Here is a 712,838-nt window from a genome sequence, read left to right as displayed (position 1 = left end):
TGCCGGGGCGGCAGGGTTTGTCGACGCCCACGGTCGAGTTGCGGACGATCTGGACCGTGTGGGGTTCTTCGGTCGGGATCGACAGGGTTCCGACGACGGGAAGCCAGCCGCTGTCGCCGATGCGGTACTCGGCGGCGTACTCGACTTCGACGGTGATGGTCTTCGTCCCGACCGTCGTGTAGCGGTGGCTGGTCGGGGTCTTGGAGAACTCCGCGAGTCCGAGGGCAGCCCACGAGGATCCACCGGTCCGGGTGGTGGTCGTGTCGCCGTCGCCGTAGTCGAAGGTGAATCCGACGGGGATGAAGTTCACCTCCGCGACCTGGCCGAGGAGGGTGCCGGTGCGGGTGTGGCCGGAAGCAGCTGCGATGACGTTGGTGTGGAGCCCGCGGACACCCCAGGCGGCGGGCTCGGTCGTGACGGTGGGTGCGGCGGGGGCGAAGCTGGCGACGTCGCGGATCGTGACGGGGGCCGCCGGTGCTGCTTCGAGGTCGGTGCCGAGGTCGCCGGGGGTGAAGGTGTAACACTCGTCCGGCCGCATGAGGCTGCAGACCGTCCGCTCACCGTTGGGCCCGTCGGTCACCCCGGGTGGCAACTCGGCCGAGCCGCCGCCACCGCCGCCTCCGCCTGTCCCGCCGCCGGAACCACCGCCTCCACCCGAACCGGGCTGCTCGATGCTTCCACCGATGTCGACCGAGCCATTGCCGATGCCAAGCGCCAGCCATTACTCCATTGATTGTCATCGCTGCAGCCGCTAGCGGCCGCTTGCTGTACAGGAGCAGCGACGAGCATCAGCCCTGCCAGCGCGAACAGAGCCAACCAGCGTTGTTCCTCAGTCTTGCGCATGACGTCCCCCTCGTGCACTGCATCGTGTTCGATGAGGACAAAAGCGGATTGGCCAGCTGTCACCTGGGCCGATGTTCACTGACCAGGTTCGCGTCCGCGGGACGGTCCGGTGCGACCACTGAGTTGCCGTTGCTATCGAGAACATCCACTGGGGTGAGATCCATACACGCCGTTCCAATCGCAATCACCCCAGCCGCGTCGGGCTGGGCGTACCAATCTGAAACAGAGGTGGCGACGAGCGTCGGTGCGCCCACAAGTGTCTTTCCCGCAGTAGCGAGTTCGATGAGGCTGCCGTGCTCGAACTCGGCCAACTGGTCTCCGACGATGACGTCGATTCGATCAACGTCGACACCCCCTTCGACGAGGATCGTGTTCGAGATCCGCATGAACTCCTGATAGGTCTCCGTCACCGCAGCCAGTGCCTGTTCCTCGTTCTCGAAGACCGGCGGAGTGCTGCTCGGAGGGGGAGCCGGTTCGACTTCCGTGCACGCGGTGAGCGCGAGGAGTCCCACCGCCAGTGCGAGTGTGGAGAAGGTTCGAGGTGAGGAGATCGTTGACATCCCTCGACGCTACGGGCGGTCGAAGAGGCCGCCCGGGTTATCCACAGTGCAGATATGCCTACACCGACATATGTCGCGCATGAGGCCGTTGTGCCAGCGCGGTGCGCTGGCGTGAGCGCACCCCAGGGTAGGTGAGCGCGGGTCTCCGGAGGGGCGCGCTCACGTGAGGGACCCGCGCTCGCGTCAGCGCACCGCGCTGGCGTCAGGCCCAGGCCCAGGCGCCAGGGTCAGGAGCGGCCGAGCCACCAGGCGGGGGAGGCGGCGATGACCGTGCGGGCCGCGGCGTCGATGTCGTCGAGGTCGCCGGATCGGAGCCACTCCTCGATCGCCGCGACGGTGCCGGCGCCGGCGTAGGCCACGAGCATGCGCACGTGTCGCTCGGGCGTGATGCCGTCCTCGCGGGGTGGGGCGATGTGCGGGTGCCGGTCGAGGTGGTGCGCGAGCGCCTGCTCGATCCGCTCGGTGAGCGCGTCGCGCAGGGGTCCGATGAGCCGGGGGTGCATGGCGTTGCGGTAGATCGTCGCGTGCTCGGCGACGTGACGCAGGAGGTCGCGTTCGGACTCGTCGAAGACGCTCAGCGTCGAGTCGCTGTGCGCCGGCAGATCGGCGTGCGCCTGGAGCGTCTCATCCAGTTCCTCGCCGAGCACGTCGGCGAGCAGGTGGACGGGCGTCGCGGCGTGACGGTAGAAGGTGTCGCGGGTGATCCCCGCCACCCGGGACACTTCCGCAACGGTCACCTGATCGATGCGCTTCGCCGCCGCGAGGGTGTGGATCGCGTCGCGAAGGGCACTGCGGGTTCGTGCCTGACGAGGGTCCATGCGTTCACTCTAGTGAGGCCCGACCAGTCGGCTCGTGCCGCCAAGTTGCACCCCGGCTCGGAGAGTGCAATACTGCACTTCGTGATGCAGAGTGCAACTTCGACGAATCGGCTGTCCGACCGGATGGCCGCCACCGCCGCGCGCCTGACGACCGTGTCGCGTCGACTCACGGCCGCACAGGGGCTCAACGGCTTCACGATCGAGGAACTCTGCGAGGAGGTCGGCGTCTCGCGTCGCACCTTCTTCAACTACTTCCCGAGCAAGGAGGACGCCGTCCTCGGCATCGACGAGACCGAGGAGACCGAGCGGTTCGCCACCGAGTTCCTCGCCCTCGGCTCGCGGGGGTGGCGCGCCGTGCTCGACGACTTCATGCTCATCGCGGCCGGCCATGCGGAGCGGTCCGGGTTCGGTCTGGCCGAGCACGTCGACTTCCACGCCGCCCTCGAGCGCGAACCGAAGTTGCTGGTCCGGTTCATGGGCCTCAACCGTGAGCGCGAGCAACTGCTCGTCGAGCTCATCGCCGTGCGGGAAGGCGTCCCGGCAGACGACCCGCGTGCCCGCGCCTGCGCCGACCTCTTCGGGATGGCGATCAAGACGACGATGGCGCGCGTCTTCGGCAGCGGCGTCGCCGACATCGGCCAGGGCGGGGAGTTCGACATCGTCGGCTCCATCCGCGACTGCCTCGCGACGTATCGCAGCCATCCTCGAGCCCGACGACCCCGAATCCGCCGACGCCGGACCCACCGCCGCCGCGCCTCAGCATCCCCCACACGAACCCCACTCCCCGAAAGGACCTCCAGTGACCGCCGCCACCGCCGCACCCACCGAGGGCCCGATGCTGCTCACCAAGCGCCGCATCTGGATCATCTTCGCCGCCCTCATCGCGGGCATGCTGCTCTCCAGCCTCGACCAGACGATCGTCTCCACCGCCATGCCGACGATCGTCGGACAGCTGGGCGGCGTCGACCACCAGGTCTGGCTCACCACCGCCTACCTCCTGGCGACCACGATCGTCATGCCCGTCTACGGCAAGTTCGGTGACGTCCTCGGTCGTCGTCGCCTCTTCCTCGTCGCGATCGCCCTGTTCACGATCGCCTCCGTCGGTTGTGCGTTCGCGGGTGACTTCACGCAGCTCATCGTCTGGCGAGCCGTCCAGGGCCTCGGTGGCGGTGGCCTCATGATCCTGTCGCAGGCGATCATCGCCGACATCGTGCCCGCCTCCGAGCGCGGCAAGTACCTCGGCCCGCTCGGCGCCGTCTTCGGTCTCTCCGCCGTCGGTGGCCCGCTCCTCGGTGGCTTCTTCGTCGACCACCTCACCTGGCAGTGGGCGTTCTACATCAACATCCCGGTCGGCATCGCGGCCTTCGCGATCGCGTTCTTCACGCTGAAGCTGCCGAACAAGAAGGCGACCGCGCCGATCGACCTCCTCGGCGTGATCTTCCTCTCGGCGTTCACCACCTGCCTCATCTTCTTCACCGACTTCGGTGGCGACGCCGCGCACGGTTGGGGTGCCATCGAGACCTGGATGTTCGGCATCGGCATGCTGCTCGCCGCGCTGCTCTTCGTCATCACCGAGGCGCGCGCCAAGGACCCGATCATCCCGCTGTCGCTCTTCAAGAACCCGACGTTCATCAACGCGACCGCGATCGGCCTCACCCTCGGCCTCGGCATGTTCTCGGCGATCGGCTTCGTGCCGACGTTCCTCCAGATGTCGTCCGGCACCTCGGCAGCCGCATCGGGCCTGCTCATGATCCCGATGATGGTCGGCCTCATCGGTACCTCGATCGTCTCGGGGAACCTGATCACCAGGACCGGTCGCTACCGGATGTTCCCGGTCATCGGCACGCTCGTCACCGCCGCCTCGATGGTCGCGTTCACGACGCTCACGGCGGACACCCCGATCTGGCTGATCTGCGTCTTCCTGTTCTTCTTCGGCGCCGGTCTCGGCCTGATCATGCAGGTCGTCGTGCTCGTCGCCCAGAACTCGGTGGACGCGTCGATGGTCGGAACCGCGACCAGCACGAACAACTACTTCCGCGAGGTCGGTGCGTCGCTCGGTGTCGCCGTGTTCGGCACGATCTTCACCACGCGCCTCACGGCCAACCTGAAGGACGTGTTCGCGAGTTCGGGTGCCAGCGCGGGGGACGCTTCCAATGCGGCGGCGACGATCGACCCGCAGACGCTCAGCCAGCTTCCGCCGGGCATCCGCGACGGTGTCGTGACCGCCTATGCCGACGCTCTCGCCCCGGTGTTCTGGTACCTGCTGCCGTTCATCGGCGCGGCCTTCCTGCTGTCGTTGTTCCTCAAGCAGATCCCGCTGTCCGACGTCGCCGGGCTCGTCGCCCGCGGCGAGGCGGTCGGCGGGGACGAGGCGGAGTCGCTCGAGGCCGCAGCGCGCGGCAAGGTGCCTGCCTCGACCACCGGGGCACCCGCGTTCGACCGGGCCTCGGGTGGCGACGGTGAACTGGCGGACGCTGATCGCGAGCAGTCGCCGCGGTAGGACTCGGCCGCTGCCTGACGCCGGCCCTGGGACACGTCGTCCCGGGGCCGGCGTCGTCATGCTGAGGGCTGCCTGAAACTATCTGACATGTGACTGATAGATGCGTATGCTGGGGGTGCTCGCCAGAGCCGGTGAGCAGAACGGAGCGGCATCATGTCGAATGCATCAATCCAGGGCCGGTTCGCCGGCAAGGTCGCGATCGTCACCGGGGGCGTGTCCGGCATCGGGGCGAAGATCACCGAACGGCTGGTCGCCGAGGGCGCCTCGGTCGTCGTCGCGGACATCAATGCCGAGCTCATCGCGCGTGCCGCCGAGACCTTCGGCGATCGCGTGTGGGGTCGGCGCACCGACGTGACCGACGAGGCTGACTTCTCCGCGCTGGTCGCCGAGACCGTCGAACGCTTCGGCACGCTCGACACGCTCTTCAACGTCGCCGGTGGATCGCGCGCCGGGACGATCACCGACATCTCCTTCGAGGACTGGGACTTCACGGTCCGACTGAACCTCTACAGCGCCTTCAACGGCACCCGGCTCGCCGCCCGTCAGTTCCTCGCCGAGGGCAAGGCCGGGTCGATCGTCAACATCGCTTCGCTCAACTCGCTCGTCCCCATGCACTTCGGCGTCGGCTACACGGCGTCGAAGGCCGGCGCGGTCATGTTGACCAAGCAGGCGGCGCTCGAGCTCGGTGAGCATGGCATCCGGGTGAACGCCGTGTCGCCGGGTCTCGTCGCGACGCCGTTGACGAAGTCGCTGACCGACATCCCCGGTGTGCAGGCCGCGTACGACGAGCGCATCCCGCTCCGACGTGCGGCTGCGCCGGAGGAGATCGCCGCAGCCGCCCTGTTCCTCGCGAGCGACGACGCGTCGTACATCTCGGGCGACAATCTCGTCGTCGACGGTGCCTGGCAGACCACCGGCTATCCGGACCTGCGACCGTTCATGAGCTGATCAGGTGGGGCCGACGGCTAGCCCTTCGGCGAGACGACCTTGATGCGGGAGTGACCCGAGGGGCCGCCGGTCGACTCGATGTGGGTCTTGAACGCCTCGAGCGCCCCACGGACGACCCGTCCGGCGAGCCCGAGCGCCGCAGCGGTCCGCTCCACCGCGGACACCGGCTTCCAGTGCACCGTGACGTCCACGCGGGTCTGCTGCTTGTCGATCGCGTCGAAGGTGGCGTCGCCACTGAACCAGACGTCGCCCTCGATGGTGCGCCAGACCAGACGCTCCTCGGGGAGCTGCTCCAGGATCTCGACGAGGAACTGCCGCGAGAGCTTGCTGATCGCGACGGTCCAGCGACTGTAGACCTCGCCGGTCAGCTTCACCTCGCGCACAGCCGGCAAGAACTCCGGGTACGACTCGAAGTCGACCCACTGCTTGTAGACGGCGGCGATGGGGAGGTCGACGATGATGCTGTGCTGGACGGTCGAGACCCCGTCCTCCGCCGTACGGGTTCGCTTCGCCGTCTCTTCGTCCCCGGGCTCGAACGATCCGTCGTCGGGGGCGGAGTCGGTGCTTCCTCGTCGCTTCATTTGTCCTTCTTGTCCTTGTTCTTGCCGTTGTTGCCGTTGTTGCCGTTGTTCCCGTTGTTCCCGGAATCGTCCCCGCCTCCGTCGTCTTCGACCGGTGCAGCGGGTTCGGCCGGCGCGACCGAACTGGGTTCCGGGGTCGGCGTCGGGGTCTCGACCGCGGGGGAGAGGTCGGCGCGGACGAGCGCGATCGCCGCACGGATGTCCGCGGCTCGGGTCGCCGAAACGGTCCCAGCCGCCTCAGCAGCGGCCAGCTGCGCCTCGAGCGCGTCGAGAGCCGCGAGCGCACCCGCAGTGTCGCCGTCGGCGGCTGCGTTCGCGACCACGAGTACACGACTCTGCAGGTCGCGGCCGGTGTTCGCGTCGAGGTCTGCAGCCGGTCCGGCGCAGCCACTCAGGAGGGCGACGACGACCAACGGTGCTGCGAACAGCCGGAGCCCTCGGTTCCAGGAGTTCCTCATGGCGTCACCTCCCGCAGGAGTTCGTCCAGATGCGTCGACAACGGTTCGGGCAGGGTGGGCAGCGTCGGGGCAGGCGGCTGTGCCTGGGACACGATGAACCAGACGACGGCGACCGCGATCACCAGCAGCACGGCCGCGAGGATCAGCCAGCGTCGAAGGCGCCGCGGCTGGTGCGCTGCGGCCGGTCGCCGTGCACCACCGTCGAGACGTCGCTCCGAGCGGCGAGTGCCGTCGAGCACCGCGGTCGGGCCGGTCTCGGCGCGCGCGCCTGTCATCGGCTCGAACGGCGTCGTCGAGACGAGCGGCTCGGTCGCTGCCGTCGGTGCCGGGTCGGCGGTCGTCGTCATCGCAGGTGCCGAGGTCGCCACGGTCACATCCGCCGGGTCGAGCACGGGGTCCATCGCGCGGACGGTCGTCGCGACGTCGAGGGCGGTGGGGCGTTGCGCCGGATCGGCGGCGGTCATCGCGGTGAGCAGCGACTTCCACTGGTAGCCGAGCTCGCCGGGGATCGTCGGCGACGCGTTGAGGCGTGCCATGAGCGACTCGTGCGTGGTGGTCTGCGGGTAGGCGCGGCGACCGGTCAGGGCTTCGAGGAGGACGAGTCCGAGGGCGTACACGTCGGCCGGAGGGGCCGGATCCGCTCCACGGACGAGCTCAGGACTGAGGTAGGCGACCGTGCCCATCAGTGAGCCCGGCGCGGTCATGCGGGTGCTGTCGATGAGGTAGGCGATGCCGAAGTCGGCGAGCTTCGCGCGGTACTCCTGGTGGGGCAGGATCGTCGGTCGCAGCAGCACGTTGGACGGCTTGATGTCTCGATGGACGACCCGCGCCGCGTGCACCGTGTGGAGCGCCTCCGCGAGGTCGACGGCCATCGCGGCGACCTCGGACGACGGAAGCGGCGACCGAGCGATGCGTTGGGACAGCGTCGGGCCGTCGACGTGCTCCATGACGAGGTAGGAGCCGTCACCGGCCACGACCCTGGCGTCGAACAGGGTGACGAGGGCCGGGTGGTTCAGCGACGCGAGCAGACGCGTCTCCGAGGCGGTCCTGGCGCCGTCGGTCGCATCGGTCGTTCCCGGGCGGAACAGCTTGACCGCCACCTTGCGCCCGAGCACCTCGTCGGTCGCCAGATGGACGGTCGCCATCCCGCCGGCACCGATCGGTCGCTCGAGTCGATACCGACCGTCCAGCAGTTCGCCGCTCTGGGACGGCGCGGTAGCGGGTTCGGTCATGGGTGGTGCGGCCGGTCCGGTCGTCAGAGGACGGGGCCGTCGTTGTCGGTCGTGCTGCGGCGGGTGACGCGTTCGCCGCTACCGGGGTCCACTGCGGAGCGCGTGGTCGAGGAGACCTGTCGGCGGCGGAGCACGAGGACGAGCGAGATGAGGAACACCACGGCGCCGGCGGCCATGAGGATGTACCCGATGAGCGTGAGGTCCACAGCGGGGACGTCGACGTTCACGGCGAAGGCGAGGATGGCGCCGATGACGATCAGGGCGATTCCGGTTCCGAGACCCATGAGTAGCTCCTCTTCTGGACGACCGTGAGTTCGAGCGGATCGCTCAAGGGGTGTTCACGGACGACTCAGCCTATTATTGAGTCAATCACGGTTGAGTCAACGGGGGTTGTGTCGGTGGAGTCGCTGGCGGTAAGGGCGTCCAAGTTCGCCGCGCTCGCGGAGCCGGCACGGCTGCGCATCGTGGACCTCCTGGCGCTCGGTGACCTCTCACCGACCGAGATCCAGCTCGCCCTCGGGATGGGGTCGAACCTCGTCTCCCATCACCTGAGCGTCCTCCAGCGAGCGGGGATCCTCTCGCGGTCGCGATCCGAGTCCGATGGACGCCGCAACTACGTGCGGCTCGTCCCGGGGGCGTTCGACCGCCTCGCGCCCGAACCGATCAGCGCCCCGGCGCGGGTCGTCTTCGTCTGCACGGCGAACTCGGCGCGGTCGCAGATGGCGGAGGCGCTCTGGCAGGACCGCAGCGACGTCCCCGTCGCATCCGCGGGCAGCCGGCCGGCGAGCGAGGTCAACCCGGGCGCCGTCCGGGCGGCGGCACGCCATGGCGTCCGGATCCGCCCGAGCGTTCCACGCGCGACGGCGGAGGTCCTCCGGCACGGCGACTTCGTCATCACCGTGTGCAACCGGGCGCACGAGGAGCTCGGCGGGCTGGACGACCTGCACTGGTCGATCCCCGACCCTGCCGCGCCCGCGACCGACGAGGCGTTCGACGAAGCGTTCCGGGACATCCGCCTGCGCGTCGACGAGTTCGTCAGCCGGCTGGCACCGGTCGCCGGATAGGACCGGGGCGCCCGGCGGTGGCAGCTGGTCGCGGCACCGACCTCATCCGGCGTCGGGCAGGAGTTCCGGGCACTCGCCGCCGGGGACGGTGGCCAACTCGAAGTGCCAGATCTCGTTCGCGTAGGTCTGGCAGAGGCCGTAGTCGGCGCCGTGCTCGATGAGCCAGTAGTCGGCGTCCGTCGCACCGATGTCGACGGCCGCCCCGCGCGTGTGCGAGGAGCCGTCGGGCGTCGCGACGTACTGCCGCGCGGCCGCCTCACTGCCGTACTGGAGGATCGCCTCGTCGAGCAGGTGCTGCTGGTACGCCGTGCTCCGCCATCCGGAGCTCACGTACAGCGCGATGTCGTCCTGCGCTGCTGCGTCGGTCGCCTGCTGGACGGCCTCCAGGAGGTCCGCATCGAGGTTCGCGATGGCCGGGAGATCGGTGTCGTAGGCCGAGTACCGGTTCTCCTCCAACACGCCGTCGTCGGTTCCGAACGCGCCATCCGTCGTGGTCGTGGTTCCGGCACCCGCGTCTCCGGACGGTCGCTCGGTCAGCGCGGTGATCCCGCGGGTGATGGTCGGCGCGACGCCCGTGCACGCGACCAGGGCGATCGCGGCGGTGAGGGCGACGGCCGTGGCGGCGAGGATGACGACGGCTCGGTTGGAGCCTCGGCGGGCGACGGTGCTCCGTCGGCCCGGGTGCCGGTGCGGCTGCTGCTGGTGCTGGATGCCGTGCTGCATGGTTCCTCCTCGGTCGGTCGTCGGTGTTCGGCACGCGACGACCAGGCCCCAGTCCAGCTCGACGGCGGTTGCGCGGGCGTCGGACGATCACCAGACGGTTCCGAAACACGGTGCCGCCTACGATCGACACGACGCCCATCGCGGGCGCCGGAGCGACGCCTTCGACGCGTCATCCGTCCCGAACACCGGAGGTCCCATGCGTGTCCTGATCGCCGAGGACGAGCAGTACCTCGCCGAGAGCATCCTCGAGGGCCTGCAGCACGAGGGGCTCGCCGCCGACCTCGTGTTCGACGGCGACACCGCGCTCGAGCGGCTCGCCGTCAACGCCTACGACGTCGTGGTGCTCGACCGCGACCTCCCTGGCACGCACGGCGACGACGTCTGTCGCTGGATCATCGCCCAGGAACTGCCCTGCCGGGTGCTCATGCTCACCGCGGCCGCCGACCTCGACGACAAGGAGAGCGGCTTCGAGATCGGCGCCGACGACTACCTGACCAAGCCGTTCGAGCTGCGCGAGCTCGTCCTCCGGCTCCGTTCACTGGCGCGTCGACCCAAAGCGTCGCTCCCACCCGTCCTCGAGTACGCCGGTGTGCGGCTCGACCCGTTCCGCCGCGAGGTGTACCGCAACGGCCGGTACGTGCGTCTGGCGAAGAAGCAGTTCGCGGTGCTGGAGATCCTGCTCGCGGCCAAGGGTGGCGTCGTGAGTGCCGAAGAGCTCCTCGAGCGCGCCTGGGACGAGCACGCCGACCCGTTCACGAACGCCGTGCGGGTGACGATGTCCACGCTCCGGAAGGTGCTCGGCGAGCCGTGGATCATCCACACCGTGCCGGCCGTCGGCTACCGGGTCCTGCCGCCAGGTGAGGCTCCCGCCGAGACGAGCGGCGCGGACGCCGACGACGAGGACGACGAGGTGGGCGCATGACCGCCGCTCCGGCCGTCGGTGACGACGCCCGGCCGACGTGGATGACCGCCCGCGTCAAACTCACCGCGACCTATGCCGCCTTCACCGTCGTGACGGGACTCATCGCGCTCATCGTCATCAACGTCATCATCTGGCGGTTCCCCAGCTATCCGCTCGCGCCCGCCGCCGACAGTCGACAGATCTCCGCCATCACCCGCGGCGAGATCCGCGATTCGCTCATCAACTACTCGATGCTCGCACTCATCGCGATGGCCGTGATCGGCACCGGCGTCGGCTGGATCGTCGCCGGACGGGTCCTGCGGCCGCTGCGGGACCTCAACGCGGCCGTGCGCGCGGCGGCGGAGGGCTCGCTCGACCACCGCATCGCGATGACCGGTCGCCGCGACGAGTTCCGCGAGCTCGCCGACCGCTTCGACGACATGCTGGCACGCCTCGAGCAGTCGTTCCTGACGCAGAAGCGGTTCGCGGCCAACGCCTCGCACGAACTGCGGACACCGCTCGCGACGATGAAGATGCTCATCGAGGTCGCCCAGGCCGACCCGGAGGGCCGCGACGTCGACCGCGCGTTGCGACGGCTGCACGAGACGAACGAGCGGGGGATCGCGATCGTCGAGGCGCTCCTGCAGCTGAACCAGCTCGATCGCCGACCGCTCGTGACCTCGCCCGTCGACCTGGCGGCGGTGGCTCGCGACGCGTCGCAGCTCATCTCGCCGGAGGCCGCGGACGCCGGGGTCACGATCTCGTCGACCCTCCGGAGCGCATCCGTGCGCGGCAACCGCGTGCTCCTCCAGCAACTGTTGACGAACCTGCTGTCGAACGCCGTGCGCTACAACAGCGGCGCGGACGGTTGGGTCTCGGTGTGGGTCGGACCCGACCCGCAGGCGCCGGGACGCGCCGTCGTCGTGGTCAGCAACTCGGGGCCGCTGCTCGACGAGGCTGAGGTGGCGCGGTTCGTGGAGCCGTTCGACCGGCGGGACGCCCGGATGGCGCGGGCTGCCGGTCCTGATCGGGGGAACGGTCTCGGGCTGACCCTGGGGGCCCGCATCGTGGAGCTGCACGGCGGGTCGCTGCGGCTCGCCCCGCTGCCGGCGGGTGGACTCGAAGTGACGGTGCTGTTGCCGGCTCACGACGCCGACCCGGCCGGAGCCTGACCGCGGAACGACAGGACACGGAACGACGGAACGGCCGACCGATCACAGGATCGGTCGGCCGTTCCGGCTGGTGCGGAGGTCACTGCACGGCGCAGGCCCTGGCCTCATCGAACAGGTCCTCCGGCAGGTCCCACACCCCGTTCGCATCCGGGTCCGGGACGTCGAACCCCTGGTCGCGCAGGCACTGGGCGCGGAGCCGGAGCTCGTCGGAGATCTCGGCCTTGCTGGGCTGATCGGGGTTCGCGGGCGGCGGGCCGAGTTCCTCGGCGCAGGCGTCGTAGGCCGTGTTCATCGCCTCGCCACCGTCGAGGGTGATCGCGGTGCCGGGTTCCGGGTCCTCGACGTCGAACCCCTGGTCGCGCAGGCAGCCGGCGAGGGAGATGGTGTAGTCGTCGAACGCCTCGGCGTAGGAGTCGGCGGTCGACGGCGATCCACCGCCCGACGGTGCTTCCGCGGATCCGGAGCAGGCGGTGAGCCCCAGCATGAGGGCGAGGACGGGGACGGCGAAGCCGATGGCTGTGGGTCGGCGCATGGGTGGTCCTTTCTGACGGGCGACCGGTGTCGGTCACCCAGCCATCCCATCAACCGGCCTGTTCCGTCCTCGTCTCCCGATCACCAGACGTTCCCAACACCCACCCCTGCCCGCGAACTGTCACAAACCGCTAGTCCCGCCCCTCCGGACTAGCAGCAAGTGACAGTTCGCGGGCAGGGGAGGGTCAGTTCATGCGTGTGACGATCCAGACGATCAGCGTTCCGACGATGAACGCGATGGGGATCCATGTGCCGGATCGTCGCAACCTGCGGCCGGGCGGAGCGACGCCCGGCGGCGGGGTGAGCAGTCCGATCGCGGGTGGGCCGGCCTGAGCGCCGGGTGCCAGCGGGTGCTCCGGAGCTCCGGACGTCTGCGGCTGCAAGCGGTCGTCCCGCCACCGAGCCCACTGGTCCAATTTCGTCATCAGCGCGTCGACGATGCTGAACAGCCAGGCCCAGGTGTCGGGATCGAGGGTCGACACCTCCCGTTTCGTGTAGAGGAACAGCCAGTCGTCGATGATCTCCACGTCGAGCTCGGCGGCGTGGTCGATGAACCTCGCCATGATGTCCGGCGTGAACAGGTAGAGCGCGTCGCGTTCGTAGCCTTCGGGGCAGTAGAGCGTGAAGTGCCGGTCGAAGTCCCCTTCCAGGGAGAGCCGCTGGGCCCGTTGGAACGCTGCCGGGAGGTTCGAGCCGAACCCGTTGTTGCCGATCGCATCGAGCACGATGTTCGGCAGGGGGACGTCGAGCTTCACCGCGACGTATCCCCAGTGGTGGGTCGTCGAACTCTTCCCGTGACGGACCGTGTACCGGTAGTTGCCGAACTCCACGGCGCGGGCACGACCACCCCGCAGCACGTCGGTCGACTGCCGCGACGATCCGATCCCGAAGATCATGCCGGGGAACGGAGGGTGGCTGAGGTCTGCGGTGTAGGTCATCCCGTTGGCCGCGGCGAACTGGGAGAGACGGAAGCGCTTGATGCGCCTCGTCCGCCAGGAGAGGACCGCGACCACTGCGACGGCGGCGGCCGCGAGGAGTCCGATCCCGAGCAGCGGTGTCGGGCCGGAGCCGCCCCGTGAGGGCGTGGGCAGCGTCCCCAACAGGACGAACCCGCCGACGGTGACCACGACGATCCCCGCGATCAGGCCGATGAGCAGCCGGGCGGACGGCGCGCGATGGTACGAGGGCGCCTTCGCCATGGCGTCACGGTCGATGGGGTCGATGAGCGCTCGGGTGTCGATCGTGCCGTCCATCCCCTCACGCTACCTGCCCGCGAACTGTCACCAACTGCTGGTCCGGGCGGCTCGGACTAGCAGCAAGTGACAGTTCGCGGGCAGGGGGAGGGGTTACATCGAACGGCGGAGCCAGCTTTCGACACCGGAGACATGGACCGTGACCAGCGCGCGGGTGAGTTCGGTGTCGCGCTTCTCGAGGGCGTCGACGATCGCGTGGTGCTCCTGCAGGGTGCGGGCGACGGCCTTCTCCTCGGTGAGGCCGCGCCAGATGCGGGCCCGGACCGTCTTGCTGCCGAGCGCGGCGAGCAGACTCGCGAGGTAGGCGTTGCCGCTCAGCTCGATCACGCGGGCGTGGAACTGCAGGTCGTGCGCGACGAGGTCCTCGACCGTCGTGGACTCGTCGACCTCATCGACCATGCTGCGCAGCTCGGCGATCCGCTCGTCGTCGAGGTGCTGGATCGCCATCACCGACGCGGAGGGTTCGAGGATGCGGCGCACCTCGAACATCTCGATGAGGGAGGCGTCGGCGTGCATGTCGATGACGAACGACATCGCCTCGTGCAGCAGGCTCGGCTCCAGCGTCGTGACGTAGGTGCCGTCGCCGCGACGGACGTCGAGCACGCGGATCAGCTCCAGCGCCTTCACCGCCTCGCGGAGGGAACTGCGGGAGAGCCCCAGGGTCTCGCTGAGCTCCTTCTCCGGAGGGAGGCGCTGGCCGGGTGTGAGGTCGCCGGCGACGATCATCGCCTGGATCCGCGCGATCGCCTCGTCCGTGACTGCCATGCGACCCCCTGCTCGAGCGAGACGGTCACGTGGAACACCGCCTCGCGCCATGATACATCCGACGTTTCCGCGGGCCGCACCCCGACCAGGCTCCACGCACCGCCGACATCGGGCACCTTGTGTTACGTCAGGTTGAGCGCCCTCTCGCGGCCCGTCCGATCACTCCCTACTGTTGCTGCAACCCGACGTCCCGGTGCGCCCCGACCGCTCCGACAGCGGATGTCGGCACGCTCCACCACCCCCTGCACCGTCCCGCACCCCACCGTCATCTGGAGTCCCCATGCGTCGTCGATCGCGCCTCGCGCTGTCTCTTGTCACCCTGGCCGTCGTGGCCGGCCTGGCCACCGGTTGTTCGCTCAAGCAGTCCTCGTCCAGCGAGTCGACGAGCGGCGCCGCTGCCAGCTCGGCCGCCTCAGACGTGGACGTCCCCTCGCTCAAGGGCAAGACCGTCGGCGTCGCCGCCAAGGACGTCGTCCGCGACTTCGGCCGCCTCACCTACCAGGGTGTGCAGGACCGCCTGGAGGAGCTCGGCGCCAAGGTCGTCGCCACCCAGGCCGACGCACAGGACGACAAGCACCTGGCCAACGTCGAGAACCTCGTCTCACAGAAGGTCGACGCGATCGTCGTCATCCTCGGCGACGCGACCACGCTCGCCCCGGCGCTGCAGCAGGCGAAGGACGCCGACATCCCGGTCTTCACGATCGACCACGCCAGCGAGAACTCGGTGAACAACATCGGTTCCGACAACTGGCAGATCGGCTCCACCCTCGCCCGCACCCTCGCCGAGGACATCGGCGGGAAGGGCAAGGTGCTCGTCTTCAACGGCTTCTACGACGTCACCCCCTGCCAGATCCGCTACGACGAGTTCAAGCTCGTGCTGAAGAACTACCCGAACATCGAGATCATCGAGCCCGAGCTGCAGGACATCTACGAGGGCACCATCGAGGACGCCAAGCAGAAGACGAACGATGCGCTCACCCGCTACCCCAAGGGCGAGATCTCGGCCGTGTGGTCGTGCTGGGACCTCCCGGCGATCGGTGCCTCCCAGGCCATCGACGCGGCGGGCCGCGACGAGATCAAGGTCTACGGCGTCGACGCCGAGCCCGGAGCGCTCGACCTCATCCAGGACCCCGACTCGGTGTACCAGTTCACGGTCGCGCAGCAGCCGACCCTGTTCGGGACGACGAGCGCGAACAACGTCGCCCTGTACCTCGGGGGCAAGCAGGACGAGGTGCCGCTGAGCACCTACCTCGACGCCGTGTTCATCGACAAGGCGAACGTCGCCGACGAGCGCAAGCGACTCGGCCTGGAATGACGCACGACACCTCGATCGACGGTCAGGCCGCCCAGCGCTCGCTGGGCGGTCGGCCCGGTGCCGCCACGGCCGAAGCCTCGGCTCCCGCCGTGAGTATGCGTGGCATCGCGAAGGACTTCGGCGGCGTCCGGGTGCTGGACGACGTCGACCTCGAGGTGCACCCCGGCGAGGTCGTCGCGCTCGTCGGCGAGAACGGCGCGGGCAAGTCGACGCTCATCAAGATCCTCACCGGCCTCTACACGGCGAGCGAGGGCACCATCGAGATCGACGGTGAACCGGTCGTCATCCGCAACCCGGGCGACGCCGAACGCCTCGGTGTCCGCGTCATCCACCAGGACCGCCACCTGGCCGGTCGCCTCACGGTCGCGGAGCAGCTGTTCCTCGGCTCGCGCTCCGCGTTCCTCACCGGCCGGCAGCTCGACCGGCGCGCCGAGCGGGAGCTGCTCGACCTCGTCGGGCTGGACGTGCCGGGCAAGACCCTCGTCGACGAGCTGAGTGTCGCCGAGCAGCAACTCCTGCAGCTCGCGATCGCGACGATCACGCGCCCACGGGTCCTCGTGCTCGACGAACCCACCGCACCGCTCGCCGCCGGCGACGTCGAGCGGCTGTTCCGCACCGTCCGGACCCTGCAGAGCCAGGGCGTCGCCGTCATCTACATCTCCCACTACCTGCAGGAGGTGCGCGACATCGCGTCCCGCGTCGTGGTCCTCCGGAACGGTGAACGCGTCGGTGCCCTCGACCTCGCCGATCCCGACGCGACCCTCGACGCCATCGTCCAGCTCATGGTGGGGCGGAGCGTCGAGGAGTTCGGCGACCGCGAACGGATCGTCGCCGACGCCGTCGCCGAACCGGTCCTCGCGATCGACGGCCTGACGGTCGCGGAACGGCTGCACGGCGTCTCGATCGCCGTCCGTCCGGGCGAGATCGTGGGCGTCACGGGGCTCGTCGGATCGGGCCTCGAGGAACTGGCCGACGCGGTCACCGGGCTCCGGGCGCACGGCGGAACCGTGCGGCTCGGCCGGGCGACGATCCGCTCGCCGCGCGCCTTCGTCCGGGCGGGTGGGGCGTACGTGCCGGCGAACCGCCACCGGGACGGCATCCTGAACCGTCAGTCCGTCCGCGAGAACCTCACGCTCGCCGCGCTCGACCGCATCACCGGGCTCGGCGGGATCCTGCGTGGTCGACGCGAGCGGGAGATCGCCGCCGACCTCGTCACGAGGCTCGACGTCCGGCCCGCGAACGACACCGCGGTGGCCGGGAGCCTCTCCGGCGGCAACCAGCAGAAGGTCGTGCTCGGTCGATGGCTCGCGGCCGGGTCGACGGTGTTCGTGCTCGACCAGCCGACCTCCGGCGTCGACATCGGGTCGCGTCAACAGATCTACGCGGAGATCGACGCGCTCGTCGCGCAGGGCGCCGGCGTCCTGCTCGTGAGCGTCGACCTCGAGGAACTGATCGGCCTCGCCGACCGCGTCCTCGTGCTGTACCGCGGGACGATCCGGACCGAGCTGCCCCGATCGCAGGCGACCGCCGACACGATCCTCGCCTGGTCGACGGGCGCCGCCGAGGTCGCGTCAACGCCGCCGGCCCCCTCGGTCCCGCCGGTCCCTGAGCTTGTCGAAGGGCCCACGTCGTCGACGCAGGCTGATCCCCCGAGGTCTGCCCCGTCGGCAGACCCTGGAGGCGGCACACTGCCCACCCGAGGAGCTTCCGCATGACCGCCCTCTCCGCTCCACCCGTCGCGCCCGGCCAGGCGCCGTCGGCCGCAGCCGAGTCCGCGACCAAACGTCGTCGCCCGGTCTCCCGGCTGGGACTCATCGGCTACGCGATCGTCGTCATCGAGGTCGTCGTCTTCGCGGTCGCCTCGCCCGGCTTCCTCGACCCGGCCAACCTCGCGACGATCCTCACCCAGTCGGCGGTCTACGCGATCGCGGCCTTCGGACTGTCCATCGTCGTCGTCACGGGCGGTGAGGACGTCGTCCGCGGCGGCATCGACCTCTCCATCGGCGCCGTCCTCGGCTTCTCCGGTGCCCTCGTCGCGGTGCTCCTGCAGGCCGAGCTCGGTCTGCCGCTCGCGCTGCTCATCGGGCTCGGAGCCACGGCGGTCATCGGGCTCGTGAACGGTCTCGTCGTCGTCGCCGGGATCCGCCCGCTCCTCGTCACCCTCGCGATGATGAGCATCGTCACGAGTCTCACGATCGTCATCACGAACAACGTGAAGGTGCCGGTCTCCGACGCCGGGCTGGTCTGGTTGCGGAGTGGACACGTCGTCGGTGTCCCTGCGGCGGTCGTCGTGCTGCTCCTCGTCTTCGCGGTCGCCGCCTTCGCCACCGGGCGCACCAGCTGGGGCGTGAAGAACGCCGCGGTCGGGCAGAATCCGACGGCCGCCCGGGTGGCCGGGATCGACGTCAACCGCCACATCGTCGTCAGCTACGTGCTCGCGGCGGTCCTCGCCGGGATCGCGGGCGTCCTCATGACCAGTCGGTTGTCCGCTGCCCTGCCGGGGATCGGCGAGCAGTCGCTCATCGACATCCTCCTCGCGACGTTCCTGTCCATCGCGTTCTCCCGTCGGCTCGTCGTCACGATCACGGGGACCCTGTTCAGTGCCGTGTTCGTCGCGATCCTCACCAACGGCTTCAGTCAGCTCGGCGTCCCGAGCCAGTGGATCGGCATCACCAAGGGTGTGCTGATCCTGCTGGTCCTCGCGGTCGCCGCGATCCGCGAACGGAGCGTCAAGCGATGAGTGTCGACACGCGCACGCAGTCCTCCGCCACCACCGGCGTCTCCGTCCCGAAGGCCGGGTCGGCTGGAACGGGAGGCGGCGATGACCAGCGTCCCGGCGGCCCGCTCTCGAGGCTGACGGTCCGTGGCCTCGGTGCCGCGGTGCCGCAGGCGCTCGCCCCCGCCGTGCTGGCCGTGCTGCTCATCGTGTTCGCGGTGCTGTCGCCGTCGTTCCTGACCGCCGACAACCTGCTCGGGGTGCTCAACCAGAACGCGCTCCTCCTGCTCGCGGCCGTCGCGATGACGGTCGTCGTCCGCGCAGGCGGCATCGACCTCTCGATCGGTGTCGCCATCGACCTCGCGGCGCTCACCGCGTCGGCGCTCCTGGCCGACGACTACGTGGCCTGGGTGGCGATCGTCGGCGGTCTGGTCGTCGGCCTGCTCGTCGGGGCCGTGAACGCGTTCCTCATCGTGGTGCTGCGCATCCGACCGTTCCTCGCGACGCTGAGCGTCTGGTTCATCGGTGGTGGCGTGCAGCAGGTCGCGACCGACGGCGGGTCGCCCATCTACCTGTCGCGGAGCAGTGTGCCGGACGAGTTCGCGTGGCTGGGTGCCGGAACCGTACTCGGTGTCGCGGCGCCGATCGTCGTCGCCGTGCTCGTGCTGATCATCGTCTGGGCTGCGCTCGAACGGAGTCGCTGGGGTCGGGTGCTGACCGCGGCGGGTGAGCAGCCGACGGCGACCCGGATCTCCGGTCGGCTGGCGGGGACGTCGATGGCGACGGCGTTCATCTTCGCTGCCGGGATCGCGGCCATCGCCGGGCTGATCCTGGCCTCGCGGAGCCAGGGCTTCGTCGCGAACAGCGGGCAGCTCTACGTGCTGGACTCCATCGGTGCGGTGTTCATCGGGACGACGCTGAGTCGGACGGGGCGGCCGAACCTCTTCGGGACGCTCGTCGGCGTGCTCATCTTCGCGCTGCTGACGAACGGGATGAACCTCATCGGGCTGTCCTTCTACTGGCAGGGTCTCGCCCGCGGTGTCGTGCTCATCCTGATCCTGCTGCTCGGTGTCCTCCTGGCGCGCGACCGCGCCCGCAAACCCCTCACGTGACGTCCATCCGAGTCTGGTGGTGCGGTTGCGCCAGCGCGGTGCGCTGACGCGAGGAGGAGTGACTCGGCGCGAGCGCGCCCCGCACGCGTGAGCGCGGGCCTCTGGAGACCCGCGCTCACGCCCATGCCCCGCGGTGACGTCAGCGCACCGCGCTGGCGTCACCCGAGGGAACGGATCAGACCCGGAGGTCGAGCCAGGCGACCTGCTCCGGGGTCAGCTTCAGGGAGAGGGCGTCGGTCGACGAACGGGTCTCCTCGATGGACCGCGGCCCGATGAGGGCGAAGGTCGGGAAGTCCTGCGCCAGGACGTACGCCAGGGCGATCGCCGTCGGCGCGACCCCCAGCTCCGAGCCGAGCTGACGCGCACGGGCCAGCCGCTCGAAGTTGTCGTCGCTGTAGTAGCAGCGCACGAGGTCCGGGTCCGACAGGTCCTCGGGCTCGGCACGCCCGGTGAAGAAGCCGCGCGCTTGCGACGACCACGGCAGCAGCGGCGTCTTCGTCTCCTCGAGCCACGCCCGGCTCGTCGGATCCGTCACCTCCACGCACCCGGCCCACGGCACGTCGAGTGCGCGAGCGAGACCGAAGTGGTTGCTCAGCGCCGCGAACCCCCGCTTCCCGTTGGCCGCCGCATAGGCGTTCGCCTCCTCGAACCGGTCGATCGTCCAGTTGGAGCCACCGAACGCACGGATGCGACCGGCCTCGGCGTGCTCGTTCAGCACGTCGACGAACTCGCCCACCGGCACCTCCACGTTGTCGCGGTGCATGAGGTACAGGTCGAGGTGGTCGGTGCCGAGACGGTCGAGGCTCTCGAACAGCTGCCGGGAGATCGACTCCGGGTCGCAGAACGGTGTGTGCGCACCCTTGCCGATCACCACGACGTCGTCGCGGAGACCCCGGTTGGCGAGCCAGCGTCCGAGCAGCTGCTCCTGGAGCCCGTCGCCGTACAGCCAGGCCGTGTCGAAGGCGTTGCCGCCGCGCTCGAAGAAGTCGTCGAACATCGCCGACGCGTGCGACAGGGTCTGCTGGTTGTCGACACCCATCACGAGCCGCGAGATGTCGTGGTCGATGCCCGCGATGCGACCGGTCGGCATCGGGAGCTCGGCGCGCACGGCGAGCGGCCGGCCGGAACCGGTCGGGATGTCGGTGTCGATCGACTCGAACGGGTACTCGAGGCCGATCGCCTCACGCCACCGGTCGAGGGTCGCGAGGTTGCCGAGCGAGTCCGCCCAACGCATCTGCGGCGCCTGGCCCGCGTCGGCGAACGTCGCGACCGCATCGGCCTGGATCGCGTACTGCGGCGCCCCGGGGATGTGGATCGACTCGGTGCCCGAGATGGTGCGGACCTCGATCGTCGAACCGTCCTCGACCGACGGCAGCCACGGGTCCGACACGATGATCTGCCCGGTGGACCCCGTGACGACCACGCGGTTGTCGTCCTGCAGGCGGACGCCGCTCGTGACGTGCGCCGTGATGCCCGACGGGAAGACGAGCGAGGCGCTGGCCCACTCGTCGACGCCGGTCGAACCGATGGTGCCGTTCCCGGTGACCTCCGTCGGGTCGGCGAACGGCGCACCCACGGCGGCACCCGGCGATGAGCCGCGAGATGGAGACGGGGTAGCCGCCGACGTCGAGGATGCCGCCGCCCGCCAGCTCCGGGTTCATGAGTCGGTGGTCGGCGGGCAGGTCTGCGGCGAACGCGAACGACGCCTCGATGTGCTGGACGTCGCCGATGGCACCCGACGACACGAGCTCGACGAGCTTCGCGGTCTGCGGGTGGAAGCGGTACATGAACGCCTCGGCGAGGTACACGCCGGCACGGCGGGCGGCCTCGATCGCGAGCATCGCGCCCGCCCGGTTCACCGAGAGCGGCTTCTCGCTGACGATGTGCTTGCCGGCCTCGGCCGCTTCGATCACCAGCCGGACGTGCTCCGTGTGCGGGGTCGCGATGTACACCGCGTCGACGTCGGGGTCGGCCAGCAACTCGGCGACCGAGCCGTACCCGCGGACGGGAGCCGTGCCGTCGCCGAAGCGCTCGCCGAACTCTTCGGCACGCGACGCGTCACGACTGGCGACGGCGGCGAGTCGACCGGTGCGACTGGCGTGCAGCTCGGTCGCGAACCGTTCGGCGATCGTTCCTGGGCCGATGATTCCCCAAGCGACGTGTTCCATATGGTGGTGCTCCTCAACGTTGATCGGCGGTGCGATGGTCTGTGGTGAACGTCACCGTGAACGTTCACGGTGTGAGCGTATCAGTACGATGTGACCATGACCAGGCCCCGCGACGATCACGCTCCGGCGCGAGCGACGATCATCGACGTCGCCCGGGTCGCCGGTGTCTCGCGCCAGACCGTGACCCGCGCACTCAACGGGATGCGCGACGTCAGCGACGCCACCAGGCAACGGGTCGTCGAGGTCGCGGCTTCGCTCAACTACCGTCCGAACCGCGCCGCGCAGCACCTGGTGAGCGGCCGGACCACGACGCTCGGACTGGTCGTCGACGACCTGCGGAACCCCTACTACCCGGAGCTCGCGGCCGCCCTCGTGCAGCAGGCGGCAGAGCGCGGATGGACCGTGTTGGTCGCCGAGGTCGGGGGAGCGGCGAACGCATCGGGCGACCGACCCGCCGCCGCGGATCGCGGACCGGACCTCCCCGACGCGGAACGTGCGCAGCTCGCCGAACTCGCGCGGCAGGTCGATGCGGTCGTCGGGCGCAACGGCGCCGACCACGGAGCACTCCAGGGCGCCTTCGCCACCATCCCGTTCGTCTCCCTCGGCGACCATCGGTCAGACGAGTCCGAGGCAGGATCGAACCCGTCCGGCGCCGAGCCGACGCTGCAGGTGGCGGGCGTCGACATCGACTTCGAGGACGGCATCCGACAGGCGCTCGCACACTTCGTCGCGACCGGGCGCCGGTCCATCGCGATGATCGACGCCTCGGCGGAACCGTCCGGACGACGTCTCGCGTACCGAGCGTTCCTCGAGGAGCACGGCTTGCCGTGGTCGGAGGCGTCGGAGACCTGGGCGGAGGACACCCACCAGGGCGGGGTGTCGGCCGCCCTGCGGTGCCGGGCCGCGATGCCCGACGTCGACGCCGTGCTCGTCTTCAACGACGTCATGGCCGTCGGCGTGCTCAAGGGACTCGCCCGTGCCGGGGTCGGCGTGCCGGAGGACGTCGCCGTCATCGGCATCGACGGACTCGACCTCGGTCGCTTCGTCACCCCTGAGCTCACGAGCGTGGCCGTCGACAAGGGCGACATCGCACGGCACAGTCTCGAACTGCTCGACGGCATGATGTCCGGCACGCTCCCGCTCTCGGGGCCGTCCGTCCGACGCTCGGTGGGTGTCTCACTCGTCATCCGCGAGTCCGCCTGACCCGCTCCGCCTGAGCCACTCCACCCGGAGCCGCACCGGCCCCGTCGTCCGGACGGGCGCGGAGGACACGGCAGACTGGTCCCATGTCTGAACTCCTCGCCCTCTGTCGCGTCGAAGCCCTCCAGGTGGACGACGGGTCGATCGGTGTCACCGCGATCGACAAGCGCCCGGTCGACGAGCCACTGCACGTGCGGCCGATGGGGCTGTACGGCGACGTGCAGGCCGATCGCAAACACCACGGCGGTCTGACGAAGGCGCTCTACGCCTACGCCGAGGAGGACGCGCGGTTCTGGGAGGGTGAGCTCGGTCGGGAGATCACGCCGGGGCTGTTCGGCGAGAACCTCCGCACGCAGGGGCTCGACGTGAACGGTGCCGAGATCGGTGAACGCTGGCGGATCGGCGACACCCTCGTCGTCGAGGTGACCTGCCCGCGCACCCCGTGCGGCACCTTCCAGCGGCGCCTGGGCGAGCCGCGGTGGGTGAAGCGCTTCGCCGACGCCGCGCGGCCCGGTGCCTACCTCAAGGTGGTCAAGAGCGGGACGGTGCAGGCGGGCGACCCGATCGAGATCGTCCGACAGCCCGGCCATGGCGTCACCATCGCCTCCTGGTTCGCCGCGGCGGACGAGGCGCAGGCCGTCACCCTCGAGCAGTCGGAGCAGTCCGGCGCCGTGGTGCTGGCGCCCGAGATCCACGAGTCGATCAAGCAGCTCCGCCGCAAGCGGACCGTCTGAGCCCTGCCGTCGCGTCCGCACACCTGTGCGACCGCTGAGTGCAAGCCCCGGCCGGAACAGTCCGGAAGCGGACGCTGTTGCATACCATGGAGCCGAAGACCGGAGCACGCGGGGACCCCGCACGGTGCTCGGCACGAAGGAGGAGTCACGATGAGTGCAGCAGACGAGCAGAGCACGACGACCGAGCGCGCGGTGCTGGCCGGCGGATGCTTCTGGGGCATGGAAGACCTCGTCCGGAAGATGCCGGGCGTGAAGTCGACCCGCGTGGGCTACAGCGGTGGCGACGTCGCCAACGCCACCTACCGCAACCACGGCACCCACGCGGAGGCCCTCGAGGTCGTCTTCGACCCGAGCAAGCTGTCCTTCCGCGAGCTCCTGGAGTTCTTCTTCCAGATCCACGACCCGTCGACGAAGAACCGCCAGGGCAACGACGTCGGCCTGAGCTACCGCTCGGCGATCTTCTACACCTCGCCCGAGCAGGAGCGCGTCGCCCGCGACACGATCGCCGACGTCGACGCCTCAGGGCTCTGGCCCGGCAAGGTCGTCACCGAGGTCGAGCCGGTGTCCGAGTTCTGGGAGGCCGAGCCGGAGCACCAGGACTACCTGGAGCGCATCCCGTGGGGCTACACCTGCCACTTCGTGCGCCCGGGCTGGAAGCTCCCGCGCCGCGCCGAGGTCGCGGAGCAGGCCACCGCGTAAGCACGTCCACAGCGCCCGGCACCTCGGTGTCGGGCGCTGTGCTGTGCGTGGACCGGCAGGCTCAGACGCCGTCGGCGCGCGAGGAGTTGACGGCGTCGGAGGCCAGTCGTGGCGCGAACCGCGGGTCGAACTGCAGCGGTGGATCGTCGGGTGATGCCAGTGACGGTTTCCCGAGGCGGACCCACTCGAGGTACTGGAGGTAGGGGTCGGACCCGGCGTCGACCGGCGCATCGACGATGCGCTTGCGTCCCCACGGCCACTTCCACCCCACGATCAGCATCCTACGGACGGTTCCTGAAGATCCGCGGACCATCGCGCCACGATCTCGCAACGATGGCGTCGAGGCGTGCTCGTTTCGTCTGATGGATACGGAGTTGTCCATCGGCCGTCGGTGCTGTCATGATGAAGCACGGCGGAGATAGCTAGACAATCGAGATACTTCGAAGGGTTGTCCGGACCCGGTCACTGCACCTGCCGAGAGAGGTCGTTCCATGGGCTCCGCCGGCAGCGAGACGTCTGAACTCCGCCGAGCCTGGGTGGAGCAGCTCACGGCCGACCGCTTCGGCGTCTTCGTGGGGGATCGGCGAATCGGGTTCATCGACGTGGACTGGCCGCTGCACGTCGCCCTCCGCGGGGCCGACTACGAGACGGCGGTCGAAATCGATCGGGCGATCCGGTTCGACCAGGCGCTGCGAGCGGTCCTCGGCGACTGAGTCGCCTCCGGTGTCCGGCGACTATGATCGCAGCACGGTTCGGGTGGACGGTTCGCCGGGCGGCACCCGGTCGGACCTGCGAGACGGAGGGAGAGTGACATGACCGACTCCTTCAGTGCCGAGCCCTGGGCGTCCGGCCTCCCGGTCCTCGAGCTGCCGATGTTCCCGCTCGGCTCTGTGCTGTTCCCGCACATGCCGCTCGCCCTGCGGCTCTTCGAGGAGCGCTACCTGACCATGCTCGCCCACCTGCTCGAGGCCGAGGACCCGGCGTTCGGCGTGGTGCTCATCGAGCGCGGGCGCGAGACGGGAGGCGGTGAGCACCGCTTCCGGACGGGGACCGTGGCGGAGATCGTCGAGGTCGACGGCGGCGAGGGCTTCGTGGCGGTGATCGCCGAGGGCGGTCAGCGCTTCGAGGTGACCGACTGGCTGCCGGACGACCCGTACCCACGCGCCGAGATCCGCACGCTCGACGACCTGGAGTGGGACGAGCGCTGGGAGCAGCTGCGGGACGAGACCGAGGCGGCGGTGCGGCGTTCGCTGGCCGTGGCCAGCGAGTTCAGCGAGCAGCAGTGGGCCTCGGTCGTGGAGCTCGCCGACGACCCGCTGGAGTCGTCGTGGCAGCTCGCGGGCATCGCCCCGGTGAGCGAGATCGACCAGATGCGGTTCCTCTCGGCCGGTTCGCTGGAAGAGCTGTTGGTCGGTGTGCGCGATCGCGCCACCGAGGCCGGCGAAGCGTTCATCGCGGGCGGCATCGCCGACGCGGACGACGAGGACTGGGACATCCTCGGCGGCTGAGCCCCGACGTCCGCACCTCGACAGGCTCGGTGACCGGCAGTGCTCGGTGCCACCGGGTGCGCTCGGACACCGGAAGCCCGCCTCCCGCTCCGCCGGTCGCCGAGCCTCGGCCCCTCCGCCGGTCACTGAGCCTGTCGAAGTGCCCTTGCGCATTCGTGGAAACGCTTTACTATTTCCTATAGGATCTTTTTTGACCGGGAGCACCAGCCCCGAGCAGTCCCTGAGCGCAATGGAGCATCATGACGGATACGACCGCGACCGCGTCGACCCCCCGATGGACCGCCGACACCTGGCCCATCGCCACCTGCCTGCACGGCATCCCACCCGTCGACCGCAACGGCGTCTCCCTGCACGACGCGGAACCCGAAGCCTGGGACGACCTCTTCGCGCAGGTCGCCGGCGTCGGGTTCACCCTCGCCGAACTGCCCGACAGCCACGTCCGGCCCGCCGACCTCGAACCGTCCCGTCGCGACGAGTTCCTCGCCATCGCGAAGTCGCACGGCGTCGGCGTCCCGTCCGTCCACCTGCAGCGGCAGAGCGTGATCATGCCGGGCCACGAGGAGCGCAACCTCGAGTACGCGCACCGCACGATCGACGCCGCCGCCGAGTGGGGGATGCAGGTCTTCTCCACCGGCCTGCACCAGCCCTTCAGCGAGGCGCAGCGCAAGGCGCTGTGGTTCTGGACCGCGCAGGGCCCGAAGGACCCCGACGACCCCGAGGTCTGGAACGCCGCCGTCAGCCGCATCCGCGAGCTCGGCAAGCACGCGGCCGACGTCGGGCCTGCCGCTCGCACTCGAGCTCTACGAGGACACCTACCTCGGCACCGCCGACAGCGCGGTCCGGTTCGTGGAGGAGGTCGGGCTCGACAACGTCGGTCTGAACCCCGACGTCGCGAACCTCATCCGCCTGCACCGCCCGGTGGAGGACTGGCGCGAGCTGTTCGCCAAGACCCTGCCGTACGCCAACTACATGCACGTGAAGAACTACACCCGCGACGAGGCGGCCGACGGCAGCTGGGCGACGTCCGTGCCCTCCACCATGGAGGCCGGGCTCATCAACTACCGCCAGGTCTTCCGCGACGCCGTCGAGCTCGGCTTCAACGGCATCATCCTGGCCGAGCACTACGGCGGCGACAGCCTCGGCATGTGCTCCACCAACCAGAAGTACATCAGGACCCTGCTGCCGCAGGCCTGATCCAGACGACCACAGGAGAGCTTCATCATGACCACACACACCATCGCCGTCGTCGGATCGGGGTACATGGGCGGCGGCATCGCCCAGGTGCTCGCGCTGTCCGGCGCCACCGTCCGCATCGCCGACATCTCCGAGGAGATCGCGCGCAAGAACTACGACCGCCTCATCGCCGAGGCCGAGCAGTTCGTCGCCGACGGACTCTTCCCCGCCGACGCCGTGGAGCGGATCCGCGCCAACGTCTCGCCCGCAGCGTCCATCGAGGAGGCCGTCACCGGAGCCGACTTCATCGAGGAGGCCGTCCCCGAGAAGATCGAGATCAAGCACGAGACCCTCCGTCGCATCAGCGCCGCGGCCTCGCCCGACGCCATCATCGGCTCGAACACCTCGACCATCCTCATCGGTTCGCTCGCCGAGGCCGTCACCAACCCGGAGCGGTTCCTCGGCGTCCACTTCTCGAACCCGGCCCCGTTCATCCCCGGCGTCGAACTCATCCCGCACGAGACCACCGCCGATGCGGCGATCGCCACCGTCGAGGAGATCGTCGCAGCGACCGGCAAGGAGACCGCCCGCGTCAAGGACGCGACGGGCTTCGTGCTCAACCGCCTGCAGTACGCGCTGTTCCACGAGGCGACGCAGCTCGTCGAGGAGGGCGTCGCGACGCCCGAGGACATCGACACGATCGTCCGCACCACCTTCGGCTTCCGGCTCCCCGTCTTCGGTCCCTTCGCGATCGCCGACATGGCCGGACTCGACGTGTACTCGTTCTGCTACGCCTCGCTCCAGACCCGGTGGCCCGAGCGGTTCGCCACGCCGGACTCCCTCAAGGAGCTCGTCGACGCCGGCAAGTTCGGCACCAAGTCGGGTGCCGGCTACCTCGACGTCCCGGCCGACCGCACGCCCGAGCTGATCGCCTACCGCAACAAGGCCTACGTCGCGATCAAGCAGCTCATGGACGAGCTCGGCCCCGCGCCCATCAACTGAGCGCGGCGCCGACCGAGCGCACCGTCCGGCTCGATCGGACACCGACTTCACCACTCCCACGCAGAAAGGCCGGCCATGACCGCCACCAGCTTCCCCGAATCCAAGACCGTCGTCCTCACCGGTGCAGCCTCCCCGCGCGGCATCGGTCGCGCCTCCGCCCACCACCTCGCCGAACTCGGCTGGAACATCGGGATCATCGACCTCGACGAGGCTGCGGCGCAGGCGGTCGCCGCCGAGATCGCGGAGCAGCACGGGGTGCAGGCGGCCGGCGCCGGCGCGAACGTCGCCGACGAGGCGCAGGTGCGTGCCGCGTTCGACGCACTCGAGGCCGCCCTCCCACAGCTCGTCGCCCTCGTGAACCTCGCGGGCGTCGCCTCACCGGTGCCCTACCTCGAGGTGAGCGCCGACGAGTGGAAGCGCGTCATCGACATCAACCTCAACGGCGTCCACTACACGACCCGCCGTGCGGTGGAGTCGATGGTGTCGAACGGCGTCGGTCGGGTCGTCAGCCTGTCGTCCGTCTCCGCCCAGCGCGGCGGCGGCACCTTCAGCAAGACGGCCTACTCGGCGGCGAAGGCCGGCGTGATCGGCTTCACCCGCAGCGTCGCCCGTGAGCTCGGCCACGACGGCATCACGGTCAACGCCATCTCGCCCGGACCCATCGACACCGACATCATGGGCGGCACCCTCACCGAGGAGCGCAAGACGGCCATGGCCGCCGACGGCGTCCTGCCCCGCATCGGCACCCCACGCGACATCGCCGCCGCCATCGCCTACCTCATCAGTGAGGACGCCGGCTTCGTCACCGGTCAGACGCTGAACGTCGACGGCGGCCTCTACATGCACTGATCCACCACACGCACCACGAGCGAACGGAGCAGCACCATGCAGCACCTCACCGGTCAGTGGACCAAATCCCGGTTGATCTTCCTCGGTCTCGGCGTCGTCTTCGTCGGCATCGGCCTCTGGATGATCATCCCCTCGATGGTCTCCTGACCACCGCCAGCAGCAGCAGTAGCACCAGCAGCACCCACCCGCACCAGTCATCTCAAAGGAGAGTGTCTTGTCCACACCCAATCCGCCGGCGATCGGATCGACCAACGATCCGGCGCTGAAGTCGGCGATCCGCAAGGCGTCGAAGCACCTCATGCCGATGCTCGTCATCCTGTACTTCGTCGCGTTCCTGGACCGCACGAACGTCGGCTTCGCCGAGGAGGCGCTCAGCGTCGACCGCGGCATCTCGAACGGTGCCTTCGCCCTCGGCGCCGGCATCTTCTTCATCGGCTACGCGATCTTCGAGATCCCGAGCAACCTGCTGCTGAAGAAGTTCGGCGCCCGGTTCTGGCTCGCCCGCATCGCGGTGACCTGGGGCATCGTCGCCGCCGCTGTTCGCCTTCACGACGAACGACACGATGTTCATCGTCCTGCGCTTCCTGCTCGGCGTGACCGAGGCCGGGCTCTTCCCCGGCGTCATCATGTTCCTGTCGGAGTGGTTCCCGAACAAGGTCCGTGTCCAGATGTTCTCGATCTTCTACCTGGCGCAGCCGTTCTCGCAGATGCTCGGCGCCCCGCTGAGTGGTGGCCTCATCAGCTTCGGCGACGCCCTGACCCCGTGGCACGGCTGGCAGGTGATGTTCTTCGCCGAGGGCATGCTCGCGGTCCTGGCCGGCTTCGCAGCGCTCTACTTCCTCACCAACTCGCCACAACAGGCGAAATGGCTGGACCAACAGGAGAAGGACTCGCTGACGGCCGCGATGGAACGCGAGGACACCGTGCGGCAGTCGGACGGCCCGACCGGTATCGCGAAGGCGATGACGAGTTGGAAGGTGTGGTACTTCACCATCATCTACTTCTGCCTGCAGATCGCGGTGTACGGCACGACGTTCTACCTGCCGCAGCAGGTCTCGAACCTCATCGGTCAGGACGTCGGCTGGCAGGTCGGCCTCGTGGCGGCCATCCCGTGGCTCGTCGGCCTCTTCGCCTGCTACTACGTGGGACGGAACGCGAACACCGTCGTCCGTCGGCGCACCTGGGGCACGTGGTTCTACATCTCGACCGGCGTCTTCATCCTGGCCTCGGCCTGGGCGGGCGCGAACAACCAGCCCATCCTCGGCATCCTGTTCATCACGATCGCCGTGGCGAGCTTCCTCTCGGTCGGGCCGATCACGTGGGCCTACCCGACGGCGTTCCTCACCGGAACGGCTGCAGCGGCGGGCATCGGCCTCATCAACTCGCTCGGTAACCTCGGCGGCTTCGTGGCACCGATCATGCGCACCGGGATCAACGAGAGCGTGCCGACCGACAGCGGCGTGTGGGGTGTGGTCTCGCTCGGGGTGTTCGCCTTCCTCGCGGCCGCGATGCTCTACTGCACCCGGTTCTTCCGTGGGGCGAAGGCGGACGAGCTGCTCGAGACGACGGCGAACCGCACGGCGCACTAGTCACGACCGCAACACCCGGACGGGGTCGATCGCTCAGGCGGTCGGCCCCGTTCTGCCCTTCGACAGGCTCAGGGACCGGAGGAGGGCGGCTCAGGGACCGGAGGAGGGCGGCTCGGGGACCGGCGGACTCGGTCCCTGAGCCTGTCGAAGGGTGGGTGCCTGGCCCGGCGCCTGTCAGACTCCGGTCCCTGAGCCTGTCGAAGGGCGGCTCAGTGCTCGGCGTCGCTGCGGGCGCGGGTGCGCACGAGCTCGATGTGCGAGCGCATGGCCGCCGCGGCGGTCTCGGGGCCGTCGGAGAACGCGTCGAGGATGGCTCGGTGTTCGACGACCGCCTGGTCGGCGTCGGTGACGCCCGTCTCGACCGTCTGGCGCATGCGGTGCACGCGGGTGGAGATGCCCTCGGACATGTCGAGGAGGAACGGGTTGCGGGTGCCCTCGAAGATGAGGTGGTGGAAGTTCCAGTCGACCGCGAAGTACTCGCGGAGGAGTGCGACGGGGATCTCGCCGGCCGACGCCGCGGCGCGCACCCTGGCGGTCATCTCGACGTGCTGAGCGAGGGCGACCTCGAGGGCCGGGACGAGCTCGTCGGCGTGGGCGGCGGCCAGCGCGGTGGCGCCGCTCTCGAGCACGATGCGGGCGTCGAACAGCGACTCGAGCTGGTCGTCGGCGAGCGGCGGTGCCACCCGGTAGCCCTTGTGGGTGACCCGGGTGACGAGCCCGGTGCGCTCCAGCTGGACGAGCGCCTCGCGGACCGGCGTCGGCGAGACGTCGAGGTCGCGGGCGATGGCGTCGATCGACAGGCGGGCACCCGGTTCGATACCGGAGCTCAGGAGCATGTCGAGCACCAGCTCGTAGACGCGGTCGCGCAGACCGCGGCGTTCGAGCGAGGAGGAGGCGCCGAGCGGGAAGACGGCATCAACCACGGCAGCCTCCGAAGGGTGTGCTCGAGGCGTCGTCACGGAGGGGAACCTCCGGTCGAGCGGCCGCGATGATCGTCGAGGACCAGTTTACGGGGCCTCCAGGCGTCATCGCGGCAGGTCGGAGCCCGCGCGGTCGAGGCCGGCCACCTCGTCGAGCACCAGCGAGAGGGCTGCCGGATCGTGGGCGAAGCGGCCGAGGAAGACCCCGTCGACCGCGTCGCCGATCGTGGTCAGCAGGCCGGGTCCGGCGCTCCCGCCGTAGATGACGGCCGAGGAGGTGTCGATGTGCCCGGCCGCGGCGAGCGCGTCGAGGTGGCCGCGCAGCCGGAGGCACACCGTGCGGATGTGGGCTGGACTCGCGGCCTCGGTGGCGCCGATGGCCCAGTGTGGTTCGTAGGCGACGATGACGCGGCCCACGATCCCGGCGGCGACCGCCCCTGCCAGGGCGTCGTCGAGCTGTGCGACGCACTCCGCGGCCGCCACCTCGGCGTCTCCGTGCTCCGCCTCGCCGATGCACAGCACCGGCGCGAGACCGTTGCGGAGCGCGGCGGTCGTCTTCGCGCGGACGACGTCGGGCGTCTCACCGAACAGTCGGCGCCGCTCCGCGTGCCCGACCTCGACGACCTCGCAGCCGACCTCGCGGAGCTCGGCGCCGCTCACCTCGCCGGTGAACGCCCCGGTGTCCTCGGTCGCGAGGTCCTGAGCGCCCACGGACGCGACGCCGCGGAGCCGCTCGACCGCGCCGGTCACCGAGAGGTATCCGGGGATGACGAACAGCTCCGCCGCGCCGGATCGGAGTGCGTGGTGCTCGGCCGACACCCCCGCGACGACCGAGCACCAGTCGAGCGTCTGCGCGTGCCCGAAGTACATCTTCAGGCTCACGCCGACGAGTCTGGGACGTCCTGACATCAGGACGCTTCGTACGCGCTGATCTCCTGCACCTTGTCGTTCGACGCGCTCGAGGCGTCGAACTCGTAGGTGAGCCACTCGCGCACGTTGCGGCGGGCGAGTTCGATGCCGACGACGCGCTGGCCCATGCAGAGCACCTGGGCGTCGTTCGAGAGCACCCCGCGTTCGACGGAGAAGCCGTCGTGCGCGGTGACGGCTCGGATGCCCTGGACCTTGTTGGCCGCGATCGCGACGCCGAGGCCCGTGCCGCAGATGAGCAGCGCGCGGTCGGCCTCGCCGCGGGCGACGATCTCGGCCGCGGTCACCGCGACGGTCGGGTAGTTGGTGTGGCCGTCGGCGTCGACCCCGACATCGACCACGGAGGCGACCAGGTCGCTCGCCTCGAGGTCGCGCTTGAGGATCTCCTTGTAGTCGTAACCGGCGTCATCGGAGCCGATGACGATTCGCCAGGTGCGGGTCATGGTGTGCCTTTCGTTGCTGGAGCGGGTGGCCCTTCGACAAGCTCAGGGACCGGGGTGTCGCTTCGGGGGATCGGGCGTCAGTGCTCGGCGAGGAGGGTGCCGACGCGCTCGACGATGAGGGCGAGGGAGACGGCCCCGGGGTCCTCGACGCCGACGGCCTTCGAGCCGTGCGAGCGGGCGCGACCCATGCCGGGCATGAGACCGGCCGTGTCGTGGGCCGCGGTGGTGGCCGCTGCCGCCGCCGTGGTCCACGCGGTGGAGAGGTCCTCGCCGGCGGCGACGCGTTCTGCGAGCGTGTCGGCGAACGGGACCAGGGCGTCGACGAGCGTCTTGTCGCCGACGGAGGCCTTGCCGTAGCGCATGACGGCGTCCTTCGCTGCGGTCACGCCCTCGCTCACGGCGGTGGCGGTCGGGCGTTCGGCGTCGCCGAGGCGCTCGCCGAGGGTGCGGAGCATGACGCCCCACAGAGCGCCCGAGGTGCCACCGGCGCGGTCGGACCAGGCGTCGCCCGAGCGGTCGAGCAGCGTCGCGACGCCGGCACCGGCCTCACGCAGGCGCTCGGCCTCGGCGGCGGCAGCGGTCGCCCCGCGGTCCATGCCGATGCCGTGGTCGCCGTCGCCGACGATGGCGTCGAGGCGTCCCAGCTCGTCAGCGTGCTCCGCGAGGAGCTCCTGGATCGCGGAGATCGCGTCGGCCACGACGGCTGCCGACTCCTGCGACTCGGGCGAGGCGTCCGGCACGACGAAGGCGACGTCCTCGGTGTCGTCGGCGGCGACGGTCTCGAGCGCGCCGGAGTCGACGGCGCCCGTGCGGAACGCGGGCGTGTCCGCAGCGGCACTCCACAGTCGCTCCAGCTCCTCGTCCACCCAGAGCAGGGTGAGCGAGACGCCGGCCATGTCGAAGCTCGTGCAGAACTCACCGACCTGCGGATCGACGAGGGTGATCCCGGCGTCCTCCAGTAGGGAGGCGATGCGGTCGTAGACGACGAACAACTCCTCCGACTTCACGGAGCCGAGGCCGTTGAGGATCGGGACGACGCGTGCGCCGTTCGGCGTGACGCCGTCCGGGATCTCGGCCTCGTTCAGGAGGTGGTGCACGAACAACTCCGCCAACCCGTCGGCGGAGGGGATGTCGGTCTCGTCGATACCGGGCTCGCCGTGGATGCCGAGCCCGACGGCCATCCGTCCCTCCGGCACGGAGAACAACGGCTCGTCGGCACCGGGCAGCGTGCACCCGGAGAACGCGACGCCCATCGAACGGGTCCGGGCGTTGGCGAGGATCGCCACGCGCTCGACGTCGTCGATGGAGTACCCACCCGATGCCGCACCGCCAGCGACCTTGAAGACGGTGAGGTCGCCCGCGATCCCGCGCCGCTTCTCGAGTTCGGTGGGCGGGGCGCTGAAGATGTCGTCGGTCACGGTGACGGTGCGGCAGTCGATGCCGTCGGCCTTCACGGCGTCCTGCGCCGCGGTGAAGTGCAGGACGTCACCGGCGTAGTTGCCGTAGCTGAGGAGGACGCCCCGTCCCTGCTCGCTCGCGCGGACGACGCTCTCCACCTGGTGTGCGGACGGCGACGCGAAGAGGTTGCCCATGGCCGCACCGTGGGCGAGTCCCGGTCCGACGAGGCCGGCGAAGGCGGGGTAGTGCCCGGAGCCGCCACCGATCACGAGGGCGACCTCCGGTTCCGCGGACCTCGTGGAGCGCGACACCCCGCCGGAGACCTTGCGTACCCAGCGTCCGTTGGCGCGGACGAAGCCGTCCACCATCTCGTCCGCGAAGTCGGCCGGTCGGTTCCAGAGCCTGGTCATCTGCATCTCCTCGTCATCGAGTCCGTCGATCCGGCGCAAGCCGGCACATCGCGATAATCCTATAGGATATTGGAACCGACCGGAACCCTGGACTGCGCACAACTCAGGACGCCACGGGCGGGTCGGCGCCCTCGGGCGGCAGCCGGAGGCGACGCGCCGGGGGCACCTGAGTTGTGAACGTGTGACACGAGGGACGCACGTCGCCGGCGTCCCGACGGCTGAACCTGCCGAGGCTGGAGTGGGGGAGACTCAGCCCCGGCAGGTTCGGCGATCGGGACGCCGGCCATCAGGGGCGCGTGACGGTGGACCCCGTGTGCGTGGCTTCGACGCGTTCTGCACGACGTGCGGCGAGGAGCGAGGGCGTGATCGCGAAGGTGATGCTCGACGACCGGCGCGGCGCGGTCGCCCGCAGGAAGCCGAGCCGCTCGGCGAGGGCGATGGACCTGGTGTTCTCCGGCTCGATGACGGCTGTGACGGTCTTCGCCCCGAGCTCGCGGAAGGCCAGGTCGATCATCGCCTCCGAGGCCTCGCTCGCGAGACCGCGTCCGCCGACGGCGGGGTCGAGGACCCATCCGATCTCGACCGAGCGCTCGGCGGGGTGGACCTCCCGGAGATGCAGGGAGACATCGCCGACGAGCCGCCCGTCGTGCTCCACGGCCAGGGCGAGGAAGTCGCCCGACTGCCAGAGGCGGTGGTGCCCGACGCGGTGCCGCAGGTGCTCACGGGACGCCTCGCGGTCGCGGACCGGCCACGGCAGGTGCTCGACGACCGCCGGTGTGGACTGGATGCGGTACCAGGCCTCGGCGTCCTCCAACCGGTGGCGACGCAGGACGAGACGGTCGGTGCTGATCGGGTGCGCGTCGACGGGAGCCTCGATCCGCGGCCCGCGGAGGAATCGAGGACGTGAGACACCTGCCGGGAACAGGGGACGCAGAGCACGGACGGCGGCGGCGAGGCCGCTCCGGATCCGGTCCGCAGGCTCGGCCGTCGCTCCGGCCGTCCGACGACGGCGGGGGGCGAACGACGTGCCCAGGGGCTCTGCTCGGGTCATGCCCTCCACGGTAGGCACCGCACCCATGGGCTCGGCCTGAAAAGATATGAGGCCTCTATGAATCGCCCGTCGCTCCCCGCGCCTCGCAGCTCGACGACGGATAATCGACCCATGCCCTCCGACCTGCCAACGCAGATCGTCGACTCGGGGCGCCGCCGGGCGGTCCTCGCCAAGCTACCGCGGATGTACCGGGCCGACGGTTCACCCATCCGCGTCCTCCTCGTCGACGACGAAGCGGTCCTGACCGACCTCGTGAGCCTGGCCCTCGGCTACGAGGGGTGGGTCGTGGACGTCGCCACCAACGGTCGCGAGGCCGTCCAGCGCTACCGCACGGAACGTCCGGACGTCGTGGTCCTCGACATCATGCTGCCCGACATGGACGGGCTGAGCGTCCTGCGCCAGCTCCGCAGCTTCTCGCAGGGGGAGCCGGAATCGGGCACCCCGACCCTGTTCCTCACCGCTCGCGACTCGGTGGACGACCGCATCATGGGACTCACCGCCGGCGGCGACGACTACATGACGAAGCCGTTCTCGCTGGAGGAGCTCGTGGCCCGTCTCCGCGGTCTCCTCCGCCGCACCGCGCACGTCGTGTCCGACGACGACTCCCGCATCACGATCGGCGGGCTCTTCCTCGACGAGCGCAGCTACGAGGTCAGCCGCGACGGCGAGCCGGTGGCGCTCACCACGACCGAGTTCGAACTGCTGCGCTACTTCATGCGCAATCCGAAGCGCGTGCTGAGTCGTGCCCAGATCCTCGACCGCGTGTGGAACTACGACTTCGCCGGCAAGGCCAGCATCGTCGACCTCTACGTCTCCTACCTCCGCAAGAAGATCGACGCCGACCGTGCGCCGATGATCCACACCGTCCGCGGTGTCGGATACGTGCTGCGGCCGGTCGAATGAGCACCGCATCGGTTCCGACTGCGGGCGTGCCGACGCCTCGGGCGGACCGGCGGCACCCGTGGACGCTTCAGCGACGGTTGGTGACGGGCATCGCGGCGGTCATCGCAGCGGTCCTCGCGGTGTCGGGCATCCTGACGATCGTCACGGTCGAAGGGTCGGTCACCGCCGTCGTCGACACCCAGCTCACCGGGTCGATGGAGGCCTTCGAGCACTCCGTGGTGAAGTTCCACGATCAGCAGGCCGGTGCCGGAGCGGTGGTGGACCCCGATGCCACGCGCGGTGAGCCCGGCTACGTCAAGCCGTTCGTGGACTACGTCGGCCACGGGCCCGGCACGCTCATCGCGCTCGTCGCGGACGGTGGGGTCGTCGACTCCGCGCGTTTCACCCAGTCCAACGCGACGGCGCTCGACGTGCGGACGAAGGCGCTCATCGAGGAGGCCGTCGCGGTCGACAGCTCCGAGCGACAGAACATCGAGCTGGGGTCGCTCGGCGGGTACCGGCTCGAGTTCCTCGACCACGGCGACGGCGAGACCCTCGTGGCCGGCGTCTCGCTCGCCACCCCGCGTGCCGCCGTGCAGCAGGAGGCGATCGTCATCGCGATCCTCGCCGTGCTCGCGCTCGCGGTCACCATCGTCGGGGCGATCATCGTGGTCCGCCTCGGGCTCCGACCGTTGTCCCGCGTGGCCGCCGCCGCCGAGGAGGTGTCCACCCTGCAACTCGAGCGTGGCGACACCGGGATCGACGTGCGGGTCGATCAGGCCGACACGGATCCCCGGACGGAGATCGGCAAGGTGGGCGAGGCGCTCAACGGCCTCATCGACCACGTCGACCGCGCACTCGCCGTCCGAGCCGCGACCGACAAGCGCATGCGCCGGTTCGTCACCGACGCGAGCCACGAACTCCGGACGCCGCTCGCTGCGATCCAGGGCTACGCCGAGCTCACCCGCCAGGACAGCGAGAGCCTCCCGCCCATGACGGAGCACGCGCTCGCCCGCATCGAGTCGGAGGCGACCCGGATGAGTTCGCTCGTCAGCGAGTTGCTCCTGTTGGCGCGTCTCGACGAGGGCCAGGACCTGCACCTCGACGACGTCGACCTGAGCGACCTCGTCGCCGCCGCCGTGAGCGACGCGGCCGTCTCGGCACCGGCGCACCACTGGTCGGTCGACGTGCCGGAGCGCGCGATCATCGTGCGCGGCGACCGCGAGCGCCTCCACCAGCTCGTCGTGAACCTGCTGTCGAACGCCGCCGTGCACACCCCGGCCGGCACCTCCGTGGTCACCCGCATCAGCGCACCGAAGAGTCCCGACGAGCCGCAGCGCGCCTCGCTGACGATCGCCGACGACGGACCCGGCATCGACGAGGCCTTCCTCCCCGAACTCTTCGACCGGTTCGCCCGGGCCGACTCGTCGCGCTCGCGTGCCGCCGGCAGCACGGGCCTCGGCCTGGCGATCGCGCTGTCCATCGCCGAGGGCCACGAGGGCTCGATCGAGGTCGCCTCGTCGTCCGCCGGCACCACGTTCACGGTGACGCTGCCGTGGTCGGGCCCGTCCGAGGAGCACCCCGCGGTCCGGCCGGCGGCCGACGCCACCGGGACGCGGCCGGAGGCGGTCACCTCGACGCGAGGCTGACGGCCCGTCCTGTCGTCGAGCCGCACCCGGTCGCCGAGCGCCACCCGGTCACCGAGCGCCATCCGGTCACCGAGCTTGTCGAGGTGCCCTTCGACAAGCTCAGGGACCGGAAGGGGTGGCTCAGGGACCGGAAGGGGTGGCTCAGGGACCGGAAGGGGTGGCTCAGGGATCGGAAGGGGTGGCTCAGGGGGCCGACCGGCGGAGGGCGATGAGCTGCTCCGCCGAGTGCGCGAGGTGCGCGCGGAGCTCCGCCTCGCCGTGGTCGCCGCTGAGCGCGTGGACGAGTCGGTCGTGCTGGTCGATGAGTTCCTCGGGCGGGAGGACGCTCCGGAGCTGCACCATGAACAGGCCGAGCTCGGCGAGCAGGCCAGCGTGCGCCTCGCTCAGTCGAGGGCTCCGGGCCGCGGCGACGATCGCGTGGTGCAGCTCGGCGTGCGCGACCTCGATGGCGCGGTGATCGCCGGGTCGGTCGAGGCAGATGCGTCGGAGGCTGTCGTTCGCCGCGATGATCGAGGCCGGTGGGCGCGACGACGGTTCCGCACGCGTTCGCAGCAGCCGGACCGCCTCGGCCTCGATCGCCGTCCGGTACTCCATGAGGGCGAGCACGTCCGCATCGCTGAACGACCGCACCCGGGCGCCGCGGTAGGCCTCGAACGTGACCAGGCGCTCCGCCGCGAGCGCCTGGAGCGCCGCTCGGACGGTGTGCCGGTTGACGCCGAACCGGGCGGTGAGGGCGGTCTCCCGCAACGGCTCGTCCGCGCCGAGCCGTCCGTCGAGGATGTCCTCCCGCAGCGCGTCCGCGACGGCGTCGACCGCGGTCATCGGGCGACCTCGCGACGGTCGATGCGCTTCGGTACGACGAGGATCGCGAGTCCGATCACGAGCAGCGCGGCACCGATGACGGTGGACGGCCCGAAGGACTCTCCGAGGAGCAGGATGCCGAGGAGCGTCGCCGTCAATGGTTCGAAGAGCGTGAGCGTCGCGACCCGAGACGCGGGCAACCCGCCGAGTGCGTAGCCGAACAGCAGGTACCCCGCCACCGTGTTCACGAGCGCGAGCCACGCGACCGCGAGGGCGCCGGGCACGGTGAGGATCCAAGCGGTCTCGGTGGCGAGGAGGATCGGCACCGAGACGAGCGCCGCTCCGCCGAAGAGCGCCGCCATGGTGCCGAGCGGCGTCCACCCGTGCTCGATGAGCGCCTTGCTGCAGAGCGTGTACAGGGCGTAGGAGGCTCCGGCTCCGATGGACGCGAGCAACCCGTCCACCGAGACGGTCCCGATCCCGCCGCCCGTCACCCCGGACAGGACGGCGACGCCGGCTGCGGCGACGATCGTGGCCAGGAACCAGCGGCCGCTCGGGCGCCGTCGGTGGATCGCCCATTCGAGGAGGCCGGTGATGGCGGGTGCGGAGCCGAGCGCGGTGAGGGTCCCGATCGCGACACCGTTGCGCTCCACGCCGAGGAAGAAGAACGGCTGGTACGCGGTGACGCCGATCGTGCCGACGACGACGGCGACGACCAGCGCGGGCCTCCCGAGTTCCGCTGCGCGGGTCCGAGGTGGAGTGGACCTCGAGCGGCGGGCGAATACCGCCCACACGAGGACGAGGAGCGCTCCGCCGAAGACGATGCGTGCAGCGCCGAACGCGACCGATCCCACCTCGATCGGTAGGAGCGCGTGAGCCGTGCCCGTCGTCCCGAAGCACACGGCGGCGAGGATCGCGGCGGCGACGGGCAGGCGCCCCGCGGCAGTGCTGGTGCCGGTCGTCTGGGTTTCGGTCGGCGAACGGGTCATGGGGACAGCCTGCCGCAGGATTGTGTAACAATCAACGGCTGTCCGGGATGTCCGGGACACACGCCACGACGCCCGCCCGCTCGAGGAGCGGACGGGCGTCGGGCGGGAGATCGGGTCAGCCGGCGTAGCCGCTGCTGATCACCGACACCCCGAGCAGCAGGGCTGCACCGGCTGCGACGATCAGGGCGAGCGCCAGCATGGTACCGGAGATGATGACGGCGGTGAGGGCGAAGCCCTTCGACTTCGGCTTGCGGGCGAGCGCGATGATGCCGAGCACGAGCGAGGCGATCGGCAGGAGCACGAACGACGGGGCCACGACCGCGGCGATCGACAGGGCGAACGCGATGATCGACAGCGTCTGGGTCGAGCTCTCGCGGTCGGCGGTCGTCGCAGCAGGAACGGGTGCGAGGGGCAGCGGGGCCGTCGGCTGAGTCGGCGCGACCTCCTGCACGGGCGTGGCCTGGGTGAGGGGCTCGGGGCCGAACGCTTCGGTCGGGGCGTCTGCCAGGGTCACGTCCTCGGCGGGCGAGATCGTGGGGGACTCGGTGGTGGCTGAGGCGGACATGAGGTGGGGTTCCTTCCTCCGCGGTGCGGAGCTTCTCCGCGGTGTGCGGAGCTGATCGGTTGATGGTTCCAGCCTCCTCGGATCGCCGCCGGGGCGCGTCGCCCGCGCGCCCGATCTCCCGTCCTCCCGCGGGATGATCCTGCGCGTCCGGTCCATGGGTCTGCGGTGCCGCGCCCGTCGGTACCACTGTTTCGGCTGACCCTCGGAAACGGGACACCGGGCTTCCGCGGGCGACCGATGTGCGTTTATCCTGACGCCCATGACCCGCCGCATCGGAGCCGCTGTGCTCGCCCTGCTCGGAGCCTCCGCGCTCGCCCTCACCGCAGCCGTCCCGGCGGCCTCCGCCGCGACCACCTCGAGCTGGGCGACGTGGCCCACGTTCTCCGGTGCATCGGGGTCGTACCAGGGCACGATGACCCTGGCCGGTCAGCCCGCCCTCACCGCGGCGTTGACGAGCGACTCGGTCGGCGGCGGTGGCGTCGGCGTCATCTCGGGCGCCTCGACCTGGCTGGCGGCGTCGACCCCGGTCGGTGCGAAGTACGGCAGCAGCCGCGATCAGCCCTACCTGAACCTCCGGCCGAAGGCGAACAACGCGGCGTCGCCCTCGACCACGACCTACTCCTTCGCGACGCCGACGCCGCCGTCCGGCTGGACGTTCGTCCTCGGCGACATCGACGCCGACCAGGTCACCGTGACGGCGATCGGCCCCGACGGCGCGGCGCTCACCCCTGACGAGCTCGGGTTCAACGGTGGCTTCAACTACTGCGCTCCCGGTCTGGCCGGCAAGCCGTCCTGCACCGGTTCCGCGACGGACGTCCCCACCTGGGACCCGGCGACGCAGGTGCTCCGCGGCAACGACGCCGCCGCGGACACCGCCGGCGCGGCGGGGTGGTTCGAGCCCTCCGCCCCGATCTCCAGCCTCACCTTCTCCTTCCAGCAGCGCCTCGGGCGCGCCCGTCTACCAGGCGTGGTTCGCGTCGATCGCGCGTGACGTGACCGGCACCGTGACCGACCAGACCACCGGCCCGCTGGACGGCGTCGGCGTCCGCCTCATCGACCGCGACGGTCGGGTGGTGGCGTCGACCACGACCGCCGGTGGCGGCGCCTACACCTTCGCCGGCTACTTCGCGACCGACGGCTACACGGTGCAGCTCGTCCCGCCGACCGGCAAGATCGCCGACGGTCCCGCACGAGCCGCCGCGGACCTCACGGACGCCGACGCCGTCGCGGACTTCACCGTCCGGGACATCGTGCCCGTCGCCGTGTCCGGCACCGCGCTCGACACGGACGGTATGCCGATCGTCGGAGCCACGGTCACGATCGACGGCGCGGGCAGCGTCACCACCGACACCGACGGGAACTACCTCTTCGACACCGTGCCGGTCGGCGAGCACACGGTCGTCATCACGCCGCCCGCGGGTTACGCGGTGCAGAGCCCGCCGAACGTCTTCACGGTCCCGGTCGGGAGCGAGACACCCATCACCGAGCAGGACTTCGTGCTCGTCGCGAATCCCAGTCTCGGCGGGGTGATCACGTCCGGTGGAGTCGGTGTGGCCGGTGTCACCGTGAGCGTCGACGGTCCGAACGGGGTCGAGAGCGCCGTCACGGCCGCCGACGGTTCTTACCGCTTCCCGCTCCTGCCCGCTGGCTCCTACGAGGTCTCGGTCGTCGCCCCGGAGGGGTACGTCGTCTCCGGAGCCGCAACCCGGGCGGAGGAGCTCGCCGGCGCCGATCTGGACGCGGTCGACTTCGAGCTCGCTCGGCTCGGCACCGTCATCGGCGACGTCCGGACGGACACCGACGCCCCCGTGCCCGCAGCGACGGTCACGGTGACGACGCCGGGCGGCCCGGTCGCCCTGACCACGACGGCCGAGGGCTCCTACGGGCTCGCCGACCTGGCGCCGGGCAGCTACGAGGTCACGCTGACCGTCCCGGCCGGGTATTCGGTGCCCGCGGGTGGTGCCACGACGGCCACCGTCGTGGTCGGTACGGACGGCGCGGTCCAGACGGTGCCCACCTTCGTGCTCGTCGCCGACGAGGTCGCTCCGGTGCCGCCCGTCCCAACGGCGACGCCGAGCGACCCCGCCGTTCCGAGCAACCCCGCCGTTCCCAGCAACGCGGGTCGTCTGCCCTCGACCGGCGCGGACGCGATGCCGTGGATCGTCGCTGCCGGAGCGCTCTTCGTGCTCGGTGCCGCCGGTGTCGTCACCGCGGCCGTCCTGCGTCGTCGACGCGCGAATCGGGACGAGCTGTCCGGCGAATGACCATTTGAACGACCCCTCGGGGATGGGAGGGCGCGGCTCGTCCGTAGACTTGGGCGAGCCGCGCCCCACCCAGGAGTGCGGATCGCACTGCTGAACGGGGATCCGTGGACATCATCGGGTGGGTGAACGACGCCGCGACGGCGCTGCCCGATCCGCTGATCTGGCTCCTCGGGCTCCTGTTCGCGACCGCCGAATCCGGCCTGTGGCTCGGCCTCGTCGTCCCCGGTGAACCGGTGGTGCTCCTCCTCGCGGCCATGCTCGACTCCGCCCCCGGTGCCCTCGTGCTGTTCCTCGCGGTCGCCCTCGGCGGGTCGCTCGGGGACCAGCTCGGCTACCTCGTCGGTCGTCGTTCCGGTGGTCGCCTCCGTGACTCGGCCATCGTCCGGCGTCTCGGCGTCCACGGCTGGGACCGCGCGGTCGAGGCGCTCGAGCGGCGCGGGGCCCAGGCCGTCTTCCTCACGAGGCTCGTCCCCGTGCTCCGATGCCTGACACCGACCGCCGCCGGGGTCGCCCGCGTGCCCTACCGGTCGTTCCTCGCGGCATCGCTGCTGGGCTCCCTCCTCTGGTCCGCCGTCTACGTCGGGGTCGGCTCCCTCGTCCGCGCCACGCTCGACACGGTCCGCCAGTACCTCGGCGCCACCGGCTGGGTGCTGCTGTTCGCGCTCGTCGTGGTGGTCACGGTGGTCGCGATCGCCCGATTCCGCCGCGGTGCCGCGATCCCCGGCGACGAGGCGATGATCCCGGTGACCCTGCACGAGAAGACGCCGCTCGCGCGCCTCCGGACGCAGCTGTTCTCCGACGACGACTGGAAGAACCTGCCGAACGCGATCACGGCGGGACGTATCGTCCTGCTCCCGGTGTTCGCCGCCCTCGTGATCACCGGCTCCTACTGGGCTGCGCTCGTCGTCGGTGCGGTGGTGTTCCTGAGCGACGTCGCCGACGGACAGATCGCGCGCCGCATGGGCACGGTCTCAGCGCTCGGCACCTGGCTCGACGGGGTCGCCGACCGCCTGACCGTGGTCGTGGTCGCCGCATCGTTCGCCATCGCGCAGATCATCCCGTGGCAGGTGTTCGTGGTCATGATCGTCCCCGACCTCCTGCTCGCGTTCGTCGCCGTCGTCGCGTTCCGCGGGACGCCGGAGGTGCCGGTGAGCATCGCCGGCAAGATCCGGACGGTGTTCCTCTTCGTCGGCTTCTTCGCGCTGCTCATCGGCCTCGCGCTCGGCGGCGGGGATCCTGCGTCGGCGCTCTACCGGGTCTTCGGCGGGGTCGGCTTCGTCGCGATCCTCCTCGGACTCCTCGGCCACTTCGTCGCGGCGACCCAGTATGCGCGACGCATGGTCGTCACCTGGCAGCGACAGGGCGTCCGCGCGGCCCGCTGACCATGACGCCGACCGTCGTCGGAGGTCGCCGCCGGATGGCACACGGCCACGGCGCAGGCGGTGTCGTTTAGGCTCGGAGCATGCCAGTCGACTATCCGGACCTCGTCATCTTCGACTGCGACGGGACGCTCGTCGACACGGAACGCATCTCCGTCCGGGTGAACCTCCAGCTGCTCAACGAGGTCGGCGGCGACTACACCGAGGCCGAGGTGCGGGAGCTCTTCGTCGGCGCCTCGCTCGAGACCTACGCGACGCTCGTCGAGCAGCGGCTCGGGAAGCCGCTCGAGGCCGACTGGATCCAGCGCTGGAGCGACATGTTCCGCGGCATCTGCGAACGTGAGCTCGAGGCGGTCGACGGGGTCGTCGACGCGCTCGACGGCATCGCTGCGACCGGGGTGCCGCTGTGCGTCGCCTCGAACGGGATGCTGCACGACGTCGTCCGCAACCTCGGGCAGGTGGGCATCCACGACCGCTTCGACGGGCGCATCTTCAGCGCGACCGACGTCGCCGTCGGCAAGCCCGCACCCGACCTCTTCCTGCATGCCGCCGCCGACTTCGACACGGCCCCCGAGCGGTGCGCGGTCATCGAGGACAGCGTCGTCGGCGTCCTGGCTGCCCGCGCGGCCGGCATGACGGTCTACGCCTACGCCGGCGGCATGACGCCCGCCGAGCGCCTCATCGGCGACGGCACCCACGTCTTCGACGACATGCGCCTGCTGCCCGACCTCATCCGCGACACCTGGGCGACCTCCGCGGCACGCTAGCCGCACCGCACTAGCTGCGACTGCGGAGCTCGGGGAAGCCGTCCTCATCGTCGGGGACGGCCTGCGCCGCGACCGTCGGCGCCGGTGCCGCGTCGGATCGGCTCGACGTCCGGACCGAGGCGTCCTGCTCCTCGGCGCGACGTCGGGTGCGTTCGCCACCGCGCTTGACGGCACGGTCGAACAGCTGTGGGCCGGTCGTCGCCAGGCGCCTCCAGGGGAGGGTGCCCTCGATCTCGATCTGCAGGGAGAAGCTCAGCAGGGTGCGGATGACGACGATGATCGCGAGGACGAGTGCGTCGGTCAGCGAGGGCGTCGACGTGACCGTCTTCACGAGGTCGGCGGCCACGAGGATCTCCAGCCCGAGCAGGATGACCGAGCCGATCGTCTCCCGCAGCATCCGGAAGGCCCGTGCGCCGTCGCGCGTGCTCCACCACAGGCGGGCCGAGAGGGTGACGGCGATCACGAAGCCCACGACCATCGCCCCGACACCGGCGACCTCGAAGACGATGGTGACCAGCTCGAAGAAGTCCATCCCTCCATCATCCTCGCCCGCCCGCTGGACCGGAAGCCGGGCCGACCCGCTAGGGTGGTCGCGAGTGACACGGGGTGCCGATCCCACGACGATCGGCTGAGAACACACCCGTCGAACCTGATCTCGTTAGTCCGAGCGAAGGGATGTCGCGAATGAGCATTCGCACACCGCAGCAGTCTGCCCACCCGTCCACCGACGACTCGTCCGTCGGCGAGTTCGCGAGCGCGTCCGGGGACCTCCTCGACCGCCTGCGCGAGCGCACGCCGCTCGTCCAATCGATCACGAACGCCGTGGTGACGAACTTCACCGCGAACGTCCTGCTCGCCATCGGCGCCGCCCCGGCGATGACCGACATCCCCACCGAGGCCGGACCGTTCGCCCGCATCGCCTCCGGCGTGCTCCTCAACCTCGGGACGCCGCAGGCTGAGCAGCGCGAGGCCATGGTCGAGGCCGCCACCGCCGCGAACGAGGCCGGCACCCCATGGGTGCTCGACCCCGTCGCCGTCGGCTTCCTGCCGGTGCGGACGGCGCTCGCCGCCGAACTCCTCGCCCTCCGGCCGACGATCGTCCGCGGCAACGCCAGCGAGATCATCGCGCTCGCCGGACTGGGCGCCGGCGGTCGCGGGGTCGACAGCACCGACTCGGTCGACAGCGCGATCGAGGCGGCCACCGCGATCGCCCGCACCTCGGGTGCCGTCGTCGCGATCTCCGGCCCGACGGACGTCATCACCGACGGTGAGCGCATCGTCCGCTGCTCGAACGGGCACGCCTGGCTCACCCTCGTGACGGGCGGTGGCTGTGCCCTCGGTGCCGTGCTCGCCGCCTTCGCCTCACTCGACGACGACCGGCTGCTGACGACGGTCGCGGCGACCACCGCGTACACGGTCGCCGCGCAGCTGGCGGCCGCGGAGAGCCGTGGCCCCGGCTCCTTCGCTCCCGCCTTCCTCGACCACCTCCACCTCCTCGACGCCGACACCGTCCGCAGCCTGGCGGTGATCGCGTGAGCGCCTCGACCACCGCGGACCGGGTCCTCGCGGCCCGTTCGCACGCCGAGCTCGTGCGCCGCGGCATCGCCACCTACCTCGTCACGGATGCTTCGGCCAGCGGGGATCGCGGTGTCCTCGACGTCGTGCGCCGGGCCGTCGACGGCGGGGTGACCGCGGTCCAGCTGCGGGAGAAGACCGCGTCGGCGCGAGCGCTGTTCGACCTGACCGTGCGTGCGGCGGAGGTCGTCGCCGGGCGGGCGCTGCTCCTCGTCGACGACCGGGTGGACGTGTTCCTCGCCGCCCGTTCCGCCGGTGCCGTCGTCCACGGCGTCCACGTGGGTCAGAGCGATCTCCCGGTCGACGCCGTGCGTCGCATCGTGGGGCAGGCCGCCGTCGTGGGACTGACGGCGAACACCCCGGCGCACCTCGACGCGGTCGCAGCGCTGCCTCCCGGGACCGTCGACTACCTGGGCGTCGGCGTCATCCGCCCGACGACGACCAAGCCGGACCACCCGGAGCCGCTGGGCGTGGAGGGGTTCGCCGCGATCGCCGCCGCGACCCCGCTCCCGTGCGTCGCGATCGGTGGGGTGTCACTGGAGGACACGGTCGAGCTCCACGCTGCCGGTGCCGCTGGTCTCGCCGTCGTCTCCGCCATCTGCGCCGCCGACGATCCGGCGGCCGCCGCCCGGGCGTTCCGCAGCGCCTGGACCGAGGTCTCGGCATGAGCGCCGTGGAACAGACGACGACGCCGGAGTCGTCGAGCGTCGGACCGGGTGCGCGGTCGACGACCCGTCACGATCCGGGACACACCCCGGGTGCTGAGCATCGCCGGGACCGACCCGACCGGTGGTGCCGGGATCCAGGCCGACCTCAAGAGCATCGCCGCGAACGGCGGATACGGCATGGCGGTCGTCACCGCGCTCGTCGCGCAGAACACCCGGGGCGTCCGATCCGTGCACACCCCGCCCGTCGGGTTCCTCCGCGAGCAGTTGGACGCGGTCGCGGACGACGTGGTGATCGACGCGGTCAAGATCGGGATGCTGGGCGACGTCGCGATCATCGACACCGTGTCGACCTGGCTGCAGGAGACCGTGACCGGACCCGTCGTCCTCGACCCGGTGATGGTGGCGACGAGCGGCGACCGTCTCCTCCACCGCGACGCCGAAGCGGCCATGCGCGCGCTCCTGCCGCACGTCGACCTCGTGACCCCGAACCTGCCGGAGCTCGCCGTCCTCGCGGACGAACCGGTGGCGACGAGCTGGGCCGACGCACTCGCCCAGGCGGAGCGGGTCTCGGCGCAGGCGGGCGTGATCGTGCTCGTGAAGGGCGGGCACCTGACGGGGACGACCGCGTGCCCGGATGCGCTCGTCGACGCCACCGGTGGTCTGGGCGACGACCGATCACTCGTCGAGTTCGACGGTCTTCGAGTCGACACAGCGGAACACCCACGGAACCGGGTGCTCCCTGTCGAGCGCGATGGCCACCCTCGTCGTCCGTTCGGGATCCTGGACCGAGGCCCTCGGCGAGGCGAAGGCGTGGCTCACGTCGAGCCTCCGGCACGGGGATTCGCTCGAGGTCGGCTCGGGCAACGGCCCGATCAGTCACTTCGCCGAGCTGTGGGCGTCGGCCGGGATGACCTCGGGTCGGCAGGACGGCGCCGGCATCCTCACGGGCTGGTGGGAGGACATCGCCGAGCTGCGGGACCGGATCGACCACCTGCCGTTCGTGACGACGCTCGCGGACGGCACCCTCGATCCGGCCCGGTTCGCCTGGTACCTGCAGCAGGACGCGATCTACCTGCGGGCCTACTCGCGGGTCCTCGCGCGAGCGAGTGCACTGGCGCCGACGGCCGAGGAGCAGGTGTTCTGGGCGACCGGCGCGGCGGGCTCCATCGAGGCCGAGATGGAGCTGCACCGCACCTGGCTCAGCACGTATGCCGTCGGCGGTATGGACGTGGAACCGTCGGCGACGACCACGGCGTACCTCGACCACCTGCACGCGGCGACGGTCGACGGCGACTACGGGCGGGTGGTCGCCGCCGTGTTGCCCTGCTACTGGATCTATCAGGATCTCGGTGAACGGCTCGTCGGCGCATCGCACGCGGAGCACCCGTTCGCGGCGTGGCTCGACACGTACGCCGACCCCGCCTTCGCGACGGCGAACGCCCGGGCGATCGAGATCGTCGCCGGGGCGGCGGCTCGTGCGGACGAGGCCGGCCGGGAGACGATGCGACGGGCGTTCCTGGCCTCGGCCGCGCACGAGGAGGCGTTCTTCGCCGAGCCGATACGATGAAGGCCGGATCCGCCGCCGCGGTCCCGGACCACGACGAGAGGCCCCTGATGCTGACGAGCAACGAGTACTTCGACGGCAAGGTGAAGTCGATCGGCTTCACCACGAACGAGCCCGGTGCGGAGTCGGCCAGCGTCGGAGTGATGGAGCCGGGGGAGTACACCTTCACCACGGGCAAGGCCGAGGAGATGTCCGTGATCTCCGGCAAGCTCCGCGTGCTGCTGCCGAACACGAGTGCCTGGCAGGACTTCGGGCCCGACGCGCAGTTCAGTGTCCCGGGGAGCAGCAGCTTCCAGGTCGAGGTCGAGGTCACCACCGCGTACCTCTGCCGCTACCTCAACATCTGAACGTTGGTCACTGAGCTTGTCGAAGTGTCGACAGGCTCAGGGACCGGTCGGGGTGCGCCCGTCGACCGGCTCAGGGACCGGTTCGGTTCGTCCGAGCGTCCCGGCTCAGGACCGGTCGACGACCTCGAGTGTGAGGACGACGGTCGAATCGTCTGAGCTGTTCGTCAGCGTCACCGTCGTGCTCCCGACCTCGAGCGGCTGCAGACCGGGGTTGAACGACGCGCCGCCGCGGGATCCGCCCGGTACGTACTCCGCGATCGACGGATCCTCGATCTCAGCGGACCACACGGTCGGATCGACGGCGACGAGGTCCACCACGTTGTCGAGGCCGACGGTGACGGTGCGGCCGTCCTGATCGACGAGCTGCACGATGACGGGTGCGATCACGCCGGCCTCGCTCGCGGAGCTCTGACCGGAGGGCGAGTCCGCGCCACCGGTGCAGGCACTCGTGCCGAGCACGGCGCCGACGATCGCGATCACGGTCAGCCCACGGGTCGCACGGCGCATGGCGGTCCTCTCTCGACGTGACCTCACCCTACCGCCGGGCGACGGTGGACCTCAGGACCGCAGGGCCAGCGCGTCGGCGGCGGCGCTGAGCCGACCGTCCTCCATGACGAGCACCTGGTCCATGCGGTCGAGGTGGCTCCGATCGTGGGTGACCAGCAGCGTCGCGGCGCCCGAGGTCGCGGTGAGTTCGAGGATGAGCTCGATGATCGCGGACCCGCGCTCGTGGTCGAGTGCACTGGTCGGCTCATCCACGACGAGGGCGTCGGGCTCGTTCATGAGGGCGCGCGCGATGTTGACCCGCTGCCGCTGACCGCCGGAGAGCTGATGCGGCCGCTTGCCGGCCTGGTCGGCGAGCCCGACGGCGGCGAGCAGCATCGCGGCCCGCTCGCGGGTGCGCGTCCGGTCGGCCCGCGACGCGCGGCCGCCGAGCGTCCCGAGGACGCACAGCTGCTCGAGGGCCGTGAGCGACGGCAGCAGGTTGGCCTGCTGGAACACGATGCCGAGCCTCGTGCGGCGGAAGTCGGTGGCCGCACGGCGGTCGAGGGAGGTGACGTCGACCCCGGCCACTTCCACGAGGCCGCTGTCGGGCCGGATGAGGCCGGCCGCGACGGCGAGCACGCTCGACTTCCCGGAGCCCGAGGGCCCGGTGAGCGCGGTCACGGTCCCGGCCGGGACGGTGAGGGTCGCGTGGTCGACGGCGGTGACGCGGTGGTCGCCGTCGGGGAAGGTGAGGGTGACGTCGGTGAGCGAGATCATGCGGTGACTCCGATGGTGACGAGGGTGGGTGCGAGGAAGGATGCGGGGAGGGCGTGCGCGGTCACCGGTTGCCGCCGAGCGCGGTCAACGGGTCGGCCGAGAGGATGGACCGCAGGGCGAACGCCGCGCCGATCAGGCCGAGGGCGATCATGATCACCCCGGGCACGAGCGTCGTCAGTGGGCTGAGCACGAAGGGCAGCGCCGTGCCAGCCGCGGAACCGAGTGCGGCGGTGATGCCGATGCCGAGTCCCGACGCCGAGGACGAGGAGGACGAGCGCCTGGCCGAGTGCATCGAGCGACAGCCGACGGGTCGTCGCGCCCAGTGCTTTGAGGATCGCCACGTCGCCCGCGCGCTGCATGGTCCACACCGTGAAGAAGGCTCCGATGACGAGCGCGGAGATCCCGAACAGCATGGCGACCATGAGGAGGAGCGATCCGATCTCGGAGCGGAACGATCCGATCGCGAGCAGGGACGACAGGACGTCCTTCGACACCGTGCCGGTGGCCTGCTCCGCTCCCGTCACCGCATCGGCGCTCGGGTTCCCGGTGATGGCGAGCGCGGTCGCTCCGTCGCCGGGGGACCCTTGCGCGGCCTGTAGCGACCGCCACTCCGACAGGCTCGTCCAGACGACCGGCGTGTGGCTGTACCACTGGTCGTCGACGACCGATCCGACCTCGAGTTCGCTGCCACCGATCGAGACGGTGTCGCCTCGGGAGACGTGGAGGGCCTCCGCGGCGGTCCGACTCAGGCGGGCGGTCCCGTCGGCGGGCACCTCGGCGGCGCGACCCGGGACGGCGTCACCGCTGATCCCGAACAGTGCCACGGAGGTGCGCGCATCGTCCGTGGTCATCCGCGTCTGGCTGATGCCGAGCTCCTGGACACCGTCCACCCCGGGGACCGCAGCCCACGTGGTGGCCGCGTCCGCGTCGATCGCGGAGTCGGCGAACGTCGCCTGCTCGCCGTCGGCCGGGGCCGCGAGGACGATGCTCGACGCACCCAGCCCGGTGATCGCCGAGATGTTCTGGTTCGCCAGCCCTGCGGTGAGGCCGCTGAGGAATCCGACGAGCAGGGTGATGAGGGCGACGACCGCCCCGATCAGCACGAAGCGACCGGTGGCGAAGCGCATGTCGCGCCAGGCGACGAACATGGGGACTCCTTGTCAGCCGCCCGACGGCGTCTCCGTGGTGCGGCAGGATTCCAGCCTCGCCGCGTCGCCGACGCCGGGCATCGTCGGACGGGACGGTCCTCCGGCGCGGTCAGGTGGAGGCGACGTTCCACCTTTCTGATGATTCGCGAGGACGATCCCCGCCGTACGCTGGGCGGATGAAGCACTCGGCACTCAGCCCCGTGTTCACCGGCCTGCAGCTCGGCCTCCACGGCCTCGTCACCGCACTCATCGTGCTCGTGATCGCGCGATCCGTCTCGGTCGGTGGCCAGGCGGCCCTCGCGGCGATCGTCCTCGCCGTCGTCATGCTGCTCACCTACGCCGCTGGCGCGATCCTCGGCGGTCGGGTCCGCCGTGCGGTGGCCGTCAGCGGCACCACCGATCGCGACGCTGCTCCTGTCGGCGTGCGTCGAGGTCGGGTGTCCGTCCTCGTCTGGCTGGTGCTGCTCAGCGTCGAGTGGGTGGTCCTCGTCCTCCTCAGCCCGGATGCCGCCTACCTGGTCTTCCCGTTGTTCTTCCTCTATCTGCACCTCCTCCCCAGGGCCGTCGCGGTGCCCGCCGTCGTGATCGCCACCATCGCCGCGGTCGTGGCGATCGGTCTGCACAGCCGGCTTCAGCGTCGGGGGAGTCGTCGGCCCGCTCGTCGGTGCGGCCGTGGCCGTCGCGATCGGACTCGGCTACGAGGCGCTGGCCCGGGAGGCGGCCGAGCGGGAGCGACTCATCGCCGAGCTCGTCGCAGCACGCGAGGAGCTCGCCGAGCGGGGTCGGCAGGCGGGCAAGCTGGCGGAGCGCGAGCGCCTCGCCGCCGACCTCCACGACACGGTCGCCCAGGCCCTGTCGAGCATCCAACTGCTCCTGCACGCGGCCGAACGCTCCGCCGTCGAGCAGCCGGGCACGGAGCAGCTGCGTTCGCACATCGGTCTGGCGCGGGAGGCCGCGGCGACGGCCCTCGCCGAGACGCGCAGCCTCATCGACGAGCTGAGCCCGCCGGCGTTGGTCGGCGCGACGATCGCGGACGCGCTCGGTCGGCTCGCCGAGACGACGACCGCCCAGAGCGGCACGCCGGTCTCCACGACGGTCACCGGCGATGCGTTCGTCCTCGGCACGCCGGTGACGACCGCGCTCCTCCGGGCCGCGCAGAGCAGTCTCGCGAACGTCGTCCGGCATGCCGGAGCGAGCCGGGCGGACGTCACCCTCACCTACCTCGACGAGGAGGTCATCCTCGACATCGACGACGACGGGGTGGGGTTCGATGCGGCGAGCGTCGCCGAGCGCACTGCGGGCGGTTCGTTCGGCATGATGTCCATGCGCCGTCGCATCACCGAACTGGGTGGCGAGGTCGAGGTGCGCAGCGCGCCGGGCGCCGGCACGACCATCACCGTGCGGTTCGCGGCACCAGGAGCGGAGGGGGACGTCCATGCGTGACGATGCGACGGATGCCGGGGAGCCGCCGGTCATCCGGGTCGTGGTGGCGGACGACCACCCGATCGTCCGAGCCGGACTCCTCGCGGTGCTCGCGCCGATCGCCGACATCGAGGTGGTCGGGACCGCGTCGACCGCAGCCGAGGCCGTCGCCGCCGCACCCGGCGCCGACCTCGTCCTCATGGACCTGAGCTTCGGCGACGGTCCGACGGGGATCGATGCGACGAGGGAGATCGCGTCGCTGCCGGGCGGTCCGTCGGTCCTCGTGCTGACGAACTACGACTCCGACGCCGACATCCTCGGCGCGATCGAAGCCGGAGCCGCGGGGTATCTGTTGAAGGACGCCGCCCCGGAGGACCTCATCGACGGCATCCGCTCGGCGGCCGGCGGGAACTCGGTGCTCGGGCCGGCCGTGGCGACCCGGCTGGTCGCTCGGGTGAGCGCACCGCAACAGGCGCTGAGCGCGCGCGAGATCGAGGTGCTCGCGCGGGCGGCCGAGGGGCTCACCAACCTGGAGATCGCCGGGCGACTGCACGTCGGGGAGACGACGGTGAAGTCGCACCTCGCCCACATCTACACGAAGCTCGACGTGTCGAACCGCTCGGCGGCGATCGCCGCGGCCCAGCGTGCCGGTCTCTTCCGCACCCGGTGAGCGCCCTTCGACAGGCTCAGGGACCGGTTCACCCGGTCACTGAGCCCCACCCCGGTCACTGAGCCTGTCGAAGTGTCGAAGAACGACGGCCCGGAGCTACGCCCCCTTGACCTGCTCGTACGCCGCGAGCGCAGCCTGTCTCGTCTCGCCGAGGTCGACGATCGGCTCGGGGTAGTCGGGCGTGCCGAACTCGGGCACCCACCGCTTGATGTACGCGTCGTCGGCGTCGAAGCGTTCGCGCTGCCGTTCCGGGTTGAAGATCCGGAAGTAGGGCGAGGCGTCGAAGCCGCTGCCGGCCACCCACTGCCAGTTGAAGGGGTTGGACGCCGGGTCGGCGTCGACGAGCGTGTCCCAGAACCAGTCCTCGCCGAGCTTCCAGTGGATGAGCAGGTTCTTGGTGAGGAAGGATGCCGTCACCATCCGGATCCGGTTGTGCATGGTGCCCGTCGCCCAGAGCTCCCGCATGCCGGCGTCGACGAGCGGGATCCCGGTCCTCCCGGCGGTCCAGGCGTCGAAGGCGTCCTGGTCGACGTCCGGCCAGGGGAACCGGTCGAAGGCCTGACGCCAGTTGCGCGTCGCGAGGTCGGGGAAGGCGAAGAGGCAATGGTAGGCGAAGTCGCGCCAGCCGAGTTCTTTGAGGAAGGTGGCGCCGTCGTCGCCGAGATGCCGGCGGCCGTCGCGGGCGGCGTGCCAGATCTGCGGCGAGCTGATCTCGCCGAACCGGAGGTGCGGGGAGAGCCCGGAGGTCGACGGCTGGGCCGGGAAGTCTCGGTCCTCCGCGTAGCCCGTGACGCCGTCGTCGAGGAACTCGGCGAGCCGCGCGTCGGCGCCGGCCTCACCGGGCGTCCACTGCTCCCGGAGTCCGGCCGCCCAGTCCGGCTTCGTCGGGAGCAGGTTCCAGGAGCCGAGCTCGTCGCCCGAGGGCGGTTCGGCCATGGCGGTCAGTGCGGTCGGCGCGGGGAGGGGGTGTCTCGGCGGGTTCGCCGCGTGCCGCTGCAGCGAGGCCTTCCAGAACGGGGTGAACACCGAATACGGCTGCCCCTGTCCGGTGACGATCTCCCACGGCTCAGCGAGGAGGTTCGCGGCGAAGCTGCGAGCGTCGAGCCCGGCCTCCTTCAGCTCCGACTTGATCCCGGCGTCGATCTCGCGCTCGGCCGCGCCGTAGCGACGGTTCCACAGGACGGCGCCGGCGCCGATCGAGTGGGCGAGTTCGGGCACGATGGTCGCCGCGCTCCCGGACCGCAGGAGGAGCGTGCCGCCGAGACCGCGGATGTCGTCGCCGAGCGCCTCGAGGCTGTGGTGCAACCACCAGCGGGACGCGCCGCCGAGCGGTCGCAGCGCTTCGCTGTCGTCGAGGACGAACAGGCAGAGGATCGGCGCGTCGAGCTCGACCGCTGCGTGCAGCGCGGGGTTGTCGGCCAGGCGGAGGTCGTCGCGGAACCATACGATCGTCGGGGCAGCAGCCATCCCGTCAGCCTACGCGGACGATCCGTCTGCTCCGCAGGGTTGACCGGACCCGCCCGTTCCGGTCATCGTGCCGTCCCGGTCACTGAGCCATCCTCCGGTCACCGTGCCATCCTCCGGTCACTGAGCCATCCTCCGGTCACTGAGCCATCCTTCCGGTCACTGAGCTTGTCGAAGTGCCCACGGGGAGGCGCCGCCCTTCGACAGGCTCAGGGTCCGTGGATGGGTGCTCAGGGACCGTGTTCCCCGTTCCCGTGCCCACTCAGCTCAGCGCGGCCTCGCGGTCGAGCAACGACCGCTTGACGTCGAGTCCCCACGCGAACCCGCCGAGCGTCCCGTCGGTCCGGAGGACACGGTGGCACGGGACGAACAGGGCGGGCGCGTTCGTCGCGCAGGCGCTCGCCGCAGCGCGGACCGCCGACGGCCGACCGCTCGCCGCGGCGAACTCCGTGTACGTCACCGGGTGTCCTGCGGCGATCGTCCGCAGCACCGTCCAGGCGTGCGTGCGGAACGGGCCACCGAACTGGGCGACCGGTACGAGGTCGATCGCCGCCAGGTCGCCGTCGTAGTACGCCCGGACGGCGTCCATCGCCGCGATCGTCCCCGCCACCGTCTCGCGGGGGCGGTCGGCTGGCCGGATCCGTTCGAGCATGACGCCGATGTCGTCGGACCACCCTGAGGAGAGCACCGCTCCGTCCTCCCGCGCGAGGATCGTGAAGGGGCCGTCCGGGGTGTCGACGGTCTGGCTGGTCGCGGTGAGCTGCGCGCCGGACGCCCGGCCGTCACCGCGGCGGGCGCTCGTGCTGGAGATGATGGTGGTCATGCTGCTGGACCTTTCTCGAGGGCTGAGGGTGCGGCGGACGGCGCCGGTGTGGAGGCCGCCTTCCACAGGTGGAGGCAGAGGTAGGAGCGCCACGGGGCGAAGGCGTCCGCTTCCGCAGTGAGGGTGCGGGCGTCGGACGGCAAGCCGAGTCGGCCCGCACCCGTGCGGACGGCGACGTCGCCGGGCAGGAAGGCGTCGGGGTTGCCGAGCACCCGCATGCTGACGTAGTCGGCCGTCCAGGGGCCGATCCCCTTCATGGCGAGCAGGCGCGTCCGGAGCTCGTCGCGGTCGTCGCCGAAGCCGATCGTGAGTTCACCGGACACGAGTGCCCGCGCGACGCCGAGCAGGCTGTCGATCCGCGCTCGGGGCCCGACGAGGGCGGCCTCCCCGCCGTTCGCGATCTGCGTCGCCGTCGGGAAGAGCCGGTGCAGTCCGTGTCGTTCGGGGACCGTCGTGCTCACCTCGTCCGCGAGACGGCGGAGCTGGGTGCGCGCCGCGGCCACGGTGATCTGCTGGCCGACCATCGCCCGGACCAGCATCTCCTCCGGATCGACCGCCCCGGGGAGTCGGATGCCGGGTGTGGCCGCGACCGAGGCGGCGAGACGCGGGTCCGTCGCGAGGACGGCGTCGGCCGACGTCGGGTCGGCGTCGAGGTCGAAGAGCCGACGGACCCGCGAGACGAGCACCGGCAGGTCGGCGAGGTCCGTCACCTCGGCGGTGAGTCGGAGGTCGTCGCCGAGCTGTCGCACCTCGAACCACGCCGTGCCGCCGGGGAGGGCGAGGAGCCGGGCGTAGTGGTCGGGCCCCGCGAGCTCGACGCCGTCCACCGCCCGTGGCGCGAGCCAGGCGAAGACGCCCGCCGCGTCGAACGGGCGGCGGAACGGCAGGGACAGGGTGATCGAGCCGGAGGCGTGTTCGCCGACCGTCCGGTGTTTCGCGCGCAGCTCACCGGGGGTGAGCTCGAACACCTCCCGCATCGTGTCGTTGAACTGCCGGATGCTCGAGAACCCGGCGGCGAAGGCGATGTCACCGAAGGGGAGGTCGGTGCCGGTCAGCAGCTGTCGAGCACCCTGCGCGCGGTGGGCCCGCGCCAGGGCGAGTGGACCCGCGCCCAGCTCGGCGCTGAGGATCCGCGTCAGATGCCGGCTCGAGTACCCGAGGCGCGAGGCGAGTCCCGGGGACGCCCTCCCGTTCGACGACGCCGTCGGCGATGAGGCGCATGCTGCGCGCGGCGACGTCGTTGCCGAGGTTCCAGGCGGGCGTGCCCGGGACCGCTTCAGGCAGGCACCGCTTGCATGCGCGGAAACCGGCCTCGTGCGCCGCGGCGCTCGTCGCGTAGAAGGTGACGTTCTCCGGCTTCGGGGTCCGAGCCGGGCAGGACGGCCGGCAGTAGATCCCCGTGGAGCTCACGGCCGTGATGAACTGCCCGTCGAAGCGCTGGTCGCGGGCTTGGATCGCGCGGTAGCGTTCGGCGAAGTCCATGCTCCGGGTGTCGTCCATGATCCGAGTCTGACATGCGCCACCGGGTCCGACGAGCGGAAATCGGACACGACAGTGGGGGCCGTGCGCGCCGGATCAGTCGGCGCGGCTCACGCTCCGCGGAGCTTGTCGCTGAGCGCCGCGAGGGTCGCCATCTCCTGTGGGCTGAGCGACGTGGTCACGCGTTCGGCGATCGTCGCACCGTGGGCGATGGCGACCGCGCGGTAGACGTCGTAGCCCGCGTCGGTCATGCGGACGAGGGTGCCGCGGCCGTCGTCCGGGTCGGGGCATTTGCCGACCAGTCCGCGCGCGACGAGTCGATCGACCAGGCGACTGATGCTCGGCTGCGAGAGCAGCACGCTCGAGTTGAGGTCGCGCAGACGGATGCGACGATCGGGCTCCCGCGACATCGTGTGCAGGACGTCGTACTCGTTGAGCGAGATGCCGTGGCTCGGGAAGTCGTGCGAGATGTGGCGCATCACGTCGACCTGCGCGCGGAACAGTGACTCCCACGCGGCGATCGCGAGTCGCCTCTCGTCCATACCCGCTCCCGCTGCCGTCCGACGATCCACCACCTGAATCTATCCTGCACGGCCGTCGAGCGGTGCGTCGAGGTGGGGTGGTTGCGCTCCGTATCGTCTCCGGACATGACGAGAGCCGGTCGCAGAGGCTACGACCGGCTCTCTTTCCCTTGCACCAAGAGTGTCCTGCAATCACATTCCGTCAGCTGCCACAGCAAAACAACTAACGTTCCAAAACCATATAACGGATCGGTAACGAGCGGTAGTTATCAGAACGTTATTTTTACTGGGAGTTGTCCGAGTGCGCTACACCGGCGGAGCGCGAGCGCATGGAGGCCGATGGTGCCACTTCCCCACGTGTGTTTATTATGTTACGCTCTGAAATACCACCCGACCACACGTTACCGAGACGAGACCCCCATGTCCACACCGCACCGGCCCCGACGCCGGATCGTCACCGCCCACGCGGGCGCCATCGTCGCGCTCGCCGCGCTGCTGACCGGCACGGTCGCTTCGCCCGCGACAGCGGCCGGCACCCCGGCAACGGCACCGACGGACCCCGCGCCCGTCGAGGAGCCCACCGACGACAGTCCGGTCGACACCGACGAGCCCTCCTCGGGCAGCGACCCCGACGACACGTCGCCGACGACCCCGCCGACGTGAGCCCACCGCCACCCCCGACGCCGAGGCCCCGAACGCCGACCTCGCGCTGCAGATCGCGCTCGCGGGCGTCGCCACCGGCACCGCCCCGTTCGACGCGGACGACGCCCCCGGCCACGACAGCAGCGCGACGAACGACGTCGTCCGCACGCACGACACGGTCACCTACCGCGTCGAGGTCCAGCTCGACGGAGCCGCAGCCGGCGACCTCGTGACCGTTCGCCAGACCCTCCCCGACGGCCTGCGCTGGCCGATCGTCACCGCGCTCCCCGCCTACTGCGGAGCCGGGTCGACCGTCAGCGACGACCGACGCGTCCTCGATTGCGTCATCGGCGGCGTCCTGCCGAACTCCGTCACCACCTACGACCTCATCGCCACGGCAGACAGCATGCCGAACGGTTCCGTGCTCACCTCCCCGGCGGGAGCACTCAGCGCGGCCGCGAACGACGTGGCCTCCGGCGCCCTCGCCGAGGACGCGACGGAGGTTCCCGCGACGACCGCGAGCAGCGGTCCGCGAGTGAACCTCGGGGTGCGGACGGCAACGATCGTCAGCGCCGTGACCCAGGACGATGTGCCCGGGTTCCGCATCCACTACGACGCCTACCTCGACCTCGCCGGGTACAACGCCGCGGGTGGACTCGGTGCACGCGGGCAGTCGAACGTGGTCGATGACGTCACCTTCGTGATCGACCTCGATGATGTCAGCCCGAACGCCAGACTCTCGAACCAGACGGCTTGTGCGGCGGGCGCCGGTGAAGCGCGCGTCTTCCCGGGCGCCAGAGGCGGCGGCGAGAACGCCGTGACCGACTCCGGCGCCTGGACGTGTCGCGTCGACCCGGACGACCCGCGTCGGATCCACGTGACCATCTCCGGCGCGGACCTCAGCGCCGACCACATCCCCACCAAGACCGCGAACGGCGCAGCCATCCCGCTCCGCGGCTACCTCGCGCTCGGCCGCTTCGGCGTGTTCGTGCCTCGAGACGATGTGCCCGCGAACGGCTCGATCACCACCCGCCTCCTGGTCCGCGACCTCCTGGCGACGGGCCGAGACGCCGATGGACAGCAGATCGCAAACGCGGACGAGCCGCTCGACGACAACCGGACGAGCGCGAGTCTCCTCCGCCGTCCCGACGGAGGCCATGGCACTCGCTACATCGACGACACCAATGCGCTCATCCCGGTCCCCGGGCAGTTCCTGCCGGGCACGGGCGACGGCGTCGTCGTACCCGGACAGCAGTACCGTGCCCTCTCGATGTTCAACAACCGAGGCGGCACGGAGTTCACCGGACAGGTGTTCTGCCAGGCCTTCGACACGAAGACGCAGCATGCAGCCGTCGGACCCGACGGCGTTCCCGCTCGAGGGCACGCCTCGACGCCGCTGATCATCGAGTACGGCACACGATCGACCGTCGACGTGGCCGCTGACGACGCCACCCGGTGGCGTCAGATGACCGACACCACGTGCGGTGACGCCGACGACGACTGGACCACCGACCCCTCGTCGATCGCGGTGGAGGACATCACCAAGATCCGCTATCGCAGCGCGTCCGGCGTCATCCCGATCGGTGCCTCGCTCATGGCATCGCTCACACTCGTGATGAACGACGGTGTCCCCGCCGGCACCTTCCTCGCTGAGAGCTACTCGCTGTACAGCCCGGAGCAATACCCCGACGACGTCGACTACAGCACGTGGTACGCGAAGGACGGCTGGTTCCACAACAAGTACGACGCTGCGAAGGACGACAACGCGAACTACCCTCGCGGCGACCGGCTCATCGCCGCCAACGCCGTGATCGGCATCGGGAAGCGGGCGATCGAACCGGCCGTGGAACCCGGTTCACCGGCCCAGCTGCTCGCGGGTGACCGCGTGCGCTTCGAGGTCACGCCCCAGATCACGAGCGTGCCCGGCCAGGGGAACGCCGCACGTGACGTCGTCGTCGTCGACCGACTGCCCGCCGGGCTCGTCTACGACCCGACGGAGGTGTCGCACGTGCCCGACTCGGTCGAACTCGCCGAGGACGGCACCACCCTCCTCACCTGGAGGCTCGGGCAGGTCGAGCGCGGCGCCGAGCCCGTCATCCGGTACTGGGCGACGTCGGATGCGACGCTCATCGGCGACCTGGTCAACCAGGTGGTCGTCGCGAGCCCGGACGACCCGGGTTCGCTCGAGGAGGTCCCCGAGGACGCCACGACGCAGGACGCGCACCACGGGCGCCAGACCGTGTCGCTCCGTGCGCCCGGTGGGCTCCGCGTGCAGAAGAGCGTCGAACAGCGCGTCATCGAGTCCGGCGACCGGATCGACTACCGCCTCGCCTACGCCAACATGAACGCCACCGGTGCTCAGGAGGACGTCGCCCTGGTGGACGTGCTCCCGTTCGTCGGCGACAACCGTGGATCATCCGCGGCCGGCGTCCTGGCCGACGAGATCGAGGCCGCCGACGGCGACCGGGTGCTCTACACCGCCGCCGACCCGGCCGCAGTGCAGGCCGCGTCCGCCATCGACGGCACGGACACCTCCCGGGAGCTTCCGGACGGGTTCGACTGGTGCACCTCCGACGACTTCGGTGCGGAGGCGTGTCCCGAATCGCTCGCCGACGTCACCGCGTTCCGCGTGGAGGTCGCCGAACTCGACGCCCTCGAACGTCACGAGATCGCCGTCGAGCTCACGACGGACGGCGCGGTGTCCGGTGCGGAGTACCGGAACGACGCCACGGTGCGCTCGGCGTCGCAGACCCTCGGAGCCCGGTCGCCGCTCGTGGCGACGACCGTCGTCTCCACGTCGATCGGCGAGCGCCTCTGGTGGGACCGTGACGGTGACGGACTCGACGACGACGGTGCCGACGGACAGCCCGGCGACGGCGTGGCCGGTGTGCCACTCCGGCTGGACGGCGTCGACAAGCACGGTGCCACCGTCTCCGAGGAGACCGAGACGGACGCCGACGGCCGATACCGCTTCAGCGGGCTCGTGTCGGGTGCGTACACCATCAGTGTCGACCTGCCTGAGGGCGCGGAGATCACCGGCTTCCGCGTCGGTGACGACGGCCTCGTCAACTCGGCGCTCGATCCGCAGTCGTCCACCATGGAGGACATCGTCGTGGTCGACCCGTCGCCGACCGGCGCGGACGCGGTCGACCTCACCTGGAACGGCGGCATCGTCGAGGTGGAGCTGCCCGTGAGCCCGCCGGTGACCGATCCCGAGGAACCGACGGACCCGTCCGTCCCCTCGGAGCCGACGCCGACGCCGTCCGGGACGCCGCAGGCGACCCCGGAACGTCTGTCCGGTACGCAGGGTCCGCTGGCCACGACCGGCGTGCTCTGGCTCGACCAGGCGATGATCGCCGCGATGCTCCTGCTCGTGATCGGCGGGGCGGCACTCCTCGTCGTGCGTGCGCGTCGCGCCCGCAGTGACGCCGAGGAGTCGAGCGGCTGAGTCGAGGAGCCACCGCACATCGAGCGCGCACGATCCCGGATCGGGACCGTGCGCGCTCGTGTCAGTCCTGGGAGCCGCTCGGGACGACGTCGATCACGCGGACGGTGATGGACGGTGCACCCTCGTCGGTGGACGAGGGGAGCCGCTCCGCGATGGCGCGATGGACCGCCTGCGCGACGGCAGGGGAGGCCGCCTCAGCTGCCACGGAGATGTTGGCGTGGACGGTCAGGACGCCTCGGACGCGCTTGACGCTCACCCGTGCCTGCTGGTCGGGCGAGCCGAGCAGTGCGCCGACACCCTCCTTCGCGGCCCGGAGCAGTGTGGGCTCGACGGCGGTCAACCCGTCGACGCCCGGTATCGCCAGGATCACGTCGTCGAGCGAACTCGCGAGCGTTCCGAGGTCGTCGTCCGTCTCCGTCAGGTCATGCATCGTCCCCCACCTCTCCGATCTCGTCGGCCTCGAAGTGCAGGTCGTCGACGACGATGTCGAGACCTGCCACGACGAGGTCCGTGTGTTGCCGGAGGCTGGCGGCGACCTCCTCGCGGAACAACGCAACCGTGTCGGCGACCGACTTCCCCCAACCGATGCTCACCGTGACGTGGAGCATGATCGGTTCACCGACCACGGTGACGTCGCCCTCGAGCACGCAGCGCCCCACGAGCACGCCCGGGGTGCGGTCGCCGGCACCGCGGACCAGCCCGCGGACCGTGCCCTCCGTGATGACGAGCGCCGCGGCGTCGTCGGACGCGGCGAACGGGATGTCGCGTCCGGCCTTCGCCTCACGGCCGATGTTCTCCATGATCCCGCGGATCCAGTCCTGGTCGAGTGCGGTGACCGCCGCCTCGTCCGCCTCCCGCAATGGCGTGGCGAGCGAGCGGACCCGTCGCAGGGACCGGAGGATCCGCTGGCATTCGGGCGAGTCGTCGATCGACGGGTCGGCCGGCAGCATGTCGCGTTCGAGGTAGTCCGTGAGGGCGTCGATGCCGTGCGCGCAACCGCCCGGCCCGCCCGGTCCGGAGCCCGGAATTTCGGTGTTCATCGCCACCCCTCCATGTCCTTGACCAGTGTCGCCCGAGCCCGTGCGAGACTCCCTCGGACGCTGGCGACGCTCTGCCCCAGCTGTTCGGCGATCTCCTCGTACGAGTATCCGCCGATCTCGCGGAGCACCCAAGCCTGGTGCTGTCCGTGCGGCAGTCTGTCGAGCGCTGCTGACAGTGCTCCCAGCTGCGACGACGCTTCGGCTCGCCGTTCGGGACCGTCGCGCTCCGGGGCCTCGATGATGGCGTCGTCGGTCGACTCGGTGTCCTTGCGCTGCCGCATGAGGTCGATCGCCCGGCGGCTGACGATGCGCATCAGCCAGCTCTTCACCATCGCGCCGTCCTCGAGCGTGTCGATCCGCTTCCAGGCCGAGATGAGCGCCTCCTGGACGACGTCGTCGCCGTCCGCCGAGGATCGCGTGAGTCGCACGGCGTACGCCTTCATCATCCTGCCGTAGCGCGTGATGAGCACCTGGAACGCGCGGGTGTCGCCGTCGACGCACCGTTCGACGAGGGTCCGGTCGGTCGCCTGCTCGAGGAGGCCGCCCGACGTGCGCACTGGATCGACACCCACCGCCTGCCGCCTCTCTGTGCCGGCCGAGACAACTTCCGGCGGTTTCGTCACACCCGACCGTGACATCTGCGAGCCGGGCTCCGTCTCACTACTGTAGGCACAGAGCGGCGATCCATGTGAACGCCCCAGCACCACGATCGCACCACGATCGCATCACCACCGAGGAGACCGCACGATGAAGACCCCCAAACTCCGGTTGCCCGGGTTCTCCTCCACCCCGGAGGAGCGCGAGGCCAGGCGCGCCAAGCACCAGGAGGCCAAGCAGGAGCGCGCGGCGAAGGCCGCAGCCTCCTCGCCACCGTCGGCCGCCGTGGTCGCGGCCCTCCAGCCCTCGGCTCCGAGCGTGCGCATCAACGCGTTCCGCATCGGCCTCGTCGGGGGTATCGGCGTGCTCGTCGCGCTCGTGATCGGCAGCATCGTCACCCAGCTCAGCACCACCCTGATCTACGTCGGCGTCGCACTGTTCATCGCGCTCGGCCTGGACCCGCTCGTCTCCTGGCTCGAGCAGAAGCTGCCGCGCGGCCTCGCCATCGCCGTCGTCTTCCTCGCCGTGATCGGCGCGTTCGTCGGCATCATCTTCGCCATCGTGCCGCTGCTCGTGACGCAGATCTCGAACTTCGTGAGCGATTACCCCCGGATCTCGCAGCAGTTCCTGAACAGCGACTTCGTCGCGTGGGTGCAGAACACGATCGGGAACACCCTCGACATCGACTCGGCGCTCAACGACGCGTTCTCCTTCCTCAAGGACCCCAACAACCTGTTGAACATCGGTGGCGGCATCGTCGCGGTCGGTGCGGGCGTCGCATCGGGCATCACCGGCTCGATCATCGTCCTCATCCTGACCCTGTACTTCCTCGCGTCGCTGCGCTCGATGAAGGCCGTCACGTACCGCTTCCTCCCCGCCTACCGCCGCGAGGGCTTCGCGCAGGTGCTCGAGGAGATCACGCAGGCCGTCGGACGCTACGTCGTCGGACAGGTCGGGCTCGCGCTGGTCAACGGTGTGCTGAGCTTCATCTTCCTCAGCATCATCGGAGCGCCCTTCCCGCCGCTGCTCGCCCTGCTGGCGTTCATCGGGTCGATGATCCCGCTCGTCGGAACGCTGAGCGCCTCGATCGTGAACAGCGCGCTCTGCCTCTTCGTCTCGCCGGTCACCGCGCTCATCGCGATCATCTACTACCTGATCTACATGCAGATCGAGGCGTACGTCCTGAGCCCGCGCATCATGAACAAGGCGGTCGCCGTCCCCGGCGCCCTCGTCGTCATCGCGGCCTTCGGTGGCGGTGCCCTCGGCGGCATCCTCGGCGCCCTCGTCGCGATCCCGGTCGCCGCATCGATCATCATCATCGTGCAGAAGGTCGTCTTCCCGAGCCAGGACTCCAAGGTGGTACCGGAGAACAAACTCGGTGACGCCGAGACGGCGGCCGTCGGCACGAGCGCGGCGGCGAAGTGATGGCGGCCACGTCGTTCCCGGTCCTCGCGGCCGGCGCCCTGCTGCTGTCGGGTACCGCGGGCGTCGTCGCGCAGTCCGCTCGGGCCGCGGTCGACCTCGACATCCCGACGATCAGCGTGACGCCGTACCAGGCGATCGGCATCCCGATCGCCCTCGTCGGCGCCTTCTTCCTGGCGGTGGGGACCCAGCTCCAGTCCCGGGGCGTCGGGAAGGTCGAGGCGGCCTCGTCGGCGTTCGGGCTGAAGCAGCTCCCGCAGCTGCTCGGTCGCCCGTCCTGGCTCATCGGCACCCTGCTGCTCGGCCTGGCCATCGTCTTCCAGCTCGTCGCGCTGGCCTTCGCACCGCTCATCGTCGTGCAGCCGCTCGGGGCGATCGCCCTCGTGATCACGGCACTGTTGAACGCCAGGGTCACCCGGGTCAAGATCACCAAGGAGCAGACCCGCGCGATGGTGCTGTGCGTCGCCGGCATCGGCCTCTTCGTGATCGTCGCCGCGCTCTACGCGGTGGAGGAGCCGATCCGTCAGCCGCAGCTCATCATCATCCTCATCATGCTCGCGGTCGTGACTCTGGCGCTCGCCGGCGCGTACGCGCTGTGGCGCCGGAAGCTGCACACGGTGTTCTACGTGGTCGCGGCAGGCGTCCTGTACGGGTTCGTCGTGACCCTCGCGAAGGTCGTCATCAACCGGGTCATCACGCAGAACTTCGAGGGTCTCACCGTCGTCGGCATCATCGCATTGCTCGTCGCCGCCGGGGTGGGTGGGTTCTTCGTCCAGAAGGCCCACCAGAGCGGACAGCCGGACCTGGTGGTCGCGGGCCTCACCGTCGTCGACCCACTCGTCGCCGTCGGCATCGGCATCGTCGTGCTCGGTGAGGCGGCCAGTGCGCCCTGGTTCGCGCTCGTGCTCTTCGTCGTCGCCGGTGCGATCGCCGTCTTCGGCGTGTGGAAGCTCGCGATGCGCCCGGTCCCGGCACCGGGCGAGAAGCCGAAGAAGCCGCGCGTCATCTGACGCAGGACGTCCGACGGGCCCGGCGAGTGGAACACCCGCTCACCGGGCCCGTCGTCTCGTCGGTGGGGCCGCCGAACCGGCTTAGAACAGGTCGGGCGACGGGGTGCTGGCGTAGCGGATGGAGACGTCCGCGTGGCGGTCGAAGCGGTAGCCGACACCGCGCACGGTGCGGACGATGTCCTCGTAGCGGCCGAGCTTGGCGCGCAGGCGACGCACGTGGACGTCGATGGTCCGCTCGTTCGGGACCTCTTCGTCGTCGCCGGCGCGCCACAGCGATGAGATGAGCTCCGCGCGCTCGATCGTGCGTCCTTCGCGGAGGACGAGGTACTGGAGGAGCTCGAACTCCTTGTACGTGAGCGGCGCAGCTTCATTGTCGAGGACGAGGCGCTTCCGGGAGATGTCGACGACGACACCGGCGTGCGCGCGGTCCTGCTCCTCCTCGTCGACCTCGTCGCGGTGGGCCGCGAGTGCCGAGGGGTCCTGGAGGGCGAGCCGGACGACGTCGAGGTCGCGTCCGCCGGCACCGCGAGGGGCAAGGGCGACGGCCGCGTGCGTCTCGGCCTCCGGAGCGAACTGGGCCGTCAGGGCCTTGATGGCCTCGACGATCTCACCGAGGCTCGTGCCGGCGGCGGCCGCCTTCGCCTCGTCGAGGCCGACGTAGAGGACGAACCCTCGGGCTTCGGGGCCGGCCGGAACGGCGCGGACGTGCGGGGTCGCGGCCCGAGGCGCATCCTCGACGGCGGTGAGCTGGCGGGTGGGGCGGGTGGTCTGAACGGCTGCAAGAGACATGAGTGCGAGGTCCTCGGGAGTGATGATGCTACGACGGATCGTGCGCGGTGCGCTCGGGGTGATCCCGCCTGCCGGTGGGCAGTTGCGGTCCCGCGATCCGGGAAGTGGCGCGTCGGCCGGGTACGGACGGGGTACGTCCGGGAGTCGGCTCACCTGGTGGGGGAGCGGCGGACTCGGAGGTGCTGGGAGCAGTGGAGCGGATCCGTGTGGATCGCTACCGGTGCTGGAGGAGTCGGATCAGCGACACATTCGACAGCACATGACAGCGCGGCCGGGCATCATCATGCCGGCGTTCCCAGGGGCCTCGAAGGAGGTCGGGGTGGGCGCGTTGGTCGTCATAGTCCGCAATACAACAGGAATCCCCCGGATCCTGTCAAGTGCGAGCGGAAGATGACGTTCTGTTACTCGGGGATTGTCAGCTGGCGGCACAACTGAGATGAGGCGGATCGTCGTCCATCGCGGGGATGGACGACGATCCGCCTCATGTCGGCGGGAGCAGGGGTCAGACGACGCCGTAGAGGCGGTCGCCGGCGTCGCCGAGCCCGGGGACGATGTACCCGTTCTCGTCGAGCTTCTCGTCGAGGGCGCCCAGGACGATGGTGACGTCCTTGCCGGCCGTCTCGGCCTCGAGGCGCTCGAGACCCTCGGGGGCGGCGAGCAGGCAGATGGCGGTGACGTGCATCGCGCCACGCTTGAAGAGGAAGTCGATGGCCGCCGCGAGCGAGCCACCGGTCGCGAGCATCGGGTCGAGCACGAAGCACTGGCGGTCGGACAGGTCGTCGGGGAGACGCTCCGCGTACGTGGTGGGTTCGAGGGTCTCCTCGTTGCGCACCATGCCGAGGAAGCCGACCTCGGCGGTGGGGAGCAGCTTCACCATGCCCTCGAGCATGCCGAGGCCGGCCCGCAGGATCGGGACCACGAGCGGACGCGGCTCGCTGATCTTGACGCCGACCGTCTCGGTGACGGGCGTCTGGATCGTGATCTCCTCGACCGTGACGCCGCGCGTCGCCTCGTAGGCGAGCAGCGTGACGAGCTCCTCGGTGAGGGCACGGAACACCGGTGACGGTGTCGTCTTGTCGCGGAGCACCGTGAGCTTGTGGGTGATGAGGGGGTGGTCGGCTACGTGCACTCGCATACGATCAATCTAGTCGCTCGCGCGGCGACCAGGATTTCGGGGAGATGACGGATGCACGCACCGGCCGAGTTCGCCGTGTGGATGGACCTCGCCATCGCCGAGGCCGAGGCGGCACTGGCCAGTGACGACGTCCCGGTGGGCGCGGTGCTCGTCGCCCCGGACGGCACGGTCGTCTCCGTCGGGCGCAACGAGCGCGAGCTGCACACCGATCCGACCGCCCACGCCGAGGTGGTCGCCATCCGCGCCGCCGCGGCCGCGCTGGCCGACTGGCACCTCACGGAGCTGACGCTCGTCGTCACGCTCGAACCCTGCGTCATGTGCGCCGGCGCGATCCTCGCCGCCCGGATCCCGCGGGTCGTCTTCGGGGCCTGGGACGAGAAGGCCGGTGCGGTCGGTTCCGTCTACGACGTCCTGCGCGACCGGCGCCTGCAGCACCGTGTCGAGGTCTACGCGGGCGTGGAGGCCGAGCGCTGCTCGACGCTCCTCACCGACTTCTTCCGGGGCGCGGGCGGCGTCGGAGCCCCCTGAGGGCGCACACGGCCCCGGAGGTCCCCGCGCCTCGACAGGATCGGTGACCGGATGCGGCTGCTCCCAGCACTTCCGGAGCCCGTTGTCGGCGGGTGATGGCAGGATCGCAGGATGCAACCCGGCGTGATCCTCGACATCATCCTCGTCGTCGTCCTGATCGGCTTCCTGATCCGCGGGTGGCGTGCGGGGCTCCTCGGGAGCCTCGGCGGGCTCGTCGGGCTGGCGGCCGGTGGGGTCGGCGCCTTCTTCGCGATCCCGCTCGTCGCCTCGTGGGTGCCGGACGCGGCCTGGCGTGGCTGGGCGGCGGTCGCGGCGGCGGTGGTCGTCCTCGCCGTCGGCTACACGATCGGTGCGTTCATCGGCGGGGCCATCGGCTCCGTCGTCCGCAAGACCCCGCTGCGCGGTCTGGAACGCCTGCTCGGTGCCGCCCTCAACCTCGTCGTCACCGCGCTCGTCCTCGTGACCGCGGCCCTCGGTGTCGGATCCCTCGGCATCCCGCTGCTCGCCCAGGCGGTCGGGTCGTCCGCGGTGATCGGCACGATCGACCGCGTCACGCCCGTGCAGGTGAAGAGCACGCTCGCGCAGCTCCGCTCCACGGTGGTCGACGGTGGGGCCCAACGCGTCATCGAGGCCTTCGGTGGAACCGCGGACGTGCCCGCCGCCCCGCAGCTCGACACCTCGACGCCGGCGCTGCAGACGGCCTCCGCGTCCGTGGTGCGCATCAGCGGCACCGCCGAGTCCTGCTCGCGGAGCCTCACCGGAAGCGGCTTCGTCTTCGCCGACGACCTGGTCATGACGAACGCGCACGTCCTCGCCGGCGTGACGAACCCGGTCGTCGAGGTCCCGGGGGCCATGCCCAGGGAAGGACGGATCGTCTACTTCGACCCGGTCGACGACCTCGCCGTCATCCGCGTCGACGACCTCGGCGCCCGATCGCTGCCGCTCGCACCGAATCCGGCGCCCGGTTCGAACGCCGTCGTCGCCGGGTATCCGTTCGGTGGCCCGTACACGGCCGGTGGCGCGCAGGTCATCGTGGTGGGGCCGAGCCTCGTCGCCGACATCAGCGGGAACAACCCGACGAGCCGTCAGGTCGTGACGCTGTCCGGGACGGTGCAGCCGGGCAACTCCGGTGGCCCGCTCCTCACCGAGTCCGGTGAGGTGGCGGGCGTGATCTTCGCCCGCGACGCGAACTCCGCGCCGGTCGGGTACGCGCTCGCGATGGACGAGGTCCTGCCCGTCGTCGCGCTCGCCGGGTCACTGCAGTCCGCGGTCCCGTCGGGCGCCTGCCTCGCCGACTGACCCGGCCGGGCACGTGCCGCCGAGCATGCAGGTGCTTAGACTCGCAGGGTGAGTGAAACGATCAGCCTGCCCAGCATCGCCATCCTCGGAGCCGGTTCGATGGGAGGGGCCGTCCTCCGCGGTCTCGTCCAGCCGGGTGTCGAGGTCGACGGTGGCATCACGGTGACGAACCGGACCATCGCCAAGGCGGAGGCTCTCGCCGAGCTGCCAGGCGTCACCTCGATCGCCCTCGAGCAGGACGCCGACGGCAACCGTCGGGCGGCAGCCGCGGCGAAGATCGTCCTGATCGGCGTGAAGCCCTACCTGGTCGCCGACCTCCTCGCCGAGATCGCCGACGCGTTGCAGCCGGGCACGATCGTCGTGAGCCTTGCGGCCGGCATCCGCGGTGCGGCGTTCGAGGCCGCCCTGCCGGAGTCGGTGTCGGTCCTCCGCTCCATGCCGAACACCCCGTCCTACGTCGGGCTCGGCGTCACCGGGCTCGCGCCGGGTACCCGGTCGAGCGAGGACGACCTCGCCGTCGTCACCGCGCTCTTCGAGACCGTCGGCCAGGTGGTCGTCATCCCCGAATCGAAGATCGACGCCCTCAGCGCCATCTCCGGTTCCGGTCCGGCGTACGTCTACTACCTCATCGAGGAACTGACCCGCACGGCGATCGGCCTCGGATTCACCCCCGAGCAGGCGTCCGTGATGGTCAACGGAACCTTCCGCGGCGCGACGGAACTCCTCGCGACGACGGGGGAGAGCGCCGAGCAGCTGCGGATCAACGTCACGAGCCCCAAGGGGACGACGGAGCAGGCGCTCGCCGTGCTCGCCGAGGCGGGCTTCAGCGAGACGTTCGACCGCGCCGCGGCAGCCGCCATCGCACGCGCCGAGGAGCTGTCGGCGTCCTGACCCGACGGCGACCCGATCAGTCGAAGGACCGCACGAAGCAGTCGAGGCCGGGTCTGTCGTCCCAGGAAGCGACCGCCACGAAGCCGGACCGCCGGTAGAGCGCGATCGCGGCGGAGCGCCAGTGCCACACGGAGAGACGCACGGCGTCGTCGCCCCGCAGTCGCGAGACGGTCGTCGCGGCCTCGAGCAGGGTTGCGGCCACGCCCCGGCGACGAGCGTCGGGGGCGACCCAGAGTCGCTTGAGCTCCGGCGACGGGCCGTCCGTCAGGACGACGCAGCCGAGCACCCGGTCGTCCTCGACGGCCAGGAGGATCTCGTCGGAGGCGAAGGCGGTGCTCGGGTCGGCGATCTCGACCCGGTAGCGGTCGGGGAGGGCGATCGTCGGAGTGGGCTCGTCCGGACGCGGCGCTCGGCCGAGGAGTTTCTCGTGCTCGGTCCGGCGGTGGTACTCCTCGAGGAGCTCGGCGAATCGCTCGCGACGATGAGCCGGAGCATCCGCCCACCGTTCCACGACGATCATGCGTGGCTCGTCTCGTCGAGCCCGAGGACGAGCAGCAGTCGGTCCAGCGCGGCGAGCTGGGCCGCGGCGTCGTAGTGGTCGTCGTCGGCCGTGCTCAGGGTGCTGACGCCCTCGATGAATCCGACGACGACGGTGGCCGTCGCGGCGACCTCGGCCTCGGTGAGCTCGGGGCGGATCTCGGCCACGAGGCGGCGGGTGCGCGCGACGAACACGCCATGACCCGCACGGTGCCGTTCGGCCAGCACCTCGTCGTCGAGCGCCGCCGCGAGGTAGCCGAGCCAGACCCGGGCCTCCTGGCGCGTCTCGTCGGTGAGGGACAGGGCCTGCCGGAGGACGGCGCGCAGAGCGTCACGCGGGGTCTCGGCTGCGGCTTCGAGCGCCTCGGTCCGCGCCGCCGTCCGCTCGTGGAGCAGGTCGCGAGCGTGCAGCAGGAGCGCGCGCTTGTCGGGGAAGCGATGCAGGACGAGGCCCGTCGTGCACCCGGCCCGCTCCGCGACCGCGCGGAGGGTCAACCCGTGCGGGCCGTGCTCGCCCAGGACCTCCCAGACCGCGTGCGAGATCCGCGCCTGGGCCGTCTGGGTCCTTGGTTCTTGCCATGTCGTGATCACCTCGGAACCGATGTTACCGTAATGCTTGTTACGGAATGACTGGAGGACACGCATGACGATCAGGATCAGCCGGGTGGCCTGGGACGACGAGGCGGGAACCGCGCTGCGGGCCGCCCAACGCCGCGAACTCGATGCGCGGTACGGAAGCGACGATCACGAACCCGGGACACCGCCGACCGCAGCCGACATCACGCTCTTCCTGCTCGCCAGCGACGTCGACGACACCCCGCTCGGCTGCGGCGGCCTGCGGATGCTCGGCGCGGACCGGGCTGAGATCAAACGCATGTTCGTCGTGCAGCAGGCCCGGGGGACCGGCGTCGCCACCGCGCTCCTGCGGGCACTGGAGGACGAAGCGCGGTCGCTCGGTCTCGCAGAGCTCCTCCTCGAGACCGGCACGGAGCAGCCGGACGCGATGCGCTTCTACGAGCGCGAGGGGTACCACCCGATCGAGGCGTTCGGGCCGTACGTCGACGAGCCGCAGTCGCGCTGCTACGCGCGTAGCCTCACCTGAGGAGGCTTCAGCCCTCGAGTGAGGCGAAGCGTTCGATGTCGGCCGACGTGCCGGAGACGATGATGAGGTCGTGGTTCGACACGACGGTGTCGGCGGTCGCGTAGGTGAAGGGCTTCCCCGGTGACTTCACCCCGACGACCGTGATCCGGTACTTCGTCCGGACGCCCGACTCCGTCAGGTTCAGCCCGCGGATGGGCTTCGGCGGGTACATCTTGACGAGCGCGAAGTCGTCGTCGAACTGGATGAAGTCGAGCATGCGGCCCGACACGAGGTGCGCGACGCGTTCGCCGGCCTCGCGCTCGGGGTAGATGACGTGGCTCGCCCCCACCCGGGCGAGGATCTTGCCGTGCGACTGCGAGACGGCCTTGGCCCAGATCTGCGGGATCTTGAGGTCGACGAGGTTGGCGGTGATGAGCACGCTCGCCTCGATGGAGGATCCGACCGCGACGACCGCGACCGAGAAGTCCTGCGCGCCGATCTGCCGGAGCGCCTCGATGTTCTTCGCGTCGGCCTGCACGGTGTGCGTGACCCGGTCGGACCACTTCTGCACGAGGTCGGAGTTGTCGTCGATCGCGAGCACCTCGCGGTCGAGTCGGTCGAGTTCGCCGGCGCAGGCCGCACCGAACCGACCGAGTCCGATGACGAGGACCGGGGCGTCGTGCTTGATGCGGTCAACCAACGATGGGCCTCTCTTCGGGTCGTTTGAACAGCTGGCCGCTCTGACTCGCGGCCACGGCTGCAGCGAGTGTCACTGTACCAACGCGGCCCAGGAACATGGTGACGGCGAGGACGTACACCCCGGCGTCGGGCAGGTCCGCGACGAGGCCGGTGCTCAGCCCGACGGTCGCGAAGGCGGAGATGACGTCGAACAGCACGTGGTCGAGCGGAGCCTTCGTCATCTGCAGGATGACGATCGTCGACAGGGCGACGATCGTCGCACCCCAGAGGACGACGCTCACCGCGACGCGGAGCACGTCCTGCGGGATCCGGCGGCGGAAGACCTCCACGCCCTCGCGTCCGCGGGCCTCGGCGAACGCCGCCAGGAACAGGACGGCGAGCGTCGTGACCTTGATCCCGCCGGCGGTCGAGGCGGAACCACCGCCGATGAACATGAGCATGTCGGCGACGAGCAGGGTCGAGCCGTTGAGGTCGCCGATGTCCACGGTGGAGAAGCCGCCCGACCGCGTCATGGCCGACAGGAAGAACCCCTGGAAGATCGTGTCCCAGAGGTTCCACTTGTTCCAGGTCTCGGGGTTGTTGAACTCGAGCAGGATGAAGGCGAGCGCCCCGGCGAAGAACAGGATGATCGTCGTGACGAGCGTGAGCTTGACGTGCAGCGACCAGCGGCTCGGCCGACGGAAGTTGCGGCTCAGTGCGTAGATGACCGGGAAGCCGATGCTGCCGAGGAAGACCCCGAGCATGAGGATGCTGAGGAACCAGTAGTCGTTCTCGAAGGCCGCGAGCCCCTCGGCGTTCGGCGTGAAGCCGGTGTTGGTGAAGGCCATGGCCGCGTAGTAGACGCTGTTCCAGGCGGCGTCCCAGGGGTTGATGCCGTCGAGCAGCATGCGCGGGAAGAGCAGGACCGCCAGGGCCGCCTCGATCACGAGGGCGCTGACGGCGACGGTGACGAGCAGGTTGCCGATCTCCCCGAGGCGGACCGCCTGACCCTCGGCGACGGGGCCGTGGTGCGACCGCAGGGGGTTCGTGTCGCTCGCCGCCATGAGCTTCTGGCGGAGCCCGAGTCGTCGGGCGATCACGAACCCGAGGATCGAGGCCAGGGTCAGGACGCCGAGCGCGCCGATCTGGACGCCGATGAACACGAGCACGTGACCGAAGAGCGACCAGTGCGTGGCCATGTCGACGGTCGAGAGCCCGGTGACGCAGATGACGGAGACGGCGGTGAAGAGGGCGTCGGCGATCGGGGTCACCTGGCGGTCGGCGCTCGCGATGGGGAGCGAGAACAGCATCGTGAAGACGAAGATCAGGAAGCTGAACACGAGGATGGCGAACCGCGAGGTCGACTTCGCGGCGAAGTCGCTGACGGCCTCCCTGACCCTCGCGAGTCCGTGACGGACGGTGATCGAGGGACGACGCCCCATGGCATTGCCGCTCATCTGACCCCTCAACACCTCAGGACTGCGCCGGAGGCAATGGTACTCCGTGCGCTCCATCACTATCGTTGGAGCATGGCCGACATTTTCGACGTGATCGCTGACACCACCAGGCGGGACATCCTCGCGCTGCTGCTCGAACGGCACGGTGGCACCGGGACGAGCGTCTCCGAGATCGTCGCGCAGCTCGGCCTCAGCCAGCCGACGGTGTCCAAGCACCTCAAGGTCCTGCGCGAAGCAGAGCTCGTGGAGGTGCGCGAGGAGGGCCAGCACCGCTACTACAGCCTGGACTCGGCGCCGCTCGAGGACGTGGAGGACTGGCTCATCCCGTTCCTCAGCGTCGACTACCAGGACGACGGTGTCGATTTCGCGGCGCTGTCACTCCCGGACCAGGCCAAGGCGGTCGCCGGATCGGTCGGCAAGGTCGCTGCGGACGTGACCCACGCGGTGCAGTCGGTCACGAAGAAGCTCCGCCCGTAGCCCGGCCCCCATACCGTTCACACAGGGGATGTACAGGGCGGGCGTCGGCCCTCTAGAGTTGCCATGCGGCGTTCCGGTCCTCGGGGCGCCGTTCAAGCGGGTTTCCAGAGGCGCAGGAGGGGTTCGATGACGCAGGACACTGCCGACGTCCGCTTCCTCACCGTGGCCGAAGTCGCCGAGATGATGCGGGTGTCCAAGATGACCGTGTATCGCCTGGTGCATTCGGGGGAGCTCCCGGCCATCCGGTTCGGGAAGTCGTTCCGAGTGCCGGAGACCGCCGTCGACGCCGTCCGGCAGCGCCCGGTCGCCGACGTCGGCTGAGGCGTTTCCCGCTCCTAGCAGCCTGCAGGCGTACGGCGTGTGAACGACGCGCGCTGCAATCGGCTAGACTGGCAACAAGACTTGTTCTCTTCGGTCGCGATCCCTGCGGCCAAGCCCCCCAATTCTGTGAGGTAAATCCGTGGGTTCTGTTATCAAGAAGCGCCGCAAGCGTATGGCGAAGAAGAAGCACCGCAAGCTGCTTCGCAAGACCCGTCACCAGCGCCGCAACAAGAAGTAGCCGGCTGCTCCGTTCGGAGCGCCTGACGACTCTTCGTCCACCGGAAGCGCCTGCCCATTGGGGTACGGCGCTTTCTGGCGTTGTCGAGGTGATCGTCTCGTTGGTCGGTCAGAGCGTGTGGTCTCCGCGGGTCGAGCGGCGTCGAGGTTCCTCCACAGGCGAGGCCGGACGGGACTGATCCACAGCGCGTCGCGGCACGCGGTCCGTCGCCCCGAGATCGTCGGCGGTCCTTCGTAGGTTCGTCGCATGACCCGCGATCTCCCGCCAACCGTCCACCGCAACCGACGCGAGCTCGCGTACCGGGTGCCGTTCGTCGTCGAACGAGACGACGCACCTCGCTATCGACTCCGGAACGTCGGTGACGAAGCCGTCCACTGGGTCGTGCTGCGCCTGATCGGACCCGGACTCCTCGCTCCACTGGAACCGTGTCGCCTGACGCCGGGGAGCGCCCTGGAATTCGAGGTGTTGGGCACCGAGCTGGCCCGCGCGACCAGCGTGCAGGTGTCCTGGTTCCGTCCCGGTGGCCACCAGTACCTCTGGCGGGTCACCTTCTGATGGACGCCGGCGGGTGGAGGGGAGTGGTCTCCGGCGGGCGGGTCAGCGTTCCTGGTCGCGGCGAGCGGCCAGCAGATCGCGTGCCGTCAGCTTGTGCGCCCGCCCCGGGTACATGTCGGCGTTGAGGCCCGTGATGAACGGGGCCGGGTCGAGGTCGAGCGCGGTACTCAGCCGGACGAGCGTCTCCACGCTCGGGTGCACCTGCCCTCGCTCGATCTTGCCGATGTTCGTCCAGTGCATCCCGGCCAGCACGCCCAGGTCCTCGAGGGTCAGCTGTCGCTCGTTGCGCGCGGCACGCAGCCGCTCGCCGAGGATCGTCGCGGCTTCCGAATGTGTAGGCATCACACAATGACAACGGACCTCGACCGGCGCATGCCAGAGTGTCTGAGCCCGGCGAATTCGACACGCATGGTTCTCAACCCTGGGTTCATCGGCATCATCATTCCGGCATCGTGTCAGATGTCTCGGTGAAACACCACACGTGTCGGTTCCTTGGACGTGCTCCGACCTCGGGCACCCCGTACAGTTGAGGAGGTGTCCACTCTGCACGTCACGCTCATCGGCAAGCCCGGCTGTCACCTCTGCGACGACGCCCGTGCCGTGATCGACGAGGTGGTCGCAGGCCTCCCGTCCGACGGCCCGACGATCGAACGCGAGGAGCTCTCGATCCTCGACGATCCCGCGCTCCACGACCGCCACTGGGAGGAGATCCCCGTCGTCCTCATCGACGGTAGGGTCCACAACTACTGGCGCATCGACCCCGACCGCCTGCGGTCCGCGTTGCTCGCCGACTGATCCGCACGTCCATCCATCCACATCGACCCTTGGGGGCCCAGTGACCATCCGCCACATCGTCAGTTGGAAGCTGGCAGCAACGGACGACGCCGAGCGCGACGCGGCGTTCGCCACCATGCAGTCCGAACTCGAGGCACTCGCCGGGTTCATGCCGGACGACATCGAGCACCTCCAGGTCGGACGCAACATCGCCTACCCCGAGAGCAACTGGGACGTCGTGCTGGTCGGCGACTACCCGAGCCTCGAAGCCCTGGAGCGGTACCAGGTCCACCCGGAGCACGTCCGCGTGGTGCAGATCGTCCGTCAGCTCGTGGTCGAGCGCTCCGCGGTCGACTTCCAGCTCGACTGAGCCCGGCACCCGCAGGGCTCAGGCCATGACGCCGACGGCGACGGTGCCGTCGAGTTCGTCCTCGCGGACGATCGACGCCGTGAGGCCCGCCGCCCGCATGAGCGCGGCGGTCTCGGGGGCCTGACGTTCGCTCGTCTCGATCAGGAGGGAACCGGTCGGCGCGAGCCAGTCCGGGGCCTGCGCGATGATCCGACGCTGCACGTCGAGCCCGTCGGCACCGCCGTCGAGCGCGATCACGGCCTCGTGCTCCCGAGCCTCCGGGGGCATCGTCGCCATCGACGCTGTCGGGACGTAGGGTGCGTTCGCGAGCAGGAGGTCGACGCGCCCCGCGAGCGACCGGGGCAGCCCGTCGAACAGGTCTCCGGGCAGGGCATGCCCACCGAGTGGCTCGAGGTTGCGCCGTGCGCACTCCACCGCGGCGAGGTCGATGTCCGACGCCCAGACGTCGATCGGGCCGGGTGCCTCGGTGAGGAGGGCACTCCCGACAGCCGCGGCACCGCAGCAGAGCTCGACGACCACCGAACCGTTCCGGAGGCGCGGGAGGGCGGCGTCGACCAGGAGCTCGGTCCGTCGCCGCGGCACGAAGACCCCGTCCTCGACGACCACCCGGCGTCCTCGGAACGCGACCCAGCCGAGGACGTGTTCGAGCGGCCGGCCGGCGACCCGTGCCGCGACCATCCGTTCGAGTCGATCCGGATCATCCGACTCGGCGAGGAGCAGCGCCGCCTCGTCCTCGGCGAAGACGCACCCCGCCGCACGAAGGCGCAGGACCACGGATCCGGCGGTCGCGTTCATCTGGCTCACCCCTCGCTCACGTGCGAGGACGCCGCACGGCCGGTGCGAGTCAGGCTACCGTCGCGTCCTGGCACGCACCAGAGCGGTGGTCAGAGCTGTTCTGCGGCGGCGAGCACGCCGGGCAGCCAGGCGAGCGCGACGTCCTTCTTGCGCTCGAACCCGCCGTCGTCGTGCAGACCGAACTCACCGAAGCGGGTCGCGCCGTGCTCGGTGAGGATGGCGTCGAGCAGCGAGCTGCCCTGGTTGTACGTGTCCTCGTAGCTGCTGTCGCCCAGCCCGAAGATGGCGTACCGGAGCCCGTCGAGCTCGACGTCGGACTCCTCGAGCGCCTCGTAGAAGATCTGGCCGGTCTCACCGAGGAGGCCGTCGCCGTACGTCGACGTGATGAAGATGTGGATCTCGTCGGTCGACAGCTCCGCGGGGTCGACGTCGCCGAGGTCGGCGACGCGCCACTGGTGCTGCGAGCCGATGGCCTTGCCGATGTCGCCGGCGAGGCGTTCGGCGTTGCCGGATTCGGTCCCGTACAGGATGACGATCTGCATGGCGTCCTTCTTGCGGGGTTACGGGGCGAGGCGGGTCGGGCCGCGGAACAGGTAGGTGACCTCGCGGATGGAGGTCTCGTGCAGCATGAGCATGAGCACGCGGGCGAGGCCCATGCCGAAGCCGCCGTGCGCCGGGACGCCGTAGCGGAAGAAGTCGAGGTAGAACTCGAGTTCCTCGGGCTCCAGGCCCTTCTCCTTGGCCTGCTCGACGAGGACGTCGACGCGGTGCTCGCGCTGCGCGCCCGTGGAGATCTCGACGCCGTTGTAGATGAGGTCGTAGCTGTTGGTGAGCGAGCCGTCCTCGGCGTTGCGCATGTGGTAGAACGGCCGGATGCTCGACGCGTAGTCGGTCAGGAAGACGAAGTCGTGACCGAAGGTCTCCTTGACGTAGGCCGCGATCTGACGCTCGCCCTCGGGGTCCATGTCGTCGTCGGCGCGGGGGATCTCGTAGCCGCGCTCGGCGACGATGCGCTTGGCCTCGGCCAGCGGGATGCGCGGGAACGGACGCGACGGGACCTCGAGCTCGATGCCGAAGAGCTCGGAGATCTGCTCGCCGTGCTTGTCCTTGACCGCCGTGAAGCCGGCGACGAGGAGCTCCTCGTGCAGCTGCATGACGTCCTCGTGGGACTCGATCCAGCTGATCTCGGCGTCGACGCTCGTGAACTCGGTCGCGTGTCGGCTGGTGAACGACGGGTCGGCGCGGAATGCGGGTCCGACCTCGAACACCTTGCCGAAGCCGGCGGACTGCGCCATCTGCTTGAAGAACTGCGGGGACTGCGCGAGGTACGCCTTGCCCTCGAAGTAGTCGACCTCGAAGAGCTCGGCGCGCGACTCGCTCGCGCTCGCCATGAGCTTCGGGGTGTGGATCTCGATGAAGTCGTTGTCGATCCAGTACTGACGCAGTGCGTGCTCGAACGTCGTCTGGATGCGGAAGATCAGGGCCTGCTTCGGCTGGCGCAGGTCGAGGAAACGCCAGTCGAGCCGCTTGTCGAGCGAGGAGTCCGCAGCGATCGGCGTCTCGGGGTTGGCGGCGGTGACGACCTCGAGCGTGGCGACCTTGACCTCGATGCCGCCGAGCTTGACGCGCTCGTCGTGCTTGAGCTCGCCGGTGACGGTGATGAAGGAGCCGTGCGCGAGGGCGGAGATGGCCTCGGTGGTGGCGAGGCGCTCGGCGGAGCCCTCGACCTCCGGGTCGACCTCGCGGACAGCCGGGTTCACCAGCTGGACGGCGCCGCTCTCGTCGCGGAGGACGACGAACTGCACCTTCTTCTGGTCGCGGACGGTCTCGACCCATCCGGAGACGGTGACGGGACCGTCGGACAGGGCGGCCAGGTTCTTCACAACGACGCGTTCACTCACCCCGACAGCTTAGCCGTCGCTCGTGGCTCGGACCTGGACGGAGGTCACGGTGAATCCGCAGCTTGGGGAAACGTACACTTGGAGGGTGGTAGCCGACCAGATCCATCTCGTGCGTCACGGCGAGGTGCACAATCCTTCTCGTGTGCTCTACGGTCGACTCCCCGCATTCCGACTGTCGGAGCTCGGCGAGCGCATGGCGCAGGCCGCCGCAGACGACCTCGTGAGCCGTGATCGCACGGTGGGCGCGCTCTACGCGTCCCCGCTGCAGCGCACCCAGGAGTCCGCAGCGCCGGTCGCCGCCGCGTTCGGGCTCGCCGTCGTCGCCGAGCCGCGCGTGATCGAACCGTTCAACGAGTTCGAGGGCAAGCGCATGAGCCGCGCCCTGAAGAACCCGCTCAACTGGTCCAAGCTCCGCAACCCGTCCCGTCCGAGCTGGGGCGAGCCGTACGCGTCGATCGTCAACCGCATGACCGCGGCCGTCGAGGACGCCTGGCGGGCGACGCCGTCGGGCGACGTCGTCATCGTCAGCCACCAGCTGCCGATCTGGATGCTGCACAGCTCCGTCGTCGGGGCGCCGTATCGTCACGACCCGCGGAAGCGACGGTGCGCCCTGTCGAGCATCACCACCTTCGAGCGGACCGAGCAGGGCTTCCTCGAGGTCGGCTACGTCGATCCGGCGGCCCGTCTGTCGTCCGGCGCGACCGATGTCGGGGCCGTCTGATGGCCCGCCGATCGAGGACGTCCGCCGTCGCCGCCGTGCTGGCCGTCGGGGCACTCCTGCTCACGGCGTGCGGGAGCGACCCGCTCGCCGAGCAGTACCGCGAGGGCAGCAGCAAGGGGTACGTCGCGGGCGACGGCAGCGTGACCGAGGTCGCGCTCGACGACCGCGGTGAGTCGATCAGCTTCTCGGGCGTCGGCGAGGACGGCGAGCAGATCTCCTCCGCCGACCACGCGGGCCAGGTCCTCGTCGTGAACTTCTGGTACGCCGCCTGCGCCCCCTGCCGCGCGGAGGCGAAGGACCTGCAGGCGCTCAACGAGGCCTACACCGACAAGGGTGCCACCTTCATCGGCGTCAACGTCCGCGACACCGCCGACACCGCGAAGGCGTTCAACGGCACCTTCGGCATCACCTACCCCTCCATCCTCGACGTCGACAGCGGGGAGGCGAAGCTCGCCTTCACGGGCAGTGTCCCGCCGAACGCGGTGCCGACCACCATCGTCCTCGACGCCGAAGGTCGGGTCGCCGCACGCATCCTCGGGCAGCTGCAGGACCGCACCATCCTCGACACCCTCATCCGCGACACGATCGCCGAGAGCGCCCCAGAGTGAGCCCCGGCGAGCTCGTCTACGGCGGCCAGCTCCTCGTGGCGATCCCGATCGCCATCGCGGCCGGTCTGCTGTCCTTCCTCTCGCCGTGCGTCCTGCCACTCGTCCCCGGCTACCTCGGATACGTCGGCGGCATGACGACGGTCGAGGAGGGGCGCTCCGGTGCGGGTCGCCGGCGCGTGCTGCTCGGCGTCAGCCTCTTCATCCTCGGCTTCACCGTCGTGTTCGTGGCGATCGCGGCGTTCGTCGGAACGATCGGCGCCTGGTTCGTCGAGTGGGAGGGCGTCATCACCCGCGTCCTCGGCGCCGTCGTCATCCTCATGGGGCTCATCTTCATCGGACAGTTCTCGCGGCTGCAGCGCACGGTGCGCACCAGCTGGGCACCCGCCACCGGCCTCGCCGGCGCGCCACTGCTCGGCTTCGTCTTCGCCATCGGCTGGACGCCCTGCCTCGGCCCGACCCTCACCGCGATCAGCGCGCTCTCCCTCTCGGGCGGCTCCGCCTGGCGCGGGGCCCTCCTCGGGCTGTTCTACTGCCTCGGTCTCGGCATCCCCTTCCTGCTCGTCGCGCTCGGACTCGGTTGGGTCACGGGGTCGTTGGCGTTCCTCAAACGGCACATCCGCACGATCAACATCATCGGCGGCGTGCTCCTCATCGTGATCGGTGTGTTGATGGTGTCTGGTCTCTGGTCCGCTTGGATGTACTCGTTGCAGGGGGTGATGAGCGGCCTTGTCACGCCCCTCTGATCACATCGATTCCGCCGCACCGGCTCCGGCCGACGGCATCAACCAGCCGAAGCTCGGGTTCGTGGGTTGGCTCCGCTTCTTCTGGCGTCAGCTCACGAGCATGCGCACGGCGCTCTTCCTGCTGCTGCTCCTCGCCATCGCCGCGGTGCCCGGTTCGCTCGTCCCGCAACGGTCGAGCGACCCGAACGGCGTCACCCAGTACTTCACCGACAACCCGGACCTCGCGCCCATCCTCGACAAGGTGCAGGCGTTCGACGTCTACAGCTCGGCCTGGTTCTCCGCGATCTACCTGCTGCTGTTCATCTCGCTCATCGGCTGCGTGATCCCGCGGACGAAGCACCACTGGCTCGCCCTGCGCTCCCGCCCGCCGCGGACGCCCGCGCGCCTGTCGCGGCTCTCCGCGTTCGAGCGTCGCAGCGACGACAGCGGCGCGACCGCCACCGAGCTCATCGACGACGCGACGAAGCAGTTGAAGCGCCAGGGCTACCGCGTCGAACGCTACGACGCCGAGGGGTCCGCATCGGTGTCCGCCGAGCGCGGCTTCCTCCGCGAGACCGGCAACCTCGTCTTCCACTCGGCACTCGTCGGCATCCTCGTGACGGTCGGTTTCGGCGGCGGTTTCGGCTTCTCCGGTCAGCGCGTGCTCGTCGAGGGTCAGACCTTCGTCAACACCCTGCTCGACTACGACTCGTTCAACCCCGGCCGCTTCTTCAACGAGTCGGAGCTGGCCCCCTACAAGTTGACGCTCGACGAGTTCGGCGTCACCTACGAGACCGAGAACCTCGACGCGTACGGGCAGGCGATCGACTACCGCGCGAAGGTCACGACGACCTCGCCCGGCGGGAAGCCGCAGGACGCGACGATCAAGGTCAACGATCCGCTCCGGTTCGAGGGCACCGACGTCTACCTGCTCGGCAACGGTTACGCGCCGACGATCACCGTCCGCGATCCCGAGGGCAAGGTCGTGTTCAGCGACTCCATCCCGTTCCTGCCGCAGGACGCCCAGCTCACCTCGCTCGGCATCGTCAAGGTCCCGGACGGCCTGGCGGAGCAGCTCGGCATGATCGGGTTCTTCTACCCGACGCAGGCCGCGTCCAAGCCGCCGTTCTTCTCGTCCTACCCCGACCTCGCCTACCCGGTGCTGACGCTCAACGTCTACTCCGGCGACCTCGGGATCAACGCCGGTGCTCCGAAGTCGGTCTACGCGCTCGACGTCGACGACATGAAGCAGCTCACGGGCGGCGACACCGGCGTCGAGTCGATCGAACTCACGCCCGGCCAGATCACCGACCTGCCGAACGGACTCGGCACGGTGTCCTTCGACAACGTCGCCGCCAACCCGTCGACCGAGAACTACGCCGGCTCCGTCAAGCGGTTCGCCTCGTTCGACGTCCACCACGACCCGACCCAGCTGTGGGTGCTCGCGTTCGCCATCCTCGCCCTGTCCGGCCTCATCACCTCACTCTTCGTCGCCAGACGCCGCGTCTGGGTGAAGGCCGTGACCGGGAGCGACGGCACCGTCTCCCTCGAATACGCCGGGCTCGCCCGCGGCGAGGACCCCGGCCTCGAAGCGGCCGTCGCGGCGATCGCCGAAGCGCACAGTCCAACGCCTGTCCCGTCCGAACCCGAAGGTAGAATCACCCCGTGACCCTCGTCGAAATCTCGAACCTCTGCCTCTGGTCGGCCGTCGCCGTCTACGCGCTGGCGTTCATCGCCTTCACGTTCGACCTCGCGCGCCGCAGCGCCGAGGTCACCGCGGCGATCGACGCGGCCGAGCGGGCCGAGCTGGAACGGTCGGCAGCCGCCGAGGAACGCGTCGGTGCACTCGCCTCCGCCGCGGCGCGGACCGCCGCACCGATCGTCACGAGCGACGGTGTCCCGCGCAAGACCCGCCGTCCCTCGGACGAGCCCGAGCAGCAGGCGTCGCGCAAGTCGCCGAGCCTCCGGGTCGGGGTCTCGCTCACCGTCATCGCCTTCCTCCTCCACCTCGTCGCGGACGTGACGCGCGGTATCGCCGCCGGTCGTGTCCCGTGGGCGAACATGTACGAGTTCGCGATGACGGGCACGCTGCTCATCGTCGCGGTGTTCCTCGTGGTCATCGCGCGCGTGGACCTCCGGTTCCTCGGCAGCTTCGTGATCGGCCTCGTGACCGTGCTCCTCGGCCTCGCGACCGCGAACTTCTACGTCGAGGTCGTCCCGCTGCCGCCGGCGCTGCAGTCGGCGTGGCTCGTCATCCACGTGTTCGTCGCGAGCCTCGGCACGGCGTTCTTCGCCATCGGCTTCGCGTTGAGCGTCGTGCAGCTCCTGCAGGGGCGTCGCGAGCGACGGCTCGGGCTCGTGCAGCCCACCCAGAGCTCCGGGCGTCTCCGCTTCCTGCTCACCCTCCCGAACGCGGAGCGCCTCGAGAACCTCGCCTACCGCGTCAACATCATCGGCTTCATCTTCTGGACGTTCACGCTCATGGCCGGTGCCATCTGGGCTGAGCGCGCCTGGGGTCGGTACTGGGGCTGGGACACCAAAGAGGTGTGGACCTTCATCATCTGGGTGATCTTCGCCGGGTACATCCATGCCAGGGCGACGCGCGGCTGGCGCGGATCACGCGCGGCCACGCTCGCCATCATCGGCTTCAGCGCCGTGATGTTCAACTTCGTCGTGGTCAACGTGTTCTTCAAGGGTCTGCACGCCTACAGCGGCCTGTAAGCCCCTGCGCCGGCCCTCAGCCGAGCAACGCGTGCGTGCGGCGGAGCCGGTCGAGCCACCAGGCGGTCCGCTCCGGTGACGCCGTGAAGTGCTCGAGGAGATCGACGTCCACCTCGACGCGCCGAACGGCGATGCCGCCGTCCACGGGATCGAGCGGTGCGGTCGTCACGTCGCCGCCGAGGAGCGCGGTGGTGGCGAGCCCGCAGTCGTAGTCGAGTTCCGGCAGGGCCGCCGCGAGGTGGGCACCCATGGAGATGCCGACGGAGGTGTCCAGCGCGCTCGAGACGACGATCGGCAGGCCGGCCTCGCCCGCGATGCGGAGCGCGGCGTGCACGCCGCCGAGCGGCTGCGCCTTCACGACGAGCAGGTCGGCGGCGCCGGCGCGAGCCACGGCGAGGGGGTCCTCGGCTTTGCGGACGCTCTCGTCCGCCGCGATGGCGACGTCCAGGGAGGAGACCCGTTCACGGATCTCGGCGAGTTCCGCGACGGTCGCGCAGGGTTGCTCGACGTACTCGAGGTCGAAGGGTTCGAGAGCGCGGATGGCGTGTTCGGCCTCGTCGACGTTCCAGTTGGTGTTGGCGTCCACGCGGAGTCGACCCTCGGGTCCGATGGCCCGCCGGACGGCGGCGACGCGCGCGACGTCGTCGGCGAGCACCTGCCCGCGCTCGGCCACCTTCACCTTCGCGGTCCGGCAGCCCGGGAAGCGGGAGAGGATCGACGGCACGTCCGCCGCGTCCACGGCCGGGACCGTCGCGTTCACGAGGATGCGATCCCGGTGGAGGGGTGGGAGGTCCGACCAGCCGAAGTCGATGGCGGCCCGCAGCCACGCGGCCGACTCCTGGTCGTCGTACTCGACGAAGGGGGAGAACTCCGTCCACCCGGCGGGCCCGCGGAAGAGGACGGCCTCGCGGGTGTCGATGCCCCGGAACCGGACGCGGAGGGGGATGGAGACCACGCGGGCGGTGGCGAGGACGTCGTCGAGGTTCGCTTGCATGACCCCATCCTGCACCCGGACGTCGGAAGCCGTCGCGGGACGCCCGTGACACAATCGATCCCGTGCCGCTGTTCTCCCGACGCAAGCCGACGCCAGGCGATCGGCGAAGCGTGCCCGCGGACGAACCCGCCGCCTTCTCGGTGCCCGAGCCGATCTTCGAGCCGAGCCCCGAGGCCGAGGTGCTCCCGGTGGTCGAGGAAGCGCCCGGCGGATCCTCCGACGAGCCGCGCGATCCGAACGCCCCGCCGATCCCCGGAGCGCCGCCGGCAGCCGTGTCCTCGAGCGCGCCAGCGCCTGCCGCCCCGGAGCGCACGCCCGAGGAACTGGAGGCGGAGACCGCAAGGTTCCGTCGTCCGGGGTCCCGAGGACGACGGACGCCACGGCAGCCCGCATCACGGAAGCCGTCGTCGCGCCGTCAACGGAAGGCGGCGGCACGCGCGGCCGCCTCGCAACCCGAGTCCGCGGCGATCCCGGCCGACGGCGGCGAGCGGAGTCCGGCGGCCCACCCGCCTGCCGGCGGTGCGTCCCCGACCGGGCGGGACGAGCTCGGCGCGCGGAGTCGGGGTGTCGTCGCCTCCTTCTCGCCGCTCGCCCTGCTCGGCGCGGTGGTGGCCGTCACCCTCTTCACCGTCCTGCTGGCCGTGAGCTACCGGCCCGGCGAGGGTGCCTGGGCCATCCTCGTGGCGTTCGTCCTCGTCGTCGTCGTGCAGATCGTGCTGCTCATCGGGAGTGTCATCGTCATCCGCCGGAAGGTGCGGCGCCGCTGGGGTGTGCTGGCGCTGGTGCTCATCCTCGTCGTCAACCCCGTCACGGCGATGGCGGTCGGCGGTCTCTCCACGGATCGGGCCGGGAATGGTGCCTCCGCCGGTGGCAGCGGCGACGAGGAGCACGACCCGATCTGGGACACCTACCCGGGATCCGCCTACGTCGACGCGAAGGAGACCCTCGACGGGCCGAGCTACGAGGACTTCGTCGGGACGTCCGACGAGATGCTCGCGGAGATCCGGACGGCCCTGACCGCCGAGTTCGGCTTCGACTGGGTGGAGCGACAGCCCGCCGAGACGGAGGTCGATCAGAACGGGTACGGCGGGGACTCCATGCTCTTCGAGTACACGGCACCGGTGTGGCAGACGACGACGACCGTGCGCACCTTCGAGGAGAAGTCGCGGGTCGTCGAGCTGATCCGGCAGGTGCTGCTCCGGTACGGCATCGCGAACCTCGACATGCAGAACGCACCGTCCTCCTGGCGTGAGCCGGGCGAGCTCACCGAGCGGTACGGCGGTGAGACCCTCGACACTCAGGCACTGTGGGACCTGCACACCTACAACGCCATCACGGGGGCCGGCGACTTCCGGACGAGCATCGTCGACCTCACGCTCGACTCGGCCGGCACGGTCGCGAAGGACCGCGAGTTCGACGTCGACTACTACGACATGGCGGCGGAGGGCATCGAGCTGCACCTCGACTCGTATGCGCTCCTGAAGGAGGCGGACCGCGCCGACTACCTGGAGGCGCTCAAGCCCTATGCGGACCTCGACAAGCCGAAGTAGTGCCTAGGCTGGACGCATGAGCGATCGAGTGTCCGAACTGTTCGACCCGGAGATCTGGGACGTCGTACCGGGGTTCGAGGACCTCACCGATCTGACGTACCACGTCGCGCGCGAGGGCGGCTTCGTGCGCATCGCGTTCGACCGCCCCGAGGTGCGCAACGCCTTCCGCCCGCACACCGTCGACGAGCTGTACCGCGCGCTCGACCACGCTCGCCAGAGCCCGACGGTCGGAGTGGTGCTGCTCACCGGCAACGGTCCGAGCGCGAAGGACGGCGGCTGGGCGTTCTGCTCGGGCGGCGACCAGCGCATCCGTGGTCGCGACGGCTACCGGTACGCGAGCGACGACGCCGCGGACGACGAGACGGCGAGCGGCATCGACGCCGCGCGCAACGGTCGCCTGCACATCCTCGAGGTCCAGCGCCTCATCCGCTTCATGCCGAAGGTCGTCATCAACCTCGTTCCCGGATGGTCCGCGGGCGGTGGGCACTCCCTCGGCGTCGTGTGCGACCTGTCGATCGCGAGTCGGGAACACGCGCGGTTCAAGCAGACCGACGCCGACGTCGGTTCCTTCGACGCGGGGTACGGGAGCGCGTACTTCGCCAAGCAGGTGGGTCAGAAGTTCGCCCGCGAGGTGTTCTTCCTCGCCCAGGAGTACGACGCGGAGCGCGCGCTGCAGGCGGGCGCGATCAACGCGGTCGTCCCGCACGCCGAGCTCGAGCAGACGGGCGTCGCCTGGGCCCGCACCATCCTCGGCAAGTCACCGACCGCCATCCGCATGCTGAAGTTCGCCTTCAACGCCGTCGACGACGGTCTCGTCGGCCAGCAGGTCTTCGCGGGCGAGGCCACCCGCCTCGCCTACGGCACCGACGAGGCGGTGGAGGGGCGCGACGCCTTCCTGGAGAAGCGCAAGCCGGACTGGGCTCCGTTCCCCTGGCAGTTCTGAGCTGCCTGACCGCGAGGAGTCGGCGGAGCGCCGACGCACCCGGCGTACGCTGAATCCATGACCCGTCAGCTGCTCCCCGTCGACGCGTCCGCCTCGGCGATGCTCGCAGCCCTGGAGACGGCGCTCGACGGCTCCGGACCCGCGGTCCTCCCGATGCAACCCGGATCGTCCGCGGCACCGGCCGTGGTCGACGACCGGGTGGCCCTCGTGATCGAGACGTCCGGCTCGACGGGCGTGCCGAAGCGGGTCGCCCTCTCGGCTGAGGCCCTCCTGGCCAGCGCGGCGGGTTCCGCGGTGGCTCTGGGTGGCCCTGAGGCCCATCGCCGTTCGTCCCAGTGGATCCTGGCGCTCCCGACGCACTACATCGCCGGCGTCAACGTGCTACTCCGGTCGATCGTCGCCGGGACCAGGCCGCTCGAGGCACCGACAGGGTCGTTCGACGCCCGGGCGTTCTGCGGACTCGTCGAGCGGCTCGACGCCGATGCCGGATTCGCTGCCCTCGTACCGGCACAACTGCGCATGCTCGTCGACGCCGCCGAGACGAGCACCTCCGTGCGTGACGCGCTCGCCGGACTCGCCGGGCTGCTCGTCGGGGGACAGGCCACCCCCGCTCCGCTGCTCGAGCGGTCCGCGGCGCTCGGCATCCGCGTCGTGCGGAGTTACGGCTCGAGCGAGACCTCCGGCGGCTGTCTGTACGACGGCGTGCCGTTCGCCGGTGTCGAACCCCGGCTGGTGAACGGGGAGCTCCTCATCGCCGGACCGGTCCTTGCCGAGGGCTACCTCGGCGAACCGGACCGCACGGCGACCGCCTTCCCGGACGACGGCGGCCGCCGGTGGTACCGCACCGGCGACACCGCCGAGCTCGTCGACGGCGTCGTCCGGGTGACCGGGCGGGCCGACAACGTGATCATCAGCGGCGGGGTGAACATCTCCCTCGACCGGGTGCAAGCGGTCGTCCGGTCGGTGCCGGGGCTGGCCGAGGCCGTCGTCGTCGCCGTCCCCGACGAGCGGTTCGGCCAGGCGTCCGTGATCGTGACGGGGGTCGGGACCCCCTTGGACCAGCGCCCGGACGACGCGCTGCTGCAGACCGCCCGAGACGCCGTCGCGGAGGCGCTCGGCCGCCCGGCGCGCCCCGCCCGACTGGTCCGTCTGGCCGAGCTGCCGCTGCTCGCGAGCGGCAAACCCGACCTCGTCGCACTCCGCTCACGACTGGGTTGAGCCCGTCCTCCGCGTGACCGCGAGGGCCGGTTTGCAGGCGGTTGTCGCATAGGGCATGCTCTCCCATGCGTGTCGACGAGCGACCGCAGCCGGGGGACGACGACAGGTGACAACGGGGACCGACACGGGCGCTGCGCCCACGAGGCCGACCACGGCGTTCCGCGCCGACATCCAGGGGATGCGGGCGCTCGCCGTGACCGCGGTGATCCTCGCCCACGCGACCGGCTGGCCGGCCGGCGGCTTCGTGGGCGTGGACGTGTTCTTCGTGATCTCCGGCTTCCTCATCACCGGGTTGCTCCTGCGCGAGCACGAGCGTTCCGGACGCATCTCCCTGCCGGCCTTCTTCGGGCGGCGGATCAAGCGGATCCTGCCCGCGTCGCTCGTCGTCCTGGCCGCGACCGTCGCGCTGGCGTCGTGGCTGTTCAACGCCCCGCGGGCGCTCGCGACCTGGTGGGACGCGGTGTCGGCCGCACTGCTCGTCTCGAACTGGCGTTTCGAGGCGTCGGGCACCGACTACTTCCACGCGACGGACGCCGCGTCACCGCTGCAGCACTTCTGGTCCCTCTCGATCGAGGAGCAGTTCTACCTCGTGTGGCCGGTGCTGCTCGTCGTCCTGCTCGCCGTCGCGGCCCGCGGAGCCAGACCCGTGCTGCGCTCGCGCCTCGTCGTCGGTGGCGTCCTCGTCGTCCTCATCGCGGCCTCGTTCGCCGTCGCCGTGTGGCAGTCCGGGGCGGCCCCGCAGGCCGCCTACTTCGCGACCGGCGCGCGGGTCTGGGAGCTGGGGGCCGGCGCACTCCTGGCCGTGTCCGCGCCGCTCCTCGGCCGGCTGCCGCTGGCGCTCCGGGTGGTCGCCGGATGGGCGGGGCTCGTCGGCATCGTCGCATCCGCGCTGCTCATCACCGGGTCGATCGGGTTCCCCGGCCCCTGGGCGGTCGCCCCCGTCGCCGCCGCGATGCTGCTCATCGCCGCCGGGACCGGAGCCGGCCCGGCGTACCCGCGCTGGATGTTCCCGCTCGCGAACCCGCTGAGCCGTGGCGTCGGAGCGATCTCCTACTCGCTCTACCTCTGGCACCTCCCGATCCTCGTGTTCGTACCGATGCTCGTCCCCGACACCGCCCTCAGCACGGTCCCGGGGATGCTCGGGCTCATCCTCGGGGTCTCGGTGCTCTCCTTCCTGCTCATCGAACAGCCGTTGCACCGCACGCCACTCGTGGGTTCCTTCCACGGCGACCGCGACGCCAGGGACGCCGCCTGGGCCGCCTGGCGCGAGCGGTTCGCCTCCCAGTTCCTCTACTCGGCGGTCGGACTCGTGATCGTCGCCGGGCTCGCGGTGATCGCCATCGGCCCCGCGCTCCGCATGCCGGTGACCACCGGGGGACCGGCGGCCGTCGCGGCACCGGCCGGAGACCCGCTCCAGGGCATCGCCGCCGAGCTGCAACTCGCGAGCCAGGCCTCCGCGTGGCCCGACAACCTCTCGCCGAGCCTCGACGACGCGATCCGCGCGACCTCGAGCACCAACCCCGCCCGGGCCTGTTTCGACCTGGGTTCGACGCCCGACGACGGTTCGTGCACCTGGGGCGATGCGTCCGCGCCGAAGCACGTCTACCTCGTCGGCGACTCGACCGCGCTCGCCTACGCGCCGGCGTTCCGCGCGATCGCGGATCAGAGCGGTGGGGCGGTGCGGATCACCACCATCGGCCTCTACGGGTGCCGCTTCACGCAGGACCTCATCCAGAACAGCGGCGCCGGGGTCATGGACGACTGCCCGACGCGCAAGCACGACATCGCCGAACGCATCGCCGCGGACCAGCCCGACCTCGTGATCGTCTCGAACGCGTTCGCCGCAGGCCGCACCACCGACGGCCGATCGCTCGACACGACGTCGATGGTCGCGTCGGCGCTCGCCGAGACGGCGGGGTATCAGGTCCCCGGCCGCGTCGTGTTCCTCGCGCCGCCGCCGCTCGGTGCGGATCTCGGTTCCTGCTACTCGCGGGTGTCCAGTCCGCAGGACTGCGCCGTCGGCGTCGACGCCGCCTGGAACGACTTCGCCGCGGCGACCGAGTCGGCGGCGGGAGCAGCCGGGGAACGCTTCGTCTCGTCGCTCCCGTTCAGCTGCGCGGATGGCGTCTGCCCGGCGTTCGCCGGGACGACGCCGACGAAGTACGACAGCGTGCACCTCACCCCGGCGTTCGCCGAGCACATCGCTCCGGCGATCCTCCAGACGCTCCAGGTCGCCGGGGCCCTGTGACGCCGTCCGCCCCGAGGCTCCGCGGGTAGACTCGCCGTCGTGGCACATGGAGCACGGCCGGCAGCGCCGAAACAGCAGAAGACGTCCGCACCGCGCAGCACGGCGGGTCGTGGCGCGAACGGTGGACGATCCGGCAACCCCGCACGCGGTGGCGGTCGCAAGGTCCCGCTCGCGAAGCCGGCGACCTTCGGCGACTGGGTCGGTGCGGCCCGGATCCGCACGCTGCCGATGGCCGTCGCCCCCGTGCTCATCGGCACCGGTGCCGCGACGATCATCGCGGGCCCCGGCGTCTACCACCCGGTCCGCGCGCTGCTCTGCCTCGTCGTCGCGCTCGCGCTGCAGATCGGCGTCAACTACGCCAACGACTACTCCGACGGCATCCGCGGAACGGACGACCTGCGGGTCGGCCCGAGCCGACTGACCGGTTCCGGCGCGGCGAAGCCCAAGACGGTCCTGACCGTCGCGCTCGTGTTCTTCGGTATCGCGGCGGTGGCCGGCATCGTCCTCACGATCCTCACCCAGTTCTGGTGGCTGCTCCTCGTCGGGGCGGTCGCGATCGTCGCCGCCTGGTTCTACACGGGCGGGAAGCGTCCCTACGGGTACTTCGCGCTCGGCGAGGTCTTCGTCTTCGTGTTCTTCGGCCTCGTCGCCACGCTCGGCACGACCTTCGTCCAGGTCGGGACCGTGAACCAGGAGGCATGGTTCGGCGCGATCGGCGCGGGCCTCATCGCCTGCGCGGCGCTCGTCGTCAACAACCTCCGCGACCTCGAACAGGACAAGGCGGTCGGGAAGCGCACCCTGTCGACGTTCATCGGCCGGATCGCGTCGAAGGTGCTCTACTGCGTCCTGCTGCTCGTGCCGTTCGGCATCGCCGCGTTCCTCGCGCTGTTCTACCCGATCGCCTGGTTCACCATGTTCGCGCTGCTCGCCGCCATCCCGGCGTGCGTGATCGTGCTGTTCTCCACGACGGCCAGGGAGCAGATCCTGGTGCTCAAGCTGACGGGGCTCGTGCAGCTAGCGTTCGGGGTGATCCTCGGTCTGGCGTTCTTCTACACGCCCGGCATCGCCGGCTGACGACGCTTCCGGTGCCGCCGCGCTCGCATCGAGCGCCGCGTCCTCGGAGTCCTCATCGTCGTGCGGCGTCGGCTTGTCGCCGTGCCGACGGGCGTAGAGCTCCTGCGCGACGGTCTCCCGCGGGGTGCGCAGGAAGATGTAGGACACGCAGAGTCCGATGATCGCGGCGATGATCGCGGCGACCCAGGGCTGCAGACCCGTGAGGAAGACGAGGAGCAGGAGCGGCACCACGAACGCCAACAGGCGGAGGATGGTGTACCGGACGGCGGCGGGAACGCGTTTCACCAGACAAGTCTAGGCGTCCCGCCTGAAGGCAACCCCAGGTAATCACGTCACCTGGCGTTTACGATGGAGACATGGTTCGTCTCTGGATCGGCCTCGCCGTCGCGGCAGTCGTCTTCATCGTGTATTCGGTGGTTGACTGCGCCACGATGCCGCGCGACCGCGTCCGAGGGATCAGCAAGACCTCGTGGATCATCGCCATCCTCCTCCTGCCGGTCATCGGCGGAGTCCTCTGGTGGATCATCGGCCGGGTTCGCGCTCCGAAGGCCGTGCCCCGCGGCTCAGCGCCGGACGACGACCCCGACTTCCTCAAGAAGCTCGACGCCGACCGTGCGCAGACGAAGCGCATCCGCGACCTCGAGGACGAGCTCAACCGCTTCGACGACGAGTCGGGCGACAGCCCGGATGCGACGACGCACGACGACCCCACCCCGGGATCCGACACGCCCGACGACGGTTCCGGCCGCAGACCGCCTGGCGCCCCGAGCGCCTCGTGAACCCGTCCGCCGCTCCCGAGCCCGTCGGCTCGGCTCCCTCGTCGAGCCCGGCCAGCGCGTCCGCGTGGGCACTCCTCGACGCGCTCGTCGCCGTGGGTGTCTCCGACGTCGTCGTCTGCCCAGGTTCCCGGTCGCAGGCGCTCGCGCTCGCCGCTGCCGAGCTGGCGGCCTCCGGACGGATCACCCTGCATGTGCGCATCGACGAGCGGGTCGCCGGCTTCCTCGCCTTGGGCCTCGGCGTCGAGACCGACCGTCCGGCCGTCGTGATCACGACCTCGGGGACGGCGACCGCGAACCTGCATCCGGCGGTCCTCGAAGCGCATCACTCGCGCGTGCCGCTCATCGTCCTCACCGCCGACCGGCCGGCCGAGGCGCACGGCATCCGGGCGAACCAGACGACGAAGCAGGACGACCTCTACGGGTTCGCCGCGCGCCTCGCCGTGGTCGTCGAGGCCCCGACCGGTGCCGACGGTGAGCAGGACGCCGCCCGCGATCTCGCCCAGCGGGCGTACCGCGCCGCGACGGACGTCCTCGATCCGGGCCCGGTGCACCTGAACCTCGCCTTCCGGGAGCCGCTCTCGGGTGGCTTCGACCCGGTCGTCGCCGGGGCGACCCCCGACGTCCCGGTCGAGACGGACGCCACCGCGGAAGCACCGCTCTACCCGGGGCGACCGCATCTCGTCCTCGAGCGCGGACCCAGGACCCTCGTCGTCGCCGGGCACCATGCCGGCCCGGCCGCCGAGCAGCTCGCGGCGGACGGCGGATGGCCGCTGATCGCGGAGGTGTCGAGCGGATCCCGGTTCGGGCGGAACGTCATCGCCGCCTACCGGGAGCTGCTCCGCGAGGACGATTACCGCGAGGCCGTCGAGCGCGTCGTCGTCTTCGGCCACCCGACCCTCAGTCGCGAGGTCCCGCTCCTGCTCCAGCAGCCGCAGGTCGAGACGATCGTCGTCGCCCCGGCCGGAGCCGAGGTCTACAACCCCGGACGACGGGCCGACCGGATCGTGTCCTCCGTCTCCGTCGAGGCGGGGCCCGCGGATCGCGCTTGGCTCGGAGCCTGGGTCGTCGGATCCCGAGAACGGGTGGTGGACCCCTCGCCTGCAGCCCCCGATCTCGACGGGCTGCACTCGACGACTCCCGCCGAGCGGCTGGCCTCCGTCCGGGCCGAGCTCGACGCCGTCCGCCTCCCGGTCACCCGCGAGGTCCTCGTCGACGCGGTCTGGCGTGCCACCTGGCCGCACGACCGCCTCGTCGTCGGCGCGTCGAGGCTCATCCGCGTGGCCGACGGTCTCGTCCCCGGCCGCAAGATCAGCGTGCACGCCAACCGCGGACTCGCGGGTATCGACGGCACCATCGCCACCGCCACGGGGATCGCGCTGGCGAGCCAGGCCGACGGAGGCCCAGGTGTGACGCGGGTGCTCCTCGGCGACCTCGCCTTCCTCCACGACGTCGGCGCGATGCTCCTGGACGACGGCGTCGCGCCGCGTCTCCAGGTGATCGTCGGCAACGACGGGGGCGGCACCATCTTCGACGCGCTCGAGGTCGCCCAGAGTGCCCCTGGAGCGCTCTTCGACCGCGTCCAGTACACGCCACAGCACGTCCGGCTGGAGTCGCTCGCGACCGCCTACGGGTGGGAGTACCGCTCGGCCCGCACGCGCACGGAACTCGACCAGGCGTTCACCGCGCCGGTGACCGGTCCCGTCCTCATCGAGGTCCCGCTGCCGCGAGCCTGACCCGCCGGTCCTGCCAGGGGTCGACTTCCGAAGCGACCTGCAGCCAGAATGGGCGGATGACGGCATCGAAGCACGCATCGACCTGGACGGCACCACCCCGAGACACGCTGCGCGTGGGGGAGGGGTTCAGCCTCGCCGACGTCGATCCCTCATCGACGCCGGGCTTCGACGGTGACAAGCAGCAGGGCCGGGTCGAGCTCGACGCAGGGGTGCCCGCGCTGTCCGAGCTGCAGGAGCGACTCTTCGCGGCGAGCACGCAGGGAGCCCCGGAAGCGGTGCTCCTCGTCCTGCAGGCGATGGACACGGCGGGCAAGGGTGGCATCGTCAAGCACGTCGTCGGCTCGGTCGACCCGCAGGGCGTGCACCACCACGCCTTCAAGAAGCCCACGGAGGAGGAGCGCTCCCACGACTTCCTCTGGCGGGTTGAGCCGCACCTGCCGAAGCCCGGTCAGATCGGCGTCTTCGACCGTTCGCACTACGAGGACGTCCTCATCGGTCGGGTGCGTCAGCTCGCCGAGCCGGACGAGATCGAGCGTCGGTACGGGGCGATCAACGACTTCGAGGCGGGCATCGTCGCGAGCGGGACCCGCATCGTCAAGGTGATGCTGCAGATCAGCGCCGACGAGCAGAAGGAACGGCTCGCCGACCGGCTCGCGCGTCCGGACAAGCACTGGAAGTACAACCCGGGCGATGTGGACGAACGCGAGCTGTGGCCGGCCTATCAGGACGCCTACCAGGTGGCGTTCGAGCGGACGAGCACCGAGGCCGCCCCCTGGTTCGTCGTGCCGGCGGACCGCAAGTGGTACGCGCGCATCGCGGTCCAACGGCTGCTGCTCGACGCCCTCGAGGACATCGATCCGCAGTGGCCGGCGGCCGACTACGACATCGCCGTCGAGCAGGCACGACTCGCGGCGAGCTGAGCCGAGGTTCCTCGGCTCAGCCGAAGGCTTCCACGATCGGACGGAACTTCATCTTCGTCTCGACGAGCTCCGTCGCAGCGTCCGAGTCGGCGACGATGCCACAGCCGGCGTAGGCGGTGATGTCACCGTCCGGCGCGATCTGCGCACAGCGGAGGGCCACCGCCCACTCGCCGTCACCCGAGGCGTCCACCCACCCGACCGGACCGGCGTAGCGACCGCGGTCGAACGGTTCCAGCTCGCGGATGAGGGCGACGGCGTCGCGCGTCGGGGTCCCGGCGACGGCGGCCGTCGGGTGCAGGCCGTCCATGAGGTCGAGCGAGGACGAGCCGTCCGAGAGCCGACCGTCGATGTCGGTCGCGAGGTGCCAGAGGTTCGGCAGTTTGAGGGTGAACGGGGCCTCGCTGCGGCGCAACTGGGGGCTGTGTGCCTGCAGGGCGGTCAGCACCGACTGCACGGCGAACTGGTGCTCACCCTGGTCCTTCGCGCTCGTCATGAGTGCGACGGCCTGGTCGTGGTCGCTCTCGGCGTCGGGACCACGCGAGATCGTGCCGGCGAGGACGCGTGCCGAGACGGCACCCCGATCCACTCGGACGAGCGTCTCCGGGCTCGAGCCGATGAAGCCGTCGACCGCGTAGGTCCAGCAGTCGGGGTAGCCGAGGGCGAGGTCGTGGAGCACCCGGCGGCGGTCCGCTTCCGCGGGGAGGTGCCCGGCCAGGTCGCGTGCGAGCACGACCTTGCTCAGGCCGCCGGCCTGGATGCGGGCGATGGCGCGCTCGGCCGAGTCGAGGTAGCCGTCGCGGCTCTGCACACCGGGGGTCAGCTGGATGCGGTACTCGGGCCCGTAGGCCGTGGTCACGGGATCGACGTCCTCGGCGCCGTCGCCGAGGGAGACCCGCGTGATGAAGCTCGCGTCGGGGTACCGGCCGATGATCGTGCGCGGCACGATGAGGACGCTCGTCGCGGAGGACTCGTCGTCGAAGGCGAACGTGCCGAACGCGACCAGGCCGGTCCCGGGCCGTCGTACCTCGTCCGTCACCACTGCTGCGGCGCAGACGTCCCGCCAGGCCGCCGCGGCACGCGTGAACCGGTCGGGGCCCGAGAACTCCAGGCGGAGCGCCTCACCAAGTCCGACCAGCCCGTGTCCCTTCCGCACCCAGAGGAGCGGCGAGGTCTGGTCGGCGAACGGGAGGAGCTGGCGCGGGTCGTCGATGGCGACGGTCTGGGCGACCAGTGACGAGGTCAGGGGAATGGTCACCGTTCAACCCTACGCCCGCGCAGGAGGGGTCCCTCCCCGCCGCAGCCCGACTGGCGGAGGGTCGGTCACCGCCTCGTCGGCGGGCCGTTCACCGGCCGGGCGTCCCGATCGTCTGCAACCCGGTGACCCCGAGCAGTGCGAGTTTCGCCGCGTCCTCGGTGCCCGGTGCCGCCGTGTACACGACGATGCGCAGGTCGCCGCCCGGCGTGGACAGGACGTCGCAGTCGACGGTGATCGGTCCGACCGGCGTCCGCGTGACCGTCTTCCGGCTCGCCCGGTGCTCCGCGACCCTGGCCTCCGCCCAGCGCCGTTCGAACTCGGGTGACACCGATCGCAGCCGGGCCACGAGTCGTGCGAGCTCGTCGTCCCGCGGGTAGCGCCCGACCGCCGCCCGGAGGTCTGCGGCGAGGTCGCTCGCGAACTCCTCCTCGTGCTGCTCGTCGAAGTCCGTGCCGTCGTGCCCCGCGGTGAAGTGCCGCCACACCAGGTTGCGATCGTCACCGACGAGGGCGGAGGGATCGCCGTTCACCGCGGCCCACAGCGGGTTCCAGAGCAGGATGTCGTGAGCGGCGGAGAAGACCGCCAGCGGCACGTCGCCGAGCCGGTCGACGATGCGCTGCACGCCCGGACCGATGTGCCGCGGGACGACCCCGGGCGGTGGTGGCGCGGCTCCGGCGACCCGGTAGAGGTGGTCGCGCTCCTGATCCGTCAGTCGCAGTGCGACCGCGAGGGCCCGCAGCAGTTGCGGCGAGGGATTCCGGGCGCGGCCCTGCTCGAGCCTGACGATGTAGTCCACGCTGATGCCGGCGAGGGCCGAGAGCTCCTCGCGGCGCAGGCCGGCCGTCCGTCTTCCTGGGCCGGCGGGGAGACCGACCTCGGCAGGGGAGACCCGTTCGCGCCAGGCCCGGAGCACACCGGCGAATTCGTCCATCCGGCCATTGTGCCCCCGGTGTCGGTCCGCATCCTGGTACTGCCGGTCCCCCTGTCGACCGGGGCCTGGCGGACCGACCATGCCGGGCGGAGCATGGACCCATGACCACCACACTCATCACCGGGGCCAACAAGAGCCTCGGACTCGAAACCGCACGCCGACTGATCGACGCCGGCCACACCGTCTACGCCGGCATGCGCGACCTGGGCCGCGGCGATGCCGTCGCCGCGCTCGGCGCCCACCCCGTCCAGCTCGACGTCACCGACCAGGCGAGCGTCGACGCGGCGCTCGCAGCGCTCCCGGAGCTCGACGTGCTCGTCAACAACGCCGGCGTGCTCGGTACGTCCTTCGGTGTGGACGACCTCACCCCGGAGTCGATGCAGGACGTCCTCGACACGAACGTCGTCGGTGTCGTCCGCGTCACCCAGGCTGCGTTGCCCCTCCTGCGCCGTTCGTCCCGACCCGTCATCGTGAACGTCGCCTCGGGAGTGGGATGGCCGCGCTTCCTCACCTCCGAGGGGGCCGACGAGTTCGCGGTGCCGACGATCCCGTACGCCGCGTCGAAGGCGGCCGTCATCACGCTCACCGTGCAGTACGCGAAGAACCTGCCCGGGTTCCGGGTGAACGTGAGCGACCCGGGCTACACCGCGACCGACTTCAACGGACACGGAGGCCATCAGACGGTGACCGAGGGGACGGACGCGACCGTCGCGCTCGCCCTGCTCGGTCCGGACGGTCCCACCGGCGAGTTCCACAACCGGCACGGACGCATCGACTACTGAGCGCGAGCCTGGGAGCCGTGCTCGGACGGCCGGCTCCCAGCGGCGCGGACGTAGGATGGACGGGTGAACCGCGCCGACCTCTCCAAGCAGCCCGAGCAGGTCTCGGCCATGTTCGACGACGTCTCGACGAAGTACGACCGCATGAACGCGGTCCTCTCCGTCGGGAACGACGCCCTGTGGCGCATCGCGACCACTCGTGCGGTCGGTCCGGCCGCCGGTGAGCGCATCCTCGACCTCGCGGCCGGCACGGGCACGTCCTCCGCGGCGCTGGCACGCAACGGTGCGCAGGTCGTGGCCGCCGACTTCTCGCCCGGCATGATCGCCGTGGGTCGCGACAAGTACGCCGACCGCTCCGACATCCAGTTCGTCGAGGCCGACGCGACCGACCTCCCCTTCGCCGACGAGGAGTTCGACGCGACGACGATCTCCTTCGGCCTCCGCAACGTCGTCCGCCCGAAGGACGCCCTCGCCGAGATGCTCCGGGTCACGAAGCCCGGCGGCCGGATCGTCATCTGCGAGTTCTCCACGCCGACCCTCGCCCCGATGCGCGCCGCCTACAACCTCTACCTCGAGCGCGTGATGCCGCTCGTCGCCGGCGTCGCATCGTCGAACGCCGAGGCGTACACCTACCTCAACGACTCGATCCGCGCCTGGCCGAGCCAGCCGGAGCTGGCCGCCTGGCTGCGTGAAGCGGGCTACGAGCACGTCGCCTACCGCAACCTCACCGGCGGGATCGTCGCCCTGCACCGCGGACTCAAGCCGGCCTGAGTCTCGTCACCGTCGGGGTTCGTCTCGGCATTCTCGAGGGGTGGAACCTGTTGATCCCGTCACTTCCCGCGAGTCGGCGCGACTGATTCCGTAGCCCGGTCCCGAACGGGAGCATTGACACACGGGTGCGCCCGGCCCTACCGTTCCGTCATGACAGCACAGGACACGGCCCGCGGGTCGCAGCCGGCATCACCCACCGGCGGCAAGGGTCTCGCCACCGGCACCCTCGGCCTCTTCGGCTCCGTGATCATCGGCTTGGCGTCGACCGCGCCGGTGTACTCGCTCGTCGCGACGCTCGGGTTCGTCGTGCTCGCCGTGGGTGCCCAGGCGCCGATCGCCTTCATCGTCGCCTTCATCCCGATGCTGTTCATCGCGTTCGCCTACCGCGAGCTGAACCGCGACGTACCGGACTGCGGCACGACCTTCACCTGGGCGACGAAGGCCTTCGGCCCGGTCACGGGCTGGATCGGCGGGTGGGGCGTCGCGCTCGCCGGCATCGTGGTGCTCGCGAACCTCGCACAGATCGCGGGGCAGTACCTGTGGTTGCTCATCGGTGACGGCTCCCTCGCCTCGAACGTCCCGCTCGTCACCGCGACCGGTGTCGTGTTCATCGCCCTCATGACGTGGGTGTCGTACCGCGGCATCGAGCTGGGGGAGCGGATCCAGAACATCCTCCTCGCGGTCCAGTACCTCGCACTCGTGCTGTTCGCCGTGTTCGCCTTCATCGGAGCGTCGAACGGCACCGCGCCCGACGCGACGCCGATCTCGCTCGACTGGTTCAACCCGTTCGCGTTCACCGATTACCACGGCTTCATCGAGGCGGTGCTGCTCGCACTCTTCATCTACTGGGGTTGGGACACCTGCCTCGCCCTGAACGAGGAGACGAAGGACCCGCAGAAGATCCCGGGCCGCGCGGCGGTCATCTCCACGGTCATCCTGCTGGTCACCTACGTCACCGTCACGGTCGCCGCCATGGTCTACGCCGGACTCGGGACCACGGGCACCGGCCTCGCCAACGAGGACAACGCGAACGACATCTTCCTGGCGCTGAAGGACCTCGTGCTCGGACCGTGGGCGTGGATCCTGGTCGTCGCCGTGCTCATCTCGGCGGTGTCGTCGACGCAGACGACGATCCTCCCGACGGCGCGCGGCACGCTCGCGATGGCTGCCTACAAGGCGCTGCCGAAACGGTTCGCGACCGTCCACCCGACCTTCAAGACGCCGTCCTTCTCGACGCTCGTCATGGGCATCGTCGCGATCGTCTACTACGTCGGCATGACGCTCGTGAGCGAGAACATCCTCGCGGACTCGATCCTCTCCCTCGGACTCGCGATCGCCTTCTACTACGGCATCACCGGGTACGCGTGCGTCTGGTACTTCCGGAAGGTGCTCTTCCGCTCCGCGCAGGACTTCTTCTTCAAGGGCCTCTTCCCGCTCCTCGGGGCGCTCATGCTCACCTTCGCCTTCGTGCAGAGCTGCATCGACATGTTCGACGTCGACTACGGCTACACGGTCCTGTTCGGCGTCGGCGGCACGTTCGTCATCGGCGTCGGTTCGCTGGCCTTCGGTTTCGTGCTCATGCTGCTCTGGTACAGCCGGAAGTCCTCGCGGCCCTTCTTCCGCGGGGAGAGCCTCAACCGCGACACCGAGGTCCTCGTGCCCGACGAGCCGATCGAGTACGGCCGCTCCGTCGACGGCGGTCTCGCCTGACCTCCGGTCCCTGAGCCTCCTCCGGTCCCTGAGCCACCCCTTCCGGTCCCTGAGCCTCCCCCTTCCGGTCCCTGAGCCTGTCGAAGGGCGCATCTCCCGGGGCCGTCCAGGCGGGCCGGGCATACTGGTGGGATGTTGGACACCCTGCCAGGCGGCCCGTGGATCTGGGGCGTCGCGATCGTCGGTCTCGTGCTCGTCGTCATCCTCCTGAACGCCAGGCGGGCGAAGTCCGCGTTCGCGAAGCCGTACGAGCGCTACGACACCACCGAGATCCCGCCGGACACCCCGGGTACCCGTGAGTTCATCGTGCGAGACGACGCGACCGGTGCGCGGCTCCAGTTCGTGGCGTCCGGGCCGTCGGCCAGGATCGCCCTCGTCGTCGTGCCGCCGAAACACCTCGGGACCGGCGTCGAAGCGGGCCTCTTCCGCGCCGCGTTGCCGACCGCCCAGGGTGTCGACGCCTGGACCTGGCCGCCGCTCAACACCGACGGATACTCGATGCTGCTCGACCTCGCGCACGAGTTCCCGCATCTGGCGTTCTACGACGCCGAGGGCGTGCGACTCCGCTGAACCGAGTCATGTGGTCCGACCACAGCTGCCAATCGCCTGATCGCGCCCGTGGATTCCGGTCCTCCGGCACAGGTGACGGGCTGCCCCGGCTAGGCTAGAGCTGTGAATCCCAGCGCGACCCGCCGTGTCAGCAACCTGGCCAGCCAGGCCGGGCTTGCCGAACGCATGTTCGCGACCGGTGCAGACCGCAAGCTCGCCAAGACCATCGACGACGGCGTGGCCCGCCTCGAGATCGGTCTGGAGGAGCAGCTCGGGTTCACCGACGACCTCGTCGACGTCACCGCGCGCTATCTGCTCGAGGCCGGCGGCAAGCGGGTCCGCCCGCTGCTCACCATGCTCATCGCCCAGCTCGGCGACGGCATCACCGACAACGTCCTGCGGGCGGCCGAGGCGATCGAGATCACCCACCTCGGCTCGCTGTACCACGACGACGTCATGGACGACGCCGACAAGCGTCGCGGCGTCCCCAGCGCCCACCAGGTGTTCGGCAACAACACCGCCATCCTCACCGGCGACCTGCTGTTCGCCCGTGCCAGCCAGATCATGGCCGACCTCGGCGAGCGGGCGATCCGGATCCAGGCCGCCACGTTCGAGCGCCTCGTGCTGGGGCAGCTGCACGAGACCACCGGCCCTCGCGAGGGTCAGGACGAGGTCGAGCACTACATCCAGGTCCTCGCCGACAAGACCGGGTCGCTCATCGCCGCCGCGGCCCGGAGCGGCGTCATCTTCTCCAACGCCCCCGAGGTGTACGAGAGCGCGGTCGTCGAGTTCGGCGAGAAGGTCGGCATCGCCTTCCAGCTCATCGACGACGTCATCGACCTGTCGCCGCAACCCGAGGAGACCGGCAAGGTCCCCGGCACCGACCTGCGGGCCGGCGTCGTCACCCTCCCCATGCTCTACCTGCGCCGCGAGGCGGTCGCCGACCCCGAAGCCGCGGCCCTCGTCGCCCGTCTCGACGCCGAGGTCACGGAGACGGACCACGACCCCGTCCGGTTCGCCGCGCTCGTCGCCACCCTGCGCGACCACGCCGTGACCGCGCGGACCTTCGCCGAGGCGCGGCAGTGGGCCGACGAGGCGATCGCGGCACTGGCACCGCTGCCCGACGGCTCGGTCAAGAAGGCGCTCGTGCACTTCGCGAAGGCGATCGTCGACCGAAGGAGTTGATGGCGGCGCCGCTCCACCGGAGCGGCACGGCATCCCAGACGCGCATGCATGACGGCCGGAGCGCTCAACCGGCCGCACCCGGAACCCCGCACGGGGACACGAAAGGAACCACCGTGACCAAGCTCAGGCTGGCCATCGTCGGCGCAGGACCCGCAGGCATCTACGCGGCGGACATCCTCCTGAAGGCGGAACGGAAGTTCGACGTCTCCATCGACCTCTTCGAGCAGCTGCCGGCCCCGTACGGCCTGGTCCGCTACGGCGTCGCGCCCGACCACCCGCGTATCAAGGGGATCATCAACGCGCTCCGCGACGTCCTCGACCGAGGCGACATCCGGATCTTCGGCAACGTCCGCTTCGGCGTCGACATCACGCTCGACGACCTCAAGCACCACTACAACGCCGTGATCTTCTCCACGGGCGCCGTCGAGGACGCCCCGCTCGACATCCCGGGCATCGACCTCGACGGGTCGTACGGCGCCGCCGAGTTCGTGAGCTGGTTCGACGGACACCCCGACGTCCCCCGCACCTGGCCGCTCGAGGCGGAGTCGATCGCCGTGATCGGCAACGGCAACGTCGCGCTCGACGTCGCACGTATGCTCGCGAAGCACCCGGAGGACCTGCTCCCGACCGAGATCCCGGCCAACGTCCACGAGGGGCTGCAGCAGTCGCCCGTGACCGACGTGCACGTCTTCGGGCGTCGCGGGCCCGCGCAGGTGAAGTTCACGCCGCTGGAGCTCCGCGAGCTCGGGGAACTCAACGACGTCGACATGATCCTGGCCGACGAGGACTTCGACTACGACGAGGCGTCGAAGGCGGCGGTGGCGAGCAACAAGCAGGTCATGGTCATCGACCGCGTCCTGCAGCAGTGGCGCAAGCGCGAGACCGGCCAGGCCTCGCGCCGACTGCACCTGCACTTCTACGCGAAGCCGCTCGAAGTCGTCGACGACGGTTCCGGCAAGGTCGCCGCCTTCCGGTACGAGCGGACGAGACCAGACGGTCAGGGCGGGGTCGAGGGCACGGGTGAGATCCGCGAGGTCCCGATCCAGGCGCTCTACCGCGCGGTGGGGTACTTCGGAAGCCCGCTGCCCGGCGTGCCCTTCGACTCGCGGCACGGCGTCATCCCCAACCACGAGGGCAAGGTCCTCCACCCCGAGAGCAACGAGCGCGTCCCGGGCGTCTACGCGACCGGGTGGATCAAGCGTGGTCCGGTCGGCCTCATCGGCCACACGAAGTCGGACGCGATGGAGACCATCAGTCACGTCATCAACGATCAGGCGGACTGGTGGGCGCCCGCGGAACCCGAGGAGGAGGCCGTCGTCGCGCTGCTCGAGTCGCGTGGCGTCGCCTACACGGACCTCGAGGGCTGGCACCTCCTCGACCAGCACGAGATCGCGCTCGGTGAACCACAGGGTCGTGCCCGCATCAAGGTGGTGCCGCGCGAGGAGATGGTGGCGATCTCGCGGGCGCAGTCGTCGGATGACGGGACACCGTCCGCCTGAGTCGCACCGGCGACGGTCGCAATCCGGCCGATCGCCGCGAGTCAAGCCGCTTCACGGAACCCGGTTTCGGCGCGAGTCGGTCACTATGCTGGACGGATGACCGACCCCAACGCGCCCCAGAACGTCCCGTCGGAGCAGCCGACGTCCGTACCGCCGTCCGAGCCGCCGGCATTCGTCGCCGACGGCCAGCAGCAGCAACAGCAGCAGCCGCGCTACGGCGAGATGCACCCGGACCCCGTGCAGCAGCAGTGGGACCAGACGGGCCAGCAGACCCCGGCTCCGCAGCAGGGTGGCCAGTGGGGTCAGCCGCAGACGGGTGAGCAGGCGGGCCAGTGGGGTCAGCCGCAGCAGGGCCAGTACGGCCAGCCGCAGCACCCGGGCCAGCCGCAGCACACCGGCCAGTACGGCCAGGACACCGGCCAGTACGGCCAGCCGCAGCAGACCGGTCAGTACGGAGCCCCCCAGGGTCAGTACGGTCAGCCGCAGCAGGGCCAGTACGGTCAGCCGCAGCAGTACGCGCAGGCTCCGAAGGCGCCGAACCCCCGTGCACGCGAGACGCGTCTCGCCCTCGTGTCGGTCGGGATCGCAGCGGGTATCGCCGCGGCCGTCGCCCTGGTGAGCCTCATCGGGTCGTTCTTCAGCATCTCGGAGTTCTACCCCATCGGCGACGTCCTGTTGAGCTTCGGCGCGAACCTCGTCAACATCGCCCTCTGGGGTGCGGGAGCAGCTCTCATCCTCATCATGGTCCGTCCGCTCACCCGGGTCCGCACCGCCCGAGACCTGATCCAGTCGGTGGGCATCGCCGCGGCCGTCGGCACCGGCGTCATGCTGCTCATCGTGCTCATCGTCACCATCGTGCGCGGCGTCGTCGAGCAGTACGGCACGCCGGCGTTCTTCGTCAACCAGGGCTTCCTCTCGCCGATCCTCTACGGGATCACCCTCGCCGGCTTCCTCACGATCGGCGCCGTGCTCGTGACGCGGTTCGTCGCACCCGAGGGCCTCGCCGACGCTCCGCGCGAGCAGCACAGTGGTCAGCAGCACGGTCAGCAGTTCCAGCAGGGTCAGCATGAGCAGCAGGGGCAGCACCAGCAGGGTCAGCACGACCAGGGCTCGCAAGCAGCACGGTCAGGCGCAGCAGCCCTACGGACAGCAGCCGCAGGCTCCGCAGCAGCACAACCCGTACCAGCAGTAGTCGGAGGTCGGGTGGTCGGCGCGGGAGCCCGACCATCCGACCACCGATCACCGGGCGCGGTAACGTGACGGTATGGCCGGATCTCGAGGGTGGACCGCCGACATCCTCGGCGAGGGCTTCCAGCAGCGCACGCTGAACCTCGAACCGGATGACGAGGGCGAGGTCGTCGCGACCCTCGTCCGCTACCGGATGCCGCCCCTCGAACAGCTGGGCGAGTTCCTCCTGCCCGACGTCGCGGACGGTATCGACGTCCTCTACGTCCACGGCTGGTCCGACTACTTCTTCCAACGTCACCTCGCGCGATTCTGGGCCAGGCTCGGTGCGCGGTTCTACGCGCTCGACCTGCGCAAGTACGGCCGGAGTCTCCGTCCGCACCAGACGCCGGGATACGTCGACGACCTCCGCACCTACGACGAGGACATCGAGGCCGCGCTCGCGGTGATGGGGCACGGCTCCGAGGAGCATGCCGCCGGGCGGCGGACCCGGCGCCGACTCGTCCTCCTCGGCCACTCGACCGGCGGGCTCACCCTGAGTCTCTGGACGGCCAGGAACCAGGATCGCGTCGCCGGTCTCGTCCTGAACAGTCCGTGGCTCGAATTCCAGGCGAGACAGCTCGGGCGGCTCGCGATCGCCCCGCTCGTCCAAGCCGGATCGCGGATCGACCCACGTGCGCAGCTCCCTGTCGTCGACCTCGGGTTCTACACCCGCTCCGTGTCGAGCACGATGGACGGCGCCTGGGACTACGACTTCGCCTGGCGTCCGCTCCACGGCTTCCCGTTGCATCCGGGATGGTTGAACGCGATCCTGCGAGGGCATCGGCTCGTCGACGCGGGCCTGCAGCTGCGTGTGCCGGCACTCACGCTGCTGTCGGCGCGGAGTGTCCTGCTGCCGCGGTGGAACGACGCGATGATGCGCAGTGACACGGCGCTCGACGTCGACGCGGTCGCGGAACGCGCACTCGATCTCGGCGAGACCGTCACGATCGTGCGCCTCGACGGCGCCTTGCACGACGTCTTCCTGTCCGAGGAGCCCGTCCGACAGCGTGCGTTCGAGCAGATCGTCGCGTGGGGACGTGGCTACCTCACGAAGCCGCCGACCGTCGACCGCTAGCGTTCAGCGGGCGGGAGGCGCCGTCGCGAGCCCATCGGACGCCGCGGATCCGGTCGCCCGGCGGCGAGCCAGTCGGCGTAGCTGTGATTCGCGCCGATCGCGCACCAACACGGGACACCGACCTCCTGGCCGGCGCGCGAGGTCCGGAAGAGTTCGAGATGCGACCCGTCCGCGGGTCTCTGGTGATCCACTGCTCCACTCCAACCATCGAGCCCGCTCGTGCGGGTGCTCCGGTGAAGAGAGTGGTGCGGGGGCCGATCATGACGCGATCGAGGTGATCGACCGCGTCCGGCCCGCTAGCGGTAGTTGACGAACTGGAGGTCGATGTCGAGGTCGGCACCCTTGAGCAGCGCCATGGTGGCCTGGAGATCGTCACGGCTCTTCGACGAGACGCGGAGCTCGTCGCCCTGGATCTGCGACTTGACCGACTTCGGGCCCTCGTCGCGGATGAGCTTGTTGGCCTTCTTCGCGATCTCCTGGCTGATGCCCTCCTTGAGGGTCGCCTCGATCCGGTACTCCTTGCCGCTCGCGAACGGGTCGCCGACCTCGAGGCTCTTGAGCGAGATGCCGCGCTTGATGAGCTTGGACTCGAAGACGTCGAGGATCGCCTTCACGCGCTCCTCGGTGTTGGCCTTCATGAGGATCTTCTCGCCGCTCCAGGCGATCGAGGCACCGACGTTCTTGAAGTCGTACCGCTGCTCGACCTCCTTGTGCGCCTGGTTGAGGGCGTTGTCCGCCTCCATCTTGTCGACCTTGCTCACGACGTCAAACGATGAATCTGCCATGTGGACCATGGTAGCGCCGGTGTCGCTCAGGCAGGTGTGGTTGGGTGGGTGCGATGCGCAGCCCGGTGAAGCAGGACCAGCGGACCATCGTCGGACGACGAGGGGCGCTCGCCGGAGCGACCCTGGCGATCGGTGTGCTCGTGTTGAGCGGTTGCGCTCCCGAGCCGGACCCCGTCCCGTATGCGGTCCCCGTCGAGCTCCCGCCGAAGAGCGACGCCCCTGACGGCGGTGTCGCGAACGTCGACCTCGCCGACTCCCAGTGGATCACCGAGGTCGCCGAGGCGAGTGGCATCCCCGAGCGCGCCCTGCGTTCCTATGCCGGTGCCGCCATCCGCAAGGCCGAGCTGACGCCGGAGTGCGGTATCGGCTGGACGACGATCGCGGCCGTCGGGTTCGCCGAGAGCGACCACGGTCGCCACGACGGCTCGAAGCTCGGCGAGGACGGTGTCGTGACGCCGCCGATCTTCGGTGTGCCACTGAAGGGTGGCGAGACCGAGGAGATCACCGACACCGACCAGGGGGTCATCGACGGCGACCCGGTCCACGACCGTGCCGTCGGGCCGTTCCAGTTCATCCCGCAGTCGTGGGAGAACTGGGGGACCGACGCGAGCGGTGACGGCGTGCTCGACCCGCAGAACCTCGACGACGCGGCGATGGCGGCCGCGAACTACCTCTGCCGGGCGAGCGACTACGACATGCGGACGGAGGACGGCTGGCTGAGCGGGATCCGGGCGTACAACTCGTCACCCGAGTACCTTCGCCGGGTCGCCGCCGCGGCGAACGAGTACGCCGAGGCCGTGCCGTCCGACGAGCGCTGAGCGGCCCGGTGACGGATGCCGATGCTGATTTCGCGTCCGGCGGTCTGACGGCTATATTGGTCAAGCGCTTTCGGTTGGCTGTTCGAAAGTCGGTCGGGCGCGCTTGGCGAGTTACCCTAGCGGCCAAAGGGATCTGACTGTAAATCAGACGGCTCAGCCTTCGGGGGTTCGAATCCCTCACTCGCCACGGACAAATCGCCTCATCCTCGGATGGGGCGATTTTTCGTTGTGCTGGCGAGCGTCTGGCGGGAACCCCCGCCGGTCCCTGAGCTGCGCCGCCCTGAGCCTGTCGAAGCGTCGCAGTGCCCACGGAGAACCCCACGAACCCGGACATGCCTCCTCCGGTCCCTGAGCAACCCTCTCCGGTCCCTGAGCTTGTCGAAGGGCGCACGGAGAACCCCGCGAATCCGGCACGCCTCTCCCGGTCCCTGAGCCTGTCGAAGGGCACACGGAGAACACCGCCAATCCGGCCGACCTTCACCGGTCCCTGAGCTTGTCGAAGGGCACACGAGCAGACTTCCACAACCGAGCACGACTCAGCATCTGGAATGTCAGTGGTCCATGGTGGACTTGTTCCATGACCGAGACCACCGCCTCCGCAGTTCGAGCTGGCGACGAGTACGCCGCGCGCCTCGCGGAGTTCTCGGATCACTACGCGGACATCCAGCGTCGCCGCGCGGCTCTGGACGCCGAGGAGGCTCGCCTACTCGCCCGTTCTGCTGCCTACGCGGACGCCTTCGCAGATGCCACCGTCCCGGCGATCTTCCCGCCCGCGGAGCGGCAGGCGCTCTCCCGCCGGTCGACCTGTGCAGCCCTCGCGATGGCGACGCGCACGCCCGAGCGGACCGTTCAGCGGGCGACGAACGGCGCCGAGCGTCTCGTGAACGAAGCACCTGCCGTGCTTGCCTCGCTCGAGGCCGGCCGCATCTCGGCGCGGCACGCGCAGACGATCATCGACCAACTCAGTGATGTGCCGGCTGCAGGGCGGGCGGCGTTCCTGGAGGCGGTGTTGCCGGCCGCGGAGCAGCTGACCAACGCGAACCTCCGGAGGCGCGCCCGCGTCCTGCGCGAGCGCCTCCACCCCGAGTCCATCACCGCGCGCGCAACCCGCTCCGAGGCGGACCGCCGGGTCGGAGTTCGAACCCGCAGCGGACGGCATGGCGTGGGTGCACCTGTTCACCACGGCGCCGATCGCGCAGGGCATCATCGAGCGCGTCGAAGCCGCCGCGGCCGAGTCACGCGCAGCTGGCGACACCCGCACCTGCGCACAACTCCAGGCCGACGCCCTCGCAGCCCTCGCCCTCACCGGCGTCACGCCGGAAGACGTCATGTCGAGCCCGGTGCTCCCGCACCCGATCGAGGTCCAGGAGCACATCAAGCCGACGGTGCAGATCACGGTCCCGGCGCTCAGCATGGCCGGTGTGAGCGATGCCCCGGCGACGCTCGACGGCTACGGCCCGATCGACCCGGAGACCGCGGCCCGCATCGCGGTGAACGCGCCCAGCTTTACCCGGATCCTCGTCCAACCGGAAACCGGCGCGGTCTTGTCGGTCGGGCGCGGCCAGTACCGCGTTCCGGCCGACCTCCAGCGCGCGGTGCGCCTCCGAGACGGCACCTGTCGGGCGCCCGGTTGCGGTCGACGCGCCAGGGCTTGTGACCTCGACCATTCGGTCGCCTGGGAAGACGGCGGCACGACGGATGTCGGCAATCTCGCCTGCCTGTGTCGACATCACCACAGGCTGAAGCACCTCCCCGGCTGGGACCTCGACCACGGGCCCGGCGGGGCCCTCGACTGGACGACACCCGACGGGAAACACCATCGAACCGAACCGGATCCCGCACCGTTCTGACCAGGTTCGGTCCCTGAGCCTGTCGAAGGGGGTGGGTCCTCGTGGGCACTTCGACAAGCTCAGTGACCGGGAGGGGTATGCCCGGAACGAGGAGGCTTCCTCGTGGGCACTTCGACAGGCTCAGTGACCGGGAGAGGCGTGCCCGGGAGGCACCGGTCCCTGAGCTTGTCGAAGGGCACTCGGGTTGCGCTGCCTCGGTGAGCGGGGAGAGGTGTGCCCGGAACGCTTCGGTCCCTGAGCCTGTCGAAGGGTGCTCGGGTTGCGCCGCCTCGGCCCGCGGAGGAGGTGTGCCCGGGTTCGCTCCGGTCCCTGAGCTGCAGCGCACTGAGGCGGTCGACGTGTCGAAGGGCAGGAGGGGCCGCCATAGGGTGGTGGGGTGACCGGACACGAAGAACTCCTCCAGATCGCCACCGACATCGCCGCAGAGGCCGGCGAACTGATCCTGCGCCGACGCCGGGAGGGCGTCGAGATCGCGGCGAGCAAGTCGTCGGTCGAGGACGTCGTGACCCGAGCCGACCGCGAGTCCGAGCAGTTCATCCGCGACCGCCTCCTCGCTGCACGACCGGACGACGGATTCCTCGGCGAGGAGACCGGCAAGGAAGGCGGCGCGACGGGGACCTCCGGCCTGACCTGGGTCGTCGACCCCATCGACGGCACCGTCAACTACCTCTACGACATCCCCGCGTACGCCGTCAGCATCGGGGTCGTCGAAGGTGAACCGGACCCGGCCACCTGGACCGCCCTCGCCGGGGCTGTGGTGAACCCGGTCCTGGGTGAGCACTACACCGCCTCCCGCGGCGGTGGAGCACGACTGAACGGCCGCGCCCTCGAGGTCAACCGAGGCGTGGCACCGAACGTGGCGCTGCTCGGCACGGGCTTCTCCTACACCGCCTCGCGTCGCATGGAGCAGGCAGCCGTGCTCGGCGCCCTCCTCGGGACCTTCCGCGACGTCCGGCGGATCGGCTCCGCCGCACTCGACCTCTGCAGCGTCGCCTCCGGCCGCCTCGACGCCTACTACGAGAGCGGCCTGAAGCCGTGGGACCAGGTCGCGGGCGCGCTCATCGCTGCCGAGGCGGGCGCGACGGTCGCCGGCTTCGACGGTGCTCCGGCCACCACGCAGCTCATCATGGCCGCCGATGCACCGCTGCTCGCGGTCCTCGAACGGCTCCTCGTCGAGCAGGGCTTCGCGACGCCGATCGGGTGACACTCCATGCGCGCCGCCGCCGCTCGCGGTAGCGCTCCGGTGGCGACTCGTTCATAAGAGAACTCTCATATGGCCTCTGACCAGGTCTTTATCGGATAAAACCGATCACTGCCATGGCTTTTTCAGCCTCCCGTTGCTAGCATTTATGCATTCGTTACCTTCGCGTTCCCCCGCGCGGACGGACGTCGAGATCTTCCTGCTAGCCCATTGAAAGGCCCCCGCCCCCTTGTCACGCCATGCAAGCCCTGAGGACACCCCTGTGCTTCCCGACCCTCAGGACCCGCAGAACACGTCTGTCGAGAACAGCGCTGCACCCGTGCAGACGCCGCCGCTCAGCCGCCGTGAACTCCGCGAACGTGAGCGTCAGGCGGCGGCCGCCCTGGAGCACCAGGAGTCCGTGCTGCAGGAGCCGACGCATGAGGCCAGCGCCGACCAGGAGGAGACGGCCGCGGCCATCGACCCGGTCGACCAGATGATCGCCGAGGCGATCGACGCCGTGCACACCACCGACGTCGCCGACATCGCGCCGGTCGAGGCAGAGCCGCTCATCGCCGAACCGGCCGTGGCTTCCGACACCGCTCAGGCCACCGAGTCCATCACGGTGACGGTCGACGCCTCCACCGTCGACGCTCCCCGTGCACGCCGCGCAGCTGCACCGAAGCCGGCCTCGAAGCCCCGCGCATCGTCCCGTCCGTCCGCCGCACCGGCGTCGCCCCGCCCGACGACCATCGCGCGCAAGCGTCGCATCACCACCAAGATCTTCGCGGGTGCCGCGATGGGCTTCGTCGCCCTCATGGCCGTGGCCACCTCGGTGCCCGCCAACGCGCTGCTCACCGCTGAAGACGTCGCGACGTCGGTGGCCGAGGCCTCGCAGGCCGAGCTCGGCGACGGCAACGGGCTGAGCAACCAGGCGTCGCAGTCGCTCGACAGCGAGGGATCGGCTGAGCTGACCTTCACCCGCGACGACTACACGACGAGCACCGTCGAGGAAGCCGCCGCCGCAATGGGCATCCGCCCCGCGAACACCTTCACGAACAACCCGAACGGGACCATCCAGTGGCCGTTCGCGGTCGGTGTCACCATCGGTGACCGCTTCGGTGCCCGCGACTGCGCCGGCTGCTCGAGCGACCACCACGGCCAGGACTTCAACCCCGGCAACGGTGCGCCCATCCAGGTCATCGCCGACGGCGTCGTCCGCCACGTCGAAGACGGCGAAGGCTCGCTCGGCGTCAACGTCATCGTCGACCACACCATCAACGGCCGCCTCGTCTCGAGCGTCTACGCGCACATGCAGCACGGCTCGGTCCGCGTCGTCGAGGGGCAGGCGATCAAGGTCGGCACCATCCTCGGCCTCACCGGCAGCACGGGCATGTCCACCGGCCCGCACCTCCACTTCGAGATCCGACTCGACGGCGTCACCTGGGTCGACCCGCTCGAGTGGCTCTACGCGAACGTCGACTGACGCCACGGAACCCAATGAATTGACTGCCTCGCCCGACTCCGGGCGGGGCAGTCGTGTTTCACCCCGAGGGCGGGTGCCCTTCGACAGGCTCAGGGACCGGTGTTGTGGCTCAGGGGCCGGTGTTGTGAGCTCAGGGGCCGGTGTCGGGGCTCGGGGGCCGGGGCACGGAACGACGAAGGCCCGCCCGGCTGATGCCGGACGGGCCTTCGTGACGGTGTCTGAGGGTTACTGACCCTGCTCCTGGTACTTCGCCTCGGTGGCGGCCTTCTGCGGCTTCCACCACGACTCGTTGTCGCGGTACCAGGCGATCGTGTCGGCGAGGCCGGCCTCGAAGTCGCTGAACGCCGGGGTCCAGCCGAGCTCCGTGCGCAGCTTCGACGAGTCGATCGCGTAGCGGAGGTCATGGCCGGGACGGTCGTTCACGTGGTCGTAGGCGTCCGCCGGCTGACCGAGCTGGGTGAGGATGAGCTCGACGACGTCCTTGTTGTTCTTCTCGCCATCGGCACCGATGAGGTACGTCTCGCCGATGACCCCCTTGTCGAGGATCGTGAGGACGGCGGACGAGTGGTCGTTCGCGTGGATCCAGTCGCGCACGTTCTCGCCCGTGCCGTACAGCTTCGGGCGCTCGCCGCCGAGCACGTTCGTGATCTGGCGCGGGATGAACTTCTCCACGTGCTGGTACGGACCGTAGTTGTTGGAGCAGTTCGAGATCGTCGCCTTGACGCCGAAGGACCGCACCCACGCGCGGACGAGGAGGTCGCTGCCGGCCTTCGTGGAGGAGTACGGGCTCGACGGGTTGTACGGCGTCTGCTCGGTGAAGCGCTCCGGGTCGTCGAGCTCGAGGTCGCCGTAGACCTCGTCGGTCGAGATGTGGTGGAACCGCGTGCCGTGCTTGCGAGCCGCCTCGAGCAGCGTGTACGTGCCGATGATGTTCGTGTCGAGGAACGGGCGCGGGTCGTGCAGGGAGTTGTCGTTGTGCGACTCCGCCGCGTAGTGCACGACGGCGTCGTGACGGGCGAAGAGCTCGTCGACGAGCGTCGCGTCCTGGATGTCGCCGACGACGAGCTCGAAACGATCGGCCGGGAGGCCGTCGAGTGAGGCGCGGTTGCCCGCGTAGGTCATCTTGTCGAGGACGGTCACCGAGTGATCGGTGTTGTTCAGGACGTAGTGGACGAAGTTCGAGCCGATGAATCCGGCGCCGCCGGTAACGAGAAGTCTGGACACGGTAGACGAGTCTACCCGGCGGTCCCTGGATACCGCGGGGGAATCCGGCCGTCGCTCAGTGACCGGGCAGGATGCGGCGCAGCAGGTTCGTGTTCGCGAGGTCGAGCAGTTCGTCGCCGCGGCCCGACATGACCGTCCGGAGCGCGTACAGGGTGAACCCCTTCATCTGCTCGGCGGTGATCGTCGGCGGGATCGACAGCTCCTGCCTCGCCGTCACGACGTCGACGAGCGCCGGACCGTCGTGATCGAAGGCCCGACGGATGGCGCCCTCCAACTCGCTCGCCCGCTCGACGCGTTCGCCGTGGATCCCCATGCCCTCCGCCACACGCGAGAAGTCGGGGTTCACAAGGTCGGTGCCGAAGTTGACGAACCCGGCGGCCTTCATCTCCAGCTCCACGAAGTTGAGCGAGGAGTTGTTGATGACGATGATCTTCACGGGCAGCTTGTTCTGGGTGAGCGAGATGAGTTCGCCGAGCAGCATGGTGAGTCCGCCGTCGCCCGCGAGCGCGATGACCTGGCGGCCGGGGTGGGACGCCTGGGCTCCGAGACCGTGGGAGACGGCGTTCGCCATGCTGCCGTGGCTGAACGAGCCGATGAGTCGGCGCCGCCCGTTCATGGTGAGGTAGCGCGACGCCCAGACGACGGGGGAGCCGACGTCGGGGATGAACACGGCGTCGTCCGTCGCCAGCTGGTCGACGACCTTCGCGAGGTACTGCGGGTGGATCGCCTGGCCGTCGTGGTCCGCGGTCGCGAGGTCGTCGAGGCCCTTCCGCGAGCTGCGGTAGTGCTTGAGCGACTCCTCCAGGTGCTTGCGGTGCGTCTTGCGCTCGAGCTTCGGCAGCAGCGCCTCGAGCGTGTCCCGGACGGTCCCGACGAGCGGCAGGTCGACCGGGTGCCGCCGGCCGATCTGCTCACCGCGGATGTCGACCTGGATGACGGTCGCGTGCTCGGGGAAGAACTGCGGATAGGGGAAGTCGGTGCCCAGCATGAGGAGGACGTCGCACGAGAGCATGGCGTGGTAGCCGCTGGCGAATCCGAGGAGGCCGGTCATGCCGACGTCGAACGGGTTGTCGTACTCGACGTGCTCCTTGCCGCGCAGGGCGTGGACGATGGGGGCGCCGAGCGCGTCCGCGGTCGCGATGAGCTGCTCGTGCGCTCCGGCGACTCCGGCTCCGGCAAGGATGGTGACCCGCTTGCCGCCGTTGAGCAGGCGAGCGGCCTCGTCGAGTTCGTGCTCCGACGGCAGGATCCGGGGTCGCGTCGCCCGGATGGCGGCGACGTGCTCCGAGACCGCGTGCTGGAGCATGACGTCGCCCGGGACGACCACGACGGCCACGCCGCGGCGCTCGACCGCGGTGCGCATCGCGATCTCGAGCACCCGCGGCAGTTGCTCCGGCTGGGAGACGAGTTCCACGTAGACGCTGCACTCACGGAACAGCTCCTGCGGGTGGGTCTCCTGGAAGTAGGTGGTCCCGATCTCGGAGCTCGGGATGTGGGCGGCGATCGCGAGCACCGGTACCCGTGAGCGGTTCGCGTCGAAGAGGCCGTTGATGAGGTGCAGGTTGCCGGGGCCGCAGCTCGCCGCGACGACCGCCAGCTCGCCGGTCAGCTCCGCTTCCGCCGCCGCGGCGAAGGCGGCCGCCTCCTCGTGGCGCACGTGCACCCAGTCGATGCCGCCGGAGGAGCGGAGAGCATCGGTGAAGCCGTTCAGGGAGTCGCCGGGGAGGCCGTAGACGCGTTGTACACCGCTGGCCTGGAGGGTGGCGACGACGGTTTCAGCGACAGTGGACATGGGTGCTCCTCGCAGCAGACGACTCGGCCCGGGTTCCCCGGCCCTCTCCATGGTCCTCGTCGCGGTTCGGGGCCCGCAAGGGAGCATCGGGGTCTTGCAGACGCCTACCAGGTGCGCTAGCCGTTCTCAACACTCCGACACGAATCCGCCTGAACGACGAACGCCTTGTAACGTGGTTGCTGGAACAGCCTGCCGAGAACACGGTGGCGCGGCCAACATCGACTGCACCGTGAAGGGGGCGGCCGTGAGCGACTCCCTGCACCGACCGCCGGCACACGCCGGATCGATCACCGATCCAGCTGCGATGTTCACCGAGCACACCGAGACGGTCGTCACCGGCGTCAGCCTGTCGAACGGGCGTTACAGCATCGGTGAGCAGCTCGGCTCCGGCGGGTCCGCCAACGTCTACCGCGCACGCGACGAGCTGCTCTCGCGCCCCGTCGCCGTGAAGCTCTTCCGCGACGAGGCCGCGACCGCGAACGACCGGCTGCGTCAGGAGCGGGAGATCCGTCTGCTCGGGGAACTCCGCCACCCGGGCCTCGTCGAGCTCTACGACTCCGGTTCCGTCGTCCACCGCGGCGTCGAGCACCGGTTCCTCGTCATGGAGTACATCCCGGGCGCCACGCTCACCGACAAGCTGCAGGCCGGCCCGATGCTCCCGCGTGACGCAGCCGCCCTCGGTGCGCAGGTCGCCGACGCGCTGTCCTTCATCCACACGCGGTCGATCGTGCACCGCGACATCAAGCCCGACAACATGCTCTTCAGCGACATCGCCGCGTTCGGCCACGCGAACCTCGTGAAGCTGTCCGACTTCGGGATCGCGCACTTCGTGGGCGGGTCGCGCCTCACGAACACCGAGGCCATCTCCGGCACGGCGTCCTACCTCTCGCCCGAGCAGGCGCTCGGCGACACCGTCGGCACCGAGACGGACATCTACTCGCTCGGCCTCGTCCTGCTCGAGGCCGTCACCGGTCGCCGGGAGTTCGACGGCGGTCTCGTCGAGGCCGCCATCGCACGCCTGCACCGTGACCCGGTGATCCCGCCCGAGCTCCCCGCCGCCTGGCACCCGCTGCTGCGGTCGATGACCGCCCGCAAGCCGGAGGACCGACCCGCCGCCCACGAGGTCGCAGCCAGCCTGCGCGAGATCTGGTCCGAGTCGCGCGTCCGCCGGGTCCGCCGGGTGCGTGCGCGCCTCGGTCTCGTCGTCGACCAGGGCGTCGACCCGCGGATCGCATTGCTCCTCGCCGCCGCGACGGCCGCCGCGGGGCTCGCCATCGGTGTCGCGATCGGCATCTTCGCGTTCTGATCGGCCCATTACCACGTTTCGTCCGGAACCGGGGAAGTCATCCGGCCGGTGTACCGTCTCAACAACGATCGATCCCTTCGAGTGAAAGGGCGCCATGACGCTCTCGACCCCCTATCCGCTCGGCGTCACCCTTCGGGGCGATGGTGCGAACGTCGCCATCTACTCGGAGACCGCCGACGCCGTCACCGTGTGCATCTTCCCCGAGGGCGGGGAGGAGCAGCAGACGCGCCTCGAACAGCGCACCGGCCACGTGTTCCACGGGCTGGTCGAGGGCCTCGTCCCCGGGACGCGGTACGGCATCCGCGTCGACGGCCCCTGGGACCCGGCGAACGGTCTCCGCCACAACCCGGCGAAGGTGCTGCTCGACCCGCACGCGACGGCGGTCACGGGGCGCTACGACCTCGGCCAGGCGCAGTTCAGCCACCGCCTCGACGCTCCGGAGACGATGGACGACACCGACTCCGCAGGCCACGTCGCGCTCGGTGTGGTCACCGACCCGTCCTCGTTCGACTGGGACGCCGACGGCCAGGACGTCGCTCCGCGCATCCCGCTCGCCGAGACGATCGTGTACGAGGTCCACGTGAAGGGCTTCACCAAGCAGCTCGCCGAGGTGCCCGAGGAGATCCGCGGCACCTACGCCGGCCTCGCCCACCCGGCGGCCATCCGCTACCTCACCGACCTCGGCGTGACCGCGGTCGAACTCCTCCCGGTGCACCAGTTCGTGCAGGACAGCCACCTCGAGGAGAAGGGGCTCCGCAACTACTGGGGCTACAACTCCATCGGCTTCTTCGCCCCGCACGGCGAGTACGCGGCCGCCGGCGACAGCGGTGGGCAGGTCGACGAGTTCAAGGCCATGGTCAAGGCGATGCACGCCGCCGGCCTCGAGGTCATCCTCGACGTCGTCTACAACCACACGGCCGAGGGCAACCACATGGGCCCGACCCTGTCGTTCAAGGGCATCGACAACGCGGCCTACTACCGTCTCGTCGACGAGGACCGCGAGCACTACTTCGACACCACGGGCACGGGCAACAGCGTCAACGTCGGCCACCCGGCGGCGCTCGGCCTCATCATGGACTCCCTGCGCTACTGGGTGACCGAGATGCACGTCGACGGCTTCCGCTTCGACCTGGCGACGACGCTGACCCGCCAGGACGGTTCCGCCGAGATCCACAGTGCGTTCCTCTCGCTCATCGAGCAGGACCCGGTGCTCGCCCCGATCAAGATGATCGCCGAGCCGTGGGACACCGCCGGCTACCAGGTCGGTGGCTTCCCCGCGAGCTGGTCCGAGTGGAACGGGAAGTTCCGCGACGACGTGCGCGACTTCTGGAACGGCGCCGACAGCGTGCTCGGCACCATGTCGCAGCGCGTCCTCGGCAGCCCCGACGTCTACGAGGCGTCCCGACGCTCGCCGCTGTCCAGCGTCAACTTCGTCACCGCGCACGACGGCTTCACCCTCGCCGACCTCACGGCGTACTCGACGAAGCACAACGCGGCGAACGGCGAGGACAACAACGACGGCGAGAGCGACAACCGCTCCAGCAACAACGGTGCGGAGGGTCCGACGGACGACCCCGCCGTGAACGCGCGCCGCGACCGTCAGCGTCGCAACTTCCTCGCGACGGTCCTGCTGTCGGCCGGTGTCCCGATGATCCTCGGCGGCGACGAGATCGCCCGCACCCAGGGCGGCAACAACAACGCCTACTGCCAGGACAACGAGGTGTCGTGGTTCGACTGGGAGCACGCCGACCACGACCTCCTCGGCTTCACGAAGCGCCTGATCGCCCTGCGCCTCGCCGAGCCGGCCCTGCGACCCGACTGGTTCCGCCAGGGTCCGGGCTCCAAAGCAGACGACCGGGTCTTCATCACCCGGTCCGACGACGAGCCCTTCGCCGACGAGGACTGGGACAACCCGGACGCCCGCTCGATCACCTTCGTGTTCCGTCACGCCGGATCGGCGTCGTTCGCCCTGCTGCTCAACGCGGCCGAGAACGGCGTGGAGTTCAGCCTGCCGAAGGCTCCCGGCCTGCCATGGGCGCTCGTCGAATCGAGTGACCCGGAGCAGATGCTCGCCGAGGGGTCGACGACGGTGATCGTGCAGGGGACCTCCTTCACCCTCCTGCGATCGGGGGTCGCATCATGACCACCGTGTCCGGCGGCGGGCCACAGCGTTCCACCGTGCCCGTCTCGACCTACCGTCTCCAGCTGACCGCGGACTTCCGACTCCAGGACGCCGCGGCGCTCGTCGACTACCTCCAGGCCCTCGGTGCCGACTGGGTCTACCTGTCGCCGATCCTCCGCGCGGAACCCGGATCCACCCACGGCTACGACGTCGTCGACCACACCGAGGTCGACCCGGAGCGCGGCGGTGCCGACGGGCTCACGGCGCTCGCCGAGGCAGCCCACGCCGCAGGCCTCGGCGTCCTCATCGACACCGTTCCGAACCACATGGGCGTCGCGACACCGGTGGAGAACGCCTGGTGGTGGGACCTGCTCCAGCACGGTCGGGACGCAGAGCACGCGGCCGCGTTCGACGTCGACTGGGAGGCCGGCGACGGTCGGATCCGGGTGCCGATCCTCGGCGACGACGAGGACGGCCGAAGTGCGCTCGACGACCTCGGCATCGAGGACGGCGAACTGCGCTACTTCGACCACCGACTGCCGATCGCCCCCGGGACGGCCGACGACGACGCGAGCCCGCGCGAGGTGCACGACCGCCAGCACTACGAACTGGTGAACTGGCGCCGCGCCGACAGCGAGCTGAACTACCGACGGTTCTTCGCCGTCAACACGCTCGCAGCGATCCGGGTCGAGGACCCGGCGGTCTTCGACGGCTCGCACGTCGAGATCGGTCGTTGGTTCGACGACGGCCTCGCCGACGGGATCCGCGTGGACCACCCGGACGGGCTCCTCGACCCCGGTGCCTACCTCGACCGACTGTCCGAGCGCATCGGTGGAGCACCCATCTGGGTGGAGAAGATCCTCGAGGGCGAAGAGGACCTGCCGGCCGAGTGGGCCACGCTCGGCACCACCGGCTACGACGCCCTGGGCGACGTCGACCGGGTGCTCGTCGACCCGGACGGCCTGCCGACACTCGGTCAACTCGCGGGGGTCGAGCTGACGCGCGACGCCTGGGACGACCTCGTGCACACCACGAAGCGCGGCATCGCCGACGGGATCCTCGGTTCCGAGGTGCGACGCCTTGCACGGCTCGTGCCCGAGGTCCCGGACGCCGTGGACGCCCTCGCCGAGATCCTGACCGCGTTCCCCGTCTACCGCTCCTACCTGCCGCTCGGCGACGAGTACCTGGACGCCGCACTCGACGAGGCGGAGACCCGTCGGCCGGAGCTCGCAGACGCCTTCGCCGCGCTTGGCTCCGCGCCTGCGCAACTCGACCGATCCGCTCGCCGCGCGGTTCCAGCAGACCTCGGGCATGGTGATGGCGAAGGGCGTCGAGGACACCGCGTTCTACCGCTACACGGCGCTCACCTCGCTGACCGAGGTCGGTGGCGACCCCGCCGAGACCGACATCAGCGTCGCCGAGTTCCACCACCGCCAGGCACGGCGGCAGGCGGAGTGGCCGTCCTCGATGACGACGCTCAGCACGCACGACACGAAGCGCAGCGAAGACGTCCGCGCCCGTATCGACGCCCTGAGTGAGGTCGCGGACCGGTGGGCGGAGCACGCCGTCGCCCTCCACACCTCGAACGGCTTCCCCGACCGGCAGCTCGAGCAGCTGGTCTGGCAGGCGGCCGTCGGTGCGTGGCCGATCGAGCGCGAGCGACTGCACGCCTACGTCGAGAAGGCCGCCCGTGAGGCAGGCGACTCGACCACGTGGACCGCACCGGACGAGACGTTCGAAGCCGCCCTGCATGCAGCGGTCGACGGACTGTACGACAGCCGTCGTGCGAACGCCGCGCTGCTCGACGCCGTCGCGGACGTCGAGGCGGCCGGATGGACGAACAGTCTGGTCGCCAAGGCGATCCAGCTCACGATGCCGGGCGTGCCGGACGTGTACCAGGGCAGCGAGCTCTGGGACCGATCGCTCGTGGACCCCGACAACCGTCGCCCGGTCGACTACGCCGAGCGTCGCGCGGTGCTGGCCCGTCTCGACGAGGGCTGGCTGCCGCCGGTCGACGCCGACGGAGCCGCGAAGCTCCTCGTGACCAGCCGGCTCCTCCGCCTGCGACGGGAGCACCCGTCGCGGTTCGCCGAGTACACCCCCATCGGGGCGGACGGACCGGCCGCCGACCACGTCGTCGCGTTCTCACGCGGTGGCGTCACCACGGTCGCGACCCGGCTCTCGCTCCGGCTCGCGGAGCACGGTGGATGGAAGTCGACCACGGTCACCCTGCCGGAGGGCCGGCTCGTCGACGTGCTGACCGGCCGTGAGCTGCAGGGCGGCGAGGTCCGTCTCGCGGCGCTGCTGGAGCAGTATCCCGTCGCCGTCCTGACGCGGCCCGACGATGCGGCCGAGGCCGCGAGCGAGGAGTGAGCACGATGACGACCAGCACCACGAGTCCGGCTGACGGGTTCCGTGTCTGGGCACCCGAGGCCCAGCGCGTCGACCTCGTCCTGGACGGTGAGCAGCACCCGATGGACCGCGACGTCGCCGAGGGATGGTGGATCGCGCTCGACGGTGCCGAGCCCCGCGCGGCGGTCGTCGACAGCGACTACCGCTATCTCGTCGACGGTGAGGGTCCGTTCGCCGATCCGCGCTCGCGTCGGCAGCCGGAGGGCGTCCACGGCCCGTCACGCGTCGTCGCATCCGACCCCGTGCCGTGCGACGGGACCGGCTGGCGGGGTCGCTCCCTCATCGGTGCCGTGCTCTACGAACTCCACATCGGCACCTTCACCGAGGCGGCCACCTTCGACGGGGCGATCGAACGCCTCGACGAGCTGGTCGAGCTGGGCGTCGACGCCGTCGAGGTCCTGCCGGTCAACGCGTTCAACGGCGTCTGGAACTGGGGCTACGACGGCGTCTTCTGGTCGGCTGTCCACGAGGCCTACGGCGGACCGGACGGCTACCGTCGCTTCGTCGCCGCGTGCCATGAGCGCGGGCTCGCCGTCATCCAGGACGTCGTGTACAACCACCTCGGCCCCTCCGGCAACGTCCTGCCGCGCTTCGGTCCGTACCTCGCGGACGGCGCCGGCAACACCTGGGGCGACAGCCTCAACCTCGACGGGCCGGACTCCGACGAGGTGCGTCGGTACATCATCGACAGCGCGCTGCTGTGGTTCGAGGAGTACGGGGTGGACGGCCTTCGCCTCGACGCCGTACACGCCCTGCACGACACCCGTGCGATCCACCTCCTCGAGGAACTCGACGCCGCGGTGGATGCGCTCAGCGCCGACCTCGACCGACCGTTCACGCTCATCGCCGAGTCGGATCTGAACGACCCGAAGCTCATCACGCCCCGGGGGCCCGGCGGTGCCGGCGGGTACGGTCTCGACGCGCAGTGGAGCGACGACTTCCACCACGCACTGCACGTGGCGCTCACCGGCGAGGTGTCCGGCTACTACGCCGACTTCGCGCCGCTCGGTGCGCTCGGCAAGGTCATGGAGGAGGGGTTCTTCCACAACGGCACCTGGTCGAGCTTCCGCAAGCGCCACCACGGCCGCCGCATCGACCTCGAACGGACGCCGAGCTGGCGGCTTGTCGTCTCCGACCAGAACCACGACCAGATCGGGAACCGCGCGACGGGCGACCGGCTGGCCGCGACCCTCGACGACGGGCAGCTCGCCATCGCCGCCGCCGTCACGCTGCTCGGACCGTTCACCCCGATGCTGTTCATGGGGGAGGAGTGGGCCGCCTCGACGCCCTGGCAGTTCTTCACCTCGCACCCGGAGCCCGAGCTCGGTGAGGCGACGGCGAAGGGCCGGATCGCCGAGTTCGCCCGGATGGGTTGGAACGAGGCCGACGTGCCGGATCCCCAGGATCCCGAGACCTACCGTCGGTCGGTGCTCGACTGGTCGGAGCGGTCCCGTGGGCGGCACGCGACGCTGCTGACCTGGTACCGACGGGTGATCGAGCTGCGGCGGACGGTCCCGGCGTTCACCGATCCGGCGTTCGCCGACACGACCGCGATCGTCGACGAGGCGACCGGCTCGTTCGTCCTGCGTCGTGGCTCTGCGATGCTCGCGGTGAACTTCGGGACGGAACCGGTGGAGCTCACCCAGCGGGTCGGTGAGCTGCTCGACAGCTTCGGCGAGGTCGTCACGACGGAGGGGTCACTGCGGCTCGGAGCGCACTCCGTCGCCATCCTGCACCACTGACCTGCCTGCCCTCGGGCCAGCGCGGTGCGCTGACGCGAGCGCGGGTCTACGGCGTGAGCGCGCCCCTCCGGAGGGGCGCGCTCACGCGCACGCCCCGCGGCGGGGCCGATTCCGGCGCGCTCGCGTCAGCGCACCGCGCCGACGCCGGAACGCCCGCGGTCACGTCGGCGCACCGCGCTGGCGCACCGGCCAGCGGAGTGTCTCAGCCGACGGGCAGGGTCGACGGCGTCGTGAACCAGACCGTCGTGTCGCCGTGGATGGTCCTGCCGTCGAAGGGTCCGCTCGCGACGAGCACGGCCGAGTCCGCGAGCGACGAGGGCACGGCGATGTCGTCGGCACCGGTGTTCGCGACGACCGTGACCGCACCGTTCGTCAGCGCGAGGATGGTGTCGGGAGCCCCTTCGATCCAGGCGATCGAGCCGAGTCCCAGCGTGTGCTCGCGGCGCAGGCGGAGCAGCGTGCGGTACAGCTCCAGCGTCGAACCGGGGATGCCGGCCTGTGCGTCGCGCGAGTAGTCGTTCCAGTCGTCGGGCTGCGGCAGCCAGGACGCACCGGTCGTGTTGAAGCCGTACGCGGGGTGGCCGGCCTCCCACGGGATCGGCACGCGGCAGCCGTCGCGGCCGTACCGCTCGTGGTTCGTGCGGAACCACGTCGGGTCCTGTCGGGCGTCATCCGGCAGGTCGATGACCTCGGGGAGCCCGAGCTCCTCGCCCTGGTAGAGGTACGCCCCACCGGGCAGGCTCAGCATGAGGGCGGTCGCCGCCCTGGCCCGCTGCAGCCCGAGCGCCCGATCCGGCTGGCCGGGGGTGTTCGGACCGACGCCGTAGCCCTGGGGGTTCTCCTCCGTGAGCGCGAGGCGGGACGCGTGCCGGACGACGTCGTGGTTGGACAGCACCCACGTGCTCGGAGCGCCGACCTGCGCGAACGCCCGCAGCGACTCGCCGATGACGACGGCCTTGAGCGTCGGCGGCGTTCCACGGGGTCTCGAGGTACGGGAAGTTGAACGCCTGCTGCATCTCGTCGGGGCGCACCCACAGGGCCATCTTGTCGAGCGGGTCGACCCAGGCCTCGGCGCACAGCACACGGTCGCCGTCGTACGTCTCCAGGAGCTCGTGCCAGTCGCGGTAGATCTCGTGCACGCCGTCCTGACCCCAGTACGGCGCGGTCTCCGGCCACGAGGCGGGCCCGGTGCTGATGCCGGGTTCGAGTGCGACGCCCGCCGAGGCGCCACCCATGCTGCCGCCCTCGGCCGGTGGGGTGTAGTCGGGCAGGCCGTCGGCCTTGATCATGCCGTGCGCCACGTCGACGCGGAACCCGTCGACGCCGCGGTCGAGCCAGAACCGGAGGATGTCGCGGAACTGCTCGCGGACCCACGGGTTCGTCCAGTCGAAGTCGGGCTGCGAGGAGTCGAAGATGTGCAGGTACCACTGGCCAGGCGTGCCGTCGGCCTCGGTGACCCGCGTCCAGGCCGGACCGCCGAAGACGGACTCCCAGTTGTTGGGGGCGATCTCGCCGTGCTCGCCCTTGCCGTCGCGGAACATGTACCGGGCGCGCTCCGCCGAGCCGGGCCCGGCCGCGAGGGCCTCCTGGAACCAGCGGTGGGCGCTCGAGGAGTGGTTGGGGACGAGGTCGACGATGACGCGGATGCCGGCAGCGTGCGCGGCGGCGGTCATCGCGTCGAAGTCGGCGAGCGTGCCGAAGATGGGGTCGACGTCGCAATAATCGGCGACGTCGTAGCCGGCGTCCTTCTGCGGGCTCGTCATGAAGGGGGACAGCCAGATGGCGTCGACGCCGAGCTCCTGCAGGGCGCCGAGGCGGGAGGTGATCCCGGGCAGGTCGCCGAGGCCGTCGCCGTTCGCGTCCGCGAAGGATCGCGGGTAGATCTGGTAGATGACGGCGGAGCGCCACCACTCCGAACCGGGGGTGGAGCCTCCTGCGGGGGAGGCGTGCTGAGCTGCGGTCGCCGACGTGGTCGGGAGGGCGGAGTCCATGTCGCTACCCTAGGCCATTCACGGGGCCCGTCGCCGCTCGTGGACTGGCCAGCGCGGTGCGCTGACACGAGTGCGATGCATGGCGGCGAGCGCGGCGCTCCAGAGGGGTGCGGTCGCGCTGGCACCCCGCGCTCACGTCGGTTCGGTCACACGGGAGCCACGTCGATTCGGACCGGATTCCCGGCCACCGACCCGCCCGCCCTGCTTAGAGTGGGGACATGACCACGGAATCGGACGGCTCGGCCCGCAGCACGGCGAAGCGCGTCGCCGCGCAGGCGGGAGGCATCGCCGGATCAGCGGCCCGGACGACGCGTGGCATCATCCGTCGGAATCCGACCGCGAACCGGGTCTACCGGGCGGGCGTCGGTGTCGTCGGCGGTGGCACCGTGGCCCTCGGCGTGGCCCTGATCCCGCTTCCCGGACCGGGAGCATTGATCGCCGTCGGCGGGCTCGCCGTCCTCGCCTCGGAGTTCGAGGGTGCGAAGCAGGCCAGCACGAAGGCGAACGCCGCAGCCAAGAAGGGCGTCGCCGTCGCGAAGGACCTTCGGGCGAAGCGTCAGGCCAAGCAGGCTGCGAAGGCTGCCCAGGAGCACTGAACCTGCGGCGCACGGCGCCGACCGACGCGCGGGTACGGTGGACCGGTGGGGACATCGGCGAAGGGGAGTGGTGCGCGTCGGCCCGCACAACGCAAGACCGCTGCGCCCGGACGACGCACGACCAGCGCCACCCGCTCGACGCGGAAGCCGCGGTCCCGACCGTCCGGCGCGCGCAACGGCTCCCGGCGCCCCGTCGCACCGACACGCCGGAACCGGCGGTCGAGCATCCGCGTGGGATGGCTCGTCGCCGGCGGAGCGGTCGCGATCGTCGGTCTCGCCGTCATCGTGGCAGCGGTCGTCTGGGGACCGGAGCTCATCAGTCGGGCGGAAGCACGGGACTCGACCCTCGGAACCGCGCCACATGCTGCCGTCGAGGGACCGGGCATCCCCGCCGCGGGCTCGGCTGGAACAGCGCCGGCGGCCGTCACCGACCGGGTGGACCGTGCCTGGGCGACGGCCACGGCGCTCCGCCTCGGCATCCCCGAGCGGGCGATGGTCGCCTACGCCGGTGCGGCGCTCGCCGTCGCGGAGACGCAGCCGGGCTGCGGGATCGCCTGGAACACGCTGGCCGCGCTCGGCAGCGTCGAGTCCGGCCACGGCACGATCTTCGGCGGTGCGCTCGACGACGCCGGGCGGGCCGTTCCACCCATCGTCGGCCCGGCGCTCACCGGCACCGAGTTCGATGCCGTCACCGACACGGACCGCGGCGCCTTCGACGGTGACGCCAGATGGGATCGTGCGGTCGGGCCGATGCAGTTCATCCCGTCGACCTGGCAGCGGTGGGGCGCGGACGGGAACGGCGACGGCGTCGCGGACCCGCAACAGATCGACGACGCGGCGCTCGCCGCAGCGCACTACCTGTGCCACGGTGGCCGGGACCTCCGCATCGAGGCCGATTGGATCGCGGCGATCGGCTCGTACAACGGGGCCGCGTCGTACCTGCAGAAGGTCGTCCACGCCGCGGACACCTTCGCCGCGAACTGATCCCGATCCGGTGTACGAAGCACCCCTCGCGGGATGCTAGTCTCTACTGGTGCCATTTCCGCGTGAGCGGTCTGGTTCGCGCTCCGATAGCTCAGTGGTAGAGCACTTCCTTGGTAAGGAAGAGGTCGCGGGTTCAAGTCCCGCTCGGGGCTCGTTCTCTCCGTCACTGCTCTCGCCGGCATACGGAGAGACGTGGCAGGGTAGCTCAGTTGGTGAGAGCGCACGACTCATAATCGTGAGGTCGAGAGTTCGAATCTCTCTCCTGCTACCAGATCAGCTGTTCAAGAGAGAAGCACCGGAGATTTCTCCGGTGCTTCTCTGTTTTGCCGCAGCGTTCGCTGAATCGCGCACGACTGCGAGTAGCGCTTGAAGCCGGTCAGCGACGCCCCGTGCCGGGGTCGCATGGTCGATAGGCGTTGTGGACTCACCTGGAAACTCCATCGTCTCGGGATCAGGGTCACGGATTGTGATCGCTCACATCGTGATGTCGACCCTGGCGCATGCAGACCTGGTCCGTCAAGAGCGAGGAGCTGTGCGAGTCGACCCGGTGACGAGATGCTCGGACGGGCGGCGACCTCGGTCACCGCACGGTCACGGCTTCGAGATCTCCTCGGGGTCGGGCCCGCGGCCTGCTCGAAGCAAGACCCCGACGAGCATCGCGGTGCCGATCAGGAGACTCACGCCGGTCAGCACGACACCGATCCCGACGACCGAGGTCCCCGGTCCGTCATAGCCCTCGAGCACCGCCGTGCCGGGGTCGTCCGCGCGGTAGATCACCGTGACGACGTCGCCGACGGCGGGTTTGCCGTCGAGGGGCCAGTCCGCCCAGACCCGCTGTGGCGAACCGTCGGGTGCCAGATAGTCGGTCCTGAACCGGTGGTGAGATGCCTTCCGGCCGTCGTCGACCTCGGTGACCGTCCCACTCGTCCGCTCCCCGTTCTGCAACAGGTCGCTGTCGGCAGCCATCATGAAGGAGCCGACGACCACGGCCACCGGACCGGCCAACAGCATCAGGACGATCGCCGCCGTCTGGAACACCCTGCTGTGCAGGAAGCCCCGTGTGTCGCCCGCCGCGCGCTTGCTTGCCATCACCAGTGCGCCACCGTCCCGATTCGAAGCTCCTGCATCAGTGGTTCCCGGTGAGGGAAAGACTCAGCATGATGATGGCGGGCACGATCAGGCCGATCGCGACGCCACCGGCCGCCGCCCAGAGCCCGATGCTGACATGGGGGCTCATGCGAGGACGCAGACCGAGTTCTTCGCCGATCTCCTTGATCCGCGCGCGTTCGTTCTCGGGGCTGAACGCGATCTCGAACCCGCCGGGAGAGGTCCCGAGCATGATGACCCTGCCGTACCGGACACGGCCGGACTGCCAGGAGAACGACCAGGAGAGGCGCGGCACGAAGCCGGAGACACCAGCCGACCAGCTCATCCGCTTGACCGTGTCGGTGATGCTGAACCGCCGCCGTCGCTCATCGACCCGCACGGTGTAGGTGATGCTGTCGGACACCTCGTTCAGCTGGAGGACGTTCCACCAGCGGGCGTCCGCGAGGTCGTATCCGACCTGGAACCCGTCGGGGAGGCTGGTGACGGTGAATGGGGTGTTCTGCAGCTCGGCGTCCACGGCCCACTGATAGTCCTGTAGCACGCCCGTCGGCGCAACGTCGGTTCCACTCACGGACTCAGTATGGCAACGCGGCGAGAGTGCGCGACGATCGTCGGATGGGCAGTGCTCCCCATCGCACACTGACCTCGAACTGCTATCGCTCCCAGATGCGACGGTAGCCGGGCATGAAGGCGATCATCGCCGCGAGCAGGGTGCCGAGGTTGAGCAGTGGCAGAGCTGGACCGATGGTCCAGGGCGAGTCGGCGTAGACCCCCATCAGCATGACCATCCAGGCGCCGATGTTGCCGAGGATGAGCACGATGATGAAGGTCACCGCGGTCGCTCCCGCTCGCGACGAGACCCGCTTGCCCGCGAGGGTCGGCGCGGTGCAGATCGTGCCGACGATCACGACGATGAGTATCAGGAACGCACTCGCGAACAGGATCGAGGCGGCCTCCGGGTCGCCGTCGTCGTCGCGATCGGCGAATCCCGCGAGGAAGAAGAACAGGTTGAAGGACTCAGGGTCCTCATCCGTCTTCGTCTGGCTCGCGTAGGGGACGAACAGCGAGAGGATGAGGGCGATCTCGAGCAGCAGCATCGGGACCGAGATCAGGATCGACTCGATGCCCGCCACGCGCTCCTCGAGCCGGGTGCGCGCCGCCTGGGCGGCGACCGACTCGGTGGCGGTCGCTGGTCCCTGCTTCGCTGGTTCCACTCATCGTTGATCCCCCGGATCGGGAGCCGGGCTCGAACAGGCCCGGCTCGGTTGCCATGACGACGGAGCCCGGCTCGCATCCCGGGCCTCCGACATCGACATGGTAGCCGCGATGGAACGCTACGGCCGCGCGAGGATCAGGGTGATGAGCGCGGCGTCGGACGGAACCGTGGGGTCGAGACCGGTGAGCTCGGTGAACCGCTGCAGGCGTTTCAGGAGGGTGTTGCGATGGACGAAGAGTCGGGAAGCCGTGTCGCCGATCGATCCGGAAGACAGGTAGGCACGAACCGTGTCGACGATGGCACTCCGTTTCCCCGCCGAGAGTGCGTCGAGTCGGCTCGTGAGTTCACGACGAGCGATCGGCCAGGCCTCGCCGAGGCCCTCCTCGACGAGCATCGGCCAGTGGGTGAGCAGCGTCGCGGCGTTCTGCGGCTCCGTCACCTCGTCGGCCAGACGGCGGGCGATCTGCCAGCCGACGCCGAGGCCCGCCAGTCCGTCGATGGTGGGCGACAGGCCCGCCGGCGCGGATTGTAGCCGGGCCTCGGGCGGCGTCCGCGGCCCGGATCGCTCGACGATGAGGAACTGCGTGCCGTCGATCACGTGCAGGTCGGCACCTGCCACGTGTTCCTTCGCCCAGCGTCGGAAGGCGTCCGCGAAGCGCGGGGCGGCCACGAGGACCCGATACCGGCCGAGGACCGGCAGGCCGAGCGCCGACGCCAGGTGTGCGAGCTGCGTCGGGTCGCTCGTCTCGCCGACGAGGAGGCGCCGGAGCAATGAGGCCCGTTCGAGCTCCAACTGCCGGTTCATCGACACGAGCTCGTCGATGTAGGCGGCCTGGATGTGGCTGGTGTGGACCTCGACCGCCTCCCAGACCGTGGCCACCTCCTCGGAGAGCGCGAGGACCTCGTCCGCATCCGCCTCGTCGCGGAGCACCTCCCAGAGGAACCGGAAGTCCATCCGGACTGCCCGCAGGAGCGAGTCCAGTGCGAGGCCCTGTTGTGCGCGATGCCTCCCGACCCGCTCGGAGACAGCGCTCAGCGTGCCGCGGACGTCGTCGCCCGCGAGCATCCGCATGAGGAGGTCCAGGACCTCGCGGGCGGTGCGGGAGAGCTCGTCGTCCGTCACCGTCGCCACTGCGTACCCAGGGAGTCGGCGCACCTCTTGCGCGTACTCCTCGGCGATCTTGGACAGGCGGCCGCGGCATCGGTCGGCGACGTCGCGGAGCGCTGTGGTGTGCATATGCACACATTAGAGGGCCCAAGACGATGCAGGGTGGCATTGCGACCGGGCGAGCGCCTTCGGAGTATTGAAGCGCAGGTCCCCATCCCGACTTCCGGAGGCACTCATGACGCAACGCTCATCCCCGCGCTCCACCGCTCCCGTCCACGTCAGCTCGAAGGACGCGCGGCGCATCGCCGGGGCTGCGTTCGTCGGCACGGCGCTCGAGTGGTACGACTACTTCCTCTTCGGCACTGCAGCAGCCCTCGTCTTCAACCGCCTGTTCTTCACGGACCTCGACGCGACCGCAGCGACGCTCGCCGCGTTCGCCACCTTCGGCGTCGGATTCGCAGCACGCCCCATCGGTGCGTTCGTGTTCGGGATCATCGGCGACCGGTTCGGCCGTCGCCCGGCGCTGCTGGTGACGATCGTCATGATCGGCGTCGCGACCGGCCTCATCGGTGTACTCCCCGACTACCTCGCCGTCGGAGTGGCGGCGCCCGTCATGCTCGCGATCCTCCGGCTCGTGCAGGGTCTGGCCGTCGGCGGGGAGTGGGGCGGCGCGGTCACCATCGCCGTGGAACACGCGCCCATCGAGAAGCGTGCACGGTACGCGGCACTCGTGCAGATCGGTTCGCCAGTGGGAACCCTGCTCTCCTCCAGTGCTTTCGCGCTCGTCCTCCTCCTGCCGGCCGAGGCGTTCGACGCCTGGGGATGGCGCCTGCCGTTCCTCGGCGCGTTCCCGTTGCTCGCCGTAGCCCTCTACATCCGGTTCAAGGTCGAGGAGTCGCCGGTCTTCACGCAGCTCGTCCAACAGGAGGAGCGGGTCAAGGTCCCGGCGTTGCAGGTGTTCACGAAGGCCTGGGGTCGCCTGCTCGTCGCCATCGCGGCCGCCCTCCTCGGCGTCGGCGGGTTCTATCTGATGACCACCTTCGTCGTCAGCTACGGCTCGAACACCCTCGGCGTGGACCGCGGGGTGATGGTCAATGCGACGCTCGTCGCCGCCGTGCTGCAGATCCCGATGACGATCTTCTCGGGGCGGCTCGCCGAACGGTTCGGTCCCGGGCGCATGACCCTGTTCGGTGCGCTCCTCACCGCCGCAGCCGCCTTCCCGCTCTTCTGGCTCATCGACACGCAGAACCCGATCGGGATCATCGCCGCAGTGAGTATCGGTATCCTCCTGATCACCCTCGCGTACGCCGTCACCGGCGCTTTGCTCACCGATCTGTTCCCGCCGCACCTCCGGTACAGCGGTGTCGCGCTGGGCTACAACCTCGCCGGCGCCATCAGTGGTTTCCTGCCGCTCATCGCCACGGCGTTCCTCGCGTCCAGCGGCAACCAGTCCTGGTCCGCTGCGCTCCTGCTCGTCGCCGTATCCCTCATCACCGCGGTCGGCGGTCTCATCGGAGAGCGTCTCCGGATCCGAGACGCCGTCGTCACCGCCGACACCGAAAGGTCACCCGCATGACACTCGACAACGCCACCCGTGAACGCATCCTCGCCGAGGTGGATGCCGGGTTCGACGCACAGCTCGCCTTCACGCAGGAACTCGTCCGCCACCCCTCGCTCCGAACGGAGGAGAGCAGCGCGCAGGACCTCATGTTCGCGGCGATGCAGGATCGCGGCCTCGAGATGGACCGTTGGGAGCTGGACGTCGACGACATCGCGTCGCATGAGGGCGCCGGCATCATCGACGTCTCCTACGACGACGTGGACAACGTCGTCGGCACCTACCACCCCGCGTCGGAAGCCGGCCGCTCCCTCATCCTGAACGGTCACATCGACGTCGTCCCCACGGGTCCGGAGAGCGAATGGGCGACGTCCCCGTGGGACTCGCGGATCGACGGGGACTGGCTGACCGGGCGGGGTAGCGGGGATATGAAGGCCGGTCTCGTCGCCAACCTGTTCGCTTTCGACGCCATCCGTCGGGCGGGGCTCAGCCCAGCCGGCCGCATCCACTTCCAGTCCGTCGTGGAGGAGGAGTGCACCGGGAACGGGTCGCTGGCCGCACTGCAGCGCGGGTACACGGCTGAGGCCGTCGTCATCCCCGAGCCCGAGGAGGACATGCTCGTCCGCGCCAACGTCGGCGTCATCTGGTTCCGGCTCCGAGTGTCTGGCAAACCCACCCACCCTCGCGAGATGTCCTCCGGCTTCAACGCCATCGACGCCGCTCACCACGTCGTGGGTCGGCTGCGGGAGCTCGAGGACCGGTGGAATGCGCAGAAGGACTCGCACCGGTACTTCGAGGATCTCGAACACCCCATCAACTTCAACCTCGGCAAGATCGCCGGTGGAGACTGGGCATCCAGTGTCCCCGCCTGGTGCGAGGTCGACTTGCGCGTGGCACTGTACCCGGGGGTGACCGCCGAAGACGCGTGGACGGAGATCACCGACCACCTGGCCACGGTCGTCGACGACGAGCATGGGCACCCGATCACCGCCAGGACCACCCGCAACGGCTTCTTCGCCGAGGGGTACGTCCTCGACGAGGGCAGCGACGCCGAGAACGTCCTCCGGGGCACGCACCGCGAGGTGTTCGGCGACGAGTTGCGCACCTTCACGACCCCCGGCTACCTGGACGGCCGGGTCTTCACCCAGTACGCCGGGATCCCCGCGCTGGTGTACGGCCCGATCTCGGAGGCAATCCACGGGTACGACGAACGCGTGAGCATCGAGTCGGTCCGCCGCATCACCAAGTCCATCGCGCTGTTCATCGCCGAGTGGTGCGGGATCACGGAGGCGCGGGCCGAGTCCGATCCCGGACGTTCGCACTCCTCGTGACGGAACCCGAACGTCGGTCCTGAGCGCCGCCCGCATCAGCTGCGCGGGCGGCGCTCAGGCGGCATCCAGGTCTGCCGGAGTCGATCCTCCCGCAGGGCGGGGCAGTGCTCCGGCGTCGGGTGGAGGGTGATGTCGATGACCGCTTCCAAGCGGGCGCGTGCTGCTTCGAGGTCGGCCATCTGCGCGGTGATGCGGTCGCGTTCGGTCCGGAGCAGCTCGAGCGACTCCGGCGTCGCGACTCCCGCATCGACGCAGGGGAGCAGCTGGACGATCGTGCGGCTCGGCAGGCCGGCCGCGAAGAGCTGCTGCACGAGCTCGACGCGTTCCACCGCCGCTCGTTCATAGGTCCGCTGGCCACTCGTCGTGCGGGTGGCGGTGAGCAGCCCCTGCTCCTCGTAGTAGCGGAGCGAGCGGACGCTCACCCCGGTCCGAGCCGCGAGATCTCCGATGCGCATCGATCTTCCGTTCCTGGCTTGCACCTGACATTGATGTGAGGTCTTAGCCTAACCAGGCTGCTGCGGGATCGACCCGCACGCGGAAGGGAATCATGGACATCGCAGGATCCGTCGCACTCGTCACCGGCTCGAACCGGGGCATCGGACGCCGGTTCGTCGTGCAGCTGCTCGAGCGCGGCGCCTCGAAGGTGTACGCGACCGCGCGGCGCCCGGAACTCGTCGACATCCCGGGCGTGGAGGTGCTGCAGCTCGACATCACCGATCAGGCGTCCGTCGCTGCGGCGGCCGAGATCGCGACCGACGTCACGTTGCTCGTCAACAACGCCGGGATCGCCACGCAGGGCTCGATGCTGACCGACGACCTCGCGAACGCTCGGCGCGAGATGGACACGCACTACTGGGGCAACCTCGCCATGGTGCGTGCGTTCGCGCCGGTGATCGAGGCGAACGGTGGAGGGACGATCGTCAACGTGCTCTCCGCCCTGAGCTGGTTCGCGCACCCCGGCTCCGGCGGATACGCCGCGGCCAAGGCGGCGGAGTGGAACATGACGAACGCGGTCCGTCTGGAACTCGCCTCGAAGGGCATCACGGTGCAGGGGCTCCACCTCGGGGCCGCCGACACCGACATCATGGCCGGCTACGACGGCCCCATGGTCGACCCCGCGGACGTCGCACGGGCGAGCCTCGACGGCGTCGCAGACGGCGCTTCCGAGGTCGTCGTCGACGAGTGGAGCGCCATGGTCAAGGCCTCGCTCGCCCACGACCCTGACGCGTTCTACGCGCAGTTCGCCTGAGCATCGAGCCTGGGCGCTGTGCACGAGACGTGCACGGTGCAGAATGGAGGAAGCCCCCGAGCAGTTACGGTCTGCTCGGGGGCTTCCTCATGCCGGCGTGGGCTACCGCGCGGCCGCGACGAGGTCGGCGATGCGCTGGCCTCGGGCGTTCGCCTCGGCGACGAGCGTCGTGACCTGGTCCTGGGTCAGGCCGGTGACCTGGCCGTACGCCTTCGTGTTGGCGGCGATGGAGAACCCCTGCCCGCCGCTGGTGGAGGTGTACATCGTGCCGAACGTCTCGGTGACGAGCGCGATGGTGCCGCCTGGCACGCTGATGATCTTGGGCATGTCTGACTCCTTGAGTGGTTGGACCGGGTCCTCGCCGTTCAGGCGAGCGTTGATGAACGGATACGGATCGGTGGTGACGCCGATGTCGGCGTTGTTCCACGTGCCGTCCGCGGTGAAGGTGATGGTGAGGTGCAGATGGGCTCCGCTGGAAGCGGATCCGGTGTTCCCGACGACGCCGACGGGTTCACCGCGGACGATCGCCGCGCCGACCTGATGCGGTGAGGCGGCCGCCAGGTGCGAGTAGCCCGAGTACATGCCGTCGGGGTGGGCGATGACCAGGACGTTGCCCAGGGCCGCGTTCCACCGGTTGGCGGAGACGACGCCCGGCTGCGACCGCCGGGATCGCGGCTCCGGCGCCGGGCTGGTAGTCCAGCCCGCGGTGCGGTTGGGTCCGCCCGCCGGCCATCGATCCCCAGCCGTCGGCGAGGTCGATCTGAGCGAACGGGTGCTGATACTTGAGAACCATGAGGCTCCTTTCGTGGTGCCGATGGGGATGCCCCCGAGCAGTTACGGTCTGCTCGGGGGCATCGGGTGGGGCGTCCTCGGCTCAGAAGCCGATCTTGGTGCCCGGGTAGACGGCCCAGAACGCGTTCCACTGACGCAGTGGTCAGCTGGGACGCGTACTTGTCGCGCAGCGCCGTGTTGCTCGGGTTGGTGGGCGAGATGCCGTAGACCTGCACGTGAGCGGTGATCGCTCCGTCCACGTCCATGTTGCCCGCGAGCTTCACGGCCTTGCCGTCCGGGTACACGAGGGCGATCGCGAGGGTGCTCCGCGTTCTCCTTCTGGTAGTCGCGGACGATCGATGCGTTCTTCGTAGCTGCCATGTCGTCGATTTCTTCCTGAGTCGGGGCGGTCGGTCCGCCGGTGTTGCCTGGGTCGTCGCCGTTGAGGCGATCGTTGATGAACTGGATCGGATCGGTGTGATCGATCCAGTGGGAGCCTCCGCCCGTCGCGCCGGACTGGTTGAGCCCGATGGTGAGGTGGAGGTGGGCGCCTTCGGAGTACTCGCCGGTGTCACCGATTCCTCCGAGGATCTGCCCTCGCGTGACGGCGGTGCCGATGGCGAGCGGGGACTGCTGGTACATGTGGCAGTACCCCGAGAACGCGCCGTCCGGAGTGCGCCAGGACGACAAGCCATGCCGAGCCCGCCGCTCCGGTAGTTCTCGACGACGGTTCCGGCTGCGACCGCGGGAATCGGCGTGCCCTCCGGGAAGCCGTTGAAGTCGGCACCCCGATGGTTTGAGCCGCCGGCTCGTGGAGCGTTGTACCCGTCGCTGCTGTCGTAGTGACTGAGGTCATACGGGTATTGGTACTTCAAAACCATGAGCCCTCCTTTCTGTTGATGGAGGAAGTGTCCTCCGACATTCGAACGTGTGTTCGAGTAGAGACTCTACGACGATCTCGTCGTCTTGTCCAGTTCATCTTGCCGATTCATCCATGAAATTCTTTCTTCAGTGGCAGATTCAGCGTCTGAATCGAGTCGAGCGTGGCGGGGAGTGGATCCTGCGCTCAGCCTCGTCAGGAAGCCGTTCACGCCGGGGATCGCCATGATCCGGGCCAGTGCTGCGGCGATCGCCGCCGTCGTGGCCACGGCTGCCGCCGCCCAGGCGTAGACGTCGTCCGGGAGGAGTTCCCGGATCGCCTCCAGGAGCTGTGGCGCGATGATGCTCGCGGTCGTGATGCAGGCCACCGAGCTCAGGATCACGGCCGCGGTCGTCTGGATCACGGTGCGGATGATCCGCTGTGCCGGAAACGGGACGGGCGGTGGGTCGGTGGTGTGGGCGGTGGTTCCGGTGAGGTCCGGTGTTCGGTCATGGTGCCTCCTCAGGCGTCGTGGGTGGTGGTGGACGACCCGGATGGTTTCCAGAAGTTGTCTCATCTGGCATCATTCAGGTCGGAGGTGACACTATAGAGCGCATGAGGCAGGTTTTCTGCCGTTCGCGACAGGGTTTCTGGCTACGATCGGAACGTGAACGCAGCAGAGGCGATGGTCAATCAGGCGTTGGCGGACGAACTCGTCGCCGCCTACAAGCGGCGACGCATGAATCAGCGCGCCCTGGCTGAGGCGACGGGGATGAGTCCGACGACGCTGCAACGTGTCCTCGCCGGTCGCAGCGAGATCAGTGGCCCGACCTTCGTCACGCTCTGCGCGGCGACCGGCGCCGATCCGGTGCGCCTCCTGGCCGACGCCCTGCAAGCCGTCGGGGGGATGAGTCGGATCGAGGCCGAACTGCAGGCGAGCGACGACGAGCGTGTGGCTCCGGTGTCGGACACCACTGCTACGAATGACGAGCTGGATCGCAGACGCCGGCAGAGGGAAGCTGCGTCGTGGACGACGGAGCAGTTGGAGGGGGAACGTGGGGCGGCAATCACCGATGGAGAACTGGAGCAACCCGAGCCGGAAGCCCCGTGAGCGTGGGCGCGCCTACGACCCGTATGCGCACGCGGAGGAGCTCGGTCTCGCGGTGATCTTCCGGCCCCTGCGGGTGTCCCACGAGCGCTGGCTGCCGTCCGCGCACACGATCGTCATCCAGGAGTCGCTCCGGTCCGTCCACCGGCGGAACGCCCTCGCCCACGGCATCGCGCACTGCGTGCTCGGCCACGAGGACGACCGACCGAAGCACGAGGTGCAGGCCGACCGCTTCGCCGCGTCGAACCTCATCGACCTCGACGAGTTCCGGGCCATCGCGCGTTGGGCACCGGACCTCGAGCATCTCGTCGCCGAACTCGGCGTCACGAAGCGCCTGGCCCGGGCGTTCGTCGCGCAGCATGCGGATCTGTCCCGGCACGCCGGCCTCGCGTAGCGGCGCGCGCATACTGGGACCATGACCGACGAAGCCGCACCGGACCCGACGCCTGCGGCAGCCGTGGACGACGACCTCCTGGAGTCGACGATGCTCGACCTGCTGGGGAAGCGGGCCGCGACCTCGTCCATCTGTCCGTCCGACGTCGCACGAGCGGTCGGTGGCGACGACTGGCGAGCGCTGATGGACGACACCCGCCGGGTCGCCTGGCGCTTGGTCGACGAAGGCCGGGTGCGGATCACGCAGGGCGACGAGGCGGTCGACCGCGCGACGGTCCGCGGACCCATCCGGATCCGATGGGCGAAGGACGCCGTCGACGAGCAGTGAGCCCCGTGTCGCGGTGAAGGCCGGAAGACCTCGGTCCGACGCCGGTTAGGCTTGAGACATGACCATCGCCCTCATCCGTCACGGACAGACCGCCTGGAACTTCGAACGACGGCTGCAGGGCACGACGGACATCCCCCTGAACGACACCGGGCGGGAGCAGGCGGCCACGGTCGCCCCTCGGCTCACCGGCACCTGGGACGTCGTCGTCAGCTCCCCACTGGGGCGCGCACGCGAGACCGCGCAGATCATCGCGGACGCGCTCGGACTCGAACTCGGCCCCACCTACCCCGACGTCGTCGAGCGCCACTACGGCGACGCCGAGGGCGCGACGGCGCAGATGGTCCTCGAGAACTGGCCAGACCACCAGTACCCGAACCTCGAGACCGAGGAGTCGGTCATCGAACGCGGACTCCGCGGCATCGACGCCATCGCACGCGACTTCCCCGGGCAGAACGTCCTCGTCGTGAGCCACGGCACGCTCATCCGCCTCACGCTCAGCCACCTCTCCGGTACGACGGTCCCGCCGCTGGAGAACTGCTCCGTGTCGGTCATCGAGGCGACCGACACCGGTTGGTCGCTCCTGGACGCCGGTACCGCTCGCACGACGCCCTCGCTCGAGACGGCGCTGTCCGGCTCCAGCGCGCAGTGAGCGGGAGCGACTCGACCGGCCGTCCGGTCCGCTCCCCGTCGGGCATCGCCTGGCTCATCGGCATCGGACTGACCGCCGGATTCCTCTCCGGGCTGTTCGGGGTCGGCGGCGGCATCCTCATCGTCCCCGCCGTCGTCTTCCTGCTCGGCTTCGGCCAGCGGCTCGCCGCGGGGACCTCACTCGCCGCGATCGTCCCGACCTCGCTCGTCGGCGTCGTGTCCTACGCGGTGAACGGGACCGTCGACTGGGTGGCGGCGATCCTCCTGGCGATCGGTGCGATCGGCGGGGCACAACTCGGCAGCTACCTCCTCTCCAAGCTCCCCAAGAAGGCGCTCCAGTGGGGCTTCATCGGCTTCCTGCTCGTCGTGGTGGTCTCGCTGTTCCTCATCGTCCCGTCCCGCACGGCCGAGATCGATCTGCACGTCGGCTCGATCATCGGCCTCATCGTGCTCGGCTTCCTGACCGGTGTCCTGTCGGGGCTGCTCGGCATCGGCGGCGGGGTCGTCGTCGTGCCGATGCTCATCCTGCTGTTCGGCGCGAGCGACCTCATCGCCAAGGGCACCTCGCTGCTCATGATGGTGCCGACCGCGATCTCCGGCACCATCGGCAACGTCCGGCGAGGCAACGTCGACCTGACGGCCGCAGCGATCATCGGTGTCGCCGCCTGCACGACCACCGCCCTCGGCGCCATCGTCGCGTCGGTCGTCCCGCCGTTCGTCGGCAACCTGCTCTTCGCGGCGTTCCTCGTGGTCATCGCCATCCGCATGGTGTTCCAGGCGCTCAAGCGCTCCTGACAGGCCGCTGCCGGTCCGTCCGTGCCCGGTCGGCGAGCCAGGGCAGCGGGTAGGCTGGAGGGCGTGTCAGTGAACCCAGAGCTCGCCGGTCGGGTCTTCCCGCCCGTCGCCCCGTACCTGGTCGGACGCGAGAAGATCCGCGAGTTCTCGCGGGCCGTCTTCGCGACGAACCCGATCAACCTCGACCCGGAGGCGGCCCGCGCCGCAGGATACGCCGACGTCGTGGCGCCGCCCACCTTCGCCGTCGTCGTCCAGGAGCACACGCTCCAGCAACTGCTCGCCGCACCCGACGCGGGTATCGACTTCAGCCGGGTGGTCCACGGCGACCAGCGTTTCGTGCACCACCGACCGATCGTCGCCGGCGACGAGCTCACCGCGCAGCTGACCGTCACCGCGGTGAAGTCCCTGGGTGGCCACTCGATGGTGACGTGCGACTCGGTCATGACCGATGCCGCCGGCGAGCCCGTGGTCACCGCGACCTCGACGCTCGTGGTGCGAGGAGACGAAGGATGAGCGACGTGCAGCAGACCCCGACCATGCCGGCTGTCGGCGACGTCGTCGCGGAGCGGACCGTCCACCTGACGCGCGACGCCCTCGTGCGGTACGCCGGCGCCTCCGGAGACTTCAACCCCATCCACTACCGCGACGATGTCGCGGCCTCCGTCGGGCTGCCGGGCGTGCTCGCCCACGGCATGCTGACGATGGGGATCGCGGCCCAGCCGGTGGTCGACTGGATCGGCGACCCCGGTCGGGTGCTCGAGTACCAGGTGCGGTTCACCCGACCGGTCGTCGTCGACCCCGAGACCGGCGCCGACCTCCAGATCGTCGCCAAGGTCGGCAAGATCGACGAGGAAGCCCGCACCGCGCGCGTCGACCTCACCGTCACCTACGCCGAGCAGACGGTGCTCGGCAAGGCGCAGCTCGTCGTCAGCTTCGCCTGACCCGGAGGACCATGAACGACGCCATCCGTCTGAGCGAGCTCACCACCCTCGGGGTGGGCGGGCCCGCCGCAGCCTTCGCGGAGTGCACGAGCGAGGCAGCGCTGATCGAGGCCGTGCTCGACGTCTGGAACACCGACCAGCCGTGGCTGTTGCTCGGCGGCGGGTCGAACCTGCTGATCGGCGACGAGCCCGTCGACGCGACCGTCATCCGGGCGGCCAACCGCGGCATCGAACGCCTCGACGCGCCGTCCGGCCGTGTCCGCCTGCGGGTGCAGGCCGGTGAGGACTGGGACGCGCTCGTCGCCTTCACCGTGGAGCACGGCTGGGCGGGCATCGAGGCGCTCTCCGGCATCCCGGGATCCTGCGGGGCGGCCCCCGTCCAGAACATCGGCGCCTACGGGCAGGAGATCGTGTCGTCGCTCGTCGCCGTCGACCTGCTCGACGAGGAGTCGCAGACCGTCGAGCGCGTTCCCGCCACGGAGCTCGGTCTCGGGTACCGGACGTCGGTCTTGAAGCGCCACGGTGGCGGAGAGCCCGAGCGCTCCGGCGTGGTCGTGGCGATCATCATCGACCTCGACGACGTCGGCGCCGACGGCCTGGCCGCACCGATCGCCTATCAGCAGCTCGCCTTCGCGCTCGGCGTGGAGGTCGGCGAGCAGGTCCGCCTGGCCCAGGTGCGCACGACGGTGCTCGCGCTCCGGACGTCGAAGGGTATGGTGCTCGATCCCGACGACCCCGACACCGCCAGCGCCGGGTCGTTCTTCACGAACCCGATCGTGTCGGAGCACGTCGCCCGCTCGCTCCCCGGCGATGCTCCCTGGTGGCCCGTCGACCCGCCGGCCGACGACGACACCGAGTACGTCTTCCCGCTCGGCGAGGTCGTCAACCCGCCCCGTCCGGCCCCGACCGAGCGCCTCGCGAAGCTCTCGGCCGCCTGGCTGATCGAGCGGGCCGGCGTCCGTCGCGGGTTCGCACTCCCCGGATCGCACGCTGCGGTCTCCACGAAGCACACGCTCGCCCTGACGAACCGTGGCGGGGCGACCGCCACCGAGATCGCCGAGCTCGCGCGATTCGTGCAGGCGCGCGTCCACGCCGAATTCGGCGTCCTCCTGCAGCCCGAGCCCGTCGTGGTCGGCGTCACGATCTGACGCTGATGCGAGGTCCGCTCGCCCGGGGACGAGCGAGCGGACCTCGGGTCAGGATGCGAACAGGCGCTGGAGGCGCTGGACGCCCTCGAGGAGCTGGTCGTCGCCGAGCGCGTAGCTGAAGCGCAGGTAGCCGGACGGCCCGAACGCCTCGCCGGGCACTGCCGCGACCTCGGCCTGGTCGAGCATGAGGTCGGCGAGTTCGAGCGACGTCGTGGGCGTCACCCCGCCGAACGTCCGGCCGAGCAGCGCCGTGACGTCGGGGTAGACGTAGAAGGCGCCCTGCGGGGTCGGCGTCTCGAAGCCGTCGATCTTGTTGAGCTCACCGACGATGAGCTTGCGGCGGCGGTCGAACGCCTCACGCATCGCCTCAGCGGCATCCTGCGGACCGGTGAGGGCCGCGATCGCCGCGCGCTGCGCGATGTTGTTCACGTTGCCGGAGAGGTGCGACTGGAGGTTGCCGAGCGCCTTGATCGCGTCCGCCGGGCCGACGGTCCACCCCACGCGCCAGCCCGTCATCGCGTACGTCTTGGCCACGCCGTTGACGAGGAGCGTCTGCTCGGCGAGCTCGGGCACCGCTTCGACGATCGACGTCGCGCGGACGCCGTCGTAGGTGAGGTTCTGGTAGATCTCGTCGGTGATGACCCAGATGCCGTGCTCGAGCGCCCACTCGCCGATCGCCTTCGTCTGCTCGGGGGAGTAGACGGACCCGGTCGGGTTCGAGGGGGAGACGAACAGGAGGACCTTGGTGCGCGGGGTGCGCGCCGCCTCGAGCTGCTCGACGGTGACCTGGTAGTTCTGCGAGGCGTCGGCGAAGACGTCGACCGCGACACCGTCGGCGAGCGCGATGGCCTCGGGGTAGGTGGTCCAGAAGGGCGTCGGCACGATGACCTCGTCGCCCGGGTTCAGGAGGACCTGGAACGCCTCGTACACCGACTGCTTGCCGCCGTTGGTGACGATGACCCGGCTCGGGTCGACCTCGAGACCGGAGTCGCGGAGCGTCTTCTCCGCGATGGCGGCGCGGAGGTCCGGCAGGCCGGCCGCTGGGGTGTACCGGTGCGCCTTCGGGTCGCGGGCGGCGACGAGCGCCGCTTCGACGATGTGCTCGGGCGTCGGGAAGTCCGGCTCGCCCGCCGCGTAGGAGATCACGGGTCGGCCTTGCGCCTGCAGCGCCTTCGCCTTCGCGTCCACCTTCAGCGTGGCGGACTCGGCGATCGCTGAGATCTTCGTGGACAGGCGGGGCGTGGGAGTCGATTCAGGCACGAGTCCGAGCGTACCGAACCCGGCATCGAGAGGACAGTGTGTGTCCGACCTCGCGTGCAGCGAGGTGAGGCACCTCGTCGCCCGGTCCACCGGGGAACGACGACGTGCCTCACCTCGGTCCTCATGCGGGGTCGACGAGGTACCGCGTGTACGCCGGGACGGTGAGGAAGGTCGGGAACTCGTCCCTGAGCGCGACCTCGCGGAACAGCTCGGCGGCGTCGTCGAAGCGGTCGTCCGCGGTGCGGGGCAGCGAGGCGAGGAGCTCGTCGAGGAGGTCCTCGACCCGCTCACGGGTGATCGGACGGCCGTCGTCGGTCGCGACGTCCTGGTGGATCCACTGCCAGACCTGCGATCGACTGATCTCCGCCGTGGCCGCGTCCTCCATCAGTCCGTCGATGGCCGCGGCGCCGATCCCGCGGAGCCAGGAGTCGAGGTAGCGGACGGCGATCGACACGTTGTCGCGGAGACCGGCGTCCGTGACCGCGCGACCGATGCGGACGTCGAGGAGCTGCGACGGTGTCACCGACACGTCCTCCCGCAGGCGGTCGAGCTGGTTCGGACGATCACCGAGGACCGCGTCGAACTCGGCCCTGGCGGTCTCGATGAGGTCCGGGTGCGCCACCCAGGTCCCGTCGAAGCCGTCGCCCGCCTCGCGGCGCTTGTCGGCTGAGACCTTCTCGATCGCGCGCGCCGTCGCCTCCGGATCGCGCCGGTTCGGGATGAACGCGGACATCCCGCCGATCGCGTGCGCACCGCGGCGGTGGCACGTCTGCACGAGGAGCTCGGTGTAGGCGCGCATGAACGGCACCGTCATCGTCACCTCGCTGCGGTCGGGCAGGACGAACCGGGCACCGCGCCCCCGGTAGTTCTTGATGATCGAGAAGATGTAGTCCCACCGACCGGCGTTGAGGCCGGCGCAGTGGTCGCGGAGCGCGTACAGGATCTCGTCCATCTCGAACGCCGCCGGGAGCGTCTCGATGAGCACGGTGGCGCGGATCGTGCCGTGGTCGAGACCCAGGCGTTCCTCGGTGAACGTGAAGACGTCGTCCCAGAGCTGCGCCTCCTCGCTCGACTCCAACTTCGGGAGGTAGAAGTAGGGCCCGCGGCCGGCGTCGATGAGCGGTCGGGCGTTGTGGAAGACGTAGAGGCCGTAGTCGACGAGGCTCCCGGAGGCCGCCATCGCCGCCCCGGAGCGGTCGATGAACCGCAGGTGCTTCTCCACGAGGTGCCAGCCGCGCGGGCGCATGACGATCGTCGGCGTCTCCGTCGCGGTGACGCGGTACACCTTCCCCGCCTCGTTCGTGAACGTCAGCTCGCCGCGGACGGCGTCACGCAGCGAGAGCTGACCACCGATGACGTTGGCCCACGTCGGGCTCGTCGCGTCCTCCTGGTCGGCGAGCCAGACGTTCGCGCCGGAGTTGAGGGCGTTGATCGTCATCTTCGGATCGGTGGGGCCGGTGATCTCGACCCGGCGGTCCTCGAGACCGGGCCCGGCGCCGGCGACCCGCCAGGAGCGGTCCTCCCGGATCGCCGCGGTGTCGTCGCGGAACCGCGGGTCGCGGCCGTTCCCGATCTCGAAGCGTCGGCGCATGCGCTCGGCGAGGCGGTCGTGCCGCGCACCCGCGAACCGCTGGTGCAGGTCCGCGAGGAAGGCGAGGGCGTCCGGGGTGAGGATCTCCTCGTACCGGTCACCGAGACGACCGACGACCTCGATGGCGGGGCCGGTGCGCTGCGTGGGCACCGGCCCGGTGGTGGGTGTGGACGGGGAAGCGAGCAGGGTGTTCATGGGGTGACTCCGTTTCGGATGGTCGTGCGTCGGATGGGTCCTTCGAGCGGTCCCTGAGCTTGTCGAAGGGCGGGGCTGGTGTGGATCAGTGGAACTGTTGTTCCTCGGTCGATCCGGCGAGGGCGAGGGTGGCGCTGCCGGGGTTGAGGGCGGTCGCGACCAGGTCGAAGTAGCCGGTACCGACTTCCCGCTGGTGCTTGGTGGCGGTGTAGCCGCTGGCCTCTGCGGCGAACTCGGCTTCCTGGAGGTCGACGTAGGCGCTCATCGCCCGCTCCCGGTAGTCGCTCGCCAGGGTGAACATCGAGTGGTTCAGCGCGTGGAAGCCGGCGAGGGTGATGAACTGGAACGCGTATCCCATGGCGGCGAGCTCGCGCTGGAAGGACGCGATCTGCGCATCGTCGAGGTGCGACTTCCAGTTGAACGACGGCGAGCAGTTGTAGGCGAGCAGCTTGCCCGGGAACCGCTCGTGGACGGCCTCGGCGAACCGCCGGGCGAGGTCGAGGTCGGGTTCCGCGGACTCGACCCAGAGCAGGTCGGCGTACTCCGCGTAGGCGAGGCCGCGCGCGAGCACCGGACCGATGCCGTTCTCCACCTCGTAGAAGCCCTCCGGGGTCCGGTTCCCGTTCAGGAACGGCAGATCGCGCTCGTCGATGTCGCTCGTGAGGAGCGTGGCGGCCAGCGCATCGGTGCGGGCGATGACGATGGTCGGGACACCGGCGACGTCCGCCGCCAGCCGGGCCGCATTGAGGGTCCGGATGTGCTGGCCCGTCGGCACCAGCACCTTGCCGCCCATGTGGCCGCACTTCTTCTCAGCCGCGAGCTGGTCCTCCCAGTGGACGCCCGCGGCGCCGGCCTGGATCATGCCGGCCATGAGTTCGTAGGCGTTGAGCGGTCCACCGAAGCCGGCTTCGGCGTCGGCGACGATCGGCGCGAGCCAGTCGATCGCCTCGGGTCCCGGCGTCTCCCCGACGGCTCGCTCGGCGAAGTCGATCTGCTCGGCCCGGAGCAGCGCGTTGTTGATCCGCCGGACGACCGCCGGAACCGAGTTCGCCGGGTAGAGGCTCTGATCGGGGTAGGTCTGCCCGGAGAGGTTCGCGTCGGCGGCGACCTGCCAGCCGGAGAGGTAGATCGCCTGCAGGCCAGCCCGGACCTGCTGCACGGCCTGGTTGCCGGTCAGCGCGCCGAGGGCAGGCACCCACTCCTCGGTGTGGAGGAGGTTCCACAGGCGCTCCGCCCCTCGGCGGGCGAGCGTCGGCTCCTCCCGGACACCGCCGCGCAGGCGGACGACGTCCTCAGCGGTGTAGTCGCGGCGGACCCCGTCCCAGCGCGGGTCGGTGTCCCACTCGCGCTGCAGTTCCTCGGCCGTCTGCGTCTGGTCGCCGGCGCGGAGGGGCGTGCGGTGGTCGGTCGGTCGGGTGGCTTCGTTGCTCACGATGACTCCTGTGGTGTCGAGGTCGGTGGGGCGGGTCGTGCTGTGGGAACGATCCTGCGCTCGCCGCAACCCCGACGGACGTCATCCGTGGACAGAAGAACGGCCGACCTTCTGTTTGCCGGAACAACCGGCGCGTGTGAGCATGATCACCATGACCAGCACCGCCGCTGCTCCACCCGCCTCCGCCACCCCTGGTGACGGACCTGCTCCGCACGCGGACGCCCTCGTCCTCGGTCGCCGGATCCGCGATGCCCGGTCCCGTGCGGGCCTCACCCTCGACGACCTCGCGCAGGCGATCGACCGCGCACCGTCGCAGGCGTCGGCGATCGAGAACGGGCATCGGGAGCCGAGCCTCGTCGATGCTCCGCGTCATCGCCGCGGCCCTCGGCACCACCGTCGACGACCTCCTCCGTGACGAACCGCCGAGCGACCGGGCCGCGCTCGAGATCGCCGTCGAGCGTGCCCAGCGGGGGCCCGTCTTCTCCGCCCTCGGGATCGCGCCCATCCGCGTCTCGAAAGGGACAGCGGACGAGACGCTGCGCACCGTGCTGGCGCTGCACGACGAGGTCGCCCGCCTGCATCGGGAGCGAGCGGCGACACCCGAGGAGGCGCGCCGGGCCAACGCGGTCCTCCGGGCGGACATGCGCGCGGCCGACAACCACTTCCCCGAGCTCGAGGCCGTCGCGAAAGGACTGCTCGACGCCGTCGGCTACACCGGAGGGCCGGTCTCGCACCAGACGGTCGCGGAGATGGCACAGCACCTCGGGTTCTCGCTCCACTACGTCGGCGACCTGCCGCACTCGACGCGCTCGGTCACCGACCGGCGCAACGGTCGGATCTACCTGCCGACCGAACCCTCGATGTCCCGTGATTCGCGTTCCCCCATCCTCCAGGCGTTCGCCAGTCACCTGTGCGGACACGAGGAGCCGGGAAACTACGCGGACTTTCTGCGGCAGCGCGTCGAGACCAACTACCTGACGGCGGCCATCCTGCTGCCCGAGCGCGACGCCGTGCGCGTCCTCGGTGAGGCGAAACAGCTCCGGCGCATCTCGATGGAGGACCTGCGCGACGCGTTCGCGGTGTCGTACGAGACCGCCGCGCACCGCTTCACCAACCTCGCGACGAGGCACCTCGGGCTCCCGGTGCACTTCATGAAGGTGCACGAGTCGGGGACGATCATCAAGGCGTACGAGAACGACGGGGTGACGTTCCCGTCCGACGTCCTCGGAGCAGTGGAGGGCTCGCTCGTCTGCCGCAACTGGACGGCCAGGACCGTCTTCGACGTCGAGGACCGCTTCAGCCCCTGGTATCAGTACACCGACATGGACACCGGCACCTTCTGGTGCACCTCGCGGATCGAGAAGGCCAAGGAGGGCGAGTACTCGGTCAGCGTCGGCGTCCCGTTCGCGCACGTGAAGTGGTTCCGCGGACGCGAGACGCCGCATCGGTCGACCTCGAACTGCCCCGACGAGCGATGCTGTCGTCGGGCGTCGCCGGCGCTCGCCGAACGGTGGGAGGGGAAGGCCTGGCCGGCGGCGCGGACGCCGACGAGTCTGCTGGCCGCGCTGCCGACCGGATCCTTCCCGGGGGTCGACTCCGTCGAGGTGTACGAGTTCCTCGAGTCGCACGCGCCACGGGCGGACTGAGGTGAGGCACCTCGTCGCCCGACGTGGTGTCGAGCGACGAGGTGCCTCACCTCAGCGTGATCAGCTCGCGAGGCGCGGGTAGTCCGTGTAGCCCTCGGCGCCCGGGCCGTAGAAGGTGGCCGGGTTCGGGGTGTTCTCCTCGTGCTCGCCCGCCCAACGCTCGACGAGGTCGGGGTTCGCGATGGCGAGACGCCCGACGGCGACGGCGTCGGCGTGCGCGTGCTCGACGAGGGCGATCGCCTCGTCGCGCGTCGTGACGGTGCCGAAGCCGCTGTTGACGATGAGCTTGCCGCCGAAGTGACCGCGCAGGTCCTGGACGAGCGCGCCGGCCGGGTCCTCGTGGAGGATGCTGACGTAGGCGAGGCCGAGCGGTGCCAGGGCGTCGAGCAGTGCCTCGTAGGTCGCGCGGACGTCGGCCTCGTCGGTCTCCGCCGTGTCACCGGCGCCGTTCATCGGGGAGATGCGGATGCCGACGCGCGCTGCACCGACCGCCTCGGCGACGGCGCTGACGACCTCGGCGACGTACGACGCGCGGGCCTCCGGGCTGCCTCCGGCGCGGTCGTCGCGCACGTTGGAGACGGGGGAGAGGAACTGGTGCAGCAGGTAGCCGTTCGCGGCGTGGAGTTCGACGCCGTCGAGGCCTGCCTCGATCGCGTTGCGGGCGGCCTGGACGAACTCCTCGCGGACCGTGTCGAGCTCCTCGGTGCTCAGCGCGTGCGGGACGGGGTACGGCTGGGCGCCCGCCGGCGTCCGGACCTCGCCGGCGATGGCGATCGCGCTCGGCGCGACGATGCGGTCGGTGCCCGTGATGTCGGTGTGCGAGACGCGGCCGCCGTTCATGAGCTGCATGACGATGAGCCCGCCCGCTCCGTGCACGGCCTTCGCGACGCCACGCCAACCCTCGACCTGCTCGGGGGTGACGATGCCGGGCTGGCCCGGGTAGGAGCGCGACTCGGCGCTCGGGTAGGTGCCCTCCGTGATGATGAGCCCGAGTCCTGCGCGCTGGCTGTAGTGCTCGGCGACGAGGTCGCCGGGGACGCCGTCGGCTCCGGACCGCATGCGGGTGAGCGGGGCCATGACGACGCGGTTGGCGAGTTCGAGGTCGCCGAGTCGGACGGGCGCGAAGAGATCCATACGGGTGATGCCTTTCGTGGGGGATGCGGCTCGCGGAGGACGCGGCCTCCGGACGCAACCCGGCTGCGGCCGTCGATATTCCGATGATGCTTCTGGACCTTGTGCATCTGGAATACTTCTTGCTAGGCTCACGGTGTGGTCGTCGGGCTCTGTCCCCGCAGCTCGCGACGAGCACGACCCGGTGTCGACGAATCCGAGGGGGAGGCGTCGGCACCGGGAACCCTGCCAGGATACGAAGATGCCCGCCCCCAGATTCGGCCTCGTCTCCGATCTCCGTCGTCCGGAGTCCGGTGAACGCGCCGAGCGCGTCACCTTCGTCGAGTTGTTCTTCGACCTCGTCTTCGTCTTCGCGCTCACCCAGCTGAGCAAGCTCATCGCCGACGACCAGAGCGTCACCGCCGCGCTCGAGTCGATCGTCCTCATCCTGGCGCTCTGGTGGTCCTGGGTGTCCACGAGCTGGGTGACGAACTGGCTCGACCCGGAACGGCTCGCGGTGCGACTCGCGCTCATCGGCTTCGGCCTGTTGGCGTTCGTCGCGGCGGTGTCGGTGTCGGCGTCGTTCACCGACCGCGCGCTGGCGTTCGCCGTCGCCTACGTCGTGCTCCAGCTCATCCGGACGCTGTTCATGGTCGTGGCGACCTGGCGGCACGACCGCGACGTGGCCCTGAGCTTCGCACGCGTCCTCGTCTGGACCGCGTTCGCCGCGGTCTTCTGGATCGCCGGCGCGCTGGTGCCGGCCGACTGGCAACTGGCGTTCTGGATCTGCGCCGTCGCCATCGAGTACGGCGGCGGGGCCCTCGGATTCCGGCTGCCGGGTGTGCGGACCTCGGAGGTCGAGAGCTGGGAGCTCTCCGGTGCGCACCTCTCGGAGCGGGCGTCGCTCTTCATCATCATCGCGATCGGCGAGTCGCTGCTCGTCACCGGGTTCGCGTTCGTCGAGCTCGAGACGTCGGTCGCCGCCGTCGTCGGGATGCTGAGTGCCTTCGTCTCCGCGGTCGCGCTGTGGTGGTTGTACTTCCACCGCACGGAGGCGGCGGGACGCCGAGCGGTCGAGGCCGCCGAGGAGGAGGCCGACCGCGCCGACGGTGACGAGGGTCGTCCCGGTCGACGGGGGCCGGGACGTCTCGGACGCATCGCGCGCGACGGATACAGCTACGCCCACGTCGTGATCGTCGCCGGGATCGTGCTCGTCTCGGTGGGGGACAAGGAGATCCTCGACCGACCGGCCGACGCCGTCGAACTCGCCGGGGGCGTCGTGATCCTCGGCGGCCCGGTCCTCTACCTCCTCGGGCTGTCGCTGTTCCGGTTCGTCGTCGACCGCGCCGTTCCACTCGCGCCGGTCATCGGCCTCGCGATGCTCGCTGGCTGCGCGGTCGCCGCGTTCCTCGTGCCGCAGCTCGGGGAACTCGTCCTCGGGTGTCTCTGCACGCTGGTGCTCGTCCTCGCCGCGATCGCCGACACGGTCCTCCCGGACCGGCGGGTCACTGCGGAGCGTCGCCAGGCTTGATCTGGGCGCCCTCGCGGTGCGGCCCCGTGTCGTAGCGGGCACCGCCCCGGTCGCTCGGCTGCGCCGCGAGCCAGATGAAGAAGAACCAGCCGAAGATCGGGACCAGGTTGATGAGCTGCCACCAGCCGCTGTGGTCCGTGTCGTGCATGCGACGGGCGTTCAGCGACAGCCCCGGGATGATCGTCGCGAGGCCCCAGATCCCGGACAGGACGCTCTGGACACCCCATGCGGGTCCTTCGGTGACCTGACCCTCCCAGAAACCGGCCGTCACCCCGGTCGCGACGTCGACACCGCGTCCGATCACCAGGAGCGCGGTGACGATGACGGCGTGGACGACCACCCACCACCAGAACTCGCTCCGGCTGGCCCGCCCGGTGAAGATCGGATACCGCTTCCAGAAGCGGAGGAACGCCTGGCATCGGGCCGGCGCCCGGGAGTGGGCTGTCATCCGCGAACGCGGGGCGGGATCCGGTCGGTCGTCCTCACGGTTCGTCTCCGCCGCCTGTCGGCGGTCGGCGGCGTGTTCGTCGTGCGCTGCTCATCGGTCCCCCTGGGTCGAGTCGTCGTGCGTTCGAAGCGAGCAACCCTACGCGAGCGCGCTCCGAGAGCGCAGGCCGAGGATGGGCCTGAGCCGGCGCCGGCGCAGGCCTGCCGCTGGTTTTACAGCCGGGCGACCGTGCCGTACACTGGATGGAGGTAGTTGAAATCTGCCATGATTTTCTGCGCCTGTTTTCACCCGTGTGGTGAGGCAACGCTCAGGAGGTCAGGGTAGCTTCGACCCCTCCGGTGCGTCAGCACTGAAGGGCGGTGGCTCAATTGGTAGAGCAGCGGTCTCCAAAACCGCAGGTTGCAGGTTCAAGTCCTGTCCGCCCTGCGAGTCGGTGCGTATGCACCGGCACACGAAAGGTGTAACGAGTGGCCCCGAAGAGTACCGACACGCCCGGCGAGGACGTCGTCGTCAAGGCGAAGGCGGACCGTGCCGAACGGCGCGGCTTCTTCTCGGGCATCGTCCTGTTCCTGAAGCAGGTCTTCGCGGAACTCAAGAAGGTCGTCACGCCGACGCGGAAGGAACTCCTCAGCTACACGGCTGTGGTGCTCGTCTTCGTCTGCATCATGATGGCGCTCGTCTACGGCATCGACTTCGTCTTCGCCTGGGTCGTCACGCTGGTGTTCGGTACCGCGAGCTAGTTCCGCTCAGGTTCCGGTGCTCCGGTCCGGCACCCGGGTTCCACAATCACAGACGGCGACGCAGTCGTCACGCGCCAGGATCTGGCGCCGCGGTCGGGGATCACCCACGATCCGCACAACAGAAACGGAATGGAAATCAGTGTCTGAGCGAAACTCGAACGACGTCGACTGGGCAACCGCTGCCGAGCAGTCCTCGGAGGACGACGAGGCCCAGGAGGGCAACGTGCTCTCGGCCGACGAGCACTCCGTCGACCCCGCTGAGCACAACGCCGTCCACGTCGAGGAGACCGGCGACACCGAGGTCGACCTCGACGCCGTGCTCGACGCGATGGCCGAGGCCGTCGACCCCGAGGCCGACGCCGTCGTCGACGACGCCCTCGAGCTCGACGAGGCAGCCGAGGTCGAAGCCGCAGCAGAGGCCATCGCCGAAGAAGAGGCAGACCCCACCGACGCCGACGCCGAGCCCGCCGAGGAGTCCGAGGAAGACCCCTACGACGCGTTCCGCAAGGAACTCCGCTTCCTGCCCGGCAAGTGGTACGTCATCCACTCCTACGCCGGTTTCGAGCGCAAGGTGAAGGCCAACATCGAGCAGCGCAAGTCGACGCTCGAGGTCGCGGACTACATCTACCAGGTCGAGGTCCCCATGGAAGACGTGGTCGAGATCAAGAACGGCCAGCGCAAGATGGTCACCCGCGTCCGCATCCCCGGCTACGTGCTCGTCCGCATGGACCTCAACGAGGACAGCTGGTCGGTCGTCCGCCACACGCCTGGCGTCACCGGCTTCGTCGGCAACGCGCACAACCCCACGCCGCTCCGCTTCGAAGAGTCCTTCAACATGTTGAAGTCGCTCGTCGAGGTCAAGGAGACCGCGCCCGTCAAGGGCTCCGGCACCAAGGGCAGCGCCACGCAGCAGCGTGTCATCCCCGCCGAGGTCGACTTCGAGATCGGCGAGACCATCACGATCAAGGAAGGCTCGTTCGCGGGCCTCCCCGGCTCCATCAGCGAGATCAAGCCCGAGAGCGGCAAGCTCACGGTGCTCGTCTCCCTCTTCGAGCGCGAGACGCCGGTCGAGCTCAGCTTCGACCAGGTCACCAAGCTCTAAGCCACACGGCTCCACAGTCCACCGCCGCCCGACGGGCGCGCGGGAGAGCGCACATCATCCGATGGCGTTCGAACCCCAGAAGAAGGAAGAAACATGGCACCGAAGAAGAAGGTCACGGGTCTCATCAAGCTGCAGATCCAGGCCGGCGCCGCAAACCCTGCTCCCCCCATCGGCCCCGCCCTTGGTCAGCACGGCGTCAACATCATGGAGTTCTGCAAGGCGTACAACGCGGCCACCGAGTCGCAGCGCGGCAACGTCATCCCCGTCGAGATCACCGTCTACGAGGACCGTTCGTTCACCTTCATCCTGAAGACCCCGCCCGCAGCGGAGCTCATCAAGAAGGCCGCCGGCGTCGCCAAGGGCTCCGGTACCCCGCACACCGTCAAGGTCGCGAAGCTCACCAAGGAGCAGGTCCGTCAGATCGCCGAGCAGAAGGCTCCCGACCTGAACTCGAACGACATCGACGCAGCCGCGAAGATCATCGCCGGCACCGCCCGCTCCATGGGCATCACGGTCGAGGGCTAGTCCTTCCGACCCGCACGGGGTGAGCCGTCCAGGCCACACCCTCGCACCTTTCTTTTTCACTCGTGGCAGCGCCGGCCAGGCGCAGATGACCACATTTCTCATAGGAGAACACACATGGCACAGAAGTCGAAGGCCTACCGGGCCGCAGCCGAGAAGATCGAGGCTGACAAGTTCTACACCCCGAACGAGGCCGTCGCCCTCGCCAAGGAGACCGGTTCCGCCAAGTTCAACAGCACCGTCGAGGTCGCCCTCAAGCTCGGTGTCGACCCGCGCAAGGCGGACCAGATGGTCCGCGGCACGGTCATCCTCCCGCACGGCACGGGCAAGACCGCCCGCGTCATCGTCTTCGCGACGGGCCCGGCAGCAGAGGCCGCGATCGCGGCCGGTGCTGACGAGGTCGGCGGCGACGAGCTCATCGCGAAGGTCGCCGAGGGCTACACCTCGTTCGACTCCGCGGTCTCCACCCCGGAGCTCATGGGTAAGGTCGGTCGTCTCGGTAAGGTCCTCGGTCCCCGTGGCCTCATGCCGAACCCCAAGACCGGCACCGTGACGCCGGACGTGGCCAAGGCCGTGTCCGACATCAAGGGCGGCAAGATCGAGTTCCGCGTCGACAAGCACTCCAACGTGCACTTCGTCGTCGGCAAGGCCTCGTTCGACGCATCGCAGCTCGAGGAGAACATCAACACCGCGCTCGAGGAGATCCTCCGCCTCAAGCCGTCCTCCTCGAAGGGCCGTTACATCCAGAAGGGCGCCGTGTCGACCACGTTCGGCCCCGGCATCCCGCTGGACGTCAACTCCATCTAGTCTCACCAGTACGAAGGCCCGGTCGCGTCACGCGACCGGGCCTTCGTCGTCCGGCGGGGTGGCGTCGTACGATGCAGGGATGGTCTCCACCCGCACCGCCACGGCCGACGACGCCGCCACCCTCGCCACGCTCGCCGCAGCGACCTTCGCCCTCGCCTGCCCACCCGGCACCGCGCAGGAGCACATCGACGCGTTCATCGCCGAGCACTTCACCCTCGACCGGTTCACCGGCTACCTGGCCGATCCCGGACGCGCGCTCCGGCTCCTCGTCGACGACGATGACGGCACGGCCATCGGCTACACGATGCTCGTCTTCGGTGATCCGATCGACCCCGACGTGCTCGCCGCGGTCACGCACCGCCCGACGGCGGAACTCAGCAAGCTGTACGTGCTCCCCGCGAGCCACGGTGCCGGCGGAGCGCGCACGCTCATGGAGGCGACGCTCGACGACGCCCGGTCCCGAGGCGTCGACGTCGGTGTGGCTCGGGGTGAACCAGCAGAACGCCAGGGCGATCCGGTTCTACGGCAAGAGCGGCTTCGCGGTCGTGGGGACGAAGACGTTCCTCGTCGGGCCCGAGCGGCACGACGACTTCGTCATGGAGCAGGTCTTCGGGGACGCACTTCGACAGGCTCAGTGACCGGGGTGGGCCTCCGGTTCCTGAGCTCGTCGAAGGGCGGTCCTCCGGTCCCTGAGCCTGTCGAGGGCGCCCACCGGTCCCTGAGCTTGTCGAAGGGCGGCAGCCTCAGCCGTCGGCGACCTTGAGGACGATCTTGCCGCGTGAGTGTCCGCCCTCGAGGAGCACGTGGGCCTGCCGGACGGCGTCGAGGTCGAACACCTGGTCGACGAACACCCGGACGTCCCCGGACTCCAGCAGCCTGACTGATGGTGTCGAGTGTGGCGCCGTCGGGTGCCACGGTGAACCGCGTCGCGCGGACGCCCGCGGCCCGGGCCTCCTCCTCGAGCGTCGGCCAGGAACCGGTCGGCGCATTGATGATGAGCCCGCCGGGGCGGAGGACCCGCAGGGAACGCGACCCCGTGTCCTCCACGGTGTTGCCCACGAGGTCGATCACGACGTCGACCTGGTCGACGACGTCCTCGAACCGGTGCAACTCGTGGTCGACCGCCTGATGGGCGCCGAGTTCGCGCAGCCAACCGACGTTGCGACCGGAGCCGGTGGCGATCACCCGCGCGCCGAAGTAGGTGGCGAACTGCACGGCGAAGTGCCCGACACCGCCGCTCCCGGCGTGGATGAGGATGCGCTGCCCCTCGTGCGCCTTCGCGACGTCGACGACCATGCCCCACGCGGTCAGCGCGGCGAGAGGGACCCCGGCTGCCTCGACGTGCGACAGCGTCGTCGGCTTCCGCGTCAGGCTCAGGGAGGACACCGCGACGTACTCGGCGTAGCTGCCGCCCGTCCGCGGGAAGCTCGTCATGCCGTAGACCTCGTCGCCGGGCAGGAGGCCGGCAGCTGCGAAGGGTGACTCGACCACGATGCCGCTGAAGTCGTACCCGAGGACGGCCGGCATCGCCGTGATGGCGGAGGAGACGCCCCGGCCCGCGCGGGTCTTGGCGTCGACCGGGTTCACGCCGGCCGCGACGACCTTCACGAGGAACTCCGCCATGACCGGACGCGGTGTCGGTACGGTCTCCATCCGGAGGACCTCAGGGCTGCCGACGGCGTCGATCACCGCGGCTCGCATGGTCTCCGGTGCCGGCTTCACCGCGTCCGCGGTTGTCGCCAGAGACCAGGAGTGTCCGACTCCTTGACGCATCGAGTACTCCTTCGTCGTTCATCCCCCGAAAGCTCCACCCGGCGGAGGTCGGCTCGGCGACGAGTCTCGCTCCGGTGCGTGGTCCGGCTCTGTTCTCATCAAAGCCGTCGAATGAGTCGGCGCTGTTACGGGGGTGTCAATTGGCTGGAAACGATTCCCTCTCTTCGGGGGACACGGCGGCCCGGCTGTCGCCCGATCGTCGGGCGCGTGCTTCCGATACAGTGGCGCAATGCGCGCACTGTTCGGAGTCATCAGGATCATCGCGGGTGGGGTGATCATCGCCGCCATCGTCGGCCAGTTCGTCTACACCCTGTCCTTCGGTGATGCGCCCGACGACTTCTTCGTCAACTTCTTCAGCTACTTCACGATCCTGTCGAACGCGCTGAGTGCGATCGTCCTGTTGGTCGGCGCCGGGTTCTGCTTCCGGCTGCGACGCGATCCGGCCTGGTACAACCTGGTCCTCGGCTGCGTCGTGACCTACATGGCGACCACCGGCGTCGTCTACAACCTGCTGCTGCGCGGCATCGCCCTCGACCAGGGGCACACCCTCGGCTGGTCGAACGAGGTGTTGCACCTCATCGCACCGATCTACCTGGTGCTCGTCTGGATCGTGACGCCCGGCAAGTCCCGCCTGGAATGGCGTCAGGTGTGGGCGATCATCGCGTTCCCGCTCGTCTGGACCGTCTACACGATGATCCGCGGATCGATCGTCGGCTGGTACCCGTACCCGTTCCTCAACCCGGCGCAGCCCGGCGGCTGGGGAGCCGTCGTCGTCTACATGATCGCCATCGCCGGGTTCATCGGCCTGATGGGCTGCGCCGTCATCGCGTTGAGCCGGACGAGGCTCATCCGCGGATGACGGGGGCCACATCAGACCAGCGGGTCTCTCGCCCGTCGGCCGTCCGTCGGCGCCGATCCGTCGCCCTCGGGTTCGCGATCATCGGTGGCGTGCTCGTCGTGGTCGCCACGATCATGATCTGGGCCGCACGACTCAGCCTCGGCAAGAACAGCTACGTGAGCGGCCTCGGTGCCACCGGCGAGGTGACGGCTCCGGTCTTCAACGCGGCACTGCTCATGGTCGCGGTCGGTGGTCTCAGCATCGCTGTGGCGCTGCAGCGAGTCGTCCCGTCCCGCGAGCCCGGTCAGCGCCGCACGAGGGTTGGACTGCTGCTCATCCCCTGGCTGCTCGTGGGACTGTCGAGCCTGTGCTTCCTCGTGGCGTCCCGGGTGACCTGCACCTACGAGTGCCCGATCCCGTCGAATCCGCTGTTCACGCTCCAGGACGCGGTGCACATCTCCTTCGCCGTGCTGGGCTTCGCCCTCGCCTGCCTGGCGATGATCGGGTCGGCCCTCGGATCGCGGCTGCGCGCCGTCCGGCGGCTGTCCTGGTTCGCCGGGTCCGCCGTCGCGGTGGTCGCGGGGCTCGGCGGCCTGCTCTCGCTCGCCGAGGTCGGGCAGCAGGTCGGCAGTTGGCTGGAGTTCGCGGCGATGACCATCGCCCTGTTCTGGCTCGTCGGGTACGGCCTGGCGGAGGTCCTCGCCGTCGGGAAGGCGGACGACGTCGGACGCCCTGGTTCCGCAGCTGGAGGACGCGCGTCAGGTCGACGCGGCGTCGAGCGCCCGGGGCTGAGTCATCGCGTCGATCGCCGGTGCGGACAGGGCGTCGCGCAGCACCATGATCGCCGCTCCCAACACCCCGGCCTCCTCGCCGGCCGTCGAGGTGACGATGCCGAGGTGTCCGGTGGCGAGCGGCATCGACCGGCGGTAGACCACCTCGCGGACACCGGTGAGGAGATGTTCACCCGCCCGGGTCATCGTCCCGCCGAGCACGATCACCGAGGGGTTCAGGAGGTTCACCACGACACTGAGCACCTCACCGATCTCCCGGCCGGCCTGCCGCGTGGTCTCGATGGCCGTACGGTCGCCCGCGCGGATGAGTGCTGCGACGTCGCGACTGCTGACGGCGTCGATCCCGCGGGCGCGGAGCTCGGTCGCGATCGCCGGCCCGCTCGCGATGGCCTCGAGGTCGCGCTCGTCGTCCGCAGCGCGCGGGGAGTCTCGGCCGACGGGGACCTGGACGTGCCCGATGTCGCCGGCCGCACCGAGTGCCCCGCGCTGCAGCTCGCCACCCGCGATGATGCCGGCACCGATACCCGTGGACACCTTCACGTAGACGAGGTCGTCGGTGTCCGGCCAGGAGATCGCGTGCTCGCCGAGCGCGAGGACGTTGACGTCGTTGTCGACGAGGACCGGGACGTCGATGGTCCGACGGATGTAGGCGGGGACGTCGAAACGGTCCCAGCCCGGCATGATCGGCGGGTTCGTCGGCCGTCCGGTCGAGTGCTCGACCGGCCCCGGAAGCCCGATCCCGATCCCGATGACCGGGGGCGCGACCGGCTGGGGTGTGGCCCAGGTCTGCGGAGCGGCCAGCAGGGCCGACGCCGCTTCGACCACCCAGTCGAGGACGGGCTCGGGTCCTGCGGCGATCTGCAGCTCCGCGCGGCTCGTCGCGAGGATCGCTCCGGCCAGGTCGGTGACGGCCACCGTCCCGTGCGTCGCCCCCAGGTCGACGGCGACGACGACGCGCGCGAGCGGGTTGAACGCGATCCGTGCGGGCGGGCGACCACCCGAGGAGGCTGCCTCTCCAGCGGGACGGAGCAGGTCTGCGGCCACGAGGGCGTCGATCCGGAGGGAGACGGTGGAGCGGGCCAGGCCGGTCAGGGCGCACAACTCCGACTTCGTGCGTGCCTCACCGCCGCGGAAGAGTTGGAAGAGGTCGCCGGCGCCCGGTGCTCCGGGGGAGGGGCGTAGCGGCTCGGTCATGGCGACAGTCAACCACCTCGGCCGACTTCTGTCGACTTGTCGTCAGAAGTCGGCGCTCAGCAGGGGTTCCCGGAGCGGCCGAGTGACGGGCGCGGGCTCCGGGAGGACCGGGCGCCGGGCGGCTGGATTGGTGCGGTGGTACAGCTCGTCGATGAGCGCGTTCGCGAGGCCGACCAGCTTCGCGATCTCGGCGTCGTCGCGCTCGACCCACCGACAGAGCGGTTCGTCGTCGATGGGGACGAAGTCCTTGTGCTCCTCCCAGACCACGAGCGTCCGCTCCGCGCCGATCACGTACTGCTGCCACCACACCTGACGCAGGTAGTTGCGGGGGATCGAGCGCCAGGACTTCGTCGTGGTCTTGATCTCCGCGAGCACGACGGCCCCGCGCTCGGTCACGGCGATGCCGTCGGGGGTGGCGAGGTGGCGGTGTTCGACCTCGGCCCGGAAGAGCGCCGACGAGGGGTTGATCCCGTGCGTCGCGGCGACCCACCGGGCGATCTCCGGCTCGCGGGCGCGACCGTGGTCGGTGAAGGCGTTGCCGGAGAAGCCCGTCCCGCCGAGCTTCGCGTCGGCCGCCCGCTGGATCGAGGCCGGGGTCGAGAGGGTGGCGACGTCGGTCGCGGTGATCCCGCGCGAACGAGCCCGCAACCACGAGATGCGGTCGCTGGAGTCAGCGACGATCCGGGAGAGCAGAGCTGAGTTCACCTCTCCATTGTCCCCCACGCTTCCGACTCCTGCGGTATTCGTCGCCGGGGGAGCGGCGACCGGTGGGAGACTTTTGTTTGACCACCGACAGAAGTGTGGTTAGCCTGGATCTCGCAGCAGCGGCTGCCTGACACCATCATCATTGAGGAGCATCGTGTCGACTTCCCAACTCTCTGTCCAGCTCTACTCGGTACGGGAGCCGCTCACCGCGGATCGTGCCGCAGCGCTGCAGCGCCTGACCGAGATCGGTTTCCGCCAGGCCGAGCCGTTCGGCTTCGGTCCCGGCGTCAGCCTGCAGGACATCCACGATGCCGGCCTCGCCACCCCGAGCGCGCACGGCAAGGTCATCGCCGACGACATCGACCTGTCGGCGGCCTTCGGCGCGGCGGCGGAGCAGGGCGTGCAGGTCCTCATCGACCCAGCCATCGCCGAAGAGCGCTTCGCCACGGCGGAGACGGTCGCTTCGATCGCCGACGAGCTGAACGCCGCGGCGGCGGTCGCCGCCGGTCACGGGGTCCAGGTGGGCTACCACAACCACTGGTGGGAGCTCGAGGGCGACGTCGCGGGCACCAGCCCGCTCGAGCACCTCGCCGCGCTCACCGACCCGGCCGTCGTGTTCGAGGTCGACACCTACTGGGTCGAGGTCGGCGGACGCCGCGCGGTCGACGTCCTCGGTGCGATCGGCGATCGTGTGCGCTTCATCCACGTCAAGGACGGCGACGCCTCACGCGACACGCTGAAGCAGCTGCCCGCGGGCGCCGGGGTCGTCCCGGTGCTCGACATCCTCGCCGCGGCACCGCAGGCCCTCCGCGTCGTCGAGTTCGACGCGTTCGACGGCGACATCTTCCAGGGGCTCGAGCAGAGCTTCACGTACCTCACCACGAACGGAGTCCAGGCATGAGCAACAGCACCGGAACGGTCGGTGTCGGCCTCATCGGCGCCGGCGTCATCAGCGACCAGTACCTCAGCAATATGGTCACCTTCCCCGACCTCGACGTCCGGTTCGTCGCGGACCTCGACCTCGAGCGGGCGAAGACGCAGGCCGAGAAGTACGGGGTGCCCGGCCACGGCTCGGTCGCCGAACTCCTGGCCGACCCCGAGATCGAGATCGTCGTCAACCTGACGATCCCGAAGGTCCACGTCGAGGTCGCCATGCAGATCCTCGACGCCGGTAAGCACGTGTGGAGCGAGAAGCCCTTCGCGCTCGACCGTGAGAGCGGGCAGGCCCTGCTGGCCGCCGCGAAGGAGAAGGGGCTCCGCGTCGCCACGGCTCCGGACACCTTCCTCGGCGCCGGTATCCAATCCGCCCGCCGACTCGTCGAGGCCGGTGGCATCGGCCAGCCCCTCACCGCGCTGACCCTCATGCAGAGCCCCGGCCCGGAGTCGTGGCACCCGAACCCCGACTTCCTGTTCCAGGACGGCGCCGGTCCGCTCTTCGACATCGGCCCGTACTACATCACGGCGCTCGTGCAGCTGTTCGGTCCGATCGCCCGCGTCACCGCGCTGGCTTCGCAGGCCTTCCCGCAGCGGACGATCGGATCCGGCCCGCGCGCCGGTCAGTCGTTCGATGTGACGGTGCCGACGCACGTGAGCGCCCTCTTCGAGTTCGAGAGCGGCCAGCTCGCGCAGAGCGTCTTCAGCTTCGACTCCAAGCTCGGCCGCACGCAGTTCGAGGTCGCCGGCTCGACCGGCACGCTCGTCGTCCCCGACCCGAACACCTTCGAGGGCGACCTGCTCGTCTACGGCGGTGGCGAGGAGCCCGAGTCGATCCCGTCGACCGGTCCGACGCAGGGTCGCGGAACCGGGGTGGTCGAGCTCGCCCAGGCGATCCGCGCCGGTCGTCCCGAGCGCGCCTCCGGTGAGCTCGCCTACCACGTGCTCGACGTCATGGTCTCGACGGCCGAGTCGGGCCTGAGCCGTACCTCGGTCGACGTCGTCAGCACCGTGGAGCTCGCTCCCGCGCTGCCGGAGTCGTGGACCCCGGCGGACGGCACCTTCGGAGCATGACCGTGGCCGGTCCCGGTATCGCGGTGGTGGGCGGTGGCTTCATGGCCACCGTCCACAGCCGGGCGGCCCGCGCTGCGGGTGCCCGGCTGGTCGGTGTCGTCGCCTCGACACCCGAACGCTCGCGGGAGGTCGCCGCGAGCCTCGGGTTCGAGCGTGGATACGGCTCGCTCGACGAGCTGCTGGCCGACCCCTCGGTCGACGTGGTGCACGTCTGCACGCCGAACGCGCTCCACGCCGAGCAGGCACTCGCGGCCATCGCGGCGGGCAAGCACGTCGTCTGTGAGAAACCCCTCGCGACCGACGCCGCGACCGCCGAGCGTCTCGTCGCCGCCGCGGCCGAGGCCGGTGTCGTCGGCACGGTGCCGTTCGTGTACCGCTTCCACCCGCTCGTCCGGGAGGCCCGGGCGCGTGTCGCCGCCGGTGACCTCGGGACCCTGCTCACGATCAGCGGGTCCTACCTCCAGGACTGGTTGCTCGCGCAGGCCGACGACAACTGGCGGGTCGACTCGGCGGCCGGGGGCCGTTCGCGCGCCTTCGCCGACATCGGTTCGCACCTCGTCGACCTCCTCGAGTTCATCACCGGCGCGCGCATCACGGAGCTCAGTTCGACGGTCCGCACCTTCTTCGCCGAACGCGCGAACACCCCGGAGGTCACGACCGAGGACGCGGCCGCGGTCGTGATCCGGCTCGAGGGCGGCGCCATCGGCACGCTGCTCGTCTCGCAGGTCGCGCCCGGTCGGAAGAACCGGCTGCACCTCGAGGTCGCCGGGACGGAGCTCAGCATCGGTTTCGACCAGGAAGCGCCGGAGACGCTCTGGCTCGGCCGTCGGTCGGGGACGCAGGTGTTGCCTCGCGACGCCGACCAGCTGCACCCGGACGCCGCACGCCTGTCCATCGTCCCCTCGGGGCACCCGATGGGCTACCAGGACGCCTTCAACGCGTTCGTGGCCGACAGCTACGCGGCGATGGCCGGGCAGTCGCCGGACGGCTTGCCCGTCTTCGCCGACGGACTCCGCACCGCGCGCATCACCGAGGCCGTCCTCGACGCGGCCGAAACCGGCCGCTGGGAAGCGATCGCCACCTCCACCGACGACGAGCAGAGGATCACCGCATGACCGACACCACCGACAAGCAGTACGCCAGCCGCCTCCCGGTGACCCTGTTCACCGGACAGTGGGCGGATCTCCCCTTCGAAGAGGTCGCCCGCCTCGCCGCCTCCTGGGGCTACGACGGCCTCGAGATCGCGGCCTCGGGCGACCACCTCGACCTGAAGCGCGCGGATGAGGACGACGCCTACCTGCAGTCCCGCCTCGACATCCTCGACCGGCACGGCCTCGAGGTCTTCGCGATCTCGAACCACCTCACCGGCCAGGCCGTGTGCGACGACCCGATCGACTTCCGCCACCAGGCGATCGTGCGCGACTACACCTGGGGCGACGGCGACGCGGAGGGGGTGCGCCAGCGGGCGGCCGAGGACATGAAGCGGTCCGCACGGGTCGCGCGCAAGCTCGGCGTCGACACGGTCGTCGGTTTCACGGGGTCGAAGATCTGGCAGTACTCCGCGATGTTCCCGCCGGTGCCGGCCTCCGTCATCGACGCCGGGTACGAGGACTTCGCGACCCGCTGGAACCCGATCCTCGACGTCTTCGACGCCGAAGGTGTCCGCTTCGCACACGAGGTGCACCCGTCCGAGATCGCCTACGACTACTGGACGAGTGTCCGGACCCTCGAGGCGATCGACCACCGCCCGGCGTTCGGTTTCAACTGGGACCCGTCGCACATGATGTGGCAGGGCGTCGACCCGGTCGGGTTCATCGTCGAGTTCGCGAACCGGATCTACCACGTCGACTGCAAGGACACCCGGATCCGGCCGGCCACCGGTCACGCCGGCATCGTCGGCTCGCACCTGCCCTGGGGCGACCCGCGACGCGGCTGGGACTTCGTGTCGACCGGTCACGGCGACGTGCCGTGGGAGGACGCCTTCCGTGCCCTCTCGAGCATCGGCTACGCCGGGCCGATCTCGATCGAGTGGGAGGACGCCGGCATGGACCGCCTGCACGGAGCCGAGGAGGCCGTCGGATACATCCGGAACCTGCTCTGGAAGCTGCCCGAGCAGTCCTTCGACGCGGCGTTCAGCACCCAGTAGCCCCGGACCCTGAACTGCTTCTCCGGTCCCTGAGCTGCTCTTCGGTCCCTGAGCCGCCTCTTCGGTCCCTGAGCCTGTCGAAGGGCTACAACGCCTTCGCCGCCGCGACGAGCACCTGGTTGAGCGTGGGCGCGCCGGTCGCGCGGAACACCTCGGTGCCGTCGTCGGCCGTGATGATGACCGTCGGGGTGGAGCGGATGCCGTCGGCCTCCGCCTCCGCCGAACGGAAGGCGACGTCGCGCTCCTCGACGACGGCACCGGCCACGAGCGCCGGGACCTCGGCCAGGACGGCGCGAGCCTGCATGCAGGGGGCGCAGAACGCGGAGGTGTACAGGGTGAGCTTCACGTCTCGTCCAACGCGACCCGGCGGTCGACCATTCCGCTTCGGTCGCCCGATCCTGGGGGAGTTGTCAATCGTCCACGCGATCGCGGGTTGATGGACCAGGATGGGCGTCATGAGAATCGCAGTGACGGGAGGCTCGGGCAAGCTCGGGCGAACAGTGGTCGGCCATCTTCGGGAGCACGGTCACCTGGTGATCAACCTCGACCAGGCGGGAGAGCGCGGTGACGGTTTCGTCCGCATCGACCTGCGTGACGCGGGCCAGGTGTTCGACGCCCTCACCGGTGTCGACGAGCAGGCGCCCGACGGGTTCGACGCGGTCGTCCACCTGAGCGCCATCCCCGCGCCGGGGCTCTCGACGAACACGGCGACCTTCCAGAACAACATCCTCAGCACCTACAACGTGTTCAACGCCGCCATCAAGGCCGGCATCACGAACATCGTCACGGCGTCGAGCGAGACCGTCCTCGGGCTGCCGTTCGACACCCCGCCGCCCTACATCCCCGTCGACGAGGCCTACGCCGCCCGACCCGAGTCGACGTACTCGCTCTCGAAGCACCTCGAGGAGCAGCTGGCGATCGAACTCACGCGGTGGCACCCCGAGCTCAAGATCATCGCCCTCCGCTTCTCCAACGTGATGGACGAGGCCGACTACGCGGCGTTCCCGTCGTTCGACGCCGACGCCACCCTCCGCAAGTGGAACCTCTGGGGCTACATCGACGGCCGTGACGGCGCGCAGGCCGTGCGGCTCGCGCTCGAGCACCAGGCCACCGGGTTCGACCGGTTCATCATCGCTGCGGCCGACACGGTCATGTCGCGCGACAACGTCGAGCTCGTCGCGGAGGTCTTCCCGGACGTGCCCGTCAACGGCGACATCGCCGGCAACGGGACGCTGCTCTCGATCGACCACGCCCGCGAGGTCCTCGGGTACGACCCGAAGCACAGCTGGCGCTGACCCGTTCTCAGGAGTTCCTCGGCGCGTCGCTCGCTCGCGAGCCCGGCGCTCCGGGGGACTCCTGAGAAAGGGACTTCAGAGGGCGCCGTTGAGCTTCGCGAGGAGTTCGGCGAGCCGCCGCACCTCGGCCTCGTCCCAGGACGAGAGCTGCTGGTAGAGCATCGCCTGGTCGCTGGCCCGTCGTCGACTCCATCCGGCGCTCGCCCTCGGCGGTCGCGACGACGAGGCTGGCTCGACCGTCCTCGGGGTCCGGGGTCCTCGTGACGAGGCCGAGCTCCTCCAGCTGGTGGATGAGGCGGCTCACCGCGCTCTTGTCCGTCGCGAGCATCTCGGCCAGGGCACCGGCGCGGATCGCTCCGGAGCGCGAGACCATGCTGAGCAGCTTGTAGCCGGCCGGCTGGAGTCCGGGGGAGATCCGCTCGGCGCGGTCGCGGATGCCGTTGCGGATGCGGTTGATGAGCAGCGCGAACTGCTCCTCCACGGCACCGATCGCGAGGTCGTGCGCGGTGCCGGCCGCTGCGTCGTCGGCAGCGGCCGGCCCGGCCTGGGCGTCGTGATCGATGGACATCGTTCGCATTGTACGGACTAGCGGCCGTGGCGGGGGCTGTGTGCCTCGGCCTCCGAGCCGCTGTCGGCGTCGGCGGTCTCGTCCCGTCCTCGCTCGAGTCGGGTGTCCGCCTCGCCACCGATCATGGCCTCGGCCACGTCGAGCGCACCGGTCGCGAACGACTGGGTCGACGTGGACGCGGTGGCCGTCGTGACGGAACCGGTGGCCGCGCCGACGAGGGCCGGCTCTCCGGTGCCCTGCTCGGCCATGCGCTGCACGGCGTTCTTCGAACCGAGCTTCTTGTTCGGCAGGAAGATCACGGCGATGATCGTCAGGATCGCGAGTGGTGCGGCGACGAGGAAGATGTCGGCGACCGCGTCACCGTAGACGGATTCGATGATGGTCCGCACCGACTCGGGCAGCGTGCTCACCTTGGGGATCGTGCCGCTCGAGAGCGTCTCGGCGATCTTGGCGCCGGGAGCACCGAGGGCGACGATGGCCGCCTGCAGGTCGTCCTGTCGGTCGGAGAGCATGTCGGTGACCTTCGTCGCGAGCACGGAGCCCATGACCGAGACGCCGATCGTGCCGCCGAGGCTGCGGAAGAACGCGACACCCGCGCTCGCCGTCCCCAGCTGCTGCGGCAGGACGTCGTTCTGGACCACGAGCACGAGGTTCTGCATGACCATGCCGACACCGGCGCCGAGGACGAACATGTACACGGAGACGAGCAGGTAGTTCGAGTCGTAGTGGATCGTGCTCATGAGGAACAGGCCGACGGTGAGGAGGATCGAGCCGACGATGAGGTACGGCTTCCAGTGGCCGAAGCGGGAGATGAACTGCCCGACCACGATGGAGGCGATCAGGAGGCCGCCGATCATCGGGAGCGTCAGCAGGCCCGACTCCGTCGGTGTCGCTCCACGCGCCAGCTGCATGTACTGGCTGAGGAACACCGAGGTGCCGAACATCGCCACACCCACCGAGATGCTCGCGACGACCGCGAGGGTGAAGGTGCGGTTCTTGAACAGCGACATCGGGATGATCGGCTCGTCGACCTTGATCTCGACGATGACCGCGGCGGCGAGCAGGAGGACGGAGATGCCCACCATGACGAGCGTCGTGAAGCTCGCCCACTCGAACTGCGTCCCGGCCAGGGTGACCCAGATGAGCAGCAGCGAGACGCCGCCGGCGATGAGGGCTGCGCCCAGGTAGTCGATCTTGACCTTGCCGACGTTCCGCTTCGGGAGGTGGAGCGTGCGCTGCAGGAGGAAGATCGCGGCGATCGCGAAGGGGACACCGACGAAGAAGTTCCAGCGCCAGCCGAGCGAGTCGGTGAGGAGGCCGCCGAAGAGCGGGCCGCCGACCGTGCCGACCGCCATGACCGCGCCGAAGAGGCCCATGTACCGGCCACGCTCACGCGGGCTGATGATGTCGGCCATGATGATCTGGCTGAGCGCCGTGAGACCACCGGCGCCGAGGCCCTGCAGGACGCGGAAGCCGATGAGCGTGCCGGTGTCCTGCGAGAAGCCCGCGAGCGCCGAGCCGAGGACGAAGATCCCGAGCGCCAGCTGGATGAGCAGCTTGCGGTTGAAGAGGTCGGCGAACTTGCCCCAGATGGGCGTCGAGACGGTGGTGGCGAGCAACGTGGCCGTGACGACCCAGGTGAACGCCGTCTGGTCGCCGTTCAGGTCGGAGATGATCCGGGGGAGGGAGGTCGAGACGACGGTTCCGGCGAGGATCGACACGAACATGCCGAGGAGGAGGCCGGAGAGGGCCTCGAGCACCTGGCGATGCGTCATGCCGTTGTCCGCGCGAGCGGGCGTGGCGGGTGTTGAAGTGGTGTGTGACATGGGCTCCGCGATCGTGATGACGTCAGCTAGTTGATATGCGTCAACTATATGAGAAGTAGTTGATCAGTGTCAACCAATCACGACGACGGGGTATTCCCGTGGCCCTTCGACAGGGAGTAGGTGGCTCGGGGAGCGGATGTGAGCCGCTCCCCGAGCCTGCCGAGTGGCCGATCAGCGCCGAGTCGTGACGTCCTTGAGCTTCCCGTTCGCGATGTGGAGACGACGCTCGGCGCGCTTGGCGACCGCGGTGTCGTGCGTCACCACGACGACCGTGAGCCCGCGGTCGCGCCACAGGCCCTCGAGGAGGTCCATGATCTCGTCGCGGGTCTCCTCGTCGAGGTTGCCGGTCGGTTCGTCGGCGAGCAGCACCTCGGGCTCCTTGACGAGCGCACGGGCGATCGCCACCCGCTGCTGCTGCCCGCCGGACAACTCGGCGGGGAGGTGCGAACCCCGCTCCGCGAGTCCGACGGACGCGAGCGCCGCCCGAGCCCTGGTCTCGCGTTCGGCCCGAGGGGTCCCGATCGGGACCAGGGCCATCTCGACGTTCTCCTGTGCCGTCAGCGTCGGGATGAGGTTGAACCCCTGGAACACGAAGCCGATCTCCGTGGCGCGGATCCTGCCGAGCTTCGTCTCGCTGAGCGTCGAGAGGTCGTCGCCGGCGAGGGAGATGCTGCCGGCGGTCGGTCGGTCCAGCGCGCCGAGCATCTGGAGGAGCGTCGACTTGCCGCCGCCGGTCGGACCTTGGATGGCGACGAGCTGTCCGTCGGGGATGTCGAGGTCGACGCCGTCGAGCGCCGTGACCGAGCGCTTCGCCTGGCGGTACTGCTTGGTGAGGCCGGTGATCGTGTACATGGGGTCCTTCGTTCTGCTGGTCGGAGTGAGAAGTGGGACCGCCGGGTGGTCGCGGGGGAGACGACCACCCGGCGGCGTCTGGTGCGTCGCCTAGGCGACGGAGCGGAGCGCCTCGGCCGGACGCAGCCGTGAGGCGCGCCACCCGCCGATGGCACCCGCGAGCAGCCCGCCGAGGATGGCGATCCCGACGGCGATGACGATGATCCACGCGGTCACGGGAGCCTGGAGGACGATGTCGGTGGTGGTCGCGGCCGCAGCGCCCGGGGCGCCGCCGAACCCACCGGCCGTTCCCGCCGCCGCGTCCGCCGGCATGCCCGCGGCGCCGCCGGGTCCGCCGAGTCCGCCACCGGCCGAGGTCGTCGCCGCCGCGCTGAGCGTCGGGGCGACGAGGTTCACGACGAGGATGCCGACGAGGCCGACCGCGACACCGACGGCGCCGCCGATGAGTGACTGCACGACGGACTCACCCGCGACCTGGCCGACGATGCGCCGGTCGCTCCAGCCGATCGCCTTGAGCGTGCCGAACTCGCGGGTGCGGCGCGTGACGCCGGAGATCGTGAACAGGATCGCGATGAGGAACGCGGCGGCGAGCACGATGAGCGACAGCCAGGTGCCGAGGTTGGACACGAGCGTCGACGCCGAGGCGAGCGAGCCGGACACGGTGGACGCGAGGTCCTCCTGGGTGCTCACGGTCGCGTCGGGCAGTGCCGCCTCGATGTCCGTCTGCACCTGCGTGATGTCGGTCGACGAGGCGGCCTGCACGTACACGTCGCTGACCTGGCCGTCGAGTCCGGCGAGCGTCTGCGCGACGTCGAGGGGGATGTAGACGTTCGAGGCGGTCGTGGCGTCGGCTCCGGAGGCGGTCACCGTGCCGACCACGCTGAACGTGGTGCCCGCGATGTCGATCGTGTCGCCGGTGGCGATCCCCGCCTCGGTCGCGTAGGAGGCGTCGAGGACGGCGACGTCCGTGCCCGCGTCGTCGGCTGCGAGCGAGCGTCCGTCGCTGAGGGTGACGGCCGAGAGCGGACCGACGGCGTCGCCCGAGGGGTCGAGACCGAGGACCGTGAAGGAGTCGACGCCGAAGGAGCTCCCGCCTGCGCCGTCCGGACCGCCCTGCGGCGGGGTCGCGCCGGTCGCGTCACCGCCGGGCACGCCTGCCGTCCCGTCGGATCCCTGCGCCTGCGAGAAGTCGGGCAGCTCGCCCGTGAAGGTCGTGTTCGTGAGCGACAGGGTGGCTGCGGCGGCCTCGACGTTGGCGACGTCGGTGATCGTGCCGAGCGCCGTCGCGTCGAAGGTCGACGTGCCGCGCGCCGCCTCGAGCCGCGACTGGTTGACGGTCGTCGTGCCGTCGCTCGTCGACCCGTCGCCCGAGCCGAAGTCGAAGTTCTGGCCGGGGCCGCCGCCCTCCGTCGGCGCTTCGGCGGCTTGACTGACGGTGATGTCCGTTCCGACCCCGTAGACGGATTCCAGCACCGACGCCTGCGCCGTCTTCACACCGGCTGCGACCGAGTTGACGATGATCACGAGGGCGATGGCGAGCGCCATCCCGATGGCGATGATGATGGTCTGTTTCCGACGACCGACGAGTTCCCGCCGGAGATACGTTCCGAACATGTCTGTGTTTCCTTCTGCTCTGGTGCACGTGCCGGCGTCCCCGTTGCGCGACGCCGACGATCCGCACGTCGCGGATGACTTGGACCGGACGCTACGGAGGCCCGCTTGGCCTGCGCCTCGGCGACGCTATGAATCGGCCCAGGTCGATGTGGGCGCCTCGCCGGCTCGGGGAGGGCACAGCATCCGTCTGGTCGGTTCATAGACAGCTCATAGGGCGGAGGCGAATACTGAACGCGTGAACATCCCGACCCAGGCGCCCGGTGCCGCGCGAAGCGCACTCAAACGGGCCGACGGCACCGCCGTCCGTGTGCTCGTCGTCGACGACGAGGCGACGCTCACGGACCTCCTGCAGATGGCCCTGCGCTACGAGGGCTGGGAGATCCGGACCGCCGCCGACGGCCGCGAGGCCCTCACGATCGCCCGCGACTTCCGCCCGGACGCCATCGTGCTCGACATCATGCTGCCCGACCTGGACGGCCTGCAGGTGCTGAACCGCCTGCGGACCTCGGGGAGCGACGTCCCCGTCCTGTTCCTCACCGCCAAGGACTCGCTCGACGACCGCATCGCGGGCCTCACCGCCGGCGGCGACGACTACGTGACCAAGCCCTTCAGCCTCGAGGAGGTCGTCGCCCGGCTGCGCGGGCTCATCCGCCGCTCGACCCTGCTGGCCGCCGACGAGTCCGGCCCGGACATCGTGGTCGGCGACCTCGTGCTGAACGAGGACAGCCACGAGGTGACGCGCGACGGCGAGCCCATCGAACTCACCGCGACCGAGTTCGAGTTGCTGCGGTTCCTCATGCGGAACCCGCGCCGGGTGCTGAGCAAGGCCCAGATCCTCGACCGGGTGTGGAGCTACGACTTCGGCGGTCGTGCGAGCGTCGTCGAGATCTACATCTCCTACCTGCGGAAGAAGATCGACGCCGGGCGCGAGCCCATGATCCACACCGTGCGCGGCGCCGGCTACATGTTGAAGATCCCGACGGTCGGTTCGTGACCACGAGCGCCCCCGTCACCGACCCGGCAGCGACGACCACCGACTCCACCCACCCCAAGCGCGCTCCGTGGACGCTCCGTCGACGCCTCATGGTCGTCGTCGTCGGGCTCCTCGCCCTCGGCAGCGCCGTCGTCGGTGTCGCGAGCGCGGTGGCGGTGAGCGGCCTCCTCACCGAGGGCGTCGACAACCAGCTCACGAAGGCCGCCGAGCGGATCGTCGACTACGGTCGCAACGGTCAACTCCCCACGCCGGAGTCCATCCCCGACGCCGCGATCCCGGACGGCTACGGCGGTGGCTCGGGCACGCGCGAGCCGCCCGCCTTCATCGGCGCTCCGGGCCTCGGCCCCGGCGCACTCGGGGCGATCGTCGTCGACGGCACCATCGTCAGCGCCGGATACCTCAACGCCGACGGCAGCACGGTCCCGTGCACCGAGAGTCAGGACGCCATGATCCTCACGGTGTCGGCCGGTGACCGACCGTCGACCATCAACCTCGGGGAGCACCTCGGCGACTACCGCGTCGTCGCCGTCACCGACGCGAGCGGCGCGACGAGGATCATCGGGCTGCCGCTCGCCGAGGTCGCGTCGACGGTCATGCAGCTCGTCACCCTCATCGCGATCATGAGCGTCGTGGTCCTGCTGCTCGCCGGGCTGGCCGCGTTCGCGATCGTGCGGTACTCGCTCCGCCCGCTCGACCGGGTCGTCGCGACGGCCGCGGTCGTCGCCGAACTGCCCCTCGACCGCGGTGAGGTGGCGCTCGCCGTCCGGGTACCGGAGTCGGACACCGACCCGCGCACCGAGGTCGGACGCGTCGGATCGGCGATCAACCGCATGCTCGGGCACGTCTCGTCCGCGCTGAACGCCCGGCAGGCGAGCGAGAACAAGGTGCGCCGGTTCGTCTCGGACGCGAGCCACGAGCTCCGGACCCCGCTGGCGTCCATCGCCGGATACTCGGAACTCGCCGCCCGGAAGTCGGACGCGCTGCCGGAGGACGTCACCCACTCCCTCGGCCGGATCCGCTCCGAGGCCGGTCGCATGACCACGATCGTCGAGGACCTGCTGCTGCTGGCGCGGTTGGACGAGGGACGCGAACTCGCGAAGCGCCCCGTCGACCTCACCGAACTCGTCATCCACACCGTCGGCGACGCCCATGTCGCCGGGCCGGACCACGTGTTCGAACTGGACTTCCCCGAGGAGCCCGTCCTCGTCACGGGTGATGCGTCCCGACTGCAACAGGTGATCGTCAACCTACTCGCCAACGCGCGGACCCACACGCCCGCCGGGACGACCGTGCGGACGGGGCTGGCGGTCGAGAGCGGTCCTGCGGGCGAGATCGCCGTGCTGACCGTGTCGGACGACGGCCCCGGCATCGACCCTGCGCTGCAGCCCAACCTCTTCGAGCGCTTCGTCCGCGGTGACGACTCCCGCTCCCGGGCCACCGGGAGCACCGGCCTCGGGCTCGCGATCGTGCACGCCGTCGTGGCCGCGCACCACGGCACGGTCAGGTGCGAGAGCACACCAGGACGGACGGTGTTCCGCGTCGAGCTACCGGCCGTCGCCACCCCGGACGTCCTCGTCCCGACGGCGGAGTGATCCGTGCGGCCGGGTAGCGTGGTCCCCATGTGGGTCAAGGTGTGCGGTCTGTCCGAGGCGTCCGACGTCGCTGCGGCGGTGGACGCCGGAGTCGACGCGATCGGATTCGTCTTCGCGCCGGGGTCGCCCCGGACCATCGAGCCCGAACGCGTCGCCTCGCTGCTCGCCGACGTCCCCGAGTCGGTGCTCACGGTCGGCGTCTTCCGGCGCCAGTCGGTCGAGGAGGTCTCGCGGATCGCCGGTGCTGCCGGGGTGCAGGCCGTCCAGCTCCACGGTGACGAACCACCCGAGGCGTTCCAGGAGCTGCAGGCGATGGGATGGCGGACGCTCCGGGCGACCTCGGCGGTGCACTACGCCTCCGAGAACGCCGCCGAGCGCGCCGCCTACGCCGAGGAGCTGCTGCTCCTCGATGCACCTGACCCGGGAGCCGGGAAGACCTTCGACACGATCGCCCTGGTGGCGAACCCACCCACCCGCACCTGGATCCTCGCCGGCGGTCTCACGCCGGAGAACGTCCAGGGCCTCATCGCGGAACTCCGGCCCTGGGGGGTCGACGTGTCCAGCGGGGTCGAGTCCTCGCGCGGGGTGAAGTCGCCGGAGCTCATCCGCTCGTTCGTGCACGCCGCCCGCACCGCCCGGGCCGTCTGAGCGTCTGCGGGACACCCGCTGGTCCGGGGTGCGACCCGCGCGCTACATTCGTCGGATGAGGCGGTCGGTCGACCGCGATGACGACAAGGAGCGCCACCACCGTGATCGACACCATCCTGCTCGCCGCTGACGACAACGGTCGTGCCGCCATCGAGTTCATGAACGCCCCCGCCAACGTCTTCGGCGGCATCATCGGCTACGCCCTGTTCGTCGCCTCCGTCTGGGGGATGTTCGAGAAGTCGGGCCGCTCCGGCTGGACCGCGATCATCCCGATCTACAACTGGTACGTCGTCGTGAAGCTCGCCGGCTTCACGGGTGCGGCGACCATCCTCTACTTCATCCCGCTCGTGAACATCGTGTTCGGGTGGATCGTCGGATGGCACATCGGCAAGCAGTTCGACAAGAGCACGGTGTTCCGGATCTTCGGACTCGTCCTGTTCCAGCTGATCGGGTTCTTCATCCTCAGCTACGGTTCGGACCGCTACCTGGGCAAGCAGGCCGACCGCGCCTAGCCGGCGGTCACCTGGGCCGGACGCTCACCGGGACGGCCACGCCCACGGCGGCGTCGACAGCAGGCCCTGATCCTCGACGGTCGTCTCGCCGAGTCGCTTCACCAGCCGGTGCTCATGCACCTCGCCGGCCTCGAGCATGGCCTCGATGAGTGGGCGGGCGTGGGAGACGACCACGAGCTGTGTGTCGGCGCTCGCCGCGGTGATGAGCCGAGCGAGCTGGGGGAGGAGGTCGCCGTGCAGGCTCGTCTCCGGCTCGTTCAGCACCATGAGCTCGGGCGGGCGCGGAGTGAGGAGCGCCGCGACGAGCAGCAGGTAGCGGAGCGTGCCGTCGGACAGCTCGCCGGCCGAGAGCGGACGGAGCATCCCGGGCTGTTCGAGCTCCAGTCGGAACACCCCGTCGTCGGCGCGCACGCGCAGCACGCTGCCGGGGAACGCGTCGTCGACGGCGGCGTCGAGCCGGTCCCGACCGCCGGACTCGATGATCGTCTGCACCGCGGCGGCGAGGTCCGCGCCGTCGTGGCCGAGGACCGGCGTCCTCGTGCCGACCTGTGGCGCACGTGCGGGGGCGTCGCGGTCGGTCCGGAACTGGTCGTAGAACCGCCAGCCGCGCACCTGGCCGCGCACGCGGAGGACCTCGGGCGTCGCGTCGGCGTCCGAGAACTCGGTGAGGATGCTCTCCGAGGTGCCGAGCGTTCGACCGATCGGACGCCACGACCCGTCGCGGACCCGGACCGCCGGACCGTGCCGGTCGACGAGCAGGCTGCTCGGTTTGGCCAGTGCGCCGGCGAAGATCTGCTCCCGCTTGATCTCGGGGTCGCGGCCGAACAGCGTCGTGGACGGCTGCGGGATCCCGAGGTCGACGAGATACCCCAGCGTGTCCGTCGCGAACCCGAGTCGCAGGCTGATCGGACCCGTGCGGCGCGTGCCCTGGACCGGGACGGAACCGTCGACCATGGCTCGACTCACGTGCTCGGGGCCGGCCCAGAGCGTCGAGGAGAGCCCGCCGTCGCGCGCGAGGGATCCGACGACATCGCCGTCGCCCGCACTCGCGAGGAGTCGGAGTGCCCGGTAGAGGTTGGACTTGCCGGTGCCGTTCGCGCCGGTCACGACGTCGAGGCCGTGCAGCGGCAGCACGGTGTCTCGGATGGACCGGTAGCCGGAGATGGCGAGCGTCTGGATCATGGCTCCATGGTGCCGGTCGCCTCGGACATCCGGACGGGCGGTCGTGAGCGCCCGGTGCACGCCTGTCGGAACGGGGCCGGGGGTGTGTTATGGTTGTCGAAACCAAAGACCGCCGGTCACTGTCGCGTGCAAACGAGACAGTCGAAGGTTCTCATGACGAGACGTCCAGCGCAGGTGTATGAAGATCTGATCGAGGCTCGCCTCTCCCCAGCTCCGTGCGCTTGCGCCGGAGCTTTTTTCATGCCCGAACCCTTCGCCGGCCCGGCGGTTGGTGTGTGCGGCCTCCGCTGCATGCATTCAAGATTCGAAAAGGAGTGGCCATGGCGAACAAGGAAGCCTCGGTTGCCGAACTCACGGAGAAGTTCCAGAGCTCGACTGCCGTTCTGCTGACCGAGTACCGCGGCCTCACTGTTGCTCAGCTCAAGAACCTGCGCAAGAGCATCAGTGCGGACGCAACCTACGCCGTGGTGAAGAACACGCTGACCAAGATCGCGGCGAACAACGCCGGCATCTCGTCGTTCGACGACGAGCTCGCCGGTCCGTCCGCGATCGCATTCGTGCACGGTGACCCGGTCACCGTCGCGAAGGCTCTTCGTGACTTCGCCAAGGCAAACCCTCTCCTCGTGGTCAAGGGCGGTTACTTCGACGGTAACCCGCTGACCGCTGAAGAAGTCGGCAAGCTCGCCGACCTCGAGTCCCGTGAAGTGCTGCTGGCAAAGCTTGCCGGCGCCGTCAAGGCCTCGCTGTTCGGAGCTGCCTACCTCTTCAACGCACCGCTCTCGAAGGCCGTTCGCACGGTCGAGGCGCTGCGCGAGAAGCAGGAGTCCGCGGCCGAGTAATTCGGTTCCGCGAACAATCAACCCCGTACCTGTCCGCCGCGTGATGCGGTTGCAGGGCATGAAACAAGGAGAACAATCATGGCAAAGCTGTCAAACGAAGAACTGATCAACGCGTTCAAGGAGCTCACGCTCATCGAGCTCAGCGAGTTCGTCAAGCTGTTCGAGGAGACCTTCGAGGTCACCGCTGCTGCTCCCGTCGCCGTCGCCGGCCCGGCTGCTGCTGGCGCTGCTGTCGAAGAGGTCGAAGAGAAGACCGACTTCGACGTCATCCTCGAGGCTGCTGGCGACAAGAAGATCCAGGTCATCAAGACGGTCCGCGAGCTCACCTCGCTCGGCCTCGGCGAGGCCAAGGCTCTCGTCGACGGCGCTCCGGCTGCCGTCCTCGAAGGCGCCAACAAGGAAGCCGCTGACAAGGCGAAGGAAGCCCTCGAGGCTGCCGGCGCCACCGTCACGCTCAAGTAGTCGGTCCCCTGCGGGGGACAACCACTGGGCTGGCGACCGACTCCGGTCGGTCGCCGCTGACGATCGCGGATCTTCTTGAGACGAGTGCTGCACGCACTCGGCAGAGACATCCGTGATCGGAGGGCATCGCCCCCGATTCGTTCGGGAGCGGTGCCCTCCGTCAGTTAACCGGAGGGCCTGCGATTCGTCGCGTCACTCCACACGGACGCGGATGCTCTGCACCCGTCGACGACGTTCGTCGACGGTTCACGCAGGTATCCGCGTCGTCGTCCCGCTCCGTGTGAGCGTGGGCCGTCGGTGCGGTGCCCGAATCGGGAGAACCCACCACCATGAACACCCACGCACGCTGGCGTGCAACCATCACCTGGATCCGAGCCCAGCTCGCATCCGCCTTCACCGAGTCGGAACGGGCGAGCGACGCCCACCCGCCCGATCCGCGGGTCAGCCAGTCCTTCACCACCTGGATGCGCTGACCGGTTCACAATTCAGGTCCGCCTGGGCGAGTCCCGCCCTGCGGGAGGCTCCCGGTGCCGACGCGCCGGGAGCCTCCTGAATGGTGATCACCGGACTGCGTGTGCAAATGCATAGCCTGGCTATGTATACTGGATGGATCATGACCGAGAACCGTACGCATTCACCCCTGCACACCATCCTCGGCGACCTCATCACGGCATCGCACCGGCTCACCCGCCTTGCCGCCCAGGCCACCGGATCCTCCGAATCGCCCGCCGTCTGGCGCACGCTCTCCGTGCTCACCACGGTCGGCCCCGTCCGGGTCGGCGAACTGGCCCGCCAGAGCCGGGTGTCCCAACCCACGATGACGAAGCTCGTGCAGAGCCTCGACGAGCGCGACTGGATCAAGCGGATCGCCGACGTCGACGACCACCGCGCGTGGCTCATCGCCATCGCCCCCAAGGGGACGGCCGCCCTCCTCGCCTGGCGCGACGAGCTCACCGACGCCCTGGAGCCGGCCTTCACCGACCTCGAGGACGACGACCTCGCCGCGATCGCCAGGACCGTCGAGATCATCCAGGCCCGCGTGGCCGTCGAGGTCGCCTCGGAGCTGACGGCATGAGCGCCGACACCAGCGCACGCACGTCCTCCGTGCCCACGCCCACGGCGTCGAGCCACGGCCACGGCGCCGGCCACAGTGCCGGCCTCGGCGGCATCCTGCACCAGCCGAAGGCCGTCTGGGCGGTCGCCTTCGCGAGCGTCATCGCCTTCATGGGCATCGGCCTCGTCGACCCGATCCTCCCCGCGATCGCCGAAGACCTCCAGGCGACGCCGACCCAGGCCGAGATGCTCTTCACGAGCTACCTGCTCGTCACCGGCGTGGCCATGCTCTTCACGAGCTGGCTGTCGAGCCGGATCGGTGCCAAACGCACGCTCCTCATCGGACTCGCACTCGTCGTCCTGTTCGCCCTCCTCGCGGGCCTGTCCGACTCCGTCGGAGCCGTCATCGGCTTCCGGGCCGGCTGGGGCCTCGGCAACGCGCTCTTCATCTCGACGGCACTCGCCACCATCGTCGGTGCTGCAGCGGGCGGCCGCGCCAACGCGATCATCCTGTACGAAGCGGCACTCGGGCTCGGCATCGCGATCGGTCCGCTCCTCGGTGGTCTCCTCGGCGGCATCGGCTGGAAGTGGCCGTTCTTCGGCACCGCGACGCTCATGGCCGTCGGGTTCATCGCGATCGTCACCCTGCTGAAGACCGAGGGGCCGAAGCCCGCGCCGCTCAAGCTGTCCGCGCCGTTCAAGGCGCTGGCGATCCCGTCGCTCGGCATCCTCGCGGCAGCAGCCCTGTTCTACAACATCGGCTTCTTCACCCTCCTCGCGTACTCGCCGTTCCCGCTCGGCCTCGATGCGATGGGTCTCGGGTTCACCTTCTTCGGGTGGGGTGTCGCGCTGGCGATCACGAGCGTGTTCGTCGCACCGCTGCTCACGGCTCGGATGCGTCGCACCTCCGTGATCAAGCTGGTCCTGCCGTTGCTGGCGCTGGACCTCGTCGCGGCCGGACTCCTCGTGCAGTCCACCACCGGCCTCATCGTCTGCATCGTCGTCGGCGGACTCCTGCTCGGCGTCATGAACACGGTGCTGACCGAGTCGGTCATGGAGGCGACGGACCTGCCGAGCAACGTCGCATCCTCGGCGTACTCGTCCGTACGGTTCCTCGGTGGGGCCATCGCGCCGCCGGCCGCCGCGGAGATCGCGAAGCTCCTCTCGCCCGCCGCACCGTACTACGTGGCCGCCGGCTCGCTCATCGTCGCGGTCCTCATCGTCGTCCTCGGACGCAAGCACCTCGCCCGCGTCGACGGTCCGGTGGAGAGCGAACTCGACGAGGCCATCGCGATCACCGCAGCCGACGCGAGCTGATCCGACCGGTCACCGCGCCCCACTGACGCGAGCGCTCCCCTCCGGGGGCCCGCGCTCACGTCAGTGGGGCGCGCTCGCGTCCGCGCACCGCGCTGGGAGCGCAGCCGGGGTGTCTACTCGGCGGACTCGGGGCGCGTCGTGGTCTGTCGGATCACCAGACGGGTCGGCCAGCGCACCTCGGAGACGGTGCTGCCCGGCTCCCCGGAGTCCGGGGCCTGCGCGCGTTGCTCGTCCTCCAGGTCTTGGAGGAGGATCTCGACGGCATGCCGCCCCTGCGCGCGGGGCTCCTGCTCGAAGGTGGTGAGCGCGAACATCTCCGCGTAGGAGTGCCCGTCGATCCCGATGACCGACAGCTCCGCCGGAACGGTGATCCCGAGGCGTCGTGCGGCGATGATGATGCCGATCGCCACCTCGTCCGTCGAGGCGAACACCGCCGTCGGGCGGATCCTCGCGTCCCGCAGCAACTGCGCCGCGGCCTCGTACCCGCCCGGCAACGAGTGGACCGCGGGCAGGACGTGCACGGCCGAGGTGAGCCCTGCATCCTCCATCGCCGCGAGGTAGCCGGCCAGGCGCCTGCCGTGCACGGTGTCCGTCTGCAGTTCGGCGTCGTGACCGGTGATGTGGGCGATGCGCGTGTGCCCGAGCGTCATGAGGTGCTCCGTCGCCTCGCGGCCGAGCGCCTGGTCGTCGATGTTGATGGAGTGGGCCCCGCGGATGTTGCCGCCGATCGACACGAGTGGACGGGGGTTGGCGAGCAGGCGCGCGATCTCGTCCTGCGAGGCCTCGATCCCGATCGAGATCATGCCGTCGAAGCGCTTGTTCGTGAGGTACGAGTCGAAGATGCGGTCGCGTTCCGGGGAGTCGGGCGGCAGATGGTGGAGCGTCAGGTCGTAGCCCCGCGCACGGAGTGCCCCCTCGGCGCCCTCGAGGACCTCCCCGAAGTACCAGCGGTTGAGGAACGAGGTGAGGACGCCGATGGCCAGCGTGCGTCCGGTGGACAGGCTCGCGGCGATGGGCGAGGCGACGTACCCGATCGTGGCCGCGGCCTGCACGACCCGTTCCCGGGTCTCGGCCGACACGTATCCGCGCCCGGTGAGCGCTCGCGAGGCCGTCGCTTTCGAGACGCCGGCGAGGGCCGCGACATCGCTGATGGCACCACTCATGCCGACTCCCTCCGTTGGGTAGCACCACCATAGCGAATCTGGAACAGACCTGGAACTGCAGACTGGAACTGATCCATAACATCTGGAACACGAATGGACCGCCCGGCCGCATGATTTCGGTGGGAGCGCTCTCACTGTCTATTTCGTTATGTTCTCGTGCTTGCATCCTGTCGCCGGGTGAAGTACTTTGACGCATGGAAACGGTTCCGCATCCGGGCCGATTCCGCACCAGTGCATCATCGGAACGGCTCGACCCTGGAGACGTTCGAACCTGCAGCACTCAATGAGGAGGACACAGATGAGTTTCATTCGGACCCGCCGGACGGCCCTGCCGCTGGCCGTCCTGGCCGTCGCGGGCGTCGCGCTCACCGCTTGTTCAGGCGGATCGGGCAGCAGCGGCGGTGGCGACGACGACAAGACCGTCACCATCTACGGGACGATCGCCGACACCGAGGCGAAGCTGCTCGAGGAGAGCTGGGCCGACTTCGAGAAGGACAGCGGCATCACGATCAAGTACGAGTCCTCCAAGGAGTTCGAGTCGCAGATCGGTATCCGCGCCCAGGGCGGTAACCCGCCCGACCTCGCGATCTTCCCGCAGCCCGGCCTCCTGGCCGACCTCGCCAAGCGCGACTACCTGAAGCCCGCGCCCGACAGCGTCAAGGCGAACATCGAGAAGTACTGGTCGAAGGACTGGGCCGCCTACGGCACCGTCAACGACACCGTCTACGGCGCGCCGCTCATGGCGAGCGTCAAGGGCCTCGTCTGGTACCAGCCGGCCAAGTTCAAGGAATGGGGCGTCGAGGTCCCGAAGACCTGGGACGAGCTGCTCACGCTGACCAAGACGATCCAGGAGAAGACGGGTGCAGCACCCTGGTGCGCCGGCTTCGGCTCCGGCGACGCCTCGGGCTGGCCCGGCACCGACTGGATCGAAGACCTCGTCCTGCGCCAGCAGGGCCCGGACGTCTACGACGACTGGGTGGCCAACAAGGTCAAGTTCACCGACCCGAAGATCAAGGAAGCGTTCGACTCGGTCGGCGAGATCCTCAAGAACCCGGAGTACGTGAACGCGAGCTTCGGCGACGTGTCCTCGATCAACTCGACCGAGTTCGGTGACGTCGCTCCGGCGCTCGCCTCCGGCGCCTGCGCACTGCACCACCAGGCATCGTTCTTCTCCGGCTTCCTCGAGGACGCCGGCGCGACCGTCGCCCCCGACGGTGACGTGTGGGCCTTCGTGACCCCCGGCATCAAGGAGGGCGAGACCGCTGTCACCGGTGGTGGCGAGATCGTCGGCGCGTTCAGCGACGACGAGAGCACCGTCAAGGTCCAGGAGTACCTCTCGAGCCCTGAGTGGGCGAACAAGCGGGTCAAGCTCGGCGGCGTCATCTCGGCCAACAACGGCCTCGACCCGGCGAACGCCTCGACCCCGATCCTCAGCCAGGCGATCGAGATCCTGCAGGACGAGAAGACCACGTTCCGCTTCGACGCCTCCGACCTGATGCCCGGTGCCGTCGGCGCCGGAACCTTCTGGAAGGGCCTCGTGAACTGGATCAACGGCGACGAGACCGACCAGGTCCTCAAGGACATCGAAGCCGGCTGGCCCTCCAGCGAGTAATCGATATCCGGAACTGCTGCTCATGAGCGGAAGCGCCGGAGGGTGATCACCCTCCGGCGCTTCCGCCTCGGCAGTGGAACCCCCTAGGGTTCACTCAGGGTCCAACGCCGTACTCGAAAGGCCAGCTATGTCAGGTTTCCTCAACTGGTTGGGCGGACTGCCACCGCTCGCCCAGATCCCGATCGTCGTCATCGCCTTCGGCGCGGTGGTGGCCCTCCTCCTCTTCTTCGTGGACATCGCGCCACGCAAGGGCACCCTCTACACGGTCATCCGTCTGGCGTTCTGCGTCCTGGTGCCCGTCATCGTCGTCCTCTTCTTCGGCTCGTTCCTGTGGGCCGCGGCTGTCGCAGCCGTCCTGGGTGGCGTGCTCTTCCTCCTCGACTACCGCTCCAAGAAGGGCGTCGGGTACCTCGTCCAGCTCGTCGGCTTCCTCGCACCGGCGTTCCTGCTGCTGCTGATCGGCCTGATCCTGCCGTCGATCAACACGACGATCGCCGCATTCATGTCGGCGTCCGGCAAGAACTTCGTCGGGCTGAACAACTTCATCTGGCTGTTCACGCAGCCGAGCGCGATCCGCACCGTGATCAACACGATCATCTGGGTGCTGCTCGTCCCGGCGCTGTCGACGGCCTTCGGCCTCGCCTACGCGGTGTTCATCGACAAGTCCCGCGGTGAGAAGTACTTCAAGATCCTCGTCTTCATGCCGATGGCGATCTCCTTCGTCGGCGCATCCATCATCTGGCGCTTCATCTACGCCTACCGTGAGGCCGGCGCGACCCAGATCGGTCTGCTCAACCAGATCGTCGTGTGGTTCGGCGGCACCCCGGTGCAGTGGTTGCAGAACGAGCCGTGGAACACGCTGTTCCTCATCGTCGTGCTCATCTGGGTGCAGACCGGGTTCGCGATGGTCGTCCTGTCCGCCGCGATCAAGGGTGTCCCCACCGAGCAGATCGAGGCCGCCGAGCTCGACGGCACGAACGGCTGGCAGCGCTTCACCAACGTCATCGTCCCCGGCATCCGCTCCTCGCTGGTCGTCGTCGTCACGACGATCTCCATCGCGTCGCTGAAGGTCTTCGACATCGTCCGCACCATGACCGCCGGCAACAACGGCACCTCGGTCATCGCGAACGAGATGTACACCCAGTTCAAGAACTTCGAGAACGGCCGGAGTGCGGCGTTCGCCGTGATCCTGTTCATCCTCGTGCTGCCGATCGTCATCTACAACGCACGGCAGATCAAGAAGCAGAGGGAGATCCGATGAGTGCTGTGCAGCCGATCGAACTACCGATCGACGAGTCCACGAAGGACCAGCTCGCGAAGGGTGAACGCGGCATCGAGGCTGCGAGCCGACGGACGAAGAAGCGGCTCACGAGCCGTGGCGCGACCATCGCGGCCGTCGTCATCGCCGTGCTGTGGACGATCCCGACCTTCGGTCTCTTCGTCTCCTCGTTCCGGCCTGAGCAGCAGGTGAAGACCACCGGTTGGTGGACGATCTTCTCCGACTTCCAGGTCACCATCGACAACTACGTGCAGGTGCTGCAGGCCGGCAACTCGACGCTGAACCTCGCGGGCTCGTGGGTCAACTCGATCGCCATCGCGGTCCCGGCGACCCTGATCCCGCTGGTGGTGGCGAGCCTCGCGGCGTACGCGTTCGCGTGGATCGACTTCCGCGGCAAGAACTTCCTGTTCATCCTCGTGTTCGCGCTGCAGGTGGTGCCGATCCAGATGGCGCTCGTCCCGCTGCTGTCGACCTTCTCCCGTGGCCTGAACATCTTCGGTCTGCAGGTCGGCGAGGGACTGGACGCGAGCGGCACCTTCGCCCAGGTGTGGATCGCCCACACCATGTTCGCGCTGCCGCTGGCGATCTTCCTGCTGCACAACTTCGTCGCGGAGATCCCCGGCGAGGTCATCGAGGCGGCACGCGTGGACGGCGCGGGTCACGGTCAGATCTTCTTCCGGATCGTGCTGCCGCTGACCATGCCCGCCATCGCGTCGTTCGCGATCTTCCAGTTCCTGTGGGTGTGGAACGACCTGCTGGTCGCGCTCATCTTCGCGGACGGCGAGGTCGCACCGATCACGAAGCTGCTGGCGGAGATCACGGGTACGCGTGGCAACGAGTGGCACCTGCTCACGGCCGGCGCGTTCATCTCGATCCTCGTCCCGCTCGTCGTGTTCTTCGCGCTGCAGCGGTACTTCGTCCGCGGGCTCCTGGCCGGTTCGACGAAGGGCTGACCCGACGCCGCGGTTCGATCCTCCGATCGACAGCGTCGTCGGTGCGCGAACGCCCCGGGAGCTCACGCTCCCGGGGCGTCCGTGCGTCTGCCGGTCGTTCGTTCTCCTGGTCCCGATGGCCCTTTCTCAGGAGAGTTGCGGTGCGTCGTGTCGGCGTGCGCCCGGCGCGCCGGGGGAGTCCTGAGAAAGGGACGAAGCTGAATTCCGGCGGACGAATGACGGGGATGGTCCTTTCTCAGGAGAGTTGCGGTGCGTCGTGCCGGAGTGCGCCCGGCGCGCCGGGGGAGTCCTGAGAAAGGGACGGAGTGCAGGCTGGCAGGTGCGAGGGTGATCGGATCCGCTCAGCGGGGCCTCGGACGGCCCTGCGCGAGCGCTGCGCGGACCGCTCCGATGACCGCGTACCAGTCGTCCATCACCATGCGATAGGTGAAACGGAGCGAGCGATAGCCGCGGATCGCCAACTGGGCGTCGCGCCAGCGGTCCTGTTCATGGGCGTCGGGCGTGTCGTGGAACGCACGTCCATCCCACTCGACCACCAGCCAGTCCGTCGATCAGCTCGTCGACGCGTCCGACACCCGGGATGTCGACCTGGTGTCGACCGACGATCCCAGCGCGTTCGAGGCGGATGCGACCGATGCTCTCGAGGAAACTCTCGCATCCCGACTCCAGCCGAGGGAGTCTGCGCCTGCGCGCGTGCGGGAGTTCGTCCAGCCACGCGCGGAGCGCCCGCCCGCGGTGGGGTTCTCGGTGCAGGACGGAGTCCAAGATCGCGCCGGCGACGTCAGGGTGCTGGCAGGTGACGATCTGACGAACGGCCGACTCGCGGCTCACCACGAGGAGCGGCGCGATCGAATCGCCCCGAGGGACCACTGGTTGATCGTCGTCCCAGTGCAGGACCGCGTCGTCCCGGTCCTGCGCGGGCGGATGGCACCGGCGGTCGCCAGCATCGCGGAGGCGCCCCGCGTTCGACGGGACAGCGACGTGTATGCGCTGGTCTTCCGGTGTGGCCCAGCCGAACCAGGCGGCCGCCGAGATGCACGCGAGTCTCCCGCCGACCCGAACGGCTTGGACGATCTCCGGGGGCGCACCGGGGTCCGCGTACCAGCCTCGTTTCACCCTGATCAGCTCGGCCATCTCGACCGCGAGTCGGAGCGACCGTTTGGAATGACCGCGAGCCCGAAGCTGGTGCACCGTGGCGACACCGTACGCCGGGCGGAAGGCGTAGGTTCCTCCTGTCATCGGTCGATCGTCCACCCGGTGTCGCCGGACCGCCGAGCCACGCTGCTGATTTGGGGATGATCCGCCCCGCAGTGGACCTGGGGAGCGGACTCGCGGCGGTGACCCTTTCTCAGGACAGTTGCGGCGGGTCGGGGAGCGGGCGAGGCGACGCGCCAGCGGACTCCTGAGAAAGGACACGGAGCGGGAAGCAGACGGGGACGGGGACAAGGGCGGGGAGGACGGTGGGCGGGGATAGGGTGGCGGGATGAGCATGCACGGCGGACGGGGCGGGCCACGCGGCGGTGCACCCGGGGGCGGCGGGCCTCGAGCGGGCAGCCGCGTCAGCGGTGGCGACATGGCGGCGCAGAAGGCGCTCAACGCCGAGGCACCGAGGATCCCGAACCTCGGCAAGCGCATCGTCGCGCTGTTCGTGCCCTTCCGCGCCAAGATCATCCTCACGATGGTGCTCGTCGTCATCGGTGCCGCCCTCGCGGTGCTCCCTCCGCTGCTGGTCAAGCAGGCGTTCGACGTCGGCCTGTTCCCGACCGACGGTGGCAGCCCGAACCTCGTCGCCCTCGCGGAGATCGTCGGCGTGATGGTGGCGCTGTTCATCATCGCCGCCCTGCTCGGCGTCTGGCAGACCTACCTCACGGCGACCGTCGGCAACAGTGTCATGGGTGCCCTGCGCATCAAGCTGTTCTCGCAATTGCAGGCGATGGAACTGAGCTTCTTCACCCGCACGAAGACGGGCATCATCCAGTCGCGCCTCCAGAACGACGTCGGCGGCGTCGCGAACGTCCTCACCAACACCGTGTCGAGCGTGCTCGGCAACACCGTGACGGTCATCTCCGCGCTCGTCGCGATGCTCATCCTCAACTGGCAACTGACGATCGTCGCCCTCATCCTCATGCCGATCCTCGTGATCGCGCAGCGCCGCGTCGGTCAGGTCCGGGCACGGATCGCGACGAAGACGCAGGAGTCGCTGTCGGAGATGACCGCGATCACCCAGGAGGCCCTGAGCGTCTCCGGCGTGCTCCTCGCGAAGAGCTTCAACCGCCAGGACACCGAGGTCGAGCGCTACAGCGCCGAGAACCGCACCCAGATCCGCCTCCAGGTCAGCCAGGCGATGAGCGGCCAGTGGTTCTTCGCGATGGTGAACATCTTCCTGTCGTCCATCCCCGCGATCGTCTACCTGGTGGCCGGCTGGCTCATCACCGGTGGGGCGGTGGACGTCACCGCCGGCTCGATCGTGGCCTTCACCACCATCCAGGCCCGCCTGCTGTTCCCGCTCATGGGCGTCATGCGCGTCGCCCTCGACCTGCAGACCTCCGGCGCCCTCTTCGCGCGGATCTTCGAGTACCTCGACCTCAAGCCCGCGATCGCCGACCGCCCCGGCGCCGCACCGCTCCCGAGCGTCGCACCGCAGATCCGCTTCGACGACGTCACCTTCCGCTACGCCGACGCCCAGGACGACTCGACACCCACCCTCGACGGCGTCTCCTTCACGATCGAACCCGGACAGTTCGCCGCGTTCGTCGGACCGTCGGGAGCAGGCAAGACGACCATCTCCTACCTCATCCCGCGCTTCCAGGAGGTCTCGGGCGGACGGGTCATGGTGGCGGGCGCAGACGTCCGCGACGTCACGCAGGAGTCCCTCGTCTCCCGCATCGGCATCGTCAGTCAGGAGACCTACCTCTTCCACGCGACGATCGCCGAGAACCTCCGCTACGCGAAGCCCGACGCGACCCTCGAGGAGCTCGAGACCGCCTGCCGCGCGGCGAACATCCACGAGACGATCGCTCGCTTCGAGGACGGCTACGACACGCTCGTCGGGGAGCGCGGCTACCGCTTGTCCGGCGGCGAGAAGCAGCGCATCGCCATCGCGCGCGTGCTCTTGAAGGATCCGGAGGTGCTCATCCTCGACGAGGCGACGAGCGCCCTCGACACGATCTCCGAACGGGTCGTCCAGGTCGCCCTCGATGACGCGACCCGCGGACGCACCACGGTGTCGATCGCGCACCGCCTGTCGACCATCGTGCACGCCGACGTCATCTTCGTGCTCGACCGCGGGCGCATCGTGGAGCGCGGCACCCACCAGGAACTGCTCGCCGCCGGCGGCGTGTACGCGACCCTCTACGCCCAGCAGGCCGTCACCGTCTGAGCAGGACGTCGCGTCGGGTCGGGCACGTCGACGACGCGCTGACGTGTGTAGGCCTGACGGCGCAGTCCGGCCGGCGAAGAATCGCGGCCCAGCCATTGTGGGCGCGCGGCACGGGTGGCTAGAGTGAGCGCCATCGTGACCCCCGAAGGAGGGGGTGACCGCGCACCGCCGGATCGAGTAGGGGACTCGTCGATGACCGCAGCTGTGGACGCACCATCCGGATCCTCGCCAGACGGCACCGCGCCGACGGGCCCGATCAGACCCGCCGATCCCAGCCGGCACCCTCCTCGGCCGCCAGGTCCCGCGGGTTCGGTCGCGGACGGTTCGGTCGCCCCGGCTTCAGCATCCAGTCGAAGCTGCTCGTCATGCTGCTGCTCGTCAGCGTGGGAGCGTCGATCGTGACCGGGATCGTCGGGTACCTGTCCGGCAGTGACTCGCTGCGCCAGGCGTCGTTCGAGCGGCTGACCGAGGTCCGGGAGTCCCGCGCCCGTGAGATCACGAACTACTACGACCAGACGCGCGACTCGCTCGTCGTCTACACCCGCGGCACCACGGTGGTCGACGCGATGAACGGCTTCCACGACGCCTTCCACGAGTTGGAGGAGCAGCCGGTGGACCCGGCGCGCGCGTCGACGGTGACGTCGTTCTACGAGGACACGTTCGCTCCGGAGCTCGCCGAACGCACCGGAGACGAGGCGGACCCGGCTGCGTTCATCCCGACGAACCCGGCCGAGACCTACCTGCAGTCGGTGTACACGCCGGGCGACCTCGACTACGACACCGCCATCACCGTCGACGACGCCGGTGACGGGAGCGCCTGGTCGTCCGTGCACGCGCAGTACCACGACTACTTCCGCGAGATCATCGACCGTTTCGGGTACGAGGACGCCCTGCTCATCGATGACGAGGGCGACGTCGTCTACAGCGCCTACAAGGGTCCGGACCTCGGTACGAACGTCCTGACCGGCCCCTACAAGGGCGGGGTGCTCGAGGACGGCTTCACCGCGGCGCTCCGGTCGAACGCGATCGACTACGTGGGCATCACCGACTTCGAGCGCTACCAGCCGTCGCTCAACGTCCCGACGCAGTGGATCTTCTCACCGGTCGGCGAGAACGGTCGGGTCGACGGGGTGATGGCGCTGCAGGTCCCGATCGAGGCGATCAACGACATCATGACCGGCTCCGGCCAGTGGGAGCAGGACGGCCTGGGGGAGACCGGTGAGACGTACCTCGCCGGGCCCGATCAACTCATGCGCTCGACCTCCCGTCTGCTGATCGAGGATCCGAAGGCGTACGAGCGGGCCGCGGTCGCCGCCGGCACACCGCCGGAGACCGCCGCGCGTGCCGTTGCCGTCGCGGGGACGATCCAGATCCAACCGACCCGCACCGTCTCGGTCGAGCGTGCGCTCGCGGGCGAGACCGGCACCACCATCGGGCGCGGCTACCTCGGTGAGGAGAACCTCACGGCGTACACCCCGGTCGACATCGACGGGCTCCAGTGGGTGCTCGTCGCCCGGGTCGACGCCGCCGAGGCCTTCGCGCCGGTGACCGACTTCACCCGCAACCTCGTCATCTCGGTGCTCGCCATCGTGGTCGTGGTGTCGTTGCTCTCCCTGCTCCTGGCGCAGGTGTTCGCCCGGCCGGTGCGGGCACTCGTCGGCGCGGTGCGGCGGGTGGCCGGTGGCGACTACAGCGTCGAGGTGCCGAACACCCGACGCGACGAGTTCGGTGACCTGGGCACGGCCTTCAACGACATGAGCCGCAGCCTGAGACTCAAGCAGGAGCTCATCGAGGAGCAGCGAGCGGAGAACGAGAAGCTGCTGCTCACCCTCATGCCGGCGTCGGTCGCCAAGCGCTACAAGGACGGTGAGGAGACGATCTCCGAGGTCCACCAGGACGTGTCCGTCATCTTCGCCGACCTCGTCGGGTTCGACGACCTGACCCGCGGCCTCGATCCGGAGCGGGAGCTGTCGATGCTCAACGCGCTGGTCCGCAGCTTCGACGAGGCGGCCGAGCGGCTCGGGATCGAGCAGGTGCGGACGCTGCGGGAGGGGTATCTCGCGAGCTGCGGGCTGATCGTCCCACGTGTCGACAACGTGCGTCGGACCCTCGACTTCGCGCTCGAGATGCGCACGATCGTCGAACGCTTCAATGCGCAGCACCAGGCGAACCTCACCCTGCGGGTCGGCGTGGACGCCGGTGTCGTGACGAGCGGCCTCGTCGGCCGGACGAGCCTCGCCTACGACATGTGGGGCGACGCGGTCAGTCTCGCCAACCAGGTGCAGTCGGTCTCCGGGACGGCCGGCATCTTCGTCAGTCAGCGGGTCCGCGACCGCATGCAGGACACCGTCGCCTTCGAGGCCGCCGGCACCGTGGAGACGCGCGGCGGTCCGCAGGCCGTCTGGCAGGTCGTCTCGGGGCCGAAGTCATGACGCAGGTGTGGCAGGAGGCGTGGTTCCCCTGGGCCGTGGCGCTGGCCGTCGGCGTCCCCGTGCTGCTCATCGTCCTGACCGAGGTGCTCGGTGCGCTCAACCGCCGGAAGCACGCTGCGGCGAAACCGATCCGTCTGCTGCGCAACTACGTGGTGCCGGTCGGCGCGGTGTTCGCGCTCCTCGTGTTCGCCACGGCGCGGGCGGACGACAGCACCTGGGTGCGGATCGTCGGCACCCTCCTCGGGTTCCTCGTGATCCTGCTCATCCTCTCCGCCTTCAACGTCGCCCTGTTCGCGAACGCCGAGGAGGGGTCGTGGCGCGACCGGATCCCGTCGATCTTCGTGGACCTCGCCCGGCTGGCCCTCATCCTCATCAGCCTCGCGATCCTGTTCTCCTGGGTGTGGGGAGCCGACATCGGCGGCCTCGTCACCGCGCTCGGCGTGACGTCGATCGTGATCGGCCTCGCCCTGCAGAACGCGGTCGGCGGGGTCATCTCGGGACTGCTGCTGCTGTTCGAGCAGCCGTTCCGGCTCGGCGACTGGCTCGACACCGGAAGCGTCCGCGGTCGCGTGGTCGAGGTGAACTGGCGTGCGGTCCACCTCGACACCGGCAACGGCATCCAGATCGTGCCGAACTCCTCGCTCGCGGGGGCGTCGTTCACGAACCTCAGCCAACCGGTCGGTGCGTACACCGCGAGCGTCGAGGTGACCTTCTCGACCGACGACCCGCCGGACGACGTGCTCCGGCTGCTCCGCGAGGTCGGATCGGGCCTGCCGATGCTCGAGCCGGGGGACGTGGTGTCCGCGTCCTACCTCGGCGCAGCGCGGTTCTCCGTCACCCTGCCCGTGTCCGGGCCCTCCACCGCCGACGCCGCCGTCGCCCTGTTCCGCGCCTGGCTCTGGTACGCCTCGCGGCGCCGCGGTCTCGCGCTCGACGGCGACGGCTCCGACCCGGTCGCGACGCCGGAGCGCTTGCGGAGTGCCATCGCCGAATTGGCGCCGACCCTCCACGCGCGGGAGGAGGACTACGACGAGCTCGCCCGGACGTGCACACTCGAGCGGTACGGGCCGGGGGAGACCATCCAGCAGGCGGGCACGATCCCCGGCGCGATGCGGTTCCTCGTCGAGGGTGGCGTCCATCTCGCCGTGCCGACGACGGACGGGCTCATCACCTTCCAACGACTCGGCGTCGGCGACTTCATCGGCCAGACGGCGCTGACGAGGGAGGTCGCCATGGCCGCCGCGATCGCCGACGGCACGACCCTGGTCCTGCGGATGCCGCTGTCCACCATCGACCAGCTCGTTCGCAGTAAGCCCCGCCTGGCTCAGGAGATCGGTGCCTCGATCGACAACAAGCACCGGCAGGCACAGGCGGCGCTCGCCGAGGCGGGGATCGTCCGCGGTACGATCGGCCGGTAGCCAGCAGCCGTCCCCAGCCGAGCGAGGAACCGATGCCGAACCCCGATGGACCGTCCGGGTCGCGGCCGTCGCCTGTCGGCGATTCCGTGACCGAGCGGATCCGCAACGCGATCTACGACGGGACGCTCGCCTCGGGCGAGCTGCTCATCGAGGAGGAGCTCCGGGAGTGGCTCGACGCGCCGACGGACGCGATCGCCGCAGCACTCCGGGAACTCGAGCGCGTCGGACTGGTCGAGACGGCACCGCAGCGGCACACCCGGGTCGCGCAGCCACGGGCCGAGGACCGGACAGCCGTCCTGCAGACCCTCGGAGCGCTCGTCAGCGGCGTCGTCCGGGTCACCGTCCCGACGTTGACCGCTGGGCAACGGGCCGAGCTCCTGGCGTTCGTCGAGCACACGATGACGACGGTGACGGCGGAGGACGCGGATGCGCACGGCCGCTGCGTCTGGGGGCTCGTGGACCGGTTCCTGAAGCACTGCGAGAACCCGGTCCTCGTCACGGCGACGAAGGACGTGATCGGCGCCCTGATCTACCGCGTCGCGGCGACGCGGTCGGCCGAGACGGTGGACTGGTCGGATCTGCGCGTCGGGTACCCGCACCTCCGCTCCGCGATCGCCTCGGGCGACGCCGTCGGCGCGGAGCTCGCGATCGAGCACGTCTTCCGGCTCCAGGTCCCGCTCCACGACCTGGAGGTGCACTGAGCGACGGCGACATGCTGACCTCGGGGCTGTCGCCGGTGGGACGCGGGGCAATAGTCTGCTGATGGCGCGGTGCTCGCCAGAGCTCCGCGTCCACGTCGTCACCTCGAGCGAGAAGAGCCCAGATGTCCTCCCCGGAAGTCCCACCCTCCGTCGAACCGACCACCGCGTCGCAACTCCTCGCAGAGCTGGCCGGCACCTTCCTGCTGGTCTTCGGTCTCGTCGGGACGGCGACCTTCTCCGCGTTCTTCGGCGAGGAGACCTCCAACCCCCTGGGCGTCGGTTTCCTCGGGGTGGCGATCGCCCTCGGCCTCTCGGTGACCATCGCCGCCTACGCGTTCGGCCCTATCTCCGGCGGGCACTTCAACCCGGCGGTGACGCTCGGGCTCGCCGCCGCCGGTCGGTTCCCCTGGCGTGCGACGTGGACGTTCATCCTCGCGCAGCTCGTCGGAGCGTTCCTCGGCGCACTCGCGGTGTTCGGCCTCGCGGCCGGCGGCCCGGCAGGCTTCCTCGACAAGGCCGTCGCGAGCGGCTTCGTCTCGAACGGCTTCGGTGAGCTCTCGCCCGGCGGATTCGGACTCGTCTCGGCGATCGTGATCGAGGTCGTCATCACCGCACTCTTCCTCTACGTCATCCTCGGCGTCACGCACACGCGGGCCGCCGCGGGCTTCGCGCCGATCGCCATCGGCGGCACGCTCACGCTGTTCCTGTTGATCGCGATCCCGATCGACAACGGCTCGATCAACCCGGCGCGCTCCATCGCGACCGCCATCTTCGGCGGGGCCGACTGGCTCGCGCAGGTCTGGGTGTTCATCGTGTTCCCGATCATCGGCGCGCTGATCGCCGGATTCAGCTACCGGATCCTGTTCGAGGGGACCCGCCCGGTGGGTTCCCGACCGGTCGCGAACCGCAGCTGAGTCGTCCGAGCGTCGCCCGCACCCCGTCCGCCCTGGTGGACGGGGTGCGTCGTTTCGGGCCGGCACCCCGCGAACGCGGGCAACCCGCATTGGGGGACGCGCTTTCCACGGGCACCGAGCATGCTTGAGGTTCGAGCGCCGGAACCTTGGAGGGGCGATGACGATGACCGAACGCGACGCCCCCACGACCGCGTGGGTGGGTCCGCTGCAGGACGGCGGCAGCATGCCCGATGCGCCGCTCCCTCCGGACGTCGCCTGGGAGCTCCTCCGGGAGGCGCTCGTCGAGGACTTCATCGACGACCTCCCGCGTCCGGTCCGGACGGCGGAACTCGCCGCGCGGCTCCATGTGAGCCGAGCGTCCCTCATGACCAACATCCGTCGTGGCAATGTCGTCGCGAACCGTCGCGCCGGCCGCTGGGAGATCGACACCGTCGCGAGCCGCACCTATCTGCGGTCGGCCATCCTCAGCCTGGGTGAACGTCGTCGTGCGCTGAGCGGTGTCGATGAAGACCGCTCCGCGACCGTGCAACTGACGCTCAGCGGACGCGCGTCAGAAGTCCTCTCGGACCTCATGCAGGACACGCACCTGTCCGCTCCCGAACTCGTGGCCATCGCGCTCGACCGGTTCCGGAGCAACCCCGTCGACGCCGGCGTCGACGGGCACTGATCGACCCGGAATGACGATCGAGCGCTGACCGGCGCAGACACGAACGGCCGGGCGCCCATCGGGACCCGGCCGTCTCGCGTTTCGAGCCGGGGACTACTCGTTGCCGACGGCCTTGTCCGCCGCGTCGCGGGCGCCGTCGATCTGCTCGTCGAACTTGCCGCCGGTGACCTTCTTGGCCGCGTCGGCCACGCTGCCGAGGAGCTTGTCGCTGATGTCCTCGGCCTGTTCGCTCTTCAGCGCGTCCTTGACCTTGTTGTCCTTCAGGAATTCCTGAGCCTTCTTGGTGATGTCGTCGAGTGCCATTCGTCGCTCCTGTTCATCGGGCCCGTTCGGGCGTCGGGATCATTCTTCGCCGTCAGCCGGTGTTCTGGCTAGCCCCTTGTCGGAGCCCGCAGCGTCGCCCGGGCGGTCGACGGGAGGGGTCAGCCGGCGAGGTCGACCGGCCCGCCCCGGTCGTCGAGCATGCGGGTCATGAGCTCGATCTCCGCCTGCTGGCTCGCGATGACCGCGCGCGTGAAGGCCAGCGCGGTCGCGTTCGTGGTCCGCGGCTGCAGCGCCTCGGCCATCTCGACCGCGCCCTGGTGGTGGGCGATCATCAGCGTGAGGAACACCCGCTCCGCCTGGAGTCCGGACGCCGCCGTCAGCTGGTCGATCTGGGCGGGGGTGGCGAGGCCCGGCATCGGGTCGCCCGGGGTGTGGGTGGACCCCGGGGTCGCCGTGTCACCGCCGTGCGCATGGCCGCTCGCGCCCGTGAGCGTGGGGAGCGTCATCCACGTCATGTCCGGCTGCCGTGAACCCTGCGGCAGGTTCCACTGGACGAGCCAGTCGTACAGCTGGCCCGACTGCTGCGCCTGGGTGGTCGCGATGTCGTACGCGAGGGTGCGCACGTCGACCGCGTCCGTCCGGTCGCGGATGATCATGGCGAGCTCCACGCCCTGGTTGTGGTGCACCTGCATGTCGCGCGAGAAGCCCGCCTCGGCGCTCGTCGTGGTGGGTGTCGGGTCGGCGAGGGTGCTCAGTCGACCGACCGAGAAGCCGATCGCCGCGGCGACCATGATCGCGATGACGGCCATCGCGGCGATGACGATGCGCGTCCGGCTGGAACCGTCGGGGGAGCCTTGCGCCTCCCAGGCGGCGAGTTCCTCGTCGGTCACGCCGCCGTCGGCCGGTTCACCGGTCGCCGGTGCGTCGGGTGTGCTCGCCGGGGTCAACGGATCAGACCTTGCCGGGACCGTCGATCGCGCCGGTGCAGGCCGCGCCGGGTTCCGGGACGTTGTTGCTCTTCCAGAACTCCTCGAAGAAGTCGGCGATGCGCGCGTCACTCGCGTTGTTGACCTGCAGCTGGGAGTTCCAGCCGCTCAGCACGATCGGCGAGGGGAGGTCGGACTTCGGCGACAGGACGACGTACGTGGTGGGGAGCAGCTCCTTGAGCTTCGTGAGCTCCGCGTCGCTGAGGGACGGGTCGTAGGTGACCCAGATCGCGCCGTGCTCGAGGGAGTGGACCGCGTTCTCGTTGGTCTGCTCCTCGGTGTAGATGCCGCAGTTCAGCCAGTACTGGTTGTGCGGGCCACCGGCCGGCGGGTTCTGCGGGTAGTCGACCGTGCCCTCGACGTGCTCCGAGGTGTTCTGGAACAGCTCCACGCCCGCGATGTCCTGGCCGGTGCCGGTGCCACCGCCGGGGTAGCTGGCGTTCTTCGGCAGGGTGAGGACGACGCTCGTGATGAGGACCGCGATGACGGCCACACCGCCCACGACACCGGCCCAGATCCCGATGCGGCGGTTGCGGTTCTTCCGCTTCTGCGCCTGCTTGAACGCGGCTACCTTGGCCTGACGCTGGGCTTCGCGCTCCTGCTTCACGCTCTGCTGCTTGACGGCGGGCGGGACGGGGGTGTTCTTGGGGCGATCTGCTGCAGGGGTCACGGGGGCCTCTCGAAAAAGTTGTATGCGTAACTATCGAACCAGATCGTGCTTCCGGGGGCCGTTCCGGCGCCTGACGATGCGCAGTCGATTCTCAGGCTCATCCAAGCAGACAGCCGGTGAATCCAAGAGTTAGCCTCGTCTAACAAATGTAGCTCGGTCTTGCTAACATGGCCGACGTGACCAGTGACCTCGCCGCTCCGACGACCCGCGCGCCCCGCGGACCACGACTCCTGTTCCTCCTCGGGCCCGCCTTCGTGGCGGCGATCGCCTACGTCGATCCCGGGAACGTCGCGGCCAACCTCACGGCGGGAGCCCAGTACGGCTACCTGCTCGTCTGGGTGCTCGTCGCCGCGAACGCGATGGCCGTGCTCGTCCAGTACCTCTCCGCCAAGCTCGGCCTCGTCACCGGGCAGAGCCTGCCCGAGCTGCTCGGCTCGCGACTGCGCACCGGGCCGCGTCGGCTCTACTGGGTGCAGGCGGAGCTCGTCGCCGCCGCGACCGACCTCGCCGAAGTGATCGGCGGCGCCGTGGCGCTGTACCTGCTGTTCGGGATCCCGCTCGTGCTCGGCGGCGTCATCGTCGGGGTCTTCTCGATCGTGCTCCTCGCCGTGCAGAACTGGTACGGCCAGCGGCATTTCGAGTTCGCGATCCTGACGCTCCTCGCCGTCATCGCCGTCGGCTTCCTCGCCGGTCTGTTCGTCAGTCCCGTCGACTGGGGTGCCGCGGCCGGTGGCCTGGTGCCGCGGTTCGAGGGCACGGCGACGGTCCTGCTCGCCGCGAGCATGCTCGGCGCGACGGTCATGCCGCACGCGATCTACCTCCACTCCTCGCTCAGTCGGGACCGGCACGGCGTCCAGACGAGCGACGGTGCCATCCGTCGGCTCATCGTGGCGACCCGCTGGGACGTCGCGGCGGCACTCGTCCTCGCCGGAGCGGTGAACATCGCGATGCTGCTGCTCGCGGCCGCGTCGCTCGGCGGTGTCGAGGGGACGGACTCGATCGAGGGGGCGCACGCGGCGATCACCGCTGCGCTCGGGCCGGTCATCGGCGTGATCTTCGCCATCGGCCTGCTCGCCTCGGGGCTCGCCTCGACCTCGGTGGGCGCCTACGCGGGAGCGGCGATCATGGGAGGGCTCCTCAAGGTGCGCATCCCGTTGCTCGCCCGACGCGTGATCACCCTCATCCCGGCACTCGTCATCCTGGCTGCGGGCATCGACCCGACCACCGCGCTCGTGCTCAGCCAGGTGTTCCTCAGCCTCGGCATCCCCTTCGCGCTCATCCCGCTCGTGCGCTACACGGGCGACCGGCGGATCATGGGTGTCCACGTCGACCAGCTCGCCACCCGCGTGTTCGCCTGGATCGTGGTCGCGCTCATCGTCACGCTGAACGTCGCGCTCATCGTGCTGACGTTCTTCGGGTGATCAGCCCGGCGGTTCGCTCGCCGGAACATCGGCGAACGGAGATGCCGGCGATCAGGCGACGACCGTCACCCAGACGGCGTCGGCGGCGAGGCGACCGAGCGTGAGGCGGGTGCCGGTGGCGGTGAGCCGGAGTTCCAGTTCGCCCGCGAACGCACGGTGGTCGTCCACGCTGAGTTCGGTGTCGAGGACGATGCCGAGGGTGCTCAGATGGCGGAGGGTCTCCGGGTCGGCGTCCGAGATGCGGCACACCGTCAGTGGGCTGTCGGACGGCGCCTCGTTCAACCGGACCGCGTCCGGGCGGTGCGGCGTGCCGTCGGCAGAGGGGATCGGGTCGCCGTGCGGATCGCGGATCGGGTGGCCGAGCGCGGCGTCGATGCGCTCGATCATCGTGTCGCTCGCCGCGTGCTCGAGGATCTCCGCCTCGTCGTGGACCTCGTCCCAGCCGTAGCCGAGCATCTCGACGAGGAAGGTCTCGATGAGCCGGTGCCGCCGCACCATCGCGACCGCGTGCGCCTGCCCGGCGGGGGTGAGCTCGATGCTGCCGTAGGGCTCGTGCACGACGAGTCCCTGGGCGGCGAGTCGCTTCACGGCGTCGGAGGCGGTCGCGGGACGGACACCCATGCGATCCGCGAGCAGCTTGACGGTGGCCGACTCGTCGGCCCACTCGGAGGTCGTCCAGATCGTCTTGAGGTAGTCCTGGGAGACGGCGGAGAGGCCGGAGACGGTCATGCCTCCAGTCTAGGGAGCGCGGTGCGCGTCCATCATGCGTCCGTCGGCAGGCCACCGGGTGTTCACGCCCGCCTGGCAGAATGGGCACCGGCACCCCCGAACAGGGCACCCGACTGCTACGGTCGAGTCCTCGCACCCGCGAACACCGATCCATCCGACGAGAAGGGCCACGCGATGTCCCAGGCGCTGCGCACCTCGACCGCACGGCTCGGATCCGGCGCGCGTGCCACGCTCGAACTCGTCGCCGCGGCCATGGCGGGCGAAGGCCACCTGGAGGCACCCGGGGCGGACGGGACACCCCGTCGTCGCCCGGTCGAGCTCGCGCTGCGCCGGCTCCCGGCGCTCGTCGCGGTGCTGCTGCTCGCCGCGGTCGTGCTCACGGTCATCGGTGTCCTCATGGTGCTGACCCTCGCCGTCCGGCTGGTGTCCTCGGCTGTCTCGGCACTCGGTCCGCGGCAGCGACTCGTCGCGATCCACTGACGTCGGATCGGCCCCGTCATCCGGCTGCGTTCCCTGCACTCGCCGGGTAGGGTGGTCAGCATGCGTCTCCGCCTGTCGTGTTCCTGCTGTCCCCGCTGAACCGTCCCTGCCCGGGATGCCGCCTCAGCCGCCCCAGCCATCCGGTGACGCACGCGAGAGTCGTGCGGTGACGCACCACAGGAACAGATTGCAGACATGAACTACGCAGACTCCGTCCTCGATCTCATCGGGAACACGCCCCTCGTCAAGCTCAACCGGGTCACCGAGGGCATCGCGGCCACCGTGCTCGTCAAGGTCGAGTACCTCAACCCGGGCGGCTCCTCGAAGGACCGCATCGCGACGCGCATCATCGACGCCGCCGAGGCGTCGGGCGACCTCAAGCCGGGCGGCACGATCGTCGAGCCCACCTCCGGCAACACCGGCGTCGGCCTCGCCCTCGTCGCCCAGCAGCGCGGGTACCGCTGCGTGTTCGTCCTGCCCGACAAGGTCGGCGAGGACAAGCGGAACGTGCTCACCGCCTACGGTGCGGAGATCGTCGTCACGCCCACCTCCGTCGCTCCCGACAGCCCCGACTCGTACTACAGCGTGTCCGACCGCCTCACCGCCGAGATCCCGGGCGCGTTCAAGCCCAACCAGTACGCGAACCCGAACGGGCCGCGCAGCCACTACGAGTCGACCGGTCCCGAGATCTGGCGCGACACCGAGGGCGAGATCACCCACTTCGTCGCGGGCGTCGGCACCGGAGGCACCATCTCCGGGACGGGCAAGTACCTCAAGGAGGTCTCCGAGGGCGGCGTGCGCATCATCGGCGCAGACCCGGAGGGCTCCGTCTACTCGGGCGGCACCGGGCGTCCATACCTCGTCGAGGGCGTCGGCGAGGACTTCTGGCCGACCGCGTACGACCCCTCCATCCCCGACGAGATCATCGCCGTCACCGACGCCGAGTCGTTCGCGATGACACGTCGCCTCGCCCGTGAGGAGGGACTGCTCGTGGGCGGCTCCAGCGGCATGGCGGTCCAGGCGGCCCTCGTCGCGGCGCGCGACCTCCCGGCGTCGGCCGTGGTCGTCGTCCTCCTGCCCGACGGCGGGCGCGGCTACCTCGGCAAGATCTTCAACGACTCCTGGCTGCAGTCCTACGGCTTCAGCGAGGTCGCCGACGACCGCACGGTGGGCGACATCCTCCGTGGCAAGGGCTCGGAGATGCCGGACCTCGTGCACGTGCACCCGAGCGACACCGTCCGCGACGTCGTCGACATCATGACCGAGTACGGCGTCTCGCAGCTCCCGGTGCTGAGCGCCGAGCCGCCCGTGGTGATGGGCGAGGTCGTCGGTGCGATCGACGAGGCCAGCCTCATGGACGCCGTCTTCAGCGGCGCGGCCAAGATGAACGACGCCGCGAGCGCGTTCGTCGGCGACCCGCTGCCGCTCATCGGTCTCGGTGAGTCCATCCCGGCGGCGCGCGCGGCGCTCGGTTCCGCCCCGGCGTTCCTCGTCACCGACGGCGGCAAGCCGATCGGCGTCATCACGCGGCACGACCTCCTCACCTACCTGGCGGGTTGAGCGTGGGCGGCATGCAGGTCGTGTGGGCGGAGTCCGGGCGATGTCCCGACCGCGCCCGACCCCGGTGACCGGGCCAGTCCGACCGGTCGCCCACCCCGACACCTCCCCGAATCCTGAACCGAAAGAGTCACCCATGAGCAAGCACGACCACGGCTTCGCCACCCGCAGCATCCACGCCGGACAGGAGTTCGACCCCACCACCGGGGCGATCATCCCGCCGATCTACCAGACGTCGACCTTCGTCCAGGACGGCGTCGGCGGGCTCCGCGGCGGCTACGAGTACAGCCGCTCCGCCAACCCGACCCGCACGGCGCTCGAGACGCAGCTCGCCGCGCTCGAGGGTGCGAAGCACGGCTTCTCCTTCGCCTCCGGCCTCGCCGCCGAGGACGCGCTCATCCGCACGGCCCTCCGCCCCGGCGACCACATCGTCATCGGCAACGACGTCTACGGCGGCACCTACCGGCTGATCAACCGGGTGCACGGCGCCTGGGGCATCGAGCACACGGTCGTGGACCTCGGCGACCTCGCGGCCGTCGAAGCGGCGATCATCCCGGGCCGCACGAAGCTGCTGTGGGTCGAGACGCCGAGCAACCCGCTCATGAAGATCAGCGACATCGCGGCACTCGCGGCCCTCGCGCACCGCCACGAGGTGCTCTCCGTCGTGGACAACACCTTCGCCTCGCCGGCGCTGCAGCAGCCGCTCTCGCTCGGGGCCGACATCGTCGTGCACTCGACGACCAAGTACCTCGGCGGTCACTCCGACGTCCTCGGTGGCGCCATCATCATGAACGACGACGAGCTCGCCGAGCAGCTCGGCTTCGTGCAGTTCGCCGCCGGCGCGGTCTCGGCCCCGCTCGACGCGTGGCTCACGACCCGCGGCATCAAGACCCTCGCGGTGCGCATGCGCCAGCACAGCGCGAACGCGCAGGCGATCGCGGAGTTCCTCGACGGCCACGCCGCCGTCGAGCGCGTCTACTACCCGGGCCTCGAGAGCCACCCCGGTCACGAGCTCGCCGCCCGCCAGATGTCCGGGTTCGGCGGCATGCTGTCGCTCGCGCTCGTCGGTGGCCCGGCTGCAGCCACGCGCCTCGTCGAGAAGACGAAACTCTTCGCGCTCGCCGAGTCGCTCGGCGGCGTCGAGTCGCTCATCGGCCTGCCGGCGCAGATGACGCACGCCTCGGTGAAGGGCACGGAGCTGGCGGTCCCCGAGAACGTCGTCCGGCTGTCGGTCGGCATCGAGGACGTCGCCGACCTCATCGCCGACCTCGACCGCGCGCTCGCGAAGGTCCTGAAGGCGAGCGCCAAGCACTAGCGGGCGGTCCCGGCTCGTTCGCAATTCAGGAAGGCTGCGGCGCGTCCTGCGCCGAACCCGTCGATCGGCGACGGCGCGCCGGGCACGTCCTGAATGGTGAACGGGCAGGGGTTCGTCAGCGCTTGACCTCAAGTCACGTTGAGGTTCTAGGCTCGGAATCGTGACCACAGCGACGACCCCCGAGCCCGTGACCGGAGCCGACCCGACGCCCCGCGACCGTGGGATCTTCAGCCGCCGGTTCGTCCTCGTCACCATCGGTGCGTGCGCGCTCGTGTTCCTCGGCGCCTTCGAGTCCCTCGCCGTCACGACGATCATGCCGCTCGTGAGCGGGGAACTCGGCGGCGAGCAGCTCTACGCGCTCGCCTTCGCCGGCCCGCTCGCGGTCAGTGTCATCGGCATGGTCGCGGCGGGCTCGGTCGCCGACCGCATCGGTCCGGTCCAGCCGCTGCTCGCGTCAGTCGTCCTGTTCCTCATCGGTCTCCTCCTGGCCGGAACCGCGACCACCATGTGGGCCGTCGTCGCCGGACGCCTCGTCCAGAGCCTCGGTTCGGGAGCGATGACCGTCGCCCTGTACGTCCTCGTCGCCCGCATCTACCCACCGGCCCTGCACCCGCGGATCTTCGCCGGGTTCGCAGCCGCCTGGGTGGTCCCCTCCCTGATCGGGCCGTTCCTCGCCGGGGTGGTCGCCGAGCGGTTCAGCTGGCACTGGGTCTTCCTCGGGGTCGTCGGCCTCGTGGTCGTCGCGACGCTCCTCCTCCTGCCGGCCCTCCGGATGCTGCGCGCCTCCGCAACCGAACGCGCGGAGCGGCAGGCCGCCGAGGAGGAGTCGGCGAAGGAGAGCGGCGAGGTGGCCACCGTCGCGCGCACGGGCGCGGAGCTGCGTCGACTCGGGTGGGCGGTGCTCGTCGCGGCGGCGGTCCTCGCGGTCAACCTCTCGACGGAGTTCTCGGGATGGACCGCCTGGGCGCTCCCGGTCGTCGGTGCCGTGGTCGCGATCCTCGCCCTCCGCCCCCTGATTCCGCTCGGCACGCTCACCGCACGCCGCGGGCTCCCGACGGTCATCCTGGTGCGCGGACTGACCTCCGCCGCGTTCTTCGGCGCCGAGGTGTACGTGCCGTACCTGCTGACCCGCGAGCACGGGCTCACGCCGGCGCTCGCCGGACTCGCGCTCACCGGTGGGGCGATCGCGTGGTCGCTGTCGTCCTGGTTGCAGGGGCGCCTCGGGGACCGGCTGTCGAATGCGAACGCCGTGCAGATCGGGTCGTCACTCGTCACGGTCGCCGTCGCGATCGCCCTGTCCGCCGCCCTCGTCGGCCTGCCGCCGGTGGTGCCGATCGTCGCCTGGGTGGTGAGCGGCGGCGGCATGGGCCTCATGTTCCCGCGCCTCAGCGTCATGACGCTCGCCTACTCCGACGAGCGCTCGCAGGGGTTCAACAGCGCGGCGATGTCGATCGGCGACGCGATCGGCGGTGCTCTCGCCCTCGCGGCGACCGGGCTGGCGTTCACGGCACTCGACGGCTCCCGTGTGTTCGCCGGGCTGGGCTGGATCGCTCCCGGCGGGGTCGCGTTCGCCGGATGCTTCGCGATCGCGCTGGTCGCCGGTGTCGTGGCGGTCGTCGTCGCGCGTCGGGTGAGCCGACCAGCGGAGCCAGGCGCGACCGGGTGAGCCGAGACGCCGTCGCCTGGGTAGTGCTGCGGTGCGTGGGGGGTAGCGTCGCCCACGCATCGCTGCAGTGTCCAGGCGGCGGCCCCGAGGTGGAGAACCAGGGCATCGGGTATGGTTGATGCAGATATTCCTGGGGTGCGCACCAGGGTGCTCGCGCAGATGAGGAGTGGGATGCAGGACCCGACGACCACTCGCCCGGAGTGGCCCCCTCGCCGACCGCCGGTCTGGCCGCATCTCGTCGCACTCGTGATCGTCGCGGCGACGCTGGTCGTCGGCCTGGTGGTGTATCCGTCTGCTCCTGATCCGATGCCGGTGCACTTCGACGCCGCACTCCAGCCGGACGCCTGGTCGGACAAGCGTCTCGGCGGGTTCCTGCTCCCGGTCATCATCGGGGCCGCGGTCGTGGCGATCTTCTGGATCGTCGCCGCCTGCCTACCGCTCGCCGGCACGACCCGATCGGATGTCGACCCCCACCCACCGACCACTGCATCGACGTGGTCCACGCAACTGTCGCCTCGTCCGGAGGTGACGGCTGCCACGCTGGACGCCACCGGGCGACTGCTGGGGGATCTGACGATCGCGACCGCCGCGCTCATCGCCGTCGTCGCACTCACCACCTGGCTCGGCGTGCCCGCGTGGATGGCGCCCTGGCTGCTCCCGGTGCTGATGGCGGCGTTCTTCGGATCACTCGCCGTGTCGTGCGTCCGGGTGTTCCGGGCGCAGCGCGGGCTCGCCTGAGGGTGCCCGCGTGCACGAGGGGTGCGGAAGCCGCGTACCCTTGATGCGTACGTCTCGGCTCGTCCCCCCAGTGACCCGCTCCTCGTGTCTCGGAGCCGGACTGCAGAAGGACTCTCTTGAGCGACGAATGCAAACACGGTTTCGACAACGGACTCTGCGCGACCTGCTTCCCGCCGCCGCCCCGCGAGGTGCCGGTCGCTGAACCACCCGCTCCCAAGGTCCGTCGGTCGACGGTCGCTCCCTCGCTCCGCGAGCCGGCCCCGACCCGCGTGCGGACCGCGGCCACCACGAAGACGGTGACGAAGGCGGCGGCAGCGCTGCCCGTGGTGCGCGTCGGCGAGCAGCGGCTGTACCACGTCACCCACATCCGCAATCTCGAGCGCATCCTCGAGACCGGTAGCATCCTGCCGGTGGCCTCCCCGGCGCTCCCCGACGGGCCGGTCGTCGACATCGCCGCCGCGAGCCACCGCGAAGCGCGACGCACGATGGTGCTCGCCGGCACCGACGACCTCACGCCGGCCGACTTCGTCCCGTTCTTCCTGACCCCGGACGCCGACCTCTGGGCGGGCATCCGCGCGGGCGAGCACGACGTCCGTCTGTCCGCCGAGGCGTTCGCGTCATCGGTCAACGACTACGTCGTGCTCGTCACCACGATCGACGGCGCAGCCGTGCACCCGGGCGAGTTCGACGCCGACACCGGCCGGCCCTCCCGCGCGCGGGTCGTGGTCGCCGACGGTGACGCCTCCCACGTGCTCACGAGCATCGGCGCGAACGCGATGACCGCCGACCGCATGGTGCAGCGCTTCGCGACCGACGAGGACCCCGCGGCCCTCCGACGCGCCGAGGTGCTCGTCGCCGACGCCGTGCCGTTCGACCGCGTCACCGTGATCGGTGTCGCGACGGTCAACGTCCGCGAGCACGTCAAGCGACTCGTCGCCGGCGCCGGCCACCGCACCAAGGTCGCCGCCTACACGCCGTGGTTCCAGGAGCACGTCGCCGACTAGCAGCTGTCTCGCGTTCACAACTCCTGCTGGACGGCACCGGAACCCGGCTGCCGGCACCGTGTCAGGCCGCCTTGCCGCCCTCAGCAGGAGTTGTGCGCGGGAACGAGTGCGCACCTCGGCTGTGTGGAGGTGAACGCGTCCCCTTCCGAGGACACCAGGCTCAGGGCGTGCTGCTGTCCGCAACTCCTGCTGCATGGCCCCAGGGCCACTGAGTCGGACGCTGCACACCCCGATCGGGGCGAGCTGCAGGAGTTGTGCCCCGGTGAACGCCCCGGGGGAGGAGACGGACTGGCGAGTCAGGCGCGCGGCGGCGTGCTCTCGCGGAGGAGGACCGTCGCGCCGACGGGCTCCGTCGTCGTGCTGTCCGTCGCCGGGTCAAGCGCCAGCCGCACGGCGTGCTCACCGACCGCCTCGAGCGGCACGGCGACCGTGGTGAGCGCCGGGGTGACGTCGCGGGAGGTCGCGATGTCGTCGTAGCCGGCGACCGCGAGGTCCTCGGGAAGGCGGAGTCCGGCCGCGCGGAACGCCGACATCGCCCCGATCGCCATCACGTCGTTGACGGCGAAGACCAGGTCGACGTCGTCGAGTCCCAGCTGCAGGAGCTCGGCGGCGCCCTGGCGCCCGCCGTCGCGGGTGAACTCGGCCCGGACGATCCTCGACGGATGGATCGCGATGCCGTGCTCGGCCAAACCCTCCGCGAACCCGCTCACGCGCTCGCGGGAGGTGAGCAGGCGGTCGTCGCCGGCGATGACGGCGAACCGGCGGTACCCGGCACCGACGAGTTCCCGGGCCAGCTCGCGGGCACCGGTCGCGTTGCCGAGCTGCACCGTGGCGAACGGGAGCGTCCGCTGCGAGACGAGGACGACGCGTCCGCCCGTCGACTCGTAGGCCGCGAGCTCATCCGACAGCCGGTGCTCCGACGCGACCCCGTCCCAGCGACTGCCCGTCAGGATGATGGCGCGTGGCCGCTGCCCGCGGAGCACCCGCACGAGTTCGAGTTCGCGCTCGTGGTCGCGGTGCGTGACGGCCATGGTCGTGGCGATGCGCTGCTCGTCGGCCGCGCGGATGGCCCCGGCCGCGATGGACGAGAAGTACGGGTCGGCGATGTCGCTCACGAGCAGCGAGATCGTCGACGACAGCCCCTTCGCGACCGCCTGGGCCGACAGGTTCGGCGTGTAGTTCAGCCGGAGCGCGGCGTCGAGGACCCGCCGACGGAACGTCTCGTTGACCGTCCGGGTGCTCCCGTTGAGCGCGCGCGACGCGGTGGCGAGGGAGACCCCCGCCTCACGGGCGACGTCGTGCAGCGTCGGTGGGACCGGCGTCGCCCGGTGCTCGTCGACCGACATGGCGCTCCTTCGTACTGGCGGCTGCTGAGACACACTCTGCCACAGGGCGGCCGCGGCGATCAGGGGTGGTGGATCGCGTCGTCGTCGTGGTCGAGGTGCGGGACGACCGTCGCCTGGAACGCGTCGACGGTGCGATCCACCACCTGCTGGAACGGGCTGTCCCAGATGTCCTGGTTGAAGAGCTCGACCTCGATGTCGCCGGTGTACCCCGCCGCCTCGACGGCACGGGTGAGCGAGCCGAAGTCGACGACGCCGTCGCCCGGATAGTGCCGGGAGAGGAGGACGTCCGCGGCGAGCGGCGTCGCCCAGTCGCACGCCTGGTAGCTGGAGATCCGACCGGTCGCGCCCGCGCGGGCGATCTGCTCGAGCACCTGCGGGTCCCACCAGATGTGGAAGGTGTCGACGACCACTCCGACGGCCTCCGGAGCGAACTGCTCGGCGATGTCGAGGGCCTGACCGAGCGTCGAGACGACCGCGCGGTCCGAGGCGTACATCGGATGCAACGGCTCGATGGCGAGCTGCACGCCGGACTCGAGCGCGTGGTCGGTGAGTTCACCGATCGCGTCTCGGACGAGTTCGCGGGCGCCGATGAGGTCACGGGATCCGGCCGGGAGGCCGCCGACCACGAGGACGAGGGCCGGGGCGCCCAGGGCGGCGGCCTCGTCGATCGCGGTCCGGTTGTCGTCGATCGACGTCCGGCGAGCCGGCCCCTCGGGCATGGTGAAGAAGCCACCACGGCACAGGCTCGAGACACGCAGGCCGCTGTCCGTGAGGAGGCTCGCCGAGGCGGCGACGCCGTACTCCTGCACCGGCTCGCGCCAGGCGCCGAAGCTCGTGACACCGGCCGCCGTGACGGCTGCGACCGCCTCCGGGAGGGTGGCGTACTTGATCGTGGCCTGGTTGACCGAGAGTCGCGGGTGCGGGGTGAGTGCTGGCCGCTCGCCGGTCCCTGAGCTTGTCCCGCCGGTCCCTCGGCTTGTCCCGCCGGTCCCTGAGCCTGTCGAAGGGCGGTGGTGCTCATCGGGCTCCTCCCGCAGTGGTCAGCGTGCCGACGACACCGGCCGTGCGCAGCAGGCCCGTCCAGCGCTCGGCGGCGAGCTCCGGGTGCTCGAGTGCGCCGGCCGCGTCGGCGAGGCGCACGATCTCCGACAGGTGCGGCAGGCTCCGGGCCGCGTGCAAGCCGCCGACCATCGAGAACGCCGGCTGGTGGCCGTTCAACCAGCTGAGGAAGGCGATGCCCGTCTTGTAGTAGTAGGTCGGCGCGGCGAAGATCTGCCGCGACAGGGCCTCGGTCGGTCGGAGGATCCGCTCGTAGGCGGCCGGGTCGCCGGCGTCGAGCGCCTGGATCGCGGCGGACGCGGCCGGAGCGATCGCGGTGAACGCGCCGAGCAGGGCGTCGGAGTGTCCGACCGCGTCTCCGGCGATGAGGTCGACGTAGTTGAAGTCGTCCCCGGTGAACATCGTCGTGCCGGCCGGGAGGCGACGTCGGACGGCGATCTCCGCGTCGGCGTCGAGGAGGCTCATCTTGACCCCGGCGACGTGGTCGACGTGGTCGGTCATGATGCGCAGCAGGGTGTCCGAGGCCTCGGCGACGTCGCTGGAGCCGAAGTAGCCCTCCAGGCTCGGGTCGAACGCCGTGCCGAGCCAGTGCAGGACCACGGGCGACTGCGCGGCCGACAGGACCCGGTCGTAGACGCGACGGTAGTCGTCGGCGGACTGCGCGGCCCTCGCCAGGTGTCGGCTGGCCATGAGCACGGTCCCGGCGCCCGCGTCCTCGGCGAACGCGAGTTGTTCGAGGTAGGCGTCGGCGACCGCGTCGAGCGAGACGGTCTCGTCGGCGAGGTGGTCGGTGTTGACGCCGACGACGAGCGCGCCGCCGACGGAGGCGGCCTCGGCGGCGCTCCGGGTGATCAGCTCGCGCGTGGCGGCGGTGTCGAGCCCCATGTTCCGCTGGGCGGTGTCCATCGCGTCCGCGACGCCGAGGCCGTACGACCACACGTGGTGGCGGTAGGCGAGCGTCGCGTCCCAGTCGAGCTCGGCGGGCGCGCCCGGCACGTTGTCGCCCCAGGCCGTCGGGACGACGTGCGCCGCGGCGTAGGCGGTGCGGCTCGTCAGGGGAGTGGTCGGGCGCTCGGCCACGACGGGCTCGCGGAGCTCCAGCGCGGTGACCGTGCCGTCGGTCGAGAGCAGCGGGACGGACGTCATCGTGCGACCGAGGCCTCGAGCGACGCCAGCTCCTCGTCCGCGCCGGCGGTGTCGCCCGCGCTTCCGAGCGTCACCTCGGGCAGGTCGAGGCGGCGGCCGGTGCGCGAGCTCTCGAGGCCGAGCTCCGCGAGCAGGACGCCGCGCGCGCCGGCGAGCAGGTCGTACTCGTAGGGGCCGTCCTCGACGACGTGGCGGAGGAACTCCTCCCACTGCGTCTTGAAGCCGTTCTCGAACACGTCGTTCGTCGGCACGTCCTGCCAGTCGCCCGCGTAGTCGTGGTCGTCGGCGAGGTCGGGGTTCCACACCGGCTTCGGGGTGACGTTCCGCGGCTGCACCTTGCAGCCGAAGAGGCCGGCGACGGCGGAGCCATGCGTGCCGTCGACCTGGAACTGCACGAGCTCGTCGCGGTCGACGCGCACCGTCCAGCTGGAGTTGAGCTGGGCGATCACGCCGCCCTCGAGCTCGAAGACCCCGTAGGCGGCGTCGTCGGCGGTGGCCGCGTAGGCCTCGCCCCGCTCGTCGAAGCGCTCGGGGATGTGCGTCGTCGCCTTCGCATACACCGACTCGACCCGACCGAAGAGGTTCTCGAGCACGTAGCTCCAGTGCGGGAACATGTCGACGACGATGCCGCCGCCGTCCTCGGCCCGGTAGTTCCAGCTCGGGCGCTGCGCCGGCTGCCAGTCGCCCTCGAACACCCAGTAGCCGAACTCGCCACGGACGGAGAGGATCCGACCGAAGAAGCCCGAGTCGATGAGGCGCTTGAGCTTGCGCAGCCCCGGCAGGTAGAGCTTGTCGTGCACGACGCCGTTCTTCACGCCCGCCTCGGCGGCGAGGCGTGCGAGTTCCAGCGCCTCCTCGAAGGTCTCCGCCGTCGGCTTCTCGGTGTAGATGGTCTTGCCGGCCGCGATCGCCTTGCGCAGCGCGGTGGCGCGGGCCTTCGTGACGAGGAAGTCGGCGTAGATGTCCCAGCGGGGGTCGGCGAGGACCGCGTCGAGGTCGGTCGAGGTGTGCTCGATGCCATGACGCGTGGCGAGCTCGTCGAGGGTCGCCTGGTTGCGGCCGACGAGGATCAACTCGATCTGGCGTCGGGTGCCGTCGGACAGCTGCACACCGCCCTGCTCCTGGATGGCCAGCAGCGAGCGCACGAGGTGCTGCCGGTAGCCCATGCGCCCGGTGGCGCCGTTGACGATGATCCCGATGGTCTGCTCTGACACGGTGGCTCTTCCTCTGGTTCGTGTTCCGGTCCCGGCGGCCGCGGGCCATCCGGAAAGCGTTTACCGGGTCACTGTAGAACGGCGCGCGCGGTCAAGGCAAGCGTTCGAACCGATTCGGTCGCAGGTGATCACAGATCGGACACGGATGCGGATTGAATCGTTGCATCGTCCGACGGGGCCGTGATAGAACTTGATGCAGCTCAGCCGGGAAACGCTTTCCGGGAAGTCATCAACGACGATCGACAAGGAGGTCCGACGTGGTCCGTGCAACTCCAGGAGCGCCCAGGACGACACTCGCGAGGGGTGTTCGGTGAGCGCGCTCGGCGAGCTCCGCAAGCTCAGCGCCGGCAAGCGCCCGCAGACGGCGGCCGAGAAGGCCTTCATCAAGAAGGACAACCGCCGCGACAACAAGGCCGCCTACCTGTTCCTCCTCCCGTGGCTCATCGGACTCGCCGTCATCACCGTCGGTCCGATGGTCGCCTCGCTCGCGCTGTCCTTCACGAAGTACAACCTGCTGCAGGCGCCGAAGTTCATCGGCCTCGACAACTTCATCCGCATGATGGGCGATGAGCGGCTCCACAACTCGCTCGGTGTCACGTTCGTGTACGTCTTCGTGTCGGTGCCGCTCCAGCTCGCCGCGGCACTGGCCCTGGCCGCCCTGCTCGACCGCGGTCTCCGTGGCCTCGCGATCTACCGGTCCGTGTACTACCTGCCGTCGCTCCTCGGCTCCTCCGTCGCCATCGCGGTGCTGTGGAAGCAGGTGTTCGGCGGCGAAGGCCTCGTGAACCAGTTCATCGCGATCTTCGGGATCGAGGGACGCAGCTGGATCGCCGACCCGTCGACCGCCCTCTCCACGCTCATCACGCTCAACGTGTGGACCTTCGGCGCACCGATGGTGATCTTCCTCGCCGGTCTCCGCCAGATCCCCGTCATGTACCACGAGGCGGCGCAGATGGACGGCGCGACGAAGTGGCAGCGCTTCACCAAGATCACCCTGCCGCTGCTCACCCCGATCATCTTCTTCAACCTCGTGCTGCAGATCATCCACGCGTTCCAGGCCTTCACGCAGGCCTTCATCGTGTCGGGCGGAACGGGCGGCCCGGCCGACTCGACGCTCTTCTACACGCTGTACCTCTACAACCGCGGCTTCTCGAACTTCGACATGGGCTACGCCTCGGCCATGGCCTGGTTCCTGCTCCTCATCATCGGAGTCTTCACCGCGATCAACTTCTGGGCCTCGAAATACTGGGTGAACTACGATGACTGACACGCTGACCACACGGTCCATCACGACGGACAGCAAGAACCGCAGTCGCGAGGCCAAGGAAGCCGAACGCCAGTACCGCCGCGCTCGTGGGTGGTCGCCCTGGAAGTCGGTCCTGAAGCACATCGGCCTGATCCTCGTCGGCTTCATCATGCTCTACCCGGTGATCTGGCTCGTCGTCTCCTCGCTCCGCCCGACGGAGGAGATCTTCCGGAACCCCGGCATCGTCCTCGACAGCTTCGAGGTGAGCAACTACAGCGAGGGCTGGAACACCCTCTCCGAGCCGTTCCACGTGTTCCTGCTGAACTCCGTGCTCATCGTCCTCGGCTGCATCGTCGGCAACCTCGTGTCCTGCTCGATGGCCGCCTACGCCTTCGCCCGGCTGAAGTTCAGCGGCAAGCGCTGGTGGTTCGCGGCGATGCTCATGACGCTCATGCTGCCGATCCACGTCATCATCGTGCCGCAGTACATCATGTTCTCCCAGCTCGGCTTCGTGAACACGTACCTGCCGCTGATCCTGCCGAAGATCCTCGCCACCGACGCGTTCTTCGTCTTCCTCATGGTGCAGTTCATCCGCGGCATCCCGAAGGAACTCGACGAGGCGGCCCGCATCGACGGCTGCGGTCACGCCCGCATCTTCGGGGTCATCATCCTGCCGCTCATGGTGCCGGCGCTCGCGACGACCGCCATCTTCACCTTCATCTGGACCTGGAACGACTTCTTCAGTCAGCTCCTGTACCTGACGAAACCGGAGATGTACACGGTGCCGCTCGCCCTCCGGGCGTTCATGGACGCGCAATCCTCCACCTCGTGGGGGCCGATGTTCGCCATGAGTGTCGTCTCGCTCCTGCCGATCTTCCTCGTCTTCCTGTTCGGTCAGCGGTTCCTGTTGAAGGGCATCGCGACGACCGGCGGCAAGTGAGGCCCGACCCACCGACCAGCACCACCGAAGCACCCGCACCAGACCACCAGCACCAGACCCAGCACCACCGGATCCAGCAGCTCCGGATCCGGATCGATCGATTCGAAAGGGAACAGCATGAGCATCAGCAAGCACGGCAGAGCCGCCGGCTTCATCGCGACGGGAGCCGTCGCGGCCCTCCTCCTCGCCGGCTGCAGCGCCGGGGGCGACGCCGCCACCGAACTGTCCGACGAGCCCGTCACCCTCCGCTTCACCTGGTGGGGCAACGACGCCCGTACGGCGGCCACCCAGGAGGTCATCGCGGCCTTCGAGAAGGAGTATCCGAACATCACCATCGAGCCGCAGTTCACGGACTGGGCCGGCTACTGGGACAAGCTCGCCACCGAGACGGCGGCGAACGACACCCCCGACATCATCCAGATGGACGAGAAGTACATCGCCACCTACGGCGACCGGGGCGCGCTCCTCGACCTGAACACGGTCACCGACCAGCTCGACCTCGGCGACTTCCCCAAGGAGACGCTGACGTCCGGCACGGTCAACGACTCGCTCTACGGCGTCCCCTCGGGCATCACGAGCTACTCCTTCGTCGTGAACCCCGACCTCCTCGCCTCGGCCGGCATCGAGATGCCCGACGACGAGACCTGGACGTGGGACGACTTCACCGAGCTGAGCGAGCAGGTCTCGGCAGCCGGTGGCGGATCGATCTACGGCTTCCAGCCCTTCGGCTTCGAGGACGGCGGCCTGAACAACTGGGCCCGTCAGCACGGCGACGAGCTGTACAACGACAAGGGCGAGGTGTCCATCAAGCCGGAGACCCTGTCCTCCTGGTGGACCTACCTCCTCGACCTCGTGAACGCGGGAGCGACGCCGTCGCCCTCCGCGATCATCGAGAAGCAGGCCGGTGGGCTCGCCGAGTCCTTCACCGCGACCAACTCGGCCGCGTTCGCCCCCTGGTGGAACAGCCAGCTGACGGCCCTGACCGAGGCGAGCGGGTCGCCGCTCGAGCTCCTGCGGGTGCCGACGGTGGACGGCGGCGCCGATGGTTCCGCGTACTACAAGCCGTCGATGTACTGGTCGGCGTCCGCCCGGACCGAGCACCCCGCCGAGGCTGCGCTGTTCATCGACTTCCTCGCCAACAGCGAGACCGCGGCCGACTCGCTCCTCACCGAGCGCGGCGTCCCGGCCAACACGAAGATCCGCGAATACATCACGCCGAAGCTGGCCGAGACCGACCAGGCGGTCGTCGAGTTCCTCGACGGGCTCGCCGACGACATCGGTGAGCCGCCGACCGTCACGCCTGCCGGTGGCAGCGCGATCGAGGCGCTCGTCAAGCAGTACACCGAGCAGGTCCTCTTCGGGAAGAACACGCCCGACCAGGCCGCCGAGGGGTTCATCAAGGACCTCAAGGCCGCCGTCGCAGCCGGCTGATCCTGCCACAGCCCTTCGACAGGCTCAGGGAACCGACGTTCGGTCCCTGAGCCTGTCGATCGGCAGCTCCACCACCGCTTCATCCGAGGGGATCCCGTGACCACCGACCACCGCCCCCGTCCGACCGGTCTCGCGCTGACGCACGAGGTCGGTTCGGCCATCACCGTGCACCTCGACGGGATCGACATCCTGCGGTACACCTACCGTCCGGACACGGTCCAGCGCGAGTCGCCGAAGCCGTATCTCCACCCGGTGCGGACCGCCGGCGGAGCACTCGTGACGCTGGCCAGACCGCACGACCACGTCTGGCACACCGGGATCGCCTGGGCCCTCCCGCACGTCGGCGACGACAACTTCTGGGGCGGCCCGACCTTCACCGGGACCGCCTACGAACAACTCGCGAACAACGGTCGCTCCGAGCACGTCGCGGTCACGGACGCCCGTGCCGACCCGGGCGAGGTGCGGTTCGCGCACACGCTCAGCGTGGATCACGGAGGACGGTCGGCACCTCGTCGACGAGGAGCGCGCGCTCACCGTGCGACCGGCCGCCGGCGACTGGACGCTGACCTTCGAGACCCGGATGCGCAACGTCTCCGGCCGGGACCTGTCGATCGGATCGCCCACGACGAAGGGGCGGGAGAACGCCGGCTACGGCGGGCTCTTCTGGCGCGGCCCGCGATCCTTCACCGGCGGCACCCTGCACACCCCCGACGGGAGCGGCGGTGAGGAGCTCCGCGGCACCCGCCACGCGTGGATGGGGTTCACCGGCCTCCACGACGGAACGGCCGCGGCGTCGAGCATCGTCATCGTCGACGACGTGCGGAACCCCGCGCACCCGCCGCAGTGGTTCGCGCGCACCGAGGAGTTCGCCGGCCTCTGCCCGGCCCCGTTCTTCAGCGAGGAGCTGCCCTTCGGAGCCGACGAGACCCTCGAGTTCCGCTACGCCGTCGTCGTCGCCGACGGTGCAGCCGGGGACGGCCGGGCCGCGGCGCTCGCCGCATCAGGTCGAGACGCGCTCGAACGGTCGCGTTCGGGCCGTGCCGATCACCACGACAGCGCGCCGACCACAGCGCCCGCCGCACCGACCCGGAAGGACCCACACGCATGACCACGACCCGCGAACGCTACGCCCTCATCGGCACCGGACACCGCTCGCAGATGTACCTCGACGCCATCGTCGGCCCGCACGCCGACGTCGCCGAGCTCGTCGCCTGGAGCGACAGCAACCCCGGCCGGCTCGACCACTACGAGGCGGTCCTCGCCGAGCAGGGTGTCGCGCTGCCGGCTCGATACGGCCCTGACGACGTCGAGCGGCTCATCGCCGAGCAGCGCGTCGACCGGGTGATCGTGACGACCCCCGACTTCACGCACGCCGAGATCGTCTCGCGCGCGCTCCTCGCCGGTGCCGACGTCGTCGTCGAGAAGCCGCTCACCATCGACCGTGAGGGCGTCGAGCGCATTGCAGCGGCCGTCGCCGAGAGCGGCCGGAACGTCGTGACGACCTTCAACTACCGCTACAGCCCGCGGAACTCGGAGCTGCGCCGCATCGTGCAGGACGGTGGGATCGGACGGGTGACGAGCGTGCACTTCGAGTGGGTGCTCGACACCGTGCACGGCGCCGACTACTTCCGTCGCTGGCACCGCGAGAAGGAGCACTCCGGCGGGCTCCTCATCCACAAGGCGTCGCATCACTTCGACCTCGTCAACTGGTGGATCGGGGCTCGGCCGGCCTCCGTCTACGCCACCGGAGGACTCCGCTTCTACGGTGACGCCAACGCGGCCGAGCGCGGGCTCGCGGGGCGTCCCGGGCGTGGATCGGTGCCGGACGACGCCGAGGCGGCGGCTCGCGGGCGCTCGAACGACCCGTTCGCCCTCGACCTCCGTGACGACCCGCGGCTCGAGTCGCTCTACCTGCGGGCCGAGCAGCACGACGGGTACCTGCGCGACCGCGACGTCTTCTCGCCCGGGATCGACATCGAGGACAACCTGTCCGTCCTCGTCGAGTACGACGGTGGCGCCTCGCTCAGCTACTCCCTGAACGCCCACGCGCCGTGGGAGGGGTATCGCGTCGCCATCAACGGGACGGAGGGCAGGGTCGAGCTCGAGGTCGTGGAGCGCGCCGCCGTGCTCGTGGGGGCCGACGGGCGCGTCGTCCTCGACCCGAGCCTGAGCGGCGACGGCGAGACCGCGGACGGCGCCGCGTCCGTCGCGCCGGTGCGCTCGCGCGGGGAACGCCTCGTGCTGCAACGCCACTGGGAGGAGGCCCGCGAGATCGAGATCCCCGAGGGCGTCGGCGGACACGGCGGCGGCGACGCGTTCCTGCTGCGGCACCTGTTCGACCGCGTCACCGAGGACGAACTGGGACGGCCCGCCGGCTACGACGACGGCGTGCGGGCGATCTCGGTCGGCATCGCCGGGAACGAGTCGCTGCTGACCGGGCGTCCGGTCGCGACGATCGCGCCGTGAGCTCCGGCCCGGAGGCCGGCACCGGCGCTGACGCGGACGTCGGGTCGACCCCGGCCGCTGAGCCGGTGACCGAGCCCGCCCAGATCACCGAGTCCGTCCCGGCCGGTGAGACTGTTCCGGTCGCTGAGCCCGTCCCGGTCGCCGAGCCTGTCCCGGTCACCGAGCCTGTCGAGGTGCGGTCCCGGACAGGGTCGGTCCCGGCCCCGGATGCTGCCTTGCGGGACGGTCCCGTACCGGTCGGCGTCCCGGTCGCTAGCCACGTCCCGGTCGTGGACCATGTCCCGGTCACCGAGCCCGTCGAGGTGCGGTCCCGACCGGTCACACCTCCACCTGCGCGCGACCCCGATCTGCGGGCGCTCGCCGCCCGGTTCCGCGAGTCGATCCGGGGCATCAGAGTAACCCGGGCAGACCGGATCGCTCGGCGCCACGCGCACGCGCCTCGCCGAGGTCCTCGGTGTCCTCCCGCGACCGGCGCAGCCCGAGCCGCCCGAGGAGCTCGGCAGCTGGACCCGCGACGGCGTCGACGGGGTCGAACTCCGCTGGTCGACCGGGTTCGGCGCGTCGACGTCGGCGTGGCTCCTGCGGCCGGCCGGCGAGACCGGCGTGCTCCCGGGTGCGCTGGCCCTGCACGACCACGGTGGGTTCACGCGCGTCGGGCGGGAGAAACTCGCTGACGGACCCGATGGTGTCCCTGCCACCTCGGCCGTCACGCGCGAGGAGTTGCAGGCGTTCCGCGACCGCTACTACGGAGGCCGCGCCGTCGCGTCCGACCTCGCGCGCGACGGGTTCGCCGTGCTCGTCCACGATGCGTTCGGGTGGGGCTCCCGGCGGATCCCGGACGAGGCCGTCGCCGAACGCTTCCATCGGACCGTCGACCTGCAGCTCGCCGGTCGTCGGGCCGCGTCGGTGCAGCGCGGGGATGGAGGCCGCGGCGGTGTCGCCCGGGCAGCGGTCCGAGCTCCTCGCGGCGGCCAACGAGCCGCAGCTCGCGAAGGAGCTGGGCGTCCTGGGCACCTCGCTCGCCGGTCTCGTCCTCCGCGACGACCTCATCGCGCTCGACCAGCTGGCGGCCGCGCCCGGGGTCCGTTCCGGAGCCGTCGCGTGCTTCGGTCTCTCCGGTGGCGGTGCCCGGGCCGTTCTGCTCGCAGCCATGGACGACCGGATCCGTGCTGCCGGCGTGGTCGCGATGATGTCGACGTTCGACGGTGTGCTCGACGGGCACGCCGATCAGCACTCGTGGTCGTTCCTCTCACCGGGGCTGTCGCGGGTCGGTGACTGGCCGGAGCTCGCATCCCTGCGCCCCCGCTTGCCGCTGCTCGTCCAGTACGCCGAGCGCGACGAGCTCTTCGAGCCGGCGGGCATGCGTGAAGCGCACGCGATCCTCACGGAGCGGTACCGGTCCGGTGGCGAGCGCTCGGCCTACACGGGCACCTTCCACGACGAACCGCACAGTTGGTCGGCACCGATGCAGGCCGAGCTGCGCGCCTGGCTCGCCGCCGCCCTCGCCTGACTCGCCCTGGTATTCGTCCCCAACTCAGGAGACGTCCGGTGTGTCGTGCCCGGGCTGGAGCGGCACGCCGGGGGAGTCCTGAGTTGGGGACGGTGGTCACGGTGTTCGCAATTCAGGACGGGTGCGGCGTGTCGGGCCCGGGGCGGGTGCTGTGGCGCACGGCGCGCCGGGTGCGTCCTGAGTTGTGAACGTGGGCGTGGGTGTGGAGTCGGTCGGGGTGTCCCCAATCTCAGGAGACGTCGTCGCGGTCGTGTCGGGCCGCTGGGCTGTGCGGCGGCGCGCCGGGGGAGTCCTGAGTTGGGGACGGTGGGTTGATCGGTGTTCGCAATTCAGGGACGGGTTGCGGCTGTGTTGCGGGCGCTCGGGAGCGGGTGCTGGTGGTCGCGGTGGCGCGCCGGGTGCGTCCTGAGTTGTGAACGGGGTGGGTGTGGTTGGTCGGGGTGTCCCCAACTCAGGAGACCTCGGGTGTGTCGTGCCCGGGCTGCGGCGGCGCGCCGGGGGAGTCCTGAGTTGGGGACGGACCGGACGGTGGTCAGGCGCGGGCTGCGGCGGGGAGCTCGAGGACGCCGTCGACGCGGCGGGGGAGACGGAGCGGGTTCGCCTCGTGCAGGGCCTCGGGGAGCACACGCTCGGGTGCGTCCTGGTAGACGATCGGACGTTGGAAGCGGCGCACCGCCGACGCACCCACCGAGGTGTGGAGCGAGGTCGTCGCCGGCCACGGTCCGCCGTGGTGCTGCGCCCAGCCGACCGCGACACCCGTCGGCCAGCCACCGAAGAGCACCCGGCCGGCGATCGGCTCGAGCCGTGACACGAGACCGGTGACGTCCTCACCGGGCGCCGCGTGCACGGTCGCCGTGAGCGCGCCACCGACCTCGGCCAGGACCGCGTGCAGCTCGGCGTCGTCGGCGACCTCGATGACGAGCGTCGCCGGCCCGAAGATCTCCTCGAGCAGGACGTCGGGCGCGTCGAGCACCGTCGCGGCGGTGGTCGCGAGGACGGTCGGAACGCCGGAATCCGCAGCCGCCGTCTCGCCGCCGAGGAGCGTCCGCACCCCGGGATGGCCGGCGGCGCGAGCGGTGCCCGCGGCATACGCCTCGGCGATGCCCGGCGTGAGCATGCGCCCGGCGACGGTGTCCGCCGCGGCCTGCGCGACGAGCTCGGCGAACCCGCTGCCGCTCGGCACGAGGACGAGACCGGGGTTCGTGCAGAACTGCCCCACACCGAGCGTGAACGACGCCGCCAGCCCACGCGCGAGGTCCGCCGCCGCCTCGCCCTGCAGTGCGGCCGCGGTGATGACGACCGGGTTCGTGCTGCCGAGCTCGCCGTAGAACGGGATCGGGGCCGGCCGCTGCGACGCCAGGTCGAACAGTGCGCGCCCGCCGGCGAGTGAGCCCGTGAACCCGACCGCGGTGATCGCCGGATGCTGCACGAGGGCGGTGCCCTGCTCGCGACCCTCGACGAGCGCGAACGTGCCGTCCGGGGCGCCGGCCGAGCGCAACGCCTCGACCACGATCGCCGCGGTCAGCCGGGAGAGTCGCGGGTGGGCGGAGTGCGCTTTGACGATGACCGGACATCCGGCCGCCAGCGCCGACGCCGTGTCGCCGCCGGCGACCGAGAACGCGAACGGGAAGTTCGACGCGCTGAAGACCGCCACCGGTCCCGTCGGCCGGAGCATCCGTCGCAGCTCCGGCTTGGGCGGGGTGGCGGAGGCGTCAGCGTGGTCGATGACGACCTCGAGGAAGGCCCCGTCGCGGAGGACGGCGGCGAACAGTCGCAGCTGGCCCGTCGTCCGCGCGACCTCGCCCGTGAGGCGCGTGGTTCCGAGGTGGGACTCCTCGTCGGCGAGTGCGACGAGCTCGTCGACCCGGGCGTCGAGGGCGTCGGCGACGGCCTCGAGCCAGGCGGCCCGGGTCGAGGGCACCGTGGATGCGAGCTCGGAGGAGGCCGCGGCTGCTGCCGCGCCGACGTCGTCGACGGTCGGAACGGCGGCACGTCCCGCGCCGGACGCGGCGTCGCCAGCGTGACCTGCGGGCGTGACGGTGCCGCCGCCGGGGCCCACGCTGCTGCTGCTGCTGCGTGCTCGTTGCCGTTGCCGCGGCCGTCGGTACCGTTGTCGTTGCCGTCGTTGCCGTCGTTGCCGTCCGTCGCCGTCGTTGCCGTCGGTGTCGTCGATACGGCCGCCGACGCCGTTCGGGTCGTCGGTGCGCGCCCTGGCGGGGGTGGTGTGGTCGATCGTGCCGGTGCTGTGGTCGGTGTCGTGCATGGTGATGGCTCCTCGAGGATGCGGATGCGACAGGTGATGATTTGGGCGTCTGGTCGGCCGGCGGGCCGGGCGGCGGACGGGGTCAGTGCGCGACGGCAGTGGTCTCCGCGGCCCGGTCGCGGATCACGAAGCCGAGGCCGGGTCGCTGCTCGACCTGCACCCGGCCCTCGGCGATGGTGACCGGCCCGGGCGGGTCGATGGCGCCGATCGCGACGAAGCCCGCGTCCTCGACGTCCTCGACCTCGGTGCGCTGCGGGAGGGCGAGGGCGAGCTGTCCGGAGAGGTCGGGGAGCAGGTGCGGCGCGAGCGTCAGCCCGGCGTCGTCGACGAGCGCGGCGATCGCGAGGAAGGGGGTGATGCCGCCGACGCGGACCACGTTCGGTTGCAGGACGTCGGCGACGCCACGGTCGACGAGGTCGCGGAACCGGTGGATCGTGTGCACGTTCTCGCCCAGAGCGATCGGGATGTCGGTCGCCTGACGCAGCCGTTCGTATCCCGCGGTGTCGTCGGAGCGCAGCGGCTCCTCGATCCAGGCCGGGTCGACGACACCGAGCCGTTCCAGGGACGAGACCGCTTGGTCGACGTCCCAGCGCTGGTTCGCGTCGATCATGAGCCGGCGGTCCGGTCCGAGCAGTTCGCGCACCATCGTCACGCGGTCGACGTCCTCGGCGAGGTCGGGCTTGCCGACCTTGATCTTGACGGCGTCGTAGCCCGCCGCGATCCACCGCTCGACCTGCGCGGCGAGCGAGGCGGCGTCGAGGTGGAGGTTCACGCCGCTGCCGTACGCCCGGACCGTGTCGCGTCGACGGCCGAGGAGGTCGGAGAGCCCGAGCCCGGCCCGTCGTCCACGGAGGTCCCAGAGCGCGGTGTCGAGCCCGGCGAGCGCGATCGTCGTGATCCCGCCGCCACCGGCCTCGTGCAGATGCGCCCACAACCGGGGCCACAGCGCTTCGGGGTCGGTCGTCGATCCGACGGCGGCGGCGGAGATGTCGTCGTCGAGCAACGCCCGGACGGCCGTGGCTCCGATGGTCGGCGTCCACGTGAAGCCCGACCCGGTCGCCCCCTCGTCGTCGACGACGTCCACGCGGATGAGATGCAGCCACGGGGCTTCGGGCACCCAGGGGCGCGGCATGGCGAACCGGCCGAGCGAGGTGGTGATGGAGGCGATCCCGGGCATCGTCAGCGCCCTGCGGCCAGCGTCGCGTGCTCGGCGACGAGGTCGGCACCGGTCGCGAGGAGTGCCTCCAGGCGGTCGGTCTGCTCGGGGGTCGGATCGACGAAGGGCGACCGCACGGAACCGACCGGCAGGCCGCCGAGCCGGACGCCGGCCTTGATGAGCGACACGGCGAAGCCGGGGGTCTCGTCGCGGAGGGCGACCAGCGGCCGGTAGAACTCGCGGAGCAGGCGCTCGCGCAGCGGTTCGTCGTGCTCGGTGTACGCGCGGTAGAACAGCGTCGCGAGCTCGGGCAGCATGGCGAAGACGGCCGAGGAGTAGAGCGGGATGCCGATGCCGCGGTAGGCGGCCTGCGTGAGCTCGGCGGTGAGGAGGCCGTTGAAGAAGGCGAAGTCATCGCGTCCCTCCTCGTGCACCGCCAGCACGATGTCCTGGGCGGCCGCGACGTCGCCGACGCCGTCCTTGAAACCGACGACCTGCGGGTTGCGGGCGAGGTGGCGCATCGTCGCCGTCGTGTACCGGGCGTTGTTCCGGTGGTAGACGATCGCCGGGAGGCTCGTCGCCGAGAGGACGTCCTCGACGTACGCCTGCAGACCGGCCGCCGGCCCGGAGACGAGGTACGGCGGCATGAGCAGGATCGCGTCGGCTCCCGCCTCTTCGGCGGCCACCGCGAGTTCCTTGGCGGTCGCCACGCCTCCTCCGGCGCCACCGATGACCGGGACGGCGCCGTCGACGACCTCGACGGTCCGCCGGACGACGCGGGCGGCCTCCGACGGCGACATCGCGTGCAGCTCGCCGGTGCCGCAGGCGGGGAACACCCCACCGGGCCGGTGTTCGAGTCGCGACTCGAGGTGGGTGCCGAGGAGCCCAAGGTCGACCTCGCCCGCGGCGTCGAAGGGGGTGATCGGGAAGTACAGGACGCCGTCGAAGGCGAGCGGTGCTGGCATGGTGGAGGTCCTCGTCATCGTGGGGCTGGGGCTGGAACAGGAGTGGTGGCCGGCCGGCCGGTGTCGGCGGCGAGCAGATCGGTGAGCCGGGCCGCCTCGGCGGGGCTGAGTGCGGATCGCCAGTCGTGCTCCGGGCGCCACCCGAGGTGGGCGGTGGCCTTCGCGCTGCTGAAGGCGGCGGCTCGGTCGACGAGTCCGTCGGCGAATCCGGCGGTGCTCGGGACCTGCGCGGGCAGCAGGGTGGACAGGGGTGCGAGGGCCAGGGCGTCGTCGGCGCCGACGAAGTACACCTCGCCGGAGTGTCGGGCTTCGGCACGATCGATCCAGGCGGCGACGAACCGGCCGGCGTCACGCGCGTCCACGTAGTTGTAGAGGGAGACGGCCGCGAGTGCGGGATCGGCGAGCCGGTCGACGATGGTGTGCCCCTGCTGCGTCGGCGCGCCCTCCCACTCCTCCGGGGAGACGACGAAGCACGGCCGGAACGCACCGGTCACGACGGCGTCGCCGTGGGCTCGGGCGAGCATCGCGACCGTCGACTCGATCGCGACCTTCGACAGCGCGTAGGCGTTCCACGGGGCGACCCGGTGCTCCTCGGTGATGGGGAGCGCCTCGGGCGTCCACCCGTGCGGGGCGCCGTAGCCGATGACGGTCGGGCTGCTCGCGGCCAGCAGCCTGGTCGCCCCGGCGGCGATCCCGGCGGTGAGGGCGGTGAAGGCGAGCGTCTGGTTGGTCGCCAGGATGACGTGCTCCGGCGCGCTGAACGGCACCGCGATCGCCGCCAGGTGCACCACGGCGTCGGGCCGCAGGGTGGCGAAGAGCTCGTGGGTCGCATCGTGGTCGAGGAGGTCTGCGGTCCGGCCCTCGACACCGGGGAGTCCGGGGTCGGTCCGATCGACGGAGACGACCTCGTGGCCTGCTTGGGCGAGGGCGCTCGCGACGCTCCGCCCGAGTCGTCCTGCACCGCCGGTGACGATGATGCGCATCGGTGTCCTCTCTGACCACGTCCGGGTCGACCGGGTCGACCACGCAAACCGGGAAACCGGTTTCTCGGAGCGAGCCTATAGGATGATTGAGAACGGCACCACCCGTGACGAGTTGAACGAGGACGTATGAGCAACCGGTTCCCCAGTGCTGGCCCGACGCCGACGATCTCGGACGTCGCCGTGGAGGCGGGCGTCTCGAAGGCCACCGTGTCGCGGGTGCTCAACGGGAAGGCGACCGTCGACGCGGCGATCGCCGACCGCGTCCTCGCCGCGGTGGACGCCCTCGGCTACCGCCCGAGCATGCTGGCCCGAAGCCTGTCGCTCGGCCGCACGAACACCATCGGGGTCGTCGTGCCCGACCTCGAGAACCCGATGTTCCAGGAGATCCTGCGCGGGGTCACCCGGGCCGCGGCGGCCGACGGCTACCGCGTCCTCGTGACCGACACCGAGGAGGACCCGACCGACGAGGCGGCGGCGGCCCGCGAAGCCCGTCGTCGCTGCGACGCGATCGTCCTCTGCTCACCCCGTCTGGCCGAGCCGGAGCTTCGAGCGCTGCTCGCCGAACTCCACCCGGTCGTGCTCGTCAACCGCGAGCTCGCCGACTCGCCCGTGCCGTCGGTGTCCATCGACTACGCCAGCGGCATGGAGCAGGTGCTCGCCGAGCTGCACGCGCTCGGGCACCGGCGCATCCTGTACCTCGCGGGTCCCACCGCGAGTCAGGGCGATCGCCTCCGACGGGTCGGCATCGCCCGCGCGCGCTCGGACCACGACGACCTCTCCGTCGACATCGTGACGGCCGGATCAGCGCTGGTGGACGGCGCGGCGGTCGTCGACACGGTGGTGCAGCACGACGCGACCGCCGTCGTCGCCTTCAACGACCTCGTCGCCCTCGGGCTCGTCTCGGCGCTCCGCGGTGCCGGTGTGTCCGTCCCCTCGGCGCTCAGTGTGGTCGGCTTCGACGACATCCCGTTCGCGGCGTTCGCGGTGCCGGCGCTCAGCACGGTGTCCGTCCCGCGACGCGAGCTCGGCGCCGAGGCGTGGACCAGACTGCGCGACACGATCGGCGGTGCGGAGGGTGGACACCCGCTCGTCTTCCGGCCCCGGTTCGTCGCCCGGGAGAGCGCCGCCGCCCGCCCGGCCGCGAGTCCGCCCGTCTGGCGTGGAACCGACCACCCCATTTCACCGGAGCTGACCGCCCGGCTCGGCGACCGCGAGGTCCTCGTCCTCCACGACGGCAGCGGCCTCGAACCGACCGACGCCCCGCGACCGTTCGCACACCCCGTCACGTCGCTCGGCGGGACCGTCGTCACGGAATCCGCTCCCGAGGACCACCCCCACCATGTCGGACTCTCGATGGCCGTCGCCGACGTCGACGGCGTCTCCTACTGGGGCGGTCGCACCTACGTCGCCGGGCAGGGGTCGACGATGCTCGACAACCACGGTGTCCAGCGCGTCACCGAGACCGAGGTGGACGCCGGTGTGCTGCGTCAGTCGCTCGACTGGATCGGACGCGACGGGACGACGCAGCTGAGGGAGTCGCGCCGCACGGTCGTCGAGGAGTTCGCCGTGCCCGCACCCGGCGTCGGGAGCGGGAGGTCGGCGCTCCGCGTCGCCGTCTCCAGCGTCCTCCAGACGACGGGATCGACGGTGACGATCGGATCGCCGGCCACGAACGGCCGCGAAGGTGCCGGCTACGGCGGATGGTTCTGGCGGTTGCCCGCGGACGCCCACCGGTCCGTCCTCAGCGCTGACGGACCGGGGGAGTCGACCGCGCACGGCTCGCGTGCGGCCTGGGTCGCCTTCGTCCTCGACGCCGACGGGAGCGCTGACACACAGACGGGCGACACCACCGAGCCCGCCCCGACGCCGCCTCGACGCCCCACCACGGTCCTGTTCCGACAGCCCGCAGCGAACGCCTTCCCCTGGTTCGTCCGTGCGGCCGAGTACCCGGGTATCGGGGTCTCGCTCGCCGCCACCAGCCGCACCACCATCACCGCCGACACCCCGCTCGTCACCGGTCTGGAGGCGGTCGTCGTCGACGGCGCTCTGGACGCGCAGCAGGCGGACGCCATCCACCGTGCGCTCCTCACCGCCGAGGAACGCAGCACCGAACCGCGCAGTATTGAACCGCGCAGCACAGGGAGTGACGCATGACCAGCACCGACCACGCCACCGCCACCACCGCCCCGACCGTCGTGGTCGTCGGGATCCACGGCCATGGCGCCAGTCACGTGGCGGCAGCCAGGGCGCTCGCCGCGACCGGCGCGATCCGCCTCGTCGGACTCGTCGATCGGACCTTCACCGAGGAGGACCGCGCTGCCGGGGACGCGCCGCTCCGCGACTCGCTCGAGGAGTGCTTCGCCGCCGGGCGGGTGGACGTGGTCATCCTCTCGACCCCGATCCACACGCACCTGGACCTCGCCGTCGCCGCCCTCGAGCACGGCGCCGACGTCCTGCTCGAGAAGCCCCCGGTGACCTCGAACGACGAACTCGACCGGCTGCAGGCCACCGCCGCCCGGACCGGCGGGCTCGTGCAGGTCGGGTTCCAGAGCCTCGGATCGCACGCGATCGGCGAGATCGCGGACGTCGTCGCCGGCGGGGAGATCGGGGCCGTGACAGCACTCGAGGCGAGAGGCACCTGGGTCCGCACCGTCGGCTACTGGACGCGTGCCGCGTGGTCGGGCAGGCGCACGCTCGACGGCACACCCGTCGTGGACGGCGTCGTCACCAACCCCTTCGCGCACGCGGTCCAGACCATGCTCCGACTCGGCGGCACGACCGACCGCGCGGCGATCGCCACCATCGACCTCGACCAGTACCGGGCGAACGACATCGAGGCCGATGACACCTCGGTCGTCCGCATCACCCCACAGCGCGGTCCGATCATGACCGCGGCGCTCACCCTGTGCGCGCAGGAGACGACCGACCCGGTGGTCACGGTCCACGGAGAGCTCGGCTCGATCCGGTTCCACTACACACGCGACGAGGTCGAGCTGGTCGTCGACGGCGTCACCCTGCGACGCTGGACGACGGGCCGGACCGACCTGCTCCCCGACCTCCTCCGCGCGCGCGAGGCGGTCCGGGCTGGTGAGGATGCCGCACTCGTCAGCTCCCTGGCCGACGCGTCCGCCTTCACCGCCGTCCTCGACGCGGTCCGGTCGGCCCCAGCGCCACACCGCATCCCCGCTGATCTCGTCGAGTGGCTCGGGGCGGGCGACGAGCGCCGCCCCGTCATTCCGAGGATCGAGGAGCTCGTCGCGGAAGCGGCCGCCACCGGCAGCACCTTCGCCGAGCTCGGGACCGATTGGGCCCGGCGATGAACCACGAGCGGCCCGGTCCGGACGAGGACGACCGCCGTCGCAAACACGCCCGACTCGCGTCGCTCCTGGAGGCCCGCGGAGCAGGCACGATCGTGCTGCGGTCCGCCGCAGCGGTCAGCTGGTACCTCGACGGCTCGCGCGTCCACGTGAGCCTCGCGGCCGACCCGATCGTCGCGGTCGTGGTCTCGCCGGGCGACGCGTGGCTCGTCGCGACCTCCAACGAGGTGGACCGGCTGCAGGCCGAGGAGCTGCCCGACATCCGCGTTCGGACGGTGCCGTGGCACACGCCGATCGACGCGGTGCTGCCGAGTGGGGACGGGGTGCTGCAGGAGGCGGACGTCGCCGCCGAGCTGCGCGCCGCACGTGCGTCGCTCCTCCCGGCCGAACTCGCGCGCTTCCGTTCGCTCGGGCGGGAGACGACGTCGGCGCTCGAGACGCTCGTCGACGAGCTCGACCCCGCCCGGACGGAACGCGCGGTCGCTGCGGACCTCGCCGGGCGCCTCGTCGCAGCCGGGATCGACCCGCTCGTCCTCCTCGTCGCCGGGGAGGGCAGACTCGCCCACCGGCACCCGCTGCCGACCGAGGGGCGACTCGGTTCCCGGGCGATGCTCGTCGCCTGCGGCCGCCGCGACGGGCTCATCGTGAACCTCACGCGGTGGTTCGACGAGGGCGGCACCCCGGCGGAGCCGTTCGCCACGGACATGCAGCGCATCCGCGCCGTCGAACGCGCCTATCTCGACGCCACCGTGCCAGGTGCTTCGCTCGCCGACATCCTCCGCACGGGGAGTGCGGCGTACGCCGAGCAGGGCTTCGACGCCGACGAGTGGACGAGGCACCATCAGGGCGGTGCGGCCGGCTACGCGGGACGCGATCCGCGCGCCACGCCTGAGGCGACCGACGTCGTCCAGCTCTGGCAAGCCTTCGCCTGGAACCCGACCGCCCCCGGCGTGAAGGTCGAGGACACCGTCGTGGTCACGCCGGACGGTGTCGAGGTGCTGACGACGAGCACGGCCTCGACCCACCCGACCCCGTCCACCGTGGGAGGCTGAAGACATGACCCGGCACATCGTGATCGCACCGGACTCGTTCAAGGGCACGGCGACCGCCGCGGAGGTCGCCGAGGCGATCGCCGACGGGTGGCGGACCATTCGGCCCGACGATCTCCTGCACTCGCTCCCCATGGCCGACGGCGGCGAGGGCACGCTCGACGCCTTCGCGGCCGCCGTGCCCGGGGCGCGTCGGCACCCGATCACGGTCACCGGCCCGGTCGGCGACCCGGTGGACGCCGAGTGGCTCGAGCTGCCCGACGGTTCGGCGGTCGTGGAGCTCGCCCAGACGAGCGGGCTGACCCTGCTCGACCCCCTGCAGCCGTTCGCGGCGCACACCGTCGGCTTCGGTGAGGCCATCGCGGCCGCCCTGGACCACGGTGCGCGACGCCTCCTGCTCGCGATCGGCGGAAGCTCCAGCACGGACGGTGGAGCCGGGCTGCTCACCGCGCTCGGAGCGCGGCTGGTGGACGCCGACGGTGGACCGGTGGCGCCCGGCAACGCCGGACTCGCGACGCTCCGCGACATCGACACCGCCGGACTCCGCGCGCTGCCGCCGGACGGCGCGGTCATCCTCAGCGACGTGACCAACCCGCTGCTCGGCGACCGCGGTGCCGCTGCGGTCTTCGGCCCGCAGAAGGGCGCGACCACCGCCGACGTCGCGGTCCTCGACACCAACCTGGCCCGGTTCGTGAGCCGCGCTGCGGAGGTTTTCGGGACGGACCGTGCGGAACGCGCCGCGGCCGAACCCGGTGCCGGTGCCGCGGGCGGTGCGGGCTACGGCCTCCTGCTGTGGGGCGCCACCGCCACTTCGGGCGCGCGCGGTGTCGGCGAGGCGATCGCCCTCCCGGAAGCGGCCGCGACGGCGTCGATCGTGATCACGGGCGAGGGCCGCTTCGACGACCAGACGGCCGACGGCAAGGTCGCCTCCTGGGTCGCCGGGCTCGCGGCGGACCGGACCATGCTCGTCGCCGGGGCGATCCAGGCGCCCACCGAGGGGATCTTCCTCGCGGCGGCATCGCTCACGGCGCTGGCCGGCGGTGTCGAGGCGGCGATGGCCGAACCGCTCGTCCACCTGCGTGCGGCAGGGGCGGCACTGGCCACCCAGTACCGCCCCTGATCACGTCACGTCGGCGGCGACGTACGGTCATGCGGTGACGTCGATGAGGACCTTCCCGACCGTGTCGTCCTCGACGGCGGCGTGGGCCGCAGCCGTCTCAGCGAGCGGGAACACCGTCAGCGCCAGACCGTGGTCTTCGCCGACGGCGAGCGCGCCGTCCTCGATCGCGGCGGTGATGTCCTCAGCGGCGGCGTGGAGCGCGGCGTCGCCGACCGTGTAGAGCAGCATGAACTGGAGCCGCGTGTTGAGCCCCATGTGCGGACGGATGTCGAGCGTGACCTGGTCACCGCCGTTGTTGGCGTAGCTGACGACCGTGCCGCGCGGGGCGAGGACCGCCTGGTCGAGGGGGAGGTTCTGCGCGATCGCGACCTCCACGACGAGGTCGACGCCGTCGGGTGCCACCTCGCGGATCGCCGCGGCGGTGTCGCCCTCGCGGTAGTTCACGACGTGGTGCGCTCCCGCGGCGGTCGCGAGGCGGGCCTTCTCGTCGCTGCTGATGGTGGTGATGACCGTCGCGCCGGCCCAGCGGGCGAGCTGGATCGCGGCGTTGCCGACGGCGCCGGCACCACCCTGGACGAGGACCGTCCGGCCGTCGAGGGCACCGGGGGAGAGCCGGGCCGGGCCGTCCTGCGCGACGGTGAGGGCGCGGTGCGCGGTCATCGCGGGGACACCGAGGCTGGCACCGAGTTCGAATGACGCGGCGTCGGGCAGGGGGACCACACGGGAGACGGGCTGCACCGTGAACTCCTGGGCCGTGCCCAGCGGGCTCTCGTGCGCCGCGAGGTACACCCAGACGCGGTCGCCGACGGCGAAGGTGGTTGTGGACACCGCGTCGCCGGCGGCCGGGCCGACCGCGTCGATCACGCCGGCGCCGTCGAGGTTCGGGACGACCTCGGGGAAGGGCATGCCACCCGAGGGGCCGCCGCCGCGCCTGGTCTTCCAGTCGGTCGGGTTGACGCCGGAGAACGCGAGCTTGATGCGGACCTCGCCGGGGCCGGGCTCGGGGAGCTCGCGCTCGACGAGGTGGAGGACGGACGGGTCACCGTTGGTGGAGTAGACGATCGATCGCATACCGGGGCCAACGTCTCCGCCGCGCGGAAGATTCCGCGGTGGCACTTCGACAGGCTCAGTGACCGGGAGGGGTTCGCTCAGTGACCGGGAGGGTTCGGCCCACCGACCGGGGAGGGGATACCCGTTCCCTGAGCTTGTCGAAGGGCCCCCGGGGTGACGTTGCGTCTCGGGAGGCTTCTGCGTGTGGCACTTCGACAGGCTCAGTGACCGGGAGGGTTCGGCTCACTGACCGGGGGGTTCGCTCAGTGACCGGGTGGTGCTCGGTGACGGGGGAAGGGATGCCCGTTCCCTGAGCTTGTCGAAGGGCCCCCGGGGAGCGTTGTAGGTCGGGAGGCTCCGGTGTGTGGCACTTCGACAGGCTCAGTGACCGGCGACCGGTGCCGCCTCAGGCTCGGGCGGCGTACTGCTCCCGCGCGATCCCGGACGCGTCCGCAGCGAGAGCGTCCGCCTGGTCGGTGCCGTCGCCGGCCCCCACTGCAGCCCACGCCGGGCGAGTGCCGCTGAGCGCCCAGGCCGCCTGCACCGCGGCGCCGTCGGCGACGTACTCCCCGGGTGCCGGCACGACGACCGGCACGCCGAAGACCTCGCGAGCGATCGCCTGCACCGCCGGGTTCTGCGCCGCACCACCGATGAGGAGCACGCGCTCCGCCGTGACGCCCTGCGCGAGCACCGCGTCGAGGCCGTCGGCGAGTCCGCAGAGCAGCCCCTCGATCGCCGCTCGGGCGAGGCCCTCGCGCGTCGTCGACTCCAGGGTCATGCCGAAGAGGGTCGCCGTCGCGTCCGGCCGGTTCGGGGTGCGCTCGCCCTCGAAGTACGGCTGGAGCACGAGTCCCCGTGCCCCGGCCGGGGCCTCGAGCGCGAGTCGACCGAGTTCCGTGTGGTCGACGCCGAGCAGCGCGGCCACCGCGTCGAGGATCCGGGCGGCGTTGAGTGTCGCGATGAGCGGCAGGAACGCGCCGTCGGCCGAGGCGAACCCGGCGACGGTGCCCGAGCTGTCGCGGACCACGGCCGGCGTCACGGCGAACACCGTCCCGCTCGTGCCGATCGACACGACGACGTCGCCGGCCGTCGCCCCGAGCCCGAGGGCGGCTCCCGCGTTGTCGCCGGCACCCGCCCCGATGACGGTGTCCGGCCCGATGAGGCCGCCGTCGACACCGGTCCCTGTGGACTCCTCCGGCGCGAGCACGCGCGGCAGGATCGCATCGTGGCCGAGCGCTGCGACGAGCAGCTCGCGGTCGTACTCGCCGTCGGTGGGGGACCAGTACCCGGTGCCGGAGGCGTCGGAGCGGTCGGTCGTCAGCTCGGCGAGGTCCGCGCCGAGCGGGCTCTCGTCGGCCGGACCGAAGCCGCGCAGACGCCACGTCAGCCAGTCGTGGGGGAGTGCGACGGCGGCGACCTCGGCGGCGTTCCCGGGTTCGGCGTCGCGCAGCCAGCGCAGCTTCGTGATCGTGAAGGAGGCGACGGGGACGCACCCGGTCCGCTGGGCGAGTTCCGCAGCGCCGAACTCCGTGATGAGGTCCGTCGCGGCCTGCGCGCTCCGGGTGTCGTTCCAGAGGAGTGCCGGACGGATGACGCGTCCGTCGACGTCGAGCGCGACCATGCCGTGCTGCTGGGCCGCGACCGACACCGCGGCGACATCGGCCAACCCGCCGGCGGCGGCGGCCGCCTCCTGCAGCGCCTGCCACCACGCGGCCGGGTCGACCTCGGTGCCGGCGGGGTGCGCCGCGCGTCCTTCGCGGACGAGCGCTCCGGTCTCGGCGTCGCGGATGACGACCTTGCAGCTCTGGGTGGACGAATCGATGCCGGCGACGAGCGTCATCGCTCTCCCTGTTCTCGGTGGTGGGCGGTCGGGTGACCGCCGGGTCTGCTGTGGGGTGGAACGCGGAACGGCGTTCCGCCCCCGATCCTCTCGGATCAGGAGACGGAACGCCAGGTTCGCGGGTGTCGGTTAGCGCGCACCCATGAGGTGGTCGACCGCCAGCTGCTGCAGGCGGACGAACCCGAAGCCCTTGCCGCCGAAGTAGGCGTCGGCGTCGAAGTCCTCGTACGACGAGCGGTCGGCGAGCAACTGCTCGACGGTCTCGCCGGGGTTGAGCGTCGGCTCGCGCAGCTCGGGCACGCGGGCGGCGGCCAGCGCCTCCTGCACCTCGGGGTCGGCGCGGAACGCCTCGGCGCGCTCCTTGAGCAGCAGGTACATGCGCATGTTGGCGGCTGCGGAGTCCCACACGCCCGTGATGTCCTCGGTGCGGCTCGGCTTGTAGTCGAAGTGACGCGGGCCGTCGTACGCGGGGCCGCCGTTCACGCCACCGTGCTCGAGGAGGTCGACGAGCGAGAACGCGTTCTGCAGGTCGCCGTGACCGAAGACGAGGTCCTGGTCGTACTTGATGCCCCGCTGGCCGTTGAGGTCGATGTGGTAGAGCTTGCCCTGGTAGAGCGCCTGGGCGATGCCGGCGGTGAAGTTGAGGCCCGCCATCTGCTCGTGGCCGACCTCGGGGTTGATGCCGACGAGCTCCGGGCGCTCGAGGGTCTCGATGAACGCCATCGCGTGGCCGAGCGTCGGGAGCAGGATGTCGCCGCGGGGCTCGTTGGGCTTCGGCTCGATCGCGAAGCGGATGTCGTAACCCTTGTCGGTCACGTAGTCGCCGAGGAGGTTGACGGCCTCGCGGTAGCGCTCGAGGGCCGCCTGCACGTCCTTCGCGGAGTCGTACTCGGCGCCCTCGCGGCCGCCCCACATGACGAAGGTCTTGGCGCCGAGTTCGGCGGCGAGGTCGAGGTTGCGGAGCACCTTGCGGAGGGCGAAGCGGCGGACGGCGCGGTCGTTCGAGGTGAAGCCGCCGTCCTTGAAGACGGGCGCGCTGAACAGGTTGGTGGTCACCATCGGCACGATGACGCCGGTGTCGGCGAGCGCCTGCTTGAGACGGTCGATCTGCTTCTGGCGTTCGGCGTCGGTCGAACCGAAGGCGAAGAGGTCGTCGTCGTGGAAGGTGAGGCCGTAGGCGCCGAGGTCGTTCAGGCGGGTGACGGCCTCGACCACGTCGAGGTCGGGGCGGGTGGGGCCACCGAACGGGTCGGTCCCGTTGTAGCCGATCGTCCAGAGGCCGAAGGAGAACCGATCGGCTTTGGTGGGGGTGAGGCTCATGCGTGCAGTCCTTCAACGTCGTTGGTGAGCGGATGATTTGTTGTTAACCACAACTTATGGTCGAGACTAGCAGATCGTCGGCCGCGCGTCACCGGTCGAGTGTCGCGAAATATTTCGTTAGCATGGGCAGAACTTCTCGCTGCAGAGACGGCCGTCCGGCCCGACGGAGCGGGATCGGAGGACTCGGATGAGCGACGACCCCGCGGCGCAGACCGCTGGACCCGGTGCCGGTGGCGGGCGCGCGACCCTGTCGCGCATCGCCAGGGAGGCCTCCGTGTCGGTGTCGACCGCCTCGAAGGTGCTCAACGGGCGACCGGGGGTGTCGCCGGACACCCGGGAGATCGTCGAGCGACTCCTGGACCGCCACGGCTACAGTCGCCGCGGTGCCGAGCTCGCGCAAGGTTCGCTCATCGAGCTCGTCTTCGAGTACATCGACAGCTCCTGGTCGCTCGAGATCATCCGCGGTGTCGAGAAGGTCGCGCGTCAGCACGGCATGAGCGTCACCCTCACCGAGACGGGCGCCCGGCGTTCGACCGGCGAGGGTTGGGTCGAGAGCATCATCTCGCGGAAGCCGGTCGGGGTCATCCTCGTGTTCTCGGACATCGACCCGGCGTACCGGCGCCAGCTCCACACGCGCAACATCCCGGTCGTCGTGGTCGACCCGGCGGGGGACCCTGGCCCGGAGGTCGCCGCCATCGGCTCCACGAACTGGTCCGGCGGGATGGCCGCGACGCGCCACCTCATCGAGCTCGGACACCGCAGGATCGGGCTGATCTCGGGTCCGCAGGACCTCATGTGTTCGCGGGCGCGGGTCTCGGGCTACCGGTCCGCGCTCGAGGAGGCCGGGATCCCGCTCGACGAGACCATCCTGCGCCGCGGGGAGTTCATCCCGGAGGCCGGACGCGTCCTGGCGCTCGAACTGCTGCAGCTCGAGGACCGACCGACTGCGATCTTCGCCGGCAACGACATGCAGGCGTTCGGCGTCTACGAGGCGGCGCGCTCGCTCGGGATCTCGATCCCGGAGCAGCTGTCGGTCGTCGGGTACGACGACGTCCCGCCGGCCAAGTGGGTCGGCCCGGCCCTCACGACCATCCGGCAGCCGCTCATCGAGATGGCCGAGGAGGCGACCCGCCTGGTGCTGAAGCTCCGGTCCGAGACGGTCGACAACATCCGCCTCGACCTCGCCACCTCCCTCGTCGTCCGGGGTTCGACCGCAGCCCCGCCCACCCCGTAGCCCGCGAACTGTCACTCGCTGCTAGTCCCGAGCGGCGGGGACTGTGTCGGAGTGACAGTTCGCGGGCAGGGGTGGGGTGGGTGGGTGCGGCGCGTGCGAAAAGTTTCCAATGCGGGAGAGGGAAGTTGCGGGGAGACAGGCGGCGGGGCTAGCTTCAGGGCACCGCAGCGAAGCGATCCGGAACCCCGGGGCCGCAGCTGCGCGAGCAGCTCGGGAGCGTTGCACATGGCGGGAAGCGGACGGCCGGAACTCCGGGTCGCGATGATCGGATACGGCTTCATGGGAGCCGCACACTCGCAGGCCTGGCGCACCGCACCGCGCTTCTTCGACCTCGACGCGGAACCGGTCATGGCGACGATCGTCGGCCGCAACGCCGAGGCACTCGAGGCGGCCCGCGTGAAGTTCGGCTGGGAGTCGGCCTCGACGGACTGGCGGAGCGTCATCGCCGACCCGTCCATCGACATCGTCGACGTCTGCACGCCCGGCTCCTCGCACGTCGAGATCGCGATCGCCGCCCTCGAAGCCGGCAAGCACGTCCTCTGCGAGAAGCCGCTCGCCAACAGCGTCGAGGAGGCGGAGCTGATGGTCGCCGCGGCCGAGGCGGCGAGGGCCCGCGGCGTCCGCTCCATGGTCGGCTTCAGCTACCGTCGCGTGCCCGCCATCGGCTACGCCCGCCAGCTCATCGCGGAGGGCGCGCTCGGGGACGTCCGCCAGATCCGCGCGCTCTACCTCCAGGACTGGCTGAGCGACGCCGAGGGTCCGATGACCTGGCGCCTCGACAAGGACCAGGCCGGTTCCGGCTCGCTCGGCGACATCGGCGCGCACGCCATCGACCTCGTGCAGCACCTGACCGGTGCCCGACTCGACACCGTCAGCGGGACGCTCGCCACCTTCGTCACCGAGCGACCGCTCCTCGGCGAGACCGTCGGCCTGAGCGGGACCGCCTCGGAGGAACGCGGCGCGGTCACCGTCGACGACGCCGCCTGGTTCACCGCGAAGCTCACGGGCGGACTCGCGGACGGCGCCATCGGCGCCTTCGAAGCCACCCGCTACGCGACCGGCCGGAAGAACGCGCTCCGCATCGAGCTGAGCGGCTCCCGCGGAGCCATCGCCTTCGACCTCGAGCGGATGAACGAGCTCGAGGTGTACGACGCCACCGCTCCCGCCGGCAAGCAGGGCTTCACGCGCATCGTCGTCACCGAGCCGGAGCACCCGTACATGGCCGCCTGGTGGCCGACCGGCCACGGCATCGGCTACGAGCACCCGTTCTCGCACCAGGTGCGGGACCTCGTCCAGGCCATCACCGGCGGCACCGATCCCGAACCGTCCTTCGCCGAAGGCCTGCAGGTCCAGCGGGTCCTGCGCGCCGTCGAGTCGAGCGCCGCGAACGGCAGCGCCTGGACGCCCACCGACTGACCCGACCCCATCGCACCATCAGCAGCAGCACCCACCAAGGAGAGAACGCAATGACGCTTCGTACTTCATCCCGCCGTCGGACCCGACTGGCCGCAGTCGCCCTCGGCGTCTCGGCCCTCATGCTCGGCGCGACCGCCTGCTCCAGCGGCGGTGGCGCCCCGAGTGGCAGCGCCACCCTCTGGGGCCTCACCGGCACCGACGAGGACACCGTCCTCGGCCCGTCGCTCAAGGAGTGGAACGGCGCCAACGCCGACGGCCAGGTCGCCGCGACCTACTTCCAGAACGACGCTTACAAGACCAAGATCCGCACGGCCGTCGGCGCGGGCAGCGCCCCGACCATCATCTACAGCTGGGCGGGCGGCACCCTGAACTCCTACGTGGACGCCGGCAAGGTCGCCGACATCACCTCGGAGACCGCGGACGCCAAGGGCAAGTTCCTCGAGTCCGTCTGGAACCAGGGCGTCATCGACGACAAGGTCTACGCGGTGCCGATGAACGCCACCACGCCGATCATGTTCTATTACAACAAGGACGTCCTGAAGGCCGCCGGCGTCGAGGTCCCGACGAACTTCGACGAGATCATCGACGCCATCCCCAAGCTCAAGGCCGCAGGCGTGGCCCCGTTCTCGCTCGCCGGTGCGTCCAAGTGGCCGTCGCTCATGTGGGAGGAGTACCTCGTCGACCGCGTCGCCGGCCCCGAGGCCTTCAACAAGATCATGGCCGGTGAGGCCGACGCGTGGAGCGACCCCGGCATCATCGAGGCGAACGAGAAGATCCAGGAGCTCGTGAAGGCCGGCGCGTTCGTCGACGGCTACGCCTCGGTCACCGCCGACAGCAACGCCGACGTCGCCCTGCTCTACACGGGCAAGGCCGCGATGATGCTCCAGGGCGCCTGGGTCATGACGACCTTCAAGCAGCAGGCGGCCGAGTTCGCCGAGAAGGGGCTCGGCTACACGACCTTCCCCGCCGTCACCGGTGGCAAGGGCGACCCGTCGAACATCGTCGGCAACCCGTCCGGGTACTTCTCCATCTCCGCCTCGGCGACGAAGGAGCAGAAGGCCAGCGCGCTGAAGTACCTCACCGAGGGCGTCTTCGACAAGGGCTACATCGACCGCATGGTCGAGGCCGGTCAGGTGCCGCCGATCACGGGTATCGACGACCAGATCGCGGACGCCGGCGGCGACTTCGGCACGACCGTCTACGACCTGACGAAGAACGCCAAGAACTTCCAGATGTCGTGGGACCAGGCGCTCCCGCCCGCACAGGCGACCGCGCTGCTGACGAACCTCGACCAGCTGTTCAACCTGCAGATCACCCCGCAGGAGTTCTCCGACAACATGAACAAGACGATCGGACAGTGATCTCCCGATGACCGTCACCCGTCCATTGAACGGGGCCCGAGGGGCCGGTGCGGCAGCGATGCGCCGCCGCACCGGCCCCAGCGGCTGGATGGTCGCGCCGGCGCTGGGCTTCTTCCTCGTCTTCGCGATCATCCCGCTCATCGTCGCCCTGTACCTGAGCTTCACCCGCTGGGACGCGATCACCGACCCCGCGTGGGTCGGCCTCGACAACTGGGCTTCCGTCCTCGTCGACCCGGTCGCGATCGACGCCCTCGTCCTGACCCTCAAGGTCATCGTGATCTCCTGGATCGTCCAGACCCCGATCAGCCTGCTGCTCGGGACCTGGACCGCCGGCAAGCAGCGCAACCGGGCCGTCCTCGGCGCGATCTTCTTCCTGCCGCTGCTGCTGTCGTCGGCGGCGACGGCCATCGCGTTCAAGGCGATCCTCGACCCGAACTTCGGCCTGTCGGCGTCGCTCGGCATCCCGTTCCTCAAGCAGGACTGGCTCGGCAACCAGCAGCTCGTGCTCTTCGTCGTGATCTTCATCATCGCGTGGCAGTTCGTGCCCTTCCACACGCTCCTGTTCCAGGGTGGCGTGCGGCAGATCCCGGCGTCCCTCTACGAGGCGGCCGAGATCGACGGGGCCGGGACGGTCAAGCAGTTCTTCCACATCACGCTCCCGCAGCTGCGGTACACGCTCGTGACGTCGTCCACGCTCATGATCATCGGTTCGCTCACCTACTTCGACGTGATCTTCGTGCTCACCGGCGGCGTTCCGAGCGCCGGCACCCGCATCCTCCCGATCCTCATGTACGTGACGGGCTTCTCCGCGAGTCAGTTCGGGCAGGCGAGCGTCATGGCGATCATCCTGGCCGTCATCGGTCTCGCCATCGCCCTGCTGCTCACCAAGCTGAGCGGCTTCGCCAAGATGGACAGTCAGCAGGAGGGCCTCTGATGTCAGCGACGAACCCACTCACGAAGCCCGGCGCGCTCCCGACGGGCAGCCTCGACACGGTCAGCGTCTCGACCGCCGGGTCCAAGCGCGGACGCCCCGGCGAGCACGAGACGCGAGGCAAGCGCCCCCGCGGTGCCCGCCGCAAACCGAACATCCTCGGCGGGATCGGCGCCTGGATCTGGCTGCTCATCATCGTGCTGCCGATCTACTACATCGTCATCACGAGCGTGCGCCCGCAGGCCGGGTTCTTCTCGAGCAACCAGCTCATCCCGCCCACCGACCCGACCCTCGACGGTTACGCCCTCGTGCTGCAGAGCGACTTCTTCCTGTACCTCGGCAACAGCGTCATCATCACCGTCGCGAGCGTCGCCGTCACCGTGTTCGTCTGCCTCATGGCGTCGTACGCGATCGTGCGCACCAACTCCCGGTTCACGCGGGGAGCGTTCTCGTTCTTCCTGCTCGGCCTCGCGATCCCGCTGCAGGCGACGATCATCCCGCTGTTCTACATGCTCAGCAAGGCGGGGCTCTACGACACCCTCCTGGCGCTGATCCTGCCGTCGATCGGCTTCGCGGTGCCCGTCACCGTGCTCATCCTGTCGAACTTCATCCGCGACATCCCCAAGGAGCTGTTCGAGTCGATGACCGTCGACGGGGCGTCGAGCTGGCGGACCCTCGTCTCCCTCGTCCTCCCGCTCGCCCGGCCGGCGATCGTCACCGTCGCGCTCTACAACGCGCTCAACGTGTGGAACGGCTTCCTGTTCCCACTCGTGCTCACGCAGTCGCCGAGCAACCGGGTGCTGCCGTTGTCGCTGTGGACGTTCCAAGGGTCGTTCAGCGTGAACGTGCCGGCCGTGCTCGCCGCCGTGGTGCTGTCGACCCTGCCGATCTTCATCCTGTACCTGTTCGGCCGACGCCAGCTGATCAGCGGCATGACCGCCGGCTTCAGCAAGTAGTGCCGGTCGCGACCCGACCGGACGACCCGAACCATCCCCTGAGAGGAACACATGACTGACAAGCAGGCGCTCGTGGTGCGAGGCGGCTGGGACGGGCACATGCCCGTCGAGACGACCGCGGCCTTCATCCCCTTCCTGGAGGCGAACGGGTTCACCGTCCGCGTCGAGGACGGGACCACCGTCTACACGGACACCGACTACCTCGACACGGTCGACCTCATCGTGCAGATCAACACGATGAACACCATCGAGCCGGAGGAGTTCGCCGGCCTGCAACGCGCCGTCCTGAACGGGACGGGCATGGCCGGTTGGCACGGCGGGATCGCGGACTCGTACCGCAACAACGCCGACTACCTCCACATGATCGGTGGCCAGTTCGCGCACCACGCCGGCAAGGACCCGGCCGAGCGGACGGGGGAGCAGTCCGACAACTACATCCCCTACACCGTCCACATCACCGAGTACGGCCGGACGCACCCCATCACCGAGGGCATCGAGGACTTCGACCTCGTCACCGAGCAGTACTGGGTGCTGAGCGACGAGTACAACGACGTCCTCGCGACGACGACGCAGGAGGTGCGGCCCTGGGACGCATGGAACCGTCCCGTCACGGCGCCCGCCATCTGGACGCGGCAGTGGGGGAAGGGTCAGGATCTTCGTGTCCGCTCCCGGCCACCGCATCGAGATCGTCGAGGACCCGAACGTCCGCACCATCATCGAAAGGGGCCTGCTGTGGGCAGCACGCTGAACGGGATCGTCGAAGACCGGTGCCGAGAACGCCGGCCGCGCCATGATCGAAAGGGGCCTGCTGTGGGCAGCACGCTGAACGGAGTGTCCGAGACCACCGGAGGGTCCGTCCTCCGGGTCGGCGTCATCGGCGTCGGCAACATCTCGAAGCAGTACTTCGCCGAGTTCCCGAAGCTGCCGAACCTCGAGCTCGTCGTCGTCGCGGACCTCGACCTCGCCCGCGCCGCTGAGGTCGCCGCCGAACAGGGCGTGCGGTCGTCGAGCGTCGACGAGCTGCTCGCCGACCCCGAGGTCGACGTCGTCCTGAACCTGACCATCCCGGCCGCGCACGCCGAGGTCGCGCTCCGAGCCCTCGAGGCCGGCAAGCACGTCTACGGGGAGAAGCCGCTCGCGCTGTCGACCGCCGAGGCGCGACCGGTGCTCGAGCTCGCGGCGGCGAAGGGCCTCCGCGTCGGCAGCGCGCCGGACACCGTCCTCGGGTCGGGCGTCCAGACGGCGCTCGCCGTGCTCGACAGCGGCGCCATCGGTCGGCCGATCGCCGCGGCGGTCGCCTGGAGCGCCCCGGGACACGAGCTGTGGCACCCGGCCCCCGCGTTCTACTACCAGCCGGGTGGCGGGCCGCTCCTCGACATGGGGCCGTACTACCTGACGAGCCTCGTGTCGTTCTTCGGTCCCGTCGTGCGGGTGTCGGGGGCGGTCGCGCGGTCGGATCGTGAGCGGTCGGTCGCGACGGGAGCGCTGGCCGGGACGCCGATCCCGGTGCACGAGGAGGTCGACACGCACGTCACCGCGATCCTCGAGCACGCGAACGGGGTGGTCTCGACCGTGACGGTCTCGTTCGAGGTGTGGGCGAGCCGCGTGCCGCTCTTCGAGGTCTACGGGACGGGCGGGACGGTCGCCGTGCCCGACCCGAACCGGTTCTCGGACCCGGTGGAGATCGCGACGGCCGACGACCGCACCTGGCGTGCCGTCCCCGACAGCGCCGGCTTCGTCGACGCCGGGCGCGGCGTGGGCCTGTCGGACCTGGCCGAGGCGATCGAGCAGGACCGACCGCATCGGGCCTCGGGCGACCTCGCGTTCCACGTGTTGGAGATCATGGAGGCGATCATCGTCGCCGGTCGTGAGCACCGCGTCGTGGAACTGACCAGTACCGTCCCCCGCCCGGCACCGGTGCTGCAGCCCGCGACCGTCGCCTGAGTTCCTCCCCTGCCCGCGAACTGTCACTCGGCGCTGGTCCGGGCGGCTGGAACTGTGCCGAAGTGACAGTTCGCGGGCAGGGGTGGGACCGGTCGGTGTGCGAGGATGGGCTGATCCGAGCACACATTTGGGGGAATGATGTCGTTCACACGAGCACACCGACGTCCGGTCGTCACCGTCCTGGCGATCGCAGCAGCACTGGCGTTGGCCGGATGCTCGGGCGGCGCGGGAGCATCGACGCCCGCACCGACCGAGACCGTGACCACGACGGCCACGCCGACACCGTCGCCGACGCCCACCGGTCCCGACCTCGCCGATCCCGCGTCCTGGATCGTGTCGTTCACCGGGCTCGGCCCGATCGAGGTCGGCGCGCCGATCGAAGGCACGGCGTCGTTCATGACCGCCTTCACCGTCGCGACGCAGGAGGCCTGCCCGTGGGTGACCGCCTACGCCGCCGACGGGCTGCCCTCCGTCTGGCTCCCCGATCCGCAGAGCACCGGCGTCGTGAACCAGATCGTCCTGCAGGCGTGGGGCGGGCCCGCGTCTGCGGCGGTCGCAGCCTCGCCGACGACCGCTGAGGGCGTGGGCGTCGGATCGACCCTCGAGGAACTCCGGGCCGCCTACCCGGCGCTCACCGAGCAGCAGGGCAAGTACGCCGTCTTCTACGCCGTCACCGACGACGCCGGACACTGGATCAACTTCTCCGTGACCGACGACCTCGTCGACGGCATCGTCGTCCGCGACGAAGCGAAGATCGACAGCGAGTACTGCGGCTGATCCGCCTCAGCGGGCGACCGGGACGACCCGGACGTCCCTGAGCGCGCCGTCTTCAACCCGAGCGGTCATCATCGTGCACTCCGGTTGACGACGGCGGTCCGTCGGCGACCCGGGGTTGAGCAGACGCAGACCGGCGGGGGAGACCGAGTCCCACGGGATGTGGCTGTGCCCGAAGACCAGGACGTCGGTGTCGGGGAAGGCCTCGTCGGCCCGTCGCTCGCGACCGGTCGCCGCCCCGGTCTCGTGGACGACGGCGAACCGCAGCCCGTCGAGCTCGAAGCGCGCGACCTCGGGAAGACGCGCGCGGAGGCCGGGGCCGTCGTTGTTGCCGAAGACGCCGACGAGGCGGGCGGCGCGGGCTTCGAGGGCGTCGAGGGTCGCCTCGTCGACCCAGTCACCCGCGTGGACGACGACGTCCGCTGCGTCGACGGCGGCCCAGACCGCGTCCGGCAGGACCTTCGCCCGCTTCGGCAGGTGGGTGTCGGCGAGGAGGAGCAGCGAGGTCGGCATGTTCCCACGGAAGCGGATCGCGCCGACGCCGTCAACCGGGTGGTGCTCCCGCGCCCGTCGACCCGCTCGGGACCGGCGCTGGTCGAGCGGCGCCTTCGCAGGCTCAGGGACCGGACCGGACCGGCGCCAGGGACAGGACCAGGCTCGGGGACCGGGCCGCGGACCGCCGTTCACGGACACTCCCGCAGAGTGGGCGACTAGGGTGATCCCATGCCCGCAACCGACCTTCGTTTCTCCGGGAGGATCGCCGGCTACGGCACCACGGGCGGCGTCCGCATCGTCCTCGGGCTCTGGTCCACGTCCCCGTTCGGCTCCTTCGCCGACGCGATGATCGAGGACTCCCGCGGCAAACGCCTGCTGCTCGCGCCGACGCAGGAGATCGCCGACTTCATCTCCACCACGTACACCTTCGACGACGTCGAGATCGGCACCGTCGGCTGGACGCGCCTGCCGACGGGGCTCCGCTTCGTGGGCGGTCCGCTCGACACGACCCTCCGCATCGGTGGGAGCTCGCCGCTCGGTCGTGCGCTCCGGGTCGTCCCCAAACCCGTGGCCGTGAACCCCGTCTGGCTGCAGACCATCGACCCCCTCGCCCGCGTGCTCCAACCCGGCGCCCGGACGGCGGGCTCCGCCGGCAACGGTCGACGCGAGTACTACGGCGTGACCGGCGCTCGCCGCATCACCGCCGCCACCGCGAGCTGGTCCGGTGCGGACCTCGGCACCCTCGCCCGACTCGACCCGCCCGTGCGCTTCGGCTTCGGCTCCGCGCCGGCCGACCCGCACCTCGTCGACATCGTCACCACGGTCCGCCAGCCGGCGTGAGCGGCTCCGGGGTCGCGCGGCTCACCCGCTAGCCGGTGCCGGCGTCGTGGCAGGAGGAGATCCGCTCGGTGGCAGGACGTTCCTCAGCCGGACGTCCTGCTGCGGTGCCGATCTCCTGCTGCCGTGCCGCTGGGTGTTCAGCCTCGGCGGACCATCCAGACGTCGACCTCGTCCTCGCGTTCGAGCGTGAAGCCGTGGCGCTCGTAGAGGCGGCGGGCCGGGCTGCCCTGCAGCACGTTGAGACGGAACGGGCGCGGATCGCCGTCATCGGACAGGAGCCGCGAGAGCACCGCGGTGCCGAGGCCAGCGCCCTGGTGCTCGGGCGCCAGATAGAAGTGCTCCACCCACCGCTCGCCGGCTTCCGGACGGAGGGCGACCAGCCCGGCCGTGACGCCGTCGACCTCGATCACCGAGGTGTGCTCCGGGCGATATCCGTCGAGGAAGCGCTGGCGCACGCGGGTCTCGTCGTAGCGACCGAGGCGCTCGAGGTCGGGCCGCATGACGACGGCGCGCAACTCGGCCATCCAGGTCGAGTCGTCGATGGTGGCGGGGCGGAGTGTCCAGGCGGCGGGCATCCGTCCAGTCAACCATCCACGGCCGGTGGCGGGTGAACCGGCGCGTGCCCGGATAGGGAACACTGGAGGGATCGAGCAGAGGGTGTGCGTGTGAGCGAGTCGACAGCGGTCGGGGCGGGTCCGGCGGGCGGATCCGGCATGGGGAGCGGACTCGACTCGGTGCGCCGTCGCAACCTCGGGCGGATCGTCGAGCTCGTGCACCAGGGCGGGGTGCAGTCGCGGTCGGCGCTCACGAGGACGACCGGCCTCAACCGGTCCACGGTCGCCGCGCTCGTCACGGAACTCGCCTCGATCGGCATCGTCACGGAGTCGGTCCCGGTCGGCGGACAGGGTGTCGGCAGGCCGTCGCCACTCGTTTCAGCCGGCCCGCGAGCCGTCGCCTTCGCGGCGAACCCGGAACTCGACGCGATCACGGTGGCGGCCGTGCGACTCGGCGGCGAGGTCCTCGAGCGCGTGCGTCGCGAGGTCGACACGACACCGACGGCGGCCGAGGCGACGGCGATCATCGCGGAGTTGGTCGAGGAACTCGCCGACCGCCTGCCCGACGAAGCGCGCGGTGGCGGCGGGATCGGGCTCGCGATCCCCGGTCTCGTCCGGGACGCCGACGGGGTCGTCCGGCTCGCACCGCACCTCGGGTGGGTCGACGAGCCCTTGGTCGAACGGCTGCGTGCCGCGACCGGTCGAGCGGTGTTCGCGGCCAACGACGCGAGTCTCGGCGCTCGGGCGGAGCGGACCTTCGGGGCGGGCCGCGGCATCGACGACCTCGTCTACCTGAACGGTGGCGCGAGCGGTATCGGTGGTGGCATCATCGCCGGTGGCCGACCCGTCGGTGGTGCGCGCGGGTACGCGGGGGAGTTCGGTCACACCTCGGCGACGGCCGCCGGCAACGCGCTCGAAGACGCCGTCCGACGCAGTGAGCTGCTCCACGTCGCCGGCCTCGCCGCCGGGGACGACGCGGTCCTCGAAGCGGCGCTCGCCGAGGGCATCGCGGCCGATCCGGCTGGGGCGATGCGGGAGGAGGTCGTCCGGCAGGCCAGGACGCTCGGGCGGGCGCTCGCCGGGACGGTGAACATCCTCGACCCCGAACTCGTCGTCCTCGGTGGGCATCTCGGGATCGTGCTCGAACTGGCATCGGAGGAGTTGCACGACGCGGTCCGTGAGCGGGCGCTCGTCCCGCCGTTCGAGGACGTCACGATCGTGCGTGCGGCACTCGGCCAGGACCTCCTGCTCATCGGTGCCGCGGAACTCGCCTTCGATCGACTCATCGCGGACCCCGCCGCCTGGTGATCGTCGCCCTCGGGTGCTGTCGGCCTGGTGGTCAGCGCGGTGCGCTGGCGTGAGACGTGGTCACCCGGCGTCAGCGCGGTGCGCTGACGCGAGCATCGCCCGAATCGGCGTGGGCGCGGGGCGTGGACGTCGAGCGCGGGTCTCCGGAGGGTAGCGCTCACGCGTGTGACCCGCGCTCACGTCAGCGCACCGCGCTGGCGCCACCACCACACACGACCACGAGGGGTCAGAAGGCCGGGCGACCCGTCGACTTCCGCACGATGAGCTCCGGCTCGATCGTTCCGCGGTACCCGACGGCGTCGACCTCGAGGTTGCCGAGCAATCGCGCGACACAACGACGCCCCAGCTCGTCGAAGTCCTGCCGCACCGTCGTGAGCGGCGGCCAGAAGTGCGGTGCTTCCGGGATGTCGTCGAACCCCACGATCGACACGTCCCGGGGCACGTCGTACCCCTCGTCGCGGATCGCGTGGATGAGGCCGAGCGCCATCTGGTCGTTCGACGAGAAGATCGCCGTGAAGTCGCGCACCCGCATGAGTTCGATCCCGGCGCGATACCCGAAGTCGGCGGTCCAGTCACCGAGGATCGGCGCGGTCGTCGGCACGTCCTGCGCGCTCATCTCGGCGAGGAACCCGTGCATGCGCGCCTCCGCCTCGATCCAGTCCTGCGGGCCGGCGAGGTGGTAGATGTTCCGATGCCCGAGCTCGATGAGGTGCCGCGTCGCCAATCGTCCACCGGCGACCTGGTCGACGCCGATCGAGTGGTCGTCGAGGTCGCCGCCGGACTGCACCGCGATGAACGGCACCCGCACCTGCAGCTCCTCGATCGCCCGGAACACCCGGACCTGCGGCGCGATGACCACGATGCCGTCGACCGACTGCGCGAGCAGATGCTCGACGGCGGCGACGATCGACGCGTCGGAGACGTCGGGCAGGTTCGCCGTGCTGACGAGGTATCCGGCGTCCTTGCTCGCGTTCTCGATCGCCTGGATCATGCTCGCCGGACCGTACTGCGACCGCTGGCTCGCGAGCACGCCGATGGTCCGCGACCGACTCGTCACGAGTGCCCTGGCCGCCCGGTTCGGACGGTAGTTGACCTCGTCCATGACGGCGAGGACCCGGTCGCGGGTGGAGTCGCGGATGCTCGGGTGGTTGTTGAGCACTCGTGAGACCGTCTGGTGGGAGACCCCGGCCAGGCGCGCGACATCACGGATATTGGGGGCTCGCCCCCGTTCGGCGTCGTCGCTCACGGATTCCTCGGACCTCGATGTGCACGGTCACATTTCGTGCTGCACCCATTATGCACACGCCTCAGGCCCCCGACGGATCGGGTCCCCCAGGGTGCGTGGAGCCACGGAGGGGTCCGCGACGGTACCGTTGGGGGATGGATACCGAAAGCGTCGCCCGCGTCATCGAAGCCACCGACTTCTCGGGCGTCGTGCTCGTCAAGCGCGGTGACGAGACGCTCTTCGAGGCCGCCCGAGGCCTCGCCTCGCGGGAGCGCGACGAGCCCATCACGCTCGACACCCGCTTCGACACGGCGTCCATCACGAAGCTCTTCACCGCCGCCGCCGTGCTCCAGCAGGTCGACGCCGGACACATCGACCTCGACGAGTCGATCCACGAGTACGTCGACCTCGACGGCACCACCATCCGCCGCGACGTCCAGCTGCTCCACCTGCTCACCCACACCTCCGGCATCGCCGACGACGCCGACGAGACCGCCGGCGAGAGCTACGACGACCTCTGGGCCGAGCGCCCGGCCTCGTCGATCCGCGAGACCGCCGACCTCCTGCCGCTCTTCGCCGACAAGGAGCCGCTCGCGGCCCCTGGCGAAGAGGCGAACTACGTCAACGCGGGCTACGTGCTGCTCGGGCTCGCGCTCGAGGGCGTGACGGGGCTGCCCTACCGCCAGCTCATCGAGCAGCAGGTGTTCGCGCTGCTCGGCATGGACCACTCGGGCTTCGTCGACCGCCGGACGGGCGAGCCCGGCCTGGCCGAGGGCGGCGACGTCGACGACGACGGCGTCTGGCACTCGAACGCCGACGCCTTCCCGCCGCTCGGCGGCCCGGACGCCGGTGCGCAGTCCACCGCGGCCGACCTCATCACCTTCCTGCGCGCCGCCCGCGACGCGAAGATCCTCACCGCCGAGCTGACCGAGGAGTTCACCTCCCCGCAGATCGAGGTCGACGAGGAGATCTCCTACGGCTTCGGCTTCGAGTTCGACGTCGACGAGGACGGCCAGGTGCGATCGATGTACCTCGACGGTGTCAACCCCGGCGCGAGCGGCATCGTGCGCACCTACTTCGGCCCGACGGCCGCCGACGCCATCGACGTCGTCGTGCTGTCGAACTCCGAGGACGGCGCGTGGGACGTCATCCGCGCGATCGACGCCGAACTCTAGGCGTCCACTGGGATCGCCCGGGCACATCCCCGGGTTCCGGCCACGCCGATCGAGGCGTACCTGCGCCCCCGGCACGTGCCCGCACGGGCCCACTGAGAGCGCGACCATGCCCCGACAGTCGCCGGTTATGAAAATGAGACCCATCCCGACTTGACATCAGGTGGAGGTCTGGGGCTATCGTGTGACACACAATGTGAACGGTCACATTCGGAGTGACGAGGAAGTCGACGTGGGAACGAAGCGCAATGGAGCGAGCAGGTCGGCGATGAGCCGCCTCCCGATCCACGGCACCGATCGATCCGACCACAGCTCCCTCTCGGCCCGGCTCTCCGCCGGCCACCTCTCCCTGCACCCTCGCCGGCACCACGACGAGGCGTCCGCACCCGCACCCGCGAACGCCACGTAGCCGACGAGCGGCCTCGATGAGCTGGACACATCGAAGCCGACAGACCTGCGCATGACAATGACGTCCAAGCAACTCCCTAGGGAAGGAACCACACAGTGAAGAAGAGAATGCTCCTCGCCACGCTGGCCGCAGGCACGATGGTCGTGTCGCTCGCCGGCTGCTCCGGCGGCGCAAGCGGCGGATCGGGCGGCGGCGAAGGCGACGGCAAGCTCGTCGGCGTCGCGATGCCCACCAAGAGCTCCGAGCGCTGGATCCAGGACGGCAACGCCGTCAAGGAGCAGCTGGAGAAGGAGGGCTTCAAGGTCGACCTGCAGTACGCCGAGGACGACATCCCCACCCAGGTCTCGCAGATCGAGAACATGATCACCAAGGGCGCCTCCGTCCTGATCATCGCCTCGATCGACGGCACCACGCTCACGAGCGTGCTCCAGGAGGCCAAGGACGGCGACATCCCCGTCATCGCCTACGACCGCCTGATCCGCGACAGCGAGAACGTCGACTACTACGCGTCGTTCGACAACTACAAGGTCGGCGTGCAGCAGGCCAACTCGGTCCTCAACGGCCTCGGCCTCGTCGACCTCGAGGGCAAGCCCACCGAGGGCGCACCCGCCGGTCCGTTCAACATCGAGATGTTCGCCGGCTCGCCCGACGACAACAACGCCACGTTCTTCTGGGACGGCGCTCAGGACACCCTGAAGCCGTTCATCGACGCGGGCACCCTCAAGGTCGCCAGCGGCCAGACCTCCTTCGAGCAGGCTGCAACGCTCCGTTGGGACGGTGAGACCGCGCAGAAGCGCATGGAGAACATCCTCACGTCGACCTACTCCGACGGCAGCAAGGTCAACGCGGTCCTGTCGCCCTACGACGGCATCTCGCGAGGCATCATCTCGGCGCTGACCGACGCCGGCTACTCGGTGGGCGACGGCTGGCCCGTCATCTCCGGCCAGGACGCCGAGCTCGACTCGGTCAAGGCCATCGAGTCCGGCGAGCAGTACGCGACCATCTTCAAGGACACCCGCCAGCTGGCGAGCGAAGCCGTCAAGATGGCCGTCGCCGTGCTGAACGGTGAGAAGCCCGAGGTCAACAACACCGAGGACTACGACAACGGCAAGAAGGTCGTCCCGTCCTTCCTCCTCGAGTCGCAGATCGTCGTCAAGGACAACATCCAGGAGGTCCTCGTGGACTCCGGTTACTGGACCGAAGACGAGATCAAGGGCTAGTCAGTCCTGCAACACCCCTTTCGACAGGCTCAGGGAACGGAATCACTTCCGATCCCTGAGCCTGTCGGAGGGCCCGGTTCAACGACGATCACCTGTAAGGAGACACGGTGTCAGGCGAGACCACGAGCATCCTCGAGATGCGCAACATCATCAAGACCTTCCCCGGCGTCAAGGCCCTCTCGAACGTCACGCTCGATGTGCAGCGCGGTACCGTGCACGCCATCTGCGGTGAGAACGGCGCCGGCAAGTCGACGCTCATGAAGGTGTTGTCCGGCGTCTACCCGTTCGGCACCTACGAGGGCGACATCGTCTTCGAGGGCGAGACGATGGAGTTCAAGGACATCCGCGACTCGGAGTCCAAGGGCATCGTCATCATCCACCAGGAGCTGGCCCTCAGCCCCTACCTCTCCATCGCGGAGAACATCTTCCTCAACAACGAGCTGAAGGGGCCGCTCGGCCTCATCGACTGGAACCGCACCAACCAGGAGGCGGCAGCACTGCTCGCCCGGGTCGGCCTGCGGGAGAACCCGACGACCAAGATCCTCGAGATCGGCGTCGGCAAGCAGCAGCTCGTCGAGATCGCGAAGGCCCTCTCGAAGCGCGTGAAGCTCCTCATCCTCGACGAGCCGACCGCCGCACTGAACGACGAGGACTCCGACCACCTGCTCGACCTGATCCTGCACCTCAAGGAGCAGGGCATCACGTCGATCATCATCAGCCACAAGCTCAACGAGATCAAGAAGGTCGCCGACACCGTCACGGTCATCCGCGACGGCAAGACCATCGAGACGATCGTGAAGAACGACGTCACCGAAGAGCGCATCATCAAGGACATGGTCGGCCGCGACCTCGAGCACCGCTACCCGGACCACACGCCGAACATCGGCGAGGAGATCCTGCGCGTCGAGGACTGGACCGCCCACCACCCGCAGGACCCGACCCGCGTGATGGTGGACGCCGTCAACCTCAACGTCCGCGCCGGTGAGATCGTCGGCATCGCCGGCCTCATGGGCGCCGGGCGCACCGAGTTCGCGATGAGCCTGTTCGGTCAGTCGTACGGCAGCCGCATCAGCGGCAAGGTCTTCAAGAACGGCACCGAGATCCGCACCCGCACGGTGTCGGAGGCGATCGACAACGGCCTCGCGTACGCCACGGAGGACCGCAAGTACTACGGCCTCAACCTCATCGAGGACATCAAGCGGAACATCTCGATGGCCTCGCTGAAGAAGCTCGAACGCGGCGGACTCGTCAACGACAACGAGGAGTACAAGGTCGCCGAGGAGTACCGGAAGAGCATGAACATCAAGGCTCCGAACGTGCTCGCGAAGACCGGGAAGCTCTCGGGCGGCAACCAGCAGAAGGTCGTCCTCTCGAAGTGGATCTACTCCGACCCCGACGTCCTCATCCTCGATGAGCCCACCCGTGGCATCGACGTCGGTGCGAAGTACGAGATCTACACGATCATCAACCGCCTCGCCGCCGAGGGGAAGGGCGTCATCGTCATCTCCTCCGAGCTCCCCGAGCTCATCGGCATCTGCGACCGCATCTACGCCCTCAGCGAGGGCCGCATCACCGGCGAACTGCCGATCGAGGAAGCGAACCCCGAAGCGCTCCTCAAACTCATGACCATGGAGAAGCCCCGCTGACGCGGGCGCGGACGGATCGAAGGAGAACCGCAATGTCCGATCTGGACACCAAACCCACCGTCCCGGCAGGCGACGGCACCGCCGCCGGCGGCCTCGTCAACCCGGCCACCAACCGCTTCACGAGCTGGCTGACCCACATCCTCAGCGACCTCGGCAAGAACGGCATCTTCATCGCCCTCCTGCTCGTCGTCGTGTTCTTCGCCGTCATCACCGACGGCATCCTGCTGCGGCCGCAGAACATCTCCAACCTGATCGTGCAGAACGGGTACATCCTCGTCCTCGCGATCGGCATGGTGATGGTCATCATCGCCGGCCACATCGACCTGTCGGTCGGTTCCGTCGCGGCCTTCGTCGGTGCGGTCTCCGGTGTGTTCGCCGTGCAGATGCAGATGCCGTGGTGGATCGCGATCATCCTGTCGCTCGCCATCGGCGCGCTCGTCGGTGTCTGGCAGGGCTTCTGGATCGCCTACGTCGGGATCCCGGCGTTCATCGTGACGCTGGCCGGCATGCTCATCTTCCGCGGCCTCGCGCTCGTGGTGCTCGGCAACGCCAACATCGGTTCCTTCCCGGCGGAGTACCGCGCGCTCGGCAACGGCTTCCTGAACGACGTGTTCGGTGACTTCCCGATCGACCCGCTGACGCTCGGCATCGGCGTCATCGCCGTCGTCGGCCTCGTCGTGCAGCAGGTCCGCACGCGCCTCGGCCGTCAGAAGTACGGCCAGGACACCGAGCCGTTCCCGTGGTTCGTCGCCAAGCTCGTCCTCATCATCGCGGGCATCGGCTTCTTCGTGTACGCCCTCGCCGCGTACAAGGGCATCCCGGTCACGCTCATCGTGCTGGCCGTCCTCGTGCTCGTCTACGGCATCGTCATGAACCGCTCGGTCTTCGGCCGCCACATCTACGCGATCGGTGGCAACCGTCACGCCGCGGAGCTGTCCGGCATCAAGACCCGCAAGGTCGACTTCTTCCTGTTCGTCAACATGGGCTTCCTCGCGGCGCTCGCGGGCCTCATCTTCACGGCCCGCCTGAACCTCGCCGGTCCGAAGGCCGGTGACGGCTTCGAACTCGAGGCGATCTCCGCGGCCTTCATCGGTGGAGCCGCGGTGCAGGGTGGCGTCGGTACCATCGGCGGCGCGATCATCGGTGGTCTCATCATCGGTGTGCTGAACAACGGTATGTCGATCATCGGCCTCGGCATCGAGTGGCAGCAGGCCGTCAAGGGCCTCGTGCTGCTGCTGGCCGTCGCGTTCGACGTCTACAACAAGCGCCGCAGCGGCGGACGCTGATCCCGAGGTCCGCGACCGCGGAACCCGGATCGATCCGACGCATGGACATCCACCACGGAGGCGAGAGCACCGGCGACCTGGCCGGTGCCCTCGCCTCCGTGCGTGGTGGCGATGCGACCGCTGAGCGCGACTCCTCGTCGGTCCCGCCGGCGGCGCTCGCGATCCTGCGGGACGGCCGGCCGCTGCTCGAGGTGCCCTTCGGTACGGTGCACGCCGTGCTCGGACCGGTGCCGGTCCTCCGGCACCTGATCGCGCGGTTGTCCGGGACGTCCACCGGACCGCGCGGCGCGGCCAGGGTGTCCGGTTCCGAGACGGTGCTCGTCGACGGCAGGCCGGCGCGGTTGTCGTCCCGGGCCGCGTCGAGTGCCTCCGGGGTGGCCGTCGTGACGGCCGGGCAGGCCATCAGCTGGTCGCAGACCATCGGTGAGAACGTGCTGCTCGGGTCCGAGCGTGGGGTGGGACTGCGGGAGGCGGTCATGCGGCTCCTCCGAGGACCGCTCGCCGACCGGACGTCCTTGAGGCAGAGCGATGCCGAGCGGATCCACCGCGCCCTGGGCGTCGTCGGGCTCGACCGGTCACCCGCGGACTCCGCCGGTGCCCTGTCGGTCGTGGAGCGTCGGCTCGTGGAGCTCGCCAGGGCGGTCGCCGCGGAGGCGTCGCTCATCGTGATCGACGACAGCGGCCCCGCACTCCGAGCGGACGAGGTCGAGCGTTGGCAGCAGGCGATGGTCGAGGTGGCCCGAGCTCCTCGAACCGCCGACCCCGCACCCGGTGTCCTGCTCGCGACCGGGGCCGTGACCGGGCTGGCGAGCGTCGCATCGGCCGCGACCGTGATCGCCGTCGGTGGTGACCCGTCGCCCCCGATCCGGCTGTCGGCCGTGCACGGTGAACGCGAGGTGCTCGCGGCGTTGGCCGCCGGGGTGGGCGGCGTCGACGCGTTCCGTCCGGTTGCCGGCGGATCATCGACGTCGGACGGTGCCTCGGTGATCGCATCGTCGGTGACGGCTGCCGGCCTCACCGTCGAACACTGGACCGCGAGCCACCCGGCGGACCCTGAGCGGATCGTCGTCGACGACCTGTCCTTCGCCTGCGCGCCGGGGGAGGTGCTCGGGCTGTTCGGTCCGCCCGACTCCGGTGCCGGGGAGGTGCTGTTGAGCGTCTTCGGCCGGTCGTACGGCGCACGGACCCGTGGTTCGGTGGCGCTCGACGGTGCGGCGGTCGACGTCTCGACGACGGATCTGGCGCGCGCCGCGGGGGTCCTCTACACGACGGAGCACCCGATCCGCTTCGACCTCTCCTTCCTCGGCGGGGTACCGTCGAGCGTCTCCCCGGACGCCCTCACGAGGATGGTCCGGCTCGGTGTGGCCGACCCGCGGCGCGACTACCGGGCGACCACCGTGCCGAGCGGCCTGGTCGCCGCGCTCCCCGGCGTGCACCGCGGGCCGGACGCCGACCAGTTCACCGAGTCGCTCCGGATCATCGCGGACACGCGGGCGCGCGCCGTGCTGCTCGCCGAACCGTTCGGTCGGGCGGGCGCCCCCGGCTCCGAGGACGGACGTCGGCGGGCTGAGCGGTACGCCCTGATCCGATCGCTCGCGGCGTCCGGCCGGGCGGTCGTCGTCTCGAGCGAGGACCCTGCGGCGCTCGCGGCCGTCTGCGACCGGGTCGTCGCCGTCCGCGCGGGCCGGATCGTGGGGACCGTGGGCGCTGCTGAGGCGCCGGATTCCGAGCCGCTCGACACCCGCGCCGTCATCGAGGCGATGGGCGGTCTCGCATGAGTCGAAATCGCATCGCCCTGTCCATGGCCACGGCAATATACAACGTTGTACACTGGAGCGCGGCCCAGCCCTGATCCACCCGGCCGAGCATCCGCCCCCACCCGCTTGCACCACAGCATCGCGAATCAACCGAGCACCAGATCGACGAAGGAGTCCCACCGGTGAACACCGAGCAGAACCCGGCCGCCAGCGCCCCCGAGCAGGCGACAGCCACGCACGCAGAGACCTACACGATCGGTGTCGACTTCGGCACGCTGTCCGGCCGAGCCGTCGTCGTGCGTGTGTCCGACGGTGCCGAACTCGGGTCGGCGGTGCTCGACTACCCGCACGCCGTCATGGACCGTGAGCTCGCCTCGACCGGCGCCGCGCTGCCGCCCGACTGGGCGCTGCAGGTGCCGGCCGACTACGTCGCCGTCATGCAATCCGCTGTGCCGCGCGCCGTCGAGGCCGCCGGGATCGACCCCGCCGCCGTCATCGGCATCGGCACCGACTTCACCGCCTGCACCATGGTCCCCGTCATCGCCGACGGGACGCCGCTCAACGAGCTGCCCGAGTACGCCGACCGCCCGCACGCCTACGTGAAGCTGTGGAAGCACCACTCCGCGCAGCCGCAGGCGGACCGCATCAACGAGCTCGCCGCCGAGCGGGGCGAGTCCTGGCTGCCGCGGTACGGCGGCCTCATCTCGAGCGAGTGGGAGTTCGCCAAGGGACTCCAGCTCCTCGAGGAGGACCCCGAACTCTACGAGCGCATGGACCACTGGGTCGAGGCGGCCGACTGGATCATCTGGCAGCTCACCGGCACCTACGTGCGGAACGCCTGCACCGCCGGCTACAAGGGCATCTACCAGGACGGTGCCTACCCGAGCCACGAGTTCCTCGCGGCCCTCAACCCCGCGTTCGAGCGGTTCGCCGACGACAAGGTCGCCCACGAGATCGGTGAACTGGGCGCCGCCGCCGGCACCCTGTCGGCCGAAGCCGCTGCGTGGACCGGTCTCCGCGAGGGCATCGCGGTCGCGGTCGGGAACGTCGACGCGCACGTCGCAGCACCCGCGGCGCAGGCCGTCTCGCCCGGCCAGATGGTCGCGATCATGGGCACCTCCACCTGCCACGTCATGAACGGCGACGTCCTCCGCGAGGTCCCGGGCATGTGCGGCGTCGTCGACGGCGGCATCATCGCCGGCCTCTACGGCTACGAGGCCGGGCAGTCGGGCGTCGGCGACATCTTCGCCTGGTACGTCGCGAACCAGGTCCCCGCCCGGTACACCGAGGAGGCTGCGGCGCGTGGTGTCAGCATCCACGAGTACCTCACCTCGCTCATCCAGGACCAGCCCGTCGGCGCGCACGGGCTCGTCGCCCTCGACTGGCACTCGGGCAACCGCTCGGTCCTCGTCGACCACGAGCTCTCCGGCACGGTCCTCGGCCTGACACTCACGACCCGCACCGAGGAGGTCTACCGCGCATTGTTCGAGGCGACCGCGTTCGGCACCCGGAAGATCGTCGAGACGTTCAACGCCTCGGGCGTCCCCGTCACCGAGTTCATCGTCGCCGGCGGTCTGCAGCGGAACCCCTTCCTCATGCAGACGTACTCCGACATCCTGCGCCTGCCGATCTCGATCACCGCGAGCGACCAGGGGCCGGCGCTCGGCTCGGCCATCCACGCCGCCGTCGCCGCGGGTGCCTACCCGGACGTCCCGGCCGCCAGTGCCGCGATGGGCAAGGTGAACCGCGCCGTCTACACGCCGAACGAGGCCGCGGCCGACGCGTACGACCTGCTCTACGCGGAGTACGCGACGCTCCACGACTACTTCGGTCGTGGCGCCAACGACGTCATGAAGCGCCTGAAGCGCATCCGCCGAGCCGCCCTCGGTGGCGGCGTCGACAGCCTGCCGACCGACACCGAGACCACCGCCCTCGAAGGAGCAACCGCGTGAACACCTACTCGCCCGAGATCGAGGTCGCGATCGCGCGCGTCCGGTCCGACGTCGCCAAGCTGCACGGGGAGCTCGTCCGGTACGGGCTCGTCATCTGGACCGGCGGCAACGTCTCCGGGCGGGTGCCGGGAGCCGACCTCTTCGTCATCAAGCCCTCCGGCGTCGACTACGACGACCTCGCGCCCGAGAACATGATCCTCTGCGACCTCGACGGCAACGTCATCCCGGGCACGCCCGGTGCTGAGCGGTCGCCGTCGAGCGACACCGCGGCACACGCATACGTCTACCGGCATATGCCCGAGGTCGGCGGCGTCGTGCACACCCACTCCACCTACGCGGTGGCCTGGGCGGCACGCGCCGAGCCCATCCCGTGCGTCATCACGGCGATGGCCGACGAGTTCGGCGGGGAGGTCCCGATCGGTCCGTTCTCGATCATCGGCGACGACTCGATCGGACGCGGCATCGTCGAGACGCTCACCGGTCACCGGTCGCGCGCGGTGCTCATGCAGAACCACGGTCCGTTCACGATCGGGAAGGACGCCCGCGACGCCGTGAAGGCCGCGGTCATGGTCGAGGACGTCGCCCGCACCGTGCACATCTCGCGTCAGCTCGGCGAGCCGAAGCCCATGCCGACCGAGGCGATCGACGCCCTCTTCGACCGCTACCAGAACGTCTACGGCCAGGCGCCGCAGGGCGCGCTCTAACCCGACTGACCTCCGGTCCGATCCCGGTCCCTGCGCTTGTCGCAGGGCCACCCCACCACGGTCCCGCCCTTCGACAGGCTCAGGGACCGAAACGACCTCAAGAAAGAACCCACCCATGCCGAAGCCCACCACCACGCTCGACCACTACACCGTCTGGTTCCTCACCGGCAGCCAGAACCTCTACGGCGAGGAGACCCTCCGTCAGGTCGCCGAGCAGTCCCAGGCCATCGCCGCCGAGCTCGGCGCCGCCGCCGACGTCCCCGTGCGGATCGAGTGGAAGCCCGTCCTCAAGGACTCCGAGTCGATCCGTCGCGCGATGCTCGACGCGAACGCCGACGACAGCGTCATCGGTCTCGTCACCTGGATGCACACCTTCAGCCCGGCCAAGATGTGGATCGCCGGGCTCGACGCGCTGCAGAAGCCGCTGCTCCACCTCCACACGCAGGCGAACGTCGAGCTGCCGTGGTCGGAGATCGACTTCGACTTCATGAACCTCAACCAGGCCGCGCACGGCGACCGCGAGTTCGGGTACATCCAGACGCGTCTGGGCGTCGCCCGCAAGACGGTCGTCGGCCACGTCTCCGACCCGCGCGTTCAGCGTGAGGTCGGCACCTGGCAGCGCGCCGCTGCGGGTTGGGCGGCCACGCACGAGCTCAAGCTCGCGCGCTTCGGCGACAACATGCGCTACGTCGCCGTCACCGAGGGCGACAAGACCGAGGCCGAGCTGCGCTTCGGCGTGCAGGTCAACACGTGGAGCGTCAACGAGCTGGCCGAGGCCGTGCACGCGTCGACGGACGCCGACATCGACGCGCTCGTCGCCGAGTACGAGGAGCTGTACGACGTCGTCCCCGAGCTGCGCAAGGGTGGCGAGCGGCACGAGTCGCTCCGCTACGGTGCCGCGATCGAGCTGGGCCTGCGCTCCTTCCTCGAGGCCGGCGACTTCGCCGCGTTCACGACGAGCTTCGAAGACCTCGGTGAGCTGCGTCAGCTGCCGGGCCTCGCCGTCCAGCGCCTCATGGCCGACGGCTACGGCTTCGGTGCGGAGGGCGACTGGAAGACCGCCGTCCTCGTGCGCGCCGCGTCCGTCATGGGTGCCGGCCTCCCCGGTGGCGCGTCGCTCATGGAGGACTACACGTACCACATGGAGCCCGGCAACGAGCTCATCCTCGGGGCGCACATGCTCGAGGTCAGCCCGACGCTCTCTTCGGCTCGTGCCACCCTCGAGGTGCACCCGCTCGGCATCGGCGGCAAGGAGGACCCGGTGCGCCTGGTCTTCACGGCCGACTCCGGCCCCGCCGTGGTCGTCGCGATGAGCGACATGCGCGACCGCTTCCGGCTGACGGCGAACGTCGTCGAGGTCGTCCAGCCCATCGAGGCCCTGCCGAAGCTGCCCGTCGGGCGCGCCGTGTGGAAGCCGGCTCCGGACTTCGCGACGTCTGCCGCCGCTTGGCTGACCGCCGGTGCCGCGCACCACACCGTCATGTCGACCGCCGTGGGGGTCGAGGTGTTCGCCGACTTCGCGGAGATCGCCAAGACCGAGCTCCTCGTGATCGACGAGTCGACCACCACGCGCGACTTCCAGCGCGAGGTGCGCTGGAACAACGCGTACTACCGCCTCGCCCAGGGGTTCTAGCCCCGGGACGATCCGATCGAGACGGCCTCCCGCCCACCGGCGGGAGGCCGTCTCGCGTCGTGGTGTCGTCGATCGTGCGGTGCGACGACGGCGCTTGCTAGCCTGGGGCGACGTGCCGGGGGTGGTGCGCTGAGCGACGGGGGTCGACCGATGACGGATGTGTTCACGCAGACGGAGCAGCACGAGCCGGGCGATGAGGGGACGGCCGAGCCGACGAGGCTCGGGTGGAAGCTCGCGATCGGTGGGACCGTCCTCGTCGCCGGCGTCGGAGCGGTCCTCGCGATCGTCGCAGCGACCGGCGGGTTCACCGCCGCCGACCCAGCGGCCGCCGAGCGGGCGATGGAACGGTGCATCGAGGAGCAGTCGAGCCGCATCGTCGACGCCGGCGACCGCACCCCGGCCGAGGCCGCCGCCGAGGGATGTGCGCTCGATGCCGAGTCGGACACCTTCCTCGACGAGTACGGCGACTGACCCGGATCGGTTCGGGAGCGTTCGAGCGCGCTACCGGAGCCCGATGATCGTGCCGACGACGAACAGCCCGAGCGCGCTCCACATGAGGATGTCGTCGACGCTCATCCGGACGCTGAGGCGCCGACCACGGGTGCTGACGCGGCCGGCCGCCGCGGTCGAGGCCGACTCGTCCGTCTTGGCGCTTCGCCGGTCACCTCGGGTCTCCCGCCACCGTGCCCAGCGTTCGACGCGGTCGTCCACGGCGTCGACAGCGGCGGCGATGTCCTGCCAATCGTCGACCTTCGTCGTGACGAGATCGTCGCTGGTCACGAGCAGGAGCCAGTCGTCGACGATCTCCACGTCGAAGCCGCGCACGTGGTCGAGCAGTCGCGCCATCACGTCGGGCGTGAACAGATAGAGGGCATCGGCCTCGTAGCCGACCGGGCAGTACAGCTGGAAGTGGCGGTCGAACCCGCCCTCGAGGCTGAGCCGCTGCGCATCGGCCGGGGCGCCGGCGCCAGTCATCCCTCGGCGGCGGCCGTCCTGGGCGCGGAGCAGGATGTGGGGGAGGGCGACGGGCATCCGGAGTGCGCAGTAGCCACCGAAGGGGGCCGCGAGGTTCTTGCGGTTGCCGATGACCTCGTAGTCGGCGATCTCGATGCCGCGCGGCTCCCGGCTCCGGAGGACTCGGTGGAGGTTCACCGACCCGCGGCTCCGCCAGGGCATGTCGCGCTGGAGGGCGATGGGACCGACGCGGTAGTCGAACCCGTTGGCCTCGGCGAAGCTGGCGAGGCGGAGGTGTGTGCGTCGCATGGTCCTACGCGACCAGACCCGGATCGTCATGCGGACGAGGATCACGGCGAGGAGGATCATGACCACCACGAGCGTGCCCATGCCGAAGGCGATCCCTCCCGCGTTCCTGCCGCCTTGAGCGTAGGCGAGCAGGCCGACCAGGCCGAAGAAGAAGATGCCGAACAGTCCGCCGATCGCGCCGAGGGTGGTGGTGAGCCGTCGGACTCGCCCGATGCGATCGCGGGCGCCGGGGTCCTCCCTGACGAAGGCTCGCCACTGCTCGTGAACCTCGTGTCGGGGAAGCGGCCGGGTGAGCGCACTCATGTCGAGTGGTTCGGGAAGCGCCTGCACGCCCTCCAGCCTAGTTCCGCGTCGAGGCGCGGCCGGCTCAGTCGGGGGCGTCCGTCGGAGCCTCGTACCCGACCGGCAGCTCGGGGACGGTGCTCGAGCCAGTGTGGAACGCGGTGACCGCGAGGAGCGTCGGTGTCGGCGCTTCCGCAGAGCGGCCCGCCTCATCGACGACGTCGGGGACGAGCCCGATCGTCAGCCGATCGGTCGTGACCGGTTCGAACACGTGCACCCTCGAGACGCCGACGGAACCGGCTTCGACGAGCGTGCGGCCGTCCGGTGTCCGGACCTCGTGGCGGTCGATCAGCTGCCCGGCGGTGAGGTCCTCGTGCAGCCGGAGGTGATCGATGGTGACCGGCTCCGCGAACGTGACGGTGACCGTCGACCCGTCGGCGGTCAGGGTTCCCGGGATCGGCCGCGCGAAGCGGCGGTCGCGCTCCGCGGCCCAGGCGGTCACGCGTTCCACATCGGCGTCGGGGAGGAGCCCGCGGGTGTCGGGTGGGAGGTTGAGGAGCAGGTTCGCGCCGAGTCCGACGGACCGGTAGAAGATCGCGAGCAGATGCTCCATCGACTTCGGCTCGTCGTCCGGGTGCCAGAACCAGCCGCGGCGGATCGAGACGTCGCACTCCGGCGGCAGGTACAGGGCCTCCTCGAACCGGCTGGTGACGACGGTGTAGTTGCTGAAGTCGGTGTGGTCGACGACGTACCGCACCGGGTCTTCGGCGAGACCGTTCTCGTTACCCACCCAGCGGATCGTCGGGGCGCCCATGTTGAACACCATCGCCTGCGGCTGGAGTCGTTCGATGATGGCGGTGATGCCGGGCCAGTCGTAGGTGTACCCCTCGGACCCGGCGCCGTCGAACCACAGCTCGACGAGCTCGCCGTAGTTCGTGCACAGTTCGGTGAGCTGCCGGGCGTACACCTCGGCGTAGCGCGCCTCGTCGGCGTACTCGGGAGCGTGGCGATCCCACGGCGAGAGGTACAGCCCCAGTCCGAGACCCGCTTCGCGACAGGCTGCTGCGAGCTCGGCCACGATGTCGCCGTGGCCGTCCCGCCACGGTGAGGATGCGACGCTGTAGTCGGTCGTCGTGGTCGGCCAGAGACAGAACCCGTCGTGATGCTTCGCGGTGAGGATGACGTATCCGGCGCCGATCGAGGCCGCGACGCGCACCCACTGCCGCACATCGAGGTCGCTCGGATCGAAGCTCGAGGCGGGCAGGGTGCCGTCGCTCCATTCCTTGCCGGCGAAGGTGTTGACCCCGAAGTGGAAGAACACGCCGAAGCCGTCCTGTTGCCAACGCAACTGGCCCTCGGTCGGGACGGGACGATGCTCGTGGTGGTGCGGCTGTCGACTCACTTGACTCCTCCTGCTGCGACGCCTCGGTGGAACCATCGTTGCAGCACGATGAACACCACGAGGACGGGGACGACGGCGATGATGGATCCGGCCATCACGACCCTGGGGTCGAACCCGAACGACGACGCCGAAAGTCGTGCGAGTCCGAGCGAGACGGTGAACGACGACTCGCTCCGCAGGACGAGGAGCGGCCAGAGGAAGTCGTCCCACGCGGTGATGAACGAGTTGACGACGACGACCAGCATCGCGCCGATGGACGACGGCAGGAACAGGGCGGTGAACCGCTGCCACTCCGAGGCTCCGTCGAGGAACGCGGCGTCTTCGATCTCGTCGGGCACCGCCGTGAATGAGGCCCGCATGATGAGGACGTTCATCGCGGAGACCGCACCGGGGAGCCACGCGCCGACGAGGGTGTCGAGCAGACCGAGCTCCTGGGTCATGAGGAAGAGCGACACCATGATCGACTCGAACGGCACGACCATCGACACGATCAGCACGGTGAAGGTGACCCGCCGCCCGCGCCAGCCGCGTCGGGAGAGCATGTACCCGGCTGCGGTCGGCAGCACCACCTGGGAGGCGATGGTGAGCGCGCAGACGATCGCGCTGTTCGTCAGGTAGGCGTCCATCGGGATCTGCCGGAAGATCGTGACGTAGGCGTCGAACGTCGGCAGCTGTGGGAACAGGGTGGCGTCGCGCCCGAAGAGTGCTTCGCCGGAGCCCTTGAGCGACGACAGGAACTGCCACAGCAGCGGGCCGACGGAGATGACGAGGACGAGGAGCAGGAGCGCGTACCGCACCGGTGTCGTCCTCGACCAGCGCCGACGCCGACGCCGCAGGAGCGGTCGTGCGGGCGACTGCTCGATGCGCGCGCTCATGCGTCCCGCTCCCCGCCGAAGCGCTGCGCCAGCACGGCGAACACCGCGGTGAGGGCGAAGAGTGCCACGCTCGCGGCCGCACCGTAGCCCGCGTTCCCGGTGATCGGGTCGAGCGCTGCGTCGCGGATGAAGAAGGGGAGTGTCCGTGCCTCGCCTCCCGGACCACCGGTGGCGCCGCCGAGCAGGTAGACCTCGCTGAACACGCGGAGCGACCCGATGCCGGCGAGGAGCCCGACGAGGAGCATCGTGAGGCGGGTGCCCGGCACCGTGATGGTGAGGAACCGTCGCGTCGGGCCGGCGCCGTCGAGCTCGGCCGCCTCGTACAACTCGCGAGGGATGTTCGAGAGCGCCGCCAGGTAGAAGATCAGGTACCACCCGAGCCCACGCCACACCGTGAGGGCGATGGCGCTGAGCAGGATGAGCGACCCCTCGGAGAGGAACGGCACCGCCTGCTGGATGAGACCGACCCGCTGGAGCACCGTGTTGACGGGCCCCTGTTCACCGAGGAGGTTCTGCCAGACCAGCCCGACCGCGACCACGGACGCCACGATCGGAGCCGCGTAGGCGGAGCGGAAGAACCCCATCCCGGGGAGTCGGGTGTGGACGAGCTGCGCGAGCAGCAACGGGAGGACGACCAGCAGGGGGACGGCGATGATCGCGTACAGCACACTGTTGCCGGTCGCGGACCAGAACGCGGGGTCCTGCAGGATCGAGCGGTAGTTGTCGAGGCCGACGAACGCTCCACCCATGCCGAGCGGGGAGGTGTCGGTGAACGACAGCGCGATGGTCCCGACGAAGGGCCCGACGCTCCAGATCGTGATCATGAGCAGCGCGGGTGCGCACCACAGCAGCGGCACCCAGGGCGGTCGATAACGCGCCGCGCCGTTCAGGTGGATCGCGGTCGTCATCGAGCGTCGGCTCCGATGACCCGGTTGGCCGCGTCCTGGGCGGCCTGGAGTGCCTCACGCGGCGCCTTCTTCCCGGTGAGCGCCAGCTGGAGCTCGGCGTTGACCGCGTTCGCGACCGCGTCGCTCCACTGCACGATGGTGACGATCTCCGCTTCGTCGGCGAGGTCGACGGCGAGACGGTTCGCCTCGTCGATGGGTGCGGTACCGGTGATGTCCGTGAGCTTCGGGATGCCGAGCGACTCGGTGGTGCTCGGGAAGTTCTGGATGCGTGGGTCGCTGATGAAGCGGCTCTGCTGCTCGGCGGCGAGGAGGAACCGCGCGAACGCGATGGCGGTGGCCGGGTTGGTGCTCGTGCTCGGGACACCGATGGTCTGCACCTCGGCGATCGCGGTGCCGCGGCGGTCGAGGAGGGACGAGACGCCCACGTGCTCGTACACGCCCGGGTTGCCCTCCTGCACGTACCGGAGCGACGAGGCGTTCGGTGAGCCCCAGACGGTCGCGCCCTGGGTGAACAGGGCGGTGGGCTCGTCGTCGGACGCGATCGAGTCCTTCGGGATGCCGCCGGCCAGCGCGAGTCGCGTCATGCGCTCGGTCCACTCCTGCACGGCCGGATCGTCGGCGAAGACGAACGCCGAACCGTCGTCGGCGATGACCTCGGCCTCCTGCAGCTGCCACTCGAGCGGGAGTCGCAGACCGAGACTCGCGGAGAAGGCACTGAACTCGCCGTTCGACCGTTCGGCGACCTGATCGGCCGCGTCGAAGAGTTCCTCGAAGGTGGTCGGCGGCTGCTCCGGGTCGAGCCCGGCGCGCTGCATGAGCTCGGTGTTGTACGTCTGGAGGCCGATGAGGCCCCAGTACCAGGGGAGCACGTAGTGGTGGTCGTCGCCGGGGAGGACCAGGCTGTCCCACAGGCTCGGGATGAAGTCGTCGCCGATGCCCGGTGACGCGGCGTCGAGGTCGGCGAGGAAGCCCTGTTCGCGGAGCCCGCCGGCGGTGGCGAGCGGCATGTTCACGACGTCTGCCAGCGAGCACGCCTGCGCGTCCGCGACGAGCCGGGTGGCGAAGCTGCCGTCGCCAGGGTCGTCCTCCCAGGTGACGGTCGTGCCGGGGTAGGCGGCCTCGAAGTCCTCGATGAGTTCGGTGAAGTACTCGGAGAACGAGGCCTTCAGTGCGGTGGTCTGGAAGGTGATCTCGCCGGACGGCGTCGCGTCGACCGGCGTGCCAGCGGCGAACTCGTCTGCGATCGCGCAGCGACCGACACGCTCGCCCCCGGCGTCGCTCGTGCACGCGGAGAGCACGGCCAGCGTGGCGGCTGCAGCGGCGATCGACAGGGTTCGTTGGTGCTTCATGGGGGCTCTCCTCGTCCGCGGACGGGTTCGTCAACCGTCCTTGCATATCGAGGATAAGCATGAGGTATGTGATATGCAAGCCCTGTGTACAAAAGCCTCATGAGGGCTGCTTGTGGAGTGCACTCAGCCGTCCAGTCGACGGAACCCCATGGTCATGGCCGGATATCGGTGGCCCATGGCCGGGAATCCCTCGGCAGGGTTCGCAGCACCCGTCAGAATGAGGGCATGACCGAACAACGCGCCGTCCTCGATGCCACCGTCAGCTTCCTGAACGGCGGCGGTCTCGCCGTCGAGGACTTCCGTCTCGACCTGCCGCCCGCCATCGCGCAGGCGAAGGGGAAGGCGCAGCAGCAGGAGGTCGGTCGGCTGCTCGTCACGCACCTCGGTCTCGCGATGGTCGGCGAGATCCGCATCACCAAGCTCGAGATCGTGCGCGAGCAGCACAAGGGCTCCCGCGGGATCCTGGCGGCGGCAGCGGCAGCCGGACTCGAGATCCCGGACGCCGCAGCGCATGCGGACACCGTGCGCCCCCGTCCGGAGGGCGCGCTCGTCGAACTCAGCCACCCGATCCGTGCCGGCCTCCGCACCTACCCGGGGCTGCCGGAGCCGGTGATCCGTCCGTTCCTCACGCGTGAGGACTCGCGCCCGAAGTACGCCGAGGGCACCGAGTTCGCGATGGACATCATCGAGATGGTGGGCAACACCGGCACCTACCTCGACAGCCCGTACCACCGCTACGCCGGCGGCGGCGACCTCGCGAGCCTGACGCTCGAGCAGCTCGTCGACCTCCCGGCCGAGGTGTTCCACCTCCAGGACTCCACCGAACGCGGCATCGGCGCGAACGTCTTCCTCGAGCGCGAGCTGCGCGGGACCGCCGTCCTCCTGCACACCGGTTGGGACCGCCACTTCGCGACCGAGGCCTACACGAAGGACGCTCCCTACCTCGCCGAGGACGGGGTGCGGTACCTCGTCGAGCAGGGCGTGGTGCTGGTCGGCATCGACTCCATCAACATCGACGACACCGAGCCGGGATCCGGTGGCGCGCGTCCGGCCCACTCGCTGCTCCTCGAAGCCGGGATCCAGGTGGTCGAGCACCTCACCGGCCTCGAGCAGCTCCCCGCGAGCGGCGCCGCCTTCACCGCGACGCCGCCGCTCGTCGAGGACTTCGCGACCTTCCCCGTCCGCGCCTTCGCGCGACTGCCCTAGGCGCGGTCGGAAGACCGTCCTCGCGGTGCCGTCGGCGCGCTGAGGACGGTCCCGATCACTCCTCGATCTCGGCCCGCAGCAGTGCCGCATCGGTGTGCTGCTCCAAGCGCTCGTGCGCGTCCGCGAGTTCGGCCGTGACCGTCGTCCAGTCGGGCGAGCCGGCAGGCAGGCGTCCGCGAGCCGAACGGAACAGGTCGACGGCACCGGCGTGGTCGTCGACGGCGACCCGCGACCTCGCCGCGAACACCTCGGCCACCGCCGCGCCGTTCTCGTCGCCGGCGGCCACGAACCCCGCAGCGGCGAGCCGAGCCGTCGCCGTCGCGTCGTCGGCGCGTCCGAGCGCACCGAGCGAGCGGGCCTCCGAATCGGTGATGTCGGCCACGAGCCACGCGGCCTCGTGCGCCGAGGCGATGTCACGAGCCTCCGAGTAGAGCGGCAGCCCGGTGTCGTCGCCGAAGGCCGCCCGTGCGCTCGCCGCACGCTGGAGTGCCTGGACGAGGAGCTGCGGGTCGCCCAGCCGGCGAGCGGCGGCGAGGGCCTGGTCGATGACCTCGATCGCGTCGTCGTCCTCGAACTGGACGAGGAGCGTGCTCAACCCGAAGCCGGTGCGGATGACCACCTGGTCGTTCCCGACGGACGCGGCGTCGTCGATCGCTGCGCGCCACACGCCGTACGCCATGCCGTGTTCGCCGATCATGCGCGCGGCCTCGCCCATGTTGGCGAGCAGGTCCGCGAGCTCACCCGGCGCGGCGTGCTCGCGCTTCGCCTGGTAGACCTCGTCGTAGTGCTCGAGCGCCGTGGCGGCATCGCCCGCGAACTGGAGGTACCGCGCGAGTTGGAGGGTGAGCGAGTCGAGGTCGTCGTACTCCGCCCGCTTCGCGTGGGTGATCGCCAGCTGCATGCGGGCCGCGGCCTCGCGGTCACGGTCGGCGTCGCTCAGGAGGGCCGCCGAGAGGGAGCACGCCTGGATGATGCCGAGCCGGTTGCCGAGGAGTGTCTGGAGGGCGACGAGTTCGTCGGCGAGCGCGACCCCTTCGGCGAAGGCCCCGGCCCCGCCGAGCATCCGGGTGCGGAGCGTCAGCGCGGGGAGGCGGACCGACGCCCGCTGCCCGGGCTCGAGGAGTGGGTCGAGAAGCTCTGCCGCCTCCTCGATCCGGCCGGTCACGGCGAAGAGGTGCGCGTGCAGGAGACGGGCCGGCGGGCCTGCCTCGCCCGGGTCGTCGACCGCGGCGGCGAGCACGGCCTCACCGGCGAGCCGGTCGGCGATCCCCATGAACCGTTCCGCGGACTCCTGCTCGGTCTGCGCTCCCGCGAGCTCGAACGCATGGCGCGCGGTGACGACGAGCGTGTGGATGAGCCGGTCCGCGTCGACGGGGACGAGACGGGCGTCGTCGAGCTCGGCGAGCAGGAGGGTGAGCCGGTCCTCGGTCGCCGTGCCGAGGAGGGCCACGCCGAAGCGGGCCTCGACGTCGGCGACCGCGATGCGTCCTGCCGCACGGAGCGCGGTGTCGCGGTCGGCCCAGGCCGCCGCTCGCGCGGTCGTCGTCACCCTCGATGACCGCTGCCTGCGCGATCGCGCCGAGGAGCCCGGCGCGGAGGTTCTCGTCGGGATCCGCGTCGTCCGCGAGGAGCGCGAGGCCCTGCTCGGCGGCGACGATCGCACCGCGTGGGTCGGCGCTCTGCAGGAGCGCGGAGGTCCGTTCGCGCCACTCGGCGGCCGTGGTCGCCGGTTCCGGCTCGGCGACCGGGGCTGCGAACCCCTCGACCGACAGCGGGAGGTCCCAGTGTTCCGTCGCGAGTGCCCGCGCGGCCTCGAGCCGCTCGGTGCGGAAGCCGTTGCCGTTGCGTTCGTCGAAGGCACGGGTCAGGTGCTCGGCGGCTGCCCAGGCGCGCGCCGCGACCGCGCTGACGGTCCAGTCGGCGGCGTCGGTCGACTCGGTGCCGAGGTACCGGGCAAGGTCCGGGGCGTCGGCACCGCGGACGGGCAGATCACCGTGACCGGCTCGGGCGACGGCATCCAGCAGGACGCCGACCGCGATGAGCCCGTCGGCGTGCCCGGACAGGTTGATGGGGTCGTTGACGAGGGCCGGCAGGTGGCGTTCGAGCATCGCCAGGCCGCGCGCCTCGTTGCCCGTGACGGCGCAGAACACGAGGTGGTCGGCGATGATGCCGAACCCGTCGGCGTTGGAACGGGCGACCCGGTAGCTGCGCTGGTGCGCCGCCTTGGCATCGTCGAACCGGCCGGCGCGGAGGTAGGGGAGGAGCGCCTGTGCCTCGCTCGTCTCCGGCTCCTCGCCACAGCTCATGCGGTTCTCGAACATCTCGTCGTAGATCCGGATCGCGTCGTCGTCGTGCCCGCGGAGCTGGTGGAACCAGGCGTCCTCATTGCGCACGCACGCTTCGCAGTGGCTGTAGCGGTCGTCCTCGATGGTCGAGCGGCGTTCCAGGAACGCGGCGGCCTCGTCGAGGCGACCGGTCACCGTCGCGATGTGGAACTGCGACTGCACCACGCCGCTCATCGTGGCGCCCGCTGCCGCGTACCTCGCCCGCATGTCCTCGTGCATCGCCTCGATCTGCGCGAGCGAGAACGTCGGGTTCGTCGACAGCCGGCCGGCCATCCACTTGTACTGGAACAGCAGGTCGCAGCCGTCGACCGTGATCGGGAAGCGCTCCGGGTCCGCGTCGTGCTTGCCGACGCACCAGCCGAAGGAGCTGAACATGGCGTCGGTGTCGCCCGTCATGTGTGCCGACTGGGTCAACCGCATGCGGGTCGCGTACGCGGCCTCCTCGTCGCCGGCGGCCTCAGCTCGCCGGAGTGCCTCGTCGAGCAGGGCGCGCTCGGCGGGACCACACGGCAGGGTGTCGGCCTCCTCGAGGAGGTCCTGGACGCTCGCGTCGGGGTCGATGTCGTTCACAGGGGTGTCGGTGGTGTCGGTCATCGGAGTTCCTTGTCGTCGAGACCGACACTGAGGCCGATCAGGTCGGTCATGGCTGCGTCGAGCATGCGGCGGTCGCGTGCTTCGAGGGGGCGGTGCCCGGCGAGGAGCGCCTGGACGTAGAGCAGTTGGATGCTGCGCTCGAACACGAGGTCGTCGTCGAGGGTCGCCAAGCGGCGGACGAGCGCCGCGTTCCAGTTGAGGCAGAGCCGGGCTGCAGTGTCGGCCTCAGTGCCTCCCGGGCCGGCGTCGGCGAGGAAGGAGTCGACGGCCCCGACGACCTGCGACCAGATACCCGGCGCGACCGAGGCGGCCCGGTGCCGCTCGAGCCGTCGGAGCACGGACGGGTCGGCGACGTACAGCGCGGCGAGGTCGTCCGGCCGGTACCGGCGCACCGAGACCCGGCACTCGACCTCGGCGAGCACGCGGCTGGCGCGGTCCTCGAGTGCCGTCGTCGCGGCGAGGTCGTCCAGGTGCGGCGGCTCGAGGTTGTCGAGCTCGTCGGCGACCGTCACCCGTTCGACCCGAACGCCGTCGATCAGGTGGGGCAGCCGCTCCAGGATCTCCTGGTCGTACACGTACCCGCCGTTGACGATCGGTGAGGCCGGATCGACGACCGCGGCGATCTGACGGAACTCGTCGCGGGATGCCGTGTACCGGATGACGCCGGTCTGCGACAGATGTTCGTCGATGGTCATCGTGCCGGCGGAGGTCTCGATCGGGAGCCACCGGACGACGGCGCTCGCGAGGTCGTCGTCGTGGGCGGCGATCGCCTTGATGCCGAGCTGGTGGACGCCGATGAACTCCTGGAGTCGGTGCGGCCGCTGGCGGGCGAGGTCGAGGATCCACCGTCGCAGGGTTGCTCCGATGGCCTCGCGGGTGAACTCCAACGCGTCGTCCTGCACGAGCTGCTCGCGCGACGCCGTCGGGCGGAGCCCCGTCGTGTCGACGATGCAGCGGACGAAGAACGCCCACTCGGGCAGCAGGTCGTCGATCTGTTCGCTCAGCAGCATGCCGCCGAGGTAGACCCGGCTCGCCTGCCGGGCGCCCGGCGGAGGCGGCGAGGGGAGGACGAAGGCGGTGCCTCGGGTGCCGGTGCCGGGCACCACGATCTCGACGGCGTCGAACGGGCGCGTCCCGAGGAGGTCCTCCCCGAACGCCAGGAGCGCCTCGCGAGTGGTCGCCTCAGCCGTCCGGAACACCGGGTCGACGTTGATGCGCACCGGGTGGTCGGGTGCGGAGGGGTCGACCACCTCGACGTCGAGGTCGAGGAACCGTCCGAAGGTGGTGGCGAGGCCGAGCACCGTGCCGTGCCCGAGCAGACTGCCGTCGTGCAGTGGGCCGTCGATGCGCGGGTCGAGTACGACCTCCGAGCCGATCGGCATGGCGGCGGTCGTGGCGTCGTCGAGTTCGCGGATCGTGAAGGTGCCGTCGGCGTCGCCGATCCACTCGATGGCCGGACCGCCACGAGCCGAGCGGCTGCGGACGGTGATGGTGTCGGCGACCATGAAGCAGCTCAGCAGACCGATGCCGAACCGGCCGAGGTAGTCGCCGCGCTGGAGTTCGTCGAGGTCGCCGCGCTTGGAGCTGCGGCCGACCGTCGCCAGCAGCTCGGCGGCCTCGTCGCGGGTGAGCCCGACACCGTCGTCGCGGAATCGGAACGGCGTACCCGCCTCCGAGCCGGACGGTGGCACGTGCGGGGTGATGAGGAGTCTGCCGGGAGGCGCCGTCGGGTCGTCGGCGCGACGGGCTGCGACGGCGTCGCGTCCGTTCTGCAGGAGCTCGCGGAGGTAGACGCGCGGTCCCGAGTAGATGTGGCGGCTGAGCAGGTCGACGACTCCGCGGAGATCGACCTGGAACGGCAGCGGGGCTCGGGAGTGGTCTGGCATGGCTCTCTTCCGTCGGCGGCTACGGGGCCTGCATCGGGGGTGCATGCAGGGTGGATCGGGCTCCGGACAGGCGGCCCGCGACCGGTTCGCCTGCAGCCGGATCAGCCTAGCGAACGTCGTGAAACGGATGCTGGGCGGTCGCCTGAGGGTCGTCGAGGCGACGCTGCTCCCCAGGGGCTGTGGAGCGAGGTCGACGCCGATCGGTCGTCCGGGGGTGTCGCGAAAACGCGTCCCCGGCTGCTAGCCTTGACGCCGCTTCTCGAATCGATTCGACATCGATTCGGACCACTCCTCCCACCCCCGCACCTCGCTAGGAATCCGTTCACCAGTGCACACCGCAGGAATCACCGTCGTCCACCCCGGGGACTCGCTCTCGGGCAGGCAGCGCCTCGTCTACATCCTCGTGCTCGGCGCGCTCACCGCGCTCGGGCCGTTCACCATCGACCTCTACCTGCCGGCGTTCCCGATCCTCGAACAGGACCTCGACGTCCCGGTCAGCCTCATCCAGCTCACCCTCACCGGGACCACGATCGGCTTCGCGGTGGGTCAGCTCTTCATGGGGCCCTGGAGCGACAAGGTCGGCAGGCGTCTCCCGCTCATCCTCGCGACGAGCATCCACATCCTGGCCTCGGTCGGCGCCGCGTTCGCGCCCGACATCGGGTGGCTCATGGTGTTCCGCGTGCTGCAGGGTGCCGGTGCGGCGGCCGGTGGTGTCGTCGCGATGGCGATGGTCCGCGACCTCTTCGGCGGGAAGCCGCTCGTGCGGATGCTGTCGCGACTCGCGCTCGTGAACGGGCTCGCGCCGATCGCCGCTCCCGTCATCGGGTCGCAGCTCCTCCTCGTCCTCGACTGGCGCGGACTCTTCGTGTTCCTCGCCGCCTACGGGCTGTTCGTCGTCATCGCGGTGTCGCTCTGGATCGTCGAGACCCTGCCGCCCGCGCGGCGTCGCGACGCCGGGCACAGCACCGTCCGCGACCGCTACCGCTCGGTGTTCAGCGACCGCGTGTTCGTCGGTGTCGCCCTCATCGGTGGCATGAGCTTCTCGGGCCTGTTCGCCTACCTCTCGAGCTCGTCGTTCCTCTTCCAGGAGGTCTACGACTTCGACGCACAGGAGTACGGTCTCCTGTTCGCGGTGAACTCGCTCGGCATCGTCGCCGGGGTGCAGATCTCGTCGCGCCTCATGCGCTGGTACGGGCCGCAGTGGATCCTCGCGTGCACGACCATCGTGCAGCTCATCTCCGCAGTGACGATCGTCGCGCTGACGATGGCCGACGTCGGGCTGTTCGGTGTGCTGGTGCCGCTGTTCTTCTTCATCCTGTCGTGTGGCTTCGGCTTCCCGGCGGTGCAGGTGCTCGCCCTCGCGAACCACGGGCACGAGGCCGGGACGGCGGCGTCGCTCCTCGGGGCGCTCAACTTCGGGCTTGCGGGACTCATCTCGCCCATCGTCGGTGTGCTCGGGATCGGTACCGCGATCCCCATGGGTGCCGTGATGGCCGCGACCTCGGTCGTGTCGGTGTGTGCGCTCTGGTTCATCGTGCAGCCGAAGAAGGTCCCGGCCCTCGCCGGCTGACCTGGTGGCTCGCGCCGTCAGGTCACCGGTCCACGCCGTCGAGGTACGTCCACGCGCCGGTGTCCTTCGAGAACCGACTCCGTTCGTGCTGGCTCCCCGCCGAGCCCCGCACGCCGGGAACCTTGTGGTGCGCGACGAACTCGACCATCCCCTCGGTGTCGAGCAGCCCACCGCGGGAGGTCGCGACGATGTCGAGCCGGTACCAGCGGAGTGAGTCGTCCAACTCGAGCGACGCCGGCCTGGTCGACGGATGCCAGGTGCGCAGCAGGTACTCCGCGTCACCGACCGCGAAGGCCGAGAACCGCGACCGCATGAGCGCCTCCGCGGTGGCCGCCGACGACTCACCTCGGTGCAGGCGCCCGCAGCAGGCGCCGTACGTCTCGCCGGACAGGCAGGGGCACCGCGCGTCGTCGGCGAGGGGAGCGGTGCGGGCGTCGTGGGTCACTGCTCCAGTATCGCCCGCCAGGCCCGCAGCTCGTGCTCGTCGGCCGTCGGTCGCCAGCGCATATCCGGCGGCGTATCGGCGCGGCGATCAACGCGTCATCCTCCTGGCGCAAGCCCACGCGTGAGGCATACCCGACACGGCATGATGGGACGATGACGGCACCCGACGACCACGACGACCCAGCAGCTGCACCGGCTCCCGAGGTGCACGAGGCGGTCTCGCCAGCTCTCGACGAGTCGGGTGCGCTCGCGATGGATCCGGACCCGGCGTCGATCCGGCCCGATCCGAAGCTCGCTGCGAAGGTCTCCCGGCGGTGGCCGTTGATCAGCGGCGCGATCGCCGTGGTCCTCGTCCTCCTGCTCGGCGTGCTGCTCTTCCAGCGCGGCCCGAACGCCCCGTTCGGGTTCGACGAGGAGTGGATGCAGGAGGTCCTCGAGGAGCGGTCGCCGTGGCTCGTCCAGGCTGCGCTCGTCATGAACTGGCTCGGCGGCGGGGTCGTCGCGATCTTCGTCGTGCCGCTGCTCGGGATCGCCGTCCTCCTGCTGCTTCGCCGACCGTGGGCCGCCCTGTACTTCGCGATCGTCTCCGCCCTGAGCGCCGGAGCGGTGCAGATCATCAAGAACATCGTCGGTCGATCGCGGCCCGAGGACATCCTCGTCCACGCGGACTTCGGTTCGTTCCCCTCGGGGCACAGTGCGAACGCGGCGACCATCGCCGTCGCGTTCGGGATCATCTTCCCGCGGGTCTGGGTGTGGTTGATCGGTGTCGCCTACACGCTGCTGATGATGCTGTCGCGGACCTATCTCGGCGCCCACTGGGTGAGCGACACGATCGGTGGGCTGCTGCTCGGTGCCGGTGTCGCGCTCATCATCGCGGTGCCGTTGCTGCACCGGATGTCGACCGAACCGAAGAAACGGGTCCCGCTGACCGACGGCTGACCGAGTGGACGCCCGGCGCTTGATGCCGGTCGTCCAGCGCTCGTCGTTCGTGTTCCGTCCTGACGCCAGCGCGGTGCGCTGACCCCAGACCGCCCGGATGGGCGTGAGCGCGGGTCCACCGCGTGGGCGCGCCCCTCCGGAGGCCCGCGCTCACGCCACAGACCCGCGCTCGCGTCAGCGCACCGCGCTGGCGGCCACGACACCCCGTGCCGGCGGAGCGGTAGTCTGCTGACAGCCGGGAGCCGGCCGGGGGAGGAGACGCGTGTCGATCACGATGCACGACGTCGCCGCACGCGCGGGCGTCTCGATCAAGACCGTCTCGAACGTCGTCAACGACTACCCGCACGTGAGCGACGCGACCCGCTCCAAGGTCGAGCGCGCGATCGCCGAGCTCGGCTACCGCCCCAACCTCTCGGCCCGGAGCCTCCGCTCCGGCCGGTCCGGCGTGATCAGCCTCATCATCCCCGACCTCCGCAACGCCTACTTCGCGGAGCTCGCGGACGCGGTCATGCGTCAGGCTCGTGCGCGCGGGCTCTCGGTGCTCATCGAGCAGGTGGCCGGCGGTCGCGACGTCGAGCTCGAGATCCTCCGCGGGCCGCGCATGCAGCTCGTCGACGGCATCCTCTACAGCCCGCTCAGCCTCGACCGCGACGACAGCGCGCTCCTCCCGGACGGGCCCATGGTGATCCTCGGCGAGCAACTGTTCGACGGCGACCGCGACCACGTGACGATGGCCAACGTCGACGGCGCCCGCGCGGCGACCGAACACCTGCTCGCGCAGGGCAGACGCCGCATCGTCGCACTCGGCACCGACCCGCACGACACCCTGGGGCCGGCCGCCCTCCGTCTCCAGGGGTATCGCGAGGCGCTCGAAGCCGCGGGCATCCCGGCCGATCCCGCCTACGTCAGCACCGTCGTCAGCTGGCACCGCAGCGACGGGGCGAACGCGATGCGCGAGGTCATCGCCGCGGGCCTGCCGTTCGACGGCGTCGTCGCCTTCAACGATGCGATGGCCCTCGGTGCCATGCGCGTCCTCCAGGACGCCGGGCTCCGCATCCCCGACGACGTCGCGATCATCGGCTTCGACGACCTGGACGAGACGCGCTACGCCCTCCCGACCCTGTCCACGGTCGACATCGGCCGGGAGGAGATCGCCGAGCGCGCCGTCGAGCTCCTGATCGAGCGGATCGCCGCACCCGGGCAGCCGGAGGCACCGCGCGCGATCGTCAGCGGCTTCCGCGTCGTCCCGAGGGAGTCCACCGGCTCCGTGATCGCCCACACGCCCGGATCCAGGGCCGCTCCTTCAACGTTGTAGAGTGCGTACAGGGCGGCCGGGCATGCCGCCGCCGAGGAGGATCATGGCGACCACCCTGCACGACGTGGCGAAGCTCGCCGGGGTGTCCGCCAAGACCGTCTCGAACGTCGTCAACGACTACCCGCACATCAAGCAGGCGACCAAGGAGCGGGTGCTCGCGGCGATCGCCGAGCTCGGCTACCGCCCGAACCTCTCCGCACGCGGGCTCCGCTCCGGCCGGTCCGGCGTCATCAGCCTGATCATCCCCGACCTCCGGAACTCCTACTTCGCCGAGCTCGCCGACGCCGTCATGCACGCCGCCGACGCAGCGTCGGCCTGTACGGTGCTGATCGAGCTGAGCGGCGGCGACCGGGCAGCGCGAGGCCGAGCTCGTTGCGCGGCGCACGGACTCCGCTGCGGTCGACGGTGTCCTCTACAGCGCGCTCCACCTCGGCGACGAGGACCTCGCCGTCGTGGAGGAGGTGCACACATCCCGATGGTGCTCCTCGGTGAGCGCATGTTCAACGCCCCGAACGACCACGTGACGATGCGCAACACCGAGGGAGTCGCGTGCCGCGACGGAGCATCTGATCGCGCTCGGTCGGACGACGGATCGTCGCCTTCGGAGCGCACCGCGCGCGACGATCGATCGGTTCGGCCAGTCTGCGTCTCGCCGGGTATCGAGCCGCGCTGGAGGCTGCCGGCATGGTGTTCGATCCGGCGCTCGTCCGCGAGGTCCCGGTCTGGGGTCGCTTCGACGGAGCGGTCGCGATGCGCGCGATGCTCGACGAGGGTGTCGCGTTCGACGGCATCGTCGCGTTCAACGACGCCCTGGCGCTCGGAGCCATGCGCGTCCTGAGCGAACGAGGCGTCGCGCATGCCCGATGAGGTCGCGGTCATCGGCTTCGACGACATCGACGAGGGTCGGTACTCCCTGCCGTCGCTGTCGACGATCGCGCCGGGGCGGGAGCAGATCGCCCGAGACCGCCGTGGATCGCTGCTCGTCGAGCGGATCGCCGGCGGGAGTCGATGATCGTGCCACCCCGTCGCGTGCTACGCGGACTTCGAACTGGTGCGACGTGAGTCGACCGCGTCCTCGCCTGTCGGCGCCGATTCCCCATCTCCAGATTCGTGTCTTGACAGCCGCCGGATCGGCGCACGAGCATCATGCTTCTACAACGTTTACCTTCAACGTTGTAGAAACCTGGACGACGACGTCCCCGGAGAGGACCCACGCCGTGACCGAGCAGGCGAAGGACAAGAAACTCGCCGCCGAGGTCGCGAAGGACATCTTCGGCACCGACGAGGCGTGGAAGATCGGCATCGAGCAGGGTGCGCTGTTCCCGACGTACAAGCCGATCCTGGAGTCCGACTACTTCACGAACCTCGAGTACCCGTTCTTCGGTGGTCAGCAGATCAACAAGGACGTCTTCCTCGCCGCGGCGGCCGGCTACAGCGGCTTCACGTTCAGTCCGTTCCAGAACTACGCGTTCGACCAGTTGACCGAGCAGCAGTACGCGATGGTCCAGGGCGAGAAGACCGCCGACGAGGCGCTCGACGACCTCCAGGCGAGCCTCGAGAAGTACGCCACCGAGCAGGGCTTCACCTCGAAGTAGCCCGCCGGGGCGGCCGCGACGCCGCCCCGCACGTCCTCCGTCACCGGGGCGGCGCAGTCGCCGCCCCGGTGGTCCCCACGACTCGAAAGCAGCATCATGGCACTCACCACCGGATCGGCCTGGCGGCCGACGCGTCGGCTCGCACCTCTTCCTCCTCGCCCTCGTCATCTACTTCATCCTCCCGCTGTGGTGGTTGATCGTCGCCGCCACGAAGGACACCTCGGGACTCTTCACCGGCTCGGGTGGGCCCCTGTGGTTCGACGGCGAGTTCAACTTCTTCGACAACCTCGCGGAGCTCTCGACCCACCAGGGCGGCATCTACTGGCGCTGGCTCGGCAACTCGTTCCTGTACGCCTTCTCCGGCGGTATCGGCGCGACGATCCTGGCGGTGCTCGCGGGCTACGGGTTCGCGAAGTACCGGTTCCGTGGCCGGACGGTGTTCTTCAACCTGCTGCTCGGTGCCGTCATGGTCCCGCTCACGGCCCTCGTCATCCCGACGTTCGTCCTCCTCAGCCAGGTCGGTCTGGTCAACACGGTCTGGGCCGTGATCCTGCCGTCGCTGCTCAGCCCGTTCGGCGTCTACCTCATGCGCATCTACACCCAGGACGCCATCCCGGACGAGATCCTCGACGCCGCGCGGGTCGACGGCGCAGGGGAGCTGCGGACGTTCTTCCAGGTCGCGCTCCCGCTGCTGCGACCGGCGATCGTCACGGTGCTGCTGCTCTCGATCGTCGGCACGTGGAACAACTTCTTCCTGCCGCTGGCGGTGCTCAGCGACCCGAACCTGCTTCCCGTGACGGTCGGACTGAACAACTGGACGGCGCTGTCGAACGCGGGTGCCGGCGGCGAGCAGGTGTGGAACCTCATCGTCACCGGGGCGTTCATCTCGATCGTGCCGCTCATCATCGCCTTCCTCTCCCTGCAGCGGTACTGGCAGGGCGGGCTCTCCCTCGGCAGCGTGAAGTGAGCCGCTCCACAGACGCGCCGCCGCGGCGTCGCCCCGACCGGGCACTCCACGACATCATCGACACCACGACCGCTCACGCAACGCACGAACGACCAGCACTGCACGCCACGGCCGACTCCGGCCCGAACGAAGGACACCTCCCGTCATGACCACCGCACGCATCGCCATCGACCCGAACGTCACGGTCGCCCCCGTCAACCGCCGGATCTTCGGCTCGTTCGTGGAGCACCTGGGCCGCTGCGTCTACGACGGCATCTACGAGCCCGGCCACCCCACCGCCGACGCCGACGGCTTCCGCGGCGATGTGGTGGACCTCGTCACGGAGCTCGGTACGAGCACCATCCGCTACCCCGGCGGCAACTTCGTCTCCGGCTACCGCTGGGAGGACGGCGTCGGGCCGCGCGAGAACCGCCCCGTGCGCCGCGACCTGGCCTGGCACTCGCTCGAGACCAACCAGGTCGGCGTCGACGAGTTCGCCAAGTGGTGCAAGCTCACCGGCAGCGAGATGATGATGGCCGTCAACCTCGGCACGCGCGGGGTGCTCGAAGCGCTCGACCTCCTCGAGTACACGAACCACCCGAGCGGCACGGCGCTGTCCGACCAGCGGATCGCGAACGGCGCACCCGAGCCCTACGGCATCAGCATGTGGTGTCTCGGCAACGAGATGGACGGGCCGTGGCAGGTCGGCGCCATGTCGGCCGACGACTACGGCAAGCTGGCCGCCCGGACCGCGTCGGCGATGAAGATGGTCGACCCGAAGCTCGAACTCGTCGTCTGCGGATCGTCGAGTTCCTCGATGCCGACCTTCGGCGACTGGGAGCGCACCGTCCTCGAGCACAGCTTCGACTCGGTGGACTACATCTCCTGCCACGCGTACTACCAGGAGCGCGACGGCGACCTCGGGTCGTTCCTCGCCTCGTCGCTCAACATGGAGTACTTCATCCGCACGGTCGTCGCGGCCGCCGACCACGTGCAGCACAAGCGTCACTCCGACAAGCAGATCCAGCTCTCGTTCGACGAGTGGAACGTCTGGTACCTCGACGAGTGGAACGCGATCGAGGGCACGATCGAGGAGTGGGCCTACGCGCCCCGCCTCATCGAGGACGTCTACTCGGTCGCCGACGCGGTCGTGTTCGGCAACCTGCTGATGACGCTCCTCAAGCACAGCGACCGCGTCGGTTCCGCGAGCCTCGCGCAGCTCGTGAACGTCATCGCCCCGATCATGACCGAGCCGGGCGGCGGAGCCTGGCGGCAGACGACGTTCTTCCCGTTCTCGGTCACCAGCCGGCTCGCGTCGGGTGTCGTGCTCGCGCCGCGCATCGAGGTCGGCAGCTACACCACGAAGGTCCACGGTGACGCACCGCTCGTCGACTCGGTCGCGACGTACGACGCCGAGGCCGGGACCGCGGCCGTGTTCCTCGTGAACCGTCACCAGGACGAGGCGATCACGGTGACCGTCGACGTCTCGGCGCTCGGCGTGGGTTCGATCGTCGAGGCGAACGGCATCCACGACGAGGACGTCTACGCGAAGAACACGATCGACGACCGCGAGCGCGTCGGCCTCATCGCGAACGAGAGCGCGTCGCTCGCCGACGGCACCCTCACGATCACGCTCCCGCCCGTGTCGTGGACGGCGGTCGCACTCGGCGCCTGAGTCGGGAAGCGGGAAGCGGGCTGCGGGAAGCGGGCTGCGAGTCAGGGGTCTCGACGTTCGCAACTCAGGACGATCGCGGCGGGTCTGCCGCGCTCGCGGCGATCGCGGGACGGCGCGCCGGACCCGTCCTGAGTGATGCACGTACTCGGCGTCGGCGGTGGGTGGGGGAATCCCACCCACCGCCGACGTCGTGCGGCCCTACAATCGGCACATGACGGCACGGGGCTCCTACGCGAAAGGTGTTGCGCGCCGCGAGGAGATCCTGCGCGTCGCGCTCGCGGTGTTCGCGCGCGAGGGGTATCGCGGCACGTCGCTCCGTGAGGTCGCGCGTGAGGTCGGCGTCAGCCTGCCGGGGCTCATGCACTACTTCGAATCCAAGGAGCACCTGTTCGCGGCGATCCTGCGGGAGCGCGACGCCGTCGACTACGAGGAGTTCGCCGCGGCCGGCTCCCAGGACGCGATCGAGGGTCTGGTCGCCGTCATGCGCCACAACAGCGATGTCCCGGGCCTCGTCGAGTTGTACCTGACGATGGCGGCCGCCGCCGGTGATGCGGAGCACCCGGTGCGCGGGTTCTTCGTCGATCACGTCACGGCGGTGCGCCGGAGCATCGCCGACGTCGTCCGTGATCGCCAGGCTTCCGGGCGGGTCGCCGCGGGCATCGATCCCGAGCACGTGGCGCGCGTCATGGTCGCCCTCGCCGACGGGCTGCAGGTGCAGTGGACGCTCGACCCCTCCGTCGACATGGCCGGTGACCTCGAGCGCGCCTGGGCTCTCCTCGTCGGTGACGCCGGCGCGGTGCGCTGACCCGAGCGCGGGTCTGTGGGGCCCGGCGCGGTGCGGTGACGCGAGCGCTGGGGAATCGGCGTGGGTGCGCCCCGGGCGCGTGGGCGCGACCCTCCGGAGACCCGCGCTCACGCGGCTGGGGTGCGCTCGCGTCAGCGCACCGCGCTGGCAGCAGCCACACCGACAGGTTTCGTGAAAACCTATTGACCACTCGGGTTTCGCGCCTATACTCAAAGCCGTGCAGTGATCGGTTTCCCGATCCTGCCGGGACAGCACCACCCGCGGGCCAGAGCCGGTCCGCAGCTCAGCGTTGAGAGGAACTCGGATGTCCAACCCACCCCGCCGCCCCAAACCCACCGGCCAGCGTGCCTCGAGCGGCCCCTACGTCAGCCTCGTCACCGGCCCGTCGGGACCGACGGAACGAGCATCGAAGCGGGTCGTCACCACCATGGCGCTCGCCCAGTTCGGCCTGTTCGTGGCCCTGCTCGCCCCGGTCACCGTGAGCCTGGCCCTCAAGACGCAGCAGCTCGTCCCCGGTGACCAGGCGGCGGTCGTCAACGGCAACGTCCTCTCCATCGCCGCCCTGTTCGCCCTCGTCGCGAACCCGGTGATCGGCCGCCTGTCCGACATCACGCTCTCGCGCTTCGGTCGCCGCCGCCCGTGGATGTTCCTCGGCGCCATCGGCTTCGTCGCCTCGCTCACGATCGTCGCGTTCGCTCCGAACGTCCCGGTCCTCATCGCCGGTTGGTGCCTCGCACAACTCACCGGCAACGCCATCCTCGGCCCGCTGCTCGCGACCATCGCCGACCAGGTCCCGCCGGAACAGCGCGGGAGTGTCTCCGCGAACGTCGGCGTCATGCAGAACGTCGGCATCCTCGCGGCGGCCTTCGTGGCCAGCTGGTTCGTCACCGACATGCTGCTCCTCTTCGTCGCTCCGGCCGTCTTCGCACTCATCACCGTGTGGCTGTACTGCTTCGTCCTGCCCGACCGCGCGATCACCACCCGTCCGGACGTCGGCGGATGGAAGGGTCTGCTCTTCACCTTCTGGGTGAACCCGCTCAAGCACCCGGACTTCGGCTGGGTCTGGCTCTCACGGTTCCTCCTGACGCTCGCCTCGTTCCTCTTCGTCGCGTTCCGCCTGTTCTTCCTGCAGGAGGAGGTCGGGCTGTCGCAGCAGGGCGCCGTCGACACCCTGACCATGGGTGTGCTGATCTACACGATCGCGCTCGTCATCACCGCGAAGCTCGGCGGTTGGCTGTCGGACCGGATGCTCAACCGCAAGGTGTTCGTCATCGGGTCGACGGCGGTGTTCGCGGTCGGACTCATCCTGCTCGCCCACACCACGACGGTGCCCATGTTCTACGTCGTCGAGGCGATCATGGGGGCGGCGTACGGCGTGTACGTCGCGGTGGACACCGCCCTCGTCGTGGACGTCCTGCCGAACCCGGACGACGCGGCGAAGGACCTCGGTGTCCTCAACATCGCGAACGCCCTGCCGCAGTCGCTCGCCGGCGCGGTGGGCGCGTTCCTCCTCGGACTCGGCGCGGTCGGCAACAACTACACGGCCCTGTTCTGGGGCGCCGGGGTGATCGCCGTGCTCGGCGCGCTGACGATCCTGCCGGTCCGACACCGCATGACCCGGAACGCCGACGGGACGATCACCGGATCGATCGCGACCCGTGGGTGACCCCGGTCACGCCTCCCGCACCCCGATCACCAGCTCCACTCCATCACCCAGCGACGCCAAGGACGGCGTCAGAACGGACGGCAACACCATGACCGCACCAGCGCTCTCCGTGCAGCTCTACAGCATCAAGGAGCACCTCGACCAGGGCCTCGACGACGCCCTCGCCCGGCTCGCCGGCATGGGCCTGCGCGAGGTCGAAGCCTTCGACTTCGTCTCCCGCGCGCCCGAGCTCCGCGAGGCCTTCGACCGCCACGGTCTCGCCGCCCGCACCGGGCACGCGACCCTCCTCTCCGACGAGATCCGCTTCGGCGACCAGGTCATGCCGGTCGCCCCACCGGAGGAGGTGTTCGCGGCAGCGAAGGCCCTCGGCCTCGAGATCGTCATCGACGCGTTCGTGAGCCCCGACCGCTGGCTCGACGAAGCCGCCGTCGCCGACACGGCCGTCCCGCCTGAACGCCGCAGCGGAGCGCGCCGCCGACCACGGTCTCCGCGTCGGCTACCACAACCACTCCCAGGAGTTCGTCGCATCGTTCGGCGGACGCAGCGCGTTCGAGGTCTTCGCCGACCAGCTGCGTGACGACGTCGCCCTCGAGGTCGACCTGTTCTGGGCGGCGACCGCCGGCCAGGACGTCCCCGCGCTGCTCGGCCGCCTCGGCGACCGCGTCCAGGCGCTCCACGTCAAGGACGGCCTGCTGCCCGCCGACCCGTTCGCACCGGGCGCCGCCCCCTTCGTGCCGACGAGTCTCGACCAGCGACCGTTCGGGCAGGGCGAGGTCCCGCTGCGTGAGTCCCTCGCCGCAGCGCCCTCGGCGCGGTTCGCGATCATCGAGTTCGACCACTACGGCGCCGGCGACATCTTCGACGGCATCCAGGCGAGCGTCGACGCGCTCGTCGCCGAACAGCTCGTCTCGACCGAAGCGGCGGTCCGCTGATGGCCGCGGCAGCGCAGGGCACGACGGCACGCGCACCGCAGGGCAGCGGCCCGGTCGGCGTCGGGTTCATCGGCACCGGCATGATCAGCGACACCTACCTCGAGCACCTCACCGCGTTCCCCGACGTCCGCGTCGTGATCCTCGGCGACCTCGACGTCGACCGCGCGAAGGCCCAGGCCGAGAAGTGGGGCGTCGGCGAGTGGGGGACCGCCGACGACGTCCTCGCGCACCCGGACGTCGAGCTCGTCGTGAACCTCACGATCCCCGCCGTCCACGCGCAGGTCGCCTCGCAGGTGCTCGCCGCCGGGAAGCACGTGTGGACGGAGAAGCCGATCAGCGTCGACCGTGCGAGCGGGCTCGCGCTCCTCGAGCAGGCCGACGCCGCAGGACTCCTCGTGGGCATCGCGCCGGACACGGTGCTCGGCCCGGGCGTCCAGTCCGCGCGTCGCGCCATCGCCCGCGGAGACATCGGTCAGCCGCTCACCGCCCAGACCGTCATGCAGTACGCCGGCCCGGACATCTTCCACCCGAACCCGGAGTTCCTGTTCGCGAAGGGTGGCGGGCCGCTGTTCGACATGGGGCCGTACTACCTGACGACGCTCGTGCAGGTGTTCGGTTCGGTCGCCTCGGTGTCGGCGGCCGGCTCCCGTGGGCGTGCGACGCGGACGATCCAGCAGGGCGACCGCGTCGGCACCGAGTTCGCCGTCGAGGTGCCGACGCACGTCAGCGCCATCGCCCGCTTCGTGGACGGCGGCGTGAGCCAGAGCGTCTTCAGCTTCGAGTCGCCGCTCGCGAAGATGGGCGTCGTCGAGATCACCGGCACCGAGGGGACGCTCGTGATCCCCGACCCGAACATGTTCACGGGCGAGGTGCGGATCACCCGCGCCGCTCCCATCGAGCGGATGCAGCAGGACCCGGAGTGGGAGGTCGTGCCGACCGAGGGTGTCCTCGCCGGCCGCGGGACCGGGGTCCTCGACCTCGCCCGGGCGATCCGTTCCGGCGGCACACCGCTCGCCTCGGGCGCCCTCGGCTACCACGTGCTCGACACGCTCGTCTCGATCGACGAGTCCGTGGTGTCCGGCCAGACCGTCGACGTGGCGAGCCGGGTCGCGCCGGTCCCGCTCGTCGCCGAGGACTGGGACCCGTTCGCCGCGACGCTCTGAGCGCTGTGAGCCGAGCGGGGCACCGCAGAACAGAACCGAGCAGCATCGGAGCAGGCTGAGCAAGCCCCCGGTGGTGTCCGTCGCCCCACGTACGCTGAGGCGATGGACACCACCGGCCGGAGCGCCGCCGAGCACCCCGATGAAGCGACCCCTCGCCGGCGATGGATCCTCACCGGCCAGCTCGGCCCGGCGTTCGACGACGGCGGACCGATCCTGCTCATCGAATCGAAGTCCACCTTCACGAAGCGACCGATGCACCGGGCGAAGGCGCACCTCTTCCTCTCGGCCATCCGACATCGTGCGGCGGAACTCGGCGACCGGGCGGAGTTCCACCAGGTCGACCGCTACGAGGAGGTCGTCGAGGTCGGCGCCGACCTCGAGGTGATCGACCCACCCTCGTGGACGGCTCGGCGCTTCGTCCGCGAGCGCGGCCTCCGGGTGCTCCCGAGCCGCGGCTTCGTGACCTCGGAGCCGGACTTCGCGGCCTGGGCGTCGACGCGGGACGGCAAGCGGCTCCTCCTGGAGGACTTCTACCGCACGGTGCGGGAGCGGACCGGGATCCTCATGCGCGGCGACCAGCCGGAGGGTGGCCGCTGGAACTACGACCACGACAACCGGAACCCGCCGCCGAAGGGTGCCGCCCGGCTCGGTCTGCCCGAACCGCTCTGGCCCGAGGAGGACGACATCGACGCGGAGGTCCGGGAGGACCTCGACCGGTGGCAGCGCGACGGACTGGTCCAGCTGGTCGGTGATGACGGGCCCCGACGCTTCGCGGCCACGGCGGCCGAGGCGGAGGCGGCGCTCGCGGACTTCATCGAGACGAGGCTCGGCGACTTCGGCCCGTTCGAGGACGCCATGCTCGGCGGTGACTGGACGATGGCGCACTCCCTGCTGAGCGCGCCGCTCAACCTCGGCCTGCTCGACCCGCGCGACGCCGTCGAGACCGTGGTCGCCGAGTACCACGCCGGTCGCGCACCGCTGTCGAGTGTCGAGGGCTTCACCCGCCAGATCATCGGCTGGCGCGACTACGTCTGGCATCTCTACTGGCACCTCGGCGAGCCGTACCGGACGAGTCACAACGCCCTCGGAGCACACGAGCCGCTCCCGCGCCAGTTCCGCGAACTCGACGCCACCGCCATCCAGTCCAACTGTCTCCGCGAGACGATCGACGGGATGCGTCGCCACGGTTGGGCGCATCACATCCAGCGGCTCATGGTGCTCGGCAACTGGGCCCTGCAGCACGGGTACGACCCGGTCGCACTCAACGACTGGTTCATCGACATGTTCGTCGACGGCACCCCCTGGGTGATGCCCGCGAACGTCATCGGCATGTCGCAGCACGCGGACGGCGGCATCGTCGCGACGAAGCCCTACGCCTCGGGCGGTGCGTACATCGACAAGATGTCCGACTACTGCGGTGGGTGCGTCTTCAATCCCAAGGTGCGGCTGGGCGAGGACGCCTGCCCGTTCACCGCCGGGTACTGGGCCTTCCTCGACCGCGTGGAACCGCGCATCCGGCACAACACCCGTATGGCGCAACCGCTGGCCGGGATGCGCCGACTGTCCGACCTGCGCGCCGTCGTCGACCAGGAGCACACCCGCGAACAGTGGTGATCGGAGCAGTCGTCCAGCCCTCGCGCGACCCCTCGACCGGTGGGGAACGCGTCGCTAGGCTCGGCACATGACGCCCAGTGATGCAGCATCCGACCCGCAGATCGCCGCACTCCAGGCTGCCGCCGCCCAAGCCCAGGCCGAGCTCGAAGCCGCCCAGGCGCAGGCGGCACTCGCCGCAGCCAAAGTGAAGGCGGCCGAGGCGGCAGCGGCGCTCGCCGGGGCCGGGATCACCGCGTCGGGCGGGGCCACCGGAGCGGCGTCACCGGTCGAGCCGGTGGACCCCGGTTCCGCGAGTGATGCGCCGGCCGCCGAGGCCCCAGCCGACGTCCCAACCGACGACGCGGTCGGTACCGACACCAGCACCGCCGGCACTGGCACTGCCGACACCAGCAGCTCCGACGAGCTCAGCGCCGACACCATCGGTCCGGGCCCGCTCGGCCTCGACGACGTGCTGAAGATCCGCGACGGCTACCTCGTGCACGGCCCGGCGCTCGAGATGGGCGCCCTGGTCAACGGGGAACCGCTGCCGGGGGTGCAGGTCCGCATCCCGCTCAGTGTCATGAACCGGCACGGACTCGTCGCCGGCGCCACCGGAACCGGGAAGACCCGCACGCTCCAGGGCCTCGTCGAGCAGCTCTCGGCCGCCGGCGTCCCCGTGTTCGCCGCGGACATCAAGGGTGACCTCTCGGGCATCGCGACCCCGGGGGAGTCGAACGAGAAGCTCCTCGACCGCACCCGCGGCATCGGCCAGGACTGGACGCCGGCCGCCACCCCGACGGAGTACTTCGCGCTCGGCGGCGTCGGCAAGGGCGTCCCGATCCGCGCCACCATCGCCGCCTTCGGCCCGCTGCTGCTGAGCAAGGTCCTCGGCCTCAACGCCACGCAGGAGTCCAGCCTCGGTCTCGTCTTCCACTACGCCGACAAGGCGGGCCTGCCGCTCCTCGACCTGAGCGACCTGCGCGCGGTCCTCACCTACCTCGCGAGCGACGACGGCAAGGGTGAGCTGCAGGAGCTCGGCGGGCTGTCGGGCGCCACCGTCGGGGTGATCCTGCGGGAGCTCATCACCTTCGCCGACCAGGGCGCCGACGTCTTCTTCGGCGAACCCGAGATCGACACCGCCGACTTCATCCGCCTCGACCCGAGCGGGAAGGGCATCGTCAGTCTGCTCGAGGTGCCGGGCGTCCAGAACCAGCCGGCCCTCTACTCGACGTTCCTCATGTGGTTGCTCGCCGACCTCTTCAACACCCTCCCCGAGGTGGGCGACCCCGAGAAGCCGAAGCTCGTGTTCTTCTTCGACGAGGCGCACCTGCTGTTCCGCGACGCGTCGAAGGACTTCCTCGCGCAGATCACGCAGACGGTCCGGCTCATCCGGTCGAAGGGTGTCGGCATCTTCTTCGTCACGCAGACGCCGAAGGACGTCCCGGGCGAGGTGCTCGCGCAGCTCGGTTCGCGCGTCCAGCACGCCCTCCGCGCCTTCACCCCGGACGACGCGAAGGCGCTCAAAGCGACGGTGTCGACCTACCCGACCTCCGGCTACGAGCTCGGCGAGGTCCTCACCTCCCTCGGCACCGGTGAAGCGGTCGTCACCGTGATGAACGAGAAAGGGGCGCCGTCGCCGGTCGCGTGGACGAGACTGCGGGCGCCGCAGGGACTCATGTCGCCCAGTGCCGACACCGCGATCGACGCGGCGATCGCGGCGTCACCGTTGCTCGCGCGGTACGGAACGCCCGTCGACCGTGAGTCGGCGAGGGAGATCCTGACGGCGAAGCTCGAGGAGGCGAACCAGGCCGCGCTCGCCGCCGAGGCCGAACTCGAGCGGCAGCGCATCGCGGCGGAACTCGCGAAGCAGCAGGCCGCCGCCGACAAGGCCCAGGCCGCGGCGCAGAAGCAGGCCGACGCCGAGTACGAACGGTTGCTCCGGAAGACCGCCGGCACGACCCGCCGGACGTCGACGAGATCGTCGTCGACGTCCTCGAAGAGTCCGCTCGAGGAGATCCTCGGGTCGAAGGCGACACGGTCGATCCTCACCGGCGTCGTCGAGGGCATCTTCGGGACGCGTCGCCGCCGCTGAGCTGCCGCTCCGGTCTTGAAGCGGTCTCCCGTTCCCCTGAGCGGTCGTCCCTGCGGTCCCGCTGAGCGGTTTCCCGGTCCCTGAGCGGTCTCCCGGTCCCTTGAGCGGTTCCCCGGTCCCTGAGCTTGTCGAAGGGCGCGAACCTACCGGAGGCCGTCCTCGGCGAGGCGACCGAGCTCGACGGTGGCGAGGGCGTCGTCGAGCAACCCGTCCTGCAGCGACCACACGGCGGACAGCGCGGAGCGCGCGACCACCCACTCGAGGAGCGCGGTTCGCGACAGGCCGAGCGATCGACTCACCAGCCCCACCCGCTCGGTGAACAGCTGCGGGTTCCGCGCCGTCGCGGGATCGGGGTTGCTGAACAGCGCTGTGGCGTCGAAGGCGCGGTGGCCGACGATGCCCTTGGGATCGATCGCCCGCCAGTCGCCGGGTGCGAACTCGAGCACGTTCAGGTGGTGGAGGTCGCCGTGCAGCACGACGACGTCGGCGGGCGTCGTGGTGTCGAGCAGCCGACCGGCGAGCTCCCGCCCACGCTCGAGGAACGCGGCGCTCGCCGGATCGCCGAGGAGGGTGCCGAGGGCGGATGCGTCGTCGGCGAGCAGCTCGCGGAACCACCGGCGGAGCGTGGGGAGTTCGGCGATGACATCACCGGCATCGGTCGGCGCCGGGGTGGGGATCGCCGCGTGCAGGGTGGCGAGCACGGAGCACAGGATCGCGACGGCTCCGAGGTCGTCACCTGCGCGGGTCAGTGAGGCGAGATCACGGCCGCCCGTCGCGCGTTCCAGGACGATCGCGTGGTCATCGCCCGCGAACACCGCTGCACACCCGGCGCCGTCCCACGCCGCGAGCAGCTGACCGCCGAGTGCTTCTTCCTCGACGAGCGGAACCTTGAGCATCGCCGGTCGTCCGTGGTGCGTCACGGGGAGCAGCCGGCTCGACGGCGTCACGATGAGCTCGCCGTCGGGCACGAGTCGCCATTGCTCGACGGCCGCGTCGATGCCCCCTGGTCGCCATGTCACGGGACTCAGCCTAGGCAACCCGGTCAGACCGGTGCCTGCGCGTCGCGTCCCTCGGTCGGTCCCCGGGGCGGTCGCTGGGTCGCGCCTCGATCGGTCCCTGAGCTTGTCGAAGGGCATGGACACCGCCCTTCGACAGGCTCAGGGACCGGGGAGGGCGGGCTTCAGGCCGGGGAGGTGGGCTTCAGGGACCGGGAGGGTGGGGCTCAGGGACCGGGGAACGCCGGTTAGGCTGGCGCGGTGACCGACATCCGCGCGTACCGACCGTCCGACCGCGCCGCCGTGGCGGCGATCTGCATCCGAACGGGCGACTCGGGGGCGGACGCGACCGGACAGTTCAGCACGGACGACCTCCTGCCCGACATCTACGCCTTGCCTTATGTCGAGCACGAGCCCGAGTTGGCGCTGCTCGTCGACGCCGGTGCCGGCCCGATCGGGTACATCCTGGGCACGGCGGACACGACCGCCTTCGACCGCTGGTTCATCGAGCGCTGGTGGCCGACCGTCGAGGGGAAGTACGCGGCGGCCGCGGCCTCCGGTGCCGCGTCGGAGGGCGAACGCGGCATCGTCCGATCCGCGACCGATCGCGGCGGGCTGGCCCCGGAACTCCTCGCGCAGTACCCGGCGCATCTGCACATCGACCTGCTGCCGGAGACGCAGGGGATGGGTGTCGGCAGACGGCTCATCGACGCGTTCTGCGAGCTCCTCGCGGAGCGCGGTGTCCCGGGCGTGCACCTCGGCGTCGGCGTCTCGAACACCGGGGCGCAGCAGTTCTACCAGCGGACGGGCTTCACCCGGGTGGACGGCGACCCCGGGGCCCACTGGTACGCGAAGGCGCTCTGACCCGAGAGGCATCCGCCCCGAGTCGGATCCCGTGCGGTGCGACGTCACCATCGCGCTCCATCGCGGTGGCCGGGGCAGGCCGACTCAGCGAGAACAGTTCGGCTAGAGCAGTTCGGCGCGCGCCCAGCGCAGACGCTCGAGCGGGGTGAGCAGGTCGGGGTGGTCCTCGCGGAGGTCGTCGAGCGAGACCGGCTGGCGGGGTCGCTCCACCGGGCCGTCGTAGGCGGCGACGACGGCCGCGATGCTGTCCGTGCTCCATCGGTTGCTCCGCATGCGCAGGAGTGGGCGGTTCTCCGAGTCACAGACGAAGAACTGCGAGCTCGCTTGCAGCCCCCGACCTCGGAACTCGAAGAGCAGGCTGCGGCCGATCGCCTCCCGCGGAACGAACCGTTGCCGCCCGACGATGGGCTGCTCGATGAACCCGTCATGACACACGACGATGCGTTGGCGTCGAGACAGGACGGCGACGCCGAGCAGCACGACCATGCCGATGATGCCGAGCGTGATGACCCACGTGCGCTCGATGCTCGGGGTCGGGCCGACGAGCCAGAGTGAGACGCCCCACACGGGGAGGACGACGATTGCGGCGCTCAGGACGGCGCTCCAGAGCACGCGCGGATGCGGTCTGACCGTCACCGGTTCATCACCCCGTCGCACCACGCACTCACCCCCGCAGATCATCGTGGCCTGCTTTCAGTGGGTGGACAATCCGCCATCTGGGGGACAAGTAGGACGAATACCCCACTCTTCGAGCCGGTCCGACCGGTTGCGCCGATACGCTTGACTTCTCGGCGTCCTGCGATGTGCAATATATTGCATGCCCGCTCCCGCTCAAGCCAACCCGCAGCGCCGAGCGCTCCTCCGCGACGACGTCTATCAGTCGCTCCGCAACGCGATCGTCGACGGGACGTTCACCCCGGGCGAGAAACTCGTCGACACCGAACTCGAACGCTGGCTCGGCGTGAGCCGCACGCCCATCCGCGAGGCCGTCCTGCGTCTCGCCCGGAGTGGGCTCGTCATTGCGAAACCCGGACGGTCGACCGTCGTCGCCCCGCTCGACAGCCGGGCGACGTTGCAGGCTCAGGCGGTCGCCGCCGCCATGCACGAACTCGCCGTCCGTGAGGCGGTGCCGCACCTGAGCGCGGCCGACCTCGATCGCATGCGCGCGGCGAACCGTGACTTCGCAGCCGCGCTGCAACGTGACGATGCCGACGCCGCGCTCGCAGCGGACGACGCCTTCCATGCCGTGGCCGTGGACGTCGCCGGGAATCCGTTCATCCGTGATGCGCTCGAGGCGGTCACGCCGTTGCTGCGCCGGATCGAACGGCTGCGGTTCTCCTCGGTCGCCGCACGCGGGTCGATCGCGCAGCACGACGCCGTCATCGAGCGCTGTGCGGCGGGGGACGTCGATGCGGCGGCCGCGCTCGTCCGAGGCAACTGGACGACCCTCGCCGACCTCGTCCTCGCCCACCTCGACGAGGACTGAGCAGCGCCCACCACCCGCCCCGTTCCCCGACATTCCGCCGCACCACCGAGACCCAGGAGCCACCACATGTCCCTCAGCGACTTCTCCCGCTACCCGCTCACCTTCGGACCGAGTCCCGTCCACGAACTCAACCGCCTCACCGCCCACCTCGGTGGCGCGACGATCTGGGCCAAGCGCGAGGACGTCAACAGCGGTCTCGCCTATGGCGGCAACAAGACCCGCAAGCTGGAGTACCTCATCCCCGACGCGATCGCGCAGGGTGCCGACACGCTCGTGTCGATCGGCGGCTACCAGTCCAACCACACGCGTCAGGTCGCGGCGGTCGCGGCGAAGCTCGGGATGCAGGCCGTCCTCGTGCAGGAGAACTGGGTGGACTGGCCCGACTCCGTGAACGACCGGGTCGGCAACATCATGCTGTCGCGGATCATGGGGGCCGAGGTTCGCCTCGATCCCGCTGGCTTCGGCATCGGCTTCAAGTCGAGCTGGGAACGTGCCCTCGACGATGTGCGCGAACGCGGCGGCACCCCGTACGCGATCCCGGCCGGGGCGTCGGACCACCGGCTCGGTGGTCTGGGGTTCGCGAACTGGGCCGCGGAGGTCGAGCAGCAGGAGCGTGAACTCGGCGTGTTCTTCGACACGATCGTCGTGTGCAGCGTCACCGGGTCCACGCACGCCGGCATGATCGCCGGGTTCGCCGGCCAGGACCGACCGCGCCGGGTGATCGGCATCGACGCGTCGGCGAAGATCCAGGAGACCCGCGACCAGGTCGCGCGCATCGCCCGCAACACGGCGGAGCTCATCGGCCTCGAACGCGAGCTCCGCGACGACGAGATCACGGTGTTGGAGGGGTGGGCCGGCGACCTCTACGGGATCCCGGTCGAGTCGACGATGGAGGCGATCCGCCTGACCGGTCGGCTCGAGGGCGTCATCATCGACCCGGTCTACGAGGGGAAGTCGATGGCGGGACTCATCGACCTCGTGACGAGCGGTGACATCCCGGCGTCCAGCAACGTCCTCTATGCACACCTCGGTGGGCAGCCGGCGATCAACGCGTACAGCGCCCTCTTCCGCGACTGAGTCCGTGCCCGGTGTCCCGCCCGAGCGGGGTGCCGGCGCGGTGCGCTGAGCTGAGGTGTCGGAAACCGGCGCCAGCGCGGTGCGCTGACGCGAACCCGAGGGAACCGGTGTGAGCGCGGGTCAGGCGACCGAGCGCGCCCCTCCGGAGACCCGCGCCCACGTCGCTGACCCGCGCTCGCGCCAGCGCACCGCGCTGACCCACTACCAGGGTCGATGGTCGTGGTCCAGGGGCGGGCGGTCGCGAGCTGCGGTGCGAGACTTGGACCTCCACGACGCGAGGAGGTCGCATGCGCGCACCGATGGAACCCCGACACCAGACGCGGATCGCATGATCCGTCTGCAGTCCACCGCCTGGCCCACCAGCGGCACCTCCCTCGACCTCGGCGCCCTGCACGACGCGGCGTCAGGTGCGTTGGCGAGTATCGAGTCGCGTCTGGCGTTCACCTCCACAGCCGTGCGACTCGTCGGTCCGCTCGAGCAGCACACCGCCGGGCGGGTCTTCGCGGGACTCGGCGCGATCGCCGCGGTCGACGTCACACTCGCTCGGGTCGTCGAACCGCACCTCGACGCGCTCGCCATCCTGCATCAGGCCGACCTCGAACCGCCGGCCGTCTCCACCTGGGGGGTGTTCGCGGCCGAGGCGCCCGGGCTGCGTCTCGACGCGACCCTGGTCGACGACGCCTGGCAGCTGACCGGTACCAAGCCGTGGTGCTCCCTCGCGTCCCACCTGAGCGACGCCCTCGTCACCGCCCACACCGCGCCGGGGGAGCGGCGGCTGTTCGCCGTCGCACTCACCGACCCCGGGGTCACGACCGACGACAGCGCGTGGCTCGCCCGCGGACTGCCGCTCGTCCCGAGTGGCCCGGTCGGCTTCGACGGGGTCCCCGCTTCACCGGTCGGCGACGACGGGTGGTACCTGCGACGCCCCGGCTTCTCCTGGGGCGGGATCGGCGTCGCCGCCTGCTGGTGGGGCGGCGCGGTCACGCTCGTCGACCGCCTGCTCGCCGCGGCACGCACGCGACCCGACGCCGACCTCCTCCTCCGCACGCTCGGCGCCGCGGCCATCGACCTCTCGATCGCCGAGCAGGCGATCGCCGATGCGGCCCAGGCCATCGAGCACGGCCACGCCGACGACGCGGCCGGCCCGCGCCTCGCCCAGCGTGTGCGGTCGACGGTCCGCGGCCGGGTCGACGCCATCCGCGCCGGGGTGCTCGGAGCGCTCGGCCCCGGCCCACTCACCTCCGAGCCCGCCTACCTCGCGCGGATGTCCGACCTCGAGCTCTACGTCCAGCAGGACCACGGCGACCGCGACCTCGCGCGCTACGGCCGCATGCTGGTGGAGGCCGACTGATGCCCGCCTTCGACCACCGCGACCCCGGCACGTCGGCAGCCGCCTGGGCGACTCGCTTGCACGAGCTCGACCTGCCCGTCTGGGACGGCTGGCGGCACGCCACGGGCGTCGTCGTCCTGTCGCCGCACCCCGACGACGAGTCGCTCGGAGCCGGCGGGCTGATCGCGGCCGCCGCAGCCGCCGGGATCCCGGTCGAGGTCCTCCTCGTGACCCTCGGCGAGGGATCGCACCCCGACTCACCGACCACCACGCCCGAGGAACTCGCCCCGCGCCGGGAGGCCGAGTTCATCGATGCCGTCGGTCGTCTCCACCCGACGGTCCGGTACGACGTCCTGCACATCCCGGACGGCGGCCTCGACGCCGAACGCGCGGGCATCGCGGAGCGACTGCGTGCAGCCGTCGCCACCGCCGGATCGCGACCGCTCATCGTCGCCCCCTGGCGCGGCGACGGGCACCGCGACCACCGGATCGCGGGCGAACTCGCCACGGCCCTCGCGACCGAGCTCGACCTCGCGCTCGTGGAGTTCCCCATCTGGCTCTGGCACTGGGCCGACACCGACGACGCGACCCTGCCATGGGTCGAGGCGCGGATCGTCCCGCTCGACGCGGCGGCGCACGGGGCGAAGATCGCCGCGATGGACGCCTACCCCTCGCAGACGGAGCCCCTCTCGGACGCACCGGGCGACGAGGCGATCGTCGACCACCACCACCTGCAGCACTATGCACGCCGGTTCGAGGTGCTGTTCCCGAACGGACGTGCGCTGGACCTTGAGCCCGGACAGCGACCCGGATGCAGGTGCGGCGGCGGACACCGACACCGACCCCGCCGGCACCGATGCCGTGACGGCTGCGACGGCCGATGCGACCTCGCGCTCGAAGGAGTCGTTCGAGGACCACTACCGCGACCACCCCGACGGCTGGGACTTCGGGTCCTGGTACGAGGAGCGCAAACGTCGGGTCCTCCTCGCCGCCCTGCCTCGCCAGCGCTACGGCTCGGTGCTCGAACTCGGATGCGCGACGGGTGTGCTCACCGAGCGGCTCGCGGACCGCAGCGACGACGTGCTCGGTGTCGACATCGCCGAAGCACCCCTCGAGATCGCCCGTCGACGGGTGCCCGCCGCCCGGTTCGAACGCGGCACGCTCCCCGACGACTGGCCGAGTGGTGCCTTCGACCTCGTGGTGATGTCGGAGGTCGGCTACTACCTGTCGGCGACCGACCTCGACCGGGTGATCGACCGCCTCCTCGGCTCGCTCACGCCCGGCGGGAGCATCGTCGCGTGTCACTGGCGGCACCCGGACGACCACGCCACGACCTCGGCCGAGTTCGTCCATCGCCGGTTGCTCGAACGCTGGCCCGGCCGTCGGTCGATCCAGCACGTCGAGGACGACTTCCTGCTCGACGTCCTCGTGCCTGCCGATGAGGCGAGCATCGCCGCGGTGGACGGTCTGACGGGCTGATGCTGCGACGGATCGATGCCGTCGTGCCCGCGCACGACGAGGAGGAGCTGATCGGGGCATGCCTCGACGCGCTGCTCGTCGCGCGTGCCGCCGTGCTGCGTCTCCGTCCCGAGCTGCAGGTGGGGATCGTCGTGGTGCTCGACGACTGTCGCGACGACACGGCGCGGATCGTCCGGGAGCGGTTGGCGGGCTTCGATCCTGACGAGATGGTCACCGTCGTCATCGACGAGCGCAGTGTCGGCGCTGGCCCGGCGGGCCGGTGTCGCGGCCACTGTGGGATCAGGTGCTGCGGGATCAGGCGCTGCCGACGTCTCAGAACGGTGGATCGCCAACACCGACGCCGACTCGCGCGTTCCGGAGGACTGGTTCTCCGTGCACGCCGATGCCTTCGACGACGGTGTCGACGTCCTCCTGGGGACCGTCCGCCCCGACTTCACGGACTTCTCCGAGGACGACGTGGAGCGGTGGTCGCTGACCCACCCGCCCGGACATCTGCCGGGCAACGTGCACGGGGCCAATCTGGGTGTCCGGGCCGATCGGCTCGACGAACTCGGCGGCTTCCGTGAGCTGGCCGAGCATGAGGACGTCGAGCTCGTCGAGCGTGCCCGGGCGGCGGGTCTCCGGGTCGTGCCGACGCCGGATGCGCCCGTCGAGACCTCGGGTCGGCGACGTGGCCGGACCCCGGGTGGCTACGCCGCGTTCCTCGCCGAGACCTACCCGCGATCCTGACGATCCCGCGCGTCTGAACCCCCGGCCCGCGTCGACGGATCAGGTCCGTCCGACTGCGGGTCGACGATGACCTCGGTGACCTCGCCGACGTCGAGCACCGGGTACCGGGAGACGGCCCCGACCTTCTCCTCGCTCGCGAGCACGTAGACGTCGGTGCTGCGCTCGGCGAGGGCGCGCTTCGTCGCGGCGTCGTCGAGGTCGCCGGTGGTGAGGCCGTGTTCGGGATGGAAGCCCGTGACGCCGAGGAAGCAGGCGTCGGCGCTCAGGTGACGGATGGCTTCAGCGGCGAGGGCGCCGCCCGCGACCATCGAGTGACGTCCGAGTTCGCCCCCGATCATGATGACGCGCGCCGGCGAGTGCTCCGCCACGGCGAGGGCGACCGCCGGGCTCGGGGTGATGACGGTGAGGGTCGGATCGTCCGGGAGGAGTCGCGCGAGCGCGAGCGCGGTGGTGCCGGCGTCGATGATGATGGTGCTGCCCGGTCGGATCCGCTCGGCGGCGATGCGGGCGACGCGCTCCTTGCTCGCCGTCCCGAGGGACAGTCGATCCCGGAACGGGCGGTCGGCCGCGGGGACCGGGAGCGCGCCGCCGTAGACGCGGACGCAGAGGCCGGCTTCGGCCAGCTCGCGGAGGTCTCGGCGGATCGAGTCCTCCGAGAGTCCGAGCGCAGCGGCGGCGTCCTTCGCGACGATCCGGCCGTCGCGGTCGAGGAGGTCGAGCAGGTGTGATCGTCGTTGTGCGCTCAGCATGCGTGCTCCTTCATGATCTTGCACGATCGTGCACGGTTAACGCTACAGTGCTGGACATGACAACGCCACTCCTCATCCTCATCGCCGGCCCCTACCGCTCCGGGACCGGCGGTGATCCCGACGCCATCGCCCGCAACCTGGAACGACTCGAAGCCGCAGCGGCGCCCATCTACGCGCTCGGTCACGTCCCGATGATCGGGGAGTGGGTCGCGCTGCCGATCCTGCGTGGGATCGACACCGCGTCGGGCGACGGCGACGTCATGTACGAGACGGCGAGGCGGTTGCTCCAGCACTGCGACGCCGTGCTCCGGTTGCCGGGGGAGTCGTCCGGTGCCGACACCGACGTCGCGATCGCCCGTGAGCGCGGGATCCCCGTGTACACCGACCTCTCGGAGATCCCGGCGCTCGAGGGCTGAGGTCGCTTGCCCGCGGCGTCCCGGCGCTCCGGCTAGGCTGACGCGCGTGCTCGACGACCTCCGGATCCGCCGCTACCGCGACACCGATGCGCGGGCGACCAGGTCGATCTTCGAGCGCGCGGTGCGGGTGACCGCTGCCGCCGACTACACGGCCGAGCAGCTCGCCGCCTGGGTGCCGGAGGACCGGGCAGACACCGTGCTGGACGACTGGGCCGCCCGACGTGCCGCGGTGACGACGTGGGTGGCCGAGCTCGACGACTCGGTGGTCGGATTCACCGACCTGGACGTCGAGACCGGCTACCTCGACATGCTGTTCGTCGATCCGGACGCGGGACGACGCGGCGTCGGGTCCGCGCTCATCCGTCAGGTGCTCGACGAAGCCCGGGCGGTGGGGCTCCGGGAGGTGACCGTGCAGGCGAGTCGGACGGCGCAGCCGGTGTTCGAGCGCCACGGCTTCGTCGTGGTCCGCGAGCAGCGGGTCGAGCGTCGCGGGGTGCTCATCGAGAACGCGGTGATGCGGATACCCCTGGACGCCTCGGCGGGGTGATGCTCCCGGGACGGTCTGCGCACCAGGCGGGGTGTCGCCAGCGCGGTGCGCCGACCCGAGCGCAGTGGTGTGGGTGCCGGCGCGGTGCGCCGACGTGAGGTCGCTGCAATCGGCGTGAGCGCGGGTCATGGACGTGGGCGCGGCCCTCTGGAGACCCGCGCTCACGCGTGTGACCCGCGCTCACGTCAGCGCACCGCGCTGGCAGTCCGTCAGGCGTCGGCGAGTTGGGCGTCGGCACGCTCCGGGGAACCGGCTGCGAGGCCACGGTCGATGGCACGTCGCGAGCCGAGCCAGAGCAGGACCCCGACCAGGAAGACGATGACCTCCGTCACGGTGAGCGACCAGACGATGCCACCGAGTCCGAACCACAGGTTGCCGAGGAGGACGATCGGGACGAACAGCACGCCCTGGGTGACGGCCATGACCGCCGCGGGGAGTGCTCGACCGGTCGCTTGGAAGAGCGAGGTGATGAGCCCGGTGAACCCGTTGGCGATCATCGCGGTGAGCTGGGCGACGAGGATCGTGACGCCGAGACCGAGGACGGCGGGATCGGCGATGAACGCGGAGACGATCGGCTCACGCAGGACGAAGACGACGCCGGCGAAGAGGACCGAGATCCCACCGACCGCGAGTGCCGAGGCACGGAGAGCGGACCGGAGGCGCGCGCCGTCGCCCTTGCCGAACGCGTAGGCGAGCAGCGGGAGCACGCCGAAGGTGACGCCCATGACCAGGAACTCGGGCACCTGGGCGATCCGGACCGCGACGCCCATGGCCGCGAGTGGGGCGTCTCCGTAGGCCGCGGCCAACGTGTTCAACACGAGCGCGGTGACGATGAGGAACCCCGACTGCAGGAGCGTGCTGACGCCGACACCGAGGACCGGCTTGAGGATGGTCGGCGACAGCGTGAACCAGCGCGGTGCCAGGCTGACGTGCTCGCTGTTGCGCTGCAACCACGCCACGAAGTAGACGAGGACACCGAGGTTCGCCAGACCCATCGCGAGCGCTGCACCGGCGACGCCCCAGCCGAACCCGAGGATGAAGACGAGATCGAGGACGAGGTTCGCCACCGCCGACGCGATGAGGGCGATCATCACCTGACGGGCGGCACCCTCGGCCCGCACGAGCTGTTCCAGACAGAACGCGGTCGCCATGACGGGGACGAACGCGAGCATGACACCGATGAACGCCGAGGTCGCCGGGGCGGTGACCGCGTCCGCCCCGAGCAGTGACACGAGTGGGCCGAGGAACACGAGGCCGATCCCGCCCAGGACGGCGCCCGTCAGGAACGCGCCCCAGACGGAGAAGGAAGCGGCCCGTTTGATGTCCCCGGCCTGTGCCGGGTCGTGTTCGGAGGCGCCCAGGAGTCTGGAGATGAGCGCGCCGCCGCCGACGCCGAACAGGTCGCCGATGGCCATGATCAGTCCGAGGATCGGGGCTCCGAGCGTGATCGCGGCGAGCAGGGTGGTGTCGTGCAGCGAGCCGACGACGCCCGCGTTGATGAGGTTGTAGACGGCGCTGACGACGAGGGCCGCCGCCATCGGGACGCACAGGTGGATCAGTGCCCGGATGATCGGGGCGGTCGCGAGGTACCAGCGGTTGCTGCCGATCGTGTCCGCTGCGGTCGGGGGTGCGGTGTCGGTCGATGGCGCGGTGGCCGTCGATGGTGCGGTGCCGCTGGGGACGGGCGTTCCGGTTGTGGGATCGGTGTGGTGTTCGGGGTGCATGGCAGGCTCCGTTTCGGGCAGGTTCCGGGCGCGACGATGAGCGCCGGCGCGGCGAAGGTTCGGTGATGGGGTGGTCGTCCGGCGCGGCCTGAGCGGACGGGCTCAGCAGGCGTTCGGGCGCGACGGACAGCGCCGTCGTGGCGTTCGCGGTCGCCATCGTGTTCGGCGGTCGGTGAGTGACGCGGCGAGTGGTCTCGGCGCGTGGTCAGGGAGCTCGGGTTCCCCGAGCGGTGATCAGCGGGTCGGCTGTGGCAGGTGCGCCGTGAGCTTCGTGAGCAGAGCGTGCAGGGTGTCGCGTTCGCTCCGGTCCAACGGGGTGAGGATGACGTCGTCGGCCTCGGCCATCGCGGTCTCGAACCCGGCGATGAGGTCGGTGCCGAGCGGGGTGGCGTAGACGCGCTTGGTGCGTGCGTTGCCGTCCTCCGTGCGGCGTTCGACGAGGTCCCGACGTTCGAGTCCCTGCAGGAGGCTCGAGACGCTGGCTGCGCTCGTCCGGCTCACCTCGGCGATGTCGCGTTGGCTCGATCCTGGATGCCGGACGAGGTGGCCGAGGACGAAGGCCTGTTCGTGACTGAGCTCGCGGGCTCGGATCCAGTCCTCGCCGGCCTTGCGCTGTGCCCACCCGATCCAGCGGACCAGTTCGAGTGTGCTGCTGAGGGTGGGTGTCTCGTCGTCCATGGTTAGAACGCTAACGCTTTGAGTTCTAACTGTCAACCATCGAATGATCGATCCGCTCAGCGCGGTGCGCTGACGTGAGATGTGCGGACTCGGTGCCAGCGCGGTGCGCTGGCACGAAACCGACCAGTTCGGCGTGGGCGCGGGTCGTAGCCCTGAGCGCGCCCCTCCGGAGACCCGCGCTCACGCGTGTGACCCGCGCTCACGTCAGCGCACCGCGCTGGCGCCACGGGGACACGTCGCCGGGGTGCTCCGGAAACGCAGAACGCCCCTCGCGGCGGGCGAGGGCGTTCTGGTGAAGCTGGCGGAGAATGGGGGATTCGAACCCCCGAGGGCGTTAACCCAACACGCTTTCCAAGCGTGCGCCATAGGCCACTAGGCGAATTCTCCATGGCTGTTTGTGAAAAACGGCCAGATAGCAGCATACCTGGTTCCCGGACCGCCGCGCGCCACCCGGCCCCGCCGCCGCGCTCCGAGCCCGGCCGAGCACGAACGCCCGCGGTCGGAGACACCGGCACGGAGCGCCGCTCGCGTCAGCTCGCGGCAGGCGGCCGCCAGTCCACCCGTTGATCACGCCGCAGCACGAGCGACCGGGGGAGGACTGCCGCGAGGACGCGTTCGAGCGGCTGACTCGCCGACCGCAGGGCCGCCTTCGCCTCAGCCAACGCCGCGTCGACCGAACCGGCGCTCGCCGCACCACCAGCCGGGACGCCTCGCGCGCCCCACTCGGCGCTAGCTCTCCCGCTCGACCGCCGCCACGAGTCGGTCGACGGCCGGCGACTCGATCCGGAACTGCCCGCGCAGCCGCGACGCGAACCCGCGTGGTGACTCCGCCGACGTCACGGGGAAGCCGAGGTCGCGGGCGGTGTCGAGGAACTCCGCCCAGGCCCAGCCCGCCGAGGTCCCCTCGGCGAGTGCACGCCGACGCCCGGCCGCACGCCGGAGACCCCGGGCGATCGACGGGGTGGCGAGCAGCACCAGCACGCCGAGCAGGATCGCGAGCGGGACGAGGGCCGCGGTGAAGGCCCCACCGGACTGGGTCGAGGTCGGTCCGCCGAGCGCGTCCGCGGTGGGGGTGGGCGTCGACGCCGCGGTCGGAGCCGGACGGCTGTCGGGACTCACCGATCCGCTGCCGGGCGTCGCCGTGCTCGCGTCGCTGAACTGCGTCACGACCCCACGGCTGGCCGTCGGCTCGAACGGCACCCAGCCCACACCCTCGAAGTACAGCTCCGGCCAGGCGTGCAACTGGTCCGAGGTGACGATGTAGGTGTCGCGGTTCGCCGGGGTGTTGTCGATCGTCGTGCCCGGCAGGTACCCGATGGCGATGCGCGCGGGGATGCCGAGGACGCGCGACATCACGGCCATCGCGGACGAGAAGTGGATGCAGTAGCCGGCCTTGCGCTCCAGGAACGTCGCGATGACCTCGGCTCCGCTGCCGTCGAAGCCCTCCTCGACGGGTGCCGACTCCGAGTACTCGAAGGTGCTGCGGAAGTAGCGCTGCAGGGCGATCGCGCGGTCGTAGTCGGTGGAGGCGGTCGCCGTGACGTCCGCAGCGGTGTCACGGATGATCTGCGGCAGGTCGTCGGGCAGCTCGAGGTACGGGGCGGCTGACGCCGGGTCGGCGACCGGCGGGACGTCGCGCATCTGCTGTGCGGTCGGCAGGATCGCGGTGCTCGTCGCCGTGTACGTCTGCCCGCGGGTGGATCCACGCTCCGCCATCGCCGTCAGCCCGGCGGCCTCGAACCGCCAGTCGCCGCGGAGCCCGTCGACCTTCTGCGTCGGGTACGGCAGCGGGAGCCACGGGCTCGACAGCGAGTCCACCGTGACCGTCGTCTCGAAGGTCTCCACCGGGATCGCCTCGCTGAGCCCGGCCGGCGCGGGGAAGGCGTCGAGCGTGTTGCCGTCGTTGTAGCCCGAATTGTCCGGTCCCCAGACCGTACCCGTGAAGTCGCTGAGGTCGGTGACCTTGAGGTAGGGGGCGTCGTCGGCGGTGGTCGTGTACTCGAGCGCGGTCGTGTTCGCGGGGCGCCGCAGACTCTGGCCGAGCGAGATGAGCGGGTTGATGCCGTTCACGAACGGACCGCTGCCACGGGCGCCGGCGGTCACGTCCCGGACGGCGAGGTCGGGGAGCGCCGCCGGCGTGAGGAGGGCGACGACCACCGCGACGGCACTGACCAGGACGGCCGGGCCGAGGCCTCCGAAGCGACCGGCACCGGTCATCGCCGACGGGCCGGCGCCGCGTCCATCGCCGGCGGCCCGGGCCGAGGCGAGGGCTCGCAGCAACTCGCGGCGCCGGACGTCCTCACGGAGCAGCCAGAGGAAGGAGAGTGCGACGAACGCGAACACCCACGGATCGAGGGGGAACGACACGGCGACGGTCGGCCCGGCGTACACGGCGAAGACCAGGACGGCCGCGAGCACCGGTGCGTGGCGGCCGAGCACGAGCCAGGCGACCGCCAGCGCGACGAGGCCGCCGCCGGCGGCCATGACGAAGACCACGCCAGCGTCGGTGTCGAGCGGGGCCGAGCCGTCGTGGAAGGTCTGGAACCCGGCGTCACGCAACCGTTCGAAGGCGCCGAGCGTCGTCGGGGTCGGGACGATGCCGATGATCGCCGTCTCACTGGCGAAGAACAGCGTGATCGTCAGCAGCCATGCGATGCCGGCGCCGAGCCACACGAACACCGCCGGCAGTCTCGTGCGCCGGAGGAGGATCGCCGTGGCGAGGACGATCGCGATGACGAGGTTCGTGACGAACCACCAGTCGAGCGCGTCGAGCACCCGCCCGAATCCGAGGCCACCCGTCGCGAGGAGGAGGAAGGCGGCGAGGCCCAGACGCAGGTCGCCGACGTTCGCGGTGTCGCGTGGGTCGTCCCGGCGCCCGCCGGCGCTTCCCGACCACGACCCGCCGCTGGTTCCGCCACGGGACGGGCGTCGGGGGTTCGACGAGCCGGCACCAGGACGGACGCCCGAGGGCACCCCTCCGCGAGACGGCACACGGCCACGGGCGGCGGCCGCCGCGCGGCGTTCCTCAGCGACGGACATACGCACCTCCGGCACCCCGGCGGCCGCCCTGGCCGCCCCGACCACCACGGCCGGCCGACTGCGGAGCCAGCGTGGTGGTCGCCGGACCGCTCGTGCCGGACCACAGCGCCTGGAACGATGCGCCGCGCTCGCCGACGTGGCAGCGCCAGCCCGCGGACTCCAGGAGCTCGATGGACCGACGCCGCGCGCCGGCCGGGAGGAGTGCGACGGGGAGTGGTGACAGGTGCGCGACCGCGGTCAGCTCGCCGAGGTCGCCCTCCTCGACGTCGCCGAGGATCGCGATGACCGGTTGCGACCGGCGCGCGGCGATGACGGGTGAGAGGTCGAGGAACCGATCGGGCCGGACCGACGGACGCAGGAGGGCCAGGTCGAGCAGGGCGGCGTCGAGGTCGTCCTCCTCGAGGTGCTGTCCGCCGCGGGCGAGTGCGTCGCCCATGTCGCCCACCGGACTGGACCGCAGTCCACCAGCCGCGGATCTCGCACTGATCTCGCGTGAGAGCTCCTCGGTGCCGGCACCGACCAGGTTGACGCGGTAGTCGGCGTCGACGAGGTGGGCGGTGATCGAGGCCGCCAGCGACACGGCCTGCTCGAACGCCGGCAGGTACGACGGATCGTCGTCGGGCCAGGCCCAGTGGGCTGCGGCGGTGTCGAGGAGGACGGTCGCCTCGGGGTCGTTGCGCTGCTCCTCCTGCCGCACCATCAGCTCACCGTGGTGCGCGCTCGCCCGCCAGTGCAGTCGGCGGATCGCGTCCCCCGGCAGGTAGGGACGGGCGATGATGTCGTCCTCGCCGGCGCCGACGTGCAGCGACGACGGGCGCGTGGAACCGTCGCGGCTGGCCGTGAGTGCGGGGATCTCCGGCAGGACCACGACCTCCGGCAGGACGACGACCGCATGCGTCCCGCCCACGTCGCGACGACGGACGACGAGTCCGAACGGGTCGCTCACGGTCAGCCCGAGCGGGCCGAGGTCGTGTTCTCCTCGACGCAGCGCCGTCACGGTGTACTCGGCCGTCCGACGGCGCGATCCGATGCCCGCGACGCCGGTACTCGGCAGGGTCCCCTCGGCGCTGCCGGCGAGCCCGGCCGGCACGCGGTCCTTCCACTCCGTGTGGACGTGGGGGAGCGCGCTCGTCTCGGCGATCGTGACCTCGACGGAGATCCGGCCGCCGACCGCGACGAGGTCGGGCCGGGTGGTGCGATCGACCCGGAGCGACGGTCGCTCGAGGTAGACCGCGCCGAAGCTGGCGGCGACGAGCGCGACGAGCAGGCCGGCCGCTGCGAGCAACTCCGGCGAGCCGATCCCGCGCGCGAAGATCAGGCACACGCCGGCCGCGATGAGCACGCCGACCGCGCGTCTCGTCAACGGCACGCGACGCTTCATGGGCTCAGGACCTCCGGTGCCGGATCACGGCGATCCGGCGGTCGCGGTGCGGGGCCATCGGATCAGGACCTCAGCTCGGTGCGACCGGAGTGCGGCACGGGTGTCCGCTCCAGCAGCTCGACGAGCACCTCGGAGACCGCCTGGACGCCCGAGCGGTCGTGGGCGCTCACCGCGCGGCGGGTGGGGATGAGCCGGTGGGCGAGGACCGGTGCGAGCAGCTGGTCGATGTCGTCGGGGAGGACGAACTCGCGGCCGTCGAGCGCGGCGAGCACCTTGGCCGCGCGGACGAGCTGCAGGGTGGCGCGCGGGCTCGCGCCGAGCCGGAGTTCGGGGTGCACGCGGGTCGCCTGCACGAGCGAGACGCAGTACTGCTCGACGATCGGCGACACGAAGACACCGCGGGCCCAGGCGATGAGGCGCTCGACGTCGCCGCGTGAGGCGACCGGTCCGATGGTGTCGAGCGGGTTGACCGTGTCACGCTGGCGGAGCATCGCGAGTTCCGCTGACGCGTCGGGGTATCCCATCGAGATACGCGCCATGAACCGGTCGCGTTGGGCCTCCGGCAGGGCGTAGGTGCCCTCCATCTCGAGCGGGTTCTGCGTGGCGACGACCGTGAACGGCGACGGGAGGGCGTGCGTCTCGCCGTCGACCGTGACCTGACGCTCCTCCATCGATTCGAGCAGCGCCGACTGGGTCTTCGGCGAGGAGCGGTTGATCTCGTCGGCGATGACGATGTTCGCGAACACCGCTCCGGGCTTGAACTCGAACTCGCGGTCGACCTGGTTGAAGATCGAGACGCCGGTGACGTCCGACGGGAGCAGATCGGGCGTGAACTGGATGCGGCGGACGGTACTGCCGACGGAAGCGGCGAGGGCCTTCGCGAGGACCGTCTTGCCGACGCCGGGGACGTCCTCGATGAGCAGGTGACCCTCGGCGAGCATCACGATGAGGGCCATCCGGGCAGCGAACGGCTTGCCGTCGAGGACGCGCTCGACGTTGTCGAGGATGCGCTCGGCCAGTACCTGGAACTCCTCGGCGTTCAGCGCTGGCTTCAGCTCGGCGACGGTGTCCCGCGGGGCGCGGCTGGTGTTGCTCTGCTCGGTCATGGTCGGCTCCTGCGGTCGTGGTCGAGCATGCGCTTGAACAGCAGCGCGACGATGGTGGCGAGGCCGATCGTGATGAGGGTCGGGGCGAGCGCTCCGAGGAACTGCATCCAGAGGTAGTTGTCGGTCGGGCCGCTGTCGCCGACGAACCCGCGGTAGAGCAGGGTGAACGACTGCCACAGCCCCACACCGCCGCCGAGCGTGAGGACGACACCGACGATCCAGAGGACCCGTTCCCAGACGACGGCGCGGACCCGGTGGGCCTCGGCGGCGTCGAGGTACTCGTCGTACCGCTCCTGGTCGAGCTGGGTCTGCTGCGCGTCGGGACCCGCCACCCCAGGCTGATCGGCGACCGCCGCGGTGTCGCCGGTCCGGGCTTCGAACGGGTGGACGCGACGGTCGGTCTGCGAGGGCATGCCGCGGGACGGCTGGGCGCGCGGGCCGTCGTCGAACCGGTCGTCGGTCGGCGGGCGGACGGGGCGACCGTCGGTGGGCGGCTGGATGAGCTGCGGGGCGATCTCCTCGAGCGAGGCGAGGTGGCTGCGGCGGCCGGTGTCGGAGGCGTTCGGGCGCGTGCGCTCGTCGGTGTGTCCGCGCTGGAACGCGGGGTCGTAGCGTTGGTCCATCATCGGCCTCCGTCGCGCTGCGTACATCGTCCGGGCCGGAACCCGTTGCCCGATCCTAGGACTGATAACGAACAGGTAACACCCCTGGACGTGTCGCCCACAGGAACTCCATATGTGCGCCAGGTTGCGCGCACACGGTGCCGGTGCGGGTCAGGGAACTCTTCGGAGCCGTCGTGCGCATCGGTTGTGTGGACCCGAGCACTGAGCACGTACCCGGTCGGTGAGACGTCTTCCGGTCCCTGAAACCCTCTCCGGTCCCTGAAACCCTCTCCGGTCCCTGAGCTTGTCGAAGGGTGGGGTGTCCGGTCCCTAGCTCCGGTCCCGTTGCCAGGCCCTCTCCGGTCCCTGAGCTTGTCGAAGGGCGGGGTGTCCCGTGTGCACTTCGACAGGCTCAGTGACCGGTGTTCGTTGCCCGTCCCGTTCCGGTCCCTGAGCTTGTCGAAGGGTGGGGTGTTCCGGAGACGACGACAGGCCCGGGAACGGGGTCCGTTCGCCGAGCCCGTCGAGGTACCGGACCTACAGCGCCGCGAGCGCCTCGCGGATCGGGGTCTCGCCGCCGATGACCTCGAACTGCGTGCGGGACGCCGCGCCCGACTCGATGAGCGCGAACAGCACGGCGGCGACGTCGGCGCGTGGGATCGAGCCGCGGTCGGTGGTCGTCGCGGCGGTGATCGTGCCGGTCGGGGCGTCGTCCGTCAGGCCGCCCGGACGGACGATCGTCCAGTCGAGGTCGCGCCCGCGGAGGTCGGCGTCGGCCTCGGACTTCGCCCGCAGGTAGACCTGGAACACGTCGTCCGACTCCGGGTCGAAGTCGTCGGTGCTCATCGCCGACACCATGAGGTAGCGGGGGACCTTGGCGAGCTCGGCCGCCTCGGCGAGGAGGATGGCGCCGTCGCGGTCGAGGGTGAGCTTGCGGTCGGCGCCGCTGTTCGGGCCGGCTCCCGCCGCGAACACGACGACGTCGGCTCCGGCGAGTTCGTCGGCGAGTTCGGCTGCCGAGGAGTGCTCGAGGTCGAGGACGATGGCGCGGGAGCCGATGCCCTGGAGTTCGCCGACCTGTTCGGGGTTGCGGATGATGCCGGCGGGGGAGTGTCCTGCTTCGGCGAGCAGTCGCTGCAGGTGCAGGGCGATCTGTCCGTGTCCTCCGGCGATGACGACGTCGGTCATGTGAGTCCTCTCGTTCGATGCGGTCCCGATCGGTGCGCCGTCCGTTCGTGGGGACGGCGGTCGACCGGTGGTCTGGGTCCAGTGGTCCCAGATCCGCCAGTCAACGCCTCAACCGGGGCGTACGCAACCCGGTCGCGGCTCGGGTACACTAGGTGACGGCTCCCCGCGTGGCGCCATCCAGGCCAACTCCCCCAGGGCGGAAACGCAGCAAGGGTAACCGGGCTCTGGCGGGTGCGCGGGGAGTCTTTTCGTGCCCGCGGTGCCTGCGGTGCCGTCTCCGGCCCGGCACGATCGGCCCGCCCGCGCCGCAGCAGGACATCCGCCCCACAGCAGGACATCCGGCGCCGCTTCCTCCTGCTCTCGCGCCGATCTCCTGCGCTCGCGCCCGTCCGCCAGACACCCTGCGCCCGTCCGCCAGAGCACCACGACATTGTGCGCTTACCCAGCCCCCGCAGAGCCCGCCCCCGTAGGCTGGAAACCGTGGCGCGAAGCATTTACATCATCTCTGCCGAAGGACACTCCGGGAAGTCGACGGTGGCCCTCGGGGTCCTCGACACCCTGAGCCATCAGATCGAGCGGATCGGGGTGTTCCGCCCCATCGCACGGTCCACGACGAAACCCGACTACGTGCTTCAGCTGCTGCTCGAGCACGACGGCGTCGACCTCGCCTACGAGGACTGCATCGGCGTCAGCTACGACGACGTGCACACCGATCCCGAGGCGGCGCTCTCGCGCATCGTCCAGCGGTACAAGCACATCGAGGCGCAGTGCGACGCGGTCGTCATCCTCGGCTCCGACTACACCGACGTCGGCAGCCCGACGGAGCTCGGCTACAACGCGCGGATCGCCACCAACCTCGGCGCGCCCGTCCTCCTCGTGCTCGGCGGCCGCGCCGGTCAGGGTGCGGGGGAGCAGCTCGGCCAGTCCGTCGCCCGCACACCCGACGACATGCGCAACATCGCCGAACTCGCCCTGGGTGAGCTCGCCGACGCCCACGCCCAGCTGCTCGCCGTCGTCGCGAACCGCGCCGATCCCGACAAGCTCCTCGAGATCACCGCCGCGATCAGCGACGCCATCCACCCGAACGGTTCCGCGAACGGTTCCGTCGTCGCCCCGGCCGGCCACGCCGCCGGTGCCGCGATGGTCCCCGTCTGGGCCATCCCCGAAGACACCTTCCTCATCGCCCCGACCATGGACAGCATCCTCGAGGCCGTCGACGGCACCCTCGTGAAGGGCAGCGAGGAGCTGCTCACGCGCGAGGCGCTCGGCGTCGTCGTGGCGGGCATGTCCATGGTGAACGTGCTCCCGCGCATCACCGAGGGATCCGTCATCGTGATCCCGGCAGACCGCACGGAGGTGCTGCTCGCCGCGCTCATGGCCAACGCCTCCGGCACGTTCCCGTCGATCGCGGGCATCGTGCTCAACGGTGGGTTCCCGCTGCCCGAGGTCGTGGAGGAGCTCATCTCCGGTCTCGGCGAGATCCCGCCGATCGTCAGCACCGACCTCGGCACCTACGACACCGCGGTCCGCGTCATGAACACCCGTGGCCGTCTCGCCGCCGACTCGCAGCGCAAGTACGACACCGCGCTCGCGCTGTTCGAGCAGAACGTCGACGCACCGCTCCTGCTCGAGCTGCTCAACGTGGCGCGCGCCGACGTCGTGACGCCCCTCATGTTCGAGTACGGCCTGCTGGAGCGCGCGCGGTCGAACCGCAAGCACATCGTGCTGCCGGAGGGCGACGACGACCGCATCCTCCGCGCGGCCGGCACCCTGCTCGCCCGTGAGGTCGCCGACCTCACCATCCTCGGTGAGGAGATCGAGGTGCGCTCGCGGGCCATCGAGCTCGGCATCGACCTCAGCAAGGCGACCATCGTCAGCCCCTTCGACGCGGTGCTGCGCCTCAAGTTCGCCGAGGAGTACGCCAGGTTGCGGGCCCACAAGGGCGTCACGATCGACATGGCGAGCGACGCCGTCACCGACGTCTCCTACTTCGGCACGATGATGGTGCACCTCGGGCTCGCCGACGGCATGGTCTCGGGCGCCGCCCACACGACGGCGCACACCATCCGGCCGTCGTTCGAGATCATCAAGACGAAGCCCGGTGTCTCCGTGGTGTCGAGCGTGTTCCTCATGGCGCTCGCCGACCGCGTGCTCGTCTACGGCGACTGCGCGGTGAACCCCGACCCGACCGACGCCCAGCTCGCCGACATCGCGATCTCCTCGGCCGAGACGGCGGAGCAGTTCGGGATCGAGCAGCGCATCGCGATGCTGTCGTACTCCACCGGTGACTCCGGTGCGGGCGCCGACGTCGAGAAGGTCCGCTCAGCGACCCGGCAGGTGCGCGAGCGTCGGCCCGACCTCCTCGTCGAGGGGCCGATCCAGTACGACGCCGCTGCCGATGCCGCGGTCGCCGCGACGAAGATGCCCGACTCGCAGGTCGCCGGCCGCGCGACGGTGTTCATCTTCCCCGACCTCAACACCGGCAACAACACGTACAAGGCGGTGCAGCGTTCCGCTGGCGCCGTCGCGATCGGTCCGGTGCTGCAGGGGCTCAACAAGCCGATCAACGACCTGTCGCGCGGCGCGCTCGTGCAGGACATCGTCAACACCGTCGCGATCACCGCCATCCAGGCGCAGGAACAGGAATAGGTCCAGACACACATGCCCACCGTCCTCGTGGTGAACTCCGGTTCCTCGTCGTTCAAGTACCAGCTCATCGATGTCGAGACGGAGCGGACGCTCGCCAGCGGACTCGTCGAACGCATCGGCGACGCGACGGGTGCCGCCGAGCACCGGTCCTACCTCCCGGACGCCGCGGGTGCGACGACGCCGCCCATCGAGGAGCGCTGGGTCATCGAGCGTGAGATCCCCGACCACACGGCCGGGTTCCGGGTCATGCTCGACGCGTTCGCCGAGCACGGGCCGTCACTCGACGAGCACGCGCCGATCGCGGTCGGCCACCGGGTGGTGCACGGTGGGAAGCGCTTCTTCGAGCCGACCGTGGTCACGGACCTCGTGAAGATCAACATCGAGGACATCTCCGAGCTCGCGCCGCTGCACAACCCGGCGAACCTGCAGGGCATCAACGCGGCGCAGGTCGCGTTCCCCGACGTCCCGCACGTGGCGGTGTTCGACACGGCGTTCCACCAGACCATCCCGGCCGCGGCGTACACGTACGCGATCGACGCGGAGCTCGCCGCGAAGCACCGCGTCCGTCGGTACGGCTTCCACGGCACCTCGCACAAGTTCGTGTCGGAGGCGGCTGCGGCCTTCCTCGACCGCCCGCTCGGTGAGCTGAAGCAGATCGTCTTCCACCTCGGCAACGGTGCGTCGGCGTGCGCGATCGACGGCGGCCGCTCGGTCGACACCTCGATGGGCATGACGCCCCTCGAAGGACTCGTCATGGGCACGCGCTCCGGCGACCTCGACCCCGCGGTGCTGTTCCACCTGCATCGCAAGGCGGGGCTCGGGTTCGACGAGCTCGACACGCTGCTCAACCGCCGCAGTGGTCTGCTGGGGCTGTCGGGTACCGGAGACATGCGCGACGTCACCGAGTCCGCGTCGAAGGGCGACGAAGCGGCGCAGCTCGCGCTCGACGTGACCGTCCACCGCCTGCGGCACTACCTCGGGGCGTACCTCGCGGTCCTCGGTGGTCTCGACGTGGTGGTGTTCACCGCCGGTGTCGGTGAGAACGCACCGCTGATCCGTGCGGGTGCGGTGCAGGGGCTCGAGGGGCTCGGCATCATCCTCGACGAGGACCGCAACGCCGAGCGTGCGCGTGGCATCCGGGTGATCTCGACGGACGATTCCCCCGTGACCGTCCTCGTCGTCCCCACGAACGAGGAACTCGAGATCGCCCGCCAGACGGTCGCCGCCCTGGCGTAGCTGTGAGTCGCCGACCCTTCGGTCCCTGAGCACCTCTGCCGGTCCCTGAGCACCTCTGCCGGTCCCTGAGCTTGTCGAAGGGTCCACGGGCGACCTGTTCGATCGGCGGATTTCGCGCGCGCACTTCGACAGGCTCAGTGACCGAAGTCGTCCTGAGTACCTCTGCCGGTCCCTGAGCACCTCTGCCGGTCCCTGAGCTTGTCGAAGGGCCCACGGGCGACCCTCGCTCCGATGTCCCCTGTGCGGAGGACAAAAGAATGAGTGGTTCCCCCTATTAACTTTCCCTGAGAATCCGCTTAGTCTCAGAAAACCAACAGGTACGTCGCGCCTGTCGGACCCCTAGACGAAAGTACTCACCTCAGTGAATTTGAAGACGTCACGCCGCACTGCGGCTCTCGCCACCGGCCTCGCAGTTGTCGCCGGATCCACCCTCCTCATCGCCGGACCCGCGTCCGCAGCGGAGATCCAGGTCACCGCAGACCAGATCGCTCCGAACGAGACGAACTACGCCGGCTGGCACGAGGGTGTCGCCACGCCTGGTGCCCCGGCCGTCCTGAGCGACGCCGGTCTCACCATGACCGGTGACTCGCAGATCATCTACGGCTTCAACAACGACGGCGGTGTCCCGGTCGCTGCTGGCGGCTTCCTCGAGGCAGCGGCGAGCATCAGCTACGCGTCTGTCGAAGACGACCTGTACTTCCAGATCCCCGTTTTCGCCGACGGCACTTCCGACACCTTCACAACGCTGCGTCCTGTGGCGCCGGGCGTCGACGAACCTCGGTGGCGACTGGGTCGTCAGCCAGGAACGTTCCGGGTCTCGCGACCGACGCGACCTACACGCCTGCAGAGCTCAGCGAAGCGCTCGGCGACTTCAACCTGCTCGCGTTCGGTGTCTTCGCCAACGCCGGCACGGTCGACACGCTGCAGTCGGTGACCTTCGGTGCTGACACGTACAACTTCGCCGCTCCGGTCGTCGCTCCGGTCTTCGACCCGGCGGTCTCCGTCGACCCCGACACGATCTACTTCTCCGACGTCCGCCCCGGCGGCGCCGGCTTCAGCGTGACCGTCACGGGCTTCACCCCGGGCGACACCCTGTCGTTCGCGGTGACCGACCCGAACGGTGAGATCTTCGGTTCCGCCGACGGCGCCAACACGGTCATCGCCGACGAGACCGGTGGCTTCGCAGCTGTCGGGCCTCACCCTGCAGGGCGAGGGTATCCAGGTCGGTACCTACACGTTCACCGTGACCGACACCGCTGGTAACGCCCGCGCTGACTCCATCGCCGTCATCGCCGACCCGGTCGCCGCTGGCGCCCCGGCCGTCCCGACGCTGGCTGACACCGGCTCGGACTCGGGTGTCCTCGTCGGTGGCGCTGCCGCGCTGCTGCTCCTCGGTGCTGCCGGCATGCTGTTCGCAGCTGCTCGCCGCAAGGGCGCGCAGGTCACGGCCTAGTCTCACCCTGCGAAGCCCCGTCCTCGACTCCGGTCGAGGGCGGGGCTTCGTGCTGTCGTAGGGGTGCTGACACGTCGACAGGCTCAGTGACCGATAGCCCCCGTTCCCTGAGCTTGTCGAAGGGAAAGGTTTCTCGTGTGCATTTCGACAGGCTCAATGACCGGGCTCCGTTCCGGCACTTCCTCGGTCCCCGGTGCTTCCCCGGTCCCGAGCGCTCCCCGGTCCCTGAGCTTGTCGAAGGGCCCACGGGAGACTTCCTGGCTCGACCCCGGCGGGGGAGGAAGGCGGAGCGGCAGCTCCATTGCTGCACTCCGCCCGGTCGCATGTGCCGGGACCGCTTGGCCCAGGCCATGCGCGCCGGCCATTTGCGCGTTCGGGTAACGAAAATGACCGGAACCCATACTTCGGAGCACTCCGCAGACCGGTTTGGGTCGGAATCGACGCCCGGGTCCGGCCCCGGAGTGCGATGGTGTCGTCAGGCAGCGCGCAGCCTCGGCTTGCCGCCGCGTCGTGGAATGCGATGCGGATCGATATGCGCGGGCGGGATGAACCAGGGCACGTGGTCGCGCACGAGGACCTCCCATCCGTCGTTGTGGATGCGATGGTGATGGAAGCTGCACAACAGGATGCCGTTGGACAGGTCGGTCGGTCCGCCTCGTGACCACCAGACGAGGTGATGGGCCTCGGTATACGACGGTGGATGGGTACAGCCGGTCCAGGCGCAGCCGCCATCGCGCTCGGCGAGGGCCATCTTCTGCCCCTTGGTGAACAATCGTGTGCCAACTCCGAGGTCGAGCACCTGCGACGGCCCGCCGAGCACCATCGGGATGATCCGGCCATCGGCCGCCATGCACCGTGCGGTGCCGGCGGAGATCGGTTCGGAGACGCCGTCGATGTAGGCCTTGCCGTCGGACCACTGGCCGTCGTCGGCCAGATCGGGTTCGTCCATGCGGATGATGAGGGAGACGGGCGCGAGTTCCATGACCGCCGACTCGCAACCCGCGGCGTGACGGAAGACCCCGACGAGGGCTTCCACCCGGCGTTCGTCCATCGTGCGGGTGTCTGGCATCTCTGCGGCCGGAACGTAGGCGTCGTCGAGGGGATCCGCGGAGGGCAGCTCACTGCTGGTTGCTGCCGCCGCGGCCGTTTCATCGGAGGGATCGACGAACCGGACCTGCCGCAGCTGCTTGCCGACGACGGCGTCCATCGTCGCGCGGACCCATCCCGCCGCCTCGGGTGCGAGGAAGGCGCGGAGCTCGGTCATGCCGTCGGGGAGTTCGCGGAGGGTGCAGCGCTGCTGCTTCCGGAGCGCGATCTCCCGTGGCACAGGGCCGTCTTGGTCGAGGCTGGTGCGGACGAGCTTGGCGAGGCTGCTGACCTCGGCGAGCGGCGCACCGTCGCAGTGCTCGATGCCGGCGCTGACGGCACGGTGGATGCGTTCGTCGTCGACACCGGAGCCCACCAACCGCAGCTCGCGCAGCAGGATGCCCGCGCCCTCGACGCTGAGTGCGGACCGGACGAAGCCGGATGGGGTGGTCGCCTCGTCGTGGTCGACCGTGCACGTCGGGTTGTCACCCTCGGACAGCGGCACGCAGGGGGCGTCAGTGGCGAGCCGGGGTTCGATGGCGGCGGCGATCTCGGGGCGGTCGCACTCGATGACGTCGCCGGTGAGGGCGAGCTTGGGGGTGATCGCCTGGGCGACCGAGGTGATCGTGGCGGCGCGTCCGCGAGGGATGCGCCACCGCTCCGAGAGCATGACGGCCGGCGTCGCATACCCGTGGCTGCGGGCCAACGGGTCGTGGCCGACGATGCCGCCTCGGGAACGCTCCGACACCGAGCCCATGACGCGCGCGGCCAGGACCTCGACCACGTGCTGCACGGCACCCAGCTGGTCGAGGACGCGGACCACGCCCGCGTCGTTCATGCCGGCGAGCTGCTCGATGGCGTCGTCGCCTGGTCGGATCGGGTCGAGCGCGCCCGACCACGTGCGGAGGAGCTCGGACACCGTCTCGCTCAGCGTGCCCAAGGGGTCGGTGGAGACCGGACCGAGGGGAACGCGTGGGCTGCTGGACATGGGACCATCCAAACATGAGCCACTGACATTCGAACGCCGACCGATTCTGCGCGCTGATCTGGGATATTTAGCCAACATCTGTTGCGCGCGAGTGCCTCTCCGGGCCCTGCGAGCGGTGAGGGACTTCTCGCGTGGCCCGCGTACACTCGCCATATGCGCCCCCTCTCCGTCCGCGAGCGCGACCTCCTGGTCGCCATGGTCGCCCGTGGTACGGAGGACGGTGTTGATCGGGTCGATCGCCGCCTCCGATCGGGAACGGTGGGCGGGACAACTCGCAGACATCTCGGTGCACGGGACGTGCGGTTGCGGCAGCTGTCCCTCGATCGACCTTGTCCCTGAGAGCGACGACCGGCCCTCCACGGCGCGACAGACCGTCCTCGAAGCGAGTACCTCGACCGCGAGCCTGCTCCTCTATCATCGAGGGCGACCGTCCGACGTACCTGGAACTCGCCCCGTGGGGCGATGAGCCGATCACCGAGTTCCCGCTGGTGGCAGACGTCGAGTTCTGAGGTCGCACCTCGACGGGGGTCGCCACCCTTCGACAAGCTCAGGGACCGGGAAAGGTACTCAGGGACCGGGAGGGGTGCTCGGGGACCGGGAAGGGTGCTCGGGACCGGGTGGGTGCGCAGGGATCGGGAGGGGTGCTCGGGGACCGGGAGAGGTGCTCGGGCCGGGAGCGCGGTCGGGAGGGGTGCTCGGGGACCGGGAGCGGTGCCGGGACGGTGCGAGAGACCGGAGCGTTCGCATCCGTCTCGATCCGGTTCGGTCCCTGAGCTTGTCGAAGGGCACCACCGCCCGCTCAGTCCCGCGTGCCGAACAGCCCTTCGCCGTGCTTCGTCAGCACCTCGTACGCGTCGGCGTAGTTGTCCGGCAGCGGGGCTCCCGGTTCGTACTTCGCGAGGAGGATCCCGATGAGTCCGAGGGCCGGCGGCGTGAGTGGTCGCTTGCGGTCCTTGTCCTTGTCGGCGCGGGCGTTCGCCTCGGGGTTCGGCGGCACGTAGGCGGGCGTCACCGTCGGCCACAGCACCGGTTGCCGCGGTGAGGTGAGGTTCACGGCGTTGAAGATGCTCGTGGCGGTGCGGTCGCGTTCGGTCAGCGGGTCGAGTCCGTGCAGCTCGGCGAGGGTCTTCATGAGTGAGCCGTGATGCATCTCCTCGTTGATGACGCTGCCGGCCTTCGTGTACGCGGAGATGACGATGGTCGGCACCCGCAGGCCGAGGCGGTCGAAGGTGAAGCCCATCTCGCCCGCCTCCGGCTCGCCCGACGGCGGGGTCGCCTTGGGTGGTGCGACGTGGTCGTAGATGCCGCCGTGTTCGTCGAAGGTGACGAGCATGACCGTGTTCATCGCGTTCGAGCCGGTGGTCGACGCCCCGTGCTTGATCGCCGTGTAGACCTCGCCGAGGAGTTGCTCGCCGGCGCGCATGTCGGAGTAGGCGGAGTCGAGCTCCGGGTCGACGTCGTCCCGGCTCGGGTTGTCGGGACGGACGACCGGCGGGTGCATGTCGTTGTGGTCGAACACCATGCGTGGTTCGACGAAGGCGTAGTCGGGCAGGTCGCCGTTCGCCGCGTCCTCGTGGAACTGCTCCATGCTGCGGAAGTTGCTCTTCCAGTACTCGCTCGATCGACGGTGCGCTCAGGAGACCGGTGAGGGACACGACCTGTTGGGCGTCGTAGTAGACGCGCCAGGTCTTGCCGGCCTCCTCGAGCCGGTTGAACACGGTGGGGACGGCCGGTGCGCTCAGCCACTTGCCGATGCCGTCGCCCTCGATGTTGGTGACGTAACCGTGGGAGGTGCTCGCGTGGAAGAAGGAGCGGTTGCAGAAGGTCTGGGAGGGGACCGCCGCGTACCAGTGGTCGTAGACGCCGAAGTTCTTGGCGAGCGTGGACAGCACCGGCAGCATCTCGGGGGAGAAGCCGCCCATCACGGTGGAGTACTCCTCGGGCGTCGGCTTGCGTCCGCGGGCGAGCGTCGAGTTGACGATGTAGTCCTTGACGAAGCCGTCGTTCTTGGGCGAGGAGGTGTCGGCCGGGAGGTTCCACGGTGGCTGCAGCGGATTGCGGAGGTCGCCGTTGCTCTCGGGGTCGATGGTGCCGAAGAGCTGCGTGTTGACGTGCGGGTAGAACTCGCCGGGGTCCGGGTCGGGTTGCGCCATGATCTGGTCGGTGGGGCCCGTGTAGACGTGGGCGGGGACGGCTTCGCCGGACTCGCCGGGGTTGCTGTAGTCGCCCTGGGCGAGGCCGTCGAAGGTCTGGCCGGCCGGTTCGCCACCCGCTGGGTACAGCCATCCGAGCATGTGGTCGAAGGAGCGGTTCTCGAACATCACGACGACGACGTGGTCGAAGCCCGGTTCGCTGCGCTTGGGGAGCGGCGTGAAGCCGTAGTCCTCCTGCGGGTTGGACGCGGTGGCGGCTGCGATCCCGCCGGCGACGGCACCGCCCGCTGCCAGCCCGGCGACGCCGAAGCCTGCGGCGCGGAAGAAGTCGCGGCGGGAGGCGGGGCGTTTGGGGCGGGGCATCGACGAATCACGCGCCGCGGCAGACCCAGATGCATCGTCGAAAGTCGAGTCGGTGCCTTCGTGGTGTGTCGTCATTCGAGCCTCCTGGTGGGCGTTGCGCGGAACACTAAAGGGGTCGCCAGCCTGTTGTCCAGCGTAGGCGCGGACACACATCAATGCGGTGCGAAGACCCATTCCGAAAACGCAGTAGTCGAGAGCCATGCCCCTGTCAGTCGGCAAGGTGGCTGTTGAAACAGACTCTTTGGTGTGGAGAAGGGAGCCAGCCAGCTTCATACACCCGGCCCATGCAGGCACCTAGCTATGCAACGGTCTCAAAACTCGATTCCGGGGTGATTCGAGGCATCATGACTCAGCGCTGTGACTGCGATCAAGGGGAAAATGCTCCAGATTAGAAGTTCTCCCTTCGATGCTTGATTATGCGGTATCGATAGCCAATACTTAGACGTTGGGGGAGACGCGCTCACGTATGGTCGTCGCCCAACGCGGTTCACCGAGATTCATTCCAGCTCTGATGTTGGAAACATTAGTGCTAGCTCCTGTGAGCTAGGTTTATGCGAGCGGGGGCTCAAATGTCCAAGACTAAATCCACCAGCGAGTATGCTGTCGAGTCATTCACTGAAGAAGACTACGACAAAGCTTCGGGCTTGGGAGATTTTCTCGACCTTGTGAAGGTGGGGTCCGCCCGAAGAATTACACTCCAGCGACTTTTGCGCTTGAACGGTAACGTCAAACGCGGCAAGGTGGTCAACGATCAGATCAACGCGGCGCTCGAGTCTCGCGGACTCATCTCAATCCCGACTGTTGAAACCGCGGACTACTACGGGACAATCGATGTCGTAGACAGGCGGGATGTCGATCAGGGCAACACCACTATTGGGTGGCCGGTCTCCTCGCTCGTGGAGGACGCGCGGAGCTCGTTCCTCGAAGCAGAACGACACTCTTGCCCGCGCCGAAACTCTGATGGCGATGCATGACTACTCTCAGCTGCCTGTCATCAGCGAGGATGGGAAGCAGCTGATCGGTTCCGTCACCTGGCGCTCGATCGCACACGCGCGGGGGCGCAAAGGAGCGACTGCCGGTTTGGCAGATGCTCTGCATCTCGGGGTCCGAGTAGCTGGGTCGTCTGAGTCAATAATGAACCTCATCCCTTCAATCGTGTCAGACGACTTCATCTATTACGCTGACCCAAATGGCTTGATCGTCGGAATTGTGACATCGACAGATCTTGCCGTGAATTTTGAGAAGACGACTGGTCTGTTTATTTTGATTGGCGAGATCGAGAATCGTTTGCGCAGGATTCTCGATAACTTGTCGGCGCCAACTCTAATGAAAGTAGTTCGAGGGAACCGCCCAGGGACTCCGGGTGCAGCGCTGCTAACTTTTGGTGAGTATATCCTGGTTCTCAAAGACAAGGAGAACTGGAAATCCCTGGGTTTGACCTTGGATCAAGATGCGTGTCTCATAAATCTTGAGGCGGTTAGGCAGGCGCGAAATGCTCTCATGCATTTCAGGCCCGCGACTGATGACGGCCATGCACTATCCGTCCGTCAGTGCCTGAGCTGGGTCCGAATTGCGGAGATGGATGTAGCGATGTGATCGCAAGAGGATTGTGAATTGGCTAGAGTGCACTAGATCGCGCCGCGCGGTTTTTTCGTTCCTTCCCCACCGATTGTGCGGGTTTCAGGTATAGATCGTGCGGGCTAGATGCCTGTGCCGTCGACGTCGCTTCTAGGTGACTCCCAGTGCAGGAACCGTTCTGGTGGTTGACATGAGCGCCGCGGTGGTCTTGTATTCGGCGGCGGCGGCGGCGCGCTCGAGCAGAGTCCTGCGCCGCGATACGTGTACTTACAGACCACAGAATTGTGCGAATGAGGCGCAGTGCGGGTTGGTGGCGTCAACGTAGTCTCCGGCCTGACGATGGCAGGCAGCGAATCCGTGAGCGTGATCCAGCCGGTTCAGCCTATGGCCAGGGCAGGCATCCCCAGGAAGAGTAAGATTCTCAACAGGATCGCCCAGCTAGGACTCCGGGTCTGCCACATGACGATCGGCTTGGAGGCGACGATTGCCCGGGGCGATAGCGCCTTTGGCTGGTGCGGCGTCGAATTTACCGACGCACCTTGAATGCTCGTCTGACCGCCGAAAGCTGGATTAGTAGCACCGTCGAGCTCCGCCATGATTTCGCCGAGGAGAGCCCCCCAACGGTCCGAGGTGAGCAGAGCTAGCAGGAGAATCGACTGGGACACCCATCGAGCGCTCCTGCAAGAGCACTGAGGCTGATCGCGCGGATGTTACGCAAGGCGACAAGGGTGATGTTCCCTGTGGCGCGGGATACGCAAACGATGAAGATCATGCAGCCGCCAAGGGCGCTCAAGGCGAAGGATACGGTGACGACTCCTGAGAAGAGCATCGAACTGACCCACGGGGCCAGCGCCGCGAACACCGCCCCCGCGGAAGCCCCCATGATGGCGTTCAGCAGTATCGAGCGAGTGGCGCGCTTGAGTCTGAGTTCGCGATCTGGCGCACGACCGACCCAGCCCTGCATGAAGTTTGGAACCGATTGCAGGACCGTCAACGTCATCCGCTGCAGTCGCTCGATCGAGGCAAAAACCGCGACCGATTGCGGAGAGACAATGCTGACAAGGGTGATGGGGAGAGCGATGTAGAGGGCGCTGACCGCACGTCCCGAGAGGGCGACCATCTGGAGGCGGATAGCGATGAGGATCCGACCTCCGCGAACAGCTCGGAAATCACCGAACCTCACTCGCGTCAGCAGGAGCGCCAGAACCGGTGACGCGAGGGATGGAATGAGGATCGCTAATCCATAGACCAACAGCGGTGCACCGAGGCTGATTGCCACGGTTGCGATGATCACCGCGATGATTCGAGGCAAGGAGTCCGTGATCATGATCTTCGAGGGCGAACCTGTCCCGACGAAGAACCAGGACGCGGTCAGCCCAACTCCGGCTGCTCCGACTGCGACAAGAGCCGCGGCGCTCTCGTAGCCTGGCGCCAGCAGCACCGAAACAACTGCAGCGATTGGTCCTATGACGACAAAGGCAACGCCTTTCGTTGCAAGCGAGGTCGCCAAGATCTGGCGCTGATTCGCCGCTCGTGCTCGTGCCACCCTCTGCGGTCCATTGAGCCCCCATCCCAATTCGACGAGGACGCCGCCGGCTGCACCGACCGATTGAGCGATCGCTACTGCTGCCCATGCGAGGGCTCCGAAGTTGGAAGTGATCGCGGGTAGCGCGATCAGTGGGCTGATCGCGCCAAGCATCGGGAGAACGAGAAACCCGAAGAGTCGACGGAACGTCTTCGCGTTCATCGGACCTTGTCTTCCGGCAGATGACGTGTCCGTGCGAACCTCATTGCCCGCCTTCTGTCCGCCGGAAGGATGACACCACCCGCTCGCAGACTTCGCGGAAGGGCTCACGGTTGGCCTCAATCGTGAAGAGGTCGAGCGCCTTGTGCCGCGCACGAGAGCCCAGCTCCCGGCGAACGAGAGGATCAGCCAATTTCTCCAACGCGTTGGCAAGGGCAGGCACTGACGACGGTTCCACCGTCAGGCCGCCGGATCCCACTGCCCAGGTCATGGGTTCGATGTCGCTCACGATGACCGCGCGACCGGCGAGCATGGCGTCCATCAACTTCGCCGGGAGCTGACCATGGGCGTATCCGTCGTCTTTGCTCGGGATCACCACGATGTCCGCGTTCTCGACCAGCGCGAGGCCCTCATCGAAGGAGGTCATTCCGACCCACTGTTCCCAGGGCCGAGCGTCCTCGGGTGCTTCGTCGGTGAGCTTGAGCGTGATGCCAAGATCCTGACGGTTCGCGACCGCCTCACGCAGGATGTCGACGCCCTTGTGCTTCCGATTCGTTCCGACGAATGCGATGGAGGGCTTGGAACTGGTGTGCGGTGCTCCGAAGCCGCGGTCGTCGCGAACATGGGGAACGACGGGCCCGCCGTAAATGGCTTGGAGGACCGGATTGCTCACGATGGTGTCCGCCTGCAGTGCGAGCCGCTTCAGCTCCGTGTTCTTGCGCACGGCGCTGAACTTCAGGATGCCCTTCGCGAAGCGGCGCAGCGGGCGCCGCCACGACAGCGCGGCTTCGAGATCCGGGTCGTCGACATCGAGGAGGAGTGGCCGTTGTGCGGCGCGCGCGAGCCGTCTTGCGCGCCCGAAGGACGTCTCCACCGGCTTGACTGCGAGGACCAGGTCGGCAGCCTCGACAGCCGCAAGGAGTTCGGGATCATCCTCGTCGACCGTGCGACAGTTCGCGGCGAAGTCTCCGCCGCGCAGTGGACCCCAGATCTCGCCGCCACGTGGCGCGAACACCTCGGTCTCCCAGCCGTTGGCCCGCATCAGCAGCCACAGGCAGTAGGTGCGACCAAGCGAGTTCGACGTGATGTCGGGGGTGAAGATCGCGATTCTCATCGACGCTCCTCGCAGAAGTCGTTCGATCGCCATCAGAACCGCAAGCCAACTGTCGAGGACGGCTGAGGCGTACTCGACCCTGACTTCGCAGGATCACAACGAGGTAGAAGTACGCCGCGATGAACAGTCCGACGGCTATGTAACCGGGTCAGCCTGTGCACGCGAAGGCTGCTCGCGATCATTGCATAGGCGATGATTCGCACGTAGCCGAACGTCAGGCGGGCGATTCGGTACAGCGCGGTAGGCAGATCTCGCCGAATCGGCGAGCATCTGACGAGTTCGATGTATGAGGAGCTACGACGACCAGCGGCGACGACGCCCTCTTGGCGAGCAGGCATGGCCACGACGATGCGGTCGTCGCGGGTTGTCTTGCCGGCGTTCCTGGACTGAGCGATTCTGCCGTCGGACGATCGCCCTCCTTCGCATGGCGGAGAGCGCATAGAGGCCGGCAGCAATGGGCACTACTCTGATACAGGACCTCGGTTCCGACCGCGCTTCCGCGCCGAACGGAGCCGCTGAGATAGTCAGCGTAGGCTCCACCGGCGAACGATCACGCCGAAGGTCTGGAGCAGCACGGAGCTGGCCGGCATCACCGCGACGACTGCCACGCATCACGACCACCTGCTACGGCACGTCCACGATGCTGCGTGTCGTCGGCCTGAGGTATGCAGCAGCCAGCCGACGATCGGGATGAACGCGATCCGCTGAACGCTATGGACTAGAAGAAATCCTAAGAGAGCCGACGACGCACGGCCGACGTCCACGGCCGTGCCCGCAGAACGAGCACGATACTCGAGGCTGGCGCCGCAGCGCTGCAGACGCTGGACCTTGGCGGAGGATGTTGAAACTGTCGACGTTACGCTGGTCCTGCAGCGATATCGTGAGTCCGACATCGAGCCCGCGGCGGTGCGTACTGTCTGTCACGTGGGGAGCATGATCGCGATGGCGCATGATGCATCGCGTTCACGAGTCGCGAGCCGGAACGTACGACAGACGTGCGCGTCACTCGCAGATGCGTGATACCGGAGCGAAGTTGGTACCGAGGTACCGCGAGCTACGCCGCGGATACTCAGATGCGATTCGCCACTCTCGATGAGAGCGGCGAAATTGTGTGAACTGAGCGATCGGCACACATCGATATCGTGTTGCCGTAGATCGAGAGCGTCAGGGCCATCCGACGCCGTAGTTCCGGAGGCCGGCGACGGTGCTGACGATCAGGACGGGCATCGGCGAGCAGCAAGCCTCGTCAACTACTCCGGATCGGAGCCGCGGACATTCCCGCCGCCTCGCACAAGAAGCGAGGTGAAAACGCCGTGCTCGGGCGTAGACGACTCATCGGAGCACCTGCCGCGCGGCACTCCGTCAGCACACAGTGGGCTTCGACAGTGACCCTGCGTGCGCCATCAGCATGTGCACAGCCGAGGCGCGCCGACGAGTCGCGCGCAGAACGCGCATGGCGTTGCACGCGTCACGAGTCCCTCGCGAACAGCCAGTCGTCCGCTGCCAGTCGGCCGTCGACATTGGAGAGACCGTCCAGAATGACTTGGCGCGGGTCGGCGTGAACCGGATTGCGTCGGCGATGGCGCCAGCCAGCCTGATGCGACGTGGCCTCCGGCGAGAGCATGCGATGTCCGTGATTCTCGAGCCAGTCTGCAATGCCGGTTTCCGTGCTCGCGACGATCTCGGTGCCGACGCTGAGGCCCTCGACGATCGGGAGACCGATCTGCTCTTTCCAGTTGGTGAAGGGTTGCGACAGCAGGACGGCGACGTCAGCATGGCGCTGCGCCTCGAAGATGACGTCACGGGTGGGGTCGATGATGACCGTCGTGCGCGGTGCGGTCTGCGCCCAGTGGAGCACCTCCGCCTCGAGCGGCCCCTTGCCGAGGATCTGCAGTTCGGCGTTCGGCGACGACGCCAACACGTCCGACCAGCTGTCCATGAGCTGCCGGATGCCCTTCCGCTCGTCGAGTGCACCCACGAACAGCACCTTCGAGGCCGGCTCGTCGCTGTCGACGGTGAGCGCGGACGGGTGGGCCGTCGGCAGGCCCCAGATCAAGGTCGTCTCCGGTGGACGACGCTTCATCCGGGCGCCGAGCAGGGCTTCGTAGTTCGTCTCCGCGTCGGCGGTGCCGAAGACGACGCGAGTCAGCGATCGGTAGCAGAATCCAACCGTCAGACGCAGCAGGGCCCGGGTGACGGCGACTGGCAGATGCGTGCTCGCAGCGACCTTCCGCGGCAGGTCGGCGTTCTCGATCGCGTAGGTCACGAGCTGCGTCGGCTGCCGATGAAACATTCGGCCGATACGCGCTGCCGCCGAGAGAACCAGGTTCTGCGGCAGTGCGCTCGGAGCGTAGGGTTCGACGATCTCCAGCCTCGAGTAGGTGCCCTTGAGGACCAATGCCGCGATGTGCACGAAGGACGTCTGTTCGACCCGGACTCCCGCAGGAGCTCGCGTCATGTCGAAGTCGTACATCGGCTTCTGATAGAAGAAGTCGCCCGGCGCGCTGTCGTGCAGCCGCTCGAGGTGCGTCGTTCGCGCGCCGCGGTAATACCGGGCGATGGGTTTCTGGGTCATCGGGGCCAAGCGTCCTTCGTCACACGTTCGAAAGCAGGCTGTTCCGTCTGGCGCAGACCGTCTCGATACGCCAGCCAGATGTCACCACCGAAGCGGAATCGGCCTGCGGCGACGCGTTTGCCCACACGCAGCGTCGCGCGGATGACGGACGCCAGGAGGAAGCGCGGCTGACGCGCAGCGACACGGCCGAGTCCATACGCCGAGTAGAGCTGGACTCGGTCGCCGGCGATGCTGTGCGACGACGAGACCGCATGAGCGACGGTCGCGTCGGGTGCGATCGCAACCCCGAAACCCGCGGCGCGGGCGCGGTAGCCGAACTCCACGTCCTCCCAGTACATGAAGAAGGTCTCGTCCAGCAGGCCGATCGTCTCCAGAAGTCGTCGGGAGACCAGGACGCACGCCCAGGTCACGAAGTCGGGGCTCGTCGACCCCGCCGTTTCGTCGATCCGCAATGGGAACCCGATGGCCGGGCCGAGCGCCTGGAGCGAGCCGTCCTCATTGAGAATCGCAGGGCCGACGATCCCCACACTCGCATCGCGTTCGAACTTCGCCAGCATCGCGGACAACGCCCCCTCGTGCAGCCGAGCATCGTTGTTGATGACGAGCGCGAAGTCTGCGCCAGCGTCGAGGGCGTAGCGCAGACCGACGTTGACTCCGGCGGAGAAACCGCCGTTCTCCGACCGTTCGAGCAAGACGTGATCCGGAGCGTCCGACGTGTCGAGCGCTTGCCGAAGCGTGCCGTCCGCCTCGTTGTCGACGATGACGATCTGGTTCAGGCCGCCGTCCTGTGCGAGCGAGGCGATGCACGCGCTCGTGTTCGCGGCGTCGCGCCAGTTCAGGACGACCGCGGCAATCGACGGTTGGGGCGAGGAGACCGCTTCAGGACGATCCATCAACGCTCTCGCAACACGTTCGAGACGATCTCGGCCGTCCGGTCCCAGCTGTAGGTCGCCGCGAGCGCGTGCCGCACGGGGTCGTCCGACAATGGCGCGTTCCATCGCGTTCGCCCAGGCCAGGTCGTCGTGCGCGTCACCGACCGGGAACCCCTGTCCGCTCGAGATCTCGGCGATCGACTCGCAGCCCTCCCAGAAGATCACCGGGGTTCCGCACGCGATGCTCTCGACCGCCGGAAGCCCGAAGCCCTCGACCAGCGACGGGAAGACGGTGGCGACCGCGCCGCGGTAGAGGTCGGCGAGCTCCGGGTCGGTCAGCCCGCTCCGCACCTCCACGCGGTCGGCCACACCGAGTTCGGCTGCACGACGCTCGGCGCCCTCACGGTCGTTCATGACGACGACGAGCTTCGCTTCGGGAACACGAGCCAAGGCGCGGAACACCACATCGACGTTCTTGTGCGCCCGCAGGTTGCCGACGTAGAGGAAATAGGGGGCGGAGTCTTGAGCAGCTGATGAACCGTCCGGGTGGAACGCCTCCGACAGTCCGTTGCCAGCGTTGACCACTCGGACGCGATCGTCGTCGACCCACTCCTCGATCGCGCGCTTCGACGTCTCCGACACGGTCAGCACCAGTCTGTTCCTGCGGATGATCGGGCGCAGGACAGCCGAATAGTGCGCGAGGTACACGGCACGACGATTGGTCGTCGGATGCAGATGGATCAGATCGTGGACGGTCACCACCTGTGGTGAGCGTGCGAGGAATCCGTTGTAGCCGGGGGAGTAGATCGTCTCGCCGCCGGGTGTCCGGCGCACGCGAAGGAAGTCCTGCGGATCGGACGGCTTGCCGCCCACCTCGAGCGGCGACCACTCGACGCTCAACCGCGGGAGTACCTCGGACGCATAACGACCGATGCCGTGGACGCCGCTCCACCTGGTGTCGGCAAGGATCATGAGGCGAGGGTCCGATCGGTTCCGTCAGTGCGGGCGGAATGACCGACCCAGTCCGGTGAGCTTGGTGGCGAAGGCAGCGGAGCCGAACAGTGCGTTGACGCGCTCCTGAGCCGGTGCCATGTCGACGAGGAGGGCGCGCTCGACCGCCTCGCGCAGCGTCGCGTCGTCGAGCGCATCGACGACGACACCGCCGTCGATGGCGAGCACGCTCTCGGACGCGCCACCTTCGGACAACACGAGCGCGGGCGTACCGAGTGCCATCGCCTCGACGGGCATGATGCCGAAGTCCTCGACGGCCGCGAACACCAGGAGCGACGCCGCCTGGTAGAGCGCGAAGAGCAGCTCGTCGCTCGGCCTCGTCATGATGATGACCGGCACCGTCGCGGCGTCTGCGAGTGCTTGCAACTCGGCGTGCTGCGGTCCAGCGCCCGCGAGCACGACCGGCAGCCCGGCGAGTTCGCCGGCGCGGATGGCGACGTCGAGTCGTTTGTAGTCGACGAAGCGGGAGGCGCCGAGGATGTACTCGGACGGCAGCGTCGAGAACAGGTAGGCGTCCTCGGCGCTCAGGCGGTCAGCCCAGGACGGCACGCTCTGGAGGTACTCGACGCGGACCGGCGGATGGATGACCTCGGCCTCGACGCCCCACGAGCGTTCCATCCGCTGGCGGATGTAGTCGCTGTTGGCGGCGAACGTCGCGCCGTCCTGCGCGCGCTTGCGGTCGACTCGACGGAGTGCGGGGGCGAGTGCGCGGGCAGCGAGGTTCCCGCCACGGACGTCCAGCTCGGGGGCCCAGAGGTATCGGGCAGGCGTGTGGACGTACACGAACCGCTGCGGTCCGTCGGCAGGCTGTCGTCCGCCGGCGTGATGCGCGAACGCGTGCGAGCTGATGAGGACGAAGTCGGCGGCGGAGACGTCGGTCCTGGCCCAGGTGGTCGGCATGAACGGCAGCGCGGCCGCTTTGCTCTTCCGCAGGGGTGTGCGGGCGATCCAGGATTCGCTCACGGTGTGGCCGGGGAAGCGGTCGGGCGCGTTGCTCCACAGGCAGTGGATGTCGGCGTCGGGATAGGCGGCGGCCATCGCATCGACGACGTTCTCGGAGCCGCCGTGCCGCTCGATCCACTCGTGGATGATGAGCCCCGCCATCAGTGGGCTTCCTTACCCGGAGCGACGACGGCCCGGATCGTCCGCCAGAGGATGACGACGTCGCCCATGAGCGACCAGTTCTCGACGTAGTACAGGTCCAGCCGGATCGCGTCCTCCCAGCTGAGCGCCGAGCGACCGCTGACCTGCCAGAGGCCCGTCATGCCGGGCTGCACGATGAGGCGGCGCTTGGCCGCGGAGTCGTAGAGTGCGACCTCGCCCTCACGCTGCGGGCGCGGGCCGACCAGGCTCATGTCGCCGCGGAAGACGTTGATGAGCTGGGGGAACTCGTCGAGCGAGAACTTCCGCAGGGTGGCGCCGACGCGGGTCAGGCGCGGGTCGTTCTGCACCTTGAACAGCGGGCGGTCGCTCGTGCCCTGCTGGGCGAGCAGCGCGGCGAGTTCAGCGTCGGCGTTCACCCGCATCGAGCGGAACTTGAGCATGTTGAACGGCTCGCCGTTGAGCCCGACCCGCTCCTGGCGGTACAGCACCGGTCCGGGGCTGGTGAACTTCACGAGGAGAGCGACGACAAGGAGGATCGGCGAGGCGACGAGCAGGATCGCACCGGAACCGAGGATGTCGAAGAACCGCTTCGAGAACCGCTTCCGGCCCTCGTAACGCGGGGTCTCCACGTGGATGAGTGGCAGGCCGGCCACCGGGCGGGTGTGGATGCGGGGGCCACCGATGTCGGTGAGGCTCGGCGCGACGATGAGGTGCTGACGGCCCGGCTCGAGACTCCAGCTGAGCTGCCGGACCCGTACCGGCGTGAGCTCGTCGGAACTCGTGATGATGACCGTGTCCGCACCGGTCGCTTCGAGTGCCTGCAGCACGGTGTCGACGGTGCCGGAGACCGGGATCGTCGTCGACCCGAGCGTGCCGCCGACCTTGCCCGTCGGAACGCAGGCGCCGACGACGCGGTAACCGGAGTCCGTCGAGCGACCCAGCTCGGCGGCGATGTGCTCCGCGGAGTCGGCCGACCCGACGAGGAGCACCAGCGAGGAGTACTTGCCCCGCGCGCGCTGCACCGACAGCCACTGCCGCCACATCCAGCGCGACAGGAGGAGCACGAGGATGCCGAGCGGGAACGCGAGGAGGAAGTACCCGCGGGCGAGGTCGAGCTTGAAGAGGAAGGCGACGATCGCGACGAGACCGAACAGTCGGATGCTCGCGTCGGCGATGAGCTTGTACTCGGCGTTGCCGTTGCCGACGATGCGAGCCTCTCGGGTGCCGAACACGCGGAGGGTGACCATCCACGCGCCGATCAGGACGAGCGAGATGATCGTGTAGTTCACCGCGACGGACATTCGATTGGAGAATCCGACGTTCGTCGTCTCCTGGTCGAAGTCGAACCAGACCAGTTGCGTCCCGAAGACCACCCAGATCAGCACCAGCGCATCCGTCAAGCGCGAGACGGTTCGCGTACACACGCCGCCAGTCGCGCACGACGACGGGCAGGTGGGGCGGGGGCAGTGCTCGCGGGCGTCGTTGGCAGCGGCACGGAAGGCTGCGACAACATGCGGTCTCCGTGGTGGAACACGTAATTACTACTGATGACGAGGGGCGAACGGCGGCGGTTCGATACGCGACTGTATCGGTGTTGTTGACACTAGCGGTCGGAGATGGCCGACATCTGTCCCCTTTTTGGCGGTTGTGACCCATTTGGGCCGCAATCGCGACAAATGTAGGGAAAACCCTACTGCGCACCAGACGTCGGGCCAGCGACCTCAGGACTGGAACTGCTCCCCACGAGACGCCGCCGTCGGGTGAGCTGAAGAGCGTGTCGCCCACCCAGAGCCAACTGACCCCCTCGGCCGAGGTGAGCGCGGCCGGTGCGGTGAGATCGGCCTCCGCGACACACCCGACACTCTCCGGCGCGGACGTGGCGGTCAGCGTCGTGCCGGGCACGCGGAGGACCCCGAGGCCCGCGCAACCGGTGACTCCACGGGCGGCGAACAGGATCTGTTCCGGCTGCAGCTCCACGGCATGGATGCCGGCGAACGGAATCGCCGTCCATGAGCCGTTCGACGCATCCCACTCGGCGAGGACTGCGGAGCAGGCCGTCACCGTGCGGGTTTCATCTGCCGCGAGCGCCTCGATGGCCGGGCACGCGTGCCGCGACCGGCTGGCCCGCCATGACGACGGCGCTCGAGCCGTCCGGCGCGACCGGTGTCTGGTACGCGACGGTCGAGAGCAACTCGGGCGTGGACGTCCCACGTGTCGCCGGCGTCGGCCGACGAGTATCCGCCGACCGTGCACTCCGGCCCGGCTGAACCGACGAGTTGCACCTCGTCCTCGCTCGTCGCCGTGAGGGCGTAGACGACGCGGAGGTCGAACGCCTGGGCGGTCGGGATCGCCGCCCAGGTGACGCCCGCGTCCTCGCTGCGCTCGACGACGGCGGGAGCCTCGCAGGTGCCTTGCGTCGCGCGCCAGAGGACCGTGGCGCTTCCCGGCAGCGATGAAGCGGTCGGTCGGCTCGGCGGCAGCGGGCTCCTCGGTCGACCTCCGGTGAGGCGGTGGCCGACGGTGTACCACCGAACGTCGGAATCGGGCGCTGCGTCGGCGTCGTCAGAGCTGCGGCCGTTGGCCGTGAGCGCGAGCCCGACGAGGACGACGTCGGCGACGAGGAAGAGCGCCAAGTCCGATGAGTCGCCAAGCGTCCGGCGTTTGGAGCCGAGTCGATCCCGGAACGTCTCCTTGCGATCGCCCGCGCGATACGTCGACCTGCTCTGCTTCGAGGTGTCACGCTCGGTCGCCCGCCTGAGCGAGTCGATCCGCGATGACGGAGACGTGGTCGTGGATCTGGTCGCCAACGCGCGCGTAGGTGGCCGCGCTCCGGCGGTAGGGGTCTTCGATGTCGTCGTCCTCCGGGTCCTCCGGCGGCGGAACGGAGCCACGCTGCGCGGCGACCTCGTCGACGAGCGTCCACGGGTCGGAGACGACGAGGAGCCTCCGCGACGAGCCTCGCGAACTGCGGCACGGTGAACGTGACGCGCGAGGCTCGGGGGAGGAGCCGTGCCACGACGCTGCGGTGCTCGCGGGTCGCCGTCAGGATCAAGTCGGCATCGGCCACGAGGTCGCGGTCGAGCGGTGTGGGGACGTGGCCCTCCGGTGATCCGCCGAACCGGCGCGACTGCTCGACGACCTCGTGAGGCATCTCGAGGCCCTGGCCGACGCCCGTCCCCGCGCTCGACACGGCGATCGGCCGGCCACCCGCGGTGACGCCGGCGGCCGCGAGCCGCGCGGTGAGGATCTGCGCACCGAGCGCCGAGCGGCAGATGTTCCCCGTGCAGACGAAGAGGACCGAGAACGGCCGAGTCGTGGGTTCCAGAGGAACCGGTCACTTCTTCACATCCTCGGCGTAGCCGTACCCGGCCCCGTAGCCGTAGCGGGCGTACCCGTAGGCGTCAGGGCCCTTGGTCGGCACCATGGTCATGACGAGTCCGGCGACCGAGGCGTTCACATGCGCCAGCGATTCGAGCGCACCCTTCAGCTGGTTCTTGTGGGTGCGGCCGGCTGCGACGACGACGAGCGCTCCACCGGTGTGACGGGCGAGGAGTGCACCGTCGGTGACCGGCAGGAGCGGCGGTGCGTCGATGAGGACGTAGTCGAACTGCTGCTCGAGGCCGCGGATCAGCTTCTGCATCGTCGACGGAACCGAGCAGCTCGCTCGGGTTCGGCGGCACGGCACCGGCGGGGAGGATCTGCAGCAGGCCGCGTCCCCACTGCTGCATCGTGTCGTCGAGGGTGGCGCGACGGATGAGGACGTCGCTGAGGCCGACCGCGCCCTCGATGTCGAAGTAGTTCGCGAGCTTGGGGCGGCGGAGGTCCGCGTCGATCAGGACGACCTTGTGGCCGGCGTCCGACAGCGCGATCGCCAGGTTCGCCGCCGTCGTGCTCTTGCCCTCGCTCTGGATGGACGACGTGATGACGTAGCTGCGTGGCTGGTCGGTCACGTCGAGGAACTGCAGGTTCGTCCGGAGGCTGCGGAACGACTCGGCGCGCGGGCTCTTCGGGTCGGCCTGCACGATGAGCGGACGCTGCTTCGCCTTCGGATCCCAGGCGATGCCGCCCATGAGCGGGATGTCCGTGACGCCCTCGACGTCGCGCTCGTTGCGGATGCGAGTGTCGAGCGTCTCCTTCAGCACGGCGAACCCGACACCGATCGCGAGGCCGACGAGGAGGCCGAGAGCGATGTTGAGGGGGACGTTCGGGCTCACCGGGGCGTTCGGGACGTCGGCCTGCTGCACGCAGGGTGAGCTTGACCGGGCTGGACGCGCCGTCCTCCGGGGTCTCGATCTTCGACACCACAGCCGTGAGGCTCTCCGCGGTGGTGTTCGCGATCTCAGCGGCGAGCACAGGGTCGGGGCTCATCGCCGTGATCTCGATGAGCGTCGTGTCGAGCGGCGCGGAAGCGGTGACCTGCTGTGGCGAGCTGCGCCCGCCGTGATGTTGAGTTCGCAGCGGTGCCGATCGACCGGGAGCAGCACGATCGGGGTGCTGACGAGGTCGGCGTAGGTCTTCACCCGCTGCTGTGTGAAGGCGTTGCCCTGGGCCAGTTCCTGCACGTTGTCGCTGGACTGCGTCGAGACGAACACCTTGGCCGACGAGCTGTACTCGGGCGTCTTGACGAGCGAGTAGGTCGCCGCCAGTCGCGACCCCGAGCGAGCGCGAGCGCGACGATCAGCACCCAGTACTTGCGAAGGACACGGAGATAGTCACGAAGCTCCACGCGGTGGCATCCGATCAGTCAGAGGGGAGAGCATGGCACCTCGGATCGGAGGCGGCCCCGAAGAGGGGGTTGTGAGCCATGGTGCCACAAACCGTCAGCTGTTCCCGAGCGTCGTGATCGAGCGAGTCGACGCGTGGCGTAGCTTTGCGACCGTGACGGACGACCTGGGAACCCCTTCGAGCACGGACACGCGACGCGCCAGGACGCGGCTGACCATCGCGCTCATCGGGCTCGCGGCCGCGGCGCTCCTGGCCGCGACCATGCGAGCCGGCGTGCAGCTCCCGCAGCCGTTCGACGCCCTCGGCGGCTACCTGCTCGTGTGGGTCCCGCTCCTCGGTGCGGTGCTGCTCGCCCGGTTCGCCGTCTCGTCGCCTCGCGGAAGCGCGCCCGTGCTCGGCCTCGCCTTCCGACCGATCGACCTGCTCTGGGGGCTGGCCGCGGGGCTCCTCCTCCGCATCGTCGTCAGTGTCCTCGAGGTGGTCGTCTACGGCTCATTGCCGGCGACGGCCGGCGGCGGAGCGCCGACCGGGAGTGCGCTCATCGTGATCTCGTTCATCGTCGCCGTGCTTGCGGCCACGGTGATCGCCCCCGTCGTGGAGGAGCTGTTCTTCCGAGGACTGCTGTTGCGATCGGTGCGCGGCAGTCTGCCCGGCCGGGCCGCTTGGATCGCCGTCGTGATCTCGGCAGCGCTGTTCGCGTCGCTCCACCTCGTGGTCGCCAGCGGGCCGTCGGAAGCACTCGTCACCGGTGTCGGGACGTTCCTCGTCGGGCTCGGAACCGGCACCGCCGCAGTGCTCACCGGGCGTCTCGGTCCGGCCATCGTGACGCACATCGTCTTCAACGCCTCGCGTCCTCGTGCTCGGTGTGACCGCCGTGACCGGTGGAACAGGCGTCGTGATTGAATAGCGCCCATGCCGTCCCCATCCGACGACCGTCGTTCATCTTCCGGCGGTCGCCCCGCCGCCCGACGGTCCGAGGGCTCGAGCCGCACTGACGGTGCCCGCCGGAGATCGAGCGCCAGTTCGCGGGCCCGTCGTCGGGAGGGCGCGCGTGACGAACGCCTGAAGGTGCGCCGTCGCAGGACGCTGCTCATCGTCGGTGGTCTCGTCCTCGTCATCGTCGCCGCCGTGGCTTGGATCGGCGTGCGCGCCTTCCTCGCCAAGGGCGAGCTCGAGGCGGCGGTCCCGTTGGCGCAGACGGTTCGCGAGCAGGTCGTCGCCGACGATCCCGGTTGCGGCCGGCAAGACCGCACGCGAGCTGGCTGCGCATGCGCGATCGGCCGCCGGCCTCACGAGTGATCCGATCTGGCGAGCCGCCGAGATCGTCCCGTGGGTGGGACCGAACCTCACCGCCGTCCGCGAGCTGGCCGGGGCGACCGAAGACGTCGCGGTCGGCGCCATCACGCCGCTCGTGAACCTCGCAGGGTCGCTGCGCCCGGAACTGTTCAAGCCCGTCGACGGCGCGGTGCCGCTGCAGCCGATCGTCGACGCACAGGAGGACGTGCGCAAGGCTGATGACGCTCTGGAAGGTGCCGCCAAGCGAGTGCGGACGATCGACGAAGGCCCGCTCATCAGCCAGGTCCGCGGCGCGGTCGACCAGTTGCGGCCCGTCCTCACCGAGACCGCCGACACGGTGGACGCGGCGAGACGCGCGATCGACCTGATGCCGGCCATGCTCGGTGCCGACGGGCCGCGCACCTACCTCGTGATGTTCCAGAACCCCGCCGAGCCGCGCGCGAGTGGCGGCAACCCGGGCGCGCTCGCGCTCATCGGCACCGACGGCGGACGGATCTCGTTGCTGCAGCAGGCGTCCACCGCCGACTTCCCGCGGTTCCCGGAGCCGGTGTTGCCGCTCGCCGAGCGACACGGCCGGCATCTACGGGAACATCACCGGTCGATGGTCATGCAGAACGTCACGCTGACGCCCCGGTTCCAGGAATCGGCCCAGCTGGCCTCCGAGATGTGGCTCGAGCGGTTCGGAACCCGGGTCGACGGTGTGCTCAGCATCGACCCGGTCGCCCTCGGCTACCTGCTCGACGCGACCGGCCCGATCGCCGCTCGCGACCGGCGACGAGCTGACCTCGGCGAACGCAGCTGCCGCTGCTGCTCAACGAGGTGTACATCCGGTACCCGGCCGGTCCCGATCAGGACGCGTTCTTCGCTGCGGCGTCGGGTGCGGTCTTCGACCGGATCGCCTCCGGGAACTTCGATCCGACCGCGTTCATCGGTGCGCTTGCGAAAGCCGGTTCGGAACGACGGGTGTTGATCTGGAATGCGGCCGAGACGGAACAGGCCCTGCTGGACGGGACGACGCTGACAGACCTGCTGCCGACCGCGGCCCAGGCTCCCAACGCGTTCGGCGTGTACATCAACGACGCCACCGGCAGCAAGATGGGCTACTACCTCGACGTGCAGACGGCTGTCGGGACGGCGCAGTGCGGCTCCGACGGGAGACTCCTCGGCCTGCGATTGACCCTGACGAACACCGCACCTGCTGACGCGGCGACGACGCTCAACGACTACATCACCGGGCCAGGGCCAGTACGGCGTGACCCAAGGGCAGCTTCCGGTTCCGGGTGATCGTCTATGCGCCCCCCGGGTCCATGCCGGGCGGCGTCGAGCGCGATGGGGTCAGTGCTCCCATCGCAGCCGGCGACCGACGGTGAGTTCCCGATCACGCAGTTCGCGATCGAACTCGCGCCTGGCGAGAGCACGACCGTCGACCTCGGTGTGACGGCGTATGACGCATCAGGAACGCCCGGAAGTCGTGGCTACGCCGAAAGTTCATCTCTCTGAAACACAACAGGCGTCCATTAACTGTGAATTTGCTCTACAGTAAGGACTGTTGTCGCTCTTGACCCGTTTTCGGGGGGTGTCGGGGAGGCACGATCTACTTCCGCCGCGACGACGACAGCGTCAAGGCGGTCGGCTACAGCACTGTCATCGCACCAGCACACCTGCAACAGCCTTCAAGGGGACACTCATGATCAAGAAAATCACCGCGATCTTCGCGCTGGTCCTCGCGGGCCTGTTCATCGCGCCTGTCGCAGCCAACGCCTTCTACGCTCCCGACGGATCCGTCACGGTCAGTGGCACGATCACGCCGGGCGGCACCAGCACGGTCGCCTTCACCGCCGGATCCTTCCAGCCCGGCGAGACGGTCTCGTTCACGCTGACCGGTGAGAACGCCTCGGGCGCCACCCTCGCCGCGGTCGACACGAAGTCGCTCCAGAAGACGGCTTCCGGCACGGGCGCCGTCAACCTCAACGTGACGCTCCCGAGCAACGCGACCGGCACGTACACGGTCACGGCCACCGGCCTCACCTCGGCTCGTCACCGTGCAACGCGACCCTCACGGTCACCGCTGCTGGCTCGGGCGGCTCGGGCGGCAACGACAACGACCTCGCTGACACCGGCTTCGGCGCTCCGGCGTTCGTCGTCTGGGGTGCAGCCGGCGCAGTCGCCCTCGGCGCAGCGCTCATCGCGGTCCTCGTCATGGTTCGTCGCCAGCGCGCTTCGCTCGCGGCCTAGTCACACCGCGGCTCACGCCGCACACGAAACGGCGGCCGGTGCTTCTGCACCGGCCGCCGTTTCGTCGTTCCCGAACCCTACGCGTCGTCGCTCGGGTGGTCGGGGTCCTCCTCCTGGTTGAAGTTCGAGGCGTCGGGGTCGTGACCGACCGCGAGGCCGTCCTCGCTGTTGGGGATGGTCTGGTTCTCGCCCAGGCCGCCCGGCTTCGGCGTTCCCTCGCTGCTGTTCTGGTCGGTGTCGTTCGTGTCGTTCGTCATGGGGACAGGTTAAGAGGTACGCGAGCGCGCGTGAGCAGGCTTGACAGGGTGCGCGGGCGGCGGTTCTGGGCCCTTCGACAGGCTCAGGGACCGGGAGGAGGGCTCAGGGACCGAGGCTATCTTGCGGAAAACGGATAGGCCGGGACATACCTCCCTTCCGGGGGACAGGTGGTGCGGCAATACAGTTCCAGCAGCCTGGGTCCGGTCGTCGGATCCTCCACGACCGAAACGAGCATCATGGCCACGACCGCTGGTACCAAGACCGCCCCCACGCCGATCGTCATCTCCTTCTGGCTGTGGGTCGTCTCCGCCGTCCTCTCCGTCATCTCCGGCGTCACCGCCGCGATGTCGGCCGGAACCGTCGCCGAGGCCGCAGCCGAACAGTCGGCCTCGGGAGGCGTGCTCTCCTCGAGCGTGCTCCTGATCTCGACCGCCGTCGGCGCGTTCATCGTCGGCGCACTCCACGTGCTGTTCGCCTTCTTCATGCTCCGGGGTCGCAACTGGGCTCGGATCGTCCTCACCGTGGTCGGCATCCTCTCCGTCCTCGGCTCGATCACCGGGCTGATCGCCCTCAACCCGCTCTCCTTCATCTTCGTCATCGTGACCATCGTCGCGATCGTCCAGATGTACGTGCCGGCAGCACGCGAGTACTTCGCCGCGAACAAGCGATGAGCGACCACTCCGCTGCACCGGCGGAGACCGCCCCGCGCCCGGGCTCGCGCCAGGAACGGGCCGAAGCCCGCCGCGCCGAGGCGCGCCTGCCCTACGCCCCCTCGCCTGACACCCGGTGGGGTACCCCGACCGCGCTGGTGACCTTCGTCGCGATCATCGCGCTCCTCGTCGTCGTCGAACTCGCGCGGACCTTCGGCGTCCTGTCCGGCGAGGTCGGCACGATGATCATGTGGATCATCTTCGACGGCGGCATCCTCGTCGCCCTCGCGATCGTCTGCCGCACCTGGGGAAGCGGGTCCTGGGCGAAGGACTTCGGACTCCGCTTCCGCTGGTTCGACGTGTTCATCGGGCTCGGTTCCGCCGTCGGCATCCAGCTGATCGGCGGCATGATCGGCCAGTTCGTCATCGCCCTCACCGGCGAGACACCCAAGTCGAACATCGCCCCGCCGTCGCCAGAGCTCGTCTGGGTACTGGTGAACACCGTGTTCGTCACCGCGATCGTCGCGCCGTTCTGCGAGGAAGCGCTCTTCCGCGGGCTCCTGCTCCGCGGGTTCCGGAACACGATCCTCCGCGGACGGACGACGAACGGCGTGCGCCGAGGTGCGGCGACGCCCTCGACCGCCCGACGTCGCACAGCGGCCATCGTCTCGGTGGGAGCGAGCGCACTGATCTTCGCCATCGTCCACCTCTATGAGGGCTGGGGCAGCCCGGTCACCATGGTGACGCTCGGACTCACCATCCTCGTGCTCGGCACGGTGAACGGTGTCTACGCCGCGACGACCCGACGCCTCGGACCGGGCATCTGGACGCACGTGTGGTTCAACACCTTCACGGTGCTGCTGACGCTGGCACGCAGCGGCAGCTGAACCCGGGCGCCGGTCCCTGGGCGAAGCGGGGAGCCCGTGGGCCCTTCGACAGGCTCAGGGACCGGCGGGGGCTCAGGGAGCCGCGGAGGCTCAGGGACCGGCGGAGGCTCAGGGACCGGCGGAGGCTCAGGGACCGGCGGGGACCGAGGGGTCAGGAGCGCGGCGGGGCGGACGCGGCGCTCGTAGGCGGCGTCGGCCGCGAGGACCGCGCGCACGCGGGCCAGGTCGAACTTCGGCTTGCGATCGAAGTCGTAGATGCCGTTCTGCTCCTGGAACGTGTCGGTGAGCTGCGTGTAGCAGTAGCCGAACATGTTCTCGTCGTCGGTCAGCACCCGGACGAGCCCCGCGAAGCGCTCGTGGAACTCCTCGACCGACGCCACCCGCGCACCATAGCCCCAGGAGTCACCGCCGGTGTCTGCGGCGGCGAGCTCCGCGTTCCACCAGATGCCGCCGAACTCCGACACGAAGAACGGCTGCCCCTCGTACGGCAAGGAGATGGTGCGTCCGTCCTCGAGGTTCGTGAACGGCTCACCGTCCGCGATCCCGCCCTGCTCGACGGCGAACGCCGCCGGGTCCTGCTCGTAGGAGTGCGCGTCCCACACGTCCGTCTCCCGCACCCGGTGCGCGTAGCCCGAGGCGTCGATCACCGGGCGACTCGGGTCGATCGAGCTTCGTCGCGAGGAACATGCCGCGCGTGACGTCGTCGAGGACGGTCACGCGGTCGTGCAGGGTCTGGTGCGTCTCGTTCAACGGGCACCAGCCGATGATCGACGGATGGTTGACGTCGCGCTCCAACGCCTCGACCCACTGCGTGATGAACGACGCCGTCGGACCCTGGTTGTGACCGACCGTGCCCGCACCCGACACGCCCCAGTCGCCGAACTCGCCCCACACCAGGTACCCGAGCCGGTCCGCGTGATAGAGGTACCGCTCCTCGAACACCTTCTGGTGGAGCCGCGCACCGTTGAATCCGGCGTCCATCCCGAGCGTGATGTCGGCCACGAGCGCGTCGTCGTCCGGCGCGGTCATGAGCGAGGACGGCCAGTACCCCTGGTCGAGCACGAGCCGCTGGAAGACGTGCTCGCCGTTGATCAGCACCGCGGTGCCGTCGATCGCGACACTGCGCAGCCCGGCGTAGCTCGAGACGCGGTCGGTGACGTCGCCCGCACCATCGCGGATCTCGATGTCGAGGGTATAGAGGAACGGGTCGGCGGGACTCCAGAGCCGCTGCTGGTCCGCCGGGACCTCGAGCCGCACCGACGGCGACATCGTCGAGCCGAGCTGCGCGGTCTCGCTCGCGACGACGACACCGTCGGCGGACAGGGTCACCGTCGCGGTCGCACCGGCGGCGTTGCGACTGGGGATGAGCGTGCAGTCGAAGCGCGCGGCGTCCGCATCGGGGACCACGGTGAACCGCCGCAGGTGCAGCTCGTCGACGGCCTCCACCCAGACCGTCTGCCAGATCCCCGTCGTGCGGGTGTAGTAGCAGTCGGTGTTGCCGTACCAGGTCGCCTGCTTCCCACCGGCCTTCGGCTCGTGACGGGTGTCGCGGGCGCGCACCACGATCTCCAGTTCCTGGCCCGGCTCGACCGCGCCGAGCGGCACGCGGATCGGCGTGAAGCCACCCCGATGCCGCATCGCCTCGACCCCGTCGACCCACACGGTCGTGTCGTGGTCGACGGCACCGAAGTGCAGCACGCCGTGCTTCCCCTGCCAGCCGGCCGGCACCGTGAACCGCGTGCGGTACCAGACGGCCTCCATGAAGTCGGTGTGCTCCACGCCCGACGCGGCCGACTCCGGCGCGAACGGGACGAGGATGCGGTCGGTCAGTTCGCGGCCGAGGAGCCCGCGCTCGAGCCCGCTGTCGCCAGCGTCGATCTCGAACTCCCACAGGCCGTTGAGATTGACCCAGCCGTCACGGACGAGCTGCGGCCGGGGGTACTCCGGGCGCGGCTGCGGCGTGGAGTCGGCGCGGCCGCTCGGCAGCGGGGCGGGGAAGAGGAGAGGGTGCGTCATGGGTGTCGTTCCGATGCGTCGTGATGGGTGGAGGTGTCGTCGGGCCCTTCGACAGGCTCAGGGACCGGGGGTGGGGCTCAGAGACCGAGGGCGGTTAGGCCCTTCGACAGGCTCAGGGACCGGGAGTGGGCTCAGGGACCGAGGGGGCGTGAGCCTGTCGAAGGGCGGGGGAGTTGCTACCGGGCGTCGTCGACGGCCTTCGTCAGCTCGGCGACGAAGGCTTCGGCGGCCTCCTTGGGCGTCGTCTTGCCGAACTGGACGTCCTGGTTGTAGCGGCCGAGGATCTTCTCGCTGTCGCCACCACCGACGGGCGTGATCGCCGGCGGGGTGCCGGACTCCTCGCGCGCGGCGTCGACCACGCCGGCCACGATGCGGTCCGTCGGCGTCAGGTCGGGGTCGATCGCCTTCTGGAAGTCCGGGTTCGCGGGCATGCCGCGCTCGGTGCCGAACAGCTTCGCGACCTCGGTGTCCGTCGTGAGGAAGTCCACCAGCAACGCCGCCTCAGCGGGGTGCTCGGACTTCGACGAGACCGACCAGTACATCGACGGCTTCAGGTACTGGAATCCCTGCGGACGAGTCCTTCGCTCGCCGGGAACGGCAGCAGGTCGAGCTGGTGGTCGGGTGCAGCGGCCTGGAAGGCGGTGAGCACCGACGACGGCTGGAAGGTCATCGCGACCTTGCCCGTACTCATGTCCATGAGGTCGATCGCCACACCGTTGCCCTCGGCCAGCTGCGAGGCGCTCGGGGCCGCGCCGCTCTCGATCTGGTCGAGCGCGTACTGCCAGTAGCTCTCCACGACCTCGGGCTTCAGGATGACCTTGCCGTCCTTGTCGTAGATGTCGTTGCCGTGCTGCCGGGCCCACAGGGTGAGGGTCGGCATGTCGCCGCCGAAGGGGGACATCCCGTGGACGGCACCGCCCGAGGCCTCGGTCACCTGCAGGGCGACCTCGTTGAGCTCGTCCCAGGTCCAGGTCGTCGCGTCGGGCAGCTGGATCCCGTACTGCTCGAAGATGGACCGGTTGACCATGAGGCCGACGGTGCCGACGCCGATCGGCACGCCGTACAGCTCGTCCTTCACCTTGCCCTGGTCGAGCACCTCGGCGCTGAGGTCGGAGGTGTCGAGGAACTCGTCGAGAGCACCGAGGTCGGCGAGGGCACCGCGCTGGGCGTACGAGGCGAGGTAGAGCTGGTCGAACTGCATGACGTCGGGGGCGTCTCCGCCGGCGACCGTGGTGGCGAGCTTGTCCCAGTAGCCGCCCCACTCGGTGGACTGACCCTTCACGGTGATGTTCGGGTACTTCTTCTCGAAGAGGTCGATGGCCGCGCGGGTGCGCTCGTCGCGGGCCGTGGCACCCCACCAGTTGAAGGTGATGGTGACGTCCTCGTCGCTGAGCGCGGCGTCGCCGTTCCCACCGCCGACGGCGCAGCCGCTGAGGGCGAGCGCCGAGATGGCGGTTGCGGCTGCGAAGCCGAGGAGGCGGGACCGGGATCGTGGTTGGCGTTGCATGATGCTCCTTTGCATGGGGTGGATGGGGTGGGAGGGGCTCAGCTCGCGGCGGTGATCGCCGTGCGGAGTTCGTCGATGTAGGCCTTCGCGGCCTCGGCCGTGGTCTTCCTGCCGAACTGGACGTCCTGGTTGTACCGGGCGAGCATGGACTCCGCGTCCTCGGCACCGACCGGCGTGATGCCGGGTGCGTCGCCCGACAGTGCGGTCGCGGACTCGATCGCATCGGCGACGATCTGATCGCCGGGCGTGAGGTCCGGCGCGACCGCCTCCTGGAAGGTGGGTGTGGCCGGCATGCCGCGCTCCGTGCCGAACAGCTTGGCGACCGCCGGCTCCGAGGTCAGGAAGTCGATGAGCAGCGCCGCCTCAGCAGGGTGCTCGGACTGCGACGAGACCGTCCAGTACATGGACGGGCGGACGTACATGTAGCCGTCCGTCGCGTCCGCATCCGCCGGGATGGGGACGAGGTCGAAGGCGCTGTCGGGCGCGGCGGCCTGGTACGCGGTGACGAGCGCCGACGGTGCGAAGGTGAACGCGGTCTTCCCCGTCGCGATGTCGGACAGGTCGAGCGCGGAACCGGCCTGCTCAGCCAGTTGCGATGCCGTCGGTGCGGCACCGCTGTCGATCTGCGCGAGCGCGTAGTCCCAGTAGTCGGTGAGGACCGACTCCTCGAGGATGAGCTCGCCCTCGGTGTCGTAGACGTCGTTGCCGTGCTGCCTGGCCCACAGGGTGAGCGTCGGCATGTCCCCGCCGAAGGGGGTGATGCCGTGCACCGCGCCACCGGATGCCTCCGTCACGGCGAGTGCCGTCGCCGTGAGGTCGTCCCACGTCCACGTCGTCGGATCGGGGAGGTCGACGCCGTACTGCGCGAGGACGCTCGTGTTCACGAGGACGCCCGTCGACCCCACGCCGGCCGGGACGCCGTGCAGCTTGCCGTCGACCCTGCCCTGATCGAGGAGCGGCTCCGGGAACTCCGAGGTGTCGAGGACGTCGGCGTACTCGTCGACGTCGGCGAGTGCTCCGCGCTGCGCGTAGGAGGAGAGGTGCGTCTGGTCGAACTGCATCACGTCGGGTGCGTTGCCGCCGGCGGCGGTCGTGGCGAGCTTGTCCCAATACCCACCCCACTCGGTGGACTGGGGCTTCACCGTGATGTTCGGGTACTGCTCCTCGAAGAGGTCGATCGCAGCGCGCGTGCGCTCATCGCGCGCACTCGCTCCCCACCACGCGAACGAGATGGTGACGTCCTCGTCGCTGAGGGACGCGTCGCCGTTCCCGCCGCCCACGGCACAGCCGGTGAGGGCGAGCGCGGAGACGGCGGTGGCGGCCGTGAAGCCGAGGATGCGGGACCGGGGGCGTGGGTGGCGTCGCATGGTTCTCCTTCGGGAGGGATGGAACGGGATGAGGATGGCCCTTCGACAAGCTCAGGGACCGGGTTGTGGCTCAGGGCCGGTTCGACAGGCTCAGGGGACCAAGTGCAGCTCGGGGGCTACTTGCCTCCGGTGGTCGCGATGCCTCGCAGGAGGAACCGCTGACCGAACAGGAAGGCGAGGAACACCGGCAGCAGGGTGACGACGCTCATGGCGAAGAGGGCGCCGTAGTCCGATTGCGACTGGGTGTCGACGAACGAGCGGAGGGCGACCGACGACGTGTACTTGTCGGGGTCGGTCACGAAGATCAGCTGGCCGAAGAAGTCGTTCCACGTCCAGATGAAGGTGAAGATCGCCGTCGTCGCGAGGGCCGGGGTCATGAGCGGGAGCATGATCTGCACGAAGATCCGCAGGTGCCCGGCTCCGTCGATGCGCGCCGCCTCGTCGAGCTCCCGGGGGATGCCGCGGATGAACTGCACCATGAGGAAGATGAAGAACGCGTCCGTCGCGAGGAACTTCGGCACGATGAGCGGCAGGTAGGTGTTGATCCAGTCGAGCTGGGCGAAGATGACGTACTGCGGGATGATCAGCACGTGGATCGGCAGCATCATCGTGAGCAGCATCGCCGCGAAGGCGAAGCGCTTGAACCGGAACCGCAGCCGGGCGAAGCCGTACGCGGCGAGTGAGCAGGTGAGCAGGTTGCCGATGATCGAGCCGACGACCACGATCGCCGAGTTCGCCAGGTAGCTGCCGAACGGCTGCGCCAGAGCGTTCCAGCCGTTCGTGTAGTTCGACGCCTCGAAGGTGTCGAGCACGAGGCCCGGGTTGTCGAAGATGTACCCGTTCGGGCGGAGTGACGACACCACCATCCACAGCACGGGGTACAGCATCAGCAGCCCGAGCAGGATCAGCAGCGCGTGCTTGCCGATGCTCGAGATCCGCTGTCGGCGCAGGAGCTTGGCGCGCTGAGCGTCGCCCCGCTCGCGACGGGCGGCCGCATCGGGCGAGAGGCCGTCCTCGGACGAGGGGCGGGTCTTGAGGTCAGTCATCGTAGAACACCCAATACTTCGAGGCCCAGAAGTTGATGGCCGTGGCGGCGGCGATGATGATGAGCAGGAGCCACGCGATCGCCGACGCGTACCCCATCTGGAAGCTGCCGAAGCCCTTCTGGTACAGGTAGAGCGTGATGAACAGCGTCGAGTCGGACGGCCCGCCCGATCCGTTCGACACCACGTAGGCCTGCGTGAACGACTGGAACGCGCCGATGATGCCGAGCACGAGGTTGAAGAAGATGATCGGGCTGAGCAGCGGCAGCGTGATCGACCGGAACTGCGTCCACCGGCCGGCACCGTCCGTCGACGCCGCCTCGTAGTACTGCCGCGGGATCTGGCGGAGCCCGGCGAGGAAGATCACCATCGGAGCACCGAACGTCCACACGTGCAGGATGATCAGCGTCGACAGCGCGGTGTCGGGTTCCGAGATCCAACCGGGGCCCTGGATACCGAAGACGGCGAGCAGGGCGTTGACGAGGCCGCTCGAACCGAAGACGAGGCGCCAGAGGACGGCGATCGCGACGCTGCCGCCGAGCAGTGACGGCAGGTACAGCACCGACCGGTAGAACGAGAGTCCGCGCAGGCCGCGGTCCAGGAGGACCGCGATCGCCAGGGCGACCATGAGCTGCAACGGCACCGAGACCAGGACGTAGGTGATCGTCACCCCGAGGGACTGGTGCAGGCGGGGGTCCTCGACCATCCGCTGCGCATTCTCCAGCCCGGTGAAGTTCGGGTTCTGGAGGAGGTTGTAGTCGGTGAACGACAGGTAGAGCGAGACGAGGACCGGCCCGAGCGTGATGACGAGGAAGCCGATGATCCAGGGGCCGAGGAAGAGGAGCGCCGCGCGGTTGTCGCGGAACTCGGAGGCGTCGCGATGCTTGATCGCCCCCTTCGGCGTCCGCAGCGCGCGCAGCTCGTTGAGCGCGCTCATGTGGCGGCTCGGGTGATGGGTGGTGGGCTCTCGAACATGCTGCGCATCTCCTTCGACTCGCTGCGACCGTGCTGACAGGGAGACACGCTAACCGCTTGTGCTACGTAGCACAAGACGGATTTGGAAATCGGTTTCCGTTGGTATCCGGCGGTCGTGGAGTCGGTACGCTTGCGTCAGTACCGACGCACGGTGGAGCGCGCGCGACCGACGGGGAGGCACGGATGGCAGTGACCGCACGGGATGTCGCGCAGGCGGCCGGCGTCTCCCAGCGCACGGTGTCGGACGTCGTGAACCTGCCGGGACGGGTCGGTGCCGAGACCCGCAAGCGCGTGCAGGCGGTCATCGACGAGCTCGGCTATCGGCCCAATCCGCACGCGAGAGGACTCCGGAACAACCGCAGCGGACTCATCGCCCTCGTCGTCCCCGAGCTCGACGTTCCGTACTTCTCCGACCTCGCCCGCTGCCTCATCCCCGAACTCACGAAGCGCTCGCTCACCCTCGTCGTCGACCAGACGAACGGCGACCCGGAACGCGAGCGCGCCGTGCTCACCGGGGGAGCGGTGTCCTCGACCTTCGACGGCGTGCTGCTCAACGCGCTCAACCTCACGGCCGCCGACGTCGAAGCAGCCGCCGCGACCCAGCCGATCGTCCTGCTCGGCGAGCGCGACTACGGCGCGAGCGCGGACCACGTCGCCATCGACGGGACCGAGGCGGCCTACATGGCGACCAGGCACCTGATCGAACGGGGATGCACGCGCATCGGCGCCATCGGTCGGCAGGCCCATTCCACGGGCACCGCGAAGCAGCGCGTGGACGGGTTCACGAGGGCGATGCACGAGGCCGGACTCGACCCGAACCGGTATATGGCCGAAGGGGAATACGATCGCGCGAGCGGAGCGGCGGTCATGGGTGCGCATGCTCGACGCCGGCGATCCTCCCGACGGCGTGTTCTGCTTCAACGACCTCATGGCGCTGGGCGCGATGCGTGCCGCGTGGGATCGCGGTGTCGACATCCCGCGCGACCTGGCGGTGGTCGGCTTCGACGACATCGAGGACGGCCGGTACGCGATGCGGTCACTGACGACGGTCGCGCCCGACAAGGAGGCCATCGCCCGCGAGGCCGTCGCGATGCTGGTCGAACGCGTGGCCGGGCACGTCGGGCCGGGGCGGCGGGTGCGCGCCGGGCTTCGAACTCGATCGTGCGGGAGTCCTCGGCCGGGTGACGCGGCGCGACTCGCTACGGCGACGACCGCGCACGTCGCCGTTCGTTCCGAGCGCGTTCGAGGTGCCGCCTGCACGACCCGGTCCACGGCGACGTCCAGCTCGTGGCACGGCATCGGTGACGATCGGGCTCCGATGTAGTACGTTGGACGCCGAGGTAGACGCCGCCGAGCAGTCCGAGGCTGAATGTCGAGGTGACCGTCGTGGTGCCACGTCGTCGAGGTCGGTGTCGATGACCGAGTTCGGCGGGTCGAAGCCGATGCGTTCGCCGAGTAGGCGTAGTGTGATCGTGTACCCGGCCGGGATCCGTGTAGACGACTGGTGTACGAGGCGACGCAGCCCGACGGCAGTTCGGATTGAAGGTGCAACTCGAGAACGTCGGCGCCGGCACGACGTGGCCGCGGTGAAGCTGCCCGTCCCGAGATTCGGGATCGGCCCATGCCGCGTCGACCGGCGCCGGTGCGGGGTGCGCGAGGAGGCGTCCCATCGCGACGGCGATGCACCGTCGCGGCGGTCCGGCGGTGCCACGGGAGGACACGGCCGCCGTCCTCGACCCCGCTGTCGCATCATCGGCCGCGCAGGATCGTCAGTGCCCCTCGCCGAGCGCGAGTGCTGACGCAGCGCGCCGAACCACGCGCCGACGAGACCGATCAGGATCGCGCCCGCAGCCGCCCACACGGCGAACTCGATGCTCGCGCCGGTGCGGGGGAGCGTGGTGATCGGGCCGGGCGAGACCGACACGTCGTCGCCGATGCCCTCGGCCGTGACCGTGAGGGCGACCGAGGCGTCCACCACGGCTGCACCGGACGGCATCCGGACGTCGAACTTCAGCCACCACGCCTCCGAGCTGCGCATCGAGAGGACCGCGCGCTCCACGCCGTCGACGGGCACCGCCATCTCGTCGAACAGGTGGGTGACGGTGCCGACGCAGCCGGCCGCGGTCCAGCGGACGGAGCAGGCGTCGACCACCATGACGAGCCCGAGCTCCGACGAGCCGGAGCCGACCATGGACACGTCGATGGAGCCCGGTGTGGCTTCGGGCTTGGTGCTGATGCCCACCTCCCAAGGCGTCGACCGACCCGGGGTGAGGGACCGCATGGCCGACGGGTCGCCGATCGAGGTGAGGACGACCGCCTCACCGGCGATGACGTCGACCATCGGCTCGGCGTGCGCGGGAGCGGCGCCGCCGATCGCGAGGCCGGCTCCGAGGAGGAGGGCGACCGGTGAGCAGCGGAGCGCGGCGTGGCGGGCCGGTCGTGGTCCGGTCGCCTTCGGTGCCGGCCGTGGAGGATCGGTGTCGGGAAGCAGCACGACCGTCTCCGCCGGTCCCTCCCGAGCCACCTGGCGGGCGCTTGCGGTCGGAGCGCGGCCAGAACGCCCACATGACGAGGGCCGAACAGCTGAGCGTCAGTCCGGCCAGGACCCACGGGTTGGACAGCCACACGACGAGGTACGCGAGCCCGGGCACCGAGGCGAGCACGATGCGGACCGTCGAGACGGTGTACGGCTCGGGGTCCTCCGACAGGTTCGCGTCGCCCTGCATGGTGATCGTCCGCTGTGGTCCTGCGGTGTCGACACCGGCGGTCACCGAGGTGACGCGGTGGGTGACCGGCAGCTGACCAGCGCGATCCACCGTCACCACATCGCCGACCGTGATGTCGGACGCGGGGATCTCGCGGACGAGCGCGAGTGAGCCGGTGGGGATCGTCGGGCTCATGGAACCGGTCTTGAACATGATGAGGGTGATGTTGAAGCAGGTCGCGAGGATGACGAGCACGATGCAGACCACCCCGCCGACGGCGGCGAGGTTCAGCAGGGTGCTGCCGACGATCGACGCCACCGAGCGGCGGGGGTGCTGCCGCTCGGTGGCGTCGATCGCTTCCGTGGAGGGTCGGGTCACGGTGCTCCGATCAGGAACTGGAGGTGCTGGTGATCTGCCACGTCGCCGACGCCGTCCCGCCCTGGAAGCTGGAGGCGGTGCCGGCCTTCACCCGCACGTCGAAGCAGAAGCGCACGGTGGAGTTGCCCGCCGCGGTGAGCGCGCCGGTCGCGGTCGGCGGAGCCGTGCCCGTCGAGAGCGACGCGGTGTACGCGGGGACGGTCGCCGAGGTGAACGCGGCGGCGTTGCACGCCGTGCCCGCCGCCGTCGTGACCACGCGGTACTCGAGCTGCGGCAGGAGGGTGCCCGTCGCCGCCGAGACTGCCGACAGCGCCGCCGTCCCGCCGATGTTCGTCGCAGCGGTCGTGCGGATGTCGATGTAGGCGAACTGGGAGAGCCCTGGCGACATGGCGGTGGCGTTGAACACCAGCGTGGCCGGGTTCGCCGCCTCGTGCGCCGCCCAGGTCGACGACGAGGTCTGCGACTCCACGGCGAAGGTGCTCGCCGCGAAGGTCGCCGTTCCGAACTCGTCGTCGCTCCAGGCCGCGAGGGTGAGCGAGGTCCCGACGCCCAGCACGAGCGCTGCCGCGAGGGCCGCTCTGGCCTTCGTGTAGCGCGACGTGCTCCGTCGTTCATCGGTGCGGTGGTGTCTCCCCGCCGCCGGGGTGTGCCGTCCCATGATCGCCGTCCCGCCGCGGGTTACGGCAGCGGGGTGGTGGACTCGGCCGCGAACTCCCAGACGACGGTGCCGCTCGGCGACGACTGCGGGAGGCTCGCCGCCGGGGTGACCTCGAAGCAGAGGAACACCGGCGTGGTGACGGCACCGAGCGTGAAGATGTCCGCGGCCGTGCTCGACGTCGTGGCGGCATCCGTCACGAGCGGGTCGCCGGCGGCGAAGCTCGCGGCGTCGCAGCCGAAGGTGGTGGTCTCCACGACGGAGTAGCTGAGCGAGGAGGCGATGGCGGCTCCGCTCGTGGCGGTGATGTCGACCGTGCCGGCGTACGTCGACGCGGCGGTCAGCTGGACGGCGAAGCCGGCGTAGACAGGCTCCTCGGGTGCCAGGTTGTCGGCCTCCACCGCGAAGGTGAGCGGGGCGGCCGCAGCCTCGGTCGGGTGCTCGGTGAACGCGGTGCCGTCCGTGCTGCCCTCGATGCCGAACCCACCACCGGCGAAGATCCCGGTCGCGAACTCGGAGTCGTTCCAGGCAGCGAGCGTGATGGCCGCACCGACGCCGAGCACCAGGCCGCCGGCGAGGATCGCCTTCGCCCGCTTGCTGCGCTGGCCGCGGACGGGCGCGTCGGTGCCGGTGGCCGCTGAGGCCTCGGTGCTGGTGTCGATGGTCATGGAAGCCCCCTGGAGTCCGCCGGTGACGGCTCGCGTCACCACAGGTGTCGGGCGTGCGGAGACGGCCTCCGCGCGTCTCACGACACCCTCAGGACGATAGGCAGCAGGCTGACGGTTGTAACCAGTAGTGGGGTACTGGGATCGCCGGACGCTACCGAGAAAACTGCTGAACCGCGCTGCGTCGCCCGCTCCGGGGGTCAGGCCTGACGCTGCGAGGACTGCGCGACGAGGCGGCCGAGGTCGCGCCGTCTCCCCGCGCCCAGCTTCGTCCGCGCTTGGAGCACGTGCGACTCGACGGTGCGGACGCTGAGGAAGAGCCGCGTCGCGATCTCCTGGTTGCTCAGTCCTTGCGCGATGAGCAGGGCGACCTCCAGCTCCCGCCGGGTGAGCGCGCTCAAGTCGGCCCCGGCGGTCTCCTGGCCGGTGTCCGTCTGCCCGCGGGAGAGGTAGGCCAGGGGAGCGTGTGTCGAGGGCGGCTCCACTGGGACGGTGCGCTCGACCGGCACCGTCTCCTCGGTCGTTCTCCGCCCGGTAGGTGGAGAACACCGGCGACGGATGACGCGAGCGGGGTCCGTCGGGCCTCCGCATCCGCAGCGGCGCCTGGCGTGGGACCCACGAGTTCGGCGGCCCGCTCCGCGCAACGGCGGGCGTGCTGCAGTCGCCCCTGGGCCTCGTGGAGCCGTTCTGCGAGCAGATGGGCCCCGATCGCCCGATGCCGCGCTCCGACCTCCTCGAGCGAACAGGCGGCCTCCTCGGCGCGGCTCGCGTCGCCGGCGGCGCCGGCCTCGAGGAGCAGCATGAGCGACGCCTGCAGGGGCGTGAGCTCCTGCGATCGGGCGTCCACGACCCAGGACAGGGTCTCGGACAGGTCGGCGCCGGCCGCGGCGGCCAGGCTCGCGGAGTAGATCCGCTGGGTCAGCGGCTTCCGGATGTCCTGCGCGAGCCGACGCAGGTGATCCCGGGCGTCCATGACGCGACCGCCTGCCATCAGCAGACCGAAGTCGGCGATGTCCGCCAGGTAGGAGAGGACCGTGGAGGCGGCGATGAGGCGTTCGTCCTCGGCAGCTCGCCGTTCCGTCGCCTCCTCGAGCTCGCCGGTCTGAGCGAGAGCGCCGACGAGGAGGAGCGCGGTCTGCGTGTGCACCTCGGGCGGAACGGTCGAGTCGAGGAGCCGCTCGACGACCCGGAGGTCGGCCACGGTGCGGTCCGGGCGGCCGTCGAAGAACGCCAACTGGGCTCCGAGGATCCCGACGATGCACTGGTCCGTCGTCGCCAGGCGCCCGGTCCCGCGCTCGGCACGAGCGACGAACTCGTCGATGTAGCGCGCGAAGCCGGCCCAGGAGAGTCCGGTGAGCAGGCGGATGGTGCCGGCCGACAGGACGTACATGGCGCTCGCGTCGCGCAGGGCGTGCGACAACGGCCGCGCGGCGCTGTAGGGCACCGACCGGTAGACGGCGTCACCCAGCTGGAGCAGCTCCCGCAGCTCGGACGGTGGCAGCCTGAGGCCGAGCCTGGTCACGAGCGCAGCGGCGGCATACAGTCGCGAGGACTGCGCGGCGTCGACGTCGCGCAGGACCTTCCAGAAGACGGCATCGCTCTCGGTCGGACTCCTGCCGATCCTGGTCGCGCCAGGTCTCGACCATCAGGATCCGCTGGGACAGCACGCGGCTGTGCTCCTCCTGCTCCGTCAGCTCCTGCGCGCAGGTGCGTTCGGACCAGCGGTCGAGGGTCGCCCGCCAACTCAAGACCTCCGCCTGCATGTCCTCGTCGGAATCGGCCGCGGGATCGACCTCGAGGACCCGCTGAGCCCCGTCACCGTCGCCCAGCATGGCGAGCGACCGTGACCACTGGAGCGCCGCTGCCACGGACGGGCGCCAGGTGTACGCGCGTTCGGCGAGCAGACGACCGTCCTCGGCGAGGCCGGAGACGTTCGCGACGTGCGCCGCCTCGAGGAAGGTGCGGGCCATCGTGAGGGACTCGAACCCCTCGTCCAGCTCGGTGTGCGGAGCCGTCAGCCAGTACCGGCCGAGGATGAAGGACTCGTTCGGCGTGAGACGGGCACCGCCACGCAGGTCCGAGATGAGCGTCCGCTGGACGCGGTCGTGGCGGTGCAGTCGTCCGCTGTGGCGCCACTCCGCGAGTGCCGACCACGCGTGCAGTTCGTCGGCGACGATGCGGTCCTGGCCTGAGCCGTCGTGCCGCGCGAGTCCGAGCCGGAGGAGCGCGTGCAACTGGTGCTCGCCGAGCAGGCGGATCGCGCGCGAGTAGGGGACCGGGCCGAGCTTCGCCAGCATGACCAGCGCGTAGCGACCCTCGTCCTCGAGCCGGGAGAGCTGGGGTTCCGTGAGGTCGTGCACTCGCGGTGAGACCCCCGCGACCCCGAGCGAGAGGATGCTGCGCGGCAGGTAGAACTCCCCACCCGTCTCGAGCGCGTCCTTGGTGAGCTCATGCACGAGTCGCGGAGAGCCGTTGCTCAACCGCACGATGACGGCCTTGGCCATGTCGTCGAGGACCGCGTCGTCGGCGGCTTCGTCCACCATCGCCGAGGCTTCGAACCCGTCGAGCGCCGGGAGGTCGATCCGTGTGAGCGACCCGGTCCGCCAGACGGCGAGGAGCCGATCGGCGGACTCGTCGCCGCGCCCCTGCAGTCCGGCGAGCTCCTGTTCCAGCGTCACCAGGGCGACCTGCTCACGCGACCGCGAGAGTTCGATGATGTCGGCGAGGCTCGCCGGGTGGAGGTTCGCCCCGTCGTCGACGATGAAGACGGCACCGCTCGGTACCGTGCGCCAGTCGCTCAGCGTGTGCGAGGCGTCCCGTGACGCACCCGACACGTGGATGACCGGGCGTCCGTCCTCGTGCATCCGACGTCCGATCGCGTCCGCGGTGAAGGTCTTGCCGTAGCCGTGTGGTCCGACGAGGAGCGTGCTGGTCCGGTTCGCGATGAGCGCCGTCATCCGGGCGATCGCGGCCGCTCGACCGCTCGGTTGGGCGGGAGCGCGGGTGGCGGATTGGCGGAACTCGCCGGAGCGACGGGTGGGCGACGCGGCGGACCGCGCGCCGCCACTGAACCGATGCGCACCCGGGTTCATGGGATGACCTGCTCGGCCGACCTCGGATGTGGCTTTCGCTCCACTGCCGTCGCAACCGGTTCTTCCATATCGCAGCCCCCTCAAGCTCCGTCAGGACGACGGGATCCGCATCACTAGGGACGCTGCGAATACTCCGTCGGATGCCCCATTATCCGTAATCCCTGAGTGCTCCCGCAGCCCTAAGAGAGCGTTCTCAGTAGAAACTACGCACCCCAGTCGGGGGTAAACCCCCGGCCAGTGCGGGTTATCTCTCAACCGTCATCGATGACATGGCACGGATGGAACCGACTGCACTGGAGCCCCGCCACCGATGATGCGTCGGAGGGTCTCCGGGACCGATCGAAACCCGGCGTCGCGCGGCGCCGCATCGCACTGCGGAGGCCAGTACCGGTTTTCCATCCGGCACTACGGAGGTTGGGGTCCCTCCTCTGGGGGACAGGGAAGCCCGCCCATAGATTGGCCGGGATCGACGCCAGTCGCGGGTTCGCCCGTGCACCGAAGAAAGGGTTCCACCGTGGGGGAACAGCAGCGAAGCATCCTCGGCCGAGGCCGTGCGTGGAAGGTCGCGGCCATGGCCGTGGTCGGCACGGTCATCGCCATGGGATCGACGACGGCGGCCACAGCGGCCCCGACCGATGTCTCCGACGGCTTCGGCCGGTTCCTCGGAGGCCAGGCGGCCGGGATCAACCTCGACGCCCTCGCCGCGGTCGCCGGTGCCCGCGCCGAGAACCCGAGTGGTGTCCACCCCGTCGCCGCGAACCCGCTGTCGGCCGAGGTGCTCAACACCCTCGGCGTCGACCTCGGCAGCTCGCTCCAACTGTTCGGTGCCAATGGCGTCATCGAGCTCGGTGCCGTCGCTCAGTACGGGTCCGCCGCCGACAACGGCGACGCGATCGCCGGCTCAGGCGCGGTCACCGACCAGGGTGGCGTCTCGATCGGTGGACCCGATGCTCCGCCGGCGGACGCCGAACTCGACCTGACCGGTCTGCTCGGCCGGGTCGGGACGCCCACCGGCGGGATCCTCAGCGACCTCTCCCTCAGCCTCGGCGCCCTCGCCTCCACGATCTCGCAGACGGGCGGCGCCACGGCTGTTCCCGACTACCAGATCTCCGGTGCGACGCTCACGCTCCAGAGCCCGCTCGTGCAGAACGTCGGGACGCAGGTGACGGGCCTCCTCCCGCCGCTGCAGACCACGCTCAACGGGCTGACGTCGGCGCTCAACACGGCGCTGAACGCGAACCTCATCGGCGTGCTCCGAGTGGCTGCGACGGGGACGGTCACCCCGCCGAACCTGTCGACCGTGGTCAACACGATCCTCACCACCCAGGCGTCGCAGTCGGCGGCGACCGGTGTCTCCGTCAACCTGCTCACCGGCGCGGTGACCGTCGATCTCGCGACCCTGCTCGCGAACGACCCGAACCTGCCGGACCTGAACGACCTGCCGCCGAACACCTCGCTGCTGTCCGGCCCGATCGGTGCCGCCATCGCCGCAGCCATCACCTCAGCGGTGACCGCACAGGTCACGGCCGTGTCCGCCGGCCTGCAGGCGGCCGTGAACAATACGCGTATCCAGGTCACCGGCAACGTCACGACGAACGTCGTCGTCACGCAGGTCCCGGTCATCTCCCTGTCGCTCGACTCGACGCTCGGCGCCGTCCAGAACGGCACTGCCGCCTTCACCTCGGCCGGGCTCCTCCCGAACGTGCTGAACCCGATCCTCGCGACCCTCGGACTCACGCTGGACGGCGTGGTCAACCTCGTCCTCAACCTCGTCAAGGGCGTCGTCGGAACCGCGTTCACCGGTCTGAACACGCTCAACACCGGTCTCAACGGGATCACCGGCGGCCTGGCGGCGAACGTCGTCGGCCCCATCCTGAACATCGTGCGGCTCGTCGCCGACGTGACCGCCAACGTGCAACCGGCCACCGGCGACCTCGGGGCGGGATCGGCGACCGTCCGAGCCGTGCAGATCTCCCTCGTCCCGGCGATCTCGCTCGCGACGGTCAACCTCGCGTCGTCCTCGGTGCGCGGCACGCTCGTCGTCTACGACACGGCCATCACCGCCACGCCCGCGACGGTCAACCCCGGCCAGTCCACCGTGATCGACGGCACCGGCTTCGCGGCGAACGAGCAGGTCACCATCACCGCGCCCGGCCTCGACCCGGTCACCACGACGTCGGACGCCGCCGGTGTGATCAGCCAGAGCGTCGCGATCCCCGCCGGCTTCACCCCGGCGACCCTGACGTTCACCGCCACCGGTGCGACCTCCGCCACCCCGGCCACCACCGACCTCGTCGTCGCCCCCTTCGTGACCGCCATCACCGCCGACCCGGCGACGATCGCTCCGGGCGGCAGCACCACGATCACCGGCACCGGGTTCCTGCCCGGCGAGTCGGTGTCGATCACCGTCCCCGGCCTCACCGACCCGATCGTCACCACCGCGACGGGTACCGGCACGATCTCCACGAGCCTCACGCTCCCGGCGGACTTCCCGCTCGGCCCCGTGACGGTCACGGCGACCGGTGCCTCCTCGGCCAGCCCCGCGACCACGACGGTCACCGTCGAGGCGACGCAGTACGTCACCGCCATCACCGCCGACCCGGCCAGTGTCGTCGCCGGTGGGACCACGACGATCACCGGCACCGGCTTCGCCTCGGGCGAGACCGTCGCCGTCTCGATCCCCGGCGTCGACCCGGTCACCACGACGGCCACCGGAACCGGCACGATCTCGGTCGAGCTCGACGTCCCGGCGGACTACGCCGCAGGCCCGGTCGTCGTGACCGCGCTCGGCGAGACGTCCGACACCCCGGCCACGACCAACCTCACCGTGGTCTACGAGACCTCGATCGTCGCCGTCCCGGCCACGGTCGCGGGTGGCACGACCACGATCATCAACGGCGCCGGCTTCGCGCCCGGCGAGGACGTCGTCGTGACGTTCCCCGGCCTCGAGCCGATCACCGTCACCGCCACGGCACTCGGCGCGATCGGCACCCCCGTCGCGGTCCCGCAGAACTTCGCGGTCGGTGACGTCACGGTCACCGCCCTCGGCGCCGTGTCCGCGACCGAAGCGACCACCGTCGTCACCGTCACCGCGACGGTCTACGACACCGCCATCACGCTCGACCCGACGTCGCTCATCCCTGGGAACACCACGACCGTCACCGGCACCGGCTACCTGCCCGGCGAGACGGTCACCGTCGGCTACCCGGGCGGCACCCCGGTGACCGTCGAGGCGGACGGCGACGGCGGCTTCACCGTCGACCTGCCCGTCCCCGACGGCACGCCGGCCGGCACGCTCGTCGTCACCGCGACCGGCGAGACCTCCGCAACCCCGGCGACCGCCGACCTCGAGGTGCTGCCGTACGACACGGCCATCACCGCCGACCCGGCCTCGCTCCTCCCCGGCAACTCGACCACGATCACCGGCACCGGCTTCGCCGCGAACGAGTCGGTCTCCGTCTCCTACCCGGACGGCACGCCCGTCGTCGTGACGGCTGACGGCGATGGCGGCTTCACGGCGGTCCTGCCGATCCCCTCCGGCACGCCCGCCGGCCAGCTCACGGTCACCGCCACCGGCGCGGTCTCCGCCACGCCGGCCGAGACGGTCATCACCGTCGAGGCGTACGACACCGCGATCGCGCTCGACCCACAGACCGTCGCCCCTGGCGGCAGCACGGTCGTCACCGGCTCGGGCTTCGTCCCTCAGGAGACCGTCACGATCACCATCCCCGGCCTCGCCACGCCCGTGACGACCACGGCGAACGGCGACGGTGAGATCACGGTCAGTGTCACGCTCCCCGCGGACTTCCCGCTCGGCGACGTCACGGTCACCGCCACCGGCGCCGTCTCGGCCACCCCAGCCACGGCGACGCTCACCGTCGAGGCGACGACCTACGTCACGGCCATCACGGTCGACCCGACGACCGTCGTCGCGGGGGAGAGCACGCTCGTCACCGGTACCGGCTTCGAGCCCGACGAGACCGTCACGGTCTCCATCCCCGGCGCGCCCGCGGTCACCACGCAGGCGTCGGCGACCGGAACCATCTCCGTGTCGCTCCCGGTTCCGGCGGACTACGCGGAGGGCACGGTCGTCGTGACCGCCCTCGGTGAGGTCTCCGAGACCCCGGCCACCACGAACCTCGCGGTCGACGTCGTCTACACCCCGACGATCACCGCCGACCCGGCCACGGTCCCTGGCGGCACCAGCACCGAGATCTCAGGCTCCGGCTTCGCGCCGAGCGAGAGCGTCACGGTCACCTTCCCGGGCCTCGACCCGATCACCGTCACGTCGAACGCAGCGGGCGAGATCACGACCACCATCGACGTCCCGCAGGACTTCGCGGTCGGTCCGGTCACGGTCACGGCCCTCGGCGTCGTCTCCGCGACCGAGGCGACGACCACGGTCACGGTCGAGGCGACGGTCTACGACACGGCGATCACCGCGGACCCCGACACGCTCCTCCCCGGCGGCAGCACCACCGTCACCGGAACGGGCTTCCTGCCCGGCGAGTCCGTCTCCGTCTCCATCCCCGGCGGCACGCCCGTCGTGGTGGAGGCCGGCCCGGACGGCGACATCACCGCCATCCTGCCGATCCTGCCCGGCACCCCCGCCGGCCCCGTCGTCGTGACGGCCGTCGGAGCGGTGTCGGCCACGCCTGCCACTGCGACGATCACCGTCGAGGCGTTCGAGACGACGCTCACGGCCACGCCGTCGACGCTGAACCCCGGTGACTCGACGATCCTGTCCGGCACCGGCTACGTCGCGAACGAGTCGGTGACCATCTCGGCGCCCGGCTTCGACGACGTCGTGACCACGGCGAACGGGCTCGGCGAGATCAGCCAGGTGGTCGCCTTCCCCGCGGACTTCGTCCCCGCGACCGTGACGTTCACGGCCACGGGCGCCCTGTCGCTCACGCCGGCGCAGACCTCGGTCCTCGTCGAAGCGGTCGTGTACGACACGGCGATCACGGTGGACCCGACGACGGCCAACCCGGGTGGAACCACCACCGTCACGGGCACCGGCTTCGCGCCGAACGAGACCGTCACCATCACGATCCCGGGCGGCGACCCCGTCACGGTGACGACGAACGGCGACGGCGACTTCACGCAGCCCGTGACGATCCCGGTGGGAACACCCGCGGGTCCGCTGACGATCACCGCGACCGGTGACACGTCGAACACGCCCGCCGACGCCGACGTGACCGTGGTGCCCTACGAGACCGCGATCACCGCGGACCCGGACACGCTGCTCCCCGGCACCTCGACGACGATCACCGGTACCGGGTTCGCACCGAACGAGTCCGTCTCGGTCTCCATCCCCGGTGGCACACCGGTCGTCGTGACGGCGAACGGCGACGGCGGCTTCACCGCCGCCCTGCCGATCCCGTCGGGCACCACCGCAGGGGAGCTCATCGTCACGGCGACCGGTGCCCTCTCGGCGACCGACGCGACGACCACCGTCACGGTGCTCGCCTACGAGACGGCGATCGCCCTCGATCCCGCGACCATCGCGCCGGGTGGCAGCACGACCGTCACCGGTGCGGGCTTCGCCCCGAACGAGAGCGTGAGTGTCACGGTCCCGGGCATCGTCGACCCGTTCCCGACCACGGCGAACGCCGACGGCGAGATCTCCGTGAGCGTCACGCTCCCCGCGGACTTCCCGATCGGTGACGTCACGGTCACCGCCACCGGTACCGTCTCGGCGACCCCCGCCACGGCGACGCTCACCGTCGAGGCCACGACCTACGTCACCGCCATCACCGCCGACCCGACCACCGTCGTCGCGGGTGCCAGCACCCTCGTCACCGGCACCGGCTTCGCACCGACCGAGAGCGTCACGGTCTCGATCCCCGGCGCCGACCCGGTGACCACCACGGCGACGGCGACCGGCACCATCTCCGTGTCGCTGCCCGTGCCGGCCGACTACGCCGAGGGCACGGTCGTCGTGACCGCGCTCGGTGCGACGTCCGACACCCCTGCGACGACGAACCTCACGGTCGACGTGGTCTACACGCCGACGATCACTGCCGACCCGGCGACGGTCCCCGGCGGCACCTCGACGGAGATCACGGGCACCGGTTTCGCGCCGACCGAGAGCGTCACGGTCACCTTCCCCGGCCTCGCGCCGGTGACGGTCACCTCGAACGCCGACGGTGAGATCACCACGACGTTCGCCGTCCCGCAGGGCTTCGCGACCGGTCCGGTCACGGTCACCGCACTCGGCGTCGTCTCGGCGACCGAGGCGACCACCACCGTCACGGTCGAGGCCACGGTCTACGACACGGCGATCACCCTCACACCGGACACGGTGAACCCGGGCCAGACCACCACGGTCACCGGTACCGGCTTCCAGCCGAACGAGTCGGTCAGCGTCTCGATCCCCGGCGGCGACCCCGTCGTGGTGACGGCCGACGGCGACGGCGGCTTCACCGCGACCCTGCCGGTGCCGCCCGGAACGCCCGCCGGGCCGGTCACGGTGACCGCGGTCGGCGAGACCTCGGCGACGCCCGCCGAGGCGGAGCTCACGGTCGAGGCCTACGAGACGGCGATCACCGCCGACCCGAGCACGGTCGCGGCCGGCGGAGCGACGCTCGTCACGGGCACCGGTTTCGCGCCGAACGAGTCCGTCACGGTCACGGTGCCCGGTGGCACGGCCGTCCCTGCGACCACGAACGGTGCCGGCGAGTTCTCGGTCGGGATCACGGTCCCGGCGAACGCGCCCGTCGGCCCGCTGGTCGTCACGGCGGAGGGAGCGGTGTCGCAGACGCCGGCCACCGCGACCGTCACGGTCACCGCCATCGTGTTCTCGCCCGTCATCACCGCCTCCCCGGACGCGCTGATCGCCGGCAACACGACGGTCATCACCGGATCGGGCTTCGCAGCCAACGAGACGGTCACGGTGTCGATCCCCGGCGCCCCGGTCGTCACGCAGGTGACGAACGTCGGCGGCGGCTTCACGGTGACCCTGCCGGTCCCCGACGGCTACGCACTCGGCGACGTCACGGTGACGGCACTCGGTGCAGCATCGGACGAGCCGGCGACGACGATCATCGAGATCCTCGCGTACGACACGGCCATCACGGTCGACCCGTCCTCGGCGCTGCCGGGTGAGACGGTCACGGTCGACGGGACGGGCTTCGCCGGTGGCGAGACGGTCACGGTGTCCATCCCGGGCGCACCGTCCGTCACCGTGGTGACGAACCCTGACGGTTCCTTCACCGTGGACCTGCCGATCCCGGACGACTACACGCCCGGACCGGTCACGGTGACCGCCGAGGGCGATGTCTCCGAGACGCCGGCCGAGGCTGACGTCACCATCGAGGACGGAGCGGTCGACGTCGACACCGACGCAGCTGCGGTCGATGTGGATGCTGCTGCTGACGTGGACGCCGACGTGGACGTCGATGCCGCCGCTGATGTCGATGCCGCCGCTGATGTGGATGCTGCTGCAGACGTGGATGCTGCGGCTGACGTGGATGCTGCTGCTGATGTGGATGCTGCCGCTGACGTGGACGCTGCGGCTGACGTGGACGCTGCTGCTGACGTGGATGCTGCGGCTGACGTGGATGCTGCGGCTGACGTGGACGCTGCTGCTGACACGGACGCTGCTGCCGACGTGGATGCTGCGGCTGACACGGACGCTGCGGCCGATGTGGACGCTGCGGCTGACGTGGACGCTGCTGCTGACGTGGACGCTGCGGCTGACACGGACGCTGCTGCTGACGTGGACGCTGCGGCTGACACGGATGCTGCGGCTGACGTGGACGCTGCGGCTGACACGGATGCTGCGGCCGATGTGGATGCTGCCGCTGACGTCGACGCTGCGGCTGACGTGGACGCTGCTGCCGACGTGGACGCTGCTGCCGACGTGGACGCTGCGGCTGACGTGGACGCTGCGGCTGACGTGGACGCTGCTGCCGACACGGATGCTGCGGCCGACGTGGATGCTGCTGCTGACGCGGATGCTGCCGCTGACGTGGACGCTGCTGCCGACACGGATGCTGCTGCTGACGTGGACGCTGCTGCCGACACGGATGCTGCTGCTGACGTGGATGCTGCTGCCGACACGGATGCTGCTGCTGACGTGGACGCTGCTGCCGACACGGACGCTGCTGCCGATGTGGATGCTGCGGCTGACACGGATGCTGCGGCTGATGTGGATGCTGCTGCTGACACGGATGCTGCCGACCGATGCTGGATGCTGCGGCTGATGTGGACGCTGCTGCCGACACGGATGCTGCCGCCGACACGGATGCTGCGGCTGATGTGGATGCTGCTGCTGACACGGATGCTGCTGCTGACGTGGATGCTGCTGCCGACACGGATGCTGCCGCCGACACGGATGCCGCCGCTGACACTGACGCTGCGGCCGATGTGGATGCTGCGGCTGACGTCGATGCTGCTGCCGACACTGACGCCGCTGCCGACACCGATGTTGCAGCTGACGTGGACGCTGCTGCCGACACCGCCGCTGACGCCGATGGCGACACCGACGCCGGCGACGAGCGTCAGGCGACCGTCAAGTACTCGACGATCGTCCGCGACACGGGTGTGATCCAGGAGGTCTACGCCACCGGCTTCGAGCCCGGCGAGACCATCTCGGCCACGGTCTTCTCGACGCCGTTCGCACTGACGCCCGTCATCGCAGACGCCTCCGGTAACGCCACGTTCACCTTCCCGATCGACTCGTCGCTCGAGCTGGGTGCCCACCGCGTGGAACTCTCCGGATCCGTGACCGGCGCCCTGCCGCTCGATCGTGAGGCCACCGCCTTCACGGTCACCGCGGTGGCCGCCACCGCACCGGGGTCACGCCCCGGTCTGCCGAGCACCGGCTTCGACGGCCTGTGGCTCGGGGGGCTCGGCGCCATGATGCTCCTCCTCGGAGGCGCCTTCGTGGCCACGCGACGGGCGCGTATGGAGTGACCTCGCCGAGCAGGCCGTGCCGCATTCGGGTCGGCACGGCCTGCTCCTTCTCCCGCGGAGACACCGCCGAACCGGTGCCCCGCGGTTTCATCACCACCCAGCACCAAGGAGGAACCGTGACTCCGATCACACGCACACCCGTCGGGGGTCGTTCTGACACCCTTCGACAAGCTCAGGGACCGGAAGGGGCTCAGGGACCGGAAGGGGCTCAGGGACCGGAAGGGGCTCAGGGACCGGAAGGGGCTCGAGGGAACCGGACGGCGATCAGGCACCGGCGCCCGGTCGGCAGGACCGGGGAGCGGGATCGTCTCGGGACGAAGCCGCCCCGCCGAAGCGGGCCGCGCGCATCGCCGCCGCGGTCTCGATCGCCCTCGTCGGCGTCTACGTCGCGGGCACCCTCGTCATCGTCTCACCGACCACACCCGTCCGTGGTGCCGTCGTCGCCGCAGCCGGCCCGTACTTCACGCAGAAGTGGAACGTCTTCGCGCCGAGCATCATGAAGACGAACATCACCTTCTCCGTCCAGGCCCAGTGGCGCGACGCCGACGGGACGCTCGTGAAGTCCGACTGGGTCAACGTGACGAAGCTCGAGCAGCAGGCCGTCCCCGGCCACGCCGAGCCGTCGCGCATCCAGAAGTCCTCGTGGAACGCGATGCTCGCCTACAACGCCCGCTACCTCGCGCTCGACGCCCAGCAGCGCGAGATCGTCCGCGACACCTTCATCCAGCGAGCCGACGGTGGCGGGTATCGCGCCCAGTCGGCCGAGTCGCTCATCGCCGACCTCGACGCCGTCAGCACGACGCCGGGCTCGGGGCAGGGCGACGTCGTCCGGTTCCTCCGCTACGACTACATGCTCAAGGAGTACGCGACCGCGTTCTCCACGGCGTACTTCGACCAGGACGTCGAGCGCGTCCGGTGGCGGATCGACCGCACCCGCCCGAACGACTTCGAGAACCGCTTCTCCGAGGAGCAGCAGTTCGACGACACCGCCGTCACCTTCGGCTGGCGGCACGTCGACGACGTCATCGACCCGGAGACCCTCGCCGTCTACCGCGACGTCGTCACCCGCTACGGAGGTGCACGATGAACGCCGTCCGCGCATCGTTCGACCGGTTCGCCGGCTGGGTCACGGGTGCCAAGCACGCCGGCTACAGCCTCTCCGCCCTGCGGATCCTCTACGGTGTCGCGATCGTCAGCTTCCTGTTCACGAGCCTCGCCGACCGCCACTACCTCTGGGGCGTCGCGTCGAAGTGGGTCGACCCGGAGGCGAACCGTCGCGCGTGGTTCCCGCTGTTCGAGCTCGTCTTCACGAAGGACAGCGCCTTCGTCTTCGACCTCGCCTACGGGGTGCTCATCGTGCTCGGGCTGCTCTTCCTCGTCGGCTGGCAGACCCGGTTCGTCACGCCAGTCCTGCTCGTGTTCTGGGTGGGGCTCGCGACCAACAGCACGGTGCTGACCAATGGCGGCGACACGATCATCCGCATCACGCTGCTGTTCCTGGTGTTCGCGGACCTGTCGCGTCACTGGTCGGTCGACGCGTGGCTCACCAAGCGGCGGGGGCGAGCGCTGCGGCCGATCCTGCGCGGTCGGTTCGCGATCCCGGCCTGGCTCGCGAACGCCGCCAACAACACCGCGGTCCTCCTCTGCGCGTACCAGATCATGCTCGTCTACGTGAACTCCGGCATCTACAAGCTCATGGGTCCCGAGTGGCGGGAGGGCACGGCGTTCTACTACTCGCTCGTCCTCGACGTGTTCCGGCCGTTCCCGGCGCTGAGCGACCTCGCCTGGCAGGTCGGTCCGTTCGTCTGGGTCGCCACGTTCCTGTCGGTCTGGGTGCAGCTGCTGTTCCCGGTGCTGATCCTGTGGCGGCCGACGCGGATCCTCGCGCTCGGCTTCACGATCCTGATGCACCTCGGCATCGGCCTCTTCCTCGGGCTGTGGCCGTTCTCGCTCGCGATGATCGCCCTCGACCTGCTCTTCGTCCGCGACCGCAGTTGGGTCGCCGTCGGTCGGTGGGCGTCGCACGCCGGGGGAGTGCTCCGCCAGCTGCTGCCGGAGCGCCAGAGGACCGAAAGACCCGTCACGACGTCGGCCGGTTCGCCGTCGTGACCACAGCCGTCTCGCGCGTTCGGGTGCGAGACGAACCGGCGGTCGGCGCCACGGTTGCGCCGACCGCCACCCGTTCCATCCCAGCCGGCGCGGGCGTCGCGGAACCCGTCATCCCATGTCCATCGCCCACGACCTAGGCTGGAGCGATGGTGGATGCGGTCGTCGTCGGCAGCGGGCCGAATGGTCTCGCCGCTGCAGTGACCCTCGCGCGCGCCGGCCTCGAGGTCGAGGTGCATGAGGCAGCCGACACCATCGGCGGCGGTCTGCGCACGCAGGAGCTGACCGAACCGGGCTTCCGTCACGACGTCTGCTCGGCGATCCACCCGATGGTCCTGACCTCACCGTTCTTCCGAGCGTGGAAGGCGACGGAGCGCGTCGACTACCTGATCCCGGAGGCCTCCTACGGGCACCCGCTCGACCGCGGCCGCGCCGGCATCGCCTACCGCGACCTCGACCGGACGGTGGGCACGCTCGGCGTCGACGGCATCGCGTGGCGGGAGCTGCTGCAGCCCGTCGTCGACCGCATGGAGGCCGTGACCGAGTTCACGCTGAACCCGCTGCTGCCCATCCCGAAGCGGCTGTTCGACGTCGTCCCGTTCGGCCTCCGGGTGCTCGAACAGGGATCCCCGGCCTGGCTGCGCCGCTTCGAGGGCACGGTCGCGCCCGGCATGCTCACGGGGGTCATGGCGCACACGATCACGAGGCTCCCCGGGCTCCCGGCGGCGGGCGCCGGACTCGTCCTCGCCGCGAACGCGCACGCCGACGGCTGGCCGCTGCCCATCGGCGGAGCGCAGTCGCTCGCCGACGCCATGGTGGCCGACCTCGAGGCGCACGGCGGCCGCGTCGTCACCGGACACCGGGTCACCGCCGTCTCGGATCTGCCCCTGTCCGCAGCGGTCCTGTTCGACACCAGCCCGCGGGACATGGTCGCGGCGGTCGGGTCCCGGCTCCCCACCGACTACGTCCGTGCGCTCGATCGGTTCCGCTACGGCAACGCCGTCTTCAAGCTGGACCTCGCGGTCTCGGAGCCGATCCCGTGGACCAACCGGGCACTGCTCGACGCCCCCACCGTGCACCTCGGTGGGACAGCCGAGGAGATCGCCGCCTCCGAGAACGCGGTGGCCGCGGGTCGCCATCCGGATCGACCGTACGTGCTGCTGTCGCAGCCCTCGCTGTTCGACGCGAGTCGCGCGCCGGTGGGGAAGCACACGGTGTGGGCGTACTGCCACGTGCCGAAGGGGTCCCGGGTGGACATGTCGGAGGCGATCATCGACCAGATCGAGCGGTTCGCGCCGGGCTTCCGCGACACGATCATCGCGCAGGCGGGCCGCGACACCGTCGTCGTCGAACGCGAGAACCCCAACGACATCGGTGGCGACATCTCCGGGGGCGAGCCGTCGCTGCGTCAGCTGCTGCGGCGCCCGGTGGTGCGTCGCGAACCGTGGCGGACGCCCGCGGCCGGGGTGTACCTCTGCTCGAGCTCGGCCGCGCCGGGGATGGGCGTGCACGGGATGGCGGGGTTCCTGGCGGCGGAGTCCGCCCTGCGGCACACCTTCCGCCTGCCGGTCCCGTCCCTCGCGCCCTGACCCGCTGCCGACCCGCCCACCGGACCGGTCGCTGAGCGACCTCCCTGATCGGTCACTGAGCGACCTCCCTGATCGGTCACTGAGCGACCTCCCTGATCGGTCACTGAGCCTGTCGAAGTGCGCCCTTCGACAAGCTCAGGGACCGGTGCAGACTGGTTGCGCCCTTCGACAAGCTCAGGGACCGGGGATGGTTGCGCCCTTCGACAAGCTCAGGGACCGGAAAAGACGTGGATCTGTGTTTCTCTGTGTTTGTGTGATACTTTCTTCGCACTGCAAGCCTGCAACACCGGAAACGAAGGTCAAGGACGACGCATGTACGCGACGGAGCGGCACGAGCACATCACCAGCCGGGTGAAGACGAGCGGACGGGTCTCCGTCGCCGACGTCTCCCGCGAGCTGGGCGTCACCGCTGAGACGATCCGCCGCGACCTCGACCAGCTCGAAACCTCCGGCGTCCTGCGCCGCGTCCACGGCGGCGCCGTCTCCGCAGCACGTGCCTCCGTCGCCGAGGCCAGCCTCGCCGATCGCCAGGGCCAGCGGAGCGACGCGAAGGCCACGATCGCCCGTGCGGCCCTCCGGCTCATCCCGGCCACGTTCAGTGGCTCGATCGTCATCGACGCCGGCACGACCACAGCCCACCTCGCCGACCTCCTCGTCACCTGGCGCCCGGCCACCGCCGGCCAGACGCTCACGGTCATCACCAACTCCGTGCCGATCGCCGCGACGCTCCACCACTGCGACCACGTCGAACTGCACCTCCTCGGCGGCCGCGTCCGTGGCATCACGAGCGCGGCGGTCGGCAGCACGACCGTCGACGAGCTCGGCCGCTTCCGTCCCGACATCGCCTTCGTCGGCGCCAACGGGGTCAGCGCCGACTTCGGCCTCAGCACGCCCGACGAACTCGAGGGCGCCGTGAAGTCGGCGATCGTCCGCGGTTCGCGACGGGCCGTCGTCCTCGCCGACGCCGCCAAGCTCGGTGAGGAAGCGCTCATCCGCTTCGCCGCCCTCGACGAGATCGACACCGTCATCACCGACGAGGTCGTTCCGACGACGCTCGGGGACGCCCTCGAGGCTGCGGGTGTCGAGGTGGTCGTCGCATGATCATCACCCTGACCGCCAACCCCTCGCTCGACCACACGGTGGAGCTCCCCGGCATCGTCGAGCGCGGCGAGGTCCTCCGCGCACTCGCCAGCCGGGAGCAGCCGGGCGGCAAGGGCGTCAACGTCTCGCGGGCGATCGCCGCCGCCGAGTTGGCGACCATCGCCGTCCTCCCCGGCGAATCGACCGACCCGATGATCGAGTCGCTCCGCGCGCAGGGCATCGACGTCCTCGCCGTCCCGACCGGGCAGCCCGTGCGCCGCAACATCACGCTGACCGAGCCCGACGGCACCACCACCAAGATCAACGAGCCGGGTCCGCTCCTCACCGAGGACGACGCTGCACGCCTCGTCGACGCGACCGCCCGTGCCGCCGCGAGTGCCGAGTGGCTCGTCATCGCCGGTTCGCTGCCACCCGGGCTGCCGGCCGACTTCTACGCACGGATCGTCCGGGCCGCTCGCGCCCTCACCGACGGCACTCGCCCGCTCGTCGCCGTCGACAGCTCGGGGGAGCCGCTCGCCGCCCTCCTCGCCGCCTTCGCCGTCACCGGGGAACGCGTCGACCTCATCAAGCCGAACGGTGCCGAACTCGCCGAACTCACCGGCACCGCGTCCGGCGACGAGATCGAGGCGGACCCGGCGCTCGCCGCGTCCGTCGCCGCCACGCTCATCGGCACCACGGACCGACCCGGCCCGGTCGCCGCCGTCCTCGTCACGCTCGGCTCCCGAGGAGCCGTCCTCGTGGAGGGTGACACCGCCTGGTCGGCCCGGGCCCCGAAGATCGTCGCGCGCAGCACCGTCGGTGCGGGGGACTCCTCCCTCGCCGGCTACCTGATCGCCCGAACCGCAGGTCACGCACCTGCAGCACGCCTCGCGCAGGCCGTCGCCCACGGAGCCGCAGCCGCGGCACTCCCGGGCAGCGACGTGCCGGCGCTCAGCGGGACGGACGCCGCCGCCATCGACGTCGCCCAGCTCCCGCAGCGGATCCCCTCCGCCCCCTGACCGCACCCCGGTCCCTGACCGCCCACCCCGGTCCCTGACCGCCCACCCCGGTCCCTGAGCTTGTCGAAGGGCCGCCCCGACCACCCGAAGCACCAGCATCCGTTTCGAAGGAGAACCCAGATGTCCACCCCACTCATCACCCCAGGGCTCGTCGCCCTCGACGCCGACCTCGGCACCGATCGCGCGGGTGTCATCCGCGCGCTCGCCGAGCTCGTCGTCCGCGCCGGCCGTGCCACCGACACCGAGGCCCTCTTCGCCGACGCCTGGGCGCGGGAGAGCAAGACCGACACCGGCATCCCCGGCGGCATCGCGATCCCGCACTGCCGTTCGGCCGCCGTCACCGAGCCGACGCTCGCGATGGCCCGCGTCTCGCCGCTCGTCGACTTCGGCTCCGACGACGGCCCGGCCGACCTCCTCTTCTTCATCGCGGCTCCGGACGGCGCCGACCAGGCGCACCTCGCCCTCCTGTCGAAGCTCGCCCGCTCGCTCATCAAGCCCGAGTTCGTGACCTCGCTGCGTGAGGCGCCCGACGCCGCCGCGGTGGTCGCCCTCGTCGATGGTGCACTCAGCGATGCACCCAAGCCGGCGTCGGCTCCCGCAGCCGAGCGCGCCGCGACGGCTCCCGTCGAGGCCGGCGACCAGGCCGCACGGCCCGTGCTCATCGCGGTCACCTCGTGTGCAACGGGCATCGCCCACACCTACATGGCGGCCGACTCGCTCGCCGCCACCGCCAAGCGCCTCGGTGTCGAGCTGCACGTCGAGACGCAGGGCGCCTCCGGTGCGACCCCGCTGCCCGCCGACGTCGTCGCGAAGGCGCAGGCGGTCATCTTCGCCGTCGACGTGGACGTCCGCGACGTCACCCGCTTCGCCGGCAAGCCCGTCATCAAGGCTCCCGTGAAGCGCGGCATCGACGCCCCGGAACAGCTCATCAACGACGCGGTCGCCGCGATCTCGAACCCGAACGCCCCGCGGGTCGCCGCAGCGGCCGGTGACGCCTCCGCGTCGACGTCGGACAAGAAGGACGCCAACGTCGGTCAGTCGATCAAGCGCTGGCTGCTCACCGGCGTCAGCTACATGATCCCGTTCGTCGCGGGTGGCGGTCTGCTCATCGCCCTCGGCTTCCTCCTCGGTGGATACAACATCACCGAGAACGCCGGCAAGATCATCGTCGAGAACAGCCTCGCGAACCTCCCGGCGGGCGGCCTCGGCACCTACCTGGGTGCGGTCGCGTTCTCGATCGGTGCCGCGTCGATGGGCTTCCTCGTCCCGGCCCTCGCGGGCTTCATCGCCTTCGCGATCGCCGACCGACCGGGCATCGCGCCCGGGTTCGTCGCCGGCGCCGTCGCCCTCCTCATGAGCGCCGGCTTCCTCGGCGGACTCGTCGGTGGTCTGCTCGCCGGTGGTGTCGCCTACGGCCTCGGCCGACTCAACGTGCCCCGCTGGTTGCGCGGCCTGATGCCCGTCGTGATCATCCCGCTCCTCGGATCGATCGTCGCCTCCGGCCTCATGATCCTCGTCCTCGGCGGCCCGATCGCCGCGCTCATGAACGGCCTCAACTCGTGGCTGTCCGGTCTCACCGGCGTCTCCGCCATCCTGCTCGGGGTCATCCTCGGCACGATGATGGCGTTCGACCTCGGCGGTCCGGTCAACAAGGTCGCGTACTCGTTCGCCGTCGCCGGTCTCGGTGCGGGAACGCTCGCCAACCAGGCACCGTGGCAGATCATGGCCGCCGTGATGGCCGCCGGCATGGTGCCGCCGCTCGCGATGGCACTCGCCTCGACCGTCCTCAGCCGTCGTTCGTTCACCGCGGTCGAGCGGGAGAACGGTAAGGCAGCCTGGCTGCTCGGCGCCGCGTTCATCAGCGAGGGTGCGATCCCGTTCGCCGCGGCCGACCTGTTCCGCGTCATCCCGGCGTCGATCCTCGGTGGTGCCGCCACCGGTGCGCTCATCATGGCGACCGGCGTCACCTCGCAGGCACCGCACGGTGGCATCTTCGTGTTCTTCGCCATCGGCAACATCGGGATGTTCATCCTGTCGGTCGCCGTCGGCACGGTCATCACCGCCGTCGCCGTCATCCTGCTCAAGCGGTTCGCCCGTCGTCGTCCGGTGGACGGCGCCGACACGGCGGCCCCCGCGGTCGCCACCGAGCCCGCGACCGTCTGATCCGTACCCGTCCGATCCACAGCCTGACCTGATCCACTGGTCCGGCCGGCACCAACCGAACCGCAGAAGGAGCATCATCATGGCCGAACGCCAAGCCACCATCGCCAGCCGCGTCGGGCTGCACGCCCGCCCCGCCAAGCTCTTCATCGAGACGGTCAAGCGCCAGCCGGTGCCCGTCACGATCGAGCTGGGCGACTCGGGCCCGCTCGACGCCTCGAGCATCCTCACGATCATGAGCCTCGGCGCCACCAACGGCGACGTCGTCACCCTCCGCGCTGAGGGCGAGGGTGCCGACGAGGCGCTCGCCGAGCTCGCCGGTCTCCTCGAGACGGACCTCGACGCCGAGTAGTCACCCCGCACCACGAAGCCCCGCCGCCCGAGTCATCTCGGACGGCGGGGCTTCCTCGTGGGCCCTTCGACAGGCTCAGGGAGCGTGGGAACCGTTCCGGTCACTGAGCTTGTCGAAGTGTCCTCGGGGAACCGTTCGTGTCGGGTGGGTTGTCGTGGCCTTCGAAGGCTCGGGAGCGTGGAACCGTTCCGGTCACTGAGCTTGTCGAAGTGTCCTCGGGGAACCGCGCGTCTGCCGACACGCGACGAACCCCGCCACCCGCGACGACGGGTGACGGGGTTCATCAGCAGTGACCTACTCTGCGGAGCGGCGGCGACGCGCGAGCAGCACCGACGCGAAGCCGACGAGGCCGAGGAGCAGCGCGACGAGCCCGATGCTCGACACGTCCACACCCGTGCGCGACAGCGAGTCGGCGCCGGTGGCCGAACCGCCCGAGGGCGAGCTCGTGCCGTCACCACCGCCGACCGCGCCGCCGCCGGAGCCCGTGCCGGGACCGGTCCCGGGGTTCGTCCCCGGGTCGGTGCCGGGATCGGTCCCCGGGTCCACCGCGGCGGCGAGCACCGTCACCGGCGTGGACGTCGTCTCGACCGGTGCGAAGCCCTCCGCCGAGACCGTGACCCGCACCGCGAGCGCGGCACCAGCACTGCCGGTGGGCGGCGTGAACGTCGCCGTGTCGGCTCCGTCCACGACCTCGTCGTCGAGCAGCCACGCGTAGACGACGGCCGCGTCCTCCGGGTCCACGACGACTGCCGCGGTCGTCGGCACGCCCTCGCGGGCCACGCTCGACAGCGTCGCGGTCGCGACCGCCGTCCGGGCGAAGGTGATGGTCGTCGACTGCGTGGTCACACCGTCAGCCGCCGTCACCGTGATGACGACACCGTCGGTCGCGTCAGCCGCAGCGCGAGCGTCAGCCGCCGGTGCCGCTTCGAGCGGCTCGATCGTCACCGTCGCGTCGCGGTCGGCCGGGATGGCGTCGACCACCGGGTCGGCGGACCCGGCGAGCGGCACCTCGTACTCGAGGACGCCTGCGTCGAAGCCCTCGACCGGCGTGCCGTTCACCCGCAGCGCGGCGAGGCTCGCCTCGGTCGCGACCGACGGTGCGAGCGCGTAGATCTCGACCTCCGAGACGACCAGGTGGGTGTTCGCGTACGCCGTCATCACGATGCGCACCGCACTCGTCGTGACGCCACCGAGGTCGACGTCGACGACCGGAGCCGTCCCATCGGTCGGGACCGGCACGGCGACCGCCCCACCCGGAGCGTCGATCCACGCGCCGTCGGCGTCGCGGACCTGCACGGTCAGTGCACTCGGCCAGCTGTTGGTGCTCCCGTCCTTGTAGGCGTAGAAGGTGACGTGCTCGATCGTGTGCTCACCGCCGAGCTCGTAGCTCAGCGTGTCGCTCGCCGGCTTGTTCGACGAACGCCAGTTCGACCAGCCCTTGTCGTTCCGCACACCGTTCTTCGTGTTGCTCGCGGGATAGCCGGACTCGGTGGACGTCGCGCTCGCGACGGTCGTGGCGTCCGGTGCGATGTTCCGCTCACCGGGCGCCGTGACGATGATCGACAGGAGTGCGTCGATCGGTGCCGCGGCCGGGTCGTTCGAGGCAGCCGTGCCGCGCACCTGCACCACACCGGTGTCGGCGAGGTCGGCGTCGTCGAGGGTGCTGAAGTCCCAGGTGACGGGCGTGTCGAAGCGGTTGACACTCGCACCGATCTGCGCCGGGACCGTGGTCGGTGCCGCAGCGATGACGGCGCTTGCCGGGGACCCCGCGGCGACCGTCAGGGAGACCGGCTCGGTGGTCGTGAAGCCACCGATGTCGACGGTGGCCTGCGCGGTGAACGCCGCACCCCAGCCGTCGGTGCCGGAACCGTTCACGACGATCGTGCCCGGCGTGTTCCAGTCCACGGCCGAGGTGTCCCAGGTGACCGGCACCGGCGCGCCCTGGACCGCGCCGTACAGCGGCACCACGGTCGCGGGCAGCGCCGCCGGAACACCGGCGACGGTCTGCACCGTGACCGGCTGCACGCCCGTGAGGGCGGTGTCGACGAAGTTCCAGGTCTGGTTCGCGCCGTTGTTCGACTGGTAGACGCCGACGGCGGCGCCCGTCGTGGTGGACTGCCCGCCGACCTCGAGGGCCTGGCTGGTCCCGACGTTCACGAGGCTCCAGTCGGAGCCGTTGGTCGTCGTCGGGATCCACTGCAGCGATGGGTCGGCCGCAGCCTGTTCCCGCGTCGCAGCGACGAGCGAGGTGCCGGCGGAGTTCGCGGAGAGGAGTGCCCCGGACGAGCTGCGGACGGCGTAGCGGTCGGTGTTCGTGCCGCCGCCCGAGAGTCGCTCGGCGGTCCACACCTGTGCGGCACCGGTCGTGGCGTCGGAGGCACGCGGGGTGATCGTGCCGGCCGGGACGGTCCCGGTCGTGGCTGCGGCGGTGAACGCCTTCGCGCTCTGCTTGCCGACGAGCTGGTAGGCGTGTCCGTCCTGGAACGGCGCCGCGTCGGCTGCGACACCGGTCGCACCGTCGACGAGGAAGGTGGTGACCGACTTCGCCGGGACCGTGAGCGTCGCCTGCTTGGTCACCGGGTCGATCGACACGGCGTCGCCCTGCACGAGTGCGTTGGCGGTGACGTCGTCCGCGGGGGACTCCGTCGTCACGATCGGCGTGACCGTCGCGCCGGGAGCGATGTCCGCGAACTTCGACAGGTCGATGGTGATCGTCCGAGCCGAGGTCGACGGGTTGGCGTGCACGAGGGTCGCACCGGTGCCGTCGGCACGGAGCGCCGTGGTGGTCTGCGCGTCGGTGGACGGGATGAGGTGGTCACCGGGCTGCACGTAGTGGGTGAAGTTGCGGAGCGTGTTGTACTTCGCGTTCGTCTTCACGGAGCAGCTCGGGTCGGCGTCGCCGTCGGCGATGCGTCGCTCGGAGTCGCCCTCGGCGTTGCAGTCGAAGTCGATGAGGACGCTGCCCCAGTTGAGCTTCTCGACCTTCTCCATGTTGTAGAGGTCCTCGACGGGCTGCCAGAGCACCCACGCGGTCGGCTCCAGGTTGCGGAGGTCGTCGATGAGGTGCGTCGCCATACCGATGCCGTTGTCGATGTTCGTGAGGTTGTGCTTGCCGCTGGAGTCCCAGTTGCCCTCGACCTCGCTCATCCACAGCGGCTTGCCGGCGGTCTTCGCGATGTCGCGCGCGACGACGCTGCCGCCCTGGCCGTAGCTGTGGACGTTGAGCTGCGTGACGAGGTCCTTGGCGGTCTGCGACCAGCCGTTCCAGTTCGTCGCGAAGATGCCGGGGTTGGTCTCGTCCATGGCCGCGATGACGGCTTCGGTCGAGGTGCCCTCGGCGGCGAGGCGCTCGGCGAGGGCCTTGATGACGGTGTCCTGCATGGCCGGGCCGATGTGCGCACCCTCCTGGCGTCCGCCCTTCGGCCAACCGGTGGCCTCGTCGATCTGGGTGCCCCAGTAGTTCGTGTTCGGCTCGTTGAAGGGGTCGATGGTGTCGAAGTCGATGCCCGTGTCGGCCTCGAGGTGGTCGACGACGGTGGTGAGGTACGCGACGAAGTCGTCGACGCTCTCCGGCTTCAGCTGCTCGTCGGCGGCGTTGAAGTTGCCCGACGCGTAGCCGCTCTCGGTCATGAAGTACGGCGGGGAGTTGCTGAACGCCTCCCACTTGGTGATCTTGTCCTTGAGCGCCGTGAGCCACCAGCGCTGGGTCTCGTCGGCGTCGAAGTCGTAGGAGGCCGGGTCGTCGGCGTCCCAGGCGGCGGCGTAGCGGTCGCGGTCGGCGTAGTCGGAGGTGATGGGGCCGTCGGCGTCGCTCGCGGCGAGGTCCGGGTTCCACCAGCCGTCGACCGCGCCGCCGGCCCGCAGGTAGGGCGGGACGTCGCTCGCGTTGCCGCCACCGATGTTGTAGCGCGCGATGTTGAGGTTGAGGCCGTCCTCGCCGAACACCTTGTCGAACAGGTCCTGGCGGACGTCCGCGGGGTAGTCGCCGGTCGCGTTGGCGAACCAGACGAGGCTCGTGCCCCAGCCCTCGAACGCCTCGTTCTGGTAGGCCGGGTTGGGGGTGATGGTGAGGGGCGTGCTCTCCGCGGCGGCCGCAGGTGCGGCGTCCACGGTGGCGAGTGCTGGTGCGATCGCGGCGATGCCGAGGGCGACGGCGACGGTCGCTCCGATCGTTCGTCGGCGGACTGGTGACGGCAGTGTCATCGGTGGTTCCTTCGTTGGAGGCCGTGGTGCAGGGGATGTTCACGTGAACATTCAGCGGCGTCGAACCACCGTGTTCACGTCAACATTTCCGACGAGTATGGGCGACCCCTCGCTCGGGTGTCAAGGCGGGCCCGGTCACTGCGGCCCCATTCCGGTCCGTTCCGGTCACTGAGGCCCCTGGACCCCTACGCCGGTCACTGGGCCCCTACGCCGGTCACTGGGCCCCTACGCCGGTCACTGAGCCTGTCGAAGTGCGGGCGTGGGCATTTCGACAGGCTCAATGACCGGGGATTCGTTCGCCGAGCTGGTCGAGGTGTCGCCGTGGGCATTTCGACAGGCTCAATGACCGCGTGGAGTGTCTCGCTCGCCTCAGCGCGCGGGCGGGGGAGCCGTGCTCGCGCGGACGACGAGGGACGTCGGCGTGAGGGGCTCGGTGGAGAGCTGCGGGCCCTCCTCGATCTCGCGGAGGAGCGTGGTGATCGCCCGGCGTCCGATCTCGTCGAAGTCCTGGTGCACCGTCGTGAGCGGCGGCCAGAACGAGTCCGATTCCGGGGTGTCGTCGAAGCCGACGACGCTGATCGACTCCGGCACGGCACGCCCGCGCTCGTGCAGGGCGCGGAGGAGTCCGAGCGCCATCTGGTCGTTCGAGGCGAACACGGCCGTGATCTCCGGGCGCTCGGCGATCTCGAGGCCGATCTCGTACCCCGAGGTCGTCGACCAGTCGCCACGGAACGCGGGCGGCGGCGTGATGCCGGCCTCGCGCAGCGTGTCGGCCCAGCTCTGCTCGCGACGAGCCGCCGAGTACGAGGTGCGGGGGCCGGCGATGTGCCAGACGCCCTGGTGTCCGAGGTCGAGGAGGTGCTGAGTGGCGAGCGCCGCGCCCTGCGCCTGGTCGTTGTCGACGACCGGGTAGTCGGTGCGTGCCGCGGAGTCGATGACGACGACCGGGAGACCTGCGGGCAGTTCGACGTCGGCGCCGTCGACGATGTGCGACTCGATGACGATGATGAGGCCGTCGACGTCCTGCTCGCGGAGGCTGTCGAGTGCGACCGCGACGTCGCGTTGCGTCGGGTACTCGACGGGGACGACCGTGACCGAGTAGCCGGCCCGTGCGGCCTGGACCGTGATCGCGTCGAGGGTGCGCATGTTGCCGTAGGAGGAGAGCGTGAACATCGTGATCCCGATGCTGCGGGTTCGCCCGGATCGCAGGGCGCGAGCGGCCTTGTTCGGGCGGTAGCCGAGCTCGTTCATGGCCTCCAGCACGCGGTCGCGGGTGCCGTCGTCGACGTTGGTCAGCCCGTTCGCGACGCGGGAGACGGTCTGGGAGGAGACGCCGGCGTGCGCCGCGACGTCCGCCATCGACGGTGCTCGCCTGGCGCGGCCAGGCGCTCTCCGGGTGGTGTCCGTCATGGTCTCCCTATCGTCGCATCCATCCTTGCATGTTGACGTGAACATGCTATGGTACCGATCAGATGTTGACGTAAACATCCACCGCGATCCCACCCCCGCACGGCTCCACCGCACGACGGTTCCGCCCGAATCCCAGCAAGGAAGCTGCCCATGACCACCACGACCGCTCGCACCGGCCGGCCACCAGCGGTCCGTGTCCACCGACGCGACCGCCGGGATTGGAAGGGCTGGGCGTTCATCGCCCCCTTCATGATCGTCTTCGCGCTGATGATCATCGCGCCGCTCGTCTATGCGCTCTACCTCAGCTTCTTCCAGGAGAAGCTCATCGGCGGCAACGCCTTCGTCGGTTTCGAGAACTACGCCCAGGTGCTCCAGGACCCGAAGTTCTGGGAGCCGTTCGGTCGCGTCGCACTGTTCTTCGTCGTGCAGGTGCCGATCATGCTCGCCCTGTCGCTCACCGCCGCGCTCGCGCTCGACAGCGCGAGGCTCCACGGCGCCGCCTTCTTCCGCATCGCGCTCTTCCTGCCGTACGCCGTCCCGGGCGTCGTCGCGGCGCTCATCTGGGGCTTCATCTACGGCGACCAGTTCGGTCTCGCCGGCAGCTTCAACGACCTCGTCGGTGCCCAGATCCTCGAGCCGTTCAGCTCCCAGGCCGTCCTCGCCTCCATCGGCAACATCGTGACGTGGGAGTTCATGGGCTACAACATGCTCATCTTCTACGCCGCCCTCCGCGTCGTGCCCGGTGAGATCTACGAGGCGGCCGAGATCGACGGGGCCGGACAGTTCCGCACCGTCTTCAGCATCAAGATCCCCGCCCTCCGCGGAGCGCTCGTCATCGCGACGATCTTCTCCGTCATCGGGTCCTTCCAGCTCTTCAACGAGCCGAACCTGCTGAAGAACCTCGCGCCCAACGTGATCACGAGCAACTTCACCCCGAACATGTACGCCTACAACCTGTCCTTCGCCGGCCAGCAGTTCAACCTCGCGGCGACGGTCGCGATCATCATGGGCGTCATCACCGCCGTCATCGCCTACGTCGTGCAGGTGCGCGGCTCCCGACAGGAGAACAGCTGATGGCCACCGTCTCGAACCCGACCGTCCGCCCGCAGACCGTGTCGACCCGGACCGCCCGCAACCCGCGCGCCTTCGACCGGCCCACCCGGAAGCGCCACGACCCGCGCCGCAAGCGCTCGATCGTCCTCACGATCGTCATGGCCGTCTTCCTCATCTACTCGGTCGTCCCGATCCTGTGGCTCGTCATCAACGCGACGAAGTCCCAGCCCGACCTCTTCACCTCCTTCGGCCTCTGGTTCGGCGACGGCGGGTTCAACCTCTGGCAGAACATCGTCGACACGCTCACCTACCGCGACGGGCAGTTCGTCGGCTGGTTCGGCAACACACTGCTCTACGTGGTGGTCGGTGCCGGTGGGGCGACGCTCCTCGCGACGATCGGCGGCTACGGCCTCGCCAAGTTCCGGTTCCCCGGCAAGCGCGCCGTGTTCGCGATCATCCTCGGCTCCATCGCGGTGCCGGGCACGGCCCTCGCCGTCCCGACCTTCCTGATGTTCAGCCAGCTCGGCCTCACGAACACGCCGTGGGCGGTCATCCTGCCCTCGCTCGTCAGTCCCTTCGGCCTGTACCTCATCTGGACGTACGCGGTGGACGCGGTCCCGACCGAGCTGCTCGAGGCCGCCCGCATGGACGGCGCGGGGGAGTTCCGCACCTTCTTCACGATCTCGCTGCGACTCCTCGGCCCCGGCATCGTCACGGTGCTCCTCTTCGCGATCGTCGCGACCTGGAACAACTACTTCCTGCCGCTCATCATGCTGTCGGAGCCGACCTGGTATCCGCTCACCGTCGGCCTCAGCCAGTGGAGCGCCCAGGCCACCGGTGTCGCCGCGCAGCCGATCTTCAACCTCGTGATCACCGGATCGCTCCTGACCATCGTCCCGATCGTCATCGCGTTCCTCTTCCTGCAGCGCTTCTGGCAGTCCGGCCTGAGTGCCGGCAGCGTCAAGGGCTGATCCCCGCCGTTCCCAACCCGCACCACCCGCATCACCTCCTCCTCCCAACGCAGTGAAAGGAAACACCCATGAAGCGCATCTCACCGTCTCGCACGGTTCTGCGCCGCGCGGCCACGGCGGCCGTCGCGTCCGCGATGATCGGAGCCTCGCTCGTCGCCTGCTCGTCCGGCGGCGGCAGCACCGCCTCTGGCGACGCCAAGGACATCGAGTCCGCCCTCGAAGCCGGTGGCGAGATCACCTACTGGTCCTGGACGCCCTCCGCCGAGGCGCAGGTCGCCGCGTTCGAGAAGGCCTACCCCAAGGTCAAGGTCAACCTCGTCAACGCCGGCACCAACACCACCGAGTACACGAAGCTGCAGAACGCGATCAAGGCCGGTAAGGGTGCCCCCGACGTCGCGCAGGTCGAGTACTACGCCATCCCGCAGTTCGCGCTCAGCGACTCCCTCGTCGACCTCAACGCCTACGGCTTCGGCGACCTGAAGGACGACTACAGCCCCGGCCCGTGGAGCTCCGTCAACATCGGCGACGGCCTCTACGCCCTCCCGCAGGACTCCGGCCCCATGGCCATGTTCTACAACAAGACGGTGTTCGACCAGTACGGCATCGCCGTGCCGACCACCTGGGACGAGTACATCGCGGCAGCCGCACAGCTGCACACGGCCGACCCGTCGAAGTACATCACCAACGACTCCGGTGACTCCGGCTTCGCGACCAGCATGATCTGGCAGGCCGGTGGACGTCCGTTCACCGCCGACGGCACCAAGGTGAGCGTCAACCTCGCCGACGAGGGCTCCAAGAAGTGGGCCGACACCTGGAACCAGCTCGTCGAGGGCGACCTCCTCTCCGAGGTCCCGGGATGGAGTGACGACTGGTACAAGTCGCTCGGCAACGGCAGCATCGCGACGCTCATCACGGGCGCCTGGATGCCCGGTGTGCTCGAGTCGTCCGTCGCCGAGGCCTCCGGTCAGTGGCGCGTCGCACCGATCCCGACCTACGACGGCAAGCCCGCCAACGCCGAGAACGGTGGCGGTGGCCAGGTCGTGCTGAAGCAGAGCAAGAACCCGGCGCTCGCCGCGGGCTTCCTCAAGTGGCTGAACAACGACGAGGACAGCGTCAAGGTCTTCCTCGACAACGGCGGCTTCCCGGCGACGACCGCCGACCTCAACTCCGACGAGTTCCTCTCCGCAGCTCCCGAGTACTTCGGTGGCCAGAAGATCAACGAGGTCCTCGTGCAGGGCGCGAAGGACGTGTCGACCGGTTGGCAGTACCTGCCGTACCAGGTCTACGCGAACAGCATCTTCGCCGACACCGTCGGACAGTCCTACGCGAACAAGGCCGACCTGAACGACGGTCTCGCCGACTGGCAGAAGCAGCTCGTCGAGTACGGCAACACGCAGGGCTTCACGGTCACCGAGAAGTAGTCGAACGGCACCTGTAGCACCAGCACCATCGACCGCGGCCGGTCGGAGGGTCCTCCGGGATCCGCTCCGGCCGGCCGTGGTCGCTCCATCCGCACCCCTTCATCACGGAGCCCCAGCATGCCCACCTTCTCCATCGGCGACGACGACTTCCTGCTCGACGGTCAGCCGTTCCGGATCATCTCCGGAGCCCTCCACTACTTCCGGGTGCACCCCGAGCAGTGGGCGGACCGCATCGCGAAGGCGAAGCTCATGGGCCTCAACACCATCGAGACCTACGTCGCGTGGAACCAGCACAGCCCCGAGCGCGGCGTGTTCGACACCACGGGCGTGAACGACCTCGAACGCTTCCTCGGCCTCGTCGCCGACGCCGGCATGTACGCGATCGTGCGTCCCGGCCCCTACATCTGCGCCGAGTGGGACAACGGCGGCCTCCCCGGCTGGCTGCTGCACGACCCCGAGCTCGGCCTCCGTCGCAGCGAACCGCGCTACCTGGCCGCCGTCCGCGAGTACTTCGAGGCGCTGTTGCCGATCGTCGCCCCGCTGCAGATCGACCGCGGCGGTCCCGTCATCCTCGTGCAGGTCGAGAACGAGTACGGCGCCTACGGCGACGACCACGCCTACCTCCGCACGCTGACCGACTGGACCCGCGAGCTCGGCATCACCGTGCCGCTGACGACCGTCGACCAGCCCACGGCCCAGATGCTCGAGGACGGCAGCATCCCCGAACTCCACAAGACCGGCTCCTTCGGCAGCCGCTCGCTCGAACGCCTCGCGACCCTGCGTGAGCACCAGCCGACCGGGCCGCTCATGTGCTCCGAGTTCTGGGACGGCTGGTTCGACCACTGGGGCGAGCACCACCACACGACGCCCATCGCCGAGACGGCGGCGGACCTCGACGCCCTCCTCGCTGCCGGCGCGTCCGTGAACATCTACATGTTCCACGGCGGCACGAACTTCGGGTTCACCGGTGGCGCGAACGACAAGGGCCAGTACCGCTCGCACGTCACCTCCTACGACTACGACGCGCCCCTCGACGAGGCCGGCCACCCGACGGAGAAGTTCTTCGCCTTCCGCGACGTGATCGCGAAGTACGCCGAGGTGCCGACGGAGATCCCACCGGCGGCGACGGACGCCCCGGCGTTCACCGCGTCCTTCGAGCAGGAGGTCCCGTTCGCGGACGTGGCCGACGAGATCGCGCCGCTCCAGGCGTTCGACCGGATCCCGACGATGGACGAACTCGGAGCGTTCAGCGGTCTGGCGCGCTACCGGGCGTCGCTCGGTGGACGCGGCGGGGTGCTCCGGTTCGCCGAGGTGCGCGACCGCGTGGTCGTCTCCGTCGACGGCGTGCCGGTCGGTGCACTCACCCGCGAGTTCAAGGAGCGGTCCATCGTCATCCCGGCGGGTGAGACGCTCGAACTCCTCCTCGAGAACCAGGGCCGCGTCAACTACGGCAAGCGCCTGGGGGAGCCGAAGGGGATCATCGGGCCCGTGTCGCTCGACGGCGTGGAACTCACGTCGTGGGGCATCGCGCCCGTGGCCCTCGACCGGCTCGACGCCGTCGTCGACGCCGCAGCCACGCGCACGTCCGGCGCCACGATCAGCGGTGCCGGGCCGGTCCTCCTCACCGCCACCGTCACGCTCGACGCGCCCACCGACCTGTTCCTCGACACCGCAGCCTGGGGCAAGGGGCTCGTCTGGGTGAACGGCTTCCTGCTCGGCCGCTACTGGTCGCGGGGGCCGCAGCACACGCTGTACGTCCCCGGCGGCCAGCTCCGTGCCGGGGAGAACCGCTTCACGGTGTTCGAGTTCCATGCGCTCACGACGCCGACGCTCTCCTTCCTCGCCCGCCCCTCGCTCGGCCCGACCGAGTTCTAGCCGCCCACGATCCGGTCGGCGTCGCCCGCACAGACGCGGCGCCGACCGCACCACCCGGTCCCTGACCTTGTCGAAGGGTCACAGGTCCGCTCCCCGCCCTTCGACAGGCTCAGGGACCGATCCAAACGCCAGCACCTCACACCCCGGTCCCTGACCTCAACCCCGGTCCCTGAGCTTGTCGAAGGGCCGCAGCACCTGAGCACCACCTCCGCAGCACCCCACGATGACGTGAAAGGACGCCGCAGCATGCGACGAGCGACGAGACGACCCGACCGATCGACACCGGATGGAGGTGCCGCCGTCCTGCGGCGGGGTGGTCTCGCCGCAGGCCTCCTGACGGTCGCCATCGTCGGCACCACCGCCCTGACGGCCGGGAGCGCGGCCGCTGCCGAGGCGCCCGCGGCGACCCTGCTCAGCTGGGGCGACCCCGCGGCTCCCGCGGAGCTCGTCGGCACCCCGGTCACCGGTGTCGCCGCCGGTCTCGGCCACGCCGTCGCGCTCGGTGCGGACGGCACCGTGCTCGCGTGGGGCGCCGACGGCTTCGGTCAGGCGACCGTCCCGAGCCTCACGGGGACGATCACCCAGGTCGCGGCCGGCACGAACCACTCGCTCGCGCTCGCCGCCGACGGCACCGTCACCGCCTGGGGCCGCGACGCCGACGGCCAGGCCACGGTCCCGGCAGGACTCGACCGGGTCCTCCGCATCGCCGCCGGCGGACCGAACTCGGCCGCCGTCCGCGCCGACGGCACGCTCGCGCTCTGGGGTGACGACGCGTTCGGACAGAACGACCTCCCGACCGCGCTCGACGGTGCACGCGTGACCGACGTCGCGATCGGATCCGGCTTCACCGTCGCCCTCACCGACGACGGTGACGTCGTCCCCTGGGGTCGGAGCGACGCCGGGCAGCTCGAGCTCCCGACGGCGCTCGCCGACGAGGACGTCGTGCAGCTCGCCGCCGGCACCGACCACGCGCTCGCCCTCGCCGACGACGGCACCGTCCTCGCCTGGGGTGCGGACGGCTCCGGCCAGACCGAGGTGCCGGCGTCCCTCGACGGGGTCGACGTCGTCCGTGTCTTCGCGGGTCCGTACCTGTCCGGGGCGATCGCCGCCGACGGATCGGTCACCGTCTGGGGTGCCGACGACGCCCGTTCGGCACTGCCCGACGGTCTGCTCGCGGCCGGTGTCGCGCTCGGCGAGACGGGTGCCGTCGCCGCGGCCGGTGCAGTCCCCGTCGCCGGTGGCACGAACGGCGGCCCGGGCAACACCGTCGACTCCCTGCCCGGCGGCACCGATCCCGGAACCGGGCCGGGCGGCGAGCCCGGGGCGGACCCGGGGGCCGGTCAGCCGGGCTCGGGCACGAATGCGGGCGGTGCCGGTGGGCTCGCCGTGTCGGGTGTCTCGATCGCCGCCGCGGTGATCGTGGCTGCGGTGCTCCTGCTCGCGGGTGCACTGCTCATCCTCCGCCGTCGTCGGGTCGGGGCCTCGAGCGCCGCCGAGGACGCCTCCTCCAGCGGCGGTGTCGGGCGCAGTGGCGTCGCGGGCGCGGTCGTCCTCGCGCTCGGGCTCTCCGGCGCCCTCGTCACGGCGGACGCACCACGCGCCGAGGCTGCACCGAGCTACCCGAGCCCGACGGTCGACGAACTCGTCGCCAACGACTTCGTCCTCTACTTCGCGAACGCCGGCAGCACGGTGACCGACGCGGTCTCCGCCGGCGACCACATCGGGCTGTACCAGTCACGCACCGACCAGTCCTACGGGGTCGACGCCGCCACCGGCGCGTCCTGGGGATTCGTCGCCGACGCGAACAGCAACCCGACGGCGAACAGCTCCTCCGGGACCGAGAAGACCGCCTCCCTCCGGTACGACGCACCGCCCGCGGGCAGCTCCCTCCCGACGCGGTCGGTCGACTACGCCTTCGACCTCCCGGCCGGCGAGTACGAGGTCACCCTCGGGTTCAACCTGCCGAGCGGCTGGGCGGCACGACCGCTCGACCTCCGGGCCGAGGGCGAGACGCTCGCCCAGGTGACCGCGCCAGCCGGCGCGCTCCTCGAGCAGCAGCTCACCGTGAGCGTCGACGACGGCACCCTCGACCTCGAGGTCCACAGCCCGGCGGGTCGGACCAACACCTACACCGACCCCGCGGTGAACTACCTCGTCATCCGAGCGCCGCACACGGCGTCCACCGAGGTGCTCGCGGCGAAGATCCGAGCCGTCACGCTCGACGAGGGGCAGCGCGCCGGCTACGTCGCCGACTCGCTCGCCGTCCTCGACGCGGCGATCGCCGACGCCCAGGCGCTCGTGGACGCCGGGTCGACCGACACCGCGGCACTCACCGCCGCCTACGACGCGCTCGGTGCCGCACGCACCGCACTCCGGCCGATCGTCACCTACGACTCGTTCCGCCCGGGCCAGGCCTGGGTCGACGACCAGGGCAACCCGATCCAGGCGCACGGCGGGCAGGTCGTGCCGTCGACGGACGCCGACGGCCAGCCGATCTACTACTGGTACGGCGAAGACCGGTGGAACGGCTACGCGAGCAGCCGCGGGGTGCACGTGTACTCCTCGCGCGACCTCTACAACTGGACCGACGAAGGTCTGGCGTTGCAGGCCCTGTCGACCGCCGACCAGCTCACGACCGATCCGGCCGCAGCCGAGCTGTACGCCGACTACACGGCCCGGCAACGCGCGGCGGTCGTCCGCGACCTCCTGACGGTCCCGAGCGACCCGGCCGTCCCCGCAGCGATCCTCGAGCGGCCGAAGGTCATGTACAACGCCGCAACCGAACAGTGGGTCATGTGGATCCACACCGACGGCCCGAGCGCGACGTCCGACGCGCAGTACGCGAAGGCGACCGCCGGCGTCGCGGTCTCCGACTCACCGACCGGCCCGTTCCGCTACGTGGACAGCTACCGCCTGAACGTCGCGCCCGAGGGCGAGCCCAACTACCAGCCCGACAGCCCCGGCATGGCCCGCGACATGAACCTCTTCACCGACGTCGACGGCACCGGCTACATCATCTACGCGAGCGAGGAGAACCTGACCCTCTTCATCTCCAAGCTGTCGTCGAACTTCATGTTCCTGTCGGCACCCGTCGACCGCGCCGTGAAGGGCGAGGACTTCACCCGCACCTACATCGGTGGGCAGCGCGAGGCCCCGGCGGTGTTCGTCTACGACGGCACGTACTACCTCATCACCTCGGGCGCGACCGGCTGGAACCCCAACCCGGCCAAGTACGCCACCGCCGACTCGATGCTGGGGGAGTGGACCGACCACGGTAACCCGGTGAGCGGCTCCGGTGCGTCGACGACCCACGGCAGCCAGAGCACGTCCGTGATCCCCATCGACGCGGCCGCCGGCAAGTTCATCTACATGGGTGACCGCTGGACGCCGTCCGACCTCCGCAACGCGCCGGCCGTCTGGCTCCCGCTCGAGTTCGGCGACGACGGATCCCTGTCCCTGAAGTGGTACGACGAGTGGACGCTCGCGGACCTCGAGGGGAAGGGCAAGGTCGCGGTCGACGTCGACGTGCCGACGACCGTCCGACTCGGCGATGCGAGCACCCTGCCGAGCGAGGCGCAGGTCACGGAGGGCGGCACGACGACCACCCGGACGATCACCTGGGACACCGCTGCGCTCGCCGTCCCCGGTCCGGTCTCGCTCACCGGCGCGGTCGAGGGCGTGTCCCGCCCGGTGACCCGGCAGGTGACGGTCGTCCCGAAGGACCTCGTCTACCTCGTCGACGCCGGGGGATCGGCGTCGCCCGAGTACGACGCGATCCGCTCGGTGGCGGACGCCGACGGCACCCTGCTCAACTCGACGTCCGACCGGACGCTCGGGGCCGACGCGGCCACCGGCGCGAACTGGGGCGTCGTCGGCGCGGAGACGGGCACGACCGACGGGCCGTTCTCGGAGTCGCTCCGCTACGTCGCGAGTTCCGCGACCGACCGCACCCTGGAGTACGCGTTCGACTCCCTCGACGCGGGGAGCTACGACGTGTACGTCGGGCTGTACGACCCGTGGTCGCAGTGGGCGGACAACCGGCGCGCGGACATCGGGGCGAACGGTGCGACGCTGCTCAGCGCGCAACCGATCACCGGCACTCCGACGGTGGCGACGCTGTCGTCCGTGCAGCCGGACGCGGACGGCCGCCTGTCGATCACCCTCGATCCGGTCGGTTCGGGCGGCGGCACCGACGTGCAGCTCTCCTGGATCATGATCGTCCGACGCTGACTCCACGTCCCCTCGCCCGTGCCCGGGCGAGGGGACGAACGTCCGCCATCCGGCCACGGGGCGGTTCAGCGGGGCGGTTCCTCCCACTGGAAGGTGTGGATGATCGCGTCGACGAGCGTCACGAGCACCTCGACCGTCGACGGCGGGAGGCGTTCGTCGCCGACCCGGCCGAGCACCGTCGCGCTGACGATGAGCGCGAGCTCGCGTTCGCGTTCCGGCGAGACCGGGATGAAGTAGTCGACTCGGATGAGGTCGGCGGTCGTGCCGGCTTCGTCGGTCTGTTCCCGGCGCACCCGGAGGTGGCGGGTCACGGGCAGCTCGCCGATGAGGTCGGCGCGGCGTTCGGAGCGATCAGCGCCTCCCTCCGCCGACGCCCATCCGGTGGGGAGCCCGCCGGATGCGTACTCCGACCGTTCCTCGGCACCGGGCCGTGCGATCACGATGTTCGCCGGGATGATGGCGCCGGCACGAGGGGCGACCGGCAGCAGGATGTCGACGCCGCCGCTCGCGACGGTTCGACCGCGGAGTGATCGCAACTGTTGACGGAGGACGGGGCGGAGCTTGGCGAGGGCGGCCCGTCCGGCGGTGGGTCCGTCGTCCGGAACCAGTCTGGCGACGGCGGCCTCCACGCTCTCCGAAGCAGCCAGATACCCCCAACCGGCCGGGAGGACGAACCGGTAGCGACGAGCAACGCTCACGAGACCACCCCGCGGTGACGAGCGGCCGAGCGCTCGGCGAGGTACGCGAACCCCTGGCCGACGATCATGCACCCGATGCCGATCCAGACCGCCGTGCTGAGGTCGTGCGGCCATGCGGCGTCGAGCGGGCGTGCGTCCGCGACCCGCAGGCAGATGAGGATCGCCGCCAGCTGCAGGCCACTGATCACGCTTGCGAACGCTTGAGCCGTGCGTCGGTGTCGAGCCCACCAGGACAACTCGATCGAGGCCACGAGGAACAGGACGGGCACGACCAGGTACCAGACCGGCGACGGCGTCCAGGGGACGGACCCCGCGCTGGAGAACGCGAGCGGCACGACGCAGCCGACGAGCCAGCCGACGATCGTCAGGCCGAGGACGGCGAGGGCGAGCTGTGTCCGCCGCGGAACCGCTCGGACGCCCGCACCGCTCGGATGGGAGGGTCGCGTCGAACTCACGAGTCGACGACCTGCTCGTCGACCTGCAACGCCCGTGCCAGCGCATCGAACTCGGGCCGCAGGCGCTCCATCAACCCGAGGTCGAAGTCGGCGTAGTACATCGACACCCAGCAGGTGGGGAGGGTCCAGCCGTACGAGCGCACTGCGGAGAGCGTCCGGTCGGCGTTCCGCTGGTGCATGATCGCCGTGATGCCCTCGCCGAGGTGGGGCGACACGAACGGTTCGACGACCGGTGGGCCCTCGAGACCCGGGGTGTCGAGCTGCATGAACTGCTCGAGACTCCGGTACGTCCCCACGCGGCTGTCGTGCACCTCGATGCGGGCGATGCGCGCCGGGCGGCTGAGGTCCGGGGCGTAGGCGACCGTCCAATGAGCGCCGACGCTGTCCCGGCTCCTCGACATCTCGATGAGGTCGTCGCGGAGCGCGGCTCGTTTCACGAAGGCGAACCCTGACCGGCGTGCGACACGCTTCGCCGCGGCGTCCGCCCAGCCCCGCGGGTCGGTGAACCCCTCGTAGGGCCAGGCGTGCGGAACCCAGATCCAGCGGTCGAGGTCGACGCCGTCGAGGCGGACGGTGATCACGGACGGGGTCGGCGCGGTCATCCCTGACCGTCCGTGCCCGTGCCCGTGCCAGTGCCGGTGTCCGGCACGGTCGGGTTCGCCGGGCCGTAGGTCTGACCGCCGGGGACGACCGGCGAGGAGCCCGGCAGGGTGAGCGGGTACGGGCTGACCGTCGGCGGCGGCTGTACACCGGTCCCATTGCCGCCACCACCGAACACGGTCGACGGCGTGCCGAAGTCGGGCACCAACGGGTCGAGGCGGTACTCGTCCGGCGGCACGTACTGCGAGTCGCCGGGGTGCCATCCCTCCTGGTGGGCGTTCGGCGCCTGGTCGTTCGGGGTGAGGTCGGGCAGCAGGGACGGCGTTCCCGCGGTGATGTTCTGACCTGCCTCCAGCCCGACCGAGGCGAAGATGTCCACCTGGTTGTCGAGGTAGAACTCGACGGCGGCCTTCTGCGTCTCGCCACCACGCCCGGCGGCGTCGATGAAGCGGTTGGTGGTCGGCGTCGTGCCGGAGATGCGGGGCGCGCCGGCGAGCGAGCCTGGCCCGGTCGCCGGCAGGTCCATGTTCCGCAGCACCTTCGCGATCGGGCCCTTGAGGAACTTCGAGAAGGGCAGCAACCCGATCGCGTCCCACATGAGCTGGTTCTCCAAGCCCTTCTCGCCCGACAGCATCGCACCGCCCGTCATCAGGCCCATGAGGGCGGCGATGCCCACACCGGCAGCGGCGACGACCCCGACGGCGGCGACGACGGCGGCCGGAAGCGCGATACCGGCGGTACCGATCGTCGCGAGGACGAGGCCGACGATCGCGACGACGGCGACGACTCCGACGATGACCATGCCGACCACCGAGAGGACGTCGTAGAGGCCCTTCCCCCAGTCGTCCCACCAGGTGTCGTTCATGCCGTCGCCGTCGACGGCCGTGGTGATCATCGAGGCGGCGGTGCGTCCGGCGTTCTCGGCGCGGATCTGGGCGTTCTCGAGGTCCACCTGGGCCTGCCCCTGCGCGATGCGGGCCTCTTCCAGTCGATACCAGGCGGTGTCGGAGGCGGCCCTCGTCTCCGCGGCGTCGGTGGCAGCCGGATCGTGGGCCGCCGTGTCCGCGGCCTCCCACTTCGTCAGGTAGTCGCTGTTCGCGCTCGCGTGCTCGGTCTCCGCGGCCTCCGCCGCGGCGATCGCGTCGCGCTCGGTCTGCTGGGCTGCCTCGAGCTCGTCGGCGTAGAACGTGAGCGCCTCGTGGACCGCGCGGTAGCGGGGCTCCGTGAGCGCGATGTTCTCCCCGAGGTACTGCGCGTTGTCGTGGTACTCGATGACCGCGATGCTCGTCTGTTCGCCCAGTTCCAGCGACTGCAGCTGCGAGGAGGCCTCGACGATGGTGTCGGCGATCCCGCCGTAGGTGGTCGCCCAGGTGCGGATGGAACCGGGGTCGCCGGGGATCGGGCTCATCCTTCGTCTCCGTCTCCGCCGGCGGCTGCGGCCTGGTCGGCCTCCCAGCCTTCGAAGTGGTCGGCGATCGCCGTGCCCATCCCGTTCAGGGTGGTGATCGCCTCCGAGAACTCCGAGCGCCTGGTGTCCCAGCCGCTCGAGAACTCCTGGAGGGTCCGGGCGAGGAGCTCGTGGGGGATCACGTCGGCGGCCGACGCGGTGTGCTTCTCCGCGGCGTCGAACTCGCTCTGGATGACGGTGAGGTTGGCTGTCGTGTCCCTGATGAGGGCCGTGTCGACCGTGAACTGTTCCATCTGGTCCTCTCTGGTGGCGCTGACCATTCTAGGAAGCGACGGGGACGGCCTCGATGGGGAGAACTCCCCACCGTGCGGGGCCGACCGGTCCTGCCGGGAAGCCGGCTCCGATGTCGGGGGCGACGGCTACCATTGGTGGGTGGTCACAGCTCTGTATCGCCGGTATCGGCCCGAGACGTTCGCCGACTTGATCGGTCAGGCGCAGGTGACCGATCCCCTCATGACGGCCCTGCGCACCAACCGCGTCAACCACGCGTACCTGTTCAGCGGTCCACGCGGTTGCGGCAAGACGACGTCCGCTCGCATCCTCGCCCGCTGCCTCAACTGCGCCGAGGGCCCGACCGACACCCCGTGCGGCGTCTGCGCGAGCTGCGTCGACCTCTCCCGCGACGGCTCCGGCTCGCTCGACGTCGTCGAGATCGACGCGGCCAGCCACAACGGTGTCGACGACGCCCGCGACCTCCGCGAGCGCGCGATCTTCGCGCCCGCGCGCGACCGCTACAAGATCTTCATCCTCGACGAGGCGCACATGGTCACCCCGCAGGGGTTCAACGCCCTGCTGAAGATCGTCGAGGAGCCGCCGGAGCACGTGAAGTTCATCTTCGCGACGACCGAGCCCGACAAGGTGATCGGCACGATCCGCTCCCGCACCCACCACTACCCCTTCCGGCTCATCCCGCCGGCGCAGATGCTCGACTACGTCCAGCAGCTGTGCGAGAGCGAGCACGTGGGTGTCGAGGCCGGCGTGCTGCCGCTCGTCGTCCGGGCCGGTGGCGGTTCCGCCCGCGACACGCTGTCCCTGCTCGACCAGCTGATGGCCGGCTCCGAGGGCGACTCCGTCGACTACGAGCGCGCGGTCGCCCTGCTCGGCTACACCCACACGGCCCTGCTCGACGAAGTGGTCGACGCCCTGGCCGCCCGCGACTCCGGTGCCGCCTTCAGCACCGTCGACCGCGTCATCCAGACCGGCCAAGACCCACGCCGCTTCGTCGACGACCTGCTCGAGCGACTCCGCGACCTCATCGTCGTGGCCGCCACGGGCGAGAACGCGGCGGCGGTCCTCCGCGGGCTCCCGCAGGACGAACTCGACAAGATGCTCGCCCAGGCGCGGGCGTTCGGCATCGCCGAGCTGTCCCGCACGGCCGACGTCGTGAACGAGGCGCTCACCCAGATGACGGGCGCGACGTCGCCCCGGCTCCACCTCGAGCTCATGATGGCGCGCATCCTCGTGCCCGCAGCCGACGACTCCGCTCGTGGTGCATTGGCCCGGGTGGAGCGGCTCGAGCGTCGCATCGGCGTCGAGGGTGCTGCCGCCGAGGGCGGCCAGGCCGCGGTCTCGGCGCAGCCCGCGGCCTCGACGCAGCCCGTGGTCGCCGACCGCGCTGCAGCCTCTGCCGGCGCTCCGGTCTCTGCCGGTGCTGTCCCCGCGAGCACGGCGGCGAGCTCCACCCCTGCTCCCGCCCCGGCCGCTGCCTCGACAGCATCCGCGGCCCCCGACCGTCGACCGGCGCAGGAACCTGACCACGCGCAGACCGCCGCACCGACCCCCGCCGCCCCTCGGGTCGGCCCGGTCACCCTGCAGCACATCCGCGACGCCTGGCCCGAGATCGTGGCGCGCGTCGAGAAGGCCGACCGCAAGGCCTGGATGATCGTCGTCAACACCCAGGTCGGCGGGTACTCGGACGACGACGTCCTCACGCTCGTCTTCGCGAACAACAGCGACCTCAACGACTTCAAGGCACGTCACGCCCCCGGCACCGGTGTCGCTGAGGTCCTGCGCACGGCGGTCCTCGACGTCCTCGGCGTGCGGGTGAAGTACCTCGCCAAGGTCGCCGGTGCCGACGAGCCGCCGGCACCGCGGGCAACTGCGCCCGCCACCGGCGCTCCGTCGTCGGACTCGTCCGCCTGGTCGACCCCGAGCCTGCCGCAGACCGTCCCCGCCCCCGCAGCCCCGTCGTCGTCAGACAGCAGCGGCGGGTCGGGAGCCCGCTCGTCGTGGCCCACCGTCGCTCCCGCCGGCGGCGAGCCCACCTCCGCTGCGCCGGCCGACGCCGAGCCGTCAGCTCGCTGCGTCATCGCCCGCTACCCCGGCGGCTCGTGCGGTCGCCGCCCCCGAGCCCGTCGAGGAGCAGACCTCCGTCTCCGCCTCCTCGTGGGCGACGGTCGCGCCGCCGGCCGACGAGCCCGAGCCGGTCGACGGACCCGACTCGTCTTCGGTGTCTGCCCCGGCGACCCGCCCGTCCTCGGTCCCTGAACCTGTCGAAGGGCCCACGTCGTCTGCTGCGACTGCCTCGTCGACCCAGCCGTCCCCGGCCCCTGAGCCTGTCGAAGGGCCCACGTCATCGCCCGCGCCCGCTTCGTCGACGCAGCCGTCTCCGGTCCCTGAGCCTGTCGAAGGGCCCACGTCCGCGTCCGAGCCTGCCTCGTCGACGCAGCCGTCTCCGGTCCCTGAGCCTGTCGAAGGGCAGCCCGGGCGACCCACCGCATCCGGAGCCCCCGGGACGCCGGCCGGCTCACCCGCGCAGCGGCAGCCGTCGACCCCGCCGCGCCAGCAGGCACCCGCCCGAGGCCCGTCCAACGGCGACGCGCTCGGCTCGCGCACCGTCACGTGGGACGTCGTCTCGATCCCGTCCGACGACGACGCACCGCCGCCGGACGACGAGCCGCCCTACCCCGACCCGTTCGAGTCGTCGGCCCCTGCTCCATCCCCAGCGGCCGTCGCGCCATCCGCAGCTCCTGCAGGCTCCCCGCAGGCCGCACCGCCTGCGGCCCCGGTCGCCGAGCAGCGCCCGCAGCCCCCGGTCCGGATGCGCCAGGCGCCCCCGGTGCCGACGTCCCACCCCGCGGGCGACAACCGGTACGGCGAGAGCGTCGTCCGCGAGCTTCTCGGCGCCACATTCATCGAGGAGCAGCCGCACGAGCCGCGCTCCGGAGGGCGGTAGGCCATGTACGAGGGAATCGTCCAAGATCTGATCGACGAGTTCGGGCGGCTGCCCGGTATCGGTCCGAAGTCGGCGCAGCGCATCGCGTTCCACATCCTCCAGACGGAGTCGTTCGACGTGTCGAAGCTCGCCGAGCTGCTCACCGTCGTCCGCGAGAAGGTCAAGTTCTGTGAGATCTGCGGCAACATCTCCGAGCAGAACCTCTGCAGCGTGTGCCGCGACCCGCGTCGCAACCCGGCCCTGATCTGCGTCGTCGAAGAACCGAAGGACGTCGTCGCCATCGAGCGCACGCGTGAGTTCCGCGGCTTCTACCACGTGCTCGGCGGCGCCATCAGCCCGATCGACGGTGTCGGTCCCGACGACCTGAACATCCGTCGTCTCATGCAGCGCCTCGCCGACGGCACCGTCACCGAAGTCATCATCGCGACCGACCCGAACCTCGAGGGGGAGGCGACCGCCACCTACCTCAGTCGGCTGCTCCTCCCGATGGGCATCCGCATCACGCGCCTCGCCTCCGGCCTCCCCGTCGGCGGCGACCTCGAGTACGCCGACGAGGTCACCCTCGGTCGTGCCTTCGAGGGTCGCACCGTCGTCAGCGGCTGACACCCCGCCCCGTCGTCCGCCCCTCCACCCCTTTTTTGCCATCGGTCCTTTCTCAGGAGTCGGCCGGTGTGTCGCGGCTGGTGGGTTGCGCCGTGCCGACGGACTCCTGAGTTAGGGCAGCTGTGCCGCCGTCAGGCTCGGGTCTGCTTGCCGGGCGAGGGGTCTGCGTCCGGTCGGTCCCTTTCTCAGGAGTCGGCCGGTGTGTCGCGGCTGGTGGGTTCCGCCGTGCCGAGGGACTCCTGAGTTGGGGCAGCCGGGCGCGCCTCAGGCGTCGGCGGAGGGCGCCGGCCACTCGGCGACCACCGGCCGGGCCGACAGCTGTCGGCCGATCGCGGAGAAGCCGAGCTTGCGGGCGACGGCGCGTGAGCCGGGGTTCGTGTCGGCGGCCCGCCACTGGGGGAGGAGTCCGGCCGCGAGGGCGTGTTCGACCGCGGTCGAGGCGAGCCGGGTCGCGAGACCGGTCCCGCGAGCCTCCGGGGCGGTCAACGCGGTCACGTGCGCGACGCCCAACGGCCACGACCGGTAGCCGGCGACGGCGAGGACCCGTCCGTGCTCGCGCACCGAGAACAGCGGCGAGGTGATGCCGAAGATCCCGCTCTCCGAGGCTTCGTCGTCGCCCACCTTCGACAGCAGCGACTCGATGGCGGGGTCACTCGCCTTGCTCGCCACGACGTCGATCTCCTCGGCCGGTCGGAACCGCCCGGGCAGCAGGTAGTCGAGGGTCGCCGGCCCGAGCACCTCGGCGACCTGCACCCGCGAGCGGAGGAACTCGACCGTTCCGACGCTCCTCGGTGACTCGTCCTCGATGGCGAGCCGCCTGGCGGTGTCCTCGTCGGGCACGATCGCCAGGGCGCTGCCGTCGATCTCGACGACGCCGATCCATCCGGGCGGGCACGCCATCGAGCCGGCGTTCACGACGACGGCGACCCGGCCGGCGGAGAACCGCGCGGTCGGCGAGGCGAGCCCCTGCCAGAGGCGTCGCACCGTCGCGAGCACCCGCGCGTCTTCCTGCTGCATAGGCCAACCCTACCGAGGCCCACCCGTCTCCCCACCGCAGGAGATCGGCCCGACAGCAGGACCGGACGGGCCGAAGCGTCCTGCTGCGGGGCGGATCTCCTGCCCCGGAGCGGGTGAGGGTGCCCTTCGTCACATGAACGGCGCGGAATGCCCGGATGGGTAGGATGATCGCTGGGCCGCTCGTGCCCGCACCGACTTCCCCAGGAGATCCGATGGCATTGATCGTGCAGAAGTTCGGCGGGTCCTCCGTCGCGGACGCCGAGAGCATCAAGCGCGTGGCGAAGCGCATCGTGGAGACCCGCAAGGCGGGCAACGAGGTCGTCGTCGCCGTCTCGGCGATGGGCGACACGACCGACGAACTGCTCGACCTCGCCCACGAGGTGACGCCCATCCCGGCGCCCCGCGAACTCGACATGCTGCTGTCCAGCGGCGAGCGCATCTCGATGGCGCTCCTCGCGATGGCGATCAGCAGCATGGGCTACGTCGCACGCTCCTTCACCGGCAGCCAGGCCGGCATGATCACCGACGCCCAGCACGGCGCCGCGCGCATCGTCGACGTCACCCCCGTGCGCCTGCGCGAGGCCCTCGACGACGGCGCCATCGTCATCGTCGCCGGCTTCCAGGGCTTCAACCGCGACACCCGCGACATCACCACGCTCGGTCGCGGCGGCTCCGACACCACGGCCGTCGCGCTCGCCGCAGCCCTCGACGCCGACGTCTGCGAGATCTACACCGACGTCGACGGCATCTTCACCTCCGACCCCCGCGTCGTCCCGAAAGCCCGGAAGATCGACCGCATCTCCAGCGAGGAGATGCTGGAGCTCGCGGCCTCGGGCGCCAAGGTCCTCTACATCCGCGCCGTCGAGTACGCACGCCGCCACGGCGTGACGCTCCACGTCCGGTCGTCCTTCAACAACAACGAAGGCACGCTCGTCCTCAACGACGCGAGCCGCAACAACCCAGGAGCAGGTGAGGCACCCATGGAGCAGCCCATCGTCGCCGGAGTCGCGACCGACCTCAGCGAAGCCAAGATCACCGTCGTCGGTGTCCCCGACCTGCCGGGCAAGGCGGCGGAGATCTTCACGATCGTCGCGAAGTCGGGCGGCAACGTCGACATGATCGTCCAGAACGTGTCGACCGCCGTCTCCGGCGTCACCGACATCTCGTTCACCCTGCCGAAGCCCGAGGCGCAGCAGGTCCTCCGCGCGCTCGCGGCCGAGCAGGAGCGGGTGGGCTTCTCGGCCATCCAGCACGACGACCAGATCGGCAAGCTCGCCCTCGTCGGGGCCGGCATGCGCACGAACACCGGCGTCTCGGCGAAGCTCTTCGAGGCGCTGAGCGCAGCGGGCATCAACATCGAGATGATCTCCACCAGCGAGATCCGCATCTCGGTCGTGACGCGTGCCGACACCCTCAACAAGGCCGCCAACGTGGTCCACTCCGCGTTCGGTCTCGACGGCGAGGACGAAGCCGTCGTCCACGGCGGCACCGGCCGCTGAGCAGGCTCGTCCACAGGCTCCGGAACCAAGCCGACCACGGACCGACGGGCGGGATCCCGCCGATCCTGATGCAAGATGGTTCACAACAACCCCCTGAAACCAGAGGAATCCCCATGAGCAACGGTGTACGTGTCGGTGTCGTCGGAGCGACCGGTCAGGTCGGCAAGGTCATGCGCCGCCTGCTGGAGGAACGCGAGTTCCCGATCAGCGAGATCCGCTTCTTCGCGACGGCTCGCTCGGCGGGCACGACGCTCCCGTTCCGTGGCCAGGACATCGTGGTCGAGGACGTCGAGACGGCCGACCCGAGCGGCATCGACATCGCCCTGTTCTCGGCCGGTGCCACCGGCTCCCGTACGCAGGCTCCGCGGTTCGCGGCTGCCGGTGCGCTCGTCATCGACAACTCGAGCGCGTGGCGGATGGACCCCGAGGTCCCGCTCGTCGTCAGCGAGGTGAACCCGCACGCCATCAAGGACGCGGTCAAGGGCATCGTCGCGAACCCCAACTGCACGACCATGGCGGCCATGCCGGTCCTCAAGGTCCTCGACGCCGAGGCCGGGCTCACCCGCCTCATCGTCAACACCTACCAGGCCGTCTCCGGTTCCGGGCTCGCCGGTGCGGCTGAACTCGCCGGCCAGATCGAGGCCGCGGTCGCCCAGGGCGACCTCACCCGACTCGTCCACGACGGTTCGGCGATCGACTTCCCGGCCCCCGAGAAGTACGTCGCCCCGATCGCCTTCGACGTCATCCCGCTCGCCGGTTCGATCGTCGACGACGGACTGGGCGAGACCGACGAGGAGAAGAAGCTCCGCAACGAGAGCCGGAAGATCCTCGAGCTCCCCGAGCTGCTCGTGTCGGGCACCTGCGTGCGCGTGCCCGTGTTCACGGGCCACTCGCTGTCGATCAACGCCGAGTTCTCGCGCGACCTGTCGCCGGAACGCGCGATCGAACTGCTCAGCGACGCCCCGGGCGTCCAGCTGTCGGACGTGCCGACGCCGCTCGAGGCCGCCGGTGCAGACCCGTCGTTCGTGGGGCGCATCCGTCCGGACCAGAGCGCGCCGGCCGGCAAGGGTCTCGCCCTGTTCATCTCGAACGACAACCTCCGCAAGGGCGCCGCCCTCAACGCGGTGCAGATCGCCGAGATCGTCGCCGCCGAGCTGCTCGCACAGCCCGCCGCGGTCTGACCGGCCCTCCCTCCACCCGATCGGGGACGACGACATGGCCCGCCAGCGACCACGCCTGCGCCGACGGTGGTTGGCCGCGTTCATCGCGGCGGCCATCGCCGTCACCGCGGTGATCACCGTGAGCGGTCTGCGTGCCGACGTCCAGCAGACGACGGTCGCCCGCGCCGACACCTCCGGCTCCGAGGTCGCCGTCGGACCGCTCGTCGCGTTCTACGGCGACTCGTACACGAAGGGCTCGGCAGCGTCGTCGCCCGCCGCGCGCTGGTCTTCGCTCGTCGCGAAGGCTGAAGGCTGGACGGAGTACAACGCCGGCTACCCGGGTCTCGGCTTCGTCCGCAAGCGCGACAAGGTCGGTGACGTCACGGCCGACGTCATCGCGCAGCACCCCGAGGTCCTCATCGTCGCGCTCGGCATCAACGACAACTTCGAGTGGACCGGCAACGAGCAGGCGATCCAGGAGGCGATCCTGCCGGAGTTCCAACGGCTGCGTGACGGGCTGCCCGGCACCCGCATCATCGTGGTGGAGCCCTGGTGGTACACCGCTGAGCGACCGGCGTCCGTCGAACAGATCATCGGATGGGTGCACGACGCCGCCGACACCATCGGGGCCGACTACATCTCCGGGGCGTCGCACTGGCTGGACGAGGACCCGGCGACGTGGATCTCCGCCGACGGCCTCCACCCGAGCGACGCCGGGTATGCGCACCTCGCGCAGCGCATGCTCGAGGAGCTCGACGCCCTCACCCCCGCGCTCCCCGGACGCTGAGTCCGGCGGTCACCGCAGGCGGCCCGAAGTGTCTCGACATCGAGCGATCTCACGGCACGCGATCAGCGACAGCACGCGGGTGGAGAGCTCGGGCCTCGCCGCGACTAGACTGCTCTGGTGACCGAAACCATCGACGTAGCCCTCATTGGTGGTGGCATCATGAGCGCCACGCTCGCCGCCCTCATCCACCAGGTGCAGCCTGACTGGAAGGTCGAGGTGTACGAGCGCCTGAGCGACGTCGCACTCGAGAGCTCCAACCCGTGGAACAACGCCGGGACGGGCCACGCCGCGCTGTGCGAGCTCAACTACATGCCGCAGGACGCCCACGGCCAGGTCGACCCGGCGAAGGCCATCGGCATCAACGAGCAGTTCCAGCTCAGCCGCCAGTTCTGGTCCCACCTCGTCGAGGAGGGCCTGCTCGGCGCACCCGACACCTTCATCAACCCGACCCCGCACATGACCTTCGTGCGCGGCGAGAAGGACGTCGAATACCTGCGGAAGCGCTACGAGGCGCTGAAGGATCAGCCGCTCTTCGCCGGCATCGAGTTCTCGGAGGACCCGGCCGTCATCGCCGAGTGGGCTCCACTCCTCATCAACCGTCGTGCCGTCGGCGAACGCATCGCGGCCACCCGGATCACCGCGGGCACCGACGTCGACTTCGGTTCGCTCACGCACAAGCTCTTCGGTGCAGCACCGAACACGCACGTCCGCACCAACCACGAGGTCCGGTCGCTCAAGCGGCTGAAGGACGGCACATGGCGCATCCGTGGCCGCCAGACCCTCGGTCGTTCACCGATGGAGATCAACGCCCGCTTCGTCTTCGTCGGTGCCGGCGGATGGGCGCTCAAGCTGTTGCAGAAGTCCGGCATCCCCGAGATCAAGGGCTACGGCGTCTTCCCCATCGGCGGGCAGTTCCTCCGCACCGACAACCCCGCGGTGGTCTCGAAGCACCAGGCCAAGGTCTACAGCCAGGCCTCGGTCGGTGCCCCGCCGATGTCGGTCCCGCACCTCGACACCCGCGTCGTCGACGGTCAGGCGAGCCTCCTCTTCGGCCCGTACGCGACGTTCAGCCCGAAGTTCCTCAAGCGCGGATCGATGCTCGACCTCGTCACCCAGGTGCGCCCGCACAACCTCCTCCCGATGCTGGCGGTCGCGAAGGACAACCCGAGTCTCATCACGTACCTCGTCGGGCAGCTCCTGCAGTCCCGGAAGCAGAAGATGGACAGCCTCCGCGAGTTCCTGCCGACGGCGAAGGACGAGGACTGGTACCTCATCGAGGCCGGGCAGCGCGCCCAGGTGATGAAGAAGGACAAGGCCAAGGGCGGCGTCCTGCAGTTCGGCACCGAGGTCATCACGGGTGCGGACGGCACGATCGCGGGACTGCTCGGCGCTTCTCCCGGCGCGTCGACGGCCGTACCGATCATGCTCGACGTCCTGCGCAAGTGCTTCCCCGACCGGATGACCGCGTGGGAGCCGAGGCTCCGCGAGATGATCCCGACCTACGGTTCGACGCTGAACGACGTCCCCGCGACGGCCGCGAAGGTCCTCGAGAGCACCGCCGAGGCCCTCGACATCTCGCTGTAGCCGCCCCACGGGCGCTCGCCCGGTCCGTCGTCGGATGCGACAGGTGAAGCTTGGGACCCTAAGCTTGCCTGGTGGCGAAACTGTACTTCCGATACGGGGCGATGAACTCCGGCAAGAGCACCGCTTTGCTCCAGGCGGCGTTCAACTACGAGGAGCGCGGCCACCGCGTCCTCCTCGCCAAGCCGTCCCTCGACACGAAGGGCGACGCCGCCATCGTCAGTCGCCTCGGCGTGACCCGCGACGCCGACTTCCTGCTCGGTCCTGACGACGACGCCGTCCGGGTGTTCGCGGAGCACCGTCGCCGGGTCGTGCAGGAGACCGGCCAGGACGTCAGCTGCCTGCTCGTCGACGAGGCCCAGTTCCTCCACGGGGAGCAGGTCGACGACCTCCTGCGCATCGCGTTGCTCGAGGGCATCCCGGTGCTCGCCTACGGCATCCGGACCGACTTCCAGACCGTCGCGTTCCCCGGGAGCCGGCGTCTCCTCGAAGTCGCCCACAGCCTCGAAGAACTCAAGACGATCTGCCGGTGCGGTCGGAAGGCGATCTTCAACGGCCGCCGGTTCGGCGACACCTTCGTGTTCGACGGCGACCAGGTCGCCATCGACGGCACCACCGTCACCTACGAATCGCTCTGCGGCGTCTGCTACCTGCAGGAGTCCGGCGGTCGACTGTCCAGCACACCCACCGTTCGTCCCATCAGCGAAGGATCACACGCATGAAGCTCTCCGTCATCGGCTGCGGCTACCTCGGGGCCGTGCACGCGGCCGCCATGGCGTCGATCGGGCACGAGGTCGTCGGTATCGACGTCGACCCGGCCAAGATCGAGGCGCTCGCCGCCGGACGCTCGCCGATCTTCGAGCCCGGTCTGCCGGAGCTGCTGCTGGCCGGCGTCGAGTCGGGCCGCCTGCGCTTCAGCACGGACATGGCCGACGCGGCCGGGGCGACCATGCACTTCGTCGCAGTCGGTACGCCGCAGAAGGCCGGCTCCAACGCGGCCGACCTGCGCTACGTGGACGCTGCGGTGACGGCCCTCCTGCCGCACCTGTCGGCTGGTGACGTCGTCGTCGGCAAGTCGACCGTCCCCGTCGGCACCGCTGCGCGCCTTGCGGAACTCGTCGCCCCCACCGGCGCCGTGCTCGCCTGGAACCCGGAGTTCCTGCGGGAAGGCTTCGCCGTGCAGGACACCATCGCGCCCGACCGACTCGTGTACGGGCTGCCGCCGGCTCCGGAGGACGCCGCCGTCGCGCGAGCCGCCTTCGACGAGGTCTACGCCCAGGCGCTCTCGACCGGCACGCCGCTCGTCGCCACCGGCTACTCGACCGCGGAGCTCGTGAAGGTCGCGGCGAACGCGTTCCTCGCCACGAAGATCTCCTTCATCAACGCGATGGCGGAGATCGCCGAGGTCACCGACGCCGACGTCACGGAGCTCGCCGACGCGATCGGCTACGACGCCCGGATCGGCCGCCGCTTCCTCAACGCCGGTGTCGGGTTCGGCGGCGGATGCCTGCCGAAGGACATCCGGGCCTTCACCGCTCGTGCCGAGGAGCTCGGTCGTGGCGAGTCGGTGGCGTTCCTCAAGGAGGTCGACGCGATCAACCTGCGTCGCCGTCAGCGCGTCATCGACCTCGTCGTCGAGGAGCTCGGCGGGAGCGCCTACCGGAAGCGGGTCGCGGTGCTCGGGCTCGCCTTCAAGCCCGACAGCGACGACGTCCGCGACTCGCCGGCCCTCGACGTCGCCGTCGGCCTCAACGGCCTGGGTGCGGAGGTGCTCGCCTTCGATCCGGAAGCGGTCCCCAACGCGCGTCGACTCCACCCGCAGCTGACGTTCGCAGACTCGGCCGAGCAGGCCGTGACGGACGCGGACATCGTCGTCGTCGTGACCGAGTGGAAGGCGTTCCGCGCCCTGGACCCCTCGGCCGTCGCCGAGTTGACCGCGGGCAAGACGATCGTGGACGGACGCAACTGCCTCGACGTGGACGCCTGGCGGGGCGCCGGGTGGCGTTACGTCGGTCTCGGTCGCCCGTGACCGGCGACGAGTAGCCGGACGACGAGCACGATCGTCGCGCCGAGCAGCCCTCCGGCCGCATTGGCGTAGACGTCGGCGATCGTCGCGACGCGCTCGGGGAGCAGGGTCTGTCCGAGTTCGATCGCGACCGAGAACAGGGTCGTCGTCAGCGGTGCGATCCACCAGAGCCGCAGGGGCAGCTCCAGGGCGAGCAGGGCGCCGAGTGGGATGAACAGCACGACGTTCGCGGCCGATTCGACGAAGCGGTAGTCGAACCAGTCCGGCGCGCCCGCGGCCTGTAATCGGTCGAGGATCGCGAGCAGCGTCGTGCGGCCGTCGGCGTCGACGGGCGTGGGCCAGAACGCGATGCCGAGCATGACGCACAGGCAGAGCAGCAGCAGGATCCCGATCACGATGCGCGGCGTGCGGGTCATCTGCGGTGCGGCTCCAGATCGGTCGACGAGCGTGCTGACGGCATCCCGCAATCGTAGGCCATGAGTGGCCGTGGAGCCCGGTTGTCGCGTGCGCCGTCCACCCCTGAAAGGGGGCGTGCACCGACCCTCGGAGGCCGTCATCCGGCGGTTAGGCTGTGCCTACCCGAACAAGGAGCACTCTTGGCTGACCCACGCCCGGCGACGGCCGGCATCCGCCTGCCCGGCCATCGGCGTTCGCGTCTGTGGTGGATCGCACTCGCCGTCCTCCTCGTCGTCCTCGCGCTCGGAGCCTGGCTCGGCGTCCGGGCGTCCCTGGCGAAGAACGCGCTCGAAGCCGCCCAGTCGGAGGCGAAGTCGCTCCAGTCGGCCGTACTCAAGGGTGACGCGAGCGGCACCGAGGCAACGCAGCGTGCCCTCACGAAGCACACCGGCGAGGCGGTGTCGCTGACGAGTGATCCCATCTGGCGGGCGGCCGAGGCGGTCCCGTTCCTCGGCGTGAACTTCTCCGCGGTGCGACAGGCTGCCGCTGCGACCGACGACGTCGCGGTCGATGTCGTGCCGAAGGTCGTCGAGATCGCCGATCAGGTCAACCTGTCGTCCCTGCTCCCCGGGGACGGCTCGATCGCGACGGAGCCGCTCCGCGCCGTCGCGCCGACCGTGGCCGACGCGGCTGCAGCGGCTGACGCCATCGCCGGGCGCGTGGACACGATCGGCACGGACGGTGCGCTGCCGGTGGTCGCCGACGCCGTCGAGAAGCTCACCCGCACGATCACCGGTGCGTCCACGATGCTCGACACCGCGGCGCGGGCCACGGCGCTCCTGCCGGACATGGCGGGTGGGGCCGGGCCTCGGAACATCATGGTGATGATCCAGAACAACGCGGAGCTGCGCTCGAGTGGCGGCATCGCCGGGGCGGTGGCCCTCATCCACGCGGAGAACGGCGTCATCTCCTTCGTCGGCACCCGGGGGAGCGACGACTTCTCCGGATTCCCCGCCCCCGTGCTGCCGCTCACCCCGTTCGAGCAGAACGTCTACACCGACAACCTCGGCCGGTACATCCAGGACACCAACCTCACGGTCGACTTCAGTCGCACCGGGGAGCTCGCCGCAGCCATGGGGACCCAGGTGTTCGGCGTGCCCATCGACACCGTGGTCGCCGTCGACCCCTACGTCCTCGCGCACCTGCTGGAGGCGACCGGACCCGTCGCCCTCCCGGACGGCACCGAGCTCACCGCCGACAACGCGGCGAAGACGCTGCTGAGCGACGTCTACGCCCGGTTCCCGGACCGGCTCGTGCAGGACGCGTTCTTCGCCGCGGTCTCGGGTGCGGTGTTCGAGGGCATGATCTCCCGCTCGCCCGACCCCGGCGCCCTCGTCCAGGCCCTGTCCGAGTCCGGCGCGGAGAACCGTCTCCACGTCTGGAGTGCGGTCCCCGCCGAACAGGCGTTGATCGCCCAGACGAGCCTCGCCGGGATCCCGCCGACGACCGACGACGCGGCGGTCTACACCGGGGTCTACCTCGAGGACCTGACCCGCGCGAAGATGGACTACTACCTGGAGACGAACGTCGACATCCGCGACGCCCGGTGCACGAAGCACGGCGCCGAATACGTCGTCGCCGTCACCCTGACGTCCACCGCGCCGGCGGATGCCGCGACCTCCCTGCCGGACTACGTGACCGCGGGCGGGCGTTTCGGCACCCCCGCGGGAGACATCGCGACGCGCGTCGTGATCCACGGTCCGCTGGGCGCAACCCTGCTCGGTGCGAGCGACGGCGAGGACCTGCCGGTCAAGGCCGTGACCGACCCGAACGGTCGTCTCTACGCCCAGACCGACGTGACCCTCACTCCGGGGGCGACAACGGAACTCGTCTTCACGGTGCTCGCTCCGAAGGCCTCCGACGTACCCCCAAACCTGGTCACAACCCCCGGAATCACGGGCAAAACGACCATTTCAGCCTTCCCTCGGTGCGGCTCCTGACATAGCATGACAACACCTCAGGAAGCCACGCACCCGAATTCGTGACCCTGGGGAACCTCGCGCGGACGCCCACCCGAAATCGGCGGACGCAGGGGGTATTCGACGTTCCTTGGGGATATCAACATGAAGCGCACCCTTGCCCTAGCATCGCTCTGCCTCCTGGCAGTCTTCGCGGCCCCGACCGCCGCGAGTGCAGCGACCGACTCGTCCACCTACGGCCCTGCCGGCTGTGCGACCCTCACACCGGTGTCGGTGACCCAGGGGGAGTCGACCGTCTTCCGCTGCGACGGCACCTTCGATCCCGGCACTCCGGTGACGGTCACCGTCGCCGGGCCCGGCTGCAGCATTCCCGCTGCGAAGCCCAACACCGCCGGCGCGACCGAGCAGGCCGCCGAGCAGAGCGCCGTGCCGACGTCCGGCACGTTCAACACCGACGCCGCCCGTGCGTTCGCGGTGACGATCGAGACCAGCAAGACCGCCTCCGGCACCTGCATGGTCACGGCGACCCAGGGCGCGACCACCGAGAGCGCCTCGTTCCAGGTCTCGGAGCGCGAGTTCGCCTCGACCGGCTTCGACGGTGGAGCCCTGCCGTGGATCGGCGGAGGCCTCCTCGTCGTGGGTGCCGGCGTCATCGGTGCGATGGCGATCCGTCGCCGCAAGACGGCCTGATCCGTCAGCCGGGATCCGTGGTCCGAGCGGTCGTCCGCTCGGACCACGGCCTGACCGGAGGGCATCTCACCCTCCTGGGCTTCGGCGTGGCACGGTCCTCGCCCGGCTTGGCGTCAGGCGGACAGGTCGTACCCCCAAAGGTGGTCACATCCGCGGAATTCCGCGGTTTTCCAGCCCTGGCGAGATGGCGGCTGCCCTAGCATGATGACGGCCATGGAGGCCACGAGTGATCAGCGCTCGGCTCCAGGCCCTGTCCGCATGTCGCATCACGCAGCGCATGCGCCATCCGCACACCAAGGGGCCCGCATATGAAACGAACTCTCTCCGCCGCCGCACTCGTCCTCCTCGCCGTCGTCGCGCTGCCCACCGCAGCCAACGCGCTCGAGGGCGACAGCTACGGTCCTGGCAGCTGCAACTCGATCACGCCGGCGAGCGTCGCGCGCGGCGCGGCGGTCTCGTACTCGTGCTCGGACTTCTGGGCGGCGAACCAGACGGTGTCGATCACCATCGAGTCCTCCGCAGCCGGTGTCTCCGCTCGCACGCTGTCGACCGTCGCGGGCGAGACCGGCGACATCCAGGTCTCCATCGACACGGCTGCTGACCCCGCAGGCACCTACACGCTGACCGCGACCCAGGGTGCCGTGACCGACTCGTCCGACTTCACCGTCCTGGACCCCGCGGACGCCGCTGCGGCCGCCGCATCGGCCTCCGACCCGTCTGCCGGGGGCAACGCCCTCGCCGACACCGGGTTCGCCGGAACCGCCCTCCCGTGGGTGGCCGGAGGGCTCCTCGCCGTCGGTGCTGCCGCGCTCGGTACCGTGGTCGTGCGTCGCCGCCAGCAGGCGTGAGATCACGGATCGGCCGGGCGGCGATGGCGGCGCCCGGCTGATCCGGTCCGGGATCCACCGATTCCAGGAAGTGGCGAACAGCCGCTGAAAAATCGGCTATCCTAGACAAGGCCTTCGGGCCATCGGGGTGTGGCGCAGTTTGGTAGCGCGCTTCGTTCGGGACGAAGAGGTCGTGGGTTCAAATCCCGCTACCCCGACAGTACAAGCCCGGCAGATACGCAAGTATCCGCCGGGCTTCTCTGTTTCCCGGGTTGGCGGTCCGCTGGGCTGGCGGGTTGCACATCCCGCTACCCCGACAGTACAAGCCCGGTCAGACGAGAAATCGTCTGACCGGGCTTCTCTGTTTCTCCGGGGTAGAGTCCCGGTCCGCTGAGCCTGTCGAAGGGCAGCCCGGTCGACAAGTCGTCGACCGGGCTGCTCAGTCCCGGCGGAGGGTCGGTCAGTGACCGGCGGAGGGTGCTCAGTGACCGGCGGAGGGTGCTCAGTGACCCGCGGCGGGTGCTCAGTGACCCGCGGCAGGCGCTCGGTACCGGCGGAGGGTGCTCGGGCCGGAGAGTCTCGGTCCCTGAGCCTGTCGAAGGGCAGTCGGGCCCGGTCAGACCACCGTGCGGCGGGGGAGGAGCGTCACGAGCGACGCTTCCGGCCGGCAGGCGAAGCGCACGGGCGCGTAGATGGACGTCCCGACACCCGCCGACACGTTCAGGTACGCCGAGCGGAGGGCATGACGCCAGACGCTGAGCCCCTTCACCTGCTTGCGAGGGATGTCGCAGTTCGTCACGAGTGCCCCGTAGCCCGGCACGCAGACCTGGCCACCGTGGGTGTGCCCCGCGAAGATGAACTGCGCACCCTGCGTCACGAACGCGTCGAGCACCCGCCGATACGGAGCGTGCATCACGCCCACCGTCACCGTGTGCGCCAGCGACGGGTCGTCGGTCTCCAACGTCTCGGCGTCCAGTCGCTCGTCGATGAGCGCCGTCAGCGTGTCCAGGCGGTCGAAGTGCTTGTGCGGGTCGTCGACGCCGAACAGGTCGAGGCGGGTCCCGCCGGACCGAGATCTCACCGACCGCGTTGTTGAGGTCGATCCAGCCGAGTTCGTCCATGAAGAACCGCTCGAGCGCAGCCCGTGTCGAGGGTCGTCGGGGAGACGTGCTTCGAGGAGGTCTGCGTGAAGTACTTGAACGGGTTCTTCGCGGTCGGGCCGTAGTAGTCGTTCGAGCCGTGCACGAACGCCCCCGGAACACCGGCGAACACCGAGAGCGCAGCCCGGATCCCGTCGATGCCCTGCTCATGCCCCAGATTGTCGCCCGTGTTGATCACGACGTCCGGCCGGAGATCGGCCAGCGACCGCAGCCAGGCCTGCTTCCGGCGCTGCCAGGGGGCCATGTGGAGGTCGGACAGGTGCAGCACGGTGATCGGCTCGGCGTCGGGTGGGAGGACCGGAGCGGTCACCCTGCGGAGCGTGAAGGCGTTGCGCTCGATCACCGACGCGTACCCGAAGGTGAGGGCCCCGAGGCCTGCCACGACGGCCGCTGCCGTTCCGAGTCTGCCGCCCGTGCTCTTGGGTGCCGCCATCGATCGTCTCCTCCTCGGTCGTCGAGTGGTGTCGACCGTCCCCCGAGCGTACCCGGTGCCCCCTCCGAAGACGCCCGGAGCCGAACCCCGCGGAGACGACGGAGGGCCCGATCGAATACCGATCGGGCCCTCCGTGCTGGCGTCAGGACGCTAACAGCTGGTCTTGGAGACCGTCACCGTCACCTTGCCGTCCTTGCGCGCCGCGGTTCCTGCAGGCGGATCGACGCCGGTCACCTTCGGTGTCGCTGGCAGCGGGATCGACCGCACACTTCTGACCCACGTTCGTGAATCCGGCACCCTGGAGGGCCGCCTTCGCTGCGTCGAAGTTGCCGGCTCCGCTGACATCGGGGATGACGCCCAAGAGTCCGTTGCTCGTGTAGACCGTGACGATGGAGCCCTTCGGCACCGTGCCCGACGGGTTGGTGCTGGCGGCCTGGCCTGCCGGCAGCGCAGAGTCGCCGGCGCCACCGTTCTCGAAGCCGAAGCCGGCGTCCTCGAGGAGCTTCTGCGCTTCCTCGATCGTCTTCCCGGCCACGTCGGGCACCTGGACCGACTGGCCGTTGATGAGCGACGGGTCGGGGTCGCCGAACGCGTCGCCGCCGAACTTCGCGTTGGCGGTCGCCATGACCCGCGGCCAGATCTTGTGACGGATCGTCGCAGCCTGCGCCGGCGTCGAAGTAGGTCCGACGGAGGTTGACGTGGCCCGTCGCGTTGAAGACGCCGACGACGGTCGCCGCCTTCGTGCTCGCGCCGCTCATCCAGGTCGCTTCGTTGTTGTCGGTGGTGCCCGTCTTGCCGATGAGCGGGATACCGTCGCCGATGCGGGACGAGCTCGTCGTACCGCCGTTGAAGGTCGCCTGGAGCGCGACGTTCGCCGTCGCGGCGACGTTCGCCTCGAGGCCCTGGCGGCAGTTCGCCGGAGGGACGGGGATCTCGGTGCCGTCGGGCTTCACGACGCGGTCGATCGCGATCGGGTCGCAGGTGATACCGCCGGAGGCGAAGGTCGCGAAGGCCGTCGCCATGCTGAGCGGAGCGACCTCGTTGGTGCCGAGGACGGTCGCCGGGAGACTGCAGCAGCGGGCCGCCGTCGGCGCGGTGCACACCCATCGACTCGGCCGTCTTGCGGATGCCGCAGAGGTCGAGCTGCTTCGCCATCGCGATGAAGCCGGTGTTGATGGACTGCTTCGTCGACTGGAGCGCGGTGTACTGGCCACCGTTGCCGCCCTCGTCGTTGCCGGGGTTCCAGTCGGAACCGGCGTAGACCGTGCCGCCGTCGGCACACGAGTCCTTGAACGTGCCCCACGGGGACCGTTTCCGGCCGTCGACGCCCTCGTTCAGGCCGTGCCCCTCTTTGAGCCATTCGGCGAGTGTGAAGGTCTTGTACGTCGATCCGGGTTGGAAGCCGGTCGATCCGCCGTAGTCGACGTCGGTGTTGTAGTTGACCGCGGAGTAGTTCGCGCCGGTGGCCAGGACGTCGGGGTCGTTCGAGTAGTCCTTGTTCTGGGCCATCGCGAGGATGCGGCCCGTACCGGGCTGGACCGTGACCGAGACCGCGCCGATGTCGAGCTGGTCGCTCACCCGCGGGATGAGCTCGTCGATCGCCGTCTGCGCGGCGTACTGGACGTCGAGGTCGAGCGTCGTGAACACGCTGTAGCCACCACGGTTGAATGCCGCCCAACGCTCGTCCTCGGTGGCACCGAAGATCGGGTTGTTCTGGAACACCCGTGTGACGTAGTCGCAGAAGTACCCCGCGCCGGGGCTGACGTTGACGGCCGTCTGGCAACCCGTGCTCGCCGGGTTGATCGTGGGCGTGATCGCCGTCGCGATCGCGACGTCGTACTGCTCCTGGGTGATCTTGCCCTCCTTGATCATCTGATCGAGGACGTAGTTCCGCCGGTCGAGGGTGAGCGCGTACCCGTTCGCCGCGCCGTTCGTCTCGCTCTCGGGACGGTCGAGACGCAGCGTCTCCGGGTTGTTCACGATCGCCATCAGCGCGGCGGCCTGCTCGAGGTTGAGGTTGGCGGCGGAGGTCGCGAAGTAGTAGTTGGCTGCGGCCTCGATGCCGTAGGTGCGGCCGCCGAAGCCGGCGATGTTGAGGTAGCCGCGGAGGATGTCCTGCTTGCCGTAGCGCTTCTCGAGGCCGATGGCCATGCGCATCTCCTTGAGCTTGCGCTCCGGGGTCGCCTTCGTCGCCTCTTCGTACGCGGCCTTCATCTTGGCCTCGTCGGTGATGGCCTCGGCCTTCTGCACGAGCACGTTCTTCACGTACTGCTGGGTGATGGACGAACCACCCTGCAGGTCGCGGCCCGTCGCGCTGATCGCGACGGCTCGGATCGTGCCGGTGAGGTCGACACCGCCGTGCTCGTAGAAGCGCGGGTCCTCAGCGGAGACCGCCGCGTCCTTGACGAACTGGTTGATCTGGTCCCAGCCGACCTCGATGCGGTTCTGCTGGTAGAAGGACGCGAGCAGCTGTGGGTTACCGGCGCTGTCGGTCGCGTAGATGTTGGACTTCTGCGCCAGCTCGTCGAGGGCCAGGTAGTCGGGCAGACCGTCGAACACGTTGATCGTGCTGTTGGTCGCCATCCCCGTGACGGCGAGGGCCGGGGTGACCGTGGCGGTGACGAGGACACCCGCGGCGACGCTCAGGCCGAGAAAGCCGAGGAAGCCGCCGAGCACACCGGTGGCCGTGCGATGTTGTTGAGGCATGGATCGATGCTAAGCGACAATCCTGAAAAAGGCCCGCTCAGCGCCGCGTTGAAACCGGATCGTTGCCGCCGCGCGATCACCTGCGGCTGCCGGTCGACGAAGCGTCCGGCAGCCGCATCCGATCATCCGGGCGAGCCGTTCCCGTTCCCGTTCCCGGCGCCGCCGCCGTTCCCGTTGCCGTTCCCCGGGGCGGCAGGCCCGCCGTCCTCGCCGGTCCCATCGGTGTCCCCGCCGTCACCCGGAGCCGGTGTCGGCGCCTCGCTCGGTGCCTGCGTGGGGTCGGCCGTGGGCGTCGGGGCAGGTGTCGAGTCCTCGCCGCTGCTGCCGGAACCGTCGCCCTGCAGCGTGGCGCGATCGGCCTCGGGGAAGTCGCCGCCCGGGTACTTGGCGAGCGCGGCCGACATGACCGCCGGCCAGATGTAGTGCCGCATGGACGCCACCTGGGTGCCGCCGATGTAGGTGTCGCGGAGGTTGACGTGTCCGCTGACGTTGAAGGTGCCGACGACCGTCGCGACCGTCGTGCTCGCGCCGCTCATCCAGGTCGCCTCGGCGTTGTCCGTGGTCCCGGTCTTGCCGATCAGCTCACCGACCCCGTCGGTGCGGGCGCCCGAGGCGGACGCGGTACCGCTCGACACGACGCCCTGGAGGACGTCGTCGGCCGCGGCCGCCACCTTCGCATCGACGGATTGACGGCAGTTCGCGGAGGGGACCTCGGCGGTGGAGCCGTCGGGCTTCGTGATCGAGTCGATCGCGATCGGGTCGCACGTCTTGCCGCCGGCGGCGAGCGTCGCGAAGGCGGTCGCCATGCTCAGCGGAGCGACCTCGTTCGTGCCGAGCACGGTCGCGGGGGAGTTGTTCAGTGGTGCGCCGTCGGCACGGTGCACGCCCATCGACTCAGCGGTCTTGCTGATGTCGCAGAGGTCGAGCTCCTGCGCCATCGCGATGAACGCGGTGTTGATCGACTGCTGCGTGGCGCGTCTCACGGTGTAGGACCCCGATTCGCCCTCGTCGTTCCGCGGACTCCAGCCGGCCTCCGCCTGCTCCGTCCCACCCGGGACGCAACTGTTGGTGAAGGTGCCCCAGTCGGATCTGCGGTTCGCGTTGATCGACTCGTTGACGCCCTTGCCCGACTTCAGCCAGTCCGTGAGGGTGAAGATCTTGTACGTCGACCCGGGCTGGAAGCCCGCCGAGCCGCCGTAGGCCTGATCGGTGTTGTAGTTGATCGCGCTGTAGTTGGAGCCCGTCGCGAGGACGTCGGGATCCTGCGAGTAGTCCTTGTTCTGGGCCATGGCGAGGATCCGCCCGCTCCCCGGCTGCACGCTCACCGAAACGGCACCGAGGTCGAGTTCCGTGGTCGTCTTCGGGACGTACTCGTCGATCGCCGCCTGCGAGGCGCTCTGGAGGTCGAGGTCGAGGGTCGTGAAGACGCTGTACCCGCCGCGCTTGAAGTTCGTCCACCGTTCGTCCTGTGTGGCGCCGAAGATCTCGTTGTTCTGCAGCACGTTCGTCACGTAATCACAGAAGTAGGCGGACGACCCGGCCGCGGAACAGCCGGTGACGGGAGGCACGATCGTCGGCGTGATCGGGATCGCCACCGCGGCGTCGTGCTGCTCCTGGGAGATCTTCTGCTCCTTGAGCATCTGGTCGAGGACGTAGTCCCGTCGCGTCTTCGTCAGGGCGTAGCCGTTCGCCGCGCCGTTGTCGGCGCTGTCGGGCTTGTCGATCCTGAGGTTCTCGGGGTTGTTGACGATCGCGAGCAGCGTCGCCGCCTGCTCCAGCGTGAGGTTCGCCGCCGTGGTGTTGAAGTAGTAGTTGGACGCGGCCTCGATCCCGTAGACGCGTCCGCCGAAGCCGGAGATGTTGAGGTACCCGCGGAGGATGTCCTCCTTGCCGTAGGTCTTCTCGAGACCGATCGCGAGTCGCATCTCCTTGAGCTTGCGCTCCGGGGTCGTCGCGGTCGCCTCCTCGTAGGCCGCGTCGCTCTCCGCCTTGTCGGGGATCGCCTCGGCCTTCTGCACCAGGACGTTCTTCACGTACTGCTGCGTGATGGAGGAGCCACCCTGCGTCGAGCCGCCGGCGGCGTTGTTGACGACCGCTCGGACGGTGCCCGCGAGGTCGATGCCACCGTGGTCGAAGAAGCGGGGGTCCTCGGCCGAGACCGCGGCGTCCTTCGCGAACTGGGAGATCTGGTCCCAGCTGTCCTCGATCCGGTTCTGGTCGTAGAAGGAGGCGAGGAGCACCGGGTTGCCGGCGGAGTCCTTGGCGTAGATGCTCGACTTCTGGGCGAGCGAGTCGAGCTGGAGGTAGTCGGGGAGGCCGTCGAAGACGGAGATGCCCGTGGAGGTGGCGAGACCGGTCATCGCGATGGCAGGGGTGACCGCGGCGGTGGCGAGCACACCGGCGGCGACGCTCAAGCCGACGAAGCCGAGGACGCTCTGCGCGACCGTCTTCGCGGGGGTACGTGGTTCAGGCATAGGATCGAAGGTAAGCGGGGAAACTGTGAGCGAGCTTCACTTGGGGCTCGCCATGAAGATCCCCTGCGCCTCCGCCTCTCCGTGCGGAGCGCCCGATCGAGGAGAGACATGACCCGCTGGGAGTACCTCACCACGCCGTTGATGATCCACAACACGGCTGCCATCCTGAACAACTGGGGCGGGGAGGGTTGGGAGCTCGTCCAGGTCGTCACCGGTCCGGAGGGTGGGCTCGTCGCCTACCTCAAGCGCCCCATCGCCGACTGACCCGACGTCCCGGAGGAACCCCCATGTCCCAGATCGCCGACCGACTCGCCGAGCTCGGTATCACCCTGCCCACCGTCGTCCCGCCCGTCGCCGCCTACATCCCCGCGGTGGTCTCCGGCGAGCACGTCTTCACCTCGGGCCAGCTGCCCATGACCGACGGCAAGCTCCCCGCCACCGGCAAGGTGGGTGAGGGCGACGGACTCGTCTCGCCTGCGGACGCCAAGACCTACGCCCGGACGTGCGCCCTCAACGCGCTCGCCGCGGTGGAGAGCCAGATCGGTTCGCTCGACCGCGTCACCCGCATCGTGAAGGTCGTCGGCTTCGTCGCCTCCGACCCGGCGTTCACCGGCCAGCCCGGCGTCATCAACGGTGCGTCAGAGGTCCTCGGCGAGATCTTCGGCGACCTCGGCGTGCACGCCAGATCCGCCGTCGGCGTCGCCGTGCTCCCGCTCGACTCGCCCGTCGAGGTGGAGCTCATCGTCGAGTTCGCGTAGCGCCTCCCCGCGCCACATGCACGAGAGCCGGACGGAATGACTGATTCCGTCCGGCTCTCGTGCTTGGAGCATCGGGTTACGTGCTCTTGACCATCTTGTCGGTGATGATCTGCATGACCGTGGTGTCGGCGAGCGTCGTGGTGTCGCCCACCTCGCGGCCCTCGGCCACGTCGCGCAGGAGACGGCGCATGATCTTGCCCGAGCGCGTCTTCGGCAGTTCGTTCACGAGGTAGACCTCGCGTGGGCGGGCGATCGGACCGATCTGTTCGCCGACCCAGCTGCGGAGCGCCCCGGTGATGTCCGCGAGTCCGGACGCCTGCTCGAGGTGGGACTCCTTGATGATGACGAAGGCGACGACCGCCTGCCCGGTGGTCTCGTCGGCCGCACCGACCACGGCGGACTCGGCCACCATCTCGTTGGCGACGAGCGCCGACTCGATCTCAGCGGTCGAGAGTCGGTGCCCGGAGACGTTCATGACGTCGTCGACGCGGCCGAGCAGCCAGACGTCGCGGTCCGAGTCGAGTCGGGCGCCGTCGCCGGCGAAGTAGAACGGGCCGCCCTCGACGTCCCAGAACTTCTCCCAGTAGGTCTCCTTGAACCGCTCGGGGTCGCCCCAGATGCCGCGGAGCATCGACGGCCAGGGCTCGGTCACGACGAGGAGTCCGCCGCCGCCGGCGCCGACCGCGTCACCGGCGTCGTCGACGACGTCGATGGCGATGCCCGGGATCGGGACCTGCGCGCTACCGGGCTTCGTCGACGTGACACCGGGAAGGGCCGACACCATGATCGCCCCGGTCTCCGTCTGCCACCAGGTGTCGACGATCGGCGCGACCTTGTTGCCGATGATCTTGCGGTACCACATCCACGCCTCGGGGTTGATGGGCTCACCCACCGAGCCGAGCAGGCGGAGTGACGACAGGTCGAACTGCTTCGGGATCTTCCGCCCGAGCTTCATGAAGGAGCGGATCGCCGTCGGAGCCGTGTAGAAGATGCTCACGCCGTACTTCTCGATGATCTCCCACCAGCGTCCCGGGTGCGGGGCGTCCGGCGTGCCCTCGTAGAGCACCTGCGTCGCGCCGTTCGCGAGGGGTCCGTAGGTGACGTAGCTGTGACCGGTGATCCAGCCGATGTCGGCCGTGCACCAGTACACGTCGGTCTCGGGGTGCAGGTCGAAGACGTTCTTGTGGGTGAACGCCGTCTGCGTCAGGTAGCCACCCGAGGTGTGCAGGATGCCCTTCGGCTTCCCGGTGGTGCCGGAGGTGTAGAGGATGAAGAGCGGCTGCTCGGCGGGGAACGGCTGCGCGTCGTGCTCGGGTTCGGCGTCGGCGATGGCCTCGTGCCACCAGAGGTCGCGTCCGGCCGTCCAGTCGACCTCGTTCTCGCCGCGACGGACGACGAGCACATGGTCAACGGTCGCCTGCTCGGGCAGCTCGCCGCGGCTCGCGAGCGCCGCGTCGACGGCGGGCTTGAGTGCGGAGACCTTGCCCTTGCGGTAGCCGCCGTCGGCGGTGATGACGAGCTTGGCCTCCGCGTCGTCGATGCGGGAGCGCAGGCTGTCCGCGCTGAACCCGCCGAAGACGACCGAGTGGACCGCGCCGATGCGCGCGACGGCGAGCATCGAGACGATCGCCTCCGGGATCATCGGCAGGTAGATGGCGACCCGGTCGCCGGCTTCGACGCCGAGGCTGGTGAACAGGTTGGCCGCGCGCTTGACCTCTGCCGTGAGCTCGGCGTAGGTGATCGTGCGGGTGTCGCCGGGCTCGCCCTCCCAGTGGAGGGCGACGCGGTCGCCGTTGCCGGCCTCGACGTGCCGGTCGAGGCAGTTGTACGCGACGTTCAGCTCGCCGTCGTCGAACCAGGTCGCGAAGGGTGGGTTCGACCAGTCGAGGGTCTTCGTGAACGGCTTGCTCCACGTGAGCAGCTCGCGGGACTGCTCGGCCCAGAAGGCGAGCCGGTCACTCGACGCCCGCTCGTAGAGCTCGGCGCTGGCGATCGCCTGCGCGGCGAACTCCTCCGACGGTGGGAATCGTCGGTCTTCGTGCAGCAGGCTGTCGATCTGAGTGCTCATCGTGTGTGTCTCGCTCCCTTGCGAATCCGCGTTCCTGACTCGACCTGCCGAGGCGGGTCGAGTCCGTGCCATGCACGAGCGTAGCGCGTTCTCGGTTGCGGATTTGTCACTCATCCGAACAAACTCGTGGGGCCAGTCTGTGAATGATCTGGGCATGGTAGGGAAACCACTCGATCTGGGGTCGTCTGAGTGCTTGTGTTCCCCGTTCACTGGCGTACACTTGGACCCGGCCGAATACACATTCGTGCATGCAGTGCCAGCGATTCCCCCCAATCCGGCACTGTAGAGGCGGCACCCATTCCCCCCAATGGGTGCCGCCTTCTTCTGTCTCCGGCGTCGGCTGCAGGCGGCCGCTGGTGAGTATTCGAATATTGCTTATAGTTCTGCCACTATCAGCTCTATGCTTCTGAGATGACCGATCTCTTCCTGGCCGTCGTCGTCGACATCGTCGGTTCCCGCCGTCTCGACGATCGCACCCGCGCTCAGCGTGCGATCCAGGACGTCTTCCTCCAGGTGGAGGCCACCTGGCCCGCCGAGCAGCCGCTGCGTCCCACGGTCGGCGACGAGTTCCAGGTCGTGTACGCGGACGTCGCGACCGCACTGCGGGCCACCACCCTCGCGCGACTCCTGTTCCCTGCGGAGGTCGACTGCCGGTTCGGCCTCGGCTGGGGCGAGGTCACGGACATCGACGCCGGGCAGGACGCGCATCATCCAGGACGGTTCCGCCTGGTGGCGGGCCCGAGCCGCCATCGACGAGGCGCATCGGCGGGAGGACAAACGTCAGCCGTACCTGCGATCGTGGTTCGAGGGCGAATCGCCCCAGGACGGAGACGCCATCGTGAACGCACTCCTCACCCTGCGCGACCACACGATCGATCAGATGCGGAACCCCCGACAGCGACAGCTCGCCGCGGGTGCGCTCCTCGGCCGATCGCAGGAGTCGATGGCGGCCGAGGTCGGCATCTCGCAGTCCGCGGTGTCGCAGAACCTGCAACGATCGGGCGGTGCCGCGCTCGTCTCGGCCCTCGACCTGCTCGCCGGAGCGCCGACTCGATGATCACGGCCGTCCTGCTGCTCATGATCGGGGTCGCCGACATCTGTCGTGGACTGATCCGGGGCCCGCGCTGGTCGCCGGCGATCGGGCTGGTGGTGGTCTGGCTGTTCGCCGTGCTGGGCCTCGGGCTCGACTGGTGGTGGCCGACGCTGACCGGCCTCGTCGCCCTCGGGTGGATCGTGACCATGCCGTCCTCGGACACCTCGCGACCGCGCGGACTCTGGCCCGTGCTGCTGCTCGGTCTCCTCGTCGTCGCCTCCACGCTCGTGTTCGGGGCGGGCGGGACGGCCGACAGCGCCGCAGCGCAGGTCTACGCGGGCTTCGACCTCGGCGTGCTGCAGGAGGTGCCCCTGGCCCTCGCCGTCGCAGCCGGGTCGACCCTCGTCTTCCTCACGCGGAGCAGCAACCTCATCGTGCGGGCGTCGCTGCGCCGCGCGCGTGAGGACGATGAGCCGCAACCGGCCGCGGCACCCGCCTCCGCCTGGACGGTCAGGATCCGCGGTCGAGAGTTGGGGAGCGTCGAGCAGGGCGGCACGCCGCTGCGTCCGACGACGCAGCTGCTCGGTGGCCGACTCATCGGCCCGCTCGAACGGGTCTTCATCGTCGTCCTCGCGCTGAGTGGTACCGGCATGGTGATCGCCGCCCTCGTCGCGGCCAAGGGGATCGTGCGCTTCCCGGAGATCTCCGAGGATCGCGGTGTCGGCGGCAAGGCTGAGGAGTTCCTCGTCGGCAGCTTCACGAGCTGGGCGATCGCCGCTGCTGCGGTGCTCTACCTCTGGGTGATCGCGGCCGGGTGAGGCGCCACGGGGTCCCGCGTCGGTTCACGAGGGACCCCGTGGCTCATCGCTGCTCGAGGAACGCCGCGAGCTGCTCCTGATCGGGGTACGACGCCTGGGCGCCGGCCCCGGTCGCCGCGTAGCTGCCGACGGTCGAGGCGAATCGAGCCGCGTCGACGAGCTCGTCTCCGGCAGCGAGTCGCAGCGCGAGGGCGCCCATGAACGCGTCGCCGCAGCCGGTGGTGTCGACGGCGTCCACCGTCGGCGACGGAACCGACGTCGGGTCGGCCTCGCCGTCGATCACGACACTGCCTGCGGCCCCGGTCGTGACGACGGCTCGTCGGATGCCGTGGCTGCGCAGTGCCGTGGCGGTCGCCTCCCACCCGGCCTCCTCCGGGTCGACCCCTGCGAGGTCGGCCGCCTCGTGCTCGTTCACGAGGAGGACGCCGGTCGCCTGGAGGAGCTCCTCCGGCACCGGACCGTAGGGGGAGAGGTTGAGGAGCACGAGCGCGCCGGCCGCGGCGCCCCGCCGGGCCGTCTCGAGCACGGTGTCGATCGGCACCTCGAGGCACAGGCAGACGACACCGGCACCGTCGAGCGCCGTCCACGCCTCGCCGATCCGATCCGGCGTGAGGGTGCCGTTCGCCCCGGGCGACACGATGATCGTGTTCTCCCCGGCGTCGTCGACGGTGATGACCGCGGTGCCCGTCGCGACGTCGTCACGTCGGGCGATCCGGGTGACGTCGACCCCGGAGCTCGAGAGCGACTCGAGCAGGAGGGACCCGTGCGCGTCGTCGCCGACCGCGCCGACCATGGTGACGTCGCCGCCGAGTCTGCCCGCGGCGACCGCCTGGTTGGCGCCCTTGCCGCCGGGGATGACGGCGAGTTCGGATCCCGTGAGCGTCTCCCCGGGCTGCGGGAAGCGGGCCGTGCGGACGACGAGGTCCGCGTTCAAGGACCCGACGACGACGATGCGTGGACTCTGCATGGTGACCTTCCTAGGCTGCCGAGGCGGTCTCGGCCGGACGGACCTCGGCGCCCGCGGGCTTCGGGATGAGGAACGACACCAGCAGGGCGACCGCGGTGATGCCCGCGCCGACCAGCATGGCACTCGTGTACCCGGCCGTCGACGTCCCTCCGGCGGGTGCGACGGCGATCTGGACGGCGGGGAGGACGACGAAGCTGAGGCCGGCGCCCAGGTTGAAGGCGCCCGCGTTCAGTCCGGGCAGGAAGCCCGGGTTCTCCTTCGGCGACAGGACGATGCCCAGCCCGTTGAGCATGATGTTGCCGATGCCCGCGTAGGTCGCACCGATGAGGACGGTCGTCGCGATGAGCACGGGGAGCGAGTGCACACCGACGAGCGCCATGATGACGATCGAGACGATGCTGCCGATGAGGCCGATGCGGAGCACGTTCAGGTAGCCGAGCGTGGGCGCGAGACGACCGGCGAACGGGCCGACGAGCCAGCCGACGAGGGCGTACGGCGTCAGGAACGCGAGGGAGGCGAGGTCGGCCTCCATGCTGAAGCCCGCGTCGGCGTTCTGGGCGATCGAGGTGACGAGGCCGTTGGCGACGGCGAAGACACCGGTCATCGTGAGCAGCGTCGTGAGCAGGAGCGCCCAGGTGCTGCGCTGGCGGAGGTACTTCGTGGCCACCAGCGGTTCGGCGACGCGGTTCTCGACGGTCCAGAAGATCGCGAACGCGACGAGGGCGAGGACGATGAACCCGCCGACGAGCAACCAGTTCGCCGCCGCGAGCTTGCCGGCCTCGTTGAACGCGGTGAGCAGGGCGGCGATCGACACGACGAGCGGGAGCACGCCCCACCAGTCCATCCTCGTGCCCTTCGAGGGCTGCGAGTTCGCGGCCCACAGGACGACGAAGACGATCGCGACGGCTGCGACGACGGCCATGGTCCAGAAGACGGACCGGAAGCCGTGGTTCGTGACGAGCCAGCCGCCGGCGAGGGCGTCGATCCCGGCGATGCCGCCGTTGACCGCGGTGATGAGGCCCATCATGGCGCCGTACCGCTTCGGGTCGGTGACCTCGGCGCGCAGCATGAGCAGGGTGATGGGCACGACCGGCCCGGACACGCCCTGGATGATGCGGCCGACGAACAGCATCTCGACGTTCACGGCGAGGGCTGCGACGACGGTGCCGACGAGCATGATGACGAGCATGCCCGGTCAGGACACGCTTCCGGCCGATGATGTCGCTGAGGCGGGGGAGGAAGACGGAGAACAGTGCGGCGGTGGTGAAGAACATCGTCTGCGAGAGGCCGATGGTGGCGTCGTCGGTCTGCAGTTCGCGCGCCATGCTGACGAGCGCGGGGCTCAGCATGCTGGCGTTCAACTGGAACGCGACGCAGGCGGCGAGCAACGCCGTCATGAGGGCGCCGATGCGGACGGCGGGCTTCGTGGAGTTCAGGAGGTCGCTCACAGCTCGATCTCCCCGATGTTCTCGAGGGCGTCGGTGACGAGGCCCCAGAAGCGTGCGTGGTCGAGCTCGGTCGCGGCCCAGGTGCTGCAGTCGTCCGGAGCCGGGCTGCGGAAGTCGGCGACCGTCATGCCGAGGGTGAGCGTGCCCGTGAGTTCGATGTCGATCGGCACCTTGACGGTCCGCACGATCGTCGGGTCGATCACGTAGGCGACCGCGCACGGGTCGTGCACGGGCGGGCTGTCGAAGCCCTGCGCGTCCTTGTAGGTGGTGCCGAAGAACTCGAGCAGCTCCTCGACGAAGCGCGCCGGGCCGGTGCCGATCGCGGCGATCCGCTCGACGACCTCCGGGGTGGCGAGGGCCTGGTGCGTGAGGTCGAGGCCGACCATGACGACGGGCCAGCTCTCGTTGAAGACGATGTGCGCGGCCTCGGGGTCGATCTTGATGTTGAACTCGGCCACCGCCGACCAGTTGCCGACGTGGTAGCCGCCGCCCATGAGGACGACCTCCTTGACGCGCTCCACGATGCGCGGCTCCTTGCGGGCTGCGAGGGCGATGTTCGTCAGGCCGCCGGTCGGGACGAGGGTGATCTCGCCCGGCTCGTGCGACATGACGAGGTCGATGATGAGGTCGATGGCGTGCCGGTCGTCGAGGGCGATCGCCGGTTCGGGGAGGACGGGGCCGTCCATGCCCGATTCGCCGTGGATGTCCGGCGCGTTCTCGAGCGGGCGCACGAGCGGGCGGTCGGCACCGGCGGCGAACGGCACGTCGGTGATCCCGGCGATGCGGGCGACGGCGAGGGCGTTCCGGGTGACCTTCGGGAGCGTCTGGTTGCCGACGACGGTCGTGACGGCGAGCAGCTCGATCTCGGGGTTGCCGTGTGCCAGGAGGATCGCGATCGCGTCGTCGTGGCCTGGGTCGCAGTCGAGGATGATCTTGCGGGGCATGGTTCTCCACATCGTTGGGGTGCTGGGGGAAGCGGGCGACACGGCACGTAAAGCGCTTCAGGTCCGCCGGGAGCAGCCTACGTCAAGCGCTTTAGGTTCGCCAAACCGGGTCGTTCGGCCCAGGGTTCCGCGGCCCCGATACGATCGACGGGTGCCCCTCGAACCGAACGATCCCCAGCCACGCGCCGCCCGTCGCGTCACGGCGGCGATGGTGGCGGAGCGGGCCGGGACGTCGGTCGCGACCGTGTCGCTCGTCGCCAACGGCAAGGATGCCGGGCACGTCTCGGCACAGAACGCCGAACGGGTGCGCCAGGCGATCGCGGAGCTCGGCTACGTCGCCGACCACGCCGCGCGGGCGCTCGCGAGCGGGTCCAGCAACCTGGTCGTCTTCGTGACGCCGGATGCGTCGAACCCCTATTTCGGTGCGGTGATCCGCGGGCTCCGGGCCGGCCTCGGCGACGCGTACCAGTTGCTCGTGTCGGTGACCGGGGAGGGCGACGTGCCGACGGCGGCGGCGCTCGGCCGACTCGCGGCCCTCCGACCGGCCGGGGTCGTGGTCGACGCGCCGAGCGAGGCCTTCCTGGACGAGCTCCGGCTCGACACCGCGCTCGTGTTGCTCGACGCACCCCGCCTCCCGACGACGACGGCGGAGGCAGCGTCCGGTGCCGTCGTCACCGACCGACGCGCCGTCTCCGTCGACTTCGACCTCCTCGGCGGTGTCCGAGCACTCCTCGACCACCTCCACGTCCTGGGTCACCGGCAGCTCGGGTACCTCGGTGGGCGCACGGCGACGGACACGTTCCTCCTGCGTCGACTGCTGCTCGAGCGCGAGGCCGCCGTGCGCGGGATGCGGGTGCACGCGGACGATCGCGCGGAGAGCATCATCGACCTCGAAGCGGCGGCCGCGGCGTTCGTCGACAGCTGGCCGCGGTGGCGCGACGCCGGGGTGACCGCGCTGGTCTGCGCGACCGACACGCATGCGTACGGGGTGCTGCAGTCGGCGCGGGCGATGGGCATGCCGGTGCCGGGGGAGCTCGCGGTGGTCGGGTTCGACGACCTGGCGTCGTCGGTGGTGAGCGACCCGCCGTTGACGAGCGTGCGGTTGCCCGGTGAGGCGCTCGGTCGCGCGGGCGCCGAGCAACTCCTCGCCCGGATCGAGGGCCGGACGGTGGCACCCGCCCCGGTGATCGCTGCGGACCTCGTCATCCGCGCCTCGACGATCGGTCGCTGAGGCGCACGGAGGTTCGCCGACGACGCTCCACAAGCGAGGCCGGTCGCGTGAGCTTGCGAGGTCCGCGCCTCCGCGCCTCGGGGTTCGAGCCAGGGCTTCTACGCTCGCCGCATGTCCGATCGCTTCGTCGTCTCCGTCCCACCCGATGCCGCCTCTCCTGATTCTCCGGAAGCGACGGTCGACGCCGAACCCGCTGGTGCAGCCGAGTCGCGCGGGGTCACGGCGCTCGCCGACTTCGGGGCTCTTGCTCCCTACCTCGCCGATCCGGGGGTCACCGACCTCTTCGTCAACGGTTCGTCCGGCCTCTGGCTCGACCACGGTGCCGGGCTCGTCCGCGAGGCGGGGTGGCGCTCCGATGAGGCGACCATCCGAGCGCTCGCGGTGCGCCTGGTGGCGAGAGGCGGGCGGCATGTCGACGAGGCGACCCCGTGCGTCGACGTGCGTCTGCAGGACGGGGTGCGGGTGCACGTGGTCCTCCCGCCGGTGTCGACCCGGGGGACGTTGCTGTCCATCCGGGTGCCGCGGGACGAGGCGCTGGGGTTCGATGCGCTGCAGGCCGCCGGGATGTTCCCGGCGGCGGTCGCCGAGCTGCTGCGCGACGCCGTCGCCGCCCGGACGAACATCCTCATCACCGGTGCGGGTGGCTCCGGGAAGACGACGCTGCTCGGCGCCCTGCTGGGCCTCGCCTCGCCCGCCGAGCGGCTCGTCGTGATCGAGGACGTCGCGGAGCTGCGGATCCTCCACCCGCATGTCGTCGCCCTCCAGTCGCGCCAGGCCAACCTGGAGGGGGCCGGCGGCATCGACCTCGAACGCCTCCTGCGCGAGGCCCTCCGCATGCGTCCCGACCGGCTCGTCCTCGGCGAGTGCCGGGGGCCCGAGGTGCGCGAGCTGCTGTCGGCGCTCAACACCGGGCACGACGGTGGTGCCGGCACCCTCCACGCGAACTCCGTGACCGACGTGCCCGCCCGTTTGGAGGCGCTCGGTGCGCTCGCCGGCATGAGTCAGGAGGCCGTCGCCCGTCAGGCGACGAGCGCGATCGGACTCATCGTGCACCTGGCACGGCTCCCGGTCGGCCGGCAGGTGGTCGCGGTCGGCCGCCTCCTGATCGACGAACACGATCGCCTCTCCGTCGAGGAGTTGCCGTGACCCGGCTACGGGTCCTGCGGCGGGTGCTCGCGGCGCTTCCCGGCGCGGCCCCACCCGATGACGACGGCCCGGCACGCGTGGCGCGCACCACCCGTCGTCTGGCCGTGCTGCTGGGTGCCGGCGTCGCACCCGGCAGTGCCTGGAGGCATCTCGCCCTGGAAGCGGACGCCGATGCGCGGACGCGATCAGCCAGCGGTGTCCGTCGGCCTCGCGACGGATGAACCGGACGACGAAGCCGGCCCGACGAGCGATCATCGGGCCGACGCGGCGGTGCTGTCAGCGGTGGCCGATGCTGCAGCGCACGGCGGCGACCTGCCGGCGGCGATCGCCGCCATCGCTGATCAGGAGACGGGTGCTGGCGCGCGCACAGCCTGGGCGGGCCTGGCCGCCGCTTGGCAGGTCGCTGCGATCAGCGGCGCGCCACTCGGCGTCTGTCTGCGCGACCTCGCCGGGTCGCTGCGCGAGTTGGACCGCATCGGTCGCGACGTCGGCACGGCGCTCGCCGGACCGTCCGCGACGGCGAGGCTGGTGCTCTGGTTGCCGCTCGTCGCCGTCCTCCTCGGGATGGCCCTCGGCTTCGACACGCTGCGGACGCTCTTCGCGACGCCTCCTGGGCTCTGCTGTCTCGCGGCCGGCGTGGCGTTCCTCGTCGTCGGTGCGCGCTGGAGTTCGGCGCTCAGTGCACGGGCGGCCAGGCGCGACCCCGCACCGGGGTTGTCGCTCGACCTCGTCGCGGTGGCGATGGCGGGTGGGGGAGCGGCGCCGGCGGCCCGGTCGATCGTCGAGGAGGCGTGCGAGCGGTTCGCCGTCCCCTACGACGGTGCCACGATCACGAGCGTCCTCGCCCTGTCGGCCAGGGCGGGCATCCCCGCCGGTGAGCTGCTGCGCAGCGAGGCGGAGCAGCAGCGTGATCAGGCGCGGTCCGACGGTGAGCGGGCAGCCGCGATCCTCGCGACCCGCCTCATGATCCCGCTCGGGGTCTGCATCCTGCCGGCCTTCCTCCTCGTCGGTGTGGCTCCGCTCCTCCTCAGCGTCGTCACGTCGACGACGCTCGGCTTCTGACGAACTGTTCGCCGCCGACCCGCCTTGCTGCAGTGGCGTTGACTGCTTCAGTCGCGGGAGCGTGGCAGTGCGCGCCAGCAGCGTGCACCGACGAGCACGGCGACGGCGATGATCACGATCGGCACGAGGATCCACGCGACGTCGCCGGACCAGCCGACGCCGATGCCGTCTTCGTTGGCGAAGGCGAGCACGTCGACGAAGAAGAACCGTGCGTGCGCTTCATCGAGTGTCGACTGCTCGACCACCGCGAGCATCCCGAGGGTGAACAGGGCGAACGAGAACCAGTAGGCGAGGATCGCGACACCGCCCCAGATGACCCCGATCGACCAGGTCGGTCGCAAGCGGGCCGGGTCGTCGGCGTAGCGGGCGGCCAGAGCGCGTGGTGAGCCGAGGTCGGCCACGGCGATCGTCATCGGTCGCTGATCGACCGAGAGCTCGTCCCGGAGTGAACGGATGATCGAACGGCGTTCCCGCCCCGTGACCACGGCCTCGAGGTGCCAGTCGAGGCGCTGCAGGTACGAGTCGCGTCGCCAGCGGTCCGCGACGCTCAGTCCGCGTGCAGCGCGCTCGGCGAGCAGGTCGTCCGGGGTGGGGTGCTTCTGGTCGATCATGCTGATGCTCCTTCAGGGTCGATTCCTCGTTCGGCGATGTCGGTCATCGCCCTCCAGCGGGCGATGGCGTCGAGCCTCGCCGCGTCTCCTCGTTCGGTGATCGCGTAGTACTTCCGTGCTGGGCCGCCCGAGGAGGCGACCCGACGCGCGGTCACCAGTCCGTCGCGTTCGAACCGGCTGAGGACCGGGTAGACGACCCCGGTCGCCAGATCGGCCAGGCCGAGGGCTCGGAGCCGCTCGACGAGCTCGTATCCGTAGGTCTCGCCGCGGTGCACGGTGGACAGGATGAGCATCGGCAACACGCCTCGGAGGAGTTGCGAGTCGCGCGCCGCCAGCTGTTCATCCATGACTATTACTCAAGCATGAATAGCGGTTCGGTGCAAGGCGAGTTCGCTCCACAACCGGCCTGTCGACCCGGCCCGTCGCCGACGTCGGATCCGCCCGCGCGTCGTTGGACGCGGTCGCCGAACATGGAGGTGTTCGTGCCACGAGCGCAGCACTCCGGTGCGGGGAAGGAACATCATGATCACGATCGGTCGTCGAGTCGAGCAGCGTGTCACGCGCGAGGTGCGGCGCGTCCTGCAGGACGAACGGGGGTCCGCCACGGCGGAGTACGCGGTGGCCACGATGGCGGCCGTCGGGTTCGCCGGACTCCTCGTCGCCATCCTTCGCGGAGACGAGGTGCGGGGCATCCTCACCGACCTCATCCGACGAGCCCTGACGGCGAACGGTTGAGCCGTGCGGCTGAAGGTACCGACGTGCCGTTCGGAGGACGGCGCGGTGACGGCGGAGTTCGCGGTCGTCGTCCCGGCCGTCGTCCTCGTGCTGGCGATGGGGCTCTCCGCGGTGCAGGTCGGGCTGACCCAGCTCCGTGCGACCGACGCCGCGGCGGACGCAGCACGGAGCCTGGGGCGAGGCGACGACGCCGGGACCGCGGCGGGTCGGGTCGCGCGCGTCCTGCCGGGGGCCACCATGACGAGTGGCGTGGAGGGCGACCTCGTCTGCGTGCGCGTCGACGCCGTCGGCGGATCCGGCCTGGCCGGCGTCGTCCCGGTGTCGGCATCCTCGTGCGCCATGGGCGGCGGCCGATGAGCGTGAGGTGGCGCCGCCTGGTCCTCCGCGCGGCGCGAGATCCTGCGCGACGAGACCGGAGCCGGGTCGGTTCTGGCGGCAGGCATCCTCGGGGCGCTGGTCGCCGTCCTCCTGGCGACGCTGCCCGTCGTGACGCTGTTCGCCGCTCATCAGCGAGCGGCCAACGCGGCCGACGCAGCCGCGTTGGCGGCAGCCGACACCGCGTCCGGTCGTCTCCCAGGCTTCCCCTGCGAAACTGCTCGCATGGTCGCGGCGCGCAATGCGGCGTCGCTCGGCACCTGCAGTGTGGAGGGCGTCACCGTCCTCGTCGACGCCACTGTCGACACGGCCTTCGGCGCCATCACGGTCGCCGCGAGAGCCGGACCTCCTCCGGAGGCGTCCGGCGCCGTCGTCGGGGTGCCCGCGACCGCCACCTATTAAGAGGTAGCGGTGCGATCGGTCAGCCCTGACCGGAGTCGGTCGTGAAGACCGCCTCCAGGAAGCGGTAGTCGACGGCGCTCGGGGCACCGGAGTCGTCGTACTCCTCGCCGGTCGTCCGGGCGTACCGGTAGACCTTGCCGGCGGTGCCGCTCGGCACGTCGACGGTGGGCGTCGGTGATCCGTGGTCGCTGAGTCGGGCGCTGATCGTCTTGCCCTCCAGTGGACCGTCGGTCAACTTCACGGTGTAGTTCGTCTGGGTACTCATGGCAGACATTCTGCTCCGAACGCCGCAGAACGCAAGGGGATGGACACGCGCGTGGCCGCCCCACGATTGGACAAGCCTGCTGTGCACGTGTGTATGGTGTGCCTGATGGAAGGAGCCTCGTGGCAGGCAAGAAACTCGTGATCGTAGAGTCACCGACCAAGATGAAGTCGATCGCCGGATATCTCGGTGACGACTACGAGGTGCTGTCCTCGGTCGGTCACATCCGCGACCTCATCGAGCCGAAGAACCTTCCCGCCGAGCTCAAGAAGGGCTCGCTCGGCAAGTTCTCGGTCGACGTCGACAACGGCTTCGAGCCGTACTACGTCGTCTCCGACGCGAAGAAGAAGACCGTCGCGGACCTCAAGCGCGCACTCAAGAACGCCGACGAACTCCTCCTCGCGACTGATGAGGACCGCGAAGGCGAGGCCATCGCGTGGCACCTCCTGCAGGTCCTGCAGCCCAAGGTCCCCGTCAGCCGCATGGTCTTCCACGAGATCACCAAGGACGCCATCCTCGCCGCGAAGGACAAGACGCGGCCCCTCGACACCGACCTCGTCGACGCCCAGGAGACCCGCCGCATCCTCGACCGCCTCTACGGGTACGAGATCTCGCCCGTGCTCTGGCGCAAGGTCGGCCCCGGGCTGAGCGCCGGACGCGTGCAGTCCGCCGCCACCCGACTCGTCGTCGACCGGGAGCGCGAGCGCCTCGCCTTCCGCGCCGCCTCCTACTGGGACGTCATCGCCCGCTTCCTCCCCGAAGCCGACGCCACCGGAGCGCCCTTCACCGCACGTCTCGTCCGGCTCGACGGCGACCGCGTCGCCACCGGCCGCGACTTCGACGACCTCGGACAGCTCAAGGGCAGTGCCGTCCCGCTCGACGAACAGCGGGCCACGGCGCTCGCCGCAGCACTCGAGCAGTCGAAGGCGACCGTCCTCTCCGTCGAGTCCAAGCCGTACTCCCGCCGGCCGGCGGCTCCCTTCACGACCTCCACGCTCCAGCAGGAGGCCGGGCGCAAGCTCCGGTTCTCCGCTCGCCAGACGATGAGTGTCGCGCAGTCGCTGTACGAGAACGGCTACATCACGTACATGCGTACCGACTCGCCGTCGCTGAGCAAGCAGGCGATCGACGCGGCCCGGAAGCAGGCTGCTGCCCTCTACGGTGCCGAGACGGTGCCCGACAAGCCGCGCCTCTACAGCGGCAAGAGCAAGAACGCGCAGGAGGCGCACGAGGCGATCCGTCCCTCGGGCGACACCTTCCGCACGCCGTCCTCGCTCTCCTCGACGCTCCGCGGCAACGACTTCAAGCTGTACGACCTGATCTGGAAGCGCACCGTCGCAAGCCAGATGGCCGACGCGAAGGGCTCCACGGCGACGATCACGCTCGAGTCGAAGACCGACGTCGGCCGCGCCGAGTTCACCGCGTCCGGCACCGTCATCACCTTCCGCGGCTTCCTCGCCGCCTACGAAGAGGGCCAGGACGAGGACCGCAACTCCCAGGACGACGCGTCCGAGGCGAAGCTGCCGCCCCTCACCGAAGGCCAGCAGCTCGGCATCGAGGACCCGGAGGCGAAGGGGCACGAGACCTCGCCGCCCCCGCGCTACACCGAAGCCAGCCTGGTGAAGCGGCTCGAGGAGCTCGGCATCGGCCGACCGTCCACGTTCGCATCGATCATCTCCACGATCATCGATCGCGGCTACGTGACGCAGCGCGGCCAGGCGCTCATCCCCAGCTGGGTGGCGTTCAGCGTCGTCCGTCTCCTGGAGGAGTACTTCGAGGAGCTCGTCGAGTACGACTTCACCGCGGAGATGGAGAACGACCTCGACCGGATCGCCGGCGGCTCGGTCGACCGCGTCGACTGGCTCAAGGGCTTCTACTTCGGCGACGATTCGGGTCGCGGCCTGCGTCAGGTCATCGACAACCTCGGCGACATCGACGCCCGCCGCATCAACTCGATCGTCATCGACGACGGGGTCACGCTCCGCATCGGCAAGTACGGCCCGTACCTCGAGGTCACGCCCGACGGTCCGCCGCCGGCCGAGGGAGAGGAAGCCCCGACGCCGCGTCGGGTCAACCTGCCCGAGGACCTCGCGCCCGACGAGCTGACGCCCGCGAAGGCGCACGAGCTCATCGACGCACCCGTCGTCGGCGATCGCGTCATCGGCGTGAACCCGACGACCGGCAAGGAGATCGTCGCGAAGGACGGACGCTTCGGCCCGTACATCACCGAGGTCGACCCGGAGCCCGAGGCGGAGCTCTCCGTCGACACGGCGACCGGCGAGGTGACCGAGCCTGCTGCGGGTGCCAAGAAGAAGGCCCCCGCCAAGAAGAAGGCGGCGGCCGAGAAGCCCCGCACCGCGTCGCTCTTCAAGTCGATGGACCTCGCGACCATCGACCTCGAGACCGCGCTCAAGCTCCTCGACCTGCCGCGCGTCGTCGGTGCCGATCCTGAGTCGGGCGAGGAGATCCTCGCGCAGAACGGTCGCTACGGTCCGTACCTGAAGAAGGGCACCGACACCCGGTCGCTCACCTCCGAGGACGACATCTTCGCGGTCGACCTCGCCGGTGCCGTCGAGCTGTTCGCACAGCCCAAGTACGGAGCCCGGAAGGCGTCGAGCGCCCTCAAGGAGTTCGAGGCCGACCCCGAGAGCGGGAAGCCGATCAAGATCAAGGACGGCCGCTTCGGCGCCTACGTGACGGACGGCGTGACCAACGCGACGATCCCTCGTGGCGAGGAGGTCGAGGACGTCGACTTCGAGCGAGCGGTCCAGCTCCTGGCGGACAAGCGTGCGAAGGGCCCGGCGAAGCCGAAGGCCGGTCGCAAGGCTCCCGCGAAGAAGGCACCCGCGAAGAAGGCTCCGGCCAAGAAGACCGCCGCCGCGAAGACGGGGACCGCCAAGACGGCGGCCACGAAGTCCGCGACGGCCACGTCGACCGCCCGTTCGGAAGCGGCGAAGAAGGCTGCCGCGACCCGCGCCGCGAACAAGGCGGCTGCGGCGAAGGCCGACGCCGTCACGTGAGCGAGGGAGGACGCCCTCGGGGCCTGTTCATCACCCTCGAGGGCGGCGACGGTGTCGGGAAGTCGACGCAGGCGCGACTCCTGAGCGACTGGTTCGAGCAGCAGGGGCGGACGGTCGTCCGGACCCGCGAGCCGGGCGGCAGTGAGCTCGGTGTCGAGATCCGCGAGATCGTGCTTGCATCACCGAGGCGACATCAGCCCGCGTGCCGAGGCCCTGCTCTACGCGGCGGACCGCGCACACCACATCGCCACCGTGGTGCGCCCGGCCCTCGCGAGGGGCGAGGTCGTCCTGCAGGACCGGTACCTCGACTCGTCGGTCGCCTATCAGGGCAGCGGACGCGTGCTCGACGCCGAGCAGATCCGCAGCATCTCGCTCTGGGCCGCCGAGGACCTCCTGCCCGACGTCACCGTCCTCCTCGACCTGGACGTCGCGGTCGCCCGTGGTCGTCTCGACAACGCCAACAAGCGGTTCGACCGGCTCGAGGCCGAGGCGCAGGACTTCCACACCCGGGTGCGGGAGTCGTTCCTCGCCCTCGCGGCCGCGGAGCCCGAGCGGTTCCTCGTCGTCGACGCCGCGCTCCCGCCCGAGCGACTGGCCGCCGACATCCAGGCCCGCATCGCGCCGCTCCTCTGAGCGCACACCCTCCCGCTCCCTGAGCGCACACCCTTCCGGTCCCTGAGCCTGTCGAAGGGCACACCCTTCCGGTCCCTGAGCCCACACCGTTCCGGCCCCTGAGCCCACATCCTCCCGGTCCCTGAGCCTGTCGAAGGGCACCCCGCCGGCTCAGGTCGGTACCGCCCGGTATCGTAGAGGCATGGCTTCCTGGACCGACTTGACGGGTCAACGCGACGCGATCGAGCTCCTCCAGTCGGCGTCGGACCCGGTCACGCCCAAGGGCCTCACCCACGCCTGGCTCATCACCGGGCCGCCCGGTTCCGGCCGGTCGACCCTCGCCTACGCGTTCGCCGCCGCGCTCCTCAGCCGCGAGCCCGGGGGCGACGACGTCACCCGTCGTCAGGTGGAGGCGCGCACCCACCCCGACCTCTCCGCGCTGAGCACCGATCGCGTCATCATCACGATCGACGAGGTCCGCGACCTCGTCCGGAACGCCTACCGCGCGCCGTCCGTCGGTCGCTTCCGCGTCATGGTCGTCGAGGACGCCGACCGCATGACCGAGCGCACGTCCAACCTGCTGCTGAAGTCGCTCGAGGAACCGCCGAGCAGCACGATCTGGGTGCTGTGCGCGCCGAGCGAGGCCGACCTGTTGCCCACCATCCGGTCGCGCGTCCGCTCGGTCCGCCTCGGCGTCCCCACCATCGACGACGTCGCCGAGCTGCTGGAACGGCGCGACGGTGTGGCACCTGAACTCGCCGAACGCGCCGCTCGCGAGGCGCAGAGCCACGTCGGCATGGCTCACCGTCTCGCGACCGACCCCGGCGCTCGGCAGCGCCGTGAGTCCACGCTCCGTGCCGTGCTCGACATCAGGAGCGCGGGGCAGGCTGTCGTCACCGCTGGCCGCCTCCTGGAGCTGGCGGGCGACGACGCGAAGGCGTACACCTCGCTCCGCGACGAGGCCGAGCGGGAGAGCACCCTGCGCTCACTCGGCGTCGAGCCCGGTCAGTCGGTCCCGCCGGCCCTCCGCTCGCAGGTCCGGGCGATGGAGGAGGACCAGAAGCGGCGCGCCACCCGCAGCCTGCGCGACGGGCTCGACCGGATCATGGTCGACCTGCTCTCGCTGTACCGCGACATCGTGCTCCTGCAGCTGGGGCACGACGCCACGATCATCAACCGTGAATTGCGTCCGGAACTCGAGGAAGCCGCTCGCCGGACGACGCCTGCGGTTACGATCGAAACCTTGGAGGCGATCTCCGTCGCCCGCACACGAATCGAAGGGAACGTCGCCCCGGCGCTGGCCTTGGAGGCCATGCTCGTGTCGGCGGTCCGGTAGGGAGCCTCTGTGACTTCGCCCAGGCAGCAGCCGTCGGACTCGACGGGATCGACCGGTGCACCCCGTCGCAGGGGTCCCGGTGCGCGCCGTACGGCGCGGGTCGCCCTGGTGGCCGGTCTCGCGGTCGCGGCGCTCACCCTGAGCGGGTGCGTGACGGCCTTCCTGCCGCCGAAGGCCGCCGAGCCGACGACGTCGTCCTCCTCGCCGGCGACGAGCGACGTCGACGCCGAGCTGAAGCCCTTCTACGAGCAGAAGCTCGACTGGAAGACCAGCGGCTGTGCCGACGGCTTCGAGTGCGCCACGGCGAAGGCGCCCATCGACTGGGACAACCCCTCGGACGGCGAACTCTCCCTGGCGCTCGTGCGTCACCAGGCGACGAACGGCAAGCCGATCGGCTCGCTCTTCATGAACCCCGGCGGTCCGGGTGGTTCCGGCTACAGCCTCGTCGCCGACAGCCTCGATTTCGCGGTCGACAAGGACCTCCAGGAGAACTTCGACGTCGTCGGCTTCGATCCCCGCGGTGTCGGCAAGTCGACGCCGGTGACCTGCCTGACCGACTCGGAGATGGACGCGTACCTGTACGACGTGACGCCGGGCAAGCGCGGCTCCGACGAGTGGATCGCCGCGAACGAGAAGGCCGCCAAGGACTTCGGCGACGCGTGTGCGGAGGAGACGGGCAAGATGCTCGAGTTCGTCGACACGCAGAGCGCTGCGAAGGACCTCGACATGCTGCGCGCTGCCGTCGGCGACAAGCAGCTCTACTACCTCGGCTACTCGTACGGCACGTTCCTCGGCGCGACCTACGCGGAGCTCTTCCCGAAGAACGTCGGGCGCCTCGTGCTCGACGGTGCGATCGACCCGTCGACGTCGAACTTCGAGGTCGTCAAGGAGCAGGCCAAGGGCTTCGAGAGTGCTCTGCGTGCCTACCTCGAGGACTGCATGACGGGCAAGGACTGCCCGTTCAGTGGCTCGGTCGACAGCGCGATGACCGAGATCAAGACGCTCCTCGACGAGGTCGACGCGAACCCGATCCCCGGCGACGACGGACGAGAGCTGGGCGGCAACACCCTGCTCACGGCGATCATCTACCCGCTGTACCAGGCCGATGCCTGGCCGTACCTCAGCCAGATGTTCGACGAGGTCATGCAGGGCGGGACCGACATCGCGTTCCAGTTCGCCGACGGCTACAACGGTCGCAACGAGTCCGGCAAGTACGCCGACAACCAGACCGAGGCCTTCAACGCGATCAACTGCCTCGACTACAGCTACGACGACGACAAGACGAAGATGGCCGACGAGGCGAAGCAGCTGGAGGAGGCGGCTCCCGTGATCGGCGAGTACATGGCCTACGGCGACACGTTCTGCGCCAACTGGCCGTACCAGACGCGGACCGAGCGTGGGGAGATCCACGCGAAGGGTGCTGCGCCGATCCTCGTCGTCGGGACGACGAACGACCCGGCCACGCCGTACGTCTGGGCGCAGAACCTCGCGGAGCAGCTCGACAAGGGTCAGCTGATCACCTACAAGGGTGAGGGTCACACCGGCTACAACAAGGGCAGCGACTGCGTGAACCAGGCGGTCGACCAGTACCTCATCGACGGCACGGTGCCGTCGAAGGACCCGATGTGCAGTTGACGGCGGGATCCTGATGACCATGACGGCGCCGGCTGAACTCGGGCTCCGCGAGCGGAAGCGGCTCGCGACGCGTCGGGCGATCCAGCACGCGGTGCTGACGCTCGCGAGTGAGCAGGGGCTCGAGAACGTGACGGTCGAGGAGGTGAGCCGTCGGGCGGAGGTCTCGCCGCGGACCTTCTTCAACTACTTCGGGACGAAGGAGGAGGCGCTGATCGGCGACATCCCGCTGATCCCCGACGGCGACGCCCTGCACGCCTTCCTCACCGCCGGGCCCGCCACCGACGTGCTCACCGATCTGGGGGAGCTCCTGGCCCGGACCGTCGGTGACGCCGACGAGGACGTCGAGATCCACCATCTCCGCAAGGACGTGCTGCGCGACCACCCGCACCTGCTGGGTGCGCGGATCGCGAGCATGCGCGGCTTCGAGGAGGGCCTCTACAAGGTCGTCGAGCGTCGGGTGCTGAACGACGACCCGACGCTCGCGGAGGACGCCGAGGCACTGTTCGACCGCTGCTGGATGGTGACGATGGTGGGCTTCGCCGGCCTGCGTCATGCCTGGCGCTGCTGGGCCGATGCGCCGACCCCCGGGTCCCTCGCCGAGCGGATCCGTCGTTCTTTCGCCGAGCTGTACACGACGGTCCAAAAGCTGCGCTAACATGGATACTCGTGCGCCGGGCGACCAGCGCACGCGCCGCCCTAGCTCAGTCGGCAGAGCATCTCACTCGTAATGAGAAGGTCAAGGGTTCGATTCCCTTGGGCGGCTCCACCAGCATCACCCGGCCGTTGCCCTGGAAACCCCAGGTCAGCGGCTATTTTTTTGCCCCGACCCGGCCGCACACGTCTCCTGACTTTGGTCGTCAGGTGTGGTTTTCGGCCCGATTGACAGCAACGCTGACAGCAACGGCTGACAGCAACGCCCGCGGACGCCGACGAACCGCGGCGCACGACAGCGGTCAGTCGAGGCTTGGACCCCGGTCGTTGAGCGCAGCGTTCATCGCTGTGGAGGCGCTCTTCAGCGTCGCTGGTGCGACGTGCGAGTAGATGTCGGAGGTGATCGCCATGTTCGAGTGTCCAAGGATCTCCATGACGACTCGCATCGGCACGCCCTGCGAGAGGAGCAGGGATGCGCAGGTGTGGCGCATGTCGTGAAAACGGATGCGGCGGATGCTCGCGGCGGCGATGTCCTTGTCGAAGGTTCGGCGCAGGTTGCTGGGCTCGATCGGTGTGCCGATCTTTGTCGTGAAGACCAGCCCGGTGTCGTCCCATGCTGGTCCTGCGGCCCGGCGGTCGCCATCTTGGATCGCCAGTCGCCGTTTCAGTGCATCGGCGGCGAGATCGGGCAGGGGGAGTGTTCGTCTTGAGCGCTTTGTCTTGGTTGGGCCGATACTCATGCCCTGCCCGGCGCCGGCACGATGTGCTGTCTGGCGAACGCGGAGCTCTGTACGTTCAGCGTTGACGTCCACCCAACGAAGGCCCAGGAGTTCACCTCTTCGCATGCCGAGGGTAAGCGCCAGGGCATAGATCTCGGCGAACTGTGAGTCACGACTGGAGTCGAGGAAGGTCGAGGCGTCCTCTGCAGTCCATGGCTCGACTTCGGTGTCCTCGAGTTTCGGCGCTCGGACGAGCGAGGCGACGTTGCGAGATATGTGTTGTTCTCTGGCTGCTTCGCTCGAGGATGCTCCGAAGCACAGCGTGCGCGAGCCGGACGGTGTGCGCGGATACACCGGTGCGGGCGATGGCAGTGTGCATCTCGCGCACGTGCGCTGGCGTGATCTGCTCCAGCTTCTTCGTCCCGAGAGTGGGCAGAATGTGCTTCCCAAGTATCCATTCGTAGTTGGCTCGTGTCGTCGGTCGGAGCGCTGTCGGAGCGACGTGTTGCATCCAGTGGGCAGCGTACGTCTGCATCGTCCAGCCTGACACCGCTGTCGGCACTCCGCTGTCCGTCTGCGTGATGAGGTCGCGGACCTTGGCTGCGACCTCTGCCTTGGTGCGCCCGTAGACCTGTCGACGCTTTTGAGATCCGTCCGGCGCCAGCACGTAGGTGGCTCCAGTCCATCTTCCGTCCGAGCGCTTGTAGATCGACCCCTCGCCATTGGCGCGCTGGCTCAATCTCCATCCTCGCCAGCGAGCTGACGAGCGAAACGATGAAGTGCTGAGACGGGGATGCGCCTGGCTCGCCCGATCTTGACACTCGACAACTGGCCCAACCTCATCAGGTCATACACCGTGGAGCGGCCCACTCCGAGTGATTCTGCTGCCTCTTCCGCGGTGAGCATGAGCTTGTCGATTGCCATAGGGATCCGTTCAGTCGTTGGGCGCCTGAATGCGCACCCTTTGACTGGTCTTGCCTATGAACTCCGTAAGCGGCGGACTCCGGCGGATTGCTCGTCGGCCGGTTCTCAAGTTGAGTCGAAGTCTTCGAGAGACGGTTCAGCTTGGGAAGCTGAAATTACCAACTGTCGGCTAACTGTTGCTCACTGGGGCCCACTTCCGTGTGTTTCCGCGAGAGCATGTCACATAGTGAGCCGTGGTTTGCTCGAATGCACACGTCGACGTCTCAGATAGCGGCGTCGGGACGGCTGCGAGGCGAATCGGGTCACTTCCTCGCAGCCGCGCCGACGTCGACGCTGAGGGAGCTGCGTCGGCGCAGACTTCGGGCGTGCCTGCCCCAGCAAGGATAGGGACACCGGTCGGCCCCGGTTTAGGGGCTTGGCTCGCAGACGAGCGCGGGGTTTCGCCTGGCGTCGCCTTCGTCGGTATCGCTAGACAGTCGTAACACCTCCTTGCGCAGCCGGTGCAGCAGGCCTACGCTCGCCGGGACTGGTGCAGTGGTGGGCCAGCGTGGATTCGGGTTCTGCGTATGACACGCTGCTCTGGTCTCGGGGCGGCGCGATTGGGCACGTCGCTCCGACGTCGGCCGGGGACACAGGTAACCCGCCGCTCGCCATTGAAGGGCGGGTCACTTGGTTCAGGCGCGGAGACTCTAGCCCCGCTGTCTCTCCGGACCCTAGCCATCCGATGCAGGCTCTCGTCGGGTGATGACCTGTCTGGAGCATAGACCCGGCGACGTGGCCGTGTCCGGTCCGATCTGCGCGCGGCCGATCAAGTAGGCCGCTGGCCGTGCCCGGTTTGGACAGCGCGCAACTCGACCGCATCGGTCTGTCCGCGGCGAGGGACTCGGCCGCGCGCAAGATCGCCGCACGCCATATTGCAATACCTGGGTCGTCGAGTCCGCTGCCCCCTGCGGACCTCGTACTGGTAGAGAGCAACGCGCGGTTTGCCTCCGCGTGCGAGGCGGCAAGCGTTCGCAGCGCACGGGCATCTCGTACGGGCGATCCTTTACTCAGCTACTCCCGTTCGGCGACAGGCGGTCAGAACGGTCGACGGCCGTGGGCTCGTTCAAAGGCCCGGAACCAGCGTGCGCGCGCTATCGCGACAATGAGCATGAATACTCCGGCGCCGCCCGCGATGACGAAGCTGCCAAGGCCCACCACCACGACGCCTGTGGAGTCACCATCTATCGCGGTCAATAAGAAGAAGAGAGCCATCACCAGCAGGAACGACCCCAGCAGTGCCTCACTGAGCGGAGTCCTCAGGGTCATCCGATACGGCCCGGAGGGTCGATTCGTGCTCATCCACGGGAAGGGTTCCGGCGGCAGGTCGTTCGGAGGTGCTGTGGGAGGGTGGTTGCTCATGGGCTCATCTAAGCAGCGCCGTGGCCGATCAGCCTGGCTTTCTGGGCTCGACCATCTGGCCAGTGCCCGAATCATGCGCCCGCAGAGGGAGATGGTTCGGACGCCGGTGCACGAGCGACCGGCCGGGACAGCGATGGGGAGCGGTCCCCATCCGCCCGACTCAGCGGGACGAGTAGCGTGTGGCCATGAGGAATCGCACAGCACTCGTCGGCCCGAGCGTCATTGCGGTGGTCCTCGCACTCGCAAGGTGCAGTCCGCTCCAAGGAGCGCCGAGCTTCGCGTCGACGAAGTCGGAGGCCCTCGCCCGGCGGGATGAGCTCGCCGCGACGCTACCCGCCGAGGAGGTGCTGACGACGGACGCGGTGGAGAACTCCATCGGGTGCGACGTGAGCGACACGGCTCAGTTCGACGGGACCGTGACCGTCACCGTCGCTGTGACGTTGGATCGCGTGAAAGCCGCTCTCGCCTGCATCAAGGGAAAGTAAGAAGCTGACCTATGTTCAATCGTGAATCTCTGGAAGAGCTACAAGCGAAGCTCGCCTCGGCGAACGCTGCCGTGGCAGCCCACCCGCTCGCATCGGGCCGGGTCACTCGCGCCCATGCCATCATCGAGTCCACTGACAGCGATGACAAAGAGTTGGTGAACAAGAAGTTGGCGGAGGAGGATCTTCCTGACCTGGCTGAGATCGGTTTGCTTACCGTGCGCCATTCCGTCAGCTGGTGGAAAGTGAATCGGGAACGAAACAAGATTGTGGAGAAGCTTGAAAAGCTTGAGGCCTGATTCCTAAGTAAGCGTTCGGTCCTGAGCAGCGCGTTCGGGGTGGACAAAGCAATACCCCCGCAATGTGGCGGCTCTCAGGAGTTGTAACACCACGAGGGATGGCCAGCCGAAAAGTGGCAGGTCCTGAAACGCCCGCTTGAGTGACCTCAGCCGGGCGTTTTCGTGACCGCCCTGGCGGCCAAACTGTGACCACGACGCCGGACCTTGATCTCGGTGGCGGATCTGACCCGTCAGGGCGGACTTACCCGGGCGCCTCATCTCGCCAAGCCCTATGCGAGATCAAACGAGTCCCAGGTGGCGATGAATGAAGGCCGCCATCTCGCGCGCCACGGGCAGTTCTTCCGGCGCGCCTCCGAATCCTGCGTGGGGCCGTCCGTCGAAGACATGCAGGTCGGCTTCGACTCCCGCTTCGCGGAGGCGCCGGTGCATCCTCACGGTGTTCGACAGGAACAGGTCCCTCGTTCCGCCGATCAGGAGCGTAGGGGGGAACCCCGACAGATTGCCGAAGAGCGGAGAGAGGAGCGGACTGGCAAGATCATGGCCGCCCGCATAGAGCAAGTTGGGCTCACGCAGGCTCTGAAGCCCGACGCTCACGTCGGCGAGGGTGATGAAACTATCTCCTGATTCCGTGAGATCGACCTCGGGGGAGCAGAGTACCAAGGCTGCTGGCATCGGAAGGCCCTCGTCCTTCGCGCGCAGGAGGAGGGCGGACGCGAGGTTCCCGCCGGCCGAATTGCCGCCCACCACGATCTGCTCGGCAGGCACATCGGCCAACAGTGCGCGGTAGACAGTGACGATGTCATCGAGAGCCGCGGGGAATGGATGAAGCGGAGGCATGCGGTAATCGGGCGCCCAGGTAACGACGCCGTAGCCGGGCGAAGTGTACTCCGTCATCGTTCTCACCAGATCGCCAGAGCCCATGATGAGGGCTCCGCCGTGAATATCCAGGTACACCGGGGCGCCGTTTCCGACAGGTGCTCCCGGAGGTATGACCACGTAGGTCGGCACGCCGTCGACGTCGGTCAATCGAGATTCAGCGACTGATGGTGCGCCGGCCACCAGGTGAGCGATCATGCCGTCGAGCTGTGCGATGAGCTCGAGCCAGCCAGCGTGGTCGTCGATCGGCGGGTACGGCTGACGCATGATCGGTGTCTCCAAGGCGGACCGCGCCTCAGCGCTGAGCCATGCTGGTGCTGCGGGTGGGGTTACGGATTCCTCGTTCATAGCATCTCCTTTGACGTCAGTGAGCGGGACAGTGCGAGCGATCTCGTCGGACTTGATCCTCCGGACGTTCACCACTCCGTCGGCTGTCCTCCGATGACGATAGCGCGATGACGGAGTCTGTTGCTACGTGACAATTGTCTCGAACGGCGTTATTGTTGCGTGACAACGGATGCGTATGCCGCAGCGGCACTCCGCTTCTGGCCGCGAATCCGCTCGGCGCGCAGACAATGGAGTTTTGATCGATGTGTTTCGAGACGAGTGCAGGTCCGGCGCACTCACGGACTCCGAGAACACCGCCAAAGCGAGTGCCGCTGGCGACACGGCCGAAGTCGGCCCGGTTGCATGCGTTCCGGATTCACGGGTCGGGTGAGCATGCCCCCGCGCTGCACGTCTGATGCAGCGACCGCTGTCGCAGTGAGAACAGCGTGCCCCTCCCTGACCGTCCAGCCCGCGGACGGCATCGCCAAACCCGAAGAGGAGATCGACCTAAATGACTGACACCACCTCGCGTGAAGCGCCTGGCCTAGCTAACCCCAGCCCCGAGACCCCCAGTCGCCTGCACCTGCGCACTGGTGGGGCGACGACGCCCATCAGTCCCACGCTGTACGGCCTCTTCATCGAGGACATCAACTTCGGCTGCGACGGCGGGCTCAGCGCCAACCTCGTCAACAACCACAGCTTCGAGGGCGTGTACCTCACCAATGGCACCCTGCCATACGCGCCGCTGGATCTGATTCCCGATGGCGCGCGCGAGCGGTTCGCCGCCATGTCGCCGGAGGAGCTGCCATTGCCCCCCACCACCCCGGCCGGCCGGCATCTGGACCGACTACGACACTGGCACGTGACCGGTGGACGCCTCGAGTCGGCACGGAGCAGCGCCGCCGCACCGGGGGCCTCGTTCGCGCGACTGCACCTGGACGATGAGGCGGGCACGCTCGAAAACCAGGGGTACCCCGGCGGTGTGCCCGGCATGGCGTTCAGTCCCGAACGCCCAATGATGCTCAGCGCACTCCTCCGCACCGATGCCTTCGATGGAACGCTTGAGGCCCGCCTCGTCGGCGTCGACGGCGCCGTCCTTGCATCCGAACCGATGCTGCATCCTGCTTCAGGATGGCAGGAGTGCCAGGTCCGTCTGGTGCCCGCGGGGACCACGCTCGGCTCGCTGCAGATCGTCGCCAGCGGTGTCGGCACCGTCGACATCGACGAGGTGCGCCTCGTGCACGAGGACCATTGGGGTGCTGGAGATCCGCGTTGGAGCCAGGGCTTGCTGCGGCGCGATCTCGTCGAAGCACTCGCTGCGCTCAACCCGCGTTTTCTGCGCTTCCCCGGCGGTTGCATCGTCGAGGGTTGCGGCGACGGCAGCCACTTCGATTGGAAGAAGACCGTCGGCCCCCTGCTCACCCGCCGAGCCGAGTACAACCTCTGGGGTCAGTCTCGCCCCGGTGGTGACTACAGCCAGAGCAATCAGATCGGTTTCTACGAGTACTTCCTGCTCTGTGAGGATCTGGGCATGGAGCCCATCCCGGTGGTGTGGGCCGGCGACAGTTGCCAGACGCGGATGGACGAGCACTTGCCGTTGGACAGCGCCGCTTTCGCCGCGGTGGTCCAGGACACCCTTGATCTCATCGAGTGGGCGACCGGTGATCCCACCACCAGCCACTGGGCCGCCCTTCGCGCCGCCGCCGGCCATCCGGCACCGTTCCCACTGCGTCACCTCGGCATCGGGAACGAGAACTTCGGCCCGGAGTACCTTGCCCACTTCGAGCGGATCAGAAGCGCCGTCGATCGCGCGCACCCCGGGTTGACCGTCATCATCAACGGCGGTGTGAAGCGGCCGGGGGAGGACGCCGACCCCGCCTGGGAGATCTACGGCGTGGACGAGAACGTCCTGGTCGACGAGCACTTCTACAACTCCCCGGCCTGGCTGTTCAACGCTACCGAGCGCTATGACACCTACCCTCGCGGCGGTGCCCGCCTCTTCCTCGGCGAGTACGCCGCATACCTCGGGTACGACCTGGGTGACAGACATCCAGCAGTGCCCGAGAGCATGCTCCAGCCTGAGCCCAACACATGGCTCAGCGCCTTGGCCGAGGCCGCGTTCCTCACGGGTGTCGAACGCAACGCCGACATCGTTGCGTTCAGCTGCTACGCCCCGCTGCTCAACCTCGTCGGACATGGACAGTGGCCGCATTGCCTCATCGACTTCAGCCCCAGTCGCGTCGTTCGCACCGCCAACTACCTCGTGCAACAGGTGTTCGCCGCCCGCATCGGTGAGTACGTCGTGCCATTCGACGGCGACCTGCCTGCAAACGTCTTCGCCTCGGCCAGCCTCGGCGACGGACGGCTCCACCTCAAGCTGGTCGCGATCGGCGCGGATCCGGTCGCGCTCACACTCACGATTGATGGAGCACAGGACGGCACTGCGAACGCCATCGTGATCGGCGGCGCGCTCGAGGCAGTCAATCGGCTCTCGTTCGAGGGCGAGCCGCAGATGGAGGTGGAGCCGCGGGACGTGGGGCTCGAGGTCAGCGGCGAATCCGTCGAGCTGCTCCTGGAGCCGAGGAGCGTGCTCTCCGTCTCGTTCAGCATCCGCACGTCCGAGGACAACGGATGAGCTCGTTCGACGCAGCCCGCTTGGTGAGAAGGATGACCCTGGAGCAGAAGGTCGCTCAGCTTCGCGGCTTGTTCGCGACTGAGCTCTTCGTGGCCTCGCCGACGCCGGGAATCGATCCATCGCGTGTCGCGGCTATTCGGCCGCACGGCGTCGGACACATCTCGATGGCCTGGTTCCTGAGCGAGAGGGCCGACGAGCTGCGCCGGCAACTCGACGCAATCCAGGAGCACGTGCGCGAGACCGCTCCGTTCGGTATCGGGGCTATGGTGCACTTCGAAGCGATCAACGGTGTCGTACACGATTCCGGGCCGCAGTTCCCGACGGCCTGGGCTCAGGCAGCGTCCTGGAATCCCGGGCTCATCCGCCGTGCTGCTGCAGTCAGCTCCGCGCTCACCGAGCGCATCGGCGGCCACGCCGTGTTCTCGCCGGTCATGGATCTGGCGCGAGATCCGCGTTGGGGTCGGGTGCATGAGACCTACGGCGAGGATCCGGAACTCGTGGCGCAGTGCTCCGTGGCATTCGTCGAAGGCATCCAGGGGCGCGATGGTGAGCGTCCTATCCTTGCGACGGGGAAGCACTTCCTCGGCTACGGCGCGTCGGAGGGGGGCCTCAACCAGGCCGTCACGCAGCTCGGCCGTCGAGCCCTCGTCGACGAATACGCGGAACCGTTCCGAAGAGCTATCGCCGAAGCGGACCTCGCCCTGATGATGAACTCCTACAACGAGGTCGACGGTGTGCCAGCAGCCGCCAACCGGTGGATGCTGACTGAGCTCCTGCGCGACGAACTCGGTTTCACCGGATCCGTCGTCAGCGACTACTCGTCGATTGCGATGCTGCGAACCGTCTATCACACCGCTTCGGCACCCGGTGACGCGGCACGTCAAGCGTTGGAGGCCGGCCTCGACGCGGACCTCCCCGGTGGTGAGGAGTACGCGCTCCTGGTGGAGGAAGTGCAGTCTGGACGCCTGGATGAACGTTTCGTCGACATCGCAGTCGAGCGCACACTCGCGGCGAAAGCGCGAGCCGGGCTCATTCCAGAGTTCCGTCGGGCGAGCAGCGCTTCTCCTGTCGATCACGAGGAGGCCGTCAGGGTTCGACGGACCATCGCCGATCAGTCCGTGGTGCTCCTCAGCAACAACGGCGCGCTGCCCATCAGTGATAGCCCTGCGAAGATCGTGATCGTCGGACCTGCCGCCGACGAGCTTCGCATCCACTTCGGCGCCTACACCTCGGTGTCGAACATTGAGATGATGCGCGGCTCTCTGGCGCTCCGGAGCGGTGAGATCCCTGGAATCACTGCGGAGGAGGCAATCTTCACTGACATCTTCCAGGCCCGCATGCCGGGCATCGAACCGACCTTCGAGGAAGCCGCGAAGCGGCTCCATCCGAACGCCCACACAGTGCTCGGGGCTCTGCAGGCCCGGCGTCCTGACATCTCCTACGTCGAGCTCGGTGACCTGACGCCAGGGGCGTTCCCTCTCGACGAAGCCGCTGTGGCCAGCGCCGTCGGCGGTGCAGATCTCGTGATCGCGGCTTTGGGTGAGCGCACCGGTTGGGTGGGCAACAACACCGCCGGTGAGGGGCAGTCGACCAGCGAACCCCGCCTCCCGGGGAACCAGGGGCAGCTCGTTTCGCTGCTTGCCAAGACGGGGGTTCCGGTGGTGAGTGTCGTCGTGACCGGACGGCCTCTGTTGCTCACCGAAGTAGCGGAGCAGTCGAGCGCGTTGCTCGTCGCTCCGCTTCTCGGCGAAGAGGGCGGTGGGGCGATCGTCCGTGCGCTCTTCGGCGACGTGAACCCCAGTGGCAAGCTCCCCAGTTCCTTCCCTCGCTCGATCGGGCAGATCCCGATCTACCACGGTCACCACTTCGGCAGCGGCTACGACCACCCCACCGGCACACGGCATGGCTACAACGATCTCGCTTCGCAGAGCCCACTGTTCGCTTTCGGACATGGCATGTCCTACACCGAGTTCGACCTGACCTCGGAAGGATCCGAGCCGACGGTGGGACCCGAGGGCCGGCTCTCACTCACGGTCACGGTCCGCAACACGGGGTCTCGGCCCGGCGACACCGTGGTTCAACTCTACGCTCGCGACGAGGAAGCCTCGGTCGTGCGCCCGGTACGCCAGCTCGTCGCTTTCGAGCGAGTCGGGCTCGACGTGGGCGAGGAGAAGGCGGTAACGCTCTCCGCTCCCGTCACGCGGCTGGCGTTCACGGGAGTCGACAACCGGCGAGTCGTCGAGGAAGGGCGAGTGACGCTGAGCGTCGGCTTCGCCTCAGATGACATCCGCGCGACATCCGAGGTGGAAATCAGTGGTTCATCCATCGCCGTCTGAGACAAGGCGAGGGCGGGGACGAAAGGCCGCATACGCTACGCCGCACGACGAGTTCTCCAGTACCCGTATCCGCTCCGCACGAACATCGAGGAAGATTCCCATGACAACTGTTGACCGTGATCCTCTTGGACCCGAAGCCGGCGTGGTTTCGCACCGCCGCCTCCCGATGACGTCGATCCGGCGCACGCCCGATATCGATCTGGACGGGCCATGGTCCTTCCAGCTCCTGCCCTCGTGGGGCGCCGATCTGACGGATTCTTGGGTCGAGGTGACGGTGCCCGAGTTGTGGACGATGCGCGAAGCCAGTGACCGGCCGCACTACACCAACATCACGATGCCGTTCGACCTCGTCCCTCCGGAGGTTCCGAGTGTGAACCCGACCGGCGTCTACCGCCGCACATTCGAGTTCAGCGACGTCGGCGAGGATCGTGTCGTGCTGCACGTGGGCGCAGCGGAGGGATACCTCCAAGTGCGCGTGAACGGAAAGCTGGCCGGTGAGAGCACCGACTCCCACCTTGCTGCAGAATTCGACATCACTGCCGAGGTGCAGGACGGCATCAACGAGATCGAACTGCGGGTCGCGAAGTGGTCCGCGTTCACCTACCTGGAGGATCAGGATCAGTGGTGGCAGTCCGGCCTGAGTCGCTCGGTGCAGCTCCACCGCTTGGCGCGGGTGCGGCTCCAGGACGTGACCGTCGTCGCGGACTACGACCACGACGCCAAGCTCGGCTCGGCCAGAGTCGTCGCTTCGGTGAGCGGTACTGAACAGACCTTCGAGACGACCCACTCCGTACGTGTGAGTGTCGCGGAGAGCGTGGTCGAGAGTCCCGTCGGCTCGCGTCGGACGGCGCTGACCATCCCGCCAAGCTCTCCGGACCGCAGCCGACCCGCGGCGGCTCAAATCCCGGACGGGATTATGGACTTGATGAGCCTGCGCGCCGCGAAGGCCTCATTGCCGCCCGAAGAGGAGGCCGCCGCCGCCGCGTCGCACGCGGCGATGCACCCCGCAGAACGTCCAGGCGCCGCGATCATCGAGCTGGCCGGTCTCGTCGTCAATCCGTGGTCTGCTGAGAGACCACACCTCGAGACCATCCTTGTCGAGCTCATCGACCTGAATGGCGTCGTCGTGGACCGTACCGAGATCCGCGCAGGCTTCCGCCGAGTGGAGATCGTCGGACGGGACCTGATGGTGAACGGTCGTCGGATCTGGATCCAAGGAGTCAACCGCCACGATTTCGAGCCGGAGACCGGTCGGGTTCTCCGTCGCGAGGACTACCTGGCGGATCTGTCGTTGCTCAAGCGTTTCAACTTCAACGCGGTGCGCACTTCGCACTACCCGAACGACCCCGTGTTCCTGGACCTCTGCGACGAGCTCGGCCTGTACGTGTTCGACGAAGCCGACATCGAAGGTCACGCGTTCGCCGACCTGCTCTGCAACGACCACCGCTATCTGGAAGCGTTCCTGGACCGTGTCTCACGTATGGTGATCCGCGATAAGAACCACCCCTCGGTGATCGCCTGGTCGCTCGGCAACGAGACCGGCTACGGTGTCAATCACGATGCGGCGGCCGCCTGGGTGCGCGGATACGATCCCACTCGCCCGCTGCACTACGAGGGGGCGATCTCAGTGGATTGGCACGGGGGACATGCCGCCACCGACATCGTCTGCCCCATGTATCCGCCCGTCTCCGCGCTCGAGGCCTTCTCCGCTCATCCGGAAGCGGACCGCCCGCTGATCATGTGCGAATACGCATACTCGCAGGGCAACTCCACCGGGGGCCTGGCGGAGTACTGGCGCTCGATCGAGTCTCTCCCCGGCGTACAGGGCGGATTCATCTGGGAGTTCAAGGATCACGCCCTGGACATCGACCGCGACCGTCGCTACCGGTACGGAGGTGACTTCGGTGATGAACCGAACGACGGCCCCATCGTGCTGAACGGCATCGTCTTCGCGGACGGTACGCCCAAGCCCGCGCTCTACGAGGCCCGAGGCATCTTCAGCCCGGTGCGCGTCCTGTCCTCGATCGAGGAGGCGCTCGACGGGAGCATGACCATTCTGAATCGGCAGACCTTCGCAGATCTGTCCTCGCTCCGGTTCGCGCTCGCTGTTGAGTCGACGGATGGGTCCACCGACCGTTTCGCGGTGAAGCTTCACGCCAGCGCCGGAGAGACGGCGACCATCGAGGTGCCTCGCGAGCTCCGCGCCCGGCTCGCTGATGCCGGCGCGCTCGCTCTCACGCTCGACGTGCTCACTGCGGAGGACACCGCCTGGGCGCAAGCCGGGACCGTCGTGGCACAACACCAGGTGACGATCACACCCGTCTATGCGAGCTCCGGGATCCGACCGTCCTCGGGCCGTGCCACGGGAAGCGACGGCCGCCTTGCACACCCCCTGCTCGCCGTCCCGCCGCGACTGAACCTGTGGCGGGCGCTCGTCGACAACGACACGTCCTTCTTCCTGGATCAGCGTTTCGTCCGTACCGGTTTCTTCGAGCTGACGGAGGACTCGGTGTCGGTCGACGACGAACCGGACGGCGCCGTCCTCGTCCGCATCCGCTACCTCACGGCTTTCGGTGACGAAGTGCTCCATACGCGGCGCATCTCTCGGGTGTCGCCTGATGAGTTCGAGTTCATCGAGACCGTCGAGCTCCCCGAGGGCACGGTGGACGGACTCCGCGTCGGAGTCGAGTTCGAACTGGCCGGCGCCTTTGACGACCTGCAATGGGTTGGGCTTGGGCCGTGGGAGAACTACCCTGATCGCCGATCCTCCGCGTTGCTCGGGCGATGGACCTCGCTGATCGACGACGCGGTCGTGCCCTACGTGCTCCCGCAGGAGAACGGTGGGCGCGGCGACGTGCGGTCGGTGCGTCTCACCGGCCCGGCCGGAACGGTGACCACGGCACACGACGCACCCATGCAGCTCACCGTCGGTCGCCACACCGTCCAGGAGCTCGAGGCTGCTCGGCACTGGTGGGAGCTGCCCGAAAGTCATCGAACGATCGTGCAACTCGACATCGCCCACCGAGGGCTCGGCACAGCCCAGCTCGGACCGGACACTCGTCCGGAGTTCCGGCTGACCGACCATGAATACCGCTGGTCGTGGCGCCTGCGCCTCGAGACGTCAACGGACTCGTAACGCCATCTCGCGGTCGCGAGAGCGGTCCCGGCGTCGCCACCTCACGGGATGAGTGGCGTTCTACCGGATCGCTCTCGCAGCGCGGCCTCCATGCCCTGGCCGGTCCGGACGGAGCGCAGCCGCGGTCTCGTCGACCTCGTTCAGGCCGAGGGGAACCAGCTGTCGTCGCGTCAGCCTCGCTTCTGCATGATTCGAAGCTCATCCCAACTTGCTTCGGACGCCGCGATGCTCGAGCGAGAGTGCACCGGGTCGATCGATGCAACCTCGACCGCGATCGCTTGAGCCAATGCGAGACTCGGCAAGAGCGAGGGGAAGAACCCAGCACCCTCCGATGGCACGACGAGGATTGTTCCTGCGTGCCGCGTCACTTCGGAGGCATTGTCATCGGTGACGACGATCACCGTGCAGCTGGCTGCCTGCGCCATGGCTGCGGCGCGAATGGTGCTGTCGTAGACACGCCAGAGGCTGAAGATGACGACGACATCGTCCGCCGTGAGTCTCGCGAGCGAGTTGGCGAGTCTCGCGACGTCAGCGTCGAGCAGCCTGATGTCGTAACCGGCGATGCCGACATTGTGCTCCAGGGCCCGCCCCGGCACAGCGTAGCTTCCGCCGGCGATCACCCAGGTGCGCCGTGCGTTCGTGATGGCCTCGGCGACGCCACGGACGAGTTCCACGTCGACCGATCGTCCGAGGTGGGCGAGGTTCGCCTGCTCGGTGGAGATTGCGAGCCGGAACGGATTTTGCGCCGTGGACTGGTGCTCGACCGCCACCTCCACTGCAGTCAGCGACGAGAGGTATCTCGATCGGAACTCGATCTGAAACTCAGCCCACCCGTCGTAGCCGAGGGCTTGGGCCGTCCGGGTGACCGTCGATGGATTGGAGCCGGCCGCTTGGGCGACCTCCATGGCGGAGGAGTAGGAAGCGAGCCTCGGCTGAGCGCGCAGCACGGAGAGAACCCGGTCCTGCCGAGGCGACAGGCGCTTCTCCCCAAGGCGAGCAGTGAGCCAGGCCGTCACATCGTCCGTGTTAATTCCATGTTTCATCGATTGACCCCTCGTAGACCACCACTTTAGTGTCAGCTACTAGCTGCACGGTCCCGTGCAGCTATAGTCTTCTGCACAAGGTCAACCAACGGTGTCGGGCCAGGAAACGGAGTACGAATGTCCATCACGGCGCGACTGGATCGGCTGCCTCTCAGCCGACCGCACTTCGCCCTCCTCCTCATCGGAGGGCTCGGGTACACCTTCGACGGCATGGATGGCGCCATCGTCGCCTTCCTCCTCCCGAGCGTGCAGGAGGTATGGGGACTCTCGAACGGGCAGCTCGGGCTCGTCGGTTCCGCAGCCCCGTTCGGTTTCTTCTTCGGGGCCATCCTCTCGGGCTGGCTGGGTGATCGGTTCGGCCGGAAGAACGTCATGCTGTGGGCGCTCGCGTTCTACACGGTCATGTCCGTCGTCGCGGCCCTCAGCCCCAACTTCGGTGTCTTCCTCGTCGCCCGGGTGCTCGCCGGGCTCGGTGCCGGCGCGGAGAGTGTGATCATCGCCCCCTTCATCTCTGAGTTCATCCCGCCGAAACGGCGTGGCTGGTTCATCGGTAGCCTGGCCGGGTTCTTCTCCTTCGGGTTCGTCGGGGCCGCGCTCATCGGCCGGTTCATCGTGCCGATCGGCGAAGACGGCTGGCGCTGGGCGCAGGTCGTCACGGCGATCCCGATCCTCCTCCTCTTGTGGTGGCGCCGCAGCCTCCCGGAGTCGCCGCGATACCTGCTGAGCCAAGGGCGCACGGCTGAGGCAGAGGCCGTCGTCGCCCGGCTGGAGGATCGCGTGCGTGTTGCGACGAAGCGGGAACTACCACCGGTCGAGCAGGAGTCGTTCGAGATCACCGCACGCGAAGAGAAGATCACCATCCCGCGAGCCCTTCGCGCGATGTGGACGGGGTCCATGCGGCGGAAGACCGCCGTGATCTGGGTCGTCTGGTTCGTCATCACGTTCTCGTACTACGGGTTCTTCTCCTGGATCCCCACCCTGCTCATCAGTCGCGGCATCAGCGTCACGACGAGCTTCGAGTACTCGATCATCATCTATCTCGCGCAGATCCCCGGGTACTTCTCCGCAGCGTTCCTCAACGACAAGCTGGAACGCAAGTACACGATCGCCATCTACCTGACCGGATCCGCCCTGAGCGCGTTCTGGCTCAGTCAGTCCAGCGGTGACGCCATGATCGTCGTCGCAGCAGCCGTCCTCTCTTTCTTCCTGAACGGCACCTACGCCGGCGTCTACGCGTACACCCCGGAGCTCTTCCCGACGTGGATGCGTGCCACTGGGAGCGGCTTCGCGAGCGCGGTCGGTCGGATCGGCAGCATCCTCGCCCCGACCATCATCGGTGTCTCCGCCGCATCGCTCGGCTTCGGCGGGGTCTTCGGACTGACGACCGCCGTCCTGGTGGTCGGCGTCGTCACCGTCGTCGTGTTCGGGGTCAAGACCTCGGGCCGGTCCCTTGAGGACATCCAGGCGCGTGACCAGGCCGACGGCCGAGCCGATGAAGCGGGGGTGGGACGATGAACGCCGAGTATCGGGGAGCGAGTGGGACGCCCACGGTGTTCGAGGACGTGGAGGCGCGGATCGCCGCAGACCCGGGCGTCCGGCTCTTCACCGTCCTCCAGTGGATTCCCGAGATCCGGACGCTGCGCAGGGTCGCGAGCAACCACCCCGACGTCTACCCGCTCGGTGCGGAGAAGTCACTCGAGGTCTCCGGAGGGTGGCTGGACACCGTGATTCGCGACCGTCGGGCCTTCCTCGGTGCCCACGAGGCGGACGTCGCAGCGGTGTTCGCCGACATCGACCTCATCCGGTCCCTGGGGTGCGGCGCGGTCATCAATGCGCCGATCGTCCGCGCCGACGCCGTGCTTGGCGTGCTCGCCATCCTCGACGCGGACGGGACCTACGATGAGGCCTCCGTCGCGACCGTCGACGCCGTCATCGCCGAGTTCGCCGATCGGCTCGCCGCAGCCTTCGACCACTTCGACCGCTCCACAGACAAGGAAACTGCATGACCAGCACGACCCCCGCCTCCCACACGACCGTCATAGCCGGCGGCACCGTCATCGACGTCATCCACGGTGACCACCGGATCGCTGACGTCCGGATCGTCGATGACCTCATCGTCGAGATCGGTACCGGACTCGCCACCGCGGACGCCGAGCTCATCGACGCCACCGACCGCTATGTGATGCCTGGGCTCATCGACGCCCACGTGCATCTCACCGCGTTCAGCGCCGATTTCCGAGAGCTCGAACGCAATGCGGCCTCCTACGTCTACGCCCAGAGTGCGCGGATCATGAGGGAGACCCTGGCGCGGGGCTTCACCACGGTCCGTGACCTCTCCGGTGCCGACCACGGCTTGGCACGAGCACAGGAGGAAGGCCTGTTCGCAGGCCCGCGGATCTTCTTCTGCGGTCACGCCCTCAGTCAAACGGGCGGTCACGGCGACATGCGGCTCCCGGGCGAGGATCACGACGGGAACTCGCGCGGGTGCTGCGGTATCGGTACCGTGGCCGACGGTGTCGACGCCGTGCGCGCCGCTGCTCGGGATGAGATCCGCAAGGGTGCCCACCACATCAAGATCATGGCGTCGGGCGGGGTGTCTTCACCGACCGACCGGATCGATTCGACCCAGTACTCGATCGCTGAGATCGAGGCAGCGGTCGACGAGGCAAACGCTGCGAACCGCTACGTGGCAGCTCACGCGTACACGGCTCGGGCCATCAACCGCGCCCTGCGCGCCGGGGTTCGTTCCATCGAACACGGCAACCTCCTCGACGACGAGAGTCTCGCCCTCTTCCTCGAGCACGACGCCTACCTTGTCCCCACCCTGGTCACCTACTGGGCGCTCAAGGAGGAGGGGCGCGAATTCGGTCTCTCCGAAGGAATGTGGGCGAAGGTCGACACAGTCCTCGAGACCGGCCTCGAGGCCATCCGGCGTGCTCATGAGGCCGGTGTGAAGCTCGTCTACGGGTCAGACCTGCTCGGGGGCATGCAGCGTCATCAGAACGAGGAGTTCCGGCTACTGGGGAAGGTACAGCCGGCCATCGACGCGATTCGCTCCGCGACCGTGACGGCTGCCGCGTTGCTCGGTCGAGCCGGCGAGCTCGGTGTGGTCGCCGAGGGAGCGGTGGCAGACCTCCTCATCCTCGACGCGGATCCGAGCAGCGACATCAACGTGCTCGCTGACATCCAGGAGCATCTCGTCTCAGTCATCCAAGGCGGCCTGCCTGTGCCAGCGAACCTTGCCGCTGAATGACGTCGCACCCCGTCGATCAGGACGGGCCTGAACACCAGCCTGCAGGAGCACGAGAGAAGGAGCGCACCGTGAAGACCGATTCCCGAGGAGTTGAGCCGGGTGGTTCGCGATGAGGTATGAGACCGGATGGCGGGAGCCGATGTCCGGCAGCCGCATCGAGACCCTCCGCACGGCACTGGCGTCGGCCGAGGACCCGGCTGCCGTCTTGGGGGCGTTCTGGGCCGAGGTGGAGCTGGGAGGAGGACCGATCGTCGCACCGATCCCCGACGACGACGCTGGGATGGCTGTCACGTTCATCTGGCGCGACGAAACCGGCGCGACCCAGCACGTCGGACTGGGGGGCGGTCTCGTCCTGAACGACTGGGAGCAGCATCTGCTCCGGCGTCTTCCAGGGACAGACCTGTTCCACTTGACGCTCCGGCTGCCGAGGGATACCCGAGTGAGTTACTACTACGCTCCGGACATCCACGGCCACTGGGAACCGTGGTTGGAGGCTGCTGAGCAGACGGCGACACTGTATTCATTCCGACTGGATCCGCTGAACCCGTCGGCGGTTCTTGATCTCGACCCGACCCGTGACGTTGAACTCGTTGACGCACTCACCGTGCCGGCATCAGGGACGCTGACGGAGCATCGCATGCACAGCACCATCCTCGGCGCCGAACGACGCTACTGGGTCTATCTTCCGCCCGGGGACGAGCCGGTGGAGCACGTCCTGTGGGCGTTCGACGGACGAGGATGCCTCGACGAGATCATGCCTCCGCAGAACCTCCTTGAGTCACTCATCCTCTCCGGCGATATCCCACCGACGGCGATGATCTTCATCGACAGTCCGGTCGAAAGTCGGCAGGCGGAAGTGACGTTCGATGTTCCGCTTGACGAGTTCGTCTGCAACGAGCTGGTCCCAGAGGTTCAGGGGGCATACGGGCTCCCGACCGACAGGGAACGGAACATCATCTCGGGGTTCAGCGGAGGCGGGACAGCCGCCATCCTGTCAGCAGCTCATGGCTCCGCCCACTTCGGGAAGGTGATCGCTGCGTCACCGGGCATCGCATACATGCCCCGTGGGCACGAGCCTCGAGAGCTGTACAAGCGGTTTCGTGCGGCCCCCGCACCCTCCGACACACGCTTCGTCCTCACGGTCGGTGAACTCGAGGTCGATCGTGTGTACGACATCCCGTCGCTGTACACGGCGGTTCACGAGTTTGTCGACCTCCTGCGAGAGCTGGGTTTCGAGGTCGAACTCTTGACCGGCCCGAATGGGCACGACTACTTCTCTTCTCAGATCCTGTTCGCTCACGGGTTGAGGCGGCTGCTCGGAGGGTAGGTCCGTCCACAAGCTCCCGCCGCTCAGCTGGAACCGGAGCACCGCGCTCCTGAAGTGCGGTGATCCGAGGCCCTTGCATCGGCCGCCCGTGAGGCGCCGTCCTGAACGTCACTTCGATTGTGGGCGACCGCCGAGCGCTCGCCCACAATCGTGTCGAGGAGCGCGGCTCTCCCGCGCACCCCGGCTATTCGTGAATCTGCGGCTTCAGCCGAGCGAGGAGAGACCCTGGCGGGCAGTCGGTTCCACGCGCGTGGAATCGCCCGGGGTGATGCCGTTCTCATTGAACGAATCGACGGCGATCCAGTAGTCGTGGCCGGCGTTCAGGTTGGGGAGCTCGAGCGAGGTCTGTTCGTAGAGCAGCCAGCTGTTGTACAGCTTGTCCGGTGCGATGCCGTAGCGGACGTTGTAGCCTTGCGCGTTGCTGCTGGGAGCCCAGTCGATCTGCGCCGTGAGATCGTCGATCCGCCAAGCCTCAGGACCGACTTGGGCAGGTGGCGTGCCGTCACCGAGACCGAACACGCGAAGGCCGCTCACCGCCAGCGGCCCGTCGAACGGCATCCGCCCACCAATGAGTCGCACGAATCGAGCCCGTGCCGGTTCCTCGAGCACGAGAAACGCGTGCGGAGCCTCTTCCGACCCGGGGCCGTGGTCCACGACCGTCGTCCAAGTCTCTCCATCACTCGATACATCGATGTGAAAGTGGGTCGGTCGGTCGCCGCTGAACAGTGCTCGGTACTCGTAATCGAACTGCTGTCCCGAGTCCTGTTCCGGGGCGATCGCTGCGAGCTCGTGATCCGCGAGGTTCACCTGGATCGCGTGCACCGTCCGCTCGGTGTGGAGATCGAGCTGGAGCCACTCGCCGCATTCTGCTGTGTCAGCGACCCACCAGTCGCGAATGTTCTCGTTGACAGTGGACGCCGGGTCGTGTCCTGCTCGTGAGGAGGAGGCTGACGCCGCGGCTCCCCAGGATTGCAGCATCCACCCGGCAAAGGTGTCCGTCCACGGGTCGACGAGGCCATCTGGCACGATGGTCGGGTAGTCCGCGAAGTTCTGATTGCAGAACAGCACACCGTCGTCGTCGAAGCCTGCTGGGAAGATCCCGATCCGACGTTCGAACGAGTGGTTGATCGAGATGCGCATCGTCGCTGCATGCCACCAGTTGCCGTGCTCGTCCTGGAAGGTGCTTCCATGGCCCGCGCCGGTGATGAACCCACCTGGTTTCAGTGAGAAGGGACTGTGGGGCGAGTAGGTGAACGGCCCCAGCGGCGATTCAGCGACGTAGTATCCGTCGGCGTAGGTGTTCCACTCGGTACCGGGCGCGGAGTACTGCAGGAAGTACTGGCCGTCGTGCGGGGTCAACCATGCGCCCTCGATGAACGGTGCTGTACCGACGTGCTCGGCGATCAGACGTTCACGCTCGGTCTTCGGGACCGCGGTCACATAGTTCTCGCCGGTCTTCTCCCAACCGTGTTGTTCTGGCTGCCCGCGGATGAGTTCGACGACCTCGCCGACGGGGTCGAGCGTCTGCCGATCGACCTCTGTACCTCTGAGCGGCTCCGTGTTCGAGCATCCCCAGTAGAAGTAGGTGCGTCGGTTCGAATCCTGGAACAGGTGTGGATCCCAGAACGGAAAGCCCGAGCTGATCTCCACGAAGTCGTCTTCCAACGGGTCGAGGCTGCGGAAGTACGGGCTGTCGGTTGCGCGAGACGCGGAGATGACGAGGGCTCCGTCGATCTCTCGCACGTCCGGGGCGTAGTCGGCAGGCGGGAGCTTGTTTGTCGGGCGGTGTACCCAGGAGACGAGGTCATCGGAGTGCCAGAATCCGCCGGACATCGAGGCGAAGAGGAGGAAGCGATCCTGGAACCGGATGATCGAGGGATCGGCCGCCTCCCGGTGCACCGATCGATCGCTGCCCGTCACACGAACGTCCTGATACCGGTAGGCGAGGTTCACCGGGTTGCATGTCACTGCTGGCGTGCGCTTACTCATGAAGCTCCTTTGCAATTGTGTTGGGTCGTGCGAAGCCGTCACAGGCTGTTCCGCCGGGCGACCCCACCGAGCCACGCCAGACTTGGCCGCGGGTGGCGCGCGAACGTGGCTCGATCCACCGCGATGAGCCCGAACGTCGGCCCCCAGTGGCCCCACTCGAAGTTGTCGAGCGCCGACCAGTGCAGGTATCCCCGCACATCGATGTCATCAGCCATCGCGGCGAACATCCCCTCGAGCGCCCCAGTCGTGTACGCGATACGCCGCTCATCGTCGGCGGTCGCGATGCCGTTCTCGGTCACGACGATCGGGACACCGCCGGTGACCGCCCAGGTATGGCGGATGGCTATGCCGAGCGCGTCAGGTCGGTACGCGGTGCCGACGAGCGTGTTGGAGGGGTGCTCGGGGTGGGGGATCAGACCCTGGGGGCCGACCTCTTGAGCGGAGTAGGCCTGTACGCCGATGAAGTCGTCGCCGCGGGCGCCCTCGAGGTAGAGGTCTTCCCGGGCGTAGCGCTCTTCGGTCAGCACGTCCTCGTTGCCGACCTGAGCGAAGAGTGCGAGGTTCGCGACGGTCCAACCGACCTTGGCGGAGGTGTGGGCATGGAGGATGTCGCGAGCGGCATGGTGGGCTTCCACAAGACGCTTGCCGGTGTCGATCGGTGGTTTCGGCAGTTGTACGACCCCGTCGGTCTGGACGGTGGGGGACTCTATTGCTGCCTCCGTTTGACCGGTCATCATGGCACCCATGAGCGTCATCAGCGCGAACATGTTCGGCTCGTTGATCGTGCAGACCCATTCGACGCCGTCGAGGATCTCGCAGACCCGAGTGACGTACGCCGAGAAGCGGTCGATGGCGGTGTCGCCGAGCCACCCACCTTCTTCGATGAACCATCGCGGACTGGTGAAGTGGTGGAGCGTGACGACCGGGGTGAGTCCGAGTCGCAGGGCCGTATCGATCATGCGCCGATAGTGAGCCAGTTCAGCGATCGAGAATTCACCCGGGAGCGGTTCGATGCGCGCCCATTCGAGGCCGAACCGGTACGAGTCGAGCCCTGCCTCGGCAAGGAGCGTCATGTCCTCCTCATAGCGGTGGTAGCTGTCCACCGCGTCGCCGCTGTGTTCGAAGTAGGGCGAGAGCTGCTCGTATACCCACCAGTCGGCGTTGATGTTGTTTCCCTCGGTCTGGTGGGCCGCGGTGGAGGCGCCCCAGAGGAATCGTGGTGTCGAATCGTTCAAGAGCGAATGTCCTTCGTAGTCGTGCCGGCTGGGGTCGGTGAAGCAGTTCCGCCGCGAAGCCTGCTTCGTTCCTCGCGACGTTGTTTCTGACGGTCGGGGTCTGCTGTCGGGGCTGCGAGCAGCAGGCTGCGGGTGTATTCGGCTGACGGGGTTGATGTCACCTGACGGGTGTCGCCGGTCTCGACGAGCTCTCCGCGGTGCATGACCGCCACGCGGTGGCTGATGTGTCGAACCACGGACAGATCGTGCGTGATGAAGAGATAGGCGACGCCGGTCTCGCGTTGGATGTCGACCAGGAGGTCGAGCACACGGGCCTGGGTGGTCAGGTCGAGGGCCGACACCGGCTCATCGCAGACGATGAGCTTCGGTCGCAACGCGAGCGCGCGAGCGATCGCGACTCGCTGGCGCTGTCCACCGCTGAACTCCCGCGGGTAACGGTCGCCGCTGTCTGCAGGCAGACCGACTTGGTCGAGGAGCGTCGCGATGCTCTTGCGAGCATCCTCGGGTCGTGCCCCCTGGGCGATCATCGGCTCCGCCAGCGTGTCGGCGATCTGCAACGCCGGGTTGAGTGAGCTGTACGGGTCTTGGAAGATCACCTGGATGTCCCGGGCGAGCGGGCGACGCTTCTTGCCGGAAAGGTGGGTGATATCGGCGCCGTCGTAGGTGATCGTTCCTGCGGTCGGTGAGATGAGACCGAGCACCGCCCGTCCGATGGTCGTCTTACCGGATCCCGACTCACCCACGAGGCCGAGGGTTTCCCCGGCAGCGACCTCGAGATCGATTCCTCGGAGAACCTCGGGCGACTTCTGTCGGAATCCGCGGCTGGGGTAGCGCAGGCGCAAGCCTGCGACGCTGAGAAGCGGCGTCATAGCGATGTTCCTCTCTGGGCCGGTGCCGGAGGGGCGGGAACCGGATCGGTGCGTACGGTGTCCTCGTCGAGGATCGAGGCGATGAGTTCCTGGGTGTACGGCTGCGTGGGGGAGTGGAAGATCTCGCGGACCGTTCCGGTTTCGACCAGCTCGCCACTGCGCATCACGATCACGCGGTCACAGAGGTCGGCGACGACGCCGAAGTTGTGGGTGACGAGGAGAATGCTCATCCCGTACTCGTTCTGCAGATCGCGGAGGAGATCAAGGATCTCCGCTTGGACGGAGACGTCAAGTGCAGTCGTCGGTTCGTCTGCGATGAGGAGCTTCGGCCGCGACGCGACGGCGCCAGCGATGAGCACTCGCTGCGCCATACCTCCCGAGATCTGATGGGGGTAGGACTTGAACGTTCGAATGGGATCCGGAATGCCGACCCGTTCGAGCAGCTCGAGCACCGTGGCCTTCGCCTCCGTGCGGCTCATACTGCTTGAGAGCCCCTCGACCAGTTGACTTCCAACCGTGAAGGATGGGTCGAGGTTCGACATGGGCTCTTGCGGGATGTAGGACACCACGCCGCCACGGATCTTGCGCATCGCGTTCGCATCGGTGTGCAGGAGCGACTCACCGGCCAGCGCGAGGACATCGGCTGAGACCCGAGCCTCTCTCGGCAGCAGACCGAGGATCGAGAATGCGATCTGAGTCTTACCCGACCCGGACTCGCCGACCAGCCCCAGGATCTCCCCGGGCAGGACGTCGAGGGAGACACCCCTCACGACAGAGCGCAACGACCCGTCTGCTTGTGGGTACTGCACTCGGAGCCCGCGCACCTTCAGCAGGCCATCGTCCACGAGTTGTCCCGCATCAGGACCGGCCGCGATGGGCTCCGCTGCAGTGGGAGCGTCCGTCTTGCGGCGCCGCTTCAACGGCGCCGCCTGCTCGGTCAACACGTCCCTGTAGGCGTTTCCGAGCAGGACGAGAGACCCAGTCAGCAGTGCAAGGAACAGGCTCGGCCACACCAGCTGGAGCGGATAGACGTAGATGTTCACGAACGCGTCCGCCGTCATGCTGCCGAAGCTCGGAACTTGCGTGGACCCGAGACCGAGGAACGCGAGTCCAGCCTGCGTGCCGATTGCGGCGGATGCGAGGAATGCGGCCGAAATGATGATCGGGCCCCGGACGACGTACAGGATGTGCCGAGACAGGATTCTGCGGGGAGACAAGCCTGCGACGCGCGCCGCGTCGACGTAGAGCTCGTTTCTGACGCCGATGACCTGGTTGCGGACCAGGCGGAAGATTCCGGGGGCGAGGAAGAACCCGAAGATGACCATCATCGCCTGATAGGTTCCGCCGGTGACCGGGTACAACATGATCACGAGCACCAGGGCCGGGAAGGTCATCACCAGGTTGAAGACCCAGGAGGTAACGGCATCCGTGCGATTGCCCACGTAACCAGAGATGAGCCCGAACACGGTTCCGACGATGGCTCCCATCGAGGCCCCGATCGCTCCGGAAATGAGGGAGACACTGATTGAGGAGAGGATACGCGCCCAGATATCGCGTCCGTACTGGTCCGCTCCGAGTGGATACCCCGGAGTTCCGACGGGGGCATTGGTGTTCTCGAGCGAGCTGAAGTTCGGGTCGTGCAGGCTGAGAACAGGAGCGAGGATCGCAACGGCGATGAGCGCCGTCAGAACCAGCAGGGGGAGGACTCCGAGCGGTTTGCGGAGCAAGCGGCGGAAGGCACCGGCGCGTTTGGTCGTGCTCGGGATGGATACCGACGTGTCGGCTGGGGGGACGATGCCGGTCATGCCACTCGCGCTTTCGGATTGAGCCAGCCTGCCGCGATATCGACGATCAGGTTGACGATGACAACGAGGATGATGCTGAACAGGGTGACCCCGAGCATCGCGGGGAGGTCGCCCTGGATGGTGGCGGTGTAGGCATAGGTGCCGTACCCGGGGAGAGCGAAGATCTTCTCGATGAACAATGCGGCTCCGAACATGGAGATGAACTGGAGCGAGAACGTCGTGAGCGCCGGCCCGGAGGCGTTGCGCAGGGCATGGCGCAACAGGATCGACCGCTCGGAGACTCCACGACTTCGCAGCGTACGGACGTAGTCACGGCCGAGTTCGTCGATCATCGAGCCGCGTACCTGCGCTGCCAGCGCGGCGATGCCGCCGATGGCCAGCACGATGGCGGGGAGGATGACCGAACCGAACCAGCCCGTCGGTGACTTCTCGATCGGGACGAAGCCGATCGCCGGGACCAACTTCAATGTGACGGCGAACACGAACACCATGACGATGCCGAGGATGATCGCCGGGAAGACGAAGGAGATGGTCGAGATCGACTGCAGGATGACATCGAGCGCACCTCGTCTGGCCGCGGAGGCGACGCCGAGCGCGAGGCTGATGATCAAGGTGATGATCGCCGCGAGCGCGACGACGGACAGGGTCACGGGAAGACGGTTCGTCATGGCTTGGATGACGGGTTCGTTCGAGAAGAACGACTTCCCGAGATCGCCCTGTGCGACGCCGATCACCCAGTTGAGGTACTGCTGGAGCACGGGCAGATCGAGGCCCAGCTGGTGGTTGAGGGCGGCGATCTGGTCGGCGGAGGCGGAGGGGCCGAGAATGTTCCGGGCGACGGGGATATTCGCGCCGTAGGTGAGGAAGAAGGTGATGGCTGTGACGATGACGATCAAGATCAAGCCAGCGCCGAGCCGGCGGAGTACGAAGAGGATCACGAAGTTCTCCCGCGCTGACGGCGCGGAGCAGGAGCTCCGCGCCGCCAGCGCCTGTCGATTAGTTGGATGCGAGAGTGAACGGGCGGAGGTTGATCGACGAGCCCGGAGTGTATGAGACGGCGGTCGACACGACGTACAGGCCCGAGGTGTATCCGAGCGGGGCGAACCATGCCTGGTCGATGAGGTACTGGTTCACGGTGCGGAATGCGTCGCCGCGCTCGTCAACGGGTGCTGCGTTCGCCGTGGCGAGCAGCGACGTCAGTTCCGGAGTCGTCGTGTTGAAGGGATTGAAGACTCCGGTGAGATTTGCTCGCGCATCGCTCGCGTCGTCCCCAGCAAAACCGTTGAAGAGGAAGAACATTCCGTAGTTCCCCGCAAACACCTTCGCGTAGAAGTCCTGGAACGGAACGGTTTCCCAGGTGACGGTGATGCCGACGTCCGCCAGTTGCTGGGCGATCGTCGATTCGTACGTGGTCGAGAGGAACGTGCTCGGCATGGTGACGGCGAAACCATCCTCGTAGCCGGCCTCGGCAAGAAGTTGCTTCGCCTTCTTGACGTCATATCCCGTCTCACTCAACAATCCTTCATCGAACGCCTCGCCATCCGGGTTGAAGACCTGGTTGGACGGGAACGTCGTGCCCTTGAGGATGTTGTCGGCCACGCCCTCACGGTCGAGCGCGAGGTTGATCGCCTGGCGCACGCGGACGTCGCCCAACGCAGGGACGACCGACCCAGCACGATCGGCGAGCCAGAGACCCGCGACGGCCGTCGGAATTTGATTGCCGATGGTGTACTTCGTCTTGTCCGAGAACGTCGCAGAAGCCTCCGGGGAGATTGCCGCGTAGTCGATCTGGCCCGACTGGAGTGCGTTCTGCACCGCGGTGGGGTCTGGGATGACCTGCACGGTGACCGTCTGGAAGGGGTAGCTGTCCTCATCCCAGTAGTCAGGGTTGCGCTGCAGCGTGTAGACCGATCCCACGGTCGTCTCTTCCTGATCCAACGTGTACGGGCCGGAGCCAACGGGCTCGAGCTGGGAGCTCTCATCCGTGAGTTTCCCTGGTGCACCGACGGCCCCCGCGTCGGACGCGAGGGTCGGGAGCAGAGCTGCGTCCGGAGCTGACAGCGTGATCGTGACGGTGGATGCATCCGTGGCCTCGACGCCCGAGATCGATGCCAGTCGCCCCGAGGTGGCTGGCGCTGAACGCGAAACCTCCAGAGAGGCCGCGACCGCTGCCGCGTCGAGTACTTCGCCGTCGGTGAACGTCTGCCCGCCTCTGACCTTGAGCGTGAGGACGGTGTTGTCGGCCGAGTACTCCCACGATTCGGCGACGGCTGGGATCAGTGTGCCATCGACATCTCGGCTGACGATCGTGTCGTAGACGCTCGTGAACAAGTAGGTTTCGCCTCCGGCCCAGTTGCCGATCGCGAATGATGTTGGAGCCGTCTGGGCGGCGAGCTTGAGGGTGGTCGTCGGTTCGTCGGTCGAGGTGCTCGCGGTGGAGCATCCGGCTACCGAGAGACCGACGGCGACGGCCAGAGCTGTGAAGCGGGCGGAACGAGTGAGTTTCACTGTGGGGGACTCCTTTGTCGGGACATGAACGGGGCGGGTGAGCGGACTCTCTCGCGCGTCCCGTATCACGAGACACTAGACGCAATTGGCACGTGACACTAGTTGTATTGTCACGTGACACGAAATGTTATTCACACGTAACACCGACCGGCCCAGCGACACGCAGCCTAAGATGGCGGGACGATCATGACTACCGCCAATGAAGCGCTCCTAGCCCGCCGTCCCGCCACTGCGCACGATGTGGCCGTTCGGGCGGGTGTGTCGCGTTCTACCGTCAGTTCCATCCTGAACGGCAACGGGGCCCGCTTTCTTGAAGAGACCCAGCGGAAAGTCACCGAAGCCGCCGCCGCGCTCGACTACCACCCGTCGCTCGCAGGCCGTGCATTGGTGAGCGGGAGGAGTGACACGATCGTGATCCTTCTGCCGAGCACGACGTTCGGCGGAAACCTCCAGGACGCCGTCGATCAGATCGCCGCAGACCACTTGGCCCCGCGGACCAACGTCGTCGTTCGTTTCGGGGGCGCCGACCATCGGGGGACGACCCAGGCGCTCGTCGCACTGCAACCCGCAGCGATCGTCAACTTCGGTGTGCTTGCGCCGGCGGACAGCGAACGCCTCCAGGCTCGCGGGATCGTCATCGTGCCTGATGAATCATCCGGTGCGGGGATAGGGGATGGCGGCATCGCCGCCATCCAGGCGCAAGCCTTGCTCGAACGGGACGATCGTGATCTCTGGTTCGTAGCGCTCGGTGATGAGCGATCGGATGCGTTCGGACCTCGGCGGTTCCAGGCGTTGGAGGAATGGTGTGCTGCGCATCGTCACGCGCAGCCTCGCCGGACGACGGTCTCGCTTGCGCTGCCGGAGGCGACCGCGTCCCTCGAGTACATCCTCGCCGAATCCACGCGACCGGTCGGTCTCGCTTGTTACAACGACGATGTGGCACTCGCCATGCTTGCGGCGGCTCGACGTCTGCGCGTCGGTGTCCCGGCAGAGGTGTCGGTCGTCGGGGTCGATCACACCGCGGTCGGCCAGCTCTGGTCGCCGGTACTCACCACCGTCGACACCGACATTCGCGGTCTGAGCCGGGCCATCTCCAGCGAGTTGCGCAGCCGACTCGCCGGCCTCCCCCTCGAACCTTCCGCGCAGTCGCCCATCTCGCTCACGTTGATCCACGGCGAAACGCACTAGCTCAAACTGGGTCCTTTCGGCCACTACTGCCAGTCCCCGACTCGCCCACGTCTGCTCCACGCGTCTCGATGGCCCGAAAGCTAAACGGGGACGATCTGCAGGTCGATTCGAGACGGATGTTTCGCGTCGTGGAGAATTCGTTGACGGGCGATGCGGATCCTGGTTCCCTCGTTCACCGGTTCACCGGTGTTGAGGTTCCGGTCCCAGCGGGGGAAGTTGCTTGAGGCGACCTGTGCGCGCAGTCGGTGGCCGGCCTTCACCAGGATCGACGTCGACCACAGGTCGATGGTCACTTCGTCGACCCGTCCCGCTTCTGTATGAACGCGGGTGATCCCGTCGACGATGTTCCTCGACACCCCTTCAGTGTCCACTTCGCACAGGCGGACGACCCAGTCGGTGGAGGGGCCGTCGGTGGCCGCGAACAGTGTTGCACCGATGCGACCGGTGATCTCGATGTCTTGGGCGAGTGGTGCGGTGGTGAACACCAGGACATCGTCACGCGCCTCGGCGGCTCGCTGATCGAACGGGCCGGCGGGGTAGTCCGAACCCATCACCAGGTTGCCACCACGCGTCATCACCGGATCGGCGGGGTCGTACACGTACGTGGATTCCGATGTTGTCGAGTCGGGTGCGTCCCACGTGAGGGCATCTTCCTCGCCGAGGTAGAGCGGAGTGGTGACGGCGCGGGCGAGGGGCCAGTCCGCTTCGGCGCGCCACTGGTTGGCTCCCATGACGAAGATCAGGACGCCTGATTCGTGGGCGCTTGTGGCAGGGGAGTCTCGCAACCAGTGGTCGTACCAGTCGAAGTTGATCTTCGAGATCGACTCGCCACCGGGGACGAGCATCCCGAAACCGAAGTTCACCTCGCCCACCTCTCCCTGGGTGGCGCCAGGAGCGAGTGAGGTGTGCGACCACGGCCCCACGATGAGGCGTGTGGTGGCTCCCTGCGCGCGCATCCCGATGTAGTTGTCCAACGATCCCTGTTGGAAGACGTCGTACCAGCCAGCGATGTTGAGCGACGGCACTGTGAGCTGTTCGTAGTGCCCTTCTACGCGTGAGTCGCTCATAGTCGACCGGTCTTCGAGAGCGCGAGCCACTCCGACATCGGGCATGCCGAGATCCACGAAGAACGGCTGTGCTGCGGCAGGCAGTTCCCAGAACTTCTCCTTCAGCGTCGCAAAATCGCCCAGCGCCTGCATCGCTTTCGGGAAGGCTACTTCCGGCGGGTAGGCGTGTGTGAAGTGAGAGAGCCCGTTCACGAGACCCCACCAGGTGTTCAGTCCGAGCTCGACGGCGCCGCCGCGGAACATCAGTCCGTTCTCCGGGTCACTGAAGGTGACCACTGGTGCCATCGCTCGAAGCGCTGGGGCGTCAGCGATCGCGCAACTCCACTGTGTGCTGCCCAGGTAGCTGCCCCCGAATGTGCCGACTCTGCCATTGCTCTTCGGGAGAGCCGCCGCCCAGGCAATCGTGTCGAAGCCGTCTTCGCGCTCGTGCTTCCATGGCATCCATTCACCCTCGGACTTACCGCTGCCGCGGGTGTCCTGGCGAACGACGATGAAGCCTGCAAGCAGAGCATCGATCGTCTCGAAATTCTGGATGGGTCGACTGTTCTTGTCGTACGGCGTGCGCTCCACCAGCACCGGGAACGGACCGTCACCCGCCGGCCACGCGACGTCTGCCCTGAGCACTGTGCCGTCCCGCATCTGAACCGGGAGATCGAACTTCATCGTGATGTCTGACATGTGGTGCAGGCTCTCCTAGTTCAGCTGCGCCAGCAGGAAGGTGCGAATCTGCTGGAGGTGTTCGCGGTCCTCGGGTGCAATGCCCCCGAAGAGGCCGTGCGGTCCGGCTTCCCAGACGTGCAGTTGTGTCGTCACCCCGGCGTTCACCAGCTTCCGGTGCAAGCGAACTGCGTCGGAGAGCAGCATGTCGCGGGTGCCGGAGGTGATGATCGTCGGGGGGAACGTGTTGTCGTATTCGCCGAAGAGCGGCGAGATGTACGGGTGATCAGCCGGGTACTCGGCCTTGTACGACTCGAGCATGTTTGCGAAGTCGTCGGGGTTCGTGCCCTCGGCGTTGGTGTACCAGCTGTCTCCCTGGAAGGTGAAGTCGGTGGGAGGTGACGCCAGTCCGAGAGCTGCGGGAACCGGGAGTCCTTCGTCTCGTGCACGCAAGGTCAGAGCGAGGGCGAGATTGGCTCCGCCAGAACCTCCCATGACGACGATGTTCCGAGGGTCATGATCTTGGAGGAGCTTGCGGTAGACGGCCATGCAGTCGTCGAGCCCCGCAGGGAAGGGGTCGTGCGGGAGCTGACGGTAGTCCATGCCCCAGGTCTGCAGACCCAGGTTCGCTGCCAGCAGCTCGGTCGACCGTCGCACGGTCGCGCCGCCGCCGAAGGTGAAGCCGCCGCCGTGCATGTTCAGCACGACTCGGGGGTCGTCCGGGGCCCACGACTCCGGTGTGGCGACGGTGAATCTGGCGCCGTTGATCGAGCGGTCGACGCTATGGACGGGTACGTCCGACGGGTGTGCTCCGACGGTGGCCATCGCCATGATCTCCATGATTGCCGGGTCTGTCGACGAGGTCAGCGCTTCGATCGCCGCCCAAGCTTCAGTGTCGGAAGCGGCGGGAGTGGGAACCGAGGGCTGCTCGTGGACCGCTTTGAGAGCCGCTTGCGCTTCAGGCGAGAGAGTGGTTGGGATGCGGGATTGTACTGACACGAAAGTGCTCCTAACGGTGAGGTTGTTAGTTGAAGACTGGGGACATCACGGTGTGGCTGACGCGTTGCTCGCGGACAGCGGACTCGTCGACCGCTTCCAGCGAGACGCTGACGCTGTCATAGCCGTTCGCGGAAACCATCACCGTGATGCTTCCAGGACCTGTTGGGCGCACTGCTGCGAGGAGGCGCCCGTCGAAGCTGGTGTGCTCGTCGGCGTCATAGCGTTCGGAATTGTCCGGCTTGGCGCTTCCCAGGCCCTGCAGGACTGCAGGACCGCTGACTTCGACGGTGACGGGTTGATTGACGGTCGTCGCGAGGGTCCCTACCGGGTCACGGAACTCGATCGCGATGAACGACAGTTCCGTGTCGTCCGCGGCCAGCGTCGTGCGGTCGGGCGTCGCGACGAGAGCGACCCCGTCTGTCACGGTCTGGAGCGCCGTCCGTGAGACCTCCGCTCCATCCCGGTAAGCGATCGCGATGATCTCTCCTCGCACATACGCGACCTCGAATGTGCAGATGAAGTCGCGATCCGGTCCGCATGCCTTCCGCCCTTGCGAAGCGCCGTTGACGACGAGCTCGATCTCGTCGGCATCGCTGTAGACCTCGACCTCCGTGCGGGCGTGATCGGCGGCATCCCAGGTCCAGCTGGGGAGCGTGTCGCTCCACGCCCACATCCCTGGCAAACGTGGGCGGCCGAAGTTCTCCGGTCGCTGAACAGCGATGAAGGGCTGCGTCCGAAGGCCGAACACGGTCTCCCGGTAGTACGACATGGTCCGGCGATGGCCGGTGATGTCCAGATCGCCCACCCATGCGGCGATCCACGGGAAAGGCGCTTCGAAGACGGGAGGTACGTCGGCGTATTGCACCCGCCCGATGCCCACCTCGCCGAGGTAGTCCCAGCCCGTCCACGTGAAGTCGCCGAGGATCTGTGGATTGTCCTCGACCAGTCGCCAATACTTAGCGATGCCGGGCGGGAACGTCTCGCTGCCGACCAGAATCCGGTCGGGGAAGAGGTCCTTGTCCATCAGGTAGCGACTGTCGCCGTAGTTCAGGCCGGCGACGTCGAGGACAGCGAATGACTCTTCCGTCTTCTCCGTGACGAGTGGAGACGCATTCACCTGACCCATGAAGTCTCCCGCCGAGTTCATGAGGCCGTTTACTCCGCCCTCGCTGTCCTGCGCCGCGTTGCCGGAGTGCGCGTGCATCATCTCGACTACCTCGCGGAGGGCTGCAACGAATCCGTTGATGCCGTTCGTGATGAAGCGAGTGCTGTCCAGCGACCGGACCTTCTCGGCGATCTGCCGGCCGAGGTTGGATCCGAGGGGGTCGCCGGTCTCGAGGATCTCGTTCCCGATCGAGTAGAAGATGACGCTTGGGTGGTTGTAGTTCTTCGCGACGAGCGCTTCGACGTCGCGCTCCCACCACTCGGGGAATGCCAGGGAGTAGTCGAAGGACGATTTCCCCTCGGTCCACATGTCGAACGTCTCGTCCATGACGAGCATCCCGTACCGGTCGCAGGCATCGAGCATGGCGGGGCTGAGCGGATTGTGGGAGCTGCGGATTGCATTGAACCCGGCCTCCTTCAACAGCTGGATGCGCCGTTCCTCCGCACGTCGGATCGTTGCTGCACCGAGGATCCCGTTGTCGTGATGGATGCACGCGCCGCGGAGCTTGACGGATTCGCCGTTGATCCGGAGCCCATGCTGAGGGTCGAGACGCAGCTCGCGGATCCCGAACGTGCTGGAGATCTCGTCCTGCGCATCGGTCTTCTCGAGGATCTCGGTTCGAGCGGTGTAGAGCGCAGGTGTCTCCACGCTCCACAACGATGGAGCGGGAACGTAGAGCCGTTGCCGGACGAGCACGCTCTCTCCTGCGCGGATCGTGGCGGGCGAGCTTCCTGCTGCGACCTGCACGCCGTCCGGGCCGTCGATTCGCGTGACGACCGTGACGGTCCGGGTTCGGAGGCTCTCGTTCCGCACCGTGATTCCCGCCACAACGACTGCGCGCTCCGCATCGATGTCGGGGGTCGTGATCTGGAGTCCGCCGTGTTCGACGTGGACGAGTCCGGTGACGGTCAGGTGGGTGTCGCGGTAGATGCCGGCACCGGTGTACCAACGGGAGTCGTCGTGTGCCCGCGCATCGACCCGGATGGTATTGGGTGCCCCGTAGCGGAGATACGGGTCGAGGGCGATCGTGAATCCGGCATAGCCGTTGGGGCGCTGACCGGCGAACACACCGTTCACGAAGACCATCGCGTCCCGATAGACCCCCTCGAATTCGAGGGAGACCTTCTTGTCCGCATAGTGCGCCGGAACGTCGAACGTCTTCGAGTACTCGAAGACGCCGCCGGGGAAGTAGGCTCCTCGGCCGCCCGACGTCGCGTTCTCGGAGCGCGGAAGTGTGATCATCGCATCGTGAGGGAGCGTGATCGGAACACCGTCGCCTTGAGGTGCCTGCAGTTGAGCGTATGGACTGACTTTGGCGCGGACCGTCCAGCCGGTGTTGAACGTGGTCGTGGTCATGGTTCAGCTCTTTCCGGACAGGTGCGCGAACACCTGGTCGATTGTCCGCATGACGGCGATGGTGTCCGCAGCGGTGTGGTCGGGGTGATGGTCGAGGCCGGCGCTGATCGCGTCGCGTACGGCTCGGAGCATCGGCCCGTAGCCGTTGCCCTCCCGCGGGTACTCGATCAGTTCGGGGGCCCTGAAGATTTGATGGGCGCTACCGGCGTGGACCTCCAGGTCCGTCGTCGCCCAGAACGGCGGGGTGAGGGTCAGCCAGCCCGCTTCCCCTCCGATCGACGCCGTGAGCTCGCTGAACTCCGCCATCGAACTGGAGCACTGCGCGAAGCGGCCGTCGGAAAAATCGAGGGTGAAGTGTTCGGCGACGTCCAAGCCGTCCTCTCGGACAGTCCCGGATGCCGTGATGCCGATCGGCTCGCCGAACACCGCGTGAGCGAGGGTGATTGGGTAGATCCCTTGATCCAGGAGCGCCCCGCCGCTTCGGTATACATCCCACTTGCTGCTGTTGCCGTCGGACGGGAAGGGGATGCCGAAGCTCGCGCGAAGGTTTCGGGGCTGCCCAATCGTTCCGTCGGCGATCTCTTGCTTCAGCCGGAGGAAGACGGGACTGAACTTCATCCACATGGCTTCCATGAGGAACACGTCGTGAGCGGCCGCGACGTCGAACAGCTCGGCGGCATCGGCCGACGTCATCGTGATGGGTTTCTCCACGAGGACGTGCTTGCCGGCTTCGAGAGCCTCGCGTGCCATTCGATGGTGCGTGGCGAACGGCGTCGCCAGGTACACGACGTCGACGCTGTCATCGGCCAGGAGAGCCGCGTAGTCGTCCGTGGATCGATCGATCCCGAACTCGGCGGCGAACCGAGCGGCGTTACCCGCGTCGCGGCTGTGCACCACGACCACCTCCACACCCTCGCAGGCCTGAAGGTCGGGCACGACGCTTCGTGAGATCGTTCCGGTGCCGATCGCAGCCCATCGCTGAGCACGAGCGGCACCGGACCGACTTGCGTCTGATTCCGTCATGGACGAAGTGACCCACCGTTGGTCCTGGCGACCTCGCCGAGCCAGTACGCGCTCGGCTTCGGAGTCCGGGCAAACGTCGTCCGGTCGACGGAGATCAGGCCGAACGTCTTCTCGAAGCCGTGTACCCACTCGAAGTTGTCCATCAGGGTCCAGTGCAGGTACCCACGCACGTCCAGGCCGTCGTCGAGGACCTCGGCGAGTCCCTCGAGAGCGCCGGTGGTGTAGTCGATCCGCTTCTGGTCGTCCGCGGTCGCAATGCCGTTCTCGGTCACCATCATCGGAGTGCCGTCGGTCGCCTCCCAGGTGTGACGCAGGGCCAGGCCGAGGGCGTCGGGCCGGTAGGCCCAACCGGTCTGGGTCAGCTCGGCGCCCTCCGGTGCGCCTTCGAGACCGTCGGGGCCGACGAGTTGGCTGGTGTACGCCTGCACACCCACCCAATCGTCATCCTTGGACGCCTCCAGGAACACGTCCTCCCAGACCCATTGGTAGCGGCTGAGGTCGCTCTCGAAGCCCGGCCGGGCGACGAGGCCTTGCACCGCGATCGTCCAGCCGACCTTCACCGACGTCCTCTCGTGGAGGATGGAACGGGCGCGCTCGTGGGCGGCGATCATCACCTGAGTCGGAGTGCTCTCAGGCTCCGGCATGGTGAAGGCGTTGATACCGGCGTCGCCGTTCACCGGAGCCATGGACTCGCGGATCTGGGCCATAAACGCGGCGGGGTCCGGGTGCTGCAGCGGCGCCGACATCTGGAACATGACGGCGAACATGTTCGGTTCGTTGATCGTCGCCACCCACGTCACCCCGTCGAGGATCGGGGCCACAGCTGCGACGTAATCCCCGAACCGATCGACCGCTTCATCGGATCCCCATCCGCCGGCTTGGGCGAACCAGAGGGGGCTGGTGAAGTGGTGGAGCGTGATGACCGGCTCGACGCCCACGGAGAGGCAGTAGTCGATGATCCGCCGGTAGTGCGCGAGTTCCGCTTTCGAGAATTGTCCCCGGGTCGGTTCGATGCGGGCCCACTCGATGCCGAAGCGGAAGGCCGTCAGTCCCAGCGACTTGACGAGATCGACGTCCTCCTTCCAACGATGGTAGAGGTCGAGCGCGTCACCACTACGTTCTGCGAACGAAGATCCGGGCAGCTGCTCGAGCGCCCAGAAGTCGCTGGTGGTGTTGTTGCCCTCGTTCTGGTGGGGCGCGGTGGAAGCCCCCCACAGGAATCCGGTTGGGAACTTCGACTCGGAGGTCGCTGCTGTCACTGTGCTTGCCGTTCTGTCGGTGGTCACTTCATGACCTGGACGCTGTGGGTGGCGAGGTCGGCACGACGACCTGCGGTGATCGGGAGGATCAGGAGGGCGCCAATGACGGCGACGACTGCGCCGACGATGTACACCACGGTGTAGTCACCGGAGCCCAATGCGAGGACGAGGCCTGCGGCGAAGGGTCCGATCGCCTGGGGGAGGGTGCTGCCGATGCCGATGATGGCGAGGAAGCGGCCGTTCTCGTCGGTGTCACGGGGGAGAACGTCGAGAGCGAGCGCCTGGTCCACTGCCCCGTAGACGCCGACCGAGAGGGAGAGCAGTAGGCCGCCGATGACGTACTGCGGGATGGTGGTCGCGGTGCCGGTGACGATCATGCTTCCTCCGAGCGCGACGGCGCTGAAGATCAGGAACGGCTTGCGAGTCTTCAACTTGTCGGAGAGATACCCGGACCCCACCGCGCCGAGGATGCCGGCGGCGACGCTGGCGAGACCGATGACTGCGAGCAGTGCCCCGACCTCGGCCGGAGTCAAGCCCAAGCGACTGGTGAGGAGGTAGACGCCGTAGAGACCCGACATCGAGATGGCGAGGAAGACGAACGCCTTACTGATCCACACCCACGCGAGGTTGGGGTATCGACGCGGGTTGAAGTAGAAGCCCTCGAACACCTTCGAGATCCGCAGCTCCGGCCGAGGGGTGTTCACCTGCGGGTCCCGCATGACGAGCGTGAAGAAGACTCCGCCCACGAAGGCGATGCCGGCGGGGAGCAGGAACAGCCCGACCGGGCTGGCGACGAGAGAGCCGGCGACCGAGATGCCGAGGATGGGCGCGATCTGAGTGATTGCTCCCAGGATTCCCATCACGCGTCCGCGCTGGAGCGCGGGAAGGTTGTCGCCGAGGTGCGTGTTCAGCATCGAGGATGCAATCCCGTACCCGGTGTAGGCGATGCACCAACCGATCACGAGACTGGCTACGTCCCCGGTCAACGCGATGAGTGCGCGAGCCCGACCAGGCCGAGGACGCTGCCGAAGAGCAGCCAGGGGCGTCGTCGACCGAAGCGGGAGCGTGTGCGGTCACTGAGCATGCCCGACGATCGGGGTCCCGATGACGACGAACAAGCCGGGAAGCCCGACCGCGAGGGCGAGAATCGCGTCGCGGTTGTCTGGCGCGACCTGAGCGACTCTGATCGCGAGCGAGAACGCGATCGGGACGATGAACGCGACGTACAGCGTGAGTTGGGCGATGTAGATCGCCAGGAGATAGCGGGTGCGCAGTTTCGGCAGATTGTCACCTGCGGCGTCGGACAGGGCGTCGCCGATGCGTTCGGCTCCGACCTGGATTGTCGCGGGCTGGCTCAGCGGGCAATCTCGTAGGCCTGAGGGTCGGGAGCAATGGCGACGAGGCGTCGTCAGAAGGTTCGCGTGACATAGATCAGAACTCCATTGTTGTGAAAGCCGAGGGACTTGCGGGTGACGGTCCCCGTGTCGGGACGTCGGGGGGAGCCCGACGTTGTTACGTGACAATACACACTGCAGGCCCTGTTGTCACGTCACACTTGGGGTAGGGTGAATGTGTTCCAAGGGGAGGAGTGAGCGTGGTTGCTACGAGCAAGGACGTTGCGCGCACACGCGGGCGTGTCCCGGTCCACCGTCAGTGAGATCCTCAATGGACGGGGCCACAAGTTCGCCACGGCCACTCGCGAGAAGGTCGAGCATGCGGCTCGTGAGCTGGGCTATCAGCCGTCAGCCGCAGCGAGGAGTCTCGTTCGGGGTACGAGTGACCTTGTCATCGCCCTGATCCCCGACACGACGTTCGGTGGGAACCTTCAGGACATCTTCGAGCGCGCAACAGAGGAGCTGGCGGCGCATGGCCTCACCCTGGTGCTCCGGCTCGCTACGCCTTCGGCGCAGTCCTTCGATCGACTGATCTCGTCGTTGAACCCCAGAGGTGTCCTCTCCCTGTCACCGTTCACGGCTCAGGAACGGCAGATCCTCCAATCTCGCGGGGTGGAGTTCTACGATGCTGCTCCGCCATCCGATCATCGGAGCCTGGACTACGACATCGGTCGGCTGCAGGCCCAGCATCTGATCGGACGTGGGCACAACAGGCTCGCGTACGCCCACTTGAGCGATGCTCGCCAGGACCCGTTCGGTGCCGATCGGGAGACCGGAGTCCGCGACGTATGTCGAGCCAACGGCCTGCCGGATCCCGTAATCCTCAGACTGGGGATTGATCGCGGAGAGGCTCTTGCCGCTCTCGATTCCATGGGTCGAGCGCCGTTCGCCGTCGCCTGCTACAACGACGACGTCGCTGCGACGCTGGTGGCGGCGGCCCAGATACGCGGCCGGAGCATCCCCCATGAGGTCGCCGTCGTCGGCATGGACAACACGCCGCTGTCGCAGGTCATGGTGCCGCGGCTCAGCACGATCGGGTATCCGGTCGATGGGGCGGCCCACGCCGCAGTCGCTGGCATCATCGCCGCTGTCAGCGGCAACCCCGCAGTGGCCAGGGACCGAAGCGTCCCTCTGCAAGTGATCGAGGGGGAGTCCGCCTAGACCCTCGGGCTCACGATCCGCCATCTTCGTCCACCAGCGTCAACGTCGCCGCTCTCCATCACCAGCTCACGACCGACTCGGAGAACGCATGCCTTCGCCGTCCACCTCTGCCGCCCCACGATCCGCACCCGCCGTGCCGCTTGCCGAGGAGCGCCTGCCGAAGGGGGCACCGCTCGTCATCGGACTCCTCGTGGTGGCCGCGTTCGTGGTCATCTTGAACGAGACGATCATGAGCGTCGCGCTGCCGAGTCTGATGGTCGATCTCGACATTCCCACCTCGACCGCGCAGTGGCTGACCACGGGGTTCCTGCTCACGATGTCTGTGGTCATCCCCACCACCGGCTTTATCCTGCGCCGCTTCACCATGCGCCAGGTCTTCGGTACCGCGATGACCCTCTTCTCCCTGGGAACCGGCATCGCCGCGATTGCGCCCGGCTTCGGTGTGCTGCTCCTCGGCCGCATCGTGCAGGCCGGAGGCACCGCCATCATGATGCCGCTGCTGATCACCACCGTACTCACGCTGGTGCCCGCGGCCCGTCGGGGGCGAATGATGGGCGTCATCTCGATCGTGATCGCCGTGGCCCCCGCCATCGGCCCCACCGTCTCCGGACTCATCCTCAGCACCCTCACCTGGCGCTGGATGTTCATCATCGTGCTGCCCATTGCGCTGATCGCGCTTGCGCTCGGACTCTGGAAAATCACCAACCTCACCGAGACGGCGAAGGTGCGCCTCGACCTCCTCTCGGTCGTGCTCTCGACATTCGCCTTCGGCGGCCTCATCTACGGCCTCAGCAGCCTCGGCGAGTCGGCCGAGGGCGGCGCCGCGCTGCCGGTCTGGGTGCCGCTCGTCGTTGGTGTTGTCGCCCTCGCAGGGTTCATCGCCCGGCAGATCGTGCTGCAACGAGCCGACAGTGCTCTGCTGGATCTGCGCACCTTCAAGACCCGGAGCTTCGTGGTGGCAGCGGTGATGATGACGGTGAGCATGATGGCGCTCTTCGGTAGCCTCATCATCCTCCCGCTGTACTTGCAGAACGTGCTTCGGCTCGGCACGCTCGAGACCGGCCTGCTCCTGCTGCCCGGCGGCGTCCTCATGGGCGTGCTCTCCCCGATCGTCGGTCGCCTCTTCGACCGTGTCGGTCCTCGACCGCTCGTGATCCCCGGAGCCTTCATCGTGAGCGCCGCGCTCTGGGGTATGGCCACGATGCTCCATGAGGGAAGCTCTATCGCGTGGGTGATCGGCGTGCACATGCTCCTCAACGCCGGATTCGCATTCATGTTCACCCCCCTGATGACCTCAGCGCTCGGCGCGCTCAAGCCATCCCTGTACGCCCATGGCAGCGCGATCACCTCCACACTGCAGCAGCTCGCTGGGGCCGCTGGGACAGCCCTGTTCGTGACGGTGCTCTCGACCACGACGGCGGCTGGCCTCGCTGATGGCCTCCCGGAGGTGACGGCGACGGCCGCGGGAGTGCAGTCCGCATTCCTTATTGGAGGCATCATCTCGCTCGCCGCGGTCGTGGCGTCGTTCTTCGTTCGGAGCTCGGGCGGCTCAAGCGCGGGCATCGTCGTCCACTGAGTGCGGCTCTCCGTCCGCCACCTGTCCGATCATGACCGAGTATCGAATGGGCAATCGGCGGGGATGGGTGGGGAAGGACACTTCTAGCGTTGCAGACCTTCGCTGGACACCGATCGTTGCGGCGGATGAGCGCCGCGGTGGGCGTCGTATGAGCGCGGTTCGAGGACTCTGCTCGAGAACTTCCGAGCCAGGCCTGTGAACCGTCCGTTCGACTTAACAGGCGGCTCCTCTGGGGCGTGATCCGATACACCCGACCCCCGTGCCTGTTGGCGACTGTCGCGGAGCTCCCGAAGATACTCCGCGGCTGGATCCTCGTCCGGAGTCCAGTCGATGAGACGGGTTGGCTCTCGCCAGCTCGAAGCGGATGTCGCGGTTTGTGGGCTCGCAAGTACGGCGTCTGCCGCAGCTTCGTGAACCTCGTCCAACGGGAGGTACAAGTCCGGACGCCAGAGCGGCCCGCCGGTCTGGGAGAGAACCTGGTCGATGCTCTCCAGTTGTTCATCGATCGCGGCATCTCGACCACTCCACGTTCCAGCCAAGACGTAGAACGTATCGAGCCAGGAATCGGGGTCGGGATCGACATCAAAGTATGACGCCCCGGTGAACCGGAGGAGCAGATCCAGCTGTGCCTTGACGACTCTGCGTTGAATATCCTCCTCAGCCTGACGTGGGTCGCTGTGGGCGTCCAGATAGAACGGACGGAGATCACCGAGTCGCATTCCATAGCGATAGGCCCTCACCCACCCATGCTGATCCTGGCTCAGGTCCGACGAGGGGCCGGTCTGTTCTTCGCTCATCCTGCGAGTCCCTCGCTCGAGTCGGCCAGGCTGGCTCGACGCCGCACGACACCACGAACGACGAAGGGCGAGGCCCCGAGGAGCATCGTGGCAGCAGCGCCTGCGGCGCGACACCGTGAGACGAGTTTACGAGACAGAATGCCGGCTGGGAGCTCCGCGGACTTTCGCGCCCGAGTGGGCTCGGTTGGGCGCGGCGCCATGTGTCTCGTAGACCTGTGCATTAATGAGCCGCCGGCAGGCAGTCGCATTGGCGACTTTAGTGCCCCCCGATGTCCCGGCTAGCGCGACGGGGGAGGCCTACGGGATTGAACCCCGGTTGTGATTTGGGCTCCATTCCGCGACCGACCTACTGCTTCGGGGAGGCGCACCCCCAAGAGACTCTTGCTGGGCTGAGGCTGGGCTCAGGGCTCTTTTGCCGACGGATCGAAGCGCTCCAGGCCACGCATTAGGATGTCGAGATAGCGACGGCTTTCTGTCTCGATCTGCTCGAGGAGTGGAACAACGTCGAATGTGGTGCCTTGATAGGTGACTTGGATCTTCATGGCGGGTCGTACATACAGGGTGCCCTTCATCCGAATTGGCCCCCCTGTATGCAGTGTCCCTAAGACAACGCCGTCGCCAAACTTAGCTCCGCCGTGCAGTTCGATTCTCAGCTCGGTCGGTGTGTCTTCGCTCTCGTACTCGAATGAACCGCCGATGTCGAGGTCCTGCACGTCAGCGAGAACCGTCAATATCTCGCGGTGCTTGTCTTGGATATCAAGGTCATGCAGCATCGATAGCACGGAGGTTCCGCCGGGCGGAGCGTAGTTGAAGGGCTGCAGTAGTCGGAGCCTACCCTGAAACTCAAGGGGGAGTTCATGTATCCAGCTCTTGAGGACTTTGCCCCACTGCTTCTCGTCTGTGCAGATAGGAAACTGAACGCTCCGTGGATTAGAAGGTTGGGCGCCATTGAAGTGCGCGAGGCCCCAGGCCGCAGCATCGAACGCGCTCCGGATGTTGTGTAGCGCATCCCCGAGGTCGAGTGACCATTCGTGCTTCGGGATACCTCGCGGCGCTCGGGCGACTAGGTCGATTCCCAGGCGATCCTCGCGGAGTATCGCCTCGATGGAAACTGGTGCACTTGCGTTCCACTCGCCGATCTTGGACTTGAGAATGGAGACATGCGAGCTGCCGCGACTCCACTTTAGGTCCGGCCATGTTGTGAAGTTGATGCCGCCCAACAAGGAGACGGGCAAGCTGGACTCGAACGCTGGAGTCTCGTTGATCATAGGTATGAGTATCACATCGCCGATTCGCTCTTCCGTAGCTCAATACTGTGATCGCTTCATGCCCGTAGCGTGTTCCTGCAATAAGGATGTCGGGGAATTCCATCTCCGCCGTCGCATGGACGGGTGCACGACGGTTGCGCGGCAGGGGGGTCTTTCATCCGACGAGCGAGGGGAGGGGGCGACGGTGTTCTCATTCGCGAGGCGCAGATGACAGCAACGCGGGACTGACATGACAAACTTAGGCGGACTCCTGGCTTAGAAAATCCCTGATCAGCGGGCTACCGCGGACGCCCACGGACCCCATCGCCCTCACTCGTAATGAGAAGGTCAAGGGTTCGATTCCCTTGGGCGGCTCCACCAGCATCACCCGGCCGTTGCCCTGGAAACCCCAGGTCAGCGGCTGTTCTGGTTTTCGGGAGGCTCCTCGTCCGCCGCCGAATCCTGTGCGGAGACAGCCGTAGGATGACCGGATGGGTGCACTCGCCAGAACCACGGACGCACAGATCGATGCCGTCTGCGAAGCCTTCACGTCGGTGTCGTGGCCGCTCGGTCGCGACGACTTCACGGCGCTCGCGGAGCGTCTCGGGTGGCAGCTCAAACTGGAGACGTCGAGCGGTGTGCAGCACCGTTCCGGGTATCCCGTGAACCTGCCGACCGTTCGTTCGCTCGTCGCAGATGAAGCGATCGCCCAGGTCGTGATCGCGGTCTCCGACAAGAGCGACGACCCCGGCGCGCTGCGGAGCGCCGCACAGGAGCTGCAGTCGGCGCTGAGCGCGCACCTTGGTCAGCCCTCCGGATCCCAGGGCGGAGACCCGTACTGGGAACTGGCGAACGGCGGCAGGATCTGGCTCAAGACGGTGCCCAAGAAGGTGCTGCTCGTCGTCGAAGGGCAGCGGTTCGCCGACGTGGAGCGGGGCGAGGAGCGGCTGGGCATCGACCCCGGCCGCACGCCGGGCGCCGGTGACGACACTGACTGATCCCGTCTGGTCGACTGCGGTGTCATGACGACCCGTCCGCCGGCCTGATGAACACGCTCGCGATCGCGGTGAGGAGGATGAGCGCCGCGGCGATGACGAGGCTGAGTTGCAGCCCGGCGATGAATCCCGTCGAGCCGGTGAGGAGCGCCCCGAAGACCGCGATGGCGACCGCACCGCCGAGTTGACGGAAGGTGTTGAACACCGCACTCGCGGTGCCGGCGCGCGATGCCGGGACGCTCGCGAGCACCACGGAGGTCACCGGGGGCATCGCCACGGAACCTCCCGCGGCGGTGAAGCACGCGAAGACACCCACCCAGATCGGCGACCCCAGGTGCGCAGTGGCGACGGTGCCGACGAGCCCGACCACCATGAGGAGCAACCCCGCCACGATCGGCACGCGCACCCCGAAGCGGTTGGCGACGGTGCCACTGACGATGTTGCCGACGACGGCGAAGAGGGCCGACGGAAGGAACACCAGGCCCGCGAGCAGCGGCGGCAGCCGGAGCTGCTGCTGCAGGAACAGACTCAGGACGAACACGGTCCCGAAGTTGCTCACCATGAACGCGAATCCGACGGCGAGGGCGATGCGCATACCGCTCGATCGGAACAGATCCAACGGCATCATCGGGTGCGCGCTCCTGGCCTGGATGACGAGGAAACCGACGATGCCGACCAGCGCGACGCCGAGGCTGGCGACCGCGACGGGACTGGCGAACCCGTCCGCCCCGCCCTCGATGAGTCCGAACACCAGCGCCGTCGACGCGATGAGCCAGACGAACTGTCCGGCCCAGTCGAACGGCTCGGGCCGTGACGGGGATGATGCGACCGTCCTGAGCAGCAGGAGCATCATGATGCAGACGGGCAGGTTGATCGCGAACACCAGTCGCCAGTCGAGCGTCGTCAACGCGCCACCGAGGACCGGCCCGAGCGCGGTGGCGACCGCGCCGCCGACCGCCCAGATGCCCAGCGCGCGAGCGCGCTCGCGAGCTCCCGGGAACGCCTCACGGATGAGCGCCATGGACGCCGGCAGCATCAACGCCGCTCCGGCACCCTGTAGGGCTCGAGCGGCGATGAGGACACCGATCGACGGGGCCACCGCACACGCGATCGACGTGACGAGGAAGACGGTGATGCCGACGCCGAACGCCCGCTTCGCGCCGAACCGCTCCGAGAGGTTGCCGGCGAGGAGCAGGAGGGCCGCGAACAGCACCGTGTAGGCGTCGATCACCCACTGCAGCGATGCCGTCGTTCCGCCGAGGTCTCGCGCGATGCTGGTGAGCGCGATGGTGACGATGAGGATGTCGAGGGTGATCAGGAAGAACCCGAGCGCAGCCAGCAGCAGCGTCAGGCGTTGTCGCGGCTTCCGGCCTTCACGGTCGGCGAGGTCGTCGTCCGGGGCCGGTGATGACACGCGGTGTGCTGCCGCGTTCCCGTGGTCGATCTGCATCCCTCGATCACACACCACCGGCGACGAAGCAGGGATACTCCGCCAGGGCACGTCTCAGGGCGGCGCGAGCACGGGAGACGCTGCGCGCCTGCCCGGACGGCTTCCACGAGGTCGAGGATGGGTGTCCTGCGGGAACACCCCAGCGCCGGAGGCCGCGTCATATCGTTGTCGGCATGGACAATCGAGACGAGGTGCGCGAGTTCCTGACGACCCGTCGGGACCGACTCACGCCAGAGCAGGTGGAGCTGCCTGGCGGAACGAATCGACGCGTGCCGGGGCTGCGTCGCACCGAGGTCGCGATGCTCGCCGGAGTGAGCGTCGAGTACTACTCGCGTCTCGAGCGCGGGAACCTCTCGGGGGTGTCGGAGGCGGTCCTCGACGCGATCGGCACCGCACTGCGGTTGGACGACGCGGAGCGCTCCCACCTCATGGACCTCGCTCGTGCGGCGAACGAATCGCCGATCCGGGCCCGCCGACGGTCTGCGCCGGCCGGCGTGCGGCCCGGTATGCAACTCGCCCTCGACTCCATCACCGCAGGCCCGGCGTTCGTCCGGAACGGTCGGATGGACGTCCTCGCCGAGAACGCGCTCTTCCGCGCGCTGTACGCCGACCTCTACGCGCTCCCGGAGCGCCCGGTGAACCTGGCTCGGTTCGTGTTCCTGCACCGCGACCTCGCGGAGGCGTTCTATCCGAGCTGGTCGACCTCGGCCGACATCAACGTCGCCATCCTCCGCACCGAGGCGGGGCGCAACCCGCACGATCGGGCCCTGCAGGACCTGGTGGGTGAGCTGTCCACGCGCAGCGAAGAGTTCCGCGTCCGTTGGGGCGCGCACAACGTCCGCCATCACACGTCCGGCGAGAAGGTGTTCCATCACCCGGTCGTCGGCGAGCTCCGCATGATCTACGAGGCGATGGAGCCGATGGATCAGCCCGGCCTGAACTTCCTGATCTACAGCGCCGAACCCGGCTCACCGAGCGAGGAGTCACTCAAACTCCTCGCCAGCTGGGCGGCCACCTCCGAACACCCCTCGCCCCACCACTGACCCAAGGAGCACCAAGCATGGAGTACACCCGCCTCGGAGCGACCGGCCTCCGCGTCAGTCGCCTCGCACTCGGCTGCATGACCTACGGCGATCCGAACCGCGGACTCCACCGTTGGACCCTGGACGAAGCAGCGTCCGCGCCGTTCTTCCGGCAGGCGGTCGAGCTGGGGATCACGTTCTGGGACACCGCGAACGTCTACCAGCAGGGCAGCGGCGAGGAGTACGTCGGACGCGCGATCAAGCGGTTCAGTCGCCGTGAGGACATCGTCCTCGCGACGAAGGTCTCGGGGAGGATGCATGACGGGCCCGGGGGATCGGGACTCTCCCGAACGGCCATCCTCGAACAGGTCGACGCGTCGTTGCGACGACTCGGGACCGACCACATCGACGTGTACTACGTCCACCGTTTCGATGAGGAGACGCCGGTCGAGGAGACGATGCGAGCGCTCGACGACATCGTCCGCGCGGGGAAGGTGCGCTACCTCGGCGCCTCCTCCATGTACGCCTGGCAGTTCGCGAAGCTGCAGACGGCCGCAGCGGTCAACGGGCTGACGTCCTTCGTCGCGATGGAGAACCAGTACAACCTGCTGAAACGCGAAGAGGAACGGGAGATGATCCCGATGTGCGCGGACACCGGCGTCGGCCTCACGCCGTACTCGCCGAACGGCAAAGGACGACTCGCCCGGCCGCGCGGCGCAGCCACGGACCGCTCGAACATCGACGAGGTGGCGAAGGCGTTCGACACGGACGCCGACGGCCCGATCATCGACGCCGTCGAGGAGATCGCCGTCGAGCGAGGCATCCCGATGGCGCAGGTCGCACTGGCCTGGGTCCTGCGGAACCCGACGGTCGCAGCTCCCATCATCGGTGCCACCAAACCGGCCCACCTCACGGATGCCGCCGCCGCGCTGGACGTGCAGTTGACGGACGACGAGGTCGCCAGGCTCGAATCCCCCTATGTGACGCAAGCGCCCTTCTGGTGGTGAGCATCGCTCGGCCCGGGCGCCGGTGCCGACACTGACCGGTCCCCGTCCGGTCGACTGCTGCGGTGCCGCTCAGAGCGTCGTGATCCGCAGGGTGCTCGCGTATCCGTCGACAAGCGCAACCGACTGCTTCCAGTAGGCGTCCTCGATCGCGGCGTCGACCTTCGCCTCCACGCTGCCGTGCTCGTCAGGCAGCAGGAGCAGGACGGTGCCTCGGCGGGTGCTGGCAACGGCCTGGGCACCCGGACTCGACTGGACGACACTGTCGATCAGCCGGCTGACGAGGTCGTTCGCGTGCGCCACGCCGTAGGCGTCTTTGACCACGGTGAGATCGACGATCTCGATGGAGTGGACCACAGAACCCGGGTGGTCACGATGGAGCGCCCAGAGCCGACGGACCGTCGTGAAGCAACCGGGTCCTCCGCTCGCCCGCCGGCTGGAGAGCTCTTCGATTCGCAGGAACACCAGGACCAACGTGGTGACGACGACGAACACCAGGTTGATCACCGTCGTGATCTCGGTGTTGAAGTACCGCTCGAACACATCGCCACGGGGGCCCTGGAGACCGAAGACGACGGCGCGCGCACCGCTGTATGACGCGTGAAGTGCGTGCACGATGGTCATCGCCCAACTCACCCGGAACGACCCGAAGAGACCCCTCCGCGATTCGACTGCCGTCAGCACGGCGAAGAGGCTCAGGCTCAGAAGTTTCGGGACGACCCCCGCCCAGTTCGGACCTCGGGACTCGGGCAGGAACGTCAGGATCATGACGATCAGCACCACCGTGACGACCAGCCAGAACCGGATCCGTCGGCCGTTGAACGCCTGGCAGCCCAGCCAGACGAACCCGACAGCGCCGACCATCGCGCCGTTCCCCACCGCCACCACCAGGGGCGGATGCCCCAGCCCCGTCGCGGCGAGGTAGGAAGCGGTGCACAGGACGGCGAGCATGGAGGCGGTGAGCCAGAGGTTGATGTACCGGCCGGACAGCGACTGACGGCTGTCGACGACGAACAACAGTGCACACGACCCGGCAACCAGCACGGATACGGCGAGCAGGACGAAGGTCTCGGAATTCATCGGTCCTCCGCATCGTCGCGCCTACCCGTTTCGCCAGCACTCTAGTCCTCTCACGCCCTTCGCCGTCGAGGCTCGATGGGTATCGCTCGCACGCTCACGGCAAGACAGCCCCGGTAACGGTCAACGGTCTCCGGCCGTCCGAGCGACCGATGCCTACACTCGTCGCATGGGCTTCTTCCGACGCAAATCCCAGCAGCCACCGATGTCACCCGCCGCGAGCGAGCCGGAGCCCGCCAAGGCTGCCGACCTCGACGACCTCGACGAGCGGGGATGGGACGCCGTCACGCAGGCGGTGTCGCAGCACTACCCGGGTGCCCGCGAGTTCCATGTCGCGTACTCGCCCGGACTGCACTTCGGGTCCGCCCTGCAGGGGTGTTCGGCATTGCCGGGCCCCGACCACTGGTTCTACGTCACCTACGGGCTCACCGAGCTGTGGGGCAAGGACTCCGACGATCCGACGACCAGCGGTTTCGGGTACGAGCTCACGATGCGCGTGCGCCGGTCTCCGGCCGACGAGACGCCGCCCCAGTGGCCGTACCGCGCGCTGATCGTCCTCGCGCAGTACGTGCGCAGTGGGCCGCAGGAACTGTGGCTGGGGGATCGGATCCGACTCGCCGACGGCGTGACCGACGATCCCGACGGCGCCCTCACCACCCTCGCGGTGAGCGCTTGACCCGAAAGTCGTGCCGATCGAGACGCCGAACGGCCGGGTCGCCTTCTGGCAGGCCGTCGCGCTGACCGACGCCGACGTCGAGGAGGCGAAGCGGTCGACGACGGACGAGGTGCTGGAGCGTCTGGCGGTCGACGACCCGCTGCTGATCATCGACCCGGAGCGCAACTGAGTCTCAGGCGAACCGCGTCAGGCGAACCGCGTCAGGCGTGCTCGCTCATCGTCCACGACGGTGAGGGCGAGTTCGCAGAACATCGACTCGGCCCAAGAGAACCAGGGGCGTGAGAAGACAGCCGGATCATCGACGTCGATGCTCTCGTGCACGCGGCCCGTCCCGGCATCCGTGTCGGCGATCATGCGCAGCAGACGGCGACGGTCGGCCGGGGTGCCCACCAGTCCTTCGACGGCGAGCGCGATGGGCCAGACCCGCCGATCACGGGTGTGCGGACTGCCGACGCCGCGCAACACCGAGCCCTCGAACCAGTACGGGTTCGCCGGACCCAGCACGACGTCGCGAGTGGCCGCCCACACGGCCGGATCGAGGACGGTCGGTGCGATCAGGGGGAGCGAGAGCAACGACGGCGTGTTCGCGTCATCCATGATGAGGCTGCCCCCGAGCCCGTCGACCTCGTACGCGTAGATCGGGACGCCACCCGGCCCGGGCACGATCCCGTGCGCTTGGACGCCGGCGACGAGTTCGGCGGACAGGGTGCGGGCGTCCTCGGCCAACGGCATGTCCTGGAGCACCTCGGTCGCGATCTCGGCGAGCGAGAGGAGAGCTTCCGCGGCGAACAGGTTGGCCGGGATGTTGAACCCGAACGTGCACGCGTCGTCGGACGGGCGGAATCCGCTCCAGGTCATGCCGGTGTGCGCGACCGCGGAACCCCGGCCGCCACGCGGCAGCGTCTCGGTGGGGATGGTGGTCGTCCGTTCGAACCGGTACGGAGACGTCTCGTGCTGCTGCTCGGCGCGGAGCTGATCGACGACGGTCCGCAGCACGCCGGGCGTGGGGGCGTCGAGCAGGAATCCGGTCCGTCCGGTCCGGCGCCACAGCGCGTGAGCGAGGGTGACCGGGTAGGCGAGACTGTCGACCTCGTACTTCTGCTCCCAGACCTCGGGGTCCTCGCACACGTCCGCGGGATCGTAGCGGGCACCCGTCGGTCCGTCGTTGAACGCGTTCGCGTACGGGTCGTGGGCGATGAACCCGAACTGCCGGCGGACCACCTGCTCCACGAGGTCTGCCAATTGCCCGCTCTGCTCGACGAACCGCAGATACGGGGTGAGCTGGGTCGTCGAGTCACGGAGCCACATGGCCGGGATGTCGCCCGTGATGACGAACACCCGTCCCGCCGGATCGACGCCGACGGTCTCGGTGAGCGTGGCGAGCAGCGCCCGGCCGACCAGGTCGCCGATGCGGCCGTCGGTCGACCGTCGCACCTCCTCGGCGGCGTCGGCGAGCAGCTCCCGGGTGCGGGCGTCCGGTGCGAAGGCGGTCAGTGCTCCCACCCGGTGCCTCCTTCCTGATCGGTGACCCGCACGACGAGGGCGTCGGACGGAGGATCGTGGCTCGGGGCCGTCCAGGCGACCACCTCCGCAGGAGCGGCCACCGGACGACCATCTGCCCAGGAGCCGAGTCCATCGAGACCGAGGATGAACCGCACGACGGCCGTCGACCGGGCAGCGACCTGGACCCGTTCGACCGCGAGCACACTGCGTCGGCGCGGACGGACGCCGAGCTCATGGCGGCGGCCGTAGAGCGGCACCGGCACAGAGACCGTCCGATCGGTGTCGTTGACGAGTTCGGCGGTCAGCGTGACCGTGCCTCCCTCGCGCAGCGCCTGCGCGGTGAGCGTCGCTTCGACGGGGCGCAGCCGGACCGACACGGCGGAGGTGCCACTACCGAACAGTCTGCCCACGGGATGCCGGGCGTCGATGTAGCCGCGGGCCGTCTCTCGACGCTCGTCGTGGGCGACGGGCAACACGCCGTCGGTCGAGGGGAAGGTCGCCGGGAGCAACCCGCCACCGACGCCGGTCGCGAGGACGTCGACGATCGCCGCGCCACCGTTCGGGCCGGGGAACGGGGCGACGATCAGTGCGTCGGCCAGCGCGGCGAGTGGCTCGAGTGGGCGCGGACGGCCGTCGATCAGCACCGCGATCACGACGGGGGCGGCGGCCCGAGCGGCACGGAGGAGATCGAGTTGCGACTCGGGTAAGGCGAGGCGCGAGAGGTCGACACCCTCGCCGTTGGTGGTGTCGGGAGCGGGGCCGTCGACGGCGCCGTTGTCGGCGAACTCGTCGTCGTAGCGTCGTCGACTCGTCCCACCCAACACGACGACCGCAGCGTCCGCGCCGGACAGCGCCGCGTCCACCTGCTCCGCGGCGTCACCCGGAAGGCGGGAACGGTGCGAGGCACCCTGCGCGTATCGCACGTGGCCCGTACCGTGCCGTGCCTCGAGCGCAGATCGCACGGTGGAGGCCTGCGGGTCGTCGTCCGGCCGCGGCGGCGTGTAGTCGCCGAGCTGGGCTTCGAGATCGTCGGCGTTCGGGCCGATCACGGCGACGACCGCGGACGCGGAGAGCGGGAGGACGTCATCGTCCTGCACGAGGACGCAGGACTGCGCCGCCGCGCGGTGCGCGAGTTCGAGGAACTCCCTCGGAGAGCGACCTTCGGCCGGACCTGCGACGGCGTGCTCCTGCTGCGCTTCCTCGAGCAGGCCGACACGCCGCTTCAGCGCGAGGACCCGGTCGGCGGCACGGGTCACGAGCGCCTGATCGAGGAGCCCGCGTTCGACCGCCTCCTCCACGTGCGTGAAGGCCTCGTCCCACAGGCTCAGATCGACCCCCGCTGTGATGGCGAGTGCCGCGGCGCTCGCCGGATCGGGCGTACTGTCGCGCAACCGGTCCACGGCAGTGCCGTCGGCCATGACGATCCCCTCCCATTCCCAGTCCTCGCGGAGGACCCCGGTGAGGAGGTCCGCGTTGGCACTGCACGGGACACCGTCGATGTCGTTGTACGCCGCCATGAACCCGGACACGCCGGCCCGAGCAGCGACGTACGCCGGACGCAGGTGGATCTCACCGAGCTCGCGTCGTCCGATCGGAGCACCGGATCCGTTCCGGCCGCCGATGCCGGCACCCTGCCCGGCGAGGTGCTTCGCGACCACGGCGATGCGGTCGTGGGCGAGCTGCCCGTGCGGGTTCCGCCCCTGCATGCCCCGCACGGTCGCCTCCACGAGCAGCGCTGCCAGCGCCGGATCCTCGCTGAAGCACTCCTCGGCGCGACCCCAGCGCGGATCCCGCAGCACGTCGAGCCCGGAGACGAGCGCCACGTGCGTGCCTCGCGCCCGGGCCTCGGCGGCCACCTCGGCGCCGAGGCCTTCGACGAGGTCGACGTCCATCCCGGCACCGAGTGCGAGGTTCACCGGGAGCGTGGTGCCGCCGAGCGCCATGAGGCCGTGCGGCACCTCCTCGACGAAGAGCGTCGGGAGGCCGGATCCGCGATTTTGGACGACCTCCTGCACCGTCGCGTAGGCCTCGGCGCTCCGTTCGGGTGGGACGCCGTTCTCCCAGCGCACCTGCGACCACGGGTCGGCACGCAGGACGCCGTAGATCGCGCCGATCCCACCCCACTTGTCGACCTCGCGCCGGAGCACGTCGGTGACCCGCGGGGCGCCGTCGACCCATTCGACGGCCTCCCACCCTTTGAGACGCTGGTTGATCTGGCCGACCCGCTCGCGCAGGCTCAGCTCGGACGACGACCACGTCATCCCTTGACCGCTCCCGACACCAGCGCCTTCTGCATCTGCTTCTGGAGGACCGTGTAGACGAGGTAGACCGGAAGCAGGGTGAGCAGGGTTCCGGCCATGAGGACGCCGTAGTCGGTGCCGGCGTCGACCTTGAGCGTCGGCAGCGCGACCTGGATCGTGCGTTGGGCGGTGTCGGGGCCGATGAGGATCAGCGGATAGAGGTAGGCGTTCCAGAACGACAGGAAGTTCAGCAGGAGCACCGTGGCGATGCCGGGGATGCAGATCGGGAGGTACACCTGACGCAGGACCTGCAGGGTGGATGCGCCGTCCATGGACGCGGCCTCCTCGAGTTCGCGCGGGATGGTCCGCATGAACGCGGTGAGGATCACGATCGACAGCGGGAGCGCGGTGGCCGGGAGCAGCAGCACGACGAAGGTGCGGGTGTGGAACAGCCCGACGGCGGCGGCGAGGAGGAACGTCGGGAACAACGCCGCGAAGGCGGGGATCAGGAAGCCGAGGTTGAAGACGTTCTCGATGACCTTCCCGAGCCGGCCCTGCGCCCGTGCGAGCGCGAACGCCGCGGGGAGGGCGAGCAGCAGGGTGAGCACGAGTGCACTGATCGTGGTGAGCGCCGAGTTCGCGATCGCGAGCCCGAGGTCCGCCTGCCGGAACGCGGTGGCGAAGTTCGAGAGGTCCCACGACGTCGGCAGCGCCAGCGGCGACTCGAAGATCTCCTCGTTCGTCTTGAACGACGACGAGATGAAGTAGTAGAAGGGGATGAGCAGGATCGCCGCGTACAGCCAGGCGAGGGTGCCGCTCGTCAGGGATCCCAACCGGTCACGGAGGGGGAGGACGGTGCGTGATGCCATGAGAGTCTCCTTGGTCCGATCAGTGGGTGGCGCGCAGGGTCCGGCGGATCAGCCACATGCCGAGCAGCCCGAGGACGAACAGGACCACACCGACCGCCTGGCTGTAGCCGAGGTCCGTCTCGACGAACGCCTTGCTGTAGATGAGGTACGACAGCGTCATCGTCGAGGTGCCCGGACCGCCCTGGGTGAGGAGGAGGACGGTCTGCGCCGAGTTGAACAGCAGCGACAGGAACTGGAGCATGGTGACCACGCCGATGAAGTCGCGGGCGATGGGCCAGTACATGCGCCAGGCGATGCGCCAGTCGCTCGCGCCGTCCACCCGGGCCGCCTGCACGATCTCCGTGTCGACGCCGTCGAGACGGGCGGCGATGAGCACGGCCGAGTAGCCGATGCCGCTCCACAGCTCCACGGCGATGATGGCGCCGAGCGCGGTCGACGGGTCGGCCAGCCAGGCGTTGCCCGCCAGGCCGAGCGGCGCGAGGAGTCCGTTGACGAGTCCGTCCGGGTTGAGCATCGCGTAGAACACCATGGCGGTAGCCGGCGCCGAGATGAGCGCGGGGATGAACAGGATGTACCGCAGGACGCGGTGCCCACGGGGCTTCTGCACGACGTAGAACGCGAGGAGGAACGCCAGCACGATCATGATCGGGAGTCCGACGACGATCTGGACGGCGGAGTTGCCGAGGGCCGCCCAGAAGGTGGCGTCCGCGAAGACGACGCTGAAGTTGTCCAGGCCCGCGAACGACGGGGTCTCGAGCATCCCCGGCCAGCGCAGGAAGGCGATCACGAAGATCGCGACGACCGGCCCGATCATGAAGACCGCGTACCAGACGAGCGCCGGGAGGGCGAGGCCGGGGAAGCGCTCCCGGAGCGGAGAGCGACGCGGACGAGCGCCTGGTGGTCGGGCGGAGACGGGTCGTCCCGTCGTGGGGGTGGCTTCGAGCACGGTCATGATGTCCTTTCGGGCCCTCAGGCCGCGTCGTAGGCCTGCTCGAACCGGTCGATGATCTGGTCGGCGCTCGCGGAGCCGTAGGCCATCGCGGTCACCCGGATCATCGGTTCGAAGACCGCATCGGGGATGAGCAGATCGGGCAGCATGACCGGGGTCACCTGGTCGGTGGTGAGCTGCGAGGCCTGCGCGACGAGGGGGAAGTCGGTGCTCACGACGTCCGTGATCCGGTTCATGTCGCGACCGGAGCCGAGGATGAACTCGCTCGTGACCTCGGGGGAGTAGAGGTTCTGGATGAAGGGCTTCAGCAGCTCGAGCTTCTCCGCGCCGTTCGCGCTGATCCAGATGCCGTGTCCGTTGTAGCTCTGGATGACGGTCGGATGGTCGACGACGCCTCCCTGCGAGGGTGTCGGCCACCCGCCGACGGTCACCTCGGCTGCACGCTCCGCGGGGACGAGGGCGAGGGCGGACGACATCGCCGGCACGATCGCGGCCTTCCGGGTGTTGAACTGCGTGAGCTCCGAGTCGGAGGTGTACCCCTGCACGTTGTCGACGAACACCCCGGCATCCCGCAGTTCGACGAAGTGCTCCACGCCGGCGACCGCTCCGGGGAACTCCGAGAGCTTGCCGGAGGAGAACGCGCGGGTGGCCTCGTCCTTGGTGAGGAAGCCCTGCAGGATCTGCAGGAACAGCTTCTGCCCGCTCCAGTCCGATCCTCCGACCGTGACCGGCCCGATGCCCTTCGACCGCAGAGCGTCGGCGACGAGGATGAGTTCGTCGGACGTGGTCGGCACGTCGACGCCCGCCTCCGCGAGCAGGCCGGTGTTGAACGACACCGGCCAGTTGGTCCGGGTGAAGGGGAACGCGCGGAGGTGTCCGTCCTCGTCGGTCCACTCCTCGAGCGCCTCCGGGATGATCTTGTCGCGGAGGCCCCAGTCGTCCAGCAGATCCTCCACCGGGATCGTTGCGCCAAGCCGGGTCCAGGAGAGGGTGCGTCCCTGGAGGTTGACCATGGCGATGTCCGCCTCCTTACCCGCGAGCGAGCTCGTCTCGAAGACGATGGGGAGGTCGGAGCCGTTCTTGAGGAGGGCGACGGCGCGGTCGGTCGCGCGGGAGTACGCGGCCACGACGTCGGAGAAGACCTGGGCTCCGGAGACGGCGCCGCTCAACTGCGTGTGCACCGAGATCGATCCGGGGACACCGGAGGCAGGGATGAGGGGACCGCATCCCGTGAGCAAGGGGATCATCACCCCGCCACCGATCACCGTGCCGAGGAACGTACGTCTGCTGATGCCATCGGTCATGAGACCTCCTGAGAGCTGCGGTGCGTCGGGATGGGGCGTGATCATGTGGTCCGCGTGGCGCTTGTGTAGCGGTACACATCAACGTGCGGTCAATGTATACCGCTTTACAAGATCCGGTCAAGCCCCTACTCTCGGACACGATGAACGACAAGAAACCGGCCCGCGCGACCATCGCCGCCGTCGCCGCCCGCGCGGGGGTCTCCCCGTCGGCGGTGTCGCACGTGTTCAACGGACGACCGAACGTGTCCACGGCCACGGCGGACCGCATCCGCCGCGCGGCCGACGAACTGCACTGGCGGCCGAACTACGCCAGTCGCAAGGTCAGCGGCCGTGGCGGGCGCAGTCTCGGCCTCGTCGTGACGCGTTCCGGCGACACGTTCGAGCGCGACCCCTTCTTCATGCGGCTGATCGCCGGTCTCACCGAGCCCCTTGCAGCCATCGGTTGGTCGTTGTCGCTCACGCTCGTGCAGGACGCCGACGAGGAGCGCGTCTACCGCGAGTGGTGGAGCGAGCAGCGGGTGGACGCGTTCCTGCTCGTGGACGTCCGCGACGACGACCCCCGGATCCTGCAGGTGCGCGAGCTGGGCGCGCCGGCCGTCCTCCTCGGTGCGCCCGTGGACGATGTCGTTCCGGCCGTCACCGTGCACGACGATGCGGCCTACGAAGAGGTGCTGGCGCATCTCGCCGCACTCGGTCACCGCGCGATCTCCCGCGTGAGCGATTCTCCGGGCCTCGTCCACTCCAGGGAACGAGACCGTCGCTTCGTGGAGGCCGCGGAACGTCGGGGTATGACGCCGACGGTGCTGCACTGGGAACCGTCCGCCGAGGATCCCGTCGCTGACGTGCTGCGGCGCTCCGGCCCGGCCACGGCACTGCTCGTCGACAGCGAGGCGATGGCTGCCGAGATCATTGCGCACGCGCCCGAGCTGGGCGTCCGGGTCCCCGAGCAGCTGTCCGTCATCGCTTGGGAGGACTCGTGGGTGTCGACCCTCGTGCGTCCCCGTATCACCGCGCTCGACGCTCCCGTCGAGGAGAGCGCGAGGATGGCGGTGAAACTGCTCGAGCGGCTCGTGAACGGCGAGCGGGCCGCCTCGCAGACCGTCTCAGCGCGACGACTCATCGTGCGGGAATCCACCGCACGGGCGCAGGCCCCGGACCATACCCCGATCGAGAAGGACGAGTGACACCGTGACCGACCACACTCCGCGCTTCGGAGCGAACTACACACCCTCCAAGGACTGGATGTTCCAGTGGATGGGCATCGACGCCGACGTCGTCCGCAGTGACTTCGAGGCGTTGGCCGGTCTCGGTCTCGACCACGTCAGGGTGTTCCCGCTCTGGCCGGTGCTGCAACCGAACCGGACGCTCATCCGGCGCCAGGCACTGGACGACGTCTCGCTCGTGGCCGACCTGGCTGCCGAGTTCGGACTCGACATCGCCGTCGACGTCATCCAGGGGCACATGTCGGGGTTCGACTTCGTCCCGGCCTGGCTCGTCAACTGGCACGACGGCAACATGTTCGTCGACGAAGCCGCCGTCGACGCGCAGGCCGCGCTCGTGTCCGCCGTCTACGACGCCGTGCGGGACCGCCCGAACCTCATCGGCCTGACCCTCGGCAACGAGCTCAACCAGTTCCAGCCACCGAATCCGGCCGCGATGCCCGCTGACAGCGATCAGGTCGCGCACTGGTTGACCAGACTCCTGGAGGCGCCGGTCGACCCTGATCCCCGGCACCTGCTCACGCACAGCGAGAACGATCACCTCTGGTATCGGGACGGGCATCCGTTCCTCCCGGTGCACGCCTCGCGGCTCGGCGACATCACGACCGTGCACTCCTGGATCTTCAACGGCACGGCGAAGCGCTACGGCGGGCTGTCCGCGCAATCCGTCCGCCACGCCGAGTGGATGATCGAGCTGTCGAAGGCGTTCGCGACGGACTCGGGGCGTCAGGTGTGGCTGCAGGAGGTCGGTGCTCCGTCGATGAACCTGGCGGACACCGAGATGCCGGAGTTCGCGGCCCGGACGGTCGAGGCCGCGCTCTCCTCGCCCGGTCTGTACGGGATCACCTGGTGGTGCTCGCACGACGTGTCCCGGTCGCTCGGCGACTACAAGGACCTCGAGTACTCGCTCGGCCTGCTCGACGTGGACAACGCGGTCAAGCCGCTCGGCCGTCGCTTCGCCGAGCTGGTCGCGGACGCGCGTACCAGTGCCGCCGCCCGCGTGCTCCCGCGCACGGTCGGTGTCGTCGTCGAGGTCGACGACCACGATCTCCCGATCGCTCGGGCCGACCTCGCACCGGGTGGCGTCGTGTTCGAGCGTTGGCACGAGCTGCGTCAACAGGGCGAGCCCGTCACGGTCGTGACGTCTCGGACCGCGGCGGATCCGGCTTCGCTGGCGAAGCGTGGCATCACCGACGTACACGCCGTCCCCAGCGCGGGATCTGCGCGGTGACGGGGACCGACGGCTGAGGCGTGGCGAGGGGCGTCAGGTCGGCACGCTCACGGGCCCGGCCGCGATCGCGATCGGGTGAGCCAGTCGACCGCCTCAGCCGCGGTCGCTCGCCAACAGGCCGAAGACGACCGTGTCGGTCCACTCGCCCTTGCTCCACCAGTTCTGCCGGAGGTGGGCCTCGTGCCGCATGCCGACCCGCTCCGCGAGTCGCGCCGACGCCGTGTTCCGCCCGTCCAGCTGTGCAGCGACCCGGTGCATCCCCGGGGTGCTGAACGCGAGGTCGAGTACAGCACCGACGGCCTCGCTCGCGAACCCCTTGCCGCCGTGCGCCGGGTCGAGGACCCAGCCGATCTCGGCGACGCCCCGCTCATGGTCGGTGTACCAGAGCAGGACCTCGCCCACCGGCGCACCTTCGTGCTCGACGATGAGTGCGAGCGCACGCGCCGGGCTGTCCAGGCCGGTGCGCTGAAGCCGCTCGGCACTCTTCGTCCGTGCGACCTCCTCCGTCCACGGCTCGTCGAGGAGGTAGGTGGCGACGTCCGGGCGCGAGTAGACCGTGAGCAACCAGGAGACGTCCGACGGTTCGTGCAGGCGGAGGACGAGTCGGTCGGTGGACAGCGGGAACGTCGTGGGAAGGGAGGTACTCACGTCGATCAACGATACGAGATCACGCTCCGGACCGCGCCGCGGACCTTCCGGACCGCGCGCGGGTGCGGCAACATGGATGGCGCCGACTCGCAGACCGATGAAGGGGACCTCGTTCATGACCGCACCGCACCGCAGCCGACTCGCCTTCGTCTGGGGCTCCGCCCTCCTCGTCGCCGGCCTCCTCGCCGGATGCTCTGCACCGTCCAGCGGGGACCGCGACTCCACGGCGCCGTCGTCGACCCCCACCGCTACTGCGACCGCCGACGTCGCGGACGGGCCCGCCGACTACACGGCGTTCTGCGCGGCCAACCGCGCGGCGGCGACCGCGAAGTCGGGCACCGTCGGCGAGGACCTCGAGGCCGTGCAGGCGCAGGTCACGACGATCCGCGACCTCCTGCCGCTGGACGACGTGAGCGCCGAGGTCGCAGCCGGCGCCGAGGTGTTCGCGACCGCCGCTGAGGAGACCGCCGCGATCCTCGCCGAGTTCCCGGCCGACAGCCTCGTCTCCGACGTCGGGCTCGACCCGAGGTTCACCGAGTCGCAGGCCGTGCAGAGCGCCGCGACCGACCCGAACTATCAGGCGTTCATCGCCTGGACCATCCAGACCTGCGGATTCGACACCGCCGGCGAGTGAGCCGGCCCTCCGCCCGACGGACGACACCGCCCGCCGACGCTGCCGCCGTCACTACGTCTGCGCGATGATCGCCTCGGCGACCACCTTCACCCCGAGCTCCGATCCGACTCCGACAACCCGGCGATCGCGGCCAGCACCGTCTCGCGCCCGCGCGCGAGTTCCTGCATCCGCTCCTCGATGACCTCGAGCTGCTCCCGCAACAGGTCCGCGCGCTGCGAAACGGGCATGGTGTCCCAGTCGCGCATGCGGTTCCGCATCTCGTCGAGCGAGAAGCCGGCCGCCCGACCCGCCTGGATCAGTTCCAGACGCCGCACGGCGCTCGGCCCGTAGTCGCGATACCCGTTCGCGCGCCGTTCGACCTGCCCTGGGCTGAACATGTCGCGCTGCTCGTAGAAACGGATCGCGGACGTCGCCAGACCGGTCCGTCTCGCCAGCTCACCGATCCTCACCGGAACCCTCCTTGACCTTCAAGTGACTTGAATCTCTAGCCTCATGGACGGAAGCCCGTTCCACAACGTCCTGAAGGGTCATCATGTCTCAACCGATCTTCGTCCTCGCCTCCGTCCTGTTCGGATGTCGACTGCTGCTGCTGATCGCCCTCCATGTCGTGCCCGGCGGGATCCACCCCGTCCGAGACACCGTGAGCGACTACGCGGTCGCCGACTCGCGCACCACGCGGACCCTCGCGACCGTGTCCTCCTGGAGTGCGGCTGCCGCCTGGGCGGCACTGGGCGCAGGCGTGTTGACCCGACGTGTCCCTCGGCGAGAGTCGGCTCGGCGTCGGCGGCTGGCTGCTCGTGCTCGGGGGCCTGCTGGCGGCGATGCCGTTCGTGCCGACCGATCGGACGGGTTCCTCGACGACAGCGGGCGGGAGGGTGCACCTCCTGTTCGCCGTCGCCTGGTTCACCCTCGGGTACTCGACCATCGGCCCGCTCGGACGCCTGCTCGGTGGAGCGCCGGGCGCCGTCCTGGGCGTCCTCGATCCGATCGCCGCCGTCGCGCTCGCCGCCCTCGTGGTCTCACTCCTGGTCCGGCCGCTTCGTCCGCACACCTTCGGCTTGGCCGAGCGCGCGTTCATCCTCGTCGTGACGGTCGCGCCGCTCATCGCGAGCGTCGGTCTCGCCGCTACCGGGTCTGGGCGATGATCGCCTCAGCGACCGTCTGCGCGCCGTCGCCGGAGCTGACGGCGTAGAACGTCTCACCGACGGTGAGGTAGAGCGGCGACCGCGGACCGTCCATGCGGCGCGCGACGAGTGCCGATTCGCCGTCGACCGCGCCCTCGAGGGTGACCGGCTCGAGCGCCGCCGCCATGTCGGGCTGGGCTGCCAGCTCGTCGATGATCGTCGCGCCGTCGCGCACGACCAGGATGTCGGTGTACCCGAAGCCCTCCGCGAAGAGTTCGCAGCTGAACGCACCGACGCGGGCGCTCGCCGCATCCTCCAGATCGCCGATCGGCTGGGCCCGCGGATCGATGACGGTGTAGGTGGTGGTGGCCTCGCCGTACTGCAGTGCGGAGACGATCCCGGCCTCGTCCAGCCCGCCGTCGCAGGTCGCGTCGCCCTCGCGTGGCGCGAGCGCGGGCCAGGCGAGCTGAGCCTCGGAGGCGGGCTCCACCGTCGAGAAGGTGGTCTCCGCCGCCGTGGCGAGGTTGTCGAGGACCTCGCCCGCCGGCGTGCCCTCGAATCGGCTGCCGGTGGAGGTCAGCCCGGAGGCGGTGATCGACAGCTCGACCCAGGCCGAGCCGACGGGCGCCGACACGCGCCACCCGGTCTCGCCCGACGAGGTGGTCGCCTCGACACCGGCGATCGTCCTCGTGTCCTCGGACGGTGTGTCGCCGGCGTAGGGCGGGGCCCAATCGTCGGCAGCGCCCGGCAGGATCTCGATCGAGAGGTAGGCCCAGTCGCCCGCTCCATCGCCGATCATCTGCTGTCCGGCGCCCACCCGCCAGGAGCAGGCGAGCCCGCCGGCCGCCGTCAGGACGGCCAGATCCACGGCATCGGACGGCTGCACGGCCTCGACGACGTCCGCCGGTTCAGCAGCGAGGACGCCGGCGACGGTGTCGAGCGATGCGAGGTCGCTGCACGCGAGGAGGTCGGCCGACGCCGGGGTGCTCGGTGCATCGGAGGTCGGCGACGCGTTCGGCGTCGCGGACGATCGCGCACGCCGACGCCGACAGCACCACCATCACGGCGAGCCCCGCGCTGATCCCGACCGACCGCATCCCCGCACCCCTGATCCCCATGCGCCGAGACTATCGGTGGCGCGTGTCGTCCGCTTCCGAGGGAGGATGGAACCGGCGTCGTGCCGATGCCATCACCGAACCGAGGAGTTCCCCTGTGACCACGACCCGTCGCGCCCTGATCCTGATCGACGTCCAGCAGGAGTACTTCGCCGGTCCGCTCGCGATCCAGTACCCGCCGCGCGAGGAGTCGATCCTGCGGATCGCGACCGCCATCGACGCGGCGACGGCCGCAGGAATCCCGGTCGCCGTCGTCCAGCACTCATCGGGCAGCGGGGCTCCGGTCTTCGACCCGGACACGAGCGCGTTCGAGCTCCACCCCGAGGTCGCCCGCCGCGCGCAGCCGTCCTGGAAGGCGCGTCGTGAAGCAGTACGGTTCGGTCTTCGCCGGGACGGACCTCGAGGCGTGGCTGCGCGAGCAGGGCGTCGGACACCGTCACGCTCGTCGGGTACATGACGAACAACTGCGTCATCGCGTCCGCGGCGGGCGCCGAGGAACTCGGTATCGACGTCGAGGTGCTCTCCGACGCGACCGGCGCGATCAACCTCGAGAACGCGGCCGGGTCCGTCGACGCGAAGACGGTGCACACGACCCTCATGGCGCTGCTCGACTCGAACTTCGCCGCGGTCGCGACGACGGCCACCTGGACGCAGGCCCTCACGGACGGCACGGCGCTGCCGAAGGACGACCTGGTGTCCTCCGCCACGCGCGGTGCCGGGTCGCGGCTAGCCTCCCGCCGACGATCAGTCGGTGACGGCGACGTCCCGGAGGTCGAGGTGCTCGCTGACGAAGTCGGTGGGGAAGCCGGTGACGCCGTCGCGCACGACGGTGAGGGTGATCCCGGTGTAGAGCCAGTCTGCGGCGTGGTCCTTCGAGACCAGCGCTGCGGCTTCGCGGAGTCGTTCGTCCGCGACCGCGGGGTCGGTCGCAGCCCTGGCCTCGGCGACCAACGACTGCACCGTCGGGTTGTCGTAGCCGAAGTAGTAGTCCGGGTCCGCCCAGTGCTGGACGTCGCGTGCCTCGACGTGGTTCACGAGACTGAGGTCGTAGTCGTGGTTCGTGTAGACGTCGTTCAACCACGTGGGGAACTCGACGCTGTCGACCGTGAGGGTGACGCCGATGGCCTTGAACTGCGACACCAGGACGTTGGTGGCGGCGGTGCCGTAGTGGTTCGGGACGGTGAGCGTGAGTGCGAGGTCTTCCTGGCCGGCCTGGGCGAGGAGCGCCTTCGCCGCTTCCGGGTCGTAGCTCACGACGTCACTGAGGTCCTCGTAGCCGGGGTCGAGCTCCGGGATCGGTCCGTACTGCAGGGCCGCGGCGCCGCCGACCGCCTCGACGATGGCAGCGTGGTCGATGGCCGTGCGGAGCGCCTGCCGGACGAGGGGGTCGTCGAGCGGTGCGCGCTGGTTGTTGAAGGCGAGGGTGTACTTGTCGGTCGTCTTCCCCTCGACGATCGTCAGGCCGTCGGCACGCTCGACCTGGTCCCGCAGGTTCGCGTCGAGACCGATCTGCACGTCGACCTCGCCCGCGAGGGTCGCGTTGACGGCCGAGGACGCATCGGGGATGTAGCTGAAGACGACCTCCTTCACCTTCGGAGCGTCACCCCAGTAGTCGTCGTTCCGCTCGACGGTGATGCTGTCGCCCTGCTTCCACGACGTGAGCGTGAACGGGCCGGTGCCGTTCGCCGTCGTCGACAGGTCGTTGTCGGCCCCGGCCTGGAGGACGAGCCCCGCACGACCCGTCAGCGCCCACAGCAGGTCGGAGTCGGGGGAGCTGAGCTGCAGCCGGACGGTGCGGTCGTCGACCGCCGTGACGGTCTGGAGCTGCGCCAGGTCGAGGTGGTCGACGAACGCCGCGTTCTGCTGCACCTGCGTGAGCGAGTCGACCACGTCGGCCGCGGTGAGCGGAGCGCCGTCGTGGAAGGTCACCCCGTCGCGGAGGACGAAGGTGTAGGTGAGCCCGTCGGCGCTGACCTCGTGGCGCTCGGCGAGGGTGTCGACGATCTCGTTGTCCGGTGTGCGCGAGACCAGCCCCTGGTAGACGTTGTCGATGAGGACCTGCTCGAGTGCGACGCCGGAGGTCGTCCGGATGTTCAGGTCCGACGGCTCGAGGACGAGGCCCACGCGGAGCGTCGCGTCGGTGTCCGCGGTCGGCGTCGTGGCCGGGCCAGCGCAGCCGGTGAGGACGAGGAGGGAACCGGTGGCCGCGATCACGGCGGTGAGGAGGTGACGACGCAGTCGGTGACGGGGCATGGAGAACATTCTCGCGGATCCCGGCACCGGCCCGAGCCGGTCGGCCTGAGCCGGGTCAGTCCGAAGCGTCGTCCGACAGCGAGCCGCTGATGACCGCGAGCGTCGCCGACTGGGCGCGCTGCGCACGATCGCCCCGTCGGCCCACGAGCAGACCGACCACGGATTCCGTCACGAGCATGATGGCCGCCCGGGAGGTGTGCACGAGTTCGTCCCGGAAGGTCGCGTCGATGGGAGCGACCACGAGCGCGACATCGGCGAGTTCGGCGACGGCCGAGCGCGGGAAGGAGGTGATCGCGAGGACGGTCGCGCCACTCGCCCGAGCTGCCGCGGCCACGTCGACGGACGCCCGGTTCGCGCCCGAACCCGACAGGACCAGACACGCCGCGCCCGGGCCGAGGTGGGTGGCCGCGATCTGCTGCCCGAGGGTGTCGGGCAGGTACTCGGCCGGCCGGCCGGCCGAGATGAGCCGCATCGCCAGATCGGAACCGAGCGGTGAGGAGAGGCCGTTCGCCGCGATGAGCAGTCTCGGCGCCTCGTCGAGCACGCGGACGAACCGTTCGAGCGTCTCCTCCGTCATCGCCGACGTCGTCTGGCCGAGGCGACCGGCGAAGTGGTCGATGGCCCCGCGGAGGGTGCCGAGCATCGTGTCGTCGCCATCGTCGCGGGCGGTCGGTGTCCCGAGCGCGACCTCGCGGGTGAGGGCGACCCGCAGCTGCGGGTAGCCCTCGTACCCGAGCGACTGCGCGGTGCGGATGACGGTGGCGCGGCCGACGCCGGCGAGGTCGGCGACCTCTTGGGCGGTGCGCTCGATGCTCGCCTCGATGTCCTCGGCCACCGTCTCGGCCACCCGGCGTTCGCTCGGCTGGAGCGACGGCGCGAGCATCGCGATCCTGGCCGTCGGCGGGGCGTCAGCGGACCCTGTCCACATTGCGGCTCCTCGTCGTGCGGGCGGGAAGGGCGGTACGGGTGGTGCGGGCGATGCCGGGGCCCCGGGTGATCCGGCGTCGGATGGCACCCGAGATCGCGTCCATCGTCATGGTCACGACGACCACCACGATCAGCAGCATCCCGACTGTATCCCACTGGCGATAGTTGGTGTAGTTCGCCAGCATGCTGCCGATCCCGCCCGCGCCGACGAGCCCGAGGACCGCCGAGGTGCGGATGTTGATCTCGAACCGGTAGAGCGCGAGCGACAGCAGTGCCGGGGCGGCGGCGGGCCAGAGCGCCCAGCGCGTCACCTCGGCGGTACCGCCACCGGCCGCGCGGACGGCCTCCGAGGCACCCTCCTGCACGGACTCGATCGTCTCGTAGACCCACTTCCCCTGGGTGCCGATGCCGGCGATCCCGAGGGCCAGCGCGCCCGTGAACGGGGTGAGCCCGGTGATCGTGAGCAGGATGAGGGCGATGATCACCTCCGGGACCGCGCGGATGACGGCGAACACCCCACGCAGCGGCAGCCGCAGCCAGACCGGACCGACCGACCCTGCGGCGAGCATGCCGAGCGGGATCGACACGAGGACGCAGAGGATCGCGCCGATCCAGGCCATCGAGATCGACCGCCACATCTCGGTGAGCGCCCGCGGCAGCTTCTCCCAGTTCGGGCTCTCGAACATGAGCCCGCCGAAGTGCACGAGCTGCGCCGGGACGGTGCCGAGGTCGCGCCAGTCGATCGGCAGGCCGGCGGTCGCGGCGATGACGACGATCCCGACGGCGACGGCCGCGAGGGTCGGGACGAGTCGCGAGGGACGGCGGGGGAGCAACGTGTTCGGATCGTTCGCGGTCATACGAGTCGCCTCCGCAGCAGGTTGGACGCGACCTCGATGAGCACGACGACGACGAGGATCTCGAGGACGATCACCGAGACGTCGTCGTAGGCGTAGAACGCCCGCCGTTCGTCGAGCAGCCGACCGATGCCGCCGGCGCCGACGATGCCGAGGATGGCGGAGATGCGGACGTTGAGCTCCAGGGTGTACAGCCACTGGTTCGCGAACAGCGGCCAGACCTGCGGGAGGACGGTGACGCGGTTGATCTGCGTCTGCGTCCCACCGGCGGCCTTGCCGGCCTCGATGTACGGGTGGTCGGCGGAGTCGATGGCCTCGGAGACGAGTTTGACGATGATGCCGAGGTCGAAGAGGAAGAGCGTCAGGAGGCCGGGCAGCGCACCGACGCCGACCATGGCGACGAGGATGGTCGCGTAGACGAGGTCGGGCACCGCTCGGATGACGTTGACGATCGCGCGCAGGATGCGACGCGACAGGCCGTTCGGGTTCGTCGGGGCCGCCGCCCACAGCGTCAGCGGAACGGACAGCAACGCCGCGGCCACCGCACCCACGAGCGCCATCTGCAGCGTCTCGAGCATCGGTTGCACCGTGCGCGGCAGGAAGGCGAAGTCGGGTTGGAAGAGCTGGAGGAGCAGACCGGAACCGTTGTCCCAGTGGGAGACGAGCGCGCCGAAGTCGAGCTGCACGCCGCCGATCGCCGGGAGGCAGGTGGCGATCGTGAAGGCGGCCACGGCCCCGATGATGAGCGCGGTCCGCAGTCGGGTGCTCGGCCTGGGCGGCAGCTGCCAGTCGGTCCCGGACGGCGGCTTCGCGTCGGTCCTGGTCGCCGTCATCGGTCCAGCCGATCGTCGGGCTGGATGGGGCGACCGTAGATCCGCTCGAAGTCCGCCTCGGTCGCGTCGGCTGCGGAGCCGTCGTAGACGAGTTCGCCGTCGCGGAGCCCGATCATGCGGGTCGTGTAGGTGCGGGCGAGGTCCATGAGGTGGATGTTCACGAGCACCGTGAGACCCGTCTCGGTGTTCACCCGGCGCAGGTCGTTCATCACCGTGTGCGCGGTCGGCGGGTCGAGACTCGCGACGGGCTCGTCGGCGAGCATGACGCTCGGCTGCTGCGTGAGGGCGCGGGCGATCGCGACCCGCTGCTTCTGCCCGCCGGAGAGTTGCGCCGCGCGGGTCCAGACCTTGTCGAGCATGCCGACCGACTGGAGCGAACGCAGGGCGAGCTCCCGGTCGGCGGCGGTGGTCAGGCCGAGGAGGTTCCGGTACGTCGGGGTGCTGGCGAACCGGCCGACGAGCACGTTGCGGTACACGCTCGTCCGGTCGGCCAGGTTGAAGCCCTGGAAGATCATGCCGACGTGCCCGCGCAGCCGACGGAGCTGCCGGCCGCGCAGACCGGTGACGGTGTGCGGCCCGACGGCGACGGTCCCGCTCGTCGCCGGCACGAGGCCGTTGATCGTGCGGATGAGCGTCGACTTGCCGGAGCCGGAGAGCCCCACGACGGAGACCATCTCCCCGGCGGCGATGTCGAGTGAGACGTTGCGGAGCGCCTTCGTGCCGTTCGGGTAGGTGACCGAGACGTCGTCGAGACGGATGGACCACGACGCGGAGGCCGCGAGCTGGGCTCGGGCCTCCGCGCGATGCTGATCAGTGTTCATGCACCGGATTCCTGGAGAGGGTCGATCGGTTGGAGCGGGTCAGTTCGAGAACTGGTCGAGGATCTCGCCGTAGCGGGTGATCTCGTCCGGTGCGGTCTTGTCGGTCCAGCCGGAGAGGCCGACGAGGTCGAACATGACCTTCTTCGCCGCGTCGGAGGAGTCCGCGTAGCCCGCCATGAGCTTGGTGAGCTGCTTGGTGAGGTCGGCCGGGAGCGACTTCGAGACCGCGACGCCGCCGTTGGGGATCATCTCGGTGTAGGCGAACGCGACGACCTTGTCGGCGACGTCGGGCGCCTCCTTGAGGACGGTCGTGCGCGCGTCCCAGTAGCCGAACGAGACCTCGGCGTCGCCGTTGTAGACGGAGAGGACCGCGTTGTTGTTGCCCTCCACCGGGACCTGGGTGATGTCGGCGTCCGTGTCGATGCCGGCGTCACGCATCGCGACCACGGGGTACTGGTACCCGGCGGGCGAGGTCGCGGCCTGCAGGGCGACCTTGGTGCCCTTCGAGATCTTGTCGAGGGCCTTCAGCGCGGCCGGTCCTGCACCGGTCGCAGCGTCTGCGCCGGGCTCGATGCCGTTGCAGTACGAGAGCGGGGTGTCGCTCGCCGCGTAGGTGACCATGACCGGCGCCTCGGCGCAGTACTTGTCGGGGTTGTTCGTGTAGGCGACCGACGCGTACGAGGTCGCGCCGAAGCGGACGTCGCGCAGGACGAGGTTCGCGTCGTAGCGCTCGGTCGCGTTGTAGAGCGAGCCGGCGTCGGTGATGATGACCTGTGCCTGGTCGCTGCCGAGGGCCTCGACGGTCGCGGCGTAGTCGGTCGCGACGACCCCGTTGACCTTGATGCCGAGGTTCTCCGACAGGTAGCTGGTGAGCGGGTCGAGGGCTTCGGCGAGGTCCTCGCCCTCCACGGACGGCACGAGCGAGATGGTGATGGAGTCGGGCCAGGACGCCGTGCCCGTGGCCGACGGGGACGAGGCGGCGGGGCTGCAGCCGGCGAGGGCGAGGGCGGCGACGGCCGCGACGCCGGTGAGGAGCAGGGTCTTGCGCATGTTCGGGATGCCTTTCGAGGGTGGAGGGTGATCAGGAGGCGGACGGAGCGGGAGTGGAGGTCTGGGAGGCGTCGGGGTGGCGCGATGCGGCTGCGGCCCAGGCGATGATCTGGTCGTACAGGTCGGCGAGTGAGCGCCCACGCATCGTGGCTGTGGCCGTCGAGCGCTCGAAGGTCGCGCCGACGAGGGCGGTGTCGGCGCCCAGCTCGGCGGCGGGAGCGAGGTCGTTCTCGACGATGTCGCCGACGGCGAGGACGGGGCCGGCGGCGAGCGCGTCACGGATGAGCGGGACGAGGCCTGCCGGCTTCCCGACGGTGAAGTGCACGGCGTCGAACACCTCGGCGACGCCCCAGGACTGGAGGAGCGCCGTGATGCCGTCGCCGGGGGCGTTCGTCGCCAGGACGAGTCGGGCGTGGGTGCCCAGCGTCTCGAGGAACGCGGGCAGGTTCTCGGGAGAGTCGACCGCCGCTTCGCTCGAGCCGAGCAGCGCGCGGGAGTCGTCGTAGGACGCGCCGATGACGTCGGCACCGACGCCGGCTTCGCGGGCGATCCGGGTCACGGCGTCGTACCCGTCGCGGGCGTCGGTCTCGCCGGTCGTGAACGCGGCGAGGGCGGCCTCGGCGCGCATCGCGAACTCCGGAGTCGCCGGTGCGCTCGGCGATGGCGCGGGCGAAGGCCGTGATCGGCCCGTCGCCGAGGGCGAGGGTGCCGTCGAAATCGAAGAGGATGGTGGGGGCCACAGGCGCTCCTTCTGAGCGTGTCGTTCACACGGCCGCTCCTGCGGACGCTGCGTCCATCATGGACGGCGAGTGTGGACGCAATCACCATGGCGGGTGAACGGCGGGTGAATTCACCGACGCACGAGCCGCCTATGCTGTGGTGCTGTGATGATGACGGAGCTCGCGCGACGAGCAGAGACCGAACCCTCGACCGTGCTCGAGGAGCACTCCTGGTTGGGTGCGGCGATCGACGAGGACACGGTGGCAGGCCGGTTCGCCTCGTGGGGTGCGTCGACCGTCATCGACGAGCACACGGGCGGGCCCGTGATCCCACGTGCGCTGTTCGAGGCGCTGCATGCGCGCGCCGGCCTCGCCGCGGCCTGGCCGGTCGGGAACGCCGGGCTCCTCCACGTCTACGGCTACCTGCTCTCGGCGGTCCCGACACCCTACGGGTTGAAACGCGACCGCTGGCTGGACGGAGCGCTCGCGCGCGCGTTCGGGCTCCCTGACGACGAGTTCGTCCCATGGGCCCGTGCGTCGTCCCTGCTGTCGCGGGTGACGGCGGCCGCGCAGGACCTGCTCGCACGACCGGTACGGATGGCCGACGGCCCGTCCGGTCGGATGGTTCTGGGGCTCGGCGAACCGACGGACACCGACGCCGTCGCGCTCGTGTACGGCATCGACGAGCGCCTGATCACGACCTTCCCGGTCGCCTCCGGTGCAGCGCTGCTGGAGGAGTGGGACGCTGACCCCGGCCGCCTCCGGTGGAATGCTGCGGCTGCAGGCTGACGCGGATCAGGCGTCGGAGGATCCTCGGCGGACGTCCCGGCGACGCCCTGATCGCACGCCGGATCGGCGGAGGCGCCCGGCGACGAGACCGGCCAGCTCCATCGCGAGGACGTAGCTCACGACGCGGACCGCGAGCAGCACGATGACGAGCACCGGCGAGATGAGGTCGGGCGAGATCACCGCGAAGGACAGCGCCCAGATCGCGACGCCGCCGGCCGCGGCCGCGAGCCAGGTCGTCATGCGCGCGGGGTGACGGCGGCGGGCGAGCACCAGGTCGATCGCGGCTGCCGGGACGACGAGCGCGACGATGATCGCCGGGCCGAGGGCCGTGACGGGCAGCGCGAGGAGCCCGGTGACGGCTGCGGTGAGCACCGTCGCACCGGGGACGCCCGTCCAACGCCTGGCGAGCATCGGCATGACCATCGTGACGGCGGCGATCGCGGCGTAGAGCACGGGGTTGAGCACCGCGGCGGTCGACGTCAGCGGGCTGACGAGGAACAGGATGACGGCACCGACGGCGCCGAAGGCCGCGCAGCGGAGCAGGGTCGTGGTGGTCGCGGTTCTCATGGCCTCAACAGGGTAGTGGTGGTGGAAGGACGACGGGCGGGCCGAGCCCGAAGGCTCGACCCGCCCGATCGGTCAGTTCCGGGTCAGCGTCCGGTGACGAGGCGGCGTCGGATGACGAGCCCGGTACCGAGCAACAGCAGGATCGCCGCCCCGACCACCAGTGGTGCGACGGTCGTTCCGGTCGAGGCGAGCACCGGACCCGGCGTGCTCACGGTCGCCGTGGACGGGTCGGAGGTGAACGACTCGCCGCCCGGCGTCGTGCCGGTCCCGAACGCGGTGTTGCGGATCGAGCCCGCGTTCAGGTCCGCCTGGGTGACCGTGTAGGTCGCGGTGCAGACGACCTGGAGCCCGGGGGCGAGGAGCGCCGTGCCCGTCGGGCAGGTGATCGCGGAGAGCGTGCCCGGTGCCGGTGAAGTCACCTTCCTCGACCGCGACGTCACGCAGGGTGACGTTGCCGGTGTTCGTCACCTGGAACGAGTAGGTGATGACCTGTCCCGCAGTCGTGGCCCGCTCGACGTCGGCCGTCTTGACCACCGAGAGGCCGGGGACGGGCGGCGACGGGATCGTGACCTCGGACGGCGGCGAGACCGGCGGGACACCGTTCACGCTGTTCGGCGGCGTCGCCGTCGCGGTCGCCGAGTTCGTGATCAGGCCCGCGTCGACGTCTGCCTGCACGACCGTGTAGGTGGCCTCGCAGGTGATCGTCGCGCCCGGTGCCAACGAAGCGGCTTCGGCCGGGCAGACGACGTCGGACAGCTCGCCGGCGCCGGAGAACTCCCCTTCCACCACCGTCGGGTTCGTCAGCGTGACGTTCCCGGTGTTGGTGAGGAGGAAGGAGTAGGTGACGACCTGGCCGACCGCGAGGCCGTCCTGGGCCACCGCATCGGCCGACTTCACGATCGTGATGGCGGGTGTCGCCGGGAACGCGACGGTGGTCTCCGACGGCGGCGAGACCGGGGGAGTGCCACCGTTCGGCGGGGTGCCGGTCGCGGTCGCGGTGTTCGTGACGGATCCCGCGTCGACGTCGGCCTGGGTCACCGTGTAGGTGGCCTCGCAGGTGACGGTCGCGGCGGGAGCGAGCGCACCTGCCGCGGGCGGGCAGACGACGTCGGAGAGCTCGCCGGTGCCGGTGAAGTCGCCCTCGACGACCTGGACGTCGGTGAGGGTGACGTTGCCGGTGTTGGTGACGAGGAACGAGTAGGTGACGTCCTCACCGGCGTTCGCGACCGTGGTCGGCGTCGCGGACTTCGCCACCGTGATGGCGGGCGCGGCGGGGAACTCGACCGTGGTCTCCGACGGCGGTGAGACCGGGGGAGTGCCGCCTGCCGGCGGGGTGCCGGTCGCGGTCGCCGAGTTGGTCACCGAGCCGGCGTCGACGTCGGCCTGCGTGACCGTGTAGCTCGCTTCGCAGGTGACGGTCGCCGCCGGGGCGAGCGAGCCGGCTGCGGCCGGGCACACCACGTCGGAGAGCTCGCCGGTGCCGGTGAACTCGCCCTCGATGATCGAGACGTCGGAGAGGGTGACGTTGCCGGTGTTGGTGACGAGGAACGAGTAGGTGACGTCCTCGCCGGCGTTCGCGACCGTCGTCGGCGTCGCCGACTTCGCGACGGTGAGCGCCGGGGCCTGGGCCACGCCCGGGATGGTGACCTCGGACGGCGGTGAGACCGGTGGCTGGCCCTGCGGCGGGGTCCCGGTCGCGGTGGCCGAATTGGAGACGGTCCCGGCATCGATGTCGGCCTGCGTCATCGTGTAGGTGGCCTCGCAGGTGACGGCCGCCGCGGGGGCGAGCGTCGCCGCTCCCGGCGGGCAGACGACGTCGGAGAGGTCACCGGTCCCGGTGAACGCGCCCTCGTCGACCTGGACGTCGGTGAGCGGCACGTTGCCGGTGTTGGTGACGAGGAAGGAGTAGGTGATCTCGTCGCCGACGGCGTACTCCGCAGCAGCTGGTGACGCGGACTTCACGACGGTGATCGCGGGAGCCTGCGGCACGAACTCGACCGTGGCGTCGGCCGGCGGGTTGAGGCCCACGCTCGTGATGTTGTCGGGACCGTTCGTGAACGTCCCGGCGACGGGCGAGGTGACCTCGACGGTGACGGCGCAGGAGGTCATGCCCTGGCTGAGGTTCCCGGTGACGTCGATCGACGAGCCGCCCTCGGGCGCGGTGACCACACCCGACGGGCAGGTGGTCGAGGCGTCGCCGTCGGCGATCGTCAGGCCGGCGGGCAGCGCGTCCGTGAAGGACCAGCCGTTCTTCGCCGCGAGCTCGTCGGTGTTGGTGATCGTGAGGGTCAGCGTGGACGTCTCACCGGCGACGACGCTCGCCGGGCTGAACGACTTGTCCAACTGCGGGGAGACGTCGAGCACCTGGATGTTGTCGAAGGCGTGGTCGTTGCCGGCCGTGCCGCCGCCGGTCAGGTTGCGGGCGACGATGCCGACGGTCGCCCCGGGGAGCAGGACGGCTCCCGGCGAGACGTAGGTGCCGACGCGGACGTTCTCCGCCCCGGCCGCACCGGTCGCCGGTGCGGTGACGGAGCGGGAACCGGCTGCGGTACAGCCGTTGATGGCCCCGACGGAGTGGGCGCCGCCCTGGTCGTCGGTGAGGAAGAACTCGAGGACGGGCTGCTGCGACGCGTTGCAGGACACCGCGGCGAGGTCCACCGAGGTCGTGAGGTACCGGCCGGCGCTCGTGAGCGCGATCGGGTCGACGGTCGCGAACTCGACCGCGTTCGGCGGGTTCATCGTGAGGTTCTGCTGCGAGGTCCAGGCACTCACGGAGTGGTTGGCCGTGTCGCCGGCGCCGAGGGCCCAGGCGAGCTGCCGCGTGCGCCCTTCACCGGACGCCGATGCCGCGAGGCACTGCGGCTCCGCGGACGAGGCGAAGCTCGTGATGTTGCCGTTGCACTGGGTGTGGTCGCGCCAGGAGGCGTCCGCGGTGTAGCGCGTGCCGTCGGCGCCGACGTAGTCCTCGATGTACGTCGGCGACGTCGCGCCGTTCTCGAAGTCCTCGGTGTAGACGACCGAGCCCGACTGCGGCGTCCCCGGCGTCCCGGGCAGCGCCTGCGCGCTCGAGCCGACCCCGACGAGCGAGAGCGCCGACAGGACGGTCACCCCGATGATCCCCATGGTCGCGCGACCGGCGGACGGTGCCCCCCACCGGTTCCGCCACCGTGCGCGGTGACTCCTTCGACCCGTGTGCTGCTGCATGTGTGTTGCCTTCCCCGTGAAGCGGCGGTGCGCCCGCCGAAAACCTGGCCCCAGCTGAGGGGCCGAGGATCAGTAGAGCGGCAACCCCGACGCGGTCCGGGCGGATCGGCCAAAGACCACCCCGCATCCTGCCCCGGGTGTTCCCCGACGAGGTGACGGTCACTTAGGGTTGACCCGTGCACATCGGTCGGAATAGGTACTTTCCCTCCCTCGGGGCGGGGTTCCTCCACCCCACGGACGTCGCCCCGGTCACCCGTCTCCTCACCACGGCCATCCAGGAGGAGGACTGGGACACGGTCGTCTCGGTGATCGAGTACGAGTGGGGGATCCTCATGGCGCTCGACCTCGCGACGCTCGACCGTGCGCTGCAGGCGCTCCCGGCGCGCGTGCTCTCGAACCACCCCATCGTCTTCGCCGTCCGGGAGATCCGGCTCAACATCCGTGGGGAGACCGACGCACTCGACCAGTCGGTGGGGCGGTTCCAGCTCCCGACCGATCCCGACGACCTCCGGGACCGAGCTCGCACCGAGCTCGCGCGCATCAGCCTGAGCGCATCGACGGCGTTCATGATCGCCTACCGCGTGCACGGTCGGCACCAGCGCGCGTTGCACTACGCGCGGATCACCGAGGAGCTCGCGCGACGGGCCCGCGTGCACCGCCCGACCGAGTTCGCGCCCCGCGTCCCCACCGCCCTGTTGCAGGTGGGGATCACGAAACTGCTCGTGGGTGACCTCCACGAGGCGAGCCTCGTGCTCCGCGAGGCGTACGAGCTCCGACACGAGTCGTGGGACGGCCGGAACGGCGGTGACGCCTCCGGCAAGCTCGCCCTGCTCTACGCGGTGCGCGGCGAGATCGTGGAGGCGGACCGCTGGCTCGAGCGCCACGACGACGGGGGCGGCGCGCACGGGTGGATGGTGCCGCTGGTCCAACTGTCGGGTGCCATCGCCCGGGCCTTGATCGCCATCGCCCGCGTCGACCGGGCGGCGGCGGAGGCGGCGCTCGCGACGCTCGAGCTCCAGGTCAACCGCGAGCGGTCCTGGGCGCCGTTCATCACCTACGCGCAAGCGCAGCACGCACTCCTCTGGGGCGATCGACGGGCGGCGCTGCAGCTCATCGAACGCACCCGCGTGTTCGCCGGTCGCAGCCTGCGTCATGCCGGGTCGGAGCGACTCCTCGACGCCGTGGAAGCGTCACTCCTCCTCGCCCTCGACCGTCCGACGGAGGCCAGCGTCCTCCTCGACGGCCGTGACCGGAACGCCCACACCGCGGCGGTCGCCTCGCGGCTCGCGCTCCTGACCGACCGCAAACCCCTCGCGCGGGAACTCGCCACCGCCGGGCTCGCAGAGGAGCACATCGACGCCGGTGCGCAGACGGAGCTGCTCATCACCTCGGCGCTCGCCGACGACTCGGACGAGGACGGTCGGCGGCATCTCCTGCAGGCGATCGCGACGACGGCGCGGACCGGGATGCTCACACCGTTCGTGGTCGCGCCGCGCAGGCCGCTTCGACACCTCCTCGGCACGATGTCGCCCAGCGAGACCCATGCGCGGATCGAGCGGACGCTCGCCTCGAGTCCCGAGCCGACGCCGGAGACCGTGCAGCTCGTGGAGCTCACCGCCACCGAGCGCCGGATCCTCCAGCTCTCCGCGGAGGGCCGGACCCGGCAGGACATCGCGCAGGCGCTGTACGTGTCCGCGAACACGGTGAAGTTCCACTTCCGGAACGTCTACCGGAAACTCGGCGTCGACTCCCGTGAGGACGCGCTGGCCACCGCACGGCGGCTGGGACTGCTCCCGACCGAGCGGTGAACGTGGAGTGGGGCGGACCCGATGCGGGTCGCGCTCAGCGCGCCGGAAGCGCCTGCTTCGGCGAGTAGCCGCTGCGCTGGGTCTCCTCGTCGGCGACCCGCACGCCGTAGCGGTAGGTGAGCTCGCCGCCGAGCACGCCCGACAGCCCGACGAGGCCGTACCCGAGCACGCTGCACAGGACGCCTGCGACGCCCGCTCGGTGGTGCGGTGATCGGGCCCGGATGATCAGGCTGCCGGTGAACAGGGTGACCGCGGCGACGTTCGCCACGAGGTGGGTGAGGGCGATCCGTCGGGCGGGGGTGCCACGGTCGATGGTGCGCAGGTCCATGAGTCCGAGCGTCCCTGCTCCGGATGCGCCGACGAGACCGATCCCGACGAGCCAGGTCGCTCCGCGCGCGAACGACTTCGGATCGTCGACGAAGCGTGAGGCGAGGTCGAACACGAGGCTCGCCGTCCATGCACCGATCGGGATCGTGACGGCGACCGCATGGAGTGGGTGACCATACGGACCCGCGAGGATCGACGTCGGCCGCTTTGCCCGGCGCAGGCTCAGCTCGGTGCGTTCGATGGCAGTGGGGTCCAGCGTCTCGACGGTCGTCATAGGGGGACGCTACGCGTTCGAAGAACCTGGGCGTACACCTTGACGCCGCCGGACGATGCGTGGTTGCATCGGCCGGCGGCGTCGCGCGGGAGTCGCTCAGGCCGTCAGACCTCCAGGGACCAGGCCTCGGCTCGCACGGTCGCGTCGTGCCGCACGGCGTATCGCTCGCCGTCGGCCGGATACGCCCGGAACGTCCGAGCGGGGTGCCCGGTGTGGTGGATCTCGACGATCGACGCGTCGATGAGGATCCGGACCTCGTCCCCGTCGGCCAGCTCGCCGTGCCAGATCAGCTGCGTGTCCGAACCCGACAGCTCGAGGGAGGCCGCGCCTGCGCCCGTGAGTCGCACCTCCGCCTGATCAGGGAGTTCCGCCGCGTCGACGACCTCGGCCCGGAGTCCCGTCAGCTCCCGCGCCGGGATCAGCTCGACCTCGTCGCCCCGGACCACGAGCTCGCGCGGGAACGTCAGCATGCCCGACCAGCCCTGCTCGTCGGTGTCCGCCTGCGTCCGGCCGCGCACGCCATCGGGGGCGATCTCCTGCGCCCAGCCCCAGAGCAGCACCCGCTCCGACTGTCCGTCCGAGCCGTCGGACTGCACGGCCTGCGGCGCGTAGAAGCTCGACCCCTCGTCGATGATGCCGGTCCGGCGGGCGCTGAACACGGGTCGCCCGGTGGCCTCGTCGAGCTCCATCGAGCCGAGGACCCAGGCCACCCCGCGGTGCGGCTGGCCGTCGAGCCACAGTGACACCAGCAGCACCCAGTCGTCGCCGACCCGCACGAGCTGCGGGCACTCCCACCCTTCGCACGGAGCGAGCTCGGAGACGACCGGCGCCTCGGCCGTCAGCAGGTACCCCTCCTCGGTCCAGGCGTCGAGGTCGTCGACGCCGTAGAGGAGTAGTGCGCCACCGACGTCGGAGCGGCCGGCGCCCTGGATCGCCCAGCGGCGCCCACCCAGCTCGAAGAGGAACGGGTCGCGCACCATCGTCACGCGCTCATCGGCGGGGAGCCCGGCAGCGACGATGCGTTCGCCGGTCCAGTCCTGCGCATCCGCCGAGCCGTGGACGACGACGACCTCCGAGAACCCGTGCCGGTCACGCGCGCCCGAGTAGACGACGGCCGGCCGGCCCTGGTCGACGACCCCGACGCCGCTCCAACAGCCGAAGCCGTCGGTGGTGCCCGGGCGGGGTGCCAGGGCCACCGGGTGCTCCTCCCAGGCGAGCAGGTCCGGCGAGCTCACGTGACCCCAGTGGATGTCCTCGTGCCGGGCCGACCCCGGGTTGTACTGGAAGAAGACGTGCCAGCGACCGTCGACGAACATGATGCCGTTCGGATCGTTCAACCACCCGGCCTCGGGTCGCGGGTGCAGCAGCGGGAAGCCGCGGTCGAGGACGTGCGTTGCGTGGAGGCCGGTCATGGCTTCCTTTCGGTTCGAGATCAGTCGGATCGAGGGGAGGGCGGTGGTGCTGGTCACTTGCTGACGCCGGCGGTGAGCCCTTCGCGCAGCGGCTTCTGGCCGAAGACGAAGACCAGCGCAGCCGGGATCATGGACAGGACGACACCGGCGAGGACGGTCGCGACCGACCCGGTGCCGAGGTTGCCCTGCAGGGTCACGAGCCCGAGCGGGAGGGTGAAGTTCTGCTCGCTGATCGTGAGGATCAATGGCCGGAAGAACTCGTTCCAGTGGTAGTTGAAGGCGAGGATGCCGACGATCGCGAGGCCCGGGGCGGCGAGCGGCAGGTAGATGCGGAAGAAGATCTTCCACGGTCCCGCCCCGTCGATCTGCGCCGCCTCGGCGAGCTCCGGCGGCAACCCCATGAAGTACTGCCGCATGAGGAACGTGCCGAACGCCGTCGGGATCATCGGGATGATGAGCGCGAGGAGCGTGTCCGAGAGTCCCATGCCGCGGATGAGCATGAACACGGGGACGATCGTCACCTGCATCGGCACCATCATCGTGGCGAGGATGAGGCCGAACAGGATGCGCTTGCCGCCGAAGTCGAAGCGCGCGAACACGTAGCCGGCCATCGCCGCGCTGAGCATCTGCCCGGCCGCGATGAGGAGCGTCACGAGCGCGCTGTTCCACGTGTAGAGCAGGATCGGGATCTTCTGGAAGACGTCGATGAACGCGCCCGGGCCGAACTCGGTCTGCCCGGTGTCGACGTTCGCGGGGGTGAGCGCCGTGATGAGCGTCCACACGACGGGCGCGAGCGTGAGGAACGCGGCGATGACGAGGACGAGGAACTTCCCGGCCGTGGCGAGTCGGCGGCGTGATGAGTCGGGGGTGACTGCTGCGATGGACATCTGGGACCTCATCCGTAGAAGACGAAACGCTTGCTCAGCCGGAACTGTGCGGCGGTGACGAGCATGATCAGGAGCGTCAGCACGATGCCGATCGCTGCGGCGAGACCGAAGTCGAGCTGCTGGAACGCGGACTCGTAGATCACCATCACCGCGGTACGGGTGTCGTCTCCCGGCCCACCTCGCGTGAGGACGTACGGCTGGTCGAAGATCTGCAGGGCGCTGATGATGGCCATGACGGACGCGACGAGCATGGTCGGGCTCACGAGGGGCAGGGTGACGTTCCGGAACTGGCTCCAGCCGTACGCGCCGTCGAGCGACGACGCCTCGTAGACCTCGCGTGGGATCGCGGCGAGTCCGCCGATGAACAGCAGGAAGGTGAAGCCGAAGTTCTGCCACACGTAGACGAGGAGGACGACGATCTTCGCCCCGAACCCGGTCGTCAGCCAGCCGATGTTCCCGACGCCGAAGAGCCCGAGGAACTCGTTGACGAGGCCGAACTCCTGGTTGAACAGGTACGACATCACGAGCGACACGGATGCGGCCGACAGCACCAACGGGAAGAACAGCGCGGAGCGGAAGAAGGTGCGCAGCCATTCCGGCATCCGCGACTGCACGAGGATCGCGAGCAGGAGCGCGACGGCGAGCTGGAGCGTCACCGCCACGACCACGAAGCCGACCGTGTTCAGGAAGGACACGCGCACCGTGGGGTTGGCGGCGAGGTCGACGAAGTTGCCGACGCCGACGAACTCGGGTGCCGAGATGATGTCCCACCGGAAGAAGGCGAGGACGAACGACCCGATGATCGGGACGAAGCTGAAGAGTCCGAGGCCGATCAGCGTGGGGGCGAGGAACACCCAGACGAGCAGGCGGCTCCCGCGCGGCGCGGGACGTCGGCGGCCGGTCTTCGCCTCGGGCGGGACGACCAGTGCCCGGGTCGCCGTCGGTGACTGCAGTGCCATCATCGTCCCTTCAGCGCGAGCTCGAGGTCCCGCTGCATCGTCTCGAGGCCGCGGCGGACGCCGTTCGGGCCGTTCGTGATCGCGCCGACCACGTTCTTGATGAGGGCCGACTCCACGGCCGCCTGCTGGGGCGGCGCGGGCATCGGGCCGGTCGTCGGGAACCGGTCGAGGGTGTCGTAGAAGACCTCCCAGTGCTTCGGTCCGATGTCACCGCCGTACAGCTCGGCGTTGAGCGAGCGCCGGGGCAGCGACGAGTCGGGCTGGCTGTGCGCGATCGACATGCCCTCGACGGAGATGCAGTACTTCATCCACTCCCACGCCTCGTCCTTGCGTTCGGAGGTCTGCATCATCGCGTAGCCGCCGGCTCCGAACTGGTGGCGCTGTCCGCGCATCTTCGGGAAGTAGGTGACGTCGTACTCGTCGTCGCCGAGGCCGGCGTCGTTGAGTCCCTTGACCCAGAACCCGCCGGCCGGCGTCATGCCGACCGAGCCGCGGGAGAAGAGCGAGACGAGCTCGTTGCCGCCGCCCTGGGCGGGGTTCGCGGCGATGCCCTTCGGAGACCATGCGCTGCAGGACCTCGAAGCTCTCGACGGTGCGGTCGCTCAGCGCGTCGGCGTTCTCCCACAGGTACCCACCACCACGAGGGGTCTCGTCCGGGTAGAACTTCGACCACATCCAGTCGCCGCCGGGTGCCTTCTCCTCGGTGAGGAAGCTCGTGTCGTTGATGTACAACCAGGGCACGACACCGCCCCAGAGCCGGTTGTTCCAGAAGTAGGGGAGGAACGATCCGGGGGCGCTGGCCTGCATGGTGCGGCCGACGGCGAAGAAGTCGTCGACCGACCAGTCGTCGCGCGGACGCTCGAGGCCGGCCCGCTCGAACGCGGAGGTGTTGTAGTACATGTTCGCCGCGTTGAAGTTGTCCGGCAGTTGGAACAGGTTGCCCTTGTACATGAACGACTCGATGAGCGAGGGGTTCACGTCGTCGAAGTACTCCTGCAGCTCGGCGGCGTCGCGCTGCACGTACTCGTCGATCGGGTGGGCGAGTCGCTCCGCGAACAGCTGGGTGCCCTCCGTGGCGACCGACACGATGTCCGGCGGGGTGCCGGCCGCGACCATCGTGAGGATCTTGGCGAAGAAGTTGCCCCAGTCCTGGCCCTGGATCGCGATGATCCGGACGGGGATGTCGGGGTGCAGCTTCTGGAAGCCGTCCACGAGCGACTGCCGGGCGGCGGCGTCCTGGGCGGTGCCGAAGAGGGCGACGGTGAGGGCGTCGTCACCTCGGCCGGGGATGTCTCCGCCGGTGAGGCGCGGCCAGGAGATGGCCGTGCCCGCCAGACCGAGACCGAGCAGGGCGAGTGCCGCCCTGCGACTCAGATCAACCACGTTGTTGCTCCTGCGAAATCGGGGCCGACCGTTCGCAGGGCGCGGACGATGAGCCGTGAATGGAGGTGCTGAACGGATTCAGCAAACGAAACATAACACAGCTCCGCGCGATATGCTGAACTGATTCAGCAAACCGCACGAGGGAGTGTCATGTCCACGCAACGCCGCCGCACGACCCTCGCGGACGTCGCGGAGCGCGCGGGCATGTCCAAGGCCGCGGTGAGCATGATCATGAACGACCGCCCCGGTTCCCGGCTGTCCGCGGACGCCGTCGAGCGGGTTCGCGCCGCCGCAGCGGAGCTCGACTACCGCCCGAACCCCGCGGCCCAGGTGCTGCGCCGCGGGAAGACCAGGACGATCGGGTTCATCTCCGACGAGGTCACGCTCACCCGGCACGCCTCAGGGCTCATCGGCGGCGCGCTCGAGGTGTCGAAGGCCCACGACCACACGATGCTCATCGCGGAGACCGAGGGGATCGAGGGCGGCCTCGCCCGCGCCTTCGAGACGATGATCGACCACCGCGTCGACGGCATCCTCATCGGCCTCCTCGGCGCCCGCCTCATCGACCTCCCCGCCACCTCGACCGGTGTCCCCGTCGTCGTGCTCAACGGAGCGTCCTCCTCGGGACACGCGAACGTCCTGCCCGACGAACGAGCTGCCGGGTACGCGGTCGCGAAGCGGCTCGTCGACGCGGGTCACCGACGGATCGGCGTGGTCGGCGACCTGCCGCAGGACGTCATCAACGATCCGCGACAGACGGCGACGGTGGCACTCCGCTTCGCGGGCATCGCCGCAGCGTTCGCGGAGGCCGGGATCGAACCTGCTCGGGTCGACATCGTCGAGTGGCAGCCGGAACCCGGTTACGAGGCGACGGCCGACGCTCCTCGAGCGCCACCCGGACGTCACGGCCATCCTCGCCGCGAACGACGGCGTCGCCTTCGGTGCCTACCAGGTGCTGCTCGAACAGGGGCGTCGGATCCCGCAGGACGTCTCCGTCGTCTCCTTCGACGACGAGATCCTCGCCGGCTACCTGCGCCCGGGCCTCACCACCGCGCGGCTGCCCTACCAGGAGATCGGCGCGCTCGGAGCCTCGATGCTCCTCGGTCAGCACGCCCTCGGGCACGAGCTGGTCACGATGCCGATCATCGAGCGCGACTCGCTCATCGCCGCGGTGTCGACCGACGCCGGTTGACGCCACCCGACCCTCGCACCCAGCAGAGAGAGATGCCATGCACGCAGCCCCCACGACCGACGTCCTCATCGCCGGCGAGACCCTCATCGACATCGTCCGGCGGCTCGACGGGACGCAGGCGGAGAGCCCCGGCGGCAGCCCGGCGAACGTCGGGATCACCCTCGGTCGGCTGGGCCGTGCCCCGGCCCTGGTGACCCATGTGGGCGACGACGAGCGCGGCGCGGCGATCCGCTCCTGGCTCGACGCGTCCGCGGTGACCCTCGTGTCGGCTCCGACCGGTCGGACGTCCACAGCTCAGGCGACCCTCGACGCCGAGGGGGCGGCCACCTACGAGTTCGACCTCTCGCTCGATCTGGAGGCCTCGGGTGCGCCGGACGCCGCCGTCGTCCACACCGGCTCGATCGCCTCGGTCCTCGAGCCGAGTGCCGACCGCCTGCGCGAGCTGGTCGAGACGCGTCGTCCCTCGGCGCTCATCACCTACGACCCGAACATCAGGCCATCGCTCATCGACGACGCGGCCCGCGTCCGCCAGGCGGCCCTCGACTGCATCGCGCGCGCCCACGTCGTGAAGGCGAGTGACGAGGACGTCGCGTTCCTGCTGCCCGGTGTGGCACCGGTCGACGCCGCTCGGGAATGGGTCGCGGCCGGGCCGGGACTCGTGGTCGTGACGATGGGTGGTGACGGGGCGGTCGCGGTCAGAGACGGTTCCGTGCTCGAGATCGAGACGCCGCGGGTGCAGGTGGCCGACACCGTCGGTGCCGGCGACACGTTCATGGGTGCGCTGATCGACGGACTGCTGACCGCCGGTATCGCTGGGCCCGGGGCCGAGGAGCGACTTCGTGAGGTGTCCGACGAGGTGCTGCAGCAGCTGCTCGACCGCGCCGCGCGGGCCGCGAGCATCACGGTGTCGCGGCCGGGAGCGAACCCGCCCACCTCGGCGGAACTCGACGCCTGAGGCGCGCGACGTCTGAGCGTCAGGACGGCTCGGACGCCGGGAGCTTCCGTCCCGGCGAAGCGCTCCGACGACACCACCTGCTGGGCCGCCCGACGGAGGGCGAGGATCAGCGGTTCGGTGAGCACGGTGCCGAGCACGATGTACTGCACCGCGAGCTCGGGTGAGTCCGCCGGGATGCCGTCGATCTCGGCTTCGGCGATGCTGCGCGCTGCGTCGACATAGCGGTCGAGGACTGCGGGTGGCACGGTGAAGCCGGCTCGTTCCAGGGTGTCCAGGGCTCCGGCCAGGCCGGCGAGGAGTCCGGGATCGCACTGCGCCTCGATCCCGCCGAGTCGTTCGTAGAGCTCCAGTGCGCGGGTCGTGTCGACCGGACCGCTCGGGCGCGGGGTGACGGCGGTGTGGGCGACGCCGAGGAGGTCGTACGGGCCCGCCGGCGGTGAGTCGAGCGCGGCGACGACGTTGCGGGTCTCCGCGATGCTCACGCCGGCGGTGAGCAGTGCGCGGATCACGCGGAGCCGGGACACGTGGGCGTCGCCGTAGCTCGCCTGGGTCGCCGAGGTGCGCTCGCCCTCCGGGAGGAGTTGCTCGCGCAGGTAGTACTTGATGGTCGCCACCGGCACCTCGGACACCGCCGCGAGTTCCGAGATCCTCATGCTGTCCTCCTCGTCTGGATAGTGCTACTATCCAACTTGGATAGCGTCACTATCGAACAGGAGCAGTCTATGTCACGCGTCGTCGTCGGCCGAATCACCCATCGTCACGAGGGGGAGCTCGTCGTGTTCCACATCGGGATGACCATCAACCAGTGGTGGCGGGTGGACAAATGGCTCCCGATCTTCGGTGACATGCCGCGCATGCTGCAGGAGCTCATGTCCGACCCGGAGTCCGGGCTCCTCGGTTCGCACATCCTGCTCGGTTCCAGCGGCCCGTACCTCGTGCAGTACTGGTCGTCGATCGACAAGCTCTACGCCTACGCGTCGGCACCGGCCTCCGCCCATCGGCCTGCCTGGTCGCGGTTCAACAAGCGCGCCCGGTCTGCTCCGAAGGCCGTCGGCGTCTGGCACGAGACGTTCCTCGTCGATCGCGCCGAGAGCATCTACGTGTCGACGCCGTCCATGGGGCTCCCCGCGGCGACCGAGGCGGTGCCCGTCGGGTCGCGGCAGCAGCACGCGCGACAGCGGTTCGCCGACGGCCGGACCGCCGGTCAGCGCTAGCGGTCAGCGGTAGCGCGGCGGAACGGCGAACGGCGCGGAGACGAGGGCGGCACCCTGCGGGACCTCGCCGTCGCCGCGCCGGATCGGACCGCGCAGGGCGAGGGTGATCCGCAGGCCGTCGGCGGGATCGTGCGCGGTCTCCGGCTGCTCGAAGTTCAGCGTCGGCGGGTCCTCCGAGGTGCTGTAGCTCAGCAGGATCATCGAGCTCGACCCCGAGGCCCGCAGCCGCGGCCTCGAGAGGCGCACGGAGGATTCGCGCACGGTCAGGACCTCGTCGCGGTGCAGGATGCGTCCGGGGCCGTTCAGCTCGTTCCCACCCGCGCGGACCGCGACCTGTGGGCCGGCGAAGCCGACGATCGCGTGGTTCATGTCGTCGGGAGCGGCGATGAGCCCGGCGGCGTCACGGAGCTCGACGACCTGCAGTCGCCAGCGGATGCGGCGGTCGACGTCGGTGCTCGTCCAGACGTCTCGCACGCTGCCCCGGCCGCGGTCGAGTGGTTGCCGCACGAGGTCGGCGAACCGGACGAGCCGGGGCGGGCCCGGGTCGGCCGGTGGTCGTGACGCGACGTCGACGAGGACGAGATGAGCGGGGGTGGCAGCCGGTTCGGGTCCAGCTGCTCCGCGCATCTCGTCCTCGTCGGGTCGGGTCGGGCAGGTCGTTCAGGCCGGTGGATCAGGCCTTGGTGTCGACCAGGACGTATCCCTCTTCACCGTGGACCACGGTGTCGATGCCGGCGATCTCGTCCTCGTTCTTCACGCGGAAGCCGATCGTCTTCTCGATCGCGAAGCCGATGATGAAGGCGAGCACGAAGGAGTAGATGAGGACGGCGAACGCGGCGATCGCCTGGACGAGCAGCTGCGAAGCGTCACCACCCATGAAGAGGCCGGTGCCGTTGGCGAAGAAGCCGAGGTACAGGGTGCCGATGAGGCCGCCGACGAGGTGGATGCCCACGACGTCGAGCGAGTCGTCGAAGCCGAGCTTGAACTTCAGCTCGATGGCGAGGGCGCACACGACACCGGCGACGAGGCCGAGGACGATGGCCCAGATCGGGTGCAGCGAACCGCACGCCGGGGTGATCGCGACGAGACCGGCGACGGCACCCGACGCGGCACCGACGGAGGTCGGCTTGCCGTCCTTGATCTTCTCGACGACGAGCCAGGCGAGCAGGGCTGCTGCCGGGGCCGCGATGGTGTTGACGAACACGAGTGCCGCGGTGCCGTCGGCCGCCAGTTCCGAACCGGCGTTGAAGCCGAACCAGCCGAACCAGAGCAGACCGGCGCCGAGGAGGACGAACGGCGGGTTGTGGGGGACGTGGACGCCCTTCTTGAATCCGACGCGGCGGCCGAGGACGAGCGCGAGGGCGAGGGCTGCAGCACCGGCGTTGATGTGGACCGCGGTGCCACCGGCGAAGTCGATGACGCCGACGCCGAAGACGTCCTGCAGGCCGTGCGTGATCCAACCGCCGTAGGCGAAGCTGCCGTCGTCGGCGAGGCCGAAGTTGAACACCCAGCTCGCGACGGGGAAGTAGACGACGGTCGCCCAGATGCCGGCGAAGATCATCCAGGAGCCGAACTTCGCGCGGTCGGCGATGGCGCCGGAGACGAGGGCGACGGTGATGATCGCGAAGGTGGCCTGGAAGGCGACGAAGGCGAGTGGCGGGTAGGCCGCTCCCTCAGGCGTCTCGAGGGCGGCGGTCAGGCCGATGTTCCCGGTGTCGATCGCCCAGGGGGCGACGGTGCCTTCGGAGCCGGGGAACGCGATCGCGTACCCGTAGAGCACCCAGAGGACGCCGATGAGGCCGAGTGCGCCGAAGCTCATCATCATCATGCTGATGACGCTCTTCGCCTTGACCAGGCCGCCGTAGAAGAACGCGAGCCCTGGTGTCATGAGCAGCACGAGTGCCGCTGATATCAGGATGAACGCTGTGTTTCCTTGATCCATTCGAGGTGCCTCTCCGCAGGGACGCGGCTGGAGCGCGTCGGGTGCGCCCAGCGTGACACCGGCGTGTTTCCGATGGCCTGTGCGCGTGTTTCCGGCACGTTGCGGAATCGGCCGCTGCGTAAACAGCACATGACGGATCGCTCGACGTACAGTGGGGGACGAACGGAAGGGAGCCCCGATGTCGACATCGAGCACACCCGAGGACGGCCCGCAGGTCGTCCGCAACGACGAGCGTCACGAGTACGAGATCCTCGTGGGGGAGCGCGTCGCCGGGATCGCCGGGTACCGGGAGGAACCGGGTCGCATCCTCTTCACCCACACCGAGATCGATCCGGACTTCGGTGGGCAGGGGCTCGGCAGCGTCCTCGCCGCCGCGGCGCTCGACGATGCGGTCGAGCGAGGACTGACGATCGTGCCGTACTGCCCCTTCATCCAGGCCTACCTCCGCAAGCACCCGGACTTCAGCGGCGAGGTGTCCTGGCCCGAGTGACGGTCGTCATCCGGTGTGAGCAGCCGTTCATCCAGGCCTACCTCCGCAAGCACCCGGACTTCAGCGGCGAGGTGTCCTGGCCCGAGTGACGGTCGTCACTCGGTGCGTGGCAGCCGGAGCAGGACGGCCTCGCAGCGGTAGTCCTGCGAGCTCGCCATGTCCCCGCGGAACCACAGGAGCGAGACGGTCGAGGGATCGCCGGGCGCGACGATCGGCCGCAGGTTGTCGATGTCCGAGCGTTCCGTGACCGGCGTCCAGGCCCAGGTCGCCCCGTCGTCGTCGGTGCGACCGTGGAAGATCTCGTGGTGGGCGAGCGGTTCGTCGTTCCGCGGATCGATCGGCGTCGAGACGTAGAGCGAGTCGAGGTCGTCCGGGTCGATCGCCACGAGTCCGGTGTAGTCCTGCTCGTGCGGGAGGAGGCCGGGGCCGGCGAGGGCGAGCGGATGTACCTGCCAGGAGCCGCCGGGCGTCAGGCGGGCGAACAGGAACCGGTGGTCCAGGACGGGCCGGAGTCGTTCGGCCGCCTCGTCCGGGTGCGCTGGTCCGTCGTCGGCGCGGGCGGAGACGACGGCGGCCACGGTGCCGTCGGGGGCTCGTCGCACGTCGACGGTCCAGCAGTGGGAGAGCAGGTCGCCGGCCCAGCTGCCGCCGTCGGGCATTCGTGATCCGGCGGCGACGAGGGTGGTGAGCTCGACCTGCGATGGTGCGTCGCCACGCAACGGATGCGGGTCGACGACGGCACCGTCGGTTCGGTGGAGCCCGTCGGTGTCGAGGAAGCCGTGGTAGACGCTGTTGTCGTAGTCGCGCGGGTGGTGGTCGGTGGTGATGAGGTCGATGCGCCCGGGGGAGGAGACGTAGCGCGTGTAGCCGTTGACGTAGCCGACCTTCGGCCGGGTGAACAGCTTGCCGGCGTAGTTCCAGGTGTCGCCGTCGTCGTCCGACACGAGCGCGCACTGGTCGTCGTTGACGGCGCGGGCGAAGCAGTACAGGCGGCCGTCGAGTTCGTGGAGGTTCGAGTAGGTCACGCCGAGTCCGCCCGTGTAGGCGCTCCAGTCGAACGTGTGCTCGGGCCCCCAGTGGCGTGGGTCGTGTGGTTCGCTGATGCGCCAGCGGGTGAGGTCGTCGGTCTTGTGACGGGTGTACATCGCGAGCCAGCGCCCGTCGCGCCGCCGCCAGAGGGCCGGGACGTCGTGGTCGTCGGACTCGAGGCGTTCGTGCAGGACGACGACGTCGGCGGTGCCGGTGCTGAGGTCGACGACGGTGACCTCGACGTTGCCGCCGCGCTGCTCGCCGTCGACGCCGCCCGTTGACGCGATCGAGCCGACGACGAGGAGGTTCGAGCGTCGGATCGACGAGTGCGCGCTCGTCCTGGAACCAGCACCAGGCGGCGTTGTCGTTGACGACGATCGGCGTGGTGGAGGTGTCGTTTCGGCGCAGCATCGCGACCTTCCGGGTGGGGTTCCGGACGAGGTTACCGGTGCGAGCGTCCGCTCGGCAAGCGCTTTCCAGGACGTGGTGCGGCTCGGAGCGCCCTCTGGCCGGCAGAGGTGCCGGGAGCACCCCGGGTGGACCTCTTCCGCTCACTGAGGTGTCACGACCCGGCTGCCCTTCGACAGGCTCAGGGACCGAAGCGTTCCCGGCGAACCTCCTCCGGTCACTGAGCTTGTCGAAGTGCCCACGAGGACGCCTCGTCGTTCCGGGCGCACCTTTCCCGGTCACTGAGCTTGTCGAAGTGCCCACGAGGAACCCTTCGACAGGCTCAGGGACCGAAACGGTTCGGGCACACCTTTCCCGGTCACTGAGCTTGTCGAAGTGCCCACGAGGAACCCTTCGACACGTCGACAGGCTCAGTGCGGCGCAGCCCAGGGACGGGCGGGTGGTCAGAACGGTGCGGGATCCGGTTCGGTCCGGTGGTGCTTGCCGTCGGGTGTCGTCCAGTCGAGGACCCCGCCGGGTCCGTGGTCGAGGTTCCATCCGGGGAGGTGCTTCATCCGGTGGTGATGTCGGCAGAGGCAGGCGAGGTTGCCGACATCCGTCGTCCCGCCGTCCTCCCAGGCGACCGAATGGTCGAGGTCGCAGGCTCGGGCTCGTCTGCCGCAGCCCGGTGCCCGACAGGTGCCGTCCCGGAGGCGGACCGCGCGTTGCAGGTCGGCCGGAACCCGGTACTGGTTCCGCCCGACGGAGAGGACCGCGCCGGTTTCCGGCTGGACGAGGATCCGGGTGAAGCTGGGTGCGTTCACCGCGATACGTGCTGCGGTCTCCGGGTCGATCGGGCCGTAGCCGTCGAGCGTGGCCGGGGCGTCGCTGACGCCGGCCATGCTCAGCGCCGGGACCGTGATCTGCACGGTGGGCTTGATGTGTTCCTGCACCTCGATCGGGTGCGGGAGCACCGGGCTCGACATGACGTCGTCCGGGGTCACGCCGGTGAGCGCGAGGGCCGCGAGGGCGTCGGCCTGCAGCTGGGCGCAGGTGCGGGTGTCGCCGGCAGCGCGCGACTCCGCCGCGGCTGCTTCGACGCGCTCGATGATGCCCTGCGCGATCGGTGCCGTGGTGAACAGGTGCACCCACGCCATGCCGTCGGCTGCGGGTTCGAACTCGACGCGGCGGTCGGCCTCGGAGCGGGCTGCGCGGGCGGTGATGGATTCCGGGTGGAGGCGCTCCCGCAGGACGCGGGCGCGGCTCTTGAGGCCTGCGGCGGTCATGCGCTCCGCCTCTGGCAGGACCTGGTCGAGGAACGCTGCCCGGCCTGCGGTCGGGACGTCGCAGAGTTGGTCGGTGATCACCTGCGCATGCCAGCGCCGAGATGCGGCCGGCCTCCAGCGACGCCAGCACGGCCGGTGCGTCGTTGACGAGACGTTCGGCGTCGTTCGTCGCACGCTGGACCGTCCGCTCCGGCGTCCGGGTCGCCATCGCGAGGGCCGCGCAGGTCGACCGGCGGGAGAGGGCCTGACGCTCGGCCGGCGGGAAGATGGCCGGGACCGTGGCGTCCGCGAAGGCGTCCGCGTAGGCGGCGGAGCGGGCCAGGAGGCGCGCCTTGCGTGCGTCCAGGACGGCCTGTTGCCGGTGGATCTCAGTCCACTCGTCCGAGAACTCCGCGAGCTGCGCGGCGTACTCGTCGCCTGCGCGGGTCGCGGTTGGGGTGGTCTCGGTCATGGAACAAGTCCATCATGGACCACTGACATTCCAGATGCCGAGTCGAGTTGGTTGTGGAAGTTTCCTCGTGTGCCCTTCGACAAGCTCAGGGACCGGAGGGGGTTGCTCAGGGACCGGAGGGGGTTGCTCAGGGACCGGGAGAGGGTCGCCGGAGCGGGAGGTTCCTCGTTTGCCCTTCGACAGGCTCAGGGACCGGCGGGGGTTGCTCGGGCGCCAGAGGGGAGTGCTCAGTGATCGGAGGGGCCACTCAGGGGTCGGCAGAGGGATCATCGAAATGCCGCGGAGCATGCCCGAAGTCGGTCGGTCGCGCAAGTTGTTCTTGAGTGGTCATGTGTTATGCCAGGATCTCAGTACCGTGTACCTCGATCGAAAGACACCATGAGTTCCAACACCACCCCTGAATACCCCGCGACGCCGACGTACGGGCAGCCGTACGCGCCCGCTCCGATCCGCGGCGCCGCCTCCCCGGAGGATCTGACGCTCCCGCTGTACGGGGCGACCTTCCCGCAGGCCATCAAGCGCTACCTCCGCAAGTACGCGACCTTCACCGGCCGCGCCTCGCGGAGCGAGTACTGGTGGGCCACGCTGTTCGTCTTCCTCGTCGCGCTCATCCCGAACATCCTCTTCTTCACGGGCTTCCTGATCGGCGCGACGTCGGCTGCCGCGCAGCGCGAGGCCGTCGTGTTCGACAGCAGCCCGGGCGCACGGACGTACTACACCCAGCCCGGCATCCTCGAGATCCCCGAGGCTGCTCCGCTGATCCTGACGGGCTTCGTGCTCCTCTGCCTCATCGGACTGGCGACCATCGTCCCGAACCTGGCCCTCGCCTGGCGCCGCCTGCACGACGCCAACTTCCCCGGCCCGTTCTACTTCCTCTCGCTCATCCCCTCGATCGGTGGCCTGATCCTGTTCGTCCTCTTCCTCCTGCCCTCGAAGCCCGAGGGTCAGCGGTTCGACACGGTGCGCTGAGTCGCAACCTGACGACCGGAACGGGCCGGTGCGGACGAGATGTCCGCACCGGCCCGTTCTCCGTCTCGCAGGACGTGCGCGAACGCCTCAGCCTGCCGCCGCGACGTCGAGCACCCACGTGACGCCGAACCGGTCCGTCACCATGCCGAAGCCGGGGCTCCAGGCGGACGCTGCGAGCTCCTCGACGACCGAACCTCCGACGACGAGTCGGTTCCAGAACACCTCGACCTCCGCGAGCGTCTCGCCACGCACCGCGACGAAACAGGACTGCTCGGTGACCGTCGTCCCGTGCTCGCGGCGGGTCGTTCCGGTGCCGATCAGTGACGCCGCCGGAGCTCCGGGGCTGTCGTACGCCATCACCCGGAAGCCGTCCTCGGATTCGACCTGACCGAAGACGACCAGGTCGGCACCCGGGGCGTCCTTCGGCATCCCGACGTCGCTGTAGCTCGCGATCGTCGTCCGCCCGCCGAAGACGGACTGGTAGAACTCCAGCGCAGCGCGGGCGTCGCCCTGGAAGTTGAGGTGGGTCGTGGTCGTGATGCTCATGCGTGCTCCTCGAGTCGTGCCGGGCTCCTCCCGGTCGAGCACCACTGTCCCAGGCGTCTAGGACAGCTCGTGTCCTGCACTCGGACTACGCTCGCACCATGGCCTCACCGACCTCCCGACTCCTGCAGTTGCTCTCGCTCCTGCAGGCGCGGCGCGACTGGCCGGGTGCCCTGCTCGCCGACCGGCTGGACGTCAGTCACCGCACGATCCGACGCGACGTCGACCGGCTCCGCGAGATGGGGTATCGCATCGAGGCCACGATGGGGCCGGACGGCGGGTACCACCTCGACGCCGGGAGCGAGCTCCCGCCGCTGCTCTTCGATGACGAGCAGATCGTCGCGCTCACCATCGCCCTCCAGACCGCGGCCGTCGCGGGATCCGGGTTCGAGGAGCCCGCGCTCCGAGCACTGACGACCGTGAGACAGGTCCTGCCGTCGCGGCTGCGGCATCGACTCGACGCCCTCGACGTCACCTCGGTGCCTCGCTCAGGCGACGGACCGACCCCGCAGGTGGCCGTGCCGGTCCTCCTCGCGCTGTCCGCAGCCATCCAGCGCGCGGGAGGTGCTCCGGTTCGGGCGATCCGACGACGATCCGGAACCTCCTCGGCGCGTCGAGCCACACCACCTGGTCACCTCCCAGGGGCGCTGGTACCTCGTGGCCTGGGACCTCGACCGCGACGACTGGCGGATCTTCCGCGCCGACCGCATCGTGCCGAGGACGCCGACCGGACCGCGGTTCCGTCCGCGTGAGGTGCCAGGTGGAGACGTGCAGGCGTTCGTGGCGGCGAGGTTCAAGGGATCCGAGCAGACCGACGCCTGGCCCTGTGTCGGCACCGTCGTGCTCCACCTGCCGTTCGAGGCGGTCCGACCGTTCGTGGGCGACGGCACCGCCGAGCCCCTCGGCCCGGACCGCACGCGCTACACCGCCGGCGCGTGGTCGTGGGTGGCGCTCGCCGCCTCCCTGAACCGCTTCGACTCCGACATCGACGTCGTCGAGCCGCCCGAGCTCGTCACCGCGTTCGCGCAGCTCGCGGAGCGCAATGCCGCGACCGCGCAGATCGTCAGCCGTGGAGCGCGTCGTCAGGCGGACCGAGACGCACGGCGGTGAACCGGACCGTGAGACCGGCGCGCGTCGGGGCCGCGCAGAAGAGTCCCGCCTCGACGTCGGCCTCCGGGTCGAGGTGGGCGACGCGGACCAGTCGCCAGTCCTCGTCGTCCACCCGGGCGCGCACGGTGACGGCGTCGCCGTCGCGGCTCGCGCGCACGGTGACCGTTCGTCCGAGCCAGTCGGGGACCGGTGCCACCGACCAGTCGGAGGTGCCGTGCGTGACGACCGCGCCGAGCTGGGCGACCCCGTCGGACACCTCGACCCCGGCCTTGATCCACGTCGATTCGGAGGCGCGGAGGAACACACCGGCCTGATCGAACTGCTCGGAGCCGTCGAGGACGAACGACACCTCGATCGCCGCCCGTCGCTGCATCGGCGCGATCAGCGCATGCTCCGTGTCGTGGACGAAACCGTAGGAGGTGTGCCGCCAGGCGTCACTGCCCTCGACGGCGGTGACGAGCAGGGAACCGTCCGGCTCCGTCGTCACCGCCGCAGGGGCCGTCGTCCAACGTCCGTGTTCGGCGAGGCTCTGCAGATCCATCCGTCCATCCTGACGTATGGATGCGGGCGCTCGCCTCAGATCGCCGTGCCGAACTCGCGGATCGTGATCCCCGAGGCGGTCAGTGGGCCGCCATCGGTGTAGAGCGAGATCCCCGTGTCGCCCTCGGCGAAGTGCACCTGCTGCGAGACGACGGTGTGACCGGCGTTGACGAAGACCTCGACGCTCTGCGTGTCGACGAAGACCCGCAGGTGGACCGAGCGTGCAGCCGCGTCGATCGGTGCTGCGGCTCGCGTGTACGGCTGCAGCGAGAAGCCGGCCAGGTCGGACGGTGCGCGGTCGACGTAGAGCTCGGCCCCGGCCTTCCCGATGTTGGTGTGGCGGGAGCCGTCCGCCGAGCGCCCGACGGAGAGACCGACGTTGGACGCGGTGTCCCAGGTGAGGTCGAGCTCGATCTCGTACGCCCGGCCGCTCCAGGGCAGGACGGCGCTCCCGGTGACCGTCTGGTCCGGGAGGGAGACGGTCGAGGTCGCATACCCGGCGAGGGCGTCCACGGGTGAGCTGAGCAGGCTGTACCGACCACCGGACTGGGCCTCGAGTCGCAGCTCCCGGACGACGGAGTTCTGGCCGTTGTAGCCGTCCGAGGCGTCGGTGGGGACGTCGCGGGCCGCGTACTTCCAGTTGTTCATCCAGGCGATCGCGAGCCGGCGGTCGTCGGGCGACTCCGCCTTCGGCCAGGTGACGGCGGCGTACCAGTCCCAGCCCCAGTCCAACCACTGCGGGGTGAGGTCGTCGGCCGTGAACCGCGTCCCGTCCCAGGTGCCCGTCCAGTAGGCGTAGGTCATCGGCAGGCCGATCGAGTAGGCGTCCATGCTGGCGCCCAGCACCCAGTGCCAGCTGCCGTCACCCGCTCGCATCTGGAACAGGTCCGGGCACTCGATGCCGCCGAGGTCGTGGTTCGGGAAGTCGAAGTTGTGCTGCAACTGCCACGTCGTGAGGTCGGGCGAGGTGTAGAAGGCCGCGTAGCGCGCCCGGCCGATGACGCACACCCATTCGTTCCTGGCCGCGTCCCAGTGGACCTTCGGGTCCCGGAACCACTCGGCGTTCTCGATCTCCGCCGTGGTCTGGGCCGCACGTCCGTCGGTGTTCACGATCACCGGGTCGGGGAGCATCGTGAACGTGAAGCCGCCGTCCGTCGACCAGTAGAGGTACTGCTCCTGGTACTTCCGGACGCCGTCCGTGGGCTGCGTCGCGAGGGCGATGACCGCACCCGCCCCGAAACCGGCGGTGTTCGCGGTGTCGACGACGGCGGATCCCGACCACACCGGGAAGTCCGGCTGCAGCGGCATGACCGTCCCGTGGTGGGTGAAGGCGACGCCGTCGGTCGTCGTCGCGTGATCCCAACCGCCCGGGCCGTTGTTCTGGCCGGAGTGCAGGTAGTACAGCTGGTACGCGCCGTTCGTGAACACCGGTCGTTGCGGGTCGCAGAGCCACCCCGACGGCGGCGTCATGTGGAACACCGATCTGAGGGAGGCCTGCGCCTGTGCGGTGGTCTGCGCCTGTGCGGCGAGGGGTGTGCCGGCACTCGCGAACAGGGCGAGCGCCCCGAGGCCGGCGCCCTGGAGGACGGTCCGGCGGGAGAGGTCGTGCGTCATTGCGGTTCCTTTCGTCGGTGCCGCGGGCGCGCCGAAGGCACCCGTGGCGGGGATGGTGCTGGATCGTGCGGTGGAGGACTGCTCAGGCGGGCGCGTGCACCTGGTCGGTGGCTGGCACCCGGTCGAGGACGGCGACGGCCACCGAGACGGGACTGGCGCGTTCGCTCGCGAGGGTCAGCGTCGGTCGTCCGCTCCCGAGGAGGACGAGGTCGGAGACGGTGGCGAGACCGCCGTCGACGAACAGCTCGAGCAGCGGGCCGTCGAGGCTGAGGAGGAGCCGAGCCGGACGGTCGCCGGCGAGCGGGACGATGCTCGTCGAGGCGAAGTCGGGGTGCACCGTGTCCATGGCACCGCCCGACCGGGTGACGGCGAGTGACGACGACGTCGGGTCGTGGACGATGAGGACCGCTCCGCCGGTGTCGGCCGTCAGTCGGAGCCGCAGCTCACCCGTGATCGACGGATCCCAGCGCAACTCGACCACGCCGTCGCCATCGAGCGCCAGGTCGACGGCGTCCGAGGACAGGGCGACGGTCGTCGGTTCGATCGCGGCCAGTCGTTCCCGGACGAAGGCCGGCGGCTCCTGCACGAGTCGCGGCTGGCCGTCGACCGTGGTCAAGGACGAGGCGTCTGGGGAGCGACATCGCGCCCCGCCACGGCGAGGCGGGGAGGTCGGCCGCGTAGCGCCAATTGCTCATCCAGCCGAGGATCACCGCTTCGCCGTCCGGAGCGCCGTCGAACCCGACCGCCGCGTAGAAGTCCCGACCGTGGTCGAGCCGCTGCAGCTCGGCCCGCTCAGGCGTGAACACCGAGCCGTCGAAGTCGCCGACGAGATAGCTCATCGACGACCCGTCCGGGTCCTGCGCGTCGCCGATCGGGTTGGTGCTGAGGAGCAGGACCCACCGGAGCTCGTCCGGGCGGCCGTCGACCGCGAGCGGGATGAGGTCGGGGCACTCCCACACGACGCCGGTGGGACCGAACGGACCGACGGTGCTGACGTGCTCCCAGGTTCGGAGGTCGGTGGAGGAGTACACGAGGACCTGACGCTCCACGGCTTCCACCGTCAGCATGATCCAACGGAAGCCCGCGGCGTCCTCGTACCGGATGATCTTCGGGTCGCGGAACGCGTGCGAGCCGCGGTCGAGGATCGGGTTCTCCGGGTCGCGCTGCCAGGTGAGCCCGTCGTCGTCACTGGTCGCCCGGGACTGCGCCTGCCGACCGTCGGTGGACACGCTCGTGTAGTACGCCGTGAGGCGTCCGCCGGGACCCGCGGCGACCACCGATCCCGAGTACACCTGCTCCTCGGCGGTGTACCGCAGGGCGACCGGATGCTCCTCCCAGTGCTGCAGGTCGACGCTCGAGGCGTGACCCCAGCTCATGTTGCCCCAGTCGCCACCCTCCGGGTTGTACTGGAAGAACGCGTGCCACCGCCCGCGGTGGAAGACCAAGCCGTTCGGGTCGTTCATCCAGTTCCGCTCGGGCGTCAGGTGGAAGCGGGGCCGTGGAAGGGCGTGCTGTTCGTCGTGCACGGTCGCGCCCTCAGACGGAGTGCCGCGGGACGGCCGGGCAGGCGATGAGCTGCGGCCCGGCGGGCAGCGCGGCGTCGAGACCGAGCAGCCGACGGACACCGGCCGCCCCGAGCTCGTAGTGGGGGAGGGCGACCGTCGACAGCGGTGGCCGGAGGTGGGCGGCGATGACGTCCTGGTTGTCGAACCCCATGACGGCCATGTCGTCGGGGATCCGCAGTCCGTGCTCCCGCAGTCCGTCGTAGAGTCCCATCGCGACACGGTCGTTGTGGCAGAACACCGCGGTGGCGCCCGAGTCGACGACCTCGGCGGTCGCCGCGTACCCGCCCTCCTGCTCCGGTGAGGCCGGGAACACGAGGGCGTCGTCGAAGGCCACCCCCGCCGCCTGCAACGCCGAGCGGTACCCGGCGAGCCGGCCGGTCTGTGCCGGTGAGGGGGTCGTCGTGTTGACGAACGCGATCCGTCGGTGACCGGCCGCGAGCAGCGCCTCGGTCGCGGTCCGCCCGCCCTGCTCCTCGTCGGGGACGACGGCCGGGAGCCCGCTGCCGGCGGCGTAGCAGTCGACGAGCACGGTGTCGGTCTGGAGGAGCGCCTCCGGCACGGTGATCTCGTGGTGGAACCAGGTCGAGTAGAGGATCCCGCGGACCTGGTGCTCGAGCATCATCGCGATCGCCTCCTCCTCGGCGGCCGTGTTGCCGTCGGTGTTGGCGACGAGCAGGACGTAGCCGTGGCGCCACGCCTCGTCCTGGGCGCCGTGGATGATCTGGCCGGCGAACGGGGTCGTCGCGATCGCGTCGGCGACGAGGCCGATGAACCGGGAGTGCCCCTGGGACAGCGTCTTCGCGAGGGCGTTCGGCCGGTAGCCGAGCTCCGCCACCGCCTCGTGCACCCGACGTTTCGCGTCCTCGCCGATCCGCGACCCCGGCTTGTCGTTGACGACGTGCGAGACGGTCGCCACGGAGACGCCGGCGGCCTTCGCGACGTCGCGCATCGTGATGCCCGAGGTGTTCTTCGGGTGGTCCGCGCCGGGCTTCGGCTGGTCGGTGCTGCTCATCCCTTGGTCGCTCCGCTCTCGAGGCCGCTGATCATCGCTTTGTTCAACACGAGGAACACCAGCAGCAGCGGTGTGACCGTGACGCAGACGGCGGCGAACGTCGCCGTCCAATCAGTGTTCCCCATCGCCCCGATGTAGTTCTGCAGGCCGAGCGGGATGGTCTTCAATCCGTCCGAGAGCACGAAGGTGTTCGCGAAGATGAAGTCGTTCCAGATGAAGATGCTGTTGACGAGCACGACGGTGATGATCGTGTTGACCGAGAGCGGGAACGTGATCTGGCCGAAGATCCGGTACGGGCCCGCCCCGTCGAGCGACGCGGCCTCGTACATCTCCCGCGGGATGTACTCGTAGAACGACGAGAACAGGTACACCGCCATCGGCAGGGCGAACGCCGCCAGCGGGATGATCATCGACAGGTGGGTGTCGAGCAGGCCGACCTGCGAGTAGTCGATGAACAGCGGGACGAGCGCGATCTGCACGGGCACGATGATGCCGAGGAGGAACAGGCCGCGGACGAGCCCGCTGAACCGGAACCCGAGGACCTGGAGCGCGTACGCCGCCATCATGCCGGCGATGACGATCAGGACACTCGACCCGAGGGTGACGATCAGGCTGTTGACGATGTTCAGCCCGAGGTTGCCGGTCGAGAACGCCCGCGCGTAGTTCTCGAGCGTCCACTCGGACGGCAGCGCGAAGGGGTTGCCACCGGCGAAGTCCGCCGCCGTCCGGAAGCTCGTGAGCAGCAACCAGACGAGCGGGTAGACCTGGACGAGCACGATCGCGACGACGGTCACGGTGAGGATCGTCCGCTGCACCCGCACGCGCGGGGTGTGCCGGGGTTTCCGCTTCGGTGCCGGCGCCGCCGGGGGCGCGACGTGTTCGGTCGGCCGGGCTGGGAGGGTGGCGGTCATGACTTGTCCTTCCGTCGGAGCAGCAGGAAGATGAGGCCGACGGCGACGAGACACTCGACGACGATGAACATGGAGATCGCGCTGGCGTAGCCGTAGTCCGTGTGGACGAACGCCGTCTTGTACATGTACGTGGTCAGCAGCTCGGACGACTGACCGGGCCCGCCGTTCGTCAGCAGGTACGGGATGTCGAAGCCGCGGAGCGCGAAGGTCGTCGCCATGACCGTCGTCGTGATCCACACCGGCCGGATGTACGGGAAGCGGATCCGCCAGAAGATCTGCCACCAGGAGGCGCCGTCCAGCCGGGCGGCCTCCTCGAGGTCGCGGGGCACGGCCATGAGGGCGGCGTAGATGATGAGCATGTACAGGCCGGTGAACCGCCAGCCCTCCGGGATCGACACGGCCGCGAGGACGGTCTGCACGTTCGACAGCCAGGCCGTCTGGAGGTCGCCGAGTCCGACCCACGCGAGCAGCTGGTTGATCAGCCCGACCGGTTCGAGCGCGTACAGCCGCTGGAACAGGATGGCGATCGCGACCGTGGAGATGACGGCCGGCAGGAGGTAGAGCGTCTTGACGAGCTCGCGGGCCCGGGGGAGGGCCGTGAGCAGCCCGGCGACGAGGAGCGCGCCGCCGAGCTGGAGCACCAGACAGATCGCGAGGTAGCCGAGGGCGTTGCCGAAGGAGGTCCAGAACACGTCGTCCCGGGTGAGCATCTTGACGTAGTTGTCGAGTCCGACGAACGCCATGTCCGTGATGCCGTCCCACGAGAAGAGGCTGAGGAACAGCGACTGCACGATCGGCAGGAGTACCGCGACACCGTAGAGGACGAGCGGCGGCACGAGGAACACGAGCACCGACAGCGTCGACCGGCGGGGCAGCATCGAGGTGGACATCGGCTTCCGCCGCCGCGGTGGGCGGGCCGGTGCCGCGCCCACCGCGCTCTGGGTGAGCTCAGTCATCGACGTTCTCCGTGAGGGCCGCATCCATCGTCGTGATGAACTCGTCCGGCGTGATGTCGCCCTGCACGAGCAGGGTCAGCTCCTGCTGGAGTCGGGTGTTCGTGGCCGGGTCGAGCTGGGTGTCCCAGGGCATCGCGATCGCCGGTCCGACGCCGTCGGCCTGCGCCACGGAGCTCGCGTACAGCTCGGTCGCGTTCGCGGGGACGGTGGTCTGCGCGGAGGTCGTCGGCGACAGCGCGCCAGTCGCCGCGTAGAGCTCCGGGTAGCGCTCGAGGGCGAACGCGAGGAAGTCGCGCACGAGCGGGTCGTACGTCTTCGCGTTCACCGCCATGCCGATGCCGGAGGGGGTGACGTACTCGTTGTCGGCGGTGACGGCACCGTCGATGGTCGGCAGCGTGAAGGTGCCGACCGCGTCACGGACGCCGGGGTCGAGCGCATCCGTCGCGAGGTTCGAGAGCTCCCAGGTGCCGATGTTGTAGACCGCGGCCTTCCCCGAGGTGAAGAGCGCCTGCGCGTCCGCGTAACCGGTCGAGGAGAAGCCCTCCTGGAAGCAGCCGGCCTGCCCGAGGTCGTACAGCCACTCGGCCGCGGCCTTTCCTGCCGGGTCTGAGAAGGAGGCCTTCCCGGCCTTCAGGTCCTGGATGTACTCGGGACCCGCCATCCGGAACGGGTAGTAGGCCATGTAGCGCTCGAGCGGCCACTGGTCCTGACCGTCGAGTGCGATCGGGGTGACGCCCTTGGCGCGGAGCGCCTTGCACATGGCGGGGAAGTCGTCGAGCGTGGCCGGGACGGTGACACCGGCGTCCTCGAGGAGCGAGCGGTTGTACCAGAAGAACTCCAGCTGGAACTCGAACGGCACCATGTACAGCGAACCGTCGTCGAACCGCTGGTAGTTGAGCGCCGCCTCGCGGTAGGAGTCGGCGAGACCGAGGTCCTCGAGGAGCAGGTCGACGTCGACCATCCGGCCCTGCTTCGCGAGCTTCTGCGCGAACGGGGTCGCGTCGGTGTCGAAGAGCTCGGGGAGCTTGTTCGCGGCCGCGAGGGTCTCGTACTTCTGGATGTAGGACGGGCGGTCGGGCGTCGTGATGAGGTTGAGCGAGAAGCCGGGGTGGTCCTTCGCGTACTCGTCGGCGATCTGCTCCATGGCGGTGATCACCCCGCCGTCGGCCGGGCGGGAGAGCAGCCACGAGATCTCGCGGGGGACGATGTCGCCCTTCGGGTCGACGTCGGTCGGGTCCGTGGCACTCGATCCGCCGGCGCAGCCGGAGAGGGCGAGCGCTGCAGCGGCGACGAGCGCCACGAAGGCGGTGCTGCGGGTGGGGCGCATGGTGCGGGGGCGTGCGGTGGTTGGCATGGTCGGAATCTCCGTTGATCGATCACAGGTGGGTGCGGGTGTGCGGGTGGTGGTGCAGCAGGGCGGAGCGTGGTGTCGGGATCAGGACGTGGTGCTGGTGAGGAGTCGGTGTGAGGTGGGGTCGTCGTCGGAGTCGCCGCCGTCGCGTTCCAGGAGCGTGCACGCCTCGACGGTGACGGTCCCTTCACCGACGAAGACGCCGACGCGACCGCTCGGTCGGTCGTAGAGGCGCGTGCTGAGGACGACCGCGTCGTCGACGGTCGCGACGCAGAGGTCGCCGTCGACGATCACCTCGAGCTCGTGCAAGCCGGGGGCGAGGTGGCAGGGGCGTTCGAGTTCGACGACGAACGGGACGTCGCCCGAGATCTGCCACTGCTCCGTGCCGGTGCTGGAGCGGGGCCAGCGGTCGAACACGAGGCGGTCGCGCTTCGGCTCCAGGCGCAGGACGTAGCCCTCGTCGCCGTCGTCGCTCGCCCGGAGGAGGACGCCGCACTCGGTCGTGCCGGGGGCGATGTCGAACCGGGCGACCAGTCGGAAGGAACTCGGTGCGTCCACGGCCGACAGGGCGTCGGCGTACCCGTCGGGGGCGCTCAGGACCGTGCCCGGGGCGACGACGGTGTCCGTCGGCTCGTCGGCGGGCGCGAAGGTGTCGCGGAGTTCGGTGGGCGGATGGAAGGCGAGGGTGCCGTCGGCACGCTGCTCCGCTTCGAGGACCGACATGGTGCCGGCCCACTGCCAGGCGCCGGCGTCGTGGGCTCCCTCACGCGAGGCGATCCAGCCGAAGAAGAACCGGCGTCCGTCACGGGCGGCGGACTTCGCCGCGTAGTAGGCGCGTCCGTCGAGCGTGTCGTGCTCGGGGACGAGCCAGGGTCCGTGCAGGGTGCGCGACATCCGGTAGCGCGTCGTGAACGACTCACTGAACTCGGAGTACACGAGGTACCACCAGTCGCCCCACTGGAAGACCTCGGGGCACTCGTGGGCGATGTAGCGGCGCGGGTCCCAGAACGGCTCGACGGGTTCCCAGGTCGAGAGGTCCGTGGAGGTGCACTGGGCGATGACGCCGCGACGCCGTTCCGGGCCGTGTGCGTGCCGGGCGGTGATGAGCATCCGCCAGACGGCCGCGTCCTCGTCCCAGAAGACGAAGGGGTCCCGCCAGTCGGCGGTCTCATATCCTGCGGTGGCGCCGAAGGTGTCGGCCTCCCGGCGCTCCCAGGTGCGCATGCCGTCGGTGCTGACGGCGTGCATGACGAGTTGCAGCGCCAGACCGTCGGCACCGCGGCGCTCCGGGTGCTGTCCCGTGTAGAAGACGTGGTGGACCCCGTCGGGGCCCAGGACGACGCTGCCCGTGTAGACGTTGAAGTCCGGCGCGGACGGTCCGCCCGACGCCAGTGCCTCGCCGAGGTCGTCGAAGTCGACGAGGTTCCGGGTGGTCACGCGATGCCACGGCATGCCGATCTTGGGCACGCGACGCGACTCGTGCAGGTAGAGGAGGTGGAAGACACCGTCCTCCTGCCAGGGGATGACGTCTCCGACCCATGCGCCGTTCGGCTGGTGGAACCCTCGTTGGTTCATGACGTCCTCTGCAGTGAGTGGTTAATCGGTTACGCAGTTACCGTAGCGGGATGCCGAGAAGGTGGTCAAGCGGTTAAGCAAAGTTAAGCAGCTCGATCGTCGACTTGCCTCACGCGACATTCGAACGTATGTTCGACACATGACCCGCCCGCGTCCGATCCGCCTCGACCACGACACGTGGCTCGTGATGCGGAACGACCCGGTGATCCCGAAGGCGGTCATCGAACGGCGCCGGGATCGGGGCGGTGCCGACGCGTACTTCGTCATCGCCTGGGACATCGATCCGCTCAAGCGGGTGTTGATGAGCGTGCAGCCGAGCCTGGAACGCGCCGACGCGCTCGTCCGGTACGACGTGCCGCGCACCACCTCCGACCGCGACGGACCGCCCAACGGGCTCAAGGCCACCCCGCGCTGATCAGCGGACTCGGCAATCGCCCAGCAGAACCATCGACGACGTATGGACGGCTCAGAGGAAGCCCATAGCCGGCACGCCGATGCTCGTCTCACGACCGATCGAGACCACCGATCGCAGACGAAGGCGAGGCGCACCATGAGCAGGATCCCGACACCCGAGACCACCCCGGACGGCCCGGCCTACGAGGGCCGCCTGCTCGACCGGGCAGACGAGGAGGTCGTCGACCAGGGCGTCGCGTTCGACCTCGGGACCCTCGTCAGCCGACGCACGGTGCTGAGCCTCGTGGGCGCCGGGGTCGGGGCCGTCGCGCTCGCCGCCTGCTCCACCGGGGCGTCCGGCAGCAGCAGCACGAGCACGGGCGCCGCGAGTTCCGGCACGAGCACCGCGACGGCGACCGGCGACCTCCCATCGGGCGAGATCCCCGACGAGACCGCTGGCCCCTACCCGGGCGACGGCTCGAACGGAGCCGACGTGCTCGAGGAGTCCGGCATCGTCCGCAGCGACATCCGGTCGAGCATCGGGTCCGGGACCACCGCGAGCGGGGTCCCCATGGCCCTCTCGCTCACCATCCTCGACATGGCGAACGGTGACGCCCCGTTCGCCGACGTCGCCGTGTACGTCTGGCACTGCGACGCGTCGGGCGGCTACTCGATGTACTCCGACGGGATCGAGGACGAGACCTACCTCCGCGGCGTCCAGGTCGCCGACAGCTCGGGGACCGTCTCGTACACCTCGATCTTCCCGGCCTGCTACTCGGGCCGGTGGCCGCACATCCACTTCGAGGTGTACCCCACGGTCGCGGACATCTCCGACTCCGCGAACGCCATCGCGACCTCGCAGGTCGCCCTGCCGCAGGCGGCGTGCGACACCGTCTACGCGCTGTCCGGCTACGACGGTTCGAGCGGGAACCTCGCCCAGGTGAGTCTCGACGACGACAACGTCTTCGGTGACGACGGCGGTGCCCTGCAGCTCGCGACGGTGACGGGCGACGCGACCTCGGGGTACCAGGTGGCGCTCACCGTCCGGGTGGACACCACGACGACGCCGACCGCCGGTGCCGCTCCGTCCGGCGGTGGCGGGGCTGGCGGCGGCGGAGGAACGCCGCCGAGCGGGCGCTGACCGCGCCACCTCCACGCACTCCTGTCCCGACCCGTATCGACCCGAAAGGACCCGTCATGGGATTCCTCCAGAACCTCACCGGCTGGCACGCCCTCATCGTCCTCGCCGTCATCCTGCTGTTCTTCGGCGCGGCGAAGCTCCCGAGCCTCGCCCGCAGCGTCGGGCAGTCGGCGCGCATCCTGAAGGACGAGGTGTCGGCCGACGCAGACACGCGCGCAGACACCCGCGCCGACACCCCTGCCGCCTGATCATCGGAGCGCATCGTGTTCGGACTCACCATGGACAAGCTGATCGTCATCGGCATCCTCGCGGCCGTGCTCATCGGCCCGAAACAGTTGCCGGTGTACGCCGAGCGACTCGGGGTGCTCGTCCGCACCGTCCGCGACCTCGTCGCCACGACCAAGGCGCGAGCCGCCGAGGAACTCGGACCCGGAGTTCGACCCGACCGAGTGGAAACGTCTCGACCCTCGACAGTTCGATCCCCGACGGATCATCCAGGAGGCGCTCGTCGAGGAGCGTGGGCCGGTCGCGCAGCTCGAGCAGTCGACGACGTCGGAGGCGCAGGTGGAGCCGACCGTGCCGTCTGCCCCGGCGAAGCCGGTCGCGAGCGGCGGCTGGCAGGCCGCGCTCCTCGAGCGGGTCGGACGCGACGGGGCGGATGCGCACCGCGCACCCGCCCCGATCATGCTCACCGAACGCGTCGTCCTCGACGAACGCGTCGACGAACCCGCTAGCCGACGGGCGTCGTGACGCGTCCGTCCTGGCCGTCCGCCGCGGCACCGCTGGTCGACGCGGGCGGCAGGATGTCGAGTGGCATCGTGTGGGTGTCGATGAGCGGGTTGTCGTCCTGCCCCTTGACGAGTTCCACCGCCTCGGCCTTCGTCTCGACCGTCGGCACCGAGCCGATGAGCGGACGACGAGCCGTCTCCCGCATCGTGAGCACGCCGACGCCCGCCACAGCCGCGAAGAACATGATGTAGAACGCGGGCATGAAGGTGTTGCCGGTGAGCTGGATGAGGAACTCGCTGAACAGCGGCGTCGTGCCGCCGAAGAGCGAGACGGACAGGTTGTAGGCGATCGCCATCGCGCCGAAGCGGGACGCCGTCGGGAAGAACGCCGGCAGCGAGGCCGCGGACGGTCCCGCCCACAGCGCGACCGGGGCGGCCACCATGAAGAGGGCGATGAAGATGGCCCAGATCTCACCGATCTGCATGACCGCGAACGCCGGCACCATGAGGGCGAGGGTCGCACCGACGGCCATGAGGTAGACGGGCTTGCGACCGAGCTTGTCGGACATCCGGCCGACGAGCGGAAGACAGGCGGACATGATCAGCAGGACCGGGATGGTCGCGACCGCGGCCGTCAGGTTGGAGACGCCGACGTCCTTCTCGAGGTAGGTCGGCATGTAGCTCGTGAGTGCGTAGCCGGCGGTGTTCGTCGCGGCGACGATCGCCATCGCGATGAGGATCTGGCGCCAGAAGTGACGGAAGATCCCGAAGACACCCTGGCGGGCCATGGGGTCCTCGTGCTCGGACTCGATCCCGCCGGCGGTCTCGGCGACCTCGTAGGCCGGGGTCTCGGGGATCTTGAGGCGGAACCACACCGCCACCGCACCGAGCGGCAGGGCGATGAGGAACGGGATGCGCCAACCGAACTCGGTCATGGCGTCGGGGCCGGCGAGGCCCTCCGCGATCAGCGTGGTGAGGGCGACGGTCCCGGCACCGGCCGCGAAGCCGACGTAGGACCCGACGTCGAGCCAGGAGGCCCAGAACCCGCGGCGACGGTCGGGTGAGAACTCGGCGACGTAGGTGGACGCGCCGGCGTACTCACCACCGGTCGAGAAGCCCTGGATCATCTTGAGGAGGTACAGCGGGGCGATGGCCCACAGCCCGATCTGGGCGGCGGTCGGCAGCACGCCGATGAGCGCGGTGGCCGCGGCCATCATCGACATCGTGAGGAAGAGGATCTTCTTCCGGCCGATCTTGTCGCCGAGTGGTCCGAGCACGAGCCCGCCGAGCGGACGCACGAGGAACGACACGGCGAAGCCGAACAGGGTGACGAGGATGCCGGCCTCAGGAGGGAGTCCCTCGGTGAAGACGACGGTCATCGTGACCGCGAGGTAGCCGTAGATGCCGAAGTCGAACCACTCCATGAAGTTGCCGACGACGGTGCCCGAGATGGCGGTGCGGATGCTTGCGACCGTCTTCACGACGAGGACGTCGTCGACGCGGAGGCGCCTGGTCTTGCGGGCCGGCTTCCGGCCGGTCTTGGGGGAGGGGGATGCGGGGGACGATGATGCCGCGTTGTCGCTGGAGTTCACAAGCAGTACTCGTTTCCTGACAGTCGTGTTGAATCATTCGGCACTCGCGTAGTCGCTCAGTGCCCGAGAAATGCCGGAGGATCGCCATGCTGCACTGGCACGGAGCTCGGGGGAGCTGCACGTCGGGTGGCGGGTCGTTCTCGGGGAGAACGCGTCCTCTCGGCTCTGGACGGGTATAGACAATACCAGGTGTCCAGTGGCGCCCCTCCCCGCGGTGGTGCGGGCACAATGGACGGCATGGATGTTCGGCGCGGTGTCTGGACCCTCGACGGCGGTCTCGGAACGCTGCTCGAGGCGCGCGGGCACGACCTCTCCGACGCGCTGTGGAGCGCTCGTCTGCTGCTTGAGGAGCCACGGGCGATTCTGGACGCTCATCGGGAGTTCTTCGCCGCCGGTGCGCAGATCGCGATCACCTCGTCGTACCAGGTCGGGTTCGACGCGTTCGAGCGCATCGGCATCGCGCCTCCCGAGACCGAACGGCTCCTGCGATCGAGCGTCGACGTGGCGCGTGCGGCGCGCGACACGCGGTCGGAATCGGACCCCGACGGCCCGCTCCTCGTCGCCGCGTCGGTCGGTCCGTACGGTGCGACGCTCGGCGACGGCTCGGAGTACGAGGGTGCCTCCGGTCTCAGCCGGACCGAGCTGCGGCAGTGGCACGAGCGGCGTCTGGCAGTGCTGGTCGACGCGGCCCCCGACCTCCTCGCCCTGGAGACCATCCCGACGCTCGACGAGGCGACGGCGCTCGCCGATCTGGTGCGGGGTTCGGGCGTGCCGGCATGGTTGTCGTTCACGGTGGAGGGCGGTCGTCTCCGCTCGGGCGAGCCGATGGCGGAGGGCTTCCGACTGGTCGAGGGGATCGACGAGTTCCAGGCCGTCGGTGTCAACTGCTCGCACCCGGACGAGGTCCTCCCGGCCATCGCCGCTGCGCGGTCCGTGACGGACAAGGCGGTGGTGGTCTACCCGAACTCGGGCGAGCGCTGGGACGCCGACGCCCGCTGTTGGCGCGGAGCCGCCGGGGTCGGCGAGGTGGAGGCCTGGCTGGAGGCCGGGGCGACGATCGTCGGCGGCTGCTGCCGGATCATGCCGGCCGACATCGCCGACATCCGTGCGCGGATCGGCCGGGACGCGACGCCCCTAGCCGACGTTGAACCCGCCGTTGCTCGAGAGCACCTGGCCGTTGATCCAGGAGCCCGGCCGGCGAGAACAGGAAGCGGACGAGGTCGGCGGTGTCGGACGGCGTTCCGAGCCGGCCGGCGGGCGTCGCCTCGGTGCCCCAGCGGCGGATGTCGTCGGTCATCCAGCCTGTGTCGATCGGACCCGGGTTGATGACGTTCGCCCGCACCCCGCGGTCGCCCAGCTCCACCGCCGCAGCGGTCACGATGCGGTCGAGCGCGCCCTTGCTGGCCCCGTAGGGGAGGTTGTGCACGGTGTGGTCGCTCGTGAGGGCGACGATGCGACCGGCCACCCGGGGCGGCGCCTCCTGCACGGGGAGCTGTTCGGCGAAGGCCTTGATGAGCAGCCACGTCGCGCGCGCGTTCACGGCGAAGTGACGGTCCCAGCTGTCGAGGTCCGTCGTGAGGATCGAGCTGTCGACCGACTCGCAGTGCGACATGACGAGCCCCGACACGGGACCCAGCTGCGCCGCCCGCCCGACGAGCTCGGCCGGGAACGCCGGGTCGGCGAGGTCGCCGAGCACGAGCTCGACGGTCACGCCGAGCGCACGGCACTCGTCGGCGATCGACTCGGGGTCGTCGGGGGTCCGCTCGTAGCCGACGCGGTCGTCGTAGGGTCGCCAGGCGTTGAGGACGAGGTTCCAACCGTCCGCGGCGAGACCGGTGGCGAGTCCCGCGCCGATCGAGCGGCGGCGCCCGACCCCGGTGACGATGGCGATGCGGTCGGTGCTGTTCTCGTGGTCGGCGGCGATGGCGTCGTCGGTGAAGTCCATCCCGAGACCCTACGCGATGTCGGGTTGTCGGCGACAGACCGGCGCCGGCTCCGGTCAGGCGGCCAGGAGTCGACGCGCGATCGCACGCGCGGTCTCGAACGGTTCGCGGAAGGTGCGCATCCCGACCGTCACGATGGCGCCCTCGTACAGCAGCATGAGTTCGCGGGCGCGCGCCCCGGGGTCCGACAGGCCGGCTTCGGTGATGAGCTCGGCGAAGCGGTCGAGGAGCCACTGCTTCTGTCGGGTGACCTCGGGAAGGACGAGGCCGCTCGTCGCGTGGTCGGGGATCTCCGCGCGGGCGTTGACGGCACTGCAGCCCTTGGGGCTGTTGTCGTCCGACCAGCCGATCGCCGCGTCGAAGATCGCGAGGATCCGGTCGATCCCGGGTTCCGGGTGCCGGGCGAGGAACTCGTCGACCCAGACGCGCCAGCGGGCGTCGCGATGCTGCAGGTAGGAGAGCACGAGGGCCTCCTTGCTGCCGAAGCGGTCGTAGAGCGTCTTCTTCGTGACCCCGGCCGCCTCCGCGATGGTGTCGACGCCGACCGCGTGGATGCCGTTCTCGTAGAAGAGCACGGAGGCGGCGTCGAGCACGCGTCGGGCGCCCGGCGTGAGGGGTGCGAGCTCTGGAGTGTCGACCGTCATGCGAAAACTATACCAGTCTGTATACTGCCGGGATGAGTAAACAGATCGGTATACCTGTGGTTCGTGCGATCCGCGCGGTCATCGTCCCCCTCGCGGCGATCGGGTTCGTCCTCGCGTGGAGCTCCGGGTTCATCGTCGCGAAGATCGGAACCGAGGACGTGCCGGTGCTCACCGTGCTCCTCTGGCGGTTCGTCCCGCTCGCCGTGGGGCTCGCGATCGTGCTACTGCTCAGCGGGCAGTGGCGGAACGCCACCCGGGCACAGGTGCGGTCGCAGCTCGTCATCGGCCTGTTCGCGCAGTTCGGCTACGTCGTGTTCGTCTACGCCTCGGTCGCCGTGGGCATCTCGACCGGGACGACCGCGCTCATCGACGCCGTCCAGCCGCTCGTCATCGCGGCGCTCGCCGGACCGCTGCTGCACGTGCGGGTCCCGGGCGCTCAATGGTTGGGGCTCGGGATCGGCGCAGTCGGGGTGTTCCTCATCGTGCAGTCCCAGTTCGGCGCCTCGGACGCACCGCCGATCGCCTACGCCCTGCCCGCACTGGCCATGGTCAGCCTCATCACCGCGACGATCCTGGAACGGCGCTCGCCGCACCGAGCCCCGGTCCTCCTCACGCTCACCGTCCACGCGACGGCGACCATGGTGCTCCTCGCCGTGCTCGCCCTCGCGACCGGTGAGGCGGTACCGCCGGGCGACGCGACCTTCTGGCTCACGACGCTCTTCCTCGCGCTCGTCCCGACGCTGTCGGCCTACGGGCTCTACTGGTGGCTGCTGCGTCGCATCGGGGTCACGGTCCTCAACGCGCTCCTGTTCCTCGTCGCGCCGACGACCGCCGTCGCGGGTGCGCTCCTGTTCCGGGAGCCGTTCACGCTCCTGACGGCCGGCGGGTTCCTGCTCAGTGCGGCGGGCGTCGCCCTCGTGCTCGTGAGCGACGCCCGCGGTCGCGTCGATGCCCGTCGGGTCAGGGCCCGTCGGGTCAGTGCCCCGCCGGCCGCCGATCCTGCTGACGGCGCATCTCCTCGGCCAGTGCCGGATTCCGCTCCGCAAGGTGCGCGGTGATGTCGTCGACCACCTCGGGCGTCTTGTTCTGACTGAGCTTCGCGCGGGCGTCGAAGCGGGTCACGCGCATCCGGAGGCCGACCGTCCCCTTCGCTGCGCGCCGGGTGCCGGCCTCGTCCTGGGACAGGTGGCGGCCGTCCGGTCGGTGGTCCTCGAAGTGGTCGGTGAGTCGCGAGAGCATCTCGTAGTTCTCGTCCTCGCTGAGGACCTCCGGCGTGCCGTACAGGTGCGCGGTGACGTGGTTCCACGTCGGGATCAGCTGGCCCTCCGGGTACCAGCTCGGCGAGACGTAGTCGTGCGGTCCCTGGATGATGACGAGGATCTCGTGCTCGCCGAGCTCGTGCGAGTGCTCGTCCGGTCGGCCGAAGTGGCTGACGATCGACAGCTCGTCCCGGTCCTCCTCGAGGATCGCCGGGTAGTGGGAGGCGACGAGACCGGTGCTCGCGGGCGAGACGAACGTCGCCCACGGGTGGTTGCGGATGAGGCGCTTGACCTCGTCGACGTCGGTCATCAGGTACGTGGGGGTGTGGCGCATGGTGGGGTCACTTCCGGTCGAGACGGGTGCGGACGGCGAGGCCGGCGCACAGGATGACCGCGAGCCCGCCGAGCACGGTGGCCCAGTCGAGTCGCTCGCGGAGGATGAGGGCCGCCCAGACGATGCTCAGCACCGGCTGGACGAGTTGGATCTGGCTGACCCGGGCGATCGGGCCGATCGCGAGTCCGCGATACCAGGCGAAGAAGCCGAGGAACATGCTCACGACGCCGAGGTAGCCGAACGCCAGCCAGCTGCCGATGGCTGCGGTCGGCGGCTGCTGGACGACCGACAGCGCTGTGAGGGCGACCATGAGCGGTGCTGCCACGACGAGCGCCCAGGAGATCGTCTGCCAGGAGCCCAGCTCCCGGGCGAGCAGTCCGCCCTCCGCGTAGCCGACGGCGGCCGCGACGACGGCGCCGAGGAGGAGGAGGTCCGACCAGGCCAGCGGCGCGAGGCCGCCGTGCTGCACCGAGGCGAACAGCATCGCCGCGACCGCGCCAGACCCCGCGAAGATCCAGAAGCGACGCGTCGGGCGCTCGCCGCCCCGGAGGACGGCGGCGACCGCCGTCGCCGCCGGGAGGAGGCCGATCACCACGGCGCTGTGACCGGCGGGAGCGGTGGTCAGCGCGAAGGAGGTCAGGAGCGGGAATCCGACGACGACGCCGCCGGCGACGATCGCGACGCGAGCCCACTGCACGCCGGTCGGTCGTCGCGCTCGCAGAGTGGCGAGGGTGATCGCGGCGAGCAGGGCTGCGACGACCGCGCGCCCGGAACCGATGAAGAGTGGCGAGAGTCCGACGAGTGCGACCTTCGTGACGGGGACCGTGAAGGAGAACGCCAGGACGCCGAGGAAGCCCCAGCCGAGCCCGCTGCGGGATAACACTCGCGCCGGCGTCACGATAACGCTACTCTGTGGACTCATGGACAACGATAGCACCGGGCGGATCGTCGCCGCCATGACCGCTTGGATCGCAGCGGCACCTCCGGGTGCACGCGTGCCCTCCAATCGGGCGTTGACCGCCGAGTTCGCAGCGAGCCCCGTCACCGTCCAGAACGCGATGCGCCAGCTCGCCGGCCGAGGGCTCATCGAGAGTCGGCCGGGCGTCGGCACCTTCGTGCGTGCGGCTCGTCCGGCGCGGTCGGTGGACTACGGCTGGCAGACCGCTGCGCTCGGCGCGCTGCCGTGGCGCTCTGGCGCGCTCTCCTCGGCGCAACGGTCGGTCGCACCCGCCGCGATCGCGATGCACTCCGGATACCCCGCCCGAGAACTGTTGCCTGAACGGCTGGTCCGCGCCGCGCTCGCGCGTGCCGCCCGCACCGACGTGGCGATGACCCGATCACCGGCGGCCGGCTCGCCGGAACTCCAGGCGTGGTTCGCAGCCGACCTCGCGGCAGCCGCACCGCCCGGGGTCACGCCGCCGACCGCGCGGGACGTCATCGTGATCTCCGGCAGCCAGAGCGGACTCAGCTCGATCTTCCGGGCACTCGTCGGCCCGGGGCAGCCGATGCTCATCGAGTCGCCGAGCTACTGGGGTGCGATCCTCGCGGCCGAGCAGGCGGGTGTGACGCTGGTCCCCGTGCCGACCGGCCCGGACGGACCGGACCCGGACGTCGTGGAGCGCGCGTTCCAGGACACCGGTGCGCGGGCGTTCTACGCACAGCCGACCTTCGCGAATCCGACCGGCGGCCGCTGGTCGCCGGAGACGGGGGTCGCGATCCTCGAGACCGTCCGGCGGCACGGCGCGTTCCTCATCGAGGACGACTGGGCGCACGACCTCGCGATCGACGTCGATGCCCGGCCGCTCGCCGCGCTCGACGACGACGGACACGTCATCTACCTGCGGTCGCTGACCAAGAGCGTCTCGCCGGCGCTGCGGGTCGCCGCCGTCATCGCGCGGGGGCCCGCCCACGACCGGATCCTGGCCGACCTGGCCGCCGAGTCGATGTACATCAGTGGGGTCCTGCAGGCCGCGGCCCTCGACGTGGTCACCCAGCCCGGGTGGCGGTCGCACCTCCGTGGTCTGCGACCGCTCCTCCGGGCCCGGCGGGACCTGCTCGTCGCGAGCCTGCGCGAGCACGCCCCGACGGCGCACCTCGAGCGGCTGCCGCTCGGTGGACTGAACCTGTGGCTGCGGCTCCCGGAAGGCACCGATGTGCCGCGCGTGGTCCGCACCTGCGAGAGCCGTGGGCTCATCGTCTCCGACGGCACCGAGTGGTTCCCGGCGGAGCCCGCGGGGTCCTACCTCCGGGTCAACTACTCCGGCGAGGACGCGGGTCGCTTCGATGAGGCGGCCCGCATCCTCGGCGGTGTCCTGGCGGACGAACGCGCCTGAAGGTGTCCAGGCGACCGTTCGTTACAGGTCGAGCTTCGCGTTGTCGCCGCCGTCGTAGGTCTCGCCGGTGACCTTCGACTTCACGAACGCGACGGCGGTCGCGATCTTGCCGCCGGGGCTGTCCCAGTACTCGGCGCTGTCGGCCGAGAACTTCAGCAGACCGACGCGCGGGTCGGAGGGGCCGTCCGGGAACCAGGCCTCGACGACGCTGTTCCAGAGCTCTTCCAGCTTGGCGTGGTCCTCGACGAGCTCGGCGGTGCCGGCGAGCGACACCCATGAGCTGTCCGAGCTCAGCGTGACGCCGGCGTTCGGGTTGACGTCGAGCTGCTGGACGGCGGAGGCGTCCTTGCCGACGATGAACCACAGGTCGCCGTCGAACTCGCGCTCCTGGACGGTGAGCGGGTGGGCGACGAGCTTGCCGTCGAGGTCCACCGTGGTGAGCATCGCGAAGCGGAAGTCCGCGAGCAGCTTGTTGAGGGTCGTGTAGGGGTCGGTGTCTCCGGCCATGGGGGTCTCCTTCGTCTCGTCGACCGGCCCGTCGGTGTCGGGGTGCCGGTCTGCGTGGCTCGCAGCCTACGACTCGCGGCTCCGACCGCACCTGGATGGTGCCGACCGTTGACGCGAGGCGGATCTTCTGCTCCTGCGGCGACTCCGGTCGTCGTGTCCGGTCGCCGACTCCAGTCGACGTCTCCGGTCGCCCCATCGCACATCTCGTGCGCGAGCGCCATGCTCCCGCCGTTCCCGGGTCCGCTCACTACCCTGGACGCTTCACCACCGTAGGGAGAGACACATGAACACCTCATCGCTCACGAACCAGATCAACGAGGCGCTCGCGGCACTTGGCGGCGGTCCGTTCCTCACGACGAAGACCACCGAGAAGGACGCCACGACCACGGTCACCGGCACCCTCGGCGACAGCGAGATCCACATCGACTTCATCGAGGAGGGCAACGGCACCGAGGCCGAGAAGGACCACACGGTCGTCGTCCGCGACGCCTCGGGCAAGCAGATCGGCGAGGGACGCGGCGACTCGACCTTCGCCGACGCCATCTCCGCCTTCGGCTGGGCGGGCGTGCTCGACGCCGTCAAGAACGGCTGATCGCGTCGTCATGACCTCCAGGGTCCGGTCTCGTCCGCATTCGCGGTGGGCCGGGCCCTGCGTCGTCTCCAGGAGGCACCCGTGACGCCGCGATCGGACGACGGGCCGGTGGAGGACGAGCACTGGTTCGTCGTGAACGGCAGGCGCTGGCGCCGGACGGATCCGAGTCTGCCGTCGGAGCTCGTCGCGTCCCTGCAGTCCCATCTCGGCCGCGGGCGCTCGGGCGTCGGCGTCGCGAAGCGGGCGGGTGACGACGACGCTGTCGCTGCTGCCCGCCGTCGCGTCGGCCTCGCCAAGCACGGGCTCGGTGAACGCGGCCCGAAGTGGTGGGAGGAGCCGGCGGCTGATCGACTCGAGCGCGCCGAGGCGGCGCTGCGTGAGCTCGAGGCGCTCGACGAGTCGCCGCCCGGGTGATCCGGTCGGGTGGACGTGCTCTCCGCCCCCTCTTGCGTTCTGATCGGTCTCGGCATATCGTTTATCGATACCAACGACAATCGATATGGATGTGATGATCATGACCGAGTCCACCGATCGCCCGACGCCGTCCGGCTTCGACCACGCGGCCTGGCAGGCTGCGAAGACCCAGCGCTCCAACCGCAACGACCTCGTGTCCGTGCTCGGTGCCGCCGTCGTCGCGGCAGGGGCTGTCGTCGTCACGCTCGTCCTCCGGCTGCTCGACGTCTTCGGCACCGACGGGACCCGGGTGCCCGTGTTCTTCGACGCCGTCGACGCAGTCCTGCCGGGTGCGGCAGGAGCCGGCGCCTTCACGATCGACCAGGGTTCGGTCGTCGTGGCCGACCTCCCGGTGGTGACCTTCGTGTGCGTGCTGCTCGCCGCGATCCTGCCGGCGATCGCGAACCTCGTGGTCATCGTCTGCGCGTTCCGCTTCTTCCGCCGCCTGCTGCGTGGCGATGCCTTCGCGCCCGGGAACGCACGGCTGCTCTCGATCGCCTCCATCGCCATCCTCTGCGGGTGGATCGCGGACACCTGGTTCGGCACGATGGCGTCCAACGGCGCGCTCGCGGCCGCGACCGACGGCGCCGTCGAAGGAACCCCCTACCCGCTCACCTGGATCCCGTTCTTCGTCGCCATGGCGGTCGGCGGCCTCGCGATCGCCTTCCGCGCCGGTGAGCGCCTGCGCGCCGACACCGAGGGACTCGTCTGATGGTGCCGGCGCCCGAGGAGGACATCGCGACCGGCGTGCACTGCAACCTCGACCGGTTGCTCGCCGACCGCGGTCTCACCCTCGCCCGGCTCAGCGAGCTCGTCGGGGTGAGCGTGGTGAACCTGTCGGTGCTGAAGAACGACCGCGCGAAGGCGATCCGGTTCTCGACGCTGACGGCGATCTGCCGGGTGCTCGACTGCACGGTCGGCGAACTGCTGGAGCTCGACGACGCCCGCTGAGTGGTCCGGTACCGACCGTCAGCGCCGGCGTTCCCGGAGCAGCAACTGCGTGAGGTACAGCCCGCCGACGACCACCGTGACGACGCCGACCGGCACCGTCAGCGGGATCAGATGCTGGGCCACGAGGTCGGATGCGAGGAGCAGGACGCCGCCGACGAGCCCCGTCGCGACCAGCGGGATGCCCGGCGAGCGGGTCAGTCGGCGTGCGATCTGCGGAGCGGCCAGGGCGATGAACGCGATCGGGCCGGCGACCGCGGTCACCGCGCTCACCAGCGCGACCGCGAGGCCGATGAGGATGGCGCGTTCGCGGGTGAGGCGCACCCCGGTCGCGGCAGCCACGTCGTCGCCGAGTTCGAGCTGGCGGAGCGGACGGGCGGCGAACGGCAGGACCGCGAAGAGCACCACGAGGCACGCGAGTGCCGGCCAGACGACGGTCGCGGTCGCGGTGTTGAGCGTCCCCGCGCCCCAGGCCGCCGCGAAGAGCGCGACGTCGAGGTCGGCCCGGAGCAACAGCCAGCTGTTGAACGCGGCGAGCATGGCCGAGACGCCGATGCCCACGACGATGAACCGGAAGCCCGACAAGCCCTGGCGGAGGGCCAGGAGGAAGATCGCGACCGCGGCAGCCAGACCGCCGAGCAGCGACCCGGCCATCAACGCCGGCCAGCTGCCGCCGAGGAGGAGGAGCGCGACGAGCATCCCGGTGAACGAACCGTTCGCGAGGCCGATGATGTCGGGGCTCGCGAGCGGATTCCGGGTGAGCGTCTGGAAGATCGCTCCCGAGACACCGAGCGCTGCGCCGAAGCCGATCGCCGCGAGCACGCGGGGCAGTCGCCAGTCCAGCACGACGGTGCGCGCCAGGCCGTCGACGCGTCCGGTGAGGACGCCGATCACCTCGTCGGTGGTCAGCGGGTAGTCGCCGAGCGCGAGACCGGCGATCCCCGCGACGACGATCGCCAGGAGTGCGGCGGCGCAGACGAGAAGGGCTCCGTCGTGCCGGTCGGCGCCCGGTGATCGGACCGGCGGTCACCTGTTCCCGTGTCGTGCTCACAGTCCCGAGGCCGTTCTGCGTCGGGCGAGCGCGATGAGGACGGGCGCCCCGACGAACGCGGTCACGAGCCCGACGGGCATCTCGCCCGGGAGCACCGCGATCCGTCCGACGACGTCGGAGCACAGCACGAGGACGCAGCCGACGAGGACCGAACCCCCGAGGATGCGGCGCTGATCACTGCCGACCGACCAGCGCACGAGGTGGGGCACGACGAGGCCGACGAAGGCGATCGGCCCGGCGATCGCGGTGGCGCCACCGGCGAGCAGGGTCACCGCGGCGAGCACCAGGATGCGACTGCGCGTGACGCTGACGCCCTGTGCTCTGGCGACGTCCGGGCCGAGGGCGATCGCGTTCAGGCTCCGCGCGCTCGCCGCGGCCAGGACGAGCCCCACGGCGAGGAAGGGGAGGACCGGCACGACGACACCGAGGTCGCGTTCGAGCAGGCTGCCGGCGTTCCAGCCGCGCATCCGGTCGAACGCGTCGGGGTGGGTGATGGCGATCCCCGTCGTCAGCCCGGCGAGTACGGCACCGAACGCGACACCCGTGACGGTGAGGCGGGCGGTGGAGGACTGCTCACGCCCGCCGGAACCGATCGCGTACACGACGAGGGTGACGACGAGCGCCCCACCGCAGGCGAGCCAGGCGATGTCGCCCGGCGCTCGGACACCGAGGAACGCCAGGCCGACGGCGACCGCGAAGCCTGCCCCGGCGTTGACGCCGAGGATGCCGGGGTCGGCGAGCGGATTCCGGGTGAACGCCTGCATGAGCGCGCCAGCGACGCCCAGGGCCGCACCGACGGCCAGCGCCGCGACCGTGCGCGGCACCCGCTGATCCCACACGACGAAGTTCGCCTCGTCCGAGCCCGTGCCGAGGAGCGCCGCACGGACGTCATCCGGTGCGATCGGGTTCGCGCCGACGAACAGCGACAGGAGGACGGCGACCGCGAGCGCCGCGACGCCCGCGAGCAGTGGGATGAGCAGGCGGTGTCGCCGCGGCGCCCGCCCGCTCACCGAGGTGTCGCGGGCGGTCAGGATCGCGGTCGGCTTCGTCACGACCCGTCGGAGAGCAGCCGGTCGAGGTCGTCGAGGACGGCCATGCCGCCGAGGGGGCCGACGCCGGTGATCCAGAAGGACTGGTCGACGAGGTGCAGCTCGGGGAAGGCGTCCGTGTTCGCGGTGAGCGAGGCGGGCAGCGTCGAGGTGTCGTCGGGGTCGACGCTCGTCACGAAGACCTGGTCGGCCTTCGCCTCGAGCACGCGCTCGGGGGAGAGGTCGAGGGAGATGTCCTCCCAGGCGTGTTCGGGCGTCGTGAACCCGGCGCACTCGAGGGTGCTGCCGGCGAAGGAGGTCGGGCCGTAGAGCGTCAGGACACCGTCGCGGGGGCGGATCAGCTGTGCCGTCTTGCCGGCGGTGTCGTGCTCCTTCGGCGATCTCCGCGCAGCGTGCGTCGTAGGCGTCGAGGAGTTCGTCCGCGCCGTCCGGGTCACCGAGTGCTTCGGCGACGAACTGCACGTTGTCGCGCCAGGGGTCGGTCTGCGTCGCCATGAACACGGTCGGCGCGATCTCGGACAACTGGTCGTACAGGGCGGAGTGCCGCGACTCGGTGCCGATGATGAGGTCGGGCTTCGCGGCGGCGATCAGCTGCACGTTCGGCTCCGCCACGGTCCCGACGGTGGGGATGTCGGCGGCCTCCTCGCCGAGGTAGGCGGGGACGCCGGCGGTCTCGTTCAGCACCGCTGCGCCCACCGGGGTGATGCCGAGCGCGACGGTCGTGTCGAGCTGCACCGGTTCGAGGACGACGACCCGCTTGGGTGCGTCGGGGATGCTGGTCTCGCCGTGGGCGTGCTCCATGACGTGGGTCGCGCTCGTCGCGGTGTCCGAGGGGGTCGAGGCGCTCGAGCTGCTGCAGGCGGAGAGGCCGAGGGCGGCGATGGAGAGGGCGGCGACGGCGACGAGACGTCGACGATGGGCGAGGGGGAGGGGCACGGATCACCTTTCGAACGGGTCGCGACGCATGCGACCGAGTAAGGCAAGCATAACCTTCATTCGGGTGTGGCTCTGGGGCGAGCGTTCCAGTAGCCCTGCCCGTGGACGCGCTCCGGGTCGATCCCGTGGTCGGTCGTCGCAGCGCGCAGGAGGGGGATCCGGGTGCTCTCGGTCACCAGCCAGGCGGCGAAGCCGGTGCCCAGAGTCGCCGCCGACGACCCGTGTGTCCGGAGCCACTGTTCGACGCCGGCGACGAGCGCGTCACCGCCCGCCTGCCCGGCCCGTTCATGGACCTCGACCGTGTGACGCTCGAGCAGCGGCCCGAGCAGGGCGGTGTCGGCGGGGTCGCCGAGCTCGAGGAGGACGTGGGCGCGGACGTCCTCGTCGAGGGAGCGCAGGATCCCGTGGACGGCGGGGAAGGCCGTCTCGTCGGCGGCGATGAGGACGGTCGTCGCGGTGCCGGGCGCCCACTGGACGCCGTGTGTCGGGTCGCCGCGACGGACGTCCGGCCCCGAGACGAGCAGCCGGTCGCCCACCCGCGCGCCGAGCGCCCATCGACTGGCCGGGCCCGCCGGCTCGTGGATGAACACGTCGAGGTCGACCTCCTGCTGCGCCGGCCTGACGCGATGGGCCGTGTAGCTGCGCATCACCGGGCGGTCCGCCGGTGGGAGTGCGCGCCAGGCCCGCCGCCACGCGTGCTCCGGCAGGCCGTCGTGGAGTCCGTCCGGGTAGGCGCCGTCGTCTCCCGGCAGCAGGATCTTGATCCGCTGGTCCCGCTCGTACGGGGCGAAGTCGGCGAGCGAGGCACCGGCGAGGGTGAGGCGGAGGAAGCCGGGGGACAGCCGTTCCGTGCGGTCCACGACCGTGTCGAACAGGATGTTCGGCGAGTGGAGGAACGGGACGGGCATCGCATCGAGTCTAGGAGGACCCGGCGCTGGCGTGCCGGGTCCTCCGTCGTTCACCCGCGGCGGACGGCGCGTGCGATCACGGCGCAGAGGGGGATGGCGACGACGGTCAGCGCGGCCGCTGCCGGGAGGAGCAGGGCCGGGCCCCAGGTGCCGAGGATGATCCCGCCGACCGCCCCGCCGGTGGCGATCGAGCAGTTCCACACCGTGACGAGCGCCGACTGGGCCGCGTCCGCAGCGTTCCCGGCGACCCGGGCGATCGCCACCTGGAAGAGCACGGAGTAGGCGCCGAAGGCGAGCCCCCAGCCTGCCGCGGCGATGAGGAGGACGACGACCGGGGGATCCCAGGCCACGACGGCGAGGCCGACGGTCCCGAGGAGGGCGGCCGTGAGGATGGTCGTCCCGAGGCGCAGGTTCGCCAGCCGTCCGGCGCCGAGCGTGCCGACGACCGACGCCACACCGAAGGTGGCGAGGAGCACCCCGAGCGGCACGGGCGTCCCGCGGGAGGACAGGACCGGTGCGAGGTAGGTGTACGCGATGTTCTGGCCGATGATGCAGACGGCGAGGGCGACGAGGATCGTCACGACCGCGGGGATGCGGAGCGCCGCACCCATGCGTGTCGAACGCCCGGGGGCGCTGCCTGCCACGCGGGGAGCGACGACGACCGCGAGGACGCCGAGGAGCGCGGTGGCGGCGGCGACGATCCCGAACACCGTGCGCCAACCGAACTCCTCACCGAGGACCGCGCCGGCCGGGACGCCGAGCGCGAAGCCGAGTGTGGCACCGGACAGCACGACGCCGAGTGTGGAGCCGAACCGCTCCGGGGTGGTGAACCCGCGCGTGTACCCCGGGAGCATCGCCCAGACGACGCCGGCCACGAGCCCCGCGACGAACCGGGTCGCGAGATGCGTGAGCAGCTCGGGCGCGACGGCCGTGCCGGCGTTCGCGAGCGCCGAGACGATCAGGGCGAGCAGTACGACCGTCCGGCGGTCGAGCTTCGCGAGCGCACGGCTGAGCGGGATCGCGGCGACGATGCAACCGAGTGCGAAGACGGCGACGCTCTGGCCCGCGATCGACTCCGAGACGCCCAGGTCGGCGGCCATCGCGGGGAGGACCCCGGCCGGGAGCACCTCGGTGAGGAGCGTCACGAATCCGACGGCGGCGAGGAGCAGCGCGGTCGGGAGGGGAGAGCGGGTTCGGGTGGCAGGAGGGGTCGTGGATCGTGCCGTGCGCACGCTGTCGGTGGTCATGTCGGTGAGTCTCCCGGCCTGCCACTGGTGGCAGGGTCAAGTCGACGAGGGTGCGCCGGGAATATCCGCCCGGCACCGACGGCTGCTCCAAGAGGACACAACTCGGTCGAAGGGGTCTTGCATGCGCATCGGCGAACTGGCGGCGGCCACCGGGAGCACGCCGCGGCTGCTCCGGTACTACGAGGAACAGGGGTTGCTGCGCCCGACCCGCTGCCCGAACGGGTACCGCGAGTACGGGGACCACCTCGTCGCGAAGGTGCAGCGCATCCGCGAGCTGATCGCCGTCGGCATGCCGACCGCGCTCATCCTCCAGGTCCTGCCCTGCTTCGAGGACGACGACACGATCTACCAGGTGACGCCCTCGGCGGAGGTGCTGGAGCGGTTGCTCGAGCATCGCGAGCGACTGGATGCGAAGCTCGGCTGCATCCAGGAGAGCCGGGACGCCATCGACGTCTACCTCCACCGCGTCGGCGGCATCGTGGTCTGAGTCGGCTGAGTCGACCGAGTCTGCTGGGTAGGCTCGGCGCATGTCACTCGATCCGTACTACCGCGACCGCCTGAGCCTCTTCGACGGGTTCTCGAACGCCGATCGCGCCGCCGCCGGCGGGACCCTCGACGAGGCGTTCCAGGAACGACTCGTCGCATACGGTGACGACGGGCCGTGGAGCCCACCGAGCGACGTGGTGATCACCGACGAGGTCGTCGACGGTCCGCACGGCACGGTCCCGATCCGACGCTACGTCCCGGCCGACCCCAGTGGTGTCGCCCTCCTCTGGGTGCACGGCGGCGGCTTCGCGGCGGGGACGCTCGACTGGCCGGAGGCGCACGTCGTGAGCGCCGAACTGGCGGCGCGAGCGGGTGCCGAGGTCGTCTCCGTCGACTACCGACTGGCGGACGGCACGACGCGATACCCGGTGCCGCTCGACGACGTGCTCGCGGTCTGGGAGCAGCTCGACGACGAGCGGTCGGCCGTTCCCGGTGCGCGGACGGCCATCGGTGGGGCCAGCGCCGGAGCGGCCCTCGCGCTCGCCGCGTCACTCCGCAGCGATCGACGTGCGGACGCCGTGCTGCTGGCCTACCCGTTCCTGCACGCCGTCGTGCCAGCCCTGCCCGCGGACGTCCTGGCCGAGATGGCGGTCCTCCCGGACTTCATGCGGTTCCCGACCGAGTCGATCGACTGGATGGTCGGGAACTACGTCGGTCGCCTGGAGGACGTGCCCGAGCTCGCCCTGCCGGGAATCGTCCCCGTGACCCCGGACCGCCCGCCGCTGTCGGTCCTGCTCTCGGAGTTCGACGACCTCCGGCCGTCGGGGGAGCTGCTCATCGCGGCGTCGGAGGCCGCCGGTGCTCCCGTCCGCAGTCGGCTCGAGCCAGGCGTCCTCCATGGCCACCTCAATCGCCATCCGGTCGCGCCAGGCGTCTCCCCGTCGCTGGACTGGCTGGCCGACGGGCTGCGCGCCATGGGGAATCACGCCGACTGAGTCTTGCGTGATCCTCGTCAGCGGGCATACTGGAGTCACGCTCCGTTCCCGAACGGAGTTCGGTTTTCGCTTCCGGCTCGCCTGAGCCCGGGTGATCCCGACGCCGCCCCACTCACTGACGAGAAACGGACCACCCATGAGCGAGCATGAACCGGCGCTGCCCTACCGCGACGCGAGCCTGCCGGTGGAGGACCGGGTGGAGGACCTCCTCGGACGGATGACCGTCGCCGAGAAGGCCGGCATGCTCTTCCAGACGATGATCGCCCCGGGGCCCATCGACGAGGCGAACCCGCACATGGGACTCGCGAGTGGCGAGCACATGATCGGCGAGCAGCTCATGTCCCACTTCAACGTCCTCGGCACCGCGCCCGACACGACGGCGCTCGCCGAGTGGACCAACGCCCTGCAGGAGCGCGCGTCGCGCACGCGACTCGGCATCCCGGTCACGCTGTCGACCGACCCGCGCAACCACTTCACCGACAACGTGGGGACGGCGGCCCGCGCGGGCGCCTTCTCGCAGTGGCCCGAGACGCTCGGCCTCGCGGCGATCGGATCGGTCGACCTCGTCGAGGCGTTCGCCGACACCGCGCGGCAGGAGTACCTCGCCGTCGGGATCCGGCTGGCGCTCCACCCGCAGGTCGACCTCGCGACCGAGCCGCGCTGGTCGCGCATCGGTGGCACGTTCGGTGAGGACGCCGAGCTCAGTGCCGAACTCGTCGCCGGCTACATCCGAGGGTTCCAGGGTGCCGAACTCGGGCCGCAGTCGGTCTCCACGATGACGAAGCACTTCCCGGGTGGTGGGCCCCAGCTCGACGGGGAGGACCCGCACTTCGCCTACGGGCGCGAACAGGTGTACCCCGGCGACAACTTCGACTACCACCTCATCCCGTTCCGCGCCGCGATCGCCGCCGGAGCCGCGCAGATGATGCCGTACTACGGCATGCCCGTCGGGACCGAACACGAGGAGGTCGCGTTCGCCTTCAACCACGGGATCATCACCGGGCTCCTCCGCGAGGAGCTCGGCTTCGCAGGCATCGTCTGCACCGACTGGGGACTCGTCACCGACACGTCGATCATGGGGCAGGACATGCCCGCGCGGGCCTGGGGCCTGGAGCACCTCGACGAGCTGTCCCGGGTCGAGCGCATCCTGCAGGCCGGCTGCGACCAGTTCGGTGGCGAGGCCCGACCCGAGCTCGTCGTCGAACTCGTCGAGCAGGGACGTGTCACCGAGGACCGTGTCGACGCCTCGGTGCGCCGACTGCTGCGCGAGAAGTTCGTGCTCGGGCTCTTCGAGCAGCCGTACGTCGACGCGGGCGCCGCGAGCGGGATCGTCGGCCGCGCGGACTTCGTCGCCGCCGGCGAGGCCGCACAGCGCCGCGCGTTCACCGTCCTGACGAACGTGGAGGAGACGCTGCCGGTGCGCTCGCCGCGTCCGCAGGTTGTACCTCGAGGGCGTCGATCCCGAGCTCGCGGGCGCGTACGGCGAGGTCGTCGCGGATCCGGCTTCGGCGGACGTCGCCCTCGTGCGCATGCAGACGCCGTACGAACCGCGGCCCGGCGGCTTCGAGGCCATGTTCCACGCCGGATCGCTCGACATCCCGGCCGACGAGGTCGAGCGGTTGCGGGCGCTCGCGCTGACGGTGCCGACCGTGCTCGACATGCACCTCGACCGACCGGCGATCCTCACCGGGGTGGCGGATGCGGTCGCGGCGCTCGTCGCGAGCTTCGGCGGCAGTGACGCGGCGTTCCTCGACGTCGTCTTCGGTCGGGCGCTGCCGGAGGGCCGGCTGCCGTTCGACCTGCCGCGCTCGATGGCGGCCGTCGAGGCGAGTCGGTCCGACGTCCCCTACGACACCGAGGACCCGCTCTTCCGTTTCGGCCACGGCCTCACGTACCCCGCTGGTCGCTGAGCGCCCGTCCCCGGTCCCTGAGCACCCGTCCCCGGTCCCTGAGCGCCCGCTCTCCCGGTCCCTGAGCTTGTCGAAGGGCGTCAGCGCTCGGAGCCGCGCAGCTCCAGGCGCACGTCCAGGGTGTGGGTCACGGGCGGGCCCGCCTCGCCGGCGATGAGTGCCAGGAGGGTCTCCGCCGCGACCCGGCCCATGAGCGCCACGTCCTGCGCCACCACCGACACCGCCGGCGTCACGAGCGGTGCCGCCTCGAAGTCGTCGAACCCGACGAGCGGCAGCCGTCGGCCCGCCGTCGCGAACGCCTGCATGGCCCCGATCGCGGCCCGGTTGTTCGCGGCGAACACGGCGTCGACCTCGCCCGACACCAGGAACCCCGCCACGACCGCCGCAGCGTCCTCGACGGAGTGTGCGCCGTCGGAGACGATCGGCTCGATCGGCCCCGTCCCCGTCGCGCCGCCGAGATCGGCCTCAGCCAGCGCCCGGTGGTAGCCGGTCAGTCGCTCGCGCATCGTGTACAGCTCGAGTGAGTCGCCGAGGAACGCGACCCGTCGTGCGCCCGCGGCGAGCATGGCCGCGGTCGCGCGGGTCGCCCCGCCCGCGTTGTCGGCGAGCACCGTGTGCACCTCGACCGACTCGAGCGGCCCGGTCGGTCGGTCGACGAGCACCATCGGGACGTGCACGACCGTGCTCGTGGCCCAGGCCGTGGTCGCCTGCCGTGGTGGCACGACGACGAGGCCGTCCACGCGCTGCGCGACGAGCCGGTCGACGAGGAGTCGGTGCCGGTCGGCGTCCTCCTCGGAGCTCGCGGACATCAGCAGGTAGCCGTGTTCCGTGCACACGCGCTCCACCGAGCGTGCCAACACGGAGTAATAGGGGTTCGCCAGGTCGCTGATGATCAGCCCGATGACCTTGCTCGACCGCCCGGGCCGGATGCTCGCGGCCGCCAGGTTGTGCCGGTAGCCGAGGGCCTCGATCGCCGCGCCGATCCGTTCCGACAGCTCCTGGTTGATGTTCGTCGCGCCGTTCACGTACCGCGACACCGTCTTCAGCCCCACCCCGGCCGCCGCGGCGACGTCGTTCATGGTCGGGGGTCGGGAGCTGCGCATGCTCACCATCCTGGCGTATGGGGGATCACGCGATCGGCTCGTCCGCCCCCGCGACCGCGAAGAGCCCGCTGAGTCCGGGTCGCAGTCGGGTGATCTCGGCCGCCGTCGGCCGGCGTCCCGCGATCGTCGCAGCGGCACTCGCGCCCGCGAGTTCGGCGGCTTCCGCCGGTGCGGCACCGCGTGACATCGCGAAGAGCAGGCCGGCGGTCGACGCGTCCCCGGCGCCGTTGGTCGACACGAACGCGGGTGCGGGGACGGGCGGCGCGACGAGGTCGACGTCGGCCCAGGCCTCGGCGAGCGGTGCGAGCATCCGTCCGCCCAGGCGCAGGCGGTCGACACCGGCGGCCCGGAGGAGTAGCCCGTCCTCGCCGGCCGAGATCGCCACGACGCCGGCACCCCAGGCGAGCAGGAGGTCCGCGAACGCCGCCGCTTGGGCCAGGGGCGATGCGCTGGTCCCGGCCGGGAGGCGGAGCGTGCCGAGCGCCGAACGCAGGTCGTCGACGCTCGGACTCACGATGTCGGTCAGCGGCAGGGTGCGCCGGAGGATCGCCTCCCAGTCCAGATGGCCGACGGCGCTCGTGGGGTCGACGACGGCGAGGTCCATCGAGGTGGTCGCGCCGTGTCGGTGGATCCGTTCGAGCAGCTTCGCGAGGGGCGCCGCATCGTCGGCGACGATCCCGGGGAGCAGCGGGGGATAGCCGAGGTGGACGAGGTCCGCGTCGCCGACGGCCAGGTGCTCGCCGGTGAACACCTCGTTCGCGCCCGTGTGGTGCCAGAAGGTCCGGTCGAGGCCGGCGGGCTCGACGACGACGCTGTAGGAGGTCGCGGCCCGGTCGGTGACCTCGAGCGCCGGGTGCAGTCGGTCGTGCGCGGCGATGCGTGAGGCGACGATCGCGCCGAGCTCGTCGTCGCCGACGGTCGCGTGCAGGCGGACCGTGCTCCCGAGATCGGCGAGGGCCAGGCCGGTGTTCGCGACGCAGCCGCCGAGGGAGATGCGGAGCGGGCCGGTGTCGATGAGGGCGCCCGGATCGATGCGTGCGCTCGCGCTCAGCCCTGGCGACAGGTCGACGCAGATGTGACCGGCGACGACGATCTCGCCCATGGACCCTCCGTTCTTCGCCCCGGGGGTGACCCGGCGCAAGCTAGACAACGTTGTCTCAGGCCACTACTGTGACACACCGAGGGACGATTCGGAAACCCTCCCCGTCACGATCAGGAGCCGCCGCAATGTCGCTGTACCGCCTCAATCGTCTCTTCAACGCCCGATCCGGTCGCGCGCTCGACGTCGCCGTCGACCACGGGTTCTTCGGCGAGCGTTCGTTCATCACCGGCATCGAGGACATGGGCGAGGTCGTCCGCACGCTCGTCGCCGCGGGCCCGGACGCCGTCCAGCTGACCCTCGGCCAGGCCCGTCTCCTGCAGCAGGTCCCCGGCAAGGACAAGCCTGCGCTCGTCCTGCGGACGGACGTCGCGAACGTCTACGGCAACCCCCTCGACTCGATCCTCTACAGCCACCACGTGCCGCACGCGATCGAGGAGGCCGTCCGGCTCGACGCCGTCGCCGTGTGCGTCAACCTCATGCAGATCCCCGAGCACCCCGAGGTCCGTGAGGCGAACATCCGCTCGATCATGGCCCTGCGCCGCGAAGCGACCCGGTACGGGATGCCGCTCATGATCGAACCGCTCGTCATGCAGGACAACACGACGGCCGGCGGGTACCAGGTCGACGGCGACATCGAGAAGATCGTCACCCTCGTGCGCCAGGCGGTCGAACTCGGTGCCGACCTCATCAAGGCCGATCCGAGTAGCGACATCACCGAGTACGCACGCGTCGTGCAGGTCGCCGGAGACATCCCCGTCCTCGTCCGTGGCGGCGGTCGCGTCGACGACCGGACCCTGCTGGAGCGGACGGTCGCCGTCCTCGACGCCGGGGTCAGCGGCATCGTCTACGGCCGCAACATCATCCAGCACGAGCATCCGGCCGCCATCACCGCGGCACTCATGGCGGTGCTGCACGACGGTGCCGACGCGGATGCCGGCCTCGCGATCCTCGAGGCGGCTCGCGCATGAGCGCCGACCAGGTGACGGCCGACCGGGCGACGGCGGAGCGCGTCAACGTCGCGATCATCGGCGGCGGACTCATGGGGCGCGAGATCGCCGCGGCCATCCAGCGCTGGCCGGCGCTCATCGACCACCCGGTGCGACCGCGACTGACGGCCGTCTGCGACATCAACCCGGCGGCGCTCGACTGGTTCGACGAGATCGACACCGTCGTCACGAAGACCACGGACTACCACGAGCTGCTCGCCGACCCGTCGGTGGACGTCGTCTACGTGGCCGTGCGTCACGACCTCCACGAGCAGATCTACACCGACGTCATCCGAGCCGGGAAGGGCCTGCTGGCGGAGAAGCCCTTCGGGATCGACGCGGCGGCCGCACAGTCCGTCCTCGCGGCGATGGCCGAGCACCCGGAGAGCTTCGTCCGGTGTTCGAGTGAGATGCCGTTCTTCCCGGGTGCGCAGCTGGCGATCGACTACGTGCGGTCCGGAGCGCTCGGCACGATCGTCGAGGCGCGCAACAGTTTCCTGCACTCGAGCGACATCGATCGGGGCAAGCAGATCAACTGGAAGCGCCAGACGCAGTTCTGCGGTGAGGCCGGCGTGATGAACGACCTCGGGATGCACACCTGGCACGTGCCGCTGCGGCTCGGCTGGGCACCCGAGAGCGTGTACGGGGTGCTGCAGAACATCGTCACCGAGCGTCCCGGTCCCGACGGTTCGCTCGTGCCGTGCGACACCTGGGACAACGCGGTGCTGCACAGCTGGGCGACCCACGACGGTGTCCGCTTCCCGCTCACGACCGAGACGAAGCGCATCGATCCCGGGCAGAAGAACACGTGGGAGTTCGAGGCGATCGGTCTCGACGGCGGGGTCCGGTTCAGCACGAAGAACCCGAAGCTCGTCGAGGTGTTCGCGGTGCGGGACATCCCGGGCGGCGGTCGGGAGCAGGTGTGGCAGCAGCTCGACGCAGGCAGCCAGTCGGTCTGGCCGACGGTGACCGGGCCGAACTTCGAGTCCGGGTTCTCCGACACGATCCTCCAGATGTGGGCCGTGTTCCTCGCCGAGCGGCACGGCTCGCTCGGCGACCGGTTCGGGGCGGCGCGCCCCGAGGAGGCGGCGCTCACCCACGACATCTACCGAGCGGCGATCCGCTCCCACGAGGAGGGTCGCGCGATCGCGCTGTGACGTGCGCATCGGCTGGGAGGCCACCCGACCGTCTCCCAGCCGGGAGCGCCCTGGCCGGCCCCTGAGCTTGTCGAAGGGCGCTCCCTGTCCGCTCACCTGTCCTGTCCCTGCCAGCGCAACGAATCGGTCCCTGCCAGCCCAACCGTTCGGTCCCTGAGCTTGTCGAAGGGTGGGGTCTGTCCGTGTGCCCTTCGACAGGCTCAGGGACCGGGGTCGGAGTCGGTCGTTTCTGAACGGTCGGTCCCTGTCCGCTCACTCAGTCGGTCCTTTGCCAGCCCAACCGTTCGGTCCCTGAGCTTGTCGAAGGGTGGGGTCTGTCCGTGTGCCCTTCGACAGGCTCAGGGACCGGGGTCGGAGTCGGTCGTTTCTGAACGGTCGGTCCCTGTCCGCTCACTCAGCCGGTCCTTTGCCAGCCCAACCGTTCGGTCCCTGAGCTTGTCGAAGGGTGGGGTCTGTTCGTGTGCCCTTCGACAGGCTCAGGGACCGGGGTCGGAGTCGGTCGTTTCTGAACGGTCGGTCCCTGTCCGCTCACTCAGCCGGTCCTTGCCAGCCCAACCGTTCGGTCCCTGAGCTTGTCGAAGGGTGGGGTCTGTTCGTGTGCCCTTCGACAGGCTCAGGGACCGGCCACCGGGTCCGTTCCGGGTTCTGGATCGCGCCATGCGGTGATCCGCGAGCAGCTGAGGCGCGGGAGGTCGTCGAACCGCCCGTCGATCACGGCCTGCTTCTTCGCCCGGCTCCACCCCTGAAGACGTTTCTCGATGAAGAATGCGTCGTCCACGCGGTCGTACTCGGCCGACCAGACGAGTGTGACGGGCAGTCGCTCGCGGGTGTAGGTCGCTCCGAGGCCGTCCATGTGCTCGGCGACTCGTCGAGCAAGGTCGATGGTGCTGCCGGTGTAGAAGGATCCGTCGGCGCATCTGAGGATGTAGACGTGGGGCATCCGGGAAGCCTCGCAGGACCTCGATCCTGTCGGTCTGCGCTGACCTCCGACGGTGGACGCTCTCGGATCACGGGGGAGTTGTGGAGGACCGTCGCTCGACCCTGCCGCTTCGCCCGTATCGGTCGCCTGAGCTTGTCGAAGCGGCTGACGGGCTCTGTTGCCGTGTGCCCTTCGACAGGCTCAGGGACCGGGGTTGGAGTCGGTCGTTTGTTCGCTCACCCAGCCGGTCCCTGCCGGCGCAATCGTTCGGTCCCTGAGCTTGTCGAAGGGCGGGGTTTTGCCGTGTGCCCTTCGACAGGCTCAGGGACCGGGGTTGGAGGCCGGTGTCGGCGGGGTGGGGGACACTCGGGAGATGCCCCACAGACGATGCGTACAACCCGGGTGCGACGCCGCGGCACCGGTCGACGCGCCCGTCGCGCTCTGCGAGGATCACCTGGCCCTCGCCGCCGACTGGGCGGAGCGCCGCTGGGGTGTGGTCGACGCCCTGCCGTCGCCGTGCATCATGTGCGGCTCGCGGCTCGGCCGTCACTACCCGTCCGCTTGGTTGTGCGCCGCGTGCGAGTGGCGGCAGGGGGACGTGCCCGACGACGACCTCGCCCGGCCGCGGATCGACGTCGTCTACTACCTCCGTCACGGCGACCGCGTGAAGATCGGCACCACGACGAACCCTCGCCAGCGGTTCGCCGCGATCTGGCATGACGAACTGCTCGCGCTCGAACGCGGCGACCGGCACGTCGAGCGTGCGCGTCACGAACAGTTCGCCCGCGAGCGCCTCGAACGCTCCGAATGGTTCACGGGGTCGCCCCGACTGCTCGCCCACATCGCCTCGGTCGCCCGCGACGTCGACCCCTGGGACTGCTACAGCCGCTGGCTCAGCGAGGCCGCGGCACTGCGTGGGCGATAGCCCCTCCGGTGGGCACCACGCGCGGGGTACGCTCAGCGCGTGTGCACTCGAATCTTCTGGAACGACAACGCGGTCGCCAAGACGGTCAGCCGCTGCATGGACTGGTCGGAGAGCGACGAACCCGAGCTGTGGTTCGTCCCGAGCGGTACCGACCGAGGTGGCACGGGCGACGCCACCTCGCACCGGTGGACCTCCCGGTACGGCAGTGTCGTCACGAGCATGTGGGGGATGGGGACCGTCGACGGCCTGAACACGGCGGGCCTCGGAGCACACGCGCTCTACCTCGACCCGGAGGACGTGACGTTCGCCGAGCCCGACGGCCGTCCGACGGTCTCGAACGCGCTGTGGGTGCAGTACCTCCTCGACAGCTACGCCTCGGTCGCCGAAGCGATCGCCGACATCGACACCGTCCGCATCACGTCCCCGATGTTCCGCGGCCTGCAGATGGGGATCCACATCGCGATCGAGGACGCCTCGGGTGACTCCGCGATCATCGAGCCGATCGACGGCCGGCTCGTCGTCCACCACGGCCGCGAGTTCACCGTGATGGCCAACTCGCCGAGCCTCGACGAGCAGATCACCAACCGCGACCGCTACCGGCCGTTCGGCGGCGAACTGCCGCCTCCCGGCGACATCACCTCGGTCGACCGGTTCGTGCGCGCCTCCTACTTCCTCCACTACCTGCCGGAGCCGGCGGACACCGTCGAGGCGGTCGCGGGCGTCTTCCAGCTCATCGCGAACGTGTCGGTGCCGTACGGCGCGCCGTACTCGACGGGCGACGTGTACCCGACCTGGTGGCGGGCCGGTGCCGACCTCACGAACCTGGTCTACTACTTCGGCTCGACACGGAGTCCGAACATCTTCTGGATCGAGCTCGACGAACTCGCGGACGTCGGTGAGGTCCGTCGCCTCGACCCGCGCGACCCGAGCCGCGTCGGCGACCAGACCGCGGAGCTCGCGCCGGCGACGTTGAGCTACTAGGCCGGCCGGTTTCGGTTCCCGAGCCGATCGAGTCTTCGGGGCGTTCGCGTGGCGCCCTTCGACAGGCTCAGGGACCGAGATGGTTCAGGGGCCGGGGATTCGACGGCTAGGCCGGGGCGGCTCGGAGCCGACGGCTCAGAGCACCGCAGGCGATACCCGACAGGAGTCGCGCTCGACGAGGTGCACCGGGAGGACCGTGCTCCGGCGGTATCGCGCGTCGGGGCGGTCGAGGCGATCGATGATCCGTTCCGCAGCGAGTCGGCCGAGGGCCTCCGGGTCCTGCGTGATCACGGACACCGACGGTCGCAGGAGCTCGGCCAGAGGGAAGTCGCCGAACGCGACCAGTGGGAGCGGTTGCTCGGCGAGTGCGGGCAGCAACGCCATCGTGCAGACGGCGTTCGACGAGAAGAGAGCAGTCGCCTGCGAGTCGATCGCCGCCAGCGCACGCGCCGCCCCTTCGCGGGTCGCCGCACCGAGGGCGATGAGCTCCTCGTCGGCGGGCAGCCCGGCTTCGGTGAGTGCCGCCCGGTACCCGCGCAGCCGCTCGGCGGTCGTCGGCAGGGCCAGCTCGTCGCCGACGAAGGCGATCCGGCGGTGGCCGTGCTCGACGAGGTGGGTCGTCGCCGCGAACGCCCCACCGAAGTCGTCCTGCGTGAACGCGTCGGCGGCGAGGCCGCCCGGCGCGCGGTCGACGAACACGAACGGCGTCCGCGACGCCCATGCACTCAGCGAGCTCTGGTCGTCGCTGATCGGCGCGAGCACCACTCCGGCCAGCTGACGCCGGAGCATCGGCTCGAGGACCGCGCGCTCGCGGTCCGGGTCGTCGCCGAGGCTCGTCACGAGCGTCGACATGTCGTGATCGCGCGCCGTCCGCTCCACCGCACGCGCGATCTCGGCGAAGAACGGGTCGACGATGTCGGGGACGGCGACCCCGATGACCGACGGGCGGCCCGAGCGGAACGCCGTCGCGAGGGAGTTCGGCACGTAGTCGAGCTCCCGCATGATCGACTCGACCCGTTCTCGGGTCGCCGGGAGGACGTGCGGGTCGTCGTTGAAGACCCGCGAGACCGTCTTCGCGCTCACGCCGGCGGCTGCGGCGATCTGGCGCATCGTGGCCATGCTCGGGTCCCTCCCGTTCGGTCCTGCCGGATCGGGTCAGCGCGCGGTGTAGCCGCCGTCGATCGGCAGCGAGACGCCCGAGATCATGCCGGCGGCGTCGCTCAGCAGGAAGGTGATCGGGCCGGCGATGTCGTCCTCGGTGGCCCACTTGCCGAGCGGCATCGCCTCGAGGAAGGGGCCTTCGATGTCGGGGCGGCCCCAGTACCAGGCGGACATCGGCGTCATCACGACCGTCGGGTTGACGGCGTTGACCCGGATGCCGTACTTCCCGAGTTCCAGGGCCGAGACCCGCGTGATGTTGTCGAGCGCGGCCTTCGACGAGCCGTAGGAGATGTGGCCGGAGAGTGCGACGAGGCTCGCCTGGCTCGAGACGTTGACGATCGCCCCGCCGCGCTCTTGGCGGATCATCTCGCGGGACGCGTACTTGGTGACGAGCAGCGACCCGCGTGCGTTGATGCTGATGACCTTGTCGAACACGTCGATGTCGGTCTCCTGTGGGGAGGCGATCTCGCCGCCCCAACCGCCGGAGTTGACGACGCCCCAGATGTCGCGTCCCTCGATCGCGTCGCGGATGCTGTCCTCCGAGGTGAGGTCGAAGGGCAGCGGTTCGGCGCCCGTCTCGGCGGCGATGGCGTCGAGGTGCTCGACGTTGCGACCGGAGGCGATCACCTGCGCGCCCGCTGCGACGAGGTGGCGGACGGTCGCGCCGCCGATGCCGCCGCTCGCTCCCGTGACGAGGATGGTGCGGCCGTTGAAGTCAGTCATGAGGTGGTCCGATCGACGTGATGAGGCCCGTGCGTCGGTGCACCGGGTCGGGAGCATCATAACCACGGAATGGCAGCCATGTCACCCGTGACATGGATTTCACCAGCAGATCATGACACCGGTGACATCCGGTGTTGACACACGCATCCCCTGGACCTACCGTGAGTCGGGCGACGGCGCGTCCGCGACCGGTCGGCTCCCAGGAGAGGTCAGGCATCACGATGAGCGGCATCACGATCGGGACCGACCTCGACGGCCTCATCGATCACGCCCGTTCGCTCGCCGCCACCGGGTCCCGCCGGATCCTCGGGATCGTCGGTGCGCCCGGTGCGGGTAAGTCGACCGTCAGCGACGCGCTCGCCGCCGCGCTTGGCGACCAGGCCGTCATCGTCGGGATGGACGGCTTCCACCTCGACAACGCCGAGCTCGTCCGCCTCGGGCGACGCGACCGCAAGGGCGCGCCCGACACCTTCGACGTCGACGGCTACGTCGCACTGCTGTCCCGCCTCGCGCGTGCTGGACGCACCGCCGATTCTCCGGGCACACCGATCTACGCACCCCGGTTCGACCGCTCGCTCGAGGCGTCGATCGGCAGTGCCGTCCTCGTCCGCCCCGAGGTGCCGCTCGTGATCACGGAGGGCAACTACCTCCTGTTCGACGACCACGGCTGGCAGGGTGTCGCCGCGCATCTCGACGAGTCCTGGTACGTCGACGTGGACGACGAGGTGCGCCGCGACCGACTCATCGCCCGACGCCTCGGTCACGGCCACCCGCTCGACGAGGCCGAAGCCTGGGTGCTCGGCGTCGACGAGCCGAATGCCCGCCTGGTCGACGCCACCAAGCAGCGTGCCACCCGCATCGTCACGCTCGACGCGTCGACGCCGGTGGAGACCGAATCCACCCACGGCGCCTGATCCACCCTGCAGCCGCAGCACGCTCGACCTGCACCACCCTCGACCTGCACCACCCGGAACCCGCTCACCGACGAGAAGGCACCACATGACCCAGCTCTCCGACGCCACCCTCACCGCTCTCGACGAGCAGGTGGCCGTCCCCGCCTATGACCGCTCGGCCATCCGACCCGGCATCGTCCACTTCGGGGTCGGCGCCTTCCATCGTGCGCACGGGGCGATGTTCGTCGACCGCGTGCTCGGGCTCCCCGGCGACGAGCACGCGTCCTGGGGGCTCGTCGGCGTCGGCACACTGCCCGGTGACGCCGCCATGCGGGACGCGCTCGGCGCTCAGGACCGGCTCTACACGCTCGTGACGACGAGTCCGGACGGCGAGGTCGAGGCGCGCGTCGTCGGGTCGATCGTCGAGTACCTGTTCGCTCCCGACGACCCGGGAGCGGTCCTCGCGCGGGTGAGCGATCCGTCGACGCGGATCGTGTCGCTCACGATCACCGAGGGCGGCTACGGGGTGAACGATGCGACCGGCGCGTTCGAGCCGAGCGACGGTGCGACGCTCGCGGACCTCGACGGGCTGCCGGCGGGGGCGCTGCCGCAGAGCCCGCTCGGGTTCATCACGGCGGCCCTCCGTGCCCGACGCGACGCCGGTGCGGTTCCGTTCACGGTCATGTCGTGCGACAACATCCAGGGCAACGGGCACGTCGCCCGGACGGCGATCCTCGCGTTCGCCGAGCGCATCGACCCGGCGCTCGCCGCCTGGATCGGTGCCGAGGTGCGGTTCCCGAACTCGATGGTGGACCGCATCACGCCGGCGACGACGGACGAGCAGCGCGCGTTCGTCTCCGAGCGGTTCGGGATCGACGACCGCTGGCCGGTGCTCTCGGAGTCGTTCGAGCAGTGGGTGCTCGAGGACGACTTCTCGGACGGCCGTCCGCCGTACGAGCAGGTGGGCGTGCAGCTCGTGGAGGACGTCGAGCCGTATGAGCTGATGAAGCTCCGGTTGTTGAACGCCTCCCACCAGGCGATGAGCTACCTCGGGCTGCTGGCGGGGGAGACGTACGTGCACGACGTCTGCCGCGACGAGCTGTTCTCGCGGTTCCTCCTCGGGTACATGCACGAGGAGGCGAGGCCGACGCTCGCGCCGGTCCCGGGGATCGACATCGACGCGTACTGTGCGGAGCTGATGCGCCGGTTCGGCAGTGAGGCGATCAAGGACACCTTGGCGCGGCAGATCGTCGACGGCTCGGAGCGCATCCCGAAGTTCCTGCTCCCGGTGGTCCGTGAGCAGTTGCGGACCGGCGGCGGGATCGCGCGCTCGGCGCTCGTCCTCGCAGCGTGGAGTCGGTTCATCGAGGGTGTCGGTGACGACGGGCGGGAGCTTGCCCCGGTCGACCGGCGGTTGGCCGAGTTGCAGGCGGCCGTCGCGCAGGAGGCGGAGCGCCCCGGCGCGTTCCTCGACCTGGAGGTCGTGTTCGGCGACCTCGGATCGGACGCGCGACTGCGCGAGGCGTTCATCGCGGCCCGCGCGCGGCTGGCGGCCGTCGGTGCGCGGGTGGCGGTGGAAGAGGTCGTCGCCGCGGGGTGACCCTGCGGCGGTCGGACGGTGCCTCGTCGGCCCTTCGACCGGTTCAGAGGCGGGGCGCTCGGTCGCTGACGTCGTTCGCCGTCGCTCGAGTGCTGGTGGTTCCCGTCTCGGTCCCTGAGCTTGTCGAAGGGCAGGTTCGACGGCTGTTCGTGTGCCCTTCGACAGGCTCAGGGACCGGGGTGGCCGGGTTGTCGAGGACGGCGTCGGTCGCTGAGCGTGTCCGAGGCAGGGTGGTTCCCGTCTCGGTCCCTGAGCTTGTCGAAGGGCAGGTATGACGGTTCGTCGTGGGCCCTTCGACAGGCTCAGGGACCGGGGTGGCCGGGTTGTCGAGTACGGCGTCGGTCGCTGAGCGTGTCGAGGCGGGTGGTTCCCGTCTCGGTCCCTGAGCTTGTCGAAGGGCAGGTATGACGGTTCGTCGTGGGCCCTTCGACAGGCTCAGGGACCGGGGTGGCCGGGTTGTCGAGTAGGGCGTCGGTCGCTGAGCGTGTACGAGGCATGGTGGTTCCCGTCTCGGTCCCTGAGCTTGTCGAAGGGCAGGTTCGACGGTTCGTTCGTGGGCCCTTCGACAGGCTCAGGGACCGGGGTGGCTGGGTTGTCGAGTACGGCGTCGGTTGCTGAGCGTTGGTCCGAGGCAGGGATGGTGTTCCGCGTCGTCGGTCCCTGAGCTTGTCGAAGGGTGGTTCCCGTGTCGGTCGCTGAGCTTGTCGGAGGGCAGGCGGGTGTGCAGGCAGAGGGGTGCCCCGGGTTCAGGCGGCGAGGTGGAGGCGTCCGCCTCGGATGGGGGTTTGGTGTCGGTCGATGTGGCTGGGTGGGATGAACCAGGGGATGCCGTTTTGGATGGTGATGGTCCAGTGGTCGTCGTGGATGCGGTGGTGGTGGAAGGGGCAGAGGAGTATGCCGTTGTCGAGGTTGGTGGGGCCGCCTTGTGACCACCATCGGATGTGGTGGGCTTCGGTGAAGGATGGTGGGTGGGTGCAGCCGGTCCAGGCGCAGCCGCCGTCGCGTTCGGCGAGGGCGAGTTTTTGTCCGCGGGTGAACAGGCGGGTGCTGGTGCCGAGGTCGAGGACTTGGGATGGTCCGTTGAGGATCATGGGGATGAGGTTGGCGTCGGCGGCGAGGCGGCGGAGGGCGCCGGGGCCGATGGGTTCGTCGATGCCGTCGATGGTGGCAGCGCCGAGGCCGGTTTCGAGGGTGTCGTGGTCGGTGCGGATGATGACGGTGACGGGGGTGAGTTCGGTGGCGGCGCTGCTGCAGCCGGCCAGGTGTCGGAAGGTCTCGGTGAGGGCGATGGCGCGTCGCCGGTCGGTGGGGATGAGCGTGGGTCCGTCGGGCATGGGGTGACCGGATCCGTCGGGTTGGTCGGCGGGGTCGGCCGTGTCGGGGTGGATGAAGTGGGGTTTGCGGGTGGTGGCGCCGATGAGGGCGTCGAGGCCGGCGCGGATGAAGGCGGCGCTTTCGGGGGCGAGTTCGGCGCGGAGGAGGGTCATGCCGGTGGGGAGTTCGTGGATGGTGCAGCGTTCTGCTCGGCGGAGGAGTTCGTCGCGGGGTTCGCGGCCGTCTTGGTCGAGGCGGGTGCGGACGAGTTTCGCGATGCGGGTGACGTCCTGCAGGGGCGCGTGGGCGGCGTGCTCGATGGCGATGACCGACGCCGCCTGGAGTTCGACCCTGGTGCAGATGCGGCCGGCGTTGCGGAGCTCGCGGACGATGACCGCGGCCCCATCGACGCTCAGGGGTGAGCGTGGGTGTGCCGAGCAGGCGCGTGACCGTGTGGGTGTCCGACGCCGTGGCGCGTGGGTCGGCGGTCGGTCTGGGCGGTCGTGGCGTCGGTGGCGGGTGCCGGTTCGAGGGCGGCAGCGACCGCTGGGAACGGGCACTCCTCCAGCTCGCCGAGCAGCCCGCGCGGCTGCGTGATGGCGGCACCGACCTCGGCGATCGCCGCGCCGCGGGCGCGTGCCACCCGCCACCGCTCGGACACCATGACGCCCGGGTTCGCGTAACCGGCGGCGCGCACGAGCGTGCCGTCGCGGCGGGTAGGCGACGGGCGCAACGCGATCGCGCCGGTGACGCGGGCGGCGAGGACCTCGACCGCGTGCTGCACGGCACCGAGTTCGTCGAGGACCCGGAGGACCGCCTCGTCGTTCATGTTCTCGAGCTGCTCCGCGACACCGGAGCCTGGACGGATCGCATCGAGCGCGCCCTGCCAGACCGCATCGAACCCGGCCGCGGCGGCGGCGAGCGGGTTCGGTGCGGTGCTGGTCATGGGTCCATCCAAACACGGACCACTGACATTCGAACGCGCACCGAATCAGCCGCTGATCTGGGTATTTATCCGACAGTTGATGCTTGCTCGGGGTGCCCTTCGACAAGCTCAGGGACCGGCGCGTGACGCGGTCGCCGAGCCGGTCGAGGTGCGGTGGGGGAGGTTGCTCGTGGGCCCTTCGACAGGCTCAGGGAACGAGTCTCCGCAGTCGTCGAGGTGCATTGCGGAAGGGATCAGTGGGAGCGTCCGCAGGATCAGCGGTTCAGTGCCCGGTCGTCAAGCCGGTCGAGGTGCTCGCCGATGGTCGCGTTCGGACGTGCGGCCGGACCTCACGCGAAGACGAAGTAGAACGACAGGTGCAGCGTCAGGATGAGGTGCATCGTCGTGAACCGGTGACGGAGCCACGCGAGCAGGAGGCCGAGCGCGAGCATGCTCAGTGCCGGGAACGGGTTCGGCACGAGCCCGAACTTGTCGGGGAGCAGGATGACGTGTCCGAGGGCGAACAGGACGGCGACGGCGGGGATGACCGCGCGCGACGGCAAGCGCGCGGCGAGATGGCGTTGCAGGAGTCCGAAGGTCAGGTAGTCCTGCCAGAACACCGAGACGGTCATCCAGAAGATGTAGAGCAGCACGGGGAACTCGAGCTCGTAGTGCAACGGCAACGCGAGTGCGAGCACGACCGGGACGACGTACAGGAACCGCTGCGGGGACGGTGCGAAGAGTTCACGGGTGTGGGTGCGCTGCAGGATGGCGATGGCGATCACCAGGAGGCCGGCGATCAGGGACTCGAGGAACACCACGACGGTGTCCTCCTGCACCACGAGACGCACGGGGCCTCGGTCGGTGATACCCGGGGTCAGGCACCACAGGATGAACCACGACACGGCTATCGCGAGCGCGGAGAACAAGCGGACGGATTGGCGAGAGGGGGCGTTTTCGACGGTCGACATAGCAGTCGATATGTTAGCAGTGTTATTTCAGATACAAGACAAGGGAGGGGATCGCAACCGCCCGAGGCAGCGGCGGAGAACGAGCCGTCGTCGCGGGGGAGTCGTCGCGATCGAAGAGTGTCCGGAGGCTCGTCGACAGGCGCCCGGATCGGGGTGCTGCTCAGCCGAGCGAAGCCGGGACGAGTCGGAACCCACCCTCGGCGACCGGCTCGAGCCGGAGTTGGAAGAGGCCGTCGATCACGAGGTCCGCATCGAGTTCGTGCGCCTCGTGCGTCCCCGCGATGCCGACCGTCCAGCAGCCGGCGGCGCGCGCTGCGGCGAGCCCGGCCGGTGCGTCCTCGAACACGACGCACGGCTGCGACTCCATGCCCAGCCGGGTGCGGCCGAGCAGGAACGGTTCGGGGTCCGGCTTGCCCTTCGTGACGTCGTCGAAGGTCACGACGACCTCTGGCCGCACGAGCCCGGCGGCCGCGATCCGGTTGCCGGCGATGAGCCTTGTGCCGCTCGTGACGATCGCCTTCGCGTCGTCACCCAGCGCCGCCAGCGCCTCCGCCGCCCCCGGGAGCGCGATGACGTCGGCGACCTCGTCGGCCTCGATCTCGATGATCCGCGCGAGTGCTTCGGCGACCTGCTCGGGCGGGAAGATCGCGGCGAGCACCTGGGCAGCGGGCTGGCCGTGTCCCGCGGCGAGCAGGTCGCCCTCGAGGCCGTACTCGCGGGCGAGCTGCGCCCACGACCGGTTCACGGCCGGCGTCGAGTCGATGAGGGTCCCGTCGAGGTCGAAGAGCCCGGCGGCGAAGACCTGGTCGAAGATCGGTGCGGAGGCCTCGATGGTCCGTCCGAGACCGAGCGCGCGTTGGACGGCGGCGAGCTGCTGCGAGGTGGACAACGCGGCTTCGATCGACAGGTGCTCGATGGCGGGTGGGGTGTCGGTCGACGGGTCCACGATGTGCGTGTCCCGCTCGGCACCGCGTTCGGCCCGGCGGGCCGCGAGCGTGGCGGCATCGGCGTGCAGCCAGACGACCTTGGGGACGACCCCGGCCGCCTCGACGAGCGCGTCCCATTCGGCGCCGCCACGGAGCTCCGCGGTGAAGGGTGCGACGAGTACCGCGCCGACACCACTGTCGCGTTGGTCGGCGAGGACCGCTCGGAGGGCCGCGTACCGTGCCGGGCGCATGGTCGGGCGCAGCTTCGCGTCGTTCCAGTGGAGTGGTTCGGCGCCGTCGGGATCGGTCACCGCACCGAGACCGTCGAGCAACGGATTGGTGATGGTGTCGAGGTCGAGGAGCGGGAGTCGGAGGGCCCGGGCGAGCTCACGTCCGAGGGTGGTCTTGCCGCTTCCGGCTGCTCCTGCGACGACGACGATCACGCTGACTCCTCGATGATTCCGGGGTGGCGACCCGCATCCGAGGGGTCTGAACGCCTCTTCGATGCGAGTTCCAAATGAATTTGATCTCTTTCAGACAACGTTGCTTGACAACGTTGTCGGTCTGCGGTCAGTATAGGCGCACGAAGGAACGACGGGGTTCTGCAGCTGCACCACCCCGACCGATGACAACGCTGTCAGGAGGTGGAGCCCATGGGCACCTGCAACCCCGCGATCACCGCGACCAGTCCGATCCGGACACGTGCGCACGTCCCGTCGCTCCGGACCGGCTGCGACGTCCGACCCGTTCCGCTTCCCGTCAGGGGGACCCGCTGATGCGGCCGCCCGGGATCAAGGATGTGGCTGCGCAGTCCGGCGTCAGCATCAAGACCGTCTCGCGGGTGGTGAACGGCGAACCGTCCGTGCACCCCGAGACCCGAAGCCGCGTGCTCGAGGCGATCGATCGCCTCGGGTACGTGCCCAACACGGCCGCCCGTTCTCTGAAGTCCGGCACCGGTGGCGCGATCGGCGTCCTCATCGATTCGCTCGCCGACCCGTTCTTCGCCTCGCTCGTGAGCGCCATCGAGGCCCGTGCGCTCAAGGAGGGCCTCAGCGTCCTCGTGGCGAGCACCGGGCTCGACGAGGGGCGCGAGCGCGACCAGCTGACCGGGTTCATCGCCGGCCACCAGGTCGCCGGCGTCATCATCGCCCCGGTCGCCGCGGAGCTGCCCTACCTCGAGGCGTTCCGGAACGTGACGCCAGTCGTGGCCGTCGACCGTCCGCTCGCCGCCTTCGACAGCGTCGTGGTCGACGACTACGCCGCCACCCAGCTCGCGATCCGCCAGTTCGTCGAGCTCGGCCACACCCGCATCGCCTTCTACGACCGGGACGAACGCTTCCTCACCATCCGTCGGCGCTACCAGGGCTACACCGACGTCCTCGCCGAGGCCGGCATCGACCTCGACCCGTCGCTCGTCTCCTGGACCATCGACGGCTCGCTCGACTACGCCGCCGAGACGGAGCGCCTGCTCGGACTCGAGGACCCGCCCACCGCCTTCTTCGCGTCGAACGCGAAGGCGGCGATCGGTCTGACGACCTCCCTGCACCGCATCGGGCGGGAGGGGACGGCGCACATCGCGTTCGGCGACTTCACCCTCGCCGACGTCCTGCGACCGGCCGTCAGCTGCATCAACCAGGATCCGTTCGTCATCGGTACCGCCGCCATCGAGCGACTCCTCGAACTGCGCGAATCGCCGGCCGACGAACCGCGCGAGTGGGTCGTCCCGACCTCCCTGGTGTCGCGTGGTTCCGGAGAGATCCCCGGCCCGGCACAGCGTCACACCGTGGACGCGCGCACCGCGTCCACCACGAGCATGGTCGGAGGACCAGCAGCATGAGCACGACCCAGCCCACGAGGCTCGCCCAGCCGACGCGACTCGCGCCGAACCTCATCGAGCACTTCTACCGCGGCGGCGACCGCATCGCCGGCCTGCGCGGCATCGAGCAGCAGAGCGAGTTCCAGCCGGAGGAGTGGCTCGGAGCGACCGTGAGCCGCGCCGACCAGGAGCCCGGCGGCGCCATCGGCCTCGCCCGCACCGTCGACGGCGTCCTCCTCCGCGACCTCGTCGCGGCCGACCCGGAGCAGTGGACCGGCGCGGGACAGGACCACGGCACCGACGCCGCCGACACCGGCATCCTCGTCAAGCTGCTCGACGCCCGTCAGCGGCTCCCCGTCCACGTGCACCCGGACCGGGCGTTCGCCGCCTCCCACCTCGACTGCGCCTACGGCAAGACGGAGGCCTGGTTCATCCTCGACGCCGAGCCCGGTTCGGCCGTCCACCTCGGATGGAGCGAGGACGTCGACCCCGACGAACTCGACCGCCGTCGCGACGCCCAGGACAGCGAGTGGATGCTGTCGCACATGAACCGGATCGTCGTCGAGCGCGGCATGGGCATCCTCGTCCCGGCCGGCACGGCCCACGCGATCGACGGCGGCATCTTCCTCGCGGAGGTGCAGGAACCGACCGACCTCTCCATCCTCCTCGAGTGGTCGGTCACGACCTCGACGCGCGACGAGTCCCACCTCGGCCTCGGATTCGAGACCGTGATGGGCGCGGTGTCGACGAAGGCACTCCCGCAGTCCGAGATCGAACACCTCGTCGTGCTGCACGACCTCGACGCCCGGACGGACGCGCCGGTGTCGCTGTTGCCCGCGGCCGCCGACCCCTACTTCCAGCTCTTCGCCGTGGCGCCCGGCACCGACGGCAGCGCACCCGTGGACGCCGGCTTCTCGGTCGCCCTCGCGCTCACCGGCGCAGGCGCACTGGTCTCTGAGACCGGCGCCGAGGCCGTCGAGTTCTCCGCCGGAGAGGTCTTCGCCGTCCCGGCCGGGTTCGGGCCCTGGACCGTCAGCGGCTCGGGCACCGTGCTCGCCGCCGGCCCCGGTGCGGGCTGGCCGGCGACCCTCGCATCGGGAGGCATCCGATGACGCCACCCCTCGACGCAGGACCCACGATCACGCAGCAGCTCACCACACACCACCGCCCCGAACGGCGGTACGACAGCCACCACACGCCGGACCCGTCCACCGGGGCCGGCTGGAAAGGAACGAGAACGACATGACGACTCCCGTCTTGGAGGCCAGAGGCCTCACCCGGCAGTTCGGGCACGTCCGCGCCCTCGACGAAGCGGACTTCGAGGTCTACCCCGGCGAGGTCACCGCCCTCATCGGCGACAACGGAGCGGGCAAGTCCACCCTGGTCAAAGCCCTCTCCGGCAACCTCGCGGTCGACAGCGGCGTGATCAAGTTCGAAGGCGAACCGATCACCCTCACCTCGCCCATGCAGTCGAGCGCGCTCGGCATCGAGACGGTCTACCAGGACCTCGCCCTCGCGCCCCACCTCGACCCCGTCCAGAACGTCTACCTCGGCCGCGAGATCATGCGGCCCGGCCTCGGCGGGCTGCTCGGCCTCATGAACGTCAAGGAGATGAGCAAGCAGTCGCGGCACGCCTTCGACGAACTCGGCGCGACCGTCCGCTCACTCACCGACCCGGTGGGCGCGATGTCCGGTGGGCAGCGCCAGGCGATCGCCATCGCCCGCGCGGTGCACTGGGCCAACAAGGTCGTCTTCCTCGACGAACCGACGGCCGCCCTCGGCGTCCGCCAGACGAAGAACGTGCTCGAGACGATCCGCCGGGTGCGCGACAAGGGCATCGCGGTCGTCTTCATCAGCCACTCGATGCCGCACGTCATGGAGGTGTCCGACCGCGTGCAGGTGCTGCGGCTCGGCCACCGCGCGGCGACGGTCGACACGAAGGACACGAACATGGAAGAACTCGTCGGTCTCATGACCGGTGCCAGCACGAGGAACGTCGCATGAGCGCGGTGAAGCAGGCCGAGATGGGGCCGGAGACGACCGCCATCGAGACGGCCAAGGATCGGGAGACCCCGATCAGGAAGCTCTTCAAGGCCCAGGCCTTCCAGATCTTCATCGTCCTCCTCGTCGTCATCGCGATCTTCTCCGCGATCGCGCCCGACACCTTCGCGCAGCTGTCCAACCTGCGGCTCGTCGTGCAGAACGCCTCGATCCTCGCGGTGCTCGGCGTCGGCATGACCTACGTCATCATCACCTCCGGCATCGACCTCTCGATCGGATCCGTCCTCGTCTTCTCGGGCGTCGTGTCTGCGACGACGATGCGGGCCATGGGCGGCGACGACTGGGGGACCGCGATCGTCGGCATCATCGTCTCGATCGGCGTCGGCATCCTCTGGGGCACGTTCAACGGCATCCTCATCTCCAAGGCGAAGGTGCCGCCGCTGATCGTCACCCTCGGTAGCCTCGGCATGGCGCTCGGCCTCGCCCAGATCCTCACCGGCGGTGTCGACATCCGCGAGGTGCCGTCGGTCCTCACCGACTCGATCGGGTACGGCAACATCTTCGGCGCGGTTCCGATCATCTCGGTCATCGCCCTCGTCGTCGTCATCATCGGTGCGCTCGTCCTCCACAAGACGAAGTTCGGCCTGTACACCTACGCGGTCGGCTCGAGCGAGGAGGCGGCACGACGCGTCGGCGTGAAGGTCGACCGTCACCTCATCCGCATCTACGCGATCTCCGGAGGCCTCGCGGGTCTCGCCGGCATCCTGTCGCTGTCGCAGTTCGGCACCACCGCGATCGCCGGTCAGTCGCAGACGAACCTGAACGTCATCGCCGCGGTCGTCATCGGTGGCACCTCGCTCTTCGGTGGCTACGGGACGATCTTCGGCACCGTCGTCGGTCTGTTCATCCCCGCCGTCCTCCAGAACGGATTCGTCATCACCGGCGTGCAGCCCTTCTGGCAGCAGGTCGCGGTCGGCGCCGTCCTCATCCTGGCCGTCTACGTCGACCAGGTCCGCCGTTCCTCCGCAGCCCGCGGTGGATCCACGAGCTTCTGGCGAGCCCTCGTCAGCAGGAAGAAGAAATAACCCCTTACACAGATCAACACCCCCCCGCACCATCCCAGTAGTCCAGCAGTTCAAGAGAAACGGGTAATCACAATGAAGTGGAAGAAGTCAGTTCTCGGAGTCCTCGCGCTCGGCGCGTCGGCAGGCCTCATGCTCACCGGTTGTTCCGGTGGCGCGAGCTCGGGCGGCAGCAGCGCAGGCGCAGGTTCCGACGGCTACAAGATCGCGTTCATCCAGGGCGTCGCAGGCGACGAGTTCTACATCTCGATGCAGTGCGGTATCGAATCGGCGGCGAAGGATGCCGGCGCGACGGTCACGACCCAGGGTCCGGAGAAGTTCGACCCGACGCTGCAGAAGCCGCTCGTCGACTCGGTCGTCGCCTCGAAGCCGGACGCGATCCTCGTCGCTCCGACCGACGTGAAGGCCATGGAGGCACCGCTGAAGGCTGCGGCCGACGCGGGCATCAAGGTCGTCCTCGTCGACACCACCGTCGACGACCCGTCGTTCGCGGTCTCGCAGATCTCGAGCGACAACAAGGGCGGCGGCGCTGCGGCGTTCGACGCGATCAAGGAAGCGCACCCCGAGGGCGGCAAGGTCCTCGTGGTCTCGGTCGACCCCGGCATCTCGACCACGGACGCCCGTGCCGAGGGCTTCCAGGAAGCGGTGAAGGGCGATGACAAGTTCACCGACCTCGGCGTGCAGTACAGCCACAACGAGCCGTCCACGGCTGCCGAGATCGTGACCGCGGCGCTCCAGAAGGACCCCGACATCGTGGGCATCTTCGCAGCGAACCTGTTCGCGGCCGAAGGTTCCGCGACCGGTGTCAAGCAGGCCGGCAAGGAGGACTCGGTCACCATCGTCGGGTTCGACGCGGGTCCCGCCCAGGTCAAGCAGCTGAAGGAGGGCACCGTCCAGGCGCTCGTCGCTCAGGAGCCGGCCACCATCGGCAAGGACGGCGTCGCCCAGGCGATCGCCGCACTGAACGGTGACAAGGTCGAGGCCAAGATCGAGACCGGCTTCACCATCATCACCAAGGACAACGTCGACGGCGACGCGAAGGATGCCGTCTACCAGTCCAAGTGCGGCTAGGCCCTCAGGCCACCCCGCACCACCAGACCGCGACGGCGTCGGAGCTTCGGGCTCCGGCGCCGTCGCGCTGCGTCCGGCAGCTCCGCCTCGACGCCACCCTCCACGGGGTGCGAGAATCGCGACATGACCCAGGTGATCGTCGCGGCGACCGCGGTGCGCCGGCTGTCCGACGATGCTCCGGGACGGATCGAGGCCGAGGTCGTCGATGCAGCGGGGCGAGCCCACCGCCTGGTCATCACGGTCCCCGAACGCGCGAGCCGTGCGGCCACCGCGTCGACCGACGTCCCGTTCCGACTCGGGCTCCGGGCCGAGTACGTGCGTATGGAGGGACGGGCCGTGGTGATCCGGTTCGCGGACGGCGTCACCACCACCGAGGGCCTCGGCGGGGTCTGTCTGGACCCGGACATCGTCCACTGGTTGTGAACGACTCGATCGACTGACGGTCGGGTCGGCGACGAGTCCTATGCGACGAGGGTGAGGAGCCGCGCGACCTCGGCGGCGACGGCGTCGCGCGCCGGGCCGAGGTACTTCCGCGGGTCGACGAGTGACGGGTCCGCGTCGAGGCGCTCACGGACGGCTCGGGTGAAGACGCCGTTGATGTGGGTCGAGATGTTGATCTTGCGCATGCCCGCGTCCACCGCCCGCACGAGGTCCTCGTCGCTCACGCCGCTCGAACCGTGCAGGACGAGCGGGACGGGGACGGCTGCCGCGAGTTCGCGGATGAGGCCGAAGTCGAGGGTCGCGCTCCGCGACGTCATCGCGTGCGAGCTGCCGACCGCGACCGCCAGGCCGTCGACGCCGGTGCCCGCGACGAACGCCACGGCCTCACCGGGGTCGGTCCGGACGCCGGGCGTGTGTGCGCCACCCTTGCCGCCGATCGCCCCGAGTTCCGCCTCGACCCACACGCCCTGCGCCTGAGCCGCGCGGGCGACCGCTGCGGTGCGCTCGCGGTTCTCCTCGTCGGGGAGGGTCGCCGCATCGAACATGACCGAGGTGAATCCGAGCCGTACCGCCTCCTCGACGAGCGCCTCGTCCTCGGCGTGGTCGAGGTGTACGGCGGTCGCGGTGCCGGTCTCGCGGGCGAGCTCCAGGCTCGCGAGCCCGATCGGCGCGAGGCCGCCGTGGTACTTCGCCGCGTTCTCGGAGACCTGCAGGATGACGCCGCGGCCCGCGAGCTCCGCGCCGCGGAGGATGGCCTCGCCGTGTTCGAGTTGGACGACGTTGAAGGCGAGCACGGCGCGCTGTGCGTCGAGGAGCGCGGCGGTGGAGACGAGCGTCATGGTGGTTCCTCTCGGGGTGCACGTGGGACGATCGGCCCGGTGCCGGTGGGGTTGGTCAGGTGGTGGCCAGCAGCAGTTCGGGACCGCTTTCGGCGAGCGCGTCGACGGTGTCCGGGTCGAGCCCGTCGTCGGTCACGATCTGGTCGAACTCGTCGAGTCCCGCGGCCCGGTGGAACGAGGTGGTGCCGAACTTCGCGGCGGTGACGGCGAGGATGCGTCGTCGGGCGATGCCGAGCATCGCCCGCTTCACCTCGGCCTCCTCGGGCAGGGTCGTCGTGGCGCCCGAGGTGAGCCCCACCCCGTTGGCGCCGAGGACGGCGACGTCGGCGTGGAGCCCCGACAGCCGTTCGACGGTCCACGCACCGACGGTCGCCTGGGTGACGGCGCGGACCCGCCCGGGCAGGGCGAGCACGGTGAGTCGCGGCCGGCCACCGAGCAGGGCGACGATCGGCAGGCTGTTCGTCACCACGAGGAGTCGGCTGGTGTGGGGGAGGAGCGCGGCGACCTCGAGGGTCATCGCACCGGAGTCGAGGAGGACGACCCCTTCCTCGGGGAGCTGCTCGACGACGAGCCGGGCGACGGCGGCGCGCTCGATGCGCTCGCCCTCGCGGCGTCGTTGGAGGCTGGGCTCGAACGCGGGTCGCCGGGCGAGGACCGCGCCACCGTGGTGGCGGCGGATGAGCCCCTGTCGCTCGAGGACGGCGAGGTCGCGACGGATGGTCTCCGGTGTGACGCCGAGTCGGCTGCTCAGCTCGGCGACCGACAGGGCGCCGTCGCCGTCGCGGGCACCCGCGAGGATCGCGGCGTGACGCTCTGCTGGGTACATGACTGCTCCGTCCGGTCCGGCCAGCGTATCCGAATCTGTCCGATATCCCTTCCGATTCGGTGGGATCGGTGCGAAGATCAACATGATCGGGCGCACCCGACGACGACGATGACGACGAACGGAAGGCCGCCGATGGCTGAGCACGGGCCGCACAGCGCACCCCACGAGTCGGGGTCGCGGTTCCTGCTCGGGATCGACGTCGGGCAGACCGCCGTCAAGGCCGTCCTGCACGACGAGCGGTTGCTGCCGGTCGCGGTCGCTCGGCGCGCGAGCCCCGTCGACCGCCCGGTCGCCCGGCACGCCGAGCGGTCGCAGGACGCCCTGTGGGCCGCGGTCGCCGATGCGGTGTCGGAGGTGATGGCGACCTCGGGTGTCGATCCGACCCTGGTCGCCGCCGTCGGGATCACCGGCCACGGCGACGGCCTGCACCTCGTGACCGCCGAGGGAGCGCCGGTCGGCCCGGCCATCACGGCGATGGACTCCCGGGCGCACGTCGAGGCCGCCGAACTCGCGGCTGACCCGGACCGGCTGCGCGTGGTGCTCGAACGCTCCGGACAGCTGCCGACGCCGGGCGCCGCCGGCAACCTCCTCCGCTGGTTGCTCCGCCACGACCCGGAGCGTGTCGAGCAGGCAGCCGCGATGCTCTTCTGCAAGGACGTGGTCCGCCTGCGGCTCACCGGCGAGATCTCCACCGACTACTCCGACGCCTGCGCCTCCTTCCTGGACGTCGGGACCGCCACCTGGAGCGCCGAGGTCCTCGACGCTTACGGCCTGCCCGCCGAACTGCTCCGTCTGCTGCCGCCGATCAACCCGAGCGGCACGATCGTCGGGTCGGTGCTGCCGGCGGCCGCCGCGGTCACGGGCCTCGTCGCCGGGACACCGGTCGTGTCGGGACTCCACGACGTGCAGGCCTCGTCGATCGGCATGGGAGCGCTCGTCCCCGGGCGGCTCGCCCTCGTGGCCGGCTCGTTCAGCACCAACGGCGTGACGACGACCCAGCCCGACGTGGACCCGCGGTGGCAGTCCCGCCTCTCGATCACCCCGGACCTGCGGATCGCGATGTCGACCTCGGCGACGGCATCGCCCTCCTTCGACTGGACGCTCCGGCTCCTGGGCGTGACCGACGCCACCGGCCGCGACGCGCTGATCGCCGAGGCCGCAGCACTCCCTCCGGAGGAGCAGGTGCCGCTCGTCCTGCCCTTCCAATCGGACTCGCCGCTCGGCGCCGAAGCGTCGGCCACCCTCGCCGGCGTCCGCGACTGGCACACCCGGGCACACGTCCTGCGCGGAGCCCTCGAGGGCATCGTGCTCATGCACCGCTGGCACACCCGTGCGCTCGGCGAACGGTTCCGGTGGGACGAGCCGATCGTCCTCGGCGGCGGCCTCGCGCGGTCACCGCTGTACGTACAACTCGTGGCCAACGCGCTACGAGCACCCGTGACGGTCGTCGACTCCGAGGAGGCCGGAGCCCTCGGCGCCGCGATCGTCGCCGGGGTCGCCACCGGACTCCTGCCGTCGGTGGAACAGGCCCAGCGCGACGTCGTCCGACACGCACCCGCCGTCCTGCCGACGGACGCCTCGGCCGCGTACTGGGCCGGGGTCGGAACCGCGTTCGACGAGCTCGTCGAGGCCATCGGCCCCTGGTGGCGACGGCGGGCCGAGGAGTCGAGCCCGGACGCTCCGGCGTCCGAACGCGACGACCGCGCCGGGGTGGAACGATGAGCGCGTCCATCGGAGGCCGCGGGACGGCCACGTCCAGCCCGGTGGACGACCGGCGTCGGCAGATCCTCACCCGACTCGACCAGGACGGGCGGGTCGAGGTCGGCGTGCTCGCAGTGGACCTCGGCGTGACCGAGGAGACGATCCGGCGCGACCTCCGCGTCCTCGAACTCGACGGACGCCTCCGACGCGCGCACGGCGGGGCGGTGCGGGTCGACCTCGACCCGGGCCAGGACTCCGGGGTGTCCGGTGCGCTCGCGGCGCAAGCGCTGACCCTGGTCGACCCGGGTTCAGCGGTCTTCCTCGGCGCGGGCTCGGCCTGCGAGGCGCTCGCCGCGGGTCTCGCCACGACCGCCGGGACCGTCATCGTGACCGCTTCGGTGCCGGTGGCGTTGGCCGCGGCCGCTGCCGAGGAATCGGCCGTCGTCCACCTCGTCGGCGGGACGGCGGACGGGCGCGGCGTCCTCACCGGCGCCTGGGCGCGCGAGCAGCTCGCCGGCCTCCGCCTCGACGTCGCGGTCGTCGAGGCGCTCGGTGTCTCCGCGGACGGCCGACTGCTCCACGCCTCGCCGGAGGAGGCCGCGGTCGTCGCTTCGGCGGTCGAGCTGGCCTCCACGACGATCCTCCTGGGCGACCCGGCGACGTTCGGCGCAGACGGCCTCGCGGCCTCCGTCCCGGCCGCTCGTCTCGACGTGGCGGTGGTGCATCAGGGCGTCGACGAACCGACCCTCGACGCCCTCCTCGCGACCGGCGTCCGCGTCGAGACGGTCGGGGCGGACGCATGAGCGGCATCGTCACGGTCACGCCGGCGGCCGCGATCGACCAGACCTACCGCGTCGACGGGCTGCGACTCGGCGACGTCAACCGGGCGGTGGGCGTGTCCACCGAGCTGAGCGGCAAGGGCGTCAACGTCGCGCGGGCGGTCACCCTCTCTCGGCTCCCGGTCCGTGCGGTGGTGCCGATGGGTGCGGACGGACGGATCCTCGCCGACGACCCGGCACTCCGGACGTTGCTCGCCGTGGTCCCGACCGACGGTCGGACGCGCGTGAACACGACCATCCTGGACGCCGCGACCGGCACGACCAAGATCAACGAACCGGCGATCCCGCTGCGCGCCGAGGACTGGGCCGCCGTCGTCGCGACCGCCGGGGCCGAGATCGACCGGATCGGCGCGGACTGGCTCGTCCTCTCCGGCACGATCCCGACGGTCCAGGGCGGCACCGGCCTCGTCGACATCCTCCAGTTGCTCCGGCAGGCGGGTGACCGGGGAGCGCGCGTGGCCGTCGACACCGCCGGTGCGGCGCTCGAGACCGCCGTCGCGAACCTCGACCTCGTCCACCTGCTCAAGCCGAACGCGCACGAGCTCGCCGAGCTCACCGGCCGTGAGCTGCTGACGATCGGCGATGTCGCCTCCGCCGCCGACGAACTGCACCGTGCCGGCTGCGACCTCGTCTACGTGAGCATGGGGGCCGACGGAGCGCTCCTCCGCACGGCGGCGGGCTTGTGGCACGCGCACGTCGCAGCCACGGTCGTGAACACGGCCGGTGCCGGCGACGCCTCGTTGGCCGGATTCCTCGTCGGACTCCACGGCGAGGACGGACGGGACGATCCGGCGGCGGCGGTCGCTTCGGCCGCCGCCTGGGGTGCACTCGCCGTGTCGAGCGCGACGACCATCCTCACCTCCCTCGAGGCGCTGACCACACCGGTCGCCGTCCAGGACCCCGACCCGACGACGCCGCTGAGCGAACCGGCCACGCCGCCACGCGACGAGGCGACGACGCCATGATCGATCAGGCCGTTCCACGCTTCCACGCCGCCGTGGACCTCGGCGCGTCGAGCGGTCGCGTCATGCTCGGGCGCTGGGCCGACGGCCGCTTGGAACTCACCGAGGTACACCGGTTCCCGAACGGCCCGATCACGCAGGACGGTCGACTCCGGTGGGATGCGGAGCGCCTGTTCGAGGAGACCATCGTCGGGCTCGCGGAGGCCGTCCGGATCGCAGCGGCCGCCGGCGGCGTGCTCGACGGGATCGGGGTCGACAGCTGGGGCGTCGACATCGCACTCGTGGGGGTCGGCACCGGTACGGCGTTCCCGACCGTGCTGCATCACCGCGGCGCCGACGCCGATGGACCGGCCCGTGCCGCCGTGCTCGTCGACGCCGCGACGGCCTACGCGGTGACCGGCGTGCTGGAGCAGACCATCAACACCTCGTATCAGCTGCGGTCCCGCGCCGAGGAGCTCGACGCGCGCCGAGCCGACGGCGATCGCCCGACCGTGTTGCTCGTCCCGGACCTCTGGGTGTGGCTGCTCACGGGCGTCGTCGGAGCGGAGCGCACGATCGCCTCGACGACGCAGCTGCTCGATCAGGGCACCGGCGACTGGGCGGCGGAGCTCATCCGTCGCTGGGGTCTCGACGGCTTCGACTTCCCGCCGGTGGTCGCACCGGGGACGGTCGCCGGCCCGACGACGCCGGAGGTCACCGCGCGTCTCGGGTCGAGCGTGCCGATCCCCGTCCACCGCGTCGCGGAGCACGACACCGCGTCCGCCCTCGCCTTCGCCCGCCCGGACGGCGCGGAGCTCCTCGTCTCGAGTGGCAGCTGGTCCCTCGTCGGGGTATGTCTGCCGGCGCCGGTGCTCACCGAGCGCGCGCGGGCCGCCGGCTTCACGAACGAGGCCGGTGTCGCCGGATCCTCACTGCTCCTCCGCAACCTGGCTGGGATGTGGCTGCTCACGGAGTGCGCCCGCGCCTGGTCCGCCGAGGACGGCAGCGCGGTCGACCTCGTCGAACTCGTGGCGGCCGTGTCGGAGCTGGAACGAGACGCAGCCACGGACGTCACGCCCGCCGTGTTCGACGTCGCCGACCCCCGGCTGCTCGTCCCGGGTGACATGCCGGAACGGATCGCGACCCTCTGCCGGGAGACCGGACAGCGTCCACCGGGCGGACGGAGCGACGTCGTGCGCAGCGTGGTCGAGAGTCTCGCGGTCGCCTACGCCGAGACGGTCCGGGCCTGCGAGGCGATCACCGGGGTGACGATCCGTTCGGTCCGCATCGTCGGCGGCGGATCGCGCAACCGGCTCCTGTGCGCCCGCACGGCGGCACGGACCGGTCTTCCCGTCACCGCTGGTCCTGCGGAGGCCTCGGCGCTCGGCAATCTGGCCGTGCAACTCGTCGCGGCCGGCCACGCGCCGTCACTCGACACGGTCTACCGGCACGGCCAGGACGACCACGACCCGACGACCACGACCATGAGCGGACACCGACATGACCGACCGCATCGACCAACCGGAGACCGAGACGGACCTCCTCGACCGCTTCGTCGCCTTCTCGCGCGACCTCGGGCGTCCCGATCGGGCGTGGGCGCTCCTGGCGGAGGGCAACACCTCCCTGCTCCTGACCGAGGACGGTGCTCGGGCGATGCTCGTGAAGGCGAGCGGCGCGTCCCTGGCCGTGGCGACCACCGAGGACGCGGTCCGTCTCGCGATCGGACCGGTGCTCGACCTCGTCGACTCGCACACGGGCGGGGACGCCGAGGTGGCCGCGCTGTTCGATGCCGCGGCGCTCGCCGGGAACGGTCGGCGCCCCTCGGTGGAGGCGATCCTCCACGCCGTCTGCCTCGACCTGCCCGGCGTCGTCGCGGTCGGCCACACCCATCCCGTGCCGGTCAACGCGCTGTTGTGCTCGCCGTCGGCCGACGCCCTGACCCGCGGGTCGCTCTTCCCCGACCAGATCGTGGTCCTCGGTACCGATCCGCTGCTCGTGCCGTACGTCGACCCCGGTCTCGAGCTCGCCCGCACGGTCCGCCGCCTGCTGCGCGAGCAGCTCGCAACGACCGGCCGGGTACCGAAGGTCGTGTACCTGCAGAACCACGGGATGTTCGCCCTCGGATCGAGTGCGGCCGAGGTCCTCCGGATCACCGAGATGGCCGTGAAGGTCGCCCAGGTGCTCCTCGGAGCGCTCGCCGCCGGCGGGCCGGTGTACCTGAGCGACGAGGCCGTCGCCCGCATCGACACGAGACCCGACGAACTGCTGCGTCGAGCCGCGCTCGCCGCGCAGGAATCCACCACCGACCGCGCCGGGGCGGCGCACGGAAGGACCACGACATGAGCGTGTCGACCAGCGCCATCGACCTCACCGGGCAGGTCGCGATCATCACCGGAGCGTCCTCGGGCATCGGCCGCTCGTACGCCCAGGCGCTCGCCGCCGCCGGGGTGCGCACGGTGCTCGTGGGACGCTCCACCGAGCGACTCTCGGGCGTCGCCGACGCCCTGCCGACACCGAGCGTCTTCCTGGCGGGTGACCTCGCCGACCCCGCCGTGTCCGAGCAGGCCGTCGCCCTGGCGCTCGCCGCCTTCGGACGCCTCGACATCGTCCTCGCCAACGCTGGCCTCTACGTCGGCGGTGACGTCGTCGACACCCCGATGACCGCGATCGAGGAGCTCGTCGGCGTCAACGTCCTCGGAGCGATGGCGACGGTTCGCGCAGCGCTGCCGCACCTCGTCGAGCAGGGCGCGGGCGACGTGCTGGTGACGAGCTCGGTGTCCGGGCACCAGGACATCCACTGGGAGCCCGTCTACTCCGCGACGAAACACGCCATGCAGTCGTTCGTCCACACCACCCGGCGGAACCTCGTCGGATCCGGGGTGCGGATGGGCGCGGTCGCCCCCGGCGTCGTGCTCAACGAACTGTGGGGGATCGCCGAGGGGGCCTCAGGCGTGGAGGACCAGATCGCCGCGCGCACCGGCATCCGTTCCGAGGACGTCGCCGAGGCCGTGCTCTTCATGCTCACCAGACCCCGGCACGTCACCATCCGCGACCTCGTCATCCTGCCCACCGACCAGGAGATCTGAGCGACTCGCGTCGCCCGACGACACCTCCACCAGCCCGCCCCGATCGAAGGACCGCACATGTTCTCTGACCTCCACGGCCGCACGGCCGTCATCACCGGCGGGGCCCGCGGGCTCGGCTACTCGATCGCCACGGCGCTCGCCGCGCAGGGCGTCCAGGTGGCGCTGCTCGACCTCCTGCCGACCGTCCACGAGTCGGCCGAGCGGTTGGCGTCCGAGTACGGCGTCCGCACCTCGGCGCATGCGGTCGACGTCACCGACGCCACCGCCGTCGAGGCCGCCTTCGCCGCTGCCGAGGCCGAGCTCGGCGCGCCGTCGCTGCTCGTGACCGCGGCGGGCATCACCATCTGGGGCGACAGCGTCGACGTGCCGGCGGACACCTGGCGGAAGGTGCTCGCCGTGAACCTCGACGGCACCTTCTTCGCCGCGCAGTCCTTCGCCCGTCGTGCCATCGCGGCGGGTCGGCCCGCCTCGGCCGTCTTCATCTCGTCGATGTCGGCGTTCATCGTGAACCAGCCGCAGTTCCAGGCCTCGTACAACGCCTCGAAGGCGGCGGTCAGTCACCTCGCGTCGTCACTCGCGGTCGAGTGGGCACCCTCCGGCGTCCGGGTCAACGCGATCGCCCCCGGGTACTTCCTCTCGGACATGACCCGCGAGTTCACCGAGGCGAACCCCGACCTCGCCGCCGAGTGGACCGCGGGCATCCCGGCGGGCCGGATGGGCCAGCCGGAGGACCTCCACGGGCTCGTCCTGCTGCTCGCGTCCGACGCCTCCTCGTACCTCACGGGCCAGAGCCTCGTCATCGACGGCGGCTACACCGCCCTCTGAGCCAGCCCCACCCGCCGAACCGTTCGACCCGACCACACCGACCCGAGGACCCGCCATGACGACGACGCCGCCCGAACAGACGCCCGACGACCAGGCCGACCGCGACGCCGTGTGGGGCGCCCGGCGTCGACGCTTCGTCGAAGCCCGATCCGGTGCCGTCGAGCGTGCGTGGGCTCCGCGTGCGGTCCGCGTCGACGACGGGCCGTCGACGGGCCGGCGCCAGATCGAACTGCGCCACCTCGGCGGACTCGAGGTCACGGTCGAGGTCGACCAGTTCCTCGACCTCGGCGAGGCCTCCTGGAACGGCGAGGTCGTGTCCTTCGTCGCGCCGACGACCGCTCCGCAGGCCGAGAGCTGGGCCCGTCGCTGGCAGGGCGGTCTGCTGACGACCTGCGGGCTCACCGCGGTCGGCGTGGCCGCGGAGGCGGACGGCGGGATGCACGGTCGGGCGCATCGCATCCCGGCGACCGTGACCCGCCGCGAGGGGCGATGGACCGCGGCGGGCCGGTACGAGCTCCTCGTCGACGGCCTGCTCCGCGAGGGCGCCGTCTTCCAACAGAACCTCACGGTGACCCGCAGCATCCGAGCCGAGGTCGGCGTCGCGCGGATCCGTCTGCACGACGTCGTCCGGAACGAGGGGTTCGTCGCCGAGCCGGTGCGCCTGCTCTACCACGTGAACCTCGGCTGGCCGGTGCTGCACGGCGGTGCCGTCGTGGCGGCCGAGGCCGACGTCCCCGGCGGGGCGGGGTCCGAACGCCCGGACGCCGGTGGCTGGCGGCGGGTGATCGGCGAGCCCGAGCCGGCGGCCGACGAGCAGGTCGACGCCCTCGACGCGGTCGCCGGGCCCGACGGCTGGTCCATCGCGACCCTGTCGGGCGAGGCCGGCACGGTCACGGTCCGGTTCCGGCCGGAGCAGTTGCCGTTCCTCACGGTGTGGCGGAGCACGGCCGCGGGGTCGTACGCCCTCGGTATCGAACCCGGCACCTGCTGGCCGAGTCACGCGGCCGGTCCGGATCGCGGGAAGGCGGGCCGGATCGTGGAGCCCGGGGAGTCGTTCGAGGTCGACCTCGAGATCGTGTTCGAGCCGGCGGCGGACGACTTCGGCGACTGAGCCCACCGGCCTCCGCCAGCATCCGGTTCCCGGTTTCCGAAGAATTCACGCTGGGGTATGTCATCGATGACATGAACGAGGTATGCTCGCCATGACATCGATGACATGGAGTCATCGTCGGAAGCCGACACGGACGTCGGAACCTGAACGGACACCGCCGTGCACCCTGCTGCGAACCTCGACTCGACCGCCGTCACCTCCGTGGCCTCGGATCGACTCGTCGCCGGCCTCGACCTCGGCAGCACCGGCGTCAAGATCCTCGTGACCGACGCCGACGGCGCCGAGGTCCTCATCCACCAGCTGCCCACCCCGTGGCTCGCCGGTCCAGGCGGCACGACCGTGATGGAGGCGGCGTCCCTCATCGCCACCGTCCGGGAGCTCCTCGACCACGTCGGTGCGGAACTCGTCGACCGGTTCGGGCCGGCCGCGCGGGTCCGGGCGCTCGCCGTCTCCGGCATGGGGGAGTCCGGGATCGTCCTCGACGCCGTCGGCCGGCCCGTCGCGCCCGCCATCGCCTGGTTCGATCCGCGCGGCGCCGAACAGCTCGCGGCCCTCCCGGCCGAGATCGCCGAGCAGTTCGCCGGTCGGACCGGCCTGCCGCTCGGCGTGCAGGTCTCGGTCATCAAGCTCCTCCACCTCCGTGACGCCGGACTCGACCTCGCCGGAACGCGCTGGCTCAACCTGCCGGAGTACCTCGTCTCGGCCCTCGGCGGCGAGGAGGCCGCCGAGTACTCGCTCTCGTCGCGCACCGGCCTGCTCGATCAGGACACGGGTGAGCCGTGGCCCGAACTGCTCGACCACCTCGGCGTCGACGCGTCGTTCCTCCCGCCGTTCACCGACGCCGGTGCCCCGCTCGGCGCCGCGAGCAGCCCGTGGGTGCCGCCGGTCTTCTCCGGTGCGGCCCTGACCGTCGCCGGCCACGACCACCTCGTGTCGGCCGTCTCCACCGGCTCGTTCCCCGCCGAGCGGTACCACGTGTCGATGGGCACGGCCGAGGTCCTGCTGCGACGCCTCGACGAACCACTCCCGTTCGCCGCCCGGGAGCGCCTCGCCGAGGTGTTCATCAACTGCGTCCGTCACGTCGTGCCGGGCACCTGGGTGCTCGTCGCCGGCGTCAAGACCGGCCTGCTCATGCGTCGCACCCTCCAGCTCGTCGGGGTGACCGACCGCGCAGGGCGCGACCGCCTGGACGACGAGGTCATGGCGCTCCCGGCGGGCGGGCTGCTCGGCGACGGTGACATCTCGGTCGCGGGCGCCCGGAACGACGACGGCGTCCTCAAGCTCACGGTCCGTGCCGACGGCGCTGGACCGGCAGAGATCTTCGAAGCGGTGCTCCGGCACGGCAACGACGAACTCGCCGTGCTCATCGCGGCGATGGACCGCGAGGTCGCCCCGGCCACCTCGGCGCTGCTCACCGGCGGCTGGGCCGAGCATGCGGTCCGTGCAACGCGCCCGAGCGGCCGTCCTGCCCGGCGTGCAGGTGTCGCACCGGTCCCAGGACACGGCATACGGCGCAGCCGTCTTCGCCGGGGCCCTCCTCGAACCAGCCACCTCCCGATCACACCCCTGACCGACCGACCACCCGACGACCCAGACCGATCCTCCCCGGCGCGACCGCTGCCGGGATCAGACCCCATCCGAAGCACAAGGAGCACCTCATGAACGCAGTAGCCACCAGGACCAACGAGCTGACGACGCTCGAACGCCGCGCCATGGCCACGATCAGCACCCCGGGCGGCGGCATGCTCATCGTCGCCGGCGACCAGCGCAACGGCATGAAGGCCGTCATGACCGACGCCCCGAACGGCGCGGCCGGCATCAGCCGTGACGAACTCGCCGAGGCCAAGAGCGACCTCGTCCGGTTCCTCGGCAACCACGCACCCGCCATCCTCCTCGACCCGGAGGTCGCCCTCCCGCTCGTCGTCGACGAGCGCACCCTCTCCCGCACGACCGGTCTCGTCGTCGGCATGGACTCCTCGGGCTTCGACACCGAGAACGGTCTGCGCCGGACGAAGTACGTCCCCGGCATGGACGCCCGTCGGGTCCGCGAACTCGGTGGCGACGCCGCCAAGATGCTCTTCTACCTGCGCTCCGACCAGCGGGAGGCCGAGCAGGTCGTCATCGACGAGATCGCCCGCCTCGTGGAGGAGTGCACCGCCGAGGGCGTGCTGCTCATCGTCGAGATCCTCGTCTACCAGCTCGACGGCGAGAGCGACGAGGCCTACGCCGAGATCTTCCCCGAGCTCGTGCGCGGCGCCGCGGAGATCTCCGTCGCCGCCGGTTCCAAGGTCCTGAAGCTCCAGTACCCGGGCTCCGCCGAGGCCGCCGCAGCCGTGACCGAGGCCGCCGCCGGTGTGCCGTGGGCCGTGCTGTCCGCCGGCGTCGACCACGAGACCTTCGTCGGCCAGGTCCGCACCGCGGTCGAGAACGGTGCCGGCGGCGCGATGGCCGGTCGTTCGCTGTGGAAGGATAGCCTTTCGATCTCGTCGGCGAAGCGTGAGGAACTGCTCACGAACCGTGCGCTGCCTCGCCTCCGTGAGCTCGAGCAGGTCATCGAGACCGCGCTCGCCGGTCGCTGACGGATCGCGGGCGGCGTCCTCGGTCGCCGCCCGCGAACCAGCCCGATCCGACCACGCCACGCAGGTGGAACCACCCGAGGAGCAGCCATGGCCACGATGCAGGACGTGGCGTCCCTCGCCGGGGTGAGCTCGAAGACGGTCTCCCGCGTGTTCAACGACGACCCGCACGTGCTCCCGGAGACGCGGTCGCGGGTCGAATCGGCCATGCGGGAGCTGAACTACGTCCCGAACGTCCTGGCGCGCACCTTCCGCGCCGGGCGGTCCTCCTCCGTCGGCGTCGCGGTCCCGGACGTCGTCGACCCCTTCTTCGCCGCGGTCGTCCGCGCCGTCGAGGAGGTCTGCTCCGTCTCGGGCATCACCACCCTCGTCACGAGCATCGGCGACGACCCGGCGCGCGAGCGTGCCGTGCTCGACTCGCTGCTCCGCTCACAGCTCATGGGGCTCGTCCTCGCGCCCGTCGCGGAGGACCAGTCGTGGCTCGCGCCGTGGGCCGAGCACACGCCCATCGTGTTCGTCGACCGCGCCCCCGGTGGACTCGACGCCGACAGCTTCGTCGAGGACGACCACCGCGGCGCCTACCTCGCGACGAGGCACCTGCTCGAGCACGGGCACACCCGGGTCGCCTTCATCGCCGACTCGGCACACCCGCCGAGCACCCGTCGCCGACTCGAGGGCTACCGTTCGGCGCTCGCCGAGAGCGGGATCGACCTCGACGACGCCCTCGTCAGCCTCGACGCGACGGACCGCGAACCGGCCGCCGCCGTGGTCGACGGTCTCCTCGCCCTCGCCTCCCCGCCGACGGCCCTGTTCTCGGCCAACGCGCGGGTGACGATGGCGCTCGTCCCAGCGCTGCGCTCGCGGGGGATCGCCTCGCTCGGCTTCGGCGACTTCCCGATGGCCGACCAGCTCGATCCGGCGGTCAGCGTCATCGAACAGGACCCGGCACGACTGGGCCGCCTGGCCGCCACCCGGGCGCTCGCCCGCTTCGGTGACGCGGACGGTGAGCACGAGCGCAGCACCGTCGTCCCCGTCGGGCTCCTCCTGCGGGAGTCCTGCGGCTGTCACCTCACCGCGTGATCCCCCGGGCGGCGGATGCGCCCCGCGCCGTCGCTCCGTAGCGTGGGAAGCTGTTCGCGACCACGGGGGATCACATGCAGCGACCGGACGACACACCGACCGAGGGCGGCTGGGCGCCGATCGGACAGCCCGCGCCTGGGCCGATCCGGACGCCGATCGCCGGCGGATCGCCCGCACCGGCCGCGGGCTCCGGTGATCGGTGCCGCCGGGCGGGCCGTGCTCGCGCAGCAGCCGGAGTCGGCGGCGGACCGCCAGCGCCGGCGCAACCGCGAGCTGGCCCCGATCCTGCCCACCAGGGTCCCGTGGGTCGCCGTCACGGTCTTCACCGTGCTCGCCGTCGGCCTCGCCTGGCTCATCGCCGCACCGCTGTGGCTGTCGGGTGAGGGACTCGCGAACCCCTGGTTCCAGCTCATCGCCCTCGGCATGATGTACACCCCGACCATCGCCGCGCTCGTCGTGGTGCTGTTCGTCGCCCGCCCGAGGAGCATCCCGCGGCTGCTCGGACTCGCGCCGCTGCGTCCCCTCGGCCGGACCCTCGGGCTCTGCGCGGCGGCGCTCGTCGGGTTCCCCGTCCTCGCGTTCTGCTCCATGCTGCTCGGGCAGGCCATGGGGCTCATCGAGCTCGACCTCGTCGGCCTGTCCGGTCTCGCCGCCATCATGACCGCCTCGGGCGCCGGCGAGCTCGGGCGGGACGACCTCACCACGGTCGCCCTGGTCCAGCTCCTCACCCTGCCCCTCGGCGTCCTGGTGGCATCGCTGTCCGCGTTCGGGGAGGAACTCGGCTGGCGCGGCTGGTTGCTGCCGAACCTCCTGCCGCTCGGCACCTGGCCCGCCCTCCTGCTGTCCGGGGCGATCTGGGGCGTGTGGCACGCACCGCTCATCCTCCTCGGCTACAACTACCAGCGGACCGACGTCCTCGGCCTGCTCCTCATGGTGGGCTGGTGCATGCTGCTCGGCGTCCTCATCGGCTGGTTGCGGCTCCGCTCCGCCTCGGTCTGGCCGGCGGTGATCGCCCACGGCGCGGTGAACGCCGCCGTCGGGGCACTGCTGCTGTTCGCCAGCCCGACGTCGATGCAGGACACCGGCAGTGTGTTCGGCACCCTGCTCGGCTGGCCGGGCTGGATCCTCCTCGCAGCGACGGCGCTCATCCTGGTCGTCACCGGCCAGTTCGGCAAGCGTGCGGTGCCCGGGCTGCGTGGCTCGGAGGTCGCCTCGCCCGTGAGCTGATCCTCCGACGCATGCGCGCCGCGTATGAGTCGCACCGGGCAGGCTGCTTGTCCGCCGCTTCGACGCTTGGTGCACTGGGACGATGCGCAGACCCGATCTCCCGATCTCCCGAGGCACCCGTCCGCCCACGTGCCGCCCACGCTCGCCGTCACGGCGGTGGGGTGAGCGCACGGGTCCGCCGTCGGCGCCTCATCGTCGGCATCGCAGGCGGCCTCGTGCTCGCGCTCCTCGGGGGTGTCGGTGCGCTCGCACTGCGACTGCAGGGCAACCTCAGCTCCGAGGCCATCGCCGCCCCGACCGGACGTTCGACCGAGCCCGCGCAGCCGGGCGCACCGGACCCGGCGATCAACGTCCTCCTCCTCGGCTCCGACAGCCGTGACCTCGCGGTCGGCGACTACGGCGAGGACACCGGCACCAAGCGCAGCGACGCGATGGTGCTCGTGCACGTGTCCGAGGGCAACACCCGGATCGACGCGATGCAGATCCCGCGTGACACGCTGACCGACCTGTCGATGTGCACGGACACCGGGCGGGGGACGCCCGACGACTACGGGATGGTGAACGCGGCGTTGAACTCCGGGGCCGCCTGCTCGGTCGCCGCGGTGCAGGCGATGACCGGTGTGCCGATCGACCACTTCGTCGAGCTCGACTTCAGCGGCTTCCAGGCGATCGTCAACGGCATGGACGGGCTGGCGGTGTGTCTGCCGTCGGACATGGAGGACCCCTATTCGAACCTCGCGCTGCCCGCCGGAGCACAGGTCATCGACGGGACGCAGGCGCTCGCGCTCGCCCGCACCCGGCACGCGGTGGGTGACGGCAGCGACATCTCGCGCCTCGGCAACCAGCAGATGGTGATGTCCGCGATCGTGCAGCGGGCGCTGAGTGCCGAGGTGCTCACCCGGCCGGACCGCCTCATCCGCTTCCTGGACGCGGTCACCTCCTCGCTCACCGTCGACACCGCGCTCGGCGACCTCGCGAGCCTGACCTCGCTCGCGCACCGGGTCTCGCAGGTGCCGGCGTCGGCCATCACCTTCCTGACCATGCCGTGGACCGAGGCGCCGTCGGACGCCAACCGGGTCGTCCCGAGCGATGACGCCGCGATCGTCTTCTCGAGCCTCGCCACCGATGTCCCGGTGCCGATCGCGGGAACCGCTGATGCGTCCCCCGCCGAGCCGGTCGCCCCGGTCGAACCGGTGCGGGTCGAGGCGGTCAGCGTCCTCAACGGCTCGCAGACGAACGGGGTCGCGACGGCGACGGCCGACCGACTGACCGCCCTCGGCTACACCGTCGCGTCGATCGGCGACGCGGAGACGGACACCCCGGTCACGCTCCTGCTCGCGCGCGACTCGGACGCGGCTCGGGCGACGGCCGCCTCGCTCGCCCAGGAGTTGGGGATCACGGTCGTCGTGAGCGGCGAACCGGGACCGGACGAGGAGGACGTCGTGCTCGTCATCGGCGACGACTTCGCCTCACTGACCCCGCCTGCCGCGCCGGCGCCCGTCGAGGTCGAGTCCCGCAACGCCGCCGCGGACCTCTGCGGCTGACGCGGGTCGTCGTCAGTCCCCGGGTGGGACCCGCTCCGCCAAACGGAGGAAGGCACTCACGGCGGGTGTCCCGACGCTGTCGTGGCGCACGAGCAGGCCGATGCTCCTCGTGACCGGTGTCGGGAACCGGCGGACCCGGGCGCCGTTCGCCGCAGCCCAGTCGGCGAGACGCTCGGGCACCACGGTCAGCCCGACGCCGGCGGTCGCGAACCGCGTGAGCGCGTCGCGCTGGGTGGTCACGATGACCCGCGGTGGCTGCACGCCGAAGCGGGCGTAGGCCTCGTCGGTCACGGCGCGCATCGACGTCCCGCGCGGCAGGGTCACCAGGGTGTGCGCGGCCAGCTCGTCGCCGGTGATGGTCGGCGGCGTGTGCTCGGCCTCGCGCTCGGCGACGGTCCTGAGGCCGGGGAGGACGATCGCGAACCGCTGTTCCTCCAGGAGCCGCACCTCGACACCGGGGCCGGCGGTGGCCACATCGGCCACGCCGAGGTCGATGCGCCCGAGGTCGACGGCCTCGAGCAGTTCGGCGGAGTCGACGGCGCCCGTGACCTCGATGCGGACGTCGGGGTGCGCGGCGTGGAACCGGGCGACGAGCTCCGGGACGTGGGTCGCGACGAGCGAGGGGAGCGCGCCGATCCGGAGCGTGCCGGCGGTGAGCGCCTGCTGGGCGTCGGCGAGCGCACGGAGCCCGTTCGCCTCCTGGAGCATCCGCCTCGCCGGGCCGAGCACGGACCGTCCGGCGTCGGTGACCTGCATGCGCCGACCGACCCGGGTGAAGAGCGCGAGCCCGAGGTCCGTCTCGCAGCGTTGGATGCGTCTCGTGAGCGAGGGCTGCGAGATCCGGAGGACGTCGGCCGCTGCGGCGTACGAGCCGTAGTCGACGACCGCGACGACCGCCTCCAGCTGCTCCAGGTTCATGCGTCGTGGGTCCGGATCATGCCTCCACGCTACCGACACCTGCTGGAGATGCCTGGGCGCCGGGGGTCCACCCCGCAACAGGATGCTTCGCCGCGGAAGCTCCTGCCCCGGAGCGGATCTCCTGCCGGGGCCTACCGAGCGCAGGCGTCGAAGACGTGGGCGGGGTCGTCGGCCGTCCGGAGGTCGCGGTCGCGCAGGATCGTGGAGAACGGGACCTGCGGATCGGCGCACACCTCGTCGAAGGTGCCGCGCAGGTCGTCGGTGTACTCGATGTCCAGCACGGCGCCTCCGTACACCTCGGTGTAGGTGGCGCACTCGTCGAAGCGGTGGCACTCCTCCGCGACGGCGAAGTCGAACCCGACGTCGTCCCGTCCTCGCGTGCCCAGCTCGGCGGCGTTCTTCTGCCCGATGAGGAGGCCCGCGTCGTGGGCGAGGTCGGCGTACCGGGTGGCGAGGGCGATCGCGTCCTCCACGGTGAGTCGACCGTCGGACCGGGTGTACGAGTCGAGGTTGTCGATCTCGACGGCGTCGAAGCCGGCCTCCGCGCAGCGGGTGATGCTCGCACCGACCCGCTCGGCGATGCGCGCGCGACGGTCGTCGGTGGAGAGGTCGAAGATGAGTTCGTCGGGCCAGTTCTCGTCGATGACCGGTTCACCGGCGTCGTCGGTGAGGACGAGGTCCGGCTCGGCCAGCCAGGCCTCGCGATCGGCCGGCTGGCTCTGGAACCCGTTGACGTAGCAGATGGAGTACCGGTCGGGGTCGGGGGAGTCGGTGCTGTCGCGGGCGACGCCGCCCACGCCGGCCGCCGGCTCGTAGCCGCCACCGAGCTGGTAGTCGAAGACGACGTCCGTGGGGAACCCGCCCGCTGAGTGGGTCGGTCCGGTGTCGGAGCTCGCACCGCTCGGGAACGGTGGAGCAGCCGGCGGCGGTGACCGCGAGCAGGAGGGCGGCGCCCGCCGCGGTGAGCAGGTGCGCGCGGCGGGGGAGACGGGTCATGTCTCCACCCTAGGTCGCGGTCCCGTCCCGGGGTCGCCGCTCAGCCGGTACCGTTGGGGCATGAAGTATCTGGTGTTGTTCTCCGCGGGTGCCGCGCTCATCGTGCTCGGGGTCGTCTTCGCGTTGCTCCTGGAGCTGCCGGTCGGGTTCCGGATCGCCGGGCTCGTCGCCATGCTCCTCGGCACCGTCGTCATGGGTGTGAACATCGGTCTCCAGTTCTTCGACCGCCGCAAGGAGCGCGCACGTCGGCTCTGAACCACGACGGCGCAACCACCTGACCCGGTCGGTTCCCCGGCGTTACCCTCGATGGAACCCACCTCCACCGAGGCGGGACGACGACAACCCGGAGGCATCGTGGCGCGCGCGCTCTTCATCATCGACGTACAGAACGACTTCACCGAGGGCGGTGCGCTCGGCGTGGACGGCGGCGAGGCCGTCGCCGCGGGGGTCACGCAGCTGTTGGCCGAGCACGGGGACGAGTACGCGCACGTGTTCGCCTCACGCGACTGGCACGACGCCGAGGGCGACAACGACGGTCACTTCGCGACGGGTGAGCCCGACTACGTGACGAACTGGCCGGTGCACTGCGTCGCGGGGAGTGCAGGCGCCGAGTACCACCACGCGCTCGACACCAAGAGCGTCGACACCCACATCCGCAAGGGCCAGGGTGCCCACGGATACTCGATCTTCGAGGGCGTGACGCCCGAGGGGCTGAGCCTCGACGAGGTCCTCACGGATGCCGGCATCACGGAGGTCGACGTCGTGGGTCTCGCGACCGACTACTGCGTCCGCCGGAGTGCGCTCGACGCCATCGAGCACGGCCTGCAGGTCCGCGTCCTCGCAGGTCTCGTCGCGCCCGTCGACCGGGCCGCCGGGGATGCGGCGCTCGCCGAGATCGCTGAAGCCGGGGGAGTCGTCGTCCCCGCCTGAACTCCGTCCCCGGGCGCCCGACGCAGATAGTAAGCTAGCTGCATATTATTTCGGAGCAGGGCGAGAACGGGGCGCGCGCATGACGCACGGACGACACGGCGGAACGCAGACGGACGCGGACACCCGGACGCAGCAGCGGGATCGGGCGGGTGCGCCGCGGTGGCTGCGGGTCGTGCTCCCCGCGGTCCTCATCCTCCTCTGGCTCACGGCCGCCGGCGTCGGCGGTCCGTACTTCGGGAAGGTGAGCGAGGTCGCGACCAACGACCAGACGAGCTTCCTCCCCGCGAGCGCGGACGCGACCGAGGTGCAGACGGCACTCGACGGGTTCCGGGAGGGTGACGACATCCCGGCCCTCGTGCTGTTCGTCCGCGACGGCGGGATCACCGACGAGGACCGGGCGGCGATCGACGACGAGCTCTCAGCCCTGTCCTCCACCGAGGGCGTCGCCGACGGCGTCTCTCCGGCCATCCCCTCCGAGGACGGCGACGCGGTCGAGGTCTTCGTCCCGATCAGCGGCGACGCGGAGGTCGGCGACGTCGTCGAGGCCCTCCGTGCGCAGCTCGCCGAAGCCGCCCCGGCCGGCCTCGACGTCTTCGTCACCGGCCCGGCAGGGTTCACCGCCGACCTCACCGACGCCTTCGCCGGCATCGACGGCATCCTCCTCCTGACCGCGCTCGGCGCCGTCTTCCTCATCCTCATCGTCGTGTACCGCTCGCCGGTCCTCCCGTTCCTCGTGCTCGGCACCTCGCTGTTCGCCCTCTGCACCGCACTCCTCACCGTGTGGTGGCTCGCGAAGGCCGGCGTCGTCCTGCTGAACGGCCAGGTCCAGGGCATCCTCTTCATCCTCGTGATCGGTGCGGCGACCGACTACTCGCTGCTCTACGTCTCGCGGTACCGGGAGGCGCTCCGCGACCACGAGCGGCGGTGGGATGCGACGTGGGCTGCGCTCCGCGGATCGTTCGAGCCGATCGTCGCGTCGGGCGGCACCGTCATCGCCGGACTGCTCTGCCTGCTGCTCAGCGACCTGAACTCGAACAAGGCGCTCGGGCCGGTCGCCTCGATCGGGATCGTCTTCTCGGTCCTCGCAGCGCTCACCTTCCTGCCCGCGCTCCTGCTGGCCTGCGGTCGCACCTCGTTCTGGCCGCTGCGCCCGAAGGTCGGGAGCGAGCACCGGGTGCGCGCCTCGTCGACCGACGACACCGCCGTGCCGACCACCGGTCTGTGGGGTGGGATCGCCCGCCTCATCTCCCGTCACGCCCGCGTCGTCTGGATCGGGAGCACCCTGCTCCTCCTGGTCGCGAGCCTCGGGGTCTTCCAGCTCAAGGCGGACGGCGTCGCCCAGAGCGACCTCATCCTCGGCACGTCCGAGGCCCGTGACGGTCAGGCCGCCCTCGGTGAGCACTTCCCGGCCGGTTCGGCGAGCCCCGTGTACGTCCTCACGCAGGAGGGCGATGCCGCGCAGGTCATCGGGATCCTCGAGGAGGCCGACGGTCTCGACAGCGTCCAGGTGCTGTCGAGCGACTCCGCGACGGGCACCGCGGATGCGACGGTGAGCGACGGGGAGGCGGTGTTCACGGCTCCCGCCGCGGGGCCGCCGGGGACCCCGGTGGCGTCCGCCGAACCGACGGTCGACGACGGCCGCATCCTGCTCCAGGCGACGCTCGACGCGGCACCGGACTCCGCGTCGGCGGAGGAGAGCGTGCGACAGCTGCGCTCGACCCTCGACGCCGAGGTCGGCACCCACACACCGGTCGGCGGCGTCACGGCGACCGCCATCGACTCGAACGACGCGTCCATCCACGACCGGAACCTCATCATCCCCGTGGTGCTCGCCGTCATCCTCCTCATCCTCATGCTGCTGCTCCGCTCGGTGCTCGCCCCGGTCCTGCTGATCCTCAGCGTGGTGGTGTCCTTCGGGGCGGCCCTCGGGGTCTCCGCGCTCGTGTTCAACCACGTGCTCGGGTTCCCGGGCGCGGATCCGAGTGTGCCGCTCTACGGCTTCGTCTTCCTCGTGGCGCTCGGGATCGACTACAACATCTTCCTCATGACGAGGGTCCGCGAGGAGTCGCTGCGGGTCGGAACGAGGGCCGGCGTGCTGCGGGGGCTGGCGATCACGGGTGGCGTGATCACCTCGGCCGGACTCGTGCTCGCGGCCACGTTCGCGGCGCTGGGCGTCATCCCGATCCTGTTCCTCGCGCAGATCGCGTTCATCGTGGCGTTCGGGGTCCTCCTCGACACGATCATCGTCCGGACGCTGCTCGTCCCAGCCCTCAGCCACGACATCGGGAGCGCCATCTGGTGGCCGTCGAAGCTCGCGAAGGGTCGGGTCGAGCACCGGCACGCGGCCTGACCGAGGCGGTCGCGACCGGCTACCCCTGCTCAGCGAGGAACGCCAGCACGGCGTCCTTGAACGCCCGCGACGAGACCGCGTTGAAGTGTTCGCGGCCGGGCAGCCCCACGTAGCGGGCACCGGCGGCTTCGGCGAGCCGCCGACTCCCGGCGGCGACCGCGTCGTCGTCTCCGGTCACGAGCAACATGGGCAGTGGCGGCACCTCGGCCGTGCTCGGCTGCGGTCCTCCGCGGAGGCCGTCCACCAGGGCGATGAGCGCCTCAACGTCGTTGCCCGGGACGCCCTCGGCCATCGTCACGTACGTGTCGGTGAGGGCGTGGGCGATCGTCGTCCCGGTCCTCACGTGGTGACGGGCCGCCTCCAGGTCGAAGTCGCGGAGCGAGTCGCCCTCGGGGAGGCCGCCGAGGCTGAGGGAGCGCACGCGGTCGGGGTGCCGGACGCCCAGCCGCCAACCCACCCGGGAGCCCAGCGAGTACCCGAGGTAGTGCGGCTCGTCGACGCCGTAGCCGTCGAGGACGGACAGGACGTCGTCGACGAGGATGTCGAGGCGGTATGCGGCCGGATCCGTCGGTTTGTCCGAGGCTCCGTGACCGCGTTGGTCGAGGGTCAGCAGGCGGTACCCGGCGCGCGTGAGCGTGCGTGTCCACCCGGCGAGGTCCCAGTTGAGTCCGGCGCTCGAGGCGAAGCCGTGCACTGCGATGATCGTGCCGAGGTCGCCTGTGCCCGGAGCCGGTTCGTGGAGGTACGTCGCGATCCGGATGCCGTCCGTCGACATGACGTAGGTGGGTGCGGTCGGGGCAGGCTGAGGAAGCACCCGTCAACGATACCCGCGGTGGCGCCGCACAGGCTCAGTCGACGGCGACCGGTCGTGGTCCCTGCTGCATCATCTCGGAGAGGTACGGGGCGACGACGCTCGTGGAGATGCGGCAGTCGAGCAGGAGGACGCCCTGCGCCCCGGCGTGGACCCAGTCGGTGAGTCCGTCGAGGTCCGCGAGCGTGTCGACCGTCACGCCCTGGCCCCCCAAGGCGCGCGCGAGGGCGGCGAAGTCGACCTCGTCGATGAGCATCGGGGTCTGGTCGAGTCCACGCGAGCCGTACTGGTGGACCTCGGCTCCGTAGGCCGCGTCGTTGAAGACCACGATCACGCCGCTCGGCACCGTGCGGATGACGGTGTCGAGGTCGGGGAGCGCCATGAGGCCGCCGCCGTCGCCGGTGCACAGGACGGTGGTGCCCGTGTGCCCGGCCGCCGCGGCACCGACGGCGCTCGGGAACCCGAGTCCGATCGACTGGTACGCCGTCCCGACCATGACGAGGCGGTCGGGGGAGGGGATGTCGAAGTACATCGGCGCCCAGCCGATGAAGTGGCCGCCGTCCTGCACGACCGTGCGGTCGGCCGGGAGCAGCTCGTCCAGTCGGTGCGCGAGGCTTCGTGGGTCGAGGCGCCCGTCCGCGCACAGCCCGTCGCCGGTCGAACCGTCACCCAGGTCGCGGTCGAGGTGCGGTGCTGGGCGGGCGCGGCCGGCCGACGCGACCCATCCGGACCCCGCGCCGTCGGAGAGCCGTTCCAGGAGACCTGCGGCTGCGAGGGCCGCGTCACCGTGGATGAGCTCGTCGACCCTGGCGTTCGTCGGGGCGTCGGCGAGGTCGACCTGGATGACGTGCGCATCGGCGGAGAAGGCCTCGCCGAACCGCATCGTGAACTGGTTGAGGCCGGCGCCGACGACGAGCACGACGTCCGCTTCGGCGATGCGTGTCGCGGCGTGCTCCGTCGCGAAGCCGCCGGCCACCCCGAGATCACGGGGGCTGGAACCGAAGAGCCCGCGTCCGAGCGCCGTGGTGGCGGTGTGGGCGTCGAGCCGCTCGGCGAGCTCGCCGAGGACGGGTCCGGCGTCGGCCAGCCAGGCTCCACGCCCGGCCAGGATGAGCGGACGGTGTGCGCTGCGCAGGGCGGCGGCGGCGGTGTCCAGGCGCCGTGCGACGGGCTCCACGCGGGACGGCCGGACGAGCGCCGGGTGGTGTGGTGTCCCGTCCGCCCGCAGCGGCTCGTCGGACGCCACGGCGGCGAGGTCGTAGGGGATCGCGAGCACGACCGCGGTCCGGCGGTGGACGGCGTGCTCGATGGCCCGCAGCGTGGTCGCGGTGGCGTCGTCACGACCGACGGTGAAGGTCGGGGCACCGAGCCCGGCGGCGATCTGGAACTGGTCGACGTCCCAGGGGCGGGCACCGGTGGTCGGGGCGTCACCGACGACGAGGACCAGCGGGATCTGGGCCATCACCGCCTCCGCGAGGGGTGTCAGGGTGTTGGTGAATCCGGCTCCGTAGGTCGCGGTCGCGGCAGCGAGACCGCCGCCCGCGCGGGCGTAGGCGTCGGCTGCGGCGACACCGCCGGCCTCGTGCCGCATGGCGGTGAAGCGGGTCGTGGTCGAGGCGAGGGCGTCGAGGAGGTGCGCGTTGCCGTTGCCCATGACGCCGAACACCTCGGAGACATGGCGGCTGAGTGCCTGTGCCACCCGGGCGGAGACGGTGGAGGAGCGGATCGACGTGAGAACGGTCGACGAAGCGTGTTCGGACATGGGAGACCTTCGAGAACGTGGACGGATGGGATTCCGTGTGTGTCTCGCCGGTGCTGGCCGCGCTATCGCCCTTTTTTCGAGCAACGACCCCCGTGTTGCGGAGTCTGACGAGCACACTCTACTCCGCGGTGACCGCGCTGCACAGTGCGGCCGCGACAGCATCCGCTCCACATGCGTGACGCCTGCCGGACAGTCGGACCCGGGTTCGATCGAGGCTTGCTCCATGACCCACATCGTGCAGGCCAATGCGGCCGAAGACCTCCTCGCCCTCATCCCCGGACTCGTCGGAAGCACTCCGAGATCGAGTCTCGTCGTCGTCCTGTTCGCGGGCCGTCACAGCCGCGGCGCACTCCAGGTGCACCTGCCGGCCGGAACGGACGTCGACCGGCAGGTGGCGGACGCCGCCGCGGAGCGCGCCCTCGGATTCGCCTGCCGGGCCCCGGGTGTCGACGCCATCGTGCCCGTGGTCTACACGGACGACGCGTTCGGAGCAGGGGCGGAGCCGCCGGGCAGGACCATCGCCGACGCGGTCCTCGAGCTGGCGAGCGCACAGGGGTTCACGGTCAAAGACGCGCTCTGCTCGGCCGCTGACGGCTGGGGCTCCTACCTCGACCCTGGACTCCCCGCCGGAGGGCGCTCGCCGGGGATCGTGGCCTCGGCGGCGGTCCCGCCGGTCCCACCGCTCCCGTGGGAGCTCGTCACGACCGAGGTCCCGCGGGTGGACGTGGCGACGTTCGCAGCCGTCGACCTCGAGTACCGGGTGCTCTGCGCTCGACTGGCCTCCATGCTCGACGCGGCCGCCGATCACGCGCGCACGACCTGGCGGATCGACGTCGGAGACGCCGTGGAACGACTCGACGGCCTTCCTGCGGTCTTCGAGGACGCGCTCGCCCGCGGCGTCGATGCGATGACCGCTCGGGAAGTGGCCTTCCTGTTGCTGAGCCTGTCACGCCCGTGGGCGAGCGATCTCGCACTCATGCAGTGGGCGTTCGGGCGCGAGCTGGGCGAGGAACTCGACGACGCCGAACGCGCGTACGGGCATCTGCCGGTCGGGACGGACGACCCGGAGGTGTTCCACCGGGTCGCCCACCTGCTGGTCGGCGACGGACCGCATCCCGACGTCCAGCGCATCCGTGCGGCGAGCAGCCTGCTCCTCGGCGTCGCGGCGCGAGCGTCGGAGTCGGCACGCGTCGCGCCGCTCGCCATGCTCGCCTGGCTGTCGTGGGCGCTCGGTCAGAGCACGCGCGCGGCCGCCTTCCTCGCCGAGCTGGTCGACGAGGAGCTGGACCACCCGCTGGCGGCGACCGTCGGTTCGCTGATCCGCCAGGGGCACCTCCCGGCCTGGGCGTTCTGCAGCACCCCGGGAACACACGACGGCGTCGCCGCCCCCAGCGATCAGCCCGCCGCGTGACGCTCGAGGAAGTCGTAGACCTCGGAGTCGTCGACGCCGGGGAAGGTGCCGCTCGGCAGCGGGGAGAGGATGTGGGTGTGCAAGCGGGCGCTCGGCCAGGCCTGCTCCCGCCACTTGTCGGCGAGGTCCGACGGCGGTCGACGGCAGCAGGTCGGGTCCGGGCAGGTGGAGACCGCACGCGTCGTGGTCTCCCGTCCGCGGAACCACTTCGCCTCGCCCCAGGGCACGCCGACCGAGATCGAGAACTCCCCGGCCTCGGTCGTGCCGGTCTGCGTCGCGCACCAGAAGGTACCGGCCGGGGTGTCGGTGTACTGGTAGAGCTCCGTGGTGCGGTTCGTCCGCGCGAAGGCGTTCCGCGCGCTCCACTTCCGGCACACGATCTGGCCCTCCACCGCGCCCGTCACGTCGACGGGCAGCGGCAGCGCATCGTTCTCATAGGCCTTCGAGATCGCCCCGTCCTCGGAGACCCGCAGGAAGTGCAGGCGCATGTCGAGCCGGGCGGTCGCCAGGTTGGTCAGGCGCAGCGCCGCGGCCTCATGGGTGACCCCGAAGGCGTCGCGGAAGTCCTCGACGGCCAGGTTGCGATCGCGCTTGGCCTGCTGCAGGAACGACACCGCGGCCGTCTGCGGCATGAGCGCCGCCGCAGCGAAGTAGTTGATCTCGAGCCGTTGCCGGAGGAACTCGGCGTAGCTCGTCGGACGCTGGTGCCCGAGCAGGCGGTGCGCCATCGCCTGCAGGGCCATGGACCGCAGGCCGTGCCCGCCGGGGATCGACGCCGGTGGCAGGTAGATGCGCCCGTTCTCGAGATCGGTGACGCTGCGGGCGGAGTGCGGCAGGTCGTTGACGTAGATGAGGTCGAAGCCGAGCTGTTCCGCCATGATGCTCACCGTGCGGTGGGTGAGTGCGCCGGTGCTGTGCCCGGCGCGCAGCACGCGCGACTCCGCGAGTTCCTCGATCTCGGGCAGGTGGTTGTCGCGCTCCCGCATCCACTCCCGCAACTCGGTGTTGGCACGCCGCGCCTCCTCCGGGGTCGCGATCGCCTCGCTCGCGTGCCGCTGCAGTTCGCGGTGCAGGCCCACGAGTGCGCGGAGGGCCTCGTCGGGGATGCCCTTCGACGGCTTGACGATCGGCAGGGTCAACTCGCCGTAGAGGGCACTGCGCTGGAGGCGGTCCAGCTCGATCTCCAGCGCCGCGCGGGGGTTCGGTGCCTCCTTCGACAGGAGGTCGGTCAGGTCGACCCCGAGCGCGGTCGTCAGCTCCTGCAGCACCGACAGCTTCGGCTCGCGCTTCCCGTTCTCGATGAGGGAGAGCTGGCTCGCCGCCAGCCCGACCCGTTCGCCGAGGTCGTCGAGGGTGAGGCCTCGCCGGGTCCGGAAGTGCCGGATCCGATGGCCGAGCGTGAGGAGCTCGGCAGCGGCGTTCGATGCGGGAGTCGGCGTCATTCCTTCACCGTATCGAAAGAACCGCGATTCTTGAAGGGTGAAAGACCGTGAAGATCGACCGATACGGGCGCATGGTGGCTCTACGACCACTTCTTGACCGTCCCACCAACGCCGGAGGAACGCATGTCCATCGCAGCACTGATTCCCGACACCGCACCCGCTCCCGCCGCCCGCGCGGAGCTCCGAGCGGTGCCGCGCCCGAAGCGCAGCGGCCTCGCCGAGCTGCACGCCTGGGTCGACGACCTGGCGGCCCTCCTGGAGCCGTCCGCGATCCACTGGGTCGACGGCTCCGCGAGCGAGTCGCACCGGCTCACCCACCAGCTCGTCGAGGAGGGGAAGCTGATCAAGCTCAACCCGGAGTGGCGGCCGAACAGTTTCCTCGCCCGCAGCGATCCGCGCGACGTCGCGCGCGTCGAGGACCGCACCTTCATCTGCTCCGAGCAGGAGGAGGACGCCGGCCCGACGAACAACTGGCGGGATCCCGCGGCGATGCGCGACGAATTGCACGGGGTCTTCGCCGGCAGCATGCGCGGCCGCACGATGTACGTCGTGCCGTTCTCGATGGGCGCGGTCGGCGGGCCGCTCTCGCAGCTCGGCGTGCAGATCACCGACTCGGCGTACGCGGTCCTCAGCATGGGCATCATGACGCGGATGGGCGACCGCGTCCTCGAGCTCATCGCCGACGGACAGCCGTGGGTCCGGACCGTCCACTCGGTCGGCGCTCCGCTCGAAGCAGGGCAGGCCGACGTGGTCTGGCCGTGCAACGACACCAAGTACATCGTCCAGTTCCCGGAGACGCGCGAAGTGTGGTCGTTCGGCTCCGGCTACGGCGGTAACGCACTCCTCGCGAAGAAGTGCTTCGCGCTGCGGATCGCCTCGGTCATCGGACGCGACGAGGGCTGGCTGGCCGAGCACATGCTGCTGGTCCGGGTCGTCTCGCCGGAGGGCCGGGCGTTCCACATCGCCGCCGCGTTCCCCTCGGCCTGTGGCAAGACCAACCTCGCGATGCTGCGGCCGACGATCCCCGGGTGGACGGTCGAGACCCTCGGCGACGACATCGCGTGGATCCGGCCCGGCGACGACGGCCGTCTGTACGCCATCAACCCGGAGGCAGGCTTCTTCGGGGTCGCACCCGGCACGGGCGCCGGCACGAATGCGACAGCCGTCGACACCCTGTGGGGCAACACGATCTTCACCAACGTCGCGCTCCGCGACGACGGAGACGTCTGGTGGGAGGGACTGACCCCCGAGCCGCCCGCCCACCTCGTCGACTGGCAGGGGCAGGACTGGACGCCCGAGTCGGGGCGCCCGGCGGCCCACCCGAACTCGCGGTTCACCGTCGCGGCGGCGCAGTGCCCGTCGATCGCCGACGACTGGGACGCGGCCGACGGCGTCCCGCTCGACGCGATCCTCTTCGGCGGGCGTCGTGCCACGAACGTCCCGCTCGTGGTCGAGGCCAGCAGCTGGGAGCACGGCGTGTTCATGGGGGCGACGATCTCCTCCGAGCAGACCGCCGCCGCCGAGGGCACGGTCGGGGAGCTCCGTCGCGACCCCTTCGCGATGCTCCCGTTCTGCGGCTACAACATGGCGGACTACTGGAGTCACTGGTTGCGGGTCGGCGGTGCACTCGAGCACGGCAAGGCGCCGCGGATCTTCCAGGTCAACTGGTTCCGGAAGGACGCCGACGGCTCCTTCCTGTGGCCTGGCTTCGGCGAGAACTCGCGGGTCATCGAGTGGATCGTGCGGCGGCTCGAGCACGAGGTCGACGCACGGGAGTCGGCGATCGGCCGGTTGCCCGTCCTCGACGAGCTGAACCTCGACGGCATCGACGTGCCCGAGGCCGACCTCGACGCCCTGTTCGCCGTCGATCGCGAGTCCTGGCTCGTCGAGTGCGACCTCACCGAGTCCTTCTTCGACACCTTCGGCAACCGGGTCCCGGCCGCCCTCCGTGCGGAACTCGCCGCCCTGCGCTACCGCCTCCGGTCCTGATGCGTCCGCTCGCTCGCCCGACGACGGTCGGGCGAGCGGAGCGTCACACGAGGAGCTGGTGCTTGGCGAGTTCGCGGTAGAGCGGGACCTCGGTCACGAGGTCGCTGTGGGTGCCGACGCCGACCACCCGACCCTCCTCGAGGACGACGATCTGATCGCTGTCGACGACGGTCGAGAGCCGGTGCGCGATGACGATGAGCGTGCGTCCCGTCGCGACCGCGTCGATGGCCTCGCGCATCATCTGCTCGTTGACGCCGTCGAGGCTCGAGGTCGACTCGTCCAACAACAGGATCGGGGGAGCCGCGAGGATGGCGCGCGCGATCGCGAGGCGTTGCCGCTCGCCACCCGACAACATGATGCCGTCCTCGCCGACCGGAGCGGCGAGACCGAGCGGGTTGCGGTCGAGGACCCCGCCGAGGTTGACCGCGTGCAGCACGCGCTCGCAGTCGGCGTCGCTCGCATCCGGTGACGACAGCAGCAGGTTGTCGCGCAGCGTGCCGGCGAGGACCGGGGCGTCCTGCTCCACGTACCCGATCTGGTCCCGGAGGTCGGCGCGGGGGATCGTGCGGATGTCCACGCCGCCCAGGCGGATGGCACCGGCCGTCGGGTCGTAGAACCGTTCGATGAGCCCGAGGATGGTGCTCTTGCCGGCGCCGGACGGTCCGACGAGCGCCGTGCGTCTGCCCTGCATCGCCGCGAAGGACACTCCACGGAGCACCTGACGACCGAGCGCGGACTGCGCCTCGGTGAGTCGGGCGGCATCGGCGGCGACGACCTCCGGCGCGCTGGTGCCCTCGCTCAGCGCCTCGGTCGCGAGCGCCTCCGCTGCGGCCCGTTCGCGCTCGATGACCGCCGCGTCCGGGTAGGCGAACTCGACCCCGTCGAACTCGATCGCCGGAGCGGACGCTGAGGCGGTCCCGGGACGTCCGACCCGCGCGGCGATGGCCGCGTCGTCGTCGCCCTCGTCGGGCAGGTCGAGGATCTCCTGGATCCGGCCGAGCGCTCCGAGCGCCTGGTTGACGCTCGTGATCGCGCCGAAGGCCTGGCCGAGCGGCATGATCATCATGAACAGGAAGAGGATGAACGCGACGAGACTCGCGATGGTGATGGCCCCGGACGCGACCCGGAACCCACCGACGCCCAGGACGACCAGGAACGAGGTCTGCATGGCGATGCCGGCGACCGGGACGACCAGCGAGGAGATCTTCGCGATCCGCACGCCGACGCCGTAGACCTCCTTGGCCACGCCGTCCACCGCGTCGATCTCGCGGTCGGTCGCGTTGGACGCCCGGATGGTGCGGATGGAGCTGATGGCGCGCTCGACCGCGGCGGCGAGCTCGCCCACCTTGGTCTGCTGCTCGCGGCTGGCGACGCGGATGCGTCCGCTCAGGGCGACGACCACGACGACCGAGACGATGACGACGAGGAGGGTGAGACCCAGCAGGACGGGGTCGATGATCGCCATCGCGATGAGTGCGCCGAGGAAGGTGATGGCACCGCCGACGGCGTCCACGAAGCCCTGCGTCAGGACGGCGTAGAGCATGGTCGTATCGCTGCCGACCCGCGAGACGAGGTCGCCGGTGCGGCGCGTGTCGAACTGGCTGATCGGCAGCCGGAAGATGCGCGCGATCAGCTGGCGCCGGGAGGAGTACACGACCCCGGTGCCGGCGCGCTGGAGGAGGTAGTGCTGGTACCCGCTGATGACGCCGGAGACCACGACGAGCCCGACGAGGAGCCACGCCAGGTTGCCGAGCGACCGGCCCGCCTCGACGACCCCGATCACCTGGCTGACGATGAGCGGCTGGGCGAGTGACGCGGCCGCTCCGATGACGCTCAGGATGATGACGACGATGAGGATCGAGCGGTGCTCGAAGATGTACGGCATGAGCTGCTTGAGGCTCGCGCGGGGACCGTCGTCCTTCGGTCGGCTGAACGGGTTGCGGCTGCGTGCCGGGCGCGCTGGGGTGCTCATGGTGCTCTTCCTCCGAGGTGCGGTGCGCGGCTCCGAGACGTCCATGGCGACGGCGCACCGTGGTTCAACTCTAGGCGACGGTCGCACGCGCCGAGCCCGAAGCCGACGCACCGAGCGCGGACGCACCGAGGGCCGGTGCGCGGAGACGTCCTCCACGCACCGGCCCTCGGTGGTCGCCTCGATCAGGCGTCGATGTCGACGTCCTTGGTCTCCTTGGAGACGATGAGGGCGACGAGCGTGATCAGGGCCATCGCCGAGAGGTAGACGCCGACCCAGAACGGGCTGCCGCCGCCGGCGCTCCACAGCGCGACGGCGATGAACGGTGCGACCGCGGCACCGAGGATCGACGACACGTTGTAGGAGATCCCGGACCCGGTGTACCGCACGTTCGTCGGGAACAGCTCGGGCAGCAGGGCGCCCATCGGTCCGAAGGTGAACCCCATGAGGCTGAATCCGATGATGAGCCAGATCATGACCCCGGTGAACCCGGCGCCGAGCAACGGGACCCAGACGAGACCGAACACGAGGATCGCGCTCGTCACGACGATGAGCGTCTTGCGGCGTCCGTACTTGTCGGCGAAGGGACCGGACACGAGCGTGAAGATCCCGAAGAAGACCACGCCGGCGATGAGCATGAGCACGAAGGTCGTGTAGCTGTAGCCGAGCCCGGCGACCGGGGCGTCGAGTGGCGCACGGCCGTAGCTCAGGGAGAACGTCGTCATCAGGTAGAAGAGCACGTAGGTGGCGAGCATGAAGAAGGTGCCGAGGAGCAGCTTGCGCCAGTGCAGCTTGACGACGCTCGCGAGCGGCGACCGCTGCACCTTGCCCTGCTCCTTCGCGTTCGTGAACGCGTTGCTCTCGACGAGACGGAGACGGACCCAGAGGCCGACGATGACCATGACGACGGAGAAGAGGAACGGGATGCGCCAGCCCCACTCGAGGAACGCCTCGGACGGCATGGACGGGTCGTCGCTCGGCAGGATCGCCGCGATGATCAGGAACAGTCCGTTGGCGATGATGAAGCCGATCGGCGCACCGAGCTGCGGGAACGTGCCGAACAGGGCACGCTTGCCGGTCGGCGCGTTCTCCGTCGCGACGAGGGCGGCGCCCGACCATTCGCCGCCGAGCGCGAAGCCCTGACCGATGCGGAGGATCACGAGGAGCAGCGGGGCGACCCAGCCGACGAGCTGGTAGGTCGGCAGCAGGCCGATGAGGAAGGTCGCGATCCCCATGGTGAGGAGGGCGCCGACGAGGGTCGCCTTCCGACCGCGTTTGTCGCCGAGGTGCCCGAAGATGACGGCACCGACGGGGCGGGCCACCATCGCGGCGCCGAACACGGCGAAGGAGGCGAGGAGACCCGCGGTCGGGTCCTCACTCGGGAAGAAGAGGTGCGGGAAGACGAGGACGGCGGCCGTCGCGTAGACGTAGAAGTCGTAGAACTCGATCGTCGTGCCGATGAGGCTGGCGAGGACGACTCGGGAGCGCGGATTGACCGGGGCCTTGGTGACTGGGGTTGCTTCGAGAGACATGCGTGCGCGTTTCGGTTCGGGAATGGACGCCGTCGAAGCATCAGCACCGGTCGCGCACGCCCGCCGACGACGGCAGGATCAGAGGTTCGCCCGCTTGTGGCAGGACCATGACACTGTACGCCGAAGTACGGCATTCCGGTATTCGGTTGCCCGGAAGGGCGTATACCGATACCGGAATGCCGCGTGATGCGCCTCTGCTCGGGTCAGCCGCGCAGCTCGCGGAGGACGACCGCGGTCGCGACGGCGGCATCAGCGGCCTCCGCCCCCTTGTCCTCCTTCGACCCGGGCAGCCCTGCGCGGTCGAGCCCCTGCTTCTCGTCGTCGAGGGTGAGGACGCCGAAGCCGACGGGCTTGCCCGTCTGGATGCTGACCTGCGTGAGGCCACTCGTCGCGGCGTCGGAGACGTACTCGAAGTGCGGCGTGCCGCCACGGATGATGACCCCGAGTGCGACGACCGCGTCGGCCCCGGCCTCGAGGGCGGCCTTGGCGACGACCGGGAGTTCGAAGCTCCCGGGGACCCGCACGAGGCGGTGGTTGGCGCCGCTCGCATCGAGGGCCTTGACGGCTCCGGCGATGAGACCGTCGGTGATGGTCTCGTGCCAGGTGCCGGCGATGACGACGATGTCGAGGCCGGTGCCGTCGACGCTGATGGTGGGGGATCCTTCGCCGCTCATGCGGTCTCCTGTCTTCTTCCCTCGAGCGCGTCGAGGGGTTGGTGGTGTTCTCGCTCCTCGAGGGAATCGAGGGCGGCGGTGGACTACTGGTGGGGGTGCGGTTCGGGTGCGAGCTCGAACCCGATGCTGTGGCCCATGCGGTCGCGCTTCGTCTCGAGGTAGCCCTCGTTGAACAGGCCGACGCCGACCACCAGGGGGACGCGCTCGCTCACGGCGATGCCGTGGTTCGTGAGCTGTCGCTCCTTCTCCGGGTTGTTCGAGAGCAGGCGCACGGAGGTGATGCCGAGGTCCGTCAGGATCGCGCTCGCCGCCGTGTAGTCGCGGGCGTCGGCCGGCAACCCGAGCGCGAGGTTGGCGTCGAGGGTGTCGAGACCGTCCTCCTGCAACCGGTAGGCGCGCAGTTTGTTGACGAGGCCGATGCCGCGCCCTTCGTGCCCGCGCAGGTAGACGACGACTCCGCCGTGGCGCTGGATGGTGTCCAGAGCACTGTCGAGCTGCGGACCGCACTCGCACTTGAGCGAGCCGAACGCCTCGCCGGTCAGGCACTCGGAGTGGACGCGCACGAGCGCACCGGTGGCCTGCGGGTCGCCGGCGATGATGGCGACGTGGTCGGCACCGGTCCTGCGGTCGCGGTAGGCGCGCAACCGGAACGAGCCGTGCGTCGTCGGGACGGTCGTCTCCACCTCGAACGACACGTTCGACGATTCGGGGATGGCCGCCTGGGCGGCGCGTTCCTCGGCGCAGACCGCAGCCGCATCGGGGTTCTCCTCGAGGAAGGCGATGAGTGCGGCGATCGTCGTGACGAGCACGCCCTCCCGCTCCCCGAGCGCGATGAGGCCGGGCAGGCGCATCATCTCGCCGTCGTCGGCGACGATCTCGGAGATCGCCCCGACGGGGACCAGCCCCGCGAGCTTCATGAGGTCGACGGCCGCCTCCGTGTGGCCGTCGCGCTCACGCACCCCGCCGTCGACGGCGCGCAACGGGACGATGTGTCCGGGGCGCGAGAGACTGGCGGGCACGGACGCCGGGTCGGCGAGCACGCGCAAGGTGTGGGCGCGGTCGGCGGCGCTGATGCCGGTGCTGAGCCGGTCGGCCGCGTCGACCGTGACGGTGTACGCGGTGCCTCTGGGGTCCTCGTTGAGCGCGACCATCGGCGGGAGGGCCAGTCGGTCGGCGATCTCGTTCGTCATCGGTGCACAGATGAATCCGGAGGAGTGTCGGACCGTCCACGCGATCCACTCCTGGGTGGCGGACTCCGCGGCGAGGATCACGTCGCCCTCGTTCTCTCGCCCTTCGTCGTCGGCCACGATGACCGGTCGGCCCTGGCGGAGTGCCGCGAGGGCCTCCGGGATGCTGGCGATGCTCATGCGTTGCCCCTTCCGGTGGCGGTGGTGCCGACCGGGTCCGCGGACTGCGGATCCTGGCCGATGCTGCTGGGGAATGCCGACTCGAGACGGCTGAATGCGAGCATGCGCTCGACGTGCCGGGCGAGGATGTCGGTCTCGAGGTTCACACGATCGCCGGGGACCCGCTCACCGAGCGTCGTCGCGGCCAGCGTCTCGGGGATGAGGGACACCTCGAACCAGGCTTCCGGTGCGTCCGGTGCGCTGATGGCGCTGACGGTGAGCGAGACGCCGTCGACGGTGATCGATCCCTTGTCGACGACGAGCGGCGCGAGTGCCGCGGGGAGCGAGACGCGCACGACGCGCCAGGCCTCGCCGGGCACCGTGGCCAGGACGGTGCCGGTGCCGTCGACGTGACCTTGGACGATGTGGCCACCGAGGCGGTCGCCGACGCGGGCCGCGCGTTCGAGGTTGACCGGAGATCCGACCGTGACGCCGTCGAGGGAGCTCATCGCGAGGGTCTGGGCCATGACGTCGGCCGTGAACGTCTCGCCGGTCTGCTCGACGACGGTGAGGCAGACACCGCTCACGGCGATGGAGTCCCCGTGCCTGGTGCCCTCGAGGGCGAGCGGGCCGCGGACGGTGAACCGTGCCGAGTCCTCGCCGTGGTCGATGGCGACGATCGTGCCGAGTTCTTCGATGATGCCCGTGAACATGGGTGGTCCGTTCTCTGGGGGTCAGGCGGTGAGGTGGCGGGCGGCCGAGGCGGAGGCGCTGCGGTCGGGTGTCGTGATGACGAGGAGGTCGTCGCCGAGTGGTTCGACGCCGACGGTGGTGAGGCGGATCGCTTCGCCGATGGTGTCGACACCGAGGTCGCCGATCGCGAGGCGAGGGCCGCCGAGGAGCACCGGGGCGAGGTAGGTGAGGACCGTGTCGGCGAGTCCTGCGCGGAGGAACGCCGTGGCGATGGTCGGGCCGCCCTCGATGAAGACGCTCCGGACGCCCGCGGCGCGGAGCTCGGCTAACAGCGCAGCCGGATCATGCCCGTGGTGGACGACGACCGGCCGGGGGTGGCGGTGGACGGCGGCGTCCAGGGGGATCTGGCGATCGCCCATGACGACGGGCAATGGCTGCTCGGGCAGGAGGTCGCCGCGGTCGTCGCGAGCGGTGAGGCTCGGATCGTCGGCGAGGACCGTCCCCGTGCCGACGAGGATCGCATCGTGGGCGGCCCGTCGACGGTGGACGTCGTCGCGCGCGGCGTCGCCGGTGATCCAGCGGCTCGTGCCGTCGCTCGCGGCGATCCGCCCGTCGAGACTCGAGGCCCACTTCACCGTGACGAGCGGACGCCCGAGGCGGGCGGTGGTGAGCCAGTCACCGAGGAGGTCCTCCGCCGGTCCGGCGAGCACACCGCCGACGACGGTGACGCCGCCGTCGCGGAGTCGTTCCGCTCCACCTCCGGAGTGGTGGCCGGGGTCGTCCACGGCGAACACGACGCGCTCGACACCGGCCTCGAGGAGGGCGACGGCACACGGTCCGGTCCGGCCCGTGTGGTTGCAGGGTTCCAGGGTGACGACGGCCGTCGCGCCGCGGGCCGCTCCGGGAGCGAGGCGGGACAGGGCGTCGACCTCCGCATGCGGGGTGCCGGCTCCACGGTGCCAGCCCTCGGCGATCACGGTGCCGTCGGCGTCGAGGATGACGCAGCCGACGCGGGGGTTGACCCCGCGGGCGGGGCCGTTGGCGGCGAGTTCGAGCGCGCGCAGCATGGCCTGCTCCTCGCGGACACTCGCCTGCGGTGCCTCGGTTCCTGCGCTCATCTGTCCGTCATCTCGGTCGGTACTGACACGAGTTCCGGGGTCGCGGGCAGGTGCTCGCCGGCGTCGACCATCGGCCGACGCCCGTGCTTCCTTCCATCCGGACTCGAACGCCGCCTGCGAGCAGACGCGTTCATAACCGTCGGTCCTGGAGTTCCACCAGGTCAACCGGGCCTCGCTTGCGCGAGACACGGGTCGCGGACTATCACCGCCGGTTCGGACTCTCACCGACCCCGGAGCACGTTACGTGTTGTCGATTCTAGGTCAACGGGCTGAGTGGGTGCCCTATTCCCGGTTCGGATGACGCCCGGTTGCAGCGCCTGATGCGGCCGGGGTCAGCGCTGGGCGTCGTGCTGGTCGATCGCCGCGCGGGCGGTCCCCTCGTCGACCACGAGGTCGGAGATGAGCCCGCCCGCCAACGCCCCGAGGAGCGGGGGCACCTTGGCGGCTCCCGCGACCACGCAGATCCGACGGGAGACGCCGCGCAGCACGTCGAGGTCGGGCCCGGACGCACGATTGTTGAAGGGGATGTCGCGCCAGGAACCGTCGGCGCGGAAGAACACGGTCGCGACGTCCCCGACCGCCCCGGCGCTCGCGAGCGCCTCGAAGTCGCTGTCGTCGAGGTAGCCGCCGACGTAGACGTGGCTGGGCACCCCCGAGAGCTGCGAACCGAGACCGAACAGCGCGACGTCCATGCGGCGTTGGATCTCGAGCACGCGTCGGATGCTGCGTTCCCGCCAGAGGGCCAGCTTGGTCGACGGGTCGTCGAAGAAGGCGGGCACCGCGAACTGCTGCGCGTAGGCCCCGTAGGCGTCCGCGTACCGATGCAGGATCTCACTCGCGTAGAGGATGCCCGAGGTGCGCGTGTTGGCCGCACCGTTCAGCTGGACGATCTGCGAGTTGTGGGTCCGCTTGGGGGTGAGGTGCCTCGCCACCGCACTCACGGTCGAGCCCCATGCCAGGCCGAGCGTCATGTTCGAGTCGAACACCGAGCCGAGAAAACGTGCAGCCGAGAGGGCGACCCGCTCCAGGCGGTCGATGTCGCTCGTGTGGTCGGGGACCGGGACGATGTGGGCGGTCACGCCGAAGCGGTCGCGGAACTCCGCCTCGAGCCGCGACGGCATGTCGTGCGGGGAGCGCACCTGGATGTCGACGAGCCCGCTTTCCCGCGCATATCCGAGCAGGCGGGAGACCGACGACCGGGAGGTGTGGAGCTCCTGGGCGATGGCCTCCATGGTGAGGTCCTGCACGTAATACAGCTGTGCGGCACGGAGCGCCTCGGCCGTCCGGTCCGGCTGGCTGAGCGCGTCTGCGAGCGACATCGGGTCTCCTTGCACGTTTGTTCACTAGGGCTGTTCAGAGTTGCAGCGGGTGTCACGATGTATTCAGTCACATCATTCAGCGGCGCGCAATCCCGGCAGCGTCGCGTACCAACCGCGAAGAAGCGAGGCATCTCATGTCCCTCAAGTCGTCAGCTCCCCGTTCCACCGTCCAGTCCGTCATCGACCGCCCGCAGGCGTCGGTGCTCATCATCGGCGGCGGCATCAACGGCATCGCGACCTTCCGCGACCTCGCGCTCCAGGGCGTCGACGTCACGCTCGTGGAACGCAACGACTGGGCCTCCGGCGCCTCTGCCGCGTCGAGCCACATGATCCACGGCGGCATCCGGTACCTCGAGAACGGCGAGTTCCGCCTCGTCCAGGAGTCGGTGCAGGAGCGCAACGGGCTCATCAAGATCGCCCCGCACTACGTGAAGCCGCTCGAGACCACGGTCCCGATCTTCTCGACCTTCTCCGGCATCCTCTCCGCACCGCTGCGCTTCCTCACCCACAAGCAGGGCAAGCCGCAGGAGCGTGGTGCGCTGCTCATCAAGGTCGGCCTCACCGCGTACGACTCCTTCTCCCGCGACGGTGGCAGCGTGCCGCGTCACCGCTTCCACGGCCGGAAGAAGTCCCTCGCCGACCTGCCGAAGATGAACCCGGGCCTCAAGTACACGGCGACCTACTACGACGCCTCCATGCACGACCCGGAGCGTCTCGCACTCGACGTCCTCATGGACGGCCTCGCCGCCGGCCCGCACGCCCGCGCCGTCAACTACGTCGAGGCGGTCGGCATGGGAGCCGACGGCGTCGAGCTCCGCGACACCGTCACCGGCCAGACCTTCACCGTGACGAGCGACGTCGTGGTCAACACCTCCGGCCCCTGGACCGACCTCACGAACGCCGGCCTCGGCGAGCCGACGACCTACATGGGCGGCACGAAGGGCTCGCACATCGTCCTCGACAACCCGGAGCTCTACGCGGCCACCAAGGGGCGCGAGATCTTCTTCGAGCACGAGGACGGCCGCATCGTCCTCATCTACCCGCTCAAGGGCAAGGTCATGGTCGGCACGACCGACATCGACGCCGACCCGAGCACCCCGAGCGTCTGCACCGAGGAGGAGGTCGACTACTTCTTCGACCTCGTGAAGCACGTCTTCCCGACCATCGCGACCTCGCGCGAGCAGATCGTCTACCGGTTCTCCGGCATCCGCCCGCTGCCGAAGCACGACGACGAGGCCCCCGGCTTCGTGTCGCGCGACTACCGGATCGAGCGCCGGGCCGCCGCTGCACGTCCGTCCACCACCGTGTTCAGCCTCGTCGGCGGCAAGTGGACCACCTTCCGGGCCCTCGCCGAGCACCTCAGCACGGACGTGCTCAACACCATCGGGGCCCCGCGCCCCGTGGAGACCCTCGGCCTCGCGATCGGCGGCGGCGCCGGCTTCCCGCGCACCGACTCGGCGACGCGCACCTGGGTCGCCGCGCACGAGGACGGCACCGGTGCCAAGCGTGCCGAGCAGCTGCTGGGCCGGTACGGCACGAAGGCCGCCGCACTCCTCGAGCACCTGTCCGAGCACGGCGACGACCGCTTGCAGGGCGCTGCCGACTACAGCGTGCAGGAGCTGGAGTACCTCGTCGAGCAGGAGCAGGTCGTGCACCTCTCCGACGTGCTGCACCGTCGCACGAGCCTCGCCTTCACCGGATCGCTGACCGCCGGCCTCGTCGACGAGATCGCCCGCGTCGTCGGCGGTGTCCTCGGGTGGGACGACGCCGAGCGGACCGCGCAGATCACCGCAGCGCTCGACCGCCTGCGCGACGCCCACCAGGTCGACCTCCGGGTCGACGCCGCCAAGGAGGCCCCGGCGTTCTCATAATGCACGAATGTGCAGGCAAGGCCCTTGTCCTGTGCAACAGGAGCTGGCTACCTTACAAGCAACTGGTCAGTGCAACCTCGCCCAGCGGGGGCTCGCGCCTCGGCGTCGGCCCCCACACGGCCACACCTATGAAAGGTCAATGAAGACATGAACCTCGGAACCATCTTCCTCTCCGAGACCGTGGGGACGGCGATGCTCGTCCTCCTCGGTACCGGTGTGGTCGCCACGGCGATCCTCACGAAATCCAAGGGCCTCGGTGGCGGCTGGCTGCTCATCAACTTCGGTTGGGGCCTCGCGGTCTTCGCCGGTGTCACGGTGTCCTACGCCTCCGGCGGACACCTGAACCCCGCCGTCACGATCGGCTTCCTCACCACGGGGTCGATCGACTTCGGTACGGCGCTCGTCTACTGGGCGGCGCAGATGGTCGGTGCCTTCATCGGTGCCGTGCTGACGTACTTCGCCTTCAAGCAGCACTTCGACCAGGAGGAGGACCCGGGCAAGAAGCTCGGTGTCTTCTCGACCGGTCCGGAGATCCGCAGCTACGGCTGGAACCTCGTGACCGAGGTCATCGCGACCTTCGTCCTCGTCTTCGTCGTGATGTCCTTCGGCAAGACCGGCCCCGACGCGGTGGTCATCGAGGGCGTCCCCGGGGGACTCGCAGCCCTGGGCGCCCTTCCCGTCGCCCTGCTCGTCGTCGGTATCGGTGCCTCCCTCGGTGGCCCGACCGGCTACGCGATCAACCCGGCACGTGACCTCGGTCCGCGCATCGCCCACGCCCTCCTCCCCATCAAGGGCAAGGGCAAGAGCGACTGGTCCTACGCCTGGGTGCCGGTCGTCGGCCCCCTGCTCGGTGGTGTCCTCGCGGCCCTCGCCTCGATGGTGCTGCTCCCGGCCGTCTGACCTGACGCTGCGGCGGTGACCGGACACGATCACCGCCGCGGCACCCCGGGGTACCGGTTCCGGTGCCTCACCTCGCAACGCACGCAACGAAGGAGTATCCAATGGCGGACTACGTCATCGCAATCGACCAGGGGACGACGAGTTCCCGGGCCATCGTCTTCGACAAGAGCGGATCGATCGTCTCGACGGGCCAGCTCGAGCACGAGCAGATCTTCCCGAAGGCCGGCTGGGTCGAGCACAACCCGAACCAGATCTGGAACAACACCCGCGAGGTCATCGGCCAGGCGCTCAGCAAGGCCAACATCACCCGGCACGCCATCGCGGCCATCGGCATCACGAACCAGCGCGAGACCGCCGTCGTCTGGGACAAGACCACCGGTCAGCCCGTCTACAACGCGATCGTCTGGCAGGACACGCGCACCCAGGACATCGTGAACCGCCTCGCTGCGGACGGCGGCGTCGAGCGCTTCAAGAAGACCGTCGGCCTGCCGCTGGCGACCTACTTCTCCGGCACGAAGATCGTCTGGATCCTCGAGAACGTCGAGGGTGCTCGCGAGAAGGCCGAGGCGGGCGACCTCCTCTTCGGCACGACCGACAGCTGGGTCATCTGGAACCTCACCGGTGGTGTCAACGGCGGCGTGCACGTCACCGACGTCACCAACGCCTCGCGCACGCTCTTCATGGACCTCGAGACCCTGCAGTGGGACGACGAGATCCTCAAGGCGTTCGGCGTCCCGAAGTCGATGCTCCCGGAGATCAAGAGCTCCTCCGAGATCTACGGCCACGCGTCCGACGACAGCCTCCTCCGCGAGACGCCGATCGCCGGCATCCTCGGCGACCAGCAGGCGGCGACCTTCGGTCAGGCCGCCTTCCAGCAGGGCGAGGCCAAGAACACCTACGGCACCGGTAACTTCATCATCTTCAACACCGGTGAGGAGATCGTCCACTCCGAGAACGGTCTGCTGACGACGCTCGGCTACAAGCTCGGCGACGCGAAGCCGCACTACGCGCTCGAGGGTTCGATCGCCGTGACCGGTTCGCTCGTCCAGTGGCTGCGCGACAACCTCGGCATGTTCTCCTCCGCTCCCGAGGTCGAGGCGCTCGCCAAGACCGTCGAGGACAACGGTGGCGCGTACTTCGTGCCGGCGTTCTCCGGGCTGTTCGCGCCGTACTGGCGTCCGGACGCCCGCGGTGCGCTCGTCGGGCTCACCCGGTACGTCAACAAGGGCCACATCGCCCGGGCCGCCCTCGAGTCGACCGCGTTCCAGACGGCCGAGGTCATCGACGCCGTCAACGCCGACTCGGGTGTCCCGCTGACGGAGCTCAAGGTCGACGGCGGCATGACCGCCAACGACACGCTCATGCAGTTCCAGGCCGACATCCTCGGTGTGCCGGTCATCCGACCGGTCGTCGCCGAGACCACGGCGCTCGGCGCTGCCTACGCGGCCGGTCTCGCCGTCGGCTTCTGGTCCGACCTCGACGACCTCGCGAAGAACTGGCAGGAGGACAAGCGCTGGGAGCCCAACATGGACTCCGCGGAGCGCGACCGCCTCTACCGCAACTGGAAGAAGGCCGTCACGAAGACCTTCGACTGGGTCGACGACGACGTGCAGTAGTCCCGACCGACCGGAACGGCCCGTCCTCCTCGCGGAGGGCGGGCCGTTCTGTCGTCCGTCCTCGTGCCGCTTCCCGCAGGGTGCACCTGCGCACAACTCCTGCAGCTTGAGGACCGACTCGGGAGCAACCGCGCCATTCCGCCTGCCCGCGCCGACCGGGCCGGTCAGGCGCAGGAGTTCTGCGCGAACTCGCTGCCTCCCGCGAGACTCGCTCCGACCCCCATCTCGTCGAGATGGGTGTCCCACATGCGCATAACTCCTGCTCCTCGCTGCTGCGGCGCCTCCCTGGGGTCGATCCTGAGCGTTGGCCAGTGGCCAGCAGGAGTTGTGAACCGCGCGCGACGGTGACGCCCTGACCGTGACCCTCCTCCACAGTGCTCCCGTAGTCCTCGACCGACGACGACGCAGCCGCGTGAGACCGACCGCTCGATCGGTGCCCCGAACCTCGATGGATGGACAGTGCAGCTTCTGGTCACACGATCCTCACCCGCTCGACGCTTCTCGAGGAAGGTATGCGACCGCGTGAGATCACCCAGGCGGTGCGTGACGGAACGATCGTTCGCGTGCGGCGCGATCGATACGCGCTCCCCGGAGTACACGATGACATCCGTGCCGCAGTGCGCATCGGGGGGAGGCGAGCGTGCCTGTCCACCCTGGCCGCCCGTGGTGTGTTCGTGTTCGACGCCACCCGGGTCCATGTGCATGTGGACCGCAGCGCCTCACGACTTCGCGGACCGCGGGCGGAGGACCGACGGCTGGCTACCAGCGATCGACGGGAGTTCACTCTCCACTGGCGACCGCTTGATCAGCCGTGCGGCACGTTCGACTGCGACGTGTCGATCATCGACGCACTGGCCCAGTCCATCCGGTGCCAGTCGCCGCGGATGGCACTCGCGACGCTCGACAGCGCGGTCCATCTCGGGTTGGTGGATGAGCCCGACCTCCGACGAGTCTTCGCCCTGGTGCCCGAACGCTTTCGTGCGCTCATGGCGTTGATCGATGGACGCGCCGAGTCAGGTCCGGAGACACTCCTGCGCTTGATCGTCCGCAGCCTCGGTCTGTCGTACGAAGTGCAGCCCCGTCTGGCGGAGGGTGGACGCGGTGATCTCCTGGTGGCTGAGTCATTGTTGATCGAGGTCGACAGTCGAGCCCATCATGAGGGGTGGTCGCACGCCGTCTCCGACCGCACCCGCGACCTCAGAGCCGCCTCGCGCGGGCTGATGACGTTGCGACCGCTCTACCAGCACGTGGTGCATGAGCCCGGGCTCGTCGCGGCAGCGATCACCGGTCTGATCGGGGACGTACGCACAACTCCTGCTCACCGCGTGGGTACTCCACGGGCCGCGCGGTGAGTGCGGTGTGTGCGGGCTTGCGGACAGTGACGAGCAGGAGTTGCGAACGGACGGCGGGATCAGGCGGGGCGGAGGAGTCCGACGCGGTCGTAGACCTCGGCGAGGGTCTGCTCGGCGACCTCGGTTGCGCGCGCGGCGTTGACCGCGAGCAGGCGGTCGAGCTCGGCGGGGTCGTCGAGGAGCTCGAGCGCGCGCGCACGGACCGGCTCGAGTTCGCCCACGACGACCTCGGCGAGACCCTTCTTGAGGTCGCCGTAGCCACGACCCTCGAACTCGCCGACGACGGCCTCGATGGGGGAGCCGGTGATCGCGGAGTAGATGCTCAGCAGGTTCGAGACACCGGGCTTCTCCTGTGCGTCGAAGGCGATGACGCCGTCGTTGTCGGTGACCGCACGCATGATCTTCTTCTGCGTGACCTTCGGCTCGTCGAGCAACCAGATGATCCCCGCCGGGGTCTCGGCGGACTTCGACATCTTCGACGTCGGGTTCTGGAGGTCGTAGATGCGCGCGGAGTCCTTCTGGATCTGCGCCTTCGGGACGACGAAGGTGTCGCCGAAGCGGGCGTTGAACCGCTCGGCGAGGTCGCGCGTGAGCTCGATGTGCTGCCGCTGGTCGTCGCCGACCGGCACGATGTCGGTCTGGTAGAGCAGGATGTCCGCCGCCATGAGGATCGGGTAGGCGAAGAGCCCGACCGACGAGGCGTCGCGCCCGTGCTTCGCCGACTTGTCCTTGAACTGCGTCATGCGCGCGGCCTCGCCCATGCCGGTGATCGTGTTGAGCACCCAGGCGAGCTGTGCGTGCGCCGGGACGTGCGACTGGACGTACAGGGTCGACGCCGAGGGGTCGATGCCTGCGGCGATGTACTGGGCGGCCGTGCGACGGGTCTTCTCGCGGAGCTCGGCGGGGTCCTGCGGCACCGTGATCGCGTGCAGGTCGACGATGCTGAAGAAGGCGTCGTGCTCCTGCTGCATCTGCTTCCACTGCAGGAGGGCACCGATGTAGTTGCCGAGGTGGAGCGAGTCGGCGGAGGGCTGCATGCCGGAGTACAGGCGTGGCTTGGTCATGTGGGTTCTCGCAGAGGGATGAGCGGCCGGAGCCGGGGCACGGAGTGGTGGGGTGGCGTGATGCCGAAGGGTCAGACGGCGTAGTCGACGACGACGGGGGCGTGATCGGACCATCGCTGGTCGTACGCCGCGGCGCGGTCGATCGTGTAGCCGGACGCGAGGGCCGCGAGCTCGGGGGTGGCGAGCTGGTAGTCGATGCGCCAGCCGGTGTCGGTGTCGAAGGCCTGGCCGCGCTGGGACCACCAGGTGTAGGGACCGGGGACCTGGCCGGCGGACTGGCGCCCGATGTCGACCCAGCCGAGGCCGGTGCCGGTCACGCCGTCGACGCCCGTCACCGTCTCACCAGCCGGGCCGAGGTAGCGGTCGAAGTAGGACCGCTCCGCGGGCAGGAAGCCGGCACGCTTGACGTTGCCCTTCCAGTTCTTGATGTCGAGCTCGGTGTGGCCGACGTTGAGGTCGCCGACGACGAGGGACAGCGGGTTGTGCTCGCGCAGTGCCGGCAGCCGCTCGAGCATCGCCTCGAGGAAGCGGAACTTCTCGACCTGCTTGGGGGTGTCGACCTCGCCGGAGTGCACGTAGGTGCTCACGACCGTGACGAGGGTGCCGTCGATGTCGAAGTCGGCCTCGATCCAACGACCCGCGCTGTCGAAGTCGTCGGCTCCGAGGGCGACGCGGTGGATGCCCGCCGAGCGACGGCTGACGATCGCGACGCCGGCACGCCCCTTGGCGGTCGCGGCATCGTGCAGGATGTTCCACTCCGGTCCGAAGAGCGTCTCGAGGTCGCTCGTCGCAGCGCGGACCTCCTGCAGGGCGAGGATGTCGACCCCGCGGTCTTCGAGCCAGTCGCCCATCCCCTTGCGGAAGGCCGCGCGGACTCCGTTGACGTTGACACTGGCGATGCGGAGGGGTGCAGACATGCCTCCAGCTTAGTCGCGGGGGCCGACAACGCCCTGGCCCCGGCGTCCGCCCTGGCGTCGGCGATGGGGCGGGTCCGACGCGTCCGCCGCGGGCGACTCGGGGGCTTCGCCGTGCTCTCGGATGAGCTCGGCCGAGGCCTCCTCGGCGTGCCGGACGCGCCGGCGGGCGAACCAGACCGCCGGGCCCTTGGCGCGCCGGAGGGATTCGCGAGCCTCCCGCAGTTCCGCCTCGGCGATCAGCCTCCTGGCCGCCAGCTCTTCGGCCGCCTGCTCCTCCGGCGTCGTCGTGCGCACACTGATGCCCTGGTCGTCGAGCCCCACGGCGATCCAGGCGGCGGATGCGAGGATGACGCGGCTCACGAGGTTGAACCACAGCATGAGGCCGATGAACACCGCGAAGGTCGCGAGCAACGGGTTCCGGGAGGCCCCGGCGATCACCGCACTGCTCGCGACGCTCAGGAGTGAGAGCACCAGGCTGCCGAGGAGCGCGCCTCCGAAGAGGTTGCGCCACGGGATCCGGATCCGGCTGAGCACGCGGTACATGGCGCCGAGGGTGACGAGGTTCACGACCACCGCGACGACCAGCCCGACGACCCGGCTGCCGACGGTCACCCAGAAGGTGCCCTCCAAGCCGACCAGTGACAGCAGCCAGCTGAGTGCCTGGGTGCTGGCGACCGACAGCGTCGCGGAGACGAGGAGGAGGACGCCGAAGGCGAGTGCCAGCACGAGGTCGACGACCTTGAGCAGGAAGAAGCTGGCCGCGACCTTCGGGAGCGCGAAGATCGACCTGACCGCCTGCCGGGTGTAGTACAGCCAGCCGATCGCCGTCCAGATGAGACCGACGGCGGCGATGACCCCGGTCCAGCCGAGCAGCGAGGCGCTCGACAACTGCTCCTCGGCGATGATGCCTTCGCCGTCGGTGCCGATGAGGCCGGGGACGGCGCGGTTGATGATCTCCACCAGCGCCTGGAAGACCTCGGCGTTGTTGCCGAGCCAGATGCCGGTGATGGCGAATCCGACGTAGACCGCGGCGAACACGGCGAAGACGGCCTGGAAGCTGATCCCGGCGGCCAGGAGGTTGCCGTCCATGGCGAGATACCGATGGATGACGCGATAGGGCTTCAGCCGCATGACCCACGTCGTGGCGCGCTCCGCTCTCGCCGCGCGGGGCGCGAGCCGTCGGATGAACGGGTTCTCGCTGTTCTGGATCCATTGGAACACGAGTGGCGGTGGCGTCTGTTGGAGCCGCACCCTGGGGGTCGTACCGGCGTCCGGCGCGTCGGCGGAGTCCTTCCTCGGCGCACGCGGATTGGTCACCGGACCAGCCTACAAGCGGGCCGGACCGGGGGAGAGGCGGTGCACTAGGGTCGAACCATGCGCGAGGCGGAGGGGCAACGCACGTTCACCGGCACCGGCGTCGGACGCGGCGTCGTCGCCGGTCCCGTGCTCCGCATGCCGGAACCGCTGCCCGAACCGAGCGCCGACCCGTTCGGCGGGGACGTCACGCTCGAACAGGCCCGGGCCGTCGCGGCGCTCAGCGCGACGCGGGCCGACCTCGAGGACCGGGCTCGACGAGCCGGCGGACATGCGCAGGACGTGCTCGAAGCGCAGGCGGTCATGGCGGACGACCCGGCGCTCGCGGAGGACGTCGCAACGCGCATCGCGGCGGGGCGTTCCGCGGAGCGCGCCGTGTTCGAGGCCCTGGCGACGGTCCAGCAGGTCCTCTTCAACCTGGGGGAGCCGATGGCGGCGCGCGCGACCGACGTCGGTGACGTCTCGCAACGGGTCATCGCGCGGTTACTGGGCCGACCTGTCCCCGGACCTCCCGAGTCGGACGAGCCGTTCGTCCTCGTCGCCACGGACCTCGCTCCGGCAGACGCCGCGCTCCTCGATCTCGAGCGGGTGCTGGCACTCGTCACGAGTGGCGGCTCGGCGACCTCGCACACGGCCATCCTCGCGCGCGAGCAGTCACTCATCGCCGTCGTGGGCGTCGCCGGAGCCGAGCAGTTCGAGGACGGTGAGATCGTCCTCGTCGACGCCGGAGCCGGGGTCGTCACCGGGTCGCCGACGAAACGCGAGGTGCGGTCCGCCAGGTCCACCGCGGCCGAGCGCGTGCGGGTCTCACCGCGCTCACCGGGCGAACTCGCCGACGGCACCCCGGTGCCCCTGCTCGCGAACCTCGGGTCCGTCACCGGTGCGGCCGGTGCCCTGGCCCTCGGCGCCGAGGGGGTCGGGCTGTTCCGCACCGAGCTGCTCTTCCTGGACCGCGCGGAGGCGCCGGGCGTCGCCGAACAGGCTGACCGCTACGGCGAGTTGCTCGCGGCGTTCCCGGGCAAGCGGGTCGTCGTCCGGGTGTTCGACGCCGGAGCCGACAAGCCGCTCGCCTTCCTCCGAGCGGACGAGGCCGAGGCCAACCCGGCGCTCGGGGTGCGGGGCATCCGGGCGCTCCGCGCACGTGACGAGGTGCTCCGAGACCAGCTCACGGCGCTCGCGCTCGCACAGGACGCCCACGAGGCGGACCTCTGGGTGATGGCCCCGATGATCGCCGACCTCCCCGAGGCCGCGGCGTTCGTGACCCTCGCCAAACGGCTCGGGCTGCGCACGGTCGGGACGATGATCGAGGTGCCGTCGAGTGCGCTGCTCGCCGCGCAGATCCTCGGGGTCGCGGACTTCGTGAGCATCGGCACCAACGATCTGACGCAGTACACGCTCGCGGCGGACCGTCTCCTCGGGCCGCTCGGCTCGTATCAGGACCCGTGGCACCCCGCCGTGCTGCGGCTCGTCAAGCTCGTCGGCGACGCCGGTCTCGCCTCCGGGCGCTCGATCGGCGTCTGCGGGGAGGCGGCAGCGGACCCGGCCCTCGCGGTCGTGCTCGTCGGCCTCGGGGCGACGAGTCTCTCGGTCACCCCGGCCGCGCTCGGCGACGTCCGGAGCGAGTTGCGACGCTACACGCTCGAGGCGGCTCGTGCCATGGCCATGGACGCCCTGAGCGCCGCGTCACCGGCTGAAGCCAGAGCTGCCGCGCTGGCCTGACGTCGCTCGACGCACAGGTCGTCCCTGCACGAACACGTCCGGCCCAGCGCAGTGCGCTGGGCCGGACGGATGAACCGGGTGTGGGCTAGGAGACCTTGCCGGAGATCATGGCCTGCTTGACCTCGGCGATCGCCTGCGTGACCTGGATGCCGCGGGGGCACGCCTCGGTGCAGTTGAAGGTGGTGCGGCAGCGCCACACGCCCTCCTGGTCGTTGAGGATGTCCAGGCGGACCTGCGAGGCGTCGTCGCGGGAGTCGAAGATGAAGCGGTGCGCGTTCACGATCGCCGCCGGGCCGAAGTACTGGCCGTCGGTCCAGAACACGGGGCACGACGAGGTGCACGCGGCGCACAGGATGCACTTCGTGGTGTCGTCGAAGCGGGCGCGCTCGGCGACCGACTGCACGCGCTCCTTGTTCTTCTCCGCAGGCTTGCCGGGCATGAGGAACGGCTGCACCTCGCGGAACGACGCGAAGAAGGGGTCCATGTCGACGACGAGGTCCTTCTCGAGCGGCAGGCCCTTGATCGCCTCGACGTAGATCGGCTTCGAGATGTCGAGGTCCTTGATCAGCGTCTTGCAGGCGAGGCGGTTCCGGCCGTTGATCCGCATGGCGTCGGAGCCGCAGATGCCGTGCGCGCAGGAGCGACGGAACGTGAGGGTCCCGTCCTGTTCCCACTTGATCTTGTGGAGCGCGTCCAGGATGCGGTCCGTCGGGAACATCTCGACGTCGAAGTCCTCCCAGCGCGGCTCGGCGTCCACGTCCGGGTCGAATCGACGGATGATCAGGGTGACCGTGAAGGACTGGATCTCCTCCGGTGCTGCGGCCGGCGGGTTCTCGAGCGTTGCAGTGCTCATCGCTAGTACTTCCTCTCCATCGGCTGGTACCGCGTGATGACCACGGGCTTCCAGTCGAGCCGGATGTGGTCGGCCGCGTCGGACGAGTGCGGGTCGCCGGACAGGTACGCCATCGTGTGCTTCATGTAGTTCTCGTCGTCGCGCTTCGGGTAGTCGTCGCGCATGTGACCGCCACGGCTCTCCTGACGGTTGCGAGCGGAGTAGACGACGACCTCGGCGAGGTCGAGCAGGAAGCCCAGCTCGATCGCCTCGAGGAGGTCGGTGTTGAAGCGCTTGCCCTTGTCCTGGACGGCGATGTTCTGGTACCGCTCGCGCAGGTTGTGGATGGTGGCGGTGACGCCGGCGAGGGACTCGTCGGTCCGGAACACCTGGGCGTTGCGGTCCATCTCCTCCTGCAGCTCCTTGCGGATCGTGGAGATCCGCTCGGTGCCGTTGGAGTTCCGCATCTGCTCGATGAGGCCGGAGACGAAGCCGGCGGGGTTCTCGGGCAGTGGCGTGAAGTCGACGCCCTGGACGTACTCGACGGCGTTGTTGCCGGCGCGCTTGCCGAACACGTTGATGTCGAGGAGCGAGTTCGTGCCGAGCCGGTTCGAGCCGTGGACGGACACGCACGCGCATTCGCCGGCCGCGTACAGGCCGGGGACGACGGTGTTGTTGTCGCTCAGGACCTCGGCCTTGACGTTCGTCGGGATGCCGCCCATGGCGTAGTGCGCCGTCGGCATGACCGGGACGGGCTCCGTCACCGGGTCGACGCCGAGGTAGGTGCGCGCGAACTCGGTGATGTCGGGCAGCTTGGTCTCGAGGACCTCGGCACCGAGGTGGGTGCAGTCGAGGTAGACGTAGTCCTTGTTCGGCCCGGCACCGCGGCCTTCCGCGACCTCCTGGACCATGCAGCGCGCGACGATGTCTCGCGGGGCGAGGTCCTTGATGGTCGGGGCGTACCGCTCCATGAAGCGTTCACCGCTCGCGTTCCGGAGGATCGCACCCTCGCCTCGGGCTCCCTCGGTGAGGAGGATGCCGAGACCGGCGAGGCCGGTGGGGTGGAACTGGAAGAACTCCATGTCCTCGAGCGGGAGACCCTTGCGCCAGATGATCCCGACGCCGTCGCCCGTGAGGGTGTGGGCGTTCGAGGTCGTCTTGTAGATCTTGCCGAAGCCACCGGTGGCGAAGATGACCGCCTTCGCCTGGAAGACGTGGATCTCGCCGGTGGAGAGCTCGTACGCGACCACACCGGACGGCTTGTCGACGCCGTCGACGTTCGTCATGATCAGGTCGAGCGCGTAGTACTCGTTGAAGAAGTTGATGCCGAGGCGGACGCAGTTCTGGAACAGCGTCTGCAGGATCATGTGGCCCGTGCGGTCGGCCGCGTAGCAGGCACGGCGGACCGGCGCCTTACCGTGGTCGCGGGTGTGGCCGCCGAAGCGACGCTGGTCGATCTTGCCCTCGGGGGTGCGGTTGAACGGCAGACCCATGTTCTCGAGGTCGATGACCGCGTCGATGGCCTCCTTCGCGAGGATCTCCGCAGCATCCTGGTCGACGAGGTAGTCGCCGCCCTTGATGGTGTCGAAGGTGTGCCACTCCCAGCTGTCCTCCTCGACGTTCGCGAGCGCAGCGGCCATACCGCCCTGCGCCGCTCCCGTGTGGGACCGCGTCGGGTAGAGCTTGGAGATGACGGCCGTCTTCGCTCCGGGGCCGGCCTCGATCGCGGCGCGCATGCCGGCACCGCCGGCACCGACGATCACGATGTCGAACTGGTGGTAGTGGATGCCGTCGATGACGGTGGACTCGGTGGTTTCTGTAGTCACGGTTTCCGTTGCTCGGTCTCGGTTGCTCAGTTGGCGGGGCAGAACGACGCGAGCAGGTCTGCAGGTGCGCCGGCGGGGCACGGGTCGAAGGTGAAGACGACCAGGGTCCCGAGGATGATGAGGATGGTGACGGCGGCGAGGATCGCGACCTTGAGGACACCGCGGATCGTGCGACCCGTGGCGTAGTCGTTGACGATGGTGCGCATGCCGTTTCCGCCGTGGATCAGTGCGAGCCACAGCATGGCGACGTCCCACCACTGCCAGAAGGGGTTCGACAGCTTGCCGCCGACGAAGGCGAAGTCGATGGCCTTGATGCCGTCGCCGACCATGAGGTTGACGAACAGGTGGCCGAAGATGAGGACCAGCAGGATCACGCCGGAGACGCGCATGTAGATCCAGCCCCACTTCTCCCAGTTGACGCCCTTGCGGCGCGCGGGACGAGCGGGGGTGCGGGGAGCGGCGATCGTCGTCATCAGTGGCCCATCTCGCTGAACACGTTGATCAGGTGGCGCGGCGTGAAGCCGAGCATCGTCACGACCCAGAGACCGATGACGATCCAGAACATGGGCCGCTGGTACTTGGTGCCCTTCGACCAGAAGTCGATGAGGATGATGCGGATGCCGTTGTACGCGTGGTAGGCGATGGCGGCGACGAGCGCGACCTCACCGAGCCCCATGATGGGGTTCTTGTACGTGCCGATGACCGCGTTGTACGCCTCGGGGGAGACCCGCACCAGCGCGGTGTCGAGGACGTGCACGAGGAGGAAGAAGAAGATGGCGACGCCGGTGATCCGGTGGAGCACCCACGACCACATGCCCTCACGGCCCCGGTACAGGGTGCCGGCCGGGCGTTTGGATGTCGTGGATTCCAACGGTGACGTTCGCGTGAGACTCGCGGTCACGAGGTCCTCCCTGATAGTCGCTATCTGCGGCAGATCGTTCTGCCGTGCGGGGGTTGTTGCCTGCCGTGCGTCGAATCGGCGCGCTGGACCAAGTGTAGGCGTGGGATGCGCGGTCCCGCCGCTAAGGCTGGCCTAACTGTCTCGACGTCGAGAGAGGCCGGACATCTGCGCGACGACCGGGCGACACCGGGTGTTCACAACCAGTTCCGTCGCTTGAACACCTTGTAGAGGATGACGCTCGTGGTGGCCATGAGCGCGAGCGCCATCGGGTAGCCGAACCACCACGACAACTCCGGCATGTGGGTGAAGTTCATGCCGTAGATCCCCGCGATGAGACTCGGGCCGAACAGGATGGCGGCCCAGGAGGAGATCTTCTTCACCTCGTCGCCCTGCTTGAGGCTCGCCTCGGTCATCTTCGCCATCTCCTCGTTCTGGCGTTGCCCGACGAGGGTGCTGTTCACGGTCAGGATGTCGCGCAACAGCTCCCGGTAGGCGTCGATCCGCTGGTTGACGCTCGTGAGGTGGTCGGCGACGTCGCGGAGGCCACGTTGCAGTTCGTCGGCGACCCCGTACTTCGCGCTGCCCTGCTCGAGCGACAGCATCACGTCGCTGAGCGGGTGCGTCGCCCGCTCGAAGGCGATGACCTCGCGGGAGAGCTGGTAGATACGGCGGGACACCTGGGACTCGCCGACGAAGACCTGCTCCTCGATCTCGTCGATGTCGTTCGAGAGCCCGGCGACCACCGGACCGTAGCCGTCGACGACGGCGTCGATGATGGCGTACAGGATCGCCTGCGGACCGTAGGCGAGGAGTTCGTGCTCCTGCTCCATCCGCGCCCGCACGTGCGACAGGTCGGGGGACTCGGCGTGCCGGAGGGTGATGACGAAGTTCGGACCGACGAAGACGTGCAGCTCGCCGAACTCGACGGTCTCGGTCTCGTCGACGTAGTTGGCGGCCCGGAGGACGACGAACAGGACGTCGTCGTACCGCTCGATCTTCGGCCGCTGGTGCGCGGTGATGGCGTCCTCGACGGCGAGCGGGTGGAGACCGAACTCCGCCGCCAGGACGCCGAGCTCGCCGGCGTCGGGCCGGTAGAGCCCGATCCACGCGACGCCGTCCGGGGTCTCATGGAGCGCGCGGAAGGTGTCCTCGAGTGAGGTGAGCGTCGAGCTGCGGGAACCGTGGCGGTAGATGCAGGCGTTGACGATGCTGTTGCGGCCGTCCAGGTCCGCTGCGTCCGGCGGACCGACGGGGACCGGGGGAGCCTGCTTGCTGCCGAAGGACGGGATCGGGATCCCGAGGACGTTGCGTCCAGCCATGCTCGTACCGTTCTTTCTCGTGCTCGATCTGGCGCTCATCGTAAACCCGTCAGATGACGCTTCCGTGCCGTCGTCCTCAGGCTGGAGCCTGGCGGTACGCTCGGGGGATGACCACGCCCCTCGAACGCTTCTACGCAGTGATCCCGGCCGGCGGCATCGGCAGTCGTCTCTGGCCGCTCTCGCGAGCCGACGCACCCAAGTTCCTGCACGACCTCACCGGCTCCGGCAGCACGCTGTTGCGCGCCACCTGGGACCGCCTCGCGCCGATCGCCGGCGACCAGCGCATCATGGTCGTCACCGGGCGTGCGCACCGCGCGGCCGTCGAACAGCAGCTGCCCGACCTCGCCGACGCCAACGTGGTCCTCGAGAGCGAGCCGCGCGACTCGACCGCCGCGATCGGGCTCGCCGCAGCGATCCTCGTCCGTCGCGAACCCGACGTCATCGTCGGCTCGTTCGCCGCCGACCACGTGATCCGCGGCGACCGCCTGTTCCGCGCCGCGGTCGCCCAGGCCGTCACGGCCGCCGAGGAGCGCTACATCGTCACGATCGGCATCCAGCCCACGGAGCCCGCCATCGGCTTCGGCTACATCAAGAGCGCCCGCGACCTCGGCATCCGCGGGGCCGAAGGGGTCATGCTGGTCGACTCCTTCGTCGAGAAGCCCGACCTCGCCACGGCCAAGCGGTACGTCTCGAGCGGCGAGCACCTCTGGAACGCCGGGATGTTCATCTCGCGGGCCGACGTCCTCCTCGAGGAGATCGGTCGGCAGAAGCCCGAACTCCTGGCGGGCCTCCTCGAACTCGCCGAGGTCTGGGACGACGCGGCGGCCCGTGGCCCGGTCGTCGACCGCGTCTGGCCGGCGCTCGAGAAGATCGCGATCGACTACTCCGTGGCTGAGCCCGCCGCGGCCGCCGGTCGCATGGCCGTCGTGCCGGCGCACTTCGACTGGGACGACGTGGGCGACTTCGCCTCGCTCGCCAAGCTCAACTCCGGTGGGCGCAAGTCCGACCTCGCCATCCTCGGCGAGAACGCGCGGGTGCTGTCGGACGCCTCCAGCGGCATCGTCGTCAGCCAGACCGGTCGGGTCATCAGCCTCATCGGCGTGCAGGACATCGTCGTCGTCGACACCCCGGACGCCCTGCTCGTCACCACGAGCGCCAACGCGCAGCGGGTGAAGAGCGTCGTGGACGCCCTCAAGTTGTCCGGTCGCGACGACGTCCTCTGATCGGCGACCGACGGTGACCGCGCTGCGCGAGCTGCTCCTGCAGGCGGGCGCGCGTCTCCAAGCCGCAGGCGTGCGTGACGAGGCCCTGGCGGAGGTCTACACACCCCGCGGACTCCCGCTCGTGAAGCGGGCACCCGCGCTGCGGCCGATCGGCCGGGCGTGGCGCCTCGGGGTCGTCCTGCTCTCGGCCGACGGTCGCCTCTTCACCGCCGCCGAATCCACTCGGGCCGTGGAGCCGAAGTGGTTCAACCACCGCTCCTCGGAGGTCGAGCACCGTCGGATCGCGCAGCAGGCGGCCCACCGCGGCCCGTTCGCCGAGGGCGACGTCGTGAACTTCGAGGTCGTCGAGCTCGCGCTGGACGAGGCGTCACTCCGGGAAGGTTCAGGCCCGCTGCGACTCGTCGACGACACGGTCATGCTCCGCTGGGCCGGGCACGACCTCGGGCTCACCCCGCTCGACGCCTACCTCGACGACCGCGTCGCGCTCCTCATCGGCGAATGACCCGTTCGTTCGCCCATCCTTGGGAGAGCGAACCGGGCGATCAGACCGCGGGGCCGAACCACTCCGTGTAGAGCCGCCAGAAGTTGCGGTTGCCGTAGGCACTGCAGGCGTCGCCAGTGCCCGAGACGTTCGCGAGGGCCGCGGCGTTCGGTTGGTACGGCGTGTAGAGGTAGAGGTTCGCCGTCGCCTGGTTGCGGATGTCGACCTGGGTACCGCCGCAGGCCGCGTCGGGGCTGTACTGGATGTAGACCGATCCCAGGTGATACGCCCGCTGATAGGACTCACCCGGCACGTTGAGCGGGTACAGCGTGTACTGCCGGAACTGCCATGCGGAACGGTAGACCTGGTTCTGGAACCCGAAGTAGTCCGCGTCGCAGCTCGCGCTGAAGTTCGGGCCGGTGTCGGGGCAGCCCCAACCCATGGCGCGCGCGTAGCCGTACTCGCTCGGCCCGGTGATGAGCGACTGCTCCTTCTGCATGAGGACGAGCAGCACCTTGGGGTTGATCCCGCACGCGTGGGCGACCTTCGCGACGATCCTCGCCGCCGACTCGTTCACGGCGCCGCGGTAGGCCTCGCAGTGCCCGGGCTCGGCCGCCGGGACGGACTCGGTGCTGGCACGGAAGTCCGCCAGGCACGGCACGCCGTCTTTCGGGGTACAGGGCTGGGAGGCGAAGAACGCCTGGACGTCCGCCTCGCTCATGGCGTTCGCGTCGTAGAAGTTCGCGTCGCTGATGATCTCGCCCGGGTCGAAGTCCGTGCCGCGGACCGTGGGCGGCGCCGGCTGGGCAGGCTTGCTGGGAGCCGGCTTCGTCGGCTTCGGGCTCGCCGTCGAGGGCGTGGTCGGCGAGGGACTCGGGGTGGGCGTCGGCGTCGTCTGCGTCCGGCTCAGCTGCGAGCTCGCGGCGGCCGCGGTCGCCGGCGTGGTCGGCAGTGCGCCGAGTGCGACGAGCGCACCGATACCGAGCGCGGCGAGCAGCGAGGCCGCGGTCGATCGATGCGCACGGCGACGCCGCGCGGGCGAGGGGACCGACGGAGCACGCATGACGACCAGCCTAATCGGGACCGGTGACGTGCAGGGCTTGCGGCGGCCGACAACCGACGGATAGCCTGAGATCACTGTGAAGAACTGAGCGAATCGACGTCCCGCGCCTGCGGCAGACCATCACGAACGTGATGTGCCCGGCGGGAATCCATCGAGGTACGCCAGACGCTTCCAGGTCCGCCCAGGAGTTCGAGCCCAGCGCTCACTCCTGACGTGTCGGACGACGACCGTACGCGGCGTGCCCCATCTCGAAAGGGGCCTCCATGCGAGCACCCATGACCCACGCAACACCAGTCCACCGTCGCACCGCTTCGACCTTCGGGCGATCCATCGACATCCAGCAGCTCCGCGCCGACGGCGTCACCCGCTCCTACGGCGACCGCGTCGTGTTGCGCGACGTCGACCTCGTCGTGTCGGCCGGGGATCGTCTCGGCCTGATCGGCGAGAACGGCGCGGGGAAGTCCACGCTGCTGCGCATCCTCGCCGGGATCGACGAGCCGGACGACGGCGAGGCCGTCCGCCCGCTGCGCACCGGCATCCTCATGCAGGAACTCGAGCTCCCGGAGGACACGACGGTCGGCGAGTTGCTGGAGCAGGCGCTCGGCGAGGTCCGCGCCGTCGAGCAGGAGCTCGAGACGTCGGCGGCGGCACTCGGTGAGACGGGTTCCGCCGGTGACGGTTCCGCCGAGCAGCGGTACGCCGCCGCGCTCGATGCGGCGGAACGCGCCGACGTCTGGACGGCGGACGCCCGGTTGGACGCGGTCGTCGACGGCCTCGGCATCGCCGCGATCGAACGGTCGCGACGACTCGGTGAGGTGAGCGGGGGACAGCGATCCCGCTTCGCCCTCGCCGCGCTCCTCGTCGCGAGACCGACCGCACTGCTGCTCGACGAGCCGACCAACCATCTGGACGACGAGGCGGTCGCGTTCCTCCGCGGCCACCTGTCGGAGTGGCCGGGTCCGGTGCTCTTCGCGAGCCATGACCGCGCCTTCCTCGACGAGGTGGCGACGGGGCTCGTCGACATCGATCCGTCCCGCCCCGTCCCCGTCGGCGAGGCGTCACCCGTCGTGGAGTTCGGCGGGCCGTTCAGCGAGTACCTCGACTGGAAGGCAGCGGAACTCGATCGCTGGTCGGCGCGTCATGAAGAGGAGCAGGCCGAACTGCGCCGCCTCGCGTCCGCGGTGCACGACGTCGCCCCGCGGATCAACCACGATCGGGGCATCCGCGACAACAACCGCATGGCCTTCGGCATGCGCGGCGACCGCGTCGAGCAGCAGATCAGTCGGCGGGTGCGGAACGCGCAGCTCCGACTCGAGGTCCTCGAGCGCGAGCAGGTGCGGCGCCCGCCTCGCCAGCTCTCGTTCGCAGGGATCCCGAGCGGATCGACGGTCCTCGACGAGGGGGAGCAGCTGCTCGACCTCGCCGACGCCCGCGTGGACGGCCGGCTGCACCTCGAACGCCTGCAGCTGGCGCCCCGGTCGCGGGTGCTGGTCACCGGGGCGAACGGCTCGGGGAAGTCGACGCTCCTGGCGGTGCTCGCCGGGTCGCTGCGCCTCGATGCGGGGACCGTCCTCCGACGGAAGGGGCTCCGCGTGGGGCTCCTCGAGCAGGACGTCGCGTTCCCGGATGCGGAGCGATCACCTCGGGAGGTCTACGACCGGGCGCTCGGCGAGGCCCGTGCAGCGCGCACCCCGCTCGCGGGTCTCGGGCTCCTGGGGCTTCGCGACCTCGACCGCCCGATCGGCCAGCTCTCCGTCGGGCAGCAGCGCCGTCTGGCCCTGGCGCTGATCATCGCGCGGCCTCCGCACCTGTTCCTCCTGGACGAGCCGACGAACCACCTGTCGCTCACGCTTGCGACGGAGCTCGAGGACGCCCTCGGCGACTATCCGGGCGCGGTCGTCATCGCGAGCCACGACCGATGGCTCCGTCGGCGCTGGAGCGGCGACACCCTGATGCTCGACCGCCGCTGACCGGGATCCCGGTCGGTTCTGCCTGGGCACCGAGCCGCGCTCGGTGCCCAGGTGGGAACCGCAGCTACCCGGAGCGCAAGGCGACCGCCGGCGGGGTCGCTCCGCGCTCACGTGCGCAGCATCACGGCCCGGCGATGCGCGTCTGCGCATCCGCGTGTTTCCGGCGCATGACGCCGGTGCCACCGTTCTGTAACGCTTCGGTCGCGAAGCCGGGATCGTCCGTTCGGCAGTCGTCGTATTGGGTAACGTAACCCCATACGCCCCGTGACCCGCGGGGCTGCATCTTGGAGGCTACCTTGGCAATCTCAACTCGGAAGGCCGCTGCGGGCGCAATCGCCGGCGTCGGTCTCATGGCACTGCTCGCCGGCTGCGCATCGGCTCCCAGCACCGGCGACGGCGACTCGACCGGTGCCGCATCCGACTTCCTCCCGTGCATGGTCTCCGACGCCGGTGGCTTCACCGACAAGTCGTTCAACCAGCTCGGCTACGAGGGTCTGACCGAGGCGGCGAAGGAGCTCGGCGTCGAGCCCATCACCGTCCAGTCCGACAAGGCCGACGACTACAAGCCGAACCTGCAGAGCCTGGCCGACCAGGGCTGCTCGCTCATCGTCAGCGTCGGCTTCGCCCTCTCCGCCGACACGGTCGACGCGGCACTCGCGAACCCGGACGTCGACTACGCGATCATCGACGACGCGGCCGACAACGACTTCGACGGCAAGGTCGACGCCCCGAACATCAAGCCGATCCTGTTCGACACCGTCCAGGCCGCGTTCCTCGCGGGCTACGCGGCGGCCGACTACTCGAAGACCGGCGTCGTCGGCACCTTCGGCGGCCAGCCCTTCCCGTCCGTCCAGATCTTCATGGACGGCTTCGCCGAGGGCGTCGCGTACTACAACGAGCAGAAGGGCAAGAGCGTCCAGGTCGTCGGTTGGGACGTCGCCGCTCAGACCGGTTCCTTCACCGGTGGCTTCGAGGCGAACGACACCGCCAAGCAGCTCGCCCGCACACTCATCGACCAGAACGCCGACGTGCTCCTTCCGGTCGGTGGCCCGATCTTCCTGAGCGCGATCGCCGAGATCCAGGAGACCGGTAAGGACATCGCCATGATCGGTGTCGACGCCGACCTGTACGAGACCAACTCCGAGAACAAGGGCCTGTTCCTGACCTCCATCCTCAAGGGCATGAAGGCCGGCGTCGCCGACACCGTGACCGAGGCCGGTGGCGGCAAGTTCGACGCAGCTGCGTACATCGGCACCCTCGAGAACGAGGGCGTCGGCCTCGCGCCGTTCCACGACTTCGAGTCCAAGGTCTCCCCGACCCTGGCCGACGAGCTCGACACGATCAAGGCTGGCATCATCGACGGTTCCATCAAGGCGACCTCGGTCTCCTCGCCCGTCAAGTAGTCCCTCTTCACCCGGGCCCTCGCCCGGGACTCCGGGGGGAGGTCGCGATCCGCGACCTCCCCCCGCTTTGTTCGCGGCACGGCCGGACGGCGATCCCGACCGCCTGTGCCGACATCCGACACGTGACTAGATTGGGACCCATGAAGCTCGAGCTCCGCGGCATCACCAAACGGTTCGGTGCACTCACCGCCAACGACCACATCGACCTCACCGTCGAACCGGGGGAGATCCACTGTCTCCTCGGCGAGAACGGTGCCGGCAAATCCACCCTCATGAACGTCCTCTACGGCCTCTATCAGGCCGACGAGGGCGAGATCCTCCTGGACGACGTCGTCCAGCACTTCCAGGGCCCTGGCGACGCCATGGGCGCCGGCATCGGCATGGTGCACCAGCACTTCATGCTCATCCCCGTCTTCACCGTCGCCGAGAACGTCATGCTCGGCCACGAGCAGACCAAGGGCGGTGGCCGCCTCGACGTCGCAGCGGCCCGCAAGCTCGTCATCGACATCTCCGAGCGGTTCGGCTTCAGCCTCGACCCGGACGCCATCGTCGGCGACCTCCCGGTCGGAGTGCAGCAGCGCGTCGAGATCGTCAAGGCGCTCTCCCGCAACGCCAACGTCCTCGTCTTCGACGAGCCCACCGCCGTGCTCACCCCACAGGAGACGGACGAGCTCATGGCGATCATGAAGCAGCTGAAGGACGAGGGCACGTCCATCGTCTTCATCACCCACAAGTTGCGTGAGGTCCGCGAAGTCGCCGACCGCATCACCGTCATCCGACTCGGCAAGGTCGTCGGCGAGGCCTCGCCCACCGCGACGAACGCCGAGCTGGCGTCCCTCATGGTCGGGCGTCCCGTCGAACTCACGGTCCACAAGGAGGCGCCGAACCTCGGCGACACCACCTTCACCGTGCACGACCTGTCCGTCGTCGACCACCTCGGCCAGCTCGTCGTCAACGGCGTCAGCTTCGAGGTGCGCGAGGGCGAGGTGCTCGCCATCGCCGGCGTCCAGGGGAACGGGCAGACCGAGCTCACCGAGGCGATCCTCGGGCTGCAGCCGCACACCAAGGGCAGCATCAAGCTCGACGGTGTCGAACTCGTCGGGTCCACCCCGCGCAAGGTGCTCGACGCCGGCGTCGGCTTCGTGCCGGAGGACCGATCCGAGGACGGGCTCGTCAAACAGTTCACCATCGCCGAGAACCTCATGCTGGACCGATCGACGGGTGCACCCTTCGTGAAGGGCGGCAACGTCCAGCGCGGATTCCGCGACGAGTTCGCACGCGAGAAGTCGCAGGAGTTCGACGTCCGGTCGCAGGGCATCGAGTCGCCGGCCGGCTCCCTGTCGGGCGGCAACCAGCAGAAGGTCGTCCTCGCCCGTGAGCTCAGCCGTGAGCTGCGGCTGTTCGTCGCCGCACAGCCGACCCGCGGGATCGACGTCGGCTCGATCGAGTTCGTGCACAAGCGCATCGTCGCCACGCGCGACGCCGGCATCCCCGTCATCGTCGTGTCGACCGAGCTCGACGAGGTCGTCGCGCTCGCCGACCGCATCGCCGTCATGTACCGCGGCGGCATCGTCGGGATCGTCCCGGCATCGACCCCCAGAGAGGTCCTCGGCCTCATGATGGCCGGCGAACTCCCGGCAGGAGCAGCAGCATGAGCGAGACGTCCCACACCCCGCCCGGAACGGTCCAGCCGGTGGCACCGGGTGAGGCGAAGCCCGACACGACCCAGCCGCGCTCGAACAAGGTGCTCGCCGAGATCCTCAACTCGAGCATCGTCATCTCGATCCTCGCCGTCGTCCTGGCGATGGTCGTCGGTGCGATCCTCATCGCGCTGACCGATCCGAAGGTCCACACCGCCGCCGGGTACTTCTTCGCCCGCCCGGGCGACACGATCGCGGCGGTCTGGCAGTCGGCGACCGGTGCGTACGGCGCGCTCTTCCAGGGGTCGATCTACAACTTCAAGCGCCCCGACTTCCTGAACGGCATCCGCCCGCTGACGGAGACGCTGACCTTCGCGACCCCGCTGATCCTCGCCGGACTCGGTGTCGGCCTGGCGTTCCGGGTCGGCATGTTCAACATCGGTGGACGCGGTCAGATGCTCATCGCCGCCGCCTGCGCCGGATGGGTCGGCTTCACGCTCGACCTCCCGCCCGTGGTGCACCTGCTCGTCGCGATCGCCGCCGGCATCATCGGTGGCGCGTTCTGGGGCGGCATCGTCGGCGTCCTGAAGGCCCGCACCGGCGCGCACGAGGTGATCATCACGATCATGCTCAACTACGTCGCGTTCTACCTCATCACCTTCATGCTCTCCACGCAGGGGCTGCTGCAGGCTCCCGGGTCGAACGTGCCGAAGAGCGCGGCGATGGCGGAGAACGCCGTCCTGCCCAAGCTCCTCGGTGACCGCTACAACCTGCACGCCGGCTTCCTCATCGCGATCCTCGCGGTCGTGTTCGTGTGGTGGTTGTTCAGCCGGTCCTCGATCGGGTTCCGCTTCCGCGCGGTCGGTGAGAACCCGAACGCAGCGCGCGTCGCGGGTATCGACGTGAAGAACACCTACGTGTACGCCATGCTGCTCTCCGGTGGACTGATCGGTCTCGCCGGCGTCTCGCAGGTGCTCGGAACGGTGACCTCCGGGTTCGACAACGGCATCGACGCCGGCATCGGCTTCGACGCCATCACCGTCGCGCTCCTCGGACGCAGCCGGCCGGGCGGCATCCTCATCGCCGGCATCCTGTTCGGTGCGCTCAAGGCCGGTGGGTACTCCATGCAGGCCACCCAGGGCGTCAACGTGCCGATCGACATCGTGCTCGTCCTCCAGGCACTCATCGTGCTGTTCATCGCGGCTCCGCCGCTCGTGCGGGCGATCTTCTTCCTGCCGAAGCCCGACGGTTCGACGCGCCGAACGCGTCGCTCCGCCAAGAAGGAGGTGTCCGCATGAGTGGATTCACGCTCGACAAGCAGACGCCGCAGCCGGCTCCCGACGCCCCGATCGTCCTCGAGACGGTCGTCGTCCGGAGCTGGAAGGCCCCGATCGCGTTCGGGATCTTCACCGTCATCGCGTTCCTGTTGTTCGTCATCTGGCACCGCGACGGCAACAGCACGTTCCGGCTCTCCAGCGACGGCGACGTCATCCAGCTGCCGACGGTCGTGCTCCCGTCCACGGTCACCGGCATCGTCGTCACGATCCTCCTGGCCGCCATCACGGCACTGAGCGCGTACCTCGTCACGACGGGCAAGAAGGTCCCGCTCTGGCTCATCACCGTGTTCGGTGTGCTGTTCATGGTCGGGTTCCTGTCGTGGGCCGCCGCGGGCAAGGCGATCCCGATCACCGGGCTCCTGCTCGGCACGGTCGCCCTGAGCGTCCCGCTCATCTTCGGCGCGCTCGGCGGCGTCATCTCCGAGCGGGTCGGCGTCGTGAACATCGCGATCGAGGGCCAGCTGCTCGCCGGCGCGTTCTCGTCCGCCTTCGTCGCCTCGGTGACGGGGAACGCCTTCCTCGGGCTCGTCGCGGCGATGATCGCCGGCACGCTCGTGAGCTTCCTGCTCGCGGCGTTCTCGATCAAGTACCTCGTCGACCAGGTCATCGTCGGTGTGGTGCTCAACGTCCTCGTCGTCGGACTCACGAGCTTCCTGTACTCGCAGGTGCTCACGAAGAACGAGGCGCTCTTCAACAGCCCGCCGAAGTTCCCCCGGATCAACATCCCGATCCTCAGCGAGATCCCGCTCATCGGGCCCGTGCTGTTCCGCCAGACGATCATCATCTACCTGATGTACATCGCCGTGGCCGTGGTCTTCTTCTGCCTGTTCTACACGCGCTGGGGCCTCCGCCTCCGCGCCGTGGGTGAGCACCCGCAGGCGGCCGACACCGTCGGCATCAACGTGAACCGGACGCGGTTCTGGAACGTCGCGCTCGCGGGCGCGATCGTCGGCCTCGGTGGGGCGTACTTCACCCTCGGCTCGGTCGGTGCGTTCAACAAGGAGATGACGGCGGGTGCCGGCTACATCGCGCTCGCAGCGGTCATCTTCGGACGCTGGGACCCGCTCAAGGCGACGCTCGCCGCGCTGCTGTTCGGCTTCACGCAGAACCTGCAGTTCGCGTTGAGTGCCATCGGCTCCCCGGTGCCGAGCGCGTTCATGCTCATGCTGCCGTACGTGGTGACGATCTTCGCGGTCGCCGGACTCGTCGGCATCTCCCGCGGACCGGCAGCCGCCGGCAAGCCCTACGTGAAGGGCTGACCGTGAGCGACACGACGACCACGCCACCCGTCGACTGGGAGGCGCTGCACACCGCGGCCCGGGAGGCGATGGGTCACGCCTACGTGCCCTACAGCCGGTTCCCGGTCGGCGCGGCTGCCCTCGTCGACGACGGCCGGATCATCTCCGGCTGCAACGTCGAGAACGCCAGCTACGGCCTGACGCTGTGCGCGGAGTGCGCGCTCGTCTCCGCCCTCCACATGTCGGGCGGAGGACGCCTCGTGGCGTTCGCCTGCGTCGACGGCAAGGGCGAACGCCTCATGCCGTGCGGCCGGTGCCGACAGCTGCTGTACGAGCACTCGACGGCGGGCATGCTGCTCGACACCGTCTCCGGCATCCGCACCATCGACGAGGTCCTGCCGGACGCCTTCGGACCACGTCAACTCGAGGAGTACCACGCATGAGTTCCGTAGAAGCATTCGACGTCGTCGACCTCATCCGCACGAAGCGCGACCGCGGAGAGCTGTCGACGCCGCAGATCGACTGGCTGATCGACGCCTTCACCCGCGGCTACGTCGCCGACGAGCAGATGTCGGCGCTGGCGATGGCGATCCTGCTGAACGGCATGGAGCGGCGCGAGATCCGCGACCTCACGATGGCGATGATCGCGAGCGGTGAGCGGATGAGTTTCGCGTCGCTCGACAAGCCGACCTCGGACAAGCACTCGACCGGCGGCGTCGGCGACAAGATCACCCTGCCGCTCGCCCCGCTCGTCGCCGTCTTCGGCGTCGCGGTGCCGCAGCTGTCGGGCCGCGGGCTCGGGCACACGGGTGGGACGCTCGACAAGCTCGAGAGCATCCCCGGCTGGCGTGCGGCGTTGACGAACGACGAGATGATGGCGCAGCTGGCGGACGTCGGCGCGGTCATCTGCGCCGCCGGCTCCGGTCTCGCCCCGGCCGACAAGCGTCTGTACGCCCTGCGCGACACGACGGGCACGGTCGAGGCGATCCCGCTCATCGCGTCGAGCATCATGTCGAAGAAGATCGCCGAAGGCACCGGGGCGCTCGTCCTCGACGTCAAGTTCGGCTCCGGCGCCTTCATGCAGGACTACGAGCGTGCCGAGGAACTGGCGCGCACGATGGTCGCGCTCGGAACGGACGCCGGTGTGGCCACGACCGCGCTGTTGACGGACATGAACGTCCCGCTCGGCCTCGCGATCGGCAACGCGAACGAGGTCCGCGAGTCCGTCGAGGTCCTCGCGGGTGGCGGTCCGGCGGACGTCGTCGAGCTGACGCTCGCCCTCGCGCGGGAGATGCTGACCCTCGCCGGGCAGCCGGACGCTGACGTCGAGGGCGCCCTCGCGGACGGTCGGGCCATGGACGTCTGGAAGCGCATGATCCGCGCACAGGACGGCGACCCGGACGCACCGCTGCCGGTCGCCAAGGAGACCCACGTCGTCACGGCGTCGCGCGACGGCGTGCTGGCGACGCAGGAGGCACTGCCGTTCGGCATCGCGGCATGGCGCCTCGGTGCCGGTCGGGCCAGGCAGCAGGACCCGGTCATCCACGCGGCGGGCATCGACCTGCACGCGAAGCCGGGCGACGAGGTCCGGGCCGGACAGCCGCTCTTCACGCTGAGTGCCGACGATGCGGCACGCTTCCCGCGGGCGCTCGAGGCCCTCGACGGCGCCTACACGATCGAGGACACCGCGCCCCCGCGCGGCCCCATCGTCCGGGCCCGCATCGAGGCCTGAGCCCGTTGAGATGAGGCAACTCGTCGTCCATCGCCGTTCCGGACGACGAGTTGCCTCACCTGAGTACGCGACCTGTGGAGAACGACGGGGGAAGCTCCTGCCGGCGGCACGATCGAGGGATGACCTTCCGATCCTCGATCCCGATCATGGCCGGGCCGAAGCCCGCTCAGTCGGCAGTGCGCGCCGGGTTCACTCCCCGCCAGCTCCGGAACCCAGCGCTTGGTGCTCCCTTCCACGGGATCCGAACGCCACCGGGCTACCCGACTGACCTGTACCACCAAGCGGTCGCCTACCTGAGTGCTCTCCCGATCGGGGGAGCCTTCAGCCATCAGACGGCCGCTGCTCTGCACGGCATCCCGACGCCCAGGCCGACGAGTCCGGACGTCCCGCTGCATGTCATGTCACCTGCTGGCGTCCGGGCGCGAGAGGGGCGCGGCGTGGTGGGACATCGCGGCACCCTCGGCCCGGGGGACATCGTCGATCTCGACGGACTCCCGGTCACCAGTGTCGAGCGGACCTGGTGCGACCTCGCGACGGTGGTACCGCTCCCGGCATTGATCGCCGCCGGCGACGCCCTTGCTCTGGTTCCTGGATCCTCGGACGTCCCTCGATCGGCTTCGTCAGGCCGTCGAGGAGTATCCGTCGCGTCGTGGCGTCGTCGCCCTTCGGTCGGCGATCCCGCGGTTGCATGACCGCTGCCAGTCGCCGAAGGAGACCGAGCTCCGGTTGATCCTCGAGGCGTCGGCGCTCCCGAAGGCGGAGCACAACGCCGAGATCGTCCTCCACGGCTCCGGGCGAGTGGTCCGGGGCGATGTGGTGTTCCGTGTCCAGCGTCTGGTCCTCGAGTACGAGGGAGACCATCACCGGACCGACCGGTCGCAATGGCGGAAGGACATCGCGCGCACGGAGGACTTGGCACATGAGGGATGGACGGTGATGCGCTTGACTGCCGACGACCTCCGCCGACCGTCGATGCTCGCGGAGCGCATCCGGGTGCGCCTCGGCGGCCCCGGCCGAGTTGAGGCGGTTGGTCGTTGAGGGCGATGGGGAGTGACGAAGTGCCTCACCTCGACGGAGGGCTGAGCGGTACAGTGAACCCCGTGACCTCTGCAGACGAATCCCCCCTCTCCGGCGTCGACCTCCGCGCGCTCCCGAAGATCTCGCTCCACGACCACCTCGACGGCGGTGTGCGGCCCGCCACGATCATCGAGCTGGGCGAAGCGAACGGTGTCGACGTCCCCGTGTCGGACCCCGACGGCCTGGCCGACTGGTTCTACACGCAGTGCAACGCCGGCTCGCTCGTCGAGTACCTGAAGACCTTCGACCTCAGCACCGCGGTCATGCAGACCGAGGAGGGGCTCGTCCGCATCGCGCGCGAGTTCGTCCAGGACCTCGCTGCGGACGGCGTCATCTACGGCGAGGTGCGCTGGGCTCCCGAACAGCACCTCACCCGGGGTCTCAGCCTCGACGCGGTCGTCGAGGCCGTCCAGGAGGGCATCGAGCTCGGCATCAAGGACGCGGCCCACTCCGGCTCCGACATCCAGATCGGCCAGCTCGTCACGGCCATGCGGCATGCCGACCGCGCGCTCGAGATCGCTGAGCTCGCCGTGCGCCATCGTGAGCGCGGCGTGGTCGGGTTCGACATCGCCGGCGCCGAGGCGGGCTTCCCCGCCAGCAAGCACCGGCTGGCGTTCGACTACCTCGCGGCCGAGCTGTTCCCGGTCACCGTCCACGCGGGGGAGGCCGACGGCATCGAGTCGATCCGGAGCGCCATGCTCGACGGCCGTGCGCTGCGACTCGGCCACGGTGTCCGCATCGCGGAGGACATCTTCATCGAGCGCGACGACGCCGAGTCCCTCTACGCCACGCTCGGTCCCGTCGCGGAGTGGGTCCGCGACCGCAAGATCCCGTTGGAGCTCAGCCCGCAGTCGAACCTGCAGACCGGAGCCATCGCGGCCTGGGGCGAGGAGCTCGAGGACCACCCGTTCGACCTCCTCTACCAGCTCGACTTCGCCGTCACGGTGAACGTCGACAACCGCACGATGAGCGACACGAGCCTGACGAAGGAGCTCGCGCTCCTCTCCGAGGCGTTCGACTACGACCTCACCGACCTGGAGACCTTCCAGCTGAACGCCGCCGCCGCGACGTTCCAGCCGCTGGAGATCCGTGAGGCTCTGGCGGACCGCATCAGCGAGGCGTTCGACGAGTTCCTCGACGACGACGAGGACTGACGATGCCGGCAGGTGCTGTTCCGGCGACCGCCTGGGCGGCACCTGCGCGGCAGGCTTCCAGCCTCGGAGCGTTACGATGGTTCCGATCCATTCGGGTCGACCGATCCTCTGATTGAAGCGATGCCACTCCCAGAACTGTCCGAAGCAAGCGTCGCGCTCCACGTCGAAGCCGACGACTGGCGCGAGGCGATCCGCGTAGCCGGAGCGCTGCTGTCCGACACCCATGCGACGGACGCCGCATACACCCAGCGGATGATCGACGTCGTCGAGGAGTTCGGCGCATATGTCGTGATCGCGCCGGGCCTGGCGCTCGCGCACGCCCGACCGGGTGCCGACGTCCACGACGACGCCCTCGTCGTCGCGACCCTGGCTGCTCCGGTGCGGTTCGGACACCCCCACAACGACCCCGTCTCGGTGGTCCTCGGCCTCGCCGTCACCACCGCCGAGTCGCACGTGGGCTGGGTGGCGGAGATCGCCAATGTCTTCAACGACGAGACCGCCATCCCGCGGCTCGCAGCGGCCACGACGCTCGACGAGGTGCGCGCCGTGTTCGGTGCGTCCCCCCTGAGCATCGGAGACCAGGCATGAAGATCGTCGCCGTCTGCGGTTCGGGGGTCGGCTCCTCCGCGATCCTCAAGCTCAACGCCGAACGCGCGCTCGAACGCCTCGACCTCGAGGCCGATGTCGTCGCCGGTGACATCGAGAGCCTCGGCACGACCGCGGCCGACGCCCAGGTGATCCTGACCTCGCCGGAGCTCGTCGAGCGCATCGGCAAGACCTTCGCCGACATCGTCGTCATCGACAACTACTTCGACCTCGCCGAACTCACCGAGAAGCTCGAACGCGCCATCGGCTGACCGGTGCGGCCCGGTCTCCGGGCCGCACACCGCCAGGCCGCTCAGCCCGTCGAGGGGCTAGGAGACGAGCGCCGTGAGATCCGTCCGCAGCGCGGCGAGCCGCGCGGTGACCGTCGCCGCCCGCTCGGCGGCGTCGCCGTCGGCGGACTGGACGTCGACGTACACCTTGAGCTTCGGTTCCGTGCCGCTCGGCCGGATCATGACCCGGGTGCCGTCGTCGAGCCAGACGCGCAGGACGTCGCTCGGCGGGAGCGCCTCGAAGCCGTCGGCGAGGTCGTCGATCCGGGTCACCCGGGCTCCCGCGAGCTCCGTCGGCGGGAGTGCCCGCAGCCCGGACATGACCTCGCCGATGCGGCTGAGCTCCGCGTAGCGGATGGAGATCTGGTCGCTGCCGAAGGAACCGAAGGTGTCCGCGAACCGGTCGAGGAGCCCCGCGACGCTCTCGCCCGCCTGCGCCGACGCCGTCGCGAGACCGAGGAACGCCACGGCGGCCGAGATGCCGTCCTTGTCGCGCACGGTCCCGGGGTTCACGAGGTAGCCGAGGGCCTCCTCGAAGCCGAAGATCATGCCCGGCGTCCGGGAGATCCACTTGAACCCGGTGAGCGTCTCCCGGAACTCGAGGCCGTGCGCCTCGGCGACGATGCGCAGGGCGGGGGAGGAGACGATCGAGCACGCGAGCGTGCCCTCGGGTGCCGCGTCGCCGTCGAGTGCGGCACTGGCGGCCTGGGCGGCCCGCCAGCCGAGGAGGAGACCGACCTCGTTGCCGGTGAGTCGACGGAACCCCGACGGCGCTGCGTCGTCGGGGATCGCGATCGCCAGGCGGTCGGCATCGGGGTCGTTGGCGATGATGATGTCGGCGCCGACTGCTCGCGCCGTCGCGAAGGACAGGTCGAGTGCGCCCGGCTCCTCCGGGTTCGGGAAGCTGACGGTCCGGAAGGTGGGATCGGGATCGATCTGCTCGGTGACGAGTTCCGGTGCCGGGTAACCGGCCGTCTCGAGGACGCGTCGGGTCGTCTCCCAACCCACGCCGTGCATGGCCGTGTAGACGACGCGCAGCTGGCTGCCCGCCGGGGCGGGAGCGACGGCCGCGGTCTCGGCGACATAGGCGTCGACGACGTCCTCGCCCGCGATCTCGAACCCGTCGCTGCGCGGGAGGTCCTGGACGAGCGCCGTCTCGGCGATGCGCCCGATGTGGGCGGCGATGGCCGCGTCGGCGGGGGAGACGATCTGGGACCCGTGGTGCTCACCGCCCAGGTACACCTTGTAGCCGTTGTCGGCGGGCGGATTGTGACTCGCGGTCACCATGACTCCGGCCGAGGCGTCGAAGAACCGCACGGCGAACGCGAGGACGGGCGTCGGCAGGAGCCGTGGGAGCAGGATGGCGCGGACACCGGCACCGGCCATCAGCTCGGCGGTGTCGCCGGCGAACACGGCGGAGTTCTTCCGGCCGTCGTATCCGATGACGACGCTCGGCGTCACCCCTTCCGGCGCCTGCTCGATCAGGTAGGCGGCGAGCCCGGCCGCGGCCTGCGACACGAGGACCCGGTTCATCCGGTTGGAGCCGGCCTCGATGCGACCGCGGAGCCCGGCAGTGCCGAATTGCAGTCGGGTGTCGAAGCGGTCGTGCAGCTCGGCGACGGCCACGTCGTCGGACACCCGGGCGCGTTCGACGAGGCCTGCCAGTTCGGCCCGGGTCTCGTCGTCGGGATCCTGGGCGAGCCAGGCCTCGGCGGTCGCGAGCAGGCTCGTCGCCTCGCTCACAGGGCCGCGACGATCTGCGCGAGGAGCTTGCTGATCACCGGCTCGGCCGCCTGGCCGGCTTCGATGACCTCGGCGTGGCTGAGCGGCGTCTGCTGGATGCCGGCGGCGAGGTTCGTGATGAGCGACATCCCGAGGACCTCCATGCCGGCCTGACGTGCGGCGATCGCCTCGAGCGCGGTCGACATGCCGACGATGTGGCCGCCGATCGCCTTCGCCATCTGGACTTCGGCCGGGGTCTCGTAGTGCGGTCCGCGGAACTGCGTGTAGACGCCTTCGTCGAGCTCCGGAGCGACGCTGTGCGCGATGTCCCGCAGCCGCTTGGCGTAGAGGTCGGTGAGGTCGATGAACGTCGCGCCCTCGAGCGGCGAGTCGGCCGTGAGGTTGATGTGGTCGCTGATCAGTACCGGTGTGCCGGGCGTCCAGTGGTCCTTGATGCCGCCTGCGCCGTTCGTCAGCACCATGATGCCCGCGCCGGCCGCAGCGGCCGTCCGCACGCTGTGCACGACACGCCGGACACCGTGGTTCTCGTAGTAGTGCGTCCTGGCGCCGATGACGAGCGCACGCTTCCCGCTCGGGAGCAGGACCGAGCGCAGGGTGCCCACGTGGCCCTCGAGCGCCGGCTTCGAGAAGCCGACGATCTCGGAGGCCGGGATCGTCGCCGTCGTCTCGCCGATCAGGTCGGCCGCCTTGCCCCAGCCGCTGCCGAGGGTGAGCGCGATGTCGTGGCGTTCCACGCCGGTCTTCTCAGCGATCTGGCCGGCGGCTTCGCGGGCGATCTCGAAGGGATCGACATCGGACAGATCGAGTGGGTTCGCAGAGGTTTCGGACATCCTCTCACTCTAGACAGGGGCGGGGCCGCCGCCCAACCGTGCCGACCCCGCTCATCCGCGCACGATGCCCACCGCCGCAGGCCCGAACGGGTTTGGTCCCGCCCCTGGTGGCGCGCGAGAATGGACGCATGGCCTACGAGTTCGAACGCAAGCAGCGAGTGGCGATCATCGGAGGCGGACCCGGCGGGTACGAGGCGGCCCTCGCCGGGGCACAGCTCGGGGCCGACGTCACGCTCGTGGAGCGCACGGGCGTCGGCGGCGCGGCGGTCATCACCGACGTCGTCCCGTCCAAGAGCCTCATCGCCACGGCCGACGCGGTCGGGGCCATCGGCGAGGCGGCCGACCTCGGCGTGCAGTTCTTCGTCCGCTCGGAGACCACCGGGAAGCCCAGCCGTCCCGAGGTCGCCGTGAACCTCGCCGCCGTCAACAAGCGACTGCTCGGATTGGCCCGCCAGCAGTCCGAGGACATGCGGGCGAGTCTCATCCGTGCCGGTGTCCGCATCGTCAACGGTCAGGGGCGGCTCGACGGACCGAACGAGGTCATCGTCTCGACCGACCTGTCCGGCGGCACCGACTTCGACCGCATCGAGGCTGACACCGTCGTCGTCTCCGTCGGCGCGAGCCCGCGCCAGTTGCCCTCCGCGCTGCCGGACGGCGAGCGCATCCTCACCTGGACGCAGCTCTACAACCTCACCTCCGTCCCCGAGCACCTCATCGTCGTCGGCTCGGGCGTCACCGGCGCCGAGTTCGCCTCCGCCTACACGGCGCTCGGCTCCAAGGTCACGCTCATCTCGAGCCGCGACCAGGTGCTGCCCGGTGAGGACGCCGATGCGGCGGCGGTCATCGAGAACGTCTTCAAGCGCAACGGCATGACGGTCCTGTCGAAGTCGCGGGCCGACTCCGTCACCAGAACCGAGACCGGCGTCGTCGCCACGCTCTCCGACGGTCGCACGGTCGAGGGTTCGCACTGCCTCATGGCGGTCGGTTCGGTGCCCAACACCGCCGGGATCGGTCTCGAGGAGGCCGGCGTGCAGCTGACCGATTCCGGTCACATCCGCGTGAACCGAGTGGCGCGCACGAGCGTCCCCAACATCTACGCCGCCGGTGACTGCACGACCTTCCTGCCGCTCGCGTCCGTCGCGTCGATGCAGGGTCGCACCTCGATGCTGCACGCGATGGGCGACGCGGTGAACCCGACCGAGATCCGCAACGTCGCCGCGAACATCTTCACGCAGCCCGAGATCGCGACCGTCGGCTGGACCCAGAAGCAGATCGAGGACGGCATCGCCCAGGGTGAGATCTACAAGCTGCCCCTCGCCCAGAACCCGCGCGCCAAGATGATGGGCATCAAGGACGGTTTCGTCAAGCTGTTCGCGCGGACCGGCAGCGGGACGGTCATCGGCGGGGTCATCGTCGCCCCGAAGGCCAGCGAGCTCATCTTCCCGCTCGCCCTCGCGGTCGAGCAACGGCTGAACGTCGACCAGGTGGCACGTGCCTTCACGGTCTACCCGTCACTCACCGGGTCGATCACCGACGCTGCGCGCGCCATGCACATCGTCGAATAGGCGTCGTCCTCGTCGAACCGCCGCTGAGACGCCGGAGTTCACCGATCGCGGTTCGCGAGCACGATGCGTGCGACGGCGACCCGCGAGCGCACGCCCCAGGCCTGGAAGACGGCGCTCAGATGCTTCTCCACGGTCTTGCGGGAGATGCCGAGGGCCGTCGCGATCTCGTCGTTCGACAGGCCGTCCGCGACGAGTTCGGTGAGGTCCCGCTGTCGGGGCGTCAGCGGCGCGGTCGGGACGGGGACGGCGGTCAACGGCAGCGTGGCCGGGAGCCGTGAGGGGAGCTGGCGGCGGGACACGATCCCGAACGCGGCGAGCACCCGGGTGACGTGCGCGTCGACCGTGCGCGAGGAGAGCTGGAGGACGGACGCGATCTCCGCCGTCGAGTTGCCCTCCGCGGAGAGCAGGGCGACCTCGCGTTCGCGGGGCGACAGTCCGTCCCAACCGGATCCGGCGACCGGCGCGAGACGTCGGCCGATCGCCTTCAGCTCCCGGGCGGCGGAGCGGGTCGCGGCGGTGTGCCCGCCGAGGACCGCCTGCTCGGCGAGCGCGGCCAGCTCACGGACGGCCTGCGTCCGGTCGGACATGGCGATGAGGGCACGCGTCGCGAGGATCTCGCCGATCCCGGCTTCCAGCATGCGGCCGTCGACCAACGCGCGGGTGGTCGCCGTGCGCGCGAGCGCCAGCGCCTCGGCGGGTCGCCCACGGAGGAGTTCGAGCTTGCACTGCATCCGGAGGATGGCCGGCCCGGGGACCCTGCGGTCGACGTCGGCGGCGATGAAGCCGATGAGGCGTTCCGATTCGACGATGTCGCGGTCGAGGAAGGCGCTCGAGACGAGCAGCTCGATCGCGAGGGCGCGGTCCTGGACGGACAGGCCGCTGAAGTCGTTCCCCGAGGCGCTCCGCGCGAGGGCTGCGGCTCCGTGGTCGTCCGCGAGGGCGGCGAGACCGTAGCCGACGAGGAGGTAGCACGTCGTCTGGAAGGCGCCCGTGGGCTCGGGGATGGCCTGACGGACGCGGCGTGCGAGCGTCCTGGTCGCCCCCTGCTCGGCACGGTTCCCGGCGACGAGGCACTGCACGGCCTCCGCGTACAGCGCGGTCGGTCCGCTCCCGGCCCGCTCGAACATCGCGAGCGCGGCGGCCTCTGCCTCGGCGACGCGTCCCTCGTTGAGCAGGAGGCGGGCGAGGACCCCGTCGACGAGTGTCCGGTACAAGCGGCCCGGGGTGGCGGCGATGTCGTCGGCGAACGCGTCGGCGAAGCGCCGGGCGGCGTGGATCAGGACGTTGACGACGGCACCCTCGACCAGCAGATACCCGACGAGCCAGGCCAGGGTCGGTTCGAGGTCGCCGCCGTCGTCGACGAGGGCGTCCGCCTCCGCGAAGCACCCCTCCAGCTCCGAGCCGGACGAGCGGTCCGAGCCGAGGGCCAGCCCGGCGGCCCCGAGCACGAGCAGGCGTGTCGTCCGGTCGGAGTCCGTCGAGGCGGCGAGCGCGTCCACCGCGTCCCGGCGACAACCCGCGAAGTCGGCGGTGGTGAACCGGGCGTAGGACAGGAGGGCGAGGACGCGGGGATCGGACGCCGCGTGCGGCTCTGCCTCGAGCAGCGCGATCGCACCGGCGGCGTCGAAGTCCGCCACACGATCCAACGCATCTTCGAGGAGGTCGGCTGCTGACACCTGTTCAGCGTATCGTCGCCGGGTCCGATGCGACGCCCGAAGGCGCCGGTCGGGTCAGCTGATGGTGAGGAGCTGGTGACCCGAGGAGACCGTGGCACCGACCGTCGCGTCGATCGCGCCGACCGTGCCGTCCTTGTGCGCCGTGATGGGCTGTTCCATCTTCATCGCCTCGAGGACGACGACGAGGTCGCCCTTCACGACGACATCGCCCTCGGCGACCGCGAGCTTCACGATGGTCGCCTGCATGGGCGCCGAGACCGAATCACCCGTCGCACCCGAGACCACCGCTGCACCACCGCGGCGGTGCGGAGCGGGAGCGGCGACCGGTGCACCGACGTTCAGCCCCAGCTGTCCGCCCGGAAGGCTGACCTCGAGCCGCTTGCCGCCGACCTCGACGACCACCGTCGAGCGGGCAGCGGGTGCCTGCTGTGCATCGATGGATCCGTCCCAGGGCTCGATGTCGTTGACGAACTCCGTCTCGATCCATCGGGTGTAGACACCGAAGGTGCCGTCCTCCGCGGTGAACGCGGGGTCGCGGACGATCTTGCGGTGGAAGGGGATGACGGTGGGGAGGCCGGCGACCTCGAACTCGTCGAGCGCGCGACGACTGCGCTCGAGCGCCTCCTCGCGGGTGCGTCCCGTGACGATGATCTTGCCGAGGAGCGAGTCGAACGCCCCCGAGATCGTGTCGCCGGCCGTGACGCCGGAGTCGAGCCGGACACCGGGGCCGCCGAAGGTCTTGAAGACGTGGATCGGGCCCGGCTGCGGGAGGAAGCCGCGTCCCGGGTCCTCGCCGTTGATGCGGAACTCGAAGGAGTGGCCGCTCGGCTGCGGGTCGTCGTAGTCGAGGACGCCGCCCTCGGCGAGACGGAACTGCTCACGGACGAGGTCGATGCCGGTGATCTCCTCGGAGACCGGGTGCTCGACCTGCAGGCGGGTGTTGACCTCGAGGAAGGAGACGGTGCCGTCCTTGCCGATGAGGAACTCGCAGGTGCCGGCACCGAGGTAGCCGACCTCCTTGAGGATCGCCTTCGACGCGCGGTAGAGCTCCGTCACCTGGTCGTCGGTGAGGAAGGGTGCCGGTGCCTCTTCGACGAGCTTCTGGTGGCGACGCTGCAGCGAGCAGTCGCGGGTGGAGACGACGACCACGTTGCCGTGCGCATCGGCGAGGCACTGTGTCTCGACATGGCGCGGCTGGTCGAGGTACTTCTCGACGAAGCACTCGCCCCGTCCGAACGCTGCGATGGCCTCGCGGGTGGCGGACTCGAAGAGCTCGGCGACCTCCTCGCGCTCACGGGCGACCTTGAGGCCGCGACCGCCGCCGCCGAAGGCAGCCTTGATGGCGACGGGCAGGCCGTGGATGTCGACGAAGTCGAGCACCTCCTCGGCACCCGAGACGGGGTTGAGCGTGCCGGGGGCGAGCGGAGCGCCCACCTTCTCGGCCACGTGGCGGGCCGAGACCTTGTCGCCGAGCCGCTCGATGGCCTCGGGCGACGGGCCGATCCAGATCAGCCCGGCGGCCATGACGGCACGCGCGAAGTCAGCGTTCTCGGCGAGGAAGCCGTAGCCCGGGTGGACGGCGTCGGCGCCGGACCGTCGGGCGATGGACAGGAGCTTGTCGATGACGAGGTACGTCTCCGCGCTCGTCGTCCCGTCGAGGGCGTAGGCCTCGTCGGCGAGACGGGCGTGCATGGCGTCGCGATCCTGGTCGGCGTAGACGGCGACGGAGGCGATCCCGCTGTCCTTCGCGGCTCGGATGACGCGGACGGCGATCTCGCCACGGTTGGCGATGAGGACCTTGGTTATACGTGGCACAGTCCACGAGCCTACCGGGAGGCCCGGGTGAGCCTTTGGCTCACACGCACAAAAAAGCCGCAGGAACGACGTGTCGCCTCTACAAGGGCTGGGGTGTCAGAGGGCGCCGCGCCGGTTGCGGAGCTCGTGCCAGTCGTGTCCCAGCGTGCGGACGAGACGCCGCAGGGTCGGGAGCGAGAGGCCGACGACGGTCGACGGATCGCCCTCGATGCGGGTGATGAAGGCGGCACCCAGACTGTCGATCGTGAACGCCCCCGCCACCGCCAGGGGCTCGCCCGATGCGATGTAGGCGTCGATCTCGGCGTCGTCGAGGTCGTCGGCGAAGGACACCTCGGCGCTCGCGACCGCACCGATCCCGACCGGCGAGGCGCCGGTGCAGTCGATGAGCCAGTGACCGGAGTACAGGGTCCCCGTCCGGCCGCGCTGGGCGTGCCAGCGTTCGCGGGCGCGCTCGGGGGTGTGGGGCTTGCCGTGGACGACGCCGTCGAGGACGAACACCGAGTCGCCGCCGAGGATGAGGTCGGCCGCGTCGCCACGTTCGCGCACGACGGCCAGAGCGGCCTCCGCCTTCGCGCGGGCGAGGAGGGCCACGACCTCGTCGGGGGCGAGGGGGGCACCCGCGGCGCGGGTCGCATCGTCGACGGCCTGTTCCTCGTCGACCGACGACGGGACGACGATCGGCTCGATGCCACTCGACCGCAGCAGGGCGAGTCTGGCCGGTGACGTGGAGGCGAGCGTGAGGCGCATGACGGTTCCTTCTGCAGTGGACGGTGGACTCCCCGCAGCCGCCCGTGTGACATGCTCGACGCATGAGCACGACGACTGCACGCACCGTGGAACTGGACATCACCAACGTAGCCCACGGGGGTGTCTTCGTCGCCCGGCACGAAGGCCGGGTGGTCTTCGTCCCCGACACGCTCCCCGGTGAGCGCGTGCGGGCGCGCATCGTCGACGAGAACGAGAAGCGCTTCTGGCGGGCGGAGACCCTGGAGGTCCTCACGCCGTCCGAGCACCGCCGTCCGCACGTCTGGGCCGAGGCCTCCGTCGACCGCGAGCCGAGCGAGCGGGCCGGGGGAGCGGAGTTCGGACACATCGAGCTCGCCCACCAGCGCGCGTTGAAGCACCAGGTCCTCTCGGAAGGGCTCGAGCGGTTCGCCGGCGTCGCTCCCGAGTTCACGGTCGCCGCGGTCGACGGCGAGACGGCCGACGGCACCCGGTGGCGGACGCGGGTCTCCCTGCACGTCGACCAGCACGGCAACATCGGCCCCTACGCCTCGAGGTCCCACCACGTCGTCCCCGTCGACGACCTGCCGCTCGCGATCGAAGCGGTGGCCGAAGCGGCCAAGCTCGAGGAGCTGCCGCACGGCACCACCTCCATCGACATCGTCGCCTCCTCGACCGGGGCGGTCCGCGTCCTGACGCGTGCGGACGAGGCGGGAGGCGGCGACCGCCGACGCGGTGGCGGGCGCGGTCGACGCGGGGGACCGAAGCCGGTCCGTCCCGCGGCAGACCCGATCCGCGAGCTCGTCGGCGAGCGCGAGTTCATCGTCGACGCGAACGGATTCTGGCAGGTCCACCGTCAGGCTGCGACGACCCTCCAGCAGGCCGTGTCGGCGGCCATCGACGACGCGCGCTTCGACCCGCGCGCCGCGAACCTCGACCTCTACGGCGGCGTCGGCCTCCTGGCCGCGGGCGTGGGGGACCGCTTCGGCTCCACCACCCGCATCACGACCGTGGAGAGTGACGAACGCGCCACCGAGTACGCGGGCGAGAACCTGTCCGAGTGGGTGGGCGCACAGGCCGTCACCGCGAAGGTCGACGCCTTCCTGCGGTCGGAGATCGCGACGGGCAGCCGGATCGAGCGGTCCCGGTACGCCACCGCGACCGTCGTGCTCGACCCGCCCCGCTCGGGTGCCGGCGCGGAGATCGTCGCCATGCTCGGCGAGCTGCGGCCCGCGTCGATCGTCTACGTCGCGTGCGACCCCATCGCGCTGTCCCGCGACGTCGCCCTCCTTGCCGAGCAGGGGTACGAGCTCGACCACCTCGCGGCCTACGACCTCTTCCCCAACACGCATCACCTCGAGGCCGTCGCGGGCTTCTCGCGAACGGCTTGAGCAGGCCCGTGCCGACGGAGGCGACTCGCGATCCGGCCGTCGCGCCCGGCGGGTCCGTCACTCGCTACGATGGTGCCGTGGTGACCGTCGCAATCATTGATGATCACGAGTCCGTCAGGCTCGGGATCGAAGCGGTGTGCGCGCACGCCGGGTATCAGGTCGTGGCCAGTGCCCCGACCGCCGTCGAGTGCATCGCCGCGTTGAACGGCGTGGTGCCCGACGTGGTCGTGCTCGACCTCTCGCTCTCCGACGGCAGCACGCCGACCTCGAACATCCAGGCGGTGCAGGCCGTGGGGGCGCACGTCCTCATCCACTCCATCGCGGATCGGGTCGCACTGGTGCGCGAGGCGCTGGCCGCCGGAGCGTCCGGGGTCATCCCCAAGTCGTCACCGACGGACACGGTCATCGCCGCCATCGGCACGGTGGCCCGTGGCGAGGCCCTGAACAACATCGAGTGGGCGAGCGCGATCGACGCCGACAGCGACTTCGCCCGGGCGCAGCTGGGCCGTCGTGAGCGCGACGTCCTGCACCTCTACGCGTCCGGCCTGCCGCTGAAGACCGTCGCCATGCAGCTCGGCATCGCCTACTCCACGGCCCGCGAACACATCGACCGCATCCGGGTGAAGTACGTCGAGGTGGGTCGCCCGGCACCGACGAAGGTCGACCTGCTCCGCCGAGCGGTCGAGGACGGGATCCTCCCCGGCCTCGATCAAGGCGGGACGGATGTCTCCTAGCTTCCGGGCACCGACCAGGCATCCCGCGATCCCCGCGACCACGAAAGATGCCCAGGTTCAGCGCCGGATGCTGAACACCGCGAACTTCGAACGCCTCCTCGGCCGTTCGGTCGCGATCATCGGACTCGTCTTCGGACTGCAGACCGCGTTCACCACGCTCGGGCAGGGTGTCCAGATCACCGGCTGGTTCGGCGTGGTCTACGTCTCCCTCGTCTTCGGGACGATGTTCGGCGCCATCATCTGCTGCTTCTTCCTGTGGCACCACCGCATCGCCTCCGGCGTCTTCGCCGCCGTGTTCTTCGTGGCCCTCCTCATCTGGCCCGCGGTGAACGCGCAGGCGTCGGCGGACATCAACCAGGAACCGTGGATCTGGTACCTCTGCACGATCGCCGTCGCGTTCGCCTGCATCCCGCTGCAGTTGCGGGGTGCCATCGTGTACCTCGTGGTGACCTCGGTCATGTACGGGGTCAACCGCGTGATCGACGCGGACTTCGCGCCCGCGTCCTTCGAGATCGGGGCGCTCGACGCGTCCTACGCGACGATCATCGGTGGGCTCATCGTCGTGCTCGTCGGGCTGTTCCGCGTGCTGGCCGGTCGGGTCGACACCGCGAGGGCGGCCGCCCTCGCCACCTACGACGCGGCCGTCAAGCAGCACGCCACGGAGGTGGAGCGCGTGGAGGTCGACTCGATCGTCCACGACAGCGTCCTCGCGTCCCTGCTCGCCGCGGATCGGGCGCTGACCCCGAAGTCGGAGGCGCTCGCCGTCATGATGGCGCGGGTCGCGATCGAGCAACTCGAGGGCGTCGGAGCGCCGATGACGAACGAGGACGAGGTCACCGGGCTCGCCGAGCTCATCGAACGGCTGCGTGCGGCCGCGTCGATGCTCGGTGAACCGTTCTCCGTCACGGTCGAGGGGGCCTCCGGCCGGGTGCTGCCCGTCACCGTCGCCAACGCGGTCTACTGGGCGACGGTGCAGGCGATGGTCAACAGCGTCGAGCACGCGGGTTCGGGAGCGGCACGGAGCCTGTCGATCGAGGGCACCGTCTCCGGCGGCGTCTGCGTCATCGTCGGCGACGACGGCGTCGGGTTCTGCCCCGAGCAGGTCGCCGAGGAGCGGCTCGGGCTGAAGGTCTCGATCGTCGAGCGCGTCGCCGCGGTCGGCGGACGCTCGACGGTGATCTCCCGTCCGGGTGAGGGTGCCGTGATCCGCATCGAGTGGTCACCGGAGCACGGCTCGTGACCCCGGCACCGCGGTACGCCCTCGTCATCCTCGCCGCCCTGTTCTCGGCGTACCACCTGCTTCGTGCGGCGCTGACGCTCGAGACACCCCGCGACGTCGTCCCGGTCCTCATCGCGATGCTCGTCTACGCCGTCGCGAGCGTCCTGAGTCTCTGGCCGATGGGCACGACGCGCATGCCGTCGTGGCTCGCGAGCATCAACCTCGCGACCGCGATCATCGTCCCGTTGCTCGTGACCAGCCAGCTCGACCCCACGCGGAACAACGGGTACGCCACCTGGCACGTCGCGTCGATCGGGACACTGATGACGATCACCGTGGTCCGGCAGCGGGAGGCGGTCGCCTACATCGGGATCGTCTTCCTCACGGTCCAGTCGCTCCTCTGGGCGGGTCCGGGACTGGCGCTCGGGATGGGTGTCACGGGCAGCCTCATCTGGGTCGTCCTCGCGAGTGTGCTCACCCGATCGATCGCCGGGGCGCAGCATGACGCCGAGCGCCTCACGCAGGCGGAGCATGCGACCTCGGACTGGCAGGCGGCGCAGTACGCGCACGTGCACGAGCGGCGGCGACGCCTCAGTCAGACGGGCCGCCTGGCGACCCCGATGCTCCGCACGATCATCGCCAACGGCGGCAGGCTCTCCGTGGCCGATCGCACGGAGTGCCGCACGCTGGAGGCCAGTCTCCGCGACGAGATCCGCGGGCGTCACCTCCTGAGCGACCCGGTCCGGTCCGAGGTGCTCGCGGCCCGGCGGCGCGGAGCGATCGTGAACATGCTGGACGAAGGTGGCCTCGAGGAGCTGGACGCCGGCGTCCTCGACGCGATCCACGAGCAGATCGCCGAAACGCTCGCCGCCTCGCACGCCACCCGCCTCATCGTGCGGAGCGTCCCGGACGACGAGCGCGTCGCGGTGACCGTGGTCGGCCTGCGCGCGGTGCAGCGCGAACCGGGCGTCGCTGCGGGTCCGGACGACGACGACGAGGAACTCGACGTCTGGCTCGAGATCCCGCGCGACGGCTCCCGTGCCGGCGTGGGTGCGGTCGGCGTGTCCGACGAGGACTGAACCGCTTCGACGGTGCAACACCCTTCGACAGGCTCAGTGCGGCATTGCTCAGGGACCGGAGCTACTCCGGGTGGACCGCCGCCGTCCACAGAACCGGCGCGACCTGAGTGCCCTTCGACAGGCTCAGGGACCGAATCGTTCCCGGTGAACCTCTCCCGGTCACTGAGCCTGTCGAAGTGCCCACGAGGAACCCCTTCGACACGTCGACAAGCTCAGTGCGACGCAGCTCAGGGACAGGCAGCGGTCAGAACGGCGCGGGGTCCGGTTCCGTCCGATGGCGCTTCCCGTCGGGTGTCGTCCACTCGAGCACCCCGCCGGGCCCGTGGTCGAGGTTCCACCCGGGCAGATGCTTCATCCGGTGGTGATGTCGGCAGAGGCAGGCGAGATTGCCGACATCCGTCGTGCCGCCGTCCTCCCACGCGACCGAATGATCGAGATCGCAAGCCCTGGCCCGTCTCCCGCAGCCTGGTGCCCGACAGGTGCCGTCCCGGAGGCGGACCGCGCGTTGCAGGTCGGCCGGGACCCGGTACTGGCTGCGCCCGACGGAGAGCACCGCACCCGTCTCTGGCTGGACGAGGATCCGGGTGAAGCTGGGTGCGTTCACCGCGATGCGTGCGGCGGTCTCCGGGTCGATGGGGCCGTACCCGTCGAGCATGGCCGGTGCGTCGCTGACGCCGGCCATACTGAGCGCCGGGACGGTGATCTGCACGGTCGGCTTGATGTGTTCCTGGACCTCGATGGGGTGCGGGAGCACTGGGCTCGACGCCACGTCGTCAGGCGTGACGCCGGTGAGCGCGAGCGCCGCGAGGGCGTCGGCCTGCAGTTGGGCGCACGTGCGGGTGTCACCGGCCTTGCGTGACTCCGCGGCAGCCGCTTCGACCCGCTCCGACGAGGCCTTGCGCGATGGGCGCGGTGGTGAACAGGTGTACCCACGCCATGCCGTCCGCTGCCGGCTCGAACTCCACCCGGCGGTCCGCCTCGGACCGCCGGGCGCGTGCCGTAATGGACTCGGGGTGAAGGCGCTCGCGCAGGACGCGGGCGCGCCTGCGGAGGTTCGCGTTGGTGGACTCTTCCGCAACCGCCAGGACCTCAGCGAGGAACACCGCCCGCCCCGCGGTCGGCACGTCACTGAGTTGGTCGATGATCGTCTGCGCGTGCCGCGCTGAGATGCGGCCGGCCTCGAGGGACGCGAGCACGGCGGGTGCGTCGTTCACGAGCCGCTCGGCGTCGTTCGTCGCCCGCTGGACCGTCTGCTCGGGCGTGCGCGTCGCCATCGCGAGGGCTGCGCAGGTCGACCGGCGGGAGAGCGCCTGCCGCTCGGCAGGCGGGAAGATCGCCGGAACCGTGACGTCTGCGAAGGCGTCCGCGTAGGCGGCAGAGCGGGCGAGGAGCCGGGCCTCCTCGGCGTCCAGAGCAGCACGCCGCCGCTGGATGTCCGCGTAGTGGTCCGAGAACTCCGCGAGGCGCGCGGCGTGCTCGTCGCTCGCGCGGATCGCGGTGAGGGTGGTCTCGGTCATGGAACGAGTCCACCATGAACCACTGACATTCCAGATGCCGAGTCGAGTTGGTTGTGGAAGTTGCTCGTGGGCCCTTCGACAAGCTCAGGGACCGGAGAAGGTTGCTCAGGGACCGGAAGAGGATCACCGGAGCGGGAGGTTCCTCGTGTGCCCTTCGACAGGCTCGGGGACCGGCGGGGGTTGCTCAGGGACCGGTGGGGCGTCACCGGTTGTGGATGCTTCTTCGTGTGCCCTTCGACAAGCTCAGGGACCGGAGGGGGTTGCTCAGGGACCGGAGGGGGTTGCTCAGGGACCGGGAGAGGGTCACCGGAGCGGGAGGTTCCTCGTGCGCCCTTCGACGAGCGCATGAGCCGGACGCATCCGAGCGAACCGCTCCCGGTCGACTGAGCCTGTCGACGTGCCTGGTCCTGGACGAACGAAAGGAGGGCCAGCACCCGATGCTGGCCCTCCGTGACGTTCGTGGGTCAGAGCGGTAACCCGAATACCGCTCTGACCCGCCCCCGAACTCCTGCCCGCTTACCCTAGATGGAGCAGGAGCTGGTGAAGTGGTCTCGATGAGACGCAACTTTCGAGAATGATGATCCTCCATCAGGGGTACCCCCAACAGTCGGCACTATGGAGGACACGAATGGGGGACAGCACCGCGCGCCGCGAGGGGCAACCGGCGTGAGTCCTCCGTCGAGACGGCTCAGCCCGTGAACGCGCGCCAGTGTCCTGGGCCCACGGTGATCCCCGTGCGGAGGTTCCGCCTCGTCCGCTCCCACGTCGACGGGACGCGAGGTGCCGGGGCGGTGTCGGCGTCGCGCAGCGCCTGTTCGGCGATCGCCACGCTCAGCACCGCGGTGAGTGCCGCGAGCTCCTCGTCGGTCGGGGTACCGCGCTCGATCCGGAGATCGATCGACGACGGCTCGGTCGTGCTCGGCTCGGTGCCGGTGCTCACAGCGGGATGTTCCCGTGCTTCTTGGCGGGCAGGCTCGCACGCTTCGTCCGGAGTGCGCGGAGCGCCTTGATGACCGAGACCCGCGTGGCAGCCGGCTCGATGACGCCGTCCAGCTCGCCGCGCTCGGCGGCCAGGAACGGGCTCGCCACGTTGTAGGTGTACTCGTTCGCGAGGCGCGTGCGCACGGCGGCGACGTCCTCGCCGGCCTCCTCGGCCCGCTTGATCTCGCCGCGGTACAGGATGTTGACGGCACCCTGCCCACCCATGACCGCGATCTCGGCCGTGGGCCAGGCGAGGTTGATGTCGGCCCCGAGCTGCTTCGAGCCCATGACGATGTAGGCGCCGCCGTAGGCCTTCCGCAGGATGACGGTCACCAGGGGCACCGTGGCCTCGGCGTAGGCGTAGAGGAGCTTCGCGCCGCGGCGGATGACGCCGGTCCACTCCTGGTCGGTGCCGGGCAGGTAGCCGGGGACGTCGACCAGGGTGAGGATCGGGATGCTGAACGCGTCGCAGAACCGGACGAACCGACTCGCCTTCTCGCCCGCTTCGATGTTGAGCGTCCCGGCCATCTGGGAGGGCTGGTTGGCGATGACGCCGACCGACCGTCCCTCGACGCGCGCGAAACCGATGACGATGTTCGGGGCGAAGAGCGGCTGGACCTCGAGGAAGTCGGCGTCGTCGACGACGTGCTCGATGACGGTCTTCACGTCGTAGGGCTGGTTCGGCGAGTCGGGGATGAGGGTGTTGAGTCGGCGGTCCTCGTCCGTCGTCTCGAGCTCCACCTCGACGTCGAAGACCGTGGCCTCGGACAGGTTGTTGTCGGGCAGGAAGCCGACGAGGGTGCGGGCGTAGTCGAGGGCGTCCGGCTCGTCGCTCGCGAGGTAGTGGGCGACGCCCGAGCGGGTGTTGTGCGTGTACCCGCCGCCCAGCTCCTCCATGCCGACGTCCTCGCCCGTGACGGTCTTGATCACGTCGGGGCCCGTGACGAACATCTGGCTCGTCTTGTCGACCATGATGACGAAGTCGGTGAGCGCGGGGGAGTAGACGGCGCCGCCGGCCGCCGGACCCATGATGATGGAGATCTGCGGGATGACCCCGGAGGCCTGCGTGTTGCGTCGGAAGATCTCGCCGTACTTGCCGAGCGCGACGACGCCCTCCTGGATGCGCGCGCCGCCGGAGTCGAGCATGCCGATGATCGGGACGCCCGTCTTCAACGCGAGGTCCATGATCTTGATGATCTTGTCGCCGGCGACCTCGCCGAGCGAACCGCCGAAGATGGTGAAGTCCTGCGAGTACACGGCGACCTGGCGGCCGTGGATGGTGCCGGTGCCGGTGACGACGGCATCGCCGTACGGCCGTGAGCGGTCCATGCCGAAGGCGGTCGTGCGGTGCCGCACGAACTCGTCGAGTTCGACGAAGCTGCCGTGGTCGAGCAGCTGCTCGATGCGCTCCCGCGCGGTGAGCTTGCCCTTCTTGTGCTGCTTCTCGATGGCGGCTTCGCCGCTCGCCGTCACGGCCTCGTGATAGCGGTTCTTGAGGTCGGCGAGCTTCCCGGCCGTCGTGTACAGGTCAGGGCCGGAGGTGGTTTCGTCGGTCACGCTTTCACCTTACCCGGTGGTCCCCCGGCCGACCCGTTGACGATCGGGTACAAGCGGCGCGCCGATCCGTTGTCGGCATCGTCCAAGCGTGCCGGCGGGCGACGCAGGCGCCGACGACCGGCCTCAGTAGGGTTGTGCCATGGATCTGCCCCTCACCGCCGCCCTCGTGCCACGCCTCGAGATCCTCGCCCACGCCGGCTCCACCAACGACGAACTCGCCCGACGCGTGCGCGAGGACGGCGGCGACGCGTGGCCCGACCGCTCGGTGGTCCTCACCGACGACCAGCGCGGGGGACGAGGCCGCCTCGGTCGCGTGTGGACGGTGCCACCCGGCACGTCACTCGCCGTCTCGGTCCTGCTCCGGCCGGTCACTCCGTCGGGTGATCCGCTCCCGCTGCAGGCCTACGGCTGGCTCCCGCTCCTCGCGGGTGCGGCGCTCGCGGAATCGCTCCGGGAGCTCGGGGTGCCCGCCGACGTGAAGTGGCCGAACGACGTGCTCATCGGCGGTCGGAAGGTGTCCGGCATCCTCGCCGAGCTGCTGCCGAGCGGGGACGCGGTGATCCTCGGGACCGGTGTCAACCTCCGTCAGCGTGCCGAGGAACTGCCGACCGACCGGTCCACCTCGCTCGCGCTCGCCGGGCTCGCCGATCCTGACCCGGACACCGTCCTCGTCGGCTACCTGCGTGCGTTCGGCGCCCTGTACGACGCCTACCTGGCCGCGTCCGGTGACGCCGAGGCCAGTGGGCTCCGAGCGGCGGTCACCGAGCGATGCGTGACGTTGGACAGCTCGGTGCGGGTGGAGCTCCCCGGCGGCGACGTCCTGACCGGCACGGCCGAGCGGATCGACGCGGACGGGCGGCTCGTCGTCCGACCGACCGACGGTGGTGCGCCGGTCGCGGTGGCGGCCGGCGACGTCACGCACGTGCGCTGAGCGTTCCCGCCTGTTCGCTGAGGGACCGGCGTGCGAGCACCGTCGCGCCGGAGACGGCTGCCGGCATGACCAGCACGGACAGGACCGGCACGAGGAAGAGGACCGCGACCGTCATCCCGAAGCCCAGGGTGCGGGCGCGTCTCCTGGCGAGGACCTGGCGGCGGTCGCGCAACGACAACCCCCTCGCGTCGAACGCGTAGCCCGTCAGTTCGAGGGCGAGGAACCAACCGCTCACGGCGAGCCCGAGCACCGGGACCACCGTCTGGCCGATCACCGGGACGAAGCCGAGGAGGAAGAGGACGGCCGCCGTCGGGATGGTGAGCAGGAGCAGGCCGAGTGCCCGGGTGACACCGGTGAGGAGTCCGCGCCAGGCGGACTCACCCGACTCCGGAGGAGCGTCGCCGAGGGTGCGTTCGACGTCGGCCCAGATCCGCTCGTAGAAGGGGTCGCCGACGAGGAGCGTCGCTGCGGCGTAGGCGTACAGCATCACCACGACGGCGACGGCCACCAACGCCACCGCGGCGGCCACCCGGATGGACGAGCGGTACGGCTCGTCCCAGGTGTCGGCGAACGGTGTCGCCCAGTCGACGATCGTGGCGGCGTTGACGCCGAGGAGGACGAGCAACGCGATGAACACGACGCCCACGATCGCGGCGGGGACCATGCCGAGCAGCATGCGCTTCGGCGAGGTGCCCCAGAGGCGGAACCCGCCGAAGAGGATGCCGATCCCCTCGAGGAACGACCCGACCACGCCGGGGTGCTGCGCCGTCGGTGCGGTGCTGTCGGCCGGTTTCACGCCTTCATGCTAGCCGGGCGGCCGATGCACGGATGTTCGGGATCGCCGACGGGCGGGGTGGGAGCAGGCGGCGGGTTGCCGCGACTGCTAAGAATGGGAGTATGGCTGATCCCGGTATGACGGGGCCGGGCAGGCCGGCTCCTCCCGCGGCGGCGACCGAACGTGTGGTCGCACGCCTGCGTCCGCATGCCCGGCGGCTCCTGCTCCCCGCCCTCCTGCTCATCGCGGTGAGCGGCGCCGGTGCGTACTTCTTCGGCTCGTTCGACCTCGAGTGGCAGAACTGGGCCGTCCTCATCGGCGGCGGGGTGATCGTGCTGGTCGCCTGCGTCCTGCCGTTCATCGCCTGGCTGTCGGTCCGCTACGTGATCACGACCCGGCGACTGATCGTCCGTCGCGGGTTCTTCGTGCGGACGCGCCAGGAGCTCTACCACGCCCGCGGCTACGGCATCACGGTGCACAAGAGCTGGGTGCAGAGCGCCTTCGGGAGCGGCAACGTCCGGGTGACGAGCGGTGGCGAGGTGCCGGTCGTCCTGCGGGACGTGCCCGGCGCGGTCCTCGTCCAGAACGCCCTGCACGAGCTCGTCGCGGAGAACCAGAGCATCGCCGCGCCCTACCCGGCAGCACCGACCTCCGACGCAGCAGCCACCGGTCCGACGCTGACCGGTGCGGGGCGCGCCCGGCCGGTACGATGTTCGAGTCGGGGCACCCGCCGATCCGCCTCCGGATCCGCCCGTCCCGCCTGCCGAAACGAGACCCGCCGGCCGGTCGCCGGAGAGCTGGAGTGAACCCATGAGCATTCGCGTCGGAGTGATCGGCGGCGGTCAGCTGGCCAGGATGATGGTGCCCGCGGCCGTGAACCTCGGACTCGACATCCGGGTGCTCGCCGAGCAGGAGGGCATGTCCGCCCGGCTCGCCACCGTCGAGGTGGGCGACTACCGCGACGCCGACACGGTGCTCGCCTTCGCCGAGACGGTCGACGTCATCACCTTCGACCACGAGCACGTGCCGCAGCACGTCCTGCGGGCACTCGTCGACGCCGGTGTGCAGGTGCACCCGGGACCGGACGCGCTCGCCGTCGCCCAGGACAAGCTGCTCATGCGCGAACGCCTGACGGAGCTCGGACTGCCGGTGCCCGACTGGGCGCGCGTGCACGATCAGGAGGAGCTCGCCGCCTTCCTCGCCGAGCACGGCGGGAAGGGCGTCGTGAAGACGCCACGTGGTGGCTACGACGGCAAGGGCGTCCGTGTCGTCCACGGACCGAACGAGGTCGACGACTGGTTCACGGCGCTCTCCGAGGACGCCAACGGCGGAGCACTGCTCGTCGAGGAGCTGGTGTCGTTCCGGCGCGAGCTCGCCCAGCTCGTCGCCCGGCGCCCGTCCGGCGAGGTGGTGCCGTGGCGCGTCGTCGAGACCGTGCAGCTCGGTGGGGTGTGCAGCGAGGTCATCGCTCCGGCGCCCGGCTCGGCTGGTCGGCTCGCCGACACCGCGGAGGAGATCGCCGTGACCGTCGCGACCGCGCTCGGGGTGACGGGCGTCCTGGCCGTCGAACTCTTCGAGACCGACGACGACCGCCTGCTCATCAACGAACTCGCCATGCGTCCGCACAACAGCGGGCACTGGACGCAGGACGGCAGCGTCACGAGCCAGTTCGAGCAGCACCTGCGCGCCGTCCTCGACCTGCCCCTCGGCTCGACGGGCTGCCACCGCGATTGGACCGTCATGGTGAACGTGCTCGGCGGGCCTGCCGAGGGGACGCTCGACGACCGCTACCCGCAGGTCCTCGGTGCGCACCCGCTGGCGAAGGTGCACAACTACGGGAAGGACCCGCGCCCCGGGCGCAAGGTCGGCCACGTCAACGTCGCGGGCGACGACCTCGACGACGTCGTGTACGAGGCACGTGCCGCCGCAGCGCTGCTCGGCGCCGAGAACGCCTGACCGCCCTTCGACAAGCTCAGGGACCGCGTGGGGCCTCAGGGACCGAGGGCTGGGCTCAGGGACCGATGACCGGTCCCTGAGCCTGTCGAGGGCCCGCTCGACCCGGAGCGCCTCAGTACACGTCGCGGATGTAGCGCTTCTCGCGCTTCAGCGTGTGCACGTACTCGGCCGCGGCCTCCGTCGAACGCCCGCCGTGCTCGGCGATGAGCTCGTGCAACGCCTGGTCGACGTCCTTCGCCATCCGTGAGGCGTCACCGCACACGGCGAAGTGGCCGCCCTCCTCCAGCCAGGCGTAGAGCTCCTTGCCGTTCTCGCGCATCCGCGTCTGGACGTACACCTTCTCGCGCTGATCGCGGGAGAACGCGAGGTCGAGGCGGTCGAGCACCCCTCCGGTGAGCAGCTCACCCAGTTCGTCCTCGTAGATGAAGTCGTGCGCCCGGTGCTGGTCGCCGAAGAACAGCCAGTTCCGACCGGTGGCCCCGCGCTCGCGGCGCTCTTGCAGGAACGAGCGGAACGGCGCGATCCCGGTTCCCGGGCCGACCATGATGAGCGGCGCATCGTCGTCCGACGGCACCCGGAAGCCGGCGTTGGCCGAGACGAAGATCCCGCTCGTCCCGCCCTCGGCGACCCGGTCGGCGAGGTGCGTCGACGCGACGCCCCCGTGGGCCCGGTCACCGACGGCGTAGCGGACGCTCGCCACGGTGAGGTGCACCCGCCCGTCGGCAGCCAGCGGGCTGGACGAGATCGAGTAGGCGCGGTGCTGGAGGGGACGCAGGACGTCGAGCAGCGACTCGGCGTCGAACCGCACGGACGTGGAGCGCAGGAGGTCCAGGATGTCCCGTTCGCGCAGCCAGGAGTCGAGCGTCTCCGCCTGGGCGAGCGCCAGGATGCCGGCGAGTTCCGAGTCGGGCGCGCGGTCGGCGAGCTCGGCCACGAGGTCCTTCGAAGGGGTCCGGATCTCGAACCCGTGGGTGAGCCGGTCCGCCAGGGTCGAGCCGTCGACCGACTCGTCCGCGGTCGCGTCCAGTTCGGCGATGATGGCGTCGACGAGCGCCGGGTCGTTGCTCGGCATGACGCCGAGGGCGTCGCCGGCCGCGTACTCGATGCCGCTGTCGCCAAGGTCGAACTCGTAGTGCCGGATCTCCTTCGACGAGGCCGGCCCGGAGAGGACGCGGTTGACGGCGAGGGTCGCGCCGTACGGCGTCTTGCGGGTCCACGGTGAACGCGTGCGGCCGGGCTTCTTCGCCGGTTTGGCGGCCGGCGCGGGAGCGGATGCGGCATCGGCGTCCGTCGGGGCGAGGGCGCCGAAGAGCGACAGGGCCTGCGTGGTCCACGCCGCGGCGGGCTCCTCGTAGTCGACGTCGCAGTCCACGCGGGCGAGGATGCGTTCCGCGCCGAGCTGCTCCAGGCGCGTGTCGATGAGTTTGCCCGCCTGGCAGAACCCGTCGTATCCGGAGTCGCCGAGCGCGAGCACGGAGAACTTCAGGCCGTCGAGGCGTGGTGCGGTGCTCGCTTGGAGCGTCTCCCAGAACAGTTCGGCGTTGTCGGGCATCTCACCTTCGCCGTAGGTGGAGGTGATGACGACGACGTGTCCCATCGCCGGGAGCCGGTCCACCTCGACGTCGTCGAGTCCGATCGTCGTCACCGCCACACCGTAGCCGGAGGCGGCTCGGCCGAGATCTTCTGCGATGGCCTCCGCGGTGCCCGTCTGCGTGCCGACGAGCACGTGCAGGGCGAGCTGCGGCGTGCGGCCACCGGCGTCGGTGACATCGATCGCGCTGGAGCGGACCCCCGCCAGGAATCCGGCGAGCCAGACCCGCTGCTCGGGGCTGAAGGGCGCGTCAGCCGGGATGAACGGGTCGTCTGCGCTGCTGCCGAGCGCGGCGAGCGCCTCGAAGAGCACCGGGCTCGGTGTGCTGGTGGCCGCCGGGGCCTGGGTCGAGGTCATCGTCCCCTCCAGTTCGGGCGCGTTCATCGGGAACCCGCCAGGGTCAGTTCGGCCAGAGCGGCCGATGCAAGGAGTGCTTCGGTGCCACCGGTCGCTGCGGATCGGGCCCGGTTCTTGGCGTGCTGGTGCATGATCCACCCCGTGGTGCCCGGGTGGTCGATCGACAGCACGTTCCGCAGGCGCAGGGCCTCCGTGTAGTCGTGGAGGCGCTTCGCGGCGATCATGGCGGCCAGCGCCTCGTCGTCGTACCGTTCGAGCAGCTCTCGAGCCGCCCGCTGCACCCGCTGCATGACGAAGAAGTCCTCGGTGAGGATGAGCGTGCGGACACTCGCCTGCACGAGCGGGTGCGACGGGTCGTCGACGCCGGGCGTGCGGGACATCGCGACCTCCTGGGCGAGCTTCAGCACCGTGTAGCTCGTGAGGAGCGCGTAGACGTCCTGCGGGTCGGCCGCGGGCTCGCCGAGTCCGGGGGCGCGACCGCCGCGGACCGGCCGGCGGTCGCGGTAGTCGAGCTTGAAGGTGCGCAGCTGCTGTGCCGCGAGGGCCGCGCCGAGCTCGTCGAGGAGTTCCTTCCGGCTCTTGGCCGCGAGGATCGCGTCGCTGTCCTGGTAGAGGAGCAGCGCGCGCGGCATGCCGAACACGAACTGGTGCCTGGCCGTGTCCCAGTCGGCGAGCAACCGGGAGGCGAGCGGCGAGCCGGTCGCCTCGACGTGCCACTCCAGCAGCAGGAGCACGGCGGCCTCGTGGAACGCCGCCTGCTCGCCCTCGGTGATCGATCCGAGGAGGAGGGAGTCCGCGCTGACCTTGCTCGGCAGTTCGCCCCGCGGGTCGTACTGGTAGACGAAGCCACCGCTCATCCCGTTGCCGAAGCCGATCCCGAAGCCGCCGAGGTTCAGCACGGCGCCGTTGGTCATGTACTCGCAGGCGTAGTCGCCGACGCCCTCGACGACCGCGGTGGCGCCCGAGTTGCGGACGGCGAAGCGGTCGCCGGCCTCGCCCTGGACGAAGGTGCGGCCACCGGTCGCCCCGAAGAGCGCGAAGTTGCCGATGAGGACGTTGCCGCCGTCCTCCGAGCTGCCGCCGCCGGGGGAGAGGATCGCGATGGTGCCGCCGGATGCGCTCTTCCCGACGCCGTCGTTGCAGGTGCCGGTGTGTCGCCAGTGCAGGCCGTCGACGCAGAACGCCGCGTACGACTGCCCCGCGGAGTGCTCGGTGCGGATGGTCACGGTGTCGGCGGCGAGCGAACGGTGGCCGCGGTCGTCGGTGACGACGGAGGGGATCGCCGCCGCCTGGTCGTCGTCGAGCTCGTGGTTGAGGATGCGCTCGAGGTCGATCGCGAGCTGCCCGCCCACGGAACGCCAGCGGTTGCCGAGTCGGATCCCGCCGTCGGCGTCCTCGGCGCCCAGGTCGAGCGTCGTCCGGCCGTCGTCGAAGAGTCCTGCCCGTACCCGCTCGATGAGGGCGTCGTCGAGCGTGAAGTCCTTCTCCAGGTACACCGGGTCGGTGACGACGACCTCGGGGACGACCGCGAGCATGGCACGCAGGTCGAGGTCCGCGACGGCCGCCGGGTGGTCGACGAGGTGGAGGAGGTCGGTGCGACCGCGGGCTTCGCGGAGCGAGCGGAGGCCGAGGATGGCGAGCCGCTCGCGGACGTCGTGCGCGATGTTCAGGAGGTACTGCGCGAGCGCACGCGGGTCGCCGTCGAAGGTCTCCGGGTTGGTCGTGAGACCAGCCGGGCACTTCACGTTGCAGTTCTTCGCCATGACGCACTTGAGCATCATGAGCGCGGTGGTCCCGAACTCGAAGCTGTCGCCGCCGAGCAGGGCGGAGATGACGACGTCGCGACCGGTCTGGTGCGCGCCGGAGCAGCGCAGGGTGACCTTCGACCGCAGACCGTTCGCGCTGAGGGCCTGGTGGACCTCGGCGATGCCGATCTCGGCGCTGCGTCCGGCGTACTTGAGGCTCGTCACGGCGGCTGCGCCGGTCCCACCGGTGTTGCCGGCCACGTTGATGACGTCGGCACCGGCCTTGGCGACGCCGACGGCGATCGTGCCGATGCCCTCGGAGGAGACGAGCTTGACGACGACGCGGACCCGTGCCGCCTTGCAGTCGTGGATGAGCTGCGCGAGGTCCTCGATCGAGTAGGTGTCGTGGTGCGGCGGCGGCGAGACGAGCTCGATGCCGGGCGTGCCACCCCGGGCAGCGGCGATGTCCACCGTCACCTTGGGAGCCGGGAGCTGACCGCCCTCGCCGGGCTTGGCACCCTGGCCGATCTTGATCTCGAGCTCCTGCAGCATCGGGTCGGCGAGGTAACCGGCCCAGACACCGAAGCGCCCGGAGGCGAACTGCTTGATGCGCGAGCCGCGGATGGTGCCGTAGCGGGACAGGTGTTCGCCGCCCTCGCCACTGTTCGACATCCCGCCGACCATGTTGGTGCCGTGCGCGACCGCCTCGTGCGCGGTCGCCACGAGGGCGCCGTGGCTCATCGCCCCGGACGCGAGGGATCGGGTGATCTCGCTCGCCGGCTGGACGAGGTCGGTCGAGATGCTCTCGGCACCCTCGACGAGCATCGAGAAGTAGTCGTCGGCGGACCCCGTCGCCTCCACGATGAGGTCGCCACCGGAGATCCAGTGCCCCGTCACCTCGCCGCCGAAGCGGTGGACGTAGTACTCGCCGAGCGCCGAGACCCGCGTGAGGTCGCCCGCGAGCGGTCCCGTGAGCTGCAGCCGGTGCCGCCCCTGCTCGGTCCGCGTCGCACGCAGGCCGCGGACGACGATCGAGGAGTTGCCGACGGGGCCGAGCCGGTCGAGCTCGCGCGCGAACTCCTCCGGGGTGGTCAGTCGGGTGATGTCCTCCGGCAGCACGAGCACGTCGCGGAGGGCCGCCGGGCGACGGCGCCGCTCGGTCGTCATCGACTGGACGAAGGAGCGGTAGCCGGGCGTGATGGTGAAGGCGTCGATCTCGTCGTCGTCGAGGGCGTCGAAGGAGGTGTGCTGGTAGGCGTCGTCGTCGATCCCGAACGCGTCCTCCAGGTTCCCGATGGTGTGGAGGCGCAGCGGGTCGTCGCCGAGCGTGCCGCCGTCGCGGTCGACGGCCGTGGTGTCCGCTCGCGGCAGCTGCACGGGCTCCTCGGTGAGGTCGACGAAGCCGCGGACCGCGGTCGTCCCGTAGGAGTGGCCGGCGCCCTCGGCGCGTTCCTTGAACAGGCCGAGGAGCGGGACGTCCGCGTCGCTCGACGTCGTCAGGGCGCGCTGGTGCCAGGCGCTCGCCGTCCGGGCGATCCCGGCGAAGCCGACGCCGCCGACGGGGGCGCGGAGGTGCGGGAAGGCGCGCGCGAGCACGGGGTCGCTCGTGTCGAGGTAGTTCGGCTCGAAGAACTCGCCGCCGATGTAGCTCTCGACGGTGCAGAGGCCGACCCGGCCCATGGTCTTCAGGAGCGACTTCTCGGCGGCGTAGGCGAACCGGCGGAACGCTGCTTCCACCTCGTCGGGGTGCTGCTGCTCGGCGCGGAGGCGGACCGCGAGCGGGTGGACCGCCGACGCACCGAAGCCGAGGGCGGAGGCGACGTGGTGCGAGGACGGCAGCTGGCCGCTGTCGACCACGAGCGACACGCGGAGCCGGAGGCCGTCGTCGATGAGTCGCTGGTTGACGGCCGCCACGACGAGGATGAGCGGCAGGGCGGCACCCTCCGCGTGGACGCCGCGGTCGCTGAGGATCGCGATGCCGCCGTTCTCTGCGGCGAACCCGGCGACCGCCGCGGCCACACGCTCGACGGCGGCCTCGAGCGCGTCGGCGTTCGCCTGCGCGTCCACCTCGGGCCGGTAGAGGATGTCGAACCACGCGGCCGGCGACTCGTGCTGAGCGCTGAGGCGCCGCAGTTCGTCCTCGCTGATGATGGGGGATCGGAGGACGAGCTGCTTCGTGCCGACCGTGCCGCTGCCGGGCTTCGGGCCGAGCGCGACCCGGAGGGTCATGCCGTCCGCCTCACGGATGCTGTCGAGCGGCGGGTTGGTCACCTGGGCGAAGCGCTGGGAGAAGTACTTCGCCAGGCCGCCCTCCTGGTCGGACAGGGCGTTGATGGCGTTGCCGTAGCCCATCGCCGAGATCCGCTCCTTGCCCGAGGCGAGCATCGGGTCCGTCATGAACCGGAAGCTCTCCTGGTTGAGGGAGTACGCGACGTAGCGCTGCACCTGGCTCAGCCCACCGCGGTAGGCGAACGCGTCGTCCGCCGAGGCCGTCGGTGCCGACACCGGGACGCCCCGGTCCTCGAGCGCGTCGAGGTCGGTGGCCGATGCGGCGAGCATCGCCGGGTAGTCCTTGCGCGCCGCGAGGAGCTCGAGCGCCTCGCCCGTGCGGAGGCGCGTGCCCGTGCGGTGGTCGTAGGCGAGCATGCCGCCGGCCTCGATGCGACCGCGGTGGACCACCTCGTCGTCCGGGAACGGCAGCTGCCCGGCCTCGGAGGTGACGCAGAGGTAGTCGGCCGTCTCGACGCTGCGCAGCGGGCGCAGGCCGAGCCGGTCGAGCCGGGCGCCGACGGTCGTGCCGTCGTTGAAGATGAGCGCGGCCGGGCCGTCGTTCTTCTCCTCGACGAGCGAGAAGTACTCGAGCATCGCCCGAACCTCGCGGCTCAGGGTGCGATCGTTCTCCCAGGCCGGGGGCATGACGGACACGACCGCCTCGAGCAGTTCGAGTCCGTCCTCGACCACGCGGCTGTGCAGCGTCTGGTCGAGGCGCGAGCTGTCCGACTGGCCCCTGGCCCGGATGATCTTCCGGCCTCGCGATGCAGCCAGCGCCGTCTCGGACAGACGGTTCTTGCGGTCGGTGTTGAGCTCGCCGTTGTGCGCCATGAGGCGGAAGGGCTGCGCCATCGACGGGTGGGGAGCGGTGTTCGTCGAGAACCGGGTGTGGAAGGCGAGGGTCCTGACCCGGTGCAGGGGGTCGGCCAGGTCGGCGAAGTAGGGGATGACCTCGCCGGAGTTGAGGCGTCCCTTGAGGACCTGGGTGCGCGTGCTGAGCGACAGCGGGTACAGGCCGTCGAGGGTGAGGTCCGTGTAGGCGGTCGCCTCGATCGCGAGCAGGGCCGCGTGCGCGCGCTGGTCGAGGTCCTCCGTGGAGGCGTCGTCCGAGGGCTCGAAGATCCACTGCCGGATCGGCAGTTGGTACTGCACGGCCTTCGGGCGCAGGACGGCGTCGACCGTCGGCACGGCACGGGCGAGCAGCACGGTGAAGCCGGCCTCGCCGAGCGAGCGTTCGATGAGCGCCTCGGCGTCGCCGATCCGACCGTGGTCGACCGGGAGGAAGACGTTCGCGACGCCGAACCGCCCGGCGACGAGCGGCTTGCCGACGAGGGAGCTGAAGAAGTCGACCGAGAGGTCGATCTGCACGCCCGCTCCGTCGCCGACACCCTCGGAGGACATGCCGCCGCGGTGGGGGATGGCGCACAGGGCGGTGTCGCCGAGTGCGATGACGTCGTGGCTCTGCACGCCGTCCTTGCGGGTGATGAAACCGACGCCGCAGTCGCTCTTGTCGGTCTGGCGATCGACGAGGTCTGGCAGGGGCGATGGTGCGGCGGTGCGCGGGCGCGGTGGAACGGAAGACGAGATCACGACGGGGTACCCCTCGGAATGCGGGCGCTGGACGGCCCGGAGACGGTGAGATGACGGGACCGGATCTACGTCGCTGGAGGGAGGGTCCGTGTCGACGCGGGCGCTGGGTGCGGCGGCCGTCGTCTGCATGAATGGAGGTGTTCCGATACTAACCGGGCCGTCCCGCCCACTCAACCGTAACGAGCCGAACCGGGCCGTTCGGCGTAGGCTGGGTGTTTCCGGTACGCATGGGACACGCCGTGAGCGCTCCGGCAGCTCCCGTCGACGGCCCATCGTGCAGCGCCCGGATGCGCTGCGGGACGGCTCACGAGCCGGCCCCGTGGCGGATCGGATCGCGACCGGACGACCGATGTGCAGCCAGCTGCATGTTTTTCGGACCAGAATGGTGAGATGACGACAGAGCACACGGCTGCGACCGGTCGCGGCTTCGCGCACGCCAAGGCGATCCTGCTGGGCGAGCACGCCGTCGTCTACGGGTCTCCAGCCGTCGCCCTGCCCATCCCGTCGCTCCGGGTCGAGGCGACCGCCCGACGCATCGACGGGGCCTCGGTCCTCGACACCGAGATCTCGCTCGGCCCGCTCGACGCCTCCGATCCGCTCGGGACCACCGTCCTCGAGACCCTCGCGCACGTCGGTGCGGCACCGGCCGGTGTCGAGGTCGTCGTCCGCGGGACGCTGCCGATCGGCCGAGGCCTCGGTTCGAGTGCCGCGGCCGCCAACGCGATCGTCGACGCCGTCGCCGACCTGCACGGCGTGGCGCTCGACGACGCCGACCGGTTCGAGCTCGTGCAGCGCGGCGAACGCGTCGCCCACGGGACGCCCAGCGGTCTCGACGCCCGGGCCACGAGCGCCTCGACGCCCATCCTCTTCACCGCCGGCCGCGTCGAGCATCCGCCGATCCGCTTCGGCGGCAGCTTCGTCGTGGCCGACACCGGTGCGCGCGGGTCGACCCGGAAGGCGGTCGCCGACGTCCGCGCCTTCGTCGAGCTGCACCCCGAGCGTGGTCGCGCGCTCCTGGCCGAGCTCGAACGCGGGACCGTGGCGGGCGTCGCCGACCTCGCCGCGGACCGCCGCGACGACCTCGGGACCCGCATGAACGCGGCGCAGGTCGTCCTCGACGAACTCGGCGCCGGCCACCCCGCCATCACCGCGCTCATCGCGGTCGCCGCGGCGAACGGCGCCCTCGGCGCGAAGCTCACGGGCGGCGGGCAGGGCGGATGCATCATCACCCTCGCCGCAGACCCCGCGTCAGCCCGACGCATCTCGCAAGCCCTCCTCGAGGCCGGAGCACTCGGCACCTGGACGATCGACGCGGAGGACTACGCGTGACCCTGACCCCGCAACAGCTCGCGACGACCGCCTCGGAGGAGGGCAGTGCGACCGCGCTCGCCAACCCCAACATCGCCCTCGTCAAGTACTGGGGCAAGCGGGACGAGGCGCTCATCCTCCCGTGGACCGGAAGCCTCTCACTGACCCTCGACGCAGCGCCCACGACGACGACGGTGCGACTGACGGACGCACCCGACGACGTCGTGCTCCTCGGCGGACGACCCCTCGAGGGCACCGCCCGCTCCCGCGTCACGCGCTTCATCGACCTCGTGCGCGCGCTCGCCGGCCGGGACGAGCGCGTCACCGTCGACTCCCACAACGAGATCCCCACGGGCGCCGGCCTCGCCTCCTCGGCCTCGGGCTTCGCTGCGCTGGCGCTCGCCGCATCGACCGCGTTCGGACTCGACCTCGACCGCCGCGCCCTCTCCCGGCTCGCGCGCCGCGGCTCGGGCTCGGCCTCCCGCTCGATCTTCGACGGGATCGCCGTCTGGCACGCCGGGCACGACGACGAGAGCTCCTTCGCCGAGGCGGTGCCGGCGCTCCGGACTCGAGCTCGGCATGGTCCTCACCGTCCTCGACGCCCGGGCCAAGTCGGTCTCCAGTCGCGACGGCATGCGGCGCACGGTCGACACCTCCCCGTACTACCCCGCCTGGGTCGAACGCACCCCCGTCGAACTCGAGGAGATGCTCGCCGCGATCACCCGCGCCGACTTCACCGCGGTGGGCACGATCGCCGAGCGGAACGCGATGCGGATGCACGCCACGATGCTCGGCGCCGAGCCGCCGGTCCGGTACTGGGGACCGGCGAGCGTGGAACTGCTCGATCTCGTCGCAAACCTCAGAGGCGACGGCCTCGAATGCTATGCGACGATGGACGCCGGCCCGAACGTGAAGATCCTGTGTCGAGCCGACGCGGTCGACGAGCTCGCGACTCGGATCCTCGAGGCGCAGCCCGACATCGGCGTCATCCCCGCCAGAGCCGGACGGGGCGCGAGGCTCATCACCTCGGAGCCCGGCGGATCGGCGGGCGAGCAGACAACGGAAGGAGCGCGATGATCGAGATCAAGGCGCCCGGCAAGCTCTTCGTGGCCGGCGAGTACGCCGTCGTCGAACCAGGGCACCCCTCCATCCTCGTCGCGGTCGACCGGTGCGTCACCGTCCGACTCGAGGCGAGCGAGCACGAGGGCCGCATCTTCTCCGACCAGTACGGCCGAGCGCCCATCATCTGGCGTCGCAACCGCAACGGGGTCGTCGTCGAGCACGAGGAACGCCCGCTCGACCACGTCCTCTCCGCCGTGAGCACGATGGAGACCCTCGTCGCCGAGCTCGGCGTCGCGCAGCGGTTCTCCGCGCTGTCCATCACGAGCGAGCTCGACGACGCGAGCGGCCGGAAGTTCGGCCTCGGCTCGAGCGCGGCCGTGACGACCGCCACCATCCGCGCCCTCGACGAGTTCTACCAGCTCGACCTCACCCGCACGCAGATGCTCAAGCTCGCGATCCTCGCCACCATCGACGTCGCGCCGGCAGCCTCCGGGGGCGACCTCGCGGCGAGCATGTTCGGCGGCTGGCTCCGCTACACCTCGCCCGATCGGGCCCGGCTGCGGGAGGTGCGCCACCGAGAAGGGGTGCTCGCCGCCCTCCGCGACCCCTGGGCCGAGCTGGGGCTCGAGCGCCTGTCGCCGCCGACCTCGCTCCGGCTCCTCGTCGGCTGGACCGGCGAGCCCGCCTCGACCACGCGTCTCGTCGACGAACTGCAGTCCCGCAAGTGGGCGGAGACCGCCCACTACACCTCGTTCCTCGCGGCCAGTCGCGCCGCCGTCGACGCTCTCACGATCGGCTTGAACGACGAGGACCCGGCCCTCGTGCTCGGTGCCGTCCGCTCCGCGCGCGCGACGCTCGCCGGTCTCGGCCGCGACGCCGGTGTCGACATCGAGACCGCCGCGCTCGCGCAACTCTGCGACGCCGCCGAGCGCCTCGGCGGGGCGGCCAAGTCCTCCGGTGCCGGTGGTGGCGACTGCGGGATCGCGTTCATCGGCCAGTCCGTCTCCACCGCCGCCCTCGAGGACGACTGGTCGGCGCACGGCATCGAGCGGCTCCCGCTCACGGTGCACCCGCCGACCGGACTCATCGACGCCGCCCACAGCCCGTGGGGGCCGTCGGAGATCAGCCGTACCGACGACGACGCGGTCGAATCCATCAGATCCACCTACGCTCGTGCCTTCGCCGAGCAGCACGACGTCCTCCGGGGCGGAACGGAACCCCACGCATGAGCAACGAACCCGACGGCGTCGCACCGGTCCCACTCAAGTGGATCGGCCCGCTCCACCTGAGCGGCAACGTCATGGAGGGCGAGCAGGAGGTCCCGCTCGCCACCTACGAGAGCCCGCTCTGGCCGTCGGTCCGTCGGGGCGCCCGCATCTCCTCCATGGTCCCCGGCGGCATCCGCGCGACGCTCGTCGACGAGCGGATGAGCCGCTCCGTCCTGTTCGAGGTCGACTCGGCCGGCGACGCCCTGCAGGCGCTCCGCGAGATCGAGCGCAGCCTGCCCGAGCTGCAGGCCGTCGTCGCCCAGTCGAGTCACTTCGCCGAACTCATCGAGATCAACTCGCAGATCGCCGGCAACCTGCTCTTCCTGCGCCTCGAGTTCCGCACGGGTGACGCGTCCGGCCACAACATGGTCACGCTCGCGGCGGACCGTCTCATGCCGTACATCATGGAGCGTTGGCCGATGCTCCGCTACGGCTCGATCTCCGGCAACTTCTGCTCCGACAAGAAGGCGACCGCGGTCAACGGCATCCTGGGTCGCGGCAAGAACGTCGTCACCGAGATGACGATCCCGCGGGCGATCGTCGAGCGGTTCCTGCACACGACGCCCGAGCAGATCGTGCAGCTGAACGTGCGCAAGAACCTCGTCGGGACGATCCTCGCCGGTGGCCTGCGCAGCGCGAACGCCCACTACGCCAACATGCTGCTCGCGTTCTACCTGGCGACCGGCCAGGACGCGGCGAACATCGTCGAGGGCTCGCAGGGCGTCACGCACGCCGAGGTCCACGACGGCGACCTCTACTTCTCCTGCACCCTGCCGAACCTCATCGTCGGCACGGTCGGCAACGGCAAGGGGCTCGGCTTCGTCGAGGAGAACCTCACCCGCCTCGGGTGCCGCGAGGACCGTGAACCCGGCGCCAACGCCCGGCGACTCGCCGTCCTGTGCGCTGCCGCCGTCTGGTGTGGCGAACTGTCACTCCTCGCCGCGCAGACCAACCCCGGTGAGCTCATGGCCGCCCACCTGAAGCTCGAACGCAGCGCGCAGACCGCAGCCGGCGCGCCCGCCTGACCCTCCCACCGCACCGGGGGACCGGTGCATCGTCGACGCTCGAACGGAGCACCCCGCACGTGAACACCAACCAGACCAGCAGCCCCGCCGTCGGCATCGACGACATCGCCTTCGCGACCGGGGCGAACCGCATCGACCTCGCCGAGCTCGCGGGGCGCTTCGGTGTCGAACCCGCCAAGTACTACGTCGGTCTCGGCCAGAGCGAGATGAGCGTCCCGGCCGCCGACGAGGACATCGTCACGATGGCCGCCGCCGCTGCCGCGCCCATCATCGAACGGCACGGCAGCGACCGGCTCCGGACCGTCCTGTTCGCCACCGAGTCCGGGATCGACCAGTCGAAGTCCGCGGGCGTCTACGTGCACCGGCTGCTCGGCCTGCCGCAGGCGGTCCGCGTGGTCGAGCTCAAGCAGGCCTGCTACTCGGCCACCGCGGCGCTGCAGTTCGCGGCTGCGCTCGTGGCGCGGAACCCCGAGGAGACCGTGCTCGTGATCGCGAGCGACATCGCGCGGTACGAACTGCACTCCAACGCCGAGCCGACGCAGGGCGCCGGGGCCGTCGCCATGCTCGTGGCCGCCGATCCGGCCATCCTCGAGCTCGAGACCGCGACCGGCGTCTACACGCAGGACGTCATGGACTTCTGGCGCCCGAACCACAGTGCGACGGCGATCGTCGACGGCAAGCTGTCCATCTCCGCCTACCAGGACGCCATCGAGGGGGCCTGGGCGGACTACCGGTCACGCGGCGGAGCGGACTTCTCCGAGGTCGACCACTTCTGCTACCACCAGCCGTTCACGAAGATGGCGATCAAGGCGCACCGGCACCTGGCCAAGTCGCTCGGCTCCGAGCGCACCCAGGAGGAGTTGGACGCACAGATCGAGCCGACGACCGGGTACAACCGCCGGATCGGGAACAGCTACACGGCCTCCGTGTACCTCGCGCTGCTCGCGCTGCTCGACGGCGACGACGACCTCACCGGTCGGCGCATCGCGTTCCTCAGCTACGGCTCGGGTGCGGTCGCGGAGTGCTTCAGCGGCATCGTGCGTCCGGGCTACCGCTCGGCTCTGCGGAGCGACGCGAACCGTGCGCAGCTCGATGCGCAGGACGGTCGTCGACGACGCCCGCTACCTGCAGCTCCTCGAGGACGCGGCGTCGGCCGACGTCCACGACTCCGACCGCCCTCGCGAGACCGGTGCGCCGTTCCGTTTCGCGGGCGTCGTCGGCGACCGCCGGCAGTACGAGCCCACCTCCGCCTGACCGCTCCCGCGCCCGAGCTCTCCTGGGTGGTCGCCAGCGCGGTGCGCTGACGTCACCGCGGGTCGGGGACGTGAGCGCGGGTCTCCGGAGGGGCGCGCTCACGCGTGTGCCCCGCGGTCGTGCCGGTTCCGCCGCGCTCGCGTCAGCGCACCGCGCCGACGCCGGGTTCGACACCCTCGCGTCAGCGCACCGCGCTGGCACTCCACCCGATCGGGGACTGGTCACCCTCGGGAGGTGGCGGCTCGGATCCGGTCGACGAGGAACGGGCCCAGGGTCCGCGACCAGGTGGCCGTGATGTGGTGCAGATCGCGATAGACGAGCACGTTCCCGACGGCGAGCGGACAGGTCCCGGCGGCGCAGTACAGCTCGCCGAGATCCACGACCGGCACGGCGCCGTCGGTCATCGCCGCCGTGGCGGTGTTCAGGTCGAACGTCGGGTACGCCTCGGCCACGGGGAAGGCGCACGCCCCCGCGATGAGCTCGGCGGCGCTCGTGCGGTCGACGCACGCCGCGGCCTCGGTCGGCACGCGGGGATTGTCCCGCAGCACCACGATCGACGTCCCCTGCTCGAGCACCGGTCTCCACGCCGCGAGCGTCGCGCTGCGGATCGCGGCCTGTTCGGCCACCGAGGTCTCGTCCGGACTCTTGGAGGTCACCAGGATGATGTCGTACGGCCGCTCACCCGTGAACGCCTCCTGCATGAGCGTCCGCCGGGCGTCGCAGGCCGCCGAGTCGTCGGGTCCCGGTGCCCGCCACTCGCAGCCCTTGCCGACGTACACGTCGAGTCGCCAGTTGCGTGCCTCGAGCTGGTCGACGAGTCCGGGGATGAGCATCGTGGCGTGCGAGTTCCCGGTGAGCGCGACCCGCGTGGCGTCCGGGCGCTCGGAACCGAAGGTGCAGCCGGGGAAGTCCGGTGCGTCGGCCGCCGCGGAACACCGGAAGGTGTCGCCGGTGTCCTCGGTCCGCACCGACAGCGGCGGCAGGAGTTCGTCCGCCAACGCCGGATTGGTGCAGCCCGACACGGCCGCATCGGCACCGAAACACGGCTCGCCGTCCGCGACGTAGGCGTCCACGGTGCTCGCGAGGGTGCGTTCCTCGGCGGCGACGGTCAGCAACCCCGCCGTCGGGATGCAGAGCACGAGTGCGGTCGCCACGCCCGCCAGCAGGACGGTCCGTGCGGAGCGTGCGTGCGCGAGGACGGGGGTTCGTCGGACAGGGTCCTCGACGAACCGTTTCGTCAGCGCGGCGAGGACCACGGCGACGACCAGGAGTGCCGGCAGCGACCGCCCACCCGAGCGGGTCGTCGAGCGCGACGGGCACGCCGAGCACCCACGGCGCGACCACGATGAGCGGCCAGTGCCACAGGTACAGCGAATAGGAGAGATCGCCGAGGAGGAGCGACGCACGTGTGCGCGCAAGGGTCGTCACGGACCACCGGTGGGTCGACGACCCACCGACGATCACGAGGAGCGTCCCGAGGACCGGGAGGGCGGCGGCGATCCCGGGGAACGCCGTCCGCTCGGTGAAGGCGACCAGGGCGACCGCCAGGAGGACGACGCCGAGGACGCCGGAGACCGTTCGCCACCGGGTGCGGTGCACGACCACGACCGGCCCGAGGAGCGCGAGCAGACCGCCGGCCGCGAACTCCCAGGCACGGGTCGGCGTGGCGAAGTACGCCGGAGCCGGGTCCGCCGCCGTGTACAGGATCGAGCACAGGAGTGAGGTGGCACCGATGATCCCGAGCGCAACACCGAGGGTGCGGCGGAGGTCCGACGGTCGACGCCGGGTGAGCCACACGCACAGCACGACGACGAGCGGCCAGCCGAGGTAGAACTGCTCTTCGACGGAGAGCGACCAGAAGTGCTGGACCGGTGACGCGGCGCTGCCCTGTGCGAGATAGTCCACGGAGCTCCCGGCCAGGAACCAGTTCTCCCAGGAGGTCGCGCTCGCCACGGTCTCGGTGAAGAACTGCGTCCAGGCGCTCGGCGGGGCCAGCCGCCAGATCAGGACGGCGGTGACGGCGAGGACGAGCAGAGCGGCCGGCAGGAGTCGCCGGATCCTGCGGGCCCAGAACGCCGGGAGGTCGACGCGGCCCGTCTCGGTCGGCCTGGCGTGCGAGGTGGCTCGTGATCAGATAGCCACTGACGACGAAGAACACGTCGACGCCGACGTACCCGCCGGGCAGGAGGCTCGACGACAGGTGGAAGACCACGACGGACAGGACGGCGATCGCGCGGAGCAACTGGATGTCGGGCTGCGTGCGCGGAACCGCTCCGAGGAGGGGAGACGCGTCGGTCCGGTCCTGCACCTGCCTCACGCGCCCTCCTCCGCCCTCCGGGTCGACGGACGGCGGGCTCAGCGTAGGGAACGCCGGTGACGCACTCGTGGACGGCAGATGACGTGTTCGCATCGGCTCCCGGTGTCGCGCGGCGGACGACCGACGGCCGGGTCAGCCGACGTTCGCGCCGAAGAGCAGGCCGAGCACGTAGGTCGCCGCAGCAGCGCCGTACCCGATCGCGAGTTGTCGCAGTGCCCGGCGAAGCGGTGGCCCCCCGGAGAGCAGCCCGACGACGGCGCCGGTGCCGAGCAGGGCCACCCCGACCAGGAGCGCGGCGACCAGCAATGCAGCGACACCCTGCAGCCCGAACAGGTAGGGCAGGACCGGGATGACGGCGCCCGACGCGAAGAAGCAGAAGCTCGAGAGCGCGGCACCGAGCCCGGTCCCGATGGCCTCGTGCTCCATCGCCGTCCGGGCCTCGCGCTGGTAGGTGCCGGCGCCGACGCGGGCCAGGACGTCCGCTGCGTGGGCCTCGGCTTCACCGACCTCCATGCCGCGTGCCCGGTAGACGAGCGCGAGTTCGTTCGCGTCGACGTCGAGGTGGGGGAGGGCGTCGTCGGCCGCCGGGTTGGGGCTGGACGCCTCGAGCAGTTCCCGCTGCGACCGCACCGAGACGTACTCGCCGGCCCCCATCGACAGCGCGCCCGCCAGGAGGCCCGCGAGCCCGGCGGCGAGGACGACGCCGTTGCCGACGCCGGTGGCGCTCATGCCGATGACGAGCGCGAGGTTCGAGACGAGTCCGTCGTTCGCTCCGAACACGGCCGCCCGGAAGGTTCCGGACAGGCGGTTGCGTCCTCGGGCGGCCAGGCCCCGGACGACCTCCTCGTGGATCTGCTCGTCGGCGGCCATGCGCTCGGTGGCCGCCCGTTCGGTCGCGTAGGGCGAGCGCGACTCGGCGCGCTGGACGAGCGCCAGGACGAAGACGGATCCGAACCGCCTCGCGAGCCAGCCGAGCAGCCTGGTCCGCAGGTCACCGCGTTGCGGCTTGCCGACGTCGTCCCCGAGCAGGGCGATCCAGTGCGACTCGTGGCGTTTCTCGGCCTCCGCGAGCGCGAGCAGGATGTCGCGCTCCTCACCGCTCCGCCGCCCGGCGAGATCCCGGTAGACGGCGGCCTCGGCGCGTTCGTCGGCGAGGTACCCGCGCCACCGCCGCAGCTCGCGCTGGCTGGGCGGCTCGTGGCGTGCTGCGGATCCGTCCGCGGTCGACGTGCTCATCCGCCGATTGTCCCAGACACCTGTCGACCGGTGCGCTGCGCGGTACCGAGGCGTCCCCGGACTGGGGGCTCCTGGGCGAGGGCTTGTCCGCCAGCTGCGGTGCGTCCTGAGCCGATCTTCAGGCACCGCGATCTACGATGGTGCTCATGCCCGAGAACTCCGCCCCGTCCCGTGACGCCCCGCCGCTCGTCGGCGTCGTGATGGGCTCGGACTCCGACTGGAACGTCATGAGCGACGCGGCGCAGGTGCTCCGCGACTTCGGCGTGCCGTTCGAGGTCGAGGTGCTGTCGGCCCACCGCACGCCCGAGAAGATGATCGCCTACGGCAAAACCGCCTACGGCCGTGGCGTCAAGGTCGTCATCGCCGGTGCCGGTGGAGCGGCGCACCTTCCCGGGATGCTCGCCTCCGTCACCACGCTCCCGGTCGTCGGCGTCCCGGTGCCGCTCTCCCGCCTCGACGGCCTCGACTCGCTCCTGTCGATCGTGCAGATGCCCGCTGGCGTGCCGGTCGCGACCGTGTCGATCGGCGGCGCGAAGAACGCCGCGCTGATCGCCGTCAAGATCCTCGCCACGGCCGACGACGCCTTGCACCACGCGCTCGTCGCCTACGCCGAGGCCCTCGCCGACTCGGTCGAGGAGAAGAACCGGAACCTCAAAGCGCAGCTATGACGAGTGCAGCCACCGCCGCGAAGCCGATGCGGTACCCAGACACCCGTTCACGCGAGGTGATGACCAAGCGCGCCTGGTGGCTCGTCCTGCTCAACCTGCTGATCCCCGGCTCCGCACAGGTGCTCGCCGGGAACCGGAAGCTCGGTCGGTTCGGCCTCGGGTTCACCCTCTTCCTCTGGCTGCTCGTCGTCGTCGGCGTAGCCCTCATGTTCCTCGCCCGCGAAGTGCTCTTCACCCTCGCGACGAACCCGATCGCGCTGACCGTCGCCCAGGTCCTCCTCGTCGCCTACGCGATCCTCTGGGTCGTGCTGACGCTCGACACCTTGCGGCTCGTCCGTCTCGTCAAGGCCTCGCCGAACGCCAGGCTCGGCGTCGCGCTGTTCACCACCCTCGCCATGGTGCTGGTGGCCGGTGGGGCCGGGTACGGAGCGGTCGTCGCCGGCGCGACCCGCGGCTCGATCTCCTCCATCTTCGGCAACACCGGTCCGTCGGAGCCGCCGGTGGACGGCTACTACAACATCCTGCTGCTCGGTGGCGACGCCGGCCCCGACCGCGACGGGATGCGTCCGGACAGCATGTCGGTCGTCAGCATCAACGCCGAGACGGGGCAGGCGACGACCATGTCCATGCCGCGCGACCTCGTCGACATCCCGTTCCCCGAGGGCAGCGAGATGGCGTCCCTCTACCCGGACGGCTACGACGACTCCTGCGATGTCGACGTCTGTCAGCTCAACTCGATCTACACCGAGATCGAGCTGAAGAACCCCGAACTGTTCCCCAAGGCGACGGCCGAGGCGAGTGAGCCCGGCATCGAGGCGATGAAGCAGGCCGCGGAGGGCATCACCGGGCTGCACATCCAGTGGTACGTCCTCATCGACATGTACGGCTTCGCCACGCTGATCGACACGCTCGGTGGCGTCGACATCGACGTCAAGGAACGGCTCCCGATGGACGGCGACGCCGACCTCGAGAACGTCACGGCGTGGATCGAGCCCGGTAAGCAGCACATGGACGGCTGGACGGCGCTCATGTACGCCCGGTCACGGCACTCGACGAGCGACTACGACCGCATGGAGCGCCAGCACATCCTCCAGACGGCGATGCTCAAGCAGTTCAACCCGGCGAACGTCCTCGCGCGCTTCCAGGACGTCGCAGCTGCGGGAGGCGACGTCGTCAAGACCGATGTGCCCCAGGGCATGCTCGGCTACTTCGTGAACCTCGCGCTCAAGACGCGCGAGCTGCCGATCAACTCCCTGCAGTTCGTCCCGCCGACGATCGACCCGGAAGAGCCCGACTACACGCTCATCCACCAGATGGTGCAGGACCAGCTGTTCCCGCCGTCGCCGAGCCCGGAGCCCGACGCCGGCTGAGCCCAGGTCCCTGAGCCACCCACCCGGTCCCTGAGCCTGTCGAAGGGCTCAGCGCACGGTCGCGATGATCTCGCCGTGCGGAACGGCGAACCATCCGTCGGCCGCGTCGACCCAGTCCCGCCACGCCGTCGAGATGAGGACCAGGTCGTCGTCGTCCGCGATCCCGGTCTCGAGCGCCTGGGTCGCGAAGCTGGAGGTCTGCGCCCGCTCCGACCACGCGCCGCCCCACCACTCGCGGTCCGTCAGGGGATTCGAACGACCAGACGCTCGCCGTGCTGCGCAGCTCCGTCAGCCCGGCTTCCATCGCCCACGACTTCAGCCGGCTCCCGGCATCCGGTTCACCGCCGTTCGCCCTGGCGAGCTCCTGGTAGACCTCCATCCACCGGCTGAGGCCGGCGGACAGCGGGTACCAGACCGCCCCGCCGTAGACGATCTCGCGGAGGGCGATGATGCCGCCCGGTCGGACCACCCGTCGCAGTTCGCGGATCACGGCGACCGGGTCGGCCACATGCTGGAGGAGCTGGTGCACGTGGGCGACGTCGACGCTGTCGTCAGGGAGGTCGAGTGCATAGGCGTCACCGACCGTGAAGCTGACGTTCCCGACGCCGGCGGCGGCGGCACGGGCTCGGGCGTCGGCGGTGACCTCCTCCGAGGCGTCGACGCCGATGACCGTGCCGGGCGCCACGAGGCGGGCGAGGTCGAGCGTGATCGTGCCTGGCCCGCTGCCGAGGTCCAGGACCTGGAGGCCCGCGTGCAGATGGGGGAGCAGGTGTGCAGCGGAGTTCTCGGCGGTGCGCCAGGAATGGGTACGCAGGACGCTGGGATGGTGGCCGAGCGTGTAGCGCTCGCGAGCGGTCGAAGAGGTCACCCATCAACCCTACGAGTGTCGGATCGGCCGTCCGCCCACGTTACGAACGGGCGGATTCAGCGGCGTGGACCGACGCTGATCGTCATCATCCCGGCCGGCTCAGATCTCCGCGTGGAGCTGCCAGACGCGTTCGGCGGAGTCGCGCCAGCTGAAGGCCTGCTCGCGGTCCATGCCGAGGATGCGCAGGCGCGAGAGGCGTTCGCTGTCGCCGATGACGTCGTTGATGGTGGCGATGAGTCGATCGGCGTACCCCTTGGCACCGGACTCGACCACGACGCCGGCTCCACCGCCGACCTCGACGAGCGCCGGCACGTCGGAGTGGATGACGGGCGTGCCGAAGCGGAACGCCTCGACGAGCGGGAGCCCGAACCCTTCGGCGAGACTCGGGTAGACGAAGGCGGTCGCGCGGTCGAGGACGACGGCGAGGTCGGCGTCGTCGAGGAATCCGAGTGCACGCACCCGCCCCTCCGGCAGACCGGCCTCATCGGCCACCTGCGCGAGGGTGACGTCGCCCCAGCTGTCGGTGCCGACGATGAGCAGCGGGAGGTCGGGGGCGCCGGGGCGGCCGAGGCCGGTGATGAGCTCCGTGATGCCGCGGCGGGGGTCGAGCGAACCGACCGACACGAGGTATTCGGATGGGAGGTCGAGCGTCCGTGCACGGCCGTCGGCGTCGGTCGGGATGGTGAGCGTGGTCGCGGCGGCACCGCCGATGACGCGGACGCGGTCGCCGAGATCGACGATGTCGCGCAGTTCGTCGGCGACCGCGTGCGTCGGGACCACGATGGCGTCCGCGTGCTTCCGCGCCCGCTTGACCATCGCCTTCTGCCAGGCCACCGACATCGGCGTCAGGGACGAGGGGTGCGACCAGGCGAGCGTGTCGTGGATGGTGACGACGATCTGGTTGCCGTCGTTGATGCGGTCGTGGCGGTTGAGCGGGGCGAGCAGGCCCGGGGCGTGCACCATGCCGTTCGCGGTCCCGGGTGCCACGATGCCGAGCTGCCAGGCGGCACTGAGCTCGCGACGCGGCAGCGTGGTGCGATGCAGCGTCGCCAGTCCGGGGAGCTTGGACTCGAGGAGGTCGATCTTCTCCTTCGGCACCGCCGAGACGATGCCCTCGACGTCGCATCCCGCCGGGGCGCTCGCGATGAGCTCACGGGTGAGTTCCTCGGAGTAGCGACCGACTCCACCGGCGACCGGTGCGACGATCTGGTCGACGACGACGCGGAGGGTGGTCACGGTGCCGTGACGACGCCGTGCTGCGTCGCTGCCTCGAAGGCCTCCCGCCAGTCGCGCATCGGCGCGAGTCCGGCGGTGGCCCAGGCGTCGTGGCCGAGCACCGAGTAGGCGGGGCGCGGCGCGGGGCGGACGAACGCCGAGCTGTCGGTGGGGGAGACCCGTGCGGGGTCCGCGCCGACCGCCGCGAAGACCGCCTGGGCGAACTCGTACCAGGAGGCCTGTCCGGCGTTGGTGCCGTGGTAGATCCCGGCAGGTGCGTCGGCGTCGAGCAGCGCGACGATCTGCGCGGCGAGGTCGGCGGTCCACGTGGGCTGTCCCAGCTGGTCGGTGACGACGGCCGGGTCGACGCCGTTCGCCGCGAGCTTCGCCATGGTGGCGGCGAAGTTCGGTCCGTTCTTGCCGTACAGCCAGGCCGTCCGGACGATGTAGCCGCCGTTCGGGTGCTCGGCGAGGACGGCTCGCTCCCCGTCGGCCTTCGTCCGGCCGTAGGCGCTGATCGGGGCCAGCGGGTGGTCCTCCTGGTACGGCGAGGTGGCGGAGCCGTCGAAGACGTAGTCGGTGGACACCTGGACGAGCTTCGCGCCGGCCTCCCGGGCGGCGACCGCGAGGTTGCGGGCGCCGATGGCGTTCACGGCGGCTGCGTCGGCCTCGTGCGATTCGGCGTCGTCGACCTTCGTGTAGGCGGCGGCGTTGATGACGGCGGTGTGACCCGCGACAGCGGCGCGGACGGCCTCGAGGTCGGTCACGTCGAGCTCGGCGCGACCGAGGGCGGTGACCTCACGACCCGTCAGGGCCTCCTGCAGGTCGTGGCCGAGCATGCCGGAAGCGCCGGTGATCAGGTACGTCAAGATAGGGGTCCTCTCGGGAGTGGCCCGTTCATCGTACCCGGCTCCGCTGACCGGGCGGCGTCGGTCGGCGGTCGTGGAGGTCGCTGACCGGGTGGCGTCGGTCGGCGGCTCCTCGAACAGGGTCCGCTGGGCCTCCTCGGCACGGGCGAGGTTGGCCAGGCCGTCCGCCCGGTGGTGTCCGTAGACCCAGAACCGGTAGAGGAAGAAGCGGAAGAGGGTTCCGAGGCCGAGCCCGATCGACGTTCGACGCGAGGTTGTCGGCGAGCAGCGAGGTGAAGCCGAGCGACGTAGTGGCTGACGTACGAGGCACCCGACGGCGATCGCCATGCCGCCCAGGGACACGATCACGTACTCGCCGAGCTCCAGGACGAAGTTCTTCCGGCGGTGCTCGCGGAAGGTCCAGTACCGGTTGCCGATCCAGTTGAAGACGATCGCGACCGAGACGCTGATGACCTTGGCGCCGATGGGGGACTGCGCGAGGTGGTCGTGCCCGAAGACGCCGACCCGCAGCAGGTTGAACACGAGGACGTCGAGGCCGAAGCCGATGAGTCCGACGACGCCGAACTTCACCGCGTACGCGGCGACGCCGTCCCAGAGGCGGCGGAGCAGGGGGATCATGGCGGGCCGTTCTGTGCGCGGACACTCGATTATGCCTGAGGCGACCGGGAACCGGACCGCGGCATCCCGCCGCAGGGCACCGTCTTGGTAGACTCCCCGGGTGCAGATCCGCGAACTGAACGTCCCCGACAGCTATGAGATCACGCCGAAGCAGTTCGGCGACGACCGAGGCGTCTTCCTCGAGTGGTACCGCTTCGACAAGCTCGAAGAGGCCTCCGGCCGGTCCATCAAGCTGGCCCAGTCCAACACCTCGGTGTCGAAGCGCGGCTCGGTGCGGGGCATCCACTTCGCGGACATCCCGATCGGGCAGGCGAAGTACGTCACGGCCACCCGCGGTGCCGTCCTCGACTACGTCATCGACATCCGCGTGGGCTCACCGACCTTCGGCCAGTGGGACTCGGTGCTGCTCGACGACACCGACCGCAAGGCCATCTTCATCTCCGAGGGCCTCGGTCACTGCTTCGTGGCGCTCACCGACGACGCCACCGTCAGCTACCTCGTGACCGACGTCTACCGTCCCGACCGCGAGCACGGCATCAACCCGCTCGACGAGCGGGTCGGTCTCGTCATCCCGCCGGAGGCCGGTACGCCGCTGCTCTCACCGAAGGACACCGAGGCCCCCGGCCTCGACGAGGCGGCCGCCGCCGGCCTCCTGCCGACCTGGGACGACGCCCGCGCCTTCTACGCAGACGCTCGCGGGGCTGACGCCGAGCGCCGTGAGGCCTGCATGCAGGCCTCACGGCGTGAAGCGGTCGACGCCCTTCCAACCCCACCTGCGTGAGATCACCTTCCGCTGTCGCTTCGGCAGTTCGTCTGCAGCGATCGAGTGGTCGAGCGAGGTGACGATCGGTTCGCAGAGCGTGAGGACCCTGCTGCCCTGAGCCCACACCTTGGCGGCCAGGTCGAGTTCGGCACAGTACTCGTCGAGCTCGGCGTTGAAGCCGCCGACGGATTCGAAGACTGCCCGGTCGATGACAGCGAACTCCGCTGAGATCGCGCTGACCTCGCGGTTCACCGTGAGTGCGCCGTAGGTGCTGTCCGTTCCGGCGGGCCACCCGCGGAAGGCATCGCGCAGATGGGTCTGCGACTTGCGATAGCCGGCGTGCTTGACCGTGCCGTCGGCGAACACGATGCGTCCCCCGGCGAAAGCGACATCGGGCTCGCCGAGGGCGCCGGCGAGTCGGGAGATCGAGTCGGATCCGAGATCCGACAGGGATTCGCTCAGCAGGACGAGCAGGTCACCGCGCGCTTCGACCGACGCCTCGTGCAACAGGCGGGTCCGCTCCGACGCGGTCGTCTGGACGAACGAGACCGGGAAGCGCCCTGAGGGACGTGCGACCTCGGTGGGCGTCCGGCCCTCCGGCAGGGCGACGATGACTTCGACGACCTGCCCGGCCGCGTCCGAGGCGTCGAGCTCAGCGAGGAGTTCGTCGAGGCGAGGATGCTGCGCGTCGGCGGCGACCAGGATCGACATCGTCCGATCAGCTCGGAGTCGGTGTCGCACGGCGTACGTCCCGAAATTGGGGCCGAAGGCGACGTCGGCCTCGATGCCGCGACGTTCGACGGCGGCAGTCACGGCCGCGAGGCCGGCGTCCCAGGCGTAGCTCTTCTCAGAACCGTTGAGCGCCGTGGAACCGGGAACTGCACGCCAGTGGTAGAGCACCTCGGGGACATGGACGATACCCCGAGCCCGCTCGGTGAACCGCAGCACGAGGTCGTGGTCCTGGGAGCCGTTGTAGTCCGTGTTGAAGGGACCGACCTCGCGCGAGGAGGGCGGTGCGGAACACGGAGAGATGCGACGTGAACATCTGGCCGAGCAGACGCTCGGGAGACCACTCCGGCTTCGCGAACGGGATGCGGTAATGCCCCTTGTCGGTCATCACGTCCTGGTCGGTGTACACGTAGTCGACGTCGACACCCCGTTGGATGGCCTGGTGCACCAGCTCGAGCGCACGTGGGTCGAGGGTGTCGTCGTGATCCAGGAGCGCGACGAACACGCCACGGCTCGCATCGATGCCGGCGTTCGACGCCTCGGAGATGTTCCGGTTGTCCGGGAGTTCGATGAGCACGATCCGGTCGTCGGACGCTGCGACACGCGCGAGCCGTCTCGAGCGTTCGAGGGTCGGGCGATGCGTCGTCGACCAGCACCAGTTCCCAGTCGGTGTAAGTCTGCAGCTGTACCGAGGCGACCATCTCCTGCAGGAGGAACGGTGTGGTGTTGTACAGCGGAACGACGATGGAGAACTGCGGTCCAGTCTCGGATGCCGTCGGGCCTGCGGTCACGAGCGGCCTCCGCGGAGACGCTTCACGACGCTGAGCGGGCTCATCACCGCAGTGCCGATGCGCCACGTCCGCGACCCGGTGAACTCGCCCACGAGTCGCTCGTGGTCGCGTTCGCGCTCAGCCGAGATGCGCAGGTAGAGCGACTCGAAGTAGTGCTGACCGACCCTCGCCTGCGCGAGCTCGTCCCGGAGCCGGAGGTTCTCCTGCGCGAGCGGCAGTCCGTCCAGGTCGAGCTTGGACGCCGCCGAGTCGTTGCTGAGCGTGTTCCGCCTCGGCGGTCGCCCCGGCGAGCGCGTCGCGCAATCTCAGGATCTCGGCGCGCAGTCCACGCACGTCGTTCGTCTCGGCCACTGGTGCCGAAGCGCTGTCGCTCACGGTGTTCTCCTTTTGTCTTTGCTACGGTTGACAGGCTATCGGACCGATACGACCGGTCCGTCGGCGATCATTCAGGAACAGACGGCACCCAGCGAGCTGGACAGCGCAGCGCCGTCCGACCAGCCGACATCGTTTCGGCGACGACATCAGAGGAAAGTGACCGATGCGCGGCATCATTCTCGCCGGTGGATCCGGCACGCGGCTCTGGCCGATCACCAAGGGCATCTCGAAGCAGCTCATGCCGATCTACGACAAGCCGATGATCTACTACCCCCTGTCGACGCTCATGATGGCGGGGATCAAGGAGATCCTCATCATCACCACGCCTGAGTACAACGAGCAGTTCCGTGCCCTCCTCGGCAACGGCGACGACCTCGGCATCCGGCTCGAGTACGCCGTGCAGCCCTCGCCCGACGGTCTGGCGCAGGCGTTCATCATCGGTGAGGAGTTCATCGGCGACGAGAGCGTCGCCCTCGTCCTCGGCGACAACATCTTCCACGGCACCGGCCTCGGTTCGGCCCTCCGCAGCCACAACGACATCGACGGCGCGCTCATCTTCGCCTACCAGGTGGCCGACCCGAAGGCCTACGGCGTCGTGGAGTTCGACGACGACTTCAAGGCGCTCTCCATCGAGGAGAAGCCGGCGCAAGCCGAAGAGCAACTACGCGGTGCCCGGTCTGTACTTCTACGACAACTCGATCGTCGAGATCGCCAAGACCATCGAGCCCTCCGCGCGAGGCGAGCTCGAGATCTCCACGGTCAACGAGCGCTACCTCGAGCAGGGCGCGCTCCAGGTCCAGGTGCTCGACCGCGGCACCGCCTGGCTCGACACCGGCACCTTCGAGTCGATGATGCAGGCGTCCGAGTACGTGCGCGTCATCGAGGACCGCCAGGGCTTCAAGGTCGGCTGCATCGAGGAGATCGCCTGGCGCGCCGGGTGGATCGACGACGAGCAGCTCGCCGCCCTCGCCGCGCCGCTGGTGAAGAGCGGCTACGGCCGCTACCTGCAGACGCTCCTCGCGCAGGCGTGATCGGGCGGTGAGCCGCCCGACCGTCGCGAGGCTCGCCGTCGTCACCTGCTACCGGCATCCCGACTACATCCGGGCGATCACCCTGCGTCAGGGGGTGGTCGACTCCGGAGTCGTCGGGGAGACGATCGTCGTCAAGAACACCCGTCGCGGGGTGCTGCGCTACGTCGATGTCGCTCGGCAGCTCGTCCGTCTCAGCCTGGCCGGTCGGCCGGACGCGTACCTGGTGACGTTCCGCGGGTACGAGATCCTCCCGATCGTGCTCCTGCTCGCCGGGCGCAGACCGGTCTACTACGACGAGTTCATCAACCCGGTGGAGTGGTTCGTCGACGAGCACCACAAGTTCCCCGAACGCTCGCTCCGCGCACGCGCGCTCCGCGGTGTCTATCGTGTGTTGATGCGCCGCTGTGCCGGGGTGCTCAGCGACACCGCGTCACACGCGCGATACTCGGCGGATCGCATGGGGCTCGACGCCGAACGGTTCAGCGTCGTGCCGGTAGGAAGCGACGAAGCGACATTCGTGCCGCAGTCGGACCGCTCAGGATCGGCCCGCTCGGTCTCGGAACCGTTCACCGTCCTCTACTACGGCTCGATGCTGCCCCTGCACGGCCTGGACACCGTCGTCGCCTCGGCGGCGCTGCTGCGGACCGACGCGCGGATCCGGTTCCTGTTCGTGGGCGGTGGCGAGCAGACGGCTCACCTCATCGCCGAGGCCCGCGCGCAGGGATCCGCGGTGGACCACCGCGACTGGGTCGACTACGCGGCGTTACCGGCGCTCTTCGGGCAGGTCGACCTCCTCCTCGGCGGCCCGTTCGGCGGGACCGTGCAGTCCCGGTTCGTCGTGACCGGGAAGACCATGCAGTACCTGTCGAGTGCTCGACCCGCGGTGGTCGGCGAGAACGAGGAGACCAGCGTCTTCACCGATCGGTCCGACGCGCTCGTCGTACCGCAACGCGACCCGGCGGCCCTCGCCGAGACCATCGTCTGGGCGGCGGACCACCCCGCCGAGCTCGAGCGGATCGGGAGCCGCGGCAGGCTGCTCTACGAACGCCTCTGGTCCTCAGCCCGCGTCGCCGAGGCGGTCCGTGTTCTGCTGCTGGACGGCGGACCGCAGGTGGAACGCCCCTGAGATGAGGAACAGCACCCCCAGGAACACGGCGTAGATCGCCCGGTCGGCGATCCCGGCTGCGACGATCGTGTCCGAGGGGATGCCATGGAGGTGCTGGGCGAAGTACAGGAACCCCTCTCGGATGCCGATCGCTCCCGGCGTCAGCGAGACGAACAAGGAGAGGTTCGCGCTCGCTGCGTAGACGAGCGAGTGGATGAAGTCGTAGGGGCCCGCGACGGCGTTCACCTCGACGAAGTAGATCACGCTCATGACGAGGGCCTGCACGACCGTGATCCCGGCGATCGCGCCCACCGTGCCGGCTCGGTCGGCGAGACCGAGCTTCCAGGTCGCCAGGACGACGATGGCCGCACCGACCGCGATCCCGAGTACGGAGAGCCACGGGAAGGTCGTCAGGAACAGCAGGGAGGCGTTCACGGCGCCGAACACGAACAGGTAGAACAGCGTCGCGGAGGTGTAGTCGCGGAGGCGCACACCGACCGTGGTCTTCAGATACACGGCGCGGACGCCTGGCCCGGTCTGCAACGGGCCGAAGAAGTTCGCGACCGTCGAATAGACCGTCAGGCTCGCCCCCGGACCGACGGCGATGCGCTTCCCGCACAGTCGCACGGTCGTGACGAGGATCAGGAAGTGCGTCAGGAGCACCACGACGTACAGGCCGAACAGCACCGCGAGGTTGCCCCACCCGATCGAGAGGGCGTCCGCGAGCACATCCGGGTTCAGCCAGACGTAGACGACCAGGAAGACGGCGAACGCGACGAGCACCGTCACGCCGATGCCGCGCCGATGGCCCTTCACCCAGCCGACGAACGCCGAACCGGTGAACGCGGCCCACGCACGACGGCCGGCGCCGAGCGGATCAGTCGCCATACCGTTGCAGTTTCAGATAGTCGAGCATCTCCTCGTTCAGCGTCCGGTTGATCCGCGTGAGGTCGGCGACGACACCGATCGCGAAGGAGAGCAGCGACCCCATCAGGAGGGTCGCACCCACCAGGAGGCTCTGGAGGTGGTTGCCCTGATCGTCCACGAGCATCAGGACCAGGTATCGCGCGAACGGAGTGAGACCCGCGAGGAGGAGGAGGACACCGAGACCGGCGAAGACGACGTACGGCCGGTACATCAGGTAGGCGCGCACGATCGCGACGCCCGACTGGTACATGTGCTCGCCGATGGACGAGAACAGCCGTGATTCGCGAGTCTTGGGGTTGGTCCGGACGGGGATGCTCGTGATCGCCAGCCGCTTGTTGCCCGCCTGGATGATCGTCTCCATGCAGTAGCTGAACTTCGTCACCACGTTCAATCGGATGAGCGCGTACTTCGAGTACGCGCGGAATCCGCTCGCGGCGTCCGGCAGGGTGGTCTTCGCCGCCTTGTTGACGACGAAGCTCCCGAACCGCTGCATAGCCTTCTTGAACGGCGAGAAGTGCTCGATGAGCGCCGTCTGGCGGTCGGCGACGACGATCTCGGCCTGCCCAGCCAGGATCGGTTGTACGAGGTCGCCGATCCGGTCCTGCGGGTACTGGTTGTCCCCGTCGGTGTTGACGACGATGTCGGCACCGTGCAGGAGCGCGTAGTCCACGCCGTCCCGGAACGAACGGGCGAGCCCCATGTTGGTCGCGTGCCGGACGAAATGGGTGACCCCGTGTGCCTGAGCGACCTCGATCGTGCGGTCGGTCGAGCCGTCGTCGATCACCAGGATCTCGATCTCGTCGACCCCCGGGATGGAACTCGGGATGGATTCGAGGACCGCCGGTAGTGTCGCCTCCTCGTTCAAGCAGGGGATCTGGATGAACAGTCGCACGTCGTCCTCTCGCTGGCCGTCTCGCAGCTGTCCATTATCCCCGATCGTCTCCGTCGAGTTCGCTCCGAGGGACCGAGCAGGCATAATCGAGGGTGCGATCGGTCGGCACCGGTGCACCCGAGATGCGAAACCCAGGACACCCATGACTGCTCAACCGGACACGGCTCCGCACGCACACCGGCGTTCAGCAGTCCCGGTCGCGGCGCGGCGGGTCCTCGCCGTCGTCGCCTGGGCGTCCCTGATCGTCTTCGTCGTGCTGTCGATCGGGCTTCCGCTCATCGGGATCGGCACCTTCATGGGCACCGACATCCTGTTCCGGTTCGCGCCGTGGGCATCGGCCGGCGGCTCCACGGAGGTCGGCACCAACGCCATGATCGGCGACACGATCGACTCGGGCGTCCCACAGATGTGGACGATCGTCGAGGCCGCCCGGCACGGGGTCTTCGCCGAATGGCTTCCCTACCAGGCCGGCGGCTCCGAGCTGGGAGGGCTCCCGAACTCGGGGCTCTACTCGCCGATCTCCTTCGGCTGGTGGTTCCTCCCCGTCGCCGTCGCCCCCGGGTTCACCAAGCTCATCGAGATGATCGTCGTGACGATCGGCTGCGCACTCCTCCTGCGGCGGCTCGGCGTGCCCCACCCGGCGTGGCCGATCGCCAGCGTGATCTTCCTCTCCTCGGGGTTCATGATCTCGTGGACGAACTGGCCGCAGACCAGGGTCGCGGCGTTCATCCCGCTCCTGTTCTGGGCACTGGACCGGGCGGCCGTCCGCAAACGACTGCTCGACGCCGTGCCGCTCGGTCTGGTGCTCGCGAGCATGCTCCTCGGCGGGTTCCCGGCCATCGTCGGGTACGCCCTGTACGCGGGAGCCGCGTACGTCCTCGTGCGTGCGATCGTCGTCCATCGTCGCTTCTGGAAGGTCGTCCTGGCCGGCCTCGTCAGCGCGCTCGGCGTCGTCCTCGGATTCCTGTTGTCGGCCTGGACGCTGCTGCCGTTCGCGCTGAACGCCGTCGCCGTCCTTGATTTCAGCGGTCGCCGGCAGGGTCCGGAGAACCACCTGAGCGTCGCCGACCTCCTGTCGGCCTTCGTCCCGGGTCTGGTCGGCGAGGTGAGCACCGGCGACACCTGGGGCAGCAGTTCGCCCGTCGAGCGGCTGTCCTACGTCGGAGCGGTGGCGGTGGTCCTCGCCCTCCTGGCCGTCCTCGTGCGGCCCTGGCGCCGCGGTCGTCGGGACATGAGCGTGTTCCTGGTGGTCGGGCTGCTCGTGTCCGCCGTGCTGGTGTACCTCGGCGGACCGGTCCTCGGGGCCGCGCAGCAACTCCCGATCTTCGACAGCAACCGGATCGGGCGCCTCCGGGTCATGCTCGGGTTCTTCGTCGCCATCCTCGCCGCGGTCGGATTCGCACGGCTCCTCGACCGTGCCGGGCCAGAGCCGGTGGCGACGTCGACGACGCCACGACGACCCCTCAAGCGGTGGCTGTGGGGCCTGGTGACGCTCGGCTCGGGACTCGCTGCTGCGGTGCTCCTCGCTCTCGCGCTGCAGCGCGCCGTCATGTCCGCGCCGGAGCGGTTCGCCGCCCTGCTCGAGACACAGGTGCTCGCCACGGTCGTGCTCCTCGCCGCCGCCGTGGTCCTCGTCATCGTGGCCCTCGTCACTCGGCGGGCGACGATCCGCGTCATCGCGCTCTGTTTCGTCCCGTTGCTCGTGACCGCGCCGGCGGTCGTCGTCGCCGACACCTGGTGGCCGAAATCGGATGCAGCGAGTGTGTACCCGGAGACGCCGACCACCACGTACCTGGAGCGGAACCTCGGTGAGTCCCGCTACGCCGCGGTCGATCACGCCATGCTCACGGGGACGAACTCGATGTACCGGGTCCGGTCGCTCGGTGGCCACACCTTCCAGACGGTCGAGTGGAAGTCCCTCCTCCTCCGTCTGGATCGGGAGTCGCTCGCATCGGCGACCTATTCGACGCTGACCTACCCGGGGCTGATCTCGTCGACGGATTCCCCGATCCTGGATCGGCTCGCGGTGAAGTACTTCGTCATGGAGCCGAACCTCCCGGTCCCGGGCAGGTACGAGGAGACGCCGGCGTCCGAGGAGACGGTGGCGATCGGCGGCGGGGAGGTCGCGGTGTCGACCGTGCGAACCGGCCCGGTGCGGAGTCTGTCGTTCGCCGTGCCCGACGGTCTGGCCGGAAGCGATGAGGGGAGCACCCTGGAGGTCTCGCTCGTCGATCCGGTGACCGACCGGGTCCTGGCATCGACTTCGACGTGGTACCGCTCCATCGAGGGGCAGCGGAGCGTGGCGATCGACGGGGGCGACATCGCCGCGGACGCGTCCTGGCGAGCGGAGATCTCCGTCGACCACGGTCGAGGCCGTGTCGCCGCCGATGCGACGGATGCATCCGCCGCGGCGGTCTCGCTCAACCGTCCGACGGACGACGGTCTGACCGTCGCGCACACGGGTGACGCGACCGTCGTCGAGCGGGCGACCGCTCTCGATCGCGTCCGATGGGCGTCCGACGGCTTGGTCGAACGCGATCCCTCGCGACGGGTCGACCTCATGGATGATCCGCTGTTGCCGCCGTCGACCGTGCTCCTCGAGGATCCGGAGGACCTCACGGGGGTCGACGCCCCGACGGCCGCGACGGACGGCTCCCAGTCTCCCGCCTCGACTGCGGACATCCGGGTCCTGGACCAAGGATGGGACCTGAACCGGACCGTGGTCGACGTCTCCGCCGACGGAGCAGGATGGGTCGTGTTCGCCGACTCGCTCCGACGCCCCGGGTGGTCGGTCACCGTCGACGGGGTGGACAGCCGGCTCGTCGACGCGGAGCAGGCGGGAGCCGCGGTCAGCGTGGGCCCCGGCGAGCACCGGATCGAACTCTCCTACCGCACGCCCGGATTGGATCAGGGGCTGACCGTGACCGTCGTCGGTGGCGTGCTCGCGGCGTTCATCGTCGCCGGCACCCAGGTGATGCGCCTGGTCCGACGCACGGGGACCGCCCGCCGAGGGCGTCGAGACACGACCGACGGGTGATGAGGCCGGCCCGGCTCGGGCCGGCCGAACTCAGCCCTGGTGGGGGTAGGTCGCCTCGTAGGCGGCGATCACCGGATCGGCGGGGCCGACCAGTTCCAGGTTGCCCTTGTTGATCCAGGCGGCGTGGTCGCACATCTGCTTGACCGTCCCCATGGAGTGGCTGACGAGGATCACGGTCTTCCCGGCCGCCTTGAAGTCCTCGAACTTCTGGAAGCACTTCTGCTGGAACTCCGCATCACCGACCGCGAGGACCTCGTCGACGACCAGGATGTCCGGGTCGACGTTGATCGCGACGGAGAATCCGAGACGCACGTACATGCCCGAGGAGTAGTTCTTCACCGGCTGGTCGATGAACTGTTCGACGCCTGAGAAGGAGACGATGTCGTCGAACTTCCGCTGGATCTCCTTGCGGCTCATCCCGAGGATCGATCCGTTCAGGAAGACGTTCTCGCGGCCGGACAGTTCGGGGTGGAACCCGGAGCCGACCTCGAGGAGCGCTGCGACCTTGCCGTTCGCACTGATGCTCCCGTGTTCCGGGTAGAGGATCTTCGCGAGGCACTTCAGCAGGGTCGACTTCCCGGATCCGTTGCTGCCGATCAGGCCGAAGGTCGAACCGACGGGGACGTCGAAGGTGATGTCGCGCAGCGCCCAGAAGTCCTCGTGCACCGAGATCTTGCGGCGCATGATGGCGGACTTCAAGCTCTGGTTGCGCTCGTGGTAGAGGCGGAACTTCTTGCTGACGGAGTCGACGTGGACGGCGGTTTCGGTCATAGGATCTCGGCCAGTCTTTTCTCTTTACGGGTGAACATGAGGAAGCCGCCGACGAGTGCGACGAGTGCCCATGCGATGCAGGCGAGGACGTCCGCGGGGTCGGGCCACCGCTGGTCGTACATGAGGTTCCGGAACACCGAGACGAAGTGGAACATCGGGTTGGACTCGTAGATGTTCATCACCGTCACGTTCGTACCGAAGAGCCCCCCGATCCGGTCCGACTGGACCTGCACGAGCGACGGCGGGTAGATGATCGGGGTGAGGTACATCCAGATCTGCAGGAGGATCGAGACGAGGTGCTGGGTGTCTCGGAAGTAGACGTTCGCGATCGCGAGGATGAGGCCGACGCCCGTCGCGAACGCGGCGAGGACGACCATGAAGACCGCGACCAACGGCAACCACAGGATGACGCCCCACCCGCCGACCGCGCACAGCACGATCACGAGGACGCCCATCTCGAACAGCCAGTTGTAGCCCATGGTCAGCACCGAGGAGATCGGGAGGACGACCCTGGGGAAGTACACCTTCGTGATGAGGCTCGCTCCACCGACGATGGAGTTCATGCTGGCGGACAGCGCGCCGGAGAAGAACGACCAGGGGAGGAGGCCGCACAGGAGCCACACGGCGAAGATGTGCAGACCGCTCGGGTCGCCGGGATCCGGCGTGGCGCGCGACAGGAAGTAGAAGACGAAGGAGTACACCAGCATCGACGACAGCGGGCTCGACCAGCGACCACAGGCGACCGAGGATGGTCCGCTTGTACTGGCCACGGATGTCTCGGAGAGTGAGATTCGCCAGGAGTTCCCTGGCGGATGCCAGATCCCTGAGATACTGCATGGAGCCTCGATTTAGGTTCGGGTGACACGGGTGCGCAACCCGGACAATATACCGTAGCCATCCTGTGAGACCTGGGGCCCGCGCGGCCCGAGCGGCTCGTCACCCGATCGGTGCGGTGGCCTAGGGTTGATCGCGGATGCGGCGATGAGTCGTTCGGCTTTCGCCGATGCCTGGTCGATGAGAGGAACGGTTCGATGATGAGAGGTGCTTCGGTGCTCGGACTCGGCGCCATCACTGCCGAGACCCCCGTCCCCTGGTTGGGCAAGGCCTCGTACTGGTCGCCGACGCATGTCGTCCCTTCGGCCTGGCACGAACACGCGCCGTTCGCCTTCTGGCTGGTGGACGCCCTTCGGCCGACCAGCTTCGTCGAGCTCGGGTCGCACAACGGGTTCTCCTACTTCGCCGTCTGCGAGGCCGTCCAGCGGCTCGGCCTCGACACGAGCTGCGCGGCGATCGACAGCTGGGAGGGCGACGAACACGCGGGGTTCTACGGGGACGACGTCTACCGATCCGTCACCGAGATCAACGAGGCGTCGTACACCGACTTCTCCCAGCTCATCCGTGCCTATTTCAGCGACGCGGTCGACCGGTTCGAGGACGGATCGATCGAATTGCTCCACATCGACGGCAGGCACCGCTACGAGGATGCGGTCGAGGACTTCGAGACGTACCTGCCGAAGCTCGCCCCCACGGCGGTCGTCGTGTTCCACGACACCTACGAGTTCGAGCGCGGGTTCGGTGTCCACCGCCTCTGGGCCGAGCTCTGTGAGCGGTACCCGGACTCCACCTTCCAGTTCGAGCACGGGCACGGCCTCGGTGTGCTGGGGATCGGGGAACTCCCGCAGCCCCTCGTCGACTTCTTCGCGGCCGGACGCGCGGCAGGAGACGAGGTGCGAGCCGATTACGCGCGGCTCGGCGCGGTCGTCGCCTCGCGAGCCGGTCAGGAGCAGGAGCGACTCGACGCGCTCGCGACCGTCGAGCGCCAGCAGGAGGAGCTCGGTGCGGTGCGCCTCCACGCGAAGCAGCTCGAGATCGAGCTGCAACGGTCGCGCAACCGTTTCGACGAGGTCACCGGCAGCACCGTGTGGCGGGCCACGGCGCCGCTCCGTCGACTCGTCGACCGGGCCCGCCGTCGCTGAACCGCCACCAGCGGTCCGGAACCGGGCCGATGTCTAGACTCGTCGGGTTAATCCGCCCGCCGGAATCGAACGAGGGAATGACCATGACGACCAAACGTCCGACGGCGGCCGAACTGGCCAATGAGGAGCGAGTGCTCGCGCTCGTCGACCGGGTGATCGGGCTCGAGGCCGAGCTCGCGCGCGCATCGATCTACTTCTCGCCGACGAAGGACGACTTCGACGTCCTCGAGCGCGAGATGCAGGGTCTTCGGCAGCAGCTGGCGGCGGTCCACTCGACCCGCACCTGGAAGGCCGGGCGCGCGGTCCTCGCGCCGCTCCGTGTCCTGAAGCGCGGACGCGCCTGACCCGATGACGAATCCATCCGCACCCGGGGCGACCGGTTCGCCGCTCGTCTCGTTCCTCGCCATTTGCCCCGACGACGCCCGTGTCCAGGAGCTGCTCTCGTCGCTGACGACGCAGCGGGACTGGGAGCTCGTGCTCGTCGCTCCGATCGACCCGGTGGCGGCCCACCCGGCGATCGTGCGCGCGGAAGCACAGGCCAGTGCGCCCGCCAGTCGGCTGATCGAGGACGGCGTCGCCGCCGCGAGCGGCCGGTACGTCTGTGTGCTGCCCGACGTCGGTGTCCCCGTGGACCTGGCGGTCCCGACCCTCGTCGACTGGCTCGCGCTCGCACCCGACGCCGCGGTGGTCTACACCGACGAGTCCGCCGTGCGACCGGACGGCGGCATCGAGGTGGTCTCGAAGCAGGGCCCCGCGCCGGAGCGCCTGCGCTGCCAGTTCTACTACGGCGACCTCCTGCTGTTCCGCCGGGACACGATCGCTGAGCTCGGCGGTCTCTCCCACGACGTGGACGGCGTCGAACTGTACGACCTCGCGCTGCGGTGCGTGCAGGCGGGTGCCATCACGCTGCACGTCCCACGCGTCCTCTTCCACGCACCGTCGACCCGCGCGATCGGGGCGTTCGCGGAGACGCAGCTCGACCAGGTCCGGACGGTCCTCGAGCGCCACCTCGCGGCGACCGGCGGCGGATCGGTGGAGGCGGTGGCCGCCGACGGCGTGCACACGACCGTGCGGCCCCTCCACGGCGAGCCCCTCGTGTCCATCGTCATCCCCACGCAGGCGCGACGACGAGCTGATCCGCTCCGACCCGGAGGCGAACCGCACAGCTACCTCCTGCACGCCCTGCGCGGGCTCGTCGAGCACACGACCTACCAGAACTTCGAGGTCGTCCTGGTCGTCGACACCGATCCTGAGCCCGCGGTCATCGACGAGGCCACGAGACTGCTCGGCGAACGCCTCGTCGTCGTCGACTTCGAGCTGCCGTTCAACTTCGCGGCGAAGGCGAACCGTGGCGTGCTGAGCGCGGTCGGTGAGTACGTCCTCATGCTGAACGACGACGTCGAGGTCATCACGCCCGACTGGATCGAGTCGCTGCTGCGTCTCGCACAGCTCCCCGGTGCGGGGATGGCGGGTTGCATGTTGTACTACGAGGACGACACGATCCAACACGGCGGCCATCACTACTGGATGGGGAGCCCGACGCACATCGGCCTGCAGGTCCCTCGTGGTGCCGCCGGGTCGCAGCACGCGTTCCAGGTGGAGCGTGAAGGCGGGGGGCGTCACGGCCGCCTGCTCGTTGTTCCCGCGTTCGGTGTACCTCGAGGTCGGGGGCATGACGACGCTCCTGCCCGGTGCGTTCAACGACGTCGACTTCTGCCTGAAGGTGGCGGAACTCGGGTACCAGGCCTACTGGACACCGCGCGCCGAGCTCTACCACTTCGAGTCGAAGACTCGCGACGCGCGCGTCCGTGCGTATGAGCTCGAGACCCTCGGCCGGCGTCGGCGCCACCGACTCCACCAGCCGCAATACTGGCCATTCCCGGAATAGAGGTCGGTCCGCCGATATGAGATCTGTCATCACCACCTTCAGGAACGCTCTGTCGGTCCTCAAGCATCAGGGCCCCCGCTTCTTCTGGAAGCGTGTCGAGCTGAACATCAAGTCGAGGTTCGCCGGGAAGAAGCTGATCCTGCCCGTCAAACTCGAGGACGCGCTCGCGGTCGACTGGACGGAGCCCGGGCCGCAGCTCGCGGATCCGGTGGTCGTCACGGATCGCAAGTCCCACATCGCCTGGGTGATGTCTCCGCCGAGCGCGACGAGCGGCGGTCACCAGAACCTCTTCCGCTTCATCGACTATGCCGAGCGCGCGGGACACACCTGCAGTGTGTACATCTACAACAGCCTCGGTGTGATCGTGAAGCGAGTCCGATCTCGAGCAGCTGCTCCGGGAGTCACCGGCGTACCCGAACGTGCAGGCCCGGGTGCACAACCTCGATGAGCGAGGGGTGGCCGACGACGTCGATGCGATCTTCGCGACGGGTTGGGAGACCGCGTACCCGGTGTTCCGGGATCGTTCCCGGGCGCGCCGCTTCTACTTCGTCCAGGACTTCGAGCCGGCGTTCTACCCCTCCGGTTCGGAAGCCATCCTCGCTGAGAACACCTACCACTTCGGGTTCCACGGCATCACCGCAGGCGGCTGGCTGTCGAAGAAGCTGCACGACGAGTACGGCATGCCCACCGATCATTTCGACTTCTCGGTGGACCGCACGCACTACAGCCTGACGAACCGGCGCCCGCGGAAGGAGATCTTCTTCTACGCCCGGCCCGTCACCCCGCGACGTGCGTTCGAACTGGGGGTCATCGCACTCGGCGAGTTCGCGCGACAGCGACCGGACTACACGATCAACATGGCCGGGTGGGACGTCTCGGACTGGGACATCCCGTTCGAATACAAGAACCTCTCCGGTCTGTCCATCTCGGAGCTGAACCCCATCTACAACCGTTGCGCCGCCGGGCTCGTCCTCTCCCTGTCGAACATGTCCCTCCTCCCGCTCGAACTCATCGCGAGCGGCGTCGCTCCGGTGGTGAACGACGCTCCCAACAACCGTCTCGTCTCGGACAACCCGTACATCGAGTACGTGCAGCCCGCACCGGGCGCGATCGCGAAACGCCTCGTCGAGGTCGTGTCGCGGGAGGACGCGGTCGAGCGGTCGATCGCGATGGCGGACTCGTTGGAGCACACGAGTTGGGACGACAGCGGACGGCAGTTCGTCGAAGCGTTCGAGCGGGCGATGCGTGGCTGACGCACTCGTCATCGGGGCGAACGGGTTCATCGGTTCCCACCTGGTGGACGCGCTGCGAGCCGACGGGCACCGGGTCCGGGCGTTCGACCGGTTCAGCTCGCGTGAGCCCAGTTTCGACACCGAGGGCGTCGAGGTCGTCCGCGGTGAGTTCCTGAGCCGGGCCGACCTCGATGCCGCTGTCGACGGCATGGACCTGGTGTTCCACTTCCTCTCGACGACGACGCCCGCGACGGCCCAGAACGACCCGACGCTGGACATCCGCACGAACGTGGCCCAGACCGTCGAGATGCTGGAGAGCTGCGCTGCGGCCGGGGTCGGGCACTTCTATTTCGCGTCGACGGGAGGCGCGATCTACGGGGCGCAGGACCGAGCGGAGTACGTCGAGACCGACCCGACGCTCCCGGTGTCGCCGTACGCCATCGGCAAACTGACCATCGAGAACTACCTGCGGTACTTCCAGGCGGTCCGTGGGCTCCGTTCGACGGCGCTGCGCATCTCCAACCCGTACGGCACGAGGCAGCATCACAACAAGAAGCAGGGCCTCATCCCGATCGCCCTCCGTCAGATCGCCGGCGGGGAACCGATCGTGCGGTTCGGCGACGGGTCCATGGTGCGCGACTACATCTACGTGAACGATGTCGTACGCATGATCACGAGGATGGTCGACCGACCGCACCGGCATGACGTCTACAACCTCGGCAGTGGCCGAGGGCTCTCGGTCAGCGAGGTCTTGGCGTCGCTGCGCCGCGTGACCGGGGTGGACTTCGACGAACTCGTGCGCCCGGTGCCCGTGACCTTCGTCGACCGCGTCGTCCTCGACATCGGCCGCTACACGACGGAGTTCGGGCGTCCGACGTTCGAATCGCTCGACGACGGAGTGCGCGCGACGTGGAACGGAATCCTCCAGGAGCGCGACTCGGAGCGGTGAGAGACGCGCCGATCTGGTAACGATTGTCGGAGAGTGGTCCCGCGGCCCGCTACCCTGATTCGGGGTACAACCACCCGCTGAGAGGACACAGGTCAATGAGAGACCGTACGAGGCCGACCTGGCAATACGTCGGGATAGTCCTGATCGCGGGCTCCGTCTTGGTCGGGTGCACCGGCCCCGCGCAGGAGTCGCCGTCTCCCACGACCTCCACCCTCGCTCCCGGGAACGAATCCACCGCGAAGGGTGAGGACCCGAGCCCGGTGCCGCCCGAAGCCGTGCTCGTCTTCGCCTCCGTCGACGCCGACGGCGCAGCGGTGTCCGCATCCGCGTATATCGCGGGCGTCATCGAGAACGACGGCGTCTGCACTTTCACCTTCTCAGCGGGTGAGGCTGTGGTCACGACGACGTCCGACGGCCTCGCCGACCGCGCCACCACCAGCTGTGGCACGGTCCAGGTGCCGATCGGCCAGTTCACCTCCGGAACGTGGGACGCCACGGTCAGCTATTCCTCAGCCGCATTCTCGGAGCTCGTCTCCGCCAGCTCCCCCTTGGAGATCCCATGAGACGCCGATTCCCAGCCGTCATGATCGCGGTCCTCGCGTTGCTCGCGGGGCTGTTCACCGTGATCCCCACCGCTGAACCGGCGAACGCCGCCGACGGCCGGAACTTCAATCCCGGATACATCATCTCCGACGGTCTCTTCTACGACGGGGCGGCGATGTCGGCCGGCGAGGTGCAGTCCTTCTTGAACAGCGCGGTGCCGAGTTGCCGCTCGGGCTACACCTGCCTCAAGGACTACCGACAGGCGACGCCGACCCGAGCCGCCGTCAGCGGCAGGTGCGCGGCCTATGCCGGCGCGGCGAACGAGTCCGCAGCGCAGATCATCGCCAAGGTCGGCCAGGCGTGCGGATTCAGCCAGAAGGCGATGATCGTCCTGCTCGAGAAGGAGCAGGGGATCATCACGGACGACTGGCCGAGTGCCCGGCAGTACCGGAGTGCGACCGGATACGGCTGCCCTGACACCGCCGATTGCGACTCGACCTACTACGGCTTCTTCAACCAGGTGTACGCGGCCGCGCTCCAGTTCAAGAACTACCAGGCGAACCCGACCCGATGGAACCACGTTCCGGGCCGCGTGAACACGGTGCGGTTCAGTCCCAACGCCGCGTGCGGGAGCAGCCAGGTCTACATCCAGAACGCGGCGACCGCGGGACTCTACAACTACACGCCCTACCAGCCCAACGCCTCGGCGCTCGCCAACCTGTACGGGACGGGCGACGCCTGTGGCGCATACGGGAACCGGAACTTCTGGCGCATGTACTCGGACTGGTTCGGATCGCCGACCGACGTGCCGAACCCGATCGGGTCCATCGACCAGTTCACCGCTTCGGTCGGCGCGAAGACCGCGACCCTGACCGTCCGCGGGTGGACGCTCGACATGAACCGCTCGTCGAGCGCGATCGAGGCCCACGTGTACCTGACGTACCCGGACGGCAGCGTCAAGGGGACTCCTCTCACCGCGAACCAGTCACGACCGGATGTCGGCGGCGCGTACCCCGGCGCCAGGCAACGCACACGGGTACTCGACCAACCTCGAGGTCACCCGTGGCGGGACGTACCAAGCCTGCGTCTACGGGATCGGACTGTCCGGGAACAACCGTCTCCTGCAGTGCCAGACCCTCGTCGTGGCGCAGAACGAACCGCTGGGCAAGGTCGACGAGTTCGTCACCAAGACCGGATCAGGCAGCTCCACCGCCATGAAGGTGCGCGGCTGGGCGCTCGACCCCGACGCCTCGGCGGTCTCCTCCCAGGTCCACGTGTACGTGACACAGCCCGGCGGCAAGGTGGTGGGGACGTCGCTCGTCGCCGACAAGGCCCGACCGGACATCGGTGCGACCTTCCCCGGAGCCGGCTCGGCCCACGGTTTCGAGCTGTCGATCCCGGTCACGACGCCAGGAATCTACCAGGTGTGTTCCTACGCCATCCCGACGTACTGGAAGAACATCGGAGCGAACCGCCTGCTCGAGTGCCAGTCGGTGAACTACGTCAAGGCGTTCCCAAACGGTCAGGTCGACGCGATCGTGGCCGACCAGACGCCCACGGCCCCGGCCATCTCGGTCAGCGGCTGGACGTACGACGCCGGCGCGCCCGCGTCGTCGATCGGAGCGCACGTCTACATCACGGATCCGAACGGCGTGACCACGGGCTATTCACGGAAGGCCGACAAGGCTCGTGACGACGTGAACCGGGCGTTCGGGATCTCCGGCGCACACGGGTTCCGCGAGTCGTTCCCGGTCACGGTGAAGGGCACCTACACGGTGTGCGTCTACGGGATCGCCGTCTCGTCCCTGAGCGTCGGACTGAACACGCCGTTCCCCTGCCAGAAGGTCACCTTCGGGACCACTGCTCCGACCGGGGCGTTCGATTCGGCGTCCGTCACCCCGACGGCCGATGGCAAGGCCACGCTGTCCGTGTCGGGTTGGGCGGTCGACCGGGACCTCGCCTCATCGCCGATCCAGGTGCACTTCTACGTGACGAGGCCCGACGCCACGGTCAAGGGGTACCCCTTCGTCGCCGACGAGACGAGGAACGACGTCGCCAGAGCATACCCGTGGGCCGGGTCGAACCACGGCTTCGCCGAACAGATCACGCTCGACCAGAAGGGCACGTACCAGGTGTGTGCGATCGCCATCGGCACGGCGTGGTCGAACGTCGGGGCGAACACCTCACTGGGGTGTAAGACCGTATCCTACTGAGAGCGAGCATGCGGCCTCGCCGCCGTGACGTGATCGCGGTGGCGAGGCCGTTCTGCTGCTGACGCACCGAGATCGCCCGCCCGGACCAGCGTCACCAACCAACACCGACACCGGGCAACACCGAGGGGAGGTCGACCATGCGTGCAGACACGGGTGGGGCACGGGGCGGCGTCGTGGGGATGCTGCGTCGGCGCGACGGACGGTTCTGGGAGCGTGTCGCCGCGCTGCTGCTGGTCGTCGCGAGCGTGGTGCTGGTCGGTGTGCACGTACCGAAACACCAGTTCGTCTCGCCGATCGACGAGTACATGTACATCGACTACGTGGCCAAGGTGTCGTCGCAGGGTGTCGTCAGGACGGGTGAGGGCGTCGGCGAGTTCGCGCGGGAGTACCTGGCCTGCCACAACGCCCGCAACGTCGGCGGGTGGCCGGAGTCGCACTGTACGCCCGAGGCCATCGCCGACCCGAACAGCTTCCCGAACCGCGGCACCACGAGTGCCGACATCTACACACCGGCCTACTTCGCGGTGACGAGGGTGCTCGCGCAGCCCTTCCTGCTCGCGGGTGTCGATTTCGTCAGCGCCGCCCGACTCACCGGGATGTTCTGGCTGGCCCTCGCCGCCGTGGCGCTGTTCTTCGCGTTGCGGCGTCTCCGCATCCCGATCATGCTCAGTGCGTCGCTGTCACTGATGATGGTCGGCTCCTCAGCCGCCTTCTGGTCGAACACCTTCATCAGCACGGACGCGCCGGCGATGGCAGCCGGTGCGGTCGCCCTGCTGCTCGCGCTCCGGACCGATCAGCACCGACGAGCCGTCTGGTGGCTCGCCGCCGCCGCCGTCGTGGCGGCGGTGTTGAAGCTCCAGCTCCTGCTCCCGTTCGCGGCCGTCGCGGTGTTCTTCCTGCTGCAACGGTTCAGTGCCGTACGGCACCGGCCACGAGCGGTCAGGGCGGTCCTCACGGATCGTCTGGTCCTGATCACCGTCGGGGGCGTCCTCGCTGCTGTCGTCGCACAGGCACTCTGGATGGTCGTCCGGTCCTCGATCGCCGTCGGAGACGCCGGCGCACTCGTGGCTTCGGCGAGCTTCACGCCGGCCGCGCTCGCGCAGGAGCTCTTCCGGTTCCTGCCAGGCCTCGCTGTGGGCGCGCTCGATCCCGCTTCGACCGGTGGAGGGGCGATCATCCCGGTGGGGGTGCTGACCCTTCTGGTGGCAGGCGGTGTCATCGGACTGTGGGGATCGTCGAGCGGATTCACGAGGGAGAGCAACCTCGCCGTGTCGACGCTGCTCGTCGCAACAGTCTCGGCGCCCGTGCTGGCGGTGGTCTCCGCGATCCTCACGGGACAGTACATCGCACTGGTCCCCAGGTACGGACTGTCGCTCCTCCCCATCGCGCTCGCCTGCGCCGGACTGTTGTTCGCCGAGCGACGAGCACTCCGGATACCGGGCGCGATCGTCGCCGTGATCTGCTACTGCTCGGTGCTGACGATCCCGCAGTGAGGCGGCCCGCTGATCCGTGAGGTCAGCGGCGCCGGTCGACGGGTGAGGCGGGGGCATGCTGTCGGTCGGCATGGTCGAGTCGCTCGATCTCGGCCGTCTCCTGCCGCTCGGCCGGAGTGATCAGGACGTCGTCACGAGTGATGTCGGCCCCCTCGGAGCGGAGGAACAGTCGCCTCAGCAGGAGGACGGTGAGGACCGAACCGATCGCGTAGATGAGCGCGAGCGATTTCCACCCGAAGGGCGGCTCCCAGCCGTCGTCGAAGAGCATGGCTCGGAGAGGCTCCCGTTCGCTCCGACGATATATCGGCGCAGCACCATGAAGAACGCCAGGAGCTGTCCTGCCGCCAGGAGGAACGCGTAGCCGCCCGTCACGAAGTGCCGCGACAGCTTCGCGTCAGCGCCGATCCCGGCGTCGTCGAGGGCGAGCCCGGCGACGATCAGCAGACAGAGCAGGATCGCGAGCATGTACCGGCCCTGCCAGATGAAGCCGTACTGCGTGTACACGCCGATCTGCGTGATCGCGGGGACCAGGACGGTGACGGCGAGCAGGACCCAGACGGCCCACTTCGGGCTGCCCTTGCGTCCCCACAGGACCGAGGTCGACGAGCGAGGAGCAGGATCGACGCCGGTCATCCACGCGGCGATGCGTCAGCGACGGCGCACCCGTGTCGACCCACCCGAAGAAGCCGATCATGCCGAACACGAAGTCGAACGGTCTGCAGGAGGGTGAAGACGAAGACGAACAGGCCAGGCCCATCGGACTGCTCGGCTTCACCGGCGTTCGGTCTCGGCACCGTACAGCCGGCGGGAATGACGTACCACAGAGCACGGTCAGGAGCGCCGACGACGGCCGATGCCCGCCGATGAGCGCCCACGCAGTCAGGCTTCCGCAGCAGCTCGCAGCGATCCGCTCCCTGCTGCCCGAGCAGCATCGCGACGATGGCGATCACGAGCACCCACAGGAGCGAGATGCTGCGACGCGGTCAGGAGCGAATGATGCCGTGAGGCCAGGGCGAGACCAGCCTGCTCCACCAGAGCCGTCGGCCTGAGTTGCCTGCCGCGGAACGTTGCGAGCAGGGTCGCGAAGAGCACCGCCTGCCGACTGCGGCTTCGAGTCCGTTCGGGTTGATGGAGCCCGCCCAGGTACAGCACCATCGGGCGTGATGGCGACGATCCCGCAGCGACGACCGCCCAACGGAACCGCGCGAGCAGGGTCGAGCTGCATCACCATGATCGCCAAGCGCGAGCCGAGCAGAGCGGCTGCACCCGTCGAGACGCATGCCGTAGAACGCCGCGTCACCCGTCGAGGAACAGGGACGGCCAGCCCACCAGCGCGTAGAACGCGGGACGAGTTGAGGCCGGCCGACGCGCCGGTCGGCGACCAGCGTCCTCGATCGCGTGTCGCCGGAGCGGCGTCCTGGCAGTCCGCCGTCACCTCCGCGTCGAAGGCGAAGCACAACAGGTCGTGCGCGTTGGCGATGTTCTCCGGCACCGTCGCCTCGGCCAGCGTCGGGTTCTTCGGCCACGGGACGCCGGTGATCAATCTGGCCGCGGGCCACCGCGGCGGCCCGGATCGCGTGCGACGGCTCGTCCGGGATCGGAACCGATCGGCGAGGCGAGCGCCCAGAGCGACATCGGGCGCAGCAGGGTCGCGACGAACGCCACGAGGAACGTCAGCCACCGCCGTCGCTCCCATCGCGTCGGGACGGACTGTGGGAGCGAGAACTGCCATGCGCGAAGTGGTCCAATCGGAATCCGGGGCGTCGCCGCCGTTCGTTCGCCGGTCAGTCTACTGGCGCGTGCGTGGAACGCCGGGTAGCCCGACAGGAGCGCGGTATTCTGGGGCGACCCTCCCGCACAACCGATCGGACCGCATGACGTCGACGACGAACGTACCGTTCGATCAGCCGGCCCGGCCTCGTCGGCGCGCGCGGGCCGCGGGTCTCGCTGAGCGACGGGCTCGCCGGCCACCGCAACTCGCTCGGCGTCATCCGGCTGGTGCTCGCGTCCGCCGTCATCTTCTCCCACGCCTTCCCGACCGGGGGCTGGGGTGAGGACCCGTTGCTGCACCTCGAGCCGAGGTCAGGACACGATCGGCGGCATCGCCGTCGCCGGGTTCTTCGCCGTCAGCGGGTACCTCATCGCCAAGAGCGGCGCGTCGGCCGACATCGTGCAGTTCCTGTGGCGGCGCGCCCTCCGGATCTTCCCGGCGTTCTGGACGGTCCTGCTCGTCGGCGCGCTCGTCGTCGGCCCGATCGCGTGGCGTGCTGGCGGGCAACACGGCCTCCGCGTCCTACGTCGGTTCGGGCAGCCGATCATGCTACGTCGTTCCTGAACGCCGACCTGATCGATGCGCCAGTACGGGTATCTACGACATCTTCGCGCACGACCACCCCGTACGGTCGAGTCACTGGGCGGGCAGAGCGTGTTCAACGGTTCGCTGTGGACGCTCGCTCTACGAGTGGTCCTGCTATCTGCTCATCGCGATCCTGCTCGTGCACCGGTGCCCTCCGTCGGGCGAAGTGGGTCGTGCCGGCGCTCGCCGGCGTCTTCTACCTCCTCTTGATCGTGCACACGCTGTGTCCCGCTCGGCGGTCAGGTGTACCTGCCCTACTTCGCCGATCCGGTTCAAGATCACCCTGACCCTCGTCTTCCTCATCGGGTCGACGCTGGCCATGTACTCGCGGAGGATTCCGCTGAACGACTGGATCGGTGCGGCGTGCGGCGTCGTGATGGTCGTCACGCTGTTCACCGGCGGGTGGTTCTTCCTGGGGTATCCGGCCTACGCGTACTTCGTCCTCTGGCTCGCGGCCCGGCTGCCCAAGCGCGTCCAGTGGATCGGCGCGAAGAACGACTACTCCTACGGCATGTACGTCTACGGCTTCCTCGTGCAGCAGTTCACCGCGTTCCTCGGCTGGCACCTGCTCGGCTACTGGGCGTGGGTCGCGCTCACGATCGTCGTCACCGCAGGGTGCGCCTGGTTGAGCTGGCACCTCGTCGAGAAGCGGGCGATGGCGTTGAAGGACCGCGGGCCGGGACGAGGCATCGCCTTCCTCTCGCCGCGGGCTCGTCCAGTACCATCGAATGTCGACTCGCCTACAGCTAAGGACACCGCTTCGTGACTGCATCAACCCTCGGGACCGTTCTCGTGACGGGAGGCGCCGGCTTCATCGGCTGCGCGCTCTCGCACAAGCTGGCTGCGGCCGCGGAGCGGTGGGTCGTCATCGACAAGCTGCACCCGCAGGTGCACCCGAGCGCGGAGCGCCCGGCGGACCTCCACGAGGCGGCTGAACTCGTCGTCGGCGACGTCACGGACGCCGCGGCGTGGGACGCGCTCCTCGCCGACGTCCGGCCCGACGTCATCGTGCACCTCGCCGCTGAGACCGGGACGGCGCAGTCGCTCCACGCGGCGACGAGTCACGCCGAGGCGAACGTGGTCGGCACGACGGAGATGCTGGACGCCCTGGGGCGCGCCGGGCAGGTCCCCGGGCACTTCGTCCTGTCGTCGAGTCGCGCGGTCTACGGCGAGGGGCAGTGGCAGCGGGAGGACGGCACCGTCTTCGAGCCGGGACAGCGTTCGCACGCCCAGTTCGAGCGGGGCGAGTGGGACTTCCCGGCGGCGAAGCCGTTGCCGAGCCGTGCCGCGGTGACGATGCCGGCGCCCACGAGCGTCTACGGAGCGACCAAGCTCGCGCAGGAGCACATCCTGTCGGCATGGACGGCCGCCCACGACGCGAAGCTGACCGTCCTGCGACTGCAGAACGTCTACGGTCCCGGCCAGTCGCTCATCAACTCCTACACGGGCATCGTGTCCCTCTTCTCCCAGCTCGCCATGGACGGCGGCACCATCCAGGTCTACGAGGACGGTCGGATCGTTCGCGATTTCGTGTTCATCGACGACATCGCCGAGTCGTTCCGAGCCGTCATCACGGCGGGGCCCTCGGCAGACGTGTCGCGGTTCGACATCGGGTCCGGTGTCGGCACCACGATCCTCGAGCTCGCCCAGGCGATCGCCGCCTACCACGACGCTCCGGCTCCGGTGGTCAACGGCATGTACCGCGACGGCGACGTCCGGCACGCCGAGTGCAGCATCGAGGACTCGCTCGCCGGTCTCGACTGGGCCCCCGCCTGGGACGTCACGCGAGGCGTCGCCGCACTGCAGGAGTGGATCGCCGCCCAGCGTGGTGCCGACGTCCAGGAATAGGGACGTGCCTCCCGAGGTCGCGCGCCGCGGGCCGAACGGCGCCGTCCTGATCCTGCTGGCCACCGCCGTCGGTGGGGGAGCGGGGTACCTGCTGCAGATCGTCACCGGGGTGGCGCTCGGGACCGCCGCCTACGCCTCGTTCGCGGTCTTCTGGTCGGCGCTCTACCTCCTCGTCAGCGCGTTGTCGGGCGCACAGCAGGAGATCGCCCGTGCGACGCACCCGGTCGACCGATCCGGGGCTGGTCCCGGCGAGACCCGACGAGCCCCGGTGGTGCGCAACTTCACCCTCGTGGCGGTGGTCGGGGTGGCGGCGATCCTCGCCGGTTCGGCCTGGATCTGGGTCGGCGCGGTGTTCCCCGACGAGGGTTGGGCGCTCGTGCCACCACTCGTCCTCGGCGTCTCCGCCTACCTGGTGGTGGCAGCCGTCTCCGGCGTGCTGTACGGGCTGTCGTTCTGGGCCGCAGCGGCCGCGATGACCGTGATCGACGGCGTCCTCCGATTCGCGCTCGTCGGCGGCCTGCTCCTGGTCACCGACCGACACCGCCGTCCTCGCCTGGGGCGTCGCCCTGCCGTTCGCCGTCACCCCGCTCGTCCTCTGGCTGTTCATCCGCCGCGGGGTCGTGGGTCGGTTCGCCGTCGACGTCGGTCCGAGGGAACTCAGCTGGAACGTGCTGCGCACCGTCGTCGCGGCCGCGGCGACCGGCGTCATGGTCAGCGGTCTCCCGCTCATGATCCAGGCCACGGGCGACACCGTGTCGCCGGACGCGTTCGGCTCGCTGACGTACGCGATCACCCTCACCCGCGCACCGATCGTCATCGTCGTCCTCGCGCTGCAGAGCTACCTCGTGGTGGTGTTCCGATCCCATGCCGACGCGGTCCTCGGCTGGGTCGCCAGACTCTCCGCGCTCGTCCTCGTCGGTGCAGGACTGCTCGCGCTCCTCGCCTGGTGGCTCGGCCCGTGGGCGCTCTCGGTCCTCTTCGGACGCTCCGACGTCCTGGCGGGCGGCACGATCGGCCTGCTCGTCGCGACCGCCGGCCTCGTCGGCGTGCTCTGCGTGACCGGTGCCGCGACCCTGTCCCGCGCGCAGCACGGAGCGTTCGCCGGCGGCTGGATCCTCGCCGCCGTCGTGACGGTGGGGATGCTGCTCCTTCCCCTCGGCCTGCACGAGCGGACGATCCTGGCGCTGACCGTCGGCCCGGTCGCGGGACTCCTGCTGCAGGGCGCGGCTCTGTTCCGACCAGCCGAGAGCGGACGTCGCCGGAGCGGACGCCCCGCCGGTACCGCCGACGGCCTGAGCGGTCGGCCGCACGACGAGGATCGGTGCCGGCCCGGCCTCAGGAGGAGCGGTCGCCTCGACGTGTGTCGGCCAGCCGCTGCTCCAGTGCGCGGATGCGCAGGTCCTGCAGCGCGACCTCTTCGGCGAGGGTGCGGCTGCGGTTCTCGAGTGTCGTGAGCTCCGAGCTGTGCTGGATGCTCACGAGGAAGAGGATGAGGATGCTGACGAAGAAGACCAGGTTCGTCGGGATCTCGACGCCGATCACGCCGGCGGCCCAGACGAGGACCTGCGGGAAGACGCCGATGACGAGTGCGAGCAGGCCGGCGATCAGCCACCAGATCGGCGTGGCGCTCGCGGAGCTGGCGCCGGCGGAGCATCTCGACGACGAGGCCGAGCGTGAACAGGGCCGCGACGATGCCGAGGATGTAGGTGCCGATGGGGATCACGCCGTCACCACCCCTTCGTGGAGCGCGACGGGTGGTCGGATCAGCGCGAAGACGAGCGCGAGGCCGGCCCGGGCGAGGTAGCGGGCAGCCTTGAACGGATTGTGCGAAGGAGTGCCGCCGGCGCGTGGACGCATGGCGACGGGCACCTGCCGGATGACGCAGCCGGCGCGCGCGGCGATGACGAGCGACTCGATGGTGTCACCGAGGTACTCGGCCGGGTAGTGCTCGGCGAAGAGGCGCACGGCGCGAGGGCCCGTGGCACGGAATCCGCTGGTCGTGTCGGTGAGCTTCGTCCTGCGCGACGCCGCTCAGGACGCCGGACAGCACGACCATCGCCCACCTCCGGGGACCCCGGACCTCGTAGTCGCCCTCGCCGGCGAAGCGTGCGCCGAGCACGAGGTCGGCGGACTGCAGCTCCTCGACGAGCCGGACGACACCCGGCGGGGTCGTGCTGGCCGTCCGAGTCGACCTGCACGACGTTGCGGTAGCCGTGGGCGAGCGCGTACTTGAACCCGGCACGCATCGCGCCGCCGACCCCGAGGTTGAAGGGCAGTTCGGCGACGATCGCGCCGGCCGACACGCGCTTCGGTCGGTGGTGGCGTCGGTCGAGCCGTCGTTGACGACGAGCACGGCGACGCCCGGGCAGCTTCTCGTGGACCTCGCGGACGACCGCGGCCACGGAGGCTTCTTCGTTGAGCGCCGGCATGACGATGAGCGTGCCGGCGAGGGAGGTCGTCATGTGCGGAATCCTAGCAATCGGAGGGCGGAGCGCTCGGGATGCGTGGGGCGGTCAGACCCTGGCGAACACGTGCTCGAGCAGGGCACGACGCCCTGCGGCGTTGCGGGACGCGCAACGCTGCGGGCAGCTCGCTGAGCGCGTTGGCACGCGAGGTCCAGTGGTTCGCGGCGGCTCGCGCCGCGCGGTTCCATCCCATCGCCGTGAGATCGCGTCGCGCCTCGGCGAACAGCGTCCGCTCCTGCCGGAACTTCGATCCGTCCGGCCCGGTGACCGCGGACACGCTCTGGGAGTGCCTGCGGTAGGCGAAGCAGATCTCGTCGTCGAGGACGAGGCTCCCGCCGTCCTTCGTGATCTCGAGGAGCATCGCGAGATCCTGCACGACGTCGAGGTCGAGCCGGAACTGGTGCTTCCGGAGCGCCTCGACCCGCCAGACGAGCGACGGGAAGTAGGTCCAGTTGCCGCGGAGCAGGCTCGTGGCGAGCTGCTCGCCCCGGTACTCGCGGGCTCCCGTGCCGGAGAACCGGTACATCGCCTTGATCCGGTCGGCGAGTGGACTGGACGGGGTGCCGTGTCTCGTCGATGACGGACACGCCGGGCTGGATGATCGAGGCGTCGGGGATGCTCGGCGATGAGCTCGCGCACGCGACGGACGTAGTTCGGCAGCATCACGTCGTCGCAGCCCATGATGACGGAGAACTCGCCCGGTCATGAGGCTCACGCACTTGCGGTAGTTCTTCGAGGGACGCAGGTTCACCTCGTTCCGGAGGTAGGTGATGCGCGGGTCGCCGAGGGCGACGGCCCACTCGCCGGGAGCGAGGTCCGGATAGACGTCGTCGACGATCGTCAGCGTGCCAGTCGGGGTCGGACTGCGCGAGCACGCTCTCCACCGCCGCCTGGAAGTGGTCGAAGCGGCCGTAGAAGGGCATCATGATGTCGAGCGTCACCCGGCTACGCT

At 69.8% G+C, this 712,838-nt stretch carries 625 protein-coding genes, 7 tRNA genes, 1 other RNA gene, 45 pseudogenes and 2 riboswitches; of the genes and pseudogenes, 379 read left to right on the top strand and 299 right to left on the bottom strand.

What is annotated here, in order from left to right:
• From AC5JOC_RS17195 to AC5JOC_RS17185, 3 genes are all read right to left on the bottom strand, one after another.
• The coding region (locus tag AC5JOC_RS17195) for a PKD domain-containing protein (RefSeq protein WP_494246882.1) at nucleotides 1-580 on the bottom strand (580 nt) is incomplete at its 3' end.
• A gap of 322 nt (nucleotides 581-902) precedes the next feature.
• On the bottom strand, nucleotides 903-1,403 hold the full coding sequence (locus AC5JOC_RS17190; protein WP_494246881.1) for a hypothetical protein: 501 nt from the start codon (nucleotides 1,401-1,403) through the stop codon (nucleotides 903-905).
• A 227-nt stretch (nucleotides 1,404-1,630) separates the two neighbouring features.
• Nucleotides 1,631-2,221 (bottom strand): TetR/AcrR family transcriptional regulator, encoded by a 591-nt coding sequence (locus tag AC5JOC_RS17185; protein WP_124767453.1) that lies wholly within the window; start codon nucleotides 2,219-2,221, stop codon nucleotides 1,631-1,633.
• Nucleotides 2,222-2,305: 84 nt separating this feature from the next.
• Between AC5JOC_RS17185 and AC5JOC_RS17180 the strand changes: the two are divergent.
• The 3 genes and pseudogenes from AC5JOC_RS17180 to AC5JOC_RS17170 form a co-directional block, all read left to right on the top strand.
• Nucleotides 2,306-2,437: pseudogene (locus AC5JOC_RS17180) on the top strand (TetR family transcriptional regulator); the annotation flags it as partial.
• 619 nt (nucleotides 2,438-3,056) lie between these two features.
• A complete protein-coding gene (locus tag AC5JOC_RS17175) occupies nucleotides 3,057-4,721 on the top strand; it encodes an MDR family MFS transporter (RefSeq protein ID WP_124770019.1) in 1,665 nt (554 codons plus the stop codon).
• Nucleotides 4,722-4,874: 153 nt separating this feature from the next.
• On the top strand, nucleotides 4,875-5,669 hold the full coding sequence (locus AC5JOC_RS17170) for an SDR family NAD(P)-dependent oxidoreductase (protein WP_124767452.1): 795 nt from the start codon (nucleotides 4,875-4,877) through the stop codon (nucleotides 5,667-5,669).
• A gap of 17 nt (nucleotides 5,670-5,686) precedes the next feature.
• On the opposite strand, the gene AC5JOC_RS17165 is transcribed toward AC5JOC_RS17170, so the two are convergent.
• The 4 genes from AC5JOC_RS17165 to AC5JOC_RS17150 are packed head-to-tail and all read right to left on the bottom strand — an operon-like array spanning nucleotide 5,687 to nucleotide 8,224.
• A complete protein-coding gene (locus tag AC5JOC_RS17165; RefSeq protein WP_137244017.1) occupies nucleotides 5,687-6,250 on the bottom strand; it encodes an SRPBCC family protein in 564 nt (187 codons plus the stop codon).
• On the bottom strand, nucleotides 6,247-6,708 hold the full coding sequence (locus AC5JOC_RS17160; protein ID WP_494246880.1) for a hypothetical protein: 462 nt from the start codon (nucleotides 6,706-6,708) through the stop codon (nucleotides 6,247-6,249). The genes AC5JOC_RS17165 and AC5JOC_RS17160 overlap by 4 nt, the downstream gene beginning before the upstream one ends.
• The gene (locus tag AC5JOC_RS17155) at nucleotides 6,705-7,940 is read right to left on the bottom strand and encodes a serine/threonine-protein kinase (RefSeq protein WP_494246879.1); all 1,236 of its coding nucleotides are present in this window, start codon (nucleotides 7,938-7,940) and stop codon (nucleotides 6,705-6,707) included. Before AC5JOC_RS17155 ends, AC5JOC_RS17160 begins: the two co-directional genes overlap by 4 nt.
• Before the next feature lie 23 nt (nucleotides 7,941-7,963).
• Nucleotides 7,964-8,224, bottom strand: coding sequence for a DUF6458 family protein (locus AC5JOC_RS17150; protein ID WP_064295666.1), 261 nt, complete (start codon nucleotides 8,222-8,224; stop codon nucleotides 7,964-7,966).
• A gap of 114 nt (nucleotides 8,225-8,338) precedes the next feature.
• On the opposite strand from AC5JOC_RS17150, the gene AC5JOC_RS17145 reads away from it, so the two are divergent.
• Nucleotides 8,339-9,004, top strand: a complete 666-nt coding sequence (locus tag AC5JOC_RS17145) for a metalloregulator ArsR/SmtB family transcription factor (protein WP_342450882.1) — start codon at nucleotides 8,339-8,341, stop codon at nucleotides 9,002-9,004.
• Nucleotides 9,005-9,046: 42 nt separating this feature from the next.
• On the opposite strand, the gene AC5JOC_RS17140 is transcribed toward AC5JOC_RS17145, so the two are convergent.
• Complete coding sequence (locus AC5JOC_RS17140) at nucleotides 9,047-9,727, bottom strand: M15 family metallopeptidase (protein WP_494246877.1); 681 nt, start codon at nucleotides 9,725-9,727, stop codon at nucleotides 9,047-9,049.
• Between the two features lie 196 nt (nucleotides 9,728-9,923).
• Between AC5JOC_RS17140 and AC5JOC_RS17135 the strand changes: the two genes are divergently transcribed.
• On the top strand, nucleotides 9,924-10,649 hold the full coding sequence (locus AC5JOC_RS17135; protein ID WP_085513911.1) for a response regulator transcription factor: 726 nt from the start codon (nucleotides 9,924-9,926) through the stop codon (nucleotides 10,647-10,649).
• On the top strand, nucleotides 10,646-11,800 hold the full coding sequence (locus AC5JOC_RS17130) for a sensor histidine kinase (protein ID WP_494246876.1): 1,155 nt from the start codon (nucleotides 10,646-10,648) through the stop codon (nucleotides 11,798-11,800). The genes AC5JOC_RS17135 and AC5JOC_RS17130 overlap by 4 nt, the downstream gene beginning before the upstream one ends.
• Nucleotides 11,801-11,879: 79 nt before the next feature.
• Here the strand turns inward: AC5JOC_RS17130 and AC5JOC_RS17125 are convergent, their stop codons facing one another.
• From AC5JOC_RS17125 to AC5JOC_RS17115, 3 genes are all read right to left on the bottom strand, one after another.
• Nucleotides 11,880-12,332 (bottom strand): hypothetical protein, encoded by a 453-nt coding sequence (locus tag AC5JOC_RS17125; protein ID WP_494246875.1) that lies wholly within the window; start codon nucleotides 12,330-12,332, stop codon nucleotides 11,880-11,882.
• Nucleotides 12,333-12,516: 184 nt separating this feature from the next.
• Nucleotides 12,517-13,584 (bottom strand): hypothetical protein, encoded by a 1,068-nt coding sequence (locus AC5JOC_RS17120; RefSeq protein WP_494246874.1) that lies wholly within the window; start codon nucleotides 13,582-13,584, stop codon nucleotides 12,517-12,519.
• A gap of 93 nt (nucleotides 13,585-13,677) precedes the next feature.
• Nucleotides 13,678-14,349, bottom strand: coding sequence for a FadR/GntR family transcriptional regulator (locus AC5JOC_RS17115; protein WP_064295672.1), 672 nt, complete (start codon nucleotides 14,347-14,349; stop codon nucleotides 13,678-13,680).
• A gap of 280 nt (nucleotides 14,350-14,629) precedes the next feature.
• Here AC5JOC_RS17115 and AC5JOC_RS17110 point away from each other — a divergent pair, with 280 nt between their 5' ends.
• From AC5JOC_RS17110 to AC5JOC_RS17095, 4 genes are read left to right on the top strand one after another with little or no spacing between them, the layout of a single operon-like run.
• The gene (locus AC5JOC_RS17110) at nucleotides 14,630-15,664 is read left to right on the top strand and encodes a sugar ABC transporter substrate-binding protein (RefSeq protein ID WP_079706592.1); all 1,035 of its coding nucleotides are present in this window, start codon (nucleotides 14,630-14,632) and stop codon (nucleotides 15,662-15,664) included.
• Entirely contained in the window at nucleotides 15,661-17,379 is a 1,719-nt protein-coding gene (locus AC5JOC_RS17105) for a sugar ABC transporter ATP-binding protein (RefSeq protein WP_494246873.1), read from the top strand. Before AC5JOC_RS17110 ends, AC5JOC_RS17105 begins: the two co-directional genes overlap by 4 nt.
• The gene (locus AC5JOC_RS17100; protein ID WP_494246872.1) at nucleotides 17,376-18,404 is read left to right on the top strand and encodes an ABC transporter permease; all 1,029 of its coding nucleotides are present in this window, start codon (nucleotides 17,376-17,378) and stop codon (nucleotides 18,402-18,404) included. Before AC5JOC_RS17105 ends, AC5JOC_RS17100 begins: the two co-directional genes overlap by 4 nt.
• Complete coding sequence (locus AC5JOC_RS17095) at nucleotides 18,401-19,492, top strand: ABC transporter permease (RefSeq protein WP_079706595.1); 1,092 nt, start codon at nucleotides 18,401-18,403, stop codon at nucleotides 19,490-19,492. Before AC5JOC_RS17100 ends, AC5JOC_RS17095 begins: the two co-directional genes overlap by 4 nt.
• A gap of 175 nt (nucleotides 19,493-19,667) precedes the next feature.
• Here the strand turns inward: AC5JOC_RS17095 and AC5JOC_RS17090 are convergent, their stop codons facing one another.
• Both AC5JOC_RS17090 and AC5JOC_RS17085 read right to left on the bottom strand, forming a co-directional pair.
• Complete coding sequence (locus AC5JOC_RS17090) at nucleotides 19,668-21,068, bottom strand: aldo/keto reductase (protein ID WP_494246871.1); 1,401 nt, start codon at nucleotides 21,066-21,068, stop codon at nucleotides 19,668-19,670.
• A 67-nt stretch (nucleotides 21,069-21,135) separates the two neighbouring features.
• A pseudogene (locus AC5JOC_RS17085) lies at nucleotides 21,136-21,660 on the bottom strand (Gfo/Idh/MocA family protein); the annotation flags it as partial.
• A 96-nt stretch (nucleotides 21,661-21,756) separates the two neighbouring features.
• Between AC5JOC_RS17085 and AC5JOC_RS17080 the strand changes: the two are divergent.
• The 3 genes from AC5JOC_RS17080 (at nucleotide 21,757) to msrA (ending at nucleotide 24,293) form a co-directional block, all read left to right on the top strand.
• Entirely contained in the window at nucleotides 21,757-22,863 is a 1,107-nt protein-coding gene (locus AC5JOC_RS17080) for a LacI family DNA-binding transcriptional regulator (protein WP_079706597.1), read from the top strand.
• Nucleotides 22,864-22,946: 83 nt separating this feature from the next.
• Nucleotides 22,947-23,594, top strand: a complete 648-nt coding sequence (locus AC5JOC_RS17075) for an MOSC domain-containing protein (RefSeq protein ID WP_274500316.1) — start codon at nucleotides 22,947-22,949, stop codon at nucleotides 23,592-23,594.
• A gap of 150 nt (nucleotides 23,595-23,744) precedes the next feature.
• Complete coding sequence (gene msrA, locus AC5JOC_RS17070; RefSeq protein WP_079706599.1) at nucleotides 23,745-24,293, top strand: peptide-methionine (S)-S-oxide reductase MsrA; 549 nt, start codon at nucleotides 23,745-23,747, stop codon at nucleotides 24,291-24,293.
• A gap of 61 nt (nucleotides 24,294-24,354) precedes the next feature.
• On the opposite strand, the gene AC5JOC_RS17065 is transcribed toward msrA, so the two are convergent.
• A complete protein-coding gene (locus tag AC5JOC_RS17065) occupies nucleotides 24,355-24,564 on the bottom strand; it encodes a hypothetical protein (RefSeq protein WP_124767435.1) in 210 nt (69 codons plus the stop codon).
• Nucleotides 24,565-24,784: 220 nt separating this feature from the next.
• On the opposite strand from AC5JOC_RS17065, the gene AC5JOC_RS17060 reads away from it, so the two are divergent.
• The 6 genes and pseudogenes from AC5JOC_RS17060 to AC5JOC_RS17035 all read left to right on the top strand — a co-directional run bounded on the left by AC5JOC_RS17060 (nucleotide 24,785) and on the right by AC5JOC_RS17035 (nucleotide 30,414).
• Nucleotides 24,785-25,006 (top strand): hypothetical protein, encoded by a 222-nt coding sequence (locus tag AC5JOC_RS17060; RefSeq protein WP_079706600.1) that lies wholly within the window; start codon nucleotides 24,785-24,787, stop codon nucleotides 25,004-25,006.
• A 99-nt stretch (nucleotides 25,007-25,105) separates the two neighbouring features.
• Nucleotides 25,106-25,801: an LON peptidase substrate-binding domain-containing protein gene (locus AC5JOC_RS17055; protein ID WP_236555265.1), complete on the top strand. Its 696-nt coding sequence runs from the start codon at nucleotides 25,106-25,108 to the stop codon at nucleotides 25,799-25,801.
• 780 nt (nucleotides 25,802-26,581) lie between these two features.
• Entirely contained in the window at nucleotides 26,582-26,995 is a 414-nt protein-coding gene (locus AC5JOC_RS17050) for a sugar phosphate isomerase/epimerase family protein (protein WP_494246906.1), read from the top strand.
• A 27-nt stretch (nucleotides 26,996-27,022) separates the two neighbouring features.
• On the top strand, nucleotides 27,023-27,976 hold the full coding sequence (locus AC5JOC_RS17045; protein ID WP_079706602.1) for a 3-hydroxyacyl-CoA dehydrogenase family protein: 954 nt from the start codon (nucleotides 27,023-27,025) through the stop codon (nucleotides 27,974-27,976).
• A 75-nt stretch (nucleotides 27,977-28,051) separates the two neighbouring features.
• Nucleotides 28,052-28,825, top strand: a complete 774-nt coding sequence (locus tag AC5JOC_RS17040) for an SDR family NAD(P)-dependent oxidoreductase (protein WP_124767434.1) — start codon at nucleotides 28,052-28,054, stop codon at nucleotides 28,823-28,825.
• Nucleotides 28,826-29,039: 214 nt separating this feature from the next.
• A pseudogene (locus AC5JOC_RS17035) lies at nucleotides 29,040-30,414 on the top strand (MFS transporter).
• Between the two features lie 209 nt (nucleotides 30,415-30,623).
• On the opposite strand, the gene AC5JOC_RS17030 reads toward AC5JOC_RS17035, so the two are convergent.
• The 5 genes from AC5JOC_RS17030 to AC5JOC_RS17010 all read right to left on the bottom strand — a co-directional run bounded on the left by AC5JOC_RS17030 (nucleotide 30,624) and on the right by AC5JOC_RS17010 (nucleotide 35,563).
• Complete coding sequence (locus AC5JOC_RS17030) at nucleotides 30,624-31,337, bottom strand: GntR family transcriptional regulator (protein WP_244175592.1); 714 nt, start codon at nucleotides 31,335-31,337, stop codon at nucleotides 30,624-30,626.
• Nucleotides 31,338-31,439: 102 nt separating this feature from the next.
• Complete coding sequence (locus AC5JOC_RS17025) at nucleotides 31,440-32,216, bottom strand: triose-phosphate isomerase family protein (protein WP_494246870.1); 777 nt, start codon at nucleotides 32,214-32,216, stop codon at nucleotides 31,440-31,442.
• Nucleotides 32,217-32,242: 26 nt separating this feature from the next.
• Nucleotides 32,243-32,704: a ribose-5-phosphate isomerase gene (locus AC5JOC_RS17020; protein WP_071258616.1), complete on the bottom strand. Its 462-nt coding sequence runs from the start codon at nucleotides 32,702-32,704 to the stop codon at nucleotides 32,243-32,245.
• Nucleotides 32,705-32,781: 77 nt separating this feature from the next.
• Nucleotides 32,782-34,512 (bottom strand): dihydroxyacetone kinase family protein, encoded by a 1,731-nt coding sequence (locus AC5JOC_RS17015; protein ID WP_494246869.1) that lies wholly within the window; start codon nucleotides 34,510-34,512, stop codon nucleotides 32,782-32,784.
• Between the two features lie 286 nt (nucleotides 34,513-34,798).
• Nucleotides 34,799-35,563 (bottom strand): GNAT family N-acetyltransferase, encoded by a 765-nt coding sequence (locus tag AC5JOC_RS17010; RefSeq protein WP_159875795.1) that lies wholly within the window; start codon nucleotides 35,561-35,563, stop codon nucleotides 34,799-34,801.
• 111 nt (nucleotides 35,564-35,674) lie between these two features.
• Here AC5JOC_RS17010 and AC5JOC_RS17005 point away from each other — a divergent pair, with 111 nt between their 5' ends.
• Together AC5JOC_RS17005 and AC5JOC_RS17000 are read left to right on the top strand one after the other, a co-directional pair.
• Complete coding sequence (locus tag AC5JOC_RS17005; RefSeq protein ID WP_064295688.1) at nucleotides 35,675-36,466, top strand: response regulator transcription factor; 792 nt, start codon at nucleotides 35,675-35,677, stop codon at nucleotides 36,464-36,466.
• 80 nt (nucleotides 36,467-36,546) lie between these two features.
• Nucleotides 36,547-38,094, top strand: coding sequence for a sensor histidine kinase (locus AC5JOC_RS17000; RefSeq protein WP_494246868.1), 1,548 nt, complete (start codon nucleotides 36,547-36,549; stop codon nucleotides 38,092-38,094).
• Nucleotides 38,095-38,277: 183 nt separating this feature from the next.
• Here AC5JOC_RS17000 and AC5JOC_RS16995 read toward each other — a convergent pair whose 3' ends face one another.
• From AC5JOC_RS16995 to AC5JOC_RS16985, 3 genes are all read right to left on the bottom strand, one after another.
• The gene (locus AC5JOC_RS16995) at nucleotides 38,278-38,916 is read right to left on the bottom strand and encodes a GntR family transcriptional regulator (protein ID WP_494246867.1); all 639 of its coding nucleotides are present in this window, start codon (nucleotides 38,914-38,916) and stop codon (nucleotides 38,278-38,280) included.
• The gene (locus AC5JOC_RS16990; RefSeq protein ID WP_494246866.1) at nucleotides 38,913-39,884 is read right to left on the bottom strand and encodes a DMT family transporter; all 972 of its coding nucleotides are present in this window, start codon (nucleotides 39,882-39,884) and stop codon (nucleotides 38,913-38,915) included. Before AC5JOC_RS16990 ends, AC5JOC_RS16995 begins: the two co-directional genes overlap by 4 nt.
• A gap of 115 nt (nucleotides 39,885-39,999) precedes the next feature.
• A complete protein-coding gene (locus AC5JOC_RS16985) occupies nucleotides 40,000-40,449 on the bottom strand; it encodes a hypothetical protein (protein WP_274500326.1) in 450 nt (149 codons plus the stop codon).
• A gap of 259 nt (nucleotides 40,450-40,708) precedes the next feature.
• Here AC5JOC_RS16985 and AC5JOC_RS16980 point away from each other — a divergent pair, with 259 nt between their 5' ends.
• From AC5JOC_RS16980 to AC5JOC_RS16965, 4 genes are all read left to right on the top strand, one after another.
• A complete protein-coding gene (locus tag AC5JOC_RS16980; protein WP_494246865.1) occupies nucleotides 40,709-41,440 on the top strand; it encodes a hypothetical protein in 732 nt (243 codons plus the stop codon).
• A gap of 1 nt (nucleotide 41,441) precedes the next feature.
• Nucleotides 41,442-42,713 (top strand): carboxypeptidase regulatory-like domain-containing protein, encoded by a 1,272-nt coding sequence (locus AC5JOC_RS16975; protein WP_494246864.1) that lies wholly within the window; start codon nucleotides 41,442-41,444, stop codon nucleotides 42,711-42,713.
• A 104-nt stretch (nucleotides 42,714-42,817) separates the two neighbouring features.
• The gene (locus AC5JOC_RS16970) at nucleotides 42,818-44,095 is read left to right on the top strand and encodes a CDP-alcohol phosphatidyltransferase family protein (RefSeq protein ID WP_494246863.1); all 1,278 of its coding nucleotides are present in this window, start codon (nucleotides 42,818-42,820) and stop codon (nucleotides 44,093-44,095) included.
• Between the two features lie 80 nt (nucleotides 44,096-44,175).
• On the top strand, nucleotides 44,176-44,859 hold the full coding sequence (locus AC5JOC_RS16965) for an HAD family hydrolase (RefSeq protein WP_079706612.1): 684 nt from the start codon (nucleotides 44,176-44,178) through the stop codon (nucleotides 44,857-44,859).
• A gap of 10 nt (nucleotides 44,860-44,869) precedes the next feature.
• Here AC5JOC_RS16965 and AC5JOC_RS16960 read toward each other — a convergent pair whose 3' ends face one another.
• Nucleotides 44,870-45,391, bottom strand: coding sequence for a DUF1622 domain-containing protein (locus tag AC5JOC_RS16960; protein ID WP_494246862.1), 522 nt, complete (start codon nucleotides 45,389-45,391; stop codon nucleotides 44,870-44,872).
• Between the two features lie 60 nt (nucleotides 45,392-45,451).
• A riboswitch (TPP riboswitch) is annotated at nucleotides 45,452-45,552 on the top strand.
• Here AC5JOC_RS16960 and thiM point away from each other — a divergent pair.
• The 5 genes and pseudogenes from thiM (at nucleotide 45,544) to ppnP (ending at nucleotide 49,013) form a co-directional block, all read left to right on the top strand.
• Nucleotides 45,544-46,395: a hydroxyethylthiazole kinase gene (thiM, locus tag AC5JOC_RS16955; protein ID WP_494246861.1), complete on the top strand. Its 852-nt coding sequence runs from the start codon at nucleotides 45,544-45,546 to the stop codon at nucleotides 46,393-46,395. Its footprint overlaps the riboswitch before it by 9 nt.
• Entirely contained in the window at nucleotides 46,392-47,102 is a 711-nt protein-coding gene (thiE, locus tag AC5JOC_RS16950; protein ID WP_494246860.1) for a thiamine phosphate synthase, read from the top strand. The genes thiM and thiE overlap by 4 nt, the downstream gene beginning before the upstream one ends.
• A gap of 48 nt (nucleotides 47,103-47,150) precedes the next feature.
• A pseudogene (locus AC5JOC_RS16945) lies at nucleotides 47,151-47,693 on the top strand (bifunctional hydroxymethylpyrimidine kinase/phosphomethylpyrimidine kinase); the annotation flags it as partial.
• A gap of 160 nt (nucleotides 47,694-47,853) precedes the next feature.
• Nucleotides 47,854-48,669, top strand: coding sequence for a thiaminase II/PqqC family protein (locus AC5JOC_RS16940; protein WP_494246859.1), 816 nt, complete (start codon nucleotides 47,854-47,856; stop codon nucleotides 48,667-48,669).
• A gap of 47 nt (nucleotides 48,670-48,716) precedes the next feature.
• On the top strand, nucleotides 48,717-49,013 hold the full coding sequence (gene ppnP / locus AC5JOC_RS16935; RefSeq protein ID WP_191941833.1) for a pyrimidine/purine nucleoside phosphorylase: 297 nt from the start codon (nucleotides 48,717-48,719) through the stop codon (nucleotides 49,011-49,013).
• A gap of 105 nt (nucleotides 49,014-49,118) precedes the next feature.
• Here ppnP and AC5JOC_RS16930 read toward each other — a convergent pair whose 3' ends face one another.
• The 3 genes from AC5JOC_RS16930 to AC5JOC_RS16920 are packed head-to-tail and all read right to left on the bottom strand — an operon-like array spanning nucleotide 49,119 to nucleotide 51,424.
• Nucleotides 49,119-49,520, bottom strand: a complete 402-nt coding sequence (locus tag AC5JOC_RS16930) for a hypothetical protein (RefSeq protein WP_064296142.1) — start codon at nucleotides 49,518-49,520, stop codon at nucleotides 49,119-49,121.
• A 51-nt stretch (nucleotides 49,521-49,571) separates the two neighbouring features.
• A complete protein-coding gene (locus tag AC5JOC_RS16925) occupies nucleotides 49,572-50,276 on the bottom strand; it encodes an ABC transporter ATP-binding protein (protein WP_494246858.1) in 705 nt (234 codons plus the stop codon).
• Nucleotides 50,273-51,424, bottom strand: a complete 1,152-nt coding sequence (locus AC5JOC_RS16920) for an FtsX-like permease family protein (protein ID WP_494246857.1) — start codon at nucleotides 51,422-51,424, stop codon at nucleotides 50,273-50,275. The genes AC5JOC_RS16925 and AC5JOC_RS16920 overlap by 4 nt, the downstream gene beginning before the upstream one ends.
• A 672-nt stretch (nucleotides 51,425-52,096) precedes the next feature.
• On the opposite strand from AC5JOC_RS16920, the gene AC5JOC_RS16915 reads away from it, so the two are divergent.
• Complete coding sequence (locus AC5JOC_RS16915) at nucleotides 52,097-52,867, top strand: sensor histidine kinase (RefSeq protein WP_494246856.1); 771 nt, start codon at nucleotides 52,097-52,099, stop codon at nucleotides 52,865-52,867.
• A complete protein-coding gene (locus tag AC5JOC_RS16910) occupies nucleotides 52,860-53,516 on the top strand; it encodes a response regulator transcription factor (RefSeq protein ID WP_159875769.1) in 657 nt (218 codons plus the stop codon). Before AC5JOC_RS16915 ends, AC5JOC_RS16910 begins: the two co-directional genes overlap by 8 nt.
• Nucleotides 53,517-53,612: 96 nt before the next feature.
• Here the strand turns inward: AC5JOC_RS16910 and AC5JOC_RS16905 are convergent, their stop codons facing one another.
• The 4 genes and pseudogenes from AC5JOC_RS16905 to AC5JOC_RS16890 form a co-directional block, all read right to left on the bottom strand.
• Nucleotides 53,613-54,983: a cryptochrome/photolyase family protein gene (locus AC5JOC_RS16905; RefSeq protein ID WP_494246855.1), complete on the bottom strand. Its 1,371-nt coding sequence runs from the start codon at nucleotides 54,981-54,983 to the stop codon at nucleotides 53,613-53,615.
• A gap of 259 nt (nucleotides 54,984-55,242) precedes the next feature.
• Entirely contained in the window at nucleotides 55,243-55,803 is a 561-nt protein-coding gene (locus AC5JOC_RS16900) for a methylated-DNA--[protein]-cysteine S-methyltransferase (protein ID WP_494246854.1), read from the bottom strand.
• Nucleotides 55,800-57,285 (bottom strand): annotated as a pseudogene (locus AC5JOC_RS16895) (AlkA N-terminal domain-containing protein). The gene AC5JOC_RS16900 and the pseudogene AC5JOC_RS16895 overlap by 4 nt, the downstream one beginning before the upstream one ends.
• Before the next feature lie 107 nt (nucleotides 57,286-57,392).
• Entirely contained in the window at nucleotides 57,393-57,824 is a 432-nt protein-coding gene (locus tag AC5JOC_RS16890; protein ID WP_085513978.1) for a MarR family winged helix-turn-helix transcriptional regulator, read from the bottom strand.
• Between the two features lie 399 nt (nucleotides 57,825-58,223).
• Between AC5JOC_RS16890 and AC5JOC_RS16885 the strand changes: the two genes are divergently transcribed.
• The 3 genes and pseudogenes from AC5JOC_RS16885 to AC5JOC_RS16875 all read left to right on the top strand — a co-directional run bounded on the left by AC5JOC_RS16885 (nucleotide 58,224) and on the right by AC5JOC_RS16875 (nucleotide 61,893).
• Nucleotides 58,224-58,466, top strand: coding sequence for a hypothetical protein (locus AC5JOC_RS16885; protein WP_494246853.1), 243 nt, complete (start codon nucleotides 58,224-58,226; stop codon nucleotides 58,464-58,466).
• Nucleotides 58,467-58,509: 43 nt separating this feature from the next.
• Nucleotides 58,510-58,758: pseudogene (locus tag AC5JOC_RS16880) on the top strand (hypothetical protein); the annotation flags it as partial.
• Between the two features lie 93 nt (nucleotides 58,759-58,851).
• Nucleotides 58,852-61,893, top strand: a complete 3,042-nt coding sequence (locus AC5JOC_RS16875) for an SdrD B-like domain-containing protein (RefSeq protein WP_494246905.1) — start codon at nucleotides 58,852-58,854, stop codon at nucleotides 61,891-61,893.
• A 61-nt stretch (nucleotides 61,894-61,954) separates the two neighbouring features.
• Here AC5JOC_RS16875 and AC5JOC_RS16870 read toward each other — a convergent pair whose 3' ends face one another.
• Genes AC5JOC_RS16870 through AC5JOC_RS16860 form a run of 3 tightly spaced genes read right to left on the bottom strand, consistent with a single transcriptional unit; the run spans nucleotide 61,955 to nucleotide 63,505 of the window.
• Nucleotides 61,955-62,323, bottom strand: a complete 369-nt coding sequence (locus tag AC5JOC_RS16870; protein ID WP_191941825.1) for a hypothetical protein — start codon at nucleotides 62,321-62,323, stop codon at nucleotides 61,955-61,957.
• Entirely contained in the window at nucleotides 62,316-62,933 is a 618-nt protein-coding gene (locus AC5JOC_RS16865) for an Asp23/Gls24 family envelope stress response protein (protein WP_192005966.1), read from the bottom strand. The genes AC5JOC_RS16870 and AC5JOC_RS16865 overlap by 8 nt, the downstream gene beginning before the upstream one ends.
• A complete protein-coding gene (locus tag AC5JOC_RS16860) occupies nucleotides 62,930-63,505 on the bottom strand; it encodes an RNA polymerase sigma factor (RefSeq protein WP_236555260.1) in 576 nt (191 codons plus the stop codon). The genes AC5JOC_RS16865 and AC5JOC_RS16860 overlap by 4 nt, the downstream gene beginning before the upstream one ends.
• 175 nt (nucleotides 63,506-63,680) lie before the next feature.
• On the opposite strand from AC5JOC_RS16860, the gene AC5JOC_RS16855 reads away from it, so the two are divergent.
• Together AC5JOC_RS16855 and AC5JOC_RS16850 are read left to right on the top strand one after the other, a co-directional pair.
• Nucleotides 63,681-64,955 carry an AI-2E family transporter gene (locus AC5JOC_RS16855; protein ID WP_079706627.1) on the top strand — a complete coding sequence of 425 codons (1,275 nt, stop codon included), beginning with the start codon at nucleotides 63,681-63,683 and terminating at the stop codon, nucleotides 64,953-64,955.
• Nucleotides 64,955-65,962 (top strand): DMT family transporter, encoded by a 1,008-nt coding sequence (locus AC5JOC_RS16850; protein WP_137243979.1) that lies wholly within the window; start codon nucleotides 64,955-64,957, stop codon nucleotides 65,960-65,962. Before AC5JOC_RS16855 ends, AC5JOC_RS16850 begins: the two co-directional genes overlap by 1 nt.
• Nucleotides 65,963-66,043: 81 nt before the next feature.
• Here AC5JOC_RS16850 and AC5JOC_RS16845 read toward each other — a convergent pair whose 3' ends face one another.
• Entirely contained in the window at nucleotides 66,044-66,751 is a 708-nt protein-coding gene (locus tag AC5JOC_RS16845; protein WP_079706629.1) for a winged helix-turn-helix domain-containing protein, read from the bottom strand.
• Between the two features lie 502 nt (nucleotides 66,752-67,253).
• Entirely contained in the window at nucleotides 67,254-67,886 is a 633-nt protein-coding gene (upp, locus tag AC5JOC_RS16840) for a uracil phosphoribosyltransferase (protein WP_079706630.1), read from the bottom strand.
• A 51-nt stretch (nucleotides 67,887-67,937) separates the two neighbouring features.
• Between upp and tadA the strand changes: the two genes are divergently transcribed.
• From tadA to proC, 3 genes are all read left to right on the top strand, one after another.
• Entirely contained in the window at nucleotides 67,938-68,414 is a 477-nt protein-coding gene (gene tadA / locus AC5JOC_RS16835) for a tRNA adenosine(34) deaminase TadA (RefSeq protein ID WP_494246852.1), read from the top strand.
• A gap of 111 nt (nucleotides 68,415-68,525) precedes the next feature.
• The gene (locus tag AC5JOC_RS16830; protein ID WP_085513994.1) at nucleotides 68,526-69,713 is read left to right on the top strand and encodes a MarP family serine protease; all 1,188 of its coding nucleotides are present in this window, start codon (nucleotides 68,526-68,528) and stop codon (nucleotides 69,711-69,713) included.
• 48 nt (nucleotides 69,714-69,761) lie between these two features.
• On the top strand, nucleotides 69,762-70,604 hold the full coding sequence (gene proC / locus AC5JOC_RS16825; RefSeq protein WP_137243977.1) for a pyrroline-5-carboxylate reductase: 843 nt from the start codon (nucleotides 69,762-69,764) through the stop codon (nucleotides 70,602-70,604).
• A 16-nt stretch (nucleotides 70,605-70,620) separates the two neighbouring features.
• Here proC and AC5JOC_RS16820 read toward each other — a convergent pair whose 3' ends face one another.
• Together AC5JOC_RS16820 and AC5JOC_RS16815 are read right to left on the bottom strand one after the other, a co-directional pair.
• Nucleotides 70,621-71,124 (bottom strand): GNAT family N-acetyltransferase, encoded by a 504-nt coding sequence (locus AC5JOC_RS16820; protein WP_494246851.1) that lies wholly within the window; start codon nucleotides 71,122-71,124, stop codon nucleotides 70,621-70,623.
• A complete protein-coding gene (locus AC5JOC_RS16815; RefSeq protein ID WP_494246850.1) occupies nucleotides 71,121-71,732 on the bottom strand; it encodes a TetR/AcrR family transcriptional regulator in 612 nt (203 codons plus the stop codon). The genes AC5JOC_RS16820 and AC5JOC_RS16815 overlap by 4 nt, the downstream gene beginning before the upstream one ends.
• 52 nt (nucleotides 71,733-71,784) lie before the next feature.
• Here AC5JOC_RS16815 and AC5JOC_RS16810 point away from each other — a divergent pair, with 52 nt between their 5' ends.
• Nucleotides 71,785-72,243, top strand: coding sequence for a GNAT family N-acetyltransferase (locus AC5JOC_RS16810; protein ID WP_430893788.1), 459 nt, complete (start codon nucleotides 71,785-71,787; stop codon nucleotides 72,241-72,243).
• A 7-nt stretch (nucleotides 72,244-72,250) separates the two neighbouring features.
• On the opposite strand, the gene AC5JOC_RS16805 is transcribed toward AC5JOC_RS16810, so the two are convergent.
• Both AC5JOC_RS16805 and AC5JOC_RS16800 read right to left on the bottom strand, forming a co-directional pair.
• Nucleotides 72,251-72,922, bottom strand: a complete 672-nt coding sequence (locus AC5JOC_RS16805; RefSeq protein WP_056013885.1) for a potassium channel family protein — start codon at nucleotides 72,920-72,922, stop codon at nucleotides 72,251-72,253.
• Nucleotides 72,915-74,357, bottom strand: a complete 1,443-nt coding sequence (locus AC5JOC_RS16800; RefSeq protein ID WP_079706637.1) for a TrkH family potassium uptake protein — start codon at nucleotides 74,355-74,357, stop codon at nucleotides 72,915-72,917. Before AC5JOC_RS16800 ends, AC5JOC_RS16805 begins: the two co-directional genes overlap by 8 nt.
• Before the next feature lie 72 nt (nucleotides 74,358-74,429).
• On the opposite strand from AC5JOC_RS16800, the gene AC5JOC_RS16795 reads away from it, so the two are divergent.
• The 4 genes from AC5JOC_RS16795 to AC5JOC_RS16780 all read left to right on the top strand — a co-directional run bounded on the left by AC5JOC_RS16795 (nucleotide 74,430) and on the right by AC5JOC_RS16780 (nucleotide 75,948).
• The gene (locus AC5JOC_RS16795; RefSeq protein WP_064294613.1) at nucleotides 74,430-74,834 is read left to right on the top strand and encodes an ArsR/SmtB family transcription factor; all 405 of its coding nucleotides are present in this window, start codon (nucleotides 74,430-74,432) and stop codon (nucleotides 74,832-74,834) included.
• A gap of 126 nt (nucleotides 74,835-74,960) precedes the next feature.
• Entirely contained in the window at nucleotides 74,961-75,155 is a 195-nt protein-coding gene (locus AC5JOC_RS16790; protein WP_079706638.1) for a helix-turn-helix domain-containing protein, read from the top strand.
• Between the two features lie 139 nt (nucleotides 75,156-75,294).
• On the top strand, nucleotides 75,295-75,393 hold the full coding sequence (locus AC5JOC_RS16785) for a 30S ribosomal protein bS22 (RefSeq protein WP_003792170.1): 99 nt from the start codon (nucleotides 75,295-75,297) through the stop codon (nucleotides 75,391-75,393).
• Nucleotides 75,394-75,639: 246 nt separating this feature from the next.
• On the top strand, nucleotides 75,640-75,948 hold the full coding sequence (locus AC5JOC_RS16780; protein ID WP_079706639.1) for a hypothetical protein: 309 nt from the start codon (nucleotides 75,640-75,642) through the stop codon (nucleotides 75,946-75,948).
• 42 nt (nucleotides 75,949-75,990) lie between these two features.
• On the opposite strand, the gene AC5JOC_RS16775 is transcribed toward AC5JOC_RS16780, so the two are convergent.
• Nucleotides 75,991-76,290 carry a helix-turn-helix domain-containing protein gene (locus tag AC5JOC_RS16775; RefSeq protein ID WP_064294610.1) on the bottom strand — a complete coding sequence of 100 codons (300 nt, stop codon included), beginning with the start codon at nucleotides 76,288-76,290 and terminating at the stop codon, nucleotides 75,991-75,993.
• 192 nt (nucleotides 76,291-76,482) lie between these two features.
• Here AC5JOC_RS16775 and AC5JOC_RS16770 point away from each other — a divergent pair, with 192 nt between their 5' ends.
• Nucleotides 76,483-76,743, top strand: a complete 261-nt coding sequence (locus AC5JOC_RS16770; RefSeq protein ID WP_064294609.1) for a glutaredoxin family protein — start codon at nucleotides 76,483-76,485, stop codon at nucleotides 76,741-76,743.
• A 40-nt stretch (nucleotides 76,744-76,783) separates the two neighbouring features.
• Nucleotides 76,784-77,092 carry a Dabb family protein gene (locus AC5JOC_RS16765; protein WP_079706641.1) on the top strand — a complete coding sequence of 103 codons (309 nt, stop codon included), beginning with the start codon at nucleotides 76,784-76,786 and terminating at the stop codon, nucleotides 77,090-77,092.
• 18 nt (nucleotides 77,093-77,110) lie between these two features.
• On the opposite strand, the gene AC5JOC_RS16760 is transcribed toward AC5JOC_RS16765, so the two are convergent.
• The 3 genes from AC5JOC_RS16760 to aspS form a co-directional block, all read right to left on the bottom strand.
• Complete coding sequence (locus tag AC5JOC_RS16760) at nucleotides 77,111-77,887, bottom strand: putative protein N(5)-glutamine methyltransferase (RefSeq protein WP_124767401.1); 777 nt, start codon at nucleotides 77,885-77,887, stop codon at nucleotides 77,111-77,113.
• A gap of 89 nt (nucleotides 77,888-77,976) precedes the next feature.
• Nucleotides 77,977-78,429 (bottom strand): flavodoxin domain-containing protein, encoded by a 453-nt coding sequence (locus tag AC5JOC_RS16755; RefSeq protein WP_124767400.1) that lies wholly within the window; start codon nucleotides 78,427-78,429, stop codon nucleotides 77,977-77,979.
• 18 nt (nucleotides 78,430-78,447) lie between these two features.
• Nucleotides 78,448-79,788, bottom strand: coding sequence for an aspartate--tRNA(Asn) ligase (aspS, locus tag AC5JOC_RS16750; protein WP_085514014.1), 1,341 nt, complete (start codon nucleotides 79,786-79,788; stop codon nucleotides 78,448-78,450).
• Nucleotides 79,789-79,873: 85 nt separating this feature from the next.
• Here aspS and AC5JOC_RS16745 point away from each other — a divergent pair, with 85 nt between their 5' ends.
• From AC5JOC_RS16745 to ccsB, 5 genes are read left to right on the top strand one after another with little or no spacing between them, the layout of a single operon-like run.
• On the top strand, nucleotides 79,874-80,509 hold the full coding sequence (locus tag AC5JOC_RS16745; RefSeq protein ID WP_494246849.1) for a histidine phosphatase family protein: 636 nt from the start codon (nucleotides 79,874-79,876) through the stop codon (nucleotides 80,507-80,509).
• Nucleotides 80,509-81,117: a TlpA family protein disulfide reductase gene (locus AC5JOC_RS16740; RefSeq protein ID WP_138945214.1), complete on the top strand. Its 609-nt coding sequence runs from the start codon at nucleotides 80,509-80,511 to the stop codon at nucleotides 81,115-81,117. The genes AC5JOC_RS16745 and AC5JOC_RS16740 overlap by 1 nt, the downstream gene beginning before the upstream one ends.
• Nucleotides 81,114-81,860, top strand: a complete 747-nt coding sequence (locus tag AC5JOC_RS16735; RefSeq protein WP_079706647.1) for a cytochrome c biogenesis CcdA family protein — start codon at nucleotides 81,114-81,116, stop codon at nucleotides 81,858-81,860. Before AC5JOC_RS16740 ends, AC5JOC_RS16735 begins: the two co-directional genes overlap by 4 nt.
• Complete coding sequence (gene resB / locus AC5JOC_RS16730) at nucleotides 81,844-83,508, top strand: cytochrome c biogenesis protein ResB (protein ID WP_079003290.1); 1,665 nt, start codon at nucleotides 81,844-81,846, stop codon at nucleotides 83,506-83,508. Before AC5JOC_RS16735 ends, resB begins: the two co-directional genes overlap by 17 nt.
• The gene (ccsB, locus tag AC5JOC_RS16725; RefSeq protein WP_079706648.1) at nucleotides 83,505-84,560 is read left to right on the top strand and encodes a c-type cytochrome biogenesis protein CcsB; all 1,056 of its coding nucleotides are present in this window, start codon (nucleotides 83,505-83,507) and stop codon (nucleotides 84,558-84,560) included. Before resB ends, ccsB begins: the two co-directional genes overlap by 4 nt.
• A gap of 16 nt (nucleotides 84,561-84,576) precedes the next feature.
• On the opposite strand, the gene AC5JOC_RS16720 is transcribed toward ccsB, so the two are convergent.
• The gene (locus AC5JOC_RS16720) at nucleotides 84,577-85,554 is read right to left on the bottom strand and encodes an o-succinylbenzoate synthase (protein ID WP_124767396.1); all 978 of its coding nucleotides are present in this window, start codon (nucleotides 85,552-85,554) and stop codon (nucleotides 84,577-84,579) included.
• Between the two features lie 62 nt (nucleotides 85,555-85,616).
• Here AC5JOC_RS16720 and AC5JOC_RS16715 point away from each other — a divergent pair, with 62 nt between their 5' ends.
• The 5 genes from AC5JOC_RS16715 to AC5JOC_RS16695 all read left to right on the top strand — a co-directional run bounded on the left by AC5JOC_RS16715 (nucleotide 85,617) and on the right by AC5JOC_RS16695 (nucleotide 92,587).
• Nucleotides 85,617-87,104 (top strand): hypothetical protein, encoded by a 1,488-nt coding sequence (locus tag AC5JOC_RS16715; RefSeq protein ID WP_494246848.1) that lies wholly within the window; start codon nucleotides 85,617-85,619, stop codon nucleotides 87,102-87,104.
• 16 nt (nucleotides 87,105-87,120) lie between these two features.
• Entirely contained in the window at nucleotides 87,121-88,047 is a 927-nt protein-coding gene (locus AC5JOC_RS16710; RefSeq protein ID WP_064294597.1) for a 1,4-dihydroxy-2-naphthoyl-CoA synthase, read from the top strand.
• 57 nt (nucleotides 88,048-88,104) lie between these two features.
• Nucleotides 88,105-89,265: an AMP-binding protein gene (locus AC5JOC_RS16705; protein WP_194645104.1), complete on the top strand. Its 1,161-nt coding sequence runs from the start codon at nucleotides 88,105-88,107 to the stop codon at nucleotides 89,263-89,265.
• A gap of 106 nt (nucleotides 89,266-89,371) precedes the next feature.
• Nucleotides 89,372-91,513: an acyltransferase family protein gene (locus AC5JOC_RS16700; RefSeq protein WP_494246847.1), complete on the top strand. Its 2,142-nt coding sequence runs from the start codon at nucleotides 89,372-89,374 to the stop codon at nucleotides 91,511-91,513.
• Nucleotides 91,514-91,552: 39 nt separating this feature from the next.
• On the top strand, nucleotides 91,553-92,587 hold the full coding sequence (locus AC5JOC_RS16695) for a 1,4-dihydroxy-2-naphthoate polyprenyltransferase (RefSeq protein ID WP_079706653.1): 1,035 nt from the start codon (nucleotides 91,553-91,555) through the stop codon (nucleotides 92,585-92,587).
• Here AC5JOC_RS16695 and AC5JOC_RS16690 read toward each other — a convergent pair.
• Nucleotides 92,528-92,872 (bottom strand): DUF4229 domain-containing protein, encoded by a 345-nt coding sequence (locus AC5JOC_RS16690; protein ID WP_079706654.1) that lies wholly within the window; start codon nucleotides 92,870-92,872, stop codon nucleotides 92,528-92,530. The genes AC5JOC_RS16695 and AC5JOC_RS16690 overlap by 60 nt on opposite strands.
• 71 nt (nucleotides 92,873-92,943) lie before the next feature.
• Between AC5JOC_RS16690 and AC5JOC_RS16685 the strand changes: the two genes are divergently transcribed.
• The 3 genes from AC5JOC_RS16685 to AC5JOC_RS16675 are packed head-to-tail and all read left to right on the top strand — an operon-like array spanning nucleotide 92,944 to nucleotide 96,019.
• On the top strand, nucleotides 92,944-93,366 hold the full coding sequence (locus tag AC5JOC_RS16685) for a PLD nuclease N-terminal domain-containing protein (RefSeq protein WP_085514031.1): 423 nt from the start codon (nucleotides 92,944-92,946) through the stop codon (nucleotides 93,364-93,366).
• Nucleotides 93,363-95,099 carry a 2-succinyl-5-enolpyruvyl-6-hydroxy-3-cyclohexene-1-carboxylic-acid synthase gene (menD, locus tag AC5JOC_RS16680; RefSeq protein ID WP_274500353.1) on the top strand — a complete coding sequence of 579 codons (1,737 nt, stop codon included), beginning with the start codon at nucleotides 93,363-93,365 and terminating at the stop codon, nucleotides 95,097-95,099. Before AC5JOC_RS16685 ends, menD begins: the two co-directional genes overlap by 4 nt.
• 56 nt (nucleotides 95,100-95,155) lie before the next feature.
• Nucleotides 95,156-96,019, top strand: a complete 864-nt coding sequence (locus AC5JOC_RS16675) for a polyphosphate kinase 2 family protein (RefSeq protein ID WP_494246846.1) — start codon at nucleotides 95,156-95,158, stop codon at nucleotides 96,017-96,019.
• Nucleotides 96,020-96,035: 16 nt separating this feature from the next.
• On the opposite strand, the gene AC5JOC_RS16670 is transcribed toward AC5JOC_RS16675, so the two are convergent.
• Nucleotides 96,036-97,274, bottom strand: a complete 1,239-nt coding sequence (locus tag AC5JOC_RS16670) for an isochorismate synthase (RefSeq protein WP_274500354.1) — start codon at nucleotides 97,272-97,274, stop codon at nucleotides 96,036-96,038.
• An 88-nt stretch (nucleotides 97,275-97,362) separates the two neighbouring features.
• A complete protein-coding gene (locus tag AC5JOC_RS16665; protein WP_494246845.1) occupies nucleotides 97,363-98,205 on the bottom strand; it encodes a helix-turn-helix domain-containing protein in 843 nt (280 codons plus the stop codon).
• 101 nt (nucleotides 98,206-98,306) lie between these two features.
• Between AC5JOC_RS16665 and AC5JOC_RS16660 the strand changes: the two genes are divergently transcribed.
• From AC5JOC_RS16660 to AC5JOC_RS16625, 8 genes are all read left to right on the top strand, one after another.
• Nucleotides 98,307-98,987 carry an SDR family NAD(P)-dependent oxidoreductase gene (locus AC5JOC_RS16660; RefSeq protein ID WP_124767388.1) on the top strand — a complete coding sequence of 227 codons (681 nt, stop codon included), beginning with the start codon at nucleotides 98,307-98,309 and terminating at the stop codon, nucleotides 98,985-98,987.
• A gap of 63 nt (nucleotides 98,988-99,050) precedes the next feature.
• Complete coding sequence (locus tag AC5JOC_RS16655) at nucleotides 99,051-99,755, top strand: demethylmenaquinone methyltransferase (protein ID WP_124767387.1); 705 nt, start codon at nucleotides 99,051-99,053, stop codon at nucleotides 99,753-99,755.
• A 150-nt stretch (nucleotides 99,756-99,905) separates the two neighbouring features.
• Nucleotides 99,906-101,465, top strand: a complete 1,560-nt coding sequence (locus tag AC5JOC_RS16650) for an APC family permease (protein ID WP_085514037.1) — start codon at nucleotides 99,906-99,908, stop codon at nucleotides 101,463-101,465.
• 132 nt (nucleotides 101,466-101,597) lie between these two features.
• Entirely contained in the window at nucleotides 101,598-102,035 is a 438-nt protein-coding gene (locus AC5JOC_RS16645) for a hypothetical protein (RefSeq protein WP_079706662.1), read from the top strand.
• Nucleotides 102,036-102,137: 102 nt separating this feature from the next.
• Complete coding sequence (locus AC5JOC_RS16640; protein ID WP_079706663.1) at nucleotides 102,138-103,199, top strand: polyprenyl synthetase family protein; 1,062 nt, start codon at nucleotides 102,138-102,140, stop codon at nucleotides 103,197-103,199.
• 113 nt (nucleotides 103,200-103,312) lie between these two features.
• Nucleotides 103,313-104,698, top strand: coding sequence for an FAD-dependent oxidoreductase (locus AC5JOC_RS16635; RefSeq protein ID WP_079707009.1), 1,386 nt, complete (start codon nucleotides 103,313-103,315; stop codon nucleotides 104,696-104,698).
• A gap of 96 nt (nucleotides 104,699-104,794) precedes the next feature.
• A complete protein-coding gene (locus AC5JOC_RS16630; RefSeq protein WP_494246844.1) occupies nucleotides 104,795-105,958 on the top strand; it encodes a hypothetical protein in 1,164 nt (387 codons plus the stop codon).
• Nucleotides 105,959-105,962: 4 nt separating this feature from the next.
• A complete protein-coding gene (locus tag AC5JOC_RS16625) occupies nucleotides 105,963-107,000 on the top strand; it encodes an alpha/beta hydrolase (protein ID WP_494246843.1) in 1,038 nt (345 codons plus the stop codon).
• Nucleotides 107,001-107,296: 296 nt separating this feature from the next.
• Here AC5JOC_RS16625 and AC5JOC_RS16620 read toward each other — a convergent pair whose 3' ends face one another.
• Nucleotides 107,297-107,785 carry a YajQ family cyclic di-GMP-binding protein gene (locus AC5JOC_RS16620; protein WP_056014685.1) on the bottom strand — a complete coding sequence of 163 codons (489 nt, stop codon included), beginning with the start codon at nucleotides 107,783-107,785 and terminating at the stop codon, nucleotides 107,297-107,299.
• A gap of 53 nt (nucleotides 107,786-107,838) precedes the next feature.
• Here AC5JOC_RS16620 and AC5JOC_RS16615 point away from each other — a divergent pair, with 53 nt between their 5' ends.
• From AC5JOC_RS16615 to AC5JOC_RS16590, 6 genes and pseudogenes are all read left to right on the top strand, one after another.
• The gene (locus AC5JOC_RS16615) at nucleotides 107,839-108,603 is read left to right on the top strand and encodes a lytic transglycosylase domain-containing protein (protein WP_124767385.1); all 765 of its coding nucleotides are present in this window, start codon (nucleotides 107,839-107,841) and stop codon (nucleotides 108,601-108,603) included.
• Nucleotides 108,604-108,708: 105 nt separating this feature from the next.
• Nucleotides 108,709-108,790, top strand: a tRNA-Tyr gene (locus AC5JOC_RS16610).
• Between the two features lie 390 nt (nucleotides 108,791-109,180).
• A pseudogene (locus tag AC5JOC_RS16605) lies at nucleotides 109,181-109,735 on the top strand (DUF222 domain-containing protein); the annotation flags it as partial.
• Between the two features lie 25 nt (nucleotides 109,736-109,760).
• A complete protein-coding gene (locus AC5JOC_RS16600; RefSeq protein WP_494246842.1) occupies nucleotides 109,761-110,453 on the top strand; it encodes an HNH endonuclease signature motif containing protein in 693 nt (230 codons plus the stop codon).
• A gap of 376 nt (nucleotides 110,454-110,829) precedes the next feature.
• The gene (locus tag AC5JOC_RS16595) at nucleotides 110,830-111,657 is read left to right on the top strand and encodes an inositol monophosphatase family protein (protein WP_124767383.1); all 828 of its coding nucleotides are present in this window, start codon (nucleotides 110,830-110,832) and stop codon (nucleotides 111,655-111,657) included.
• Nucleotides 111,658-111,916: 259 nt separating this feature from the next.
• Complete coding sequence (locus tag AC5JOC_RS16590) at nucleotides 111,917-113,119, top strand: M23 family metallopeptidase (RefSeq protein WP_494246841.1); 1,203 nt, start codon at nucleotides 111,917-111,919, stop codon at nucleotides 113,117-113,119.
• Nucleotides 113,120-113,344: 225 nt separating this feature from the next.
• Here the strand turns inward: AC5JOC_RS16590 and rfbB are convergent, their stop codons facing one another.
• Both rfbB and poxB read right to left on the bottom strand, forming a co-directional pair.
• On the bottom strand, nucleotides 113,345-114,343 hold the full coding sequence (gene rfbB, locus AC5JOC_RS16585; RefSeq protein ID WP_071258697.1) for a dTDP-glucose 4,6-dehydratase: 999 nt from the start codon (nucleotides 114,341-114,343) through the stop codon (nucleotides 113,345-113,347).
• Between the two features lie 55 nt (nucleotides 114,344-114,398).
• Nucleotides 114,399-116,135, bottom strand: coding sequence for a ubiquinone-dependent pyruvate dehydrogenase (poxB, locus tag AC5JOC_RS16580; protein WP_194645113.1), 1,737 nt, complete (start codon nucleotides 116,133-116,135; stop codon nucleotides 114,399-114,401).
• Between the two features lie 244 nt (nucleotides 116,136-116,379).
• Here poxB and AC5JOC_RS16575 point away from each other — a divergent pair, with 244 nt between their 5' ends.
• The 4 genes and pseudogenes from AC5JOC_RS16575 to treZ all read left to right on the top strand — a co-directional run bounded on the left by AC5JOC_RS16575 (nucleotide 116,380) and on the right by treZ (nucleotide 123,717).
• Nucleotides 116,380-117,441 carry a serine/threonine-protein kinase gene (locus AC5JOC_RS16575; protein WP_159453425.1) on the top strand — a complete coding sequence of 354 codons (1,062 nt, stop codon included), beginning with the start codon at nucleotides 116,380-116,382 and terminating at the stop codon, nucleotides 117,439-117,441.
• Between the two features lie 94 nt (nucleotides 117,442-117,535).
• Nucleotides 117,536-119,584, top strand: a complete 2,049-nt coding sequence (glgX, locus tag AC5JOC_RS16570; RefSeq protein WP_494246840.1) for a glycogen debranching protein GlgX — start codon at nucleotides 117,536-117,538, stop codon at nucleotides 119,582-119,584.
• Nucleotides 119,581-121,936, top strand: a pseudogene (treY, locus tag AC5JOC_RS16565) (malto-oligosyltrehalose synthase). Before glgX ends, treY begins: the two are co-directional and overlap by 4 nt.
• A gap of 5 nt (nucleotides 121,937-121,941) precedes the next feature.
• Entirely contained in the window at nucleotides 121,942-123,717 is a 1,776-nt protein-coding gene (gene treZ, locus AC5JOC_RS16560; RefSeq protein WP_494246839.1) for a malto-oligosyltrehalose trehalohydrolase, read from the top strand.
• A gap of 202 nt (nucleotides 123,718-123,919) precedes the next feature.
• Here treZ and AC5JOC_RS16555 read toward each other — a convergent pair.
• Nucleotides 123,920-125,708 (bottom strand): annotated as a pseudogene (locus AC5JOC_RS16555) (glycoside hydrolase family 13 protein).
• Between the two features lie 218 nt (nucleotides 125,709-125,926).
• Between AC5JOC_RS16555 and AC5JOC_RS16550 the strand changes: the two are divergent.
• The 4 genes from AC5JOC_RS16550 (at nucleotide 125,927) to AC5JOC_RS16535 (ending at nucleotide 127,559) form a co-directional block, all read left to right on the top strand.
• Nucleotides 125,927-126,304 (top strand): PGPGW domain-containing protein, encoded by a 378-nt coding sequence (locus tag AC5JOC_RS16550; protein ID WP_137243944.1) that lies wholly within the window; start codon nucleotides 125,927-125,929, stop codon nucleotides 126,302-126,304.
• Nucleotides 126,305-126,535: 231 nt separating this feature from the next.
• On the top strand, nucleotides 126,536-127,288 hold the full coding sequence (locus AC5JOC_RS16545; protein ID WP_229940091.1) for a lytic transglycosylase domain-containing protein: 753 nt from the start codon (nucleotides 126,536-126,538) through the stop codon (nucleotides 127,286-127,288).
• Nucleotides 127,289-127,368: 80 nt separating this feature from the next.
• Nucleotides 127,369-127,440, top strand: a tRNA-Thr gene (locus AC5JOC_RS16540).
• Nucleotides 127,441-127,482: 42 nt separating this feature from the next.
• Nucleotides 127,483-127,559 (top strand) — tRNA-Met (locus AC5JOC_RS16535).
• Between the two features lie 320 nt (nucleotides 127,560-127,879).
• On the opposite strand, the gene AC5JOC_RS16530 is transcribed toward AC5JOC_RS16535, so the two are convergent.
• The 4 genes from AC5JOC_RS16530 to AC5JOC_RS16515 all read right to left on the bottom strand — a co-directional run bounded on the left by AC5JOC_RS16530 (nucleotide 127,880) and on the right by AC5JOC_RS16515 (nucleotide 130,848).
• Nucleotides 127,880-128,377 carry a DUF3592 domain-containing protein gene (locus AC5JOC_RS16530; protein WP_494246838.1) on the bottom strand — a complete coding sequence of 166 codons (498 nt, stop codon included), beginning with the start codon at nucleotides 128,375-128,377 and terminating at the stop codon, nucleotides 127,880-127,882.
• Nucleotides 128,378-128,414: 37 nt separating this feature from the next.
• Nucleotides 128,415-128,966 (bottom strand): hypothetical protein, encoded by a 552-nt coding sequence (locus AC5JOC_RS16525; RefSeq protein WP_494246837.1) that lies wholly within the window; start codon nucleotides 128,964-128,966, stop codon nucleotides 128,415-128,417.
• A gap of 82 nt (nucleotides 128,967-129,048) precedes the next feature.
• Entirely contained in the window at nucleotides 129,049-129,609 is a 561-nt protein-coding gene (locus AC5JOC_RS16520; RefSeq protein ID WP_494246836.1) for a hypothetical protein, read from the bottom strand.
• Between the two features lie 120 nt (nucleotides 129,610-129,729).
• Nucleotides 129,730-130,848, bottom strand: coding sequence for a PucR family transcriptional regulator (locus AC5JOC_RS16515; protein WP_079706683.1), 1,119 nt, complete (start codon nucleotides 130,846-130,848; stop codon nucleotides 129,730-129,732).
• A gap of 106 nt (nucleotides 130,849-130,954) precedes the next feature.
• Here AC5JOC_RS16515 and AC5JOC_RS16510 point away from each other — a divergent pair, with 106 nt between their 5' ends.
• Nucleotides 130,955-132,295, top strand: coding sequence for an MFS transporter (locus tag AC5JOC_RS16510; protein ID WP_079706684.1), 1,341 nt, complete (start codon nucleotides 130,955-130,957; stop codon nucleotides 132,293-132,295).
• Nucleotides 132,292-133,608, top strand: coding sequence for an ArgE/DapE family deacylase (locus tag AC5JOC_RS16505; RefSeq protein WP_494246835.1), 1,317 nt, complete (start codon nucleotides 132,292-132,294; stop codon nucleotides 133,606-133,608). The genes AC5JOC_RS16510 and AC5JOC_RS16505 overlap by 4 nt, the downstream gene beginning before the upstream one ends.
• 35 nt (nucleotides 133,609-133,643) lie before the next feature.
• Here the strand turns inward: AC5JOC_RS16505 and AC5JOC_RS16500 are convergent, their stop codons facing one another.
• Entirely contained in the window at nucleotides 133,644-134,063 is a 420-nt protein-coding gene (locus AC5JOC_RS16500; protein WP_494246834.1) for a MerR family transcriptional regulator, read from the bottom strand.
• 92 nt (nucleotides 134,064-134,155) lie between these two features.
• Between AC5JOC_RS16500 and AC5JOC_RS16495 the strand changes: the two genes are divergently transcribed.
• Nucleotides 134,156-134,857, top strand: coding sequence for an SDR family oxidoreductase (locus AC5JOC_RS16495; protein WP_494246833.1), 702 nt, complete (start codon nucleotides 134,156-134,158; stop codon nucleotides 134,855-134,857).
• Nucleotides 134,858-134,959: 102 nt separating this feature from the next.
• Here the strand turns inward: AC5JOC_RS16495 and AC5JOC_RS16490 are convergent, their stop codons facing one another.
• Nucleotides 134,960-135,637 (bottom strand): M23 family metallopeptidase, encoded by a 678-nt coding sequence (locus AC5JOC_RS16490; RefSeq protein ID WP_494246904.1) that lies wholly within the window; start codon nucleotides 135,635-135,637, stop codon nucleotides 134,960-134,962.
• A gap of 938 nt (nucleotides 135,638-136,575) precedes the next feature.
• Complete coding sequence (locus tag AC5JOC_RS16485; RefSeq protein WP_494246832.1) at nucleotides 136,576-136,911, bottom strand: hypothetical protein; 336 nt, start codon at nucleotides 136,909-136,911, stop codon at nucleotides 136,576-136,578.
• Between the two features lie 243 nt (nucleotides 136,912-137,154).
• Between AC5JOC_RS16485 and AC5JOC_RS16480 the strand changes: the two genes are divergently transcribed.
• The 8 genes from AC5JOC_RS16480 to AC5JOC_RS16445 all read left to right on the top strand — a co-directional run bounded on the left by AC5JOC_RS16480 (nucleotide 137,155) and on the right by AC5JOC_RS16445 (nucleotide 141,848).
• Nucleotides 137,155-137,598 (top strand): helix-turn-helix domain-containing protein, encoded by a 444-nt coding sequence (locus AC5JOC_RS16480; protein WP_085512825.1) that lies wholly within the window; start codon nucleotides 137,155-137,157, stop codon nucleotides 137,596-137,598.
• The gene (locus tag AC5JOC_RS16475) at nucleotides 137,543-137,989 is read left to right on the top strand and encodes an ImmA/IrrE family metallo-endopeptidase (protein WP_192005892.1); all 447 of its coding nucleotides are present in this window, start codon (nucleotides 137,543-137,545) and stop codon (nucleotides 137,987-137,989) included. Before AC5JOC_RS16480 ends, AC5JOC_RS16475 begins: the two co-directional genes overlap by 56 nt.
• A gap of 21 nt (nucleotides 137,990-138,010) precedes the next feature.
• Nucleotides 138,011-138,316 carry a DUF3253 domain-containing protein gene (locus AC5JOC_RS16470; RefSeq protein ID WP_192019050.1) on the top strand — a complete coding sequence of 102 codons (306 nt, stop codon included), beginning with the start codon at nucleotides 138,011-138,013 and terminating at the stop codon, nucleotides 138,314-138,316.
• A gap of 58 nt (nucleotides 138,317-138,374) precedes the next feature.
• On the top strand, nucleotides 138,375-138,965 hold the full coding sequence (locus AC5JOC_RS16465; RefSeq protein WP_138945172.1) for a histidine phosphatase family protein: 591 nt from the start codon (nucleotides 138,375-138,377) through the stop codon (nucleotides 138,963-138,965).
• Entirely contained in the window at nucleotides 138,962-139,759 is a 798-nt protein-coding gene (locus tag AC5JOC_RS16460; RefSeq protein ID WP_086474909.1) for a sulfite exporter TauE/SafE family protein, read from the top strand. Before AC5JOC_RS16465 ends, AC5JOC_RS16460 begins: the two co-directional genes overlap by 4 nt.
• 63 nt (nucleotides 139,760-139,822) lie before the next feature.
• Nucleotides 139,823-140,272, top strand: coding sequence for a MaoC family dehydratase N-terminal domain-containing protein (locus tag AC5JOC_RS16455; RefSeq protein WP_079706694.1), 450 nt, complete (start codon nucleotides 139,823-139,825; stop codon nucleotides 140,270-140,272).
• A complete protein-coding gene (locus AC5JOC_RS16450) occupies nucleotides 140,269-140,700 on the top strand; it encodes a MaoC family dehydratase (RefSeq protein ID WP_244175598.1) in 432 nt (143 codons plus the stop codon). Before AC5JOC_RS16455 ends, AC5JOC_RS16450 begins: the two co-directional genes overlap by 4 nt.
• 11 nt (nucleotides 140,701-140,711) lie before the next feature.
• Complete coding sequence (locus tag AC5JOC_RS16445; protein WP_463530003.1) at nucleotides 140,712-141,848, top strand: UDP-N-acetylmuramate dehydrogenase; 1,137 nt, start codon at nucleotides 140,712-140,714, stop codon at nucleotides 141,846-141,848.
• 48 nt (nucleotides 141,849-141,896) lie between these two features.
• On the opposite strand, the gene AC5JOC_RS16440 is transcribed toward AC5JOC_RS16445, so the two are convergent.
• The 3 genes from AC5JOC_RS16440 to aceA form a co-directional block, all read right to left on the bottom strand.
• Nucleotides 141,897-143,108: a pyridoxal phosphate-dependent aminotransferase gene (locus tag AC5JOC_RS16440; RefSeq protein ID WP_138945169.1), complete on the bottom strand. Its 1,212-nt coding sequence runs from the start codon at nucleotides 143,106-143,108 to the stop codon at nucleotides 141,897-141,899.
• A gap of 121 nt (nucleotides 143,109-143,229) precedes the next feature.
• Nucleotides 143,230-144,894 carry a malate synthase A gene (gene aceB, locus AC5JOC_RS16435; protein WP_494246831.1) on the bottom strand — a complete coding sequence of 555 codons (1,665 nt, stop codon included), beginning with the start codon at nucleotides 144,892-144,894 and terminating at the stop codon, nucleotides 143,230-143,232.
• Between the two features lie 85 nt (nucleotides 144,895-144,979).
• Nucleotides 144,980-146,326, bottom strand: a complete 1,347-nt coding sequence (aceA, locus tag AC5JOC_RS16430) for an isocitrate lyase (protein WP_274500381.1) — start codon at nucleotides 146,324-146,326, stop codon at nucleotides 144,980-144,982.
• Nucleotides 146,327-146,477: 151 nt separating this feature from the next.
• On the opposite strand from aceA, the pseudogene AC5JOC_RS16425 reads away from it, so the two are divergent.
• Nucleotides 146,478-147,972, top strand: a pseudogene (locus tag AC5JOC_RS16425) (helix-turn-helix domain-containing protein).
• A 60-nt stretch (nucleotides 147,973-148,032) separates the two neighbouring features.
• Here the strand turns inward: AC5JOC_RS16425 and AC5JOC_RS16420 are convergent.
• The gene (locus AC5JOC_RS16420) at nucleotides 148,033-149,106 is read right to left on the bottom strand and encodes an alkene reductase (protein WP_137243904.1); all 1,074 of its coding nucleotides are present in this window, start codon (nucleotides 149,104-149,106) and stop codon (nucleotides 148,033-148,035) included.
• A gap of 238 nt (nucleotides 149,107-149,344) precedes the next feature.
• On the opposite strand from AC5JOC_RS16420, the gene AC5JOC_RS16415 reads away from it, so the two are divergent.
• The gene (locus tag AC5JOC_RS16415) at nucleotides 149,345-150,613 is read left to right on the top strand and encodes a low temperature requirement protein A (RefSeq protein ID WP_079706698.1); all 1,269 of its coding nucleotides are present in this window, start codon (nucleotides 149,345-149,347) and stop codon (nucleotides 150,611-150,613) included.
• Here AC5JOC_RS16415 and AC5JOC_RS16410 read toward each other — a convergent pair.
• Nucleotides 150,588-151,061, bottom strand: a complete 474-nt coding sequence (locus AC5JOC_RS16410) for a DUF805 domain-containing protein (protein ID WP_494246830.1) — start codon at nucleotides 151,059-151,061, stop codon at nucleotides 150,588-150,590. The two genes, AC5JOC_RS16415 and AC5JOC_RS16410, sit on opposite strands and share 26 nt — an antisense overlap.
• Nucleotides 151,062-151,414: 353 nt before the next feature.
• Here AC5JOC_RS16410 and AC5JOC_RS16405 point away from each other — a divergent pair.
• The 6 genes from AC5JOC_RS16405 to AC5JOC_RS16380 all read left to right on the top strand — a co-directional run bounded on the left by AC5JOC_RS16405 (nucleotide 151,415) and on the right by AC5JOC_RS16380 (nucleotide 154,995).
• Nucleotides 151,415-151,487 (top strand) — tRNA-Trp (locus AC5JOC_RS16405).
• Nucleotides 151,488-151,528: 41 nt separating this feature from the next.
• Nucleotides 151,529-151,801 (top strand): preprotein translocase subunit SecE, encoded by a 273-nt coding sequence (gene secE / locus AC5JOC_RS16400; protein WP_079706702.1) that lies wholly within the window; start codon nucleotides 151,529-151,531, stop codon nucleotides 151,799-151,801.
• A gap of 139 nt (nucleotides 151,802-151,940) precedes the next feature.
• Entirely contained in the window at nucleotides 151,941-152,903 is a 963-nt protein-coding gene (gene nusG, locus AC5JOC_RS16395) for a transcription termination/antitermination protein NusG (RefSeq protein WP_079706703.1), read from the top strand.
• A gap of 93 nt (nucleotides 152,904-152,996) precedes the next feature.
• A complete protein-coding gene (gene rplK / locus AC5JOC_RS16390) occupies nucleotides 152,997-153,428 on the top strand; it encodes a 50S ribosomal protein L11 (RefSeq protein ID WP_056014074.1) in 432 nt (143 codons plus the stop codon).
• A 114-nt stretch (nucleotides 153,429-153,542) separates the two neighbouring features.
• Nucleotides 153,543-154,232: a 50S ribosomal protein L1 gene (gene rplA / locus AC5JOC_RS16385; protein WP_079706704.1), complete on the top strand. Its 690-nt coding sequence runs from the start codon at nucleotides 153,543-153,545 to the stop codon at nucleotides 154,230-154,232.
• A 79-nt stretch (nucleotides 154,233-154,311) separates the two neighbouring features.
• The gene (locus AC5JOC_RS16380; RefSeq protein ID WP_494246829.1) at nucleotides 154,312-154,995 is read left to right on the top strand and encodes a GNAT family N-acetyltransferase; all 684 of its coding nucleotides are present in this window, start codon (nucleotides 154,312-154,314) and stop codon (nucleotides 154,993-154,995) included.
• Here the strand turns inward: AC5JOC_RS16380 and AC5JOC_RS16375 are convergent.
• Nucleotides 154,976-155,221 carry a zinc-binding dehydrogenase gene (locus AC5JOC_RS16375; protein ID WP_494246903.1) on the bottom strand — a complete coding sequence of 82 codons (246 nt, stop codon included), beginning with the start codon at nucleotides 155,219-155,221 and terminating at the stop codon, nucleotides 154,976-154,978. The two genes, AC5JOC_RS16380 and AC5JOC_RS16375, sit on opposite strands and share 20 nt — an antisense overlap.
• 46 nt (nucleotides 155,222-155,267) lie before the next feature.
• A pseudogene (locus tag AC5JOC_RS16370) lies at nucleotides 155,268-155,855 on the bottom strand (NADP-dependent oxidoreductase); the annotation flags it as partial.
• A 379-nt stretch (nucleotides 155,856-156,234) separates the two neighbouring features.
• On the opposite strand from AC5JOC_RS16370, the gene AC5JOC_RS16365 reads away from it, so the two are divergent.
• Complete coding sequence (locus AC5JOC_RS16365) at nucleotides 156,235-156,864, top strand: Pr6Pr family membrane protein (RefSeq protein WP_159879921.1); 630 nt, start codon at nucleotides 156,235-156,237, stop codon at nucleotides 156,862-156,864.
• Nucleotides 156,861-157,472, top strand: a pseudogene (locus AC5JOC_RS16360) (DUF998 domain-containing protein); the annotation flags it as partial. The gene AC5JOC_RS16365 and the pseudogene AC5JOC_RS16360, both read left to right, overlap by 4 nt.
• Nucleotides 157,473-157,601: 129 nt before the next feature.
• On the opposite strand, the gene AC5JOC_RS16355 reads toward AC5JOC_RS16360, so the two are convergent.
• Both AC5JOC_RS16355 and AC5JOC_RS16350 read right to left on the bottom strand, forming a co-directional pair.
• Entirely contained in the window at nucleotides 157,602-158,828 is a 1,227-nt protein-coding gene (locus tag AC5JOC_RS16355) for an ROK family transcriptional regulator (protein WP_494246828.1), read from the bottom strand.
• Nucleotides 158,829-158,870: 42 nt separating this feature from the next.
• Nucleotides 158,871-159,533, bottom strand: coding sequence for a YqaJ viral recombinase family protein (locus AC5JOC_RS16350; RefSeq protein WP_494246827.1), 663 nt, complete (start codon nucleotides 159,531-159,533; stop codon nucleotides 158,871-158,873).
• A 154-nt stretch (nucleotides 159,534-159,687) separates the two neighbouring features.
• Between AC5JOC_RS16350 and AC5JOC_RS16345 the strand changes: the two genes are divergently transcribed.
• Genes AC5JOC_RS16345 through AC5JOC_RS16330 form a run of 4 tightly spaced genes read left to right on the top strand, consistent with a single transcriptional unit; the run spans nucleotide 159,688 to nucleotide 163,686 of the window.
• Complete coding sequence (locus tag AC5JOC_RS16345) at nucleotides 159,688-160,434, top strand: sugar phosphate isomerase/epimerase family protein (RefSeq protein ID WP_079706711.1); 747 nt, start codon at nucleotides 159,688-159,690, stop codon at nucleotides 160,432-160,434.
• Nucleotides 160,431-161,540 carry a Gfo/Idh/MocA family protein gene (locus tag AC5JOC_RS16340; protein WP_159879913.1) on the top strand — a complete coding sequence of 370 codons (1,110 nt, stop codon included), beginning with the start codon at nucleotides 160,431-160,433 and terminating at the stop codon, nucleotides 161,538-161,540. The genes AC5JOC_RS16345 and AC5JOC_RS16340 overlap by 4 nt, the downstream gene beginning before the upstream one ends.
• Nucleotides 161,537-162,655: a Gfo/Idh/MocA family protein gene (locus AC5JOC_RS16335; protein ID WP_124767347.1), complete on the top strand. Its 1,119-nt coding sequence runs from the start codon at nucleotides 161,537-161,539 to the stop codon at nucleotides 162,653-162,655. Before AC5JOC_RS16340 ends, AC5JOC_RS16335 begins: the two co-directional genes overlap by 4 nt.
• Nucleotides 162,652-163,686: a sugar phosphate isomerase/epimerase family protein gene (locus AC5JOC_RS16330; RefSeq protein WP_064294543.1), complete on the top strand. Its 1,035-nt coding sequence runs from the start codon at nucleotides 162,652-162,654 to the stop codon at nucleotides 163,684-163,686. Before AC5JOC_RS16335 ends, AC5JOC_RS16330 begins: the two co-directional genes overlap by 4 nt.
• Nucleotides 163,687-163,771: 85 nt before the next feature.
• Here the strand turns inward: AC5JOC_RS16330 and AC5JOC_RS16325 are convergent, their stop codons facing one another.
• A complete protein-coding gene (locus AC5JOC_RS16325; protein ID WP_064294542.1) occupies nucleotides 163,772-164,032 on the bottom strand; it encodes a thioredoxin domain-containing protein in 261 nt (86 codons plus the stop codon).
• A gap of 109 nt (nucleotides 164,033-164,141) precedes the next feature.
• Here AC5JOC_RS16325 and AC5JOC_RS16320 point away from each other — a divergent pair, with 109 nt between their 5' ends.
• Nucleotides 164,142-164,981 carry an NAD-dependent epimerase/dehydratase family protein gene (locus tag AC5JOC_RS16320; RefSeq protein WP_124767346.1) on the top strand — a complete coding sequence of 280 codons (840 nt, stop codon included), beginning with the start codon at nucleotides 164,142-164,144 and terminating at the stop codon, nucleotides 164,979-164,981.
• A 7-nt stretch (nucleotides 164,982-164,988) separates the two neighbouring features.
• On the opposite strand, the gene AC5JOC_RS16315 is transcribed toward AC5JOC_RS16320, so the two are convergent.
• The 4 genes from AC5JOC_RS16315 to AC5JOC_RS16300 form a co-directional block, all read right to left on the bottom strand.
• Nucleotides 164,989-165,549, bottom strand: coding sequence for a MarR family winged helix-turn-helix transcriptional regulator (locus tag AC5JOC_RS16315; protein WP_494246826.1), 561 nt, complete (start codon nucleotides 165,547-165,549; stop codon nucleotides 164,989-164,991).
• Between the two features lie 17 nt (nucleotides 165,550-165,566).
• Nucleotides 165,567-167,324, bottom strand: coding sequence for an MDR family MFS transporter (locus tag AC5JOC_RS16310; protein ID WP_159879904.1), 1,758 nt, complete (start codon nucleotides 167,322-167,324; stop codon nucleotides 165,567-165,569).
• 222 nt (nucleotides 167,325-167,546) lie between these two features.
• Nucleotides 167,547-168,227, bottom strand: coding sequence for an ABC transporter ATP-binding protein (locus AC5JOC_RS16305; protein WP_494246825.1), 681 nt, complete (start codon nucleotides 168,225-168,227; stop codon nucleotides 167,547-167,549).
• Between the two features lie 90 nt (nucleotides 168,228-168,317).
• Nucleotides 168,318-169,841 (bottom strand): ABC transporter permease, encoded by a 1,524-nt coding sequence (locus AC5JOC_RS16300; protein ID WP_494246824.1) that lies wholly within the window; start codon nucleotides 169,839-169,841, stop codon nucleotides 168,318-168,320.
• A 235-nt stretch (nucleotides 169,842-170,076) separates the two neighbouring features.
• Here AC5JOC_RS16300 and AC5JOC_RS16295 point away from each other — a divergent pair, with 235 nt between their 5' ends.
• The 4 genes from AC5JOC_RS16295 (at nucleotide 170,077) to AC5JOC_RS16280 (ending at nucleotide 173,587) form a co-directional block, all read left to right on the top strand.
• Complete coding sequence (locus tag AC5JOC_RS16295; protein WP_079003251.1) at nucleotides 170,077-170,835, top strand: response regulator transcription factor; 759 nt, start codon at nucleotides 170,077-170,079, stop codon at nucleotides 170,833-170,835.
• On the top strand, nucleotides 170,832-172,427 hold the full coding sequence (locus AC5JOC_RS16290; RefSeq protein ID WP_494246823.1) for a sensor histidine kinase: 1,596 nt from the start codon (nucleotides 170,832-170,834) through the stop codon (nucleotides 172,425-172,427). The genes AC5JOC_RS16295 and AC5JOC_RS16290 overlap by 4 nt, the downstream gene beginning before the upstream one ends.
• A 27-nt stretch (nucleotides 172,428-172,454) precedes the next feature.
• Nucleotides 172,455-173,075 (top strand): phosphoribosylanthranilate isomerase, encoded by a 621-nt coding sequence (locus tag AC5JOC_RS16285; RefSeq protein WP_124767341.1) that lies wholly within the window; start codon nucleotides 172,455-172,457, stop codon nucleotides 173,073-173,075.
• 101 nt (nucleotides 173,076-173,176) lie between these two features.
• A complete protein-coding gene (locus AC5JOC_RS16280) occupies nucleotides 173,177-173,587 on the top strand; it encodes a DUF5684 domain-containing protein (protein ID WP_079706722.1) in 411 nt (136 codons plus the stop codon).
• 24 nt (nucleotides 173,588-173,611) lie between these two features.
• Here the strand turns inward: AC5JOC_RS16280 and AC5JOC_RS16275 are convergent, their stop codons facing one another.
• Nucleotides 173,612-174,769: an AAA family ATPase gene (locus tag AC5JOC_RS16275; protein ID WP_494246822.1), complete on the bottom strand. Its 1,158-nt coding sequence runs from the start codon at nucleotides 174,767-174,769 to the stop codon at nucleotides 173,612-173,614.
• A gap of 320 nt (nucleotides 174,770-175,089) precedes the next feature.
• On the opposite strand from AC5JOC_RS16275, the gene rplJ reads away from it, so the two are divergent.
• From rplJ to AC5JOC_RS16250, 5 genes are all read left to right on the top strand, one after another.
• Nucleotides 175,090-175,608, top strand: coding sequence for a 50S ribosomal protein L10 (gene rplJ / locus AC5JOC_RS16270; protein ID WP_079706724.1), 519 nt, complete (start codon nucleotides 175,090-175,092; stop codon nucleotides 175,606-175,608).
• 78 nt (nucleotides 175,609-175,686) lie between these two features.
• Nucleotides 175,687-176,070, top strand: coding sequence for a 50S ribosomal protein L7/L12 (gene rplL / locus AC5JOC_RS16265; RefSeq protein ID WP_056014124.1), 384 nt, complete (start codon nucleotides 175,687-175,689; stop codon nucleotides 176,068-176,070).
• A 329-nt stretch (nucleotides 176,071-176,399) separates the two neighbouring features.
• Nucleotides 176,400-176,543, top strand: coding sequence for a hypothetical protein (locus tag AC5JOC_RS16260; RefSeq protein WP_153303516.1), 144 nt, complete (start codon nucleotides 176,400-176,402; stop codon nucleotides 176,541-176,543).
• Nucleotides 176,544-176,683: 140 nt separating this feature from the next.
• The gene (locus AC5JOC_RS16255) at nucleotides 176,684-177,145 is read left to right on the top strand and encodes a MarR family winged helix-turn-helix transcriptional regulator (RefSeq protein WP_064294532.1); all 462 of its coding nucleotides are present in this window, start codon (nucleotides 176,684-176,686) and stop codon (nucleotides 177,143-177,145) included.
• Entirely contained in the window at nucleotides 177,142-178,440 is a 1,299-nt protein-coding gene (locus AC5JOC_RS16250; RefSeq protein WP_191941752.1) for an MFS transporter, read from the top strand. Before AC5JOC_RS16255 ends, AC5JOC_RS16250 begins: the two co-directional genes overlap by 4 nt.
• 113 nt (nucleotides 178,441-178,553) lie before the next feature.
• Here the strand turns inward: AC5JOC_RS16250 and AC5JOC_RS16245 are convergent, their stop codons facing one another.
• Nucleotides 178,554-179,603: a LacI family DNA-binding transcriptional regulator gene (locus AC5JOC_RS16245; RefSeq protein WP_079706727.1), complete on the bottom strand. Its 1,050-nt coding sequence runs from the start codon at nucleotides 179,601-179,603 to the stop codon at nucleotides 178,554-178,556.
• Between the two features lie 298 nt (nucleotides 179,604-179,901).
• Here AC5JOC_RS16245 and AC5JOC_RS16240 point away from each other — a divergent pair, with 298 nt between their 5' ends.
• The 3 genes from AC5JOC_RS16240 (at nucleotide 179,902) to AC5JOC_RS16230 (ending at nucleotide 183,447) form a co-directional block, all read left to right on the top strand.
• Nucleotides 179,902-181,215 carry an ABC transporter substrate-binding protein gene (locus AC5JOC_RS16240; RefSeq protein WP_079706728.1) on the top strand — a complete coding sequence of 438 codons (1,314 nt, stop codon included), beginning with the start codon at nucleotides 179,902-179,904 and terminating at the stop codon, nucleotides 181,213-181,215.
• Nucleotides 181,216-181,342: 127 nt separating this feature from the next.
• The gene (locus tag AC5JOC_RS16235) at nucleotides 181,343-182,476 is read left to right on the top strand and encodes a carbohydrate ABC transporter permease (protein ID WP_079706729.1); all 1,134 of its coding nucleotides are present in this window, start codon (nucleotides 181,343-181,345) and stop codon (nucleotides 182,474-182,476) included.
• Nucleotides 182,473-183,447 carry a carbohydrate ABC transporter permease gene (locus AC5JOC_RS16230; protein ID WP_079706730.1) on the top strand — a complete coding sequence of 325 codons (975 nt, stop codon included), beginning with the start codon at nucleotides 182,473-182,475 and terminating at the stop codon, nucleotides 183,445-183,447. The genes AC5JOC_RS16235 and AC5JOC_RS16230 overlap by 4 nt, the downstream gene beginning before the upstream one ends.
• 341 nt (nucleotides 183,448-183,788) lie before the next feature.
• On the opposite strand, the gene AC5JOC_RS16225 is transcribed toward AC5JOC_RS16230, so the two are convergent.
• On the bottom strand, nucleotides 183,789-183,983 hold the full coding sequence (locus AC5JOC_RS16225; RefSeq protein WP_494246821.1) for a DUF559 domain-containing protein: 195 nt from the start codon (nucleotides 183,981-183,983) through the stop codon (nucleotides 183,789-183,791).
• Nucleotides 183,984-184,936: 953 nt separating this feature from the next.
• On the opposite strand from AC5JOC_RS16225, the gene AC5JOC_RS16220 reads away from it, so the two are divergent.
• From AC5JOC_RS16220 to AC5JOC_RS16195, 6 genes are all read left to right on the top strand, one after another.
• Nucleotides 184,937-186,826 carry an ABC transporter ATP-binding protein gene (locus tag AC5JOC_RS16220; protein WP_079707018.1) on the top strand — a complete coding sequence of 630 codons (1,890 nt, stop codon included), beginning with the start codon at nucleotides 184,937-184,939 and terminating at the stop codon, nucleotides 186,824-186,826.
• Nucleotides 186,827-187,191: 365 nt separating this feature from the next.
• Nucleotides 187,192-189,258: an adenylate/guanylate cyclase domain-containing protein gene (locus tag AC5JOC_RS16215; protein ID WP_159880399.1), complete on the top strand. Its 2,067-nt coding sequence runs from the start codon at nucleotides 187,192-187,194 to the stop codon at nucleotides 189,256-189,258.
• Entirely contained in the window at nucleotides 189,255-190,676 is a 1,422-nt protein-coding gene (locus tag AC5JOC_RS16210) for a mechanosensitive ion channel domain-containing protein (RefSeq protein ID WP_124767334.1), read from the top strand. The genes AC5JOC_RS16215 and AC5JOC_RS16210 overlap by 4 nt, the downstream gene beginning before the upstream one ends.
• Before the next feature lie 86 nt (nucleotides 190,677-190,762).
• Nucleotides 190,763-191,377 (top strand): GntR family transcriptional regulator, encoded by a 615-nt coding sequence (locus AC5JOC_RS16205; RefSeq protein ID WP_494246820.1) that lies wholly within the window; start codon nucleotides 190,763-190,765, stop codon nucleotides 191,375-191,377.
• A gap of 122 nt (nucleotides 191,378-191,499) precedes the next feature.
• Nucleotides 191,500-192,291, top strand: coding sequence for an aquaporin (locus tag AC5JOC_RS16200; protein WP_494246819.1), 792 nt, complete (start codon nucleotides 191,500-191,502; stop codon nucleotides 192,289-192,291).
• Nucleotides 192,292-192,448: 157 nt separating this feature from the next.
• Nucleotides 192,449-192,958: a hypothetical protein gene (locus AC5JOC_RS16195; protein ID WP_079706735.1), complete on the top strand. Its 510-nt coding sequence runs from the start codon at nucleotides 192,449-192,451 to the stop codon at nucleotides 192,956-192,958.
• A gap of 93 nt (nucleotides 192,959-193,051) precedes the next feature.
• Here the strand turns inward: AC5JOC_RS16195 and AC5JOC_RS16190 are convergent, their stop codons facing one another.
• The 3 genes from AC5JOC_RS16190 to AC5JOC_RS16180 all read right to left on the bottom strand — a co-directional run bounded on the left by AC5JOC_RS16190 (nucleotide 193,052) and on the right by AC5JOC_RS16180 (nucleotide 194,878).
• On the bottom strand, nucleotides 193,052-193,261 hold the full coding sequence (locus AC5JOC_RS16190; protein ID WP_079706736.1) for an antitoxin: 210 nt from the start codon (nucleotides 193,259-193,261) through the stop codon (nucleotides 193,052-193,054).
• A 119-nt stretch (nucleotides 193,262-193,380) separates the two neighbouring features.
• On the bottom strand, nucleotides 193,381-194,169 hold the full coding sequence (locus AC5JOC_RS16185) for a DUF305 domain-containing protein (RefSeq protein WP_236555538.1): 789 nt from the start codon (nucleotides 194,167-194,169) through the stop codon (nucleotides 193,381-193,383).
• Between the two features lie 4 nt (nucleotides 194,170-194,173).
• Nucleotides 194,174-194,878, bottom strand: a complete 705-nt coding sequence (locus AC5JOC_RS16180) for a thioredoxin-like domain-containing protein (protein ID WP_124767330.1) — start codon at nucleotides 194,876-194,878, stop codon at nucleotides 194,174-194,176.
• A 167-nt stretch (nucleotides 194,879-195,045) separates the two neighbouring features.
• Here AC5JOC_RS16180 and AC5JOC_RS16175 point away from each other — a divergent pair, with 167 nt between their 5' ends.
• Nucleotides 195,046-196,299: an Nramp family divalent metal transporter gene (locus tag AC5JOC_RS16175; protein ID WP_137243876.1), complete on the top strand. Its 1,254-nt coding sequence runs from the start codon at nucleotides 195,046-195,048 to the stop codon at nucleotides 196,297-196,299.
• Nucleotides 196,300-196,350: 51 nt separating this feature from the next.
• Here AC5JOC_RS16175 and AC5JOC_RS16170 read toward each other — a convergent pair whose 3' ends face one another.
• Nucleotides 196,351-197,028, bottom strand: coding sequence for a metal-dependent transcriptional regulator (locus AC5JOC_RS16170; RefSeq protein ID WP_079706739.1), 678 nt, complete (start codon nucleotides 197,026-197,028; stop codon nucleotides 196,351-196,353).
• 174 nt (nucleotides 197,029-197,202) lie between these two features.
• Between AC5JOC_RS16170 and AC5JOC_RS16165 the strand changes: the two genes are divergently transcribed.
• The 6 genes from AC5JOC_RS16165 (at nucleotide 197,203) to AC5JOC_RS16140 (ending at nucleotide 203,788) form a co-directional block, all read left to right on the top strand.
• Nucleotides 197,203-197,508 carry a hypothetical protein gene (locus AC5JOC_RS16165; protein WP_494246818.1) on the top strand — a complete coding sequence of 102 codons (306 nt, stop codon included), beginning with the start codon at nucleotides 197,203-197,205 and terminating at the stop codon, nucleotides 197,506-197,508.
• A 195-nt stretch (nucleotides 197,509-197,703) separates the two neighbouring features.
• Nucleotides 197,704-199,068 (top strand): cystathionine beta-synthase, encoded by a 1,365-nt coding sequence (locus tag AC5JOC_RS16160; RefSeq protein ID WP_064295706.1) that lies wholly within the window; start codon nucleotides 197,704-197,706, stop codon nucleotides 199,066-199,068.
• Between the two features lie 133 nt (nucleotides 199,069-199,201).
• Entirely contained in the window at nucleotides 199,202-200,380 is a 1,179-nt protein-coding gene (locus AC5JOC_RS16155) for a cystathionine gamma-synthase (protein ID WP_071258797.1), read from the top strand.
• A gap of 160 nt (nucleotides 200,381-200,540) precedes the next feature.
• Nucleotides 200,541-202,046 (top strand): MFS transporter, encoded by a 1,506-nt coding sequence (locus AC5JOC_RS16150; RefSeq protein WP_481133074.1) that lies wholly within the window; start codon nucleotides 200,541-200,543, stop codon nucleotides 202,044-202,046.
• A gap of 171 nt (nucleotides 202,047-202,217) precedes the next feature.
• The gene (locus AC5JOC_RS16145; RefSeq protein ID WP_494246817.1) at nucleotides 202,218-202,784 is read left to right on the top strand and encodes a DUF1648 domain-containing protein; all 567 of its coding nucleotides are present in this window, start codon (nucleotides 202,218-202,220) and stop codon (nucleotides 202,782-202,784) included.
• Nucleotides 202,785-202,900: 116 nt separating this feature from the next.
• Complete coding sequence (locus AC5JOC_RS16140) at nucleotides 202,901-203,788, top strand: DarT ssDNA thymidine ADP-ribosyltransferase family protein (protein ID WP_124767325.1); 888 nt, start codon at nucleotides 202,901-202,903, stop codon at nucleotides 203,786-203,788.
• Nucleotides 203,789-204,084: 296 nt separating this feature from the next.
• Here AC5JOC_RS16140 and AC5JOC_RS16135 read toward each other — a convergent pair whose 3' ends face one another.
• From AC5JOC_RS16135 to AC5JOC_RS16120, 4 genes are all read right to left on the bottom strand, one after another.
• Complete coding sequence (locus AC5JOC_RS16135) at nucleotides 204,085-205,134, bottom strand: LacI family DNA-binding transcriptional regulator (RefSeq protein WP_085512707.1); 1,050 nt, start codon at nucleotides 205,132-205,134, stop codon at nucleotides 204,085-204,087.
• Between the two features lie 59 nt (nucleotides 205,135-205,193).
• Entirely contained in the window at nucleotides 205,194-206,024 is an 831-nt protein-coding gene (locus AC5JOC_RS16130) for a sugar phosphate isomerase/epimerase family protein (protein ID WP_494246902.1), read from the bottom strand.
• Nucleotides 206,025-206,151: 127 nt separating this feature from the next.
• Nucleotides 206,152-207,339, bottom strand: coding sequence for a dihydrodipicolinate synthase family protein (locus AC5JOC_RS16125; protein ID WP_494246816.1), 1,188 nt, complete (start codon nucleotides 207,337-207,339; stop codon nucleotides 206,152-206,154).
• A complete protein-coding gene (locus tag AC5JOC_RS16120; RefSeq protein ID WP_192006443.1) occupies nucleotides 207,336-208,505 on the bottom strand; it encodes a Gfo/Idh/MocA family protein in 1,170 nt (389 codons plus the stop codon). The genes AC5JOC_RS16125 and AC5JOC_RS16120 overlap by 4 nt, the downstream gene beginning before the upstream one ends.
• 358 nt (nucleotides 208,506-208,863) lie before the next feature.
• Here AC5JOC_RS16120 and AC5JOC_RS16115 point away from each other — a divergent pair, with 358 nt between their 5' ends.
• From AC5JOC_RS16115 to AC5JOC_RS16090, 6 genes and pseudogenes are all read left to right on the top strand, one after another.
• Entirely contained in the window at nucleotides 208,864-209,820 is a 957-nt protein-coding gene (locus tag AC5JOC_RS16115; RefSeq protein WP_079706748.1) for a carbohydrate ABC transporter permease, read from the top strand.
• Nucleotides 209,813-210,739, top strand: coding sequence for a carbohydrate ABC transporter permease (locus AC5JOC_RS16110; RefSeq protein ID WP_079706749.1), 927 nt, complete (start codon nucleotides 209,813-209,815; stop codon nucleotides 210,737-210,739). The genes AC5JOC_RS16115 and AC5JOC_RS16110 overlap by 8 nt, the downstream gene beginning before the upstream one ends.
• Before the next feature lie 117 nt (nucleotides 210,740-210,856).
• Nucleotides 210,857-212,170, top strand: coding sequence for an ABC transporter substrate-binding protein (locus AC5JOC_RS16105; RefSeq protein ID WP_124767322.1), 1,314 nt, complete (start codon nucleotides 210,857-210,859; stop codon nucleotides 212,168-212,170).
• A 96-nt stretch (nucleotides 212,171-212,266) separates the two neighbouring features.
• Nucleotides 212,267-212,593: pseudogene (locus tag AC5JOC_RS16100) on the top strand (DUF6807 family protein); the annotation flags it as partial.
• 112 nt (nucleotides 212,594-212,705) lie between these two features.
• Nucleotides 212,706-213,278, top strand: coding sequence for a DUF6807 family protein (locus AC5JOC_RS16095; protein ID WP_494246901.1), 573 nt, complete (start codon nucleotides 212,706-212,708; stop codon nucleotides 213,276-213,278).
• Nucleotides 213,275-214,636, top strand: coding sequence for a Gfo/Idh/MocA family protein (locus AC5JOC_RS16090; RefSeq protein WP_430893670.1), 1,362 nt, complete (start codon nucleotides 213,275-213,277; stop codon nucleotides 214,634-214,636). The genes AC5JOC_RS16095 and AC5JOC_RS16090 overlap by 4 nt, the downstream gene beginning before the upstream one ends.
• A 390-nt stretch (nucleotides 214,637-215,026) precedes the next feature.
• Here AC5JOC_RS16090 and AC5JOC_RS16085 read toward each other — a convergent pair whose 3' ends face one another.
• Entirely contained in the window at nucleotides 215,027-215,500 is a 474-nt protein-coding gene (locus AC5JOC_RS16085; protein WP_494246815.1) for a hypothetical protein, read from the bottom strand.
• 55 nt (nucleotides 215,501-215,555) lie between these two features.
• Between AC5JOC_RS16085 and AC5JOC_RS16080 the strand changes: the two genes are divergently transcribed.
• The gene (locus AC5JOC_RS16080; protein ID WP_494246814.1) at nucleotides 215,556-216,146 is read left to right on the top strand and encodes a dienelactone hydrolase family protein; all 591 of its coding nucleotides are present in this window, start codon (nucleotides 215,556-215,558) and stop codon (nucleotides 216,144-216,146) included.
• Between the two features lie 532 nt (nucleotides 216,147-216,678).
• Here AC5JOC_RS16080 and AC5JOC_RS16075 read toward each other — a convergent pair.
• The 4 genes from AC5JOC_RS16075 to AC5JOC_RS16060 form a co-directional block, all read right to left on the bottom strand.
• Entirely contained in the window at nucleotides 216,679-218,409 is a 1,731-nt protein-coding gene (locus AC5JOC_RS16075) for an aldehyde dehydrogenase (NADP(+)) (protein ID WP_494246813.1), read from the bottom strand.
• Nucleotides 218,410-218,491: 82 nt separating this feature from the next.
• A complete protein-coding gene (locus AC5JOC_RS16070) occupies nucleotides 218,492-219,586 on the bottom strand; it encodes a mandelate racemase/muconate lactonizing enzyme family protein (protein ID WP_494246812.1) in 1,095 nt (364 codons plus the stop codon).
• Between the two features lie 2 nt (nucleotides 219,587-219,588).
• Complete coding sequence (locus AC5JOC_RS16065; protein WP_124769998.1) at nucleotides 219,589-220,530, bottom strand: 5-dehydro-4-deoxyglucarate dehydratase; 942 nt, start codon at nucleotides 220,528-220,530, stop codon at nucleotides 219,589-219,591.
• Between the two features lie 14 nt (nucleotides 220,531-220,544).
• A complete protein-coding gene (locus AC5JOC_RS16060; RefSeq protein ID WP_159879869.1) occupies nucleotides 220,545-221,513 on the bottom strand; it encodes an NAD-dependent epimerase/dehydratase family protein in 969 nt (322 codons plus the stop codon).
• 126 nt (nucleotides 221,514-221,639) lie between these two features.
• Here AC5JOC_RS16060 and AC5JOC_RS16055 point away from each other — a divergent pair, with 126 nt between their 5' ends.
• Genes AC5JOC_RS16055 through AC5JOC_RS16040 form a run of 4 tightly spaced genes read left to right on the top strand, consistent with a single transcriptional unit; the run spans nucleotide 221,640 to nucleotide 226,999 of the window.
• Nucleotides 221,640-223,667, top strand: coding sequence for a DUF6807 family protein (locus AC5JOC_RS16055; RefSeq protein WP_494246811.1), 2,028 nt, complete (start codon nucleotides 221,640-221,642; stop codon nucleotides 223,665-223,667).
• On the top strand, nucleotides 223,664-224,833 hold the full coding sequence (locus AC5JOC_RS16050) for a Gfo/Idh/MocA family protein (protein ID WP_494246810.1): 1,170 nt from the start codon (nucleotides 223,664-223,666) through the stop codon (nucleotides 224,831-224,833). Before AC5JOC_RS16055 ends, AC5JOC_RS16050 begins: the two co-directional genes overlap by 4 nt.
• Entirely contained in the window at nucleotides 224,830-225,882 is a 1,053-nt protein-coding gene (locus tag AC5JOC_RS16045) for a M24 family metallopeptidase (protein WP_494246809.1), read from the top strand. Before AC5JOC_RS16050 ends, AC5JOC_RS16045 begins: the two co-directional genes overlap by 4 nt.
• Nucleotides 225,883-225,886: 4 nt before the next feature.
• Complete coding sequence (locus AC5JOC_RS16040; protein ID WP_192019471.1) at nucleotides 225,887-226,999, top strand: glycerate kinase; 1,113 nt, start codon at nucleotides 225,887-225,889, stop codon at nucleotides 226,997-226,999.
• Between the two features lie 27 nt (nucleotides 227,000-227,026).
• Here the strand turns inward: AC5JOC_RS16040 and AC5JOC_RS16035 are convergent, their stop codons facing one another.
• The 3 genes from AC5JOC_RS16035 to xylA all read right to left on the bottom strand — a co-directional run bounded on the left by AC5JOC_RS16035 (nucleotide 227,027) and on the right by xylA (nucleotide 231,209).
• Nucleotides 227,027-228,070 carry an NADPH:quinone reductase gene (locus tag AC5JOC_RS16035; RefSeq protein WP_494246808.1) on the bottom strand — a complete coding sequence of 348 codons (1,044 nt, stop codon included), beginning with the start codon at nucleotides 228,068-228,070 and terminating at the stop codon, nucleotides 227,027-227,029.
• Between the two features lie 385 nt (nucleotides 228,071-228,455).
• The gene (gene xylB, locus AC5JOC_RS16030; RefSeq protein ID WP_494246807.1) at nucleotides 228,456-229,889 is read right to left on the bottom strand and encodes a xylulokinase; all 1,434 of its coding nucleotides are present in this window, start codon (nucleotides 229,887-229,889) and stop codon (nucleotides 228,456-228,458) included.
• Between the two features lie 129 nt (nucleotides 229,890-230,018).
• On the bottom strand, nucleotides 230,019-231,209 hold the full coding sequence (gene xylA, locus AC5JOC_RS16025; protein ID WP_079706764.1) for a xylose isomerase: 1,191 nt from the start codon (nucleotides 231,207-231,209) through the stop codon (nucleotides 230,019-230,021).
• 187 nt (nucleotides 231,210-231,396) lie between these two features.
• Between xylA and AC5JOC_RS16020 the strand changes: the two genes are divergently transcribed.
• The 8 genes and pseudogenes from AC5JOC_RS16020 to AC5JOC_RS15985 all read left to right on the top strand — a co-directional run bounded on the left by AC5JOC_RS16020 (nucleotide 231,397) and on the right by AC5JOC_RS15985 (nucleotide 239,828).
• The gene (locus tag AC5JOC_RS16020; RefSeq protein ID WP_192005792.1) at nucleotides 231,397-232,443 is read left to right on the top strand and encodes a LacI family DNA-binding transcriptional regulator; all 1,047 of its coding nucleotides are present in this window, start codon (nucleotides 231,397-231,399) and stop codon (nucleotides 232,441-232,443) included.
• Nucleotides 232,444-232,668: 225 nt separating this feature from the next.
• Nucleotides 232,669-233,859: a Gfo/Idh/MocA family protein gene (locus tag AC5JOC_RS16015; protein WP_494246806.1), complete on the top strand. Its 1,191-nt coding sequence runs from the start codon at nucleotides 232,669-232,671 to the stop codon at nucleotides 233,857-233,859.
• 50 nt (nucleotides 233,860-233,909) lie between these two features.
• Nucleotides 233,910-235,220: an extracellular solute-binding protein gene (locus AC5JOC_RS16010; RefSeq protein ID WP_192019476.1), complete on the top strand. Its 1,311-nt coding sequence runs from the start codon at nucleotides 233,910-233,912 to the stop codon at nucleotides 235,218-235,220.
• Between the two features lie 7 nt (nucleotides 235,221-235,227).
• Entirely contained in the window at nucleotides 235,228-236,154 is a 927-nt protein-coding gene (locus AC5JOC_RS16005; RefSeq protein ID WP_071258845.1) for a carbohydrate ABC transporter permease, read from the top strand.
• Nucleotides 236,154-237,107: a carbohydrate ABC transporter permease gene (locus AC5JOC_RS16000; protein WP_079706768.1), complete on the top strand. Its 954-nt coding sequence runs from the start codon at nucleotides 236,154-236,156 to the stop codon at nucleotides 237,105-237,107. Before AC5JOC_RS16005 ends, AC5JOC_RS16000 begins: the two co-directional genes overlap by 1 nt.
• 51 nt (nucleotides 237,108-237,158) lie before the next feature.
• A pseudogene (locus tag AC5JOC_RS15995) lies at nucleotides 237,159-237,855 on the top strand (ThuA domain-containing protein).
• 62 nt (nucleotides 237,856-237,917) lie between these two features.
• Nucleotides 237,918-239,051, top strand: a complete 1,134-nt coding sequence (locus tag AC5JOC_RS15990) for a Gfo/Idh/MocA family protein (RefSeq protein WP_494246805.1) — start codon at nucleotides 237,918-237,920, stop codon at nucleotides 239,049-239,051.
• Nucleotides 239,052-239,186: 135 nt separating this feature from the next.
• A complete protein-coding gene (locus tag AC5JOC_RS15985) occupies nucleotides 239,187-239,828 on the top strand; it encodes a hypothetical protein (RefSeq protein ID WP_494246804.1) in 642 nt (213 codons plus the stop codon).
• Nucleotides 239,829-239,834: 6 nt separating this feature from the next.
• Here AC5JOC_RS15985 and AC5JOC_RS15980 read toward each other — a convergent pair whose 3' ends face one another.
• The gene (locus tag AC5JOC_RS15980) at nucleotides 239,835-240,338 is read right to left on the bottom strand and encodes a metallophosphoesterase family protein (protein ID WP_121293769.1); all 504 of its coding nucleotides are present in this window, start codon (nucleotides 240,336-240,338) and stop codon (nucleotides 239,835-239,837) included.
• A gap of 210 nt (nucleotides 240,339-240,548) precedes the next feature.
• On the opposite strand from AC5JOC_RS15980, the gene AC5JOC_RS15975 reads away from it, so the two are divergent.
• Nucleotides 240,549-241,160, top strand: coding sequence for a hypothetical protein (locus tag AC5JOC_RS15975; protein ID WP_079706772.1), 612 nt, complete (start codon nucleotides 240,549-240,551; stop codon nucleotides 241,158-241,160).
• 137 nt (nucleotides 241,161-241,297) lie between these two features.
• Here the strand turns inward: AC5JOC_RS15975 and AC5JOC_RS15970 are convergent, their stop codons facing one another.
• The gene (locus tag AC5JOC_RS15970) at nucleotides 241,298-241,735 is read right to left on the bottom strand and encodes a GNAT family N-acetyltransferase (RefSeq protein WP_274500436.1); all 438 of its coding nucleotides are present in this window, start codon (nucleotides 241,733-241,735) and stop codon (nucleotides 241,298-241,300) included.
• 90 nt (nucleotides 241,736-241,825) lie between these two features.
• On the opposite strand from AC5JOC_RS15970, the gene AC5JOC_RS15965 reads away from it, so the two are divergent.
• On the top strand, nucleotides 241,826-243,022 hold the full coding sequence (locus tag AC5JOC_RS15965; protein ID WP_494246803.1) for an ROK family protein: 1,197 nt from the start codon (nucleotides 241,826-241,828) through the stop codon (nucleotides 243,020-243,022).
• A gap of 226 nt (nucleotides 243,023-243,248) precedes the next feature.
• Here AC5JOC_RS15965 and AC5JOC_RS15960 read toward each other — a convergent pair whose 3' ends face one another.
• A complete protein-coding gene (locus AC5JOC_RS15960; protein WP_064294998.1) occupies nucleotides 243,249-244,268 on the bottom strand; it encodes a LacI family DNA-binding transcriptional regulator in 1,020 nt (339 codons plus the stop codon).
• A gap of 134 nt (nucleotides 244,269-244,402) precedes the next feature.
• Between AC5JOC_RS15960 and AC5JOC_RS15955 the strand changes: the two genes are divergently transcribed.
• From AC5JOC_RS15955 to AC5JOC_RS15910, 10 genes are all read left to right on the top strand, one after another.
• Nucleotides 244,403-245,422: a serine hydrolase domain-containing protein gene (locus tag AC5JOC_RS15955; protein WP_085512643.1), complete on the top strand. Its 1,020-nt coding sequence runs from the start codon at nucleotides 244,403-244,405 to the stop codon at nucleotides 245,420-245,422.
• Between the two features lie 265 nt (nucleotides 245,423-245,687).
• Complete coding sequence (locus tag AC5JOC_RS15950) at nucleotides 245,688-245,828, top strand: hypothetical protein (RefSeq protein ID WP_158596666.1); 141 nt, start codon at nucleotides 245,688-245,690, stop codon at nucleotides 245,826-245,828.
• A gap of 107 nt (nucleotides 245,829-245,935) precedes the next feature.
• On the top strand, nucleotides 245,936-247,048 hold the full coding sequence (gene chvE / locus AC5JOC_RS15945) for a multiple monosaccharide ABC transporter substrate-binding protein (protein WP_079706775.1): 1,113 nt from the start codon (nucleotides 245,936-245,938) through the stop codon (nucleotides 247,046-247,048).
• A gap of 137 nt (nucleotides 247,049-247,185) precedes the next feature.
• Entirely contained in the window at nucleotides 247,186-248,694 is a 1,509-nt protein-coding gene (gene mmsA, locus AC5JOC_RS15940; protein ID WP_064295024.1) for a multiple monosaccharide ABC transporter ATP-binding protein, read from the top strand.
• A gap of 32 nt (nucleotides 248,695-248,726) precedes the next feature.
• Nucleotides 248,727-249,980 carry a multiple monosaccharide ABC transporter permease gene (mmsB, locus tag AC5JOC_RS15935; RefSeq protein ID WP_085512640.1) on the top strand — a complete coding sequence of 418 codons (1,254 nt, stop codon included), beginning with the start codon at nucleotides 248,727-248,729 and terminating at the stop codon, nucleotides 249,978-249,980.
• A 41-nt stretch (nucleotides 249,981-250,021) separates the two neighbouring features.
• On the top strand, nucleotides 250,022-251,758 hold the full coding sequence (locus AC5JOC_RS15930) for a hypothetical protein (RefSeq protein WP_494246802.1): 1,737 nt from the start codon (nucleotides 250,022-250,024) through the stop codon (nucleotides 251,756-251,758).
• A gap of 233 nt (nucleotides 251,759-251,991) precedes the next feature.
• Nucleotides 251,992-253,689 (top strand): ribulokinase, encoded by a 1,698-nt coding sequence (gene araB, locus AC5JOC_RS15925; protein ID WP_371413698.1) that lies wholly within the window; start codon nucleotides 251,992-251,994, stop codon nucleotides 253,687-253,689.
• Nucleotides 253,686-254,393 carry an L-ribulose-5-phosphate 4-epimerase gene (locus tag AC5JOC_RS15920; protein ID WP_071258853.1) on the top strand — a complete coding sequence of 236 codons (708 nt, stop codon included), beginning with the start codon at nucleotides 253,686-253,688 and terminating at the stop codon, nucleotides 254,391-254,393. Before araB ends, AC5JOC_RS15920 begins: the two co-directional genes overlap by 4 nt.
• Nucleotides 254,394-254,508: 115 nt before the next feature.
• The gene (araA, locus tag AC5JOC_RS15915) at nucleotides 254,509-256,026 is read left to right on the top strand and encodes an L-arabinose isomerase (protein ID WP_056014267.1); all 1,518 of its coding nucleotides are present in this window, start codon (nucleotides 254,509-254,511) and stop codon (nucleotides 256,024-256,026) included.
• Between the two features lie 150 nt (nucleotides 256,027-256,176).
• Nucleotides 256,177-256,497, top strand: a complete 321-nt coding sequence (locus AC5JOC_RS15910; RefSeq protein WP_124769981.1) for a hypothetical protein — start codon at nucleotides 256,177-256,179, stop codon at nucleotides 256,495-256,497.
• Between the two features lie 30 nt (nucleotides 256,498-256,527).
• On the opposite strand, the gene AC5JOC_RS15905 is transcribed toward AC5JOC_RS15910, so the two are convergent.
• The 5 genes from AC5JOC_RS15905 to AC5JOC_RS15885 form a co-directional block, all read right to left on the bottom strand.
• Nucleotides 256,528-257,592: a hypothetical protein gene (locus AC5JOC_RS15905; RefSeq protein WP_411556835.1), complete on the bottom strand. Its 1,065-nt coding sequence runs from the start codon at nucleotides 257,590-257,592 to the stop codon at nucleotides 256,528-256,530.
• Between the two features lie 64 nt (nucleotides 257,593-257,656).
• Entirely contained in the window at nucleotides 257,657-258,973 is a 1,317-nt protein-coding gene (locus AC5JOC_RS15900; RefSeq protein ID WP_494246801.1) for an alpha-L-fucosidase, read from the bottom strand.
• Nucleotides 258,970-259,848, bottom strand: a complete 879-nt coding sequence (locus AC5JOC_RS15895; RefSeq protein WP_411556833.1) for a carbohydrate ABC transporter permease — start codon at nucleotides 259,846-259,848, stop codon at nucleotides 258,970-258,972. Before AC5JOC_RS15895 ends, AC5JOC_RS15900 begins: the two co-directional genes overlap by 4 nt.
• Complete coding sequence (locus AC5JOC_RS15890) at nucleotides 259,845-260,756, bottom strand: carbohydrate ABC transporter permease (RefSeq protein ID WP_124769977.1); 912 nt, start codon at nucleotides 260,754-260,756, stop codon at nucleotides 259,845-259,847. The genes AC5JOC_RS15895 and AC5JOC_RS15890 overlap by 4 nt, the downstream gene beginning before the upstream one ends.
• A complete protein-coding gene (locus tag AC5JOC_RS15885) occupies nucleotides 260,753-262,105 on the bottom strand; it encodes an extracellular solute-binding protein (RefSeq protein ID WP_124769976.1) in 1,353 nt (450 codons plus the stop codon). Before AC5JOC_RS15885 ends, AC5JOC_RS15890 begins: the two co-directional genes overlap by 4 nt.
• Nucleotides 262,106-262,330: 225 nt before the next feature.
• On the opposite strand from AC5JOC_RS15885, the gene AC5JOC_RS15880 reads away from it, so the two are divergent.
• A complete protein-coding gene (locus tag AC5JOC_RS15880; protein ID WP_079706786.1) occupies nucleotides 262,331-263,311 on the top strand; it encodes a cyclase family protein in 981 nt (326 codons plus the stop codon).
• A gap of 55 nt (nucleotides 263,312-263,366) precedes the next feature.
• Here AC5JOC_RS15880 and AC5JOC_RS15875 read toward each other — a convergent pair whose 3' ends face one another.
• The 3 genes from AC5JOC_RS15875 to AC5JOC_RS15865 are packed head-to-tail and all read right to left on the bottom strand — an operon-like array spanning nucleotide 263,367 to nucleotide 268,136.
• A complete protein-coding gene (locus AC5JOC_RS15875) occupies nucleotides 263,367-264,584 on the bottom strand; it encodes a hypothetical protein (protein WP_494246800.1) in 1,218 nt (405 codons plus the stop codon).
• A complete protein-coding gene (locus AC5JOC_RS15870) occupies nucleotides 264,556-266,250 on the bottom strand; it encodes a hypothetical protein (RefSeq protein WP_494246799.1) in 1,695 nt (564 codons plus the stop codon). The genes AC5JOC_RS15875 and AC5JOC_RS15870 overlap by 29 nt, the downstream gene beginning before the upstream one ends.
• Entirely contained in the window at nucleotides 266,247-268,136 is a 1,890-nt protein-coding gene (locus tag AC5JOC_RS15865; protein ID WP_494246798.1) for an HSP90 family protein, read from the bottom strand. Before AC5JOC_RS15865 ends, AC5JOC_RS15870 begins: the two co-directional genes overlap by 4 nt.
• Before the next feature lie 328 nt (nucleotides 268,137-268,464).
• Here AC5JOC_RS15865 and AC5JOC_RS15860 point away from each other — a divergent pair, with 328 nt between their 5' ends.
• Nucleotides 268,465-269,706, top strand: coding sequence for a multidrug effflux MFS transporter (locus AC5JOC_RS15860; protein ID WP_205858686.1), 1,242 nt, complete (start codon nucleotides 268,465-268,467; stop codon nucleotides 269,704-269,706).
• Nucleotides 269,707-269,728: 22 nt separating this feature from the next.
• On the opposite strand, the gene AC5JOC_RS15855 is transcribed toward AC5JOC_RS15860, so the two are convergent.
• Entirely contained in the window at nucleotides 269,729-270,151 is a 423-nt protein-coding gene (locus tag AC5JOC_RS15855) for a YchJ family metal-binding protein (RefSeq protein WP_192005755.1), read from the bottom strand.
• Nucleotides 270,152-270,303: 152 nt separating this feature from the next.
• Between AC5JOC_RS15855 and AC5JOC_RS15850 the strand changes: the two genes are divergently transcribed.
• The 14 genes and pseudogenes from AC5JOC_RS15850 to AC5JOC_RS15785 all read left to right on the top strand — a co-directional run bounded on the left by AC5JOC_RS15850 (nucleotide 270,304) and on the right by AC5JOC_RS15785 (nucleotide 284,871).
• Entirely contained in the window at nucleotides 270,304-271,089 is a 786-nt protein-coding gene (locus AC5JOC_RS15850; RefSeq protein WP_228501947.1) for a phosphatase PAP2 family protein, read from the top strand.
• Nucleotides 271,090-271,351: 262 nt separating this feature from the next.
• Nucleotides 271,352-272,404 carry a LacI family DNA-binding transcriptional regulator gene (locus AC5JOC_RS15845; protein ID WP_159879813.1) on the top strand — a complete coding sequence of 351 codons (1,053 nt, stop codon included), beginning with the start codon at nucleotides 271,352-271,354 and terminating at the stop codon, nucleotides 272,402-272,404.
• A gap of 22 nt (nucleotides 272,405-272,426) precedes the next feature.
• Nucleotides 272,427-272,582 (top strand): annotated as a pseudogene (locus AC5JOC_RS15840) (LacI family DNA-binding transcriptional regulator); the annotation flags it as partial.
• A gap of 413 nt (nucleotides 272,583-272,995) precedes the next feature.
• Nucleotides 272,996-273,271: a hypothetical protein gene (locus AC5JOC_RS15835; protein ID WP_494246900.1), complete on the top strand. Its 276-nt coding sequence runs from the start codon at nucleotides 272,996-272,998 to the stop codon at nucleotides 273,269-273,271.
• On the top strand, nucleotides 273,261-273,416 hold the full coding sequence (locus AC5JOC_RS15830) for a substrate-binding domain-containing protein (protein WP_494246797.1): 156 nt from the start codon (nucleotides 273,261-273,263) through the stop codon (nucleotides 273,414-273,416). The genes AC5JOC_RS15835 and AC5JOC_RS15830 overlap by 11 nt, the downstream gene beginning before the upstream one ends.
• Nucleotides 273,417-273,621: 205 nt before the next feature.
• On the top strand, nucleotides 273,622-273,999 hold the full coding sequence (locus AC5JOC_RS15825) for a hypothetical protein (protein ID WP_494246796.1): 378 nt from the start codon (nucleotides 273,622-273,624) through the stop codon (nucleotides 273,997-273,999).
• A gap of 193 nt (nucleotides 274,000-274,192) precedes the next feature.
• A complete protein-coding gene (locus AC5JOC_RS15820) occupies nucleotides 274,193-274,966 on the top strand; it encodes a carbohydrate ABC transporter permease (RefSeq protein ID WP_494246795.1) in 774 nt (257 codons plus the stop codon).
• 145 nt (nucleotides 274,967-275,111) lie between these two features.
• A complete protein-coding gene (arfA, locus tag AC5JOC_RS15815) occupies nucleotides 275,112-276,620 on the top strand; it encodes an arabinosylfuranosidase ArfA (protein WP_494246794.1) in 1,509 nt (502 codons plus the stop codon).
• Nucleotides 276,621-276,831: 211 nt separating this feature from the next.
• A complete protein-coding gene (locus tag AC5JOC_RS15810; RefSeq protein ID WP_124769968.1) occupies nucleotides 276,832-277,425 on the top strand; it encodes a TetR/AcrR family transcriptional regulator in 594 nt (197 codons plus the stop codon).
• 304 nt (nucleotides 277,426-277,729) lie between these two features.
• A complete protein-coding gene (locus AC5JOC_RS15805; RefSeq protein WP_411556821.1) occupies nucleotides 277,730-279,091 on the top strand; it encodes an MFS transporter in 1,362 nt (453 codons plus the stop codon).
• Between the two features lie 449 nt (nucleotides 279,092-279,540).
• Entirely contained in the window at nucleotides 279,541-280,023 is a 483-nt protein-coding gene (locus tag AC5JOC_RS15800) for a sugar phosphate isomerase/epimerase family protein (protein WP_494246899.1), read from the top strand.
• Nucleotides 280,023-281,186, top strand: coding sequence for a Gfo/Idh/MocA family protein (locus AC5JOC_RS15795; RefSeq protein WP_494246793.1), 1,164 nt, complete (start codon nucleotides 280,023-280,025; stop codon nucleotides 281,184-281,186). The genes AC5JOC_RS15800 and AC5JOC_RS15795 overlap by 1 nt, the downstream gene beginning before the upstream one ends.
• 102 nt (nucleotides 281,187-281,288) lie before the next feature.
• Complete coding sequence (locus AC5JOC_RS15790; protein WP_494246792.1) at nucleotides 281,289-282,800, top strand: cryptochrome/photolyase family protein; 1,512 nt, start codon at nucleotides 281,289-281,291, stop codon at nucleotides 282,798-282,800.
• Nucleotides 282,801-282,867: 67 nt separating this feature from the next.
• The gene (locus AC5JOC_RS15785; protein WP_494246791.1) at nucleotides 282,868-284,871 is read left to right on the top strand and encodes a helicase HerA-like domain-containing protein; all 2,004 of its coding nucleotides are present in this window, start codon (nucleotides 282,868-282,870) and stop codon (nucleotides 284,869-284,871) included.
• Nucleotides 284,872-285,014: 143 nt separating this feature from the next.
• Here AC5JOC_RS15785 and AC5JOC_RS15780 read toward each other — a convergent pair whose 3' ends face one another.
• Entirely contained in the window at nucleotides 285,015-285,890 is an 876-nt protein-coding gene (locus AC5JOC_RS15780) for an aminoglycoside phosphotransferase family protein (protein WP_494246790.1), read from the bottom strand.
• A gap of 237 nt (nucleotides 285,891-286,127) precedes the next feature.
• Between AC5JOC_RS15780 and AC5JOC_RS15775 the strand changes: the two genes are divergently transcribed.
• Nucleotides 286,128-286,730 (top strand): GNAT family N-acetyltransferase, encoded by a 603-nt coding sequence (locus AC5JOC_RS15775; RefSeq protein ID WP_494246789.1) that lies wholly within the window; start codon nucleotides 286,128-286,130, stop codon nucleotides 286,728-286,730.
• A 102-nt stretch (nucleotides 286,731-286,832) separates the two neighbouring features.
• Here the strand turns inward: AC5JOC_RS15775 and AC5JOC_RS15770 are convergent, their stop codons facing one another.
• Nucleotides 286,833-287,342 (bottom strand): hypothetical protein, encoded by a 510-nt coding sequence (locus tag AC5JOC_RS15770; protein ID WP_494246788.1) that lies wholly within the window; start codon nucleotides 287,340-287,342, stop codon nucleotides 286,833-286,835.
• A 205-nt stretch (nucleotides 287,343-287,547) separates the two neighbouring features.
• On the opposite strand from AC5JOC_RS15770, the gene AC5JOC_RS15765 reads away from it, so the two are divergent.
• The 6 genes and pseudogenes from AC5JOC_RS15765 (at nucleotide 287,548) to AC5JOC_RS15740 (ending at nucleotide 292,831) form a co-directional block, all read left to right on the top strand.
• Nucleotides 287,548-288,216 (top strand): GntR family transcriptional regulator, encoded by a 669-nt coding sequence (locus AC5JOC_RS15765; protein WP_192005736.1) that lies wholly within the window; start codon nucleotides 287,548-287,550, stop codon nucleotides 288,214-288,216.
• A 66-nt stretch (nucleotides 288,217-288,282) separates the two neighbouring features.
• Complete coding sequence (locus AC5JOC_RS15760) at nucleotides 288,283-289,293, top strand: 1-aminocyclopropane-1-carboxylate deaminase (protein WP_079706802.1); 1,011 nt, start codon at nucleotides 288,283-288,285, stop codon at nucleotides 289,291-289,293.
• A gap of 328 nt (nucleotides 289,294-289,621) precedes the next feature.
• Nucleotides 289,622-290,644, top strand: coding sequence for an acyl-CoA dehydrogenase (locus tag AC5JOC_RS15755; RefSeq protein WP_494246787.1), 1,023 nt, complete (start codon nucleotides 289,622-289,624; stop codon nucleotides 290,642-290,644).
• Nucleotides 290,644-291,075 (top strand): annotated as a pseudogene (locus AC5JOC_RS15750) (PIG-L deacetylase family protein); the annotation flags it as partial. The gene AC5JOC_RS15755 and the pseudogene AC5JOC_RS15750, both read left to right, overlap by 1 nt.
• 325 nt (nucleotides 291,076-291,400) lie before the next feature.
• Entirely contained in the window at nucleotides 291,401-292,102 is a 702-nt protein-coding gene (locus tag AC5JOC_RS15745) for a class I SAM-dependent DNA methyltransferase (protein ID WP_494246786.1), read from the top strand.
• A gap of 234 nt (nucleotides 292,103-292,336) precedes the next feature.
• A complete protein-coding gene (locus AC5JOC_RS15740) occupies nucleotides 292,337-292,831 on the top strand; it encodes a glycosyltransferase family 2 protein (protein WP_494246785.1) in 495 nt (164 codons plus the stop codon).
• Here the strand turns inward: AC5JOC_RS15740 and AC5JOC_RS15735 are convergent.
• Entirely contained in the window at nucleotides 292,816-293,580 is a 765-nt protein-coding gene (locus AC5JOC_RS15735) for a DeoR/GlpR family DNA-binding transcription regulator (protein ID WP_494246784.1), read from the bottom strand. The genes AC5JOC_RS15740 and AC5JOC_RS15735 overlap by 16 nt on opposite strands.
• 56 nt (nucleotides 293,581-293,636) lie before the next feature.
• On the opposite strand from AC5JOC_RS15735, the gene AC5JOC_RS15730 reads away from it, so the two are divergent.
• Both AC5JOC_RS15730 and AC5JOC_RS15725 read left to right on the top strand, forming a co-directional pair.
• Complete coding sequence (locus AC5JOC_RS15730) at nucleotides 293,637-293,996, top strand: hypothetical protein (RefSeq protein WP_064294966.1); 360 nt, start codon at nucleotides 293,637-293,639, stop codon at nucleotides 293,994-293,996.
• A gap of 46 nt (nucleotides 293,997-294,042) precedes the next feature.
• Nucleotides 294,043-294,543, top strand: coding sequence for a GNAT family N-acetyltransferase (locus AC5JOC_RS15725; protein WP_494246783.1), 501 nt, complete (start codon nucleotides 294,043-294,045; stop codon nucleotides 294,541-294,543).
• 209 nt (nucleotides 294,544-294,752) lie between these two features.
• Here the strand turns inward: AC5JOC_RS15725 and AC5JOC_RS15720 are convergent, their stop codons facing one another.
• The 8 genes from AC5JOC_RS15720 to AC5JOC_RS15685 form a co-directional block, all read right to left on the bottom strand.
• Entirely contained in the window at nucleotides 294,753-296,267 is a 1,515-nt protein-coding gene (locus AC5JOC_RS15720) for an MATE family efflux transporter (protein WP_494246782.1), read from the bottom strand.
• Nucleotides 296,268-296,501: 234 nt separating this feature from the next.
• Nucleotides 296,502-296,945: a MarR family winged helix-turn-helix transcriptional regulator gene (locus tag AC5JOC_RS15715; protein WP_192005720.1), complete on the bottom strand. Its 444-nt coding sequence runs from the start codon at nucleotides 296,943-296,945 to the stop codon at nucleotides 296,502-296,504.
• 299 nt (nucleotides 296,946-297,244) lie between these two features.
• Nucleotides 297,245-297,332, bottom strand: a tRNA-Ser gene (locus tag AC5JOC_RS15710).
• A 342-nt stretch (nucleotides 297,333-297,674) separates the two neighbouring features.
• Nucleotides 297,675-299,984, bottom strand: a complete 2,310-nt coding sequence (locus AC5JOC_RS15705) for a transglutaminase TgpA family protein (protein ID WP_494246780.1) — start codon at nucleotides 299,982-299,984, stop codon at nucleotides 297,675-297,677.
• The gene (locus tag AC5JOC_RS15700; protein WP_494246779.1) at nucleotides 299,971-301,365 is read right to left on the bottom strand and encodes a DUF58 domain-containing protein; all 1,395 of its coding nucleotides are present in this window, start codon (nucleotides 301,363-301,365) and stop codon (nucleotides 299,971-299,973) included. The genes AC5JOC_RS15705 and AC5JOC_RS15700 overlap by 14 nt, the downstream gene beginning before the upstream one ends.
• A 62-nt stretch (nucleotides 301,366-301,427) precedes the next feature.
• Complete coding sequence (locus tag AC5JOC_RS15695) at nucleotides 301,428-302,471, bottom strand: AAA family ATPase (RefSeq protein WP_086475010.1); 1,044 nt, start codon at nucleotides 302,469-302,471, stop codon at nucleotides 301,428-301,430.
• Nucleotides 302,468-303,097, bottom strand: coding sequence for a hypothetical protein (locus tag AC5JOC_RS15690; protein WP_494246778.1), 630 nt, complete (start codon nucleotides 303,095-303,097; stop codon nucleotides 302,468-302,470). Before AC5JOC_RS15690 ends, AC5JOC_RS15695 begins: the two co-directional genes overlap by 4 nt.
• A 513-nt stretch (nucleotides 303,098-303,610) precedes the next feature.
• On the bottom strand, nucleotides 303,611-304,261 hold the full coding sequence (locus AC5JOC_RS15685) for an SDR family oxidoreductase (RefSeq protein ID WP_086475012.1): 651 nt from the start codon (nucleotides 304,259-304,261) through the stop codon (nucleotides 303,611-303,613).
• 154 nt (nucleotides 304,262-304,415) lie between these two features.
• Here AC5JOC_RS15685 and ffs point away from each other — a divergent pair.
• The 5 genes from ffs to AC5JOC_RS15660 all read left to right on the top strand — a co-directional run bounded on the left by ffs (nucleotide 304,416) and on the right by AC5JOC_RS15660 (nucleotide 309,599).
• Nucleotides 304,416-304,512: signal recognition particle sRNA small type (gene ffs, locus AC5JOC_RS15680), an RNA gene on the top strand.
• A 229-nt stretch (nucleotides 304,513-304,741) separates the two neighbouring features.
• On the top strand, nucleotides 304,742-306,910 hold the full coding sequence (gene pta, locus AC5JOC_RS15675) for a phosphate acetyltransferase (protein WP_064296374.1): 2,169 nt from the start codon (nucleotides 304,742-304,744) through the stop codon (nucleotides 306,908-306,910).
• Nucleotides 306,911-306,922: 12 nt separating this feature from the next.
• A complete protein-coding gene (locus tag AC5JOC_RS15670) occupies nucleotides 306,923-308,146 on the top strand; it encodes an acetate/propionate family kinase (protein ID WP_079706815.1) in 1,224 nt (407 codons plus the stop codon).
• Nucleotides 308,147-308,926: 780 nt separating this feature from the next.
• Nucleotides 308,927-309,409, top strand: a complete 483-nt coding sequence (locus tag AC5JOC_RS15665; protein ID WP_494246777.1) for a hypothetical protein — start codon at nucleotides 308,927-308,929, stop codon at nucleotides 309,407-309,409.
• Nucleotides 309,390-309,599 (top strand): LPXTG cell wall anchor domain-containing protein, encoded by a 210-nt coding sequence (locus AC5JOC_RS15660; RefSeq protein WP_494246776.1) that lies wholly within the window; start codon nucleotides 309,390-309,392, stop codon nucleotides 309,597-309,599. The genes AC5JOC_RS15665 and AC5JOC_RS15660 overlap by 20 nt, the downstream gene beginning before the upstream one ends.
• 475 nt (nucleotides 309,600-310,074) lie before the next feature.
• On the opposite strand, the gene AC5JOC_RS15655 is transcribed toward AC5JOC_RS15660, so the two are convergent.
• The 3 genes and pseudogenes from AC5JOC_RS15655 to AC5JOC_RS15645 form a co-directional block, all read right to left on the bottom strand.
• On the bottom strand, nucleotides 310,075-311,673 hold the full coding sequence (locus AC5JOC_RS15655) for an HNH endonuclease signature motif containing protein (RefSeq protein ID WP_494246775.1): 1,599 nt from the start codon (nucleotides 311,671-311,673) through the stop codon (nucleotides 310,075-310,077).
• Between the two features lie 799 nt (nucleotides 311,674-312,472).
• Nucleotides 312,473-313,261, bottom strand: coding sequence for an alkaline phosphatase family protein (locus tag AC5JOC_RS15650; RefSeq protein ID WP_494246774.1), 789 nt, complete (start codon nucleotides 313,259-313,261; stop codon nucleotides 312,473-312,475).
• Nucleotides 313,262-313,394: 133 nt separating this feature from the next.
• A pseudogene (locus tag AC5JOC_RS15645) lies at nucleotides 313,395-313,967 on the bottom strand (alkaline phosphatase family protein); the annotation flags it as partial.
• Between the two features lie 791 nt (nucleotides 313,968-314,758).
• Between AC5JOC_RS15645 and AC5JOC_RS15640 the strand changes: the two are divergent.
• Nucleotides 314,759-315,163 (top strand): hypothetical protein, encoded by a 405-nt coding sequence (locus AC5JOC_RS15640; RefSeq protein ID WP_494246773.1) that lies wholly within the window; start codon nucleotides 314,759-314,761, stop codon nucleotides 315,161-315,163.
• A 181-nt stretch (nucleotides 315,164-315,344) separates the two neighbouring features.
• On the top strand, nucleotides 315,345-315,785 hold the full coding sequence (locus tag AC5JOC_RS15635; RefSeq protein WP_494246911.1) for a hypothetical protein: 441 nt from the start codon (nucleotides 315,345-315,347) through the stop codon (nucleotides 315,783-315,785).
• Nucleotides 315,786-316,407: 622 nt separating this feature from the next.
• Here AC5JOC_RS15635 and AC5JOC_RS15630 read toward each other — a convergent pair.
• The 9 genes and pseudogenes from AC5JOC_RS15630 to AC5JOC_RS15590 form a co-directional block, all read right to left on the bottom strand.
• A complete protein-coding gene (locus AC5JOC_RS15630) occupies nucleotides 316,408-317,514 on the bottom strand; it encodes a hypothetical protein (protein ID WP_494246772.1) in 1,107 nt (368 codons plus the stop codon).
• A gap of 40 nt (nucleotides 317,515-317,554) precedes the next feature.
• Complete coding sequence (locus AC5JOC_RS15625) at nucleotides 317,555-318,625, bottom strand: glycosyltransferase family 4 protein (protein ID WP_494246771.1); 1,071 nt, start codon at nucleotides 318,623-318,625, stop codon at nucleotides 317,555-317,557.
• A 1,468-nt stretch (nucleotides 318,626-320,093) separates the two neighbouring features.
• Entirely contained in the window at nucleotides 320,094-321,200 is a 1,107-nt protein-coding gene (locus AC5JOC_RS15620) for a glycosyltransferase (RefSeq protein WP_494246770.1), read from the bottom strand.
• Nucleotides 321,197-323,044 carry a glycosyltransferase gene (locus tag AC5JOC_RS15615; RefSeq protein ID WP_494246769.1) on the bottom strand — a complete coding sequence of 616 codons (1,848 nt, stop codon included), beginning with the start codon at nucleotides 323,042-323,044 and terminating at the stop codon, nucleotides 321,197-321,199. The genes AC5JOC_RS15620 and AC5JOC_RS15615 overlap by 4 nt, the downstream gene beginning before the upstream one ends.
• Nucleotides 323,045-323,068: 24 nt before the next feature.
• A complete protein-coding gene (locus AC5JOC_RS15610; RefSeq protein WP_494246768.1) occupies nucleotides 323,069-324,187 on the bottom strand; it encodes a glycosyltransferase in 1,119 nt (372 codons plus the stop codon).
• The gene (locus tag AC5JOC_RS15605; protein WP_494246767.1) at nucleotides 324,187-325,572 is read right to left on the bottom strand and encodes a sugar transferase; all 1,386 of its coding nucleotides are present in this window, start codon (nucleotides 325,570-325,572) and stop codon (nucleotides 324,187-324,189) included. Before AC5JOC_RS15605 ends, AC5JOC_RS15610 begins: the two co-directional genes overlap by 1 nt.
• 672 nt (nucleotides 325,573-326,244) lie before the next feature.
• A complete protein-coding gene (locus AC5JOC_RS15600; RefSeq protein ID WP_494246766.1) occupies nucleotides 326,245-326,820 on the bottom strand; it encodes a hypothetical protein in 576 nt (191 codons plus the stop codon).
• A gap of 371 nt (nucleotides 326,821-327,191) precedes the next feature.
• Nucleotides 327,192-327,512 (bottom strand): annotated as a pseudogene (locus AC5JOC_RS15595) (arsenate-mycothiol transferase ArsC); the annotation flags it as partial.
• 76 nt (nucleotides 327,513-327,588) lie between these two features.
• The gene (locus AC5JOC_RS15590) at nucleotides 327,589-328,431 is read right to left on the bottom strand and encodes a tyrosine-protein kinase domain-containing protein (protein WP_494246765.1); all 843 of its coding nucleotides are present in this window, start codon (nucleotides 328,429-328,431) and stop codon (nucleotides 327,589-327,591) included.
• Between the two features lie 11 nt (nucleotides 328,432-328,442).
• On the opposite strand from AC5JOC_RS15590, the gene AC5JOC_RS15585 reads away from it, so the two are divergent.
• Entirely contained in the window at nucleotides 328,443-328,631 is a 189-nt protein-coding gene (locus AC5JOC_RS15585; protein WP_494246910.1) for a hypothetical protein, read from the top strand.
• Here AC5JOC_RS15585 and AC5JOC_RS15580 read toward each other — a convergent pair.
• Nucleotides 328,552-328,779 (bottom strand): hypothetical protein, encoded by a 228-nt coding sequence (locus AC5JOC_RS15580; RefSeq protein ID WP_494246764.1) that lies wholly within the window; start codon nucleotides 328,777-328,779, stop codon nucleotides 328,552-328,554. The two genes, AC5JOC_RS15585 and AC5JOC_RS15580, sit on opposite strands and share 80 nt — an antisense overlap.
• A gap of 286 nt (nucleotides 328,780-329,065) precedes the next feature.
• Between AC5JOC_RS15580 and AC5JOC_RS15575 the strand changes: the two genes are divergently transcribed.
• The 5 genes from AC5JOC_RS15575 to AC5JOC_RS15555 all read left to right on the top strand — a co-directional run bounded on the left by AC5JOC_RS15575 (nucleotide 329,066) and on the right by AC5JOC_RS15555 (nucleotide 332,564).
• A complete protein-coding gene (locus tag AC5JOC_RS15575) occupies nucleotides 329,066-329,815 on the top strand; it encodes a CPBP family intramembrane glutamic endopeptidase (protein ID WP_494246763.1) in 750 nt (249 codons plus the stop codon).
• Nucleotides 329,816-329,980: 165 nt separating this feature from the next.
• On the top strand, nucleotides 329,981-330,211 hold the full coding sequence (locus AC5JOC_RS15570) for a hypothetical protein (protein WP_494246762.1): 231 nt from the start codon (nucleotides 329,981-329,983) through the stop codon (nucleotides 330,209-330,211).
• A gap of 34 nt (nucleotides 330,212-330,245) precedes the next feature.
• Entirely contained in the window at nucleotides 330,246-331,178 is a 933-nt protein-coding gene (locus AC5JOC_RS15565) for a DUF4012 domain-containing protein (protein WP_494246760.1), read from the top strand.
• Entirely contained in the window at nucleotides 331,172-331,492 is a 321-nt protein-coding gene (locus AC5JOC_RS15560; RefSeq protein WP_494246759.1) for a hypothetical protein, read from the top strand. Before AC5JOC_RS15565 ends, AC5JOC_RS15560 begins: the two co-directional genes overlap by 7 nt.
• A gap of 403 nt (nucleotides 331,493-331,895) precedes the next feature.
• On the top strand, nucleotides 331,896-332,564 hold the full coding sequence (locus AC5JOC_RS15555) for a hypothetical protein (protein WP_494246758.1): 669 nt from the start codon (nucleotides 331,896-331,898) through the stop codon (nucleotides 332,562-332,564).
• Here AC5JOC_RS15555 and AC5JOC_RS15550 read toward each other — a convergent pair.
• A complete protein-coding gene (locus AC5JOC_RS15550; protein WP_064296076.1) occupies nucleotides 332,521-332,700 on the bottom strand; it encodes a hypothetical protein in 180 nt (59 codons plus the stop codon). The genes AC5JOC_RS15555 and AC5JOC_RS15550 overlap by 44 nt on opposite strands.
• 237 nt (nucleotides 332,701-332,937) lie before the next feature.
• Here AC5JOC_RS15550 and AC5JOC_RS15545 point away from each other — a divergent pair, with 237 nt between their 5' ends.
• The gene (locus AC5JOC_RS15545; RefSeq protein WP_159879719.1) at nucleotides 332,938-333,372 is read left to right on the top strand and encodes a hypothetical protein; all 435 of its coding nucleotides are present in this window, start codon (nucleotides 332,938-332,940) and stop codon (nucleotides 333,370-333,372) included.
• Nucleotides 333,369-334,238 carry a CPBP family intramembrane glutamic endopeptidase gene (locus tag AC5JOC_RS15540; RefSeq protein WP_494246757.1) on the top strand — a complete coding sequence of 290 codons (870 nt, stop codon included), beginning with the start codon at nucleotides 333,369-333,371 and terminating at the stop codon, nucleotides 334,236-334,238. The genes AC5JOC_RS15545 and AC5JOC_RS15540 overlap by 4 nt, the downstream gene beginning before the upstream one ends.
• Before the next feature lie 179 nt (nucleotides 334,239-334,417).
• On the opposite strand, the pseudogene AC5JOC_RS15535 reads toward AC5JOC_RS15540, so the two are convergent.
• The 6 genes and pseudogenes from AC5JOC_RS15535 to AC5JOC_RS15510 all read right to left on the bottom strand — a co-directional run.
• Nucleotides 334,418-336,254 (bottom strand): annotated as a pseudogene (locus AC5JOC_RS15535) (glycoside hydrolase family 2 protein); the annotation flags it as partial.
• A gap of 176 nt (nucleotides 336,255-336,430) precedes the next feature.
• Nucleotides 336,431-336,796 (bottom strand): hypothetical protein, encoded by a 366-nt coding sequence (locus AC5JOC_RS15530; RefSeq protein ID WP_494246756.1) that lies wholly within the window; start codon nucleotides 336,794-336,796, stop codon nucleotides 336,431-336,433.
• 8 nt (nucleotides 336,797-336,804) lie between these two features.
• Nucleotides 336,805-337,761 carry an ABC transporter substrate-binding protein gene (locus AC5JOC_RS15525; RefSeq protein WP_494246755.1) on the bottom strand — a complete coding sequence of 319 codons (957 nt, stop codon included), beginning with the start codon at nucleotides 337,759-337,761 and terminating at the stop codon, nucleotides 336,805-336,807.
• A gap of 38 nt (nucleotides 337,762-337,799) precedes the next feature.
• The gene (locus AC5JOC_RS15520; RefSeq protein WP_494246754.1) at nucleotides 337,800-339,128 is read right to left on the bottom strand and encodes an ABC transporter substrate-binding protein; all 1,329 of its coding nucleotides are present in this window, start codon (nucleotides 339,126-339,128) and stop codon (nucleotides 337,800-337,802) included.
• Between the two features lie 116 nt (nucleotides 339,129-339,244).
• Nucleotides 339,245-340,174: a carbohydrate ABC transporter permease gene (locus tag AC5JOC_RS15515; RefSeq protein WP_085512504.1), complete on the bottom strand. Its 930-nt coding sequence runs from the start codon at nucleotides 340,172-340,174 to the stop codon at nucleotides 339,245-339,247.
• Nucleotides 340,167-341,108, bottom strand: a complete 942-nt coding sequence (locus tag AC5JOC_RS15510; protein WP_079706839.1) for a carbohydrate ABC transporter permease — start codon at nucleotides 341,106-341,108, stop codon at nucleotides 340,167-340,169. Before AC5JOC_RS15510 ends, AC5JOC_RS15515 begins: the two co-directional genes overlap by 8 nt.
• 221 nt (nucleotides 341,109-341,329) lie before the next feature.
• Here AC5JOC_RS15510 and AC5JOC_RS15505 point away from each other — a divergent pair.
• A pseudogene (locus tag AC5JOC_RS15505) lies at nucleotides 341,330-342,470 on the top strand (LacI family DNA-binding transcriptional regulator).
• A gap of 994 nt (nucleotides 342,471-343,464) precedes the next feature.
• On the opposite strand, the gene AC5JOC_RS15500 reads toward AC5JOC_RS15505, so the two are convergent.
• From AC5JOC_RS15500 to AC5JOC_RS15475, 6 genes are all read right to left on the bottom strand, one after another.
• Nucleotides 343,465-344,229: a signal peptidase I gene (locus tag AC5JOC_RS15500; RefSeq protein ID WP_494246753.1), complete on the bottom strand. Its 765-nt coding sequence runs from the start codon at nucleotides 344,227-344,229 to the stop codon at nucleotides 343,465-343,467.
• Nucleotides 344,230-344,239: 10 nt separating this feature from the next.
• The gene (locus tag AC5JOC_RS15495) at nucleotides 344,240-344,887 is read right to left on the bottom strand and encodes a SipW-dependent-type signal peptide-containing protein (RefSeq protein WP_124769920.1); all 648 of its coding nucleotides are present in this window, start codon (nucleotides 344,885-344,887) and stop codon (nucleotides 344,240-344,242) included.
• A gap of 20 nt (nucleotides 344,888-344,907) precedes the next feature.
• Nucleotides 344,908-345,552: a SipW-dependent-type signal peptide-containing protein gene (locus tag AC5JOC_RS15490; RefSeq protein ID WP_137243736.1), complete on the bottom strand. Its 645-nt coding sequence runs from the start codon at nucleotides 345,550-345,552 to the stop codon at nucleotides 344,908-344,910.
• Between the two features lie 197 nt (nucleotides 345,553-345,749).
• Nucleotides 345,750-345,950, bottom strand: a complete 201-nt coding sequence (locus AC5JOC_RS15485; RefSeq protein ID WP_494246752.1) for a response regulator transcription factor — start codon at nucleotides 345,948-345,950, stop codon at nucleotides 345,750-345,752.
• Entirely contained in the window at nucleotides 345,947-347,071 is a 1,125-nt protein-coding gene (locus AC5JOC_RS15480; protein ID WP_494246751.1) for a hypothetical protein, read from the bottom strand. The genes AC5JOC_RS15485 and AC5JOC_RS15480 overlap by 4 nt, the downstream gene beginning before the upstream one ends.
• Entirely contained in the window at nucleotides 347,010-348,641 is a 1,632-nt protein-coding gene (locus tag AC5JOC_RS15475) for a P-loop NTPase family protein (protein ID WP_494246750.1), read from the bottom strand. Before AC5JOC_RS15475 ends, AC5JOC_RS15480 begins: the two co-directional genes overlap by 62 nt.
• 514 nt (nucleotides 348,642-349,155) lie before the next feature.
• Between AC5JOC_RS15475 and AC5JOC_RS15470 the strand changes: the two genes are divergently transcribed.
• The 9 genes from AC5JOC_RS15470 (at nucleotide 349,156) to AC5JOC_RS15430 (ending at nucleotide 365,869) form a co-directional block, all read left to right on the top strand.
• Nucleotides 349,156-357,195 (top strand): choice-of-anchor G family protein, encoded by an 8,040-nt coding sequence (locus AC5JOC_RS15470; protein WP_494246749.1) that lies wholly within the window; start codon nucleotides 349,156-349,158, stop codon nucleotides 357,193-357,195.
• Nucleotides 357,087-357,563 (top strand): LPXTG cell wall anchor domain-containing protein, encoded by a 477-nt coding sequence (locus tag AC5JOC_RS15465; protein ID WP_494246748.1) that lies wholly within the window; start codon nucleotides 357,087-357,089, stop codon nucleotides 357,561-357,563. The genes AC5JOC_RS15470 and AC5JOC_RS15465 overlap by 109 nt, the downstream gene beginning before the upstream one ends.
• A 346-nt stretch (nucleotides 357,564-357,909) precedes the next feature.
• Nucleotides 357,910-358,650 carry a DUF5819 family protein gene (locus tag AC5JOC_RS15460; RefSeq protein WP_494246898.1) on the top strand — a complete coding sequence of 247 codons (741 nt, stop codon included), beginning with the start codon at nucleotides 357,910-357,912 and terminating at the stop codon, nucleotides 358,648-358,650.
• Nucleotides 358,647-359,672, top strand: a complete 1,026-nt coding sequence (locus AC5JOC_RS15455; protein ID WP_137243732.1) for an HTTM domain-containing protein — start codon at nucleotides 358,647-358,649, stop codon at nucleotides 359,670-359,672. The genes AC5JOC_RS15460 and AC5JOC_RS15455 overlap by 4 nt, the downstream gene beginning before the upstream one ends.
• A 146-nt stretch (nucleotides 359,673-359,818) precedes the next feature.
• The gene (locus AC5JOC_RS15450) at nucleotides 359,819-361,258 is read left to right on the top strand and encodes a phytoene desaturase family protein (protein WP_494246747.1); all 1,440 of its coding nucleotides are present in this window, start codon (nucleotides 359,819-359,821) and stop codon (nucleotides 361,256-361,258) included.
• A gap of 312 nt (nucleotides 361,259-361,570) precedes the next feature.
• Nucleotides 361,571-362,359 (top strand): DeoR/GlpR family DNA-binding transcription regulator, encoded by a 789-nt coding sequence (locus tag AC5JOC_RS15445; protein ID WP_085512485.1) that lies wholly within the window; start codon nucleotides 361,571-361,573, stop codon nucleotides 362,357-362,359.
• Complete coding sequence (locus AC5JOC_RS15440; RefSeq protein WP_426737861.1) at nucleotides 362,356-363,357, top strand: 1-phosphofructokinase family hexose kinase; 1,002 nt, start codon at nucleotides 362,356-362,358, stop codon at nucleotides 363,355-363,357. The genes AC5JOC_RS15445 and AC5JOC_RS15440 overlap by 4 nt, the downstream gene beginning before the upstream one ends.
• A gap of 120 nt (nucleotides 363,358-363,477) precedes the next feature.
• Entirely contained in the window at nucleotides 363,478-365,520 is a 2,043-nt protein-coding gene (locus AC5JOC_RS15435) for a PTS fructose transporter subunit IIABC (RefSeq protein ID WP_494246746.1), read from the top strand.
• Nucleotides 365,521-365,599: 79 nt separating this feature from the next.
• Nucleotides 365,600-365,869 (top strand): HPr family phosphocarrier protein, encoded by a 270-nt coding sequence (locus AC5JOC_RS15430; RefSeq protein ID WP_056014456.1) that lies wholly within the window; start codon nucleotides 365,600-365,602, stop codon nucleotides 365,867-365,869.
• Nucleotides 365,870-366,163: 294 nt separating this feature from the next.
• On the opposite strand, the gene AC5JOC_RS15425 is transcribed toward AC5JOC_RS15430, so the two are convergent.
• Both AC5JOC_RS15425 and AC5JOC_RS15420 read right to left on the bottom strand, forming a co-directional pair.
• Complete coding sequence (locus AC5JOC_RS15425; protein WP_494246745.1) at nucleotides 366,164-370,072, bottom strand: glycoside hydrolase; 3,909 nt, start codon at nucleotides 370,070-370,072, stop codon at nucleotides 366,164-366,166.
• 369 nt (nucleotides 370,073-370,441) lie between these two features.
• A complete protein-coding gene (locus AC5JOC_RS15420) occupies nucleotides 370,442-371,482 on the bottom strand; it encodes a LacI family DNA-binding transcriptional regulator (protein WP_494246744.1) in 1,041 nt (346 codons plus the stop codon).
• A 150-nt stretch (nucleotides 371,483-371,632) separates the two neighbouring features.
• Here AC5JOC_RS15420 and AC5JOC_RS15415 point away from each other — a divergent pair, with 150 nt between their 5' ends.
• From AC5JOC_RS15415 to AC5JOC_RS15395, 5 genes are all read left to right on the top strand, one after another.
• Nucleotides 371,633-372,556 (top strand): carbohydrate ABC transporter permease, encoded by a 924-nt coding sequence (locus tag AC5JOC_RS15415; protein ID WP_064296050.1) that lies wholly within the window; start codon nucleotides 371,633-371,635, stop codon nucleotides 372,554-372,556.
• A complete protein-coding gene (locus AC5JOC_RS15410) occupies nucleotides 372,556-373,506 on the top strand; it encodes a carbohydrate ABC transporter permease (RefSeq protein ID WP_064296051.1) in 951 nt (316 codons plus the stop codon). Before AC5JOC_RS15415 ends, AC5JOC_RS15410 begins: the two co-directional genes overlap by 1 nt.
• Before the next feature lie 68 nt (nucleotides 373,507-373,574).
• Nucleotides 373,575-374,927: an ABC transporter substrate-binding protein gene (locus tag AC5JOC_RS15405; protein ID WP_124769910.1), complete on the top strand. Its 1,353-nt coding sequence runs from the start codon at nucleotides 373,575-373,577 to the stop codon at nucleotides 374,925-374,927.
• Nucleotides 374,928-375,044: 117 nt separating this feature from the next.
• Nucleotides 375,045-376,802 carry a glycoside hydrolase family 35 protein gene (locus AC5JOC_RS15400; RefSeq protein ID WP_494246743.1) on the top strand — a complete coding sequence of 586 codons (1,758 nt, stop codon included), beginning with the start codon at nucleotides 375,045-375,047 and terminating at the stop codon, nucleotides 376,800-376,802.
• 246 nt (nucleotides 376,803-377,048) lie between these two features.
• Entirely contained in the window at nucleotides 377,049-381,032 is a 3,984-nt protein-coding gene (locus AC5JOC_RS15395) for a family 43 glycosylhydrolase (RefSeq protein ID WP_494246742.1), read from the top strand.
• 65 nt (nucleotides 381,033-381,097) lie between these two features.
• Here the strand turns inward: AC5JOC_RS15395 and AC5JOC_RS15390 are convergent, their stop codons facing one another.
• Genes AC5JOC_RS15390 through AC5JOC_RS15370 form a run of 5 tightly spaced genes read right to left on the bottom strand, consistent with a single transcriptional unit; the run spans nucleotide 381,098 to nucleotide 384,486 of the window.
• Nucleotides 381,098-381,730: a hypothetical protein gene (locus tag AC5JOC_RS15390; RefSeq protein ID WP_139382532.1), complete on the bottom strand. Its 633-nt coding sequence runs from the start codon at nucleotides 381,728-381,730 to the stop codon at nucleotides 381,098-381,100.
• Complete coding sequence (locus AC5JOC_RS15385) at nucleotides 381,727-382,185, bottom strand: hypothetical protein (RefSeq protein ID WP_192005628.1); 459 nt, start codon at nucleotides 382,183-382,185, stop codon at nucleotides 381,727-381,729. Before AC5JOC_RS15385 ends, AC5JOC_RS15390 begins: the two co-directional genes overlap by 4 nt.
• On the bottom strand, nucleotides 382,182-382,787 hold the full coding sequence (locus tag AC5JOC_RS15380; RefSeq protein ID WP_494246741.1) for a hypothetical protein: 606 nt from the start codon (nucleotides 382,785-382,787) through the stop codon (nucleotides 382,182-382,184). Before AC5JOC_RS15380 ends, AC5JOC_RS15385 begins: the two co-directional genes overlap by 4 nt.
• Entirely contained in the window at nucleotides 382,784-384,193 is a 1,410-nt protein-coding gene (locus tag AC5JOC_RS15375) for a hypothetical protein (RefSeq protein WP_494246740.1), read from the bottom strand. Before AC5JOC_RS15375 ends, AC5JOC_RS15380 begins: the two co-directional genes overlap by 4 nt.
• Complete coding sequence (locus AC5JOC_RS15370) at nucleotides 384,190-384,486, bottom strand: hypothetical protein (protein ID WP_124769903.1); 297 nt, start codon at nucleotides 384,484-384,486, stop codon at nucleotides 384,190-384,192. The genes AC5JOC_RS15375 and AC5JOC_RS15370 overlap by 4 nt, the downstream gene beginning before the upstream one ends.
• Before the next feature lie 139 nt (nucleotides 384,487-384,625).
• Between AC5JOC_RS15370 and AC5JOC_RS15365 the strand changes: the two genes are divergently transcribed.
• Entirely contained in the window at nucleotides 384,626-386,740 is a 2,115-nt protein-coding gene (locus tag AC5JOC_RS15365) for a DNA polymerase III subunit gamma and tau (protein ID WP_494246739.1), read from the top strand.
• A gap of 691 nt (nucleotides 386,741-387,431) precedes the next feature.
• Entirely contained in the window at nucleotides 387,432-388,031 is a 600-nt protein-coding gene (recR, locus tag AC5JOC_RS15360) for a recombination mediator RecR (protein WP_056014479.1), read from the top strand.
• A gap of 264 nt (nucleotides 388,032-388,295) precedes the next feature.
• Here recR and AC5JOC_RS15355 read toward each other — a convergent pair whose 3' ends face one another.
• Entirely contained in the window at nucleotides 388,296-389,048 is a 753-nt protein-coding gene (locus AC5JOC_RS15355; RefSeq protein ID WP_064296091.1) for a GNAT family N-acetyltransferase, read from the bottom strand.
• A gap of 212 nt (nucleotides 389,049-389,260) precedes the next feature.
• Here AC5JOC_RS15355 and AC5JOC_RS15350 point away from each other — a divergent pair, with 212 nt between their 5' ends.
• From AC5JOC_RS15350 to AC5JOC_RS15325, 6 genes are all read left to right on the top strand, one after another.
• Complete coding sequence (locus tag AC5JOC_RS15350) at nucleotides 389,261-390,547, top strand: aspartate kinase (protein WP_079706865.1); 1,287 nt, start codon at nucleotides 389,261-389,263, stop codon at nucleotides 390,545-390,547.
• A gap of 113 nt (nucleotides 390,548-390,660) precedes the next feature.
• The gene (locus tag AC5JOC_RS15345; protein ID WP_192005618.1) at nucleotides 390,661-391,728 is read left to right on the top strand and encodes an aspartate-semialdehyde dehydrogenase; all 1,068 of its coding nucleotides are present in this window, start codon (nucleotides 390,661-390,663) and stop codon (nucleotides 391,726-391,728) included.
• 34 nt (nucleotides 391,729-391,762) lie between these two features.
• Nucleotides 391,763-392,494: an SGNH/GDSL hydrolase family protein gene (locus AC5JOC_RS15340; RefSeq protein WP_138945030.1), complete on the top strand. Its 732-nt coding sequence runs from the start codon at nucleotides 391,763-391,765 to the stop codon at nucleotides 392,492-392,494.
• A gap of 117 nt (nucleotides 392,495-392,611) precedes the next feature.
• A complete protein-coding gene (locus AC5JOC_RS15335) occupies nucleotides 392,612-394,078 on the top strand; it encodes a malate:quinone oxidoreductase (RefSeq protein ID WP_159879674.1) in 1,467 nt (488 codons plus the stop codon).
• A gap of 71 nt (nucleotides 394,079-394,149) precedes the next feature.
• Complete coding sequence (locus tag AC5JOC_RS15330; RefSeq protein ID WP_079706869.1) at nucleotides 394,150-394,797, top strand: thymidine kinase; 648 nt, start codon at nucleotides 394,150-394,152, stop codon at nucleotides 394,795-394,797.
• A complete protein-coding gene (locus AC5JOC_RS15325; RefSeq protein ID WP_079706870.1) occupies nucleotides 394,794-396,104 on the top strand; it encodes a UDP-glucose dehydrogenase family protein in 1,311 nt (436 codons plus the stop codon). The genes AC5JOC_RS15330 and AC5JOC_RS15325 overlap by 4 nt, the downstream gene beginning before the upstream one ends.
• Here the strand turns inward: AC5JOC_RS15325 and AC5JOC_RS15320 are convergent.
• On the bottom strand, nucleotides 396,080-396,517 hold the full coding sequence (locus AC5JOC_RS15320) for a VanZ family protein (RefSeq protein ID WP_124769897.1): 438 nt from the start codon (nucleotides 396,515-396,517) through the stop codon (nucleotides 396,080-396,082). The two genes, AC5JOC_RS15325 and AC5JOC_RS15320, sit on opposite strands and share 25 nt — an antisense overlap.
• 180 nt (nucleotides 396,518-396,697) lie before the next feature.
• Between AC5JOC_RS15320 and AC5JOC_RS15315 the strand changes: the two genes are divergently transcribed.
• The 4 genes from AC5JOC_RS15315 to AC5JOC_RS15300 all read left to right on the top strand — a co-directional run bounded on the left by AC5JOC_RS15315 (nucleotide 396,698) and on the right by AC5JOC_RS15300 (nucleotide 400,211).
• Nucleotides 396,698-398,497 (top strand): DUF4012 domain-containing protein, encoded by a 1,800-nt coding sequence (locus AC5JOC_RS15315; protein WP_494246738.1) that lies wholly within the window; start codon nucleotides 396,698-396,700, stop codon nucleotides 398,495-398,497.
• Between the two features lie 123 nt (nucleotides 398,498-398,620).
• Entirely contained in the window at nucleotides 398,621-399,166 is a 546-nt protein-coding gene (locus tag AC5JOC_RS15310; RefSeq protein WP_159879670.1) for a hypothetical protein, read from the top strand.
• A gap of 308 nt (nucleotides 399,167-399,474) precedes the next feature.
• Entirely contained in the window at nucleotides 399,475-400,014 is a 540-nt protein-coding gene (locus AC5JOC_RS15305) for a hypothetical protein (RefSeq protein WP_137243715.1), read from the top strand.
• Between the two features lie 123 nt (nucleotides 400,015-400,137).
• Nucleotides 400,138-400,211 (top strand) — tRNA-Pro (locus AC5JOC_RS15300).
• 398 nt (nucleotides 400,212-400,609) lie between these two features.
• Here the strand turns inward: AC5JOC_RS15300 and AC5JOC_RS15295 are convergent.
• From AC5JOC_RS15295 to AC5JOC_RS15275, 5 genes and pseudogenes are all read right to left on the bottom strand, one after another.
• Nucleotides 400,610-401,586, bottom strand: a pseudogene (locus tag AC5JOC_RS15295) (metallophosphoesterase).
• A 142-nt stretch (nucleotides 401,587-401,728) separates the two neighbouring features.
• Nucleotides 401,729-402,211, bottom strand: coding sequence for a PASTA domain-containing protein (locus AC5JOC_RS15290; protein WP_494246897.1), 483 nt, complete (start codon nucleotides 402,209-402,211; stop codon nucleotides 401,729-401,731).
• A 133-nt stretch (nucleotides 402,212-402,344) separates the two neighbouring features.
• Nucleotides 402,345-402,608: pseudogene (locus tag AC5JOC_RS15285) on the bottom strand (transglycosylase domain-containing protein); the annotation flags it as partial.
• A gap of 133 nt (nucleotides 402,609-402,741) precedes the next feature.
• Nucleotides 402,742-404,169 (bottom strand): annotated as a pseudogene (locus tag AC5JOC_RS15280) (transglycosylase domain-containing protein); the annotation flags it as partial.
• Between the two features lie 245 nt (nucleotides 404,170-404,414).
• Complete coding sequence (locus AC5JOC_RS15275) at nucleotides 404,415-406,766, bottom strand: transglycosylase domain-containing protein (protein WP_494246737.1); 2,352 nt, start codon at nucleotides 406,764-406,766, stop codon at nucleotides 404,415-404,417.
• Nucleotides 406,767-406,874: 108 nt separating this feature from the next.
• Here AC5JOC_RS15275 and sp36 point away from each other — a divergent pair, with 108 nt between their 5' ends.
• Both sp36 and AC5JOC_RS15265 read left to right on the top strand, forming a co-directional pair.
• Nucleotides 406,875-407,030, top strand: a complete 156-nt coding sequence (gene sp36, locus AC5JOC_RS15270) for a Sp36 family protein (RefSeq protein ID WP_162852301.1) — start codon at nucleotides 406,875-406,877, stop codon at nucleotides 407,028-407,030.
• A gap of 23 nt (nucleotides 407,031-407,053) precedes the next feature.
• Nucleotides 407,054-407,524 carry a RidA family protein gene (locus AC5JOC_RS15265; protein WP_079706877.1) on the top strand — a complete coding sequence of 157 codons (471 nt, stop codon included), beginning with the start codon at nucleotides 407,054-407,056 and terminating at the stop codon, nucleotides 407,522-407,524.
• A gap of 76 nt (nucleotides 407,525-407,600) precedes the next feature.
• Here AC5JOC_RS15265 and acs read toward each other — a convergent pair whose 3' ends face one another.
• On the bottom strand, nucleotides 407,601-409,592 hold the full coding sequence (acs, locus tag AC5JOC_RS15260) for an acetate--CoA ligase (RefSeq protein ID WP_192005598.1): 1,992 nt from the start codon (nucleotides 409,590-409,592) through the stop codon (nucleotides 407,601-407,603).
• A 375-nt stretch (nucleotides 409,593-409,967) separates the two neighbouring features.
• Entirely contained in the window at nucleotides 409,968-410,303 is a 336-nt protein-coding gene (locus tag AC5JOC_RS15255) for a hypothetical protein (RefSeq protein WP_494246736.1), read from the bottom strand.
• Between the two features lie 127 nt (nucleotides 410,304-410,430).
• On the opposite strand from AC5JOC_RS15255, the gene AC5JOC_RS15250 reads away from it, so the two are divergent.
• A complete protein-coding gene (locus AC5JOC_RS15250; protein WP_494246735.1) occupies nucleotides 410,431-410,649 on the top strand; it encodes a hypothetical protein in 219 nt (72 codons plus the stop codon).
• Nucleotides 410,646-411,443, top strand: coding sequence for a hypothetical protein (locus AC5JOC_RS15245; RefSeq protein ID WP_137243709.1), 798 nt, complete (start codon nucleotides 410,646-410,648; stop codon nucleotides 411,441-411,443). The genes AC5JOC_RS15250 and AC5JOC_RS15245 overlap by 4 nt, the downstream gene beginning before the upstream one ends.
• Before the next feature lie 43 nt (nucleotides 411,444-411,486).
• Here the strand turns inward: AC5JOC_RS15245 and AC5JOC_RS15240 are convergent, their stop codons facing one another.
• The 4 genes and pseudogenes from AC5JOC_RS15240 to uriH all read right to left on the bottom strand — a co-directional run bounded on the left by AC5JOC_RS15240 (nucleotide 411,487) and on the right by uriH (nucleotide 414,802).
• On the bottom strand, nucleotides 411,487-412,410 hold the full coding sequence (locus AC5JOC_RS15240; protein WP_124769887.1) for a ribokinase: 924 nt from the start codon (nucleotides 412,408-412,410) through the stop codon (nucleotides 411,487-411,489).
• A 10-nt stretch (nucleotides 412,411-412,420) separates the two neighbouring features.
• Nucleotides 412,421-413,599 carry an MFS transporter gene (locus AC5JOC_RS15235; protein ID WP_494246734.1) on the bottom strand — a complete coding sequence of 393 codons (1,179 nt, stop codon included), beginning with the start codon at nucleotides 413,597-413,599 and terminating at the stop codon, nucleotides 412,421-412,423.
• A 73-nt stretch (nucleotides 413,600-413,672) separates the two neighbouring features.
• A pseudogene (locus AC5JOC_RS15230) lies at nucleotides 413,673-413,735 on the bottom strand (hypothetical protein); the annotation flags it as partial.
• Between the two features lie 119 nt (nucleotides 413,736-413,854).
• On the bottom strand, nucleotides 413,855-414,802 hold the full coding sequence (uriH, locus tag AC5JOC_RS15225) for a uridine-preferring nucleoside hydrolase UriH (RefSeq protein ID WP_079003118.1): 948 nt from the start codon (nucleotides 414,800-414,802) through the stop codon (nucleotides 413,855-413,857).
• 151 nt (nucleotides 414,803-414,953) lie between these two features.
• Here uriH and AC5JOC_RS15220 point away from each other — a divergent pair, with 151 nt between their 5' ends.
• From AC5JOC_RS15220 to AC5JOC_RS15205, 4 genes are all read left to right on the top strand, one after another.
• Nucleotides 414,954-416,033 carry a LacI family DNA-binding transcriptional regulator gene (locus tag AC5JOC_RS15220; protein ID WP_494246733.1) on the top strand — a complete coding sequence of 360 codons (1,080 nt, stop codon included), beginning with the start codon at nucleotides 414,954-414,956 and terminating at the stop codon, nucleotides 416,031-416,033.
• 111 nt (nucleotides 416,034-416,144) lie between these two features.
• Nucleotides 416,145-417,179 carry a TadA family conjugal transfer-associated ATPase gene (locus AC5JOC_RS15215; RefSeq protein WP_494246732.1) on the top strand — a complete coding sequence of 345 codons (1,035 nt, stop codon included), beginning with the start codon at nucleotides 416,145-416,147 and terminating at the stop codon, nucleotides 417,177-417,179.
• Nucleotides 417,176-417,400 (top strand): hypothetical protein, encoded by a 225-nt coding sequence (locus AC5JOC_RS15210; protein WP_494246731.1) that lies wholly within the window; start codon nucleotides 417,176-417,178, stop codon nucleotides 417,398-417,400. The genes AC5JOC_RS15215 and AC5JOC_RS15210 overlap by 4 nt, the downstream gene beginning before the upstream one ends.
• Nucleotides 417,375-418,241, top strand: a complete 867-nt coding sequence (locus AC5JOC_RS15205; protein ID WP_494246730.1) for a type II secretion system F family protein — start codon at nucleotides 417,375-417,377, stop codon at nucleotides 418,239-418,241. The genes AC5JOC_RS15210 and AC5JOC_RS15205 overlap by 26 nt, the downstream gene beginning before the upstream one ends.
• Nucleotides 418,242-418,288: 47 nt before the next feature.
• Here the strand turns inward: AC5JOC_RS15205 and AC5JOC_RS15200 are convergent, their stop codons facing one another.
• Both AC5JOC_RS15200 and AC5JOC_RS15195 read right to left on the bottom strand, forming a co-directional pair.
• Entirely contained in the window at nucleotides 418,289-418,852 is a 564-nt protein-coding gene (locus AC5JOC_RS15200; RefSeq protein ID WP_494246728.1) for a hypothetical protein, read from the bottom strand.
• Nucleotides 418,849-419,199 carry a PadR family transcriptional regulator gene (locus tag AC5JOC_RS15195; RefSeq protein WP_079706884.1) on the bottom strand — a complete coding sequence of 117 codons (351 nt, stop codon included), beginning with the start codon at nucleotides 419,197-419,199 and terminating at the stop codon, nucleotides 418,849-418,851. Before AC5JOC_RS15195 ends, AC5JOC_RS15200 begins: the two co-directional genes overlap by 4 nt.
• A gap of 175 nt (nucleotides 419,200-419,374) precedes the next feature.
• Between AC5JOC_RS15195 and AC5JOC_RS15190 the strand changes: the two genes are divergently transcribed.
• From AC5JOC_RS15190 to AC5JOC_RS15180, 3 genes are read left to right on the top strand one after another with little or no spacing between them, the layout of a single operon-like run.
• On the top strand, nucleotides 419,375-419,587 hold the full coding sequence (locus AC5JOC_RS15190) for a DUF4244 domain-containing protein (RefSeq protein ID WP_121293956.1): 213 nt from the start codon (nucleotides 419,375-419,377) through the stop codon (nucleotides 419,585-419,587).
• Nucleotides 419,588-419,632: 45 nt separating this feature from the next.
• Nucleotides 419,633-419,944: a TadE family type IV pilus minor pilin gene (locus AC5JOC_RS15185; protein WP_159879647.1), complete on the top strand. Its 312-nt coding sequence runs from the start codon at nucleotides 419,633-419,635 to the stop codon at nucleotides 419,942-419,944.
• Between the two features lie 39 nt (nucleotides 419,945-419,983).
• Nucleotides 419,984-420,364, top strand: a complete 381-nt coding sequence (locus AC5JOC_RS15180) for an Rv3654c family TadE-like protein (protein ID WP_494246896.1) — start codon at nucleotides 419,984-419,986, stop codon at nucleotides 420,362-420,364.
• A gap of 19 nt (nucleotides 420,365-420,383) precedes the next feature.
• Here the strand turns inward: AC5JOC_RS15180 and AC5JOC_RS15175 are convergent, their stop codons facing one another.
• Nucleotides 420,384-420,629 (bottom strand): DUF8847 domain-containing protein, encoded by a 246-nt coding sequence (locus tag AC5JOC_RS15175; RefSeq protein WP_079706888.1) that lies wholly within the window; start codon nucleotides 420,627-420,629, stop codon nucleotides 420,384-420,386.
• Nucleotides 420,630-420,790: 161 nt separating this feature from the next.
• Here AC5JOC_RS15175 and topA point away from each other — a divergent pair, with 161 nt between their 5' ends.
• The 6 genes and pseudogenes from topA (at nucleotide 420,791) to AC5JOC_RS15145 (ending at nucleotide 427,995) form a co-directional block, all read left to right on the top strand.
• The gene (gene topA, locus AC5JOC_RS15170; RefSeq protein ID WP_494246895.1) at nucleotides 420,791-423,646 is read left to right on the top strand and encodes a type I DNA topoisomerase; all 2,856 of its coding nucleotides are present in this window, start codon (nucleotides 420,791-420,793) and stop codon (nucleotides 423,644-423,646) included.
• Nucleotides 423,643-424,279: pseudogene (gene tmk, locus AC5JOC_RS15165) on the top strand (dTMP kinase). The gene topA and the pseudogene tmk overlap by 4 nt, the downstream one beginning before the upstream one ends.
• A gap of 181 nt (nucleotides 424,280-424,460) precedes the next feature.
• Complete coding sequence (locus tag AC5JOC_RS15160) at nucleotides 424,461-425,594, top strand: DNA polymerase III subunit delta' (protein ID WP_137243700.1); 1,134 nt, start codon at nucleotides 424,461-424,463, stop codon at nucleotides 425,592-425,594.
• Between the two features lie 108 nt (nucleotides 425,595-425,702).
• A complete protein-coding gene (locus tag AC5JOC_RS15155) occupies nucleotides 425,703-427,229 on the top strand; it encodes an alpha/beta hydrolase (RefSeq protein WP_494246727.1) in 1,527 nt (508 codons plus the stop codon).
• Nucleotides 427,230-427,248: 19 nt separating this feature from the next.
• Complete coding sequence (locus AC5JOC_RS15150; RefSeq protein ID WP_175117477.1) at nucleotides 427,249-427,884, top strand: TetR/AcrR family transcriptional regulator; 636 nt, start codon at nucleotides 427,249-427,251, stop codon at nucleotides 427,882-427,884.
• A gap of 35 nt (nucleotides 427,885-427,919) precedes the next feature.
• Nucleotides 427,920-427,995, top strand: a tRNA-Thr gene (locus AC5JOC_RS15145).
• A 187-nt stretch (nucleotides 427,996-428,182) separates the two neighbouring features.
• On the opposite strand, the gene AC5JOC_RS15140 is transcribed toward AC5JOC_RS15145, so the two are convergent.
• From AC5JOC_RS15140 to AC5JOC_RS15125, 4 genes and pseudogenes are all read right to left on the bottom strand, one after another.
• Nucleotides 428,183-428,953 carry a site-specific integrase gene (locus AC5JOC_RS15140; RefSeq protein WP_494246726.1) on the bottom strand — a complete coding sequence of 257 codons (771 nt, stop codon included), beginning with the start codon at nucleotides 428,951-428,953 and terminating at the stop codon, nucleotides 428,183-428,185.
• Nucleotides 428,954-428,987: 34 nt separating this feature from the next.
• Nucleotides 428,988-429,134, bottom strand: a pseudogene (locus AC5JOC_RS15135) (N-terminal phage integrase SAM-like domain-containing protein); the annotation flags it as partial.
• Between the two features lie 200 nt (nucleotides 429,135-429,334).
• Nucleotides 429,335-429,505 (bottom strand): helix-turn-helix domain-containing protein, encoded by a 171-nt coding sequence (locus AC5JOC_RS15130; RefSeq protein WP_494246894.1) that lies wholly within the window; start codon nucleotides 429,503-429,505, stop codon nucleotides 429,335-429,337.
• A 1,095-nt stretch (nucleotides 429,506-430,600) separates the two neighbouring features.
• Entirely contained in the window at nucleotides 430,601-430,864 is a 264-nt protein-coding gene (locus AC5JOC_RS15125) for a hypothetical protein (protein ID WP_494246725.1), read from the bottom strand.
• A 287-nt stretch (nucleotides 430,865-431,151) separates the two neighbouring features.
• On the opposite strand from AC5JOC_RS15125, the gene AC5JOC_RS15120 reads away from it, so the two are divergent.
• Together AC5JOC_RS15120 and AC5JOC_RS15115 are read left to right on the top strand one after the other, a co-directional pair.
• The gene (locus AC5JOC_RS15120) at nucleotides 431,152-431,409 is read left to right on the top strand and encodes a hypothetical protein (protein ID WP_494246724.1); all 258 of its coding nucleotides are present in this window, start codon (nucleotides 431,152-431,154) and stop codon (nucleotides 431,407-431,409) included.
• An 11-nt stretch (nucleotides 431,410-431,420) separates the two neighbouring features.
• Complete coding sequence (locus AC5JOC_RS15115) at nucleotides 431,421-431,705, top strand: hypothetical protein (protein ID WP_494246723.1); 285 nt, start codon at nucleotides 431,421-431,423, stop codon at nucleotides 431,703-431,705.
• A gap of 279 nt (nucleotides 431,706-431,984) precedes the next feature.
• Here AC5JOC_RS15115 and AC5JOC_RS15110 read toward each other — a convergent pair whose 3' ends face one another.
• Nucleotides 431,985-432,929 (bottom strand): alpha/beta hydrolase, encoded by a 945-nt coding sequence (locus tag AC5JOC_RS15110; RefSeq protein ID WP_494246722.1) that lies wholly within the window; start codon nucleotides 432,927-432,929, stop codon nucleotides 431,985-431,987.
• A 490-nt stretch (nucleotides 432,930-433,419) separates the two neighbouring features.
• Between AC5JOC_RS15110 and AC5JOC_RS15105 the strand changes: the two genes are divergently transcribed.
• From AC5JOC_RS15105 to AC5JOC_RS15095, 3 genes are all read left to right on the top strand, one after another.
• Complete coding sequence (locus AC5JOC_RS15105) at nucleotides 433,420-435,543, top strand: alpha-L-arabinofuranosidase family protein (protein ID WP_494246721.1); 2,124 nt, start codon at nucleotides 433,420-433,422, stop codon at nucleotides 435,541-435,543.
• A complete protein-coding gene (locus tag AC5JOC_RS15100) occupies nucleotides 435,540-437,879 on the top strand; it encodes a glycoside hydrolase family 3 N-terminal domain-containing protein (protein ID WP_494246720.1) in 2,340 nt (779 codons plus the stop codon). The genes AC5JOC_RS15105 and AC5JOC_RS15100 overlap by 4 nt, the downstream gene beginning before the upstream one ends.
• Before the next feature lie 166 nt (nucleotides 437,880-438,045).
• Complete coding sequence (locus tag AC5JOC_RS15095; RefSeq protein ID WP_494246719.1) at nucleotides 438,046-441,015, top strand: glycoside hydrolase family 2 TIM barrel-domain containing protein; 2,970 nt, start codon at nucleotides 438,046-438,048, stop codon at nucleotides 441,013-441,015.
• Nucleotides 441,016-441,185: 170 nt separating this feature from the next.
• Here AC5JOC_RS15095 and AC5JOC_RS15090 read toward each other — a convergent pair whose 3' ends face one another.
• Nucleotides 441,186-442,058, bottom strand: coding sequence for a MurR/RpiR family transcriptional regulator (locus AC5JOC_RS15090; protein ID WP_494246718.1), 873 nt, complete (start codon nucleotides 442,056-442,058; stop codon nucleotides 441,186-441,188).
• Between the two features lie 117 nt (nucleotides 442,059-442,175).
• Here AC5JOC_RS15090 and AC5JOC_RS15085 point away from each other — a divergent pair, with 117 nt between their 5' ends.
• From AC5JOC_RS15085 to AC5JOC_RS15070, 4 genes are all read left to right on the top strand, one after another.
• Nucleotides 442,176-443,573, top strand: a complete 1,398-nt coding sequence (locus AC5JOC_RS15085; protein ID WP_494246717.1) for an MFS transporter — start codon at nucleotides 442,176-442,178, stop codon at nucleotides 443,571-443,573.
• Complete coding sequence (locus tag AC5JOC_RS15080; RefSeq protein WP_494246716.1) at nucleotides 443,570-444,064, top strand: GAF domain-containing protein; 495 nt, start codon at nucleotides 443,570-443,572, stop codon at nucleotides 444,062-444,064. The genes AC5JOC_RS15085 and AC5JOC_RS15080 overlap by 4 nt, the downstream gene beginning before the upstream one ends.
• Nucleotides 444,061-445,311, top strand: coding sequence for a metal-dependent hydrolase family protein (locus tag AC5JOC_RS15075; protein ID WP_494246715.1), 1,251 nt, complete (start codon nucleotides 444,061-444,063; stop codon nucleotides 445,309-445,311). Before AC5JOC_RS15080 ends, AC5JOC_RS15075 begins: the two co-directional genes overlap by 4 nt.
• Before the next feature lie 109 nt (nucleotides 445,312-445,420).
• Nucleotides 445,421-446,638 (top strand): alpha/beta hydrolase, encoded by a 1,218-nt coding sequence (locus AC5JOC_RS15070; protein ID WP_494246714.1) that lies wholly within the window; start codon nucleotides 445,421-445,423, stop codon nucleotides 446,636-446,638.
• 204 nt (nucleotides 446,639-446,842) lie between these two features.
• On the opposite strand, the gene AC5JOC_RS15065 is transcribed toward AC5JOC_RS15070, so the two are convergent.
• Genes AC5JOC_RS15065 through AC5JOC_RS15040 form a run of 6 tightly spaced genes read right to left on the bottom strand, consistent with a single transcriptional unit; the run spans nucleotide 446,843 to nucleotide 455,044 of the window.
• Nucleotides 446,843-448,669 carry a family 43 glycosylhydrolase gene (locus tag AC5JOC_RS15065; RefSeq protein ID WP_494246713.1) on the bottom strand — a complete coding sequence of 609 codons (1,827 nt, stop codon included), beginning with the start codon at nucleotides 448,667-448,669 and terminating at the stop codon, nucleotides 446,843-446,845.
• Nucleotides 448,666-449,862 (bottom strand): family 1 glycosylhydrolase, encoded by a 1,197-nt coding sequence (locus tag AC5JOC_RS15060; RefSeq protein ID WP_494246712.1) that lies wholly within the window; start codon nucleotides 449,860-449,862, stop codon nucleotides 448,666-448,668. The genes AC5JOC_RS15065 and AC5JOC_RS15060 overlap by 4 nt, the downstream gene beginning before the upstream one ends.
• A complete protein-coding gene (locus AC5JOC_RS15055; protein WP_494246711.1) occupies nucleotides 449,859-450,731 on the bottom strand; it encodes an ATP-binding cassette domain-containing protein in 873 nt (290 codons plus the stop codon). The genes AC5JOC_RS15060 and AC5JOC_RS15055 overlap by 4 nt, the downstream gene beginning before the upstream one ends.
• Nucleotides 450,728-452,536, bottom strand: a complete 1,809-nt coding sequence (locus tag AC5JOC_RS15050; RefSeq protein ID WP_494246710.1) for a dipeptide/oligopeptide/nickel ABC transporter permease/ATP-binding protein — start codon at nucleotides 452,534-452,536, stop codon at nucleotides 450,728-450,730. The genes AC5JOC_RS15055 and AC5JOC_RS15050 overlap by 4 nt, the downstream gene beginning before the upstream one ends.
• The gene (locus AC5JOC_RS15045; protein ID WP_494246709.1) at nucleotides 452,533-453,474 is read right to left on the bottom strand and encodes an ABC transporter permease; all 942 of its coding nucleotides are present in this window, start codon (nucleotides 453,472-453,474) and stop codon (nucleotides 452,533-452,535) included. Before AC5JOC_RS15045 ends, AC5JOC_RS15050 begins: the two co-directional genes overlap by 4 nt.
• Nucleotides 453,475-453,532: 58 nt before the next feature.
• Nucleotides 453,533-455,044 (bottom strand): ABC transporter substrate-binding protein, encoded by a 1,512-nt coding sequence (locus AC5JOC_RS15040; RefSeq protein ID WP_494246708.1) that lies wholly within the window; start codon nucleotides 455,042-455,044, stop codon nucleotides 453,533-453,535.
• A 186-nt stretch (nucleotides 455,045-455,230) separates the two neighbouring features.
• Here AC5JOC_RS15040 and AC5JOC_RS15035 point away from each other — a divergent pair, with 186 nt between their 5' ends.
• Nucleotides 455,231-456,232 carry a substrate-binding domain-containing protein gene (locus AC5JOC_RS15035; protein ID WP_494246707.1) on the top strand — a complete coding sequence of 334 codons (1,002 nt, stop codon included), beginning with the start codon at nucleotides 455,231-455,233 and terminating at the stop codon, nucleotides 456,230-456,232.
• A gap of 80 nt (nucleotides 456,233-456,312) precedes the next feature.
• On the opposite strand, the gene AC5JOC_RS15030 is transcribed toward AC5JOC_RS15035, so the two are convergent.
• The 6 genes from AC5JOC_RS15030 to AC5JOC_RS15005 all read right to left on the bottom strand — a co-directional run bounded on the left by AC5JOC_RS15030 (nucleotide 456,313) and on the right by AC5JOC_RS15005 (nucleotide 464,744).
• On the bottom strand, nucleotides 456,313-457,977 hold the full coding sequence (locus AC5JOC_RS15030; protein WP_494246705.1) for a CocE/NonD family hydrolase: 1,665 nt from the start codon (nucleotides 457,975-457,977) through the stop codon (nucleotides 456,313-456,315).
• Between the two features lie 15 nt (nucleotides 457,978-457,992).
• On the bottom strand, nucleotides 457,993-458,787 hold the full coding sequence (locus tag AC5JOC_RS15025; RefSeq protein WP_494246704.1) for an alpha/beta hydrolase fold domain-containing protein: 795 nt from the start codon (nucleotides 458,785-458,787) through the stop codon (nucleotides 457,993-457,995).
• A 193-nt stretch (nucleotides 458,788-458,980) separates the two neighbouring features.
• Nucleotides 458,981-461,476, bottom strand: coding sequence for a glycoside hydrolase family 2 TIM barrel-domain containing protein (locus tag AC5JOC_RS15020; RefSeq protein WP_494246703.1), 2,496 nt, complete (start codon nucleotides 461,474-461,476; stop codon nucleotides 458,981-458,983).
• 3 nt (nucleotides 461,477-461,479) lie between these two features.
• The gene (locus AC5JOC_RS15015) at nucleotides 461,480-462,499 is read right to left on the bottom strand and encodes a Gfo/Idh/MocA family protein (protein ID WP_494246702.1); all 1,020 of its coding nucleotides are present in this window, start codon (nucleotides 462,497-462,499) and stop codon (nucleotides 461,480-461,482) included.
• Nucleotides 462,496-463,758: a glycoside hydrolase family 1 protein gene (locus tag AC5JOC_RS15010; RefSeq protein WP_494246701.1), complete on the bottom strand. Its 1,263-nt coding sequence runs from the start codon at nucleotides 463,756-463,758 to the stop codon at nucleotides 462,496-462,498. Before AC5JOC_RS15010 ends, AC5JOC_RS15015 begins: the two co-directional genes overlap by 4 nt.
• A gap of 23 nt (nucleotides 463,759-463,781) precedes the next feature.
• Nucleotides 463,782-464,744, bottom strand: coding sequence for an MFS transporter (locus tag AC5JOC_RS15005; RefSeq protein WP_494246700.1), 963 nt, complete (start codon nucleotides 464,742-464,744; stop codon nucleotides 463,782-463,784).
• A gap of 96 nt (nucleotides 464,745-464,840) precedes the next feature.
• On the opposite strand from AC5JOC_RS15005, the gene AC5JOC_RS15000 reads away from it, so the two are divergent.
• From AC5JOC_RS15000 to AC5JOC_RS14990, 3 genes are all read left to right on the top strand, one after another.
• A complete protein-coding gene (locus tag AC5JOC_RS15000; protein WP_494246699.1) occupies nucleotides 464,841-465,131 on the top strand; it encodes a hypothetical protein in 291 nt (96 codons plus the stop codon).
• Nucleotides 465,132-465,392: 261 nt separating this feature from the next.
• Nucleotides 465,393-466,313: a LacI family DNA-binding transcriptional regulator gene (locus AC5JOC_RS14995; protein WP_494246698.1), complete on the top strand. Its 921-nt coding sequence runs from the start codon at nucleotides 465,393-465,395 to the stop codon at nucleotides 466,311-466,313.
• Nucleotides 466,314-466,401: 88 nt separating this feature from the next.
• Complete coding sequence (locus tag AC5JOC_RS14990; protein ID WP_494246697.1) at nucleotides 466,402-467,889, top strand: MDR family MFS transporter; 1,488 nt, start codon at nucleotides 466,402-466,404, stop codon at nucleotides 467,887-467,889.
• An 83-nt stretch (nucleotides 467,890-467,972) separates the two neighbouring features.
• Here AC5JOC_RS14990 and AC5JOC_RS14985 read toward each other — a convergent pair whose 3' ends face one another.
• Nucleotides 467,973-468,686 (bottom strand): hypothetical protein, encoded by a 714-nt coding sequence (locus AC5JOC_RS14985; RefSeq protein ID WP_494246696.1) that lies wholly within the window; start codon nucleotides 468,684-468,686, stop codon nucleotides 467,973-467,975.
• 401 nt (nucleotides 468,687-469,087) lie between these two features.
• Entirely contained in the window at nucleotides 469,088-469,954 is an 867-nt protein-coding gene (locus AC5JOC_RS14980; protein WP_494246694.1) for a hypothetical protein, read from the bottom strand.
• A 470-nt stretch (nucleotides 469,955-470,424) separates the two neighbouring features.
• Between AC5JOC_RS14980 and AC5JOC_RS14975 the strand changes: the two genes are divergently transcribed.
• Complete coding sequence (locus AC5JOC_RS14975) at nucleotides 470,425-470,931, top strand: DUF6301 family protein (RefSeq protein WP_494246693.1); 507 nt, start codon at nucleotides 470,425-470,427, stop codon at nucleotides 470,929-470,931.
• 22 nt (nucleotides 470,932-470,953) lie between these two features.
• Here AC5JOC_RS14975 and AC5JOC_RS14970 read toward each other — a convergent pair whose 3' ends face one another.
• The gene (locus AC5JOC_RS14970; protein WP_494246692.1) at nucleotides 470,954-472,378 is read right to left on the bottom strand and encodes an MFS transporter; all 1,425 of its coding nucleotides are present in this window, start codon (nucleotides 472,376-472,378) and stop codon (nucleotides 470,954-470,956) included.
• A 173-nt stretch (nucleotides 472,379-472,551) separates the two neighbouring features.
• Here AC5JOC_RS14970 and AC5JOC_RS14965 point away from each other — a divergent pair, with 173 nt between their 5' ends.
• Both AC5JOC_RS14965 and AC5JOC_RS14960 read left to right on the top strand, forming a co-directional pair.
• Nucleotides 472,552-473,421 carry a helix-turn-helix transcriptional regulator gene (locus AC5JOC_RS14965; RefSeq protein ID WP_426737888.1) on the top strand — a complete coding sequence of 290 codons (870 nt, stop codon included), beginning with the start codon at nucleotides 472,552-472,554 and terminating at the stop codon, nucleotides 473,419-473,421.
• A gap of 17 nt (nucleotides 473,422-473,438) precedes the next feature.
• Nucleotides 473,439-474,407 (top strand): aldo/keto reductase, encoded by a 969-nt coding sequence (locus AC5JOC_RS14960; RefSeq protein ID WP_494246691.1) that lies wholly within the window; start codon nucleotides 473,439-473,441, stop codon nucleotides 474,405-474,407.
• Between the two features lie 69 nt (nucleotides 474,408-474,476).
• Here AC5JOC_RS14960 and AC5JOC_RS14955 read toward each other — a convergent pair whose 3' ends face one another.
• A complete protein-coding gene (locus AC5JOC_RS14955; protein ID WP_494246690.1) occupies nucleotides 474,477-475,484 on the bottom strand; it encodes a hypothetical protein in 1,008 nt (335 codons plus the stop codon).
• A 166-nt stretch (nucleotides 475,485-475,650) separates the two neighbouring features.
• On the opposite strand from AC5JOC_RS14955, the gene AC5JOC_RS14950 reads away from it, so the two are divergent.
• Together AC5JOC_RS14950 and AC5JOC_RS14945 are read left to right on the top strand one after the other, a co-directional pair.
• Nucleotides 475,651-476,157 (top strand): suppressor of fused domain protein, encoded by a 507-nt coding sequence (locus tag AC5JOC_RS14950; RefSeq protein WP_494246689.1) that lies wholly within the window; start codon nucleotides 475,651-475,653, stop codon nucleotides 476,155-476,157.
• A gap of 10 nt (nucleotides 476,158-476,167) precedes the next feature.
• The gene (locus tag AC5JOC_RS14945; protein ID WP_494246688.1) at nucleotides 476,168-476,326 is read left to right on the top strand and encodes a suppressor of fused domain protein; all 159 of its coding nucleotides are present in this window, start codon (nucleotides 476,168-476,170) and stop codon (nucleotides 476,324-476,326) included.
• A 17-nt stretch (nucleotides 476,327-476,343) separates the two neighbouring features.
• Here the strand turns inward: AC5JOC_RS14945 and AC5JOC_RS14940 are convergent, their stop codons facing one another.
• From AC5JOC_RS14940 to AC5JOC_RS14920, 5 genes are read right to left on the bottom strand one after another with little or no spacing between them, the layout of a single operon-like run.
• Nucleotides 476,344-477,660, bottom strand: a complete 1,317-nt coding sequence (locus AC5JOC_RS14940) for a glycoside hydrolase family 125 protein (protein WP_494246686.1) — start codon at nucleotides 477,658-477,660, stop codon at nucleotides 476,344-476,346.
• Nucleotides 477,648-479,921, bottom strand: coding sequence for a glycoside hydrolase family 3 N-terminal domain-containing protein (locus AC5JOC_RS14935; RefSeq protein WP_494246685.1), 2,274 nt, complete (start codon nucleotides 479,919-479,921; stop codon nucleotides 477,648-477,650). The genes AC5JOC_RS14940 and AC5JOC_RS14935 overlap by 13 nt, the downstream gene beginning before the upstream one ends.
• The gene (locus tag AC5JOC_RS14930) at nucleotides 479,918-480,769 is read right to left on the bottom strand and encodes a carbohydrate ABC transporter permease (RefSeq protein ID WP_071259104.1); all 852 of its coding nucleotides are present in this window, start codon (nucleotides 480,767-480,769) and stop codon (nucleotides 479,918-479,920) included. The genes AC5JOC_RS14935 and AC5JOC_RS14930 overlap by 4 nt, the downstream gene beginning before the upstream one ends.
• Nucleotides 480,770-480,788: 19 nt before the next feature.
• Nucleotides 480,789-481,721, bottom strand: a complete 933-nt coding sequence (locus AC5JOC_RS14925) for a carbohydrate ABC transporter permease (RefSeq protein WP_494246684.1) — start codon at nucleotides 481,719-481,721, stop codon at nucleotides 480,789-480,791.
• Nucleotides 481,722-481,738: 17 nt separating this feature from the next.
• Nucleotides 481,739-483,022 carry an ABC transporter substrate-binding protein gene (locus AC5JOC_RS14920; RefSeq protein WP_494246683.1) on the bottom strand — a complete coding sequence of 428 codons (1,284 nt, stop codon included), beginning with the start codon at nucleotides 483,020-483,022 and terminating at the stop codon, nucleotides 481,739-481,741.
• 140 nt (nucleotides 483,023-483,162) lie between these two features.
• Between AC5JOC_RS14920 and AC5JOC_RS14915 the strand changes: the two genes are divergently transcribed.
• Together AC5JOC_RS14915 and AC5JOC_RS14910 are read left to right on the top strand one after the other, a co-directional pair.
• Nucleotides 483,163-484,206 (top strand): LacI family DNA-binding transcriptional regulator, encoded by a 1,044-nt coding sequence (locus AC5JOC_RS14915; protein ID WP_494246682.1) that lies wholly within the window; start codon nucleotides 483,163-483,165, stop codon nucleotides 484,204-484,206.
• A gap of 4 nt (nucleotides 484,207-484,210) precedes the next feature.
• The gene (locus AC5JOC_RS14910) at nucleotides 484,211-485,473 is read left to right on the top strand and encodes a glycoside hydrolase 5 family protein (RefSeq protein WP_494246681.1); all 1,263 of its coding nucleotides are present in this window, start codon (nucleotides 484,211-484,213) and stop codon (nucleotides 485,471-485,473) included.
• Between the two features lie 93 nt (nucleotides 485,474-485,566).
• Here the strand turns inward: AC5JOC_RS14910 and AC5JOC_RS14905 are convergent, their stop codons facing one another.
• Nucleotides 485,567-486,121, bottom strand: a complete 555-nt coding sequence (locus AC5JOC_RS14905) for a GNAT family N-acetyltransferase (protein ID WP_244175629.1) — start codon at nucleotides 486,119-486,121, stop codon at nucleotides 485,567-485,569.
• Nucleotides 486,122-486,236: 115 nt separating this feature from the next.
• Here AC5JOC_RS14905 and AC5JOC_RS14900 point away from each other — a divergent pair, with 115 nt between their 5' ends.
• On the top strand, nucleotides 486,237-486,755 hold the full coding sequence (locus tag AC5JOC_RS14900) for a hypothetical protein (protein ID WP_494246680.1): 519 nt from the start codon (nucleotides 486,237-486,239) through the stop codon (nucleotides 486,753-486,755).
• A gap of 86 nt (nucleotides 486,756-486,841) precedes the next feature.
• On the opposite strand, the gene AC5JOC_RS14895 is transcribed toward AC5JOC_RS14900, so the two are convergent.
• The gene (locus AC5JOC_RS14895; RefSeq protein ID WP_494246679.1) at nucleotides 486,842-487,204 is read right to left on the bottom strand and encodes a MerR family transcriptional regulator; all 363 of its coding nucleotides are present in this window, start codon (nucleotides 487,202-487,204) and stop codon (nucleotides 486,842-486,844) included.
• Between the two features lie 303 nt (nucleotides 487,205-487,507).
• On the opposite strand from AC5JOC_RS14895, the gene AC5JOC_RS14890 reads away from it, so the two are divergent.
• Nucleotides 487,508-487,900 carry a hypothetical protein gene (locus AC5JOC_RS14890; protein WP_494246678.1) on the top strand — a complete coding sequence of 131 codons (393 nt, stop codon included), beginning with the start codon at nucleotides 487,508-487,510 and terminating at the stop codon, nucleotides 487,898-487,900.
• On the opposite strand, the gene AC5JOC_RS14885 is transcribed toward AC5JOC_RS14890, so the two are convergent.
• Together AC5JOC_RS14885 and AC5JOC_RS14880 are read right to left on the bottom strand one after the other, a co-directional pair.
• Nucleotides 487,881-488,765 (bottom strand): hypothetical protein, encoded by an 885-nt coding sequence (locus AC5JOC_RS14885; protein WP_494246677.1) that lies wholly within the window; start codon nucleotides 488,763-488,765, stop codon nucleotides 487,881-487,883. The two genes, AC5JOC_RS14890 and AC5JOC_RS14885, sit on opposite strands and share 20 nt — an antisense overlap.
• A gap of 22 nt (nucleotides 488,766-488,787) precedes the next feature.
• Nucleotides 488,788-488,997 (bottom strand): hypothetical protein, encoded by a 210-nt coding sequence (locus AC5JOC_RS14880; protein WP_494246676.1) that lies wholly within the window; start codon nucleotides 488,995-488,997, stop codon nucleotides 488,788-488,790.
• Nucleotides 488,998-489,091: 94 nt separating this feature from the next.
• Here AC5JOC_RS14880 and AC5JOC_RS14875 point away from each other — a divergent pair, with 94 nt between their 5' ends.
• Together AC5JOC_RS14875 and AC5JOC_RS14870 are read left to right on the top strand one after the other, a co-directional pair.
• The gene (locus AC5JOC_RS14875) at nucleotides 489,092-489,451 is read left to right on the top strand and encodes an isochorismatase family protein (protein ID WP_494246675.1); all 360 of its coding nucleotides are present in this window, start codon (nucleotides 489,092-489,094) and stop codon (nucleotides 489,449-489,451) included.
• A pseudogene (locus AC5JOC_RS14870) lies at nucleotides 489,448-489,504 on the top strand (hypothetical protein); the annotation flags it as partial. The gene AC5JOC_RS14875 and the pseudogene AC5JOC_RS14870, both read left to right, overlap by 4 nt.
• Before the next feature lie 234 nt (nucleotides 489,505-489,738).
• Here the strand turns inward: AC5JOC_RS14870 and AC5JOC_RS14865 are convergent.
• Genes AC5JOC_RS14865 through AC5JOC_RS14835 form a run of 7 tightly spaced genes read right to left on the bottom strand, consistent with a single transcriptional unit; the run spans nucleotide 489,739 to nucleotide 496,360 of the window.
• Complete coding sequence (locus tag AC5JOC_RS14865) at nucleotides 489,739-491,247, bottom strand: ABC transporter substrate-binding protein (RefSeq protein ID WP_494246674.1); 1,509 nt, start codon at nucleotides 491,245-491,247, stop codon at nucleotides 489,739-489,741.
• A gap of 55 nt (nucleotides 491,248-491,302) precedes the next feature.
• Nucleotides 491,303-492,175 carry a MurR/RpiR family transcriptional regulator gene (locus AC5JOC_RS14860; RefSeq protein ID WP_121293987.1) on the bottom strand — a complete coding sequence of 291 codons (873 nt, stop codon included), beginning with the start codon at nucleotides 492,173-492,175 and terminating at the stop codon, nucleotides 491,303-491,305.
• Nucleotides 492,156-493,031: a phosphonate ABC transporter, permease protein PhnE gene (gene phnE / locus AC5JOC_RS14855; protein WP_085512370.1), complete on the bottom strand. Its 876-nt coding sequence runs from the start codon at nucleotides 493,029-493,031 to the stop codon at nucleotides 492,156-492,158. Before phnE (AC5JOC_RS14855) ends, AC5JOC_RS14860 begins: the two co-directional genes overlap by 20 nt.
• Entirely contained in the window at nucleotides 493,028-493,861 is an 834-nt protein-coding gene (gene phnE, locus AC5JOC_RS14850; RefSeq protein ID WP_079706923.1) for a phosphonate ABC transporter, permease protein PhnE, read from the bottom strand. The genes phnE (AC5JOC_RS14855) and phnE (AC5JOC_RS14850) overlap by 4 nt, the downstream gene beginning before the upstream one ends.
• Nucleotides 493,858-494,682: a phosphonate ABC transporter ATP-binding protein gene (phnC, locus tag AC5JOC_RS14845; RefSeq protein WP_124769805.1), complete on the bottom strand. Its 825-nt coding sequence runs from the start codon at nucleotides 494,680-494,682 to the stop codon at nucleotides 493,858-493,860. The genes phnE (AC5JOC_RS14850) and phnC overlap by 4 nt, the downstream gene beginning before the upstream one ends.
• A 39-nt stretch (nucleotides 494,683-494,721) precedes the next feature.
• Complete coding sequence (gene phnD / locus AC5JOC_RS14840; RefSeq protein ID WP_079706925.1) at nucleotides 494,722-495,732, bottom strand: phosphate/phosphite/phosphonate ABC transporter substrate-binding protein; 1,011 nt, start codon at nucleotides 495,730-495,732, stop codon at nucleotides 494,722-494,724.
• A gap of 31 nt (nucleotides 495,733-495,763) precedes the next feature.
• Nucleotides 495,764-496,360, bottom strand: a complete 597-nt coding sequence (locus AC5JOC_RS14835) for an HAD family hydrolase (protein ID WP_494246671.1) — start codon at nucleotides 496,358-496,360, stop codon at nucleotides 495,764-495,766.
• Nucleotides 496,361-496,619: 259 nt separating this feature from the next.
• Between AC5JOC_RS14835 and AC5JOC_RS14830 the strand changes: the two genes are divergently transcribed.
• Nucleotides 496,620-497,240 (top strand): amino acid deaminase, encoded by a 621-nt coding sequence (locus tag AC5JOC_RS14830; RefSeq protein WP_494246670.1) that lies wholly within the window; start codon nucleotides 496,620-496,622, stop codon nucleotides 497,238-497,240.
• Between the two features lie 6 nt (nucleotides 497,241-497,246).
• Here AC5JOC_RS14830 and AC5JOC_RS14825 read toward each other — a convergent pair whose 3' ends face one another.
• Nucleotides 497,247-497,807: a hypothetical protein gene (locus AC5JOC_RS14825; RefSeq protein ID WP_494246669.1), complete on the bottom strand. Its 561-nt coding sequence runs from the start codon at nucleotides 497,805-497,807 to the stop codon at nucleotides 497,247-497,249.
• A 72-nt stretch (nucleotides 497,808-497,879) separates the two neighbouring features.
• Complete coding sequence (locus AC5JOC_RS14820) at nucleotides 497,880-501,011, bottom strand: DUF7507 domain-containing protein (protein ID WP_494246668.1); 3,132 nt, start codon at nucleotides 501,009-501,011, stop codon at nucleotides 497,880-497,882.
• Nucleotides 501,012-501,187: 176 nt separating this feature from the next.
• On the opposite strand from AC5JOC_RS14820, the gene AC5JOC_RS14815 reads away from it, so the two are divergent.
• Nucleotides 501,188-502,819: a helix-turn-helix transcriptional regulator gene (locus tag AC5JOC_RS14815; protein ID WP_137243510.1), complete on the top strand. Its 1,632-nt coding sequence runs from the start codon at nucleotides 501,188-501,190 to the stop codon at nucleotides 502,817-502,819.
• Nucleotides 502,820-502,853: 34 nt separating this feature from the next.
• On the opposite strand, the gene AC5JOC_RS14810 is transcribed toward AC5JOC_RS14815, so the two are convergent.
• From AC5JOC_RS14810 to AC5JOC_RS14790, 5 genes and pseudogenes are all read right to left on the bottom strand, one after another.
• Nucleotides 502,854-503,420 (bottom strand): DUF2231 domain-containing protein, encoded by a 567-nt coding sequence (locus tag AC5JOC_RS14810; RefSeq protein ID WP_411558718.1) that lies wholly within the window; start codon nucleotides 503,418-503,420, stop codon nucleotides 502,854-502,856.
• Nucleotides 503,421-503,524: 104 nt separating this feature from the next.
• Entirely contained in the window at nucleotides 503,525-504,832 is a 1,308-nt protein-coding gene (locus AC5JOC_RS14805) for a glycoside hydrolase family 32 protein (protein ID WP_494246667.1), read from the bottom strand.
• Between the two features lie 53 nt (nucleotides 504,833-504,885).
• Nucleotides 504,886-505,719 carry a carbohydrate ABC transporter permease gene (locus AC5JOC_RS14800; protein ID WP_175117588.1) on the bottom strand — a complete coding sequence of 278 codons (834 nt, stop codon included), beginning with the start codon at nucleotides 505,717-505,719 and terminating at the stop codon, nucleotides 504,886-504,888.
• A gap of 8 nt (nucleotides 505,720-505,727) precedes the next feature.
• Complete coding sequence (locus tag AC5JOC_RS14795) at nucleotides 505,728-506,678, bottom strand: carbohydrate ABC transporter permease (protein WP_079706932.1); 951 nt, start codon at nucleotides 506,676-506,678, stop codon at nucleotides 505,728-505,730.
• Nucleotides 506,678-508,061, bottom strand: a pseudogene (locus AC5JOC_RS14790) (ABC transporter substrate-binding protein). Before AC5JOC_RS14790 ends, AC5JOC_RS14795 begins: the two are co-directional and overlap by 1 nt.
• A 150-nt stretch (nucleotides 508,062-508,211) precedes the next feature.
• Here AC5JOC_RS14790 and AC5JOC_RS14785 point away from each other — a divergent pair.
• Nucleotides 508,212-508,319 (top strand): annotated as a pseudogene (locus AC5JOC_RS14785) (LacI family DNA-binding transcriptional regulator); the annotation flags it as partial.
• A gap of 47 nt (nucleotides 508,320-508,366) precedes the next feature.
• Here AC5JOC_RS14785 and AC5JOC_RS14780 read toward each other — a convergent pair.
• Nucleotides 508,367-508,594 (bottom strand): hypothetical protein, encoded by a 228-nt coding sequence (locus AC5JOC_RS14780; protein WP_494246665.1) that lies wholly within the window; start codon nucleotides 508,592-508,594, stop codon nucleotides 508,367-508,369.
• Between AC5JOC_RS14780 and AC5JOC_RS14775 the strand changes: the two are divergent.
• The 3 genes and pseudogenes from AC5JOC_RS14775 to AC5JOC_RS14765 all read left to right on the top strand — a co-directional run.
• Nucleotides 508,512-508,838: pseudogene (locus tag AC5JOC_RS14775) on the top strand (LacI family DNA-binding transcriptional regulator); the annotation flags it as partial. The gene AC5JOC_RS14780 and the pseudogene AC5JOC_RS14775 sit on opposite strands and share 83 nt — an antisense overlap.
• Entirely contained in the window at nucleotides 508,807-509,253 is a 447-nt protein-coding gene (locus tag AC5JOC_RS14770; protein WP_494246893.1) for a substrate-binding domain-containing protein, read from the top strand. The pseudogene AC5JOC_RS14775 and the gene AC5JOC_RS14770, both read left to right, overlap by 32 nt.
• A 37-nt stretch (nucleotides 509,254-509,290) precedes the next feature.
• The gene (locus AC5JOC_RS14765; protein ID WP_159879575.1) at nucleotides 509,291-510,208 is read left to right on the top strand and encodes a carbohydrate kinase family protein; all 918 of its coding nucleotides are present in this window, start codon (nucleotides 509,291-509,293) and stop codon (nucleotides 510,206-510,208) included.
• Between the two features lie 461 nt (nucleotides 510,209-510,669).
• On the opposite strand, the pseudogene AC5JOC_RS14760 reads toward AC5JOC_RS14765, so the two are convergent.
• A pseudogene (locus AC5JOC_RS14760) lies at nucleotides 510,670-510,861 on the bottom strand (MerR family transcriptional regulator); the annotation flags it as partial.
• A 69-nt stretch (nucleotides 510,862-510,930) separates the two neighbouring features.
• Between AC5JOC_RS14760 and AC5JOC_RS14755 the strand changes: the two are divergent.
• Nucleotides 510,931-511,422, top strand: a complete 492-nt coding sequence (locus AC5JOC_RS14755; RefSeq protein WP_079706937.1) for a DUF4188 domain-containing protein — start codon at nucleotides 510,931-510,933, stop codon at nucleotides 511,420-511,422.
• Nucleotides 511,423-511,425: 3 nt separating this feature from the next.
• On the opposite strand, the gene AC5JOC_RS14750 is transcribed toward AC5JOC_RS14755, so the two are convergent.
• Together AC5JOC_RS14750 and AC5JOC_RS14745 are read right to left on the bottom strand one after the other, a co-directional pair.
• Nucleotides 511,426-512,049 (bottom strand): hypothetical protein, encoded by a 624-nt coding sequence (locus tag AC5JOC_RS14750; protein WP_202938209.1) that lies wholly within the window; start codon nucleotides 512,047-512,049, stop codon nucleotides 511,426-511,428.
• A gap of 46 nt (nucleotides 512,050-512,095) precedes the next feature.
• A complete protein-coding gene (locus AC5JOC_RS14745; protein ID WP_079706939.1) occupies nucleotides 512,096-513,364 on the bottom strand; it encodes an ammonium transporter in 1,269 nt (422 codons plus the stop codon).
• A gap of 178 nt (nucleotides 513,365-513,542) precedes the next feature.
• On the opposite strand from AC5JOC_RS14745, the gene AC5JOC_RS14740 reads away from it, so the two are divergent.
• The gene (locus AC5JOC_RS14740) at nucleotides 513,543-513,854 is read left to right on the top strand and encodes a GNAT family N-acetyltransferase (RefSeq protein ID WP_079706940.1); all 312 of its coding nucleotides are present in this window, start codon (nucleotides 513,543-513,545) and stop codon (nucleotides 513,852-513,854) included.
• 95 nt (nucleotides 513,855-513,949) lie between these two features.
• Here AC5JOC_RS14740 and AC5JOC_RS14735 read toward each other — a convergent pair whose 3' ends face one another.
• Together AC5JOC_RS14735 and AC5JOC_RS14730 are read right to left on the bottom strand one after the other, a co-directional pair.
• Nucleotides 513,950-515,074 (bottom strand): BNR-4 repeat-containing protein, encoded by a 1,125-nt coding sequence (locus AC5JOC_RS14735; protein ID WP_494246892.1) that lies wholly within the window; start codon nucleotides 515,072-515,074, stop codon nucleotides 513,950-513,952.
• 660 nt (nucleotides 515,075-515,734) lie between these two features.
• Complete coding sequence (locus tag AC5JOC_RS14730; RefSeq protein ID WP_494246663.1) at nucleotides 515,735-516,637, bottom strand: HNH endonuclease signature motif containing protein; 903 nt, start codon at nucleotides 516,635-516,637, stop codon at nucleotides 515,735-515,737.
• Nucleotides 516,638-517,385: 748 nt separating this feature from the next.
• On the opposite strand from AC5JOC_RS14730, the gene AC5JOC_RS14725 reads away from it, so the two are divergent.
• Nucleotides 517,386-517,976 carry a DUF805 domain-containing protein gene (locus AC5JOC_RS14725; protein ID WP_137243498.1) on the top strand — a complete coding sequence of 197 codons (591 nt, stop codon included), beginning with the start codon at nucleotides 517,386-517,388 and terminating at the stop codon, nucleotides 517,974-517,976.
• 87 nt (nucleotides 517,977-518,063) lie between these two features.
• On the opposite strand, the gene AC5JOC_RS14720 is transcribed toward AC5JOC_RS14725, so the two are convergent.
• Entirely contained in the window at nucleotides 518,064-518,522 is a 459-nt protein-coding gene (locus AC5JOC_RS14720; protein WP_494246661.1) for a VOC family protein, read from the bottom strand.
• 98 nt (nucleotides 518,523-518,620) lie between these two features.
• Here AC5JOC_RS14720 and AC5JOC_RS14715 point away from each other — a divergent pair.
• Nucleotides 518,621-519,629: pseudogene (locus AC5JOC_RS14715) on the top strand (helix-turn-helix transcriptional regulator).
• Here AC5JOC_RS14715 and AC5JOC_RS14710 read toward each other — a convergent pair.
• The 9 genes from AC5JOC_RS14710 to AC5JOC_RS14670 form a co-directional block, all read right to left on the bottom strand.
• Nucleotides 519,583-520,170, bottom strand: a complete 588-nt coding sequence (locus AC5JOC_RS14710) for a DUF1349 domain-containing protein (RefSeq protein WP_202938204.1) — start codon at nucleotides 520,168-520,170, stop codon at nucleotides 519,583-519,585. The pseudogene AC5JOC_RS14715 and the gene AC5JOC_RS14710 overlap by 47 nt on opposite strands.
• A 35-nt stretch (nucleotides 520,171-520,205) precedes the next feature.
• Nucleotides 520,206-521,783 (bottom strand): glycoside hydrolase family 32 protein, encoded by a 1,578-nt coding sequence (locus AC5JOC_RS14705; protein ID WP_494246660.1) that lies wholly within the window; start codon nucleotides 521,781-521,783, stop codon nucleotides 520,206-520,208.
• A gap of 82 nt (nucleotides 521,784-521,865) precedes the next feature.
• On the bottom strand, nucleotides 521,866-522,264 hold the full coding sequence (locus AC5JOC_RS14700) for a GH32 C-terminal domain-containing protein (RefSeq protein ID WP_494246659.1): 399 nt from the start codon (nucleotides 522,262-522,264) through the stop codon (nucleotides 521,866-521,868).
• Nucleotides 522,227-523,309 carry a glycoside hydrolase family 32 protein gene (locus AC5JOC_RS14695; RefSeq protein ID WP_494246658.1) on the bottom strand — a complete coding sequence of 361 codons (1,083 nt, stop codon included), beginning with the start codon at nucleotides 523,307-523,309 and terminating at the stop codon, nucleotides 522,227-522,229. The genes AC5JOC_RS14700 and AC5JOC_RS14695 overlap by 38 nt, the downstream gene beginning before the upstream one ends.
• 10 nt (nucleotides 523,310-523,319) lie before the next feature.
• Nucleotides 523,320-524,360 carry a LacI family DNA-binding transcriptional regulator gene (locus AC5JOC_RS14690; RefSeq protein WP_494246657.1) on the bottom strand — a complete coding sequence of 347 codons (1,041 nt, stop codon included), beginning with the start codon at nucleotides 524,358-524,360 and terminating at the stop codon, nucleotides 523,320-523,322.
• Nucleotides 524,357-525,271, bottom strand: coding sequence for a carbohydrate ABC transporter permease (locus AC5JOC_RS14685; RefSeq protein ID WP_494246656.1), 915 nt, complete (start codon nucleotides 525,269-525,271; stop codon nucleotides 524,357-524,359). Before AC5JOC_RS14685 ends, AC5JOC_RS14690 begins: the two co-directional genes overlap by 4 nt.
• Nucleotides 525,268-526,149 carry a carbohydrate ABC transporter permease gene (locus tag AC5JOC_RS14680; protein WP_056013507.1) on the bottom strand — a complete coding sequence of 294 codons (882 nt, stop codon included), beginning with the start codon at nucleotides 526,147-526,149 and terminating at the stop codon, nucleotides 525,268-525,270. Before AC5JOC_RS14680 ends, AC5JOC_RS14685 begins: the two co-directional genes overlap by 4 nt.
• Nucleotides 526,150-526,219: 70 nt before the next feature.
• Nucleotides 526,220-527,581, bottom strand: a complete 1,362-nt coding sequence (locus AC5JOC_RS14675) for an ABC transporter substrate-binding protein (protein WP_241160920.1) — start codon at nucleotides 527,579-527,581, stop codon at nucleotides 526,220-526,222.
• An 81-nt stretch (nucleotides 527,582-527,662) separates the two neighbouring features.
• Nucleotides 527,663-529,153 (bottom strand): glycoside hydrolase, encoded by a 1,491-nt coding sequence (locus AC5JOC_RS14670; RefSeq protein WP_494246655.1) that lies wholly within the window; start codon nucleotides 529,151-529,153, stop codon nucleotides 527,663-527,665.
• A gap of 139 nt (nucleotides 529,154-529,292) precedes the next feature.
• Between AC5JOC_RS14670 and AC5JOC_RS14665 the strand changes: the two genes are divergently transcribed.
• The 5 genes and pseudogenes from AC5JOC_RS14665 (at nucleotide 529,293) to AC5JOC_RS14645 (ending at nucleotide 531,437) form a co-directional block, all read left to right on the top strand.
• The gene (locus tag AC5JOC_RS14665; protein WP_079706952.1) at nucleotides 529,293-529,568 is read left to right on the top strand and encodes a hypothetical protein; all 276 of its coding nucleotides are present in this window, start codon (nucleotides 529,293-529,295) and stop codon (nucleotides 529,566-529,568) included.
• Nucleotides 529,569-529,703: 135 nt separating this feature from the next.
• Nucleotides 529,704-530,687: an intradiol ring-cleavage dioxygenase gene (locus tag AC5JOC_RS14660; RefSeq protein ID WP_494246654.1), complete on the top strand. Its 984-nt coding sequence runs from the start codon at nucleotides 529,704-529,706 to the stop codon at nucleotides 530,685-530,687.
• A 56-nt stretch (nucleotides 530,688-530,743) separates the two neighbouring features.
• The gene (locus tag AC5JOC_RS14655; RefSeq protein WP_124769778.1) at nucleotides 530,744-530,935 is read left to right on the top strand and encodes a twin-arginine translocase TatA/TatE family subunit; all 192 of its coding nucleotides are present in this window, start codon (nucleotides 530,744-530,746) and stop codon (nucleotides 530,933-530,935) included.
• A 30-nt stretch (nucleotides 530,936-530,965) separates the two neighbouring features.
• Nucleotides 530,966-531,031, top strand: a pseudogene (locus AC5JOC_RS14650) (twin-arginine translocase TatA/TatE family subunit); the annotation flags it as partial.
• 232 nt (nucleotides 531,032-531,263) lie between these two features.
• Nucleotides 531,264-531,437 carry a hypothetical protein gene (locus AC5JOC_RS14645; protein ID WP_494246909.1) on the top strand — a complete coding sequence of 58 codons (174 nt, stop codon included), beginning with the start codon at nucleotides 531,264-531,266 and terminating at the stop codon, nucleotides 531,435-531,437.
• Here AC5JOC_RS14645 and AC5JOC_RS14640 read toward each other — a convergent pair.
• Complete coding sequence (locus AC5JOC_RS14640; RefSeq protein ID WP_494246653.1) at nucleotides 531,418-533,007, bottom strand: MFS transporter; 1,590 nt, start codon at nucleotides 533,005-533,007, stop codon at nucleotides 531,418-531,420. The genes AC5JOC_RS14645 and AC5JOC_RS14640 overlap by 20 nt on opposite strands.
• A gap of 228 nt (nucleotides 533,008-533,235) precedes the next feature.
• Between AC5JOC_RS14640 and mmuM the strand changes: the two are divergent.
• Nucleotides 533,236-534,063 (top strand): annotated as a pseudogene (mmuM, locus tag AC5JOC_RS14635) (homocysteine S-methyltransferase); the annotation flags it as partial.
• Nucleotides 534,064-534,085: 22 nt separating this feature from the next.
• Here the strand turns inward: mmuM and AC5JOC_RS14630 are convergent.
• On the bottom strand, nucleotides 534,086-534,952 hold the full coding sequence (locus AC5JOC_RS14630; RefSeq protein WP_494246652.1) for an SDR family oxidoreductase: 867 nt from the start codon (nucleotides 534,950-534,952) through the stop codon (nucleotides 534,086-534,088).
• A 54-nt stretch (nucleotides 534,953-535,006) separates the two neighbouring features.
• The gene (locus AC5JOC_RS14625; RefSeq protein WP_463530234.1) at nucleotides 535,007-535,594 is read right to left on the bottom strand and encodes a TetR/AcrR family transcriptional regulator; all 588 of its coding nucleotides are present in this window, start codon (nucleotides 535,592-535,594) and stop codon (nucleotides 535,007-535,009) included.
• Between the two features lie 32 nt (nucleotides 535,595-535,626).
• Between AC5JOC_RS14625 and AC5JOC_RS14620 the strand changes: the two genes are divergently transcribed.
• Entirely contained in the window at nucleotides 535,627-536,652 is a 1,026-nt protein-coding gene (locus AC5JOC_RS14620; RefSeq protein ID WP_494246651.1) for a DMT family transporter, read from the top strand.
• On the opposite strand, the gene AC5JOC_RS14615 is transcribed toward AC5JOC_RS14620, so the two are convergent.
• Nucleotides 536,570-537,187: an FMN-binding negative transcriptional regulator gene (locus AC5JOC_RS14615; protein ID WP_079706959.1), complete on the bottom strand. Its 618-nt coding sequence runs from the start codon at nucleotides 537,185-537,187 to the stop codon at nucleotides 536,570-536,572. The two genes, AC5JOC_RS14620 and AC5JOC_RS14615, sit on opposite strands and share 83 nt — an antisense overlap.
• Before the next feature lie 7 nt (nucleotides 537,188-537,194).
• Nucleotides 537,195-538,109 (bottom strand): DMT family transporter, encoded by a 915-nt coding sequence (locus tag AC5JOC_RS14610; protein WP_494246650.1) that lies wholly within the window; start codon nucleotides 538,107-538,109, stop codon nucleotides 537,195-537,197.
• On the opposite strand from AC5JOC_RS14610, the gene AC5JOC_RS14605 reads away from it, so the two are divergent.
• On the top strand, nucleotides 538,108-539,520 hold the full coding sequence (locus AC5JOC_RS14605) for an aminotransferase-like domain-containing protein (protein WP_411558697.1): 1,413 nt from the start codon (nucleotides 538,108-538,110) through the stop codon (nucleotides 539,518-539,520). The genes AC5JOC_RS14610 and AC5JOC_RS14605 overlap by 2 nt on opposite strands.
• A gap of 21 nt (nucleotides 539,521-539,541) precedes the next feature.
• Here the strand turns inward: AC5JOC_RS14605 and AC5JOC_RS14600 are convergent, their stop codons facing one another.
• On the bottom strand, nucleotides 539,542-540,027 hold the full coding sequence (locus AC5JOC_RS14600) for a pyridoxamine 5'-phosphate oxidase family protein (RefSeq protein ID WP_064294726.1): 486 nt from the start codon (nucleotides 540,025-540,027) through the stop codon (nucleotides 539,542-539,544).
• A gap of 283 nt (nucleotides 540,028-540,310) precedes the next feature.
• On the opposite strand from AC5JOC_RS14600, the gene AC5JOC_RS14595 reads away from it, so the two are divergent.
• The 4 genes from AC5JOC_RS14595 (at nucleotide 540,311) to AC5JOC_RS14580 (ending at nucleotide 542,023) form a co-directional block, all read left to right on the top strand.
• On the top strand, nucleotides 540,311-540,619 hold the full coding sequence (locus tag AC5JOC_RS14595) for a hypothetical protein (RefSeq protein ID WP_079706962.1): 309 nt from the start codon (nucleotides 540,311-540,313) through the stop codon (nucleotides 540,617-540,619).
• An 81-nt stretch (nucleotides 540,620-540,700) separates the two neighbouring features.
• Nucleotides 540,701-541,033, top strand: coding sequence for a biopolymer transporter Tol (locus AC5JOC_RS14590; RefSeq protein ID WP_202938192.1), 333 nt, complete (start codon nucleotides 540,701-540,703; stop codon nucleotides 541,031-541,033).
• 100 nt (nucleotides 541,034-541,133) lie between these two features.
• Entirely contained in the window at nucleotides 541,134-541,784 is a 651-nt protein-coding gene (locus AC5JOC_RS14585) for a DUF2975 domain-containing protein (protein WP_494246649.1), read from the top strand.
• On the top strand, nucleotides 541,784-542,023 hold the full coding sequence (locus AC5JOC_RS14580; RefSeq protein WP_159879522.1) for a helix-turn-helix domain-containing protein: 240 nt from the start codon (nucleotides 541,784-541,786) through the stop codon (nucleotides 542,021-542,023). Before AC5JOC_RS14585 ends, AC5JOC_RS14580 begins: the two co-directional genes overlap by 1 nt.
• An 18-nt stretch (nucleotides 542,024-542,041) precedes the next feature.
• Here AC5JOC_RS14580 and AC5JOC_RS14575 read toward each other — a convergent pair whose 3' ends face one another.
• The 6 genes and pseudogenes from AC5JOC_RS14575 to AC5JOC_RS14550 all read right to left on the bottom strand — a co-directional run bounded on the left by AC5JOC_RS14575 (nucleotide 542,042) and on the right by AC5JOC_RS14550 (nucleotide 547,211).
• Nucleotides 542,042-542,914: a FecCD family ABC transporter permease gene (locus AC5JOC_RS14575; RefSeq protein WP_494246648.1), complete on the bottom strand. Its 873-nt coding sequence runs from the start codon at nucleotides 542,912-542,914 to the stop codon at nucleotides 542,042-542,044.
• Nucleotides 542,915-543,067: 153 nt separating this feature from the next.
• Nucleotides 543,068-544,123: a FecCD family ABC transporter permease gene (locus AC5JOC_RS14570; RefSeq protein ID WP_274500610.1), complete on the bottom strand. Its 1,056-nt coding sequence runs from the start codon at nucleotides 544,121-544,123 to the stop codon at nucleotides 543,068-543,070.
• Nucleotides 544,120-544,557 carry a hypothetical protein gene (locus AC5JOC_RS14565; RefSeq protein ID WP_494246908.1) on the bottom strand — a complete coding sequence of 146 codons (438 nt, stop codon included), beginning with the start codon at nucleotides 544,555-544,557 and terminating at the stop codon, nucleotides 544,120-544,122. Before AC5JOC_RS14565 ends, AC5JOC_RS14570 begins: the two co-directional genes overlap by 4 nt.
• Nucleotides 544,550-544,921 (bottom strand): annotated as a pseudogene (locus AC5JOC_RS14560) (ABC transporter substrate-binding protein); the annotation flags it as partial. The gene AC5JOC_RS14565 and the pseudogene AC5JOC_RS14560, both read right to left, overlap by 8 nt.
• A 191-nt stretch (nucleotides 544,922-545,112) precedes the next feature.
• Nucleotides 545,113-545,964, bottom strand: coding sequence for a siderophore-interacting protein (locus AC5JOC_RS14555; RefSeq protein WP_494246647.1), 852 nt, complete (start codon nucleotides 545,962-545,964; stop codon nucleotides 545,113-545,115).
• A gap of 50 nt (nucleotides 545,965-546,014) precedes the next feature.
• Complete coding sequence (locus AC5JOC_RS14550) at nucleotides 546,015-547,211, bottom strand: MFS transporter (protein WP_494246646.1); 1,197 nt, start codon at nucleotides 547,209-547,211, stop codon at nucleotides 546,015-546,017.
• Nucleotides 547,212-547,332: 121 nt separating this feature from the next.
• On the opposite strand from AC5JOC_RS14550, the gene AC5JOC_RS14545 reads away from it, so the two are divergent.
• From AC5JOC_RS14545 to AC5JOC_RS14530, 4 genes and pseudogenes are all read left to right on the top strand, one after another.
• Nucleotides 547,333-547,698 (top strand): MerR family transcriptional regulator, encoded by a 366-nt coding sequence (locus AC5JOC_RS14545; protein WP_137243475.1) that lies wholly within the window; start codon nucleotides 547,333-547,335, stop codon nucleotides 547,696-547,698.
• Nucleotides 547,699-547,738: 40 nt separating this feature from the next.
• The gene (locus AC5JOC_RS14540) at nucleotides 547,739-548,692 is read left to right on the top strand and encodes an alpha/beta hydrolase fold domain-containing protein (RefSeq protein WP_494246645.1); all 954 of its coding nucleotides are present in this window, start codon (nucleotides 547,739-547,741) and stop codon (nucleotides 548,690-548,692) included.
• 136 nt (nucleotides 548,693-548,828) lie between these two features.
• Nucleotides 548,829-549,899: pseudogene (locus AC5JOC_RS14535) on the top strand (glycoside hydrolase family 3 N-terminal domain-containing protein); the annotation flags it as partial.
• 322 nt (nucleotides 549,900-550,221) lie between these two features.
• Entirely contained in the window at nucleotides 550,222-550,602 is a 381-nt protein-coding gene (locus AC5JOC_RS14530) for a glycoside hydrolase family 3 C-terminal domain-containing protein (protein WP_494246644.1), read from the top strand.
• Between the two features lie 80 nt (nucleotides 550,603-550,682).
• On the opposite strand, the gene AC5JOC_RS14525 is transcribed toward AC5JOC_RS14530, so the two are convergent.
• Both AC5JOC_RS14525 and AC5JOC_RS14520 read right to left on the bottom strand, forming a co-directional pair.
• Nucleotides 550,683-551,705, bottom strand: a complete 1,023-nt coding sequence (locus AC5JOC_RS14525) for a LacI family DNA-binding transcriptional regulator (RefSeq protein WP_494246643.1) — start codon at nucleotides 551,703-551,705, stop codon at nucleotides 550,683-550,685.
• Between the two features lie 25 nt (nucleotides 551,706-551,730).
• Nucleotides 551,731-552,807, bottom strand: coding sequence for a carbohydrate kinase family protein (locus tag AC5JOC_RS14520; protein ID WP_494246642.1), 1,077 nt, complete (start codon nucleotides 552,805-552,807; stop codon nucleotides 551,731-551,733).
• A gap of 125 nt (nucleotides 552,808-552,932) precedes the next feature.
• Here AC5JOC_RS14520 and AC5JOC_RS14515 point away from each other — a divergent pair, with 125 nt between their 5' ends.
• On the top strand, nucleotides 552,933-553,775 hold the full coding sequence (locus AC5JOC_RS14515) for a class I fructose-bisphosphate aldolase (RefSeq protein ID WP_138944854.1): 843 nt from the start codon (nucleotides 552,933-552,935) through the stop codon (nucleotides 553,773-553,775).
• A complete protein-coding gene (locus AC5JOC_RS14510) occupies nucleotides 553,772-554,950 on the top strand; it encodes a Gfo/Idh/MocA family protein (protein ID WP_124769758.1) in 1,179 nt (392 codons plus the stop codon). The genes AC5JOC_RS14515 and AC5JOC_RS14510 overlap by 4 nt, the downstream gene beginning before the upstream one ends.
• A 613-nt stretch (nucleotides 554,951-555,563) precedes the next feature.
• On the opposite strand, the gene AC5JOC_RS14505 is transcribed toward AC5JOC_RS14510, so the two are convergent.
• Complete coding sequence (locus AC5JOC_RS14505) at nucleotides 555,564-555,890, bottom strand: GIY-YIG nuclease family protein (RefSeq protein ID WP_137243470.1); 327 nt, start codon at nucleotides 555,888-555,890, stop codon at nucleotides 555,564-555,566.
• A gap of 352 nt (nucleotides 555,891-556,242) precedes the next feature.
• On the opposite strand from AC5JOC_RS14505, the gene AC5JOC_RS14500 reads away from it, so the two are divergent.
• The gene (locus tag AC5JOC_RS14500) at nucleotides 556,243-556,794 is read left to right on the top strand and encodes a GIY-YIG nuclease family protein (RefSeq protein ID WP_494246641.1); all 552 of its coding nucleotides are present in this window, start codon (nucleotides 556,243-556,245) and stop codon (nucleotides 556,792-556,794) included.
• Between the two features lie 39 nt (nucleotides 556,795-556,833).
• Nucleotides 556,834-557,775 carry a linear amide C-N hydrolase gene (locus tag AC5JOC_RS14495; RefSeq protein ID WP_079706976.1) on the top strand — a complete coding sequence of 314 codons (942 nt, stop codon included), beginning with the start codon at nucleotides 556,834-556,836 and terminating at the stop codon, nucleotides 557,773-557,775.
• A 135-nt stretch (nucleotides 557,776-557,910) separates the two neighbouring features.
• Here the strand turns inward: AC5JOC_RS14495 and AC5JOC_RS14490 are convergent, their stop codons facing one another.
• Together AC5JOC_RS14490 and AC5JOC_RS14485 are read right to left on the bottom strand one after the other, a co-directional pair.
• Nucleotides 557,911-558,894, bottom strand: coding sequence for a LacI family DNA-binding transcriptional regulator (locus AC5JOC_RS14490; protein ID WP_494246640.1), 984 nt, complete (start codon nucleotides 558,892-558,894; stop codon nucleotides 557,911-557,913).
• A gap of 36 nt (nucleotides 558,895-558,930) precedes the next feature.
• A complete protein-coding gene (locus AC5JOC_RS14485; RefSeq protein WP_064296395.1) occupies nucleotides 558,931-559,659 on the bottom strand; it encodes an SDR family oxidoreductase in 729 nt (242 codons plus the stop codon).
• A gap of 221 nt (nucleotides 559,660-559,880) precedes the next feature.
• Between AC5JOC_RS14485 and AC5JOC_RS14480 the strand changes: the two genes are divergently transcribed.
• Entirely contained in the window at nucleotides 559,881-560,573 is a 693-nt protein-coding gene (locus AC5JOC_RS14480; RefSeq protein ID WP_494246639.1) for a nucleoside/nucleotide kinase family protein, read from the top strand.
• 85 nt (nucleotides 560,574-560,658) lie between these two features.
• On the top strand, nucleotides 560,659-562,152 hold the full coding sequence (locus tag AC5JOC_RS14475; protein WP_494246638.1) for a mannitol dehydrogenase family protein: 1,494 nt from the start codon (nucleotides 560,659-560,661) through the stop codon (nucleotides 562,150-562,152).
• Nucleotides 562,153-562,898: 746 nt separating this feature from the next.
• Here AC5JOC_RS14475 and AC5JOC_RS14470 read toward each other — a convergent pair.
• The 4 genes from AC5JOC_RS14470 to AC5JOC_RS14455 form a co-directional block, all read right to left on the bottom strand.
• Nucleotides 562,899-563,828, bottom strand: coding sequence for an HNH endonuclease signature motif containing protein (locus AC5JOC_RS14470; protein ID WP_494246891.1), 930 nt, complete (start codon nucleotides 563,826-563,828; stop codon nucleotides 562,899-562,901).
• Between the two features lie 50 nt (nucleotides 563,829-563,878).
• Entirely contained in the window at nucleotides 563,879-564,412 is a 534-nt protein-coding gene (locus tag AC5JOC_RS14465) for a hypothetical protein (protein ID WP_494246637.1), read from the bottom strand.
• A gap of 329 nt (nucleotides 564,413-564,741) precedes the next feature.
• Entirely contained in the window at nucleotides 564,742-565,362 is a 621-nt protein-coding gene (locus AC5JOC_RS14460) for a CPBP family glutamic-type intramembrane protease (protein ID WP_494246636.1), read from the bottom strand.
• Between the two features lie 160 nt (nucleotides 565,363-565,522).
• Nucleotides 565,523-566,731: an HAD-IA family hydrolase gene (locus AC5JOC_RS14455; protein ID WP_494246635.1), complete on the bottom strand. Its 1,209-nt coding sequence runs from the start codon at nucleotides 566,729-566,731 to the stop codon at nucleotides 565,523-565,525.
• A gap of 356 nt (nucleotides 566,732-567,087) precedes the next feature.
• Between AC5JOC_RS14455 and AC5JOC_RS14450 the strand changes: the two genes are divergently transcribed.
• From AC5JOC_RS14450 to AC5JOC_RS14425, 6 genes are all read left to right on the top strand, one after another.
• Nucleotides 567,088-568,125 (top strand): LacI family DNA-binding transcriptional regulator, encoded by a 1,038-nt coding sequence (locus AC5JOC_RS14450; protein ID WP_159879498.1) that lies wholly within the window; start codon nucleotides 567,088-567,090, stop codon nucleotides 568,123-568,125.
• Nucleotides 568,122-569,216 carry a class I mannose-6-phosphate isomerase gene (locus AC5JOC_RS14445; RefSeq protein ID WP_494246634.1) on the top strand — a complete coding sequence of 365 codons (1,095 nt, stop codon included), beginning with the start codon at nucleotides 568,122-568,124 and terminating at the stop codon, nucleotides 569,214-569,216. Before AC5JOC_RS14450 ends, AC5JOC_RS14445 begins: the two co-directional genes overlap by 4 nt.
• 130 nt (nucleotides 569,217-569,346) lie before the next feature.
• Nucleotides 569,347-570,108, top strand: a complete 762-nt coding sequence (locus tag AC5JOC_RS14440) for an ATP-binding cassette domain-containing protein (protein WP_079707372.1) — start codon at nucleotides 569,347-569,349, stop codon at nucleotides 570,106-570,108.
• A complete protein-coding gene (locus AC5JOC_RS14435; RefSeq protein WP_079707371.1) occupies nucleotides 570,105-571,190 on the top strand; it encodes an ABC transporter permease in 1,086 nt (361 codons plus the stop codon). The genes AC5JOC_RS14440 and AC5JOC_RS14435 overlap by 4 nt, the downstream gene beginning before the upstream one ends.
• A gap of 72 nt (nucleotides 571,191-571,262) precedes the next feature.
• On the top strand, nucleotides 571,263-572,258 hold the full coding sequence (locus AC5JOC_RS14430) for an ABC transporter substrate-binding protein (protein WP_056013014.1): 996 nt from the start codon (nucleotides 571,263-571,265) through the stop codon (nucleotides 572,256-572,258).
• A gap of 123 nt (nucleotides 572,259-572,381) precedes the next feature.
• Entirely contained in the window at nucleotides 572,382-572,681 is a 300-nt protein-coding gene (locus AC5JOC_RS14425; protein ID WP_285025990.1) for a hypothetical protein, read from the top strand.
• 38 nt (nucleotides 572,682-572,719) lie between these two features.
• On the opposite strand, the gene AC5JOC_RS14420 is transcribed toward AC5JOC_RS14425, so the two are convergent.
• Nucleotides 572,720-573,538: a class II fructose-bisphosphate aldolase gene (locus tag AC5JOC_RS14420; RefSeq protein ID WP_463530255.1), complete on the bottom strand. Its 819-nt coding sequence runs from the start codon at nucleotides 573,536-573,538 to the stop codon at nucleotides 572,720-572,722.
• A 55-nt stretch (nucleotides 573,539-573,593) separates the two neighbouring features.
• Nucleotides 573,594-574,364, bottom strand: coding sequence for a DeoR/GlpR family DNA-binding transcription regulator (locus AC5JOC_RS14415; protein ID WP_124769744.1), 771 nt, complete (start codon nucleotides 574,362-574,364; stop codon nucleotides 573,594-573,596).
• 132 nt (nucleotides 574,365-574,496) lie between these two features.
• Between AC5JOC_RS14415 and AC5JOC_RS14410 the strand changes: the two genes are divergently transcribed.
• From AC5JOC_RS14410 to AC5JOC_RS14350, 13 genes and pseudogenes are all read left to right on the top strand, one after another.
• Nucleotides 574,497-576,086, top strand: a complete 1,590-nt coding sequence (locus tag AC5JOC_RS14410) for an FGGY-family carbohydrate kinase (protein ID WP_494246633.1) — start codon at nucleotides 574,497-574,499, stop codon at nucleotides 576,084-576,086.
• Nucleotides 576,083-576,868 (top strand): DeoR/GlpR family DNA-binding transcription regulator, encoded by a 786-nt coding sequence (locus AC5JOC_RS14405; protein ID WP_494246632.1) that lies wholly within the window; start codon nucleotides 576,083-576,085, stop codon nucleotides 576,866-576,868. The genes AC5JOC_RS14410 and AC5JOC_RS14405 overlap by 4 nt, the downstream gene beginning before the upstream one ends.
• On the top strand, nucleotides 576,865-577,869 hold the full coding sequence (locus tag AC5JOC_RS14400) for a 1-phosphofructokinase family hexose kinase (protein WP_494246631.1): 1,005 nt from the start codon (nucleotides 576,865-576,867) through the stop codon (nucleotides 577,867-577,869). The genes AC5JOC_RS14405 and AC5JOC_RS14400 overlap by 4 nt, the downstream gene beginning before the upstream one ends.
• Nucleotides 577,866-579,248, top strand: a pseudogene (locus AC5JOC_RS14395) (rhamnulokinase); the annotation flags it as partial. The gene AC5JOC_RS14400 and the pseudogene AC5JOC_RS14395, both read left to right, overlap by 4 nt.
• A gap of 97 nt (nucleotides 579,249-579,345) precedes the next feature.
• On the top strand, nucleotides 579,346-580,188 hold the full coding sequence (locus AC5JOC_RS14390) for a class II aldolase/adducin family protein (protein WP_124769739.1): 843 nt from the start codon (nucleotides 579,346-579,348) through the stop codon (nucleotides 580,186-580,188).
• Nucleotides 580,185-580,931 carry an SDR family oxidoreductase gene (locus tag AC5JOC_RS14385; RefSeq protein WP_124769738.1) on the top strand — a complete coding sequence of 249 codons (747 nt, stop codon included), beginning with the start codon at nucleotides 580,185-580,187 and terminating at the stop codon, nucleotides 580,929-580,931. Before AC5JOC_RS14390 ends, AC5JOC_RS14385 begins: the two co-directional genes overlap by 4 nt.
• A gap of 57 nt (nucleotides 580,932-580,988) precedes the next feature.
• The gene (locus AC5JOC_RS14380) at nucleotides 580,989-581,756 is read left to right on the top strand and encodes an SDR family oxidoreductase (RefSeq protein WP_494246630.1); all 768 of its coding nucleotides are present in this window, start codon (nucleotides 580,989-580,991) and stop codon (nucleotides 581,754-581,756) included.
• A 55-nt stretch (nucleotides 581,757-581,811) separates the two neighbouring features.
• Complete coding sequence (locus AC5JOC_RS14375; RefSeq protein ID WP_494246629.1) at nucleotides 581,812-582,867, top strand: DUF4432 family protein; 1,056 nt, start codon at nucleotides 581,812-581,814, stop codon at nucleotides 582,865-582,867.
• 159 nt (nucleotides 582,868-583,026) lie between these two features.
• Entirely contained in the window at nucleotides 583,027-584,529 is a 1,503-nt protein-coding gene (locus AC5JOC_RS14370) for an FGGY family carbohydrate kinase (protein ID WP_494246628.1), read from the top strand.
• The gene (locus AC5JOC_RS14365; RefSeq protein ID WP_197479028.1) at nucleotides 584,526-585,446 is read left to right on the top strand and encodes a hypothetical protein; all 921 of its coding nucleotides are present in this window, start codon (nucleotides 584,526-584,528) and stop codon (nucleotides 585,444-585,446) included. Before AC5JOC_RS14370 ends, AC5JOC_RS14365 begins: the two co-directional genes overlap by 4 nt.
• Before the next feature lie 87 nt (nucleotides 585,447-585,533).
• Nucleotides 585,534-586,523 carry a LacI family DNA-binding transcriptional regulator gene (locus AC5JOC_RS14360; protein ID WP_191941509.1) on the top strand — a complete coding sequence of 330 codons (990 nt, stop codon included), beginning with the start codon at nucleotides 585,534-585,536 and terminating at the stop codon, nucleotides 586,521-586,523.
• 192 nt (nucleotides 586,524-586,715) lie between these two features.
• Complete coding sequence (locus AC5JOC_RS14355; protein ID WP_494246627.1) at nucleotides 586,716-587,750, top strand: CPBP family intramembrane glutamic endopeptidase; 1,035 nt, start codon at nucleotides 586,716-586,718, stop codon at nucleotides 587,748-587,750.
• Nucleotides 587,751-587,911: 161 nt separating this feature from the next.
• Nucleotides 587,912-589,294 (top strand): LCP family protein, encoded by a 1,383-nt coding sequence (locus AC5JOC_RS14350; RefSeq protein ID WP_494246625.1) that lies wholly within the window; start codon nucleotides 587,912-587,914, stop codon nucleotides 589,292-589,294.
• Between the two features lie 12 nt (nucleotides 589,295-589,306).
• Here the strand turns inward: AC5JOC_RS14350 and AC5JOC_RS14345 are convergent, their stop codons facing one another.
• Together AC5JOC_RS14345 and AC5JOC_RS14340 are read right to left on the bottom strand one after the other, a co-directional pair.
• Entirely contained in the window at nucleotides 589,307-590,212 is a 906-nt protein-coding gene (locus AC5JOC_RS14345) for a LysR family transcriptional regulator (protein ID WP_426738707.1), read from the bottom strand.
• 131 nt (nucleotides 590,213-590,343) lie between these two features.
• Entirely contained in the window at nucleotides 590,344-591,009 is a 666-nt protein-coding gene (locus AC5JOC_RS14340; RefSeq protein ID WP_494246624.1) for an endo alpha-1,4 polygalactosaminidase, read from the bottom strand.
• A gap of 52 nt (nucleotides 591,010-591,061) precedes the next feature.
• Here AC5JOC_RS14340 and AC5JOC_RS14335 point away from each other — a divergent pair, with 52 nt between their 5' ends.
• The 3 genes from AC5JOC_RS14335 to AC5JOC_RS14325 all read left to right on the top strand — a co-directional run bounded on the left by AC5JOC_RS14335 (nucleotide 591,062) and on the right by AC5JOC_RS14325 (nucleotide 594,488).
• Nucleotides 591,062-591,463: a hypothetical protein gene (locus AC5JOC_RS14335; protein ID WP_494246623.1), complete on the top strand. Its 402-nt coding sequence runs from the start codon at nucleotides 591,062-591,064 to the stop codon at nucleotides 591,461-591,463.
• A gap of 99 nt (nucleotides 591,464-591,562) precedes the next feature.
• A complete protein-coding gene (locus AC5JOC_RS14330; RefSeq protein WP_494246890.1) occupies nucleotides 591,563-592,138 on the top strand; it encodes an isochorismatase family protein in 576 nt (191 codons plus the stop codon).
• A gap of 79 nt (nucleotides 592,139-592,217) precedes the next feature.
• On the top strand, nucleotides 592,218-594,488 hold the full coding sequence (locus AC5JOC_RS14325; protein ID WP_494246622.1) for an MMPL family transporter: 2,271 nt from the start codon (nucleotides 592,218-592,220) through the stop codon (nucleotides 594,486-594,488).
• A 19-nt stretch (nucleotides 594,489-594,507) separates the two neighbouring features.
• On the opposite strand, the gene AC5JOC_RS14320 is transcribed toward AC5JOC_RS14325, so the two are convergent.
• Nucleotides 594,508-595,302: an alpha/beta fold hydrolase gene (locus AC5JOC_RS14320; RefSeq protein WP_494246621.1), complete on the bottom strand. Its 795-nt coding sequence runs from the start codon at nucleotides 595,300-595,302 to the stop codon at nucleotides 594,508-594,510.
• Nucleotides 595,303-595,336: 34 nt separating this feature from the next.
• The gene (locus tag AC5JOC_RS14315) at nucleotides 595,337-597,061 is read right to left on the bottom strand and encodes a thiamine pyrophosphate-binding protein (protein WP_494246620.1); all 1,725 of its coding nucleotides are present in this window, start codon (nucleotides 597,059-597,061) and stop codon (nucleotides 595,337-595,339) included.
• Nucleotides 597,062-597,284: 223 nt separating this feature from the next.
• On the opposite strand from AC5JOC_RS14315, the gene AC5JOC_RS14310 reads away from it, so the two are divergent.
• Complete coding sequence (locus AC5JOC_RS14310; protein ID WP_494246619.1) at nucleotides 597,285-598,472, top strand: DUF4192 family protein; 1,188 nt, start codon at nucleotides 597,285-597,287, stop codon at nucleotides 598,470-598,472.
• On the opposite strand, the gene AC5JOC_RS14305 is transcribed toward AC5JOC_RS14310, so the two are convergent.
• Nucleotides 598,457-599,914, bottom strand: coding sequence for a helix-turn-helix transcriptional regulator (locus AC5JOC_RS14305; protein WP_124769726.1), 1,458 nt, complete (start codon nucleotides 599,912-599,914; stop codon nucleotides 598,457-598,459). The two genes, AC5JOC_RS14310 and AC5JOC_RS14305, sit on opposite strands and share 16 nt — an antisense overlap.
• 123 nt (nucleotides 599,915-600,037) lie before the next feature.
• Between AC5JOC_RS14305 and AC5JOC_RS14300 the strand changes: the two genes are divergently transcribed.
• The gene (locus AC5JOC_RS14300) at nucleotides 600,038-601,903 is read left to right on the top strand and encodes a phosphoenolpyruvate carboxykinase (GTP) (RefSeq protein ID WP_494246618.1); all 1,866 of its coding nucleotides are present in this window, start codon (nucleotides 600,038-600,040) and stop codon (nucleotides 601,901-601,903) included.
• Nucleotides 601,904-601,946: 43 nt separating this feature from the next.
• Here the strand turns inward: AC5JOC_RS14300 and AC5JOC_RS14295 are convergent, their stop codons facing one another.
• From AC5JOC_RS14295 to AC5JOC_RS14265, 7 genes are all read right to left on the bottom strand, one after another.
• Nucleotides 601,947-603,875, bottom strand: coding sequence for an ABC transporter ATP-binding protein (locus AC5JOC_RS14295; RefSeq protein ID WP_194605281.1), 1,929 nt, complete (start codon nucleotides 603,873-603,875; stop codon nucleotides 601,947-601,949).
• A 182-nt stretch (nucleotides 603,876-604,057) separates the two neighbouring features.
• A complete protein-coding gene (locus AC5JOC_RS14290) occupies nucleotides 604,058-605,404 on the bottom strand; it encodes an MFS transporter (RefSeq protein WP_079707347.1) in 1,347 nt (448 codons plus the stop codon).
• A 203-nt stretch (nucleotides 605,405-605,607) separates the two neighbouring features.
• Nucleotides 605,608-606,078, bottom strand: coding sequence for a 6,7-dimethyl-8-ribityllumazine synthase (gene ribH / locus AC5JOC_RS14285; RefSeq protein WP_064294813.1), 471 nt, complete (start codon nucleotides 606,076-606,078; stop codon nucleotides 605,608-605,610).
• Between the two features lie 83 nt (nucleotides 606,079-606,161).
• Nucleotides 606,162-607,445: a GTP cyclohydrolase II gene (ribA, locus tag AC5JOC_RS14280; RefSeq protein WP_192006836.1), complete on the bottom strand. Its 1,284-nt coding sequence runs from the start codon at nucleotides 607,443-607,445 to the stop codon at nucleotides 606,162-606,164.
• Complete coding sequence (locus AC5JOC_RS14275; RefSeq protein WP_229938970.1) at nucleotides 607,442-608,137, bottom strand: riboflavin synthase; 696 nt, start codon at nucleotides 608,135-608,137, stop codon at nucleotides 607,442-607,444. Before AC5JOC_RS14275 ends, ribA begins: the two co-directional genes overlap by 4 nt.
• 21 nt (nucleotides 608,138-608,158) lie before the next feature.
• Nucleotides 608,159-609,235: a bifunctional diaminohydroxyphosphoribosylaminopyrimidine deaminase/5-amino-6-(5-phosphoribosylamino)uracil reductase RibD gene (gene ribD, locus AC5JOC_RS14270; RefSeq protein WP_494246617.1), complete on the bottom strand. Its 1,077-nt coding sequence runs from the start codon at nucleotides 609,233-609,235 to the stop codon at nucleotides 608,159-608,161.
• Between the two features lie 80 nt (nucleotides 609,236-609,315).
• Nucleotides 609,316-609,477, bottom strand: a riboswitch (FMN riboswitch).
• Nucleotides 609,478-609,567: 90 nt separating this feature from the next.
• On the bottom strand, nucleotides 609,568-610,554 hold the full coding sequence (locus AC5JOC_RS14265) for a sugar-binding transcriptional regulator (RefSeq protein ID WP_064294816.1): 987 nt from the start codon (nucleotides 610,552-610,554) through the stop codon (nucleotides 609,568-609,570).
• A 134-nt stretch (nucleotides 610,555-610,688) separates the two neighbouring features.
• Between AC5JOC_RS14265 and AC5JOC_RS14260 the strand changes: the two genes are divergently transcribed.
• The 4 genes from AC5JOC_RS14260 (at nucleotide 610,689) to AC5JOC_RS14245 (ending at nucleotide 616,293) form a co-directional block, all read left to right on the top strand.
• Nucleotides 610,689-612,425 (top strand): glycerol-3-phosphate dehydrogenase/oxidase, encoded by a 1,737-nt coding sequence (locus AC5JOC_RS14260; protein ID WP_274500652.1) that lies wholly within the window; start codon nucleotides 610,689-610,691, stop codon nucleotides 612,423-612,425.
• Nucleotides 612,426-612,572: 147 nt separating this feature from the next.
• Nucleotides 612,573-613,325 carry an MIP/aquaporin family protein gene (locus tag AC5JOC_RS14255; protein WP_079002885.1) on the top strand — a complete coding sequence of 251 codons (753 nt, stop codon included), beginning with the start codon at nucleotides 612,573-612,575 and terminating at the stop codon, nucleotides 613,323-613,325.
• A 101-nt stretch (nucleotides 613,326-613,426) separates the two neighbouring features.
• A complete protein-coding gene (gene glpK, locus AC5JOC_RS14250) occupies nucleotides 613,427-614,941 on the top strand; it encodes a glycerol kinase GlpK (RefSeq protein ID WP_079707342.1) in 1,515 nt (504 codons plus the stop codon).
• A 452-nt stretch (nucleotides 614,942-615,393) separates the two neighbouring features.
• Nucleotides 615,394-616,293, top strand: a complete 900-nt coding sequence (locus tag AC5JOC_RS14245) for a putative endonuclease domain-containing protein (protein WP_426738714.1) — start codon at nucleotides 615,394-615,396, stop codon at nucleotides 616,291-616,293.
• Between the two features lie 59 nt (nucleotides 616,294-616,352).
• On the opposite strand, the gene trpS is transcribed toward AC5JOC_RS14245, so the two are convergent.
• From trpS to AC5JOC_RS14230, 3 genes are all read right to left on the bottom strand, one after another.
• The gene (gene trpS / locus AC5JOC_RS14240) at nucleotides 616,353-617,357 is read right to left on the bottom strand and encodes a tryptophan--tRNA ligase (protein ID WP_079002883.1); all 1,005 of its coding nucleotides are present in this window, start codon (nucleotides 617,355-617,357) and stop codon (nucleotides 616,353-616,355) included.
• A gap of 71 nt (nucleotides 617,358-617,428) precedes the next feature.
• Nucleotides 617,429-618,274, bottom strand: a complete 846-nt coding sequence (locus AC5JOC_RS14235) for an exodeoxyribonuclease III (protein WP_079707339.1) — start codon at nucleotides 618,272-618,274, stop codon at nucleotides 617,429-617,431.
• Nucleotides 618,275-618,283: 9 nt separating this feature from the next.
• Nucleotides 618,284-619,591: a YihY/virulence factor BrkB family protein gene (locus AC5JOC_RS14230; RefSeq protein ID WP_463530275.1), complete on the bottom strand. Its 1,308-nt coding sequence runs from the start codon at nucleotides 619,589-619,591 to the stop codon at nucleotides 618,284-618,286.
• Between the two features lie 57 nt (nucleotides 619,592-619,648).
• Between AC5JOC_RS14230 and ptsP the strand changes: the two genes are divergently transcribed.
• Nucleotides 619,649-621,307, top strand: coding sequence for a phosphoenolpyruvate--protein phosphotransferase (gene ptsP / locus AC5JOC_RS14225; protein ID WP_124769716.1), 1,659 nt, complete (start codon nucleotides 619,649-619,651; stop codon nucleotides 621,305-621,307).
• 85 nt (nucleotides 621,308-621,392) lie between these two features.
• On the opposite strand, the gene AC5JOC_RS14220 is transcribed toward ptsP, so the two are convergent.
• From AC5JOC_RS14220 to corA, 5 genes are all read right to left on the bottom strand, one after another.
• Nucleotides 621,393-622,160, bottom strand: coding sequence for a succinate dehydrogenase iron-sulfur subunit (locus tag AC5JOC_RS14220; protein WP_064294822.1), 768 nt, complete (start codon nucleotides 622,158-622,160; stop codon nucleotides 621,393-621,395).
• A gap of 2 nt (nucleotides 622,161-622,162) precedes the next feature.
• Nucleotides 622,163-623,965, bottom strand: coding sequence for a succinate dehydrogenase flavoprotein subunit (sdhA, locus tag AC5JOC_RS14215; protein ID WP_086474106.1), 1,803 nt, complete (start codon nucleotides 623,963-623,965; stop codon nucleotides 622,163-622,165).
• 26 nt (nucleotides 623,966-623,991) lie between these two features.
• The gene (locus AC5JOC_RS14210) at nucleotides 623,992-624,438 is read right to left on the bottom strand and encodes a succinate dehydrogenase hydrophobic membrane anchor subunit (RefSeq protein WP_064294824.1); all 447 of its coding nucleotides are present in this window, start codon (nucleotides 624,436-624,438) and stop codon (nucleotides 623,992-623,994) included.
• The gene (gene sdhC, locus AC5JOC_RS14205) at nucleotides 624,438-624,866 is read right to left on the bottom strand and encodes a succinate dehydrogenase, cytochrome b556 subunit (RefSeq protein WP_255376691.1); all 429 of its coding nucleotides are present in this window, start codon (nucleotides 624,864-624,866) and stop codon (nucleotides 624,438-624,440) included. The genes AC5JOC_RS14210 and sdhC overlap by 1 nt, the downstream gene beginning before the upstream one ends.
• Before the next feature lie 194 nt (nucleotides 624,867-625,060).
• Nucleotides 625,061-626,185: a magnesium/cobalt transporter CorA gene (corA, locus tag AC5JOC_RS14200; protein ID WP_071262530.1), complete on the bottom strand. Its 1,125-nt coding sequence runs from the start codon at nucleotides 626,183-626,185 to the stop codon at nucleotides 625,061-625,063.
• A 107-nt stretch (nucleotides 626,186-626,292) separates the two neighbouring features.
• Between corA and AC5JOC_RS14195 the strand changes: the two genes are divergently transcribed.
• Entirely contained in the window at nucleotides 626,293-627,408 is a 1,116-nt protein-coding gene (locus AC5JOC_RS14195) for a mannose-1-phosphate guanylyltransferase (RefSeq protein ID WP_064294827.1), read from the top strand.
• Nucleotides 627,409-627,421: 13 nt separating this feature from the next.
• The gene (locus tag AC5JOC_RS14190) at nucleotides 627,422-627,910 is read left to right on the top strand and encodes a hypothetical protein (RefSeq protein WP_079707335.1); all 489 of its coding nucleotides are present in this window, start codon (nucleotides 627,422-627,424) and stop codon (nucleotides 627,908-627,910) included.
• Nucleotides 627,911-627,950: 40 nt separating this feature from the next.
• Here AC5JOC_RS14190 and AC5JOC_RS14185 read toward each other — a convergent pair whose 3' ends face one another.
• Complete coding sequence (locus tag AC5JOC_RS14185; RefSeq protein WP_494246616.1) at nucleotides 627,951-628,952, bottom strand: LasA N-terminal domain-containing protein; 1,002 nt, start codon at nucleotides 628,950-628,952, stop codon at nucleotides 627,951-627,953.
• Nucleotides 628,953-629,227: 275 nt separating this feature from the next.
• On the opposite strand from AC5JOC_RS14185, the gene AC5JOC_RS14180 reads away from it, so the two are divergent.
• The 11 genes from AC5JOC_RS14180 (at nucleotide 629,228) to AC5JOC_RS14130 (ending at nucleotide 641,360) form a co-directional block, all read left to right on the top strand.
• Complete coding sequence (locus AC5JOC_RS14180) at nucleotides 629,228-630,922, top strand: ABC-F family ATP-binding cassette domain-containing protein (RefSeq protein WP_494246615.1); 1,695 nt, start codon at nucleotides 629,228-629,230, stop codon at nucleotides 630,920-630,922.
• Nucleotides 630,923-631,218: 296 nt separating this feature from the next.
• Entirely contained in the window at nucleotides 631,219-632,325 is a 1,107-nt protein-coding gene (locus AC5JOC_RS14175; protein ID WP_124769713.1) for a BMP family lipoprotein, read from the top strand.
• A gap of 140 nt (nucleotides 632,326-632,465) precedes the next feature.
• Complete coding sequence (locus AC5JOC_RS14170; protein ID WP_124769712.1) at nucleotides 632,466-633,980, top strand: ABC transporter ATP-binding protein; 1,515 nt, start codon at nucleotides 632,466-632,468, stop codon at nucleotides 633,978-633,980.
• Nucleotides 633,977-635,263: an ABC transporter permease gene (locus AC5JOC_RS14165; protein ID WP_137243428.1), complete on the top strand. Its 1,287-nt coding sequence runs from the start codon at nucleotides 633,977-633,979 to the stop codon at nucleotides 635,261-635,263. Before AC5JOC_RS14170 ends, AC5JOC_RS14165 begins: the two co-directional genes overlap by 4 nt.
• Nucleotides 635,260-636,561, top strand: coding sequence for an ABC transporter permease (locus AC5JOC_RS14160; RefSeq protein ID WP_079707330.1), 1,302 nt, complete (start codon nucleotides 635,260-635,262; stop codon nucleotides 636,559-636,561). Before AC5JOC_RS14165 ends, AC5JOC_RS14160 begins: the two co-directional genes overlap by 4 nt.
• Before the next feature lie 2 nt (nucleotides 636,562-636,563).
• Complete coding sequence (locus tag AC5JOC_RS14155; RefSeq protein ID WP_064294834.1) at nucleotides 636,564-636,983, top strand: cytidine deaminase; 420 nt, start codon at nucleotides 636,564-636,566, stop codon at nucleotides 636,981-636,983.
• The gene (locus AC5JOC_RS14150) at nucleotides 636,980-638,272 is read left to right on the top strand and encodes a thymidine phosphorylase (RefSeq protein ID WP_079707328.1); all 1,293 of its coding nucleotides are present in this window, start codon (nucleotides 636,980-636,982) and stop codon (nucleotides 638,270-638,272) included. Before AC5JOC_RS14155 ends, AC5JOC_RS14150 begins: the two co-directional genes overlap by 4 nt.
• Before the next feature lie 576 nt (nucleotides 638,273-638,848).
• Nucleotides 638,849-639,310, top strand: coding sequence for a DUF559 domain-containing protein (locus tag AC5JOC_RS14145; RefSeq protein WP_494246614.1), 462 nt, complete (start codon nucleotides 638,849-638,851; stop codon nucleotides 639,308-639,310).
• Between the two features lie 5 nt (nucleotides 639,311-639,315).
• Nucleotides 639,316-640,503, top strand: a complete 1,188-nt coding sequence (locus AC5JOC_RS14140) for an adenosine deaminase (RefSeq protein ID WP_124769708.1) — start codon at nucleotides 639,316-639,318, stop codon at nucleotides 640,501-640,503.
• 120 nt (nucleotides 640,504-640,623) lie between these two features.
• Nucleotides 640,624-641,091, top strand: coding sequence for a PTS sugar transporter subunit IIA (locus AC5JOC_RS14135; protein ID WP_124769707.1), 468 nt, complete (start codon nucleotides 640,624-640,626; stop codon nucleotides 641,089-641,091).
• The gene (locus tag AC5JOC_RS14130) at nucleotides 641,088-641,360 is read left to right on the top strand and encodes a PTS sugar transporter subunit IIB (protein WP_064294838.1); all 273 of its coding nucleotides are present in this window, start codon (nucleotides 641,088-641,090) and stop codon (nucleotides 641,358-641,360) included. The genes AC5JOC_RS14135 and AC5JOC_RS14130 overlap by 4 nt, the downstream gene beginning before the upstream one ends.
• A 57-nt stretch (nucleotides 641,361-641,417) precedes the next feature.
• Here AC5JOC_RS14130 and AC5JOC_RS14125 read toward each other — a convergent pair whose 3' ends face one another.
• Nucleotides 641,418-643,121, bottom strand: coding sequence for a phospho-sugar mutase (locus AC5JOC_RS14125; protein ID WP_494246613.1), 1,704 nt, complete (start codon nucleotides 643,119-643,121; stop codon nucleotides 641,418-641,420).
• Nucleotides 643,118-643,951, bottom strand: a complete 834-nt coding sequence (locus AC5JOC_RS14120; RefSeq protein WP_079707324.1) for a purine-nucleoside phosphorylase — start codon at nucleotides 643,949-643,951, stop codon at nucleotides 643,118-643,120. The genes AC5JOC_RS14125 and AC5JOC_RS14120 overlap by 4 nt, the downstream gene beginning before the upstream one ends.
• Before the next feature lie 128 nt (nucleotides 643,952-644,079).
• On the opposite strand from AC5JOC_RS14120, the gene AC5JOC_RS14115 reads away from it, so the two are divergent.
• Nucleotides 644,080-645,516: an NAD(P)H-quinone dehydrogenase gene (locus AC5JOC_RS14115; protein ID WP_079707323.1), complete on the top strand. Its 1,437-nt coding sequence runs from the start codon at nucleotides 644,080-644,082 to the stop codon at nucleotides 645,514-645,516.
• Between the two features lie 38 nt (nucleotides 645,517-645,554).
• Here AC5JOC_RS14115 and AC5JOC_RS14110 read toward each other — a convergent pair whose 3' ends face one another.
• The 3 genes from AC5JOC_RS14110 to AC5JOC_RS14100 all read right to left on the bottom strand — a co-directional run bounded on the left by AC5JOC_RS14110 (nucleotide 645,555) and on the right by AC5JOC_RS14100 (nucleotide 649,754).
• A complete protein-coding gene (locus AC5JOC_RS14110) occupies nucleotides 645,555-647,192 on the bottom strand; it encodes a LuxR C-terminal-related transcriptional regulator (protein WP_494246612.1) in 1,638 nt (545 codons plus the stop codon).
• Between the two features lie 54 nt (nucleotides 647,193-647,246).
• A complete protein-coding gene (locus tag AC5JOC_RS14105) occupies nucleotides 647,247-649,007 on the bottom strand; it encodes an ATP-binding protein (RefSeq protein ID WP_079707321.1) in 1,761 nt (586 codons plus the stop codon).
• A gap of 96 nt (nucleotides 649,008-649,103) precedes the next feature.
• A complete protein-coding gene (locus tag AC5JOC_RS14100; RefSeq protein ID WP_079002868.1) occupies nucleotides 649,104-649,754 on the bottom strand; it encodes a Maf family protein in 651 nt (216 codons plus the stop codon).
• Nucleotides 649,755-649,816: 62 nt separating this feature from the next.
• Here AC5JOC_RS14100 and AC5JOC_RS14095 point away from each other — a divergent pair, with 62 nt between their 5' ends.
• The 4 genes from AC5JOC_RS14095 to AC5JOC_RS14080 all read left to right on the top strand — a co-directional run bounded on the left by AC5JOC_RS14095 (nucleotide 649,817) and on the right by AC5JOC_RS14080 (nucleotide 654,153).
• Nucleotides 649,817-651,121 carry a class I SAM-dependent RNA methyltransferase gene (locus tag AC5JOC_RS14095; protein ID WP_159879445.1) on the top strand — a complete coding sequence of 435 codons (1,305 nt, stop codon included), beginning with the start codon at nucleotides 649,817-649,819 and terminating at the stop codon, nucleotides 651,119-651,121.
• A gap of 77 nt (nucleotides 651,122-651,198) precedes the next feature.
• Nucleotides 651,199-651,855 carry a response regulator transcription factor gene (locus AC5JOC_RS14090; protein ID WP_079707415.1) on the top strand — a complete coding sequence of 219 codons (657 nt, stop codon included), beginning with the start codon at nucleotides 651,199-651,201 and terminating at the stop codon, nucleotides 651,853-651,855.
• Nucleotides 651,856-651,922: 67 nt separating this feature from the next.
• Nucleotides 651,923-653,095 carry a sensor histidine kinase gene (locus AC5JOC_RS14085; RefSeq protein ID WP_079707319.1) on the top strand — a complete coding sequence of 391 codons (1,173 nt, stop codon included), beginning with the start codon at nucleotides 651,923-651,925 and terminating at the stop codon, nucleotides 653,093-653,095.
• The gene (locus AC5JOC_RS14080) at nucleotides 653,092-654,153 is read left to right on the top strand and encodes a DUF8320 family protein (protein ID WP_192006824.1); all 1,062 of its coding nucleotides are present in this window, start codon (nucleotides 653,092-653,094) and stop codon (nucleotides 654,151-654,153) included. Before AC5JOC_RS14085 ends, AC5JOC_RS14080 begins: the two co-directional genes overlap by 4 nt.
• 244 nt (nucleotides 654,154-654,397) lie before the next feature.
• On the opposite strand, the gene AC5JOC_RS14075 is transcribed toward AC5JOC_RS14080, so the two are convergent.
• From AC5JOC_RS14075 to AC5JOC_RS14060, 4 genes are all read right to left on the bottom strand, one after another.
• Nucleotides 654,398-654,976, bottom strand: a complete 579-nt coding sequence (locus tag AC5JOC_RS14075) for an HNH endonuclease signature motif containing protein (RefSeq protein WP_494246889.1) — start codon at nucleotides 654,974-654,976, stop codon at nucleotides 654,398-654,400.
• A gap of 19 nt (nucleotides 654,977-654,995) precedes the next feature.
• Nucleotides 654,996-655,670 (bottom strand): DUF222 domain-containing protein, encoded by a 675-nt coding sequence (locus AC5JOC_RS14070; RefSeq protein WP_494246611.1) that lies wholly within the window; start codon nucleotides 655,668-655,670, stop codon nucleotides 654,996-654,998.
• A gap of 688 nt (nucleotides 655,671-656,358) precedes the next feature.
• Nucleotides 656,359-656,610, bottom strand: a complete 252-nt coding sequence (locus tag AC5JOC_RS14065; protein ID WP_079707316.1) for an acyl-CoA carboxylase subunit epsilon — start codon at nucleotides 656,608-656,610, stop codon at nucleotides 656,359-656,361.
• Nucleotides 656,607-658,208 (bottom strand): acyl-CoA carboxylase subunit beta, encoded by a 1,602-nt coding sequence (locus tag AC5JOC_RS14060; RefSeq protein ID WP_071262519.1) that lies wholly within the window; start codon nucleotides 658,206-658,208, stop codon nucleotides 656,607-656,609. The genes AC5JOC_RS14065 and AC5JOC_RS14060 overlap by 4 nt, the downstream gene beginning before the upstream one ends.
• A 139-nt stretch (nucleotides 658,209-658,347) precedes the next feature.
• Here AC5JOC_RS14060 and AC5JOC_RS14055 point away from each other — a divergent pair, with 139 nt between their 5' ends.
• On the top strand, nucleotides 658,348-659,139 hold the full coding sequence (locus tag AC5JOC_RS14055; RefSeq protein WP_192006821.1) for a biotin--[acetyl-CoA-carboxylase] ligase: 792 nt from the start codon (nucleotides 658,348-658,350) through the stop codon (nucleotides 659,137-659,139).
• Here AC5JOC_RS14055 and AC5JOC_RS14050 read toward each other — a convergent pair.
• Entirely contained in the window at nucleotides 659,123-659,935 is an 813-nt protein-coding gene (locus AC5JOC_RS14050) for an EI24 domain-containing protein (protein WP_494246610.1), read from the bottom strand. The genes AC5JOC_RS14055 and AC5JOC_RS14050 overlap by 17 nt on opposite strands.
• Before the next feature lie 101 nt (nucleotides 659,936-660,036).
• Here AC5JOC_RS14050 and AC5JOC_RS14045 point away from each other — a divergent pair, with 101 nt between their 5' ends.
• Together AC5JOC_RS14045 and AC5JOC_RS14040 are read left to right on the top strand one after the other, a co-directional pair.
• Nucleotides 660,037-660,720 carry a PH domain-containing protein gene (locus tag AC5JOC_RS14045; RefSeq protein WP_494246609.1) on the top strand — a complete coding sequence of 228 codons (684 nt, stop codon included), beginning with the start codon at nucleotides 660,037-660,039 and terminating at the stop codon, nucleotides 660,718-660,720.
• A gap of 4 nt (nucleotides 660,721-660,724) precedes the next feature.
• On the top strand, nucleotides 660,725-661,870 hold the full coding sequence (locus AC5JOC_RS14040) for a 5-(carboxyamino)imidazole ribonucleotide synthase (protein ID WP_124769697.1): 1,146 nt from the start codon (nucleotides 660,725-660,727) through the stop codon (nucleotides 661,868-661,870).
• Nucleotides 661,871-661,982: 112 nt separating this feature from the next.
• Here the strand turns inward: AC5JOC_RS14040 and AC5JOC_RS14035 are convergent, their stop codons facing one another.
• Together AC5JOC_RS14035 and AC5JOC_RS14030 are read right to left on the bottom strand one after the other, a co-directional pair.
• Entirely contained in the window at nucleotides 661,983-663,818 is a 1,836-nt protein-coding gene (locus tag AC5JOC_RS14035) for a sulfite reductase subunit alpha (protein ID WP_079707414.1), read from the bottom strand.
• A 23-nt stretch (nucleotides 663,819-663,841) separates the two neighbouring features.
• Complete coding sequence (locus tag AC5JOC_RS14030) at nucleotides 663,842-669,424, bottom strand: glutamate synthase-related protein (RefSeq protein WP_494246608.1); 5,583 nt, start codon at nucleotides 669,422-669,424, stop codon at nucleotides 663,842-663,844.
• A gap of 390 nt (nucleotides 669,425-669,814) precedes the next feature.
• On the opposite strand from AC5JOC_RS14030, the gene mvk reads away from it, so the two are divergent.
• From mvk to AC5JOC_RS14000, 6 genes and pseudogenes are all read left to right on the top strand, one after another.
• Nucleotides 669,815-670,753 (top strand): mevalonate kinase, encoded by a 939-nt coding sequence (mvk, locus tag AC5JOC_RS14025; RefSeq protein WP_194645493.1) that lies wholly within the window; start codon nucleotides 669,815-669,817, stop codon nucleotides 670,751-670,753.
• A pseudogene (locus AC5JOC_RS14020) lies at nucleotides 670,642-671,217 on the top strand (GHMP family kinase ATP-binding protein); the annotation flags it as partial. The gene mvk and the pseudogene AC5JOC_RS14020, both read left to right, overlap by 112 nt.
• 94 nt (nucleotides 671,218-671,311) lie before the next feature.
• Complete coding sequence (locus AC5JOC_RS14015; RefSeq protein ID WP_494246888.1) at nucleotides 671,312-671,809, top strand: hypothetical protein; 498 nt, start codon at nucleotides 671,312-671,314, stop codon at nucleotides 671,807-671,809.
• Complete coding sequence (locus tag AC5JOC_RS14010) at nucleotides 671,806-673,023, top strand: phosphomevalonate kinase (protein WP_071262515.1); 1,218 nt, start codon at nucleotides 671,806-671,808, stop codon at nucleotides 673,021-673,023. The genes AC5JOC_RS14015 and AC5JOC_RS14010 overlap by 4 nt, the downstream gene beginning before the upstream one ends.
• Nucleotides 673,020-674,087, top strand: a complete 1,068-nt coding sequence (locus AC5JOC_RS14005) for a hydroxymethylglutaryl-coenzyme A reductase family protein (RefSeq protein ID WP_079002857.1) — start codon at nucleotides 673,020-673,022, stop codon at nucleotides 674,085-674,087. Before AC5JOC_RS14010 ends, AC5JOC_RS14005 begins: the two co-directional genes overlap by 4 nt.
• 59 nt (nucleotides 674,088-674,146) lie before the next feature.
• The gene (locus AC5JOC_RS14000; protein WP_494246607.1) at nucleotides 674,147-675,391 is read left to right on the top strand and encodes a hydroxymethylglutaryl-CoA synthase; all 1,245 of its coding nucleotides are present in this window, start codon (nucleotides 674,147-674,149) and stop codon (nucleotides 675,389-675,391) included.
• Nucleotides 675,392-675,562: 171 nt separating this feature from the next.
• On the opposite strand, the gene AC5JOC_RS13995 is transcribed toward AC5JOC_RS14000, so the two are convergent.
• The 3 genes and pseudogenes from AC5JOC_RS13995 to AC5JOC_RS13985 form a co-directional block, all read right to left on the bottom strand.
• Complete coding sequence (locus AC5JOC_RS13995; RefSeq protein WP_494246606.1) at nucleotides 675,563-676,495, bottom strand: SGNH hydrolase domain-containing protein; 933 nt, start codon at nucleotides 676,493-676,495, stop codon at nucleotides 675,563-675,565.
• Between the two features lie 244 nt (nucleotides 676,496-676,739).
• Nucleotides 676,740-677,375, bottom strand: a pseudogene (locus AC5JOC_RS13990) (acyltransferase family protein); the annotation flags it as partial.
• 415 nt (nucleotides 677,376-677,790) lie between these two features.
• On the bottom strand, nucleotides 677,791-678,894 hold the full coding sequence (locus tag AC5JOC_RS13985) for a VIT1/CCC1 transporter family protein (protein WP_494246605.1): 1,104 nt from the start codon (nucleotides 678,892-678,894) through the stop codon (nucleotides 677,791-677,793).
• A gap of 137 nt (nucleotides 678,895-679,031) precedes the next feature.
• Here AC5JOC_RS13985 and purE point away from each other — a divergent pair, with 137 nt between their 5' ends.
• Nucleotides 679,032-679,562, top strand: a complete 531-nt coding sequence (purE, locus tag AC5JOC_RS13980) for a 5-(carboxyamino)imidazole ribonucleotide mutase (protein ID WP_494246604.1) — start codon at nucleotides 679,032-679,034, stop codon at nucleotides 679,560-679,562.
• Complete coding sequence (locus tag AC5JOC_RS13975) at nucleotides 679,559-680,932, top strand: LCP family protein (RefSeq protein WP_426738735.1); 1,374 nt, start codon at nucleotides 679,559-679,561, stop codon at nucleotides 680,930-680,932. Before purE ends, AC5JOC_RS13975 begins: the two co-directional genes overlap by 4 nt.
• Nucleotides 680,933-680,980: 48 nt before the next feature.
• Here the strand turns inward: AC5JOC_RS13975 and AC5JOC_RS13970 are convergent.
• From AC5JOC_RS13970 to AC5JOC_RS13955, 4 genes and pseudogenes are all read right to left on the bottom strand, one after another.
• Nucleotides 680,981-681,800, bottom strand: a pseudogene (locus tag AC5JOC_RS13970) (class I SAM-dependent methyltransferase).
• A gap of 99 nt (nucleotides 681,801-681,899) precedes the next feature.
• On the bottom strand, nucleotides 681,900-683,036 hold the full coding sequence (locus AC5JOC_RS13965) for a glycosyltransferase family 4 protein (protein WP_494246603.1): 1,137 nt from the start codon (nucleotides 683,034-683,036) through the stop codon (nucleotides 681,900-681,902).
• Complete coding sequence (rfbD, locus tag AC5JOC_RS13960; protein WP_494246887.1) at nucleotides 683,033-683,884, bottom strand: dTDP-4-dehydrorhamnose reductase; 852 nt, start codon at nucleotides 683,882-683,884, stop codon at nucleotides 683,033-683,035. Before rfbD ends, AC5JOC_RS13965 begins: the two co-directional genes overlap by 4 nt.
• 195 nt (nucleotides 683,885-684,079) lie before the next feature.
• A pseudogene (locus AC5JOC_RS13955) lies at nucleotides 684,080-684,502 on the bottom strand (GtrA family protein); the annotation flags it as partial.
• A gap of 100 nt (nucleotides 684,503-684,602) precedes the next feature.
• Here AC5JOC_RS13955 and AC5JOC_RS13950 point away from each other — a divergent pair.
• Nucleotides 684,603-685,283, top strand: coding sequence for a dTDP-4-dehydrorhamnose 3,5-epimerase family protein (locus AC5JOC_RS13950; RefSeq protein ID WP_494246602.1), 681 nt, complete (start codon nucleotides 684,603-684,605; stop codon nucleotides 685,281-685,283).
• Here AC5JOC_RS13950 and AC5JOC_RS13945 read toward each other — a convergent pair.
• The 3 genes and pseudogenes from AC5JOC_RS13945 to AC5JOC_RS13935 all read right to left on the bottom strand — a co-directional run.
• Nucleotides 685,239-686,213 carry a glycosyltransferase family 2 protein gene (locus AC5JOC_RS13945; RefSeq protein ID WP_494246601.1) on the bottom strand — a complete coding sequence of 325 codons (975 nt, stop codon included), beginning with the start codon at nucleotides 686,211-686,213 and terminating at the stop codon, nucleotides 685,239-685,241. The two genes, AC5JOC_RS13950 and AC5JOC_RS13945, sit on opposite strands and share 45 nt — an antisense overlap.
• Nucleotides 686,113-686,586: pseudogene (locus AC5JOC_RS13940) on the bottom strand (glycosyltransferase); the annotation flags it as partial. The gene AC5JOC_RS13945 and the pseudogene AC5JOC_RS13940, both read right to left, overlap by 101 nt.
• A gap of 25 nt (nucleotides 686,587-686,611) precedes the next feature.
• Nucleotides 686,612-686,785 (bottom strand): annotated as a pseudogene (locus AC5JOC_RS13935) (glycosyltransferase); the annotation flags it as partial.
• A 538-nt stretch (nucleotides 686,786-687,323) separates the two neighbouring features.
• On the opposite strand from AC5JOC_RS13935, the pseudogene rfbA reads away from it, so the two are divergent.
• Nucleotides 687,324-688,191: pseudogene (gene rfbA, locus AC5JOC_RS13930) on the top strand (glucose-1-phosphate thymidylyltransferase RfbA).
• Nucleotides 688,192-688,198: 7 nt separating this feature from the next.
• The gene (locus AC5JOC_RS13925) at nucleotides 688,199-689,317 is read left to right on the top strand and encodes a glycosyltransferase (protein WP_494246600.1); all 1,119 of its coding nucleotides are present in this window, start codon (nucleotides 688,199-688,201) and stop codon (nucleotides 689,315-689,317) included.
• On the opposite strand, the gene AC5JOC_RS13920 is transcribed toward AC5JOC_RS13925, so the two are convergent.
• Both AC5JOC_RS13920 and AC5JOC_RS13915 read right to left on the bottom strand, forming a co-directional pair.
• Nucleotides 689,249-690,184 carry a hypothetical protein gene (locus tag AC5JOC_RS13920; protein WP_274500704.1) on the bottom strand — a complete coding sequence of 312 codons (936 nt, stop codon included), beginning with the start codon at nucleotides 690,182-690,184 and terminating at the stop codon, nucleotides 689,249-689,251. The two genes, AC5JOC_RS13925 and AC5JOC_RS13920, sit on opposite strands and share 69 nt — an antisense overlap.
• On the bottom strand, nucleotides 690,174-691,115 hold the full coding sequence (locus tag AC5JOC_RS13915) for a glycosyltransferase family 2 protein (RefSeq protein WP_274500705.1): 942 nt from the start codon (nucleotides 691,113-691,115) through the stop codon (nucleotides 690,174-690,176). Before AC5JOC_RS13915 ends, AC5JOC_RS13920 begins: the two co-directional genes overlap by 11 nt.
• Before the next feature lie 142 nt (nucleotides 691,116-691,257).
• Here AC5JOC_RS13915 and AC5JOC_RS13910 point away from each other — a divergent pair, with 142 nt between their 5' ends.
• Nucleotides 691,258-694,152 (top strand): hypothetical protein, encoded by a 2,895-nt coding sequence (locus AC5JOC_RS13910; RefSeq protein WP_494246599.1) that lies wholly within the window; start codon nucleotides 691,258-691,260, stop codon nucleotides 694,150-694,152.
• A gap of 30 nt (nucleotides 694,153-694,182) precedes the next feature.
• On the opposite strand, the gene AC5JOC_RS13905 is transcribed toward AC5JOC_RS13910, so the two are convergent.
• Entirely contained in the window at nucleotides 694,183-694,923 is a 741-nt protein-coding gene (locus tag AC5JOC_RS13905) for an ABC transporter ATP-binding protein (protein ID WP_274500707.1), read from the bottom strand.
• Entirely contained in the window at nucleotides 694,920-695,630 is a 711-nt protein-coding gene (locus tag AC5JOC_RS13900; RefSeq protein ID WP_494246598.1) for an ABC transporter permease, read from the bottom strand. Before AC5JOC_RS13900 ends, AC5JOC_RS13905 begins: the two co-directional genes overlap by 4 nt.
• A gap of 324 nt (nucleotides 695,631-695,954) precedes the next feature.
• On the opposite strand from AC5JOC_RS13900, the gene AC5JOC_RS13895 reads away from it, so the two are divergent.
• The 7 genes from AC5JOC_RS13895 (at nucleotide 695,955) to AC5JOC_RS13865 (ending at nucleotide 701,531) form a co-directional block, all read left to right on the top strand.
• Complete coding sequence (locus tag AC5JOC_RS13895) at nucleotides 695,955-696,899, top strand: class I SAM-dependent methyltransferase (protein WP_494246597.1); 945 nt, start codon at nucleotides 695,955-695,957, stop codon at nucleotides 696,897-696,899.
• A gap of 83 nt (nucleotides 696,900-696,982) precedes the next feature.
• Nucleotides 696,983-697,243: a hypothetical protein gene (locus AC5JOC_RS13890; protein WP_153303460.1), complete on the top strand. Its 261-nt coding sequence runs from the start codon at nucleotides 696,983-696,985 to the stop codon at nucleotides 697,241-697,243.
• 4 nt (nucleotides 697,244-697,247) lie between these two features.
• The gene (locus AC5JOC_RS13885) at nucleotides 697,248-698,717 is read left to right on the top strand and encodes a glycosyltransferase family 2 protein (protein ID WP_494246596.1); all 1,470 of its coding nucleotides are present in this window, start codon (nucleotides 697,248-697,250) and stop codon (nucleotides 698,715-698,717) included.
• An 86-nt stretch (nucleotides 698,718-698,803) separates the two neighbouring features.
• A complete protein-coding gene (locus tag AC5JOC_RS13880) occupies nucleotides 698,804-699,235 on the top strand; it encodes a hypothetical protein (protein ID WP_494246595.1) in 432 nt (143 codons plus the stop codon).
• A 7-nt stretch (nucleotides 699,236-699,242) separates the two neighbouring features.
• Complete coding sequence (locus AC5JOC_RS13875; protein WP_494246594.1) at nucleotides 699,243-700,040, top strand: rhamnosyltransferase WsaF family glycosyltransferase; 798 nt, start codon at nucleotides 699,243-699,245, stop codon at nucleotides 700,038-700,040.
• On the top strand, nucleotides 700,033-700,968 hold the full coding sequence (locus AC5JOC_RS13870; protein ID WP_274500712.1) for an NAD-dependent epimerase/dehydratase family protein: 936 nt from the start codon (nucleotides 700,033-700,035) through the stop codon (nucleotides 700,966-700,968). Before AC5JOC_RS13875 ends, AC5JOC_RS13870 begins: the two co-directional genes overlap by 8 nt.
• A 260-nt stretch (nucleotides 700,969-701,228) precedes the next feature.
• On the top strand, nucleotides 701,229-701,531 hold the full coding sequence (locus AC5JOC_RS13865; RefSeq protein WP_494246592.1) for a hypothetical protein: 303 nt from the start codon (nucleotides 701,229-701,231) through the stop codon (nucleotides 701,529-701,531).
• A 667-nt stretch (nucleotides 701,532-702,198) separates the two neighbouring features.
• On the opposite strand, the gene AC5JOC_RS13860 is transcribed toward AC5JOC_RS13865, so the two are convergent.
• Nucleotides 702,199-702,471 (bottom strand): hypothetical protein, encoded by a 273-nt coding sequence (locus AC5JOC_RS13860; RefSeq protein WP_494246591.1) that lies wholly within the window; start codon nucleotides 702,469-702,471, stop codon nucleotides 702,199-702,201.
• Between the two features lie 35 nt (nucleotides 702,472-702,506).
• Here AC5JOC_RS13860 and AC5JOC_RS13855 point away from each other — a divergent pair, with 35 nt between their 5' ends.
• The gene (locus AC5JOC_RS13855; protein WP_494246590.1) at nucleotides 702,507-703,724 is read left to right on the top strand and encodes a hypothetical protein; all 1,218 of its coding nucleotides are present in this window, start codon (nucleotides 702,507-702,509) and stop codon (nucleotides 703,722-703,724) included.
• A 137-nt stretch (nucleotides 703,725-703,861) separates the two neighbouring features.
• On the top strand, nucleotides 703,862-705,217 hold the full coding sequence (locus AC5JOC_RS13850) for a hypothetical protein (RefSeq protein WP_494246589.1): 1,356 nt from the start codon (nucleotides 703,862-703,864) through the stop codon (nucleotides 705,215-705,217).
• A 174-nt stretch (nucleotides 705,218-705,391) separates the two neighbouring features.
• Here AC5JOC_RS13850 and AC5JOC_RS13845 read toward each other — a convergent pair whose 3' ends face one another.
• Nucleotides 705,392-705,850: a hypothetical protein gene (locus tag AC5JOC_RS13845; RefSeq protein ID WP_494246588.1), complete on the bottom strand. Its 459-nt coding sequence runs from the start codon at nucleotides 705,848-705,850 to the stop codon at nucleotides 705,392-705,394.
• Between the two features lie 1,417 nt (nucleotides 705,851-707,267).
• On the opposite strand from AC5JOC_RS13845, the gene AC5JOC_RS13840 reads away from it, so the two are divergent.
• The 4 genes from AC5JOC_RS13840 to AC5JOC_RS13825 all read left to right on the top strand — a co-directional run bounded on the left by AC5JOC_RS13840 (nucleotide 707,268) and on the right by AC5JOC_RS13825 (nucleotide 710,875).
• Nucleotides 707,268-707,552 (top strand): acyltransferase family protein, encoded by a 285-nt coding sequence (locus AC5JOC_RS13840; RefSeq protein ID WP_494246587.1) that lies wholly within the window; start codon nucleotides 707,268-707,270, stop codon nucleotides 707,550-707,552.
• 244 nt (nucleotides 707,553-707,796) lie between these two features.
• The gene (locus AC5JOC_RS13835; protein ID WP_494246586.1) at nucleotides 707,797-708,339 is read left to right on the top strand and encodes an acyltransferase family protein; all 543 of its coding nucleotides are present in this window, start codon (nucleotides 707,797-707,799) and stop codon (nucleotides 708,337-708,339) included.
• A complete protein-coding gene (locus AC5JOC_RS13830) occupies nucleotides 708,336-709,421 on the top strand; it encodes an NAD-dependent epimerase/dehydratase family protein (RefSeq protein WP_494246585.1) in 1,086 nt (361 codons plus the stop codon). Before AC5JOC_RS13835 ends, AC5JOC_RS13830 begins: the two co-directional genes overlap by 4 nt.
• A gap of 620 nt (nucleotides 709,422-710,041) precedes the next feature.
• Nucleotides 710,042-710,875 (top strand): hypothetical protein, encoded by an 834-nt coding sequence (locus AC5JOC_RS13825; protein ID WP_494246584.1) that lies wholly within the window; start codon nucleotides 710,042-710,044, stop codon nucleotides 710,873-710,875.
• On the opposite strand, the gene AC5JOC_RS13820 is transcribed toward AC5JOC_RS13825, so the two are convergent.
• The 3 genes and pseudogenes from AC5JOC_RS13820 to AC5JOC_RS13810 form a co-directional block, all read right to left on the bottom strand.
• Nucleotides 710,757-711,002, bottom strand: coding sequence for a DUF2304 domain-containing protein (locus AC5JOC_RS13820; RefSeq protein ID WP_494246886.1), 246 nt, complete (start codon nucleotides 711,000-711,002; stop codon nucleotides 710,757-710,759). The genes AC5JOC_RS13825 and AC5JOC_RS13820 overlap by 119 nt on opposite strands.
• Before the next feature lie 138 nt (nucleotides 711,003-711,140).
• Nucleotides 711,141-711,883 (bottom strand): annotated as a pseudogene (locus AC5JOC_RS13815) (glycosyltransferase family 2 protein).
• 10 nt (nucleotides 711,884-711,893) lie between these two features.
• Nucleotides 711,894-712,412 (bottom strand): hypothetical protein, encoded by a 519-nt coding sequence (locus tag AC5JOC_RS13810; RefSeq protein WP_494246583.1) that lies wholly within the window; start codon nucleotides 712,410-712,412, stop codon nucleotides 711,894-711,896.
• Between the last annotated feature and the right edge of the window lie 426 nt (nucleotides 712,413-712,838).

It is taken from the genome of Plantibacter sp. (assembly GCF_059073635.1).
This window is presented reverse-complemented; position numbering and strand designations above follow the sequence as displayed.

What these genes read in the sequence shown, in the direction of transcription:
- AC5JOC_RS17140 (WP_494246877.1), bottom strand. Translation starts at nt 9,727, where the DNA reads ATGCAGCACGGCATCCAGCACCAGCAGCAGCCGCACCGGCACCCGGGC.
- AC5JOC_RS13885 (WP_494246596.1), top strand. Translation starts at nt 697,248, where the DNA reads ATGACGAATCCATCCGCACCCGGGGCGACCGGTTCGCCGCTCGTCTCG.
- AC5JOC_RS17010 (WP_159875795.1), bottom strand. Translation starts at nt 35,563, where the DNA reads ATGACCCGAGCAGAGCCCCTGGGCACGTCGTTCGCCCCCCGCCGTCGT.
- AC5JOC_RS14955 (WP_494246690.1), bottom strand. Translation starts at nt 475,484, where the DNA reads ATGAATTCCGAGACCTTCGTCCTGCTCGCCGTATCCGTGCTGGTTGCC.
- AC5JOC_RS16830 (WP_085513994.1), top strand. Translation starts at nt 68,526, where the DNA reads ATGCAACCCGGCGTGATCCTCGACATCATCCTCGTCGTCGTCCTGATC.
- AC5JOC_RS15195 (WP_079706884.1), bottom strand. Translation starts at nt 419,199, where the DNA reads ATGGATGAACAGCTGGCGGCGCGCGACTCGCAACTCCTCCGAGGCGTG.
- AC5JOC_RS15685 (WP_086475012.1), bottom strand. Translation starts at nt 304,261, where the DNA reads ATGACCGACGTCGTCATCGCCGGAGGACACGGACAGATCGCCCTGCAC.
- AC5JOC_RS16660 (WP_124767388.1), top strand. Translation starts at nt 98,307, where the DNA reads ATGACCACCACACTCATCACCGGGGCCAACAAGAGCCTCGGACTCGAA.
- AC5JOC_RS16155 (WP_071258797.1), top strand. Translation starts at nt 199,202, where the DNA reads ATGAGCAAGCACGACCACGGCTTCGCCACCCGCAGCATCCACGCCGGA.
- AC5JOC_RS14290 (WP_079707347.1), bottom strand. Translation starts at nt 605,404, where the DNA reads ATGTCTCTCGAAGCAACCCCAGTCACCAAGGCCCCGGTCAATCCGCGC.
- AC5JOC_RS14325 (WP_494246622.1), top strand. Translation starts at nt 592,218, where the DNA reads ATGACGCACGGACGACACGGCGGAACGCAGACGGACGCGGACACCCGG.
- AC5JOC_RS14095 (WP_159879445.1), top strand. Translation starts at nt 649,817, where the DNA reads ATGAGCACGACGACTGCACGCACCGTGGAACTGGACATCACCAACGTA.
- AC5JOC_RS15720 (WP_494246782.1), bottom strand. Translation starts at nt 296,267, where the DNA reads ATGCACCCCGAACACCACACCGATCCCACAACCGGAACGCCCGTCCCC.
- AC5JOC_RS16415 (WP_079706698.1), top strand. Translation starts at nt 149,345, where the DNA reads ATGCCCGCCCCCAGATTCGGCCTCGTCTCCGATCTCCGTCGTCCGGAG.
- AC5JOC_RS16980 (WP_494246865.1), top strand. Translation starts at nt 40,709, where the DNA reads ATGACCCGCCGCATCGGAGCCGCTGTGCTCGCCCTGCTCGGAGCCTCC.
- AC5JOC_RS16665 (WP_494246845.1), bottom strand. Translation starts at nt 98,205, where the DNA reads ATGGACGAATTCGCCGGTGTGCTCCGGGCCTGGCGCGAACGGGTCTCC.
- AC5JOC_RS13985 (WP_494246605.1), bottom strand. Translation starts at nt 678,894, where the DNA reads ATGAGCACGTCGACCGCGGACGGATCCGCAGCACGCCACGAGCCGCCC.
- AC5JOC_RS17015 (WP_494246869.1), bottom strand. Translation starts at nt 34,512, where the DNA reads ATGACCAGGCTCTGGAACCGACCGGCCGACTTCGCGGACGAGATGGTG.
- AC5JOC_RS16930 (WP_064296142.1), bottom strand. Translation starts at nt 49,520, where the DNA reads ATGCGCCGTGCGACCCGTGGGCTGACCGTGATCGCGATCGTCGGCGCC.
- AC5JOC_RS14615 (WP_079706959.1), bottom strand. Translation starts at nt 537,187, where the DNA reads ATGCGCCACACCCCCACGTACCTGATGACCGACGTCGACGAGGTCAAG.
- uriH (WP_079003118.1), bottom strand. Translation starts at nt 414,802, where the DNA reads ATGCCCCGCAAGATCATCCTCGACTGCGACCCAGGCCACGACGACGCG.
- AC5JOC_RS14745 (WP_079706939.1), bottom strand. Translation starts at nt 513,364, where the DNA reads ATGGATCAAGGAAACACAGCGTTCATCCTGATATCAGCGGCACTCGTG.
- AC5JOC_RS14950 (WP_494246689.1), top strand. Translation starts at nt 475,651, where the DNA reads ATGGGCTTCTTCCGACGCAAATCCCAGCAGCCACCGATGTCACCCGCC.
- AC5JOC_RS14610 (WP_494246650.1), bottom strand. Translation starts at nt 538,109, where the DNA reads ATGAGTCCACAGAGTAGCGTTATCGTGACGCCGGCGCGAGTGTTATCC.
- rplA (WP_079706704.1), top strand. Translation starts at nt 153,543, where the DNA reads ATGGCACAGAAGTCGAAGGCCTACCGGGCCGCAGCCGAGAAGATCGAG.
- AC5JOC_RS15930 (WP_494246802.1), top strand. Translation starts at nt 250,022, where the DNA reads ATGGACATCCACCACGGAGGCGAGAGCACCGGCGACCTGGCCGGTGCC.
- AC5JOC_RS14925 (WP_494246684.1), bottom strand. Translation starts at nt 481,721, where the DNA reads ATGACCGTGCTCGAAGCCACCCCCACGACGGGACGACCCGTCTCCGCC.
- AC5JOC_RS15980 (WP_121293769.1), bottom strand. Translation starts at nt 240,338, where the DNA reads ATGCCGACCTCGCTGCTCCTCCTCGCCGACACCCACCTGCCGAAGCGG.
- AC5JOC_RS16515 (WP_079706683.1), bottom strand. Translation starts at nt 130,848, where the DNA reads ATGCACACCACAGCGCTCCGCGACGTCGCCGACCGATGCCGCGGCCGC.
- AC5JOC_RS15035 (WP_494246707.1), top strand. Translation starts at nt 455,231, where the DNA reads ATGACTACCGCCAATGAAGCGCTCCTAGCCCGCCGTCCCGCCACTGCG.
- AC5JOC_RS14010 (WP_071262515.1), top strand. Translation starts at nt 671,806, where the DNA reads ATGATCGAGATCAAGGCGCCCGGCAAGCTCTTCGTGGCCGGCGAGTAC.
- AC5JOC_RS14150 (WP_079707328.1), top strand. Translation starts at nt 636,980, where the DNA reads ATGAGTTCCGTAGAAGCATTCGACGTCGTCGACCTCATCCGCACGAAG.
- AC5JOC_RS14655 (WP_124769778.1), top strand. Translation starts at nt 530,744, where the DNA reads ATGGGATTCCTCCAGAACCTCACCGGCTGGCACGCCCTCATCGTCCTC.
- AC5JOC_RS16890 (WP_085513978.1), bottom strand. Translation starts at nt 57,824, where the DNA reads ATGGACGAGAGGCGACTCGCGATCGCCGCGTGGGAGTCACTGTTCCGC.
- AC5JOC_RS16925 (WP_494246858.1), bottom strand. Translation starts at nt 50,276, where the DNA reads ATGATCTCGCTCACCGACGTCACCCTCACCTTCCCCGACGGCGACCAC.
- AC5JOC_RS14600 (WP_064294726.1), bottom strand. Translation starts at nt 540,027, where the DNA reads ATGGCCGGAGACACCGACCCCTACACGACCCTCAACAAGCTGCTCGCG.
- AC5JOC_RS13890 (WP_153303460.1), top strand. Translation starts at nt 696,983, where the DNA reads ATGACGACCAAACGTCCGACGGCGGCCGAACTGGCCAATGAGGAGCGA.
- AC5JOC_RS15730 (WP_064294966.1), top strand. Translation starts at nt 293,637, where the DNA reads ATGACAACGCCACTCCTCATCCTCATCGCCGGCCCCTACCGCTCCGGG.
- AC5JOC_RS16005 (WP_071258845.1), top strand. Translation starts at nt 235,228, where the DNA reads ATGACCGTCACCCGTCCATTGAACGGGGCCCGAGGGGCCGGTGCGGCA.
- AC5JOC_RS14465 (WP_494246637.1), bottom strand. Translation starts at nt 564,412, where the DNA reads ATGACCAGCACCGCACCGAACCCGCTCGCCGCCGCCGCGGCCGGGTTC.
- AC5JOC_RS16630 (WP_494246844.1), top strand. Translation starts at nt 104,795, where the DNA reads ATGACCGACCCCAACGCGCCCCAGAACGTCCCGTCGGAGCAGCCGACG.
- chvE (WP_079706775.1), top strand. Translation starts at nt 245,936, where the DNA reads ATGCTCCTCGCCACGCTGGCCGCAGGCACGATGGTCGTGTCGCTCGCC.
- AC5JOC_RS16900 (WP_494246854.1), bottom strand. Translation starts at nt 55,803, where the DNA reads ATGACCACCATCATCTCCAGCACGAGCGCCCGCCGCGGTGACGGCCGG.
- AC5JOC_RS15785 (WP_494246791.1), top strand. Translation starts at nt 282,868, where the DNA reads ATGACGCCCAGTGATGCAGCATCCGACCCGCAGATCGCCGCACTCCAG.
- AC5JOC_RS15650 (WP_494246774.1), bottom strand. Translation starts at nt 313,261, where the DNA reads ATGGAGCAGTTCCACGAGGACGCGGCGAACGGCGACCTGCCCGACTAC.
- AC5JOC_RS16505 (WP_494246835.1), top strand. Translation starts at nt 132,292, where the DNA reads ATGACACTCGACAACGCCACCCGTGAACGCATCCTCGCCGAGGTGGAT.
- AC5JOC_RS14710 (WP_202938204.1), bottom strand. Translation starts at nt 520,170, where the DNA reads ATGGATCTGCAGAGCCTCGCCGAACACGGACGTTGGACGACGGCCCCT.
- AC5JOC_RS14275 (WP_229938970.1), bottom strand. Translation starts at nt 608,137, where the DNA reads ATGTTCACGGGCATCATCGAAGAACTCGGCACGATCGTCGCCATCGAC.
- AC5JOC_RS14245 (WP_426738714.1), top strand. Translation starts at nt 615,394, where the DNA reads ATGGACAGTGCAGCTTCTGGTCACACGATCCTCACCCGCTCGACGCTT.
- AC5JOC_RS14255 (WP_079002885.1), top strand. Translation starts at nt 612,573, where the DNA reads ATGAACCTCGGAACCATCTTCCTCTCCGAGACCGTGGGGACGGCGATG.
- AC5JOC_RS16465 (WP_138945172.1), top strand. Translation starts at nt 138,375, where the DNA reads ATGACCATCGCCCTCATCCGTCACGGACAGACCGCCTGGAACTTCGAA.
- mmsA (WP_064295024.1), top strand. Translation starts at nt 247,186, where the DNA reads ATGCGCAACATCATCAAGACCTTCCCCGGCGTCAAGGCCCTCTCGAAC.
- AC5JOC_RS15000 (WP_494246699.1), top strand. Translation starts at nt 464,841, where the DNA reads ATGCCCGACGATCGGGGTCCCGATGACGACGAACAAGCCGGGAAGCCC.
- AC5JOC_RS16645 (WP_079706662.1), top strand. Translation starts at nt 101,598, where the DNA reads ATGTTGGACACCCTGCCAGGCGGCCCGTGGATCTGGGGCGTCGCGATC.
- AC5JOC_RS15870 (WP_494246799.1), bottom strand. Translation starts at nt 266,250, where the DNA reads ATGACCGACACCACCGACACCCCTGTGAACGACATCGACCCCGACGCG.
- AC5JOC_RS14345 (WP_426738707.1), bottom strand. Translation starts at nt 590,212, where the DNA reads ATGAACCTGGAGCAGCTGGAGGCGGTCGTCGCGGTCGTCGACTACGGC.
- AC5JOC_RS16865 (WP_192005966.1), bottom strand. Translation starts at nt 62,933, where the DNA reads ATGAACACCGAAATTCCGGGCTCCGGACCGGGCGGGCCGGGCGGTTGC.
- AC5JOC_RS16740 (WP_138945214.1), top strand. Translation starts at nt 80,509, where the DNA reads ATGGCCCGCCGATCGAGGACGTCCGCCGTCGCCGCCGTGCTGGCCGTC.
- AC5JOC_RS15095 (WP_494246719.1), top strand. Translation starts at nt 438,046, where the DNA reads ATGACGTCGATCCGGCGCACGCCCGATATCGATCTGGACGGGCCATGG.
- AC5JOC_RS14900 (WP_494246680.1), top strand. Translation starts at nt 486,237, where the DNA reads ATGACCGCACCGCACCGCAGCCGACTCGCCTTCGTCTGGGGCTCCGCC.
- AC5JOC_RS15875 (WP_494246800.1), bottom strand. Translation starts at nt 264,584, where the DNA reads ATGGGGATCGCCGACCGGCTCGCCGGTGAGGCCGTGCTCGCCGCCGCG.
- AC5JOC_RS15955 (WP_085512643.1), top strand. Translation starts at nt 244,403, where the DNA reads ATGGATACCGAAAGCGTCGCCCGCGTCATCGAAGCCACCGACTTCTCG.
- AC5JOC_RS16530 (WP_494246838.1), bottom strand. Translation starts at nt 128,377, where the DNA reads ATGGCAAGCAAGCGCGCGGCGGGCGACACACGGGGCTTCCTGCACAGC.
- AC5JOC_RS16845 (WP_079706629.1), bottom strand. Translation starts at nt 66,751, where the DNA reads ATGTCTCTTGCAGCCGTTCAGACCACCCGCCCCACCCGCCAGCTCACC.
- AC5JOC_RS14920 (WP_494246683.1), bottom strand. Translation starts at nt 483,022, where the DNA reads ATGACCGATGGCATCAGCAGACGTACGTTCCTCGGCACGGTGATCGGT.
- AC5JOC_RS14975 (WP_494246693.1), top strand. Translation starts at nt 470,425, where the DNA reads ATGGGTGCACTCGCCAGAACCACGGACGCACAGATCGATGCCGTCTGC.
- AC5JOC_RS14415 (WP_124769744.1), bottom strand. Translation starts at nt 574,364, where the DNA reads ATGTACCCAGCAGAGCGTCACGCCGCGATCCTCGCGGGTGCCCGCGAC.
- AC5JOC_RS15450 (WP_494246747.1), top strand. Translation starts at nt 359,819, where the DNA reads ATGGTGGATGCGGTCGTCGTCGGCAGCGGGCCGAATGGTCTCGCCGCT.
- AC5JOC_RS15370 (WP_124769903.1), bottom strand. Translation starts at nt 384,486, where the DNA reads ATGGAACAGTTCACGGTCGACACGGCCCTCATCAGGGACACGACAGCC.
- AC5JOC_RS15765 (WP_192005736.1), top strand. Translation starts at nt 287,548, where the DNA reads ATGCCCGCTCCCGCTCAAGCCAACCCGCAGCGCCGAGCGCTCCTCCGC.
- AC5JOC_RS15265 (WP_079706877.1), top strand. Translation starts at nt 407,054, where the DNA reads ATGTCCCAGATCGCCGACCGACTCGCCGAGCTCGGTATCACCCTGCCC.
- AC5JOC_RS16615 (WP_124767385.1), top strand. Translation starts at nt 107,839, where the DNA reads ATGCGCAGCCCGGTGAAGCAGGACCAGCGGACCATCGTCGGACGACGA.
- AC5JOC_RS14765 (WP_159879575.1), top strand. Translation starts at nt 509,291, where the DNA reads ATGCACGCAGCCCCCACGACCGACGTCCTCATCGCCGGCGAGACCCTC.
- AC5JOC_RS17135 (WP_085513911.1), top strand. Translation starts at nt 9,924, where the DNA reads ATGCGTGTCCTGATCGCCGAGGACGAGCAGTACCTCGCCGAGAGCATC.
- AC5JOC_RS15910 (WP_124769981.1), top strand. Translation starts at nt 256,177, where the DNA reads ATGACGGATGTGTTCACGCAGACGGAGCAGCACGAGCCGGGCGATGAG.
- ribH (WP_064294813.1), bottom strand. Translation starts at nt 606,078, where the DNA reads ATGAGCGGCGAAGGATCCCCCACCATCAGCGTCGACGGCACCGGCCTC.
- AC5JOC_RS16075 (WP_494246813.1), bottom strand. Translation starts at nt 218,409, where the DNA reads ATGCACGACACCGACCACAGCACCGGCACGATCGACCACACCACCCCC.
- AC5JOC_RS16210 (WP_124767334.1), top strand. Translation starts at nt 189,255, where the DNA reads ATGACGCAGGTGTGGCAGGAGGCGTGGTTCCCCTGGGCCGTGGCGCTG.
- AC5JOC_RS15405 (WP_124769910.1), top strand. Translation starts at nt 373,575, where the DNA reads ATGAAGCGCATCTCACCGTCTCGCACGGTTCTGCGCCGCGCGGCCACG.
- phnE (WP_085512370.1), bottom strand. Translation starts at nt 493,031, where the DNA reads ATGACCGCGAACGATCCGAACACGTTGCTCCCCCGCCGTCCCTCGCGA.
- AC5JOC_RS15735 (WP_494246784.1), bottom strand. Translation starts at nt 293,580, where the DNA reads ATGCTGAGCGCACAACGACGATCACACCTGCTCGACCTCCTCGACCGC.
- AC5JOC_RS15655 (WP_494246775.1), bottom strand. Translation starts at nt 311,673, where the DNA reads ATGTCCAGCAGCCCACGCGTTCCCCTCGGTCCGGTCTCCACCGACCCC.
- AC5JOC_RS15810 (WP_124769968.1), top strand. Translation starts at nt 276,832, where the DNA reads ATGACGGCACGGGGCTCCTACGCGAAAGGTGTTGCGCGCCGCGAGGAG.
- phnC (WP_124769805.1), bottom strand. Translation starts at nt 494,682, where the DNA reads ATGAACACTGATCAGCATCGCGCGGAGGCCCGAGCCCAGCTCGCGGCC.
- AC5JOC_RS15510 (WP_079706839.1), bottom strand. Translation starts at nt 341,108, where the DNA reads ATGAGCGCGCTCAACGAGCTGCGCGCGCTGCGGACGCCGAAGGGGGCG.
- AC5JOC_RS16795 (WP_064294613.1), top strand. Translation starts at nt 74,430, where the DNA reads ATGGCCGACATTTTCGACGTGATCGCTGACACCACCAGGCGGGACATC.
- AC5JOC_RS14970 (WP_494246692.1), bottom strand. Translation starts at nt 472,378, where the DNA reads ATGCAGATCGACCACGGGAACGCGGCAGCACACCGCGTGTCATCACCG.
- AC5JOC_RS13895 (WP_494246597.1), top strand. Translation starts at nt 695,955, where the DNA reads ATGATGAGAGGTGCTTCGGTGCTCGGACTCGGCGCCATCACTGCCGAG.
- AC5JOC_RS13880 (WP_494246595.1), top strand. Translation starts at nt 698,804, where the DNA reads ATGAGATCTGTCATCACCACCTTCAGGAACGCTCTGTCGGTCCTCAAG.
- AC5JOC_RS15325 (WP_079706870.1), top strand. Translation starts at nt 394,794, where the DNA reads ATGAAGCTCTCCGTCATCGGCTGCGGCTACCTCGGGGCCGTGCACGCG.
- AC5JOC_RS14500 (WP_494246641.1), top strand. Translation starts at nt 556,243, where the DNA reads ATGCCCCACAGACGATGCGTACAACCCGGGTGCGACGCCGCGGCACCG.
- AC5JOC_RS15550 (WP_064296076.1), bottom strand. Translation starts at nt 332,700, where the DNA reads ATGACGAACGACACGAACGACACCGACCAGAACAGCAGCGAGGGAACG.
- AC5JOC_RS16870 (WP_191941825.1), bottom strand. Translation starts at nt 62,323, where the DNA reads ATGCATGACCTGACGGAGACGGACGACGACCTCGGAACGCTCGCGAGT.
- AC5JOC_RS16330 (WP_064294543.1), top strand. Translation starts at nt 162,652, where the DNA reads ATGACCGACACCACCGACAAGCAGTACGCCAGCCGCCTCCCGGTGACC.
- AC5JOC_RS16035 (WP_494246808.1), bottom strand. Translation starts at nt 228,070, where the DNA reads ATGCGATCGATCGTCTACTCCACCAACGGTGACCCGTCCGTCCTCCAC.
- AC5JOC_RS16145 (WP_494246817.1), top strand. Translation starts at nt 202,218, where the DNA reads ATGCAGGACCCGACGACCACTCGCCCGGAGTGGCCCCCTCGCCGACCG.
- AC5JOC_RS15755 (WP_494246787.1), top strand. Translation starts at nt 289,622, where the DNA reads ATGATCCGTCTGCAGTCCACCGCCTGGCCCACCAGCGGCACCTCCCTC.
- AC5JOC_RS15400 (WP_494246743.1), top strand. Translation starts at nt 375,045, where the DNA reads ATGCCCACCTTCTCCATCGGCGACGACGACTTCCTGCTCGACGGTCAG.
- AC5JOC_RS14865 (WP_494246674.1), bottom strand. Translation starts at nt 491,247, where the DNA reads ATGCCCCGTCACCGACTGCGTCGTCACCTCCTCACCGCCGTGATCGCG.
- AC5JOC_RS14420 (WP_463530255.1), bottom strand. Translation starts at nt 573,538, where the DNA reads ATGACGCTCGTCTCCACCGCCGCGCTCCTCGACGCACAGCGCGCCGTG.
- AC5JOC_RS16470 (WP_192019050.1), top strand. Translation starts at nt 138,011, where the DNA reads ATGACCGACGAAGCCGCACCGGACCCGACGCCTGCGGCAGCCGTGGAC.
- AC5JOC_RS15275 (WP_494246737.1), bottom strand. Translation starts at nt 406,766, where the DNA reads ATGCCTGAACCACGTACCCCCGCGAAGACGGTCGCGCAGAGCGTCCTC.
- AC5JOC_RS16710 (WP_064294597.1), top strand. Translation starts at nt 87,121, where the DNA reads ATGAGCGATCGAGTGTCCGAACTGTTCGACCCGGAGATCTGGGACGTC.
- AC5JOC_RS15610 (WP_494246768.1), bottom strand. Translation starts at nt 324,187, where the DNA reads ATGGCGGGGCTCATCATCCACGAGTGGATCGAGCGGCACGGCGGCTCC.
- AC5JOC_RS15075 (WP_494246715.1), top strand. Translation starts at nt 444,061, where the DNA reads ATGACCAGCACGACCCCCGCCTCCCACACGACCGTCATAGCCGGCGGC.
- AC5JOC_RS16940 (WP_494246859.1), top strand. Translation starts at nt 47,854, where the DNA reads ATGGCCACCCTCGTCGTCCGTTCGGGATCCTGGACCGAGGCCCTCGGC.
- AC5JOC_RS14810 (WP_411558718.1), bottom strand. Translation starts at nt 503,420, where the DNA reads ATGACGACCGTCGAGACGCTGGACCCCACTGCCATCGAACGCACCGAG.
- upp (WP_079706630.1), bottom strand. Translation starts at nt 67,886, where the DNA reads ATGCGAGTGCACGTAGCCGACCACCCCCTCATCACCCACAAGCTCACG.
- AC5JOC_RS15705 (WP_494246780.1), bottom strand. Translation starts at nt 299,984, where the DNA reads ATGTCCGTCGCTGAGGAACGCCGCGCGGCGGCCGCCGCCCGTGGCCGT.
- AC5JOC_RS15440 (WP_426737861.1), top strand. Translation starts at nt 362,356, where the DNA reads ATGATCATCACCCTGACCGCCAACCCCTCGCTCGACCACACGGTGGAG.
- AC5JOC_RS16040 (WP_192019471.1), top strand. Translation starts at nt 225,887, where the DNA reads ATGACCCGGCACATCGTGATCGCACCGGACTCGTTCAAGGGCACGGCG.
- AC5JOC_RS14300 (WP_494246618.1), top strand. Translation starts at nt 600,038, where the DNA reads ATGTCCATCGCAGCACTGATTCCCGACACCGCACCCGCTCCCGCCGCC.
- AC5JOC_RS15970 (WP_274500436.1), bottom strand. Translation starts at nt 241,735, where the DNA reads ATGCCCGCCGCCTGGACACTCCGCCCCGCCACCATCGACGACTCGACC.
- AC5JOC_RS15350 (WP_079706865.1), top strand. Translation starts at nt 389,261, where the DNA reads ATGGCATTGATCGTGCAGAAGTTCGGCGGGTCCTCCGTCGCGGACGCC.
- AC5JOC_RS14115 (WP_079707323.1), top strand. Translation starts at nt 644,080, where the DNA reads ATGGCCTACGAGTTCGAACGCAAGCAGCGAGTGGCGATCATCGGAGGC.
- AC5JOC_RS16055 (WP_494246811.1), top strand. Translation starts at nt 221,640, where the DNA reads ATGAGCAACCGGTTCCCCAGTGCTGGCCCGACGCCGACGATCTCGGAC.
- AC5JOC_RS14530 (WP_494246644.1), top strand. Translation starts at nt 550,222, where the DNA reads ATGCAGACGCCGTACGAACCGCGGCCCGGCGGCTTCGAGGCCATGTTC.
- AC5JOC_RS14515 (WP_138944854.1), top strand. Translation starts at nt 552,933, where the DNA reads ATGTCGCTGTACCGCCTCAATCGTCTCTTCAACGCCCGATCCGGTCGC.
- AC5JOC_RS14365 (WP_197479028.1), top strand. Translation starts at nt 584,526, where the DNA reads ATGAACGCAGTAGCCACCAGGACCAACGAGCTGACGACGCTCGAACGC.
- AC5JOC_RS16775 (WP_064294610.1), bottom strand. Translation starts at nt 76,290, where the DNA reads ATGCCTACACATTCGGAAGCCGCGACGATCCTCGGCGAGCGGCTGCGT.
- AC5JOC_RS14825 (WP_494246669.1), bottom strand. Translation starts at nt 497,807, where the DNA reads ATGAGAACCGCGACCACCACGACCCTGCTCCGCTGCGCGGCCTTCGGC.
- AC5JOC_RS14630 (WP_494246652.1), bottom strand. Translation starts at nt 534,952, where the DNA reads ATGGACTTCACCGACGACGCCATCGCCGCCGACCACGAGAACAGCACC.
- glgX (WP_494246840.1), top strand. Translation starts at nt 117,536, where the DNA reads ATGACGCTCTCGACCCCCTATCCGCTCGGCGTCACCCTTCGGGGCGAT.
- AC5JOC_RS17125 (WP_494246875.1), bottom strand. Translation starts at nt 12,332, where the DNA reads ATGCGCCGACCCACAGCCATCGGCTTCGCCGTCCCCGTCCTCGCCCTC.
- AC5JOC_RS15245 (WP_137243709.1), top strand. Translation starts at nt 410,646, where the DNA reads ATGATCACGGCCGTCCTGCTGCTCATGATCGGGGTCGCCGACATCTGT.
- AC5JOC_RS14405 (WP_494246632.1), top strand. Translation starts at nt 576,083, where the DNA reads ATGAGCGCGTCCATCGGAGGCCGCGGGACGGCCACGTCCAGCCCGGTG.
- AC5JOC_RS16105 (WP_124767322.1), top strand. Translation starts at nt 210,857, where the DNA reads ATGAGCATCAGCAAGCACGGCAGAGCCGCCGGCTTCATCGCGACGGGA.
- AC5JOC_RS16885 (WP_494246853.1), top strand. Translation starts at nt 58,224, where the DNA reads ATGTCCACACCGCACCGGCCCCGACGCCGGATCGTCACCGCCCACGCG.
- AC5JOC_RS14620 (WP_494246651.1), top strand. Translation starts at nt 535,627, where the DNA reads ATGAGTAAACAGATCGGTATACCTGTGGTTCGTGCGATCCGCGCGGTC.
- AC5JOC_RS16995 (WP_494246867.1), bottom strand. Translation starts at nt 38,916, where the DNA reads ATGACCGCGGTCGACGCCGTCGCGGACGCGCTGCGGGAGGACATCCTC.
- AC5JOC_RS16905 (WP_494246855.1), bottom strand. Translation starts at nt 54,983, where the DNA reads ATGGCTGCTGCCCCGACGATCGTATGGTTCCGCGACGACCTCCGCCTG.
- AC5JOC_RS15240 (WP_124769887.1), bottom strand. Translation starts at nt 412,410, where the DNA reads ATGCAGAGTCCACGCATCGTCGTCGTCGGGTCCTTGAACGCGGACCTC.
- AC5JOC_RS14490 (WP_494246640.1), bottom strand. Translation starts at nt 558,894, where the DNA reads ATGGCCACGATGCGCCAGATCGCCGCAGCCGCCGGCGTGAGCGCGAAG.
- AC5JOC_RS14210 (WP_064294824.1), bottom strand. Translation starts at nt 624,438, where the DNA reads ATGACGACGATCGCCGCTCCCCGCACCCCCGCTCGTCCCGCGCGCCGC.
- acs (WP_192005598.1), bottom strand. Translation starts at nt 409,592, where the DNA reads ATGAGCACTCAGATCGACAGCCTGCTGCACGAAGACCGACGATTCCCA.
- AC5JOC_RS16965 (WP_079706612.1), top strand. Translation starts at nt 44,176, where the DNA reads ATGCCAGTCGACTATCCGGACCTCGTCATCTTCGACTGCGACGGGACG.
- AC5JOC_RS16625 (WP_494246843.1), top strand. Translation starts at nt 105,963, where the DNA reads ATGGCCGGATCTCGAGGGTGGACCGCCGACATCCTCGGCGAGGGCTTC.
- AC5JOC_RS14135 (WP_124769707.1), top strand. Translation starts at nt 640,624, where the DNA reads ATGCCACTCCCAGAACTGTCCGAAGCAAGCGTCGCGCTCCACGTCGAA.
- AC5JOC_RS14005 (WP_079002857.1), top strand. Translation starts at nt 673,020, where the DNA reads ATGAGCAACGAACCCGACGGCGTCGCACCGGTCCCACTCAAGTGGATC.
- AC5JOC_RS16245 (WP_079706727.1), bottom strand. Translation starts at nt 179,603, where the DNA reads ATGAGTGGTGCCATCAGCGATGTCGCGGCCCTCGCCGGCGTCTCGAAA.
- AC5JOC_RS15795 (WP_494246793.1), top strand. Translation starts at nt 280,023, where the DNA reads ATGGCCGCGGCAGCGCAGGGCACGACGGCACGCGCACCGCAGGGCAGC.
- AC5JOC_RS14035 (WP_079707414.1), bottom strand. Translation starts at nt 663,818, where the DNA reads ATGACCTCGACCCAGGCCCCGGCGGCCACCAGCACACCGAGCCCGGTG.
- AC5JOC_RS14725 (WP_137243498.1), top strand. Translation starts at nt 517,386, where the DNA reads ATGAGTTCCAACACCACCCCTGAATACCCCGCGACGCCGACGTACGGG.
- AC5JOC_RS16170 (WP_079706739.1), bottom strand. Translation starts at nt 197,028, where the DNA reads ATGACCGTCTCCGGCCTCTCCGCCGTCTCCCAGGACTACCTCAAGACG.
- AC5JOC_RS15030 (WP_494246705.1), bottom strand. Translation starts at nt 457,977, where the DNA reads ATGTCAGACATCACGATGAAGTTCGATCTCCCGGTTCAGATGCGGGAC.
- AC5JOC_RS16015 (WP_494246806.1), top strand. Translation starts at nt 232,669, where the DNA reads ATGGCGGGAAGCGGACGGCCGGAACTCCGGGTCGCGATGATCGGATAC.
- AC5JOC_RS15020 (WP_494246703.1), bottom strand. Translation starts at nt 461,476, where the DNA reads ATGACCACGACCACGTTCAACACCGGCTGGACGGTCCGCGCCAAAGTC.
- AC5JOC_RS14705 (WP_494246660.1), bottom strand. Translation starts at nt 521,783, where the DNA reads ATGACGCACGACCTCTCCCGCCGGACCGTCCTCCAGGGCGCCGGCCTC.
- AC5JOC_RS15025 (WP_494246704.1), bottom strand. Translation starts at nt 458,787, where the DNA reads ATGGCGATGGCCACCGTCGGAGCACACCCGTCGGACGTACCCGTCCAT.
- AC5JOC_RS15425 (WP_494246745.1), bottom strand. Translation starts at nt 370,072, where the DNA reads ATGACACTGCCGTCACCAGTCCGCCGACGAACGATCGGAGCGACCGTC.
- AC5JOC_RS13910 (WP_494246599.1), top strand. Translation starts at nt 691,258, where the DNA reads ATGACTGCTCAACCGGACACGGCTCCGCACGCACACCGGCGTTCAGCA.
- AC5JOC_RS14505 (WP_137243470.1), bottom strand. Translation starts at nt 555,890, where the DNA reads ATGCCCCACGTCTACATCCTCAGATGCGCCGACGGATCCTTCTACACC.
- AC5JOC_RS15070 (WP_494246714.1), top strand. Translation starts at nt 445,421, where the DNA reads ATGAGGTATGAGACCGGATGGCGGGAGCCGATGTCCGGCAGCCGCATC.
- AC5JOC_RS15975 (WP_079706772.1), top strand. Translation starts at nt 240,549, where the DNA reads ATGCCCGCAACCGACCTTCGTTTCTCCGGGAGGATCGCCGGCTACGGC.
- AC5JOC_RS15050 (WP_494246710.1), bottom strand. Translation starts at nt 452,536, where the DNA reads ATGACCGGCATCGTCCCCCCAGCCGACACGTCGGTATCCATCCCGAGC.
- AC5JOC_RS17190 (WP_494246881.1), bottom strand. Translation starts at nt 1,403, where the DNA reads ATGTCAACGATCTCCTCACCTCGAACCTTCTCCACACTCGCACTGGCG.
- AC5JOC_RS15475 (WP_494246750.1), bottom strand. Translation starts at nt 348,641, where the DNA reads ATGAACCCGGGTGCGCATCGGTTCAGTGGCGGCGCGCGGTCCGCCGCG.
- AC5JOC_RS16410 (WP_494246830.1), bottom strand. Translation starts at nt 151,061, where the DNA reads ATGACAGCCCACTCCCGGGCGCCGGCCCGATGCCAGGCGTTCCTCCGC.
- AC5JOC_RS15090 (WP_494246718.1), bottom strand. Translation starts at nt 442,058, where the DNA reads ATGAAACATGGAATTAACACGGACGATGTGACGGCCTGGCTCACTGCT.
- AC5JOC_RS14780 (WP_494246665.1), bottom strand. Translation starts at nt 508,594, where the DNA reads ATGCCGTCGACGCGGTGGTCGATCATCGTCTCGAAGGCGCGGGCGAGG.
- AC5JOC_RS14400 (WP_494246631.1), top strand. Translation starts at nt 576,865, where the DNA reads ATGAGCGGCATCGTCACGGTCACGCCGGCGGCCGCGATCGACCAGACC.
- AC5JOC_RS14915 (WP_494246682.1), top strand. Translation starts at nt 483,163, where the DNA reads ATGAACGACAAGAAACCGGCCCGCGCGACCATCGCCGCCGTCGCCGCC.
- AC5JOC_RS14680 (WP_056013507.1), bottom strand. Translation starts at nt 526,149, where the DNA reads ATGCTGCCCCGCCGGTCGACGCTGTCGGTGCTCGTGTTCCTCGTGCCG.
- AC5JOC_RS14070 (WP_494246611.1), bottom strand. Translation starts at nt 655,670, where the DNA reads ATGACCGAGACCACCCTCACCGCGATCCGCGCGAGCGACGAGCACGCC.
- AC5JOC_RS14795 (WP_079706932.1), bottom strand. Translation starts at nt 506,678, where the DNA reads ATGGCACTGCAGTCACCGACGGCGACCCGGGCACTGGTCGTCCCGCCC.
- AC5JOC_RS14550 (WP_494246646.1), bottom strand. Translation starts at nt 547,211, where the DNA reads ATGACCACCGACAGCGTGCGCACGGCACGATCCACGACCCCTCCTGCC.
- AC5JOC_RS16720 (WP_124767396.1), bottom strand. Translation starts at nt 85,554, where the DNA reads ATGCAAGCGAACCTCGACGACGTCCTCGCCACCGCCCGCGTGGTCTCC.
- AC5JOC_RS15850 (WP_228501947.1), top strand. Translation starts at nt 270,304, where the DNA reads ATGACGGCACCCGACGACCACGACGACCCAGCAGCTGCACCGGCTCCC.
- AC5JOC_RS15125 (WP_494246725.1), bottom strand. Translation starts at nt 430,864, where the DNA reads ATGAGCACGAATCGACCCTCCGGGCCGTATCGGATGACCCTGAGGACT.
- AC5JOC_RS13845 (WP_494246588.1), bottom strand. Translation starts at nt 705,850, where the DNA reads ATGACCGGCGTCGATCCTGCTCCTCGCTCGTCGACCTCGGTCCTGTGG.
- AC5JOC_RS16685 (WP_085514031.1), top strand. Translation starts at nt 92,944, where the DNA reads ATGGTTCGTCTCTGGATCGGCCTCGCCGTCGCGGCAGTCGTCTTCATC.
- poxB (WP_194645113.1), bottom strand. Translation starts at nt 116,135, where the DNA reads ATGTCCACTGTCGCTGAAACCGTCGTCGCCACCCTCCAGGCCAGCGGT.
- rplL (WP_056014124.1), top strand. Translation starts at nt 175,687, where the DNA reads ATGGCAAAGCTGTCAAACGAAGAACTGATCAACGCGTTCAAGGAGCTC.
- thiM (WP_494246861.1), top strand. Translation starts at nt 45,544, where the DNA reads ATGAGCATTCGCACACCGCAGCAGTCTGCCCACCCGTCCACCGACGAC.
- sp36 (WP_162852301.1), top strand. Translation starts at nt 406,875, where the DNA reads ATGACCCGCTGGGAGTACCTCACCACGCCGTTGATGATCCACAACACG.
- AC5JOC_RS15890 (WP_124769977.1), bottom strand. Translation starts at nt 260,756, where the DNA reads ATGACGACCGCGATCCACCTGAACGGCGCGGCGCGTTATCGACCGCCC.
- AC5JOC_RS13975 (WP_426738735.1), top strand. Translation starts at nt 679,559, where the DNA reads ATGACGAGTGCAGCCACCGCCGCGAAGCCGATGCGGTACCCAGACACC.
- AC5JOC_RS16550 (WP_137243944.1), top strand. Translation starts at nt 125,927, where the DNA reads ATGACCACGGAATCGGACGGCTCGGCCCGCAGCACGGCGAAGCGCGTC.
- AC5JOC_RS14295 (WP_194605281.1), bottom strand. Translation starts at nt 603,875, where the DNA reads ATGAGCACCCCAGCGCGCCCGGCACGCAGCCGCAACCCGTTCAGCCGA.
- AC5JOC_RS15790 (WP_494246792.1), top strand. Translation starts at nt 281,289, where the DNA reads ATGGACACCACCGGCCGGAGCGCCGCCGAGCACCCCGATGAAGCGACC.
- AC5JOC_RS17080 (WP_079706597.1), top strand. Translation starts at nt 21,757, where the DNA reads ATGACCAGGCCCCGCGACGATCACGCTCCGGCGCGAGCGACGATCATC.
- AC5JOC_RS17095 (WP_079706595.1), top strand. Translation starts at nt 18,401, where the DNA reads ATGAGTGTCGACACGCGCACGCAGTCCTCCGCCACCACCGGCGTCTCC.
- AC5JOC_RS14585 (WP_494246649.1), top strand. Translation starts at nt 541,134, where the DNA reads ATGACCGAGTCCACCGATCGCCCGACGCCGTCCGGCTTCGACCACGCG.
- AC5JOC_RS15215 (WP_494246732.1), top strand. Translation starts at nt 416,145, where the DNA reads ATGTCCGATCGCTTCGTCGTCTCCGTCCCACCCGATGCCGCCTCTCCT.
- AC5JOC_RS15175 (WP_079706888.1), bottom strand. Translation starts at nt 420,629, where the DNA reads ATGAGTACCCAGACGAACTACACCGTGAAGTTGACCGACGGTCCACTG.
- AC5JOC_RS14180 (WP_494246615.1), top strand. Translation starts at nt 629,228, where the DNA reads ATGACCCACGCAACACCAGTCCACCGTCGCACCGCTTCGACCTTCGGG.
- AC5JOC_RS17150 (WP_064295666.1), bottom strand. Translation starts at nt 8,224, where the DNA reads ATGGGTCTCGGAACCGGAATCGCCCTGATCGTCATCGGCGCCATCCTC.
- AC5JOC_RS14540 (WP_494246645.1), top strand. Translation starts at nt 547,739, where the DNA reads ATGTCACTCGATCCGTACTACCGCGACCGCCTGAGCCTCTTCGACGGG.
- AC5JOC_RS15415 (WP_064296050.1), top strand. Translation starts at nt 371,633, where the DNA reads ATGACCACCACGACCGCTCGCACCGGCCGGCCACCAGCGGTCCGTGTC.
- AC5JOC_RS17120 (WP_494246874.1), bottom strand. Translation starts at nt 13,584, where the DNA reads ATGGACGGCACGATCGACACCCGAGCGCTCATCGACCCCATCGACCGT.
- AC5JOC_RS14990 (WP_494246697.1), top strand. Translation starts at nt 466,402, where the DNA reads ATGCCTTCGCCGTCCACCTCTGCCGCCCCACGATCCGCACCCGCCGTG.
- AC5JOC_RS16125 (WP_494246816.1), bottom strand. Translation starts at nt 207,339, where the DNA reads ATGACGTCCGTCCCGCTGCTCTCGACCGACGGCACGGTCACCGCGCTG.
- AC5JOC_RS13810 (WP_494246583.1), bottom strand. Translation starts at nt 712,412, where the DNA reads ATGTACCGGTTCTCCGGCACGGGAGCCCGCGAGTACCGGGGCGAGCAG.
- AC5JOC_RS15525 (WP_494246755.1), bottom strand. Translation starts at nt 337,761, where the DNA reads ATGCAACGCCAACCACGATCCCGGTCCCGCCTCCTCGGCTTCGCAGCC.
- AC5JOC_RS14140 (WP_124769708.1), top strand. Translation starts at nt 639,316, where the DNA reads ATGGGGAGTGACGAAGTGCCTCACCTCGACGGAGGGCTGAGCGGTACA.
- AC5JOC_RS16620 (WP_056014685.1), bottom strand. Translation starts at nt 107,785, where the DNA reads ATGGCAGATTCATCGTTTGACGTCGTGAGCAAGGTCGACAAGATGGAG.
- AC5JOC_RS14380 (WP_494246630.1), top strand. Translation starts at nt 580,989, where the DNA reads ATGTTCTCTGACCTCCACGGCCGCACGGCCGTCATCACCGGCGGGGCC.
- AC5JOC_RS15110 (WP_494246722.1), bottom strand. Translation starts at nt 432,929, where the DNA reads ATGAACGAGGAATCCGTAACCCCACCCGCAGCACCAGCATGGCTCAGC.
- AC5JOC_RS14390 (WP_124769739.1), top strand. Translation starts at nt 579,346, where the DNA reads ATGACCGACCGCATCGACCAACCGGAGACCGAGACGGACCTCCTCGAC.
- ribA (WP_192006836.1), bottom strand. Translation starts at nt 607,445, where the DNA reads ATGAGCATCGCCAGCATCCCGGAGGCCCTCGCGGCACTCCGCCAGGGC.
- AC5JOC_RS14165 (WP_137243428.1), top strand. Translation starts at nt 633,977, where the DNA reads ATGAGCGAGACGTCCCACACCCCGCCCGGAACGGTCCAGCCGGTGGCA.
- AC5JOC_RS14120 (WP_079707324.1), bottom strand. Translation starts at nt 643,951, where the DNA reads ATGTCCGAAACCTCTGCGAACCCACTCGATCTGTCCGATGTCGATCCC.
- AC5JOC_RS14435 (WP_079707371.1), top strand. Translation starts at nt 570,105, where the DNA reads ATGAGCGCGGTGAAGCAGGCCGAGATGGGGCCGGAGACGACCGCCATC.
- AC5JOC_RS15545 (WP_159879719.1), top strand. Translation starts at nt 332,938, where the DNA reads ATGGCCACGACCGCTGGTACCAAGACCGCCCCCACGCCGATCGTCATC.
- AC5JOC_RS15700 (WP_494246779.1), bottom strand. Translation starts at nt 301,365, where the DNA reads ATGAAGCGTCGCGTGCCGTTGACGAGACGCGCGGTCGGCGTGCTCATC.
- AC5JOC_RS15290 (WP_494246897.1), bottom strand. Translation starts at nt 402,211, where the DNA reads ATGGCGACCGCCAACGCGAAGTTCGGCGGCGACGCGTTCGGCGACCCC.
- AC5JOC_RS15355 (WP_064296091.1), bottom strand. Translation starts at nt 389,048, where the DNA reads ATGCAGCAGGAAGACGCGCGGGTGCTCGCGACGGTGCGACGCCTCTGG.
- AC5JOC_RS16220 (WP_079707018.1), top strand. Translation starts at nt 184,937, where the DNA reads ATGCACGGCGGACGGGGCGGGCCACGCGGCGGTGCACCCGGGGGCGGC.
- AC5JOC_RS16790 (WP_079706638.1), top strand. Translation starts at nt 74,961, where the DNA reads ATGACGCAGGACACTGCCGACGTCCGCTTCCTCACCGTGGCCGAAGTC.
- AC5JOC_RS17115 (WP_064295672.1), bottom strand. Translation starts at nt 14,349, where the DNA reads ATGGCAGTCACGGACGAGGCGATCGCGCGGATCCAGGCGATGATCGTC.
- AC5JOC_RS15305 (WP_137243715.1), top strand. Translation starts at nt 399,475, where the DNA reads ATGAAACGAACTCTCTCCGCCGCCGCACTCGTCCTCCTCGCCGTCGTC.
- AC5JOC_RS16300 (WP_494246824.1), bottom strand. Translation starts at nt 169,841, where the DNA reads ATGTTCGGAACGTATCTCCGGCGGGAACTCGTCGGTCGTCGGAAACAG.
- AC5JOC_RS16445 (WP_463530003.1), top strand. Translation starts at nt 140,712, where the DNA reads ATGAACGACGCCATCCGTCTGAGCGAGCTCACCACCCTCGGGGTGGGC.
- AC5JOC_RS17055 (WP_236555265.1), top strand. Translation starts at nt 25,106, where the DNA reads ATGACCGACTCCTTCAGTGCCGAGCCCTGGGCGTCCGGCCTCCCGGTC.
- AC5JOC_RS15895 (WP_411556833.1), bottom strand. Translation starts at nt 259,848, where the DNA reads ATGAGCGCGCGCATCGAGCAGTCGCCCGCACGACCGCTCCTGCGGCGT.
- AC5JOC_RS17005 (WP_064295688.1), top strand. Translation starts at nt 35,675, where the DNA reads ATGCCCTCCGACCTGCCAACGCAGATCGTCGACTCGGGGCGCCGCCGG.
- AC5JOC_RS16010 (WP_192019476.1), top strand. Translation starts at nt 233,910, where the DNA reads ATGACGCTTCGTACTTCATCCCGCCGTCGGACCCGACTGGCCGCAGTC.
- AC5JOC_RS14315 (WP_494246620.1), bottom strand. Translation starts at nt 597,061, where the DNA reads ATGTCCGAACACGCTTCGTCGACCGTTCTCACGTCGATCCGCTCCTCC.
- AC5JOC_RS13855 (WP_494246590.1), top strand. Translation starts at nt 702,507, where the DNA reads ATGTCGGCGGCGCGTACCCCGGCGCCAGGCAACGCACACGGGTACTCG.
- AC5JOC_RS16335 (WP_124767347.1), top strand. Translation starts at nt 161,537, where the DNA reads ATGACCGTGGCCGGTCCCGGTATCGCGGTGGTGGGCGGTGGCTTCATG.
- AC5JOC_RS16230 (WP_079706730.1), top strand. Translation starts at nt 182,473, where the DNA reads ATGAGTGCTGTGCAGCCGATCGAACTACCGATCGACGAGTCCACGAAG.
- AC5JOC_RS16190 (WP_079706736.1), bottom strand. Translation starts at nt 193,261, where the DNA reads ATGGCACTCGACGACATCACCAAGAAGGCTCAGGAATTCCTGAAGGAC.
- treZ (WP_494246839.1), top strand. Translation starts at nt 121,942, where the DNA reads ATGACGACCAGCACCACGAGTCCGGCTGACGGGTTCCGTGTCTGGGCA.
- AC5JOC_RS14425 (WP_285025990.1), top strand. Translation starts at nt 572,382, where the DNA reads ATGACCCAGGTGATCGTCGCGGCGACCGCGGTGCGCCGGCTGTCCGAC.
- ribD (WP_494246617.1), bottom strand. Translation starts at nt 609,235, where the DNA reads ATGAGCGCAGGAACCGAGGCACCGCAGGCGAGTGTCCGCGAGGAGCAG.
- AC5JOC_RS14430 (WP_056013014.1), top strand. Translation starts at nt 571,263, where the DNA reads ATGAAGTGGAAGAAGTCAGTTCTCGGAGTCCTCGCGCTCGGCGCGTCG.
- AC5JOC_RS16755 (WP_124767400.1), bottom strand. Translation starts at nt 78,429, where the DNA reads ATGCAGATCGTCATCCTGTACGGGACCGAATCCGGCAACGCCGAACGC.
- AC5JOC_RS16850 (WP_137243979.1), top strand. Translation starts at nt 64,955, where the DNA reads ATGGCGGCCACGTCGTTCCCGGTCCTCGCGGCCGGCGCCCTGCTGCTG.
- AC5JOC_RS15105 (WP_494246721.1), top strand. Translation starts at nt 433,420, where the DNA reads ATGACTGACACCACCTCGCGTGAAGCGCCTGGCCTAGCTAACCCCAGC.
- AC5JOC_RS17130 (WP_494246876.1), top strand. Translation starts at nt 10,646, where the DNA reads ATGACCGCCGCTCCGGCCGTCGGTGACGACGCCCGGCCGACGTGGATG.
- AC5JOC_RS16085 (WP_494246815.1), bottom strand. Translation starts at nt 215,500, where the DNA reads ATGGAAGCGTTCGGCGACGGCCTCGTCCGGGATCCGCCGGGAGCCCCA.
- AC5JOC_RS15760 (WP_079706802.1), top strand. Translation starts at nt 288,283, where the DNA reads ATGTCCCTCAGCGACTTCTCCCGCTACCCGCTCACCTTCGGACCGAGT.
- AC5JOC_RS15520 (WP_494246754.1), bottom strand. Translation starts at nt 339,128, where the DNA reads ATGCGACGCCACCCACGCCCCCGGTCCCGCATCCTCGGCTTCACGGCC.
- AC5JOC_RS15905 (WP_411556835.1), bottom strand. Translation starts at nt 257,592, where the DNA reads ATGAGTGCGCTCACCCGGCCGCTTCCCCGACACGAGGTTCACGAGCAG.
- AC5JOC_RS14860 (WP_121293987.1), bottom strand. Translation starts at nt 492,175, where the DNA reads ATGTGGACAGGGTCCGCTGACGCCCCGCCGACGGCCAGGATCGCGATG.
- AC5JOC_RS16675 (WP_494246846.1), top strand. Translation starts at nt 95,156, where the DNA reads ATGACGGCATCGAAGCACGCATCGACCTGGACGGCACCACCCCGAGAC.
- AC5JOC_RS16315 (WP_494246826.1), bottom strand. Translation starts at nt 165,549, where the DNA reads ATGTCCATCGATCACGACGCCCAGGCCGGGCCGGCCGCTGCCGACGAC.
- AC5JOC_RS14690 (WP_494246657.1), bottom strand. Translation starts at nt 524,360, where the DNA reads ATGAGCAGCACCGACCAGCCGAAGCCCGGCGCGGACCACCCGAAGAAC.
- AC5JOC_RS15530 (WP_494246756.1), bottom strand. Translation starts at nt 336,796, where the DNA reads ATGTACTGGTCGGTCTCGTCGAAGTCCGAGCACCCCGCTGAGGCGGCG.
- AC5JOC_RS15615 (WP_494246769.1), bottom strand. Translation starts at nt 323,044, where the DNA reads ATGATCCTTGCCGACACCAGGTGGAGCGGCGTCCACGGCATCGGTCGT.
- AC5JOC_RS14160 (WP_079707330.1), top strand. Translation starts at nt 635,260, where the DNA reads ATGAGTGGATTCACGCTCGACAAGCAGACGCCGCAGCCGGCTCCCGAC.
- AC5JOC_RS14755 (WP_079706937.1), top strand. Translation starts at nt 510,931, where the DNA reads ATGTCACGCGTCGTCGTCGGCCGAATCACCCATCGTCACGAGGGGGAG.
- AC5JOC_RS16195 (WP_079706735.1), top strand. Translation starts at nt 192,449, where the DNA reads ATGACGATGACCGAACGCGACGCCCCCACGACCGCGTGGGTGGGTCCG.
- AC5JOC_RS16200 (WP_494246819.1), top strand. Translation starts at nt 191,500, where the DNA reads ATGTCCTCCCCGGAAGTCCCACCCTCCGTCGAACCGACCACCGCGTCG.
- AC5JOC_RS14665 (WP_079706952.1), top strand. Translation starts at nt 529,293, where the DNA reads ATGACCCGCCCGCGTCCGATCCGCCTCGACCACGACACGTGGCTCGTG.
- AC5JOC_RS14555 (WP_494246647.1), bottom strand. Translation starts at nt 545,964, where the DNA reads ATGCCCGTCCCGTTCCTCCACTCGCCGAACATCCTGTTCGACACGGTC.
- AC5JOC_RS14720 (WP_494246661.1), bottom strand. Translation starts at nt 518,522, where the DNA reads ATGAGCATCACGACCACGACCCACCTCAACTTCCAGGGCGACGCCCGC.
- AC5JOC_RS14660 (WP_494246654.1), top strand. Translation starts at nt 529,704, where the DNA reads ATGAGCAGGATCCCGACACCCGAGACCACCCCGGACGGCCCGGCCTAC.
- AC5JOC_RS14375 (WP_494246629.1), top strand. Translation starts at nt 581,812, where the DNA reads ATGACGACGACGCCGCCCGAACAGACGCCCGACGACCAGGCCGACCGC.
- AC5JOC_RS15235 (WP_494246734.1), bottom strand. Translation starts at nt 413,599, where the DNA reads ATGCTCGTCATCATGCTCGTCGGCACCGTCGTCGCAGCCCTCGCCGTG.
- AC5JOC_RS14985 (WP_494246696.1), bottom strand. Translation starts at nt 468,686, where the DNA reads ATGAGCGAAGAACAGACCGGCCCCTCGTCGGACCTGAGCCAGGATCAG.
- AC5JOC_RS16045 (WP_494246809.1), top strand. Translation starts at nt 224,830, where the DNA reads ATGAACCACGAGCGGCCCGGTCCGGACGAGGACGACCGCCGTCGCAAA.
- AC5JOC_RS15255 (WP_494246736.1), bottom strand. Translation starts at nt 410,303, where the DNA reads ATGATGCGCGTCCTGCCCGGCGTCGATGTCCGTGACCTCGCCCCAGCC.
- AC5JOC_RS14880 (WP_494246676.1), bottom strand. Translation starts at nt 488,997, where the DNA reads ATGGGGATCAGGGGTGCGGGGATGCGGTCGGTCGGGATCAGCGCGGGG.
- AC5JOC_RS16920 (WP_494246857.1), bottom strand. Translation starts at nt 51,424, where the DNA reads ATGTTCGTCGCCTGGCGCGACATGCGCTTCGCCACCGGTCGCTTCGTG.
- AC5JOC_RS16305 (WP_494246825.1), bottom strand. Translation starts at nt 168,227, where the DNA reads ATGTACACGATCACCGGCCTCACCAAGCAGTACCGCCAGGCGAAGCGC.
- AC5JOC_RS16780 (WP_079706639.1), top strand. Translation starts at nt 75,640, where the DNA reads ATGACCCGCGATCTCCCGCCAACCGTCCACCGCAACCGACGCGAGCTC.
- AC5JOC_RS16260 (WP_153303516.1), top strand. Translation starts at nt 176,400, where the DNA reads ATGAACACCCACGCACGCTGGCGTGCAACCATCACCTGGATCCGAGCC.
- AC5JOC_RS15150 (WP_175117477.1), top strand. Translation starts at nt 427,249, where the DNA reads ATGACGGCGCCGGCTGAACTCGGGCTCCGCGAGCGGAAGCGGCTCGCG.
- AC5JOC_RS15495 (WP_124769920.1), bottom strand. Translation starts at nt 344,887, where the DNA reads ATGGGACGGCACACCCCGGCGGCGGGGAGACACCACCGCACCGATGAA.
- AC5JOC_RS17185 (WP_124767453.1), bottom strand. Translation starts at nt 2,221, where the DNA reads ATGGACCCTCGTCAGGCACGAACCCGCAGTGCCCTTCGCGACGCGATC.
- AC5JOC_RS15130 (WP_494246894.1), bottom strand. Translation starts at nt 429,505, where the DNA reads ATGCTCACCGCGGAAGAGGCAGCAGAATCACTCGGAGTGGGCCGCTCC.
- AC5JOC_RS14935 (WP_494246685.1), bottom strand. Translation starts at nt 479,921, where the DNA reads ATGACGTGGTCGTCGTCCGAGCTGAGCCTGCGCGAGCGGGTCGGCCAG.
- AC5JOC_RS16080 (WP_494246814.1), top strand. Translation starts at nt 215,556, where the DNA reads ATGGAGGCCGCGGCGGTGTCGCCCGGGCAGCGGTCCGAGCTCCTCGCG.
- AC5JOC_RS14675 (WP_241160920.1), bottom strand. Translation starts at nt 527,581, where the DNA reads ATGCCAACCACCGCACGCCCCCGCACCATGCGCCCCACCCGCAGCACC.
- ptsP (WP_124769716.1), top strand. Translation starts at nt 619,649, where the DNA reads ATGCGCGAGGCGGAGGGGCAACGCACGTTCACCGGCACCGGCGTCGGA.
- AC5JOC_RS15345 (WP_192005618.1), top strand. Translation starts at nt 390,661, where the DNA reads ATGAGCAACGGTGTACGTGTCGGTGTCGTCGGAGCGACCGGTCAGGTC.
- AC5JOC_RS15430 (WP_056014456.1), top strand. Translation starts at nt 365,600, where the DNA reads ATGGCCGAACGCCAAGCCACCATCGCCAGCCGCGTCGGGCTGCACGCC.
- AC5JOC_RS15690 (WP_494246778.1), bottom strand. Translation starts at nt 303,097, where the DNA reads ATGATGGACCAACGCTACGACCCCGCGTTCCAGCGCGGACACACCGAC.
- AC5JOC_RS14360 (WP_191941509.1), top strand. Translation starts at nt 585,534, where the DNA reads ATGGCCACGATGCAGGACGTGGCGTCCCTCGCCGGGGTGAGCTCGAAG.
- AC5JOC_RS17175 (WP_124770019.1), top strand. Translation starts at nt 3,057, where the DNA reads ATGCTGCTCACCAAGCGCCGCATCTGGATCATCTTCGCCGCCCTCATC.
- AC5JOC_RS16375 (WP_494246903.1), bottom strand. Translation starts at nt 155,221, where the DNA reads ATGCGCCGACCGGTTCCTGGCCGACGCTCGAGGAGGAGGCCCGGGCCG.
- AC5JOC_RS14545 (WP_137243475.1), top strand. Translation starts at nt 547,333, where the DNA reads ATGCGCATCGGCGAACTGGCGGCGGCCACCGGGAGCACGCCGCGGCTG.
- AC5JOC_RS15455 (WP_137243732.1), top strand. Translation starts at nt 358,647, where the DNA reads ATGAACGCCGTCCGCGCATCGTTCGACCGGTTCGCCGGCTGGGTCACG.
- AC5JOC_RS14235 (WP_079707339.1), bottom strand. Translation starts at nt 618,274, where the DNA reads ATGTCTGCACCCCTCCGCATCGCCAGTGTCAACGTCAACGGAGTCCGC.
- AC5JOC_RS16420 (WP_137243904.1), bottom strand. Translation starts at nt 149,106, where the DNA reads ATGGATCTCTTCGCGCCCGTCCGACTCGGCGACCTCGAACTCGCCAAC.
- AC5JOC_RS15085 (WP_494246717.1), top strand. Translation starts at nt 442,176, where the DNA reads ATGTCCATCACGGCGCGACTGGATCGGCTGCCTCTCAGCCGACCGCAC.
- AC5JOC_RS16855 (WP_079706627.1), top strand. Translation starts at nt 63,681, where the DNA reads ATGAAGACCCCCAAACTCCGGTTGCCCGGGTTCTCCTCCACCCCGGAG.
- AC5JOC_RS16175 (WP_137243876.1), top strand. Translation starts at nt 195,046, where the DNA reads ATGGCCGACGTGACCAGTGACCTCGCCGCTCCGACGACCCGCGCGCCC.
- AC5JOC_RS14015 (WP_494246888.1), top strand. Translation starts at nt 671,312, where the DNA reads ATGGTCCTCACCGTCCTCGACGCCCGGGCCAAGTCGGTCTCCAGTCGC.
- ppnP (WP_191941833.1), top strand. Translation starts at nt 48,717, where the DNA reads ATGCTGACGAGCAACGAGTACTTCGACGGCAAGGTGAAGTCGATCGGC.
- AC5JOC_RS16090 (WP_430893670.1), top strand. Translation starts at nt 213,275, where the DNA reads ATGACCACGACCCGCGAACGCTACGCCCTCATCGGCACCGGACACCGC.
- glpK (WP_079707342.1), top strand. Translation starts at nt 613,427, where the DNA reads ATGGCGGACTACGTCATCGCAATCGACCAGGGGACGACGAGTTCCCGG.
- AC5JOC_RS14100 (WP_079002868.1), bottom strand. Translation starts at nt 649,754, where the DNA reads ATGCGCCTCACGCTCGCCTCCACGTCACCGGCCAGACTCGCCCTGCTG.
- AC5JOC_RS17155 (WP_494246879.1), bottom strand. Translation starts at nt 7,940, where the DNA reads ATGACCGAACCCGCTACCGCGCCGTCCCAGAGCGGCGAACTGCTGGAC.
- AC5JOC_RS14305 (WP_124769726.1), bottom strand. Translation starts at nt 599,914, where the DNA reads ATGACGCCGACTCCCGCATCGAACGCCGCTGCCGAGCTCCTCACGCTC.
- AC5JOC_RS15100 (WP_494246720.1), top strand. Translation starts at nt 435,540, where the DNA reads ATGAGCTCGTTCGACGCAGCCCGCTTGGTGAGAAGGATGACCCTGGAG.
- AC5JOC_RS15625 (WP_494246771.1), bottom strand. Translation starts at nt 318,625, where the DNA reads ATGAGAATCGCGATCTTCACCCCCGACATCACGTCGAACTCGCTTGGT.
- AC5JOC_RS15555 (WP_494246758.1), top strand. Translation starts at nt 331,896, where the DNA reads ATGATCAAGAAAATCACCGCGATCTTCGCGCTGGTCCTCGCGGGCCTG.
- AC5JOC_RS14835 (WP_494246671.1), bottom strand. Translation starts at nt 496,360, where the DNA reads ATGCGCGCCGAGGCCGCCCTCGCCGCGTTCACGACCGGCGAGACCGAC.
- corA (WP_071262530.1), bottom strand. Translation starts at nt 626,185, where the DNA reads ATGGCTGGACGCAACGTCCTCGGGATCCCGATCCCGTCCTTCGGCAGC.
- AC5JOC_RS16255 (WP_064294532.1), top strand. Translation starts at nt 176,684, where the DNA reads ATGACCGAGAACCGTACGCATTCACCCCTGCACACCATCCTCGGCGAC.
- AC5JOC_RS15865 (WP_494246798.1), bottom strand. Translation starts at nt 268,136, where the DNA reads ATGCCAGACCACTCCCGAGCCCCGCTGCCGTTCCAGGTCGATCTCCGC.
- msrA (WP_079706599.1), top strand. Translation starts at nt 23,745, where the DNA reads ATGAGTGCAGCAGACGAGCAGAGCACGACGACCGAGCGCGCGGTGCTG.
- AC5JOC_RS13900 (WP_494246598.1), bottom strand. Translation starts at nt 695,630, where the DNA reads ATGCTGGTGTACTCCTTCGTCTTCTACTTCCTGTCGCGCGCCACGCCG.
- AC5JOC_RS14460 (WP_494246636.1), bottom strand. Translation starts at nt 565,362, where the DNA reads ATGTCGACCGTCGAAAACGCCCCCTCTCGCCAATCCGTCCGCTTGTTC.
- phnD (WP_079706925.1), bottom strand. Translation starts at nt 495,732, where the DNA reads ATGCGCAAGACCCTGCTCCTCACCGGCGTCGCGGCCGTCGCCGCCCTC.
- AC5JOC_RS16250 (WP_191941752.1), top strand. Translation starts at nt 177,142, where the DNA reads ATGAGCGCCGACACCAGCGCACGCACGTCCTCCGTGCCCACGCCCACG.
- AC5JOC_RS16705 (WP_194645104.1), top strand. Translation starts at nt 88,105, where the DNA reads ATGACCCGTCAGCTGCTCCCCGTCGACGCGTCCGCCTCGGCGATGCTC.
- purE (WP_494246604.1), top strand. Translation starts at nt 679,032, where the DNA reads ATGGTGCTCATGCCCGAGAACTCCGCCCCGTCCCGTGACGCCCCGCCG.
- AC5JOC_RS15630 (WP_494246772.1), bottom strand. Translation starts at nt 317,514, where the DNA reads ATGAACGCGAAGACGTTCCGTCGACTCTTCGGGTTTCTCGTTCTCCCG.
- AC5JOC_RS14475 (WP_494246638.1), top strand. Translation starts at nt 560,659, where the DNA reads ATGACCCAGCTCTCCGACGCCACCCTCACCGCTCTCGACGAGCAGGTG.
- AC5JOC_RS17045 (WP_079706602.1), top strand. Translation starts at nt 27,023, where the DNA reads ATGACCACACACACCATCGCCGTCGTCGGATCGGGGTACATGGGCGGC.
- AC5JOC_RS14410 (WP_494246633.1), top strand. Translation starts at nt 574,497, where the DNA reads ATGGCTGAGCACGGGCCGCACAGCGCACCCCACGAGTCGGGGTCGCGG.
- AC5JOC_RS16960 (WP_494246862.1), bottom strand. Translation starts at nt 45,391, where the DNA reads ATGGACTTCTTCGAGCTGGTCACCATCGTCTTCGAGGTCGCCGGTGTC.
- AC5JOC_RS14040 (WP_124769697.1), top strand. Translation starts at nt 660,725, where the DNA reads ATGAGCATTCGCGTCGGAGTGATCGGCGGCGGTCAGCTGGCCAGGATG.
- AC5JOC_RS14670 (WP_494246655.1), bottom strand. Translation starts at nt 529,153, where the DNA reads ATGAACCAACGAGGGTTCCACCAGCCGAACGGCGCATGGGTCGGAGAC.
- AC5JOC_RS17020 (WP_071258616.1), bottom strand. Translation starts at nt 32,704, where the DNA reads ATGACCCGCACCTGGCGAATCGTCATCGGCTCCGATGACGCCGGTTAC.
- AC5JOC_RS15490 (WP_137243736.1), bottom strand. Translation starts at nt 345,552, where the DNA reads ATGACCATCGACACCAGCACCGAGGCCTCAGCGGCCACCGGCACCGAC.
- AC5JOC_RS14045 (WP_494246609.1), top strand. Translation starts at nt 660,037, where the DNA reads ATGGCTGATCCCGGTATGACGGGGCCGGGCAGGCCGGCTCCTCCCGCG.
- AC5JOC_RS15885 (WP_124769976.1), bottom strand. Translation starts at nt 262,105, where the DNA reads ATGAAGCACCAACGAACCCTGTCGATCGCCGCTGCAGCCGCCACGCTG.
- AC5JOC_RS13920 (WP_274500704.1), bottom strand. Translation starts at nt 690,184, where the DNA reads ATGGCGACTGATCCGCTCGGCGCCGGCCGTCGTGCGTGGGCCGCGTTC.
- AC5JOC_RS16215 (WP_159880399.1), top strand. Translation starts at nt 187,192, where the DNA reads ATGCTGCTGCTCGTCAGCGTGGGAGCGTCGATCGTGACCGGGATCGTC.
- AC5JOC_RS14685 (WP_494246656.1), bottom strand. Translation starts at nt 525,271, where the DNA reads ATGACCGCCACCCTCCCAGCCCGGCCGACCGAACACGTCGCGCCCCCG.
- AC5JOC_RS15435 (WP_494246746.1), top strand. Translation starts at nt 363,478, where the DNA reads ATGTCCACCCCACTCATCACCCCAGGGCTCGTCGCCCTCGACGCCGAC.
- AC5JOC_RS14265 (WP_064294816.1), bottom strand. Translation starts at nt 610,554, where the DNA reads ATGTCGCTCGCAGACGCGCTCAGCCAGCCGGACCGGACGGCCGAGGCG.
- AC5JOC_RS17170 (WP_124767452.1), top strand. Translation starts at nt 4,875, where the DNA reads ATGTCGAATGCATCAATCCAGGGCCGGTTCGCCGGCAAGGTCGCGATC.
- AC5JOC_RS15640 (WP_494246773.1), top strand. Translation starts at nt 314,759, where the DNA reads ATGTCCAAGACTAAATCCACCAGCGAGTATGCTGTCGAGTCATTCACT.
- AC5JOC_RS15160 (WP_137243700.1), top strand. Translation starts at nt 424,461, where the DNA reads ATGGCTTCCTGGACCGACTTGACGGGTCAACGCGACGCGATCGAGCTC.
- AC5JOC_RS15055 (WP_494246711.1), bottom strand. Translation starts at nt 450,731, where the DNA reads ATGACGCCGCTTCTCAGCGTCGCAGGCTTGCGCCTGCGCTACCCCAGC.
- arfA (WP_494246794.1), top strand. Translation starts at nt 275,112, where the DNA reads ATGACCACCGCACGCATCGCCATCGACCCGAACGTCACGGTCGCCCCC.
- AC5JOC_RS14440 (WP_079707372.1), top strand. Translation starts at nt 569,347, where the DNA reads ATGACGACTCCCGTCTTGGAGGCCAGAGGCCTCACCCGGCAGTTCGGG.
- AC5JOC_RS16285 (WP_124767341.1), top strand. Translation starts at nt 172,455, where the DNA reads ATGTGGGTCAAGGTGTGCGGTCTGTCCGAGGCGTCCGACGTCGCTGCG.
- aceB (WP_494246831.1), bottom strand. Translation starts at nt 144,894, where the DNA reads ATGAACACCCTGCTCGCTTCCCCGTCCACACCCACCACCGGGCCGGTG.
- AC5JOC_RS16160 (WP_064295706.1), top strand. Translation starts at nt 197,704, where the DNA reads ATGAACTACGCAGACTCCGTCCTCGATCTCATCGGGAACACGCCCCTC.
- AC5JOC_RS14085 (WP_079707319.1), top strand. Translation starts at nt 651,923, where the DNA reads ATGCTGAACACCGCGAACTTCGAACGCCTCCTCGGCCGTTCGGTCGCG.
- tadA (WP_494246852.1), top strand. Translation starts at nt 67,938, where the DNA reads ATGCACGCACCGGCCGAGTTCGCCGTGTGGATGGACCTCGCCATCGCC.
- AC5JOC_RS16875 (WP_494246905.1), top strand. Translation starts at nt 58,852, where the DNA reads ATGCCGAACGGTTCCGTGCTCACCTCCCCGGCGGGAGCACTCAGCGCG.
- AC5JOC_RS16600 (WP_494246842.1), top strand. Translation starts at nt 109,761, where the DNA reads ATGGCGTGGGTGCACCTGTTCACCACGGCGCCGATCGCGCAGGGCATC.
- AC5JOC_RS16310 (WP_159879904.1), bottom strand. Translation starts at nt 167,324, where the DNA reads ATGACGCATCGCCAGGTGCTCGAGGCCCTCTCCGGCCTCCTCCTCGGC.
- AC5JOC_RS15715 (WP_192005720.1), bottom strand. Translation starts at nt 296,945, where the DNA reads ATGGACGACGAGACACCCACCCTCAGCAGCACACTCGAACTGGTCCGC.
- AC5JOC_RS15380 (WP_494246741.1), bottom strand. Translation starts at nt 382,787, where the DNA reads ATGACCGCGCCGACCCCGTCCGTGATCACCGTCCGCCTCGACGGCGTC.
- AC5JOC_RS14740 (WP_079706940.1), top strand. Translation starts at nt 513,543, where the DNA reads ATGTCGACATCGAGCACACCCGAGGACGGCCCGCAGGTCGTCCGCAAC.
- AC5JOC_RS14830 (WP_494246670.1), top strand. Translation starts at nt 496,620, where the DNA reads ATGATGACGGAGCTCGCGCGACGAGCAGAGACCGAACCCTCGACCGTG.
- AC5JOC_RS16110 (WP_079706749.1), top strand. Translation starts at nt 209,813, where the DNA reads ATGACTGACACGCTGACCACACGGTCCATCACGACGGACAGCAAGAAC.
- AC5JOC_RS15620 (WP_494246770.1), bottom strand. Translation starts at nt 321,200, where the DNA reads ATGACCCAGAAACCCATCGCCCGGTATTACCGCGGCGCGCGAACGACG.
- AC5JOC_RS14130 (WP_064294838.1), top strand. Translation starts at nt 641,088, where the DNA reads ATGAAGATCGTCGCCGTCTGCGGTTCGGGGGTCGGCTCCTCCGCGATC.
- AC5JOC_RS16235 (WP_079706729.1), top strand. Translation starts at nt 181,343, where the DNA reads ATGTCAGGTTTCCTCAACTGGTTGGGCGGACTGCCACCGCTCGCCCAG.
- AC5JOC_RS14965 (WP_426737888.1), top strand. Translation starts at nt 472,552, where the DNA reads ATGGACAATCGAGACGAGGTGCGCGAGTTCCTGACGACCCGTCGGGAC.
- AC5JOC_RS15540 (WP_494246757.1), top strand. Translation starts at nt 333,369, where the DNA reads ATGAGCGACCACTCCGCTGCACCGGCGGAGACCGCCCCGCGCCCGGGC.
- AC5JOC_RS14520 (WP_494246642.1), bottom strand. Translation starts at nt 552,807, where the DNA reads ATGGGCGAGATCGTCGTCGCCGGTCACATCTGCGTCGACCTGTCGCCA.
- AC5JOC_RS14260 (WP_274500652.1), top strand. Translation starts at nt 610,689, where the DNA reads ATGTCCCTCAAGTCGTCAGCTCCCCGTTCCACCGTCCAGTCCGTCATC.
- AC5JOC_RS15310 (WP_159879670.1), top strand. Translation starts at nt 398,621, where the DNA reads ATGAAGCGCACCCTTGCCCTAGCATCGCTCTGCCTCCTGGCAGTCTTC.
- araA (WP_056014267.1), top strand. Translation starts at nt 254,509, where the DNA reads ATGCCGAAGCCCACCACCACGCTCGACCACTACACCGTCTGGTTCCTC.
- AC5JOC_RS15830 (WP_494246797.1), top strand. Translation starts at nt 273,261, where the DNA reads ATGCCCGATGAGGTCGCGGTCATCGGCTTCGACGACATCGACGAGGGT.
- AC5JOC_RS15420 (WP_494246744.1), bottom strand. Translation starts at nt 371,482, where the DNA reads ATGACGGACACCACCCGGAGAGCGCCTGGCCGCGCCAGGCGAGCACCG.
- AC5JOC_RS16650 (WP_085514037.1), top strand. Translation starts at nt 99,906, where the DNA reads ATGACAGCACAGGACACGGCCCGCGGGTCGCAGCCGGCATCACCCACC.
- AC5JOC_RS16810 (WP_430893788.1), top strand. Translation starts at nt 71,785, where the DNA reads ATGACGATCAGGATCAGCCGGGTGGCCTGGGACGACGAGGCGGGAACC.
- AC5JOC_RS14930 (WP_071259104.1), bottom strand. Translation starts at nt 480,769, where the DNA reads ATGGCATCACGCACCGTCCTCCCCCTCCGTGACCGGTTGGGATCCCTG.
- AC5JOC_RS15015 (WP_494246702.1), bottom strand. Translation starts at nt 462,499, where the DNA reads ATGACGGAATCAGACGCAAGTCGGTCCGGTGCCGCTCGTGCTCAGCGA.
- AC5JOC_RS15950 (WP_158596666.1), top strand. Translation starts at nt 245,688, where the DNA reads ATGAGCCGCCTCCCGATCCACGGCACCGATCGATCCGACCACAGCTCC.
- AC5JOC_RS17160 (WP_494246880.1), bottom strand. Translation starts at nt 6,708, where the DNA reads ATGAGGAACTCCTGGAACCGAGGGCTCCGGCTGTTCGCAGCACCGTTG.
- AC5JOC_RS14510 (WP_124769758.1), top strand. Translation starts at nt 553,772, where the DNA reads ATGAGCGCCGACCAGGTGACGGCCGACCGGGCGACGGCGGAGCGCGTC.
- AC5JOC_RS14185 (WP_494246616.1), bottom strand. Translation starts at nt 628,952, where the DNA reads ATGCGTGCTCCGTCGGTCCCCTCGCCCGCGCGGCGTCGCCGTGCGCAT.
- AC5JOC_RS14800 (WP_175117588.1), bottom strand. Translation starts at nt 505,719, where the DNA reads ATGTCCATCGCAGCAGTCACCCCCGACTCATCACGCCGCCGACTCGCC.
- AC5JOC_RS15670 (WP_079706815.1), top strand. Translation starts at nt 306,923, where the DNA reads ATGCCCACCGTCCTCGTGGTGAACTCCGGTTCCTCGTCGTTCAAGTAC.
- AC5JOC_RS16000 (WP_079706768.1), top strand. Translation starts at nt 236,154, where the DNA reads ATGTCAGCGACGAACCCACTCACGAAGCCCGGCGCGCTCCCGACGGGC.
- AC5JOC_RS16120 (WP_192006443.1), bottom strand. Translation starts at nt 208,505, where the DNA reads ATGGGCTACCGGCAGCACCTCGTGCGCTCGCTGCTGGCCATCCAGGAG.
- AC5JOC_RS15695 (WP_086475010.1), bottom strand. Translation starts at nt 302,471, where the DNA reads ATGACCGAGCAGAGCAACACCAGCCGCGCCCCGCGGGACACCGTCGCC.
- AC5JOC_RS16450 (WP_244175598.1), top strand. Translation starts at nt 140,269, where the DNA reads ATGAGCGACGTGCAGCAGACCCCGACCATGCCGGCTGTCGGCGACGTC.
- AC5JOC_RS17110 (WP_079706592.1), top strand. Translation starts at nt 14,630, where the DNA reads ATGCGTCGTCGATCGCGCCTCGCGCTGTCTCTTGTCACCCTGGCCGTC.
- AC5JOC_RS16050 (WP_494246810.1), top strand. Translation starts at nt 223,664, where the DNA reads ATGACCAGCACCGACCACGCCACCGCCACCACCGCCCCGACCGTCGTG.
- AC5JOC_RS14525 (WP_494246643.1), bottom strand. Translation starts at nt 551,705, where the DNA reads ATGCGCAGCTCCCGACCCCCGACCATGAACGACGTCGCCGCGGCGGCC.
- AC5JOC_RS16065 (WP_124769998.1), bottom strand. Translation starts at nt 220,530, where the DNA reads ATGCCAGCACCGCTCGCCTTCGACGGCGTCCTGTACTTCCCGATCACC.
- AC5JOC_RS17105 (WP_494246873.1), top strand. Translation starts at nt 15,661, where the DNA reads ATGACGCACGACACCTCGATCGACGGTCAGGCCGCCCAGCGCTCGCTG.
- AC5JOC_RS14170 (WP_124769712.1), top strand. Translation starts at nt 632,466, where the DNA reads ATGAAGCTCGAGCTCCGCGGCATCACCAAACGGTTCGGTGCACTCACC.
- AC5JOC_RS15395 (WP_494246742.1), top strand. Translation starts at nt 377,049, where the DNA reads ATGCGACGAGCGACGAGACGACCCGACCGATCGACACCGGATGGAGGT.
- AC5JOC_RS15410 (WP_064296051.1), top strand. Translation starts at nt 372,556, where the DNA reads ATGGCCACCGTCTCGAACCCGACCGTCCGCCCGCAGACCGTGTCGACC.
- mmsB (WP_085512640.1), top strand. Translation starts at nt 248,727, where the DNA reads ATGTCCGATCTGGACACCAAACCCACCGTCCCGGCAGGCGACGGCACC.
- AC5JOC_RS16820 (WP_494246851.1), bottom strand. Translation starts at nt 71,124, where the DNA reads ATGATCGTCGTGGAACGGTGGGCGGATGCTCCGGCTCATCGTCGCGAG.
- AC5JOC_RS17060 (WP_079706600.1), top strand. Translation starts at nt 24,785, where the DNA reads ATGGGCTCCGCCGGCAGCGAGACGTCTGAACTCCGCCGAGCCTGGGTG.
- AC5JOC_RS16495 (WP_494246833.1), top strand. Translation starts at nt 134,156, where the DNA reads ATGGACATCGCAGGATCCGTCGCACTCGTCACCGGCTCGAACCGGGGC.
- AC5JOC_RS16340 (WP_159879913.1), top strand. Translation starts at nt 160,431, where the DNA reads ATGAGCAACAGCACCGGAACGGTCGGTGTCGGCCTCATCGGCGCCGGC.
- AC5JOC_RS16800 (WP_079706637.1), bottom strand. Translation starts at nt 74,357, where the DNA reads ATGAGCGGCAATGCCATGGGGCGTCGTCCCTCGATCACCGTCCGTCAC.
- AC5JOC_RS17100 (WP_494246872.1), top strand. Translation starts at nt 17,376, where the DNA reads ATGACCGCCCTCTCCGCTCCACCCGTCGCGCCCGGCCAGGCGCCGTCG.
- AC5JOC_RS14220 (WP_064294822.1), bottom strand. Translation starts at nt 622,160, where the DNA reads ATGAGCACTGCAACGCTCGAGAACCCGCCGGCCGCAGCACCGGAGGAG.
- AC5JOC_RS15320 (WP_124769897.1), bottom strand. Translation starts at nt 396,517, where the DNA reads ATGACCCGCACGCCGCGCATCGTGATCGGGATCCTGCTGCTGCTCTGC.
- AC5JOC_RS13905 (WP_274500707.1), bottom strand. Translation starts at nt 694,923, where the DNA reads ATGACCGAAACCGCCGTCCACGTCGACTCCGTCAGCAAGAAGTTCCGC.
- AC5JOC_RS16365 (WP_159879921.1), top strand. Translation starts at nt 156,235, where the DNA reads ATGCGCGCACTGTTCGGAGTCATCAGGATCATCGCGGGTGGGGTGATC.
- AC5JOC_RS14820 (WP_494246668.1), bottom strand. Translation starts at nt 501,011, where the DNA reads ATGCAGCAGCACACGGGTCGAAGGAGTCACCGCGCACGGTGGCGGAAC.
- AC5JOC_RS15190 (WP_121293956.1), top strand. Translation starts at nt 419,375, where the DNA reads ATGATCACGATCGGTCGTCGAGTCGAGCAGCGTGTCACGCGCGAGGTG.
- AC5JOC_RS14980 (WP_494246694.1), bottom strand. Translation starts at nt 469,954, where the DNA reads ATGATCAACGAGACTCCAGCGTTCGAGTCCAGCTTGCCCGTCTCCTTG.
- AC5JOC_RS15115 (WP_494246723.1), top strand. Translation starts at nt 431,421, where the DNA reads ATGTTCAATCGTGAATCTCTGGAAGAGCTACAAGCGAAGCTCGCCTCG.
- AC5JOC_RS16165 (WP_494246818.1), top strand. Translation starts at nt 197,203, where the DNA reads ATGTCCCAGGCGCTGCGCACCTCGACCGCACGGCTCGGATCCGGCGCG.
- xylB (WP_494246807.1), bottom strand. Translation starts at nt 229,889, where the DNA reads ATGACGCTCGTCGCCGGCATCGATTCGTCCACCCAGAGCTGCAAGGTC.
- AC5JOC_RS14480 (WP_494246639.1), top strand. Translation starts at nt 559,881, where the DNA reads ATGAGCGGCATCACGATCGGGACCGACCTCGACGGCCTCATCGATCAC.
- AC5JOC_RS16510 (WP_079706684.1), top strand. Translation starts at nt 130,955, where the DNA reads ATGACGCAACGCTCATCCCCGCGCTCCACCGCTCCCGTCCACGTCAGC.
- AC5JOC_RS14805 (WP_494246667.1), bottom strand. Translation starts at nt 504,832, where the DNA reads ATGACCGGCCTCCACGCAACGCACGTCCTCGACCGCGGCTTCCCGCTG.
- AC5JOC_RS15805 (WP_411556821.1), top strand. Translation starts at nt 277,730, where the DNA reads ATGTCCAACCCACCCCGCCGCCCCAAACCCACCGGCCAGCGTGCCTCG.
- AC5JOC_RS17165 (WP_137244017.1), bottom strand. Translation starts at nt 6,250, where the DNA reads ATGAAGCGACGAGGAAGCACCGACTCCGCCCCCGACGACGGATCGTTC.
- AC5JOC_RS14310 (WP_494246619.1), top strand. Translation starts at nt 597,285, where the DNA reads ATGACCCACATCGTGCAGGCCAATGCGGCCGAAGACCTCCTCGCCCTC.
- AC5JOC_RS15200 (WP_494246728.1), bottom strand. Translation starts at nt 418,852, where the DNA reads ATGATCGACCAGAAGCACCCCACCCCGGACGACCTGCTCGCCGAGCGC.
- AC5JOC_RS15340 (WP_138945030.1), top strand. Translation starts at nt 391,763, where the DNA reads ATGGCCCGCCAGCGACCACGCCTGCGCCGACGGTGGTTGGCCGCGTTC.
- AC5JOC_RS14625 (WP_463530234.1), bottom strand. Translation starts at nt 535,594, where the DNA reads ATGACGGTCGACACTCCAGAGCTCGCACCCCTCACGCCGGGCGCCCGA.
- AC5JOC_RS14195 (WP_064294827.1), top strand. Translation starts at nt 626,293, where the DNA reads ATGACCACGCCCCTCGAACGCTTCTACGCAGTGATCCCGGCCGGCGGC.
- AC5JOC_RS16990 (WP_494246866.1), bottom strand. Translation starts at nt 39,884, where the DNA reads ATGACCCGTTCGCCGACCGAAACCCAGACGACCGGCACCAGCACTGCC.
- AC5JOC_RS14485 (WP_064296395.1), bottom strand. Translation starts at nt 559,659, where the DNA reads ATGACTGACTTCAACGGCCGCACCATCCTCGTCACGGGAGCGAGCGGC.
- mvk (WP_194645493.1), top strand. Translation starts at nt 669,815, where the DNA reads ATGACGACAGAGCACACGGCTGCGACCGGTCGCGGCTTCGCGCACGCC.
- AC5JOC_RS16760 (WP_124767401.1), bottom strand. Translation starts at nt 77,887, where the DNA reads ATGAACGCGACCGCCGGATCCGTGGTCCTGCGCCTTCGTGCGGCGGGG.
- AC5JOC_RS16060 (WP_159879869.1), bottom strand. Translation starts at nt 221,513, where the DNA reads ATGCGCATCATCGTCACCGGCGGTGCAGGACGACTCGGGCGGAGCGTC.
- AC5JOC_RS16910 (WP_159875769.1), top strand. Translation starts at nt 52,860, where the DNA reads ATGCGTGACGATGCGACGGATGCCGGGGAGCCGCCGGTCATCCGGGTC.
- AC5JOC_RS17075 (WP_274500316.1), top strand. Translation starts at nt 22,947, where the DNA reads ATGTCTGAACTCCTCGCCCTCTGTCGCGTCGAAGCCCTCCAGGTGGAC.
- AC5JOC_RS15445 (WP_085512485.1), top strand. Translation starts at nt 361,571, where the DNA reads ATGTACGCGACGGAGCGGCACGAGCACATCACCAGCCGGGTGAAGACG.
- AC5JOC_RS14960 (WP_494246691.1), top strand. Translation starts at nt 473,439, where the DNA reads ATGGAGTACACCCGCCTCGGAGCGACCGGCCTCCGCGTCAGTCGCCTC.
- AC5JOC_RS16985 (WP_274500326.1), bottom strand. Translation starts at nt 40,449, where the DNA reads ATGTCCGCCTCAGCCACCACCGAGTCCCCCACGATCTCGCCCGCCGAG.
- recR (WP_056014479.1), top strand. Translation starts at nt 387,432, where the DNA reads ATGTACGAGGGAATCGTCCAAGATCTGATCGACGAGTTCGGGCGGCTG.
- AC5JOC_RS16320 (WP_124767346.1), top strand. Translation starts at nt 164,142, where the DNA reads ATGAGAATCGCAGTGACGGGAGGCTCGGGCAAGCTCGGGCGAACAGTG.
- AC5JOC_RS14595 (WP_079706962.1), top strand. Translation starts at nt 540,311, where the DNA reads ATGAACACCTCATCGCTCACGAACCAGATCAACGAGGCGCTCGCGGCA.
- rplJ (WP_079706724.1), top strand. Translation starts at nt 175,090, where the DNA reads ATGGCGAACAAGGAAGCCTCGGTTGCCGAACTCACGGAGAAGTTCCAG.
- AC5JOC_RS13850 (WP_494246589.1), top strand. Translation starts at nt 703,862, where the DNA reads ATGCGTGCAGACACGGGTGGGGCACGGGGCGGCGTCGTGGGGATGCTG.
- topA (WP_494246895.1), top strand. Translation starts at nt 420,791, where the DNA reads ATGAAGTCGATCGCCGGATATCTCGGTGACGACTACGAGGTGCTGTCC.
- AC5JOC_RS14750 (WP_202938209.1), bottom strand. Translation starts at nt 512,049, where the DNA reads ATGCGCGGAGCAGCTGGACCCGAACCGGCTGCCACCCCCGCTCATCTC.
- phnE (WP_079706923.1), bottom strand. Translation starts at nt 493,861, where the DNA reads ATGACGGCGACCAGGACCGACGCGAAGCCGCCGTCCGGGACCGACTGG.
- AC5JOC_RS14580 (WP_159879522.1), top strand. Translation starts at nt 541,784, where the DNA reads ATGGTGCCGGCGCCCGAGGAGGACATCGCGACCGGCGTGCACTGCAAC.
- AC5JOC_RS16020 (WP_192005792.1), top strand. Translation starts at nt 231,397, where the DNA reads ATGAGCGACGACCCCGCGGCGCAGACCGCTGGACCCGGTGCCGGTGGC.
- rplK (WP_056014074.1), top strand. Translation starts at nt 152,997, where the DNA reads ATGGCACCGAAGAAGAAGGTCACGGGTCTCATCAAGCTGCAGATCCAG.
- AC5JOC_RS15080 (WP_494246716.1), top strand. Translation starts at nt 443,570, where the DNA reads ATGAACGCCGAGTATCGGGGAGCGAGTGGGACGCCCACGGTGTTCGAG.
- AC5JOC_RS16355 (WP_494246828.1), bottom strand. Translation starts at nt 158,828, where the DNA reads ATGACCGAGCCGCTACGCCCCTCCCCCGGAGCACCGGGCGCCGGCGAC.
- AC5JOC_RS16240 (WP_079706728.1), top strand. Translation starts at nt 179,902, where the DNA reads ATGAGTTTCATTCGGACCCGCCGGACGGCCCTGCCGCTGGCCGTCCTG.
- AC5JOC_RS15985 (WP_494246804.1), top strand. Translation starts at nt 239,187, where the DNA reads ATGATGTCGTTCACACGAGCACACCGACGTCCGGTCGTCACCGTCCTG.
- AC5JOC_RS14605 (WP_411558697.1), top strand. Translation starts at nt 538,108, where the DNA reads ATGGACAACGATAGCACCGGGCGGATCGTCGCCGCCATGACCGCTTGG.
- AC5JOC_RS16380 (WP_494246829.1), top strand. Translation starts at nt 154,312, where the DNA reads ATGGTCTCCACCCGCACCGCCACGGCCGACGACGCCGCCACCCTCGCC.
- AC5JOC_RS14055 (WP_192006821.1), top strand. Translation starts at nt 658,348, where the DNA reads ATGGATCTGCCCCTCACCGCCGCCCTCGTGCCACGCCTCGAGATCCTC.
- AC5JOC_RS17040 (WP_124767434.1), top strand. Translation starts at nt 28,052, where the DNA reads ATGACCGCCACCAGCTTCCCCGAATCCAAGACCGTCGTCCTCACCGGT.
- AC5JOC_RS16135 (WP_085512707.1), bottom strand. Translation starts at nt 205,134, where the DNA reads ATGTCGGTCGACGAGCACCGGGCGACGCCGGTCCCACCGACGCTGCAC.
- AC5JOC_RS14445 (WP_494246634.1), top strand. Translation starts at nt 568,122, where the DNA reads ATGAGCACGACCCAGCCCACGAGGCTCGCCCAGCCGACGCGACTCGCG.
- AC5JOC_RS15515 (WP_085512504.1), bottom strand. Translation starts at nt 340,174, where the DNA reads ATGACTGACCTCAAGACCCGCCCCTCGTCCGAGGACGGCCTCTCGCCC.
- AC5JOC_RS16070 (WP_494246812.1), bottom strand. Translation starts at nt 219,586, where the DNA reads ATGCCCGGGATCGCCTCCATCACCACCTCGCTCGGCCGGTTCGCCATG.
- AC5JOC_RS16500 (WP_494246834.1), bottom strand. Translation starts at nt 134,063, where the DNA reads ATGCGCATCGGAGATCTCGCGGCTCGGACCGGGGTGAGCGTCCGCTCG.
- AC5JOC_RS16275 (WP_494246822.1), bottom strand. Translation starts at nt 174,769, where the DNA reads ATGATCCAGACGCTCGCCATCTCCGGCTACCGGTCCATCCGAGACACC.
- xylA (WP_079706764.1), bottom strand. Translation starts at nt 231,209, where the DNA reads ATGAGCCTCACCCCCACCAAAGCCGATCGGTTCTCCTTCGGCCTCTGG.
- AC5JOC_RS14385 (WP_124769738.1), top strand. Translation starts at nt 580,185, where the DNA reads ATGAGCGTGTCGACCAGCGCCATCGACCTCACCGGGCAGGTCGCGATC.
- AC5JOC_RS15375 (WP_494246740.1), bottom strand. Translation starts at nt 384,193, where the DNA reads ATGAGCCCGATCCCCGGCGACCCCGGTTCCATCCGCACCTGGGCGACC.
- AC5JOC_RS15880 (WP_079706786.1), top strand. Translation starts at nt 262,331, where the DNA reads ATGACCGAACAACGCGCCGTCCTCGATGCCACCGTCAGCTTCCTGAAC.
- trpS (WP_079002883.1), bottom strand. Translation starts at nt 617,357, where the DNA reads ATGACCAAGCCACGCCTGTACTCCGGCATGCAGCCCTCCGCCGACTCG.